The 922,746-nt window shown below is 38.4% G+C and carries 811 protein-coding genes, 50 tRNA genes, 7 rRNA genes, 1 other RNA gene, 20 pseudogenes, 11 riboswitches and 1 other annotated feature (2 of these 901 only partly in view); of the genes and pseudogenes, 193 read left to right on the forward strand and 696 right to left on the reverse strand.

Annotation, left to right across the window (positions count from 1 at the left end; all coding sequences use genetic code 11):
* From AC1MGI_RS00545 to AC1MGI_RS00555, 3 genes and pseudogenes are all read left to right on the forward strand, one after another.
* Nucleotides 1–701 (forward strand): annotated as a pseudogene (locus AC1MGI_RS00545) (hypothetical protein) (it extends 474 nt beyond the left edge of the window).
* A 651-nt stretch (nt 702–1,352) separates the two neighbouring features.
* A complete protein-coding gene (locus AC1MGI_RS00550; RefSeq protein WP_480347740.1) occupies nt 1,353–1,673 on the forward strand; it encodes a PepSY domain-containing protein in 321 nt (106 codons plus the stop codon).
* A 107-nt stretch (nt 1,674–1,780) separates the two neighbouring features.
* Nucleotides 1,781–2,449, forward strand: a complete 669-nt coding sequence (locus AC1MGI_RS00555; protein WP_480347742.1) for a DUF5342 family protein — start codon at nt 1,781–1,783, stop codon at nt 2,447–2,449.
* 433 nt (nt 2,450–2,882) lie between these two features.
* Here AC1MGI_RS00555 and mprF read toward each other — a convergent pair whose 3' ends face one another.
* The 11 genes from mprF to AC1MGI_RS00610 form a co-directional block, all read right to left on the reverse strand.
* Nucleotides 2,883–5,456 carry a bifunctional lysylphosphatidylglycerol flippase/synthetase MprF gene (gene mprF / locus AC1MGI_RS00560; protein ID WP_480347743.1) on the reverse strand — a complete coding sequence of 858 codons (2,574 nt, stop codon included), beginning with the start codon at nt 5,454–5,456 and terminating at the stop codon, nt 2,883–2,885.
* A 268-nt stretch (nt 5,457–5,724) separates the two neighbouring features.
* Nucleotides 5,725–5,931: a hypothetical protein gene (locus AC1MGI_RS00565; RefSeq protein WP_480347745.1), complete on the reverse strand. Its 207-nt coding sequence runs from the start codon at nt 5,929–5,931 to the stop codon at nt 5,725–5,727.
* Nucleotides 5,932–7,051: 1,120 nt separating this feature from the next.
* On the reverse strand, nt 7,052–7,807 hold the full coding sequence (locus AC1MGI_RS00570; RefSeq protein WP_480349663.1) for a COG4705 family protein: 756 nt from the start codon (nt 7,805–7,807) through the stop codon (nt 7,052–7,054).
* Between the two features lie 902 nt (nt 7,808–8,709).
* Nucleotides 8,710–9,324 (reverse strand): DedA family protein, encoded by a 615-nt coding sequence (locus AC1MGI_RS00575; RefSeq protein WP_480347747.1) that lies wholly within the window; start codon nt 9,322–9,324, stop codon nt 8,710–8,712.
* A 74-nt stretch (nt 9,325–9,398) separates the two neighbouring features.
* Nucleotides 9,399–10,067, reverse strand: coding sequence for a phosphatase PAP2 family protein (locus AC1MGI_RS00580; RefSeq protein ID WP_480347749.1), 669 nt, complete (start codon nt 10,065–10,067; stop codon nt 9,399–9,401).
* A 58-nt stretch (nt 10,068–10,125) separates the two neighbouring features.
* A complete protein-coding gene (locus tag AC1MGI_RS00585) occupies nt 10,126–11,523 on the reverse strand; it encodes a HAMP domain-containing sensor histidine kinase (protein WP_480347751.1) in 1,398 nt (465 codons plus the stop codon).
* A gap of 15 nt (nt 11,524–11,538) precedes the next feature.
* The gene (locus AC1MGI_RS00590) at nt 11,539–12,213 is read right to left on the reverse strand and encodes a response regulator transcription factor (RefSeq protein WP_480347753.1); all 675 of its coding nucleotides are present in this window, start codon (nt 12,211–12,213) and stop codon (nt 11,539–11,541) included.
* Nucleotides 12,214–12,315: 102 nt separating this feature from the next.
* The gene (locus AC1MGI_RS00595) at nt 12,316–12,441 is read right to left on the reverse strand and encodes a PepSY domain-containing protein (protein ID WP_480347755.1); all 126 of its coding nucleotides are present in this window, start codon (nt 12,439–12,441) and stop codon (nt 12,316–12,318) included.
* 394 nt (nt 12,442–12,835) lie between these two features.
* Nucleotides 12,836–13,417, reverse strand: coding sequence for an undecaprenyl-diphosphatase (locus AC1MGI_RS00600; protein WP_480347757.1), 582 nt, complete (start codon nt 13,415–13,417; stop codon nt 12,836–12,838).
* Between the two features lie 151 nt (nt 13,418–13,568).
* Nucleotides 13,569–14,009 carry a PepSY domain-containing protein gene (locus tag AC1MGI_RS00605; RefSeq protein WP_480347759.1) on the reverse strand — a complete coding sequence of 147 codons (441 nt, stop codon included), beginning with the start codon at nt 14,007–14,009 and terminating at the stop codon, nt 13,569–13,571.
* Between the two features lie 701 nt (nt 14,010–14,710).
* A complete protein-coding gene (locus AC1MGI_RS00610) occupies nt 14,711–15,166 on the reverse strand; it encodes a KGG domain-containing protein (RefSeq protein WP_480347761.1) in 456 nt (151 codons plus the stop codon).
* Nucleotides 15,167–15,818: 652 nt separating this feature from the next.
* Between AC1MGI_RS00610 and AC1MGI_RS00615 the strand changes: the two genes are divergently transcribed.
* The 4 genes and pseudogenes from AC1MGI_RS00615 to AC1MGI_RS00630 all read left to right on the forward strand — a co-directional run bounded on the left by AC1MGI_RS00615 (nt 15,819) and on the right by AC1MGI_RS00630 (nt 19,077).
* Entirely contained in the window at nt 15,819–16,256 is a 438-nt protein-coding gene (locus AC1MGI_RS00615) for a GNAT family N-acetyltransferase (RefSeq protein WP_480347763.1), read from the forward strand.
* Nucleotides 16,257–16,557: 301 nt separating this feature from the next.
* Nucleotides 16,558–16,944, forward strand: coding sequence for a hypothetical protein (locus AC1MGI_RS00620; protein ID WP_253722323.1), 387 nt, complete (start codon nt 16,558–16,560; stop codon nt 16,942–16,944).
* Nucleotides 16,922–17,389, forward strand: a complete 468-nt coding sequence (locus AC1MGI_RS00625; protein WP_480347765.1) for a hypothetical protein — start codon at nt 16,922–16,924, stop codon at nt 17,387–17,389. Before AC1MGI_RS00620 ends, AC1MGI_RS00625 begins: the two co-directional genes overlap by 23 nt.
* 144 nt (nt 17,390–17,533) lie before the next feature.
* A pseudogene (locus tag AC1MGI_RS00630) lies at nt 17,534–19,077 on the forward strand (IS3 family transposase).
* A gap of 66 nt (nt 19,078–19,143) precedes the next feature.
* On the opposite strand, the gene AC1MGI_RS00635 reads toward AC1MGI_RS00630, so the two are convergent.
* The 5 genes and pseudogenes from AC1MGI_RS00635 to AC1MGI_RS00655 form a co-directional block, all read right to left on the reverse strand.
* Complete coding sequence (locus AC1MGI_RS00635) at nt 19,144–19,995, reverse strand: MBL fold metallo-hydrolase (RefSeq protein WP_480347767.1); 852 nt, start codon at nt 19,993–19,995, stop codon at nt 19,144–19,146.
* 88 nt (nt 19,996–20,083) lie between these two features.
* Complete coding sequence (locus tag AC1MGI_RS00640; RefSeq protein ID WP_480347769.1) at nt 20,084–21,217, reverse strand: zinc-dependent alcohol dehydrogenase; 1,134 nt, start codon at nt 21,215–21,217, stop codon at nt 20,084–20,086.
* Nucleotides 21,218–21,415: 198 nt separating this feature from the next.
* Nucleotides 21,416–21,955, reverse strand: a complete 540-nt coding sequence (locus tag AC1MGI_RS00645) for a DUF2812 domain-containing protein (protein WP_480347771.1) — start codon at nt 21,953–21,955, stop codon at nt 21,416–21,418.
* Nucleotides 21,955–22,296, reverse strand: a complete 342-nt coding sequence (locus AC1MGI_RS00650; protein ID WP_480347773.1) for a PadR family transcriptional regulator — start codon at nt 22,294–22,296, stop codon at nt 21,955–21,957. Before AC1MGI_RS00650 ends, AC1MGI_RS00645 begins: the two co-directional genes overlap by 1 nt.
* A 378-nt stretch (nt 22,297–22,674) precedes the next feature.
* A pseudogene (locus AC1MGI_RS00655) lies at nt 22,675–22,953 on the reverse strand (LysR family transcriptional regulator); the annotation flags it as partial.
* Nucleotides 22,954–23,278: 325 nt separating this feature from the next.
* Between AC1MGI_RS00655 and AC1MGI_RS00660 the strand changes: the two are divergent.
* A complete protein-coding gene (locus AC1MGI_RS00660; protein WP_480347775.1) occupies nt 23,279–23,911 on the forward strand; it encodes a LysE family translocator in 633 nt (210 codons plus the stop codon).
* Between the two features lie 478 nt (nt 23,912–24,389).
* Here the strand turns inward: AC1MGI_RS00660 and AC1MGI_RS00665 are convergent, their stop codons facing one another.
* The 5 genes from AC1MGI_RS00665 to AC1MGI_RS00685 all read right to left on the reverse strand — a co-directional run bounded on the left by AC1MGI_RS00665 (nt 24,390) and on the right by AC1MGI_RS00685 (nt 28,115).
* Nucleotides 24,390–25,646 (reverse strand): MFS transporter, encoded by a 1,257-nt coding sequence (locus tag AC1MGI_RS00665; RefSeq protein ID WP_480347777.1) that lies wholly within the window; start codon nt 25,644–25,646, stop codon nt 24,390–24,392.
* 209 nt (nt 25,647–25,855) lie between these two features.
* On the reverse strand, nt 25,856–26,077 hold the full coding sequence (locus AC1MGI_RS00670; RefSeq protein ID WP_480347778.1) for a helix-turn-helix domain-containing protein: 222 nt from the start codon (nt 26,075–26,077) through the stop codon (nt 25,856–25,858).
* Between the two features lie 10 nt (nt 26,078–26,087).
* Nucleotides 26,088–26,582 (reverse strand): DUF2975 domain-containing protein, encoded by a 495-nt coding sequence (locus AC1MGI_RS00675; protein ID WP_480347780.1) that lies wholly within the window; start codon nt 26,580–26,582, stop codon nt 26,088–26,090.
* Nucleotides 26,583–26,735: 153 nt separating this feature from the next.
* Nucleotides 26,736–27,443 carry a DNA alkylation repair protein gene (locus AC1MGI_RS00680; protein WP_480347781.1) on the reverse strand — a complete coding sequence of 236 codons (708 nt, stop codon included), beginning with the start codon at nt 27,441–27,443 and terminating at the stop codon, nt 26,736–26,738.
* Nucleotides 27,444–27,704: 261 nt separating this feature from the next.
* Entirely contained in the window at nt 27,705–28,115 is a 411-nt protein-coding gene (locus AC1MGI_RS00685) for an Lrp/AsnC family transcriptional regulator (RefSeq protein ID WP_480347783.1), read from the reverse strand.
* Nucleotides 28,116–28,231: 116 nt separating this feature from the next.
* On the opposite strand from AC1MGI_RS00685, the gene AC1MGI_RS00690 reads away from it, so the two are divergent.
* The gene (locus tag AC1MGI_RS00690; protein WP_480347785.1) at nt 28,232–28,993 is read left to right on the forward strand and encodes an MBL fold metallo-hydrolase; all 762 of its coding nucleotides are present in this window, start codon (nt 28,232–28,234) and stop codon (nt 28,991–28,993) included.
* 238 nt (nt 28,994–29,231) lie between these two features.
* On the opposite strand, the gene AC1MGI_RS00695 is transcribed toward AC1MGI_RS00690, so the two are convergent.
* The 7 genes from AC1MGI_RS00695 to AC1MGI_RS00725 form a co-directional block, all read right to left on the reverse strand.
* Nucleotides 29,232–30,008 carry a helix-turn-helix domain-containing protein gene (locus AC1MGI_RS00695; RefSeq protein ID WP_480347786.1) on the reverse strand — a complete coding sequence of 259 codons (777 nt, stop codon included), beginning with the start codon at nt 30,006–30,008 and terminating at the stop codon, nt 29,232–29,234.
* Nucleotides 30,009–30,033: 25 nt separating this feature from the next.
* Nucleotides 30,034–30,609 carry a LysE family translocator gene (locus AC1MGI_RS00700; protein ID WP_480347788.1) on the reverse strand — a complete coding sequence of 192 codons (576 nt, stop codon included), beginning with the start codon at nt 30,607–30,609 and terminating at the stop codon, nt 30,034–30,036.
* Nucleotides 30,610–31,100: 491 nt separating this feature from the next.
* On the reverse strand, nt 31,101–32,075 hold the full coding sequence (locus AC1MGI_RS00705; RefSeq protein WP_480347790.1) for a Gfo/Idh/MocA family protein: 975 nt from the start codon (nt 32,073–32,075) through the stop codon (nt 31,101–31,103).
* A gap of 48 nt (nt 32,076–32,123) precedes the next feature.
* The gene (locus AC1MGI_RS00710; protein WP_480347791.1) at nt 32,124–32,411 is read right to left on the reverse strand and encodes a putative quinol monooxygenase; all 288 of its coding nucleotides are present in this window, start codon (nt 32,409–32,411) and stop codon (nt 32,124–32,126) included.
* A gap of 51 nt (nt 32,412–32,462) precedes the next feature.
* Complete coding sequence (locus AC1MGI_RS00715; protein ID WP_480347793.1) at nt 32,463–32,855, reverse strand: VOC family protein; 393 nt, start codon at nt 32,853–32,855, stop codon at nt 32,463–32,465.
* Between the two features lie 226 nt (nt 32,856–33,081).
* Complete coding sequence (locus tag AC1MGI_RS00720; RefSeq protein ID WP_480347794.1) at nt 33,082–34,278, reverse strand: MFS transporter; 1,197 nt, start codon at nt 34,276–34,278, stop codon at nt 33,082–33,084.
* 117 nt (nt 34,279–34,395) lie between these two features.
* The gene (locus AC1MGI_RS00725) at nt 34,396–35,559 is read right to left on the reverse strand and encodes a Gfo/Idh/MocA family protein (RefSeq protein ID WP_480347796.1); all 1,164 of its coding nucleotides are present in this window, start codon (nt 35,557–35,559) and stop codon (nt 34,396–34,398) included.
* Between the two features lie 460 nt (nt 35,560–36,019).
* On the opposite strand from AC1MGI_RS00725, the gene AC1MGI_RS00730 reads away from it, so the two are divergent.
* On the forward strand, nt 36,020–36,796 hold the full coding sequence (locus AC1MGI_RS00730; protein ID WP_480347797.1) for an IclR family transcriptional regulator: 777 nt from the start codon (nt 36,020–36,022) through the stop codon (nt 36,794–36,796).
* A 76-nt stretch (nt 36,797–36,872) separates the two neighbouring features.
* Here the strand turns inward: AC1MGI_RS00730 and AC1MGI_RS00735 are convergent, their stop codons facing one another.
* The 7 genes from AC1MGI_RS00735 to AC1MGI_RS00765 all read right to left on the reverse strand — a co-directional run bounded on the left by AC1MGI_RS00735 (nt 36,873) and on the right by AC1MGI_RS00765 (nt 46,347).
* Nucleotides 36,873–38,690, reverse strand: coding sequence for an ABC transporter ATP-binding protein (locus AC1MGI_RS00735; protein WP_480347799.1), 1,818 nt, complete (start codon nt 38,688–38,690; stop codon nt 36,873–36,875).
* The gene (locus tag AC1MGI_RS00740; protein WP_480347801.1) at nt 38,683–40,425 is read right to left on the reverse strand and encodes an ABC transporter ATP-binding protein; all 1,743 of its coding nucleotides are present in this window, start codon (nt 40,423–40,425) and stop codon (nt 38,683–38,685) included. Before AC1MGI_RS00740 ends, AC1MGI_RS00735 begins: the two co-directional genes overlap by 8 nt.
* 15 nt (nt 40,426–40,440) lie before the next feature.
* Nucleotides 40,441–40,905: a PadR family transcriptional regulator gene (locus AC1MGI_RS00745; RefSeq protein ID WP_480347802.1), complete on the reverse strand. Its 465-nt coding sequence runs from the start codon at nt 40,903–40,905 to the stop codon at nt 40,441–40,443.
* A gap of 787 nt (nt 40,906–41,692) precedes the next feature.
* Entirely contained in the window at nt 41,693–43,036 is a 1,344-nt protein-coding gene (locus AC1MGI_RS00750) for an MFS transporter (RefSeq protein WP_480347803.1), read from the reverse strand.
* A 227-nt stretch (nt 43,037–43,263) separates the two neighbouring features.
* Nucleotides 43,264–44,406 (reverse strand): 5-methyltetrahydropteroyltriglutamate--homocysteine S-methyltransferase, encoded by a 1,143-nt coding sequence (locus AC1MGI_RS00755; protein ID WP_480347804.1) that lies wholly within the window; start codon nt 44,404–44,406, stop codon nt 43,264–43,266.
* 245 nt (nt 44,407–44,651) lie between these two features.
* Nucleotides 44,652–45,569: a LysR family transcriptional regulator gene (locus AC1MGI_RS00760; protein ID WP_480347806.1), complete on the reverse strand. Its 918-nt coding sequence runs from the start codon at nt 45,567–45,569 to the stop codon at nt 44,652–44,654.
* A 346-nt stretch (nt 45,570–45,915) separates the two neighbouring features.
* The gene (locus AC1MGI_RS00765) at nt 45,916–46,347 is read right to left on the reverse strand and encodes an SRPBCC family protein (protein WP_480347808.1); all 432 of its coding nucleotides are present in this window, start codon (nt 46,345–46,347) and stop codon (nt 45,916–45,918) included.
* A gap of 360 nt (nt 46,348–46,707) precedes the next feature.
* Here AC1MGI_RS00765 and AC1MGI_RS00770 point away from each other — a divergent pair, with 360 nt between their 5' ends.
* Entirely contained in the window at nt 46,708–46,902 is a 195-nt protein-coding gene (locus AC1MGI_RS00770; protein ID WP_480347810.1) for a hypothetical protein, read from the forward strand.
* Nucleotides 46,903–47,191: 289 nt separating this feature from the next.
* Here the strand turns inward: AC1MGI_RS00770 and pdxA are convergent, their stop codons facing one another.
* The 12 genes from pdxA to AC1MGI_RS00830 form a co-directional block, all read right to left on the reverse strand.
* On the reverse strand, nt 47,192–48,187 hold the full coding sequence (gene pdxA, locus AC1MGI_RS00775; RefSeq protein ID WP_480347812.1) for a 4-hydroxythreonine-4-phosphate dehydrogenase PdxA: 996 nt from the start codon (nt 48,185–48,187) through the stop codon (nt 47,192–47,194).
* Nucleotides 48,188–48,190: 3 nt separating this feature from the next.
* Nucleotides 48,191–49,480: a four-carbon acid sugar kinase family protein gene (locus tag AC1MGI_RS00780; protein ID WP_480347814.1), complete on the reverse strand. Its 1,290-nt coding sequence runs from the start codon at nt 49,478–49,480 to the stop codon at nt 48,191–48,193.
* A gap of 202 nt (nt 49,481–49,682) precedes the next feature.
* Nucleotides 49,683–50,654, reverse strand: coding sequence for a 2-keto-3-deoxygluconate permease (locus tag AC1MGI_RS00785; RefSeq protein WP_480347816.1), 972 nt, complete (start codon nt 50,652–50,654; stop codon nt 49,683–49,685).
* Nucleotides 50,655–50,804: 150 nt separating this feature from the next.
* On the reverse strand, nt 50,805–50,876 hold the full coding sequence (locus AC1MGI_RS00790; RefSeq protein WP_480349664.1) for a helix-turn-helix domain-containing protein: 72 nt from the start codon (nt 50,874–50,876) through the stop codon (nt 50,805–50,807).
* 205 nt (nt 50,877–51,081) lie between these two features.
* Nucleotides 51,082–53,067: a methyl-accepting chemotaxis protein gene (locus tag AC1MGI_RS00795; protein ID WP_480347818.1), complete on the reverse strand. Its 1,986-nt coding sequence runs from the start codon at nt 53,065–53,067 to the stop codon at nt 51,082–51,084.
* Nucleotides 53,068–53,575: 508 nt separating this feature from the next.
* Nucleotides 53,576–54,076: a thiol peroxidase gene (tpx, locus tag AC1MGI_RS00800; RefSeq protein ID WP_480347819.1), complete on the reverse strand. Its 501-nt coding sequence runs from the start codon at nt 54,074–54,076 to the stop codon at nt 53,576–53,578.
* Between the two features lie 271 nt (nt 54,077–54,347).
* Nucleotides 54,348–54,893, reverse strand: a complete 546-nt coding sequence (locus AC1MGI_RS00805; RefSeq protein ID WP_480347821.1) for a hypothetical protein — start codon at nt 54,891–54,893, stop codon at nt 54,348–54,350.
* Nucleotides 54,894–55,170: 277 nt separating this feature from the next.
* Nucleotides 55,171–55,731 (reverse strand): YdhK family protein, encoded by a 561-nt coding sequence (locus AC1MGI_RS00810; RefSeq protein WP_480349665.1) that lies wholly within the window; start codon nt 55,729–55,731, stop codon nt 55,171–55,173.
* 339 nt (nt 55,732–56,070) lie between these two features.
* The gene (gene abc-f, locus AC1MGI_RS00815) at nt 56,071–57,702 is read right to left on the reverse strand and encodes a ribosomal protection-like ABC-F family protein (RefSeq protein ID WP_480347823.1); all 1,632 of its coding nucleotides are present in this window, start codon (nt 57,700–57,702) and stop codon (nt 56,071–56,073) included.
* 472 nt (nt 57,703–58,174) lie between these two features.
* Nucleotides 58,175–58,453, reverse strand: coding sequence for a hypothetical protein (locus AC1MGI_RS00820; RefSeq protein ID WP_480347825.1), 279 nt, complete (start codon nt 58,451–58,453; stop codon nt 58,175–58,177).
* Between the two features lie 169 nt (nt 58,454–58,622).
* Complete coding sequence (locus tag AC1MGI_RS00825; protein ID WP_480347827.1) at nt 58,623–59,831, reverse strand: CynX/NimT family MFS transporter; 1,209 nt, start codon at nt 59,829–59,831, stop codon at nt 58,623–58,625.
* 2 nt (nt 59,832–59,833) lie between these two features.
* On the reverse strand, nt 59,834–60,523 hold the full coding sequence (locus AC1MGI_RS00830) for a FadR/GntR family transcriptional regulator (RefSeq protein WP_480347829.1): 690 nt from the start codon (nt 60,521–60,523) through the stop codon (nt 59,834–59,836).
* A 189-nt stretch (nt 60,524–60,712) separates the two neighbouring features.
* On the opposite strand from AC1MGI_RS00830, the gene AC1MGI_RS00835 reads away from it, so the two are divergent.
* The 5 genes and pseudogenes from AC1MGI_RS00835 (at nt 60,713) to AC1MGI_RS00855 (ending at nt 64,269) form a co-directional block, all read left to right on the forward strand.
* The gene (locus AC1MGI_RS00835) at nt 60,713–61,408 is read left to right on the forward strand and encodes an AraC family transcriptional regulator (protein WP_480347831.1); all 696 of its coding nucleotides are present in this window, start codon (nt 60,713–60,715) and stop codon (nt 61,406–61,408) included.
* A 104-nt stretch (nt 61,409–61,512) separates the two neighbouring features.
* Complete coding sequence (locus tag AC1MGI_RS00840; protein WP_480347833.1) at nt 61,513–62,400, forward strand: EamA family transporter; 888 nt, start codon at nt 61,513–61,515, stop codon at nt 62,398–62,400.
* Between the two features lie 326 nt (nt 62,401–62,726).
* Nucleotides 62,727–63,203, forward strand: a complete 477-nt coding sequence (locus tag AC1MGI_RS00845; protein ID WP_480347834.1) for a DUF2975 domain-containing protein — start codon at nt 62,727–62,729, stop codon at nt 63,201–63,203.
* A 10-nt stretch (nt 63,204–63,213) separates the two neighbouring features.
* Nucleotides 63,214–63,432 (forward strand): helix-turn-helix domain-containing protein, encoded by a 219-nt coding sequence (locus tag AC1MGI_RS00850; RefSeq protein WP_480347837.1) that lies wholly within the window; start codon nt 63,214–63,216, stop codon nt 63,430–63,432.
* Between the two features lie 45 nt (nt 63,433–63,477).
* A pseudogene (locus tag AC1MGI_RS00855) lies at nt 63,478–64,269 on the forward strand (DUF817 domain-containing protein).
* 100 nt (nt 64,270–64,369) lie between these two features.
* On the opposite strand, the gene AC1MGI_RS00860 reads toward AC1MGI_RS00855, so the two are convergent.
* Nucleotides 64,370–64,939 (reverse strand): hypothetical protein, encoded by a 570-nt coding sequence (locus AC1MGI_RS00860; protein WP_480347839.1) that lies wholly within the window; start codon nt 64,937–64,939, stop codon nt 64,370–64,372.
* 575 nt (nt 64,940–65,514) lie between these two features.
* On the opposite strand from AC1MGI_RS00860, the gene AC1MGI_RS00865 reads away from it, so the two are divergent.
* The 4 genes from AC1MGI_RS00865 (at nt 65,515) to AC1MGI_RS00880 (ending at nt 70,007) form a co-directional block, all read left to right on the forward strand.
* Nucleotides 65,515–66,210, forward strand: coding sequence for a response regulator (locus tag AC1MGI_RS00865; protein WP_480347841.1), 696 nt, complete (start codon nt 65,515–65,517; stop codon nt 66,208–66,210).
* Entirely contained in the window at nt 66,203–67,207 is a 1,005-nt protein-coding gene (locus AC1MGI_RS00870; protein ID WP_480347843.1) for a sensor histidine kinase, read from the forward strand. Before AC1MGI_RS00865 ends, AC1MGI_RS00870 begins: the two co-directional genes overlap by 8 nt.
* A 102-nt stretch (nt 67,208–67,309) precedes the next feature.
* Nucleotides 67,310–68,074, forward strand: coding sequence for an ABC transporter ATP-binding protein (locus tag AC1MGI_RS00875; protein WP_480347845.1), 765 nt, complete (start codon nt 67,310–67,312; stop codon nt 68,072–68,074).
* Nucleotides 68,061–70,007, forward strand: a complete 1,947-nt coding sequence (locus AC1MGI_RS00880) for an FtsX-like permease family protein (protein WP_480347846.1) — start codon at nt 68,061–68,063, stop codon at nt 70,005–70,007. The genes AC1MGI_RS00875 and AC1MGI_RS00880 overlap by 14 nt, the downstream gene beginning before the upstream one ends.
* Nucleotides 70,008–70,094: 87 nt before the next feature.
* On the opposite strand, the gene AC1MGI_RS00885 is transcribed toward AC1MGI_RS00880, so the two are convergent.
* From AC1MGI_RS00885 to AC1MGI_RS00935, 11 genes are all read right to left on the reverse strand, one after another.
* Nucleotides 70,095–70,253, reverse strand: a complete 159-nt coding sequence (locus AC1MGI_RS00885; protein ID WP_480347848.1) for a hypothetical protein — start codon at nt 70,251–70,253, stop codon at nt 70,095–70,097.
* Nucleotides 70,254–70,287: 34 nt separating this feature from the next.
* A complete protein-coding gene (locus AC1MGI_RS00890) occupies nt 70,288–70,740 on the reverse strand; it encodes an SRPBCC family protein (protein ID WP_480347850.1) in 453 nt (150 codons plus the stop codon).
* Between the two features lie 157 nt (nt 70,741–70,897).
* Entirely contained in the window at nt 70,898–71,395 is a 498-nt protein-coding gene (locus AC1MGI_RS00895; protein ID WP_480347852.1) for an SRPBCC family protein, read from the reverse strand.
* A 330-nt stretch (nt 71,396–71,725) separates the two neighbouring features.
* Nucleotides 71,726–72,262 (reverse strand): sugar O-acetyltransferase, encoded by a 537-nt coding sequence (locus AC1MGI_RS00900; protein ID WP_480347853.1) that lies wholly within the window; start codon nt 72,260–72,262, stop codon nt 71,726–71,728.
* Between the two features lie 89 nt (nt 72,263–72,351).
* Entirely contained in the window at nt 72,352–72,723 is a 372-nt protein-coding gene (locus tag AC1MGI_RS00905; RefSeq protein WP_480347855.1) for a VOC family protein, read from the reverse strand.
* A gap of 477 nt (nt 72,724–73,200) precedes the next feature.
* Nucleotides 73,201–73,584 (reverse strand): VOC family protein, encoded by a 384-nt coding sequence (locus AC1MGI_RS00910; RefSeq protein ID WP_480347856.1) that lies wholly within the window; start codon nt 73,582–73,584, stop codon nt 73,201–73,203.
* Between the two features lie 100 nt (nt 73,585–73,684).
* Nucleotides 73,685–73,963 carry an ArsR/SmtB family transcription factor gene (locus tag AC1MGI_RS00915; RefSeq protein WP_101221498.1) on the reverse strand — a complete coding sequence of 93 codons (279 nt, stop codon included), beginning with the start codon at nt 73,961–73,963 and terminating at the stop codon, nt 73,685–73,687.
* Between the two features lie 358 nt (nt 73,964–74,321).
* Nucleotides 74,322–74,900: a histidine phosphatase family protein gene (locus AC1MGI_RS00920; RefSeq protein ID WP_480347858.1), complete on the reverse strand. Its 579-nt coding sequence runs from the start codon at nt 74,898–74,900 to the stop codon at nt 74,322–74,324.
* A gap of 340 nt (nt 74,901–75,240) precedes the next feature.
* Entirely contained in the window at nt 75,241–75,630 is a 390-nt protein-coding gene (locus tag AC1MGI_RS00925) for a YybH family protein (protein ID WP_403068252.1), read from the reverse strand.
* 127 nt (nt 75,631–75,757) lie between these two features.
* The gene (locus AC1MGI_RS00930) at nt 75,758–76,147 is read right to left on the reverse strand and encodes a VOC family protein (RefSeq protein WP_480347860.1); all 390 of its coding nucleotides are present in this window, start codon (nt 76,145–76,147) and stop codon (nt 75,758–75,760) included.
* Between the two features lie 670 nt (nt 76,148–76,817).
* Nucleotides 76,818–78,005, reverse strand: a complete 1,188-nt coding sequence (locus AC1MGI_RS00935; protein ID WP_480347861.1) for an amidohydrolase — start codon at nt 78,003–78,005, stop codon at nt 76,818–76,820.
* A 282-nt stretch (nt 78,006–78,287) separates the two neighbouring features.
* Here AC1MGI_RS00935 and AC1MGI_RS00940 point away from each other — a divergent pair, with 282 nt between their 5' ends.
* Both AC1MGI_RS00940 and AC1MGI_RS00945 read left to right on the forward strand, forming a co-directional pair.
* On the forward strand, nt 78,288–78,488 hold the full coding sequence (locus AC1MGI_RS00940; RefSeq protein WP_480347863.1) for a DUF3311 domain-containing protein: 201 nt from the start codon (nt 78,288–78,290) through the stop codon (nt 78,486–78,488).
* Nucleotides 78,485–79,811, forward strand: a pseudogene (locus AC1MGI_RS00945) (sodium:solute symporter family protein). Before AC1MGI_RS00940 ends, AC1MGI_RS00945 begins: the two are co-directional and overlap by 4 nt.
* Before the next feature lie 183 nt (nt 79,812–79,994).
* Here AC1MGI_RS00945 and AC1MGI_RS00950 read toward each other — a convergent pair.
* The 4 genes and pseudogenes from AC1MGI_RS00950 to AC1MGI_RS00965 form a co-directional block, all read right to left on the reverse strand.
* The gene (locus tag AC1MGI_RS00950; RefSeq protein ID WP_480347865.1) at nt 79,995–80,975 is read right to left on the reverse strand and encodes an LLM class flavin-dependent oxidoreductase; all 981 of its coding nucleotides are present in this window, start codon (nt 80,973–80,975) and stop codon (nt 79,995–79,997) included.
* Nucleotides 80,976–80,995: 20 nt separating this feature from the next.
* Nucleotides 80,996–81,280: a DUF3219 family protein gene (locus tag AC1MGI_RS00955; protein WP_480347867.1), complete on the reverse strand. Its 285-nt coding sequence runs from the start codon at nt 81,278–81,280 to the stop codon at nt 80,996–80,998.
* Between the two features lie 98 nt (nt 81,281–81,378).
* Nucleotides 81,379–81,536 (reverse strand): annotated as a pseudogene (locus tag AC1MGI_RS00960) (tRNA 2-thiouridine(34) synthase MnmA); the annotation flags it as partial.
* A gap of 271 nt (nt 81,537–81,807) precedes the next feature.
* Nucleotides 81,808–82,323, reverse strand: coding sequence for a DUF2269 family protein (locus AC1MGI_RS00965; protein ID WP_480347868.1), 516 nt, complete (start codon nt 82,321–82,323; stop codon nt 81,808–81,810).
* 601 nt (nt 82,324–82,924) lie between these two features.
* Here AC1MGI_RS00965 and AC1MGI_RS00970 point away from each other — a divergent pair.
* The gene (locus AC1MGI_RS00970; protein WP_480347870.1) at nt 82,925–83,410 is read left to right on the forward strand and encodes a DUF2975 domain-containing protein; all 486 of its coding nucleotides are present in this window, start codon (nt 82,925–82,927) and stop codon (nt 83,408–83,410) included.
* 240 nt (nt 83,411–83,650) lie between these two features.
* On the opposite strand, the pseudogene AC1MGI_RS00975 reads toward AC1MGI_RS00970, so the two are convergent.
* The 4 genes and pseudogenes from AC1MGI_RS00975 to AC1MGI_RS00990 form a co-directional block, all read right to left on the reverse strand.
* A pseudogene (locus AC1MGI_RS00975) lies at nt 83,651–83,875 on the reverse strand (insertion element protein); the annotation flags it as partial.
* Nucleotides 83,876–84,181: 306 nt separating this feature from the next.
* Nucleotides 84,182–84,922: a metal-binding protein ZinT gene (locus AC1MGI_RS00980; RefSeq protein WP_480347871.1), complete on the reverse strand. Its 741-nt coding sequence runs from the start codon at nt 84,920–84,922 to the stop codon at nt 84,182–84,184.
* Nucleotides 84,923–85,158: 236 nt separating this feature from the next.
* Nucleotides 85,159–85,575 carry a DUF1284 domain-containing protein gene (locus AC1MGI_RS00985; RefSeq protein WP_480347873.1) on the reverse strand — a complete coding sequence of 139 codons (417 nt, stop codon included), beginning with the start codon at nt 85,573–85,575 and terminating at the stop codon, nt 85,159–85,161.
* Nucleotides 85,576–86,303: 728 nt separating this feature from the next.
* Nucleotides 86,304–87,347 carry a YheC/YheD family endospore coat-associated protein gene (locus tag AC1MGI_RS00990; protein WP_480347875.1) on the reverse strand — a complete coding sequence of 348 codons (1,044 nt, stop codon included), beginning with the start codon at nt 87,345–87,347 and terminating at the stop codon, nt 86,304–86,306.
* Nucleotides 87,348–87,510: 163 nt separating this feature from the next.
* On the opposite strand from AC1MGI_RS00990, the gene AC1MGI_RS00995 reads away from it, so the two are divergent.
* Nucleotides 87,511–88,731 (forward strand): ATP-grasp domain-containing protein, encoded by a 1,221-nt coding sequence (locus AC1MGI_RS00995; RefSeq protein ID WP_480347877.1) that lies wholly within the window; start codon nt 87,511–87,513, stop codon nt 88,729–88,731.
* Between the two features lie 543 nt (nt 88,732–89,274).
* On the opposite strand, the gene thiE is transcribed toward AC1MGI_RS00995, so the two are convergent.
* From thiE to AC1MGI_RS01020, 5 genes and pseudogenes are all read right to left on the reverse strand, one after another.
* On the reverse strand, nt 89,275–89,913 hold the full coding sequence (gene thiE / locus AC1MGI_RS01000; protein ID WP_480347879.1) for a thiamine phosphate synthase: 639 nt from the start codon (nt 89,911–89,913) through the stop codon (nt 89,275–89,277).
* The gene (gene thiM / locus AC1MGI_RS01005) at nt 89,894–90,709 is read right to left on the reverse strand and encodes a hydroxyethylthiazole kinase (RefSeq protein WP_480347880.1); all 816 of its coding nucleotides are present in this window, start codon (nt 90,707–90,709) and stop codon (nt 89,894–89,896) included. Before thiM ends, thiE begins: the two co-directional genes overlap by 20 nt.
* A 404-nt stretch (nt 90,710–91,113) precedes the next feature.
* Nucleotides 91,114–91,911: a bifunctional hydroxymethylpyrimidine kinase/phosphomethylpyrimidine kinase gene (thiD, locus tag AC1MGI_RS01010; protein ID WP_480347881.1), complete on the reverse strand. Its 798-nt coding sequence runs from the start codon at nt 91,909–91,911 to the stop codon at nt 91,114–91,116.
* Entirely contained in the window at nt 91,880–92,401 is a 522-nt protein-coding gene (gene thiW / locus AC1MGI_RS01015) for an energy coupling factor transporter S component ThiW (protein ID WP_480347883.1), read from the reverse strand. Before thiW ends, thiD begins: the two co-directional genes overlap by 32 nt.
* A gap of 154 nt (nt 92,402–92,555) precedes the next feature.
* Nucleotides 92,556–92,660: riboswitch (TPP riboswitch) on the reverse strand.
* Between the two features lie 171 nt (nt 92,661–92,831).
* Nucleotides 92,832–93,152 (reverse strand): annotated as a pseudogene (locus tag AC1MGI_RS01020) (AAA family ATPase); the annotation flags it as partial.
* Between AC1MGI_RS01020 and AC1MGI_RS01025 the strand changes: the two are divergent.
* Nucleotides 93,141–93,284: pseudogene (locus AC1MGI_RS01025) on the forward strand (hypothetical protein); the annotation flags it as partial. The pseudogenes AC1MGI_RS01020 and AC1MGI_RS01025 overlap by 12 nt on opposite strands.
* Before the next feature lie 132 nt (nt 93,285–93,416).
* Nucleotides 93,417–94,088, forward strand: coding sequence for a phosphatase PAP2 family protein (locus tag AC1MGI_RS01030; RefSeq protein WP_480347885.1), 672 nt, complete (start codon nt 93,417–93,419; stop codon nt 94,086–94,088).
* A gap of 268 nt (nt 94,089–94,356) precedes the next feature.
* Here the strand turns inward: AC1MGI_RS01030 and AC1MGI_RS01035 are convergent, their stop codons facing one another.
* The 3 genes from AC1MGI_RS01035 to AC1MGI_RS01045 form a co-directional block, all read right to left on the reverse strand.
* Entirely contained in the window at nt 94,357–95,553 is a 1,197-nt protein-coding gene (locus AC1MGI_RS01035) for an ABC transporter permease (protein ID WP_480347887.1), read from the reverse strand.
* 368 nt (nt 95,554–95,921) lie between these two features.
* Complete coding sequence (locus AC1MGI_RS01040) at nt 95,922–96,533, reverse strand: FMN-binding negative transcriptional regulator (RefSeq protein ID WP_480347889.1); 612 nt, start codon at nt 96,531–96,533, stop codon at nt 95,922–95,924.
* 198 nt (nt 96,534–96,731) lie between these two features.
* Nucleotides 96,732–97,634, reverse strand: coding sequence for a DMT family transporter (locus AC1MGI_RS01045; protein ID WP_480347891.1), 903 nt, complete (start codon nt 97,632–97,634; stop codon nt 96,732–96,734).
* A 160-nt stretch (nt 97,635–97,794) separates the two neighbouring features.
* On the opposite strand from AC1MGI_RS01045, the gene AC1MGI_RS01050 reads away from it, so the two are divergent.
* The gene (locus AC1MGI_RS01050; RefSeq protein WP_480347893.1) at nt 97,795–99,171 is read left to right on the forward strand and encodes an aminotransferase-like domain-containing protein; all 1,377 of its coding nucleotides are present in this window, start codon (nt 97,795–97,797) and stop codon (nt 99,169–99,171) included.
* A gap of 745 nt (nt 99,172–99,916) precedes the next feature.
* On the opposite strand, the gene AC1MGI_RS01055 is transcribed toward AC1MGI_RS01050, so the two are convergent.
* From AC1MGI_RS01055 to AC1MGI_RS01070, 4 genes are all read right to left on the reverse strand, one after another.
* Entirely contained in the window at nt 99,917–100,321 is a 405-nt protein-coding gene (locus tag AC1MGI_RS01055; protein ID WP_480347894.1) for a YbaN family protein, read from the reverse strand.
* Nucleotides 100,322–100,494: 173 nt separating this feature from the next.
* The gene (locus AC1MGI_RS01060) at nt 100,495–100,701 is read right to left on the reverse strand and encodes a hypothetical protein (RefSeq protein ID WP_480347895.1); all 207 of its coding nucleotides are present in this window, start codon (nt 100,699–100,701) and stop codon (nt 100,495–100,497) included.
* Nucleotides 100,702–100,869: 168 nt separating this feature from the next.
* Entirely contained in the window at nt 100,870–101,082 is a 213-nt protein-coding gene (locus AC1MGI_RS01065; protein ID WP_480347896.1) for a hypothetical protein, read from the reverse strand.
* Nucleotides 101,083–101,508: 426 nt separating this feature from the next.
* Complete coding sequence (locus AC1MGI_RS01070) at nt 101,509–102,078, reverse strand: TetR/AcrR family transcriptional regulator (RefSeq protein WP_480347898.1); 570 nt, start codon at nt 102,076–102,078, stop codon at nt 101,509–101,511.
* Nucleotides 102,079–102,268: 190 nt separating this feature from the next.
* Here AC1MGI_RS01070 and AC1MGI_RS01075 point away from each other — a divergent pair, with 190 nt between their 5' ends.
* A complete protein-coding gene (locus AC1MGI_RS01075; RefSeq protein ID WP_480347899.1) occupies nt 102,269–102,829 on the forward strand; it encodes an NADPH-dependent FMN reductase in 561 nt (186 codons plus the stop codon).
* A 168-nt stretch (nt 102,830–102,997) separates the two neighbouring features.
* The gene (locus tag AC1MGI_RS01080) at nt 102,998–103,909 is read left to right on the forward strand and encodes a DsbA family protein (RefSeq protein ID WP_480349666.1); all 912 of its coding nucleotides are present in this window, start codon (nt 102,998–103,000) and stop codon (nt 103,907–103,909) included.
* A 541-nt stretch (nt 103,910–104,450) separates the two neighbouring features.
* On the opposite strand, the gene AC1MGI_RS01085 is transcribed toward AC1MGI_RS01080, so the two are convergent.
* Nucleotides 104,451–104,609, reverse strand: coding sequence for a hypothetical protein (locus AC1MGI_RS01085; RefSeq protein WP_480347900.1), 159 nt, complete (start codon nt 104,607–104,609; stop codon nt 104,451–104,453).
* Nucleotides 104,610–105,060: 451 nt separating this feature from the next.
* Nucleotides 105,061–108,282, reverse strand: coding sequence for a DEAD/DEAH box helicase (locus AC1MGI_RS01090; protein ID WP_480347901.1), 3,222 nt, complete (start codon nt 108,280–108,282; stop codon nt 105,061–105,063).
* Between the two features lie 424 nt (nt 108,283–108,706).
* Between AC1MGI_RS01090 and AC1MGI_RS01095 the strand changes: the two genes are divergently transcribed.
* A complete protein-coding gene (locus AC1MGI_RS01095; protein WP_480347902.1) occupies nt 108,707–109,033 on the forward strand; it encodes a thioredoxin family protein in 327 nt (108 codons plus the stop codon).
* Nucleotides 109,034–109,458: 425 nt separating this feature from the next.
* Here AC1MGI_RS01095 and AC1MGI_RS01100 read toward each other — a convergent pair whose 3' ends face one another.
* The 15 genes from AC1MGI_RS01100 to AC1MGI_RS01170 all read right to left on the reverse strand — a co-directional run bounded on the left by AC1MGI_RS01100 (nt 109,459) and on the right by AC1MGI_RS01170 (nt 124,377).
* Entirely contained in the window at nt 109,459–110,127 is a 669-nt protein-coding gene (locus AC1MGI_RS01100) for a C40 family peptidase (RefSeq protein ID WP_480347903.1), read from the reverse strand.
* 418 nt (nt 110,128–110,545) lie between these two features.
* On the reverse strand, nt 110,546–113,161 hold the full coding sequence (ppsA, locus tag AC1MGI_RS01105; protein ID WP_480347904.1) for a phosphoenolpyruvate synthase: 2,616 nt from the start codon (nt 113,159–113,161) through the stop codon (nt 110,546–110,548).
* 390 nt (nt 113,162–113,551) lie between these two features.
* Nucleotides 113,552–114,028 carry an SRPBCC family protein gene (locus AC1MGI_RS01110; protein WP_480347905.1) on the reverse strand — a complete coding sequence of 159 codons (477 nt, stop codon included), beginning with the start codon at nt 114,026–114,028 and terminating at the stop codon, nt 113,552–113,554.
* A gap of 121 nt (nt 114,029–114,149) precedes the next feature.
* Nucleotides 114,150–114,956, reverse strand: coding sequence for an endonuclease I family protein (locus AC1MGI_RS01115; protein WP_480347907.1), 807 nt, complete (start codon nt 114,954–114,956; stop codon nt 114,150–114,152).
* Nucleotides 114,956–115,918, reverse strand: coding sequence for a S8 family peptidase (locus tag AC1MGI_RS01120; RefSeq protein WP_480347908.1), 963 nt, complete (start codon nt 115,916–115,918; stop codon nt 114,956–114,958). The genes AC1MGI_RS01115 and AC1MGI_RS01120 overlap by 1 nt, the downstream gene beginning before the upstream one ends.
* A gap of 301 nt (nt 115,919–116,219) precedes the next feature.
* On the reverse strand, nt 116,220–116,939 hold the full coding sequence (locus AC1MGI_RS01125) for a YebC/PmpR family DNA-binding transcriptional regulator (protein WP_403068120.1): 720 nt from the start codon (nt 116,937–116,939) through the stop codon (nt 116,220–116,222).
* A gap of 300 nt (nt 116,940–117,239) precedes the next feature.
* Nucleotides 117,240–118,091 (reverse strand): helix-turn-helix domain-containing protein, encoded by an 852-nt coding sequence (locus AC1MGI_RS01130; protein WP_480347909.1) that lies wholly within the window; start codon nt 118,089–118,091, stop codon nt 117,240–117,242.
* Between the two features lie 333 nt (nt 118,092–118,424).
* The gene (locus AC1MGI_RS01135; RefSeq protein ID WP_480347910.1) at nt 118,425–119,048 is read right to left on the reverse strand and encodes a PadR family transcriptional regulator; all 624 of its coding nucleotides are present in this window, start codon (nt 119,046–119,048) and stop codon (nt 118,425–118,427) included.
* A 297-nt stretch (nt 119,049–119,345) separates the two neighbouring features.
* Nucleotides 119,346–120,170 carry an urease accessory protein UreD gene (locus AC1MGI_RS01140; protein WP_480347911.1) on the reverse strand — a complete coding sequence of 275 codons (825 nt, stop codon included), beginning with the start codon at nt 120,168–120,170 and terminating at the stop codon, nt 119,346–119,348.
* On the reverse strand, nt 120,171–120,782 hold the full coding sequence (gene ureG / locus AC1MGI_RS01145; RefSeq protein ID WP_403068104.1) for an urease accessory protein UreG: 612 nt from the start codon (nt 120,780–120,782) through the stop codon (nt 120,171–120,173).
* A gap of 26 nt (nt 120,783–120,808) precedes the next feature.
* Nucleotides 120,809–121,495 (reverse strand): urease accessory protein UreF, encoded by a 687-nt coding sequence (locus AC1MGI_RS01150; protein WP_480347913.1) that lies wholly within the window; start codon nt 121,493–121,495, stop codon nt 120,809–120,811.
* The gene (gene ureE, locus AC1MGI_RS01155; RefSeq protein WP_480347915.1) at nt 121,485–121,943 is read right to left on the reverse strand and encodes an urease accessory protein UreE; all 459 of its coding nucleotides are present in this window, start codon (nt 121,941–121,943) and stop codon (nt 121,485–121,487) included. Before ureE ends, AC1MGI_RS01150 begins: the two co-directional genes overlap by 11 nt.
* A 10-nt stretch (nt 121,944–121,953) precedes the next feature.
* Nucleotides 121,954–123,669 carry an urease subunit alpha gene (ureC, locus tag AC1MGI_RS01160; protein ID WP_480347917.1) on the reverse strand — a complete coding sequence of 572 codons (1,716 nt, stop codon included), beginning with the start codon at nt 123,667–123,669 and terminating at the stop codon, nt 121,954–121,956.
* Nucleotides 123,669–123,989 carry an urease subunit beta gene (ureB, locus tag AC1MGI_RS01165; RefSeq protein WP_480347919.1) on the reverse strand — a complete coding sequence of 107 codons (321 nt, stop codon included), beginning with the start codon at nt 123,987–123,989 and terminating at the stop codon, nt 123,669–123,671. Before ureB ends, ureC begins: the two co-directional genes overlap by 1 nt.
* Nucleotides 123,990–124,074: 85 nt before the next feature.
* Nucleotides 124,075–124,377: an urease subunit gamma gene (locus tag AC1MGI_RS01170; RefSeq protein ID WP_028392544.1), complete on the reverse strand. Its 303-nt coding sequence runs from the start codon at nt 124,375–124,377 to the stop codon at nt 124,075–124,077.
* 801 nt (nt 124,378–125,178) lie between these two features.
* Here AC1MGI_RS01170 and AC1MGI_RS01175 point away from each other — a divergent pair.
* The gene (locus AC1MGI_RS01175; protein ID WP_480347924.1) at nt 125,179–126,123 is read left to right on the forward strand and encodes an urea transporter; all 945 of its coding nucleotides are present in this window, start codon (nt 125,179–125,181) and stop codon (nt 126,121–126,123) included.
* 280 nt (nt 126,124–126,403) lie between these two features.
* Here AC1MGI_RS01175 and AC1MGI_RS01180 read toward each other — a convergent pair whose 3' ends face one another.
* The 4 genes from AC1MGI_RS01180 to AC1MGI_RS01195 all read right to left on the reverse strand — a co-directional run bounded on the left by AC1MGI_RS01180 (nt 126,404) and on the right by AC1MGI_RS01195 (nt 130,119).
* Nucleotides 126,404–127,177, reverse strand: a complete 774-nt coding sequence (locus tag AC1MGI_RS01180) for a PepSY domain-containing protein (protein WP_480347926.1) — start codon at nt 127,175–127,177, stop codon at nt 126,404–126,406.
* 180 nt (nt 127,178–127,357) lie between these two features.
* Nucleotides 127,358–128,002 carry a PepSY domain-containing protein gene (locus AC1MGI_RS01185; protein ID WP_480347928.1) on the reverse strand — a complete coding sequence of 215 codons (645 nt, stop codon included), beginning with the start codon at nt 128,000–128,002 and terminating at the stop codon, nt 127,358–127,360.
* A 77-nt stretch (nt 128,003–128,079) separates the two neighbouring features.
* Nucleotides 128,080–129,429 (reverse strand): sensor histidine kinase, encoded by a 1,350-nt coding sequence (locus AC1MGI_RS01190; protein ID WP_480347930.1) that lies wholly within the window; start codon nt 129,427–129,429, stop codon nt 128,080–128,082.
* A gap of 3 nt (nt 129,430–129,432) precedes the next feature.
* Nucleotides 129,433–130,119, reverse strand: a complete 687-nt coding sequence (locus AC1MGI_RS01195) for a response regulator transcription factor (protein WP_480347932.1) — start codon at nt 130,117–130,119, stop codon at nt 129,433–129,435.
* A 256-nt stretch (nt 130,120–130,375) separates the two neighbouring features.
* Here AC1MGI_RS01195 and AC1MGI_RS01200 point away from each other — a divergent pair, with 256 nt between their 5' ends.
* Nucleotides 130,376–130,792 (forward strand): GyrI-like domain-containing protein, encoded by a 417-nt coding sequence (locus AC1MGI_RS01200; RefSeq protein ID WP_480347934.1) that lies wholly within the window; start codon nt 130,376–130,378, stop codon nt 130,790–130,792.
* A gap of 238 nt (nt 130,793–131,030) precedes the next feature.
* Here AC1MGI_RS01200 and leuS read toward each other — a convergent pair whose 3' ends face one another.
* Together leuS and AC1MGI_RS01210 are read right to left on the reverse strand one after the other, a co-directional pair.
* Nucleotides 131,031–133,445 carry a leucine--tRNA ligase gene (gene leuS / locus AC1MGI_RS01205; RefSeq protein WP_480347936.1) on the reverse strand — a complete coding sequence of 805 codons (2,415 nt, stop codon included), beginning with the start codon at nt 133,443–133,445 and terminating at the stop codon, nt 131,031–131,033.
* 87 nt (nt 133,446–133,532) lie between these two features.
* Nucleotides 133,533–133,765, reverse strand: a binding site (T-box leader).
* 113 nt (nt 133,766–133,878) lie between these two features.
* A complete protein-coding gene (locus AC1MGI_RS01210; protein WP_480349667.1) occupies nt 133,879–135,078 on the reverse strand; it encodes an MDR family MFS transporter in 1,200 nt (399 codons plus the stop codon).
* A 300-nt stretch (nt 135,079–135,378) separates the two neighbouring features.
* On the opposite strand from AC1MGI_RS01210, the gene AC1MGI_RS01215 reads away from it, so the two are divergent.
* Nucleotides 135,379–135,933 carry a shikimate kinase gene (locus AC1MGI_RS01215; protein ID WP_480347938.1) on the forward strand — a complete coding sequence of 185 codons (555 nt, stop codon included), beginning with the start codon at nt 135,379–135,381 and terminating at the stop codon, nt 135,931–135,933.
* Between the two features lie 90 nt (nt 135,934–136,023).
* Here AC1MGI_RS01215 and AC1MGI_RS01220 read toward each other — a convergent pair whose 3' ends face one another.
* The 3 genes from AC1MGI_RS01220 to AC1MGI_RS01230 all read right to left on the reverse strand — a co-directional run bounded on the left by AC1MGI_RS01220 (nt 136,024) and on the right by AC1MGI_RS01230 (nt 139,075).
* Entirely contained in the window at nt 136,024–136,287 is a 264-nt protein-coding gene (locus AC1MGI_RS01220; RefSeq protein WP_062175834.1) for a DUF2524 family protein, read from the reverse strand.
* Between the two features lie 262 nt (nt 136,288–136,549).
* Nucleotides 136,550–137,287, reverse strand: coding sequence for a MerR family transcriptional regulator (locus tag AC1MGI_RS01225; RefSeq protein ID WP_480349668.1), 738 nt, complete (start codon nt 137,285–137,287; stop codon nt 136,550–136,552).
* Nucleotides 137,288–137,389: 102 nt separating this feature from the next.
* On the reverse strand, nt 137,390–139,075 hold the full coding sequence (locus AC1MGI_RS01230; RefSeq protein WP_480347939.1) for a methyl-accepting chemotaxis protein: 1,686 nt from the start codon (nt 139,073–139,075) through the stop codon (nt 137,390–137,392).
* A gap of 372 nt (nt 139,076–139,447) precedes the next feature.
* On the opposite strand from AC1MGI_RS01230, the gene AC1MGI_RS01235 reads away from it, so the two are divergent.
* Complete coding sequence (locus AC1MGI_RS01235; protein WP_480347941.1) at nt 139,448–140,608, forward strand: GNAT family N-acetyltransferase; 1,161 nt, start codon at nt 139,448–139,450, stop codon at nt 140,606–140,608.
* A gap of 223 nt (nt 140,609–140,831) precedes the next feature.
* On the opposite strand, the gene AC1MGI_RS01240 is transcribed toward AC1MGI_RS01235, so the two are convergent.
* Nucleotides 140,832–142,799, reverse strand: coding sequence for a methyl-accepting chemotaxis protein (locus AC1MGI_RS01240; RefSeq protein ID WP_480347942.1), 1,968 nt, complete (start codon nt 142,797–142,799; stop codon nt 140,832–140,834).
* A 443-nt stretch (nt 142,800–143,242) separates the two neighbouring features.
* Entirely contained in the window at nt 143,243–144,112 is an 870-nt protein-coding gene (locus AC1MGI_RS01245) for a cation diffusion facilitator family transporter (RefSeq protein ID WP_480347944.1), read from the reverse strand.
* 700 nt (nt 144,113–144,812) lie between these two features.
* Between AC1MGI_RS01245 and AC1MGI_RS01250 the strand changes: the two genes are divergently transcribed.
* Nucleotides 144,813–145,013, forward strand: coding sequence for a hypothetical protein (locus tag AC1MGI_RS01250; protein WP_480347946.1), 201 nt, complete (start codon nt 144,813–144,815; stop codon nt 145,011–145,013).
* 575 nt (nt 145,014–145,588) lie between these two features.
* Here AC1MGI_RS01250 and AC1MGI_RS01255 read toward each other — a convergent pair.
* The 16 genes from AC1MGI_RS01255 to AC1MGI_RS01330 all read right to left on the reverse strand — a co-directional run bounded on the left by AC1MGI_RS01255 (nt 145,589) and on the right by AC1MGI_RS01330 (nt 161,845).
* Complete coding sequence (locus AC1MGI_RS01255) at nt 145,589–146,203, reverse strand: nitroreductase family protein (protein WP_062175818.1); 615 nt, start codon at nt 146,201–146,203, stop codon at nt 145,589–145,591.
* Between the two features lie 111 nt (nt 146,204–146,314).
* The gene (locus tag AC1MGI_RS01260) at nt 146,315–148,327 is read right to left on the reverse strand and encodes a dipeptide ABC transporter ATP-binding protein (protein WP_480347948.1); all 2,013 of its coding nucleotides are present in this window, start codon (nt 148,325–148,327) and stop codon (nt 146,315–146,317) included.
* A gap of 85 nt (nt 148,328–148,412) precedes the next feature.
* The gene (locus AC1MGI_RS01265; RefSeq protein ID WP_480347950.1) at nt 148,413–149,294 is read right to left on the reverse strand and encodes an ABC transporter permease; all 882 of its coding nucleotides are present in this window, start codon (nt 149,292–149,294) and stop codon (nt 148,413–148,415) included.
* Nucleotides 149,295–149,380: 86 nt separating this feature from the next.
* Nucleotides 149,381–150,313 carry an ABC transporter permease gene (locus tag AC1MGI_RS01270; RefSeq protein WP_480347951.1) on the reverse strand — a complete coding sequence of 311 codons (933 nt, stop codon included), beginning with the start codon at nt 150,311–150,313 and terminating at the stop codon, nt 149,381–149,383.
* Between the two features lie 24 nt (nt 150,314–150,337).
* A complete protein-coding gene (locus AC1MGI_RS01275) occupies nt 150,338–151,981 on the reverse strand; it encodes an ABC transporter substrate-binding protein (RefSeq protein WP_480347953.1) in 1,644 nt (547 codons plus the stop codon).
* A gap of 15 nt (nt 151,982–151,996) precedes the next feature.
* Nucleotides 151,997–153,331 carry an LLM class flavin-dependent oxidoreductase gene (locus AC1MGI_RS01280; protein ID WP_480347955.1) on the reverse strand — a complete coding sequence of 445 codons (1,335 nt, stop codon included), beginning with the start codon at nt 153,329–153,331 and terminating at the stop codon, nt 151,997–151,999.
* 66 nt (nt 153,332–153,397) lie between these two features.
* Nucleotides 153,398–153,667, reverse strand: coding sequence for a glutaredoxin family protein (locus AC1MGI_RS01285; RefSeq protein ID WP_480347957.1), 270 nt, complete (start codon nt 153,665–153,667; stop codon nt 153,398–153,400).
* 69 nt (nt 153,668–153,736) lie between these two features.
* On the reverse strand, nt 153,737–154,756 hold the full coding sequence (locus AC1MGI_RS01290; protein WP_480347959.1) for an LLM class flavin-dependent oxidoreductase: 1,020 nt from the start codon (nt 154,754–154,756) through the stop codon (nt 153,737–153,739).
* A gap of 144 nt (nt 154,757–154,900) precedes the next feature.
* Nucleotides 154,901–155,806 (reverse strand): LysR family transcriptional regulator, encoded by a 906-nt coding sequence (locus AC1MGI_RS01295; protein WP_480347961.1) that lies wholly within the window; start codon nt 155,804–155,806, stop codon nt 154,901–154,903.
* 491 nt (nt 155,807–156,297) lie between these two features.
* Nucleotides 156,298–157,503 (reverse strand): M20 family metallopeptidase, encoded by a 1,206-nt coding sequence (locus AC1MGI_RS01300; RefSeq protein WP_480347962.1) that lies wholly within the window; start codon nt 157,501–157,503, stop codon nt 156,298–156,300.
* Nucleotides 157,504–157,594: 91 nt separating this feature from the next.
* Complete coding sequence (locus AC1MGI_RS01305) at nt 157,595–158,458, reverse strand: MetQ/NlpA family ABC transporter substrate-binding protein (protein WP_480347963.1); 864 nt, start codon at nt 158,456–158,458, stop codon at nt 157,595–157,597.
* 15 nt (nt 158,459–158,473) lie between these two features.
* Nucleotides 158,474–159,124: a methionine ABC transporter permease gene (locus AC1MGI_RS01310; protein WP_480349669.1), complete on the reverse strand. Its 651-nt coding sequence runs from the start codon at nt 159,122–159,124 to the stop codon at nt 158,474–158,476.
* 13 nt (nt 159,125–159,137) lie between these two features.
* On the reverse strand, nt 159,138–160,157 hold the full coding sequence (locus AC1MGI_RS01315) for a methionine ABC transporter ATP-binding protein (protein ID WP_480347965.1): 1,020 nt from the start codon (nt 160,155–160,157) through the stop codon (nt 159,138–159,140).
* Between the two features lie 127 nt (nt 160,158–160,284).
* Nucleotides 160,285–160,396: riboswitch (SAM riboswitch) on the reverse strand.
* Nucleotides 160,397–160,632: 236 nt separating this feature from the next.
* Nucleotides 160,633–161,202: a manganese catalase family protein gene (locus AC1MGI_RS01320; RefSeq protein WP_480347967.1), complete on the reverse strand. Its 570-nt coding sequence runs from the start codon at nt 161,200–161,202 to the stop codon at nt 160,633–160,635.
* Nucleotides 161,203–161,343: 141 nt separating this feature from the next.
* On the reverse strand, nt 161,344–161,604 hold the full coding sequence (locus AC1MGI_RS01325; RefSeq protein ID WP_480347969.1) for a spore coat protein CotJB: 261 nt from the start codon (nt 161,602–161,604) through the stop codon (nt 161,344–161,346).
* Nucleotides 161,597–161,845 (reverse strand): spore coat associated protein CotJA, encoded by a 249-nt coding sequence (locus tag AC1MGI_RS01330; RefSeq protein ID WP_403067982.1) that lies wholly within the window; start codon nt 161,843–161,845, stop codon nt 161,597–161,599. Before AC1MGI_RS01330 ends, AC1MGI_RS01325 begins: the two co-directional genes overlap by 8 nt.
* Nucleotides 161,846–162,080: 235 nt before the next feature.
* Between AC1MGI_RS01330 and mnmL the strand changes: the two genes are divergently transcribed.
* The 3 genes from mnmL to AC1MGI_RS01345 all read left to right on the forward strand — a co-directional run bounded on the left by mnmL (nt 162,081) and on the right by AC1MGI_RS01345 (nt 164,290).
* Nucleotides 162,081–163,040, forward strand: coding sequence for a tRNA modification radical SAM protein MnmL/YtqA (mnmL, locus tag AC1MGI_RS01335; protein ID WP_480347970.1), 960 nt, complete (start codon nt 162,081–162,083; stop codon nt 163,038–163,040).
* Nucleotides 163,041–163,200: 160 nt separating this feature from the next.
* Nucleotides 163,201–163,776: a tRNA 5-(aminomethyl)-2-thiouridylate-methyltransferase MnmM gene (gene mnmM, locus AC1MGI_RS01340; protein ID WP_480347972.1), complete on the forward strand. Its 576-nt coding sequence runs from the start codon at nt 163,201–163,203 to the stop codon at nt 163,774–163,776.
* A 154-nt stretch (nt 163,777–163,930) separates the two neighbouring features.
* Entirely contained in the window at nt 163,931–164,290 is a 360-nt protein-coding gene (locus tag AC1MGI_RS01345; RefSeq protein WP_480347974.1) for a DUF2500 domain-containing protein, read from the forward strand.
* A 75-nt stretch (nt 164,291–164,365) separates the two neighbouring features.
* Here AC1MGI_RS01345 and AC1MGI_RS01350 read toward each other — a convergent pair whose 3' ends face one another.
* Nucleotides 164,366–164,866: a cupin domain-containing protein gene (locus AC1MGI_RS01350; RefSeq protein WP_480347975.1), complete on the reverse strand. Its 501-nt coding sequence runs from the start codon at nt 164,864–164,866 to the stop codon at nt 164,366–164,368.
* A gap of 155 nt (nt 164,867–165,021) precedes the next feature.
* Nucleotides 165,022–165,825 (reverse strand): alpha/beta hydrolase, encoded by an 804-nt coding sequence (locus AC1MGI_RS01355; protein ID WP_480347977.1) that lies wholly within the window; start codon nt 165,823–165,825, stop codon nt 165,022–165,024.
* Between the two features lie 238 nt (nt 165,826–166,063).
* Here AC1MGI_RS01355 and AC1MGI_RS01360 point away from each other — a divergent pair, with 238 nt between their 5' ends.
* Complete coding sequence (locus tag AC1MGI_RS01360; RefSeq protein ID WP_480349670.1) at nt 166,064–166,585, forward strand: gamma carbonic anhydrase; 522 nt, start codon at nt 166,064–166,066, stop codon at nt 166,583–166,585.
* Between the two features lie 223 nt (nt 166,586–166,808).
* On the opposite strand, the gene metK is transcribed toward AC1MGI_RS01360, so the two are convergent.
* Nucleotides 166,809–168,005 (reverse strand): methionine adenosyltransferase, encoded by a 1,197-nt coding sequence (metK, locus tag AC1MGI_RS01365; RefSeq protein ID WP_062175776.1) that lies wholly within the window; start codon nt 168,003–168,005, stop codon nt 166,809–166,811.
* 220 nt (nt 168,006–168,225) lie between these two features.
* Nucleotides 168,226–168,389: riboswitch (SAM riboswitch) on the reverse strand.
* A gap of 228 nt (nt 168,390–168,617) precedes the next feature.
* Here metK and pckA point away from each other — a divergent pair.
* Both pckA and AC1MGI_RS01375 read left to right on the forward strand, forming a co-directional pair.
* Complete coding sequence (gene pckA, locus AC1MGI_RS01370; RefSeq protein ID WP_480347979.1) at nt 168,618–170,204, forward strand: phosphoenolpyruvate carboxykinase (ATP); 1,587 nt, start codon at nt 168,618–168,620, stop codon at nt 170,202–170,204.
* 388 nt (nt 170,205–170,592) lie between these two features.
* On the forward strand, nt 170,593–170,928 hold the full coding sequence (locus tag AC1MGI_RS01375; RefSeq protein WP_480347981.1) for an SPW repeat protein: 336 nt from the start codon (nt 170,593–170,595) through the stop codon (nt 170,926–170,928).
* 166 nt (nt 170,929–171,094) lie between these two features.
* Here AC1MGI_RS01375 and AC1MGI_RS01380 read toward each other — a convergent pair whose 3' ends face one another.
* Nucleotides 171,095–171,517 carry a MarR family winged helix-turn-helix transcriptional regulator gene (locus tag AC1MGI_RS01380; protein ID WP_480347983.1) on the reverse strand — a complete coding sequence of 141 codons (423 nt, stop codon included), beginning with the start codon at nt 171,515–171,517 and terminating at the stop codon, nt 171,095–171,097.
* 243 nt (nt 171,518–171,760) lie between these two features.
* Between AC1MGI_RS01380 and AC1MGI_RS01385 the strand changes: the two genes are divergently transcribed.
* Nucleotides 171,761–172,216: a CBS domain-containing protein gene (locus AC1MGI_RS01385; RefSeq protein WP_480347985.1), complete on the forward strand. Its 456-nt coding sequence runs from the start codon at nt 171,761–171,763 to the stop codon at nt 172,214–172,216.
* Nucleotides 172,217–172,324: 108 nt separating this feature from the next.
* Entirely contained in the window at nt 172,325–173,569 is a 1,245-nt protein-coding gene (locus tag AC1MGI_RS01390) for an MFS transporter (protein WP_480347987.1), read from the forward strand.
* 537 nt (nt 173,570–174,106) lie between these two features.
* On the opposite strand, the gene AC1MGI_RS01395 is transcribed toward AC1MGI_RS01390, so the two are convergent.
* The 11 genes from AC1MGI_RS01395 to AC1MGI_RS01445 all read right to left on the reverse strand — a co-directional run bounded on the left by AC1MGI_RS01395 (nt 174,107) and on the right by AC1MGI_RS01445 (nt 187,258).
* Entirely contained in the window at nt 174,107–174,478 is a 372-nt protein-coding gene (locus AC1MGI_RS01395; RefSeq protein WP_480347989.1) for a VOC family protein, read from the reverse strand.
* 94 nt (nt 174,479–174,572) lie between these two features.
* Nucleotides 174,573–176,750 carry an extracellular solute-binding protein gene (locus tag AC1MGI_RS01400; RefSeq protein WP_480347991.1) on the reverse strand — a complete coding sequence of 726 codons (2,178 nt, stop codon included), beginning with the start codon at nt 176,748–176,750 and terminating at the stop codon, nt 174,573–174,575.
* A 56-nt stretch (nt 176,751–176,806) separates the two neighbouring features.
* Nucleotides 176,807–177,586 (reverse strand): inositol monophosphatase family protein, encoded by a 780-nt coding sequence (locus tag AC1MGI_RS01405; RefSeq protein WP_480347993.1) that lies wholly within the window; start codon nt 177,584–177,586, stop codon nt 176,807–176,809.
* Nucleotides 177,587–177,613: 27 nt separating this feature from the next.
* Nucleotides 177,614–178,480 (reverse strand): glycerophosphodiester phosphodiesterase family protein, encoded by an 867-nt coding sequence (locus tag AC1MGI_RS01410; RefSeq protein ID WP_480347994.1) that lies wholly within the window; start codon nt 178,478–178,480, stop codon nt 177,614–177,616.
* A gap of 59 nt (nt 178,481–178,539) precedes the next feature.
* Nucleotides 178,540–180,246, reverse strand: coding sequence for an ABC transporter permease (locus AC1MGI_RS01415; RefSeq protein ID WP_480349671.1), 1,707 nt, complete (start codon nt 180,244–180,246; stop codon nt 178,540–178,542).
* Between the two features lie 11 nt (nt 180,247–180,257).
* Entirely contained in the window at nt 180,258–181,271 is a 1,014-nt protein-coding gene (locus AC1MGI_RS01420; protein ID WP_480347995.1) for an ABC transporter ATP-binding protein, read from the reverse strand.
* 77 nt (nt 181,272–181,348) lie between these two features.
* Nucleotides 181,349–182,404: an extracellular solute-binding protein gene (locus AC1MGI_RS01425; protein ID WP_480347996.1), complete on the reverse strand. Its 1,056-nt coding sequence runs from the start codon at nt 182,402–182,404 to the stop codon at nt 181,349–181,351.
* 943 nt (nt 182,405–183,347) lie between these two features.
* Complete coding sequence (locus AC1MGI_RS01430; RefSeq protein WP_480347997.1) at nt 183,348–184,316, reverse strand: sugar phosphate isomerase/epimerase family protein; 969 nt, start codon at nt 184,314–184,316, stop codon at nt 183,348–183,350.
* 5 nt (nt 184,317–184,321) lie between these two features.
* Nucleotides 184,322–185,356, reverse strand: a complete 1,035-nt coding sequence (locus tag AC1MGI_RS01435; RefSeq protein ID WP_480347998.1) for a Gfo/Idh/MocA family protein — start codon at nt 185,354–185,356, stop codon at nt 184,322–184,324.
* A 45-nt stretch (nt 185,357–185,401) separates the two neighbouring features.
* The gene (locus tag AC1MGI_RS01440; RefSeq protein WP_480347999.1) at nt 185,402–186,472 is read right to left on the reverse strand and encodes a Gfo/Idh/MocA family protein; all 1,071 of its coding nucleotides are present in this window, start codon (nt 186,470–186,472) and stop codon (nt 185,402–185,404) included.
* 15 nt (nt 186,473–186,487) lie between these two features.
* Entirely contained in the window at nt 186,488–187,258 is a 771-nt protein-coding gene (locus AC1MGI_RS01445; RefSeq protein WP_480348000.1) for a sugar phosphate isomerase/epimerase family protein, read from the reverse strand.
* 393 nt (nt 187,259–187,651) lie between these two features.
* Here AC1MGI_RS01445 and AC1MGI_RS01450 point away from each other — a divergent pair, with 393 nt between their 5' ends.
* Nucleotides 187,652–188,614, forward strand: coding sequence for a LacI family DNA-binding transcriptional regulator (locus AC1MGI_RS01450; protein ID WP_480348001.1), 963 nt, complete (start codon nt 187,652–187,654; stop codon nt 188,612–188,614).
* Nucleotides 188,615–188,705: 91 nt separating this feature from the next.
* Here AC1MGI_RS01450 and AC1MGI_RS01455 read toward each other — a convergent pair whose 3' ends face one another.
* Nucleotides 188,706–188,867, reverse strand: a complete 162-nt coding sequence (locus AC1MGI_RS01455) for a hypothetical protein (protein WP_172796805.1) — start codon at nt 188,865–188,867, stop codon at nt 188,706–188,708.
* Nucleotides 188,868–189,347: 480 nt separating this feature from the next.
* Here AC1MGI_RS01455 and AC1MGI_RS01460 point away from each other — a divergent pair, with 480 nt between their 5' ends.
* Nucleotides 189,348–189,974, forward strand: a complete 627-nt coding sequence (locus AC1MGI_RS01460; protein ID WP_480348002.1) for a LysE family translocator — start codon at nt 189,348–189,350, stop codon at nt 189,972–189,974.
* 493 nt (nt 189,975–190,467) lie between these two features.
* Nucleotides 190,468–191,259: pseudogene (locus AC1MGI_RS01465) on the forward strand (ABC transporter ATP-binding protein).
* A 401-nt stretch (nt 191,260–191,660) separates the two neighbouring features.
* Here the strand turns inward: AC1MGI_RS01465 and AC1MGI_RS01470 are convergent.
* Complete coding sequence (locus tag AC1MGI_RS01470; protein ID WP_480348003.1) at nt 191,661–193,085, reverse strand: MFS transporter; 1,425 nt, start codon at nt 193,083–193,085, stop codon at nt 191,661–191,663.
* 231 nt (nt 193,086–193,316) lie between these two features.
* Between AC1MGI_RS01470 and AC1MGI_RS01475 the strand changes: the two genes are divergently transcribed.
* The gene (locus tag AC1MGI_RS01475; RefSeq protein ID WP_480348004.1) at nt 193,317–194,540 is read left to right on the forward strand and encodes a helix-turn-helix transcriptional regulator; all 1,224 of its coding nucleotides are present in this window, start codon (nt 193,317–193,319) and stop codon (nt 194,538–194,540) included.
* Nucleotides 194,541–195,099: 559 nt separating this feature from the next.
* On the opposite strand, the gene AC1MGI_RS01480 is transcribed toward AC1MGI_RS01475, so the two are convergent.
* The 5 genes from AC1MGI_RS01480 to AC1MGI_RS01500 all read right to left on the reverse strand — a co-directional run bounded on the left by AC1MGI_RS01480 (nt 195,100) and on the right by AC1MGI_RS01500 (nt 199,772).
* A complete protein-coding gene (locus tag AC1MGI_RS01480) occupies nt 195,100–195,540 on the reverse strand; it encodes an SRPBCC family protein (protein WP_480348005.1) in 441 nt (146 codons plus the stop codon).
* 331 nt (nt 195,541–195,871) lie between these two features.
* Nucleotides 195,872–197,101 carry an RNA-guided endonuclease TnpB family protein gene (locus AC1MGI_RS01485; protein ID WP_480348006.1) on the reverse strand — a complete coding sequence of 410 codons (1,230 nt, stop codon included), beginning with the start codon at nt 197,099–197,101 and terminating at the stop codon, nt 195,872–195,874.
* Between the two features lie 288 nt (nt 197,102–197,389).
* A complete protein-coding gene (locus tag AC1MGI_RS01490; protein ID WP_480348007.1) occupies nt 197,390–197,950 on the reverse strand; it encodes a TetR/AcrR family transcriptional regulator in 561 nt (186 codons plus the stop codon).
* 195 nt (nt 197,951–198,145) lie between these two features.
* The gene (locus AC1MGI_RS01495) at nt 198,146–199,351 is read right to left on the reverse strand and encodes an MFS transporter (protein WP_480348008.1); all 1,206 of its coding nucleotides are present in this window, start codon (nt 199,349–199,351) and stop codon (nt 198,146–198,148) included.
* A 202-nt stretch (nt 199,352–199,553) separates the two neighbouring features.
* On the reverse strand, nt 199,554–199,772 hold the full coding sequence (locus tag AC1MGI_RS01500) for a hypothetical protein (RefSeq protein WP_480348009.1): 219 nt from the start codon (nt 199,770–199,772) through the stop codon (nt 199,554–199,556).
* A gap of 299 nt (nt 199,773–200,071) precedes the next feature.
* On the opposite strand from AC1MGI_RS01500, the gene AC1MGI_RS01505 reads away from it, so the two are divergent.
* The 3 genes from AC1MGI_RS01505 to AC1MGI_RS01515 all read left to right on the forward strand — a co-directional run bounded on the left by AC1MGI_RS01505 (nt 200,072) and on the right by AC1MGI_RS01515 (nt 203,205).
* Nucleotides 200,072–201,454: an aminotransferase-like domain-containing protein gene (locus AC1MGI_RS01505; protein WP_480348010.1), complete on the forward strand. Its 1,383-nt coding sequence runs from the start codon at nt 200,072–200,074 to the stop codon at nt 201,452–201,454.
* 127 nt (nt 201,455–201,581) lie between these two features.
* Nucleotides 201,582–202,784 (forward strand): aminotransferase-like domain-containing protein, encoded by a 1,203-nt coding sequence (locus tag AC1MGI_RS01510; RefSeq protein ID WP_480348011.1) that lies wholly within the window; start codon nt 201,582–201,584, stop codon nt 202,782–202,784.
* Between the two features lie 289 nt (nt 202,785–203,073).
* Nucleotides 203,074–203,205, forward strand: coding sequence for a hypothetical protein (locus tag AC1MGI_RS01515; protein ID WP_480349672.1), 132 nt, complete (start codon nt 203,074–203,076; stop codon nt 203,203–203,205).
* 111 nt (nt 203,206–203,316) lie between these two features.
* On the opposite strand, the gene AC1MGI_RS01520 is transcribed toward AC1MGI_RS01515, so the two are convergent.
* A complete protein-coding gene (locus tag AC1MGI_RS01520) occupies nt 203,317–204,186 on the reverse strand; it encodes a LysR family transcriptional regulator (protein ID WP_480348012.1) in 870 nt (289 codons plus the stop codon).
* A 128-nt stretch (nt 204,187–204,314) separates the two neighbouring features.
* Between AC1MGI_RS01520 and AC1MGI_RS01525 the strand changes: the two genes are divergently transcribed.
* Nucleotides 204,315–204,542 (forward strand): hypothetical protein, encoded by a 228-nt coding sequence (locus tag AC1MGI_RS01525; protein WP_480348014.1) that lies wholly within the window; start codon nt 204,315–204,317, stop codon nt 204,540–204,542.
* A gap of 294 nt (nt 204,543–204,836) precedes the next feature.
* Entirely contained in the window at nt 204,837–205,730 is an 894-nt protein-coding gene (locus AC1MGI_RS01530; RefSeq protein ID WP_480348016.1) for a DMT family transporter, read from the forward strand.
* A gap of 443 nt (nt 205,731–206,173) precedes the next feature.
* Here the strand turns inward: AC1MGI_RS01530 and rbsB are convergent, their stop codons facing one another.
* From rbsB to AC1MGI_RS01575, 9 genes are all read right to left on the reverse strand, one after another.
* Entirely contained in the window at nt 206,174–207,091 is a 918-nt protein-coding gene (rbsB, locus tag AC1MGI_RS01535; protein ID WP_480348017.1) for a ribose ABC transporter substrate-binding protein RbsB, read from the reverse strand.
* A gap of 12 nt (nt 207,092–207,103) precedes the next feature.
* Nucleotides 207,104–208,075, reverse strand: coding sequence for an ABC transporter permease subunit (locus AC1MGI_RS01540; protein ID WP_062175741.1), 972 nt, complete (start codon nt 208,073–208,075; stop codon nt 207,104–207,106).
* A complete protein-coding gene (locus AC1MGI_RS01545; protein ID WP_480348018.1) occupies nt 208,059–209,558 on the reverse strand; it encodes a sugar ABC transporter ATP-binding protein in 1,500 nt (499 codons plus the stop codon). The genes AC1MGI_RS01540 and AC1MGI_RS01545 overlap by 17 nt, the downstream gene beginning before the upstream one ends.
* Before the next feature lie 15 nt (nt 209,559–209,573).
* Complete coding sequence (gene rbsD, locus AC1MGI_RS01550) at nt 209,574–209,969, reverse strand: D-ribose pyranase (protein ID WP_062175737.1); 396 nt, start codon at nt 209,967–209,969, stop codon at nt 209,574–209,576.
* 1 nt (nt 209,970) lies between these two features.
* On the reverse strand, nt 209,971–210,849 hold the full coding sequence (gene rbsK / locus AC1MGI_RS01555; RefSeq protein WP_480348019.1) for a ribokinase: 879 nt from the start codon (nt 210,847–210,849) through the stop codon (nt 209,971–209,973).
* Nucleotides 210,842–211,831 (reverse strand): LacI family DNA-binding transcriptional regulator, encoded by a 990-nt coding sequence (locus AC1MGI_RS01560; protein ID WP_062175733.1) that lies wholly within the window; start codon nt 211,829–211,831, stop codon nt 210,842–210,844. Before AC1MGI_RS01560 ends, rbsK begins: the two co-directional genes overlap by 8 nt.
* Nucleotides 211,832–212,226: 395 nt before the next feature.
* The gene (locus tag AC1MGI_RS01565) at nt 212,227–212,877 is read right to left on the reverse strand and encodes a cupin domain-containing protein (RefSeq protein ID WP_480348020.1); all 651 of its coding nucleotides are present in this window, start codon (nt 212,875–212,877) and stop codon (nt 212,227–212,229) included.
* Nucleotides 212,878–213,719: 842 nt separating this feature from the next.
* A complete protein-coding gene (locus tag AC1MGI_RS01570) occupies nt 213,720–214,091 on the reverse strand; it encodes an SET domain-containing protein (RefSeq protein WP_253722299.1) in 372 nt (123 codons plus the stop codon).
* Between the two features lie 13 nt (nt 214,092–214,104).
* Nucleotides 214,105–215,187, reverse strand: coding sequence for a CotH kinase family protein (locus AC1MGI_RS01575; RefSeq protein WP_480348023.1), 1,083 nt, complete (start codon nt 215,185–215,187; stop codon nt 214,105–214,107).
* Nucleotides 215,188–215,353: 166 nt separating this feature from the next.
* Here AC1MGI_RS01575 and AC1MGI_RS01580 point away from each other — a divergent pair, with 166 nt between their 5' ends.
* Nucleotides 215,354–215,575: a hypothetical protein gene (locus AC1MGI_RS01580; protein WP_480348025.1), complete on the forward strand. Its 222-nt coding sequence runs from the start codon at nt 215,354–215,356 to the stop codon at nt 215,573–215,575.
* Between the two features lie 325 nt (nt 215,576–215,900).
* On the opposite strand, the gene AC1MGI_RS01585 is transcribed toward AC1MGI_RS01580, so the two are convergent.
* From AC1MGI_RS01585 to AC1MGI_RS01595, 3 genes and pseudogenes are all read right to left on the reverse strand, one after another.
* Nucleotides 215,901–217,403, reverse strand: a complete 1,503-nt coding sequence (locus tag AC1MGI_RS01585; RefSeq protein WP_403067891.1) for a malate:quinone oxidoreductase — start codon at nt 217,401–217,403, stop codon at nt 215,901–215,903.
* 241 nt (nt 217,404–217,644) lie between these two features.
* Nucleotides 217,645–218,147 (reverse strand): annotated as a pseudogene (locus AC1MGI_RS01590) (GNAT family N-acetyltransferase).
* Nucleotides 218,148–218,468: 321 nt separating this feature from the next.
* Complete coding sequence (locus AC1MGI_RS01595) at nt 218,469–218,669, reverse strand: hypothetical protein (RefSeq protein ID WP_480348027.1); 201 nt, start codon at nt 218,667–218,669, stop codon at nt 218,469–218,471.
* Nucleotides 218,670–218,819: 150 nt separating this feature from the next.
* Between AC1MGI_RS01595 and AC1MGI_RS01600 the strand changes: the two genes are divergently transcribed.
* Nucleotides 218,820–219,023: a DUF3889 domain-containing protein gene (locus AC1MGI_RS01600; RefSeq protein ID WP_480348029.1), complete on the forward strand. Its 204-nt coding sequence runs from the start codon at nt 218,820–218,822 to the stop codon at nt 219,021–219,023.
* A gap of 138 nt (nt 219,024–219,161) precedes the next feature.
* On the opposite strand, the gene AC1MGI_RS01605 is transcribed toward AC1MGI_RS01600, so the two are convergent.
* From AC1MGI_RS01605 to AC1MGI_RS01630, 6 genes are all read right to left on the reverse strand, one after another.
* A complete protein-coding gene (locus tag AC1MGI_RS01605; RefSeq protein WP_480348031.1) occupies nt 219,162–219,842 on the reverse strand; it encodes an HAD family hydrolase in 681 nt (226 codons plus the stop codon).
* A gap of 184 nt (nt 219,843–220,026) precedes the next feature.
* Complete coding sequence (locus tag AC1MGI_RS01610) at nt 220,027–221,235, reverse strand: homoserine dehydrogenase (RefSeq protein WP_480348032.1); 1,209 nt, start codon at nt 221,233–221,235, stop codon at nt 220,027–220,029.
* Between the two features lie 113 nt (nt 221,236–221,348).
* Nucleotides 221,349–221,454: riboswitch (SAM riboswitch) on the reverse strand.
* 191 nt (nt 221,455–221,645) lie between these two features.
* A complete protein-coding gene (locus AC1MGI_RS01615) occupies nt 221,646–221,888 on the reverse strand; it encodes a DUF2584 domain-containing protein (RefSeq protein WP_403067873.1) in 243 nt (80 codons plus the stop codon).
* Nucleotides 221,889–221,911: 23 nt separating this feature from the next.
* Complete coding sequence (locus tag AC1MGI_RS01620; RefSeq protein WP_480349673.1) at nt 221,912–222,718, reverse strand: alpha/beta hydrolase family protein; 807 nt, start codon at nt 222,716–222,718, stop codon at nt 221,912–221,914.
* A gap of 468 nt (nt 222,719–223,186) precedes the next feature.
* Nucleotides 223,187–224,140, reverse strand: a complete 954-nt coding sequence (locus AC1MGI_RS01625) for an alpha/beta hydrolase (protein ID WP_480348034.1) — start codon at nt 224,138–224,140, stop codon at nt 223,187–223,189.
* 238 nt (nt 224,141–224,378) lie between these two features.
* Nucleotides 224,379–224,639, reverse strand: a complete 261-nt coding sequence (locus AC1MGI_RS01630; protein ID WP_480348036.1) for a hypothetical protein — start codon at nt 224,637–224,639, stop codon at nt 224,379–224,381.
* 503 nt (nt 224,640–225,142) lie between these two features.
* Here AC1MGI_RS01630 and AC1MGI_RS01635 point away from each other — a divergent pair.
* Genes AC1MGI_RS01635 through AC1MGI_RS01645 form a run of 3 tightly spaced genes read left to right on the forward strand, consistent with a single transcriptional unit; the run spans nt 225,143 to nt 227,698 of the window.
* Nucleotides 225,143–226,138 (forward strand): ABC transporter substrate-binding protein, encoded by a 996-nt coding sequence (locus tag AC1MGI_RS01635; RefSeq protein ID WP_480348037.1) that lies wholly within the window; start codon nt 225,143–225,145, stop codon nt 226,136–226,138.
* Between the two features lie 2 nt (nt 226,139–226,140).
* Complete coding sequence (locus AC1MGI_RS01640) at nt 226,141–226,911, forward strand: ABC transporter ATP-binding protein (RefSeq protein ID WP_062175706.1); 771 nt, start codon at nt 226,141–226,143, stop codon at nt 226,909–226,911.
* Nucleotides 226,901–227,698 carry an ABC transporter permease gene (locus AC1MGI_RS01645; protein WP_480348039.1) on the forward strand — a complete coding sequence of 266 codons (798 nt, stop codon included), beginning with the start codon at nt 226,901–226,903 and terminating at the stop codon, nt 227,696–227,698. The genes AC1MGI_RS01640 and AC1MGI_RS01645 overlap by 11 nt, the downstream gene beginning before the upstream one ends.
* 67 nt (nt 227,699–227,765) lie before the next feature.
* Here AC1MGI_RS01645 and ytkD read toward each other — a convergent pair whose 3' ends face one another.
* Entirely contained in the window at nt 227,766–228,248 is a 483-nt protein-coding gene (gene ytkD, locus AC1MGI_RS01650; RefSeq protein WP_480348041.1) for an RNA deprotection pyrophosphohydrolase, read from the reverse strand.
* A gap of 132 nt (nt 228,249–228,380) precedes the next feature.
* On the opposite strand from ytkD, the gene AC1MGI_RS01655 reads away from it, so the two are divergent.
* On the forward strand, nt 228,381–229,250 hold the full coding sequence (locus AC1MGI_RS01655) for a DUF6612 family protein (protein WP_480348043.1): 870 nt from the start codon (nt 228,381–228,383) through the stop codon (nt 229,248–229,250).
* 241 nt (nt 229,251–229,491) lie between these two features.
* On the opposite strand, the gene AC1MGI_RS01660 is transcribed toward AC1MGI_RS01655, so the two are convergent.
* Complete coding sequence (locus AC1MGI_RS01660) at nt 229,492–229,887, reverse strand: hydrolase (protein ID WP_480348045.1); 396 nt, start codon at nt 229,885–229,887, stop codon at nt 229,492–229,494.
* 115 nt (nt 229,888–230,002) lie between these two features.
* Between AC1MGI_RS01660 and AC1MGI_RS01665 the strand changes: the two genes are divergently transcribed.
* Nucleotides 230,003–230,260 (forward strand): DUF6154 family protein, encoded by a 258-nt coding sequence (locus tag AC1MGI_RS01665; RefSeq protein WP_182503931.1) that lies wholly within the window; start codon nt 230,003–230,005, stop codon nt 230,258–230,260.
* Between the two features lie 216 nt (nt 230,261–230,476).
* Here AC1MGI_RS01665 and AC1MGI_RS01670 read toward each other — a convergent pair whose 3' ends face one another.
* Nucleotides 230,477–230,962, reverse strand: coding sequence for a Dps family protein (locus AC1MGI_RS01670; RefSeq protein WP_062175696.1), 486 nt, complete (start codon nt 230,960–230,962; stop codon nt 230,477–230,479).
* Between the two features lie 133 nt (nt 230,963–231,095).
* Between AC1MGI_RS01670 and ytzI the strand changes: the two genes are divergently transcribed.
* Complete coding sequence (gene ytzI, locus AC1MGI_RS01675; protein WP_480348048.1) at nt 231,096–231,254, forward strand: YtzI protein; 159 nt, start codon at nt 231,096–231,098, stop codon at nt 231,252–231,254.
* Nucleotides 231,255–231,490: 236 nt separating this feature from the next.
* Here ytzI and AC1MGI_RS01680 read toward each other — a convergent pair whose 3' ends face one another.
* Nucleotides 231,491–231,964: an S-ribosylhomocysteine lyase gene (locus AC1MGI_RS01680; protein ID WP_480348050.1), complete on the reverse strand. Its 474-nt coding sequence runs from the start codon at nt 231,962–231,964 to the stop codon at nt 231,491–231,493.
* 163 nt (nt 231,965–232,127) lie between these two features.
* On the opposite strand from AC1MGI_RS01680, the gene yidD reads away from it, so the two are divergent.
* A complete protein-coding gene (gene yidD, locus AC1MGI_RS01685; RefSeq protein WP_082191187.1) occupies nt 232,128–232,364 on the forward strand; it encodes a membrane protein insertion efficiency factor YidD in 237 nt (78 codons plus the stop codon).
* A 135-nt stretch (nt 232,365–232,499) separates the two neighbouring features.
* Nucleotides 232,500–233,477 (forward strand): metal ABC transporter solute-binding protein, Zn/Mn family, encoded by a 978-nt coding sequence (locus AC1MGI_RS01690; RefSeq protein WP_480348052.1) that lies wholly within the window; start codon nt 232,500–232,502, stop codon nt 233,475–233,477.
* Between the two features lie 397 nt (nt 233,478–233,874).
* Here AC1MGI_RS01690 and AC1MGI_RS01695 read toward each other — a convergent pair whose 3' ends face one another.
* From AC1MGI_RS01695 to AC1MGI_RS01725, 7 genes are all read right to left on the reverse strand, one after another.
* The gene (locus AC1MGI_RS01695) at nt 233,875–234,015 is read right to left on the reverse strand and encodes a hypothetical protein (protein ID WP_480348054.1); all 141 of its coding nucleotides are present in this window, start codon (nt 234,013–234,015) and stop codon (nt 233,875–233,877) included.
* A 149-nt stretch (nt 234,016–234,164) separates the two neighbouring features.
* The gene (gene menC / locus AC1MGI_RS01700; RefSeq protein ID WP_480348056.1) at nt 234,165–235,274 is read right to left on the reverse strand and encodes an o-succinylbenzoate synthase; all 1,110 of its coding nucleotides are present in this window, start codon (nt 235,272–235,274) and stop codon (nt 234,165–234,167) included.
* A 3-nt stretch (nt 235,275–235,277) separates the two neighbouring features.
* Nucleotides 235,278–236,765: an o-succinylbenzoate--CoA ligase gene (locus AC1MGI_RS01705; protein WP_480348057.1), complete on the reverse strand. Its 1,488-nt coding sequence runs from the start codon at nt 236,763–236,765 to the stop codon at nt 235,278–235,280.
* Nucleotides 236,766–237,061: 296 nt separating this feature from the next.
* Nucleotides 237,062–237,880 (reverse strand): 1,4-dihydroxy-2-naphthoyl-CoA synthase, encoded by an 819-nt coding sequence (gene menB / locus AC1MGI_RS01710; protein ID WP_480348059.1) that lies wholly within the window; start codon nt 237,878–237,880, stop codon nt 237,062–237,064.
* A gap of 16 nt (nt 237,881–237,896) precedes the next feature.
* On the reverse strand, nt 237,897–238,700 hold the full coding sequence (gene menH, locus AC1MGI_RS01715; protein ID WP_480348060.1) for a 2-succinyl-6-hydroxy-2,4-cyclohexadiene-1-carboxylate synthase: 804 nt from the start codon (nt 238,698–238,700) through the stop codon (nt 237,897–237,899).
* Entirely contained in the window at nt 238,697–240,442 is a 1,746-nt protein-coding gene (gene menD / locus AC1MGI_RS01720) for a 2-succinyl-5-enolpyruvyl-6-hydroxy-3-cyclohexene-1-carboxylic-acid synthase (protein WP_480348062.1), read from the reverse strand. Before menD ends, menH begins: the two co-directional genes overlap by 4 nt.
* Nucleotides 240,435–241,844: an isochorismate synthase gene (locus AC1MGI_RS01725; protein WP_480348064.1), complete on the reverse strand. Its 1,410-nt coding sequence runs from the start codon at nt 241,842–241,844 to the stop codon at nt 240,435–240,437. The genes menD and AC1MGI_RS01725 overlap by 8 nt, the downstream gene beginning before the upstream one ends.
* Nucleotides 241,845–242,118: 274 nt before the next feature.
* Here AC1MGI_RS01725 and AC1MGI_RS01730 point away from each other — a divergent pair, with 274 nt between their 5' ends.
* Together AC1MGI_RS01730 and AC1MGI_RS01735 are read left to right on the forward strand one after the other, a co-directional pair.
* Nucleotides 242,119–243,048: a 1,4-dihydroxy-2-naphthoate polyprenyltransferase gene (locus tag AC1MGI_RS01730; protein WP_480348066.1), complete on the forward strand. Its 930-nt coding sequence runs from the start codon at nt 242,119–242,121 to the stop codon at nt 243,046–243,048.
* Between the two features lie 264 nt (nt 243,049–243,312).
* A complete protein-coding gene (locus AC1MGI_RS01735; RefSeq protein WP_480348068.1) occupies nt 243,313–243,969 on the forward strand; it encodes a TraR/DksA C4-type zinc finger protein in 657 nt (218 codons plus the stop codon).
* A gap of 113 nt (nt 243,970–244,082) precedes the next feature.
* Here AC1MGI_RS01735 and AC1MGI_RS01740 read toward each other — a convergent pair.
* The 28 genes from AC1MGI_RS01740 to AC1MGI_RS01875 all read right to left on the reverse strand — a co-directional run bounded on the left by AC1MGI_RS01740 (nt 244,083) and on the right by AC1MGI_RS01875 (nt 252,757).
* Nucleotides 244,083–244,164: transfer RNA gene (locus tag AC1MGI_RS01740), tRNA-Ser, on the reverse strand.
* A gap of 15 nt (nt 244,165–244,179) precedes the next feature.
* A tRNA-Asn gene (locus AC1MGI_RS01745) sits at nt 244,180–244,254 on the reverse strand.
* A gap of 18 nt (nt 244,255–244,272) precedes the next feature.
* Nucleotides 244,273–244,349 (reverse strand) — tRNA-Ile (locus AC1MGI_RS01750).
* 6 nt (nt 244,350–244,355) lie between these two features.
* Nucleotides 244,356–244,429, reverse strand: a tRNA-Gly gene (locus AC1MGI_RS01755).
* A 19-nt stretch (nt 244,430–244,448) separates the two neighbouring features.
* Nucleotides 244,449–244,530, reverse strand: a tRNA-Leu gene (locus AC1MGI_RS01760).
* 7 nt (nt 244,531–244,537) lie between these two features.
* Nucleotides 244,538–244,608, reverse strand: a tRNA-Cys gene (locus AC1MGI_RS01765).
* Between the two features lie 4 nt (nt 244,609–244,612).
* Nucleotides 244,613–244,684 (reverse strand) — tRNA-Gln (locus tag AC1MGI_RS01770).
* A gap of 75 nt (nt 244,685–244,759) precedes the next feature.
* Nucleotides 244,760–244,843, reverse strand: a tRNA-Tyr gene (locus AC1MGI_RS01775).
* A 15-nt stretch (nt 244,844–244,858) separates the two neighbouring features.
* Nucleotides 244,859–244,931, reverse strand: a tRNA-Phe gene (locus tag AC1MGI_RS01780).
* Nucleotides 244,932–244,974: 43 nt separating this feature from the next.
* A tRNA-Asp gene (locus AC1MGI_RS01785) sits at nt 244,975–245,051 on the reverse strand.
* 3 nt (nt 245,052–245,054) lie between these two features.
* Nucleotides 245,055–245,128, reverse strand: a tRNA-Met gene (locus tag AC1MGI_RS01790).
* 33 nt (nt 245,129–245,161) lie between these two features.
* A tRNA-Ser gene (locus AC1MGI_RS01795) sits at nt 245,162–245,254 on the reverse strand.
* Between the two features lie 10 nt (nt 245,255–245,264).
* Nucleotides 245,265–245,341 (reverse strand) — tRNA-Ile (locus AC1MGI_RS01800).
* Nucleotides 245,342–245,350: 9 nt separating this feature from the next.
* A tRNA-Met gene (locus AC1MGI_RS01805) sits at nt 245,351–245,427 on the reverse strand.
* Nucleotides 245,428–245,459: 32 nt separating this feature from the next.
* A tRNA-Ala gene (locus tag AC1MGI_RS01810) sits at nt 245,460–245,535 on the reverse strand.
* A 16-nt stretch (nt 245,536–245,551) separates the two neighbouring features.
* Nucleotides 245,552–245,628, reverse strand: a tRNA-Pro gene (locus tag AC1MGI_RS01815).
* Nucleotides 245,629–245,639: 11 nt separating this feature from the next.
* Nucleotides 245,640–245,713 (reverse strand) — tRNA-Arg (locus tag AC1MGI_RS01820).
* 12 nt (nt 245,714–245,725) lie between these two features.
* Nucleotides 245,726–245,814, reverse strand: a tRNA-Leu gene (locus AC1MGI_RS01825).
* 15 nt (nt 245,815–245,829) lie between these two features.
* Nucleotides 245,830–245,901, reverse strand: a tRNA-Gly gene (locus AC1MGI_RS01830).
* 11 nt (nt 245,902–245,912) lie between these two features.
* Nucleotides 245,913–245,994, reverse strand: a tRNA-Leu gene (locus AC1MGI_RS01835).
* Between the two features lie 6 nt (nt 245,995–246,000).
* A tRNA-Lys gene (locus tag AC1MGI_RS01840) sits at nt 246,001–246,076 on the reverse strand.
* 17 nt (nt 246,077–246,093) lie between these two features.
* A tRNA-Thr gene (locus AC1MGI_RS01845) sits at nt 246,094–246,169 on the reverse strand.
* A gap of 11 nt (nt 246,170–246,180) precedes the next feature.
* Nucleotides 246,181–246,256 (reverse strand) — tRNA-Val (locus AC1MGI_RS01850).
* A 4-nt stretch (nt 246,257–246,260) separates the two neighbouring features.
* Nucleotides 246,261–246,335 (reverse strand) — tRNA-Glu (locus tag AC1MGI_RS01855).
* Nucleotides 246,336–246,384: 49 nt separating this feature from the next.
* Nucleotides 246,385–246,500, reverse strand: a 5S ribosomal RNA gene (gene rrf / locus AC1MGI_RS01860).
* Between the two features lie 71 nt (nt 246,501–246,571).
* A 23S ribosomal RNA gene (locus AC1MGI_RS01865) occupies nt 246,572–249,507 on the reverse strand.
* A 157-nt stretch (nt 249,508–249,664) separates the two neighbouring features.
* Nucleotides 249,665–251,214, reverse strand: a 16S ribosomal RNA gene (locus AC1MGI_RS01870).
* Nucleotides 251,215–251,866: 652 nt separating this feature from the next.
* Nucleotides 251,867–252,757, reverse strand: a complete 891-nt coding sequence (locus AC1MGI_RS01875) for a DMT family transporter (protein WP_480348070.1) — start codon at nt 252,755–252,757, stop codon at nt 251,867–251,869.
* A gap of 160 nt (nt 252,758–252,917) precedes the next feature.
* Between AC1MGI_RS01875 and AC1MGI_RS01880 the strand changes: the two genes are divergently transcribed.
* Entirely contained in the window at nt 252,918–253,625 is a 708-nt protein-coding gene (locus AC1MGI_RS01880) for an MgtC/SapB family protein (RefSeq protein WP_062186061.1), read from the forward strand.
* A gap of 70 nt (nt 253,626–253,695) precedes the next feature.
* Here AC1MGI_RS01880 and AC1MGI_RS01885 read toward each other — a convergent pair whose 3' ends face one another.
* The gene (locus tag AC1MGI_RS01885; RefSeq protein WP_480348073.1) at nt 253,696–253,998 is read right to left on the reverse strand and encodes a type II toxin-antitoxin system HicB family antitoxin; all 303 of its coding nucleotides are present in this window, start codon (nt 253,996–253,998) and stop codon (nt 253,696–253,698) included.
* Between the two features lie 145 nt (nt 253,999–254,143).
* Here AC1MGI_RS01885 and AC1MGI_RS01890 point away from each other — a divergent pair, with 145 nt between their 5' ends.
* Nucleotides 254,144–254,518: a nucleotide excision repair endonuclease gene (locus tag AC1MGI_RS01890; protein WP_480348074.1), complete on the forward strand. Its 375-nt coding sequence runs from the start codon at nt 254,144–254,146 to the stop codon at nt 254,516–254,518.
* Nucleotides 254,519–254,652: 134 nt separating this feature from the next.
* Here the strand turns inward: AC1MGI_RS01890 and AC1MGI_RS01895 are convergent, their stop codons facing one another.
* Nucleotides 254,653–255,237: a DUF421 domain-containing protein gene (locus AC1MGI_RS01895; protein ID WP_480348076.1), complete on the reverse strand. Its 585-nt coding sequence runs from the start codon at nt 255,235–255,237 to the stop codon at nt 254,653–254,655.
* A 581-nt stretch (nt 255,238–255,818) separates the two neighbouring features.
* Between AC1MGI_RS01895 and AC1MGI_RS01900 the strand changes: the two genes are divergently transcribed.
* From AC1MGI_RS01900 to AC1MGI_RS01910, 3 genes are all read left to right on the forward strand, one after another.
* Nucleotides 255,819–255,891: transfer RNA gene (locus tag AC1MGI_RS01900), tRNA-Ala, on the forward strand.
* A gap of 160 nt (nt 255,892–256,051) precedes the next feature.
* Nucleotides 256,052–257,113, forward strand: a complete 1,062-nt coding sequence (locus AC1MGI_RS01905; protein ID WP_480348078.1) for a DUF2157 domain-containing protein — start codon at nt 256,052–256,054, stop codon at nt 257,111–257,113.
* Nucleotides 257,103–257,642 (forward strand): GDYXXLXY domain-containing protein, encoded by a 540-nt coding sequence (locus AC1MGI_RS01910; protein WP_480348080.1) that lies wholly within the window; start codon nt 257,103–257,105, stop codon nt 257,640–257,642. Before AC1MGI_RS01905 ends, AC1MGI_RS01910 begins: the two co-directional genes overlap by 11 nt.
* Nucleotides 257,643–257,893: 251 nt before the next feature.
* Here AC1MGI_RS01910 and AC1MGI_RS01915 read toward each other — a convergent pair whose 3' ends face one another.
* Both AC1MGI_RS01915 and AC1MGI_RS01920 read right to left on the reverse strand, forming a co-directional pair.
* Nucleotides 257,894–258,373 (reverse strand): C40 family peptidase, encoded by a 480-nt coding sequence (locus AC1MGI_RS01915; RefSeq protein ID WP_480348082.1) that lies wholly within the window; start codon nt 258,371–258,373, stop codon nt 257,894–257,896.
* Between the two features lie 86 nt (nt 258,374–258,459).
* Nucleotides 258,460–259,176, reverse strand: a complete 717-nt coding sequence (locus AC1MGI_RS01920) for a metallophosphoesterase family protein (protein WP_480348084.1) — start codon at nt 259,174–259,176, stop codon at nt 258,460–258,462.
* Between the two features lie 214 nt (nt 259,177–259,390).
* On the opposite strand from AC1MGI_RS01920, the gene AC1MGI_RS01925 reads away from it, so the two are divergent.
* Together AC1MGI_RS01925 and AC1MGI_RS01930 are read left to right on the forward strand one after the other, a co-directional pair.
* A complete protein-coding gene (locus tag AC1MGI_RS01925; protein WP_480348085.1) occupies nt 259,391–259,693 on the forward strand; it encodes a hypothetical protein in 303 nt (100 codons plus the stop codon).
* Nucleotides 259,650–261,098, forward strand: a complete 1,449-nt coding sequence (locus AC1MGI_RS01930; RefSeq protein ID WP_480348087.1) for a hypothetical protein — start codon at nt 259,650–259,652, stop codon at nt 261,096–261,098. Before AC1MGI_RS01925 ends, AC1MGI_RS01930 begins: the two co-directional genes overlap by 44 nt.
* A gap of 296 nt (nt 261,099–261,394) precedes the next feature.
* On the opposite strand, the gene AC1MGI_RS01935 is transcribed toward AC1MGI_RS01930, so the two are convergent.
* The 40 genes from AC1MGI_RS01935 to AC1MGI_RS02130 all read right to left on the reverse strand — a co-directional run bounded on the left by AC1MGI_RS01935 (nt 261,395) and on the right by AC1MGI_RS02130 (nt 304,448).
* Nucleotides 261,395–261,736 (reverse strand): helix-turn-helix domain-containing protein, encoded by a 342-nt coding sequence (locus tag AC1MGI_RS01935; protein ID WP_480348088.1) that lies wholly within the window; start codon nt 261,734–261,736, stop codon nt 261,395–261,397.
* 131 nt (nt 261,737–261,867) lie between these two features.
* Entirely contained in the window at nt 261,868–263,022 is a 1,155-nt protein-coding gene (locus tag AC1MGI_RS01940; protein ID WP_480348089.1) for a DegT/DnrJ/EryC1/StrS family aminotransferase, read from the reverse strand.
* Nucleotides 263,012–263,668 carry an acetyltransferase gene (locus AC1MGI_RS01945; protein ID WP_480348090.1) on the reverse strand — a complete coding sequence of 219 codons (657 nt, stop codon included), beginning with the start codon at nt 263,666–263,668 and terminating at the stop codon, nt 263,012–263,014. The genes AC1MGI_RS01940 and AC1MGI_RS01945 overlap by 11 nt, the downstream gene beginning before the upstream one ends.
* On the reverse strand, nt 263,665–264,279 hold the full coding sequence (locus AC1MGI_RS01950; protein WP_480348091.1) for a sugar transferase: 615 nt from the start codon (nt 264,277–264,279) through the stop codon (nt 263,665–263,667). Before AC1MGI_RS01950 ends, AC1MGI_RS01945 begins: the two co-directional genes overlap by 4 nt.
* A gap of 111 nt (nt 264,280–264,390) precedes the next feature.
* Entirely contained in the window at nt 264,391–264,567 is a 177-nt protein-coding gene (locus tag AC1MGI_RS01955) for a YwzD family small protein (protein WP_480348093.1), read from the reverse strand.
* A 118-nt stretch (nt 264,568–264,685) separates the two neighbouring features.
* Nucleotides 264,686–265,741, reverse strand: a complete 1,056-nt coding sequence (gene galE, locus AC1MGI_RS01960) for a UDP-glucose 4-epimerase GalE (protein WP_480348094.1) — start codon at nt 265,739–265,741, stop codon at nt 264,686–264,688.
* Nucleotides 265,742–266,042: 301 nt separating this feature from the next.
* Nucleotides 266,043–266,204 carry a hypothetical protein gene (locus AC1MGI_RS01965; RefSeq protein WP_480348096.1) on the reverse strand — a complete coding sequence of 54 codons (162 nt, stop codon included), beginning with the start codon at nt 266,202–266,204 and terminating at the stop codon, nt 266,043–266,045.
* Between the two features lie 54 nt (nt 266,205–266,258).
* Nucleotides 266,259–267,350 (reverse strand): acyltransferase family protein, encoded by a 1,092-nt coding sequence (locus AC1MGI_RS01970; protein ID WP_480348097.1) that lies wholly within the window; start codon nt 267,348–267,350, stop codon nt 266,259–266,261.
* 242 nt (nt 267,351–267,592) lie between these two features.
* Entirely contained in the window at nt 267,593–270,013 is a 2,421-nt protein-coding gene (locus AC1MGI_RS01975; protein WP_480348099.1) for a right-handed parallel beta-helix repeat-containing protein, read from the reverse strand.
* A 139-nt stretch (nt 270,014–270,152) separates the two neighbouring features.
* Complete coding sequence (locus AC1MGI_RS01980; protein ID WP_480348101.1) at nt 270,153–271,706, reverse strand: lipopolysaccharide biosynthesis protein; 1,554 nt, start codon at nt 271,704–271,706, stop codon at nt 270,153–270,155.
* Nucleotides 271,707–271,895: 189 nt separating this feature from the next.
* Entirely contained in the window at nt 271,896–272,456 is a 561-nt protein-coding gene (locus tag AC1MGI_RS01985; RefSeq protein WP_480348103.1) for an acyltransferase, read from the reverse strand.
* Nucleotides 272,457–272,462: 6 nt separating this feature from the next.
* Nucleotides 272,463–273,650: a glycoside hydrolase family 88 protein gene (locus AC1MGI_RS01990; protein ID WP_480348104.1), complete on the reverse strand. Its 1,188-nt coding sequence runs from the start codon at nt 273,648–273,650 to the stop codon at nt 272,463–272,465.
* A gap of 13 nt (nt 273,651–273,663) precedes the next feature.
* Nucleotides 273,664–274,851: a glycosyltransferase gene (locus AC1MGI_RS01995; RefSeq protein ID WP_480348106.1), complete on the reverse strand. Its 1,188-nt coding sequence runs from the start codon at nt 274,849–274,851 to the stop codon at nt 273,664–273,666.
* 13 nt (nt 274,852–274,864) lie between these two features.
* On the reverse strand, nt 274,865–276,055 hold the full coding sequence (locus AC1MGI_RS02000) for a glycosyltransferase (RefSeq protein WP_480348108.1): 1,191 nt from the start codon (nt 276,053–276,055) through the stop codon (nt 274,865–274,867).
* 13 nt (nt 276,056–276,068) lie between these two features.
* Nucleotides 276,069–277,229, reverse strand: coding sequence for a polysaccharide pyruvyl transferase family protein (locus tag AC1MGI_RS02005; RefSeq protein ID WP_480348110.1), 1,161 nt, complete (start codon nt 277,227–277,229; stop codon nt 276,069–276,071).
* 17 nt (nt 277,230–277,246) lie between these two features.
* Entirely contained in the window at nt 277,247–278,281 is a 1,035-nt protein-coding gene (locus tag AC1MGI_RS02010; protein WP_480348111.1) for a glycosyltransferase, read from the reverse strand.
* A gap of 105 nt (nt 278,282–278,386) precedes the next feature.
* Nucleotides 278,387–279,574 (reverse strand): glycosyltransferase, encoded by a 1,188-nt coding sequence (locus AC1MGI_RS02015; protein ID WP_480348113.1) that lies wholly within the window; start codon nt 279,572–279,574, stop codon nt 278,387–278,389.
* Between the two features lie 44 nt (nt 279,575–279,618).
* On the reverse strand, nt 279,619–280,374 hold the full coding sequence (locus tag AC1MGI_RS02020) for a glycosyltransferase family 32 protein (RefSeq protein ID WP_480348115.1): 756 nt from the start codon (nt 280,372–280,374) through the stop codon (nt 279,619–279,621).
* A gap of 160 nt (nt 280,375–280,534) precedes the next feature.
* On the reverse strand, nt 280,535–281,620 hold the full coding sequence (locus AC1MGI_RS02025; protein ID WP_480348116.1) for an EpsG family protein: 1,086 nt from the start codon (nt 281,618–281,620) through the stop codon (nt 280,535–280,537).
* 75 nt (nt 281,621–281,695) lie between these two features.
* Entirely contained in the window at nt 281,696–282,580 is an 885-nt protein-coding gene (locus AC1MGI_RS02030; protein ID WP_480348118.1) for a glycosyltransferase family 2 protein, read from the reverse strand.
* A 5-nt stretch (nt 282,581–282,585) separates the two neighbouring features.
* Complete coding sequence (locus AC1MGI_RS02035) at nt 282,586–283,656, reverse strand: glycosyltransferase family 1 protein (protein WP_480349674.1); 1,071 nt, start codon at nt 283,654–283,656, stop codon at nt 282,586–282,588.
* Between the two features lie 23 nt (nt 283,657–283,679).
* Entirely contained in the window at nt 283,680–284,831 is a 1,152-nt protein-coding gene (locus AC1MGI_RS02040) for a glycosyltransferase family 4 protein (RefSeq protein ID WP_480348119.1), read from the reverse strand.
* Between the two features lie 31 nt (nt 284,832–284,862).
* Nucleotides 284,863–285,741: a UTP--glucose-1-phosphate uridylyltransferase GalU gene (gene galU, locus AC1MGI_RS02045; protein ID WP_480348121.1), complete on the reverse strand. Its 879-nt coding sequence runs from the start codon at nt 285,739–285,741 to the stop codon at nt 284,863–284,865.
* A 13-nt stretch (nt 285,742–285,754) separates the two neighbouring features.
* A complete protein-coding gene (locus tag AC1MGI_RS02050; protein WP_480348123.1) occupies nt 285,755–287,575 on the reverse strand; it encodes an SDR family NAD(P)-dependent oxidoreductase in 1,821 nt (606 codons plus the stop codon).
* Nucleotides 287,576–287,591: 16 nt separating this feature from the next.
* Entirely contained in the window at nt 287,592–287,765 is a 174-nt protein-coding gene (locus tag AC1MGI_RS02055; RefSeq protein ID WP_480348124.1) for a hypothetical protein, read from the reverse strand.
* A 256-nt stretch (nt 287,766–288,021) separates the two neighbouring features.
* Nucleotides 288,022–288,720: a CpsD/CapB family tyrosine-protein kinase gene (locus AC1MGI_RS02060; protein ID WP_480348126.1), complete on the reverse strand. Its 699-nt coding sequence runs from the start codon at nt 288,718–288,720 to the stop codon at nt 288,022–288,024.
* Nucleotides 288,707–289,438 carry a YveK family protein gene (locus AC1MGI_RS02065; protein WP_480348128.1) on the reverse strand — a complete coding sequence of 244 codons (732 nt, stop codon included), beginning with the start codon at nt 289,436–289,438 and terminating at the stop codon, nt 288,707–288,709. Before AC1MGI_RS02065 ends, AC1MGI_RS02060 begins: the two co-directional genes overlap by 14 nt.
* Nucleotides 289,439–289,846: 408 nt before the next feature.
* Nucleotides 289,847–290,443, reverse strand: coding sequence for a YdcF family protein (locus AC1MGI_RS02070; RefSeq protein WP_480348130.1), 597 nt, complete (start codon nt 290,441–290,443; stop codon nt 289,847–289,849).
* 15 nt (nt 290,444–290,458) lie between these two features.
* The gene (locus tag AC1MGI_RS02075; RefSeq protein WP_480348132.1) at nt 290,459–292,264 is read right to left on the reverse strand and encodes an ABC transporter ATP-binding protein; all 1,806 of its coding nucleotides are present in this window, start codon (nt 292,262–292,264) and stop codon (nt 290,459–290,461) included.
* A 12-nt stretch (nt 292,265–292,276) separates the two neighbouring features.
* The gene (locus AC1MGI_RS02080; RefSeq protein WP_480348135.1) at nt 292,277–293,461 is read right to left on the reverse strand and encodes a nucleotidyltransferase domain-containing protein; all 1,185 of its coding nucleotides are present in this window, start codon (nt 293,459–293,461) and stop codon (nt 292,277–292,279) included.
* 19 nt (nt 293,462–293,480) lie between these two features.
* A complete protein-coding gene (locus AC1MGI_RS02085) occupies nt 293,481–293,915 on the reverse strand; it encodes a lasso peptide biosynthesis B2 protein (RefSeq protein ID WP_480349675.1) in 435 nt (144 codons plus the stop codon).
* Nucleotides 293,916–293,970: 55 nt separating this feature from the next.
* Nucleotides 293,971–294,270 carry a lasso peptide biosynthesis PqqD family chaperone gene (locus AC1MGI_RS02090; RefSeq protein WP_480348137.1) on the reverse strand — a complete coding sequence of 100 codons (300 nt, stop codon included), beginning with the start codon at nt 294,268–294,270 and terminating at the stop codon, nt 293,971–293,973.
* Nucleotides 294,271–295,206 (reverse strand): aldolase, encoded by a 936-nt coding sequence (locus AC1MGI_RS02095; protein WP_480348139.1) that lies wholly within the window; start codon nt 295,204–295,206, stop codon nt 294,271–294,273.
* A 186-nt stretch (nt 295,207–295,392) separates the two neighbouring features.
* A complete protein-coding gene (locus AC1MGI_RS02100; RefSeq protein ID WP_480348141.1) occupies nt 295,393–295,545 on the reverse strand; it encodes a paeninodin family lasso peptide in 153 nt (50 codons plus the stop codon).
* Nucleotides 295,546–295,559: 14 nt separating this feature from the next.
* The gene (locus tag AC1MGI_RS02105) at nt 295,560–297,500 is read right to left on the reverse strand and encodes a lasso peptide isopeptide bond-forming cyclase (RefSeq protein ID WP_480348143.1); all 1,941 of its coding nucleotides are present in this window, start codon (nt 297,498–297,500) and stop codon (nt 295,560–295,562) included.
* A 1,758-nt stretch (nt 297,501–299,258) separates the two neighbouring features.
* Nucleotides 299,259–299,732: a C40 family peptidase gene (locus AC1MGI_RS02110; protein WP_480348145.1), complete on the reverse strand. Its 474-nt coding sequence runs from the start codon at nt 299,730–299,732 to the stop codon at nt 299,259–299,261.
* A 386-nt stretch (nt 299,733–300,118) separates the two neighbouring features.
* The gene (locus tag AC1MGI_RS02115; protein WP_480348147.1) at nt 300,119–300,715 is read right to left on the reverse strand and encodes a hypothetical protein; all 597 of its coding nucleotides are present in this window, start codon (nt 300,713–300,715) and stop codon (nt 300,119–300,121) included.
* A gap of 255 nt (nt 300,716–300,970) precedes the next feature.
* Nucleotides 300,971–301,171 (reverse strand): cold-shock protein, encoded by a 201-nt coding sequence (locus AC1MGI_RS02120; protein WP_028393766.1) that lies wholly within the window; start codon nt 301,169–301,171, stop codon nt 300,971–300,973.
* 912 nt (nt 301,172–302,083) lie between these two features.
* A complete protein-coding gene (locus AC1MGI_RS02125) occupies nt 302,084–303,223 on the reverse strand; it encodes a histidine kinase N-terminal domain-containing protein (RefSeq protein ID WP_480348149.1) in 1,140 nt (379 codons plus the stop codon).
* A gap of 259 nt (nt 303,224–303,482) precedes the next feature.
* Entirely contained in the window at nt 303,483–304,448 is a 966-nt protein-coding gene (locus tag AC1MGI_RS02130) for a bile acid:sodium symporter family protein (RefSeq protein WP_480348151.1), read from the reverse strand.
* Nucleotides 304,449–304,682: 234 nt separating this feature from the next.
* Here AC1MGI_RS02130 and AC1MGI_RS02135 point away from each other — a divergent pair, with 234 nt between their 5' ends.
* On the forward strand, nt 304,683–304,850 hold the full coding sequence (locus AC1MGI_RS02135; protein WP_480348153.1) for a hypothetical protein: 168 nt from the start codon (nt 304,683–304,685) through the stop codon (nt 304,848–304,850).
* 224 nt (nt 304,851–305,074) lie between these two features.
* Here the strand turns inward: AC1MGI_RS02135 and AC1MGI_RS02140 are convergent, their stop codons facing one another.
* The 6 genes and pseudogenes from AC1MGI_RS02140 to AC1MGI_RS02165 all read right to left on the reverse strand — a co-directional run.
* Nucleotides 305,075–305,206 carry a DUF6254 family protein gene (locus AC1MGI_RS02140; protein ID WP_480348154.1) on the reverse strand — a complete coding sequence of 44 codons (132 nt, stop codon included), beginning with the start codon at nt 305,204–305,206 and terminating at the stop codon, nt 305,075–305,077.
* 68 nt (nt 305,207–305,274) lie between these two features.
* Nucleotides 305,275–305,457, reverse strand: coding sequence for a hypothetical protein (locus tag AC1MGI_RS02145; RefSeq protein WP_056524041.1), 183 nt, complete (start codon nt 305,455–305,457; stop codon nt 305,275–305,277).
* Between the two features lie 194 nt (nt 305,458–305,651).
* Nucleotides 305,652–307,469: a glucose PTS transporter subunit IIA gene (locus AC1MGI_RS02150; protein ID WP_480348156.1), complete on the reverse strand. Its 1,818-nt coding sequence runs from the start codon at nt 307,467–307,469 to the stop codon at nt 305,652–305,654.
* Between the two features lie 482 nt (nt 307,470–307,951).
* Complete coding sequence (locus tag AC1MGI_RS02155) at nt 307,952–308,266, reverse strand: thioredoxin family protein (RefSeq protein WP_062185992.1); 315 nt, start codon at nt 308,264–308,266, stop codon at nt 307,952–307,954.
* Nucleotides 308,267–309,105: 839 nt separating this feature from the next.
* Nucleotides 309,106–309,504 (reverse strand): hypothetical protein, encoded by a 399-nt coding sequence (locus AC1MGI_RS02160; RefSeq protein WP_480348158.1) that lies wholly within the window; start codon nt 309,502–309,504, stop codon nt 309,106–309,108.
* A 142-nt stretch (nt 309,505–309,646) separates the two neighbouring features.
* Nucleotides 309,647–309,835, reverse strand: a pseudogene (locus AC1MGI_RS02165) (TerD family protein); the annotation flags it as partial.
* A gap of 114 nt (nt 309,836–309,949) precedes the next feature.
* Here AC1MGI_RS02165 and AC1MGI_RS02170 point away from each other — a divergent pair.
* The gene (locus AC1MGI_RS02170; RefSeq protein ID WP_480348160.1) at nt 309,950–310,225 is read left to right on the forward strand and encodes a hypothetical protein; all 276 of its coding nucleotides are present in this window, start codon (nt 309,950–309,952) and stop codon (nt 310,223–310,225) included.
* 191 nt (nt 310,226–310,416) lie between these two features.
* On the opposite strand, the gene AC1MGI_RS02175 is transcribed toward AC1MGI_RS02170, so the two are convergent.
* From AC1MGI_RS02175 to AC1MGI_RS02200, 6 genes are all read right to left on the reverse strand, one after another.
* Nucleotides 310,417–311,553, reverse strand: coding sequence for an MGDG synthase family glycosyltransferase (locus AC1MGI_RS02175; RefSeq protein WP_480348162.1), 1,137 nt, complete (start codon nt 311,551–311,553; stop codon nt 310,417–310,419).
* Nucleotides 311,554–311,718: 165 nt separating this feature from the next.
* Nucleotides 311,719–312,318: a DedA family protein gene (locus tag AC1MGI_RS02180; protein WP_480348164.1), complete on the reverse strand. Its 600-nt coding sequence runs from the start codon at nt 312,316–312,318 to the stop codon at nt 311,719–311,721.
* A gap of 15 nt (nt 312,319–312,333) precedes the next feature.
* Nucleotides 312,334–313,035, reverse strand: a complete 702-nt coding sequence (locus tag AC1MGI_RS02185; RefSeq protein WP_480348166.1) for a polysaccharide deacetylase family protein — start codon at nt 313,033–313,035, stop codon at nt 312,334–312,336.
* A gap of 496 nt (nt 313,036–313,531) precedes the next feature.
* Complete coding sequence (locus tag AC1MGI_RS02190) at nt 313,532–314,368, reverse strand: peptidoglycan-binding protein (RefSeq protein WP_480348167.1); 837 nt, start codon at nt 314,366–314,368, stop codon at nt 313,532–313,534.
* Nucleotides 314,369–314,685: 317 nt separating this feature from the next.
* The gene (locus AC1MGI_RS02195; protein WP_480348169.1) at nt 314,686–315,876 is read right to left on the reverse strand and encodes a M14 family zinc carboxypeptidase; all 1,191 of its coding nucleotides are present in this window, start codon (nt 315,874–315,876) and stop codon (nt 314,686–314,688) included.
* A gap of 472 nt (nt 315,877–316,348) precedes the next feature.
* The gene (locus tag AC1MGI_RS02200; RefSeq protein WP_480348170.1) at nt 316,349–316,981 is read right to left on the reverse strand and encodes an FMN-dependent NADH-azoreductase; all 633 of its coding nucleotides are present in this window, start codon (nt 316,979–316,981) and stop codon (nt 316,349–316,351) included.
* A gap of 298 nt (nt 316,982–317,279) precedes the next feature.
* On the opposite strand from AC1MGI_RS02200, the gene AC1MGI_RS02205 reads away from it, so the two are divergent.
* The 3 genes from AC1MGI_RS02205 to AC1MGI_RS02215 all read left to right on the forward strand — a co-directional run bounded on the left by AC1MGI_RS02205 (nt 317,280) and on the right by AC1MGI_RS02215 (nt 319,716).
* Nucleotides 317,280–317,903, forward strand: coding sequence for a TetR/AcrR family transcriptional regulator (locus AC1MGI_RS02205; protein ID WP_480348172.1), 624 nt, complete (start codon nt 317,280–317,282; stop codon nt 317,901–317,903).
* On the forward strand, nt 317,887–319,089 hold the full coding sequence (locus tag AC1MGI_RS02210; protein ID WP_480348174.1) for an MFS transporter: 1,203 nt from the start codon (nt 317,887–317,889) through the stop codon (nt 319,087–319,089). The genes AC1MGI_RS02205 and AC1MGI_RS02210 overlap by 17 nt, the downstream gene beginning before the upstream one ends.
* Before the next feature lie 201 nt (nt 319,090–319,290).
* Nucleotides 319,291–319,716 (forward strand): hypothetical protein, encoded by a 426-nt coding sequence (locus AC1MGI_RS02215; protein WP_480348176.1) that lies wholly within the window; start codon nt 319,291–319,293, stop codon nt 319,714–319,716.
* 248 nt (nt 319,717–319,964) lie between these two features.
* Here the strand turns inward: AC1MGI_RS02215 and pdxR (AC1MGI_RS02220) are convergent, their stop codons facing one another.
* Entirely contained in the window at nt 319,965–321,359 is a 1,395-nt protein-coding gene (gene pdxR / locus AC1MGI_RS02220) for a MocR-like pyridoxine biosynthesis transcription factor PdxR (protein ID WP_480348177.1), read from the reverse strand.
* Nucleotides 321,360–321,467: 108 nt separating this feature from the next.
* Here pdxR (AC1MGI_RS02220) and AC1MGI_RS02225 point away from each other — a divergent pair, with 108 nt between their 5' ends.
* The 3 genes from AC1MGI_RS02225 (at nt 321,468) to AC1MGI_RS02235 (ending at nt 325,698) form a co-directional block, all read left to right on the forward strand.
* Nucleotides 321,468–322,055 carry a GNAT family N-acetyltransferase gene (locus AC1MGI_RS02225; RefSeq protein WP_480348178.1) on the forward strand — a complete coding sequence of 196 codons (588 nt, stop codon included), beginning with the start codon at nt 321,468–321,470 and terminating at the stop codon, nt 322,053–322,055.
* A 1,056-nt stretch (nt 322,056–323,111) separates the two neighbouring features.
* A complete protein-coding gene (locus AC1MGI_RS02230; RefSeq protein WP_480348179.1) occupies nt 323,112–324,470 on the forward strand; it encodes an arsenic transporter in 1,359 nt (452 codons plus the stop codon).
* Between the two features lie 559 nt (nt 324,471–325,029).
* Complete coding sequence (locus AC1MGI_RS02235; protein WP_480349676.1) at nt 325,030–325,698, forward strand: DUF2642 domain-containing protein; 669 nt, start codon at nt 325,030–325,032, stop codon at nt 325,696–325,698.
* A 233-nt stretch (nt 325,699–325,931) separates the two neighbouring features.
* Here the strand turns inward: AC1MGI_RS02235 and gntK are convergent, their stop codons facing one another.
* Both gntK and AC1MGI_RS02245 read right to left on the reverse strand, forming a co-directional pair.
* Complete coding sequence (gntK, locus tag AC1MGI_RS02240) at nt 325,932–327,476, reverse strand: gluconokinase (protein ID WP_403075342.1); 1,545 nt, start codon at nt 327,474–327,476, stop codon at nt 325,932–325,934.
* A gap of 281 nt (nt 327,477–327,757) precedes the next feature.
* Nucleotides 327,758–328,597 (reverse strand): YitT family protein, encoded by an 840-nt coding sequence (locus AC1MGI_RS02245; RefSeq protein ID WP_480348181.1) that lies wholly within the window; start codon nt 328,595–328,597, stop codon nt 327,758–327,760.
* A gap of 241 nt (nt 328,598–328,838) precedes the next feature.
* Here AC1MGI_RS02245 and AC1MGI_RS02250 point away from each other — a divergent pair, with 241 nt between their 5' ends.
* Nucleotides 328,839–329,741 (forward strand): TetR/AcrR family transcriptional regulator, encoded by a 903-nt coding sequence (locus AC1MGI_RS02250; protein WP_480348183.1) that lies wholly within the window; start codon nt 328,839–328,841, stop codon nt 329,739–329,741.
* Between the two features lie 260 nt (nt 329,742–330,001).
* Nucleotides 330,002–330,334: a phage holin family protein gene (locus AC1MGI_RS02255; protein ID WP_480348185.1), complete on the forward strand. Its 333-nt coding sequence runs from the start codon at nt 330,002–330,004 to the stop codon at nt 330,332–330,334.
* A gap of 93 nt (nt 330,335–330,427) precedes the next feature.
* On the opposite strand, the gene AC1MGI_RS02260 is transcribed toward AC1MGI_RS02255, so the two are convergent.
* The 4 genes from AC1MGI_RS02260 to AC1MGI_RS02275 all read right to left on the reverse strand — a co-directional run bounded on the left by AC1MGI_RS02260 (nt 330,428) and on the right by AC1MGI_RS02275 (nt 335,611).
* Nucleotides 330,428–331,243, reverse strand: coding sequence for a GNAT family N-acetyltransferase (locus tag AC1MGI_RS02260; RefSeq protein WP_480348186.1), 816 nt, complete (start codon nt 331,241–331,243; stop codon nt 330,428–330,430).
* A gap of 391 nt (nt 331,244–331,634) precedes the next feature.
* Nucleotides 331,635–332,888 carry a methyl-accepting chemotaxis protein gene (locus AC1MGI_RS02265; protein ID WP_480348188.1) on the reverse strand — a complete coding sequence of 418 codons (1,254 nt, stop codon included), beginning with the start codon at nt 332,886–332,888 and terminating at the stop codon, nt 331,635–331,637.
* 172 nt (nt 332,889–333,060) lie between these two features.
* Nucleotides 333,061–333,393: a hypothetical protein gene (locus tag AC1MGI_RS02270; protein ID WP_480348189.1), complete on the reverse strand. Its 333-nt coding sequence runs from the start codon at nt 333,391–333,393 to the stop codon at nt 333,061–333,063.
* Nucleotides 333,394–334,156: 763 nt separating this feature from the next.
* Nucleotides 334,157–335,611 (reverse strand): catalase, encoded by a 1,455-nt coding sequence (locus tag AC1MGI_RS02275; RefSeq protein ID WP_480348191.1) that lies wholly within the window; start codon nt 335,609–335,611, stop codon nt 334,157–334,159.
* Between the two features lie 594 nt (nt 335,612–336,205).
* Between AC1MGI_RS02275 and AC1MGI_RS02280 the strand changes: the two genes are divergently transcribed.
* On the forward strand, nt 336,206–337,690 hold the full coding sequence (locus AC1MGI_RS02280; protein ID WP_480348193.1) for a nuclease/transposase family protein: 1,485 nt from the start codon (nt 336,206–336,208) through the stop codon (nt 337,688–337,690).
* Nucleotides 337,691–338,057: 367 nt separating this feature from the next.
* Here the strand turns inward: AC1MGI_RS02280 and AC1MGI_RS02285 are convergent, their stop codons facing one another.
* Nucleotides 338,058–338,885, reverse strand: coding sequence for an undecaprenyl-diphosphate phosphatase (locus tag AC1MGI_RS02285; RefSeq protein WP_480349677.1), 828 nt, complete (start codon nt 338,883–338,885; stop codon nt 338,058–338,060).
* 294 nt (nt 338,886–339,179) lie between these two features.
* The gene (locus AC1MGI_RS02290) at nt 339,180–339,383 is read right to left on the reverse strand and encodes an alpha/beta-type small acid-soluble spore protein (RefSeq protein WP_062185941.1); all 204 of its coding nucleotides are present in this window, start codon (nt 339,381–339,383) and stop codon (nt 339,180–339,182) included.
* A gap of 157 nt (nt 339,384–339,540) precedes the next feature.
* On the opposite strand from AC1MGI_RS02290, the gene AC1MGI_RS02295 reads away from it, so the two are divergent.
* Both AC1MGI_RS02295 and AC1MGI_RS02300 read left to right on the forward strand, forming a co-directional pair.
* Nucleotides 339,541–340,827 (forward strand): glycoside hydrolase family 18 protein, encoded by a 1,287-nt coding sequence (locus AC1MGI_RS02295; RefSeq protein WP_480348196.1) that lies wholly within the window; start codon nt 339,541–339,543, stop codon nt 340,825–340,827.
* Between the two features lie 318 nt (nt 340,828–341,145).
* Nucleotides 341,146–342,129 (forward strand): potassium channel family protein, encoded by a 984-nt coding sequence (locus AC1MGI_RS02300; RefSeq protein ID WP_480348197.1) that lies wholly within the window; start codon nt 341,146–341,148, stop codon nt 342,127–342,129.
* A 111-nt stretch (nt 342,130–342,240) separates the two neighbouring features.
* Here the strand turns inward: AC1MGI_RS02300 and AC1MGI_RS02305 are convergent, their stop codons facing one another.
* The 3 genes from AC1MGI_RS02305 to yugI all read right to left on the reverse strand — a co-directional run bounded on the left by AC1MGI_RS02305 (nt 342,241) and on the right by yugI (nt 345,536).
* A complete protein-coding gene (locus AC1MGI_RS02305) occupies nt 342,241–343,590 on the reverse strand; it encodes a glucose-6-phosphate isomerase (RefSeq protein ID WP_403075376.1) in 1,350 nt (449 codons plus the stop codon).
* Nucleotides 343,591–343,776: 186 nt separating this feature from the next.
* Nucleotides 343,777–344,940 carry an iron-containing alcohol dehydrogenase gene (locus AC1MGI_RS02310; RefSeq protein WP_480348199.1) on the reverse strand — a complete coding sequence of 388 codons (1,164 nt, stop codon included), beginning with the start codon at nt 344,938–344,940 and terminating at the stop codon, nt 343,777–343,779.
* Nucleotides 344,941–345,128: 188 nt separating this feature from the next.
* Nucleotides 345,129–345,536: a S1 domain-containing post-transcriptional regulator GSP13 gene (gene yugI, locus AC1MGI_RS02315; protein WP_028393739.1), complete on the reverse strand. Its 408-nt coding sequence runs from the start codon at nt 345,534–345,536 to the stop codon at nt 345,129–345,131.
* A gap of 336 nt (nt 345,537–345,872) precedes the next feature.
* Here yugI and AC1MGI_RS02320 point away from each other — a divergent pair, with 336 nt between their 5' ends.
* A complete protein-coding gene (locus AC1MGI_RS02320; RefSeq protein WP_480348202.1) occupies nt 345,873–347,216 on the forward strand; it encodes a sodium-dependent transporter in 1,344 nt (447 codons plus the stop codon).
* A gap of 322 nt (nt 347,217–347,538) precedes the next feature.
* Here the strand turns inward: AC1MGI_RS02320 and AC1MGI_RS02325 are convergent, their stop codons facing one another.
* Both AC1MGI_RS02325 and AC1MGI_RS02330 read right to left on the reverse strand, forming a co-directional pair.
* Nucleotides 347,539–348,705 (reverse strand): aminotransferase, encoded by a 1,167-nt coding sequence (locus AC1MGI_RS02325; protein WP_480348203.1) that lies wholly within the window; start codon nt 348,703–348,705, stop codon nt 347,539–347,541.
* On the reverse strand, nt 348,702–349,205 hold the full coding sequence (locus tag AC1MGI_RS02330; protein WP_480348205.1) for an Lrp/AsnC family transcriptional regulator: 504 nt from the start codon (nt 349,203–349,205) through the stop codon (nt 348,702–348,704). Before AC1MGI_RS02330 ends, AC1MGI_RS02325 begins: the two co-directional genes overlap by 4 nt.
* Before the next feature lie 777 nt (nt 349,206–349,982).
* Between AC1MGI_RS02330 and AC1MGI_RS02335 the strand changes: the two genes are divergently transcribed.
* On the forward strand, nt 349,983–350,801 hold the full coding sequence (locus tag AC1MGI_RS02335) for an alpha/beta fold hydrolase (protein ID WP_480348207.1): 819 nt from the start codon (nt 349,983–349,985) through the stop codon (nt 350,799–350,801).
* A gap of 115 nt (nt 350,802–350,916) precedes the next feature.
* Here the strand turns inward: AC1MGI_RS02335 and AC1MGI_RS02340 are convergent, their stop codons facing one another.
* On the reverse strand, nt 350,917–351,177 hold the full coding sequence (locus tag AC1MGI_RS02340; protein ID WP_480348209.1) for a DUF1871 family protein: 261 nt from the start codon (nt 351,175–351,177) through the stop codon (nt 350,917–350,919).
* Nucleotides 351,178–351,572: 395 nt separating this feature from the next.
* Here AC1MGI_RS02340 and AC1MGI_RS02345 point away from each other — a divergent pair, with 395 nt between their 5' ends.
* Entirely contained in the window at nt 351,573–352,742 is a 1,170-nt protein-coding gene (locus AC1MGI_RS02345) for a MalY/PatB family protein (RefSeq protein WP_480348211.1), read from the forward strand.
* 405 nt (nt 352,743–353,147) lie between these two features.
* On the opposite strand, the gene AC1MGI_RS02350 is transcribed toward AC1MGI_RS02345, so the two are convergent.
* Both AC1MGI_RS02350 and AC1MGI_RS02355 read right to left on the reverse strand, forming a co-directional pair.
* Nucleotides 353,148–353,663, reverse strand: coding sequence for a superoxide dismutase family protein (locus tag AC1MGI_RS02350; protein WP_480348213.1), 516 nt, complete (start codon nt 353,661–353,663; stop codon nt 353,148–353,150).
* 407 nt (nt 353,664–354,070) lie between these two features.
* Nucleotides 354,071–354,823, reverse strand: a complete 753-nt coding sequence (locus AC1MGI_RS02355) for a TraR/DksA C4-type zinc finger protein (RefSeq protein ID WP_480348215.1) — start codon at nt 354,821–354,823, stop codon at nt 354,071–354,073.
* A gap of 275 nt (nt 354,824–355,098) precedes the next feature.
* Here AC1MGI_RS02355 and AC1MGI_RS02360 point away from each other — a divergent pair, with 275 nt between their 5' ends.
* Both AC1MGI_RS02360 and AC1MGI_RS02365 read left to right on the forward strand, forming a co-directional pair.
* Nucleotides 355,099–355,509, forward strand: a complete 411-nt coding sequence (locus tag AC1MGI_RS02360; protein WP_480348216.1) for an Rrf2 family transcriptional regulator — start codon at nt 355,099–355,101, stop codon at nt 355,507–355,509.
* An 80-nt stretch (nt 355,510–355,589) separates the two neighbouring features.
* The gene (locus AC1MGI_RS02365; RefSeq protein WP_480348219.1) at nt 355,590–356,228 is read left to right on the forward strand and encodes an NAD(P)-dependent oxidoreductase; all 639 of its coding nucleotides are present in this window, start codon (nt 355,590–355,592) and stop codon (nt 356,226–356,228) included.
* A gap of 91 nt (nt 356,229–356,319) precedes the next feature.
* Here AC1MGI_RS02365 and AC1MGI_RS02370 read toward each other — a convergent pair whose 3' ends face one another.
* The 3 genes from AC1MGI_RS02370 to AC1MGI_RS02380 all read right to left on the reverse strand — a co-directional run bounded on the left by AC1MGI_RS02370 (nt 356,320) and on the right by AC1MGI_RS02380 (nt 358,153).
* Nucleotides 356,320–356,544 (reverse strand): hypothetical protein, encoded by a 225-nt coding sequence (locus AC1MGI_RS02370; protein ID WP_480348220.1) that lies wholly within the window; start codon nt 356,542–356,544, stop codon nt 356,320–356,322.
* A 159-nt stretch (nt 356,545–356,703) separates the two neighbouring features.
* Nucleotides 356,704–357,450: an AAA family ATPase gene (locus AC1MGI_RS02375; RefSeq protein WP_480348221.1), complete on the reverse strand. Its 747-nt coding sequence runs from the start codon at nt 357,448–357,450 to the stop codon at nt 356,704–356,706.
* Nucleotides 357,451–357,562: 112 nt separating this feature from the next.
* Nucleotides 357,563–358,153 (reverse strand): peptidylprolyl isomerase, encoded by a 591-nt coding sequence (locus tag AC1MGI_RS02380; protein WP_480348223.1) that lies wholly within the window; start codon nt 358,151–358,153, stop codon nt 357,563–357,565.
* A 310-nt stretch (nt 358,154–358,463) separates the two neighbouring features.
* On the opposite strand from AC1MGI_RS02380, the gene kapB reads away from it, so the two are divergent.
* Nucleotides 358,464–358,850, forward strand: a complete 387-nt coding sequence (gene kapB, locus AC1MGI_RS02385) for a kinase-associated lipoprotein KapB (protein ID WP_480348225.1) — start codon at nt 358,464–358,466, stop codon at nt 358,848–358,850.
* A gap of 37 nt (nt 358,851–358,887) precedes the next feature.
* Here kapB and kapD read toward each other — a convergent pair whose 3' ends face one another.
* The 5 genes from kapD to AC1MGI_RS02410 form a co-directional block, all read right to left on the reverse strand.
* The gene (kapD, locus tag AC1MGI_RS02390; protein WP_480348227.1) at nt 358,888–359,514 is read right to left on the reverse strand and encodes a 3'-5' exonuclease KapD; all 627 of its coding nucleotides are present in this window, start codon (nt 359,512–359,514) and stop codon (nt 358,888–358,890) included.
* Between the two features lie 895 nt (nt 359,515–360,409).
* The gene (locus tag AC1MGI_RS02395) at nt 360,410–360,808 is read right to left on the reverse strand and encodes a hotdog fold thioesterase (RefSeq protein ID WP_062185908.1); all 399 of its coding nucleotides are present in this window, start codon (nt 360,806–360,808) and stop codon (nt 360,410–360,412) included.
* A gap of 315 nt (nt 360,809–361,123) precedes the next feature.
* On the reverse strand, nt 361,124–361,687 hold the full coding sequence (locus AC1MGI_RS02400) for a 5' nucleotidase, NT5C type (protein ID WP_480348230.1): 564 nt from the start codon (nt 361,685–361,687) through the stop codon (nt 361,124–361,126).
* An 87-nt stretch (nt 361,688–361,774) separates the two neighbouring features.
* Nucleotides 361,775–362,875 (reverse strand): bifunctional diaminohydroxyphosphoribosylaminopyrimidine deaminase/5-amino-6-(5-phosphoribosylamino)uracil reductase RibD, encoded by a 1,101-nt coding sequence (ribD, locus tag AC1MGI_RS02405; RefSeq protein WP_480348232.1) that lies wholly within the window; start codon nt 362,873–362,875, stop codon nt 361,775–361,777.
* A gap of 13 nt (nt 362,876–362,888) precedes the next feature.
* Nucleotides 362,889–363,635, reverse strand: coding sequence for a GTP cyclohydrolase II (locus AC1MGI_RS02410; RefSeq protein ID WP_480348234.1), 747 nt, complete (start codon nt 363,633–363,635; stop codon nt 362,889–362,891).
* Nucleotides 363,636–363,863: 228 nt separating this feature from the next.
* Here AC1MGI_RS02410 and AC1MGI_RS02415 point away from each other — a divergent pair, with 228 nt between their 5' ends.
* Both AC1MGI_RS02415 and AC1MGI_RS02420 read left to right on the forward strand, forming a co-directional pair.
* Nucleotides 363,864–364,097 (forward strand): YuzC family spore coat inner layer protein, encoded by a 234-nt coding sequence (locus AC1MGI_RS02415; RefSeq protein ID WP_480348236.1) that lies wholly within the window; start codon nt 363,864–363,866, stop codon nt 364,095–364,097.
* Nucleotides 364,094–364,228 (forward strand): YuzC family spore coat inner layer protein, encoded by a 135-nt coding sequence (locus tag AC1MGI_RS02420; RefSeq protein WP_480348238.1) that lies wholly within the window; start codon nt 364,094–364,096, stop codon nt 364,226–364,228. The genes AC1MGI_RS02415 and AC1MGI_RS02420 overlap by 4 nt, the downstream gene beginning before the upstream one ends.
* 271 nt (nt 364,229–364,499) lie before the next feature.
* Here the strand turns inward: AC1MGI_RS02420 and AC1MGI_RS02425 are convergent, their stop codons facing one another.
* Nucleotides 364,500–366,002: a leucyl aminopeptidase gene (locus tag AC1MGI_RS02425; protein ID WP_480348241.1), complete on the reverse strand. Its 1,503-nt coding sequence runs from the start codon at nt 366,000–366,002 to the stop codon at nt 364,500–364,502.
* A 321-nt stretch (nt 366,003–366,323) separates the two neighbouring features.
* Between AC1MGI_RS02425 and AC1MGI_RS02430 the strand changes: the two genes are divergently transcribed.
* A complete protein-coding gene (locus AC1MGI_RS02430) occupies nt 366,324–366,803 on the forward strand; it encodes a divergent PAP2 family protein (RefSeq protein ID WP_480348243.1) in 480 nt (159 codons plus the stop codon).
* Nucleotides 366,804–367,043: 240 nt separating this feature from the next.
* Here the strand turns inward: AC1MGI_RS02430 and AC1MGI_RS02435 are convergent, their stop codons facing one another.
* Both AC1MGI_RS02435 and AC1MGI_RS02440 read right to left on the reverse strand, forming a co-directional pair.
* A complete protein-coding gene (locus AC1MGI_RS02435) occupies nt 367,044–367,658 on the reverse strand; it encodes a 3D domain-containing protein (RefSeq protein ID WP_480348245.1) in 615 nt (204 codons plus the stop codon).
* A gap of 337 nt (nt 367,659–367,995) precedes the next feature.
* Nucleotides 367,996–368,313: a YuiB family protein gene (locus AC1MGI_RS02440; protein ID WP_403075431.1), complete on the reverse strand. Its 318-nt coding sequence runs from the start codon at nt 368,311–368,313 to the stop codon at nt 367,996–367,998.
* Between the two features lie 545 nt (nt 368,314–368,858).
* Here AC1MGI_RS02440 and AC1MGI_RS02445 point away from each other — a divergent pair.
* A complete protein-coding gene (locus AC1MGI_RS02445; RefSeq protein WP_480348247.1) occupies nt 368,859–369,854 on the forward strand; it encodes an NAD(P)/FAD-dependent oxidoreductase in 996 nt (331 codons plus the stop codon).
* A gap of 102 nt (nt 369,855–369,956) precedes the next feature.
* On the opposite strand, the gene AC1MGI_RS02450 is transcribed toward AC1MGI_RS02445, so the two are convergent.
* The gene (locus tag AC1MGI_RS02450) at nt 369,957–370,319 is read right to left on the reverse strand and encodes a HesB/IscA family protein (protein ID WP_480348249.1); all 363 of its coding nucleotides are present in this window, start codon (nt 370,317–370,319) and stop codon (nt 369,957–369,959) included.
* Between the two features lie 190 nt (nt 370,320–370,509).
* Between AC1MGI_RS02450 and AC1MGI_RS02455 the strand changes: the two genes are divergently transcribed.
* Entirely contained in the window at nt 370,510–371,223 is a 714-nt protein-coding gene (locus AC1MGI_RS02455; RefSeq protein ID WP_480348251.1) for a DUF2225 domain-containing protein, read from the forward strand.
* A 155-nt stretch (nt 371,224–371,378) separates the two neighbouring features.
* On the opposite strand, the gene AC1MGI_RS02460 is transcribed toward AC1MGI_RS02455, so the two are convergent.
* Entirely contained in the window at nt 371,379–371,615 is a 237-nt protein-coding gene (locus AC1MGI_RS02460) for a YuzB family protein (protein ID WP_062185883.1), read from the reverse strand.
* Nucleotides 371,616–371,916: 301 nt separating this feature from the next.
* On the opposite strand from AC1MGI_RS02460, the gene AC1MGI_RS02465 reads away from it, so the two are divergent.
* On the forward strand, nt 371,917–372,984 hold the full coding sequence (locus tag AC1MGI_RS02465; RefSeq protein ID WP_480348254.1) for an NAD(P)/FAD-dependent oxidoreductase: 1,068 nt from the start codon (nt 371,917–371,919) through the stop codon (nt 372,982–372,984).
* A gap of 137 nt (nt 372,985–373,121) precedes the next feature.
* Here AC1MGI_RS02465 and AC1MGI_RS02470 read toward each other — a convergent pair whose 3' ends face one another.
* Nucleotides 373,122–373,454, reverse strand: coding sequence for a YuzD family protein (locus AC1MGI_RS02470; protein WP_454213176.1), 333 nt, complete (start codon nt 373,452–373,454; stop codon nt 373,122–373,124).
* Nucleotides 373,455–373,766: 312 nt separating this feature from the next.
* Between AC1MGI_RS02470 and AC1MGI_RS02475 the strand changes: the two genes are divergently transcribed.
* Nucleotides 373,767–374,003 (forward strand): NifU family protein, encoded by a 237-nt coding sequence (locus AC1MGI_RS02475; protein ID WP_049683041.1) that lies wholly within the window; start codon nt 373,767–373,769, stop codon nt 374,001–374,003.
* A 79-nt stretch (nt 374,004–374,082) separates the two neighbouring features.
* On the opposite strand, the gene thrB is transcribed toward AC1MGI_RS02475, so the two are convergent.
* The 5 genes from thrB to yutH all read right to left on the reverse strand — a co-directional run bounded on the left by thrB (nt 374,083) and on the right by yutH (nt 379,731).
* Entirely contained in the window at nt 374,083–375,021 is a 939-nt protein-coding gene (gene thrB, locus AC1MGI_RS02480; RefSeq protein ID WP_480348256.1) for a homoserine kinase, read from the reverse strand.
* Nucleotides 375,018–376,082, reverse strand: a complete 1,065-nt coding sequence (thrC, locus tag AC1MGI_RS02485; RefSeq protein ID WP_480348258.1) for a threonine synthase — start codon at nt 376,080–376,082, stop codon at nt 375,018–375,020. The genes thrB and thrC overlap by 4 nt, the downstream gene beginning before the upstream one ends.
* Nucleotides 376,079–377,377, reverse strand: coding sequence for a homoserine dehydrogenase (locus AC1MGI_RS02490; protein WP_062185874.1), 1,299 nt, complete (start codon nt 377,375–377,377; stop codon nt 376,079–376,081). Before AC1MGI_RS02490 ends, thrC begins: the two co-directional genes overlap by 4 nt.
* 302 nt (nt 377,378–377,679) lie before the next feature.
* Nucleotides 377,680–378,648: a 2-hydroxyacid dehydrogenase gene (locus tag AC1MGI_RS02495; protein ID WP_480348260.1), complete on the reverse strand. Its 969-nt coding sequence runs from the start codon at nt 378,646–378,648 to the stop codon at nt 377,680–377,682.
* Between the two features lie 81 nt (nt 378,649–378,729).
* Nucleotides 378,730–379,731, reverse strand: a complete 1,002-nt coding sequence (gene yutH, locus AC1MGI_RS02500) for a spore coat putative kinase YutH (RefSeq protein ID WP_480348262.1) — start codon at nt 379,729–379,731, stop codon at nt 378,730–378,732.
* Between the two features lie 505 nt (nt 379,732–380,236).
* Here yutH and AC1MGI_RS02505 point away from each other — a divergent pair.
* Nucleotides 380,237–380,731, forward strand: coding sequence for a phosphatidylglycerophosphatase A family protein (locus tag AC1MGI_RS02505; protein ID WP_480348264.1), 495 nt, complete (start codon nt 380,237–380,239; stop codon nt 380,729–380,731).
* 84 nt (nt 380,732–380,815) lie between these two features.
* On the opposite strand, the gene AC1MGI_RS02510 is transcribed toward AC1MGI_RS02505, so the two are convergent.
* Nucleotides 380,816–381,583, reverse strand: a complete 768-nt coding sequence (locus AC1MGI_RS02510) for a TIGR01457 family HAD-type hydrolase (RefSeq protein WP_480348266.1) — start codon at nt 381,581–381,583, stop codon at nt 380,816–380,818.
* 26 nt (nt 381,584–381,609) lie between these two features.
* The gene (locus AC1MGI_RS02515) at nt 381,610–382,047 is read right to left on the reverse strand and encodes a DUF86 domain-containing protein (RefSeq protein WP_480348267.1); all 438 of its coding nucleotides are present in this window, start codon (nt 382,045–382,047) and stop codon (nt 381,610–381,612) included.
* A gap of 352 nt (nt 382,048–382,399) precedes the next feature.
* On the opposite strand from AC1MGI_RS02515, the gene AC1MGI_RS02520 reads away from it, so the two are divergent.
* Nucleotides 382,400–382,687 (forward strand): cytosolic protein, encoded by a 288-nt coding sequence (locus tag AC1MGI_RS02520; protein ID WP_480348269.1) that lies wholly within the window; start codon nt 382,400–382,402, stop codon nt 382,685–382,687.
* A gap of 156 nt (nt 382,688–382,843) precedes the next feature.
* On the opposite strand, the gene AC1MGI_RS02525 is transcribed toward AC1MGI_RS02520, so the two are convergent.
* Nucleotides 382,844–383,116, reverse strand: coding sequence for a YutD family protein (locus AC1MGI_RS02525; protein ID WP_028393699.1), 273 nt, complete (start codon nt 383,114–383,116; stop codon nt 382,844–382,846).
* A gap of 113 nt (nt 383,117–383,229) precedes the next feature.
* On the opposite strand from AC1MGI_RS02525, the gene AC1MGI_RS02530 reads away from it, so the two are divergent.
* Nucleotides 383,230–383,877, forward strand: a complete 648-nt coding sequence (locus tag AC1MGI_RS02530) for a YhcN/YlaJ family sporulation lipoprotein (RefSeq protein WP_480348271.1) — start codon at nt 383,230–383,232, stop codon at nt 383,875–383,877.
* Nucleotides 383,878–383,995: 118 nt separating this feature from the next.
* Here the strand turns inward: AC1MGI_RS02530 and lipA are convergent, their stop codons facing one another.
* The gene (lipA, locus tag AC1MGI_RS02535) at nt 383,996–384,913 is read right to left on the reverse strand and encodes a lipoyl synthase (protein ID WP_480348273.1); all 918 of its coding nucleotides are present in this window, start codon (nt 384,911–384,913) and stop codon (nt 383,996–383,998) included.
* Nucleotides 384,914–385,135: 222 nt separating this feature from the next.
* Between lipA and AC1MGI_RS02540 the strand changes: the two genes are divergently transcribed.
* Complete coding sequence (locus AC1MGI_RS02540) at nt 385,136–386,089, forward strand: M23 family metallopeptidase (RefSeq protein ID WP_480349678.1); 954 nt, start codon at nt 385,136–385,138, stop codon at nt 386,087–386,089.
* Nucleotides 386,090–386,425: 336 nt separating this feature from the next.
* Here AC1MGI_RS02540 and AC1MGI_RS02545 read toward each other — a convergent pair whose 3' ends face one another.
* The 21 genes from AC1MGI_RS02545 to AC1MGI_RS02645 all read right to left on the reverse strand — a co-directional run bounded on the left by AC1MGI_RS02545 (nt 386,426) and on the right by AC1MGI_RS02645 (nt 410,226).
* Nucleotides 386,426–387,514: an HD-GYP domain-containing protein gene (locus tag AC1MGI_RS02545; RefSeq protein WP_480348274.1), complete on the reverse strand. Its 1,089-nt coding sequence runs from the start codon at nt 387,512–387,514 to the stop codon at nt 386,426–386,428.
* A 683-nt stretch (nt 387,515–388,197) separates the two neighbouring features.
* Entirely contained in the window at nt 388,198–388,500 is a 303-nt protein-coding gene (locus AC1MGI_RS02550) for a YunC family protein (RefSeq protein WP_480349679.1), read from the reverse strand.
* 60 nt (nt 388,501–388,560) lie between these two features.
* The gene (locus tag AC1MGI_RS02555) at nt 388,561–389,943 is read right to left on the reverse strand and encodes a bifunctional metallophosphatase/5'-nucleotidase (protein ID WP_480348275.1); all 1,383 of its coding nucleotides are present in this window, start codon (nt 389,941–389,943) and stop codon (nt 388,561–388,563) included.
* 179 nt (nt 389,944–390,122) lie between these two features.
* Complete coding sequence (locus AC1MGI_RS02560) at nt 390,123–390,971, reverse strand: DUF72 domain-containing protein (RefSeq protein ID WP_480348276.1); 849 nt, start codon at nt 390,969–390,971, stop codon at nt 390,123–390,125.
* A gap of 200 nt (nt 390,972–391,171) precedes the next feature.
* The gene (gene sufB / locus AC1MGI_RS02565; protein WP_480348278.1) at nt 391,172–392,569 is read right to left on the reverse strand and encodes a Fe-S cluster assembly protein SufB; all 1,398 of its coding nucleotides are present in this window, start codon (nt 392,567–392,569) and stop codon (nt 391,172–391,174) included.
* 183 nt (nt 392,570–392,752) lie between these two features.
* Nucleotides 392,753–393,181, reverse strand: a complete 429-nt coding sequence (gene sufU / locus AC1MGI_RS02570) for a Fe-S cluster assembly sulfur transfer protein SufU (protein WP_480348280.1) — start codon at nt 393,179–393,181, stop codon at nt 392,753–392,755.
* Entirely contained in the window at nt 393,171–394,400 is a 1,230-nt protein-coding gene (locus AC1MGI_RS02575; RefSeq protein ID WP_480348282.1) for a cysteine desulfurase, read from the reverse strand. The genes sufU and AC1MGI_RS02575 overlap by 11 nt, the downstream gene beginning before the upstream one ends.
* Nucleotides 394,400–395,707 carry a Fe-S cluster assembly protein SufD gene (gene sufD / locus AC1MGI_RS02580; protein ID WP_480348284.1) on the reverse strand — a complete coding sequence of 436 codons (1,308 nt, stop codon included), beginning with the start codon at nt 395,705–395,707 and terminating at the stop codon, nt 394,400–394,402. Before sufD ends, AC1MGI_RS02575 begins: the two co-directional genes overlap by 1 nt.
* 15 nt (nt 395,708–395,722) lie before the next feature.
* Nucleotides 395,723–396,508, reverse strand: a complete 786-nt coding sequence (gene sufC / locus AC1MGI_RS02585; RefSeq protein WP_480348286.1) for a Fe-S cluster assembly ATPase SufC — start codon at nt 396,506–396,508, stop codon at nt 395,723–395,725.
* A 443-nt stretch (nt 396,509–396,951) separates the two neighbouring features.
* Nucleotides 396,952–397,104: a YuzK family famiily protein gene (locus AC1MGI_RS02590; RefSeq protein WP_480348288.1), complete on the reverse strand. Its 153-nt coding sequence runs from the start codon at nt 397,102–397,104 to the stop codon at nt 396,952–396,954.
* Between the two features lie 358 nt (nt 397,105–397,462).
* Nucleotides 397,463–398,323 carry a MetQ/NlpA family ABC transporter substrate-binding protein gene (locus tag AC1MGI_RS02595; protein WP_480348290.1) on the reverse strand — a complete coding sequence of 287 codons (861 nt, stop codon included), beginning with the start codon at nt 398,321–398,323 and terminating at the stop codon, nt 397,463–397,465.
* Nucleotides 398,324–398,339: 16 nt separating this feature from the next.
* On the reverse strand, nt 398,340–399,008 hold the full coding sequence (locus tag AC1MGI_RS02600) for a methionine ABC transporter permease (RefSeq protein WP_480348292.1): 669 nt from the start codon (nt 399,006–399,008) through the stop codon (nt 398,340–398,342).
* Nucleotides 399,001–400,035 carry a methionine ABC transporter ATP-binding protein gene (locus tag AC1MGI_RS02605; protein WP_480348294.1) on the reverse strand — a complete coding sequence of 345 codons (1,035 nt, stop codon included), beginning with the start codon at nt 400,033–400,035 and terminating at the stop codon, nt 399,001–399,003. Before AC1MGI_RS02605 ends, AC1MGI_RS02600 begins: the two co-directional genes overlap by 8 nt.
* A 172-nt stretch (nt 400,036–400,207) precedes the next feature.
* Nucleotides 400,208–400,319: riboswitch (SAM riboswitch) on the reverse strand.
* Between the two features lie 446 nt (nt 400,320–400,765).
* Complete coding sequence (locus tag AC1MGI_RS02610) at nt 400,766–402,079, reverse strand: O-acetylhomoserine aminocarboxypropyltransferase/cysteine synthase family protein (RefSeq protein WP_480348296.1); 1,314 nt, start codon at nt 402,077–402,079, stop codon at nt 400,766–400,768.
* Between the two features lie 108 nt (nt 402,080–402,187).
* Nucleotides 402,188–402,294, reverse strand: a riboswitch (SAM riboswitch).
* 319 nt (nt 402,295–402,613) lie between these two features.
* Nucleotides 402,614–402,925: a thioredoxin family protein gene (locus tag AC1MGI_RS02615; RefSeq protein WP_480348298.1), complete on the reverse strand. Its 312-nt coding sequence runs from the start codon at nt 402,923–402,925 to the stop codon at nt 402,614–402,616.
* A gap of 15 nt (nt 402,926–402,940) precedes the next feature.
* Nucleotides 402,941–403,288, reverse strand: coding sequence for a toprim domain-containing protein (locus tag AC1MGI_RS02620; protein WP_480348299.1), 348 nt, complete (start codon nt 403,286–403,288; stop codon nt 402,941–402,943).
* 107 nt (nt 403,289–403,395) lie between these two features.
* On the reverse strand, nt 403,396–403,779 hold the full coding sequence (gene gcvH, locus AC1MGI_RS02625) for a glycine cleavage system protein GcvH (protein ID WP_480348302.1): 384 nt from the start codon (nt 403,777–403,779) through the stop codon (nt 403,396–403,398).
* Nucleotides 403,780–403,856: 77 nt separating this feature from the next.
* Complete coding sequence (locus AC1MGI_RS02630; RefSeq protein WP_480348303.1) at nt 403,857–404,213, reverse strand: arsenate reductase family protein; 357 nt, start codon at nt 404,211–404,213, stop codon at nt 403,857–403,859.
* A 462-nt stretch (nt 404,214–404,675) separates the two neighbouring features.
* Nucleotides 404,676–406,460, reverse strand: coding sequence for an acyl-CoA dehydrogenase family protein (locus AC1MGI_RS02635; protein WP_480348305.1), 1,785 nt, complete (start codon nt 406,458–406,460; stop codon nt 404,676–404,678).
* 132 nt (nt 406,461–406,592) lie between these two features.
* A complete protein-coding gene (locus AC1MGI_RS02640) occupies nt 406,593–407,771 on the reverse strand; it encodes an acetyl-CoA C-acetyltransferase (protein WP_480348307.1) in 1,179 nt (392 codons plus the stop codon).
* A gap of 112 nt (nt 407,772–407,883) precedes the next feature.
* Nucleotides 407,884–410,226 (reverse strand): 3-hydroxyacyl-CoA dehydrogenase/enoyl-CoA hydratase family protein, encoded by a 2,343-nt coding sequence (locus tag AC1MGI_RS02645; RefSeq protein ID WP_480349680.1) that lies wholly within the window; start codon nt 410,224–410,226, stop codon nt 407,884–407,886.
* Between the two features lie 251 nt (nt 410,227–410,477).
* On the opposite strand from AC1MGI_RS02645, the gene AC1MGI_RS02650 reads away from it, so the two are divergent.
* The 3 genes from AC1MGI_RS02650 (at nt 410,478) to AC1MGI_RS02660 (ending at nt 411,460) form a co-directional block, all read left to right on the forward strand.
* A complete protein-coding gene (locus AC1MGI_RS02650) occupies nt 410,478–410,609 on the forward strand; it encodes a YuzL family protein (RefSeq protein WP_082191192.1) in 132 nt (43 codons plus the stop codon).
* A gap of 212 nt (nt 410,610–410,821) precedes the next feature.
* Entirely contained in the window at nt 410,822–411,100 is a 279-nt protein-coding gene (locus AC1MGI_RS02655) for a hypothetical protein (protein WP_480349681.1), read from the forward strand.
* Nucleotides 411,101–411,181: 81 nt separating this feature from the next.
* Nucleotides 411,182–411,460, forward strand: a complete 279-nt coding sequence (locus tag AC1MGI_RS02660; RefSeq protein WP_480349682.1) for a spore coat protein — start codon at nt 411,182–411,184, stop codon at nt 411,458–411,460.
* A 75-nt stretch (nt 411,461–411,535) separates the two neighbouring features.
* Here the strand turns inward: AC1MGI_RS02660 and AC1MGI_RS02665 are convergent, their stop codons facing one another.
* Both AC1MGI_RS02665 and AC1MGI_RS02670 read right to left on the reverse strand, forming a co-directional pair.
* The gene (locus AC1MGI_RS02665; protein WP_062185821.1) at nt 411,536–411,790 is read right to left on the reverse strand and encodes a YusU family protein; all 255 of its coding nucleotides are present in this window, start codon (nt 411,788–411,790) and stop codon (nt 411,536–411,538) included.
* A 118-nt stretch (nt 411,791–411,908) separates the two neighbouring features.
* Nucleotides 411,909–413,093, reverse strand: a complete 1,185-nt coding sequence (locus AC1MGI_RS02670; protein WP_480348310.1) for an FtsW/RodA/SpoVE family cell cycle protein — start codon at nt 413,091–413,093, stop codon at nt 411,909–411,911.
* 599 nt (nt 413,094–413,692) lie between these two features.
* Nucleotides 413,693–413,871: riboswitch (Lysine riboswitch) on the forward strand.
* Between the two features lie 212 nt (nt 413,872–414,083).
* Here AC1MGI_RS02670 and AC1MGI_RS02675 point away from each other — a divergent pair.
* Nucleotides 414,084–415,541, forward strand: coding sequence for an amino acid permease (locus AC1MGI_RS02675; protein ID WP_480349683.1), 1,458 nt, complete (start codon nt 414,084–414,086; stop codon nt 415,539–415,541).
* A 152-nt stretch (nt 415,542–415,693) separates the two neighbouring features.
* On the opposite strand, the gene AC1MGI_RS02680 is transcribed toward AC1MGI_RS02675, so the two are convergent.
* The 7 genes from AC1MGI_RS02680 to AC1MGI_RS02710 all read right to left on the reverse strand — a co-directional run bounded on the left by AC1MGI_RS02680 (nt 415,694) and on the right by AC1MGI_RS02710 (nt 424,044).
* A complete protein-coding gene (locus tag AC1MGI_RS02680) occupies nt 415,694–416,248 on the reverse strand; it encodes a YhcN/YlaJ family sporulation lipoprotein (RefSeq protein WP_480348313.1) in 555 nt (184 codons plus the stop codon).
* A 520-nt stretch (nt 416,249–416,768) separates the two neighbouring features.
* The gene (gene ltaS / locus AC1MGI_RS02685; protein WP_480348315.1) at nt 416,769–418,760 is read right to left on the reverse strand and encodes a lipoteichoic acid synthase; all 1,992 of its coding nucleotides are present in this window, start codon (nt 418,758–418,760) and stop codon (nt 416,769–416,771) included.
* Nucleotides 418,761–419,765: 1,005 nt separating this feature from the next.
* Nucleotides 419,766–420,098 (reverse strand): antibiotic biosynthesis monooxygenase family protein, encoded by a 333-nt coding sequence (locus tag AC1MGI_RS02690; RefSeq protein WP_480348317.1) that lies wholly within the window; start codon nt 420,096–420,098, stop codon nt 419,766–419,768.
* 82 nt (nt 420,099–420,180) lie between these two features.
* Nucleotides 420,181–421,215 carry a siderophore ABC transporter substrate-binding protein gene (locus AC1MGI_RS02695; RefSeq protein WP_480349684.1) on the reverse strand — a complete coding sequence of 345 codons (1,035 nt, stop codon included), beginning with the start codon at nt 421,213–421,215 and terminating at the stop codon, nt 420,181–420,183.
* Between the two features lie 168 nt (nt 421,216–421,383).
* A complete protein-coding gene (locus AC1MGI_RS02700; protein ID WP_480348319.1) occupies nt 421,384–422,148 on the reverse strand; it encodes an iron ABC transporter ATP-binding protein in 765 nt (254 codons plus the stop codon).
* Entirely contained in the window at nt 422,145–423,101 is a 957-nt protein-coding gene (locus tag AC1MGI_RS02705) for an iron chelate uptake ABC transporter family permease subunit (RefSeq protein WP_480348321.1), read from the reverse strand. The genes AC1MGI_RS02700 and AC1MGI_RS02705 overlap by 4 nt, the downstream gene beginning before the upstream one ends.
* On the reverse strand, nt 423,088–424,044 hold the full coding sequence (locus AC1MGI_RS02710; RefSeq protein ID WP_480348323.1) for an ABC transporter permease: 957 nt from the start codon (nt 424,042–424,044) through the stop codon (nt 423,088–423,090). The genes AC1MGI_RS02705 and AC1MGI_RS02710 overlap by 14 nt, the downstream gene beginning before the upstream one ends.
* 135 nt (nt 424,045–424,179) lie before the next feature.
* Here AC1MGI_RS02710 and AC1MGI_RS02715 point away from each other — a divergent pair.
* A pseudogene (locus AC1MGI_RS02715) lies at nt 424,180–424,275 on the forward strand (hypothetical protein); the annotation flags it as partial.
* On the opposite strand, the pseudogene AC1MGI_RS02720 reads toward AC1MGI_RS02715, so the two are convergent.
* Nucleotides 424,272–424,524 (reverse strand): annotated as a pseudogene (locus AC1MGI_RS02720) (IS4 family transposase); the annotation flags it as partial. The pseudogenes AC1MGI_RS02715 and AC1MGI_RS02720 overlap by 4 nt on opposite strands.
* A gap of 171 nt (nt 424,525–424,695) precedes the next feature.
* Nucleotides 424,696–425,229: an NADPH-dependent FMN reductase gene (locus tag AC1MGI_RS02725; RefSeq protein WP_480348325.1), complete on the reverse strand. Its 534-nt coding sequence runs from the start codon at nt 425,227–425,229 to the stop codon at nt 424,696–424,698.
* Nucleotides 425,230–425,440: 211 nt separating this feature from the next.
* Between AC1MGI_RS02725 and AC1MGI_RS02730 the strand changes: the two genes are divergently transcribed.
* Both AC1MGI_RS02730 and shc read left to right on the forward strand, forming a co-directional pair.
* The gene (locus tag AC1MGI_RS02730) at nt 425,441–425,719 is read left to right on the forward strand and encodes a DUF1450 domain-containing protein (protein WP_480348326.1); all 279 of its coding nucleotides are present in this window, start codon (nt 425,441–425,443) and stop codon (nt 425,717–425,719) included.
* Between the two features lie 330 nt (nt 425,720–426,049).
* Entirely contained in the window at nt 426,050–427,933 is a 1,884-nt protein-coding gene (shc, locus tag AC1MGI_RS02735; protein ID WP_480348328.1) for a squalene--hopene cyclase, read from the forward strand.
* A gap of 200 nt (nt 427,934–428,133) precedes the next feature.
* Here the strand turns inward: shc and AC1MGI_RS02740 are convergent, their stop codons facing one another.
* The 16 genes from AC1MGI_RS02740 to AC1MGI_RS02815 form a co-directional block, all read right to left on the reverse strand.
* On the reverse strand, nt 428,134–429,087 hold the full coding sequence (locus AC1MGI_RS02740; RefSeq protein ID WP_480348330.1) for an LCP family protein: 954 nt from the start codon (nt 429,085–429,087) through the stop codon (nt 428,134–428,136).
* 311 nt (nt 429,088–429,398) lie between these two features.
* Nucleotides 429,399–429,920 (reverse strand): peptide-methionine (S)-S-oxide reductase MsrA, encoded by a 522-nt coding sequence (gene msrA / locus AC1MGI_RS02745; RefSeq protein ID WP_062185795.1) that lies wholly within the window; start codon nt 429,918–429,920, stop codon nt 429,399–429,401.
* A 97-nt stretch (nt 429,921–430,017) separates the two neighbouring features.
* Nucleotides 430,018–430,311, reverse strand: a complete 294-nt coding sequence (locus tag AC1MGI_RS02750; protein WP_480348333.1) for an antibiotic biosynthesis monooxygenase family protein — start codon at nt 430,309–430,311, stop codon at nt 430,018–430,020.
* A gap of 169 nt (nt 430,312–430,480) precedes the next feature.
* Nucleotides 430,481–431,080 (reverse strand): response regulator, encoded by a 600-nt coding sequence (locus tag AC1MGI_RS02755; protein ID WP_480348335.1) that lies wholly within the window; start codon nt 431,078–431,080, stop codon nt 430,481–430,483.
* Nucleotides 431,077–432,210 (reverse strand): sensor histidine kinase, encoded by a 1,134-nt coding sequence (locus AC1MGI_RS02760; RefSeq protein WP_480348337.1) that lies wholly within the window; start codon nt 432,208–432,210, stop codon nt 431,077–431,079. Before AC1MGI_RS02760 ends, AC1MGI_RS02755 begins: the two co-directional genes overlap by 4 nt.
* A 255-nt stretch (nt 432,211–432,465) precedes the next feature.
* Nucleotides 432,466–433,506 carry a Delta(5) desaturase DesA gene (desA, locus tag AC1MGI_RS02765; protein WP_480348338.1) on the reverse strand — a complete coding sequence of 347 codons (1,041 nt, stop codon included), beginning with the start codon at nt 433,504–433,506 and terminating at the stop codon, nt 432,466–432,468.
* Between the two features lie 492 nt (nt 433,507–433,998).
* On the reverse strand, nt 433,999–434,613 hold the full coding sequence (locus tag AC1MGI_RS02770; protein WP_403075557.1) for a PH domain-containing protein: 615 nt from the start codon (nt 434,611–434,613) through the stop codon (nt 433,999–434,001).
* 287 nt (nt 434,614–434,900) lie between these two features.
* Nucleotides 434,901–435,560, reverse strand: coding sequence for a YcnI family copper-binding membrane protein (locus tag AC1MGI_RS02775; protein WP_480348340.1), 660 nt, complete (start codon nt 435,558–435,560; stop codon nt 434,901–434,903).
* A 27-nt stretch (nt 435,561–435,587) separates the two neighbouring features.
* Complete coding sequence (locus tag AC1MGI_RS02780; RefSeq protein WP_480348342.1) at nt 435,588–437,171, reverse strand: copper resistance CopC/CopD family protein; 1,584 nt, start codon at nt 437,169–437,171, stop codon at nt 435,588–435,590.
* 1 nt (nt 437,172) lies between these two features.
* Nucleotides 437,173–437,766 (reverse strand): DeoR family transcriptional regulator, encoded by a 594-nt coding sequence (locus AC1MGI_RS02785; protein ID WP_480348344.1) that lies wholly within the window; start codon nt 437,764–437,766, stop codon nt 437,173–437,175.
* A 336-nt stretch (nt 437,767–438,102) separates the two neighbouring features.
* On the reverse strand, nt 438,103–439,122 hold the full coding sequence (locus tag AC1MGI_RS02790) for a HoxN/HupN/NixA family nickel/cobalt transporter (protein WP_480348346.1): 1,020 nt from the start codon (nt 439,120–439,122) through the stop codon (nt 438,103–438,105).
* 131 nt (nt 439,123–439,253) lie between these two features.
* A complete protein-coding gene (nikR, locus tag AC1MGI_RS02795) occupies nt 439,254–439,673 on the reverse strand; it encodes a nickel-responsive transcriptional regulator NikR (protein WP_480349685.1) in 420 nt (139 codons plus the stop codon).
* 12 nt (nt 439,674–439,685) lie between these two features.
* The gene (locus tag AC1MGI_RS02800; RefSeq protein ID WP_480348347.1) at nt 439,686–441,278 is read right to left on the reverse strand and encodes an ABC transporter substrate-binding protein; all 1,593 of its coding nucleotides are present in this window, start codon (nt 441,276–441,278) and stop codon (nt 439,686–439,688) included.
* The gene (nikE, locus tag AC1MGI_RS02805) at nt 441,259–442,881 is read right to left on the reverse strand and encodes a nickel ABC transporter ATP-binding protein NikE (RefSeq protein WP_480348349.1); all 1,623 of its coding nucleotides are present in this window, start codon (nt 442,879–442,881) and stop codon (nt 441,259–441,261) included. The genes AC1MGI_RS02800 and nikE overlap by 20 nt, the downstream gene beginning before the upstream one ends.
* Nucleotides 442,878–443,711: an ABC transporter permease gene (locus AC1MGI_RS02810; protein WP_480348350.1), complete on the reverse strand. Its 834-nt coding sequence runs from the start codon at nt 443,709–443,711 to the stop codon at nt 442,878–442,880. The genes nikE and AC1MGI_RS02810 overlap by 4 nt, the downstream gene beginning before the upstream one ends.
* Entirely contained in the window at nt 443,708–444,676 is a 969-nt protein-coding gene (locus AC1MGI_RS02815) for an ABC transporter permease (RefSeq protein WP_480348352.1), read from the reverse strand. Before AC1MGI_RS02815 ends, AC1MGI_RS02810 begins: the two co-directional genes overlap by 4 nt.
* 949 nt (nt 444,677–445,625) lie before the next feature.
* On the opposite strand from AC1MGI_RS02815, the gene AC1MGI_RS02820 reads away from it, so the two are divergent.
* Entirely contained in the window at nt 445,626–446,615 is a 990-nt protein-coding gene (locus AC1MGI_RS02820; protein ID WP_480348354.1) for a YpdA family putative bacillithiol disulfide reductase, read from the forward strand.
* Nucleotides 446,616–446,743: 128 nt separating this feature from the next.
* On the opposite strand, the gene AC1MGI_RS02825 is transcribed toward AC1MGI_RS02820, so the two are convergent.
* The 8 genes from AC1MGI_RS02825 to pdxR (AC1MGI_RS02860) all read right to left on the reverse strand — a co-directional run bounded on the left by AC1MGI_RS02825 (nt 446,744) and on the right by pdxR (AC1MGI_RS02860) (nt 456,508).
* On the reverse strand, nt 446,744–448,492 hold the full coding sequence (locus tag AC1MGI_RS02825) for an FTR1 family iron permease (RefSeq protein WP_480348356.1): 1,749 nt from the start codon (nt 448,490–448,492) through the stop codon (nt 446,744–446,746).
* Between the two features lie 30 nt (nt 448,493–448,522).
* Nucleotides 448,523–449,824 (reverse strand): iron uptake transporter deferrochelatase/peroxidase subunit, encoded by a 1,302-nt coding sequence (efeB, locus tag AC1MGI_RS02830; RefSeq protein WP_480348358.1) that lies wholly within the window; start codon nt 449,822–449,824, stop codon nt 448,523–448,525.
* Nucleotides 449,825–449,826: 2 nt separating this feature from the next.
* A complete protein-coding gene (efeO, locus tag AC1MGI_RS02835; protein WP_480348360.1) occupies nt 449,827–450,672 on the reverse strand; it encodes an iron uptake system protein EfeO in 846 nt (281 codons plus the stop codon).
* Nucleotides 450,673–451,079: 407 nt separating this feature from the next.
* Nucleotides 451,080–452,006 carry a metal ABC transporter solute-binding protein, Zn/Mn family gene (locus AC1MGI_RS02840; protein WP_480348362.1) on the reverse strand — a complete coding sequence of 309 codons (927 nt, stop codon included), beginning with the start codon at nt 452,004–452,006 and terminating at the stop codon, nt 451,080–451,082.
* Between the two features lie 305 nt (nt 452,007–452,311).
* A complete protein-coding gene (locus tag AC1MGI_RS02845) occupies nt 452,312–453,184 on the reverse strand; it encodes a metal ABC transporter permease (protein ID WP_480348363.1) in 873 nt (290 codons plus the stop codon).
* Nucleotides 453,184–453,927 carry a metal ABC transporter ATP-binding protein gene (locus tag AC1MGI_RS02850; RefSeq protein WP_480348367.1) on the reverse strand — a complete coding sequence of 248 codons (744 nt, stop codon included), beginning with the start codon at nt 453,925–453,927 and terminating at the stop codon, nt 453,184–453,186. The genes AC1MGI_RS02845 and AC1MGI_RS02850 overlap by 1 nt, the downstream gene beginning before the upstream one ends.
* Nucleotides 453,928–454,693: 766 nt before the next feature.
* Nucleotides 454,694–454,849: a DUF1540 domain-containing protein gene (locus AC1MGI_RS02855; RefSeq protein ID WP_480348368.1), complete on the reverse strand. Its 156-nt coding sequence runs from the start codon at nt 454,847–454,849 to the stop codon at nt 454,694–454,696.
* 234 nt (nt 454,850–455,083) lie between these two features.
* Nucleotides 455,084–456,508 carry a MocR-like pyridoxine biosynthesis transcription factor PdxR gene (gene pdxR, locus AC1MGI_RS02860; protein ID WP_480348369.1) on the reverse strand — a complete coding sequence of 475 codons (1,425 nt, stop codon included), beginning with the start codon at nt 456,506–456,508 and terminating at the stop codon, nt 455,084–455,086.
* A 744-nt stretch (nt 456,509–457,252) separates the two neighbouring features.
* Here pdxR (AC1MGI_RS02860) and AC1MGI_RS02865 point away from each other — a divergent pair.
* Nucleotides 457,253–457,696: a YfmQ family protein gene (locus AC1MGI_RS02865; protein ID WP_480348370.1), complete on the forward strand. Its 444-nt coding sequence runs from the start codon at nt 457,253–457,255 to the stop codon at nt 457,694–457,696.
* Nucleotides 457,697–458,358: 662 nt separating this feature from the next.
* Here AC1MGI_RS02865 and AC1MGI_RS02870 read toward each other — a convergent pair.
* From AC1MGI_RS02870 to secG, 6 genes are all read right to left on the reverse strand, one after another.
* A complete protein-coding gene (locus AC1MGI_RS02870; protein ID WP_480348371.1) occupies nt 458,359–458,514 on the reverse strand; it encodes a DUF1540 domain-containing protein in 156 nt (51 codons plus the stop codon).
* A gap of 243 nt (nt 458,515–458,757) precedes the next feature.
* Nucleotides 458,758–459,119: a transfer-messenger RNA gene (gene ssrA, locus AC1MGI_RS02875) on the reverse strand.
* Between the two features lie 126 nt (nt 459,120–459,245).
* Nucleotides 459,246–459,713, reverse strand: a complete 468-nt coding sequence (gene smpB, locus AC1MGI_RS02880; protein ID WP_062185752.1) for an SsrA-binding protein SmpB — start codon at nt 459,711–459,713, stop codon at nt 459,246–459,248.
* Nucleotides 459,714–459,899: 186 nt separating this feature from the next.
* Nucleotides 459,900–462,287, reverse strand: coding sequence for a ribonuclease R (rnr, locus tag AC1MGI_RS02885; protein WP_480349686.1), 2,388 nt, complete (start codon nt 462,285–462,287; stop codon nt 459,900–459,902).
* A 42-nt stretch (nt 462,288–462,329) separates the two neighbouring features.
* The gene (locus AC1MGI_RS02890; protein ID WP_480348373.1) at nt 462,330–463,076 is read right to left on the reverse strand and encodes an alpha/beta hydrolase; all 747 of its coding nucleotides are present in this window, start codon (nt 463,074–463,076) and stop codon (nt 462,330–462,332) included.
* Nucleotides 463,077–463,402: 326 nt separating this feature from the next.
* The gene (secG, locus tag AC1MGI_RS02895; RefSeq protein ID WP_062186041.1) at nt 463,403–463,636 is read right to left on the reverse strand and encodes a preprotein translocase subunit SecG; all 234 of its coding nucleotides are present in this window, start codon (nt 463,634–463,636) and stop codon (nt 463,403–463,405) included.
* A gap of 123 nt (nt 463,637–463,759) precedes the next feature.
* Here secG and AC1MGI_RS02900 point away from each other — a divergent pair, with 123 nt between their 5' ends.
* The gene (locus AC1MGI_RS02900; protein WP_480348375.1) at nt 463,760–464,308 is read left to right on the forward strand and encodes a hypothetical protein; all 549 of its coding nucleotides are present in this window, start codon (nt 463,760–463,762) and stop codon (nt 464,306–464,308) included.
* A gap of 79 nt (nt 464,309–464,387) precedes the next feature.
* Nucleotides 464,388–465,170 (forward strand): M15 family metallopeptidase, encoded by a 783-nt coding sequence (locus AC1MGI_RS02905; protein WP_480348377.1) that lies wholly within the window; start codon nt 464,388–464,390, stop codon nt 465,168–465,170.
* Nucleotides 465,171–465,351: 181 nt separating this feature from the next.
* Here the strand turns inward: AC1MGI_RS02905 and AC1MGI_RS02910 are convergent, their stop codons facing one another.
* From AC1MGI_RS02910 to AC1MGI_RS02955, 10 genes are all read right to left on the reverse strand, one after another.
* Nucleotides 465,352–465,774: a hypothetical protein gene (locus AC1MGI_RS02910; RefSeq protein ID WP_480348378.1), complete on the reverse strand. Its 423-nt coding sequence runs from the start codon at nt 465,772–465,774 to the stop codon at nt 465,352–465,354.
* Between the two features lie 675 nt (nt 465,775–466,449).
* The gene (gene eno / locus AC1MGI_RS02915; RefSeq protein WP_062185742.1) at nt 466,450–467,745 is read right to left on the reverse strand and encodes a phosphopyruvate hydratase; all 1,296 of its coding nucleotides are present in this window, start codon (nt 467,743–467,745) and stop codon (nt 466,450–466,452) included.
* 30 nt (nt 467,746–467,775) lie between these two features.
* Entirely contained in the window at nt 467,776–469,311 is a 1,536-nt protein-coding gene (gene gpmI, locus AC1MGI_RS02920) for a 2,3-bisphosphoglycerate-independent phosphoglycerate mutase (RefSeq protein WP_480348380.1), read from the reverse strand.
* On the reverse strand, nt 469,304–470,065 hold the full coding sequence (tpiA, locus tag AC1MGI_RS02925) for a triose-phosphate isomerase (RefSeq protein ID WP_480348382.1): 762 nt from the start codon (nt 470,063–470,065) through the stop codon (nt 469,304–469,306). Before tpiA ends, gpmI begins: the two co-directional genes overlap by 8 nt.
* A 26-nt stretch (nt 470,066–470,091) precedes the next feature.
* Nucleotides 470,092–471,273, reverse strand: coding sequence for a phosphoglycerate kinase (locus tag AC1MGI_RS02930; protein WP_480348384.1), 1,182 nt, complete (start codon nt 471,271–471,273; stop codon nt 470,092–470,094).
* A gap of 277 nt (nt 471,274–471,550) precedes the next feature.
* Nucleotides 471,551–472,558 (reverse strand): type I glyceraldehyde-3-phosphate dehydrogenase, encoded by a 1,008-nt coding sequence (gap, locus tag AC1MGI_RS02935; RefSeq protein ID WP_480348386.1) that lies wholly within the window; start codon nt 472,556–472,558, stop codon nt 471,551–471,553.
* A 61-nt stretch (nt 472,559–472,619) separates the two neighbouring features.
* On the reverse strand, nt 472,620–473,642 hold the full coding sequence (locus AC1MGI_RS02940; RefSeq protein ID WP_480348388.1) for a sugar-binding transcriptional regulator: 1,023 nt from the start codon (nt 473,640–473,642) through the stop codon (nt 472,620–472,622).
* A 290-nt stretch (nt 473,643–473,932) separates the two neighbouring features.
* A complete protein-coding gene (locus tag AC1MGI_RS02945; RefSeq protein ID WP_480348389.1) occupies nt 473,933–474,190 on the reverse strand; it encodes a glutaredoxin family protein in 258 nt (85 codons plus the stop codon).
* Between the two features lie 16 nt (nt 474,191–474,206).
* Nucleotides 474,207–475,532: an RNA polymerase factor sigma-54 gene (gene rpoN, locus AC1MGI_RS02950; RefSeq protein WP_480348391.1), complete on the reverse strand. Its 1,326-nt coding sequence runs from the start codon at nt 475,530–475,532 to the stop codon at nt 474,207–474,209.
* 285 nt (nt 475,533–475,817) lie between these two features.
* Nucleotides 475,818–475,889 (reverse strand) — tRNA-Arg (locus tag AC1MGI_RS02955).
* Between the two features lie 292 nt (nt 475,890–476,181).
* Here AC1MGI_RS02955 and clpP point away from each other — a divergent pair.
* Nucleotides 476,182–476,790 (forward strand): ATP-dependent Clp endopeptidase proteolytic subunit ClpP, encoded by a 609-nt coding sequence (gene clpP / locus AC1MGI_RS02960; RefSeq protein WP_480348392.1) that lies wholly within the window; start codon nt 476,182–476,184, stop codon nt 476,788–476,790.
* Between the two features lie 161 nt (nt 476,791–476,951).
* Here the strand turns inward: clpP and AC1MGI_RS02965 are convergent, their stop codons facing one another.
* The 26 genes from AC1MGI_RS02965 to AC1MGI_RS03090 form a co-directional block, all read right to left on the reverse strand.
* A complete protein-coding gene (locus AC1MGI_RS02965; RefSeq protein ID WP_480348393.1) occupies nt 476,952–477,089 on the reverse strand; it encodes a hypothetical protein in 138 nt (45 codons plus the stop codon).
* Between the two features lie 3 nt (nt 477,090–477,092).
* Nucleotides 477,093–477,350, reverse strand: coding sequence for an HPr family phosphocarrier protein (locus AC1MGI_RS02970; protein WP_049683129.1), 258 nt, complete (start codon nt 477,348–477,350; stop codon nt 477,093–477,095).
* Between the two features lie 16 nt (nt 477,351–477,366).
* A complete protein-coding gene (gene whiA, locus AC1MGI_RS02975) occupies nt 477,367–478,323 on the reverse strand; it encodes a DNA-binding protein WhiA (protein WP_480348394.1) in 957 nt (318 codons plus the stop codon).
* Nucleotides 478,324–478,451: 128 nt separating this feature from the next.
* Nucleotides 478,452–479,438 (reverse strand): gluconeogenesis factor YvcK family protein, encoded by a 987-nt coding sequence (locus tag AC1MGI_RS02980; protein ID WP_480348396.1) that lies wholly within the window; start codon nt 479,436–479,438, stop codon nt 478,452–478,454.
* Complete coding sequence (gene rapZ / locus AC1MGI_RS02985) at nt 479,428–480,282, reverse strand: RNase adapter RapZ (protein ID WP_480349687.1); 855 nt, start codon at nt 480,280–480,282, stop codon at nt 479,428–479,430. Before rapZ ends, AC1MGI_RS02980 begins: the two co-directional genes overlap by 11 nt.
* A 76-nt stretch (nt 480,283–480,358) precedes the next feature.
* Nucleotides 480,359–480,817, reverse strand: a complete 459-nt coding sequence (locus tag AC1MGI_RS02990) for an NUDIX hydrolase (RefSeq protein WP_480348399.1) — start codon at nt 480,815–480,817, stop codon at nt 480,359–480,361.
* Nucleotides 480,818–481,362: 545 nt separating this feature from the next.
* Nucleotides 481,363–482,313 (reverse strand): thioredoxin-disulfide reductase, encoded by a 951-nt coding sequence (trxB, locus tag AC1MGI_RS02995; RefSeq protein WP_480348402.1) that lies wholly within the window; start codon nt 482,311–482,313, stop codon nt 481,363–481,365.
* Between the two features lie 87 nt (nt 482,314–482,400).
* Complete coding sequence (locus AC1MGI_RS03000; protein ID WP_480348404.1) at nt 482,401–483,903, reverse strand: tetratricopeptide repeat protein; 1,503 nt, start codon at nt 483,901–483,903, stop codon at nt 482,401–482,403.
* Between the two features lie 214 nt (nt 483,904–484,117).
* Nucleotides 484,118–484,753 (reverse strand): bifunctional phosphoribosyl-AMP cyclohydrolase/phosphoribosyl-ATP diphosphatase HisIE, encoded by a 636-nt coding sequence (gene hisIE, locus AC1MGI_RS03005; protein WP_480348407.1) that lies wholly within the window; start codon nt 484,751–484,753, stop codon nt 484,118–484,120.
* Nucleotides 484,750–485,508 carry an imidazole glycerol phosphate synthase subunit HisF gene (gene hisF, locus AC1MGI_RS03010; RefSeq protein WP_480348409.1) on the reverse strand — a complete coding sequence of 253 codons (759 nt, stop codon included), beginning with the start codon at nt 485,506–485,508 and terminating at the stop codon, nt 484,750–484,752. The genes hisIE and hisF overlap by 4 nt, the downstream gene beginning before the upstream one ends.
* Nucleotides 485,509–486,243, reverse strand: coding sequence for a 1-(5-phosphoribosyl)-5-[(5-phosphoribosylamino)methylideneamino]imidazole-4-carboxamide isomerase (gene hisA, locus AC1MGI_RS03015; protein WP_480348410.1), 735 nt, complete (start codon nt 486,241–486,243; stop codon nt 485,509–485,511).
* Nucleotide 486,244: 1 nt separating this feature from the next.
* Nucleotides 486,245–486,874 carry an imidazole glycerol phosphate synthase subunit HisH gene (gene hisH / locus AC1MGI_RS03020; protein WP_480348412.1) on the reverse strand — a complete coding sequence of 210 codons (630 nt, stop codon included), beginning with the start codon at nt 486,872–486,874 and terminating at the stop codon, nt 486,245–486,247.
* Complete coding sequence (gene hisB / locus AC1MGI_RS03025) at nt 486,875–487,462, reverse strand: imidazoleglycerol-phosphate dehydratase HisB (protein ID WP_403075659.1); 588 nt, start codon at nt 487,460–487,462, stop codon at nt 486,875–486,877. It lies immediately after the preceding gene.
* A 103-nt stretch (nt 487,463–487,565) separates the two neighbouring features.
* Entirely contained in the window at nt 487,566–488,831 is a 1,266-nt protein-coding gene (gene hisD, locus AC1MGI_RS03030; RefSeq protein WP_480348416.1) for a histidinol dehydrogenase, read from the reverse strand.
* Between the two features lie 12 nt (nt 488,832–488,843).
* On the reverse strand, nt 488,844–489,473 hold the full coding sequence (gene hisG / locus AC1MGI_RS03035) for an ATP phosphoribosyltransferase (RefSeq protein WP_480348418.1): 630 nt from the start codon (nt 489,471–489,473) through the stop codon (nt 488,844–488,846).
* Nucleotides 489,466–490,647 (reverse strand): ATP phosphoribosyltransferase regulatory subunit, encoded by a 1,182-nt coding sequence (locus tag AC1MGI_RS03040; protein WP_480348420.1) that lies wholly within the window; start codon nt 490,645–490,647, stop codon nt 489,466–489,468. Before AC1MGI_RS03040 ends, hisG begins: the two co-directional genes overlap by 8 nt.
* A gap of 396 nt (nt 490,648–491,043) precedes the next feature.
* Nucleotides 491,044–491,553 (reverse strand): acyltransferase, encoded by a 510-nt coding sequence (locus AC1MGI_RS03045; protein ID WP_480348422.1) that lies wholly within the window; start codon nt 491,551–491,553, stop codon nt 491,044–491,046.
* 5 nt (nt 491,554–491,558) lie between these two features.
* A complete protein-coding gene (ppaX, locus tag AC1MGI_RS03050) occupies nt 491,559–492,203 on the reverse strand; it encodes a pyrophosphatase PpaX (RefSeq protein ID WP_480348424.1) in 645 nt (214 codons plus the stop codon).
* Complete coding sequence (locus AC1MGI_RS03055; RefSeq protein ID WP_480348425.1) at nt 492,193–493,137, reverse strand: nucleoside recognition domain-containing protein; 945 nt, start codon at nt 493,135–493,137, stop codon at nt 492,193–492,195. The genes ppaX and AC1MGI_RS03055 overlap by 11 nt, the downstream gene beginning before the upstream one ends.
* A gap of 23 nt (nt 493,138–493,160) precedes the next feature.
* On the reverse strand, nt 493,161–493,973 hold the full coding sequence (gene lgt, locus AC1MGI_RS03060; RefSeq protein ID WP_480348427.1) for a prolipoprotein diacylglyceryl transferase: 813 nt from the start codon (nt 493,971–493,973) through the stop codon (nt 493,161–493,163).
* A gap of 90 nt (nt 493,974–494,063) precedes the next feature.
* Entirely contained in the window at nt 494,064–494,999 is a 936-nt protein-coding gene (gene hprK / locus AC1MGI_RS03065) for an HPr(Ser) kinase/phosphatase (RefSeq protein ID WP_480348429.1), read from the reverse strand.
* A 282-nt stretch (nt 495,000–495,281) separates the two neighbouring features.
* Nucleotides 495,282–496,382 (reverse strand): DUF4097 family beta strand repeat-containing protein, encoded by a 1,101-nt coding sequence (locus AC1MGI_RS03070; RefSeq protein ID WP_480348431.1) that lies wholly within the window; start codon nt 496,380–496,382, stop codon nt 495,282–495,284.
* A gap of 678 nt (nt 496,383–497,060) precedes the next feature.
* Nucleotides 497,061–499,934 (reverse strand): excinuclease ABC subunit UvrA, encoded by a 2,874-nt coding sequence (uvrA, locus tag AC1MGI_RS03075; RefSeq protein WP_480348432.1) that lies wholly within the window; start codon nt 499,932–499,934, stop codon nt 497,061–497,063.
* 7 nt (nt 499,935–499,941) lie between these two features.
* The gene (gene uvrB / locus AC1MGI_RS03080) at nt 499,942–501,921 is read right to left on the reverse strand and encodes an excinuclease ABC subunit UvrB (protein WP_480348434.1); all 1,980 of its coding nucleotides are present in this window, start codon (nt 501,919–501,921) and stop codon (nt 499,942–499,944) included.
* Nucleotides 501,922–502,514: 593 nt separating this feature from the next.
* Entirely contained in the window at nt 502,515–502,736 is a 222-nt protein-coding gene (locus AC1MGI_RS03085) for a CsbA family protein (protein WP_062185685.1), read from the reverse strand.
* A gap of 267 nt (nt 502,737–503,003) precedes the next feature.
* Complete coding sequence (locus AC1MGI_RS03090) at nt 503,004–504,593, reverse strand: catalase (RefSeq protein ID WP_480348436.1); 1,590 nt, start codon at nt 504,591–504,593, stop codon at nt 503,004–503,006.
* Nucleotides 504,594–504,816: 223 nt separating this feature from the next.
* Between AC1MGI_RS03090 and AC1MGI_RS03095 the strand changes: the two genes are divergently transcribed.
* On the forward strand, nt 504,817–505,350 hold the full coding sequence (locus AC1MGI_RS03095) for a YceI family protein (RefSeq protein ID WP_480348438.1): 534 nt from the start codon (nt 504,817–504,819) through the stop codon (nt 505,348–505,350).
* 227 nt (nt 505,351–505,577) lie between these two features.
* Here the strand turns inward: AC1MGI_RS03095 and pepF are convergent, their stop codons facing one another.
* Nucleotides 505,578–507,392, reverse strand: a complete 1,815-nt coding sequence (pepF, locus tag AC1MGI_RS03100) for an oligoendopeptidase F (RefSeq protein WP_480348440.1) — start codon at nt 507,390–507,392, stop codon at nt 505,578–505,580.
* Between the two features lie 425 nt (nt 507,393–507,817).
* Complete coding sequence (locus AC1MGI_RS03105) at nt 507,818–507,967, reverse strand: hypothetical protein (RefSeq protein WP_480348442.1); 150 nt, start codon at nt 507,965–507,967, stop codon at nt 507,818–507,820.
* Between the two features lie 539 nt (nt 507,968–508,506).
* Between AC1MGI_RS03105 and AC1MGI_RS03110 the strand changes: the two genes are divergently transcribed.
* Nucleotides 508,507–509,175: an FHA domain-containing protein gene (locus AC1MGI_RS03110; protein WP_480348444.1), complete on the forward strand. Its 669-nt coding sequence runs from the start codon at nt 508,507–508,509 to the stop codon at nt 509,173–509,175.
* A 546-nt stretch (nt 509,176–509,721) separates the two neighbouring features.
* Here AC1MGI_RS03110 and AC1MGI_RS03115 read toward each other — a convergent pair.
* Complete coding sequence (locus tag AC1MGI_RS03115) at nt 509,722–510,258, reverse strand: methylated-DNA--[protein]-cysteine S-methyltransferase (RefSeq protein WP_480348446.1); 537 nt, start codon at nt 510,256–510,258, stop codon at nt 509,722–509,724.
* A gap of 70 nt (nt 510,259–510,328) precedes the next feature.
* On the opposite strand from AC1MGI_RS03115, the pseudogene AC1MGI_RS03120 reads away from it, so the two are divergent.
* Nucleotides 510,329–510,508: pseudogene (locus AC1MGI_RS03120) on the forward strand (DNA-3-methyladenine glycosylase); the annotation flags it as partial.
* Nucleotides 510,509–510,653: 145 nt separating this feature from the next.
* On the opposite strand, the gene AC1MGI_RS03125 reads toward AC1MGI_RS03120, so the two are convergent.
* On the reverse strand, nt 510,654–511,400 hold the full coding sequence (locus tag AC1MGI_RS03125) for a GTP pyrophosphokinase (RefSeq protein WP_480348447.1): 747 nt from the start codon (nt 511,398–511,400) through the stop codon (nt 510,654–510,656).
* Nucleotides 511,401–511,769: 369 nt separating this feature from the next.
* On the opposite strand from AC1MGI_RS03125, the gene AC1MGI_RS03130 reads away from it, so the two are divergent.
* Nucleotides 511,770–512,252, forward strand: a complete 483-nt coding sequence (locus AC1MGI_RS03130; protein ID WP_480349688.1) for an NmrA family NAD(P)-binding protein — start codon at nt 511,770–511,772, stop codon at nt 512,250–512,252.
* Here the strand turns inward: AC1MGI_RS03130 and AC1MGI_RS03135 are convergent.
* The 15 genes from AC1MGI_RS03135 to secA all read right to left on the reverse strand — a co-directional run bounded on the left by AC1MGI_RS03135 (nt 512,224) and on the right by secA (nt 530,164).
* Nucleotides 512,224–513,459: a sensor histidine kinase gene (locus AC1MGI_RS03135; RefSeq protein WP_480348450.1), complete on the reverse strand. Its 1,236-nt coding sequence runs from the start codon at nt 513,457–513,459 to the stop codon at nt 512,224–512,226. The genes AC1MGI_RS03130 and AC1MGI_RS03135 overlap by 29 nt on opposite strands.
* Before the next feature lie 9 nt (nt 513,460–513,468).
* Nucleotides 513,469–514,140, reverse strand: a complete 672-nt coding sequence (locus tag AC1MGI_RS03140; RefSeq protein WP_480348452.1) for a response regulator transcription factor — start codon at nt 514,138–514,140, stop codon at nt 513,469–513,471.
* A gap of 68 nt (nt 514,141–514,208) precedes the next feature.
* Nucleotides 514,209–515,372, reverse strand: coding sequence for an ABC transporter permease (locus tag AC1MGI_RS03145; protein WP_480348454.1), 1,164 nt, complete (start codon nt 515,370–515,372; stop codon nt 514,209–514,211).
* Nucleotides 515,329–516,051 carry an ABC transporter ATP-binding protein gene (locus AC1MGI_RS03150; protein ID WP_480349689.1) on the reverse strand — a complete coding sequence of 241 codons (723 nt, stop codon included), beginning with the start codon at nt 516,049–516,051 and terminating at the stop codon, nt 515,329–515,331. The genes AC1MGI_RS03145 and AC1MGI_RS03150 overlap by 44 nt, the downstream gene beginning before the upstream one ends.
* Before the next feature lie 5 nt (nt 516,052–516,056).
* Nucleotides 516,057–517,268 carry an efflux RND transporter periplasmic adaptor subunit gene (locus AC1MGI_RS03155; RefSeq protein WP_480348456.1) on the reverse strand — a complete coding sequence of 404 codons (1,212 nt, stop codon included), beginning with the start codon at nt 517,266–517,268 and terminating at the stop codon, nt 516,057–516,059.
* A 19-nt stretch (nt 517,269–517,287) separates the two neighbouring features.
* Nucleotides 517,288–517,494 carry a hypothetical protein gene (locus AC1MGI_RS03160; RefSeq protein ID WP_480348458.1) on the reverse strand — a complete coding sequence of 69 codons (207 nt, stop codon included), beginning with the start codon at nt 517,492–517,494 and terminating at the stop codon, nt 517,288–517,290.
* Between the two features lie 351 nt (nt 517,495–517,845).
* On the reverse strand, nt 517,846–519,033 hold the full coding sequence (locus tag AC1MGI_RS03165; protein ID WP_480349690.1) for a PDZ domain-containing protein: 1,188 nt from the start codon (nt 519,031–519,033) through the stop codon (nt 517,846–517,848).
* Nucleotides 519,034–519,297: 264 nt separating this feature from the next.
* The gene (locus tag AC1MGI_RS03170; RefSeq protein WP_480348460.1) at nt 519,298–520,767 is read right to left on the reverse strand and encodes a S41 family peptidase; all 1,470 of its coding nucleotides are present in this window, start codon (nt 520,765–520,767) and stop codon (nt 519,298–519,300) included.
* Between the two features lie 196 nt (nt 520,768–520,963).
* A complete protein-coding gene (locus AC1MGI_RS03175; RefSeq protein ID WP_480348462.1) occupies nt 520,964–522,319 on the reverse strand; it encodes a murein hydrolase activator EnvC family protein in 1,356 nt (451 codons plus the stop codon).
* A gap of 182 nt (nt 522,320–522,501) precedes the next feature.
* On the reverse strand, nt 522,502–523,395 hold the full coding sequence (gene ftsX, locus AC1MGI_RS03180; protein WP_480348464.1) for a permease-like cell division protein FtsX: 894 nt from the start codon (nt 523,393–523,395) through the stop codon (nt 522,502–522,504).
* A complete protein-coding gene (ftsE, locus tag AC1MGI_RS03185; protein WP_480348466.1) occupies nt 523,385–524,071 on the reverse strand; it encodes a cell division ATP-binding protein FtsE in 687 nt (228 codons plus the stop codon). Before ftsE ends, ftsX begins: the two co-directional genes overlap by 11 nt.
* Before the next feature lie 298 nt (nt 524,072–524,369).
* Nucleotides 524,370–524,708 (reverse strand): cytochrome c551, encoded by a 339-nt coding sequence (gene cccB / locus AC1MGI_RS03190; RefSeq protein ID WP_480348468.1) that lies wholly within the window; start codon nt 524,706–524,708, stop codon nt 524,370–524,372.
* Between the two features lie 49 nt (nt 524,709–524,757).
* A complete protein-coding gene (locus AC1MGI_RS03195) occupies nt 524,758–525,621 on the reverse strand; it encodes a YitT family protein (RefSeq protein WP_480348470.1) in 864 nt (287 codons plus the stop codon).
* A 765-nt stretch (nt 525,622–526,386) separates the two neighbouring features.
* A protein-coding gene (gene prfB / locus AC1MGI_RS03200) for a peptide chain release factor 2 (RefSeq protein WP_157279646.1) occupies nt 526,387–527,485 on the reverse strand; the annotation gives its coding sequence in 2 pieces (ribosomal slippage) (nt 526,387–527,412 and nt 527,414–527,485; 1,098 coding nt in all).
* A gap of 168 nt (nt 527,486–527,653) precedes the next feature.
* Nucleotides 527,654–530,164 carry a preprotein translocase subunit SecA gene (secA, locus tag AC1MGI_RS03205; protein WP_480348472.1) on the reverse strand — a complete coding sequence of 837 codons (2,511 nt, stop codon included), beginning with the start codon at nt 530,162–530,164 and terminating at the stop codon, nt 527,654–527,656.
* Between the two features lie 590 nt (nt 530,165–530,754).
* Between secA and AC1MGI_RS03210 the strand changes: the two genes are divergently transcribed.
* On the forward strand, nt 530,755–531,078 hold the full coding sequence (locus tag AC1MGI_RS03210; RefSeq protein WP_480348474.1) for a helix-turn-helix domain-containing protein: 324 nt from the start codon (nt 530,755–530,757) through the stop codon (nt 531,076–531,078).
* A gap of 91 nt (nt 531,079–531,169) precedes the next feature.
* Here the strand turns inward: AC1MGI_RS03210 and AC1MGI_RS03215 are convergent, their stop codons facing one another.
* Complete coding sequence (locus tag AC1MGI_RS03215) at nt 531,170–531,316, reverse strand: anti-repressor SinI family protein (protein WP_480348476.1); 147 nt, start codon at nt 531,314–531,316, stop codon at nt 531,170–531,172.
* A gap of 28 nt (nt 531,317–531,344) precedes the next feature.
* Nucleotides 531,345–531,428: riboswitch (cyclic di-GMP riboswitch) on the reverse strand.
* Between the two features lie 448 nt (nt 531,429–531,876).
* On the opposite strand from AC1MGI_RS03215, the gene AC1MGI_RS03220 reads away from it, so the two are divergent.
* A protein-coding gene (locus tag AC1MGI_RS03220) for an IS3 family transposase (RefSeq protein WP_480348478.1) occupies nt 531,877–533,225 on the forward strand; the annotation gives its coding sequence in 2 pieces (ribosomal slippage) (nt 531,877–532,321 and nt 532,321–533,225; 1,350 coding nt in all).
* 37 nt (nt 533,226–533,262) lie between these two features.
* On the opposite strand, the gene AC1MGI_RS03225 is transcribed toward AC1MGI_RS03220, so the two are convergent.
* From AC1MGI_RS03225 to AC1MGI_RS03270, 10 genes are all read right to left on the reverse strand, one after another.
* Nucleotides 533,263–533,793: a chromate transporter gene (locus AC1MGI_RS03225; RefSeq protein WP_480348479.1), complete on the reverse strand. Its 531-nt coding sequence runs from the start codon at nt 533,791–533,793 to the stop codon at nt 533,263–533,265.
* Entirely contained in the window at nt 533,790–534,359 is a 570-nt protein-coding gene (locus AC1MGI_RS03230) for a chromate transporter (RefSeq protein WP_480348481.1), read from the reverse strand. The genes AC1MGI_RS03225 and AC1MGI_RS03230 overlap by 4 nt, the downstream gene beginning before the upstream one ends.
* A 583-nt stretch (nt 534,360–534,942) precedes the next feature.
* Nucleotides 534,943–535,497 (reverse strand): ribosome hibernation-promoting factor, HPF/YfiA family, encoded by a 555-nt coding sequence (hpf, locus tag AC1MGI_RS03235; RefSeq protein ID WP_480348483.1) that lies wholly within the window; start codon nt 535,495–535,497, stop codon nt 534,943–534,945.
* Between the two features lie 876 nt (nt 535,498–536,373).
* Nucleotides 536,374–536,718, reverse strand: coding sequence for a flagellar protein FliT (gene fliT, locus AC1MGI_RS03240; RefSeq protein ID WP_480348485.1), 345 nt, complete (start codon nt 536,716–536,718; stop codon nt 536,374–536,376).
* Nucleotides 536,718–537,119, reverse strand: a complete 402-nt coding sequence (gene fliS, locus AC1MGI_RS03245) for a flagellar export chaperone FliS (RefSeq protein WP_480348487.1) — start codon at nt 537,117–537,119, stop codon at nt 536,718–536,720. The genes fliT and fliS overlap by 1 nt, the downstream gene beginning before the upstream one ends.
* 27 nt (nt 537,120–537,146) lie before the next feature.
* Nucleotides 537,147–538,658: a flagellar hook-associated protein 2 gene (locus tag AC1MGI_RS03250; protein WP_480348489.1), complete on the reverse strand. Its 1,512-nt coding sequence runs from the start codon at nt 538,656–538,658 to the stop codon at nt 537,147–537,149.
* Between the two features lie 14 nt (nt 538,659–538,672).
* A complete protein-coding gene (locus AC1MGI_RS03255; protein ID WP_480349691.1) occupies nt 538,673–538,810 on the reverse strand; it encodes a flagellar protein FlaG in 138 nt (45 codons plus the stop codon).
* Between the two features lie 401 nt (nt 538,811–539,211).
* Nucleotides 539,212–539,649 carry a YaaR family protein gene (locus AC1MGI_RS03260; protein WP_480348491.1) on the reverse strand — a complete coding sequence of 146 codons (438 nt, stop codon included), beginning with the start codon at nt 539,647–539,649 and terminating at the stop codon, nt 539,212–539,214.
* A gap of 31 nt (nt 539,650–539,680) precedes the next feature.
* Nucleotides 539,681–539,980 (reverse strand): EscU/YscU/HrcU family type III secretion system export apparatus switch protein, encoded by a 300-nt coding sequence (locus tag AC1MGI_RS03265; RefSeq protein ID WP_480348492.1) that lies wholly within the window; start codon nt 539,978–539,980, stop codon nt 539,681–539,683.
* A complete protein-coding gene (locus tag AC1MGI_RS03270; RefSeq protein ID WP_480348494.1) occupies nt 539,977–541,950 on the reverse strand; it encodes a hypothetical protein in 1,974 nt (657 codons plus the stop codon). The genes AC1MGI_RS03265 and AC1MGI_RS03270 overlap by 4 nt, the downstream gene beginning before the upstream one ends.
* A gap of 265 nt (nt 541,951–542,215) precedes the next feature.
* Here AC1MGI_RS03270 and mscL point away from each other — a divergent pair, with 265 nt between their 5' ends.
* On the forward strand, nt 542,216–542,593 hold the full coding sequence (gene mscL, locus AC1MGI_RS03275) for a large-conductance mechanosensitive channel protein MscL (protein WP_480348496.1): 378 nt from the start codon (nt 542,216–542,218) through the stop codon (nt 542,591–542,593).
* 130 nt (nt 542,594–542,723) lie between these two features.
* Here the strand turns inward: mscL and AC1MGI_RS03280 are convergent, their stop codons facing one another.
* The gene (locus AC1MGI_RS03280) at nt 542,724–543,104 is read right to left on the reverse strand and encodes a cytochrome-c oxidase (RefSeq protein ID WP_480349692.1); all 381 of its coding nucleotides are present in this window, start codon (nt 543,102–543,104) and stop codon (nt 542,724–542,726) included.
* Between the two features lie 337 nt (nt 543,105–543,441).
* Between AC1MGI_RS03280 and AC1MGI_RS03285 the strand changes: the two genes are divergently transcribed.
* Nucleotides 543,442–543,762, forward strand: a complete 321-nt coding sequence (locus AC1MGI_RS03285) for a YbjQ family protein (protein WP_480348498.1) — start codon at nt 543,442–543,444, stop codon at nt 543,760–543,762.
* 5 nt (nt 543,763–543,767) lie between these two features.
* Entirely contained in the window at nt 543,768–543,992 is a 225-nt protein-coding gene (locus AC1MGI_RS03290; RefSeq protein ID WP_480348500.1) for a hypothetical protein, read from the forward strand.
* 115 nt (nt 543,993–544,107) lie between these two features.
* Here the strand turns inward: AC1MGI_RS03290 and AC1MGI_RS03295 are convergent, their stop codons facing one another.
* The 11 genes and pseudogenes from AC1MGI_RS03295 to flgM form a co-directional block, all read right to left on the reverse strand.
* Nucleotides 544,108–544,347 (reverse strand): hypothetical protein, encoded by a 240-nt coding sequence (locus AC1MGI_RS03295; protein ID WP_480348501.1) that lies wholly within the window; start codon nt 544,345–544,347, stop codon nt 544,108–544,110.
* Nucleotides 544,348–544,827: 480 nt separating this feature from the next.
* The gene (locus tag AC1MGI_RS03300; protein ID WP_480348503.1) at nt 544,828–545,493 is read right to left on the reverse strand and encodes a hypothetical protein; all 666 of its coding nucleotides are present in this window, start codon (nt 545,491–545,493) and stop codon (nt 544,828–544,830) included.
* A 509-nt stretch (nt 545,494–546,002) separates the two neighbouring features.
* A pseudogene (locus AC1MGI_RS03305) lies at nt 546,003–546,116 on the reverse strand (flagellin); the annotation flags it as partial.
* A 346-nt stretch (nt 546,117–546,462) separates the two neighbouring features.
* Nucleotides 546,463–548,424 carry a flagellin N-terminal helical domain-containing protein gene (locus tag AC1MGI_RS03310; protein WP_480348505.1) on the reverse strand — a complete coding sequence of 654 codons (1,962 nt, stop codon included), beginning with the start codon at nt 548,422–548,424 and terminating at the stop codon, nt 546,463–546,465.
* Between the two features lie 152 nt (nt 548,425–548,576).
* Nucleotides 548,577–548,807: a carbon storage regulator CsrA gene (csrA, locus tag AC1MGI_RS03315; protein ID WP_480348507.1), complete on the reverse strand. Its 231-nt coding sequence runs from the start codon at nt 548,805–548,807 to the stop codon at nt 548,577–548,579.
* Nucleotides 548,807–549,247, reverse strand: coding sequence for a flagellar assembly protein FliW (gene fliW / locus AC1MGI_RS03320; RefSeq protein WP_480348509.1), 441 nt, complete (start codon nt 549,245–549,247; stop codon nt 548,807–548,809). Before fliW ends, csrA begins: the two co-directional genes overlap by 1 nt.
* Nucleotides 549,248–549,253: 6 nt before the next feature.
* Nucleotides 549,254–549,829 (reverse strand): DUF6470 family protein, encoded by a 576-nt coding sequence (locus AC1MGI_RS03325; RefSeq protein ID WP_480348510.1) that lies wholly within the window; start codon nt 549,827–549,829, stop codon nt 549,254–549,256.
* A gap of 121 nt (nt 549,830–549,950) precedes the next feature.
* Nucleotides 549,951–550,832 (reverse strand): flagellar hook-associated protein FlgL, encoded by an 882-nt coding sequence (flgL, locus tag AC1MGI_RS03330; RefSeq protein WP_480348512.1) that lies wholly within the window; start codon nt 550,830–550,832, stop codon nt 549,951–549,953.
* Between the two features lie 14 nt (nt 550,833–550,846).
* On the reverse strand, nt 550,847–552,448 hold the full coding sequence (flgK, locus tag AC1MGI_RS03335; RefSeq protein ID WP_480348514.1) for a flagellar hook-associated protein FlgK: 1,602 nt from the start codon (nt 552,446–552,448) through the stop codon (nt 550,847–550,849).
* A gap of 38 nt (nt 552,449–552,486) precedes the next feature.
* Nucleotides 552,487–552,975, reverse strand: a complete 489-nt coding sequence (locus AC1MGI_RS03340) for a flagellar protein FlgN (protein WP_480348516.1) — start codon at nt 552,973–552,975, stop codon at nt 552,487–552,489.
* 38 nt (nt 552,976–553,013) lie between these two features.
* Complete coding sequence (gene flgM / locus AC1MGI_RS03345) at nt 553,014–553,280, reverse strand: flagellar biosynthesis anti-sigma factor FlgM (RefSeq protein ID WP_480348518.1); 267 nt, start codon at nt 553,278–553,280, stop codon at nt 553,014–553,016.
* Between the two features lie 309 nt (nt 553,281–553,589).
* On the opposite strand from flgM, the gene tnpB reads away from it, so the two are divergent.
* Nucleotides 553,590–554,765: an IS200/IS605 family element RNA-guided endonuclease TnpB gene (gene tnpB / locus AC1MGI_RS03350; RefSeq protein WP_480348520.1), complete on the forward strand. Its 1,176-nt coding sequence runs from the start codon at nt 553,590–553,592 to the stop codon at nt 554,763–554,765.
* Between the two features lie 112 nt (nt 554,766–554,877).
* On the opposite strand, the gene AC1MGI_RS03355 is transcribed toward tnpB, so the two are convergent.
* The 8 genes from AC1MGI_RS03355 to AC1MGI_RS03390 form a co-directional block, all read right to left on the reverse strand.
* Entirely contained in the window at nt 554,878–555,291 is a 414-nt protein-coding gene (locus AC1MGI_RS03355) for a TIGR03826 family flagellar region protein (protein WP_480348521.1), read from the reverse strand.
* A gap of 200 nt (nt 555,292–555,491) precedes the next feature.
* Nucleotides 555,492–556,121 (reverse strand): ComF family protein, encoded by a 630-nt coding sequence (locus AC1MGI_RS03360; RefSeq protein WP_480348523.1) that lies wholly within the window; start codon nt 556,119–556,121, stop codon nt 555,492–555,494.
* A gap of 79 nt (nt 556,122–556,200) precedes the next feature.
* Entirely contained in the window at nt 556,201–557,601 is a 1,401-nt protein-coding gene (locus tag AC1MGI_RS03365) for an ATP-dependent helicase ComFA (RefSeq protein ID WP_480348524.1), read from the reverse strand.
* Between the two features lie 155 nt (nt 557,602–557,756).
* Nucleotides 557,757–560,204, reverse strand: a complete 2,448-nt coding sequence (locus AC1MGI_RS03370; RefSeq protein WP_480348526.1) for an EAL domain-containing protein — start codon at nt 560,202–560,204, stop codon at nt 557,757–557,759.
* Between the two features lie 409 nt (nt 560,205–560,613).
* Nucleotides 560,614–562,323, reverse strand: coding sequence for a methyl-accepting chemotaxis protein (locus AC1MGI_RS03375; RefSeq protein ID WP_480348528.1), 1,710 nt, complete (start codon nt 562,321–562,323; stop codon nt 560,614–560,616).
* A 166-nt stretch (nt 562,324–562,489) separates the two neighbouring features.
* A riboswitch (cyclic di-GMP riboswitch) is annotated at nt 562,490–562,578 on the reverse strand.
* 555 nt (nt 562,579–563,133) lie between these two features.
* A complete protein-coding gene (locus tag AC1MGI_RS03380) occupies nt 563,134–563,976 on the reverse strand; it encodes a DegV family protein (RefSeq protein ID WP_480348530.1) in 843 nt (280 codons plus the stop codon).
* Nucleotides 563,977–564,582: 606 nt separating this feature from the next.
* A complete protein-coding gene (locus AC1MGI_RS03385; protein WP_403075818.1) occupies nt 564,583–565,269 on the reverse strand; it encodes a response regulator in 687 nt (228 codons plus the stop codon).
* Between the two features lie 37 nt (nt 565,270–565,306).
* Nucleotides 565,307–566,461, reverse strand: a complete 1,155-nt coding sequence (locus AC1MGI_RS03390) for a sensor histidine kinase (RefSeq protein ID WP_480348532.1) — start codon at nt 566,459–566,461, stop codon at nt 565,307–565,309.
* A 706-nt stretch (nt 566,462–567,167) separates the two neighbouring features.
* Between AC1MGI_RS03390 and AC1MGI_RS03395 the strand changes: the two genes are divergently transcribed.
* A complete protein-coding gene (locus AC1MGI_RS03395; RefSeq protein ID WP_480348533.1) occupies nt 567,168–567,800 on the forward strand; it encodes a YigZ family protein in 633 nt (210 codons plus the stop codon).
* A gap of 136 nt (nt 567,801–567,936) precedes the next feature.
* A complete protein-coding gene (locus tag AC1MGI_RS03400; protein WP_480348535.1) occupies nt 567,937–568,959 on the forward strand; it encodes an LCP family protein in 1,023 nt (340 codons plus the stop codon).
* A 143-nt stretch (nt 568,960–569,102) separates the two neighbouring features.
* Here the strand turns inward: AC1MGI_RS03400 and AC1MGI_RS03405 are convergent, their stop codons facing one another.
* The 9 genes from AC1MGI_RS03405 to AC1MGI_RS03445 form a co-directional block, all read right to left on the reverse strand.
* Nucleotides 569,103–570,167 carry a glycosyltransferase family 4 protein gene (locus tag AC1MGI_RS03405; protein ID WP_480348537.1) on the reverse strand — a complete coding sequence of 355 codons (1,065 nt, stop codon included), beginning with the start codon at nt 570,165–570,167 and terminating at the stop codon, nt 569,103–569,105.
* A 420-nt stretch (nt 570,168–570,587) separates the two neighbouring features.
* Nucleotides 570,588–572,105: a murein biosynthesis integral membrane protein MurJ gene (gene murJ, locus AC1MGI_RS03410; RefSeq protein WP_480348538.1), complete on the reverse strand. Its 1,518-nt coding sequence runs from the start codon at nt 572,103–572,105 to the stop codon at nt 570,588–570,590.
* Between the two features lie 26 nt (nt 572,106–572,131).
* A complete protein-coding gene (gene pssE / locus AC1MGI_RS03415) occupies nt 572,132–572,611 on the reverse strand; it encodes a PssE/Cps14G family polysaccharide biosynthesis glycosyltransferase (protein ID WP_480348540.1) in 480 nt (159 codons plus the stop codon).
* Nucleotides 572,608–573,093: a PssD/Cps14F family polysaccharide biosynthesis glycosyltransferase gene (gene pssD, locus AC1MGI_RS03420; protein ID WP_454213354.1), complete on the reverse strand. Its 486-nt coding sequence runs from the start codon at nt 573,091–573,093 to the stop codon at nt 572,608–572,610. The genes pssE and pssD overlap by 4 nt, the downstream gene beginning before the upstream one ends.
* A 3-nt stretch (nt 573,094–573,096) precedes the next feature.
* Complete coding sequence (locus AC1MGI_RS03425; protein ID WP_480348542.1) at nt 573,097–574,206, reverse strand: glycosyltransferase; 1,110 nt, start codon at nt 574,204–574,206, stop codon at nt 573,097–573,099.
* Between the two features lie 13 nt (nt 574,207–574,219).
* On the reverse strand, nt 574,220–575,359 hold the full coding sequence (locus AC1MGI_RS03430) for a polysaccharide pyruvyl transferase family protein (protein WP_480348544.1): 1,140 nt from the start codon (nt 575,357–575,359) through the stop codon (nt 574,220–574,222).
* Nucleotides 575,360–575,767: 408 nt separating this feature from the next.
* On the reverse strand, nt 575,768–577,192 hold the full coding sequence (locus AC1MGI_RS03435; protein ID WP_480348546.1) for an N-acetylmuramoyl-L-alanine amidase: 1,425 nt from the start codon (nt 577,190–577,192) through the stop codon (nt 575,768–575,770).
* 267 nt (nt 577,193–577,459) lie between these two features.
* Complete coding sequence (locus AC1MGI_RS03440; RefSeq protein ID WP_480348547.1) at nt 577,460–577,672, reverse strand: hypothetical protein; 213 nt, start codon at nt 577,670–577,672, stop codon at nt 577,460–577,462.
* A gap of 257 nt (nt 577,673–577,929) precedes the next feature.
* The gene (locus AC1MGI_RS03445) at nt 577,930–579,948 is read right to left on the reverse strand and encodes a phosphodiester glycosidase family protein (RefSeq protein ID WP_480348549.1); all 2,019 of its coding nucleotides are present in this window, start codon (nt 579,946–579,948) and stop codon (nt 577,930–577,932) included.
* Nucleotides 579,949–580,245: 297 nt separating this feature from the next.
* On the opposite strand from AC1MGI_RS03445, the gene AC1MGI_RS03450 reads away from it, so the two are divergent.
* The 3 genes from AC1MGI_RS03450 (at nt 580,246) to AC1MGI_RS03460 (ending at nt 586,764) form a co-directional block, all read left to right on the forward strand.
* Entirely contained in the window at nt 580,246–583,218 is a 2,973-nt protein-coding gene (locus AC1MGI_RS03450; RefSeq protein WP_480348550.1) for an SH3 domain-containing protein, read from the forward strand.
* Between the two features lie 124 nt (nt 583,219–583,342).
* Nucleotides 583,343–585,622 carry a S8 family peptidase gene (locus AC1MGI_RS03455; RefSeq protein ID WP_480348552.1) on the forward strand — a complete coding sequence of 760 codons (2,280 nt, stop codon included), beginning with the start codon at nt 583,343–583,345 and terminating at the stop codon, nt 585,620–585,622.
* Between the two features lie 227 nt (nt 585,623–585,849).
* A complete protein-coding gene (locus tag AC1MGI_RS03460) occupies nt 585,850–586,764 on the forward strand; it encodes an S-layer homology domain-containing protein (protein ID WP_480348553.1) in 915 nt (304 codons plus the stop codon).
* Nucleotides 586,765–586,817: 53 nt separating this feature from the next.
* Here AC1MGI_RS03460 and AC1MGI_RS03465 read toward each other — a convergent pair whose 3' ends face one another.
* The 15 genes from AC1MGI_RS03465 to AC1MGI_RS03535 form a co-directional block, all read right to left on the reverse strand.
* Complete coding sequence (locus tag AC1MGI_RS03465; RefSeq protein WP_480348555.1) at nt 586,818–588,893, reverse strand: 5'-nucleotidase C-terminal domain-containing protein; 2,076 nt, start codon at nt 588,891–588,893, stop codon at nt 586,818–586,820.
* Between the two features lie 114 nt (nt 588,894–589,007).
* Complete coding sequence (locus tag AC1MGI_RS03470) at nt 589,008–590,297, reverse strand: ArnT family glycosyltransferase (RefSeq protein ID WP_480348558.1); 1,290 nt, start codon at nt 590,295–590,297, stop codon at nt 589,008–589,010.
* Nucleotides 590,298–590,312: 15 nt separating this feature from the next.
* Nucleotides 590,313–590,654, reverse strand: a complete 342-nt coding sequence (locus tag AC1MGI_RS03475) for an EamA family transporter (RefSeq protein WP_480348560.1) — start codon at nt 590,652–590,654, stop codon at nt 590,313–590,315.
* Nucleotides 590,654–590,986 (reverse strand): DUF2304 domain-containing protein, encoded by a 333-nt coding sequence (locus tag AC1MGI_RS03480; protein ID WP_427693045.1) that lies wholly within the window; start codon nt 590,984–590,986, stop codon nt 590,654–590,656. Before AC1MGI_RS03480 ends, AC1MGI_RS03475 begins: the two co-directional genes overlap by 1 nt.
* Nucleotides 590,983–591,714 carry a glycosyltransferase family 2 protein gene (locus tag AC1MGI_RS03485; RefSeq protein ID WP_480349693.1) on the reverse strand — a complete coding sequence of 244 codons (732 nt, stop codon included), beginning with the start codon at nt 591,712–591,714 and terminating at the stop codon, nt 590,983–590,985. The genes AC1MGI_RS03480 and AC1MGI_RS03485 overlap by 4 nt, the downstream gene beginning before the upstream one ends.
* 373 nt (nt 591,715–592,087) lie before the next feature.
* Complete coding sequence (locus tag AC1MGI_RS03490; RefSeq protein WP_480348563.1) at nt 592,088–593,344, reverse strand: C40 family peptidase; 1,257 nt, start codon at nt 593,342–593,344, stop codon at nt 592,088–592,090.
* 484 nt (nt 593,345–593,828) lie between these two features.
* Nucleotides 593,829–594,101, reverse strand: coding sequence for a hypothetical protein (locus tag AC1MGI_RS03495; protein ID WP_480348565.1), 273 nt, complete (start codon nt 594,099–594,101; stop codon nt 593,829–593,831).
* Nucleotides 594,102–594,385: 284 nt separating this feature from the next.
* Nucleotides 594,386–595,843 carry a CoA-acylating methylmalonate-semialdehyde dehydrogenase gene (locus AC1MGI_RS03500; RefSeq protein ID WP_480348567.1) on the reverse strand — a complete coding sequence of 486 codons (1,458 nt, stop codon included), beginning with the start codon at nt 595,841–595,843 and terminating at the stop codon, nt 594,386–594,388.
* A gap of 196 nt (nt 595,844–596,039) precedes the next feature.
* Nucleotides 596,040–596,141 carry a helix-turn-helix domain-containing protein gene (locus AC1MGI_RS03505; RefSeq protein ID WP_480349694.1) on the reverse strand — a complete coding sequence of 34 codons (102 nt, stop codon included), beginning with the start codon at nt 596,139–596,141 and terminating at the stop codon, nt 596,040–596,042.
* Nucleotides 596,142–596,420 carry an AAA-type ATPase lid domain-containing protein gene (locus AC1MGI_RS03510; protein ID WP_480349695.1) on the reverse strand — a complete coding sequence of 93 codons (279 nt, stop codon included), beginning with the start codon at nt 596,418–596,420 and terminating at the stop codon, nt 596,142–596,144. It abuts the gene before it with no gap.
* Nucleotides 596,421–596,531: 111 nt separating this feature from the next.
* Nucleotides 596,532–596,798, reverse strand: coding sequence for a CBS domain-containing protein (locus tag AC1MGI_RS03515; RefSeq protein ID WP_480348569.1), 267 nt, complete (start codon nt 596,796–596,798; stop codon nt 596,532–596,534).
* Nucleotides 596,799–597,104: 306 nt separating this feature from the next.
* On the reverse strand, nt 597,105–598,382 hold the full coding sequence (locus AC1MGI_RS03520) for an S-layer homology domain-containing protein (RefSeq protein ID WP_480348571.1): 1,278 nt from the start codon (nt 598,380–598,382) through the stop codon (nt 597,105–597,107).
* 337 nt (nt 598,383–598,719) lie between these two features.
* Nucleotides 598,720–601,521, reverse strand: a complete 2,802-nt coding sequence (locus tag AC1MGI_RS03525) for a carboxypeptidase regulatory-like domain-containing protein (protein WP_480348573.1) — start codon at nt 601,519–601,521, stop codon at nt 598,720–598,722.
* A gap of 716 nt (nt 601,522–602,237) precedes the next feature.
* Nucleotides 602,238–605,981 (reverse strand): endonuclease, encoded by a 3,744-nt coding sequence (locus AC1MGI_RS03530; protein WP_480348574.1) that lies wholly within the window; start codon nt 605,979–605,981, stop codon nt 602,238–602,240.
* Nucleotides 605,982–606,467: 486 nt separating this feature from the next.
* Nucleotides 606,468–608,138 (reverse strand): S-layer homology domain-containing protein, encoded by a 1,671-nt coding sequence (locus AC1MGI_RS03535; RefSeq protein ID WP_480348575.1) that lies wholly within the window; start codon nt 608,136–608,138, stop codon nt 606,468–606,470.
* Between the two features lie 316 nt (nt 608,139–608,454).
* On the opposite strand from AC1MGI_RS03535, the gene AC1MGI_RS03540 reads away from it, so the two are divergent.
* Nucleotides 608,455–610,644, forward strand: a complete 2,190-nt coding sequence (locus AC1MGI_RS03540) for a choice-of-anchor I family protein (protein WP_480348577.1) — start codon at nt 608,455–608,457, stop codon at nt 610,642–610,644.
* A 353-nt stretch (nt 610,645–610,997) separates the two neighbouring features.
* Here the strand turns inward: AC1MGI_RS03540 and AC1MGI_RS03545 are convergent, their stop codons facing one another.
* On the reverse strand, nt 610,998–612,614 hold the full coding sequence (locus tag AC1MGI_RS03545; RefSeq protein ID WP_480348579.1) for a polysaccharide deacetylase family protein: 1,617 nt from the start codon (nt 612,612–612,614) through the stop codon (nt 610,998–611,000).
* A gap of 468 nt (nt 612,615–613,082) precedes the next feature.
* Here AC1MGI_RS03545 and AC1MGI_RS03550 point away from each other — a divergent pair, with 468 nt between their 5' ends.
* Entirely contained in the window at nt 613,083–614,171 is a 1,089-nt protein-coding gene (locus tag AC1MGI_RS03550; RefSeq protein WP_480348580.1) for an acyltransferase family protein, read from the forward strand.
* A gap of 44 nt (nt 614,172–614,215) precedes the next feature.
* On the opposite strand, the gene AC1MGI_RS03555 is transcribed toward AC1MGI_RS03550, so the two are convergent.
* From AC1MGI_RS03555 to AC1MGI_RS03570, 4 genes are all read right to left on the reverse strand, one after another.
* Nucleotides 614,216–615,415: a DHHW family protein gene (locus tag AC1MGI_RS03555; protein ID WP_480348582.1), complete on the reverse strand. Its 1,200-nt coding sequence runs from the start codon at nt 615,413–615,415 to the stop codon at nt 614,216–614,218.
* 15 nt (nt 615,416–615,430) lie between these two features.
* Nucleotides 615,431–616,849, reverse strand: a complete 1,419-nt coding sequence (locus AC1MGI_RS03560; RefSeq protein WP_480348584.1) for an MBOAT family O-acyltransferase — start codon at nt 616,847–616,849, stop codon at nt 615,431–615,433.
* 1,029 nt (nt 616,850–617,878) lie between these two features.
* On the reverse strand, nt 617,879–620,392 hold the full coding sequence (locus AC1MGI_RS03565) for a bifunctional 2',3'-cyclic-nucleotide 2'-phosphodiesterase/3'-nucleotidase (protein WP_480348586.1): 2,514 nt from the start codon (nt 620,390–620,392) through the stop codon (nt 617,879–617,881).
* A gap of 243 nt (nt 620,393–620,635) precedes the next feature.
* A complete protein-coding gene (locus AC1MGI_RS03570) occupies nt 620,636–621,490 on the reverse strand; it encodes a hypothetical protein (RefSeq protein ID WP_480348588.1) in 855 nt (284 codons plus the stop codon).
* A 165-nt stretch (nt 621,491–621,655) separates the two neighbouring features.
* Between AC1MGI_RS03570 and dacB the strand changes: the two genes are divergently transcribed.
* The gene (dacB, locus tag AC1MGI_RS03575) at nt 621,656–623,098 is read left to right on the forward strand and encodes a D-alanyl-D-alanine carboxypeptidase/D-alanyl-D-alanine endopeptidase (RefSeq protein WP_480348590.1); all 1,443 of its coding nucleotides are present in this window, start codon (nt 621,656–621,658) and stop codon (nt 623,096–623,098) included.
* Between the two features lie 74 nt (nt 623,099–623,172).
* Here the strand turns inward: dacB and AC1MGI_RS03580 are convergent, their stop codons facing one another.
* From AC1MGI_RS03580 to AC1MGI_RS03590, 3 genes are all read right to left on the reverse strand, one after another.
* Complete coding sequence (locus tag AC1MGI_RS03580; protein WP_480348592.1) at nt 623,173–623,763, reverse strand: transposase; 591 nt, start codon at nt 623,761–623,763, stop codon at nt 623,173–623,175.
* Between the two features lie 14 nt (nt 623,764–623,777).
* Nucleotides 623,778–625,295, reverse strand: a complete 1,518-nt coding sequence (locus AC1MGI_RS03585) for a YifB family Mg chelatase-like AAA ATPase (protein WP_480348594.1) — start codon at nt 625,293–625,295, stop codon at nt 623,778–623,780.
* 251 nt (nt 625,296–625,546) lie between these two features.
* The gene (locus AC1MGI_RS03590) at nt 625,547–626,617 is read right to left on the reverse strand and encodes an S-layer homology domain-containing protein (protein WP_480348595.1); all 1,071 of its coding nucleotides are present in this window, start codon (nt 626,615–626,617) and stop codon (nt 625,547–625,549) included.
* Between the two features lie 506 nt (nt 626,618–627,123).
* Here AC1MGI_RS03590 and AC1MGI_RS03595 point away from each other — a divergent pair.
* From AC1MGI_RS03595 to AC1MGI_RS03605, 3 genes and pseudogenes are all read left to right on the forward strand, one after another.
* Entirely contained in the window at nt 627,124–627,966 is an 843-nt protein-coding gene (locus tag AC1MGI_RS03595) for a nuclease-related domain-containing protein (RefSeq protein ID WP_480348597.1), read from the forward strand.
* Between the two features lie 628 nt (nt 627,967–628,594).
* On the forward strand, nt 628,595–629,053 hold the full coding sequence (locus AC1MGI_RS03600) for an integrase core domain-containing protein (RefSeq protein ID WP_480348599.1): 459 nt from the start codon (nt 628,595–628,597) through the stop codon (nt 629,051–629,053).
* A 209-nt stretch (nt 629,054–629,262) separates the two neighbouring features.
* Nucleotides 629,263–629,565, forward strand: a pseudogene (locus tag AC1MGI_RS03605) (transposase); the annotation flags it as partial.
* 239 nt (nt 629,566–629,804) lie between these two features.
* Here the strand turns inward: AC1MGI_RS03605 and AC1MGI_RS03610 are convergent.
* Nucleotides 629,805–632,468, reverse strand: coding sequence for an S-layer homology domain-containing protein (locus AC1MGI_RS03610; protein WP_480348601.1), 2,664 nt, complete (start codon nt 632,466–632,468; stop codon nt 629,805–629,807).
* 489 nt (nt 632,469–632,957) lie between these two features.
* Between AC1MGI_RS03610 and AC1MGI_RS03615 the strand changes: the two genes are divergently transcribed.
* Nucleotides 632,958–633,947, forward strand: coding sequence for a C40 family peptidase (locus AC1MGI_RS03615; RefSeq protein WP_480348603.1), 990 nt, complete (start codon nt 632,958–632,960; stop codon nt 633,945–633,947).
* 48 nt (nt 633,948–633,995) lie between these two features.
* On the opposite strand, the gene AC1MGI_RS03620 is transcribed toward AC1MGI_RS03615, so the two are convergent.
* Nucleotides 633,996–636,461: an S-layer homology domain-containing protein gene (locus tag AC1MGI_RS03620; protein WP_480348605.1), complete on the reverse strand. Its 2,466-nt coding sequence runs from the start codon at nt 636,459–636,461 to the stop codon at nt 633,996–633,998.
* 313 nt (nt 636,462–636,774) lie between these two features.
* Nucleotides 636,775–640,278 carry a S8 family peptidase gene (locus tag AC1MGI_RS03625; protein ID WP_480348607.1) on the reverse strand — a complete coding sequence of 1,168 codons (3,504 nt, stop codon included), beginning with the start codon at nt 640,276–640,278 and terminating at the stop codon, nt 636,775–636,777.
* A gap of 264 nt (nt 640,279–640,542) precedes the next feature.
* Here AC1MGI_RS03625 and secA2 point away from each other — a divergent pair, with 264 nt between their 5' ends.
* Together secA2 and AC1MGI_RS03635 are read left to right on the forward strand one after the other, a co-directional pair.
* Entirely contained in the window at nt 640,543–642,897 is a 2,355-nt protein-coding gene (gene secA2, locus AC1MGI_RS03630) for an accessory Sec system translocase SecA2 (RefSeq protein WP_480348609.1), read from the forward strand.
* Between the two features lie 57 nt (nt 642,898–642,954).
* Nucleotides 642,955–643,845 (forward strand): accessory Sec system S-layer assembly protein, encoded by an 891-nt coding sequence (locus AC1MGI_RS03635; RefSeq protein WP_480348611.1) that lies wholly within the window; start codon nt 642,955–642,957, stop codon nt 643,843–643,845.
* 419 nt (nt 643,846–644,264) lie between these two features.
* Here the strand turns inward: AC1MGI_RS03635 and AC1MGI_RS03640 are convergent, their stop codons facing one another.
* From AC1MGI_RS03640 to AC1MGI_RS03680, 9 genes are all read right to left on the reverse strand, one after another.
* Nucleotides 644,265–645,539 carry an oligosaccharide repeat unit polymerase gene (locus AC1MGI_RS03640; protein ID WP_480348613.1) on the reverse strand — a complete coding sequence of 425 codons (1,275 nt, stop codon included), beginning with the start codon at nt 645,537–645,539 and terminating at the stop codon, nt 644,265–644,267.
* A 10-nt stretch (nt 645,540–645,549) separates the two neighbouring features.
* A complete protein-coding gene (murJ, locus tag AC1MGI_RS03645) occupies nt 645,550–647,076 on the reverse strand; it encodes a murein biosynthesis integral membrane protein MurJ (protein ID WP_480348615.1) in 1,527 nt (508 codons plus the stop codon).
* Nucleotides 647,077–647,082: 6 nt separating this feature from the next.
* Entirely contained in the window at nt 647,083–647,793 is a 711-nt protein-coding gene (locus AC1MGI_RS03650; RefSeq protein WP_480349696.1) for a WecB/TagA/CpsF family glycosyltransferase, read from the reverse strand.
* A 45-nt stretch (nt 647,794–647,838) separates the two neighbouring features.
* Nucleotides 647,839–649,125, reverse strand: coding sequence for a nucleotide sugar dehydrogenase (locus tag AC1MGI_RS03655; RefSeq protein ID WP_480348617.1), 1,287 nt, complete (start codon nt 649,123–649,125; stop codon nt 647,839–647,841).
* Between the two features lie 238 nt (nt 649,126–649,363).
* Nucleotides 649,364–650,698, reverse strand: coding sequence for a UDP-glucose dehydrogenase family protein (locus tag AC1MGI_RS03660; protein ID WP_480348618.1), 1,335 nt, complete (start codon nt 650,696–650,698; stop codon nt 649,364–649,366).
* Between the two features lie 70 nt (nt 650,699–650,768).
* Nucleotides 650,769–651,635, reverse strand: a complete 867-nt coding sequence (galU, locus tag AC1MGI_RS03665) for a UTP--glucose-1-phosphate uridylyltransferase GalU (protein WP_454213447.1) — start codon at nt 651,633–651,635, stop codon at nt 650,769–650,771.
* Nucleotides 651,636–652,005: 370 nt separating this feature from the next.
* Entirely contained in the window at nt 652,006–654,015 is a 2,010-nt protein-coding gene (locus AC1MGI_RS03670) for a penicillin-binding transpeptidase domain-containing protein (protein WP_480348619.1), read from the reverse strand.
* A gap of 133 nt (nt 654,016–654,148) precedes the next feature.
* Nucleotides 654,149–655,588 (reverse strand): hypothetical protein, encoded by a 1,440-nt coding sequence (locus tag AC1MGI_RS03675; protein ID WP_480348620.1) that lies wholly within the window; start codon nt 655,586–655,588, stop codon nt 654,149–654,151.
* A gap of 771 nt (nt 655,589–656,359) precedes the next feature.
* Nucleotides 656,360–656,485 (reverse strand): hypothetical protein, encoded by a 126-nt coding sequence (locus tag AC1MGI_RS03680; RefSeq protein WP_480348621.1) that lies wholly within the window; start codon nt 656,483–656,485, stop codon nt 656,360–656,362.
* A 197-nt stretch (nt 656,486–656,682) separates the two neighbouring features.
* Between AC1MGI_RS03680 and AC1MGI_RS03685 the strand changes: the two genes are divergently transcribed.
* The gene (locus AC1MGI_RS03685) at nt 656,683–657,564 is read left to right on the forward strand and encodes a helix-turn-helix domain-containing protein (RefSeq protein WP_480348622.1); all 882 of its coding nucleotides are present in this window, start codon (nt 656,683–656,685) and stop codon (nt 657,562–657,564) included.
* 188 nt (nt 657,565–657,752) lie between these two features.
* Here the strand turns inward: AC1MGI_RS03685 and AC1MGI_RS03690 are convergent, their stop codons facing one another.
* A complete protein-coding gene (locus AC1MGI_RS03690) occupies nt 657,753–658,199 on the reverse strand; it encodes a transposase (RefSeq protein ID WP_480348623.1) in 447 nt (148 codons plus the stop codon).
* A gap of 276 nt (nt 658,200–658,475) precedes the next feature.
* Between AC1MGI_RS03690 and AC1MGI_RS03695 the strand changes: the two genes are divergently transcribed.
* Nucleotides 658,476–660,086: an SWIM zinc finger family protein gene (locus AC1MGI_RS03695; protein WP_480348624.1), complete on the forward strand. Its 1,611-nt coding sequence runs from the start codon at nt 658,476–658,478 to the stop codon at nt 660,084–660,086.
* Nucleotides 660,079–663,063 (forward strand): DEAD/DEAH box helicase, encoded by a 2,985-nt coding sequence (locus AC1MGI_RS03700; protein WP_480348625.1) that lies wholly within the window; start codon nt 660,079–660,081, stop codon nt 663,061–663,063. Before AC1MGI_RS03695 ends, AC1MGI_RS03700 begins: the two co-directional genes overlap by 8 nt.
* A 646-nt stretch (nt 663,064–663,709) precedes the next feature.
* Here AC1MGI_RS03700 and AC1MGI_RS03705 read toward each other — a convergent pair.
* Together AC1MGI_RS03705 and ssb (AC1MGI_RS03710) are read right to left on the reverse strand one after the other, a co-directional pair.
* Nucleotides 663,710–664,000: a hypothetical protein gene (locus tag AC1MGI_RS03705; protein WP_480348626.1), complete on the reverse strand. Its 291-nt coding sequence runs from the start codon at nt 663,998–664,000 to the stop codon at nt 663,710–663,712.
* Nucleotides 664,001–664,018: 18 nt separating this feature from the next.
* The gene (gene ssb, locus AC1MGI_RS03710; protein WP_480348627.1) at nt 664,019–664,381 is read right to left on the reverse strand and encodes a single-stranded DNA-binding protein; all 363 of its coding nucleotides are present in this window, start codon (nt 664,379–664,381) and stop codon (nt 664,019–664,021) included.
* Nucleotides 664,382–664,669: 288 nt separating this feature from the next.
* Here ssb (AC1MGI_RS03710) and AC1MGI_RS03715 point away from each other — a divergent pair, with 288 nt between their 5' ends.
* Nucleotides 664,670–665,110 carry a YwpF family protein gene (locus tag AC1MGI_RS03715; RefSeq protein ID WP_480348628.1) on the forward strand — a complete coding sequence of 147 codons (441 nt, stop codon included), beginning with the start codon at nt 664,670–664,672 and terminating at the stop codon, nt 665,108–665,110.
* Nucleotides 665,111–665,374: 264 nt separating this feature from the next.
* Here the strand turns inward: AC1MGI_RS03715 and AC1MGI_RS03720 are convergent, their stop codons facing one another.
* From AC1MGI_RS03720 to spoIIQ, 9 genes are all read right to left on the reverse strand, one after another.
* On the reverse strand, nt 665,375–665,818 hold the full coding sequence (locus AC1MGI_RS03720; protein ID WP_480348629.1) for a hypothetical protein: 444 nt from the start codon (nt 665,816–665,818) through the stop codon (nt 665,375–665,377).
* A 109-nt stretch (nt 665,819–665,927) separates the two neighbouring features.
* Entirely contained in the window at nt 665,928–666,173 is a 246-nt protein-coding gene (locus AC1MGI_RS03725) for a hypothetical protein (protein ID WP_480348630.1), read from the reverse strand.
* Nucleotides 666,174–666,337: 164 nt separating this feature from the next.
* Nucleotides 666,338–666,769: a 3-hydroxyacyl-ACP dehydratase FabZ gene (gene fabZ, locus AC1MGI_RS03730; RefSeq protein WP_480348631.1), complete on the reverse strand. Its 432-nt coding sequence runs from the start codon at nt 666,767–666,769 to the stop codon at nt 666,338–666,340.
* Between the two features lie 53 nt (nt 666,770–666,822).
* Nucleotides 666,823–667,074 (reverse strand): DNA-directed RNA polymerase subunit beta, encoded by a 252-nt coding sequence (locus AC1MGI_RS03735; RefSeq protein WP_062185445.1) that lies wholly within the window; start codon nt 667,072–667,074, stop codon nt 666,823–666,825.
* A 93-nt stretch (nt 667,075–667,167) separates the two neighbouring features.
* Nucleotides 667,168–668,016, reverse strand: coding sequence for a flagellar hook-basal body protein (locus tag AC1MGI_RS03740; RefSeq protein ID WP_480348632.1), 849 nt, complete (start codon nt 668,014–668,016; stop codon nt 667,168–667,170).
* Between the two features lie 19 nt (nt 668,017–668,035).
* Nucleotides 668,036–668,869: a flagellar hook-basal body protein gene (locus AC1MGI_RS03745; protein ID WP_480349697.1), complete on the reverse strand. Its 834-nt coding sequence runs from the start codon at nt 668,867–668,869 to the stop codon at nt 668,036–668,038.
* A 487-nt stretch (nt 668,870–669,356) separates the two neighbouring features.
* Nucleotides 669,357–670,358: a rod shape-determining protein MreB gene (gene mreB, locus AC1MGI_RS03750; protein WP_480348633.1), complete on the reverse strand. Its 1,002-nt coding sequence runs from the start codon at nt 670,356–670,358 to the stop codon at nt 669,357–669,359.
* Between the two features lie 316 nt (nt 670,359–670,674).
* Nucleotides 670,675–670,950, reverse strand: coding sequence for a sporulation transcriptional regulator SpoIIID (gene spoIIID, locus AC1MGI_RS03755; protein ID WP_028393454.1), 276 nt, complete (start codon nt 670,948–670,950; stop codon nt 670,675–670,677).
* A gap of 518 nt (nt 670,951–671,468) precedes the next feature.
* Nucleotides 671,469–672,326 carry a stage II sporulation protein SpoIIQ gene (gene spoIIQ / locus AC1MGI_RS03760; protein ID WP_480348634.1) on the reverse strand — a complete coding sequence of 286 codons (858 nt, stop codon included), beginning with the start codon at nt 672,324–672,326 and terminating at the stop codon, nt 671,469–671,471.
* 519 nt (nt 672,327–672,845) lie between these two features.
* Between spoIIQ and AC1MGI_RS03765 the strand changes: the two genes are divergently transcribed.
* Entirely contained in the window at nt 672,846–673,277 is a 432-nt protein-coding gene (locus AC1MGI_RS03765; protein WP_480348635.1) for a VanZ family protein, read from the forward strand.
* A 246-nt stretch (nt 673,278–673,523) separates the two neighbouring features.
* On the opposite strand, the gene spoIID is transcribed toward AC1MGI_RS03765, so the two are convergent.
* The 34 genes from spoIID to AC1MGI_RS03935 all read right to left on the reverse strand — a co-directional run bounded on the left by spoIID (nt 673,524) and on the right by AC1MGI_RS03935 (nt 707,595).
* Nucleotides 673,524–674,546 (reverse strand): stage II sporulation protein D, encoded by a 1,023-nt coding sequence (gene spoIID, locus AC1MGI_RS03770; protein WP_480348636.1) that lies wholly within the window; start codon nt 674,544–674,546, stop codon nt 673,524–673,526.
* 549 nt (nt 674,547–675,095) lie between these two features.
* Nucleotides 675,096–676,400 carry a UDP-N-acetylglucosamine 1-carboxyvinyltransferase gene (murA, locus tag AC1MGI_RS03775; protein WP_480348637.1) on the reverse strand — a complete coding sequence of 435 codons (1,305 nt, stop codon included), beginning with the start codon at nt 676,398–676,400 and terminating at the stop codon, nt 675,096–675,098.
* Nucleotides 676,401–676,432: 32 nt separating this feature from the next.
* Complete coding sequence (locus AC1MGI_RS03780) at nt 676,433–677,170, reverse strand: YwmB family TATA-box binding protein (protein WP_480348638.1); 738 nt, start codon at nt 677,168–677,170, stop codon at nt 676,433–676,435.
* A 97-nt stretch (nt 677,171–677,267) separates the two neighbouring features.
* Nucleotides 677,268–677,507 carry a DUF1146 family protein gene (locus AC1MGI_RS03785; RefSeq protein ID WP_062185426.1) on the reverse strand — a complete coding sequence of 80 codons (240 nt, stop codon included), beginning with the start codon at nt 677,505–677,507 and terminating at the stop codon, nt 677,268–677,270.
* 404 nt (nt 677,508–677,911) lie between these two features.
* Nucleotides 677,912–678,313: a F0F1 ATP synthase subunit epsilon gene (locus tag AC1MGI_RS03790; protein ID WP_480348639.1), complete on the reverse strand. Its 402-nt coding sequence runs from the start codon at nt 678,311–678,313 to the stop codon at nt 677,912–677,914.
* A 24-nt stretch (nt 678,314–678,337) separates the two neighbouring features.
* Nucleotides 678,338–679,735 carry a F0F1 ATP synthase subunit beta gene (gene atpD / locus AC1MGI_RS03795; RefSeq protein WP_480348640.1) on the reverse strand — a complete coding sequence of 466 codons (1,398 nt, stop codon included), beginning with the start codon at nt 679,733–679,735 and terminating at the stop codon, nt 678,338–678,340.
* A gap of 102 nt (nt 679,736–679,837) precedes the next feature.
* Complete coding sequence (locus AC1MGI_RS03800) at nt 679,838–680,695, reverse strand: F0F1 ATP synthase subunit gamma (RefSeq protein ID WP_480348641.1); 858 nt, start codon at nt 680,693–680,695, stop codon at nt 679,838–679,840.
* Nucleotides 680,696–680,732: 37 nt separating this feature from the next.
* A complete protein-coding gene (gene atpA / locus AC1MGI_RS03805; protein ID WP_480348642.1) occupies nt 680,733–682,241 on the reverse strand; it encodes a F0F1 ATP synthase subunit alpha in 1,509 nt (502 codons plus the stop codon).
* Nucleotides 682,242–682,265: 24 nt separating this feature from the next.
* Entirely contained in the window at nt 682,266–682,802 is a 537-nt protein-coding gene (locus AC1MGI_RS03810; RefSeq protein ID WP_480348643.1) for a F0F1 ATP synthase subunit delta, read from the reverse strand.
* Complete coding sequence (gene atpF, locus AC1MGI_RS03815) at nt 682,799–683,320, reverse strand: F0F1 ATP synthase subunit B (protein WP_062185414.1); 522 nt, start codon at nt 683,318–683,320, stop codon at nt 682,799–682,801. The genes AC1MGI_RS03810 and atpF overlap by 4 nt, the downstream gene beginning before the upstream one ends.
* 198 nt (nt 683,321–683,518) lie before the next feature.
* The gene (atpE, locus tag AC1MGI_RS03820) at nt 683,519–683,743 is read right to left on the reverse strand and encodes a F0F1 ATP synthase subunit C (protein WP_028393442.1); all 225 of its coding nucleotides are present in this window, start codon (nt 683,741–683,743) and stop codon (nt 683,519–683,521) included.
* A gap of 57 nt (nt 683,744–683,800) precedes the next feature.
* Entirely contained in the window at nt 683,801–684,496 is a 696-nt protein-coding gene (gene atpB / locus AC1MGI_RS03825) for a F0F1 ATP synthase subunit A (protein WP_062185412.1), read from the reverse strand.
* Between the two features lie 21 nt (nt 684,497–684,517).
* Complete coding sequence (locus tag AC1MGI_RS03830) at nt 684,518–684,886, reverse strand: ATP synthase subunit I (protein ID WP_062185410.1); 369 nt, start codon at nt 684,884–684,886, stop codon at nt 684,518–684,520.
* A gap of 467 nt (nt 684,887–685,353) precedes the next feature.
* Nucleotides 685,354–687,573 carry a S8 family serine peptidase gene (locus tag AC1MGI_RS03835; RefSeq protein ID WP_480348644.1) on the reverse strand — a complete coding sequence of 740 codons (2,220 nt, stop codon included), beginning with the start codon at nt 687,571–687,573 and terminating at the stop codon, nt 685,354–685,356.
* A gap of 182 nt (nt 687,574–687,755) precedes the next feature.
* Entirely contained in the window at nt 687,756–688,910 is a 1,155-nt protein-coding gene (gene wecB / locus AC1MGI_RS03840; RefSeq protein ID WP_480348645.1) for a non-hydrolyzing UDP-N-acetylglucosamine 2-epimerase, read from the reverse strand.
* A gap of 20 nt (nt 688,911–688,930) precedes the next feature.
* The gene (upp, locus tag AC1MGI_RS03845) at nt 688,931–689,560 is read right to left on the reverse strand and encodes a uracil phosphoribosyltransferase (protein WP_480348646.1); all 630 of its coding nucleotides are present in this window, start codon (nt 689,558–689,560) and stop codon (nt 688,931–688,933) included.
* A 457-nt stretch (nt 689,561–690,017) separates the two neighbouring features.
* Nucleotides 690,018–691,259, reverse strand: coding sequence for a serine hydroxymethyltransferase (gene glyA, locus AC1MGI_RS03850; RefSeq protein WP_480348647.1), 1,242 nt, complete (start codon nt 691,257–691,259; stop codon nt 690,018–690,020).
* 243 nt (nt 691,260–691,502) lie between these two features.
* The gene (locus AC1MGI_RS03855) at nt 691,503–692,081 is read right to left on the reverse strand and encodes a TIGR01440 family protein (protein ID WP_480348648.1); all 579 of its coding nucleotides are present in this window, start codon (nt 692,079–692,081) and stop codon (nt 691,503–691,505) included.
* 15 nt (nt 692,082–692,096) lie between these two features.
* Nucleotides 692,097–692,549: a ribose 5-phosphate isomerase B gene (gene rpiB, locus AC1MGI_RS03860; protein ID WP_062185401.1), complete on the reverse strand. Its 453-nt coding sequence runs from the start codon at nt 692,547–692,549 to the stop codon at nt 692,097–692,099.
* A 237-nt stretch (nt 692,550–692,786) separates the two neighbouring features.
* Nucleotides 692,787–693,230, reverse strand: a complete 444-nt coding sequence (locus AC1MGI_RS03865; RefSeq protein ID WP_480348649.1) for a low molecular weight protein arginine phosphatase — start codon at nt 693,228–693,230, stop codon at nt 692,787–692,789.
* A 276-nt stretch (nt 693,231–693,506) separates the two neighbouring features.
* Nucleotides 693,507–694,061, reverse strand: a complete 555-nt coding sequence (locus tag AC1MGI_RS03870) for a manganese efflux pump MntP (RefSeq protein ID WP_480348650.1) — start codon at nt 694,059–694,061, stop codon at nt 693,507–693,509.
* A gap of 86 nt (nt 694,062–694,147) precedes the next feature.
* Nucleotides 694,148–695,194 (reverse strand): L-threonylcarbamoyladenylate synthase, encoded by a 1,047-nt coding sequence (locus AC1MGI_RS03875; protein WP_480348651.1) that lies wholly within the window; start codon nt 695,192–695,194, stop codon nt 694,148–694,150.
* Between the two features lie 186 nt (nt 695,195–695,380).
* A complete protein-coding gene (locus tag AC1MGI_RS03880; RefSeq protein ID WP_480348652.1) occupies nt 695,381–695,815 on the reverse strand; it encodes a GNAT family N-acetyltransferase in 435 nt (144 codons plus the stop codon).
* A gap of 194 nt (nt 695,816–696,009) precedes the next feature.
* On the reverse strand, nt 696,010–696,927 hold the full coding sequence (gene spoIIR, locus AC1MGI_RS03885) for a stage II sporulation protein R (RefSeq protein ID WP_480348653.1): 918 nt from the start codon (nt 696,925–696,927) through the stop codon (nt 696,010–696,012).
* A gap of 207 nt (nt 696,928–697,134) precedes the next feature.
* Nucleotides 697,135–698,001, reverse strand: a complete 867-nt coding sequence (gene prmC, locus AC1MGI_RS03890; RefSeq protein WP_480348654.1) for a peptide chain release factor N(5)-glutamine methyltransferase — start codon at nt 697,999–698,001, stop codon at nt 697,135–697,137.
* The gene (gene prfA, locus AC1MGI_RS03895; protein WP_480348655.1) at nt 697,994–699,073 is read right to left on the reverse strand and encodes a peptide chain release factor 1; all 1,080 of its coding nucleotides are present in this window, start codon (nt 699,071–699,073) and stop codon (nt 697,994–697,996) included. The genes prmC and prfA overlap by 8 nt, the downstream gene beginning before the upstream one ends.
* Before the next feature lie 178 nt (nt 699,074–699,251).
* Nucleotides 699,252–699,674, reverse strand: coding sequence for a hypothetical protein (locus AC1MGI_RS03900; protein ID WP_480348656.1), 423 nt, complete (start codon nt 699,672–699,674; stop codon nt 699,252–699,254).
* Between the two features lie 179 nt (nt 699,675–699,853).
* Nucleotides 699,854–700,471, reverse strand: coding sequence for a thymidine kinase (locus AC1MGI_RS03905; RefSeq protein WP_480348657.1), 618 nt, complete (start codon nt 700,469–700,471; stop codon nt 699,854–699,856).
* Between the two features lie 248 nt (nt 700,472–700,719).
* Entirely contained in the window at nt 700,720–700,932 is a 213-nt protein-coding gene (gene rpmE, locus AC1MGI_RS03910; protein WP_062185380.1) for a 50S ribosomal protein L31, read from the reverse strand.
* Between the two features lie 271 nt (nt 700,933–701,203).
* Nucleotides 701,204–702,484 (reverse strand): transcription termination factor Rho, encoded by a 1,281-nt coding sequence (gene rho / locus AC1MGI_RS03915; protein ID WP_480348658.1) that lies wholly within the window; start codon nt 702,482–702,484, stop codon nt 701,204–701,206.
* A 326-nt stretch (nt 702,485–702,810) separates the two neighbouring features.
* Nucleotides 702,811–703,773 (reverse strand): class II fructose-bisphosphatase, encoded by a 963-nt coding sequence (gene glpX, locus AC1MGI_RS03920; protein WP_062185373.1) that lies wholly within the window; start codon nt 703,771–703,773, stop codon nt 702,811–702,813.
* Between the two features lie 99 nt (nt 703,774–703,872).
* Nucleotides 703,873–705,156 (reverse strand): UDP-N-acetylglucosamine 1-carboxyvinyltransferase, encoded by a 1,284-nt coding sequence (locus AC1MGI_RS03925; RefSeq protein WP_480348659.1) that lies wholly within the window; start codon nt 705,154–705,156, stop codon nt 703,873–703,875.
* A 770-nt stretch (nt 705,157–705,926) separates the two neighbouring features.
* Nucleotides 705,927–706,784 (reverse strand): class II fructose-bisphosphate aldolase, encoded by an 858-nt coding sequence (locus AC1MGI_RS03930; RefSeq protein WP_062185367.1) that lies wholly within the window; start codon nt 706,782–706,784, stop codon nt 705,927–705,929.
* A 439-nt stretch (nt 706,785–707,223) separates the two neighbouring features.
* Nucleotides 707,224–707,595 carry a response regulator gene (locus AC1MGI_RS03935; RefSeq protein WP_480348660.1) on the reverse strand — a complete coding sequence of 124 codons (372 nt, stop codon included), beginning with the start codon at nt 707,593–707,595 and terminating at the stop codon, nt 707,224–707,226.
* Nucleotides 707,596–708,035: 440 nt separating this feature from the next.
* Here AC1MGI_RS03935 and AC1MGI_RS03940 point away from each other — a divergent pair, with 440 nt between their 5' ends.
* Nucleotides 708,036–708,563 (forward strand): DUF2529 domain-containing protein, encoded by a 528-nt coding sequence (locus AC1MGI_RS03940; protein ID WP_480348661.1) that lies wholly within the window; start codon nt 708,036–708,038, stop codon nt 708,561–708,563.
* Nucleotides 708,564–708,704: 141 nt separating this feature from the next.
* Here AC1MGI_RS03940 and AC1MGI_RS03945 read toward each other — a convergent pair whose 3' ends face one another.
* From AC1MGI_RS03945 to AC1MGI_RS03980, 8 genes are all read right to left on the reverse strand, one after another.
* Entirely contained in the window at nt 708,705–710,300 is a 1,596-nt protein-coding gene (locus AC1MGI_RS03945) for a CTP synthase (protein WP_480348662.1), read from the reverse strand.
* 401 nt (nt 710,301–710,701) lie between these two features.
* Nucleotides 710,702–711,259 (reverse strand): DNA-directed RNA polymerase subunit delta, encoded by a 558-nt coding sequence (gene rpoE / locus AC1MGI_RS03950; RefSeq protein WP_454213504.1) that lies wholly within the window; start codon nt 711,257–711,259, stop codon nt 710,702–710,704.
* 660 nt (nt 711,260–711,919) lie between these two features.
* On the reverse strand, nt 711,920–715,186 hold the full coding sequence (gene icmF / locus AC1MGI_RS03955) for a fused isobutyryl-CoA mutase/GTPase IcmF (protein WP_480348663.1): 3,267 nt from the start codon (nt 715,184–715,186) through the stop codon (nt 711,920–711,922).
* A 67-nt stretch (nt 715,187–715,253) separates the two neighbouring features.
* Nucleotides 715,254–716,393 carry an acyl-CoA dehydrogenase gene (locus AC1MGI_RS03960; RefSeq protein ID WP_480348664.1) on the reverse strand — a complete coding sequence of 380 codons (1,140 nt, stop codon included), beginning with the start codon at nt 716,391–716,393 and terminating at the stop codon, nt 715,254–715,256.
* A 12-nt stretch (nt 716,394–716,405) separates the two neighbouring features.
* Complete coding sequence (locus tag AC1MGI_RS03965) at nt 716,406–717,536, reverse strand: acyl-CoA dehydrogenase (RefSeq protein WP_480348665.1); 1,131 nt, start codon at nt 717,534–717,536, stop codon at nt 716,406–716,408.
* A gap of 32 nt (nt 717,537–717,568) precedes the next feature.
* Nucleotides 717,569–718,420, reverse strand: coding sequence for a 3-hydroxybutyryl-CoA dehydrogenase (locus AC1MGI_RS03970; RefSeq protein WP_480348666.1), 852 nt, complete (start codon nt 718,418–718,420; stop codon nt 717,569–717,571).
* Between the two features lie 33 nt (nt 718,421–718,453).
* Complete coding sequence (locus AC1MGI_RS03975) at nt 718,454–719,644, reverse strand: acetyl-CoA C-acetyltransferase (protein ID WP_480348667.1); 1,191 nt, start codon at nt 719,642–719,644, stop codon at nt 718,454–718,456.
* Between the two features lie 338 nt (nt 719,645–719,982).
* A complete protein-coding gene (locus AC1MGI_RS03980) occupies nt 719,983–722,112 on the reverse strand; it encodes a heterodisulfide reductase-related iron-sulfur binding cluster (RefSeq protein WP_480349698.1) in 2,130 nt (709 codons plus the stop codon).
* Nucleotides 722,113–722,386: 274 nt separating this feature from the next.
* Between AC1MGI_RS03980 and cls the strand changes: the two genes are divergently transcribed.
* On the forward strand, nt 722,387–723,589 hold the full coding sequence (gene cls / locus AC1MGI_RS03985; protein ID WP_480348668.1) for a cardiolipin synthase: 1,203 nt from the start codon (nt 722,387–722,389) through the stop codon (nt 723,587–723,589).
* 69 nt (nt 723,590–723,658) lie between these two features.
* On the opposite strand, the gene argS is transcribed toward cls, so the two are convergent.
* The 4 genes from argS to speE form a co-directional block, all read right to left on the reverse strand.
* Nucleotides 723,659–725,329 carry an arginine--tRNA ligase gene (gene argS, locus AC1MGI_RS03990; protein WP_480348669.1) on the reverse strand — a complete coding sequence of 557 codons (1,671 nt, stop codon included), beginning with the start codon at nt 725,327–725,329 and terminating at the stop codon, nt 723,659–723,661.
* Between the two features lie 3 nt (nt 725,330–725,332).
* On the reverse strand, nt 725,333–725,773 hold the full coding sequence (locus AC1MGI_RS03995; RefSeq protein ID WP_480348670.1) for a YwiB family protein: 441 nt from the start codon (nt 725,771–725,773) through the stop codon (nt 725,333–725,335).
* A gap of 390 nt (nt 725,774–726,163) precedes the next feature.
* On the reverse strand, nt 726,164–727,036 hold the full coding sequence (speB, locus tag AC1MGI_RS04000; RefSeq protein ID WP_480348671.1) for an agmatinase: 873 nt from the start codon (nt 727,034–727,036) through the stop codon (nt 726,164–726,166).
* Nucleotides 727,037–727,286: 250 nt separating this feature from the next.
* The gene (gene speE / locus AC1MGI_RS04005) at nt 727,287–728,114 is read right to left on the reverse strand and encodes a spermidine synthase (RefSeq protein ID WP_062185318.1); all 828 of its coding nucleotides are present in this window, start codon (nt 728,112–728,114) and stop codon (nt 727,287–727,289) included.
* A 509-nt stretch (nt 728,115–728,623) separates the two neighbouring features.
* On the opposite strand from speE, the gene AC1MGI_RS04010 reads away from it, so the two are divergent.
* Nucleotides 728,624–730,690, forward strand: coding sequence for a transglycosylase domain-containing protein (locus tag AC1MGI_RS04010; RefSeq protein ID WP_480348672.1), 2,067 nt, complete (start codon nt 728,624–728,626; stop codon nt 730,688–730,690).
* A 346-nt stretch (nt 730,691–731,036) separates the two neighbouring features.
* On the opposite strand, the gene AC1MGI_RS04015 is transcribed toward AC1MGI_RS04010, so the two are convergent.
* Both AC1MGI_RS04015 and AC1MGI_RS04020 read right to left on the reverse strand, forming a co-directional pair.
* Nucleotides 731,037–731,549 carry a YwhD family protein gene (locus AC1MGI_RS04015; protein WP_480348673.1) on the reverse strand — a complete coding sequence of 171 codons (513 nt, stop codon included), beginning with the start codon at nt 731,547–731,549 and terminating at the stop codon, nt 731,037–731,039.
* Nucleotides 731,550–731,583: 34 nt separating this feature from the next.
* Nucleotides 731,584–732,240, reverse strand: coding sequence for a site-2 protease family protein (locus AC1MGI_RS04020; RefSeq protein ID WP_480348674.1), 657 nt, complete (start codon nt 732,238–732,240; stop codon nt 731,584–731,586).
* A 506-nt stretch (nt 732,241–732,746) separates the two neighbouring features.
* On the opposite strand from AC1MGI_RS04020, the gene AC1MGI_RS04025 reads away from it, so the two are divergent.
* Nucleotides 732,747–732,932, forward strand: a complete 186-nt coding sequence (locus tag AC1MGI_RS04025; protein WP_062185307.1) for a 2-hydroxymuconate tautomerase — start codon at nt 732,747–732,749, stop codon at nt 732,930–732,932.
* 107 nt (nt 732,933–733,039) lie between these two features.
* Here the strand turns inward: AC1MGI_RS04025 and AC1MGI_RS04030 are convergent, their stop codons facing one another.
* Both AC1MGI_RS04030 and AC1MGI_RS04035 read right to left on the reverse strand, forming a co-directional pair.
* On the reverse strand, nt 733,040–733,546 hold the full coding sequence (locus tag AC1MGI_RS04030) for a YwgA family protein (RefSeq protein ID WP_062185305.1): 507 nt from the start codon (nt 733,544–733,546) through the stop codon (nt 733,040–733,042).
* Between the two features lie 110 nt (nt 733,547–733,656).
* Nucleotides 733,657–734,961 (reverse strand): HD domain-containing protein, encoded by a 1,305-nt coding sequence (locus tag AC1MGI_RS04035; RefSeq protein WP_480348675.1) that lies wholly within the window; start codon nt 734,959–734,961, stop codon nt 733,657–733,659.
* 658 nt (nt 734,962–735,619) lie between these two features.
* On the opposite strand from AC1MGI_RS04035, the gene AC1MGI_RS04040 reads away from it, so the two are divergent.
* Nucleotides 735,620–736,336 carry an RsfA family transcriptional regulator gene (locus AC1MGI_RS04040; protein WP_480348676.1) on the forward strand — a complete coding sequence of 239 codons (717 nt, stop codon included), beginning with the start codon at nt 735,620–735,622 and terminating at the stop codon, nt 736,334–736,336.
* Nucleotides 736,337–736,549: 213 nt separating this feature from the next.
* Here the strand turns inward: AC1MGI_RS04040 and lipL are convergent, their stop codons facing one another.
* Nucleotides 736,550–737,389 (reverse strand): octanoyl-[GcvH]:protein N-octanoyltransferase, encoded by an 840-nt coding sequence (lipL, locus tag AC1MGI_RS04045; protein ID WP_480348677.1) that lies wholly within the window; start codon nt 737,387–737,389, stop codon nt 736,550–736,552.
* Between the two features lie 211 nt (nt 737,390–737,600).
* On the reverse strand, nt 737,601–738,578 hold the full coding sequence (gene pta / locus AC1MGI_RS04050) for a phosphate acetyltransferase (protein ID WP_480348678.1): 978 nt from the start codon (nt 738,576–738,578) through the stop codon (nt 737,601–737,603).
* A gap of 478 nt (nt 738,579–739,056) precedes the next feature.
* Between pta and hemQ the strand changes: the two genes are divergently transcribed.
* From hemQ to gerQ, 3 genes are all read left to right on the forward strand, one after another.
* A complete protein-coding gene (hemQ, locus tag AC1MGI_RS04055; RefSeq protein WP_480348679.1) occupies nt 739,057–739,806 on the forward strand; it encodes a hydrogen peroxide-dependent heme synthase in 750 nt (249 codons plus the stop codon).
* Between the two features lie 419 nt (nt 739,807–740,225).
* A complete protein-coding gene (locus tag AC1MGI_RS04060; RefSeq protein WP_480348680.1) occupies nt 740,226–740,657 on the forward strand; it encodes a cell wall hydrolase in 432 nt (143 codons plus the stop codon).
* A gap of 240 nt (nt 740,658–740,897) precedes the next feature.
* Entirely contained in the window at nt 740,898–741,380 is a 483-nt protein-coding gene (gene gerQ, locus AC1MGI_RS04065; protein ID WP_480349699.1) for a spore coat protein GerQ, read from the forward strand.
* A 208-nt stretch (nt 741,381–741,588) separates the two neighbouring features.
* Here the strand turns inward: gerQ and AC1MGI_RS04070 are convergent, their stop codons facing one another.
* From AC1MGI_RS04070 to AC1MGI_RS04080, 3 genes are all read right to left on the reverse strand, one after another.
* The gene (locus tag AC1MGI_RS04070) at nt 741,589–741,957 is read right to left on the reverse strand and encodes a DUF423 domain-containing protein (protein WP_403076098.1); all 369 of its coding nucleotides are present in this window, start codon (nt 741,955–741,957) and stop codon (nt 741,589–741,591) included.
* A gap of 18 nt (nt 741,958–741,975) precedes the next feature.
* Entirely contained in the window at nt 741,976–742,275 is a 300-nt protein-coding gene (locus AC1MGI_RS04075; protein WP_480348681.1) for a YwdI family protein, read from the reverse strand.
* Nucleotides 742,276–742,834: 559 nt separating this feature from the next.
* A complete protein-coding gene (locus tag AC1MGI_RS04080) occupies nt 742,835–743,515 on the reverse strand; it encodes a uracil-DNA glycosylase (RefSeq protein WP_480348682.1) in 681 nt (226 codons plus the stop codon).
* 160 nt (nt 743,516–743,675) lie between these two features.
* On the opposite strand from AC1MGI_RS04080, the gene AC1MGI_RS04085 reads away from it, so the two are divergent.
* From AC1MGI_RS04085 to bshB2, 5 genes are all read left to right on the forward strand, one after another.
* A complete protein-coding gene (locus AC1MGI_RS04085) occupies nt 743,676–745,112 on the forward strand; it encodes a phospholipase D family protein (protein WP_480348683.1) in 1,437 nt (478 codons plus the stop codon).
* Nucleotides 745,113–745,232: 120 nt separating this feature from the next.
* Entirely contained in the window at nt 745,233–745,562 is a 330-nt protein-coding gene (locus AC1MGI_RS04090) for a YflT domain-containing protein (protein WP_480348684.1), read from the forward strand.
* 287 nt (nt 745,563–745,849) lie between these two features.
* A complete protein-coding gene (gene pdxK, locus AC1MGI_RS04095) occupies nt 745,850–746,671 on the forward strand; it encodes a pyridoxine/pyridoxal/pyridoxamine kinase (RefSeq protein ID WP_480348685.1) in 822 nt (273 codons plus the stop codon).
* A gap of 215 nt (nt 746,672–746,886) precedes the next feature.
* Nucleotides 746,887–747,234 (forward strand): YojF family protein, encoded by a 348-nt coding sequence (locus AC1MGI_RS04100; protein WP_049683368.1) that lies wholly within the window; start codon nt 746,887–746,889, stop codon nt 747,232–747,234.
* An 18-nt stretch (nt 747,235–747,252) separates the two neighbouring features.
* On the forward strand, nt 747,253–747,927 hold the full coding sequence (bshB2, locus tag AC1MGI_RS04105; RefSeq protein ID WP_062185258.1) for a bacillithiol biosynthesis deacetylase BshB2: 675 nt from the start codon (nt 747,253–747,255) through the stop codon (nt 747,925–747,927).
* Between the two features lie 384 nt (nt 747,928–748,311).
* Here the strand turns inward: bshB2 and AC1MGI_RS04110 are convergent, their stop codons facing one another.
* The 16 genes from AC1MGI_RS04110 to AC1MGI_RS04185 form a co-directional block, all read right to left on the reverse strand.
* The gene (locus tag AC1MGI_RS04110; RefSeq protein ID WP_480348686.1) at nt 748,312–749,511 is read right to left on the reverse strand and encodes an MFS transporter; all 1,200 of its coding nucleotides are present in this window, start codon (nt 749,509–749,511) and stop codon (nt 748,312–748,314) included.
* Between the two features lie 12 nt (nt 749,512–749,523).
* Nucleotides 749,524–749,943 (reverse strand): MarR family winged helix-turn-helix transcriptional regulator, encoded by a 420-nt coding sequence (locus AC1MGI_RS04115; RefSeq protein ID WP_480348687.1) that lies wholly within the window; start codon nt 749,941–749,943, stop codon nt 749,524–749,526.
* Nucleotides 749,944–750,100: 157 nt separating this feature from the next.
* Nucleotides 750,101–750,982, reverse strand: coding sequence for a Cof-type HAD-IIB family hydrolase (locus AC1MGI_RS04120; protein WP_480348688.1), 882 nt, complete (start codon nt 750,980–750,982; stop codon nt 750,101–750,103).
* A gap of 45 nt (nt 750,983–751,027) precedes the next feature.
* Nucleotides 751,028–751,927, reverse strand: a complete 900-nt coding sequence (locus tag AC1MGI_RS04125; protein WP_403076142.1) for an aldo/keto reductase — start codon at nt 751,925–751,927, stop codon at nt 751,028–751,030.
* 112 nt (nt 751,928–752,039) lie between these two features.
* Entirely contained in the window at nt 752,040–753,140 is a 1,101-nt protein-coding gene (locus tag AC1MGI_RS04130) for a PRK06851 family protein (protein ID WP_480348689.1), read from the reverse strand.
* A 205-nt stretch (nt 753,141–753,345) separates the two neighbouring features.
* Complete coding sequence (ybaK, locus tag AC1MGI_RS04135) at nt 753,346–753,819, reverse strand: Cys-tRNA(Pro) deacylase (RefSeq protein ID WP_480348690.1); 474 nt, start codon at nt 753,817–753,819, stop codon at nt 753,346–753,348.
* Nucleotides 753,820–753,839: 20 nt separating this feature from the next.
* Complete coding sequence (locus AC1MGI_RS04140) at nt 753,840–754,520, reverse strand: ATP-binding protein (protein WP_480348691.1); 681 nt, start codon at nt 754,518–754,520, stop codon at nt 753,840–753,842.
* Entirely contained in the window at nt 754,517–755,008 is a 492-nt protein-coding gene (locus tag AC1MGI_RS04145; protein WP_480348692.1) for an ECF transporter S component, read from the reverse strand. The genes AC1MGI_RS04140 and AC1MGI_RS04145 overlap by 4 nt, the downstream gene beginning before the upstream one ends.
* Before the next feature lies 1 nt (nt 755,009).
* The gene (locus AC1MGI_RS04150; protein WP_480348693.1) at nt 755,010–755,597 is read right to left on the reverse strand and encodes a cob(I)yrinic acid a,c-diamide adenosyltransferase; all 588 of its coding nucleotides are present in this window, start codon (nt 755,595–755,597) and stop codon (nt 755,010–755,012) included.
* 12 nt (nt 755,598–755,609) lie between these two features.
* Nucleotides 755,610–756,035 carry a bifunctional adenosylcobinamide kinase/adenosylcobinamide-phosphate guanylyltransferase gene (locus AC1MGI_RS04155; protein ID WP_480348694.1) on the reverse strand — a complete coding sequence of 142 codons (426 nt, stop codon included), beginning with the start codon at nt 756,033–756,035 and terminating at the stop codon, nt 755,610–755,612.
* The gene (locus tag AC1MGI_RS04160; protein WP_480348695.1) at nt 755,987–756,616 is read right to left on the reverse strand and encodes a histidine phosphatase family protein; all 630 of its coding nucleotides are present in this window, start codon (nt 756,614–756,616) and stop codon (nt 755,987–755,989) included. Before AC1MGI_RS04160 ends, AC1MGI_RS04155 begins: the two co-directional genes overlap by 49 nt.
* Nucleotides 756,574–757,365 carry an adenosylcobinamide-GDP ribazoletransferase gene (gene cobS, locus AC1MGI_RS04165; protein WP_480348696.1) on the reverse strand — a complete coding sequence of 264 codons (792 nt, stop codon included), beginning with the start codon at nt 757,363–757,365 and terminating at the stop codon, nt 756,574–756,576. Before cobS ends, AC1MGI_RS04160 begins: the two co-directional genes overlap by 43 nt.
* Before the next feature lie 3 nt (nt 757,366–757,368).
* Nucleotides 757,369–757,941, reverse strand: coding sequence for a bifunctional adenosylcobinamide kinase/adenosylcobinamide-phosphate guanylyltransferase (locus AC1MGI_RS04170; protein ID WP_062185207.1), 573 nt, complete (start codon nt 757,939–757,941; stop codon nt 757,369–757,371).
* Nucleotide 757,942: 1 nt separating this feature from the next.
* Complete coding sequence (locus tag AC1MGI_RS04175; RefSeq protein ID WP_480348697.1) at nt 757,943–759,406, reverse strand: ATP-binding cassette domain-containing protein; 1,464 nt, start codon at nt 759,404–759,406, stop codon at nt 757,943–757,945.
* A complete protein-coding gene (locus AC1MGI_RS04180) occupies nt 759,406–760,383 on the reverse strand; it encodes a FecCD family ABC transporter permease (protein ID WP_480349700.1) in 978 nt (325 codons plus the stop codon). The genes AC1MGI_RS04175 and AC1MGI_RS04180 overlap by 1 nt, the downstream gene beginning before the upstream one ends.
* 418 nt (nt 760,384–760,801) lie before the next feature.
* Complete coding sequence (locus AC1MGI_RS04185; RefSeq protein ID WP_480348698.1) at nt 760,802–761,530, reverse strand: hypothetical protein; 729 nt, start codon at nt 761,528–761,530, stop codon at nt 760,802–760,804.
* A gap of 264 nt (nt 761,531–761,794) precedes the next feature.
* Here AC1MGI_RS04185 and AC1MGI_RS04190 point away from each other — a divergent pair.
* Nucleotides 761,795–761,868, forward strand: a tRNA-Arg gene (locus AC1MGI_RS04190).
* 675 nt (nt 761,869–762,543) lie between these two features.
* On the opposite strand, the gene AC1MGI_RS04195 is transcribed toward AC1MGI_RS04190, so the two are convergent.
* Entirely contained in the window at nt 762,544–763,326 is a 783-nt protein-coding gene (locus AC1MGI_RS04195; protein WP_480348699.1) for a phytanoyl-CoA dioxygenase family protein, read from the reverse strand.
* A 119-nt stretch (nt 763,327–763,445) separates the two neighbouring features.
* Between AC1MGI_RS04195 and AC1MGI_RS04200 the strand changes: the two genes are divergently transcribed.
* Nucleotides 763,446–764,357: a helix-turn-helix domain-containing protein gene (locus AC1MGI_RS04200; protein WP_480348700.1), complete on the forward strand. Its 912-nt coding sequence runs from the start codon at nt 763,446–763,448 to the stop codon at nt 764,355–764,357.
* Between the two features lie 936 nt (nt 764,358–765,293).
* Here AC1MGI_RS04200 and AC1MGI_RS04205 read toward each other — a convergent pair.
* The 22 genes from AC1MGI_RS04205 to AC1MGI_RS04310 form a co-directional block, all read right to left on the reverse strand.
* A tRNA-Asn gene (locus AC1MGI_RS04205) sits at nt 765,294–765,368 on the reverse strand.
* An 18-nt stretch (nt 765,369–765,386) separates the two neighbouring features.
* Nucleotides 765,387–765,463 (reverse strand) — tRNA-Ile (locus AC1MGI_RS04210).
* Nucleotides 765,464–765,467: 4 nt separating this feature from the next.
* A tRNA-Gly gene (locus AC1MGI_RS04215) sits at nt 765,468–765,541 on the reverse strand.
* A gap of 10 nt (nt 765,542–765,551) precedes the next feature.
* Nucleotides 765,552–765,626: transfer RNA gene (locus AC1MGI_RS04220), tRNA-Gln, on the reverse strand.
* A gap of 15 nt (nt 765,627–765,641) precedes the next feature.
* A tRNA-His gene (locus AC1MGI_RS04225) sits at nt 765,642–765,717 on the reverse strand.
* 24 nt (nt 765,718–765,741) lie between these two features.
* A tRNA-Trp gene (locus tag AC1MGI_RS04230) sits at nt 765,742–765,815 on the reverse strand.
* A gap of 8 nt (nt 765,816–765,823) precedes the next feature.
* Nucleotides 765,824–765,907 (reverse strand) — tRNA-Tyr (locus tag AC1MGI_RS04235).
* Nucleotides 765,908–765,922: 15 nt separating this feature from the next.
* Nucleotides 765,923–765,995, reverse strand: a tRNA-Phe gene (locus AC1MGI_RS04240).
* A gap of 42 nt (nt 765,996–766,037) precedes the next feature.
* Nucleotides 766,038–766,114, reverse strand: a tRNA-Asp gene (locus AC1MGI_RS04245).
* A 3-nt stretch (nt 766,115–766,117) separates the two neighbouring features.
* Nucleotides 766,118–766,191: transfer RNA gene (locus AC1MGI_RS04250), tRNA-Met, on the reverse strand.
* A 31-nt stretch (nt 766,192–766,222) separates the two neighbouring features.
* Nucleotides 766,223–766,315: transfer RNA gene (locus tag AC1MGI_RS04255), tRNA-Ser, on the reverse strand.
* A 41-nt stretch (nt 766,316–766,356) separates the two neighbouring features.
* Nucleotides 766,357–766,430, reverse strand: a tRNA-Met gene (locus tag AC1MGI_RS04260).
* A gap of 32 nt (nt 766,431–766,462) precedes the next feature.
* Nucleotides 766,463–766,538, reverse strand: a tRNA-Ala gene (locus AC1MGI_RS04265).
* Nucleotides 766,539–766,562: 24 nt separating this feature from the next.
* A tRNA-Pro gene (locus tag AC1MGI_RS04270) sits at nt 766,563–766,639 on the reverse strand.
* Nucleotides 766,640–766,769: 130 nt separating this feature from the next.
* Nucleotides 766,770–766,842 (reverse strand) — tRNA-Lys (locus tag AC1MGI_RS04275).
* 15 nt (nt 766,843–766,857) lie between these two features.
* A tRNA-Thr gene (locus AC1MGI_RS04280) sits at nt 766,858–766,933 on the reverse strand.
* A gap of 11 nt (nt 766,934–766,944) precedes the next feature.
* Nucleotides 766,945–767,020 (reverse strand) — tRNA-Val (locus AC1MGI_RS04285).
* 4 nt (nt 767,021–767,024) lie between these two features.
* Nucleotides 767,025–767,099, reverse strand: a tRNA-Glu gene (locus tag AC1MGI_RS04290).
* A 49-nt stretch (nt 767,100–767,148) separates the two neighbouring features.
* Nucleotides 767,149–767,264: ribosomal RNA gene (rrf, locus tag AC1MGI_RS04295) — 5S ribosomal RNA — on the reverse strand.
* Nucleotides 767,265–767,335: 71 nt separating this feature from the next.
* Nucleotides 767,336–770,271 (reverse strand): 23S ribosomal RNA (locus AC1MGI_RS04300).
* Between the two features lie 157 nt (nt 770,272–770,428).
* Nucleotides 770,429–771,978: ribosomal RNA gene (locus AC1MGI_RS04305) — 16S ribosomal RNA — on the reverse strand.
* Between the two features lie 381 nt (nt 771,979–772,359).
* Nucleotides 772,360–774,555 carry a DNA topoisomerase III gene (locus AC1MGI_RS04310; protein WP_480348701.1) on the reverse strand — a complete coding sequence of 732 codons (2,196 nt, stop codon included), beginning with the start codon at nt 774,553–774,555 and terminating at the stop codon, nt 772,360–772,362.
* A gap of 271 nt (nt 774,556–774,826) precedes the next feature.
* Between AC1MGI_RS04310 and AC1MGI_RS04315 the strand changes: the two genes are divergently transcribed.
* The gene (locus tag AC1MGI_RS04315; protein ID WP_480348702.1) at nt 774,827–776,389 is read left to right on the forward strand and encodes an ABC-F family ATP-binding cassette domain-containing protein; all 1,563 of its coding nucleotides are present in this window, start codon (nt 774,827–774,829) and stop codon (nt 776,387–776,389) included.
* 101 nt (nt 776,390–776,490) lie between these two features.
* On the opposite strand, the gene AC1MGI_RS04320 is transcribed toward AC1MGI_RS04315, so the two are convergent.
* From AC1MGI_RS04320 to AC1MGI_RS04370, 11 genes are all read right to left on the reverse strand, one after another.
* Nucleotides 776,491–777,438: an ATP-grasp domain-containing protein gene (locus tag AC1MGI_RS04320; protein WP_480348703.1), complete on the reverse strand. Its 948-nt coding sequence runs from the start codon at nt 777,436–777,438 to the stop codon at nt 776,491–776,493.
* 29 nt (nt 777,439–777,467) lie between these two features.
* Nucleotides 777,468–778,517 (reverse strand): LLM class flavin-dependent oxidoreductase, encoded by a 1,050-nt coding sequence (locus tag AC1MGI_RS04325; protein WP_480348704.1) that lies wholly within the window; start codon nt 778,515–778,517, stop codon nt 777,468–777,470.
* 91 nt (nt 778,518–778,608) lie between these two features.
* Nucleotides 778,609–778,715, reverse strand: a riboswitch (SAM riboswitch).
* A gap of 324 nt (nt 778,716–779,039) precedes the next feature.
* Complete coding sequence (locus AC1MGI_RS04330; protein ID WP_480348705.1) at nt 779,040–780,227, reverse strand: class I SAM-dependent methyltransferase; 1,188 nt, start codon at nt 780,225–780,227, stop codon at nt 779,040–779,042.
* Nucleotides 780,228–780,411: 184 nt separating this feature from the next.
* Nucleotides 780,412–781,044 (reverse strand): response regulator, encoded by a 633-nt coding sequence (locus AC1MGI_RS04335; RefSeq protein WP_480348706.1) that lies wholly within the window; start codon nt 781,042–781,044, stop codon nt 780,412–780,414.
* Complete coding sequence (locus AC1MGI_RS04340; RefSeq protein ID WP_480348707.1) at nt 781,037–782,083, reverse strand: sensor histidine kinase; 1,047 nt, start codon at nt 782,081–782,083, stop codon at nt 781,037–781,039. Before AC1MGI_RS04340 ends, AC1MGI_RS04335 begins: the two co-directional genes overlap by 8 nt.
* Nucleotides 782,080–782,823, reverse strand: a complete 744-nt coding sequence (liaF, locus tag AC1MGI_RS04345; protein ID WP_062186421.1) for a cell wall-active antibiotics response protein LiaF — start codon at nt 782,821–782,823, stop codon at nt 782,080–782,082. The genes AC1MGI_RS04340 and liaF overlap by 4 nt, the downstream gene beginning before the upstream one ends.
* A 259-nt stretch (nt 782,824–783,082) precedes the next feature.
* Nucleotides 783,083–783,730: a PspA/IM30 family protein gene (locus AC1MGI_RS04350; RefSeq protein WP_480348708.1), complete on the reverse strand. Its 648-nt coding sequence runs from the start codon at nt 783,728–783,730 to the stop codon at nt 783,083–783,085.
* Between the two features lie 117 nt (nt 783,731–783,847).
* Nucleotides 783,848–784,192, reverse strand: coding sequence for a lmo0954 family membrane protein (locus AC1MGI_RS04355; protein ID WP_480348709.1), 345 nt, complete (start codon nt 784,190–784,192; stop codon nt 783,848–783,850).
* Between the two features lie 238 nt (nt 784,193–784,430).
* On the reverse strand, nt 784,431–785,759 hold the full coding sequence (locus AC1MGI_RS04360) for a DEAD/DEAH box helicase (RefSeq protein WP_480348710.1): 1,329 nt from the start codon (nt 785,757–785,759) through the stop codon (nt 784,431–784,433).
* 564 nt (nt 785,760–786,323) lie between these two features.
* Nucleotides 786,324–786,890 carry a hypothetical protein gene (locus tag AC1MGI_RS04365; protein WP_480348711.1) on the reverse strand — a complete coding sequence of 189 codons (567 nt, stop codon included), beginning with the start codon at nt 786,888–786,890 and terminating at the stop codon, nt 786,324–786,326.
* 9 nt (nt 786,891–786,899) lie between these two features.
* Nucleotides 786,900–788,084 carry an Alp7A family actin-like protein gene (locus AC1MGI_RS04370; protein ID WP_480348712.1) on the reverse strand — a complete coding sequence of 395 codons (1,185 nt, stop codon included), beginning with the start codon at nt 788,082–788,084 and terminating at the stop codon, nt 786,900–786,902.
* Between the two features lie 528 nt (nt 788,085–788,612).
* Between AC1MGI_RS04370 and AC1MGI_RS04375 the strand changes: the two genes are divergently transcribed.
* The gene (locus tag AC1MGI_RS04375) at nt 788,613–790,151 is read left to right on the forward strand and encodes an FAD-dependent oxidoreductase (protein ID WP_480348713.1); all 1,539 of its coding nucleotides are present in this window, start codon (nt 788,613–788,615) and stop codon (nt 790,149–790,151) included.
* A 137-nt stretch (nt 790,152–790,288) separates the two neighbouring features.
* Nucleotides 790,289–790,963, forward strand: a complete 675-nt coding sequence (locus AC1MGI_RS04380; protein ID WP_480348714.1) for an SIMPL domain-containing protein — start codon at nt 790,289–790,291, stop codon at nt 790,961–790,963.
* Nucleotides 790,964–790,966: 3 nt separating this feature from the next.
* On the opposite strand, the gene purU is transcribed toward AC1MGI_RS04380, so the two are convergent.
* Entirely contained in the window at nt 790,967–791,866 is a 900-nt protein-coding gene (purU, locus tag AC1MGI_RS04385) for a formyltetrahydrofolate deformylase (protein ID WP_480348715.1), read from the reverse strand.
* 361 nt (nt 791,867–792,227) lie between these two features.
* Here purU and AC1MGI_RS04390 point away from each other — a divergent pair, with 361 nt between their 5' ends.
* The gene (locus AC1MGI_RS04390) at nt 792,228–793,883 is read left to right on the forward strand and encodes a glutamine--tRNA ligase/YqeY domain fusion protein (RefSeq protein WP_480348716.1); all 1,656 of its coding nucleotides are present in this window, start codon (nt 792,228–792,230) and stop codon (nt 793,881–793,883) included.
* A gap of 158 nt (nt 793,884–794,041) precedes the next feature.
* On the opposite strand, the gene AC1MGI_RS04395 is transcribed toward AC1MGI_RS04390, so the two are convergent.
* The 18 genes from AC1MGI_RS04395 to AC1MGI_RS04480 form a co-directional block, all read right to left on the reverse strand.
* Entirely contained in the window at nt 794,042–794,803 is a 762-nt protein-coding gene (locus AC1MGI_RS04395) for a LamB/YcsF family protein (protein ID WP_480348717.1), read from the reverse strand.
* An 11-nt stretch (nt 794,804–794,814) separates the two neighbouring features.
* On the reverse strand, nt 794,815–795,816 hold the full coding sequence (locus AC1MGI_RS04400) for a 5-oxoprolinase subunit C family protein (protein WP_480348718.1): 1,002 nt from the start codon (nt 795,814–795,816) through the stop codon (nt 794,815–794,817).
* Complete coding sequence (gene pxpB / locus AC1MGI_RS04405; RefSeq protein ID WP_480348719.1) at nt 795,800–796,519, reverse strand: 5-oxoprolinase subunit PxpB; 720 nt, start codon at nt 796,517–796,519, stop codon at nt 795,800–795,802. Before pxpB ends, AC1MGI_RS04400 begins: the two co-directional genes overlap by 17 nt.
* Nucleotides 796,520–796,607: 88 nt before the next feature.
* Entirely contained in the window at nt 796,608–797,579 is a 972-nt protein-coding gene (gene msrB, locus AC1MGI_RS04410; protein ID WP_480348720.1) for a peptide-methionine (R)-S-oxide reductase MsrB, read from the reverse strand.
* Between the two features lie 220 nt (nt 797,580–797,799).
* Nucleotides 797,800–798,978 (reverse strand): NupC/NupG family nucleoside CNT transporter, encoded by a 1,179-nt coding sequence (locus tag AC1MGI_RS04415; RefSeq protein WP_480348721.1) that lies wholly within the window; start codon nt 798,976–798,978, stop codon nt 797,800–797,802.
* A 501-nt stretch (nt 798,979–799,479) separates the two neighbouring features.
* Nucleotides 799,480–800,208: an amino acid ABC transporter ATP-binding protein gene (locus AC1MGI_RS04420; protein WP_480348722.1), complete on the reverse strand. Its 729-nt coding sequence runs from the start codon at nt 800,206–800,208 to the stop codon at nt 799,480–799,482.
* Nucleotides 800,205–800,849 carry an amino acid ABC transporter permease gene (locus tag AC1MGI_RS04425; protein ID WP_480348723.1) on the reverse strand — a complete coding sequence of 215 codons (645 nt, stop codon included), beginning with the start codon at nt 800,847–800,849 and terminating at the stop codon, nt 800,205–800,207. The genes AC1MGI_RS04420 and AC1MGI_RS04425 overlap by 4 nt, the downstream gene beginning before the upstream one ends.
* 66 nt (nt 800,850–800,915) lie before the next feature.
* Nucleotides 800,916–801,698: a transporter substrate-binding domain-containing protein gene (locus AC1MGI_RS04430; RefSeq protein ID WP_480348724.1), complete on the reverse strand. Its 783-nt coding sequence runs from the start codon at nt 801,696–801,698 to the stop codon at nt 800,916–800,918.
* A gap of 490 nt (nt 801,699–802,188) precedes the next feature.
* Nucleotides 802,189–802,743: a YkoP family protein gene (locus tag AC1MGI_RS04435; RefSeq protein WP_480348725.1), complete on the reverse strand. Its 555-nt coding sequence runs from the start codon at nt 802,741–802,743 to the stop codon at nt 802,189–802,191.
* A 383-nt stretch (nt 802,744–803,126) separates the two neighbouring features.
* A complete protein-coding gene (locus AC1MGI_RS04440; RefSeq protein ID WP_480348726.1) occupies nt 803,127–804,125 on the reverse strand; it encodes a DUF4097 family beta strand repeat-containing protein in 999 nt (332 codons plus the stop codon).
* Entirely contained in the window at nt 804,122–804,583 is a 462-nt protein-coding gene (locus tag AC1MGI_RS04445; RefSeq protein ID WP_480348727.1) for a hypothetical protein, read from the reverse strand. The genes AC1MGI_RS04440 and AC1MGI_RS04445 overlap by 4 nt, the downstream gene beginning before the upstream one ends.
* Nucleotides 804,580–805,038, reverse strand: coding sequence for an anti-sigma factor family protein (locus tag AC1MGI_RS04450; protein ID WP_480348728.1), 459 nt, complete (start codon nt 805,036–805,038; stop codon nt 804,580–804,582). The genes AC1MGI_RS04445 and AC1MGI_RS04450 overlap by 4 nt, the downstream gene beginning before the upstream one ends.
* Entirely contained in the window at nt 805,038–805,580 is a 543-nt protein-coding gene (locus AC1MGI_RS04455) for an RNA polymerase sigma factor (RefSeq protein WP_480348729.1), read from the reverse strand. The genes AC1MGI_RS04450 and AC1MGI_RS04455 overlap by 1 nt, the downstream gene beginning before the upstream one ends.
* A 151-nt stretch (nt 805,581–805,731) precedes the next feature.
* Complete coding sequence (locus AC1MGI_RS04460) at nt 805,732–806,190, reverse strand: threonine/serine exporter family protein (RefSeq protein ID WP_480348730.1); 459 nt, start codon at nt 806,188–806,190, stop codon at nt 805,732–805,734.
* Between the two features lie 148 nt (nt 806,191–806,338).
* Nucleotides 806,339–807,094 (reverse strand): threonine/serine exporter family protein, encoded by a 756-nt coding sequence (locus AC1MGI_RS04465; protein WP_480348731.1) that lies wholly within the window; start codon nt 807,092–807,094, stop codon nt 806,339–806,341.
* Between the two features lie 163 nt (nt 807,095–807,257).
* Complete coding sequence (locus AC1MGI_RS04470; protein ID WP_062186461.1) at nt 807,258–807,422, reverse strand: hypothetical protein; 165 nt, start codon at nt 807,420–807,422, stop codon at nt 807,258–807,260.
* Between the two features lie 24 nt (nt 807,423–807,446).
* The gene (locus tag AC1MGI_RS04475) at nt 807,447–807,623 is read right to left on the reverse strand and encodes a hypothetical protein (RefSeq protein ID WP_480348732.1); all 177 of its coding nucleotides are present in this window, start codon (nt 807,621–807,623) and stop codon (nt 807,447–807,449) included.
* Nucleotides 807,624–807,727: 104 nt separating this feature from the next.
* Nucleotides 807,728–808,531, reverse strand: a complete 804-nt coding sequence (locus AC1MGI_RS04480; protein WP_480348733.1) for an alpha/beta fold hydrolase — start codon at nt 808,529–808,531, stop codon at nt 807,728–807,730.
* Nucleotides 808,532–808,795: 264 nt separating this feature from the next.
* Between AC1MGI_RS04480 and AC1MGI_RS04485 the strand changes: the two genes are divergently transcribed.
* The gene (locus AC1MGI_RS04485) at nt 808,796–810,064 is read left to right on the forward strand and encodes a dicarboxylate/amino acid:cation symporter (RefSeq protein WP_480348734.1); all 1,269 of its coding nucleotides are present in this window, start codon (nt 808,796–808,798) and stop codon (nt 810,062–810,064) included.
* 223 nt (nt 810,065–810,287) lie between these two features.
* On the opposite strand, the gene AC1MGI_RS04490 is transcribed toward AC1MGI_RS04485, so the two are convergent.
* The 3 genes from AC1MGI_RS04490 to AC1MGI_RS04500 form a co-directional block, all read right to left on the reverse strand.
* Nucleotides 810,288–811,481 (reverse strand): class I SAM-dependent rRNA methyltransferase, encoded by a 1,194-nt coding sequence (locus AC1MGI_RS04490; RefSeq protein WP_480348735.1) that lies wholly within the window; start codon nt 811,479–811,481, stop codon nt 810,288–810,290.
* 207 nt (nt 811,482–811,688) lie between these two features.
* Complete coding sequence (locus tag AC1MGI_RS04495) at nt 811,689–812,705, reverse strand: PTS sugar transporter subunit IIC (protein WP_480348736.1); 1,017 nt, start codon at nt 812,703–812,705, stop codon at nt 811,689–811,691.
* A gap of 29 nt (nt 812,706–812,734) precedes the next feature.
* A complete protein-coding gene (locus AC1MGI_RS04500) occupies nt 812,735–812,920 on the reverse strand; it encodes a hypothetical protein (protein WP_480348737.1) in 186 nt (61 codons plus the stop codon).
* 201 nt (nt 812,921–813,121) lie between these two features.
* On the opposite strand from AC1MGI_RS04500, the gene AC1MGI_RS04505 reads away from it, so the two are divergent.
* A protein-coding gene (locus AC1MGI_RS04505) for an IS3 family transposase (protein ID WP_480348478.1) occupies nt 813,122–814,470 on the forward strand; the annotation gives its coding sequence in 2 pieces (ribosomal slippage) (nt 813,122–813,566 and nt 813,566–814,470; 1,350 coding nt in all).
* A 28-nt stretch (nt 814,471–814,498) separates the two neighbouring features.
* Here the strand turns inward: AC1MGI_RS04505 and AC1MGI_RS04510 are convergent.
* Nucleotides 814,499–814,753, reverse strand: coding sequence for a LysR substrate-binding domain-containing protein (locus AC1MGI_RS04510; RefSeq protein ID WP_480348738.1), 255 nt, complete (start codon nt 814,751–814,753; stop codon nt 814,499–814,501).
* Between the two features lie 462 nt (nt 814,754–815,215).
* Between AC1MGI_RS04510 and gdhA the strand changes: the two genes are divergently transcribed.
* Nucleotides 815,216–816,595 (forward strand): NADP-specific glutamate dehydrogenase, encoded by a 1,380-nt coding sequence (gdhA, locus tag AC1MGI_RS04515; RefSeq protein WP_062186472.1) that lies wholly within the window; start codon nt 815,216–815,218, stop codon nt 816,593–816,595.
* Between the two features lie 288 nt (nt 816,596–816,883).
* On the opposite strand, the gene AC1MGI_RS04520 is transcribed toward gdhA, so the two are convergent.
* Both AC1MGI_RS04520 and AC1MGI_RS04525 read right to left on the reverse strand, forming a co-directional pair.
* Nucleotides 816,884–819,079 (reverse strand): HAMP domain-containing sensor histidine kinase, encoded by a 2,196-nt coding sequence (locus AC1MGI_RS04520; protein WP_480348739.1) that lies wholly within the window; start codon nt 819,077–819,079, stop codon nt 816,884–816,886.
* Nucleotides 819,080–819,110: 31 nt separating this feature from the next.
* Nucleotides 819,111–819,806: a response regulator transcription factor gene (locus tag AC1MGI_RS04525; RefSeq protein ID WP_480348740.1), complete on the reverse strand. Its 696-nt coding sequence runs from the start codon at nt 819,804–819,806 to the stop codon at nt 819,111–819,113.
* Between the two features lie 379 nt (nt 819,807–820,185).
* Here AC1MGI_RS04525 and AC1MGI_RS04530 point away from each other — a divergent pair, with 379 nt between their 5' ends.
* On the forward strand, nt 820,186–821,652 hold the full coding sequence (locus AC1MGI_RS04530) for an alpha-amylase (RefSeq protein WP_480348741.1): 1,467 nt from the start codon (nt 820,186–820,188) through the stop codon (nt 821,650–821,652).
* A 250-nt stretch (nt 821,653–821,902) separates the two neighbouring features.
* Here the strand turns inward: AC1MGI_RS04530 and AC1MGI_RS04535 are convergent, their stop codons facing one another.
* Entirely contained in the window at nt 821,903–822,649 is a 747-nt protein-coding gene (locus AC1MGI_RS04535; RefSeq protein ID WP_480348742.1) for a hypothetical protein, read from the reverse strand.
* 17 nt (nt 822,650–822,666) lie between these two features.
* Complete coding sequence (locus AC1MGI_RS04540) at nt 822,667–822,936, reverse strand: hypothetical protein (protein ID WP_480348743.1); 270 nt, start codon at nt 822,934–822,936, stop codon at nt 822,667–822,669.
* 265 nt (nt 822,937–823,201) lie between these two features.
* Here AC1MGI_RS04540 and pepT point away from each other — a divergent pair, with 265 nt between their 5' ends.
* Complete coding sequence (pepT, locus tag AC1MGI_RS04545) at nt 823,202–824,437, forward strand: peptidase T (RefSeq protein WP_480348744.1); 1,236 nt, start codon at nt 823,202–823,204, stop codon at nt 824,435–824,437.
* A gap of 179 nt (nt 824,438–824,616) precedes the next feature.
* On the opposite strand, the gene AC1MGI_RS04550 is transcribed toward pepT, so the two are convergent.
* Nucleotides 824,617–824,946 carry an MGMT family protein gene (locus tag AC1MGI_RS04550; protein ID WP_480349701.1) on the reverse strand — a complete coding sequence of 110 codons (330 nt, stop codon included), beginning with the start codon at nt 824,944–824,946 and terminating at the stop codon, nt 824,617–824,619.
* A gap of 221 nt (nt 824,947–825,167) precedes the next feature.
* Here AC1MGI_RS04550 and AC1MGI_RS04555 point away from each other — a divergent pair, with 221 nt between their 5' ends.
* From AC1MGI_RS04555 to AC1MGI_RS04565, 3 genes are all read left to right on the forward strand, one after another.
* Entirely contained in the window at nt 825,168–826,949 is a 1,782-nt protein-coding gene (locus tag AC1MGI_RS04555) for a LytS/YhcK type 5TM receptor domain-containing protein (protein WP_480348745.1), read from the forward strand.
* Entirely contained in the window at nt 826,927–827,664 is a 738-nt protein-coding gene (locus tag AC1MGI_RS04560; RefSeq protein ID WP_480348746.1) for a LytR/AlgR family response regulator transcription factor, read from the forward strand. The genes AC1MGI_RS04555 and AC1MGI_RS04560 overlap by 23 nt, the downstream gene beginning before the upstream one ends.
* 133 nt (nt 827,665–827,797) lie before the next feature.
* Complete coding sequence (locus tag AC1MGI_RS04565) at nt 827,798–829,603, forward strand: carbon starvation CstA family protein (RefSeq protein ID WP_480348747.1); 1,806 nt, start codon at nt 827,798–827,800, stop codon at nt 829,601–829,603.
* A gap of 58 nt (nt 829,604–829,661) precedes the next feature.
* Here AC1MGI_RS04565 and pulA read toward each other — a convergent pair whose 3' ends face one another.
* Complete coding sequence (gene pulA, locus AC1MGI_RS04570) at nt 829,662–832,547, reverse strand: type I pullulanase (RefSeq protein WP_480348748.1); 2,886 nt, start codon at nt 832,545–832,547, stop codon at nt 829,662–829,664.
* Between the two features lie 231 nt (nt 832,548–832,778).
* Between pulA and AC1MGI_RS04575 the strand changes: the two genes are divergently transcribed.
* Nucleotides 832,779–833,399, forward strand: coding sequence for a GyrI-like domain-containing protein (locus AC1MGI_RS04575; RefSeq protein WP_480349702.1), 621 nt, complete (start codon nt 832,779–832,781; stop codon nt 833,397–833,399).
* Between the two features lie 141 nt (nt 833,400–833,540).
* On the opposite strand, the gene AC1MGI_RS04580 is transcribed toward AC1MGI_RS04575, so the two are convergent.
* The gene (locus AC1MGI_RS04580) at nt 833,541–834,905 is read right to left on the reverse strand and encodes an MATE family efflux transporter (protein ID WP_480349703.1); all 1,365 of its coding nucleotides are present in this window, start codon (nt 834,903–834,905) and stop codon (nt 833,541–833,543) included.
* A gap of 257 nt (nt 834,906–835,162) precedes the next feature.
* On the opposite strand from AC1MGI_RS04580, the gene rluF reads away from it, so the two are divergent.
* Nucleotides 835,163–835,870, forward strand: coding sequence for a 23S rRNA pseudouridine(2604) synthase RluF (gene rluF / locus AC1MGI_RS04585; protein WP_480348749.1), 708 nt, complete (start codon nt 835,163–835,165; stop codon nt 835,868–835,870).
* Nucleotides 835,871–836,113: 243 nt separating this feature from the next.
* Here the strand turns inward: rluF and AC1MGI_RS04590 are convergent, their stop codons facing one another.
* From AC1MGI_RS04590 to AC1MGI_RS04600, 3 genes are all read right to left on the reverse strand, one after another.
* A complete protein-coding gene (locus tag AC1MGI_RS04590; protein ID WP_480348750.1) occupies nt 836,114–837,418 on the reverse strand; it encodes an ATP-binding protein in 1,305 nt (434 codons plus the stop codon).
* Nucleotides 837,419–837,731: 313 nt separating this feature from the next.
* Complete coding sequence (gene rsiV, locus AC1MGI_RS04595) at nt 837,732–838,601, reverse strand: anti-sigma-V factor RsiV (RefSeq protein WP_480348751.1); 870 nt, start codon at nt 838,599–838,601, stop codon at nt 837,732–837,734.
* Between the two features lie 24 nt (nt 838,602–838,625).
* The gene (locus AC1MGI_RS04600; protein WP_480348752.1) at nt 838,626–839,105 is read right to left on the reverse strand and encodes a sigma-70 family RNA polymerase sigma factor; all 480 of its coding nucleotides are present in this window, start codon (nt 839,103–839,105) and stop codon (nt 838,626–838,628) included.
* A 213-nt stretch (nt 839,106–839,318) separates the two neighbouring features.
* On the opposite strand from AC1MGI_RS04600, the gene AC1MGI_RS04605 reads away from it, so the two are divergent.
* Entirely contained in the window at nt 839,319–840,761 is a 1,443-nt protein-coding gene (locus AC1MGI_RS04605; protein WP_480348753.1) for a polysaccharide deacetylase family protein, read from the forward strand.
* Between the two features lie 320 nt (nt 840,762–841,081).
* Nucleotides 841,082–842,764: a hypothetical protein gene (locus AC1MGI_RS04610; protein ID WP_480348754.1), complete on the forward strand. Its 1,683-nt coding sequence runs from the start codon at nt 841,082–841,084 to the stop codon at nt 842,762–842,764.
* Nucleotides 842,765–842,842: 78 nt separating this feature from the next.
* Here AC1MGI_RS04610 and AC1MGI_RS04615 read toward each other — a convergent pair whose 3' ends face one another.
* Nucleotides 842,843–844,255 (reverse strand): MFS transporter, encoded by a 1,413-nt coding sequence (locus AC1MGI_RS04615; RefSeq protein WP_480348755.1) that lies wholly within the window; start codon nt 844,253–844,255, stop codon nt 842,843–842,845.
* Between the two features lie 622 nt (nt 844,256–844,877).
* Nucleotides 844,878–845,927 (reverse strand): NAD(P)/FAD-dependent oxidoreductase, encoded by a 1,050-nt coding sequence (locus AC1MGI_RS04620; RefSeq protein ID WP_480348756.1) that lies wholly within the window; start codon nt 845,925–845,927, stop codon nt 844,878–844,880.
* A 188-nt stretch (nt 845,928–846,115) separates the two neighbouring features.
* Here AC1MGI_RS04620 and AC1MGI_RS04625 point away from each other — a divergent pair, with 188 nt between their 5' ends.
* The 4 genes from AC1MGI_RS04625 (at nt 846,116) to AC1MGI_RS04640 (ending at nt 849,990) form a co-directional block, all read left to right on the forward strand.
* The gene (locus tag AC1MGI_RS04625) at nt 846,116–846,961 is read left to right on the forward strand and encodes an ABC transporter ATP-binding protein (protein ID WP_480348757.1); all 846 of its coding nucleotides are present in this window, start codon (nt 846,116–846,118) and stop codon (nt 846,959–846,961) included.
* Entirely contained in the window at nt 846,912–847,838 is a 927-nt protein-coding gene (locus AC1MGI_RS04630; protein WP_480348758.1) for an iron-hydroxamate ABC transporter substrate-binding protein, read from the forward strand. The genes AC1MGI_RS04625 and AC1MGI_RS04630 overlap by 50 nt, the downstream gene beginning before the upstream one ends.
* A 137-nt stretch (nt 847,839–847,975) precedes the next feature.
* The gene (locus tag AC1MGI_RS04635) at nt 847,976–848,986 is read left to right on the forward strand and encodes a FecCD family ABC transporter permease (RefSeq protein ID WP_480348759.1); all 1,011 of its coding nucleotides are present in this window, start codon (nt 847,976–847,978) and stop codon (nt 848,984–848,986) included.
* Nucleotides 848,983–849,990, forward strand: a complete 1,008-nt coding sequence (locus tag AC1MGI_RS04640; protein WP_480348760.1) for a FecCD family ABC transporter permease — start codon at nt 848,983–848,985, stop codon at nt 849,988–849,990. The genes AC1MGI_RS04635 and AC1MGI_RS04640 overlap by 4 nt, the downstream gene beginning before the upstream one ends.
* 123 nt (nt 849,991–850,113) lie before the next feature.
* Here AC1MGI_RS04640 and queF read toward each other — a convergent pair whose 3' ends face one another.
* Entirely contained in the window at nt 850,114–850,614 is a 501-nt protein-coding gene (gene queF / locus AC1MGI_RS04645) for a preQ(1) synthase (protein WP_062186518.1), read from the reverse strand.
* A 127-nt stretch (nt 850,615–850,741) separates the two neighbouring features.
* Nucleotides 850,742–850,788: riboswitch (PreQ1 riboswitch) on the reverse strand.
* Between the two features lie 531 nt (nt 850,789–851,319).
* Between queF and AC1MGI_RS04650 the strand changes: the two genes are divergently transcribed.
* Nucleotides 851,320–852,720 (forward strand): purine-cytosine permease family protein, encoded by a 1,401-nt coding sequence (locus tag AC1MGI_RS04650; protein WP_480348761.1) that lies wholly within the window; start codon nt 851,320–851,322, stop codon nt 852,718–852,720.
* Between the two features lie 572 nt (nt 852,721–853,292).
* Here AC1MGI_RS04650 and AC1MGI_RS04655 read toward each other — a convergent pair.
* Nucleotides 853,293–854,177 carry a LysR family transcriptional regulator gene (locus AC1MGI_RS04655; protein ID WP_480348762.1) on the reverse strand — a complete coding sequence of 295 codons (885 nt, stop codon included), beginning with the start codon at nt 854,175–854,177 and terminating at the stop codon, nt 853,293–853,295.
* A 119-nt stretch (nt 854,178–854,296) separates the two neighbouring features.
* Here AC1MGI_RS04655 and AC1MGI_RS04660 point away from each other — a divergent pair, with 119 nt between their 5' ends.
* On the forward strand, nt 854,297–855,487 hold the full coding sequence (locus AC1MGI_RS04660; RefSeq protein ID WP_480348763.1) for a coenzyme F420-0:L-glutamate ligase: 1,191 nt from the start codon (nt 854,297–854,299) through the stop codon (nt 855,485–855,487).
* Nucleotides 855,488–855,636: 149 nt separating this feature from the next.
* Here AC1MGI_RS04660 and AC1MGI_RS04665 read toward each other — a convergent pair whose 3' ends face one another.
* From AC1MGI_RS04665 to AC1MGI_RS04680, 4 genes and pseudogenes are all read right to left on the reverse strand, one after another.
* Entirely contained in the window at nt 855,637–857,169 is a 1,533-nt protein-coding gene (locus AC1MGI_RS04665) for an ATP-binding protein (RefSeq protein WP_480348764.1), read from the reverse strand.
* 797 nt (nt 857,170–857,966) lie between these two features.
* Nucleotides 857,967–859,220 carry a nickel pincer cofactor-dependent isomerase, group 22 gene (locus tag AC1MGI_RS04670; RefSeq protein ID WP_480348765.1) on the reverse strand — a complete coding sequence of 418 codons (1,254 nt, stop codon included), beginning with the start codon at nt 859,218–859,220 and terminating at the stop codon, nt 857,967–857,969.
* 39 nt (nt 859,221–859,259) lie between these two features.
* A pseudogene (locus AC1MGI_RS04675) lies at nt 859,260–859,406 on the reverse strand (4-hydroxythreonine-4-phosphate dehydrogenase PdxA); the annotation flags it as partial.
* Nucleotides 859,407–859,700: 294 nt separating this feature from the next.
* On the reverse strand, nt 859,701–861,470 hold the full coding sequence (locus tag AC1MGI_RS04680) for a PrpR N-terminal domain-containing protein (RefSeq protein ID WP_480348766.1): 1,770 nt from the start codon (nt 861,468–861,470) through the stop codon (nt 859,701–859,703).
* A 252-nt stretch (nt 861,471–861,722) separates the two neighbouring features.
* Between AC1MGI_RS04680 and AC1MGI_RS04685 the strand changes: the two genes are divergently transcribed.
* Nucleotides 861,723–861,944, forward strand: a complete 222-nt coding sequence (locus AC1MGI_RS04685; RefSeq protein ID WP_480348767.1) for a hypothetical protein — start codon at nt 861,723–861,725, stop codon at nt 861,942–861,944.
* On the opposite strand, the gene larE is transcribed toward AC1MGI_RS04685, so the two are convergent.
* The 8 genes and pseudogenes from larE to AC1MGI_RS04725 form a co-directional block, all read right to left on the reverse strand.
* On the reverse strand, nt 861,924–862,733 hold the full coding sequence (larE, locus tag AC1MGI_RS04690) for an ATP-dependent sacrificial sulfur transferase LarE (RefSeq protein WP_480348768.1): 810 nt from the start codon (nt 862,731–862,733) through the stop codon (nt 861,924–861,926). The genes AC1MGI_RS04685 and larE overlap by 21 nt on opposite strands.
* A 354-nt stretch (nt 862,734–863,087) precedes the next feature.
* The gene (locus AC1MGI_RS04695) at nt 863,088–864,434 is read right to left on the reverse strand and encodes a gluconate:H+ symporter (protein WP_480348769.1); all 1,347 of its coding nucleotides are present in this window, start codon (nt 864,432–864,434) and stop codon (nt 863,088–863,090) included.
* A gap of 254 nt (nt 864,435–864,688) precedes the next feature.
* Nucleotides 864,689–864,796 (reverse strand): annotated as a pseudogene (locus tag AC1MGI_RS04700) (4-hydroxythreonine-4-phosphate dehydrogenase PdxA); the annotation flags it as partial.
* Between the two features lie 378 nt (nt 864,797–865,174).
* The gene (locus tag AC1MGI_RS04705; protein WP_480348770.1) at nt 865,175–865,849 is read right to left on the reverse strand and encodes a peptidylprolyl isomerase; all 675 of its coding nucleotides are present in this window, start codon (nt 865,847–865,849) and stop codon (nt 865,175–865,177) included.
* 264 nt (nt 865,850–866,113) lie between these two features.
* The gene (locus tag AC1MGI_RS04710) at nt 866,114–866,965 is read right to left on the reverse strand and encodes a creatininase family protein (protein ID WP_480348771.1); all 852 of its coding nucleotides are present in this window, start codon (nt 866,963–866,965) and stop codon (nt 866,114–866,116) included.
* A 56-nt stretch (nt 866,966–867,021) separates the two neighbouring features.
* Entirely contained in the window at nt 867,022–868,386 is a 1,365-nt protein-coding gene (locus AC1MGI_RS04715) for an MFS transporter (protein WP_480348772.1), read from the reverse strand.
* 336 nt (nt 868,387–868,722) lie between these two features.
* The gene (locus tag AC1MGI_RS04720; RefSeq protein WP_480348773.1) at nt 868,723–869,475 is read right to left on the reverse strand and encodes a helix-turn-helix transcriptional regulator; all 753 of its coding nucleotides are present in this window, start codon (nt 869,473–869,475) and stop codon (nt 868,723–868,725) included.
* 468 nt (nt 869,476–869,943) lie between these two features.
* Nucleotides 869,944–870,906 (reverse strand): helix-turn-helix transcriptional regulator, encoded by a 963-nt coding sequence (locus AC1MGI_RS04725; RefSeq protein WP_480348774.1) that lies wholly within the window; start codon nt 870,904–870,906, stop codon nt 869,944–869,946.
* Between the two features lie 110 nt (nt 870,907–871,016).
* Here AC1MGI_RS04725 and AC1MGI_RS04730 point away from each other — a divergent pair, with 110 nt between their 5' ends.
* Both AC1MGI_RS04730 and AC1MGI_RS04735 read left to right on the forward strand, forming a co-directional pair.
* A complete protein-coding gene (locus AC1MGI_RS04730) occupies nt 871,017–871,496 on the forward strand; it encodes a GyrI-like domain-containing protein (RefSeq protein WP_480348775.1) in 480 nt (159 codons plus the stop codon).
* Nucleotides 871,497–871,518: 22 nt separating this feature from the next.
* Nucleotides 871,519–871,983 (forward strand): phage tail protein, encoded by a 465-nt coding sequence (locus AC1MGI_RS04735; RefSeq protein WP_480348776.1) that lies wholly within the window; start codon nt 871,519–871,521, stop codon nt 871,981–871,983.
* A 447-nt stretch (nt 871,984–872,430) separates the two neighbouring features.
* On the opposite strand, the gene AC1MGI_RS04740 is transcribed toward AC1MGI_RS04735, so the two are convergent.
* The 28 genes and pseudogenes from AC1MGI_RS04740 to AC1MGI_RS04875 all read right to left on the reverse strand — a co-directional run bounded on the left by AC1MGI_RS04740 (nt 872,431) and on the right by AC1MGI_RS04875 (nt 897,146).
* Nucleotides 872,431–873,699 carry a cytosine deaminase gene (locus tag AC1MGI_RS04740; protein WP_480348777.1) on the reverse strand — a complete coding sequence of 423 codons (1,269 nt, stop codon included), beginning with the start codon at nt 873,697–873,699 and terminating at the stop codon, nt 872,431–872,433.
* On the reverse strand, nt 873,689–874,963 hold the full coding sequence (gene codB, locus AC1MGI_RS04745; protein WP_480348778.1) for a cytosine permease: 1,275 nt from the start codon (nt 874,961–874,963) through the stop codon (nt 873,689–873,691). The genes AC1MGI_RS04740 and codB overlap by 11 nt, the downstream gene beginning before the upstream one ends.
* Before the next feature lie 465 nt (nt 874,964–875,428).
* Entirely contained in the window at nt 875,429–876,064 is a 636-nt protein-coding gene (locus AC1MGI_RS04750) for a YczE/YyaS/YitT family protein (protein WP_480348779.1), read from the reverse strand.
* 355 nt (nt 876,065–876,419) lie between these two features.
* Nucleotides 876,420–876,899 (reverse strand): 23S rRNA (pseudouridine(1915)-N(3))-methyltransferase RlmH, encoded by a 480-nt coding sequence (rlmH, locus tag AC1MGI_RS04755; RefSeq protein WP_480348780.1) that lies wholly within the window; start codon nt 876,897–876,899, stop codon nt 876,420–876,422.
* A gap of 92 nt (nt 876,900–876,991) precedes the next feature.
* Complete coding sequence (locus tag AC1MGI_RS04760) at nt 876,992–877,150, reverse strand: CxxH/CxxC protein (RefSeq protein WP_480348781.1); 159 nt, start codon at nt 877,148–877,150, stop codon at nt 876,992–876,994.
* 214 nt (nt 877,151–877,364) lie between these two features.
* Complete coding sequence (locus AC1MGI_RS04765; protein ID WP_480348782.1) at nt 877,365–878,570, reverse strand: S1C family serine protease; 1,206 nt, start codon at nt 878,568–878,570, stop codon at nt 877,365–877,367.
* Nucleotides 878,571–878,774: 204 nt separating this feature from the next.
* Nucleotides 878,775–879,569 (reverse strand): MBL fold metallo-hydrolase, encoded by a 795-nt coding sequence (locus tag AC1MGI_RS04770; RefSeq protein ID WP_403076903.1) that lies wholly within the window; start codon nt 879,567–879,569, stop codon nt 878,775–878,777.
* Between the two features lie 5 nt (nt 879,570–879,574).
* Nucleotides 879,575–880,384: a two-component system regulatory protein YycI gene (locus AC1MGI_RS04775; RefSeq protein WP_480348783.1), complete on the reverse strand. Its 810-nt coding sequence runs from the start codon at nt 880,382–880,384 to the stop codon at nt 879,575–879,577.
* Nucleotides 880,384–881,679 (reverse strand): YycH family regulatory protein, encoded by a 1,296-nt coding sequence (locus AC1MGI_RS04780; RefSeq protein WP_480348784.1) that lies wholly within the window; start codon nt 881,677–881,679, stop codon nt 880,384–880,386. The genes AC1MGI_RS04775 and AC1MGI_RS04780 overlap by 1 nt, the downstream gene beginning before the upstream one ends.
* A complete protein-coding gene (gene walK / locus AC1MGI_RS04785) occupies nt 881,676–883,508 on the reverse strand; it encodes a cell wall metabolism sensor histidine kinase WalK (RefSeq protein WP_480348785.1) in 1,833 nt (610 codons plus the stop codon). The genes AC1MGI_RS04780 and walK overlap by 4 nt, the downstream gene beginning before the upstream one ends.
* A 5-nt stretch (nt 883,509–883,513) precedes the next feature.
* The gene (yycF, locus tag AC1MGI_RS04790) at nt 883,514–884,221 is read right to left on the reverse strand and encodes a response regulator YycF (RefSeq protein WP_480348786.1); all 708 of its coding nucleotides are present in this window, start codon (nt 884,219–884,221) and stop codon (nt 883,514–883,516) included.
* Between the two features lie 313 nt (nt 884,222–884,534).
* Nucleotides 884,535–885,293, reverse strand: coding sequence for a M23 family metallopeptidase (locus tag AC1MGI_RS04795; RefSeq protein ID WP_480348787.1), 759 nt, complete (start codon nt 885,291–885,293; stop codon nt 884,535–884,537).
* 303 nt (nt 885,294–885,596) lie between these two features.
* Nucleotides 885,597–885,669, reverse strand: a tRNA-Phe gene (locus tag AC1MGI_RS04800).
* 62 nt (nt 885,670–885,731) lie between these two features.
* A tRNA-Asp gene (locus AC1MGI_RS04805) sits at nt 885,732–885,807 on the reverse strand.
* Nucleotides 885,808–885,893: 86 nt separating this feature from the next.
* Nucleotides 885,894–885,965, reverse strand: a tRNA-Glu gene (locus AC1MGI_RS04810).
* A 6-nt stretch (nt 885,966–885,971) separates the two neighbouring features.
* Nucleotides 885,972–886,047 (reverse strand) — tRNA-Lys (locus tag AC1MGI_RS04815).
* 190 nt (nt 886,048–886,237) lie between these two features.
* Nucleotides 886,238–887,530 carry an adenylosuccinate synthase gene (locus AC1MGI_RS04820; protein ID WP_480348788.1) on the reverse strand — a complete coding sequence of 431 codons (1,293 nt, stop codon included), beginning with the start codon at nt 887,528–887,530 and terminating at the stop codon, nt 886,238–886,240.
* Between the two features lie 482 nt (nt 887,531–888,012).
* Nucleotides 888,013–889,377 (reverse strand): replicative DNA helicase, encoded by a 1,365-nt coding sequence (gene dnaB, locus AC1MGI_RS04825; RefSeq protein ID WP_062186595.1) that lies wholly within the window; start codon nt 889,375–889,377, stop codon nt 888,013–888,015.
* 292 nt (nt 889,378–889,669) lie between these two features.
* Complete coding sequence (gene rplI / locus AC1MGI_RS04830) at nt 889,670–890,119, reverse strand: 50S ribosomal protein L9 (RefSeq protein WP_480348789.1); 450 nt, start codon at nt 890,117–890,119, stop codon at nt 889,670–889,672.
* On the reverse strand, nt 890,116–892,089 hold the full coding sequence (locus AC1MGI_RS04835) for a DHH family phosphoesterase (protein WP_480348790.1): 1,974 nt from the start codon (nt 892,087–892,089) through the stop codon (nt 890,116–890,118). Before AC1MGI_RS04835 ends, rplI begins: the two co-directional genes overlap by 4 nt.
* A gap of 56 nt (nt 892,090–892,145) precedes the next feature.
* Nucleotides 892,146–892,891 (reverse strand): annotated as a pseudogene (locus AC1MGI_RS04840) (YybS family protein).
* Nucleotides 892,892–892,893: 2 nt separating this feature from the next.
* On the reverse strand, nt 892,894–893,064 hold the full coding sequence (locus AC1MGI_RS04845) for a hypothetical protein (RefSeq protein ID WP_480348791.1): 171 nt from the start codon (nt 893,062–893,064) through the stop codon (nt 892,894–892,896).
* Between the two features lie 316 nt (nt 893,065–893,380).
* A complete protein-coding gene (rpsR, locus tag AC1MGI_RS04850) occupies nt 893,381–893,620 on the reverse strand; it encodes a 30S ribosomal protein S18 (RefSeq protein ID WP_049683486.1) in 240 nt (79 codons plus the stop codon).
* Nucleotides 893,621–893,664: 44 nt separating this feature from the next.
* A complete protein-coding gene (gene ssb, locus AC1MGI_RS04855; RefSeq protein WP_480348792.1) occupies nt 893,665–894,192 on the reverse strand; it encodes a single-stranded DNA-binding protein in 528 nt (175 codons plus the stop codon).
* Between the two features lie 43 nt (nt 894,193–894,235).
* The gene (gene rpsF / locus AC1MGI_RS04860; RefSeq protein WP_480348793.1) at nt 894,236–894,523 is read right to left on the reverse strand and encodes a 30S ribosomal protein S6; all 288 of its coding nucleotides are present in this window, start codon (nt 894,521–894,523) and stop codon (nt 894,236–894,238) included.
* A 257-nt stretch (nt 894,524–894,780) separates the two neighbouring features.
* Nucleotides 894,781–895,881, reverse strand: coding sequence for a redox-regulated ATPase YchF (gene ychF / locus AC1MGI_RS04865; RefSeq protein ID WP_480348794.1), 1,101 nt, complete (start codon nt 895,879–895,881; stop codon nt 894,781–894,783).
* Between the two features lie 272 nt (nt 895,882–896,153).
* Nucleotides 896,154–896,354, reverse strand: a complete 201-nt coding sequence (locus AC1MGI_RS04870; protein WP_480348795.1) for a DUF951 domain-containing protein — start codon at nt 896,352–896,354, stop codon at nt 896,154–896,156.
* A 33-nt stretch (nt 896,355–896,387) separates the two neighbouring features.
* Nucleotides 896,388–897,146: a mechanosensitive ion channel family protein gene (locus AC1MGI_RS04875; RefSeq protein WP_480348796.1), complete on the reverse strand. Its 759-nt coding sequence runs from the start codon at nt 897,144–897,146 to the stop codon at nt 896,388–896,390.
* Between the two features lie 389 nt (nt 897,147–897,535).
* Between AC1MGI_RS04875 and yyaC the strand changes: the two genes are divergently transcribed.
* On the forward strand, nt 897,536–898,162 hold the full coding sequence (yyaC, locus tag AC1MGI_RS04880) for a spore protease YyaC (protein ID WP_480348797.1): 627 nt from the start codon (nt 897,536–897,538) through the stop codon (nt 898,160–898,162).
* Nucleotides 898,163–898,255: 93 nt separating this feature from the next.
* Here yyaC and AC1MGI_RS04885 read toward each other — a convergent pair whose 3' ends face one another.
* The 11 genes from AC1MGI_RS04885 to rpmH form a co-directional block, all read right to left on the reverse strand.
* Nucleotides 898,256–898,972 carry a DUF554 domain-containing protein gene (locus AC1MGI_RS04885; protein ID WP_480348798.1) on the reverse strand — a complete coding sequence of 239 codons (717 nt, stop codon included), beginning with the start codon at nt 898,970–898,972 and terminating at the stop codon, nt 898,256–898,258.
* Between the two features lie 94 nt (nt 898,973–899,066).
* The gene (locus AC1MGI_RS04890; protein ID WP_480348799.1) at nt 899,067–899,930 is read right to left on the reverse strand and encodes a ParB/RepB/Spo0J family partition protein; all 864 of its coding nucleotides are present in this window, start codon (nt 899,928–899,930) and stop codon (nt 899,067–899,069) included.
* The gene (locus AC1MGI_RS04895) at nt 899,923–900,684 is read right to left on the reverse strand and encodes a ParA family protein (protein WP_403076861.1); all 762 of its coding nucleotides are present in this window, start codon (nt 900,682–900,684) and stop codon (nt 899,923–899,925) included. The genes AC1MGI_RS04890 and AC1MGI_RS04895 overlap by 8 nt, the downstream gene beginning before the upstream one ends.
* Nucleotides 900,685–900,954: 270 nt before the next feature.
* Nucleotides 900,955–901,818: a nucleoid occlusion protein gene (gene noc, locus AC1MGI_RS04900; RefSeq protein ID WP_454213690.1), complete on the reverse strand. Its 864-nt coding sequence runs from the start codon at nt 901,816–901,818 to the stop codon at nt 900,955–900,957.
* Between the two features lie 258 nt (nt 901,819–902,076).
* On the reverse strand, nt 902,077–902,793 hold the full coding sequence (gene rsmG, locus AC1MGI_RS04905) for a 16S rRNA (guanine(527)-N(7))-methyltransferase RsmG (protein ID WP_062186623.1): 717 nt from the start codon (nt 902,791–902,793) through the stop codon (nt 902,077–902,079).
* Nucleotides 902,794–902,817: 24 nt separating this feature from the next.
* The gene (gene mnmG / locus AC1MGI_RS04910) at nt 902,818–904,707 is read right to left on the reverse strand and encodes a tRNA uridine-5-carboxymethylaminomethyl(34) synthesis enzyme MnmG (protein WP_480348800.1); all 1,890 of its coding nucleotides are present in this window, start codon (nt 904,705–904,707) and stop codon (nt 902,818–902,820) included.
* Nucleotides 904,708–904,728: 21 nt separating this feature from the next.
* Nucleotides 904,729–906,114 carry a tRNA uridine-5-carboxymethylaminomethyl(34) synthesis GTPase MnmE gene (gene mnmE / locus AC1MGI_RS04915; RefSeq protein ID WP_480348801.1) on the reverse strand — a complete coding sequence of 462 codons (1,386 nt, stop codon included), beginning with the start codon at nt 906,112–906,114 and terminating at the stop codon, nt 904,729–904,731.
* Nucleotides 906,115–906,697: 583 nt separating this feature from the next.
* Nucleotides 906,698–907,324, reverse strand: a complete 627-nt coding sequence (gene jag / locus AC1MGI_RS04920) for an RNA-binding cell elongation regulator Jag/EloR (protein ID WP_480348802.1) — start codon at nt 907,322–907,324, stop codon at nt 906,698–906,700.
* Nucleotides 907,321–908,109: a YidC family membrane integrase SpoIIIJ gene (spoIIIJ, locus tag AC1MGI_RS04925; RefSeq protein WP_480348803.1), complete on the reverse strand. Its 789-nt coding sequence runs from the start codon at nt 908,107–908,109 to the stop codon at nt 907,321–907,323. Before spoIIIJ ends, jag begins: the two co-directional genes overlap by 4 nt.
* Nucleotides 908,110–908,284: 175 nt before the next feature.
* Nucleotides 908,285–908,662 carry a ribonuclease P protein component gene (gene rnpA, locus AC1MGI_RS04930; RefSeq protein ID WP_480348804.1) on the reverse strand — a complete coding sequence of 126 codons (378 nt, stop codon included), beginning with the start codon at nt 908,660–908,662 and terminating at the stop codon, nt 908,285–908,287.
* Nucleotides 908,663–908,743: 81 nt separating this feature from the next.
* Nucleotides 908,744–908,878, reverse strand: coding sequence for a 50S ribosomal protein L34 (gene rpmH / locus AC1MGI_RS04935; RefSeq protein WP_034302547.1), 135 nt, complete (start codon nt 908,876–908,878; stop codon nt 908,744–908,746).
* A gap of 885 nt (nt 908,879–909,763) precedes the next feature.
* Here rpmH and dnaA point away from each other — a divergent pair.
* From dnaA to AC1MGI_RS04985, 10 genes are all read left to right on the forward strand, one after another.
* Nucleotides 909,764–911,113, forward strand: a complete 1,350-nt coding sequence (dnaA, locus tag AC1MGI_RS04940) for a chromosomal replication initiator protein DnaA (protein ID WP_480348805.1) — start codon at nt 909,764–909,766, stop codon at nt 911,111–911,113.
* 202 nt (nt 911,114–911,315) lie between these two features.
* Nucleotides 911,316–912,452, forward strand: a complete 1,137-nt coding sequence (dnaN, locus tag AC1MGI_RS04945) for a DNA polymerase III subunit beta (protein WP_480348806.1) — start codon at nt 911,316–911,318, stop codon at nt 912,450–912,452.
* A gap of 307 nt (nt 912,453–912,759) precedes the next feature.
* Nucleotides 912,760–912,972, forward strand: a complete 213-nt coding sequence (gene yaaA / locus AC1MGI_RS04950; RefSeq protein ID WP_062186639.1) for a S4 domain-containing protein YaaA — start codon at nt 912,760–912,762, stop codon at nt 912,970–912,972.
* 20 nt (nt 912,973–912,992) lie between these two features.
* Nucleotides 912,993–914,111 (forward strand): DNA replication/repair protein RecF, encoded by a 1,119-nt coding sequence (recF, locus tag AC1MGI_RS04955; RefSeq protein ID WP_480348807.1) that lies wholly within the window; start codon nt 912,993–912,995, stop codon nt 914,109–914,111.
* A 12-nt stretch (nt 914,112–914,123) separates the two neighbouring features.
* Nucleotides 914,124–914,375, forward strand: a complete 252-nt coding sequence (remB, locus tag AC1MGI_RS04960; RefSeq protein WP_480348808.1) for an extracellular matrix regulator RemB — start codon at nt 914,124–914,126, stop codon at nt 914,373–914,375.
* 428 nt (nt 914,376–914,803) lie between these two features.
* Nucleotides 914,804–916,726, forward strand: coding sequence for a DNA topoisomerase (ATP-hydrolyzing) subunit B (gene gyrB / locus AC1MGI_RS04965; RefSeq protein ID WP_480349704.1), 1,923 nt, complete (start codon nt 914,804–914,806; stop codon nt 916,724–916,726).
* Between the two features lie 161 nt (nt 916,727–916,887).
* Entirely contained in the window at nt 916,888–919,410 is a 2,523-nt protein-coding gene (gyrA, locus tag AC1MGI_RS04970) for a DNA gyrase subunit A (RefSeq protein ID WP_480348809.1), read from the forward strand.
* Between the two features lie 203 nt (nt 919,411–919,613).
* Nucleotides 919,614–920,723 (forward strand): HD-GYP domain-containing protein, encoded by a 1,110-nt coding sequence (locus AC1MGI_RS04975; protein WP_480348810.1) that lies wholly within the window; start codon nt 919,614–919,616, stop codon nt 920,721–920,723.
* A 325-nt stretch (nt 920,724–921,048) separates the two neighbouring features.
* Nucleotides 921,049–922,598 (forward strand): 16S ribosomal RNA (locus tag AC1MGI_RS04980).
* An 80-nt stretch (nt 922,599–922,678) separates the two neighbouring features.
* A tRNA-Ile gene (locus tag AC1MGI_RS04985) sits at nt 922,679–922,746 on the forward strand (it continues 9 nt past the right edge of the window).

Raw genomic sequence — 922,746 nt, forward strand, 5'->3', positions numbered from 1 at the left:
TTTGGCACAGGAAACCCTTTAGATAATGTAGATGCTGTTAGAGCTTCAGTAATAACAGTAAAGTCAGCTGGCTTAGGTACAAAACGAGTATTATTAGTTAATACAAATGCACATCGATTTAATTGTAGGACAATAATTTTTTAATAACGAGTGCAGGCGGAAGCGGTTCATATATCGGTGTTGAAGTGAATCAATCCGGATCACAGCTAGTTGTACGTGCATCAACGATCCAAGGAATTACAGCCGATATTTCTCAAACAGCCGGGACAATAAGCATCGGTACTTCAAATTTATACAATTCAAATGCTAATAATTTGGGATTCTCTACTGTTTTACAGCCTTCTACGATTATTTGGAGCGATCCTGGTACCATACCCAAAGGAACTACTCGTTTTTATCGACCGGGATCGGCTTCTGTTACAACCACTGAAATCTTTATCCGGCTCAGTCAAAAATGTCTTTTAAAAGCATTAAATATACGGTCCTTAACAGGACCAGGGGTTTCTAATACAGATACATGGACCATTCGAAAAAATGGGATTGATACACCACTTTTCGTTTCATTATCTGGTACGCAAACTTCTAACATCAACAATACTACTTCTACATCTTTTCAGGCAGGAGACAGTCTGTCATTAAAAGTAGCGACAAGTGCTGGTACAAATGTGACAGATACAGTTATTCAGGTTGATATCTTTTAATCCGGCTGTTTTTCAATATTAAAAACGGGACATCCATTTTAAGGTTGTCCTGTTTTCGAACTAATTATTATCGTGATAAAAAAACAGAGCGAAACTACCGCTACTTTTTAGTTTGCAAATATCGATCAAATACACCTACAAATACTCTAATGAAAGCAAAAGTAATGATGGAAGTTTCAACATGAAGTCCAAATTTCTTAACGAATCGGACATCGTGATATCGAAAAAAATAATATTCACAATTACTACCTACTACCATCCACATAATCACTTTGACGTATAAATTGTTTTTTTAATATTTTTCCACGAGCATATTGAATAAGAAAAAGGGAATGCGGGAAAACCACTGAAAATAATAACGAAATTTCCCACACCTACATATTCCAAGGTTATTATCATACGATCTTCCAAAATTCTTTGAATGCTATACCAAATAATGTATTAATGTAGTATTCAATATAATCCCCTTACGTTTAAATTTTCTTTCCTGATAGCACCCAATCGTTACCTAATAAATATCCCATCTAAATAATCTCTTTATATTCTTTTACTTTTCTAAGGAAATTTTAAGGTTCCTCTTCTTTTTCTTTAAACTCTTTTGGGTATGATACAAATATCAACAATACGAGGCGGTTATCAAGAATGAACCTAATGAAAATAATTATATATAGTGCATTGATCACAGTTGGTCTAGGAGCTCATTCAATGCTTGATAACCAACCAGTAGCGAAACCAACAAATGCACAAGTACAAACGATCAATGAATTAACAGCAAAAGTAATTGCCTTAGACACATCAAAAGGTGGTCTAGTAACGAACACTCAAACCTTTAAAGATCATGGAATTATTAAATACGAGGTTTCTATTGTAAAGCAAGATACAGAATTTGATATGGATATTGATGCATCAACCGGAAAAATTTTAAAAATTGACCAGTGCAGGAAAGATTGTAATAACCACGATGTCGATTAGGGAAAACTTTTATTCCTTCCTCATAATTGCTGCAAAACAAGATCGTGTTTAATTTAAATCTATTTAGGAAAAAGTATTATAAGGAATTACTTTAGGAGGTTTTGAATATGGTACAAGATTTTAATGTAAAATCATTATTTTACGATCAAATTCACGAACGCCCACATTTCACCCTAACTTATGATGAGAATACGTTTCAAGGAATTTTCCACGAAGGAGAAATTCAGTGGCTTAACCCTAAACCTAATACTAAGTTGGATGAATCCAACATTAAAGATTTAGAAGACAAAGTGTACAAATTATTAACAAGTCACGTGGATCAGGATTTTAATGTGAAACCTTCATTTAAAGATCAATCCGCTGAACGCCATAAGTTTGCGCTAAACTTTTATGGAACTAATTATCAAGGCATTTTCCATAATGAGGACATTCAATGGCTGCATCCTCAGCCTAAACAACAGCTAGAAAAAGAGGAACTTGTCGATCTAGAATCCAAAGTACATGACTTAATGACACACCATATCTATCAAGATTTTAAAGTAAAACCTTTGTTTGAAGATCAAGTTCATGAGCGTCATCAATTTGAGCTAAACTATGAAGGCGATAATTACCAAGGAATTTTTCATAATGAAGAAATTCAGTGGTTCCATCCTCAACCACATAGCAATCTTGAAGAAGATGATGTTGATGAATTGGAAGCTAAAGTGTATGACTTAATGACGAGCCACGTTGAACAAGAATTTCAAGTAAAACCTTTGTTTGAAGATCAGCATTAAAAGGGGCTAGGTGGACATTTTCAGTCACTAAAAAGATGGATATCTAATTAATCCATCTTTTTTTGTTCTCATGACTTAGGAGTTGATTCGAATGATTTCAAATGATTCCCTAAGGTCATCCCATTTTACATTTACTTGTATAACTTCATCTTTATTTACTTTGCCGACCCTCTCGATCTTATCATATTCTTAAATATAACTTCCTTAGGCGGTTCATCGAATTCCCTTGTACCCCCACTCTGTAACGTGAGGGGCAACTGCTCTAGCAAGAGTGGTTGGTCACAAACTTTATTCATTTTCAGAATTAAGAACCATTTCCATCTTGTCCGGTGGCAAAGTAGTTCTTGTCCATTTAAATGATTGTAACAATATATCCTAAAAACTAGGACAGCTATTACATCCTTTCCAATGTAAGGGCAGACTACAATATCCATCAACCTTTTTTCTCAGAAGTAAAAGAATGACTAGTGTCGCATTTTGTTCTTTTCTTGCCAATCAATAAGGTGATTTGTGTCATAGTAAAAGGCAAAGAAGTTTTTTTTCGATAAGCTAAATATTTAGGTTGCCATGTATCGGCATATTTTTCTTTAAATTTTCTTAAGCCATGAAAAGAATAGAGAAATTGACCATGCAAAAATATTTGGGAAGCCATTTTTTCACTTAAAAATGAATACTTTGAAAGCCCAACATTAGATAAAGGTGCCATTCCTATATTAAAGTATTGATACCCTTCTTCTTTTGCCCATTCAAATAATGATAGAAAAACAAAATCCATCGTTCCAGAAGGTGCATCCTTTCTAAATCGCATCAAGTCCAAAGAGATCGTTTGTTTTTGATCATAAACCGGCATAATGTTTACAAATCCAAGGATCCTCTTTCCTTCAGCTTTAACAATGGCAATCTCGGCTTTATTGAGGTAATCCTCATCAAAAAAACCGAGGGAAAAACCTTTTTCCGTTCTTCCTTGAAGCCATTCATTTGATATTCCCCTAAGCTCATTCATGAAATCTTTATGAAAAGGGGGAGTTACAATCTCAAATTGATAATTCTCTCGTTCGAACTTGTTTTTTACTGCCCTGGCTCCTTTCATTTTTTTCCCACTAAATGAAAAACTGTCTAAATCTACGTAGGCCTCCTCACCGAGCTTGAAAAAGTCATAACCATTTTCGTGCAGATAAGGGAGCATGGCATTGCTGACCTCATAAAAAACAGGAGTAAATCCATGAAGATCGGATGTTTCTCGAAATTCTTCTATTGCAAGAGGCAATTCATCGCGCTCTCCAATAGGATCTCCAAGAACCACTAGCTTGTCCGCAAATATTTGATAAGAAAACATTACATTGTGTTTTTTATTCCAATAAATATATTTATCATGTAAAAAAACTAAATGTGTTAGAACCGTTCCGTTGAATCTATCTAAGTGGTCAATAATTTCCTCTTCCTGAGTACGTGATGTTTCCATACCCCATTTTTTATCCCGTCTTAATAAATAACCTACGGTAAAAAGAGACAAAGTGATAAGCAAGCCAATTAAAGCACTATTAAATAAATCATGATAGTCTTTAATCACAAATGGCGATAGCTTTGGATTCACTTTCAATTTAGAGGAAGGCAAATTTAGATAACCGATTAAAATATACATGAAGGTAATCATGACTATCACAGCTATATCAAAAATAGTTTTGCCCCAGCTCAATACAAAATTTTCTCTGTAAAAATGTTTTTTTGAAATTCTCAAGAGTACGATCACAATCAGAAGATACAATGCCTCCTCATAATCGAATCCTTTAAAGAAAGAAAATAAGGCAGCAAAAAATAATACAATCATAGTTAGAGGGTATGACCGTTTCTCCTTGTACTGAATACCTCGGGATAAACCGAGCAGAGTGAAACCTGTTGCAACAGAGAGCTGATGAGATATATTCATGATCGGTAAGGATAAAAATTCTTGAGCTATTTGTAACCTTCCTATAATTCCCGGTACTGCTGCTGAAAGAAGCAAAATAAGTCCTGAAAGAAATACCAAAAAGGTTAAAAGTACATGGCTTGCCCTCACTATGACTATATTGGGTACATTGTTCCATGATTTATTCCATTTGTCCCAGAACCCTTTGATGAAAAGAACTACTCCTACTAAAAATGGCAGGATAAAATAGCCTATACGATAAAATAGCAGTAGGGCTAGCACTTTCTCATCCGGAACACCCAGTGACTGTGTTCCCCAAATGAAAACCAAGTCAAAAGATCCAAAGCCCCCAGGAATCATACTAATAATACCAGCACATGAAGCAACGATAAAAACAGGGATGAGATCGTCAAAATCAATAGGTATGCTCATAATCATACATAATAACCAAATAACAAAGAAAGCGCATATCCATTCCAGTAAAGAAACAAGGAGTAGTCTTATTGCAATTCCAAAATCGATAACTGAACCAGTAGCTTTTTTGCGTTGAATTATATGGACAATGATAAAAATTGGTAGATACATACCTACCGCCACAACTGCCAAAAAAAGCCATCTTGTATCTTGAAAAAGAGGGTAATTCCTACAACCAACAAGTACAATCCAGGAAAGCAAAGAGATACCAGTAAGGTAAAAAAGAGAAACAGAAGCAATTTTCTTCATTAGTTTTTTTCTGTCAACCTCATATTCATTATAGAAATAGGTTCTCAGCGTAGCGCCAATGAGACCTCCAAAACCAATTAAGTTTGAAAAGGTATTAGCAATAAAAGACTTTATCACCAACTCTTTTATAGGAACTTTAATTCCTATTATTTTCACTAAAAATACATCATAAAATATCATAGGAAAAATGGCACTAAAAGTAATGAAAAGAATCAAGAGCATCCTAGCATATTGCAACTGACCTACTTCTTGGCTAAGCAATTGAATATTTATATTTCCAGTAAATTTTTTTATTTCAAAGTTTGCTAGGCCTAATAAAATCAACGGAAAAATGATTTTTAAAAATTGAAATATCTTTGCTTTATTTAATCTTTTCATACATATTCACCTCGTATATTTCTCCTTACTTACCATCCATGGATATCTACAATCAACTTATGATAAATAAAAGAAATGCTTCTAGTTGCAGATGTAAATAATAATCTAAGCTACAATTTGTATCGAAAGAACACAAATATTAGGATGGAACTATATCTGCTGCTTTATTGATGATCGTTCTATCAAGTGATTGAGATTTTGCACCTGCTTCAATTGTGTTAATAGGATCTTCAACATTTCATAAAGACTATTTGAGTGATTCTTTTAGTTAAACCTCTCCTTTTCCCCGCTTCCTATTCGGTTGATCATCCATGCTTCTCAGTAAACGTAATATCTCAAACAGAAGAATATTTAGACCTAACAAGACTCCGCCGAATACATAACCGGCAGCAATATCACTTGGGAGTTGAACCTCCAAAAACAAACGACTGGTTGCAGTGAGAAATAAAATAACTAGCCCAGCTATGGAAGACATCTTCAAGAATGTTCCATATCGGTTTCCAGTAGACTCCGGTGCTTTCCATTACGACATCGGTCACTTGGTGAAAAGATAACCAATCGTTTAATGACAAAAGTCAATGGGTCGTAGTCGAAAAGGTTTGAATTTCTTTTTTTGATCTTTTGTTCAAAGGGCCAAATAAAACACAAGCTACTACAGCTTCTTGGTGTACATCTAGGCCTGCACACCGTTCAATCATGGCTTCCATAAGAGAATCACCTCAAAATAAGATTAACAATACATGTGACAGGAGAAATGTTACAAAAATTTTTGTATACGTACTACAGGTACAATAGATGGTTCTTCAAGACTGCCACAATCGGTTTACTATACAGGGTATTTTAAGTTCAAAACCCACCAAAAGTTATCCGACCTGTTTGTATTGTTATAATTCACTATTGTCATTGAAATAAGAGGGTAAACTTTTTATGGTTTAGTGACTGTTTTCATAGTAGATGTTGGCGGCGAGAATCGTCGCCATACAGGTTTACTATGAAGGATTAATCATGAAGCACTACACTCACCTAATCCCAATGGTGCGGTGCGGTGCCTGATTTTGAAGTACTTTCTTAAATATTGGAAGTATATCTGCAAAGTAGATTGGCTATACTTGTAAGTCGCGAAGCCCCGTCCCCATGTCCTTCATACAAAAAGCGTTTACCTTCATCCAGCTATTCATAGAATTCAGCCGAAGTCCAATCTTCTGGAATTCCCCTTTTAAACCTCGACAGCAAATACGTACAATTCCAATGAAAGATTTGTTACTTTATGTTTTGGACCATTATATCTGTTTACTTTGTGTAAACTTGTGCTCCTCGCACAATCATTAGTAGGTAGCCCTCCCTCCCAAACTAATCGACTATTGTAAATGCGAATTGAATATTTAAATCCCCTTTACTTACCGTAAAAGGGATTTCTATGAAGAATTATGAATGACAAATATTTATAAATAAAATCTTTGGCTAGCTATTTGCTGCTTGGTTCTCGTCATTGACTTCTTTATCATTATCGTCTTTTGTAATTCCCCTAGTTTTCGCATCTGCTAGATCATAATCTTTTCCATTTATTCTCTGTTACCCAAATATCATCTCTACTTTTAGTCTTCTGAGCTCAAGTGCGGGTTCTCATCTATTCTCGTCTTAGTCAAGTAGACGACCAAGATTAAGATGATTACAAGGAAGATCGCGCTAGTTCCCATCGTACCCAGACCAAGACCACCCGCATGGCGAGGTTGTGACAAGTAGTCGCCAAGAGAGGCGCCAAAAGGACGGGTCAAGATGTAAGCAATCCAAAAGGCCAGCACTGCATTCATCTTAAAAAGGTAGTAGGCAATGGTCACCACCCCGATTACTACAGCGAACATAAGCGCTGAAACCCAGTAACCTAAATTGAGCCCCTCTGCTATGAGGTCACCTGCTGCAGTCCCCAAGGCAAAGGTGAACAGGATCGCCAACCAGTAGAACGCTTCCCTCTTTGTCGTATAGATAGAGTGAATAGACAAAGTCTTCTCACTCGCAAACCAGACCGCAAAAGTTGCTAGCATCGCGAGGCCGAAGATGATGGTGGTCGTTATCAGCGCGACCCCATAATTGTCCACGAGATTGTCCGTGACTAGTGTGCCAACAACGCTTATAAGCACGACTGCGAGCCAGTAGATCCCTGGCACATACTTCTTCGCCTTGAACTGAAAGAATAGCGTGATAAGAAAGAGAAAAGCCATGAGAAAGGTTGTGTTAGTCAATCCCCAGTGCAGGTTAAAGTTTAGGAAGTCTGCAGCCGTCTCACCTACTGTAGTTGCCATAATCTTGATAATCCAAAAGAAAATCGTGACTTCCGGTACTTTGCTCAACATTTGCTGGCCTCTTGAAGGGGAGGCCACAACTTCATCAGAAATAGATGGGGTTTTTGCCAAAGAATTCATCTCCTTCTTACTTAAAAGCGGTAATCATTTAGCGAAACGTCTTGCTTTAATATTCTATAATGAAAATCATCATACAGTATTTAAATGAAAATTTAATGAAAATTCGATTAAATACTTAAGAACTCTACCAAAATTGGAGTTGAAACAAAATCTTCAAGAAGGAAGCTCATCTGCACGCAAACAATCGTTCCGATTCTCCAATTATATTGCCCATTTCAGTGAAGAATATAACAAGCTAGTTTATATAAACCACCTTACTGGTAGCAACAAGGAGTAATCCCCCTTATTGGACCCAACAAAACCTAATACACTGAGATGTATGTGTGAACTCAATAATCATTTCACCCGTTTTTTCCCTCTTATTTTTTCTAAAAATATCATAAGCACAAAGAATGATTATTTTTGTCATCTATGTTATGAAAAATTGTACATGTTTTAAATCAGCTATTGCTAAAGGTGCTTTATACACAGTTCCCTAAACCACATCTAATGTATCTTCACGATTACCTACTTATAAGAATGCTGCTGTTCGACATAATTAATCTCTATGTTATGACAAGCAACTTTCGGAACGCCTCCCGTTACCCATGATTGCTTTTTTTCGTGCTTACTTTCTTTCATATAAATGCACCCCTCTTTGATTATTAAAGGATAAAAAAGTACTAAAATTTTCCCTAACTAAAAAATGTTCATCTTGTATTTTTCAAAAAAGTCTAAAAGACCAATATTAATATTATCCTTGATAAACAAACGTTCGTAAATAATTTTTCGAGCATAACGAACGGGGGAAAATTCTTATCAACACTATGATTTTTTTGCCTAACTTACCGTACCTATTTATTTTTTTTCTTTCTATTTTTAATAAATAGTAAAATAAATACTACAAAAAGCACAACCAAAAGGAGTAAGACCACATTAGAATACGTATCCATATACCCGACAATCGTACTCCATGAATCCCCCACTGCCGCTCCAACACATACTAAAATACTATTCCAAATTAAGGAACCGACTGTAGTAAACAGTAAAAATACCCCAAAGTTCATATGAGCCATACCAGCTGGGATAGAAATTAAACTTCTAACTAACGGAACAAGTCTACCAAGGAATACTGCCCAAACTCCGAATTTATGAAACCAGGCATTCGCTTTATTAATGTCTTTTGAGGTTAAGCGCAAAATATGTCCCCACTTATCAACGACTTTTTCCAATCGATTTACGTCAATAAGTAAACCAATACCGTAAAGAACAATCGCACCGACTACTGAGCCAATCGTTGAAACGGCAATCACACCGAAAATACTCATAGTTGATGTGGTGGTCATAAAGCCTCCAAATGTTAAAATCACCTCAGATGGAATAGGTGGGAAAATATTTTCTAAAGCAATCAAGAGAAGGATTCCTAAATATCCATACGTATTCATGACTTCGGTTATCCAATTTTCCATTTTAACGCTCCTCGTTCTGTAAAGATATTCTAAAAAAAACACCTTTCCATATTGTTTAAAATCTCGTCAACAAATTAACCTTTGTTCTTAGAGAAATGTATTCTTTCAAATTGCTTCTCTTTGTATCTCTGAAAAAACCAAATAGAGGTGGCAAGCCAAAAGCCGCTGGCGAAATACCCTCCCATAATATCGCTCGGATAGTGTACACCTAGATAGATCCGACTAGTACCAATCATAAAAATAAATATACTGCTAATCATAATCAGAGCGCTCCGTCCCAAACGGGTAGGTATATAGCGCCATAATAGGAACGAAAGAATTCCATATACAGCAAACGCATTCATCGCATGACCGCTTGGAAAGCTATAACCTCCTATTTCAATCAATCGATGTAAATCTGGCCGTGCTCGATGAAAGAATCGTTTTAAAATATGATTTATGATGGGTGTCCCGATAATGACAGTACCAAACAAAAGGAGTTCTGCACGATGCTTCAATACAAAATAAAGGAAAAGAGACACTAAAAGACAAATACCAAACATAGAAGGAAACGTCCCGATGTACGTGAAAAGCTTCATAATAGTTGTCAGCTTTGGTGATTCAAAACCCTGAATCAAAGAAATAACGGTTTGATCAAATCGAATGATCCTTGGACCGCTAATTAGAAGCGCCATTAAACTAAAACCGATAAGAGAAACCAATCCTACTAGAAAAGCACTCAACAGATACCTTTTGTATTTCATGCTGAAAACTCCTCGAATTTTCTTTTGTTTTTGGGACATATCTTTAACTTTCCTTTATTTAAGATCGGTAGTACGGGATGATCAAACTGATCGTCGTACCTTCTCCAAGCACACTTTCAGCCCGTATACTCCCCTTATATTCTTCAATTAATTCTTTGGCAATTGCAAGACCTAGCCCGCTGCCTCCGCTTTCACGATTGCGAGCCCTATCTACTCGATAAAAACGATCAAAGATAAAAGGCAAATCTTCATTGCTGATACCATACCCTTTGTCTTGAATATCAATTTTAAATTTCTCGTTCATATCATGGATTTTTATCGTAATCACTTTCTTTTCTCCACTATATTTCATTGCATTATCCATTATAATGATTAGTAGTTGTTTTAATTGTTCTTCAGGCATCTGTAATCTGATATCATTGTTTGCATAATTTTCCGTGATTATTTTTAAATCTGAATGAATAAGCCTGTAATTGCTAATAACTTCATTTATAGATTCTAAAACATTGTACGATCTTAAAATATCATGTTTTTCTCTACGGTTCTCGATTTGCGTAAGCCATAGAAGTTCGTTAGTCAATTCGATCATCCGGTTCGTTTCATTTATACTTGTGTTTAATGAGCTCTCTAATACTTCTTTGTTATCTTTCCCCCATCTTTTCAACAGAGAAAGGTGACCATGAATGATCGCTAAAGGAGTTCGAAGCTCATGCGATGCATCTTCAACAAACTTTTTTTGTTGTAACATAGATGCTTCAATTTTATCCATCATGCTATTAAAAATGATACTAAGCTGTGAAAATTCATCCTTTGTTTCGATTACTGGCACACGTTCTTCAATTTGGCGATCTTCAATTTTTCTCATCGTCCCAGTAAGCACTCGAAGCGGCGATAATAATTTCCCAGCGAGTATTCGACCACTTACAAAACTTAATGCTAAAGAAAGCAGCGTACCTAACATTAATGTCCAGATAACCTTCTCCAAGAAATCTTCAAACATCTCCACATCAGATCCTATTTCCATAGCCCCATTAAACGATCCAACGTTTAATGACTTCTTGTACACAAGCACACTCTCTCCATTTACTTTTACACGAGAAAAGCCTGGATTTATTGATTGCACTTCGTTTTGAATATCAGGAAAATTATCAGAAATATTAAATACCTCATGTCCTTTATGATCAAGGATTCGAATCATTTCATTATTCTCTACAATATTTTTAAGAAATTTTTCCGACATCACCATCTGTTTTCCTTCGCCATCCACGTGCTCGGCTTGTTCGGATAAAAAAGCTTGAATCTCATCCGAACGTTTCATTAATGTCTCTTCTTCTTGTTTTGAGGTAAAGGTTTGGATTAGAATCAGTTGAAGAAGATTACAGATCATAAATATCAAAAAAATTACAATGGCTGATAAAATGGTCATTTTCCATTTTATAGATAACTTGTTCAACATCTACTATCGTCCACCTTAATTTCTTATTACGTAGCCAGTCCCTCTTACGGTTTGGATGTACGAGGCTTGATCAGCCCGATCCACTTTAGCTCTCAGATAGCTGATGTATACATCAACGATATTAGTTTCAATCAATGCATCATATCCCCACACTTCTTCTAAAAGGACTTCCCTTGTCAACACTCGGTTTACGTTTTTCATTAACAGTTTAAGTAAATTAAATTCTTTTTTTGTCAACTCAATGATTTCATGGTCTCGTTTCAAAATCCTTGCTTCTAAATCCATCTCAAGATCCTTATAGGTTAACTTGTGGGTACTTTGGTTTCCGTTCTCAACTCTTCTGAATATCGCTCGCATTCTTGCCAAAAGCTCCTCAATTTGAAAAGGTTTTGATATATAATCGTCAGCACCACTATCCAACCCGGAAATACGATCTAATACACTGTCTCTTGCGGTAATCATAATTATCGGGGTATTTTTAGAACCTCGAATTCTTCTGCATACTTCAATCCCGTTTAAACCCGGCAGCATTAAGTCTAATAATATAAGGTCGATGTCTTCATTCAAAGCTTTTGCCAAACCATCTCTTCCATCAAATGCAACGTAGACTTCATGTTTTTCATACTCTAGCTCTAACCGAATAAAATTCGATAAATTCACTTCATCTTCAATAATAAGGATTTTTTTCATAATTGGTCTCCTGTGGGATTTTTCAATTTGAAAGGTGTCGCGATTTACGTATATCAATTTCGGATACCTATTGTTCATATTACTCTTTGTCGTCTACTCCTTTCATTTTTCTTCCTTTTCTACTTTTATAATCTTGCTTGTTTTTGCATACACTTGCGCAGTTTGTTCACTTCCGTCTTTTGCTTCGATTTCGATTCCGTAAACAACTGTACGATCTTCCTTTTCCAATTCAACCTTTTGAACAGTTACGGGTACTTAGCTGTTTTACTCACTTCTTTTTCGCTAATCATTACTTGTTTCTGGAAAGTGCAATTTGTTCTTAAGTGTCGTTTACTTCTGTTTCAACAGCAAGCGTTTTGTTTGGGCAGTGGCAACAATACTATAACTTCCCCCGATTACAACATGAGCTACTAATGTTGGAAAGAATAAAGAATACATTCTTCATTTTATTATTCATTATTTACTACAGTATGAATCTTACCCTAGAGAATTAAAAGCAGGATGAAGGGCTCGTAAGATGATAATTAGAATAACATTAGAATTTTTTAATACATCTTACACAAAAGATTCCGTGTCACCCCTGACACCCTAATTTGCAGATAGCACACACCCAAGAGAAGCTTTAAATTCGCGAAGATTTATTAGATTTGCTTCTTTTGTCAAAAATCGAATCATAGGTAGTAATAATCCAGTTCACAAATGGATCAAACCATCTTGATAATTTTACAATCACATAAGAGACGATAATTGCCACACAGAAACTGCCTACTACGTCAAACGGATAATGAAGTCCCGCCCAAATGCGGGAAAAACCTGTTAATAAGGCTAAAATAAACATGGGTATACCGATTTTTTTATATCGAAACCACATAGCTATTGCAATCGTAAAAGCACCTGTTGAATGATCACTTGGAAATGAAGAATCATTTGCATGGTGAATCAAGGTATGAATGTGATGTGTGACAAATGGTCGTGGCTCATAGTAAAATTGAGCAATCAGAAAATTGGTGACTAACGCAACAACTCCTGTTCCACCAGCATATAATACTGCACGTTTCATAGGCTTTCCACCAAATATCCATAGAACCAATAGTGCCAACGCAAAAATGTAAATAGCTTTATCCGTTATAAAGACCATAAAATTATCCAATGCATGACTATGGCCAGATAGATTATGGATGCTTTTAAATAATTCGAAATTCATATAATCATCTCTTTCTTCCCTTAAGTAATTGGAGACTGTTTCAACTAAATGAAATTATTAACTCCCTTTTACTGATGGTAAAAGGGAGTTCTATGAGCAATTATGAAAGACAAATATTTATAATAAACTCTTTGAAAACTAACCTTAGACTTTAGTTATTTTCGGCTTCGTTATCATCGTTGATTTCTTTATCAGTATCAACGGCTTCGTTTTCATTGTCATAATCGGCTTTTGTAATTTCACCAGTTTTCGCATCCACTTTTATATCATGATTTTTCCCATCTTTTGAAACGATATCAAAACCATATACAACCGAACCATCTTCATCTTCTAATTCGACTTCATTTATTGTGCCACCTTGATATTGCCCCAAAACTGTGTTTGTTGCTTCAGCTTGAGTGATAGTAGCTTCTTTTTGTAATCTTGCCAGTTCACTTGGATCTTGCTTCTCTACTGTTGATGTTTCCTCTTGATTTACAGATGAATTGGGTTGATTTAATGGTGCCGCGGATTGAATTGCATGTGTTCCAATAGCTCCTCCACCGACAACTCCTAAAGCTAATACTGATGCTAATAATTTTGTTCCAATCATTTAATTTCCCTCCTCATTTTATAGCATGTCTTGCTTCCTTCGTGACATGAATGGCGTTAAAACGCGACTATTTAACATGACGGATTAATTCTGTAGCACGTAACGCTCACCTAGTCACAACGGTGGCGTGCGGAGCAGGATTTGGGAGTACTTTCTATAATAAAAAAGTATACCTGCAATTAGATTGTCTATTTTAGTAAGTCGCAAAGCACACCCCATGTCCTTCTTACAAATCCAATAATACTCCATATTTCTTAATTTACCCTTCCAAAATAGTTAAGTTAGAATAATAAAGAAATTAAAAATTTCTAATATAAATAGGAATGATATGTATAGGAACTTGAACTGTCACCTATGTCTATTCTTTCTATTCTTGAAATCCGCATGATGCACTAGAGACTGCAAGTAATTATATATGTCAAATTAATAGGAAAAGTAGTTAACTCACAATAAATAGTAGGGACGCTAGCAGTTGTTCTTTCGGGATGGCGATGCGATGCGCTTATTTGAAAATATTTTCAAGTGATATTCTAAAAAAACACCTTGGTGTATTATCGTTTTCACTTTTAGTATATATGCCATTATATACGGTCTAAACAACATCGGTTTAACCCGACTGGTTGGTCGAGAACGAGAAAAATGACAAAGTAAAAAAGACTGAGGAGTCATCTCAGTAGACAACTCCTCAGTCTATAAACAAATTATTTGTTATTTCTATTGGCTTCTCCGCCTTTGCGACCTGCTTCTTCTTGACTCATTTTGCGATCATCATTGTCATCATCACGTTGTTTAGCTCTTGCTTCTCCACCCTTTTGTCCAATCTCTTGGTAAAAATCTTTGTCGTGATTTTTCGAAGTGGTTTCTCCACCTTTTTGGCCGATTTCTTGATAGAATTCTTTATCATGATTTTTTGCAGTCGCTTCTCCGCCTTTTTCTCCGATTTCTTGATAGAATTCTTTATCATGATTTTCAGCGGTCGTTTCTCCGCCCTTTTGTCCGATCTCTTGGTAGAATTCTTTATCATGAATTTTTGCAGTGGCTTCTCCACCCTTTTGTCCGATCTCTTGGTAAAAATCTTTGTCGTGATTTTTTGAAGTTGCTTCTCCACCTTTACGACCAGCTTCTTCTAGACTCATTTTGTTATCGTTGTTAGCCATATTAATCACTCCTATAATAGATTTTTATCTTGCTTACATTACTTAAATATCCTGTATTGGTAGTCCTTAAACTAAAAATGTAAGTTTGGTAATCATTACCTTTATATAATCAAACTTAAAATCGGAGCTATTTACTCGATATACAAGTAATGTTATTTGTTTATGCATTTATGAAGGCCAGTGTTTTGTGGCATAAAAAAAGATTCTCAATTTTATTATTGAGAATCGGTTAATCATATGAAGTAGTTTGATAATTTGGGCCAGATAAATTCACTGTATCCATCCTTACTTTATTAGTCTTTTTATGAATGTGATTTTTTCTAATTACGTTTTATTTCTTTTTCTTTTCTTCGTCCATTTTCACGCCGTAATTCCAAACTTTAGTATATTTTTCCCCATAAACCTTCATTGCATCTGTTACTGATTTTACATATTTTTTCATTTAAATGATCCCCTTTCTTATATGGTATGCTTTTATTATCGTGTATGGAAGCCCTTTTGACAAAGCCGTTAAAAACGGAAACATCGTCTATGTAAACGGAAACAACTAGAATGATAGCGTGCATCATTGACATTTTTCTTACTATTCCATTGTTTTTGAATCATTTGTAAATTAAGATTACTCTTATAACGATATTAGGGGGAACCATACATGTGCATTAAAAAAGCAACATTAAATGAGCTTGATCCGCTAACAGAACTGTTTGATTTATACAGAGAGTTCTATGATCAAAAGTCTAATATTGAAGGGGCAAAGGAGTTTTTAAAAGCAAGATTAATGAACGAAGAATCCGTCGTTTTTATAGCATTTGATGAGAATCATCCGATTGGTTTTGTTCAGTTATATCCATCATTTTCTTCATTAAGTATGAAAAAGTCATGGGTGTTAAACGATTTATATGTGAAAAAAACTGCGAGAAAAAAAGGGTTTGGTGAAAGATTATTAAAAGAAGCAATTAACTTCGCTAAGGAAACAGGTTCAAAAGGAGTTTTACTTGAGACGAATGTAGAAAATATTCCCGCACAAAGCCTGTACGAAAAAATTGGTTTTAAAAGAGAAGAAAATTATTTTTATTTTTATTCGGTTTGAATGTGGGTGCAAAGCTTTAATACATTTGTTTTTAGACGACATCATTGCTACTTAAAGGTTACTTTGTAGAACCGATTTAATTGAAAAAAATAGTAAGGGCGTTCCCTGCTTCCCATGTTCCAGCATCCCTTTATTTCTATTAAACAACCAATTTTAGAATTTTATAGAATGGACTAGCGTCAACTAACCACTTTTTTCATGACTATTACTTTATTTTCTACTATAAATTCGAATTGTTATTTATAGCGATGTATAATAAGACAATGCAGAAAAATAGATTCTAGTTAAGGAGTGTCACATAATGATGGTATGGACGTTAGCCCTTTTATTTGGGGCAGCAGTTGTTCTACTTATCTTGTCGTTTATTAAATCAAAGCAAGCGGAACAAGAGGCAGAACAAAAAATGGAACAATTTACAATTTCACTTTTGAAAGAATTAAATCAGTTACAACAGAAAGTTCAAAACGTCGAGATAGATACTGAAATAATTGCTCAAAAAACAGGAGCTTCAAAACAGCGACTTGTATTGCGTGAGGTTATCGACTTACATAGGCGCGGATATTCATTGGAAAGCATTGCCGAAAAAAGCCAACTGAATGAGAATGAGATTAAAAGATTACTAGCTCCCTACATAAAATCAAAGGATGAGAGGAGCGATGTTGTCGATGAAAGCACAATTAATGCGTAGCTTTGCCGGTGGGCTTATACTTTCAACCAGTATATGCGGGATTGTGTACTTCCTTGGTTCGAACAATGTACAATCTGCTAAAATACCATCAGAAGACGAAATGATCAACTCATTAACCGCTGATGGCTATATCGTTCAAACAGAAGAAGAGTGGAAAAAGCAAATTACTGCCAACGAAACACCTAAAGAGCAGACAAAAGAAGAACCAACTGAGGCAGAAACAACCAAGGAAAAGGTCGTGTATCGTACAATTTTGTCAGTATCTAAAGGGATGACTAGCATTGATATTGAAAAGATCCTTAAATCAACAAAAAGCATTGGTCCTGAGATTGATTTCTCGAAAGAAGTGGAAAAGCGTGGCTTATCTAACAAGTTACGTCCAGGTACTTATGAAGTAGATAGTGGCATGACGATAGACGAAATGATGGCTGTTATCTTTAAATAAACATGAACTTTTTTTATAGATTTATAGAGCTATAGTTTAGTTATATGTCTTGACCTTTGAAAAGCTCTGTTGTGAGATTGATATGCTCCCCTTTAGGTAGACAGATTAAAAAATAAAATCTGTCTACCTGAAGGGGAGTTTTTTGTGTCTAATAAAAGATATTCCAAAGAAGAAAAATATAAAATCTTACTGGCTTATGAAAAGGGGGAATTTTCATTAAATGAGATTTCTTCAAAGTATCATGTCAATTGGAGTTCCATTAAAGATTGGAAGAGAAAATTTGAACAATATGGGATTCAGGGATTGGGAAAATCGGAAGGTTGGAAGGGATATTCGAAGGATCTTAAATTACTGGCAATAAAAGACCATCTCTCTGGTCATTATTCACTACGAGAGGTCGTTCAAAAATATGATATTTCTTCTACATCTGTGTTGAGAAGATGGATAAAACATTATACTGGTCATAAAGAATTAACTGGAACTTCGAAAGGATGGGCAAACTTTATGACTAAAGGAAGAAAAACCACGTGGGAAGAACGGAAACAAATTGTGTTCTAGTGTTTGGAGAATGAGAAAAATTATCAAAAGACTGCGGAAATCTATGAAGTTTCGTACCAACAAGTCTATCAGTGGGTAAAGAAATATATAGATGGCGGAGAAGAAGCGCTTAGAGACAACCGTGGCAAGATTAAAGTAGAAACAGAACTTTCGCCAGAGGAAAAAATCAAACTTGAGATGAAAAGGATAGAAAAAGAGAATGAGCGTCTACGAGCAGAGAATGCATTCTTAAAAAAGTTAGAGGAACTCGAAAGGAGGAGGTATTAAACCAAGTTCGTTTTAAAGATAAATATGTGCCATACAAGAGCTCCACAAAAAAGAAAAACTAGCCATAGCCCTACTTAATTGCCCGATCTGCTTACTATAAATGGTTGAATCATATGCCTTCTGCCCGAGAAATACAGAATGAAGAAATAATAACTGAGATGAAGTCTCTTTATGAGAAGGTTGAGGGAATCTACGGTTACCGTCGTATGATGTTAAACATGAATCGAAAGTTGGGTCAGAACTTCAATCACAAGCGAATTTATCGATTGATGAAGATCTCTGGATTACAATCTGTGATTCGCAAAAAGAAAAAGCGTTATGTCCACCCCAGCCCACAACATGTTGCAGAAAATGTATTAAACAGAGAATTTACAGCCGATAAACCGAATGAAAAATGGGTAACGGATGTCATGGAATTTAAGTATGGCACATCAAAAAAAGCTTATTTGAGTGCCATTCTTGACCTTTATGACGGTTCGATTGTCAGTTACGTTTTGCGGCACTCCAACAATAATCAGCTTGTGTTCGATACACTTGATCAAGCACTAGCTGTTTCACCAGGGGATCACCCTCTTATTCATAGTGATCGAGGCTTCCAGTATACATCTCATGGATTTAAACGCAGGATAGATAAAGCAAGAATGACGCAAAGCATGTCGCGTGTCGGAAGGTGCATTGATAATGGGCCGATGGAATCTTTTTGGGGTACCCTCAAATGTGAAAAGTATGATTTACATAAGTATGATACGTTTGAAGAACTTTGTCTTGCGGTGAATGAGTACATACAATTTTATAATCATGATCGATTACAAAAACGACTAAACGGCCTCAGCCCTATGGAATATAGAGCTAAAGCCGCTTAAATCATTTTTATTATTTCCACTGTCTACTTGATAGGGGGCAGTTCATAATCTGAGTTCTCTGTGTTTTTAATTAATATAACGTCCATAATCTGGGATGGCAATTTGGTCAAATTCCTTCACCAATTTTTTTAGCCCTTTTGAAAGTTCCTCACCGGAAACGGGTTGTCCATGCCCTGTAATTGCAATTTTAGGTTTTAATGTTTCTAACCTTATAACGGATTCTTTTGCTGCATTCCAATCTGTGGTTAAATATCTCGGCGGGCCACTGATTTCTAGTTCTTGGGTAAACACATTGAACAGCGACTCTTGTTTCACCGTAACAAAAGCATCCCCTACAATAAGGGAGCGGTCCTTTTCTCGGAACAGCGATATATGGCCAGGTGAATGCCCTGGCGTATGTATCCATCGCCAACCAGGCATATTGGGAATGCTCCCATCAGAAGGAAGAGCCTCTACGTGGTTTCCTAAATCAACAGGTTCATTCGGAAACAGTGGCGATATTTTCGCAATCAGTCCTCCTTCAACTGACCCATCAGGTTCTGGATAACGTGATTTCCCAGTTAAATAGGGCAATTCTATCTCATGAGCATATACTGGTACTTCCCATTTCTGAACTAAGTCCACCACTGCACCAACATGATCAAAATGTCCATGTGTTAGTACAATCGCTTTCGGATTATTATTCTCACCAAATCGTTCTTTTGCTGCATCTATAATATGGTTAGCGGATTCAGGCATTCCTGTATCAATTAAAACCCATTCATTAGTTTTTTCAGGACTCCCTACAAAACATACATTTACAATCTGATTCGTATAACAATACAGATCATTCATCAGCTCCTGCCCCACACCATTTCTAAGGGATGTCATAGGCATGAACTTGTTTTCCATCGTGTCTCTCATATCGTTCTTTTCCATAAATATTCCCTACTTCCTATAGTAGTATTACTCCGCTATAATCTTAATTTTTCAATTCAATAATAGGTGTGTAGCTGAAAATTAATGTTTATGGTTTCAAAACGACTTTTATACAATCGTCCTCGCGCTTATTAAAAATTTGATAACCATGACTTGCTTCTTTAAGGGGCATTTTGTGTGTGATAATATCCCTCGGATCGAACTCATTATTCGATATTTTTTCAAACAGTTCTGGCATAAAGTGAATGACTGGGGCCTGCCCCATCTTAAGAGTAATATTTCTAACCCAAAACGCGCCTAATGGAAACGCATTATAATTACCACCGTAAGCACCAGTCATTTGTACTGTTCCGTATTTTCGCACAGCTTTTGTAGATATTTGAATAGGGCCAAGTGTTCCGCCTTGCAGCTTTAATTTTTGTTCGAGAAACTCTAGAGGTGATTTCTTTCCGTCCATGCCTACACAATCGATGACTATGTCTGCCCCTCCATGAGTAATCTCTTTTAAATGTTCACCCATATCGGGGAATTTTGTGAATTCAAATACCTCAACTTTATTCATCTTTTTAGCATGATTGATCCGATAATCCAAATAATCAATTGCAATCACACGTTTGGCGCCTTTCATCCAAGCAAATTTTTGCGCCATTAAGCCAACAGGTCCACAGCCTAGCACAATAACAGTGTCGCCTGATTTTACGCCTGCATTTACTACACTCCAATAAGCAGTAGGGAGAACATCGGATAAAAAGAGAAGGGATTCATCCTCTAGTTCACATGATTCTGGGATTACAAAAGGGGTAAAGTTTCCAAACGGAACTTTTAGGTACTCAGCCTGTCCACCTGGATGGTTCCCAAACTTCTCGGAATAACCAAAATACCCTCCTGAATCATAATGAGGATTAGCATGATCACACTGACTTTCCATCTCATGCTGGCAATAAAAGCAGTGACCACATGCCACAGTAAAAGGGATAACGACCCGATCCCCTTTTTTTACCTTCGTCACTTCTGGCCCTACTTCTTCTACAATACCCATGGGTTCATGACCGATAACATATCCTGGAGGCAACGGAAAATTCCCTTGGTATAGATGCAAATCAGATCCGCAAATTGCCGTTGAAGTAATCCTTACAATAACATCATCTTTTTTCTCTAGTTTGGCATCCTCCACTTGTTTAACCTCGACACGATTTGGTCCTTGATAGGTTACAGCTTTCATAATCGTCTCCCTCCAAAGCATTAAATATAAACACTCACAACTATGGTTAGCCACTTATATAAAAAATATAATAAATGTACCTTCTTTCTATCAGGTTGATTTATGAAAGCTAAAAAATGAGGGTAAAAACACTAAAAGGGCGCCTTTCTTAGTTAAGAATGGCGTCCGACTGTGGCTGCATGAAAATGTGAAAGCAATTTATTCCTTCCGTAATTTATTCAATTTAAAATGATAAGAAATGTACGGTAGTCCCGGAAAGATAAGAATAATAGAAGATACCGTTCCTAATAGCCAAAAAAAATTCCCCGTAGGTTCAGATAACCAACCATATTTGCTTAAGACACTAAAAAACATGAACAAAACAGTAGTACTTAAAAACGGCAAAGCAGCTTTCCCCTTTTGCTTCTTTTCTCGTTCATATTTTTCTATCGTGGTTGGTTTGTCTGAGTAGATTGGCTTTGTTCCAGTAGGTGCACTAAATAAATGAATTTCATTTCCAACAGAACATACATGTAACCATCCAGATTCTTCAAAAAATGTAAAATACTCATCATCTACTTCTTTTTGATAATCCAATGAATACTCAATGTTCCTAGGCTCCCCTTTTCTTAATTTATAACTGATCCCAGCAAAACTTTCCAAAATCCATCCTTCTTTTGCATATTTGGAAAGCATTTTCATATCTTTCTCTTCAAAAAACGCTAAGCCACCACTAGGAACATATTTTATTTTTTTCATTACAAGCGCTCCCCTCTTTGTTTGAATACCTCTTCTGCATGCAAGACCATTTCTTGTCTTCGCTTCACTTCCTTTTTTAAAAGTTGAATGCCCCTTTCTGTTGCAATATACGTTTTTCTTTTAACATCACCATCATCAAAAAATTGAATTAAATTAGCAGATAAAAGCTTTTTGATCGTAGTATACATAGAGGCCGGTCCAATTGAAAATTGGTTATCTGTCATTGCTTCAATTGTTTTCATTATCAGATACCCATGATTTGCATCCACTAAAGACAATAAAATATAGTAAGCAGTGTCAGTAAGCTCCCCCATTTCTAAAGAATCATTTCTTGCCATCATAATCCTCCTTATACATATCACTAAATGATATATCATTAAACATAATATATCATTTAGTGATATATAAATCAATAAAAATAACATTTAATGGTTATATCTATTATTTTCTACGCTAAGCAGATTTTTAACCTAAAAAAGCTGATTCCCTAAACCGATAAAGAAGCAACTTTTTTAAATTTGTCTTGTTTTACAATTGCACTCTTTTCTTGAATTACCAATATGCTTTGATTAGCTGGTTTTGGGAAAGGTCAAAGACTGTTAAAACCGGACACACTTAAATAATACTGCTTTTATTTTTAAAGTTTAGTTATTTCAAATATCCTCTCTATATTAAATAAAACATGTCAAATCGAATTAAAGTGTGTAGGATCACTTGCCCAAGATTTCAGGCAACCATTGGGTCGAAACACTTGAAATTGGGCCAATACGTACTACACCAATTTCTAGACCATTAATATTAGCTATTTCTTGAACCATTTCTTCATTCCATTTTGGAATTTCACGTATGTACCTCAAGACATGCTCTCCGTTACTAGTCAAATTAACACCTGCACGCCCTCTAGTAAGGAGAGAAAATCCCCATTCTGATTCAAGGCTAGCAATGGCATGACTAACAGCGGATTGAGTTAGAGGGCTTATCTTTTTATTAGAACCCATTTTTGCCGCATTCCTTGCTTTTATTTTCGTAGAAGAAGTACTCCAAGCCCGGGGTTATTTAGGAGCAGCTCTTGTTTTATTCGGTGTCTTAACTGCAAAGGTCGATTTTAAAAAGTCGTTTATGAGTAAAGGAATTAGGAAAACAATGAACAAATCTGAAGCCTAGCTTCATTTCCCATCTAAAAATAGATTAGGGTCATGCATTGTATATGTACATTAAATTGAATAAATATGCTTATTTTAGCATATTTATTTACATTTTCATGCTAATATAATGTATATAAACGGACGTATGAAGGAATCAAATCTGAAAGAAGTGTTCTTTTTGAGTTTATTTTTTACGTATCTTCTAGCTGGTCTGGCAATTGCTATGCCTGTAGGAGCAATGACTGTTGAAATGACGAAGCAAGGTCTAAAAAAGGGTTTTTTACATGGTTGGGCTGTAGGATTAGGTGGAATGACGGTCGATCTCTTATTAATTATTTCCTTATATTTAGGATTGGCATCTATACTTTCTACCCCTTACATTCAAATACCTATGTGGCTAATTGGGGCCTGTTTCTTAGCATTTTTAGGTTATGATTCTATCAAAAACTCGGATCAGGATATTACATTAATTGGTGATAAACCGAATCAATCATTTTTTAGCTCATATCGTAATGGATTACTAGTAGCCATTTCACCAGGAAATCTTGTGTTTTGGATTTCCGTTTTTGGAGCTGTACTTGCCGATTCCTATGATATAACTCAGCCGACAAATTTTTTAATCGTTGGGGCGGGTTTATTAGCTGGTATCCTAGTCCATGATATTGGTCTCCTATTAATCGTTACGATAACAAGAAAAATTATGAATCGAACGATGATAAAATGGGTATCCATCATCGCTGGATTTATTTTAATAGGTTTTGCGGGATACTTCTTATATGAGTTTATAATCGCAATTAAAGGAGTTTTATAAGGTTCAACTAACCATCAGTGTGGGGGGAGTTCATCCTCCACTGATGGTTAGTTGAACCAATCGGGGATTTACAGGCTGTTTATCCCCCACCCATTTATTTCTTGATTCTCTCACAAAAATTGAGGTGGGGGGGGGGGGTTACATCCTGTTAAACCGAGATAAAAGACCAGTAATGTTATTCCATTAAAATGTTCATTTTTGATGGAGTAATATGTCTGGTCTTCTTATTTTTTATAGTTTAGTCATACTATTTCTTTCTACGTTCTTTAGAATGGAACAAGTTCTTTTTTCTCTACAATACTGTCCCACGCTTGAATCTGTACATGTAGCTTTGAAATAAAGTTTAATTAAATGAACTCTATAAACCTTGATACGAGAGCAAATAAAAAGCGTGTTTTATGTACCTATATTCCTCACTTTTTCCAGTACTAGAATATCCATTTCCACTTTTCTTTTTTTATAATGGATCGATCTCCCTTTATTTTGTTTTAACCGCAAGAACAGTAAACCCGGCGATAACCATCACTACTGACAAACTGATAAACACGATTGAGAAAGATCCGCCAAATAGAGAAATTAAAGCTCCAAATGTCACTGGAGCAACAAAGCCACCAAGTGTCGAACCCGTATTGATAATCCCAACCGATGAACCAATTACTTTTTCAGGCAGGATTTTGTGTGGCCAAGAGAATACCCCAACAAAGATAATGGTTAATAAAAATGTAAGCACATATAACAAGCCAATAGATACTGCCAATGAATCAGAAAGCACCAAACCTGCAAACGCTGCAGCTGAAAGGATCGAACTACTTAAAAATAATACTTTTTCTTTATCAGCAAAAAATTTTGTCAATAAAATGCCTGCTAATAAGGAAGCGATTGTTCCCCCAACTGCGTTGATAGCCAGGATCGTTCCAACTGTACTTATCGATAATGCGAATTTTGCTTTTAAGAAAGATGGCAGCCAAGACATATTTCCGTAAAAAGCCATATTGACTAAAACCATAACCATAAATAGAGTGATTACATTTCGATTCAAAATGACTGATTTAAAACTAGTTTGTTTTGGTTCAACCTTCTTTTTCTCTATTGCAGTACCGTTAGGCACAAAGAAAATAACCAATATTAACGATATGAAAAATAATGTACCTAATACATAATAAGCATAGTGCCAGTCCAAATCTATTAGTCTTGCTCCAAATAGGAAAGCTAGGATTCCTCCAATTCCACTTGTAGATAATATTAGAGATTGGATAAAAGTCCGCCTATCTTTCGAGAAATTCACTGCAATACTTTTTGACGTACTTGATGGATAGCCCGCATGTCCAACACCTGCTGCGAAACGAATCAAAATAAATAAAAGAAGACTTCCTACAAAACCAAATGCAAATGTAAATACAGTAATCAGTGAAAGAGATATAATTAATACCTTTTTGTAGCCAATTTTATCTGCTAACCATCCACCTGGAATTTGCATTAAGGAGTAGCCTAAGAAAAACAAACTCATTATTAATCCTGTCTGACTTGTTGTGAAATTGTACTGCTCTGCAATAGGGATAATCGCTGTCGAAATCATATTTTTGTCCATGTAAAGCAAGGAATAACCAAACATTAAAACCGTAATTAGCAAAATTTCACTTGGTTTTTTTGCTTTTTGAGCAGAATTCTTTCCTACCATTTGTTGATGTGTTCCGTTTGTGTGTGGATCCTGTAATGCACTTTTGGAAATAGACATAAAGAGTCTCCTCTCACCAAATTGTAATCGCTATCATTTATTCAGGACTATTATAGTATAATATAACTTTCTGAATAATTGTAATATTATTTACAGAGAATTTGTATCTTCGTTAAAAAATAGGCGTTCACAAAGATGAATTGTGAACACCTATTTTTTATTTCACTTTAACATGGAACTCTGCATTTTTTGAAGAAATTTGTTGTCTATTATTCTTGATTGTCTTCATTACTCTTGTATTCTAAATTATCTCCGGGCTGATATTCTAAAGACTTACAAATCGCCTCTAAAGTTGATAATCGAATCGCTTTTGCCTTTCCATTTTTCAATATAGAAAGATTGGCCATCGTTATTCCAACCCTCTCCGAAAGTTCTGTAACGCTCATTTTCCCTTTAGCCAGCATTACATCAATATTGATTATAATTGCCATGTTTTTCACCTCAGACTGTTAAATCATTTTCTGACTTTATATCAATAGCATCTTGTAAAAGCCTTTGAAGAACAGCCGCAAAGGTTGCAATTACACTTGAAGCAAAAATGGTTATTAGCGCCGACATTATAATACCTGTTATATCTTCACTGCCATAAAATATAGCTATGGATATTATAATTCCTACTACAATTAAGAAACTAATTGTGATTGCACAGTACTTTATATCCATCAAAGCTCTAACAGATAATTCCGAGAAATCCTTGTTCTTATCGATGTAGATTAAAAGTTTAAATGCTTGATATAACGCAACATAAAATGGAATACACAGTACGTATGCATATACTAAAAAGGGATATTGCAAGTAATCAGTCTCGGGATGCGCTGCTGCATCTCTACTTGCTACCCCAGGCAACCCAAATACACACACAGCAAGTACCGCAATGCCAATAAGAAGAAGAATAACTACTTTTAAGAAAATTGTTGAGCCTTGTTTCCGTTTCATAAAGAAATGCTTTATACCTTTAAACTATTCCATTAATAACTTGTTACACGAACCTGCTCCTATCGTTAAATAACTACAACAAAAAAGGGCATCCATCCATCTTGGATCAACGCCCTCGATATTTAAATATTGTTCTTGACGCGAGGCTACTGTTTAACATCTTACATATTTGCGTTTGAAACCAAGCTTCCCTTTATCTACTTCCTTTTGAATACTTTCGTAAGCATGTGGGAAACTACTTTTTTTCTTGTCCCGTTTGACTTCTACTGGACCTACTACCTTTGCAGTCTCGACCGCCTTTTCATGAAGCGGCACATATGAAATCCCAACAGTGTATAGAAAATTATTCATAGCAGATTTCGTTCGTTCTGGCGAATCGTGAATCGTATTTTTCACAATTTCAATCATGTTGGCAATCTTGCTCTCGGAAAATTCAACGTCTGAGCGATTCCCTAAAAGCCAACAGTAGCAACTCCAGCCCGCTGACATTCTCAACTCTTTACCGCTTGCGATCCATTTATCAGCAACTTCTTGTGCAATATCTGCTTCGGCTAAAGTTACTGCTACCACATAATCGGACAGCATATAAAAATATGCCGCATCCATCCAACGATCAAAATCCGACTCAGTCATGGCTTTTGGATCTGCAATAATGCCTGCAAAGTACATTGCGTCGTAGTTCCCTGTGGCATAAAGCTCTTCAGCTAAAGTTTGATTTATTTTTATTTTCTTAGCTATTGGCTTCATTGCACCTGTTGCCACGCCAAAAAGCGGTTCATGCGCACCATTGGATATGTACATTTTTTTAGTTCGTTCCTTGCTAAGGGCTTCAAGCTCCTGCATAACCATTTCTAAATTCATCGTTTAGCACTTCCTTCTTTTTGGAGTTTTTCCCCTAATATTTTGCCCATCAAATACATCACCATTATCTTATAACAAACTACCATTTGTCAGTAAAGCTACCGTCTAAGCGCATGAGTGTTAGGCAGGAATCCACTTCATGCATGTTGACACTATGTTCTCTCCACTTTGAATGCTGTCGAAACATGGATGAATGGGTTGCTGAGGAAAATCCCGGATTATCAAACTCCAGATCAAGCATTCGTCAGTTTTGTTACTGCACTATTTATTAATAACAATCGATAATTTATAGTTTGCATGCTCGTTTAAGTCCTCTAAAAATTGGTCTAATAATTCATTAGATGGAAACTTGCATTCGAGAAGGTAACAACCATCCCCACTGATTTTATAGTTATTTATTATATATTGTTCTTGTGTTTTTATAAATGAGAGATAAGGTTGATGATACGTACTATGTGTAATGATCGTAATAAAAGTATGTATAAAACATCCTAATTTGGCTTGATTCACTTTAATTGTATAACCCTCAATAATGCCATTATCCTCTAATTTCGCAACTCTTGCTGAAGCAGCTTGTCCAGTCAAATGGACTCTCTCACCCAATTCTTTCATGGTAATTCGACTGTTCTTGGATAGTTCATCTAAGATACGCATATCTGTGCTATCTAACATTTATTCAATTCCTTTCATTTATCAAGTCAAACTGCAAAAAGACTTGATTTTATCTATGTATCTGCTAGTTGGTCCTAGTATAAACTATACGTAAATCAAAAAAAGGAGTTATAAATATGAATATAGAACAAATTCGAAATGCTACACTCGTTGTTGAATATGCAGGGAAAAAGTTTTTAATTGACCCATTTTTAGCAGATAAGGGTACTTACCCGCCTTTCCCCAATTCTTTAAGACAAGATAAATTTAATCCTTTAGTTAGCTTACCAACATCAATTGATAATATCATTAATAATGTAGATGCTGTCATTGTAACGCATCTACATGTAGACCATTGGGATGATGTTGCCAAAGATGTATTGCCAAAAGATATAAGAATGTTTGTACAAAATGAAGAAGATGCTATTCAAATTCGAAACGCTGGTTTTCAAAATGTAGAAGTTTTACATGAAGATACAGTTTTTGAGGGTATCCAATTGACTAAAACAAAAGGCGAGCATGGAAGAGGAGAAATACTGAAAGTTGCTGGTCTAGTGTGTGGCGTTGTCTTCAAACACCCAAATGAAAAAACTTTATATGTAGCTGGAGATACGGTTTGGTATGAAGCTATTCAACAAGTAATCGAAACACACAAACCAGAAATCATTGTTGTAAATGCTGGAGATAATCAATTCCTAGAAGGCGGTTCACTAGTAATGGGGAAAGATGATGTCTATGAAGTGTATAAGGCTGCCCCAAACGCAAAAATTATTGCTAGCCATATGGAAGCTGTCAATCATTGGACATTATCCAGAGTAGAATTAAAAAGCTTTATTAATGATAAAGGAATCTCCTCTAATGTTTTAGTGCCAGATGACGGCGAATCATACTCATTTTAAGATTGACCAATCCCACAGCTAAAGGAGGGCACTGAAAAAGTCCATTTAAAGAGGTTAATAAGCTAACGACCTACTACATATTGGTCGTTAACTTATTTTATTATCTGTATATTGATGAAGATCTTCAAAATTTTTAAAAAGAATTACTCTTTCAGTGGCCTCCAGCTAAAGCAGTGGGATTCTTTGTCGCAAACATCTAATAATATTGCCTACTCTTAAAGACAATTTTATTCCCCTCTTAATTTAAATGTGACATATATTCAAATGCTGTTGTTCCATATATGCTTTTAAAGTGTTTATTTAAATGGGTTAAATCAACAAAGCCACATTCAGCTACAGCAGAATAAATATCTCTATTTCTTTCTATTAAATGCTTGGCATGTTCTATCTTGCAGTTAAGAAAGTATTGGTATGGTGTAATTCCAGTGTGAGCCTTGAATAATCTGATAAACTGAAATTTTGATAAATTAAGCTCTTTACATATCTCGTCAAGCTTCAGTACATTTTCTAAGTTGGCATGAAGCATATCCTTTGCTTTTCTAATTAGAACGTTATCTATCTTAAAGTCTGTAGAAAAATTCGTTTGAATAAGACTATCTGTGAGGGATAAGAATAATTCACTGCACAAAGCCTCATCTTTTTCACTTAAAACTGCATTAGAAAGACTTAATATTCTTTGTTTAAGCCTATACTCATACACAATAGGGGTGGAAAAACGTACGATATCCTTTTTCCGAGTAGCCTCTAAAAACAATTGTGGCTCAATATATAGCATCACATAATCAAGGCCTGTCTCATCATGTGCCATTCCGTCATGTGCCTGTTCTGGATTAAAAAGCATAACACCATTTTGATAGGATAATTGTAAACTACCATCCAAGTTATAATGTTGAATACCACGCAATGTTACACCTATTGCATACTCCTTGTGAGAGTGCTTTTTATATGAAAAATCAGTAATACTTGCGGACAACGCAGTAATACCTGCCGACTTTTTATAGATAAATTTATCCACTTAATTCACCTCTTAAAACGCTACCCTACATCCAGATCATGATTGTAGCATAAACTAAACATAATGCCATTATTACATTAACAATCTTTTTATGCTTCTGTAAAAACTGCTTGAAGATTGCACCAAAAAGAACCCATGTAATAAATGCTAAAAATCCAATAATCGTTATAACTATAACACTTATTGTCACAGTTGGCATGTCGGTATAATAAGGCAAAACAAAGCTAGGAATGACAGTCAGCGTAAATAGTACTACCTTTGGATTTAAAAACTGCATAAGGAAGCCAGAGATAAAAGTGCCAGTTTTGTTGTCAGTTGGTTCTGATGTATCCATTTTATAAATTTGATAGGCAAGATATAACATATAAATAGTTCCGATAATCTGCATACCAATTAAAATTTTTGGTATGACCGTTATAAGCACCGTATTCAACATAGCAGAAATAACAAGTAATAAACCAAAAGCAAGCGTTGCTCCATACGTATATTCCATTGCCTTTTTTGGCCCAAAATTATGCACTGTCGATAATATGACGATGTTAGTAGGTCCTGGTGTAAATGTAACAATAAAACTGTAAAATAATAATGATGTAAGATCCATGAGGATAACTCCTTTTGAGGTATTTTCATAGAATTATACATCTTAAAATTAAATGGCCTATAGTACATTATTGCAGGATTATCTGAACCTCTCACGACTAAAGTCACGGGTGTTCTCGGCTACTTCATAAAATAGAAAGTAAATGACAATGTTATATTTCATACTGATAAACAGCAGAGCATACCTTTAAAAGAAATGTTTCTAAAGAGAGTGACCGCTATGGTGGTGAAATATAAAAATAATTGGATTCCTACAAAGTCACTTGAAGAAATGTCAAAGACAAATTACGACGTCCTTATTGTGGGAAGCGGTCCTGGTGGGGGAGCAACTTTACAGAAGCTCTGTGAACTTTGGAAAAATCAAGGGGCTAAAAAGATTGGGTGCTTAAATGGCACCCAATCTTTTTAGGAACATCATTAACTTTAATGTGAACTTCCTTTTTTTTCAGATCTTCCCTTCCTTTTCCCATCTCTAATCAAAAAGTTCTCTACCTAGCTTATTTCACCCATGACCCAGTTTGTTCTCGCACCGGTCACTCCAGTACTTGGGCACTGACCGCTATCTCTTGTTAAGTCAGCTACAATCGTTTCTACAAGGGGTTGATGAACGTGCTGCAGCGCTTCAAAATCCCATTGCTCTATTCCGCTAGCAGTCGTCAAAACGATAGGTTCATTTCCGAAAGTGGAAAAGGTAATTTTTCCTTTACTGCCGACGATTTCATTCACATCCACATCTTCAAAAGCAGAAAAACACCAATTTCCTACACCATGAATTCCAGATTCAAATCGATAGGCACTTGTAACGATATCTTCCGCACTATAATAGCCTGCTTGATTTGAAGTAAAACCTTGAACATCTTTAATAGGTCCCAGTAAAAAATCTAATAAATCGAGCGTATGACTGGCTAAATCAAAAAATAGTCCTCCTCCGGACAATTCAGCTTGAACCCTCCACGGGAGATTTTGTGAGTCCAACACATCTTCTGAAGCTTTTTGATACTGTGTTGTTGAGACGAAACGAACGTCTCCAATCGCTTTATTTTCTAGCAACTCTTTTATTTTTACAAATCGAGGCAACGCCCTACGGTAGTAAGCAACATATAAAGGAACGCGAGCCTCCTTGCAAGCAGCTATCATTTCATTGCATTCAGCAAAATTGAGTGCCATTGGCTTTTCTACATAAACAGGTTTTCCAGCCTTTGCAACTTTAATTGTATATTCTTTATGCGAACTAGGTGGTGTTGCAATATAGACAGCATCGACATCTGGATCGTTAATAAGTGCGTCGGCATCATCGTACCATTTCGGAACATTATGTCTTTGCGCATAGTCTTTTGCTAGTTCACCGGTTCTCCGCATAACGGCAACCAACTCTGAATTTTTATTTTTTTGGAATGCTGGTCCACTTTTCACTTCCGTCACATCACCGCATCCAATAATGCCCCAACGAACTTTTTCAAATTTCACGATAATAGCCCCCCTTCTTTTGTAAATAGAAACAACTGATTATAAAAATTATTTTACTGCTTTATAAAGGTTGATTTCTGTACTTTCTCGAAGTTTTCTAAGCTCTGGAACCATTCTCAAAACATGTTCACTTTTATTGTGTTGATTAATAGACTCTTCATCTTCCCATTCTTCGAGCGTAGTTAGGATGGACGGGTCATTAATATCTTCATGAAGAGTGTACATTATACAGCCTTTTTCTTTTCTAGTTTCTGAAACAACCTCTCTAGCAATTTCTAAATATTCCTCCATGTTTACACCTGGTTTTAATTTAGCCCTACAAACAACTCTAATCACTTTATTAACTCCCTCTCTCTTTATAGTATATTAAGTTCCTTTTCTTCTTCATCAACTTCTCATATGTAATGAATCTGGATGCATCTCCATAAACTCGATCCAATTCCCATCAGGATCTACTACCCAGAATTGGTAGTTTAAACTCATCCCTTGGGCAATTTCTACTGCTAGTGTTACTCCTTTTTTCTTTAAATTTTCCGCTGTTCCGTGAATATCCTCTACTTCGAAGCAAATATGATTTTCTCTTTCTTTAACGCTTTCATTACCATGGTAAAATAATTCAATAAAGCACCCTTCAGCAACTTTCACGTATTCAATCCACGGTTCACCATTTGGCTGATTCAATTTAAACGCTTTCTTAAAACCAAGTTTATTACAATAAAAATCCAATGAACGTTCCATATCTACTACTTTTAATCCTACGTGATTAATCCCTTTAATCATATTCAATCCCACCCCATATCGTATGTATCTTCATTCTATATTTTCTATAAATCCCCATGTCTCTACTTGTAAAAGCCAGTTAAGGGTCATCCAAACAATAAATGTCCACTCTATAAGGCAATCCTTTTAATAGTTATATTGTTATATATATTATGACACCCTTCTTATTTAAGAAAGAGGCCAGATTGTTTTTTAATAAGTAACTGTCCTCAAATCCCCGTAAATACTAGCTCGCTTGTAGGATCTTGTTTTCCGTAAGTTTCCTTTTTCCATGGAGTACATAATACAAAAAAATACTCGCAAATACGACCACTGCCAAGGTTAAATACACGCCACGAAAACCAACGACTGGAATGATAAGCCCTAATAGAAAAGGGCCAATTCCTACTCCTGAATCTATAAACACGTAAAAGGTCGAGGTTGCAAGCCCCACTCGGTGCCGCGGTGATTCCTTTATGGCAATAGCTTGACAACAAGAAGTCATCGTTCCAAATCCAAGACCAATTAGCGCTCCTGCTAAAAGGAGAATGAATCCTTGGTTGGCTTGACTAAGAGTAACTAATCCGATCACAAATAATAGTAACGCTGGATACATCACAATGTTATCCCCTTTTTTATCTAATAGCCGTCCAGTAAATGGTCTTGAAATCAAGATGAAAACAGCATATACAAGAAAGAAGAAACTTGCAGCCTCCATTAAATTAATTTCTTTTGCATAAGAAGTCATAAATGACAGGATACCTGAGTAAGCAAAACCCATAATTGCCATAATGATAGCGATAGGAACAGCCTTTATTTCGAAAAAATCTTTCAACTTAAAACCTTTCATCGCATCAAGCTGTTCTTTTGTGATGTTTCCTTCAGGGATATGCACAAATAATAAGATAATAGTACTTATGAGAGAGAAAAGTGTACAAGCTACAAATATTATCGTAAAACTTCCTTGTTCGCTGATATAAAGACCTAGAAAGGGGCCAACTGCCATTGCAAGGGTTATACTTAATGAAAAATAGCTTATTCCTTCTCCTCGACGTTCATTCGGAATAATATCCATGATAACTGTTGCTATAACTGTGGTAAACACCCCAAACGCTGCTCCATGAATAAAACGAATAAATAATAATACGTTTATGTTTTCTACAATAAAATATAACAACATCATAATCAAAAATAAAAATAATCCGCCATAAAGCATCTTTTTACGTCCAACAATCTCAATATATTTTCCAACAAAAATACGTGAAACTAGTGCACCCACTACAAATATACTAGATGCAAGACCCGCCATGCTTTGTGAAGCGTTAAATTCTTCAATCGCATAAACGGTTAAAGTCGTTATTAATAAATAAAAGGTCAAACTCCCAAAAAAAGTGGATACGGACATGATGATAAAATCTTTTGTCCATAATTTCGATGTATTCACCTCTATTCCTCCTATTTCCAAAACAATAAAGTATATTGTCCAATATTTTTCTAAACTGATTATTTTGTATTTGCAAAAGCCTCGTTTCCAATTCTAACAAACCACTAGTTAAAAATATTAATGAGTCCCCTTTACATCTAATGTTGCGTTTGTTACATTCTTTTTCTCGAATGTAGAAGTACTAATTTTTTCTTGTAATTTTTCAAAATAATAGTTTGGGTCGACAGGTAATTCTACTGTTTCATTTAACCAAGAAGATAAGTACATGGCATTGGCAATTTCTAATGCCTTTACCCCGTCTTCACCTGGTGCAAGTAAAGGTAAACCTTTACGAATCGAATCAATCCAGTTTTGAATAATCCTTACATGATTTGCATTTTCACTTTTTACAGAAACATCAATTTCCTTCCATTCTGGCTGACCGAAACCACCTTTGTAGGTCTTATTAAATTCACGTTCTGATTGTGTTAATTGGTAGAAGGTAAGTTCTTCATTTTCAACAACGGCTTTCCCGCGATCTCCAATGATCTCAAAGCGATTCGTTCCCGGAACTTCTCCTGTTGAAGTAATAAATACACCCGTCGCCCCATTATCATATTCGACATATGCTGTTACATCATCTTCAACCTCAATATCATGGTACTTTCCTACACTAGACACTGCCCGAATCCGTTTGGGCATATCCCCTGTCGTCCACTGCCAAATATCTAATTGGTGAAGTGCCTGATTTAATAGAACACCTCCACCTTCACCTTTCCATGTGGCTCTCCATTTACTTGAATCATAATAACTTTGTGAACGGTAAATATCCGTCACAATCAAATTGGTTCGTTTAATCTCACCAAGTTCTCCTGAACGAATAAGATCCCGTAACTTTTGATAAAGGGGATTCGCTCTTTGGTTATACATGATACCAAATACTTTACCACTAGCTTTAGCTGCTTCATTCATTTCCAGCACATTTTTTGTATAAACCCCTGCTGGTTTCTCGATGAGGACATGTATCCCATTCGCAAAGGCTGTTTTTGCTAGGTCTGGATGACTGTAATGGGGCGTCGCAATTAGAACGGCATCAATTCCTGATTTACTAAAAAAGGTCTCTTCATCCCGGAAAATTTGCACATCTCCTTGTGTATTATTTTTCACCCATTCAATTCGACTTTCATTACGACTACAAATGGCTGTTAATGTTGCCCCTTCGATTTGTCCTTTATCCAGTAATTGAACATGTGAGCTGCCTATATTCCCTACTCCAATTACGCCGACTTTTACCAAACCCATATCCATCCACCTCTAATTTTAAATGTTTAAAAAGTCTCGATAACAAATTAATAGTATGCAATAATCTAAATGAATTTTAACCACAATGTGGTTCATCTGTATCGTAATTTGGTTAATTTGAGTATAATGAATGTATAACACCTTTGTCAATCATATTGTTTTTCTTCATGCAATCATCAGTTATAATACAAAACGCCACCATTTACCACATGTAGCGTGCTACATGTGGTAAATGGTGGCGGTGTGGAGCCGGAACTGTGGATGCTTTCTAAAGTAAAATCAGTATACCCGCTAAGTAGCTGGCTTATGAGTAAGTTGCGAAGCCTTGTCCCCATGTCCTTCATACAAAAAAATTAAAAGGTAACTTCTACATATTTGATCAATGACAGAAATTCTATATGAAAGATCAAAATTTCAGATATAATTGAATGGGTAGATAAGATGGAAGGAGTACATATTTTTGAGTAACGATAAACAAGATCAAAATAAGACATCTAACGTTCAAGTTATCTCTCGGGCGGCTAAAATACTGAGGACTCTTAGGGATCATCCAAAAGGATTAAGCCTATCTCAGATTGCAAAAGAAGTGGGATTAGCACGATCAACAGTGCAAAGAATTGTTCAAACTCTAGAACATGAAAATTTTGTCGCACAAGCCTCTGCTTACGGCGGTATCCGTCTTGGGCCTGAGATTGCAATGCTTGCTGCTGCTGTCCATAGTGACCTTAGAGAAGAAATTAGGCCATTTTTAATTCAACTATCGAATGAAGTAAATGAAACCGTCGACCTCTCAGTTTTAGATAACGGAAAGGTACTTTTTGTAGATCAAATTATCGCTTCACATCCACTACAAGCGACTTCACAACCCGGAGCATCTTTTCCATTACATTGCACGGCAAATGGAAAGGCTATACTCGCCTCACTACCCAAACCTGAGGTTGAAAAGCTCCTACCCAATCAATTAACAAAGTACACAGATAAAACGATGACGAATCGGGATGAACTGTTAAAAGAGTTAGAAGTAGTTCGTAAAGAAGGTGTTGCTTTTACCAAAGAAGAGCACATTCATGGAATTTGTGCGGTAGGCGCAGTTGTTTTTGATAGTATGAAAAATCTAAGTGCTGTCTCTATACCACTCCCAGCAACTCGTTTTTATGGTAATGAGGAAAAGCTAGCAACTGCCCTTCTCGAAACTTGTCAAAAGATTAATGAACACTTTAATACAACAATAAAGTGAAACTTCAATCAGTGGGGGTGTTCTTCCCCCCACTTCAAACTTTTGTTAGAAAGTTAAGTGGCGGGAGTATTCATCCTCAAATATTAAACTGACTATCATACATGTCGAAATAAAAGCCTTTCTCCTGCAACAGTTCCTGATGGGTACCCGATTCAATGATCTCTCCATGATGGATAACCAAAATCCGGTCGGCATTCTCAATTGTTTTTAAGCGGTGGGCAATTACAAAGCTTGTCCGTCCCTCAGTTAAGCGATTCAATCCTTCTTGGATTTCAATTTCGGTTCTAGTATCAATGCTAGATGTTGCTTCATCAAGAATCAATATATCTGAATCTGCTAAAATGGCCCTGGCAATCGCAAGCAATTGGCGTTGTCCCTGACTTATGTTGGAGCCACCAGATGTGATTGACGTTTGATATTTTCCGGGTAAATGCTTGATGTATCCATGAGCAGAAGCCATTTTTGCCGCAGCAATGACTTCATCATCGGTTGCTTCTAAACGTCCATAACGGATATTTTCCATGATGGTCCCGGAAAATAGAAAGGTATCCTGAAGCACAATACCAATTTTTTTGCGCAACTTACTGATTTTATAATCTCTAATGTCCTGACCATCGATTTTTATTTCACCAGAATTAATGTCATAGAACCTCATTAACAGATTGATGATGGTCGTTTTACCCGAACCAGTTGGACCTACCAAGGCAATTTTCTCGCCTGCTCTTACTTTAAAATTAATATTTTTCAAGATTGGCTTTTCATCCTCATAGCAAAAGTGAACATTAGAAAATTCGACATCGCCATGAAAGGAATCGATTGCAATCGGATTCTCTTTATCCTTCAAATCTGGAGCTTCATCCATGATTTCAAACACCCTCTCAGCGCCAGCTATCGCGGACTGGAACGTATTCAATAGACTGGATAGTTGGTTAATAGGCCGAAAGAATTGGCGGGAATACGTGACGAAGGCGGCAATGATCCCGACAGATGTCATCCCTTGGACCGTCATAATCGCGCCAAACCCAATCACTAATCCTAGTCCTACATTGTTAATGAAGTTATTAATCGGTCCAAGAAAGCCTGATACCGTATCTGCCGCCATTGCCGAATGGCGCAGTCTTTCATTAACCACCGAGAATTTCGCAATAGTCTTTTCCTCTTCCCCAAAGAGTGTAATCACTTCGTTTCCTGAAATGGACTCCTCGATAAATCCATTCAACTCTCCCAAGTCTCGCTGTCTTTTGATGAAATTACTGCCGCTGTATGTGATGATTTTTTTAGTCGTAAAGATCATCACTGGAATGATCAACAGCGTCACAATGGCGAGCACCCAATTCAGTGAAAACATCGCAATCGTAACACCTGATACCATTAAGATGGAGGAAAAAATTTGAATAACGCTTTGACTGAGCGCATTATTTAAGCTCTCAATATCATTTGTCACTCGGCTCATCAAATCTCCATGTGTACGTTTATCGAAAAACCTTAAGGATAATATCTGAAATTTATCAAATAAATCCTGACGTAATATCCGAATCGTCTGTAATGATACGCGGACCATCAAAAACGTTTGCAACCAGGTGAATATCGAGATAGCCGTATAAACAGAAGCTAATAATACCAAAAGCCGAAGTGTCCCACCAATATCCTTTGGAATGATGTAGTCATCAATGATGACCCCAATCAAATAGGGACCTAATAAGCCTAATAGTGTAGAAAAGATAACAAAAATAATCGCTGTAATCAGCGCTACTTTTTGCATCTCCATATATCGCCAAATCCGTTTGACCGTTCCTTTTTTATCCTTCGCTTTAACAACCGGTCCGGAAAACCCTCTTGGTCCACGGGCGCGCCCCATTACATTCGGGACAAGCTGTGAGGAAGTTTTACTCATAGGAATGGACCTCCTTCCCGCTTTGCGTAATATAGATATCGCGATAGACGCGGCTCTTCGCAAGTAATTCTTCATGTGTTCCACTTGCTTCAATCCTTCCATCATCCACGACGAGAATCTGGTCGGCATCCATAATCGATGAAATTTTTGCAGAGATGATGAACACAGTTGTATCTGAATAATCTTGTTTTAAGGCCTGTTGCACCGCTGTTTCCGATAAAGCGTCAATAGCCGAAGTTGAGTCATCTAGGATTAAAAATTTCGGTTTCCGGATGAATGCACGCGCCATCGATAGACGTTGTTTTTGGCCACCGGACAAATTCGTCGCTCCTTGCATGAGCTCATGGGCAAATTTTCGGTCAAATCTGTTTATAAACTCACTTGCAACTGCAGACTGAGCCACGCTTTCCATCTCAAGCGTTGTTGCTTCCTCTTTGCCGAAGCGTAAATTCTCCTCAATCGTACCGGAAAATAGCGTGGCTTTTTGCGGAACAAAACCAATCGCTGTTCGCAGTTTTTCCAGAGGATATTCTTTTATGTTGACCCCATCGATCAGGATAGCCCCCGAATCTGGATCATATAGGCGTGGAATCAATTTTACGAGCGTCGATTTCCCACTACCAGTCGAACCGATAATTCCAATCGTCTCACCTGCTTTAGCCTGAAAAGAAATATTTTTTAACACATATTCCCCATTTTTACTATAACTAAAATTCACCTGTTTAAATTCCATTTCACCGCGTATTGCTGGAAGAAAAGCTAGACTTTCAGGTTCAGTAATATCAATTTCCGTATCAAGTACCTGGTGAATCCGATCTGCTGAAGTAAAGGAACGAGTAATCTGCATCAACACATGGCTGCTCGTCATTAATCCATTCATAATAATGTTCAAGTAATTAATGAAAGCTAAGATGACGCCGACTTGAAGTGTGCCTTCATTCACTTTTATCGCCCCCATCCATAGACCCGCAACAACACCAATATTCACTACGAACAACATAATAGGCATAAGCGTAAGAATGACTTGCTCGGCAGACATATTCCGCTTCATTAACGAATCATTTACCGTTTTGAAATTTTCCTTTTCATACTCTTGACGATCGAACGCTTTGATAACGCGGATACCTGCCAAAGTTTCCTGAAGTTTTGTATTAACTTGATCCATCGCTTTTTGCACTCTTGCAAACAATTTGCCTGATTTAGCAGAAAAGTAATAGATAAAAACAATTAAAATCGGGATGGCAACGAATAACACAGGGAACAATTCACGTGCTGTAAACCAGACGATAACCACTGATCCAATAAACAGCAACGGTCCACGTACAAAAACGCGCAATGTCATCATGAGTGCCTGCTGAACTGCCGCAATATCATTCGTCACAATGGTTATTAATTTTCCAGTACCAAATGAATCGGTATTTTGATTGGAAAATTGCTCCGTCTTCCTGAACACATCACGACGAATATCTGTTGCAAAATGGACAGCCGCTTTCGTACTGTAAATGGAACTGCCAGCTCCTCCTATTAAACCTACAAATGCGGTCAATAACATGAGTAGCCCGAGCTTTACGACATAAGCATTGTCTTGATTAGCAATTCCCACATCAATGATATGCTGCATAATAGTCGGCTGCAGCAAATCCATCGCTACTTCAATGCACATCAAGAACGGCCCCAAAATGGCGAAAAGTGTATAGGGTTTTACATATTGAAGTAATTTCCTCAAGGACTTCATTTAAGTTCCCCCTCCCTACCTGTTTTCTTTCTTTAAACGCTCGGTTATTTCTTTTAAAAAGGCAATTAATTCTACAGATTTTTCTGCATTCATTCTTGTCCCCTTCATTGCTTTTCGCATCTCGACTTCCCACAAATCAATAGCCTCCTTTAGCTGAACGGATTCTGTTGAATTCCGCCACACCGACCACTCTTTCCACTCCATCCAGAAATCTCCTTTTCCACTCTTCGCAAATTCCTCCAAACGATCTTTCCCTTTTTTATCGATAAAATAGACCTTTTTATCTGATTCAGACTCCAGATCGATCATTTCCTGATTCTGTAATTCTTGAAGTGCGGGATAAACTGTACCCGCACTAGCCAAATAATGGCCATCCGAACGCTCCTCCAATTCCTTCATGATTTGATACCCATGCATCGAATCATCTCTGAGTAAATGTAAGATAGCTAATTGTACAAACCCTCTCCGCTTTTTCATCATATCCCTCCATTTTTAATTATATCGATAATTTTAATCGATATATCGATAAAAAACAATCGATTGTTCCATAACACTTTAAAAAGCCTACATAAAGTGAAACTTCAATCAGTGGGGGTTTTCTTCATCCCCCACTGATTGTTAGTCCCGTTCTACTGTCGCTAAGATCTTCGCTTTTGCTTCGATCAATCGACAGTACGAACCCGACAAACATAAGATGGAATACGGTGTGGCGTACTTTGCCACAGTGTATTACAGCTTATGACCTCGAGGGGCCTAGGAGCCGCAACTAGATTATGGGCAGTAAGGTCCCCACCTCTAAGCCTTGAGGTGGGGACCTTACTGCCCGTTAATGCGGGATAAATAGAAAAATGGGGATCTAGGAAAGATCAAAATAAATAAAAAGCTATTTAGAGGTAGAGTCAGGATAATGCGGATTTAAAATGTTAAGGAAATCCAAATAAAAAAGCCTGATTTCTCGGTGTTGCAAGTGAGAAATTAGACTTTAGCTACTTCATTAAAGCGCCCTTCGATTGAATAACAGACGAGTCTCTATTAGTTGGTTAGGTCAAAAAGCGTCTCCACTTATTGTATAAGTAACAAAATCTCATATATTGAGCTTAGTGACTAGATATGATTTTAACAGGAATTTTGGTAAATTCTTTAAGTCTGTTATTTGGCGCATACATATAAAGTGAAACTTCAATCAGTGGGGGTCTTGACTTTCCGTTAATTCGGGATAAAATCGAATGCAAAAAGGAGGTCCGAATTTTTCCGACCTCCTTTCGCTTTATAATGACTGAACTATTTTAGTATTATTTACCTCTGATTCATGGACAGTTTGATAATCGGCGTGTTTGTCATTAACAAATAACAATGCGATCATACCGAATATAGCAGCAATTCCAATGGCGATAAAGTTAAATTGTGGCTGTAGGTTCATGGTCAGTAACACCGCCACATAAGTCGGAGCCACAATGGAGCCGATGCGACCAAAGGCCATTGTACTTCCAAGTGCTGCCGATCGAATATTGACAGGATAATACGCAGCAACAAATGCATTTGACATATTTTGCAGACCAACTGTTGCAGCACCGATGAGAAAAATTAAAAAGTACGCTACATACAGATTCGTAGAAAAGCCAATTAGTGTTAAAGAAATGGCACCAACCAAATAAAGTGGAATTAACACATTTTTAAATCCTATTTTTTGAATTACATTACCAAGTATTAATGTGCCAACAATCGAACCGATTTGTAATACAGCAACAAACATTAAGCTTGAAGATAAGTTATAACCAGCCTGCAGCATTAATGTAGGTAACCAAGTATTAAGTGAATACATTAAAATGAATGTACAGAAGCAGGCTAACCAAAACATCATCGTTGTAACAGCGAACTTTTTTGTGAAAAGAGCACTAACGGGTGATTTTTGTGTTTGTACTACCTTTTTATACGTAAAATCAAGTGTTGTAGCAGCGCTTGGTTGAATTTTATCGACAACCATCGCAATGCGGTCATGTTGTTTGTTATTAAGCAAGTAGTCAAGTGATTCTGGAATCGCTTTTAACATGAATGGAATAAAAATTAAAGGAATAGCGCCAATCCAGTAAACTGGTTGCCATCCGAAATCAGCCAGTAACGCTTGACCGATGAAGGACGCACCCATCGCACCAACTGAATAGCCACAAAAAATAAAAGAAATGATAGCAGCACGATATTTTAATGGTGCATATTCAGAAATAAGTGAAGCGATATTCGGCATAACCCCACCAAACCCAAAGCCGGCAATCACGCGACAAATCGTAAAGATGATGGCATTCGGTGCAAAGCCTGAAAGCATGGTAAAAATACTAAACAGCAGTGTCGTTAAAATAATAATACGCCTACGACCAAATCGATCCGAATAGAGACCGAACAGTACCGCACCAGCAGCTGTGCCTATCGTTGTATAGCTACCGATGGAACCGGCTACCATATTTGAAATCCCCCATGATTCTTTTAAGAAGGGAATGGTAGCGCCGTAGATTACAACATCATATCCTTCAAACATCAGAATGATAAATAACCAAAAAACTAACAGAATGTGGAACGGTTTTAATTTACTTTGCTCAAAGAAAGAAATAGGATTCATAATATACCCCCAATAAAATGACTATATGATGGTGCCGGCATGATCGTTTGTTTATGCAAGTAAGCGTAGCACGGAGCAAATCATATAGTTTAAAACTATATATTGCTATAGTCTTAAACTATAGCAATATATATATAATCCAACATTAAATTTGGCATGATAAGTTTTTTAAGTATACCTCTCTCCCCTATGTACTATAGGAGGGAGAGGTGCTACAAATCTATTATTTAGTTCGAAACACTTTCAGTTGTTACCCATACACTCTCAGCAATTTTAATCATGTGACTTATTTTATTCCATTGTTCTTCTTCTGTTAATATGTTTCCTTCTTCCGTGCTAGAGAATCCGCATTGCGGGCTTAATGCTAGGTTTTCTAAAGGAATATATTGACTTGCTTCTTTTATTCTATCTTTGATACTTTCTGGATCTTCTAGTTCTGGGAATTTAGATGTAATCAATCCTAGTACGACTGTTTGATCATCACGTTTAAAGTTTTTTAATGGTTCAAAATCGCCTGAACGGTTATCATCATATTCTAGGAAGAGTCCATCTACATTTAAGTTAGCAAATATCGCATCAGATATATTATCGTATCCACCACTTGTAATATAGGTAGACTTGAAGTTTCCACGACAAATATGCATGGTGATGACCATATCATCAGGTTTCTTAGCAATAGCATCATTTAAACAACTTACTCTCGTATCGATGATGTCACTAACTTCCATGTCAAGTCTTTCAACGACTGCTTTTATGCGCTCTTCCGAAACAAAGTCAATCCAAGAAGTATCATCTAATTGTAAATAGCGGCAGCCTGCATCATAGAAAGCTTGAATGGCTTTTTGGTACGCTGTTACGGTATCATTATAGAACTGCTCTCTATTCCCGTTATAATACTCATCACCCTGAATTCTAGTGAATAACATATTGGGACTTGGAATGGCAAACTTAGCAACTTGACTTCCATCACCATATTTGTCCACTGCCTCTTTTAAGAACTTAAAGTGTTCTACCATATAATGATTATCAAAGTCTACTTTATTAACCACTTTAATCGCATTATTTCTTGTTCTAGCACCTTTGAAGTTACTTACATATTCCGTTTCAAATAGTTCTACCCCTTCTAAACCTGATAGGAAATCTAAATGCCACCAAGAACGTCTAAACTCACCATCTGTTATTGATTTAAGCCCTACTTTAATTTGGTTTTGTACAAGTTTCTCGATCTCTTGATCCTCTATGGCCTTTAAAGCATCTTTATCAATTTCCCCATTCACATAAGCCTTCCTTGCTTCTTTAATCGGTTCTGTTCTTAGAAAACTACCTACATGATCGGCCCTAAATGGCGCTTTAACTGTTGTTTTTAGCATACATGATGTCCTTCTTTCTTTAGAGGTTGTTCAAAAATTCCGGTAAAAATAGCTGTCGAATTTCTCGGCTCTTTTTATCCTCCTTTTTGAACACGCACTTTAATATTAAAAAACCTTCTTCTCATAAATAGGAAGAGGGATAATTACCGTAATTAGTTGTCTTCTTATTTGATATGAGGTAAGTATAGCACGGGGAAATCAGTATAGCGTAACACGTAAAATCTATCTCTTGCCATAGCTTTTAACTATAGCTGTGATTGTTCTTTTGCGATTGCTTCTTGTAAATATTGAATATAGATATTGGCCAGTGTACTGTTCGTTACATTTTTGTGGGTAATATATCCAACGGTAATCCGTTCATCCACCTTCAAAGGAACCGCAATAATGTCTTCATCGTTTAATTCATGACTAATGACACCTGTCGAAATCGTATAGCCATTTAATCCAATCAGTAAGTTAAATAAAGTGGCCCGGTCACTAACCCGAATATTTTTTGGTCTAGAAAGAGTGCTTAAAATCTCCTCAGAAAAATAAAAGGAATTATAATCTCCTTGTTCAAAAGAGAGATATGGAAACGGACGTAAATCAGATAATGTCACATATTCCTGCTTCACAAGTGGGTTCTTTGAGCTAATAAAGACATGTGGTTTCGCTTCAAATAGCTCATGAAATATTAAATTTCCTTCTCTAAGAAACTTATAAATCACCTTTTTGTTGAACTCATTTACATATAAAACGCCAATTTCACTACGTAGGTTTTTCACATCATCAATGATTTCATATGTCTTCGTTTCTCGTAAAGTGAAATCATATTCCTTTCGATCATAATCTTTTAGTAGTTGTACAAAGGCACTCACCGCAAATGCATAGTGCTGAGCTGATACAGAAAAATTCTGCTGAGGCGCTTGCGTATTGGAATAGCGATTTTCAAGAAGCTCTGCCTGTTCAACCACCTGCCTTGCGTAACCTAAAAACTCCGATCCTTCAGGAGTAATCATAATTCCCTTATTGGTTCTCGAAAAAATCGTAATCCCCATTTCTTTCTCCAGCTCTTTTAGTGCGTTTGATAAGCTTGGTTGACTAATAAACAAATTCTGTGCTGCTTTGCTAATCGAACGACTTCTTGCCACTTCAATCACATATTTTAATTGTTGTAACGTCATCTTTGATTCCTTCCTTTACATCATTTACTATTCTAAATTATGTACTTCTTACTGGCTGTCTTCTATTGTATCTTTTCTCATCGGGAATATTTTGCTGTACACGAATTTGACTTTCCTTCTTCAATTAAACTACATACATTAACTTAAGTACAACCCTTCATAATTTTCTCTAACTAAAACATTTTTCAACTTTCCTATAAAAGTGATATTCAAGAATATAGCCCGTTTGCTTAATAAGCAAACAGCTACATATAAACGTTTTAACTTCTTTCAAAATGGAAAACTTTATTACAAACGGTCAAACTTTATTAAATCCACAGTAAAATACACTGTTAGTGAACGTGGGTTAAGGCATATTCTCGGCAATCTCCTTCAGTGCCTTTGCACGAGAGATAATAAATGACCTCATATATTTTCCCAAAAACAACGTATCAGCTAAAACAACAATTGGGCCGAGTGGAGACTTATATTGAAATGTATCGATCATGATCGTTCCACCTGATTCTTCGATAAACTGATGGGTATGAACAAAGGAATGGAAGGCTCCCTTCACCATACTATCTACAAACTTATTTGGGTTTTCCATTACTATCACTTTCGCTGTCAATCTTTGTTTAATCCCAAAATGAATGGCTTCCCATGTAACAATATCTCCCTCCTCTAATAACCCTTCTGTCACGCCACCAACTGCTCTCTCCTTTGTTTTCGATGTTGTTTGAGTATGAATATCCACGTTCCTCGCTAAGTCAAAACATACTTCAATTGGTGCTTTAATCAATTGTTAATTCCGAATAACAGGCATGCCTATTCCCCTTTTATACATTCTCTGACACCATCATTATAACCGTTTGTTTAATAACAAATAGTTTTTTTCTATTGTATGAATTGGTATGAATCGTTCCATTCATTTTTCCTAATTACTGAACATACTGGGGAATCATGCTATACTTAGGTTAAATAAAGTTCGTTCAATCCGTTGATTTCACTAGTTGAAAACACGGATACTGTCATGACAGGTAGCATCGTAAAAAAGAAACAACGATAGCCGTACAGGAGTAACGTTAACATACATCGAAATAACGGATGAAGAAATAAAAGACGACTTAAATTACTTTGCACTTTAAGGAGGACTTATAAAATGACGCTTGCTGAATACAACGAAAAGTACGAATCGATCCTTCGCAACAGTTATATTTCGGACAGACAAAAAGCACTAAAATTAGCTGATTTACTGACCGATATGGAAGGGCAAATCAATGAGGCTGGGGAACCGTACAATAAAGAGGTTTTAACGTTATATAAAAAAGTATCTCTTCTATCCACCTTGTTATAATCTCTGAGTTACCATTCGACCTTACTTACTAGTGAGGTTCTTTTTTGGGGATTTGTGTGATTCGATCACGGCAGTTCTGTTCCCCCTTTCCTCATATCACCCAACTACCATATCACCCTAACTCATCTTTAATAGGTAAACCGCTTTTGCTAGATAACAACAGACGAATGAAGTAATCTGCCAAAAACAAAAAAACTCTAAAACGAGTAGAATACCTACACGTTTTAGAGTTTACAATACATTTAACCACAATCAATGGAAGACGAGGCTCCACTGTTTGAAGTTTATCTTATCTTTTTGGTGCTAATTCAATCGCTGAATTTATAGCCGCTAACATACTTTTATCATCAGCGATATTTTTACCAGCGATATCAAATGCTGTACCGTGATCGACAGACGTTCTAATAATGCCACCTTTTAAGCCAACTGTTATATTAACGCCTTCTTCAATCCCCATTACTTTTACAGGCGCATGTCCTTGGTCATGATAACACGCAACGACAACATCAAAATCGCCTCTGCCAGCTCTGAAGAATAATGTATCAGCTGGTAGTGGACCTGTTACATCGATGCCTTCGGATTTCGCTTTCTCAATACCAGGCATTAATTTTTCTTCTTCTTCTCCATTACCAAACAAACCATTTTCTCCAGCATGTGGATTAATTCCACAAACAGCGATTTTAGGGTTGGCAAAGCCTGCTTTTGCAAGGGTATCATGTGCTAATTTGACAACTGTATACGTTCTTTCTGGGTTAATACTCGCAATCGCTTCTATTAATCCCATGTGAGTCGTTAAATGGATCACTCTTAAGTTAGGAGTCGTTAACATCATTGAAAAGTCTTCTGTATCTGTTAAATCAGCAAGAATTTCAGTGTGCCCTGGATAGATATGACCACCTTTATGCAATGCTTCTTTATTCAAAGGAGCTGTACAGATCGAGTCAATTTTCTTTTCTTTAGCTAATTCAATCGATTTAGCTAAATATTGGAACGCTGCGTCTCCTGCAGCAGCTGAAACTTCTCCGAAAGGTAAGTCAGCAGGTAAAAGATCTAAATCGATTACATCAATTGTTCCATATTCATATTTAGCTTCAGAAGGGTCTTTAATCATATTGATTGTTGCTGTTGATTGGACAATCGGACTTACCTTTTCTAAAATTTTTGCATCCCCAATAACCAATGGGTTACAATTTTCATATACTTCTTTGTGATTAAGAGATTTAACGATGATTTCAGGTCCAATACCTGCAGCATCTCCCATAGTAATTCCGATAATTGGTTTCATAATTCATTTTTCCCCCTTTAATTTTTTTATTGCATGTATAAAAACATCTTCTGCACCAAATCCACCAGCTTTAGTGACCACATGAATGTTATCATTTCCTAAAAACTTAGAAATAGGTACACCGATTTCTAGTTCGTCTAGTAATTCAAAACCTTTAACATCCCATAAAGTACAAATTTGTTTAGCCGTATCTCCACCAGTCATTGAAACACCTGTGAAAATTCCTGACTCTAAGAGTACAGAGCAAACCGCACCAATTGCTTTTACAATTTCATTACTAATTTCAGTATGGCTAAGCCCTTTTGCTTCACCTGTACTCCATGCTTTTTCAATATCTTCTTTTTCACCTGTGGAATAGATCAAAACATCTAAGCCCTCTTCTGCTTTTTTCATAGCTTCATGATAGACTCTTCTGATTTCACTTGTTCTTTCCATATTATCGGCGACGGCTTTGTAAGATTCAAATGGGATTGCGTGGACATTTGTTTTTTCTAACAGCACCTTCATCTGTGCCCTAGAATTTTTATTCACACTACCAATAACCGTAAGTGTTGGATTTGTGTTTTTAGGAATAGCCAATACGCTATTTCCTTTTGGAATGGCATAGTAGTCAGGAAGATAATTGGCAATCCCAGCAGACCCAACCCAAGTAAATTGATAGGTTAATTTTTGAGTGTAGTCCAAAATTTGTTTAAGGTGATATTCTTCCGTTGAATCAATGATAAGATATGTTATCTCTTTTTGGAAATAATCCTTAATTTTTTCTTGAACAAATTGTTCCCCGTGTTCTAAGTCATCAACTGTAATCGTACCAATTGTATGTTTCGTTTGTTCTTTTAAAAGTTCGGGTAAATATGATTGTGTTATAGGTGTTTTAGGGTCTTTTGCAATCTCTGTTTCTCCTAACGGAACACCCTTTAAATAGTGTGTAGATTGGAGAATCGTTCGATTGTTTTTAGGATAGCCAGGTGCGATCATAACAAAATCCGGTTTTACAACATCATATACCGCATCGATTTCTGCTCCAATATTTCCCCTCATTGTTGAATCGAGTTTTTTGAAAATATTTTTAAATCCTGCATTTTTGAGAAATTCTGCTATTTGTTTTACTTTTTCATAAGCTTCTTTTCGATCGATCGAACGGCTATCCGTATCAAAAACAACAGCTTCATATTTTTTAACGCTTGTTTCATCCATATCAAATAAAACAGTCGTTTTTAAACCGTGACGAGCTAATTGAACTCCACTATCATTGGCACCAGTCAAATCATCTGCGATGATAGCTAATTTCATAATCAATCTCCTCCGAAAATACATTATATAAAAACATCCATGAACGTCTGCGCCCAATCCAATGTTGAAAAAGGTTCAGGTTCTAAAATTACATAACCTTATGAAGGTGGCGGCGCGGAGCTGACTTTTGAGAAGCCCCGTCCCTTTTCCACTGAAAAAAAGAGAGAACTTCCACTCTCTTCTAAAATGATACTCGTTCTAATTAACCCGCTTTAGTCAATGCGGCTTTTTTATCTAATCGTTTTGCTAAGAACCCGATGAACATCGGAAGTAGTATAGCCGTTGTTACAACACTTGCTGCAATTTGAACAGTTGCTAGTTCAGCGATTGGCGCAAATGATGCATTTGCAGCAACAATGGCAACTGGCGTTCCAACTGCGTTTCCAGCTGTTGAACCTTCAGAAGCACCTACAATTGGGTTCCAGCCAATCCATTTGAAGAGGAGGTATCCGATTCCACCAGTTAACGCAACCGTTATGATTCCAAGTAAAATCCCACTTATTCCACCTTTAATGATGGCACTAAAATCAATTCCCATACCAAGTGCAAAGGCAAAGAAAGGAACAAGCTTGTCGCTACCTTTATTTAAGAAATCGCCCATTTCTGGATCTAGGTTCCCAATAACGATACCAATAATTAGCGGAAGTAATACCGCTACGAAAGACATTGGCGAGAACATCCCATTTGCGTAGCCCATTGTTCCAAAAATAGATAAGGCAACCATTGTTAAGAACGGGCCATCACTTAATGCTAAAAACGGATATGCAGCTTTGTCATCTTCTTTCCCATATTGACCTGCAAGTGCTATATAAAGACCACCGTTTGAATTTGTCATAGCAGCTATAATTGCTAATGGTGCTAATCCTAAAAACAAGCCATTATCATCAGCCAGTAAAATTGCAATCAGACCGATTAAAGCACCTAACACCCATTTAAAAACTAAAAGTGTTACACCTTTACCAACAGATGAACCAGCTGTTTTAAATGTGATTTGAGTTCCTGCGATTAATAGGAATAAAGCAATTAATGCAGTAGCACTATTTACAAATAAGGCTTCTGTAAAGCCACCAATTCTTAATAAACCTGGAAAAAGTGTGTTGATAGTTGCAGCAAGTAATAACGGAACAACCATCATTCCTCCTGGAATACGATCTAATGTAGCTTTAATTCTCATGACTAAAACCCCTTTTTGAAACATAATTTATATGATATTTACATTCGCATTCATTATATTAAGTTAAACCGTTTTCAATTGCAACAGTTTTTAAGTATTTTATCATAAAAATATTCAGTTGTTTAATTTTGCGACAAAACTAATAAAAAATCATGTTGCCCTGTTTAACCCCAATCTTTCAGCTGCCTTTGTTTGATTATTATTTTCTTCCTTTAATACCATTTGAATTCATTTTCTAACTTTTCAAAGTGCTCATTGAACGGCATGATGTTCTTAGTCTATACATAAAGAGGCAGCCCTATAATAAAAAGGTCCAAACCTCACATTTACTATAGATCGTTTATTGGAAAACGGTGTATAGAATGTGAGGTCAGGCTTTTTTTATAGAGCTACCTCTTCCAAGTCTTTCTAATATGCTATGCCTTTGTTACAGTTTAAATTGCTGAACGATATCCTGCAATTCCTCGGCGATTTGTGATAACGAAGTTGCCGAACTTCTGATTTCTTCCATAGAAGCTAATTGTTCCTGTGTAGAAGCAGAAACATTTTGAGCGCCACCTGCTGTAGAGTCTGCTACTTTAGCAACTTCTTCAAAAGTGTTAGCAAACTGTTCCGTTCCAGTGGAAATATCTTGGACTTTGGATGTTACTTGTTCAATTTGTTCGGTTATTGTCGTAAAGTAACCTGTAATAGCCGCAAAGGATGCACCTGCATCACCGACTACTTCAATTCCTTTGTCTACTTCTGTTGTTCCTGATTCCATAGATTTCACTGCATTTGATGTTTCACTCTGAATCGATCCAATCATTTGTCTAATTTGATCCGTTGATTGTGCCGATTGTTCTGCAAGCTTACGTACTTCATCTGCAACAACAGCAAAGCCTTTGCCATGCTCACCTGCTCTAGCCGCTTCAATCGCTGCATTCAGTGCAAGTAAATTTGTTTGGTCGGCTATATTTGTAATCACGTCTACAATCTTACTAATTTCTTGTGAGTGACTATTTAAAACTTGGATGCTGCTTGATATTTCATTCACCGTTTTCTTAATGTATTCCATTTGTCCAACCGTTGTTTCGATCGCTTTATTTCCTACTTCTACAGCCGATGATGCATTGGTTGCCGTTTGCGAAACTTCTTGTGAACTTTTTGCAATATATTGAATCGATGCTGACATTTCCCCAGCCATTCTTGAGCTTTGTCCAATCTGAGTAGACTGACTCTCCATGCCTGCAGCCACTTCCTGAATCGATGAAGAAATTTGTTCTGTTGCAGATGTGTTCTGCTCTGTACTTGCATTTAATTGCTCAGAAGATGCTGCTAAGCTACTTGATTTTTCCCGAACTTCGAGAATAATCTCACTAAGGCTTTTTCGCATTTGATCAAATGCTTGAGCCAACTGACCAAGCTCATCATTACTTGTTAAATTAACACGAACACTTAGATCACCTTGACTCAATTTATTTGTGGCGCCTACTAGCTCCGTGATTGGTCTAGTAATGGAGCGAATAATAAACAGAATTAAAAGTCCCACGAGTATGATTGATACAATGATGACGATTAATGTTGTTTTCAATATCGGTTGAACGGCATCATCTACTTCATTTTGATACATGCTTCCCGCAATTTTCCATCCTGTCAACTCACTCGTTGTAAACGCAATTTTTTTTCGTTCACCATTCTCATCATAATTAAACTTTCCAGAATTGGTTGCTTTCATTTTTTCAGCAAAATCACCTGTAGCTTCTTTGCCAGCCTCATCAGTAGGATGGCTAATATAATGCAGATTCTTATCTACTAAAAATAAGTAACCCTCTTTTCCGATCGTAACTTGACTGATCATGTCCGTAAGACTTCCTAGCTTAAGGTTTACAGCTACAACACCCTTACCGTCTGCCGTCGCTTTAGCCAAAGTTACTACAACTTGTTTAGAAGATTGCGATACGTATGGATCAGTAATGATGATCTTTCCCCGATTACTCATTGCTTGTTGATACCAAGGTCGTTGCCGCGGATCATAATCTGGTGGGTTTTTAAACGATGTCGGTTCATTCATAAATTGTCCGGTCTCAGTTCCTACATAGGTTTGTTCAACGTCTGCTTTAGACTTCTGAATCGTATCTAATAGTTTTCTTGTTTGAATGTCATTATTTTCAACGATATTAGTCGTTGTAATCGAATTCGATAGAAAATCGATATTTTCCATTTGTGCCGAAACAAATTGATCCACTGTCTGTCTAACGATCTCTACATTTTTTTGTGCCGAATCGAACATTTGATCATCGATATTATTTTGCGAACTCTGATACGAAGAAATAGCTATCGTAATACTTGGCAGTAACAAAACGACTAAAAAAGCCAAAATCAATTTCTTCCTCAAGCTAAACCGAAACTTGGTAGCTCTAGTTTTTTTCATATATACGTCCCCCTATTTGATTGTTGCATTTTGAAATATTCAAAAACCAACTTAGCAATTCCTATATTATTATCGTCTACATTTGCAATACTTTTAGAGGGAGTTTGAAAATAACTAGTCGGCTAGTTCCAATTCCGATTCATCGGTTCTTGTGAACTCATGTTCGTCTACAATTTTTATTATTTATAGCTTGTGATCCAATTTATCAACATACTTGTTCTCACAAAAAAAGATTGCCAGCCACCAAGTTCATGCTTGTTAGATGGCTAGCAATCTACTTTTTCTGGCAGAGCCAGTGAAACAATAGTTGTTTTTCAAGCTCTTATATGACCGACTCTAGCTTACTTTTGTCACTCATTAGTCGTTTTTCCTATGTCGCAATTTGTGAAATATTCTGCAAAACCATTTTCAAGACGATAACTAAAAAAGACACAATTTCTTATACAAGAATTGTGCCTACCTGCGAAATATTGAAAAATGTATGAGCTACCAAAATAATTCTACTTGTTTATAATACTGCTCTAGCTGCTTCTAATGCTGCTTCGTAATTTGGGTGGTCTGTTGATTCATTAACATACTCAACATATGTTATTTTGTCATTTGTATCAACAACAAAAATAGCACGTGCTAATAAGCGAAGTTCCTGGATAGCAACACCGTATGCCCCTCCGAATGACAGATCACGATGATCTGATAATGTTTGTACATTCTCAATACCATTTGCTGCACACCAACTTCTCTGTGCAAACGGTAAATCAGCGCTAATAGTAAGAACCTGTACATTCCCTAATTTAGAAGCTTCTTCGTTAAAACGACGTGTTTGTGTATCACAAACAGGAGTATCAATAGAAGGTATAACAGAAATTAAACGAACTTTCCCTGTTGACTCAGCGAGTGTAACAGGTGATAAGTCATTCGCCAGTACTGTAAATTCAGGAGCTTTATCTCCAACCTTTACGTCGTTTCCTAATTGTGTTACTGGAGTTCCCTTCCACGTAAAATTAACCATTTTCATTTCCCCCTTAAAAATATGTACAGTGCAAATATAGCTCAATTATTTATAGTTATCAATTTATTCTGTGTATTATTTTAATTTTTTATCATTGTTATCAGAATGACTGCATCAATAATGAAGAAATGCCAGGTTGAATAGCTTATTACTTCAAGATGAGTATTGTTCGTATTCGAAGTAATCAACCATTAGTCTAATTGATTGAATGACAAATTCAAGTCCTGAAAGCCATAAAGACAGCTTCTATGTTCCAGTAACAGTACTCACATTATTTCCACACAGACAGATACTTCTTGCGATACTTGCTATCTTCTTCTGTTTCAATTAATTCCATGGCTGTTTGCTTAATTTGCTCATCGTTTACTCGATCATATAAATTCTTCAAGCCTTGAATCATATCGTAGCGAATCAATGTGTAATGTTTCTCATTTGCTCCGTTTTGAAAACGATCAACAATATGCTGCATCAACATCTCTTTTTGTTCCGGTCCAGCTAAGCCGACTTTCCAAATCGATTGCAAGCTGTGACGGGCTGTCACAAATTTCGGATCTTTGGTTACTACCCATAAAGCTGGAAAATCACTTAGCATCCGCTTCTCAGGATCACTAATTGCTAAACCAGAGAGGAACTGGGCAGCCCGGGATCTTCTGTGATTATCAGGGCTTGTTAACCAGTCCTGTAATTGATCCCAAACTTCATAAGCCCAGTCCACTTTTTCAGTTGTAGCTGCTAAAATTGCATTAAAGGCTCCGAATTGAACCTCTTTGTCCTTTGCTTCTAAGTTCTCAAAATATGCTTGAATGTCACGGTCCATTTACATCACCTTTTATATTGGCATTATATCTATTTGTTAGTGTACTAAATGATGGACTTTTGTACAAAACGAATATGGCATTAAAACGTCACCTTTTACTATGAAGGATAAATTCTATTACACGCTACACTCACCTAATCACAATGGTGGCGGTGCGTAGCCGGATTTTGAATTACTTTCTTTATAAAAGAAGTATACCTGCAAAGTAGATTGACTTTATTAATAAGTCGCGAAGACCCGTCCCCATGTCCTTCATACAAAAAAAGGAGATGATTCTTTATTTAGTTGATAGTTCGCTTTCTGTTACCCATTTATGATTTGTTACTTTTTCTCCACCAGTAGTTGGCGTGTAATCAACCATATAGACAGTCGTTTTTTCGGCTGAGTCAATTTCAGCCATAGCTCCATCCATGCCTTCCATATGGTCTGCCTCTATGGTGACTTCCGTTCTTGGTGCGAACGTTTCCTCACCGGCATCTTTAATTTCTTCTTGAACAACCCATTTATGATTTTCAACTCTTTCCCCACCTGTTGTCGGGGTATATGAAATAGCATAAGCCGTCGTATCATAGGCACCTACAATTGTTGCCTTAGCACCATTCATCCCTTTCATATGATCTGTTTTCAAATATGCTTGACTGCCAACTTTATACGTTGGATTCTTTGCTTCCCTCAAATCTTTAGGAACTTCACCTGAACTAGAATGGGAACTATGATCCATCACTTCATGTTTAGCATGCTCATTGTTGTTGGAATGTTTCTCGCCGCTTGTCTCATTTCCACATCCACTTAAACCAATAATCGTAGCGATACTAAGAAAAATCAGTTGCTTATTCATCATAATAAAACACCTCGATTTCTTAAATTTATTGTTATAAATATAATATACCCACCAGGGGTATAAATCAAACAAAAACATGAGGTATCTGACAAAATTTATCTGATTTCTCTTAATTAAACCGGGCCAGTTGTCCCAGTACACTTTTTAGATTTTGTTTCAAGGGTATGCTCCCACCATCGAATAATGAGCAGTTGTTTGGAGCATATGGCATGAAGCCAAAATAAATAAGACGAATGCTAATTAAAGCAAATCGTCTTATTTAGTAATGTGTAATACTTTCAACATGACAGATCTCGATCAATCTGATTGAGACGTTTTTGAGAAGTAATTTTTTCGTTAGTAAAGCTCTTTTATTTGTTTCGTAAGCTCGTTAAATCTCAGATCAAGTTCTGAATACTCTTTATTATTTGAGGTCATAAAACTAAGCTTCCCTAAAACTTCTTGCCTTTCTGTTTCAAGCTGTAAACGTCTTTCTTCCATATTATCTTTTTTGGGCGTCTCTTCATTCAATTGCTTGTGTATACGACTGTTCGAAATAACAAGTTTTGTAGTTGTTGTTTTTTCTAGGAAATAGCGATCATGCGATACGACCAACAGCGTACCATTATATTGTGCTAACGTGTCCTCTAGTTGTTCACGCGAAGCTAAGTCTAGATGATTCGTTGGTTCATCTAAGATAAGCACATCTTTGTCTTCTAGAATATACTTCATAAGCTTACACTTCACACGTTCACCCATGCTCATGTTCATAATTGGTTCTGACCATTGCGAAGCCATAAATCCTAAATGCTTCATTAAGTTTTGAACTTTTCCTCTCGCCTCGAAGGTTTCTTGATAAAATAGCTGCTCTGGTGTTTGTTCAAGTGGTAAATCAAACACTTCTTGTGTTAAATAACCAATTTTTGCAGATGGTGAAATCCACACATCCCCTTTTGCGGTTTCCTGTCCGAGAATTACTTTCAATAACGTCGTTTTCCCACTACCATTTGGGCCAGAAATTGAGATCTTATCACCATGTTGAATCGTAAAATTGGCATCTTTAAAAAGTGTTCGTCCGTCAAACGATTTCGTTAAATTTTGAACTTCTAAGAAACTTTTTCCTACTCTATTATTTGTTTTCATTGAGAAGGTCACTTTATATTCTGAATTAAGAGGCTCCACTTTTATTTTTTCAAGCTCTTTTTCAAGGCGCTTTTGTTTTGATTTTACTTGTGCATCCATGCGCTTTGCTTTCACCCGATAATATTCTTTAGGGAATTCTTTTTTCGTCGATTGTGCATGAGCTTTTTTAGACCAAGAAGTCAGCTCAGTCATTTGTCCCTCAATGCGTTCAACCATTTTTTGCTGTTTTTCATATTCTCGTTGTTGCGTGAGCCTTTTCTGTTCACGAAATTTCATATAACTAGAATAGTTACCTTTGTGACTAATAAGCGTTTTATTTTCAATGGACCAAATTTTTGTTGCAACTGTATCTAAAAAATAACGATCATGCGATACAAGAATAACCGTACCTTTATAACCTTTTATCTGGTTAGTGAGGAATTTTAAGCTTTGCTCATCAAGATGGTTTGTCGGTTCATCTAATAATAATAAGTCTGTATCTTGCGCAAATCCTTTGGCAAGTCGCGCTTTTAATTTTTCTCCACCGCTTAATTTTGAGAAGTCATGAGTTGGAACATGCCATGTTTCTAATAATGTAACTTCTTTTGGAGTAACCGCTTCAAAAGAATGTGATTCGGTTTCTTGTTCAACCATAGTGGTTTTAAGATCGTTCTGCATATATTTAATTTGTCCTTCTGTCAGCAAAAAATCCTCGTTCAATAACCGCAATAAAGTAGATTTTCCAGCACCATTCTTGCCAATAATCCCAATAACATCCCTTTGTTGCACATTTGCATTCACGTTTTCAAAAATCGTATGATCTTTTATTTCAATACATATATGTTGTAATTGCAGTAATTCTTTCATTCTAATCACCCTTCGATTTTAGGGAGAATTAAAAAATCCTCCCAATTTATTTGGAAGGATTAGCCGCATTTTACCGAACTGAAATAAGCTATCGCGTTTAATAGCTCTAATGATGGTAGAAAAATGGGTAGACTAATCCTATATGATTATCATTCGAAATATAAAATTCCAAATTCTAAAAAATAAGATTAGTTATCCATCGTCCACCCATCATCCCTTTCGAGTTATATTAGTGTGATTGTAGCAATAAATAATAGTGAAAGCAATACATTTATGAATAACTTTTGAGTCTATAACCGTAGTCAACGAATCTTCTTCAATTACGAAAAAGCGCATAGCATCCTTATTTCAGGTTCTCAAATTGGATAACCTTATGAAGGTGGCGGTGCGGAGCTGATTTTGCGAAGCCCCGCCCCTTTTCCGCAAACCTATTTCATCGTTGGTCTTAAGAGCAGACGCTCATGAATATATTTTATTCTAAAGTCTTAGAAATTGGCGAAGGCTGCTTTTCCCACTCAATAGGTCCTCCATCGCTTTCAATGAACTTTCTCCAATAACCCCCGCTTTGTTTATCAAAAATGATCAGGTTATTTTCATTGGGTGAGAGGAGTTCATACCTGTATGGCTCTTCTTTTGATATCTTTTCTTGTTTATCTTGATTTGATTTTAATGATTGTGAAATAAACCAAGATCCTAAAAGTACACATACTCCAAAGAAAATCATAGAAAACGACTGAAGATATTTATTCATACTTATCCCCCTATTACATTCTTATTCTACCAATAACAAAATGTTGGACAGAATTCTTGTTCAACTATTCTTGCGGTTTATTAAACGAATCATGTAGTAAAGACACACAAATCACCTGTAGAACTCGCAAGTGTTCTCTACCTTTTATCCTTCACAGCCTACAAAATCTTTATGCCTTATCTTCTATAGAACCTTTACCTGCACCAAGCCCGGCGATTAAGATAATGATCGGCATGACTAGTAATAAGATAAGTGGTGCATTCCATCCGCTCGTTACATCATGTAGCCAGCCAAATAATATTGGCCCTAGAGCTGCTAAAAGATAGCCAATGGACTGAGCCATCCCTGAAAGTTCAGAGGCTTGCTGACTATCATTTGTTCGTAATGTAAAAAACATCATCGACAAGCCAAATGCACTTCCACTAGCTATTCCAATAACTACGACTGACAATGGCAAGAAAACGCCTAGTAATAATCCCAAGATACCAATAAAATATAAGACTGCTGTAACTATTGCCAGACCCCGTTGATTTTCTAACTTCCCTGCAATAATTGGAATAATAAACGTTATCGGTATAATTGCAAATTGTAACAAGGAAAGTATCCAACCAGCTGCACTTGTACTGTACCCATTATTCTGAATAATTTCAGGCATCCAAGTCATCAATGTGTAAAATATTAAAGATTGAACACCCATAAAAATGGTAACTTTCCATGCGATTGAAGATTTCCAGATGCTTGTCGTTTTAGTTGGTTGCTTCCGTACGTTTGAATGAACGTCTTGTTTTTTGTTTAATTGAAAGGCCCATATGATGATTGCCAGACATGATAAAAGGCCCCAAACACCTAAAGACCCTTGCCAACCGATGTTTCCTATAGAAGAGATCGGAACACTTAGACCAGAACCCAACGCTCCAAATACATTCATGAACACAGCATAAATGCCCGTCATTAATCCCATTTGTAAAGGGAAATTATTTTTAATAAGTCCTGGAAGCAATACATTACAGATCGCTATAGCAAGTCCTACTAAAACCGTACCAATAAACAAGAAACTTGCCCCTGGAAGGAAACGAGTTCCGATCCCGATTGTTAGAACAAGTAATGCTAGGAAAATGGTCATTTCCGTTCCAAGTTTTTTGGCGATTTTCGATGCAAATGGTGAAAGTAGCGCAAATGCTAGTAACGGAACGGTTGTAAGGCTTCCCGCCACCGAATTAGATAACCCTAAATCTTCCTTTATTGATAATAATACAGGGCCTACAGAAGTAATAGGAGCTCGCAAATTGGAGCCAATTAAGATAATCCCCAATAGTAAGATCCAATATCGCCCCTTTGTTAAAGGCTGAGTGTATATTTGCGAAGCTTGTTTATTCAATTTTATCCCTCCATCATTGTAAAAAGTGAGTCGTTTGCTTTCTTCACATAAGCATTTACGCTTTTAATAGCTAATTGAGTATCTTGTAATCGAATCGCTTCATAAAGATCTGAATGAACTTCATATTCATCATTCAATGAACCTCTTACACTCATGATGTCGCGAATCGAACTCTGTAAAGAATCTGTAATATGATCATATAGTTCAATAAACATTTGATTATGAGTAGCCTTTACGACTGATTTATGAAAGGCAATATCCATGTCAATAAAATGCTGAGGTTCTTTATCTTTCGCAGCTTCGATGCATTTTTCAAGGCATTCCTCTATCAGCTTTAAATCTTCATTAGATCTTCTCTCTGCTGCTAACTGTGCAGCTTCTTTTTCTAAAGCTAACCGAACTTCTAACGTCTCAATTAGATCGCTTTTTTGAATTTTCCTCTCTAAAGCTATCCCGAGATTACTCGATGATTTCACCGTTGTCCCAATACCTTGTCTTGTTTCAAGAAGACCAGCATGAACTAGAGCTCGAATTGCCTCTCTTAACGTATTTCTACTAACATCAAACTTCGCCATTAGTTCTGGTTCTGCCGGCAATTTACTTCCTACTTCCCATTGACCAGCTTCGATCAAATCTTCAATTTGGATGGCTACTTGTTCCACTAACGTTAGACGCTTAGTCTTTTTTATCATTCCGTAATCGGACCTCCTTTTAAACGTAGGATGTTTGGTTTATCGGTTAATGTATCATAAGAGTAACGGAAAGTAAATTTTTAACTTCTAAAAAAATAAACTACTTGTCTGCAATTCCGTCAGTCTTATTTATCCATATCGATCATGGTATAATCTAAATTAATATATAGGAGTAAGGTGGGGATGAAGATGGAGAGTGGTAAACGAGTAATTTGTGAGAAAAGGACATATTCAAGAGATTTTGATTCTCACCAACATGACTTCGGTCAATTCCTCTTTCCAATGCAAGGCTCCTTAGACTTACAAACGAAATGGCAAAACATAAACCTTAATTCAGATTACTGCTTTTATCTGCCTCCTGAGTGCAATCATATGTATCGTTCTACTGACAGGAATGAATTTTTAATCTTAGATATCCCAAACCATTATTTACCTAGTAAAACAGAGAGTATGTATATGAAGTTGGACAAACAATGGTCGTCCATTCGGTTTTTATTATTGGAAGAGGCAAGGGAACAGGGGAATTCAACAGTCGCATTAAATGATCTAACTAGATATGTGGCCCAAAAACTACGAGTGTCAACACCTCCTTCTATTGACTTTATTCACAAACATTATAAGGAGTCCATTAGAGTTGAAACATTAGCGGAGATTGAACATTACCATCCCGTATACTATTCAGCATGGTTTAAACAAAAAACAGGTAAAAGTCCAAAAGCTTATATCACTGAACTACGTACGATTGAGGCTAAACGATTATTAGAAACTACATCATGGTCTTTATCGAGCATTAGTGAAGAATTAGGTTTTGAAAATTCGTCCTCATTTACAAGGTGGTTCGTGAAATCTGAAGGGATACCTCCACAACAGTATCGCAAACATTAAGATTGGATAAAAAGAACCTTAAACTTAGTAAAGAAAAATGATGATTAGTTTTCTATTATTAGTTTAAACGTTCTGTTTATCTTTTTTTATTGGAGTGAAATATATTGAAAGAAAAATTTTCTTCATTGTGGGTTTTGCTTGCAGCAATTCTTTGGGGAACAACTGGTACAGTACAAACTTTTACGCCTGAGAGCGCACACCCAATTGCTATAGGGGCGACTCGACTAGCAGTAGGTGGGGTTTCATTATTATTATTTGTTCTCATACGAGGACAACTGAATGTAAAGCACTTGCCCATTAAAACAATAATACTAGCTTCATTAAGCATGGCGTTTTACCAACCATTATTTTTCTCTGCGGTTACTATTACTGGCGTGGCGATTGGAACTGTAATAGCAATTGGTAGTGCACCGATTTTTTCTGGTGTACTAGAATGGGGGGTTTTGAAAAAAAGTCCGTCTAAAGGATGGTGGTATTCTACCTTCTTATCTATTCTTGGTTGTTTCATGCTCTTCATAAATAAAAAGTCAGTAAATGTAGACCCATATGGTATCTTGATGGCTCTTTTGGCTGGGGTATCATTTGCATATTATACTTTTGTAAGTAAAAAATTAGTTAAGAACTATTCATCACTATCAATCGTTGCAGTTGTTTTCACTCTGAGTGCGATTTTTTTATCTCCTTTTTTATTTATGTATGATATGTCTTGGGTCGTTGGGTTCCAAGGTGTCGCTATAAGTCTCCATCTTGGGATTATTACAACTGGGATTGCCTATTTTCTTTTTGCCAAAGGGCTTACCCATGTCCCTTCATCAACGGCAGTTACACTTTCCTTAGCCGAACCATTAACAGCAGCATTATTAGGGGTTTTCTTAGTAGGAGAACATCTAGACATTACTTCTTGGCTTGGTCTATCTCTCCTAATAGTGGGAATCGGTTTATTGATATGTTATTCCCCAAGAACCCGATCAACAAAAAAGGTCTATATGTAAACTAAAACAATGAAGTAAAAGCGTGTATCTTAACAAGCATTCCTTTGTACAGTGGAATGCTTGTTTATCCTTTTTTAGGCTATTTCCGCATACTTTGGGGTTGACTTCCGTTGTAGTGGCGGTCTCAGAAGCCTCCTCAGTGCTTTGCACTTGCGGCCTCAACACGCTTCTCTGAGAAGGAGTCTCGCATATCAACTACAATCAATATCGGCTCGAATTTGTTTTTGCTAACAACAATAATATAATAAAAAACAATAATGTTTTATTGTAAAACGATAAAACATGTGTTAAAGTCAAATTGAAAATAAATATGTGAGGTGCTTTTTATGAAACGAGGGTCAACACTATTTTTAAGGATTGCTGTTTTTCTCATTGGAACTCCAGTTCTTGCTTTGGGTATATTTGGGTTAACTTGGTTACCTAAGAATCCAATAAATCCAGATTATGCCCATATACTGTATCCCATTTTAATAGGTATGTATGTATCAGCGATACCGTTTTTCATTGCATTATTTCAAGCTTTTAAACTTTTAAGCTATATTGACAAGAATCAAGCTTTCTCTGAATTGTCTATTAAAGCTCTAAAGAATATCAAATTCTGTGCAATAACAATCAGTGGTTTGTATGTGGTAATTTTGCCATTTATTTATCTCGTAGCAGATCTAGACGATGCACCAGGTCTCATCATAATCGGAACGGTTCCTGCTTTTGCTTCAATGGTGATCGCAGTCTTTGCTGCTGTTCTTCAAAGGCTTTTACAAGAAGCCATCGATATAAAATCAGAAAATGACTTAATAGTCTGAGGTGAAAACAATGGCAATTATAATCAATATTGATGTCATGTTGGCTAAAAGAAAAATGAGCGTTACAGAACTTTCGGAGAGGGTTGGAATAACGATGGCTAACCTTTCTATATTGAAAAACGGAAAGGCAAAAGCGATTCGATTAACAACTTTAGAGGCGATTTGTAAGGCTTTAGAATGTCAGCCTGGAGATCTTTTAGAATACCGAAATGATGAAGACGCCCAATAAGCAGGACTTAAATATATTCAGAAAAAACCTTTGGAGGCACAAATCATGAGAGCACTAAAACAACTCGTTCGTTTTGGTTGGGAGCAGGCACTATCATGTTTGTTTCCCGTCGTTATTTTTGCCTCTTTGGCTATTACATAAATCATGCCGCTTCCCTTCCTATCACGGTATGACTGGTTGCTCATCGTCTGCCTTCTGATGCAGTGGTTGATGGTGCGTTCTGGGCTTGAAACACGGGATGAACTAAAGGTTATCACATTGTTCCACCTTATTGGACTTACTCTTGAACTTTTCAAGGTACATATGGGCTCCTGGTCTTATCCAGAGGAAGGATATTTCAAAATCTTTGGAGTGCCTTTGTATAGCGGATTCATGTACGCAAGTGTAGCGAGTTATCTTTGCCAGGCGTGGCGAAGGCTTGCGGTTGAACTGGTTAAATGGCCACCGTTTTTGGTAGTTGTCCCTCTTGCATCTGCGATTTATTTGAATTTTTTCACCCATCATTATTGGATTGACGTTCGATGGTGGTTATCTGGACTTGTAATTATCGTCTTTTGGCAATCATGGGTCACATACGAGGTTGATGGTACTCGTTACCGTATGCCACTCGCACTGTCTTTTGTGCTCATCGGATTTTTTATATGGATAGCCGAAAATATCGCAACATTCTTTGGAGCTTGGGAATATCCAAACCAAACCGATGCATGGAGTCTCGTTCATCTAGGAAAGGTGAGTTCATGGCTCTTATTAGTGATTGTTAGCTTTCTTATAGTAGCGACGTTAAAGCAGGTTAAGGAGAAAAGTTCCACTAGGATAGATACTAGTCAATTTTTATAACTGTTAAGAACCCACATTTTAAAAAGCCGGATCCTTAGTATAGTAAGGATCCAGCTTTTTTTAGGTTGAAGTTCTCCTAGCATACAAAACTAATATGACCTTAAAACACCCATCGCAACACAGGGCTTTTGAGATCCATGGTGAATAGTTCGTAATCAATGACAACCATTTCATTATCCTCGGAAAAGGCGACATTAGCTAACCGCAAATCGATTGGAATAATGCCGTAACTCAGGAATATGAATTGCAACTCGATTAATTTCGGATATTCCATGATTGCTTGCGGTATATTAGTGGCCATCTTCTTCATAATAATCCAGCCGGTCCCATACTCATTAACCGGACAAAGATACTTTTGGACCTCCTCCGTGCAGTTATTATAGAGATAGGCTTCATTTGCGTTGCCTATTAATTCTACTTCAGACAGTGCTACTTTTAATATATAACCATCATTGAGATCATAAACGATTCGGTTAAACCCATGTCCAATTATTTTATACTTGAATTTCAGCGTATTTTTAGCAGTAACTATTTGTTGTTGTGTCGTTGTAAAAATATGATGGTCCCCCATTTGAGATATCCAGAATTCAATGGCTTTTATCTCTTCACGGGACAACATAGAACTTTTATTCGACTGTATCCTTTCATTCCCATTGTTAATTGGGCACATTCGCTAAACATCCTTTTTAAAAAAGTTGATACTTCCACTTCACATCCCGTGACAAATGTAGGAGGGATATGGCGCTTTTATTCCCAGATCATTTTAAGTATAGGTTACTTTCACGAAGTCCCTGACGAAGGAGGTCGGTTACCGATAACCGGATTGATTTCTTCGAACAGTATATTCTCAATTTTTGGATGCTGAGAAAGCAAACATAATGTCCAGGAAAGAGCATTTACAGTGAAAGATCGTCATAAGGCTTCCATCAAGGTCTTGTCGGCCAACATGTCCTTAGGATCTTCTCTTCGTAACATGATATGACTTTTATATGAAATGGCTTGTACTATAGTTAGGAATTTTTGCAAAATGTACAAAACTTGCTCAGATGATGATAATTATTCCGGGTTGAATTCCATTACTTTTGATTTTAGAAATCTAAAACTGCCTGACCTTTATCTAAATGGTGTAACCACATTTCATTTGAGTCAGGAACATTTCGCACTCGATTACATAACACAATAGCAAACACAAAGGATTTACTATACAATTATTGTAAAGTTAAGCTAAAGGCATGGTGAATTCAGTTGTTTAAACTTTTGTTAATCGAGGATGATACGACTCTATTTAATGAGATAAAAGATCGATTAGCCCAATGGTCTTATGAGGTTTATGGGATTACTGATTTTAGTAGAGTGATTCAAGAATTTACAGAAATAAAGCCTGATTTAGTGATTATTGATATTCAATTGCCAAAATTTGATGGGTTTCATTGGTGTAGAATGATTCGATCCCACTCCAACATTCCAATTATCTTCTTATCTTCTCGCGATCATCCGACTGATATCGTAATGTCTATGCAGTTTGGAGCGGACGATTATATTCAAAAGCCTTTTCATTTTGATGTGCTCATTGCAAAGGTGCAGGCGATTCTTCGTCGTGTCTATAATTACAATACTGAAAAAATCGAGCTCAAAACATGGTGTGGTGCAACGGTGGATTATGAAAAAAATACGGTTACCACTGCTGCTGCTTCAGTAGAACTGACGAAGAATGAGATTTATATCTTAAAACTGCTGATTGAGCAGAAAAATAAGATCGTAAGCCGAGAACAATTAATCAATAGCCTATGGGATGATAAGCGCTTTATCAGCGATAACACCCTTACAGTCAATGTAAATCGTTTACGAAAAAGACTCGATGAAATTGGTTTAGGAAGCTTTATCGAAACGAAAGTTGGACAAGGGTACATGGCTAGTGAAGAGGCAACTATCTATGATTAAAAAATTTTTCATAGAAAGAAGCAGCTGGATCATTTTATTTATTTTCTTACACTTATTGATCATCTTTGTCGCTTACATCGATTCGGCGATTCCGCTTTTGCCCATCCTCTATCTTGTCTTTTTATCGATACTCTTTTTTACCATATTTTTGATCTTTCGCTATCACAAAGAAACGAAATTTTATAAAAGTTTAGTAGAACGAGAAAACAATCTTGATTTAACAAGCATCGCCTATCCAGAAAGTCCGTTTGAACAAATAATAGAAAATAGTATGGCAAATCAAGCCGAATTACTAAAACAGGTAGCTTCACAAAATCTACTAACTTTAGAGCAGGAGAAAGATGAATTATTAGCTTGGATTCATGAAGTAAAAACACCACTGACAGCGATGCATTTAATGATTGATCGCTTAGACGACGAAATGCTGAAAACTCATTTAACTTATGAATGGCTGCGAATTCATCTTCTACTTGACCAGCAGCTCCATCAAAAGCGGATTCCATCCATCGAAAATGATTTACACATAGAAAATACCAACTTAGAAACGCTCATTTTTACTGAAATTAAAACATTACAATCATGGTGTATTCAAAAAGGGATCGGCTTTGAAATCCAATTAGAGGTTGAAGAAGTACTTAGTGATGCCAAATGGCTAGCCTTTATCATCAGACAGCTCTTAACAAATGCAGTAAAATATAGTACGGCAAGCGATATCATGATTACAAGTTATGAGCAAGCTGAGCAAACCATCCTTGAGGTAAAAAATTTCGGACGAGGCATTGATCCTAGAGATATACCGCGTATATTCGATAGGGGCTTTACATCAACGACCACCCATCAAGATCATGCTGCAACAGGGATGGGACTATATTTAGCAAAAAAAGCAGCACAGCCATTACTCATTCATATACATGTCAAATCAGAACTTTACGCTGAAACGACTTTTACGTTAACCTTTCCAAAAAGAAATGAATTCTTAAACATAACAAGCATGTGACAAAAATGTCATATGCTTTTATTCTTTGTTCGCTCAATCGAAGGCAAAGTAAGCTTAAGCACATTATACTAAGTTTATTAAAAGAAAAGGGAGTGGATACATATGCATATTCTTGAAGCTGTTAAAATCCATAAAAGCTATGGCACTAAATTTAATAAACAAGAAGTATTAAAAGGCGTGGATATTCGCATTCATCAAGGCGAATTCGTAAGTATTATGGGAGCATCCGGTTCAGGGAAAACGACATTGCTTAATGTTCTTTCCTCCATTGATAAGATTAGCAACGGGACGATTAAAATTGAAGGTAAAGAAATTAGTAGTATGAAAGAAAAGCAGTTAGCTGAGTTTCGCAAGCACCATTTAGGGTTTATCTTTCAAGAATACAATTTATTAGATACACTGACGGTCAAAGAAAATATCCTATTACCGTTATCGATTACAAAGACACCGAAGAAAGAAGCGGAGCAAAAATTTACTACACTTGCAAAAGAACTCGGTATTTATGAACTGAAAGATAAATATCCCAATGAAATTTCCGGTGGTCAAAAACAGCGTACCTCCGCTGCACGAGCCTTTATCCATGAACCGAGCATTATTTTTGCTGATGAACCGACTGGTGCACTCGATTCAAAATCCGCTTCCGACTTATTAAACAAATTGAGCGAATTAAATCAAACACGCAAAGCAACGATTATTATGGTTACACACGATCCTGTTGCCGCTAGTTATTGCAGTCGAGTCATCTTTATCAAAGATGGACAAATTTATACACAACTAAATAAAGGCGAAGAAACAAGACAGACCTTCTTTCATGACATCATGAAGACACAAGGTGTATTAAGCGGGGTGCAACATGAGCATCAATGAACTCATCTTTCGTAATCTGAAGAAGAATCTTAAGAATTATTACCTGTATGTTTTTGCCTTAATCTTTAGTGCCGCACTTTATTTCGCCTTTGTCACATTGCAATATGATCCATCGATGGATCAAACAAAAGGATCGATTAAAGGAGCAGCTGCTATTCAAGTAGCTTCCATCTTACTTGTCGCGATTGTTTCTATTTTTCTCTTGTACGCCAATAGCATCTTTATTAAACGGCGCAGTAAAGAAATTGGCTTATTTCAATTAATCGGCATGACGAAAAGCAAGATTTTCCGCATCCTTAGTATGGAAAACTTTATCCTCTATTTCGGTTCATTACTAGTAGGAATTTTTCTTGGCTTTTCCGTATCTAAATTAATCATCATGATTTTATTTAAAATTACCGGTGTTGAAGCAATCGCAACACTTCAGTTTTCTGTTCAGGCACTCATCCAAACACTTGTTGTGTTTGGTGTCATCTACTGCTTTATTATGTTGATGAATTATGCATTTATTAAAAGACAAACCATTTTATCTTTATTTAGGACCATTTCCATGACAGAAGGCAAAGTAAAAAAAGTGTCTTTTCTTGAAATGTTCATCGGGATCATAGGCATGGTTTTGATCATAATCGGCTATTATCTTTCATCTAAATTATTTGAGGGCGACTTCACAACGATGAATGAACTATTTCTTGTTATGACCATCATTCTAGCATCCGTCATTATCGGAACCTATCTTTTATATAAAGGTTCTGTCCGTTTTATTCTCAATATCATTCGCAAACAGAAAAACGGTTACTTAAATATTAATGAAGTATTGTCCCTATCATCGATTATGTTTCGCATGAAATCAAACGCTTTATTATTGACTATTATTACGGTCGTATCTGCCCTTGCGATTGGTTTATTATCGTTAAGTTACATTTCCTACTACTCTGCAGAAAAAATGGCCGAGAACTATGTCCCTAACAACTTTTCATTTGCGAATCAACAAGATGCAGGACAATTTAAAGAAGCATTACAGGCGAATAATATGAAGTTTAGCGAAAAAATCGTGGATGTTATTCAAGTGGATGTAAATATTAAGCAAATTTTGGAGATAGGTCTCGAGGGAATGAACTTTGATCCGAATGTCATGACCCTACCTGTTATTAGTGACCAGGACGTGAAAGATATCGATTTGTCAGCTACAGAAGTCCTTTTTAGCGGGTTTAGTGATCTGCTACAGAAATTTATGTCTTTAAAAGACTCTGGGCCCATTGAATTGAAGGGACAACATGAAATCATACCGCAAAATTATATCGGATTAAATAAAGATACGATCGTTTCAACATATTTCACCAATGGCGGGCTACCTACTGCCATTGTCGACAAAACGGTATACGAGCGCTTAAAACATGATATAAATCCAGACATTCAAAAAGAATCTACGATTTATATCGGAATTGATATGAAAGATTCAGCAGCGATTGAGGTAGCAAATGAAATTTTTCAAAAAATGAACTTTAGTGATAATCGTGAAAATGACTCTCGCCTTGAAACGAGTAACAATCAGAAACAAAATATGGGGCTCATAATGTTTATCGTTGGCTTCTTAGGATTAACGTTTCTGATTACATCGGGATGTATCTTGTATTTTAAACAAATGGACGAAAGTGAAGATGAAAAACCAAATTACACGATTTTACGAAAACTTGGTTTTACAGAGGGAGACTTGTTAAAAGGAATCCAAGCCAAACAAATCTTTAATTTCGGCATTCCTTTATTCATTGGGTTATTCCATAGCTATTTTGCCGTTCAATCGGGTTGGTTTTTATTTGGCTCTGAAGTTTGGACACCGATGATTATCGTTATGGTCCTTTATACCGCCTTGTATTCGATTTTTGGCATTCTATCCGTTTTTTATTACAAAAGGGTCATTAAAGACGCACTCTAATAGGTCAAAAAAAGGGCTGATCTCCACCTCTACTATATGGACACAATAGACAATGTGTAGAGTGTGTAGTCAGCCCTTCTTTCATTATCAAGAAGATCCAACTATTTTTATCCCTCGCGGCTGTGTACCGTTTGGATCTGGTTCTTTCGTAATGCCGATTTGATTGAATCGATCATTTGCTGGAAGCTTGTAAGTCAATGACCCTGTACCAGCTTCATCAGGCTTAAACGTGCCGCCATTTCTCATCTATCGAAACAAAGATTAAACAGAAAATCATTGTTTACAAGTTTTTCGCTTCAGCTACATTTTTAACACGTTCTAAAAATTCCACTACCACTTTTTCGGTAGCAAACAATAAAAATATTTTCACAAACCACTTTAACGGGCGATTAGTTACTGTATATTTAAAAGAAGTCTGATTATCATTCATTTTATTTAATTCATAATAAGCGGTAATTTCAAACATATTAGCCAGTGTAAAACCTACTTTTATCTTTTTCTTATTAGGTGCATTCGAATATTCTAATGTTTCTACATCATACTCTTCTATTCGTTTTCCTTCTCGATAACTTTGGCGATATACACTGCCAACCACTTCTTCAGTTATTTTAATAGGTTTGTGCTCAACTACTTGAGGCATGATTTCTTGCATATTCTCTAAAGAACCATCAAGAAACTTCCAAACCTGTTCAATTGGAGCGTTTATTTCGATGTCTTTTGTCCATTGTTTCATTGAAAATCACCTCTACCAACATTCTATACACTTCAATCAATTTACATCGAAATTTCTATAATAGATTAACTCTACCATAAAAAAGCGTCTCCACATCTTGTAGAAACGCCACCCATTTGTCCATAATCTAGTTCACTGACACACCTTTCAGTGATTTTTAGCCTGTATAGCTAACTTTGCCTGTCTCAACTAATTCCTTAAGTCCCATGAACATTAGATTCCAGCCATGTTCAGTTTGATCGTGATACTCTCCAAGCGCTTTTTCGATATCAGATTTCGTCCAATTTTCTTCATGTGGAACGACAATATGTTGTGAAAATGTCATTTCACAGCCTTGTTGAAGTTCTTTTAACTCAACTGTAATCGTGTCTACTGTATCGCTAAACTGTGGCATTTTAAAAGTAAACACTAATTTTATTGGAGCGTCAATTTCAAGATACTCCCCGATCGCTCGATAGTCTTTTCCACTTCGATGATCAACAATTTCCCAAGTACCACCTACTTTGGGATCATTTTGTGCTACCTTATTTGTCCCTTCCAATGTAAAGAACCATTTTCTCATCATTTCAGAATTTAACCATGCATCAAAAACTCTTTCAGATGCTACATCAAAATTTCTTACCATTGTTAAAGTGGTTGTTGAATAATTGTTCATGTTCATACTCCTCTATGTAATATAGTGTTCTTTCTTTTTTGCTTCCAATTCTTTAATTCTTACAATTCGTTCCAAACCTTTTAGCGGCTCTGGTACGAGCTCTTTCAGCTTTTTATGTTTATAGGATGATTATAACAGAACAAACGTTCCTATTGCAATAAATATGCATAAAAAGATTGGCTATATAATTAAGAAGTTATTGATTTTTGCTTAACACAACATAAAATAAAAAAGGTCGAACCATTTACGTATCTTAAGAAACGCCTGGTTCGACCTCACTATCATCCTCCCTCTGAAGAAGCGGGATTTCTCATACGGGAGGTCTGTAAATTAAATATTTTTTATGGTTTTTGCTGGATTTCCAGCTACTATCGTATTAGCAGGAACATCTTTTGTAACAACAGAACCAGCAGCAACAATTGAGTTATCACCAATATTGACACCAGGCAGGATCACACAACTACCGCCAATCCATACATCATTCCCAATCTTAATTGGTATCGCATAACCACTCTTGTTCCTATCCTTAGGTTCAATTGAATGACCAGCAGTATAAATACCTACATTAGGACCTATCATACAATTGTGACCAATCCTAACTTCTGCCATATCTAAAATCGTGCAGTTATATCCAGCATAGAAATGATCGCCAACATGAATATTGTAGCCCAAGTCACAATGAAAATTATGTTCAATACTAAGATTAACTCCTACACTCCCAAACAAATCCTTAATAATTTCCGCTCTCTTTGTAAAATCTTCAATAGCACTATGGTTAAAATCTTGAACAAGTTTATGGGCACGAATATTTTTCATTCGTAGTTCCTCAGTACCTCGTGCATAATAGATTTTCTCTTTATCATTCATACCTAATTTCATCCCTCAAATATAAAGTGAAACTTCAATCAGTGGGGGGTTTCTTCATCCCCCACTATGTTCCCATTTCAGCCTTTATTTCATCTGTGTTGATCTACAAGAATGGGATTACCATCAGGATCTTCAATTGTAAAACTGGCAGGGCCGTCGCTTGTTTCATCCGCTTCAGACAGTATTTTAATTCCTTTTGCTTTAAGCTGTTTCTGAATATCTCGAATGTCCGTAAACGAATTGAGATTTTTTCCACTTTCATTCCAACCTGGATTAAAAGTCAGAATATTCTTTTCGAACATTCCTTGAAATAGACCCATTATGCAACTTTCATTCTTCATAATGAGCCAATTTTGGGTGATATCCCCTCCTAAGACTTGAAATCCTAGATTCTCGTAAAATGATTTTGATTTGTTAATATCTTTTACACTTAAACTTACAGAGAATGCGCCTAGTTTCATATTTCCTCCAATAAAAAAATTAATAATTAAGAAAATTCATTGCGTAAATTAAGTATACATCATTACTTTGAAGAACACATTTCAGTTTGTCCAATTTTTATAAAGTAAAAACCAAAGCCCAGTTAGCTCAATAAGCCATATTCCATTAAATGGTCCTTTTAAAAAAGAAAGAGCGCAATTTTTATTCTGGAAAAGCGCCCTTTGAATAACAGAGGAGCCTCTATTAGCTGGTTAGTTAAAAAGCAGCTAAACTTATTGTAGAAACGTACCTGTTCGTTTAAGTGAACTTATTCACAATGTTACATTTCTTGTAGAATGAAAACAATCTCATTTATTTTTAAACCTTAAAAAGGCATAACCCCGTCCTAAAAATAGGACAGGGTTAACATAAAGTTGTTTAATTGTTGATAAAAAACACTTCACTGAACTTAAAACTTACTAATAAAGTCGGTAGAACTGGGATACTTCGTCATGAAGTTACTTCTGCGCTATCTGAATAAGGTTGCCGCATGTATCGTCGAAGACAGCTATTGTGACTTCGCCCATTTTTGTCGGCTCCATAGTAAACTTCACACCGTTTTCCAATAATCGTTTGTACTCTTTATGAATATCTACAACGCCAAACATTGTTGCTGGTATGCCTTCGGCAAATATCTTCTTTTGATACTCTTTGGCAGCAGGATGCTCATTCGGTTCGAGTAAAAGCTCGGTACCGTCATGATCATCGGGAGAAACAAGCGTAATCCACCTAAATTTCCCCATGGGAACGTCATGCTTTTTTACAAATCCCAGCTTTTCTGAATAAAATTCCAGTGCCTTATCTTGGTCTTGTACGAATAGACTGGTAACAATGATTTTCATACTTCTTTTGCCTCCTTTGATATTTACCACGTTAGTGCTCTGCAAACAATCTAGCTCCAGGCAGAAAAACCCCTACATTCGTCAGAAGTTTTTAAATAAATTACTCTATCCATCCTTTTAGCAAATTTTTAAGTGGTTCGTTGTTGAACATTAGTACTCGATATTTTCCCTTTCGTTTTGATTTTACGAGTCCTGCATCTTCCAATGCAGAAAGATGTTTAGCAATCGCTTGTCGGGAAATGGAAAGGTCGTGCTTCATAATAAGACGTACCGTAAGTTCATACAATGTCAACTCGTTACGTTCAGATAGTTCGTCTAATATCAATCGCCGAGTCGAATCGCCGAGTGCTTTGAATATAGCGTCTTTGTCCCAATTCATATATTGAGTATAAGCAACTTTACGGTTGCTTGTCAAACATAAGCAACTGCATGGTTGCGTGATAAAGGAACCGTATCATACAATCTTAACAAGTTAAAGTCACATATTTGTAGTTGTACCATTAAAAGTAATATAAACTGAATTTCAATAAAAAAGTGCATTAATCCTCGTTGGATCAACACACTAGTTAAATTAATAAGCACCTTGTATGTTTTTTAATTTTTTACACGTTTCTTCTTCAACTAACCTGCCCGCCACTTAAATAAGAAAAGTCTGCCATAGCACCCCTATATCATACTATAGTACCCTTTAGTTGAACTACAAACTCTTAACGTATAGACAAATACTAAGTTAAGAATTAGCTTTCAATTAAATGATTTGTACAATTATACAAATCACAATCCCATCCATTCTCATACTTTACCAGAGAAGTGAAAGACGTGTTACTTAGAGATTCTTCAATATTAAAATGAGGTACTAGCACTTTTAAAATCTGTTTAATGAATGAACCGTGACTAACGATTAATATCTTTTGATTAATATGTTTGTTGCTAACCTCTTCAATTATTGAAAGGCCTCTAGCAATAACACTATCCTCACTTTCAATTCCTAAATCTAATTCCCACCATTTCCCCCCCCACTTTAAAACCCTTTCCTCTTCAGTGGTTCCCTCAATTAATCCTCCACCTACTTCGCGGAGCCTAGAATCCAAATGGATTTGTATCCCAATTTTATCTGCTATAATTTCAGCAGTTTGTTGAGCTCTTAATAGATTACTAGAATAAACTATATCCCACTCTTCTGTTCTTAATCGTTCCGCAAGCTGATGTGCACCTGATAACCCCTCTTCATTCAATGGTATATCAGAATTCCCCTGTGCTCTGCCTCCCTTATTCCAAGGTGTACTCCCGTGACGAATAACCCCTACTTTAGTCATATATAGACTTCCACTCCCTATATTTAAATTCATCCTTGAATATTCCTATTAAATGTTTATATTTTCCTTCTTTAACTAAACTGCCCCGTTAGTCGAATAAAAAAAAAGCTAACGTAGCAGACTTTCTTAACTGAACTAATGCCCCACGCACCCGTACGTCCTACCCTGGCCACTGATATAATAGATTCTATTAAAAAAAGGTCAACCAGTAAAAACTGGCTAACCTTATAATACGAATCACCCGTTAGTTAAACGAGATAAACTATCTTTGTTACATATAAAAGGAACTTTTCGACATAACATAAATGCAGATTATACTCATAAATAATAGCATAAAAGTCTACATATTAATTAAGTCTGTACCATATGAGTTGTCGATTGCACAAAGCCATTCGCCTTGTGAATTTTTCTTAAACACATAGGTTGACCTTCTATCCATAGAATATTCCGTTTCATTTTTATCAGCCTCAAGTAGCGTTTGGGAAATAACTAATGCAGTATCTCCAGCTTCTAAAATAATCATTTCTCCCTGTGCTGGGACAAGACTGTTATTAAAATATTTCGCAATTTTAATAAATGCTTGTTTGATTTCCTCTTTTCCTCGTGCAATCATATCTGGTTTTACTACCAGAATCGCATCATCAGTATAGTAATTCTTCAGAGTATCAAAATCTTCCTGCTTTATTGCTTTATCACACTTCTTGATAAACTCCTTTAATTCGTGTTCCAAATTACACCATTCCTTATCTTTATAATTTTAAATTCTCCAATTAAGTTCTAATATCCTTGTTCCACTAAACTGCCCCGTTACTTCAATAAGAAAAGAGCCAGTAATAGCATCCTTTCTCTTTGCCTACTTATAGATCTTTTTGATTAACATTTAGTTCAATCAGATTACCATCTGGATCGGCACAGAAAATTTGTGCGTATCCACTTTTTCCGTTTGGTTTTTCAAGGATTTCAACTTCATTCTGTTTTAACCATTTAAGAGTGTCATAGTAGTTCTCAACTCCAAGAGCAAAGTGACCTTCTCTGCTGGATAAGCTTTTATCCTTACGAATCGTCTGTGAAGAGGGATCGACTATCAAGTGAAGTTGATGTCCCTCTATTTCATACCAAGCACCTGGAAACTCAAAATCAGGTCGCTGTATTTCTTTTAAACATAATGTTTTACCATAGAATTCTTTTGCTCTTTCCAAATCTGTCACAGTAAGACTCACATGATGGAGGCATTTATATTTAATCAAAATCTTCACTTCTTTCATTTCACCAATTTTTTTTACCTTAGTCGTTTTGTGGCTAAGTAAACATCAATCAACTGAACCCATTGATTGATGCTGATGGAAATTATCTTGTATATTCCGTTTTCCCTTTTCATCCAGAAAAACAGTTTGAACTTTTCACTGTAGACCTTAAACCTGGTTTTAGTCATATATCCGAAAAGCATATAGGTGAAGAATATGTACTTATACAACGTGGTATACTTACGCTCGATGTTTAAGGTGAGAAGTTTATATTAAACACTGATGAGACTACTAAATTTAATGCAAATACTGAACACACCTATATAAACGCTTCTGATGGACTGGTTAGATTCTATATAATTATCTCTTATCCCGACTAATATCTATGTCTAGTTTCTAGGTTAGTTTGATAGTCTGGTCGCAAGTATCCATTATTCAAGAACAAATATAATAATAGTGAAGATAAAAAAAGAGCTTGCTCTATACAATAGTAGTTACTCCATTAAATGGTCCTTTAACGAAGTAACATAACTGGCGTTGTTATCAGTCTCATATCCATGAAAAGATTGCGAAAGTAAGATCATATTACCTACAAACATTCCTCTAAGAAAAAGACGTTCATGAAGTCTAGTCTGTGACTTTGTGAACGTCTAGATTTTTAAATGACTTTATATTAATCTAATTCAAAATAACTACAAACTACTTCCCCAACAGATTTTGCTGCAACGAGAAGGGCATCTTCATCGATATCGAATTTCGGATGATGGTTGAAATACACCTTCTCTACTCCTTGAGGTTTACAGCCAATGTAAAAGAAAGTACCTGGAATCTTTTCTACATAATAAGAAAAGTCTTCTGAGCCAGAGAACATTGGGTATTCGCTTATTTCCCTAATTTCTGGTTCTTGACTGTTTTGAAGACTTGTCACAACAGCTTTGGTGATTTCTGGATCATTGATTAAAGGTGGATAATCAGCTGTATAAGTAAGTTCGCATTGAACAGCAAATTCAGTTTCGATACCGCGGACAAGACGGTGGATTTCTTGCTCAATCAACTTTTGTGTTTTTTCTGTCATGTAGCGGACATCACCTTCTAATTCGATCCGATCCTTTATGACATTAAAAGAACCTTTGCCATCAAATGAACCAATCGTCACGACTCCCATATCGAAAGGATTTAATCGACGGCTAATGACGGTTTGTACAGCAGTAACAAAATGAGCACCAGCAACGATCGCATCATTTGCTAAATGAGGTGAAGAGCCATGACCGCCAACACCTTGGATAGCTAATTTGAAATACGTTCTCCCAGCCATCGCATACCCACTTCGATATCCAATATGCCCCACTGGATTATCCGGGAATAAATGGACTCCATAAACTGCGTCTAAGTCATCGAGTAATCCCGATTCCATGATACTTTTTGCTCCACCTGGTGGTACTTCTTCAGCATGTTGGTGGATAATTTTGATCGTACCTGAAAGCAATGACTTTAATTGAATGAGACAATCAGCAAGTACTAGCATATAAGCTGTGTGTCCATCATGGCCGCATGCATGCATGACACCATCATTTTTCGATTTAAACGGAAGTTCCGTTTCTTCCATAATCGGTAGTGCATCAAAATCTGCTCGCAATCCAATCGTTTTTCCTGGTTTTTCACCCTTAATCGTCACGATGATGCCATACCCATTCCCCACATTCGTTTGAATGTCGACGTCTTTCCCTTGATAAAAATCAATAATATATTGAGCCGTATTTTGTTCTTTAAAGCTCAACTCTGGGTTTTCATGTAAATAACGACGAATTTGGATCATTTCTTCTTTACGAGCTTCTAACATTTTCATTAAATCGTTTTTCATATTCGCCTTCTCCTTCTTATGTATGATTGTATGATCTTTCTAGTAAACTTTTCATTGTTTGAATGACAATCAAAAGGAAGCAAGTAAAACCCTTTTACACAGTGATTTAGCCTACTACATCCAATTGGAAGATCATGACTCTATGTAAAGTATATTTTAAAATAATATTTACCGCAAATATATTTGAATAATTCAGAATTTTATCGATATAATATTTTTATAGTATTGATAATATAGTAGAGTAGATGAATTACTTATCAAAAAATCAGGGAGGAAAGGAGCATGAAATTTATTCATCTACTATCTCTCATACCGTTTATCGGGATGTTAGGTATGTTACCGTTTGTTAACAAAATCAAACCTTATGTGCTTGGAATGCCATTCATTTTATTTTGGATTGTCATGGGGGTCGTCCTTACATCTGTCATTATGGCCATCATCTTTAAACTTGACCCAAATAATAAGGAAGGTGATACACCGTGAATGCAGCTATTTTCATCATTTTCGGCTTTCTACTATTTTCAATTGTTTTAGGTATTCAAGCGAGAAAAGGAAAAAACATGGATTTGGAGCAATGGTCTGTTGGGGGACGTGATTTTGGGGCGATCTTTGTCTTTCTGTTAATGGCAGGCGAAACGTATACGACTTTCACATTTCTAGGTGCAAGTTCATGGGCATATGGGAAAGGCGGCCCAGCCTTCTATATAATTGCTTATTTGAGTCTCAGTTATGTATTATCTTATTGGATGTTCCCTGCCATATGGAAATATGAAAAGGAACGTAATTTGATGTCTCTCCCAATCAGACTTCTTTGTTAGTAAGTATAAGAGCCCATTCCTTGGGGTAATTGTTGCTCTGATTGGTATTGTTTCAATGGCTCCTTACATCGTTCTTCAATTAAAAGGACTTGGCATTATCGTTTCAGAAGCTTCTAATGGTCTAATTTCTCCAAATTCCACAGTTTGGATAGCGGCTATTTCCGTTACCGTCTATGTCATGATTTCTGGTATTCACGGATCAGCATGGACTGCTGCCATTAAAGATATTATGATCTTCGGTATTGTTCTTTTTATAAGTATATACATTCCTTTTCATTATTATGGTGGCATAGAGCCAATGTTTAGAGAGATTCAAGCAGCAAAGCCGGATTTTTTAACCATTCCAACTAGTGGATTAAGTATATCATGGTTTATTTCTACCGTTATCATAACTGTTTTAGGTGCTGTCATGTGGCCGCATATATTTAATGCCACCTATGCGGAAAAGAATGCAAAAGCGCTGCGCAAAAATTCGATTGTAACACCGCTATATACGCTTATATTGCTTTTCATCTTCTGCGTTGGGTTTGCTGCCATCGAGCAAGTTCCAAACCTAGAAGGTGCAGATTCTGATCTTGCTTTATTAAGGCTTTCTATCCAAACGTTTGATCCTTGGTTTGTTGGTTTAATCGGAGCTGCCGGTTTGTTAACCGCAATAGTACCAGGACCTATGCTGTTAATGGCTGACTCAACTTCATTTGCAAAAAATGTATATAAAGTATTTATTCCAACAGTAACTGAAAGACAAGTATCCATGCTTGCTAAATATTTTGTTCCTGTTTTATCACTCATTTGTGTGTATTTTACTTTAAATGGTGGACAAGGGACGATCGTGACGATGTTTCCATCATTCCCACAAGTGATTCAAGATTTAAACGTTGGGATAATTGCTTTAACAATAAATATTGTCATAACAGCCACTGTCAGTCTTTTTACAAACAAAAAAGTAACAGCAGATACCAGAAAAGAAAATTCACAATCCGCTTGATGAATAGATTGGATATTCAATGATTTAAGTGGAACTGTTCAATTTATTAATAAAATGGTGATAACAGTCCAATTAAGAAAATTATTTATTCGATAATTAATCAAGAAATGAGAAGTTAACCATTGATTAAGGGGGGGGCAGATATATAAATGGGCACCCTCTTTTCTATATTGTCCAACTATTTCATTTGATGCATTGTTCTGCGATTAATTGATAGGATTGATGCTTATCCTTTGGTGAATAAGTGATGGTTACAATCATGATTTCATCTGCTAATACATGGGATTGAATCTTTATTAGCTTACTTTTCACCTCATTCGGATTGCCTATAATCATTTTCTTTTTTATTCTTTCAATTGACTCTTGATCACGTGGATTTAATTGAAATTCTTTAGCTTCATCGACAGAAGGAACACCCTGGCTCCCTTCCCTATTCTCGTTTTGTAGTTGCCAAGTAATCGAACTTAAGGCAATTTCTTCTGCCTTTTGAGTAGTTTCTGCGCAAATTACTGATAAAGCCATAATGACGTAAGGTTTTTGGCCTTTTTTTCTTGGTTGAAATGAATGACGATATTGTTGGATGATTTCTTCCCCGTCTTCATCACTCATAAATTGTCCGAAACAATAAGCTAAACCATTTTCCGCTGCAAAATTTGCACTTTTTTTACTCGTTCCTAGCATCCAAAGTTCAGGACTAATTTGCGGTAACGGAGAAGCAGGTAATATGGACTCCTCATTATCTATGTATTTAATTAATTCTTTTACCAATTCGGGCATTTTATAAACATTTTCCAAAAAGTTGTCTGATAATGCATTTGATGCTTCCGCAGGACCACCCGGTGCCCTCCCGATTCCCACATCAATTCGATTTGGAAATAGAGTGGATAACAAGTGATAGGTTTCTGCCACTTTATATGGCTTATAATATGGCAATAAAACCGCCCCAGAGCCAATTCGTATATTTTTTGTGTTAGCTCCAATATAACCTAACATCACCTCGGGTGCGGAGCATGCAAGCCCTGGCAATGCATGATGTTCAGCAATCCAATAACGTGAATATCCTAATGTCTCCCCTATTCGTGCAAGTTTCATTGATTCCTGTAATGCATCGTGTGCCGTTTGATTAGTTGAAATGGGAGATTGATCTAAAATGCTTAATTTCATAAAATGAAATTCCCCCTCTTCTATTTTGTTCCTTCTTTTAAAGTCAGTTTAAATTCGCCAATTTGTCCTTTTTCGTATAGATTTGTAATAGATGTTGAATATTCTTGGATCTTTCCGTGGAACTCAAGATGCTTCTCGGGCACTATTACATCAAATGTTCCTTTATAAAGAAGTGTTGTTATGTCATGGTAGTCGTCACTTGTAACATAAAAAGTTACCGAAATTTCAATTCCATTTTTTTCCTTTTTCTCTTCATATTGTGTGATTTTGATTTTCGTATCATTTAGTTGAATTTCCTTAACCATTTCATCATCATCCCTTTCCCAAAAAAGAATAACACATCCTTAACCAGTTAATGAACTCTATAGCTTAGAAATGAAGCGTGTGATATGCATTTGTCGTTTTCTACACGCTCATATTGACCAGTTGCTATATAACCTGCTCCAAGACTTAGCCCATAATCGAGGAAAGCTTTAATTTTTATTTCTTTATTGCACATAACATCTGGATTGGGTGTTCTCCCACATCATATTCTTCAAGAAAATAAGTAAAGACTTTTTCTCATGTCCTTAGCTTCTTCAAATCATTACCTATCTGTATGAGGAAGAATCCCAAGAGTAATTGAAAAAAATAACTATTTTAAGGTGAGATCGATATAAAAATTATCAAATAAAAAAACGCCATTTTAATCTAACGGGTACCGTTATGACGTGCAAAATAGGAAATAGCACATCAAAAAAAGACTATATAACATTATCATTAGCGAATAAAACACTAAAAGCGTGGTTGTATTTAACCACGCTTTTAGCATTGTAATTAGCAACAATAAATTTTACAATTTTTGTTTCGGTTGAAGTTTTTTCTTTCTCCAAGGTTTTAAAAATGAAATAATAAATATGAAGATTGTGACGGCGACTTGAAAATAGACCGCATATTGTCTAATTTCGTCATTTTGAATAAAAACAGGATTACTTAAAGCCATTTCATTTTGTGTTTCCAATAGTTCCATATTCGCTACCATCAACTTGTCTACAACAAAGATGCCAACAATCGTTTGGATAATATAAAGAACAAATTTTACGCCAACCCATCTATGTTTAAAAAATCCCCAATTGGTACAAAAACCGTATATGAAACCTACAAGTAAAGTTCCAATTGCTCCCCATCTAATAATATTATCACTAATAATGATAAGGTTTTTATAGAAGAGATAGGACTCATCATATTTTGTCAAATCAATATGAAGATTTAATGCTATTGAACTCAAAATCCCCCCAAAAAATAATACGATCAGAAAAACGTGGATAATCTTTAGATACTTCATACCATTAGGTCCTATTTTTTTCATTTCCGATTCCCCCAAGATGCTCTATTGTTTTTTTATTTTGGAAAATGCTTGCATACCTTTTTAAAGGCTCCTTTAGTAAAGATTGTTGTTTTAATTCGAGAAGAGGTTGGTTGTAGTGGAAGGTGCGAGACTCCTGCTTAGAGAAGCGTGTTTAAGGGAGATCGCCCGCGAAAAAACGAGTACCTGTTAACGAAAATCAACCCAGGATAGTAGTGTACATATTATTTAAAAGCAACAAAGGATACTAAAATAGCCTTTTTAAAAGATGTCATCGATGTACTGGCACTATTCATTATAATTGGGAGAAAATAATTTCATAATGTGCTACGGTCGTATTTGTCTATACACCTGTAGTCTTATTTTTTTAAAAATGTTAGTTGAATTCGTAACAAATTCTTTAAATATAGGCTATGTTAAACTTTGTTGTTGATATTTGATACATGCGAACTAACGATAATGAGAAATGCTTTTTATTTTTGTTAAAATTAAAAGGAAATCTCAAATAACAATAATAATATAATAAAAAACAATGCATAATTATTGTATAACGATAAATTATATGCTAAAATCATGTTGTTATTAAATAAACGAGGTGTTTTAAATGAATGTTAAACGAGGTTCAACCACTTTCTTAAAGGTAATTATTTTTCTGGTTGGAATCGCAGTGCTTGCTTTGTGTGTCTGGTTGCCTGAGATAGCCGTTAGAGATGCAAGGGTACATCCAGATACGGCTTACTTCCTAATCCCCTTTTTAGTATGTGCATACGGATTCTGTATTGCGTTTTCTGTTGCGTTGTATCAAGCATATAAACTATTAACCTACATCGAAAAGAACAATGCTTTCTCTGATTTATCCCTTAAATCATTGCAGATTATAAAGAAATGTGCTTTTACAGTCATTTTCCTCATTTTGTTAGGAATAGTAAGCTTAAGGGTGCTTGCTCAAGTTACAGATAGTGATGATGCAGCGGGTCCTACATCATTATGTCTAATGGGTATTTTAGCAACAAGTATCATCGCAGCCATTGTGGACGCACTTCAAAAGCCATTAAAAAATGCCGCAGATATAAAGTCAAAAAATGAATGAATAACGGAGCTTTAAAACTTTGGATTGACACCCAGATGATATTTTGGAGTACAAAAGCGACGAAGACACTCAATAAAAAGTTATTACCTACTTCTAGCAGTAGTCTATTTAATTCACCAAGGCGGTTTTCTTATGGTCAAATATCAACATTAGAATTTAACATAGCCTAAATATAAAAAGCAACAGCTATAAAAACTGTTACCATTATCGCATATAGATTAGATCTTTTAATTTGAAAACTTACTCTGTTAAACCTAATCGTTGTGCTAGAGTCTCGACTTCTGATTTAAAACCTGTTGTTTAGAAAGGGATGCAAAAATTGTAATAAGTTCTCAAGATGGTATGAGCCATTTGTTCATACCTCGGATTGTAATTGAAATAAATACTTTTTCCATCACCTCTTGCCGTTACTAATGGGCGTTCTAACACGGATACTCTCCTTCTGATATGCTGTATAAAAGTGTTTACCCAATCTACCGTTCTTGCAGGCAAATTCGTTTAAATGGTCCTCTTATAATTGTCAAAATAGCATAAACATTGATAAAGCAACAAAAATAAAAGAGCGAAATCTTTGCGATTTCACTCTCCAAATGTACTGCTAATTATTATGTTGTACCTTAGAACGAAACCCGTTAATTTTAATCAAACTTTTTTTAAATGACGTTTCTTCATTTGCTGTTAAATATGTATTTGAGAGAAACTGTTAATATTGCCTTTTTCTAAAGCTCTATTTTATTCTATCGAACTAGCAGAGGAAAATAACGAAAAAAATTAATGTGCATTCATTTCTTCTGCAATTTCTTCTCCACTTAGATTAGAAAAATAATAGGTTGGCCAATTGTCTAATTCCTTTAAAAGAGTGCTATGATTTACATCTCCAAAATAAATATGGTAATGTTCTGCTTTTGTTGGATAAATACTATGATCACTGAATTGAACATGTTTTGGTACATCATCTACTTCTCCAACTAAATCAAATAAATAACGAACGCCTCTATTTCCGGATTCATAAGTCAAAATTTCGTAACCATGATACTTATATTCTCCTACCTTTCCTTCTCCATTTTTATAAAATGTCATCGTATCATTTTTTATAACGATTCGTTCAATATCTGTTTCATACCCAAATCTATAATATTCTTTGTACTCTTCAAAGGATTTATCTTTGTTTGTTTCTACTTTTTTCTGAAAGACCTCATCTAAAGTTCCATCTAATAAGTATGGATAGACTGATTGCCAATCTCCTTCCCAATCTGATAATTCCCTATCTTCAACTTCGTCATCTTCAAATATTCCTGAATATATTTCTTTCTGCTTTTCATCATCGTGATTATGGTTATGATTATGGCTATGATCGGTACCTTCTGTAGATTCAGAAGAAGAATCAGAAGAAGTAGGTTCAGAATCTGAGGAAGCATTTTCGACAGGTGTATCTACTTTTTCTTGACAGCCTGTAAGGACTATACCTAATAAGAAAAACACAAGTATTGATTTGATAAGTTCCTTTTTCATAAATAAAAGATCTCCTTTTCCATTTTAATAATCATCATAAATCGTAATAATTACTATTTATACCTTGTGAATATACTATGTTTAAAATCTTCTGTCAACATAAAACTTAATGATTGCGATTTGTGTGTTTTTATTGTTCATTTAAATTGCTAAATCGTTTGTGAATAAGCTGTCATATCAAGCCATCTTTTTAAAAAGAGCACCAACATGGAACTATTTAATAAAAGAGGGAGGTCTTATTTAACTTCCCTTAAGCCCTTCCTCTCAAGAATCTCTTGAATACCTTCTTCACAAACCCCATATAAACGCCAGGAACAAGTTTCACACACATTTTTAATATCGGCGGGTACGACATACTGTCGGATGTGCGACTCAACGTCCTCCCAACTCAGAACTTGTCCGACTTTGAGCCCCAATTTATCTAAAATTTTGGAATCTCTTTCATAAATATTGTTGTCCTGGCAGTGATATTCACCTGAGTTGGGGTACTTTTCACACAACTGATCAGGTCCCCTTACAAGCTGAATCCACGTCTTAGGGTTTTCTCTCAATGTTTGATGCAATTTAGTCATATTTTCAACGTATTCTTTTGAATAGCCCATTCCCCGATAGCCCAGAAGACAAAAAATATGATGACCTCGCAGCTTATACATAGATTCCCCCCAGTTCGACACGTTCATTAAACCCAATTGTTAACCGAAATAATTAATTAGTTAACTTAATTGTCATTATAACATACCTGATCAATTGGGAACTTTATACTCACTACAGAGTGTGAATCTTCAATAACAATTCAGCACAACGCAATTGGTACGTGTCGATGACGGAGAATATCCATTATTTCCCTCGTAGTGATGGCAAAAAAAGTTGCTAATAATATTGTTCCAGTTTGTTCAATGATCTTGCCATTTTTGTCATGAAGCATAATGTTTCCATTTTATACACGATAGCAAGCTGATCGACAGTCACTTTTCCTGATTTAAGTAACAAGGTGGCCAGTGCTATCCCTTGTATCCCCCACCAACGATAATGCAAGCCAACATAAGGACACCCTTTCATGTAAATCGAAATTATTTTGATTTATTTTTTAATTAACATTTTCACCATTATAATTGCAAGCATACTTTTTTATGTAAGGCTATATTAATGCTCGTTGTTGATTTTGGCACTACCATTGATTGGAGTGGAAGGAGTGAGACTTCTACGGGAAGCGAGTACCTGTAACGGAAATCATCCCAGGATAGTAGTATAAATAGAATTTAAAAGCAACGAAGTTTACGTAAACTGCCATGTAAAAAACATCTATCCAGAAGATAAATGCTTTAACAAAAGTATATAAGAACATCAAGCAATCTCGATTCTTCTTAAGAAGTTATAATGGTCACTCATTTACATTACGTTGGCTATTTTCAGCTAAATATTTAGCATATTGAATCGTATTTCTCGCTACATCTAATTCGCAATTAAATATTATTGGCGCACCTGGTCTCCAATTTACTTCAAATAACCACAATTTTTGATTTTCATCAATTCCAACATCAATCCCTAATTCATCCAATGACACATCATCATACAAAGAATCAAAGTGGTTCGAAAAACTTATTGCGAAATATTCAAGTGTTTTTTTTATATTATACCAAGAATCATCGAATTCTTTTTGTAAAAAGATATCCAGATAACCAGTATACCCCCCACTTCCGATATTTGGTGCAATGCTTCCTATAGTTCCTATGCGTGGATATATTGAAGTAATGACCCACTTTCCTTCGCCATTTTTTTGTACATGCAATCGGAAGTCATATACTTGGCCCGTTTTAATTTGACAGGAAATGAACTGTTGAGCTAAATACTGTTGTTCTTGAATCTTTCGAATTGTGAATTCGACCAATTCTTGCTTAGTATAAATAGATATGTCCCCAGTTTCATTCACTCTGTATTTATCAGTTCCTTCCTTTTCAATAAAAACGATCCCTTTTCCCTGATTCCCGGATACTGGTTTCATAATTACTTTTGGATAAAGACGGACCATTTGCATAAATCGTTTAGCGTCTATTAAATCCATAGAAGGTATCAGATATTGCGCAAACATTTCCCCTTTTTTTATCAGCTTATTAACATATGATTTATCACCAACTGAATGACTGGTAAAAGGAATGATTTCTGCTAAAAGATCCACGATTTCTTCTGCTTTATCCGTTAAAGGATAGCTGGCATTATAGATAACGTCAGGAAAAGGGAACTGCTTTTCCTGCCAAATTCCGTTCTCATATATTTTCCCATTAATCGTTTGGTTTTCCATATTTACTTTCCCAGGCGTGAAGTAAAAGAAGGGGATCCCTTCCGCTTTAGCTACTGCTGAGTACGCATAAGCTCTTCTCACTTTTTGCGGATCCTCCCGATGGTGAAGCATGCCAATTAATGTCATAACCGTTTTATCCCACCTTTATAAAATGCTGTTCTTTTAAAATATAAAACAAGGCTAATCTTTATTCCTATTTTTCGAATTATTGAGAACAATATTGGACCAACTTATATATTCTATGAGTATAGATCTAAAACAACAGAGACAGGTGGGGTAACATGACTTTATGAATACGATTATCTTTATTAGCTCTAATAAATCAGGATCCAGCAGAGAAGCTATAAAAGCTGCAGAGCGTCTTGGCTATTTAACCGTTCTATTTACAAATAAACAACATTTTATTGATCAAAGATTAGAATTTCCCGATGTTCATCAAATGATCTTCACAGAGCTATCTGATTTTGAGGCGTTAACAACAGGGATTCAAAAATTAAAAAATCGTGGACTAGTGATACAGGCAATCTTAAGTTTCGTAGATCCCTATGTAAATATCGCAGCAGCTTTAGAAGAAAAATTCTGTACAAGCGTTGTTTCTAAAAATCCAATTCTGAATATGGAGGATAAAGTTTTAACAAGAAATCTTCTTAAAAGCCTTCGATCTTCACCTTACTTTACCGTTTATACACCAGAAGATTCCTCAAAAAATTTCCTTAAGGAACAAAAAAATCATCTACCTTTAATAGTGAAATCTCCTATTTCAGCTGGATCGAAAGATGTCCTACTGGCAAATGACCTCTTTCAACTAAACTCAGCAATAAATAAACTATTAAATAAGTATAATGATACACCTATTTTAATCGAAGAATTTTTAACAGGCCCTCAATATTTAGTTGAAACATTAGTACACGATGGAACTATTACTATTGTAGCTGTTATTGAACAAGAAATTACGTTCCAAGAACGTTTTATCGTAACAGGATATAGCTTGTTAGCTTATATGGACAAACAGTTTTTTGATCATCTCTATGAAACAGTTTGTACAATTGTAGAAGCTTTTGACATGAAAAATGGTGCGTGTCACCTCGAATTGCGTCTCGTTCGAGGGAGATGGAAATTAATTGAGATTAACCCTAGAATTTCTGGCGGTGCCATGAATCGCTTGATTGAGGTGGGATATGGCATTAATTTAGTAGAAGAAACAATTCAGTTATTTTTAGGAAATCAACCGAATCTTACAAGCAAACATCGTAAGTACGTGTATGTACAATATCTAACTGTAGATATTGAGGGTAAATTGGTTAGTGTTACCGGGAAAAATCGTGCTAGTAAATATCCAGGGGTGCAAGAAGTGTTTATAAAACCACGCAAAGGAAAGATATTACGGCCCCCTTTATCGATGGGAGATCGTTATGGATACGTGTTAGCCTCCTCATATAATAAAGAAGAAGCCAAACAAATGGCAATAGTAGCAGCTAAAGAGATTCGTTTTAATCTTGAAAAACTATAATTATTGCGAGCAAAACTTGAAAGAAACAAGAAGCGCCTTTAGTTCTATTTCCCTTTTACAAATTGGACAGCCTATATAGGCCACTAAAACATCTAACTGAAGTTATTCAAAATACAGTGCTTCAATTTTCACATGAATCCCTATGAATCAAATGAAAATTAAATTGCCTCATAATGATTAAAGCGTATAGGATTTACTACGTAAAGTTAGAGGTTATTATCGGTTTATTCTAGTACTAAAAAAATAGTAAGTAGATGTAAATTATAGAAAGACATGAGCATCATACCTATGTTTGTAAAAGCTTATCCTTTTGCGAAAGTCATTTTCATAGACTTTCGCATTTTTTATTTTTAGTGATTTCTTCAGTAATAGTAATAGCACTGGCGTTACAGCGAAAGGAATCGTATACATGTGATTCTTGTCAGCTTGTTTTAACTGGGCGAAAGGCAAGAGAGACAAAGGTTATTTTATAGGTTATGACCTCACACTCTATACATCGTTTACCATGTCATATAAACGATATATAATCGAACTGCCAAATTATTAGAGAACTAGTGCTGTCATCATTTGTTTTTTTAAAAATTCCGCTGCTTTTCTCGGATCATCTGCTTTCATAATCGCCGATACAATCGCTGCACCACAAATACCGCTATCGAGAATTTGTGGAAGATTAGCAGAGGTTATGCCTCCAATCGCAACAGCTGGAATGGCAACAGCTTGGCAAATCATTTTCAGTGCTCCATGCTGTAGCATCGAAGCATCCTTTTTTGTTACAGTTGGGAAGACTGAACCTACCCCAATATAATCAGCTCCCTCTGCCTCAGCAATCAAGGCTTGTTGGACATTTTTAACGGAGACACCAATCTTCATGGACACTGGAACTAGTTTCTTTACGACAGATAAAGGGATATCACTTTGCCCAATATGAATGCCTTCTGCTTCTACTGCAAGCGCAATATCAACGCGGTCATTTATGAAAAGTGGAATAGAATAAGTCGCAAGTAATTGTTTAATTTTTAACGCTTTTTCATAAAAGACTTTTCCATCGGCTGTTTTTTCTCTTAATTGAACAGCTGTAACTCCTCCAAGAATGGCCTCTTCAATAATTTGCTCAAGCTTTCCAAGCGGGATCGATTCCTCTGTGACAAGATAGAGGCTAAGATTATCTCGTAGCATACTCATGTAATTGTACCTCCTTCATCCAAGTCGCTCCGTTCATCAGCGAGATCGTATCAATTAATTTCATTCGGAAAGTCCCAGTTCCTTCTCCTTCTGATAGCTTCTTTGCAGTTAATTCACCAGCAATACTCATGACGGAAATTCCCGCTACTGCTGCATCAAGCATCTGATCTGTAACCCCTGCAAAGCAACCAATTAAGGAAGTAGCCATACAGCCTGTTCCTGTCACTTTCGTCAAAAGGGGATCGCCATTGTTCACTAAAACAGTCGTTTCACCGTTACTAATTGCATCTGTTCTACCACTTACAACGATTGTACTGTTTAGTTCTACCGCTGCCCGCGCAGCAAGGTCCGCTCCTGCTAGAGATACCGTACCTGAATCAACACCTCGCGTCTGACTTTTCCCTCCTATTAAACTATAAATTTCACTGGCATTCCCTCTAATAATGCTCATCTTCACTTCATGAAGAATCTTCTCAGCCATCTCGATTCGATAAGGTGTTGCCCCAGCGCCAACAGGATCAAGAATGACCGGGATATGAGCAGAATTAGCAGCTTTTCCAGCTAAAATCATTGCTTCACAGGAATCGGCGTTAAGCGTCCCTAAATTTAAGACAAGTGCATTTGCAATTTTCGCCATATCTGCGGCCTCATTGACACTGGATGCCATAACAGGAGAGCCGCCAATGGCAAGGGTACTATTCGCACAATCATTGATCGTGACCGAATTGGTTATATGATGAACAAGCGGATTGGCACTTCTTACTTCCTTGAATAATAATTCGATTCTATTTTGCATGTCATTGCCTCCATATTTTTATCGTTTTAGGAGAGAAGACTCCCACTTCAATTTTGTGCAGGGCGTAGCCCAAAAATAAGTGGGAGTCTTCTCGCCTTTCCGCGCAAAGGAACACACGTTCCTATATCGTGATATTCCTGTACAAGTTGTTCTTTGAAAACTGAACATATGAGGTTGGTACAAGAAAGGCTTCGTACCGTAAAATGTTCAAGCAACATTCGCCCCACACGTATCGAAGTAGCGAAAACCAAGCAGAGTAGAACGTGTGGCAGTTCAACGTACAAGATATTAAGCACTAACCGTAGGGACTACGGGGTTAGCCTGCTAAATAACTGGTGGATACACTGGTGGTCGCAGGAATCCCCCACTTCAAATTTTTGTTAGAAAATTAAGTTGTGGGTAGTTCAAGATTGGTGTACTTTCTGAAATTGATAGAAATGGTTGACTGGACCATGGCCATTCCCAATGGCAAAGCTGTTACGGATAGCTTGCGTAATATATTCTTTTGATTGACGGATGGCATCCTCGATTTCAAGTCCGTTTGCCAAGTTAGCCGCAATGGCTGATGAAAGGGTACAGCCCGTCCCATGTGTATTTTTCGTATGAATTCTTTCACCATTCAACCATGAATAATTTGTCCCATCATAAAAAAGATCATTTGGATCTCCGGCAGAGTGTCCACCTTTTAACAAGATGGCCTTCGCTCCTAATTGCTCGAGACCCTCGCATGCTTCATATAAATCTTGTTTCGATTGAATCGTTATTCCCGATAGCGTTTCCGCCTCTGGTATATTAGGAGTAACGAGCGTAGCCATTGGGAGCAAGTGCTTTTTCAATGCTTCTACAGCATCCTCCTCCAGAAGATGATCCCCACTTTTAGCAATCATGACTGGATCAAGGACAATGTACTGAGGTTTATATGTATAAAGCATTTCAGCAACCGCTTCAATCGTTTCCGCCGAACCGAGCATGCCAATTTTCACCGTATGCACTTCAATATCGTCAAAAACGGCAGATATTTGGTCGCGAATGATTTCTTGGCTCATCGTTTGAATCGAACGAACCTCTACCGTATTTTGGGCGGTAACAGCTGTGATAACTGACATGCCAAACACATGATGTGCAGAGAATGTTTTTAAGTCGGCTTGAATTCCCGCTCCTCCACCTGAATCAGAGCCTGCGATTGTAAGTGCTGTTTTCATAAAGTAACCCCTCCAAATATTTATTTTTCAAGAAAACCTTTAATAAAATAAACGCAATACTTGCACCTGCTAAAGAACTAATTGAAAACGCTGGTAAAAAGCCAAATAAAGCCACTTTTTTCCCTAAAAACAACAGGGCAAGTGGATAACAGGCAAGCGCACCAATAATCCCGGTACCTATGACCTCACCTACACAAGCGAAACCAATCTTATTTGTATACCTGAATAATAGTCCTGCAAGCAAAGCCCCAATCATGCTCCCTGGAAAAGCAAAGATAGAACCCGTTCCAGCCATGTTTCGAATAATAGAGACGAGTAATGCCTGGGCAATGGCATAGCCAGGCCCTAACATAACGGCCGTTAATACGTTCGCTAAGTGTTGGATCGGAAAGATTTTGGCAAAGCCCATTGGAATAAAAACAAAGGAACTAGTCAGTGCTGTTAATGCTGTAATCATGGCAGTAAGTGTGAGCTTTCTAATGGAATTCATCGTTTCATCTCCCTTTTGTGTGCCCCATACATTGACCAAAATAGTTTGGAGCATTTTAAGTGGTTTGTTTAAAAAAGCCACGCACTCTGAAATAAAACCAAAAACCCCCTTCCTGAAAGTAGGAAAGGGGTAGATATCCACATATAAACTAACTGAGCTAATATCTCCACTTCCCTCCGCCGGCATGATCCGGTTCAGGTTCAAAGGGTCTAGAACAACGTTCCATCTCAGCCTCTTAAAGACTCCCCTAGTGCAATGTATATTTAATTACTGTCATCATACCATGCTGGAACAAAAATGCAATGCCTGAAAATTTGAAATTGATATTTTTTTAGGACGAGATAGGAAAATTGGATTCATGTAGCGCCTATTAACAAGCAGTAATACCTCCGCCCTTTTTTCAACAGAAAAAGCCCTACAAAGAATATTGCTAAATGTAAAAGATATAATCCTCCGGCAAAACCCTTTTTAAGAACTTCTTTGTTCGTTCTTCTTTTGGATTCACAAAAATATCTTTAGGTGTTCCTTCTTCTACTACAACGCCGGCATCCATAAAGATCACTCTATTGGCTACATCTTTCGCAAACGACATTTCATGCGTGGCGACTAACATCGTTGTTCCTTCATTGGAAATATTTTCCATGACGGTCAACACTTCACCGACTAGTTCTGGATCTAGTGCAGAGGTTGGTTCGTCAAATAGAATGATATCTGGGTTTAAAGCGACCGCTCTTGCTATACCAACCCTCTCCAAAGATACTATCGAGACGTAAGAGCTGGACTGCACAATCCACCAATGGATGACGCAACAATAAAGAAATTAGCTATATCCGCCATTGAACAAAATCAAGCTGATTTTAGTCATCATGTACCAGCAAAATAACTAGTAGGAAGAGTCTGGTATCAGTTACATAATTGCTTTTGCAATTGGACCCCAGGCTCTTTTTTTGGGATTGCCAGCCTCCATTTTGATGTATAATAAACATCAAAACGTATATGGATTGTGAGGAATTTTATGAACATGAGACAAAAGTCTACACTTGCTCTATTTCTTAGTCTGCTTTCGCTCGCAGGCTTTGGTTTGGTTGCTTTCTTCGTCAGTAACCAACAAATTGCAGCGTTTGATCAGACTGGAATCAGTATTAGCCAAGGTATAATTTCACCGACGTTAACACCACTGATGCTATTTTTCACTTTTATCGGCAAAACAGTTTCTTTCTTGTCCCTTTCTTTGATTATTTCGTTTATCCTTTACTTCGTGTTGAAACGCCGTTCTGAACTTATTTTATTTCTAGCAGTGATTGTTGGCTCGAATGTTCTTTCACAAGTCATTAAATATGCCTTTCAAAGAGAACGACCTGGAATTAATCCGTTAATCGAAGTGACTAGATACAGCTTCCCAAGCGGACATGCCACCAATGCCATTGCTTTATATGGGTTTCTGGCGTTCTTGATTTGGCAGTACATATCCAAAAGATCTAGTCGGACTCTTATTATTCTTATAAACGCGGTCCTTATCCTGACAATCGGCTTCAGTCGAATTTATCTAGGTGCACACTACCCTAGTGACATCCTTGGTGGATATTTCACGGGCGGATTCTGGCTTGCTAGTACAATCTGGTTTTTTCAGCGTTATCAGAATAAGCATGCAATGGATACTTCACAAAAAACCGTTACATACGCTTAATCACTATTTTCACATAAAGTGAAACTTCAATCAGTGGGGTTCTTACTGCCCGTTAAGCGTGGGACAAAAAGTTATCCCCCTGATTCACATCACTTCAGGGGGATATTTCTATTATTTTTTTAATGGCAGGATCGATACCGGATTAAAGGACAGTATGACTAGCTGTTAAAAGATTTACTTTTATAGGGGCCTACCGCATGTCCGTCAAGCTAAAGCAAGCCATTACTACCAACTTGGGAAACCTTGAATGATAAACAATGACTTTTCATCAACTTATTTGCCCTTGTCTTCTATTCGTATTTCTAATGAATGCAATGACGATAGCCAAAGTAATAATAAAGTAAATGGATATTGCCCATAACGCTGTTTCGAGCCCTGCTTGCATTCTGCCGTTATAATAAAGCAACGCCCTCATTCCATCTACCATATATCTAGTAGGTAAAATGGAACTAAATATTCGATGAACAACTGGTAAGGTTGCCAGAGGGATTGCTCCACCGCTTGAGAAAATCCCCATAATATTTACCGGGAACATCACCAACATTCCCCAACCACCGAATAACAGGGCAAGCGATTTAAATAAAAAGAACATGGTTATACAACAGAAAAAGGTGAACAAGAAAATAATCCATATGCTAGTAGCATGGGAGCTTCCAAAAAATCCGAATACCGATAATTGCAAAATAACTGAGACACAAAAGGATAAAATTGCCCCAAATATCAATTCAGATGTCAGCAATTTCGATTCACTTAATGAAGATTCATTCTTTTTTAGAATACCGTTTCCCCTCATCAGATATCCATGAATCATATTTGCTCCCATGAGTCCTGAAATAGAAGTAATAAGGATCATCATGAATGGAGTCATTCCTTTATTTAGATTAACCGGAAGCCCCAGTACATTTTTCATAGTAAACTTAACAGGATTATCTAATAGTAAGGCATTGTCAGGGGATAGAGTAATCCCTTTTTCATTTAATTCATTCTTAAAGTTGTTACTGAACGCTTCAGAAGTGGCAGAAGCAACTGCTTCAAGTGTATTACTAGCAATCATAGATGCTGATTGACCAACCCCCTCATTTAATAAAATTTCTAACGTTGCTGCTTTTCCATGGCCATTGCCTGAAAGTAGTAATTCTCGTACTTGAGAAAGACCCTTTGAATAATTTGCAGGAATAATTAATGCACCATAAGCTTTGTCATTTTTTAAATCATTCAATGCTTCTTGCTTATTAGTAGCGATTTTCCATTTGAAAGAATTCCCATTTTGCTTTTCGATAAGTTTTAATAAAATAGCGTCTCCCATATGGCCTCTATCTTCGTTCACAACGATTAAAGGAACATCTGTTAAATTTTGATTTCCCCCACTAAAAACAGGTAAGTAAACACTTACCATAATGAGCATGAGTAATGAAATTAACCAAATTGGAAACCAAGTAGAACTTAATTTATATAATTGCTTCACAATTTCATCCCCCATATTTCGTATACACTTATTCACAATTAGTTATGTGCAATATTGAATACGATTATTAAGGGTTCTACCGACAAAACACGGATATTATACGCTAAGCAGATTTCAATCTAAAAAAAGGCGAATTCCTTACGCATAAAGGAACCGACTTTTTAGTTTGGCTTGTTAAAACTAGTTTGATTTTCTCTGCACTTTTAGTAAAAAGGTTCTATAAGTGTCCCTTTAATGTAAACACATCTCCGTCATAAACTTTTATTACCTCATATATTCCGTCAACGAATTGATCTAAAAGAAGTTCAACAAAAAGGGCGTTAATCCTTATTGGATCAACACTCCCGTTCGTGTAGTAACATTCAACCTTATTTTTTTAGGTTTGCTTTCATTAATAATGAAATCTGTTGCTCATCTGTATTTGAAATCTGTTCCAGTTGATTAACAATTAACTCTTGTCTCTTCAATGGATGGTTTTGACTTAACTTTGCTTTTCCTTCTATTTTGTTGATTTTTATTTTGAATCCTTGAACTCCCTTGTTCATATCAGCGAGAAACTCAGCATCTACATCTTGTAAACTGTATGAACTGTCAGGAGCTTCATACTTCCATACCATATCATGTAAGGAACTCATTAACTCATGTTCATCCTCTAATAGTTCGACTTCTCCGTAAACATGAACGGTCACATAATTCCATGTTGGTACTGCTTTATTCGTCTCATACCAAGATGGGGAGATATAACAATGCGGACCATGAAAAATAGCTAAAACGGTTTGATTTTTGATATCTTTCGACTGAGGATTAGGACGAGCAAAATGTCCATATAAGTGTGAACGATCCTTGTTCAAAATTAACGGTAAATGAGTCGCAAAAGGCATTCCATCATGTTGAGAAAAAAGAGTCGCAAAACTATGTTCCTTCATAATGTCAAAAGCAAGTGTTTCGTCTTTAATTTTAAAATGTGCAGGAATATACATGTTTTTTTCTCCTCTCAGAATCTTTTCTTATCATTAAATTTATAATTTCTCTATAAGATAACCGTTTTTTTTACCACACTCCTCTTTATCAATCACAACTTCTTCATCTAATACAATTCGGTCATTCCATAATCTATATGCCATACGATTCATACCTTTTCATATTTAATTATTTAGCTATCTCTATTGAACAGGCAGTTAGTTTTTCTCTGATACAGCTCCTTTTTTTGATACGGGAGCATTTTTGCCTAATATAACAGAAAAGACAACAATCACTGCTATTACAAGAGTGAAAAATGTGATGGTTTCATCTAGAAATACTGTGGCAAATAGAATCATCAAAAATGGTTGTAAGTATTGAAGCTGACTAATTCTTGCTATTCCGCCCATAGCCATTCCGCTATACCAGGCAACATATGCTAGAAATTGACTCACCACTGCGAGATAAATAAAACTAACCCAAGCATGTATTGGAGCATGGACCATTTCGGTTGTAAGGTTTAACCCAACTGGAATAATGAAAAATGGCGCACCGATCATAATTGCCCAAGCAATCACTTGCCAGCTACCTAATTCTTTCGCTAATCTCCCACCTTCTGCGTAACTAAGTCCAAGTATAATCACCGCTGCGAGTATTGCTAAATCAGCAAATTGCAATTGACCGAATCCAAGATGAAGGGCATACATAATAACAGCTAAAGAGCCGATTATACTTGAAATCCAGAATTTGCGAGAAGGGAGTTCATCTGCCCTAAACATAGCAAATCCGACTGTTGCTAATGGTAACAGGGCTAATTCCACAGCTCCATGAGAAACAGGCAAGGTTTCCATTGCCCAAGAAGTGAGAAGAGGAAACCCTAAGACTGCACCCACAGCAACAATAAGAAGACTTTTGAATTGGCGAGGAGAAGGGAGCTTTTCTTTTCGAATAATTAATACCACAGCTACTAAAATAGCAGCAACAACTGTTCTTCCTAAACCGACAACCGTAGTCCCAAAATACTCTACTGCAATACTTGTAGATGGGAGCGTTAGACTAAAACAAATGACACCGACTAACCCTAACAATAATCCAAATTTCTCTCTGGTTTCTCTTGGCATCTGTCCTACCCCTATCTCTTTATGTTGTATTACAGCTGTTCCATTTTTTACTTTTCTTGAAAAATGGTTCTAATATAATTAAAATACTAATAGGTACACATCATAAAATAAACCATTCTTTTACCCATCTGTCCTGGTTCAGTTAAAGGAGAATCCATATATGAGCCCCAAATATATAAAAATAATGGAAGAAATTAAGCTTCGACTAGCAGATGGCTCGCTCATCGCAGGTAGTAAACTCCCTTCTGTTCGTCAGTTATCTGAGTATTTTTCATGTAGCAAAAATACGGTCATTCAAGCGTACAGTGAACTAGAAAAAGAGCATTTAATTTATTCTGTTCCTAAAAGCGGCTACTATGTTGTAAATGAATTTCAAAATGCGAAGAATGAAAATGAGGTAATTGATTTCTTATCTGCTGGTCCAGATAAAAGCATTATGCCTTATGTTGAATTTCAACATTGTATGAATCAAGCAATTGAACAATATAAAGAAGAGCTTTTTACATACTCCGATCAACAAGGGCTGTACTCATTACGCGTACAGGTCGTGAACTATTTGCAGAATTTACAGGTGTTCACTCAACCTGAAAGAGTAGTCGTTGTATCTGGATCGCAGCAAGCCCTTAATTTATTAGTTTCCATGCCATTTCCTAATGGAAAAAACAATATTCTAATTGAACAGCCTACCTATTTCGGCTTCATTGAGTCCATCAATCTGCACCAAGCCAATACTTTTGGAATTGAGTTATCGATGGAAGGCATTGATCTTGATCGTCTGGAATACATTTTTCGAAATAATGATATAAAATTTTTCTATATTATTCCGAGATTTCACAATCCACTTGGACATTGTTACTCGAATAGCGAAAAGAAAAAAATCGTTGAGTTAGCTGAAAAATACGATGTATATATAGTGGAAGATGATTTTTTAGGAGACCTTGATCCAAATGCAAAATCAGATCCTTTATTTTCTTTTGATCCTTCTGGGAGAGTCATTTATATTAAAAGCTTTTCTAAAATATTCCTACCGGGATTAAGGATTGCTACTGTCGTTCTTCCTACATTAATGATTAACAATTTTTTACGATATAAATTTAGTTCGGATTTTAATAGTTCAGCACTTTCTCAAGGTGCGCTAGAAATCTATTTAAAAAGTGGGATGTTTACTAGCCATCTCAAAAAAGTAAAAGAGGTATACCGTACTAAAATGCAGAGCCTAAAAGAAGCATGTGACTTATTGCTACCAGCTAATACTCATTTTTCTAAACCGACTTCAGGGTTCTATCTATCCATCAGTTTGCCCGAGCATGTGACAGCAAAACAGATAGTTCATATGCTAAACGAGCAGCATATATATGTTGATGATGCCTCTAGAATGTTTTTACCAGAATATAAAAAGGAAAATCTCCTTCGATTAAGCATCTCTCAAGTGGACGAGAGTCAAATTAAACGAGGGGTAGAGCAATTGGCTTACTGTATTGCTTTAATTGACAGTAGAAAAAATCATATTGCTCCAAATAACTTTTTACTCTTTTAGTATAAGTAAGGGCAACATCAGGACTCTGCATTTCCAACGCTAAGAAAGTATTCTCAAAACAGTTGTTTATGTGGCTAAGAATTTGAGTAATTATTTGAGGCATATTTACTCTCCAAGTCTCCAAACTTTTAAATAAAATCCCCCCACGGGATAGGAACACGTTCACTTCCTAGGTAAATTTTCATGTAAACCGGCGATTTCAAACTCTATCCATCGCCTTCGCTCACTTAGAATATAGATAAATGTGCTTTGAAATAAGGTTTGATCAAAAATACCTCGCAAACCCATATTTTACAATAAATAAAAAGACTCCATTTTGAAAAAAGATTGATCAAAATGGAGTCTTAGCCAACAGATTTAAGTTTCGGTTTTATAAAAAGGTTTGATCATTTGCTACCTGTGTTGAGGATCGTTTTAAAGACTTTATTGGGTCAGATCAAAAACATCGCTTCAATCTTATTAAAGAAAAGCACCCTGTTCGCTTAACAAGTAGTCTCCGCATATGACCATTCTCTTGCATGTTTCAAAGTAATATCAATAAACATTGATAAAGCTAGGGGAATCCACTTGTTTTTATGATAAGCGACTTCGGAGAAAATCTGTTTAAAGCCGCCAACGCAGGGTATAATCTTTAACCTTCCTCTCCTCATTTCATCATTTACTGTCATTAAGGTAAACATGCAACACCAAGCCCACTAATTACACAACGTTAATTCTTTTTACTGTCCCTGTAGGAAAGCCAGTTTCACGCTCCTTGTTTCGTCCTGTTTCGGTCAATTGTCTTAATTTTTTTAATGAAATAATAATGTTTGTAGAGAGCACTCACTACCAACAGGATTTTCACTAACAGGATGTCCACATAAAATACAGAAATTACGATGAAGAAATCGGCAACTACATTGATTCTGATTTTCTCTTTTCGAGTCATCCCCTTTTTTTGTAGGAATGCTTCAACGTATTTCTCATATAATGAGGTGCTTTTGAACCAGTTTTCAATCGACTTGGAACTTTTTGCAAAGCAAAAAGCAGCGAATAAGTAAAACGGACCACCCGGTAGAACGGGTAACACAGTCCCTGCAACACCAATCACAAGGGATATAAATCCAAGAAACAAAAACAGGATACTTTTTACTTTTTTAATTGTAATCACCTTTTTTTTTTATATTTTACTCCCTTATAACGTACAGAGAAAGTCCAATTGATTCAACATCACTGATTAGTATCTTACCATTTCCTTATTGAACTAATCTGCACCGATAGTACAAGAAGCTACTGTTCTTATTGAACAATCGCACCTGTTTGTTGAACAAAATTTAATATTATTTAATCCTTTTTATCTTGATTAAGAACTTTAATTATTTCAGTAAGTTTCTCGTTTTTTTCTCGGTCTAATTTTGTCTTTTCATTCATGAACTTAATTACTTTAATTACGAAATAAATAGCAAAAATAGTAAGAACTAAATAAAAAATAATAGGTAAGAAAGTTAAAAGAACAAACATACTATCTGACGCAAACAATGTATGACCCATATTAATCCTCCTAAATAATTAGATATTAAATATCATACAGTATATACTTCAACAAAACTGTCCATTACTTTAAGTACATTTATTCACAATCTCAATAGTTAGTATTGGGCCCTCACTTTTAAAGAACTTTTTTGTTTTTTAAACGATTATATTATTTTTCAGACAACTTTATTGGTCGTAAACATCACAAGTAGCTGAGGTGAGTGACCAGAAATGTTTCTGCCCTATCACCACAGTACCTCCATTATCTATGCACGTCTCTAATATAGATTTGTTCGCTTGGTAATTCCTTTCAATTTGTTTAATCCGTACACCACCTATTATTAGAATAACAGTGCTTACAGATATTGCGATAAGCATATTTCGTTTATTTTTATTCAATTCTGAACACTCCTTTCATATTATAAGGATTATCATTTATTGTAGAAAGTCATAAAGTGAAACTTCCATCAGTGGGGGTTTTACAGCCTGTTAAACCGGAATAAAAAATAAAGGGCGATACATATTAGTCATGTATAATATGTATCGCCCTTTTATTCTCTCTCAGTAATCGCGCCCTATAATGGAATAACTTAAATATGATTTCAATCTAACAATCAATCAAGTTTCCTTTCATTAAAGCACTTCTGGTTTAATTGCCTTCTTTCACAATGTTATATGTAATGTCACTATGATGAAGATAAAATAATATCCGATCCAATTTGTAAACATGCCACCATTCAAACTCCGATTCCAGCTACACCAAATCTTCATACATGAGGAAGAAATTTTTAATGCTTTCATTTGCAACATATTTTACTGTGCTTGTTAGTTTTTAGAACCAGAATCAATCCCAGACATTATATAAGGAATGGCTAATTTGATAAATTCTTCCGGTGGTATCTGCTTACTATCTCTTCTCCATTCTACAGAGGCCCCGTAAATTCCCCAGCTTAATAGGACAGCGGTAATTTTTAGAGCTTCATCCTCTTCAGTTTTATTTTGTTTTAACAACATTTTGTAAAGAATGATTTCGAGCTGTTCCCTAATAATACGGGCAATGGTTTCTTCGTAGCCTCTATGGCAACGATTGGATAATGACTTTTGAAAATTTGTTATAGCTTTAAAGATACTACCGAAAGCTTCCTCATTTAGTTCACCATTCTGGTAAAAATCATAATTCAAATTAACTAATAATACTTCTGATAATACCTTCTCTAATAAGTCATATATATCTTCAAAATGATAATAAAAAGTTGCACGATTAATCATCGCTTCAGAAGTTATATCCTTTATGGTAATATTCTTAAATTCCTTTTTCCCTGAAAGTTCAATGAAAGAATCCATAATTAATTTGCGAGTACGTAGAACTCGGGGGTCCGTCTTTGATTGAGTCATTTTGTTATCACTCCTACTTTTTAAACAATTTCTTAAATATGTTGTATAAACGACAAATCCATAGAACTACTGGTGTTGATGATTTTCATTATGAGTTAAAATTCAATTGTAAAGCAAATAATATATTGCTTCTTTGAAAAGTAAAGCGAACATAAGACGTTCTGCTAAAGTAATTTTAGGAGGAATCAATATGGTTAAAATCGGTATCATTACTGGGAGTACAAGAGATTCAAGAGTAAATACACAAGTTGCAGAATGGGTGAAATCAATCGCAGACAAAAGAACGGATGCTGAATTTGAGTTGGTAGATATTAAAGATTACAACCTACCAAGATACAATGAATCTGTTCCTGCTATTATGACACAGGACTATAAAACTCCAGAAGCTTATCCTTGGTCAAAGAAGATTAGTGAACTTGATGGGTTTGTTTTCATAACTCCTGAATACAACAAAGCCATTACGTCTGGGTTAAAAGATGCGATCGATTACTTATATGTCGAGTGGAACAATAAGGCCGCCGGAATTGTAAGTTACGGTTCTTCTCTTGGAGTTACAGCAGCTAATAACTTACGTTTAATTTTAACAGTACCAGCAGTTGCAACAGTACGAACACAACCGGCACTAAGTCTCTTTACGGATTTTGAAAATATGTCAACCTTTAAACCGGCACCGTTTCATGAAGAAACCATTCAAACAATGTTGAATGAGGTCGTAGCTTGGTCTACTGCATTGAAAACAATTAGGAGATAATCCCAATAAATAATGTTAAGCGAGGTATAAGCATTTTTCTTCTTTTTCCTCGCTGATTCTATATACGTAAGTAATCTATTTCTAACTAAAACTAGTATAAAAGTAATACTTCTCTAAGATTGATATTAAATAGAAATGGGGAAAAATGAATTGAAGAACAATAATAATATGATTTGTGATTTAGAAACAGGTGTATGTGGAGTAGCTGGAGAGGAAGAAATTGAGATGATTGATTTTAATCAACAAAAAAAATCAATTAATCTCTATTATGTGACCGATCCTATTTGTTCTCATTGCTGGGCAATTGAACCTGTTCTTCGTCGTTTTGTAGAGCAGTATGGAGATTATTTTAACTTTCATACGGTTATGGGTGGTTTGCTTGAAAAATGGCATGACGGACCAATCGATCCTGCAAACGGAATTTATAAACCAGCCGACGTTGCTGGTCACTGGAGAGAAGTTGGAGAATATTCAAGAATGCCAATTGATGGGACTTTAATGATTGATAATCCAGTTCAATCATCCTACCCACCCTCTCGTGTATTTAAGGTGATTCAAAAAAATCATACTGATGCAATAGCCTATGAATATTTGCGCCGTGCAAGAGAAGCACTTTTCGCATTTAATCAAAATATTTCAGATAAATCCGTTATGATTGAAATCGTAAATAAACTTGGTCTTGATGGAGAAGTCATTGTAAATGAAGCTGAACAACCAATCGGACAACAATTATTGAATGAAGATTTTGGTCTAACTAGAAGCTTAGGTGTCAGAGGCTTTCCTACCATTGTCATGACCAATGAGGAAAATAAAGGCGTAAAAATTGTTGGTGGCCGTCCTTTTGAATACTATGTTGACGGATTAAAACAAGTTCTAAATCTGGAAGAACTGCAACCAAAACCACACCCCTCCCTTTCTAGCTTGCTTGAAAAAGAAAAACTTTTATTTTCCAAAGAAATTGAAGTAATGTACGATGTTGAACAATCAGATGTTAACTCTTTTATTGAAAAAGAGCTTTCACCAGATCGTTATCAAGTGAAGGAAATTCTAGGGGAATTCTATTTTACAACTACTAAATAAACAAAGAAGAATGACCATAGCATACGTATTACAAGTGGATTTTAAAATGAATATTGTTGATAATGGGCATCAACAGTACTGTTTAACGAGGTCAAATAAGAAAAACTGAGGGAGGAAAACCGCCTCACTCAGTCCTTTTTTGTCTAGTGAATATCCGATAACTTGTACTCCATACCATGTACACTTTTATAATGCTCTGGATACATTTGTCCCCCATATTTTTTCATATGCAAACATCAGCGGAGTTTTGGTTCTTCTCCATCCATTCAATCAAATTCTATTATCACACTAAAAAAAGGTTATCTTTCTTTATGAAATGATGTTTAAGAAGAAGATGCTTAAATGATTCATAATATAAAAAAAGAATAAAGCAAGATGGTTATAGATTGATACTCGATCTATAACCATCTTGCCATGTTTGATATAATCCCACCTTTAAAATATTGTGTCCCTTATAAAGATTTGATTTTTAAGAGTTTCTGTCTAAAAGAACCTCTTGTGTGATTTCAATAGCTAATTTTTATCTTTCAAACTTTTTTACTTAGTTCGCTTTCTTTTCCAGACCAATGGTTACAAGCGTAAGAAGAACTCCTATACTGATGAATTCTGTAATCCCTACCCCAAAGAACGTTGCGGCCAAGGCAAAGAGGGCAAATGTATTTCCCTTTGACTTCGGCAATGAATTTGCATGTGTATTCATATGACTCCCTCTTCGTAAAATAAGCAATTCGTAAAAACAAGTTACATCCTAATTCTGGTTTACCTATAGTACAAATTATAAAGTTGATTTGTTTATTACAAGCGTTGTTCTACTACTAGAAAATATATAAAACAAATTACGTTTTTTATACTAACGATAAAAATATTTATAGGTAATATTGCAATTCGTAACGAAAAACATCATAAAAAATAAGGATTATTTCACTAAATGGCCCTTCGTAACATACTGAAGTTTTACAACATGGCAAGAACATAAAAAGAAAAATCCTGCTTAAATTAAAACAAGATTTTAATCAAACTTTGTTTCAAGGCCACAATAAAACCCTGATTTTTCTCCTTAGCGTAGAAAAACCAGGGTTTTATCTTCCAAATAATGTATCACTGTATAATATCCGCGTTTTGTCGACAGGACCCCTTATAGATCCGCCTCTCTATATCGCCAATATCTCCCGAATGTCCTCTTCAGTAAGAGTAGACGTTATTTTCTTCTCAGAATCGATGATCTCTGCAATCAGATGTTTCTTTTTCTCTTGCAGTTCATTCATTTTTTCTTCGATTGTGCCGCGAGCAACAAGTTTGATAACCTGTACACTATTTGTTTGACCAATACGATGGGCGCGATCTGCCGCTTGTTCTTCGACTGCTGGATTCCACCAAATGTCATATAGGATAACGGTATCAGCTCCTGTTAGATTGAGTCCTGTACCACCTGCCTTTAAGGAAATGAGGAAAAAGTTTCGTTCGCCTGCATTAAATCGATTGCAGATTCCCACTCTCTCTTCTGAAGGAGTTTGCCCATCAAGATAGAAAAACGGTAGGTCTTGGATCGTTAATTGTCTACCTATAAGCTCAAGCATTTTCGTAAACTGTGAGAAAATCAACACCCTTCTGCCAGAAAGCTTTGATTCCTCAATAATCTGCATCAGCTGTTCGAACTTCGCGGATCTCCCTTTATATCCGTCCACAAATAAGGCTGGGTGACAACAAATCTGTCGCAACCGAGTCAAACCAGCTAGGATTTTCATTCGATTTTTCCGAAGTGTGTCCTTGTCCAGATGCTTCAATGTATCATGTCTGAGCTTCGCCAAATAGGCTGCATACAATTGCTTCTGATCTGGAAGTAATTCCACGGATTCCATCGACTCGACCTTTTCAGGAAGCTCTGGAAGTACATCCTCTTTCAACCTACGAAGCATAAATGGTCGAATCCGTCGGGCAATCGTTTTTCTTGAGAGGCTACTGTATTCCTTTAAACCTAAGAATAGTTCAGGAAAAACAACGTGAAAAATAGACCACAGCTCCTCTAGTGAATTTTCAACAGGTGTGCCAGTGAGGGCGAAGCGATAATCTGCTTGTATCTTCTTCACCGCCCGTGCAGTTTGTGTTACAGGATTTTTAAAAACTTGAGCCTCATCAAAAAACACGGTGTGAAAAGATTGTTTCTCGTACCACATAATGTCCTTACGCAACAACGGATACGAGGTGATGATCACATCCATAGCCATTATATCTTGTTGTATATTGAAACGTTCTTTTTTATTCCCATCAACGACAAGAGCTTGGACATCCGGAGCAAATTTCATGATTTCACTTAGCCAGTTATATGTCAAAGATGATGGGCAAACAATAAGCGCTGGGCTCTGCTTTTTACGAATGTTAGGAAGCTCCGATAAAATAAATGTGATGCTTTGCAGCGTTTTACCTAGTCCCATATCATCTGCGAGAATCCCACCGAATCCATAGCTGGCAAGTGTTTTCATCCATTTGTAGCCGTGTTTTTGATAGTCTCGCAAGATTGGCTCTAAACGTTTTGGCACCTCAAACTCCAGGCGGCCAGGATCGCGGATGTTTTCCAAGAACTGTCGGAACGACTCTTCAAATGTGAACGCATGGCTATCATCAACTGAATCAAGAAGCCTAAGTCCCCGAACGATTGGTACATTCAAGCCACTTTCCAGATCTTCATTCTGAACCGGAAGTGCATGCAAAAAGCGGTTTATTTCTGTAAATTCCCTTGATTCCAATGAGAGTAACGATCCGTTCCGCAAACGATAATACTTCCTTTTTTCCTCTAAAGCTAATAGAATCTCACGTATCTGTTTCTCGGGAATACCATCCATTTCAAATTTGAATTCCAGCCAATCGGTCCGTTCCTTTTTAACCTTCACCCTAATCTGTGGCCGAGTATTCTCTTTAGAAATCCGATTTCTCACTGCCGTAGTTGCATAGATTTGAACCAATTTTTGAAGTTTAGGTACGACGTGATATAAGAACTCATACTCCAACTCTTCATTTTGCAAAAAATATCCACCGTCCGTCTTGGCAAACGAACTATCCTCCATCAGCTTTAGTATCGCTTCCTCCTTCGCAACATCCCTTATAAGCATGGAAACTGCCCGGAGTTCCCGACTGTCCAATGGATTAAATACAATATGTTCATAGTGAAACTCCAGCCCAGCAAGCAGGCGATTTTTCAGACGATCCAAGTATAACTTGGCAATCAGTGGTTTCTTCACAAACCGTTCAGAAATCGCTCCAGCTATTTGAACATCACCTAGTTTTTTTAAACCTGGAACCACTTTGTCCAGAAAAAAGTCTAATTGCTCTCTATGGATCGGAATTCGATTCGTCCCTTGCTCTTCTAGCATTTGTTTTAGATCCGAAAGACGTTTGCAATCTTCACTTTCCAATTGAATTACCTTTCCATCAGATAATACAGACCGATACGAGTTCAACACAAACATCTGATTCAAGCCTTTGATTTTCAGTTGATAGCCTTTGCCCTCCGTTTCTGCAAAGTTAAACTGTAAAGAAAGAGGTTCGCTCACTAAGCGAAGATCGTCAAACGTATTCCCGTCATACGCTAGCTTCACCAATGGTGCTCTTTCTAGAATTGGCACAATCCTGTCCCAAGAAGATGGAGGAATCAGTAATAGATGATGATTGCTTACAGAATCTGCTTTGTCAGGCACTGCATCCAAGTACACCTTTTCATCATCGATTACTTGAATGAGCTGCCAAATGACAGCATCTGTCTCTTTTTGAAAGCAATGTAGGTTTGGATCATATGTGAATGAATCGGAAAGCAAGCATGGATTACACGCTTCCACTTGCTTCAAAAAGTCTCGAATATTTTGTACATGGGTCGGACCAATCTTGGCTTCTATTCCAAACATGTATCCACCCTTTCCTATCATAACGGGTTGACAGGTAAATTCGACATCAAGCATTTTTCTTTTTTCAAAGTGAAGCTGATGGCCACTTAATGGTTTAGATCGATCATTGAAAAGCGTCATTAAATCTTCTGCCAGCGCTTGATTTGTTGACCTGTCAGATGGATGCTCGCTCGGAACAATAGGCATTGTCCCTTGACGCTGATGTTCATTAATCGACAGTAAAACAGCTGCAATATGTTGACAATCCTTTTGAAAGGAAGCTAATGTAGGACAGCTGCATTTCGTGCGCAGCCCACCATTCCCATCCTTTTCAATCGTGACATGGAAATCCTCCATGCCTGTAACCGTTGCTTCACAAACTTCGGGACTATATTGTTCAAATATTACTTTTTTAGCTCGATAAAAAGAGTCTCCTCTTTTGAAGGAGACCATACCACACATTTCTTTAATCACTTTTTGACTTACTTTTATATTCAAATGCTCTGCCCCTTCCTAAGGATATGCCGCTTCTGTTATCTTAACTATGTGAAATTGGTATTTTGGTATAAGTAATTATTGTACATGTTTGAAGTTTTGCATGCGTTCATGATTATGAAAAAAATCTAATTATCACGATTGTATCATAAGGTAAAATTTTTTAACTACAGTTTATTAAGATACCACCAAAATCCACATCTAACTTTATATCTAAGGAGTGATTAACAGTACTCACCCATTCATATCGTAAAAAATAAGGAAGCGGTAACATCTAAAGCCTGCTACTCTTTCAAAGAAAAATTGAGAACTTTGCTTTGTGAAAATCCATTAGAGGCAAACATGTGGATGGCTAAGTTTTGTATTTCTTGTAGTTAGTAGATATAATCGGTGCTATTCAAATTGTTTAGGGGCGTTAGGTGATTGTATGGAAAAAATGATGAATTTAAATCAAATTAAGGAAGCTATTCAAGAAAAACCATTTGTGATTCTGTTATCTAAGACAGACAATTGCGGTGTATGTGAGTCTGTTCAATGTAAGGTGATTGACCTATTGAAATCACATCCCCGAGTCAAAGGGGTATATGTATTTAATGAAGATGTGCCAGAAATTACATCCGAATATATGATTTTCTCTGCTGCTACTCTACTTCTGTTTGTGGAAGGTAAGGAAATGTACAGAGTTTCTCGATTTGTTCGATTCGATGAAATAGAGCGTATACTTCAGTTATATGAAAAGGAATTGAAACTGTAATTTCACAATTACCTTTTTAGTGAACCTTGCCCTGGCTTTCCTTTTGCCATTGGCATTTGAAACTATAAACTCTTTTTCTTGGTTTAAAAGTTATGTTAGTACGTTTACCTTAGTTTATACATAGATATTAAGGGTACTTGAATACTAATGTTTTAGAAAACCTACTGTAGAATAATCGGCAGGGTTAATCGTGCTTTTCCCATTAAGAATAGGGGAATTGAGCCCTGCAAAGGAATAAGGCCCTCATCATGTGTCCAATTGAAGAAGATTGACTTAATGAAACGAACCCTGTATCCTAAACGCTCGAAGTATTCTCCCGCCTGTAATAGGCAATCTTTCTGAATACGAGGACAAATTAGAAACAAACAATAAATTAAACAAAGCTAGTCTTTATTATAAAAAGACTAGCATCAATATCTACTTCATTATATTCTTTTTGCTCCTATATATCTTTTAGACCAATAACTATTATTCATAGAGCTAATACTCACTCCATTTGATGAGGAGCTATGAATGAATTGGTTATTCCCGACATAGATCCCCGCATGTGAAGCACCAGACTTATAGGTTTCAAAAAAGACTAAATCACCAACTTGTGGTTTGGATACTTTTACTCCCTTATTATAAATACCTGAGACAGTTCTTGGTAACTTAACATCCGCACTTTCTTCAAAGACATAAGTTAGGAATCCGCTGCAATCAAAACCTTTAGGTGTAGTTCCTCCCCATACATACCGGACACTCAACTGTTTTTTCGCTACTTTAACCAATTCGCTGGATTTCACTTGAGCTGCTTTTACAGGCTGTTTTGCTACTCCCAATACTTTATATGTATTTGCACCGACAATGCCATCCGCTTTCATTCCCTTGCTTTTTTGAAACTTTTTGACTGCACTTTCAGTAGTTGTTCCAAAATATGTTGTCGTTTTCTGATTCGTGAAGTATCCTTTATTTTTCAAAATCTCTTGTAATTGTTTAACTTCTGTATGAGTCATTCCGCTTTTTAATGTTTGATCACCCAATGCAGCATGACTAACTATTGGATTTGAAAGCAATATGCCGGTCACTACAAATGATGCAATAATTTTTTTCATTTACTATTTTTCCTCCGATAAAATCTCTTTTTCTTTGATTTTATCATCCTAAAGTGTCAGACATATTTAAATGAGATTACATTTTCATTGCAAATATGACAAAATTCGCGCCATCTTTAATAGATCGTTTTTTTTCTAATTCCTCTTGTAAGCTTGCTACAATTTCAGCTAAACTGTGGCAAGCTTACAAAAGTCCTCTGTTAGTCCAATAAAGTTTTTTAAAGATGTTTGTAAATATCATTACATATATTAATACACTCATGATGAGTAACTTTTTAGAAAATAAAAAAACATTCTACCTTACTAAACTACTGGTATCTCAATTACATAATTGTATGGTTTCATGTAATGCGTACCTTCTATAACAAAAGATAAGAATTCCAATATAACATCTTTCATACTGTAAGGTATTCAGCAATTACAATATTTCGATATACCCTTCTGTTCCATGCACGCGAATTCGTTGCCCGTCTCTTACCAATTTAGTAGCACTTTCCACTCCGACAACTGCTGGTAAGCCATATTCACGTGCGATAACTGCTCCATGGGTCATCAGTCCACCAACTTCGGTGACTAGGCCTTTTATGGATACAAACAATGGTGTCCAGCTGGGGTCAGTAAAGGAGGTGACTAATATATCTCCATCTTCTAGATCAGCATCTTCCATGTTTAAGATGACACGTGCTCGTCCCTCTATAACTCCGGAAGAAACAGGTAGACCTACAATAGCTTCGGCTGGGAGATTTTCTCGTTTGTACTCACCTACAATGATTTCACCATCAGACGTGATAACACGTGGGGGAGTTAGTTTTTCATATAATTTGTACTCGTCTTTTCGTTTGCTGATGATCCTGAAATCTAGTTTATTTGTGCGTACGACTTCGTGAAGTTCTTCAAAAGTGAGATAGTATATATCTTCTTTTTCATAGATAACGCCCTCTTGTACGAGTTGTTCGGCTTCTTTCAGTAGAGCCTGCTTATAAACGAAGTAGCGATTAACCATGCCGTATTTTGGATATTCCCTAAACCCGCTGAAATTTCGGATTAGGTCGATCATTCGTTTTGTTTCTTTGGATTTTTGGTCACCATCCGGTAATTGCTTCAATCGATCTAATAACTCTTGTTCTTTTTTCAAAGCAACTTGTCGCCCTTGCTCAAATTTCCGATTGCTAGCATTGGGCTCAAAGTTTTTGATATTACTAAGAATCACGGGGACAAGTGTAGTTGGTTTTTCGCTCCAACGAGTTTTAGTAATATCGATTTCTCCGGTACATCGCATTCCGTATTTGCTGAGATAAGCAATTATTGCGTCTTGGGTTTCCTGTCCGCCATCAAACTTAACCAATTCATCCAAAAAGTTATCATCTTTTACATGTTGTAAATAATCAATTACTTCTGGATAAGGACGAATCACATCTGCGACCTCCAATAGCGCCAGACCCATTTCCGAAGTAATATTGTTTGGTACAGATTGAGAAAGGGTGTCGGCTGCGTTTTTTTCACCTAACCACTCGTTCATTTTTTCATTGACCCATGATGAAGCATCCTGTGCCGCCATAATCACAGCCGAACTTTTGGGGTCAAATAAGATCTTCTTTAATTGTTGAATATCTTCCAGAATAAAATCAAACAAATCCGATCCAGATTTCGTTCGGATGTTATGTTTTAGCTCTTTTAACGATGTTTGACTGCTCTTAATCAAATCAGAAACAATTGTCGGATCGTTTTCGATTTGTGCCCTAGAATCCGCAGACGACACACTTTTATTGCTTTTACCGGAACTCTGTTCTTGCTTATCATTTGGTAAAGATTTTATGACATCTCCCCGCTCTATTATGGTCATAAGTGCGTCTTTCATGAGCGGATCGTGTTGTCCCATGGCATCTACTAGCATTTTTCTGCTGCCAGGTGAAGCCAGCATATGTGTGACATCAACAAACAATCTTCCACCAGCTTTACGCATGGGTGCAGGAGTCGTTAACAAGTAAAAAGACAATCCCAGTGGTTTTAGGGATGCGGTCATCATTTGTTGATGACCAACAGATACATAGACGTGATTTTCTTGATCATTCACTTCAGGGATCGGGTATAAAGTCGTGATTGGCCGACTCTGGACAATATAAAATTTATCATCAAACAAACACCATTCGATATCTTGTGGGCAACCAAAATAAACTTCGACCTGTCTTCCAATGCGTGCCAGTTGTAAAATTTGTTGTTCAGTAAGTGTTTGAGTCTTTTGCTGATCGCGATCGATCTGCTGGGTCTCTGTTCCGCCTTCTTTTCGTCCATAGATAGCCAATTTTTTGGTTGCTATCATCTTATCGACGATTTCCTCTTCCTGTACTTTATAACAATCGGCAGAGACTAAGCCAGAGACCAGTGCTTCTCCAAGTCCAAAACTGGCATCGATTGATAGCAGCTTTCGGTTAGATGTAATCGGATCAGCGGTAAATAAAATCCCTGAAGCCTGTGGGAAAACCATCCTTTGAACGATAACGGATAAATAAATTTGACTGTGGTCAAATCCATTTTTCATACGGTAGATCACCGCGCGATCCGTAAATAGGGAAGCCCAACATTTGCTGATATGCTGCATAATGGCATCGACGCCGATGATATTTAAATAGGTGTCTTGTTGACCAGCAAAAGAGGCATGTGGCAAATCTTCAGCAGTCGCACTAGAACGTACTGCATAAGCATGTTCATCGCCAAACTGGGAGAGATAGTGAATAACTGCGCCCGCAACATCGGAAGGAATTTCTACTTCCATAATGATTTGTCGAATCTTCCTGCTGATTTCACCAATTTGATCTCGGTCTTCTACATTTAGCATTGTTAATCGTTCCAACAAAGAATGATACGTTTCGTTTTGTTCGATGGCTTTTCGATATCCCACTGTTGTAATACAAAATCCTTCTGGTACTTGTATTCCTTCCATTTTTGATAATTCCCCTAAATTTAACCCTTTTCCGCCAACGAGCAAAAGCTGCGTTTTTTCTATCTCCTGAAAACCGAGAACCAAAGAACTCATTCTACATCTCCCCTAACCATTCATGTTCTATTGATTTTAGCAGTAGTAAATGAGAATAAAAAGTCTATATTAACCATTTTTTAAATGCTATAATTAGATTAGGAAGAGTTCAAAAAAATAGCTAGACCTTACCACAAAGTAAGCGGATGCCCCGGCTCATCCCCTTGAAAGCAGCTCATATATCTTTAATAGCGAACATCTTCTTCTACGCCAATCTCCCTACTAAAAACATAAGTGTTCGGTACTAGCTAGCGAAGATTATCCACCAGAATCGAGATTTGCGAGCCAGAATGAATACATATCGTGCCAACTTTCATTCTGACGCACAAAAAGCACCAACCGAAGACTCGGCCAGTGCTAGGTGTATGATCTACTATTCATTATGACCACTTATACTGATACTTCTTTTATAGCTACCGCATATTTCTCGTACCACTGTTTCCATTCTTCTTCTCGTTCTATTTTTCTACCATCCAGTAATGCCTGAATAACATCCAGACAAACATGCCAGCCCGCAAGATCTCTTGGCGTGTGATCCGTGATGGTTTCAATTTTTTCAATCAATACTAATTTACAAGCATCCTGTTCCGGATACAATTCAAACCGAACAAGATCTTTGTCCCACGTAAATTCTAATACTGAATTCAGCTTGAAATCTGTTATCGTAAGCTCTTCAAAAGTGCCATCTTGCATATCGAACTTAATGATACCACCTTTACGAAGCTCATCAATTCGAAGCTCGGAAAACCAAGTTGCTAACTTCTCGTTTTCCGTCAACATTGACCAAACCTTTTCAACAGAGTGTTTTTCATGCCGCTCAAATCGAGCAATATACCCATGTTCACCTTTTTGTAAGTTAGCTAACATTTTTCTTCCTCCCTTTTGCTCGATTTACAATTTAGAAACCTATACAGCCTATCATACACTAAAATGAATGCTCCATAACAAAAAGCAGTGGGGAATGAAGAAAACCCCACTGCTTGAAGTTTCACTTTAGGATCTGCTCCGCCAATTCAGGATAATCAATAAACGGATTACGATTCCCCTGTAGTTCTTGGATAGCTTGATTGCGGTGCATTTCGTATCGTGATACAGGAAATTGATGATGCCATTCCATTAAAAGTGTAAGATTCGTCAGCTCTTGATGAATCGTATTAGGATAACGAGTTAGAAAATAAAACGTAGCCCTAGCGACAATGCCTTTTCCGTATTCAGGCTCGAATTTTCCTGAATCTGATTTTCCGCATCCATCCTTCACACCTGAAACTCTTGCCTCAGGTACATAATCTTGAAAATCATCAAACGGATAGTTGCTGCGACTGCTATTACAGCTTGGTTCACACGCAAATAGATGATGTAAATCTCCGCGCATTGGTTCTTTTTTTTGAAACCAAGATTGCGGAATAACATGCTCACAATTTAAGAGGTTTCTTCCGGAAAATCCACTAATTCGGCCTTTCTCTCGATTTTCATGAAGGAGAAGATCCTCTTCTATAACAGTGAGCGGATCCATTCCTTTGCCTGAATAGAGGCTTTTCAGCTCACCATTTTCCTGAAGATCGACCCAAGGATATAAAAAACGATGTGGGGAATACCCGAGTTTATTTATATGCGTTTCTTGAAGCAATATGGTTAGATTTTTTTTCAAATGATCATTGAAGATCATTCGAGAATAATAGTCTTGCTTCATTTCATTATCTGTCCCATCATCATAGTACGGTCGATTTTTGAGATTCCTAAGGTAATTCGCTTGAATCGTTTTCCACTCATGGGCTAGTAAGTTTAATTCCCCCATCAGCTACTCAACACTTGTGAAGTTAATTTTTCACTAAAGACTTCCTCTAAATGATCCACAGCTGTTAGATACAATAACCCATTTCCTTCAAGCTTTGGTGAATGGCCTAACGGAACGGTCCGCTTGATGAGTTGTGCATAGAGTTCCGGCTCAGTCAAATTTCGTTCAAAGCTTTTATTCGAAAGTTCCTTGATTAACGCCAGTGCACCTGATATATGAGGCGTAGCCATTGATGTTCCACTCAACTTTGCATATTTCCCATCCAAATAGGTGGATAGAATCTCTTCGCCAGGTGCCACTAAGTCTACTTCTTTATTCGAGTTCGTGAAATCAGAAGAACGACGATTCAAATCTACAGAACCTACGCTGATTACTTCATTATAGCAGCCAGGATAGCCTAATTCATCCGTTGTATCTAGACCGTCTCCCTCATTTCCTGCTGCACAAACAACGAGGATTTGCTTTGCGATAGCATTTTGAATCGCTTGCTGCAATTCAGGTACATCATCTGGACCACCGAGGCTCATTGAAATGATATCCACTTTCTGCTCCACTGCATAATTGATCCCTTTAATAATCCACTCATACTGACCAGAACCTTGATGATCTAGCACTTTTAAAATTAATAAATTCGCTTCTGGCGCAACACCAACGACACCCACTCCATTTTCAACAGCCGCAATTGTACCTGCTACATGCGTCCCATGACCATTATAATCGGTGAAAATATCAGGGTTGCTATGATCATCGCCCGTAAAATTCCGTCCGCCAATAATCCGCCCTTGCAAATCTGGGTGGTCCACATCACAACCTGTGTCCAGAATTGCAACCGTAATGCCCTTTCCTTTCGACTTCTCCCACAGCTTTGGAGCCTGAATAAGCTCAATTCCCTTTGGCACCTCTGCAACCTTCTCAACCACTGCATCTACCTGATACGGAATCAATCGTACTTTTCGCTCCATTATTACCCCTCCTGATAGGATGAATTCGTAGCAGCATCTTTGTTGTTACCATTATTTTAACAAATATGAAAATTAAAAAACAGAGTCTTTTAGCTCATAAAGGAACAAACGTTCTTTTGTATGGTAAATGTTTTGTATTCCGGCTAGATTTAGAAACCAGTTCTTAGTTGGGAAATTATTAGCAATATTATGCGTTTTTATTAGACTTGCTTAGAGGTATGTCCTAAAATCGGGGGAAGGCAAAGGGGTAGCGCTATTTAAATAAGCAGACCTTCGTATCACAAAGGTCTGCTTTCATGTATCATTCACCTAAATCTACATTATGGTAGACTTGCTGAACGTCTTCTAAATCTTCTAAGGCATCAATCATTTTTTCAAATTGCTCTTGTGCATCAGCTTCAAGCGTTAGGTCATTTTGCGCAAGCATCGTTAGTTCGGCAACTGTGAATTCAGTGATGCCAACATTTTTGAATGCTTCTTGCACAGCATGAAACTGATCAGGTTCAGCATAAATGATAACCGCTTCATCTTCTTCTACAATGTCACGTACATCTACATCTGCTTCCATTAATAGTTCAAGCACTTCATCTGCTGTTTTCCCTTCAAGGCCAAAGACAGCTGTTGCATCAAACATATAAGCTACAGATCCACTGACCCCCATATTACCGCCGTTTTTACCAAATGCAGCACGAACATCTGATGCAGTACGGTTCACATTATTTGTCAGTGCGTCGACGATAACCATAGAACCATTAGGTCCGAAGCCTTCATAACGAAGTTCGTCATAATTTTCATCAGAACCACCTTTGGCTTTTTCAATGGCACGATCAATAATCGCTTTTGGCACATTGTACGTTTTGGCACGCTCAAGTACTACTTTTAAAGCCTGATTCGATTCTGGATCTGGCTCACCTTGCTTAGCTACTACATAAATTTCACGCCCAAACTTTGCATAAATACGACTCGTATTTGCATCCTTTGACGCTTTTTTCTCTTTAATATTGTTCCATTTACGGCCCATGATGACCACTCTCTTTCTACTTTGAATCTATACTAAATTATACATATGAACTATGCGACTGCTTAAAACATTTTTACAAAATAACGATAAGATGTTCGTTACGCTTTCCTATTGCTGACGAACCATCCTACTAGATGTTTATGCCTTATTACTAGCTTATATTATACAACAATTATATAAGTTGTTTCGAGTTTTAATGAAAAAAACATGAGGCTTTCCACAGAAAAGAATCCCTTCGTTCATGATGTTGGAATCTTATTAAACATATTCAGATTGTATAGAGAATTGATTCCTATTCCCTCATTCTTCTCCTATAAAATCAAGCAGCAGACATCTGTTTTCACGTCTTTTTTCTACGATCAATTTGGCATAGAGAACCCCATAGAAATACCCCTCAAACGAGGTGCGAATTTTCCCAATTTGTTTCGCAAAAATCGTTTGTTTAAAGGCGCTGACGACTTCTTCTATCACATTTTCTAATGGGCAATCGAGATTGATTTTTTTATAGGCAATAAGCACGCGGTTCCAAAGTTTATAGATGGCTGATGCACTGAAAAAGGGCTTAGCTGCTTGGATAAATTCCTTGTGAACCGATTCTGGTAAAAAGCTTTCGTCTAACTCTTGTTGGATGCTTGGATCTATTTTCTCCTGAGAGATAGACTCCTCAGCCTTTTGTGATTGATTCCCTTGTTCGGTTACGTTATTAGGTTTGGTTTTAATCTCACAGAGTGAGCTTTGCTTATTCTCTGTTTTATTAGGAGTGTCAGGTACGGTGACAGCTTGGGGTGACATATTATTTTTCAAAGCATCTAGTTGTTGAAAAGCTTGGATGACAATGATGTTCACGCCTTGTTTGCCATTCATTTTCACTGTCGGAATTTTTTTAATGATTCCTAATTGCTCTAACTTGTTAACGGCGCGAATGACTGTTCTTCGACTTAACTCAACTTTTGTTGCGATATAATCGTATTTAGCAAAACTTACACCAATTACTTTTACCGAATGTCTCCAAATGAAAGTTAACACTTTGTTAGTGCCTTCTGATAACTCAGCTTTGTACTTATACAAAAACCCCCGAACGGATTGATCCATTTCTTCAATCGTCTCGAAAGATTGATGATGTTTAATTGTTTCAAAATTTAATTTTTCCATTATTTCCGCCCCTTTTTTTGTTGTCACACTCTTTATAAGCGGAAAAACAAAAAAAGTAGCATCGTCTAAAATTTTTTTTACTTTTGATTGCATAGTTCGTTATTTGAGCTAGTCTGCGTTTCTGTTCCCAAACATTTCTACATTACAAATAGCCAAGGCTTTTATTAAGCGCTTGGCTAAGATCCAAATACACAATCAATTGCATTGCTATTGATTATTGAGTCGGCATTATGGTATATGGCTTTGTCAATGTGTGAAGCCTGTCCTAAGTTTAGTAGTTTGTTTTCATCATTTGATCGCATAAACTACTTGAACACGCACTACATTAGGAATTCAGATTCCACTTATTACAACCATTTTTTTGATGATTAGATTAAGTTTTCCAGCACTGATCGTCCATAACATAAGTTTGCTTATGTTAAAATTTGTTTTCTCAATTAAATTTAGAGCCCATTGACACCAAGAAATCTCCTCTTTGTCCATCATGTTCCGTCGATTAAGGAGTAGGTAGCGACCAAAATGCTTAGACATCGTAGCTCCCCGATGCTTTTGTTCCAACTCAGTTATTGTATCAGCTCGATAAGCAACTTTTTGTTCAAGATTCGAAATTCGATCCTGAATTAATTTTTTCGCATTTTCCTCATCTGATAACCAAATGGAATTTACCTTAATAAGAAATTCATCTCGCATGATCGGATCAGCTGGAGATTCCGTGACCCACTTTTCTAACGTTTCTCTTCCTTTTTCTGTGATCGAAAATATTTTTTTATCAGGTTTGCCTGTTTGAACAACTTCTTCAAAGACAAGAAGCCCGTTTTGTTCCAGTTTTGTTAAACGAGGATAAATTTGACTATGTTTTGCTGGCCATACCGCATCTAAATACTGCGCTAATTCATATCCCGAGCATGGTTTTCTACCGAGTGCACTGAGTATTGCATATCCAAGAGTATTCATCATATCCCCCATTCATAAATAGGAGCAACCTTAAAGTTGCACAACTAAAACTATTTTTGTTTGATCCAGAGATTTAAAACCCCTTCATTATTCTCTAAATTACACATATAGTATATACCAAATAATTTACTTATGACACCGGCAGTTCATTTGAGCGTTCGATACATTCTTTCGTTCATACACGAATCGTGACTACAAAACTTACCAACGACTAATCACATGGCGTTATACGCTACCATTTAACATCCTTTAATCTACCTAAAAAACTCGGCAACCTTTTTGATTGCCGAGTTCTAGTAATCAATATTTCCTTAGAAAAGATGGTTTGGTGTTAAACCAATCTTCACTAATGATTCGATGGCATTCGGTAAATATTCTTTCTATCGTTTGCGTTTTGTTCGCTAGCACACGAATGGTAAATCCCTTTACTGATAACATGGAGAGTCCAAGTTTGTATTCTTGTTCGTTATGGTCCATAGAATGATACAATCGGTCTAGTAATTCGGCGTTTGTTTGTTCACCAATTACAATCATCGAACCTAAATGTGTGTATCCTTCCATGAAGCCAATCTCCTTCATATCTTGAACAGCTGGATTCAATTTAATATGATCATACATCACTAACTCATTATCCATATAGACTTCATTCATTAATTGAAGCTGATCATAGCTAAATTGTTCGCCATCTGGTGACCATCCTGGTGTAATAATATCTGAATAAATGAGCGTAGCACCTTGCTCCATCCGAATCACATTTTTTTGTTTATATCGAGCATTACGATACATGATAAGTGGATCAGGAATATATTCTAGATAACTGCCTTTTTTCAGAATAAATTCTGTTTCCTGATAGGCATGTTGATTCGGTGTTTTATAAACTTTTGTAGCTGATTGTGTGGTTAACGTTAGTTTGGCTTGCTCTTTCAATGTAAATTGCAAGTTATAGCGATCACCGTCTAAATAGCCGCCGCCTGGATTTAAAATATAGTAACAGGCTTGTCCAGACTCATCATGGTACACTGGGCGCATGACTTTCAACGCGCCCTGGAAATACACATTTTTAGCAACGGTCTTACCTTGACGTTCTTCCACATCTAAACGCAAAGTCCCTGTCCAGTTTTCCATTTATTCCAATCCTTTTAAAAGTGCATTCTTCTTAATCCAATCGATCACTTGGTCAAGGCCCGAATTATCTTTTAAATTGGTGAAAACAAACGGTTTATCCCCACGGTTAACCTTCGTGTCTGATGCCATAACATCAAGGCTTGCACCAACGTACGGCGCTAAATCAGTTTTATTAATGATGAATAAATCAGATTTAATCATACCTTGTCCGCCTTTACGCGGAATTTTTTCCCCTTGAGCCACATCAATAATATAAATAGAGAAATCAACCAGTTCAGGGCTGAACGTCGCTGCAAGATTATCGCCGCCACTTTCAACAAAAATAAGTTCAACATCTGGATGCTTCTCTTTTAATTCATCAATCGCTGCAAAGTTCATCGATGCATCTTCACGAATCGCTGTATGCGGGCATCCGCCTGTTTCAACCCCAATGATACGATCTTGTGGCAGGACTCCATTATTCATTAAGAATTTAGCATCTTCTTTGGTATAGATATCATTTGTCACAACCGCCATGCTAATTTCACCATCTAAATGTCGAGTCAGTTTTTCCACTAACATCGTTTTCCCTGCTCCAACAGGTCCGCCTACACCAATTTTAATAGGTTCCATTCTAATGCACTCCCTTTAATCAATAATTAAGACATAAAAATACGAATATTAACACGTTCATGTTTCATTTGAGCTAATTCTAAACCTGGTGAAGTAATGCCAAAATCCGCTTCATCCAGATTCTGAATTTTTGTAGCTGCCTCAACTAATTCCTTCTGAAACTCTTGAATTGTTTTCTGACCTGCAGTCTGTCCTAACGGAATGGCCCGAACAGCATTTTGAATCAGGCTTGTAATGGCTGAATATAAATAATAAAGAGTAGTCGTTGATTTGGGAACACCAAGATGATGGCCGATTATCGTAAAGACAATGCTAGAATGCCCAAAGGATTTCTTCTCCTTGATACGATTTCTATATTCAGATAGTACAGGCACATCATATAAAGCTTCCACAAGATTTAACATACGTTCACCCATTCTTTGGGTACCTTCCCTGGTTTCACGCGATAAATTTTGAACGGTCAGCATTCGGTCTAACTTCCATATTTTTTGGAAGTCATTATTTTCTAGAGCCTCATATACGAGATGAGAAGCAAGCCCATCTGAATAGATGAGCTGCTCATTCAAGTAGACACGAAGCCAATTTGCAAACGTTGCTTGATCATGTACTCGACCTTCTTGAACATAAGTCTCCAAACCATACGAATGACTAAAGCCACCGGTTGGAAGGTTTGAGTCGCATAGTTGAAATAATGAAAGAATATTAGGATTCATGGCTATGTCCAATATGACGAAATGCCTGTTTCACTTTCCGTTCTTCGCGTTCGAAAGGAATTTGAAGTTCTTGTAACAATTCTTCTACAAGATAATCGTATTGAACGAGCATCTCATTCTCTTCAAATTGGGCAGGTAAATGGCGATTCCCTAGTTGATGAGCAATTGTTCCCATTTCTTGCAATGAACGTGGGCTAATAATGATTAAGTCATCCGATAAGACATCGATGACAATCATATTTTTATCATCCATAAATAAAACATCACCCGCAACAAGATCACGAGGTTCTTTTAAACGAATCCCAATTTCCGTGCCATGATCCGTTGTCACTCTTTGAATTCGTTTCATTAAATGAGCACTTTCAAGATAGACCTTTTCTTTATGGCGCTTGTCTAATTCTTCTTTTGTCATTAGTTCAATATTGGTCACAATTTTTTCTATAATCAATGCTTTCACCTCAGAATAGGAAATATCGTTGCCCCATTGGTACAGTGTCAACTGGTTCACAAGTAATAAGTTCACCGTTTACGGTTACCTCATATGTTTGTGGGTCAACAGTGATCGTAGGCGTTTCAGAATTATGTTTCATATCTTTTTTCGTAAGATTTCGAATGCCATGAACAGGTAGAACCATTTTTTCCAATCCAAGTTTCTCATGCACTTTATCATCAAATGCAGCTTGAGAAATGAATGTGATACAGCTTTTCGCTAATGCTTTTCCAACTTGTGCATACATCGGACGATAAATCACAGGCTCTGGAGTTGGAATGGATGCATTCGCATCTCCCATTAAGCTCTCTACAGCAAAGCCATTTTTCAGGACCATTTCAGGCTTCACTCCGAAAAATGCTGGTGACCAAAGAACTAGATCGGCAATCTTTCCGACTTCAATTGAACCAACATATTCAGAGATTCCGTGTGTAATGGCAGGATTGATCGTATATTTAGCCACATAACGTTTGGCACGGTTGTTATCAGAAAACTCACTATCGCCTTCTAGTATACCGCGTTGTTTTTTCATTTTGTCTGCTACTTGCCAAGTACGTAGAACCACTTCACCAATTCGTCCCATCGCTTGTGCATCTGAGCTGACCATACTAATGATTCCCATGTCATGAAGAATATCTTCTGCTGCAATCGTTTCTTTTCTAATCCGTGAATCAGCAAACGCAATATCTTCAGGAATCGACGGATTTAAATGATGGCAAACCATTAACATATCTAAATGCTCGTCGACCGTATTAATCGTATAAGGTAAAGTCGGATTCGTAGAAGATGGCAGAACATTCGCATAGCCTGCAGATTTGAGTAAATCTGGCGCATGTCCACCACCTGCACCTTCCGTATGGTACATGTGAATCACTCGATCTTTAATCGCAGCCATTGTTGTTTCCATGAATCCACCTTCATTTAGTGTATCTGCATGGACGGCTACTTGAATGTCATATTTATCAGCTACGCTTAATGCATGATCAAGGGCTGATGCTGTTGCACCCCAGTCTTCGTGCACTTTTAAGCCGATTGCTCCAGCTTTTACTTGCTCAATAAGTGGCTCTTCAGATGCAGCCTGTCCTTTACCGCTAAATCCAACATTGATTGGCATACCTTCTGCTGCAAGGAGCATGCGGTGTATATTCCATTCTCCTGGTGTAACGGTTGTCGCTTTTGAACCAGCAGCAGGGCCTGTTCCCCCACCAATTAACGTTGTAAGTCCAGAAGCTAAGGCTGTCTCGATTTGAGTAGGATTAATAAAGTGGACATGGGTATCAATTCCACCAGCAGTGACAATTAAACCTTCTCCAGCAATGATTTCTGTGGAAGCACCAATAACGATATCCACATTATCCTGCACTAAAGGATTTCCCGCTTTCCCGATTCCGGCAATTTTCCCGTCACGGATGGCAATATCTGCTTTAACAATCCCTGTATAGTCCAGGATCACAGCGTTTGTAATTACTACATCTGGAACGTTATCATCTTTGCGAGTTGCAAGAGGATGTTGTCCCATTCCATCACGAATCACTTTTCCGCCGCCAAACACGACTTCTTCGCCATATGTTGTATAATCTTTCTCAATTTGGATCAATATATCTGTATCTGCTAAACGAATAGAGTCCCCTGTAGTTGGACCGTACATTTGTGAATATTGCTTTCTAGACATTTTGTAACTCATTACTTGCGCCCTCCTTGAACAGATCCATCCACTTTATTGTTAAATCCATAAACGCGTTGTTCTCCAGTAAAACTAAGCAATTCTACTTCTTTTTCATCGCCTGGTTCAAAACGAACCGCTGCACCTGCTGGAATGTTCAAACGTTTGCCAAATGCCTCTTCTCGATTGAATTGAAGGGCCGTGTTTACTTCATAAAAATGAAAGTGAGATCCAATTTGGACTGGACGATCGCCTGTGTTGATGACTGAAAGTGTATTTAACGATTTACCTTCATTGATAATAATGTCTTCTTCTTTTAAAATGTATTGTCCTGGTATCATTTTAAGATTCCTCCTGTCGCATTCTATCCTAGTTAAACTGATCATCAGTCGGCGATGAAAAAACCTCACGGATGGAGGCTTCACTTTATCTAATAGGATTATGAACCGTTACTAATTTTGTTCCATCTGGAAAAGTCGCTTCTACTTGAATATCGTGAATCATCTCTGGGATGCCTTCCATCACATCTTCGCGTGACAAAATCGTTGCTCCATATTCCATCAATTCAGCAACCGTTTTTCCATCTCTTGCTCCTTCTAACACTTCGTACGTGATAAGAGCTACTGATTCCGGATGATTTAATTTTAATCCTCTATCTTTTCGTTTCTTAGCAAGATCACCAGCCACCACAATCATGAGCTTGTCTATCTCACGTGGTAATAATTTCATAGTAAAACCTCCTTGATATTATGTAGTGACTCCTCCTAGGGCAAAACTCCCCTTAATAAAGACCCACTTTTGTTCTGATGCAAAAAAAGGGAATCGAACATCCTTAATGATGTTGTCCGATAATTCTGTGTTCTCATTGTTGAAACCCTTAGATTTTCCATCTTTTTTACTATATTTTCAAATGTAATAAAAAAAACCCAAATACCATACATTTTCGTTAAAAAAAGTAAAACATTCGGAAATTATCTGATTATTTTGTCGGTTATTGTCGATTAATGTTTGATTCCCTTGTAGAACTAATATATCATAATTTATATATATATCAAGTTTCATATATTTTTTTATTTATTTTTAATATTTCGCACAAGTAGACGCTCATTAAACAGAGAGAGAAGAACGGGCAAATACTATATTAACTTAGCCATCGTTCTCTGTAGACGCTTGTGCTTTTATTGATCATTCATATGAAAAAATTATGGACCTTGGTTAGGAGGTATTAAAGAAAAAGAAGGAATCGAAGAAAAATGGAAGTTTTTTTAAATTGAAAAATTCCCCAATTTGAAGACTGCTAGATTATTTTTCTGGTATCATGATAAAGGCTTAGAGAATCCATTTAAAAAAATGAGATTTATCTATCGTTTTTATGTACGTTGGTACTATTTTTCATTATTCCTCTCTTGAATTAATATTTTTTCAACATAATAGAAACATATTATGTTATCAGAGGATAATGGTTTTTCATTTATGAAAAGTATCAAGTGGATTTAAAACATTCAAAAATTCTAGCTAGAGGTGAGTATAATGCAAAAGAACAGCAATGCTACATTAACAAATGGAAAGTTCCTTTCGTTATTGTCGGCATCATTGAAAGGAATTTCTCAAGTTATCTTGATTGAGAATGTCATAACTGGATTAATTATTCTACTATCCCTTACAATTTATTCGTATTATTTGGGGTTGATTGCTCTAGTATCCTCCATTATTGGTACCCTGATTGGCAAATTGGGAGGGGCTGATGAGGATAGTGTGAATCAAGGTTTATTTGGCTATAATTCAGTACTAACAGGGCTTGCACTAACATTGTTTTTAACAGGAGCCAATCAATGGATTATCGTTTTAATTGGCGCTGCTGTTGCAGCGATTTTTACAGCTGCCATGATGCACTTTATGAGAAACACAGGTGTCCCAATTCTTACGTTCCCTTTTATTATAGTGACTTGGTTTACACTCCTTGTTTCTTATCGGTTTGAGGCGATCCAATTAAGTACCGCATTAGTGCCTCAAGATTTAGCACACTGGGAACTAAATACAGCAGGAAAGGTAAATTGGTTGGAAGGGACTTTTACTGGAATTGGACAAGTTTTTTTCCTGGATAATCCCTATTGTGGTGCCCTATTATTTCTTGCCGTATTTTGGGCTGGTTGGAAATTTGGTCTCTTTGCCATTTTAGGCAATGCCGTTGCATTGCTCACATCCTATTGGCTAGGTGGAGAACATTCCTTGATTTTCATGGGTCTTTATGGCTATAATGCCATTTTAACTAGTTTAGCCGTAGCGATAGTATTTAAACAAGACGGTAAACATGTTGCATCCATATCAGGTATATGCGCAGCTTGTTTAACAGTACCAGTTACAGCAAGTGTAACGACTTGGCTATTACCTTATGGACTTCCAGCACTGACAATGCCTTTCGTTCTCACTACTTGGTTGTTCTTAGGGGCAAAGAAAGTTCTCCCTAAATTGTAATAAAGAAGAATTCTGTTACTAAAATAACTAATTCATTTCCTCTAAAAAAGAGGGTGTCTCAAAAGGGTCTGCCTTTCCACTTTGAGACACCCTTTTTTGGATAAATTCTTATCTATTCTATTGATACCCTCCTCTTATTTCTTTTAGAAAGGTGATGTCTCCAACAAATATCTCCTAGTATAGTTCGAGAAAACCAATGGCATTCATTCATTTTGTTCGGAGCATATGAAGCCCCTTAATATTTCCCTATATGATTTTGTTTAGGATACACATTGATCACTTAATCATCAAATTCAACTTTTAAAATTTGTCCACTAGTTGCATCTACTTTTACTTCTGCTTTACGGCTGTTGTCTGTAATTATTTCAAATTCGTAAACTATACGATGGTCATCGCCATCCAATTCTGTTTTAGTTACAGTCCCTTTCACGCTTTGTAAAGCTGTTTTTTTTGCATCTTCTACTGAAATTGTTGGCGATACGTTTTGAAGTGCGCTTATATCCTCATCAATTTCAACTTTTATTACTTTTCCAGTAGTTGCATCTACTTTAACCTCTGCTTCATTGCCGCTGTCTGTCATAAGTTCAAATTCGTAGACTAAGCGATTGTGATCGTTATCCAATTCTGTTTTAGTTACAGTCCCTTTCACGCTTTGTAACGCTGTTTTCCTTGCACTTTCTTCTGAAATTGTTGCCGATACATTTTGAAGTGTTCTTATATCTTCGTCATCAATATCAGCTTTATCCCGAACATCTTGTTCGACTTTTAATACTTTTCCTGTCAATGCATCAATATCCACGTCATATTCTGTATCCTGATTGACAATTTCTACTTCGTATTCTTTTTTTCCGTGTTCTGAATCTAAATGAATCTGCGTTACTTGACCACCTTTAGAAACGCCTAATGCTATCTCTTTTGCACTATCTATACTAATTGTTTTCGATACTTTATTAATATTTTCAGTTGACGGTTGGTTTGCTGCCATTGCATAAGCTCCTACTCCTAATCCACCTACAACTAAAACTCCAGTTAATATCGTTGTTGCTAATTTCATCGTTTAAAGCCTCCTGTTTGTTTGTTATTTATATCTTAACGTCTCAAGTTTAAAGATTATGAAAAAGAATCTTAGAATTCCCTTAGAAAAGAAAAAGTTTTATAAAAAACAACCATGAGTTTAACTAAAAAGAGTATTTTTCTCTCTCGCAAAAAAAACGTGTAGCAGAACGCTACACGTTTAATCATCATCACTGTTATCCTTATTCGTATCAATTGAAATGGACTCAATTTTCCCAGAGTAAGCATTAATTATTACTTGAGCTTTCTTTTTTTTCGATTGCTTGATTTCAACTTCGTAAACAAGCTGGCCATCCTCTTCATCTAGTTCGACCTCATCAATCGTTCCTTGAAATTTGCCTAAGGCGATCCCTATCGCTTGATCCGTTGAAATAATTGATTGAATCGTTTTACTTGAAAAAGCATTTGTTTGATTGTTTTTATTGGATTTAGCGATTGATGCCTGCTGATTCATTTTTGGTGTTGCAGGTTTTTGTGAGGCAGGATTTTGCTCTACAGTTTGTTGCTCCGCAGACTTTTGTGCAGTCGATTGTTTTACCATTGCAAGTACTTCACCTGTCTGTCCATTGACAATTACCTGATATGGAATCTGATCTTTTATCAATTTAACGGAATAATTGAGCTTATCCTTTTCTTGAAAAACACTAATATTATCAATTGTTCCTCCATATTTCTGTTGAATCATCTGACTGACATTCTCTTCTGGAAGGATAGAACTCGGAGTAGTAAATGCTTCTTTAACACCGTACCAGCTACCTAAACCAATGATTAGAATGAAGGATATTATCAACGCGATCTTCTTCATTCTTTCACCTCCAAATGTTATTGAAACATAGTGTAGCATAGCATTCTTAGAGAAGTCTGAGAATCCCCTTAAAAAATTTAAAGTGGTAATTCAATTGTGACTGTTGTACCTTTTCCTTCTTCACTATCCATATGAATCTTCCCGTTATGTGCAGCGACAATTCTTGTTGCGATAGGCAATCCCAATCCTGTTCCGCCTGTTTCTCTCGTCCTCGCTTTATCTACTCGGAAAAATCGTTCATATACATGTGCTAGATCTTCTTTCGGGATTCCAATACCATAATCCTTTATGGCGATAAATAAGGAAGTAGTACTGCGAGAAATCGTAATGTTAATGGATCTTTCGCTATATTTAATGGCATTATCTACTAAAATATAGAGTAACTGTTTGACCTTTTTTTCATCTGCATGAATGATCGGATCATTTGTTTGTATATCAATCGAAATCGTTCTCTGGAAGGCAATCTGTAGATGCTTCGCCGTATCACTACAGATTAAACTTATATCAACCTCCTCTATATGCATCTCCCAATGTTCATCTCCTTTAGCAAGGAGTAACATTTGTTCCGTTAGCTGCTTCATGCGAATGGCCTCAGAATGAATGGCTTCAATCGCTTCTTCCAAAATATCAGGGCGCTTCATTCCCCAACGTTTTAACATATTGGCGTAACTTTCTACAACGGTAAGAGGTGTTTTTAATTCATGAGAAGCATCTGATACGAATTGCTCCTGTTTTTTATAATTTTCCTCCAATAAATCCATCATATTGTTAAATGTATTCGCCATTTTATCCAGTTCGTCATTTGATTTTGTATCACGTCTAATTTTTTTGAATGTTCGTGATTCCTGAATCTCTTCCATTGTCTGAATAAGTGATTTAATCGGAAGTAAGATCACTTGACTTAATACGCGTCCTCCCAAGATCGTTGGGATTAAAATAACAAGGGAGGAAACAAGTAAAATGACTTTTAAAATACGTAAAGATTCCTCAACATCTCTTAATGGTTCCGTCACTTCAAGCGACACGACGTCGCCATTTGTCCAAATAATCGGTGAGTGTGAAATGGCGTATATATGATCTTCTATGTTCTCAACAGTTGTCTGTTCGGATGACTTGTATGAATAGGGCAACTCCTGTAAATTTGTTTGATCTTTAATGACAATAAGCAGTGGCTTACCTTTTGTAGGAAGAACGCGTATCATTCCATTAGGAGGTAAATATGCTCTTGATAAAGTAGTTGGATCAACTGATGGATTACTTGCAAGCTTCAGTCCTTCTGCAATATTTTTACTTTCTTCTTGAAGCCGTATAACGGCATTATCAGTCATCGTTTTTTTAAATATAAAATAAATCGAGCTATTCGCGATGACCAAAAGAATAAAAATTAACAGGGTTGATGTGAATACGATTTTTGTTTGTAGCTTCATATATTATTCCTTTAACATATATCCAACACCACGAACTGTGTGAATATAAGGAGTTTCAAATGGTGTGTCAATCTTTTTTCGTAAATACCGAATGTATACATAGACAACATTTGAATCACCGAAGTAATCATATCCCCATACATTCGTTAATAATTGGTCAAACGTTAAGACTTGATTCTGATTTTCCATTAAATACATAAGTAAATCATATTCTTTAGGCGTTAACTCAATCGATTGATTCTCTCGGCGTACTTCACGTGTTTTTGGGTCGATCGTTAAATCGCCAATTTTAAGAGAAGATTGGAGTATTTCTTCTGGAACTGTTGGATGACGCAGCCAGACGCGAATACGTGCAAGTAATTCTTCAATTTCAAACGGCTTTGTAATGTAATCGTTGGCACCTAAATCTAATCCGCTTACTTTATCAGGCAGTGCATCACGTGCCGTTAAGATAATAATGGGAGTTTTATCATCGGATGCTCGAATGCGCCTTAATACTTCAAGTCCATTTAATTCAGGTAACATTACATCTAATAAAAGAAGATCCCATTGTCCTTGTTGAAACATGTTGAACCCATCTAACCCTGTATACGCAGTTCCTGTTTCATATCCTTCATACTCGAGTTCTAATTGAATGAGACGGGCAATTTTGCTCTCATCTTCAACAATCAATACTTTTCCTTTACTCATTGATATCCTCCTTTTCGATCAAAGGTTTATGTGGATGAAAAGAAGACCTTAACGTTCTATATGCCCTTTGATCACTAGTATTTCTTAATGAATCGTGTATTATGACCTAAAATATTGACAAAGAAAGGATCACAAAAGATTTGCTTTAAGAATCTTTGACAATGCTTTAATCATTGAATTAGACTTTTTATATATTAAAATGTGAAGTATATCACAGTGATTGGAAAGTTTCATAAGGAATAAGGAGGGGTTTGATATGAAAACAAGAATTGAAACGATTGAAGAGTTTTCTGTAACAGGCTATAAGTATGTCGGTTCTACGGCTGAAATCCCACAAATATGGGACAAGTTGAATGCGACATTAGCGACCGAGAACATTTCTGTTGAAACGTTTTATGGTGTCTGCGTAGATTTTGATAGTCAAGGGAAACTCCACTATCTTGCAGGCATTCAAGATTTAGCAGAAGGTTCTGAGAGGGAAAAAGTGAAAATAGAGGCGGGACGCTATATTGTTGCTACAGTGGAGGGTGGCATTCCACAAATCAAACCCACATTCCAAGCCTTGCATGAGAGATCAGATGTCCAATTTAGATTTTTGCCAAACTTTGAGAAGTATATTTATCCACCCGGAGCCACAGAGGATGTGATTGAAGTTTGGATGCCGATTGAATAGTCTTGTCAATTTTAAGAAACGAGAAAACAACTATCATCTTATATCCTAAACGAAAGCTATCAGACGATAGCCTTCATACTGTTTAAGATATTTCACTCTTTTAAGAAATTAAGGACATTATTAAAAAGTATTTCGTACATATATGACGGAATGCTTTTCTCTTTTCAAGCGTTCACGAAACAAAAAAACTGACTCACTAAGACTAAATACAGTCTTTAAAGTGAGTCAGTTTTTTTACTTAATTTGCAACGATATTAACTAGTTTACCTGGTACTGCAATGACTTTACGAACGGTTTTGCCGTCGATTTGTTCTTTAATTGCGTCGTCGCCCATAGCGATTTCTTCCAGTTTTTCTTTCGTTGTATCTGTTGGCACCATTAGTTTTGCTTTTACTTTGCCGTTAATTTGGATCACGATTTCGACTTCATTGTCGATCATTTTTGCTTCGTCATAAGCAGGCCACGTTTCGTATGTGACTGTTTCTACAGCCCCGAGTCTTGCCCAAAGTTCTTCTGCGATATGTGGTGCTACCGGTGATAACATTTTCACGAAGCCTTCAATATACGGTCTCGGAAGTGTGTCCGCTTTGTATGCATCATTGATGAAGACCATTAATTGTGAAATAGCTGTGTTGAATTTCAAAGTCTCGTAGTTTTCTGTAACTTTCTTCACCGTTTGATGATACACTTTCTCAAGCTTGCCGCTGTCATCTGTATCGACAATTTTGTTGGTGATTGTGTCGTCATCATTAACAAGCAAACGCCAAACACGGTCAAGGAAACGGCGGGCGCCATCAAGTCCATTTTCAGACCAAGCAATCGATGATTCCAAAGGTCCCATAAACATTTCATATAGACGTAGAGTATCGGCACCATGGCTATCCACGATATCATCTGGGTTTACTACGTTTCCTTTTGATTTACTCATTTTTTCATTATTCTCGCCAAGAATCATTCCTTGGTTGAAAAGGTTTTGGAATGGTTCAGATGTTGGAACAACGCCAATGTCATACAAGAATTTATGCCAGAATCGAGCATACAATAAGTGAAGGACCGCATGCTCAGCTCCACCGATATACATATCGACTGGCATCCATTCTTTTAACTTTTCCGGATCAGCAATCGCTTCTGTATTGTTCGGATCGATATAACGTAGGAAGTACCAGCTGCTACCTGCCCATTGTGGCATTGTGTTTGTCTCACGACGCCCTTTTCTGCCATTTTCATCTATTACATTCACCCAATCATGGATGTTAGCAAGTGGCGATTCACCTGTACCGGATGGCTTAATGTCTGTCGTTTTCGGTAAAAGAACAGGAAGCTCAGATTCTTTAACTGCTTCTGTTGTACCATCTTCCCAATGGATGATCGGAATCGGTTCTCCCCAGTAACGTTGACGGCTGAATAACCAGTCGCGAAGACGGAATGTTACTTTCTTCGTACCGATTTCTTTTTCCTCCAACCACTTAATCATTGTAGAAATACCGTCTTCTTTATTCAAGCCGTCTAGGAATTCAGAATTCACATGCAGACCATCGCCAGTGTACGCTTCTTCCGTCACGTCTCCGCCCGCTACCACTGCTTTAATTGGCAAGTCGAATTTAACTGCGAATTCATAGTCACGCTCATCATGAGCCGGCACTGCCATAATAGCACCTGTTCCATAGCTCATTAATACATAATCTGCAATCCAGATTGGCATTTCTTCACCATTAACTGGGTTAATGGCATAAGCACCTGTAAAGGCACCTGTTTTGTCTTTTGCTAACTCAGTACGTTCAAGATCGGTTTTATTTTTCACTTCTGAGATATATTGTTCAACTGCAGCTTTTTGCTCAGGCGTTGTAATTTTTTCAACAAACGGATGCTCCGGTGATAACACCGCATAGGTCGCACCGAAAAGTGTATCCGGACGAGTCGTGAAGACTGTAAACGTATCATCATGACCTTCAATATTGAATGTCACTTCAGCACCTTCAGAACGGCCGATCCAGTTACGTTGCATATCTTTAATATTTTCTGGCCAATCGACTGTTTCAAGATCATCAAGTAAACGGTCAGCATAGGCAGTGATTTTTAACACCCATTGCCTCATCGGACGGCGCTCAACTGGATGTCCTCCACGTTCACTTAATCCGTCAATGACTTCTTCATTCGCCAATACCGTGCCAAGCGCTGGACACCAGTTCACCGCTACTTCATCAATGTACGCCAAGCCTTTTTCAAAAAGCTTCGTGAAAATCCATTGTGTCCATTTATAATAGTCTGGATCTGTTGTATCAATTTCACGATCCCAATCATAAGAAAAACCTAATGCTTTAATTTGGCGACGGAATGTATTGATGTTATGCTGCGTGAATTCTGCTGGGTCATTTCCTGTATCAAGTGCATACTGCTCTGCTGGAAGTCCAAAAGCATCCCAACCGATTGGATGAAGCACATTATAACCTTGCATCCGTTTCATCCGCGCCAAAATATCGCTCGCTGTATAGCCTTCTGGGTGACCAACGTGAAGTCCTGCCCCAGATGGATACGGGAACATATCAAGCGAGTAAAATTTCCGTTTACCGGATTCTTCACCCGTTTTAAACGTTTTATTTTCTTCCCAAAACTGTTGCCATTTCTTCTCAATCGACCTATGTTTATAACTCATCTTAGTTTCCTCCTCAATTTTAAGAAAAACCGTCATCGGTCTTTAATTTCATAATAAAAATCCATAAAAAAACCCCTCATCCCTATAAAAAGGGACGAGAGGATTATGTATATAATCAACCCGCGGTACCACCCAAATTGACGACTTTAATAACCATCGCCCCGCTCAAAGATCCGTAACGTGGATGAACGTCAGGAATTACTAATCCTTCATGCCTGAAACTCAAAAGGCGAGTTCGCGATCACTCCTGGTTGACTTGCACCATCCGTCAACTCTCTACACAGGTTCTAATCGGTACTACTCCTTATCACTGTCTATATTAGAATATTTAGTTATATAGTCATTCTAGTGAATTTTCACAGGAAAAGCAAGGGCTCTTTCCTATTCTGATCATGTTTTTCTTTATATATGCACGACAATTGGAAAGAGTTCCTTATTTTACCGGATAGGCAATACTTTTACCTATGTTTACTCTCTTTTGCATTTTATCGAAAATGAAGACAGTTCCGATGCCTAATACAACAAAAATTGTTAATACAGCGAACATCATATTCATTCCTCTTGTATCAACTAGAAATCCTCCTAGTAGCGGTCCAATCATTCGCCCACCTGTAGCCGTACTATTGACGATTCCTTGATAAAGACCCACTTTCCCTTTTGTCGCAATCTCTCCTGCCACAGCTGGGACCGCGGGCCAAACGAACATTTCACCAATCGTTAAGATCACCATAGCCGTCATAAATCCAGCAAAGCTACTTGACGTCGCGGCCACTGCAAACGAGAGAATGAAAATGACCATACCGACGATTAGCTGGATTTTCAAAGTTTTCGCAAACCATTTAATAACAAGTGCCAATAGTGGTTGAGCCAGAACGATAAACGCACCATTGACTGTCCATAGCAAGCTATACTGCTTAAGTGAAATCCCTATTTCCTGTGTATATGCAGCGATTGTTGACATCCATTGAACATAGCCAATCCAACACAAGAAATAACCAATACATAAAACAAGTAATGGAATGAGCATTTTATTAGAACGTGTAGTCGATTGTTTTTCCTGAAGGATGGACGCTTGTGCCGCTGCATCCCCTTGAATCCCTCTAAATCCAACCAAAGCAACAAAGAAAAATAAGACGTACATCACTGTATTGGCAAGAAACACATATTCAAACGAATAAGAAGCAATCACACCGCCAAGAGCTGAGCCTACTGCAACACCTAAGTTTTGGGCAACGTAGACCGCATTATACGATTTTCTGCCGCCTTCCTTCCAAACAGTACCAGCCATTGCGAAAATAGCCGGAAACACGATACCTGTCCCAAATCCTGAAATCGTTAAAAAGATCACGTATGGCAGAAATTCATGATTCCACGCCATCCCAACTGAAGACAATAGCGTAATAATCACGCCAAGACTAGCAGTCCGGTATCCGCCAAGTTTATCAAACAAGCCACCACCACATAGATTGCCGACAACACTTGCAAGGGCATTCGCAAGCAACACAAGCCCTGCCATCGATAGCGTTTTTCCTAAATGGTCATGAAGATAGATTGTATTTAAAGGCCATAAAAACGAAGAAGCAGTCACATTCAGAGTCATGCCGATAATTAAAACCCATAAAGCACGCGGCATCATTATGCACCTGATTTCTATATATATTTCAACAACTATCCTAGTTTAGAGGTTTTCTTCGGGAGGCGCAATACTTTTTTAGGTGGGAGGATATTTACAAAATTGGCCGTTAATTCAGCTAAGTTTGCTCCTTCGTTCTTCAATATATAGGAAATCACTTACCTCCTAACAACACATTAAAATTATTCAACATTCCAAAAATACAGTGTTATCCATTAAACAAATCCTTTACAATAGTGACATGTAGTTTTTGTCGAACAATGAACTAAAAAAAGGAATAGTTGAAATGAGGCCAGCGGAATGAATTATAACGATAGTAGACTTAGAGAAAAAAGCATTGTGTTGATTGGATTTATGGGTGTCGGTAAAACAACGATTGGTGAAATGGTCGCCAAGAAATTGTATCGAGATTTTGTTGATATCGATCAAGAAATTGAAAAAGAATACAATATGGCAACTTCTGAAATTTTCAAAAATATTGGCGAAAAGGCATTTCGTGAAAAGGAGAAAAGTGTAATCAGCGCATTCAGTAAACAAAGGCTGAAAATCATCTCTGTAGGTGGAGGGGCTTTTTTACAAGAAGAGATACGAAAAGTTTGTTTAGAACATTGCATTGTCATTTATCTAGACCTCTCTTGGGAGTCGTGGAAGGAAAGAATCAGCCTGATCATCGATAGCCGTCCGGTATTACAAGGGCGTTCGATTGAAGAAATTGAAGAGCTTTTCAATTCTAGAAAACCGATTTATTCGCTTCATAATTCGAAGGTAGAAACGGATAATCTTGAAGCTTCCGAGGTTGCCGATTATATTGTCGACTCATTAAAATTAGCTTGGGATCTTCATGAACCACGCTAAAAGCTGACTAAAGAGGGAGTGTCTCATAGGGTCTGACCCCTTTCTTTTGAGCCACCCCTCTTTAGTTTAGAGTCAACCTTGTCTCATATTTTAGTGATTCAACACAATCATATTGTGCTGCATTTGTTGAATTTGATTTCTCATGAGCTTCAATTGCTCTCTTTGCTGAAGGTTTCCACTAGCAACAAGAGTTTCAATCTCATTAGCCGCAGTCTGTAGTAAACCTTGAGCTTCTATATACGACTCATTATTATAATGCTCTTGCTTTGCACCTTGTGTGTACTCGTCAGAAGCAATGCGAAGAACCTCCTCACATTGCTGCAGGCAATTTTCTACCGATTGTCTCGTCGCCATTTTTTTCCCCCTACACAACCAATTTGATGACTTTCACCATCCTTTATATTTTGGACCTTCTCACCAATGATTATCATCGGTAAGAAAAGGAATTTACACAATGAATAAATGGATAAGGAATATCAAATAATTTCTTTTAGGAGCAGATTAAAAGTGGATGTCGCATAGTGGGGGTGTTCCATAACGAAGGGTCTGACCTCGCACTATATACTGTGTAATAGAGTGCGAGGTCAGACCCTTTTAGGACATCCCATTCAGTTTATTATTGATTCGTATCTGCATAAACAGCCATGGCATCACGCATGAATGCGGCTAAGCCTGCGCCAAATTGGTCGATATTTTTTGTGAACCGCTCATCATCAACATACATCTGGCCAAGTCCTTTGAAAGCTTCAAGCGAGTAGTTGCCCATTTTGTTTAGAAAATCATACCATCTTTTAATGGTTGCTTGTGACTCTGGTGATGCTGGTGATTCATGTCTAAGTGCAGCCAGATTGCGATAGATTTCGTTCATTTTTTCCCCCATCGCTGCTTGTTCATCTTTTGACATTTCCCCTACTTTCGCCTTGGATTGATCAATGGCTTCATCGCCCCAACGTTCACGCGCTTCTTGTTCATACGGATTTTGACTAAAATCAAAGCCTTCGAACTTTTCTTGATTAGACATTTGAATTTCTCCTTTTGTATAAGAAATCGTTTTATCAATCGTCCTGATCATCACATCCAGCCGATTTCGCTTCTCGAGCAACAGTTTCCGATGCATGAAAAGTGCCTCTTCTTGATTAAACGTGGGACTTTTGATAATTTCTTTAATTTTCTTTAAAGGGAGGTCGAGCTCTTTGAAAAACAAAATTTGCTGCAGTGTTTCTAGATTATCATTGGAATACAATCGATACCCCGATTCTGTTATCGCATTTGGGGATAATAATCCGATTTCATCATAATGATGGAGTGTGCGCACACTAATTCCAACTAAATCAGCTACCTCTTTTACTTTCATCATTTGTTTTCCCTCCCTCTGATTTTGACTATAAGGTATTACGTAGCGTTAGAGTCAACAGATTTTAAACAGAATGATTAACAAACTAGATGAAACGTGAGATTATACTTTAAATCTCGAGGTCAGCTCCTGGAGTTCTTCGGATAAAGAGGATAAAGATAATGCAGCAACTAAGATTTCCTCCATCGCCGCTAACTGCTCTTCTGTCGCTTGTGCAATTTCATCTGTATGGCCTGCGGATTCCTTTGTTGCATTAGAAATTTCTTCGATCGAACGTGAAACAATCCCAAAGCCAGAACTTAACTGTTGTGAAGCCGATGCAATTTCTTGAATTTGCGAAGACACTTGATCAATGAAGTCAATGATCTCTTTAAATTGGCTTTTAGCTTCAGTGGATAATTCCAAGCCCGATAAAACATTTTCTTTGACGATCTTTATATTAGTAACCGTTTCGCTAGTTTCCTGCTGAATACTTTGAACAACCTCATTAATTTGATTCGCTGAGTCATTGGATTGTTCAGCTAGCTTTCGTACCTCCTGTGCAACCACTGCAAATCCTTTACCAGACTCACCTGCCCTTGCAGCTTCAATAGCAGCATTTAACGCAAGCAAGTTCGTTTGATTGGCAATGTCATTAATGATCGAGGTGAAATTGTTAATTTCCAGAGCACGATTTGCAAGTGAGTGAACGCCTTCATCTGCTAAATCAACAGATACATGAATATTTTCCATTTGTTCACCTACCTGCTGTATCGACTGAGAACCATTTTCTGCTTGTTTTTTCATGACTAATGATGCTTCTGCTACCGCATTCGTATTCGAACTAATCGTTTCAATTCCTAAAAGGGCTGATTTAACGGAGCCCAAACCTTTTTCAGTCATACTCGATTGATGATTGCCACTATCTGAGATTTCCTGCATCGCAGTCGAAACGATTTCTGATGTAGCTTTGGATTCTTCTGCATTGGCAGTGAACTCATGAGATGAAGCGGCCACTTGCTCAGAAGACCTGCCAATTTGTTGAATGATTTCGCGAAGTGATGCAATAAATTGATTAAATGTTGCGGCAAACTCACCGAACTCATCTTTATTTTTGATCCTGATCACCTTTGTTAAATCTGCTTCACCTTGAGCAATGTCTCGCATCTGTTCATTTAAGATCGTTAATGGTTTTATAATCGAAACTAATAGGATAATTCCCAGTGTAGACCCAGCAACGGATGAAAGAATTGTAATCACTAAAATAACCCTTTTGCCGATTTGTGAAGTGCTATCATATTCTTCGGTTAGATAAGCAACTTCTGTTTCTAATTGATCGACATATTGATTAATCGATGGGTCTAATATGTTTTTCCTTAGCGTTCTTTCTTCACCAAAATGGGTTTCTTTTGCTGCTTGTGCATGATGCGCATAAGACTGGATGACTTTCTGATTCAGTGTCCAGTATTGAGTGAAACTTTTTGCTAAATTCTCGATTGATTGCTGATACTTTTGATCAGTATCCAAACCCGTTAACTTTTTTATTTTCTTCTCGATATCTTCTGCCTTCACCTTCATACCTTCGTAATAATCATTCTCTCCCGATAACAGAAATGCCCGTTCATCATTTGACATACCTGTTATCCGATATTGGATATGTATGATCGTCTTTTGCATCTCCATTTTATTTCTAATTTCTTCATTTTTCTCTATTGTTCGATTCGTAATCGAACTAGAGATTCCCCCGACTGTTATAATAGATGATACAAGTATTAATAGAATAAGAATTAATTTACTTTTGATTTTCATATTTTTTCTCCTTTTTGAGTATCTCATCAGCTGTAAAAAAAACTGAATGACGTTAAAACGCCACCAGTTACTATGAAGAATATATCATTTAGCATGCTACACTCGCCTAATCATAATGGTGGCGGTGCGGAACCAGAATTTTGGATGCTTTCCGATAAACTACGTATACCTGATAAGTAGATTGACTATTTTAGTAAGTCGTGAAGCCCCGTCCCCATGTCCTTCATACAAAAAGGACTGGAAGAACCAGCTCCTTTACTTATATCGTTTATTTAATCCATTATTTTAGTAAGTTAAAGGATTTTATTTTTAGACTTAAACTGTTCATGTTATTCTGAAGGTATAGAAAATACTATGATGGGGGTTTTAAAAGTGACAGTTTTCAAAGTCAACGAAAACCAATTTAAAGAAGCACTGAAACTTTCAGAGTATGCTTTTCAATTTCAAATAGCGGAGGGTCAAATAGAAGACCGAATCGAAACGATGAAACAGCATCATCAAATTTATGGAATTAACGAGAATGATCAGCTTGCTGCAAAATTGCATCTTCTGCCCTTTTCCATTTATCTAGGGAAGAATCAGCTGAAAATGGGTGGGATCGCCGGCGTGGCTACATATCCAGAATATCGTCGCAAAGGTTTCGTAAAGGAACTGTTAAAAGAGGCTTTATTTCAAATCAAGAACCAAGGCATGAGTGTTTCCTTCCTTCACCCTTTTTCTGTTCCCTTTTATCGAAAATTCGGCTGGGAGCTATTCACTAACCGGATGAAATACATATTGAATAAATCTGACCTTATTATGAAACATCACCCTAGTGGTACGATAAAGCGACTAAAGAAAGAGGATGAGGATCATTCTGCTGTAATAGAAAGTGTTTACGAACAATACGCCAAACAATTTAACGGCATGCTTGTTAGGGAAACATCATGGTGGCAAAAGAATGTATATGGAGATCAGTTCATTGCAGTTTATTATGATGATAACAATAATGCTAGCGGGTATTTCATATATAGTGTCCATAGTAGGAAAATGACTGTAACGGAATTTATCGCACTTACTAGCAATGCCAGAATAAGTCTTTGGAACTTTATTTGCCAGCATGATTCTATGGTCGAGCAAGTTGAAATGACAATTTTTGAACGAGATCCGCTGCATTTTATGCTAAAAGAACCGCGAATCAAAGCCGAGCTGACCCCTTACTTCATGGCTCGAATTGTTGATGTAGATTCCTTTTTAGCCCAATATGATTTCCAGTGGAATCGTCTTAGGCAAGGCGTTGTTTTGCATATCGAGGACGATTTGTTGTTAGATAATCAAAAGTCGGTTCAGCTACATGCAGGGAAAATCCTGAACGCCCATGATACGGATGCTGGGATTCGTTTATCCATTAATACGTTAACAGCTGTATTATTCGGCTATCAACGCCCTCGTGAACTCGTTTTAGCGGGGTTAATTGCAGGCAGTGAAACGTGTATTGAGCAGCTTGAAGCGCTTATTCCGAATCGGCCTCCATTTTTCTCTGACTTCTTCTAACGGATCTTGTGGCGATCTGACAGGTTTAGTGTAGACACTGGTTAGTTGTCTACACAGTAGAAAGAGATAGGCGTGGATTATTGGGTCGTAAAGTCAACAATAAACGATAACAGAGACTAATAGAAAGAAAAAAACGATTCCTACACGATGTAGAAATCGTTTTTCTTTTTCAATGGACTCATTAACACGTTAGAAAAATCGTCATTGGTCCTACTAATTCCATTTAATACTTAAACACCGCTATTAACTCTTTTAACTCCTCAGCCATATAAGATAGTGACTTCGCAGAAGCTGAGATCTCTTCCATGGAAGCTAGCTGTTCCTCTGTTGAGGCAGCTACTTCTTCTGATGTTGCCGCATTTCCTTTTGCTATGAAGGCAAGTTCATTGGCTGTTGAGGTAACCTCTTGAATTCCAGCTGACATCTGCTCTGCCGTAGCAGAAACTTCCTCCATTTGGGGAGTTATTTCTTTCATACTATTTAAAATGACTTCGAATTTCTCAAAAGCTTCGTCTGATATCGTTAATCCATTTCCTACATCATTTGTAACCTGAGCCATCTTGTGAACCGAATCCAATGTATCCATTTGAATATCTTGGATTAAGTCAGATATTTGTTTCGCAGAGCTTTGAGATTGATTAGCAAGCTTCTTCACTTCATCAGCTACTACTGCAAATCCTTTGCCATGTTCCCCGGCTCTCGCTGATTCAATAGCTGCATTTAAAGAAAGAAGATTTGTCTGATCCGCAATTTCTGTAATTACATCCAAAATGGACGAAATTTCTTGAGAGCGTTCATACAAGGATTCTATCATTGCGTTTGATTCCGTAACCGATTGATGAATCGAATTCATTTGTTCCTTCGTATTTTGAACAGCCTTTCCGCCTTCCTCCGCTTGCATGGTTGTTTGTAAGGACAGTTCGGCAACATTGGATGAGCTTTCGGCAATATTTGCTATTCCTTGCGTAAGCTCATTCAAGGATTCGGCATTTCGATCCACGCCACTTGTTTGTTTCTCTGCACTGCTTGAGACTTCTTGAATCGAAATGGCGACTTGTTCGGTAGCAGCCCCGGTTTGTTCCGCATTTGCTGTTAATTCTTCTGCCGATGCAGCAAGCTGTTCTGAACTAAGCTCGACTTTTTGAATGAGGGTTCGAAGGCTTTCCTGCATATCATTAAAGGCATTTCCTAATTGCCCTATTTCATCATTGGACTTTACTTCAATCTGCTCCGTCAAATCCCCTTTACTTACAGTTATCGCTCTTTCCTTTAATTTTTTAATGGGTTTGATAATCGATTGCACGACAAAATAAACAACTACTGCTCCTATAATAATCGCAATCATTAAAACGGTTAAGGTAGATTTAAAAATTGGCGAAGCTGAATCATCCACCTCTGATACAAACATCGCACCGCCCAGTTTCCAACCTGTCGCTTTATTAGTGGTATAGGCCATTTGTTTGTCATGACCGTCGAATTGATATTCAAAAGTACCTGTTTCATTTTTATACATGGTATCAAAGAAACTTTCTTTTACTTCTGATCCACTTTCTTCAGTAGGGTGAGCGATATAATGTCTATTCCCATCTAGCAGAAACACATATCCTTCTTTCCCGATTTTGACTTCATTCGTTAACTTTTGTAAATAGGTGATTTTAATGTCGATTGCCGCAACTCCGGAACCATCTTTTAGCTCCTTAGCAACGGTTACTATCGGATCATTTGTGCCAGCATCCATATATGGCTCGGTAATAAGAACTTCCCCTTTACGTTCTATGGCATCTTTATACCAATCTCTTTCTCGAGGATCATAATCCGAGGCCGTCGTTAGTTGTGGTTCCTGAATAAACAATCCATCTTTTTTCCCAATATAAATACTTAAAACTTCCGGATGTAAGTTAGTATATTGAGTAAATTGTTCTCTTAATTTCGGGCTGCTTTTCCCCTCAAATAAACTGGACGTAACGGATTCTGAAAAAGAAGTTACATCATGTATTTTTGGATTGATGGTACTATCGATGATTGAATCCAATAGATTAATATTCTCAGCAGCACTCTTCATAATATTTTCTTGAAGTGCCTTGTTAGCCGATAAATAAGCTAATGATCCCACAATTAAAGCCGGTATGATTAAAATAACAGCAAAGAAAAAGAATAACCTAGTCTTAAAATTCCTAAAAAAATTACGCATTGCATGGCCTCTTTCTACTCATTTTTTGTAATGATGTCTGGAAATAGTATCTATTTACAAGATTCTGAAGTCGATACTTTTACAAAATATTTGAATGAACGAGTGTTCACCTAATTTATCACTAGTCTATTTATCGGTTCATTTCAATCAAATTGAAGAATTGTCACTCTATTTCTTTAAGGCAAAAACAAAAGAGCCTGCATTGCAGACTCCTAAGAACTCACATTTCACACCCTTTGAGGTGAAATGTGAGATATACGAATAAAGTGAAACTTCAATCAGTTGGGGTTTTCTTCATCCCCCACTGATTGTTAGTCCCGTTCTACGAAGGGCAGGTTACTGAATAAGAAAAAGCGACCTTCTTTATTGAAGAATCGCGCTCGATAGTTGAACAAGGAAAAGACTATAATTAGAAGTAAAATAAGCTAACATTAAATTGTTAGCTAATTTGGCTCTACATGGACATGCACATCGTATACTCCATAATCTTTTATCATGACTTTTTCAACGTGGGTAGCTATATCATGAGCCTCTTTAATATCTAACGTAGAATTAACAAGGATCACAACATCTATTACTTCATTATTCCCGTAATTTCTCCCTTTAATTTCTTTTATTCCTTTAACTCCATCCACTTTTGTGATTACATCCTGATAAAGTTGAATTTTATTTTCATCAAATCCATCTGAAAGTTCATGAGAAGCTTGTTTAAAGATATCCCAAGCTGTTTTACATATTATTAGTCCTACAATAATGGCAGTTATCGTATCAAGCCAAGGCATATTTAATTGAGAACCGAATATACCTACTGCTGTTCCTATACTCACCCAAGCATCTGAAATGTTATCTTTTGCCGATGCCATAACGGCTTTGCTATTAATTTTAATAGCTAATTTTTTGTTGTAACGATATACAAAATACATGGCTAGCGCAGAAAAAACACCTACATAAGCTGCCATAATATCAGGTGACTCCTGTACTCCTTGAAACATAGAGGTGATAGCATCAATCAATACTTGTAGACCCACTGCTACCATAATAAAAGAAGCGACCATTGATGCAATGGTTTCACTTTTCCAATGTCCATACCCGTGATCTTTATCAGGCGGTCTTTGTGAAAGTCTGAGTCCGATGAGTACAGCAATAGATGCAATGATATCGGTTGTATTGTTTAAACCATCTGCTTTCAAAGCAGCAGAGTCACTCATATATCCAATAACTAATTTTATGATTGAAAGACATATGTAAGCAATAATACTAATGACTGCTCCACGTTCGCCTAATTTAAGATCATTATACTTTTGTTCTTCCATTCTAATTGCCCCCCCATTAAGCATTTGACTATGATAACAACTAAAATACGGGTGGGTCTAGAGCAATCTTTTTGTATAGTTATATACAAGTAAGCGATATACAAGTAAGTTGCCTAAGGAAAAAACTTTCTACTAATTTACCTTATTAGAACGATTTCATACTTACTAGTCTGTACTGTCAATTTATCTAATCCCACACTATCCTGCCACTTTAATTTAAGGACAATCCCTCAAACTCCATTATTAACATTAATATAAATTTCTAATTTTGTTCGAGAGTCCAATTCCATTAAACGGTAGTTTCATTCAAAAAAGGACGCTAATCCTTATACAGGAAATGCGCCCGATTATTGAAGATCCAATCTACTTTTTTATATTATTAAACACATACATAACCCTATCTTCTATAAGAAAAAAACAATTCAAATCGAAATTGCCCTTTTTCACGATTAAACCTTTTTACAAGAACCATACACACAATAATTACGGGGAAAGTTATTATAGCTAAAAATGGGATAGTTATAAAATCAATGGGATATCTGACATTAAGCTGACTCAATCAAATGCCCGTAGCGTTGAGGGGGCCGTTATTCAGTTCCCCCGTCAGTGCCACTGGCAAAATAACCGACATCGAAGGTGAATGCGAACAAGGAGGGATGTGATACAATATTGGAAATGATTTAATAAAGGTGGTGGCATTATGAAACGATTCAACATCGTTATACTGGTTATGATTGGTGTTACGATCTTAGCGACTTGGAAACTTGGAAAAGATTATTCAGCGATACAGCTTCAAACGCGTATACTGATTACCGCAGGAGGGGCTCTCTTATCAGGCGTCCTGACCTATTTTCTTTCGAAACGTGATGTTGATCATGTCGATCCAAAACCAGATAATTGAAAAATATTGAACTGCTAAAAATCCACTTCAGACCATTGCCGAGGTGGGTTTTGCAGCACTATTAATTGGCAGAGGGCAAACACGGGGACATTACGACTCTCCTTTCACTTGTACTTGTTCTTCCCAGCACAAGGGAAGGAGCCAGAACACGATTGGAATGTCTAGCACGGCTACCGACAAACTATCCTTTAAAATGAACACACTAACCATAGATTCTAAATATTTATCATAATAAAAATTTCTGTTTAGGTGATAATCCGAAATAACACATTTATAAATGAAATAGTCATTTCATTTCACTTCCTTTATCCGTTCATGCGAGATAACTCTTTTCCATGTGGTAATTCTTCTAGATTTGGAACAATAATTTCATCCACATATTAAACCAAACCATTTTGAAAAAGTATCCAATGACATTCGATATGAATGAAAATGAGGAGGGTGACTCATTGGGTTCTGACCCTTTCGAGACACTCTCCTCCACCTCTTACGTGTACATAACTTTAATAAATCTATACATCAAGTAGCTTATTTTATCCGACAATGATAGCCTTTATTTTGAAATCATCTTCCGGTTATGCATTTTTAGTTCCTTCAAAAATAACCTCTTGTAATGGTTTTCTACTACTAGGGTTTTCACGTTCTTGTAATTTCTCATCAAGCGCTTCTTTTTCGCCACGATAGCCTACTGAAATGACGGCTTGAATATCTAATTCTTCTGGAACATTTAACAATTGCCGAGCTTTTTCTTTATCAAACCCTGTCATTGCATGTGTGCTCAATCCAAGCATCGTTGCTTGGATTGCTAAATTTCCCCAAGCTGCACCTGTATCGAATGCATGAGATCCATTTGGATCGCCGTTGTCTCTATTTTTCATTGATGCAATCAATATAAGTACCGGAGCCTTTTCTGCCCAGATGCGATTGAATGGTGATAAAAATTCATGAAAGACTTTCAATTGTGATTCCGTTTTCGCTACAAAAAAACGCCAAGGCTGATCGTTAAAGGCGGATGGTGCCCAACGTGCTGCCTCAAGAATACTTGTCAAATCCTCATCTGAAACTTTACGTTCAGAATATGATCTTGGTGACCAACGATTTAAGAATAAGGGACTAACAGAATGTTCTGCTTTACGGTGTTCTTCAACCTCAGTTGTGAGATTCTCAACAGGATTAACAGTTAAACTCATTACATGACCTCATTTCCCTAAATAATTTACTAACTATTCCATCATAATCTATTTCTAGTAACTCTTTAAGTAGAATAACTCTTCTATTTTCCAAACGTCTCTGTATTTCGATTAAGCAGGGTGATGACAGGCAGCCCAATGCCCACTATCTATTTCACGGAGTAAGGGCTGTTCTTCCCGACAACGAGCCGTTGCTGCTGGACAACGCGTATGAAAACGGCAGCCTGATGGAGGGTTTGCAGGGGATGGAATTTCCCCCTGTATCGAAATTAGCTCTCTTTGATGCGTTGGATCAGCAATCGGGATTGAACCGATAAGCCCCTTCGTATAATGATGAGCAGGATGTTTAAATAACTCTTCGCTCGGAGCAATTTCAACCAACTGACCTAAATACATCACCCCAATACGATCTGAAATATGACGGACAATATTTAAGCCATGCGCAATAAATAAATAAGTTAAATCAAGGTCATTTTGTAACTTCTGCATCAAGTTTACAATTTGTGCCTGAACAGATACATCTAGTGCAGAAACAGCTTCATCCGCTAAAATAAATTGAGGATTGAGCGCAATTGCTCTTGCAATCGCAACCCGCTGCCGCTGACCGCCTGAAAACTCATGTGGATAGCGCTCCGAGCTGTTGTTATTTAATCCAACAGCCTCTAGGAGCTCTTGCACTCTAATCCGTTTTTCCTTTTTAGTTAGCGATTGATGGACTTGCAGTGGTTCACCAATAATGTCGCCAACTTTCCAGCGTGGATTGACAGAACCATATGGATCCTGATAAATCATTTGCATATGCTTTCGCGTCTCTCGCAATTCTTTATTACTTAACTTCGAAAGATCTTGATCCTGAAATAAGACTTTCCCACCAGACGCTTTCTCTAATTGTAAAAGAACACGTCCTAATGTCGATTTCCCACTTCCAGATTCACCTACAAGGCCAAATGTTTCCCCTTTTTCAATTGTAAAAGACACGTTGTCCACCGCTCTAACGAAGGATGAAGTTCCGGAGAATGTACGATTACCTAGCGGATAAAATTTACTAAGTTCTTGAATCGTAAACAACTTTTTACGAGGCTGCTCTTTTTTCCGAGGACTCTGTAGGTCAGATGTAGTCTGCAAAGTAGGCTTCTTCCAGCTATCAGTCTTTACTAATTCCTCTGAATACCAGCAAGCCGACTTCCGATTATTTACATCCAATAAGGGAGGTGCTTCATTTAAGCAGCGCTCTGTCGCATACGGGCAGCGAGGATGGAACCGGCATCCGGATGGCAAATCCGATAAACCTGGAATCGAGCCTTCAATTGAAAAAAGCTTTTTACTCCGATCACTGTCGATTGTTGTAACAGACTGAAGCAGTCCATGTGTATATGGATGATGTGGCAATTCAAATAGTTGTAATGTCGTTGCCTGTTCAACAATGCCACCTGCATACATCACGATAATTCGGTCTGCCACCTCAGCCGCAATTCCCATATCATGGGTAATTAATAAGATCGACATACCAAACTCTGTTTTTAATTCTTGAAGTAATTGCAATATTTGGGATTGAATCGTAACATCTAGTGCGGTTGTTGGCTCATCCGCAATAAGTAAATCAGGTCCCAAAGCAAGTGCCATCGCAATCATTGCACGTTGTAGCATGCCTCCAGATAACTCATTCGGATATTGCTTTAACCGTAATTCTGCGTCCGATATGCCGACACGCTGTAGTAAATAAATGGCACGTTCTCTGGCTTTTTCCTTACTCGATTGTTTGTGCGCTAGGATCGTTTCAATAATTTGGTTACCTATCGTAAACACGGGATCGAAAGCCGCCATCGGTTCTTGAAAAATCATCGCCATCTTTTTACCACGTATGGCACGTAGCTCTCTTTGAGAAAGTTGCGTCAAGTCAACATCATTCAGTTTAATATTCCCATCTGCTATTTTCCCATTTTCGTAATCAATCAATCGCATAATTGATTTGGATGCGACCGTTTTGCCACTTCCAGATTCTCCGACAATGCAGACCGTTTCCCCAGCTTTAATTTGAAAAGAAACATCCCGTATAGCTGTTAAATAGCCGTCTTTTGTTGTAAAGTCGACTTTCAGCTGCTGTATGTCTAGCAATTGTGACATCTGCATCCCTCCTTTTATCCCAGTGTAACGAACCATCAGCGAGGGATGAAGAGCCCCTTACTGATGGTAGATTCACTTCATCAATCTACTTCGTTTTCGGGTCATACATATCCCGAAGTTTGTCACCAATTATATTTACGGAAAGGACAAAAAGTGTAATAGCGAGACCAGGAAATGTCGAAATCCACCATCCTGTTGTTAAATAGCCTCTTCCTTGAGCGAGCAATGCTCCCCAGTCCGGAATTTCCTTAATCACACCTAATCCAAGAAAGCTTAAACCTGAACCAACCAATATGGAAGTACCTAGGCCAATCGTTGCCATGACAAGTAATGGGGACCAAGAATTCGGCAGGATATGCCAGATTAGAATGCGCCAATTGGGAGTACCGATGGAACGGGATGCCGCCACAAATTGCCGTTTTTTTATACTCATCATTTGTCCCCGCATTACCCGCGTATATCCCGGAATGGAAGAGACAGCAACCGCTAAGACAACGTTCATTAAACTCGGGCCAAGAGCAGCCGCAATGGCTAAGGCGAGCAGAATACCCGGAATCGTCATCAATATGTCAGTAAAGCGCATGAAGATCATATCCACCACGCCTCCAACATAACCGGCTAACGCGCCCAGTCCTCCGCCAATCCCCCCTCCAATCAAAACGGACACAACGCCAATAATTAATGAATCTCGGCTTCCATACACAACAAGACTAAGCACATCTCTGCCAAAATAATCCGTCCCTAGTAAGTGTAATGCACTAGGAGGACTTAAAATAAATTCTGTATGCATATGCGTAGGCGAATATGGTGCGATCCACTGCGGAAATAGCGCGCACGCCACGATAATCAGCACAATCATTCCTGCTACATAAACGAATAAATTCGAAGTCGACAAGTTTATTTTAAGCTTGATTAAATTCCATTTCGGGGCGTTCCATATCGTTTTGGAATTAACTGCCTCTTTCATCCAATGCCACTCCTTTATAAAGTAAAACTTCCATCAGTAGGGTTTTACTGCCCGTTACTGCGGGATAAACACGCACTTTCAAGGATTTAATGAGATCTTCGTACCCTTGGATCGATGACTGAGTACGATAAATCAACTAAAAGATTAATAATGACGTAGACAATCGCACTGAAAAATATCACCCCTTGAATAACAGGTAAATCTTTTGCCATAATCGCATCCGCAATAATTCGCCCAATTCCCTGTCTCGAAAAGACCGTTTCAATTACGACTGTGCCAGCCATCATCTCGCCAATATTCATGCCAATAATCGTAATGGCTGGAATGAGCGCATTTCGGAGTGCATGACGATACATGACCACCCGTTCCGACAGCCCTTTGGCACGAAGAGTAACGATAAACTGCTCATTCACCACTTCTAGCATACTGGTTCGTACCATCCGGATTATTAAACCCGCACCAACAAAACCAAGTGCAAGAGAAGGCAAGATAAGGGTTTTCCAGCCATCAGATCCCATCGCGGGAAGCCAGTTCAAATTCACAGAAAAAATCAGTATAAGTAAAATTCCAGACCAAAATGTTGGCATAGAAATACCAAACAACCCAACTAAACGAGCCAAAATATCAATCCATTTATTACGATAAATGGCGGATAGAACACCTAATGTTACCCCAATCACTATCGAAAAAATGGTACTTGTCAGTGTCAAAATAAGTGTAGCCGGAAAATGCATTAAAATTTTAGGTAAGACTGGATCACTATTGATTAAGGATTGACCAAAGTCTCCATGTAAAATGGCAGTGAAGTATTCAACAAATTGCACATAAAACGGTTGATCTAGCCCTAATTCCCTACGCAAATTTTCGATCATTTCAGGTGTTGCAACAGAGGGATCTATCATTGAAAGTACAGGATCCCCCGGAAGCAAATAGATGATACAAAATACAAGGATTAAGGAGCCTAAAACTGATACGAATGAATTTGCAATTCTCACCAGCGCTTTGCTGATTAATGTCATACATACCAGCTCCTTTCCATTCTCTTATTGTCCAATACGTACATCATTGAATAGCGGATAGCCTAATGAATCGAATGTTATGCCATTTACCTTTTTAGATGCTGCTACCGTATATGGAAATACGTAAATTGGGATGATTACTGCTTTCTCAATGATGATTTGTTGCGCTTTTTTATAAATTTCTTCACGTTTTGCCGGATCATGTTCAATTGTGCCTTGCTCTAGCAATTTATCTAATTCTGGATCAGAGCCTCCGCCCAACATTTTCAGCGTCGCTTCTGGATCCTCTGTATGGTATATATCACGTAGCGAATTTGGATCACTATTTACTTGACTGTTTCCATACAAATCGTAATCTGCATTCTGATAGATAACCGTAGCTGTATCTTTCGTAATATTAATGTCCACTGCGATTCCGATCTCTTTTAACTGTTGCTGAATGATAACGGCTATATCATTCCTTTTTTCACGGTTAGGAGAACCATCGACATAATTCAAAGTAAGCTTTTTTCCATCTTTTTCGCGAATGCCATCCGAGCCTTTTTTATAGCCGAGTTCATCTAGCAGTTTATTTGCTTCATCTAGGTCCGGCTTTACACTATTTTCAAGTGATTTATCGTATCCTAACATGCCCGGTGAAAGAGGCGACCACGCTCGTTCGTAAGTGCCCATATACAATGTTTTAACAATCGCATCAACATCGATCGCAAGCTGGACTGCTTTTCGAACGTTTACATCATTCCATGGTTTATTTCTTTGATTAAAAAAGAGTGTATACGGTAAACCGAGTGTATTTACTTGAAGCAATTGAGTTTTGGGATCATCTTTTAAAGAAACAATATTTTGTGGTGGGACTGTTTCCGCTGCAAGGACCTGGCCGCTTTGCACACTGCCGATTCGCGTTGCTTCTTCTGGAATGATTTTAAATGTAATTTTATCTAGATATGGCGCTCCATCGTTTTCAACAATGGAGGGTGCCCATTTGTAGTCATTATTTTTTTCGACTTGAATATCTGCATTTTCTATCCAGCTGACAAACTTATATGGTCCCGTACCTACTGGACTTTTGCCGAACTGATCTCCAGCCTTCTTTGCTGCTGTTGGTGATACGATTCCAAGCAATGCCTGGCTCAAATTGCTCAGAAAAGCAGCAGAAGGTGTTTCAAGGTTAATTTTGATTGTGTATTCATCAATGACTTCTGACGATTTATACGGACGAATAAGTGCCAAGGCGTTTGCTGCTTTCGTTTCCGGATTTATTATTCGGTCATAGTTATACTTCACTGCCTCCGCATTAAATGGTGTCCCATCGTGGAAGGTTACATCTTCACGTAATTTGAAGGTATAACTTTTTCCATCTTCTGAAACCGTCCATTCTGTCGCAAGCCAAGGCTGAATCGTATTGTCAGCTGTTTGCACAACGAGACTATCAAAAATCGTTCTAAATGCGCGGACAGACACTGCGAGTCCGCTTCGATGCGGATCCAATGTATCCGGTGATGTAGCCAACGCATATGTTAGCTCACCACCTATTGATTCTTTAGTTCCAGCTTTCCCGCTTGTATCTTCACTGTTACTCGTGCTTGCTCCATTGGAACATCCCGCTAAAAGAAGCAAAAAAGCTGTGGCAACCGTTAATGTTTTTGTCCAATTAGGCCATTTCTTCACTTAAATCCACCCCCATCATTTTTTTATTGATTCTTGTACATACCTATTGATCGGGAATGGCAAACCGAGATTACCTCGTAATGTTTCGGCCTCATATTCCGTCCGGAACAGTCCCCGTTTTTGCAGAATAGGCACAACATGATCAGTAAAATCTGTCAGATTGCTTGGAATGCTAGAAGAGATAATAAATCCATCCGCCCCGCAGGCTTCAAACCACTCTTGAATAAGATCCGCTACCTTGGACGGTGTTCCAATAAACGGAGTACGCGGCGTCGCTTCACTTAGTGCAACTTGACGAAGTGTCAGATTCTGCTCTTTCGCCTCTCGTTTAATTCGATCTGTACCACTTTTAAAGCTATTTTGTCCTAAAGCACCCAATTCCGGGAACGGTTCATCTAATGGATATTGAGAGAAATCGTGATGTTCAAAATACCTTCCCAAATAGGCGAGTGCCTTATCGATTGTCATCAAGTTCGCAATTTCTTGGTATTTTTGTTCCGCTTCTTCCTCCGTTTTACCGACGATCGGTCCGATCCCTGGCAAAATGAGAATCTCATCTGGATTCCGTCCGAAAGCAGCAGCCCTGCTTTTAACATCTTGATAAAATTCTTTAGCCTCTTCTAATGAAGGATGGTGTGTAAATATAGCATCCGCTTCTTTTGCTGCAAGATTTTTACCATCTTCTGAAGAACCTGCTTGAAAAATGATTGGGCGCCCTTGTTGTGAACGAGCAATATTAAGCGGGCCTTCCACAGAGAAGAATTCTCCTTTATGATCCAGTTGATGGAGCTTTTCCGGATCAAAAAATACACCGGTTTCTTTATCTCTGACAAATGCATCATCTTCCCATGAATCCCACAAGCCTTTCGTGACTTCAATATATTCAGAAGCGATTTTGTACCGTTTTGCGTGATCTGGATGTTCTTCAATCGATTTACTGAAGTTTAATGCCGTTTTCTCAAGAGGAGATGTTACGACATTCCATCCCGCACGTCCCTTACTAATATGATCAAGTGAAGAAAACTGACGTGCAACATTGAACGGTTCGCTATATGATGTAGACAGGGTTCCGGCAAGACCAATTCGTGAAGTAACAGAAGCAAGAGCCGATAGAATAGAAATGGGTTCAAAACGATTTAAGAAATGGGGAATTGATTGCTCATTAATATGCAATCCATCTGCTATAAAAACAAAATCAAATTTCGCTTCTTCTGACTTTTGTGCTTGATACTTATAAAATTCGAAATTTACACTCGCATCTCCTTGAACTTCTGGATGTCTCCATCCTGAAATATTGCCACCAACGCCATGTATGATCGTTCCCAATTTCAATTTTCTTTGTTCAGACATTTTCATTTCCCCTCTCACTAATCATAATTATTCATATGAAATTAGTATGCTTTATTCATAAAAAAATTAGTTAGTTTGTAAATATGGAGCAAGCACCTTTTCAAGATGAGTGATTCCAATTTCTGTAACCCCTTCATACATACCGTTCTGACCAATTTCAACTACAGGCACATGACGAATACCATATTTAGCTTCTAAAATATCGCGTCGTTCATCGTGATTTGTCACATCAATGGTTTGATAATCCACCTGTTTTTCTTCTAAAAATTGTTTGACCTCTGCGCAATAGTGACATCCTTCTTTTGACCATACAACTACAGTTAATGATTTTGACATAATAAATTCCTCCTCTAACTTTAAATTCTTGATTTCTTAAATGAGCTTTCGGGCTATCAAACAGCTTTGTTACAAAATATACTCTTCTTCATTCTTTTTCTCTTCAGAATATGTCGGACTTAATAATTGAAACGTCCGGAATCGTTCTTCTTTTGTTTGAACCGGTGAATGCAAAATAAACTCATCCACTTGATATGTGTTATGAAGATGTGCTAACTCTTCTTTAATAAATACCGCTGTTCCGGCAATGATATTAGCCTCTTGTTCAGACACTTCATATGGTTCACCTGCTTGACTACCAAACGTCTCTGCTTGTTCCGCTGACTGAACGGTTACCGTGCGGCCGCTTTTGAGATGAACTTTAAATAGTTTGTGATCCAAAGCAAGCTGTTCGGCTTCCGGCTTGGAAGGGGCAGCTATAACGGCAACCGATACTAGAAGACGCCCTCGTTTGTTTCTGGCATGAAACGCATTGGCTGCTTCTTCAAGAACGGAAATGTCGCTGTTAATGAAGCGAGCAAACACAAAATTCCAGCCATATTTAGCGGCTAATTTAGCGCTCTCTACACTTGCACCAAGCAAATAATTTTCCGTTTTTTCCGGCGGAACCGGTAAAGCTTGAATGCCAGCAAGTGAATGGTTTTCGTCGACCGAATTTTCAAGCAATTGATTCAAAAAAGAGAGCCGTTCTTCAAAATCTTTGCCATCATTCACGGTTCCAAACTGAAGTGCTTTTGACGATAACGGCAGGCCGCCTGGTCCTTTTCCGATTCCGAGATCTACCCGTCCTGGAGCTAGTGTAGAAAGGACATGAAAGTTTTCAGCTACTTTATACGAGCTGTAATGCTGAAGCATAACTCCTCCTGACCCAATACGGATCGCATTTGTTCGAGCAAGAAGATAGGAGATTAATACTTCCGGTGAGGAACCTGCCAACTGTTCCGTGTGATGATGCTCCGATACCCAAAAACGCGAGTAGCCCCATTCTTCCGCTTTTTGAGCGAGCTGTACGGTTTGCTGGAGTGCTTCAAACGGTGATACTCCTCTTTGGATTGGACTTTGATCTAGCAAACCAAGCTGATACCCCATATGCACTTTCCTCCTATTTTTAATTCATATTTTTCCGGTATGAATAATTAATTCAGATTCTAAACTATATCCTACCACCCCAAACAGCCAAAAGGCAATACTTCCAGTGATAGAAAGATTTATTCGATTCATTCAAAAAATCTATCAATCTGGTTGAAGTACTCGTTTAGATTCGTTCTCTTTGAATTTTTTGATAGATAAAAGAATATCTTCCCATAAAAAAGGAATGTCCGCCCCATAGTATGTTCCGTGAATATGTTGTTTTAGCATCAGCAAGTGATCAACATTAATTTCTACAAGTTGACCGGACTCCAACTCCCTTTTAATACATAAGTAAGGTAAAAAACCAATCCCGCTGCCAGATTGAATCAGTGATTTTGCTACTTCAAGATGACCGACCTGAAATTCGATGCGCGGTTCAATATTCGCTACTTCAAACATTTTATGAACAAGGTTCCAGTTAAACGCACCACATTCAAAAAATACCATTGGTTCACCTGCTAATTGCTGTACGGACAATTTCGAAGCCGATTGAAGCGGATGGCCCGGTTTTACAACGAGTCTTACGGAATTATCAAGAAGGGGTTCTTGCTGTAGCGCATTGTGTGCGATTTCTTTCATAAACGCCACATCAATTTGTTTCCGGAGCAGCTGATCCATCAAGGCATCATTAGACGCTGAAATGAATTTAAAGCGAATATCGGGATGAGCCTTTTTCCAGAGTGGCAGTGCAAATGGAATAAAATATTGGGACGTAATAAGATTAGCGCCAATAACGACCTCATCCTGATCCGTTTCTTTTTTCAATTTCTTCTTCCCTTGTTGCAGTGTATGGATAATCTGCTCGGCAAACGGAACGAATTCTTTCCCTTTTTCCGTCAACACAATCCCTCGCCCTTGTCGTTCAAATAATTCGATGTCTAATTCCCGTTCCAATGTTTTAATCCGTGCGGTAACCGTTGGCTGTGACAAAAACAACGCCTCTGCTGCTTTATGAATACTACTGAAATGGACAACGTACATGAAAGATTCAATGTGGTCAATGTTCATTTTCTAAGCTCCTTTCCCCGAAGTACAGACAAAAAAGATGCCATACTCTTATAGCGTTTAGAAAGCCAATGCGGATTCATCATTTTCGGCGAAGTGATTTTGGATAAAATATCCATATTACGTATTACGCCTTCCCTTTTTGCATTACTATCTAAATCGTCTGTTCTTTTCTAGACATATAATTTCCTAAAATTCTCATATTCTAGCTTTTTAGGACATATACCCGTTTATCTATGCAAACAGCGATTGAATATCCAGCTATCCACCACTTAATTTCATACAAAATTTGAAGTGGGAGTCTTCTCGCCTGAAATGATAAAAGACTTTGACTCCTTGCATATATACAGCTAAGGAGCAAAGTCTCTAGTGGTCTAGTAGTAAACACAAATAAAAGGTCTACTTGTATTTATATTATTCCGATTAAACCAATTAATCAAGTGTGAATTTTAAAACAACTATTTATAAAATGGAACTTCCTTTCCGTTTCAGATTTATGCTTGCTCTTGTTGCTTTGCTTCAAGAAAAGCAACTTTTACTTTGTTCAGTAATTCTTGATTGGTAAGGAGCTTGTACCCGGCAAATGCCAAAGCTTTAGCACCGGTAAGGATGGCACGATTCCCCTGATCTGACTTCGCACATTCACGGAATTCATTGGTGTGAGCAATTAGATCATCCGGGCCAATTTTAATAAACGGATGAGCAGTCGGCACAACATGGCTGACATTTCCAGCGTCTGTTGAGCCATACCCAGTTGTTTTTCGAGGAATTACCGTCTCTCCCAATTGGGTTAACTCTTCTGCCAATAAGTCATCTAAAACCGGGTTGATGATAAAATTAAAAATTTCATTTTGAAATCGTTCAATTTTGACGGTGCTGCCAGTCGAAAGGGCTGCACCTTTAGCGATATTTTGAATTTTTTCAGATACGTTCTCGCACTTTTTCCACGTTTCAGCCCGAATAAAGAAGCGGGCTGATGCATATTCAGGGATAATATTGGGGGCATCGCCACCGTTTGTAATAATGCCATGAATTTTTACATCGGAGGGCAATTGCTGCCTGAGAGCACCAATGCCATTAAACAATTGAATGACGCTATCGAGCGCATTGATTCCTTGATCCGGTGAAGCCGCTGCATGGGCTGATTTTCCGTAAAAATGAAATTCAAGCGGATCGACAGCAAGAAAAGGGCTTGTCACGCCAGTTTGTCCTGACGGATGGATAATGATAGCTGCATCGACACCATCAAACAATCCTTGTTTGACATAGCTTCCTTTTGCACTTCCATTTGGCCCACCTTCCTCTGCAGGGGTGCCAAATACAATCACTTCCCCACCTGTTTCTTCGAGAACCTTTGCAAGTGAAATTCCAGCCGCCACACTTGTTGTGCCAATGATATTATGACCGCAAGCATGACCGAGCCCTGGCAATGCATCATACTCAGCTAGAAAAGCAATTACTGGACCTTCTTTGCCTGATTTTTTTCTCGCAATAAAACCTGTCTCATGACCAGCAATATCGCGCTCCACATCAAAGCCCGCTTTAATAAGTAAAGCCGTAAGCGTATTAGAAGCAAAATATTCTTGGTTGCCGATTTCTGGATTTGCATGAATCCTTTGACTTGTTTCAACGTACGTATTTGCATGTAGTACAAGATCTTCTTCAATGATCTGTAAGTGAACTTCTTTAACAATAGTCACAGTTTCGTGCTCCCTTCTCTCTTCAAATATAAAAAAGAAGCCTGATAAGTTTTTGTTATCTCTATCAGACTTCTCCCCTGTTTTGATCCGTTTATTTAGCAGCAGGGTTAGACCATGCCTCTTTATAATTGACTAATTCGTCCACCGAAACATATGCCGGAATGGAGCTTCCTTTAAACGTTTCGTTAATGAATTGCTCAACTTTTTCTGATTGATAGAGTTCAACTAACTTCTGTAGTTCTGGACGGTCTGCATTCCCTTTTTTCACAGCAATAATATTAATGTATGGTTTAGCTGTTGCACTTTCATGGAATAAGGATTCATCTAGTTTTAGACCTGCCTCCATAGCAAAGTTATTATTAATAATCGACGCGTCCACATCATCTAAGAAACGCGGTGTATTTCCAGCAGCTACTGCTTCAAACTTCAAATTCTTCGGATTGGTTGCAATTTTATTTAACGAACCATTGCCATCAAAATCTTCAACTAACGTGATCATACCCGCTTCTTGTAAAAGTAATAAGGCACGTCCAAAGTTTGTTCCTTCATTAGGTAAGGCAATCGTCGCTCCGTCTGGCAGATCTTCAAGCTTCTTATATTCTTTTGAATAAATCGCCATCGGGGCAATAACCGTAGAACCAATTGCTTCTAAATCGACCTTTTGCTTTTTAACAAATTCGTCAAAATAAGAAACCGTTTGAAAAGAATTGGCATCAATTTCTCCTTCAGCTAATGCAAGATTCGGCTGGATATAATCATTAAATTTAACGAGCTCGATATTTAACCCTTCTTCTTTAGCGATGCCAACAATATAATCCCATATTCTTGTATCCCCACTGCTTACGCCAACTTTCACTGTTTTTTCGCTGTCTGCACTGCCTTTTTCATCACTATTTCCGCATGCCGTCAAAACAGCAAGTGTTAGTATTAAGATTGCAATTAATAATTTTTTCATCTTTTATTCCCCCAATTATCTTCTTCTGATTTTTTTGGACACGATATTTCCAGTTGATTGCAGTAATTGAACGATAACTACAAGCGCTGCTACAGTGACAATCATCGTCATCGTATCGAACCGTTGATACCCATAACTTAAAGCCAGGTCACCAACTCCACCCGCTCCAACCGCACCAGCCATCGCTGAAGCACCGACAAGACCGATTGTTGCTGTTGTAAACGTAAGTACCAATGAGCTAAGTCCTTCTGGAATTAAAAAGCGAAAAATAATTTGCCATGTCGTCGCTCCCATTGCTTCTGCCGCTTCAATAATTCCTTTATCTACTTCTAAAAGGGAATTTTCTATTAGTCGCGCAATATAAGGCGCCGCATAAAAAATCAAGGGAACGATCGCTGCATTTGTTCCAATTGCCGTACCGACTACTAATCTAGTAAATGGAATCAGTGCAACTAGTAAAATAATGAATGGAATAGATCTTAAAATATTAATAACTGGGTTCAAAACATTGAACACCCACTTATTCTCCAAAATATGACCATTCCTAGTTATGACGAGTAAGATTCCCAGTGGAAGTCCTATCACAACTGAAAATAAGAGAGAGAAGGCAACCATATAAAGCGTATCACCAAAGCCAGTTAACAGTTGCTCCGTAGTAATTTCCATGCCCCATAATGTGTTATTCATGTATACTCACCTCCTGCACGAGAATATTTTCTGCTTGAATAAAGTCGAATGCTTTCTTGATTTCAATCTCGTTTCCAGTCACTTCCATAATTAAATTACCAAACGGCGTTTCCTGAATTTCGGAAATGTTCGCCGATAACACATTTAAATCGACATCAAATTTTTTTGCGATTGTAGATAATAATGGTTTGCTTGAATTCACCCCAATAAAATTAATTTTCCAGATAATCGGATTCCCTTCCACCTGGCTTTTATAGCTTTGCGGAATTTCATCATGAATTACTGTTCGGACAAAGTTTTGGGCAATCTCTGTTTGCGGCTTAGCAAATACGTCAAACACAGAACCTTGCTCAACAATCCTACCGCCTTCCATAACTGCCACTTTATTACAAATTTCACGAATAACCGACATTTCATGGGTAATCAACAAGATCGTGATGTTGTATTCCCGGTTTACTTTCTTTAACAGTTGCAAAACGGCACTTGTCGTTTGAGGATCGAGCGCTGATGTTGCTTCATCGCATAACAGAATCGAAGGATTAGTTGCTAGGGCCCGCGCAATGCCGATTCGCTGTTTTTGACCACCAGATAATTGCTCTGGATAATTTTTCGCCTTCCCCAAAAGGCCGACAAATTCCAATAATTCATTTACCCGGGTATGAATTTCTTTTGCAGGGGTACCCGATAAGATAAGCGGCATTGCAACATTATCAAAAACCGTCTTTGAGTTAAGTAAATTGAAATGTTGAAAAATCATGCCGATTTTCTTCTTCTCCGCCCGTACATCTTTCGGCTTTAACGAGGTCAATTCTTTGCCATTTACCAAAATTCGCCCTTCTGACGGACGCTCTAGTAAATTAACTAATCGGATCAGCGTACTTTTACCAGCACCACTGTAGCCAACAACGCCGAAAATATCGCCTTTCTCAACGACTAAATCGATCCCTTTCAAAGCTTCAACGGTTTGTTTCTTCGATTCATACATCTTTTTCACATTCTGAAATTCAATCATCTGCTCTCCCCCATGTTGTTCCTATTATAAGTTGTAACACGAAAAAGCCTCCTCCATCATTAGACAGAAGAGGCTTACTTAGACAAATAAAAGATTACACTTCTATGAATTATCTAGCAAAGGCTTCTTCTTATCTATCAAACTTTCGTCTGTTGGAATTAGCACAGTATTTTTACAAAAGTAAAAACCTGTTGCCGAGGTATCACAGGGCCAAGTCCCTCCACATCTCTTGATAAGAAATTATCGATATATAATTTTATGTCCTTCACTATATAACTAAATATTTAAAATGTCAATTAAATTCTTAAAAGTCTGTTTGTTCTACCTAGAGGTTAGTCGATAATAAAAGGGCCAGAGCCATTTAAAACGTTTCTGAACCTTATCATATGAACACCATAGCAATACTCTTCACTGATATATAGGTACTATAAAATAAAAAAGACGACCCTTCATATAGAAGAATCGTCTTTTTTTCTTAAAAAATCTTCTGGCGATCTCTTTCATCTTTTAATATTTCTACCGCTTCTCTAAACCGCTGGGAATGAACGATTTCTCTTTCTCGCAAATAACGTAAGGAGTCATTTAAATCTGTATCATCAGACATATCAATGATCCATTGATAGGTGGCTCTTGCCTTCTCTTCGGCTGCTATATCCTCATAGAGATCCGCAATCGGGTCTCCTTTTGCTTGGAAATATGTAGCAGAGAATGGGACTCCTGCTGCGTTATTATAGAATAGCGCGCTATCATGAGCTACATAATGCTCCCCAAGACCCGCTTCCTTTAATGCTTGAGGTTTCGCGTCCTTCGTTAGTTTATAAATCATCGTTGCAATCATTTCCAGATGGGCAAATTCCTCTGTACCAATGTCTGTTAATAGTCCAATCACTTTATCAGGAATCGTATACCGCTGATTTAAGTAACGGAGAGCAGCAGCAAGCTCACCATCTGCCCCGCCATATTGTTCCATTAAATATTTGGCAAGCGTTGGGTTACACGTACTTACTTTCACTGGATATTGTAGTTTTTTTTCATAAATCCACATGATATTCCCACCTCTCTGTGGAAAAGGAGCGGGGCTTCATACGATCAGCGCAGCCCCCACCTTCATTAGGTAATGCAATTCTAATACTTGAACTTTTTCCATCGTAGGACTTTGAAACAGATGCTTATATATGTTTTCTGCTTAAACTTGCCATGGCCAGGGTCCGCTCCATGCCCAGTAATCCTGCTGAGTATTCACACTTCCTTTCTGTAAAGGACCAAAGGACTCTTCAAATTTCTGTTTGATTTGTTTGCTGTACAAGGCAAAGTGATTATATTGTTGAATCGCATTCTGATCTGTAGGATGTGTATCTAGGTATAGTACCAATTCATCAATGACAAAATCGATGGCTTGGATCTCCTCTAATTGCTGATAATACTCAATCGGCATCGTATTAGCCATGACCGCTATCTCCTCCTCGCTTATAAGGATTGTCATAATAATCGTAGAAGACCTTCCAAAGCGTCCCCTTTCTCAAAGCCTCTTGCGGTGTGAACTGTTCAAGATTTGGTGGTTGAAAACCTAAATACAAATTAGGTGGCGTACTGTAATACTTTTCTCCGATTGGCGGACAAGGATCGAATAAACCGCGAAAAGGAACATACGATTTTATCGGCGTAAACCTCTCTCGTTGTTGATCCATTTCTACACCTCACATTATTTTCTCTATTGAATATATGCGCTGTAGGAAAAAGATATCCCGCTAAAAACAAATGGAGAGATGAATGGCAGGAAATGGCGCACTATTGAGAGGAGCCAAGAACCTCACTATTTTCTAAGTAATTTGGCTACAAAACTACATCACTACTCCGTTTCCTCTTTTCGAAGCGCTCGTCTGTAGTATAATAAGCAAAGCTTAGCTTTAGGAGGTTTTTGATTTGAATCAAACAAAGCCATTTATGTATGCTATGGACAATAAACGATATCATACTTGGAATTATCATTTGCGAAAGCATTTTGGTCATAAAGTTTTTAAAGTAGCACTGGATGGCGGTTTTGACTGCCCAAACCGTGATGGCACAGTTGCATATGGCGGTTGCACATTTTGTAGTGCAGCGGGTTCAGGTGATTTCGCCGGAGATCGGGTTGAGCCGCTCGATGTTCAATTTAAGAAAATCAGTGAAAAAATGCATCAAAAGTGGAAAGATGGCAAATATATGGCCTACTTCCAAGCGTATACGAACACCCACGCCCCTGTTAGTGAATTACGGGCAAAATACGAAAGCGTGCTGGATCAGGAGGATGTCGTCGGATTATCCATCGCGACCAGACCAGATTGCCTTCCTGACGATGTTGTCGACTATTTAGCCGAGCTGAATGAACGAACCTATTTATGGGTTGAGCTTGGGCTGCAAACTGTCCATGAACGAACAGCGTTACTTATTAACCGAGCCCATGATTACAAAATGTATCAAGAAGGCGTCGCTAAGCTTAGAAAACGTGGGATTCGCGTTTGTTCGCACATCATTAACGGACTACCACTTGAAAGCTATGACATGATGATGGAAACAACTCGCGAAGTAGCAAAATTGGACGTTCAAGGCATCAAGATACACTTACTTCATCTACTTAAAGGAACGCCAATGGTCAAACAATATGAAAAAGGGATGCTCGAATTTTTAACACAAGAAGATTATGTGAACCTTGTTGTCGACCAGTTGGAGATACTCCCTCCGGAAATGATCGTTCACAGAATTACTGGTGACGGTCCGATCGATTTGATGATTGGGCCAATGTGGAGCGTGAATAAATGGGATGTACTAAACTCGATTGATGCAGAGCTAAAACGCCGGGATAGCTGGCAGGGGAAACTTTATCAGAACGGATTTGACGCATAAATTTAGGATTTGACGTATATTTTTCATATTTGGCGCATAAAACCGGAAGTTGACACATATTTTCGAAGTTTGACGCATAAATCCTAAATTTGACGCAGATTTGGTGTATAGCTCAGAAATGCCTAAATAAATTTTACTATGACAACGGAAGTGAAAAACGGTGAAACTTATGAAGATTCTTCCCTTCGCTCGGTTTCTGCTTCAGACGGCACTTGAACCAGGAGATATTGCAATCGATGGGACTTGTGGCAACGGACATGATACAGCACATCTTGCGAATATCGTTGGTAAAACTGGACATGTGTACGGATTCGATATTCAAAAGGAAGCGATTGTGAATACGACGGAGAAATTACGAGAAGAAGATCTACTGCAACAGTGTACGCTTATCCAAACAGGGCATGAGCATGTAAAAGCATATGTGTCAGAGCAACAGTATGGACAAATTAAAGCTGCTATCTTTAATTTGGGGTATCTTCCAGGTGGCGACAAATCAATTGTCACCGCTGCCGAGTCGACCATTGCTGCGATTGAACAACTACTTGAAATCATGGCACCTAAAGGAGTCATCGTCCTAGTTATCTATCACAGACACATAGGCGGAGCGATTGAACGAGACGCCGTACTAGATTATGCCACGTCGCTCCCCCAGGACAAAGCTCATGTTCTACAATACGGATTCATCAATCAGGTGAATCAGCCGCCGTTTATTGTTGCGATTGAAAAAATAAAGTAAAATCTTAAAGGATGAGAGTCCCCCTAAAGTGCCAGACCCCACACTCTAATATTGTGTAAGGTCTGGCACTTTATTTATGGGAGATTTCCATATTTCCGAAACTCCCATCGCCCGCCATCGTATATAAAAAGTAATACAAAAAGGAGAGATCAACATGTATGAAGCACCAGGTGACATTGTGTTTCGAGTCGGACCAATTTTATTTATAGTTGCTTTTGTTATTATTTTCGGAATTATAGTTTTTGCAGTGATTAAGGGGGTTTCGACTTGGAGTAGCAATAACGATGCCCCTAAATTAACGGTCCGAGCTAAGGTTGTTGCAAAAAGAACAAGCATACATGGTGGAGGAGAAACGCGCGCATATAATCATTACTACATCACATTTGAAGTTGAGAGCGGGGATCGAATTGAATTCCATGTGAAGAACCTTGAATATGGTCAGCTGATAGAGAGCGACATTGGTGATTTGCAATTTCAAGGCACAAGGTATCTTGGGTTTACACGAATCAGGTAAAACTAGATGGATGGGACCAGTACAAACGGGATAAAAAACGAGGTTGGCACGATTAAAACCAACCTCGTTCACATCTTATTCTGGTAACTCTTCATAAGCCAGTTTCTTTATGATTTGTTCATGGCTAGGGTAGTCTTCTAGTAACTCACGCTGCGTAAATAACTCGAAATCTTGATAATCAAACCCAGGGGAGACCATGCAACTTACTAGTGAATAATCTGCAGTCTCAGCTACGTCTGACCCAAATATAGCTCCCTTTGGAACAACGGCTTGCAAAACTTCCCCCTGTCCCACATTAAGACCAAGTCTCACTATTTCGTACTCTCCATTCGGATGGATGATATGTATATTCAAGGGATCCCCAGTATGAAAATACCATACTTCATCAGATTTCAAGCGATGAAAATGAGATGGGTTTCCACTACGGAGTAAGAAATAAATGCTTGTATAATACGGTCTTTTTTTAGTAGTTTCCGTGACTATTTCTCCCTCTGACCGGAGCATTTCTTTAAAATATCCTCCTTCTTTATGGGGGGTCATCGCTAAGTTTCCGATCCAATATTCGGCGTTTTCCATAGTTACTCAAACTCCTAATTCTTTGTATTCTTCCAAAACAAACAAGACAAGGAGGTTATCCCAAACAGTCTGACCTCACATTCGAAACATCGTTTAATCGGTCATGTCTTCATGAGATAAACGATGTTTAGGAAACCCCTTTCTTTTCCCATAGATTAAAGGACATACCCGAGCGTCTTTAATCTCGTTTCCACAAAACCTAGCGCATATTGAAATACATCATCGCGCTCCGGTTCATTAAATATTTCATGATATAAATGCGGCCATTCTTTGTATTGTTTTTCACTGCAAAGATTATAATTAAACCATTCACGAACTGGGCGTTTATCGACGACTCGGTCATCGCCACCCTGCATGAGCAAAAGCGGAATATCCTGAAATTCAGGAATATCTTCAAAGGCTTCTTTCATGTTTTTCGTAAGTTCGCGGTACCATCTGACCGAAACTTTCGTCACGTATAGCGAATCGTTTAAGTCTGACTCCCTTACTTCCTCATTTCTAGTGGCAAGCTCAGGTGATAAGCCAGATTCCACTCGGAAGGTCGGATACGTAACATTCAACCCTAACGAAATTGCAGTCATTAGCTTGGATGGGTGTTTCACTAAACCTAAACAAGGGGACGAGAGAATGACCCCGGCCAAATCCACTTCTTCCTGCTGAAGTAATCGGATCGCAATTAATCCGCCCATACTATGTCCGAGTAAAAAAACGGGCAGTGAATATTGATACGCTTCCTCAATCCAGCTTTTTACTTCTATTAAATATTGATCAAAAGATTCAATATGTCCTCTAAATGCACGGGTTGTCATACCCTGTCCTGGAAGATCTCCCATAATCACATGGTAACCGGCGGACCGCCACATTTGCGATAGCCATTTATAACGCCCGTGATGCTCCATGGCACCATGAACGATGACGATGACTCCTTTTGGGGTAACGTCTGCCTCCCATTTCCACATATGAAAATCTCCTCCTACTATATCTCTAGTTGCTAAATCTTCATTTACACTTTGCTATTCTTTATTTTATCCCGGATCAACAGACTATCATACCCTCATCTTAAATTAAATGTACAAACAATTATCAAGTCTTCTGGCATGATGTGTGAACCTTATTATAACGAAATATCGCAGATTATTGTATAGTAAAAATAATACCTAAAAAACATCTAAACGGAAAGGATATGGTTCAAAGATGATTCTTTACGCTTATAAAGGAAAAAAACCGGAAATATCAGCCAGTGCCTACCTCGCCGATAACGCTGTTGTAACGGGCGATGTAAAAATTGGCGAAGAGTCAACCATCTGGTTCAATTCTGTGATTCGTGGGGACGTAGCTCCAACAATCATTGGAAACAAAGTAAATATTCAAGACAACAGTGTTCTTCATCAAAGCCCGAACAACCCGCTCATCATTGAAGATGAAGTCACAGTCGGTCATCAGGTCACCCTACATAGCTGCAAAATCCGCAAAGGAGCACTTATCGGAATGGGGTCAATCATTCTTGATGAAGCAGAAATTGGCGAAGGAGCTTTCATTGGTGCTGGTAGTCTCGTGCCGCAAGGGAAAGTGATTCCACCAAATACACTCGCTTTCGGACGTCCCGCCAAAGTCGTGCGTGAGCTGAACGATGCAGACCGGAAAGACATGGAACGCATCGTCCGCGAATACGCTGAAAAAGGACAGTACTACAAGAATGAGAAACAGATTGAAGAATAAAAAATCTTATTTCAACGACTCTAAGCACTGGAGTCGTTTTTATTTTATATTTATGTCCAAGCAAAGTTGCCTCTCTAGAATTAGTCTATGATCCAACAGCTCTCGAGGTTCTCCTTCCCATTTACTCACCACTTCTCCTAATTTACCCACCAATCTCAGGAATTGTGTTTCAGATTCCCCATACAAAAAAAGAAACCCACAATGTGGATTCCTCTTTTTACTATTATTGAGCTTGTTCTTTCAATGTTGCTGCTTTGTCTGTACGTTCCCAAGGAAGATCAACGTCTGTACGGCCGAAATGTCCGTATGCTGCTGTTTGCTTGTAAATTGGGCGGCGCAGGTCAAGCATTTTGATAATACCAGCAGGACGAAGGTCGAAGTTAGCACGAACTAAGTCTACTAATACATCTTCAGATACTGTTCCTGTTCCGAATGTATCGATCGCAATTGACACTGGTTTCGCTACACCGATTGCATAAGCCAATTGAACTTCCGCTTTATCAGCAAGACCAGCTGCTACGATGTTTTTCGCAACATAACGAGCCGCATAGGCTGCAGAGCGGTCCACCTTCGTTGCATCCTTACCTGAGAATGCGCCACCGCCGTGACGAGCGTACCCGCCGTATGTGTCAACGATAATCTTACGTCCTGTAAGACCCGCATCTCCTTGAGGTCCACCAATAACGAAGCGGCCTGTTGGATTAATGAAGTACTTTGTTTCAGCATCGATCAATTCAGCTGGAACAACTGCTTTAATCACGTGTTCTTTCAGGTCAGCTTGAATTTGCTCTAGCGTAGTGTCTTCGTCATGCTGTGTAGAGATAACAATTGTATCAACACGAGCCGGTTGATTGTTCTCATCGTATTCGATCGTTACTTGCGTTTTTCCATCTGGGCGCAAGTAAGCTAATGTGCCGTCTTTACGAACAGCAGTCAAACGGTGGGAAAGTTTGTGAGCCAATGAAATCGGAAGTGGCATAAGCTCTTCTGTTTCATTACAAGCAAATCCAAACATTAAACCTTGGTCCCCTGCACCGATTGCTTCGATTTCAGCATCGCTCATTGTACCTTCACGTGATTCAAGTGCTTGATCAACACCTAAAGCGATATCTGCTGATTGCTCATCAATTGAACTTAAAACAGCGCATGTCTCAGCATCAAAGCCGAATTTCGCACGGGTATAACCAATCCCAGCAATAGTATCGCGAACAATACGCGGAATGTCTACATATGCGGAAGTTGTGATTTCACCAGCTACTAGTACAAGACCAGTAGTTACCGAAGTTTCACACGCAACACGCGCGTTTGCATCCTTTTCCAGGATAGCATCTAAAATTGAATCTGAAATCTGATCACAAATCTTATCCGGATGGCCTTCTGTAACAGACTCAGAAGTAAAAAGACGACGTTTTGTTGACATCTTAATTCCTCCTAATTATTGAAATTATGTGTTAGGTACGCAAACGGAGGCTTTTACCCCATCCATCTCATTCACCTTTTTTGTTTTGACGGAGCTCGTTCCCTTATCGGTTTCTATAATAGATGCAGATCTTCTCAGCGTTGTTCATCAGTGTTCCCGAAAAACATAAAAACCTTCCCCGTCATTGAGGAAAGGTTTATTGACTGAATCTATCCTTTCACTCTTATCGTTCAAGGGTTTTTTACCTTGCTCAGGTTAGCACCAACGCCAAAATTATTAAAAGACAATTACTTTTATCTGCAATCAATCTTTCGCAAACTTTCTACACTTCGGCAGGTTGCTGGGTTTCTTAGGGCCTGTCCCTCCACCAACTCGGGATAAGAGAATCCGTACAATTTAAAATAATAACGTACTACAAGGAATAGTGTCAAGATTTTTTTCCTTAAGAATAGTTTCATTTATAGGTTGATTGATTCTATGTATATCGTCTATCTCTTGAATAAAATACCTATTCCAGAAAAAAATGTGTTAAATGCTATAATTAGTATAGACTAATAAAGTCAATGTGTTATACTATTTCTATAAATAAGGGTGAAGGAAGGTATCTCATATATGAATACTGTGGGCATTTCAAATGAGTTACATCAATTATTAGCTGGATCAAATGTAAACGTACAGCTTTCTGTTCCTCAATTAGTTGAGAAAGTTCTTAAACGAAATGAAGGAGTTCTTACATCAACGGGCGCAGTTCGTGCAGAAACAGGCAAATACACAGGACGCTCTCCTAAAGATAAATATATAGTGGAAGAATTAGCGTTCAAAGACAAAATCGACTGGGGTCCGGTGAATCAACCTATTTCTGAAGATACTTTTGCAAGCCTTTACAATAAAGTAATAAACTATTTAAAACAAAAAGAAGAGATTTTTGTATTCAAAGGATTTGCTGGTGCAGATGTACAGCACCGACTTCCAATTCAGGTTATCAACGAGTATGCTTGGCACAACTTGTTTGCCCATCAATTGTTTGTGCGTCCGAATGATGAAGATTTACTCGGTCATCAAGCAGAATTTACGGTTATTTCCGCTCCTAACTTCAAAGCGGACCCTGCAGTAGATGGAACGCAATCAGAAACGTTCATCATCATTTCATTTGAACGACGTACCGTATTAATCGGTGGAACTGAATATGCTGGAGAAATGAAGAAATCGATTTTCTCCGTCATGAATTACTTGCTCCCCGAAGCAGGAATTCTTCCGATGCACTGTTCAGCAAACGTTGGCAGAGAGGGTGATGTTGCTTTGTTCTTCGGTTTGTCCGGGACAGGTAAGACCACTTTATCCGCTGACCCAAGCCGGAAATTAATTGGTGACGACGAGCATGGCTGGTCTTCTAGCGGCGTTTTCAACATCGAAGGCGGTTGTTATGCCAAAACCATCAATCTTTCACGCGAAAAAGAACCGCAAATTTTCGACGCCATTCGCTTTGGTGCTGTTTTGGAAAATGTAGTTGTGAATCCAGACACACGTGTAGCTGATTATGATGATGCTACATTAACGGAAAATACACGTGCCGCTTACCAGCTACAAGGAATCGGTAATATCGTTAATCCGAGTGTAGCTGGTCACCCGAATACTATCATTTTCTTAACGGCAGATGCCTCTGGCGTGTTGCCTCCAATCTCGAAGCTTTCGAAAGAACAAGCCATGTACCATTTCTTAAGTGGCTACACAAGTAAATTGGCTGGAACAGAACGGGGTGTTACAACACCAGAAGCAACATTCTCAACATGCTTCGGATCGCCATTCCTACCATTACCAGCGACACGGTATGCAGAAATGCTCGGCAAAAAAATCGATGAGAACAACTCTAGAGTCTTCCTAGTAAACACAGGATGGACAGGCGGGGAATATGGAACAGGAAGCCGAATGAAGCTTGCTTACACGCGCGCGATGATTCAAGCTGCCCTTGAAGGCGAATTGAATCAGATCGAAACCGTTCACGACGATATCTTCGGTCTTGAAATCCCCCTTCATGTATCAGGGGTTCCAGACGAAGTCCTTCAACCGATTAAAACTTGGTCAAACCAAGCAGCCTACACAGAAAAAGCAACCGAACTTGCCGAGAAATTCAAAGTCAATTTCAAAAAATTCGCCAACGTTTCTGATACGATCAAGAATCTTGGCGGGCCGACTATTTGACTTTGATATAAAATTGAAAGACTAAACACGCTTGGATTTATAAATCCAAGCGTGTTTAGTCTTTCAATTCCACCACCATAATTTCAACAAGGATATAACAAAATCCCATTCCGATTAGTTGAATGCATACAACAAGCAAGCTCTTAATTTTGTTCTAGGTTAGTTAGTAGGTTTAAGTAACTTCCAAATAATTAGAAGAAGCAAAAGAAGAACGATCATCATTCCTAGGTCTACCCCTACAAACAAAATATCGAGATAAACTGCCCTCTTTTTCCGTTTATTAATAATTGAATATATAATCTCATTTTAGTTAATTTTTCTTATTTCTAAACATATAATTCAACAAGGAAATCTTTAGAGATTTCCTAAACTTTAAGGAGGGGTAATTATGAAAACAAGGAGTACCTTAAATGCATTAATCGGTGTCTGGTTTATTATCGCACCTTGGGTTTTTGATTTTTCAGATCAAACAGGAGCTTTGTGGTTAAGTGTAATTTTTGGAATCATTCAGATTATCGCAGCATGGTGGGGACATGACAAACCTGGTTGGAATTCGTGGCAAAACTGGGTTTCAGTAATTACCGGTGTCTGGTTTGTCATTTTCCCATACATCTATTCATTAGCAAATGGAGCGGTTTTGTTAAGCGTGATTCTTGGTTTATTCACGATTCTATTTAGCTTATGGAACTTGGGATCCAATTCAAACTCCAAAGCTGTAGACTAAATAGTATCCAATAACCATCAACACTTTCATATCTTTTCTATAAGCAGAAAAAACACGCTTGGGTTACATTTTAAGCGTGTTTTTATTTTTCTTTATGCATTCAAAAATATCATTATATTAACCAAGTAAATCCAATAATTATTCCAAAGAAAATCTAATCCGAGCATTATTTATCCATTAGCGTTTGATTAAACTTTTTTAACAGTTGCCCAAAGTTTTGACCTTCCTCGTCAGACCAATCGTTTAGCAATTCTTCCAACTTGTCCAATCGTGCTTGTTTGTATTGGATCAATTCCTTTAATCCCAAATCCGTAATCTGATAGAAGTATGATCTACCATCATTGGGATCAGGAGCCTTGCACACATACCCTTTTTGCTCCATAGATGCAGTTTGTCTGCTTACTGTGGAAATATCCAAATGCAATTTATTCGCCAAGATTTTCACTCCAGAGGATCCTTCTGAAGATAATTGATGCAACAGAAGATAGGCAGATTTGTCTAAATTCCTTAAATCAGATGTCATCGATTTGACAAGACGAGCCAGAACCGCCATTTCAAGCTCAATGGTTTCCAGTGCATGAATATTCATTTCTTTACCACCTTATTATTATCCTTCTATATAAACCATGATACCCTACGGTAAACATCTGTAAAAGAAGGATTGACTTCCCGAAATTTAATTGTAAGATACAAGTATATAATTGTACAATACAATCATATATTTATATCAACTTTTTATTAAAGTGACTAATACAAGCTCTGGAAGGAGTCATTAAGTTGAGGCTTTAAAGATGCGCTCCGCTTTCCATGACTGATATTTAGGAGGACTCATATGAAAGCGTATGAAATTATGAATCGTCATGTTTACAAGGTTTTCGAAAGCGATACCATTCGTTCCGTTATCAAACAATTTATTGAGCACCACATAAGCGGTCTTCCAGTCATCAATGACAAAAATGAAATCATCGCGTATATAAGTGATGGTGATATTATGAGACATATCGGCAAGCATAAGGATATCTTTGTAGACTCCTTCTATTATGTGAACGTGTTAAAAGGGGATGACGATGAATTTGAGGAAAGAGCAAAGAAAATACTTGATTTAAACGTATTAAATATCGCAAAGAAAAAGGTGATCACAGTTGACTATCATGAAGATGTTGAAGATATTGCAGCTCTTTTAGGAAAAAAACGGATAAAAAAATTACCAGTCGTCCGTAACAGGGTATTGGTTGGAATCATTAGCCGCGGCGATGTCATCCGTCACTCTTTTCATACAATCCTTTAAGCTTTTCACTATTGCAACATCCACTCGATCATTGTTCAAGTGTTAAATGAGTGAAACAAATGCTAGAAACGATGATCTATTTTACATGTAGAATAGGAGCAGACATATATGACATCAACTACTAAAAAAGTAACTGCTGCTAACAGGAAAAATCGTTCCTCTAGTCAAGATAAAGCAAGTCTTCTTAAACAACCGAAGGCAGTGTGGGCAGTTTTTTTCGCTTGTATTATTGCTTTCATGGGATTAGGTCTTGTTGACCCAATCTTACCTGCAATTGCTAGTAAATTAAATGCCACACAAAGTCAGGTAACCTTACTTTTCACCAGCTATAATGCAGTTATGGCGGTGGCGATGCTTATTACCGGTACGATATCGTCAAGACTTGGCATCAAATGGACGTTGCTTGTTGGAATTATTATTATTGCTCTATTTTCAGCACTCGGAGGGCTCTCCAACGATATCTGGACACTTGTTGGACTTAGAGGTGGGTGGGGGCTAGGTAATGCTTTGTTTGTCGCTACGTCCCTAGCCGCTATCGTATCTCTTTCAATTAGTGGTACCGCAAAAGCAATCATTTTGTATGAAGCAGCAATCGGACTTGGCATTTCAGTTGGACCACTGCTTGGTGGCTGGTTGGGAGCCATGTCATGGAGAGGCCCGTTCCTAGGGGTTGCCGCATTGATGATAATTGCTTTTATTGGTCTTTTTACATTCATGCCAAAGTCCAATAGCCACGATGATATAAAATCGAAAACATCCTTAATGGATCCGTTCCGTGCCTTAAAGCACCGTTCTCTCTTAGTATTCGGTATAACAGCCGCCCTGTATAACTTTGGTTTTTTCACATTGTTGGCTTATGCACCATTCGTAATGGGGTTGGATGCGCATGGATTAGGCTTTGTCTTCCTCGGTTGGGGCATCATGCTTGCTATCACATCTGTTTTCATGGCCCCAAAACTTCAACAGTGGTTCGGGACAATTAAATCTATGTGTCTCATGTTGACTTTATTTGCTTTACTACTGGGAGTAATAGGAATCTGGACGACAACGCAGTGGGTGGTTATAGTTGCAGTTATTATCGCAGGTGCATTACTAGGAAATAACAATACGTTAATTACGACAGCTGTCATGAATGCCGCTCCAGTCGAACGATCTACGGCATCCGCCGCATACAGCTTTCTTCGATTCATAGGAGCAGCTGTAGCACCGTTTATGGCAGGTAAACTAGCAGAAATATACAACCCACATGTTCCATTCGTCGTCGGGGGAATGTTTGTACTTATTTCAGTCCTATTTATTTGGATCAATTACAAACATGTAAGGCATGTGGATGATGCTAAATCTATTCATTGATTTGACCGCCAAGAATAAAGTGAAACTTCAATCAGTGGGGGTTTTCTTCATCCCCACTGATTGTTAGTCCCGTTCTACTGTCGCTAAGATCCTCGCTTTCGCTTCGATCAATCGACAGTACGAACCCGATTGGTTCAACTAAACCTCTGCTCACGCATCGGTAAGTTTCACTGTATCTCACCAATCGGGCTTTTACGGGCAGTTGTCCCCCACCTACGCTTCTTCGATTCCTCTAAGCCTTAAGGTAGGGGGCTTACTGCCCGTTAATGTGGGATAAAAAGGTCAGTTATACTTCGTATATTTTACGGGTAAATGACATAATAAACGATGTATAGTGTATAAGGTTAAATCCTTTTGTACCAACCTCTATGCTGGTATCATTACCTATAAATTTCGCACTACTCTTCTTTCATAATATGTATTCCGTCCGCTCTATTAGAGGTTGTTCAAAAAGTCCGATAAAAAGATTGGCAATTTCTTTGTCGGTCTTTTTACCCTCCTTTTTGAACACCTACTATTAAGAGGGCCCTACCATTGTTAGATACATTTTTCTAAAATTTCCACGCGATTCCCCCAAGGGTCCTCAATATAAATTCTGTTCACTCCTGGATAATCTGTATCGACTATAAAAGGAATATTATTTTCAGCCAGATGGATTTTTAAAGCTTCTATATTTTTTACTTCAAATGCTGGATGTGCTTTTTTGGCAGGAGAGAATGGTTCTTCAATGCCAATATGAAGGTGATAGTTGCCAAATCCAAACCACACTCCACCTCGTATTTTCATTGGTTCAGGTTGTTCGATTTCTTCAAAACCTAACATTCCCACAAAAAACTTTCTTGCTACTTCCTCCGAACCTGGTGGTGCTGCTAATTGAACATGATGAATGCCTGTAAAGCTAAAAGACATCGCTTTCTCCTCCTTCCGCTTTTAGTTACACTCCAATTATATTAAAATCAACTGGGCACTATCACGCATAAGAACCGGCCCCTTACTTCCCATCTTATACCTGAACGGTCAATATTTCTTGTTTTTCCTTCAATTCTTTATTTATGTTTTCTACACATTTTTCAAACTGCGGTTGTTCTTCTGTTAATAGTTTTAGTATATGCTTTCCAATGATTTCTTCTGTATGCTTTAAATCGATGCACTGGCCATTTTCAAAAACAGTCTCTCGCTTTCCATTCATGATTGTTTTTTTTGCCTTTGCTAGCCATGGATACATCGTTCTGACAACAGAACTATTCGAGAGAAAATAGCTTGCCGTATTGCCACCTAGTAAATTGATTTGTTCTGAAATTTCTGAACTGTTGAGCCAAGTAAGAAATTCAATGGATGCTTCCACCTTTTTCGTTGATCTCGTTATCCCTAAAATTCCACCGCCAAGCAGAGGCGTGTTCCCTGGAACATCGGCAATTCCAATTGAATCTTTAATATTACTTTGTGAGACAACAGATAAATGGTTCATAAACCCAATCACCATTGCCGATTTCCCATCAATAAAGGCTTGTACTTCCTCTCCCCACCAATTTGCATCAGTGACCAGAGAATTCCTATAATTATCGTAAAGTAACTTCATGGCATAGATCGCTACTTCTGGATCTAATCGAATATCTGAGGCAGTGAGAATATCACCTTTTAAGGAATAATACCTGAGCAAATATTCAGCTACAATGGTCTCAATGTTTCCTGAAATCATCGACGCACCAGTTAATTTTTTTACTTGATCAAAGTCACTCTCATTGAAAAACATGATTATTTCGTTATACTTTTCAAATGTCATTGGAATTTTAAGTTCTGATTTAGTTTTTTCAAAATATTTTCGCTTTACGATGTCATTATCAAAAACATCTGCCCTATAAAATAACATCTGAATACTAATATCAAATGGAATAGCATATGCAGTATCATTTATATTGACGTAAGCATTTTTGAGAAAGTATGGCAACGCTTCAATAAATTCATCTAATTCTACTTCTAATCCTTGCAGTGGGCGGTAAATTTTCTGACCATACCAGGAATAACCAGCAATATCCAGCCTAATAATATCATAGTTTTTCCACTTTTCGTCGTCTTCAATGATTTGGAAAACCTCATTATAGGATTTTATATCAAGATGTACGATGCAGTTTGTAGTCTTTTCAAAATGCGGAATGACTTTTTTTAGCGCATGCGTTGCTGGTGAATCAATGGTGAGAATCGTAATCTCTGAATGAAAACTTTTATATCGGTCTGGCTCCATTATAAATCCATAATTCGGATAAATATTAGAATGACTTTTATCCTTTAAATGAATCGTTTGAATGATATTCTTCACGACTCGTTCACCCAAATATCCGAAGTCCTGAAAATAGTACATCACTTCTTTGCTGTACATGTTTTTTAATGGTCCGAGCGTTATAATTTTTGGTAAGTTTTGATTTGAACCATAATAAAATGCTTTAACCAATAATTGTGCTTTCGAGACATTTGTTGCAATGATACAGTCGAAGGAAGATTCTAAGACAAGCTTAAACGCATTTTCGTATTCATGGGATAAAGTAGATTGATATACAGTAACATCCTGATTATCTAAATGTTCTAACAACGAAGTTGTTAAATCATGTTCATTTGAAAAGTTTTCTTCCCCAGTAAACAAGGCAATTTTCCCGGTGATATGTTGATCGATAAATGTTGCAATATCAATCCCGACCTGATTAAAATCAAACGTGATTAATTCCTGTGCGTTGGCTATATTTCTATTAATAAAAATGATGTCACTTTTACTAATCGGAATATGATCATAATACTCGTTAGCATCATCTAATGCAGAGACAGTGATAATGCCAGCTGGACGCTCTTTAATAATTTCTTTAATAATTTGTTTTTCCTTTATTGGATTGTCATAAGTACAGTACAGCCTAATCTGATAATCTCTGGAGCTTGCCTCTTTCAAAGCATTTTCGTAAAAAATAGAGTATTCCTCTAATCCAAGACTAGGTAAAATCATAATGATGGTTTGGCTTTTACCGGAACGAAGCAGCTTTGCATTATTATTAAGATTGTATCCTAATTTTTCAGCCGCTTTTAACACAAGCTCCATTTTTTTTGAACTGACATTTCCTTTACCGTTTAAAACATTGGATACCGTACCATGCGATACCCCTGCTTCTTTTGCTATATCCAATATGGTCGCCATCATTTCCACCACCTTTTAAATTCTAGCAATCTTTTATATCTATCTCACGTTTTCAAGTTTTAAAATCTTTTAACAATAGCTAAAAGATCCTCGTATGCTGCCTTATTGGAAATGACCCAATCCCCACCTTTTAAATAATTCACATCACTTCCATCAAATTTGGAGACGCGAAGCCCTAATTCTTTTGCAAAAATCAGCTGAGCTGCTTTATCCCAAGGACCTGCTTTCGAGGATGCAAATGCTGCAAACTTGCCAGTTATTACATGAATACTGTCAATGCCGCCACAGCCAAAATAGCGGATATCAAAAGCTTCCTTAGCCAGTCTTTCCAAACATGATTTGCCGCACCAGTTTTGTACATCAACAGAGACAAGCCCTTCATGTAAAGAAATAGCTGATGGGGCAGGCAGTTTCTTATCGTTTAGAAAAACTCCTTCATTTTCTATAGCGTAATAAACATCATTATTCATCACATCATACATATAGCCTAATTTTCCAATATCATTTTCGTAATAAGAAATAAGGATACAAAAATGATCCTGTTGTTTTACGAAATTTGCCGTCCCGTCAATTGGATCGATTATCCATAAATACTCCGGATTCTTATCTGTGAATTGTTCAGCAGATTCCTCACCTAATATTTGATGAGTCGTATGGTATTCCGTGATTTTCTGAGTAAAGAAATCTTGAACGTTTTTATCAATATTTGTGACTAAATCCTTACGATTCAATTTTGTCTCAATCATTAAATGTTCGGCAAACGAATCACGTATCATATTTGCCGCTTCCTCAAGCCACATTAAAACACGGACATGGATATCTTGGATAGATTTATTCATACTCATCCTCTTTCAGTTTTTTTAAAATCAGTCATTCTTCTTACTAATTTCTTTTCTATAATTATCTAATAGACTTGGCCAATCGGTTTGAATGATATCACACCCTTTTTCAACAAGTTCCCCCCAACCGTAAGCAGGTCCTTTAATGATTGATTGGTCATCATCATACTTTGCATACAATACGTCCTTATGATTCAGTACAATGGCATTTAGCCAAATAAATAATTTCCTCTCTTTAATATCACGGATGATATTATCTTGAAAAAATACACTATCCTTATCTTTTGCAATTAACTCCATACCTGTCAAATTAATATTCTGATAGCTTAGAACTTCATCTATTTCATCTAATTTTTTAATAATTGGCATGTAAGGATACTTTACAGGGTGCTGCTCCAAAATAGATAGGCAACTTTGATTGACTGGGGACTTTAAAATAATTTGATCTGCCATGTCAAACTGATCTAGTAAAGGAAGCAATGCATTCCAATCATCCCAAGAACGGTCTAAATTGAGGATTATGCCAGTGCCTTTTAAGGCGGTTAGGGCATTATCCATTTTTTCCACTTTATAATTGACAACATGTCCGATATTATTACGATAGTTTAAAGACTCAATGAATGCAGAATCCATTTCCCTGATATTTTTTTCCTGCCCCAGAAGTCTACGCTCATTTCCATCATGGAATAAATAAAATTTTCCATCACTTGAGCGAACCACATCAATTTCTAAAATATCTGCGCCGGATTGCATCGCTGCATAAAAAGCAGGGAGTGTATTTTCAATGATATTCCCCATGCTGCTTCCACGATGGACAGCAATTAAAAAGGGCTCCGATCCTAATTTCTCATTTAATAATTTTGTCGTATCATTGTCGTTTTTGTTCCCAATCATGATGTACCTCCATTTTTTAGTTTCCACAATTGCAATTTCATTTCATCGAACTTATCTTGTTATTTGCCTGCCTTTGTTCCTCGGCCATAAACAAGGTAAAGAACAATACTTGAAATAGCCATTAATAGTACCGTGTAGACAAAGGTTAATGCTCTTGTATCCTGTAACGCTTCTGGTGATGTACTGTTTTGTATGGTAATTCCTAATGTCTGATAAAATGGATGACTTAAAAACATCGATAAATTATATTCATCCAACGTTGAATTGAATGTTAAGGCAACTAACGCCAAAGCAGAAGGTAAAATAATTGGCAATAACACCTTAAAGAAGGTCCTTATATTGCTTGCTCCTAAATTCTTTGCCGCTTCTTCCAATGAAGTGTCAATGGAATAAAAGGACGCTTTTAACATTCTTAATACAAAAGGAATTTGAACAATAATATAACCGATTAATAATATGCCTACTGTTCCAGTTAATACTTTGTTAAACATTACCGAATTTGGAATGCTATACGTAATAATCAGACCCATCGCAATTAACACGGAAGGTAACATCCAAGGAATATGAAGAATATATTCGAGAATCGCCGTCCATCTATTGTTATACTTCTGAATTAACCGTGCAATATATAGGATCAACCCTACAACAATAATGGCAGTGAGTGCTGAATAAATGATACTCACAAGGAACGGTTGATAAGCACTCGCATTAGTAAAAACAGTAATATAGTTTTCTAATGTAAAACTGTCCCATGTTAATTTACCTGTGGCAATCGCCTTGGAATCAGTAAACGAAAATAAAAAGATCAGAACAACTGGCAGTGTATAGAGCACAAATAATACATATGCCATCATGTGAATTATGACATTGGCAAATTTATTGTTGATCTTTTGTTTCACCAAACTTGTTTTTACTTTTGAAACGGACATGTAGTTCCCTTTGGATTCTACTTTTGTCATGACTGCAAGCAGAATCATCGAAGCTAACCCTAGAAAAATAGCTAATAAGGCGGCTAAATCTCTGGAACTGACGATACCGGAAAATGTTAATATCATCGGTGTAATCGTTTGGAATTCTCCTCCGACCACTTTTGGTGCTGCAAATGCCCCTAATCCTCCGATAAACTGCAAAATAGTCAAGGCAAAAATGGTTGGTTTTAAAACGGGAAGAATCACCTTTCTTATAATTTGAAAATCAGTTGCCCCCATATTTCTTGCAGCTTCAATCGTTTGATAGTCTACCTTTTGCAATGCATTTAATAAGAAGATGACATAGTTTGATGTACTAGAGAATGTCATAACAAACAAGACGGCCCAAAATCCCTTAAACCAATTTGGGTTCATATCCGGAAAAATGGATAGAAAAAGATTGGTCACGATTCCTACATCACCATAAATAAATTGATAGCCTGCTACTAATACAATTCCTCCATATATTAAGGTTGAATAATAGCCAAGCCGCAGAAACTTCATTCCCTTGATTTCAAAATAACCCATGATAAATACTAGAAACAGACCAACCATATTCACCGTAATAACCAAGGTAATTGCTAAAATAAAACTGTTCCATAAACTTTTCATTGCACGTTCGGAGCTGATCAACTTTTCAAATGGCTCAAACGTAAAACCGCCATCCTGGAAAAACGTCGTGATTAATAGATTAATATTCGGGTAAATCAGTAAGGCGATACAAGCCCAAGATAATACAACTCCGATAGCAAGGATATACAGTTTGTTTTTTAATTTATACTTATTTTGTATTTGCATCATGTCACCTTCTAATAAGTTAAAATATCAGATGTTTGAAATGCGATTTTTTTTCTGCATCCAACTTCATAATCGTTTAAATTATCTTCCATCTCCATATTTGCGATTCGTTGATTGCCTAACTCATAAGTAACCTTAGAAGAAATTCCGTGATACTCATTTTCAACAATTTCTCCTTCTACTATCACATCATATTGTTCGGTATCGACATTTTTAGTTGTCACTTTTCCTGGTCTGATATAAGCTTTTTTCGCCGGATCGATAGCTACATTACATTCATTTTTTATTCGCTGTAAAAATGATGGCTGTAAGAAGTTGTTATCGCCAATAAAATTACAGACAAATTCTGTTTTCGATTGATCAAATATTTCCTTTGGTGTTCCAACCTGTTCAATGTTGCCTTTGTTAAATACTGCGATTCGGTCAGACATTGTTAATGCTTCTTCCTGATCATGTGTAACATAAATGGTCGTAATTCCAAATTGCGACTGTAATTTTTTTAATTCTCTTCTAAGTTGTTTTCTTAGCTTGGCGTCCAAGTTCGATAATGGTTCGTCAAGCACAAGAATTTTTGGTTTTAATACGAGTGCCCTTGCAATGGCAACCCGTTGCTGCTGGCCACCTGATAAGTCAGATACTTTTTTAAAAAGCTGTTCTTCATTTAAATCTACTTTTCTAGCAATCTCCCTAACTTGTTTATCTACTTCATCTTTTTTGTACTTTTTTACTTGAAGTCCAAATGCTATATTTTCATATACATTCATAGTTGGAAACAGTGCATAGCTCTGAAATACCATACCTATTTCACGGCGTTCTATAGGGATATCGTTTATTCTTTCTCCATTAACCAGGATGTCGCCATTTGTTGGTTTAATAAATCCAACTAAGCTCCTAAGCGTCGTTGTTTTCCCACATCCTGAAGGCCCCAGAAGTGTAAAAAACTCTCCTTCCTTAATTTCAAGATTTAGATTGTGAATGGCTGTGAAATCATCAAATTTGATTTGAATATTTTTGAATTCAATCATCTTATTTCCTCCGCTAGTATTAGAAATATGAAACCTTGGTTTTTGATTAAAAACCAAGGTCTATTAACCTGATATACTTATTGAATTTCTAAAGTGATTTTTTCAATCCAAGCGTCAATATTTTCAGTAATGAATTTCCAATCCATATCTTGCTTCTTCACGGATTCATGTAATGCTTTTACCTCTGGATTAGCTGATTTAGCTGCCTCTAAATTCGTTGGCATAGAGTTAAATTCTTTTGCCCATTCTGCTTGTACTTCAGCACTTCCAAACCAGTTAATAAATTCTTCTGCAACCTCTCTTTTCTCCGTTCCTTTCACAATCGCAACTTGTTCTGTAACGTATGGTACACCGATTTCTGGTGATACAATACCTGCTTTCACACCATATTCTTCTTCTCTTTGTTGAATTCCGCTTGAGAACATTTGACCGAATGGAGTGGTTCCATTTGCTAATTTTGCATAGAAAGGAGTACCTTCTGTTGCAGGAGTCCCATTTTCAAAGTATTTCTTAATTTCTTCCCAGCCTTCCTCTGAAATACCAAGTTCACCATTTGAGTCCTGGTGACGTACTAAAATACCTGCAATGACGGTTCTAGTTGTGTCCCCACCTAAATCAGTTGGTACTTCATATAAATCGTGAAATGCTTTGTTTTCCCATAATTCTGGCCAGTCAGATGCAGCTGTTTCTTCCGTGTATAAGTCAGAATTATAGATTAATAGAATGGCTTGTTTCACTAATGAATGATAGTAACCTTCAGGATCGCTTGTCCCCTCTTCTACTTCATTTGCCCAAACAGGGGTGAATGCTTCAAGAACATCTTCATTTTTTAATGCGATATAGTTCATTTCATTTAATCCGTAAACAACATCTGCAATTGGATTTGCTTTTTCTGCAATTAATTTATTTCGAATGTCTCCTCCACCTGCTTCAACGATTTCAATTTCAAATCCTTGTTCAGCAGCTTTTTCCTTCAACCAATCTCCACGACCATCCGATCCAGAATTTGTATAGACTACTAGAGATTTATTTTTTCCTTTCGCAGCTCCCTCGGAGGATTCTTGATTCCCTCCACAAGCTGTTAAAATCATGCTAAAAACAAGTGCAACGATTAATAACCACGTTTTCTTCATGAAAAATGATCACTCCTTTTATTTTTTTGAACGTGTCAATTTCGCCTTGCATGGTTATTATATAAGCAGGTTTTTTTTTAAACAATAGAATTTACAGATTCTTATAAATATTTATACAGGCTTTACAAATAGAAAAAAATGTTGAAAATTAGGGTGAAAAATATAGGTATATTCACTAATTGGAACGTGTCAAATTAAGGTTTTTCTGTTTTGTAAAGATTGTAAAGGTCTTTATTTTACTACCTCTATCCCCCAACGACATTCTCCAGAATTCGACTCTGAAAAAAGCCATTATATCAAGGTGTGAAGCACTTTTTTTATAATGTCACCATGATTTTAACTTCTCACTAAAAGAATCTATCTAAGCCCAATTTTTTTGCCTTCTTTTCATAGACTATTCTAGATTTCTATATAAAAAACCATTTAAAGACACCTGTGTTAATTGACATACATAGTAGTATTTGAGTATATACGTAAGCGACAAATAGTCCCCACCTGTTTAAAGGTCGGGACTTGAAGGATTATTTAGATAACTAATTAAAAGCAAAACGAGAAACTGGTAAAGTTGTTGACCAAGATAGTAATTGATCTAAGACATTTTCATTTGTCATATCCAAATTGGAAGCTGTTCAAACACCATTTGGATTAATCGATCCGTTAAATAGAATCTTCGTTCCTCTTCTCCTTTTTTACCACATTAAGAGATCTTTATTGAAAGGATCGTTTTTATTTTACATTATTAGGAGTACTCCCTGGGCTATTAACTAGCTGTTCTTTTATCCTGCAAGCATACAAATTCATTAAAACAAAATTTTAATCAATCTTTACAAATTATCAAACATTGTTTCAAAGACACACTAAAACAAACAATAAGAACAGCTAAATCTATTTATTTTCTTCGCCAAAAAAGAGGCAATATGCCTCTTCTCATTTGCATATATTTTCACGCCCACCACATATCGCCTGAAGAATCACGAATCAAAACGTCATTTAAGTTTTTTACTGCACGCGAGAAGCCTTCTTCAATGGACATGATCGCATCTTCATGTTCAATGCTAACAACGTAATCATAGTTATATGTACGAAGTGCACTCATCATATCTGACCATTCTTGCATGCTGTGGCCACAGCCGACACTTCGAAACGTCCATGCTCGTGATTGTACGTTTCCGTATGGCTGCATATCTGTCAATCCGTACATATTGACATTGTCTTGATCGATGTACGTATCTTTTGCATGAAAATGGTGAATGGCACCAGCTTTACCAAGGATTTTTATCGCAGCAACTGGATCAATTCCTTGCCACCACATATGACTAGGGTCTAAGTTCGCACCGATTGCATCACATGTTGCTTCACGTAGTTTTAGCATCGTGTATGGCGTGTGAACAAGGAAGCCACCGTGCAATTCAAGACCAATTTTCACATGATGTTGTGTAGCCAGTTCACCGATTTCTTTCCAATATGGAATCAATTTGTTTTCCCATTGCCATGTTAACACATCCCCATATTCCGCAGGCCAAGGAACGACGGGCCAGTTCGGCTGTTTTGCTTCATCGCTGTCACCAGCAGTTCCAGAAAAGGCGTTAACGACTGGAACCTGAAGAAGAGACGCTAGTTTAATCGTTTTACGTAAAACAGTATCCGACTCTTTTGCAAAGGCTTTGTCTGGTGTGAGTGGATTGCCATGACAGCTAAATGCACTGATCGTTAAACCACGTGATGTGACAGCTTCTAAATAGTCATTTCGTTTCTGCTCATTTTCTAAAAGCTCATCAAGTGGGCAATGGGCATTTCCTGGATAGCAGCCTGTACCAATTTCAACTGCATCAAGCCCTGAAGCTTTCACGTAATCAAGCATTTCCTCAAATGATTTATTTGCAAATAATACGGTAAATACGCCTAATTTCATTTCAATTACACTTCCTGTTCCAATGAAATAATTTTTTTTGTTTCCTGTGACTCAAGTGCCGCTAGAATAATCTTTAGTGATTTCAAACCTTCTTCACCAGTGATGAGTGATTCTTTATTTTCCAAAATGCACTCAACAAAATGGTCGATGACATGCGAATTTATCTGACCATCCTCTTCATTCGTTTGAATTTTATCAAGCTTATGATGGATCACTTTGCCATCCCGATATTCTTCAATTAACGAATAGTCTGGATCAGCTTCTAAACGTAAGGTTCCATTTTCTCCGTAGATAACTGTAGAATTGTCATCGCCCGACACATATGCCCAGCTTGCTGTAAGCGTACCGATAATCCCACTTTCTGTTCGTAAAATACAGACGGCATTGTCATCCACTTCTGTATTCTTCTTCGCATTCGTTTCAATAAGTGCGCCTACTTCTGTAAACTCTCCAAGTAAATATCGCATTAAATCTGATTTGTGGACGCCAAGGTCACCCATTGCCCCGATAAAAGCCTGTTCTTTATTAAAGAACCAGCTATCTGCACCATCCACACTCCATGCCTCTGGACCTGGATGACCAAATGTTGTTTTAAAACTGTAAATCTTCCCGAGCTTGCCGCTGTCAATAATTTGTTTGGCCGTTTGATGGGATGCTACAAAACGTTGGTTATGTGCGATCATCAGCGTTTTTTCATTTATATTCGCAGCATTAATCATCGCAACTGCTTCGTCCTTTGACGTTGCCATCGGCTTTTCACAAAGCACGTGTTTTCCCGCATTCAACGCATCAATGGAAACAGGTGCATGTAAATAGTTAGGTAGACAGACGCTGATTGCATCGATTTCTTCCAACTTCAATACCTCTTTATAGTCGATAAATGCTTTAGCGCTGTATTGCGTGGCCATTTTTTCACAACGATCTGCGACAATGTCACAAACCGCGACGATTTCTACCTTTTTATTAGCATAATACTCTGGTAAATGACGAAATTTCGCTATACTTCCACAGCCGATAACACCTACTTTTAATGTACTCATCAACAAGTCCTCCCTAGTGCTTCTTGTTATTCTAAAAACAGCTGCTTACGATAACAAAGGCGGCTGTTCACATGTACTTTCCAGCAAATAATGGCGCCCGTCTTCAGATGAGCGGTGAATTCCATGCATAATTTCAAGCACATGTAAGGCCATCGTGCCATTTGCACGTGGTTGTTTCCCTACCTCAATTGATTTAGCCATATCAGCAAGTCCGATGCCACGTAAATTATCATATGCGTCTCCACCAGGCTTCATTTCCTGCCACTCTTCTTCGCCATGTCTTTTCACTAGAAGTGGCTGATTAAAATGATTCGGATCAGGCAGGCTGATTGTACCGCCTTCTCCATAAATTTCAATGAACGGTGTCCGTGCCGCTGTTACATCAAAGCTTGTTGTAATCGTCGCGGTCGCTCCGTTTACGAAATCGAGAATGCCAGACACATATGTTGGGACCTGAACCGTTATTTTTTCTCCATTTTTCTTCGGGCTTGTAATCGTTCGTTCTGGAAACGTAATACGCGTAGATCCAGTGATTCTGTTGACCGGCCCTAATAAGCTAACTAGTGCGGTTATGTAATATGGACCCATGTCGAACATCGGACCACCTCCGACATGATAAAAAATTTCAGGATTCGGGTGCCACGATTCTGGCCCACGTGACATCATAAAGGCCGATGCGCCTATCGGTTTTCCAATCACACCTTCTTCGATTAACTTACCGGCCAATTGAATACTTCCGCCTAGAAAAGTATCTGGTGCAGATCCTATAGTGACTTGTTTGAGACGGGCTTCATTCATGATTTTCTTTCCATCATCAAATGTAATCGCGAGCGGCTTCTCTGTATACACATGCTTTTCATTTTCGATTGCTTTTAGCGCTACCGCTGCATGAGCGTGTGGAACCGTCAAATTTAATACGATATCAATATCCGGTGAAGCCATCATTTCATCCACACTACCCATATGTTGGATGCCATATTTTACAGCAGCTGCTTTTGCTTTTTCAATATCCAAATCCGTACATGCCACAATAGTAAATTCAGGAAAACGACGGCTGTTTTCTAAGTAAATACTACTAATATTCCCACAACCAATGATGCCTACGTTTAACGCCATACTTTCGTCCCCTTTTTATTTATTCAGAAGATAAGGAAGTTTCTTTTTCAGATACCTAATACTGATTTCCATGCTTTCAAATGGTGTGGTTCGGCTTAGATCCTGTTCGATCACCCACCACTGAACACCAACTTCTTCTCCTATAGTGAGCACCGCTTCAATATCAACCCCGCCAGTTCCCAGCTCTGCAAAAAATTGTTCTCCATCTGTCGTCATATCTTTCAAATGAACGAGTGGAGTTCGATTTTTATAGCGGTTAAGCCACTCTACCGGCTTTTCCCCAGCCTTTGTCAGCCAGTATATGTCGGGTTCTGCTTTCACATGGTCTGCGTTTGTATCATCAAAAATCGCCTCCAGTGCCATTCTTCCATCCGACATACGTTCTAGTTCAAAATCATGATTATGATAGCAAAGGGTAATGCCTTCACGCAGACACGTTTCACCCGCCTCATCTAGCCATGGAATCAGCGTATTATAATCTTCTTCACTTCGTTGATCCGGCATTAAATACGGGCAAACTATATAGGTACTTCCTAATATCTTCTGATCTTCAATCACTTGTGCCAAGTTATGTTTCAACTCGACAAGCGGAACATGGCTAGATGCAGCTTTCAGCCCTAGATCATCCAATAACACACGGACTTCTGTCGCAGTCAATCCTCCTAGTCCAGCAAATTCAACGCCAGCAAAGCCTAGTTCTGCAACTTTTTTCAATGTACCAGCAAAATCTTTTTCACTTTCCTCACGCAATGAATACATTTGAACTGCTATTGGAATCACTGTCATCTTTATCCCCATTTCTACTATTTTATTAGGTGGGTAGACTTTCATGAAAAGAGTTTAGAGTTTAGATTTTATTTCTTCATTGAAAACGGATTCATTTTTTCGTAGTTTTCAGTTATACTACTTTTAGTGAAACGTTTCGATAAACGATAAAAAAAATATAAAAATACTTATATCTCATTACTAAAGCTATCGTTACGATTCTATGAGTTATTATAAATCTTCAGGTAACCGTTTTCAATGGTTTATTAGAAAATTGCCATTATTTATTTCAATACAGGAATAGTAGTCGTTCAATCCATCACGAATGCCTTTTTCCTATGAGATATACATTGAAACTTTTCAGCTAATCAAATACGATATAATACCGTTAAGAAAAAGATAGGGGACGTTATCGTGGTAAGTATTAAAGATATCGCGAAACAAGCCGGTGTCTCGATTTCAACCGTATCCTATGCATTAAATGGGAGCTCTAAAATAACAGAAGCTACTTCAGCACGAATTCGGGAAATTGCAAAGGAATTGAACTATGTTCCAAATGCCGCCGCGCGCTCATTAAAAAAACGCGAAACAAAAATCATCGGTGCTTTTTTAATGTCCGATTACAGTGGTAATTTTTTTGGACCGCTTCTGCAAGGTATCAATGCTACACTTAACAGCACTGATTATGAACTAATCGTCTGCAACGGGATGAAATCTCATCGTTTCCTACCAGAACAAGTGATAGATGGCGCCATTGTTCTTGATTGGAGTTTTTCAGATGAAGAATTAATTAAATATGCTGACATAGGGTGTAAACTAGTCGTCTTAGATCGAGAACTTGAACACCAAAACATTAATCAAGTGATTCTGGATAATACAACCGGATCCGCTTTAGCCGTTCACTATTTGCTTGAAAAAGGCCACCGAAAGCTTTATATCGTTACAGGTCCTGATATTTCTTATGATGCCCATAAACGTCTGCAAGCTGTTAGAACAGCGGTAAAACACTGTGATGATATTCACTATCAGGAAATTAAAGGGGGTTTTTCTAAACTTTCGGGCGCACGCGCAGCAGAACAAATCGTCAAAGAGTACAAGGAACCTGTTGCCGTTTTCTGTTTAAATGATGAAATGGCCATTGGTATGTATGATTATCTGTCAACAACAACGTATCAAGTTGGAAAACACATACATATTATTGGCTTTGATAATATCGAAATGTCCCAATACATCATGCCAAATTTAGCTACAATTGATTATTCCAAACATAAATGGGGAGCGCTTTGTGCTGGCAATCTAGTAAAACTTATTGCCAATGAGCCGGTTACAAACGAGACAATTGATGTGTCGTTAATTAAGCGAGGATCTGTTCAATAAGAATAAGTGTTTTCTCTTATAATATGTACGTTAATGATTCCAATTGCGATTTGGGATCATTATTTTTTTAAACTAAATAGTCTTATATCGTTTAATCTGGTTTCTTTTCTGAAAACAATAAAATCAATGTTGCAATTGGTCCAAGCAGCAAAGATAATAAAAACCAATTTAAACCAGTCCGGTTTTTACCTTGCGCTAATCCTGCATTAATAAGGGCAAGTGTTCCCCAACCAACAAAATATTGATTGTCCATTCTATTTCACCTCAGTAATCCTTGAATTCTCTTTTTCTACTCACCTTTAGATGGCTATTTGTCATTTCTTTGGGCTTATGACGCACATTCTAATTATAGGGGATGTTCAAAAAGTCCGGTAAAAAAGCTTGCGAATTGCTTCAAATCTCTGTCTCTACGGTCCTCTCGAGATGCACGCCTCGAACTTCTCGGCTCTTTTTATCCTCCTTTTTGAACACGCACTTATATACACATCTTCCTAATTTTCATATTATTCAGACAGCAATTGGACAGTCTGACAATCAAAATGTAGACATCACTTATCTGAAGCGATTGATTCCCTACTTTTCCTTATATTTATATTACCATATTATTCTAAACATTCCTGATGATCATGGATACCATTCCAAACGAATTGCTTTTAAACTTTTGAATGGCTGTTGATTTACGATTCATCCTCTACTATACTTGACGGTATTGAAGGAATAGGAGGAAACCCCAATGTTTGATTTTTCTACTTTAGGAGCGTTTATTGCAGTCGTAATTGGGCTCTTTTTAATTCCAGGTCCGGCTGTTCTTCTTACCGCCACTCGCACTGTTCAAGGTGGGCGTAGAGCAGGCGTAATTGCAGGTATTGGACTTGCGACTGGCGATTTGATTCATACTATATTTGCCGCGGTTGGACTTTCCGCCATTTTGATGACATCTGCACTTGCTTTTAATATTGTGAAGTTTGCAGGTGCTGCTTACTTAATTTATCTCGGCATTCGTGCGATATTAGAAAAGCCATCTGATCCTAAACTGCCAAAGGTTTCCCCGATATCGTCTTTAAGTACGTATGGTCAGGCCATTTTAACAGAAGTTCTTAACCCGAAAACAGCTCTCTTCTTTCTAGCATTTTTGCCACAGTTCGTTCACCCTGAACAAGGGACATCTGTTCTCCAATTCTTGTTTCTCGGCCTAATCTTTGTATTCTTAGGTGTGATCTATACGACACTTATCGCCTTTTGCATCCGTCCACTCGGGCGGCTTGTTAAACGGATATCTTGGCTCGCCCGCTTTAGCGGTAAAATTGTCGGAGCCATCTATCTCGGACTTGGTTTAAAGGTGGCGTTTCAAAGTCGCTAATTCGAATTGAAACTCATCAAAAAAACAAACAGTGAGTTAAATATAGATAATGACAATTAACTCTTGAGTTAAAAAGCCCATATCATGATTACCAAGTAATCATTGATACAGGCTTTTTATATTTCTATGCCCTCTTGTTTGGTATTACAGCTTTTCTTACCAACATAGCATCATTTTATTAAGCACCATTCTTCATTAATTTTCTACTTTTGTCCTTTTGGAAATCATATGTATAGATTTTTATATCCTTCATAGGCTCCGTCTGTGTTAAATAAATTGATGCTAAAGTATTTTCCTCTATTTAAAATTTCCCAACTCCCTTACATTCCTTTAGTTCTTCAGTGCGAGATACTTCAACAGTTTCAAGCAACCTAATACAATAGCTTTAGGGGCAATATGCCAAGCAGGAATTATTACAGCAGTCATTGGGGCACCATATTTTTTATATTTATTACGTTCTGAACGAAAAAAGGCATAAGAAAGGCGATCAATTATGACAACATTATCAGCAGAACAACTTTCTCTCTCTTACGGATCAACTCAAATCCTTGATACTATCAGTTTAGAAGTTCCTAAAGATAAGATTAGCGTTATTATTGGGTCCAATGGTTGTGGTAAATCAACCATTTTACGGTCCTTAGCTAGGTGATTAACTCCCCAGGAAGGTATAGTCTATTTAGCTGGAAAAGCGATTCATCAGCAATCTTCCAAAGAGATTGCGAAGAAATTGGCCATTTTACCTCAAGGTCCAGAAGCCCCAGAAGATATAACCGTCAAAGATCTATGTTACTACGGTAGACATCCACATAAAGGTTTATTTTCTAAACAAACTCCGGAAGATCATTCAATTGTAGAACGTGCATTATCGGCAACAAAAATGACTGATTTTGCAGATCGCACATTGGATCAATGATCTGGGGGACAAAGGCAAAGAGCGTGGATTTCAATGGCCTTAGCTCAAGATACAGATCTCTTATTAGTAGATGAACCAACAACCTATTTAGATCTAGCGCACCAAATTGAAATATTAGAATTACTGCGTGACTTAAACATCACTCACGGTCGAACGATAGTTATGGTTTTACATGATTTAAATCAAGCAGCGCAATACGCTGATCATCTCATTAGCATTGTTAAGGGGTAAATTTATCAAGAGGGGCCGCCCAAAAAAGGATTTACCACAAACATGATTAAAGAAGTCTTCGGACTAGAATGCTGTCTTATTGACAATCCTGTTGATCAAACACCGCTTTGCATTCCTATTGGCCGATCATTAAGATCATGATACGTACAAAAACCGTTGCCTTTAAGATGCAACGGTCCCTTTTTATTAGCTTTGTTAAATAATATGATTGATTTTTGACTCACCTAGCTTATCAACAAAGTTTACTAACAGAGCCTTTTTATTAGAAGCATTCATATGTACAATTGAATTTTTCTGTCTAACTATTGATGATCAGATTGTACAAAGTTTGCTTCATCCCGATAGAGTTTTGCTTATCATTTACTGCTTTTTCATTCATTTACATGTTGCTAAAATGATATTACAAATCGATATCAACACCCATTAATTGTTCATACATCCCACTTTGCTCTTCTAAAAAGATATTCGTTTCCCTTCTATCCTTATAAAAGTCACTCCAGATATACGTTTTTGTAAAAGCACTCTCGATTATTACATGGCTACTATGCTCCCATTTCCATCTTTGCTTTTCTTTCCTGATTCTCTTTTGTCATTTTTTCATAAAATTCCTTGTTAATTGGGTACTTCTTCATCGCGATCAATGCAATGATATGAGCAATTAGCGGTGCACCAAAGTACAGTCCTAATATAGACCAGTATAGTGTTGGAGTGACTTCCATCCCTGCTGTATAATGTGCAGCTCCAAGTACAGCTCCTAATAATAAACCACTTAGAGAACTAACCATTTTATCCACAAACGAGAACGCAGTGGCAATCATGCTAGGAATGAAACGTCCGTTTTTCCAAAGCTCATAATCGGCTACATCAGCAATCATTGGAATCTGATTCGTATCAGCCATTCTCTCGGCTAGACGGAAGAAAGAGATTAAAACAACCGCTAGAATAACAGAGCCCGCATCAAATGGTCGAATGACTAAAAGGATGGCCGCAGCAACAATGCTGAGAATTTGGCCAATCACAAATGATTTTTTTAATCCTAAATAGACAGCTAAGCCAACACCGATAAAGGCACCTGCTAAACTAACAAAGGTTGCAGGTCCGTTGACGATTGCCTGAAATTCCGCACCACCCATGACAATCATAAAGAAGTAAGCCGTTGCTGAACTTTGAATGGAAGTCGCAATTTTCGTTGAAGACCCCGCAACTATCAGCATTTGAAGCGCCTTATTACCTTTAATAATAGAAATGAAATCTTTTATTTTAATCTGATTTTCCTTTTTAGTCATATCCTTTACTTCGTAGTAATTTTCATTATCCTTTTTCCAGATACCAGCCATTGCAATGATCGTGAATAAAGTGGTAAACCCTGCAATCATAAAAGCAAAGTTTCTAAATGAAGCAGGATCCTCTACCCCGCCAAAATAATTTAAAATAATCATACCAAAGGAGAAAATAAGAATATCGAGTCCAGTCATGATAACCTGGTCAATCCCACTTACTAGTGGGCGTTGTTTTGGATTATTCGTTAAAACATTTTGAGCACTCTTTGTACAAATCGTAGAACAAGTATAGCCAATGTTCCAAATCACGTAACAAACTGCAATCCATGTATACATGGCAATGTTACTATCTAATTGAAGCCCCCAATAGAGCCCAACCGTAGAGATATTCATAATAATCATGCCCGCAAACATATAAGGTCTGAATTTACCAAAACGAGTATTCGTTTTATCGATCATTAATCCAATCATTGGATCGATAAATGCATCAAAAATACGGGAAAATGTCATCATTCCACCGACAATAACAGCTGATAGCCCTAAGCTATCTGTACAATAATAGATAAAAAACATGAGGTACATAAAGTATTGAGCATTTGTTGCTGAATTGTTAAAAGCAAAAGTGACAAGCTGCCATGGTTTGGCGTTATTATATTGAATTTCACTAGCCATTGAACGATTTGCCATAGGATTTCCTCCTAAAAAAATGAGATTAAAATATTTAATATGGGTACATCATAATACGATAAAAGCGTTTTCACATCTACTATTGTTGGTTATTATGAAAAATCGAATCTATAATGTTCCCGCTTACAAAATAAAAAACCACACTTGTCATACTTATCGATATATACAATAAATAATTTGAACGTTAAGATGGTGTGATAATGAAATGAGAGTTTAGATAAAGGGGAAACGATGGAGAACTTACTAAATGAATTAACGGAAAAGTGTTGGATGATCAAAAGTGCTTTTAAAATGGATGTTGAAGTCATAGATGAACAATTCAGAACCATTCTACACATCTCAGATGACACAGAACCCCTCATCATGACAGAAACAAGGAAGGGGATGTATGCTCATTTTCAAAAAGCACTGATGAAGGCAAAGAAACATAGTTTTTGTTTTCAAACAGATTCCTTTTCCCTTTCCTATTTCGCCATAGCTCTTATCACCCATGAAACGGATAAAGGGATGGTCATAGTAGGTCCTTTTTTAAAAGAACGGGTAACAGATTCTTTCATTTGGCGTGTAATCAAGGAAAACCATTTGGAAAGTAGTTCGTTCAAATCTTTAGAAAGCTATTATAAATCCATTGCCTATATAGGAGAATCATACTTAGCTTTAGGAGATGTTTTAGTGAATATCTATGGACATCCTCCTATAAAATCTCAAATCATCACAATGGTAAGCAATGAAGGAGACAATCCTAAAGAGCTTCAACCACAAGAATTTGATGAAGATGATTTTGATATTAAACTAAGATATGAGATTGAGAAAAAACTTTTACACTTTATTGAGGTAGGGAATACAGAAAAGGCACTGGAAACATTCGTAGAATTTTCGGGAGATTTCTTATACAGGGTGCCTGGAAATCCTTTACGAGCAAGAAAAAACATTGCTTTCAGCTACAGTAGCATGCTTCGGTTGGCAGCCAATAAGGGTGGCGTAGCTCCACAATATTTGCATGGAATTTCAGAACTGTTTGCCATAAAGATTGAGGAAACCATCACCATATCTGAAATAGATCTGTTGGAAGTGGCTATGACAGAAGAATATTGTAATGCTGTGAGAAGCTTTGCGATGAAAGGACATAGTTCGGTGGTCAAACAGGTGCTCATGTATCTCAATCTTCATTTTAGTGAACCGATCAATCTACAATCAGTAGCAAATGAGCTTGGGTTTAATCGGACCTATATAGCAAAGAAATTTAAAGATGAGATGAATATGACGGTCATTGATTATATTCAGAAGAAAAGAATCGATGAAGCAGTCTTTCTCATTGAACAGGGACAATCATCAATCACGGATATTAGCTATATGGTAGGATTTAGCAGCTATAATTATTTCTGTAAAGTATTTAAGGAAGTAAAAGGAATGACCGCAACGGCGTTTAAGAGCGGCAAAAGAGTAGACGTATGAAAGACTCATATGTCTACTCTTTTAAAAGTGGGAGATGCATTTTTGGGTTAGAGACTTTCGCCAAGTCATACCATTGTTGGTTTATAAAAAAGTTTGATCATTGTCTACCTGTGTGCTCAACAATCGCGCCCTTTAATGGAATAACTAAAATATGATGAGATCTTTTAAAACAACTTAAATCTACTTTCACTAAATCTCCCATTAATTTAAGTAAAATGTGTACCAAACGTATTTTAGTAATAAGTCCAATATTTAACGTAGAAGTCGAAAACCTTTATATGATTTCATTTTATTTCTTCGCTGAATGATTAAAGGGAGCAAGTAAAACCATTGGTAAAAACCAATAAAGACTCTGCCAATTGTAAAATCACCATCATCAATTATTTGAATTAGCATGAGTATATGGGTGACACAACGAAAAAAGAGGCCGTCCATTTTTGGACAGCCCCCTTTCCGCTAATTATAAAATTTCTAGTGAAACTCTTTATCATTACATTGGTTACCATCTTTGCTTCAGAGGATGTATCTCCAAAATGAAGCGACTTTCAATCCTTAAAAACTATGAGAATACTGCAATTTTACGTGCGATAGATTCTGTTAAACGAGATGCTACTTTTGGAACAGCCCATTTAATAATTGGGGTTAACACCGCACCCGATAATCCGCCTGCATGGACTTCCACGGTACAAGTCATTGTTGTTTTACCATTAACATCTTCTGCAGTAAAGTGACCGCTTCCTGTAAAATTATCTGATAAACCTTTTAGTTCAAACTTAATATTTGAAGGTTCATGCCATTCGGTAATATCTACCTGTGCTTGTATTGTTTTTTTAATACCTTTCACACTACCTTCAAATGTCCAAATAGATTGATTGTCATTTATGATTTCATGTTCTTTATAGGCTGGTACTGTTGTTGCCCATTTTTCAAGATCACTGACATATTCCCAAACTGCTTGTACATCTATTGGAATTTCTACTGTATGTGTTCCCGTTGCCATTATGATCCCCACTTCCACTATGTATGAATTGTAAATTTACATCTCTACAATATAATTATTACATAAAAAGCATAAACTTACATCTTATAATATTAATACTATGAACCTCTCACGACTAAAGTTGCGAGTTTCTAGAAGTCATTCAGACCGGAAGATACTCGCATTTAACCTAAAAATAATCGTAAAATTCCTGCTTCATCGAGAACAGCATTCCATTACAGAACATCTTACACTCTCTCCGTTGCTTAATGAAACTAAGCAAACAGCAAACATAATGCTGACAGGCACACCCCGCAGTTCCTGCGGTAAAAAATACATACATATGTTAAATTTAAGCCGATTTTGAAAGGCTTAGTAACATGCGAATGCCTTCTTCTTTTATATTTTTTGCTGCATTTTTATCACGGTCATGTTCTGTACCGCAATTTGGGCATACCCAAATGCGGTCAGAAAGGGATAAAAGTATGTTTTTCTCTTTGCAACCATTGCATTGCTTTGAAGAAGCAAAGAAACGGTCAATTAGAATGACTTTTTTATGATCCCAAGCAGCTTTGTAAGAAACAAAAGTTACGAACGTTGACCAACTCACATCAGCAATACTACGAGCTAGCTTTTTGTTTTTAATCAGACCCTTTACATTTAAATCTTCTAAAATGATAACTTGGTTTTCGTTAACGAGTTTACGAGATTGTTTATGCAAAAAATCCTTTCGGGTATTACTGATTTTTAAGTGTAGTTTGGCAATTTTCTTTTGTAATTTTTTATAATTCGAAGAGCCTTTTTTCTTATTTTTTAATTGACGTTGAAATTTTGCTAACTTATATAAATATTTCTTCAAATAACGCGGATTATCGATTTTATTACCATTTGAGTCAATTAAAAAATGGGTTAATCCCAAATCACCACCGATGATTTGTTCATCAGGAATAGAAGACCAATCGACTTCTTTTTTCAATGGAATAATCTCTTCGATTTTTAGTGAAATATGGACTTGTCCACTACTATGAATGGAAACAGTCGCCCCTTTAATTTGTCCGTTAAATTCATTTTCTTGAAACAACTTACGTTGTTTCTTTGAAAATTTAACCTTAACCCAACCAATTTTAGGGAGCTTTATTTTCTGCGCTTCCACATCTAATTTTATATTTCCATTCGTTTCTTTGGTAGAAAAACTTTGTTTAGCATTATGCTTTGATTTGAATGTAGAATATCTATTTTGACCTTTAAAGAAACGGTCGAATGCATCGTCCACTTGTTCCATTGCACACTCTAAAACAAACTTATCAGGTTGTTTTAACCAAAGAAACTCCGGGTGGTCTTTCAGACAATTAAATGATTTTTTGAATTCGCCATAATTGAGGGTTTTTCCAGTATCGCGATAAATTTCTTGTTTTTCGTTTAAATAAAAATTGTATGTAAATCGAGCACAACCCGCGAATTGAACCATTTTTTCTAATTGTTTAGGTGTTGCCATAGAACGGAGCTTTAAACCATAATGATGTAATCGAAGTCCTTCTTCCGCTAGTTCCTTATTACCTTGTTCTACTGTTTTACGCACCATAACAACACTTCCTGTAAGATTAATATAGTTAAATTATAGCAAAAGGAACATTTGTTTGTCTTCAATTTTTCATTTTATTTTAAATAAACTCAAAAAAACGCCCTAACCCATCACTGAAGTAACGGGTGTGCCGTCGTTGGTCATCAATACAGGAATTTTAATCAAACTTTTTTACAAATTATCGAACTTTATTTTAAAGCCACAACCATTTCTATCAATGAATGGATCTGTCCAACTTTTTATCCCACTCTTAACAGGCAGTAAGCCCCCACTCAAGGAAGTCTCCCTTTACCCTTGAACACCAGCCCAGAAAATATTCCAAGTAATCTGTTGTACTTTTTCATATGCCTGACTGTTTTCATATAATAACTGGACATCGAGACCGTCTAATAGCGTGGCATACGCCATCGCACATTCTTCAGGACTTAGACGACAGGTATGCTTAGAAAAGCAAACTGCAACCTCTTCTTTCAGAATGGCCAAATATAAACGGAATTGGGAGATGACATAGTCATAAACCTCCAATGGCGTAAAAGATGACAAAACAAGCATAAATGAAGCATTGGGATTCGTTAAAAAACGATTTTTATGTTCCGTTAAAAAGTTATACAACTGATGTTCGAGAGGTTCTTCTGCATGATCTTTAAAATAGCTCTGAACAAACAATCGTTCTTCTTGTACAACATCTTGATAAACTTCCAAAAAGAGTTCCTTTTTGGTTGAATAGTGATAGGAAAGAGATTGCTTCCGAATCCCGGTTTCTTCCGCAATTTGGGCCATCTTCGTTCCCTCATATCCATATTGGTTAAAATGTTTAATCGCTATCTTTTTTATCTGTTCTTTGCTCATCTTTTTACCTCCATAAGTCAAAATAAAGTGAAACTTCCATCAGTGGGGGCATCCCCCACTGATGGTTAGTTGAACCAATCGGGGATTTACAGGCTGTTTATCCCCCACCTATTTATTTCTTGATTCTCTCACAAAAATTGAGGTGGGGGTTTTACAGCCTGTTAAACCGGGATAAAATGGGAGAGAGTCATAATTCTAGGCTAATGCTCTCTTCTTTTTCATTTGTAAAACGAAAGCAGCATGAATAAGATATAGGAGTAAATATAAGACATAAGTAATGATCGCTACATAGAATACAGCCTCATAGGAAAAGGTTTTTGCCACCGTACCAAGTAAAATAGAGCCTCCGCCGATTCCTAAATCATAAAAATTAAAAAAGGATCCGATCGCATTTTCATGGTCATGTTCTTCCACTAGGTTCAAGCATACAGTTTGAAGAGCAGGAAAAATGGCTCCGAATCCCATCCCATATAGAAAACCAGCCAAGAGAAACCCAATCTCATTTTGGGCCGCGATAAGGACAACAAAACCAGCAATGCTAATCACTCCAGCAGGGATTAATACATAAGCAGGTCCTAGGTTGTCAAACATTTTACCAGAAACCAACCTTACAAGAAGACCTGCAATTGCTACAATGAAGAAAAACCATGCGACATTTTCAAATCCTTTATCGATTGCGTATAAAGTAGTGAATGACATGATTCCACCAGAGCTTATTCCTGTCATAAAAATGAGAATCGATGGAAATAGCACACGTTTTTCGATCAACTTGACTGTAGTGGTTGGAACTTCTACCGTTCTTAATTCATTTGCCATGTTAGGTTTTCGAGAAATGAAAATCGTTGTTAATAGGGCCAGTAAAATGAATGCCGTACAACTCATAAATAAACTCCCGAAATGATCGTTACCTAGGATACTAACCCCCATTAACGGTCCAATCGACATAGCCATCGTCTCTCCCACACCGAAATACCCCATACCTTCTCCTCGACGATCCTCAGGAATATTTTCAGCTGCGATGGTCGTAAAATAGGTAGTAGCTAAGCCAAAACCAAAACCATGAATCACTCGGACAAAAATCATCATCCCAACACCTGACGAAAGGTAGTATACCCCAGAAGATAGAGCACATATTGCGATGCCGATAATTAATAAATATTTTTTATCCATTTTGGTAGCTAGAACACCTGCAAAAGGCCGAATGAGAATCGCTGAAAACACAAATATTCCTGTCACTAATCCAATTTGTGTAGCATCTCCACCAATACGTGAAACAAATAGAGGCAAGGTCGGAAGTAACATCTCGAACGCCCCAAATAATAAAGCATTGGCCAACATGACAAAAATAAAAGAACGGCTCCATAGCTTTACCTTGGAAGTTTGTTTTGTAATAACAGGCATATGAATCCCCCACATTATAAATTATATCTCGAAGATACAGAATTCATTATACCTGACTTTAGTCAGACTACAAAATAAATAATTAGAAGATTCATACGGATTTATTTTGAGGCAAATAAATTTCACTAGGCCCTCCAGCAAAAATAGTAAGTAAACTTTTTAATGTTTTAATGGTATATTAATCTCTAATAATACTCACACGCTATCGAAAGGCTTTTTCCAATTTCTTTAGATGTCCCCCATGTCCAGCTCTTGAAGGGGTGATTACTGAGAAACCATTCTCTACTAATGCCTCAATACCCAAATTCTTTATTACAATTTGACTGCACCCGTGCATGACAAATATGGGTTCCCATTTATCAATAACCGAATATTTAATCGAAATTCCTTCTGTGAAAAATATGTCGATTCTTCGTTCCATAAATCATCCTTCCTTTCTTAAACACAATTATAGATCTTTTAATATTTGCTTTATTTTTCATATTATATTGTATTTGGCAATCAAGAAATGCTGTTTATGGCAGTATGTTTTATGAATGGAAAAAGAGCCTAAATATACAAGAAGTGCATAAAACCTTGCATATTTAGGCTCTTTAATTTTACTTCTTATTGTGTTAAAGCCCCGTTAGTGAAAATACTAGTGAAAAATGTTAAAGGAATTTATGGATTTGAATTTGTTGCCATACAATTCTATAATTGTGTGAAAAAAGGATGAGGATTGTGCCTATTAATTCATTTGAAGATTATCCAATGACATGGAAGCCGACATTAAATCGAGAAGATAGACCGATTTATCAGGCATTAGCTAAGCAGTTAGAATGTGACATTAAAGAGGGACGCTTAGTTCCAGGCACAAAACTTCCACCGCAAAGAGAGTTAGCAGACTATTTGGATGTGAATCTAAGTACAATCTCAAAATCATTTAAATTATCTGAGTTAAAAGGACTGATTAGCTCGACCATTGGTAGTGGCACTTATGTTTCGTATGATGCGATTTCGAACGCTTATTTGCTTGCAGAAGAAAAGCCAAAGCATTTAATTGAAATGGGAGCAATATTACCGGATCGTGTGTCGTATGGACCGTTACATGACTTATTGCAAGCAATGTTACAAGAAGAAGATTGTACGAAATGGTTTGGGTACAGCCGGCCGGGTGATTCGATTTGGCAAAAAGATGCAGCCGTCAAGTTAATGAAATTTGCTGGTTTTGAAACGACTAGAGAACATATCTTATTTGCTAATGGCGGACAAAATGCCATCGCAGCAACACTTGCGAGCCTTTGTCAGCATGGAGATCGAATTGGTGTAGATCACCATACATACCCAGGCTTAAAGACAGTAGCCGCGATGCTTGGGATTAAGCTTGTACCGATTCGGTCAGAAGCAGATGAAATGAGTCCGGAAGCGCTTCTTTATGCATGTAAAAATGAAAATATTAACGGATTATATATTATTCCGGATTACCAAAATCCGATGACTTATACGATGAGCGTTGAAATTCGTAAGGCTATTGCTGAGATTGCCATAAAGTATAATTTATTTATTATTGAAGATGGAACGTATCATTTAATCCAAGAAAAAGTGTTGCCCGCTCTAGCGACATATGCACCTGAGCATACGATTTATATAGCGAGTTTATCGAAATCGATGGCACCTGGACTCCGTCTTGCTTATGTGGCAGTTCCTTTCAAATTCCTGGATTCTACTCGAAAAGCTCTTTATAACTTAAATATTTCCGTATCGCCACTACTTGCGGAGTTAACAGCACGAATAATTGTATCGAATCAATTTGAACACATTGTTGCACTTCATAAAGAGGAAACAAAAGCTCGCAATCAATTGGTCGATCATTATTTAAAGGAGAACTGTTTAGGTGAAACAACAGGAATTTTTCGTTGGTTACGTCTGCCGATTCATTATACAGGTGACCAATTTGAACAAATAGCCGCAGCACAAGGCGTACAAGTTTATAGTGGAGGGCGATTCGCGGTAGGTAATGTCGCACCAGCAAATGCCGTGCGTTTGGGGATTTGTGCTCCAGAAACGAGAGAGGAACTTGAAAAAGCGCTGATTATACTAAAAAAACTAATTGAAATATTTTGAAATGTGAAATAAATATTGTTTGCCATACAATTATAATATTGTATGGCCTTTTTGTGCGTGTTATGATGATTCAAATTAGCGGTAGGATGTCGTACGTGGATACATTAAATTAAAAGGAGCATCTAACATGCACAATAAATTTGCAAAGAGAGCTAGTTTGGTTAAATCTTCTGAAACGCGTGAAATCTTAAAGGTCACAGAACGGCCCGAAGTAATTTCTTTTGCAGGAGGTCTTCCGGCTCCAGAACTGTTTCCAGTCGAGGAGCTGAGCGTAGCATGTGAGGCAGTTTTGAAAGAAGACGGTCCCTCTTCCCTTCAATATAGCATAACAGAAGGATATATTCCCCTTAGGCATGCGATCATCATGCGTATGAATGCAATCGGTATTCAAGCGGACCTGCAGCAAGTAATGGTTACATCCGGCTCCCAGCAGGCGATTGACCTGACGGGAAAGCTCTTTCTTGACGAAGGGGATACTATCATTTGCGAAAGCCCCACATACCTGGCTGCGATCAATGCCTTTAAAGTATACAATGCCAACTTTGTAGAAGTAGAGATGGATGAAGACGGCATGATGATGGAAGCACTGGAGAAACAGCTTCAGGAGAATCCCCAGGCTAAATTTATTTATACCATTCCCGATTTTCAAAACCCGACAGGCCGAACGCTCAAACTTGAAAGAAGAAAAAGAATGATTGAGCTCGCCAGCCAATATGACATTTTGATTGTGGAAGATAATCCATACGGAGCGGTCCGATTTTCTGGAACTCCCCTTCCGCCAGTAAAACATTTTGATACAGAAGGCCGAGTCATTTATCTGAGCACCTTTTCGAAAATCTTCACACCGGGACTTCGGCTTGGCTGGATTTGTGCGGATGAAGTATTTATTGAAAAATACGTGGCATTTAAGCAGACAGCAGACTTACACTCTGACAGCTTTGCACAGCGGATCACGGCTAAATATATGGAACTTTATGATATAGAGGATCATATTGAAAAAATTAAAGCTGTATACAAAGAAAGATGCACAACGATGCTTGCCTGCATCGATCAATTTTTCCCTAAAGATATCTCCTACAGCAAGCCAGAAGGCGGGTTATTTATTTGGGTAGAGCTTCCTGCTTCTGTTGATTCAAGTAAACTCTTTGTGGAGTGCTTGAAAAATAATGTGGCTATTGTTCCTGGCATTCCATTTTTTCCAAATGGTACACAAAAGAACGCTTTACGACTAAATTACTCGAATACACCTGAAGAACAAATCATTGAAGGGATAAAACGTATTGGGGAAGTCCTACACCATGAATTAAATAAAGAGACGATATCTTCTTAATGATTAAGTAAGCACTTTATTTACTCAGTGCTTACTTTTTATATGGCTATGTTAAAGCTCTTTGTTGATTGGAGCTGAAGGCGTGAGACTCCTCCGGGAAAAGCGAGTCATAGGGAGGACAACTATAATTACACTTCTTATTTATAAAGGAAGAGGGGCACATAGTTATAAGTAATAGTTCAAAGACATTAAATAATTAGCCCCATCTTCACTTCAAGACAAAGATGAATTGTTAGAATACTTAATTGTTAAATCCACAAAAGACTTAATTAATTTTTGCTATACCTATGTGAAAGACTGGGGAATTGTAGAAGATCTTGCACAGGATTTTTTTATAAAGGCTTATAAAAACATGAATAACCTTGGAGAGTTCGGACATCAAAAAAAGGTTTATAAGTATAAGCGCGAACCACTGATTTGAGATATTTCAAACAGACTACCATGTGTGTTTAAGTAAGTGGAAAGAGAAATCAGAATTAAAATGATGTGGTGTTTTAACAATGTGATTAAATGATTTCTCCATCACACTTTTTCATTCCCTGTTTCTATATGATAAATATTCTAAAAATCTCTTGGACGCAAGAGAAAGTGATTTTTGGTCTCTCATAGCAATACCAATATTTCTAAAAGCAGGAACTTCTAGCTCTTTCACTATAATTTTGTGAGGAATACGCTGTAAAATCAATTCTGGTAATATACTGATTCCCAGCCCGTTTTCCACCATAGACATAATTGCATAGTCATCCCATGTTGTAAATTGAACTTGGGGTGAAATATGGTGCATCTCAAAAATTTCAGATATTTCTGCTTTCCCCCCCTTTTCCAATAGCATAAACGGACTGTTCAATAAGTCATTGATTGGAAACTTTTCGCAATTAGCAAGCGGATGATTTTGCGGAATCACTACCAGCAAACGGTCTTGCTCCAAAAAGATAGTTTCAAGTTCTACTTTTGACGGTAGCCGCACAAATCCGAAATCAACACGTCCATCTAAAATCCATCTTTCAATTTCTGTATAATCACCAAGCAAAAGTTCAAAATCTATCTTTGGGTAGTCCTTCTTAAAAACTCTAATCATGTTAGGGAGCCAATGAGTTGCTACGCTGGAAAATGTCCCAATACGAATCATCCCAGACTGCATATCGTGTAAGTCTTCGATCTGCGTCATTAAGATTTCATACTCATTACAGATTCGCTTTGATTGTGGCAGTAACTTTAAGCCATCAGAGGTTAAACTGATACCGGCTCGGCCTCTTTCAAAAAGGAAAACCCCCCATTCCGTTTCTAAATCGTTAATCATACGACTAATTCCTGACTGTGTATAGTCCAGTGCTTCGGCAGCTTTTGTGAAGCTACCAAATTCTACTGCTTTGACAAATGCCATATATTTCTGGATATTCATCTCTCTTTTCCTTTCCCATCTGGTTTCTTCATACATATCATGAGAAACATTCGTTTTTGTAATATATGTCAACATGATATGTTATTACTATCAAAAATTCAAGGTAGGAAAGGAGAAGGTATATCACAATGTTTTTTGTGAGTGATATTATGGAAAAGGCACCAGACAGCTATAAGTCTCCGCTACAAGAAATGGTCTATGAATCATTGACAAAGTTACAGATTTCATTTGAACGAGTGAATACAGATGAAGCAATTTCAATGGAGGACTGCATCGAGATCAATCAAAAATTGGATGTGAAAATTGAACAGCAACAAAATCATTTTTTGCGGACTTTGATAGGAGCTTTTTTCTGATATGAATACTTGCACTTTCTAAGCACAAAGTACAGTTTCGGAAAAACAAATCACATGTTTTGTATTTAGTGATTTCCGGCGTACGATGGGTGCAAGCTGGATTCTTTTTTTATCCCGCTTTTAAACGGGCAGCCCCCCCCACCGATTGAAGTTTCATTTTATTTGAAGCATCCGCATAAATCGGTGTAAGTATTGCCACCTTTGCATATTATTGAGGTCTGTGATCGCTTATATTAAAAATAGATTAAGAATCTGCGAAATATAAGCTGTTTCGTAGATTCTAAGGAGTAAACAATGAAATCGAAAATTCAGTTTATATTATCAATGGTCATTTTCGGTACAATAGGTTTAGTTGTTCGATATATTGATCTTTCTTCGAGCGAAAGAGCTTTACTAAGCAGTTTCATAGGATGCTTATTTTTAACATTAATATTCTTTAGCATGAAGAAAAAAATATCATGGAATTTAGTGAAATCGAATGCTTTAATTTTGTTTCTTTCTGGTATTGCATTGGGTGGAAATTGGTTTTTTCTTTACCAATCCTACGACCATACGACAATTGCCAATGCAACGCTAGGCTACTACTTTGCACCTGTGTTTGTGATGATTCTTTCTCCATTTGTCCTTAAGGAACAATTATCTATAAAAAAAATTGTCTGCATTGGTATAGCGATCATTGGTATGATTTTAATTGTTGGTGAAGGCGTAAGTGCATCTAATACAGATGATATTCTTGGACTTTCCTATGGATTAATCGCAGCTGCGTTTTACGCTGCATTATTGCTATTAAATAAATTTATTAAAGATATGGGAAAGTTAGAGCTGACAATCATTCAGCTAGGAATAACTGCTTTACTGCTCATGCCATACGTTTTCTTGACTTCCGGCTTTGGTATTTTTGATGTATCCAGTTCTTCCATTCCATTTATTTTAATTTTAGGGATCGTCAATACAGGGTTTGGATTTTGGTTATTCTTCTCTGGCATGGAAAGATTAAAAGGACAAAGTATTGCGATGCTAAGTTATGTAGATCCCTTTGTAGCGATACTGATTTCCGCAATGATACTGCATGAACAGATGACATTGGTTCAAATGCTTGGTGGTACATTGCTTTTAAGCTCAACATTTGTTAGTGAAATTAAATCAGTCAAATTTTCAAAACGACTAATGAAAACATTAGCTAAATAACGAGAAAGCAACGAGAAACATTCGTTCCTCGTTGTTTTTATTTTTATGCGATTATTAAACTAAACTGCCCCCTTAGTGCAATAAGTACAACTTTACAAATATGTGAAAATATTTATGTGTATACAATTCCTCTCAGAGTAATGATTAATAAACATACTACCGAAACATACATCAATTAATTTCCAGATACAATTATATTAAAACACTATTGAGTCAGGATCTATAATAGTATGAAAAAAAATAGTGGATAGTCTATGTAAGGTTAAACATAGTATCCACTATTCATTATAGTATGGTTAACTCCTGGGTCTGTTTTTTCGTTGGAGTCAAGGACATTTTCAGTATAGTAGTTGAGCCGCTCTACACTTTCGATTGTTTTGCGAACTACAATCGAATAAAGCGTTTACTATCTATCGTTACTCATTAGAACCCTTTTAACCATATTATTCTTTTATTACAAGCTTAAGCGGAGCAGGAATAATTTTCTCAACTTTTTTTCCACTTAACACATCACGTCCAGCATCAACTGCAAGTTTGCCAATTAATTCTGGTTGTTGAGCCACTGTTGCCTCAAGCTTTCCTGCTTTAATTGCATTTAGGGCATCTTCATTTCCATCAAAGCCAATCACCATAATATCTCTACCTGAACTATTGATTGCTTCAATGGCACCTAATGCCATTTCATCATTATGTGCAAACACAGCTTTTATCGTTGGATTTGCTTGAATGATGTTTTCCATAACTGTTAACCCTTTTGTCCGGTCGAAATCTGCTGATTGTTTAGCGATTACCTGAAGATTCGTATCCGCAATCGTATGGAATCCCTTCCCTCTTTCTCGAGTTGCCGAAGCACCAGGTACTCCTTCAAGTTCCGCTACTACAGCATCTTTTCCAAGCTTTTCAACCATATATTCAGCTGCCATTTCGCCACCCTTACTATTATCTGAAGCAACCAAGGTTACGACATCGCCTTTATCTGAAGAGCGATCGAGCGTGATAACAGGAATGCCAATTGCATTTGCAGATTGAACAGCTGATGATATAGCAGCTGAATCAGTCGGGTTAATCAACAGTACATCAACACCTTGCTGAATTAAATCCTCAACATCATTGCTTTGCTTGGCAGTATCATTTTGTGCATCCACCACTTTCACGTCCATACCTAGAGCCTTCGCTTCTTTCACGACACCATCCTTTAAAGATACGAAAAACGGATTGTTTAAAGTCGATATCGAAAGTCCTATTTTAATATCAGTTGTTTTTTCTTTTTTTGCAGGCTTTGCCCAGTTAGGCGGTTCCATTGAACACGCACTTAAAAGCAAGAGTGTTAGTGATAGAAATACGACCAATAATTTTTTCAAAATAACCACTCCTTATGCTGTTTTCTTACGATCCAGTAATACTGCGATTATAATGACGACCCCTTTAACAACCATTTGATAGAAGGATGAAACCCCAAGCATATTCAAGCCATTATTTAATGTCCCAATAATCAAAGCACCAATCAATGTGCCAAATATTCTTCCTTTACCACCCGTTAAGCTCGTCCCACCAAGAACGACTGCTGCAATTGCATCCAGTTCATAGGAAGTACCCGCAGTTGGCTGGGCAGAATTCAAACGTGATGTCAAAATCGCACCGGCTAGTGCTGCTAATAATCCGGAAAGTCCGTAAATCATGACTTTTACTCGTGGCACCTTAATGCCTGAAATTAAAGAAGCTTTTTCATTGCCTCCAATCGCATATGCTTTTCGGCCAAATGGCGTTTTATGCAAAATTATATACAGCACGGCAAAGGTGACCATCATCGTAATTGCAGGTACAGGGATGCCTAAGAAATAGCCTTTACCGAATAATTGAAATAAGACATTCTCTCCAAGTCCTGTAATTGGATTTCCACCTGTGTAGACAAGCGTCAATCCCCTAAAGATAGTCATCGTTGCAAGCGTAGCAATAAATGGCGCCATTTTACCTTTTGTGATTAATAACCCATTGACCATACCCATCATTCCACCAAGTAGACAGCCAATGATGATTGCAATCATTGGATCCATACCAGAAACAATCATGCCAGCCGTTAAGGCACTTGAAAGAGCAAGGATCGCGCCGACTGATAAATCAATGCCACCTGTTAAAATAACGAAGGTCATACCAAACGCAATTAAGGCATTGATCGACACTTGACGAAGAAGGTTTAATAAGTTTAAAGGTTCAAGAAAGTTTGGATTTAGTATCGAAACAATGACAAACAACAATAGCAATCCAAGTAGTGGACCTAATTTTTGCGTCATTGTACTAAGATAATTCGTTTTCAGGGGTTGAGTCCCTTCATTCACTGATTTCATGTTCCAGTCCTCCTGTTGCTAATGTCATAATTTTTTCTTGAGTAGCTTCTGTGCTAGCTAATTCACCACTTATTTTACCTTCATGAACAACGAGGATTCGATCGCTCATTCCAAGTACTTCTGGCAATTCAGAGGAAACCATAATAATCGCAACGCCTCTGCTTGTCAGTTCATTCATCAATTGATAAATTTCCCGCTTCGCACCAACGTCGACCCCTCTCGTCGGTTCATCTAAAATTAACACTTTCGGACCAATTCCTACCCATTTAGCAATGACGACTTTTTGCTGATTACCTCCAGACAAGTTGCCCACTCTCGTTTCTGCAGACTGTGTCTTAACTGTTAACCGCTTGATCAACATATTAACAAAATCCAATTCACTTTTTTCATTAATAATGCCTTTGGGCGCAAAGCTGTACAGAGTTGGCAATACCATGTTTTCTTTTATCGAAAAATCAAGGATTAATCCCTCGTCTTTCCGATCTTCTGTAATAAAACCAATCCCTAATCGTACGGCCTGTTCAGGTTTCTTAATGACCGCTCTTTTACCATTCAACCAGATCTCACCGATATCCAGCTTGTCGAGACCAAAGATCGCACGCATAATTTCTGTACGACCTGCTCCCATTAACCCTGAGAAGCCAACGATTTCTCCCGATCGAACGGAAAAGCTAACATCCTGAAACACCCCTGCCTTAGAGATTTCTTTCACCTCTAACACGGTTTCGCCAATCTTTGAATCTCGTTTGGGAAAACGATCAGTCAGCTCCCTACCAACCATTTTCTTTACAACCTCATCAAAGCTTGTCTCAGGAATCGCTTTCGTATCGACTGTTTTACCGTCTCGCATGACGGTAATTCGATCGCAAATAGCGAAAATTTCTTCCATCCTGTGGGAAATATAAACGATTGATACGCCATCTTTCTTTAATGATGCAATCACTTGGAACAGTTTTTCGATTTCTCTTTCTGTTAAAGCGGCTGTCGGTTCATCCATAATAATGATTTTGGCATCTGTCATTAACGCTTTTGCAATTTCAATCATTTGCTGCTCGCCAACGGAACATGCCCCTGCTTCTTTATCTAATGGAATCGAAACGGCCAGTTTATCAAATTGTTCTTTTGCTAACGTTTTCATTTCTTTCGTTTTCAGTAATCCGAAAGCTGATTTTAATTCCTTGCCAATAAATAAATTATCAAGGACAGTCATTTCGGGCCAAATGTTCAACTCTTGATGAATGAAGGTTATTCCAGCTCGCTCGGCTTCTTTCGGGCTAGCAAAATACGTTTCTTTTCCATCAATTATTATGCTACCTTTATCGAGTGAATGAAGTCCTGTCAACACATTCATTAACGTTGATTTTCCAGCGCCATTTTCCCCCATGAGAGCATGAACTTCTCCAGCAACAAGTTCAAAGTCAACACCAGTAAGAACTTGATTCGTTCCAAATGCTTTATAGATGTTTTCCATTGAAATTTTCATTTACCACACCTCTTTTTAGAAAAATACACCGGATTGTAAAATACAATTCGCAAATGGCGTCACTTCTCCTGTGCGAATGATTACTTTAGCCTGTTTTGTTAATACCTTAAATTCCATATGTGTAACCCGTTCCACATTCGTTTCATGAAAGGTTTTATTCAAATAATCAAAGGTTTCTGGATTTCCATCCACCATTTCAGAGGCCATGATCACTTTTTCAATGACCATGTCCTCTCTTATCACATCAACAACTTCCTTAAAAGATGGGGTCCCCTGTTTTAACGCTAGGTCGACCTTCACTACCCCATCTGGAACCGGCAAGCCGGCGTCTGCTATTACAATCATATCCGTATGACCGAGGTCACTTAAAATCTTTGAAATGTGGCTGTTTAAAATTCCTGACTTTTTCAAATTACAGACTCCCTTCGACAGCAGCTCTTGTTGGCATGCCACCTTGAGCGCCAAACTTCGTAACCGAAAGAGAGGCTGCTCTGTTTGCAAACCGAACACTATCACTAAACCCTTTGCCTTCTGCTAATGCAACAGCAAAGGCAGCATTAAACGTATCTCCCGCACCAGTCGTATCCACAACTTCCACTTGATAAGATGGAATGAGAACTTCCTTTTCCCCATCATGATACCGCACACCATTTTTTCCTTCTGTGATGAAAACCTTATTTGGATATTGCTTTAAGGCTGCATGAATATCGTCACTCCCGAATAGTACGGCTGCTTCAAGTTCATTCGGTGTAATATAAGTGGCTCTTTCTATGACATTTTGGCTTAATGGTCTCGCAGGCGCAGGATTTAATAGAAGTGGAATCCCCAGGCTGTGACATGTTTCGCTCACATACTCGACTGTTTCTTCTGGAATCTCTTGTTGAATAAGAACGATATCAGATGCTCGAATAACCTCTAGCTTCTGTTCGATATACTCCGCTGTTACCATGTCGTTTGCACCTTTGACAACGATAATACTGTTGTCTCCCTCAGCAAGCGTGATGTGAGCGGTTCCGCTTTCCATACCTGTAACCCGTTCCACACACTGCGTTAGCACATTGTTTTTTGAGAAATTCTTAATAATCTCTTTCCCAAAATCATCATCGCCAACCCGGCCAATCATTGTCACTTCTGCTCCAAGGCGACTAGCCGCTACTGCTTGGTTGGCCCCTTTTCCACCTGGTACTGTTTTGAAAGACTCCCCAAGAATCGTTTCTCCTTTATCAGGTCGTTTCTGCGCTGTTACGACCAAGTCCATCGATGAACTGCCGATTACTGTTATTTTAACCATTTTTCTCAACCTTTCTTGTCGTCTGCCTTTCGATAAACATTACAGGCATTTGGATGTTTTTCTCAAAATGTGTTTCCTTATTGATCAATCTTATAAGCAGTTTTGCCGCTTCCTTTCCCATATCATACGCAGGCTGCCTAATCGTAGAGAGTGGTGGAAATAGCAGTCTGCTTAGTGGGATGTCATCAAATCCGATCAGTTGCAAGTCCTCTGGGATTGCTTTTCCCAATCGTAATGCTTCATGCATAACCGCAGCTGCAACCACATCGTTACTCGCAAGTATACCGTCTGTATCAGGGTACTTACCAAATAATTCCTTTGCCCACATCTCTGCGTCTGAAAAAGAAAATGAACTAGTCTCTATCACAGAAAAATCTACGTTTTCTGCACGAAGCTCTGCTATTGCTCCGTTGAATCGATCTTGTGCAGTTTGTAATTGTGCAGGTCCTTTAAGAATAGTAATCCGTTTGCTCCCTCGTTTCACTAACTCCGAGGCAGCTATTCGTCCACCTTCGATTCCATCTGCAAAGACAGATGGATGGTCATTAAAAGTCCTGTCAAGGAAAACCACCGGTGATGAAAGATTATCATAATGGCTACGACCTGTAAGATTCGTTGCCGTAATGATACCTGTTACATTATTTTGTTTAAATGTTTGTATATAATCTATTTCTTTCGGATATTTCTCGTCTATATTGCCGATGATTAATTGATAGCCTTGCTCTTGTATCTCATCCTCGATCCCTCGTGCAAGCTCAGGAAAGAATGGATTTCGAATATCCGGGAGCAATAAACCAATCAATCTAGATTTCTTTTTAAAAAGTGATCGAGCGACTTCATTCGGTTTATAGCTCAGCTGCCCAATGGCTTCGATTACCAGTTTTCTAGTATTTTCATGAACATACCCATTATTATTTAGCACTCTTGAAACAGTCGCTACCGAGACTCCTGCTTGTTTAGCGACATCCTTTATTGTTGCCATTTAGCTTCACCTCATATGTAACCGATTACACATTTAATTTATCATAGTTATTTTGAAAATACAACTATCGGCTCTCTTTTTAGAAAGATAATTTATTGAATTTTACTTCCAAAAATATTATAGATGGAGTCGAGATCAAAGGGTCAAATCACGCACTCTGATAGTCCTCTGATTTCGTCAAACACCGCCTTCAATAGAAAGCTTTCAAACTCTCTATTCCTAAATATTAAGATTCATATATCAATGACAGTTTGTGGAGAATGCAGTGCAGAGTGGGAAGCTGCCAAAATATTAGTTGAAAATGATGAAGAGTAATTTGCAGTACGCTTCAGACACAAACTGTGCAGTAAAAAGGACATGGATTTTCCATGCCAATAGTTGTGTTTTTTTATCTGCTAGCCCCAATATCGCTGATACTGAGGTACGTAAGGAGTTTGTTGGTATTGCGGAATATTATATTGCGGCTGTTGATATTGTTGATCTACATATTGATGAGGTGTATGTTCCTTTACTTTGTTGCAATTCGTGTATGGACCTATATACGTTGTCGGTTTAACTGGTGCAACTGCTTTTTTCCATTGATTTTCATCGATGCAATAAGTATCCGACATGACGTTTGCAGGAGTAAATTTTAAGAGGTCAGAACCTAAAATCACTTCTGGGGTTGGTGCATCAAAAATTGCCAAAAGATGAGTGTCATCAAGTGTAGCTACTTCATAATGCCACCAACCTTGTGGAACGTTTGCCACTTGTCCTGGTGTAATAGTGTAATTGAGAAGTTGTTTTGTGAATGGGTTCAGTATCGATACAGTAGCAGCGCCAGAAATACAATAGACTAACTCAGCTGCATTTTGGTGATAGTGCGGTTCTACGACATTATTAGTACTTAGGAAAATGTCTAGCAGAGACACATTTTCCAATGTATTCAACTGTTGCACACCTAATACGTTAATATAGTTGTTGTTATCTTTTTTGAACAAGGGACTTTTATTTACGTCAAAAGTGTATTGAGTTGATGGAGATGTGTAATCCATATATGAAACCATAAATTTTTTCCACCTTTACATTAGATATAAACAAACCTTCTAGGCATGTTATGTACGTACAATTAGTTTGGTGTGCGTAGTTATTAAAAACTTATTAGTACGCAGTTCGAATATACTATGCAGTAAATCAGAGTGAAATGTTAGGGATTCTTGCATTAACCTGTCTCGCTTGCACAATAAGAACGGATATCATAAAGACAAGACAGTCGTGCTTTTTCAATAAAGCACCCGGTTAACCAGCCATGCAGCGGAAATACCACTGCTGCACTACAGAGAATGAAAATATTGTGAACGGTCCATACTGGTTCTTATCCAGTCAATCCATAGCTCAATAAATTCTGACTCTCTCCATTTTTTTAACGAATGAGAAGGGTCTTCTTTGGTATTGTCTTTTTTCGAAGTTACAGAATTTTATTTTCATGGTAGTTGAATAAAAAAACGCTTTACTCTTAAGTAGTAAAGCAATCGTTTTAAGGAGAATTTCGGATTAAATACATAAATTCTATAGTTATATTATGAACATCAATTTTTGCCTTTTAGAGTCTACTATCACTTTCGATACGGTTCACCGTAATGGCTAAAACTGAAAAAAAGCCAACTAATATAGGATTTGATTAGATACAAGAATCAAATTTGTAATAAAAAGCTCCCCTTCCATAATCATTTCCTAATAAGAAATCAAAAGGGATTTAAAAGGGTTATCATACATGGACAATTTCTTATAATCAATCGTTTTTTAATTCCGAAGACAATAATAATCTCATTTACCAAAACCTTACGTTAGTTTTCATCATTTCAAAAAAAAGGACCTGAGAACTCCCCCACATGCAAGGCAACGAATTTCACTCTCTAACTTTAAACCATAACGGAGACTGATCCTTTGGGTCTCCATTATAATTGATCATTATTTCCTCTCCCTTATGAATATCTTTCCTTGCATAGAAGTCTATCGATTGGTTTTTAATGTTAGTTATATACCCAGCATTAGGAGTGTAAGAGTGATTGTATAATGAACCATATCCTAAAGCGAGAGCTTTACCCTCTTCCCACCAGAAAACATAGTTCAGGAGAATACTATCCCTCATTACCTTCCATTCTTTTTTAGGAATAACAATCACTGGCGCTTCCTCAATTAATTCGTCATTCTTAATATTACGGTTCGCAAATATCCCTCGACCATACTTCCCCGTATTTCTCATAACGATTGGTCCCACAGTATTTCCTCCTTTATGTCAAATCCTTCAGATGCTCGCGAAGATATCTATTCCGATTTGAAATATATCGTAGGATAAGTTCTGGCTCATTATCAAACATATCGATCGACTTCTTTTTATATGGATCTAAAGTTATATAAGGGCGTACTTGCCTATGCAGATTTGTAATGATTGGTTCTAACGCCTCAATTGTAAACGCAGTTTCCAAAATTTCTTCAAGGATAAGACGGTATTGATCACGGAATACCTTTACATCAAGAAGACGTGCAGTGAGTGTATTATAGCCTTCTATAGGAACATAATCGTATTCCATCATTTCCCCATCCCAATCCCTGCCCCATGTTGCATCATAATCCCAGGGAATCATCTCGAACAATCCATTTTCACCATTTCGATATAGTGCATAATTGTGAATGAAACCATCAAAGTTTTGTGTACAAACCACACCACATAGCCACAACAAATATTTTTTTACATCCATGTTTTTTGCAATTTCTTCACCAAAATCGTTCCTTGAAATTGTATTAATTTTATATATGAGCATTTCTAAATCAAGGTCATCCTCAGCTTTCCCTAATTTCCGGTCATACCCGGATAGCAAAGATGATTTTGGTTTACGTTTCGGAGTTAATAAGGAAAAATTAGCATGATAATTCGTTGCGTAAAAGATTGGACCATACGAAAGCTGTCTTTTTTGCAAAAACCATTCATCTACCGATTCAAGCTGTAAATAAATGCCCATAGGCTTTCCATTAAGTTCGATGACAACATGCTTACAATCAGGAGAAACACTCCCAATATTTCGAAAAAAATCAAAGGATAACTTGTTTCGAATTAATGAGGGATCGCGATATTCAGCATTAAGGTGAACTTCGCGCCCTTTAAATTCTTCATTATATGTTCCAAAGTCGATTCTATACGATTTCTTTGGGAAATTACGTATGTGATCTCCTCGATAAGTAATACCAATATCGTATGGAGTGTTGTCTACTACTAGTCTGGCAGGATGAGACTCCTCATCCCAAACGTTATCTTCCAGTTCTTCAAGGTGCCTAGATTCAATAAAAATACTGATTGTAGGAATATTATGTTGCATAACATCATACCTTCTTTTTTACATTCCATCTTATGAGGAAGGGAGTACATTTGATAATAAAATAAAATACATAAAATAGAACAAAGACATAGGACAAATAAAATAAGATTTCATAATATACACTACCTTATATTTTAAGGAGTTTTAGCGAAAGGTGGTTTTATAAATGGGAAGAGCCGAAATTTTAGAATTAATTGAACAAGCAGAAAAAACAGGACTGGATGAATTCTTAACTCGAAATCCAGTAGCAAAAGGTACCGGCACTGGTAGTACTGGCACTGGTGGCACTGGCAAAGGTGGCACTGGCAAAGGTGGCACTGGCACTGGTGGTACTGGCACTGGTGGTACTGGCAAAGGAAAGGGTAAAGGTAAAGGTAAGGGCAAGTAAGGGTAAAGATAACCTTACCCCCGGCTGTCGGGAAATTTACGGCAGCTGTTTTTTTATTTGTTTAAAATCTATACTTTTATAGCCTTAGTATTACGAATATCATAGAAAATTCGCCCTTACTTTTGGTACGGGTCACTGTAGCCTCTAACTGCGAATCTAAAAAAAGAACCTTAAATCCATAGATTTCAAAGGTTCTGTGTTTTATTTCCGATGATATTCTATTATTTTATCTCTGTTTTTCAATCTTTGCCTTTTCAATCTCTTCATCGATGAAAATGTTGCTTAAACTTGTTCATGTAACACCTTTATTTCTACATCCAAAGAATTAACTATAGACTAGCTCTTTTTCGCGTAGACCAAGCGCTTCTGCTGTTGAAGTATGAATTTCGTGCAAAAGCTCTGGATTCTCCATTAGTGACACACCATAAGAAGGAATCATTTCTTTGATTTTTTGTTCCCACTCATGCATATGTTGCGGGAAGCATTTATTCATTACCTCAAGCATAACGTGAACAGCAGTAGAAGCACCTGGAGAAGCTCCTAGTAATGCTGCAATCGAGCCATCGGCTGCAGTAATAACTTCGGTACCGAATTGAAGCGTTCCTTTGCCGCCTTCAACAGTATCTTTGATCACTTGTACACGTTGGCCCGCTACTACTAAATCCCAATCCTCAGATCTTGCGGTCGGGATAAACTCTCGTAACTCTTCCATGCGCTGTTCTTTCGATAACATCACTTGCTGGATCAAGTATTTTGTCAATGCCATCTCTTTTGCGCCTGCTGCCAACATAGTTAAGAGATTATTCGGTTTTATGGAAGTTACTAAATCGAACATTGAACCTGTTTTTAAAAACTTTGGTGAGAAGCCGGCAAATGGTCCAAATAGCAACGATTTTTTATTGTCGATAAAACGTGTATCAAGATGCGGAACAGACATTGGTGGAGCGCCAACTTTAGCTTTTCCGTATACTTTTGCATGGTGTTTGGCAACAACTTCTGGATTATTACACGCCATGAAAATTCCGCTTACTGGGAATCCGCCAATATGTTTCCCTTCAGGAATACCAGACTTTTGCAGTAAATGCAAACTTCCTCCCCCGCCTCCGATAAAGACGAATTTTGCAGTATGGCGTTCGACGCTACCACTATCAACATTACGTACTTTTACTTCCCATAGGCCATCACTAGTACGTTTCATATTATCAACACTATGTTTAAATTTGATATCGACGTTTTTAGTCTTTAAGTGGTCAAACAACATGTGCGTTAAAGCACCAAAGTTGACATCCGTTCCAGAGTTGATTTTTGTTGCCGCTATCGCTTCATTCGATGGACGGTCTTGCATAATTAGCGGAATCCATTCCATCAGTTTTGCTGGGTCATCAGAAAACTCCATCCCTTGGAAAAGAGGATTGTTTGACAGCGCTTCAAAACGATTCTTTAAGAAAGTTACATTTTTATCTCCTTGTACCATACTCATATGGGGCAATGGCATGATAAAGTCCTGCGGATTTTTTATCAGCTTGCTGTTTACAAGATAAGACCAAAACTGCATGGAAACCTGAAATTGTTCATTAATTTTTATGGCTTTACTAATATCTACAGATCCGTCCGGTTTTTCGACCGTGTAGTTAAGCTCGCACAATGCCGCATGCCCCGTTCCCGCATTATTCCATTCGTTAGAGCTTTCCTCTCCTGCATTTTCTAGCTTCTCAAACACTTTAATTTCCCATTCCGGTACTAATTCTTTCAAGAATGTCCCTAAAGTCGCACTCATGATTCCGGCGCCAATTAAAATGACGTCTGTTTTAGTTTCACTACTGCTCATTTTTATCAACCTTTTCCCCTAAAATTAGCCTAGAAGATGTAAGCGCCACACCAAGCTAAGACGCGAACTAGCCACACATCTTTTCTGCCTCAATTATTACCATATATAGTGTATCATAATTATTTTTATTATATGATAATTTAAAATTATTTAAAAGATCGTAAAAAGTGGGAAGTCCGTTTACAGGATCTAGGGAACGTATATAAACCACAGCCTTAACCCAGTCACATTCTAACAGTATTTAAAAGTCTTGCTTTAACAATGAATACATATATAAATCATAAAATTTACCGCAAGCAAACTCATAATTTCTCAATAATCCTTCTCTAATAAAGCCTTGCTTTTCTGCTAACTTTTGTGAGGGTGTATTAGGCGGTTCAATTAACGCTTCTATCCTTTGCAATTTCAAATGTTCGAATCCGTACCTTATTACAGCTTCCAACGCCTCACTTGCTATTCCTTTCCCCCAATAACTTTTACTTAACTCATAGCCAATTTCAGTTCGGTAATGTTGGGAGATCATGTTAAGAAAGCCGCAACTACCAATCACCTCATCTTCCCCTTTTAAAGTAATTCCCCATCTTATTCCAGTCTTTTCATTTAATATCGATTGATACCATAATATTTCATTACTTCTTTATCAGACATATATTTCAAGATACTGTTGGCGTCGCCTTTTTCAACTTTTCTTAATACTAATCTATTAGTTTCAAGTACCGGAAAGGTTTCAATATCTTTGGTCATAATAAGTCACCCCCTATATAATTCTTCAGTTTATTTTTTATCGTTTTCGAGTAAATAAGCTTTTATACTTTTTTTAAGTAAACTGCCGCGTTGGCATAATAAGAATAGGCTATCAAAAAGACAGTGATTGGTTTTCATTAAAGCACCTCTTCGATTAATAGTGAATCTATTACATTCCTGATAAAAGCATTACAAATACAAACAAAGGAAATAAAAGAAATAAAGATCGGAGCGCTACAACAGATGTGTAATTTAAATGAAACAAACCGGTCATATTCAGACCGGTTTGTTTCACTTCTTATTTTTTGTTCCCAGTAATTTTTATCGCAGCAGTGTTATTGTTGATATAGCTTCATCCTGATGATCTCCACCATAGAAGGCTTCTTGAATTTCAATATTAGCCTCGGTTGTAGAACTTGCTCCTTTTTTTTCATGTGAAATTTGACTGTCATCATTCATTTTTTCATTCAACTCTATGTTGGCTTCAGCCGCTTCTATATTATCTAATCCTTCTTTTTTCATTCATTTTTTCCTCCTATTGCCTCTTTTTAGTATGTTACAAAAAGAAAAAAACATTCAATATGCATCTCACATTTCGCAACCTTACTAACGAAAAAATAGAAGTTTTTTATCATTATGTCGAATCCTTTATGTTGCATAAAAGGGGGCAACATGATGAATATACATTCAGGCTACTACCATTCTGTGCATGTAGGAGTATCAGATAACTCGTTAAGTGGATCCCAGTTCTCAACTGAGAGGTTCAAATTATGGTTAAAAGATAACAGAAGAGAATTCCGTGTATTTATAAATATAGAATATAATAATGAAAAAGACCGAATCATTAAAATGACCTTTAAGGAGACATCTCATTAATAATCCAATTACTTAAACCTTGCTTTTGAAAAGTAAATGCTTCCATTTTCCCTGTTAGCACAAGAAGGAAATGTTTGCTCCCCTTATCACGCTATATCACCTGTTAGTTGAAGGAAAAAGTCGTCATTCGTAGCTGGATTATCTCGTTTTAGTTAAATACGCATTTTTCAATTTAGGTAATATTGTTTTTAATTCAATTAAGTCATCTATTACCAAATCAGCCTGAGAAAGTTCATCTTCTTGTGCAAAATCAAAATTACATCCAATTGCAATTAAACCATTATCTTTAGCTGCATTTATATCAGATAGACGGTCTCCGACTACTGCTGCCTTTTTAATATCATATTTTTTTATAATTTTTTTAACTAAATCTCCTTTATTAAGCGTTTGTATTTGTTGGATACTAAATGTTTCAGTAACCCAATTATCTAAATTATAATAACTCACAATTGTTTTTAAATATTCCGTTAAACCATTACTCGCTATGTAAATTGAACAATTATTCTCTTTTAAATAACTGAAAACTTCCTTTACATTAGGATATAAAGCCCCTTTTCCGTTTCTTATGTTTTCAACTAATCTTTCCAGAAAATAAGCATCAGTTTGTTCTCTTACTTCATTGGAGTGATTAGGCAACAAAGCTTCCCATACTTTTGGTAAAGGTACACCCATAATCTCGCGGTATTTATCAATAGGGGTTACTGTATCCCATTTATTTAATGACCGTAAATGATTAAATGTATCATCAAGTGATAATTCCAAGATTTTATCTGTTTGAAATAGCGTTCCATCCATATCAAAGATTAGTGATTCAGACATTATTTCCCTCTCCCTTTTTAAACTTTTTATTAAAAATTTACCAAAATAAAAGAATAAGCAATTATTGTTCTCCAAACAGGTAGTTAATGATTGGGATTATCGTCCCTTTTCCCCATTCACTTCGTTTGTGCAACTCTCACCAAGTACGGTGGACTTGAGATCTTATTTTATAAATCAGATTAATTTATGACCTAACAAGTGCTTGTTCAGGTAATACTTTCCCAAGAACTTGATAAAAATAAGTATTTGGCCATTGAATATCACAAATTTCCTCCCAAGATGCTTCGACAATGAGAACATTTGGATTAGGTCTGTCAATGATTTGAATATGAGAAGGAATATTTTCTACAGCCACATCTCCTGCCAGTGCCCAATAAATCTTGGATACCTTCACACTTAATCCATTTTGTTCATCTAAGAAAATAGGCGAAAAACTATGTTTATTTATATACACTAAATCTTCGATAATGGCACTTGCGGTTGGAAGCATTCCCGCTCCAGGCCCTTGGAGGCTAATGTTTCCTACAATATCTCCATCAATGGAGACTGCATTTTGCACGCCTTCGATTTGATAAAATGGATGTGTTTCATTGACCAGTACAGGTTTGACTGAGCATACGATCCCTTTTTCTGTCTTTTCCATAGAAGCTACATGTTTAAATCGATACCCCAATGCTGAAAAAAGCTCAATTTGCTCAGGTGTGATTGATTGAATCCCTTGTCGAACGGATTCCTCCCAATTAGGGATCTCTCCAAAAGCTAGTTCACTTAAAATCACCGCTTTGTAAAAGGCATCGTATCCTTCAACATCATTTGTCGGATCAGCTTCTGCATAACCTTTTTCTTGTGCTAGTTTTAACGCTGTTTCAAATGGACAGCCGTCTTCTCGCATCTTTGTCAAAATAAAATTCGAAGTCCCATTAAGAATACCTTGCACTTTTTGGATATTATTTACGTTTAACAATTGTCGTAGAGTTTGGATAATCGGAATTCCACCTGCGACTGTTGCCTCAAATCCTAAAGTAACCCCTTTTTCCTTGGCTATCTGTTTTAATTGAGTTCCATGATAAGCAAACATTTCTTTGTTTGCTGTTATAACATGACATCCTCTGTTCATCGCTTGCTGCAAGTACGTAAAGCTAGGCTCTTGACCAACGATCGCATCAATGACAACATCTAGCTGCTCAAGTGTAATAATCTTGTTAAAATCATCGGTTAACAGAACATCAGAATCTAGTGTATGATGTTTTTCTATATTTTTAACAAGTATGGCAACCACTTTTACCTCTTTCCTAAAAATACGCTTAAGCTTTTCCTGATGTGTTTGAATCGTTTTATAAACCCCCTTCCCCACTGTACCGTAACCTAATAATGCAATATGTAAAGCTGTCATGTATATCTCCCCCTTGTCCTATTTATCGATGACTTTAATTGAACATCAAAAAACTCCCCACTGCATATGGACAGAAGGGGAGTTTGAATGTTTATATTCAAGATTTATCCACCCTCTTATCTACGGAATGGTTACCATTCCTCTGAATTTGGCACCGGGCATGATATGCTGGTTGCCGAGGCTTCGCAGGGTCAGTCCCTCCGCCTCTCTTGATAAGAAAAGTTAAAATTATTAAACTATTTATAATAATATAGTACTTTAAACATTTATCGTCAATAGCGTAAAATGAAACTTCAGAAAAAACAATGAATATGAAAAGGGTGAAATCAACGCAATTTCACCCTCTATATGTACTGTTCATGACATTAATTGTATTCTAAACGGAATTCGTTACTCTAAAGCCTACTTGTTTAATTGGTTGAATTCAATGACACCAACTGATAGGTGATTTCAGTTTGGTTGTTTGTCCAAGAAACTTTTTGAATGATGGCTATCCCATTCGTTTCACTTTCGATCGTTTTGCGAACTTCAATTGGAATATCAATTGGGTATAGGCGATAGCCGTCTTTCGTTAAACGGAAAAGATTTTCTTCCTCTCTGCTTTCACGGCCTTTTGTCACGATCATCGTGTTTAACTCCATTGGCATTCCCAAAGCATAAACCTCCCTTCCTTTACTTACTTTTTAGCACATTGCTTTCTCGTTTGGTTTTTCATCCACTGTGTTAGATCACAAACGACTTTTCGGTTGATATTCGGCGGGAAATAGTGGGTAAATTCGTCAAAATACCAACTCCAAACAGGCTTGTCTTTTTCCTTCAATATTTTCTCCAGCCTGTAGGCGTGTTCAATGGACACGTTATTGTCTTTTTCACCGTGAATAATCAGAACTGGTGCAACAAGTTCATCTACTGCAAACAGTGGTGTGCGGTATTTATATTCGTTTGGAACTTTACTCGGCGTACCACCAATAACACGCTTCATCATGCGACGTAGGTCTACACGTTCCACATAAGTTAGAAACATATCAGACACTCCGCCCCATGTGACAACGGAGGCAGCTGATTTACAATAAATTGCCGTCCAAAGGGCCATAATTCCTCCTCGTGAAAACCCGAAAATATGGATATTCTCGGGTTTCACACGTTTGTGCTGTTCGAGTAATGTAAAGCCACTAATCCCATCAGCACGGTCTTCGCCTGCAAAATCTTCATCCCCTTCTCCGCCTTGATTCCCCCGATAATACGGTGCAAACACAATGAAGCCTTCTGCTGCAAATTGCACAATACGACTCGGGCGTACTTTGCCGACATTTTTAATGCCTCCTCGTAAATATAAGAAACCATCATACATTTGATCATCATCTGGCTCAGCAAGAAGCCCCTTCACCTTCAAGCCTTGTGAAAGATACGTTACGATAAACAGACGAATATTCGGATGCGGTGATGGAAACCGCTGCTTCGTTATAATTGTGCCATCCTCCATCATACATCCCCCTTTCATAAAACTCATTTCTCCTTATTGTAAATCAACTCCCCCATTTTATCCTGCATTAACAGGTAGTATATAGACTTTTTTAAGAGATAGTAAGGTAACCTACCTTTTTACATAAATAGGAAAAATGTTAGTTAAGATTAACTGTCGGTAAAAGCCCGATTGGTGTGATACAGTGAAACTTACCGATGCGTAAGTAAAGGTTTAGTTCCACAACATGGGGAGCAAACAGACGAAGACATGAGGACGCAGTGTACTTAGTATGTAATTCATTGATTCGGGTTCGTACTGTCGCTTTATCGAAGCGGAGTGAAGCTTCCTTCCAAAAGTGTTCTTCATTCCATCTTTCAGGTTTTTGAAAGCATAATCTCCTTTTTGATTAAATAAATCAAAAAGGAGATTATGACAAAAGAGGTTCGTTCCTTTAAAAGTTAATCTTCTTTTTTGGGGATGCTCCCTCTATTCACGCAGCCATGCGTTTGCAAGCATTATAGCCCCTTTTGCTGCTTCTGTGTCTGCGAATTCGTTAAGCATCACAAAGTCATGAATGATACCCTGGAAGCGTACTGCAGTTACCTTTACACCAGCTTCGCGAAGTTTATTGGCGTATGCCTCTCCTTCATCGCGCAAAACGTCGGCTTCTGCCGTGATAACTAAAGCTTCAGGAAGTCCCTTTAATTGTTCTGTTGTTGCCCGAAGTGGAGATGCCGTTATTTCTGCTCTCTGTTGTGGATCGGAAGTATACTGGTCCCAGAACCATTGCATTCCATCCCTACGCAGAAAATATCCGGTAGCAAATTGTTTGTATGAATCTGTATCAAATGAAGCATCCGTTACAGGATAGAAAAGTAATTGCTTGCCAATAGCTGGGCCTTTTCGTTCTTTGGCCATTAGTGTAATAGCTGCCGACATATTTCCTCCAACACTGTCACCTGCTACTGTAATATTACTTGAATCCATCCCGTAATTATCGCCTTCTTTAGCAATCCATTCCAAAGCCGTATAGACCTCTTCTATAGCAATCGGATATTTAGCTTCTGGCGAGAGACTGTAATTAGTGAACACGACCGCTGATTGTGATCCAACAACAAGTTCCCGAACTAAACGATCATGTGTATGTGCGTTTCCGAAAACCCAGCCTGCACCATGCGTATATAAAATGACAGGGAGATTTTCTGGGGCATCTTCAGGGCGCAATATTTTAATGGATACAGGTCCAGTTGTTTCTCCCTCAATGACAAGCTCTTCTACTTCAACCGGCTGCTTTTTAACCTCTCCGGACTGTACTTCATCTACTGTTTCCCTGCCCTTCTCTGGACCAAGATCAAACAGGTACGGCGGGTTAGCCGTGTCCTCTACGAATTTTTGTGCAGCAGGCTCCAATACAACTTTTCTATTTTGATTTTGTGTCATCTTTAACTCCTCCTAAAGTTTTATTCGTTTTCATTTTATGTTTCGCTAAATTTCACTGCATATAACATGCCCAGAACGACCTTCATGTAAGGTCGGCCAAAACTCGGCGAATTCGTTACAAGCGACAACAAAATACTCATATGCAACGTCTTACCACCATTTAGTCTAACAGTCACAACACCTCGATCCGTACTAAAACCATAAAACTTCGAACCGATCAGACTCTCAATTCCGAAGGTTAGCAAACCTGTGCTAAAGAAAGTATCACTATCCCTGATACAGTTAGCAAAGAAGGAGAGAGATAGGTATAAACAATCGAATATCCACCAAGCAAGAAAAAGGTGATTGATAATCCAAGTGCCACTTCGCGCTTCTTAAAAAGAGCCAGCTGTTGAACAGGAGGTACAGGTTTCTCCTCATCTCTACCCAAAATAGAAGGATATATAACCACCATCGTAATGAATCTAGGCAGAGCGATTCCTCCAAATGCATCTGCCATCTTCCAAAAGATACCGATAATTAATCAAGATTTTTAAGGTGTGAAAGTTGAGTGTATAATAATGAAAATCGTACTAGATCGTTGTTAATGATGACAGTTATTCGTTTTCCTAAAGCACCCATGAATTTCAACCAAATGTGAAGAACCATAAATTCCACTTCATTTATGTCCGAAAGCTGACCATAAATCAAAAGGTTTGATGTGAAAAAGAGACTGATTGTACGTATCTATCGGCGAAAAGCAACACTTACAACCTGCCTCTCTACTACTTTCTAATGAAAGTACGCGCACAGTTATTATTCCAAAAAAACGTAAATAAGAACAATACGATTCGTTTTCAGTCGAACCGTTACTCCTTTCCGATGGGAACTTATGGATCGCAATTATGCTGGTTTTATGAAGTGGCGCGATCCTTTTTTCTCTCTCTTATAGGCATTCACACATTTTTCACTTCTGCATACGTTATTCTAGGTGAATGACCTACGAATTAGGAGGAATGGAAGATGAAACATTGGGTAAAAGCAGGATTCATGATTACATTGGCCTGTTTATTAATCCTCGCTCTTAGTGCATGTGGCAAGGAAGATCTGACAAAGGTGCGTGTCGCAGAGGTGACTCGATCGATTTTCTATGCACCGCAATATGTAGCGATTGAAAAGGGCTTTTTTGAAGAAGAAGGACTAAGCATCGACTTAAAAACGACAGCTGGCGGCGATAAAACGATGACTGCTTTATTATCGGATGGCGCGGATGTTGCCCTTGTCGGGTCTGAAACATCAATTTACGTGAACGCTCAAGGTGCAAATGATCCAATTGTTAATTTTGCCCAACTTACCCAGACCGATGGAACGTTCCTCGTTTCCCGTGAGAAAATCGATGACTTTTCTTGGGATATGCTAAAAGGGTCTACCTTCCTTGGTCAGCGTAAAGGTGGCATGCCGCAAATGGCTGGTGAGTTTGTACTCAAGAAGCATGGCATCGACCCTCACAATGATCTGACACTTATCCAGAACATTGATTTTGCCAATGTTGCTACAGCCTTCGCTTCAGGTACAGGTGATTATGTACAACTATTTGAACCGACTGCCAGCCTGTTTGAAAAAGAAGGAAAAGGCCATATTGTCGCTTCATTCGGAACAGAATCAGGGCATATTCCTTACACAACATTCATGACCAAAGCGAGTTATATAGAAGAGAAGGGCGAAACGGTCGAGAAGTTCACCCGTGCTGTAAAAAAAGCACAAGATTGGGTGCAGGAACATAGCAGCCAAGAAGTAGCCGAAGTAATTCAACCGTATTTTGAAGACACAGATCTTACATTAATTGAAACCGTTGTGGATCGTTATAAAGCACAAGGCTCCTATGCAACAGACCCGATTTTAGATGAAGTAGAATGGGATAACTTGCAGAACATTATGGATGCAGCGGGTGAGCTTCCAAGTAGATTAGCTTATGAAGACTTAGTGAACACATCATTTGCCGAAAAGGTATCGAAGTAATCATGGACTTTCTAACGATTAATCGTGTTGATCATACGTACTTTTCGAAACAAACGGCAACACAGGCACTACAAAATATTCATTTATCGATCGAGAAAGGGGAGTTTATCTCCTTTCTTGGCCCAAGTGGCTGTGGGAAAACAACCCTGTTATCTATTATTGCTGGTCTATTTCCACCAACAGCTGGCACCGTTTTGCTGGAAGGGCAGCCCGTGCTTTCACGGGATGAGCTTCAAATAGGCTATATGCTACAGCAAGATTACTTATTTCCGTGGAAAACGATTGGGCAAAACGTAACACTGGGGTTAAAGTTATTGAAACATGATAAAGAAACTTCTCTGTCAACAGCGATGAAGTTGCTTCAAGATGTCGGCTTACCTAATGTAGAACATCAATATCCAAGGGAGTTGTCAGGTGGAATGAGACAGCGGGCAGCGCTAGCAAGAACACTCGCCGTTGATCCAAAGATCCTATTGCTAGACGAACCATTCTCTGCGCTCGATTATCAAACGAAACTGAAGCTTGAAGACCTCGTTTCTGAAACATTGAAGGCATATGGTAAAACAGCTGTGTTGGTTACACATGATATCGGCGAATCGATTGCTATGAGCGACCGTATTTACTTGTTTGCGGCCCGCCCTGGCAGAATTCACAAAGTATTTGAAGTCCCTAATGAACTTAGATCGTTAACTCCTTTTCAAGCCCGTAACCATCCAAGCTACTCCTCCCTATTTCAAACTATTTGGAAGGAGCTTGAGAGCCTTGAACATTAATGCACTCCACACCCAATACAAAGCAGCACTCGTCAAAGAGAGGCGGTGGGTTCGTTTTTATCAACTCCTCATCTTCATTGCTTTTTTTTCAGGATGGGAGATTGCTTCACGATTCAAGTGGATAGATCAACTCATTTTCAGCTCACCGTCAAAGATTTGGAGCCTGTTTCTTACAAAAATAAGTGATGGCACTTTGTTTAACCATTTAAGCATAACCCTATTCGAAACAGTACTTGGATTTATCATCGGTACTTTGCTTGGAACATTACTTGCCGCGATTCTTTGGTGGTCACCATTTCTGTCAAGAGTTCTTGATCCTTATCTCGTCATCTTAAATGCGATGCCGAAGGTCGCTCTTGGACCAATCTTAATCGTAGCACTCGGACCAGGCTTCACTTCTATTATCACAATGGGAGCGATTATATCAGTCATTATCACGACCATCGTCGTCTACACCGCATTTAAAGGTGTTGATCCGAACTACCTATTAGTGCTCCAAACATTTGGAGCCAACCGCTTTCAAACGTTTAAAGAAGCTGTACTACCTGCATCCTTTCCAACCATCATCTCGACATTGAAAGTAAATGTGGGTCTTTCCTGGGTTGGCGTCATCGTCGGCGAATTCCTTGTTTCTTCAAAAGGACTTGGCTATTTGATAATTTATGGATTCCAAGTATTTAATTTCAATCTTGTCCTCTTGTCGCTCATGATTATCGCTGTCTGTGCTACAGTGATGTACCAGCTTGTTGAACTGCTTGAAAAAGCGTTAATTAAGCATGACCGCTGAAATGATAAGGCGATTTAAAAGGGCCTAGCCTCGCAGTAATAGTAGTTGCGGGATCTGACCCTTAGCCTTATTTATCAGATTTACAATCCGGTAGAATGTGTCGCAGTCGCTCGATACTTAACGGAATAACCTCATCCCGCATGATAAAACTAAAGCGAGAGTCCGTTTCTAGATGATCTGGAAGTTTATCCAATAATACGGGTCCCTCCGTTTCCAAATAATCGTCTTTTTCAACTAACTCAGTAAGTTCAGCAAAGTAAATCGACTTAATAAACGGTCCACTTACTGCATGTACACGATATTGTCCAAGAAAAAGCAAACTGGCCACCTTCCCGCCTGTTTCCTCGTACACCTCACGTACCGCTGCCTCCTCAATCGTTTCTCCTTTTTCCCGCTTCCCACCCGGAAATTCAAGTCCCCTAACTTTATGCCGTGTTACAACCCATTGCTCGTTCCAGCGTGTTAAAACAAGCACATGCCAAGCATCACCAAATTCATCTTTACAGGAAAAATCAACTTGATGTCCATGATTATCAAAAAATATTTTCATACTTTCTCCCTGTTTCCCCACCTAAAAAAATTAGGTAGAAAGGTTTATTTAAATAGAAAAGAAGCGTTACATCACAATTTTTTCCTCTTTTATTATATTATGTATGTAAATGATCAAAAAGGAGTCGATGTAATGAAGCTAAAATCATTAGCTATCCCTTTCTTCGCACTAGTAGTACTTTTAAGTGGCTGTGGCCAAAAAGCTACACCCGTTTCCGAAACTGGAAAATCAGAAACCAAACCAAACACTGAACAACCTGCACCAAAAGAAGAATCCCTTACTCTTGAGGAAGTATTTGAAAAAACCATTGCAGCAAGTAAAGAGTTGAAGAGTTTAACTGTGAAAATGGAAAATGACCAAACCATTACTTCAAGTAGTGATTCAGAACCAATGGATATTACTTCAACCATTGACATGGATGTCATTCAAAACCCAATCTCCCTCTATCAAGTCATGTCCATCAATATGCCAGGTGAAGAACCAGTGAAAACAGAAAGTTATTTCACTAAAGAAGGTTTCTTTACGTATGAACCAACACAAGGAATATGGATGAAGCTACCTGACGAAATGTCAACAGAACTTCTTAAAGCATCGGAACAGCAAGGCGATCCTGCTGCCGAACTGAAGAAAATGCAAGAATATATTGAAGACTTCACATTTGAACAAGACGATTCTTCTTATATTTTATCACTAAATGCTTCAGCTGAAAAATTCAATGCGTTCATGCAAGAACAACTTTCACAAAGCTTTGGTCAAGAATTAGGACTTGATTTACAAAATGTAAATGTTACTGGATTAAAGTATTCCTATACGATTGACAAAAAAACCTTCAATCCTACAACAATGAGTATGGATATGACATTCAAGACTACTGAACGCAGTGAAGAAGTAACACTCGAACAAAAAACAAACGCAACCTTTAGTAATTATAACGGCGTGAAGGATATTACGATCCCTGAAGAAGTGCTTAAATCCGCACAAGAAATTGACCTTCCACAATAAGTTGATAAAAGAAAAAAGGGTCTAACCTCGCACCCGTCATACAGTTTCATTTAACTGTATGACGAGTGTGAGGACTGACCCTTTTCTAATATGATACGCGTTCTTTTTCAATTGAATGGATTATTGTTTTCAATTTTTACTCTTGGATGATGAAGGCTACATTTTAGCTATCGATCTCTTAACGTGCCTCGGATGCAACTTTTCTTATTTCCTTGACTCGAATTTTCCAATAAAATATCCATTACAGATCCTCCCCTGTCTCTCTAGGAAAAGAGGATAATATCTCCATACTCGCAATATGATTTCTCGCATTCGTATCTCCAAGCTTATAAATCAACTCGTACACTTCATGAAGCGTCTTATCATAAGCATCATTTCCTGGATCATGATGATACTCTAAAAACGGGATGTGCGCACGGTAAAAGTTCCCGATTTCTGTAGAATAATTTTGATCAAAATATTCACGAAGCTGCTTGATTTCATCATCAGTTGCTTCAATTTTATAATTCCAAGGCGAACTTTCACTATCCTGAAGGATTTGTCCATTCGGCAGCCAAATATAATACGTCTTTCGATCCTCACCCACTGTAATCCCCCCTATAATAGTATTATTTTCCCTTTCATCACTCTGCTTCATACATCACTTATTCTTCCATTAAATACAATTAACGTGTAAAATAATTGATTAAGTATCTTTAATTAGGAAAGTCATATACTAAACATGATTTAAAACTTGAAAAAGAGGTGAAAAAATGAAACTCATTGAGGATTTGTACAACCTATACCGTGATAAATTGTCTGGGGATGAAGAAGATATCGATATGCTAACCTTTGCCGTCCTTGAACAGCTTGATCGGAAGGAGATATTCAACTTACTTGAAGAAATGGACGATCAGGAAATTAATAACCTCCTTGGTATTTACATTATTGAATCACTTAAAGGCAAATTTGCACATGATAGCATGAATAATACAAAAGTTACCCATTATCACCCTCGTAATATTCATTGAAAGCATTTTATACATAGAATACAGCCTTCATTCGATTGTGAGGGCTTTTTCGTGTGCCCTCCTCTAAAAAAAGATTGCCCCATAACGAAAGGGTCAGACCCCGCAACGACTATATACAGATTATAGGTAGTATTTTACTACTATATACTGTGTATAGAGTACAAGGTCCGACCCTTCCTGAGACATCTTCTTTAGGCGAGACTTCAAAGAACTATATTATTTCTTCAAATAAGCACGAAGCATCCATGTATGTTTATCGAAGCTTTTTTGAATCCCTACAAACATATCGCCTGTCACTTGGTCCGCGTTTTCTTCTGCCAATTTAATGGCTTTTGAATATTCTTGTGACAATTGCTCAAAATCATTAATAATTGTTTGTATCATCGCTTCTGTTTTTTCTTTTCCAGTCGCTTCTTTAATTGTTGCTAGATCAAGTTGTTCCTTAAGCGTCGCTACAGGCTTTGCACCTAGTGCTAGCAATCTTTCCGCAAGCTCATCCATATGAGCTGTAACTTCGTTATATAGTTCTTCCAATTTTACATGCAAAGAAAAGAAATGTGGACCGTCTACATACCAGTGATAATTATGCAATTTTGTATATAACACACTTAAGTTTGCGATTTCTTGATTCACCAGTTCAACCAATTGATCCACTTTACGGTTTTCACCTTGTTTATATTCAACAATATTATTTTTTGCCATCGTTATCACCCTCCTATTAACTATAATTCCCTTTCTACTTAAGTTAAAACATGTATTTTTTCCTAATGAGCCAAGGTTTAATGTAGTATTTTCCTGTATAATAAAAGTAAAATACTTGTAAAGGAGTATACAGGTGAAAACGATTATAATTATTAGCATTATTATTGTCCTTGTAATCTTAGCGCTATCTGTTTTTACCATTAATAAAGGATACGATTATAAACATACAATTGATCCATCACCAGACCCCGATGAGAATAAAGCAAACAAAACTTCAGATGACAAGCAATAAGAAAAGAGTGTCTCAAAAGCACAGGGTCAGAACCCGCAACAACTAAATGCAGTGTAAACACATACTGTATAGTGCGAGATCTGACCCTTATGAGATACCCTTTTCTTCTTTTTCAGTGGAATATGGACGGTGATTCGTATAATCAGCTTCGCACCGCCCCCTTCATATGATGCAATTTTTAGAACCTGAACCTTTTTCATCGTTTTAGTTTTAGATCAGATGCTCATGGATGTCTTTTAACCGAAAACTTTATGAAGATCCTCTTTACTTTGTGATAACCAGAAATTCATTAATTTCTTCGCGCCTTCTAGGTCATGAAGTTTCGCTTGACCGCATTGTTTTTCATTTGCAGCAGGAATTTCTGTAATTTGTACAGCATCCTTCATTGTGTCTTCAAGTACATCAATGACCTCAGAAACAGTCGGGTCTCCGCTTACGACTAGGTAGTACCCAGTCTGGCAACCCATTGGCGAAATATCGATAATATCGAAGTGATCATATTTCTCTGAATGCTCACGAAGATTAAAGGCAAGCAAATGCTCTAACGTATGAATTACATCCGGCTTCATTGCCTGTTTATTAGGCTGGCAAAAACGAATGTCAAATTTATTGACCACTCCATCGGTCCCTACTTTATGTACCCCACAGTGACGTACATAAGGTGCTCTCACTGCATTATGATCTAATTCAAAGCTCTCTACTGAAGGCATTGTATCACTCCTCTTCCCATTTATATGTATATACTACATCTAATTCCGATTTATTTCATCCATTTATACCGAATTATTCGGAAAATGATTTCCAGCATCTTTTTGAATAAAAATATGATATATTGATACCAATATATATTCTATAGAATGAAGGCTGATTCTTATGTTAAAAAAAATATTAATTTTCGGAATCCAATTTTACCAAAAGATTATTTCTCCTTTAAAACCACCTACCTGCCGCTTCTATCCCACATGCTCACATTACGGATTAGAAGCAATTAAACGGTTCGGCCCCATTAAAGGTAGCTGGCTTACCATAAGAAGAATCTCTAAATGCCATCCATTTCACCCAGGCGGCATTGACCCAGTTCCTGATAAACCTTGCAAACATCGACCTTAAAATTTTTTTCTTGCACTTTTAGCTTAATTAAGGTACGATACATAAGTCAAATCGTAATGATTTCGTTTATATCCATTTTTATTAAACCGTAATGGTTTCGTTTAATACACAAAAATTGATAGTGGGGAGAAAAAAATGAACAAAAAGCTAGGTATCGCAATCTTATTTATATTTGCCACCTTTTTGGCTGGCTGTAGTTCAGCGACTACTAAGCAAGAGGCGCAAACAGAGGATGGCAAAGAAAAGTTAATGGTTTACACAACTGTCTATGCCCTAGAGGATTTCACTAAAAAAATTGGTGGCGATTTTGTAGACGTAAAAACGGTCTATCCACCAGGAACAGACGAACATAGCTTTGAACCATCTCAAAAGGATATCATTGGAATGGCACAATCTGATCTCTTTTTCTACATTGGACATAACTTAGAAGGCTTTGTCAATAAGTCGAAATCGATTCTTGAAGATGAAGGCACAAAGGTTGTCGCAGTAGGTGAAAAAGTCGAAATAGCCCATGATGATGAAGCTACTACTGAAGAACATAGTCATGAACATGACGGTGAAGCTGCTAATGAGGAACATGAGCATGATCATGGTGGCGTAGATCCACATCTTTGGATTGATCCTGTCTATGCTGCACAAATGGCTGAAATTATTAAAGATGAGCTTTCTGAAAAAATGCCTGCCGAAGCAGATTACTTTCAAAAACAATATGAGGCATTATCAGCAAAACTAACAAATTTAGATAGTCAATTTTCTGAAACGATCTCTACAGCAAAAACAAAGAAACTGATCGTATCACATGCAGCCTACAGCTATTGGGAAAAACGTTACGGTCTTGAACAAATCAGCGTATCTGGCATTTCAGCAAGTGAACCTTCACAAAAACAACTGGAAAACATCGTGAAAACTGCAAAGGACAATGGAATTCAATACATCATTTATGAACAAAACATCTCATCCAAGCTAACAAAAATTATCCAAGATGAACTTGGAGCAAAATCATTGCAGCTCCATAATTTATCTGTACTCACTGACAATGATATCAGCAACAAGGAAGATTATTTCAGCATAATGGATAAAAACCTTGAAACGTTAAAAAAGGCTTTAAACTAAATGGAAAAAGGATGTCCGTTCTTTCCTCAAAACTACTAGAAGTGTAAGTGACAAGATACACTGTATGATGAGTGCGAGGTTAGATCATTGGGGCATCCTTTTTATTTTTATAAACCCTTACCTTGATTCCTCCCTTTGAACCAATGTTAAAAAGGCAACCCCATATGCAGAGCTTGCCTTTGTTTTGTCTGAAGGTCATGGGAACGGGTCTTCGCGACTTACTCATATAGTCAATCTACTTAACAGGTATACTTATTTTATCGAGAATGAATCTGAAATTTAGGCTCCGCACCGCCATCATTGTGATGAGGTGAGTATAGCGTGCTTCATGATCTATCCTTCATAGTATCGGTGGCGTTTTAACGTTAGATTAGTTTTGTATGGTTGTTAGCACCAGTTAGCGTTCCACTTCATCCAAACTGCATTTTTGCTTTAACCAAACAATTTCATTTTCCGCAAGTCTTGTGATCTCTTTAACAACATTCTCTGGCAGGCCGCGTCTTAGTAGAATTTCCGCAATTAGATAAGGCTTTGTCATCAGATCATCTCCCATACAGATTCTGGATGCTTATTACCTCCATTATAACTGAGAAATTCTATGAAAAAAACAGTCAGCCGCCTATTTTATGGAACCTTCAAAAAGGAATACAAGAAGTGAACATATATCTCACTTCTTGCCCAACATTTCTATTGCGATTTAAATAATTGCTGATGAACCGTCATGGCTCTCAAGTTCTGTTCATTCACTTCAAAACCAATTCCCACACCATCTGGGACCGTTATAAATCCATTCTCCACAACGATTTCTGGATCAACAATATCATGCTCCCAGTAACGTGTAGAAGACGATACATCACCTGGAATTGTAAATCCGTTAAGCGAGGCAAGCGCAATATTATGAGCTTTCGAAATGCCAAATTCAATCATTCCACCGCACCAAACCGGAATGTCTTTTTCTACACACAGATTATGAATGTTGACAGCCGCAACCCATCCACCAACGCGCGACATCTTAATACTAATCACTTTACCGCTCCCAAGCACTAAGGCTTGTTTAGCGTCATGAAACGAGCAGATGCTTTCATCAAGGCAAATTGACGTTTGGATTTCTTTTTGTAAAATTGCATGTTCTATTAAATCATCATGTCCGAGTGGTTGTTCGATCATTTGCAAATTGAATTCATCTAGCTTTTTTAAATGCTCAATATCCCTGAGGGTATACGAAGAATTCGCATCTGCCATAAGCGGGATATCTGGATAATGACGCCGAATTTCCGATAAAACTTCAACATCCGTAGATCGTTGAATCTTTATTTTATAGCGTTGATAACCGATTGCAGCAAATTCTTCAATCTGCCCAAGAGCCTTCTTCACATCATCGGCTGCAATGACAACTCCTGCCGCAATCGTTTTCCTCATCCCGCCAAATAATTGGCCAAGGTACATTTCCTGTTGCTTTGCATATAAGTCCCAAATGGCTTGTCCAAGACCGGATTTCGCCATTGAATTTCTTCGAATACCAGCCCATAATGTTTCAAGTTCTTTAGGGTGATTCATTGGGTTGCGCAGCACAAGTGGAATTAAAAAATCCTCTAATATATGCAAACATGTCTTAATCGTTTCTTCTGTATACCACGGGCTTGAAAACGGAACGGCTTCACCATAGCCAATTCTGCCATCGCTATCTTGGACTTCAATCACGATTGCTTCCCGGTTTGTCACCGTCTCTAAATGAGTCATGAATGGTCGCTTTAAAGGAGCAGAAATAAGAGAGATAGAAATCGAGGAGATTTTCATAAACTAGTCCTCCAATCGCTTTCTTAATTCTCTTCTCAACAATTTATTCGAAGCGTTCCGCGGCAGTCCTTCGCAAAAAATGATTCGTTTTGGTACCTTATAGGATGCTAAGCGTGTTAAACAATATTCAATAATCTTCTGCTCAGTCAGCTCACTACCCGGTTTACTAACAACAAAGGCAACAGCAATTTGACCCCATGCTTCATCAGAAACTCCCGTGACACCTGCTTCAAACACGTCTGGATGACTGCCTACTACTGCTTCAATTTCAGCAGGATACACATTTTCACCGCCGGAAATGATTAAATCTGACCGACGATCCATGACAAACAGAAAGCCCTCTTCATCCACATAACCGATATCACCTGTATACAGCCAGCCATTCTTAATGGCTTCGTCTGTCGCTTCTTTTCGGTTCAAATAACCATTAGTTACATTCGGTCCTTTTACAACAATTTCACCAGGTTGATTCGGCTCTGCTTCAAGTCCATCCTTTTCAATCCGCAATTGCGATGGAAACAATGTTTTCCCAGCTGAACCAATTTTCTGTAGACTATCCTCAGGTGAAAGAGTGACAATTTGCGAACTCGTTTCCGTCATGCCATATGTCTGATAGACAGGGATCCCTTTATCCTTACATTCTTCAAGCATGTATCGAGGTGCCGGACCACCGCCAAGCAACATACAGCGGAAAGTAGCTGGATACTTATCTCCTCCAAGGTCAGTAAGCATCCTGTTTAACATAGCCGTTACAACCGAAATAATCGTCACACCATTTCCGATGATCATTTGATTGGCCTCTACTTCATTAAATTTCTCAACGAGCACAACCTTCATGCCATAAATGACGTTTCGCATGAAGATGGAAAGCCCGCTAATGTGAAAAATGGGGACCGCGCAATACCAGCTATCTCGTTCTGTCAATCCAAGGTTCAAAACAGAGCCTATTGCACTCCACCAATGGTTTCCAAAGGTTTGAATGACACCCTTCGGATTCCCAGTCGTCCCCGATGTATACATAATGGTCGCAATATCACTCAAATCAAATTCTTCTAAAATAGGTACGCCTTCTACTCCACTAATCGAAGCTAACGCCTCTTTTTCAATAATGGGCAACTCCTGCATGGAAGATTGAATCACATTTAGTTTTTCAAAAAAAGTTTGTTCAGAGACAAGCAGTTTTGCTTCACTATCACGAAGCTGCCAAATGAGTTCAGCCGTAGTTAAACGGGTATTGAGCATAACAATCTTCACACCAAGATAAAAAAGAGCATGAATGATTACGACACTATCCTTGTGATTCCGGATTAATACAGCACAAGAATCTCCCCGTTTTAGATTTTGCGTAGTAAGCTTTGCCGCCATCTCTTCCGCTTGCAAATCAAGCTCGCGAAAAGTAAGAACCTTTCCTTCAAATTCAACAGCTGGTCGATGTGGCGACAGCATAGCTCGTTTCTTCAGCCAATTGGGTAGTCTTTCCGTTGTATTCATGGTGATCTCTTCCTTCTGTAATCAAAATTTAGCCCCCCTTGTTTGTATAAAGGACATGGAGACTTAGGCTTCGCGACTTACTACTATAACCAATCTACTTAGCAGGATACTCATCTTATCGAGAAAGCATCAAAAATTCCGGCTCCACACCGCTACCATTGTGAGTAGGCGAGTGTAGCGTTCGTTCTTAATGATAGATCCTTCAAAAGTAACTGGTTGCATTTTAACATCATTTAGGTTTTGTATACAAAAACAGCTCGACGAGAAAATCCGCCAAGCTGCCATGTCCATTTGTATTAAGGAAAACGTGGGAATTGACCGAAGTCAGGTTTACGTTTTTCTTTGAAAGCATCGCGGCCTTCTTTTGCTTCGTCTGTTGTATAATACAGAAGTGTAGCGTCGCCAGCAAATTGCTGAAGGCCTGCAAGACCATCTGTGTCCGCGTTAAATGCAGCTTTTAAGAAACGAAGAGCAGTCGGACTCTTTTCAAGCATTTCCTCACACCATTGTACCGTTTCAGCTTCCAATTGCTCTAATGGTACAACTGTATTGACTAAGCCCATGTCCAATGCTTCCTGTGCACCATATTGACGGCATAGGTACCAGATTTCACGCGCTTTCTTATGTCCTACAATCCGTGCTAAGTAGCCAGACCCATAACCCGCGTCAAAGCTTCCTACCGTTGGTCCTGTTTGTCCGAATACCGCATTGTCAGCAGCAATCGTTAAGTCACAGACGATGTGTAGCACATGTCCTCCACCAATTGCGTAACCTGCCACCATAGCAACAACTGGTTTAGGAATCGTACGAATTAAGCGTTGTAGATCTAATACATTTAAACGTGGAATATCATCGTCACCAACATACCCACCATGTCCACGTACTTTTTGGTCACCGCCTGAACAGAAAGCTTTGCCGCCTTCACCTGTTAATATAATAACGCCAATGCTAGAGTCATCACGCGCTCTTGCAAATGCATCGATCATTTCAGACACTGTTCTCGGTGTAAAAGCGTTATGTACATGTGGTCGGTTAATCGATACTTTAGCAATCCCATTATATTTTTGGAATAAAATTTCTTGATATTCACGAATTGTTTCCCATTGAATTGTCATGTTATATCCTCCTTTATTATTTTGCTAAAAACTCACTTACTATCTTACCAAACTTCTCTTCATCTTCCACATGAATTGCATGACCAGCATCATTTATTATCTGCCATTCACACTCTTTCATGAGTGATTGCATCGATCTCGCTATGTCACAAAATTTATTATCCAACTCACCTGTGAGAAGAAGAATCGGCATAGATAAGTTTTCAAGCTGATTCCACCAGGAAGGCTGAGCCCCTGTCCCCATTCCAAGTAAACTGTTACAAAGACCCAGTCCCGTATTCGCAAGCCGCTCTTTTCTCACAGCCTCTTGCTTCTCCTGAGGCATTTTCTTCTGTGAATCGAAAAGGGGGATATTCTCCCAGTCATCGACAAAAGACGAAATGCCCTTTTTGACAATTTTATCAGCGAGCTTTGCATCTTGGATTCTACGCTCTTGTCGTGCAGTCTCTGTCTTCAGTCCCGGAGAAGCACTTTCAAGTATCAGTGACTGTACAAATTCAGGAAAGAAGCAAGCAAAACTTAGCGCCAGCCTTCCACCCATTGAATACCCAAGCACATGAGTTTTTTGAATCGATAGTCTATCTAAGATTTCTCGAATATCCTTCGCTGCTTCCAGCATAGTATATCGCTCGGCATTATGAGGAGATTCTGTAGAACCATGACCAATGATATCCACCATAATCAGCTGATACTTCTTTTGCATCGGCCAAAGAAATTTCCATGTTTCAAGGCTACCTGTAAACCCATGTAAAAGGAGAAGAGGTTCACCCTGTCCTATGATGTCTATATGATACTCGACACTTCGACAGACAAGTTTCACTGTATTTCTCCGTTTAAAGCAGCTGCTATTTCCCGGGAAACAAAACTCCACAAATTACGATGGTTTAAAACATTCGTATCACGATTTGTCGGAATCTCGATAATCTTTAATCCAGGTATTGAAAATGATGCAGAAAAGACCTCGTTAAATTCATCCCAATCCTTTATCTTTCGATATGTTGCGTTATAAAGATGAGCCGTGTGTGAAAAATCCAGACCATGTGGAGTACCGAATAATACTTCGAAATATTCTTTTTCCGAAGCTTGCGACAAGAAAGAGAAAATCCCGCCCCCATCATTGTTAATCACTAAAATGGTCAAATTTTGGCCTTGAAGCTTTCCGGCAAGCAAACCATTCATATCGTGGAAAAAGCTTAAATCACCGATCGCAAGTACGGTCTTTTCCTTAACCGTACTCACACCAAGAGCGGTCGAAACAATTCCATCAATTCCATTTGCACCCCGGTTTGCATAGATTTCTACGTTTTTCTTATTTGCAAAGAAAAACGTATCTATATCTCGAATAGGCATACTGTTTCCGACAAATAAATGAGAGTGCTCCGGCATAAGCTCATTCAATTGGTAAAATAGCTTCCCTTCATCCAACTCTTCTTCATTAGCGATGCTTCGGAGCGCATGTTTTGTCGCTTCATTAACCTTCACCCAGCGTTGCAACCAGTCTTGGTCACCGTCTTCAGGCAGCCGTTCGACAATATCTCGGCAAAAGCGTTCTTCTTCACTGTACACCATACGCGTTGCAAGACCGCTTGGGTCCCGATAGCCTGCTCCACCATCAATGACAAAGGACTCGGCTTTCTGTTTTTTTAACCATAACAGCAAAGGCTTCGACACAGGCATTGCTCCAAATCGGAGGATGACATCTGGATGAAAAGCATCCATCACATGCTCATCACGCAAAAAGGTATCATAACAGTCTATCACATTTGAAAACGAATGTTGACCGCTTCGCAACTGTGAAAGTGGATCGGCAAGAATGGGAAATCCTAGTCTTCCCCCAAGCTTTGTCACGGCCTCTTTTATGCCATCATTCTTCATCTCTCCACATATAATCAGCCCTCGTTTAGCTTGCCCAATTTCTTGTGCTATCGCATCCAATTGGTTCATTGATAATGTCAGGGTACCAGGTTCAATCGCTACAGCAGCTTGTTTCTCCTGACGATAATTTCTCGCTTCTGCCAAATTCGGAATAAGCGGTTCTCGCAGAGGGAAATTCAAATGAACCGGACCAGCTGGCTCATTAGTAGCAGTCGCTACAGCTCTTGCACAAACCGTTCGCGCATAACGCACCATGCTCATACTGCTTTCTGGAAGTGCCATCTCGACAAACCACTTCACGTGATTACCATACATTCCGATCTGATCGATTGTCTGCGGTGCACCGACATCCCTCAGTTCATGCGGTCTATCAGCCGTTAAGACAATCAGTGGAATCCGAGAGTAGAACGCTTCTACTATCGCAGGATAATAATTAGCGGTTGCCGTTCCTGATGTACAAAGCATCGCTATCGGCTTTTTCATTGCTTTTGCAAGCCCTAACGCAAAAAAGGCAGCAGAGCGCTCATCCACATTAATATGAATCTTTATCTCTGGATGCTCCGCCAAAAGTAAGGCCAATGGCGTGGAACGTGAACCTGGACTAATTACTACGTCCTTTATTTGATTTTGAGCTAATTCATCGACAAAAGCCGTCGCATACGCAGTTAACGCATCACGATTATTCATGAAGGTTCCCTCCTAAAGCACTTAACATCGGATTAAATTTTATTCCTGTTTCTTCGTATTCACCTTCAGGCGTAGAGTCTTCCAGTACTCCACAACCAGCAAACAAGGAGGCTTCATTACCTTGAATGAGCGCTGAACGTATGCCCACCGCAAACTCGCCATTTCCATAAGAATCAGACCAGCCAATTGGCGATGCATAAAAGCCACGCTCCAGTTCTTCGTTCTCACGGATCCATGCAACGGCCTGTTCTGTCGGAAGTCCCCCCATTGCAGGTGTTGGGTGAAGCTTGCTTATTACGTCGAAAATAGACACATCCGCATCGCATTCTCCGCTAACTGGTGTATACAAATGCTGAATATGCCTATTTTTCATAACTGTCGGATCTTTAGGTACTTCAAGCTTTTTACAAACCAAACTTAGTGCATCCTTAATCATGGAAACGACATATTGATGTTCAAGGAGGTTTTTTTGATCATGTAGTAGCTCATGTTCCAACTTCCTATCCTTTTTTGCATCTTTCCCACGAGCAATTGAGCCAGCAAGACAGGCAGAGAATAATTCATTTCCGTGTTTTTTTACGAGACGCTCAGGGGTTGCACCAATAAAACAATCCCCTGCCGATTCTAAACAAAAAATAAAGCTTCCTGCTTGTTCCTTTTGAAGCCGCCGAAGAACAGCAACTGTTTCAATTCGTTTCTTAAACACAATCCGTAATTCTCTTGCTAGAACAACTTTGTCCAATTCCGAATGCTTCATATGTGAAACGGCTTTTGCAACAATTCTCTTCCAACCCTCAGGATTATCCTCGATTTGTTCCAAATACTCATTTACGCCTACAGCCACATTCGTCAAACGATTTCTAATCTCATTTTCCCGTTCATTTATCAGATCTATGAAGAGATTTGCTTGATCTTCCGATGTGCAAACAATATTGGTCGTTAAATATGCTTGTCCCTTCACAATGGATAGCATGAAGGCAGGAATATAAAACAAACTATCACCAAATTGATCCCAAAGCAGGGAATCCGTTTTATTATAATCAAAAGAATATCCACCAAACACTAACGGACCTGTACCCACTACTCCAGTAACACCTGCTTTAACGGCATTTTTCTGAAGATCAGTCCAGTTCGCTTCAATCCTTCTCACTCTTAAAGCATCCGCCTTCACTTGGATTTTTTCCACTATACCTAAACCAGCAATGGTCAGTTCTTTTTCAGGATCCTGCCAGTAAAAGCGTTCTCCTGCATACCGTTCTCTTCCAGCTTGATAAAATGAAAGGGGGTCTAAATCATCGATTTTCCTTACTACACTGAACAAGACTTTTTGCTTTTGCTGTTTCGCTTTTTGCACAGCTTGCCCAAGTCCATAAAACCATTCAGTTTCATGTGAGATAGCCAAAAAAAATCCCCCTTAATGTCAACATTTTAAAAGCATACAAACCTATTTAAAGATACACCTCATTTCGGCTCAATGTCAATTATTGCGGTCTTTATTCATCGTTTTATGACAACTTTTTTCCTATTAATATATTCTCTTTTAAAAACAAACAAACGTTATTGTTAAGAAAATCACAAATAGACATTGACACACTTAATTTGTTTTCCTACACTTATTCTGTACCAATATTTGATTCGTAATTACAAATGCAAGCTAACTTAAGAGGAGAAGAGAAATGTCTATACAATCTAATTCCGTTTCACCCCAACAAGAAAAACGCAGCTGGAAGATTTGGTGGGAACTGATTCGCCCACATACGTTGACAGCGGCGTTTGTCCCTGTACTCATTGGTACCTTGCTCGCTTTAATAGCAGAGGAAGTAAACTGGATCCTCTTTGCAGCAATGCTAATTGCCAGCCTATTAATTCAAGCAGCTACTAATTTATTTAATGAATACTATGACTTTAAACGCGGTCTAGATACCGCTGAATCAGTTGGCATTGGTGGTGGAATCGTTCGCCATGGAATGACGCCGAAGTTGATCATGAATTTGGCACTCAGCTTTTATGCAATCGCTCTTTTACTTGGCGTGTATATCTGTGCTGTGTCCTCATGGTGGCTTGCTGCAGTTGGTTTAATCTGCATGCTTATCGGTTACTTGTATACAGGCGGGCCCATTCCTATTTCATCTACACCATTTGGTGAACTTTTTTCAGGATTTTTCATGGGCTACGTCATTATACTCATTGCTTATTTCATCCAAACTGGTCATGTTTCAAGCACAGTTGCAATCGTATCAGTACCTAGCCTTATTCTAGTCGGCTTAATTAATATGTCTAATAACCTACGTGACCATGATGGTGACAAAGCAAACGGTCGACGCACGCTGCCAATTTTACTAGGACGTGAAAAAGGAATACGCTTCATGGTTGCCATGTTTGCTATTGCCTACCTATGGATTATTGTAATTGTTGCATTAGGAGTTGTAACACCATGGATTCTGCTAACTCTATTAAGCATCCCTAAGGCTGCAAAAGCAACAAAAGGCTTTGTTGGCAAAACCATTCCGATTGAAATGATGCCCGCCATGAAAGCAACTGCCCAAACAAACACCATTTTCGGATTACTTCTATCTATAGGATTATTGATTAGTTATTTTGTTTAATGAAAAAGTGGATGTCACAAAAGGGTCTGACCTCGCACTCTAAATCAGTATGTAGTGTTTCTTACACTTATTCTATACTGCATTTAGTTTTTGCGGGGTCTGACCCTTTGCTTTTGGGACATCCTTTTTTTCGTTGTTACTATCAAAAGGTTAAAGAAGTCTTTATCAACCTCCTCTTTTTTCATACTCCCTCAACGTTTCTACCAACACCTATTCGGGTAATGTACATATACGATAAAAAAATCTCCTAAGGAGTGAAATAAAATGGCTACTACTAAACAAATTCAAATTTTAAAAGAAAAATTACTTTTAGAAAAAGAACAACTCCAAGAACAAATTCAAAGTGATGAAGAAACCTTAGTGAAAGTGAGTCAAAAAGAATCCGTAGATGAATTATCTTCTTATGATAACCACCCAGCCGATATGGGTACTGAGCTTTTTGATAAAGAGAGAATTATGGCGTTGAATGATCACGCTAAATCCGAAATTGAGAAAATTAACGCAGCCCTTGAAGCTATAAATGAAGGTAAATATGGTCATTGTAAAGTTTGTGGTAATACCATTTCTATGGAGCGACTCGAAGCAGTTCCAGCCACACTACATTGTTTTGAACACGCTCAAACACAAAACACTATTCCAGCACGACCTGTAGAAGAAGATGTACTTATCCCATCTTTAGGAAACCATTTCGAAAATCGACGCCTTGGAAGTGAAATTACTGACAAAGAAGATAGCTTTGCTGAGGTTGCTCGTTTTGGAACTTCGGAGACACCTTCCGACTACAGTGGCGACCATGAGAGTTATGATACTCTTTATAATAATGAAGACGAAACAGAAGGCTTTACAGAAGAATATGAAGCATATATCGGAAATGATGTACAAGGAAAGAATAGAAATGTTTATCCTAATAAAAAGCAATAAACGCTAGATGGATAAAGGACTCCCCATTTATTATGTAAATGAGTAATGAGGTAGTAGACCATTCTAAAAAAGTCAAATAAAAAAGATGCATACGTAGATGTATGCACCTTTTCTAAAGGAGGGATTTGAACCCTCGCGCCGGTTACCCGACCTACACCCTTAGCAGGGGCGCCTCTTCAGCCTCTTGAGTACTTCCCCATATAAAAAAAATGGCTCCGCAGGTAGGACTCGAACCTACGACCGTTCGGTTAACAGCCGAATGCTCTACCACTGAGCTACTGCGGAACAAAAAATATAGGATTATGGTGGGCCTAAATGGACTCGAACCATCGACCTCACGCTTATCAGGCGTGCGCTCTAACCAGCTGAGCTATAGGCCCATTCTTTGGAGCGGGTGAAGAGAATCGAACTCTCATCATCAGCTTGGAAGGCTGAGGTTTTACCACTAAACTACACCCGCAAAATATGTCTCGCTTCGATACCGGTGGCCGGGGTCGAACCGGCACTCCTTACGGAACACGATTTTGAGTCGTGCGCGTCTGCCAATTCCGCCACACCGGCATGATTAAGGCAGCACCCGGATTTGAACCGGGGGTGAAGGTTTTGCAGACCTCTGCCTTACCACTTGGCTATGCTGCCATGACTGGGCTAGAAGGGTTCGAACCTTCGCATGACGGAATCAAAATCCGTTGCCTTACCGCTTGGCTATAGCCCAATAATATAAAATAAATGGGTTCACAACCTTCTTCGGAAGTTCCGAAGACCTCTATTCTATCTTTAAACTACACAATGGTGGAGGGGGGCAGATTCGAACTGCCGAACCCGAAGGAGCGGATTTACAGTCCGCCGCGTTTAGCCACTTCGCTACCCCTCCGTATTAAGCTAATGATGGCTCAGGACGGAATCGAACCGCCGACACAAGGATTTTCAGTCCTTTGCTCTACCGACTGAGCTACTGAGCCACACAATGTATATCAACAGTAGGTGACCCTACTAGAATAAAAATGGCGGTCCGGACGGGACTCGAACCCGCGACCTCCTGCGTGACAGGCAGGCATTCTAACCAACTGAACTACCGGACCAGATTGCGGGGACAGGATTTGAACCTGCGACCTTCGGGTTATGAGCCCGACGAGCTACCGAACTGCTCCACCCCGCGACGATATGAATTGTGTGATCTTTTTTTAAAAAATGGAGGAGGTAGAGGGATTCGAACCCCCGCGGGATTTGACTCCCCTGTCGGTTTTCAAGACCGATCCCTTCAGCCGGGCTTGGGTATACCTCCGAATAAATAGTGGTGGATCTTGTAGGACTCGAACCTACGACCAGACGGTTATGAGCCGTCTGCTCTAACCAGCTGAGCTAAAGATCCTTCATGATTTGGTAGCGGCAGAGGGGATCGAACCCCCGACCTCACGGGTATGAACCGTACGCTCTAGCCAGCTGAGCTACGCCGCCAAATAAATAAGCGTATACAATAATCATAATAATGGTGGAGCCTAGCGGGATCGAACCGCTGACCTCCTGCGTGCAAGGCAGGCGCTCTCCCAGCTGAGCTAAGGCCCCATAATTAAAATTGAAATGGTCGGGAAGACAGGATTCGAACCTGCGACCCCTTGGTCCCAAACCAAGTGCTCTACCAAGCTGAGCTACTTCCCGTATAGAAACAATGCGCCCGGCGGGAGTCGAACCTACAACCTTCTGATTCGTAGTCAGATGCTCTATCCAATTGAGCTACGGGCGCGTATAAATATTATGGTGCCGAGGACCGGAATCGAACCGGTACGGTAGTCACCTACCGCAGGATTTTAAGTCCTGTGCGTCTGCCAGTTCCGCCACCCCGGCACTTACGAAAAGTAGAGCGGAAGACGGGATTCGAACCCGCGACCCCAACCTTGGCAAGGTTGTATTCTACCACTGAACTACTTCCGCGTAATAATTAATGCGGGTGAAGGGACTTGAACCCCCACGCCTCGCGGCGCCAGATCCTAAGTCTGGTGCGTCTGCCAATTCCGCCACACCCGCGATAAATGGTGAGCCATGCAGGATTCGAACCTGCGACCCTCTGATTAAAAGTCAGATGCTCTACCAACTGAGCTAATGGCTCGAAAACAAAAAAAAACCTGGTGCCGGCAAGAGGACTTGAACCCCCAACCTACTGATTACAAGTCAGTTGCTCTACCAGTTGAGCTACACCGGCACTATAGGTAATGGTGGAGGATGACGGGATCGAACCGCCGACCCTCTGCTTGTAAGGCAGATGCTCTCCCAGCTGAGCTAATCCTCCAATATGGTGACCCCTACGGGATTCGAACCCGTGTTACCGCCGTGAAAGGGCGGTGTCTTAACCGCTTGACCAAGGGGCCGCATATAGTTATAGAAAGAATAATAGCCCCTAATTTAATTAGGGGCTTAGCCTGGCAACGTCCTACTCTCACAGGGGGAGACCCCCAACTACCATCGGCGCTGAAGAGCTTAACTTCCGTGTTCGGAATGGGAACGGGTGTGACCTCTTCGCCATCATTACCAGACTAAATTCAGTTAGAAGGTTTATTCCTTCAAAACTAGATAACAAACTTTAGAATCATCATTAAAATATATATTGGTTAAGTCCTCGATCGATTAGTATCAGTCAGCTCCACATGTCGCCACGCTTCCACCTCTGACCTATCAACCTGATCATCTTTCAGGGATCTTACTAGCTTACGCTATGGGAAATCTCATCTTGAGGGGGGCTTCATGCTTAGATGCTTTCAGCATTTATCCCGTCCGCACGTAGCTACCCAGCGATGCTCTTGGCAGAACAACTGGTACACCAGCGGTGCGTCCATCCCGGTCCTCTCGTACTAAGGACAGCTCCTCTCAAATTTCCTGCGCCCACGACGGATAGGGACCGAACTGTCTCACGACGTTCTGAACCCAGCTCGCGTACCGCTTTAATGGGCGAACAGCCCAACCCTTGGGACCGACTACAGCCCCAGGATGCGATGAGCCGACATCGAGGTGCCAAACCTCCCCGTCGATGTGGACTCTTGGGGGAGATAAGCCTGTTATCCCCGGGGTAGCTTTTATCCGTTGAGCGATGGCCCTTCCATGCGGAACCACCGGATCACTAAGCCCGACTTTCGTCCCTGCTCGACTTGTAGGTCTCGCAGTCAAGCTCCCTTGTGCCTTTACACTCTACGAATGATTTCCAACCATTCTGAGGGAACCTTTGGGCGCCTCCGTTACATTTTAGGAGGCGACCGCCCCAGTCAAACTGCCCGCCTGACACTGTCTCCCGCCCCGATAAGGGGCGCGGGTTAGAATTTCAATACAGCCAGGGTAGTATCCCACCGACGCCTCGACCGAAGCTAGCGCTCCGGCTTCACAGGCTCCTACCTATCCTGTACAAGCTGTACCAAAATTCAATATCAGGCTGCAGTAAAGCTCCACGGGGTCTTTCCGTCCTGTCGCGGGTAACCTGCATCTTCACAGGTACTATAATTTCACCGAGTCTCTCGTTGAGACAGTGCCCAGATCGTTACGCCTTTCGTGCGGGTCGGAACTTACCCGACAAGGAATTTCGCTACCTTAGGACCGTTATAGTTACGGCCGCCGTTTACTGGGGCTTCAATTCAAAGCTTCGCCTTGCGGCTAACCTCTCCTCTTAACCTTCCAGCACCGGGCAGGCGTCAGCCCCTATACTTCGCCTTGCGGCTTCGCAGAGACCTGTGTTTTTGCTAAACAGTCGCCTGGGCCTATTCACTGCGGCTTTTCCGGGCTATTCACCCTAAAAAGCACCCCTTCTCCCGAAGTTACGGGGTCATTTTGCCGAGTTCCTTAACGAGAGTTCTCTCGCACACCTTAGGATTCTCTCCTCGCCTACCTGTGTCGGTTTGCGGTACGGGCACCCTACATCTCACTAGAGGCTTTTCTTGGCAGCGTGGAATCAGGAACTTCGGTACTATATTTCCCTCGCCATCACAGCTCCGCCTTAATGGAAACGGGATTTTCCTCGTTTCCGGCCTAACTGCTTGGACGCGCATATCCAACAGCGCGCTTACCCTATCCTTCTGCGTCCCCCCATCGCTCAAACGATGTATAGGTGGTACAGGAATATCAACCTGTTGTCCATCGCCTACGCTTTTCAGCCTCGGCTTAGGTCCCGACTAACCCTGAGCGGACGAGCCTTCCTCAGGAAACCTTAGGCATTCGGTGGAAGGGATTCTCACCCTTCTTTCGCTACTCATACCGGCATTCTCACTTCTAAGCGCTCCACCAGTCCTTCCGGTCTAGCTTCAACGCCCTTAGAACGCTCTCCTACCACGGATACCATACGGTATCCATCCACAGCTTCGGTGTTACGTTTAGCCCCGGTACATTTTCGGCGCAGAGTCACTCGACCAGTGAGCTATTACGCACTCTTTAAATGATGGCTGCTTCTGAGCCAACATCCTGGTTGTCTAAGCAACTCCACATCCTTTTCCACTTAACGTAAACTTGGGGACCTTAGCTGGTGGTCTGGGCTGTTTCCCTCTTGACTACGGATCTTATCACTCGCAGTCTGACTCCCGAGAATAAGTATTTGGCATTCGGAGTTTGACTGAATTCGGTAACCCGTTGGGGGCCCCTAGTCCAATCAGTGCTCTACCTCCAATACTCTCATCTCGAGGCTAGCCCTAAAGCTATTTCGGAGAGAACCAGCTATCTCCAGGTTCGATTGGAATTTCTCCGCTACCCACACCTCATCCCCGCACTTTTCAACGTACGTGGGTTCGGGCCTCCATTCAGTGTTACCTGAACTTCACCCTGGACATGGGTAGATCACCTGGTTTCGGGTCTACGACCTCATACTCATGCGCCCTATTCAGACTCGCTTTCGCTGCGGCTCCGTCTTATCAACTTAACCTTGCATGAAATCGTAACTCGCCGGTTCATTCTACAAAAGGCACGCTATCACCCATTAACGGGCTCTAACTACTTGTAGGCACACGGTTTCAGGATCTATTTCACTCCCCTTCCGGGGTGCTTTTCACCTTTCCCTCACGGTACTGGTTCACTATCGGTCACTAGGTAGTATTTAGCCTTGGGAGATGGTCCTCCCTGCTTCCGACGGGATTTCTCGTGTCCCGCCGTACTCAGGATCCACTCAGGAGGGAACGAAGTTTCAGCTACAGGGTTTTTACCTTCTTTGACGGATCTTTCCAGATCACTTCACTTACCCCGTTCCTTTGTAACTCCATGTTGAGTGTCCTACAACCCCAAGAGGCAAGCCTCTTGGTTTGGGCTATCTTCCGTTTCGCTCGCCGCTACTCAGGAAATCGCGTTTGCTTTCTCTTCCTCCGGGTACTTAGATGTTTCAGTTCCCCGGGTCTGCCTTCAGTACCCTATGTATTCAGGTAAAGATACTGTTCCATTACGAACAGTGGGTTTCCCCATTCGGAAATCTCCGGATCAAAGCTTACTTACAGCTCCCCGAAGCATATCGGTGTTAGTCCCGTCCTTCATCGGCTCCTAGTGCCAAGGCATCCACCGTGCGCCCTTTCTAACTTAACCGAAGTTAATAAAAAAAAGAACTTACTATTTCAATGATGTCTTGTTATTCGTTATCTAGTTTTCAAGGAACAAAGTGTAGAGAGATAATTCTCTCAAAACTAAACAAAGGCAGAAACGTCCATTTATTGAAGTATCTAGTACTTCATTTCATCCTTAGAAAGGAGGTGATCCAGCCGCACCTTCCGATACGGCTACCTTGTTACGACTTCACCCCAATCATCTGTCCCACCTTAGGCGGCTGGCTCCTTGCGGTTACCTCACCGACTTCGGGTGTTACAAACTCTCGTGGTGTGACGGGCGGTGTGTACAAGGCCCGGGAACGTATTCACCGTGGCATGCTGATCCACGATTACTAGCGATTCCGGCTTCATGTAGGCGAGTTGCAGCCTACAATCCGAACTGAGAATGGCTTTATGAGATTCGCTTACCCTCGCGGGTTTGCAGCTCTTTGTACCATCCATTGTAGCACGTGTGTAGCCCAGGTCATAAGGGGCATGATGATTTGACGTCATCCCCACCTTCCTCCGGTTTGTCACCGGCAGTCACCTTAGAGTGCCCAACTGAATGCTGGCAACTAAGATCAAGGGTTGCGCTCGTTGCGGGACTTAACCCAACATCTCACGACACGAGCTGACGACAACCATGCACCACCTGTCACTTTTGTCCCCGAAGGGAAGTTCCTATCTCTAGGAAGGGCAAAAGGATGTCAAGACCTGGTAAGGTTCTTCGCGTTGCTTCGAATTAAACCACATGCTCCACCGCTTGTGCGGGCCCCCGTCAATTCCTTTGAGTTTCAGCCTTGCGGCCGTACTCCCCAGGCGGAGTGCTTAATGCGTTAGCTGCAGCACTAAAGGGCGGAAACCCTCTAACACTTAGCACTCATCGTTTACGGCGTGGACTACCAGGGTATCTAATCCTGTTCGCTCCCCACGCTTTCGCGCCTCAGTGTCAGTTACAGACCAGAAAGTCGCCTTCGCCACTGGTGTTCCTCCAAATCTCTACGCATTTCACCGCTACACTTGGAATTCCACTTTCCTCTTCTGCACTCAAGTTCCCCAGTTTCCAATGACCCTCCACGGTTGAGCCGTGGGCTTTCACATCAGACTTAAGGAACCACCTGCGCGCGCTTTACGCCCAATAATTCCGGACAACGCTTGCCACCTACGTATTACCGCGGCTGCTGGCACGTAGTTAGCCGTGGCTTTCTGGTTAGGTACCGTCAAGGTACCAGCAGTTACTCTGGTACTTGTTCTTCCCTAACAACAGAACTTTACGACCCGAAAGCCTTCTTCGTTCACGCGGCGTTGCTCCGTCAGACTTTCGTCCATTGCGGAAGATTCCCTACTGCTGCCTCCCGTAGGAGTCTGGGCCGTGTCTCAGTCCCAGTGTGGCCGATCACCCTCTCAGGTCGGCTACGCATCGTGGCCTTGGTGAGCCATTACCTCACCAACTAGCTAATGCGCCGCGGGCCCATCTATAAGTGACAGCCGAAACCGTCTTTCCATCTCTTCTCATGCGAGAAAAGAAATTATCCGGTATTAGCTCCGGTTTCCCGAAGTTATCCCAGTCTTACAGGTAGGTTGCCCACGTGTTACTCACCCGTCCGCCGCTAAATCAAGGGAGCAAGCTCCCTATCATTCGCTCGACTTGCATGTATTAGGCACGCCGCCAGCGTTCGTCCTGAGCCAGGATCAAACTCTCCAAAAAGTGTTTGACTTGCTCATTGTTTTTATAGTGTGTACTCACTTCAATTTAAACGTTGGCGCTTTGTTTTGTTCAGTTTTCAAAGAGCAATGCTTGTCGTTCCTCTCGGAAGCGACTTCTATAAGTTATCACAAGCTCGTATACCGTGTCAACAATTATTTTGAAAAGTTTTTCATATTAACTGTTGTTGGCGTTCGTTACTAGCTTAGCGACAAGAAATAATATATCACGGTAAAAACATGATTGCAATACTTTTTTAATCTTTTTCTAAAAAAAGATTACATCACTTATTAATCACTTTTTATATTTAACCATCTCTCTTATTTATTTTCAATTCATTTCTTCATAAATAGTAAAGAATTCACTACGAGTTCGATTCATCTGTTCTTTTATAAGCCTAGTGCTGACGGAATAATCCGTTTGTTTCCACATATAACTTATTATTCCTTTTGTTTGAGATGGAACAGTTGAAAGAGAGACTTCGACTACGAACTCTACCTTCACTCTTATTTTTTCGTGGATGGCCCTTGTTTTCAAATAGTAAAAAAAGCAGTGACACTACACTGCTTTTCTCGTGAAGATAAATAGGTTGGAGTACGTTAGCTTTACTAAATACCCCGCATAAAAGATGATGACGTTTAAACACTGTCGTTTTCTAAGTGGAACGCTCTTTGTTTTTTTTACTGTCATTCAGAAAGTAAATTAATCCTGCAAAGATGATAACCCCGCCAATTATTTGTGTGAGTACAACCGTTTCATCAAAAATAAAGTAAGCAAGAATAGTTGCGCCAACCGGTTCTAATAAAATAGCCATTGAAATAGTTGTTGTGCTGAGCCATTTTAGTGACCAATTTAGCAGAGAATGCCCTAGTAGATTTGGAAAAATAGCTAATAGGATAAATAGAATCCAGTCTGTTGCCGGATATGGACCGAGTGGTTCTCCCTTTGCTAGTACATAAATAAATAAAGTAACCATGCTTATACCGTATACAACAAAGGTGTATGTAATAGAGGTGATTCTTTTTCTTACGGTTTGGCCTACTAATAAATAGGCCGTTATTAAAGCACAGGCTATAAGTGCGAGCATATCACCAAACAAGGCCATTCCACTAATCTTGAAATCTCCCCAGCTGATAACAAGGCTTCCACCAATTGCGATTACACTACTTAAGATCGCTCGCACTGAAAACCGTTCCTTAAAAAAGAAATAGGCGCCAACGAAAGCAAATAGCGGTTGAAGTGTTACAAGAACCGTCGAACTAGCTACGGATGTGTAATTTAACGATTCGAACCACAAGATAAAATGAAACGCTAGAAATATTCCAGCGATACTAGAAAGTAGCCAGTCTTTCTTATTTATACGTTTCAGTTCGTGACGATATTTCGTCAGAAAGAATGGTAGCATGATTACTACCGTGAAAAATAATCGATAAAACGCAATAACGCCTGATGGTGCTGAGGCTAATTTGACAAATATAGCTGATAATGAAATAGATGTTACTGCAAGTAATAATACAAAATAAGGGTTTATTTTAGGTTGAAGCATAGTAATTCCTCTTTTCAGACTTATAATAGAAAGTAATACTGTTAGGTTGTACACTTTTTTAACAATTAGAGGACCTATACGTTTAAGAAACCTTGTATAGGGTATAGCACACCAAATACATAGTAACAGAAAATTTCATATGAATGGTGATGATATGGCCATGGATTGGTTTTTAAACTTAAGTTCAGAAGCACAAATTTTAGTAAAGCTCGGAGTATCGGCTTTACTGGGCTTAGTAATCGGCTTAGAACGGGAAATTAAACGAAAGCCTGTTGGCTTGAAGACGAGCCTAGTTATCTCCATTATCAGCTGCTTGCTTACGGTTGTCTCGATTGAGTCGGCTTATACGTTTACAGGCAGCGATCACGTGAATATTACGATGGATCCACTTAGACTTGCAGCACAAATTGTTTCAGGCATTGGTTTTATCGGGGCAGGAGTCATTCTCAGACGCGATAATAATAGTATTTCCGGGTTAACCACCGCTGCAATTATTTGGGGGGCAGCAGGGATTGGGATAGCAGTTGGAGCAGGTTTCTTTATCGAAGCAACTGCAGGTGTCATTTTATTAATCATTAGTGTCGAACTTATCCCTTGGCTAGTTTCCTTAATAGGACCAAAACAGTTTCGGCAAAAGGAAATTATGTTGAAATTGATGATTCCAAACAAATATGATATCTCCACCGTCATGAAAAAAATTAAAGAGGATAATATTTTCGTTAAAAATATTCGTATTAACGATCTTGAAGACGATCTTCATTATGTCCAACTTCTAGTCCTAGTAGATACAAAACGAAAAACGACTGACGTCTATTATTTTGTGTCGACATTTGAAGAAATCTCAAAAGTAGAAATTGAAAACCTATGATTGAATAAGGAAAAGCGGCTGTCCTAAACAAATGGGCAGAACCCGCACCTTTAAGAACATCCGCTTTTCCTTATACTGAAATATATTCTACTTCTATCCGAAATGGTTTTCCTACTTCTTCTTCTACGTAAAATTGTGCAATATCAACTCTCTCAATTGGAGTTGCTTCTGGCAAGGTTTTTCCTTCATCTACCGCCATTTCTATTGCAATGGCCAATAAATCCTGGGCTGCCTCTCTTGCATCCTCTAGATCATTTCCAGCTGTAGAAGCCGATAATCCCGTTGCTTTCAGATCCGGAAAAACCACATGAATTGTATAATCTTCTTTCATCACTCTTGCTTCATAATAATAAATCACTGGATATTGTGTCATAATTATCTCCCTTCAACGCTCTAGTTCATTATTGTAGCAAAATAAACTTACCACAACATACTTGATATTGATTTTTTTCTCAAATAGCTTTTCTTCTTTACTTATGATACCATTTATCTTTATTAAATAGAGGAAGTGACTGTTCATGATTAATATTACAATCCCTACAGCAGATCTAACCATTAAACAGCGTAAACAAATCGTAGAAGGGGACGAGCCAATCATTCCTGATATTTACGGTTTTATTGACTTTCACCTGATTCCAAGAGATAAAGGTGGAATCTTCACGTTCTTTAACAACGAGGGACAATTACTTTTCGTTGGGAAAGCTAGAAAGCTACGCCAAAGAATCAAGAAGCACTTCGAAGATTCCGTTTCACCGATCAAACTGCATAGAAACGAAGTATCCAGAATTGAGATTTGCTATGTGGAAGATCCGACGGAAAGAGAAATCTACGAAACCTTCATTATCAATGAACTTAAAGCAAAATATAATATTGATAAGGTGTTCTTTAGATAATATAGGGAAAAAGCTGACTGCAAGAGCAATCAGCTTTTTTTATTATTGACTATCGAAATCACATAGCAGTTGTTAGTAAGTCACTCGCTTTTTTCTTCCATCCACCTTTTCATTCACTTTAAGAACGGAAATATTTATTTGTGTGGTCTCTTTATTTCTTGAAAAACACTTGAATCATCCTGTGTTTTCTTTTCATTTTCTATAGCGGGAACCGAGAGATTCTGAGGAGAAAAACTGGCCATCATTTGTTTAAATTGTCCAACTGTAAGCGGTTTGGCATCATCATTCAACTCGTATCCTAAATGTCCATTCGGTTCAATCGTTCCTATTTTAACATCATGAATATTATTAAGACCTTGATTGCGCATCTGCATTTCTAACTGGTCCACCGTAAGACGTAGTTTCCTTAAGGTATCCATCTGCACCATTCCATTATTGATAACTATCTTTGACTTCCCCGTTAAAAACTTCTCAAAACCATTACATTTAACTTGTAAGTATTCTAAAACAACGAGCAACACAACAAACACTCCAGCTGAGATGATTGCTTTACCTACGCTATACCCAACAATCGGGTGCGCAATAATTGTTCCCATCGAAACGATTACCACCGTTTGAGATAACGTCATATGCGCAATGGATTTTCGACCAGCTAACCTTAGTAGAAGAAGGCCAGATATCATCAATACAACCGACTGCCAAATAAAAACAAGATTCATGTATTTCCCCTACCTGTCAGATTCACGGATAGTGATATGATAACCATGTTAGGAATTACTATACTGTTCATTACTGGAACAGCCTGTCCTAACCCAATGTGTCAGACGCCTTTTAGGATATACTCATCCACTAATATTGTTATAAATCAAATGGTTGGATATACTTCATCTGGATTTGGACCTCTATGGCGTCCTTTATTTAATCCATCAATTTTCTTCATATCGCTTTCTGAAAGGGAAAGTCTTAAAGTGCGTGTTCAAAAAGGATGATAAAAAGAGCCAAGAAGTTCTGCGACCGATAGTCTTGAGGACCAGAGAGACAGAGCTTTGATTCAATTTGCAAGCTTTTTCACCGGACTTTTTGAACATCCTCTTAAAGCGAAGCATCTAGCAATGGAAATATAAAAGCCTATGAAATCGGGATGATTTTTCACTAAATTTTTCAGATTTCTTCCTCAAAGCCCTTTACACGGATGATACAATTCAACTTAGTTCCAGAAAGATAAACACAAAGAAAGTTTTCTAGTAAAAACCCATTGACTTTTTCAGAAAAATAGATAAAATTATAAATGTACCTTAACGGGGGCTTAGCTCAGCTGGGAGAGCGTTTGGCTGGCAGCCAAAAGGTCAGCGGTTCGATCCCGCTAGTCTCCATAATAAAAAAGAACAAATGCTCAATCTCATGGTAATCAAGAGATTGAGCATTTGTTTTTTCACCGTTAATATAAATCACAAAAAATTTATTCTTGACCAATTACATTCATTAACCTCTTTTCAAGATATATAATAGAAGAAGATGGAAGGAGGAGTCACTTTGAGCAAAAAGGAAATAACGAAAAAACAGTTTGTTTTTCTTGAACACGAACTAAAGTACCTTGAAACTGGAGGTATTATCTCCAAGCAAGATCATGAAAAAATTTTAAATTCCTACGATGTAAGGGCTGGATTAAGTTTCATTACGATTTTATTAGCCATCGGGGCACTTCTTTTAGGTCTAGGGGTGTTAACCTTCATAGCGAGCAACTGGATGTATTTAAATAAAGGGGTTAAATTACTAATTATTATCGTGTGTCTAATTGGAGTGAATTACGCAGGGGTAAAATGGCAGACACGCTTTCCGAAAACAGCAAGAAGTTTGCATTATGTCGGTATTTTGATATTTGGAGCAGGTGTTTTTCTAATTGAACAGATGTTTAACATCAGTATTAATTTTAACAGCTCCTTTTTATTATGGGCCATCGGAGCGATATTCATTGGCCACTATTTAAAAGATATCGCCATACTTCTTTTCACTTCCGTCCTGCTTTTCATTTATCTGAACGGAAGTATATTCCTTGATGAAACGTCCTATCCGCTTGCCATTCTTGTGTTTTTACCAGCTTTATACGTCCTATTAAAAAAATTCGATTATCCTAAGCTCCTGACCTTTTTGATTAATGCCTTAGCCATCAATACCATCGCCTTATTTCTAATAGAATTTATACCGAAGTTCATTTTTCACAAACCGGATACAGTCATCCTTGCCACCCTATTTATACTGGGCATAGTACTGGTATATATTCCAGTTCCATCTAAATTACAAAGAACCACACATATACAGGGGCATCTTTTGCACGGGATTACAGCTATATTTCTTACCTTTGAATTTTCTTTATGGTTCCCTTTAGCTTATTTTATTTTTCTTCTTTACCTCATCCATAAAGGAAGTTTGACTAGCATTGTCATAATATGTGCGTTGATTTTTAGATATTATCTTGACTCCTTTGACTTCCTACCGAAATCACTTACCTTCATCATCGGCGGTATGATTCTGATCAGTTTTGGCTTCTTTTTTGAAAAACAACGAAAAAAAGGAGGAGATCGTATTGAAGAATAAGCAACTTTTTCAACCACTCATCATATTTTCCATTCCGGTCTTGATTTTATTAGTTTTGGCGACTCCTCCCATCTGGACGACTTTGACCGGAGAAGAAATCAAACTACAAACCACTCCAGTCGATCCGACAGATTTATTCAGAGGTAACTATGTCGATTTACATTACGAGATAGAATCCGTTAAACTGTCACAGCTAGATGACTCGATTATATCCGATTTCAAAAGGAAGAATATTGGTGATTACAAAAAAGTGCATGTACAGCTAAAACAAGATAGTGATGGCCTATACAAGGTCGACCTTGTAACAAAAGAAAAACCTAGCAATGGCATGTATCTAAACGGAAAATTAGAAATTCCATACGAACTAAAAAAAGCTGCAACTATTCAAGTGAGATACGGTCTAGACAATTATTACGCCCCTGAAGAAAAGGCAAAAGAAATGGAAACTGCCGCCACTGCTAAACCTGCAGTAGCCTTGGTAAAAGTGAAAAATGGGCATGCAGTACTGACAAAGATTACTGTTGAGTGATTGAACAAATTTTCAAATTGGATAATACTCGTTATCACTCCCTAATTTAACACCTAATATAAGGTAACTGGTTGATGATATATGATCATTCACTTCGAAAACCTTGAAAGTCAACTACTCCATTCATTACAACTAGCAAAAAGAGCATCGGATTCGATGCTCTTTTTGTCCTTAATACTAGATGAACCTTGGTTACACCTACCTAGACTTGTTGCCCCACTATATATGAATATATATCCATATATCGAACTTTACTTAATAATCCGTTTAGCCCCCATATATCGACCCTTCCAGTATTCATCGCTCATTTTAACAATCTTTACACCTTTTGTAGCGCTCCCGATAAATGCACCATCACCATTATAGATGCCAACAAAAGAGACTTTTCCTTTTTTTCCTGTAGCATAGAATACCAAATCACCTGTTTTTAAGTGTTCTTGCTTAATAGATTCCCCAGTTTTATATTGTTCAGCACTTGTTCTCGGAATCTTCATTTCAGTCGCTGCATCTTTATAAACAAATTGAGTAAACCCGCTTGCATCAAATCCTTCGGGAGTTGTCCCACCATATTTAAAAGGACTTCCCACATAATTTTCTGCTACAGCCGCAACTTCATCGCCATAGTTGATAGATGCTGATGCATTAGCTGGTCCAAAAATAAACGCTACGATCAATGCCACAAGTGGTAATGCTGCAATAAGCCATTTTGGAACTAGTAAACGAAAACTCATCCTTTTTCCTCCCCTAGCTGAAACCGAAACACAATATTAAATGACCACCCGCTAAAGCAGGTGGATTTAGACCACGTATCTATAAATTAAACCTTAGCATTTTTTAAAATAGTAACCAGCATTTCCCTGTTCGGATAATCAGACCCCTTGAATTGATTCATCACAATCTCAATATCATACCCAACTCTAACAATAGAAGTCTGAAAACCACCCTCGTTAATATCAAGAATCATATAAGACGCTTTATCCAAACCATCAAACGGCAAGCCAACACTGCCGATGTTAATGATACATTTCCCATTAATATAGCGGATATATGGTTTATGGATATGTGCATAAACATAAATATCCGCTTCCGCTCCCATCATTTTTTCGACAAGAGTTTCTTCACTTTCATGCGGTAGTACCACTTCAAATAAATTATTTGGTGTAGCATGGAAGGCATGAATATTTATCCCCTCATATTGCAGCTTCAACTCAGTTGGTAGGCTGTTAAGATACTCGATGCTTTCATCATCCAAGTTGGACACAATCCACTCTCGCTCTTTATTCATCATTTCTAAAGCAGGATCTGGAACTTCTCCTTCCCTAACACCACGAACAACCCATTCATCCGCATTTCCTTTGATCACATCTGTATGTAATGTTCGAACAAGGTCCAAAGAACGTTGCGGTTCCGGCCCTCGGTAACAAATATCACCAAGAACAATAACCTTATCAACGTTTCTATCCTTTACGTCATCTAAAACCGCGTCTAAAGCAGTTGCATTCCCATGAATATCTGAAATGAATGCCAGTTTCATCTTGAAATCCCTCCTCTTATTTGTTCAAAATAGGTTCACTTTATTGTACCTATTCGTCTATTCATCATCAATTAATACATCAACCAAGCCTTTAATTCTAAAGGGATTATTTATTTTCAAATTCCATTTTCACTGTCTTTCCACTATTGAAATAATTTGAAAGGATATATATATTGTATTAAACATCACCTTCCAAAGTGGAAATGAAGGCTATGTGACTGTAGATGAAAATGGAATGTTAACAGGGGTTGCATATGGAGAAATAAATATTTCGATAACAGCTACTTACAAAGAACAAATTTTTACAGAATACGTGAATGTAAAGGTTGGGGGACAGGTAGTAACTCCACCCATTTCTACTAGAGTCATTGACGGTATGTCGATCAACAGAAAAACCGATACGATTAAAGTGGGGGCAAATTTTGTTGTAATGGCTACAGCTTTATCAAACTCCCTACCATACGATATCTACAATGATAATATTGTCCTTTGGGAAAGCTACCCTTACAGCGTATGATGCAACAAGAACATTCTCTAAAAGTTTCGATATTACGGTTGTAAACCCACTAGAAGATCCGATAACGGCTGAGAAGATATACTACGTCCCCTTAAATGAGTATGCCATTAAATCCAATAATACAGATTCACCAAACACAACAAATGGTATCCAAAGAGCCTTAGATTATGCTTCAACTAATAGATATAAGAAAATTGTCTTTCCATATAGCACGTATTTAATTAGCCCATCCGTCAGAACCATCTATCCACCAACCGAAATGACGATAGATTTTAGTGACTCTGTTCTTAATATTGAGCCTAGTAAATTGACAGCCACAGGTTATAAGATGTTCTATTTTAATAATGTAACCAATACTAAATTGGGTGAAGCCCATGTATACGGTGAAAGGGATTCAACAACTGTTCAAGCCTCCATTGAAGGCTGTTTAACTGTTCTCATTGAGGTTTGTGTTCATACAGTTGTTGAATTCTGTACGTTTAGTAAATCACCGGGATTCAATTTCATCACTGGCACCAGAAGAAATATGAATATGGGTACTCCGACTAAAAGTAGTTCGATTAGTAAATTTAATTTTGAACTAGGAAATATCGATAAAAACGGAAATATTGACAATAGTGTTACCACCAATTATTACAGATATAATCAATATATGGACGTCTCAGGATTAGGTGAATATTACCTAGTTGGTTATACACAGGGATACCATGGTTATCCGTATTTAAGGTCTAGATTATACTCCATGTACTTTTATGATGAAAACTATCACTTCATAGAAGCACAAATGTATAATTTACAGTTTTATAATTATGACAAACCTGCTAATGCTAAATATGCAAAAATGGTTATCTACCAAGAAGCACCACCGACATCAGGAGATACAGATTTTGGCGGTGCAGTTGCTTTTATGAGAACATTCCATATGCCTAGAAGTGGATTTATAAAAAACTGTACATTTGAAGATAACTTTAGTACAGGTCTTGCGATGTGCAGTGGTCAAGGTTGGCTTATAGAAAATAATACGTTTTCAAATAACAGAGGTAGAATGCCAGGATGCGATATCGACTGGGAAGATGGATGGGAACGCATGGTTGGCGATGTCTTAAAACATAACACATTTTATTCTCCAATTGGCGTGATTTTTAGTGCAGGCGGTAGTTTAGCTGCATGTAATAATACGTTTAATCGCTCAGCTTTAGCCGTATGGGGCAGGACACAAAACTGGAGAATCTTTAATAATATGTTTAACCAAAAAGCAGGACTAGCAAGCCCAAGCTTATCGACACAAGGAGACTCTGTTTTTGCAAGAAATATACTGAAAGGTTTACCCAAATATCCCCCAGGAAAACAGCATGCTGATGCAGATTATAAGGTTCATGATATTGATAATACGTTTATCAATTAACGCTTCATATTGAAATTATGTCAATTACAAAAAGGCTACATTCATAAAGGGCTTGGATATAGGATACGTTATTTCACCTAACCTCCCTCACTGATTCTTCAATAGAAAACGAATTGTTCTGTGCGATTGTTCGGACTACTTCCTACCGACCTGTTACAAGTGTGCAAATTAAGGCAAGACTCTCAATAAAGTGGCAGCAAAAAAACTCCCCCAATAAAAAATAGTTTTTTGCTGCCGTATCTACTATCCACTTGCCAAAAGTACTTCTAAGTAACTTTTTTCTTCATCTAATAATTTCATGTATTCTTCTGTTGCCATTTAATAAATTCAACAAGAATTTTATAATCTTGTACATTCCTTTTATCAATTCCTGCATCTTTTAAATCACAGATAAAATCAAACCATTCCTTTTCTACAGCAGATGCTGTTTCATTAAGATCTTCCTCCCGATTAAGCAATTGTTGGAGACTAACCTGCAAGACACCTGAAATTTTTTCCAGCACTTGAATAGATGGATTTTTATTTAGACTTCTCTCAATATTGCTTAAATACGATTTAGAGATAAAGGCCTTCTCTGCGAGCTCAGATAATGTAAGACCTCTTTGCTTTCGAATTCTTAGAATGTTGTCACCAATCATTTATTTATACCCCATTTATCACTAAATGTTTTAAAACCACACTACTTTTATCTTCGTTCAGTTTGAACCTATATGTAACTTGAAGATTAGCAATCCAATTGATAGAATTATTAATCTTCAAAGTAACTAATTTAAACCTGAACTCTTAAGAAACTTTTCATGCTACTTATGACTCTCGATATATCTTCATCTGGCATATTTGACCCTGATGGAAGACAAATACCCGTTTTAAATAATTGCTCCGATATATTTTCGCTTTTACTATGGGCATAGTAAGAATCCCGCTCAAAAAGCGGTTGCATATGAAGCGGTTTCCAGACATGACGGGCTTCAATATTTTCTTCAGCCAGAGATTGTAACAATGAATCTACCGAAATCCCAGCTTCCTCTTCTTCTATCCTTAACGTCGTCAACCAACGATTCGAGCGGGTATTTTCCAATTGTGGCATAAAGCTAATCCCAGGAATATAGGCTAATTCTTGTTGATATCTTTCGAATATAGCCCTTCTTGCTTCTACCCTTTCATTCAATACTTCAAGTTGCGCCCTTCCAACACCAGCTAAAATATTACTCATGCGATAGTTATACCCGCTTTCGCTATGTTGGTAGTGAGGTGCAAAATCGCGAGCTTGTGTTGCCAGAAAGCGTGCCTTCTTTATAGCTTCAACATCATTAGAAACAAGCATTCCTCCGCCAGAAGTAGTAATAATTTTATTACCATTAAACGAATAAACACCAAACATGCCGAATGTCCCGCTCGCTTTGCTTTTGTAAGTTGAACCAAGCGATTCCGCTGCATCTTCAATAATAGGGACATGATATTCATTACATAAAGATAGGATTTCATCCATTTTTGCACTTTGACCATATAAATTAACGACAATCACTGCTTTTGGCAGTTTTCCATCTCTTAACGCATCAGATAATGCACGTTCCAATGCTTGTGGAGACATATTCCAAGTTTCTGGCTCCGAATCAATAAAGACCGGTTCCGCTCCTTGATAAATAATTGGATTGGCACTTGCAACAAAGGTAAGGCTCGAACAAAAGACTTTGTCTCCTGCTCTTACATCCAGTAGCCTTAATGCCAAATGAATAGCGGCGGTCCCTGAATTGACCGCCGCCGCATCATTAATCCCAACATATGATGCTAGCTCTTTTTCAAATGCATCGACATTTGGTCCAAGTGGTGCAATCCAATTTGTATCAAAAGCATCCTTTATATAATTTTGTTCATTTCCACTCATATGAGGTGAGGATAAAAAGATTCTTTTTTTATGCTTCATTTAATACACCCCCAATAGCATTTTTTTGTACAATTCTAGCTGGAACACCCACTGCCGTACAATTCGCTGGAATATCATGAATAACGGTTGCCCCAGCTCCAATAACAGACCATTCTCCAAGTTGAACATTGGGAATCACAACAGCACCTGCTCCTATGTGTGTCCCTTCTTCTACCGTCACAGTACCTGTCAGTGTGACACTCGGAGAAATATGTACAAAATCATGAATTGTATTTTCATGTTCTACAACTGCATTCGTGTTGATAATCGCATGATTACCTATTTTGGCATCAGCATTAATAACAGCAGATGCCATTACTACCGTACCTCTCCCAATTATGGCACTTGAGCTAACCACAGCTTGACTGTGTATCAATGTGGCAAAACAATGATCTGCAAGGCTCAACTGGTCAGCGATTGATTTTCTAACTTGGTTATTTCCAATTGCAATAACGAACAGTAAATCATCAAAAAAACCAATCATCTTTTGGGCTGCGATGATTGGTCCATAATATATGCCATTGATTACTTTGACATCTTCATATTGATCATCTAAATAGGCGACAATTTCATATTCAATGTTTGAAAAAATAATATCTTCAATGACCTTGCTATGCCCGCCTTTACCAATAATCGCAATGTTCATCCGTTGCCTCTTTTCACAAATGATTTTGTTCCTTTAAATTTATCCATCGTTACATGTCCATCTTGGTTGATTCCTTCCGATTTAAAAACTTTGATGGCTGTTAATAACAGTATTTTCATATCAAGCAAGATGGATTGATTCTCTACATACCATACATCTAGCTTAAATTTTTCTTCCCATGTAATCGCGTTTCTTCCATTCACTTGAGCCCATCCTGTAATGCCAGGTCTTACATCATGCCGTTTCGCTTGTTCTTCTGTATATAGCGGCAAGTACTCCATTAATAAAGGCCTTGGCCCTACTAAACTGATATGACCTTTCATCACATTCACAAGTTGCGGCAATTCATCCAAACTATATTTTCTAAGAAATTTCCCAAATGAAATCAAGCGAATATGATCAGGCAATAACTGACCATTGCTATCCCTCGCATCTGTCATCGTACGGAACTTATATACATAAAAAGGTTTGCCGTACAATCCAGGTCTTTGCTGTTTGAAAATAATAGGAGAACCTAATTTCAACCGGACCAAAATAGCTACGGAAATGATTATTGAAAACAAAATGATGAATAATGATAAAGAAATCAACAAATCAAAAAGTCGTTTCATTTGTACCCATACTCCTCATCGAGATTAAGAGAATTCTTCCTTGATCTCCGATATATCTCTAACATAATTGCCCCTAAATAACGAAGTAACCATTTTGTTTAAGGTTAACTACTATATCTTTTTCTCTATGCTCGTTTGCTTTGATCTATTCATAACAAATATCATTTGTTGTTTAATATCGTTTATTAATTCAGTAGCTTCTAGCCTCTCTGATTCTTGACCTTTTTTGTAAATATTTATTAAGATGTCTTGAAATTGCTGTTGAGTCAGTTTTTCGGAAATATTCATCAGACCTGCCCCCTCCCATAGTCTAAAGATTAAGAAAATTAATCAGAAGATAAAAATCACTTCGTCTATTCCTATTATTTTTTCATCGTAACAGTAATTTAGTTTAATTTAAAAAAATTCAAGATCTTGCTTTACTAGCAATTCCAGTTAGTATACGATCCTCTTCCACGTACCCATTTGGATTATTGAATTGCCATCTCCATGAATCTTCACACATCTCTTCGATTTCTCTTTCAGCAGTCCATCCTAGTTCTAAACTGGCCTTAGTTGGATCTGCGTAGCATATCCCTATATCACCGGGACGGCGAGCCGTAATCTTATATGGAATATTCCTGCCTGATGCTTTTTTAAATGCATGGACAATCTGCAATACACTATATCCATTTCCCGTACCAAGGTTGTATGCTCCTACACCTGTAGATGCAAGTATCTTTTCAAGCGCTTTCAAGTGACCGATGGCAAGGTCAACGACATGTATATAGTCTCTGACCCCAGTACCATCCAAAGTTGAATAGTCATCCCCAAATACGTTAAGCCCATCCAACTTTCCAACAGCAACTTGCGAAATATAAGGCAGCAAATTGTTTGGAATACCATTCGGATCTTCACCAATACGTCCGCTCTTATGTGCCCCAATCGGATTAAAATAACGTAAAAGAGCAACGCTCCAATCATGGTCAGACACATGCAGATCGCTTAAGATTTCTTCTATCATCTGCTTTGTGCGTCCATATGGATTCGTTGCTCCTAGTGCAAACTCTTCATTTATAGGTACTCGTTTCGGCATTCCGTATACAGTCGCCGAAGAACTGAATACAAGCTTTTTAACCCCATGTTCTTTCATAACTTCACACAATCGAATCGTTCCGGTCATATTATTGTCATAATACCGGAGTGGCAGATTAACAGACTCGCCAACCGCCTTCAGTCCTGCAAAATGGATCACGGCTCCAATCTTGTTTTCGGAAAAGATCGTGTTCAATGCCTCCTTATCAAGCAAGTCGGCTTCGTAAAAAGTGAAATCTTTTCCCGTAATCTCCCGAACACGATTTAACGCTTCTGGTTTGCTGTTTGAAAAGTTATCCACCACTACGATTTCGTATCCGGCATTTAATAACTCTACACATGTATGTGTTCCGATATATCCTGCTCCGCCTGTGACTAGAATTTTCATAGTCATTCCCTCCTAGTTTTTAATCGTTCATTCCTTTAAACCGAGATCATTACTTTTTTGGCAATAAAAAAACACCTCAATCCGGTCATTGAGATGCGTGGTTAAGTACCATTTATAACCATTTTTATAAAAAAATAAAAATGTAACGAACATTTATTACTCACCTTCTATGGCAGCTTTTCTTTTATCATAATCTGTCTTTAAAAGCTCATTTTTCGTTACTTCTAAATTAAGCTGTATAACGGTTAGGTTTTTACTGTTCTCTGTTCCCCTTCTGATCACATCCTCTAGAGTGAGCTATTTAACTTACATTTACTGTTGCTTCACCTTCTGTTTGATCAATCTCTATCTCCATTGTTTGATTTGCCTCAACCGCTTGGTTTACTTCATCTGTTTGTACATAAACCGTAAACGGAGAACTTACAATCGTTGTAGCACAAAGTAATAGGAAAACCTTTTTCATGAATACCTCCTCCCTGAAAGAATTGTGATAGATTTTCAAAACACTCAATAGAACCTAAATTGTCTTTTGATCAACCACACTACGATAATCTTTACGAATATTGGAAACCCTTTTGTCAACCAACCGTATGATGGGTTTATATATAGAATTGATAACATATGATGAAATAAGACAAAGTATGAGCAACCAGGCAAAGATTAAAATCGGATATTTAGGAGTAAATGTCAGTTCCGGAAAAATTGACATATAAAAAAACATATGGGTCAGCCATATGTTTGTCGAATGATCACCCAAAAAGGTGAATACCTTTTTTATGAACCTACTCTTATCCATAAGATTAAAAAAACATATAAATGCAATAGCCGTAAAAGGAGCAATAATCATGGATTCGTAAAGAGAATGTATGATTACCAGCATGACTATACCGATAACACAAAGTGTATTCTTATAGGACAAACTGTAAACCTTATTGTGTAGTTTCGAATAAATCTTTTCTTTTGCAAAAATGGATCCAACAATGAATGGCAGTAAGGACGTACCAACTAATACAACAGCGTTTACAAACATATTTAGAGCCGTATCATCACCAAAGTCAAAAACATGTTTTATATGCTGAATATAACTCACCAAATAGATCACACCGGAAAGGAACAGCAATATCATAGAATTATACTTTCTTACTAATTTGACAAGAAAAGGTAATGAAAGCACGAGAATGATATACGTCTGTACGAACCACCATGCACCATTATATGAGTTTGATAATACAAAAAAGTTGAGAAAAAACTCACCTAAACCACCTGGAAAAGCTTCAGTTTTACCTGCAAGGAATCCAATAGCAATAAATATAATTAGTACTATCCAAAAGTTAACAAGTAGTTTAAAAATTCGTACAAAGTTCTTCATTGCGTTAGATTTCTGTTCCCTATTATGAACCATAAACAATCCATATCCACTTAAGAAACAATATATTGGAACACATGCATCCCCGAACAATCCTATGTAGTAAATCAAAGGTACTCCGTTAATTGTTGGAAAGATTTCATACAATCCATCAACCTCTTTCCGACAAAACAAATGAAGAAGCAACATGAATAAAATCGCTACTCCTTTTAGCATTTTCGTATCGCTTTTTGAAATCTCCATGACTCTTGTACCCCTTTCACACCTATTTTCTTCTTGTCTAAAGCAGACTCACATATTCAAGAGGTAATTTCAGACAAACAACAGCCGCTGTACAATCCGCTCATAAAATACGAAGAAACTAAGTTGAAATAAGAAAAACCACTACGCTTGTTTAAAACATATTGGCTTTCCTTTTCTATATCTCACATATTATTTTCTTCAGTGTACATATAACTCTACCCTCATAACATCAGCAATATCCATTAGCTAATGTCAACATTATCTATCATTCTAGTACTTACATTTATATCAGTAGATACATTATTGAATACACATTTAGCTATTGTCATGGCTTTTCCCTTAGTTAGCCAGTGCAAACTAATTTGAGTGTTCTCTAAATAACTATGATTAATAACAGAAACCATTGAATTATCCGTCTTTCTGATAATTGAATTCAAAAATGTACTGCAGTTGTTTACAACATTTCCATCAAAGTTTAAACCAACATTTTGAAAAATACAGTTATCTACATTTACTTTTCTCGTATATTGGGTATTGTTGGAGCCTAGATTTATCTCTCCGCCAAGTCTACTGGTTTTGGCTCTTAAAAAGTTACCATTACTTAAATTACAAGCCTCAAACCCTGCTGTACCTTCTATTACAGTTACCCCTTCCACAATAATAGGTCGTCCAGCATAGTTAGCAGGTGTCCGAATGCTAAGATCATAGTTCTTAACTGTAATATTTCTAACAACCCCACCTGTTAGAAGCACTTGAAAGTTTGGTGATAATGCATTATCACTTCTCCAATCCCTTTCAACCGTAATGTTAGAAATATAACATCTGCCGTAATCATACCTGCTGATATTAAACCCTGCTATTCCAGCATCAGTTATAGATACCGGCAGACCATTCAAGGTTTCAGATACTTGAAAGCTCGTTGTGGTAACATTCACCGTATAATATAGCTTATCTACACTAATCCCAGTCGGAACTCTTCCAACCCATTGTTCAAAACATACCTTGGCACCATTCCCCACTCCATGAGCAGAAGCAAAGGTAAAAGTTCCAGTTGCAACATTTACGGTAGGGGTACCAAAATATCCATAAACGCTGGAACCATAAAATAGCCCATCTTTTATCTGGACGTTTTGAATAATTGCCCCTCTAACATCCAATAGTTTTAAATTACCTTTATTAAATACTGCTCCATTAACAAAATTATCTCCTTCAACCCATAGTTCACATCCAATAAAGGTATTATTGAGATATTTTATATACCATTGATTAGGATAGGAACTTATTCCGCCGACATTACCACCTTCAAATGTATTACCTTCTACTATTACATTTGTACCATCAGCGTTTACAAAATGACCTTTCCAATTCTTATAAACATAATTGTTCTTAATATAGATTCTAGTGTTGAGTTCAAGTCCATCTGTTTTACCTAATGCAAAATTTTGATGAGGAATATTACTTTCGGCCACCATGGACTCAATATCTATACCAAATGATGGAGCAGTCCCGTCTACTGTAACGCCATCATCATCATAGCCGATATGGTGGATTTTATTATTTAAAATATAGATGTCATTAGAACCGCAAAGAGAAATTCCTTGTCTTCTACATCTATGAATATTACAACCATGGATGTAGATGTTTTGTCCCATTTCTTCCTGAGTATATAGAGTTGGGTCTTCATGATATTGTAACCATGCTGTAGAAATGGCATCACCAGTGCAACCGGTAATTTCTACACCTTCTATTTCAATATAATTTGCACCAAACATATCAATCCCATGCCCAAACTCATGTGTATAATTTGCACTATCCACTTTTGCATTAATTTGTGAGATTTGCGCATCGGTTAATGGTGAGGATGAAATATCAATAACAAATATCATTTTATTGGCTAGCGCTGGATCTACTTGAAACCATCCTCTTCCCGTTGGAGCTGATGGAGCAAATCCTCCATTATCTCTAAAACCCACTAACGTACTCGCAGTAACAGTATCTTTATATTGATAAAAACTATATTTTGTGACAGCAATACCAGGGATAGTCCATAATCTAAACTGTTTTAACAATCCGGGATGTTTATATCTATCTACTAGTTCACTGCGAATAAAATTAGCGTTATTATTTAAGGAACCATCGGTATTCACTCCTCCTCTCACGAACTTTACCCCTAATTCGTATATGTGAGTATTTCTATCTCCAACTACCTTTCCTCCAGAAATTTTTGCGTTTTTAGTGCCCTTTAATTGAAATATACTATAGTAAGGTGATGAATTAGTTTCCAACGTTAGGACACAGCCATCAGCCATTTCAAAATGCATCCCACTTTTCATAACAATACATGCATATGTGGATGAGTCTAGCTTTAATTTGTACATGCCACTTTGTAATACTAAATGATTAAATCCTTGAGACTTTGCCCAAACCATTGCATCATTTATTCCCTTTGTAGTAATAAAAGCATCTGTTCCATCATTTTTAATATTCCATCTATCCAACTCAATGACATATGAATTTGAAGCACTTTCTCCATTTGAGATTAAAGGGGCTTTCGGAATCCACTTCGATAAATCACTATCGTAAGCCAGCACATCATTATTAGAAGGAAGATTAGTTGTTAAATCTAAGTCATCCATATCTCCAAGATTAGCATTGATAGCCATCGTCAATTTCCACCTTTCTATTACATTTGTATATATTATGTAACAGAAAATGAAATAGATTGGATTTATCAATTAGATTAAAAATACATTCCCTAACAATGAATACTTATACTTTCAATCAACAGATACTACTTGTCGCCTAACCTGCATCACTAATTTTCTTATTTACCTTAAATCTTCCCATCAGCATTCCTATAATATTTTTTGCAATTCCAAATAAATACTTGAATTCATCTGTTCTATAAAAAATACATACGTAAACTACATTTGGAACAATCAAACAAATCAGAGTTCTGAATATTAGACTCATAAAATCATCTGCTAAAATAAAATGGCATATATAATTTGTTAGAAGGTATGTTCCGATACCAATAATCATATAAAAAGTATATTTTAGAAAGTAATGACTAACAGACTTATGAAACACTTTTTTGTACACTAAATAAGGAGTGGTCCAAAATGGAAAAGCCAGTGCGCTTATAAGAGTTCCAATGAAAACGCCTGCGATACCTATATATTGAACTAAAATAATAGAAATAATAAGATTAATAGCAGCCTGACATAAAGGAATATATCTATCTTCATGAAAGATCCCTGCCGTAGTTTTCACAGTAGAAATTGAATTTCTCATTCCTCTTTCATAAAAAATGAGCATCAATATAATTAATACTCCTTGACTCATTAAAAAGTCTGAACCTAACCATAAAGCGATAAAAGACTCTATTAGAATATATAACGCTATCGTAAAAAATGAATATAGCCAAAAGTTCAGAAGCATATATACCTTATATACACTATAAACTTTATCTATACTTTCGTTTGCTACTAAATTTCCTACGCTATGATAAATATTATTAAAAATTTGATTAATAAAAGTCCTGCTAATTTCAATTAACATATTATAATTAGAATACAGCCCAACTGCGGCGACACTAACAAAAGAAGAGATAATAATATTATCCGTACCAAACACTAAGTAATTACCAATATTTTGTAATGCAATAGCTTTTACATTTTTAATAATACTGGTTTTCGTTTCACTATCTAATTTACCTGACACTTTATTTTTCAAAAACGGGTACATTTTATTTACTATATTGGATAAAATAACAGTTGTCGTAATAGTGATTACACCCTCGATTACTAAAAATAAAATATAATTTTGGGTATAATATAAAACTCCTATCTTAATACAAGTAGATAAAATAGATGATACAGAATATACGCCTGTTACAATATACCCCTTTTGGCAAACATTCAGAAAAGAATTTTTGTGAACAAAAAAATATGTAGAAACTGTGTTGAACAAAAATATACTGTAAATTAAATAAATATTTTCTACATTTGAATCTTTAATAAAATACTCAAGAAAAGGCATGATTGATAATCCAAGCAGCAAGATGATTAACGCTATTACCGTGTAAGCATTTCGGTAAAATTTCATTAGGACATTAATTTTCACCTGATCATTTTCTGCCACTGGCTTATAAAGACTGTATATGATACTAGATCCTATTCCTGCTTCAGCTAATGCTAACATCGCTAATATATTAGTAAGTAATGCGTTTATCCCTAAGTACTCGATACCTAAACTGTTTATAAACACTGTTCTTGAAATAAAGCTTAGTACTGTTATAATAATTTGATTCGCTAACCCTGCAGATATATTGATAATGGAATTTTTTACTCTCATGGAATTCCCTCTACATAAATCCCTTTATACTAAGGGTAGAAATTACATATGGATGAAACAACGTTAGGATATTCAAATTTAGGACACTCCCTCTAGCATAACAATCATTTTTTAAAAAAATTTAAAATTATTCAGATATTCCCCTCATTATCCTAGCTGGATTCCCAGTAACTAAACTTTTATGAAGTCTTATTCAACGAATCCTATTTCACCTATTAATTCCTCATACATTTTATTCTTATCACGATACGAAATATTTCCCCCTAATGTATAACGCCAATCATATATTTTAGCAACATTTTTTAATTGTTTGTTCTTTTTCACGTAATCCTCTACATTAGATATCACTTTAACAGGATTACCAGCTACTACGCTTCCTGCAGGAATTGATTTGGTTACGATACTCCCAGCTGCAACAATTGAGTTCTTCCCAATCCTGACTCCTGGCATTATCAAAGCTCTTGCGCCTATAAATACATGGTCTTCTATGATAATACTGCCAATCTTGGTGTAGTTTATAAGGTCCTTTGTACTAGTATCATGAGCCAATAAATATGCTTGGGGTGCTATTGTGACATGATTACCTATCTTAATCAACCAACAATGAGAGTAATCAAACGTTACACCAGGTTGAATGGAGCAGTTATCACCTATTTTCATTCCCATTTTTATATAATCTTCTAACCATATCTCTTCTAAAACAAATTTCCTAAATCTAACTCTGAGAAAGTTTATTGTTTTTTTTATCATAAAGAATTACGCCACCTTAGAATTGTTATATGAATTTAGCATCCTAATACAAAATCCTTGGGTAAAAGGCAATATATTAAACAACATAGAATATACACCTATATCTTTCGTATCCCCTTGCGAAAAATCAACCGCTCCGTTTCTTCTTGTAACTTTCATTAAATAGCTTATTGCTTTGTTTGCACTGTCTAAGCACTCCTTTGAAAGATCTTCTATTTTCGCTGCATTTAATATAAACCAACCTAATGTAGCGGTAGCTGAAGAATCAGGTCCACACTCACTTCTTGTTACAGTCCAATTCCAATTTCCCTTATCCTGCTGAAGACTTATAACAGCTTTCGCGAACTTTTTTACACGTTCCTCTAGCACAGGTTTATATTGATGATTCTGAGGTAATTCATTCCAAGCATCAATAAGACCTATAGCATACCATCCAAGGCCTCTTCCCCAGCCATATAATCCAAGAGGTGCTTTATTTTCCAACTTATATGCATGGCTAGGTATATAATGTTGTTCTAACATTCCGTATTGTTCATAATCCTTAATTTGTTTTATTGCTAAGTCTATACATTCATCTTTGTTGTATTTAGTTCCGTAAGACACTAAAAAAGGACATATGAAACCTATCGTATCTACATATCTGTAGCTTTTCATAGATTTCCTATATCCAACCGTCCCATCTTCCCCTATATGCTCTTTGATCATTTTCCATGTATAATCTAATGCTGCTTTATATTGATCTGAATCTATAAAATCCAACTTCATAACAGCATAGGCTAGTATAGCCCCATCAACATGTTCAGGTTTGTTAATCCATTGGCCACTGCGATCAAACTTGGAATTCAAGAACTTCATGATTTCATTTTTAACTGCCTGATCATCACTACATTTTAAATATTCTGATAAACCTAGCAATAAAGCAGCTTCTTGCCAATGCTGTATAGAACTTTTCGTATAATTTCCTTTTAACATATCTATTACAACTAACCTTGTATTATCTGTTACCTTAATCTTAGGTGTTTTATTTAACCATTTAACCCCCACATCAGTAATAGACTGATTCCAACTATTTCTATCACCGTATCTTCCTATATGGATTCTACTTACCCAGTCTTTAAACATAGGACAAATATCAATAAGTACAATGATGGCTATTACAATGAGCAACGCAGAAATTATAATCTGTATAAACATTTGCTTACCTCCTCTACACTGCTCTAATGAACTCATATAATTTCTGTATTTCCGACTCAGTACCTAGATTTTCTTTTGATAAATGGTCTATCAATTTATTTCTTAATTCTTTATTATCAATTAATCGTTTAATCCCCTCATATATGGACTGAGGATTCATCTCTATAATTAAGCCATTTTCTTCATGTTGTATTTGGTCTTTAGCTGTACTAAAGTTTGTAACTACTATAGGCTTATGAAGGATCTTTGCTTCATCTATAGCGATAGACTTCCCTTCAACTCTAGACGGTTGCACATAAATATCTGCTTCTCTTATATATGGATATGGATTTTCTTTCATTCCTAACAGCATAAATATTTCTTGGAGATTATTTTCTTCGATCACTTTTTCTAATTTAGCTCGTTCTTCCCCTTCTCCAATAATATACCATTTCAGATCATATCCACTTTTAACTAAGATCTTACATGCTTCTATAGCTAGTTCAAATCCCTTTTGATAATTTAATCTTCCTACAGAAACAAGCTTTATTCCTTTGTACTGTATACCTGCTTTTTCTAACGACATATTATTTATCATATTAGGGGATACAATATTATACATAACATCAATCTTGTGCTTATACATAGGGAATCTTTGTTTTAAAACCTCAGCACATTCCCCCGATACAGTTACTATGTTATCCAATTTGGCAAAATACTTCTTATCGAGAGCAGAATCCATCCCTAATTTATCATAATCAGTATGAATAAATCCTATTTTTTTGTCTGCATTTACCTTTTCTATGCAAAAATAAATTGGATTCTTTTCGAGATATCCAATTGCTACATCGTACTTCTTATTTACGCTATTTACAGATCTTGATATATATTTCCAAACCCTTTGTTCACATCTGGCTCCATTTTTTTCTGTGTTAAATACATATCCTGCACATACTCTCGATAAAGCAATCTTAACCTTACCTTTTTTTATACAGTCCGTGATAGCTGTTTTTATAGACATATCAAAATACTTGTATTCAAAAGGCTCTTCTAATAAATTTACTTGTTTAGGAATCTTACTAAAAAATAATCCTTCATGTTTAAATAAGAACAAATCTACATTATATTGAGAATAATCTATCGTTTCTAATAAAGAAATTAACGCCTTTTCAGCTCCGCCACAGTGTAAATTGTTTATTATAAACAAGATATTTTTCTTCATAAAGTATCACCCTCTAAAGAATCTCGTACAGCTTTTTTACTTCTTCTTCTGTTCCTAATTTTTCTTTATATAAATTTTGCACTAAATCGTTCTTCAAATTTAGATCATTTATAAGGGTTTCGACCCCCTTTGCTATATCCTCTTCATTCATATCAACGATTATTCCATTTGTTCTATCGTTTATTTGATCTTTGGCAGTATCAAAATTGGTTACTACTATTGGTTTGTGAAGTATTTTTGCTTCATCAATTGCTATGGACTTCCCTTCATATCTTGAAGGCTGAACATATATATCGGCATTCTTTATATACGGATATGGATTCTCTTTAACGCCCAATAGTTTAAAGTGATTATGTAGATTGTTGCTTTCTATTAAACTTTTCAATGCTTCCTTCTCGTTCCCATCACCTAACACATACCATCTTACTCGATACCCCTTATTCACCAATAATCTACAAGCCTTTATTGCAAGATCAACCCCTTTTTCATGACTTAATCTAGCAACAGTAATAATATTTGTGTAACTTATATCATATAAGAAATGATCTATTATTTCCTTTGCAGCTAAGTTCTCTATAGTTATAGGCGATACCACATTATATATTATTGTAATTTTATTTCTCAGATGTGGAAAATTTTCTTTTAGAGATTTTGCACATTCTTCAGATACAGTAACAATTTGATTTAATTGTTTGAAATATGGATTATCAAAAGAGTAATCCATGTTTGAGTTTGAATAGTTTGTATGTATCCAGCCAAATTTTTTTCTTGCCTTAACCTTGTCAACCACAAAATATATAGACGATTTTTCAAGATATCCTATAGCCGCATCATACTCTTTTTCTAGAACATCCAATGATTTACTTTGATACTCCCATGTGTATTGTTCTGAAACGGCTGGATTCTTCATTATTCTATTCTTAATAGAGAACATTAACCTCGAGTACGCTAAGCCAATTCTTCCCCTTTTTAAGAAGTCTACAATTGAACTTTTTAGTTCATTTATAAAAATTTTATATTCTCTCGGGAGCGGTAGTACATTTACTTCAGTAGGTAAGGAATTCATAAACACTCCCGTTTTATTAAATAAAAATAAATCGACATTATATAAATTGTAATCTATCTGAGATAATAAATTGATTAGACTTTTTTCTCCACCACCAGCAGATAAACTCGGCATAACAAATAGGAGATTTTTCTTCATAATATACCTCATATTATTTTACTAACTCATGTAAGTATTCAACTGCTTTGTATGACATGTTCTTAGTACGTGGAATAGCATATTGAAGTTTTTGTTTGATTTCATTTTCTTCCCTTATCATTTCATCAAATGCAGATTTTAGCTTTTTACTATCAGAAATTTCTTCTATACCTAACACTAATTTTTCTTCTCCAAATAAATCTTTTGATATTCCTTTTGACTTAACACTGTATCCTAATACCATAGTGGGAATACAGTTTGAGTAAGCAGCTATTGTGGCATGCGTTCTAGCTCCAATAAAAAATCTCATTCTTGCAATATAGCCCTTGTATTGAATCGCACTTAAATGATCTGGTAATATAATAACTCTACCTGTATGCTTAAATTCTTCATAGTAGTTATAAAGAATATCGTAATCATTATTACCAGTTTCTATAACATGTGGTGTAAGAGAAATCGTCATATCAGTAGAATTCAAAATATGATTAATAAGGTCCCTAATTGCAATTTGAGACTTCTTGTTGCGATTCCATACAAGTGGACTAAAATTAAGTCCTACTGTATTTCCATCTTTCCATTCTTTAGGTAATTCCAATTCTTCCTTTTCCATCGTAAATGCAGGATCTGCACATAATTTAACATTAGTCAGTCCTTTACTTTTCAGCATGTCATACGTTAGGGTTTCCCTCGCCAAAATTAAATCAAACAATTTTAAATCTTCCAACTTCCGTTCAGACATATCCTCTTCACCAATGGAACATCCCCATAAGACTAACTTCTTTCCTTTTTCTTTCACTCTTCTATCGATTTCGTACCATCCAGGCTGTTCCCCGTAGCAATAATTGTCTCCTCCTATAGATAAGCAAATGTCCATATCTTTTATATGTTTGATTACATTACTTTCAATCTTTCCCAAGGCATAAGACTCATCATTAAAAAATTTTACTTTAAGTGAGGATAGTAACCAATCATACGAATACCTTTTTATAGTACATTTAGAACTATCATAAATCCCGTCTAATTTATCTATGATCTTATCTGTTTCTGGTTTTCCTGATGCTAAATATATTTTAGCTCCATTTATCTTTTCTTTTATAATAGTAGTTGAGGAACGTACGATAGCCTCACATCCTCTATTTAAACTGCCACCATGAGCAAACATCATAATCTTCATATTTAACTCCTCCAACATCATTTATTTCTGAACCTACTATAAGTAGTAGCACAGTATAAGCCTATAGTGGATTTTCTTTTTATCATATCTATTATAAATTTCTCATATCTCCCTAAAGCATCGTAAACCTCGCTATAGTATATCGGTAATGCTTCCCTAACATACTTATGGCATATCATATTCTTTACATATTTATATCTTTTGAAAAAGCTCATATTTTGAGATGGTGTAAAATAAATATAAACATACGACATTACACTATGTAGCAATTTTACCGACTTAAATTCCTGTATCTGAACCTGATTCATTTTTTCGTCATATACTTCCGGCAATTCCGAAGTATATACCTCTAACGCTCGGTTAAAATAATCTTTTTTTAATATATTTCTCGTAGCACTTCCTTCTACCTCTCTATAATGATAACCAGTATAATCTATATATTTCACAATATTCGCATGACCAAAAAAATAGATATTAAATATTCCATCCTCTCCCAATGCAATCTGATCGGGAAAATGTATATCATAATTTTCTTTTATTAACTTATTTTTATAAATTTTATTCCATACGGTATTCAGATTATCCGCCTTAAGAAAATAAGGTAATAATTCTTGTTCTATATAGTTTTTTTCGAGCACAACATCTATAGGAAATGAATATTTTGTGATCACTTTATGCCCCTTCGTTTCACTTTCAAAATTTGAGATGACTACATCACAGTGATCTTGTTTAGCAGAATTATATAGTATGTCGTACATTTCTTTTTCTATATAATCATCCGCATCAACAAATCCAATATATTCGCCTATCGCTGTACGTAAACCCAAATTTCTTGCAGTACTTACACCTTGGTTTTCTTGATTTATAAGCTTTATCCTACTATCTAGCTTCTGATAGTTCTCAATAATCTCCCTGCTATTATCCTTTGAACCATCATTTATAAATATAAACTCACAATCTTGAAGTGTTTGGCTTAAAAGTGATTCTATACATTGAGTAATATACTTCTCTGCATTATAGACAGGAATTATGACGCTCACTTTTTTACTCATGTTTATATCCCCTCTATACAAATGAAATTAGAAGAAATCTATACGAACAATAGAAAAATAGACATCCTACTACGTATGGCATTCATTCTTATTACGAATAGTAAATTACTTCTCTATTAAGTTATAAAATTTATCTATTTCTGCATGATTTTTATTTACGCTAAGTAAAAGGTTATCCGATAATGCTTTCCGGGATGCTGATGAATCAATAAGTCCACTAATTACATCAGCAATCCCTTGAGCATTAAGTGGTGCAAGCATCCCTGTCTTACCAGCTTTGATTTGTTTCCTAAATGAAGGTATATCTGTTAAGACTATTGGTAAGCACAATGCCTTAGCTTCTTCTACTGCAACACAATGTGCTTCTGTTTTCGAAGGCTGAACATAAATATCACAGCCCTTCATATAAGGGTATGGATTTGACTTTTCACCTACTAATATGAAATGTTCTTCCAAGTGAAGTTCTTTTATTAGTTCTTCTAGTTTCCCTCGCAACACACCATTACCAATCATATACCATTTTATATTGTTCCCTTGCTGAACAAGAAAAGAGCATGCCTCAACTGCCAGCAAAACTCCTTTTTCCTCACCAAGACGAGCTACAGTAGCAATACGTATACCATTGAATTCATCATCATAACCTTTTTCCGCAGCCATATTCTGTAATGTTTCAACCGACACAATATTTTGTATTATACGCATTTTATGGGCATATTCTGGATAGAAAGATTCTAATGATTTACGTGCTGGTTCAGCAACCGTAATGATATAATCAACTTTAGAAAAACATTGATGCTCCAACTTTGGACATGTCCATCCCTGTGATTTACTGTATGAATAATCCATGTGATTATACACGATTTTTTTATCAGCATTGACCTTTTCTGCAACATAATAATTACATAAAAAATCCAAGTAGCTAATTGCCACATCGTAATGTGTTTTAACGTTACTAAGAGAATATTTATATATTGACCACCTTATCCCCGTTCCCATGCCTTTAGACATTTTAGCTAATGTTGATGCTAATGTCTTTCCTGCCAATAAGCGCAGTTTCCTCTGTTTTAAAAGTTTTGGTATAGCTTCTTGGATTGGAACTGAAAAGCAATCGAATAATGGAGGTAAGATGTTCACCTGCTTTGGTACCATATCAAATAATACACCGCTATGGTCAAAAAGTAATAAATCAACATCATACTTGTCATAATCTAATTCTGACAAAAGTGTGAGCAAGCTCTTCTCTGCACCACCTGTTTGAAGATATTGAGTTATAAACAATAATTTCTTTTTCACGGTATCTCCCCTATTAGTTTGCTTCTATTTGTGAAGAGGTTTATTTAAGCTCTATTATTCTTCTTACTACGTACTATTTCTCTCATTCTTGAGACATTATCAGGACCAACCATTCTGCTTACAAATCTCTTTGCCTCACCCCGTAGCTGTACATGCAAAGGAAGCCATGATTTAGCAAAATGATGAATAGTATAACTTTCATCCGTAATATAATTTGCACCATTTATATAATCATACGGGCAAAAAAAAGTACGAGGATAAAATGTGACTCCATTATTCAATACCTGATATTGTCCATTAGGAATTAACCCCTGAGCTAGGCAGCTATTTGTTATAATACTTGTATTAGTTGTCATATCAAATGATCCATCTGGGCGAACAAAAGCTTTATCCTGATAATAGTTTAATAGTTCGCTGATCCATGAATGCCCTTTAACCGCAGCCATTAAACCCGTTGGAACATGATTTTCGTCCTCAAATCCTGAAAATGCTTCATGAGTAAGAAAACGATCAAGAGGTTTTAATACTTCGACATCTGTATCCATATAAATTCCACCATAATGGTAGATGGCATACAGTCGTACATAATCACTGACAAAAGCATATTTACGAGCCTCATACGCCTGCCTAACATATTCATTCGAATGTATATCAAAATTATCTTCATTCCATTCAATAAATTCATAATCACTAAGATGCTTTTCCCAGCTTTTCATACACTTTACAATTTTTTTTGACTTTTCTCCCCTGCCAAACCAGCAATAATGAATAATTTTTGGGATTTTTGTAGATTTATTCAATGTAAATCTCCTCTTCAAAATGAATAATCTCTTTCTTATATCGCCTTATTCGCATCATTTATTTCATTATTATTTAATTTCTTATTAAGTTGTCTTCTATTTTTTTCTCATTGGCTCTTCATAAAAATGATATAATAACGAACTCATTTTTATATAATTATTAAAATAAATTGCCCAATACATCACTTTTATATAATATATTTAGGCTTATTACATTCTCATAAAAGTAAAAAATAAAATAAAGAACTAAAAGAGTATAATAGATAAATCGTTGATCTTTTTTAAAAAAGAGATCAATTAGCCAAGAGATTAATATAAGTTGGTACAAATTAAAGTAAATAGAAAACCGGGCAAATATCCATTGCTGGGTTGAAATAATCATAAAGACTAAACCTAACAATGACATATTCACGATATAATCACTTTTGGGGAATATTTCCCTTAACCTATCCCTACCCAGGTAAGCAATCAAAAGAGGTGATGCACTTACCGCAACTCTGATAACACTTGCTCCTCCTTCATTGAATTTTGAGTAATCACTGTATTGGGAATCCTCAATTGTTGAAAATAACAAAGACATAAATTGGTCAAATCCTAATACAATTAGTACCGAAGTTGCTAAAACAATTAAGGTAGCTTTTGTCCAGGCTTTTATCCTAACCAAGAAATAAATTGGAAGAAGGATCAAAGCACTTTGATGGAAGGTTGATGCAAAAAGGATAATTACTGCGTATCTTTTAAAGTTGCCATTTAATAAATATTTGGTTGCCGTAAAAAAAATAGCAGCTGCGAGTACCTGTCGTATTCCATTCATCGAAACTAATTGCAAACCACCCGTTATGTACACAAATGTGCTCAACTCGAACAGTCTTGAATATTTATACAGTACCAGGACAATCAAAACGTTTGTTATCAGTGCTGTAACGAAAATCAATGTCTGTGGATCTTCAGAGTATTTTTTCAAAATCATCTGAAGAATTCCGAAACCCATATCCTTTTTCGATACAATATAGTCCCAGGTGAAATCATTCTCTACATAGATATCTATATAGTTAAAGGTATCTCCAATATTTGTTCGTAAGCCTGAAACTATAACTAAGCAAAACATAACACCAAAGACTAATATTTTGTTCGGTTTAGGGTAAGAGAACAAACCTGCAGTCGTTACAGAAGAAGGACTAGCAAAGTATCTTCCGAAATACGATAAAATAAATACAATGGCAAGGTTGATCCATAGTATGGTCATGTAAGATATCCTTTCAACAGTAACTTTAGTCTTTTTTTAAAAGAACAAGAACTGTCAAAAGCAATAAATACCTTACTATGCAGTCCTTGTTCTTTTTAAAATAAATAAATATAATAAAAAGCCGAAGGGAAATGCTAAAATGGTTAGTGGCTTTTGTGGTGTTTCTATAAATAGTCTTGAGTTTTTCAAGAGCAAATTACTGGATACGTAATGAACCGCTTGCCTGAATTTAAAAAGCCATCCTCCAAAAGGCAATTTCATCAGTTCTTTCCGATAGAAAGAAAATCCCATTGGATTTGTCCGATATTGCTTTAACATATTCATTGATGATCCATCTGGAAGATATTCCACATGGCACACAATCTCATTCATTAAAAGCATTTCATATTGCTTATCCAGCATATAATATTTATATGCCAAGCCAACATATTTTTCTTGATTGAATATAGGATAGGGAAATTGTTTAGTTAACTCTGTACGATAGACGAGCTTCTTATCTCCCGTTACCCCATATTTGTCATATAAATGAAATAAGGTGGAAGTCTGAACATCCTCTGGTAACTTCGAACCGATTATTTGGTTATCCCTAGTAGCATCAAGGGCAATGAGTCCGCTCACCTTTTCATTCCCAAATTCATTCCAAAAGGAAACGATTTTCCGAACGGCGTCATCTTCCAAATAATCGTCAGAGTCGATACAAACATTAAGTTCAGTTTCAATTCGTTCATATGCCGCATTATGGGCACCGTGCATTCCTTTGTTTTCTTGCCAATAGTATTGGATTTCAATTTCCCCTTCATTCATCCAGCTATTTACTAATTCTTTCGTGTTATCGGTCGAACCATCGTCGATAATAAGCCAAACAAAATCCTTACTCGATTGACGGATAAGACTTTGATAACAAGTATCAAGACAATAGGCTCTATTATAGGTTGGGGTAAATACAGTTAAAGTTTTCATAACTTTCACCCTGAAATTCCTAAATAAAAGTCTTTCATCTCTTGTGCTGTCTCTTTTATTGAATAGCCTTGTTTCAATAAAGAATTCGGTTCGATTTTTCTTTTGTTTGGACGATTTGCAGTTTTGTTCAATTGAGATGCCCAATTCCCCGTAAAATTAATGGGGAGATATTGAATGAGTTGAATGCCCAAATCAACTTCCTTTGAAATTTGATCCGATATCAGACAAGGCAAACCCGCTGCCTGTGCTTCAATAAGTGAAACAGGCAAACCTTCATGAAACGATGGAAAAACAAAAACATCAAAGGCTTGTAGAATTCGATTTATATCACTTCGTATTCCTATGAATTTCACTTTTCCATCTAGTTGCAACTTTGTTACTTTTTCTTGAATTTCTTTCTTTAATGGACCATCTCCAACCAAAATCAAGATGGAGTTTTTGTTATTCTTATAAAAATCCGCAAAGATATCTATCAAAAAAGAGTGGTTTTTTTGATGGGCAAACCTTCCGACATGTCCCAGGACGAATGTTTGAGCTTCAATGGCTAATTCTTCTCTAACCGCATTCCTTATATCTGCCGAGAATGCAAATGGCTCATATTCAATCCCATTTTTTAGAAGTCTGGCGTTTCTTTCTTCACCTGCAAATAACCATTGAGCAGCTTTATGGGAACAGGCAAAGAAATTTGTGGCATTTTGGATGATGAATTTCCCGGCATACCATTTGTACATTTTCGCAGCAAAGCCGCCTTCACTTTGTGTATTATGACTATGTGAAATTCTTATGGGGATCCCGGCCTTTTTTGCTGAACGCAAGACAATTCCGCTCATTTTATCCATGTGAGCGTGAACCACTTTATAATAAGAATGTTTTGAGAAAAATTCATCTAGTCCACTTTGATATTTGAAATGGCCAACATCAGTCAAATAATGAATTCTATGTATGATTCCCCCAAGTTTTTCAATTTCATCATCAAATACACCTTCCCTGGATGTCAGAAAATCAAATTGAACTTTTGACCGATCGATATTCCGATATAAATTCATGATAAGTGTTTCTGCACCACCTCGGTTCATGTTCACAACAACATGTAGAATTCTTAATGGGCCGTCCACGCTAATTCCTCCTTTCCATCCATGTAATACTTATAAATTCCACTTTTAGCTTCCAAAACTTTTTTTGCACTATATTTCTCTTCAATCATTTTTCTGCTCAGGTTACCATATATAAGAAGCTTTTCGTTTTGTGTAGCCAGACTTTGAATTTTTTCGGCAAAAGTATTTGCGTCATTATAAACAAGCCATCCATTATGAGCATTAATAATTAATTCTCTGTGACCTCGGTTATCATTAGCTATTATCGGCAATCCACAGGCCATTGCTTCCATAATATTGACCGGTAATCCTTCTCTTAAACTAGAAGCTACGGCAAGATCACTTATCTTCAATAAACTATCGATGTCTTTACGGAAACCCAGGAAATCTATCATTTCCGAAACACCTAATGTTGCCGCAAGTTCCTTGCACTCTTCCAATAAAGGTCCATCTCCTGCTAGAAGTAATTTGGCATTTGGCACTTCTTTTTTTAGTAAAGCAAGAGCCTGGATCAGTAATTGCTGGTTTTTGTTTCTATTAAACTCTGCTGCATAAAACATGAGAAAAGCTTCCTCATTATAGCCATGTTTAGACCTTAACCCCTTTTTGTTTAACGATGTAATCGGATGGAAGCGTTCTGTATCAACACCGACACCATGAATATGTTTGATTATTTCGGCTTTAAAGTTTCTGTTGACAGCAAGTTGGTAATCCTCGTTATTAATCGTGATAAGACAATCCGTCCACTTTGCAAGTGTCTTTTCAATTGGATAATAGAGCATCCAATTGATCAATGGCGCCCCCTTACAAAAATGGAAGCCATGTGCTGTATACATTACTTTCGTTCCCTTTTTCCTGGTGTTTCGTGCTGCTAATCGGGACAGCGCACCGCCCATCGGGGTATGAGAATGAATGATTTGATACTGGTTCCTATCTATGATGGTTTTTAATTCTTTATATGCTGTAAAGTTTTCCTTATTTATAGGTGACCGATGTATCGGAAGATTAAACTTTTTATCGACAAACGGGAGATCCCTATCACCCGCTGCGGCAATATGTACTTCCCAACCTTGTTCTTTAAACCACTTCAGAATCGGAAGATGAAAAGCTTCGAAGTGGTAATCGACGGTTGCACAAAATAAGATTTTTTTTGGCATTTTTTATCATCACCTATTATTTTGATTGAAGCTATTTAATCAATTCTTTTTCTAGAATGGAAGATAAATAAGTTAATAATTTTGGTCTTAAATCCTCACGTTGCAAGGCAAATTCAATCGTGGTTTGAATAAACCCCATTTTTTCGCCTACATCATACCTGACACCTTCAAAATCATAGGCATAAACGGCTTCGTATTGATTTAATTTGGCAATCGCGTCCGTTAGTTGAATTTCACCACCGGCTCCAGCATCTTGCTTGCTTAATATTTCAAAGATTCTTGGACTCAAGATATAGCGGCCCATTATAGCCAAATTAGATGGTGCATCAGCTTGTGCTGGCTTTTCAACAAGCTGTTCTACACTATAAAAATGTTCTCCAATTTTGTTTGCTGCTACAATTCCATACCTTGAAACTTCATCATCAGGAACGGTTTGTACTCCTAAAATAGAAGCATTATATCGTTCGTATTGTTCGATCATCTGTTGAAGGCAAGGTTTCTCCGCTTGGACAATATCGTCTCCTAATAGCACGGCGAATGGTTCATTTCCTATAAACTTTCGTGCGCACCAAATCGCATGGCCCAATCCTTTAGGTTCTTTTTGACGGATATAATGGATATCCACTAGCTTTGAAGTCTTTTGTACTTCATTTAACAAATCAAATTTCCCTTTATCAAACAGGTTTTGTTCCAATTCAAACGAATGGTCAAAATGGTCTTCAATCGACCTTTTTCCTTTTCCGGTAACAATAATGATATCCTCAATACCTGATTCTATTGCCTCCTCCACAATGTATTGAATCGTCGGCTTATCAACAATTGGAAGCATTTCCTTTGGCATTGCTTTGGTTGCTGGTAGAAATCTTGTACCTAATCCAGCAGCTGGTATGATTGCTTTTCTTACCTTCATTATTAACTCTCCTTTAAATTGTCAGAAGTGATTGTGTGACGTGTTTGTTATTCGCTAAATGAATTAGCTTTTCCCGTAGAGTATCTTTATCTAAATCTGAAAAAGTCGAGATAATTTCTTCAATCTCCTGTAGAAAAAGTTCTGCTGTTTTTCCGATGTAGATTTTTGGGTAAACTTGCATTTCATGTACTTCATCTTCTTTTAATAATTCTTCGAAAAGTTTTTCACCTGGTCGAATACCAGTGAATTCAATACCAATTTCTTCAATAGAGTTACCAGACAGTTTGATTAAGTTTTTAGCTAAGTCCACTATTTTAATTGGATCTCCCATATCTAAAACAAATATTTCCCCTCCTTCTGCTAAGGCCCCCCCTTGAATTACTAATCTGGATGCTTCGGGAATGGTCATAAAATAGCGGACCATGTCAGGGTGAGTAACTGTTACCGGTCCACCTTTTTCAATTTGTTTTTTAAACATTGGTATGACACTGCCACGGCTTCCTAATACATTTCCAAATCTTACTGCAACAAACTTTGTGTGACTATTTTTGTCGAGGTTTTGGATAACCATTTCAGCTAGTCTTTTGGTTGCACCCATCACACTAGTAGGATTGACGGCTTTATCTGAAGAAATCATGACAAAAGTGCCTACTCCATGCCAGCTTGCTGCGTTAGCCACATTCATCGTACCTACTAAATTATTTTTCACCGCTTCTTCTGGATTACGTTCCATTAATGGTACGTGCTTATGGGCTGCAGCATGATACACGACATTGGGTTGATATGTACCCATTACAGACATCATCTTCTTGGCATCCTGAAGATCAGCAATTTCTGTAATAAATTGAATAGTAGAATCACTGAATTTTTCCTTTAACTCCATTTCAATAGAGTATATGCTGTTTTCTCCATGTCCTAATAAAATTAGTTTTTCCGGATTAAAGTTTGAAATTTGTCGGCAAATCTCAGAACCAATTGATCCGCCAGCTCCCGTTACTAAGATTGTTTTTTGTGTAATATATTCTGAAATACTATTTATATCTAGTTCTACTTGTTCCCTGCCTAATAAATCTTCCACTTGAACATCTCGAAAATGATTGACAGATACCTTGCCAGTCATTAAATCTTCTAGCATAGGCAAAATTTGTGTTTTGGCCTTTGTTTTAGCACATTCGTTAAAAATCGTATTTAACTCTTTTTTGCTGAGTGACGGAATGGCAAGGACGATATTTTCAATATCCAATTTTCGTACAGTGTCTTCAATATTTCCAACACCACCAATAACAGGAATCCCTAATATATCAAGATTTTGTTTATTTGGATTATCATCAATAAAAGCTACAGGTAATAAATCAGCATCCTTATTTTTTAATAGTTGCCTGGCCACCATAGTTCCAGCTGATCCGGCTCCAACAATCATTGTTCTTGTTTTATGATTCGTGCTGTTAGAAAAGAAGTCACGCAACATTCTCCAGCAAAATCGTGATCCGCCAATTAGTAACATGTGCATGAGCCATGTTACGGCTAGCAGCCGGAAATAAATCTCCCCAAGAATGATTTTCTGGACAATCGCCGTCAATAGGACAGAATATGTTACTGTTTTTAAAATAATCAATAATTCTCCAATGCTTGCATACTCCCAAGCCTTTTTATATAAATCGAACATTAATGCAAAAACATGGTGACTCATTAATATCGTGACGGCACTTATGACAATCGAGAAAGTAATCACATGGAATGTAGCACTGACTAAAAAACGGCTAATAAAAATAGCCGTTAACACGATACAAGAATCAATTAAGAAAAATAAAGATAATCTCTGCTGATAGGTCATTCTCTCCACCCCTTTTTTAATTAATAACTTTTTTCGAGAGGTGTGAGTCATGGGTTAACATAAATCTTCTTCTCATAATCGCTTGGTTAATTAAATGACTAATCTCTTCTAATTGCTCCTTCGTCGTATCTTGTTTAATATACCGGACAGCTTTTTTTATTGATTTTGGAAGTTTATCTAGATCCTTCATCCTTTTAGCTCCTTTAAAAATAAAGTTTTCAATTATAATTTCTCGTTTTAGAAACGTTATAATTGAAAACTTTATAATAATCGGGGCATTCAACCCCCCCTCACATCACACTTCCGACGACCGGCGTCTAAGGTTTTTTACACCCACAGCATGACCGAGTATCCCCTTTTATAACGGCAAGGAGACATCACCAAACTATACAATTCTATAAAACATCCATTTTGTTCTTAATAAAGAATATTTCATGCAAAAAAAATTATTTATTTACTACTTTTATTTTTTTGAAAAGATCGAAGCTTTTTTCATTTAAAATAGCTCCAATGAATTTCGCCTTAGCGAACCCTAATATTTTTTTTGCTTCAAGTGCTTCCTCATAGCTTGTTTTACCCCGAGCAATTACTAATATTACACCATCACATATATAAGCTAATAGCTTCGTATCCGTTACTTCTAAAACAGAAGTAGAATCAATCAAAACTATATCATAGGATTTTGCTGCCCTTTTTATTAATTGATCCATCATTTGTGAACCGAGTAATTCAACTGGATTAGGAGAAATCGTCCCACTAGTTAATAAGTCTAGCCCGCCTATTCCCGTATTTACGATAGCATCCTCGATGGTTATTTTACCGTTTACAATATCTGTAACACCATTCGTATTTGAAACTTTAAAGATTGAATGGATGCCTGGGTTTCTCAAATTAGCATCAATTAATAAGACGCTTTTCTTCTGCAGAGCGATTGAGACAGCAAGGTTTGCTGCAGATGTTGACTTCCCTTCTCCCATACTTGGAGAAGTAATTAAAAAAGTGCGGCTATTCTGGTCAGAAGTTGAAAATTTCATATTTGTAATGATTGTCCTATATCGCTCAGCAATGATTGAATCAGGATTCGTATAAGCAATTAAATTTCTTTTTTTCGTTGTACTTCCATTTAATCGTTTATTTTGGTCCAATGGTTTCACCTCTCAAATCTAATACACCTTCCTTATTTTCCCGTTTGATATTTTTCTTATTCATTTTAGGAACTGAACCTAAAGCAAATAGTCCCAAAAGTTCTTCAACTTCCTGTTCTGACTGAATTGTATCGTCTAGGGAGTCCAATAAAAATACCAGCCCGATTCCTACTACTAGACCAAAAACAAAGAACATGACAATTGTACGGTTTTGATTTTCATTAATTGGATAGGGATTTACTTTTGCTTCCGAAAGAAGACGAACACCATTAAAGTCTCTAATCTTTGGAATTTCTGCTTTAAATACTGCTGCTGTAGTATTAGCAATTTGAGCAGCCAAGCTAGGATCAGTATCGACTACACTAATACTAGTTACTTGGGAGTTGGCAATGCTTTCAACAGTTATTTGCCCAGCAAGTGCCTCGGGTGACTTTGCAAGATCCAGTTCTTCAATGACTTTCCCCAAGATGGCTGAATCCTTCATAATAACCTGAAGAGTATTCCGATTATCAGCATCTGCTTCCATAATTATCTTTGTAGAGGATCCATATAGCAAAGTCGTTGTGTAATGATGATAAAGCCCTCCAGCGAGGGTGGAGAGTACTGTTATAGCTACAATGATCCAAATGCGTTTCTTTAGTATTTTATATAATTCCTTTAAATCAATTTCCTTTGCTATTCTTTGTTCTGTCCTTTGTGGGATTTTGTTTAAATTCATAGGACCACCTTTTAGTACGTATTTTGGAACCGAACGAAAGCCTTTAGGTATTGCTGTTCTTTATATAGAACGACATGATTAAAAAATAAAATTAATAGTCTATCTATCATTAATTTTTACAAAAATTTGTAAAATAATCGTATAAACTTACAAACGAATAGGATTATATACTTATAATAATTCTTTATAAAGAACGTGTCAACCATATTTTCAAAACTTTCTTTTAAGGGCATATATCAGTAATCCATTTACCTTTTGCTAATGATTTTTTATATCCCAAAAGTTTTATTATCCACCGATAAAGCAACTTTATGTAGATATACTCATATCTTCACATTTATGTTCCTCTATTTTTTACTCGTCCTAGTACTCCTAGTTTACAGAAACTGAATCATGGATAAGGAGGTTTTAGAACAGTTGATGGAGTGCCTCCTTAGCATTGTTACCATGAAATCCAAAGAAATTACCTGCGAGTTTAGCATACTCTATATAAGTTGTTTGTCGACCTGCTCTTGTTGACCACCATCTACTCGAGTCATATCCATTATCGGAAACTGAAGAATATATAAGCTTGATTTCGCTATTTGAAATGGCTTTTGTATAATTGCTTTTCACTCTTCGCATATGAAAGTTTGATGAAACTACAATAGCCGATTGAAATTTCTGCTTAACCATTAAATCTTTCGTAAATAACGCATTTTCCGTCGTACTGCTTGCATTGTTTTCTAAGATAATCGATTCAATAGGAACCCCCATTTTTTGGGCGGCTTCGTATAAGCCATCTTCTTGACCGTTTGAAATCATTAAAAAAGGCGCAAAGCCCTTCTTAAAAAGTTCAACCCCTTTTTCTAACCGCTCTATACCACCGCCGCTCAAAACGATAATGACATCAGATTTCATGGGTTGTTCATTAATAACAAGAAAATCCCCTGCCTCTCTCAGCATAATCATAACTGCAAAGACTATTCCTATCATTATTATGATCAAACGTTTTCTTTTAACCATTATATTTTCCCCTCATTACTCTCTAATGGCTACCTTCTGCTGATTACCTAATAGATTACTAAACATACCTTTTTTATCTCTCGCTAGCTGACTAAATCCACCTTTTTGAATAATTTCCCCTTGATCCAAAACAATCACTTGGTCAGCATTGCGAATGGTTGATAAACGATGGGCGATGACAATAATCGTCATTTTCCCTTTTAGCTGCTCTAAAGCAACTTGTATTTTCGCCTCATTCTCGGTATCTAATGCACTTGTTGCTTCGTCCAAAACAAGAATCGATGGTTGTCGTAATATGGCCCGCGCAAGAACGATACGCTGCCTTTCTCCACCAGAAAGTCTAATACCACGATCACCAATGAGTGTATTAAGTCCTTGAGGGAGTTTTTTGACAAACTCAGCTGCAGAAGAAAAACCTAGCGCTTCCCATAATTGATCATCACTTGCATTTGGTTCAATCATCAACAAGTTATCTCTTATCGTTGCATTAAAAAGAAAAGGATCTTGTGGAACATAACTTATCGAACGTCTTAGTGACAATAAATTATCAGTCGTTAATGTATTTCCATCAACTAGAACTTGACCCTTTTCCGGTTTATTTAGTCCCATTAACAAATCAATTAATGTACTTTTCCCTGCACCGGAAGGCCCAACGATGGCAGTCATTTGGTCAGAAGGAATAGAGATATTAATATCTTTAAGAGTATATGTGGATTGTTTTATGTTATAACGAAAGAATACATCCTGACACTCGATCCCCTTTTCAATATGGATAGGTTTTATGTTCAGATAATCTCCTTCATTTAACTCTTTAGCCTCCCTACATTCATTTTGTAAGTCAATTAGGTTCTTAAAGGAAGGAACAAGCGTCCCTATTTGCTCTAAATTGGATTGGATGCCACTAAATCTTGGCCATAGCCTTGTAAAAATAACGATAATCAACATTAGTTGCGCTGGCTGAGCCTGAAACATCTTTACAGAAAAAAATACAAAACCTACCATTAAAAATGCGGATACAACTTTAAAGATAAATTGAGAAGTAGTTTTTAATTCAATCATTTTAATCACATTTTTCTCCAGTTTCAAACCTAAAGAGCGGACCCATGCCAAATGGGATTCCTCTAATGTATTACTTTTAATGTCTTTAATGCCATTAAAGTGATCGGTAATACCTGCTAGATAAATTTTTCCTAATTGAACTGTTTCTTCGCCAATCAAACTAGATTTTTTTATAAATTTTCGAGAAAGAAAGATAATTGCAAATCCAAAAAATAAAATAGCAAAAGTCATCTTTGCGGACAACCAAAATGCAATTCCAACTTGTATGAAAGTAAAAACAAGCGAGGCAATAAACTGTAGAACTATTTGTGTACCACCACTCACACGAGAAATCTCTGTTATCATTAAATTGATGATATCAGATTTTCTTTTTTTTAAGAAAAATCCCCAATTTGCATGTACTAAAGCCTTATATGTTTCTTCTCTTAGATGCCGTAAATAGCCATGCTGAATTCTAGTATTTAATATTGTTTGATTACGCTGGAAAAAGCCCTGTCCTATAATCAGTAATACATAGATTCCTAAAATAATAGACAAACTCAAATCTTCAGGGATTCCTTGAAAAATATTTTGTATCCAAGAAATTGCTGAATCTTTTTCTGAATGTAGGTTTAGTACTCCAGTTAGGTTTATTAAAGGAATGAGTAGGAATATCCCTACACCTTCAAATAGACCAATTAACATCATTCCTATGAGGTTTAGATAAAGGATTTTTCCTGTAAACGAATGAATTCTCACTACAAAATACCAAACATGTCTCATTTCTACTTCCTCCTATGGTAAGGCATGTTTCCTTGTTTTCCTCCATGCCCATAAAAAAGGACGTAATGGAAAATATAATAAGTGAAGATGTTTAGGTAGGGGGAACGTTTCCGCATCCTCGGGATAGGGATACAAGAAACTCATGACAAACAAAAACTTTTGTCTCTTTGACATTAATAAAAACAAATGTCTCTTATGGTATGCAGCCACATCTTCAGGTACAGGATTAGTATGTAAATTCACCATCTTTTCCAAATAAAAAATGGCAGATTGAGCTAACCTCTTTGGAATTCTTCCCTGAATTAATTTCTTCATTTCTTTATTAATAGAGGTACTTAAGAATTCTGCAGCTAAAACAACCGCCTGTCCTCCTACATGGAGGTACTGGTATTTTTTCAGTAGTTTTATAAGATATATCCATTCAATCTTTTGTTTAACCATTTGATGTACATCTACTAACCAACGTAAACGAGCCCACCCATGTCGTGCACCGTGAGAAACAAGAAATAAAAATAAGTCCTCTCTCCCTAAATAAAAAATAGGATAATTTGTTAACGAACTTATTCTCTTTCGCTCCCACAATTCATCAAAACTTGGTTCCTTCCCAGGAAAAGGATTCAATCTCCAATGAATTTCTAGTTTTACCCTCTTTTGAGGATGGTAGTATGTGACGTGATGATGCCTCCATCTCCAGTCATTCAATACCGTTTGAATATAATCATCTTTCTCATATCCTATCTTCTGAAGAAGTTTATCCACTTTCTCCAACTCATAAATCGGAACAAGAACATCTAAATCCCCACATGTACGAAGAGATAAATCTCCATAAAGGTCTGCCGCGAGTACCGGACCTTTTAAAGCAAGAAGTCGTATCTCATTTCCGTTAAATGTTTTACATATTTGTTCCAATTCACCGCTTAAATGGAGCATTTGGAAGGTATTCCTTTTAAATGCGTGACCCAAGTTTTGAATTACATATGTGGGAATCAAACCTTCATCTATCATTTTTAATTTACCGTATAATAATGGATAAAGACGATGATGCATGACTAGGTCCAGAAATAGCTCCCAATCAATATCATGAAACATTTCCCTTAATTCAGGTAAGCTATTGACATTCTCTATCTTAGTGATTTCAAGAATTAATTTTAATTCTTTAGGAATTTGGTCCAAATTGAGACGGAAATTGTTATCCATGGTTGTCTCCTTTAATACTTTAATTACTAATTTCTTTTGCAAATTTACTAACAACGGTGAACTTATCCATACCTTCAAATCCTGTAATATAGAAGGGACCACTTCGAAGCCATGCATGGGCTATCATTTTTCCATTCTCATCTTTAGCCGTTCCAAAATAAATAGTACTTTCAATTTGGCGTCTTTCCAACATCTTCATTGCCGCAATTGCCTTAACAAGACACATGCTTTCCCAAAACGTATAACGGCTCATAACATTTATCGCGTTTGATACATGCTTTATTATTTTTCTATTATTTTCATTTAAACTTAAGGATGTTTCATTCATTTGCATACCTAAAGAAGGGGCAATCTTTGAAAAGGGCATACTTTTAAGTACACGCGCCCAGCCCAATAGAACAAAAGCTTCAAAGAATAAAAATTTGGTTTGCCTATCGTATGAAAAAAAAGTCATTAGCTTATCCACTATACATAAATCCTTCCCTACTGGTAGTAAATGGCTTTTATTCTTAAACCTCTACTTCGACTTCAATCAAACCTTCGTGATATAAAAGTTCCAGAAAAGGAATTACTTGGTCTCGGCATTCATTATACTCAACAGCGTATTCTGACACTAAAGAATTAATAAGCTCTTTCACTGAGATAGGAGACTTAATCCCATCCCAAATTACACCACCTACAACCCCTAAATTGTAGTATTTTCCTTTTTGTATGCTCATCATCACTTTTTCTCCATCCATATTACTTACAACGTTCCCTTGATTTTGTACGATTAAGCTATCCAAAGAAACCCCTTCTGTATTTAACATTTATCTTTCCTCCTTAAATATAGTGTTTAAAATGAGAGAAACCAATTGATTCGCTGTAAAACAAGTAGTTGGTCTTCTTATTTGATACATATCAATTTGGCTAATGATCCTTGTAGAGTTCGTAAAATGCCAATCAAGTAACCCCAACTTTGAAATTAAAGAATTTCTGTATGTATGGAAGAATAGAGTTTGTAAACGAGCAAGGTTCTCAATCCGCAATATTTCCATATGTTCATTTTCAACTTTTACTAATTCAAATACACCCGCAAGAGGTAACGGTTCTGACAAGAATTGAGTAGAGACTGGAATAGCAAACTTTGTTTCACGTTGATAAATAGGATGATAACCACCCGTGTCCATTCCAAATTCTTGGAGACTTTCCTGCCATAGCTTTTGTTGCGGATATGATGGCGTGACAAATGGAATATTATCTTGGGATAAAGATACAGCGATTACATCATCGGTTAGAAGGTGAAATCCTCTGTTTAAGAAGGCTGAGGCCAGCGTCGACTTCCCCGCACCAGAATCTCCTATAAAGGCATAAGCTTTTCCATTAATAGCAACTGCACTGCCATGCAACGGAAATATTTTCCTTTGCATCAATATAGCACCCATGCAACTTCCAAGAATATACAGTCGAACCACATCTTCTTCATACTCATTCATAGGTGAAATAGTTATTCTTCTTCCTTCTGTAATAGCGAACGTTGCAATATTAGGGACTTGAAACATGATTAGATTTCCGTTAATTACAAATGTATTTTGATTAGTTGATAATTCAGACCATAGCTTTGATAGGTCTCCTATTTTTATTTCTATTTTTATTTCTATTGAATCCACCACGTTACCCATCAGAGATAATTCAGGCAGAGGAATTTCACTAGTTATTGATAAGCCAAAGGCCTTATATACCACTTTATCCTCAACATTTAACATACTTTTCACTCCAAATTTCCTTGTTAAGTAAAAAGCCCTTATATCATATTTCATGTATAAGGGCTTTTAGATGTAAGCCTAAATACTACAGTCTACATAGCTTCCATATTTACGAAATCCAAGCAGTTCGAATGATCGACAAATCAAATTACTAGATAACTATGATCTTTCTCTGTTAATTCTCAATTAACTTTTATGAATTAATTCATTTCCGTCGCCGTCTGTGGGAATATCCCTTCCATCCTCATAATTTCCGTCGAATTTTTTCCCATTAATACCAGCCATTGTCATATTCACATTAAGTACTTCTAATACAGGTTTTTGCCACGCTTTTCTCATGTTATCACCTCCTTTCAAGCAAATTTTTTAATAAAACGGTATACAATTAAACTACGCATTAAGATCCTATAGTCTGGATCAAAGATATCTTCTGGCCTAGCTCCTTCCTCAGCCTTAACTATAGCTGACCTTATTACTTGACCATCTATAAACTCTAAAAGTCTTTTATCTGTACTAAGTTGCTTAACCTCATCTATAAATGTATCCCAATATGGAATCATTCGATGAACCCAATCAGCACCTTGAATTCCCCGACTACGTTGGTTTAACCTAACTTTGTCAGGGATGAATTTTTCTGTAGATTTTCGAATAAGGGCCCGATCTAATCCATTATGCACATAATGCTCTTCCGGTACAGATAAACAAAACCGGACCACACGTAAGTCATTTGTTGGATCACGTTTCCACAATGAGTAACGTAAGGATAGCTTAGAGTCGCATGTATTACCTGAATTCCAAGGAAAAATATCCTCAAAGAGTATTCTTCTTTGCTCATATAAATTAGATGCGGAAATCGATCCTGTTTGATCTATACCATACTCTTTAAGTTTTTCAGAAACATTCGTTCTCTTTGCAAGTTCTGGATTAATTAATATAAGCGGCTTATCTGGTGTCCCTAGTGGAAACATTCGATTAATAAGTGGAAATCCTATCCTTGAAATAATTGGCAAATTACGTAATCTAGCTCCGCCTACATTCTTACTATATTGATTTAACTCTTGAAAGAGTCGCAACCACTTTAGCTTCTTTAAAAGGGTTGCGTAATAATCTAGGGCAGATCCCCAGGATATAGTGAAATTCCCTTTATCACCGTTTAGTAATACCCCAATTCCTTCCTCATGAGCTTTCTCAAACATTCCCTTTAACCAGAAAGAGTTCTCTAAAAATTTATATGGCATTTCCATCACTTCAAGAAAATCGTCGATTTCCGAATAGGAGCTCCTCCCCTCAAAATCGCAGTAATGGTCCGAGATTCCCCCAACATACTCTACCGTTGATTTTATGAATGGTCTCTCATCAGGGATTAATTGTTTAGGTGTAAAATCTACAAAATCACTTGGAGGAATATAACTAAATGTATGTAATATTTTATTTTCCTCACGCATTGCTTTTGCAGCAAAACCCACAACTGCACCTGAATCCAAACCTCCGCTTAACTGCGAACCCACATTACGGTACGTACGTAACCTAGAGGTCACGGATTTTTGAAAGACATCCTGAAATGCTTCTACATACTCTTCATTTGACTTTAGTTTTAATCGCTCACCTGAAGTAAAAGTGCCATATCTTGTAAGCTTTATTTTATCCCTAAATATCATGATGGTATGAAACGGAGGAACTTGCTCTATATTTCTATAAGGCGTCATCGAAGCATCTACCGTATCCATCATTCCAGAGATAGCCAGAAATTCAGCAAGCCAATCTTCATTTAGTTGTTTTTCAACATAAGGTAAGGTTAATAATGGTTCTATAGTCGTACAAAAAGTAAATCGTTGATGATCTCGATAGTAATAAAGTGTGCGGTAGCCCGAAGGATCCCTCGCCCCAAATAATTTCTGTTCTCTTTCATCCCAAATCATAAAGGCATAGTCTCCCACCAAAAACTTCGGTGACTCTTCCCCCCATTTATGGTAAGCGAGTAAAATCAACTGGCTATCCGTGATCTTTTTTCGGTCTTCTCTCTCGACTTGTAATCTCTCAAATAATTCTTCACGATTATCAATAATGGCATCAGCTGTAATGGCCAACTGTCTTTCATAATCGTAGAATGGTAGTTGCTCACCAACTGACTCCGGTGTAATCCATTGTGCGTGGCAGCCGAGGAAGATATTCTCTTTGTACCATGTTTGAACATCGTCAGCCGGATATTTTTGTAAAGCCTTCATTAATCCCCTGCCGTGCTCAATCGATATAGGCTCGTCATTAATATGAAAAATTCCGGTTATTGCACTCATTTTTTCCTCCCGTTATGTAAGCTGCAAGTTAATGGAGACAATGTGGATGGATCACTGTTGAAATGGGTCTCATCAATCCTAAATAATGGCACATCAGATTCTGCCCAATTGACGTGCCCCTTCTTTATTTCCTCGACAATCGCTGATTAGACCTCATTTTAGCTCTTATTAAAGAACATCATGACATCGTTCATCTTATTATTAACTTTAGATAGTTCCTTTGACATACATCTTGTTATTTAACTTTCTATAATTCCAATCCATACTACACATTTTAAGTTCTATATAAAGAACATACAAACAATAAAAAAAGCAAATTATCCATATTAAATCTGCCAAAAATTAATTTATTCTTATATTAATTCATCCATTTAAATGTTCATTATAAAGAAATATCCCTTTTTTTAAAAATTATCATTTTCTCTATAATCTGTCAACTTTTTTCACAATGTTCCGAATAATTATTTTTCAAAGTTTCACTATAAAGAATGAACATTATTTCATAAGAAATTACCAAATAAACAAAAACACCGGTAAGCAGAAATCTTTCATCCACTACTTATGTCGTTGCATAAGTAATATATCGAGCTTTGTTTCAATCCTGTTTAAAGTTTGTAGCAGGGTTTCCTGAATTTCAGACTCTTTTAGATTACTCTTTTGGGCTGATTCGTATATCCATTGCTGCTGATATCTCAATGCCTGGGTAGACGGACTGATATTCTTTCCATTCCTTTCTTCCAACTTCTATCACTTCCCTCTATGTAAAAAAAGTACTATTATATTGATTCCAGCTTTTCTTCTTGAGAATTATGTTATAGTTTTTTTGTAATGAATTTACGGACTTCCTGAATAGATAAGCCTATTTTTTTGCATCTAGCATTAATAAAAGCCATTCTTGATCTATATCTTTCTCCAAGTTATTTAACTTTCCCATCCCCTAGTGCTGTATCCAGATAATCAAAGCATAGTTTTTATTCATTAACCCTACTTATAATCCCATTATTATTTTCTCCGATTGACCATTGTTCTTATTTAAGAAAATAAATTCTTTATTAAGAATACTATATGTCAAATCTCCTATATTTTCAATCTATTAAAAATAATTCCGTCTAAATTTTTCGATAGTTATTCTCGGTGTAGGATTTCATTTCACAGTCTCTTCCGTCCATACGACCTACTCTACCTAATACGAAACTTTACACCTTTCAGTTGGGATTTTCCAAACCCAACCATTTGTGGTTATTAGGTTATCATAATTGTATCAACAGTTTTCATTATACCGGCTATAAATACGGTGATAAACAAATAAATTACCTTATAATTCTACATTTTTCTGCCCTTCCTGTACGATTTATCCTCTGATTTTTTCTCATATCTTTTTCACTTTCTTTTACTGGCGTGAAGGTTTAATTGGCTCAGAGAAAAATCTTTCTGTATAAAGTGTATCTTCAAAAAGGAGGATAAAAAGAGCTGAGAAGTTTGCAGGGCTCATACCCTAACCTTTCGCGTATGCAGGAATTCGAGAGAGCAGAGAGATAGAGCATTGATGTAATTTGACAACTATTTTTACCGGACTTTTTGAACAACCTCTAGAAGAATACTCGTTATCACTCCCTAATTTAACACCTAATATAAGGTAAATGGTTGTTGATATATGATCATTCATTATGAAAAGTCTGAAAGTCAACTACTCCATTCATTACAACTAACTTGACTTGTTGCCCCACTATATATGAATATATATCCATATATCGAACTTTACTTAATAATCCGTTTAGCCCCCATATATCGACCCTTCCAGTATTCATCGCTCATTTTAACAATCTTTACACCTTTTGTAGCGCTCCCGATAAATGCACCATCACCATTATAGATGCCAACAAAAGAGATTTTTCCTTTTTCTCCTGTAGCATAGAATACCAAATCACCTGTTTTTAAGTGTTCTTGCTTAATAGATTCCCCAGTCTTATATTGTTCAGCACTTGTTCTCGGAATCTTCATCTCTGTCGCTGCATCTTTATAAACATACTGAGTAAACCCGCTTGCATCAAATCCTTTGGGAGTTGTCCCACCATATTTATATGGACTTCCCACATAATTCTCTGCTACAGCCGCAACTTCATCGCCATAATTGATAGATGCTGATGCATTAGCTGGTCCAAAAATAAACGCTACGATCAATGCCACAAATAATAATACTGCTATAAGCCACTTTAAAACTGGTATACTCATTCTTCATCCTCCCAATTTGAAACTGAAACTCCTTTTTAAATATATGATGGATTTCCCCTTTGATACTTAGATTTTCTTTTTCTCTCTTCAACTTTTTATGTACAAAACTTCTAAGGTCCGATGGATTATTTCTACTTAGTTCGTTCTTTCTACTACCCTATATAAAAATTCTTGTTCTTCATTTAATTGAACTTGGGTAACTGACTCTTTATTTAGTTGTTTCTTTACCTTTATTTGTTTTTAATTAATTAGCATTGGCTAGTTGTTTTTTTAATTTGCATCAGTTTCAGTGAATAAATTACAATGGAAAATTCCGTTTTATCACATTAGAATCGTCCTTATACACGAACGTCGCTTCTATACCAGAAGCGACTGTTTTTTGTATACTATTTTTTCTCTGATTTATTATCCTTACTTTTTTTCGACTTTTCATCCGATTTATTATCCTTATTCTTTCCTGACTTTTCATCCGATTTATTATCTTTATTATTCCCTGACTTTTCATCTGATTTATTATCTTTATTATTCCCTGACTTTTCTTCCTCTTTCTTTTGTTTTTCTACTTTTACCCCATAACTAATACTACGGATATGAAACATTGCCAAGCGAATAACTTCTTCGTTAAAAATTAGCGTAACGAATTCATCATTAATATCAAAAAGTACACCTTCAAGCCTCTCAGGTCCGCCACGGTTAATGTTCACCCATTGAGACTTCAGATCGCCTAGTAAACTTTTAAATGTAGGAGCAGTTTTATATGACAAACCTTCGGGGACCTCTAGATTAAATTCTAATCCTTTTTTCACATTTTCTGTAATACTCTTGATATGATCTGTTTTATAGTATACAACTCCTTCTTGCTCTGTTAATATCGCTAAATGGTCATCTGTAATGCCTAATAATATTCCTATCCGAGATTCCGGCCCACCTCTATCTACCCTGAGCACTTTACCAATCATATGAGTAAACAATTCCTTATTCATAATGTTACCCCTTCCATATAATCATTTTCACTGTATTTATATGTATCATGCAAGGACATTGTGCCATATTAAATATCTCTATTCTTAGAATATGAATAGGAAATATGTATAGACCCTATCCAAATCCGTTGTAAATTTAAGAATTCCTGTAGGTAGATGAATGCAATAATGACCGAACACAACTACGGCCCAAATTCGGGATAAAATAAAAAAACCAGACTCTAATTAAAGAGTCTGGTTTATATATTGTCAATATTAAGCTTTTTGAACGTTTGTAGCTTGGGGTCCACGTTGACCTTGTTCTACTTCAAAAGTTACTTTTTGACCTTCGTCTAATGATTTGAAGCCTTCACTTTGAATAGCAGAGAAGTGTACGAATACGTCGTCTCCATTTTCACGCTCGATAAATCCAAAACCTTTTTCTGCATTAAACCATTTAACTGTACCTTGTTCCATTTTTGTTGCCTCCTAGTGTGAAAAACACACAATGTATTACTATCCCTGCCCAAAGTGATCATTAAGACGAAAAGTTGAACTTATACAATCCTTTTCACCGAACAAAAATAATTCTTCTTTATCATAACAGGTAATGTAAACAAAAGCAAATCATTTCACATGATTACTCATTCTACTCATAGTTTTTTAACATTTATTCGGAGTATTATTTTCTATTTATTTCTGAAGGAAACCATACCTTGGCAAAGTTATGGATAGAAACATAAAGTGAAACTTCAATCAGTGGGGGTTTTCTTCATCCCCTACTGATTGTTAGTCCCGTTCTACTGTCGCTAAGATCGCAGCATGCGCTTCGATCAATCTACAGTACGAACCCGATTGGTTCAACTAAACCTTTGAAGATCACAAAGGTAAGTTTCACTGTATCTCACTAATCGGGCCTTTACGGGCAGGTATCCCCCACCTAGGTTTTCTCGTTTCGACTCATAACCTTGAAGTGGGGGTTTTACTGCCCGTTAATCTGCGATAAAGAACATCGGCAATCCCTTCCTTATCCATATTCCTCTGTGAGCCATGTAAGCAAAGAGATTCATTTTTCAAACGGAATTCGGCAAAATCATTTAAACTTTACATATAAGTTTAATCGGAAATAATACAAACTAGTAAGTGATTATGCCTATAAACATCATGACAAATCCCTATTCTTTGCTTATTTTTCTTTTACAATCATTTTTCAAATAATTAGTTCCACCTACTTGTAGAAGCTACAACCATTTGAATATGTACGATTATTTTGTTTCAGGCCCTAATCTCCCCTGAACCATTTTGGACGGACACTATTGTTCTATATGTGCATAGCAGGAGCATCTTATTACGAAACCTCCTTTTCCACTGTTATATTCCTTTGAACACTTAGTCATCCATCATTTTACTATCGGGAAAATGTATGCTGAATGTTGTTAAATTACCATTAGACATACATTTCATATAACCATCATTACTTTCTATAATTTTCTTACAAACGTAAAGTCCGATTCCTGTTCCTAATTCTTTCGTTGTGAAAAAAGGCTCGAAAATTGATTCTGTGATTTCACTAGCAATGGCAGGTCCGTTATTTGATATGCTTATCACCAATTCATTCCGCTCAGTGAAGGCGTGTACAATCAGTTTTCTCGGCTGTTCTTTATTCTTTAATGCATCAATAGAATTCATAAAAAGGTTTAGAAAAACTTGTTTTAACCCATTCCTGCTCGCCGTTACATACAAGTCCGGAAAAAATACGATCTCTACATTTATGTTAACATCGATTATACTCGCATAAGTTAGTTGTTGGATTTCTTCGATTAATTCCATAACGGAGATCTGCTCTCTTTGTTCCTCGTTAAAATCAGCTCTAGAGGTGTGGAGGAATTGCGTAATTCTAAAATTCAACTGATTTAGTTCATAATCTATAATATCTAAATATTTAAGATTGGGGTTCTCCTTTTTCAGGAGTTTATTAAACCCCATCACAGCCGTTAAGGGATTTCTGAATTCATGAACAAAACTAGATGATATTTGTCCCAAGACCGCTAATTTATCTTTGTGATTTTCGCTTATAAAAGTATCTTTTTCGTCTATCACATCATTTTTTAAATTTGTATATCTTGTCACGGCATGATAGCTGAATGTATCAAAGTGTTTGTTGATGGCCCCAATGAAAAATTGAGTATCATGGATAGGAAGATTTGCTCCAAAAATACTTCTGACCATGATATTTCTCCCTAAATTAATATTGTACAGAAAGTCTCCAATATTAATATTTGCTTCAAGGCGTTCAGTTGCAATCTTGTAAGCCAATTTCCTAAGCACTTCTTCGGACAATGACCCTTTAATTGTATTCATGACCAAGGAAAACATCTCGTACCCATTTTCTTTAATCTTTTCTTCGTATGGGTCAATTTCATTAACGATCATGGTCTCGTTCCATTCATTTAAAAACAATGATTGATGTTCTTCTAAATATTGGAGTAATACTTTTTTAGTCTTCAATTGTTCCGATGACGATTCCATATTATTGACTACCACATCCTATTGTTAAATTTTAAGTTTCCTGATACTAAAATCATTCGACATAATGCATCAAATTCCTGCACTTTTTACGACATAATAATGTATATTCCTTTGATGTGCCATTTTATTCCTTCTATTTGAATGAAGGGATCTGTGTACATAACTTTTTTTAACCGCTAACTCTTAGATTGGCTGATTACCTTTTACAAAACAAAGACCTTCAACATATTGCTGAAGGTTCCATACGTTCATTCCATTTCTATTTACTAATAATCGTTTCTTCTACTTCTCCTACTTTAGTCTCTTTCATACGGCTGAAAATCGTAGCCAGAATCGGTCCGGAGATGTTATGCCAGACGCTAAAGATGGCACTTGGTACAGCTGCTATTGGTGAAAAGTGCGCAGTTGCGATCGCAGCACCTAAGCCAGAATTTTGCATACCCACTTCGATTGCAATGGCTTTTTTCTTAGATAAATTCATTTTAAAGAGTTTACCGAACAAGTACCCTAGCAAGTAACCAAGTAAGTTATGAAGAATAACAACAGCGAAAATGGCTAATCCAGTTTTGGCAATTTGTTGCTGGCTAACAGATACAACGGCTGTCACAATAGCGACGATTGCAATAACAGATATGAGAGGTAGTGCTTTAGCACTCGCTTGTGCTTGTTTATTAAATAATTTTTTCACAATTAAACCTAGCACGATTGGAAGTATGACAATTTTAACAATTGAAAGAAATAGTCCGCTTGGATCTACTGGTACCCATTGGCTGGCAAGTAATAAAATAAGAGCTGGTGTTACGATTGGTGCAAGAACAGTTGTAACCGATGTAACTGCAACTGATAATGCGACATCTCCTTTTCCGAGATATGTCATAACGTTTGAAGAAGTGCCCCCTGGGCAGCAACCGACCAATATTACACCCACCGCAATTTCCGGTGGTAGCTGCAAACCTTTTGCTAAAGCAAAAGCAAGACCCGGCATGATGATAAATTGGCCCATTACGCCGATAAAAACATCTTTCGGCCTTTTAAAAACTTCTTTAAAGTCGTTACCAGAAAGAGTTAACCCCATGCCAAACATGATAATTCCTAATAAGATCGTAATGTAAGGTGCAATCCATGTAAATCCAGATGGTGCTAAAAAGGCAATTGCGGCAAATATAAGCACCCAAATAGCAAAGGTTTTCCCCACAAATTGACTGATTCGTTCTAAAGTTTTCATAATAACCAGAACCCTTCCGTGTATTTAATATCTTGCTATAGTATAAATCAAACAATAAAAAAATACAATATTCTAAATAATTAAATTTGCGCGAATATTTGTTAGCGGTTTCATTCATTAGACAGGCATCTTCCTTTGAAACACTATTTATTCAAGTTGCGATAAGTTATTCTGGCATACTTTTTTTGAGATGATGCAAACTAAAGAAGTCAGTATTGAAAGGAGTGAATAAGTATGAGTCGCGGTAAACATTTTAACCACAAAGAAAAAGGACATCCTGGAAACTTCCCTGCAAATAGCTTGAGTGAGGAGAAGGAGCACAGTCCACAGTTTGAGCAAGTTGAAGATATTGTTACACATGAAGCCTTTAAAAATCGGGTAAAAGAGGACGAAATGCCTTAGATTACTGCGTATATGCAAATGCTAAAAAGGTCATAATCGTCACCCTCGATGATTGTGGCCTTTTATATTTAAGATTGTAACGATAAAAAGAGGATGTCCCAACAAGGTCTGCCTCACACACTATACACCGTTTAATGAATCATGTTCGCATCTTAAACGATATATAGTAGATGTGAGGTCTAACCCTTTCGCCATGGGACAGCCTCTTCTTTGCTTAAGTAAATTTACTTGTTTTCAGATTCACTTTTTCTCGTACCTTCAGCTAATTGCTCAAAAGAATTGACTTTGCCATGTGGATTTTGCGATTGTTTTCGCTCTCTCCATTGTCGTTCTTCTTGTCGTTTAGATTGAGTCATTTTGATCAGTCTCCTTTACATAAAGTGAAGGCATTTTTATATCATGTATCGGGTCTGGCAAATATAAATCAATGCATGCCTTTCCACTCACCTTGGTTTTTGGATGCCTTTTCTTTTTTCGCTTTATTTTTATGTGCTTGATTAGCGTTTGCACTGCCAAATTCTTGAGAGAACTCTGAATCGGTTTTGCTTGAATCAAATCCTTGTTTGTTCTTTTGATCTGCATCATTTTTCTTTGTTCGTTTTGCCATGGATACCCCTCCTTCTTGTCTTTAGTATGAGAATAGAAGGAAGAAATATACCTTGATTTCAAACAGATAGCCTTACTATATACTCCATATATGAAGGTCATATCGCGAAAAAGAATAACATATTTTAAATAGGTGAACCCCTAAATAGTTTCTTAAATGGGTTGATCTCTAATTTATTGGCTTCCCCATATAAATTACACAATTACAGTTAGTAAGTCTTCATTAGCCCGAACAGTCGCGCTGTTTGTATGGGTCACATCAAGATATTGACTCGTATTAGTTATGACAACAGGAGTCGTTAGTTGATATCCTTCAGCTTTTATTTTTTCTATGTCAAACTCAATCAACAGATCACCATGCTTCACTTTATCTCCGAGTCTGACATGTGATGTAAAATATTGACCTTTCAAATTGACTGTGTCAATGCCGATGAAAATTAAAATTTCTGCTCCATCTTCTGACGTGATTCCAACCGCATGCTCTGTTGGAAACAATGTAGAAACAAACCCATCTGCCGGCGAAACTACCTCTCCTATTTCCGGCTCAATCGCAATTCCTTTCCCTACTGTTTCAGTTGAAAAAAGTGGATCATTAAACATGCTTAAAGGAACAATTGCCCCACTTAACGGGCTGATAATCGTTTCTTTTTTTACACTAATTAAATCTGTTTCGAATATGGACTTAGTAGAAACTTTTTTGTGTTTATCTTCAAATCCAAAAATATACGTAAAAATGAATCCTAAAACTAAAGCAGCCATAATACCGATTACATAAATTCCGATCGGTGTAAATGCCGGAATGGACAATAAACTTGGAAGGGCAAAAACAGACATTTTTGCGCCAAGAGCACCATTAATAGCTCCTCCAACAGCTCCTGCCACTGCTACATAAACCATCGTTCGTTTATAACGTAAGAGGATTCCATAATTGATTATTTCTGTAGTACCTGCCAATGCACCAGGCAAGATTGCTGAACCAGCGAGCGTTTTCAATTTCTTATCTTTTGCTTTTACTAACACCCCAATTGCCATCCCAATTTGGGCAAAAGGTGCGGCAGCAGCCATTCCAATAATCGGATCAGGACCATTCACAAGATTTGCGATAGCAATAGGAATAACCGCCCAATGAAGACCCAAAAGAGTAAGGAAGGTCCAAACGGCCCCTAATACTGCTCCTGTTAAAAGTCCACTTTTCGAACTTAGAAACTCGATAACTGCCCCAATACCCTCTCCGACAAACATACCAAAAGGGCCGAAAACAAGCACCGTTAATGGAACAATAATAACTAATGAGATCAACGGATTGATAAACATTTGAATGTCTTTGTAAATAACCTTTTTTAAGAATTTTTCTAATACTGCATAAATAGAAACAGCAATGAAGATTGGAAAAACAGTAGAGGAATAGTTCATTAACACTACAGGGATTCCAATAAAATCTACATGTTCTGCTTTACCTATTAAATCAGTAAAATGCGGCTCCAAAAGTGCCGCCCCAATAGTACCACCGACATAGGCATTGGCGCCAAGTTTAATTGCTAGCGTAATTCCAAGAAAAATAGGAAGGAAATAAAAAACCGCATGTCCAGCTGAAGAGAGAATGGCATAGGTACCGCTTTCAGTAGACACCCACCCTAGCATAGTGAGCACAGCTAATAATGCTGATAACAACCCTGCACCAGCAAGCACGCCCAATATGGGTCCGAAGCTTCCCCCGATTATTTCTAAAATCTTATTCATCACAGACTCCTTTTCGTCATCTGAATTAAAATCACCCAATTTGTTGATCTCCTTATATAGATTTTCAACAGTGCCCTCTACTTTTACTAAAAAATGTCCGTTTCTTTCTTCTACACTAATAACTCCATCCGTATTTTCCAAGGCAAGTTGATTTGCTTTTGTCTTATCTTTCACCTCAATTATGAGCTCTGTTGCACTGGTGACAAGACTTGACACATTTTTTTCTCCCCCAATTTGTTGAAGGATTTTCATAACAAACTGTTGATCATTCATATGATGCACCCCTTTACTTACTCTATTCAAAAAAGAAAACCTTAAATCAATCAGTCAAACTCTACAATAAGCCACTGTTCAATAAGTTTGCTTTACTAGTAAAAATTCCGTCTTAAATTTTCCTTTTATTTAACTTACCTAACCTAGTCTTTTAAACAAAAATCATAATTCATTGGATATAACAAGTAATCTTTACCACGCAATTTTCTTACTAACCAAGCGAAAACGTTTTCTATTATTTGACTGACTATTGAAATATTACACTTTATTATATCTTTAATTTGTTTATTAAACAAACAAATAGAAAGCGATTTCCCACTTTTATTTTTTCCTCCACCCTATAGACTGCACACATGCTGGCACACAAAAAACGAAGTGGAAAATATCCCACTTCGCTTTTCACTATTATTACTTCATAGAAAGATTCCCAAGAAATGAGGTTCTTCGGAAAGAAAGGACCCCATGTCCCAAAAGAAAGCTTCTTATAAATTGTTTAAAAATTCTCTAACTGCGTCTGGCGTTTTGGCGTTAGCACTGTGCAAATGAGACAGCTTTTCGCCATTTTTAAAGACTAACAGTGAAGGGATTCCCATTACACTTTGTTCCTCTGAAATTTCTGGGAACTCGTCGCGGTCAATTGTAAACCATTGTTTGTCTTGATGCTCATCTGTAATTTCATCAATGAACATATCTAAACGTTTGCAGTCTGGGCACCAAGTTGTCGTAAACACGCCAACCGTTACTTCATCTTGTTTGATTTGTTCACGATATTCTTGCTCAGTTTTGATTTGTTTCATGTTTTCTCCTCCTATGAGTTCATCTATCTTATTATACAATTTTTTCTTTCTTTACTTACAGAGTTTGCTCAAAAAGTCCGGTAAAAAAACTTGCGAATTGCATCAAAACCCTGTCTCTCCGGTTCTCACGTATTATTATATATGCGAAAGGTCTCAAGGCGATCGCTCGCAGAACCTCTCTGCTCTTTTTATCTTCCATTTTGAACACACACTTACGGTCCTTTAGAAAAATTAATAAGGCTTATTGACTGATGATATATTCGTGTACCTACCATTCGGTACATTTAGTAGTTTATCATGCTAATTAAAGGTTTAGCAAGGCAACGAGTATGTGTTTGTAAATACTTTGAATCTCGCTTATTGTGATCATCGAAAAGAACTGTTGCTAGATTCATCTATACTAAGATTCCGTCTGGATTCTCTCTGTTAGATGATAAAGATCTGACTAATAATCTGTTCCTATAGTAGTTCGATGGGATCTGGCTGATAAAGTGAAACTTCCATCAGTGGGGGTTTTTTTCATCCCCCACTGATGGTTAGTTGAACCAATCGGGGATTTACAGGCTGTTTATCCCCCACCTATTTACTTCTTGATTCTCTCACAAAAATTGAGGTGGGGGTTTTACAGCCTGTTAAACCGGGATAAACAGAAAAAAGAAGCATCATTTTCGATACCTACGTTACATTTAGCCCCTTTTTATTCGACTGTGATTTCTGATTTTTCAAAAGTGAATAGTGTAACTTAATATCTCGTAAACAGACGTAGTCCAAAAGGGGCTATCCGTAACTCTACACACTTTATCATTAAAAATAGTTCACTAGTGTCCCCAAAGCCATTCTTATTTTGAATCTACCTGTTTCACATAAATAGCCTGCGAAAAACTTTTGCTTATGCAGCCTGCTAAATCCTCTTCACTCAATAAACGTAGATGCATGGCAGATTTTATCTTCCCCTCATCCGGTTTTTTCTGAATAAGATCTGTTAAATTCAACTCTTCTAATCTATGAACTGTAACTTCTTGATCAAACTTTTCTGTTGTTCTTATTTGTCTTTGCACTTTGTAATCACTTATCATCAGATCACCTTTAACAAGTTTTCCAACCGATTGATCAAAGTGTTGATTAAAGTCATCTTTTAAATCATCTAATTGAGTTTCAATTTCCTTTTTCTTGCGACTTAGCTCAATGAATTGAGCCAGCTTGTCTCTTGTAATCAAGTTATTCTCGCTATTTTTCAATTTTTTCCCCTCATTCCATCTATTGATAGTTCATCATATTGTGTTAAGAGGGGAGATATACCTTAACTTGATCATATTGTTTAATAAAATTTCGTGTGAATGATTTATGTCCTTTTGTTCATAATTCTTCTATTGGATCAACTCATGGCATTTGTCCAAAATAGATATCATAAGCCACCTCATCTTTAAACTCAATGGGTCCTACATCCATACGGAACTTTCCATTTTCATATAATACTGGCGAGGCTTCTGAATGATCTTTTGAATAGCTTTCAACATGAGAAATTTTCATTTCCTTCGGATTCGTGAAATCGATATGAGCGATGCACAGTTGTCATCTTCATCAAAGCCGACGATGTTCCCAGCACAATTGCCAGTTAGACATACTCCATTTCCACATCCGCACATATCATGTATGGAATTCTAAGAAAGAGAAGGTGGAGAGATGGTATACCCTCAAATTCAATATGTACAATTTCCCGGACATCATTATGGAAATCAATGGAACCCTTATCAACCTTGGCAACATCATCAACAGTGGAATCCTTATCAACAAATGCATCACCAACCACATTGGTACCCTCAGCATAATTGGAATCAAGGACATCATTACAATCACGACGGCCATCATCACGGAAACAGCGAATGGGATCATCACGGCTATCCACATATGCAAAACCCCATGTATGGACATAATCCAGGAGAGTATCATACTCATTAATTCATAGTAATAAATAGGCTGCTAAAGGCAGCCTATTTATCTTGTTTGTATAGGAAAGAAATCCTGTACTCAAACAGATTTTACCTGGGAGCGAAATCCCCAATTCTTCTAGCACGAGTAACAACAACGGTAGCCTACCCACGATTGCGTCCTCTTTCTTTCCAGATGTTCATTCATGATTTTTAAACCTATTAAGCATGTGTACCTACTTCCAATTTAAGGTCAAGGAACCCTTGCATAACTTCCACCATATACTCCGCACTTGTCAGCTCTAGTCCCAAATGATACGAATCAACAGCCAAATTCCAACGTTCCATTTTTTCATGATCATTGAAACTACTAAACAGTTGCGTTTCAAATGATTGTTTATGATCAAGTTCGAATACAAGCGACGAGTCTTTTAAATAGCGTAGATTGATTTCCTCTTGACCTGGAAGCATCGAATGGACAAAAATTGGCAGTCTTTTTCTTAATGCTTCACTAATGGTGACACCACCAGGTTTCGTAACGATTGCATCTACCTCTTCATACAACTTGTTCATTTCTGATCTTGATGATAAATAAGGTAATGGTTTAATATGATCTAAATTCCAGGTAATGATTTCGTCATACAGCTTTCGATTATTGCCGCAAAGCACACAGAAGTCGAGTCCTTTCGATTTCTTTAACTCTTCAGATAGCTTTAATATCCCTCCAAGGCCGCTATTGCCCCCAGATATTAGGATCTTTGGTCGACTTACGCTTTTCGGGATACAAGCGGTCGTCATAATTTCTTCATGTACCGGAATACCCGTAACAATCATTTTTTGACTCGGAATTTGATGCTTCCTTATCATGGATTCTTTCACTTCTTGACTAGGAAGAAAATGAACATCAATGCCCTCCTTCCCCCATATATTATTGATAAAAAAGTCAGTGTACACGTTAATAGTTGGGATGTTACATTTCCCTTTTCTTTTTAACTGACTTAGTAAATAAGAAGGGAAACCATGTGTACACACAATTAAATCAGGCTTTTCCTCTGATAACAATCGCTTCATTTTGTTTAAGAATATATGTTGATACCATTTAAAGGTATGTATTTTTGTAGGGGATACATAGAAAAAATTCTTATAAGCAAGATTATACGTTTCAGGCGCATACCGAATCCAATTTAGATAGCCATTGGAAATCATTCTCTCTAACGATTCGTTTGTATAACTCAACAAATCTATTTTTTTAAGAACAACCCCAGTTGTCCGCATTTTTAACATATCCATTAACGCGTCGGCCACTTGGTGGTGTCCAGACTGCATTCGTAAGAGAGGTAAAAACAAGATTTTTTTCATATATGTCATCTCCTAATTTCATAAACAATCCATCCTATTATACATTTACCATAAAAAGACGATCTACATTTTTTAGGACATTCTCCTCTTACAATGTATCATTTTTTAGGGCATGCTAAAATGAATTTTTAATGATACTAGTAGGGTATTTATTCGTTGGATCGACTACCTATTTCTGGATTTTAGCTTCTTTTTAACAAAGTTAAATGAAACATATAATAGAAAAAGAGCTAAGAACAAAACGCCTAAATAGGGCACATAGGCAGGATTAATCGGAAAAGTACCACCAATATAATACCCAGCAACGATGAATGGAACGGTCCAGAGAATCGAGCCGATCAGCGAAAATAAAAGATATCCGCCAAAACGTATATGGGAAATACCCGCAAAATACGGATTTATTTGACGTAAACCCGGAAGATAAAATCCAAACAAGATTGTTTTGTATCCATTTTTCGTAAATTTACTACTCGCTCTCCCTAGTCGTTCGTTGGTTATCCCCACGTACTTGCCGTATTTATTGATAAATGGGAGACCAATGTATTTGCCACATACATACGCTGTAAGCATGCCAATAAACGCACCAGAAATGGAACTTACTACAGCCCAACCAAAACTAAGCTTATGGTGAACAATCAGAACGCCAATTAAAAATAGCAATGATTCTTCGGGAGCAGGAATCCCTACAATTCCCAAAAATAAAAACAGAAAAATAATCAAATATCCGTATAAATCTATATAATGTAACATCGTATCAATATTCATATAACCCTCATCTACTTATAATTCGCTTAGTGTGATAAAACGCCTTCCCTTTTCTGTCATTTCCTTAAGATAAATTTCTAAGTTTTCGAGCATATAGTGCGGTGCTTCTTGATCCGCACCAAATGTTTCGCCACAGTCATGAAGCAGGAGAATAGAGCCTCCTGCCGTCGTGTTTCGTAATTGATCGAGTAATTCTTGTTTACACGTCTCTACCTTCCAATCACCAAAAATATTCGACCACATGATGACCTTATACTTCTTACTTACCCATAATGTAAACAGATTAAAATGCCCCCAAGGTGGCCGATAAAAAGTAACCTTCTCATGTGTGCATTCATTTATTGCTTTTTCCGTTCTCATGAGCTGGTCCTTTAATTTAAATGGGGACATCAACCAGCTTGAAATATGATCGTAATGATGGATCCCAATTGCATGACCTTCTTCATGCATTCGTTTGATGATTTCAGGGTTTCTTTTCACCTTGCTGCCCACTACAAAAAAGGTTGCCTTTACACCATAGCTTTTTAATACATCTAATAAAAGAGGCGTATATTGAGGATTAGGCCCGTCATCAAACGTTAGAGCTATCCTATTTTCCCTTTGGACTGTCTTTATTATTCCCAAGTTGCAGATCCGAATAAGTAGCGTCGGTAGCACTGAATAAACAAGAACAAGTAACACAATAACAATAAAACTAATGATCAAGATCTTTATCACAAAAAAATACCGTTCCTTCCCATTACTATTTATTCATTCTAGATAGCCTTTTTACGTTTTTTTCCTATTATAATATTTTATTATATGTTTTTCTATAGTCACCTGAATCCTGGCTTTTTGGGCTTAATCTATGGTGACAGACATGCTTGATTATATGAAGGACTTGATACCGAGTGATCTGGCGAAGGATGATACGAAGGAATTTCTGTGTGTAAAGTAGTCAAGGTATAGTTCAATATTACTTTTTTTCATATATCGAATACCGCCGTATGATTGAATTTGTGTTCCTTTAGCCTAAACTGGAAAGGAATTCAAGCGTTTTTTTAATGAATGATTTCGGTTTGATGCGTATTCTCCAATATGATCACAATATCAGGGGGAGGCCCACTTCAGTTAGAACTGCTTTCCGAGATATCCATTCTTTAAACTAGAAAAGAGGCTTTAACGTAACGAAAGGGTTAGATCCTTTTTTAGATAACCTCTTTGCTAGCAAATATTATGCAAATAACTTGGTCCATGTGTTACGCCCTGGCATTCCATCTTGTGTAAGGTTTTTCGATCTTTGGTAGCTCTTTACGGACATTTCCGTGTTTGTTCCAAAAATACCGTCTATGCCTCGCGGATCAAAACCTCTGAAGTAGAGTGTGGCTTGAAGAATATACGTGATATTGCCTCTTGTCCCTTTCTTAACAACTCGAACGCCGGCTGTTGTTTTTGGTCCCCAAATTCCGTCAACAACAAGCCCAGCCTTATATTGTTTGTTTAATTCTGTTTGGAAGCCTTTTATTAGGGCCTTTTTTGTGGCAGGCCCAAATTTCCCATCCACTTTCAGTCCAGTTCCGTACCGACTATTTACTGTTACTTGTATGTTCATAATTGTTTTGCTTCCTACATTTATTGGACTTGGTACAGTGGCTGCTTCTTGCCCACTGCCAAAAGGATCTGTGCCGTATCCTCTATATTCATATTGCAGATGGACCTTATCGACAAGTGTCGTCCAATCTCCACCCCACGTAAACCCTAGTTGCTTCGCCTTTGCGATGGCCTTTTTAATTTTTGGCGAGCCAAATCCATTCCAGATGGTCTTACGGTCTTTAACTGGTACGAAGTCCAGCGCTTGCCCTACCAGATGATAGGATCGCATTGTTTGTGAAGCGCCTGATCGATAGTTCCTTGCTTGATCTTCCAATGTTCTTGTCGTTTCATAAATTAACAGGTCAATTTCCTGTTCACTACAGTACTGGTACCATTGTAAGCCGGCTTTTTTTGTGTTGTTTGCTAGTTTGTTAATATTAGCTAAATTCCTTTGATCATATGTCATTTTAAATACCATCCTTTTCCCCCTTTTTCACTATCCTCTTTAAAAATTGAACAACCGGTTCGGACTATTATCTATGAATTACAGCAAATAGCGAGTGAAACTAGTTATTCAACTACTTTATAAGCTGAATAGTCAAAGTCGGATAGACTAGACCAAGAAAAACTTTCATCTTTTTATTAGCTTCTTTCTGAAAACGCAAAACAGGAGCGTTTCCCCAAAGCAAAGGGTCCGACCCCGCAACAACTAAATACAGTATAAGATAAGTGTATAAAACACTTCATACTGTTTTAGAGTGCGAGGTCAGACCCTTATAAGCCCCCCTCCTACTTCTACATATACAAACCAGCGAGCAAAATCCCAAGTGTATCTTCATAAATTTCATCGAACTGTGATAGTGGTAGCGGGTTGATCCCCATGCCAAGCTCTACGGTAAATCCCGGTCTACGCCAATCTTGAATAAACCAATCCTTGAAGCCTGCATAACTATCAATGGTTTGAACTGGTTCGTAGCCGCTTACTCTGCTAAATTCTTTCACGATGGTTTCCGATTCAGGCGGTTCTAAATTCTCAAATCCCCAATAAATGACTTTACCTTGTGTATGAAAAGCAAGGACTCTTTGAAAGTCCCGCTTCTTTGTCAAAGCAGCCATCGCGATTGCTTCTTGCTCTGATAGTGGACTTTCGCCCGGATAGTCTCGTGGTCCAGGACGATCCCTGCGCCGTGCTTTTTCTTTTTCCCACTCTGCCGGAAATTGATCATTCAAGTCGACTCCGTTTATATTCGCTTTCCAACTTTTAAAATCAGTATTGCCGTTATTATATTCAACTACTTTCGTTTGATATGGTTCAATGGATGGTGGTCCTTTCAAAACAAGATTCACTCCATCGGGATTCACCATTGGCACGATCGACAACATCGTTTCCTGATAAAGCGGGAATGTATGAAGCCCACGAATCGCTGCGTTGTTTGTCAAAGACAGTAAATAGTCATTAAGAAACGTCATAATAACAGGTGTCGTAATCCACTCATTTGCGTGAAATGCTCCATTGTAGTGAACCCGCTTATTCCCACTCCCAACTAACACTTCAGGAATTTCATTTCCCAGCACCGAATTTCCAATCGAAGGCATCTGTATGAAAGGATACACATTCTGCAGCCTTGTCAGATCTCTTTTCATTGTTTCATAGTCATAATTTTGTTTCCCCTGCACAAGCCGCCAAGTAATTCGTAATGGAACAAGTATCATCTGGCCGATTTGCAAGGCATTCGGATTTATATTTGCATTCACAAGCTTAATGGATTCAACCGAGATATGCCGCCGATTTGCAATCGACCACAATGAATCACCAGCAACAACACGATAATCAACCGTAACATATCCTGGTATCTTAATCCTCTGCCCAATCGTAAGTTGGCTCGGATTCACATCTGGATTTGAATCAACAATTAATTGGACGTTCACACCGAATAACTGACTATAGCCCCAAAGGGAATCTCCCTTTCTCACAATAACTTCCATAGCTCTCCCCCTCGTTTGACCAAGGCTGCTATATACACTATATGCAATAAAGTAAGAATCAGAATTAGTTTTGCCAAAGAGATCGTATCCTTTGTTGTCCCCCACCAAATGACGAGGAAAGAAGTACGTTATGAATCTATTAGAACTCCATTATGTACACGTCACAAAGTAGATAGGTACTGTACTTCCCGTAGCATTAAAAGAATGTTTAATAAAAGACCTTAAATGGTAAGTTCGGATAACATTTTTAGGAAATTAAGTGTATTGCAAGAGGGCTATTAAAGCTAAGTGGCATAGAATAGAAGATGCGGTATCATAAGAAAAGGGTCAGACCCCGATACAACTAAATACAGTATAAGAGACGTGTATGAAACACTACTTACTGATTTAGAGTACGAGGTCAGACCCTTCTTTGTTTTGAAAATCTTCAAAAACGATGATACTTTTCAAAGATTTCATCTATACAGATTTATTAAGCCGTCACTGCTGAAAGACTTTTTGCTACAGCTGCAACTTTTGTTAAACCTTCAGCGATAATTGTTTCAGCTTGACCTGGCATTGCATTATGACCTTCAATAATAACTTCTTGTTCGATCGCCATACCGAATACGCCACCAACAACATTTTTAATATAATTAGCAGCCATTTCCATAGGTGCTGCTTCTGGTGTTGAGTAAACACCACCACGTGCACTTAGAATAACGGCCTTTTTGTCAGTCATTAAGCTTACTAATTGGCCATTTTCGTCGTATTTGAATGTGAAACCAGCTTGGTATACATAATCGATAAAAGTTTGTAATTTAGCTGGGATTGTTAAGTTCCATAATGGGAATGCGAATACAACTACGTCTGCTGCAGTTAATGCATCCATTGATTTTTGTTTGGCAGCTAAAATACGTTGTTCTACGTCTGTCATTTCTTCGCCTGATTCTAGTTTACCGAAGGCGTTGAATAAATCTTGACCAAAGTAAGGCATATCTTCTGCAAATACATCGTAAGTTGTTACGTTAACACCTTCTACGTTCTCCATGAAAGTTTCATACATTTTACTTGATACAGCATCTGTTGCTGGACGGTTATTTGCTTTTACTACTAATACGTTCATTATATTGTAACTCTCCTTTTTTATCGTTAATTTATTTATCTCGAATTAATAATATATTAAAGTAGTGTAAATGTCAACGAAACACAACTCAACTACAAACTACACCCCAAAGACACGGAATCGGCATCTCATAAGCATTGTTCATTCTTTTTGGTCGTTAACACTTTTATGCCGCTTAATATAGTGAAATACCTTTAAAGTATATCTCCCTCTAAATATAATTTTCCACTTGTTTATACTTCCTTTATTTGCTAAACTAATTAATTGACGAACGTTCGTTAGATTTGAGGTGATAGTATTGAAAAACAATGCAATTAAGGAGGCCGCTCTAAAATATTTCACAATTCACGGGTATGAAGGTGCATCCCTTTCTCTTATAGCTGAAGAAGTCGGCATGAAAAAGCAATCCATTTACGCCCACTTTAAAGGAAAGGATGATCTTTTTCTTCAAGTTTTACGTGATGCGAAACAGACAGAGCTATCTTCAAAACGCCAATATTTCAGTAAAGTTGGTTCAAATAATCCTGAAAAAGATTTATACGGATTTCTACAATTGGTCATCGAACTTTTTCAACAAAGTGAGCAGTTAAAGTTTTGGCTACGCATGTCTTTTTTTCCGCCTGCACATCTTGCACAAGCAATCGAAGCGGAAGTAATCGATATCGAGGAAAAGGTACAGGCGATGTTGGAAAGTAAATTTCAGGATTGGATCAACGCTAAATTAATCGTCTGTGATGCAGCAATAACGCCGACCTTTGCTTTCTTAGGTGTAGTCGATTCCATTATGCTAGAACTTGTATACGGCAATGATGACAAACGGTTGAAGGCTAAATTAGCGGCCTCTTGGACAGTATTTTGGAGAGGGATCTCACATCAATCATTCATACAGAAAGAGGTGTTCATACATGAAGAAACCAATTAAAGAACAAAAGATGGTCTTAATGATTCTTCTAAGCAATTTATTCATTGCCTTTCTAGGAATTGGACTCATCATCCCCGTTATGCCGTCTTTTATGAATATCATGCATTTATCAGGAAGTACGATGGGCTATCTTGTTGCCGTTTTTGCGATAGCACAGCTACTTATGTCACCATTCGCAGGACGCTGGGTTGATCGTTACGGCAGAAAGAAGATCATCATTATCGGCTTATTCCTTTTTGGTGTTTCAGAACTTATCTTTGGTGCCGGCACGAACGTATCGGTGCTTTATCTATCAAGGATTCTAGGGGGATTTAGTGCTGCCTTCATTATGCCAGGTGTTACGGCATATGTTGCAGATATTACTTCCATTCAGGAACGGCCAAAAGCGATGGGCTATATTTCTGCCGCCATTAGCACGGGCTTTATTATAGGACCTGGTATCGGTGGCTTTATTGCAGAATATGGTATACGCGTGCCCTTCTTTGTTGCGGCAGTCATTGCTTTTTTAGCATGCATTTCATCAATATTTATTTTAAAAGAACCGTTAACAAAGGAACAGCTTGCAGAAATTTCTGCTGATACTAAGCAAACAAACTTTATAGGCGATTTAAAAAAATCACTGAATCCGCGTTACTTTATTGCCTTTATCATTGTATTTGTACTTGCTTTCGGTTTATCAGCATATGAAACGGTCTTCAGCCTATTTTCTGATCATAAATTCGGCTTCACGCCAAAGGACATTGCAGCTATTATTACGATAAGCTCAATCTTCGGAGTTGTTGTGCAAGTATTTATGTTTGGAAAAATGGTAGATATACTCGGTGAAAAGAAACTGATCCAATTATGTTTAATTATAGGTGCCATATTGGCGATGGCGTCCACCATGGTCTCTAGCTTTGTAGCAGTACTGGCGGTAACTTGCTTCATCTTCCTCGCATTTGACTTGCTTCGTCCGGCATTGACGACATTTTTGTCAAAAGCTGGCGGGAAAGAGCAAGGATTTGTCGCTGGAATGAACTCAACCTATACGAGCTTAGGTACTATCGTCGGGCCATCCATAGGCGGAATACTATTTGACGTAAACATCCACTATCCTTACCTTTTCGCTGCTGTTATTTTGGTCGTTGGTCTCGGTATTACAGTTATGTGGAAAGAAAAACAAATGGTAGAGGTCTTAGCGGAATAACATTGTAAGAGTTTTAAATAACTTTATTGTAATGACCATTCAACAAATTCAGGATAATCAAAAACCAATGGTCCTGATCAAAGAAGTCGATTACGTAAGGGGCATATGTAACGGCACTATTTTGTAAAAACTGGGACTAATGATATCCTTCTCTATCTCCATTATTTATAGTATAGTAATCTCTAAGTTAGGAGTGAGACAATGAAGAAGTTCTTACTATTCATTGTAGTGCTAGTAGTCTTTGTAGGTGTTGCTGGGTATGCCATTTATTATTACGGCACAAACATGGCCTCTCAAAAATTGATGGATGCTGTTTCAACTGAGCTAGAGAAAAATGGACAAACAGAAGAAGTAAAGCAATTTATCGAAAATGACCCAGAGCTGAAACAATTCGTAGAAGAAGCGGAATCTGTTGACGAAAGTTCATTGCCTTTCACGACAAAAGAAGCAGCGACGCGTGTTCTTGTCAAAAAGGTCGGCATAACTAAACTTCTGGACATAAAAGCGCAAGCTCAAGATGGAACACTATCTAAAGAAGAAGTGCTTACAGACCTTCAAGGAAAGTTATCTGAAGAAGAACTACTTGCTTTAAAAGTTATCGCTTATAAGGAACTTTATCATAAATGAGCGTGGAGATCTGATTAAGGTCTCTTTTTTTGTATGAGGGACATGGGGCCGGGGCTTTGCGACTTACGAATATAGCCAATTTATTTATCAGGTATACTGAGTTGAGAAAGCATCCCAAATTCCGACTCCACACCGCCACCATTGTGATTAGGTGAGTGTAGTATGCTTTATGGTAAATGGTGGCGTTTTAACGCCATATGTGTTTTGGATGGTAATGATGACTTTCATCCGATCACCTGCTTACTTTTTTAAAACCACGCCTTTTTCAACAACAAAATCCCCTCTTGCAACTCTTCATGTGATAGTCCCCCATAGCCTAATAAGACAGTTGGTTCATGACTGTATTTGCCTTTTTCATAATACAGCGAAGTAGGGTAAATCTTCACGCCTACTTGCGATGCTTTTTCCACAAGCTCCGTTTCAGACAATCCATTATTAATTTGCAGAAGAATATGCAACCCCGACTTCTCGCCAATTACAGTTACGCGATCCCCGAAATGCTGCTGAATTACTTCGGTCAAAATATGGTTCTTTTTTCGATAAATGGTTCTCATTTTGTTTAGGTGTCGTTCCCAATGGCCATTCTCGATAAATTGATTAAGGGCTTCTTGGATGATGCGCGGGACGGTATGCTTGTACCCTCTAAATTTTTGATGATATATCTTCAGCAACTCAGGTGGTAAAATCAGATAACTGACTCGAATGGATGGTATGAACGCCTTTGAAAACGTCCCCAAATAGATGACCCTGTTATCCGAATCAAGCCCTTGCAAGGAAGGGATTGGTTTACCGACATAACGAAATTCCCCATCATAATCATCTTCAATAATATAAGCTTGCTTTTCTCTCGCCCATTTCAATAATTCCATTCTCCTTGAAATCGGCATGATCGTGCCGGTTGGAAATTGGTGTGAAGGGGTTACATAAACAATATCAGTATGACTGCGCCGTAAATGCTCGACAGTTACCCCATCATCGTCCAATGGGATTCCTTCAATTTTCCTTTCAAAATCTTGAAATACTTGGCGAACTCTGTGAAAGCCTGGGTTTTCCATCGCGAAGGTTCTATTCTTACCAAGGAGCAAACAAAGTAGCTGCATCAAATATTGTGTACCCGCTCCAATAATGATCTGATCAGGCGAACAGCGTACTCCCCTTGATTGAAAAATAGAATCAGTAATAGCCGCACGAAGATTTCGTTCACCTTGAGGATTTCCATTCATGAATAACTCATGCTGACAGGACGTATTCACAAGTAATTTCCGCCAGACAGTGAAAGGAAAGTGTACCATATCCACTATTCCATGATTAAAGTTAATCTTATATTCTGGCTTTACTTCTGGAATATTGGATTGCTGTGGGGGGATTGGGTCCTTTTTCGTTATAACATCCCCTTCAAACTCGACCACAAAATATCCCTTTCGTAACTCACTTTCTACATAACCTTCTGCGATTAGCTGCTGATAAGCCGCATCCACCGTATTCAAACCGAGGTTCAGATGAACAGCCAGCTTTCGTTTTGAAGGCAATTTCATTCCAGCTTGAATCCTTCCCTCTTGTATTTCTTGTTTAATATACTCATAAAGTTGAAGATACAAAGGGTGTTTTTTTACTTTTTGAAAATGCGGGGTCATTTCAAACATCTCGTTCTCCTAACTGGTTCTATTAAATAGACCCAATCTGATTCTTATACCAGAACCAGTTTTTTATTACAATGCTAACATACTTGCTAAAAAAAGGAGAAGATTCGTATGGAATACATCGAATTAACAGGGAAAAACGTTACACTCTTGCCTTTATCTGAAGAACATTTCGAAGGATTTTATGAAGCGTCCAAACCCATTGAGATATGGGACTGGTTGGTGACGAAGATTTATTCTCGTGAAGATGCTGTCGCTTATATGAATCAAGGATTGCGCGCGATGGAAGAGGAGAAGCAATATCCATTCATTGTGATTGAAAACGGAACAGGCAAGGTTATTGGAAGCACTTCTTATCGAAACATCCAGTTTGATAATGGAAGCTTAGAAATTGGATCAACCTGGTATCATCCGTCTAAATGGAGGACAGCTGTCAATACTGAATGCAAATATTTACTTTTGCAACACGCCTTTGAGACATGGAAATTAGGCCGAATAGAGTTCCGTACAGACGAACGAAATGCACGATCACGTGCGGCCATTCTTCGCTTGGGCGCTGTGGAGGAAGGTAGATTACGTAGAGAAAAAAGATTAACAGACAAAACGATGAGAAACACCATGGTCTATAGCATTCTAAATGATGAATGGCCAAGTGTGAGACAACGATTGCGTGACTTTTTGTCAGAGCATGAAAAGTGATAGTCCTTTTAAAGATCTTGTAAGAGGGGTTCCTTTTGCAGATGTTTAGTTAATTATAGAAAAAGTTGCAAGCAAAATTAAGCAGCTAACGTAGAATGAACAAAAATCAGTCAAAAACAGAGTAATTTAGTCTATATTTAGATTACTCTTTTTTCCCCATTTTCCTTGGTTCAAAGTAAAATCTTAAATAAAGTATGAAGAAATGACAACATAACTTATTTTCTATATGTCTGTCACTTGTAATGATGGAGAGTAGGTAGCTATATTCTTGATTTTACTTCTAAGATTAACTCTTGCAAATTCCGATAAGGAGTATCTGCACAAAAAAAGCTATAAATTTTTATTCAAAATGTTAAATAATATTTTGTTCTTGTTTAGCTATCCATCTCCGAAAAATCAAAGGGGTAGCCCCTTATGAGATACCCGCTTGTTTCCTATCCATTCGATGAAATTTGTATATCCACCAGTCTAATTTTAAAAATTTCAATTGTCTATCTAACTTGGGCGGTGGGCACATTTTTCATTTAGACAACTAGTCACTCACCTTTACAAGATATTTTTACTAGAAGGACAAACACACATTTTAATAAACCTAGTCGCATATCCAGCTATTAATCAGTAGGGATGAATATACATATGAGTAATCGGACATGTAGTATCTAATGTCCAATCATTGAAGGTCAAGTAGATTGTTCATCCATAGCTGCTTTGGTGTTCCTATTGTCAATGTTAATTAGATTTTGGAATCCAAGAAGGGTAAATGTTTGTCCAGCATCGTTTGAATCAGGGATTATTCTAGTAGGAGTACAGACAACATGTCGAAAAAAATGAACGTTAAGGCTACAATCTTTGATTTGGAAGGAAAGAACCAAGGTTATATCTTCTCTAAAAATCGAACCAAAACTCACTCAAAAAACAAGTTTCATCCATCTAGTTTGAAACTCTTTTAGGAAGGACCTTACGTACAAACTTTCTATAATGTTGGCAAGATCCCAAATTAGTTGTCGCTCAATTAGATACTAAGAGATTTTAGAAAGGAAGGTATAATACATTACAATGGATATTCACATCATGATTTCAGTTTTTGTGTTCCTTATCACAACGGCAGTAATCTTATGGAGACCGAAAGGCATCAACGAAGCGTGGCCAGCATCAATTGGCGCAGCGATGATTTTATTAACAGGCGTTGTATCAAGTGCTGATGTTCTAGACATTATCCATAAGATTGGCGGCGCTTCAATCACTATTATTTCAACAATAGTTATGGCTGTTATTCTAGAAAGCTTCGGTTTTTTTCACTGGTCAGCAGCACGACTTGCCATTTTAGCTAAAGGTTCAGGCTATCGGCTATACTGGTACATTCAGTTGTTATGTTTTTTGATGACACTATTATTTAATAACGATGGCAGTATCCTAATCACTACCCCAATTTTAATTCTACTCCTCAAAAATCTGCAGTTAAAACCCCATCAGCAAATTCCCTACCTTTTAACTGGAGCACTTATTGCCACAGCTTCAAGCGCACCTATCGGGGTAAGTAATATTGTGAACCTAATTGCATTGAAAATTGTTAACATGACGCTTTACATGCATACTGCGATGATGTTTATCCCGTCATCGTTAGGATTATTGTTTATGTCATGGTTAATGTATGTAGTGGTAAAACGGAAACTGCCAAAACAATTACCAAATTCAGCATTTGACATTGAACACATATTTTTCACGAAAAACTTTCATCCTTTAAAAGGACAAATTTCAGTCGATTCCAAACGTCAACGCACAAAATTCATGTTAAAGATCTTGCTGTTTGTCTTTGTCATGCGCTGTTCGCTCTTTGTCGCATCTTTCCTTGCGATACCAATTGAGTTTGTTGCGGTATTGGGTTCACTCGTGTTGCTTATATGGAGATGGTACCACTTACGTACAAATCCTATTGATATATTGAAGAAAACGCCTTGGCACATCCTGATTTTCGCTTTTTCCATGTATGTGCTCATTTATGGCCTTCACAACTCAGGATTAACAGCCCTACTTTTATATGTATGTGAACCGATTGTAAAGGAGGGATTATTCCATGCAAGTTTCATCATGGGGGGATTAGTTTCCATATTATCTAACCTTTTTAATAATCATCCCGCCTTGTTGATTGGAACCATTACGTTAACAGAAATGAACCTGGATCCCATCACGCTGAAGACCATATATCTTGCAAGTATTATCGGAAGCGATATAGGATCATTATTACTGCCTATTGGGACACTTGCCTCCTTAATCTGGATGCATATCTTAAAGAAAAATAAGATCAAAGTAAAATGGAAAGATTATCTAAGTGTATCATTAATTGTCATTCCACCAACAGTAATTGTAACCTTATTTTTGTTATATAACTGGATACAACTCGTCTTCGCTTCATAGAGGTACAGACAACATATTGGAAAAATGTATAAGGCTACAATCGTTGATACAGGCTCTTTTCGTAAAGTTTGTTGTGATTAGCAAAACAACAGTCGAGAAAATGTTGATTGTAGTTGATATGCGAGACTCCTGCTTAGAGAAGCGTGTTGAGGGAGACCCCGCATGAGGAGAATTTGGAGACCGCCCACGGAAAGCGAGTACCTGCAACGGAAATCACCCCAGGTTGTTAGGGTAAATATAATTGAAAAGCAACAAAGTGTGCGAAAACAGCCTGGATATAGGAGGAAAGATCAATAAAAATAGGTATTTTCTAAAACCTAATACTCATTTCCAAAAACATGTTTCATCAATCTGGTTTGAAACCCTTTTTAACTATTGTTACACTTGCACCCCTTATTTGGATGCATATACTAAAACAAAATGAAATGTTTATTTAAGTGTCCCCATAGTTGTCATTCCCTTGCCCACAATTGTAACACTATGTCTATTATTCAATCCTAATTATAATGACCTAATAAATTCAATCAATTAAAAATAGGAGGAGATTTTGTTGAGCAGTATGAAGGAATTAATTGGAGATAATGTTTATATAGAATTGACAAAGAAAAGCTATTTTAAAGGAATTCTTACAGATGTAGGTTCAGATATACTAATCTTATATGATGGTCAAAAGTTTTTTTATATCCCTTGGCTTCATGTCCGTAGCCTCCAACTTAATAGTAGTACGGATGACCAGGTTGATAAACCGACAGAGTCGTCATTAGCTGAAGAAACGGAATCCATTTCCTATCGTAAAATATTAACGAATGCTAAAGGAATGTTTGCGGAAATTTCTGTGATTGGCAATCTGACTTTCCACGGCTATATTCTCAGCGTCTTAAGTGATTACTTTGTTTTTTATTCACCAGTTTTTAAAACGATGTATATTTCCCTATCACACTTGAAATGGATTACCCCATACAATAAAAACATTACTCCTTATACTCTCAGTAACACAAGCCTGCCTGTTAATCCTTCTAACACCCCTTTGTTGCGCTCCTTCGAAGACCAACTAAAAAAGGGAGAGGGAAAACTGGTGGTGATTGATGGTGGAGGAGATCCAATGAAAATCGGATTGTTAAAAGGTGTAAAAGATAACCTGTTGGAAATAGCCATTGCAAGTGGAGAAACCGTGTATTTAAAACTTACTCATGTTAAATCCCTGCATTTTCCTAATACAGATCTTTAAATAGAGATTTTTCATAATTCTAAAGGTAGTCGTATTCCATTTCAAAATATCTAAAAAGCCATTCGGAAAATTCGAATGGTTTTTTAGATATTTAAGGAATCAGCATACCCTTATAAGTGTTGTTCCACAGGCAAAGGGGCAGACCCCGCAACATTTAAATACAGTATGAGATACGTGAATGAAACACTACATACTGATTTAAAGGGCGAGGTCAGACTCTTCCTTCTCAACATTTATTCTAAATGACGGCGCTGGAAATCCGCAATGCGGCCATAATCGCTTTCTAATTGACGGCTGACTGATAAATAAATCGACATCAGCTCTTCATACACTTCAACGTTTTGTGCAATTGGTACGAGCTCGTTTGTCTCGCCAATCATTTCTGAAACCACATTTAAGCTATCAATTTCACCTAATGCATACAAACCAAGTACAGCAGCACCTAAGCTTGGGCTTTCAAAGCTTTCGGGTATCGTAACGTTTTGGTTAAACACATCAGCCATAATTTGACGCCATAGCTTTGAGCGGACAAATCCGCCACTTGCATGAATTTTTTTCGGTAGTCCAGCTAACTCTTGCACCGCAAGCAGCACGCTGTATAGGTTATACATCACACCTTCTAGAACCGCTCTTACCATATGATCCCTTGTATGATGAAGGGCAAGACCGAAGAACGAACCTCTGGCATTAGCATTCCATAACGGTGCTCTCTCTCCTGCCATATAAGGATGGAAGATGAGACCGTCCGCTCCAGGTGCAATTTTTGCAGCCATGTCGGTTAGGATTTCATACGGATCTTGGCCAGTCTCTTTAGCTGCTTCAATTTCAGCGCGGCCAAATTGATCTCGAGCCCATCTAAACGTAATCCCGCCATTATTAACAGGACCACCAATCACCCAAAGATTATCCACTAAAGCGTAACAAAATGTTCGACCTTTCGGATCCGTCAACGGTCGGTCACTAACTGTTCGGATCGCACCGCTTGTCCCAATTGATACAGCAAGTACGCCTGGTTCAATCGCATTTTGTCCTAAATTAGCCAAGACTCCGTCACTTGCACCAATGACAAATACAGTATCTTCTGCAATATTCATCTGTTCGGCAAGGTCCTTATGTAAACCTGATGTAGTATACGTTGTCGGTACAAGCTTAGGAAGTTTCTCCTCATCGATTCCAGCTATGCTTAATGCTTCTGCATCCCATGTCAAATCATTGATATTAAACATGCCTGTTGCAGACGCCAGCGAATAATCCATCACATACTCATTGAAAAATTTATAGAAAATATATTCTTTAATCCCTAAATACTTACTCGTTTTAGCAAATATTTCCTGATGTTCATGACGAAGCCACATCAACTTCGTAATCGGAGACATTGGATGAATAGGCGTTCCTGTACGGCGATATAATGCATGTCCTTGTTCCGTTGCTCTTAGCTGTTCTGCATATTTGACACTTCGATTATCTGCCCAGGTAATAATGTTCGTTAGCGGCAGTCCATTAGAATCAACAGCAATAACACTGTGCATCGCAGAACTGAACGATATAAACCCTAACTCTTCTTTCTTAATCCCGCCTGCCTTCATTACTTCACCAATGGCTAATACAACTGCTTGATAAATTTCCTCAGGATCTTGTTCTGCCACCGAGGGAGTCGGACTATGTAGAGGATACCCCTTTGTAAAAGAAGTAATCACTTCTCCTGCTCTGGAAAAAAGAACAGCTTTTGTGCTCGTCGTTCCCATATCAATTCCTATCATATACTTGGTCTTCAACATTTTTCCACCCCAAACCTCTAGAAGTCATTTACTTATCTATCTTACTACACTTATATAAAAAGAAAAAACAAGCCAGCTTTATTTACTGAATTGTTTTTCTTTAAGACGCGCAAGATATGAAAATGTTAGCTCACTTTTTATCCCGCATTAACGGGCAGTAAAAGCCCGATTGGTTCAACTAACAATCAGTGGGGATGAAGAAAACCCCACTGATTGAAGTTTCACTTTATGCGCGATAACAATGCAGGAGTTGATATACTTTCGGTGACACCTCTGACAGATTAAGTTTTTGAAATATCGATAAATCCTTCTCCAAAAACATCACGGACATCGTGAATGGCTATAAATGCACTCGTATCAGTTGACTTAACAATCTTTTTAAGCTTAACGACTTCTTGTTTGCTAATGACGATATAAAGAATATCCTTGGGTGTTTTTGTATAGTAGCCATGTCCAGAATAAACCGTAACTCCTCTGTCCATCCGTTCATTAACTTGTTTGGCAATCTCATCTGGTGCGCTCGAAATAATCGTAACGGCCTTCTTTGGATTGACCCCTTCTATGACAAATTCCATCACTTTGGTTCCTACGTACAACATGATGATAGTCATCATCAATTTCTCTGCCCCAATGATAAAATAGGAAGATAATGCAACAATTAAATCAAAAAACAAAAGACCATAACTGATGCTCCAACCTAGATATTTGTTCGTAATTCTTGCCAATATCGTAGTCCCAGCGGTTGTGCCGCCAACCCGAATAATCAAACCGATCCCAACCCCCGCAAAAACTCCTCCGAAGATTGCATTTACCATCATTTCATCCGAATCAATACTCCAGTCCTTCGTTAAATGGAGGAAAAGCGAATGGAGGATCACCGCAATAATCGTATAGATAATTGTCATTTTACTTAAGAACTTATATCCGACAATCAGTAAGCAACTGTTAAATAGTAGACTCACAAGACCAGGGGACCATTGAAAAAGATAGTATAAAATGATTGTAATCCCAACAACTCCGCCTTCACCCATTTCATTCGGAATCACGAATAAGTTTACTGCTAAAGCAAAAAGAAAAGCACCTAATAAAATGATAAAAATGTCTACAACTTTTTTTTTCATACCCTACCTCACTACTGTTAGAGAATCGCTGTTAATCCACGTTCATAACAAGCCTTCCCCATTATACTCTGATGGAATAAGGGAGACAACAACAGCTTTCCTCACAGAATTCACAGTTTGTTTTATTGCATATTACCGACCAACACCATTATCATAAACAGTACAGACTATTAGTCCAACAAAGTTTAGGGTAATATACGTTAAAAGACCAATTGTCCAACGTGGAACGGAGGGGACCAATATGAACAGTCGAAAACAGCATACGATCAATATAGCCCATCGGCTTTTTATCGAAAAAGGGTATCAAGCTACATCCATACAAGACATCCTTGAAAATAGCGCCATTTCGAAAGGTACATTTTATAATTATTTTTCCTCTAAAAGTGAATTAATGATTGCAATCTTCAATAGCATGCATGAAAAATTGGAAAAAGAACGTAATGAGCTAATGATTGGACAAAGCACTAAAGACACGGATATCTTCATAAAACAAATTGAAGTTCAGTTAATTTCCAACAAAAAAAACAACATATTCACATTGATTGAAGAAGTACTCGTATCAAATGAACTTGAATTAAGACAATCCATTCAACGGATGAAACTGTTAGGTATGTGTTGGCTATATCATCGCTTCATCGATATTTTTGGTGAAGAAAAGAAACCTTATTTGTTAGATTGCGCAATCTTGTTTGAAGGGATGCTCCATCATATGATGCATGTTAATTTTGTTATTAATCGAGGGCATGATGGGTACCAGGTTTCAAATTTGATCCGCTATAGCTTTAACAGAATTTCTAATATTGTCCAAGATGTTTCCACACAAGGTGAACAGATATTCTATCCAGAATTATTAAAGCAATGGCTACCAGATCATAAAGAGGGGCCGCTATCTCTTCAAGAAGAGCTACTTTTGACAATCCATACCTTAAAAAGCACAGCTCAGAAGTATATCCAATCTGAAAATGACAACTCGAAACTTTTCGAGTTGCTAAGCTTCCTTGAACAAGAACTCATGCAGGAACAGGCTCCACGTGAATTTATCATTGAAAGCGTACTTACTTCTTTACATTCATACTCTCATCCAAAGCTTTTACACTCTATTAAGAAATTAAGCAGTCTTATTGAGACTCATTTGGGAAAATGAAAACAATGTTAACGACAGGGGGATCATGATGTTTTCGAGTAGACATTCGTCTTGCCCTCTAGTTAGTTTCAACGCAGGAAGAGGTGAGTAAAGGCGCCGAACTCACCCCTTGACATTTTCTTCACGGAGAAGTCTATAAGGAATAATGCGCAGAGTTAGACAATTAGAATAATGACGTGTATTCTTCTAAAAAGGGATTTTGCTAATAGAATAGTAATAATGATCGAAAGAAAGAATTCCAACGTTAAGGAGCTTATAACATGACTTTCTTTATACGCTTTTTAATAAGTGGCCTAGTTTTACTCGTAATTGACTGGCTATTTGACTCTATATCCATTGACTCCTACGGCAGTGCTTTATTAGCGGTCTTTATGCTCTGGATTGTTAATTTTCTTGTCAAACCTATTTTGCACCTCCTAACATTCCCCATTACCATTTTGACATTTGGGCTGTTTTCTTTTGTGATTAATGCGTTAACGTTTACCCTCGCCTCCCTGCTTGTAAGCGGATTTGAGGTAACATCTTTTTGGGGGGCGCTTGTCGGTTCGGTGTTGTTAGGATTTGCACAAAGTTGGTTAGAAAAAAAAGAGTAAACCTGCGATTATGAAAGGTTTACTCTTTTTTCATCTTGGGAAATGGGATCTGACCTCTATTGTCGTAGGCGCCATCGGCTCGAGGTTTTCTTATTATCCATTATACAAATAATAATCCTGCTGGTGATAGCTTCTGAAACCACAAGATTCATAAAGTTTTAACGCTGCTGGATTCGTTGCCTCTACTTCAAGATAGATAGGATTTCCCTTCTTCTGCTGTTTTAGAATCACTTGCTTAAGTACCTTTCTGCCAATACCTTTTCCTTGAAAGGCAGGAGCAATGGCAAACCCATAAATCCAAGATTCCCCATCACTTTCCTCAACACGAATTTTCCCAACAACTTGATCTTCATACACAATCACAAACGTGTTCAAGCGTTCTTTCTTTATCCGCTTGTAATAGGCAACTGCTTCATGCTGTAAAAACCCAAAGCAATCGACGTCTAATTGAATTTCCATAGCTTTATCTACTTCTGTAGATAAACGGAGTGTAACGCCTTCATGATCTGTAAGCTCTTTTTCCTGCCATTTCATTTGATATTCAGCTACGTCAAATCGGCATGGAAGAGCAGCTAAGAAATCCTTTGCTGATTGGGAATCGGCTGGAGCATTTAACAAGATTGCCCTTGGATCCCGTTTCTTCGCTGTCACAAGTGCCTTCTCTACTAGTTTTGTAAAAATTCCTTGTCTTCGGTAGTCTGGATGAACCATTCCGCATAATTCAATTTTTCCTCCAAAATCATAGATCCCAAGATATCCGATCAACCTGTCACCCTCATAATGGAAGAAATCTTCACCCACTTTTCCCACCCGGCTTCGCAATGTATCCCAGTTTAGTTTTAAAGAAAATTTGCCTTGTTCACACACCTTTTGTAATTCCTCTATTTCTACTAATTGCTTTTCTTTCAAATGAATAATCCCCCTTAGTAAAGTATCCCCTGGTATAACACCCTATTTTTACTACTCTCTTTCATTTCTTTTTAAACGTTCAATCAAGTACTCTATCTCTTTTTTATCCATCCATTCCCTTTCAAACTTCACAAGCAAATAGAGAAAATACCGCAAAAGATCCATAAATACCCAATAAAACCAAACATATGGAAACCACTTCAATATTTATCTTTATCCCTCCATTTGTAAGCCTATACCTAAAGTGAAAGGAATGTGAAAAAGTAAATATAGCTCTATAGAATTATGGAAAAATGAACATGTGTTCGTTTCCGTTTGATAAGAGAAGAATCATTCCATATAGTTTCCCAAGCTATGAAAAAGAGCGCCTATTTTACACAGGCACTCATTCTCATAGCTTAAATGTATAGATCATTTCCTGTAATTCCCCTGCTTGTTTCTTTAGGTAACCAGCAAAGGAGCTAATTTCCTTGATTGATTCTGCTTGTTCTGCCGTCGCCGCTAATACACTTTGAGTTGATTTTGCGGATTCCGCTGCAACATTCGAGATCGTGTCCATTGACGATACAGCCATCCCCGTTCCTGCAGTCATTTGCTGGATAGCAGCTGAAACCTGCTCCACTTGTTCTGAGACAAAATTAACGGATTCTTGAATCTGCAAGAACGAATCTCCAGCACCACTCATCGCTTCAATTCCTTCGCCAACTTCATGGTTCACAGCTTCCATCGTTCCAACAACTTCATTCGTTTCTTTTTGAATATGAGAAATGATTTCACTAATTTGTTTTGTCGCCTGTCCAGATTGTTCAGCTAGGTTTCTCACTTCATCCGCAACAACCGCAAAGCCTTTTCCATGTTCCCCTGCTCTAGCTGCTTCAATAGCCGCATTCAAAGCAAGTAAATTCGTCTGTGCAGCAATTCCTGTAATGACTTCTGAAATCTTACCAATTTCATTCGAACGCTCGCCTAAACCTTGTACCACTCGAGCTAATTCAGTTACATTTGAATGAATGGACTCCATTTGTTTGCTGGCTACTTCAATCGTTACGGAACCAGTATCTGCTTTTTTCAAAGTCTCATCCATGCTTTCTGTCACTGTGACGGCATTGGTAGACACTTGAGATAAACTAGCAGACATTTGATAAATCGTTGCAGAAGCTTGATGCATTCCTTCTACTTGACTTCCTGCCCCTTTGGCAATATTTTCAATTATATCTGTAATTTGTTCAGTTGCTTGATTCGTTTGCTCTGCTCCTTGAGCCAAATCCTCTGTATAAGCAGCCATATTTTTTGATGCCTCTTGGAGTTTAGCAAGCACATTCCCCCAAGAATCCGTAGCTTTGTTGATGCTATCTGCCACCGAATGAAAAAGACCGACTTCTTTCGGATTAAGCCGATTTTGCATCTCACCATCGGCCAATTGCTCTAAAAATTGATTAATTGAGCCAATCGGTATAACAAATCGTTGATAATTGATTATGGAAGACACAACTGCTAATACTCCGCCAACGATCGTCAGACCGACAAGAGTCATCCAAAAGTTAACTCCAGTTAAACTATTCAATTGAGTTACTACTAATCCTATCAAAAACGAGGCCGGGATAACTAAAAGACTAGTTCTAAATACACAATTCAAACGACTCATTAACAACTCCCCTTACATAAGATAATGAATTTATATAAGGGAATCATACTATCATTATGAAAAATTTACTAGAATTAAGCTACTAAATTCCTAATAAATTCGTTTTTTCCGAAAAGTCTATCATGCTATTTAGTATTTTGAATGATACGATTTCATTCCAATAATCTCCCCCTTATTTCTTTCTACGAATTTCTGTAATCTGATTCCCATCACTTGTAACAAACACTTTTTCGTCAATTTTATAATCTACGTTTACACTGCAGTCTAACTCCAATATTTTCCCATTATCGAATTCCATCGCGCAATTATAGCCTTTTCCGTTTTTGGATACTTCGATTACTTTATCCGTTTTATAACCAACAGCTTTCCCATCAGATGATTCTGGATAATACTTGTCCACAATTGTTACATGCTCTACCCGATTTATTTTGTTACCAAATGAAACGTATACTAATATAGCCAAGAAAATAAGTAAACTACTTAGAAGCACTATCTTTTTTATCATTGAATGAAATCCTCACTTTAAAAAATCTTTTACTCTATATGTATCTCAGTTTAACAGGATGTATGACACTTTACCCTAAATTTCCGCGAAAAAAACTAGAAACTATTGGTTAGAAGGTATCAGCGAAATCTAGCTACACCTTGTCGCCTTTCTTTTTGAAATCATTCCCCGATCAACGAAATATCAGTGAAACTTACCGGTATGTTAACAGCGTTTAGTTGGGGTAACCATTCACACAGATGAAGATATAAAGCCATTTTCAATAGCTTACGAAATTTTCTATAAGAGATGCAAAAAAAATGATTTAGCAAATAGTAGAAGGCATATTGCTAGAAGTGCTGGTTTAAGAAAGAGGATAAAAACATCCATGAGTGTCTGCTCTAAAACTAAAGCGATGAAAAAGGTTCAGGTTCTCAAATTGTATCACCTTATGATGGTGGCGGTGCGTAGCTGATTTTGCGAAGCCCCGACCCTTTTTTCCACAAATGAGCCAAGAAGTTTGAGGAGCAATCCTGCTATATAATTATGTGAAGTCCAGAGACAGAGCTTGGTGTAATTCGAGAAGCATCTGAATAGGACTTTTGAACAACCTCTAAAAAGAAAAAAACGAGGCTATCCCCATAACGAAAAGATCAGGCCCCACGTCTACTATATATCGTTTGTATGATGTGTACATGACACAATAAACGGTGTATAGAGCGTGAGATCAAGACCCTTTTTTGGGGATACCCTCGTCCATATAAGAGAATAAAGCGAGTGATTCTTACACTTCTTGTGGCACTGCTAAGCCAAGGCCTTCAGCAATACGAGTACCGTATTCTGGATCAGCTTTATAGAAATGGCCGATTTGACGCAATTTAATTTCTTCTAATTCCACTGGTTCCATTGCTCCAACAATGTTAGCAACTAGACGAGCGCGTTCTTCTTGGCTAAGTAAACGGTATAGGTCACCAGCTTGCGTATAATGATCATCACTGTTATAAGCTACTTGTGCCGCTTGTCCTGATACTTCAAATGGAGTTAATTTTGCCTCTGGTACTTCATTTGGTCCACCAAAGCTGTTTGGCTCGTAGTAGACAGAACGTCCACCGTTTCCGTCTGCAGCCATGAAACCATCACGTTGATGATTACTCACTTCTACTTTTGGACGGTTAATTGGAAGTTGGTTATGGTTGGCACCAACGCGGTAACGATGTGCATCACCATAAGAGAATATACGTCCTTGTAACATTTTGTCTGGAGAAGCTTCAACACCTGGTACAAATGTTCCCGGAGAGAATGTAGCTTGCTCTACTTCAGCGAAATAGTTCTCAGGATTACGATTCAATTCCATACGGCCAAGTTCGATTAGTGGGTAATCTTTTTGTGACCATACTTTCGTTATATCGAATGGGTCGAAGCGGTATGTATCCGCATCTTCTAAAGGCATGATTTGCACATATAGTCTCCATGCAGGGAAATCGCCTTTTTCAATTGCATTGAAAAGATCTTCTGTATAATAGTCTGGGTTTTCACCAGCAATTTTTGCAGCAAGATCGACATCAAGGTTTTTGACACCTTGTTCTGTTCTAAAGTGATATTTCACCCAAACAGCTTGTCCTTCATCATTTACCCATTTGAAGGTATGGCTTCCGTATCCATGCATATGTCTCCAAGTTGCTGGAATCCCACGATCAGACATCAAAGTGGTTACTTGGTGAAGAGATTCTGGTGAATGAGACCAGAAATCCCAAATAGCTGTAGGGTTTTTTAAATGTGTTCTTGGATCCCTTTTTTGTGTATGAATGAAGTCAGGGAATTTAATGGCATCGCGGATAAAAAATACAGGCGTATTGTTCCCAACGATATCATAGTTTCCTTCTTCTGTATAAAATTTAACAGAGAATCCGCGTGGATCACGTGCTGTATCAGCAGAACCAAGCTCACCTGCTACTGATGAGAAGCGGATAAACATGTCAGTTTCTTTCCCAACGCCGTTAAATAGTTTTGCTTTTGTGTATTTAGAAAGGTCATTTGTTACTGTGAATGTACCATGCGCGCCGCCGCCTTTTGCGTGAACTACACGTTCAGGTACACGTTCACGGTTAAAATGAGCAAGTTTCTCAAGTAAATGTACATCTTGAATTAATACTGGACCCCGCTGACCAGCAGTGATCGAGTTCTGGTTATCCCCAACTGGAGCTCCCCAGCTAGTTGTAAGGTTTTTCTGGTTTGTCATTTTGAATCACCTCTAAATTTATTTTGTATACTTATAATAATAATACTTATTATAAAAAAATCAATCCTTTTTTATAATAATTGTAATGTAATATTATTTATTTTAATGTAAATATTCAGAATAAAAAATTTACAAAACACGTATAAGAACGTAATCGAAATTTACAAAAGAAAGCGATTACATACAGATTCATTAAAAACCGAATAAAATTACTCAAGTAAGCGTGATATCACTCCACTATATTATACGTGTTCGTACGATATCACGCCAATAAAAAGACTTAAAAATGTGATAATTCAAAACAATAAATATCCATTTATAATACATGACTTTCGTTACTGACAAAGTTTATTTTTACAGATTTTCCGAGCGCGAAAGCCCATGCAGGGTGTTAGCCCGCCTTTAGACATGGGATGATAGCGAGGCCAAATGCGAAGTACCACATAAATTCTAAGATTTGTGTTGCTTCAAGCATTTGAAAGTACCACTATCTTTCCTGTTGAAAAATACGAACATTTGTACTATGATGAATTTATAAATTGTTCTTCAATAACTTCAACCTTTAACAAGCCTAGTAGAAAGGAGCTAAAACCGATGGCAAAAAAAAGTACACCCACTTATACCATAGAACTTCCGCTTTCTATTCCTGTTTGGCAACAAAATCGTTTGGAAAAGAAACTCAAGATGGCTCGGAATGTCTACAATTCTTGTCTAGGTGAAGCTCTTAAACGACATAAACGTGTGAAAGCGGACCAAAAATATCGTGCTTTGCTTAAGAAAGCTAAATCCAAAGAACGGGATGTGCAGCTATCCGATATACGTTTAGCCTATGGTTTTTCTGAATATCATTTGCACGATTGCGTGAAAGGGGTTCAACATCAATTCAAAGAAAATATCGGCAGCCTTGAAGCGCAAAAACTGGCTACAAGAGCGTTTAAAGCCGTAGAGAAACTCCATTTTGGAAAGGCAAAAAAAGTGCATTTCAAAGCGTTTGGTAATGATATTTCCGTTGAAAATAAGTCTAATACGACGGGCTTGCGTTATGCAAATGGCTACATACTATGGGGCGATAAGCCAACAAAGAAACATCCTCATCCTAAGACTTGGCTTTGTATGCCTATTGCACCAAAAGCGAATGATGAATATGCTCATCTAGCCTTGATGGATAAGACCAAATATGTACGTATTTTGAAGCGTGAAGTACGTGGCAAGGTTCGCTACTTCGTGCAGCTCATTCAAGAAGGCTATCCGCCAACAAAACGAAATCGTAAGACTGCTGCTGATGAAACCAAACGTGTAGGCATCGACATTGGTTCCTCTACGATCGCCATGAACAGTGAAGAAACCGTACAATTGAGAGAACTAGCACCAGAGTGCGAGGCTGATGAGAAGAAACTTCGTCATATTCAGCGGGCTATGGACCGATCCAAACGTGCCACCAACCCTCAAAACTATGATAAGAACGGGATGATTAAAAAAGGGAAAAAGATGTGGACGTATTCCAACCGCTACATCAAACTTCGTGATGAGCGTAAAGAAAGGTATCGTAAAATCGCTGTTCAACGGAAAATGTCGCATGAGAAGTTAGCGAACGACATCTTAACGCTTGGTTCTGATGTACGAGTGGAAATGATGCGATTTCAATCGCTGCAAAAACGAGCGAAGAAAACGACTCGAAATAAGAAAAACGGCAAGATTAACCGTAAGAAACGGTTTGGTAAATCCATCGCTCACCATGCCCCTGCTATGCTGCTAACGATTATTGACCGAAAGCTTGGTTATCAAGGACGGTCCATGAAGAAAATAGATACCTATGCTACAAAGGCTAGTCAGTTCAATCATCTGACTGGTGAATATACGAAGAAGCAACTTTCAGAACGGTGGAATGATGTTGGAGAGTGTCTTATCCAACGTGATTTATATAGTGCTTTCTTAATCGGAAACACAGTTGAAGCGCTCAATTCCGTTGACGTAGACTTATGCAACGCCGGGTGGGAAAACTTTGTTGAACTGCATAATCGTGAGATTGCCCGTTTAAAACAATTATCTAGTCCAACATTGCGTTGGTTTGTCGCATAAATACAAATCTGATTGGTCGTGACAACGCCCAAGAGAAGTCGGAACGAGAAGCATACAAGGGGTTCCGCACTCTGGTGAGCCTGCTTGGCGAAGTGCCTTGCTATACGCAATACGTCCGTTAATGTTCTAGGAGAACATACACCAGTGCTTCGATAGAAACTCTTTCTGTAAGGAAAGATAAGGGTATCGTTGAAAAGTGTATGGGTACCCTAGAACCCCACTGCTTTAGCGGTGGGAGTTGTCAGAACTACCTTTAATAATCAAAAACCCCCACCTCTTGTTAAAAGAGGTGAAGGTTCGTTTTTCCATGTACTAATTCTAAATTTTCCATGGGGAATCCAAGATAATAAAGAATTACACAAATGTATTACAAATAAATAAATAAAATGATCGCAGCTAAAACAATTCGGTAAATCGCAAATGGTGTTAGCTTAATTTTTTCAATTAATTTTAAGAAGAAACGGATACAGATTAGAGCAAAGATAAAGGCGCTGATGAAACCTGCGATGAAAAATGGCAACACATCTAGTGAAAAGAAGCTCCAGTACTTGACAACTTTCAATAAACTGGCACCGGCCATAATCGGAATAGCCATAATGAAAGTAAAATCAGCTGCTGCTCGATAGCTTAGCCCAAGCAGAACGCCTCCGGATATAGTTGATCCTGAACGTGAAAAACCAGGCCAAAGTGACAAGCATTGAATTAAACCTACCCCTAATGCTTGCTTATAAGTAATTTCATCTACCGTTGCTGTTTGAATTCTCGGCTTGATTTTATCGGCTGCAATCATTAAGAACGCACCGATTAGTAAACCAATTGCCACTGTTTTAACTGAGAATAAGTGCTCGTCTATGTAATCTTCAAATAAAACGCCTAGTACACCTGCCGGGATTAAACCGACAATAATTTTCAGAAGACTAAGCCTTTCCCCGCTCGGTCTATCTACATTTTTCATTTTACGAAGACCTAATAAATCCAAAATCCTATCCCAGAAAACAACAGCTACTGCTAAAATACTACCTAATTGAATGACAACCTTAAACGCGTTCGCTATTTCATTTCCAAATAACTCGTTTGATTTAAACAACAAATCATCGACGATAATCATATGCCCTGTAGAAGAAACTGGAGCAAACTCCGTTAACCCTTCAACAAGTCCAAGAACAATCGCCACAAAAATTTCCCACATATTAATTTCTTCCACCTCATTTATTACGGCTTCTATTCACAAAATAAATTGTACCTCCCACTAAAGATAATGTCTAATTAATTTGTTGTTTTTAATCTAATTATAATAAACTGAAACTTCCATCAGTGGGGGGGTTCTTCATCCCTCACCTATCTTCTTTGTTCCTCAAAAGCTTTTTAGGTAGGGTCTTACTGCCCGTTAATCGTGGGATAAGGTGAAACGTCTATCCGTTCATTCATACCTACCTATTACAAAAAAGAAGGGAACTAAAGTCCCCTTCTTTCATCCATTTATATTTAATTATTTGCTGTAACCGCCTAAGTGCTGCTCAGCCATTTGCACTAAACGTTTTGTAATTTCTCCACCTACAGATCCGTTTGCACGCGCTGTAGTTTCGGCTCCTAAATTCACGCCAAATTCACTAGCAATTTCATACTTCATTTGTTCTAGTGCTTGCTCAGCTCCAGGTACGACTAAGTTATTGCTGTTATTGTTATTTGCCATGTTTATCACCTCCTGTTATTAATTATTTGTAAATTTTATTTTTATATGAATGGGAATTTGCGGAAACAATTTTCATCATGAAATGGTTTCTCTATCATAAACTTTTTACAACGGGTATATTTCATAATCCGCTCATTTTTTTCAGGAGGTTATGCACTTGCAAATTCATGTAGTCCAGCGAAATCAAACACTGACGAGCATCGCCGAAGCATATAGTGTGCCTGCTAACCGTTTAAGTGAAGCCAATCAATTGGAAAATCCAGATCGCCTTGTCGTAGGGCAGGCTCTTGTTATACCCATCGTAGGCAGTTATTACTTCGTTCAACCGGGAGATAGTTTATCATCTATATCACAAAAGGTAGGTATTCCTGTTCAAGAGCTTGTACGAATTAACCAGCTATCAGTCAATCAAATACTTTCTGTCGGTTTTCGATTATATATTCCTGCAAAACCAAAAAGAACAGCGGAATTTAACGGTTATGTGGAACCGCGCGGAACGACAGTTAGCCCTAATTTGATAAGTAGCGCCAGAGAAACAGCACCCTACTTAACCTACTTAGCTCCCTTTAGCTTTCAGGCCCTTCGCAATGGTTCATTGAAAGAGCCACTTCTTGATGACTTCCCAACCATTGCCCGAAACAATCGAAATGTCTTAATGATGGTGATTACGAATCAGGAGAATGACCAATTCAACGATGAACTAGCGAGGATACTTTTAAATGATATGACCATTCAAAATACCTTTCTAAATAATATTGTAAATACAGCAAAAAAATATGGCTTTAAAGATATTCATTTTGATTTTGAGTTCCTTAGACCAGCAGACCGAGAAGCTTATAATCGTTTTTTAAGAAAAGCAAAAGCACGCTTTCAACAAGAAGGCTGGTTACTTTCGACGGCGCTTGCACCTAAGACGAGCGCGGATCAAAAAGGACTTTGGTACGAAGGGCATGATTATAAAGCTCATGGAGAAATTGTTGATTTTGTTGTGATTATGACCTATGAGTGGGGCTATAGTGGTGGACCTGCGCGTGCCGTTTCACCCATTGGTCCCGTGCGAGACGTTCTTGAGTATGCCATTACAGAGATGCCTGCATCAAAAATTCTCATGGGTCAAAACTTATATGGCTACGACTGGACACTTCCTTTCGTTCAGGGAACAATCGCAAAAGCCGTCAGTCCGCAGCAAGCCATACAGTTAGCTTTAGAGCACTCAGCCGAAATTCAATATAATTATGAAGAGCAGGCACCTTTTTTCACATACAAAGATAGCGAAAACAAAAACCATGAAGTCTGGTTTGAAGACGCCCGTTCCATTCAGGCTAAGTTTGACTTACTAAAAGAACTGAAGATCCGCGGAATGAGTTATTGGAAGCTTGGGCTCGCTTTCCCGCAAAATTGGCTGTTAATCAGCGATAACTTTCATGTACGAAAAAGAGGCTAATGGTTTGGAAGGTTAGCCTAAACAGGTCTGATCTCCTATACCATACACAGTTTTCATGCCTTACCTATATTTCATATAAAATATTTATAGTAGTTGGTGGGTAACCCTTTTCTTAAGGGATATCCCTTTTTTATGTTTGACTACCGAATATAGACAAGTGAGATTTATGACAACTAATTATTCATTGTTTGGAAATACCTGAGGGCTTTTTGTGGTTTTTATTTTTGCACATGCCTAAAACTTAACGACTTTGTTATGAAAGTCATATCCTATTGTCCATACTGATAAGAGATACAGTATGGACAGGTGGTGTCTTCAATGATTCGATTGAGGAAATTTGATAGAAGTTTTTCAAGTTGGCCAAGTCTTTTCAGGTTACTTGGTGTAATTGCTATTTTTCTCTTTTCATTCGGAATGCTGATTCATTTCTCTGAACCTAAAACATTCCCTACTCTTTATGAAGGAATTTGGTGGGCAATCGTGACAATGGCTACTGTTGGCTATGGGGATTATGCGCCAAATAGCGACTTTGGACGGGCCATTGGGATCTTGCTCATCTTATCTGGAGCAGGTCTTGTCTCTTCTTATTTCGCTTCTGTTTCCGCCATTGCTGCCACTTCAGAGCAAACCTCTCGCCAAGGGAAGAAGAAATTTAATGGTACAGGTCATGTGATCATTGTCGGGTGGAACGAACGCTCTCGTGGAATTATTGAAGAACTTCATGAAAGAAATCAACGCTTACAAATCGTCTTAATCGATGAGTCATTAACAGAACATCCTCTGCCATTGACAAATATCCATTTCATACACGGTAAGGCCACAACTGATACCGTTTTGCTTCGAGCGAATATCGGTCATGCTGATCGTGCTTTAATTACTGCAGATTTAAGGCAAAATGAATTTCAAACAGACATGTTTTCTATTTTGACATTATTGGCCATCAAAGGTTTGAAAAAAGATCTATTTTGTTTAGTGGAAATCTTAACAGTCGATCAACGTGAAAATGCTTGGCGAGCTGGGGCCGATGGGTTAATCGAGACGAATCGCTTTGCCAGCGATTATATGCTCAAAAAATTAGTGGGGGAAATGGATGTTGCTGAGTTATTAGATGATTCGAATGTATCACTAGGCTCAATTGCTTTGAAAAATGAATGGGAACAGCTAACATACAAAGAATTAACGATCCTACTGCTTGAACAACATACAGTCCTGGTTGGAATCATTCGAAAAGAAAAGAAGCTACTCCCTCCCCCTCTTGAAACCAAAGTATCTTCTGAAGATATTCTGCTAGTCATGCGCTGAATGGACGATCAATACGAATCCGGGAAATACTCTGGGAAATGGGGTCTGCCCCCTAAATATTTTGCAAAAAGGCACAGTCGGTCGACTGTGCCTTTTTTGCATTTCTTATTGTTAAAGTCTTTTTTCAAGTTCCGCTTTCTTTTCTTCGAAGCCTGGTTTGCCAAGTAGTGCGAACATGTTCACTTTGTATGCTTCTACACCTGGTTGGTCAAATGGATTGACACCTAATAGGTAGCCGCTTACCGCACATGCTTTTTCAAAGAAATAGGCCAAGTATCCGAATGTGTATGCATCCATTTTAGGGATGTTCACAACTAAGTTCGGAACATTTCCGTCTGTATGAGCAAGCAATGTGCCTTCAAATGCTTTATTATTTACGAAATCAACAGTTTCTCCTGCAAGATAGTTTAAGCCGTCAAGATCATTATCTTCTGCTTCAATCGTCAATTCATGGCGTGCCTCTTCAACTTTGATGACCGTTTCAAATAAGTCACGACGTCCTTCTTGTACGTATTGCCCCATTGAATGTAGATCTGTTGAGAAGTTTGCAGAAGCTGGGAAAATTCCTTTTTGGTCTTTTCCTTCACTTTCACCAAACAATTGTTTCCACCACTCAGAGAAATATTGCAGACCCGGCTCATAATTGATTAGCATTTCAATCGTTTTGCCTTTGTTATACAGAACATTACGAACTGCCGCATATTGATATGCAGCATTATCCGTTAATTCAGGAGAGCTGAAATCCGTGCGTGCAGCAGCTGCACCTTTCATCATTTCTTCAATGTCAGCACCGCTAACCGCGATCGGCAATAAGCCAACAGCCGTCAATACAGAATAACGTCCACCAACATCATCAGGAATGACAAATGTTTCATATCCTTTTTCATTTGAAAGGGTTTTAAGTGCACCTTTCGCTTTATCAGTTGTTGCAAAGATCCGTGAAGTTCCTTCTTCGACACCATATTTTTCAAGCAATAGCTTACGGAAAATACGGAATGCAAGAGCAGGCTCTGTCGTCGTACCAGATTTTGAAATCACATTGATTGAGAAATCTTTATCCTCAAGCAATTCCATAACATCCTTCATGTAAGTAGAAGAGATATTATTGCCGACAAAGATAATTTGCGGCGTTTTACGTTGTTCTTTAGATAACGCGTTATAGAAACTATGTTGCAACATTTCAATTGCCGCACGTGCGCCCAGATAAGAACCACCAATTCCGATAACAAGCAACACATCAGAATCAGATTTAATTTTACTTGCTGCTTTTTGAATACGGGCAAATTCCTCTTTGTCATAGTCAACAGGAAGGTCAATCCAACCTAAAAAGTCATTTCCCGCTCCTGTTTTTTCGTGCAAGGAATTGTGTGCCGCTTTTACTGCATCTTGTAAATATGTAATTTCATGTTCTCCAAAAAAAGACAATGCTTTGGAATAATCAAAACGTACATGTGTCATCATCGTTCCTCCATCTATTTAGATTACTCTTTCACTTTAACGAAAGCTTCCCTGATAATCAAGACTTCAACCTTAATGAAAGCGTAATCAAACCAAAAATTTATCTGAATGTTTTTACAAATGAACAAATCCTAAAAAATCAACCATGCTTGAACGGGTCTTCAGAATGTTTGTTCAAGTAAGAAGCACTTACAGAGATGCCGTCAAAATCGCTAATACATCATCACGATTTAATGATTTGAACTTACCAAACTCTCCATATACCATCGCTTTGTCTACCATAGTTTCAATTTCAGAATCATCTATGTCATAATCCGCAAGTCTCGTTGGTGCACCAAGGCTTGACCAGAATTCACGAAGCTTATCAATGCCCAAAAGAGCGGTTTCTTCGTCTGTCTTGCCTTCTGGATCCACGTTGAACACTCGGACAGCAAGTTGTTTAAAACGGCTGACATCAACATGTAGAACATGCTTCATCCAGTTTGGAAACAGAATTGCTAGTCCGCCTGCATGTGGAATGTCGTAAACAGCTGAGACACTGTGCTCAATATTATGAGATGCCCAGTCCCCTCTGTATCCAACTCCTAAAGATCCATTTAAGGCAATTGTGCCACTGTATAAAATCGTTGCCCGATGCTCGTAATTCTCTAAATCCTCCAATAGCTTCGGCGCTGTTTCCATTACGGTGATTAGCAGTGATTCACAAAAGCGATCCTGCAACGGTGCATGAGCGGCTGGATGAAAATATTGTTCAAACACATGTGACATCATGTCAACGATTCCATAGACAGTCTGATCTTTCGGTACTGTGAAAGTATTCTCTGGATCAAGAATTGAGAATTGCGGATACGTCATAGGGCTTCCCCAGCCATATTTCTCTTTCGTTTCCCAATTGGTGATAACTGATCCAGCATTCATTTCAGAACCAGTCGCAGCAAGAGTTAGAACGGTTCCAAAAGGAAGCGCTGCTTGTACTGGTGATTTTTTCGTCACTAAATCCCATGCATCCCCATCATACTTCGCACCAGCTGCGATTGCCTTCGTACAATCAATCACACTGCCACCGCCAACAGCAAGGATAAAGTCAATCTTATGTTCCCTACAAATCTCTACGCCTTTACGAACTGTCGAAATACGTGGATTCGGTTCCACACCAGCTAGCTCAAACGTTTTGACGTCGATTTCATTTAAAGTCTCCATCACCTGTTCATATAATCCATTCTTTTTAATGCTGCCCCCACCATAAACAACGAGTACCCTTTTACCAAATGACGGAATTTCCTGTTGTAACTGACCAAGTTGATCTTTTCCGAAGATAAGCTTAGTTGGATTTTTATATACAAAGTTCTCCACTCAATCCCCTCCTTTTTATACTCTTATTATCTACAAGAACTCCGACAATTACAAAAAATACGATTAGAACTTTATAAAGTTAAGGAGGCTACAATAATTCGCACTTGTAATCACTACAAAAGCTAAATCTGCTCCCTAAAAAAAGTAAAAGCCGGTTGATCCAATTGGACCACCAGCTTACTAAGTCATTATTTCTTGATTAAATCTTCGCGTTTAGATTGTTCAATCCACTCTTGAAGTTTATCTTTCAATGTGTTGAAGCCTTCAGAAGAATCAGTGTTAGTTGAAGTTTTAACAGCTGCTTGACGCTTTTTAGGGGCTTTATTAGCAGGAGCTTCTGTACGTTCAGGAGCCTCTTCAGTAGCACGGATGGAAAGACCGATTTTCCCTTTAGCTTCGTCAATTGAAAGAACTTTCACTTGAACCTCATCGCCAACCTTTAAATGGTCATTGATATCTTTAACATATCCATGAGTAATTTCAGAGATATGAACTAAACCTTGTGTAGATTCATCTAAAGCAACAAAAGCACCATAAGGTTGAATACCAGTAACTTTACCAGCAACAACTGCTCCAATTTCGTAATTTGTAGACATTGTAACACTCCTATTTTTAAGTAAATTTTTTCTCTTTACATGCAATAAGAAATTCTATCATAGATTTCGAAAATAATCAAAGGGAACAACCTTCCATTTTCAAAAAACGAACCCTTTTTATCCCGCATTAACGGAGAGTCAAGATTCCCATCACTTTATTTAAAAGTTGCCTCTTTCGTACTACCTTTAAACACATTATCGAAGGGGAATTGTTGGAAATAGACTATCTTTTAAAAAAAGTCTACACATTTCGACAATAAAATAGTACGATAATAAAATTAATCGTTAGTTTTACGTATTTTGACGATAATAAAAGCAAAAAGGAGTTACACATCTATGGCAAAACCAGAACAATGGACATCTAAGATTGGTTTTATCCTTGCAGCTGCTGGTTCTGCAATTGGATTGGGAGCTATTTGGAAGTTCCCTTATATGACTGGAACAAATGGAGGCGGCATGTTCTTCTTGCTCTTCATTCTATTCACTTTATTAATTGGAGCACCTATCTTAATCGCCGAATTTATTATCGGCCGACATGCCCAAAAAGATGCAGTATCTGCTTATAAATCTATCGCTCCGGGTAAACCATGGGTTCTCGTTGGATATGGTGGAGTGGTCGCTTCTTTTATCCTGCTTTCATTTTATAGTGTTGTTGGCGGCTGGATACTTTCTTATATTATTCGAAGCATAACGGGTTCCCTTTCAGGATTATCTCAAGATGAATACGGACAGTTGTTCGAAACGATCATTAGCAACCCTTATGAAACAGTACTAGCCCAACTTGTCTTCATGATATTAACGATTGTTGTAGTAAAAGGCGGCATACAAAATGGCATTGAAAAGGCAAATAAAATTATGATGCCTGCACTTTTTATTCTTTTTCTTGTGCTGCTGATTCGTTCATTGACACTTAAAGGAGCCTACGCTGGTGTTGAATTTCTCTTAAAGCCTGATTTCTCTATTTTAACAGGACAAACGGTTTTAATGGCGTTAGGTCAAGCCTTCTTCCTACTTAGTGTCGGGATTTCTGTCATGGTAACGTATGCCTCTTATTTAGGGAAGCAGGAAGATATAACAAAATCAGCATTATCCGTTGTTGGTTTGAATATTTTCATCTGTCTTCTCGCTGGACTGGTCATTTTCCCAGCTGTCTTTGCACTCGGATTTGATCCTGCGAGCGGACCTGGACTCGTCTTTGTAGTCCTACCTGCTGTATTTAATGAAATGGCCTTTAGTAGCTTTTTCATGCTCATATTCTTCATCCTGCTTGCGTTCGCGACCTTTACTTCAGCTTTCTCAATCCTTGAAATCATTGTCGCAGCGTTGTCAAAAAATGACCCAACGAAACGGAAAAAGTCTTCTTGGCTAGCTGGTATTTTTGTATTTATCTTAGGTATCCCAAGCGCGCTTTCCTTCGGTGTGCTCTCTGATATTACGATATTTGGCAAATCAATATTCGATACGGCAGATTACCTTGTAAGTAATATCGCCCTTCCAGTAGGGGCACTGTTCATTTCACTATTTATCGGCTATCAAATGAAACGAATACATGTCCAAAATGAACTAGAGCTTGGTTCTACCCTTTCATCTAAAGTATTTAAGATTTGGTATTTTATCATTCGGTACATCGCACCAATCGGAATTATCCTTGTTCTACTAAGTTCGCTTGGTATTATTTAAAAAGGCTGTTTTCGCATACTTTGTTGCTATTTACCAAACAGGGCGGATTGGTTGATTTTCGCTCCAGTTGCTCGCTTTTTGCGGGGCGGGTGGTAAGCCTCCTCAGCGTAAACGCCTGTGGGGTCTCACCTTGTCCTGCTTCCCCCGCAGGAGTCTCGCACTTCCGCTCCAATCAACCAAAAGAGTCTTTTAAAAAAAGAAAAAGGTCTCCAAAAAAGGGCAAACTTGCATTCCATCAACGTTTTTCAGGTTACTTACACCTCATAAAACAGTTGATAGACTTTGCAAGTCTGCCCTTTTACTTATGGGAGATCCTATCTTTTTACTTATATTTTTCAACAAACCGACTCATCCGCTTGATTGCTTCTTGAAGTTGCTCTAAAGAAGAGGCATAGGAACATCGGATATGTCCTTCTCCACTCTCACCAAACACATTCCCTGGAACTACAGCAACTTTTTCTTCAAATAAAAGCTTCTCAGCAAATTCTTGTGAAGACAATCCAGTTCTCTCAATGGATGGAAATGCGTAAAATGCACCGCCTGGAATATGACAATCTAGTCCCATTTCATTGAACGATTTCACAATATAATTTCGACGCTGACGATAACTTTTCCTCATCTTCTCTACATCATTCATTCCGCTACGCAGTGCTTCCAAAGCTGCATATTGAGCCACTGTCGATGCGCACATCATTGTGTATTGATGGATCTTTAGCATCGCCTCGGTAATGTCCTTTGGCGCACAAACAAATCCAAGACGCCAACCTGTCATAGCAAACCCTTTGGAAAAACCATTAATTAAAATCGTTCGCTCCATCATGCCATCTATAGCTGCTACTGACGTGAAGTCATCATCATAAGCAAGCTCAGCATAAATTTCATCTGAAATGACCACTAAGTTATGCTTTTGAACGATTTTTGCAATTTCGATTAATTCTTCTTTCCTAAGTTGGGTTCCTGTCGGATTATTAGGCGAACACATGATAATCGCTTTCGTATTTGGTGTAATGGCTTCTTCAAGCTCAGCAGCTGTAAGCTTAAACTCATTTCCCTTCACTGTTTGGATCGTTTTAGCAACACCACCCGCCAACGTCACAAGTGGGCTGTAGGCAACAAAGCATGGCTCAACAACCAATACTTCTTCGCCAGGATTTAAAATTGCTCTAAGCGCAATATCAATGGCCTGACTCCCCCCGACCGTCACAATAATTTGTGAATCTGGTTGATACGAGACAGCAAATCTGTTTTTCATATATGAAGCGATTTCTTGTCGTAGTTCTATTAATCCAGCATTTGCTGTATAAGATGTACGACCTTCTTCCAACGATAAGATTGCAGCTTCCCTTACATTCCATGACGTCACAAAATCTGGTTCGCCAACACCAAGCGAAACAACACCTTCCATATTCACAGCCAAGTCAAAAAAACGACGAATTCCCGACGGTTTAAGATCAGCGATTGTTTTCGATACAAAGCTTGTCTGGATCATGGTGACACCACGATTCTTTTGTCTTCCTCATTAATTGGCTCAAAAATCGTTCCATCGTGTTTATATTTTTTCAAAATGAAATGAGTGGTCGTGGAAATAACTGAATCCAAAGTAGATAGTTTTTCCGATACAAACTGAGCCACTTCATTCATCGATTGTCCTGTCACAACAACGGACAAATCATATGCGCCAGACATTAGATAAACCGATTCTACTTCATTAAAACGGTAAATTCTTTGGGCGACTTCATTAAAGCCAACACCTCGTTTTGGTGTTACCTTTACATCAATCATGGCCGTTACTCCATGATAAGCGTCTACCTTCGCCCAATTGATGATTGACGCATAACAAACGATGACATTCATATCTTCAAGCTTTTGTACAGTATTTGCAATTTCTGATTCATCCGCGTCAACCATTTTCGCTAAGTCATTAAAGTCAATACGGCTGTTTTGTTCAATGATTTGCAGTATTTCCAGTTCTTTTTCCGTTAAATGCATAAGTACAGCCTCCTTTAGTCTCATTCGAGAACTATGTATAAAGATAAAGTGAAACTTTCATCAATGGGTGTAGTTCCCCACTGATGGTTAGTCCCGTTCTACTGTCGCTAAGATCGCAGCAAACGCTTCGATCAATCGACAGTACGAACCCGATACAATGAATTACAAACTAAGTAAGCCGCGTCCTCATGTCTTCGTCTATGTGGCCCACTTCCTGTGGGCCTCAACTATACCTTTGAAAACCACAAAGGTACGTTTCACTGTATCTCACCAATCGGAACTTTACGAACAGTTGTCCCCCACCTATCTACTTTGTTCCTCAAAAGCTTGAGGTGGAAGTATTGACTTTCCGTTAAGTGTGGGATAAAGATTCTGTTATAGCAGAATTCTTTAATTATTATAGCAAATTAGGGTAGAATTTGTTATATAAAGTGAATTTGCCTTTCCGTTAATGCGGGATACAGTGAAATTTTCATCAGTGGGTGCAGTTCCCCACTGATGATTAGTCCCGTTCTACTATCGCTAATATCTCCGCTACTGCGTAGATAAAGCGATACTACGAACCCGATTGGTTCAACTAAACCTTTGAAGATCACAAAGGTAAGTTTCACTGTATCTCACCAATCAGGCTTTTACGGGCAGTTCCTCCACCTATACTTCTTCGATTCCTCTAAGTCTTAAGGTGGGAGTACTGCCCGTTAATGCGGGATAAACAACACACACTTAAGCATAATTATAGACAAATTTCCACAAATTTAACAAAGAGAGATGAGCTCCTTGAGAGAAATAACTGAAAAGAAAAAGTATGGGATTGATCTGTATTGTGAATCTATAAATAGAGATGCGGATGCAGTAACACTTGTGCTACTGCATGGTTTCTTATCCTCATCTTTCAGCTTCCGAAAACTCACTCCTTTTTTCCAAGAAGACTACAATGTACTAGCTATTGATTATCCTCCCTTTGGAAAAAGTGAAAAGTCTTCTTCCTATACGTATTCTTATCAAAATGTCGCCTGTTCGATTATCAATTTTTTGGAGATGAGAAAACTGAAAAGGGTGATCTTGATTGGTCATTCTATGGGCGGCCAACTTTGCTTGCAAATTTGTAAGCGTAGACCTGATCTTGTCGAAAAAGTTGTGTTACTGTCAGGTTCTAGCTACTTAGCACCGATGAGACCCTCAATAAGGAAAGCGACTTATCTTCCTTTTTTTCCACTTCTTATACGCTGGTATCTTGGAAAGTCGGGGATTGAGAAAAATCTACACAATGTCGTATATGATAAAAAGATGATTGATGATGAAATGAGAAACGGCTATTTAGAGCCTTTTTTACAAAAAGGAATGTTCCAAGCGCTCGGGCGAATGGCGCGGCATTTTGAGGGAGATTTATCTAAAGATGACCTACAAGCGATTAACACGGATTGTTTGCTAATTTGGGGTGAACATGACCAGGTTGTTCCTCTCTCAATCGGAAAAAGGTTACAGACTGATCTGCCTCATGCAAAGCTTATCGTTCTTAAAGAAGCAGGTCACCTAATACCGGAAGAAAAACCAGAAGAAGTGTATAACTACATTCACGAATTTTTAAGCACATAATACTACAAGAGGATGTCCCATGGATCGGCCTCGCACTCTATACACAGTTCATAGTGGTACCGGAACTGTATAATGGTTGCAGGGTCTATACCTTGTAATGGGACACCCTCTTGCATTATAGCGTACAGCTTTCATTCCCTTTAATGCTACGTAGCTGTTCAGCTATTTTCAAGCAATCGTTAAAAGTAAGCTGTTGTTCAAATGAAAATTCATAAATCTCTTGTATTTTACCAGCAAGCTCAGAGCTACTCTCGATATCGCGCATTGCCAGAAGCACATCCGCAATTTCAGGTTCGTAAAAATCTTCGCCTTGCTGAAATGGGTCCCAATTTCGTAACACTTCTGCCATTGCCATATTCACTTGTTGTGTGTTCATCCAATTATCACCTACTTCAAAATAGTCTGTACATGTTATTATAGTATCATAAAGTGAAACTTCCATCAGTGGGTGCAGTTCCCCACTGATGGTCAGTCCCTTTCTACTATCGCTAATATCTCCGCTACCGTGTAGATAAAGCGATACTACGAACCCGATTCAATGAATCACAGACTAAGTACGCCGCTTCCTGCGGCAACGTCTGTGTGACCCACATCCTGTGGGCCTCAACTAAACCTTTGAAGATCACAAAGGTAAGTTTCACTGTATCTCACCAATCGGGGTTTTACAGACTGTTTTCCACTTCCAATCACTCTTTTTCTTGTCTCAAATCATTTATGTGGAATAGTACAGCCTGTTAAACCGGGATAATTTAAAATTTAGAGGTGGATTTGATGAAGCATTCAATTTTCGATGAAGTGATTGATAGACGAAATACAAGTTCAGAAAAATGGGATGCATTAGCATCCGTTTACGGGACGAGCGACGCGCTACCAATGTGGGTAGCCGATATGGATTTTCCTAGTCCTAAAGAAATTCAAGAGGCATTATATTCTCGAATTAACCATCCTGTGTTCGGGTACACATTTCCTTCACACGCGATAGACAGCGCAATCCAGAATTGGTTGAAAAATCGCCATGATTGGCAAATTGAGTGTGAATGGATTGGATATAGCGCCGGTGTTGTTTCTGGAATTGGAACCGCCATTAGTGCTTTCACAAATCCTGGTGATCAAATATTAATTCAAAGCCCTGTTTACAAACCTTTTTTTGATATGATAGAACATCTTGATCGTAAGGTTGTCAATAGTCCTTTATTATTCGAAAACGCAAGATTTGAAATTGATTTTAACGACTTCGAAGAAAAATTAAAATCCGGAGTCAAGCTATTCCTGCTTTGTAGCCCACATAATCCAGGCGGTCGAGTTTGGTCAAAAGACGAACTAATAAAAATCGGCGAACTTTGCGATCAATATGACGTCCTAATCGTCAGTGATGAAATTCATGCTGACTTAGCACTGTCACATAGCAAGCACATTCCCATCGCTTCTCTAAGTGAGAGTGTAGCAAATCGCACCATTACCTTAATGGCTCCAAGTAAAACATTTAATATTGCCGGGCTGCAGGCTTCGCTTCTCCTTGCCAGCAATCCCGAGCACAAGAAACAAATTGAAAAAATTCAAATTAAAAATGCCTTTCATGGGGTAAATCTGCTTGGATTAACCGCAATGGAAGCAGCCTATCAATATGGCGGACCATGGTTAAATGAATTACTTCCTTATATTGAGGAAAACATTCAAGTTGCCGAGTCTTTCATCGCAAAAGAACTACCTATCCTTACCGTTATGCATCCTGATGCTTCTTTCTTAATTTGGATTGATTGTCGCGGCCTTGGCTGGACAGATGAAAAACTGCAAGATACTTTACTAAAAAAAGGAAAACTTGCTCTTGAACCTGGTCCGAAATATGGTCAAGGTGGAGAAGGTTTTGTGAGAATGAACATTGGATGTCCACGTTCAGTCCTTCTTGAAGGACTAGAAAGATTGAAACGAGCATTAACTTAAATAGATAAGGCTTTTGTTTCAAGTTGTTATCTTTGAAAATAATCTACGCAAATGAAAAGGGCTTGAAAATCAAGCTCCAAATCTTAGATATTCATGATTATATTAGTGGTTACTTTGATTCGGCATACTCTGGCCAAGCGCTATCATGAACCGTATTAGAAAAAGAGCAGTTGCCAACTAGTACAGTTGTAGCTGCTCTTTGACGCATAAATAGATTATTTTACCTTTTCTTCTACTATCATAAGCGTATTTTTACTCATTTAAAGCGATTCATCCAAGTGAATCAGCCATGAACCACATTGCAAAAGAAAAAGCCAGGGTTCTCTACGGCACTGACTGTCTCAAAAATGACAGTCAGTGCCCTATAGAGTAGCTGGCTTTTTCTATATATTCATGCTACAGATATCATTTTTTTATTACACCACAAGCAATTCGATCTCCAGCATTCCCCGCCGGCTGACTCATGCCGTCGTCCGCTGATGCATGAATGACGATGGATGTTTTGTCTTTAGTCAGAAGTGAATTTTTTCCATCTTTAAGCGTTGCATTTGGAGCATCCAATTTCACTTTCGTCTTTCCATCATCTTTGACAATTAAATTTGGTAAATCTCCCGCATGTGCTCCTTTCGGATGAAGCAAACCATGTTCTTTTTTATCTGGGTTAAAATGATCACCAGCTGAAATAAAATCAGGTGCCTTACATGAACCTTTGTTATGGATATGAATGGCATGCACACCAGGCTCCAGTCCCTTTAAATCAATATCTAGCGTAACACCTTTAGACTTCTCCTGAACAGTAATTTTCCCAAGTGAGTCTCCATCTACATTTCGCATCGTTACATCAATTTTCTTGGGACTTTCCGTTGCACAACCGGCTAGCAAAAGCATCATGATCATCACACTCATTCTCGTTTTCAACATACTACCTACCTCCCGCCCATTCCGTTTATCCCATCTATTTTTTCCTAAAGTGAAGAAGGTATACTAAAAAACTTGCATCTGAATACTTTGGATGATTACATCCCCTTTTTTACGAATCGTTTTAGACTAGTTACCTCTATTTACAACAGATATATGTAAATCGCGGGAACCCGAAAAATTTTCTGACTATAAAGTGACCATAAATTAAGACTCTGCTGCGAATGGAACACTTTACGTGCCAATATTAAGATTTGCGTGCCGGATGGACCTCTTTGCGAGCCAGAATCAAAATTTGCGCGCCAGATTGAAACCTTATCGTGCTAGAATCGAGATTTACGCGCAGTAATGTTCTATCACTTTAAAGGAATTAAGCGCAAAAGCATAATGGCTTTTACGCTTATCAAAAATCAGTCTTCTTCTACATAAGGGTCATGTTCATACTGCGGCAAGTCACCGAATGTAGTCATAATCCCTTCCTCATCTAAAGCAGCCTCATATTTTTCGTGTTGCGAGTTCGGGTACACCGTAATATTCTTGCCGTCCATATCAACGCCGACAAAGTTCTCATAATCTTCCACATAGCCGATATTTTCTTCTGACTCAACATACATATCCTCATAATCATCGGGAGGATAGGCGAAGTCAGATGGCGATTCTGAAGTCCCAAAACTGGCTACGTCCTGCCAAGTATCTTCCGCATCATAAATCACCGATTCATTCTGGTCATCATTATCGAATTTCCCAAATGGAGGGGTTAATACTTCTTCCTCAACAGGGCGATTATGGGAAGTATTCTGGGAAGGTGAATGCTCCTTACAAAATGTTGTTGTCGGAATCGCTTGCAATCGATCAAGTGGAATCTCAGCTTGACACACTTCACATTTCCCATACGTTCCTGCTTCCATCGCATGGATCGCGTGATTAATTTCATCTACATGCTGACGTTCGTGTTCATAGAGCGCGATGTCTTTTTCTCGCTCATATAATTCTGTGCCTTCATCACCTGGATGGTTATCAATACTCGATAATTCTCCTGTTGAATCATGAGCAAAGCTTCTAAGCAACCCGAAATTTCCATTATCACTTAATCTTTCTTCTAGCTCCTGTTTTGTCTGCTGTAATTGCTGTTTCAATTGGTTTAATTGTTCTTTTGAAGGCATATACTCCATCCTTTCTTGGTTAGACCAAATGGATTTCCTTCTTGTAGTATTTCCTAAGTATTGCGCTTCACTAACGGAAGTTTCTTCCCTTTAAAAATAGTAAGCAAAATATATGCAGCATAGTGATTAGTCAGAAATATTTGTAAAATTTTTTAAGTATTCAAATAAGTATTTAGGCCAAAAAAATGGGTAAGTTATGTGTAGAGCAATACCAGCTACTTCATTTGACAATCAAACTACATGTAACTATAATGGTTACATAGGTGGTGAATACGATGATTAACAGTCGCTTTGCTGTTGCCATTCATATTCTTTCCCTTATTGCATCTGGTCCGCGTGAAAAAGTTACTTCGGAATATATCGCCGGCAGTGTGAACACCAATCCAGTTGTCATTCGCAGAATTACAGGAATGCTAAAAAAAGCAGGGCTTCTTCAATCACAAGTTGGAACGCCAGGGGCTGTCTTGACCCGAGATCCAGTAGAGATTTCGCTTTTAGACATTTATCTCGCCGTTCAACAAAAAGAAGATTTATTTTCGATGCATGAAAATCCAAATCCACAATGCCCTGTCGGTAAAAACATCCAATCTGCTTTGGAAGATACGTTTCATACAGCGCAGACTGCAATGGAAAAGGAACTGGCAAGCAAATCGTTACAAGATATCAGAACGAGGATGGCCCTTTGATTTAGAGTCAACCTCTTTTTCACCACCAAGTTGTAACAAAATCAGTTACAAATAGACAATTACTAGGAGGAATCATAATTATGAAAATAGGAATAATTGGAGCAACTGGAAAAGCAGGAAGCCGTATTGCAAAGGAAGCTTTAGAGCGAAATCATGAAGTAACAGCCATCGTTCGCGACGCTGCAAAGCTTCAAGTAGAGGGAGTAGCTATTTTAGAAAAAAATGCTTTCGATTTAACGACTGATGATGTTAAAGGTTTTGACGTTGTAGTTAATGCTTTTGGTGCACCATTTGGAGAAGAGCATTTACATGTTGATGCTGGAAACGTTCTAATTGAAGTTTTAAAAGGAGCACCAAATACAAAATTATTCGTAGTCGGCGGAGCAGGTAGCCTGTTTGTTGATCCAGATAAAAAAGTCCGTGTCATTGATACGCCTGACTTCCCAGATATGTTTAAGCCTACTGCTTCGAATCAAGGGAAGAATCTTGAAATCCTGCAAGGTACGGATTCGATTACTTGGACATTCCTCAGTCCTTCCGCATTATTTGCAGTTGGCAAAAGAACAGGAACATATCAAGCCGGCAAAGATCACCTTCTCGTAAACTCAAAAGGAAATAGCTATGTAAGCTACGAAGACTATGCTGTAGCTGTACTTGATGAACTTGAAAATCCTAAACATGTAAACGAACGCTTCACTGTCGTTTCTGAAGAAGCATAAGTAAAAAAGGATGTCCTATAAAAAAGAGTCAGATCTCTTAACTACTGAGGTCAGGCCCTTTTTAGGAGATCCTTTGATTATTTATCCCGCTTTAATGCATCGAGTTTTTCTTTAAATGTTGATTCCTACGCGTTACTTCTTCTTCTAATTCCTTCGTTTTTAGCGCTTCTTTTTGTGACTTTTTGATAATCCACCTCATCGTAAAAGCACAAGCAATCATGAATATGGTGAACGAAATGACAGCAGGAAAATATTCTGACTTATCTTCTGGAAAATAAAGAAACAAGCCAAGTACAGTAGGTAAAAGAACGCTCATTGATTACATCCTTTCTAAAATACCAATTCTTGTATCTTAATTATAACAACTACCTTTCCATTTCGCGACTTAAATTGAATCGATTTGTAAGAAGGCTTCAGTTAGAACTTTAAATCGCATAATATGCGTCAAACCAATATGTAGCATAAATCTACTAAGTTATTTTAACAAATGATAAAGTAAACGTTCTCTATCTTCAAAAAACTGCTTCATGATCACATAATGATCGGTGTCTTCAAGCTTTGTTTCTCTCAGTCCTTCTTCTGTCATTTTGATAATCTTTGCTTGGGGGTAGGCCATGATAATGGGTGAATGGGTGGCAATAATAAACTGTGAATCCAATTGAACGAGCTCCTGCATTCTTGATAGTAGAGATAGCTGTCGGAGCGGAGATAAGGCAGCTTCAGGCTCATCTAGTATATAGATTCCTTGTCCGCTAAATCGATTCGTAAATGCAGCGAAAAATGATTCCCCATGGGATTGTTCATGAAGTGACTTCCCGCCAAAAGAGTCGATAATTCTCGGTCCGAAGCCACCTATATCCAATTCTTCAATCGTGGATGCGACATTATAGAACGTTTCAGAACGGAGAAAAAATCCGTCTTTCGGCTTTCTCGTTCCTTTCACCAGTCTTACATATTCGTACAAATTAGAATGAGACTCTTTCGTAGAAAAATTAAAATTAATCGTGCCACCTTCTGCATTAAAACCGAAAGCAACAGCAATCGCCTCCAATAAAGTTGACTTCCCCATGCCATTTTCCCCGACGAAAAATGTGACATTAGGATGAAGCTCGACATCAGTCAACGGACGAACGGCCGGTAAACAGAACGGATAAATATCAAATGAAGGAACGGCATCTCTTTTTAACTCAACTCTTCGAATATAACTTTCTAGAGGAAACATGGCTATGCTCCTTTTCTATTTTTAAAAGTTTACTTGGTTTTTTTTCATGAGGCTATAAAAAGTGGTTATCAAAAAAAGAAACGAGAGACAAATGCCTCCCGCTCCATAAGATTTACACTAATTTAATCGATTGAATCACGATGTCTTCAGCTGGTTTGTCACCGTATGTCGTTTTTGCATTAGCAATGGCATCAACTACATCCATGCCTTCGACAACTTGTCCAAAAACAGAATGCTTTTGGTCAAGCCATGGAGTACCACCAGTCGCCATATATGCTTCGATGATTTCTTCTGGGTAGCCTGCTTGTTTCATTTGTTCGCCCATTCTGCTGTCAACATGTTGTGCTTGAACGATAAAGAATTGACTTCCGTTCGTGCCTGGTCCAGCATTCGCCATCGATAATGCACCGCGAAGGTTGAAAAGTTGCATAGAGAACTCATCTTCAAATGGAGCACCCCAAATACTTTCTCCACCCATACCAGTTCCTTGTGGGTCTCCACCTTGGATCATGAAATCTTTAATGACACGGTGGAAAGCAATTCCGTCATAATAACCATTCTTTGCATGTGTTAAGAAATTCTCAACTGTTTTTGGTGCTAATTCAGGGAAAAATTTAATTTTGATATTTCCTTGGTTTGTTTCCATAATGGCCGCTTTTTCATTTTCTAATACTTCAGATGTTAATTGTGGATAGTTCGTCATCTAAAATCCCTTCTTTCCTATAAAAAATCCGCCCATAATCATGAATCTATTATTATGTGCCCTCAATTGTACACTTTACACGAATTCATTAGTAAAGTGCAAGCGACTTGCCGGCAATGATGGATTCCGACTAAATCCGACATTTTTATACTCCTTGAAAGGATTCAATCTACAACCTGTCCATTTATTCAATTATGATCTGTTGTTACACACCAAGATTCTTACTTAAGATCTTCCTTCCCCATTATTTGAAAGCCTTCTCTGAATTTTGTATGATAAAGAGAGAATGAGTAAGAAAAGGGGAATTGAAATGAGCGAAGAGCAATTTGCAGTTGGGGACAAAGTGTCTGCGATTTATCGCACAGGGAAATATATTGGAGAAATTACTGAAGAGAGGCCAAATGCATATCTTGTCCGTGTTCTTGCTTGCGCCAAGCATCCTATGCAAGGTGATTTACACAACCCAAAACAAGTGGATGTCGCCCTGTTTCATCAGCGCCGAGCACTTGCTTTCCGTGAACAGATGAATGTACCTAAGAATATGGTTAGAGCGTACACGAATGAAATTCCCGATTATAAAGAATCACTGCACCAATCCGTTGATTCGATGAAACAGAAGCTGTCTGAGACCCAAGACGAATGGAATCAAAGAAGTCTGCAACATATCGAAGAACTGGAGAAAGACTATTTTAAATAAATGCCTAAAAGCCAAATCAATTCTCATGATTTGGCTTTTATAATACAAGTTTATTTAAAACTTTAGACAAATCAATCCGATCTCCAATCGTTGTAGGCTGGTGATTCTTCATATAGCTTTTATCTTTTTCTACTAATTTAAAAATATTATACGTTGTCATCGCATCATCAAGTGCACGGTGGTGCCTTCCTGTTCCTTCTTTTCCATAAGCCTGTACCGCTTTCCACAAACCCGTTTGATTTTGATCACCAAAAAAGCGTTTGTACTCCATTGATAAGTCAATTTGCTCCCCGGTAAAAGGAAACTCGACTCCCGCTCTTTGACAATTATTACGCAATACCTTCATATCCATATTTCCCCATGTGACAATCTTTGTTGGACATTTTTGATCATAACTTTCTAATAATGCAACAAGCTCAACAAAGTTAATGCCTTGATTCACCTGACCTTGCGAAATATGAAGAAATCTTTTACAGCGTTCTGTTAACTGCGAAAACTTATCCGGAACAACAAACGAAGAAAATTGATCACCCAATCCATCATTTATTACGGAAACAAAGCCAACCTCAATAATTTCCGGATAAAAACCAGCAGGCTTCCCCTTCCCCTCTGGCATAGTAAACTCAAAATCAATGAATAAGTATTGTTGCATGTTCTGTTCCATGTCTTCCATCCCCCTTTTCTAAAATCTTATTGTAATATTATAACAGAATATTTAAACAAATTACGTTTTTTTCTTTCAATAACAATGTTCTACATCTCTCTGAACAATTCCTCTTCCTATTTTGTTAGATCATACCTCACTGCTTGTTCATCCATCCCCTACCTATTTTTTCTCGTTTCTGTCACAAAAATTGAAGCCGAGGTATTACAGCCTGTTAAACCGGGATAAAGTGAAACTTCCATCAGAAAGGGCTTTTTCATCCCCCACTGATGGTTAGTCCCGTTCTACTGTCGCTAAGACCTTCGCTTTCGCTTCGATCAATCGACAGTACGAATCCGATTGGTTCAACTAAACCTTTGAAAACCACAAAGGTAAGTTTCACTGTATCTCACCAATCGGGGGTTTACAGACTGTCTATCCCCTACCTATTTTTCTTGTTTCTGCCACAAAAATTGAAGCGGGGGTATTACATCCTGTTAAACCGGGATAAAATAGCAATTATATTCTATACGAAAATATATTAGCTAGAGAGCTTTTCTATGCGCATGTTTCTACGCAAAGCCCTAAACCTTTTATCGCTTCCCAACCTCTCTTTGTTCGCGTTTCTTCTTATTCGCTCGAAAGGCAAGATTTCAAAATAAGTTGAGAATTCTGGAGTAGATAGTGCTACAGTCGTTATACAGCATCATACGCATCAGCTTGTCTCGTTGATTGGGGGAAAGAAAGAATTATAAAAAAATTCTTTCCTTCATGCGTATCAAAGTCAGCGTCAGCCACGATTGACCATAAAGCCAATACTCGTCTATTTGCCTGAACTTGCGGAAACAGATGATGCGTTGGAAAGCTAAAAGGAACGCAGTTTGCGCTCCTTCTTTTTGCTAAGGTCATATAAGTCTTAGCTTTTCTGATTAAGAGAAATAACTGCCAGTGTGCAGCGGGAAACGGAAATAAGCTGTTCTTCTTCATCACGAATTTTAATGTCCCAAACCATGGTCGTTTTTCCTCTATGTAGAATATTTGCTTCAGCTGTTACTATCCCTGAGCGTTTTCCTTTTATATGATTGGCGTTGATTTCAAGCCCAACAACAGCTTCTTTTGATTTGTCCACAAGCTCATAGCCGCCAATACTCGCAGCGGTTTCAGCAAGTGCCACGGAAGCGCCTCCATGAAGCAATCCAACTGGCTGCCACGTCCTTTCATCAACCGGCATCGTCGCAATGACTTTCCCTTTACTCAACTCTGTTATTTCAATCCCCAATGACTTCAACAACGACTTCTCAATATTAAATTCCATATAGACTTTAGCCTCCTTTTAAAATTGATAGGTAATTATTCTATTTCTCCTTATTTTACACGCTTTAACAGTTTTAGGGCATTTGAAATGATCTTTTACTCACATTCATTACTTGTCTGTAATGAGAATTCCGATTCCAAACTTCCTTTGTGCGGATCGGAAAATAGAGCGAGCGCTCCTTTTCTTCCACAAACACAATTCGACTTTTGCACATATTGTGTTAATTCCGAATCACCAGCATCTCGAGCCTCCCTAATCAGAAATCGTCAAAAAAACCTGGCCTAAACAGTTCAAAATCTGTTCAGGTCAGGTTCCTTATTTAGCAATAATCTCTTTTAGTTCAAACCAGCTTGTTAGCCTTGGGATCTTCAATTCCCGATTATAGCTGTTGTCAATCGCATATACTTTTGTCGGGACATCCAATAACGTTTCTAGCACAGCTGGTTTATCATCAAAATAATAATCCAATTGTAGATCCTCTATAATTCGGATCTTTTCTCCGTCCTTCATTCCGCAAAAGAAATGACCTTCTTGAACTGGGAATTGATTTTGGATAAGCCAGTCTTTGGTCCGTTCGCAATGTTCAGCATTCCGTGCCGTAATATAGAAGACCTCATGACCGTCCTTGGTAAGCTGTTGCAACGTTTCAACCGCTCCATCAAAAGCTGGACAGGTTGTATAGTAGATTTCTTCTGCTAAGCTATTCCACATCGCTGTGCCTTCTTCTGCGGTTAGTCCAAACGGTTCATGAATTTCCAATGTGTTCAAAGCTTTAAAAGCCGCTAATTCCACATCTTTGTTCAACTTTTTGTTATATAAATGAAAGGCATGCTCTCGTAAATTGATTAAAGTATCATCGATATCGAAGCCAAATCTCAACTCTTTCCCTCCTCATATAATCATCTGTCTGAGAATCGGCAAAAAACGGTCAGTAAACTCGTTTTTGCGGCTACATCCCCTTTTCTTTTATTGCTTGAATGTAGGATAAGCCGTGATGCATAAATCATCACCGATTTTATCAATGTGGTGGAAGGATAGGTCTATCGCTTCATCCATCGTTTCAGCATCGACGCCCGAAAAAGGAGTGAGTGAATGTTTGCCAGCAAGAACCTTCGGCGCTACATACACGATATATTTATCAATCAAACCTGCTCGTAAAAAAGAGGCATTGACCTCTCCGCCACCTTCAACTAAGACATCGGTAACACCTCGACGATAAAGTTCGTTTAATAAATACTCCAGGTTCAATCCCATGTCAGTTAACGGCACATCGATGAGCTCAACACCCTTCTTGATTAAGGCCGCTCTTTTCTCAGCATCTGTTCCCTCTGACGTGACAATCCACGTCTTTGCCTCTTTGCAATCTGTCACTTTTGCTTCTAATGGCGTACGCAATTGGCTATCCACAATGATGCGGATTGGACTCTTGCCTCCTTCAGGCAAGCGAGTTGTAAGCGAAGGATTATCTGCTAATACGGTACCTATCCCAACCAAAATCGAATCGACTTCATTTCGTAATTGATGAACGGAACGGCGTGCTTCTTCTCCAGTAATCCATTGCGAATGGCCGGTGTGAGTGGCGAGCTTGCCATCTAGCGTCATAGCCGTTTTAGAGATGACGAAAGGTCGTTGTGTTTTCATATTGTGAATAAACCGTTCATTTAGCAGCAAGGCCTCTTTCTCGAGAACGCCTACTTCAACTTCTATTCCTGCATCTCTCAGTAATCCAATCCCTCTTCCTGCCACAGATGGATTCGGATCTTGAGTAGCTACGACCACGCGGCTTACTCTAGACTCTTTAACCAAATTGGCACAAGGTGGTGTTTTTCCGAAATGTGAACAAGGCTCAAGTGTTACATAAAGAGTTGCTCCGCATGCATAGTCCCCAGCCATCTTAAAAGCATGGACTTCAGCATGGGGTTCTCCTGCTTTTCGATGAATTCCAGTGCCGACGACCACGCCATCTTTCACAATAACCGCCCCGACAACTGGGTTCGGATTCGTCTTTCCTTTGGCCGTGGCTGCTAAATCAAGCGCCAACTGCATATATTCTTGATCTGTTTTCACTTTATCAGCGCTCCTATATAGCAAACGTATTCTCTTGTGGAATATGTCCTGATTTTTTTATTTTTGTATCTAAATAAAAGCTGTTTGTTTCTGTCAAGCCGCCCCATAATGGGATATGTTCAGCCGCAGCCAAACCATGCTCTCGCAATGCTTGTAGCTTTTTCGGATTATTTGTGATGAGGACGACTGGTTTATCTCTCAGTTCTTCTAGCACTTGTATGGCCCCTTCATAAGAACGCGTATCATCTTCAAATCCTAACGCATGGTTCGCTTCTACTGTATCTAAACCTTCTTGCTGCAAGATGTAAGCAAGTGATTTCGAGAACAGACCGATGCCTCGCCCTTCATGATCAGCTAAATAAAAGAGAGCGCCACTACCATGTTCTGTTATCATTTTCATCGATTGATGAAGCTGATATCCACAATCACATCTTTGACTTCCGAAAATATCGCCGGTATGGCAGATGCTATGCATTCTAACTAACGCATGTTCAGACTCTTTGAAATCCCCATAAACCAACACAGAAGATTGTTGAGAGGAAGCTAAATTAGCCGTTGCTAACGATTCAAGTACATCTTCTTTCGTTTGAAACTTATCATCAAGCTCAATCCATGTGTACCACTGGAATACAGCTGAAAAGTCACCTTGCTCTACAGGAAGATTAACCGGTCCTACAAGACATATTTCTCTTTTACCTGGATTTTTGATCATTTGCATTTTATCTATTAATATTTCTTTAATTTGTGGCGTAATAATCATATCGATCACCTGACCTATTAGGATTTTTAAATTCCTTACTTTTTGTAACTAGGTATTAATAATATCATAAACCTATCACATTTAAAATACAAATAATGATGCTCTTATTTTTAAATTTTTCCTTTTTTTGTTCAAATCATTTATTTTTTAAAATTTTACTTGTAGCAGTATACCATTTGTATTTACTTCATATGTTAGGAAAAGAAGATCTTGAAAGGAGAGGGTTTTTTGACAGAAAATCATGATGAGTTTTCTGATGCCTATCGACATTCCCATCATCATGATATATTTCGCCAGTTTCCTTCTGTTAATCCGGACTTGCTCATTCAATCTGCAAAAAATTCACAGTCCTTACTACTTGATGCACAGAAGGTTGTAAACTCTTTCGCCATGTCTCGTCCATTTTCAGAGCGGCTTATGGCAGAGCGCAGCAATCAAAAACGGCTACTGTCACAGATATGATCCGAAAAACCGGCGTAAAAACAATGCCAGAAACGACCTATAGCCCTGATGGAATCCGTTTCGATTTCCACCCAAAAGCCAATGATAACTGCTGTCATATTATCGTTAGCTTGAAATGGTTGAATTTTTAATAGCAAGGCGTGTGAAACCACAGTTTCACATGAATGAGCCAAAAATCTTTTTAACAACAATATTGTTTAACATAACGAATAGAACATGAGGAGGTTTCTAAAAAAAGACGGATTCATATAAAGTACAATTGAATCCGTCTTTTTTCATTTTGAACACTAAGATTTATACATATATGAGCCTATTTTTTATTATATCAGCGGAGTATACAAGCATTTAAGCCGTTTTGCTAGCATGGAGTAAAAAACCGGAAGCAAAGGCTTCCGGTTTTCTTCAGTCTTCTTCACCAAATCGTTCTACAAGTGTAGCCAACGTTCTTGCCATAACACCTGTTGCTCCAGCAGTGCCTAGGTCATACGCTGAATTGGTTACAGATGTTCCAGCAATATCAAGATGTACCCAAGGCTTATTTTCAGCAAACTCGCCGATGAATGCTCCACCCATTATCGCATGTCCTGCAGCACCCGGTGAATTGTTCAAATCAGCAATCTTACTGTTTCGTACGCGTTCTTTGTCTTTTTCCGTAATGGGAAGGCGCCACATTGGTTCTCCTGTTTCATAAGAGGCTAATAGTACTTCCTCAAAGAATGCTTCATTATTCGTCATAGCTCCAGTCATATCCATACCAAGTGCTGTGATCACCCCACCTGTTAATGTAGCGATATCAACAAGGTAATCAGCGCCTTGCTGTAAGGCATATGTTAGTGCATCTGCTAATACAAGCCTTCCTTCTGCGTCTGTATTCAGAACTTCGATTGTTTTACCGCTCATGGACGTAATCACATCGTCCGGTTTAAAGGCGTTTCCACTCACCATATTATCGGTGGATGGAATGACTGCCACAACATTTTGCTCCGGCTTCAATTCACCGATGATTTCCATCGCTCCAAGAACAGCCGCTGCACCGCCCATATCCGTTTTCATGCCGACGATACCGGCTTTCGTTTTCAGGGAATAACCACCTGTATCAAAGGTAATTCCTTTCCCTACTAGACCGATTACATCTTTCCACTCATCTTTGCCTTGATATTTTAGAACAATCATCTTTGGCGGTTCAACAGATCCCTGGTTTACAGCAAGGAGAGCCCCCATTCCAAGCTTTAGCATCTCTTCTTTTTCAAGAATCTCCACTTCAAAATCATACTGTTCCCCAAGCTCACGCGCATAATCAGCAAGATCTGTTGATGTTAATAGATTTCCTGGCGTATTCACAAGCGTACGTGCTGAATTCGTTGCACTTCCATATACTTTCCCGACTTTTAATGAAGATAAGACCTCATCTCCATCCTCTTCACTATAAACGGTAAAGGACTCAATTTGTTTTTCAACGGAGTTTGATTTTTGTTTATACCCTGCAAATTGATAAGTCGCAAGTTCGAATGCCTCACTTAATGCATGAGCTACATCTAGGACATCGACTTTCTCTGTGACAAACGTATCTAGCGCAGCTGCTGCTGTTGTCATTTTCGCATCCTTCAACGTTTTAAATGCTTTTCCAAAAGCCTCACGCAATGCTTCAAAGGTCAATTCCTTTTCTTTCCCTAGTCCGACGAAAATTAAGCGTTTAACGCCAACCTTGCCTAATGTATGTATTTTAGAGACGGATTTCTTCTTTGCCGAAATCTCTCCATCCTTTACCAATTCCGTTAACTGACCATCTAACAGTTGATCTGCTGTAAGTCCTATTCCTTCTAATTTAACCGGCTTCTCGAACACACCGATTAATAAACACTCTTCGTGCTGATCGAAATTCAATTCATTTTTCACTGTAAACATGATGACCACTCCTTCTGTTATTCTATATTATAACGAATTTTTCAATCGGGTTCGAACGAATCCTTTCTGTCCTTAACACATGCTTGAAATTTATGTGATTAACTTTTAGTATATAAACACAAAGACAGGAAAATTATAGAATCATATCACTACGTATAGTACATCATCTAATTTTTCAAGTAAAACTAGAATTACACTGCAGGGTTAGAACCGTTTTAGGGAAATATAGAAAATACAGAGTTACCTGAACTATCATTTCATTAAAATTGCATGCGCATTATGTTAAAAAGTACTCTTTGAAAAGAAAGTAGGCGGACATACATGGAATTATTCTTTAATTTCCCTCTCGTTGCATCTCTTATCGCGATCTTCTTTGCTCAATTTATTAAAGTACCTATTCACTATATTGCACTGCGCAAGCTTGACTGGTCTTTGCTTACTTCTACAGGTGGAATGCCCAGTTCTCACTCTGCTGCTGTGACAGCACTTGCGACAGGTGTCGGCATTCAGTCAGGCGTCACATCTCCAATTTTCGCTGTCGCATCTGTATTTGCGATCATCACGATGTTTGATGCAACAGGCGTTAGAAGACAGGCCGGTGAACAAGCTGCTGTTCTCAATAAACTTGTTGCCGATTTCAATGTTTTTATTAACGAAGCCAAAAACTGGCAAAATAAAGAAGAACAGCATAAACAGCATAAATTAAAGGAATTACTTGGTCATAAGCCCATTGAAGTTTTCTTCGGTGGACTGACTGGCATCTTCATCGCCGTTATTTTATACTTTTTCGTATTTAAATAAGAAACACATCCTCATGATCTAGTTTGATGGGAAACATATGTAAAATAGGGAAATCAAATGAGCCTATCCAAACTAAACTAGCGTAGGTCAATCAGTGTCCATGGAAAGGAAGTGTCTCATCAAATTGATTGGCTTATGACTAGAGGAGCGGGCTTCTTGGAGCTAACTTCTGTGCCCCCCCCCTAAAAAACAAAAAAACCCAGCTAATCTTTTTAAGAACTGGGACTTTACATATATGATTTAATTCGCTCTATCTTTCTTAAATTGCTGACGAAACACTTGGATGGTCTTATCTTCATTAAGTGAAGTCAGAGTATCCTCAGTAAGTACACCTTCTCCTTCTTTCACAATGTATACATCCAAAGTCCTTTTACCCCAATTTTCATAAACTTCCGAAACGGTATCATAATACAAATCTAGCTTGTTTCCTTGTATCGCACTTCCCGTATCTGCAACAACCCCATAGCCGTATCCTGGGATCCATAAAATCGTTCCAATCGGGAACACATTCGGGTCTGCAGCAATCGTTGAATATACATCACGCTTTACTTTCACACCTGAATACGTGATGCCATATAGAGGGTGTCCCGGTTTTTTTCCTGTCGATTCATAGCCCGCTGTATAGCCTGTAGCAATCATGGTTTTGACAGGGTATTGACTAAAGTTCATTGTATCATCTAAAGTTTGCGGTGCTCCTGTTTCCTCCGTAGCTTGAATCATCTCATTTGCAGAAACCAGCGCTTTATTTACGATTTTTGCTTCTACACCTGTAACATGATAAAACGTAGCATGAAGTGCAGCTACAAACAAGAAGATAACTACTACTCTTCTCACTAACCCTTTTATACTATTCATATAATACTCTCTCCTTCCACACCATATATTTCTTTCCCGAACGGAATTGAAATATTCATGTAAGAGGAAAAATCTTGATTAGCTGCCACCTTAACTAGGCATCAGACATAGAAAACTAATATAGCGTTAAACACCACCAGTTACTATGAAGGATATATCATGAAGCACGCTACACTCACCCAATCTCAATGGTGGCGGTACGGATCCAGAATTTTGGATGCTTTCTCGTTAAAATCAATATACCTGATAAATAAATGGGCTATTTAGTAAGTCGCGAAGCCTAAGTCCCCATGTCCTTCATGTAAAAGCAGGCTGCCCAAAAGGACAGCCTGCTTGTTTAAAACATTTGATAGCCTTTCTTTCTCAAGACCTTAATGATAACCCCAGCCAAGATTGCTCCTACTAGTCCACTTAATAATATCGTTATATCAGCTGCATAAAGAGCAGTCAACTTCTCGCCTAAGCCGCCAAAAGCAACACCCGGGTGTCTGAAATACTCAATCAGCTTTAATTCATTAACAATATAAATGGCTATAATCGGAAATATGACGACCATAATCCAAGAAGAGCGGAATAACATATTTAATAAAAAACCGATTCCAAAAAACAATAAAAAGAAAAGAACAACAGAAATAATTAATGTAGGAAGTGCCATATTCTTTCAAATCCTCCTCAAAAAGCCTCACTATAAGTGTACTTAATGAGACAAGACACGTCAATGAAATACACCACGAAATATATGAATTGCGCAAACACTCTGATTAAACCGTTAGACAGGATTACACAAGTTTCATATTCTATTCACTTTTTTGAAACTAAGGATCGTTTGACAAAAACCACACCCTATCTAAAAAGTCATTTCGCTTGTATTTTTCACCCAAAATTAATATGGCGTTAAAACGATACCATTTACTATGAAGGATGTATCATGAAGCACGCTATACTTACCTAATCTCAATGGTGGCGGTGCGGAGCTGGAATTTTGAATGCTTTCTCGATAAAATTAGTATACCTGATAAATAAATTGGCTACATTAGTAAGTCGCGAAGCCTAAGTCCCCATGTCCTTCATACAAATACACGTTTTACTGGATAATTTCCCGAACATTCCATCTAAGCTAAGCAAATATCATGCTGTCATTTAATCATTTTATGTTAAAATATTATCATGAAGTTGATACTCTAATCGGAGGGATTCATTTTGGAAGAAAATCAAAAGGTTTATGATATTACAATAATCGGGGGCGGCCCTGTCGGTTTATTCACGGCATTCTACGGCGGAATGCGACAAGCCTCTGTGAAAATAATTGAAAGTTTACCACAACTAGGCGGACAGTTATCAGCCCTATATCCGGAAAAATACATCTATGATATAGCTGGTTTTCCAAAGGTACGCGCTCAAGAGTTAGTTGATAACTTAAAAGAGCAAATGGCGAAATTCGAACAAACGATTGTGCTCGAACAAGCTGTGCAAACCGTGGAAAAGCAAGAGGATGGTGTCTTCAAGTTAACAACTGAAAATGACGTCCATTATACGAAATCAATCATTATTACAGCTGGAAACGGGGCGTTCCAACCGCGTCGAATCGAAATCGAAGATGCCACTCAATACGAAAAAAGCAATCTTCACTACTATATCAATGATTTAAACCATTTTGCAGGCAAGAAAGTTGTCATTTTCGGTGGTGGCGATTCAGCAGTTGACTGGGCACTCATGCTTGAACCAATTGCTGAAAAAGTAATACTTGTTCACCGTCGCGATAAATTCCGCGCACATGAACACAGTGTAGAAAACTTAAGGAATTCGAAAGTCGTAATCAAAACACCATACGTACCAGCTGAGTTAATTGGTAACGGCAGTGAAATTACTCAAGTTGTTCTACAGGATGCGAAGGGGGAAGAACGTGAAGTTTATGATGTGGACGCAGTCATTGTCAATTATGGCTTTGTATCCTCCCTTGGACCTATTAAAGATTGGGGCCTTGACATCCAGAAAAATAACATCGTCGTCAATTCCAAAATGGAAACAAACATTCCTGGAATTTATGCTGCTGGTGACATTTGCACATATGATGGTAAAGTCAAGCTAATTGCAAGCGGATTTGGCGAAGCCCCAACTGCTGTTAACAACGCGAAGCAATATATGGATCCTAAAGCAAAAGTTCAACCGATGCACAGTACTTCTATGTTTGAATAAGAGAGAATTACCAATGAGACAGGTTACTTACCTGTCTCATTTTTTATAAAAAAAAGCTCCTAACCATTTAATCAGTTAGGAGCCTTATCTATATCAATATTGTTAACAGTTTTCAGGTGTCCCAGCATTTTTCGCCGTTTTAAATGAAGACCCACAGCCACATGATGCGATTGCATTAGGATTTTCAATTGTAAAACCACCACCCATTAGGGATTGTTTATAATCAATGACTGTACCGTTTAGGATTGGGCTGTCTTGTTTGTCGACAAGAATCTTTATTCCGAACTGTTCAAGCTCGTCGTCTGCTTCACCAGCATCTGGCTCAAAGCCCATTCCATAAGTAAGTCCCGTACAGCCGCCGCCTTTTACAGCAACTCGTAAAAACGAACCTTCTTCACCGTTATGTTTCATCATTTCTTTTATTTGAAAAGAAGCTGCTTCTGTAATGATCACAACTTGACTCATGTTTTCCCCTCCTTTTCCATTTCACATGAGAATTACTCTATAACTAGTATATACTATCAAAACCATTATTCTCAACTTCTCAACATTGTCATAGGAAATTAGTACAGCTTAATTTCTGTTTATCCTCTATAATAGGAATATAAGACCACACATATAGAACTACTTTTTTCTAATTAAAGAGGTGAGCATTGTGGAGACGATACAACCATTATACGATAAACAATTGAAATGCCTAGTGTGTGAACATTCATTTACATCTAAGAAAATCCGCTCACGGTTCGTGAAAGTAAACGCATACGATACTGACTTTTGCCCTTCATACAGTGACGAAGAAAGCAATGCTCTTTATTATAATATTCACGTCTGTCCATGTTGCGGCTTTTCCAGCTCAGATGATTTCTCAAAGTATTTCCCTCCGCTTACTAAGGAAGAAATCCAAACAAAGATATCCGCTCACTGGGTTCCTCATCACTTCGGCGACAAACGAACGATTCAAGATGCAATCAGTACATATAAATTAGCTGGCTATTCTGCTATTTTAAAAAAGGAAAAGCACATCACAACAGCTGGAATTTTCTTGCGCCTTGCTTGGCTATTCCGAGGTAATAAAAATCATGAGCAAGAGATCCGATTCTTAAAAATCGCGCGACAAGAATATATGGAATCCTACTCAACAGATGACTTTAAAGGTACACAAGTTTCCGAAATTCGGATTCTATATTTAATCGGGGAGCTGTCCAGACGTATATCTGATGTCCAAACAGCAGTTAAATATTTTTCCATCGTCATCGAGCAGCAAAGCAGGGCTGTCGAAACAACCATTATAGACATGGCCAGAGAACGCTGGCAGGAAATTCGGGAACAGCGAGATAATAACCAAGACCATGAACTAGTCAACTCTTAATAAAGTGAAACATCAAGCAATGGCTCCCAGCTACGCTTCTTCGATTCCTCTAAGCCCTTTAGCTGAGGGACTTAACTTTCGTTCATGCGGGATAAAATCAAGAAGTAGAGCCCGTCCACAACAAGACGGGCTCTACTTCTTGATTGATCTATATGTTAAAAGAATGGATTCTCTTCAATATGTTGATAAATATTTTTGACCAGCTCTTCATTCGTTTCTCCTGTGACAACTTCTCCATCTACCAGGGCAAACATGGAACGCGCGCATTTTCCACAGAAATTAAGGCAACCGTACTCAATGACATCTAAATCCGGGTCCCTCTCTAATTCCTCCATTGCTTGCTGCGAACCGCTTGCCAAGTTGCTGACGCAAAATTCAATTAGCGGCTTCATTCCCTCACCTCACTGTTACTAACAGATTATCCTACTCCTTATTTTAAAATTAGTCAAACAAAATACAATGGTAAATCCCCTTTAATTAGGACGATGCTGTTGTAGTTTTATACCAACTTCGATATAATTTTTATTGGTATGTAAACTTTTTCGACAGCATATATACGAAAAAATAATTAGGGATATGTACGCAACGGTGGCAAAGTGGAGGAGAAGGTGTTCAAAAAGGGTCGTACCCTTTTTGGGCATCCCAGACAGCTACATAAATTATTATGTAAAACAAACAAAGGGGATATTCACAATGAAGAACTTAGTTATACTTGGCGGTGGGTATGGGGGACTTAGAATGCTACATAGGTTGCTGCCAAATCAACTGCCAGACAATATGTCCATTACACTTATCGATCGCAATCCATATCATTGCTTGAAAACCGAATACTATGGACTTGCTGCAGGAACAATTCCTGATCACCATATTCGGGTAGCTTTTCCTGAACACCCTCGTCTACATTCCGTCTACGGTGAAATTCTTTCAGTAGATTTAGAGAATAAACAAGTCATGCTAAAAGATCAAGAACCTGTTTCTTATGATGACTTAGTTATCGGCCTAGGTTGCGAAGATAAGTTCCATAATATTCCTGGAGCAGATATACACACTTACAGTATTCAGACAATAGATAAAACACGCCAGACGTATCAAGCCTTAAATAACTTGGGGAACGGAGCAACCGTTTCCATCGTTGGCGGTGGGCTTAGTGGAGTGGAATTAGCAAGTGAGCTAATTGAAAGCCGTTCTGATTTACATGTTCGGTTATTTGACCGCGGCCCGCATATTTTGTCAGCCTTCCCTGAACGATTAAGCACGTACGTGGAAAGCTGGTTTAAGAAACATACAATCGATGTCGTTCATCATTCAAATATCACAAGAGTTGAACCGAATACTCTTTATAATGGGGATGAGCCTGTTCATAGTGATGTAATCGTCTGGACAGCCGGTATTCAGCCGAGCAAAATTGTCCGCGACCTTGATGTTAAAAAGGACAAACAAGGGCGGGTTATCCTTACACCACAGCATTTCCTTCCAAATGACGACAGCGTTTTTGTAGTGGGTGACTGCGCGAGCTTACCGCAAGCCCCAAGTGCTCAATTAGCCGAAGGCCAAGCGGAACAAATCGTTACGGTTTTAGTGAAAAAATGGGCAAACGAGCCGCTACCTGAAAGCTTCCCTGTCATTAAATTAAAAGGAACACTTGGCTCACTCGGTAGTAAACATGGCTTTGGTCTTGTCGGTGAACGCCCAATCACAGGAAGAATGGCGCGATTATTAAAATCAGGGATTCTATGGTTATACAAATATCATAATGGTTAATCAGTTGATGTAGAGAATGTCCTAAAACGAAAGGGTCAGACCCCGCAACCAAATACAGTTCATATTAAGCGTAAGTGCTACTATGAACTATGTATAGACTGCGTAGTCAGACCCTTTTAGGATATCCTCTATTTTTCTCATGCTTCTAGCGCTTGATATCCATACCTCTCCATTTCCTTTACAATTGCTTTAAGGCGTGGATTTCCTTCACCGACAATTTCATCACCAATGAGAACAAGCGGATAAAATAAGTCTTCTTCTACAATCCTTTCGGCCATTTCCTGACGTTTAGGATTCTCTTGCTGTTGGAAGATGTCAATGTAAGTAATGGCGAATGGCTGTCCTGGAAATTTCCGGGATAGCGCTGCTTCCAGCCATTCATAGGTGTCCTTTGATGACGGCAGATTTACACAGCTTGCACAGATTCTTTCCGCTCCATACACTTGTATTTCAATTAGCTTGTTTTCCATATCGATCTCCCTTTCCATGTATTCTTACTTTCATTTTACCTGAATTTTTAAAAAAGGGAACGGAAAGGTTACAGCTTTATAAAGGCGTGTTCAAAAAGAAGGATAAAAAGAAAGTCTCTCCCTTCCGTAATTAGGTATACGTGAGAACTTGGCTTGCTCAGAACGTGCTTCATTGTAGCAGAAGGTCATTAATGCGCTTCGATACAGTCCGCAAGCTTTTTTCCGGACTTTTTGACCATTCTCTATAATCTTTCCGATGGATTTTTTCATATCATACTATTATAATAAGGAGTATGAAAGGAGTCGATTGTAATGTCTGAACAAACGATGGAAGTTCAAGTACAAGAAGTACTTGATAAACTTCGTCCGTTTCTTCTTCGTGACGGCGGTGACTGTGAACTTGTCGATATAGAGGATGGAATTGTTAAATTACGTCTGCTTGGTGCATGCGGAAGCTGTCCGAGTTCTACAATTACCCTTAAAGCCGGTATAGAGCGTGCTCTTCTTGAGGAAGTTCCAGGAGTAGTTGAAGTAGAACAAGTATTCTAATAGTAGGATTAAAATAAAAGCTGACACCTCTGCATTGCGCATGAACGGTAGTCAGCTTTTTTAGTGAATCAATATTTACTTATCCAACCCAAGCAGGTTTTGTATGTTCATCCTCTAAAACCAATGTTTTACTTCCTTCGTTATCAATATCCAAAACTTCAACATCGAAATCAGGAAATTCACTTTGAAGCGATTTCTGCACGTTACAAGCAGCATTTTCTGGAACTAGACATAGCACCGTTGGTCCAGCACCGCTTAATGCCGTACCATAAGCACCGATTGCTTTTACCATCGCTTCAATTCGTGGTAGATGCGGCACTAAGTGAGCTCGATAGGATTGATGAAAACGATCCCGATTCATCATTTCTCCAGCTAATGACCAATTCCCCGACAATACAGCTCCTAGAAAGACATTGGCTGCTGCGCTCCCATGGATGGCATCTTTAAACGCTAATTTGTCTGGGAGAGCATTTCTAGAGTCTTCTGTCTTCAACTCATAATTGGGAATAACAGCGATCACCTTGATACCTTCAATTGGAAACGATAATACATCTGTGGCGTCATCGGAATGCCAGCCGACGACCAGTCCTCCCATTACCGAAGCAGCCGCATTGTCTGGATGCCCTTCGATCATGGAAGCATGTCTCGATTTCTCTTTAGTTGACAGGCCCAATTCTGCTGCAAGATTGGCCAGTTCGATTCCTGCAACGATTGCAGAAGCACTGCTTCCCAAACCTCTTGCCAGTGGGATTTCACTAGTGATTTCCAATCTACACGGTCTGAGCTGTTTGCCATAATATCCAGCCACTTCTTTTGCAATGGTAACGATATAATTTGTCTCATCACTTGGAAAAATGCTTAGTTCTTCTGACAATGGAATAACTTCCCACTTATCAGAATATCGGCCTTGAATATCTAAATATAAACCGAGCGCCATGCCAATTGAATCAAATCCAGGTCCCAGATTTGCTGTACTTGCTGGGACCCGGATGTAAAACATTTCACTTTCTACGCTCATGATTGAACCAAGCCTTGTTGCAAATGCTCTAAGATCACTTTCTCATCCATTGGCAACAATTGTGGTTTAATCTCACTATGATCAACTGCAACATTTGGATCTTTCAATCCATTTCCTGTTAAGACGGCAACAATTTTGCTGCCTTTTTTTATTTCACCGTTCTTTAATTGTTTGATGATCCCTGCGATTGAAGCACATGAGGCCGGTTCAGCAAATACACCTTCAGAACGTGCAAGTAAGCGATACGCCTCAAGAATTTCTTCATCTGACACTTCATCAACTTTTCCATTTGACTCATTTGCAGCCTCAACTGCGAATTTCCAGCTGGCAGGATTGCCGATACGAATCGCTGTCGCAATCGTTTCCGGCTCTTTAAAGATACGGTCATGAACAATAGCAGCTGATCCTTCTGCTTCAAATCCACGCATTTGTGGTAGACCTGTCTGCTTTAGTTCGTTATATTCTTTAAAACCTTTCCAATAAGCCGTAATATTGCCGGCATTTCCAACAGGAAGAGCTAAGATGTCTGGGGCAGAGCCAAGCACATCACAGATTTCAAATGCTGCTGTTTTTTGTCCTTCAATTCTGTATGGATTTACAGAGTTAACAAGGGTAATCGGCGCTTTTTCACTAATGCTTCGAACAATTTGCAAGGCGTCATCGAAGTTCCCTTCAATAGAGACGATTTCCGCACCATACATGACAGCTTGTGCAAGTTTGCCCATCGCGATTTTTCCTTCTGGAATAACAACAATACATCTCAAATTCGCACGTGCTGCATAGGCAGCTGCGGCAGCGGAAGTATTTCCTGTTGATGCACAGATAATAGCGTTACTGCCTGCTTCGACCGCTTTAGCAACCGCCATTACCATTCCGCGGTCCTTAAACGACCCAGTCGGATTCAAGCCTTCGTATTTCACATACAGTTCAATCCCCAATTCCTTCGAAAGGTTGTCACATTTAATGAGAGGCGTATTCCCTTCATGAAGGGATAAATCAGGGGTGTCCTCAGTCATAGGTAATAATTCTCGATATTCGCTTAATAGCCCTCTCCAGCTCATTTGCCATTCTCTCCTTCAACACGATATGTGCTTTTTATTTCTTTAACCATTTCATAATCATTTAGTTTCTGTTGGATTTTTTCAAATTCAGTTAATGTTGCGTGATGCGTTACGAGTACAATTTCAGATGATCCTTTTTCATTTAACGGTAGCTGAAGGATTTTATCAAAACTTACTCCGTGCTCTGCGAACAGCATTGTGATCTTGGCTAGTACGCCCACTTCATCCTTCACATGTAATCTAATGAAGAATTTCGCATGAATTTCAGATGGCTGTTTCATTGTCTTCGGATATTGTGGTGCAACTGCACTTCGACCATTCACACCAAGTCGCATATTCTTTAACACAGCCACCAAATCAGACACAACGGAAGTAGCTGTTGGAAGGCTTCCAGCACCTGGACCATAGAACATCGTTTCACCGACAGCTTCGCCATACACATAGACTGCATTATACTCATTATGCACAGATGCTAACGGATGATGCTCAGGCAATAGTGCTGGTTGTACGCTTACTTCAACCTTTTCACCATCTCTTGAAGACAAGCCGATTAGCTTCATCGTATAACCAAGCTTCTTACTGTATTCTAAATCTTCTTCAGAAATTTCAGTAATCCCTTGCACGGTTACATCCTCAAGATCAATCGTCATCGAAAATCCGAGCGTAGCAAGAATCGCCATTTTTCTGGCAGCATCCAATCCGCTCACATCTGCTGTAGGGTCCGCTTCAGCAAATCCCAATTCTTGAGCTTCCTTTAATACATCTTCATAAGCGCTTCCGTCTTGACTCATTTTCGTTAAGATGAAATTCGTTGTACCGTTCACAATTCCCATCATTTTCGTAATTCTGTCAGAAGCAAGTCCATCTGCAAGCCCACGAAGAATCGGAATTCCCCCGGCAACACTTGCTTCATAAAATAAATCACATTCATTCGCAGTTGCTTCTTTTAATAACTGTGAACCGTATAAAGCCATTAAATCTTTATTGGCTGTAATAATATGCTTTTTATTTCTTATTGCCCGAAGGAGATAATCTTTCGTTTCTTCAATGCCTCCCATAACCTCAATGATGACATCAATTTCAGGATCGTCTAAAATATCATTTACATTAGACGTTAATACGCTCTTATCTATAATAACCTGACGTTCTTTCGCAGGATCATTCACAAGGATCTTCTTAATAGTGACTGGGCATCCAATTTGATGCATCAGCTTATCTTGATGTTGTTCAATAATCTTTACAACCCCAGATCCGACCGTACCGAGGCCTAATAATCCAATTGACATTGCTTTCATACGGCTCCACCTCTTATGTTTTTATCAAAAATACATTTGTGTTTGTATAGTAGACATTATACGTGTTAATTTTTATATTTACAATAGTTAGACAACGCTTTTTTTTATTATTCTGCAAATTGTTCTTTTAGTCAAAAAAAATACACGAAATAATGGTATCTTAAAGGATCTGGCCCTTTAGGACACCATCTCTCGTGATGACTAATAATGTTTTATCCCGCATTAGTTAACCGGCACCTTTCTCCACCTCAAGGCTTAGAGAAAATGAAGAAGGGCAGGGGGCCCACTGATTGAGTTTCACTTTATGGATTCACAATCGTTTTAGGCTGCTCGCCGCAAAGGACACGTGCAATATTTTCTATACAAAGCATAATCATTTCTTGACGAGTTTCTACACTTGCGCTACCGATATGCGGCAGTGCAACGACATTTGATAATGTAAGTAGCGGATGGTCTGGACCAATCGGTTCCTGCTTAAACACATCTAAACCTGCACCTGCTATTTCACCCTTCACAAGTGCCTCGTAAAGAGCTTCTTCATCCGCGACCGCACCTCTGGCGACATTAATAAAGATGGCTGACGGCTTCATTTTCTTAAATGCTTCCTTATTAAACATTCCTGCTGTTTCATTTGTTAATGGGGTTAGGCAAACAATGAAATCTGCCGTTGTAATTAACTCATCAAAGCCTGTGTAACGAGCCCCTAGTCTTTCCTCGGCTTCTGCATTTCTGCTACGATTATGATAGAGAATATCCATGTCAAAGCCTGTAGCACGTTTGGCAACAGTCTCGCCAATTTTCCCCATGCCTACAACCCCAATCGTTTTATGGTGGATGTCATGTCCTGCAAGCAGTAGCGGACTCCAGCCGGTCCATTTCCCTTCTTTCACGATTTCAGCCGCTTCAACAATTCTTCTTGCCGTCGCCATTAATAGGACAAACGCTAAGTCTGCCGTCGTGTCTGTTAAGACATCAGGTGTATTACACACAGTGATTCCTTTTTCAGTTGCAGCTGGGACATCAATATTGTCATAACCGACAGCAAGATTTGCGATGACTTTCAAATTTTTCGCAACATCTAGTAATTCTCGGTCCATTTTATCAGAAAGCATGGTCAGTAATGCATCTGCTTTCGCTGCTTCTCCCAGTAAAATGTCTCGTGGGACGGGTTGTTCCTCATACTCCCACATTTTCACTTCGAAGGTTTCCTTTAATCCTTTTAGTGCTTCCGATTCAATCTTTCTTGTGATAAAAATATAAGGTTTCGTCATTGAATTCATATCCTTCTCTTTTATATTTTCCTCAATCATATCATAAGAGAATCATAGAATGGAGAAAATTGTAAGCGCTTCTCACAGCCAATTTACATCTGGGAGCCGAAGCTGCTTGGAAGGAATATGGGCGATCTCATAAAAGCGGCGAAGGAATTCTTCGTAGTAAGTAGACGTATTAGCCATGGTCTGAATCTGTTCCTCCAATTCATTTGCTCTTGCCTCTTTTGGACTTGAAAAATACTCTTCTACCACTTCATAATAATGGATGGGAAACATCAAACGTGAATAAAGCAAACGCGCAGAAAAGCTTGAAAGCGGTCCAATCGTTTGATAATCGCTCATAAAAGTGGAAATACCCGGCTGATACGTATGTTGATTCTGTAAATAGTGATGCCGAATCCATTCCGCGACATCTCTGCTTCCATGGTCAAATATCCAATCAAACGGATTTTTTATACAATATTTGCCATCCCATGTCTCAGATGTAAATCTGTCATAACAAACCGTACCGCTATCACTGGCAGTGGGGGTATCATCCATTTCGGTATCAACCAAATATTGAATCGCCGTTTCACCTAATGCCATGTAGTAAGGGAATGTGGCAATAAACGCCTCCTCAAACGGATTATTTGGATGAGCCTTCAATTTCTCATTCCAAATTTGCTCCAGCTGATCAATCCGTTGTTCCCACAGCTCCTTCCACTGACCGATTCTCGAACAAACTTTAATAGGCGCAGGGATACCGCGCGCTCGATAATGGAATTTTGCTACCTTCCTGCCGATCTGATGACTTCTCGGTTCATGTAAGGTTCTGGCCGCTACGAGCACAAATGGCTGTTCTTCTGCCTCTGATACATAGCTCCCATGATTCGCCATCACAAACTCTGCTATATACCGATCTCCCTGATTGACTAATTGATCAGCCATCATTTTTCTTTCCTTCAACTCTTCTTGATTCACCTCGCCAAGCGGAATAATACTGTAAATGGTTGGGCCCGATATAAAGGAAGGATATTTCCCTAAAGCTTCTTCACGTTCAGGATGAATACCATACGATTCAAAAATAATCTCCTCAATCATACGATCCGCACCTTTCATTTATCTGATTCTCATTTCGTCTATGGTTTAAAGAAAAGCATAGTAACCGAGAATTCGGGCAATTTAAATGTACGATAAAGTGAAACTTCAATCAGTGGGGTTTTCTTCATCTCCGCTGATTGTTAGTCCCGTTCTAGTGTCGCTAATATCTCCGCTTTCGCTTCGATCAATCGACAGTACGAACTAAGATTCAACGAACTCAGACTAAGTACGCCGCGTCCTCATGTCTTCGTCTAAGTGAACCACGTGGGCGCAAACTTTACCTGACCAATCAGGCTTTTACGGGCAGTTATCCCCCACCTTCGCCTCCTCGGTTCCTCTAAGCCTTGAGGTGGGATTTGACTTTCCGTTAAAGAGGGATGACAAGTAAATATGCCACTTAACTTATATATATGAAGAACAATCGGTTTTCTGAATGTTTATTAAATTCCGGAATAAACATATGTATACATAGCTACTGAAATCCAGACGAAATGGGGGATCTGTAATGGATGAAGTTATTAACGTATCAGAACAGACAGCAAGAAGATGGTTAAAAGAAAGAGGAGTGAAGATTGAAGATATTGCGGAGCTTGTAATGTATTTACAAGCAAGCTATCATGAAAACCTCGAGATGAAGGACTGTATTGAAAACGTGGAACGCGTCATATCAAAACGCGAAGTTCAAAACGCAATTCTGACTGGCATTCAACTGGATGTCCTTGCTGAAAAAAAGATGCTTGAAGAACCGCTACAGAAAATTGTGGAAATAGATGAAAGCTTATATGGCGTAGATGAAATCCTTGCCTTGTCTATCGTAAACGTATACGGTTCAATCGGCTTCACGAACTACGGGTACATCGATAAGCAAAAACCAGGTATTCTAAAAACTTTGAATGATAAAAGCACAGGAAAAGTTCATACGTTTCTCGATGATATCGTCGGTGCCATCGCCGCTGCTGCTTCAAGTAGATTAGCACACCGAGCCAAAAATGGAAAATAGTTGGTGTTCTTCAAGGTATGTTCTAAGAACAAATAAAATAAAAGAAGCTTGGACGTAGAATTACATACCCAAGCTTCTTCTTTTTTAAAATTTCCAGTCATCCAATGTATCAATAACATGTGTCGGTTGTTCTTGATAATCTTTCAATAATTCTTTTGTCGTAACGCCAGTATGTACTAACAATGTATCAATCCCTGCATGAATGCCAGCAAGAATATCGGTATCATAATTATCGCCAACCATGATTGTATCTTCCTTATCAACACCGAGAACCTTTAATGCTTGTTCAACAATAATGGATTCCGGCTTGCCAATAACAATAGGCTGTACCCCTGTTGATACTGATATAACTGAAGCTATCGAGCCATTTCCCGGCAGAAGACCTCGTTCAGTTACAAGTGCTGCATCACCATTTGTTGCAACAAAGGTGGCGCCATTCCGTACCGCTAGACTTGCTTTTACGAGTTTTTCATAATTGATATTTCGATCAATACCCATCACGACAAAATCAGGGTTTTCATCAGCATGAGTGAAGCCTTTTTCTTGAATTGCCCGCAAAAGCCCCTCTTCGCCAATAACATAGACAGAGGCCTCTGTTTGACGTTCTGCAATAAAGGTCGCAGTCGCCATCGCACTTGTGAATACTTGATCCGCTTTTGTTTCAATCCCGAAATCACAAAGCACTTGAGCCACCTGCGCTGGCGTTCTAGATGAGTTATTTGTCACGAACAAATAAGGTATATTTCGGTTTTTTAAGCCTTCAATAAAACCGGCTGCTTCTTTAATCTCTTCAGTACCTCGATAGATGGTGCCATCTAAATCAATCAGATAGCCTTTATATTCTTTTTTCATATAATCCCTCTCGTTCTTCATTTCTGTTAATTCTTGAATGCTGAAACCGGGCCTAATTCATTTATTACATAGTTTCTTACGACTTTAGGGTATTCGATAAATGCTTGAATATTTTCGTTAAAAACGGTGGCCACCGTTTTCGTGTCTGCTACTAAATAATCCTGAACGAGCATTTTTCTAAGCGGAAGAATTTGTTTAAATTGATAAGCCGTTTTTTCATCTATTACTTTTTCATCTAATAAAATATCGACGATGTCTTCATAACTTCCTGGATCACGCATAATGAAGCCATCAATAATTGCATTTCCTGTATCTAATATAGCATCAATAGAAGTCTGAACAATTCGGCAAAGAGCAAGGCCTGCAAGTTCATTATCCCAATTTGATTGTTCTCTGAAAATGCGAAGCCGTTGTTCCAAATAAACTAAATGTTTTTCAATTTGCTCTCTGTCTACAAAATACAAAGATATTCAATCCTTTCTAACTGAAAAGGCCACCATGTCCTCTTCGCTATTCTTGGCGTAAACATAATTTTCTATGTATGATGTGCTTTTTATCGACTTATGCGAGATTATAAACACCTTTTGAAAAACTCCACACTAATATCTGTAAGTATCTTAACCAAACAACTTTATTCTAGTTAGATTTCAACATGATGCAAGATGATACTACTATAATTTTATCATAGTTCACACAATTGTTGTATGATGATCTATGTTTGAAAAAAGTACCTATTAAATAGTTATTACACTACATCATGTTTTCAAATGAAAAGGACATCCTAAGGTTCACAGTGAAGTAGAAAGGATGTTGGATATGAACGATAAAAAGCGTTTCCATGAGATCGCAAATGTGGAAAAACAAAAGAATGATTTACTTCCTGAAGAATTACCTGAAGGGCCTTATGGTGCACCCCGTGGCGAGATGACACCTGTTGAAAACAAAAACTCACCATGGGAAGAAGGACAGCGCTATACAAGTGCCTTCAATTACGAAAACAAATCGCTTCATGAAGGCCTGCCCCGTCAAATAGACGGTGCCCACCCGCCTCATGACGATCCTAACAAACACGAACAACCTCCGTATTCTACAACCCCTGATTAGAGAAAAAAAGGCTGCTCCCTAACGAAAGGGTCAGACCTCACATCTCCTATATATCGTTTATATGACGTGTAAATGACAATAAACGGTGTAAAGAGTGTGAGGTCAGACCCTTTTGGAACAACCTCTTTCCATTTTGACCTTACTCTAGTTCTTATTTCACTTTATTTTCTTCAAAACAAAATATGGACAGCCAAAATTACAGTATTCATACAGGTATTCGGTTAGTGTACTAATCTTTGTATCAAAGGTGGCTTTTTGATTATCGTCTTCAAAGAAACCGCGCAGACGTAATTGTCCATATCCCCAATCGCCTACAATATAATCATATTTAGTCAGTATCTCACTATATCGCGCTTTAAACGCTTCTTCATTGTAGCCATCTCTTCGTTCTTCTACAATATCATAGGCTAAATTATTGATGCTTATCATCCATATCACCTCTTTTTAGTTCAGTTCCTTCTTAAATTATACCTGATTAGCCATCAATTACTAAGCGAAATTTAGAGGAATTTGCCCATCCTATTTCTTAGGGGGTGTTTTTATTGAAAAAAGCAGTTCTAGCGTTAAGCTTATGTTCTGTTACGTTATTTGCAGGATGTCAAGCTTCCAAACAACAAGGGAGCGAAGTAACCGATAACATCTCAAATCCGGTAAAAATCAACGCACCAACCAAATTCTATGATGAAGATTATAACAACAGCACCTATCAAGGATCTGATTTTGGCTTTACTCGAATGGACAGTACAACGATTAACGGAAAAAATATTGCAAACGTTGCGAATGAAAAGATGGCCATTGATCGGGAACAATTGGCTAGTGTCATTACTTCGCTTGCAGCATCACTTCCAAATGTGAAGCGTGCAGCTACGCTTGTTACAGATGAGGATGTTCTTGTCGTATATGAAACCCATTCATCAGACCGATCAGAAACCGCTGATCAAGTGAAGCGAACGGCTATGTCAGTTGTTCCTCGCTATTATCACGCATATGTAAGTGATGATTGGAAACTTGCTCAAGATATTGAAAACTTCGCTACTTTAGGTTCCAATGATAAACATATCGACTATACCATTGATAAAACGATACAAGATATGCGGAAATCACCACAAGGAAAAGACTATAGTAAAGGAGAAAATGAAAATGGGGAAATGATCCATCAAAAAGATGAACGTATGAATACAAATCGATAACATCTTCATCTAAATTCAAAAAAGGCCGTCCCAAAAGGGTCTGACCTTACCTCTTTACACCGTTTAGTACGGTATATAGTATCTGTAGAGTCTGACCCTTTCGTTATGGGACGGCGAATTATTTCGCTTCAAGAATTTTCTCGCCTTTTGCTTGCACATGTTTTGCAGCAGCATTTACTTGCTCATCTGCATGATAGGAAGAACGAACTAATGGTCCCGCTTCACAATGACTGAAACCTTTCGTAAGAGCAATTTGTTTCAATTCGTTAAATTCTTCAGGGCTATAATACTTTTCTACCTTTAAATGTTTTTTCGATGGCTGTAGATATTGACCGATTGTCATAATATTAACATCATGTGCACGTAAATCATCCATCGTTTCAATGATCTCTTCTTTTGTTTCGCCTAGACCAATCATAAGGCTCGATTTCGTTGGAATTTCCGGATACATTTCCTTCGCTCTCTGTAATAATTCCAATGAACGGTTATATTTAGCACGAGCACGAACTCGATCCGATAAGCGACGAACTGTCTCAATATTATGATTTAGAATATCCGGCTTCGCATCCATAAGGGTTTTTAAGTTCTCATACAATCCCCCCATATCTGAAGGCAATACTTCAATCGTAGTAAATGGGTTTTTTCTACGAATGGCACGCACTGTTTCAGCAAATACAACGGAGCCCCCATCCTTCAAATCGTCGCGAGCAACAGCCGTAATAACAACATGCTTTAGGTTCATCGTTACCACTGAATCTGCAACACGTTCCGGTTCTGCCAAATCCAATTCAGTTGGAAGACCTGTTTTAACAGCACAGAAGCGGCATGCTCTTGTACAGATCGCGCCAAGAATCATGAAAGTCGCAGTCCGACGAACAGCCCAACATTCATGGATATTGGGACATTTTGCTTCTTCACACACTGTATTTAGGTTCTGCTCTCTCATCATTTTTTTTAAGCCAGTGTAATTTTCATTCGTGTTCAGTTTGATTTTCAACCAATCTGGTTTACGAAGATATTCTTCTTTTGTAGTCATGAAGAGGTTCACTCCATTTCTTTATTAGATAAATTGGGATACATTCCCTACAATTGTCACGATATCACAATAAAGCAAACGGATACAACTAAATCACTCAACTGGGAAAAATTAATTAAATTAATTCTCTAATATTTCAGCAAACTAACGATATTCATTATCATCAGAAGGGAGAATTAGAAAGTGAAGCATAAAATCTTGCTATCATTTCTGTTGCTTTCCATGCTCAGTTTTCCTGGAGGCCACTCTGCTGCTTCATCGACAGCAGCTTCAGAAAAGGAAGTGTTGGAAAAGCGGTTAGAGTTATTTAAAAATATGGAGACTGCTGTCCAACTCCCATGGTATTATCTTGCTGCTGCCGATCAATATGAACGTAGCATCCGGCTGGCAAGAAACGATGCAAAATCTGTAAAGGGGAACATCTCCATTCAAATAAATCCGGCCCAATGGAGTGGTGCCTTAAATCCAAATCAAGCTGACACGAACCCATTTTCCATCTCAGTATTCAATGGGATAGGAAAAGACGGAAATGGGGATAATGTTGCCGATCTCACGAATGATGAAGACCTATTATTTACATTCGCTAATCATCTATTGGCGTACGGAACAGATGAAGATAACATTCGAATTGGATTGTGGAACTTTTATAAAAGAGATAAATCTGTCGGGATCATAATGGGCAATGCAAAGTTATTTAAGAAATTTAATCGAATTGATTTACAAGAAAAAGCATTTCCTGTCCCAGTAAAGACAAATTACACCTATCGCAGTACATGGGGAGTTGCGCGCGGGTGGGGTGGGCGAAGAACCCATGAAGGGACAGATATCTTTGCCAACTATAGTTTACCGGTACGCGCTACGTGCTTCGGGATTGTTGAAATGAAAGGCTGGAATAAATACGGAGGATGGCGAATTGGTATTCGTGATATTAATAATACGTATCATTACTTCGCTCATCTAAATGGCTTTAAAGATGGAATCAAGGTTGGAGATATCGTTGAACCCGGGCAAGTGATTGGTGGGGTAGGTAGCACAGGCTACGGTCCTCCAGGAACTTCCGGAAAGTTCCCTCCCCATCTTCATTTCGGGATGTACAAAGATAACGGAAAAATCGAATGGAGCTTTGACCCAACACCACATCTACGTGTATGGGAACGCAAAGAACTTTCAAAGTAAAAACACAGAATTGCAAGCACAAATCAAGGAACTTCCACAAGCAAAAGATGAGCAATCTAAATAGAAAAATAGGTTACTCCCCATCAGATTGTTCATCTTATGAATAAAAGGGGGCTGCTTGCGCTGGATGTTGACAGACAAATTCAAGTATCAAACACTAGGCTAAACAAGAACAAAAGCGGAAAACGTCTGATAAAGTGAAACTTCAATCAGTGGACCCGACCTACACTTCTTTGATTCCTCTAATCCTTAAGGTCAGGGACTTACTGCTCATTAATGCGGGATAAAGCCGCCCACCACTCTATTTCTTACTAAGTACTTGTCCCACACTTCCCATCATTCATCTACTAAACAGCTCGTGATCAACAAATGATTATGGTCTTTTAGATTACAGGTGTATGTATGTTCAAGTTCTATTCCATTTTCTTCAATGATTAGGAGAATGGGTCGATCACTTAATCCGACATTTTGCGATGAGACGACTCCCTTTCGCCCATCGTTCAATTGTACGGTTAAGCCATCTGGATAAATCGTAACGGAACGCCGAAATGCTTCGATAATCTTTGTTTCAAATTGAGTGCCAGAGCCTGCATACAAAACTTCTAGGGCTTCATGCGGGAGCATCGCTTGTCGATATATTCGATTGGATGTGATTGCATCAAATACATCTGCAACAGCAATAATCTTAGCAAAATAATGGATATTGTCTGCACATAATCCACGAGGGTATCCTGAACCATCCAACCGCTCATGATGCTGATATGCGCAATGAGCAACTAAAAGTGGGACTGAATGACTTTTTCTAAGCAATTGAAACCCAAATTCCGAATGTTGTTTGATTATGGAGTATTCTTCTTTCGATAATGCAGCTGGTTTTTTTAATATGTCTGGCGATACCAGCATTTTTCCAACATCATGAAGAATTGCCCCCAGACCGAGCATTGCCATTTGCTTAGGCTTCATTTTCATCTCCTTAGCAATCGCTAAAGTATACAATGTCACATTCATGGAGTGGGTAAAGATATAATCATCGTGAATATATACATCAGCAAGCAATGTCAAAAGTCGCTTGCTACTTTTGATTTCGGTAATAATGTCTTCGAGTAATTGACTAAATCGTTGTGTTGCTCCTTCAATGACAAACGAACGTTCATGTATATTCATCGACCTAACATCAAGAAAAGTATTCTCAATGGTCTTAACAGTACTTCTCCTCAATTCGTTGGAGATGGTAGATTCCGCTTTAATATCCTTGGTCCGCTCATCTTGAACATAAACGAAAGAAACATCCAACGAGAGTAATCTTTGTTTGATTTTGTCGGATATTTCACAGCCTTCGCCAAGCAGAATCGTTCCCCGGTCATTAAAAATACTTTTACCTAGCCGCATACCTGGCTTTAATGCTTGCGTTTTTAGTAACCTCATAACATATTCTATATCCTCTCTATAACTGAAACATTGAAATTTTCATCCAAAACTAATATGGCGTTCAAACACCACCATTTACTATGAAGGATATATCATGAAGCACACTACACTCACCTAATCTCAATAGTGGCGGTGCGGAGCCGGAATTGTGGATGCTTTCTAAGGTAAAATTAGTATACCTGATAAAGTGAAACTTCAGTCAGTGGGGGGTTCTTCATCCCCCACTGATTGTTAGTCCCGTTCTACTGTCGCTAAAATCTTTGCTTTTGCTTCGATCAATCGACAGTACGAACCCGATACAATGACTCACAGACTAAGTACGCCGCGTCCTGCGGCAACGTCTGTGTGGCCCACTTCCTGCGGTATACCTTTGAAAACCACAAAGGTAAGTTTCTCTGTATCTCACCAATCGGGCTTTTACGGGGCAGTAAAACCCCATTGATTGAAGTTTCACTTTATAATCCATATTGTTTTTTATCGGTCATACATCCAGTTTTTTAAAGTAACCTTCTAAATTTTTGTTTATCTTTTACAAATAGAAAAGGTCGACTAAAAACAAGGGTTAGACTCCGTACTGCAAGATCTAGTATTAGAAAAATATGTATCCATCCTAATACAGATCATTTTGTAGGAGTTAGGCCCTTTTTAGTCGCCCTCTTTCACACTACTATATATATATATCACCCATGCATGAGCAGTAAAGCATCGCTACCCTTCATGCCAATGGAAATTCCTAATCTTTCTGCCTCTAGCGTTACCGATTCTAATGGTGCCGTAAGCAGCTGTTCAATTGTACGTACACCTGTCGCTCGGCCAGCAATAATTTTACGGGCACTCAGTTTTTCATTAAGCAGGGCTACATCTAGCGCACCACACATGATATATCCTGTTTCTGAAGCAACAGCCAGTAAGTCTGTTTTCGGCAAGGCTACAGAAATGCCGATAAATGTCTTACCCGCTATGGTAATAGGAGTTACATTCATCAATGTAATCGCCCCCTTTCATTCATCATACTGTATGAATAAAAGAGCCATTATGTGTTATTATCCAAGATTATTCTTTACTAATTTCCAACCTAGAAGATCTCTCAGAAATTCTGGCATGAAATATTCTTTTGCTTCTGTCCGCTGTATTTGCGGAAAAAAGTGACCAAACGTAAACATATCAGGAATCGCGAGTTTATACGTTTGATCAGTTTGTAATTCATTTCCATTGATCATGACCTTTTTTATAAGCCCTTCATCATTCCTCACAAAATCAATTCCTTCATACACCATCATGCCCATTATTGTCCCTCTAAAGCCTAATCCTTTTAGCTGAATATGTGGCCATTCTTCATCTTTGGATTGTAAAAGTATTTCTTTCAATTCTGCGCCATTTAATTGAATCACACAAGGATTAATAGGATGTGGGCAAACCCGATGAATATCCCCTTTTGTCACAGGCCCTTTCGGCAATGCTTCCAGAAGAAGTCCAGCATTGAGAAAAGCGCAGTCTGCTCTTGTCCAGTCTTTTAATGATTCACAAAGTAGCTTTGGTAGAGGCGATGGTTTGAACCAGTCATTTTCAATGGGTTCTAATAGTGTTGTTACCACTTCTTCAAGCTTCAACCCGCCGGCATCATGTAAGTTCAAAACCCATTGCTCCTCGTTCGGTGCTTCTTCCAACTCATTTGTATCATATAATCGCGCTGCTTTATTCATTATTTTTTTATTTGCATCCAACTTGATCTCAACATGACCGACAAATTGCCCGTACTTCCCAGCCCCGCATAGAAGCGAGTTCCCTAATATTCTTCCGTGGTGAAGAACATGATGGGTATGGGCACCAAGAATCACATCCACTTCAGGAAATTCTGCTGCCATTCTTTCATCGTCATGAATGCCTAAATGGGAAAGGACGACAACCAAATCCGCTTGATTCTGAATTGCTTGAAGCTGTTTTTTTAATTCATCAAAGGGCTCATTAAGATACCAGCCTAAAGTTTCGTAAAATTTTTGAAAATAGGCAGTGATTCCAATTAAAGCGATTTTTGTCCCATGATTGGTAGTATGGATGAAATATGGATGCGCCCAATCTGGACGAATTCCCTTTTCATTATATAAATTGGCTACTAGAACTTTAAATGATGCTTGATCATAAAGAGTGGATAACGCTTCATGTGGAAGCGTAATGCCTTCGTTATTCCCAATCGTCACATAGTGATAGCCTGAGTCATTCAGCAAACGTACATTGCCTTTACCAAGTGTCCCTTCTGTATAGGGATGCCATCGATCAACATGGTCGCCAATGTCCAGTAGGAGCGTGTCTTCGCCAGTCTCTTTGTGAATATTTTTTCTTTTTTGTAAAAAGTGAGCGATACGAGGCCAATTTTCAAAATGGCTATGGACATCATTTGTATGATATAAATGGATGATCTCTGACAATTTTTTTCCCCCTATGTATCTAAATATCCCTTCGAACAATTTAAAACCCACCGTTGTCTATTGCTTGCTTTCTCTAAAGATATGCTCTATTTTCTTAGGAAAGTAAGAAAGAACTTGAATATGTTCACACCGTGCATGACTTTAAAATTCATTATATGTGGGCAATTTAAACTTTTCATTCAAAATAAATCCAGCTGTTTAGGGGCTAATCCACCATACTCAATTCCGAGCAAGTCAATCATTTGTTTCGCGTTATCTGCCGCGTCTCCACCTGAATTATTATTAAATAAAACATACACATCTTTAGCCGTTTCTTCAAGTTTTCTGAGCCTACTTACCCATTGTTGCAATTCTTCTTGATTATAGCGATATAAATAGCGGACTTCACGCCAATTTTGTCCGCCGCTTGCCTTTTGCCAGCCATGGACATTTCGACCGTGAAAACGAACAAGTGCTTTTGTTTGATTAGTCGTTGCGAGAACAAGTGGTACCGAACCAGTTCCTGCCTGAGGCTCATCACAGACTGTATGAATCCATCCTTCTTCTTCCAAAAACGTGAGTGTCTTATCAGACATCCCCGGCGTAAACCAACTTTGATTGCGAAATTCTAGAGCAACGGGAACCTCACCCATTTCCGCTTTGCACCAGCGTAAGTAATTCACATTTTCACGTTTACATTCAAACCAAGGCGGAAACTGAAATAGGACCATTCCGAGTTTATTCGCTTTTTGATAAGACTCAAGAGAAGCGTGAAACGCATCAAACATTTGCTTTTTAGTCTCATAGCTATTTTCCCCGCGCAAATGCCCTGTCATCCCTTGATAAGCTTTTACAACAAACTGAAAGGAATTAGGCGTCTCAGTGACCCATTTATCACTATTCCGCTTAGGCTGCACCGCATAAAACGACGAATCGACCTCAACCGTCGGAAAATGCGCCCCATATTCCCGGAGCCGATCACGCTTTGAAACTCCATCGCCATACAAACGATCATGATCCCCCCAACCAGTCACACCAATATAAATCATCGAACCCCTCCTTTTAGGGGCCAGACCCCATTTCCCAGTTTATCCCGCATTAACGGGCAGTAAGCCTCCACCTCAAAGATTAGAGGAATTGAAAAAGCATAGGTGGGGGATAACCCCCCCCACTAATTGAAGTTTCACTTTATTTCCCGAAAGAAAAACCTGCCGAATGACTCGGCAGGTTTAGTGGTGTTTAGGGTGTGTTATCCGATTGAACCTTCCATTTCAAACTTAATCAAGCGGTTCATTTCTACGGCGTATTCCATTGGCAGTTCTTTTGTGAACGGTTCAATGAAGCCCATAACGATCATTTCTGTAGCTTCTTGCTCAGAGATTCCACGGCTCATCAGATAGAATAATTGCTCTTCTGATACTTTAGAAACCTTCGCTTCATGCTCTAAAGAAATATTGTCATTTAAAATTTCATTGTATGGAATCGTATCAGAAGTTGAACTATTATCCATAATTAACGTATCACACTCGATGTTTGAACGAGCACCTTCCGCTTTACGTCCAAAGTGAACAATACCGCGGTACGTTACTTTTCCGCCTTGCTTCGAAATTGATTTGGATACAATAGTAGAAGATGTATTCGGTGCCAAGTGTAACATTTTCGCTCCTGCATCTTGGTGCTGTCCTTTACCTGCGATTGCAATCGATAATGTCATACCTCGTGCGCCTTCTCCTTTAAGAATAACAGCAGGGTATTTCATCGTTAATTTAGAACCAATGTTGCCATCAATCCATTCCATCGTCGCATTCGCATCACATACTGCTCGCTTCGTAACTAGGTTGAATACGTTGTTCGCCCAGTTTTGAATTGTTGTATAACGACAGTAAGCATCTTTCTTGATGATGATTTCAACAACCGCACTATGAAGAGAGTTTGTTGTGTAAACTGGTGCTGTACAACCTTCAACATAGTGAACGCTTGCGCCTTCGTCAACGATGATTAGCGTACGTTCGAATTGTCCCATGTTTTCTGAATTGATTCGGAAATAAGCTTGTAGTGGTGTATCTACTTTGATGCCTTTAGGTACATAAATGAATGATCCACCAGACCAAACTGCTGAGTTTAGAGCAGAAAATTTATTATCAGATGGCGGAATTGTTTTTCCAAAATACTCGCGGAAAATATCTTCATTTTCTTTAAGTGCTGAATCTGTATCTTTAAAAACAATGCCCATGTCTTCAAGATCTTTCTTCATGTTATGGTAAACAACCTCTGATTCATATTGAGCCGAAACCCCAGCTAAATACTTTTGCTCTGCTTCAGGAATTCCTAACTTATCAAACGTTTGTTTAATTTCCTCAGGAACTTCATCCCAAGATTTCTCAGATTTCTCAGACGGTTTTACGTAATACGTAATTTCATCGAAATTCAAGCTGTTTAAGTCGCCGCCCCATTGAGGCATCGGCATACTGTAAAAAATCTCCAATGACTTTAATCGGAAATCAAGCATCCATTGCGGTTCTTCTTTCATACGAGAGATTTCTTCGACGATTTCTTTTGTCAAACCACGTTTTGACCGAAAAATCGATACGTCTCTATCCGCAAAGCCATATTTATAATCACCGATATCAGGCATTTTCTTAGCCATAGCTCGTTTTCCTCCATTTCAAAATGGCAGAGGCTGTCTCATTAGAGTCTGACCCTACGTTTGAGACAGCTTCTTACTCACTGTGTTTATTTTAACAGACTGCAATTTCCTTCTTCAAACAAATAATGATCTAGAAAAGGCTAGTGCAAATACAAAATCTGTAAGGTCTCGATTCATTTCACTTTATTCCTCCAAGCCCTTTTCCATCGCTTTCCAAGCTAATGTTGCACACTTGATTCTAGCAGGAAACTTCGAAACTCCTTGAAGAGCTTCAATATCACCAAGGTCTAGAGTCTCATCATATTCTTTCCCTTGAATCATTTCGGAAAATGTTTTTGAAAGGTTGAGTGCTGTTTCAATATCTTTCCCTTTTATCGCCTGAGTCATCATCGAAGCTGAACTCATTGAAATCGAACATCCTTCACCTTCAAACTTCGTATCGGCAACTTTCCCATCTTCCACTTTCAAAGTCAAACGGATTTGGTCGCCGCATGTCGGGTTATTCATATCAATGGTTAAGTTTCCATCTTCCAAAACGCCTTTATTACGTGGCTTTTTATAATGGTCCATAATGACTTGACGATAAAGTGTATCTAAGTTATTAAAGGACATTACTGAAATACTCCTTTGTTTTGACAAGCCCTTTTACAAGCTTATCAATATCTTCTTCGGTGTTATACAGGTAGAAACTGGCACGAGCCGTTGCTGATACATCGAGCCATTTCATCAGTGGCTGTGCACAGTGATGACCTGCACGAATGGCAATTCCGTCCATATCGAGAACAGTTGCTAAATCATGTGGATGAACATCAGCAACATTAAAGGTTATTACTCCAGCACGCTTCATTGGATCAAGCGGACCATAGATAGTTATACCTTCAATCTCTGCCATCTTTTCTAGTGCATAGGCAGCCAAGTGATGCTCATGTGCTTCAATATTTTCTAAGCCAATTTCAGTAAGAAAGTCAATAGCCGCTCCTAGACCAATGGCACCAGCGATAATCGGGGTACCCCCTTCAAATTTCCAAGGAAGCTCTTTCCATGTAGATTCATATAGACCTACAAAATCAATCATCTCACCGCCGAATTCGACCGGTTCCATCTTTTCGAGAAGCTCTTTCTTACCATATAATATGCCGATACCAGTCGGTCCGACCATTTTATGACCAGAAAAAGCAAAAAAGTCACAATCTAAATCTTGAACATCTACTTTTACATGTGGTGTACTTTGGGCACCGTCCACCACCATAATCGCTCCATGCTGATGAGCAATCTGAGCAATTTCTTTAATCGGGTTAATCACGCCCAATACATTCGAAACATGCACAATCGAAACAATCTTCGTTGCATCTGTTATCGTTGCTTTTACGTCAGCTAAAGAGATTGTTCCATCAGGTTGAAGCGGTACATATTTCAGGACAGCTCCAGTCTGTTTGGCAATCTGCTGCCATGGAATGATGTTACTATGGTGTTCCATATAAGAGATGACAATCTCGTCACCTTCGGATAGATTGGCACCACCATAGCTTTTCGCTACTATGTTTAAAGAAGTCGTTGTGCCTCTTGTGAAAATAATTTCTTCCATCTGTGAGGCATTAATGAATTTGCGAACCTTTTCACGGGCTCCTTCATACGCATCCGTAGCTTTTGTTCCAAGTGTATGAACTCCGCGGTGTACATTGGAGTTGTAGCCGCGGTAGTAATCTTCAATGGATTGAATCACTGCGCTTGGCTTTTGGGAAGTTGCAGCACTATCGAGATAAACTAGAGGCTGATCATTAACTTCTTGATCTAAAATTGGGAAAAGCTTACGAATTTCGTATGGATTCATTATCTAACTTTCCTTTCAATTACCTCAACTAGTTGCTTCTTAACGCCTTCAATTGGAAGAACATTTACTACGGGTGCAAGGAAACCATGGATGACCAAGCGTTCTGCTTCAGTCTTTGGAATTCCTCTGCTCATTAAGTAGTATAATTGTAGCGGATCTACACGACCAACTGATGCAGCATGTCCTGCCGTTACATCATCTTCTTCAATAAGCAAAATTGGGTTCGCATCTCCACGAGCTTTTTCACTGAGCATCAACACACGTGATTCCTGCTCTGCATTCGCTTTTGTCGCTCCGTGTTCGATTTTCCCAATACCATTGAAAATGGTCTGTGCAGCATCTTTCATTACGCCGTGCTTCAGAATATATCCTTCAGAACGTTTTCCATAATGAATAATTTGCGTTGTAAAGTTCTGCTTTTGTTCTCCACGACCAACGACAACTGATTTCGTATCTCCGAATGAACCATCACCCATTAAATAAGTTGTGTTATCAGAAATAGTATTGCCATCATTCATTAATCCAAGCGCCCACTCAATTCGAGCATCACGACCTGCTACACCGCGTCGGTTCACATACGTAGTAAACCCTGAAGAAAGAGTATCAACAGCTCCATACGTAACTTTCGCATTCGCATTAGCAATGACTTCTGTCACAATGTTTGCAATTCCAGATGCTGATTCTACCGTAGAAATGTAGTTTTCAACATACGTTACTAAGCTATTGTCATCCGCTACAATTAATACATGGTTGAATAACGTAGCATCTGCATGATCTACTAAGAAAATAGATTGAATCGGCTCTTTTATCTCAACATTTTTCGGAACATATAAAAACGCTCCACCGTTCATTAACGCAGCATGGAATGACACAAGGCGATGCTCATCAGTATTTACGCCGTCTTTCATGAAGTACTTTTGTACAAGTTCTCCATGTTCGCGTACTGCTGTGAAGATATCTGTAAAAATAACGCCTTCTGCCTTCAACTCTTCAGACAATCTAAAAAATGCAGGCGTATTATTGCGTTGGATATATAAGTTTTTGCTTTCTTCTAAATCAACAAGCGATTTCACAGCTTCTGGAAGGTCATTCAATGAAGTGAATGCTTCACTTTCAACAGTATGAGATTTGAAAGATGTGAAATTCCATTTATCTATTTTTGTTTTATCAGGTCTTGGCATCGGCAGATTTTCCAGTCCTGCAAATGCATGAACTCGAAGTTCTGTCAGCCAAGCTGGTTCGTTGTTTTGTTGCGAATAAGAGCTGATATACTCTTGTTCAACTGGTAATTTTGTTTCGGTAGTCATGGCAAATCCTCCTACTTACGCTTCTTGGCCAACAGTTTCGTCTTCAATGCCTAATTCGTCTTTAATCCACTCGTATCCTTCTGCTTCAAGGCGTTGTGCAAGCTCAGGACCGCCTGATTTAACAACACGTCCTTGCATCATAACGTGAACGAAATCAGGAGTGATATAATTCAATAGACGTTGATAGTGAGTGATGATCAAGCAACCGAAATCTTCGCCACGCATATCATTGATCCCTTTTGATACGACTTTAAGAGCGTCAATATCTAACCCTGAGTCAATTTCGTCAAGGATTGCAATTTTTGGTTCAATCATCATTAATTGTAGAATTTCATTACGTTTTTTCTCTCCGCCTGAGAATCCTTCATTTAAGTAACGTTGCGCCATATCTTGATCCATTTCAAGGAAATCCATTTTCTCATCCATTTTGCGAATGAATTTCATTAATGAAATTTCATCGCCTTCTTCGCGGCGTGCGTTAATTGCTGAACGAAGGAAGTCTGCGTTTGTTACACCGCTGATTTCACTTGGATATTGCATAGCAAGGAAAAGACCAGCTTGGGCACGTTCGTCAACTTCCATTTCAAGAACATCTTTGCCGTCAAATGTAATACTTCCACTAGTTACTTCATATTTAGGGTGGCCCATGATTGCTGAAGAAAGTGTAGACTTACCTGTTCCATTAGGTCCCATGATCGCATGGATTTCTCCACCTTTAACTTCAAGGTTAACACCCTTTAAAATTTCTTTTCCTTCAATTGAAACATGAAGATCTTTAACCGTTAATGTTGAACCTGACATAGTAATACCTCCGTGATCTAAATCCTATTTTATAGCTAGAAAGTAAGATACCTTCTTTTCTATGACCGTTAAAATGATTCTCACTTTATTCTCATTATAATCTTATATCAAATTTAAACTGTAAGCAACTAATTAAGAAGCTTTTCTACTATAAGGATAGTATTTTCCAATGCACAATGCAAGTAAAGCCCATTCCTAGAAATTTCCTACAGGCACCCCATTATTTTTCCCATAAAAAAACAATAATTCGATTCTTATAAAGTTATTATAATGAAGACTATGTAAAGGTGGTTGATAAGGCTACCCCCAAGAGTCTGCCCTTCCGTTATGGGACATCCTCATCATTTTCTTGGCAATAATGTTTTCTACAGCAATCAAAAAAGACCGGCCGAAGTCCATTAAATGAACTTCGGCCGGTCTTTTTCCTGTCTATTCAAATGGAATTATGAATGAATCTGGCGCTGCAGATTATTCACGATTCGGTTGCCTTCTTCATAATCCCTCTCTCTTCGTTCCTCGACCTGGAGTCGCACATCCAATCGCCTGCTATACTCACTGTAGCCTACCCCATGTGATTGTTGCATCGCCTTTTCCATTTCGCTCGTTACGTTTAACTCTAGAGAGTTGATAATGAATCATCCTTCCATTTTTTATTGGATTTTAGTGTAACATCTTAGCAATTTACTTTTCAAAATCCATATACTCGGCACAGAGTCGATTACACTTGATCAGCTTAGGAATACAACTAATATCCTTACTATTACGGACCATTGCTATGTGATATGTATATCATCCGAAGTTTCATTTGCAAAATTCACAAAAGAGAAGAAGGGTGTCCCAATGATCTCACCCCTACCCTAACAACAGTTTATAAGTGATTTAGCCACTTACTTTAAACTGTATATAGTAGTCGAGGCTTGACCCTTTTGTTTGGGACACCCTTCTTCACACTATTTATTCAGCAGGTAAAACTGCACCTTTATACGTTTCAGTAATGAAATCTTGAATTTCTTTTGAGTGTAGAACTTCTACTAATGCTTTAATGTCTTCACGTTTCTCATCACCAGTACGAACGGTAAGGATATTAACGTAAGGATTATCTTTCGATGATTCAACAACAATTGGATCTTTTACTGGATCAAGTCCTGCATCTAATGCATAGTTTGCATTTATGACTACAGCATCCCCTTCACCATTATTAAAGACCTGTGGAAGTAATGCAGCTTCAATATTAGGTTGGAATACAAGTTTCTTCGGGTTTTCAACAATATCATCAATGGTTGCTTTTGTCTTGCTTATACCTTCTTTTAACTTAATCAAACCATGTTCTTGGAATATAGATAGAATTCTTCCTTCATCTGAAACAGCATCTCGCATGATGATTAAGCCGCCTTCAGGAATTTCGTCTAAGCTTTTGTACTTTTTGGAGTAAATTCCGATTGGCTCAATATGAACGCCGGCAGCATTAACGAAATCATAGCCTTTATCTGCAATCTCTTCTTCTAGGTACGGGATATGTTGAAAGTAATTGGCATCAATTTCTTTTCCAGCCAAGGCTTTATTTGGCAAAATAAAATCTGAGAAAACTTTAATTTCAAGATCGATTCCTTTTTCTTTTAGAATTGGTTTTGCTTGTTCAAGAATCTCTGCGTGTGGAATATTTGAAGCACCGACTACAAGTGAAGTTGATTTGTCAGCTGAATCTGTGGAACCATTTCCGCTTTCTTTATCATTATTGGCAGAGCCACATGCAGTAAGACCTAATAGTAACGCGGAAGTAATTGCTAATGTTGAAAACCATTTTTTCTTTTTCATTCTCTTACCCTCCATCTTATCTTTTGTCTAATTTTGAAGTTATATAATCTCCAATAAATTGGATGACGAACACAATAAGTAAAATAAGAATCGTCGCTAACATCGTTACATCATTTTTGCTTCTTTGGAATCCTTCTTTATAAGCAAGATCTCCTAGTCCACCTGCACCAATTGCCCCCGCCATCGCTGTATAACCGATCAATGCAATCGCAGTAACCGTAATACCTGACACAAGTGCAGGCATGGATTCTGGTAGTAGTACTTTAAAAATAATAGTACTCGTTTTAGCCCCCATGGATCTTGCGGCTTCAATTACACCCTTATCCACTTCTCTAAGGCCAATCTCGACCATCCTCGCATAAAAAGGCGCAGCTCCGATAATTAATGCTGGGAGAGCCGCCTTTGCACCTAGCATAGAACCTACCACAATAATCGTAAACGGAATTAATAAGATTATCAGAATAATAAATGGGATTGAGCGGAAGATATTGACCACCGCAGAAATAATCACGTTAATAAATTTGTTTTCCCATATCTGTCCTTTAGACGTCAAAAATAACAATAATCCTAGTAAGATACCTAATATAAAAGTCGCAAGTAGAGCTATACCTGTCATATATAGTGTTTCTTTCGTAGCTAGCCAGATATTTTCCCAGATAACATTCGGTAACCATTCATTAAGCATTCGAAATCACCTCCACGCCAACCTGCTGTTCTTTGATGAATTCAATCGCGTGGGTGATTTCTTCATCACTACCATCCATATGAATAAACAATGTGCCATACGATCCATGTTGAGTTTGCGAAATTTTCCCTTGTACGATATTAACATCCAATTGAAAATTACGAATAAGCTTTGTAATTAGTGGACTTTCCGTATTTTCGCCGACAAAAGTTAATTGTACAACCTTGCCTTGTGGATAGTGCTCTAGTAAATGTTCCACAGTGTCCTTCGTTTCCTCAGGCTCCGTTACTTGTTGAACAAACCGCTTTGTTATTTGTTCAGCAGGGTTCCTAAATACGTCAAGAACCGGTCCTTGCTCAACAATTCTGCCACCTTCCATGACGGCTACCCGATGACAGATTTTTTGGATGACATGCATTTCATGAGTAATAAGTACAATCGTCAACCCTAATCGTTTATTAATATCGACCAAAAGTTCTAGAATCGAGTCAGTTGTTTGCGGATCAAGTGCAGATGTCGCCTCATCACAAAGGAGTACTTTCGGGTTATTCGCTAAAGCACGTGCTATCCCAACCCTTTGCTTCTGCCCGCCGCTCAATTGTGAAGGGTAAGCATGTTCTCTGCCCTCTAAGCCGACTAGCTTAATTAATTCATTGACTCGTTTTTGGCGTTCATTTTTCTTTACACCTGAAATTTCAAGTGGAAACGCGATATTATCGTGTACAGTACGAGACCACAATAAGTTGAAATGTTGAAAAATCATGCTGATCTCTTGACGTGCCTTTCGCAAGTTACGACCTTTAATGCTAGAAATCGCATTTCCTGCTACTACGACCGAACCCGTGGATGGGGTTTCCAGACCATTCAGCATTCGAATGAGGGTGCTTTTTCCAGCACCACTATACCCAATAATTCCAAATATTTCACCTTTATTAATCGTTAAATTCACTTCATCAACAGCTTTGATTGGCTTTGATTGCATGGATTTAGTACTGAATACCTTACTAACTTTCGACAATGTTATCATTGAACTCACCTCTTTTTGCAATAAACCCTATGAACCTACTCATGTTGTTTGTAAAAACCTTCTACTAAATAAGATTTCACGAACTGCTCCATTCATGCATTGTTTATTTACATAATTGGAAATTAAAAATGCCTTTCCGCATGAGCAGAAAGGCATTGTGAAAAAGACCTTTCTCTCATCTCCCAAAGCAATCAGCTTTGCGTGAATTGGCACCTTTTCAAAGCATTAGCTTTGCCGGTTGCCGGGCTTCATCGGGCACATCCCTCCGCCTCTCTTGATAAGAGCAAACAAGTATAAGAAATTGACAAATCATCAATTAAAGTTCATTTCGTTTTCGTTGGAATAATACCATGCAAAAAGATAGAGTGTCAATGTATTATATTTCTATTTATTGAAAAATCGTTAAAAAACTTGGCAACAATCGATTTAGATAAAGTGAAACTTCAATCAGTGGCGGTTTTCTTCATCCCCTACTGATTGTTAGTCCCGTTCTACTGTCGTTAAGATCGCAAGCAAGCTTCAATCAATCGACAGTACGAACTAAGGCTCAACGAACTCAGACTAAATACGCCGCATCCTGTGGGCCCAAACTTTACCTCTGCTCATGCATCGGTAAGTTTCACTCTATCTCACCAATCGGACCTTTACGGGCAGTTGATCCCCCACCTATCCTCTTTTAGCATGCTCAGAATCTCGAGATGGGGGTCTTACTGCTTAAGTGTGGGAAAAATTATTTTACCGCAAGTGAATGAATGCCTGTAGCTTTTTCAATCGCTTGTTCAAGATCATCGATTAAGTCTTGGGCATTCTCAATTCCGACCGATAAACGTACCAAATCCTCGGCTACACCTGATTTTTCAAGTTCTTTGACTGAAAGTTGCTGATGCGTCGTGCTCGCAGGATGGATGATTAAACTCTTCGCATCTCCAACATTGGCTACATGGGACCATAAGCGAATCGAGTTAATGAGATTCGCACCTGCTTCTCTGCCACCTTTAATGCCAAACGTAACAATGGAACCTGCTCCTTTTGGCAAATATTTGTCAGCCAAGCTCTTATCAGGATGATCTTCATTACCAGGATAGTAGACCCATGAGACAGCTGGATGATTTTGCAGATAGTCGATGATAATCTTTGTATTCAAAATATGTTCCTTCATCCTCACATGCAATGTTTCCAGCCCAATTGCGAATTGGAAAGCACTCTGCGGACTTAATGCTGGTCCAAGATCTCGGAGTAGCTGCACACGTGCTTTGGTAATAAAGGCGGCTGGGCCAACTGCTTCTGCATAAACGATTCCGTCATAGCTTGGATCTGGTTCAGTAAAGCCTGGGAAGTTAGGTGAGTTATAATCGAATTTCCCTGCGTCTACAATGATCCCGCCCAACGTTGTTCCATTTCCAAGCAGCCATTTTGTTGCGGAATGAACGACAATATCAGCGCCAAAATCAATCGGTCTGCAAAGATATGGCGTAGCAAACGTGTTATCGATAATGAGCGGAACGCCTGCTTCATGTGCAATGTCAGCCACCGCTTCAATATCAAACACACGCAAACTTGGATTGCCGATTATTTCTGCAAAGACTGCTCTTGTTCGTGAAGTAATCGCATCTCTGAAATTTTCAGGATCATCAGATGAAACAAATCGGACCTTTATCCCATATTTCGGAAGTGTATTGGCAAATAAATTATATGTACCCCCATATAAAGTTGAAGCTGCTACAATTTCATCCCCCGCACCAGCAATATTTAAAATGGCTAAAGTGATTGCAGCCATTCCGCTCGATACCGCTAAAGCGCCAATTCCACCTTCCAATAAGGCCACTCTTTCCTCAAATGTTGTAACTGTCGGGTTATGAATTCTTGAATAAATGTACCCAGGTTCTTTTAACCCGAACAAATTAGCAGCATGCTCCGTACTTTTGAACGCAAAAGCATTACTTTGGTAAATCGGCAATGATCTTGCTCCAGTTACCGGATCTGCCTCTAAGCCTCCATGAACACTCAATGTCTCAAAGCGATAATTGTTTTTTTCTTCTCCCATGTAAATCCACTCCCTATACTTCATTTTTACGATCCTATTCGCTCCGCAATGATAGGTATATGAGAATCAAAAAAACCACTTCTTTAAGAAGAGGTTTATTATAAACTCTCCTTATCTTCCAGAGCTAATACTCTGCTGGAATTAGCACCGTGTATGAATTACATACCGGTTGCCGGGCTTCATAGGACCAGTTCCTCCACCACTCTTGATAAGAAATTAATTTAATTTTCGGTAAATTGTTCTTGTGATAAATATATCATGAGCAATAATGCCAGTCAACCTCATCTTTCTTTTATTTCACAGCTTTTTTCACCCCACGATCAGACGTTACTCTCTTTCCTTCGACAAACCTTTCATCAAAAAACATTTCTTGTCACTATTTCCCGAGAAATAGAAGCTTAAAGAGTATTCCCTTAATAGGATCCGCAATGAATATGTAAACGGTTCTCATCAAATGAATAGCAAATACCCGAATAATGGATAGCAAGCTTCTCCATCATTCGGGCATTAATCCATAGTATAGAAAATCATTCTTCATGATTCTAGCTCCTTTAAGAGAGCATAAAGATACGGTACTGATTGAAAGGCATAAACTTTTTCAATCAATTGTCCTTCTTTAAAAAGCAGCAAGCAAGGAACACTTTCTACTTTATATTGCGTCGAAATAGCTGGGCTATAGTTCATATTCATCTTACCGCTTTTTAATTCAGGATAAAGCTCTAACGCAACAGTAAGCATTTTTGAAGCGACCTGACAAGTTCCACACATCGGGGTATACAAATATAAACAAACCGTCTTATCCCGTGGAATCGCGTCATTTAATTCTGTTTCATTCCATTCTTGCACAGTAACACTCATCCTCTATTCTAAATATTTCACTTTCACGTCTATTTTGGCTGCAAGTAGCATAGTTGAAAGATGTTTTAGCGGAGCATCCGCTACTTGACGATACATTTTGTCTATATAAATATGGGAAGCGTTTGGCATTTCACGCATCAGCTGTTTCCGAAGCTTTTCTCCAGATTTATCTGCATCAACGAGAATATATACATCCTTGTCTTCCAATTCTTCCACAAGTTCATCCAATCTTACTAAAGAGATTGTTCCGTTTGTACAGATAATCTCTACATCTTCGTTCAAAATCTTTTTTACTTGACGCTTATCAGAAGTTCCTTCGACAATAAGAATTTTTTCAACCTCAGACTGCATGAACAACATCATCACCCATCTTGAGTTCTCTCAAAATACTAGAGCCTACCTGTTGCCCGAATAATAAACAAGGAAGACCGTTGCTACAGCCTTCCTCATTTAACATCTTATCCTTCGTTAGTCATTTCTTCGTATGCCTCTGCTGTCATTAGTTTCTCAATTTCAGTGCGGTCAGACGGCTCGACTACAACCATCCAAGCCTTCTCATAAGGAGACTCGTTTACAAACTCAGGGCTATCATTTAGATCCTCGTTCACTGCAACGACTTTACCACTGATCGGTGCATATAATTCAGAAACTGTTTTTACAGATTCAACGCTACCGAATGGCTCGTCCGCTTTAATTTCGTCGCCTACTTCTGGAAGCTCAACAAACACAATATCACCAAGCTCCGATTGCGCAAAGTGTGTAATTCCGATACGAACCGTTTCGCCCTCTGTTTTTACCCATTCATGTTCTTCTGAATAACGTAATTCTTTTGGTGTTGTCATTAATAAATCCCTCCAAGTATGTAGTAGTAACTCTCTTATAGTATATAAGTAGATTTTTCAATTTGGAAGTACAAACTTCAGATCCAGTTCTTCTCAAATTCTTCTTCTTTAAAACCTACTGTTACTTTCCTGCCATCTGTAACAATCGGACGTTTTATTAACATCCCATCAGAAGCCAGAATTTTCAGCATTTCTTGTTCAGATGCCTCTTTCAAACGATCCTTTAAACCCAATTCACGATACTTTTGACCACTTGTGTTGAAGAATTTCTTTAAATCGAGACCACTGTTATGGAACAACTCTTTCACTTCAGAACTTGAAGGCGGATTTTCCGCGATGTGGATGTCTTTGTATGTAAGTTCATGTGCATCAAGCCACTTCTTAGCATTGCGGCAAGTTCCGCATTTTGGATACCAATAAAATGTTAAGGACATTTTCTCACCACCTATTGATAGAATACCCTTTTTTCAATAGCAACACAAAAGATTCAGCAACGAAAATAGAAAAAGACTCCCAGAAATACTGAACACTGGAGGTGCTTAAACTCTAGGTCCGAATCGGGAGTCCTTTCTCATTTCTAAATTTATCCTGCATTAACGGGCAGTAAAACCCCCACCTTAAGGCTCAGAGGAAGCCTAGGTGGGGGATAGCTGCCCGCAAAAGCCCGATTGGTGAGATACAGCGAAACTTACCTTTGTGGTTTTCAAAGGTTTAGTTGAGGCCCACAGGATGTGGGTCACACAGACGTTGCCGCAGGACGCGGCGTACTTTGTCTGTGATTCATTAAATCGGGTTCGTAGAGTCGCTTTATCTACGCTGCGCGGAGATATTAGCGACTCTAGAATGGGACTAACAATGAGTGGGGGATGAGCCCCCCCACTCATTGAAGTTTCACTTTATAACACAAATTTTCCTGCTGCAATTACTTTAACAGAGGCTTCACGTTTTTTGGCAATAACATTGATTGGCGTGTGTCTAGTTAATTTGCGAAGGGAAGAAAGCATGATACGCAATGGGTCACCGACTTCTACAGCAATTAATGTTTCTTTTGCATGCTGCTCGATTTCATTGAACGCTTCTTGAACGAAGATTTCTGTGTAAAGAACTTTTTGCTGGTTCTTTTCTATTCCAGTTGTAGAGATTGCTTTTTCTGTACGTAAAAGCACTGATTCAGCGGCATAAGTAAGAGATGCAATATCAGCAATGTTCACTAGAATTTCTTGCTCTTCTTCAAGCTTAGGTCCGAATTTTTGTGCAGCGAGCCCTGCAGCAAGCAACGCGATTTTCTTCGCATTTCTTACTAGCATTTTTTCTTGTGCCAATGGTTCATCACCTGGTTCCTCAGGCATCATCATCAATAACTCTTCTTTTAGAGTTTGAGCTTTTTGAAGGATAGGCAGCTCGCCTTTTAACGCTTTTTTCAAGAATGTTCCCGGTACCAATAAACGATTGATTTCATTCGTTCCTTCAAAGATACGATTAATCCTGGAATCACGGTATGCACGTTCAATTTCGTATTCTTGCATGAAACCATAGCCGCCATGTAGCTGAACGCCTTCGTCCACAACATAATCCAAAACTTCAGTCGCAAAGAATTTATTTAATGAACATTCAATCGCGTATTCGGCAATGGATGCTGCAACGGCCTTGCCGTCTTTTACCTCTTCATCAGACAGCTGACTCATTCTTTGTTCAAAAAGACCAACTGTACGGTAAACAGAACTTTCTGCTGCATAAATTCTCGAAGCCATTGTCGCCAATTTCTCCTTTGTTAAGTTAAAAGAAGATATGACTGTTTTAAATTGTTGCCGTTGGTTCGTATAGCTAGCGGCCAATTCGAAGGCACGCTTAGCTCCACCGACTACACCTACACCTAATTTATAACGTCCGACATTTAAAATATTGAAAGCAATAACGTGTCCACGACCAGCTTCACCAAGAAGATTCTCAACTGGCACTTCGGCGTCTTCTAGGATCAACGTACGTGTAGACGAACTCTTGATACCCATTTTCTTCTCTTCAGCACCGACAGATACACCAGTGAATTCACGCTCAATGATAAATGCTGAGAATTTTTCCCCATCGATTTTTGCATATACAATAAATACATCCGCAAAAGCTGAATTGGTGATCCATTGTTTTTCACCGTTTAATACGTAGTGAGTTCCTTTTTCATTCAGTTTTGCTACAGTTTTTGCTCCTAAAGCATCTGAGCCTGAACTCGGCTCAGTCAAAGCGTAAGCGGCAATTTTTTCACCCGTTGCAAGCAATGGCAGATATTTTTGTTTTTGATCTTCGTTCCCGAAAAGAACGATTGGCAGAGATCCAATTCCGACATGCGCACCGTGTGTAATTCCGAAACCACCTGCACGAGACATTTTTTCAGCAATTAATGCTGAGCTGACTTTATCAAGACCAAGTCCACCGTATTCTTCTGGAACATCCGCTCCTAGTAGTCCAAGGTCACCGGCTTGTTTCAACAATTTTACTGAACGATCGAATTCGTGCTTCTCTAAATATTCAACTTCTGGTACTACCTTATGAATGACGAAATCCTCCGTTGTTTTTGCAATCATTTTTTGCTCGTCTGTGTAATCCTCTGGGGTGAACATCTGATCATACGTAATGTCTTCTACTAAAAAACCGCCGCCTTTGATTAACTTTTCAGTTTCGTTAGCCATCTTCTCGTGCCTCCTAATTTGATCATTGGGTCAGACCCCTCAATTAATCAATCTGGAAATTCCACTTAAATTGCCTTATCTCCGGAAGGTGACTTCGGGGTCAGACCCCTTTTTTCTACTGCACACAAGTTATTATCCGATCAATTCAAATACTCCAGCGGCTCCCATTCCGCCACCGATACACATTGTTACTACTCCAAATTGCTGATTCTTTCGTTTCATTTCATGAAGCAGGCTTAGTGTTAATTTTGCACCGGTACAACCAAGTGGATGGCCCAGGGCAATTGCACCGCCATTTACGTTCACAATTTCTTCATTTAGACCAAGCTCACGGATGATTTGGATCGATTGAGAAGCAAACGCTTCATTCAATTCAAATAAACCAATATCTGAGAGCGCAAGCCCCGCTAGTTTTAATGCTTTAGGTATCGCCGCTACCGGACCAATCCCCATGATTTCAGGAGGAACGCCAGCTACTGCAAATGAACGGAATTTCCCTAATGGAACCAAGCCATATGAAGTTGCTTTCTCTCGATCCATGACCATAACAGCCGCCGCTCCATCACTTGTTTGTGATGCATTACCCGCTGTTACGGATCCCGTTACTGAAAAGGCTGGTCGTAATTTGCTTAGAATATCTATCGTGGTCCCTTCACGTACACCTTCGTCTGTCATAAATTGATAGCTTCTTGACTCTGGCTTTAAATCTGCACCAACAGAATGAATCGTCACGTCAACAGGAACAATCTCATCAGCAAATTTTCCGTCCGCAATTGCTTTTGCAGCTTTTTGATGGCTACGAACTGCAAAAGCATCTTGGTCTTCACGAGAGATGCCGAATTTCTTCGCTACTTCTTCAGCTGTATGCCCCATTCCCATATAATACTCAGGAGCCGTTTCGGCGAGCTTCGCATTCGGACGAGTTACATGTCCCATCATCGGCACCATACTCATTGATTCTGCTCCACCGGCAATGACTGTATCGCTAAACCCGAGCATGATTCTTTCTGCACCATAAGCAATACTGTTCAAACCACTTGAACAATAGCGATTGATCGTAATGGCCGGTACAGAATGGGGCAAGCCGGCCAGTGCACCGATGTTTCTCGCCATGTTTAAGCCTTGTTCAGCTTCTGGCATGGCACAACCAATGATTAAATCATCAATGTTCCCTTCGTAATTGCCAGCACGTTTCAATGTCTCTTTTACAACAAGAGCACCTAAGTCATCCGGGCGTGCTTTTGCAAGAGAGCCTTTTTTCGCTTTCCCAACTGGCGTTCTTGCTCCAGCTACTATTACCGCTTCTCTCATGAGGACCCTCCTTACGTAAAATGAAACTTCAATCAGTGGGGTTTTGACTTTCCGTGAATACGGGATACATGTAAGCCATTATTCCGCAACGCTAAATGAACGATTATCAAGATTAGTTGCGTAGCGGCTTTCCTTTAAGAAGCATATGTTGCATTCTCTGTTGAGATTTCGGTATAGAAATTAAGCTTAGGAATGCTTCTTTTTCTAAGTTTAATAAGTATTGTTCATCCACTTCTGTACCAAATGGCACCATCCCACCTGCAAGAACAAAGGCAAGCTTTTTCGCAATGACCATGTCATGCTCAGAGATATATCCTGTTAGACGCATCGACTCAGCTCCTAGCAGAAGGGTTGCATATCCCGATTCGCCGACCACTGGAATTTTTTCCTTTATTGGTGCCATATAGCCTTGTTCATGTAATGCAAGAACAACTTGCTTCGCATCATAAATTAAGTGATCTGGATTCACACTAATTCCATCTGTGACATTCAAGAAATTATTTTCATGTGCTTCTTCTCCTGAAGAGGAAACCTTTGCCGTCGCCACCATTTCAAATACTTTATTTACGACTTTCTGTAAATCAACTTCCACACCTTTTGGTAAACTCTTTACCGTCTTATAATACAGTTCCTTCGCTCCACCGCCGCCTGGAATTAAACCAACTCCCACTTCAACAAGACCCATGTATGTTTCCGAAGATGCCTGAATACGAGCCGCCGGAAGACACACTTCAGCCCCTCCACCTAATGTCATATTAAACGGTGCAGCAACAACTGGTTTCGGGCTATATTTAATCTTCAACATGGCTTTTTGGAACTGAGTGATGACCATATCTAGTTCAAAAATATTGTCATCTTGGGCTTCCATTAGCATTAATGCGATATTTGCTCCGACACAGAAGTTCTTCCCCTGGTTTCCAATGACAAGACCTTTGTAATTTGTGGCTACTTCCTCAATTGCAAAGTTAATCATTTGAATGATATCAAGTCCTATTGCATTGTTTTGTGAGGTGAATTCTAGCAATGCCACACCATCACCGATATCGATTAAGCTGGCGCCAGCGTTCTTTTTGATAACCCCTTTTTGCTTTTTCACTTTTTTCAAATTGATTGCTTTAGGATTTTCGATGAGTTGCTTGTATTCGCCATGATGGAAGTACAGCGTTTCACCTTGTTCATTTTCTTTGTAAAAGTGAGTGAATCCGTTTCTGAGCATTTCTTTTACCCATTCTGGTACAGGAACGTCTTCTTGCTCTAATTTCGTAACGGACTTCTCTAGTCCAATCGCATCCCATGTTTCAAACGGACCTTTTGACCAGCCGAATCCCCACTTCATCGCTTGATCGATTGCTTTGATATCGTCTGCAATTTCACCAAGTTGTGTAGCAGAGTAAGTAAGTACTGGGGTTAATATTTTCCACAAGAGCTGTCCGGCACGATCATCCGAATAAATGAGCGCCTTCATTTGATTTGAATAACCTTTTGCCTGTTTGCTCATTTCAGTAGAGGCTGTTTTTAGTTTCTTTCTCGGTCCGTATTCCAGGGTTTGCGGATTAAGTTCAAGAATTTCTTTTCCTTTTTTCATGAAAAATCCCTGGCCACTTTTGCTTCCCAGCCACCCTCTATCAACCATTTTTGTTACAAAATCAGGTATCCGAAAGACTTCCTTCTCTTTACCATCCACCTGGTCATAAACATTTTTTGCTACATGAGCAAATGTGTCTAACCCCACAACATCAAGTGTGCGAAACGTTGCACTTTTTGGTCTGCCAATCATTGGTCCTGTGATGGAGTCTACTTCACCGATACTGTAACCGCCTTTTAACATTTCTTGTACAGTTACGAGTAAACCATATGTTCCAATTCTATTAGCAATGAAATTGGGTGTATCTTTCGCTTCAACAACCCCTTTTCCAAGGACATCTTCACCAAACTGTTTCATAAATAAGAGTACCTTTGGATCAGTCAATTTTGTTGGAATAATTTCAAGTAGCTTTAAATAACGTGGTGGGTTAAAGAAGTGAGTGCCTAGAAAGTGCTTTTGAAAGTCTGACGAACGCCCATCCGCCATAGCTTCGATCGAAATGCCTGATGTATTGGAGCTAATGATACTACCTTGCTTTCTATATTGATCCACTTTTACGAAAATGTCTTTTTTCACTTGCAGGTTTTCAACAACAACTTCAATCACCCAATCCACTTCAGCAAGCTTTTCTAAGTCATCTTCAAAGTTACCTGCTTCGATCAATGCAAGTTTGCTTTTTGAAGTAAGCGGTGCGGGCTTTTGTTTTAATAGCTTTTGAATAGACGTTTGGCTGATTCGATTTCTCACCGCTTTATCTTTAAGTGACATTCCTTGTTTCTTTTCATCCTCTGTAAGCTCCCTGGGAACGATATCTAAAAGATAAGTTGGAATTCCTACGTTAGCAAGGTGTGCGGCAATCCCTGAGCCCATAACCCCTGACCCTAGAACAGCAGCCCTTCTGATTTGTCGCACCAAATTCAATCCCCCTTATTCAAATGTCTTGAATGAATACTCATTCATTTTTTCGTTAAAATAAGCGACCTCTCTCCTACTTTAAATATAGAATATTTCAGAAAATTGCGCAATCTTTAATGGCTAAAAACGTCATTTTTTCATTCAACAAATGGTGACATATTATTTCTCTAACCACAAAGAATAACGAGGTAGGAGGTGATTCGCAAATGGTCAAGCGTAAAGATAATCCATCAAAGGCAGCAGTAAGTGCGGCGAGCGTGAAAGGAAACGCAGGTCCTGGCGTTGAAGGACATGGACAAAACAAAGTGAACAGTACAAACAATCAATTTAAAAAATAAAGTGAAACGTCCATCCGTTTCATCCTCCACCGAGGGCAGTTACGTTTTACAGGCTGTTTATTTCCTTCCTATTTTTTCTTGATTCTTTTGCAAAATGGAGTTTTGGGATTAAAGCCTGTGAAACCGGGGTAAATTCGTTATTCTCCATGGTATGTAACGCTCGTAACAACGGTATTCTTTAGAAAAAACATCATTTTAAGGAGGTGGATATGATGCAACAAAATATCCAAGGAAACCAACCACAAAGTAATGTACCTGTTGGAACTATGAAACAGCCACCCAAAATGGTTTCAACGAAAGATAGCCTTTATTTAAAAGATATGCTGTCCTGGAATTTACTTGCTATGAAGAAAGCTCATTTCTTCGCCGCTCAATGCCAAGATCAACAAGTCGTGCAAGCCTTGAATAAATATGGCCTAATGCATCAGCGCCATTATAATACCATCCTTACACATCTTGATCCAGCCAAACAAAGTCAACAGCTCCAATAATCATGATGAAAGGAGATATGCAAATTGGCCAATCAAAATAAAGTACAAAACCCTGAAGCTCCCATTCCAAAGACACCGCAAATGAATGAACGTGATTTCGTTAATGATATGCTAAGTACAGAAAAGTATTTAAAAAGTTCTTATGGAGTGGCATTGAATGAATTGAGCAATCAGACTCTGTATCAGGATATTCAATCCATCTATACTGAAGTCGAGACAGCGCAAAGAGAGCTCTATTACTTAATGTTCGAAAAAGGCTGGTATACTCTTGAAACAGAAGACCCTCAAAAAGTCGGTCAAGCCTACCAACAATTCAGTGGCTATAAGAACCAATTCCCTTATGATGCTGGAATACAATAAAGTGAAACTTCAATTAATAGGGGTCTTACTTCCTGTTAATGCAGGATAACATTTATACAGAACAAAAGGAGAAGGCTAAGCCTTCTCCTTTTGTTCTCGATAGTCGTCGTTCAGTTTTTTTATTTCCTGAATCAGCTTAACCATTTCTTGCTTTGCCTCTGGATAAGTTGAATTCCAATGCTTAGCAAGGGCAGGCATCGATTTAGCAATATACGAATAAAGTGCCCAGTACCGGACTTTTTCCTGAAGTTCAAGATCACTTTCTCCAGTAAGAAGTTCCGTATATTTCTCAATCAAACCATCAAATTGCTCAGTAAATTGATCGTTCATATCAATACTCCTTTGCAAGTGACTTTATCCTGGTTTAACAGGCTGTAATCCCCCACTGATGGAAGTTTCACTTTATGTTTTTTCGAGTCCTCGTTGGTGCCTAACGCTTGCGTTCCTCTTATTTATCGGTAGAAAACATGTATTTCTTATAATGATATCGAATACTAAAAATTAAACCCATCGCCAACATATTCCCCATTAACGAGCTTCCACCATAGCTAATGAAAGGAAGCGGAATACCTGTAATCGGCAAAACGCCAATCGTCATGCCAATATTTTGAAATACATGGAATGTAATCATACTAATTACCCCCACACAAATATACGTATAGAAGTTATTCTTCGTATCCATTCCGGATTTCGTAATGTGATAGATCAGCAAGAAAAACAAACTAACGACAATACTGGACCCAAGAAAACCAAATTCTTCGCCAATCACACTAAAGATGAAATCAGAATGACTTTCCGGTAAATACACTTCTCTAGCACCGATTCCACCTTCTAATGCTTTCCCTGTCGTTTGGCCTGATCCGATCGCAAGCAGCGACTTCGTTAATTGATACCCTGTTGAACTGGCGTAATTATAAGGATCTAACCAAGAATAAATCCGTCCAAATTGATATTGCTTAACTCCTAGGTATTTTACTAAAACATCAGGTTGCCAAAGAACGAAATAAAATATCGTTCCTGCAACGGCTGCCCCGCCTGCAAAAATGGGGGTTAGTATCTTCCATGAAACACCTGAAACAAAAATGACGCCAACTAAAATCGCAATTAAAACAAGAGATGTTCCTAAGTCAGGTTGTAGCATAACTAACATAATCGGCGGCATCGTTACAAGACCTAATTTCAACAACAGCCAGAAATCCGTTTTAAGCGTCTTTATTAGATTTTTTTCATGATGAGTGGTCGCCACATTGGCAAGTGCTACAATCAAAAACGTCTTCATGAATTCAGAAGGCTGAATCGAACCTAATTTCGGAATGATAAACCAACTCTTGGCTCCATTTCTCTCTGGAACTAACGAATCTGGAGCGATCACTAGCAAGACAAGTAAAAGAAGCCCAAAACCATAAGCATACCAAGTTATTTTCTTTAATTGATCTGAATCAAAGGTAATGATGGTTGCAACAATGCCTACACCAACCGCGTACCAAAACACTTGTTGTATTAAAAAGTTATTTACATACTGCCCAGATGTCTGCGCGCTGTATATCGCAATACAGCTCGTAATAAACAGAAGAAATAGTATAAAAGCTAAGGTATAATCAATTCTGGATGAAACTTTATTTTTTGATTCCATATAACTCTCCCCTAAGAAGGATTAAGGGAACTATGATCCATAGCATCTTTTTGAGAAAATAATCCCTTTCGTACATCTATCCATTATACTGTAAACAGACAAAATCACAACTATATCGTATATTGGATATTCCCCCACGAAGTCCCAACTTATCATCTTTCTGCGCTAAGTCGCCTTCTCCTCATGTAGATGGTTACAAGTCCCTGACTTGGCGAAAATAGAAAAGCCAATCCAAAGATCACACCCACAACACTGACCATTCATCCTGCTATCGAAGCATCTAGCATCACTGCTGTGTAATGGCCCATTAATAAATAGTAAAAGAAAACGACCGGGATTCCTATCGCGCAAGCCAATCCAGAATCAAATGCCTTGTTCTTTACAAAAAAAATCGTCGTTACAAGTGCGAATTCGAAATGGAAGTTAAACTAAAAAACCTGTAAACATAATGGTCCAAGTTTTCTCTTTGTTTGCTCCAATATATTGGGTCTTTTCATCTATTCTTGTCTAATTATTACTTCCCTTTCAAAATTAAGCATTGCTTGTCCATCTGAAATATACTATACTACAATCATATTTAATTAAATATTCCCATTCACCGATGGGATAGAGGCTGCAACTTATAATAGTAAAGCGGACGAGATTCAATGAAATTGATGACTCCGTTTGAAAGGATAAATTGCCGAAGTTTGGATAAATCATTGACTATCCAGGCTGGCGATGTTTCCGAACAGGAACATCACTGTCACGTTTAGTAACGTGGAGGGCTATCTTCGGAAGGATTTAACGGACTTATCAAACAGCCGTCGATCTTTTTCGACTGCTGTTTTTTTATTTGTCTAAAATACGATGTAACCTTCCATTTGAGCATCTGATCCCAACTAAAACGATGAAAAAGGTTCAGGTACTCAAATTGTATCACCTTATGAAGGTGGCGGTGCGGAGCTGATTTTTGCGAAGCCCCGCCCCTTTTCCACAGAAAAGGAGTGTATAATATCATTGGCGAATTCATCCAAAGCATCTAACCCTACTCAATTAAAGAGAACTCTTAAAGCACGCCATCTTATGATGATTTCTCTTGGAGGATCAATCGGAACTGGGATATTTTTAGCAAGTGGCGGCGCTATTTCTACTGCTGGTCCAGGTGGAGCGCTGCTCGCCTATGCGGCTGTTGGAATCATGGTTTATTTCTTAATGACAAGTCTTGCCGAGATGGCAGCCTACATGCCAGTAGCTGGTTCATTCAGAGTGTACGCCACGAATTTTGTTGATCCAGCATTTGGTTTTGCTATTGGCTGGAACTATTGGTATAACTGGGCAATTACGATTGCCGCGGAGCTTGCTGCAGTTGTACTTATTATGAAATTTTGGTTTCCAGAAAGTCCTTCAGTTATGTGGAGCGCACTGGCACTTGTGATTATGTTCGGCTTCAACTATTTGTCTGTTAAAGGCTTTGGAGAAGCGGAGTTTTGGTTTGCACTGATTAAAGTTGTAACAGTCATCATCTTTATTATTACTGGATTTTTAATGATTTTTGGCATAATGGGCGGAGAATCAATCGGCTTTACAAACTTCACAATCGAGGATGCACCTTTTAATGGCGGATTCTTTGCCATTCTAGGAATCTTCATGGCAGCGGGTTTCTCCTTTCAAGGGACGGAATTACTCGGCGTAGCTGCTGGAGAAAGCGAAGAGCCGGAAAAAAATATTCCAAAAGCAATTAGCACTGTATTTTGGCGAATCCTTCTTTTTTACATTTTATCTATTTTTGTCATTGGGATGATTCTTCCATACACAGATGAACGATTATTAAGTGATGCGATTTCTGTAAGTCCATTCACACTCGTTTTTGAACGCGCAGGATTTGCCTTCGCTGCATCCGTCATGAACGCCATCATTTTAACATCCGTCTTGTCTGCAGGTAACTCAGGCATGTATGCTTCTACTCGTATGCTTTGGGATTTAGCACGCGATGGTAAAGCACCCAAATTCTTAGGGAAATTGGATAAAAGAGGTGTGCCGGTCAATGCTTTAATCGCCACCACTTTAGTTGGATCACTAGCTTTCTTAACGACTTTCTTCGGCGATGGTGCCGTTTATATTTGGTTGTTAAACGCGTCAGGGATGGCTGGTTTTGTTACTTGGCTCGGGATTGCCATCAGCCATTACCGCTTCCGCAGGGCCTATATCGCACAAGGACACGACATAAAGGATCTTCCATATCGAGCAAAGTGGTTCCCACTCGGTCCATTATTAGCACTGTTTCTGTGTATTTTCATTATACTAGGTCAAAACTACCAAGCCTTTACGGGAGGCGGGGTCGATTGGAACGGAGTACTTGTTTCTTATATCGGTTTACCTCTTTTCTTAATCGTTTGGCTCGTCTATAAAGTTAAAAACAAAACAAAATTAATCCCTTTAAAAGACTGTGATTTTGAAAAAAAGTAAGAAAAGAAATCCAAAAGGGTCGGACTTCACACTATTGATGTGAGGTCTGACCCTTTTTTGTATGGGACAACTTCTTGTCCTATAAGTCAAGGTATTTAATATGCTTACATCACTTCATAAGCAGGTGAATGATGCCAGCTGCCTTATAAACATCAGTGTGCAGACGGGAAAACACGTTTCATCGTTTCAGTGAACTCATCGGCAAATCCTGCAATTGGATGACCATTCCTCACATCAGTCGAATACCCTTGCATACGATTAATGAAGTCAGGGTTTGAAGACACGTACACGTTTTCAATCGTTCCATCAGCTGCCCTTACTTTGTCGGCAATTTTCTCCTCTACATTCTTCGCTAGCTCATTGCTTCCTTTGTCCGATAAATCAGCTGCAACATAGGCACTGTTTCCCATCACCATTACTGTAGAATGTTTCACTTCTTTTAGCTTATCGACTTCAGCAGAAAGGTTGTTTCCCTCTCTAATATCGTTATTATTTGTGACATTCCTTGTGTTATAGTTGACATTATTTCTTACATTTTGGACTTCATTCGGAAACCTGGCTCTGTCATAATTTACGTCTGTCGGATTATTTACGTCTGTCGGCCGATTCACACCTATTTTCTCACTACCCTGATTAGTATTGTTGGCTGTACATCCTCCAACAAATAATGTTGCTATTATTCCACCCGCGATGATTGCGTTCTTCATATCCATCACTCCTTTTTCGTTATTACAAATTTAGTGTTCGTCAGAGAAGATGAAATATGTAAGAACCCGAACAAATCACCTGCAACAATTTTTTCCATGTGAAATACTGGTCCTGTTACCTGCATCGGCTTACTTTTTAACCAATTACGATCCGGAAAACAAATTTTCGTGCTAGATTTACCTAATTATGTGCCAGAATGGAGGGTTTACGCGCCAGAACTAACGCTTTTCGAGCGGGATTTATGATTTACGTGCCAGTGCCAAATTTTCATTTATTTGCATACAAAACCTAAAATGACGTTAAATGGCCACCAGTTACTTTGGAAGGATCCCTCATTAAAAACGCTACATTCACCTAATCACATTGGTGGCGGTGCGGAGCCGTAATTTTGGCGGTTTCTCGATAAAATGAGTATACCTACTAAAAGAGTGGCTATATTAGTAAGTCGTGAAGCCTTGTACCCATGTCCTTCACACAAAAAAACAGGCAAGAAGAGTATTATTCTTCCTGCCTGTTCCTTTATTCTCCAGATGTTTCTTGAGTAGATGTTTCCACTGTATTTTCCACCGGAGTTTCTTTATCTTCTTCATTATTATAATTATAGTCAGAAGGTTTAATTGGTGTGAATCCCTTAGGTGTATAGAAGCGTAATAAATCTCCATTCACAACCTTATCGGAGTACTGAAGTAGTTTTTGCGCAAGTTGTTTATCCGCAGCAATCTCTTCCGTTTCTTCGATTAATTCCCCTGTATTCGTATCATAGTATTTTCCTTTGAGAGAAGTTACAGATGGTGTAATAAAATCTCCATTTCGGAATGGAATCAATTCGTGATGATCTTTAGACAATAAATCTGTACCAAATTGAACATTCTCTTTCGTTTCTACACCTAGTAAATGCATAAGTGTCGGCATTAAGTCAATTTGTCCGCCATACGTATGATTGACTCCACCCTTGACACCTGGTGCATGAATCAGTAAAGGCACACGTTGTAGTTGTGCGTTTTCGAATTCCCCAACTTCAGTTCCAAGTACTTGAGACATAGCTCTCATATGGTTTTCTGAGATTCCATAATGGTCACCGTACATCACGATTACGGAATTATCATATAAGCCGGATTCCTTTAAATAGGTAAAGAACTCTTTAAGTGCTTCATCCGCATATCTGGCCGTTTGGAAGTAATTATCAACTGACTTATCACCCGTTGTATGAGGTGCGATTGTTGTTAAGTCTTGGTTTATCGAATACGGGAAATGGTGTGACACCGTTATAAACTTCGAATAAAATGGCTGTGGCAATTTATCAAGCATCGGGATTGACTCTTGAAAGAAAGGCTTATCCATCAAGCCATAGCTCATTGTATCTTCTACATTCATATCGTAATAGCTTGCATCGTAAAAGCGATTAAACCCAAGCGCTTTATAAATTTTATCGCGGTTCCAGAAAGTCTTATAGTTACCATGAAAAACAGCAGACGTATACCCTTCTTGACCTAAAATAGCTGGTGCAGCTTGGTACGTATTTTGATCATGTGTCGTGAATGCTGAACCTTGTGGTAAACCGTACAATGAATTTTCAAGCATAAACTCGGCATCAGATGTTTTACCTTGACCAACCTGATGGAAGAAATTATCAAAATACATAAAGTCTGTGCTATGCGCTAATGAATTTAAGAATGGTGTAACTTCCTCTCCATTAAGCTTGTAATCAATAAGGAAATTCTGCATCGATTCCAAATGAAGATAAATCACATTCTTACCCTTTGAAGCACCGAAATATTCTGGGTTTGGCTCAGCATACATCGCTTTTGTAAAATTGACAATCTCAGCAATGTCTGTGCTGTTTGCCGTTGCACGCTGTGCATATGTTCTCGTATTTTGTACTGCGTCATATACCATGTAATTGTACATGCCTAAATATTTAACAATATAGTTACGGTCAAATGTTCTAGTAAGTAGTTGCGGACGGTCTTTTTCCGCTAACGCAAGGTTTACTGAGAAAATAGCAAGTCCAGCAAGGAAGACCATTGCAACCGTACGACGTTTCATTTTAATTTCACTTGGTTTGATTGCTTTAGAATAATACAATACGATCAGGATGATTGTATCCAAGAAATACAAAATATCATACGGGTTGAATAATGCCATTACACTCGGACCTAAGTCACCAAAATTTGATGCTTGAGTAAGTGTTGGTAAAGTAATGAAGTCCGTAAAAGAACGGTAATAAACGATATTAGAGAATAAGACGGCTGATAAAATGAAATTTAACCGAATCACCCATTTATATGTCTTTTTCCCCTTGGCCAACAATGCTATTCCAAAGAATAGGATCGCTGAACTAATCGGGTTAATGAGTAGTAGAAACGATTGAAGTTTGTTATCAATCCCTAAATTAAATTCCACCTGATAGCCAATATATGTTTTAATCCAAAATAATGTAACTGCTATTATGAAGAAACTAAGAAGTTTAGTTTGTAAAATGCTTTGACCCTTTTTAAGAAAATTTTTCATGTTTCACCTCTATTAATCTAGTAATCTGAGCCTTAACCGATGATGCAGATTCTGATTATTTATCTTGATAAGTAAATGACATTTTGAGCATAGAATACATAGTATCACTTTCATTCAATAAGTCAAGATTAGTTGAGTGATTATCCTTTTATTCCCATTCACATTCTATTGTAAAGAAATTGTAACAATTCAGTATAGACAATGAAAGGTGCTAAATACTCATTATCATATGAACACGATCCGAAAAAAATAACAAATTAATGCTGATTGCCAACGCCACAAATACTACTATAACGGACTTTCACTTGAACTTCCATTAAATATCACTTTTTTTCATTTCCATATTTCCCAAGTACAAATGCAGTCTCATTCCATCCCTATTTCACTGCGGTTCCAGATGCTTTTACACTGCCTTTACAAAGTTCCGAATGAAAAGTAAATAAACTCAGCATCTAACAGAATGAAAAATGTAACAGTATTCCTGATTTGAATCCTTTTATTATATCACAACCCCATTATTTTTTCCACTAAATTACAAACGTTAAACAAGACTCAAGTACTTATTTAGGAACTTTGATTAAAATCGGCTGTTTCCTATAGCAAACGTCGAAATCTGCACAATCTATGCTAAACCGACAAGTATATGATGAGGGTAATCTCGATTAGAAGTTGGTTTCTTGTGGGGGGTGGTGCTGTTTACGCTTGATATGGACAGGCAAATTGAGGATTCCGCTTAAAAACTTCGTCCTGTTCCCTTTGTATCAAAAAAAGTCCTGTTCACAACAAAAAAATAAACTAAGTTTGTCTTACGTGCAAAGGACCAGACCCCGCAGCTACTATAAAGGATTAGGTGCGTTAAACTAACGCTTTATCCTTTATAGGCTACGGGGCCGGTCCCTTTAAGACATTCTTAGTTTTTGTTTTTTAGAATTATTTAAGACCTTCAACAATTTCATTCACCATTTCCTGAATGGATTCAAGTCCACCGCCTGATAGGTCTGGTACTTATTCTACTACAGTGTAGTTACCGTGCTCCATATTAATAATATAGTCTGGTTTTGGTGGTTTACCACCATGTTGTTTAATCTTCTCTTTGTGACCAGCAATATGCTCCGGACTCTTTTCCCAAGCTTTCCAAGCCTCTTCAGACTCCCAGCGGATAATCATAATTACTTCTTCTTCCCCACGACGTATATTTTTTACAAGTAGCTCACGGCTAATAAAACCTTCTCTTTGTTCCACTAATGATGGGCCTTGGCCGGGTTTCTTTTTAAAACGTTCTAATATCTTTTCTGAATTTCCTTCAGTAATTGTCCACTTACGAATTTGAACAAACATCTGTCTTCCCCCTTAATTATAGTAAAGGCTGTCCCATTTAATGGACAGCCTGCTCTTTTGAAGTCAAATATTTATGTTAATCTTATTTTAACTCGTCTAAGATTTCTTGAATTTTTTCCATTTCAGTTGGTACGCCACCACTTGCGAAGTACCAGTTACCACCATAAAGGTAAACAATTTTGCCTTCTTTGTAAGCACGAGTTTGTTTAATAATGTCGTTTTCAACATCTGCTTTAAGCGCGTCATTGTCTTCAGCGTTGCGGTCAATAACTAATAATACTTCTGGGTCAACTGATAAAATTGACTCATAACTGAAATCAGAACCATGTGAACTAGACTTAATATCTTCAGTTGCTGGTTTGAATCCAAAATCATTATATACATAAGCGAAACGAGAATCTGGACCATTATCGAAACCAGACATTTTCTTCTCATTGTACATAGCTACTAATGCATTTTCATAACCAGCAGCTTTTTCTTGAAGTTCTGCAACTTTTGCATCTAGATCTGCATTTAAAGTTTTAGCTTCTTCTTCTTTACCGAAAATTTGTCCTGCGAGTTCTGCACCTTCTTTAATACCGTTAATATAATTTTCGTTATCAGATCCAATGAATATTACGTTTGGAGTAACTTCTTTTAATTGATCATACATAGGAGCTTGACGACCAGAAATGAAAATTACATCTGGATCAAGTGATGCTACTAATTCGAAATCGATTTCTTTTAAAGTACCTAAGTCTGCATATTCGTCAGAAGAATATTTTTCTTTTAAGTCTGCTGGTAGATTTGATTTAGGAAGACCGACAACGCCCTCCACTCCTAAAGCGTCAAGATTATCTAAGAAACCAAAGTCTAAAGTAACAATACGTTCTGGCATTTCTTCTAAAGTAACATCTTCAAACACCGTTTTTGTTCCTGCTTCTTTATCTTCTCTTTCACCAGTTAAAGATGCAACTGTCATTGGGAATGCAGAAGTTTCAGTAGCTTTTTCTGTTCCTTCAGTTGTCTTTTCTGTATTAGTTTCAGGTGTATCTGTTTTTGCTTCTTCATTTGATCCACATGCTGCTAAAACTAAAGATAGTAAAGTTGTTACAGCTAAAATTTGCCATTTTCTCATTTTTTTCATTCTCTCCCGTTCCTTTTATTATTGATACTGATAATCATTATCATTATAACATGTAAAAATTATAGGTCAACGCATTTTTAATTTATTTTATCCAACTTTATTCAAAAAAAATGATTTAGAAAAGCATGCCAAATCACCCTTTTCTAAATCATAAGTTTACTAATGCGAATTAAAGAATACACAAATACGACACCCGTCCTGTTCTTGGACTGGTATATCCATATCATATATTTCCCGCAATGCAGCAGTATTTATAATTTCATTTGTTAGACCATCTTTCACAACACGTCCATCTTTAAGAGCAACGATACGATCTGAATATACTGATGCAAAGTTAATATCATGTAATACAATCACAACGGTCTTATCTAATTCATCAACCAACTTACGTAAAATTTTCATAATTTGAACAGAATGTTTCATATCCAAGTTATTTAACGGTTCATCTAATAAAATATATTCTGTATCTTGTGCAATAACCATTGAAATAAACGCACGCTGTTTTTGTCCACCAGATAACTCATCTAAATATTTATCTTGGATATTAGATAAGTTCATATATTCTAATGCTTGATCAACAAATTTTTCGTCTTCACTAGTAAGTCGTCCCTTCGAATACGGGTAACGACCAAACGACACTAGCTCTCGAACTGTTAAACGAACATTTAGATGATTAGATTGTCTTAAAATGGCCACTCGTTTTGCAAAATCATTAGATTTCATCTTTTTAACATTACCTTTATCTAAAAGCACTTCACCTGTATCAGAATCTAATAAACGACTTACCATAGATAATAACGTCGATTTACCTGCACCATTTGGCCCAATAAAAGAAGTAATTGCTTTCGGTTGAATCGTTACAGTTACATTTTCTACTACGGGCTTTTTGCCAAAATGCTTTGTTAAACCTTTGATTTCAATCATCCTGCTGCCCTACTTTCTTTTAGCAATAAGTAAATAAAGTAAATACCACCAATAAAGTTAATAATGACACTAATTGTCGTATTTAAATGGAATACGTGTAATACTAAAAACTGTCCGCCTACTAATGCAATAATACTTATTAAACTGGATGCTACAATTAAAACTGAATGCCGATATGTATTAATAAATTGATAGGCTACGTTCGATACGATTAATCCTAAAAAGGTAATCGGACCAATAAGTGCAGTTGAAGTTGCAATCAAAATCGATGATAAAATTAATACTTTTAGCACCATTTTATCGTAGTTTACACCTAGATTAATTGCCGCATCACGACCTAAAGACATCACATCTAAATCTTGCAACATTCTTTTACCATAGATGAAAGCTGCCCCTAATATCACCATCGAAAGATACAATAACTCTGACTTAACGTTATTAAAGCTTGCGAATAATCGGCTTTGTAAACTTAAGTATTCAATGGGATCTATTACTACTTGGAGGAAATTCACTAAACTTCCTAGTAATGTCCCAATAATCAACCCTGCTAGTAAAAGTAGATAAATTGGATATTTATCTGCTCGGAATAAGAAGCGATATAAAATTAAAGCAAAAAGAATCATTGCGATAATTGCGATACCGAAATTTAAATACCGATCTACGACAAAAATAGAAGCTGAACCTAGAGCGAAAAAAATAACGGTTTGTACGACTTCATACATGGAGTCAATCCCCATGACAGAAGGTGTTAGAATTCGGTTATGCGTAATTGTTTGGAACATGATTGTTGCGTATGAAATCGCTATCCCGGTGATGACCATTGCTCCAATTCGTACTAAACGACGTGGAAAGGCATAGTCAAAACCGCCTCGAATATTATAAAATGCAAAAAGTAAAATGAAAATTATCGCAATTACCGTTAATATAATTATTTTCGTACTATTTTTTCGCATATGCTTTCCTCCTAAATAACATTACTAAGAAGATCGCACTACCAAATACTGCGACTGTTAGGTTTACTGGAATTTCATAAGGGTATACAATTAAGCGGCTAAGAATATCACATGCCAGCAAGAAAACCATTCCTAGCATGATTGTATGTGGAATCGATTTACGTAAATTGTCCCCCATATAAATCGATACGATATTTGGCACAATTAACCCTAAAAAAGGAATAATCCCAACAGTTAGTACGACAGTAGTAGAAATGATAGCTACTAAAACTAAACCTAAATTTAAAACCATTTTATAACTTAGTCCTAAATTTTTTGCAAAATCTTCACCCATTCCAGCTACCGTAAACTTATTAGCATATATGTAAGCTAATATGATGGCTGGGACAGCTACATACAATAATTCATAACGTCCAGATACGATTAAAGTAAAACTACCCATGAAGAATGCTTGAACGTTTTGTAAAATTTCCGCTTCATAACCTAAAAACGTCGAAATCGCCGATAAAATATTCCCGTACATAATCCCGATTAGCGGTACGAAAATTACATCTTTAAATTTAATGCGATCAAGTAATTGCATGAAAATTAGCGTTCCAACTAAAGCGAATGCAAAACTGAATATAATTTGCTGAAAATACGTTACATTTGTAAAGAACAGCATTGAAATAATAATACCAAGCTTAGCTGCATCTAGCGTACCCGCCGTTGTTGGCGATACAAATTTATTACGGCTTAAACTTTGCATTATTAATCCTGCAATACTCATCCCCGCCCCCGCTAGAATAATTGCCATTAAACGAGGCACACGACTAATTAAGAAAATTTGTGTTTTATCAGAATCCCAATCTAGAAGGTCGCTCGGCTTAATATCAATTGCACCAACAAATAGCGAGATAAACGAGAGAAGGATTGCAGCGATCATTAACATCCACAGTCTCATTTTTATCCCCATATTCTATTTATTCTCAAGTATGTAAAACAATGAAAATGATTCTCAATCTCGAGTACATATAAATTATAAGCACAAAATTGCCAAAAATCAATAATTATATAAGTTCATTTAGGAATAATGCCGTTTAGAAAAGAAGGAGGCCGAAATATCTACTTCCTTCTATTAATAATAGGAATGATTTTCGGGACGCTTCTCTCAAGCTTGTCTTCTTTCATACGACGCCAATTGAACGTTGGTTGACTTAAGAATCGATAAATAACGTCCTTGGCAGAAGTTTTCCGCTTTCTTTGAATCAAGAAGAGAGAACCAATTTTTATGTTGGAAAATCAAGCAAAAGACTAGCTGGAATAAAAATGCATAACTGAAACCAAAGGATTTTTTAATTCCTTCTTGTCGTAAAAGCTTATTGATTTCAAGATCAGAAAAAACAGAATTAAGTTCTTTTGGTAGTTGATTGTTTTGGTTATTTTAGTCTATCATATAGCGGGCACCTCTTCTATTTGGTAGTGTTTTCTAGTCAATTACACTATACCAAAGAACTAGGTGTTTTTCATTTTTACTTAGGTTGTCAAGTAATATATGAGATAGACCCTTAGCTCAATAATTCCAACGATTCATTAGCTATTTCCTATACTAAACTTAACCGTTAAGTTTAGTATGAAGCACTACTAATTCTTCGGCTAGTGCAGCCAGTCTCTGTTTCACATCACCGTTCACAATCACGTTTTCGTTATTAAAGCATTCATTGCTTACAAAGACATTTTTCGTTGTAACATGCGCTTTAAAGTATGAAAGAATCGGCCGCAAATTATTTTCTGCTACAAGCATATGCATATTGGAGCCTGCAGTAGAAACATAACCGACAACCTTTCCTTCAAAAACGGTAGTTGGCAAATGATCAAACAGATTTTTTAAAGCGCCTGTTAAGGAAGACTGATAGACAGGTGTCGCAATAACGAAAAAATCAGCTTGCATGATTTTGTTAATGACCGTTCGTGTGTCCTCATTGTATGCATCAAAAGGTCTCCCATCGACAAACTCCACTTTATAGTCTTTTAAATCAAGAAGCTCTGTCTCAATATGTGGATGTTGGCCTGCTTTCGTTAGCACCTCATTTACAGAAATAGCTGTTTTTGCCCCGATTAATGCCCCTGATATACCTAATAATTTCATGATGATCCTCCATCTTCTGTTTTTTAGTCTCATTTAGCTAAACTGGTATTCCCTTTATTATATTAACCCAAAACAGTATGAATTTTTAATTTTTAGCCTTTTTAGTAGTTAAAGGAAAATCATCAAAGTATCACGATAAGATTTAGGATGATATAATACAAGCTATAGTAAACGTTCCCTGAAAAAAGCTTAATATAAAGGAAGAGATTTTATGTTGGCATTTATCAGCAAATTATTTACGAAAAAACCAAAAGTCACACTTGAATTCTGCCAAACGAACCTGGATCGTTTTTTAGAGGAAGAATATACAGAAGAGTATGGAGAATTTCTAAAAAGTCCACAAGTTTCCTATAAAGAGTATGAATGTTTAAGCGAATGTAAGCTGTGTAAAAAGTCTGCTTACGCGAAGCTGAATGGTGCCATGATTACAGGGATTGATTCTGGTGATTTACTGGCTCAGCTGAAAGAAAAAGTGAATGCCCACAAGTAAAAAACTAGAATTTCAAGAGCTGTTTTTCAGACTAAAATAATCGATTCATTACCAAAAAGAGCAAATGCCTAGGTTCTTCTCGCATTTGCTCTTTGTTTTGTGATGAAAAGATGAAGTTAGCTTTGCAGGAATATCGATTTAGGTATTTTGCTAGTCGCTTTGAACCTCTCCCCCCGACTCAGCTCATTGAACCTTTTACTAACCAGTATTGCTTTTTTCCTAATCGCTTTTCCTTTTCACTCATTATAAATATAAGTTTTTTCATAACAAGTGCGTGCTAGTCATATCGTTAAATAGTGTATTCATGCAGTCTTTAAAGGAGTGAGTGTAATGAATCAGTATGTAAAAAATGAAATCGACCGTCTGATCATGCGGCTACGGACTGACCAGCAAGAAGATGGGTCTTGGCACTATCCATTTGAAATCGGCATTACACCTGATGCGTTTATGATTATTTTATTAAAAGCACTCGACATACGGGACGATGAACTCATTCAAGCTTTAGCAGCAAGAATTATAAGCCGTCAGGAGAAAAACGGCGCGTGGAAGTTATATCATGATGAACAGGGCGGGAATGTTTCACTGACAATAGAAGCCTATTATGCATTGCTTTTATCTGGTCTGCATCATGAGAATGATGAGCATATGGAAAAAGCGCGACAATTCATTGTTACTAACGGAGGGTTGAGCAAGGCCAGCTCGATTACAAAAATTATGTTGATACTTACCGGTCAATTGAAATGGCCGCTTATCTTTCCGATTCCAGTCGAAGCTGTATTGCTTCCCCCCACCTTTCCCATTAGCATGTATGATTTATCCGTATATGCGAGGTCAAACTTTCTCCCACTCCTTTTATGCTCTGATCATAAATTTCAGATCCATATTACTTCAGGGCCTAATTTGAAAGCATTGCTTCCCTCCCGTTCCGACGATCTTTGGGAAGAATTCAGATGTGAGGAGGGCCGTTCCTTGGTTCAAACGATTTACTATGGTGTCAAAAACCTAATCGGGCTTCCTTCCCTACTGCATAAAATGGCTGTCGATGGTATTAAAAAGTATATGCTTGAACGAATTGAGCAAGACGGGACTCTTTACAACTTTTTTAGTGCTACATTTTTTATGATTTTTGCTTTACTCTCACAAGGCTATTCAAAAAAGGATCCGATCATTCTAAAAGCCGTTGAGGGCTTAAGAGCCATGGCGACTTCTATTGATGGACAGCTGCATATTCAATTCACAAGGCCTGAAATTTGGAATACGGCACTCATTAATTACGCCCTTCAGGAAGCTGGATTAGAACCTGATAATCCAATTGTTCATAACGCAAATCACTATTTGACCGCCCGGCAGCAAGCTAAATACGGAGATTGGCGTCTGCATAATCCTCATGCTCTACCAGGTGGATGGGGCTTTTCGGACGGCAACACGATGAACCCGGACATCGATGACACAACGGCAGCACTAAGGGCGATATATCCATCCACCCCCACTCAACCATATATAAAAACTGCCTATAATCGTGGGTTGGCCTATGTGCTTTCGACACAGAATGATGATGGTGGATTTCCTGCCTTTGAAAAAAATGTTGATACAAAGTGGTTGCAATTTTTGCCAATCGAACAAGCAGAATTTTTCCTTACAGACCCTTCCACACCTGATCTAACTGGACGAACACTTGAATTTCTCGGTAATTTCACCAATGGCAAACAAACCGCAAGCGCCATCAGAAAAGCAGTAAAATGGCTGTTTCACTCTCAAGAAAAAAACGGATCTTGGTATGGTAGGTGGGGAATCTGTTATATTTACGGAACTTGGGCAGCATTAACAGGCCTTCGAGCTACAAGCATTGTGAGTAATCATCCAGCCATTCAAAAGGCAGCGAAATGGCTGATGAGCATTCAAAACGAAGATGGTGGGTGGGGAGAATCTTGCACAAGTGATATGGGGAAGAAGTATATTCCCCTAGGTGCAAGCACCCTTACCCAGACTGCGTGGGCCGTTGATGCGCTAGTATCCATTTCTCCTACAGCTACACCTGCCATTGAAAAAGGTATCGCTTATCTTATTGGCGAAGGACAAAGCCAGAACTGGACCAACGACTATCCAGCGGGCCAAGGTTTGCCAGGTTATGTGTATATGCATTATCACAGCTACCGGTTTATTTTTCCGCTACTTGCCCTCAGTCATTATCAAAATAAATATGACCATTCTTAAATAAAAAGGTAAAAGTCGAGAATATGCGTCAAAGTATAGATCTCCTAACGAAAGGGCCGGACCACGCACTCGTCATACTCAAACCTCTTTCTACACGAATCGAAGCTTGAATGACAAAGCAAAAAGGATGATAGATAAGAGTAACTCCCCAATTCCATAATGACTTGGTTCGTTATTCTTCTCCATCATCCTTTAACACATCACTCATTTAAAAATGCTTTTAATGCTTCTTTATTCTTTTCCATCTCAATTTCCAGGACCAAACCTACCGAATGCCTTGCATCTTTTGCCGTACCATCGATTGGTATCATAAGCTTTTGAATATCTTGATTACTATCTGTTAAAAACGAAGTGCCCATTCCCAATAGATTGGCGTAACTAAGATTCGTTTGGATGTACGGCTGAATTGTTCCAATCATTCTTGGTAGTTTGAATACCCCTTGAACGCTTGCCATTTTATCAGCCAGTATTTGCATAACCTTTTGTTGTCGTTTGACACGACCAAAGTCACTATCCGGACCACCGCGCCATCTGACATACCCGAGCAATTGATCGCCATTTAATTGTTGAACGCCTGGTTTTAGTGTCATATCTATTCCTTTTGACATTTTCTGCTCCACATCGATTTCAACTCCTTTAGGGAAAGCGATATCAATTGTTTTAGCAAATCCCTTAAAATCGATAATGGCGTAATATTGTAGATCGACATCAAAGTTTTCCTTGATCGTCTTTCTTAATAATTCGGTTTCTCCAAATGCATATGCTGCATTCAGTTTATTCTTTTTATGTCCAGGAATATCTACATAGATATCCCGCATGAGAGATACTAACTTTGATTTTTTTGTTTCTGGATTATATTGAGCAATCATAATTGTATCTGTTCGGGACTTTTCTTTCCCCCTTGTATCTACTCCAAGTAGAAGGATATTAACCCGCCCCAACTGATCTTCTACACCCTTGAACTCAATATCTGACTTTATGTTCCTGTCAATTTCAGCTTCAGACTTCTGTAATGCCATCTTATATTCAAAATATAAATATCCTGCTCCAGAAAGACCGATGAGAACGAGTAATATAAAAATCGATAAAAAGACTTTCTTCTTTTTCTTCCTTCGATACTTGCTTGATCTTGTCCCTTTGTTTGGTTTTGTCATGTTTGTACGCCCTTTTCGTTTGATCCACTTATTAACAACTCATTGCAGTAGTCAAACCAAGTTAGTAACCCTAGAGAAAACAGGTAAGTAATGTGACACTTTTTACTTTTCATCTATTAGGGGTATTATCACACGATCCCTCTATAAATATTACAATTATTTTCTTTAATCTATCCAGATTGAAACGGGAATTCCAAAAGAAAGGGTCAGACTCCGCAACAACTAAATACACGTAAGATAAGTGTCTTAAACACTACATACTGTTTTAGCGTGCGAGGTCAGACCCTTATGAGACACCCTTGATTCAGTTATTATTTGTCATTCCAGTGCTGATCAATAAACTCATCACGCCCAGATTGTTTGCGATCTTCTTTATAATGCTTTGGATTCTTCTTATGGAAATCTTGATGATAATCTTCCGCTTCATAAAACGTTTGAGCTGGTAGGATTTCCGTTACGATCGGCTTCTTGAATTTGCCGCTCATCGCCATTTCTTCTTTTGACTTTTGAGCCAATTCCAATTGTTTCTCGTCATGATAAAAGATAGCCGCTCGATATTGATTGCCGCGATCTTGGAACTGGCCGTCTGGATCTGTCGGATCAATTTGCTGCCAAAACAGTTCCAACAAACGCTCATAAGGGAAAAGCTCTGGATCGTATGTAATTTCAACCACTTCATAATGACCAGTCGTGCCTGTTTTTACTTGCTCATATGTCGGATTTGTAACATGTCCACCAGAGTATCCAGAAACAATTCCACCAATACCAGGTAATTCTTCAAACGGTGTCACCATACACCAAAAACAGCCGCCTGCAAATGTTGCTTTTTGCATAAATGATGTCCCCTTTCTATTTTGCGTAAATATAATCATAACTTATTTGCTCCATGAGAAAGAAATCTAATGCCCGGCCTATTTTTACTTCCTTCAATTAGAAGCTAACCTTTTCAAAATGCTCGACGATAGGAAAAGGATCATAATAATGATGCAAAAGCTTCTTCCATTCCTGATATTCTGCAGATTCCCTAAAGCCTACAGTATGATCCTCTAAACGTTCCCACGTCACTAACAACAAATATTTCCCCTCTACCTCCAGGCAACGCTGCAAACTGTGAGTAACATAGCCATCCATCGAGGAAATAATCTTGGAAGCTTCACGAAAAGTTTCTTCATATTCATCTTCCAGTCCTGGTTTAACTTGTAAAAAAGCTGCTTCTAAAATCAATACGATCGCTCCCTATTTAAGGTGCTATAACAATACTCCCATAAGCACATCCATATATGTAATTTCACTCAAAGAAGATAAAAAAATCAGATAATTCACCACTAATTATAGCCCATGCTTGGATCTTGGTCTATTATGTTTTGGAATAGCTCCAAGGGCTCATCATATCTTATTTAAACCAACCTTTTTCCTTAAATCGAGAAATCGCCTCAATCCGGTTACTCACATCTAATTTATCAAGAATGACAGAAACATAGTTACGTACTGTTCCTGTTGTAATAAATAGTTCCTTGGCAATTTCTTTCGTATTCTTCCCATCAGCAATCAGACCAAGCACTTGCTTTTCTCGTTCGGTTAATGGATTTTCCTCTTCGAAGACCATATCAACGAGCTCTGATGCATAGATGCGTCGTCCATCCATAATGATTCGAATCGAACTTGCTAAATCTTCACTCGGACTGTCTTTCAATAAATATCCACCAACTCCAGCCTTTCGCGCGCGTTCGAAATAACCAGGGCGGGCAAACGTTGTAAGAATGATGATTTTGCAAGTATGGTCCTTTAATTCTTCGGCTACATCCAGCCCGCTTTTCGCAGGCATCTCAATATCCATGATGCAAATATCAGGTTGAAGACGATGAACAAGTGCCAGTGCCTCTTCACCATTGCTAGCTTTTCCGACCACTTCCATGTCTTCTTCCAAATCAAGTAAAGAACCTAGTGCGCCAAGTAACATGCGCTGATCCTCTGCAATGACGATTCGTATCATACCATCTCCTCCTGTTCTGCCTTCTTAATTCCGTTCGGTACTCGAATATAAAGTGTCGTACCCTCAGAGGATTGGATTTCCAAGCTGCCATTTACAAATTCCAGCCGCTCCCTCATCCCTTTTAGGCCATTTCCTTGAACAAATTCAGTTTTTTCAATGCCAACCCCATCATCCTGTACTTTTATAAGTAGCTCTGTATGCAGTTTCTCAATAGACAATTTGCACCAAGACGCTTTGCTATGCTTCACAACATTATTTACAGCTTCTTTCAAACACATGCTTAACACATTTTCTACTAACAAAGGCGTATTAGGTAAATTCGTATCTCCTTCCATACTAAAATCCATTTGAGCTGCTTTTAAAATTTGCCTGATCCTCTGAACCTCATCTTCAAGCTTTGTACCCCGCATTTCGGAAACCATTTCCCTTACTTCATTTAATGCCGTTCGAGCGGTCTGACGAATATCATTGATTTCATTTTTGGCAGACACAGGATTAATCTCGATTAACCTGCCGGCAAGATCGCTTTTCAAACCAATAAGGGAAAGCTTCTGTCCCAACGTATCGTGCAGATCACGGGCAATCCGCTGACGTTCTTCAATTTTCACCAACTCAGAGATCCGCTTGTTTGCATCTTCTAATTTCACTTCCAGCTCTTCACGTTTGTTCCTGGTATATGTGCTAACTGGGAGCAGGATGACGCCAATTACACTAATCACAATAAAAGGAATCTGCGATACGAATATGTCCTTTTGAAAAATAAACCCTAAACTAACAGCGGCAATGGTTGAAACAATATGAATGATATATAGGGTGAGAAATCCAGCTTTACTTTGGACATTCCCAATGAAATAGGCCAAAAATAAGGAAAAATAGATATAGCCAAATAGAGCGGTCATCGCCACGCTAATCACGATTTGAATAGCGACAGTGACGTATACCGGCCACCCCCTTAATATAAACGCAAAACGATAGGAAGTAAAAAACAGGATAATCATCATGATTCCAAAGAAAATGACAAATAATGACGAGGACTTAAAAATAAAGTAAAAAGGAAGAATACAAAAGATAATCCCAACATATGGGCTAAGGCCAGTATTTTTAGGAAAAATATGATACCATTTCTGCATTAGATGCCTCCTACATGTATTGTTCATTCTAGTATATACTACAAAATTAACAAAAAACCATTCTTTGGCGTACGGAATGGTTTTTTGAGTGGATAAGGGGCGGGCTTCGCACCGCCACCTTTATACAGTGAAACAGTTTATCCCGCATTAACGGGCAGTAAAACCCCCACTGATTGAAGTTTCACTTTATAGTACCTGAACCTTTTTTATCGCCTGAGTTTTAGGGCAGGAGCTCATGGATGTATTGTGTGAATCTTATTTTTCTTGCAAGCTTTGCTGGTCTGGATTTACTTTAGCCGTATCAAGCAAATGCTTAATTTCTTTAAAGCTAACGAACGCTTTATTCTTTTGATCAAAAAGTCTAAAACGAAGAGACTTTAAACTTGTCCCCAGTGTAATCGTCGTTGCCTTTTGCAATGGCGGTGTCGATTCATGAGCTTTTTCTAAGTTATAGTTCGGAACTCTTGGAGATAGGTGATGAACATGATGGAATCCAATATTCCCTGTTACCCATTGCAAGATTTTCGGCAATTTATAATAAGAGCTTCCATCCACTGCCGCCTTCACATAATCCCACTCTGATTCATTTTCAAAATAGGAATCCTCAAATTGATGCTGTACATAGAACAACCAAATTCCGAGGGACCCTGACACAAAGAGAATCGGAGCTTGTACGAGAAGAAAAGCCTGCCAGCCGATTGCCCAGCATAGAAGTGCATAAATCGCTACAATTGAACCATTCGTTACATACATATTCAAACGCTCTTTGCGTCTTGCATCTTTTCGATTAAACCGATTAGACACGAGAAATAGATAAATCGGACCTAATCCAAACATGACAATTGGATTTCGATAGAGCCTGTACTGCAAGCGGCCCCATGGAGTGGCAGCGACATATTCTTCTACTGTCATGACCCAAACATCACCTGTTCCGCGCTTGTCCAGGTTACCGCTTGTTGCATGGTGAATGGAATGACTTCTTTTCCATTGTTCATATGGAAACATCGTGATAATCCCGCTAATCGTGCCGAGGATTGTATTGGCCTTTTTACTTTTGAAAAACGAGCCGTGGGTACAATCATGGAAAATGATAAAGATTCTTACTACAAACCCGGAAGCTAGTATGGCAAACACAAGTGTTAACCAATAAGATACCGCTAAGCTTTGATAAGCCGCAAACCAAAGTAAAAAAAACGGCGGGAATGTATTAAAAAGCTGTTTTACACTTCTCATCATATCTGACTTCTCAAATGGAGCAACATTTTTTCTTAGTTCTGCAGTCTTTTGTTTACTCATGACGTCCTCCTAATACCGATTAGGCTTAACATTCAGCCCTCTTATATACTTATAGTAGAATATAGCAGCAGATAATGATAGGCATAAACGTCAAGTGGTCTATATGACAAATGTCATGTACACCATGCGCAAGTGCCGAGTTCATAGGAAACGGAGCTAATTATGCTAGGTACTAAAACTTGAAACTTTGTTTTTTTAATTAACCTATTCTTCTAATATAGAGTAGGATTTCCCAGTTGTATTCTCAATTATTCTTTTTTTACATTAAAAATGGAAGAGTTCCGATGCTCTTCCATCCAATTTAGGGATTTTGTTAATAGATCTACTCATTTCATCTGATTGTCCATTACTCTTTCCAACTGTTGCTTTTTAGAAATTCCTTCATAATTATAAACTACTTTGACATTTTACATCCGCTATTCCTCTGTAAATGAGAACACAAATGACCCCAGAAGAGCAGCTTCTGAGGTCGATAATTTTACAGTCTCGTATTTAGTTATTAATATACTTTTCGTATACTTCACCAAAGTCTTTCGTATGGTACTGCTCACGAACAGAAGTTAACCACGTAAAGCCAAAGTCTGTTAAATCTCTGTATGTATCTGCTAATTTATTGTCATCCGTTCGTGAGTTTTGTAGAATACTTACTGCTTTATCTAAGCTTTGCGATGCCAGATCGATATAGATCTTATTTTCATGAGTGATTTCAGAAATACGTAAAAGTGATTTATATAAATCTTTTAATTGTTCAATTTGGTCTTTTTTTACATCAATATCAAATTGCTCTTTTCCTACTTTAAATTTGATTTCAACATCTAAATCAATTTTCCCCGCCGTTTCAAGGAATACATCAGATATGATGTATTGGGAATACGGATATCGCTTCAATGTTCTTTTAGAGGAAATCGCACTTTCTCCATCCACATGAACGATCGCCAAGTTCGTAAAGCAGTACTCATCCATTTTTGTCTTAATTAAAAAATAGATCTTTTCATCATCTTCATGCATGATATAATCGTCGGCATCTGTTTTGTCATAATCCGAAGGTGAAATAATTGTTCCGATATCTGATAAACCTAATGCGTCTGAAGCAATTTTTTTAAACATCGTACGAACTCCTCCCAGTAATCAGTATTCCGTTTAATTTTAACAGGAGATTGAAGTGATGTGTATTTTTTCAGTTGAATTTGAAAGAATTATACGAACCGCGGCTCTAGGCCATGAGCCACTTATAACCCAAAGAGCAGCTTTCAAAATTCATATTTGGAATCTGCTCTTCTTCATCTATTTTCCCTTAATTAAGTAGTCTTCCCTGAATTTGACGAGGTTCATCCAAATGAATATAGACAATTAAAAGGAGGCAAGAGAGTCTATTCTCTTGCCTCGCAGTGTATTTAACTTCTTTTTCTAAAAGACAACCCTAGTGATAACAATCCTACAATTAAGGCCGCAATAGAAAGGTATAATGGTGCATTGCTCGAGCTTGATGTAGTTGTTTCTTCAGACACCTGTTCTTTAGCTCCATTGTCTTTCGTTATAGAATCCGTTGATACGTCTCCATGTCCGTGATCATGACCAGATCCAGCACCTGGGTTTACTACTGTCACAGAAGCTGGTTTATCAGCATCCGGTGCCCCAACCCATTCGACTACACTACCATCTTTGTACGTTTGATATGCTTTCCAAACGATTTCTGTCGCATCATCGGCTACTTTTCCTTGCATATTAAACTGTCCAAAGTCAGTTGGTGTTAAGCCTTCTCCTTCTGCTGTCCACGTAACACTCGTAATTTTGTCCGACGCATCTTTTTGAACTTCATATTGCCAGCCTGCTTTTGGCTCAAAACGAGTGATATTTACCTCAGCTGAGAATTTCACCTCAATTTTAGTTGTTGGAACCTCTTCGTTTTCAGACGGAACTCGGACTGTAAACACTTCATATTGCCCTTGTGAAGTTTCCTTTGGCTGAACCGTAACATGGGCACTTGCCATACCGGCAAATAAAGAAAATACAGCAATCATCATTACCGTGAATATTAATAATTTTTTCATCATAAATTCCCCCCATTTTTATATTAGCTTTTAGTACACAATAAAATCTTGACTAAATACATGCTCATTATCCTCTGAATCTAATATTCGCGTCTCCACAATCCAGTTCCCAGCAAAAGGGAGATATTGGCCATCTACCATGTATTGAACATCCATTGATTGGTTTATCTCGGAAAAAGGTACTTGAATCGGAGCGACATCAGGATTATCCTGGTATTTTAAAAATAGCTCAATCCGTTTAATCGTTATACCCTCTTCATGAGAGTTTGCTTTAACCATGAAATGATTCGTACCGGGTACCTTTGGTGAAATTGTTGTTGTGAATTCGATATTCTTTTCTCGTTCATGCCACACTAGCGGTTCGTTTTGTGGCATAGGGCTTAAGTGAGTAAAAATCCCCACTATGATTAAAATGATGATCATCAAACTAAAATCGACTTTCAACAATTTCTCGACAGCATCTTCCTTCGCCTTTTTCATGATATATCGTAAAATAACGCCCGTTACGATTACCAATAAGACTAAGGCGATTTTGATTAATAGCATAATTCCCCATGGCGTATAGAGTAGATAACGAACTTCCGGTAAAAAGATCAAGGTTGAAGCAATTCCCGTTACGAATAGAACAAGGATACTTATTAACGCTACTTGAGAGAACATCGGTAAAAATCGGCGAACATGCTCTCGTTGCTTGTTCCAAAAGACAAGGATATAAAATAGCCCCCCTGCCCATATCGCAGCTGCGAGTAAATGGATGATATCTATTGAAATGGTACGAATCGGTGGATCAAAGGCCATGGCATGTCCGTTTATACTCTTTACCGCAAGAATCATAAATACCCACAATCTATCCAACCAATTAAAACGGAATAAAAGTACAAAACCCAAAAGAGATAATACCATGGATAGAAACCAAGATATCCCGATTGTCGTACCCGTTAATACGGACCAAATACCACTTAAAGTCCAACTATCTAACAGATCTATAAATTGCATAAACCCCATGCCAATGGTTGTGGTCAAAAGCATAATTTGCAAATAGATAGCCCACTGTCGATAACTTGTCCTCATTTCTGGACTGTCTGCTTTTTTCAAAGTGCCCCATATAATCCAACCAGTAGCAAGGAGCAATACAATATAATAAAGAACCCTTACTATAGAATTATAGATGCTATACAGGGAAGATTCGTTATCGGCTTTATCTACATCAAGTTGGTTCATATTGCTTTTTAGAACTGTTCCTTCACCTATTGAAATGACATAAGACCCTTTTACTGGATGACCATCTGCTGATAATACACTATATGATATGGCGTAGTTCCCGTTAGGAAGAGTCGGTAAAGCTTGCTTTATGTATTTTTGGTCTTTACCAATCTCTGTTTTACTTTTACTAACTAGTTCGCCATCTTCATTAAATACTTTTATCGAATAAAGTTCTTTTTCAAGTCTTTCATTAAACATCAGATCAATTTCTTTTGGAGAAGACTTTAAGTGACTATCTGGGGCTGGAGTCGCTTTTTCTAGCAATGCATGCGCAAAAACTCCTTGTGGAACCGCAAAAATAAAAAATATCACACATACTATTAAAATATTTCTTAGAACAGTCTTATTCATACTAACAGCAACCTTTACTCTTTTCCCTTTGTTTAGCTTCTTTTTCCATCGCTTCTGTAAATGTTACAACGTTTCCGCCAAATCCTCGTGCAAACCTTTTTGCATGTTCACTTTGATTAAAGGAAAGAAATTGAGGCTGGCAACAACCTAAATCAAGAGTTGTATCCAACACAAAATAAGCATTCCTAGCACTTATCGTTGTATTTGTAAAAAAATCATCACACAATATCTCAAGTACCTCATTATCGAGCATTTGGTTACGTATGAAGCTACAATGCATACAACACGTGGTTTCCACTCTATTTTCTGTTAGAATTATACGACAAGAGAGTCTATTATTAATAGTTTTATAACAAACCACACATTCATTTCGATTCGATACGTTTGTGTCTTGATTAGCCAAACTTATCCCACCGAAGGTTTTGACTATAAATCCAGATTCAACCATCGCTTTTATATCTCTATGAATGGTCATATCTGAAACCTGAAACTTTTCGCTTAACTCGGATATCTTAAGCGTTTTGCGACTTACGACGAGTTCTTTAATCTGTTTCTGCCTCTCACTCGCTAACAATTTATCACCAACCTCTCCCATTAACTTAATTACTCCTTTTATACAAACTCAACAAACTATAACAATTTCAAACAAAATCTAACATTTTTATTTATAGTATACATGCATGATAAGCACCCAACAATCATTTAAACCTTATTTTTATGACAATTGTATGACTTTCCCTTATTCAGGTGGGATCATCTTATATCATTTCCTACTAGACGGAGCCGCGCCAACTTCTCTACATAAAATACATTCCGTGGAATAGAAAGACGATTTTATCCTTAACTTGGGATAAAATCGTCTTTTTAATCTAACGCCAACCAATAGTGAAAGCGGGTCCTGGCCTAGCCGTTAAATACGTACATTAAAGTATTATTTTATTGTATAGCGCTCTTCGATTTTATAAAATTTCCAAATAAAAACTGCTACACCCCAAATAATTAAAAACGCAGCAACTAAAAAATAGCCTAAATTCCCAAAATCGATTGCTGCAAGATCATTCCATAATCCACCTGATAAATGTAGTTTTTCGGTCGTAATTTGTGCTAGTTCAACGATCCCAACCGCCAGTGCCGCAACAACAGAAATCGCTGTTACTGTTAAATTATAATAAACTTTTCGAACAGGTTTATTATGTGCCCAAGCATAACTCTTCGTCATCATAATGCCATCTAACGTATCAAATAAACTCATACCAGCGGCAAACAATAATGGAAGTGAGATGATACCAAGTACAGGTAAACTATTTTTCGCTGCACCAGCTGACATCGTCAATAACGAAATTTCTGTTGCTGTATCAAACCCTAAACCAAATAGGAACCCAATCGGATAAATATGCCAGCTTTTCGTCACCACTTTAAATAGTGGCTTTAAATAACGAGTAAAAAAGCCTTTCGCCTCAAACATTTTCTCTAGCTCTGCTTCGGACACTTTTTCCGCCTTCAATCGACGGAAAATTTTCCATAATTGAATAAATAACATTAAATTTAATATCGCTAAAAATACTAGAAAAACACCTGATACGGTTACTCCGATAATGCCACCTATATCTTGCATACTAGACATGTATTTTGCGACAAACTTTACAGATACAGCAGTTAGTACAGCTAATAAAAAGACAACAGTTGAATGCCCTAATGAGAAGTAGAACCCTACTCCTCTTGAATCTTTCTTTTGTGCAACTAATTTACGAATCGTGTTATCGACTGCAGCAATATGATCAATATCAAATGCATGACGAATACCAAAAACATACGCTGCGATTCCCAAACCGATAAAGGTTGGATGTGCAGGTACTACGGTAAATAACGCGATGATTCCTAAGACATGAATTACTAAAACACCTAACATATACCGATTCCAGATAAACCCTTTCCAGTCTTTTCTTTTCATGTCACAAACGACTTCCTTCCCTATAGCTAGATTAACAAGAAATACCCCACCTATTTTTTCTTGATTCGCTAAATAAGCATTTAGGTGCGGGTATTACTGTTAAACCGGGATAAAATAATTTCAATTAACCATTATACTTGCTCTACTGGTGCCACTGTAAATTTTCCATAACCGACACCTTTTAAACTTGTCAATTTATTGCTGAGCTGCTGAATGTCTTTGGCTTTTCCCTTTACTACGATGAGCTCAAGACAGCTGGCATGATCCAAATGGAAGTGTGTAGTAGCCAAGATAAAATCATGCATATCATGTTGGACTTTAGTGAGTTCTTCTAGCAGATTTCTTTGATGATGGTTGTAGAATAAAAGGATGGTTCCTGCTACAATTTGCTCTTCCTCTTCCCATGACTGTTGAATTAGGGCATCACGAACAAGGTCCCGAACGGCTTCAGAGCGGTTTTCATACCCTTTCTGTTGAACTAAGTGGTCAAACTTTCGAAGTAAATGACCTTCCATGGAAACGCCAAATCTTTTTAGTGTAGAATCTTCCACCATATACTCCCCCTATTGTTTATCCCATTCTTCAATATTCCATAACACTCCAGAACCATGATGTCCTAATGTACGGGTGGTAATGCCACTTACTTGTTTATTTACACCATATAACGCATCTAAATAAACAAGAAAGTTAAAGGCCGGATCTATTGCTAATTCCTTTTGGAACTGCTCATAAAATTGTATTCGTTTCTCTTTATCTGGATTGATCCGCGCGTCTGTTAATAGCTGATCAACTTTTGAATTTTTGTAAGCAGTCAAATTATTAAGACCATCACCAATTTGGCTGCTATGGAAAATACGGTATGTGTGATCATCAGGATCAAATGGACTGCCCCAACCAATTACAAAGGCATCTACTTCATTTAGTTTTATCGCTGACCAGTCCAATGGTTTTAAAATAACGGAAACCCCGAGCGGCTTCAATTGCTCTGCTACAACATTAGCAAGTGCAACTCGAACAGGATCACTTATCGGTGAAACAAGATCAAACTCCAATCTTTTTCCATCTTTAACACGGACACCGTCGCTCCCTTTTTTCCAGCCCGCTTCTTCTAGTAATTGATTTGCTTTTTCAGGTTGATAGGTGTACATGTCTTTTTGTGGTGCATTAGCCCAGGATTTCTGTAGTGGACCGTATGCTGGCTCTCCTTTATTAGCTAGCATACCACTTACAATTGCCTCACGGTCAATCCCTAAATTCATTGCTTGGCGAATCCTTGCATCCTTGAATAAAGGATTTCGGAAATTATACATGACGGCCCGGTAATCCGCTGTTGAAATCGTCTTTACAGTAAAATCATCATTTTCTTTTACACTTGCAAGTTGATTAGGTTCCATGAGAGCAAGATCTATTTCTCCAGTTTTTAATTGTAAGGCACGTGTATTAGCGTCCGGTATTGGTTTAAAGACGACCTCATCAAGTTTTGGTTTCACGCCATAATACGTTTCGCTACGCTCGACCGTAATCGTATGATCATTTGCCCACTCTTTCAGCTTAAAAGGGCCATTCCCAACTGGATTTTGGTTAAAATCCGTTGTGTTAATATCTTCATCTTCCAATATATGTTTTGGTACAATACCGACTTTCAGCTTGTCAAGCAAAGGCGGGAACGGATTGCTTAAGGTAATTTGCACTTGATTTTCTTTAAGAACATTAACGGCCTTTATTTCATTGAAATCACCAGAAATCGGCGAATTTGTTTTTGGATCCCTGATTTTATCTAAGGTAAATTTCACATCTTCAGCTGTGACAGGCTTTCCATCTTGCCATTTTGCATCATCACGAAGAGTAAATGTGTAAATCAACTGATCGGGTGAGATCTTCCAATCCGTTGCCAAGTCAGCAACAATTTCATTTTTCTCTGTCGGTTTAGTAAGGCCCCGGAATATCAAGCTATCAAGCTCACTATGTTCTTCTTCATTTAAAATTGGATTCACTTGTTCGATTTCCGCCTCTATTCCATAGACGAGCTGTTTGGTTGCTTGATGAGATTTATCTGTAGGTTTTTCTGCCGATTTGTCCCCAACACAACCTGCTAATAACAGCATACTTGATACAAATGTTGATATAAGGACTGCTTTAGTTTTTTTGAATGTCATATTCATTCTCCTCCATTGTACTTTTTTCTTCTAATCGATTACTAGGATGCAAAATGAGCATCGATGATAATAAACTTTTCGTATAGACATTTATTGAAGAGACCAGCTCAATTGCATGTGCCTCTTCAACAATTCTCCCCTTTTCCATCACAAGAATACGATGGCAAAGTGCCATTGCTGCGCGAATATCATGTGAGATAAATAGTATAGCTGTTTTTTCCCTTTGATTTATTTCTTGCAATAGCGAAAGCATTCTTGCCTGAGAACTCATATCCAGACTGGCAAACGGCTCGTCTAAAATGAGAAGTTCCGGCTGTAGGAGAAGTGCCCTTGCAATGGCAACACGCTGCTTCATTCCTCCTGAAAGCTCGTAAGGGTAAACTGAAAGGATATGTTCATGTAACCCGACCTTTTGTAACACTTCCTTGATTTTTTCTTTTTTATTCTCACCATTCTCTTTCCAATAATCCAGTCCTTCTCCAACAATCTTCTCGACATCCCAGCGAGGATCAAATGACGCCAGTGGATCCTGGTGTACCCATTGGACTCCTTTTCGAAAGGGAGAGGATCCATGCCAGATAATTTTACCCTTCTCGTATGATTCCAACTGTAGCAATAAACGAGAAAGCGTGCTTTTTCCACTCCCACTCTCACCAATTAATCCAACAATCTCTCCTTTGTGAATAGGAAAGCTAACATCGCTCACAGCTTGTACAGAATGTTTGTGGAACCATTTCTTTTTGAAATAAGCTTTCCCTACATGTTCTACTGTAAGGAGTGGCCTACTTTCGACTATTTGTAGCTGTTCCCGTATATTTGTAAGATTCCGGTGGTGGTGCAACAATTGCTTCGTATGTTCATGAACTGGATGATCAAATAAATTCATGACTGGTGCGGTCTCAATAACCGTTCCATTTTTCATCACAACAACATGGTCTGCCATTTCAGCAACCACGCCAAGATCATGTGTGATAAAAAGAACGCTGCCCCCTGTACGAGTGCTCCAATCCTTAATTAGACGTAGGACATCCGCCTGAATACGCAAGTCTAATGCTGTTGTTGGTTCATCCGCAATTAACAACACTGGATCAAGTGCTAAAGCAAGTGCGAGCTGAACACGCTGTCTCATTCCCCCGGAAAGTTCAAACGGATACGATTCATAAACATTCTCTGCATTTTGCAGCTGCATATCTTGCAATAATTGAATGGCTCGCTCTTTTACTTCTTGCTTCGAAAGATTCGTATGGGTGGAAAACAACTCTCTAAAGTGCTGCCCAATCGTTTGCATGGCATCAAAAGTAGCATATGTATCTTGAAACACAAATCCCACTTGGGCTCCGCGATAAACCTGCTGTTGCTTTTTACTCATAGTAAGCACATTTTCATGTAAAAATTCTATCTTACCGGAAGAGATGGCGATTCCTTTTGGCAATAAGTTAAGCATCGCTTTTGCTGTGATACTTTTTCCAGAACCACTTTCACCAATAATGGCGACAATCTCACCTGCTGGCACAACAAATGCAACATTATCCAAAAGCTGCTGTTCCTTGTTTGACTGAAGACATACAGAAAGGTTTTCAACTGTTAATACATGTTCCTTCATGATCTCCCTCCTTTCTTTAATTGTGGTAGAGCAAAGCGGTCTTGCAACACATCACCTAAATAGGTAACGGCCAGAACGGTACAAGTAATTAATAGGCCCGGAAACAAAGCAATCCACCATGCGCCTGATAATAAATAACTTTGCGCCCCCATTAACATATTTCCCCATGACGGTTCATGAGGTGGTATGCCAATCCCTAAAAAACTCAGAGTTGCCTCTGATAAAATGGCATGACTCACTCCACTAATGGACATCACAATAATCGTCGGTAAGCATTGTGGCAGTAAATGCCGAGTTAACAATTGAGAAGATGAAGCTCCAACCACAACCGAAGCTTGAATGAAAGTCTCTCCTTTCAAAGATAAGATCTCTGTCCGGATTAAACGGGCAATCGGCATCCAACTTGTCATGCCGATAATAACCACAACTGAAAGTAAACTGGCTGGGATCAATACTTGAATCCCAATCATAAGCAAGATGCTCGGAATACTTAGGAGTGCATCAAGTATCCTCATCATAATGCGATCAACCACTCCGCCCAAAAATCCACTAATAACCCCAAAGCCTGCGCCAATCACAATTGCCATCATCATAGCCGCCGCTCCGACAGTAAGTGATATACGCCCCCCGTACAACAATCGTGTCAATACATCACGGCCCAGTTCATCCGTTCCAAATAAATGAGCAGCACTTGGTGGTTGCAAAGTTTTCGCTAACCCAATTGAAAGAGGATCATATGGTGTTAAGACTGGTGCCAAAAAGGTCACCAAAAGCAAGATTAATAAATAACAAAGTAGAGCATTTACAAACCACTTTCTTTTCCCTCTCATCTGCCTTCCCCCTTCAACAGATGTTGCCGCATTCTCGGGTCAATCCATGCACAAATGAGATCAACCACAAAGCTACCAAGAATAACGATACCCATACTCAGCAAAATGACAGCCATCAAAACGGGATAGTCATGGGCAAGCGCTGATTTTAATGAAAGACTCCCAAGACCTGGCCATGAAAACAGTGTCTCTACCACAACAGATCCGGCGATTGTAAGCGAAAGGGACATCCCCATAAAAGACAGATAAGGAAGTGAAGCATTTGGAAATATATGCTTCCAAAGAATCGTTTTCTCAGAAATGCCACGTGCCCGGAGAGCCCAAACAAACTCTTTTTCCTGCGTGACAGCGACGTGGTTGCGCAATATACGAATATAATACCCAATATGAGATATACCCAGAACAAAAGCTGGCATGATAAGATGCTTCAACCAATCCCCTATTCCTTCTTGACCTAAACCAGCTGTTGGTAGCACACCTAAATAGACGGAGAAAAATAACATGAGCATTAAGGCAAACCAAAAAGATGGTAGTGACATGAAGATAAAAGAAGCAACGGTGGTCGCATGATCTAAAAATGAGTAGCGCCGGAGCCCAGTTATGACTCCAAAAAAAAGAGACAGGACTACTGTGAAAACCGCAGACGCCAATATGAGGATAATGGTCGGTTCAATCGCATGAGCAATCATGATTTTAACTTCTTCACCCGTCGTGTATGACCGCCCCCATTCTCCTTGTAGCACACCGATAAACCACTTGGCATACTGAGTATATAACGGTTCATTCAAACCAAGATTTTCAGCAATACGTATCTGATCAGCCTGGCTCATTTTTTGAATCTGATCCCCATACATGGCGGCGGCAGGACTTCCTGGCAGTATTCGAATAAATGCAAAACAGAGAATACTTCCAATAAGAAGCACCACCATCGCCTCAAATAATCTTGAAACAATATATCTAGTCATAAGCCCTCCCTTTTTTCCTTATGCAAATCAAAGAGCGGACTGCTTTGTCTTGCATTCATGAAATTGATTACCAATTTTTATAAAAGTGACACATTTTTAATATTACGTAACACGAATGTACCTGAGTGGCAAATTACTTTTTGAGAAGATCCCCCTATGTACTCTTTTATGATAAAATTCCTCTGTTTCTGATACTCGATAGCATTTTGATACGTCACAGACAGAATACGGAAGAGACTAAAGCAAAAAATGCTGGTACTTAAAAAATAAAGAAGGATTGGCGGTAGCCAGATATACTATCGAAAAAACTTCATTAAATAACCTCATCTTAAATTCTAGTAGCTAACTGCTGTCATTTTCTTAAACTGTATACTAATGCTGCTGTATTTTCACTTCTATCTTTTCTGTCTGTCATCCTCAATTCATATGACTACTATGCGCAAAACATATAGCTAATTTGGTCCTTTTAGGTATTCGCGTTTTCATCCAATTTTTTTCTGAATTAGTAAAGAGACTTCCCTGATGCCAAAGAGTTCATTCTGAGTAACACGATTATCCAAATTTGTAACACTGACATACATATGAAATGGCATTTTAAAAACACCAATACTTATATTATAATCTTTACCCTCACTATGCAAGTTTTATGACAGTCTTTTTTTAAAATATTCTACAATGTCATCTGGTCGGTGTGTCAATTACTTAACAATCTAATCATTGATAATTCAGGTGATACTAATTTCTCAATATGTAAAACCAAGCGACAGTATGGGAAAATTGTTTTTTAAAAGTATGACAGTCCAACCATATAATTTATTATCAAAATAATAGTAGTACTTTTCAGTTAACAAAAGGGTGAACCCAATTGATTATAGCGAAAAAAGAGCAAACGAAAGTATCTTTATACTCAACGTAGGTAAAGATGATAGAAGAAAAAGCGAAATCATAAATGGAGGATTATCAAATCATGTATGATGTTGTCATTATCGGTGGCGGTCCATGCGGCTTAGCTACCGGCCTTGCTCTACAAGAAAAAGGGATCAGTTATGTCATTATTGAAAAAGAAGCAATTGTGAATTCCATTGTTAATTGTCCATTGGATATGCGCTTCTATAGTACTTCAGATCGTTTGGAAATAGGAAATATCCCTTTCTTATCCCAAGAAGTTCGACCGACACGAACAGAGTTGTTAAAATATTATCGACTCGTTACAGAACGACAAGCTATTAATATTAAATGCTATCAAAAAGTTGATCGTGTAACGAAAGATACAGATTCTTTTACTGTACATACCGTTGATCGCAAAGGAACAAATAGTTCTTATCAAGCCCGTATGATTGTTATCGCTACCGGAATTTTTGATCACCCGAAAAGAATCGGCGTTGAAGGCGAAAATATGTCAAAGGTTATGCATTATTACAAAGAAGGGCATTCCTTCCATGGACAAGACGTAATCGTAGTTGGCGGGAAGAACTCTGCTGTCGAAGCAGCAATTGACCTGTATCGCAGCGGGGCGCGTGTTACACTTGTCCATCGTGGGGACACTGTTTACAAAGGGATTAAACCATCTTTACTTTTAGATATCCGAAATTTTGTCGAAAAGGAAAAAATAAAATTTTATCCTAATTCCAGTGTTGAAGAGATCAATGAAACAACAGTTTGCCTACAAACTCCAGAAGGTCCAATCACGATTCCAAATGACTATGTATTTTCACTGATTGGGTATCAACCAGATACAACGATGCTTCAAAACATGGGGATTACAATTGATTCTCAGACACTAGTTCCGACCTTTAATCCAGACACTTATGAAACAAACGTTAAAAATGCCTTTCTTGCAGGTGTTGTAACTGGAGGCACTACAAATCGTGTTTATATTGAAGATGGACGATTCCATGGATTGAAAATTGCGGCGGAAATTGAACGGCGTCTAAAATAGCATCGTTTACGAAGGCAATAAAACAAAAGAGCACCGCAACTTCTTCGATTCATGCGAAATAAATTTACAGTTTTTTTCTTTTCATTCTAAGTACATAAAAAAGCCAGATTACCCATAGGATAATCTGGTTACATCACTTTTACCCGATTATGTTTCTTCACCCATATCGCAGCAACAATAATAAATACTAGCAGAACCGCTTGTGGGATGATCGTTTCAAATGTAGGATAAATACCTATCGATTGAATAAATATAAATGACTTGATAGGATTTGTAGGTATGACATTCGAGATTTGTAATGCATGAATGCTAACACCAAGAATTTTAAAAGCAAAGAAATAAATGAGCAGTGTAGCAATGATAAAGAACAGACGAATAGGTATTTTGACACTATAACGAATGATGATATATCCAATTACAATCAATAAGAGTAAAGCAGAAACGATTCCTAGTAATAACTGGCTCATGCTCATTTCTGGTGCCATTCCGGCATAAAAAATGATGGTCTCTGCCCCTTCTCTGAAAATTGATAGAAAGCTAATGAGACTAAAAGAGAATAAGCTCCCCGTTGCAACTGCTTGTTTCATTTGTCGATCAAGATACTGATTCCAATTTCTGATGTTCGTCTTGTTGTGTAACCATGCTCCTACCGTTAACATCATTAGTACGGCGACGATCCCTGTAATTCCTTCAATATATTCACGACTTGAAGCAGCAGTTATTTTTGAAAAAATAAGATTAATGATGATCGCTATAATTCCACTTGCGAAAACCCCAGCTGCTACGCCTCCCCAGATCCACTTTTGTTTATTTGCTTGATTTGTGGTCTTAAGGAATGCCACCAATGTTGCAATGATCAAAAGTGCTTCTAGACCTTCTCTCAATAAAATAAGCGCTGCATCCCATGCTGAGTAACTAGTATTCTCCATAACCAAACCAATTCGATCAATAAGATCATTCATCATCGATTCAGCCTTCTTTGTATCAATCTCTTTGGAGCTGATTATACTGATAATCATTGGAACATTCATTTCAATGTCATTGTACAACTGGTTATTCTTTGTTCGTACTTCTCCTTCAATCATGGGCCATATCGTTAAAAATTTGTTGAGATCAGAAATAGCTTCGTTAAATTCCTGGCTTTGAATTTTCTTTTCGGCACTATTTAATAAATGTAAGCCATCATTCAACTTATACGTATCAGTAGACTTTTCTTGAATATTCCCACTTAAAAAGTTATTTATCGCTGTCTTTAAATCATTCAATGCCACCAACGCTTTTTGCTGATTCGGCGGATCTTGAGTGATCGCAATCCGCAAAAAGGCTGACTGCTTTTCGATCTCTCCGTAGGAAACGACACTTTCATTACGAACTATGAGCTCATTGGAATTCCATTTTGAAAGGAAAGCTTTATACTCCTCGTTCGCTTTGGTAAAGTTGCCTGTTTCAACGGTTTTTCTGATGTTTTCTACCATAGGAAATAGCTGTTTTACCTTCTCTTTTTCCTTCTCATTGTTTACTGGATTTTGCTCAGTATCATATTCTTGAACAGCTTTTGATAAATCAGAAAGTGCTTGATTCACCGCTAACTGATCTTGCTCTTTTAATAGGGAATTTACTGTGGTCAATTGGTGATCAACCTTTTTTGCAAATGCACTATCTGATTTTTTAATCGATTGCCACTTTTGTTCAAATTGTTTCATCGAGTCAGAAACGGACTCCCAATCAGCATCCTTTGTATCCATTAAAGCATCACCAATAAAGATAAATAACTCATCATGATTTTCCGTTGCTAAAGCTGAAGGTATTTTTACAAAACTAAGCAACACGACCATTAATAGTAAGATCCAGCATTTTTGAAAAATGACTGAGCGCATAGATATTCCTTCTTCCATGGAGATTGTAGACTAGAATAATGTTTCCCCTATGAAGCCACCTATTGACGTTCCTGGTAAACAAGCAAAAATGGCACTTCCTTTGTGAACCGTATATTCATTTAATTTATCCATTTTCGCAAGACGTTGCTGTACCGGAATAAATTGTTTACTAGGCTCGCGTTGAAAACTAATAAATAATAATCCTGCATCAAAGCTCCCTGTTTTAGCATCCATTCCATTTGTATAAGAATAGGGTCGACGAAGCATCACTTGCTTTCCATCACCTCTCGCTAGCCGTACATGAGCGTTTTGTGGAATCACAAGTTTTCCACTATGATCCTTCAATTCAAGATCAATGGGATCCATTTCTAATTTCTGACCTAATGGTGCACCACTATCTCGATAGCGTCCGAAAGTTTCCTCTTGGTCCTTTAAAGTCGAGCGATCCCACACTTCAATATACATCTGAATTCTTCTTATAATTAAATAGGATCCTCCGGCAAGCCAATTCGGTCCATCACCAGATTGGACCCAAATGTCCTTGTCCATTTGCTGTTGATTCTTGATATCAGGATTTACAATTCCATCTTTAAATCCAAATAAGTTACGCGGCGTTTCTTGTTTTGGATCAGATTGCTTTGAACGTTGAAATCCTTCTTGTGCCCAACGAATTGTTGCTTTTCCTCTTGCAATGCGGACTAAATTTCGTACAGCATGAAACGCAACCTGTGGATCATCCGCACATGCTTGAACACATAAATCCCCACCGGTCCAATCTTTTTCCAAAGAGTCAAACGGAAAATTTGGTAAATCAACTAATTCCTTTGGCTGTTTATGTTTCAGACCAAAGCGATCCTTTCCATCCAAAACAAACAGACTAGGACCTACTCCAAAAGTGACTGTTAAATTCGCAGGTGAAAGACCCATCACTTCACCCGTATCTTTCGGTGGCATGTAATGATTCGTAGATCGTTCTCCAACTGGATTTCCAACTGTCATCAGCGCAACCGCTTCTGTCCATTCCTTAAATAACTGTTTTACCTCTTCTTTCTTCGTAGTTATCACGTCCATGGAAACGAAATATACATGATTCTGCGCTTCTGTTATAATCCCAGCTTGATGTTTCCCGTAAAAAGGAATGGCTTCATTTTTATCGACTTTTCCAACCTTAGATGGTACTTGATTCGTCATAGCAAAGACACCACCAAGACTAGAAGCTCCAATTAGGACCCCAAGGCCACCTATGCCTGTATATTTTAAGACATTTCGACGTGTCACTTGCTTATCCAAAAATGTAGGTTCCATATCTTGTTTCTTGGATGAATCGGACAATTTTATCCCTCCATAACAATGCCAAGCTGTGATAATGGTTCAGCTAAAGCATCAATCGCTTGGCTTAACTCTTTAATCTCGGAATCCTGTAATTCTGTGTAAAGAATATATTTATCATTTTTTTTGTGTTTTTCAAGTAATTGATTGACTTGGTTAAAATGCTCACCAATTTTTTCCGAAAGAGCTTGATCTTTTTTCTCTAATTCAGATTGCAGTAATTCATAGATTTTCTCAGCTCCTTGGACATTGGCAGCAAAATCATATAAATCAGTATGTGAATAACGATCTTCTTCGCCAGTAACTTTTGAAGTGGACACTTCATTTAATAAGTCCACAGCACCTGTAACAAGTACATCTGGTGTTACTTCGACCGTTTCAACTTTTGCACGAAGTAGCTTTGTATCCTTCAACAATTGATCGGCATATTCTTCATAGCCTTTTGTTGTGTTTTCTTCCCACAAACCCTTTTCGATTCGATGATAACCGGTCCATTCTTCTTCCGGAACATCGCCTTCACGTGCGTCGATTTTCGGATCGAGGTCTCCAAATACTTCAGCAATCGGTTCTGACCGTTCATAATACATCCGCGCCGTTGGGTACAATTCTTTCGCTTTTTCAATATCTCCACTTTTTACTGCTTCTGTAAACTCTTCTGTCGCTTTAACAAATTGACTGATCTCTCCTATCGCAAAGTCTCGATAAGCCTTTGTTACATCTTCTAAATTAGTAGCTGAAGAAGCGGTTTCATTTGATTTAGTATCTTTTTTCGAAGATTGTTCATTCGCTGAACAACCAAATAAAAGACTCATAGATATTAATAAAACGGAAGATAATCCAAACATTCTCATAAACTATATTTCCCCTTTTTATCATGTATTGAAAATCATTCTCACTATATTATACAGCCGCGCTACTCATTTTCAACTTTTTTTTGATAATTACCAATACTTTTATAAAGATATATAACAATCACAATTTTTTTATTACTCACGAAGCAGTATGGCTTTCTTCATATCCTGCCTATATATTTTTTGATATATATATATCTACCTTTTGTACTTTGTTGCAATAACAATATAATAGTTACAATATCATGTTGTGTATACTAAAAATAAATTTGTCTTTTAACATAAAAATTCCTCCTAGTGTTCAAATAAATAATGGTTAACAAACCATATTTATTCAAACACCTAGGAGGAGCTTTTTATTATATCGCAATCAACGATCCTGAACTATAAAACTAATTCACGCTATATTATTCTAATCCACCATGAATCATATCTAAATTCCATTTCATCATTTTCAGGTAACTATCGCCATCTTCACCTGGTTTTCCTGTTGAATCGGTAAAAACCTTACCTTTAATCTTAACTCCGGTTTCGCCTGAAAGACTTTCCATGCTTCTTGGATCCACACTTGTTTCTACGAATAATGCAGGTATTTCCTTATCCTTTACAATATCAACGATTCGTTTCATTTGATCTGGTGTCCCTTGGTTTTCCGTATTGATTTCCCAAATATATTGACCTTCAAGTCCATAAGCAGCTGAGAAATATTTGAATGCACCTTCACTTGTCACTAAAACACGTCGATTTTTTGGAATATCAGAAAATCGACTAACTGCATCATCATGTAGCTTTTGTAGTTCGCTAATATAATTTTCAGCATTTTTTTCATAGGTCTCTTTATTATCAGGGTCTTTTTTTACTAAAACATCACGAGCGTTCTCAGCGTATTTAATCCCGTTTTCTATATTTAGCCAAGCATGAGGATCTTGTTCTGATTCCTTGCCTTTGGAAGTTAAATATTGTGGTTCAACTCCCTTACTTAATACATAGACGGGTGCATCTTTTCCGTTCTTATCTGTTGTTTCTAGCAGTCGATCAAACCAACCATTTCCCGTTTCTAAGTTAAGCCCATTAGAAAATACGATATCAGCATCGGCTGTTTTTTGAACATCTCTTGGCAATGGATCATACTCATGTGGGTCCGTTCCAACAGGAACAATGCTGTATATGTCGATTTTGTCACCGCCGACATTCTTAACAATATCGTAAAGAATGGAGTAAGTTGTGACTACTTTTATTTTATCATCTTTATCTTTCGTTGATGTGTTCGCTTTAGGTGAGCATCCACTAATTACGAATAGTGAAACTAATAATAATAACCCAATTTTTTTCATTACGTTCTCCTCCTTATTTTTAACTTTTTACTTATCCCGCATTAACGGGCAGTAAGAACCCCATCTCAAGGTTTAGAGAAATCGAAGACAGAGATGAGGATAACTGCCCGTAATCTAGTTGCGGCCCACAGGATGTGGGTCACACAGACGTTGCCGCAGGACGCGGCGCACTTAGTCTGTGATTCATTGAATCGGGTTCGTACTATCGATTGATCGAAGCGAAAGCGAAGATCCTAGCGACAGTAGAACGGGACTAACAATCAGTGGGGATGAAGCCCCCACCGATTGAAGGTTCACCTTATCTCTTAAGAGAGTGACTTATCTCGAAGTACAGATTTCGCCTTTTTTGCTCTAATGGTTCTAAACAGCACGCCTTGCTTAGGCGAGAATATAAATGCCAAAGCAAAGAGAAATGTACTTACCAAGACGATTGCCGCTCCAGAGGCTACGTTGTAAATAAGACTTAAAAACAAACCGAAAATTGCTGATATTGCTCCAAATGCTGCTGACATGAAAATCATGACTGATAAGCGATTTGTCAGTAGATAGGCTGTTGCAGCAGGTGTAATTAACATCGCAACGACGAGGATGACCCCTACAGTCTGTAATGAAGCGACTGTCACCATCGTTAATAATGTCATTAAGAAGTAGTGAATTAATCGATTGGGTAGCCCGTATGCTGCTGACATAGTTGGATCGAAAGAACTTACAAGCAACTCTTTATAGAAGGCGTAGACCGCTGCAAGAATGATAATCCCAATAACTAATGTGATCCACATGTCAGAAGAACGGACGGCCAGCACATTGCCAAATAATATATGATAAAGATCTGTCGAGCTTTTGACCAATGATATAAGAATAATCCCAATCGCAAAAAATGCTGTGAAAATAATGCCGATTGCAGCATCATTTTTTATTCGGCTATTTTGACTGACATATCCAATTCCAACGGCAGTTAGTACTCCGGTTAACACTGCCCCAAAGAAGAAGTTAATACCTAGCATGTAAGAAATAGCGACCCCTGGTAACACGGCATGTGATATAGCATCTCCCATCAATGCCATTCCCCTTAGAATAATAAAACAGCCAATCACACCGCATATAATCCCGACCATTACCGAAGTTAATAAAGCTTTTTGTAAAAATGTATATTCCAATAATGCATGGATAAACTCCATTAGACGGTCACCTCATTTTGTTTCATAAATGTAAGTTGTGATTCGTAAGCTTTCATCATAATTTCAGGACGAAATACCTCACTAACAGGGCCTACATCAATCAGCTCCTTATTTAATAATATAAGTTCATCAAAATACGTATTTGCTTTACTCAAATCATGATGGACTACAAACACGGACTTTCCCTCGTCACGTAATTCTTTTAAAATTCTCACGATCGTTTCCTCACTTGTTATATCAATCCCGACGAATGGCTCATCTAGGCAAAATAAATCCGCTTTCTGTGCTAACGCTCTCGCAAGGAAAACACGCTGTTGCTGTCCACCGGAAAGCTCGCCAATTTGCCGCTGGCTAAATTTCTCCATTCCCACCTTTTCTAAACAGTGGTAGGCCCATTCTCTATGTTTCTTGTTTGGACGGCGAAATACGCCTAAACCTGGGTAAGTTCCCAGAAGAACTGTATCAATCACTGATATCGGGAAGGTCCAATCCATATCACTTCGTTGTGGAACATAAGCAATTTTTTTACGCATCTCATTGATTGATTTACCAAACACTTCAACTGTACCTTGATCTTTTGGAATAAGTTCAAGCAAAGATTTAAGTAATGTAGACTTCCCTGCTCCATTTGGTCCGATAATTCCAACCAATATTCCTGTTTCAATGGTGAAGTTTATATCATGTAAAGCTTCCTCGCCATGATATGAAACATATAAATTTTGAACAGACATTGCATATGTCATTTTGTAGACAACTCCTTAATTCATAATGTCTATAGAAGGTTTTTCCCAGTGTCATAGATTATAGCTCGAGTTATTTTTTTAGACCAAGCATAAATATTTAACTCACCATCAAATTTGTTTCCCTTAGGAAACTTTTATACTTTATATCATATTATGCTCTTGTCATTTTGTAAACAATAATTTGATAATTTAAAATTAAATAACGTATTATTGTTTACAAATTTTTGTTTGAGCGGTATGAGATATCTATTTTGTTGACAATGGAAGCGATTAATTAATGACAAACTTTTAAGATTTCACATTATAAAAGCGGATGTTTCTAAAATGAAAAAGAAATTACTTCAGTTAATAAGAAAACATAGAAAAAGTAAATCAAAAAAAGGGTCAGACCCATCAACAACTAAATACAGTATAGGGATAAGCGTTCCTACCTACTGATTTAGAGTGCGAGTCAGACCCTCATGAGATACCCTTTACACCTCTTGTATTTAATTATCTTTCCTTAGGCCGCATTTTGGAAATAACAATACATACTAATTTTGTGAAATTCGTTTAGGATAAATTTAAAAGTTGATAAAGCCTTTTAAAAATAATTTCCATTAGTCTGAATGAAAATGATAGTTATTATCAATACTATAGAAAAGAAAAGGATGTCCAATATAGATCACCCCCACGCAACTACGATAAACAATTTTCACTATAGTGTAGGATAAACTGTTTATTGCTTGCTAGGCTAGACCCATTAGGACATCCTTCCAAACATTAATTAAACTTCAGGTACAAATGTTTTGCAATCCGTTTCTTCACTATTGGATGCGTGTTTGCCCTTATTACTTACTACGTAAATAGATTCTGCTTGACATTGGTTTCCAGAACTCCAAAACTGGCAGTTATTTACCTCACATAGAACATCTTGAGCCATGGTATCACACCCCCTCCTTTGTTATCATTCACAAAATCGAGAGAGTTAATACTACTGCGTAAACTCACTTTGGATGATCGCCCATCCAATTTACTCCTAGACCATAAAAAACATCCATGAGCGACTACACGCAACCCAACGATGAAAAGAATTCAGGTTCTCCAATTGCATCACCTTATGAAGGTGGGTATCTGCGCTGATTTTCCGAAGTCCCTTCTCTTTTTTCATCTGGCTTTAGTTTAGTGCATCCGCAAACCTTTTTATTCCTTCATTTATATTCTCTTCATTCTCCCTAGCAAAAGTGAATCGTGCATAACATTTTTTAGTTCCCATCATAGACCCGGGAACATAGATAACTCCTCGCTTTATAGAATTTTCCAATAATTTCATTTCATCCACATCTCTTTTTAATTGGCACCAAATATGGATTCCACCCTGAGGAATCATAAACTCCACTTGATCTTTTAGAAAATAATTAAAACTTGATACAATTTGGTTGCGCCGCTTTTCTAATTCCTTCACTAATTTTTTGAGATGAGAATGAAAATGCTCTGATTCTAAAAAATCATTAGCGATCCATTGGGTAAAGCTAGCATGTCCAAAATCAATTTGTTGTTTAGCATCAGATAATCTCTCTATTACCGATTGTGGTCCTATAATCCAGCCAATTCTTAAACCTGAAGCTACAAACTTCGATAAAGAGCTAATATATAGGACATTTCCGTGTTTATCCAGAGATTTTAATGTTGAAACTTCTTCTCCTTTAAAAGACGTTAAACTATACGGATCGTCTTCCACAACAGGAATTCCATGTTCTGATGATATTTCTAAAATCGCTTTCTGCTGACTCTCTTTTAGCAAAGTTCCAGTTGGATTTTGAAAAGCTGGGTTTAAAAATATCATTCTTATACGATGTTTTTTATGTAATTCCAGTAATTCATTGGGATCTATACCATCGTCATTTACTGGTAAATAGAAAATTTTTAAACCTGCTGATTTAAATATTGGGAGATTATAATGATAGGATGGATCTTCAATCACCACTGCATCACCAGGCTTTAATAAGCATTGAACGACTAGGTGTAAAGCTTGTTGTGCTCCAGAAGTGATAAGTATGGATGATGGATTTGTTTCAATATTTCGGAATTCCTTCACATGCTTTGTAATGGTAGTCCTTAATACTGCATTACCCTGTGGATGATCATAACCTAGCCTACCGATAAAAGACCGAGTTGAAGTAATTTCCCTTAGGGCGTTCACCGGAAAGAGGTCCTCCGATAATTCACCACTGGCTAAATTAATTAATTTTTGCTCTTCCATCTCTTTACGTATTCTTTGAGTAACCGGTAGATTAGGTAAAAATGAACCTGCTTCAATGTATCTGTTCCAACTAGGTATACGTTTTTTAGTTATCCCCCATATATCCTTACTGATAGTGGTACCACTTCCATGATTACGTTGAATGAGACCATTTGATTCAATCTCATCATATGCGGCTACAACAGTACTCCTATTTATATTTAGCTCTTTCGCTAAGTATCTCTCAGAGGGTAGGGGTTTATCTGGGGGAAAAGTTCCATCAGCAATGCCATTCTCAATATACTCAGCAATTTGTTTATAAATCGGCTTTTTAGCTTTTCGATCAATGTTCCAGTCCATTTATTTGCATCCCTTTTAAAAAACTCTTTTTTAAATATTGTACCCTAATTCCCCTTACTTTTATCTTAGATTCAATCATTATAAATAACCTATTGAGTCATCACGACTAATAGGTTATTTACGTTAATTTCTACTAAACGGAAAAACTAATATACGCACCAAGTGCAATGATAGACAATAGAATAACGATGACATATATGAATGTTAAGTTTGTAATATTTTTTTAGTAGAGCCACTATAATTTTTGTTACTCTTACTCACTGCCCATACTGATCCGACAAAAGCAATCAACATTTTCATAGTCCACTTCTTTATTGTATTTTTATAAAGTGAAACTTCAATCAGTGGGGGTTTTACTGCCCGTTAAAGCGGGATAAAAAGTTCTATCAAAATGCCCATATATAATATTTCATCTAATTCATCACTATAAAATAATTTGTAACACTTGTACCCATCCACTTTTCAATTAATTTTACCATCCACTTGATTGTTTACACCCTTTCCCTTCATCTTTAGCTATTAATAAAAGCCCATATATCAAGTTATTTAAAGATTTTAGAACCCGATTAAACAGCTAAATATCCGGTTAAAAAAGTTTTTCTTATTTGAACAATTAGTGACACATCTCATATTTAATTGCATTTTAAAATTGGTGTCTTTATTATAAAAATCAATAATAGTGAATCAGTTAAACGATCAAAACGATTTCATTTTCACTGGAGCTAAAAAAGGAGTTAATATAATATGACATGGACTGTTGTTATTAGTTTAGTAATTGGATTTATTCTCAAATTTTTACTTAGTCCTCCAAGTGCAATGGTGGGATGGGTCATAGGTAAATTTGAACTTCATCCAAACCTTGATTCAAAAGAGGTTACTGTAACATTTAACGGAAAGAATTTAAAGGAGGAAGAAAAAGTTAGATTTACTAACTATTTTAATGAAGCTAACTTTTTAAAAAAATATTATATATTTCCAGGCAATGAAAAATTATTTTTACATCCAGAGACTAATGTTACTCCATTTGTCATCAACGTAAAAAAAGGCAAAAAAGATGTTAATTTCTTTGTTTATAATTACGATAATCACGTTGATGTAGTCAAGCAGTACAAAGAGAAAGTTGTTTCTTATAGTCTTAGTTCTGATAATCTACAAACATTTACTATGTCAACTAAGGGATTAGCATAAATGTAATAAAGTGAAACTTCAATCAGTGGGGGTTTCTTCATCCCCCACTGATTGTTAATCCCGTTATACTGTCGCTAAGATCGCAGCGACAGCTTTGATCAATCGACAGTACGAAAACCCGATTCAATGTCTGTGTGACCCACATCCTGTGGGCGCAAACTTTACCTCTGCGCAACTCTCGGTAAGTTTCACTGTATCTCACCAATCCTTTTACATTAAAAAGCGAGACGACTGGTACAAAGAACGTCTCCTAAGATCGCTCACGTCCTGTGAAAAACAGAGACATGCCATCATCCTGTGGCAGTCCGACAAAGCAGCTGTAATACGGCGTGGCGTAGTTTGCCACAGAGTACTACAGCTTATGATCTCAGACGGGCTAGGAGCCGCAACTAGATTACAGGCAATTGTCCTACGCTTCTTCGATTCCTCTAAGCCTTGAAGTGGAAGTCTTGACTTTCCGTTAATGCGGGATAAAGCCTTTTAAAAATAATTTCTATTAGCCTGAATGAAAATGATAGTTATTATCAATACTATAAAAAGAAAAGGATGTCCAATATAGATCACCCCCACGCAACTACGATAAACAATTTTCACTATAGTGTAGAATAAACTGTTTATTATGTGCTAGGCTAGACCCATTAGGACATCCTTCCAATCATTAATTAAACTTCAGGTACAAATGTTTTGCAATCCGTTTCTTCACTATTGGATGCTTCTTTGCCCTTATGACTTACTACATAAATAGAATCTGCTTTACATTGGTTTCCAGAACTCCAATACTGACAGTTATTTACCTCACATAGAACATCTTGAGCCATGGTATCACACCCCCTCCTTTGTTATCTTTAACAAAATCGAGAAAGTTAATACTACATATAACGCTTTAAGTAACTTTACATTTATTCAAATCATTGTTAAATAAGTCCAAAAGTTGCATCTATAACCTTTTTAGAAAGTAGCCACTTTAAGAAAAATTACCTCAGGCTTCACAATAAAAACGGACTTGCCATAATCGGCAAGTCCGTGTATCAATTCGTATTTAGCCACCAACAATATGTATTTGGTGGAGACGGTGGGAATCGAACCCACGTCCAGACATAACGGCACTTAAGCTTCTACGAGTGTAGTCGACATATTATTGATTCGCTTACTCATTTGCCTATCGACAGGCGGCAGAGCAGCTAGTCTGATTGGTCTCTTCCTTCATCCTCAGACGGTGGAATCCGGCGTAGCCCACTTAGAGTGAGTCCCTTACCCTACCACATGGGCCATGGAGGGAGGAACCGCTATCGACTGTTATTAAGCAGCGAAAGCGAAGTTGTTGTTTTGTTTGCCAGTTATAGGCGTTGACGTTTTAACGAGGCCGATCCCCTCGACTCGCAACCTAAGCTCGAACTATCCCTGTCGAATCCGTAGCGTCCCCAATATAAGAATGGAGCGTACGAGAGATGAATCAAAAGCTTTTTGCTGATATTCAGTTGTCATCTTCGGTACAAGATTTATTATAGCAGATTCCACGAGAAAATCAATTGTAAGGTTTTGCAAATACCTACATCTTTTGCCGATCTCTAAATGCACGTTCAATGTCTCGTTTCGCTTCTTTCCTTTTCAAATCTTCACGCTTATCATATTGCTTCTTCCCTTTACCGAGTCCGATTAAAACTTTGGCAAAACCATTCTTCAAATATACTTTCAAAGGAACGATTGTGTACCCTGTTTCCTTCGTTTCTCCGATCAGCTTATTAATTTCTTTACGATGAAGTAGTAGCTTTCTCGTACGGAGCGGATCATGGTTATAACGGTTTCCCTGCTCATAAGGGCTGACATGCATATTGTGTAAATAGAGCTCTCCTCTTTCAATCTTCGCAAAGGAATCTTTAAGATTCGCCTTGCCAGCACGGATGGCTTTAATTTCTGTTCCTTGCAGCACAATTCCTGCTTCAAACGTTTCTTCTATAAAATAGTCATGATAGGCTTTTTTATTTTGTGCTAATTGCTTTCCTGTGCCTTTTGGCATCTTGATCTCCCCTTTAAGAAAACTAGTCCGTGTCCCAAAAGGGGCTGAACCTGCATTCCATACATAGTTTTAGTGTTATTCAGCTGACAATGTATAGTTGCAGGCTCTGACCGTTTTTGGGACAGCTTCCCTACATTTTATCCCGCATTAACGGACAGTAAAACTCCCTCTGATTGGAGTTTCATTTTATCTCTTTTTCGGTTTCTTCTTCCGTTTAGCAGCCGGAGCATTTTCGAAGAATTTTTTCTTCTTTTTCGGTTTACGTGCAGATCCAGATCCTTCACTGCTCGTTGCACTTCGTTTTCTGCCGCCTTGACTACTACCTCTACGGTTTCCACCTTTACTATCGTCTTGATGATCGCCGTTACGACGCCTGCTGGTACCTGCATTCGCTTTAAAGATTTTCTTTTCTCCAGATATACGCGGACGGCTATTAATCATACCAAGGATTTCAAAGTCCACTGCACGTTCATCTTTATTTACATTCGCCACACGAATGGAGATTTCATCACCGATTCGATAAACTTTCGCTTTGCGTTCCCCAATCATCGCTAGCTGTCTTTCATCGAAGCGATAATAATCGTCAGACATCGCACTGACATGGACAAGTCCTTCGATTGTATTTGGCAGCTCAACAAACATCCCAAAATTCGTTACAGAACTGATAATTCCTTCAAACTCTTCGCCAATTTTATCAAGCATGAATTCTGCCTTTTTCAAATCATCTGTTTCACGTTCCGCATCTACTGCACGGCGCTCACGTTTCGACGTATGGTCAGCAATTTCACCAAGCTGTGCATCCCATTTCGCTTGTGTTGCGTCATCCATTTTCCCTTCAAGTAAATAAGTCCGTATGAGTCTATGGACAATTAAATCCGGGTAACGACGAATTGGCGATGTAAAATGTGTATAGAACTCTGTAGAAAGTCCAAAATGTCCTAGGCTATCTGGGTCATATTTTGCTTGTTGCATCGACCTTAGCATGACGGTTGAAATAACCATCTCTTCAGGCTTGCCTTGTACTTCTTCAATAATCGATTGTAATGCTCTTGGATGGACCGAATTCGCACTGCCCCGAACAATATAGCCGAAGTTTGTAATAAATTCAAAGAATCGTTGTAGCTTTTCTTCCTTAGGATCTTCATGGATCCGATAAATGAACGGAACCTTCAGCCAATGGAAATGCTCTGCAACTGTTTCGTTTGCTGCTAGCATAAATTCTTCAATAAGGCGCTCTGCAACAGACCGCTCGCGAACGACAACATCATTCGGATGTCCATCTTCATCAACAAGAACTCTCGCTTCTTTAAAATCAAAATCAATTGCACCACGTTCCATCCGTTTTTTACGCAGAATCGCAGCTAATTTTTCCATATTTTGAAACATCGGAACGAGCGGTTCATAGCGTTCCATTAATGCTTCATCTTGATCGACAAGAATTTTTCTTACATCATCATATGTCATTCGTTCGGTTGTTTTAATCACACTTTCAAAAATCTCGTGATTCACGACTTGACCCGCTTCATTGATTTCCATTTCGCATGATAATGTGAAACGGTCGACTTTCGGATTCAATGAGCAAATGCCGTTTGACAAACGATGTGGAATCATGGGAATCACTCGGTCTACTAAATAAACACTCGTCCCTCTTTCAAATGCTTCACGGTCAAGTGGCGAATTCTCGGTTACATAATGACTGACATCCGCAATATGTACACCAAGCTTATAATGGCCATTCTCAAGCTGCGTCACCGTAACAGCATCATCCAAGTCTTTGGCATCGGCTCCATCAATCGTTACTAGTGTCTCATTTCGCAAATCACGACGATTACCTATTTCGCTTTCGGAAATGGCATCAGGAACGGCATGGGCTTGTTCCAAGACATCCTTCGGAAATTCGAGTGGTAATCCGTGCTTGTGAATAATGGATAAAATATCAACACCTGGATCATTTTTATGTCCAAGTATTTGAATAACTTCTCCTTCAGCACTCGTTCTACCTTCAGGGTACGATGTTAAACGAACAACGACCTTATGACCTTCCACTGCACCGCCAGAAACATTTTTAGGAATAAAAATGTCATTCGCAATTTTCTTATCATCTGGAATCACAAAGCCAAAGTTCTTGCTTTCTGAATACGTCCCGACAACTTCTGTGATGCCCCGTTCGATAATTTTTTCAACCGTACCTTCTTTTCTAGAACCTGAACTTTCTGTTGCTACTCTTACTAAAACAATATCGCCATGCATCGCATTTTTCGTTTCGTTCGGCGGAATGAAAATATCATCGCTTCCAGGTTCGTCCGGTGTGACAAATGCAAAACCTTTCGCATGCCCAGATAACTTTCCGCGGATTAAATTCATTTTTTGCGGCAGGCCGTAACGATTGGCACGTGTGCGGATGATAAGCCCTTTTTCCTCCATTTTCACAAGTGCTTTAACAAAGTTTTTGAAGTCAGCTGAATCTTCAATACCTAATGCTTCTTCTAACTCCTGTACTGTTAACGGCTTGTATGCTTCTTCTTTCATATAAGAAAGAAGCTTATCCATATAATCACGGATTTGATCTTCCATCATAATCTCTCCTTAGCAGAGTAATTTATTATTAATTAAAGGTTATTTGGACCAGTCTAAGCTTTCTAGAAACTGATATACGTCTTCATGAAGCTGTTCCTTCTCTTTATCAAATGTAATGATATGACCAGATTCTTCATACCATTTCAGTTCCTTTTTATCTGATTCCACTTCATTATAAATAATATTGGCACTATCTGTATTAATCATCGTATCATGTCTACCTTGAACGACGAATGTCGAAGCATACACATGGTCGATATGGTTCCGAACATCTGCCATAAGTGCTCGTAATGCTTCTAGCGTGTTCATCGGCGTCTTCGCAAACTGTTCCATTTCCATTTCAATTTGTTCAGGTGTTTTTCCTTCATGTTTTTTAAATTCTCTTGCGTACGCCAAAACACCTTGATACATCTTTTCTTCACTCTTTAAATACATCGGTGCACACATCGTTACAATACCCTTCACAGGTACAGTGTAACCTAATTTCAGTGAAAATACCCCTCCCAAGGATAGGCCGGCAACCGCAATTTCATCATGACCTTGAGCTTTTAGAAAATCATATCCCATCATTACATCTTTCCACCAATCAGAAGGACCCGTTGAAACAAGTTCCTCCGGTGGAACGCCATGCCCTTTATAATGAGGAGCGTGGCTTGTATACCCCCGTTTTTCTAAATAGCGCCCTAGCATTCTCACATCTGAAGAATTCCCTGTAAAACCGTGTAATAAAAGAACAGCACGCTTTCCACCTTCAAAGTAAAAAGGCTGAGGTAACTTCATTTTCATTGTGTAAAAACTCCTTTATTCTTAATCAATACACGTCATTTTTCTTTTAATCAATCGATTGATTAACATGTAGATAGAACGGAAGAAACTCCATTTATCCTTATATGTACTACCTTTTATGTTTTTAACTAATCGTTTGATTAAATCGTCCTATTAAATATTAAAACAAAAAAAGCAAATTCCAGCTATTCGAAAGACTCTAATTGGGTAGTATAAGAGTATGAAACTAATTTATGCTTAGTTTCACCTACATAGAAAAAATTACCATTGTTTCTTTCCGTAAAAAAAGCCTGGCCATTAAGCCAGACGATTTCTGAGATCTTAAATTATAATCCAACGTACGTTACCGCTAGTGTCAAAATAAAGAATAACACAGATAGCACAATCGTTAATCGATGTAAGACTAAATCTAGACCACGAGCCTTTTGTTTCCCAAACAACTGTTCAGCACCACCGGCAATTGCACCAGATAATCCAGCACTTTTTCCTGATTGAAGAAGAACACTTGCAATCAAACCTATTGAAACAATAATTAAAAGTGTTACCAATACGGTATGCAACATGAATTATACCTCCCGAAACAATTAAGCATTACTTTAACTTTACCACATTGTCGGCTTCTCTACAATAAACGAATGGAGAAAAGGACAAGTAAACAATCATCTAACGAAATGAGGGATTCTATGTTTCATAAGCTCATCCGACTATTAGATATGATCGCTCTTTTCTTTTCTATTATCGCCGTATATGCCATCTTTCACTCTGGTAGTATGAATATCGTAAATATCCTATTTATCGTGATTTCGCCCATTTTGCTTCTTTTATCAAAATTCAAAGGAAGTCGAACCTTATTATTTTTTGCCTATGTTTGCAGTTCAATCTTTTTCCTGTCCGTTTTGTATAATGGCTTTTTCACTCAACAGGATTTTTTTCATTCCGGCCTTTTCGCTGTCGGTATTAGCTTATTAGCGATTGTCTTTAGTATCATCGCTGCTGTCATTGGTTTTGGGACAAGCACTTTAACGATTGTTTGGCTGACGCTGCACGGGCTTGTTGCTTATGAAACCTTTCAATTAGGTGGCTCAAGTGGCCTTTTAGACGCCTTCTGGTCACAAACAACGATTGAAACGGCCATTTCGGAGGATTATGCATTCCTTCTCATGTTTGTATGGATTGGGTTGTTTCTTGACAAATACGAGAAAGCGATTGTTCGCGAGTACATTTCCAGGTAATAACACGTACTTATTGTTTCATTTCAATTAATTTTATGTTATATAAGTATAATGACCAGTTAAATTGGAGGCTTTAAATATGTCAAAAATCAGCATGACTACCATGCTTTTATCAGCATTTTTACTCGTAACTAGTGGTTGTTCACATGATAACGATTCTATGGTTAAAGAACCTACAACAGAAAAGGATAAGCCAGTTCAAGCAGAAAAATCTGATACTTCTTCAACCAAAGGCACGGCTAGTGCCGAACAGAATCCAGCCGTACCTGTTACCGTTATGGACCCTGATGCAATTCCTGTTCTAGTGAATAAAGAGAATATACTTCCGGATGACTATAAGCCGTCAGACTTAGTTTATCCAGATGTTCGATTCACTTTTACCGAAAAAATTGAGAAGCGAATGATGCGAAAAGAAGCAGCTGATGCGCTTGAGTTACTATTCCAAGCTGCCGACGAACAAGGAGTACCACTTGCAGGTGTATCTGCGTATCGTTCTCTAAAAACACAGACAAGCCTATTCAATCATTATGTTGAGAAAGATGGACTAGAAGCCGCTTTACTTTATAGTGCTACCCCTGGAACGAGTGAGCATCAAACAGGACTAGCCATTGATGTCACATCCTCAGATGGATCTTGTGCAGCAGAAGATTGCTTTGGAGAAACAGACCAAGCACAGTGGCTGATTGACAGTGCAGCGACCTATGGATTTATCATCCGCTATGATGAAGGCAAAGAATCCATCACAGGATACAAGCATGAGCCATGGCATCTTCGTTATGTTGGCAAAAAATTGGCTCAAGAATTAGCCGATCGAGGCATTGCGTTAGAAGAATATTATCAATCTAGTTTGGCTGCTAAGTAATTAAGGACAACAACACTTTATTCAATCAACAAAATAAATACGTTTAATAAAAACTCACTTGATGTACAAGTGGGTTTTTACGTTTATTAGATTTAGAAAGCAGGATTGATACAATAAAAGGAACAGCTACAAATCCTAATTTATAGATGACATGCTTAAGTTATCGCATCTTTTAGTCACCTCACAATGTTCTCTGTTTGTTCCCTGATTTTATGATGATGTTTACTCCATTTGCTGTTCCACTATATATGTAGTTTTTCAATTTAGATACGTCTACTTCAGAGTTAATCGTAATTGTGTTTATATCTTTTGCTTTGACTTTTATTTTATGTGGCGTATTGTAATTCATTAATGCTACCGTTCCATCAGAATCTTCCGGGTCATACTTATCATAGAATTCAACAGAGAATTCTACATCTTCATTACTCCTATTTTCAAAAGTTAAATTACATGTTCCTTGTAAGATCGTATCTTCCTTCGTATCGTACTCACAACTTCCACTCTGGCTATTATAGGATATAGCATATATGTCATGAGCAAGTGTTTTTTGATAGGCTTCTATGATAACTGGCGGAAGTGTGTTTAATATTATAATTGCTAACAATATCATTCTCTTATGATATTTTTCTAAAGATTTCACTAAAAAGGTCATACTCGTTATAAGCAGTAGCAACGGAATTAATCCCATAATAAGTATTCCATTATTGAGTTTGATAGGAATTTTCAGGGATGATAGGATCGATTCACCAAATGGATATGCATTAGGGTATGGAAAATTAATAATTAAAAGCAACGTATATAGAATGATTGATATGTATAAAAACTTTTTATTCTTGATTATTTTGATCACTTCCCATTGTTTTACATAATTATAATACATCTCATATCGGAAATAAATGGATTTTTAACCATATACCTACTAATATGTATCATCCTCTTTAATCTTGTATACAGTACTTACATTAATAATCACTAAATCCCCATTACTTTTAAAAACCAATTTAATGTCCATTAAAACATTTACAGAAGTTCTATTTCCCTATCCCTTTTAACTTTGTAACGCCACTTATGCTTAACTTTTCATTTTTTGTTGATCTCACAATAAATATTTCTAGTATGGGCATATAAAAAACCTCCTATCAGTGTGTTTGACTACACATAAATAGGAGGTTAAGCAATAACGTTTGTACGACAAAGTTCATGTTACTGTATGGCTAAATTCAGGTCGTACAAATATACGGTGTACGACTCAATTCAGCCATAAATCTTTCAACAGCTATTATTTTTTCAAGTTATAGAAAGATTTAATCCCAGCGTATACAGCTAATTCGCCAAGTTCGTCTTCGATGCGAAGAAGTTGGTTGTATTTAGCGATACGGTCTGTACGTGACATAGAACCAGTTTTGATTTGGCCAGCGTTTGTTGCAACAGCGATGTCAGCGATTGTTGCATCTTCTGTTTCACCAGAACGGTGAGAAACAACAGCTGTGTATCCTGCGCGTTTTGCCATTTCGATTGCATCAAATGTTTCAGTTAATGTACCGATTTGGTTAACTTTGATTAGGATTGAGTTAGAGATTCCTTTTTCAATTCCTTCAGCTAGCTTCTTCGTGTTTGTAACGAACAAGTCATCCCCAACTAATTGAACTTTTCCGCCAATGCGATCAGTTAATAGTTTGTGACCTTCCCAGTCGTTTTCATCTAAGCCGTCTTCGATTGAAAGAATTGGGAATTCGTTAACTAGCTCTTCATAGAAATTAACCATTTCTTCAGAAGTTAAGCCAGTACGGCCTTCGCCAACAAGATCGTATTTGCCTGTTTCTTTGTTATAGAACTCAGAAGAAGCAACGTCCATTCCAAGGTAAATATCATCGCCAGCTTTATAGCCTGCTTTTTCGATTGCTTCAATAATCACTTCAAGAGCTTCACGGTTTGAACCAAGGTTTGGAGCAAATCCACCTTCATCACCAACTGCTGTATTCAAGCCTTTAGCAGAAAGAACTGATTTCAATGCATGGAATACTTCTGCACCCATACGGATTGCTTCTTTGAATGTTGGCGCTCCAACAGGAAGAATCATGAATTCTTGGAAGTCTACGTTATTATCTGCATGAGAACCACCGTTAATGATGTTCATCATTGGAGTTGGCAATTGTTTCGCATTGAAACCACCAAGGTAACGGTATAAAGAAAGACCTACAGATTCTGCTGCTGCATGAGCCGCTGCCATAGAAACACCAAGAATTGCATTCGCACCTAGTTTTCCTTTGTTTTCTGTTCCGTCTAATTCGATCATTGCACGGTCAATTCCAGCTTGGTCTGTTACGTCAAAACCAATAATTGCTTCAGCGATAATGTTGTTTACGTTATCTACTGCGTTTTGAACACCTTTTCCAAGGTAACGAGATTTGTCTCCGTCACGAAGTTCTACAGCTTCGTGCTCACCAGTTGATGCTCCAGATGGAACAATAGCTCGTCCGAAAAATCCAGATTCCGTCATGATTTCTACTTCTACTGTTGGGTTCCCACGTGAGTCAAGTACTTCGCGTCCGTATACGTGTTGAATGAATGGCATAATAATTCGCTCCTTTTTTTTACAATCGTTTTATTTTGAAATGATAGATGTTCCTGTCATTTCAACAGGCTTTTCAACGTTAAGTAAATCAAGCATGGTTGGTGCTAGATCTCCCAAAATACCGTCCGTTCTTAATGTTACATCATTTTTCGTAACAATGACAGGAACAGGGTTTGTTGTATGTGCGGTCATTGGATTTCCTTCCAGTGTAACCACTTCATCAGCGTTACCATGGTCAGCTGTAATGATTGCCGTACCGCCTTTTGCAAGGATGGCATCAACAACCTTTCCAAGACACTCATCAACCGCTTCAATCGCTTTAACAGTTGGCTCTAGCATACCTGAATGGCCAACCATATCAGGGTTTGCAAAGTTAAGTAAGATTGCGTCAAACTTATCTGCGGCAATTTCGCCAAGTAATGCATCCGTTACTTCATATGCGCTCATTTCAGGCTGCAAATCATACGTAGCAACTTTAGGTGAGTTGATTAAAATCCGCTCTTCCCCTGGGAACTCCGCTTCACGTCCACCACTCATAAAGAAGGTAACATGCGGATATTTTTCCGTTTCTGCAATGCGCAACTGGGTCAGATTATTTTGTGAAAGCACTTCACCTAACGTGTTATCAAGGTTCATCGGTTTGAATGCTACAAAGCCGTCTACTGATTCAGAAAATAGAGTTAAGCAGACGAAATGAAGATCCTTAGGATGTCCAGGTCCACGATCAAATGAGCGGAAATCTTTATTCGTAAACGTATTTGACGTTTGGATCGCACGGTCTGGACGGAAATTGTAGAAGATCACAGAATCTTCATCTTGAATCGTCGCAACCGGTTTTTCATCATCACTGATAATAACGGAAGGAAGAACGAATTCATCAAAAATTCCATTATTATAAGAATCCTCTACACATTCCTTAGCAGAACGGTAACTAGGTCCTTCTCCGTAAACCATGGATCGGTATGTTTTCTCAACACGTTCCCAGCGTTTATCACGATCCATACTGTAATAACGGCCGGAAATCGTTGCAAATTGACCGACACCAAGCTCTTTCATTTTTGCCTCTGCGGCTTCGATATAGCCTAATGCAGATTGTGGCGCTACATCGCGGCCGTCTAAAAATGCATGAACATAGACTTTCTTCAATCCTTCATCTGCAGCAATTTTAAGAAGAGCAAATAAATGTTCGATATGGCTATGTACCCCGCCGTCAGAAAGCAAGCCGAATAGGTGTAGACCTTTATTCTTCGTTTTCGCATCGTTAATCGCAGCAAGGAATGTTTCGTTTTTCTCAAATTCTCCGCTACGGATCGCCACGTTAACGCGAGTTAAGCTTTGATAAACAATTCGGCCTGCACCAATATTTAGATGACCTACTTCAGAATTCCCCATTTGGCCTTTAGGTAACCCTACTTCTTCCCCACTAGCCGTTAAATGGGCATGCGGATATTGACTCCAATAACGGTCAAAATTGGGTTTGTTAGCAGCAGACACAGCGTTTCCGGCTGTTTCTGTGCGGCACCCGAAACCATCTAAGATGATAATCGCAACAGGAGATTTACTCATTTTTTCCACCTTCTAATAATTGCAAGAACGAATTCGGTTCAAGACTTGCACCGCCGACTAATGCACCATCGATGTCAGATTGAGCCATATATTCTTTAATATTCTCAGGTTTCACACTGCCACCGTATTGAATACGAACAGCATCAGCTGTATTTTTCGAAAATTGACTTGCTACAACTGAACGGATATGCGCACATACTTCATTAGCATCTTGAGCCGTTGAAGATTTCCCTGTACCGATTGCCCAAATTGGTTCGTAAGCAATGACCGTGTTTTGCACTTGTTCTTCTGTCATACCTTCAAGTGCTTTTGCAATTTGATCGCCTACTAAATCGTTTGTCTTACCGCTTTCACGCTCTTCTAATGTTTCACCACAGCAAACGATTGGAACAAGATTATGTTTGAAAGCTGCTAATGCTTTTTTATTCACTGATTCGTCTGTTTCATTGAACATTTCACGACGCTCTGAGTGACCGATCACGACATAATTCACACCGATATCGCTAAGCGCAACAGGACTGACCTCACCTGTAAAAGCACCATTCTCTTCAAAGTGCATGTTTTGAGCTCCGATTTTCACTTCTGTTCCTTTTGCTGCTGTTACTAATTGATCAAGGAAAAGTGCTGGAGCACATACTACTGAATCCACTTTATCAGAAGAAGGTACAAGGGTTTTTACTTCCTCTATAAAGCTTTTCGCTTCAGATAATGTTTTATTCATTTTCCAGTTTCCTGCAATAATTGGTTTACGCATAGTAGTCCCGTCCTTTCTTACGAATCTTATTTATCGTTTAATGCTACGACTCCTGGTAGTTCTTTACCTTCCATAAACTCTAGGGAAGCACCGCCACCCGTTGAGATATGTGACATTTTATCAGCAAGCTTGAATTTTTCAGCTGCAGCAGCAGAGTCGCCACCACCAATGATGCTGTAAGCAGATGAATCTGCAAGAGCTTGTGCAACTTGTTTTGTTCCATTTGCAAAGATGTCAAGTTCAAATACACCCATCGGTCCATTCCAAATAACAAGTTTAGAGTTGCTAATTACATCAGCGTAGATTTCGCGTGTTTTTGGTCCGATATCAAGTGCTTCCCAATCAGCTGGAATTGAGTCAATCGCAACTACCTTATTGTTTACATCCGGACCGAAGTCGTCTGCTACAATTACATCGACAGGCATATATAAATTAACGCCTTTTTCTTTTGCTTTTTGGATGAAAGATTGAGCAAGCTCAATTTTATCTACTTCAAGTAGAGATTTGCCGATTTCATGACCTTCAGACTTAACGAATGTGTAAGCAAGACCGCCACCGATAATTAAGTTGTCTACTTTTTCTAGCAGATTTTCAATCACACCGATTTTATCTTTAACTTTCGCACCACCAATGATTGCTGTAAACGGACGTTCAGGATTAGAAAGAGCTTTACTAAGTACTTCTAATTCTTTTTCCATTAGCAAGCCAGCCACAGCAGGTATATAGTTTGCAATGCCTTCTGTTGAAGCATGGGCACGGTGAGCAGCGCCGAATGCATCATTTACGTATACGTCTGCAAGCTCAGCGAAGGATTTAGCCAATTCTGCCTCATTCTTCTCTTCACCAGGATAGAAACGGACATTTTCTAAAAGTAGAACGTCTCCGTCTTCCATTTTTGAGATCTCTCCAGAAACAGCCGGACCATATGCTTCGTCTGTTTTACGGACGTCTTTACCTAATAATTCGCTTAATCTCTTAGCAACAGGAGTTAAACGTAATTCTTCTACTACTTGACCTTTTGGACGTCCAAGGTGACTAGCTAGAATTACTTTCGCTCCTGCATCAATTAGATGCTGGATTGTTGGTAATGCCGCACGAATTCTTGTATCATCAGTAATTTGACCATCCTGCATCGGTACGTTGAAATCAACTCGGCAAAAAACTCGTTTACCTGCTACGTTAATATCCTTAATGGATTTCTTGTTCATGACCAAATAGCCTCCTTTAATTTTTGAAAAGCACAAACGCCTTAATCAGCTTCCGGAAAAATAGGGACTAAAACCATGAAGGCGTTCTTTGCCTTCTTTTAGGCAATGGTCTTTTTCACAGGATGCTAGGCGGTGGAGCTAGACAATTTCACTTGCTTTTATCAGTCAAAAAGGGAGAGGGCATAATCCCGTCTCCCCTTTTCACTGTTATTATAGATGTTTTTCGCTATTTTAGCCAAATATTCACAGGATTAATAATGTTTAATTTTTGTAAAGATTAAAGACCTTTTTTAGCGATGTAATCGATTAGGTCAACTACACGGTTTGAGTAACCAGTTTCGTTATCGTACCAAGAAAGTACTTTAACCATGTTACCTTCCATAACCATTGTAGATAATCCGTCGATTGTAGAAGAAACTGGAACACCATTGTAGTCAGTAGATACTAATGGAAGATCATTGTAAGCAAGAATACCTTTTAATTCGCCTTCAGCAGCTGTTTTCAATGCATTGTTTACATCTTCAGCTGTAACGTCTTTATCAAGCTCAGCAACAAGGTCAACAATTGATACGTTTGGTGTAGGAACACGCATAGCCATACCGTTAAGTTTTCCTTTAAGTTCTGGTAATACAAGAGCTACTGCTTTCGCTGCACCTGTAGATGTAGGAATCATGTTCTCAGCTGCTGCACGTGCACGACGGTAATCTTTGTGTGGAAGATCAAGAATTTGTTGATCATTTGTGTATGAGTGAATTGTTGTCATCATTCCACGTTTGATTCCGAATTGATCGTTTAATACTTTAGCAAATGGAGCTAAGCAGTTTGTTGTACATGATGCATTTGAAAGAACGTGGTGGTTAGCAGCATCATATTTATCTTCGTTAACACCCATAACGATTGTGATGTCTTCATCAGATGCAGGAGCAGAAATGATTACTTTTTTCGCACCAGCTTCAAGGTGTTTTGCTGCATCATTGCGCGCAGTGAAACGTCCAGTTGATTCAACAACTACTTCAACACCAAGATCTCCCCAACCTAATTGTGCAGGATCGCGTTCTGCTAAAACTTTGATTTTATGTCCATCAACTACAAGGTAGTCTCCGTCAACTGATACAGTTTCTGCAAGTGTTCCGTGTACTGTGTCATATTGAAGAAGGTGTGCAAGCATGTTTGCATCTGTTAAATCGTTGATTGCCACGATTTCCACATCCGAGTTTTTTAATGCTGCACGAAGTACGTTACGTCCAATACGACCAAATCCGTTAATACCAACTTTTACTGCCATAATAAAATTTCCTCCTTTATAGTTGAAAAAGAATTTATTAAAATTATATAGTAAAGGGAAATTATCCCTTTATTAACTGTTGTGCCGCTGCTTCATCCGTAATTAATACCGTCGTCTGCGGGGCTCTTTTCATATAGGCTCGGATTGCTCTCACTTTAGATTCCCCACCCGCCACGGCAATTACCCGTTTAGCTTGGTCAAGATCCTCTAGCTGAATACCAATCGTTTGTACTTTGTGTACTACTTCTCCATTTTCATTAAAGTAATATCCAAAGGCTTCACCTACTGCGTCCCGTTGTTTGAGGGACTTAATAATCTCAGCCGGGGACTTCCGTCTCTCCGCCATCGCCGTTGCGTCGCCAATTCCATGTAGAACAATGGTAGCTGATTTGATTAATGAAATAACATCTTTTATCATCGGTTCCTTCATAAATGATTGATAAGCTTCATCACTGACTTGATCGAGGAGATAGAGCACTTTATAGGCAGCATTTGTTTTTTCTGCCATTTTCGCAACGATCACATTAGCCTGGTTTTGAATTTCTTCGCCAAGGCCTCCTCGTGCCGGAACAAACAGAATATCTTTCCCGTTTGAATCTGGGGTTAACATCTTAGCCACTTCAGCCATTGTCGAGCCGCCAGTCACTGCAATGATATTTTTAGCCTTCCATTCCTTTTTCATACGGGCAGCTCCCGCTTTACCAAGTTCACTTTTGACCCATGATGATTGATCGCTGCTTCCAGCGACGATGATGACTTCATTAACATTTAATATTCGCTTAAGTTTTTGCTCCATTTTGTCTATGCCCGATATTTCCCGCATGACACCTTCTAATTGCTCGAGAATTTCTACACCTTCAGCAGAAAGCGTCATTCCAGAGCTGAAAACCTCAATTAGGTTTTGATTTTTCAAGAAATCTACTTCACTGCGAAGCGTTCTTTCTGTCAAATCCAGACTGTTCGCTAAGCTACGGCGCCCTACAGGCTGCATGAACTTGATATAACGCAGGATATCATATCGTTTCTGCATAACCGCTAACAAATCGGGCAATACTTTCTTTTGTATGTCGAGCAATGGATTCATCGTTCGAAAACCCCTTGAGAATAAGTTGTGGACTATTTTCGTCCCGGTTAGACGTTTTACGTCCCACTCGGTCCAAAAAAAATCTTTCCTGCTATATGCTTATTCTAGCAGGAAAAAAAACGTTCTTCAACTTATATGCTAATTTTTATTTTTCAAGCAATAACAGGCCATTAAAATGGCAAAATGAATCCAGTTTATTTTTTATATAAAGCGGAACCTCAATCAACAAGGGTCTTACTGCCCGGTATGCGGAATAAGGTCTAATTTACCTTTCAGTTGACTTGAAATTACTACTTAAGTTTCTTTTCCACTTTACAAAACTGACGTAATTTCCTTTCGTCAACTTGGCCATACTGTACAATTTCTCCTTGCCATTCAATAACTGGAATCATTAGTCCATACCGTTCAGTTAGCACATCATCCGTATAGATATCGATTTCCCTATAATTGAAGTTAGTATCTTGTTTTATTCGCTCTAGAATCGTCTTTGCCTTATCACATAACGGACAATTGTTTCTTGTGTATAAGATCCATTCATTTTGTATCATGTACTATACATCCTTTTCATTCATATCTTTTCCGTTTTACGGAAGAAGGGGTCCCCAGTTGTTCACGGTATTTCGCTACAGTCCTACGTGAAAGAACGAATCCATGCTCATCTCGAAGAATTTTTGCCAGCTCTTGATCAGAATGTGGTTTTTGTTTATTTTCGAGTTCTATAATTGACTGTAATGCATTTCTCACCTTTGTACCTGATATATCTTCTTGTTCCGTTGATTGCAGAGCTGAGCTAAAGAAAGACCGCATCTCAACCGTTCCAAATGAAGTTTGGACATACTTGCCACGTACCACACGACTAACTGTCGACTCATGGATTTCAAGGCTCTCTGCAATTTCCTTCATTGTCATCGGTTTAAGAAAGCCTAAACCATGAAAAAAATACTCAGGCTGCTTCTCCACGATCTTTTTCATGACTTGTAATATAGTTTCCTTCCGCTGAAGAATTCCTTTAGACAGCCATTGATACTCCTGCCACTTTTCTTGTAAAAAGCGATTTACATTCGGCTCATGATGGTTCTGCATTTTTTGCAAATAAGATTCATTCACATGAAGTTGCAGCGTATTCCCTTCGTACTGACCAACACAAAGCTTGCCATCTTTATATTCAACGACAACATCAGGTACAATATAGCTCGGCTTCTCAGAAGTGAATATGGCGCCAGGACGTGGGTTTAGCGTTTGTATATAATCAAATTCATCTTGAATCTCTTTTAAAGAAACTCCAAGTTCTTTCGTAAGCTCTTTCCACTTTTTATCAACAAACGGCAAAAAGTATGTACGAAGCAGCTTTTCCGCTAATGGTCTTTCGCAAGCTTGACGGACTTGAATCAGCAGGCATTCTTGAAGATTTCTGGCACCAATCCCGTGTGGTTCGAGCTGTTGCAGAATATCCAAGGCTTTAAATACAGCGCTTACAGATAGACCAACCGAAACAGCTTCATTTTCCAAGCTTATCCGCAAGTACCCATTTTCATCCATGTTACGAATAAGATGGATAAACGCTTTCAATTCTATTTTATTTAACACATCCACACCGATTTGGGCAAGCAAATATTTTTCAAGAGAAGGAGCTTCATCACCAATCTGTTCAATCCAATTAGAAGATATCCCTGTATTCTTTACCTGATTTCTCTTATATTGATCTCTTGGTAACTCGTGGGAAACTGCTGATGACTCAATCGTTAATAAAGGATTTTCCAGCCACTTTGTCTCTAAATAGACTAACAATTCTTGCGTCGAAAACTGAAGTAATGCAATTGCCTGGCTTAACTCTTGCGTCATTGTCAATTTCATAACCTGTTGTTGATAGAGTCCCGGCTTCATATCCATATCTCCCTCTCCCTTTACCATTTTACACCATAAATATGCAAGTGAATAGTGAAATGAAATGGAAACGCTTACGAAACAGATATCCTAATACCCCAAGACCATCTCGGCTTTAGAGCGAGGAAGTAACTTGCGGCTAAACCCTATAATTCACTTAAAATCTACTCATTCTATATCTATTCAAAAAAAGAAAAGGTCAGACCGCATACCTACAAAATACAGTATAATACGATATACTGTGTGTAGAATATAAAGTCAGACCCTTATGAGACAGTCTTTTACTAATGACGCCCTCGGCAGGAATCGAACCCACATCTCAAGAACCGGAATCTTACGTGCTATCCGTTGCACCACGAGGGCAGAAATAATTTTTCAACAAATTTTATTATATGCCAGTTTCACATTGTTTGCAAGTGGTAATACGGTTTAAAGTACAGAAATTTGGGTAGTATGGATAACGTGGAAACAGAACTTAACATCCGAGCTCTAGATATCATAATTTGAGCTATAGAAACAGCTTTTTGGTTTTTGTCGAACGAAACATCTTCCTTTCGATTTGTTTTGTTTGACCTTAATTGACCATGAAGTGTATCATACATATATTAAGGATTTACCTATGAGATATAACTTTTACTTAGAGGAGGAAATTAGCATGAATTTAATTCCTACAGTTATTGAACAAACAAGTCGCGGGGAACGTGCATATGATATTTATTCCCGTCTATTAAAAGACAGAATCATCATGCTTGGTAGTGCAATTGACGATAATGTATCAAATTCAATTGTAGCTCAATTATTGTTCTTAGAGGCAGAAAACCCTGATAAAGATATTACATTGTACATTAACAGCCCAGGAGGAAGCATTACCTCTGGAATGGCCATCTATGACACCATGCAATATATCAAACCTCAAGTTTCAACAGTTTGTATCGGAATGGCCGCTTCTATGGGCGCTTTCTTACTAGCAGCTGGTGAAAAAGGCAAACGATTCTCTCTTCCAAACAGTGAAGTGATGATTCACCAACCATTAGGTGGAGCACAAGGTCAGGCAACTGAAATTGAAATTGCCGCAAGACGCATTTTGTTCTTAAAGGACAAATTGAACGAAATTCTTTCCGAACGTACAGGCCAACCAATAGAGGTTGTTCAAAAAGATACGGATCGCGATAACTTCATGACAGCTGAACGAGCATTAGAATACGGATTAATCGACAAAGTCATCACTCGTATAGATGACGTTAAGAAAGCTCTAGATAAATAATTGTACTTAAAAAACGCCGAAGCATTTAGCTCGGCGTTTTTTTAGAAGCTACCTTTATATTGAGTTTTCTAAACCCCAATAAGAGGGTGTCTCATAAGGGTCGACCCTTTAAATTAAATATATACCACCATTTTCAAGAATACAGATACCAATATGTTTGATTACATATACAAAAAGATGCCTAGCACATGTGAATTTGCAGCATGAAAGGATATTCTCCTCTTTACCTGTAAATCGGCCATGTTTCTAAGCACCTTCATCATAACAACTTCAGTAATTTCCGTTGTTTGATTAATCATTCTTTACGCTTCTTGCTCAACAAATTGTTGAAGGGCACAAATGGCTTCTTCTTCATCTCTACCATCCACAATTAGTTGAATGATCGTTCCAGACCCAATTGCAAGACTCATTAACCCCATAATACTTTTGGCATTCACTTTTCTTCCATCTTTTTCAAGGAATACGTCTGATTTAAAACGGTTTGCTTCTTGTACAAATAAGGCAGCTGGCCTTGCTTGAAGACCTGTCTTCAGGCGGACCTCCACTTGCTTCTCAACCATATCTTTTCCTCCTTCTTTATAACTTCTGGGCTACGAGACCTGCTCCGCCTCTCATTTTATCAGCTATTTCATCAATTTTTCGTAAGCGGTGATTAATTCCCGATTTGCTAATATTCCCACCTGAAACCATTTCCCCAAGCTCTTTTAACGTAACATCTTGATAAGCCACTCTAAGTTCCGCAATTTCACGGAGTTTGTCCGGTAAAATACCCAGACCAACCGTTTCCTTAATATATCGTATGTTTTCTACCTGCCTTAAGGAGGCACCAATTGTCTTATTTAAGTTCGCCGTTTCACAGTTCACAAGCCGATTCACGGAATTACGCATATCGCGAACAATCCGGACATCTTCAAACCGCAATAACGCTGAGTGAGCACCAATAATATTCAGGAACTCTGCTATTTTCTCAGCTTCTTTTAAATAGGTGATATACCCTTTTTTTCGTTCAAGGGTCTTCGCCTTGAGACCAAATACATTCATCAACTCACAAAGTGCATCATTATGCTCTTTATAAATGGAGTAAACCTCTAAATGATACGATGATGTTTCCGGATTGTTGACAGAACCCCCCGCTAGAAAAGCACCTCTTAAGTAAGCACGTTTACAGCACTTCTTGGCAATAAGTTCTGGTGCAATACTATGATAAAATTCAAATCCTTTTCCAACGATTTTTAAGTTAGACAGTATTTCCTGCCCTCCAGAAGATAAACGAACAATGTAGACATTGTTTTTCTTCAGCTTCATTTTCTTTCGAACAAGCAATTCCATCTGCACATTATAGTTTTTCTTTAGGAGCGTATAGATTCTTCTGGCAATCGCTGCATTTTCGGTTTGAATATCTACAACAAGTTTTTTATTCGAAAACGAAAGCGATCCATTCATTCTAATTAAAGCGCATAATTCAGCTTTTCCGCAACAATCCTTTTCTTCTAGTGTTGTTAATTCTTTTTTAGTTTCCGAAGCAAAAGACACAGATTCTCACCTCCAATCAGAAAAACTGTCACCGGTCCTTGGCTACAAAATCTAGTTATTTGAACAGACTCTTATTAACCATGAAGAAACAAGACAGGCATAAGGGAAGCAGTCAAGACAATCCTTTTTTAAGAATGTTCGCTTTCTTTAATTTCGTTTAATAACATTTGATAAAGCATACGCGCTACTTTTTTTGTATCGTGCCGAATGGAGTTTCCTTCAAAATTAAAAATCTGCCCTTGAACAATCTTAACTCCAAGTTTTTCTAGACTCTCAACATCAAAAACAACCGGCTTTGCAAATTCCTCTTTATAGCGATCTTGAACATTTTGTGGAATTTCTTGATTATTTACAAGAATACAATCGATAAATGAGCAATTCATATGAGAGTAAATAGCTTGTATATGGTCACTAGCTGTATAATCCTGCGTTTCTCCTGCTTGAGTCATCAGGTTACAGATATAGACCTTCTTCGCTTTTGATTTACAAACTGCTTCACCAATTCCTGGTACAAGTAAGTTTGGTAGAATGCTTGTATATAAACTCCCAGGTCCTATGACAATTAAATCAGCCTGCTTAATTGCCTGTATGGTTTCTCGGAGCGGTTTAATTTTGTTAGGACTAAGGAACACGCGTTTGATTTTTTTCCCAGAGAACGGGATCTTTGACTCACCGCTTACAACCATTCCATCGACCATCTCCGCGTGAAGAACTACACTTTGGTTAGCGGATGGCAACACCTTCCCTCTTACATTCAGTACTTTGCTCATTTCTTGGACTGCATGGACAAAGTCCCCAGTAATCGAGGTCATAGCGGCTAACAATAAGTTCCCCAGCGAATGCCCCGCTAGTTCATTCTTACTTGCAAAACGATGCTGGAACATTTGTTCAACAAGAGGCTCCACATCTGATAACGCAGCAAGAACATTTCGAATATCTCCTGGGGCCGGAATATCCATTTCATCGCGAATTCTGCCAGAACTACCACCATCATCCGCAACCGTAACAATCGCCGTGATATCAATTGGGTAGTTCTTCAGTCCGCGAAGTAACACAGGAAGACCTGTACCGCCCCCAATGACAACTACTCTTGGCTGCTCAATTTCATTTGGCATTACTTTTCTCCTTAATAATCTTCTTGATGTCACGATGCGTTACATGAGTGACATAATCTTTCCGGAATGTGCTAGCCAGATACTCAGCAAGCGCAACGGAACGGTGCTGACCACCCGTACATCCAATTGCAATGATAAGCTGAGATTTCCCTTCCCGCTTATATTGAGGAAGCATAAACGCAAGTAAATCTATCAATTTTTCTAAAAACCTCTGTGTTTCTCCCCATTTCAGCACATAACTTGACACTTCTTCTTCCAAACCAGTCTTTGGTCGCATATGTTCGATATAAAATGGATTAGGCAGAAAGCGGACATCGAAAACAAGATCCGCATCAATCGGGATACCGTGTTTAAATCCGAAAGACACCACATTGACAGTAAAAATCACTTTCTTGTTAACTGAGAACTCTGTTAAGATTTTTTCCCTTAATTCTCGTGGCTTCAGCGAAGATGTTTGATAAACGATCTGTGCCCGTCCCTTTAACACTTCTAACAAACCACGTTCAATTTGAATTCCTTCTAGCGGAAGACCCAATGGCGATAGTGGGTGCGTACGCCTCGTTTCTTTGTAGCGTCGTACAAGCACTTCATCATCTGCATCAAGGAAAAGGATTTTCGGAGTTACCCAAGATGTTTCAGCTAAGTCATCTAATGCTTTGAATAAATGATCGAAGAATTCTCTGCCGCGTAAATCCATAACCAACACAACTTTATTCATTTTATTTCCAGATTCTTTCATCAGTTCAAGAAACTTGGGTAGTAACGTGGGTGGTAAGTTATCAACACAAAAGAAGCCTAAGTCTTCAAAACTTTGAACAGCAACCGTTTTTCCAGCTCCAGACATGCCTGTAATTATGACTAATTGCGTTTCACCAATTTGTCCTATTCCCAATGTAATCCCCCCAAAGTTTTCTATTTATTCAACCCGGATCAAGCCGATATGAAAGCAGCTTGAATTCAGGTGTATACGTAAAGGTGGCGTAGATGATTCCGCTTCCACGAGTCATATATTCCAATATATGGTAGTCACCTTCAGCCATTGGAAGATTCTTCATTTCATCAATAGCAATCCAGCTTAGTTCTCCTTCGTCACATGAATCCACGTTAATTCCATCTGATTCGGTAGCGAAAAAGGTGAACATCATCCACTCTTCTAAAACTTTATCGCCTTCTTTAATGATAAACGTAAAAATCCCTTTAATTGCTGGGTTTTTTAAATATACGCCTGTTTCTTCACGATATTCCCGAATACAGGCATCACGAACAGATTCACCAGCCTCCATTTTGCCTCCTGGAGCAACCCACCAGCCTCTTCTCGGTTTTTTTAAAAGAAGTGTTTTATTGTCCCTGACTAACACACAATTTGTGACACGTTGCACGTTCTTCACCTCAATCGACTCTAATCCAGTATTTGTCTTGTACAAAAATTTATAAAGTGAAACTTCCATGCTATGTAAAACTACACATAGCAGAAGAAATGAATTAGACAGCTCTGCGATACATTTGTTTAACTTCTATTATACTATTTTTAGATACGAGCTACAATGAACAAGAATCAGGAAATTATTTTCCATACTTGTTACATACAAAACTCCTATACCGTTAAAACGTCACAATTTACTGTGAAGGACCCATCCTGTAGCACGCTATACTCGCCTAATCACAATGGTGACGGTGCAGAGCCGGAATTTGAAGTACTTTCTTAATAAAGTAAATATCTCTGTAAAGTAGATTGGCTATATGAGTAAGTCGCGAAGACCCGTCCCCCATGTCCTTCGACAAAAAAAAGACACAGATGTTAACATCTGTGCCATCCACGAGTTTATATTTATAAAAGGGGGTCAATTACTACCCTAACTATAACCAAAAGATATTGCATCTATGTTACAGCATGATTAAGACGGAATTACGAATTGTAAAAAGTTCAAGACTTTACTTTCAGCTTTTCATTCAGCATCTCCACATAATGTTGGGCGCTTTGTGCAGCAATGCTGCCGTCACCTGTAGCCGTAACAATTTGACGGAGTGTTTTTTCACGAATATCACCTGCTGCAAAGATGCCAGGTACTTTCGTTTCCATCGTTTCATCAGTCAAAATATACCCACCAGCATTTGTAATACCTAGGTTTTCGAAAGGTTTAGAAAGAGGGTTCATACCGATATAAACAAACACACCATCCGCATTTAATTCCTGTTCTTCTCCATTCGCAGTCGAAACAAGTGTTACACTGCCTACTTTCCCGTCTTTTTCATGAATCTCTTTCAAAGTGTGATTCCAAATAAAATCAACCTTTTCATTAGCAAACGCACGGTCTTGAAGAATTTTTTGAGCACGAAGCTCTTCACGTCTGTGTACAATCGTAACCTTGGAAGCAAAACGAGTTAAATACACACCTTCTTCGACCGCAGAATCGCCCCCACCAATAACGAACAATTCTTTTTGTTTAAAGAATGCACCATCGCAGACCGCACAATATGAAACCCCGCGTCCGCCTAATTCTTTCTCACCTGGCACGCCAATTTTCTTGTATTCAGCACCTGACGATAGAATGATTGCTTTTGCTTTATATTCCTTTGAGCCAGCAAGTACAGTTTTGTACTCTTCGCCATCGACGATTTCCTTCACATCACCATAAGCATATTCAGCGCCAAATTTCTTGGCATGATCGAACATTTTTGTAGAAAGTTCCGGTCCTAAGATCGTCTCGAACCCTGGATAGTTTTCCACTTCTTCCGTATTAGCCATTTGGCCACCTGGAATCCCACGTTCAATCATTAATGTTTGGAGATTCGCACGAGAAGTATAAACAGCTGCAGTCATACCAGCAGGCCCAGCACCGATAATAATTACATCGTATATTTTTTCTTCAGTCATAGTTTTCACTCCCGATAATCATTACATTTAGTATTTCCTATATACTTACATCCTATATAACAAATAAAAATACGTCCAAATTTATGCTCACTGAAGTAAGCTATTCACCAATTTAACATATTTTCCAAGAGTAGAAACTGAGATCAAGTGCTTAGCGGCAATTTCCTGCTGACTTTTCTTTTCATTACGTAACCTATACCAAGAATATTCAACAGCTGCAGCCCATCCTGTTGGATTCACAAGTTTAATTTCACTTTTCATCGCTTCTACAAACACCGAAAACCAGGTTAAATAAAGGCCTGCCTCCATGAGCTGGATTGGATGGAAGTGTGCATACAGAATTTCCGCTGTTCGATCGGCAAATTCAATGGCCGAGTTCTCTTGATTTGATTTCTGCCGTTCCACATACTCCATATATTCTTTTTCAACATCCGTAAGAAGTGGATTATTACAAAGAACTGGATGCTTCAGAATATGGTCCTTTTTAACCGAGTGCTTCGTTAAAAAAAGAGCAAATATCCGTTCCTCTAGATAATCACTTTCGAAGCGTTTCAAGATTGAAGGCAAATGATCCTCAAATCCATTAAGAGAAGCATTCATATCTCCCCACGGTTCAAACCCTTCCTTGTCAGGGTTTAATTCTAATACCTTTTTCCAGGCCTTTTTGGCGGTTTGCTCATGACCTATTTGATAGGCAGATACAGCTAACCAATAATAAAAGGTATCATCACCATCATGTCCTTGCCTTTGAAGTTGCTTCAACCATTTATACGCGAGGTTATATCGCCCGATTAGAGCAAATGTAGAACCAAGTTTGATGCGGTGCTCCGTTAAAATCGGTCGGACCTTTTCCAAAGCCATGACCAGTGCATCTATCTTATCTTCACTTTGCTGATAATGATGGAAAACCAATAGATTACATAGTGCATGTAAATTTCCAGGGCTTTTTTCCAACACTTCCTCTAACGTTTCAAAGGCTCTATCTATTTCTCCAAGATAAAAATAAGCAAGCGCCAAATTATTATACGCTGACCAATATTCTGCGTATTCTTTAATGGTTTCTTTCAGCACTCCAACGGCTTCTTCAAAGTTACCTGCTTCTAAACATTCACGAGCTTTTTCCTGTTGGTAAATCAAGCCGTCTTGATGAATCAAACTTTCCTCGGTTTCACCTGATTCTAATGTAATTAAATCCAAAAGATCTTCCGCGTCTTCGCTGAACTCTCCGTCTTCCTCTTTATCCAGATAAGCATTTGCATGGCGATAAGCTTCCTGAAACATGCCAAGATGCGCATAATTATTTGCCAAAAAATAATGGCATTCCGTCATAAAAGGGTCCATGTCCCCAAGAATGTTTTCAAGTAGAGTATTTGAATAACTATATTCGCCGATTTCTGTACATGTAACCGCAAGCTGACATGCAATCATCGTTTCTGTAGGTTCCAATTCAAATGCACGCATAAGAAACTTTTTAGCATTATATAAATCACGTCTGTGATAAGCTTTTAAACCTTTAGTAAAATAATATTCTCCTGTCGGATGAAAGGAGAAAACTTTAGCTTGTTTATTCATTTTAGAATCTTTGCCCATGGAATCCTCCATCTAGTAGTTGTTTAACCTTCATATTATAACATACTGGAAGAATCTTGGCATCTCGTTGCGATTGTAAGTAAGAATAACCAAAAAGGGGAGAATTTCAAAGAAATCCCCGAGCGTTTGGCCAAAATTAACACGAAGCCGTTCACTGTATTTTTTTAGACATGAAAATGAGAAAAGTATACATGATACCTTTCCCATTTTACATTTATTCTTTTTTTGCATGTCTTTGTTGTAAAACGGTTAACACATCTGCAAATGGCAGTTCTTGTTCTTGTAATAAAACGAACAAGTGATACAAAAGATCTGCGGATTCAAGCGAAAGTTCATCATGATCTCGATTTTTTGCTGCAATTATAACTTCAGCTGCTTCTTCCCCAACTTTTTTCAAAATTTTATCGACGCCTTTTTCGAACAAATAAGTTGTATAGGAACCTTCAGGCATCGTTTCTTTTCTCGTTCCAATCAGGTTTTCTAATTCCAATAAGAAGTTTGCATCAGGTTTTACTTGAGTGGCTATGTTTCCGTTCTCAAATAACGTTTCCGTAAAGCAACTGGTCGTACCGGTATGACAGGCTGGACCTGATGGATTCACCTTGACGATTAGTGCGTCTTGATCACAATCATACTTTATTTCAGTAATAGTTTGTGTATTTCCACTTGTTTCTCCTTTATGCCAAAGCTCATTACGCGAGCGGCTGAAGAACCAGGTTTCACCTTTTTCCATAGAAAGTAGCAAAGACTCTTCGTTCATATACGCTAGTGTTAACACTTCTCCTGTTACGGCATCCTGAACGATAGCGGGAATCAAGCCTTTTTCATCAAATTTTATTCGCTGATTCATCTTACAACAACACCCTTCTGTTTTAAAAAGCTTTTCACTTCTTTAACGGACGTTTCTTTATAGTGAAAAATCGAAGCAGCAAGCGCCGCATCTGCTTTGCCTGTTGTAAAAGCTTCTTCAAAATGAGCGGCAATCCCTGCTCCTCCAGAGGCAATAACCGGGACCGATACCGATTCGCTCACTGCCCTTGTCAAGGCAAGATTAAAGCCTTGTTTTTCACCATCATTATCCATACTAGTAAGAAGGATTTCCCCAGCGCCACGGTTTACCGCTTCTTTTACCCAAGCAATGACTTCCCAATCCGTTGCTCGTCTGCCTCCATGCGTATAGACACGCCATGAACCGAGCGACTCATCCCATCGTGCGTCAACAGCCACTACGATGCACTGTGAACCGAAGTAATTTGCACCTTCTGTAATTAATTCTGGACGTAGGACGGCAGATGTGTTTAATGAAACCTTATCAGCACCCGCTCTGAGAATTTGTTTCATATCTTCTAGGGAATTAATGCCGCCACCAACAGTAAATGGGATAGCAAGACTTCCGGCAACAGCCTTTACGACATCAACCATCGTTTCCCGCCCTTCATGCGAAGCGGAAATATCAAGAAATACTAGTTCGTCAGCCCCTTCTTGATCATAAAATGCAGCAAGTTCGACGGGATCGCCTGCATCTCGTAAAGATACGAATTGAACGCCTTTAACCACTCTGCCCTCTTTCACGTCCAAGCATGGAATAATTCGTTTAGTGAGCATTTAATCACGCACCTTTTCTAATGCTTCCTTGACTGTAAACCGATTCGTATAGAGCGCTTTACCGACAATGGCTCCAATAACCCCATGATTTTGATATTCCTTTAACGTGATAAGGTCTTGTAGGCTGCTTATTCCACCTGAGGCAATAACGCCTTTGCCAGTCGCTTCTGCCATCGCAACAATTCCTTCCACATTCGGGCCAGAAAGCATGCCATCTGTTGCAATATCCGTTACAATAAACACTTCTGCCCCGCAATCAGCTAATGCTTTGCCAAGTTCAATTGCTGTCGTTTCTGATGTTTGGAGCCAGCCGTGTGTTGCGACTTTACCGTCCTTTGCATCGATGCCGATTGCAATCTGCTTGCCGTATTTACTAAGCATTGTTTTGGTAAATTCCGGGTCTGAAACGGCTGCACTACCAAGGATGACACGTTGGATGCCGCGTTCAAGATAGTGGACAACGTCTGTTTCTGTCCGGATTCCACCACCAATTTGTATTTTAGCACCTAGCTCTTTCGCTGCTTGAATCACATACGAATCATTGATTCTGCTCCCTGCTTTTGCTCCGTCGAGATCGACCATATGTATCCACTCTGCCCCTTGACTGGCGAAACTTTTTGCCATGTCAAACGGTGAATCACCATAAACAGTTTCTTGATTGTAATCGCCTTGAATTAAACGAACACATTTCCCACCGCGCATATCAATGGCAGGGTAAATTGTGAAATTAGACATCTTATTGCCTCCCTTTCACTAGTGACAAGTAATTTTTTAATAAGGATATGCCCATTGAACTGCTTTTTTCCGGGTGAAACTGCATACCGAATACATTTCCTTTTGTGATAATCGCCGGCACGTCCACATCGTATTTTGCAGATGCAGCTACAACCTCCGTTTCATTTGTCACTGCGAAGTATGAATGAACGAAATATACATAATCCTCTTCAAGTCCTTTTAAAAGAGGAGAATGATTGTTGAAAGTTAGTTTGTTCCAGCCCATATGCGGAACTTTATAGGCATGATTTTTGGAATCTATCCCAGAAAACCGCGTGACTTTCCCTGGAATTAGTGACAAACCTTTCGCGGGTCCATTTTCTTCACTTTCCTCGAATAATAGCTGCATACCTAGACAAATTCCTAATAGATATCCACCGTTGTCTACGTGTTTCTTCAGAAAAACATCTAATTCCTTATGCTCAAGTAAAATCATGGCATCTCTAAACGAACCAACACCTGGTAGAATGATTCCTTCTGCCTTTGCCAGTTCGGCAGGGTCATCTGAAATAAAAAACTCTACGTCTAAACGTTCGAGGGCTTTACTAACACTAAACAAATTGCCCATGCCGTAATCGACAATGCCAATCATTTATAACAATCCTTTCGTAGAAGGAATTCCTTTTACACGTGGATCGATCGTTGTCGCTTCATCAAGGGCTCTTCCGAGAGCTTTAAAAATTGCCTCAATGATATGATGCGTATTTTGACCATAATGAACAATTACATGTAGATTCATACGGGCTTCAAGCGCTAATTTCCAGAGAAACTCATGAACAAGCTCGGTATCAAATGTCCCAACCTTCTGCGCGGGAAACTCTGCTCGGAATTCTAAGTGTGGACGGTTGCTAAGATCGACAACAACCTGTGCCAATGCTTCATCCATAGGCACAAATGCATTTCCGTAGCGCTTAATTCCACGCTTATCACCGAGGGCTTCGATTAATGCCTGCCCAAGACAAATCCCAATATCCTCTGTTGTATGATGAGCATCCACTTCAATATCACCTTGAGCATCAACCGTCAGATCAAAATGACCATGCTTCGTAAATAAATCCAACATATGTGTCATAAATGGCACACCCGTCTCAATTCGAGATACACCCTCACCATCCACCGTAAACGCAAGCTTCACATCCGTCTCACCAGTCTTCCTCACAACACTACCAACACGTTCCATACGAACCTCCTCCTAGGGGTCAGACCCCATTTCCCAAATCTATTTTCCTTGCGCAAATTTAAGTTTATCAACGCCTTGAAGTGGCCCGTTTAGGGGTCAGACGCTATTTCCCACGTGATTCTACAGCTCTGGCATGTGCTTCGAGGCCTTCGAGCCGGGCAAAGGTTGCAATTTTTTCTGCGTTTTTTCTAAAAGCTGTTTGACTGTACATGATGATGCTTGATTTTTTCTGAAAGTCGTCCACATTTAGTGGGCTTGAAAAACGGGCTGTACCATTTGTCGGGAGTACGTGGTTTGGTCCGGCGAAGTAGTCACCGACTGGCTCCGTACTGTATCTCCCTAAGAAAATGGCACCAGCATGGCGTACTTGAGCCATGACTTCCAGTGGATCTTTCGTGATAATTTCAAGATGCTCTGGTGCAAGTGTATTAACGGCTTTAATCGCCTGATTCATATCCTCGCACACGATAATCTTCCCATAATCCCGGATAGATACTTCGGCAATCTCTCGCCTCGGCAACGAGGACAACTGTTTTTCCACCTCTTTTGCCACCTCATCAGCTAAACTTCCTTCTGTGGTGATCAACACGCTACAAGCTCTGGCATCATGCTCGGCCTGTGACAGCAAATCTGCTGCTACTTCTTTAGCAATAGCTGTTTCATCGGCGAGGACCGCAATCTCACTCGGCCCTGCAATCATATCGATTGCTACGTCTCCGAACACTTCTCTTTTCGCTAACGCTACATAAATATTTCCAGGCCCGACAATTTTATCGACTTTTTCAATTGTTTCTGTTCCATATGCAAGTGCCGCAACCGCTTGTGCACCACCGATTTTATAAATTTCCGTAACACCTGCGATTTTCGCTGCTGCCATAACCGACTTAGACAGCTTCCCATCATTCCCTGGAGGGGAAACCATTACGATTCGTTCCACGCCTGCTACTTTCGCAGGGATCACGTTCATTAATACTGATGATGGGTACGCAGCCGTCCCCCCCGGTACATACACACCAACCGCATCAAGTGCAGTTAGTTTTTGTCCGAGCATTGTTCCTGTTTCATCTGTCGAAATCCACGAATTCTTTAGCTGTTTTTCATGAAAAGAGCGGATATTTACTGCTGCTTCTTCGATGATCGATCGCTCATACTCACTTAGTCCATCTGCCGCTTCATCAATTTCCTCCATCGAAACAGTAAATTGTTCAAGCTTTACACCATCGAATTTCTCTGTGTAACGAGCAACCGCTTCATCTCCAGACTTTCTAACTTCATAGATGATATCCTGTACGGTCTTGCGCTGTTCAGCCGTCCCTGAATCTACCGAACGCTTTAATGAGGCGCCTTCTGTAAATCGTTCTATCTTCATCACTCCACCCCCTCACTGATTTACTATTTCTGCAAGCCGATCGACAATTTCCGTAATTCTCTTTTCTTTTATTCGATAGCTCACCGGATTTGCAATTAATCTTGAGGTCACATCGGCAATTTTTGCATATTCCACAAGTCCATTTTCCTTTAATGTTTGCCCAGTCGACACAATGTCCACAATTCTTTCTGCGAGCCCAATTAGAGGTGCTAGTTCAATCGATCCGTTCAACTTAATAATTTCTACCTGTTCACCTTGTTCACGAAAATAACTGGAGGCCACATTCGGATATTTACTGGCGATTTTCGGCGTGATATCACTGATTTTTGTATTTGGAAGTCCGGCTACCGCTAAATAGCAAGCACTTATTTTCAAATCCAGTAATTCGTAGACATCCCGTTCTTCCTCCAACATAACATCTTTCCCTGCAATCCCAACATCCGCAACACCATGCTCCACATAGGTGACCACATCCATAGGTTTTGCCAAAATGAATCGTAAATTCTCGTCTTCTACTTCTAAAATGAGTTTTCGTGAATCATCAAATTCTGGAGGGAGACGGAAGTCCGCTTTTCGTAATAAATCTACCGCTTCTTCAAAAATCCTACCTTTTGGCATCGCAATCGTTAGAAAGCTATTCACTTCTTGCACCTCCATTTCCGATATACAAATGGACCTCATGAAATGCCTTAGTAAATGCATCAACATTCTCTAGCGCATTAATTTCTTGAATCGTTACGTTGATCCCTTGTTCTCGTTTTTCTTTGGCAAATATGAGTGCTTCTTTTCTCCGTTCAGGACTAAAGACGACACATTCAGATGTTTCCATTTCTTGTATTCCACCTAGCGCTTCGGTCAAACGATCCATTCGGATGGCAAATCCCGTTGCAGGAGTGTTCCAACCGAATTTTTCAAGAAGGCTGTCATATCGACCTCCGTTGCCAATCGGTGAACCGACCTGATTGGCATATACCTCGAAAAGAGTGCCCGTGTAATAACTCATATGACTGACTAGCGTTAAGTCAAACGAGATAAATTCTTCGATTCCAAATTCCTTTAGTTGCAGAGCCAACTCTTTTAAATCTTGAAGCGTTTCTCTTCCCGTTTCACGTTCAAGTAAGGTAGCAGCTTGACTCAACGTATTCTCTTCGCCTCTTAAGGAAACGAAATCAATTAATCGCTGCTTGTCAATCGACGATAATGGCAGTGACTTCACATGCTCACGATAGCCTACATAGTTTTTTTCATATAAATATTTCCGTAAAACTGCTGCTCGTTCTTCATTTCCTAAAATACTAATAAATAATTCCTGTAAAAAGCCAATATGCCCGATTGCTATTTTAAAATCTTTGAGACCTGTAGCTTTAAGCACATCTACAAGCAATGAGATGATTTCTGCGTCAGCACTAATGGATGGATTACCAATGAGCTCGATTCCGATCTGTTCAAACTCTGCAGGGCGTCCACCTTCTCTTTGCTGCGCCCGGTACACATTGGCTGAGTATGCAAGGCGTAATGGGATCTGTTGCTTTAATAGCTTAGATGCTGCAACTCTGGCAATTGGCGTTGTCATATCCGGTCTTAGAACAAGTGCGTGTCCTTGCTGATCCAATAATTTAAACAATTGCTGATCTAAGATTGCTGAAGCCTCTCCGATTGTTTCATAATATTCCAACGCAGGCGTTTCAATAAATTGATATCCCCACTTCTTAATCTCAACGCTCATGCGATTTCTTACCAATGCTTTCGTTTCATATAACAACGGAAGCGTATCTCGCATGCCTAGTGGTTTTTCAAACATAAACGGCTTGGTCACAACAACACATCCTTCAAGAATTATCTTCACTCTTATTCATTCTCGCAAAACCAACCAAAATTTGCTATGTAAGTATACAGATAAAACAGAATCCTTTAATTCACTACCATACTACCGAATTGAAGTTACCCATATTTTACCCTTCAAATAGCAACACGTCAAGCACAACATTTTGGGGTCATACCCTATTTCCCAACTTTTCTCACATCCTGAACCCCCTTGTAATTCATAGGTTTACGCAAGGTATCGCAGGGTTCAAACCCCATTTCCCATAATAAAAGGGCCAGACCTTGCAATGACTATATGCAGTTCAATTTAAGTGGTTGTACCACTCTGAACTGTGTATAGCTTGCAAGGTCTGGCCCTTTTCGGACATCTTTTATTCATTCATTTGATTCAAATTTCCAATTGATTCGTTCTTTCTTCTTTCGTGTAAATGACGCGCATGGGGTTCCCACCAACAAAAGCGCCTTCCGGTACATCTTTATGAACAAGCGTACCAGCCGACACAATGGCTCCATCACCAATGACAACTCCTGGTAAAATGGTTGAATTGGCACCGATTAAGACCTCATTGCCAATCACAACCTCACCTAGCCGATATTCCTTAATTAAATATTCATGAGCCAAAATCGTCGTGTTATAGCCAATGACTGTATTTCTGCCGACTATGATTTTTTCAGGAAACATACAATCCAACATGACCATGAGAGCAAATGACGTTTGATCGCCAACTTTCATTCTTAAAAAAACACGATACAGCCAGTTTTTCATTCCTAAAAAGGGCATGTATCTGGCGAGCTGAATCACACTAAAATTCTTCACAACTTTCCAAAAAGGAACCGTTTTGTAGACATGCCAAAGCGAGTTTGCACCTTCTACCGGGTACCTTGTTGTCCGCCTCATAAGCCTTAGTCCTCTAAAATCGTGATTAAATCTGACATCTTCTCAAGAACATAATCCGGATCGTATTGCTCAAGATGCTCCCGGCCCTTCGCCGACCAAGCCACTCCTGCTGTTTTCGTTCCGGCATTTTTTCCAGACAGAATATCGTGATAGTTATCACCAATCATGATCGACTCTTCAGGTGACGAACCCAATAAAGCCAATGCCTTCTGAACTGGTTCAGGATCCGGCTTCGCTTTTTCCACATGATCGAGCGCAATAATCACCTCAAAGAATTCAGCCAACTTCGTCAACTGCAAGCCTTTTTTCACAACGTCACTTATCTTCGTTGAAACAATCGCTAATTTATAGCCGCTCTCCTTCAATGTCTTGAGCGTATCATACACCTCATCAAACTCCGTTACTAATAAATCATGATGCTCCAAGTTGTGCTTCCGGTAATGCTTCACCATCTCTTCCACACGTTCCGGATCAATACTATGAAATGTTTCATATAGTGGCGGACCATTAAAAGCAATGACGTCCTCGCGTTTATACCGGTCAGGGTAATAATGATTTAATGTATCCAAAAATGAAGCAACAATTAATTCATTTGTGTTAATCAATGTTCCATCTAAATCGAATAATAAAGTTGTAATTTTACTGTTCATAAGCTTCCTTCCTTTGCGTAAATTCCGATCGATTCCAAATAAACCCGATAATCATCGTTAACAGAATAGCTGTTGTTAGCCTGATGACCAACAACGGCCATACCGGAATCCCAAGCGGAATAAATATTAATGTATCCTCAACCACAGCATGACACGACACTAGAAAAATAAAAGCAAGCGTCATATCCTTTTTACTTACATTATCTTCTTTTGCAGCTTGAATCATGACACCAGCTCCATACGCCAATCCGATTGTGAGACCTGCCACCATCGTCATCGATGTATTGGGCTTCATCCCTAGAATCTTTGTAAATGGAGCCAAAACCTTTGACATAGCATCTAGCCACTTCAAATCTTTCATGATCTGCATGATAACCATTAATGGAATAACAATGAAAGCTAATTGCAGTACCCCAGATGCAGCCCGTTCCAATCCATTTAATAGAATCGCCCATGCACCATTGATTTCCACTGTATCCGGACTAACAAACCCGTATTTAGCAAGCTCTGATCCACCTTGCCAAACTAGATTAATAATAACAGCAGCAAGTAAAGCTAAGCCAATTCTAACTGTTAAGATAACCCAAAGTTTTACACCAACCTTCGCTGCAACGCCCGATTCAATAAACAAATTGTGACTAAACGATAACATGATGGCAATAATAAAGACTTCTTTCACCGATAAATCAAGCGTTAAAATCCCGGCAATTCCTGCATACAAATTTAAAAAATTGCCTAATACAAGAGGAATCGCAGCTTCTCCCGGCAGTCCAATCATATTCATAAAAGGAGCAATGAAATCGATGATCCATTGTAAAACCGGTGTATATTGAAGCACGGATACAATCAATGTAACTGGGAAGATCACTTTACCTAAAGTCCAAGTAGTCTTTAACCCTACCAATAGACCCTTTTTTACCGAATTACCAATCAATTCCTTTCACCCCGATTCGTTCATTATGCCTCTAAGTATTTTTCATCGGCATATCCCCGAACTCTTCTATAAACCCAAAGGCCGATTGCCACTACAATTAATACGATTGAAATAACTTGGGCAATGCGTAGCGTTTCTGTCAGCATTAGACTGTCCGTCCGCAAGCTTTCAATGAAGAATCGACCCACTGAATACCAAATGACATAGGATAAAAAGATCTCCCCTCGATGCAAGTTCGATCTTCTTAAAAATAGCAATAACACGACACCTAATAAGTTCCAAAGCGACTCATATAAAAAGGTCGGATGATAATAAGCTCCTTCTATGTACATTTGATTAATAATAAAATTAGGTAAATGGAGATTTTCTAAAAAGGCACGCGTCACTTCCCCACCATGCGCCTCCTGATTCATAAAATTACCCCAACGGCCAATAGCCTGCCCTAAAAGAAGACTTGGAGCCGCTACATCTACAAGTTTCCAAAACGATAATTTCCTTACTTTTGAAAAAACAATAGCCGTTAATACAGCACCAATGATCGCTCCGTGTATCGCGATTCCACCGTTCCAGATTTGAATGATTTCACCCGGATTTTGTGAATAATAATCCCACTGAAAGATGACATAATAAATTCGCGCACTAATAATTGCAATAGGGACAGCAAACAGTATCATATCAATAAAGGTTTCCTTACCAATCCCTCTTCTGTCCGCTTCCTTAGTAGCAATATACAAACCTAGAAGAACACCAAATCCGATAATGACCCCATACCAATGCACTGCCAAAAAACCTAAATCAAATGCAATAGGATTTAATGGCTGTATATCTTGCTCCATTACATTCCCTCTTTTCTATTCCAAGAAATTTTCATCCAAGATTACTTACTCCATCAGTTGGAATGGCTCTTACGTGGATGAAGGTTTACATTAAAATTCTTCGTGCCCATTTCCAGAAATCGTGTTATTCAACCGACTTGAGAATATTTCAGCTGCATTGACGCCCATTCTTTTCAAACGGAAGTTCATCGCGGCCACTTCTATAATAACAGCTAAGTTTCTTCCCGGACGTACAGGAACCGTTAATTTCGTTACTTCTGTATCAATTATTTTTACTTTTTCCTCATCAAGGCCGACCCGATCATACTGCTTGTTCTTTTCCCAAAGCTCCAAATTGATAACGAGGGAAATTTTCTTATTGCTTCTTACAGCACCTGCACCAAACAATGTCATGACATTAATAATACCCAGTCCGCGAATTTCAAGTAAATGCTCAATCAGTTCCGGAGCATTGCCAACTAGTGTATCCTGATCTTCCTGACGAATCTCCACGCAGTCATCCGCAACTAAACGATGTCCTCGTTTTACTAACTCGAGTGCAGTCTCACTTTTACCCACTCCACTTTTCCCAGTAATCATCACGCCGACTCCATAAATATCAATCAGTACCCCATGGACAGCGGTTGTCGGCGCAAGTTTACTTTCAAGAAAATTAGTCAAGTGACTAAATAGCCGGGTTGTCTTCATACCCGATCTCATCACTGGGACCGATTGTTGTTCAGATGCAATGATTAGCTCTTCCGGAACTTCATGCCCACGGCTAATAATAATTCCAGGTGTAATATCCCTACACAAGTTTTCCATTCTGCTTGTTCTTTCCGACGCGCTCAGCTTTTCAAAGAAAGACATCTCTGTCATTCCAAGTAGTTGAATCCTCTCAGCAGGATAAAAATCGAAAAAACCTGCAATTTCCAAGCCAGGACGAGAAAGGTCACTTGTAATAATAGGACGGTTAATCCCTTCTTCACCACTGACTAATTCAAGATTGAATGTATCTACCAAATCTTTTACGCGTACTTTTGCCATGTATCATTATCCTCCTTGGAGTTAAATTATTTCACTTATTAAGGTAATCTTTATTTTAGCATTTTTCTACTAATATCCAAACAAAGGATTTTTAAAAAGCCACTCAATCAAAAAATATCCTTGCTAAACTATAAAGAGGATGCCCCTTATTGAAAGAGATTGACCTTGCAATGACAATATACAGGTCAAATGAAGCCTAAGTACTACTTTGAACTGTATATACAATGCGCAGTCATACCCTTTGGGACACCCTCTTGTTTTTAACCGTAATAAAGCTTCATTTTACGATACTGAAATGCCTCCCGTTTTCGTATCGGCAAACAAATGAAGGACAGGTACAATATGCTTAGTCGTTTTGAATTTCAACGCTTTTTGAATGACATCATTTTTCTCTTCGATAATTTGAATCCCATCCAAAGTTACATTGAAGTTACCAAGATTCGATTTCAGCTCACCTTCAACAGCAATTCCCGTAGGCAGGAATACATCCAGCTTCCCGGTTACTGTTTTGACGGAAATATATTCACAATTCGGTTCTTCAACACGACATATCACTTGACCGGCGAATGATTGAGCATCAAGGTTTTTATAAATTCCATCAACATGAATCGAGCCATTTAATGTTTCTGTCTCGATTTTTTCTATAGTAGCTTGACGAATAGAAATATTTCCATTTCCCGTTTCAGCATCTAGTGTTTTCCCTGTCACGCCCTCGATCGCAATTTTTCCGTTGGCGGTCTTTACTTTAAAATGATTTGCTTTTAAAGACTCGCCAGAAATAGAACCGTTAAACATGCGGATATACACTTCTTCGTACTCTTTATTCGGGATATACAGAGTGACGTCAGCCTTTATCGATTTCTGTAATAAATGGAAACGTAATTTCTCATCTTCTACTGAAAAATGCACGTCTTTTAACAGCGCTTCTCTTGCCTCATCCTGCATTGCGCCGCGATAAACCTTCGCTTGACATTCGATTCTAATTTCATCATTCGACCATGGGATAATTTTCGTTTTTCCATTTGCGATATCTATCTCAATTTCTTTGAGGGGTGTTTGATCATGGGTAAAAATATGTGAAATCTCGTGTGAAGCACCAAAATTGAAGTCAAAATCCGATTCTTTAATTTTTTTCACGGCACTCTCTACGAATTCAAAGATTTTCTCTTTTGAAGAGCTAATTTTTTTATTAAAATAATCTTGTTGTTTATTGGTACCTTCTTTATCAAGCACGACGGTCGATAATTCATTGACCAACACTTGTTCTTTCTTCTCCGATTCTTTACTCGCCAGATCTAATTCCTCTAAAATCTTTAAAGCTTCTTCCGTTGATAGCTTCCCATCTTGAACCATTTGCAGAATTCGCTTTTTTTCTTCATTCATTTCGTTTCCCTCCAATTTCAATCTATTATGTCACACGTTTTCTCGATTTTCTCACAAAATTAGGCCGGGATAAAGTAAACATTTCTCTTTTCCAGTGAATGATTATTGAAGCAATCAGGTAGTACTTTCAGTCAAAAAACTGAAAACACGCTTACTAATTAATACGCCTACCATTCATGAAAGTTTCATCACTTACAAAATTTAACTTTGATAATTTTAAACGACATAAAGTGAAACTTCAATTAGTGGGGGGACTGCTCGTTAATGCGGGATAAAAATTAACGATTTTAAAGAAGGGTGTCCATTGAATTGCATGTTTGCACCCCTTTTTATCAATCGTTTGATTAAGCTGATTATCGTAAATCCTGCAAAATTCACCCTTTCACACCGACAAAATATTCACCTATTTCTACGCATATATCCCTTGAAATGCGCTGTCCCCTTCATTTTAATCAATCAATTGATTAAGAATAAAAAAGAAGTCTTCAAATATTTCCTTCACTCACTAAATCTCCACACTACCATTCGACAATTACAAATGACATAATAATCAACGAATTCCACATAATATGTCGCTAGCAGCATATCTTTTTTCTCCTTTTAATCAATCAGTTGATTAAGCGCTTTTCTACAAAATTCTTCTTTTAAATACGAAACAAGCAAGCCAAATTGGCTTGCTTATACATGTTCATGCTCTTTTTCCTCGATTCTCTTCTCCATTCGGATACGGTCTCGTTCAAGTATAGGTTTTAGATATTTCCCTGTATAAGACCCCTCTACCTTAGCGATATCCTCTGGTGTACCAGTTGCGATAATCGTTCCGCCCTTATCTCCGCCCTCAGGACCAAGGTCGACCAAATAATCGGCTGATTTAATGACATCTAGATTATGTTCAATGACAAGAACGGTATCTCCGTTTTCAACGAGGCGCTGAAGAACGCAAAGAAGCCTAGCGATATCATCGACATGAAGTCCTGTCGTCGGTTCATCAAGAATATAGAAAGAGCGGCCGTTTGAACGACGATGGAGTTCAGAGGCTAACTTAACCCGCTGTGCTTCTCCACCCGAAAGTGTCGTTGCTGGCTGACCAAGTTTAATATAACCTAAGCCAACATCTTGAATCGTTTGTAGTTTTCGGCTGATTTTCGGGATATTTTCAAAAAATTCAACGGCTTCTTCTATCGTCAACTCGAGGATATCCGCGATATTTTTGCCTTTATATTTCACTTCCAACGTTTCACGATTATACCGTTTTCCATGGCATACTTCACAAGGGACATACACATCAGGTAAGAAATGCATTTCAATTTTAATGATTCCATCGCCACGACAAGCTTCACAGCGACCGCCTTTGACATTAAAACTAAAACGGCCTTTTTTATAGCCGCGGATTTTCGCTTCATTCGTTGTCGCAAACACATCTCGAATATCATCAAAAGCCCCTGTATATGTAGCAGGGTTTGAACGTGGCGTTCTACCGATCGGTGACTGATCAATATCAATGACTTTATCAAGATAATCGATACCTTTGATTTCTCGGAAAGAACCTGGACGAGCTTTTGCCCGGTTCAATTTTTGCGCTAACGATTTATGAAGAATCTCATTCACTAACGTACTTTTCCCAGACCCCGAAACACCAGTAACAGCTGTAAATGTACCAAGAGGGAATTTCACATTCACATTTTTAAGATTGTTTTCTTTCGCTCCTTTGATTTCAATATAACGACCATCACTTTTGCGACGTTCTAATGGCAATGGGATAAACTTTTTCCCTGACAAATACTGCCCAGTTAACGAATCGGGATCATCCATTACTTCCTGTGGCGTACCTGCTGAAACAATTTTCCCGCCGTGAGCACCTGCTCCCGGTCCTACATCGATCAAATAATCTGCAGCAAGCATCGTATCTTCATCATGTTCAACAACGATAAGCGTATTGCCAATTTCACGCATATTCTTCAGTGTTTCAATAAGGCGATCATTGTCTCTTTGATGAAGACCGATTGACGGCTCATCCAAAATATAAAGAACACCAGTTAAACGTGAACCAATCTGAGTTGCAAGCCTGATTCGCTGAGCTTCCCCACCTGATAGTGTACCAGCTGCTCTGCTTAACGTTAAATACTCCAAGCCGACATTGGCAAGAAAGCCCAAACGTTCTTTAATTTCACGCAAAATTAAATTGGCAATCGCTTGTTCCTTTTCCGTTAAATCTAGATTTTCAAAAAAATGAACGGCTTCTTCAATCGAATAAGCAGTTGTTTCACTAATCGTTTGCTTTTGGATGAGCACCGATAGGCTTTCCTTTTTCAATCTTTGTCCTTTACAAGTTGGACAAGCATGTTGCGCCATATACTTTTCCATCTGGTCGCGGACATAATCTGAGCTTGTTTCTTTAAAGCGTCGTTCCACGTTATTCAAAATACCTTCGAAGTTTATATAGCTTTCATGCAACCGGCCATAATCATTTTCATAACGAAAGAGAATTTTTTCTGTTCCAGATCCATATAAAACCTTATCCAGCAAATCAGCCGATAAATCTTTAACTGGCGTATCCATATCAATTCCGTAATGATCAGCAATGGTTTTCAGTAGTTGAGGATAATATTGCGAACTTGTCGATTCCCAAGGTGCAAATGCATTCTGATTTAACGTTAATTCTTCATTCGGAATGACGAGCTGCTTATCGACTTCAAGTTTCGTACCGAGACCGTCGCAATCTGGGCAGGCACCAAATGGGCTGTTAAAAGAAAACATGCGTGGCTCCAATTCTTCAACAGAGAACCCACAATAAGGGCAAGCATGGTGTTCGCTAAACAAAAGCTCTTCTTCCCCATTAATATCGATCAATACTTTTCCTTCACCAAGCTTTAAAGCACTTTCCATGGAGTCAGCAAGGCGCGCGGCTATTCCTTCTTTAATCACGATCCGGTCGATAATGACTTCTATCGAATGTTTTTTATTTTTCTCAAGTGTGATATCTTCCCCTACATCTAGGATCTCGCCATCTACCCGAACTCTTACATAGCCTTGCTTTTTAATGTCTTCAAAAATTTTAGCGTGAGTCCCTTTTCTTCCTGAAACAACTGGAGCAAGCACTTGCATTTTTGTCCGATCAGGGTATTCTAAAATCCGGTCCACCATCTGTTCGATCGTTTGGGACGAAATTTCAATGCCGTGATTAGGACATGTCGGCCTACCGATGCGTGCGTAAAGTAAACGTAAATAATCGTAAATTTCCGTCACCGTTCCAACTGTTGAACGCGGATTACGACTTGTAGTTTTTTGATCGATGGATATCGCCGGTGAAAGACCTTCAATTGAATCAACATCGGGTTTATCCATTTGTCCTAAAAATTGTCTAGCATAAGCAGAGAGAGATTCGACATAGCGCCGTTGCCCTTCTGCGTATATCGTATCAAATGCAAGCGATGACTTCCCTGACCCCGACAATCCGGTAAGGACGACAAGCTTGTCTCTCGGGATTGTGACGTCAATATTCTTTAGGTTATTGGCTCGTGCACCGATAACCGTTATTTTTTCCAATGCCATTGTCTTGTCACCCTTCCACTTTCAACTCGATTAAAAGATCACGAAGCTGTGCTGCCCGCTCAAAATCGAGGGCTTTAGCTGCTTCTTTCATTTCTTTTTCCGTATTTATAATTAGCTGTTCTCGCTCCTGTTTCGTCATTTTAGTGAAACTAGGTGCTGTATCGTATATTTCCGTATCTTTTGCTGCATGGGTCACACGAATGGAACCACGAACCTCTTTTTGAATGGTTTGTGGAGTAATATTGTGTTCGATATTGTACTGTTCTTGAATTTCACGGCGCCGCTTTGTCTCACTAATGGCCAATTCCATCGAATTCGTCATCCGATCAGCATACATAATCACATGGCCGTTTGAATTCCTGGCTGCACGGCCAATTGTTTGAATAAGTGAACGTTCCGAGCGCAAGAATCCTTCTTTATCGGCATCCAATATCGTCACCAAAGATACTTCTGGAATGTCGAGACCTTCCCTTAGCAAGTTAATCCCTACAAGTACATCATATTTCCCCATTCGTAGTTCACGGATAATTTCAATTCGATCTAAAGTCTTTACCTCAGAATGGAGATACTGAATCTTAATTCCAATTTCTTTTAAATAATCCGTTAAATCCTCAGACATTTTTTTCGTCAGCGTTGTGACAAGTACACGCTCGTTTCGTTTGATGCGTTCCTGAATTTCACCGATTAAATCATCAATTTGACCTTCAATCGGTCTCACCTCAATATTTGGATCTAATAAACCAGTTGGTCTAATAATTTGCTCGACCATCTCCGGTGTATGTTCCAACTCAAACGGCCCAGGCGTCGCGGATACAAAAATCGCTTGATGGACTTTCTCCTCAAACTCTTCAAATCGAAGCGGTCTGTTATCTTTAGCAGAAGGCATCCGGAATCCGTGATCCACCAACACTTGTTTTCTCGCCTGATCACCGTTATACATTCCACGAATTTGTGGCAAAGTTACATGCGATTCATCAATAACAAGCAGAAAATCTTCTGGAAAATAATCAATTAATGTATAAGGTGTTGCACCAGGGGGCTTCAATGTTAAATGTCTAGAATAGTTCTCAATTCCCGAACAAAAACCCATTTCACGCATCATTTCAAGATCATATCTTGTACGCTGTTCAAGGCGTTGGGCCTCGAGAAGTTTGTCTTCCTTGCGTAGCACGACTAACCATTCTTCTAGTTCTTTTTCGATATTCTCAATCGCTACCTTCATTTTCTCTTCACGGGTAACGAAATGGGAGGCTGGGAATATTGCGATATGATCGCGTTCAGCGGTAATTTCTCCCGTTAACGCGTTCACTTCACGTATTCGATCAATTTCATCACCAAAAAACTCCACACGAACACAGTGTTCGTCACGAGAAGCTGGGAAAATCTCAACTACATCACCACGTACACGGAAAGTCCCACGGTGGAAGTCTATATCATTTCGTTCATATTGAATGTCCACTAATTTATGAAGCAGTTTATTTCGGTCAATTTCCATACCTGTGCGGAGCGATACAACCATTTCCCGATATTCTTCGGGAGAACCGAGACCGAAAATGCATGAGACACTGGCGATAATAATGACGTCTTGACGTTCAAATAACGCAGATGTAGCAGAGTGACGCAGTTTGTCAATCTCATCATTAATGCTTGCATCCTTTTCAATATATGTATCCGTGGATGGAACATACGCTTCCGGTTGATAGTAATCATAATAACTAACAAAATATCCAACAGCATTATTCGGGAAAAACTCCTTGAATTCACTATACAGCTGCCCTGCAAGTGTCTTATTATGAGCAATGACTAATGTTGGTTTGTTAATTTCTTTGATTACATTTGAAACAGTAAATGTTTTTCCCGTTCCAGTTGCCCCAAGCAATGTCTGATACCGTTTCTCGCTTTCTACTCCTGCAATTAATTCCTTAATTGCAGCAGGCTGATCTCCTTGTGGTGAATAGTTGGAGACTAACTCAAATTGATCCTTCACTAAGCAATCCTCCATTCTATAGAAGTATTTCTCATATGCAAAACTTTTCCTTGTCTATAAGAGGATGTTCAAAAAGTCCGGTAAAAATAGCTGTCGAATTGCATCAAAGCTCTGTCTCTCCGGTCCTCACGTATTATTGCATACGCTCCGGTCCTCTCGAGATGCGCTCCTCGAACTTCTCGGCTCTTTTTATCCTCCTTTTTGAACACGTACTACAATGAATTTTACATGTTTTTACCGTTAGGCTTTCGTCTAAGTCATTCATATCTATTTATAGCCCTTTATTGAAGCTTTCTATACACATTCTACCACAATGGACTACTAAGAAACCAATAATAAGCGAACGTCCATTCGACACTTTTTTCGATAATAAAGTGAAACCTCCATCAGTAGAGTATTACAGCTTGTTAAACCGGGATAAAAGTGCAACAGCTTTATTCGACAGAGAGCTAGATTAAACCAATCAATCTCGATTGTTTTATAATTAGAGAGGTTAGCCATTACAAAAATCACATGGCGCAAATTTCACCATGTGTCTACGTGTCTAGATAATAGGGGAGTAAAAATGAAGATAGCGGTACCTCGTCCTTGCTTCATGATATTCGTTTTAACATTTTTGTTGAATACCAAAACCCGACTGTTAAAGAAAACGCGTCTATGATAATCAAAATCCATGTATGTGTATATCCTTTATATGCCGAGGCTGCAATCAAGGCAACCGTCAATGCAAGACCAACAAAACGATTAAACGTCACTCTTGAAAATAAGATAACAAGTAAGCCAGGAACGATTAGAGCAGATAAAAACTTAACCATTCTTCCATCTCCTTACAGTCCACTGTGATTTTACAGCAAAACCCATTTACTATTTAAGTAGTTTCAGTTTAATTCATTTATCGGATAAAATCCATTGGTTTACGATATTAGCTATCATGATACGCTTCATGAACAACTTGAGGTTTTCAGTCCACAAATAAAAGAGTCACCCCCCATCCAGTTTAAACTAAGTGTGTATAACACTATAAACTGTAAATAAAGTCGGGGCTGACCCTTTTTAAATATCCTGTTTTAAGTCTTCATTTTTTAATATGGTTCTGCGTCATGTCCTTTTTCGATTGCTTTTTCAGGTGCATTTTCTCCAACTTTATTTCCAAGGGGCTTTTGACTGGATCCTTCCCTTGGAGCATTCGCCAAGCCCTCCCGTAGACGGCGGCCGTATTCCTCATCCGCTTCTTGGGCAAGATCAATCATCTTGGCTTGTATTCGGCGATCTACTGGAGCGAGTCCTGAAACAAGGTTAGAGATCAGCTCATCCTTCTCCCAGTCGTCAAACATTCGATACGTTTCACCTGCTTGCTTCGTATTGCTTTGGCGATCAATTGATTCTCTCACAAGCTTTCCTTCGATATAAGGGGTGTATTCTTTCCCTTCTTGCTTTGCTTCTTGCAAGCCGCCAAGGAGTGAAGGCTCGTAATTGATATGTGGGTTCTGATTCTCCCCGAGGTCAACTCGATATTGCATTTGACCACCGCGTTGATTTGTTGCTACCCTTTTCTTAGGTGCATTAATTGGCAGCTGCAAATAGTTTGCACCGACACGATGACGCTGTGTATCAGAATAGGAAAATGTCCTGCCTTGAAGCATCTTATCATCCGAAAAATCAAGACCATCAACCAAAACACCCGTTCCAAATGCTACCTGCTCTACTTCAGTAAAATAATCTTCTGGATTTTTATTCAGAACCATTTTCCCGACCGCAAGCCATGGGAACTGATCTTCAGGCCATAATTTCGTATCATCTAAAGGATCGAAATCCAGTTCAGGATGATCATCATCGCTCATCACTTGGACAAGTAGCTCCCATTCAGGATATTCACCACGTTCAATTGCATCATACAAGTCCTGTGTAGCATGGTTGAAATTGGTCGCTTGAATCTCTTCTGCCTCTTTTTGCGTTAAATTTTTAATTCCTTGTTTAGGTTCCCAATGGTATTTCACAAGAACAGCTTTTCCTTCATTGTTCACCCATTTATATGTATTAACACCTGACCCTTGCATCATACGGTAATTAGCTGGAATGCCCCAAGGTGAGAAAACGAAAGTGACCATGTGAAATGATTCTGGTGAATTACAGCAAAAATCAAAAAACCGTTCATTATCCTGCAGATTGGTAATTGGGTCTGGCTTAAAAGCATGAATCATATCAGGAAATTTAATCGCATCACGAATAAAGAAAATTTTCAAATTATTACCGACCAAATCCCAATTTCCATCTTCGGTATAGAACTTTACCGCAAAGCCACGTGGGTCACGCAATGTCTCCGGCGAGTGAGTTCCATGAATAACGGTAGAAAAGCGAACAAACAAAGGCGTCTGTTTTCCCGCCTCTTGAAAAAGCTTAGCCCGCGTATACTTCGAAACAGGCTCGTCCCCCGCTTTTCCGTATGCTTCAAAATACCCATGTGCACCGGCACCGCGACCATGCACGACCCGTTCCGGTATTCTTTCCCTGTCAAAGTGACTTATTTTCTCAATGAAATCATAATTTTCTAAAGTTGTCGGTCCACGATTGCCAACCGTTCTCATATTTTGATTATTCGTCACAGGATGCCCTTGACGATTCGTTAAACCATCTTCTGTTTGATTTGGATCTTGTGATTGATTGTTTGCCACACTCTTTCCTCCTCTAAAATGAACTACTATCAACCTTCCCTATCCACAAGAAAATAATCCCAATTAATAATATTTTCATTTAAAGGATTTGTTAGTTTTTTGTAAATGCCGTTGACAATCCAATAAATTGAATTTATAATTTATCTTGTATTAAATTATCTCGAATTAAAAATATATAATTTCATTATAATTTCATTATAATTTATTGGGGAGGAATTTTAACATGACAAAAACAAAGTGGGCAATTGACGTAAGCCATAGTGAAGTGGCATTCTCTGTTAAGCATATGATGATTTCTAAAGTGAAAGGTTCTTTTAATCAATTCGATGCAGTAATCGAGGCAGATCCAGTTGATTTAACAACTGCAGATATCACATTCACAATCGATGTTGCTAGCATTGATACCCGAAGCGAAGACCGTGATAATCACCTTCGTTCAGCTGACTTTTTTGATGTTGAAACATACCCAACATTAACGATTAAGTCTAAAAGCATCACAAAAACTGGTGATGATGAATATGCACTTACCGGAGATGTGACACTTCACGGCGTTACCCGCGTGGAAACATTCCAAGTTACATTTGAAGGTGAAGCAAAAGATCCATGGGGCAATGATAAAGCAGGGTTCAGTGGTTCTGGTAAAGTGAAACGCAGTGATTACGGCTTAACTTGGAATACGGCCCTAGAAACTGGCGGCGTACTTGTTGGCGATCAAATCACATTAAACTTCGAAATTCAAGCTGTGAAGCAAGCTTAATTATTTTAAACTAGAAATTAACAGGTTTATCCCATAACGAAAAGGTCAGACCTCGCGCCCATAATACACAGTTCAAATGAAGCGCAAGTTTCATTATGAACTATGTATTGAGTGCGTGATCAGACCCTTTTTTATTATTCATTTCTATCCCGCTCTCCTTCTATCAATAGTCTTCTTAACAAGAAAACAGCTTGCAGACAATCCTCCGCAAGCTGTTTTTCAATTATTCAATCATAAGAACGTTCTAACTCATCTATCAGTGATCCTACATATGAAACGGCGTTACTAATTGCATCAGGCTTTGTCATATCAACACCTGCATGACTTAACAGCTCTTGCGGTTTCTTTGTTCCACCTGCACGTAAAACATCGAGCCATCGATCAACGACAGGCTTTCCTTCTGCTTGAATCATTTGGACGACGGCTGTTGAAGCTGTTAATCCTGCGGAGTATGTGTATGGATATAAGCCCATATAATAATGCGGCTGCCTCATCCACGTTAAGCTGGCCCCTTCATCCAACTCAACTGCATCACTCCAGAATTCTGTGAGCACTGCCTTTTTGACTTCAGAAAGCATGTTTGCAGTCAGTGCTTTTCCGTTTTCTGCAAGCTGGTATACACGGCGTTGAAATTCCGCTTCAAGTAAATGAGTAACGAAATTATGATAATAGGTTCCTAGCAATTGAAGTACAACCCAACGTCTCATTTGCTTATCATCCGTACTAGCAAGCAAATGCTGGCCAAGTAGCAATTCATTCATAGTAGATGGAGCTTCAATGAAGTATGTAGACGGCCTTGTATTGAACACTCTTTGGTTTTTATTTGCCAAATAGAAGTGCCCGGCATGACCCAATTCATGAGCGAGAATAAATGCACCACGCATCGTATCTTGCCATGTGACCAAAATAAATGGATGAGCACCGTATGGACTCGAACAAAACGCCCCCGTTGACTTTCCAACATTATCAGCAAGATCGACCCATCTTTCCTTTAAGCCCTTTTTCATAATTTCACTATACTCAAGTCCCATCACTTTAAGTGCACAAAGAATCACTTCACTTGCTTCTTCATACGTTGTTTTTGGATTGAACTCTGGATCAAGCGGTGCTTTTAAATCGCAGAAAAGCAGCTTATCCAGCCCCAATACCTTTTTCTTCAACCGGGCAAATCTGCGCATATGTGGAGCAAGTTCTTTTAAAATCGTGTCATGCTGATTATTATACATATCAAGTGTAACTTCTTGTGGTTCTAACAACATATGTGTCACTGATTCATAATTACGCAAACGAGCGAGCGTCACTTGTTTCGTAACTTCTGTAGAATACGTAGCTGCAAAAGTGTTTTTATACTGTTCTAACGTGTTGACAAAAGAATCATATGCTTTTCTACGAACCACTGTATCTGGTGAAAATTCATAACGATCTTCGAACAACGCAAATGATACAGGCCATTCATTTCCTTTCTCATCTTCAATCGCTGCAAACTGCATATCCGCTAACTTACTCATGCCATAAATTTTATATGGTGCCGCATGAACTTCACCTAGTGCCGCCAACACTTCTTCCGTTTCTGGCGAAAGTCTATGTTTCTTCGTTCCAAGCAAATCCGTCAATTCTTTGCGGAAAGGCTCCAGCTCTAAATTTTCTTGTATATATTGTTCCACTGTGCCTTCAGATAATGCGAGAATTTCAGATTCAATGAATGAAAGAGCCGCATATACCTTTGTAGCTAAAGAGGCAAATTTAGCAGAATTCGCTTGATTATCAGGATCTGTTCCATCTGTTGCAATACGTAATGCAGCATATGTTCCTGCTTTTACTAACTTAAGAGTCAGCTGTTCTTGCCAAAGCAAACAATCCAATAAAGCTTGTGATCCAATATGAATCGTCCCCTTATATGTCACCGCTTCTTCGATTTCACTCTCAATCGTAGTTAACGCTAATTCCCATGCCTGGTCAGACACAAATAGAGCATCTAAATTCCATGTTTGCGCAACAGGTATTTCAGAGCGCTTATATCGTTTTTCAACCGTCTTTTCCATGCATAATCTCCCCCTACTTGTATGTAAACCTAATTATTCTCATCTTATACAATTGGAAATTTTTATAAATAAAGTGAAACTTCCATCAGTGGGGAGCTTTTTCCATCCCCACCTATTCTTTCTTGATTCTCCCACAAAAATTGAGTTGGGGATATTACAGCCTGTTAAACAGAAAAAAAGGTCTATTTGGAATGGTATATACATTTTATTAGACCTACTTGAATGTAGAGCATGGATGCTTCACTTGATCATCTAGGTGAATATCATTTGCGAAAAGGCATTTTGAGTAAACATAAGATGGGGCTAGTAGTTCGAAATATTCGTACGTTTAACAAGAATGATTATTGCGAGTATTTATTTGTATCACGGGGGTTCGATTATTTTTAAAAAAAGGTATAATTCAATGGGCAGATGTTCCTCATATATCAGCCTGTTTCTGAAAATCCAGAAATATCATAACGTTCTTCGTCCATAATCAGTTGCATATAGGCTAATCTCGCTAATAAGAACGTCAATAGAAAACAAACAGTGATAAACATAATCTTTAATCCTTTTTTCGCTTCCATTTCCATCATCTAAAATATCTCCTATTATTTTTTAGAAAAAACGGTTGAAATTAAAAATAGAATACAAGTTACAGCGAATATAATTGTCGTTATTGGTTGTGGTACAAGAATGTAGAAAATTGTGCTACATATTAAAATTAAACCACTTACTTCACTAAGGAATTTTAACGCCATCTGAATCGATTCCTTTCAAATTTCTATCTTAACTATTTCTTTCATAGAAAGTTGTAATCTACTATAATATAATTTACTTCATTATACATAGGTATGCTTCTTTGCACCATGTAACAAATATCACATTTTTCTAACAATTTATAGAATTTTCTGTTTTCTTTTAAAAATAAGATTAAATATAGTCTTTCAATGAGTTTTGATATCTAGATTCAGGTGCCTTTTTATTTTTCTCTGTGGAAAAGGGACAGGGCTTCGCAAAATTAGCGCAGCTACCCACTTTCATAAGGTGATACAGTTTTTAGATCCTGACACTTTTTCATCGCTTTAGTTGGGAGCGGATGCTCATGTATGTTTCTTATTAGGAGGGATCTTTGATGATCAGTCAATCATACAAAATTTTATTAAAATCGATCGGAATGGAAACAATCGCAAATTATAAATACTTGCAAGAAAATAGTGAAATGATAGTGGGTCGCTCAAATCATCAAGAAAAAATCGATTTTCCTATTTTTAATAAACTGGTCTCTCGAAGACATTGTAAAATATATTTGCAAAATGGCTTTATTTTTATCGAGGATTTGCAAAGCAAGCACGGAACCGAATTAAATGGTCAAAAATTAACTCCATTTAAATCTTATCGAGTAACGGAAGAAGATTCACTCACGATCATTAGTGGACTGATTGAATTCCAGATCGAAAAAAATAACGACGAAACGATTGAGTTTTATGTAGGAGAACGATTTAAGACAGTCAAAACAGTGCTCAATGATTCTATGCAAACCATTCAAATTAATAATGAGTTGATTAAAATGGCTCATAAAGAATTTACCTGCTTTAAGCTTTTATTCAATCGTATTGGGGACATTGCAACAAAGGAAGAAATTATGAAAACCGTTTGGCCTGAGCGTAACAAGACACTAGATTCTCCCGTAACGGATGAAGAAATTTCTTCATTAATTTATCGAGTACGGAAAAAAACCAGCCATCACTATACAATTAAATCCATTACGAATAGAGGCTATTATTTAGAAGGAATGGAGTGAAAGTTTCTCATAAGGGGCGGACCTTTCGCATTAAATCAGTAGGTAGTGCTTCATACACGATTCTTCTACTGTATTTAATTTTGTAGGGGTCTGACCCTTTGCTTTTGCGACGCTCCTTACATGGGGTTCCACGTGAAACTATGCCTTCACTATCTTCTACCATTACTTCAAGGAAAGATCTCGTTATCTGCTTTTTATGTTCGATGGGCTGATAGGGCTCCGTGCTTGATGACATGAAAATTGTGATCTTACCTTTTTTTCACACTTTGAAGTTATTTGCTTAATGAGCTAGCGGCTCCATTCTTCACATCCGACATCCACCCAGCTTCCCCCATTCCCCTTCCCGAAAAACGATACTGGCATCTGGTATATATAGTACTAAGAACAAACAAATGAACAGCCTTTCTAAGGGTTGAGGGAATGCGTATACCCAGAAAGAAAACTTGTTCCTTTATCCTGCATTAACGGGCAGTAAAACCCCCACTGATTGAAGTTTGACTTTATTAAGGATGATTTTGGGATTTTTATAGACTATTTCGCTATTCATCATCGTTCCTTGGTGGTTAAGCCTTGGCGCTCCATATCTAGAAGCTGGGTTTTCATTTCCAAACCACCTCGATAGCCGGTAAGGGATCCGTTCTTGCCTACTACACGATGACAGGGGACCGTGATTAACACGGGATTAGCTCCGATAGCCGTTCCCACCGCGCGTACGGCTGCTGGTCTTTGAATATAGTTTGCGATATCTGAATAAGACTTCGTCTGTCCGTATGGAATTTCACAAAGTGCATTCCACACAGCCAGCTGAAACTCTGTGCCGTTGTAATCAAATGGAACGGTAAAACTTGTACGTTTCCCTTCGAAATACTCGATTAGCTCAACTGCATATGGTTGAAGTTTTTCTCCGTCTTCAACAAGAGGACTACCCGGAAAATGGCGCTCGGCCCACACGGAGAATTCTTCAAATGGCTTATTCTGTGAACCAACGAAACAAAGGCCTTTCGAAGTTGCAGCCAAATAAATATTCCAATCCTTATTTTTCAGCAATGTCCAATAAATCGTCGTTTTATTTTTTGTTGTCATTTTACGATCCCTCCAATTTGTGTACGATATTAGGTAACTTGCGATATTTTGTTGGTGTATGTCCGGTTTTCTTTTTAATTGTGGAGAATTAACGAAGGTAAAATTAATGAAAATGACTACCTTTAAAGAAGTGGAGAAAAGCTTGATTAAGATACGTGGAATTGGTCCATGGACGGCCTATTATGTTCTTATGCGCTGTCTACGATTTCCTAACGCTTTCCCTATCAATGATGTTGAGCTAATCCATTCTACGCTACCTTTTATGTATGGCGTGTCCTTATTAGAGGATGTTCCAAAATCCTATAACTTGGGACTAGTCACTTTAATGTAGGAAAAACAAGACTAATTTAAAGGATTTCTCTATTAACCTTAAATTAGTCTTGCTTGCTATTTTTCTAGATCATTTTCTCTGACAAAAACCTTAATAAATCTGCTGGCAGCGGGAATGCATTATCATTAAGATGAAGTTCAGTAAGCTCTTCCTCAGAATTTTCTAAAGCCTTGATTCCGCTGATTTCATTATGAAGGTTTTCCATTTTCTTATCTAATTCTGTAGCAGAATTAGCCGCATCCTTTAACTCTCGAATGAGCTTGTCCGGTATTTCTTTATCATATTTATAATAGATTTTATGCTCTAAACTGGCCCAGAAGTCCATTGCAATCGATCTTATTTGAATTTCGACAAACACTTTCTCCACTCGATCAGACATAAACACAGGAATTTTAATAATAAGATGTAAGCTCCGGTAGCCATTCCCTTTAGGATTCTTAATATAATCCTTTGTTTCAATCACTTCGATGTCCGCTTGACCACTAATCATTGTGGCAATTTTATAAATATCCGAAACAAAGGAACAGGTGATCCGAATGCCCGCTATATCTTTAATATTATTCTGTATCGTCGGTAGTGAAAAAGGATAATTTTTTCTATGAATCTTATTTAAAATACTCTCTGGTGATTTGATTCGTGAATTTACATGTTCGATTAAATTGTAATCGTGAGTATGATGAAACTCCTGTTCTAATATATTAATTTTCGTCATCATTTCTTCTAATGCGAACTTATACACTAACATAAATTTCGTCAGTTCATTTTTCATTTGTTTCAGCTTGTCAATATCCATATAAGATGTATTTCCCATTTGTTTCTCCTTTTATATTGAAACGGATAGTAAAAAAAAGCGCTTGCTTCTTGTTTAACCTAAAGGCTAAACCATAGAGAGATTGGCTACTTGCGGACAGACAAATCAAGTGATTCACATAATAAATTACGTATAGTTACCTAAACAGCTAGATAAACGGACCAAAACTCCTCCGTCTCAATCCCTATGCATTCATTATATCCAAAATCAGCATATTGCGTCCAAGATTAGTATCTTTAGATAGTCACTGATAAGATAATAAAGTAAGGAAAACCGCCTATTCATTACGCTTAAATAGCTGATTTTCCTTTCTTCAGCTATGAGGGAATACCTATTTCTTTTCATGGATACTATCAAAATCATAATCAAATCGCTGTTAGTGTTCGAAATGTTGAAAAGGCTGCAACCCTTTTTGCTGACCAAGGAATTGAAGTTCGTTACAGGGATTATGATGACCCCACATCTCTTGAAAAATCATTTGTTGGAGCTTCTAAGTTGCTTCTAAAATCAACACCACAAGGCAACTCTGTAGCACGTATTCGCAAACACGTTGATGCCATTGAGGCAGCTAAAAAAGCAGGAGTAAAACACCTTCTTTATACAAGTTTTGCTGCTGTTGATAAAGGGGCATTTCCTCTACTTGGAAATGTTCATTCAGCAACTGAATATACTCTTCGTGCTTCAGGTCTTTTAACTACGATTTTACGAAATGCTTTTTATCAAGAAGTGTTTTACATAAAAATTAAACAACTTTATTGTCGCCGATCACTTGAAAATGACCAAAAAGCCTTAGATACAATCTCTCCAAGGTTTTTTACCATCTTCATGTCTTTCGGTTTTTTGGAAACATAATTTCAAAGGAGGTCCCCTTCCCTATTTCACTGTACACTTTCACTTTTCCGTGATGTTTGTCAATAATCCATTTTGCAATAGAAAGTCCTAGACCAGCTCCCGCTTCTGTTGTTCTCGATTTTGCCACTTGATAAAAACGATCAAAAATTTTCGAAATATGCTCTTCTTCTATACCAATTCCATTATCCTGTACTTTTAGCTGTATGGATGAAACTGACTGAGAACAAGTGACAACAATTTCTCCACTCTCATTTGTGTTCTTAAGCGCATTATCCAACAGGATAACCATCAATTGGTATAGACGCTCCCTATCTCCCACAAAAGAAATGGAAGACGGCACATCCAATCGAAGTGTTTTCTCTTGATAAATAGCTATCTCAGAGTAATGTTCCATTATTTCATGCAGCAATGTACTCAGGAGGAATTCTTCTTTTTCTATTTCCAACTGATCTGAATCAGACCGAGCTAACGTAAGTAAATTGACAACAAGCTTGGACAACCGGCGGCATTCTTTTGATATGATCGATATTTCTACTGCCTTATCTTGTATAGTAGAAGATGGGAAACGCCATAGTAAATCTGTCTTTGCTTGAATAACCGCTAAAGGTGTCCTTAATTCGTGAGAAGCATCTGACACGAACTCTTGCTGCTTTTGCCATGCTTCTTTAATAGGAACCAGCGCTTTTCCTGCTAAAAAGAATCCGACGCCGACAGCACAAACACTTCCAATACTGCAACCAATGACTAAAATTAAAAGTAAATTGCTGAGCATGTCTTTTTCTGATGTAATGTTTCGCACAAATTGTACCGTTATTTCTTTCGATTCTAAATACCCCTTTACCGCAATTGTCCTAAAGTAAAAACCTTCTGCTTGTACATCTTGAAGTTTATTTAATCCTTTGGGACTAAATTCAGCTTGATTATCGGTAAAAACAGTGGGATTTCTATCTAAATTAACCATTTCGTTGCTTTTGTTCCAAACTAATACGACGATTCGAGGATCTCTAGGTCCCGTTGGCAATCCACCCGGTCGCTCTATCGGTCCCGGTTGTTTTATTCGTTCTACTGCAGCAAATAATTCCGTATTGACATCTCGATATAAGTGAGACTCGACATATGAGTAAATAATAGTTGCCAGTACACCAATTAAAATGATAAAAACTAATGAATTTAATATAGTAAGTCTAATACGAGTCCGTTGAAACATGTTTATCCCCTACTGTTCTTTCAGCATATATCCGATGCCGCGTACCGTCTGAATATCCTTATGATAACCGAACGGCTCCATCTTTTTGCGAAGATGATGAACAAATACTTCTACAATTCCTATCGTTGTATCCGAATCAAATCCCCATACCCGATCATAGAGCTGCTCTTTTGTTAAAATGACGCCTTTATTTTGAATCATAAATTCTAGCATTTCATACTGTTTTAATGTTAGCTTCACGGGGAAGCTGTCAATGACAATATCTTTTTCTTTGCCAAACAATTCAATTCCGTGATATTGAATCGTTTGATTCGTAGTTAAGCTGCCACTGCGTCTCAACAGTGCTCGAATTCGTGCATGCAGCTCTGGCGCTTGAAACGGCTTGGTTAAATAATCGTCACCTCCAAAGTCCAATCCTCTTACTCGATCTTCTAATGAGTCTTTTGCTGTTAAAAATAAAACAGGCGTTTGAATTTGTTCGCTCCGTATTTTTTGTATGACTTCAAAACCATCCATTTGTGGAAGCATAACATCTAGTACGATAAGATCGTAAATATTTTGCATAGCCATAAATAATCCTTCTTCTCCATCTTCTGCACAATCTACTTCAAATTCTTCAGATAAGATTTGTTTAATAGACTGCAACAAAGATCGATTATCTTCCACAACCAATATACGCATGGCATCTCATTCCTTTCCCATATAATAACAAAACAAAGCGGTCGCTGTACACGATCGCTTCGTTTTGTCTATTCATAGCGAAGAGCTTGAATCGGATCTAGTTTAGACGCTTTATTCGCCGGAAACACACCGAATACAACTCCAACTACTAAAGAAAACACAAATGATAACAACATGACAGGCACGGAATATGCAATAGTTGTGCCCGTTGCTAAAGTGAATATTTGGGCACTTATTACGCCAATTCCTACTCCTATTACCCCACCTAATGAACTTAATACAATCGATTCAATGAGGAATTGAAGAAGAATATTTCCCCGTTTTGCTCCAATTGCTTTTCTAATTCCAATTTCCTTTGTACGTTCTGAAACGGATACAAGCATAATATTCATAATACCAATACCACCAACGATAAGGGAAATAGCAGCACTTCCGCCTAGCATGAATGTCATTGTTTCATTGACAGATGATGCTGTTTCCATTAAATCTTTTTGACTGGATACACTGTAACTATCAGCATCTCCAACAATTGAATACATGGTTTGTTCAATAAAGCGTGATGTGAAATCAATCATATCTTCATTTTCTACCTTCACATATACTGACCCGATATCAGTAGTAGTTGCTAAGCGTTGCCCTGTGCTAAGTGGGACAACAATTGTACTATCTCCGCTAGTTCCTAATGAACTGCCGACAGATTCCAGAACCCCAACAACTTTATAGGCTGTTCCGTTCACCTGTACAGATTCTCCAACCGGATCAGCTAATCCGAACAAGTTTTCAGCAGTGTCTGAACCAAGTACTGCTACTTTTAAATGATTCTCATGATCAAGGTCTGCAATGAAACGCCCTGATTGCAGCTGTAAATCACGGATATTTAAATAGGAAGAAATTGTTCCTATCATAGACACTTGTGCGTTTGTTTGTCCAGTTTTTACAGTCACTCTTCCTGAAACAGTTGGAGCTATCGCTTCTACACCATTAACATCCTGAATCTGATTAGCATCATCTTCTTTAAATGTAATATCTGAACCAGAAACACTTACAGTTAATACATTTGTACCTAAGCTGCCAATTTGATCTTGGACTTCTTTCGTAGATCCTTGTCCTATTGCAACCATAACAATAACAGAAGATACACCAATAATAATACCCAACATCGTCAGAATTGCTCTTACTTTGTTTCCCTTAATACTCTTTAGTGCCATTCTGATTGTCTGCAAACCACTCACCCCCACTCTCATATAACTGACCATCATGTATACGAACAACACGGCTAGCTTGTTTTGCTACTTCTAAATCATGCGTAATGAGAATAATGGTATGCCCCTGCTCATTTAATGAATTTATCATTTCTAAAATTCCCCTACTCGTTTCACTATCTAGTGCTCCAGTCGGTTCATCAGCTAGCAAAATAGGAGGGTGCCCAGCCAAAGCGCGAGCAATGGCGACACGTTGCTGTTGCCCCCCTGATAACTGGGTTGGTAAATGATTCGCTCTATCTACCAATCCTACTTTTTCTAAAGCTTCTAATGCGATTTTTCTTCGTTCCGCTGTTTTCATTCCACGATAAATGAGAGGAAGCTCTACATTCTCAACCGCGGTTAACTTTGATATCAAATTGAAATTTTGAAAGATAAATCCTATTTTTTCATTTCGAATGGCCGTAAGTTGTGAATTCTTCATTTCCCCTACTTCTTCACCATCTAACAAGTATTTACCTGAATCCGGTCGATCTAAGCATCCAATCATGTTCATAAATGTTGATTTTCCGGAACCCGATGGACCTATGATAGAAATAAAGTCACCCTTTTGAATATCTAGAGTTACGCCTTTTAGAGCCTTTACCGTTTCGCCGCCAAGTTCATACATTTTCTTCATACTATTTATTTGAATAATCGGCTCTATCATAGTCATCAGTTCTCTCCTTGTCTGCCGCCTGATGGAGCTCCTCCACCTGAAAATGCTGGTGGTGTTCCGCCTCCATTTCCTTCTCTAAAGTTGCCACCTGGCATCATCATTTCTCCTTGGGCAGCATTGCCACTAGATTGGACTCTTGGTATTTGAACAGAATCTCCTTCTGCTAACCCACTTGTAACTTCTACATACGTATCATTGGAAATTCCAGTTTCTACTGATACTTTTTTTGTTGATTGTGTTGAATCATTTGATGTTGTAGAAACAAGTACATATTTTTCACCTTTACTTGAATACACGGCTTCTACTGGTACATATAATGCGTCTTCTTTACTTTCTATTGAGATACTAGCCTCCGTTGACATACCAATTTTCAAACTTTTTGGATCTGTGATTTGGACGGTTATATCAAATGTAGATACTCCGTTTGATGATGTTCCTTCCGTTGCTACTTTTGTTACTTTTCCTTCAAATGTTTCATCTTTAAAGGCACTTGCTGTTATTTCTGCCGCTTGGCCGACTTGGACTTTTGTAATATCTAATTCATCTACACTAATTGTTGTTTGCAATGTTCTGTACTCTGTTATGTGTGCAACTGTCTCTGAACTTTGGACAGAATCTCCACTTGCAATTGAAAAGCTTGTGATTGTCCCGGGAACCGGCGATTTCAAGATACTTCCATCGACAAAGGTTACAAGTGTTGCACCAGCTGCTACAACATATCCCTCTTTCACACTAACAGTATCCACTACCAAGCTACTACTTGGGCTATCCGAACTTACACTGTTATCTCCTCTTGTTATAGGTGATATAATTTCATCTTCATCTTCCATACGAAGAAGGATTGTACCTTGTGAAGCCCCGCTGTCACTTTTCACACTAACTGTTGTGATGTCTCCATCAAATGGAGCCGTAACCACCTCACCATTTTTAAACGTTACAAGTGTGTCACCTTTATCTACTGTATCTCCAGATGCTACACTTACGCTATCTACAATAAGAATTGTATTTATTGCTGTAACATCTTGGTCTGTAATGGCTGTAACCGAACCTGCACCAGTAACTTCTACCTCTAATTTTCCCTTTTGTGCTGTTGTTGTTTGTACTGCAGCCGCAACATTTTGAGACTGATCTTTTTTACCTAATAAGAACCAGCCAGTCGCTCCTCCAATTACAACGATCACTAATGAAATAATAATCCACTTTTTCAAATTTCTATTCTCCTTTCTATTATTGAGTTTGTTCGGACTGATGTTGCTCCTGTTGGAGGTTGCCATCGCCCGGGAATATATCGCTGCCCTCTCTTGATCCCATTTCGGAAAAGTCAGGGCGTATACTTTGCTTATAAACGACATATCCCACCCCAATAGCACCGCATGTACTTATCACCAGATTCATAATAAGTAAAATCTTCATGAAATTTTGTTTGAATTCCAATTTTTATTCCTCCTCGTTTCCTCTTGATACACTCATTATGAATTTCTTTCCTTAACTTTTCCTTAAGTAATGAAGAAAACGTTACTAGCTTCTCTCGTTTACAATCAATTACATAGTTCCTTACAAACAGCAGTTTTTTCTGTTTTACGAGTTGAAGTACGGTGATGTTTTTGAGCTCTTAGCAAAACAAGCGAACAATAAAAAGAGGCTGCTCCAACGAACCAGACCCCACATCTTCTAAAGAGCATTTATCTAACGTGTACTTGACACGATAAACGTTCTTTAAACTGTGAGGTCAGGCCCTTTGGGACACCCTCTTAAAAAATATATCCAACTCTATTTGAAACATTACTAAATCGCTTGGCTACGCTCTTTTCGTCCCTCTTCAATAAAGAGGATCCCCAACTCGTAGTGCTCGCCTTCGAACAGTGCGCGTTGGATGAAACGAATTTGCCCGTTATGTCCGACAACCTCCATCTTACAATGCGCGCGGTTTATTTGTAATGCCCCGTAAAATTCATGTTCATTACTTACTTGTGATCCATTCATTTTCGTAATAATCTCTCCCATTTCCAAGCCCATTTTATCCGCTGGCGTATGTGGAATAACACCAAGAATTTTAACGCCGATCTTGCTTTGGGAAAAATAGAACGGAAGCTTACGATCATCCACCTTTGAAAAATAGTGAATCAATTCACGCCCAAGCATCGCAAGGACAACTGCTCCAATGGACAAGTATGGATACCAGTTTCCAAAAACGGCAATGGTTGTGACGATGATAGCAAGAAAAGTAACCTTTCGTCCTTGTGCTCGTATCACGATTTGTGGCAGACTACCTTGGATCGTTTTAGCAAATCCGATTAACACTGGAATCGCAATCGGAGTAAAATGGAGCTCTCCGATTGAAAACACAGGATACCAGTCAATCGGTGCTACTAACTCTCCTCCTGGAACAAGGATAAATAAAGGAAGGAGCCAAATTTTTCTCGCTTTATATGTACCAACCACTTGCCCTCGTTTCGATACCCTCAAATTGGGAGAGGGCTGTTTACTACCATTTTTACTAATCAATATACCTTCAGCCAATAACAACAAACCAAGCAAAACAGCCAAGCTTGGATACACAGGCTGATCAAGACTTTGAAATGCCTCTGAAAAAATAGGAAATTCAATTTCTCTTCCTGCTAGAAAAACAACTGACAAGAAGGAAAGACCGACGATATAGGCTGGGGAAAGCAAACGTACTTGGAACGTCAATGACAACAAAATAGTAAATGCGCCCATTAAAATAATGGCAGCAAACGGAATAACGACCCCAGATCCTAACGTTAAGATGGAAAGAAGCACTCCTATTAATAGCCCTATTGGCAAAAGCTGACGAAGTTCCTGAAATAGACTATTAATTCGAATGGTAAAGTCGCGTCTTTCCCTTTTCACCCGAAGGTAGCCAACGAACAGGCTAAGAATAATCGATACATAAAAAACAGGATGCAAAAAAAACATGCCAATCCCTTGCAAACTAGCAACTAACCAACCCACTATCAATATACCCGCACCCTCTCTATCTTCCCCGATAATATGTTAAAAACGGTTTCTAACCTGAAATGTCTATTTGAAAACAGATTTGTAAGTTTTTTTACACTTTCTCCTATTCTACCAAATATGTAGCCCTTCTGCCTATGAATACGAAGAAAAGTCATCATGGACCTTTCATTACTTCCGATTTTATATACGAAACCCGCGTGTAACGATTATTTTTCCGCTCACAAAAAAGAACCCGACCGAAGCCGGGCTATCCTTACATTATTGATGCCTTGCCATTAATTTTAAAGCGGTACGAAGCTGTAAATCATTTTTCTCATCTTTTTTCTTTTTCGCAACTGCCTTTTCTAAGGCTGCGGCTGTTTTACTATTAATATTGCCACTTACAGTTAAGTCATTGGTATTTTGAAAAGCCTTCACAGCTGTTTCAGTTTTTTCATCATAATACCCGTCCGCTCTGCCCGTCGGATACCCTAATGATGTTAGAATTTTTTGGGCGTTTTTTATCTGTTCATCATTCATATCTCGTTTAAATATCTTTTCAGCAGTCAATGGATGAACATTGAAATAGGATGGTTGATGCACTTCGATTGTCGGCGTGATTCCTTTTTGATGTATCCAATTTCCGTTTGGCGTCAGCCATTTATATAACGTAATTTTAATATTGCTTCCATCCCCCATCGGAATCGCCTTCTGCACCGTGCCTTTCCCGAAGGTCGTCTCGCCAATGAGCGGATATCCACCAGCTTCTTGCATAGCGCCAGCCAAAATCTCTGCGGCAGATGCACTGTCTTTGTCCGTCAATACAGCGATTGGATAGTCTTTTTTCTTTTCATTCCCACTAAATACTTCTTTTGTTTGTCCCGATCGATATTCAATTTGTAGATATGGCTTGTCTTTCGGAAGCAATTCACCAAGAATACTTTCCACACTTGTCAAAAAACCGCCTGGATTGCCACGAACATCTATAATCAAGCCACTGATTTTTTCTTTCTCAAGCTCCTTTAACTGCTCTTTAAAATCAGCGGCTGTATCTTGAGAAAAAGAAGTGATTTCAATGTAGCCAATATTTTTGCCATTCTCACTTTTCACACTTGAAAAAACCGTATCAAGAGGAATTTCGTCACGAGTGATGGCTAACTTGATCGGATTCATGACACCTTGGCGCTTAATTTCAAGATTTACGACGGTCCCTTTTTTACCGCGAATTTTCAACCGTGTTTCATTTAAATCCAGCCCTTCAATCGAGTCACCATCAATGCTAATAATCTGATCTCTCGGCTTCAACCCGGCCTTATCAGCAGGAGAATCTTTGTAAGGGGAAACGATGATTACTTTATGATTCTCCATTCCTATTTCAGTCCCAATCCCATCAAATGATGAATCAAGCGCTTCATCAAATTGCTTTGCCGTTTCCTTATCCATATAGACGGTATACGGATCTTTCAAGGTAGAAAGCATTCCCTGTATCGCGCCTTCCACCAATTGGGTTTCACCCACTTCCTCTACATATTGCTGATAAATTAAATCATAGGCCCTTTCTACCTTCGCCCACTCTGTGCTATCATAGGCTGCCGGCTCAGCCCCTAAATCTTCCACTTTATTCCCCCACAAATATTGGTGAACCTCACTGTTTGGATTTGCAACATATCCTCCCCCAACTGCCCCGATCGTTAATGATGCTACCATCGTTACAGGAAGGGTCCATTTCTTTGCTATCTTCATTTTCATATAAGCCAATCCCTCTCTATAAAAAAGGTTATAACATAATCTATGAAAAAAAGGACAAGATATGCGCACCAAAAAACGAGGTTGTCTTAAACAAAGTCTGACCTCACACTATATAAACAATATATAGTAGATGTGGGATCTGAACTTTCGTTATCAGACAGCCTCGTTTCAGCTTTTTTATTCAATTATTACTGTATTACATAGAAAGATAGTTTAATGGATTCACAGCATTCGATTTCGCAGCATTCCAAGCACCTTTATGTAGTTCGAAATGCAGATGTTGTCCATACGAGTGACCCGTGTTCCCCATATAGCCAACTTGCTGGCCTTTTGAGACAACTTGTCCAGCACTTACACTCATCGAGTTCAGATGTGCATATAGGCTTGTAAAAGTTTGTCCATTGATGGAATGTGAAACCATGACGACATTGCCATATGAGCTGGACGTATACGCACGTATTACGACCCCATCTGCTGTTGCAACAACTGGCACTGTACCACTTGCAGCAATATCAATCCCGTTATGTGATTTCCCCCAACGTCCGCCAAAGCCAGATGAAACATATCCCGCGCTCGGTCGATTAAACGTGCCAGACGAAACGGTTGGAGCACTTACTGCCGAGTTTGAACTTGAGTTTGAACTTGAGCTTGAACTTGAGTTTGAACTTGAGCCTGAACTTGAGCTTGATATTGAAGCCTGCTTTTTCTTAGCAGCCGCCGCAGCCGCTGCTGCTTCAGCTGCCGCTTTCTTTCTCGCCGCTTCCATATCAGCAAGGCGCTTTTGTTCAAGCTGAATCGCTTGTGCAACAGCTGTTTCCTGTGCTTTAAGATTAGCCGCCTCTTCTTCGAAACCAACTATATCATGCTCTGCATGCTCTTTTTGTTTATGAAGTTCAGCTAATAACACTTCTTGCTGATTCTTTTGTACTTGAAGTTGCTGCTTAATATTTTTCAATTCAGCAAGCATTTTTTCTAAATCGGATTTCTTCTTTTCAACAGCAGATTGTGCTTCTTCCAGACTTTTTTTATCCTGCTCATGCTGTTTAATAATATCCTGATCCGCTTCGACGATTGTTGCGACAGCACTTACTCTGTCAATAAATTCACTAAAGCTTGAAGCCCCGAGAAGAACTTCTAAATAGTTCAAATTGCCGCCGCCCTCTTGATAAGAAACCGCACGTTCCTTCAAAAGCTCATTTCGTTTCGCAATTCGATCTTTCAGCACGACGATCTCTGCTTTTAGTGACTCAATTTCGGCATTCGTTTTATTAATTTCAGCTGTCTTCTCGATAATTTTATTCGCATTAGCTGTCATATTCTTTTCAAGTTGATCTAGTTGTTCTTCAACCGTCAACTGCTGTGATTGTAATTGTTTAATTTCTGATTCTGTTTTTTGAATATTCGATTGAACATCCGTACGTTTTTCTTGAATCGTTATTTTCTTATCTTTCATATCTTGCAATGATTCCGCATACGCGCTTGGTACAGCCAAGAGGCTCCCAAGCCCTAGTATGATTGTTGCACTCATCGTGATGATTTTATTTCTATGCACTTTTTCTGTTCCCCTTTCTTCTCTCCCTTAGACTTTGATATCTTTTGCTCTATTTAGCTAGGATTCTCTGTTTTGGTGCGTATTAGATAAGGTCAAAACCGGATTTGCACAGGACTTGCGCGGTTTTAACAGAAAGTCATTCATAAACTGTGATGAAATTCGCGAGCTTTTTGAACACGCACTTATACTTTTAAAAACTTCCGAACAGACATCAAACTGCCCCATATTCCAATTAGTCCGCCTAATAGAATAAGAATCGCTGAAATCTGATAAATAAATGGACTTAATGGTAGCAATTCGAAAAATGGAATATTAATTTTCGGTGAAACGTATTTAAATAGATTAGAGTAGAATACGCCAATTAACCCAATTGGAATAATGGACCCCAACACACCAAGCCATAAACCTTCAAGGAAGAATGGCCAGCGGATAAAGTTATTCGTTGCCCCAACTAATCTCATAATCTCAATTTCTTTTCTTCTTGCTATAATCGTAATTTTAATTGTATTGGAGATAAGGAACATCGCCGTGAATAACAATCCGATAATCAATACGACACCAATATTCCGGGCAATATTTACTACATTAAATAAATTATCGACATATTCTTTTCCATATTTGACGCTCTGAACATATTCAAAGGTTTCAATTTCCTTAGAAACCTGGCCTACATCCTGAGGCGTTTTCGTTTTCACGACTAATACATCACGAAGCGGATTATCCTGTTCAAATAATTTAAACGCCTCGCCGTTCTCACCCATGCCTTCAATCATATTCGTCAATTCTTTTTCCTTTGGAGAATATACGATAGAATCGACTTTGGCGATTTTCTTAATTTTCTCTCCAAGTGTTTTTTGAATTTCTTCCGTTGCAGCCGGGTCGATATGTACCCGTATTTCAACATCATTCTCTACATTTGATGCGATGTGGTTCAAGTTCATCATGATGACAAAAAACACACCAACTAATAGCAATGTTACCGTTACTGCACTTACAGAAGCAAAAGTCATCCAGCCATTTCTGACCAAACTTTTACCGCTCTCTCGAAAGTGCCGTTGCAATGTATTAAGCTTCATAGCCGTATTCACCTCGCAAATCATCGCGGGCAATTTTGCCATTTTCAATGGCGATTACACGATGTTTAAGATTATTAACAATGTCTTTGTTGTGGGTCGCCATAATAATGGTTGTACCACTTTTATTTATTTCGTCAAAAATATTCATAATTTCCCATGAGGTTTCTGGGTCAAGGTTTCCTGTCGGCTCATCAGCAATAACGACCATTGGCGAGTTGACGATTGAACGGGCAATGGAGACACGCTGTTGCTCCCCACCTGACAGTTCAGTAGGTAGCATTCGAACTTTATGCTTCAACCCAACAAGATTCAATACTTCCATTACTCGCTTTTTAATTTCATCTGGGGTCTTCTCAATAACTTCCATCGCAAACGCAACATTTTCGTAAACCGTCAATGTCGGCAGTAGCTTGAAGTCTTGAAACACGACGCCGATATTACGACGGAAAAGCGGTACCTTTGTATTTCTAATCTTCGGCAAGCTCAATCCATTCACAACAATATTTCCAGTTGTCGGAGACTCCTCCCGATACATCATTTTAATAAAAGTAGATTTCCCCGCACCACTAGGACCTACTACATACACAAATTCACCAGCTTTTATTTTAACGTTGATTCCGTTTATAGCAACGACACCGTTCGAATACGTTTTATAGACGTCTGTCATTTCTATCATATAAATAACCACCTAACTAGCTTTTTATTTCCAGAAAACTTATGAATCTATGGACGAGTTTCTCTCGCTTCATTTCGACAATTTTTGTGAAAAAAACCGAAAAAATAACAGGAATCAATCCTGTTACTGTACAAAAGCCATTATACCATCAAAGTTTGTCAAATCCGAAAAAAAAATGTTACAGTTTCATTTCAATGTAAATTTCCAGTTCCATCTGCTGAATAGGTAAATTATGGATCTTACTAGAATAACAACGAAAAACGTCCTGCACATACGCAAGACGTTTTTGATCGCGCTCTTATTTTTTTTCAGAAAGCCATTGTGCAACCTTTGCAGCTTGGTCTCCTTCGATAATTTTAGCAGGCATACCTCCGCTTTTCCCTTCTATAATAATAGTTTCAATTTCTTCTTTAGAAAGTGTCTGGCCGATCGTTTTAAGTTCAGGACCAAATGCCCCTTCAAGATTCGCACCATGACAGCTTGAACATTTGTTTTTATAAATATTATCTACTTCACCAGCAGACGTTGTTGTGGTTTGGCCTTCATTTGCTGGTTTATTCGCGTTGTCATCAGATGAACCACATGCAGAAAGAGCAAGCGTCGTTCCTAGCAATAATGTAATCAATTTTTTATTCACTATAATGCCCCCTAGTTAAATTATCCACTTCACCAATATTATACCAGCATTACGCGTGTTTAAAACCCTCCCCCAACACCTCCGAAGCATCCATTACGATCACAAAGGCTTTGGGATCAACGTCTTTCACTAATTGTTTCAAATTCGTGAATTCTGATTGATCAATTACACACATGAGAATTGGACGTGAATCATCCGTATATCCTCCTTGACCCGATAACCTCGTGACACCGCGGTCAAGCACGTGAATAATTTCATGTCTCACTTCTTCTTCGTGATTCGTAATGATCATCGCCATTTTGGAACGTCCAAGACCAACTTGGACTAAATCAATCGTTTTACTCGTCACGTACAACCCAATTAATGCATACAACCCTTTTTCAATATCAAAAACAATCGCTGCACTCAACACAATTAATCCGTCAATTAACGCTACACAAGTACCTAAAGAAAAATTCGTATATTTATGGATAATCTGAGCCGCAAGATCTGTACCGCCCGTTGAAGCCTTACCTCTAAAAACAATGCCAAGACCTAAACCGACCCCAATCCCACCGCAAATCGAACCGAGTAGGGCGTCCTGTGTCCACGGATCCCAATCCTTTGTTAGGTAAACAATAAATGGTAAAATCAATGTTCCAACCAATGACTTCGCCCCAAACTGCATGCCTAACAACAACAAACCACTGATAAACAACGGAATATTAAAGGCCCACTGTACATACGCTGGCTCCCAGCCGAGCGTCCCAGTCAAGATCGTACTAATTCCACTGACCCCACCCGATGCAATTTGATTTGGCAAAAGAAAGACGTTAAATGTAATCGCTATGATGGCTGCCCCAACGATTACAAGACCATACTCACTCAACTTCTCAATCACCGGATGCTTCGGTTCTCGATATCTTTTTCTCATTTATCAGGTACTCCCTTCACCCTCTTTGTCCACGCTTATTCATCACGATACAAATCGTTCAAAGTAGTATAGCACCGGGATCTAACCCCTGTAAATGGTACTCCGATAAAGCAAGAAAGAGGGAGAATTCGCTGCAGATCTTTATTAGTTTTTGCAATGCCAAGTAAATTAATCATTAGATTTCACTATTCGTGCTGAGTTCTTATCCCTTTTTTCGAGAATTATATGAGCGCTTCGGAAATACTAGCTAAATTCTTGGTATTGAAGAACAGAACTACATTCCAAAATTAAAGAAACAATAAAGTGAAACTTCCCTCAGTGGGGATTCCCCCCCCACTGAGGGTTAATTGAACCAATCGGGGATTTACTTCAAAAAGCGAGGCGACTGGTACAAAGAACGTCTCCTAAGATCGCTCACGTCCTGTGAGCAACAGAGACGCCATCACATCCTGTGATAGTCCGACAAGCATAAGATGGAATACGGCGTGGCGTAGTTTGCCACAGAGTATTACAGCTTATGACCTCAGACGGGATAGGAGCCGTAGCTAGATTAGGCTGTTTATCCCCATCTATTTATTTCTTGATTCTCTCGCAAAAATTGAGGTGGGGGTATTACAGGCTGTTAAACCGTGATAAATTATTGTACGAAACCTACGGGAGAACCTAAGCGGAGAGGACTATGTCCAAGGTGGGTGGTTAATGCTTCAAAAAAAACAGGCCCACTAAACAGTTTTCACTGTTCAATGGACCATAACTTACTCAAACTTATAATTTTGAACGTAGATAGGCATCAATGAAGGCGTTGATATCGCCATCCATGACCGCTTGCACGTTTCCAGTTTCCGTACTTGTACGGTGATCTTTCACCATGGAGTATGGGTGAAATACGTAAGATCGGATTTGGCTTCCCCAGCCAATTTCTTTTTGTTCGCCGCGAATTTCATCCAATTCAGCTTGTTGCTGCTCGATTTCGCGTTGATATAGTTTTGCTTTTAGGAAGTTCATCGCTTGAGCACGGTTTTTGATTTGTGAACGCTCAGATTGACATGTGACTACAACACCTGTTGGGATATGTGTAATCCTAACAGCAGAGTCCGTCGTATTAATATGCTGACCACCAGCACCGGTTGCACGATACGTATCAACTTTCAAATCTTCTGTACGAATTTCTATTTCAATGGTGTCATCAAATTCCGGCATGACTTCACAAGAAACAAAGGAAGTGTGACGACGGCCAGATGAATCGAAAGGAGAAATACGGACAAGACGGTGAACCCCTTTTTCCGCTTTCAAATAGCCATAAGCATTATGCCCTTTGAAAAGAAGAGTCACACTTTTAATACCAGCTTCGTCTCCAGGTAGATAGTCGATTGTTTCTACCTTAAAGCCTCTTTTTTCACCCCAACGCGTATACATACGCAGAAGCATAGAACCCCAGTCCTGAGATTCGGTCCCACCAGCTCCTGGATGAAGTTCAAGAATGGCATTATTTTTATCATATTCTTCACTTAGTAACAGCTGAAGTTCATATTCATTCATTTGTTTAGAAAGCTCGACGATTTCCACTTCAAGGTCTGCTAGTAGCTCATCGTCGTGTTCTTCTTTCACAAGCTCATAGGTTAATTCAAGATTTTCATACGAATCATTGAGCTCTGCCAATTGATTGACCTGCTCCTTCAATCCATTCGCTTCATTAATGACGACTTGTGCCTTTTGTTGATTGTTCCAGAACTCTGGATCGCTCATAATATTATCTAATTCAGCAATACGGGCTTCCTTCTCTTCTAAGTCAAAGAGACCCCCTAAAGTCCGCTAATTTCTTAGCTGTATTCTCAAGCTCATGTCTAATATCTGCTAATTCCATGCAATTCACCTCTTAATTATTTTCAAAAAACGTAATCAGTCTCTACAACTATATGCAAAAAAGGACAGATTCGCAAATTGTATTTCAAGTTTCTCTCTTGTTACTTGTTCAAATGGAAAAAAAGAGGCGGTAAACCCTGGACTAAACCGACCTCTTTTTCTAGCCTATTTACTCTACATTCCCGTGACAGTTTTTATACTTTTTACCGCTTCCGCATGGACAAGGATTATTTCTTCCGATTTCAGGCGATTTACGAAGTGGCTTTTTCTTAACCTTTTCTGAGCCTTCTTTTGGATTGACAGCATGCCCTTTAATGACTTCCTGACGCTCCAGATTATTGCGAATTTCTGACTTCATAATGTATTTCGCAACGTCATCTTCAATGGCCATCACCATTTCCTCGAACATCGCAAAGCCTTCCTGCTGATATTCGCGTAATGGATCAATTTGACCATATGCACGAAGATGGATTCCTTGACGCAATTGTTCCATCGCATCAATATGATTCATCCATTTACTGTCAACGGCGCGCAAGACGATTACCTTTTCAAACTCACGCATTTGTTCAGATGACAATTGCTCTTCTTTAATATCATACTGTTCTTTCACTTTCGCAAGCATGTAATCCGCTACTTCAGCTTCATCTTTTCCATTTAGATCAGCTTCTGTTACTTCACCCTCATCGAACAGATTGCCCTGGGCATAATCGAGTAAGCCTTGATAATTCCAATTTTCACCGTCCGTACCTGGTGCAAAGAGGGCCACATTACGATGAATACTCGCTTCAAGCATGTTTTCAGCGATATCGCGTAAATTCTCACTATCCAGAACATCAAAACGTTGCTTATAAATGATTTCACGTTGTTGACGCAGCACATCATCATATTGAAGAAGCTGTTTACGTGCATCGAAGTTATTCCCTTCAACGCGTTTCTGAGCGGATTCCACAGCACGGGATACCATCTTACTTTGGATGGGCTGTGTATCGTCCATCCCAAGTCGTGCCATCATCGCTTTCATATTATCTGACCCAAAGCGGCGCATCAATTCATCTTCCATAGAAAGATAGAATTGCGTCATACCTGGATCCCCTTGACGACCAGAACGTCCGCGAAGCTGGTTATCGATCCGTCTACTCTCGTGTCGCTCCGTACCGAGCACGACAAGACCGCCCAGTTCTTTCACACCTTCACCAAGCTTGATATCCGTACCACGACCAGCCATATTCGTTGCAATTGTCACAGCACCTTGTTCACCGGCCCCAGCAATGATTTCCGCTTCTCGGCCATGGTTTTTCGCATTCAATACATTATGCGGAATCCCTTTTCTTGATAAATACTTTGAAATAATTTCAGACGTTTCAATCGCTACTGTACCAACTAGAACAGGTTGCCCCGCTGTATGGCACTTTGCAATCTCTTCGACTACGGCACGGAATTTCCCATCCATAGACGCATAAATTAAATCAGCACGGTCATCCCGAACAATTTCACGATTCGTTGGAATCACGATTACATTCATATTATAGATATTACGGAATTCTTCTTCCTCTGTTTTGGCTGTTCCCGTCATTCCGGAAAGCTTTTCATACATCCGGAAATAGTTTTGAAACGTAATCGTCGCAAGTGTCATGCTTTCGTTTTGAATCTCCAAGCCTTCTTTCGCTTCAATGGCCTGATGAAGTCCATCACTATAACGACGTCCTTTCATTAACCGCCCAGTGAATTGGTCAACGATAACGATTTCGCCTTCTTGCACGACATAGTCGACATCAAGATGCATACTAGCATGAGCTTTTAAAGCTTGATTAATATGATGGTTCAACACAACATGGTTAATGTCGAATAAATTTTCAATATTAAAAGCCGTCTCAGAGCGGTTAATCCCCTCTTCTGTCAGCTGAACCCCTTTTGTTTTTTCGTCATACGTATAATCCTTTTCCACAGTTAGCGTGCGTACGAATGCATTCGCTTGAATATATAACTGAGCTGATTTTTGTGCCGAACCCGAAATAATTAATGGGGTACGAGCTTCATCAATTAGGATTGAGTCCACTTCATCAATGACAGAAAAATGCAAAGGACGCTGCACCATTTGCTCTTTATAAAGAACCATATTATCACGTAAATAATCGAAGCCAAGCTCATTATTCGTGCTATACGTAATATCTGCATTGTACGCTTCTTGTTTTTCTTCTTTGGACATGCCATTTATATTCAAACCAACCGTCAAGCCCATGAACTCATAGAGCTTGCCCATTTCTTGTGCATCACGGCTTGCCAAGTATTCATTGACTGTAACAACATGAACACCTTTCCCAGTAATCGCGTTCAAATAAACAGGAAGAGTGGAAGTCAACGTTTTACCTTCCCCGGTCTTCATCTCAGAAATATTCCCGTCATGAAGGGAAATTCCCCCCATTAGCTGGACGCGGAATGGATACATCCCTAACGCTCGTCTCGCCCCTTCACGAATCGTCGCGAATGCCTCGATAAGCAAATCATCGACCGTTTCTCCTTTTTGGTACCGCTCTTTGAATTCTTCTGTTTTCCCACGCAGTTGGTCATCTGATAAAGAAGCTGTTTCATCCGCTAGCATCTCAATTTGATCAGCCAGCTTCTCAAGGCGCTTCAATTCTCGTTTATTCGGGTCAAACACTTTATTTAAAATATTAAGCATTCAAAAACGCTCCTCTTTATATAGAAGTCTTTATCAAAAAAGTAAAAAGTACTTAGGTTTCATAAGATTAAATTAACGGATATCCCGGTTTACAGGCTGTAATACCCCCAACACAATTTTTGTAAAAGAATCAAGAAAAAATAAGGTGGAGATAAACAGCCTAATCTAGCTGCGGCTCCTAGCCCCTCGAGGTCATAAGCTGTAATACTCTGTGGCAAACTACGCCACGCCGTATTCCAGCTTATGCTTGTCGGACTATCACAGGATGTGATGGCGTCTCTGTTGCTCACAGGACGTGAGCGATCTTAGGAGACGTTCTTTGTACCAGTCGCCTCGCTTTTTGAAGTAAATCCCCGATTGGTTCAACTAACCATCAGTGGAGAAAAACACTGATGGAAGTCTCACTTTATTTTACCCATTATATTTCATAGTAAATAGGTGCACCCTTAATATTACCATGTATAAAGTGTAGGTACAACTTCACGTTATTATGAAAAATTATAGATTAACTACTATGAAAACTGTTAGAATGGATACTAACAGCTTCAGAATTAAAAATATCTTCAGAAAAGTTTTTGGGGTGTGATAATATGATCGGTGATCGCGTAAAAAAACTGAGACAAGAAAATAGAATGTCCATGACAGAACTTGCAGAAAAAGCAGGAGTTGCCAAGTCCTATTTAAGCTCCCTTGAAAGAAATCTACAAACAAATCCATCCATCCAGTTTCTTGAAAAAATCGCCTTAGTGCTGCAAATTCCTGTTGACTCTCTCATATATGATGAGCCAGCCAAAGATGGCCTTGACGCGGAATGGATGAACATTGTTCAAGAAGCGATGAAATCTGGCGTATCCAAAGATCAATTCCGTGAATTCATCGAATTCAATAAATGGAAATTAAAGCAAGAGGATTGAAGCCCTGTTTCCATGTCCGGCCTAAAAAATAAACCCCTTAAACGAACTGGGCTTTCGTAAAAAACCAGTTTGTTTAAGGGGTTTATACATTTTAAATCATATGATAGGTTGGTTCATCTTTTTTATTTTCGATTGCTTTTTGCTCCAAGAAATGAAGGACTTCCTCTTTCCTCAGTCCTAGTTCCTTAGCTTGTATCATTAGCTCGATCCATTCTTCATAAACGGTTACATCCTCCAACCCAATCCCTCCTAAAATACCATGTATTTCAGGCAGCCCAGCCATCGTAGCACAATACCTTAGACCCGCGGCTTTGCGTCCCTACTTTTCAATAGGTTTGCCCTTTTCTGTGTAAGCACTTTCCTTTTTCTTGATTATACAGAATTTTTTGTATTTTTGATGTAACTTTATGAAATTAAATTGAAATATATTACCTTAATTTTTTTCATTTTTTGACAATATACAACATAGATCGACTAACTTCTACATAATCCAAATATAAATAAGTTGGAAGCTAGATCATTTAAAGTATTTTTATCGTCATCTAATTCGGCCTTTTATACTCATGACATATAGTCTAGATCTTTCGCCATTGTACCTTCAATTTCACCCGCGACTGGGACAAATCCACTAGCCTTTATCACTCTACTAAATGAAGCACTTCTTTCTAGCGATACGTTTTTCGCTTTTAAAAAACGTATCTACACAATATATTCATTAATGTGATCATAACGAAAAATCCCTTTGATGAACTGCCCCGTAAATGTTAGACACCAAACTAACATTTACGGGGTGTTTTTATGTCTAAATATACAGTAGAGGATAAGTTAAAAGCGGTAGAACGTTATTTAACTGGAAAGGAAGGCTATAAAACCATTGCAGAAAGCATTGGTACAGTGAAATCACTAGTCATTACTTGGGTTAAATTATTTGAAGCGCAAGGGGCAGAAGGTTTTCAGAAGGGCTATACAAGTTACTCCAGTCAGTTTAAACTAGACGTACTCAATTTTATGAACGAAACGGGCGCGTCTTTTCGAGAAACGGCAAGCACATTTAATATTTCTGCTCCCAGTACCATTTATCAATGGGATCAGTTGCTGAAAACAAAGGGATTGGACGCGCTAGAACCAAAGAAAAAGGGGCGTCCATCTATGAAGAAGAAAACAATTAAAACGACACCAGCTGAGGGCTCAGTAGAAGCGTTACAAGCGAAAATCGAGCGTTTAGAAGTGGAGAATGCTTACTTAAAAAAGTTGAATACTTTAGTTCAAATGCAGGAAAAATTACAAACCAAATCAAAGCGCAAGTAATTTTTGAACTAAAGGATCCGTATGGCGTTGTGGATCTAGTTGAAGTCGCAGACATTCCACGCAGCACTTATTATTATTGGGAGAAACGATTAGACCGAGTGGACAAATACGCCGATATAAAAGAGGCAATTAAGAAGATTTATCATGAACATAAAGGTCGCTATGGGTATCGTCGCATCACAAAAGAGCTAAAGAAATATGGTTTTATTCATGATCCGAAGACCATCAATCGTTTAATGAATGAGCTTGGCTTAAAATGCATGGTCCGTATGAAGAAGTATCGTTCTTACAAAGGGAACGTGGGTAAAATCGCGCCGAACGTATTACAACGTGATTTTAACGCAGATAAAATGAATCAAAAATGGGTAACAGATGTGACCGAATTCCATCTTTTCGGGGAAAAACGTTATCTGTCGCCTGTCCTCGATTTATGTAATGGCGAAATTATTGCGTACAAAGTCATGAGCCGCCCTGTCTATCAACTCGTGGGCAATATGTTAGATGAAGCAATAAAACGTCTTAAACCGGAAGACAAAGTCATTCTTCATTCCGATCAAGGCTGGCATTATCAAATGAAGAAGTATCAGAAAACATTACAAGAGCACCGAATTACACAAAGCATGTCTCGTAAGGGTAACTGCTTAGATAATGCCGTTATCGAGAATTTCTTCGGCTTATTAAAGTCTGAATTGCTGTACCTGCAAGAATTTGAAAGTATGGCTCATTTTGAAAGAGAATTAAAAGAGTACATTGAGTACTACAATCACAAAAGAATGAAGGCAAAATTAAAAGACCTGAGCCCGGTAGAATACCGAACTCGGATCTTAAAAGTTGCCTAAAATATTTGTCTAACTTTATTGGGTCAGATCAATTTTTTCATCCAAGAAAAATAGCACCATATACTAAAGCACCAGCGATTACATAGGCAGGATGCACATTCAATTTACCAAGTAACATATAACTAATCGCACCAATTACTAGTGTCTGAATCCAACCAATTCCTTCATATGCGGTGAAAAAGAAATCATACGCCATCAACCCTAGCAACACAGCGATGATAGGACGTACGACGACCGTCACTCTTTTCACCCTTGGGGATTCTTTGTGTCGCATCAAGATGCTAAGCAGTCCAAGCATTAAAATGAGTGAAGGGGCTACTGCAGCGAATACCCCGACAACGGCGCCGAGGATACCTGCCTGCTCAAATCCAATATAACCGGCCATCTTGGTCGCAATCGGGCCAGGCAGCGCATTCCCTATTGCAATCACTTCACTGAATTCGTGAACCGTAAACCAACCATATCGGTCGACGACTTCCTTTTCAATTAACGGAATCGACGCTGGACCACCACCATATCCGAGGATGCCTGAAATGAAAAATGCCCAGAAAATCTGTAAATAAATCATGACTTTTCTGCCTCCTTATCAGGTCTAGAAGCAGGATCTTTCTTAAGTAATGCCCCAATAATCAGAGAAATAATAATAATAGCAGGGTGCACATTCAGCAGTTGCATGAACAAAAGTCCAAGCAAAACGAAGACAATAGTCCACAGCCAACCCATACTAGATGAGCCTGATTTTTTTAAAAACTCTACAGTCATGGTTAGCAGCATCACAGCGACAACTGGAACGACCGCTGCTGTCATCCCTGTGACCCATGTTTGATCTTTATAAGCATTCAAACTTGTTAATAGCAAAATCATTAAGAGAATTGTAGGGACGCACGATGCAAGTATTCCGTTCAACAAGCCCCAAATGCCGCCAACACGGTAACCAATATAGCCTGCAAGCTTAGGCGCAATCGGACCAGGAAGTGCATTTCCGAGTGCCAAGATATCACCAAAGTCTTCATTATTCATCCATTTATATTTCTCTACTACCTCTTTTTGCACAAGCGGAATGGCTGCCGGACCACCGCCAAACCCAAGCATCCCTACTCTAAAAAAAGCCATAAAAATATGTAATTGCTTCATATCCTTCACCTATTTCTACTAATCTATCTTCCAAGCCGCAAAGGCATCGCATCAAGTCCATTTTTGCAATACATGTACTCCCTTGTGAAGCTTATGGATGATGCAAAAAAATCCATTATCACGACTGGCCCTCTCATATCGTATTTACCTTTTATCCCGCATTAACGGAAAGTCAAATCCCCGACCTCAAGGCTTAGAGGAATCGTGGAAGCGTAGGTGGGGGATGAAGAACCCCCCCACTGATTGAAGTTTCACTTTATATTATACAGAACATTTTCTAGGTTTGTGAAGTTACCTAAAAAACAAAAGTACCAACTTCTGATCTCGAACAGATGATGCCTTAAGCAAAGAATCATATTTAACCATTTAAACAGAAAAGACCTGATTCTCTCTTAAGAAAGAATCAGGCCTTGTATAATTTATTATTAGAGGTTGTTCAAAAAGTCCGGTAAAAATAGCTGTCGAATTTCTTCGTCGCTCTGTCTCTTCGGTCCTCACGTATTACTGTATACGCTCCGGTCCTCGAGACTGTCGCTTCTCGAACTTCTCGGCTCTTTTTATCCTCCGTTTTGAACACGCACTATTAGCTCGGTTCAATCAAACCATAGCGTCCATCCTTACGACGGTACACAACATTTGTCGAATTCGTATCTGAATTCGTATAAACGAAAAAGCTATGACCAAGCATATTCATTTGCAGGATTGCTTCTTCACTATCCATTGGTTTCAAGTCAAAACGCTTGTTACGGACAACCTCTAACTCTAGTTCGTCTTCTTCAATCAGCGTCGTTCCACTTTCTGGAAATACCGGAAAAATATCGGTTGCATTCGTACTTGTACCACGGAATTTTCGGTTTACTTTTGTTTTATGTTTACGGATTTGCCGCTCCAATTTGTCAGTAATCAGGTCAATCGCTGCATACATATCAGCATTATCCTCTTCTGCACGAAGCACTAAATTAGTCATTGGGATCGTTACTTCCACTTTAGAGGTATTATGATTCACTCGTAAATTCACCATTGCCGTTGCATCTGGTGTATGGTTAAAATACCGTTCCAATTTTCCAATCTTTTTCTCTACATATTCCCGTATTGCTGGAGTTACCTCAATGTTTTCACCACGAATATTATATTCCATAAAGTGAGTCCTCCTTCTAAAAACTATACTATATAGTTCTACGATACCCTATGCATTCCCTTCACAAACAAATCGTTTTGCTAAATTCGTGAAGAGACTTTAGAAAATTGGATGAGTAGTGGGGTTCGTATCCATCTTTATTATAACAATCTTTACGTTAAATTAACACTGAAGAGCATCGAAAAATTTTAGATAATTCTATATATTTATACCACTATTGAAATATATGATAAGAAGGTATATAGTAACTACTATCGCTCAAAAAGGTATATATTGTAATAGTTTTACACATTTTCCCTATTTAATATAAAAGTAGAATGTACTTTCTAATTTAATTTAAAAGAGGTGCTAATATGGATCTAGCTATATTTGAAGGTAAGATCAAGAATGACTCGACCTATATAATTCAGCAAATTTCTCGCAAATCGAAAGGATCAAATATCGAGAGGAACAGACATAGAAGATGGAAGCGTCTAAGAAAATGATGAATCAATTATATGTGCCAACTGTAGAAATAGATGGTAAAATTCATCTAGTAAAATCGCAGAAGTATTGTGAGTGTCATATACAATATTGCTATTTTGAACAAAACAGAAAAGATCGAAGAAACATTAAATTTAAGCCACTCATAAAAATTGATTGCCAACAATGTAAAAACTCCTTATTAGCAGTAAAACCGAATCTAGTTTCTGTATGAGCCAAGTAGGATTTAGCAATCTTTCGTGATTGATTTCACAAATATATTCATAAAAAACATCCATGAGCGTCTACACGCAACCCAACGATGAAAAAGGTTCAGATTCTCCAATTGTATCGCCTTATGAAGGTGGCGGTGCGGAGCTGATTTTGCGAAGCCCCGCCCCTTTTTTGGACAGTTTAATTTTTTTTATCGTAAAAAACTCCATCAACTAAGAGATGATCGTAAGGATTTGAGTACCTAGCCGACGTCTGTTTCTTTTCATTCAGTTGTCTAATATCGCGCTGAATCGCTTTTTTTTGCAACAACAGGAGCTCATCGACCTGCTGATTTAAACGTACAACTTGGCGACCTAATTGCTGTTCTTCCTCGGTGAAAGGTGGTTGGATACCATGAATCCACCCTTCCCGCTCCTCAAGCAGTTCAACAATCCGGTTGATCATATCATCACGTTCTACGATCAATGAACCGTTTAAAATGGAAAGTAATTCAACCGTACTATCATTGAATTTCTGAAGCGACATTAAGCTTGCCCGCTTTGGGTAAACTGACTTTTTCGGTTCATTTGAATCGCTTCTTTCCACGTATCACGGAATTCCTTAACTAGTCCCTCAACCTCTTCTATTGCGACAAGGTCATTTTTCATATTTGCTTCGATCAGGCGCCGATTCATGAAATCGTAAAGAGTCATCATATCCTTGGATACAGCCACATCCATATTTAACGTGACCATTAACTCATGAATGATATTTTGTGCTTTAAGGAGGTTCTTATTTTTCTCTTCAATATTTCCTTCTTCAATGGCCTTCTTCCCAAGCATCATGAACTTCAAGCAGCCATTATACAGCATTAAAGTCAGCTCACCAGGAGACGCAGTGTTCACAGAATTTTGTTGGTAAGATTGATATGGATTATTGATCGCCATATGTATAAACTTCCTTTCTATCTTGGTTTAACTAAAGTATTGCATTAATGAAGCACTTTGACTGTTCGCTTTTTGAATCGCTTTTTCCATGGCCGTAAACTGACTATAATAACGAGATTCCAATTTCGTTAATTTCTCTTCAAATGTAGAAATTCTCGTATCTAAATTGTTAAGCAGCTTGCCGATTGTAAAAGTGTTATTAACAGAACTCGCTTTACCAGCTTTTTCGGTAATGGTTGTCATAGCTGTTTTAAGATCACTTCTTAGGCGACGGGCTAAACCTTGCTCACTTTGCTTATCTCCATTCGCCATAAATAATTGATAAATCGCATTCGGATCTTCCGAAATTGCTGCACGGAGCTTATCTTCATTAATCGTTAGCTTTCCACCATCCAAGTAATTACTCGTCGTCGAAATACCAATCATTGCAAGTGCATTAACTCCGGCTACTCCGCTTACTGAAGTATATAAAGAAGACCTCATCGTTGTTAACAGACTCTTAAGAGTAGAATCATTTTTTAACGTGCCGCTTTTCGCCTTTTCTTCCCAGAGCTTAACTTCATCTTCAGTCAGTTCCTTCTTTTGTTCCGCTGTCAAAGGAGCGAAGGAGCGATACTTTGTTTCATTTGTTTTATTTTTAATTTTTTCAATCATTTCATTGTATTTTTCGACAAATTTTGTGACGGTGTCTAGGATTGCGTCGACATCGGCGGTTGATGAGAAGGTTACTGGATCGGTTGTTTTCTTTTTTAAGGTTATTTCTGCACCGTTAATCGTGAAGGTGTTGGAGGATCTCTCTATCTTTAGACCATTGTAGGTTACAGAAGCATTTGTACCTGCTGCCCCCCTACCATTAATGGATGCTCGATAACTGTTTATATCCATTTTCATTGTGTTCGTAAATAAGGTACCCTCTAATTGGATTTCAGCTGCACCTTTTACATCACCGGTATTTTTAGCAGTCATGGAGAATTTTTTTGACTGTTGATCATAAAAAACAGTCACTCCTGATTCTGCATTTATCTTACTAATGATACTCTCTAACGTATCTGTTGAATTGATCGTAAGTTTATACGGTTTAAGCGTTTCATCTGAATTTTTATCAAAACCACCATCTTTATTTATAGCTAGAATTGAAATTTCCTGAGATTCTGTTATACCAAAATCGGATAGTTTCTTTTTTGGATCATCTACTACAGTAGTACCATTACTTCTCATAGTAGCTGCTGTTGCCAGATCATTCACTTCAATTGTTCCCGAAAAGTCCGTGGTAGAATTAATATTTCTAACTGACAAAGCATCAGGATTTGAAACCGTCACTGTTTTCTTAATAAACGATTTTTGCATCCCAACTCCATCACTAATCAGCTTATCGAGCTCTAATAATGCTGTATTCATCGACCGATAATCATCCCGCTGCCATTCTGTATACTGCTTCTTCTGGGTTAATTTATCCATTGGTATCCGCTCAGCTTGCATCATACTTTTAACGAGTTCATCAATATCCATTCCACTTGCTAATCCACTAACACGTACCATGATTCATCACCTACTTATATTTTTTCATCAACCATCATACCGACAAACCCCGTAATAGCTGTATAGACATTCAATAATTTTTCTGGCGGAAGTTCGCGAAGCGTTTCATCATCGATAACCCTAACGCAATACTCATTTAACTTTTCGTAAATCTAAAAACCGAACAGTAGTATGAGTAAGCTACAAAAATACTTTCAGGCCCCCAACAACGTCCTGAATCTACTTTTTAGAAGGATCCTTCACTTCTTTTACTCTATTTTTCACGATAAGTAATCGTATCAATTTCTCTTTGATAATAAAAACTGACTCCGTCTGAGATGGCTGTTCAAAGCTGTGAGGAAAGGGCATTCGTAGAAAGACCCTTCAACATCACATTTGCCTCCAATATTCATATAGTTATCTTATATATCGGAATGAAGTAGAGAAATTTTAGGTTTATATGAACAATAAGAAGAGTCTGACCTCGCACTCTTACAGTTCAGAGTTGTAGTTACGATTAATTTGAACTGTATATTGGAGTTGCGTGGTCTGACCCTTTCGTTTTTGGACACCCTCATGTATAAATATTGATCAACATGCCTTTAATTTCACCAACAAGGTTCAGGATGTTCGAACCGTTTTTCTCTTTTTCAAGCACTTCATTCGTAAGCTCGATCACTTTCTTATCCACTTCTTTAACAAGCTTATAAATTTTCGTAGAACCTCTTTGATTGAAGCCGCGCTGTTCTTGAAGCTCGAGCCCATTTTTTACGGCATCGTCCATGAAGTCTTTAATCATTCGTTTATATTTTCGGAGATTATCGACGGTACTATTTTCTGCGAGCTTGTTTCCCTGTATTTCAAGGTCCGCGACTTTCTTCGTTAATCGTTCATAATTCATTTCGTGACGTCTCTTATCTATCACAGATTGAAACTGAATTGAACCTTTCGCGACTTCCTCAGTTGATGTCAGCTTTGAAGGCGTGGCTCTTGTCACTCGTTGGATTTCCATATCGATCACCTTTTCTTCTATATAAACACATCTAGTATTTTTTCTCTATTTCTTCTAATAAAAGCAAAATCTCAGCAATAGCTGCATAAAGCTGTGGTGGAACAGATTCGCCAAGGTCAATATTTAGCAATGTGCCGATTAACGATTCATCTTCTTGCATGTGAATATGATTCTGTTGCGCTAACTCTATAATCCTTTTGGCAACCTGTCCCGATCCTTGGGCAATAATTGTTGGCGCCGCTTCTTGATTATTCTCATATTTTATCACCGCAGCAGTTGGTCCATTCATTGTCCGGATCTTTTTCGGATGAAAATATTGTGCATTTCTCATATTGAAAAATCAAAACCTTTCTCTGGCTGTAAGGCTTCACGGCTGTTCAGTTTATCAATTGGCTTTTCAACCTTACTTTCTTCTGTTGTTTTCACCCCGATTGCATTCAACTGATACCCAATGTCGCCAAAACGTTCTTTCGTAATTTCAGTCATACCGCTAACAATATGTTGAAGTTCCTCTTTATCACTCTTAAAAGTAAGACTGACCTTTCGATTTGTCGCCGTCAGAACAACGCCGATTTCACCTAGCTTCTTCGTTTCAAGTGAAAAAACTAAATTGCAATTCTCCCAGTCTACCTTATCACCATTTTTGCGTGAATTAATATAAATCTTCACATTTTCGACTTGCTTATCCATTACATACGGCAACTGAAAGAATAAATTTTGCAGCCCGGAAGAATCCGGTTTATTCAGTAACTGTTGGCCAGTGATTTGATGGACAGCCTGCTCAGCCTGTTGCTGTACTTGCGGTTTAACATCCTCTCCCCGCATGACACGTAACAAGGCTGCTTTTACATTCTCATTATTTTGATTCGGATCTTGATGACCAGATTTAGTCATCAACGTAACGGCCGATTCCGTTTCATGCGTTAACCCAAGCTTACGGACCATTTCGTATACGGTTCTTGATGATGAACCTGTTTCAGGAAACGGTTGAACTGTTTGTTGAATCAAAGTGGCTACTTGTTTTGTCGAAGAAGGTGTTTCAATTTGAGACCTTTCCGTCATAAAATGCTGCATTTTTACATCTGATGGCTTGAAAATAATCGATTCTACATGGGCTTTCACTTCTTTAACGATTTGCTGTGCCCGAGCATATTCACCTTGTTCTAGGAACTTCTTCGCTTCTGCTAATTGGGAACTTGCGGATAGTAATTTCTTTTCCGTCCCCATATCCGCATATAAAAGGAAATCACTCTGTAATATTGCTTTATCTAGTTTATGAATCGTCGACTCCACAACTTGCTGAATACTCGATGACTGTACATGTCGGGGTTCAACCATTTTTGTGATCATATCTAAGTTTCTATTAACCTCTTGACGTACTTTTTTAAAGTCGATGGCCATTTGCGCCAATTTTTCCGTTACTTCCGTCACAATAACGTTTTTAGAATCTACTTTTAGACTTTGAATAGCTTCATTTATGAAGTACATTTCTGTTTCAGAGAATTCTTGCGTGTTCATTTCTAGTTCTGGCATAACAGGAGAAATTGCTTCTGTCGAACTCACCTGAGCCACCTTTTTAGGATTAGAAGTCACTAGCTGTTCACTACTTGGGGGCTGAATATTTGTTAAAAAATCCTCGTTAGACTTTTGATTGATTTGAGTAGCCGTCAATCCTGTTGATTGATTCTTCATGATAAGTGGCTCGGTTTTCTTATCTACCTCATTAACAATCTCTTGCATTGGAGCGTCCACCTTATCCAAAATCGATAATAATGTATCAGAAATGGCTGGACCGTGTAATGCTTCATGGACAGATTTCAGAGTTAGATGTGTTAGCAGAATTTGTTTCTCCGCTATGATCCTCAACGTCGCCATTTTTTGGTCGATTGTTCCGCTGTCACTAGTCAAATAGTTTTTAATAGTAGCCATATTTTCTTTCGTCACAACAATTCCTTTGTCTGTAAACATTTTTACCGCTTCACTCAACTGCTGTTTAGGTTGTTCTTGAACATTTCCAAGCTTTCCTTGCTGGTTACTTATTTCAGAAGTCTCCCGTTCGGAAACTCGTACAAGAAATTTCCCTTCATCAGTCTTACCTGTAATTTCAATCGAAATACGGTTTTCACTCGGGATTTCTCCTTCAAATTTCACAGTAAATAGTTTTCCATTCACAGAAACAACAGCTTCTTGGTCACTCAACCGTTCTTTCACAGTCACTTGTACTATATCCCCGATATGTTGCTTTGCCGATTTCCCACTGATATTTTGTAATAGAAGATTGGCATTTTGAAGGATTTGCATATCTTTCACACTCCGCTCGCATTCACTTACTTATTGTATCGGCAGAGTTGAAAAAATTTTTACCACCTCATAATTTTCCGGAAACAACAGTAAATATGACCCATATTCACATATTTTCGTTTATTAATTTATTCAAAATACCCTATTAGTTCTTAAAAATGACATGATAAAAATAAGTCTTATCACCTAATTTCACCATTATCCTATTTTCGTCGCACGAAACATGTTATATTTTTTCTATTCTTTTAATAAGGAGTTGTCTGGAATGATTAAGGAATTTAAAGAATTTGCGATGCGCGGGAATGTGATTGACCTAGCAGTCGGGGTTATTCTCGGTACAGCTTTCGGTAAAATTGTTAGCTCACTCGTTAATGATATCATCATGCCATTAATTGGGCTTTTGCTCGGTGTAATAGATTTCACTGATTTATCATTTAAAGCAGTAAAATACGGAATGTTTATTCAAACAATCGTTGACTTTATCATTGTAGCTTTTTCGATTTTCTTATTTATCAAGCTGTTCAACAAACTGTATACACGTAAGAAAAAAGTCGAAGAAGCTTCACCATCATTAACTAAAGAAGAAGAACTATTGACAGAAATCCGTGATCTGCTCAAAGCAAATCAACGAGAAACGATGTAATACAATGCTTATGATTAGGTAACACAGGCAAACAATATGGCCTATGAAGGAACGAGCCTTCATGGGCCATTTGATGTTTTCAAAGTTATCCCCATAGACGTTCAGATTAGTGTTAGTGAATAGATGTCGCTTAGTTACTCTCCACCTTTAAATGTTTCAAAACATTATATCCAAAGAAACACACCCCAATAACGGTAAGTACTCCGCCAATCGTAGCAATCGGGAAGAATACTTCGCCACCTACGCCATAAATCGCCAAAGCAATACAAATCATCATGATCGGCAAACCAATATTGTGCAACCAGAAATGAACTTTTGCCGATGTTGTTTTAGCAAGCTGAGGAAAAAGATGATAAAAGATACCAGCCAATGAAAGTGACATCCAACCCAATAAATTAATGTGAACATGGACCGTTTTTAATGTAAATTCGTGTGTTGCAGACATGTACAATCCGAATAAAATACCAATCAAAAAATAAACGACACCAATCTTTATCAATTTTATTCCCATCATAACCACCCCCTATTACATCATATACAGGCACCTAATAAATATTCTGAATAGTTCTTTGTATCCAAAACTTTTTTCACATTCCTTATTGATCCTGTTTCGAATATTCGTGATGCTGGGACCATGCAACACCGTTCTTCAACAATGTGATTGGTTGATGAGTTTTATTACGTAAATAGATTTATCTGCCGCAAAACTTTTATTAGCTGAATGTTCTAGCTTTCTTTTTAGATAGTGGTTTAGAACCCTATACTATATAAAAATGGCAGGTATATAAATAAAACTGTAGAATAAAGGTATTACGTATAAACTTTTCTTAAAATGGGGTGCATGTAACATGATTATTGTCACTACAGAAAATATCGCTAACTATAAAGTAACCGAAATTAAAGGACCTGTTTTCGGATTAACGGTACGAGCACGAGGCCTCGGGAAGGATATTGTCGCTTCCTTAAAAGGGCTGATAGGTGGGGAAATTAGCCAGTATACCGAAATGCTTGAAGATGCCCGCAAGCAGGCGATGGATCGAATGGTGGAAAATGCAAAAGTGATGGGGGCAAACGCAATCATCATGATGCGGTTTGATTCTGGTGAAATCGGCCAAAACATGAGTGAGATCGTCGCGTATGGAACAGCCGTCATCGCAGAACAGGAATAAAGCAAATGGAATGGATTCTTGGCTTTTATGGTATCCAATTAATCATTGTCGTCATCATCATTATTGGCTCCTGGTTCATCTGGGACCGCCGATTCAAAACCAAACATGGAACAAAAATCCCCGACGGCTTCATCCGAACAAAGGAAGTATCCATTGATCCAACAACGAAAAAGAAGTTGGTCGTGTACTTTCATCCAGAAACGGGTGAGCGGTTTTATAAGGAAGAATAATGCATTAAACATCCCTTTTTCTATACGAGAACGGGATGTTTTTTTATGCGGCATTATGAAAAACCTTGACTAAATTCGGTAACTCTATTCTATCTTCATAAACAATTTTTTACTCCTAATGCAGAACAGGATATAGCTGTTCTTCTAAAGAATGGAACTCATTCTTTAATTCATTCAGCTGACCATTCAGCTTCTCAATTTCAATTGGAGAAAGCGTATGTTCTAAAGCATATTCAGCGATCCTTTTCATTTCATGAAGCTTCACATTCATCTCATCTAAGAGACGAACTTGTTCCTCACTCCATTTAAGCTGCTGTTCAAGGAATTTCTTCTGTTCTAGTTGGTCTTGATTCATCTCGAATCCTCCTAGTTATCAGCTTTTTTATACATATAATAGTTACAAAATACTGGATGGTACTAGTTCACTGTCCCTGTGTCCTTTCGGTTGGCTTGCTTTGCCGCTATGCCTTTCGGTCACTGAATAGACTATATCCTCATCCATGTTTTCATGGAACTGGGCACTTCGACCAAAACATTTGCTGTCCTATAAGATTCACGGTCATTGCATTTACCTTAGACCGTTTTCTCTAGTCGTTGAACCCTCCTCAGAGTTTCCTCACAGGAGCTTGGCTACCGATTATCCATTGTTACATTTTCATCATTTTCATATCTTCACGCTTACCGTTTCCAGTTACATTGTGGTTGATGAAGCTTTAGAAAGTTCCAGCAATTCACCCAGTTGTAATCTAACTCGTTACCAAGCTAGACGCCCTTCGAATCAATTATCTTAAGAGTTGTATCACTGAAGCAAAAGAACCGTCCCTATACTTCCTTGCTATTCAATAAGTTCTGCCATTAGTTTTGGTGCAATAATTTCCTTTTCCAGTTCTGTTATATGAATTTCCCCTTCGGAAATAATACCATAAACTGTTACATTATCACCCACGACATGATTAACGGGACCCGGAAATTCAACAAGGAGAATATCTTCTAAACTAGTAACATCTGAATCCTTAGTAACATAAAGTTCCATATGAGTGTATGATTCAGTTGGTGAGATTTGACTAATTTCTCCTGTAAATGTTGCATATTCTCCCACGTATATATTTAGATTATCTTGTACGCTCTTGTAATCAAGAGGTTGTGCAATTATTTTAATTTGATCAGGTGTTCTTAGTGATACTTCTAAACGTCCCTCTTCTTCCTTTTTTAAACGTTCTTGTTCAATTGCTTGTTGATTCCTCTGAATATTTTCGATTATTTCTTGATTTTCTCTTTCATCCTCTTTGGACATCTCTTGGCGTTCCCAGTAATCCTTTTCTGTGAAAATTGCCAAAACCAATCCAATAATAAATATAAGAACAGTTATTCCTGATAAGCTTATTAGTTTAATAAACTTTCCAGAATTCCCTTTAAAAAATGCAACAATAGACAAGATTAGAAATGAAGGAAAACCTATTATAGCGAATAGTAACATTAAATTCCCAAAGATATGTACCATTTTATCCCCTTTTGATCCTTTCTCTAATAGCTCCCACTGCCAAGCCTGTAGTGGACTTCCACCATCTAGCTGTTAAACAATGCCGGGCGCACTAAGAAAAAGAGACCCTAGCAATACTAGAGTCCCTTTCAAGTTAAAATTAACGAAGAAGTTGTAGAACTCCTTGTGGTTGTTGGTTCGCTTGCTTTGCGACTGTATCTTTCGATTACAGAATAGACTATATCTTCATCCATGTTTTTTATGGAGCTGGGCACTTCGAACAGTTTTCACTGCCCTACGGATTTCATTGTCATAGCTAACGCCTTAGACAGTCTATCCTAGTCGTTGAACCTTCTCCAGAGTTTCCTCACAGGAGCTTGGCTGCTGATTATCCATTGTTCATCCTCATCATTTTCATACCCTCACGTTTACCGTTTCCAGTTACGTTGTGGTTGATGAAGCTTTAGGAAGTTCCAGCAATTCACCCAGTGATGATCTCATCCGTTACCAAATGAGACGCCCTTCGTTCATTACCTTAGAAGTTGTAAAACTCCTTGAGGCATTGAATTTGATTGAGCCAACATTGCTTGTGCTGCTTGAGAAAGAATTGAATTCTTGGTTTGTTCCATCATTTCTTTCGCCATCGTGCGAACATTTACTTTCATAAATGACTAGACTATATCTTCACCCTCAACATGATTTGTTAGGGGTCGGGCACTTCGGATTCACAATGCTGATGGACATTGTTTCACCTATGGATTTCATCATCATAGCTTTCGCCTTAGATGGTCTATCCTAGTCGTTGAACCTTCTCCACTCTTTCGAGTCAGGAGCTTGGCTGCTGATTGCCCAATCTTTTCTTTTTTCAGGACCTTCACGCTTGTCGTTTCCAACTACGTTGTGGCAAGAAAAGCTCTAAGGGGTTTCCAGCAATTCACCCGATCATACTCACTAGCCGTTACCAGCTAGGACGACTGTACTTGTTACTGCCTAAGCAACTAAAGTATAATCTACGTCACGGATACGAGATTCCGCAGCAGTTAGGTTTTCAGAAGATGTGTTTAAGTTGTTGATTGTGTGTTCTAAACGGTTTTGGTATGATCCAAGTTTAGAACGCTCAGCAGATACACTTGCAATTGATTGATCTAACACCGCTATTGCAGCAGTTGCATTTTCAGATGTTGAAACATCAAGAGCATATTCAGTTTTTTCATCGTTAGTTCCGTCTGTAATTTCTGCAGTTGCTTTGTAATGTGCTGTTAATTCATTTCCTTGGCCGTCTACTACAGTTTTTGTATCCGCAGTTGTTGAAGATGAGACTCCAAGAGCATCTGCTCTCATATCAGTAATATCTACACTCATAGATTGACCAGCATTGGCACCGATTTGGAATTTCAATGAAGAATTTTCAGCATCTGCACCAGCAGTTTTAGTTGATCCTGTTGATAAACCTGTAGCTTTTGCAAAGGCATTATCAGTAATTTCAACAGAACCTTCGCTTCCAGTTTCACCACTTGTAATTGATAGTTTTCCATTTTCAAACGTTACAGAAACGTCTTTTGCTGTTGTAGAAGCATTGTTAATTTGCGTTTGTAATTCATTAGCTAGGTTCATAGTATTCCAATTTGCATTCGCTAAAGTAAACGTAATATCTTCACCATCTACTTTAAGAGCCACTGTGTTATTAATATCAAGTCCATCAGTTTTTGTTTGCTCCGATACACCTAATTTAGAGAGAATGTTTCCTGCACCACCCTCGATTGAAGCATTGCTTGTGGAACCAGTTGATTGACTAGTTAAAACAAGTTTATCATTTGAGAAGCTTGCAACTACTTTTCCTGCACCAAATTCATTAGCCAAGTCTAAATTAAGTTGAGTAATGAAGTCACCCTGATCAGTAGCATCACTTAAATCATAGTTACCAGCAATCGTTTGGTTAGTACCTTTACCAGATAGTACATTAGTTAAAGAAACATCCTTTTGGACACCATCCACTGTTACTGTCAATGAGTTATTTCTATCTTGTGCAGCATTATCTGTTATAGCCCCTGGTAAACCAGTAGACGTAATATGAGTTAACGCATTACCACCATCAATTGTCATTTTATCAGTTTTATTTGCTGTTGAAATGAAAAGATTACCATCATTGTCAAAACCAGTAGTTATTGCAGTGCCCGTACCAAAAGCAGTATTTAATTTTGAAGCGATATCAGCAGCAAAATCATCTGCAGAGCCAGCCCCACCTGAACTATAGTCGACTTCTGCAAGTGTAACTGTCTTTGTTGTTCCATTAATTGTTACAGTTAATTCATTATCTGCAGCAGTAACGTCTGGACCAGAGTTAAGAGCAGAAGTAGTTGTATAAGGTACATCACCAGTAGCACTTGGGTTTTTCCCTGCTTGAAACTCTACAACACCATTAAACGCAGCAGTATCCCCTGTTACAATACCATTAGTAGCGCCAGTAACAATATTTACTGTAGAACCAACGTTTGTACCTTTTACGTTTGAAGTCACAGCTTCTGTAACATTTACTTTACCATTCAATAATTTTTTCGTATTAAATTCAGTAGTATTACCGATACGGTTAATTTCAGAAGTTAACTGGTTCATTTCCTTTTGGATTTCACCACGATCATCTGTTGTATTTGTATCGTTCGCTGATTGAGTAGCTAATTCACGCATACGTTGCAGAATATCATGTGTCTCATTTAATGCACCTTCAGCTGTTTGAATCAAAGAAATACCATCTTGAGAGTTCTTAGACGCTTGGTCTAATCCGCGGATTTGTCCACGCATTTTTTCTGAGATTGCTAGTCCAGCTGCATCGTCACCAGCACGGTTGATACGAAGACCTGAAGCTAATTTCTCCATTGATTTAGATTGTGCACTTGAAGCACTTGATAACTGACGATGTGTGTTAAGTGCTGTGATATTATGATTGATAATCATGTTTTGTTTCCTCCTTGAGTTTTAAGTTCCACGTCCTTGTGGGATTTGACGTTAGAAGGTAAACAAGTCGGCCGCCTGTGTCACATTCTAACGCTCTACTAGTAATATCGTCACTTGAATTTAATAGTTAATAGGATTTGACACTTTTTTTGCTACTTTTTCTTAAAATAGTCACTTAAGCTAGTAAGGAGATTTGATTCAGCTTTTGTCGCTTCATTATTTTCTTGTTGAATAGCGAGATATATTTCCTTGCGATGAATGTCTACTTGCTTTGGAGCATTGATGCCGAGTTTGATTTGGTCCCCTTCGACCGCTAATATGGTAATTTCAATGTCGTTGCCGATCATGATCGATTCATTCGGTTTTCTAGTTAGGACTAGCATTATTTTACCTCCTGTTTGGAAGATGCTATAAGCATTTCACGGATGGAGTAGTTGCTTGTGTTCATAATGAATTGTTTTCCTGATTGGTTTTTCATATTTAAGATGACCGGGGCCTGTAGATTTGCTGTTGTTTCATTGAATGGATCTCTTACGGTTAATATGACGAATAATGCGACATCTTGTTCTGACTCAATTTGTAGTTCCTTTAATATATCTTGTGAGAGATTTGCTTCATACTCTTGATAAAATTCAAATGGATTACTCATGATAAAGGCGACCTGGCTTGTTTGTGTCGATTGCAGGACGATGAGTGGTGTTCCTTCTAATGGCAGTAAGGTAAACTTCTTCTCATCGATAAATCCGGGAATGCCACTTGCAAATGTAAAGATATTTTTTTCTTCGATTTCTACTTCATCATGAAATTTTGTCTGTATTTTCATTTATCGTTACCTCGTTACATCTGGAAATAGATTAATGAAATCAATATCCAGTGAATTTTTTTCCTCTACCTCTACATGTACTTCTCCAGGTGTATATTCATGAATTGGTTTTTGGGCCTCTGCACTTATTATCGGTTTTTGAGGAGTTGCTTCAATTTGAACGTCTGCTGGCCGATAGTCGATTTGCACGCTGAAATGGGAAGGAATCCAGCCAATATTAAATTGTTTTTGGGGCTTTGAACCGTTTTCTTTTGCAAGAGAAGCGAGTACATTGCCACCTTTTTCGATATGTCTTAGTTCTTGGCCTTGGCTTGCTCTTCTCGCCATTCCATCGAGCCAGTCTTGATAACCGAGCTGGGCGAATTCTTCTACACGCTTAGACACGCTCTTTAAATCCATATCTTCTCTTGCTTTTGTTTGATCAATGGAAAGCTTGCCTGGTGTTGTTTGGATTTCTAGAATCGCTTTTGGTTGTTCGATCGACTGAATTGCTTTGGGCTGTTCCATTTTTTGTACAGAATCCTTTATAGTTAACCCTGTTTTTATAAAATTGGACTGTAATTGTATCTGTGGTAGCTGCATAACTTTCACGTCCTTGCTATGAGAAAAGGGTCAGACCCCGCAACTTTATTTACAGTTTAGATGAAGTGTATGTAACACTATAGACTGTCTATAGAGTGCGAGGTCAGACCCTTTTGAATTTTTATCTTAGAAAATCAATTAATGATGGTTGAATGACCCGGGAGCCAACGCTTAGGGCGGCGCTGTGAATGCTTTCTTGTGTCGTTAAGTCCATAATGGCTTTTTCAATGTCAATATCTTCGTTTTTGGACATGATTTTTTTTGCAAAGATTTCTTGCTGACCTAGGCGATCTGTCATTAATTCAATGCGATTTTGTTTAGCGCCTACTTGGGATCGGGTTGTTAAGAATGAGTCGATCGTAGCGTCGATATCATCCAATAGATCACTAATATTCGGATCATTTCCATCTAGTGCATCAATGATTTTCTGAATGCTGCCATCTTGTTTAAGTGCATCCCCAAATGTCTTTGAGGCATCGGTATTCATTGGAATGTGAATGCCAGAGAAAACCTCGATATTAATCATGCCCGCGCCATATTGAATATTTCCAGCAGCATCTTTTATCGTTGATGGCTTAATATTAGTATCCTGGCCGTTAAAAATATATTTTCCACCAATTTGCGTATCACCAATCGTAATCAAATGTTCTTTTAATTGCTCAATTTCTTCCTTAATACTTTGGCGTTGGCTTCCTTCATACGTCCCATTGCTCGCTTGAACGGTTAGCTCGCGAATTCGCTGAAGGGCGCTAGTTGCTTGATCTAAAGCATCATCTGTACTATCAATCCAGTTTTCCGCTTCATTGATGTTGCGGGAAAATTGCTCAATTTTGCTTACGTCCGTACGATAGGTCATCCCCATCATCGCCGCCATCGGATCATCGGACGGTTTTGTGAATTTTTTTTGCGAAGATATTTGATCCTGTAGCTTAGCCATTCGGTCATAGCTATTGCTAAGGTTGTGAAGCATATTATTGGATAGCATCGATTGTGTTACACGCATAATCTTTTCACTCCTTATCTACCGCCAGTGCCTAAGCCATTGACAATTTTATCAAGCATTTCATCCATCATATTAATCACTCGTGAAGACGCGTTATAGGCCTGTTGAAAGCGAATCATATCCGTCATTTCTTCATCAAGAGATACCGCACTAACGGATTGACGATTATAGTCGACAGAGTTGGCCAAAATCGTCGAATTCGAGAAGTTTTTGGCGACTCCTTGAGAATCAACGCCCATTGCGCCGATGATACCTGCATAAAATGATGTGAGACTCCCTGGTAAACCAAATGTGTCTGTTTCAGGGGAATATTTACTGAAATCCATCTGGATTAAATCTGCTAACTTTTTCGCATTTTCATTGTCTGCGGACGCTCCGCTCGCCGCTCCTGCTGCGATTTTAGAAGAATCTTTTAAAATTGCAGCATTGACTGTAATTCCTTGTGCGAAACTCATTCCTGCCTTAAATTCAAAAAATTCATAAGCAAGGTCTGGATCTTTAACCGGTTTTCCATCCACAATTATTACGTTCTCATTCAAAGCGAATCCTTCACGATGAATTTTATTAAACTCATCCACAAACGCTTTTGTCATCTTATTTAAGTTTTCAAGCATGTCTGGATAATGCCCTTTAGTGACAGTTGTATTTGTCGTTGGATCAGTATGTAAATAGCCATAGCTTTCAATCAATCCTGCAAGCGCCCCTGAAAAATTCGTATCTTTAACAAATCGATCGCCAAACTTTACGCCATCGACCATTTTTGTCGTATTGTCGAAAGAAACTTCTACTTTGTTAATCCCAAGAATCCCTGATTTATTCACACTAACAAGATTCACAGGTGGTGTATACGATTTTCCATCTGTTGTGATCAATTCAATATTATATAGGCCTTCAGCAATCGGTTTCGCATTGCCATAGTCCGCCGGAATCACACTTGTAACTTTAATATTAACGAGCTGGGAAAGGCTGTCCACTAATGAATCGCGCTTATCATACAAGTCATTCGGCATAAGGCCATTCGGCTCTACTTCACTGATTTGTCGGTTAATCTCACCAATATTATCAAGAATCGAGTTGATTTCCGCTTGCTTGACACCGATTTGGCTGCCCATATCGGCTTGCACGCTTGTTAATGAGTTATAGTAATAATTCAATGTGTCAGCTACCATTTCACCGTTTGCCGCAACTACCGCACGAGCACCTGAGTTTTCTGTGTTGGCCGTTAAGTCCTGTAATGATTTCCAAAACGTATCAAGTGTCGCTTGCAAGCCAGCATCTGTCGGTTCATTCATGATTCCTTCCATCTTGACAAAAGAGTCGCTGAGCGTACCGTAATAGCCTACTTTATTCGCTTGATTCCGGAATTGCACATCTAGGAAACTCTCGCGCACTCGTTGCACGGACTCCGCCTGAACACCCGTACCAAGTTGCCCCGCTACCATTGGGCTATTCATCCCAGGTGCAGGGAAAGCTTGTGTTTGCGCAAAATTAACTCGCTGCCGCGTGTATCCAGGTGTATTGGCATTGGCAACATTTTGCGACATGGTATATAAAGCGCTTTGTGAGGCATATAAGCCACGCTTTGCTGTTTCAAGACCCATAAAAGTTGAGACCATATTATAGAAACCTCCTTTTCTATTAAACTACTGAATAATTATGCCTGCGAATCAAACATGCTTTTCGCTTGGCTGCTTTTATTTTGCATCGGTTTTTCATAATTATATTCTTGCGGCCTCGGCCGTAACATATCGAGTGAGACATTGACATATTGTAATGATTGGTAGATGAGCTGCTGGTTTAGAGCGTTTTGTTCTTTAAGCGTGCCTGCTTCATCCATAAGCTCAGTTCGCAAACGTTCAAGTTCCTGCTTCTCAAAGTCATCAACCATTTCGATCATTTCCACTAATGTCGCTTTTTCCATTCCAGAACTTCTAACCTCTAAAAACTCCTGAACAGCAACATCTCTTTCTTGATCAATCATCGCAATCGCCTTCACATATTTCTGTTCTTCATTCAGCAAGGCAGCGAGGGCATCCATATCACTTCGCTTGATGATGTCGGTTTTTCTTGATGCCAGTTCATTTAAGCCTTTGTGGAGCTTAATCAATTTTTCTAACGCCGTGATAATGTGTCCAGTAGACATTATATGATTCCCTCCTCTGCCTCACGTATTGCCGTTCATTATTTCTTAAAATAGTAATCCAAGATACTTTTTGCTGTATCTTCTGCGTTCAATTTATATTGACCCGCTTCGTATTGTGCTTTTAATTGCTCAACCTTTTTTTGTCTTTCCAAATGAATCTGGGATGTTTGCTGAAGTTCTTTGGCTGTGGAGGATATTTCAATCTTGTCCGTTGCTTTAGCGGAAGATGTCTTTGCACTGTCTACTTTAGGTTGTTGACGATTATATGGGTTTACTCCCGATGGTCCAAACTGATTAATCTTCATCTCGCACTCCTCGCTTTCGGCTTATTGATGACTCCCTTTTTTCTATTATCGGTTAAGTTTTTGGTTTTTTTATTTTTTTCGATTGACAATCTTTTCATGTATTTGTCGAATTTAGGCTTTTATCATTTTCCGAAAGAAGACTCCCTCCACAATCGTATGAAGGGTGTAACCCAACGATAAGGGGGAAATGAATTTCGGTTAGGCATTAGCCTAAAGGCTCTTCTATTTGCTGTTTTTCCGACTCAAGACAGAACAAATGTTTGTGTTAATGTGTAATTAATGGTAAAATGTAAATAGGAGGTGAATCGTATGTTGATGAATAAGGCCTATAAATTTCGCATCTATCCAAACAAAGATCAAGCCATACTAATCAATAAAACGATAGGTTGTTCACGTTTCGTGTTTAACTTCTTTCTTGGTAAACAAAAAGAAACAGATCTCTATTGGTACGTCACGGAAGAAATGAAACAAAATGGCCAACTTCCTTCTAATGATTGGAAAGGTACATACTTGAATAAATACGAAACGGTTAAATACCTTCCTCAATTAAAGCAACACTATCCTTTTTTAAAAGAAATAGACAGTATTGCCTTGCAAAAATCTGTTGAAAATCTAAGTGATGCCTATGATCGTTATTACAAAAAGCAGAATAAACAACCTCGCTTTAAGTCGAAAAAGAATCAGGTTCAATCTTATACAACAAAGTATACGAACGGAAATATTGCTGTTATTGAAAACAAAATTAAGTTACCTAAACTAGGGCTTGTTCTTTTTGCTAAAAGTCGAGAGGTAAAAGGACGCATTCTTAGTGTTACCATTAGACGAAACCCTTCTGGTAAATACTTTGTGTCTATAGCAACCGAATCAGAAGTATCAGAGTTACCTAAAACAGAGTCAGCAGTAGGGATCGATTTGGGAATCAAAGATTTTGCGATTCTTTCAGATGGGACGATCTATTCGAATCCAAAGTTTTTCCGTACCTTAGAAGAAAAGCTAGCCAAAGCACAAAGAATCATGAGTAGACGGACAATAGGTGGTTCAAATTGGTACAAAGCTAAAATCAACGTAGCACGCATCCACGAAAAAATGGCAAATGCACGAAAAGATTACTTAGATAAAGTTTCCACTAAGATTGTCAAAAACCACGACATGATTGGGATGGAAGATTTGTCCGTATCTAATCTGCTTAAAAACCACAATCTTGCCAAAGCCATTAGTGAAGTAGCATGGTCACAATTCAAAAGGATGATTGAATACAAGGCGAAATGGTACGGGAAACAAGTCGTAACGGTTGCAAAAAACTTCCCTTCTAGTCAACTTTGTTCATGTTGTGGCTATAAAAATGAAGACGTTAAACATCTTGGATTACGTGAATGGGACTGTCCAGAGTGCCATACCTATCATGATCGAGATATAAACGCAGGGAAAAATCTTAAAAACGAAGCTGTAAGACTTCTAACCGTAGGGACTACGGGGATCGCCTAACCCATAACTGATCGATAGATTGGTGTTCTTAGGAATCCCCCACTTCAAATTTCCGTTAGAAAATTAAGTGGTGGGTAGTTCAATAACTTACCTTATACATGTAGATGGATTTCTATTCATCCATTCTACTGTAATAGGCACTTTGGCGCTCACGTTCCGTGATTTCTTGTTTGCGTTTTTCTTCTTTATCAACCTCTGCCAAATCGGCACGAATCAAGTTTGTACAATTGCCACAAATTCTTCCCTCTTTAATCATTGTCCCACATTTTTCACACGGATATCCGAGATTCGGAAATTGTGACAAACGCAATCTACCCTTTTTGACAAATTTAATAAGCAACTCTTCTTCAACACCTGTTCCGTCCACTACTTGCTGCATTGTTGCAGTACGATTGGCGGCTTTGCGAATATATTTATAGACGATATCAAATTTAGCTTCTTCTTCTTTATAACACGTATCACATACATCACGAAACTTTGATTTCACGAACAATGTATTGCAATTTGCACAATTCGTTAATTCCATCTTGCTAATCCCCTTTCAGGAAACCTGCACTCTTTGCCTCTTATATCGACTGAAATAGGACAAATATTAAGGGGTTCGTAAAAAATATCAATGTGTAGCTGATCCCAACTAAAACGATAAAAAAGATTCAGGTTCTAAATATTGTATCATCTTATGAAGGTGGCGGTGTGGAGCTGATGTTGCGAAGCCCGCCCCTATTCCTATCTAGCAAGTGTGAGTGACCTTATTTCAGTTGCACCCGCAAGCCTGAGCGCTTTAGCCGCATGTCTTAGTGTTGATCCGGTTGTGTAAATATCATCGATTAGGAGGATTTTCTGTCCTGCTACCATATCGGGATCGATGATTTGAAAGACTTGTGGCAAATTAATCCGATCGCGACGAGATTTCTTTGATTGTTTTTCTGAATGAATTCTCGTAAGTGGCTGGATACATGTTTGCCCTGCAATTATCGCTAAGGCTTCTGCTTGATTGAAGCCTCGCTCTAGCAGCCGTTCTCTGCTTAGAGGAATGACAGCAATAGAATCAAACGCTAATTTCGGAAGCGCAGCCTTTACAAAAGAAGAAAATGCCTCAGCAATGGCATAGTCGCCACGATATTTGAATTTAGCGATGCTTTCTTTCATAAAATCATTATAATGAAAAAGCGACCGATTTTCCGTTAAAAATCCTTGCCATTTTGGATCCTGTTCCCAACGGTGGCAATCTAAACAAAGCGTATCTCTGCGGAACTCAGCTGACAAGACTCGGGAGCAGATTCTGCACAATTCACCGCTGATCGGATCAAGCTTTCCGAAACATTCCACACAGATCAACATCTCCGGTTCCTGCATCAGCAAATTCTTCCACGATACCTTATGTGTTATTTCTTGATCACATAACAGACAGAGTCGTGGTTTCAGGATGGCCAAATCAAACATCAAGCAACCCTCGCTTACTTGCTTCACGGTTCATATTTTCAATATGCAAAACAGCTTTCACCATTTCCTCGCTTTTTCCATAATGAAAAAGAGTAATATTTCCGCTTGGATGGTCCGCACTTCTTCCTACACGACCGGCAATCTGAACAAGCGCACTTTCTGCAAATACTTGATGCTCTGCGCCAATGACCGCGACATCCAATTTATGAATCGTCACACCTCGTTCTAAAATCGTCGTTGTTAGCAATCCAGGAACCTCTCCATTACGAAGCTTCGTGACCTTTTCCTTTCGCTCAGGGTCTTCTGAATAAACAGCAAGTAGACGGGGTTCGATTTCTTGAAACAGCGGCAGGCTTTCTTTCATTACTTTAATGCTCGGGAAAAATAAGAGAATGGGGATATTGCGTTCAATTCGATCACGAACCCAGGATTGGATGTGTGGCGGAATTTGCTCTTTCTGAAACTGCTTTTGCCAATTGCCGCTCCATTTCATTGTAGGAACGGGAATCGGCTTTCGGTGGTAGCGTGCTGGAATCGTCACCGCTTGAAGTGTCCCTTTTCGATATTCTTGTTGCATCCTTCTCGAGAGTGTTGCGGTTAAATAGATCGTAGCAGAGGTTTGTTTTTTTGCCTTCTGTACCGCTTGCTGCAGGGAAGTGTCCATGGAATACGGAAAGGCGTCAACTTCATCGATAATGATCGTATCGAAAGCATTGGCAAAGCGATAAAGCTGGTGTGTTGTCGAAACAGTGAGGGGGGCGGCTACATGCCTATCTTCACTGCCGCCATACAGAGCAGCAACTTTCACATTTAGAAAAGCTCGTTTAAGTCGTGGCGCAAGTTCGAGCACCACGTCTGTTCGTGGAGTGCAAATACAGACCCGTTTACCGCTTGCGATTGCTGATTCAATTCCTTTAAACAACACTTCCGTTTTTCCAGCTCCGCAAACTGCCCAAATCAGAACTTCTTCATTTTGTTCAACTGCGGCAACTACTCGATCTGACGCTGTTTTTTGCCCATCAGAAAGTGTACCGTCCCAAGCCATTACTTTAGGAGGCATTGGAAAATGGAGTTCAGGTCCTGTCCATGAATAAAGCTCGGAACATTCACTTACACGCCCCATCATGATACAGGAACGACAATAGGTGCAGTTTTTTTGACAAATACTGCAGGGAAATGTGTAAAATAGCTGTTGATTTCGATTACTACAGCGCGAACAGCAATATTTACCGTTTTCACACAAGACGCCGGCTTTTGTGGCAATATAACCTGCTTTGATATGTTCTGTAAGCAATTTAAGAGGAAAGGGAATTTCAGCAGCAAGTAATAATCGACCCGATAAGTGTTGCTGCAGTTTCGGGGAATACGGGGTGGTAGTATGAGGGGAAAGCATTAGGGAATGACCTCCTATTTATTTTTATCATCTTTTATATTCGCTACTCGTGATATGGATTCCTGCAAAAAATGGGGGTTCCCCAAAATCAGAAGAGCCAGACCCCGCAACAATTTTATACAGTATAAAATTATTGCGGGGTCTGGCTCTTTCCATTAATTCGGTTGGAGGATTCTTTGTTGCAAAAGTGTTTTAAATTCTTCATTTGGAACCGGACGACTAAATAAATACCCTTGAATTTGATGGCATTCTTCTTTTTTAAGGATGTTTAATTGCTGGAGCGTTTCGACTCCTTCTGCGACTACCTTTATTTGCAATCCTTTTGCTAAATAAATAATTGACTTTGCGATAAACATATCTTGATCACTATGGATCATATTTTGAATGAACGATTTATCAATTTTTATCACATCAAACGGAAATTGAGTTAAATAAGCAAGAGAAGAATAACCTGTACCAAAGTCATCTAGCGAGATAGTGATTCCCATTTTCTTTAATGCATTCATCGTGTTTTTCGCCGCTTCTTTATTGTTCAAACAAGAGCTTTCGGTCAATTCAAATTCGATATCTTGTGGATGAATACCAGCTTCTTGAATCGTTTTCTCTATTGTGTGCAGCCAATCTTCTTTCATAAAATGGACAGCGGAAATATTAATCGAAATCGGCACCGTTGATAGTTGTTCTTCTTTCCATTCCCTTACCTGGTTACATACTTCTCTCAAGACCCAATCATCGATATGGACAATTAAGCCGTTTTCTTCGGCAATTGGCAGGAATTCCATCGGTGATATGCGTCCCCACTCTGGATGGTTCCAACGAATCAGCGCTTCAGCACTCAGCATTTCACCGGTGCTACTATCGACCCGAGGCTGATAATGCAGCGTCATCTCGTTATTTTCCAATGCCTTTCTTAAATCTCGTCCTAAGCTATACGATTTATAAGACTCGATGCTGCTTGATCGAGAGATAATATAATACTTACTTTCCCCTTGTTTCTCCGCTTTGTTTAACGCAATATCAGCATTGCTTAATAAGTCTGAGCTATCTATACCATTATCCGGGAAAATACTAATTCCGATCTTTACAGTGACATATAATTCATAGCCATTTATCAAAAATGGTTCAAGTAAACCGTCGATGATTTGATTAGGAATTCTTTCAAGTGATTCAACCGATTCCAAGTCAGCGACTAAAACACCAAATTCATCGCCTCCGAGACGTGCAAGCATATCATTTGCTGGTACGAGTGAAGCAAGACGAGTAGAAATTTGACATAATAATTCATCACCACTTGGGTAGCCGATTGTATCATTGATATATTTAAAATGATCAATATCAATAATCATGACAGCAAATCTTTTGTCGCTATTCGCGTACTCACTAGCAAGTCGTTGTATTTTATCATTAAATTGTCTTCGATTTGGCAGTTGTGTTAAATGATCATGATAAGAAATATGCTTCACTTTTTCATGTAACAGATGTTGCTCTGTCATATCAGTAATGAGACCGTCTAATTGAATAAACACTCCGCTATCATCTAAAGTAGGAATCATATAATCTTGAATCCATTTAATATCACCGTTCTTATGAATGATACGGTATTGATGACGAACGGTGTTTCCTTTTGCTAACTCATCGTGTAAATCCATATATTGTTGCCAATCCTCAGGATGAATGATCGTTGACCATGAAGTATTATACTTCATATCATCTGCCAAATAGCCGCAGATTTGTTCAATCCCTTGCGAATAAAGGATAAATTGTCCAGTCTGCATATTAACAGACCAAACCCCTACATCAAGATTATTATAAACTTTGGAAAACTGCTGTTCTTTTTCCGTAAGCTTGGACTCAGTATGCTTACTGTTCGTAATATCTTGAATGAACCCGATTACACGAACCGGAAGACCCTTTTCTCCAAAAAGGACTTCTATTTGCACATATACATGACGAATGGCGTGATCTCTTCTCACAACTCTACATTCAAAATGAGCACTGCCATTGTTTAATAAACTTTGCCCGAAGGCCCGTTCAAGTTTCGGATGATCATCTGGATGGACAAACTCTAGAATTTGCCGATATGTTGGCGAAAAGTTTTCCTCTTCGCTAATGCCTAGAATCAAACGTTTTTGTTTCGAGCAATACGTCTTATTGCTCATCATATCGTAATGGAAACTGCCCATATTGCCGATTTCTTCAATGGTATTAAAGCTTTCTTTTGACAGATAAAACTCTTTTTCCTGTTCCTTTAGATCCGAAATATTTTTTATAATCCCATACACTTCCACGCCATCAGGTGTAGCGATCGGAACAAGGGTAACATTCGTATAGCGAGTGTTACCATTCTTGCAAAGGACTAAGCAATTGAACCTATTTGTTTGACCTAAGAGAGCTTCTTCGAAATATTGTTTTTGTTCATATGTATAATCTTGTATAAAACTATCTAAAAATGGTCCATCGAAGTCTTGTTCCGTATAGCCAAACTGCTGGGCAAATGCTTCGTTATAGATTAGTAGATTCCCACTGACGTCCAATTTGATAACCGCATTCAGGTGATCGATAATGAGAGAATGAAAGTCTTCCTCCCTGGTCATTGAATTCATGCTAGTTCCCCTGGTTTTCCTTTGAAAAGACTCTTCCATTTCAATAATCCCTCTCATTCTGCATCTCATTAATGATCACCACAAAAAAGGTCCCCCAAAAAGGTGGACATACGATTTTCAATAAAGATATATGTCGATTTCCATGAAAAAACAGTTTAATCTTGGCTTTACGTTCCTACAACGTTATTATCATACGTATCACAACAAATAGAATCTACCTTTTATGTTTTTATTTGTTAATAATACCACACTTTTGAACTGAATAATTCTGTAAGATAAGCAAAATCGAGGCTGCCCTATAACAAAAGGGTCTGACCCACATCTACAATATACTGTTTATATAACACAATAAACGCTGTATAGAGTGTGAAGTCAGACCCTTTAAGGCAGCCTTGATAAAGAATTTTTATTACACTTTAAATCTCCCAATTTGCGCTTGTAATTCTTCAGCCATGAGAGAGAGCGTGGCTGCGGATGATGTGATTTCTTCCATCGATGCCAATTGTTCCTCCGTCGCGGCTGCTACATTTTGTGTGCCTGATGCCGCTTCCTCGGCAATTTCAGCTAATATTTTTTCTGATTGGAGGACTTGTTCAGACCCTGCTGAAAGCTGTTGGGAAGCAGCAGATACTTCCTGTAATTGCGCCGATATCTCATCAATAGAATAGCGAATTTGCGCAAAAGATTCCCCCGCTTTATTCACTACGCCAATGCCATCAGTCACTTTGCTAGTTGTTTGTTCCATTGATTGAACAGCAAGGTTTGTCTCATCTTGGATTAATGTAATAAGGCCAGAAATGCTCTGAGCCGATTCAGCAGATTGTTCGGCTAGTTTGCGTACTTCATCCGCTACTACAGCAAACCCTCTGCCATGTTCACCTGCTCTTGCCGATTCGATCGCAGCATTTAATGCGAGTAGATTCGTCTGCGAGGCAATATTTGTGATCACTTCTATGATATTGCCAATCTCTTTTGAACGTTCACCTAATCCTTTTACAATTTGTGCTAATTGCGTAACTGTCAGATTAATTGAATTCATTTGTTCGATCGTCGTTTGAATCGCTTCATTCCCTTCCACGGCTTTTTGTGAAGTATCGACCGAATTGGCAGATATACCTTGGCCATGAGAAGCAATCTGTTGAATACTTAACGCCATTTCTTGTACGACCTTCGAACTCTCTTCTGTGCTTCTCACCTGCTGTTCTGCTCCTTGTGCCACTTCCTGAATGGTGTTTGCAATTTGCTCACTCGCTTTACTTGACTCTTCTGAACTTGCTGTCAATTCTTCAGAGGCAGCAGCTACTTGTTCAGAAGTGATATTCACCTGCGTCATCAACTCTCGTAACTTCAATATCATCTTATTAAAAGAAAGCGTTAATTGGCCGATCTCATCTTTGGAGCGATAGCTTCCTTCAACGGTTAAATCGCCATTTTCCGCACTTTCCATAAGTGTCTGCATTTCTTTAACCGGATTGACGATCATCCGAGTAATAATAAATCCAACCACACCTTTTATCAAAATAGTAAGAATAACGATAATGATAATAAAATTCTTACTATCTTGAGCGCTTGCTGTATTGCTTTTAACTAGGTCATCCGCATATTTCTCCAAATACACGCCTATTTCATTCATTAATGAATTGGACTTTTCACGTGCAGGCTGTACGTCTTGCTTGTATTCTGTATACGCTACACCCTTATCACCTGCAAGTGCCAATTTAAATACATTCTCTACCTCATTCAAATATCTCTGATACTCGGTCTTAAATTGAGAAAGTTGTTCCACCTCAATTTCAGATAAAAGACTTTTATCTAACGCCTGTATCAACGTTTCATTATCCTTCTTTAACGCGTCAATTTGATCTTTTAATACCTGTATCTCTTTTGTATTGGATGTAAGCAACAACTCGAGTGTACTATTATCAATCGCCCTTGTATTTATGCGAATTTGACTTTGCCATTTCACAGGAAGCAGAGCATCCCAATACATTTGATCTGATTTTTTATCCATTTGATTCAAATTATAGAATCCAGTACCACCAATCACACCAAAGATGATGAAAGAAATAAGTATTAGTACGAACAGTTTCCTACCGATTGCAGCATTACGTAATCCCATGATTCCTACTCCTTTTCTGTACCTTTTAAAGTTAGTTTCAAATTCATTTGAGCAAAAAAAAAACAGAGTCCAGCTATACCTGTACTTATTTCAGATAGTCTCTCACTCTATTAATAAACTATTATGACAATTTAGTGTGTCCTATTTATTTAGATATCCTTTTCCTTTTGGCAACCTGGCGATCCTTGTCCACAAGTGACTTTAGACCCACGGCTTTGCGTCCTCCCCTTTCGATGAAGTTTGCTATTTTCTAGAATGGTAAATCTTACATATCTATTGATATATCGAAATTATACCATGGCCACTACCAATAAGACAGAATACCCACTCAATTTTACGAGTAATCCTTTCGTACTAGCTAAGATGTAATAACGTAGTTCGATATAACTCTACGAATATCAAGAATTAAACCACTAAAATGAACTAGATGACATTTTTTTCAAAAGATATTCATTCGATTACTCATAATTATGACTGATTTATGCAAAGTTATAGCAATATGAAAAAAAGAGTCCGGTCCCAAGCCTATTTCACGCGGAAAACCTGAGCTCCCTGTACCGTAGATCAAGATTACAAACTGAAAAATGAGATGTACGGGCCAGAGTGAGCTCTTTTCGTGCCAGATTTGATATTTACGGGCCAGAGTGAGCTCTTTTCATGCCGCATTCAAGATTTACGTGCCGGAGTGAGCTCTTTTCGTGCCAGATTCAAGATTTACGTGCCGGAATGAGCTCTTTTCATGCCGGAGCTAGATTTTCAAGCCAAATTGAACCAACAAAAAACGCCCACCCCAACAGAGGTAAGACGTTCTTATACCTTATACCAACCCATCGCCATCGATCCTTCACCAAGATGTGTGCCAATAACTGGTCCAAAATAGCTTATATCGAATTCAACATTTGGATATAACGCTTCGAGTTCCTTTTTCCATTCTTTCGCTTCTTCTTCACGTTTTGCATGGATAATCACTGCTTTAAACGTACCACCTTGAGCCAAATCTTGACCAAGTAAATCTGAGATTCGCTTCATAGCTTTTTTCCGAGTGCGGATTTTTTCAAAAGGAACGATTACTTTGTCTGAGAAATGAAGGATTGGTTTGACTTGAAGAAGACTGCCAATCAATGCCTGTGCACTGCTTAAACGTCCGCCACGCTGTAATTGTGCCAAATCATCCACCATAAAATAGGAGCGTACTGATTCCTTGATAACTTTCAATCGGGCAAGAATCTCGTCTGGACTTTTTCCATCTAAGGCCATCTTAGCTGCTTCGAGCACATAGAAACCTTGTACATAGCAGCTGATTTCAGAGTCAAAAGCGTACACATCCAGACCCTCAACCATATCTCCTGCACTAATCGCGCCTTGATACGTTCCGCTAATTCCGCTCGATAAATGGATACTCACGACTGCATCATACTCTTTCGCTAATTGCTCATATTTCTCGATAAATAAACCTGTTGGTGGCTGAGAGGTTGTCGGGAGCTTGTCCTCCGTTTTGACTACATTGTAAAAATCATCCGCCGTTATATCAATTTCTTCACGATACGCCTCGTTACCAATCACTACGTGAAGCGGAACCATATGTATATGAAATTGTTTACGTATTAGTTCTGGGATATATGCGGTACTGTCCGTAACAACTGCCGTTTTCATAAAACATTACCATCCTTATTTCATTATTCTCGTTTATACTTAATTACCGTTTTATCCCGCATTAACGCGCAGTAAAGCTCCTACCTCAAGGCTTAGAGGAATCGAGGTAGCGGAAAAGTCCGATTGGTGAGATACAGTGAAACTTACCGCTGTGATCTTCAGCGGTTTAGTTGAACCAATCGGGTTCGTACTGTCGATTGATCGAAGTGGTAGCGAAGATCTTAGCGACAGTAGAACGGGACTAACAATCAGTGGGCGATGAAGAAAAACCCACTAATTGAAGTTTCACTTTATACGATACCGTCTCTGCTCGCATTATAATGTTGTGTTACCTTTAACAGAAAGTCGTCAAAACAAATGTGGCCCTGCAATTTTAAGTCTAGATCGTGAGCCCTTGGATTTGGATTGCGAGACATAATTCCCCGCGCGTGAAAGTCAGATTTCGAATCGCGGGACCTCAATTAGACGTAATAGGTTCTTTCTTTTGTCCTGTCTGAACCCCCCCAAGCAAAAATCGCCCAGTCTTAATCGTTGTAACATCGATTAAGCTAGACGATTTCCTTTGGTTTCCTCCAACATTTCAGCTGTGGACATCCAATCATTACTTTACTTCACTTCAACCCAACCGTTTTTAATCGCTGAAATGACAGCTTGTGTACGGTCATTGACATTCATTTTTTGCAAAATATTGCTGACGTGGTTTTTCACAGTTTTTTCACTGATAAATAGTGTTTCACCTATTCCACGGTTACTTTGGCCATCTGCTAGAAGCTGAAGCACTTCACATTCCCGACGCGTTAATAAATGAAGTGGTTTTCTAATTTCAGGAATATATAGGGAAGATTCTCTCTCTGTCATCTGCTCAATAGCAATTCGACGATATTCTTTCACTAGATTGTGAGTAACTTTCGGATGTAGGTACGATCCGCCATCTGCCACTACTTTCACCGCTTCTACTAAAGCATCTGCGTCCATTTCTTTTAACAAATACCCTTGTGCCCCAGTCTGAAGTGCATGGGTGACATAATTTTCATCATCATGAATTGATAGAATGATAATCTTCACATCTGGATAGCGCTCAATGAGTAATTTAGTTGCCTCCACGCCGCTTACTTGTGGCATATTAATATCCATGATCACCACATCTGGGCGGTGCGTTTCTACTAAATTCATCGCTTCACAACCGTCATCCCCTTCTGCAACTACATCAAATGCAGATTCAAATTCCAGGATTTTTTTTACGCCTTCACGAAAAAGCTGATGGTCGTCTATAATGACAATACTTGTTTTCAATCGTGGTTCCCCCTTTGTTCTCTTACCATATCTAAGTTTAGTATTCTATACGATCATTCAATGGCACCTTTACTGATACGAGTGTCCCTATTCCTTGATGCGAATCAATCGTCATTTCACCTTCCAACAGCTCGACACGTTCCTTCATCCCCATTAATCCAAATGAGCCTGCTTTTTGAACATTAGAATCGAAGCCAATTCCATCATCCCTCACCATAACGATGACCATTTCTTTCGTCATCGATAGCTTGACTTGAATGCTTTTCGGTTTCGCATGCTTCAACGCATTTTGAATGGATTCTTGCACGAGACGAAATAGCGCGACTTCCATATCAGATTGCAGTCTTTTTTCTTCGCCTAAGTTTATAAACGTCATTTGTATACCGTGGTTGTAGTCTTCAGTCGTTTGTAGGTATTTTCTTAGGGTAGGTATTAACCCTAAATCATCAAGTGCCATTGGACGTAAATCATAAATAATTCGGCGCACCTCATACAGTGCATTTCTAACCATCACCTTCAAGTTTCGAATTTCGATGATGGCCTCGTCGCCGCCTCTTTCCCGATAAATACGGTCAATTAAATCGGATCGCATCATGACGTTTGCCAGCATCTGTGCCGGTCCATCATGAATTTCACGGGAAAGCTTCTTACGCTCTTCTTCCTGAGCCTCAATGATTTTTAAGCCAAAGTCCTGTTTACGTTGCGCATCTTCAAGCGCTGGAGCCACTTGTTTCAAATCACTCGTTAAGTAATTTAAGACAACTGAAATTTGTGAAACAAGATGCTCGGCCCGATCAATCGTCTGTTCAAGCCCCCGCAACCTTCTTTCTAAATCATCCCTACGCAGCCGCAATTGTTTCTCAATTTGACTGTTCACCTGTAAATCCGCTTGAAGCTTATGTGCAACCTCATAAGCATCACGAACTTGTTGTTCAGAAAAATCATTGAAATACTCGCTCACTTCTGAAAGACGCTTTCTTGATAATCGGGCTTTTTTTTCGAGAATATCGCATTCTTCTATCACGATCGCAACCTGGATCTTCACTTCTTCAAGCTCCTTCGTTATCTCTTCAAAATCACGAAGGCATTGCTCTTGTATTTCAAATATCTCAACTTTGCTGTCTCCAACAGTCGTGATCATCGTTTCAACTATCATGTCCAAAGCTTTTACATCCATTTTTTTCAAGGACATTTAGATTCCTCCGATTACATCCAGCCTTTTGGTTGGTTTATCCTATACTATAACGCCAATTGACAGACTTTCACTTCATTGAATAATGGGTATCTAATACTTAGTAGTAATTACCAAGGTCGATTGTCATGCAAAACCTAAATGGCGTTAAAACACCACCAGTTACTATGAAGGATCGATCATTAAGCACGCAATATTATTCTGATCCTATATGCGTTCTTGTAGCTCGAAGCCATTTTGACTTCCCCATTGTAACAAAGAAATACACCGATTTACTATATCTATTATCCTAATCCATCCTATACAATAGAAGCAAACCATGAATGACTCCATTATACCTAAAAATAGGATAGCCGGATAAGGCATTGTAACAGAAACCCTTGCAGCTCTAAGCTTTAAACACCAAAATCTTGCCTTAAAAAAATCCAAGCTTGCTTTTTCATACATAATATTCTTTTAAGCATATCCTTATTATCTAGATATAGAAAAAGCTATAGAACATTAGACCTTATTATACCATGAAGAAAACGGCCTAATATTAAAGTTTCTTTACATACCTTACTATCCCATGACTTTTAAGAAAAAGGAACGACTTCCTTCATATTATTATGCAATCATCTGCCCACCGAAAATTGCAGCCTCATGGCGAAAGCCTTATAATGAAGGAAAAACAAGCGACTATTTTTTAGCAAAGAAAGGAGCTATTATGCTACAATCCTACCTTACTGTAAAAGGAAACGGGGAACATGAAATCATCATTGAAAAATCCCGCTTCATTTCTCATATTGCGCGTACCGAATCAGAAGAAGAAGCTCAAGCCTTCATTCAACATATTAAGAAATTGCACAAAGATGCTACACATAACTGTTCTGCCTATTTAATCGGTGAGCATGATCAAATCCAGAAGGCACTTGACGATGGTGAACCAAGTGGTACAGCTGGAGTTCCTATTCTTGAAGTATTGAAGAAAAAGGGCCTAAAAGACACCACAGTCGTTGTTACTCGTTATTTTGGCGGAATCAAGCTTGGCGCAGGCGGTTTGATTCGTGCCTATAGTAAATCAACATCTGAAGGAATTGATGCAACTGGAGTTGTCGAAAGAAAGCTTATGCGGGTCATTGGCACATATATTGACTATACATGGCTTGGTAAACTGGAAAATGAGCTCCGTTCGTCTATTTATGAAGTAAAGGAAATTCATTATCTTGAGAATGTAATGATTGAAACATATGTAGAAGAGACTGGCAAAGAGTCATTTATGTCTTGGATGACAGAATTGACCAATGGCCAGAGCCGGATGGAAGAAGGGGAACAGCTGTACCTTGAGCGAGAAAAATAACACTTTATTTTTTAATCCCTTCCTATTTCCTGCTATAATTCAATTTACGAAACAGTAAAAAAATTGTAGAATGTTGTAGAGTATAGTTTCCTAGATATACTTCAGTCTGGATACTACCCACGAAGGAGAAAGTAATATGTCAAACCAACGCTTATACAGGGTTACCAAAAGAAGGCGCAAGCGGAAGCGTAAAAAGCTTGTTGCATGGTTCTTGGTTCCAATTTTATTACTAACTATCACTGGCACTGCCTATGGCGCATATTTGTACAATAAAGCCGCTTCTACTCTTGATAAGTCTTTTGAGTCAATTGGCCTCTCCTCTAAACGTGAAGCGAAGGTCAATCCAAAGGTAGACAATACATCCATTCTATTTATTGGTGTGGATGATAGCGAATCGAGGAATTACAAGGATTCAGCAAGATCTGATGCCTTAATCCTTGCTACATTTAACAAGAAAGATAAATCTATTAAACTAGTAAGCATTCCACGTGATTCATATGTTTATGTTCCAAAAAAAGACCAGTATACAAAAATTACCCACGCACATGCATATGGTGGTCCTCAAGTCACCGTCGAAACGGTTGAGCATCTTCTTGATATTCCAGTCGATTACTATGTTCGTATGAACTTCTACGCATTCATTGACGTTGTAAATGCGCTAAATGGAATAGAAGTTGATGTCCCATACGAATTACATGAGAAAAACTCAGCAGACAAACATGATGCTATTCAACTTCAACCAGGATTGCAGATGCTAGATGGAGAAGAAGCTTTAGCACTAGCACGTACACGTAAGCAGGATAGTGATCTTTATCGAGGTCAACGTCAACAAGAGATTATTCAAGCCATAATAAAAAAAGCAACAACAGTTAACGCCGTTACGAAATATCCTGATATTATTGATGCAGTCGGCGGTAACATGAAAACAAATTTAACTTTTTCAGAAATGAAGGCATTTGTTGAGTATGCAACTGCTGGTAATAACCTAGCCATTGAAAACCTTCAGCTTGAAGGAGAGGATAGCAGAGAAAATGGCGCATATGTCTTCAAACTCGATGAAGATAAAATAGTAGAGTTGCAAGATGTACTTAAGATGCATTTAGGTCTAACAAGCAACTCGAGCGTCAATGCCTATGCTGAAGAAACGAAAGAAGAATAATTAAATGGCCATCTCCTAATGGATTTGGCCATTTTTTTGTGCGAAAGAAAGAGTCTGTCCTAAACTATAGGGGCAGACTCCTTAACAATTATAAACAGTTTATAGAATGTGAGGTCAAATCCTTTTAGGTAACCTCTTTTCTATTAACGATCTTTCATTTCATTATTTTTTGAGTTAATTAAGCGTAATAACGGCTGATATTCTTTTCCGATCAAACCTGTCTTTTCAACAATAATTTCAACAGCTAGCAATAGGATTGCAACCATAAAGATCGCGCCCCACGACGTAGCCATCGAGAAAATAAAAGCAGATAATCCACAGCATGCAGCCATTGCATAGATGAGTAAAACCGTTTGTCTATGCGAAAATCCTACTTCAAGTAAGCAGTGATGCAAGTGGGATTTATCCGGTGCCGTCAATGATTTTTTGTGTTTAATTCGACGAATAATCGCAAAAAATGTATCGGAAATTGGAACTCCGAGGATAATAACCGGTACAATCAAGGAAATCATTGTGATATTCTTGAAACCCATAAGGGAAAGTACCGCAATCATATATCCTAGAAATAATGCCCCTGTATCACCCATAAAGATTTTTGCCGGGTGGAAATTATAAAACAAGAAACCAAGTGTACTTCCTAAAAGGATTAATGCAATACTCGTTACAAAAAGATCTCCTTTTAGAATTGCCATACCTGAGATGGTAATTAAAGCAATCGATGAAACACCTGCAGCTAATCCGTCGAGACCGTCAATTAAATTGATAGCATTCGTAATGCCGACCACCCAAAGGATCGTTAACGGTATGGCCAGTATGCCGAAATGAAGCTCGCCTCCGAACGGTAAGTTAATATAATCGACTTGGACACCGCCAATGACAACAACACCCGCCGCAACAATTTGGGCAATAAATTTGATTTTAGCTGAAAGTTCGAATAAGTCATCGAAAAATCCAGTAATTATTATAATAAAACCGCCAATTAGAAGCGGGATCGTTATGTTTGTTAAGTCATCATTTGGTCTTAAGAAAACCCAGCCGATGAGAAAACTAATATAAATTGCCAATCCGCCTAGACGTGGCATCACTTTCTGATGAACTTTACGATAGTTAGGCTTGTCTGTAGCACCAATTTTAATTGCAAATTTTTTAACTAAAGGTGTAATAAGTAACGACGCCACAAAACACAGTACCAAGGTAAGGTAAGCCATGAAGTACCTCCTTAAGAAATATCATATCCTTTTTAAGATAAAGAATTAGTAAATAAGAACAATTCATTTATTTGGTAATCCAAAATATTCTGTCTTGACGTATTTCTCTTTTTTCCTAGTTTATACAACAAAAACTGATATCATCTATCACATTCTACTTCAATTCTAATAAACTTACAATCTATTTTACTTTTATATTACTACTGATACTTAGTTCCCATCTTTAAACTACTCTATTCAAATAAAATTCATGTCATTTATTTTTAGAAATTGGGGAAACATATATTCAACGGATTCTTTTAGGATTATTCACAAGGTTACTCCGTTCACCAACTAGCCTACCGAAAGGTGTCTATTTGGTAACTCTCGAGGGGGGAACTACAATTATCACCAAAATAAAACTCCCGAGAATCGGAAGTTCTATTTTTTTCTTACTCGAATTTTATTGACTATATTCTGCCACTCTTGAATCCTCAAGGCAATCGATAATCCGATGAAAGAAAGAACTAATAGGAAGAGTCCAAGTGTCGCATTAAATATGGAAGTGAATGAATTGGAATAATGCGAAAGAATGAGAAAAATCATAACTTGAAATAACGCTAACACCCCCATTCTAACTAAGCTTCCATCCAATCTTATATTCAGTTTCAGTTTAGATGGGCCCGCTAGAATTAAGAGAAAAAATTGAAAATAAGCGCTAATTGTAGTGCCCCACGCAATGGCCGTTGCGCCGAATTCTTCAATAAAAAGAACTATAATTAGGATATTAACACCAAACACAGCTATTACACCGCTCAGTACTGGTAGAAACGCTTTTTCCATTGCATAGTAAAACCTAGTCACATAAACGTTTGCTGCATGAGCAAACATTCCAAGTACAAATATTTTAAGAAGACCACTTGTCATCACGGAAGATTCCTTGTCAAAAGATCCGTATTCAAAAATAAGTGTAACGACATCCTCCGTATAAAAGAAAATAAATAAAGTGACTGGTATCATCAAATACAGAAGATAACGTAAGCCATCATTGTAGATGTTCTCAAGTGATTTTGTTTCATTGTTTGCTACTTTAACAGCAATTAATGGATAAATGACCGTCGTTACTGCTGTCATTAAAACGGCTTGAGGCAGCTGGGTCAACTTTGATGCATAGTTTAGAGCAGATAAGTATCCTCCCTCTAGTGAAGCTGCAAAAATTCGATGCACTAAGAAATAGAATTGTAACGTGGCACCACCTAAAAGGATCGGGACACTAATCTTCAAAAAACGCCAAGCATACTCAGGATGATTTATTTTAAATGAAAATCCGATACGGAAATCGTCCTTCTTTAACTCTGCCCATAAAAGCACTGCCATTACCACTGAACCGATTACAGCTCCCCATGCATACCCCATCTCTGCAAATATCGGAAAAGCAATAAGCGCAATTACAACAAAGAGTACGTTATTTATAAGCGGTGCCATGGCTGTAGCGCGAAATCTGCCTTTTGTATTCAGAATTCCCGAAAAGTACATAGAAAGTACCAAAAATACAGTGGATACACTCATAATCTGAAAAATTGCAGAAGTCGTCTTTAATTGAGAATCGCTTAATCCTGAAAAAAATAAATTCATCCAGAACAATGGGAATAGAGAAAAAACAAAACTTATCGAAGCCGCTATTAGGAACGTATAGGTAAAAATCACATTAGATAACTCAGCTTTTATCCCATTATCATCCGTTTTGCTATAAACGCTAATAAAGGCGGTCGTGATTGCCCCGCCTACTACAACATATAAGAAGTTTGGAATCGTATAAGCAACAATGACACTATCAGCTATTTCTGAGGTGCCGAAGTGGTAACCTATAACTATTTCTCTCACAAATCCAACTAATCTTGAAAGTAAATTAATAACAGCCACTGCTCCGATAATTGCAAACAAACTTTTTTTCTTCACAGTTTCACCTGGCTCCCAATTCTGAATTATATCCCATCGACAAAGTCTTTAATTATGGAAAGGATCTGTCCTCTTCCACTTTTAAACGGAACTGGCTGAAAAGTTTTAATTTGCTTTAACACATCTCCAAGATCCACTCCCTCTGTCCAAGAGAGAATATGTCCTGCTTGATAAAACTGCTTCACAATTTCAAGCTGATGATCGTCATTGTGTTCACCATACTTTATCAGCCTAGGTGCTGCAATAATTTTCTTCCCCATTTTCACGCCCATGGTAATGGATCCAGTTCCCCCATGCGCAATAATACACGAAGCATCCTGATACAATTTCTCCATTTCTTTATAGGACATAAATTTAATCAACTTCAAGTGCTTTGTTTCAAATTCAGTATGTCCTAATTGAACGATAACTTCCTCTTGAATATTGTGTTTGATAATTTCAGCTTCAATCGCTTCTAATAGCCTGTTAAAAGGGAGCTCATGAGTTCCCAGCACAACAAATATCAATAGATCGAACCTCCATAGACCGCCTTTGGATAGTGTTTCTTCATCCCTTCCCATTGCACGATGAACAGATCGGAAATAGGATAAATTAATCTTCCTGATATAGTCGGGGTCGTCGTTTTAGCAAAGCTCTCAATAAAGATTACCTTTTTGCCAAACAATTTCGCAATATAACACATCGGCACGGCAGTATGGGCACCGGTTGTAATAACGACATCTGGCTTTAGCTTCCAAAAATAATAAAAAGATTTCACCGTATTAAAGGAAAGTTTAAACATGTATTTAAATAAGTAATTTCGCGCACCATATACTAGAAACGAGATAGGGTACTTTTTTGCCAAATCTTCAGTGATCACTGACTTTTCCGTAATAATATGGTATTCATAGTGCTCAAATAACGGCTCCAGCTGTAATAGTTGGGTTAAATGCCCACCTAAAGAAGAGATAAACAAAACCTTTTTTCTTTTTTTATGTTTTTTACCCATATCCTACCCTCCAGTAGGAAAATAAACTTCTTGAATAACACGTCTCGTTAATTTTTCCTGGTCATTTTCCGCAGCTTTTTTTAATCCATTTGAAGCAAGAGTATTCGCATATTCTTTGTCATTCAATACTTTCATAATTCCAAGGGATAATGCTTCCGCATTTTTAGGAACTATTAATTCCCCATTATGGTCTTCCAAGAGATATTTTAACCCTCCCACGTTCGAGGCAACTACAGGCGTCCCACAAGCCATAGCTTCAAGGGCGACTAATCCAAATCCTTCGATATGTGAAGGTAAGATAAATACATCCGCGGCAGACATCATTTGCGCGATATCCTTCTGTGGCATCGCATCTAAATGCTCAACATGCTGAGTTAATCCTGAACCCTCTATTTCCTGATCCAGAAGCGCTTTAAAGCGCTCGTCTTTGGCTGCGCCTATTAAATAAAGCTTTAACGAAGGGTATGCCTGTATCATCCCCTTCACTGCCTCAATCAGTTCTAAAAGTCCTTTTTGCTTAATAATATTCCCTACAAATAAAAGCGTAGGACTATCTGTCACCGAAAGATTACAAGTTTTCTGCGCTAACGACTTTTCAACTGGTTTAAATACGGTTCTATTCACTCCCATATTAATTAAAGAGAGGGATTGTTTCTCTACACCAAACTCCCTATGTATCGTTTCATGCAACTCTTCGCCCACAGCAATCACATGATCGGCATTGGTAAGAGTCTGCTTCGTAATTTTAAAAAGAGTGGCATTCTTTCTTGCCATCTTATCGATGTCTCCGCCGTGAGAAGTGATGATTAATCTTTTTTTCCAGATTTTCTTGTAAAACATGCCTAAAAAACCACTTGGAAAAACATAATGAGCATGAATAATATCATACCTAAATCCTTTAAATATTAAATTGATCATAACCTGAAAAAACCAAAAACCATATTTCTTTGCGACATTAATCTTTCCGCTGTTTGGATTATCGATTGCAATTACATCTACATGCAGCCCCTCAGCCTTTAGTGCCTGCACTTGATTTTTCACAAAAATCCCAAAGCTTTTATGCTTTTCAGTCGGATACATATTGCTGATAACCAATACCCGTTTCTGCGACATGAATACCTTACTCCTAACGAATAATTTGATCTAGCTGGGAAAAACCCTTCTCTGCTTTCTTGAGCTGCAAAGAAGATAGTTGTATAAATTCCTTTTGGGACTTGTCCCAATCCTGTTGCAAAGCATGAAGCTTCGTGCTAATTACATCAGGCTGAATAAGTGTCTCGATATCAATGTAAAGGTCTTCCCTGTCTATCTGTTTCATAAAATTTTCCACCTTTTTATGGTAGCCAATTCCGATAACCGGTGTGGATGAGGCAACAGATAGAATTAAAGAATGCAATCTGGTACCGATGATTACGTCTTGTTTCTCACAAAGTTCAATAATCTTTTCTGGATATATATTTTCACGCATCACATTCACATGATCTTTCTCTGTCATTTCATTAAAAATATCCTCTGTTACTTTAACATCTTGAGGGTATTTTGTAGAGAAAAATGTTACTTCAACACGATTATTCGAAATCAGCTCATCTAAGTTAGCCGCCATTCCTTTCACATAAGCTTGATACTTCGCTTCATCCGGATTCGGCCAATACTCTTTACTAAAGTAAGGAACAGCAGTTACACCGATTCTCTTAATTTCATTGGTCCCCATTCTTACACTTTTAGGTTTCAGGTAAAATGCGGGATCACCTATAATAGGAATGTCTTTCTGAGCGTTCATTTTTTTTAATAACTCGCAAGATTCATGATCCCTCACCGAGATAGACGAACTGCTCCGAATCATCAATTTGATTAGCGCGGCCCCAATCTTTGTACGTATCGGACCTGCTCCTACGCCGAATATAGCTATTTTACAGCCATGGATTTTCCCCGTCACGGCAAGGCTTGAATAGAGCGGCATGTCCCGTTTATACATATCCATGAGAATTCCGCCGCCTCCAAATATAAGAACGTCAAGTTCCTTGACAATCTGTCGACGTGATTGCAAAGTTGCTGCAATGGTTGAAAGGATATTGTTCTTCTTATGAATAAGGTATTCAGAACGAATTCCATACCGTTCATACGTATTCTCAGGCTGGTTGCTGAAAATAACTAAATCTTCCCTTTCAACTCCATAACGTTCGTTTAATATGGTTAAAATTCCTTTTAAAATGGCTTCATCGCCGTTATTGTCATGACCGTAATTCCCTATTATTCCAATTTTCATGTAAACACCTATGTCTTTTCATTTTCTATCGAAAGATAACTATAAATCAAAAAATAATGCATGCTTGCAATTCAATCTATCGCAAAAACAGCATATGTGTATTATAGCAATATTTTAGAAAGAATAAAAATAACAACTATTAATTCGTCTTATTTTTCCAATAGCTTATTTTTAGAAGGAGGTGCTATGCTAGTCATCAAAATCCAACTGAAATGAACATCGTGTTTATACGGAAACATCTAGTATGAAGATTGCCTTAGTTCCAATAAGATGGCATGAGTACAACACGATTATAGTCTTTCACAAAAAAAATCCATTTTTTCCACGTAAGTAAAACAGCTAATTAAGTTAGCGTAGCCAAAAAAAGACGGCTTATAAGACCGTCTCATTTCAGTAAAATTGATAGTATCAATTACTGTAATATTCTTTTATTCCTTTATAGACTGCCTCTGCATAAATATCCTGATATTGAGCAGATGTTAGTTTCGATAAGTCGCTGGAATTGCTAATGAAACCTAATTCAACTAAGACACTTGGAATTGTATGGTTTTTAATAACGTAGAAGCTACCATCTTTTACTTTCCGGTCATTCATTTTAGCCATAGCTACGATTTGTTTTTGAATATCGGTTGCCAACTCCTTACTTTCCGCTGCGTTTTCCCCGCCGGAATAGTAGAAGGTTTCTGTACCTTTTGCACTAGCGGTTGCAGCATTTACATGAATGCTCACAAATAGCTCAGCATAGTTATCTTTTGCAATTTCAACTCGATCAGGCAAGGTTGGATACGTATCGCTTTGTCGCGTCATGATGACCTTAGCTCCATCCTTTTCGAGATGCGCCTGAACCTTTTTTGCCACATTAAGCACTATAGATTTCTCATTATATTTTCCATTTACGGCACCTGGATCTTTTCCGCCATGACCAGCGTCAATTACAATAATTCGATTACTTAGTGGACCATTTACGCTTTTCATTTTCAGATAAGATTTATGTACATAGCCCGTCTTCTTATTGTACGTTACTTTTGCCCAATATCCGTTAATACTGTGGACATTTACAACGTTACCTTTAGAAAGCTTTGAAACAATAGCCGAAGATGATGAAGTACTGTTTCTCATGTTTAACGAGCTAACCGTAACTTTTCCACTTGCAATAACTCCTTGTACCGGAGCTTGTTTTTCCACCACTTCAACTTTAAATTTGTCATTCAATCCTCTACTAAGAAAGGCTGAAAACTGCCCACGGTTAACATCGGAATTAGGATCGAATCTGTCATTATTCCCATTTGAAATGCCATTATAATACAAGGCCTGAATAAATTCATAAGCCCATTGAGATTTGGCTACGTCATTGAATGCCTGCACCTTACCAGCGGCGGTCTTTGTATCAAGATCAAACGCAATGGCAATGATTTTACCCATTTGCGCTCTTGTAAGGGGATCATTCGGATTGTATTTACCGTTCGATCCGGATATTAATCCTAATGAACGTGCACTCTCAATCCATCCGTACGCCCAATGATCTTTAGGAACATCGGAGAATGAAGCTTTAGCAGGCTTAACTTCAGATTTTCCACGAGCAATGACTAACATTTTTGCGGCTTGTGCTCGGGTTACTGTGTTCCCTGGTCGGAATGCTTTACCGTCGCTCTCTGAATAGCCAGTAATAATTTCCAACCCCGTCAGGTAATTGATTTCTTCAAAAGCAAAATGATCAGACGGGACATCTTTAAACGTTGCTCCTTCTGCATAGGCAGTAGTTTGACTTCCAAATAAGAAAAATCCAATGACTAGATAGCAACAGATTGTAATAACTTTTCGGCAATTCGGCACTTAAAGTTGCCCCTCTCTTTTTTTATAAAATTTTCTAACTTAATAGATTGATAATTAAAATTGGTCACTTACAATATGAGAATTAATATGCTCCCTTAATAACCTAATCGGCCAGCATCAATGGGACAGCATGGTTTTGTGACGATATTTTCATAAAGCTAGTCACAGGTACTGGTTGATTGCCGACATAAGGGGAGACTTCTGGTGAAAACGAAGGGTTTTTCATATATTTTATGTATAAAAGATTCTTATTACTGAATTAAAGAGTTAGCCAGCTGAATTCTGAGCTCCATTAGACCTGAACACGTACCCGACTTTTATTTCTGCTTTCTCTACCAATTTTCCAGTACTGTTATCGTAAACCTTTGTGTCCTTTGTTACTTCAAAATAGGTTTCCACAGCGGCTACCTGTCCCCCGCCTATTTCCCATATAAGCATGACGATAGGCAAAAGAAATACGACCATCCATTTTTTCTGCATTATTAAATCACCCCCTACTATTTGTACCATATATTGGAGATGATTTTATCGCTTTTTATAGAAATCTCAAAAAAAATGGCGAATTTACAAAGTTTTAATAATTTCCCGCAGAAAATAGGGGAAATTCGTCACTCTATGTCTTTCTATCTATTAAATAGTAAACTAAAAAACAATAAAGAGAAACTGACGCTCCAATCTACCTAATAGTATCGGTCAGTTTCTCTATATCTGAACCCTTTTACCTAAGAACGAATTGATTATTTCGTGAAAATACGATATAGGAAGGCGCTAAATTGCGCACGCGTCACAAAATTATTGGGATTAAAAGTTTTTTCCTCATTGATCACAGCGATTTGATTGGCAGATAAAGCATGGATTTCTTCAAATGCCCAGAAACCCAGTGGCACGTCGCTGAAAGTTTGTTCTGGTATTCCCTTAAGCTTATACGCTCTAGCCAGAATAGCAGCCATCTGAGCCCTTGTTAAAGTTCCATTCGGGTCGAAATTGATCATATCACTTTTCCCAGTCATCACATCTGCATTGGCAACAGCAGAAATTTCCTTGAAATACATATGTGAAGCTGGTACATCGCCAAACTTCATCGAATTAGATGATTCAAGTGGAAGATTTAACGCACCTGCCATAATCTTAGCAGCATGTGCACGTGTTAACGTCGCTTCAGGCTTAAATTGTCCATTGCTATACCCTGTTATTAGTTTCTTATCGCTTAAATAATTGATTTCTTTAAATGCCCAATGTTCAGCAGATACATCTGTATACTTAGGCTTTACAACAACATCCTTGACGGTAACCGGCAGTTTCTTCACAGCCGATCCGTATGTCCCTACGATATACCCTTCACCTTTTTTGGTCGCAATAAATGTATTGCCTTCCATTCTCCCTACGTCACCTTCAACCGAATAGTGAACAAGACTCGCATTAAACGGTAGCAAGGTTAGATTTTCATCTAATGCATAATCATGCTGAAGTGTAATCGAAGAACCTACCATTACCGCATCATTAGATGATTTTTTAAACTCAAATACTTTTGCTTCTCCATAAGGTGCTGTATTCACGGCTTGCAAAACAGTAGAAACAGATCGTTCTGCTTTGTCAGATGGCTTGTTCACCAAGGTAGCATATATATTACTCGGTTTTCTCACTACCATTGTCGTTGAACCACCACCATCTAGGTTGATCGCCCGGTCTGCGCCGATGGAAACTAGATACTGAGCGAATTCCGTTAGATTCATTCCCCGACTGTATCCTGTTTGCCGTCCATCAACAGTCACGAAGAACACCTTTTTCCCTGTTTTATCTAAAGCTACTGCCGTCCGGGGAGCTCTTTCTTTTGCCCGCGCACTACTTTGGCTGATTGTCATGTCAACCTTGCCGTCTTTCACAATCATCGGCCCGCTAGCAATCATACTTTTGGCATTCTTCCATTTATCTTCAACATTTATTACGAGATTGATAGATTGTCCTGGTTTAACTGAGGCATATTTAGCAGCCTCTTCCCCACCATGAATGGACAGAACATATCCATTTTGAGGAATATAGGAACCGCCTCTTCCATAAGGCATCACTTCCTTCACAATTCCTGTGATAGTTTCGCCAAAATTAAAGCCTGTATCCAATGTCTTTGATACATTTTCAACGACAATTTCCATTCCAGATGTATTCGTTCTCGTAGAATCGTAGCTCCAAGCTGGCGTGTATAAAATCGTTTCTTTTGCACCACGCTCTTTATTGATTGAAGAAATAGGCTTGCGCCCTCCTTCAATCTCGACATACGAATCATATCGGAACACATCAATTTGTGGAGATCCAGCCTCAGTGATTCCAAATGCAGAAGGCACACTCATATATTCTCCCGATCCCGTAGATATTACCCCAAGAGTAGATACTAGGTTATTTTGAGCAAACAAGTAGGCAGGCATTCTGCTGGAAGTGTGGAAGAATGAACCGTTAATCGCCCCAACAACATTGTGGCCTGCGTACGTATTAGCCTTCGCTCTCGCTGATGTCGTCCCAAGCTTATTGACCGGACTCAGAATACTCGGTTCAATGGTAAGATTCGGCCGGTTTAAATCGATACTCATTACTCTCGCAGCCTGCTCTAGTGAATTGATCTTAAATCGATAATCGGCATAATCAACTCCAGGAGTTACCGTATATGATTCATTCGCTGTAGCTGCATTTGCATGAATGATAGGAAGACCATGTATTAACAACATCGAGATTCCCAAAACTATGAATAATTTTCGTTTCTGCACTTCTTCGTTTCTCCACCTTTCAACCTTTCAATCTTTTTCCATTCTAAGAAACTATTAAATGTTTATCAATGATTTTCATAGATTACATTCTTGTTACAGTAAATAAAAATCTACCAATCCATGAAAAATATAGTAGAATCAATACAACAAATCTAATAACCTCCCTGCATTTACCTCTATTGGAATTTATATTTCGGGTTAAATCCGCCCTCTTAACAGGTAATATTTCCCACTACATATTTGCAATTTTTGGTCGATATTCAGGGTAGGTACAAAATAACATAAGGAGATTATTAAATGATTAAAAAAGCAAGTTTACTACTTACTTTATGTACACTCTTAATCTTTTCAATTTTGAGCCCCTTACAAATTGAAGCAGCAACAACAGAAAACTCTGCAACTACTTCTCTATTTACAGTTGTCACAGATTCCGCAGTGGTGATGTCGGAAGATGGAAATGAAGCCGGGCTTCTTTTTAAAGGAGCTCAATTCTCAGGTATGGATGACAATGATGATTTTGTGTCATTTTTCATCGGAGAACATTCCTTCACTATTAAAAAAAGCGCATTAGAGAGAGCAGAGGGCGATATATCTCTCAATGCACCAGAGGTGACTGACGAGAGTAAGATCAGATATGTAAAAGCAGATAACGGGATTGATTTATTTTCTGTGGATACAGAAGAAAGAACCGCTTCTTTTCCAAAGGATTCTATATTTCCACTAGTTTCTGAGGAAGAAGATTATTATTTAGTGGTACTTGGATCTGTGACATATAAAATCACGAAGGACTCAAGTGTTACATTTTCAGAAGAAGATCTACAATTAGATAGAACAGAAGAAACTGTAACAGAACCAGCTATAGACGAGGAACAAGAAACCATAACGGAACCAGATATAGAATATGAACAAGAAACCGTAACAACGCCGACTGTAGAATCGGTTCCTAAAGAATCAGTAACTCGTGTAGAACAAATAGAAGAAAAGGTAACAATGCAAACTGACAAACACTCCGATGTGACGGTGAGCAAATTCCAAGCAGCAAACGAAACACCAAGCTTTACTGCTGCGACCAAGTACTTTAAGCCCAGTATTGACCAATTGGTTGTATACGACAATAGCACAGGTAGCTTAGTACCTATGGGGTATCTTGTGAAGAATCAGACATATGAAAGAGACTCTTCCCTCGGTGCCAATTGGCATAAAATCAAATTTGGCAGTAAATTCGGATATGTACACCTTCCTTCGACTGTACCAGGAAATAAAACAGAGCTTCCGAATCCTGTTAAAGAGTCAGAAACAGAGCGAATGATTACAATGAAAACAAATGCGGTTGTTCAGGACAACTCAAGCGGTGCACTTGTCCCAATGGGAGTAATCAACAGTGGGGTTTCATACCCTATTACAGGAAAAATGGGCAATTGGTATAAAGTGAACTTTTCTGGAAGAGCAGGCTTTATCCATAGTAATCAAGCAACTGAAGCTTTTAGTTCAAGTGATAAATTTTTCCTTACAACCAAGGATACTCCTGTCTATGACAATAGCACCGGAAGTCTTGTACAAATTGCAGAACTTCCGAAGAATCAAGTGTTTAGCAGATTAGGTGATTTAGGCGAAAATTGGCATAAAATTCAATTGGGTAATAAACCATATTATGTAGCAAAAATAAATACCACTCCTGATACGGGTGCATCAATTAAAAACAAAAATACCGCTGTCACTACATCAACAGCCTTCGAAACGATAAAAGCTGTCGACGTGTTCGATAATTCATCAGGCAGTTTAGTAAAATTCGGAACACTTTCAAAAGGTATAAAAGTTAATATTTTAGGGACGATGGGTAATTGGTATAAAATTGATTTTGGCGGACGAATCGGGTATGTTCATCAAAGCAATACGAAGATACCTTTTCAAACGACCGATCAATATTTCGAAGTGTATGAAGATGATGTGATAATGTTCGATAACTCATCAGGCGCACTAAAGCCTGTAGCTGAATTACAAAAAGGGCAGACTTATCAGCGTATCAAAGAATCTGGAAACTGGCATGAGGTCAAGTATGGTAACGGAGTAGCTTATGTTTTGGCTCAACCTACCAAACCATCAGCAAGCACCGCAGCCAAGAATTTCAATACAGCAAACCTAAAAAATAGTGACAAGGATTTCATTACTAGAGAGGACACTGCTGTATTTGATAACACAAGCGGCAAGATGGTACAATTTGCGACCATTTTGAAAGACGAAAGATATCCGATTATTGACGAAAGCGGGTCTTATTGGAGGATTTCACTCGGTAATCGAATCGGCTATGTGGAAAAGACCTCCGTTATCGTCGGACCAATCTTTAAAACAACCCAATATACAAAAACATTGCAAGAAGTATTAAATATTCAAATGACAAAAAGCCCTCAAACGGATTTGTACCGTAATGACAAAGCGTATGTTCATAAAGACTACGTAACAGTTACCAGCCCGATTACAATATATCCGGCTACAGGAGTTGTAAACACGTCATCTCTTAATATTCGTGATGGAGCTGGAACAGACTATCGTATTGTCGGCAGTTTGAAACAAAACACAACAGTTAAGATTAACGCTTTACAGGGCAATTGGTATGAAATTACATACGGACCGTGGAAAAATGCGAAGGATGCAGATGTCATACAATATTTAGATCCTAATAAATTTTCACAAATCAGCTCCGAATATTTCCAATTCCTGGTCCTTTCCCAAAATGCAGGAATCAGCGCGACGGAGATTAACCAAAAGATTCTTTCTACTAAAGGAATCCTAAAAGACAAAGGAGCATCCTTTGTTCAGGCAAGTCAGCTCTATAATATTAATGAGCTGTATCTTATCTCTCACGCCTTATTAGAAACAGGAAATGGAACTTCAAATCTTTCTACTGGCGTTTTAGTAAGCAGTGTAGATGGAATCCCTGTGACACCAAAAATGGTTTATAATATGTTTGGAATCGGCGCTTTGGATGCATGTCCGCTACAATGCGGTTCAGAAACGGCTTATAAAAACAGCTGGTTCACGCCTGAAGCAGCCATTACTGGTGGGGCGAAATTCATCTCGGAAATGTACGTCAACCACCCTACTTACAAGCAGGATACCTTGTACAAAATGAGATGGAACCCGCAAAATCCAGGAACACATCAATACGCAACCGATATCGGTTGGTCTGTTAAACAAGTAAACAATATCAAGAAATTATATGATTCAATAGATGCGTATACACTCTACTTTGATTTTCCAGTTTATAAGTAAACGGTAATACATTGTTCCACAAGGATCCCCTTCTACTTTGAGGACGCGATTCTTGTGGAATTTTTTTGCCGAAATTATAGTTTCCAGAGTTGTTAAATTCAATGAAACAAAGGAGTTGAACAGTTTGCCAGCAAGAATAAGCGCAATGCTCATTTTATTTTCCCTATTATTCGTTGGGTCAGCGCTAGCAGGTGAAAGGGATGAGTGGATTTTATATTTTCAATCTGAAGAAGAAGCCGACACATTTGCCGCAAACGAGCAAGAACATATTTTAAATCAAGCCGGTAAGATTATTAAAGCACAATACTCAGAGAACGAACTTCTACAGATAAGAGAACAAGCATTAAAAATTGAACCAAATTATTCAAAGAGTGTCGCAGTGGATCCAATCGTAAATGATCCCTCATACTCTCTTCAATGGGGATTAAACAACATTCATTTCGATAAGGTATTTCCTACTTTCAATACGGTTCATAATCATGTTATTGGCAAAATGATTACAAACGGTAATGAACAATTTACTTACCAAGAAGCACCCTTTTCTTCAAATGTTTTTTCCATTCAACTCGGTCAGGAAAAGCTCTCTCGTCTAAGCGTTGAATTAGATATTGTTGAAGGACCATGGACGCTATCTGTTTATGACTCAACCGGAAAATTAGTATCGGCAAATGAAGGAGAACTACAAAAACTGGATGTCTTTTTACCGAAGGATACAGCACTACATACCATACAAGTGAAAATTGAACCAAACCAAACATGGAGTAAAAACCCTACTATCCTGAAAGTAACTGGTGTTAATCATTTATTGATTGCTGTCATTGATTCTGGAGTGAGTATTCATGAAGACTTTTGCAGTAATATTCTCTATTCACTTGGTAAGGACTATGTTGAAAATCTGAAATGGCCTGAAGATTTATTTGGTCACGGTACCCATGTAACCGGAATTCTAGCAGCCTGTAGTGATAACAACAAAGGCGGCACCGGAGTTCTCGGGAGAGCAAATGTCGATATTCTCCCCCTTAAAGTATTAAATAAAAACGGAATTGGCGACGACTTTGAAATTTCATTAGCAGTTAAAGATGCGATAAATGCTGGTGCCGACATAATTAATCTCAGCCTTGCAGGTAGGGGCCAAACATCTATATTAAAAGATACAATCACAGAGGCGGCACAAAAGAACATACTAATCATTACAGCTGCGGGCAACTGGAATACATCTACCGACAATGTGTATCCTGCCTCTTATGATGGAGTGATTACTGTTGCTGGGGCATCCCCGTCCATGACGAAAGTGCCCTCTTCAAACTTTGGTTGGGAGGTTGATATTAGCGCACCTGGCCAGGATATTTATAGTACACATCTAAAGAATGGATATTCATATATGACCGGCACCTCAATGGCTGCCCCATTCGTAGCTGGCGCAGCAGCCCTCATTAAGCTAAAAAATCCAAACTATGATGCTGTACAAGTACGGAATGCGTTAATCCACTCCGCCACTGACCTGAGCATCAAAGGATATGATATCGAAACAGGCTATGGATTACTAAATCTCGAGAATGCCATCCAGACAAAGGATACTAGTTCACTTAGCTGGTTATCCTTAAATAACGGACAGCCTCTTAATAAACTAAATGAGCAAATTCTTGGAGTCAGTGCAAATCTTGAAGGAAAACAGCTGATATTATTTGCTAACGAAGAAGAGTTATATGCAGCACCTGCACTACCTTTACGTAATTCTATTAGTTTTGCAGATTACGAGCCAAATAAAAAACACACAAGGATTTTCTCTGTGATTATGGGCGAAAATAAGAACATACTAGATTCAAATTATATCAATGTTTCACACCCGGAAATCACAGATAAAGTAGAATTCTCAGATGTTAATTCTCTCCACTGGGCATATAATGATATTATTAAAGGTGCCGAGATCGGGCTTATAAACGGATATGAAAGTGGAAAGTTTCAACCGAACAGCCCTATTACAAGAAAGCATACAACAATGATGCTGAATCGTCTTTTTCATTGGGAAATTTCAGGTTCCTTGCAGAGTCCTTTTAACGATGTATCCAAAAGTCTTAAAGCGGATTACTTGTCTTTGCTGGCCGCACATAACCAAGGGGTGATTAACGGCTACAAAGATGGTACATTCAAACCAAATAATTCATTGACCCGAGGACAAATAGCATTGATTCTAGCTCGCTCCCTCGAACCAGATGGGTTTACATTTAAAGGGCGGATCTATCCTTTTAAGGACATTAAGAGCAATGAAGAAATTTATCAAGCTGTGCAGCTTTTGGTTGAACGAGGTATTATTACCAAACAAGAGTACTTTAACCCCGGGCAATCCATTACACGTGCCCAATTTACCGCTATGCTCATGAGGACCTATAAATCTATCAATTGATGGATAAAAATTTTAATTGTTTGAGTGATGGTGATTCCAGGTTGGTGGGAATCCCCTTTTAAATTAGTTTACCCGCCAACTCATCTGAATAAAATGGGATTTTTTCACTACCTCTATCACTCATACTTTGTTCTTGCACGAGAAACACAAGCCCAACTACCTATATTAACCAAAATATACAAATGGTAAAATTTAAAATATATCGAATCTTTAAGGAGGGTTATCGTTTGAAAAGAATTCTTCCCGCATTTCTTGTCTTACTTCTATCCACCTTTTTTACTTTCCCGAATCTAGCAAGTGCTGCTAGATTCTCCGATGTTCCGACTAACTTCTGGGCACATGATGAGATTCATTTCCTTACAAATGAAAAAATCATCACCGGCTATCCTGATGGAAGCTTCAAACCTGTACAAAGCATTACAAGGATTCAAGCAGCAAATATTATCATTAGAACATTACATTTGGACACAAATAATCGTCCAAATCCAAATTTTAAAGATATGCCTTTAAGTCACCCTTATTACAAGGCAGCTGCCACTATTGCTGACGAGGGAATCATGACTGGCTCTAATGGCAACTTTAACCCTAACGGAAAGCTTACAAGAGCACAAATGGCAAAAGTGCTTACGATAGCATTCTCATTAGATTATGTTTATGAATCAAACTTCACCGATGTTAAAAAATCAGACTGGTCGTATCCTTTTATAACCGCACTGGCCTCAAACTCAATTACGACAGGAGTAGGAAACGGAAGGTTTGAACCAAATACACCGATTAATCGTGCTCAATTCGCTGTATTTATGGCAAGGGTCATTGAACCTGACTTCAGACCAGGAATTCAATTCTCTGCTGATGAAGTGTCATATACGTATAATAAAGATGGAAGCCTGTCCATTAAGTTAAATATTACGAATAAATACAGCTATACCGTCACAAATATTAGAAGCCAAATCGCCATTACAACGGAAGATATAACTGTTGCTGAAAAGGTATTCAATTTCGGATCTGGAATGACCCTTAAAGCGGGAGAAAGTCGAAATATCACGCTTACGTTTGAGCCGAATAAAATAAAAAATGCAATAGATCTCCATTATTTCTATATTTATTCTTTAACGGACTATAGCTATAATACAGCAAAATAATGACAAAGAGAGGATGTCCCAAACCTCGGGACATCCTCTTTTGTTTAGTTTCTTTACTCAACTTGAGCCAAGAATTTAGAAACCACTTTGGCAGCTTGTTCACGAGTTGCATGATTATATGGTTTATACTCCGTACCATACCCTTGAATAATTTCTAATTCATAAGCCATGCTGATAGCTAATTGTGTTTCTTCATCTAAGTTACTAATATCTTTAAAAACAGCTTGTTGACTTGATTTTGTTTCCGTTTCTTCATTTTTCATTTTCCAATCATATGCGCGTTTAATCATCAACGCCACTTGCGAGCGGCTAATAGGTTTATTTGGCTCAAATGATGCCGAACTCACACCTTTAATAAATCCATTTTCGTATGCTGCTGCGATTTCTATCTGTGTTGCCTCAGCAACAGTTGATAGATCGGTAAATGGAGCTTGCTTTGTTGCTTTAAGATCAAATGCTCTTACAAGAATGGAAGAAAATTGGGCACGAGTCAGGTTTTTCAATGGAGAAAACGTAGAAACCGTTGTTCCTTTTACTAAATCTTTCGTATATAAGTCTGCAATATATGGATGTGACCATGCATCTTTGCTTACATCCGTGAATGGTAGATAAGTGACGATACGGTTTTCAATCCCTGTTTTAATTGGACTATGTTCTTTAATATATTCAATCACAACTTCATCAAGTGCACCATACTCATTTACAAGGGGACCGCCTTTAAGCATTGTGTAATCATCTCCGCCTGAAGCTAAGAAATCATTTGTAGCAACTGTGTACTCTTTCGATAAATCTACAGTGGCTCCTGCAATCTTTAGATTTTTCACCCGATTCCCTTTTTCTGCTTTTACATCAATTTCAAATGTTATGCCTGAAACATGTGGGAAAGCTCCCTTTACATTTGGATAGTCGCTTGTACCATGCTCCAACGCTGCTTTCATTTCAGCACCGGTGAATTTCTTTGTTACAAGGAAGTTACCAAACGGCAATACATCTACTACATTCCCCTTTGTGATCGTTCCCTGTTTAATCGAAGCTCGAATTCCCCCACCATTTGTAATCGCCGCATCGGCGCCAGTTGCATGAACCATTGCATCAGATAAGAGATTTCCTAAGTTTGTTTCACGTGCTCGGACTTGAGTACGTTCTCCCTCTAGGATTGTATCCGCCTCACCAATCTTTTCGGACAAAATAGCTTCTTGTTTTTTCTTAATATTGTTAATTAACATTGAAATATCAACATCATCTGGAAGGTTAGCAGCTTCCTCTTTTGTAATTAAATGAGCTTTTTTTCCTGTAATTGTTTTACCTTCTAGCGTTAATTCAACAACACCTAGATTCTTTGTATACTCACCCGCACTGACAATTAATGTATCTTTTCCAGCTTCTTGCCCAGCTACTAATGTAGAATGACTATGTCCATCAACAATCAAGTCAATTCCAGGAGCTCCTTCAGCTACTTTTATTGATGTTTCCGTACTTGAAGCATCAATTCCAAGGTGTGTTAAGGCAATGATAATATCTGCCCCTTCAGCCTTAAGTTCTTTTACCATTGCATTCGCTTCTTCCACTGGATCAGCAAATGTTAGTCCCTCAACATTCTTCGGGTGTGTCTTATACGTCGTTTCAGGTGTTGTTAGTCCGAAAACCCCAACTTTTATATCCCCAACAGTCTTAATCATCCACGGTTCCAATAGTCTTGAATGATCTTGTGTATGATACACATTTGCACTTAAAATGGGAAAATTAACGATCTTTTCAAGTGTAAGTAATCTCTCAAATCCATAGTTAAAATCATGGTTCCCAGCAGCTAATCCATCATAACCAATTTGATTAAAGATTTCCGCAATGCTTTCGCCGCTTTCCAATGTTGCAAATGGTGTTCCGTGGAATGTATCTCCCGCATCAAGTAATAACGTATTCTTTGGATTCTTTTCCTTAAGCTGTTTAATGAGACTAGATAGCTTTGCAAAGCCCATGCCCCCGTCTTCTGGCGTTACTTTCGCATGGGTATCATTCGTATGTAAAATGGTAATCGTTGTTTTTGCATCTGCCGCATAAGCAGGTTGAATGGTTCCAAACGTTGACAAAAGTAATACAAATGCAAGTAAAAGTGCTATATTTCTTCTCATATTCATCCCCCTATTGTTTGGTTTGCATGCTCGTCCATTATAATACATATTGTTACAAAAATAACAATGATATTTATATTTACATATTATTTACTCACAAAATAAAAAAACCGCTCATTGAACGGTTTTTTTGGTTTGTTTATTCAGTTTCATCTTTAGTCTAGCAGAAAAATGAACAATCCCATATCCAAAAATAATCGCTAGAATCGGATAGATGATAAATCCATATCGCGGTAGGGTTAAGAACATATTAGAGAATACAATATAGATCAAAACTGCGAGACAAAGCATATTGATAACGCGTTGCTTTCTTAATAAAAAGGCAAATAGGAGCGCCCCAAAAGCAGTTACGATATTCTGCCATTTATAAATGGACAGTAAATATTCAGGAAGATATCCATGTAAAGGTCCTACCCCATCTGGATTCCCATCCGGGCTCATGAATAACCACAATGTTTTTCCTACTGTGAACCAAGAGAAATACAAAGGAATATCCTTACTAAATCCTTCTTCAAACAATAGCTTTGCATATTCTTCTTGAGTGATGCCAAGTTCTTTTGTTTTATTAAGCAGAATATTGAAATCCTGCAGCTGAAATGCATTCATTCCCGCAAGAAGCGGACCGCCTGCATGAGATGAAAATAGAATGAATTCATGTAATACTATAAGATTTCTAATTACCCAAGGAGCAATAATGACGAGCGGTCCAATGCACCAAATAAAGCCGATTTTAACCGCCTTTTTAAAACCAAATGTATAAATAACAATTCCCCATGCTAATAACAGCAACGGGGCGGGCGTTGCTCTGAACATTAGCGTACAGCATGCTATAATTCCGAATAAAGCATATAAATAAACCTTGTCCTTCTTCAATGCAATGATAAATAAATAAATGGTTAACATAAACAAGAAAAGAGTAGGAATCTCTGTTAAGGCTGCCCGAAACATGTGTAGAGGTGAAATATGTGTTGCATAGATTAAAGAGGCGATAATACTGATGCTTCTCTTTTTGAACAAGCTCCAGCTAATCAAATAAATCAGTGAAAGAACACCGATATTTAACATCATATTAGACAATCTGTATAACATGACGTGATTTGTATCGAATAACTGAGCAATTTTAATAATTGCTACTAAATAGAAAGGCTGGCCTGGTGTTACATATGCATTGGATACGGTTGTATTATATCCGTATATCCCCTCATTTATAATTTGCCATGCCATCTTTGTATAAAGATACGCATCTCTTGAGCCGTATGTCGATATCCCTTCACCAAACCGCTCTGGTTCATTAAAAACACTACCAGGATGTTTGATAAAGAATAGGATATTTACTAGTAAATAAGCAATGAATAGAATTACAAACCATTTATGACTTTTTAAACATCCAATCAGTTTATTCAAAATAACTCCTCACCATCATTTTGCTATAAAATAGACACCAAATATAATAATTAATATGCCAATCCATTGGTTCGTCGAAATATTTTCCTTAAAAATAAAATAAGACACTACCGCTGCTAGTACATAACACAACGCTTGAATCGGGTAGGCGACATGTAACGGGAGTTTAGAAATAATCACTAGCCATAATCCCGTTGCAATCACATACAACACAGCTCCACCAATAAAAAACGGGCTGAAAATCACTTGAATAAAAACAGAAGCACTCCAATTTGTTACACCCGAAACAGCAAGTTTCCAAAGAAATTGACCGCTAACCAAAAAGATAATATTAATTGCTACTAATAAATAAACCATTATTTATCCTTCATTTCTGATTTTAAGATCGCATAATCCTGAATCAATGCTGATAACTTTTTATTTAAATCTGAAACTCTTCTTGTCAAATCGAAAATCAATATGATCATGAACAGGATTCCAAATAAAAATAAAATGGAAGGAGCGTAATCTACTCCCAGTATGTTCGCTAGAAACTCTAATAATTCTTTTGAAAGGGATAGGATGGCCATGATCACACAAACAATAAACCAAAGGATAGAGTATTTCGTTTCAATAATACCTTTGCGTAAAGAAGCAATCAAAACGATAAATAAAACACAGACGATTCCGAATGATACATAACTGATCATCTTACTGCTCCTTTTTCTATTTTTCTAACCAAAATAGACAGACTGACTTTCAACATATAGTAGACGGATTTCCAAGGTGTGATTGAACTTTCCCCCATCTCTCTTGCTACCATTTCGACTGCAACCTCTTTGATTTTCAACCCTTTTTTATAGAGCATAATAATCACTTCGGGCTCTGGATAATCTCTTGGATAGTCCTTTGCGAAAATAGAAATGACCTTTTGATTCACACATCTAAACCCAGAAGTGGAATCGGTCACTCTTACTCTTGTCAGTAATTTGATCATTTTCTCAAAGTAGAAGATTCCTATCCGTCTTTGGAAGCTTCCCCTATAGCTCGTTTTCTCGACAAATCTCCCGCCAATACATAGATCGCATTCGCCTTCTAAAACTGGCTGAATAATTTTCTGTAACTCCGTGCTCTTATGCTGTCCATCGGCATCATACTGAATGGCCAAATCGTAATGGTTCGAGTTGGCATATTTATATCCAGTCTGTACGGCACCGCCAATCCCTAAGTTCAAAGGTAAATCAATCAAGATCACCTCTTCCATTTCACGAACTATCTCTCCCGTTTTATCAACGGATCCATCATTTATCACACATATATCAACTTTGGCCGAAAGTTCATGATGTCTTTTAAAATCAACTAGTTCTCTTAATGTCTTTGCAATCGAGGCTTGTTCATTGTACGCTGGTACGATAATTAAAATCTTCTGAGCGCTTATTTTTAATCACTCCTTCAATATTTATAAACAATATGGCAAGTAGAATCGAACATGCTAAATTAGTATTCCTAAAAAAAAGATAAATGAAAACACCAATAGGGTGGATTATCCTTAAGCATAGTCCACCTTAAACATTATAATATACTTCCTTCGTTATTTTAACAAACTTCAACAATTAAACAGCGCTAACTTATTCCAATTTCTAGATGACTAAGTCGCGTCTTTTCCCCTTTCTTTTCCTATAAGTAAGTTAGTTTTGAAAGGACCATCAGTATTTTCTGCTAAAACAAAAAGAAACAAGTACATTTCGAAGATTTGCTTCCCCCCTCAAATGCACTCATTCCCCCTTTTGGAGCATCATAAACTAGTAATATTATAAACTCTTATAACCCATAATTCGATTTTTAAAGTATGAATTATTAATAGAAGTGATCGTTACACCTTGACTTGAACTTGCATGGATAAATTCATTATTCCCTAGGTATATTCCCATATGTGAAATAACGGATTTACTATTTGTTGTTGTATCAAAAAATATTAAATCTCCTGGTTGTGGTGTTTTTACATTCTTACCCATATCAAAATAAGTAGAGGATGAAACTCTAGAAGTCTGATACCCAGCTTTTTTAAATACATAATAGATGAAACCGCTACAATCGAAGCCACTTGGCGATGATCCTGCCCATGAATAAGGTGTACCAATTTGTTTCTTCGCTATGTCAATTAATGCCGATAATTGCTGATTTGTTACATCACTACTAGGGTCCGCTACTTGTTGAGATTCAGAAGCTGATGTACTATTTTTCGTAACTAAAGATTGACCAATATAAATAGTATCTGAATTTAGTTGATTAGCGCTTACTAATTGATTAACAGTCATTCCGAATTGAGAAGCAATCTTAGATAGAGTGTCCCCGGCTTTTACGGTGTATGTTGTACTTCCAGCCTGGGGCTGTGCTGGTTTAACAGTATTTACATCAGAAACACCATTACTTGGCTTAGTAACATTGCTCGTTTCAGAAGACTTTGTAAGTTGGAGTACTTGTCCAGGGTAAATTGTGTCGGAGCTCAAATTATTGATTGTCTTTATGTTGGATATGGTAGTACCATTGTTATTAGCGATCTTCCAAAGACTATCTCCGTTCTTCACTGCATAAGATTGTATATTTTGAGTATTGTTCGTCTCTGTACTTGGCAATTCTACAACTGTGCTATTCTTTGTCTCTGAGATGATAATCTTATCTCCTGGATATATTACTGTAGAAGGCAAGGCATTTAAGTTTTTCAATTCACCAAGTGTAATTCCATACTTGTTCGCAATTTTTATTAGACTATCTCCAGAAACAACAGTATGTATAGTAGGATTCGTTTTATTAAAGGTTATGAGCGATGTAGATTGAGTATCTTTTGGTTTCGATTTGTGATCAATTAACAAAACTTGGTCCACATAAATAGCATCAGATTCTAGCTTGTTGATTTCTTTCAAATTAGCTACAGTCGTTTTCTTAACCTGGGCAATTTTATATAAACTATCTCCCTTTTTGACTGTATATGAATCCGCAAATGCAGACGGTGCGACCATTGAGGCTATCACGGCAGCTGTCGAGATAGTAAATATGGTTTTCTTCATTTTTCCCCATCCTTTTAACAAATGATTTACCCCAATTTTAGCAATCTTTCGCCAAAAACATCATTACAATTATATTACAAATGATGAAATGTAGTTATTCTTGTAGAAAAGGTAAACAAGTGCTTGGTCAAGGCCCGAATTATGTCGCCTGCTTGAATTCGTGCTCGTTCAGCTGATCCTTCTAGAATGACAGATAAACACCCCAACTCAGCTACCGTCTTCATTAAGGACAGATAACAATGATGCCTACCAAGAAATTCATAAACCTTTGAAAGCCTCCTAATGACATATATGCCGAATACAAATCAAGGTATTAGACCATTTCTTTACTTATTGGTTTCGTTAACACTTCATTATTCTTTCAAATTTAGGGCTTGATCCAGTGACACTTATAAAAACAGAGCGCCAGTGAAGCGCTCTCTACCTATATAATCGTTTTCTATATTTCTGGACGGTCCCTGGCACCGAGGAATTAGAGGTGATTTTATGAGAAGTATACATGTATAGATAGCTGGAGTTGACTTTCAATTCTAGCGAGCTCTCTTTCATTACACACGGTCTTTCCCCAAACATAGTCTTGAGCCTTTTGCATAGTTTTCAACAGATCAAGTATTTCATTATGGTGTTTCTCATTTCCATTACGTAATTCTTTTTTAGAAGCATCCATTGAATCTTGAATTTTCTTATCCATATTACCAGTGATTGTTATTAAATTAGCTAACATTTCTTCCATTCTTTCGAGTCTTCTCTTATCCATCTGTTTCCCCCCCTTTTGACCTGATAATATGTATAGAGTAGGTGCCTGTCATTCCTTCAAAGTTTCAGAACTTATCGAAGGAATAGAAGGAAATGCCGGGCACCATCCAGAAATATGGACAACAAAAAGTCAGAAAGCTATAAAATTAGCTTTCTGACTTTTTCCAATAGATGTTGATAGATTTGCACCAGATGTCATATTTCATCCTGACTGTCTACATTTCGAAATTGTGACACTCTAATTACACTAATTGATTTCTAGATAACACCTGACACCTTTTCAAATTACCAACGTGATGTTAGCATTTTCCGTCTTGTATAAAATTCGACTCCATCAGATCCATTTGCATGCAGATCACCATAGAAGGAGTTTTTCCAACCTGAGAATGGGAAGAAGGCCATTGGTGCTGGAACACCGACATTGACACCGAGCATCCCCACTTCGATATTTTCTCTGAAATAGCGGACATCGCTTCCGTTTTGGGTAAATAGGCATGCACCATTGCCAAAATCAGATTGGTTCGTTAATTCAATCGCTTCTTCTAAACTTTTAACTCTTACAATCGAAAGAACAGGAGCGAAGATCTCATCCTTCCAAATTTTCATCGATGTTGTTACTTGATCAAAAATAGTAGGTCCAATGAAGTAGCCACTTTCATGATACGATTCATCTTTACGGCCATCTCTAATGAGGACGGCCCCTTCTTCGACCCCACTCTCGATATAACCGGCAGTTCGTTCTTTATGTTCCTTGCGAATGACAGGTCCTAAGAAGACATCTTCTTCTAGTCCATTACCAATCTTAATTTCGTCTGCTGCTTCTGTTAGCCTTTTGATTAGAGGTTCTACGACTTCATCTACCGCAACGACAACAGAACAAGCCATACATCTTTCCCCAGCTGAACCGTAAGCCGCTCCGATAATCTCTTTCACAGCCACGTCTAAGTCAGCACCAGGCATAACGATGGAATGGTTTTTGGCACCTGCTAATGCCTGAACACGTTTACCATGCGCAGAAGCCGTTTTATAGACATACTCTGCTACAGGTTGAGAGCCAACGAATGAAATCGCTGGTACGTCCTTATGTTCAAGCAGACCATTTACTACATCATGTGCACCATGAACGATATTTAGGACACCATCTGGTAGACCTGCTTCTTTAAACAGCTCTGCCAAACGATTGGCCAATAATGGCGTTCTTTCTGAAGGCTTAAGAACAAATGTATTGCCAACTGCAATCGCAAGTGGGAACATCCAGCATGGAACCATCATTGGGAAATTAAATGGGGTAATCCCGCCAATTACGCCAACTGGATAACGATACATGCCTGACTCAATGTTTGATGCAATGTCTGGAAGCTGTTTACCCATCATTAATGAAGGAGCACCAGCAGCAAACTCGACGCATTCAATTCCACGCAGTACTTCACCGTATGCTTCTTTGTAGCTTTTTCCGTTTTCTTGCGTAATCAATTTCGCTAGATCTTCCCAGTTATCTACTAATAATTGCTGATATTTAAATAAAATTCGGGCGCGCTTTGGCACTGGTGTTTTACTCCACATTTTAAATGCTTCTTTAGCAGCTTTTACTGCCGCTTCTACATCTTCTTTGGACGAAATCGGTACTTGCGTTAATTCTTCTCCTGTTGCTGGATTCGGTACCGTTTGATATTGATTTGTTTTCGCTTCTACCCATTCACCGTTTATATAGTTTTTTAATACATTCGTTATTGTTGTTGTCATGTTAGATCTCCTCTCAAATTTAGATTTCTTTTAACACCACAGATGGCTCGTACTCCTTTTCCTTTTATACTATTGATACGATGCAAGAAGTATGCCAAGTTATGAAATACGGTATATCAGCAAAGAACAATCTGTTTGTGTAGGCATAACACGACAAGTGTAGATTATATGTAGTGATACCGCTACATATCATCGATTATTGGATCTGATACTTTTTTAATTTCTGATAAAGAGTCGTCCGATGAATGCCTAAGAGCTTGGCTACCTTTGCCTTGTTCCCACCAATTTCTTTTAAAATCTAAAGGATTAGCTCTTTTTCTTTTTCATCCCCTATTTTCTTAGCTTCTTGAATGAAGGACGGTTTATTAGAGCTTGTCAGTACCCTTTTAGATGTAGAGCCATAGTCTTTTTTCATAGATTCAGGCAGATAATAGGTTTCAATGGTTGAGCCGTCTATAAAGATAACTAATCGTTCAATTGTATTAACCAGTTCGCGGATATTTCCCTTCCATTCGTATTGAATAAAGCAAGAAACAGCTTCTGCCGTAGAGGTTTTGATAGGCGTATGATAGGATATGTTTCACACACTTTTTTTAAATAGTAGGAGAGCAGAATCGGAATGTCTTTTTTTCGCTCGCGGAGTGGTGGAATATGGAGTTGGATAATATCGAGTCGGTAATAGAGATCTTCACGAAATTCTCCTCGCTTTACCATGATTTCCTTGAGTAAAATGAGAAAGCAATTTTCTTACTGTCAACATGCCAACCAGCTTTTCCTTTTCATCGAAAACTGGCACAACATCCACCCGAAGCCTAATGATCACATCACTCTCTTCTTTCAGTATCTGCCCCAATCGAATACAAGAAGGATTCGGCTTCATCCAATTTTTCACTTGGAGAAACTCTTCTGTCCGAAACTCGTTATCGTTTCTGTTAATCAACTCTTCTATACACACTGGAACCCTCCCCAACCTAATTTCAATACTTTTAATAATCAGATATATATAAAAGCATACCCTCTATGGTAAATAGAGTAAAGAGTATCAGGCTCCTATTGCCCATATTTCCGGATGATGATTGATACCCTGCACAGGTAGACAAAAGAAAAAAGCTCTGTAAATTTACACTACAGAACTTTCTTACTTTATATATGCTTAATGTTTCATTTAAGTAAGATGCTTTATTTAAATGAAAAAACAGATAGCCAAAATAGGATATTTATTTAAAATCATCCGAGCATTGACCATGGGCACCAATCAAAGTTATTTATTAGCAATCATTGCTTGAACTCTTGCCAATACAACGGCAAACTGAGCTCGGTTGGTTGGATTATTTACACCGAATGTACCATTAGTATGACCCGTCATAAGTCTGTTATCAGTAACGGCATTAATATAAGGTGTTGCCCAGAAGGATGCAGTGATATCCTTATAAGAAGGAAGCGAATCATCACCTTTTAATTGAAATCTAATAGTAAGAACTTTAGCCATTTGTGCACGAGTTAACGGTGAATTCGGGTTAAAATATTCAGCTTTTGTAAATACACCTGCTTCTACAAGTTTTGCAATGGCCATATAAGCAGGATGGGTTTCAGGTACATCTTTGAATCCAGGGTTAGCAGGGATTGATTTAGTCATTGGAATGCTGTTATATAGGAGGCCCGCCACCTCTGCTCTTGTAATCGCCTTTTCAGGATAGATATTTCCTTTTTCATCTACATTGAATAACTTGTTTTCCAAGAGCAGGTTCAATTCCTTTTCAGCCCAATGCCCTTTAGGTAGGTCTTTTGCCGTTATCTTAGCCTTTGTCATTGTTTCTATTAAAGCATCACTCATTAATTTATAACCTTCTCGGTTCGGGTGAATATTCGACGGGTTTGGAAGAAATCTCTTTGTATCGTCACCAAATTTATCATAGATGGACACAAATGTAGCACCTTGAGAGGTTGCTAATTGGATTGTTTGATTAAGCGTTTTTGTCAATTCAATAAGTTGAGGCTTTTGCTCATCAGAAAGGTATGGGAAAGGAAAATAATAACCCATGACATAAACAGATGCATTTGGATTAAGTTGTTTGATCGTTTGTAGAATCATTGTGTAGTTCTTAGCAAGGGTTTCAAGAGTAGACTTTACAGCAGTTGGATCCATGATGAGGATATTTTTCTCTGGGTCTATCTTTGCAATTTTCAATAAGTCATTAGCACCAGCAGAAATCGTAATAATATTGGATTGTTTAATAGCTTCTCTTAAATCAGATTTGGTTGCTAAATCATCCAATACATCCTGCGTTCTGTCACCAGGAACAGCAAACCCTTTTGAATACGAACCTAACATATTTTTCATCTTAAAGTATTCAGCAGCTATATCGGAATATCCAATACTGATCCCATTCTCAGGCGTCACACCTGCCGCTAACGAATCCCCTAATGATAAATAACGGATTGGTTCAACACCAATTGCTGATACAGATGGGGTGACCAATCCCAATAGTAAAACAAAAACCAATACCAAACTCCATGTACACTTTTTTAAACTTTTCATCAATTTACTCCCACTCTCCTTTTCATCTTGTATTCTCGTATATGTAAACCTAGGTCTTCATTTTATATGTAAATCAACCACTTGTAAATTAAGAATTTTCATAATATTAAATATATTTATTTCAACTATAATTCCACTTAAACCCTATCTTGAATCTACTATTAGGATGGACATCACCAAAGAGGATGACCCTGATTCTAGATAAATATTAAATTACCTTTGTTTTTTATAAGGATGTGATTCCCCATAAACTATATGAAAAAAGAGAGGTAGATAACCATATGAATGGCCCTCTACCTCTCCTTCATTTTCTAGATGTCACAATGTGCACATCACATTATTGAAGTGGAGACAATTGAATGACAGGAACTGTAAGATCTTTTCCTGCAACTGTTAGTTCACGTGCAGCAACTACATTGCCATTGTGATAAACAGCTAGTGTATATTTACCATCCACTAATGCTAATTCTGCAGTTCCATTAGTTGTTGTGAATACATCTTTCATTGAACCGTCTTCGTTGAATACAACTACATAAGCACCATCAACGTTTGCATTTGATTTATCCACTACACGGAAATTAACTTTACTTTGTGCAGCTACTTCATCTACTACGATGACAAGCTTACCAGCTTCACCTGTTGCTAGAGTTGCAGTCGTTTTTACATCAACAAACTTATCAGAAGCAACGTCTACTGCAAGATTATATGTTCCGGCAGATAGGTTTTTGATTGTTACCGAATCTGTTGTACTTGAAGCTTCTTCCCAAACACCGTATTCTGGAGATGTCGGATCCACATAAGCGTCAGTTAAATCAAATCCTTTACTTGCAACATTCACGGGTTGTCCTTTACCATCTACTACACTAATTTTTAGAGTAGCATTTCCACCTGAAGTTAGGTTATAGTTGGCTTTCGTTAAGTTTTTCCCTGCTTCAATCGTTTGAGTCGTTTTCAATGTTTCAATTCCAGATCCACGTACAACTACATCGTACGTTCCAGCTTTTAGACCTGATAAGCTATAAGATCCTGTAGCAGTAACTGTAGCGTTCGCAACTTCTTCACCGTCTTGGTCGTAATAAGTAACTGTTGCATTTTTTGCCGCAGAAAGAGACCCACTTAAACGAGCAAATCCTGAAACGTTACCAGTTGTTACAACCTTTTCCAATGATAGAGTAGTATCTGTGTTTTGATTTTTAGAAATCGCTACTTTAGAAGCTAAAGAATTCTCAATGAAAGTATCTGCTGAAGCACTTACAGTATAATCACCTGCTGGGATTCCAGTAAATGAGTACTCTCCATCTGCATCAGTTGTTACAGTAGCAACAATGTTGCCAGAAGCGTTCACTAATTTTACCTCAGAACCTTTAATTCCTGTTGTACCATCGTTCACTACCCCGTTTAATGCTCCTGCAGGCATAGCTCTTCCTTCAAACGTTTCATTACCATCAACGGTAATAGCAAACTCCTTCGCCACTACATAATCTCCAGAAAGTTTTACCGTATAAGAGCCAGGTGCAATTCGATCAAATGAGAAAGCTAATGCTGCATCATTGTTTCCTTCTACTCCAGCAACTGTTTTTGTTGCAATTACTGTTTTTCCACTTAATAATTCTAATGTGTATTCTGCTGTATCAGCATCAGTTGTATTTGCTCCAAATACATCACTTAATGATTCAGTACCGATAGTTGCTGCAATTGTGTTTCCTTTTTCAAGTTTTACATTATGAGTAGCATTTGTTCCTTCTACTACATTAAACTCTGTATAAGAAACAGCAGAAGAAGCATGGTCAACTACTATATTATACGTACCACCTACTAATTTAACACCAGCTACACTGTAAAGCCCATTTGCATCTGTTTTATCTGAACCAACTTTAACTCCATTCACATCATAAATGGAAACATTTGCATTCTTCATTTTAGCTCCAGATGCATCCGTAACAGTCCCAGCAATATCCATCGCTGCAATTGCATCAAGTTTGATTCCTTTTAATGAATTGACTACTTTTTGATCATCTAAAGTAATAGTTTGAACAAAATCTTTAAATCCAACTTTACTTACAGTTTGGCGGTATTCTGTACCTAGGATTAAGTCTGGGTCAGCATCACTTTGTCCAATACTGTAAGCTCCCAACTTCGTTGAAGCTGCTGCTACTGCTTCCCAAGTACCTGTTTTATCATTATATTTTTCAAGAGTTACTGAAGCTTTATCAACTGCAGCTCCTGTTTCACTATCAATGACCATACCAGAAACTTCAATTTTAGAAGTATCAATTTTTGCATCTACGATATCTTTGTTAAGAGTAGATACTTGTTCTTCTAAAACTTTAACGTCTGATACTGTAACTGTTTCAAATCCTTTTGCTTGGATCGTAACTTTTTGTGTACCAGGTTGAACGTTTAGTAGTTTATAGTAACCCTTCGCGTTCGTGATAGCTGTTTTTCCTCCCACAGTTACTTTCGCACCCACTACAGGAACACCTGCGTCAAAAACGAATCCAGCAACACCTGAAGAAATAGTCTCAGCATTTTCAATTGCACGGATCATGAATGAAGCAAATTGAGCACGATTAATATTGTTTAATGGGTTAAATTGAGCTACGTTTGTAATTCCATTTTCAGAAAGAATGTTAATGTTTTCACGGTGAACTTCCCAAGCTGTAGCGTTATCTGTCACAGCTGAAGTTTTGTCAGCAAGATCTTCTAATCCGAATAAACGAACTAGCACAGACGCCATTTCTTGACGAGTAATGCTTTTGTATGGATTGAAAGCGCCGTTTGAACCATTGAATACACCAGCAGCACGAACAACTAGAGCCGATTCAGCAAGCTCAGCATTTTCTTTAGCAGATACGTCTGTGAATTGTTTAGTTCCAGTCGTATCAACATCTCCAAGGTAACGAGCAATGATGATTGCTACTTGACCACGAGTGATATCATTGTAAGGCATAAACATGCCGTCTTTTCCTTTGATTAATCCAAGTTTTACTGCCTTTTCAATATTAGATGCATGAGTGTCGTTTGCATCTACATCCGGGAATGTACTTGATGCACTTGCCACTGGTGCAACAGCAGATGCTACCAATGCAACAGTTGCTGCACTTGTTAAAAATTTACGCATATTTGAATTCTTACTCATTATGTAGTTCCCCCTATATATAAATACCAAGATAGTAATATGGTAGTAAAAGTATGGATATAGTGAACCTTATTTACCTTTACTGACAAAATTTATACTAACACGTATGTTATTTTTATTAATAGAGGATAAACATGGTATGGAATGAGAATTTATCCACAAAAGAAGGATTATTATGCAATTTCGCTCCTATTTATTGGTTATTATTGTAATAAAAAAACTATAAATCCACAACTTACTAGACGATTCCCAGAAAGAAGGCACTTTTCAAGACATTGTGACTAGCAGATGCCCCTCTTCACATTATATCTATAGGACTCTAAGGGTCACTTTTTTCAAATAGAAATAGCCCTAATTCCTTAATAAGATATAGAGCATCAATAATGAAAAGGAAGAGATTCGTCCAACTACAACTATTATCTCTATAAAACTTTCAACAAACTTTGTGAAGTGGCTTCTCAATTGCTCTTTTTTGTTCATAGATGTTTTGAGGTCGTGAAAGTAATATAGAGGCATTCTTCGTGAATTCCTTAGTCTCCCATCCACATCCATCGCTTCCAAACTACTCGGTTCTATGAATCTCTCTCATTACGGAACAACTAAAGGGCGGGTATATGACCTATCGTTTGAAGAGGAATAGTTCGGTACAGGGGGGTGGATTAATTATCGACTACTTCAGATCAAACATTAAAAACCTCTGCAGGAAATCTGCAGAGTCAGCTTGCTTTTTCTAGATTAGATTGAGCACTACCCCAAATTTCTTCCGCCCATTCTGGGTGGTCGACGAATGGATTACGGTTGTGTTGCCATTTTTCATAAATTACGTCGTTTCGATGCTTCTCGAAGTCATCGACTGGATCAAGTTCATTCCATTCCAGTAGTGTAGAAAGCTTGCCGTGCAAAGGCTTTGGATAAGTATTGACTGTATCTGATAGCTCTAAATCAAGCTCTCCATTCCCTTCATAACGAACAGCCATGTAAAATAGCATACGTGCAATGTCACCTTTTACGTTGGTTGGTGGTTCCCATGAGTCTGAGTCGTAATAGCAAGCGCATCCTGAATATTTAGCTCCACCATTGTCGAAATCAAGATGGCCTCTCGCGCTATTTACTTGCACATCTGTCGGACGAAGGTGATGCACGTCTGTCCCTGGTCCTTTACTTGTTCCAAAGTTACCATGTGATTTGGCCCAAACATGCTCCCGATTCCATTGTCCCACATTGCCACCATTTGCATTTTTTGAAATCGACTTTCCTGAATATAGCAGTATTACGTTGTTTGGATTATTCGGATCCTGGTCTGTGTCTTTTAAAGCATCCCATACTTGAGTATAAGATAATTGCGTATGACCCTTAATAATATGGTGTAAAGTCGTTTTTAATTCTGAACCGGTTTTGCCTGCTGCATTTTGATAATATGGTTCAATTGTCTGTACACTAGATACTGTCAGAGAAAACCTAGTCGTCATTTCCGCTTGATGATCCGTTGCTTTAACTGCAACAAGATACGTTCCAGCTTCATTTGTCGGAAGCGTTAAGATGGACCCATCAACCGTACCAATGCTAGTTGAAAAAGTTAGAGGATCTCCATCAGGATCCATAAAATGCTCACTTAAATCAATGGTAACCTTTGAACCTACTTGAACTTCAACATTTTCGAAGTTTTTTGAGACAATTGGCGCCTGATTTACTTTAGGAGCGAAAGGAGAAGGAATTTCCTCCCCTTTTGAATTGTAAAACTTAATGCTATTTGCATCAACGCCCTCTTTTAATGTCCATTTCTGAACGTTTTGAGCACCTATTATTTCTTTTACTTTGCTATTTTCAATGATTACTTCTTTTACTTCCGCTCCACTAAAATCAACAAAGATATCGTTTACCTTTGAGCTAATCGTTACAGTAGCATTCTTTAATCCCGCCCCTTGTAAAGTAGCTGAATTCTTAAGCTGAATTCCATCTTTAACAATTGCATCAGCTTCTACATGAACTAGGGAGTCTTCTGCGTCGACTACTAGTTTCTTCGTTTTAGAACCAACAATATTGTAAATCTTTTGTACAGGCTCTTTCCCTTTTAAGTCTGTTTGGATTAATACTGGGTCGTGGTCACTTGCTCGTCCATGCTGTTCCATAAAGGATGAGTTAATGTGAACAATATCGACTTCTGTATAAGCTGCCATATTATTGGAGACAAGGATATGATCAAGTACTTGTGAGTTGCCTTGATATGTGTAAGAATAACGATTCTTGAACGGTACCTTTTCAATCATATTTGTTAACTCGTCACCTTTTAACGTGTTAAGTGGTGCCGAGAATTCAAAATCATTGAAGTCGCCAAGTAAAACAACATTTGCTTTTGAATCTTGGGCTTTGATGTCTTTTACAAAATTATTGACGATCGCTGCAATTTTCATTCTTTGTACTTCACTTGATAGGACTGGTGGTTGGTTTTTACCAAATAAAGGTTGGTCGCCACCTTTAGAGTTAAAATGGTTTGCGACAACGATAACTTCTCGCCCTTGGAATTTAAATTGGGCTGCTAATGGTTTTCTGCTTGATTGGAAAGCTTCATTAGTAGAATCAATTCTGCCTGGATTTAATGTAAGTTTGCCTTTTTTATACGATACAGATTCAGTTGCACTGCCTGACTTTTCTGACGTTAGTTTTACGCGATCTGGATTATATAAGAAGCCGACACGGATGTTTCCACCTGGTGCGCCACCATCTTTTTTATCAACAGGCGCCACATCAATATATTGATACTTTGGCCCGCCAAGTGCTTTAATTTTGTCGGTTAAAACCTTTGCACTTTCAGTCGCATTCGTAATCCCGCTATCTATATCACCATCATTATCTTGCATTTCAGTTAATCCGATAACATCAGGCTCTTTCAGATTCGTAATAATCGATTCTGCTATTTTTTGCACTTTTGAATCAGGCGTTTTTGTTGAAAAATTCTCGACATTATATGAAGCAATGGATAGTTTCTTATGGTCCTTTTTCAATGAAGTCACTTCACGTGCCGTTTTTCCGTCCACTAGAGCTGGTAACTGATCTTTGTTCGTTAAAATTTTATAGTTGCTAAAGCTATAGCTAACTACACCGGTAACCGATCCATTGAAAGAATCACCTGTTTTGACAACATAGTCTTTATCATTGATTAAAAGATGCATTCTTTCAGGGTTCGCGTCCGTTTCTGTATACTTTAATCCACCAGCTGTCGTGTTTGTTGGCAGATTGCCTGGGATAACGACAAGTTCACCATATTGTTGAGGTGCTGCAATTTTTGGGTTTTCAATTTCTACGAGCATTCCTTCTAAACTTTCGTAAAAATCGATTCCATCCACTTCTGGATTAAAAACGGACAGTCCGTCGCTATCAATTTTTTCTATCGGCAAGATTCGATCTTTTCCAATCACGACTGGCTTCGGTAAAGCTTGTCCACTTGCCATAGTCGTAATGGAAGCTGCGTTAATTTCTGTAACGGATAAATCTGTTGTTGCTTTATCCGCATATCCTGCAAGAACAAATTCCTTTACTTGACCACTAACTTTAACCATATCACCTACTTTTAGCTGATGTGCCTTTTTATAGATTAATATCCCTTCAGATGTTCGGTCATTGTTATCAGGCTGTTGGTCTTGCATGTAGAAATTATTAGCATCTACAACATAAGTAATAATCCCTTCAATATCTGTTACATTTTGATCTTTATAAGGTGAATCGTGTTCTGCACCTTGAATGTCATGAATTCGCGTTTGACCTTTTTGAATCGTATAAGTAAAAGTAGATACAGGACTCTGTACCTCATTTTTACTAGCAAAGGCTTTAATGGTTACATCTTTCGTTACAACAATGGGTTCATTGTACAGTTTGCTGTTTGTAGTTGGTTCTTGGCCATCGGTTGTGTAAAAAATACTTGCGCCTATTGTTGCTGTGGATAAGCTAACCTTCGTCCCAGCCGCTACATCCCCAGAAGATATACTAGCTTCTACAGCAGTAACTTGAGATGGATTTTCTTCATTTCCCTCAACAAATTCCATAGCAGTTGGAGACTTTAACCCTGGCAAACTGTTGTATGTAGCCAAAGTTCCTGTAATTTTCACCTTTTCCCCCAGTTTACTAGGGTTTGAGTGCAAGCCGAATGCAGCACGATACGCTGCTGGAAGCTGAACTGAAATGACTTTATCGATGCTTGTTTCATCAATACTGTCTGCTATAACAAAATTGTAATCATCTCTAAATTTACTAGGATCACTCGTAATTGATTTACTTCCCATCGTATATCCAACAATATAACCTTGAACCGTTTCCGTTCCTGTATTATTGGCAATCGCTTCTGCCACTGTAATCGATTCAGCAGCTTCTGCCTTAAACCCAGTTGTTGGAATAAACATACTTATGATTAAAGCGAAAACTAATGTAAGATTAAATAGTCTTTTTAAGCCCATCCGTTGTTTCATTTTATCCGCTCCAGCTTATTATTTTTTCCATACCGAAAGAATACATCTTCTGCATCAATTATGCTTTTGGATTTTACATACTCCCTCCTTCCCAACTATGACTCTTTCGACCACAACATCTAAATCTGTAAGTATGACATCGGTATACTCGTAATGGCTTTCTATTCGCGTTGAATGTGGCCTCCCCATCAGTAGGGTCACTTTATATTTATTTCCCCAGGAAAAATATATCATCACTATGTAAACAGAGTATTAATTTTTGTTAAATTGAGGAAATATGACCATATTACATCATAAATATTAATTCAATACAGGAGGGAAGTCTGAGGTTGGTGAGACTTTTCAGAGTTTGGTGCAATTCTTTATTTATCTCCATTAATTTAAAGAATTTCTCTTAATCTAGTAGTCTTCATTGTACTAATCATGCAACTAAAAAAAGTCATGGATGCGTAACCAGCAAGCCATGACTCTTTTCATAGTATTTAATTACTTCCTAAACTCCTCACTTAAGATCCGTGTGAAAAATGCAGAAAACTGTGCTCTTGTTACAGAATTATTTGGTTTGAATGTGTTATCGCTATAAATATTAGTAATATTATTTGCTGCCAAAGCTTGAACATACTTCAATGTAGTCGGATTGCTTACATCAGTAATTTTTCCATTGTAAGTACCCGTTAAGTTATAAGCACGCACTAAAGCCATTGCCATATCGCCTCGGTTTAAGGCGCTATTTGGATTGAAATTCGTTGATTTAGGGAAAATACCCGCATTCGTTACAGCTGCAATTTCCTTGTAAGCATGAAATGAAGTAGGGACATCTTTATAACCAGGATTAGAAATATTATTCACATTCAAGTTCAATGCTCTGCTAATCATGATTGCTGCTTGCGCTCTTGTTACATTATTATTAGGTTTAAATGTGTTATTGTTATATCCACTAATTATACTTTTATTGTAAAGGAAAGTAATCTCGTTATAACCCCAGAAATCAACATTTACATCTTGGAACTTTCTGGAGGATAGTACGAAACTATATGGCTTCTTCCTTGCTGATGTATAGTCTGAGATTTTCAGGTAGTAAGTGCCAGCTTTGAATCCCATCGTCTCAGTAGTATTTCCTGTTGCGAATGAACCGTAATCCGTGCGGAAGCTATATAGTCTATCTCCTTTATCGGTATAAACTTCAGCATACCAAGAAGCATCTTTCGAATTCGGCATGCTTAAAGAATAGTTTCCAAGTTTACTTACTTTGAATTGATAATAATCAGAATCACTATAAGAACCTATAACACCTTGATACTTATAGTTGTATTGAATTAGATCTGCTTCTAGAAAGGAGTTATTTTTTTCTTGTTCAAAAAAACTACTTTGATCGTATCGAATATCCAGTGAATAAGGCACCTTCCTTGCTGAACTATAACTATTTATCTTGATATAATATGTTCCAGCAGGTAAGCCAATTTGATCGATTGTATTACCTGTAGCAAACGATCCGTAATTTGTTGAAAAGCTATTTAATTCCTTCCCTGCGCTATCATAAATTGTATTTTCCCAAGATGAAGTAACAGAGTTCGGCATGCTCATAAAAAGATTTCCTGGTTTACTTAGTATGACTTTATAGTAATCTGAATCATTATAAAACTGCAGCGACCCTTTATATGTATTATTTACATTTGCTAAAGTAGCTGTCGTTACATCGTTATTGGGTTCCTGCTCATACAAGTTACTAGCAACAAAGCCAGCAATAAATGAATAGGATACATTAGTTGCGCTTGTATAATTGTTTATCTTGATATAGTATGTTCCAGCTGATAAACCTACCTGGTCATTTGTTTTACCTGTAGCAAATGAACCATATGTTGTATTAAAGTTATTTAACTCGTTTCCTTTGCTATCGTATACACTAATTTCCCAAGATGAATTAGTCGTGTTTGGCATACTAATTGTTAAATTACCTGGCTTATTAACAGTAAAGCTGTAATAATCATTATCATTATACTCGGATAGAGTACCAAAGTATTCCTGATTTACCGTAATGGGTGTCGCTTGCTGAATTGTATTATTTGGTTCAACTTCATAATTGGACGCAGCAAGGATATGTCCTCCTCCAATCACTGCATTCATTAAAACGAAGAAAAATACTACTTTCTTAAACATCTTCTTCCTCCTAGTCACTATTATTTTCATCATGACTATTATACTACCAAAAAGGGTATATATGTTATTTAATTTGACTTTTTTGGTACCATTGGATCTATTTAATATTTTTGGATACTTAAACCAATCACTAAAATTATATTGTCCCGTTAGAAACTCTTCTATTTAGATAGCATTCGATAAATTCCTTATCATTTCTTTAACTGCACATCCCCAAATAAACCTTCTAATAAAAATTTAAAAATTCTTAACACTGCATTAACAAATTATAGTTAAAATTTACTAGAATCAAAAAAAAACCTTCGGAGGTATTGCAGTGAATGTAAAGAAAGCGTTGGTCACGGGTATTGCGGCAGCTGGAATTCTATTTTCAGCTGGACAACCATATAACGTGTTAGCTGAACAGCCACCTTTTTTCCAATATAAAGGAGATAATCTACCAGTTACGCAAATTGCACAATACGATAGCCTTTCTGGTGAGGGCGGTACGGAAATTTTAGCTTATGATGAGAAGTTGAATCGGGCCTTTGTAACAAATGGAGTAGAGTCTGGAATGGATATTCTATCATTTGAAGCGTTAAAATCCGGAAAATTCACGAATGTAAAATCAATAAATCGGATCTTATTAAAGGATTTTGGAATTAAAAATGTAAAAGATATTACGAGTGTAGCTGTTCACCCAACAGATAATTTAGTAGCCTTATCTGTTGTAAGTGATCCTAAAACGGATCCAGGCTATATCGTGCTGTTAACAAAGGATGGTACATATATTACAAAAGTCTTGGTAGGCTCTTTACCAGATATGGTAGCTTTCACCCCAGATGGAACGAAGCTTTTATCTGCAAATGAAGGTGAACCAAGTGATGATTATTCTGTGGATCCTGAAGGAACGATTTCGATTATTGATCTAACAGCTGGCCTTGAAAAGTTGACTGCAAACACATTGTCTTTTAATGATGTCGAAATCGATGATCAAGTGCGATTAAGTTCAAAAGGTACAGTCACACAGCAGCTTGAACCAGAATATATAACGATTACACCAGACAGTAAGCGGGCTTACGTTTCTCTTCAAGAAAACAATGCAATCGCTACTCTAAATCTTGAAACCAACACGATTATGCATGTAAAAGGGCTTGGAATCAAAGATCATTCAGTTCCAGGTAACCAATTAGACGGAAAAAGAAATAATAAAACAGAATTAGAAAACCTTCCGCTTCTTGGATTTTATATGCCCGATGCAATTGATACTTTTTCTATAGGTGGAAAAGCCTATATTGTAACACCAAATGAGGGAGATGCTCGTGATTATGAAGCCTATTCTGAAGAAGCGAGCATTGGAGACATAAAGGATAAAATTAAATTAAATGCAGACCTTTATGGGGGCTATACCCAAGAGGAGCTTGATCAATTAGTTGCTGACGGTCTTCTCAATGAACTAGCCAAAACAAAAATTACATTAGAAAACGGTTTAAAAGATGGAAAATATGAAGCCCTATATTCCTACGGAGGTCGCAGCTTCTCCATTTTTGACGCTGAAACCCTGGAACTCGTTTATGACAGCGGGCATGATCTTGAGCAAATAACATCTGAAGCAATGCCAGAGTTTTTTAATACCGATAACGGGGAAATCGCCTATGATAAACGAAGTTCAGCAAAAGGGCCAGAACCAGAAACGGTTGTAACGGGTGTAATTGATAACGTCACGTATGCATTTATTGCTCTTGAACGCGTTAGCGGAATCATGGTGTACGACTTAACCAATCCCAAAAAGCCTGAATTCACTACACTCATTTCAAGTCGCGATTTCAGTGAGGATGTCAAAGGTGATGTATCTCCTGAAGGATTGAGATTCATTCCAGCCGAAACAAGCCCAACTGGAAATCCATTACTTGCAGCCACACACGAAGTATCAGGCACAGTAGCCGTTTATGAGTTTGGCGGAAAAGATGTCATGAAGCCTTATAAATTTTTAGATGCAGACAAAACTCATTGGGCTTATGAATACATTAACGACCTCTATCAACAAGATATTATTAATGGAGTATCAGAAACAAGCTTTGCTCCTCAAAAAAATACAACAAGGGCTCAATTTGCTGTTATGCTTTCTCGCACTCTAGCATTACAAACTACTTCTAAAGATAAAGAATTCAAAGATGCTCCAGATTGGGCTGAAAAAGAAATCCAAGCACTATTTGAAGCAAAAATCATCACAGGAAAAGAAAATGGAGATTTCGCTCCTAACGAAATAGTTACAAGAGAACACATGGCTGCCATGCTCATACGTGCTTATGAATATAAAATGAGCACCAGTATTGAAGTAGCAAAGGAAAAGGTATACCAAGATTCCGAATTCATTAGTGAGTTTGCTAAAGAAAATGTACAAAAAGTGAATCAGCTTGGAATTATGCAAGGAAAAGCGAATAATACGTTTGCCCCAAAAGACGCATCTACCCGTGCCCAAGCAGCAAAGGTACTTTCTTTATTATCAAAAAAGATTAATGAATAATGAATAGAGTATATTAAATGACAAAACCCCGAATATTGGACAAAGTCCAATATTCGGGGTTCGTTTTATTCTACCGCTATAGCCGCTGTTAATAAACCAGAGTCCTCGACCCCTTTGTAGCGAATATCTATTTCGAGGGTGATTTTGTTCAATGACGCCGGTAAAGAATCGTGACGAGATGCGCCCTTGTGCTCTACGCGGTGAAATTCCCCTTGCTCGTCTGAAATGTGAAAGTGCTGCAACTAAACAGGCCTTTGACCTCAAGGGCTTAGGCTACTTGGGCTGGATGCGGACAAACAAATGAATTTATCCACATAATAAATTTCGTATAGTACGCTAAACTCCCTAGTATCTTATGATTCTACTATTTCTATAAACTCCGACAAGCTGGTACTTTGATATATTCCATATCGTTTTAATTGAAGTACGTCATCTCCAACATTGACCGGCCCTCTAATCGTTGTAACAGCACTATTGAAACCTAATTTCTTCAATAACATAATCGTGCTATCGTTATAATGACCAAACGGATATGCAAATGAATTTGCATGTAAAATGGATTTGTTTAAACGAATATCAGCTTCCACAACAGCCAAAGGCTTTGTTATCACATCAGATTTATTATGGATATCTAGATTATGAAGATTATGTGTGTGGGCTTGATAGACAAATACATCCCCCATATTTTTTATATCTTCATTTGAAAAAAATTGTAACTTTTTAGGGTTAAACAGTTCGGTAGGGTGGTTATTCCGGCTTGTGATCACATATTCTGTTGCCTTCATCCCATATTGTCTTAATATAGGATATGCATTTTCCCGAACAGAAACTAGACCATCATCAAAGGTAATTACTGTTGCTTTAGCAGGAAGGTTGATTTTCCCTTTTACATATTTCTCTAAGTCATCCATTGATACCGTTTCAAAACTTTGTTTGTGAAGGTATTCCATTTCTTTTGAAAATTGCTCGCTTGTAATTGTTGTGCTGACCCCTTTGTATACACCAAGATCCTTTTCGTCAAGAATGTGATGATACATGAGAATAGAAATGCCCTTATCTACTTTTACACTCGAACTGTGAACATATCCATAACGCCCGCCAATATCAAGCATGAACCAATTGCCACTTTTCATGATATAAGGATACCGGTGGTTTTCTTTCAACGTAGCAAATGGAACTAAGGATCCACTCGTATTATCATACACCGGAATATTGTCATATAATGGTACAAAATTCTTATTGGTCGATTTATAAGCTGAACTACTATTTTTATAATTGATAGTCTTGACTTGCTCAACACTAGCTTTCGATAAATAAGCATAAGAATTCGCCCATTTTACCTTCCACCAATTAGCTCCTTCCTGCTTTACTATCTCCAGTTGCTGTCCTTTAACCAATTTCCCAATTTCATCTAAATATCCTCTTCGATTATCATATAAAGGGGTATCTTTATTCGCTTTAATATAGATTTTTGTTGTTGCCGCGGGGCTGTTGGGTACAGGATTCTTTGTATCAGATTTCACTAGATTCGCCTGAGCATTGTGAATATAACCCAAACGGCCATCTATATCTACTAAATACCAATTTCCGCTTATTGAAATAACTGGGTAATTCTGTCCCTCTTTAATCACTGCAAATTGTACTAGCTTTCCAGTTGTATTGTCATATACAGGAACGTCTACCCTCATAGTAATTTTTGTCGACGAATTTGTATATTTCTTATTCCCATTTATATAGTTAGCAGAAGCAATGGGGAATACGTTTCCCTTTACTATATAAGCATCGTACCCGCCAAAATCAATTTGCCACCAATTTGCCCCATAGTCCTTTTTCACCTTGAATTGTTGGCCCTTCGTTAAATAACCTACAATCTCAAGGTTTCCTTTTCTTGAATCGTATACAGGAGTTTGATCTTTTTGCACTTCTACAAATTCAGTAGCCGCATATGTGTAGTGCGGATTAATAAACATAAAACACCACACAAAGATTATTCCCTGTACCACTAAGATAATTTTCCTATTCATTTTTATTCCTTTCAATCAATGTTAGTATCTAATTCACTATATTTTTTCCTCTTATATCTACATTTTACTACAAATTACCAGCTTTAAAAGTGTTCTTTCAAAACTTATACTAAAAATGACACTACACATTACTTTATACCTATTTATTCTTCTAATATAATCTCATTTTCTAAGTAAAAACCAAAAAAACGAATAGACATACTAACATCGGATAAAAGAGGAATATACTGCTATAGATCGCCGAAAGCTCTATTAAAATACCTACTTTTTAAAGGAATTATTAACAAATAGAAGAATAGCATATTAGAATTTCCAGTTTATTGGATGGTGCCTGACACCTTATTTCTTTAAATCGAAGTATATTTAAGGGTATTCTAATAAGAGAGTGAATGACCAAGGAGGGATTTCAAAAAAGTGAGTAAACCTGTTGTGGAAGAAATATATTATATTCGTGTAATTGCTTGTCTCAGTGTGGTTATGATTCACGCCATTACGATGGTTACGGGAAACTTCGAACTTCCTGAAAAGACAATTACTTTCTATAGAACTATTCAAATGTTGCTTCTTTTCGCAACACCTATCTTTATTTTAATTTCTGAATTTTTATTAGCTTATTCATACTCTAACCAGATTCCTAAGGGGTTCTTTAAAAAACGCTTTATGTTCATATTGATTCCCTATCTTTCATTGTCAATTATATATGCACTAGTTGATAAAGTAATCTCAGGACCGTCAATACTTGGTATCTTAAAACTTACCTATAAACACATTTTTCTTGCAAGCTGGCATGGATATTTCATTCTGATCATTTTCCAGTTTTATATACTTCATTATATTTTCGTGAAATTTTTACAAAGAACCCCTGCATCCATTGTTTTATCTGTTACTTTCATTATCAATGCAGGGTACCTTTACTTCTTTACATTTGTGCCACCACTAGAGGGCATTAATCACTTTTGGTACGACAACTCAAGATTACCCTTTTTAGGATGGCTGTTTTATTTTTCTTTAGCCTATTACTGTGGGAGATATATACAGGGATTTAGAATTCTATTAAATAAATATAAATATTGGGTAGGAGCATTCTTGTTCGGCTCCGCAAGTTATGTTCTATATTTATATTTTTCTGGCACATTAACATGGGTATCATCTAAGCGTTTTGATATGTTATTCTATACAGTCGCTGTATTTTTATCCCTTTTTTACACTTGTCAGAAAATAAAACATTTACCTAAACCCGTTCTATTTCTCAGTAAGTATTCATTTGCTATATATCTTCTTCACCCAATGGTGCAATATCTCTTGAATTTATTTCTGCCCGATACTATTCATATTGGACTGTACACAATCTTAGTTTTCTCTACAGGAGTGGCAGGTTCAATCTTTTTGGCCTATGTGATTCATAAATTGCCACTCGGACATTTTTTCGTTGGAAAAATAAATACAGTACGATCTTCTGCCTCAGATAAATTGAAAAAAAGTGAGCGAACACTATCCGTATAATCTTTGTAACCGCTAGTTTCAATAACTAGCGGCTACATCTATATCTATTCAATTTCAACACCTAGACCACTTTCATAAATTTCTCCAAATAAATTGGAGTTATTGTAGAACATAAGCAGCATATCGACCTTTTCCCTTTCAGTAAAGGCCAACACGCTTTCTTCTTTGAAATAACGCAGATCTATAATTGTTGTTTTACGAAAATGTTGAGCTAAAAAAGGTTGGATAGGGTTCGCATAAGAATCCTTTAATACAAGAAGATGTAAATTATTGTTCACTTTCTTATTTTCAAATTCAATGATTGGATAGTCCGATGTAAACAAATTCGTATAACGAATAACCTTCTGATTTAATCCTGTACCGTAAATGTGTGATAATTCTTTGCTCGCATTTCCTAATCTATCTTTTGCAGCAACCGTAATCTGCTCCATCGGTGGCACGTAATAACAGAGGTTCTCTCCTTTTGCCGAAACAAGTTGATACAGTTGCTGATTTAAGCTACCTAAGTAATCTTTTCCACGTAAACAGGATTTTGTTAAAGAGGCTTCTTCCAACGGCCGCTCATCAAACACTGGTGATTCCTCAGCCATCGATTGGATGGTTCGTTTGTAAGCTTCAAATGCCCCTTCGATATTCCAGTGATGATCTGTTTTAAAATAAAACTCACTTAATTGATCGTTCGAAAAACTTTCAAGAAATTGTTTTTGCATATCAATGACGTGAATGGATTTTGGTCGATTTTGAATAAAATATTTTGTATTATCATACCCATAAATATGATCAAAGTAAGGCGGAATTAAGTGCAGTAATATATTTGATTTATGAGGAACAAGTGACATAAACACCTCTGTTTGAGGAGGGATCTGTTCCATGAATTTTTCTAAATATTTAACAGTACGATCAATTTTACTCATACGGAATTCTTCTGCGGGCGGTGTAAATAACCATCCATTTTCCCCTACCACAACATTATTCACTTTTATTTTTTGTTGCTTCAATTCAGTATTCGTATATGCATGAACAAACTGATCCCGGCCGTAGAACTGATCAGTAAAATACGTCTCAAATTCCTTAAAAAACTCACCTGACAAGATCGTATGTCTACTTATCTCAGGGAATTTAGCCAGCGTACGATTTTCTATCACTGAAATTGTACGATCAGGGGTAAGGATGCTCATGATTAAAAATCCAAAAATAATGACAAAAAAGCCGCCAATCATTATCACCTTATTTATTTTATTCACCTGGTTCCCTCCCTTCTAAAATCTAAAATAAATAAATGGATTATATGTAGAATTAACAAGCATCATGACAGAAATAAGAAAAATTGTAATGTAGGTGATTGGAGACAGTACATGTGCAACAACTGAATACCATTTAGTTGAATTAGCTGGAAGGAGCATACTGATCCATTTTACGACCGGCATTGAAAATACAAGTCCTGTAACCAATACGAGCCAGTAATCATGTAGCATTCGTTTACCTTCTAAACTCCACCATGGTGATTCTCCTAGGCCAAACATCGTTTGTACATATTCAAAGGAGTACGAAAAGGAGTCCGCTCGAAAAAATACCCACCCAATCAGAAAAATTAAAATGACATATAGATGACGAATGGGTCTCCACCAACTAGACAGCCATTTCATTAAAAAAGCTTTCTCCAGCATAATGATGACACCGTAATAAACTCCCCACACGATAAATGTCCAACTTGCACCGTGCCACAAGCCTGTTAGCATCCAAACTATAAACAAATTCACATACACACGCCAAGAGGAAACACGGTTACCACCTAAAGGAATATACACGTAATCTCTAAACCAACTTCCTAATGTTATATGCCACCTTCTCCAAAACTCAGAAATTGAGGTGGATATGTAAGGATAATTAAAGTTTGGCGGGAAATGAAAGCCAAACATTCTCCCTAGCCCAATAGCCATTTGTGAATATCCCGAAAAATCAAAGTAGATTTGTAGCGAATAAGCGATAATGCCAATCCACAAAAGAGTAACACTTGATCCAGCAATATCCTTAGTAAAGACATCATCCGCAACAGTTGCTAATTGATTAGCAATCAATACTTTTTTCGCTAAGCCAATAATGAATATTTTAATTCCTTCTACTAATGCATTGGAATCAACTGTTCGTCGTTTAAGCTCTATCGCGATTAAATTATACCGTACAATCGGACCCGCAACGAGTTGTGGGAACAAAGCTATGTATAAAGCTAAATCTAAAAGACTCCTTTGCGCCTTTACTTCTTTTCGATAGACATCAATTAAATAAGATATTGCTTGAAACGTATAAAAAGAAATTCCTATTGGTAACTTCACATCTCCAACCGATAGGGACAAGTCGAACCACTGATTTATACTCTCAATTAAAAAATGAATATATTTATAATAAAAAAGAATGGTCAAATTCACCAAAATCCCTGTTGTTAACCAAAAGCGACGGATTGAAAGTCTAGATCCTCTTTGTTCAATCAACAAACCAAATGCATAGTTCATAACAATTGAAACCATCATTAATAGAACAAGTTTTGGCTCGCCCCATGCATAAAAAAACAAACTAAATAACAGTAGGCATACATTTTTAAATCTTGGATTTATAATATAGTAGAAAAAAAGTACAAGTGGCAAAAAAACGAATATAAAAACTAAATTACTAAAGACCAAGGGATCCTTCTCCTTTTTAATAAAGTACAATCAAACGTTGACTATAACATAAGAATCAATCAAAAAAGTATCATTCAACATTATATCACGACACAAATATACCAGCTGTTAGGTCTAGTTCTCTCTCTTTTACTATTTTTTATACCCATATACGTATTCTCCGTATCACACAAAGTCCATCCATTATTCGGGATTCCGTCGTATTCTCCCAATATAGCTGCTATTAATAATTCCTTGACAAATATCCAACCATGAAGATCAACAGCCCTAGCCCTTAGAACAAACATACAAGCGATTATTAAGGAACTTCATTAAGATCCGACACGTTCTATGTAAATCCGAGGGGAAGGCATTTTGCGCTAGACATCAAAACTCTTTACAAAAAAGGCTGCCCTATAATGAAAGGGTCACTATATTTCGTTTATATGAAGTGTATATGACACAATAAACGGTGTATAGAGTGTGAAGGCAGACCCCTTGGGACAACCTGTCATGATTCTACTATTTTTATAAACTCCGACAAGCTGGTACTTTGATAAATTCCCATTCGTTTTAATTGTAGTACATCATCTCCAACATTGACCGGGCCTTTAATCGTTATGACAGCACTTTTGAAACCTAATTTTTTTAATAATTGAATCGTAGCTCTTATCGCAATAGGACCGCGTAATGAAGCATGTCTAACCGTATTCCTACGAAAATGCTTATTGTCAAATAGTGCCCCAAGATCTTCTTCAAGTTAGTAAATATATCCACCGAAACCCCATCAACACAAAGAGGCCAATGGTCAATAAAATGGAAGACTACGAGTACAGCAGTTACCATCATTACAAAAATGATACTTCCTCTCCTTATCCATTCGTTAACCTGCAAGATCTACCAGCAAGCTTCCGCCTTTTTAAAGAGAAACAGCCTGGATGATAATGCCCCTCAGGCGATGTATCAACAGCGCTCAAAAAAAAATCAGAAAGCTAATTTAGTAGCTTTCTGATTTTTTTATTTCCAAATTTCTGGATGGTGCCTGGCACCTTATTTCTTATTCAATAGATAAATTACTTTTGCAGCTTGAGCACGTGTTGCTGTATTAGCAGGCTTGAACTCTTTTCCATATCCTTGGATTAATTCGAGTTCAAATGCTTTTTGAATAGCAGCTTTCGTTTCATTGCTTAAAGCTGTAACATCTGTGAATTGTGTTTGTTTTGAATTTGTTCCTTTTCCATTTTCCACTTCATAGGCTCGGATTAGCATAGTTGCCATTTGTGCACGTGAAATTGGTTTATTCGGCTCAAAGGTTGTTGGCGTGGTACCTGTTGTGATTCCAGCTTCAAATGCAGCTGCTACTTCTTTCGCTAGCTCACCAGAAACATCTTTGAACGGTGCCCCCGCTTTAGCTGTTAAGCCTAAAGAACGAACGAGAAGGCTTGCGAATTGTCCACGGGTAATGTTACCAGCTGGGTCAAATGTTGTTGCTGTTTTTCCTTTGATGATTCCATTTGCAGTGAGACTATGGATATATTCGCCAGCCCAATGGTCTGCTGGAACATCATTGAATGATACTTTTTCTGCTGCTTTACTTAGATCCAGTTTGAAAATACCAAAGCCTTTTTCATCTGTTTCGCCTGTATAGGTAATATTGCCAGTTGATTTTGCCAGTTCAGCCGCTTTTGAATTTGATAAGAATGTAACACTTGCATTGACTGGAGTAAACGTCCAGTTATTATTTACTGACGCATCAATTGTTTTATTTTCCACTACATAATTCATCATGGCTTGACGGTTTGAATCAGGAGCTTTTAGTACCGTATTAACGCCGTCCGGATTCATGAGCTTACTTCCTGCAGCACGATAGTCATTTGTTGCAACGATGAATTCCATGTCATTTGTTACCGGCTTACCATCGTATTTAAGGTTTTTAATCCGATTGGCATTCGCATTAATTAGGTTTTGCCCTTTGTCATATTTCGGTAAAGATGTTACATCCACTTCATACGTTACACCATCAATGACATCAAAGTTATACGTAGGGAAATCGTTATTAATGATCATTTGCTCTTCTGTTTTTGATGGATCAATGGTGTTATATTGACCCGCTGACCACTCTAACCATTCTTTAAGAGTAGTACCCGTTACTTTAACAGCATTCACTACGTTATTATCAAATTGGTATAGGTCGGCAATATTCTTCAGCACAAGGGTTCCTGATTTCACATTCGTGAAATTATCGACCCCGCCATAACCCGCTTTAAATGGAGCTGCTGCAGAAAGGACCGGTAATGTTTCATACTCGGTACCTTTTAAAGCATTTTCAACATACCAAGCTTGTGCTCGATTTAATATTTCCATCGCGGCGTTGTCTTGAACCAAACCGAAGTATGTATTCAAATCACCTACCAATTCTCCAACTGGGCTTTCCATATACTTAATTGTTGCATCGTGTTCGGTTTTAACTGAATCCACAATAGCCTTGTCAGGTTCAGCTGTTTGCTCGCCAGCAGTAATCGGTTTTAACTCCGCTTTTCCATCTGTAACGTCCCATTTTCCGCCGGCTTTTTCAATTTTCAAATCAATTAACCCGATGTTATTTCCCCATGACCCTGGCATTACTGTAGGAACTCCGTTAATGGTTCCTTTCGTGTTATCAATTCCATTCTCATCTTTGAAAGAAGGTTTCGCTGCATTTGGGAAAGATAAATGCTGGTGCCCTGTTAAGATAGCATCAATTCCTTCTATTTCGCTCAAATAATAAGCAGCGTTTTCTATTCCTTCATAGTATTCTTTCATTTCACCACTTTTTGGATCATATTCAGCAATACCAGAGTGGGCAAGAACAACTACAACATCAGCGCCCGCTTCTTTCATTTGCGGGATTACTTTTTCAGCAGATTTGACAATGTCTTCTACTACAAGCTTACCATCTAGATGTTTGGCATCCCATTTCATTATTCCTTGTGGAACAAATCCAGTCACACCCACTTTAATCTTATGTGTTTCTCCATCTGTATCTTTTACATCACGCTCTAGAATTTCGAAAGGGGTAAAATAGTTCTTGCCTTTTTTATCATAAACATTTGCGTTCACATAAGGAAATTCAGCGCCTTTAATTGCAGTATTTATAAAATCCAATCCATAGTTAAATTCATGGTTACCTAATGTTGCAGCATCGTATCCTAATAGATTCATAGCTTTAAAGACAGGATGAACGTACCCATCCTTCATTAATTGATTACTAGCTACATAATCTCCCATTGGGCTTCCTTGAATTAAATCGCCATTATCAAACAACAAGCTATTATCTGCTTCCCCGCGCACCTGTTTGATTAATGTTGCGGCTTTTGCTAAGCCATAAGCATTTGTAGCAGCCCCTTGATAGTAATCATAGTTCATAATATTGTTGTGTATATCTGATGTTTCAACAACTCGCAAATTCACAATATCTTCGTTCATAACTTCCGCATATGTAAGTGTTGGTACAACTTGTGGAATAATTAGTCCTAATGCTACCACTGCACTCGCTATTGTCTTTTTACCGATCATCTTCTTCATGATTACTCCCCCTGGAAATACATTTTCAAACAATTGAATATTATCATTATATTTCCATAAAGTCTATAAAATTTACTATTTTTTACAATCAATTAACAATACAGTAAGAATACCCTGAAAATAAAACAAGATAGCAAACTATTCGTTTAGCTTTCTATCTTGTTTTATTGTTGGTTGTGAATGAGACGAGTAACTCTGTGGGTTGAAAAAATCCACTTTCAATAAGTGAAAGTGGATTTTTTTCTATTGTCTATTTCGTATGCCTGGGAAGAATCTAATGAAGTAGCTTCCTGCAAAGCTTGCGACATAGGATAGGATAAAGCTACCGATGAAGACTCTAAATATACTTACAGCAAGAGAAATGTCAATGGATTTTGTGCCTTCTCCAACAGCACTAAGCATTCCATCCACATGAACGCCAGAAGCAGCTGCTAATGATGTAGAAAAAAAGCTATATACAAGACTAAGTATAGCTAAAGACTGGAAAGATGCCTGGTTCGATTTTGCTAGCGAGTAGCCAGCAAATATGAGTAGCAATATCGGAATCAGAATAGCAAGCTTCAGATAAAGATCCATGTCATAAAGGATCATAAAGTAATCATAACTAGCCGTATCTTCATTTAAGAGCTCACCTGAAAATGAAAAGCCTGAGAAAATTGAGTACATGATCCCACCGCTTCCTCCTTCAGCGCTCATTTTGAAAGAAAGAGGCGAAAAATGAAGCATGCTGTAAATGATCGACGAGAGCTGTACACCCATATAAGTAGCAAACCAAGTCGTCTTCTCCAACATTTGACTAAGTCCAGGAATGTCAATCCACTCAAGAACTAAATTACCTTTTAATTCATTGAGTTTACTCGTAAGGACAATAACCAAGATGATGGAAAGAGTAACAAATCCGCGAACAAATGCAGCAAATCCTTGATGAATTGCACCGCCATATGGGACGAGGTTTTCCAGATGTTTGGTCGTCTGACGGAAATTAATGCTAAACAGCATACCTAAGAAGCTGAATATCATTCCAAATAGAAGCCCTTTAAAGAAAGTAGCAATAATGGAGTAAGATGCATCAACTGTTAATTGTATGCTTTCCGCCATTTGAAGATCATAATTGAATCCGCTGAATAACGAAAAAATGCTAAGTAATACGCTATAAATAAGTCCGATACCAATAGCTCCTGAAAGAAATTACGAGAAATTGAATATTGTAGAATAACAGTACTCTATGATAATGTTAAATTGGAAAAAGGAGGTGAAAAAGAATTGAGGAATCAGCTAAAGATATACATATTATTCTTTGTAATGGTTATTGCTTCTACTTTATTCAGTACCAATGCAGAAGCTAATAGTGAATTAACCAGAACCGTTAATCAACAAATATACGGTACCAATTTCTCCATGGCAATCCGTGATTTGAATACTGGAGAACTTGTCTATGAGTACTATGGGAACAATGGCATTAAACCAGCTTCAACTCAGAAACTATTAACGGCCGGGGCAGCTTTAAAAGTTCTAGGGGGAGACTATTACTTCTCAACACAAATGTTAATGGATGGAACGGTTCAGAACGGAATTTTAAGCGGGAACATTTACCTTCGAGGTGAGGGTGATCCCACTTTACAGGTAAAAGACTTTGTTACCTTTAGTAATACGCTTAAGAAAAAAGGGATTAAACAAATCAACGGGAATATCTATGGGGATGATACCTGGTTTACAGGGGAACGACTATCTCCAGGCGTTCTACCTGAAGATGAAACCCATAACTACGGTGCCCCAATATCCGCATTAACTACGTCACCAGACAATGATTATGACGTGAGTACTGTGATTGTTACGGCTAAAGCTTCAAGTATTGGTTCTGTTCCAAGCATTTCGGTAGAGCCCAATCTAAGTGGCCTTAGACTTGTTAATTCTGCGAAAACTGTTAAAAAGGGAAGTAAAAATACGTTAAAGATTGAAAGAAAATATCGTACCAATCAAATTATCGTTTCTGGTAACCTTCCACAAGGCAGCTCCAAAAAGGAATGGGTATCGATGTTCAACCCTACATTAAGTACATTGTATTCTTTCAAAAATACGCTTGCCGTACAGGGGATTAAATTCGGAAATGGCTCCAAAGTTGATTACGCAACTGTACCAAGCAACACTGTATCCCTAGGGACAGAACGCTCACAACCACTAAAGCAAATCATGCCAACTTTTATGAAGCTAAGTAATAATGGGATTGCTGATATCTTAGTGAAAACAATGGGCAAAAAAGTTCATCATGTAGGAGATTGGGAACATGGACTAAAAGTAATCACAGACTATGGCCAGTCCAGCGGATTAGACATGAAACAATGGAAATTCCAAGATGGTTCAGGTATTTCTCATTTCAATAGGGCGACTGCTATTCAAGAAACCCTTTTACTTGTTAAACAGCCGAAAGAGTCATATTACTATAGTGCCTTTTTAAATAGTTTGCCAAAAGGAGGCCAAAGTGACCGTTTAGTTGGCGGAACTTTGCGAAATCGTTTCACAGAAACAGCCTATAAAAATCGTGTAATCGCAAAAACAGGAAGCCTAGACGGTGTTTCGACTCTTGCTGGCTATGTACAGGCTAATAGTGGGAAATGGTATACCTTTAGTATATTAGTAGAGCATAATCGTTCAAGTTATACCGGTCCGATTGATACTGTTGTGAAAAAAATGATTGCGACTTATTAAGGTGCCAGGCACCATCCAGATATCTGGAAAATCAAAAGTCAGAGAGCTATTTTTAGCTTTCTGACTTTTTTTCATTAGTTGTTGATTATTGTTGCCTTAGCTTCATCATCATCCTGGGTTTCTACGAATAGGCAGTAGTTTGTAAGGTTTCTATCCTTAAAAGTTTGAAAGGAATCGGGGAGGTCTTGCAGGTTGACGAATGAAAATGGCGAGGGAGTAGCATATTTGTAATAGTGGTAGCTACTGTACTCGTAGTCTTCCATTTTATTGACCATTGGTTTCTTTGTGTTAATTGGATTACGGTGGACATATTTACTGACTTGGAGAAGGTCTTGGGGTGTTAATATAGGAGAACTTTTAAAACGCTGTTGAAAGACATGCCCGACGTGATGATATCTTCGATTATAGTAATCCGTGTATCGTTTATTGAAAATAGCCATGACTTTTGAAATGGAGTGAATTTCGGATTTCAATAAGAGGTGGTAGTGATTGGTCATCATGCAATAGGCACAGATTGAAATCGGAATGTCCACATGAATCATCGCTAATATTCGAAAAGCTTCCATCATATCAATAGGATCATGAAAAATATTTTGCCGATTGTTCCCCCTAGAATAAATATGATGATAGGCATGGGGAATCCACTCTCTTCTTTTTCTTCCCATACTCTTTTCCTTCCTTATTGTATAGAATGTAGTTTCCAATCTATTGCTTCTTTTAGAGATTCGTATGAAATACCATTTTCCTCTGCTAAATCACTAATCGTTCTTGCTACTCGAACGAGTTTAATTTGTGTGCGATTACTCCATTTTTGATCCCAGCAGATTTGTTGCAGGTATTCCATGTGTCTAGGAGCGATGGGACTATACTTCTGAATTCCATGGAAAGACACCCGATTATTCAGCACTCTTTCTCCATATCGTTCATACTGCCGTTCTCGCGCCTTGACTACTCGGCTTTTAATTATTTGAGAGCTTTCACTAGATTCTTGTTCCCTTTTCAAAGAAACACTTTGTAAATGCAAATAAAAATCCATTCTATCAATGATCGGTCCAGATATTCTTTGTCGGTAAGCCGCAGTTTGTTTCGGTGTACAAACACAATATCTTTGTTGAGATCCCGCATATCCACACGGACAAGGATTAGTGGCTGCGATTAGAGTAAAATCAGCTGGATAAGTGACGGTTTGTCTTGCGCGGCTAATCGTAATTCGACCGCTTTCAATCGGTTGACGGAGCATATCGAGTGTTTTTTTCGAAAACTCTCCCATTTCATCTAGAAATAGTATGCCGGAATGAGCAAAAGAGATTTCACCTGGCTTAGGGTAAGTGCCGCCGCCAAGTAAAGAAACAGCAGATGCAGAATGATGAGGATTGCGTATGGGGCATTGCTTTATTGACGGAAGCTCTTCTCTTCCTAATTGGTAAAGTCCGTACAAATCTAAAGCTTCTTCAGGAGATAGATCTGGAAATATGGAGGGGAAAGCTTCAGCTAGCATACTTTTCCCACACCCCGGCGGTCCACTTAGTAATATATGATGCCCACCTGCAGCTGAAATTTCTAATGCCCGCTTTGCACGTGAATGTCCAATAATGGATTGAAAATCTAATTGCTTCTCTTCTACTGCTTTAATAGATTGATCATGCTCGTTATCAATTGTAGGGAATAAAATTTCTTCAGCGGTCATTTGGCCTTTTAAGCGAGAGATTAATACAGGAATGGAAGAGACTCTAATCAATTCTGTTCCAAATTTGCGAGGGAAAAGGTGGGTATTAATAGGCGGAATATAAATCTTTTTAAACCCTAACTTCATTGCATTCGTAATAACTGGTACGATGCCATCAAATGTCTCAATATCCCCTTTAAGAGAAATGGCACCAATGATACAAATATCTTCTGATATTTCTTCCCCTAATTCACCGATCGCTTTCAATATCGCAATAACCATAGCGGCATCATAACCAGGTCCTGTTTTTTTAAACTCTGGAGGAGATAGATTCACCGTAATTTTCTTGGTATGAATATCCGCATTCTGTTCATATAAGGCACTCCATACACGTTCTTTTGATTCTTTTACAGAAACATCAGGTAAACCGACAATCACAAATGACTCCCTGTCCAGCCTAGCGCTCACTTCAACTTTCACACGATAACCATCCATTCCCTGTAAACCAACAGTCATTATCGTAGATGTCAATTTCTCAACTCCCTTCCCAATCATACAGATTTTTCAGATAAAACTACCAACATAACTATTATACAACACCATTTGAACTGAAGGAACGACAAAAAAGAACAAACAGCAAAAATTCAACTTAATAGCTTGCTGGTGCAGCCTTATTTATTTCCGGATTTCTGGAAGGTGCCTGGCACCTGCTTTCGCAACGCACAGGCACTTTCCTGCTTTCCTGAACAAAACAAATCCCAATCCTTCGAGCAAACATCACCTTATAAAGAAATATCCTTCATCATAATATAACCGGTTCTCCCAGCATAATTTACTTGAGCCCAATCATCATCAGGGGTTGTGTAAATAAACCTCACTAATGCTCCATAAGGTATAGTTGTTATCTTACTAGAGTTTGAACTTGGTGCTGTTCTTAAATTCAAACCATTGCTACTATTAACAATCCCATAATCTACAGCATTAATGTTAGGGCTTATATATTTTGATTGAATATAGCCCTTTATTATTTTACCAGTAGTATTCTTATGAACTATACTTATCCAATTATTAGGAACAAATTCTTTTACTATAACAGTATTGTATTCTCCGTCAGGTCCATCTACCGGTTCTTTAGCCCAAACTTTTATTCTATTAATTTTTTTACCATTGGGTTTATCATAAACATCAACAGCATTATCTAAATAAACCTCATAACTGAATGAAGAGGAATTAGACTTAAATCTATCCTCTAAATATCGAGCCATAAACAGTGCGAAATGCTGGCGACTTAATTGAGTATTAGGCCTAAAAGTACCATCACTATAACCAGTAGTAATTCCATGCCCTGTTAATGCAGATACATACTGATAAATCTCATTGTCATAGCAATTGATAACATCTATATAACCAGCTGGATAACCATCATGTAAATCATAAGCAAGCGTCAAAATCTTCGCCATCTGGCCACGCGTCAAAGATCCAAAAGCATCAAAATATTTCTGTCCCTTAGTATTCGTCTTTCCACTAATAATCCCTAACTCAACAGCCTTCGCTATCTCACCATACCCATAACTTCCAGGCTTCACATCAATAAAACCCGGATTACTAACATTAGAAAAATCCGTAAAACCCTTCTCTCTCAAAATCATTTGAACGGCTTGCAAACGTTTAATACTATCATTTGGCTTAAAAATATTGTCATCAAAACCCTTTATAATTCCTTTAGAAGTTAAAAACTCAATCTCATCTTGATAATTTGTAACATCTTTAAAATTGCCGCTAGCACTAACCCACTGAACATTAGCAACAATCAAAAATGTCATCATTACTAAAGAAAATATTCTTCTAAACAAAAAATCCCCTCCCTATCATCTAGTTAACCATAACATCCCTTCAAGCCTAATTTCCATATTTTACGATAATGAGGACTGTATAAAGTTTCTTGATATAATCGGAAAATATAAAGAGAAATCAGAAATGGTAGTATATGCGTGATGCTTAATGAGTAATCATGTATATCTATCTTTAATAGAGGGCAATGAGGCGATTTCAATTACAACGAAACGTATAGGTGTAAGTTTTGTCTGATACTATAACTGGAAGTACAAAACAACAGAACATCTTTTCAGGATTGGTTCGGAGAGTGACAGTTGCACCTTCCTTACAAGCTTTTGACCTTCTTTTCTCCAGATTCCTGGATGGTGCCTGGCACCTTCTTTTCCCTCCATCCTTAGGAATCTCAAGTTCCGTCAATTCCCTCACTTTCTTTAATGAATTTCTCACCAAAGCATTATTTAATCCCTATTTATGACGATAGAAAATATATAGACTGAAAATCCAAATATGAATGAGGTAAATCATGTTTCTTAATAAGATATTTAGTAAGAAAACGAACAACACTGCTTCCAAAAATGAACGGAAACAAATTACAGTTCTGAAGGAAAAAGGTGACTCTCCGAAGAAAAATAATGAACGGACTGCCTTAAGAAAAGGTGAACTTGGAGAATACAAAATTGATATTCAATTATCTCAAATGCCTAAAGAATATATGTATTTAAATGACTTATTAATAAAAAATCCCAAATCTAAAACTGGTTATTCCCAAATTGATCATGTTGTTATAACTCCTTATGGAATATTCGTAATTGAGACAAAGAATTATCAAGGAACAATTTATGGAGGAAAAGATCGAAAAACTTGGTTAATTAATGGGAAGTTTAAAATGATGAATCCATTGATGCAAAATTTTGGTCATATTAAAGCCTTAAAAAATGTGATTGAGGAGAAATATGACCCTTATTTTATTTCAATCGTCTCTTTTACTAAACGATGTACATTCAAACTTGGGGAAGAATTGAGGAAGATAAGCTCAGATGAATTAGTGGTTTATGATATTGAATTGACTGAATTTATACAAAGAAAAGTAGCTGTCAGGAAATTATCAAAATTACCCATTTTAACGAATCAAGAAATTAAGAAAATCAATAAGTCTCTTTTGAATGCAAATATTTCGAACGTATCCATTAGAAAACAGCATGTGGATACTATCCAGGAATTGAAGAAAGACGATGATAAAGGAATGAACAAAGATAAGTGTATCGTTTGTAATAAACCAGTATCCGAAAAAGTGAAATCATTCTGTATATTAAATAAGGAATTCCAAGGGGAAATTTATTGTTATGAACACCAGAAGAGTATATAAAAGGAATTAGAACATTATATAAACAGAATTACTAAAAAAGTAGGTGACTTATGGAAAATATTTTTCAAGGTGTAGAATTTAATGAACTGGAATTTATAGGACCCTTGCTAGTCTTGATGGTTACAATGGTACTTTTCACATTAATCTTTAGCCTAATATTCAAAAAGTTACTCTCTAAAAAAGTTTTCAATTTCATGCTAACTGTCGTTTGTATATTTGCAGCATACGTCTGGGCTGTTCCAATGGAAATGGGGTTCTATAATAGATTCAATTAACTTTTCATAATAACCCCATCTATCTAATGCAAAGCTGCTTTTCTCGATGTGGATTCATCTTTAATAGAGGATAGATATAATTAATACATCACGCAAACATAATGATTACACTTAATTAAGGGAAGAAAACTAGGAATACTAAATTTATTGACAATAATATTCCTAGTTTCAAAATCAGCTCTGATTAACTACAATTGATTCTTCTCTCAATGAACCTCCCAAATACAACTTGTTTCCTCCTCAAATAGCAAAATAATATAAACTTTTTTTCTATTTGATTCGGTTATCTACTAAAAAAACTCCGCAGAGATCTCTCTCCACAGAACATTCCAGTTTGACGTATTTCCATTTTATTGGATGGTTCCTGGCACCCTGTTTTCACTACAGCTCAATGGACCATACAACAATTTAGGAATGCAACGCCATATGGTGAAGTACCTAAATATCTCATTCATGATAATGACACCATTTTTCGCTCCAAAGCATTTCAACGGTTTTTATCATCATCAGGAATCACCTCAAAGAAAACGGCCTATCGTTCACCGTGGCAAAACCCATATGCAGAAAGAGTAATCGGTACAATCAAGCGTGAACTATTAGATCAAATCATCCCACTTAACCAATTACACTTACATAAACTACTTCACGAATACATCCACGACTACTACAACACCGATCGAACGCATCAAGGAATCAATGGTAAAACACCCATTGCTTCACCGGTGTATCTTCCGACATCAGTAGAGAAAACAAAATTAGATGCGACACCTGTGTTAAACGGCCTTTATCATACTTACAAAAAAGTAGCTTAACACCTCACTATCTATTTTTTAAAAACCTTCATAGAAAGGCTTATTTGGCATGCCTCTCTTATTTGATTCTTTTATTCTCATCGTATATGCCCTTTACCTTTTGTCTAAAATGAATCTAACACCCTCGAAAATAAACGAATCATCCTATAAAAATAGGATGATTTAACCGTGGATTGAATTTTTGAAGTGGACAACTAGCTGTTTCACCAGGGGATCACCCTCTTATTCATAGTGATCGAGGCTTCCAGTATACATCTCATGGATTTAAACGCAGGATAGATAAAGCAAGAATGACACAAAGCATGTCGCGTGTCGGAAGGTGCATTGATAATGGGCCGATGGAATCTTTTTGGGGTACCCTCAAATGTGAAAAGTATGATTTACATAAGTATGATACGTTTGAAGAACTTTGTCTTGCGGTGAATGAGTACATACAATTTTATAATCATGATCGATTACAAAAACGACTAAACGGCCTCAGCCCTATGGAATATAGAGCTAAAGCCGCTTAAATCATTTTTATTATTTCCCCTGTCTACTTGACAGGGGGCAGTTCATTTCTCTCCACAGGGCTTTCCTTTCATCTAGCACTTTCGCGCTTTAAGGGAGCTGGGGTCTTGACCCCAATTCCCCTAAATCAATATCCCATAATAAAAAATGAAAAGTGTCCCATAGATTTATATTCTATGGGACATTACTTATATCAAGAAAAGATTTATGGCTACCAGTTTATCTTGACTAGCATTAATTATTATGGAAGTGTAATTACTGTAGTTGCTACAGTTTCTCCATCCTTAGATACGAACTTAACTGCGTATTCACCAGTTGCTAAAGTGAAGTTATCAGCATCAGCACCGTCAAATGTTAAAGTACCAGCAGCAGCAGCTGTTGTAGCACCGTTAGCTGCAGTACTTGTAAAGTACCAAGTACCTTCTTCATCTAGTGCTTTACCATATTGGTCTTTAGAAGTAAATACAGATGCAACAGTAGCATCTAAAGTTTCAGCAGCAACGATTGAATCTAACTTAGGAGCAACATTAGTTACAGTTACTACAGCTGAACCAAGTAGTGTACCATCAGCACTCCAAGCTTTGATTGTTGAAGTTGCATCAGCAGCATTAGCAGCAAGAGCACCTTCTACAGTTAAGCCATTGATAACAGCTACATTTTCATTGCTAGAAGTTAAGCTAGCAATTTTACCAGCAACTAATACAACTGATTTTCCATCAGTAGCTTTACCAATTAACTCAGGAGTTGCAGCATAAGAGGCATTGTTATAAATAGTACCAACTGGAGCTAATTCATATGAAGTGATGTCTTTAGAAGCAACAGCAGTTAAAGTGATGTTCTTCACAGCACTTGCTGAACCATCAACAGCTACTTTAAATACTTTTGTACCGGTAACAAGAGCTTCAACTTCATTTGTAGTTACGCTGAAGTTATCATTTGCAGCTTCAACTTCTGTTACTGTTACTGATGAAGGTTTAAATGCTCTACCATATTGGTCTTTTACAACTACGTCATCAAGAGTAAGTGTTTTTGAAGCACCAACTTCAAATAGAGTTTCAAAGTCAACAGAAGAAATAGTGTTTGCAACTGCTTCTTCTTCAACAGCGAATGTTACAGCAGCTAATTCTTTGTTATCTGCAGTTTTAGTAGCAGTAACTTTAAATGCAGCATTTTTAGTTACAGTACCTTCTAATTTACCAGTCTTAGGGTTAATTGCGAAACCGTTAGTAAATGTTAGTCCAGCAACATCCTTATTAGGAATTACTTGACCGAATTGGTCATGTACCACGATATCTAATGATGCTTTCTCACCATCTGCAACTAGAGCAGTTGGAGCTGAAATTGAAACAGTGTTTGCATATGCTTCAGCTTCTACAGTAACTGAGAATTGAGCAGTAGTTCCGTCAGCTAAGATAGCAGTAATAATTGCAGTACCAGCTTTAGTACCAGCATCAACTGTTAACTTTTTGTCAAGGATTTCTAAAGAAGCAACATCTACTATATCTGAATCAGATGATACCCAAGTGATGTTTTCAGTTAAATCTATCTCGTATGCAGCACCATATTGGTCTACAGCAGTATAAGGTACAACTAAGTTATCATCACCAATAATGATTCTAGCCTTATCCTTAAGTGGTGCAACTTGACCAAATGATAGAGTAGCTAAATCAATTGGATTTACAAAATTCACATCTGCACTAGCAGTTAATCCTTCGTAAACTGCAGTTACTTTGAAAGCATCTCCAGCTTTTAGCTTATTGCTAGTGTTTGTGATAGTGAAATCACCTTTTAGGTTTCCTCTTGCATCAGAAGACGCACCTTCAGTTACAGCAGAGAAACTTACATCAGCAATAGATTCAGTAGTATTAACAGTTAATTTTGAAGGGTCAACAGTAGTAAACTTAGTACCATATTGGTTAAGTACATTTAAGTATACAGTTGCAGTACCAGCAACATCAACTTTAGAAGTTGTTACTTCTACCTTGCTTGCTTTTTCAGCTTCAAATTTAACGTTAGCTGAAAGTGCTTCAGAAGTTAAACCTTCAACAACAACAGTATAATCAGCAGGGCTTAGCTTGCTTAATACAGAAGTAATAACAACTGTATCTTTAGCATCATTCCATGCAGTAGTTACATTATAATTAGCAAGACCTTTTGTTAATTTAACAACAGCTTTGCTAGTGTCTACAGCTTTGTTGAATTTAACTTCAACTTTATTAACGTCAATCGCACTTACACTTTTAACTTCAGGTGCTACAACTTTAGTAGTAGCATCAATTGCGCGGATCATGAAAGTAGCGAATTGAGCACGTTGAACATCACCAGTTGGTTTATAAGTAGTTACGTCAGTAACTTTATTTTGTGCAAGGATGTTGATGTATGGTCTCATTTCTTCAGTTGCTTGATCAAGGTCTGTAAACTTAACTTCATGATCATTTGCTTTCAAATCAAATGCATTAACTAAAACTTTAGCCATATGTTGACGTGAAATAGGTTGAGCAGCATTTAATGCACCGTTGCTACCAGTGAATACTTCTGCTTTTTTAACTACTAGAGACGCTTTGTACAATTCGCTATCAGCAATTGTAGCTGGAACATCAGTAAATGGTGTTACATCAGTTAAAGCTTCTTTAGTGTTGAAGTCTGGATCAATGTGACGAGCAAGTACTTTAGCTACTTGACCACGAGTAATGTCTGTATAAGGTGCGAATGTACCATCTGTTTTACCTTTAATTAAGCCAAGTTCTACTGCTTTTGCAATATTCTCCGCATGTGTGTCAGTTGCGGGTACATCTGGGAATGATTTTGTTTCTGCTGCTAATGCAGGAGATACAGCTGTTGCTACCATAGCTACTGAAAGAGATGCAGCCATGAATTTACGATAAGATTTTGGTTGGTAAGCCATTGAGAAAGTTCCTCCCTTTATTGGATAAAAATTTATTAAAGCTATTTTAAGAGATTATGTATTTTAACTTATCCCCTAAAAAAAGACTTCGTAACAATTATTACAAATTTTAGTATAGAATTTTATAGATTGATTGTCAATCCATTCTTCATAGTGTAAATTCTACCATTCTATTATTCACCATGTTTGGCAAACTCATCATATACTAAACCTTATTCTACAGGAAATCCCATATTATGCAAGGTGTTTCTTTGCTTTATTTAGTAATTATAAACAACTTTACATTCTATTTCAAACCTGAATAATTTATTCCTGTATATTAATAGTTTTTTGATGCACTATTCTTTTTCGATAGACTTTTTTCTCTTACTCTCCTAATATTCTCGTTTGTTACAAAACTGTAATGTTCGCTAAGATAGGAAGATGCTAAAATATTAGTATATTATGTCGATATTAACAATAATTACTCATTTATTATAAGGAGGACGTATGAAAATAAAGATTTTTGTCAGTGCATGTCTGCTTTTCTTGCTACTAGGCGCTACGAAAAGTGTACTAGCTGCCACAGTAAATTATGATCAACTACTTCCAATTGCAAAAAAATATATCGGAGTGCCTTATAAGACGGCAGGGAATAATGAATTCGGATTTGATTGCTCAGGATTTATACATAAGGTATTTAGCGAGATGAATATGAAGGTTTCACGAACGACTGCGCAGCAATTTAAAGAAGGTGTTGCTGTGGATAAAAAGGATTTACGAACAGGTGATCTTGTTTTCTTCAATACAAGTGGCAAGGGCGTCTCCCATTCGGGTATATACATAGGAAATAATGAATTTATTCATGCTTCCTCTTCTAAAGGCGTGATGATCTCAAGTCTGGACGATCCTTACTACTGGAAAGCAAAATATATAGGAGCAAGACGTGTTCTTGATTACTCACTTTCCGTTGGAGAATTTCATGACGTGAATCAACAGCATTGGGCCTATCAAGATGTGAATAAGCTTGCTACAAACGACATAACCATTGGCTATTCAATGAGCTACTTCAAACCACAGGATCAAATATCACGAGCTGATGTCGCGACAATGATTGCCGAAGCGTTTCATTTAAAGGCGAATGACCGCTCATCTACATTCCCAGACGTTCCTTCCACGCATTGGGCAATTGGCGTTGTCAACGCTGTCTATAAAGAAGGCATCTTTAAAGGGAATGATAATAGTGAGTTCCGTCCGAATGATTCGCTAACTCGTGGTCAGATGGCCGCAATCCTTACAAGAGCTTTTAACCTAAAGTCATCCGCTACGAAGAAGAACTTCACGGATGTCCCTGCCACTCATTGGGCATATGATGATATCGAGAAGCTTGCAGCATCTGGTATCACAACGGGCTATGAAGAAGATCATACATTCAGGCCGAATAATTACGTAACTCGTTCGCAATTTGCTGCGTTCTTATCCCGTGCTATGTATCATTAATAGATTCAAATAGAAAGGCCGCTAATCATATGATCAGCGGCCTTTCTATTATTCTTTTTCTACTAATTCATACGTTCTCTTTAGAAAATGCGCGAACTGTGCGCGTGTAACCTTTTCTTCTACACGGAATGGATTGACGACTGTAATCTTATTAAAGTACAGCGTATTAATATCTTCATAGTTATGGGCATTCCGTGGTACATCAGAAAAGCTCGTTTCAATAGTTGGCACTGCATAGTAATCTTTAAAGGTTCTGGCGAGCACTGATGCCATTTGACTTCTTGTTAACGGATCATTGCCCCTCATTTTACCACCTTGGCCCATTATATTATGCGCTTCTGCAATAGCCATATATTCATAGCCTAGGTCTCCTGGTTTAAGATCGGTTGCTTTTACTTGGTACCCTTTTGGAAGCTTAAGATCAAGAGCCTTTACGATCAGTTGGGCAGCTTGTCTTCTTGGCAGTTGATTACTTGGTTTGTACGTACCATCTTCATAGCCATTGATGATTCCTCTTACTTGTAGATAAGCTACGGAAGAAGCTAACTCCGCGTCTTTAATATCAGAGAACAGAGTAAGAGATCCTGTAGCTATGTTAGAAGAAGAGATATAGCCTTCGAATCCATTGCCTTTTACCTGATACATCACATATTGGTTATTTGGGTTGATTGTCGTTTCGTATGGTCCACCAGTGATTTGCAGTGGTGTGTACTCGATAAGCTTTTTCATCACTTTTCCATCGACACTGTCTCTCAAATTCGCTCCATCTTTAATAAAAGTGTAAACCGCTTGTCCATTTTTAAGATTTTGCGTGGTTTGTGTACTTTTGCCATTCCCCCATGTGTATCCTGAATCCTTAAACACCATAATATCCGTATTCGGATAGGAAATGTTGATGGATGCCGTTGGAGTCGTTGCTAGTGGTGTTAGGCTGTAATTCCGAATGACATCAAACACCTTTTCCTGATAAGGCTTTTTCGCCTGTGGAATCGTTGGGTCATTTCGTTTCGATGCCCCATTATACGCAAGAATAGCAAAATACCAGTCTTCAATTTTGTCCTTCTCATGTTTGTTCACTTTCGGTAGATAAGGAAGGTTCCATTTCTCAAGAAGAATATCCGCCCCTATTTCGATATTGTAGCCGATATCCCATTTCACTTTTTCTTTATTAATGTCTTTCGATGCATATTCCGCATCTGTCATAGTAATCTGCATCATTCCAATTCCGCCATCTTCGGTGATGATCGGCAGGCCGTTTGCATCAAATTGCTTCATTCCTGTTTCCGCAAATGCGATGGCTTTGAGAATTTCAGCAGGTATGCCTTTCTGAACGGCAACTTCCTGAAGTATTTTCTTTGTTTCAGGGATTGAAAGATTCGCTGCTGATTTTGCACGAACTGTATCAAGTGGGGTTACCTCTTTGTTTACGTCCGCGGTACGGATAGCAAGCGTCTTCGTTCCAATGTTAAAGCCCTCTTTCTTATATTGAACGGCGTTTGCTTTATACGTCTCTGTTGTTTGACTATTAAGCAGCATTCTTGAGTTCTGTGGAACAGAAGACTCTGTCAGCCAAACAGGATTATTATTTACTTCGATTGAACCAAGCGGATAGCTTTCATAAATGAAGCCGTCCTTCTCAGCACGCACATATTGCTTGCCGCTTTTCAGACCGTTTGAATACAGCTGCACGTTATAATTTCCGTTGTTGCCTTTTTTATAACCTGTCACATATAGCTGGGAAAGGGCCTCCACTTTATAATCGCCCTTCAGTTCTGTGCTCCAATACGTTTGAAGTCCTGTGTCATCAAATGGTGTACGGAGGCCCATATTACGTTGAATGCTCGTTTGCAACGCTAGCTCTGATCCGAACAATTGAACATAATCCTCGGCCATGATTTCCGGCAGACTCCATATATAGCTTGCTTCATCATTTTCTTTAACTTCTCCGCTGTGAATGAGTGGGTAGCCCGACACTTTCCTCGCTTTCGCATACTTCGAGGTCATCCATTCCTTCGGAAGCAGCCTTTCTCTCTCAAGCAGTTGATAAAACGTAAAGTGATGTCCATACTCATGTGACAATGTGTGGGCCATGGAAGAAACGGTTGTATAGGTGTTACCGCCAAATAAATAAATCGGCCGGTCCTTCTCCAACGTCACACCAGTAGAGGATGAACGATATGTAACATAATATTGACCAAGTACACCTTCACCCGCAGGATAATCCGGGAAGATTGCGACTGTTCCTAAATAAGCAAGTTCATTTCCGTGCTTATTTCTTAATAGTTCTGCTTCCAACTCCTGCAGTTGCTTCTTCGTATTCCACTTTATGCTGTAGCTATTAATGGTTACACCGCTTGCTCCTTTATAGCTTTGGATGAGCGGATAGGTATCCTCGTAATTAACCTGCGCTTCCTTCGTTTCTACTAAATCGACTACATGGGCTTGCGCTTCCCCAACCCACGAAAATATAAACGCTAAGACAAATAAGCTACAAATATTTTTCCATATTTTCAAAGTATTCCAACCTCCTATTTACCAATTATAGCATTTTACTATTCTTATAAGAAAGAATGGGTGACTAAACTCGACAATTCTATACAGAAAATCTGCATGGTGTTAAAACGCCATCATTTACTATGAAGGTTCAATCATCTATCACGCTACACCCACCTAATCACAATGGTGGCGGTGCGGAGCCGGTTTTCGGGATGTTTTCCAATAAAATAAAGTATATCTTCTTAGTAAATTGGCTAATTTAACAAGTCGCGCAGCCCCGCCCCATTTCCCCAAACAAAAGAGGCCCTAAAGTAGCGGCCTCACTTTATCATTATTTCATTTGAACAGATAGCTGGTAAGGAATATTACTTGTTCTTCCTAAAGCTTCACTCACCTCAAGATAGTATGTTCCTTTTGCTAAGTCCAGAGTATATTCTTCATCGAATCCTTTTCCATAGTAATCAATGGCAGCGACTTGATTTCCATTTGCATTAAATATTTTCAGAGCACCATCAAGAACTGTATCTGTTTTAAGGATTGCCGTAACTTGGCTTTTCTTGGCTACATCAAGTTTGTAGTAGTCTTTGTCACCAAACGCAACACCCGCATTGAAATAACCTGTTGCATTTAAGTCATTTTTTCCTTTTTTCAGCGCTAGTGGCTTAGAAGGTATATTGTTCTTCACAACTGAAGTCCCATCTTCATCAGCACCCTTTGCATCATTCACTGTAATTGTGTAAGGCAAGACAGATGTAACTCCATATTGCAAGCTTTCAACAACGATAAAGTAAGCAGTATTTTTCTTCGTCTTGAATGCAGCATTTAGATCTGTGTCCGTGCTGTAGAAATCAGGTCCGAAGGTAACAGCTTTTCCATACTCGTTTCCATCCAACTGCAAATTTCCATTTGTATCTTCAATAACCGTTGCTGCGACCCAAAGATCGTTTTGAAGGACTTCTGGTAATTGTTGCTTCTTCTCAGCTGTCAGCTTCTCAGGTGTAATACGCAAATTGGACAGTTTCTCCGCACCTGTATTCTTCACATAATAAATATCAAGGTCATTTCCATAAATTAAATGATTCTTGACAGTTTGTCCTGTTTTCAATACTTTAGCACGAATAAATTCGCTTTGATCAATATCATTATCAACCGGTACATCCATAAGCTTCTTGGATTTCATTGTATAAGGTGATCCTGAAATCATACCGGATTCGTCTCTTAGTTGTACGTAGTAGGTTTTTCCTTTTTCAACGGCAAGAGCTGTATTGAATGATGTACTATTGCTTTCACTATAAAAGTATCCAGTTTCCAGTACAGGATACATATCATCAGCCTTTTCGTCGTACTCCAAAATGGTGATAGCTGGATACTGAGCATCAGCCATGTCAAAGTTTAATTCAACAATCTCATTTGCGTCAGCTGCAAGTTTGAAGAAATCGGAATCATCTTGCACTTGCAAATAACCTTTGACCTCTTTACCAATTTGGTATGGTAGGGCGTTTTCTTTAATAATCTCCATATCTTCTTTCTCAAACCATCTGAATTGCTCGATGTCTTCAGCAATCGTTTCAGCTGTCTTGAATTGTGCTTTCTTAGCGGTTTGATATTCTTTTGCCGACATATCTTCAGAAGTATATTCCTCTTCCAAAGTAGGCTGAACTGGGTAGTTGTCTTCGTCTTTCGGAAGTGTTGCTCCTTCAAGTGTCAGAGTGTACGGAATTACGCTTGATGCTCCTCCTTCTGTTAAGGAAATAAGATCAAAAATGGAATCAAACGTGATGAAGCGGAAATCAGGTGCTCCTGATATTTCGACTACATATTCCATACCTGGCACAGCTTCAAACACTAAGCTTTCTCCTTTGCCTGAACGATTTTTATCGACTCCAGCAATTGGATAGGCACCATCTTCAGAAAACCCGTCTTTAGGAGGATCGGCTTCGAATTCCTCTTTGAAATAAACAGCTACTGATGAATTCACACCTGATACGCCAGATAGATCCAGCTTAACTAACTCTGGTTTTTCCACTGAAAAAGTAAAGTAATCCTTGTCTGTTTCATTAGTTTCAGCTAAGAACGTAAACGGAGCGTTTTCATCTTGCTCAGTTGAGTACGGAAGCGCTGGGATATTCAAAATGTTATCGATGCTTGAGTTGTCTTTAGGCAACTCTGTAACTTTTTCTATTTCAAGCTTGAATGTTGACTTTCCAGATGATGAATAGTTTCCGTTCACATCGTGGGCCGCAATATATAAATCCCCAGCTTCCTCAGCTTTAAACAAATAACCTTCTTTATCGCCTGCTTTTACATCATTCACTTCTATTTTTGCTGGCGCCTTTTTGTCCTTTGGCGGTACCGCAGGCGCGAAGTCAAATTCTAAGCCATAATCATAATCTGCAGATCCAGAAAGTACCGTTTGAACAGCTTCCCCTTTTTTCAAGGTGATTTTGTACCAGTTCTTCTGGTTAGGTTGGGTGAAGGATGCGGATTGAGACTCTTTACCTTCTCCTTTTAGTACTATCGCTGATTTCTTTGCCTCTTCATCGGGAAGTGTCACTGTTTTCGGAAGGTTCTTTAAATTGAATTTTAATGCATCAGTCAGATTTACAAGTCCGTTGCCGTATTTAAGGTCATAGCCCTTTGCTCCAAGATCCGTGGCTGTACTTTTTAAGATTGCTTCAATCTCAACTGGCTTTAAATCAGGATATTTCGATTTCAGTAAAGAAACAGCTCCTGCAACGATTGGAGTAGCCATAGATGTTCCACTCATATTCGTAAATGATGAGCCTTTTGTATAGTCATACACAGAGCTGAAGACATCTTCTCCCGGTGCAACCACGTCAACAGATGGACCGAAGTTCGAGAAATACGAAAGTGCATTCTTACTATCCGTTGCTCCAACGCCGATTACCCCTTTAAATGATGCTGGATAAGCATATTCATCGGTTGCTTCATTCCCTGCAGCAGCTACGATGGTAACGCCTGCATCAATCGCTTTTTGAACCGCATCCTTCAACAAGTCACTTGGATAATACGTGCGCAAGCTGAGGTTAATGACATCTGCTCCCTGATCCACCGCATAAAGAATTCCTTCTGCAACCGAATAGTCGGAGGCTCCCCAGAATCCGCCAAAGACATCAACGGGTAGGATCTTCGCTTTTGGGTTTATTCCGTGTGCGCCAATGCCATTTCCTTGAACACCGGCAATGATTCCAGAAACATGAGTAGCGTGTTCTTCAGCAAGCGGTTGATTACCTGGTTCGTTCACATTATATGGAGCCAGTAGTTGAGAACGAAGCTCTGGATGTTTCGCATCGATTCCCGTATCAATGACTGCTACTGTCACTTCATGGTTTCCTGCTAGTTTAAGTGCCTCATCTATTTTTAATAGGCTTAAATGATAGCTGTCCTTTTTCTTCGGGTCACCTGTTGAAGCAGCAGTTTGTAAGTAAACGCTCGGAGTAGCTGAAACGACTCCTTTGACAGAAGAATAATAGTGAATCACATCTGCCATCTTTTGTCCCTTGGATAGCTTGACCACATCATAGCCAAGTGAAGGAAGAGACTTCTGAACCTTTACCTTTGCTTTTTGGTGGATTGCTTTCCCCAAGGACTGCTTGTATTTAATGACAAGTGTATCACTGCTGACTTCCTGCCTTTTCTCTTGGAGTTTTTTATTAGCTAATACATTTTCTTCTGATAATTTACCAGAAACAGGCTTGAATTCTCCTGATTGAATTTGGTCAACTGGTGATACAACTGAAGCCGAGACCGCACTTGGTACGATTAGTGCTGATGCCAGTCCTAGACTTAGCCCAACTTTAAGCTTTTTCCCCATATTTAAATCCTCCTATTATTCTATTAATCGGAAAATAATACGTTATTATTCCGCTATTTTTTATGGTAAATACTATCTGAACATGTATTATTTCCCTATTTTAGTCTACTCTATTTTTCCTAAATATTCTATTTATAATTATCGAGATTTATTAAAATGGTAAAAAATAGCCAGTGGTTCTTTTCTTCCTAATAATGAAAGTATATGTAAAGAATGCTATACTAATTTCTAGTAGATAAGGTTCATAGATTAGGAGCAGATGATATGTTAGATTATCTTAAAACTATAGTTGGAGATACACAGTCCAAGAAACTTAAAGGCTATTATAAAATCGTCGAAAAAATAAATTCACTTGAATCCGAATATGAGAAACTGTCCGATATAGAACTTCAGAATAAAACCACATATTTTAAGGAACAGCTTGCGAATGGAAAAACAGTCTTCGATATTCAGGCTGAAGCTTTTGCAGTTGTTCGTGAAGCGGCCAAAAGGGTGCTTGGTCTTCGTCATTATGATGTACAGCTTATTGCCGGTATGGTTTTAACAGAAGGCAGTATTGCAGAAATGCCGACTGGTGAAGGAAAGACTCTGGTAGCATCGCTGCCTAGTTATTTACGAGCACTTGAAGGCAAGGGTGTTCATGTGATTACGGTTAATGATTATTTGGCTAAACGTGATATGGAGAATATTGGACCTATCCACACATTCCTAGGCTTGACGGTTGGGCTAAATCTTCCGTTGATGCAACCGGACGCAAAGGCAGCGTCCTATCAAGTGGATATTACGTATGGAGTGGGAACCGAATTCGGATTCGACTATTTACGTGACAATATGGTGTACCAGGCCGAAAGTCGAGTTCAACGTCCCTTTCATTTCGCAATTGTCGATGAAGTAGACAGCGTACTGATCGACGAAGCAAAAACCCCGCTCATCATTGCCGGAAAAAATGGAGTCAGCTCTCAATTAAGCTACCTGTGTGCCCGAATTATGAATACGTTCAAAAAGGATAAAGATTATACCTTCGATCCAGAAACAAAGGCAACCAATTTTACCGAAGAAGGAATATCTAAACTTGAGCAAGGCTTTGATATTGATAACCTCTATGATTTAGAGCATCAAACTCTATACCATTACGTCATCCAGGCGCTTCGTGCAAATGTGATGTTCAAACGTGATGTCGATTACATTATTAAAGAGGGCAAGATTTTACTTGTTGATATGTTTACAGGACGTCCAATGGAAGGAAGATCACTGAGCAATGGACTTCACCAAGCGATTGAAGCAAAAGAAGGCTTAGAGGTAACAGAAGAAAATAAGACACAGGCCTCTGTAACGATTCAAAATTATTTCCGCCTCTATCCTATGCTTTCAGGAATGACCGGGACGGCTAAGACTGAGGAAAAAGAATTTCAGCAGATCTACAATATGGAAGTTGTCCAGATTCCAACCAATAAGCCTGTGCTTCGAGAAGACCTGCAAGATCAGGTATATGTTACAACTAAACAAAAATACAAAGCTGTCGCAAAGAAGGTAAAAGAAATTCACCAAAAAGGACAGCCAGTACTGATTGGGACAACTTCAATCCTTCAATCGGAAAGTGTCGCTGAGTATTTGAAGGCAGAAGGATTGGTATTCAAGCTCCTAAATGCAAAAAGCGTTGAACAAGAAGTAAGTTTGATTGAGCAGGCTGGACAAAAAGGGATGATTACCGTTGCCACCAATATGGCAGGACGCGGTACCGACATCGCACTGGGAGATGGCGTAGCAGAACTAGGCGGCCTCTATGTAATTGGTACAGAACGACATGAATCACGCCGAGTGGACAATCAGCTGAAAGGGCGTTCCGGTCGTCAAGGAGATCCTGGCCGCTCTGAATTCTTCATTTCGATTGAGGATGATATGTTCCTTCGTTTCGCCATAGATGATGTGGCCAAATTGAAGAAAACCTTGAAAGCGGATGAAAACGGCTTGATTTTGAACAAGAATATACTCGAATTCATCAATCGCACGCAACGAATTTGTGAAGGCAGTAACTTCTCCATTCGTGAATATAATTTAAAACTTGATGATGTGATGAATATCCAGCGAACTACAGTGTATGATTTGCGAAATAAAATCATTGCCGGAACGGACCTTCTTGAGCTTTCCAAAAAAATGATTCAATCCTATGTGAATGAAGAATTGAATAGAAGCTGTCCTGATGACGAGCCTGTCGAGAAATGGCCAATCGCCGAGATGAAGGCGAATCTTATGCTTACTCTGCCAATTGAGACTTTTAAATGGCCGGAGGAATCTACTAACAAAGCCGCTCTCGAGGAACCAGTATTATCCGTCTTGCCAGAATACCTCAGCCAATTCGATTTCGTTGAAGAAGATGAGCCATTCATTCATACTTTAAAAGCCACCTTGCTTTCAGCAACAGATTTCCATTGGTTGAGCCATATTGAAGCAATGGAGCATCTTAAAGAAGGAGTAGGCTTAAGAAGCTATAGTCAGGAAGATCCAATGCGTGCGTATTCAAGAGAAGGATTCGAATTATTTTCCCTTATGTATTATCAACTGGAACGTGATGTCAGCATGCGCTTGTACTCTCTATACCAGGCATTACAAAAAGATTAAATTTTTGGAAAGGATGATTGAAGTCATCCTCTCCCTTTTCATAGGAGGAAATAGCAGATGGGTTTCTTTAACCGAGGTAAAAATCAACCAGAAAAAAAAGGAGGCGACTCTACGTTTTCTTCTGAAGAGCTATTAGGAAGCTCAACGGATGGATCAGTAGAGGAGCGTACTGTAAAAACGGCTCTCTTCATTCATCCAGCTATCGAAGTAAATGTTGAAGATAAATATTATCTGCAATTTTTAAATAATGAATTACCATTGCTTAAGGAAAATCAGGTTTCTTTATCAGGGATTGATTTAATTTCAGATGGTGCCACTATTCAAGTATCTGCTTTTATCCGCAATAGCTTGACTAAGGCAATCCAATTCGAGAAATTACCTCTTCTACTTCTAGGGGGAAATGAAGAAGTCCTTGCCCGAAATGAATTTGACTTATCTCAGCTAGGAGAAATCCCAGCAGAAAGCAGTGTTCCATGGAAATTCTCGTTTCCGACTTCTGAGTCAACCCCGGCCGATATCCCACAAAGTGGCTGGAAGCTTGCCTTTGAACTGAAAAAACCTCATACATTGGAACTTGAAGAAAGCTGGGAAAAGAGTCTCGGAGAAGCGGAGAAAAACAAACTTCGTGATATGATCAACAGCTTAACTCCTCCAAAATCAGGAGAAGTAAATTTCATGGGTCTGCAGGCACAGCAAACGCCAGAAGGAAACCTTCATATTACGATGCTGATCCGTAACGGCAGTGATAAATCGATTAAGCTAGAACAAATTCCGTTAATTGTCGAAGATGCAACAGGTGATGTTATCGCAAAAGGCGGTTTCACACTTGAGAGCTTTGAAGTAAGAAATAACACTAGTAAACCTTGGACGTTCATCTTCCCGAAAGAACTTGTCCAAAAAGAAGAACTTGATTTATCTTCGTTTAAAGCTTATCCTCCGCAAAATTAAATTTGTGAATGGAACCGGAAAGGTTCACCATATATTTGGTGAACCTTTCCGGTTATTTGTGGTGCGGGATACTAAAAGGGGAAATCGCCAGTCTTATTTAGTGCATAAACCCTACGCTTCAAGCATTACATACCGGAAATCAAATTTGCGAGCCGAAGGGAAAGTTTATCAACTCAAGACAGAAGCCCGAATTAATCTATGCGCTATTCCGAGAGCACATCAAATATATGGATTATGCTTAGCTTCATTTTTCTCGAAACTGAAAAACACCTATTTCTATAAATAGGTGTTTTTCAAGCATGGGCTACCAACCGATTGCTATTCATTATAGGAAAAGGAAAGAATTCTCTCATTGAATATATTTTACCACTTATAAAGTATTTACTCAACGGATATTTCGTATTATTAAGCGTAGACTACTAAATTTTTCTAACTGTCTTTTCTATGCTCGTCGAGAGAATTGCATAGCCAATCATCAGGATAAAGATCAAGTCCAGTAGGCCTGTATGAATGGATAATGTAAAGATTGCCGTGACAAATCCATAAGCTGCTGTTTGATACGACTTAATTCCTGATCTTCTCACTTGATTATAGAGCATGGATAAGACCAGACCGTAAATGGCAAATCCAATGATGATTCCGATATATCCAGCCTCCACATACAGCTGGCCTGGGAAAGTCGGAGTTGTTGTACGTCCAGGTCTTGTGATGTACTTTCCTTCATCTACCGTTAAAGAGTTAACCATTTCTGTCACAACTGTTCTAGGCGATTTCTGTTCTCCAGGAAGAACCGTTGAAAGGATTCCAGCATGCAGACTTCCTTTTGTGTAACCATGTATATCGGTATATTCCATAATTTTACTTAACACAATATGTCCAGTAACCATTTCACCATTCAAGGCACGGACCCATTTGGGTGTTTTGTTAATTTCCCTGACTAAAGCAAGATTATGATTCTCGCTTTCTTGAGTTATTTCAACATCAGGACCTTTTCGATTATTGAATTGCTTGGTTGTATCTTCTGAAACAACACGGAAGAAACCAAACAGGGAGAAAAGCAGTCCAAGGACAACTAAAACTGTTAAGAACCATGAAAGCTTTATTTTTTTGATAATGTAATGAAAAACGATGAATGATGTCAAGAACATCACAGCAATCGGTGTCCGATACCCCATCAAGACGAAGAGGATGAACACAACTAATAAAATAATGCCATAACTAAATTGCTTACGTCGAGTTAAGTCCTTTTCTTTCAGGATCTTATCACATAGTAAGAAGATCACCGCAAACCAAAGCAATGCACTCATGAAGTTTAGCTTAGGATCAAGGTTTCTGCGGATAGATTCATCCGAAATTCCAACTTGTCCAGTAAACAGCATGATTAAATAGCATACTAAGCCGATTAACCCAAGTGCCCAAAGGAAGTAAATCGTTTTTCCCTTTAGGAATCTTGAAAGTCCAAACGATGGGAAAACCCAGTCTTTCTTATCAGCAAGATAGACAGCACCAAGGTATACGACAAGCCCGATAAATAACGGGAAAAACACATTCCGATTCACATCAAAATATGCAAATCGGCTAAAATCAAACAAGCTTACGAAAAAATATAACACATAAATAAATGGAAAGAAGAAATATGGTGAAAAGGTATCAATCTTATTCAGTTTTTTGAAAAATGTAAGTTTATCCTTCATATACGTACTCCTATATAACTTTTTTTGCTTTTCTTCCTTTGGCAAGGAGTTCAATAAATGAGCTTGTCCGCAATGCATACAGAACAGCAAAGTACAACCCTGCCCCCAAGATGATCATAATGCCTAAGAAAGGAATATTATGCAGATTCTGTATCCAATCTATTTTTTCAATGTACCATAGACTTGCAGCCATAACCGCAGTTGCCCCTATGATTTTCACATATTCTTTTCCGATAAATGGTAGACTGAATCCACCGGAAATTTTATATAAAGTAGAAAAAGTGATGGCAGAATAGATAAAACCAACTAACGAAGCTGAAACCGCTAATCCTACAGGTCCATACATCTGAGATAGGAAGTAATTCGATATAATATTAATAACAATTGAAATCAGCCCTATTCTCATCATATAGTGCCCTTTTTCTAACGTATAAAACCCTTTAGCAATGACGGCTTGGATACTGTAAAATAGGACAGATCCCATATAGAACAATGCATACGTGCTTGTTGCCTTTGTTGCTGCAGCATCGAAAACACCACGCTGATACACCACCTGAACAATCGGTTCCATCAGGATAATCATTCCTACAACGGTTGGAGCTAGAAAGAGGAACATATAAGATAAACCTTTTTCAATCCCTGTTTTAAATAATGGTGAATTCTTGTCTGAGCTCGCTTTCGCAAGAATTGGGTATATAATTGTGGCAATCGTTACCCCAAAGATTGCTTGCGGAATATTCACTAGCCGGAACGCATAGTTCAAGCTTGATACAACTCCCGAGCCAAGCGTTGCCGCAAAGATAATATTAACCGTTAAATTCACTTGACCTACCGCAATGGTTAATCCCACTGGTACGAAAATTTGATAAAAGGATTTAATTTCAGTAAAATCCATCTTTTGTTTCCAAGCCAAGAATTTCCCTGGGGTCAGATACACAATCTTCATCAGGAAGGAAAATACCGTTCCAAGTAAGTACCCTAAAGGAACTGCATAAATTCCAAGTGATTCATGAAAAATCCAGGTCGACAGGATCGTGGTAAACACAACGATTGTTTGCGAAAAGGTAGAAAAAGAGAATTTTCGCTGTGAATCGAAATAGCCTTCATAAACAGCATTCACGCCAACCAATGCGATGGACAGGAAGTAGACCCCAGAGGTCCAAATTGCAATTTCCATTCCAAATTCGTAGGATGCAAAATCCGGATAAAACCATTTCATCAGCAATGGTGTAAGGAGAATACCTACGATAGAAACAGCAAGAGATATCCAGAAAGTACCTTTAACGATATTGGTTAAATGCGCAAAGCCACGCCCCAGTTTATCAAATTTGAAATAGCTTGGTAAAAATGCATCCTTCATCCCCGTCAGCATAAATAAAACAATGGTGTTCGGTATGGTCATAGTAGCAAAATACACATCGGCCATATACGAATTGCCGAAGAAACTTGCAATGACTAAATCTCGTATCATACTGGAAAATTTAAGTAAAATAGTAGAAAGCAGAAATACAATACTTGCAAGTTTAAATTTTGACATAAGGATCTAAGACCTTCTTAATGCCTTTAGCAAAAATTGGGGAAGAATAAGCTGCCTCTTCCAGCGCCAAGGTTCCTTTAACAGCCTATATAGCCACTCTAAACCGAACTTTTGAAATATTGCTGGGGCTCTCTGCACTCTGCCCGATATGACATCAAAAGATCCACCTACCCCCTGATAAACAGAAGGATAGAGAGTGTTCATATTATTAACAATCCAATATTCCTGCGTTGGGCTGCCAAGTGCTACAAATACGATGTCTGCTTTCGAATCATTAATTGTTTGCTCGATTACCTGTTGATCCTTTTCATAGCCATTGATTGTGCCGACGATTTGAATCGCTGGAAATTGTTTTTCGAGCGACATCTTTGCCTCGTCTGCAATCCCTGGCTTTGCACCGTACAAAAAGATTTTCTTATTATGCTCTGATGCTGTCTCACAAAGCTTTAGCATCATATCAATCCCTGTAACCCGTTGACGGATCTTACCGCCCTTCATTTTGGAAGCAACGATGATTCCGATGCCGTCGGGAATTTGATAGCTTGCCTGGTTCAACAAGTTACGTAGCTTCTCATCTTCTTGAGCCTTCATGATTTTTTCAGGGTTTATGGCCACAATAAAGGACTTCTTATCAGATTCTATATCATTTAACAAAGAGACAGTAAGCTGTTCATAATTATCCGAACAAACATCCACCCCTAAAAAGTTTTCTTTCATCATATCACCTATCCAAAGTGAAGTTACCTGCCTTCGCTAAATAGCTTAGGCAAGTGTTCGGTTTTTGGAGTCTCCTAGTACATATACTTCAAAACCTGCTTGCTCCCATTCCTTGCGGTTCAGGAAATTCTTAGCATCAATGACGACTTTTGTCCTGACAACATCTGCTATTTCCTGTGGGTTGATGTTCTGGAACTCTGAATGCTCTGTTAACACAAGAATAATATCTGAATGTTTCAGTGCTTCTGTCAGATCCTGCGTTTGATAATCAGCTATATTCACTTTCACATGCGGATCATATGCCACAACATCTATTCCGAGCGTTTTTAAATTTTCTATTACTTCCAATGATGGGCTTTCGCGAGTATCATCAATATTCGCTTTAAACGCTAGACCTAATGCCGATACTCTGCCATGCTGAATCTGCTTAGAGTCAAGAATGTCCTTTGTCTTTTCAGCCGTGTAATGCGGCATTGAATCATTGATTGTTCTTGACAAATGAACAAGTTTTGCAAATTCAGGCTGTAATTCGACTAAGAACCAAGGATCAACAGCAATACAATGACCACCTACACCTGGTCCTGGCGTATGGATGTTCACGCGTGGATGGAAATTGGCCAATTTAATAGCTTCCCAAGCGTTCACGCCAATTCGTTCACTGATTTTCGCTAATTCGTTCGCAAACGCAATATTTACATCACGGTACGTATTCTCTATAACTTTCACCATTTCTGCCGTTGTAGCATCTGTTAGGTGAATGGTACCTTTTACAAAGACACGGTAAAGCTCTTCCGTCATTTCCGCAGATTCTTTGTTAATTCCGCCTACAATTCGATCGTTATTAACCAGCTCTTCAAATACCTTCCCTGGAATCACTCGTTCAGGTGAATGAGATACGAATAGCTCTGTACCAATATTCAAACCTGTTTCTATTAGAACAGGCATCATTACGTCCTCTACTGTACGTGGAGGTACTGTAGATTCTAGAATGACTAGATTTCCTTTTTTAACAAAAGGCGCAATAGCCTTTGTAGCTGAACGCACATATTCAAGATTTGCCGTCTTATCTTCATTGATTGGAGATGGAACAGCAAGAATAAAAACGTCCGCTTCTTCAGGAGTAGTTGATACGGTAAAGTTCCCATTGTCTATAGCTGTATTAAGGCGTTCCTGTAAGCCGTTTTCTTCGATATGAAGCTGTTTATTCTTAATTAAAGAGACAGCTTTTTCATTCACATCAACCCCATGTACCTTTAATCCATGGTTCGCAAACATCACAGCTGTAGGTAAGCCGATATATCCGAGTCCAACGACACAAAGCTTCTTGTTCATAAATAGTATTCTTCCTTTCATGTCTTCCGTAATATAACGGAATATATATCGCCTGGAATTTTGATTACTTATATTCTCTAAACAGAAATTATACCTTATCTATTTTAATGTTGCGAAGGGAATGTTCTTCGTGATCATCCATTTACCACCAAATCCGGGTAGTTTTTCGCCATAAGGAGATGAACAAATCTATTTTAACATAATGCAGCACACACGTGGGCGACACATAAGGATTATTTTATGTCCCATGTTCAGATTCTGGTTTCTCCAAAAGATGTATAGCTCTTCCAATCGAGTGATATTCGATGTTGTAGGCTTGAATATCTGATTTAGAATAACAATTTCTTCCGTCAAAAATAAGCGGGGTTCGCATGTATTTCTGATAGTTATCTAATGGATAGTTCCTAATTTCATTCCATTCTGTTGTAATGAATACACAATCTGTATTAAGGATTGCCTCGTCGATGCTATCAAAGTAACTGATGGCTTCGCCGAACTTCGCATATACATGATTTAAGGCAATTGGATCATACACTTTGATTGTCGCATGTTCCTTAAGAAGATCTTCTATTAACTCAATAGCTGGTGCTTCTCTAATATCATCTGTATTTGGTTTAAAGGCCAGTCCGAGTACTGCAACAGTTGCCGAATTTAGAGGTATTTGTACTTCCTTCGCTTTTTGAATTAAACGCTTCTTTTGTATATTATTTACTTCAATGACGGAATCTAAAATACGGAAATGATAATCATATTCGTTCGCAACTGTTTGGAGTGCCTTCGTATCTTTCGGGAAGCATGAGCCACCAAATCCAATTCCAGCATTGAGAAATTTATTCCCAATCCTGCTGTCCATTCCCATTCCCTTTGCGACGTCTTCGATGTCAGCTCCCGTTTTTTCACAGAAATTCGCTACTTCATTGATAAAGCTGATTTTTGTTGCCAAAAATGCATTCGCAGCATATTTGATTGTTTCAGCACTTCGTAAATTTGTTTTTACAATCGGTACTTGGAATGGTGCAAATATCTCTTCAACACGGTCCGCTGCCAGATGGTTGTCAGAACCAATCACAATTCTTTCTGCGTGGAAGGAGTCATGAACGGCTGTTCCTTCACGTAAAAACTCAGGATTTGAGACAATGTCAATTTGATACTCAGGACTAACCCTCTCTTTAATGACGCGTTTAATCCACTCATTTGTACCGACTGGAACTGTACTTTTTGTTACGATCACTACAGAACGGCTGATATACTTTGTGATCGTTAATGCCGTTTGTTCCACATAACTTAGATTTGCAGATCCATCTTCACTTTCTGGAGTCCCTACTGCGATAAAGATAAATTCAGCCTTACTATATGCACTTACTGGATCAGTCGTGAAACGCAGGTTTCCACTTTGAAGATTTTTATTGATTAATTCTTCAATTCCGGGTTCATATATTGGAGATTTACCGTTTTTAAGCATTTCTATTTTACTTTCTTCTATATCATAGCAGATCACATTATGACCAACTTCTGCTAAACAAACTCCTGTCACTAAGCCCACATAGCCTGTTCCTGCAACTGTAATTTTCATTTTCATTTTTCCTTTCATTCCTTAGCATTGCTACGGGAAATCTGTGAAAAATACGATTTCACATGTGACTTTATAATTTCAGACTTCTTAAGTATTCAGTCAGTTCTCTCTTGAGGTCTTCTCTTTTTAAAGCAAAGTCAATCGTAGCCTTGATATAGCCCATTTTATCTCCTACATCAAAACGTTCGCCTTCAAAGTAAAATCCCATAACCTTCTGGATATCGACCAATTTCCGTATTGCATCTGTCAACTGAATTTCCCCACCAGCTCCTGGTGGAATATCTTTAAGGATTTCAAATATCTCTGGTTGCAGGATGTACCTTCCCATGATTGCATAATTTGAAGGAGCTTCTTCTTGTCTCGGTTTCTCGACAAGGCTTTTCACTTGCATTAACTGATCACGTATCTCAGCCTCTGGTTCAATAATGCCATATTTAGATACTTCTTCATTCGGCACTCGTTGAACACCGAGAATGGAGCACTGATGAATTTTATACATATCAATTAGCTGTTGCAGGCAAGGAACTTGAGCTCTGACGATATCATCCCCCAGCATCACGGCGAATGGCTCATTTCCAATAAAGCTCCGGGCACAAGAAATAGCATCTCCTAAGCCCCTTGGCTCTTTCTGTCTAATATAATGAACATTCGCTAGGTTCGTAATCTGCTCTACTTCCTTAAGCTTGACCCATTCGTCACGCTTAGCCAGCGTTTCTTCTAATTCATAAGATTTATCGAAATGATCTTCTATCGCTCTTTTGCCGCGTCCACTTATAATGATTATATCTTCAATTCCAGACTGAACGGCTTCTTCTACAATATATTGAATGGTTGGTTTATCTACGATGGGAAGCATTTCTTTGGGTTGTGCCTTCGTCGCTGGCAAAAATCTAGTTCCTAAACCAGCTGCCGGTATAATTGCTTTCTTAACTTTCACTTTCCCACCCCCACATTCTAACAATGTCTATTTTTCTCCATAACTACTCTATTATAACTTAATTAAAGAAACATTAAAAAGACAATTCAATTACAAAAAAAAAGAGTAAGTATAGCTTATTAAAGAAAATGGACCTTCGATTATTACGCCCCCAATTACCTTTATGAACGGTTTATTAACCAATTAAGAATTTACAAGTCTGGGATAAAACTCCGGAAAATTAATCATACGCCAATTTGCATTATACTTTAAGTGGGAAATAACAGCAAAAAAAGAGGGTCTGACCTCATAGATTAGCATGTTACATCCAGTTAATATGAACAGGATGTAGTTGCTGTGGGTCTGACCCTTTGATTTTGAATTTGTCTCCTTATTCTTCTGCTTGGTTCAGATAGTCCACCCAAACCGGTTTCATCTTATCCACCACAAGATGGCTGCCACCTCTGCCTTTGACATTTTCCATCATCCAAGTCATCAGCAGCCTCGGGTTATTTGTGTTATAGCCTACGAACCAGCCATTTTCAGTACCTGTTGATTCTTTGCTTTGCTTGATTTCGGCCGTTCCTGTTTTTCCAGCCAGTGGAATGCCTGTCTCACTAAGTGAATGGGCAGATCCGGCACGGCTTGAGATAACTTGAGTGAGCATTTTTGTCATTTGTGTAGCTTGATCTTTAGAGATAATATTTTCTTTCCAATAAACCGGCTTATCATTGCCATCGAGAAACAGCTTTGGCGCAACCATGTTTCCTTCGTTCACAAACGTCGTATGCGCTAACGCTACATGTAAAGGACTCATCAGTACCTGCCCTTGACCGTAGCCGCTGTCGGCAAGTCTGCCTTCTGAATCAATTTTTCCAATTTGCGACGCTTTAATGGCATATTCAAATGGGATGGTTTCTTCAAAGCCAAAATCCTTTAAGCCATTTGTAAACTTATTTGTACCAAGTTGCAGTGCTTTTTGAGCAAAGTATATGTTGTCAGAGTATACTAATGCGGCGGTCATATTGATGGGTATACCTGGTGTGGATACCCTCGTTATGCTATGATCTTTCCAATTCGCTTTCTTCCATGTCCTTCCTTTAATTTCAATTGCTTCATTTGGATCGACACCGTTTTTCATGGCAATCGAAGCAGTGAGCGCTTTAATGGTCGAACCTGGAGAAAAGGTTGCACTAAAGCGATTGATGAGCGGCTTATTCGGATCACTTTCCAACGCTTGCTGTTTCGCCGCCGTCATTCCGAGCACGTATTGGTTCGGATCAAACGATGGGCTGCTAACAAGTGCGAGCGTTTCCCCTGTTATCGGATTTAGTGCTGTTGCTGAGCCTACTTCTCCCTTGTATTGGGTAAAAATTTGCTGTTGTAGCTCGACATCGATCGTTAGGACGATCGTTTCGCCTTCTTCAGCTTTCTTTTCAGCGATGATCTTTTCCTGACCTCTATCTGTCTTGACGGATATTTTGGCGCCAGGTTTTCCTTTCAATCGTTCCTCCAGGATTTGCTCAAGTCCTCTTTTTCCAATTACATCGTTTGCTATATAGCCTTTCTTTTCCCATGTTTTCAGCTCCTCAGCAGTAATTTCACCGATATAGCCAATAAGATGAGCGGTTACTTCTTTGTATGGATACACACGGCCTGCCACTTCATTCAAATGAATTGATGGAATGTTTGCAAGGGCTTCCTTTAATGCGGTATCTTCAACGGACACCTTTTTAAGCGGTACAAAGTAGTTCGGTTTTATCCAGGATTGATTTAGCTTTTTTTCTACTTCTTCTTTCGACATATTTAGAAGTTGGGACGTTTGTGTGATGATTGCTGATTGATCCGTCATTTCTTCTGGAACGATGCCTACCTCCACAACAGAACCATTCATCGCCAAATATTGTTCATTGCGGTCGACAATTTCTCCCCGAATGGCAGGATAGGTTGCGATGGACACTTTCCCCCCTTCTTCAAGCTCAGGAAAGATATAAGTAGCATCCCAATTTATATACCAATTCTCTTTATCGTCTTTCCCTTCTTTGACAACTATTGCTTTATGATTGAAATCTACTGAACCAGCCATTGTATCCATGCTGACGGAAAAAGGTAGTTCAGTCTTTTTCAACTCTTTATCATCAGTGGATTCTTTCGGTTTTTTGTACGTAACAGTTAAATTGGCTACTTCAATATCCCCATAGATTTTTTCGTATCGTTCTGTAAAATCCTTTACATCTATGGCTTTCTTCGCTTCTGCGGACAAATACTTATACATTTCGTCATATTTTTGTTCATTCCAAAGCTTCACATATGCAGCGAACCGATCTTCCGGCGTGGGACCTTTGTTAGAACACCCTGCTAGAATTACAAATAAAATGGAAATAAAAAGAATTTTTTTCATTCTTTCCTCCTTGAATTTATCGTATAGCTGAATTATCTCTATTTTCATTATAAAATATTTTTTCTGGGACTGCTAGAAAGATGGTTGACTTAAAAAAGGCAGCTCCCTTATGTATAGAGAGCTGACCTATTTATTAGAAGATTTTATTATTCCGACTCTTATGTTCCCTAATCCATTCTTTCAGGAAAAAGACACCTAATATTAACGAGATAATCACGCCGCTCATTGTCACAAAAGAGACAAAAAGCTCAGATGGAGTATAGGACATAAACTTACTCAACGAAAAATTTTCTTTACCGTCTTCAATGACCAGATTCATTCCAAAAATCCCTGATATCACTGTATAAATGGTAAGGATTTGCAGCAAGGCATTTTGACGTTTTCCAGAAAGTTTATCCTGGCTTTGGTACAAATCATTCAGGGTTTCCTTTACATCTTGATAGAGCCGTTCAATTTGGAATATATCCTTCGACATCTGAGAGATTTCCCTTCCTGTTGTTGTACTGTTCACTTCCGGAAAATAGAATTTTGCAGAAAAGTTCGTAATCATGACAATTAGTTCTTCCGTTCTGGATTGGTCTTTCTCAATATCAATCAAGGAATGCTGATGAGAGAGCTTTAGCAAGACAATTTTATAGTAAAAAAAGAAAAGCAACGAATAATAAAGTTGACCGTACATTTGGCTAATCAGCTCTTCCTCCATATCACCAGCTGTCTTTGTTAAACAAACGAAATGATTCTCACTTGTAACATAATAGGTTTCTTCCCCCCAACGGTCATACACATGACTCGTGTAATACCGGTCGATATAGTCCGGATTCAAGACACCGAGATAAGGGTTTCCACTAGAATCGTAGCCGTTCAGTTCACCTGCTCTAAATAGATTGACTTTCGAAAGCTCACTATCTTCTGTTATCGAAAGATGCCCAAGAACATACATCCGCTCGTCGACAAAAAAAGGCAGGCTCCCAAAGTATGTATCTTTGATTTCATTTTCATCGATATAGCAACTCATATCTTGAAGCAATTTATTAAATATGAAATCCTTCACCTGTTGATAGTTTTCTTCCTCACACCCTATTTTCGCATTTTCTTCATTATTCGAGATTTGCTCAAGCACTCGAAATCTGTCACCGAAGAACAGTACATCTGAATAGGAAAGACCTTCTGGCAAGGTGACCCGGATATTGATTAGCCCAATATGGAATGGACAAATGAAAATATCTATAGAATCCATGATGAAATCTGTTTCAAGGTGCTTGGAAGAAAATTCACATGCAAGATTGGTTCGTTTCGAAAACCGGCGGAAGCTTTCTCTTCTTGTATCCGTTTGTGGAAATAAAATAGGTTCTATATTTGGCAGAAAAAACCTTTCAAGCGAACGATGTGATACATGGCTTTCTCCATAATAGGCATGCTGCTGTTCAGCATTATTTAAATCGAAGAAATCGAAGTCCTTTTCTATTAATCTATTTGCAAATTCTTCAATTCTATGTTCCTCCAGTATAAAAGGAAAAATAAATTGAAACTTTGCTTTTTTCACATTAGGAAAATCTGTTTCTTTGTTTAGCACCGTGATTTCCCCTCCAGTATTCATCTATAATCTACTGTACCCAGAGGCAGTATGATTGAAACCGGTTACTATATCTGCAATTCATAGGGAGTAATTTGGATGATTAGCAACAAAGAAATAGTTGGGTCCCTTCGGACGGATTGCCCCCACAAATAAAAAAATCCTGCAAACAGGCAACCGTTTGCAGGCAACTAAAGCATCCTTTTCCGAAAGACGCTTCATGCTTAGGTACTAGAAACTGAGGGTTTCCAGAAATTCAAGAATCGGACTATTACAATTTCCAAATTACATTCAAAATTTGAACAATTGTTCATTATTAATGCAAAACAAACTTGTTTTGCTAAATAGCGAATACTCACATTCATTTAAGCACTTTTCTCATTAGGGATAAAACTGCAATTTCCAGCGTATTTTGCCATTTAGGGCGTTTTTCATCGATTTAGGTAGTTTTATAACTGATTTTCGTATATAAATATAACCATAGGAATATTTTCTGTGAAAAATGGCTTAGGGTTGAGATAAGCATTCCAAAATAGGTAATTCGACCAGCTAAAAAAATTAGTATAAGAGTGGTGGTTTAGAAATAAAAGACACTCTCCACAGGGAAAGTGCCAGTAAAAATTTCAATCTATCTTTTAGGGGATGTTCAAAAAGTCCGGTAAAAATAGCTGTCGAATTTCTTCGTCACTCTGTCGCTCCGGTCCTCGAGACGATCGCTCCTCGAACTTCTCGGCTCTTTTTATCCTCCTTTTTGAACACTCACTTTTACTATTAATATTCTGACGGTAATTCGAAAGTTCCTACTGATCCACCTGAAGTTCCAGTTGAAACGCCGATAAAGCTTAAGCCCGCTACTACAAATAATGCAAATATCATCCCAACTATCTTCTTTTTCATAGGTACTTCCTCCCTTTTCCTTAATTATTATTGGATTTTAATAGAAATAAATTCTATATTTATATTTAACCACAGACATAAAAATCGGGATTTAGCCTTGTCGCCGCTTTAATTTAGAGAAACCATGTAAAACTAGCATGATTTCTTCCGTATTTGTATAGAAATATAACTCTAGGAATATTTACATAGGGGGTAGCATGGATTTTTTAGCAATCGGACATAAAATTAAAGAACTTAGAAAACAAATGAAACTTTCACAGGAAGAGCTTGCTGAAGGAATTTGTACACAGGCACAGATTAGTAAACTTGAAAAAGGGGACGTTTTCCCCTATGCTTCAACGCTATACTTAATTTCCCAAAAACTCGGTGTTGATGTAAATTATTTTTTCGATATGGGGATGACGCCTCGCCTCGATTATGTTAACGAGGTAATAAATCAATTAAGAAATGCAAGAAGGACGATGAATTACCAAGAGATTAGGGACATCGTTGTGGCAGAGGAGAACAATCCGTTATTCAAGCAACATAAACGCAATTATCAACTGCTGTTGTGGCATAAGGGAATCTATCATTACGAGTTATATCGCGATTCTGCCAAATCTATCAATATTTTAAAAGATGCGATTCTGTTGACCCAAACTTCGAATAAAGTGCATTCAGAGCGAGAAATTGAAATCTTGTTGAGCATCGGCGTTATTTTATTCGAAGAAAAGCAATTGAAGAAAGCACTCTCTACCTATAAGGATGCTTATCAATTCATTAACACCATTCCTTATCTAGTTGATAATACGGTGAAAATACGGATCTACTATAATACTGCTCGAACTTTGACACGGTTACAGGATTATGAAAGGTCCAATAATTTCTGCCTCGATGGTATTGAATGGTGCATTCAGAAAAGTAATCTTTATTTATTAGGAGAACTACACTATCATACAGGTTATAATTACGAGCTCTTAGGTGACCTTATTCTTGCTGAAAAGTATATGGAAAAGGCAAATTTAATCTTCAACCTCCAGAATGACACACGCTTCACCTCTTTTATCTCACAGAAATTAGATAACTGGAAAACTCTTTAATCTCCCCAACCAGGCCGAGAACATAGCGGTCTGGTTTTCACATCAATTCAATTACACCAAAACACAAACTCCCCCCTAAAAATTCACCCTAAAATGAAGTATAATGATAAGATGAACTCGGGAAATGGGGTCTGACCCCTCATGTATGATGAACAAACCCTTGCTACAACTAGGATTATTGATGTAGATTAATTCTGGGAAATAGGGTCTGACCCCCGCGCGTAGCTGATGTAGTTGGCCGGGGTTTGAAAGTAACGGAGGATTTCATTTGTGATGATGTGTCGGTTTGGAGTGCCTTTGGCGTATGCAGAATAGCTGCTCCACTTATATTGTTCTGGTTTTTGGACGATATTGGCTTTAACGGGGTTAAGATGAATATAGCGACTGGTGCTTGTGAAGTGTTCGGGGAAATCAATCATCATGGCATGATAACGTCCTTGAAATACGTGGCCGTCAAGATTGTGGCGTTTGTTAAAGAAAATGGCATAGCGTGAGTTTAACTTTCTCATAATATTTCCAGGAGGGTTATCTTTTGTTTCCAACAATAAATGGAGATGGTTCGTCATTAAACAATACGCATGCAAGTGAAAAAAACACTTCATTCTAGTCTCTTCCAGATAATGCAGATAGTTCAAATGATCAATATCATCATAAAAAGAGGAAGAACGGCTAAGTTCGCCACGTCCTTATGTCTTCGCCGTCCTGACCCGCATCCTGCGGGCCTCCGACACGTAATATGATCGCGCCAGGAAACCACACTCTGTTCTTTCTTGGCATATTCATAATCAATCTTTTCAAGTTTGGGAAATAGGGTCTGACCCCTAAAGTACCCTTGATTAAATACTATTATATCAATGTTTTTATTCAATTATTATTTTGGGAAATGGGGTCTGACCCCTTGGAGGTGCTGTATGGACGATTTGTTGTTTTTGGCGGAGGAGCTTAGCCGGTTGCTTCGTCCTTCGGTGGATGAGGATCAGTTGACGGTTCGTGAGGGACTTTCTCTTTACCGTCAGGGGTTAGTGAAGGTGACTTCTAAGGAAGAGAGCTCGGTTTATGCTGTTGTTCAGGACGGAACACCAAAAGAGGTTGAATTCGATATGCTATTTTGGGTTGCATCTGAATGCACATGTGATCATCAATCGATCTGTACGCACAAGATTGCGGTGTTTTTTCACTTGTACGCGAGCATTTCTAGTCCAGCGGATTGGGTCCTTAACTGGTCTCAAAGCGACAAGAATACAAAAACTCAAGCAACGCTTCCGGTTAAACCTGCTAGTACCCTACTGACAGAATTAGAACCGTTCGAACAAAGCTATGATAGCTGGAAGAATTTCACGAGAGAGTCTTTCACAGAACTAATTGAAGATCGATTCACAGAGAACTCTTTTGTCATGGAAAATCATATCCAAAACTACAAATCAAAGCTTATGTCTAAAGCTCCTAGGGAATCGAATTGGAAATTACTTTATCAATTCATCACGTCCACGTTCACTTTACTGAACACATTCAAGCTGATGGCTGAACATCGAAACCAACCCTATACCATACGGGCCTTTTACCAGCTAGTCGACGATTTATTCGATTCTTTGCATTCGATGATTTACCGCTTAGCAAACCGATCACGTCCATTCGCCTTTGATTCCTTTATAAGCAATCTATCCGAAGATACAATCGATTTATTACGGGGCAATGAAGGCTTGGAATATGAAAAAGTCGATTTATATCGTGAACTATGGACCCATTTATTCTCGAAGAAAGCACCTCGAAAAGTAGAGTCAGAACGAATCGAAAAGAAGCTTTCGACGTCAACTTTAAGTGATATAGAGCGCTCGACTCACTCCATTGCTGCTATTCACCTCTACGTACTGGATAACCAATATGACAAGGCGATACCATTGTTGCAAAATCTCACATTTAACGATTGTCCTTATCTATATTATTGGATGAAACAATTTGCGGACCAGGACACACATCAACGCAATTTGCCTTTTATCGAATTTATTATCCGAAATCTGAATGATTATTTAACAGATATAAATGATTATTATGCTTGTAATGACCATGTTCGTATCTTAGCGAAACCGATCTATGCTTCTTGCACGAAATTGAAACGCTTTGATTTACTTGAAAAATTTTACCGAGAAGCGCTTCCATATAGTTATTGGGAATATTCGATGTTTCTTTTTGAACAGCAAAATTATAAAAAGTGGACGGATTTAATCATTTATTCTGGCGTAACACTTGATGCAATCGGCCAAGACATGATTAAAACGGTTGTAGCGAGCGACCCTAAGATTATCCTGCCGCTTTACCACCATGCCGTACAGCAAACCGTTTCTTTAAAAAACCGGGCTGCCTACAAACAAGCCGTTCGGTATTTGAAAAAAATGCGAACGATCTATAAAAAGATGAAACAGGAGAATGTATTCGAGAATTACTTGGACTATATCTCTCTTTCCACAAAACGATTGCGGGCTTTTCAAGAAGAACTGCAAAGGAGTAAGCTAATCGATGGATAACCGAAAAACATTAAAAGTAAAAATTGCAGCAATCGGAAGCGGGAAATACTCCATTGCCATCGTCACCCCTGAAAATACCTATGTAAATCCCGAATCTGTTCGTAGGCTGTTATTCTCTTGGGATGAAGCAAGCTTCTACGGCACTAGACTGACTGTTGATACTATCGATACCATTCCAGTATTTATCGTCAATGCCTGGGTCCTCCTGAATTTATTTTCTAAAGAAGGATTTAACTCATTTATTGATTGGGAATGGTCAGAGCTCTCTTCTCTATGTCTCTCAGCAGCACCTGTCCTTCATGAATCGATTGAAAAAGGTGTGCCCGTACCTGACTTTACTAGCCTGCAACATGAACAGGTCGGTTGGACATTGCCAGAGGAAGTACTAGAGGAATTCGTACCTGCCTTTTGGGAGGAAAAAGTCTACACAGATATTCACGCTGAAAATGAAGAAACGAAAAAGGCGTTTATTGAAGCATGGTATAACGATGCAGCCAACGCTTATCTTTCCAGCTATTCAAGCCTAAAAAATAAATGGGATGAAGCACTTACTGCTTTAAAAGACACTCGACTTACAGCTGACGAATTGCAAACCTTTTTTGATGAAGAAAGCTGGAGTGCTTGGTTAGGAATTGAAGAAGATACTAAACCTTTCGTAATTGGGTTGAAATTAACGGAGCCGATTGACGGAGTAGGTCCGTGGAATTTGACTACCTTTTTACGTTCAAAAAAAGAAGAAGACGTTGTGATTGATTATCCAGCTAAACGATTACCACGCGGCTGGAATAAATATGTCAGTGAAATCAAACGAACCGTCGAGCGCTGGGTTTCCGTTATTCCATGGCTCAGGACTGCAACGAATGGCTTCAAAGAGGAACTAAGTGAGCCAGAAGCTTGGGATTTTCTAACGGATGCTAGTGAAAAGCTGTTATTTTTAGGAGCTGAAATCCTGCTTCCTTCTTGGTGGATGGCCTTAAAAGAGTCTTCCCTGAAAGTCAAAGCGAGAGTAAAAAGCTCTTCAAATCGCGGTCCTTCGTATGTTGGAATGCAAGCCTTAATGGACTTTGATTGGCGATTTTCCTTGAATGGAGAAGACCTTTCAGAAGCCGAATTCCAAAATCTCGTAAATGAAAAACGTCGCCTTGTCTATATCCGTGGACAATGGGTCAAACTGGATCCGCAATTCATCAAACAAATTCAAGAACTCATGGAAACAGCTAACGACAAAGGCTTACAGTTAACCGATTTACTGCAGCAGGAGTTCATGAATGAACAAGACGAAGTAGAAGATGATGATACGAATCAAATGTTGCAAATTCAATTCGAATTAAATCAAGAGCTTCGTAAAATGGTCAGCCGTTTACGTGAAACGAAGAACATTCCGATTCTACCTGCACCAAAGACCTTCCATGGTGAGCTCAGACCTTATCAATCACTTGGTATGAGCTGGCTTTTATTTTTGCGGGAGCATGGCTTTGGCGCTTGCCTAGCAGATGACATGGGTCTTGGAAAAACTGTGCAAATGATTACCTACTTACAGCACGTAAAAGAACTGCAACATAAGGAGAACACCTCTGTGACTGATGTGGAAGATCAAGAAGGAGCTGTTATTCCTCTGGCTATTGTGGAAACCCAAGAAAATGAAGAAGATGTTGAAGGAAGCACAACCGAAGACGTTTTGGATATTCAAAAAGAAGCGATTCCGGTTCAAGCCTCCCTTATTATATGTCCAACATCTGTCCTTGGTAATTGGCAGCGGGAACTAGAACGATTCTCACCAAATTTAAAGGTTCACCTGCACTATGGAACAAATCGTGTGAAAGGTGAAGCCTTTGTTCAGACAATCGCAAAATATGATATCGTATTGACTTCATACGGCATCACTCATCATGATTTTGATGCCCTCTCATCCGTTTATTGGAATACGATTATTCTTGATGAAGCGCAGAATATTAAAAATGCCCAAACAAAGCAATCTCGTTCTGTTCGGAAGTTTAAAGGCCACCATCATGTCGCTCTTACCGGTACACCGATGGAAAACCGATTAAGTGAATTATGGGCAATTTTTGATTTTATCAACAAAGGCTATCTTGGATCACTTAAGCAATTCTCGGATAAATATGTCGCTACGATTGAACGTGAAGATCAAAAGGACAAGATTAAAGAGTTGCAACGCCTGATTACACCATTTCTGTTAAGAAGAACGAAAAAGGATAAAGATGTTGCCCTTAATCTCCCGGATAAGCAGGAACAAAAGGAATATGTTCCTTTAACAACGGAACAGGCTTCACTCTATGAGCAGCTTATTAAAGATACCTTTGCAGACATTGAAAAGCTGTCAGCGTTTGAGAAAAAGGGAATTATTCTGAAGATGCTAAACAAATTGAAGCAATTGTGCAACCACCCTGCTTTATACTTAAAAGAAGATGCTACATCAGATATTATGGCAAAAAGCAAACGCTCAGGTAAACTCGAAAAGCTAACCGAGCTGGTTGATGCTGTCCAGGAGAGCCAGGAAAGCTGCCTCATCTTCACGCAATATATCGGGATGGGGAATATGATGAAGGAATTATTAGAGAAGCGGTATAACATCGAGGTACCCTTCCTAAATGGCAGCGCCAGTAAAGCGCAGCGAGATACGATGATTGCCAGATTCCAGGCAGGTGAATTTCCGATCTTCATCCTATCGCTTAAAGCGGGTGGAACTGGATTGAACTTAACCACAGCCAATCATGTTATTCACTATGATCGCTGGTGGAATCCTGCTGTTGAGAACCAGGCAACCGACCGAGCCTACCGGATTGGTCAAAAACGTTTTGTCCATGTCCATAAGCTCATTTGCACCGGAACCCTTGAAGAAAAAATTGACATGATGATTGATAAAAAACAAGCTTTGAACGACGAAATCATTAATAGTGACAATTGGATTACCGAATTATCAACAGATGAAATTCGAGATCTTGTGTCCTTGCATTAAAGAGTAGGTATGAACTCGCAATATTTTTCTCCTGCATGAAGAATTGCCGGATCTGACTATATTATTTAAAAAGCAGCCTCTTTTTACTTTTCGAGGCTGCTTTTACTCGTTGATTTACTGCCTTTTTTCACGCAATGTTCCTGATTACGACTAAAGTCAGAGAAAAGAGTCGAGCCTGAACCAATCTCACCAGCAAAAGTTAGAACGTTCGGTACTGCATTTTAAGATTCCAGGCCGGACCCTGAGCTTTACGAGCCGATATGTGCTCTTTGTGAGCTGGAGTCGAGATTTTCGTGCCAGATTGGATACTTTCCGTGCCGGATTCTTCATTTGCGTGCCAGATTGAGCACTTTCCGTGCCGGATTCTTCATTTGCATGCCAGATTGAGCACTTTCCGTGCCGAAATGAAAATTACACGAAAAACAAGTTTTGGTCCGAACTGAAAATAGAAACAGAGTTCCTCCATTCATCCTGTATAAAAACGCAAAAAAAGACTGCAAAATGCAGTCCATAATCGAGGCTCATTAGAGGAATCAATCTCATTTTTCGAGGTTAATCGGGGTTTGTCCTGCGAGGAATACTAGTATCAGCAGTCCTTTAGCATACTTGTAATAAAGGTTTTTCTATATAATTAAACATGTATAAATCATTTATTCTCGAGTATAGTAAGTCGTTGTTGAAGTACTGCATATTGTTCCGATAAATAGATATATTGCATGTTAAAACGCTTTAGGCGAGATTCCATTTCTGCGAGATGACTTTCATTCTTTGAAGTTTTGGCTTGAGTCTTGGCTATGTAGCGAATTAAATCGCCCATAATTTGCTCGATGCGTTCTATTTGCTGTTGATTGTAGTGCGAGGATGCAACTGTAAATGGATAAAGCGTCTGATTGCCTTCCTTTAAAAATTCACTAAATTGAAAGCTATTTCTTGTCATATTTCACCTCAATAACCGTTATGCTTTAATATGTTCAAATTCTGATTGCTGCTTATTTGCTGGTTTCGGGCCAAGAAATCTTACTGCTTCTGCGACTACCTCTGTTACATAGACTTTCTTTCCTTCTTGGTTATCATATTTTCTCGTTTGAATTCTTCCTGTAACCCCAATAACTGAGCCCTTTTGACAATAATTTGCTGTATTCTCAGCCGTCTTTTGCCAAAGCGTACATTGAACAAAATCTGCATCAAAATCTCCTGCTTGATTACGGTAATTTCGGTTTACCGCCAATACAATGGTAGAGACTGCCCTACCTTCGGCTGTATAGCGCAGATCAGGATCTCGCGTTAATCGACCGACTAAAGTTACTTGATTAATCACATTCTCATCTCCTTTCAATCTATTTGTACCCATCATACATAAATTTATTGTAAAAGAAAAACCGCGAAATTTGCATTTTGATACGCCTTTTTTGTTGATTATTATTGATATCTCGCTTAAAAATCCTATTTTCGACGCACTTCTACAGCAAAAACTGGATTTTCAACATTTCCCCACTTTTTTAAAGTCGAATCGTATTTAGATTATGATTCGTTCCTCATTTTCAGATATGTTATAATAAGCAAAAATAAGGAAAGTCTCTATGCATAAGAAGAATGGAGGAATGGCATGAAATCATTCAAATTAATTTCACTACAAATTGTAACTGAACGGAATGAACTATTTAATGTGGGGCTTACAGATGGATTGATTATTAACAAAGAAGATGATTTAAATACGTGGATTCTCGAAGCCTTTTTATCTAAACCATATTTCGATAAAATTCAGCATGTACTGCCTTTATTGAATGGCGAAGTGACTGTTCAGGCTGTCATTACAAAAAAAGAGAATGGCCCTGCTGCGTTTGACACTGTCCTCCGTTCAATAAAAGAAGTTGATGGCCATGTTAGCATCGTATTTGAAGGACATTTGCAAAGAGCCCGTAGTAAGTATGCAGAATTACTTCTTGAGGATTTAATCGACAAAGGCATTTCCGGCGAGGATTTACTTACGGAATTCAAAGAAAAAATCATTTCTCAGCCTCCATTTATCACTACTAAAAAATCATAAAGTGCGTGTTCAAAAAGGGGATAAAAAGAGCCGAGGAGTTCGAGGAAAGACAGAGCTTTGGTGCAATTCGCAAGCTTTTTTACCGGACTTTTTGAATACCCTCATAAAGAATGAAACTCCCCACGGGCAAAAGTCAATGAAAAAAGCAAAAGCAAAGAGTTCTTTGCTTTTGCTTTTTTCATTGACATATTGTTGACATGTCTCATTCGTTCAAATTTGCAGAGGGAATTTACGAAAGGATATAAGTGCTTCAATATGACTTTTTTATTTGGAATTTTTCAATTCCCTCGTGAGCTTCTCGATGACAAAACGAGCTTCCGCGCGACAAGTATAATCATATTCTGTTTTCGTAAGTTTTTGCAGTCGTTCTATCTCTTCAATTTGCTCTTTCCTCGGTTTTTCTGAAAGGATCTTATTAATCGTTTCATTAATTTTCACCGCTAATTCCTCATGAAACTCCGAATTCGCTTTTATATCATTGCTTACCTTATCATACCAAGTAGCTGATTTATTTAAGTATTCTTTCCATTCGCCCATGTATGCTTCATAATCAAACTGTTTTTCATTCCAGTTGATTTTGTTCATATATTGCTCAAAAGCAATTGAAATAGAGCGAGTTATACTTATTTTTACTCCTGGTGAAAGATCTTTTAACATTTTATAAAATGGACCTCCTACATTTAGCTCCTCTGCTCTTGCTAAAATCATATCAAATATCGCCAGTAAAAGGAATCATTTATAACAATTAAATTATTTTCGTTATAGAATCGAAACAAAACAGGCGGAGATTACCACCTGTTTTGTCTATGAATAAGAATTACTTGTTATCTTTATGTTTATTTGTTTCATTTAAATTTGTATCTGGTCCATTTACGTTATTATCATTATTCACATCATTGTCTGGGTTTACATTGTTGTCTGGATTCACAGGTTCATTTACATTATTATCTGTCGGGGTCTGTTCAGGAGCAGGATTGTTATTGTCGTTCGTCGCACATCCCGCTAACATCATTATTGATAATAATGAGTACCCAAGCAAAGCTAATATTCGTTTTTTCACCATGTTGTATTCCTCCTTATGTTGTGAGCCATATTCTAATGGTCCTTATTTAGAATACCCGAAAAAGGGAATTTCTCTCGTTTCTATAAAAGTAACATTTACCAGATTCTCTTGTGGAAAAAAAAGAGAGCACGGAATGTTTATCCGTACCCTTTGTTATTCTACTATTATGTTTTATCTCCAAAGGCAAACATAATATCTGTTTCACAAGCAATTTCGCCATCGACAGTGGCCACTGCTTTTCCTTTGCCAATGGAACCGCGCATTCTCGTGATTTCAACTTCAAGTTTTAATTGGTCTCCTGGAACGACTTGTCTCTTAAAACGACAGTTATCAATTCCAGCAAAAAAGGCTAGTCTCCCTCTATATTCCTCCTGCTTAAGCATCGCTACTGCCCCTACTTGAGCAAGTGCCTCAACAATAAGTACGCCAGGCATGACTGGATACTCAGGGAAATGACCATTAAAGAAAGATTCATTTGCTGAAACATTTTTCAAGCCTACTGCACGTTTTCCATCTTCCACTTCAATTATGCGATCCACTAATAAAAAAGGATAGCGATGCGCAATAATTTCTTTAATTTGATTAATATCAAGCATTCCTTTTTCCTCCTTATAAGAAAAGCCATCACCAGTTGACCTGGATTAGCCCTCTATTTCTCGCTGTATACTAAATCAAAAATGTGAGTCCAGGTTGACTTTTTAAATACATCAACCATTGCTCCGCCACCCATCATACTATAGCCGACAATTGATCCGGAGACTACTGATACAACAATCAATACTGTAACAAGTAACACCCTGAACCAAAGCGGTAACAGTCTGATTCGAATTTTTCGTTTCGTCTGTTCCTTATTTTCCTTTTTCTGTTTAAAATCGTCTCTGGTTAAAGTTTTTTCTTCCATGCTTGTGTACAATAGCTCCTTTTTATCCCGGTTTAACAGGCTGTTATGCCCCATAATAATCAGCGATTTGATCTTTATTGATGGATGTTTCACTTATCTGATACTGTTTACTAATCCTTGCATTTGATCAGCCATTGTAATCGCTCTTGATTGGAATTGATATTGTCGCTGAACCATAATAAGATTAGACATTTCCTTCGACAAGTCTACATTAGAGCTTTCCAATGCTCCTTGTGTCATAGAAATCTCGCCGCGCAAGCCGCCTGTTAATGATGTCAAAATATCTTCTGCATTCATATTCAATTGGTTAAAATTTGAGGGGAGTGCTAATACATTACCGCCTAGCTGCTCCATAAATTGCGGCTTCTTAACAGACACAATGCCTAACTCAAAGGTTTGTGTTCCTCGATCACTCGTCTCTATTTTAATCTGTCCATTTTCAGACATGCTAATATCTGTTACATTCCCGTTTATAACAATTGGGCGGTTGAATTCATCAAGAACAGAATTCCCATCACCAGTAACAAGCATAACCTGATGATCATTTCCATCTACAGGTGTCATAAAAAAGGCTCCATCACGTGTATAGCGTATGTTTTCTCCACTTTCATCTGAAACACGTACACTAAAAAACAAATCTGGCTTTGTAAAGGCGGCATCTAGGCTACGATTCGTCGTTTTTAATGAACCTTGTGTCAGGATAAGCTGTGATTGACCAAGCTTAGCCCCTGTTCCTTGGCGTATTCCATTTGGCGTCAAACGGCCGATTTCCTGAGACGCGGTTGTTTGATTATTGAATTGCTGTACAAGCAAATCCGTAAAATTTGCTTCTTTCCGTTTATAGCCTGTTGTATCCACGTTTGCTATATTACTGCTAATCGTATCCAATTTTAACTGAAGCTGAGAGAGTGTATTAGTTGATGTAATCATCATGCGATTCACTATATTTCCCCCTTATTCTTTAGAGCCTACCAATTTCATTGACAGCCTTGTCCATACTTTTATCGTATGCTTGTAATATTTTCTGATTCGCTTCAAACGTACGATAAGTAGTAAGCATGTCTGTCATTGTTTGCGCCTGATCGACGTTAGACCCTTCCAAATAGCCCTGCTTCAAATTAAACGATACACCTGCAGTGTTATAGGCGTTATCAAGCATTGCTCCTTCTGCACGGAATAATCCGTCTCCCTCTTTAATGAGTTGGTAAGGATCCCTTGCGAATGCGATTCCAATGCGGGCTACTGGTTGGTTGTTTTCTATAATCATGCCTTCTTCACTGACGGAGAAGTTCTCGCTATTCACGCGAATTCGGTTATTATTGACATCCTGCACATAATTTCCACTAGCTGTAGTCAAGTATCCAGCGCCATCCAATGTAAAGTTCCCATTTCTCGTGTAACGCGCTTGTCCCACACTATTTTCAACAACAAAGAGAAGCGTGCCTGGTTTGCCACTTTCCTGGTTCAACGGAAGGTTCCCATTAACAATCGCCAAATCGGTCGCTAATTGGGTTTCTCGGATGTCACCTTGCGTATACAAGGGCGTCGCCTCTTGCATATAGACACCTGTACTGAGAGAGCCCACCTGTGAATAAATTGGTAAACTGATTTTCCCGTTTGGTGTTGTCGCTTTTTGACCCATTTGTTGCATAAGCATTTCAGGGAACGACCTCACGCTTGCTTGGTCTGTTTTAAATCCAGGCGTATTCGCATTTGATAAATTATTCGTCAACATTTCCGCACGCCTTTGTTGAGTAAGCATTCCGGAAGCCGCTGTGTAAAATCCTCTGAACATCATTGATCACCTCTGATATATACAAAATCTAAAATGGCGTTCAAACGCCACTAGTTACTATGAAGGATAGACCATGAAACACGCTACACTCACCTTATCACAATGATAGCGGTGCGAAGCCTGAATTTCGGATGCTTGTTCGACACTATAAGTATACCTGCTAAGCAGGTTAGCTATATGTATAAGTCGCGAAGACTAAATCCCCATGTCCTTCATACAAAAAGCTGAAATATTCAGCTATCTGGATTTTTTTTCAAACAGTCTTATGGTTGTTGTTCCATATGTCTATTTACTATATCGGAAGGTTTCTAGGGTAACTTAATACTAATTATAGTAGGACTGCTTGAGGCATTAAAATCGTCAATTGTAAAGGAATTGGTTAAAAAAACTTCGTAGGTTTTATAACTCGATTTCGAATAAGAAACAGGAACCGAGAATCCTCAGTCCTGTCCAAATGAAGGTACAAAAAATGTGCGCTTCTATTGAATCAACCAAATTTATGGCGTGGTAATTTATCCATATTATCCAGCATAATTCCCGTTCCAATCGCTACACAGTCCATAGGATTCTCTGCGACTAGTACTGGGACTTTCAATTCTTCTGCTAGCAATAAGTCAATTCCGTGCAGAAGGGCTCCGCCACCTGTAAGAATAACGCCGCGGTCAATAATATCTGCTGATAATTCAGGTGGTGTGCGTTCTAGAACGCTCTTAGCACCTTGGACAATAATAGAAACTTGTTCACGCAGTGCCTCTTCAATTTCCTCAGAATGAACAGTAATTGTCCTAGGCAATCCAGAAACCATATCACGTCCACGAATATCAATTTCTTCCTTCCGCGATCCAGGAAAAACAGTTGCGATCTTTATCTTGATATCTTCTGACGTTCTTTCACCAATGAGCAGTTTATATTTACGTTTGATGTAATTCAAAATTTCATTATCAAATTTATCGCCCGCCATGTTTATGGACGATGAAGTTACAATGTCCCCCATAGATAGGACTGCGATGTCTGTTGTACCTCCGCCAATGTCAACGACCATATTTCCGCTTGGCTGGAAAATGTCCATACCCGCTCCTATTGCCGCCACTTTCGGCTCTTCTTCTAGGTAAATTTTCTTACCTCCGCTTTTTTCAGCTGCCTCTTTAATGGCCTTCTGCTCAACACTCGTGATATTAGTTGGACAGCAAATTAGAATTCTTGGTTTCGATAAAAATCCTTTAACATTTAACTTATTTATAAAATGCTTAAGCATCAATTCAGTTACATCAAAATCAGCAATGACTCCATCCTTTAACGGGCGGATCGCAACGATGTTTCCTGGTGTACGACCAACCATCTTTCTAGCTTCTTCACCGACCGCTAATACACGGTTCGTATTTTTATCGATGGCCAATACGGATGGCTCATTTAACACAATTCCTTTACCTTTGACATGGATCAGCACATTAGCTGTTCCGAGATCTATTCCAATATCCCTAGCAAACATGATTTAAATCCTCCTTGAATCCTCATAAAAGCCTACTTACTCCTAATTGTTTATTTTAACATATTGAAAAGGTGGAAGGTAGGTCTATATCCTTGAAATGGGAATTTTTTTTACGCATCACAAAAACCGGGATTTGTTGTCCTACCCCGCTTCCCGTGGTTCTTAAAAGGTAACACTTTTTACTAAGCATTTCCCTTTTAAACCACCGAAACTGAATTAGGGTAGCAAATACCGGTTTTATTTTACATAAAGTGAAACTTCAATCAGTGGGGGACTTTATCCCCACTGATTGTTAGTCCCGTTAATGCGGGAAAAGCTATCTTTTCAATATTTCCTCTTCGCGCTCTGATCGCTTATATTTCAACTTTGTTGCTTCTCCACCTCGAAGATGACGGATAGATTTATGATAATCCAAAATATCCTTCACCTCATTGGCCAATTCAGGATTAATTTCAGGTAATCGCTCGGTTAAATCTTTATGGACTGTACTTTTGGATACACCAAACTCCTTCGCAATGACACGAACAGTTTTTCTTGTTTCCACGATATACTTTCCTATCTTGATAGTTCTTTCTTTGATGTAATCGTGCACACCACTCGACCTCCCTAAATTGGATGTGAGAAGTGTGAAATGAGATTCGCTTTTGGCTTAAAAACGACCGTTGCCCCGGAAATTATCAATTTATATATCTTCAACTGGATTTATCATTAGATTTAAACGACTACTCACCTCAAACACTCTCTTTGTATGGTTTGTATCAGTTTATTAGTACGGATGAAGATATATGCACACTTTAGAACAGCTTCCGGAAATATTTATCGTAATTTTCCAAAAGTTAATGCGTGCTTTCAAATTATTTCCCGAGAAATTTGTCAGAAATAAAGGGATTTTGTAAAAGAAGAAAGGGCTAAGATAGCCCTATAAAAAATCCCCATCTTTATGATAGGGATCTCACCAAATTTTCAGTTGTTGTTTACGGGCGTACCATTTTGTTTTGATTCATTTAGTTTAACGAACTCATGTATGGAGTGAACAAACTCCACAGATAGAAATTTCAACCAACTATCAGTGGGAGATGCAAAACAACCCTACTGATAGAAGTTTCACTTTCAGCCTTCTTCAGTGTTACCCATTTCAGAATCAGAAGGATCTTCTTTTGTATGATCGTCACTAGATTTTGCGTCAGATGGGTCTTCAATTGCTTCAGAATCCGAATTCGCTGGATCTTCTTCTTCACTTATACCACTTGGGTTTTTATCAGCAGCTTCTTCCTTTTTTTCAAGGGATGCCAACTGACTTCCGAAAATAGCATTTGGATTTAAAGCAACATTATCTTGGCGGATTTCAAAGTGGACATGTGTTCCAGCCTCTTCATTCAAGAGACTCCTACCTGCTTTGGCAATTACAGCACCTTGTTTCACTTTGTCGCCAACCGCTACTTTAATGTCTGTAATAGATTGATAACGAGTAATCACACCATTTTCGTGTTCAATTTCTACTTCATTTCCAAGCAAAGAATCTTCTTTAACTTTATTTACTTTCCCGCTTAAAGAAGCTACAACATCGAATGCACCACCGTCTTTAGCTGCGATATCCAGTCCTTTGTTTTGCATAACACGATTATTATAAAAGACTAATGCAGCAGCACGTTTTTCTTTGTCAGCCTCTTTGTCATAGAACTCTTTCTTAATGATCGCGAGTTGGGAATCCGCTATCGGCATGTTAATTTTTTCAAGATGGCTGTTTACTTCAATCGCAGGCTCTTCCATGTTATTGCCTAATCCAGTTGCCTCTTCTTTATCTGTTGAGTTGTCAGCTGAATCGTTAAAACTGTTTTGTGCCCAAATGGCACCGGCCAAAATCAATGCGGCACTTGCGATATAAATTGCTGGTAATGCCCAACGTTTGTTCTGAATACGTCGGAGAATGGACTTTTTGGAAGTTGGTTTGTTTTCTTCCTCTCTCATAATTAATCACCTCAGCAATCATTCTGAACAGATTGCTGCAATTATATACATCTGCCATAAAACTTTTTTAGATTTATTTTTTGTTTAACTTGAATTTTTTATGCATGGGAATTATTTCATTCCTTTAAAGGTATGGGAGTGGGGCTTCGCTACTTGCTAAATATCGCTAGTCTAATTAGCAACTAACTGATTTTATTATAGAAAGTAATTCAAAATTCAGCTTCGCACCGCCACCATTGCGAATAGGCAAGTTTAGTCTGATACTTAATTGATTCTTCATGGTGAATGGTGCCGTTTTGTAAGTTAAGAAATATATTTTTTGTGGAATTTTGGACTGTCCAAACCAAAGTACCAAATCCCTAGATGCAACATTTTTTGTCTGGTAACTTTGGCGAAAGAGATAAGAACGCAGTAATCTTGCTGTTCTGCCTTTTTCAAGTCGCTTGTGCTTTGTTCTTTCCCAATAAGAAAATTCTTGATACAATGACAACAATCACTTACTAAAGGAAGTATTCATTCATGAGAAAATTCTTGAAGCTATTCTTGACGGTTCTGCCGTTTGTTTATATGGGAGCTATTTGGTATATGTCTAGTCAGCCTGATGATTTAATTCTCGATCTTCCATCCTCTTCTATCGATCGTTTCATCAAGGAAGCTCTTCATTTGGTTGAATTTGCGATTCTTTATATGTTGTTCGCTGCTGCTCTTGCTGCTCATAGTAAATTAACCAGCTCCTGGAGTATCCTAGCTGCCATTTTAGCGTGTTTGTATGGTGTTTGTGATGAAATACACCAATCCTTCATACCTGCCCGCTCAGCAAGCCTTATTGATGTTGTCAAAGATGTAATTGGCGTGTTAGCTGCTTATTTCCATGTACGCTATCACTATTTCAAGCATCATCGTGGTTTTCTTACAATCATTGAAAAAATGACGAAAAAGGCTGTCTCATAAGGATTTGATCCTTGGCTTTTGAGACAGCCTTTTTTTATTTCATTGCTATTTTATCTCACGATTATGAGGAACAAAGAAGATAGGTGGGGGACAACTGCACGTAAAGGTCCAATTGATTGGTTTAACTAACCGTCAGTGAGGGAAATTTTACTTTCTCTGATGATTTTGATCTTAGCCCCTTTAGCTCTGACTGAAAAGCTTGTGCGGCCAAAGATCTAATTACCAATAATATTGTTTAGCCTAGCCTTACTTTTTGGCTGTGATGGTATTCAATATTGCGTTCGAAGGCTGAATCGTAACACCTTGATAATAATATTTTACAATTTCATCAGATTTTTTCCCTTCTATAGCCATTCCATTCGCACCGTACTGGCTCATTCCAACTCCATGACCGAAACCCCTCGTCGTAATGATAATGTTCTTGCCTTTTCGCTTCCAAGTAAAGTCTGTTGATTTTAAGCCCAAGCTATCACGAACTTCCACTCCAGTTAGCTCTTTGCCTGCTATAACCACCTTACTTACTCGGTTTCCCTTTGTACGAGCCTTTACAGTACCGATTTCATTTCCTGCTGGCAGTTTAACACCTAATCTTTTTTGAAAATCAGCTACGGATATCGTTTCATTATTATAAAACTTCGGTGATGATTTATCCCAAGGACTTGCCACACTTTTTAGATACGGATAAGCACTTGTCCAAATATCTTCTGAATTCTCGGTATATCCATTGCTCGTTGAGAAGAAGGACGCTGTGATCGGTTTGCCATCATACGTTAAAATTTGCCCTTTTGTCGCATTTACCGCATCTTTAATCTTCTTGATTTTCCATGTATAATCGGAACCCCACGATTTCTTCAGCTCCGCATCATTTCGATACACCTGATGCAATTCCGTATCTGTCACATCGGCTCCCTTTGGTACTCCAACAACATTATCTGCCAGCAACAAATCCACAATATACGTCCTCGCTGCCAGAGACTGAGCTTTCAATGCTTCTAATTCAAAATCCGCATACATTTCTGTTGCCACCACACCGACAACGTATGATTCTAACGGAATCGTTTGAATCTCTTCTTCGGCAGATCGATACACAGCGACATCTACACCTGGCACCTCTGTTGTGTCGACATTTTCTATGGGTTGCTCCACAGCTTCGGATAATTTACCACCCTCTTTATCTTTTGAAAATGGAAGCACAAGTAATGCAGGGATCATAAGTGTAACAAACGCTACAGTTAAAAATAGTGTGATGATCGGCTTAAATGCTCTCAATATTCCCGGGCCTCCCTTTGTATGCATTGAAGGTGGAATTGTAGCAGAAACGAGTCCTCTATCATTTTATCCCGGTTCAACTAACTATCAGTGGGGACTTGCATCCCGCTGATAGAAGTTTCACTTTATCTTTCGAATGGGAGAGTCCTACGTTCCCACACCTCCCCTTCTCTCATGACAAATATATGGGTTGGGACAAGCAATTATGACCTTTATTTTGAAACTACCTTAGTATGTTCATAGCTTATTAGCACGTAACTATGCACTGTTTTCTAGAAGTTTACTTATACCGATACGAAAAAATATTTTCCCTTCATAGTGCTTTCGTTTTGTTCCATTCTAGTGGGTATTTTGATCAAATTGGGGGGTAAAGTAAAACCTAGGGAATCATCGCTTAGCTTAGCAGGGAAGTCATAAAGTTAGTGGAAGAGAAGCTTCCATCTGTGGGGTGTTACAGCCGGGGGTAGATTAAGCCAAACTCATTTGCAAGCATTGGACAACAAAAAAAGAAGCTGGACTTCACATTCAAAGTCCAGCCACCATTATCAGTTATGCATTCAAATCTGCTGCAATGTTTTTAATTTCAATTGTCTGTTCGTCGTTTACACGTTCTACATCTGCCCCTAGAGCTGCTAATTTACCGTGGAAGTCCACATAGCCGCGGTCAAGATGCTTTAATTCCGTTACACGTGTTACCCCTTCAGCTACCAAGCCTGTTAAAACAAGAGCCGCTGCAGCACGTAGATCGGTAGCTGCTACTTCTGCTCCTTGAAGATTCGATGGTCCATTTATGATGACCGATCTGCCTTCAATTTTAACATTTGCATTCATACGACGGAATTCTTCAACATGCATGAAGCGGTTTTCGAATACTGTTTCTGTAATCATGCTTGTTCCCTTAGCTTGCAATAACAATGCCGTCATTTGTGACTGCATGTCAGTTGGAAATCCTGGGTGAGGCATCGTTTTAATATCGATAGCCTTTAAAGAGTCTGGACCAATTACACGTAATCCTTCATATTCTTCGTGAATTTCGACACCCATTTCTTCCATTTTTGCAATCAAAGAAGTGAGATGTTCTGGAACTGCTCCTTTGACAAGGACATTACCACCCGTAATTGCAGCAGCTACCATGAATGTACCAGCTTCAACGCGGTCTGGAATGATTGAATGTTCAGCACCGTATAACTTTTCTACACCTTCAATTTTCAATGTACCTGTTCCTGCACCTTTAACCTTTGCTCCCATTTTATTCAGGAAGTTAGCAAGGTCCACAATTTCTGGTTCCTTGGCAACGTTTTCGAGCACAGTTATACCTTTTGCAAGTGTTGCAGCCATCATAATATTTTCTGTTGCCCCTACACTTGGGAAATCAAGATATACTCTTGCCCCCTTGAGTCGGCCATTCACTTCAGCTTCAATAAAGCCATTTCCAACTTTCACTTTCGCACCCATTGCTTCAAAGCCTTTTAAGTGCTGGTCAATAGGACGCGAACCGATTGCGCATCCACCAGGTAATGCTACACGAGCACGCCCATTCCTTGCTAGTAAAGAACCCATAACCAATACAGAAGCACGCATTTTTCGAACATATTCGAACGGCGCTTCATCTAATAGCCCTCTAGATGCATCTACAGTAACTTCATTATTATCAAAGGCAACCTCAGCATTCAAGTTGCGCAATACTTCATTAATTGTATATACATCGGAGAGCGTTGGAACGTCCTTAATAATACTTTTTCCATCACTAGCCAATAGTGTTGCGGCGATAACCGGCAAAACGGCATTTTTTGCTCCCTCTACTTTAACAATTCCGCTAAGCTTTCTACCGCCGCGGACGATGATTTTTTCCAAGAGTATTCCCCTCCGCGTCCAATTTCTCTATATTAATATTCAAACGTAATGATGGGTGTGCCAACTACAAAGGTTGTTTTTTCGCCCAATCCATCTGTTCTTAACGCAAGTTGCAAGTTCATAGCTTCATGTGTCAATGTTTCGGTAAACATATTAGATTTTGCAGACACCGAGATAAAATGAGGCTCCTTTATGCTTTCCATTTCCTCTGCCTGAAATAAACCTAATAGCTTTATAGATTCCGAGGTTAAAACCGTATCAATATTATCATTGAATGTCCCTTTAACACAAGTGAAATTTGCCGGTTTCCCTCGAAATATGACTTTTTTCCTGTCTTGGAAATCCCCTTCAATAAAGGAGGAATAATCTGCATTCCAGCTATGACCTTTAGCCTCATAAATCATATAGCTTACAATATCAGATTTTTCTTGAGTAGACATTAAATGAAGCGATTCTGTTAAATTTGTTTGTGGATCCACATATGTCGCAGTGGCTGTCCATTTCTCCTCTTCAGCTGTAATTGTCCAGGTGAAGTCAGGAAATGTTCTTTGAAGTTTCTTCACTTCTTTATTGAAGTCTTTCCTTGTTTCAATCATCAAAGTTTTTTCACGTGCATATACAGACCAATCGCCTATTTCTATATTTATGTTCGATTCTAGCTGTTCGATTATTTTTTCTATATCTGACTTATTCTTAGCTACACTTGTACTATTCCCAAGGAAAATCAGTATAAAACCAAGAAACACGATGTATGTTAACGTTTTTTTCACTTTGAATCCCTCCCTTTGGTACCATCTTTTCCGGTAGGGAGGTAAGACATACTTAAAATGTATCGTCAGTAATTGACAAAATTTTAAAACATCAGTGTTACTGATTAAACATATATGGAAGTTGCTGCGAATAAAAGAGGTAATCTAAGAAGAAATTGCTTACAGCTGATCCAATTGCAACTGTCAAAAGTGTGTAAAGAACTCTTGCCTTCAATACGGAGTTTGCTTTTAACAGCTTCTCGAAATTTAAAGCTTGGAGAGCCCACCACGTTACGGCAATAAAAAACAGGTGTGAAACAATTCCAATCAGCGCCTGTTGGCTAAATGCTGAAAACATACATAATCCTCCTTAAAAAAACACCCAGTCCCTATTATAGCACATAACTGTTTAGAACTTGGAATTTAAAAGGAAATATGACCAAAAATCTTAAAAAAGATTCATAGAAAAAGAGAAATTTTGCGTTCTTTTGTAACTAAAGTAAAACTTCAATTAGTGAGAGGTTTCTTTATCCTACGCTCCTTCGATTTCTCTAAGTCTTGAGGCAGGGGTCTTACTGCCCATTAAGAGTAGGATAAAGCACCAAACAAACATATGATGATGTTAAAAAAATAAGGGCTATCCCATAGCGAAAGAATCAGACCCCACATCTACTAAATATCGTTTATGAGACGTAAAATGAAACTATAAACGGAATTTAGAGTGTGAGGTCAAACCCTCTTGGGATAACCACTTATTAAGTATTATTTAGTTTCTGCAATATTAATCCGGTTGACTGCACGTTTTAACGCTATTTCAGCTCGTTTTATATCGATTGAATCAGGGTTTTCCTGCAATCTCTTCTCTGCACGCTCTTTAGCCGATTGTGCCCGGACAAGGTCGATAGTTTCAGCTCTTTCTGCAGATTGAGCAAGAATCGTAACCACATCTGGACGAACTTCCAAGAAGCCTCCATTAATGGCAATATAGTCTGTACGGCCTTCTTTTTTAAGACGGACAGCAGCTATATCAAGAGGAGCTACCATAGGAACATGGCCGGCCATGATTCCTAGTTCCCCGCTCTTTGCCTTTGCGCTTACCATTTCTACTTCTGCATCATATACTGGGCCATCGGGAGTAACAACACTGACTTTTATCGTCTTCATTTCATACCCTCCTCGGTCCCTTTATTACGCCATTTGCTTTGCTTTTTCAATAACTTCTTCAATTCTTCCTACTAAACGGAACGCATCTTCTGGAAGATCATCATACTTACCTTCAAGGATTTCCTTGAAGCCTTTGACCGTTTCTTTAACCGGTACGTAAGAACCTTTTTGTCCAGTAAATTGTTCTGCCACATGGAAGTTTTGTGACAAGAAGTTCTGAATTCTACGAGCACGGGCAACAACTAACTTCTCATCGTCGTTTAACTCATCCATACCCAAGATGGCAATGATATCTTGTAGTTCTTTATATTTTTGCAGTGTGGTTTGAACTTGACGTGCTATTGCATAATGCTCAGCACCTACGATTTCAGGGCTAAGTGCACGAGAAGAAGAAGCCAATGGATCAACTGCTGGATAAATCCCCATTTCAGACAATTTACGCTCAAGATTCGTTGTTGAATCTAAGTGAGCAAAAGTTGTTGCTGGAGCTGGATCCGTATAGTCATCAGCCGGTACATAGATTGCTTGAATCGATGTAACAGATCCTACGTTTGTTGAAGTAATTCGTTCTTGTAATTGCCCCATTTCAGTTGCAAGTGTTGGTTGATAACCAACCGCTGAAGGCAGACGGCCAAGAAGGGCAGAAACCTCAGAACCTGCTTGTGTGAAACGGAAAATGTTATCGATGAATAACAATACGTTTTGTCCTTGCTCATCACGGAAGTATTCAGCCATTGTCAAACCAGTTAAGGCAACACGCATACGTGCACCAGGTGGCTCATTCATTTGTCCGAATACCATAGCTGTTTTCTTAATAACACCAGAGTCACTCATTTCGAAGTAAAGGTCATTTCCTTCACGAGTACGCTCACCAACGCCTGCGAATACAGAAATACCACCATGTTCTTGGGCAATGTTGTTAATAAGTTCTTGAATTAATACCGTTTTACCTACACCGGCACCACCAAATAGACCAATTTTCCCACCCTTAACATAAGGTGCAAGAAGATCTACTACTTTAATACCTGTCTCCAAAATTTCTACCTCAGTAGAAAGTTGGTCAAATGTAGGTGCTTGTCTATGGATTGGATCTCTACGTGCTTCTACAGGAATAGGTGCATCAAGATCAATGTTTTCTCCTAATACGTTGAAAACACGTCCCAATGTCACATCTCCTACAGGTACGGAAATCGGAGCCCCTGTATCAACAGCTTCTGCTCCACGTGTCAATCCATCTGTGGAAGACATCGCAATTGTACGAACTGAATCATCACCTAAATGCAAGGCAACTTCAAGAGTTAAGCCAGTACCAGACGATGTATTTTCAATTCTTAACGCATTATAGATCTTAGGTAGCTGTCCGTTATCAAACTTCACGTCAACTACCGGACCCATAACTTGAGTAACGCGTCCAATATTCATCGTTTTCCCTCCTGTCATTATGTTTGACGACTATCTATGATTGTAGAACAGGAAGCAATCGTCTAGGCTTACCTGGTCCATCTATTTTTAAAACACTTTAGCTTATTCTAATGCTGCGGCACCGCCGACAATTTCAGTAATTTCTTGCGTGATTGCTGCTTGACGCGCACGGTTATATTGCAATGATAAGGAGTCGATAATCTCTTTCGCATTATCTGTCGCGCTTTTCATCGCAGTCATACGTGCCGAGTGCTCACTCGCTTTTCCATCTAGTAAGGCTCCGTAAATTAAGCTTTCTGCATACTGAGGTAGCAATACCTCAAGAATTGCTTCAGGATCCGGTTCATATTCATAAGAAGTTAACGACCCTGAAAGTTCGATATCTGTCAGTGGCAGAATTTTCTTTTCCGTTACCTCTTGAGAGATGGCACTGACATAGTGATTGTAGTACATATATAACTCGTCACACAATTCATTTTGAAATAAATTCACTGTCGATTTCGCTATATCACTAATGTCTGAAAACGATGGTTGGTCAGGCACTCCAATTACTTCAAGCTCCACGTGCATTTTCCGACTGACAAAGAAATCACGGCCAACTCTTCCGATGGCAATAATGACATATTCATCGGCTGATTTGTGGCGTTGTTGAATCGTTTTAAAGACGTGACGAAGCACACTGCTGTTGTAAGCACCGGCCAAACCTTTGTCCGCTGTAATGACAACATAACCAGTTTTCTTAACTGGTCGAGTCTTAAGCATCGGATGTGATGCATCTGTACTTCCGCTAGCAATACTTGTTACGACTTCCTGAATCTTCTCCATATAAGGAGCATACCTTTTCGCATTGGATTCAGCACGGTTCCATTTTGAAGCAGAAACCATTTGCATCGCTTTTGTAATTTGACTAGTCTTTTTAGTCGAGTTAATACGAGACTTTATATCGCGTAAAGAGGCCATTCATTCTCACCACCCTTGTAAAATTTAATTAGGCCGATTATTCAGATGCTACAAAGTTCTTTTTGAATTCGTTGATAGCAGCTACAATTGCATCCTCTTCAGGAAGGTTACCTGTCGTACGGATGTGGTCTAATAAATCAGAGTGAGAACGATCTAGGAATGAATAGTATCCCTCTTCAAAACGAAGAATGTCCTTTACAGGAATATCGTCTAAATGTCCACGAGTTAGAGCAAACAGAATCATAACTTGCTTTTCAACTTTGATTGGCTTGTTAAGATCTTGTTTAAGCACCTCAACTGTACGTGCACCACGATTTAGTTTCGCTTGCGTTGATTTATCAAGGTCAGAACCGAATTGAGAGAATGCTTCCAACTCACGGTAAGAGGCAAGGTCAAGACGTAGTGTTCCAGCAACCTTCTTCATCGCTTTAATTTGAGCCGATCCACCAACACGGGATACAGAAAGTCCTGCGTTAATCGCCGGGCGTACACCAGAGAAGAATAAATCAGACTGCAAGAAAATTTGTCCATCCGTAATAGAGATTACGTTTGTTGGAATATAAGCAGAAATATCGCCTGCTTGAGTTTCAACAAATGGAAGTGCAGTAATTGAACCAGCACCTAATGTATCGTTTAATTTAGCCGCACGCTCGAGTAAACGTGAGTGCAAGTAGAATACGTCTCCTGGGAATGCTTCACGACCTGGTGGACGACGAAGTAGCAAGGACAGTTCACGGTATGCAGATGCTTGTTTTGAAAGATCATCATAGACAATTAACACATGCTTGCCTTGGAACATGAAATGCTCACCCATTGATACACCCGCATAAGGAGCCAAGTATAGTAGTGGAGCCGGTTGAGAAGCAGACGCCGTTACAACGATTGTGTAATCCAACGCGCCATGCTTACGGAATGTTTCAACTGTATTACGTACAGTCGATTCTTTTTGTCCGATTGCTACGTAGATACAAATCATATCTTGGTCAGATTGGTTCAAAATCGTATCAATCGCAACAGATGTTTTACCTGTTTGGCGGTCCCCGATAATTAACTCACGTTGCCCACGACCAATCGGAACAAGAGCATCAATCGCTTTAATACCTGTTTGTAGTGGTTCATGAACAGATTTACGGTCCATAACACCTGTAGCTGGGCTTTCGATTGGACGGGTATGTGTCGTATTGATCGGACCTAGTCCATCAACTGGTTGTCCTAATGGATTCACGACACGGCCAATTAATTCTTCACCTACTGGTACTTCCATAATCCGTCCTGTACGACGAACTTCACTGCCTTCTTGAATATCTCTAAAAGTTCCAAGAATAACGATACCAACATTGTTCTCTTCAAGGTTTTGAGATAACCCCATTGAACCATTTGCGAATTCTACGAGCTCTCCTGCCATTACATTATCTAAACCGTGAACGCGTGCAATTCCGTCCCCAACAGAGATGACAGTACCAACGTCGCTTACTTTAATTTCAGACTGGTAGTTTTCAATTTGCGCCTTTATCAGCGCACTGATTTCTTCAGCTTTAATGCTCATGAATTTCACCCCTAACTGTGAATATTAGCTTAATAGTTGTCTGCTAAGGCGTTCAAGCTTCCCGTTAACACTTCCGTCAAAAATACGGTTGCCGATACGAAGTTTGATCCCGCCAAGAATGCTGCTGTCAGCAATATTAGTAATTTTCAATGTACGTTTTCCCACTTTGGCTGCGAATACGGAAGATACAGCCTCCCTCTCGCTATCAGTCAGTGGACGAACTGTATATACTGTCGCTTCTGCTACTGATTTTGCTTCATTAGCCAGTTCAATAAATTCACGCGCCATTTCTGCGATTGAATCCGTACGATGACGTTCAATCATAATGAGAAGCGTATTTTGAATACTGGGAGAGACGCTTGAAAAAGCTTGTGTAATTACATTTTTCTTTGCTTTAATTGAGATTTTAGGCTGCGTAAGGAAGGCTAAAAGTTCCTTATCAGAGCTAAAAACCTCTTTGACTGCTCGGAGCTCTTCTTCTAATTGATCAAGAAGGTTTTGCTCTTGTGCAATTTGGAAAAGAGCTCTCGAATAACGCTTTGCTACCGCAACATCGCTCATCTCTCTTCTCCCGCCTCTTGAATATAATGATTAATTAGTTTCTCTTGATCTGCTTCAGATAGTTCTTTTTCAATAACTTTAGAAGCAATTAAAACAGACAAGGATGCGACTTGTTCGCGCAATGCAACGACAGCCTTTTCCTTTTCTTGTACGATTTCGCGTTTTGCTGATTCTTTCAGGCGTTCAGCTTCTGTACGTGCTTGAATGATAATATCTTCACGCTGAGTCTCACCTTGTTGTTTCGCGTTTTCAATAAGCTGAGTAGCTTCTACGCGAGATTGTTTCAATAGTTCACGTTGCTCTTCTAAATACTTGCTTGCTTCTAGTCTGCTTGCTTCTGCAGCATTGATTTCAGATGCAACATGTTCTTCACGTTGAGTCATGATGCCCATTAGAGGACCAAATGCATATTTTTTAAGCAAGAATAACAAGATGATAAACATTGCCAGTTGGAACAAGGCATCTCCACCGTTAAACTTGCTTATAGATAATCCCAATACTAAACCGCTTGTTAACACGCTTGGTTCACTCCCTTCACGAGTTTCACTTATAATGAGGGTGTCTCAAAAGAGTCTGACTTTAACTTGAGACAGCCTCGTTTATTTTTTTATAGTATTTTCTTCAGCACTATTATGAATACTGAATATGGACATAAAGGAAAGGCGAAGGTTCACATGAAACGAACTTCGCCATTTTTGAACTTTTTAATGGTTCTATTATTGACCTAATACCATGAACGCGATAACTACAGCGATAATTGGCATTGCCTCTACTAGACCTACACCGATAAACATCGTAGTTTGTAGCATTCCACGAGCTTCTGGTTGACGAGCGATACCTTCTACTGTTCTTGAAACGATTAAACCATTACCAATACCTGCACCTAGTGCTGCTAAACCGATTGCGATTGCTGCTGCAAGAAGACCTACTGAACCTACCATTATTAATTTCCTCCTCGAGATATATAATTTTGCAAATTAGTTCTTATGAACTTATAATTAATGGTCTGAACTGACTTTATGAGACAGATAAACCATTGTTAACGTAACGAAAATAAACGATTGAATTGCACCTACGAAAATACTATATCCTTGCCATACCAATGTAGGAATGACGGCTCCAAGGGCGCCCCAAATACCACTCATAGCAAGTGTTCCTGCTAATAAGCCAAGCAATACTTCACCAGCAAAGATATTACCATACAAACGTAAACCGAGTGTCAGAGTATTTGAAAACTCTTCGATTAATGTCATTGGGTTTTTGTATGCTTTCAAGTATCCTTTGAAGCCTTTCATTTGTATTCCATAATAGTGCGCTAAACTTAGAACTAAGACTGCTAAAGTCAAAGTTACAACAGGATCTGCTGTCGGTGATTTCCACCAAAGTACGTGATCATACGTGATCGCAAATGGAAGACCAAGCATATTCGATACGAATAAATACATTATCAACGTCATTCCAAGTAGTTGGAAACGGCCACCCGTTTTCCAGTCCATTGAACTATTAATCATGTTCTTAATAAAGTCCATGACCCACTCCATAAAATTTTGCATACCAGTTGGTTTCATTGCAAGTTTACGAGAGCCAAGTGTAGCGATAATGAAAACAATAACGCTTGCTACAGTTATCATTAAAACATTACTTAAGTTAAAGGTTAAACCTAAAAAATCTTGCGTTGGTGCCCCATGATTCAACTATATTCACCTCTCTTCCCACTACCGACGTTTTAAGTGGATAAAAAAATCTATAATAATGACAAGATAAGCTGTCATCAATCCCAATACTACACTAATTAAATGAAAATGTTCTGGGTATTCAAGTGCAATAATAACAGCCAAACCAGCTGAAGCAAATCTGGTCATTGTTCCGAGAGATTTAACCTTTCTCCCTTCGGTTATTGCTTGATCAAATTTTTTCATCTTTTGATTGACTAGCCATAAATTGTACAAACTTAGGCTAGTTCCTAGCAAAAGTCCCCCAAACACAGTTTGGTAATTTGTAAATCCCCAGCCTAATACAAAAGCCGCCAAAAGATAGACCATGTATTTACTCTGCCTTTTAAAAACGATGTTTATTTCTGGCATTTTTTGTTAATCTCCCGAGAAAATTTTCCTTGCTGTTTTGGAGCATCGCAAAAGTATGTATTGCATGTCCAGTGAGAAGAACCGATTGTGATAAATTACGGCTTGGTGTCAGGCGTTCGGTTTGGCATCTTCTTATTAAAAATGCTCATATACAATGAACCGACAAATTGTGAAAGAATCGCTGACATTTATGCCATTGCCGTATACGGGCTGCGATATTTGACGCATATTGTGCATCCTTGCGGTCGAAATTTGTGGAGGATGTGAATAATATTCCGAAAGAAAAAGACAAAAAAACCGTCTTGAGACTCTGAAACCCCTACCATTTACACCCTTAGTTAGCATACAATAGCCTAACAGGTTATGTCAATGTGTGGTTCGTGAATTTTGTCACAGAACGGTAATAGTTAACGAATTGTTCACATTTGTATTTTGCCTTTTTGTTGACTTTTTCAAAAATACATTTTTCATTCAATTATGATGGTCGTTTCAATCTGATCTTCCTTCCCAAATTTCCTTGCAAAAATTATTGCTGTATACAATCCTGCCACCGGAAGCTTGTCTTTAGCTAATTCCTTCTTAAATAAACCTTGCGGTGCGTCTTTCGCCCAATCCAAATAGCCTACAAAACGAAAATTATCTGGATCATAAAGTGCAATCCCCACTTCATCAGCACCACGTGGTAAATACATTTCATAGCGATACATTCCTTCTTGATCACCGGCGCTGAATTCAAATCCCATTACTCTTGGATAATTCGGTTCCTCCTTCACATAAAGAAACGGTAAACTGATTTCCTTCACGCCTTCAACCAGTTTTAAGTAACCATCATAAATTCCCTTTTTCATAAGCGCTGGGTTTATTTGTAATCCTAACTGGACTTGTTTCTTTTCTCCTGATTGAATAGAAAAGGATGCTGGTAAGTCCCATGTAATTCCCTTTTCTTTCATCGGAATCTGAAATGAGTAATTTTTCTTCTCCTTGCTGGTGTTTTCAATGACGAGTTTCTCTTCATGTTGGTGAATCCCTTCTTTCCTTGTGAACATCCCAAACGAAAGAGAACTTGGGTAAAGAAGCGTATCTGCCTTTAAAGCTTGATCAATTTGCAATCGCCCTGCCCCTTGCTCGAATGTACGATACAACTTCCCCTTCTTATCCAACAGTGGTTTGGACGTACTCATTAGGGCAGACTTCACTTGATCCGGTGTCCATTCCGGATGTGCCTGTAGGATAAGCGCACTTGCTCCAGCTACATGTGGAGCAGCCATGCTTGTTCCCTGCATCTCTAAGTATCCTTGTGGAATTGTACTATTAATCGCCACTCCCGGTGCTAATAGATCCGGTTTAATATCCCAACTTACTGTAACCGGCCCTCTTGAACTGAAATCCGCTAACTGATCTTGTTCCTTCTTATATTCAAACTGCACATTCCACTGCTTAGACCGAATCTGCCTCTTTACCAACTCTCCCGACTTTTTTGAAATAGAAACTACTGGTATACCCAAACCTTTTGTCACACTGCCGATAAAATTCCCCTCTGTATTGTTAAAAATAATAACGGCAACCGCTCCTGATTTCTTAGCATTGATGACTTTTTCAGAAAATGATATGCTTCCCCTCTCTATCAGAGCTATTTTCCCTTTCATTTGTTTTAGATCATCTCCCCTTCCTTTCCCCCCATTCATTATTTCTTGTGTGAAACGTAGCTTCCAAGGTTCCGTCCCTTGCATAGGCATTAACTGAATCATTTTCTTCCTCGCTCCTAGCCCTACTTTCATATATGGGACAACCATTGGAGGTGTCGATGCCCCGACAGAAATTGCTTTCTCTGCAGTTCCTGGTGAACCAACAGTCCAGACTGCTGGACCTGAGTTTCCATTTGAAGTAACCGCGACGATCCCACTTTCCACCGCTTTATTTAGCGCAATTGAGATGGGCAAATCCGGACCATTCACATCATTCCCCAATGATAAATTAAGCACATCCACTTTATCTTCAATCGCCGCTTCAATCGCCCCTAATACTTGTTCAGTATTACCAGTCCCACCTGGACCGAGCGCTCGATATGCAATCACTTCGGCTTCCGGAGCTACACCTTTCATTTTCCCATTGGCTGCGATAATTCCCGCTACATGCGTTCCATGTATCGTCGATTGATCACCTTGTCCTCTCGTTTCCATAGGGTCTTGGTCTCCATCGACTAAATCACGGCCTCCCTTATACACTTTTCGTAGATCAGGATGTGTATAATCAATGCCGGTATCAATAATGCCAACCTTTACACCTTTTCCCGTGATTCTTTGTTTTTTTTCATCAAAAAAAGACCTAGCTTGATCGGCGCCAATAAAAGGAATGCTTGAATCAGCTTGAACACGATAAATCGAAACCTCTGTTATCGCAGAAATTGCATATTCTTTTTTAAGTTGCAGAATTTCTTCCTTTTTCCCTTTAACGGAAAATCCTACGATGGCGTGTTTGAATACTTTCCTAAGCTTGAGCGACGGATATTTTGTCAGTATTGCTTGAATGTCAGTAGTAGATATAGGCTTTTCTAACAGCACAATCGCTGTCATACTTTTGGATTCAATTTGTTTTGGCAATGGCGGTAACTGTGTTGCGTCTACTGACGTTACAGTTGTACAAATAAAAATGAGTATGATTAGTAAAGAAAAGCATTTTTTCAGCAAAAGCGACACCCCTTTCACTTATGGTTTCACTTAAACTCAAGTCTATGCATATGGGGGATGTCCTTTTTCAAAGTAGAGGGTTTTAGATGCAGAATCAAAAAAAAGATCTGTTCTCGCAACGACTATACACAGTGTACACTTCATACTGAATATAGAGTTCAAGATCAGACCTTTATAAAATACTAATTATTTCCCGGCACAAACGTTACTGGAGCTTTGTCAGTTTGTTTGAAGTAAAAACGAATGGCTTCTGCTATCCTTGCTGATGTATGTCCATCACCGTAAGGATTGTGAGCTTTCGCCATCTGTTGATAGGCTTCTTTATCTGTTAACAGTTCAGTTGCTAGATTATAGATGGTTTCTTCATCTGTTCCAGCAAGCTTAAGCGTACCTGCTTCAATTCCCTCAGGACGTTCCGTTGTATCCCGCAAAACTAGAACTGGAACACCAAGCGAAGGAGCTTCTTCTTGCACTCCACCTGAATCAGTCATGATCAGATATGACTTCGCGGCGAAGTTGTGGAAATCAAATACATCTAACGGTTCAATTAAATGAATGCGCGGGTCGTTTCCAAGAACCTCAGCTGCTAATTCTCTGACAACTGGATTCAAGTGTACGGGATAAATGACCTGTACATCATCATGCTCATCAATGAGCCGTTTAATCGCACGGAACATATTGCGCATTGGTTCACCTAGATTTTCACGACGGTGAGCCGTTAATAAAATGAGACGGTCATCGCCAATTTTATCTAAAACGGGGTGTGAATATGTCTCTTTCACTGTTGTTTTTAGTGCATCAATGGCTGTATTTCCTGTAATAAAGATGAATTCATCATTTTTTCCTTCATTTGTTAAGTTCTCAGCTGCTTTTACAGTTGGCGAAAAGTGCAAGTCAGCGATCACTCCTGTCAGCTGACGGTTTGCTTCTTCAGGAAATGGTGAATATTTATTCCATGTCCGCAGTCCTGCTTCCACGTGACCAACTGGTATTTGATTATAAAAAGCCGCTAAGCTTGCCACAAATGTCGTTGTCGTGTCACCGTGTACTAAAACGATATCTGGTTTTACTTCCTTCATCACTCCATCAAGACCCTCGAGGCCTCTTGTGGTGACATCGATGAGCGTTTGGCGATCCTTCATGATATTCAAATCGTAATCTGGTTGGATCGAGAAAATTTCTAATACTTGGTCAAGCATTTGGCGATGCTGCGCCGTTACCGTAACAATCGATTCAAAATGTTCCAATTGATTTTGTAATTCAAGAACTAATGGAGCCATCTTGATCGCTTCAGGCCTTGTACCAAAGATTGTCATAACCTTAATCTGTTTTGACATGACTGCCACCTCGTTTTATCTTATTTTGTTCCGAACAATCGATCTCCTGCATCGCCAAGTCCAGGAACGATATAACCATGGTCATTTAGCTTCTCATCAAGACCAGCAATGTAAATATCTACATCCGGATGTGCTTCTTTCAATAATTCAACGCCTTCAGGAGCTGCAATTAAACACATAAATTTAATGTTAATCGCTCCACGCTTCTTAATAGACGTAATCGCTTCAATTGCAGATCCTCCTGTTGCAAGCATTGGATCAACAACTATGCATTCTCTTTCTGCCAAGTCACTCGGAAGCTTCACATAATATTCTACTGGTTTCAATGTTTGGGGATCACGGTATAGACCAACATGCCCTACTTTAGCAGCTGGAATTAAGTTCAAGATTCCATCGACCATTCCGATACCTGCTCGTAAAATAGGAATAATTCCAAGTTTTTTTCCTGACAACACTTTTACTTTCGCTTTACTAACTGGTGTTTCAATTTCTACTTCTTTTAGTGGCATATCTCTCGTAATTTCGAATGCCATTAAAGTTGCAACCTCATCTACAAGCTCGCGAAATTCCTTCGTTCCTGTTTGAACATCTCGTATAAAAGCCAACTTGTGTTGAATGAGTGGATGATCGAATACATATACCTTTGCCATTAAAGGTTCTCCCCATTTCTATTTCCGGATTTTTTCTTTCCCCTTTTAAAAAGTAGGAAATGTAATTATTCACCAATTTCCTATTGCTCTCCATTAATTGATTTTTGCGCACAGGAATGGTGACGGTTTTCTTATTGCCGGAAAGCCATTTCGACAAAAAAAACACACTTCTAACCATTTTACAGAAAAATATATCTAACTTCAATTATGAATAGAGAAATCATGTGCTTACATTTTTAAAAATCAGCATATTTTTTAACATGTACCGTGAATGAGTTCTTTATCCTTTTTACGCACGAGCTGATTTTAGCACATGGATCAAATCCTAAAAAGGAGGCTGTCATAATGAAAGGGCCTAACCTCACATTGCTATATTTCGTTTAGTAGACGTGTAGAGAACACGATAAACGACGGATAGCATGTGAGGGCAGACCCTTTTCGACAACCTCTTTATGAATTATAAAGAGGGATATAAAGTATATTTTCCAGAAAGAGCTTCCACTCGTTGTTTCGCTTCTTCCAGTTTTGCTTCGTCTTCTACATTTTTCAGAACCAATCCAATAATTGAAGCAATTTCATCCATGTCTTCTAAACTAAATCCACGGGACGTTACTGCCGCAGTCCCAATTCTGACTCCACTTGTTACAAATGGACTTTCAGGATCGAATGGAATCGTGTTTTTATTTACTGTGATTCCAATATCATCTAATGCCTTTTCAGCCACTTTACCCGTCAATCCAACTGAACGTACATCGATCAATAGTAAATGGTTATCCGTTCCACCTGATACAAGCTGGATTCCTTCTTTTATCAAAGCGTCACCGAGGCGTTGTGCATTATCAATGATTTGCTTTGCATATGCCTTAAAATCATCTTGTAGTGCTTCGTCAAAAGCAACTGCTTTCGCCGCAATCACATGCATTAATGGACCGCCTTGAATTCCAGGGAAGATGGACTTATCAATCTTTTTCGCAAATTCTTCTTTACAAAGAATCATCCCACCGCGAGGTCCGCGTAATGTTTTATGGGTAGTTGTTGTAACAAAATCAGCGTATGGAACTGGATTTTCATGTAATCCAGCTGCAACTAACCCTGCAATATGTGCCATGTCGACCATTAAATATGCTCCGACTTCATCAGCAATTTCTCTGAAGCGTTTGAAATCAATGGCACGCGGGTAGGCGCTTGCTCCAGCAACGATTAACTTCGGCTTATGCTGGCGTGCTTTTTCAAGTACATCTTCATAATTAATCAGATGATTTTCTTGATCTACTCCATACTCAACAAAGTTATATTGAACACCACTAAAGTTCACAGGGCTTCCGTGCGTTAAATGTCCACCATGAGAAAGATTCATACCAAGAACCGTATCTCCAGGCTCAAGAATCGTGAAATAAACAGCCATATTCGCTTGCGCTCCAGAATGAGGCTGAACGTTTGCATGTTCGGCACCAAAGATTTCTTTCGCACGGTCACGAGCTAAATCTTCGACAACATCCACATATTCACATCCACCATAGTAGCGTTTACCTGGGTACCCTTCTGCATACTTATTCGTTAATACAGATCCCTGGGCTTCCATGACAGCTTCACTTACAAAGTTCTCTGAAGCAATTAATTCAATCTTGCTTCTCTGTCGACCTAATTCTTCTTGAATAGCTTTAAAAACCTGCTCATCTTGATTCGCTAAACGGTTCATTGTAATCCTCCTCTTAATCCGTGATTGTCAGTATGTATCATAGATTGATGAAAAACCTAATCTACTGAACTACTAGTTTGAAAAATTTCTCTTTCATTTTACCATGTTCAATAAGTGAGTGGTAGTGTATCTATTTAATTTTATCGAACATTATAGACTTTTTTTCATTAATCGTTCGTGTAATATACACTCTCCATAATAAAAACACTCCTCTATATTGACAAGAGAAGCGCTTTACTAAAATTACGAGCAACTTTGGTTTTCTGAAGTATTATTATAAACAGCGCGTTCACCGCCAATGAGTTTTGGACGAGTTTTTGCCATTGTAACATGTGCGTTTCCAATTTCTTTTACAGAAGAACGAATTGGAACTGCGACATGTTTAAGATGCATCCCAATAAATGTATCTCCAATATCAATACCAGCATCTGCCTGAACATGCTCAACAACTATAGGATTCGCTAGCTGCTGATACGCAGCCGTTGCCATTGCTCCTCCGGCTTTTCTAACAGGAACTACTGATACTTCCTCATACCTTCTTGATTCTGCAGTCTCTCTATCTAAAACAAGCGCTCTATTTAGATGCTCACAGCATTGAAAGGCAAGTTGAACTCCTATTTGTTTCTGAAATACCCGCAATTCAGTGAAGAGCATATTCGCTACATCTAGCGTACCTTCTGTCCCAATCCGTTTGCCGATCACCTCGCTTGTGCTACAACCTATGACAAGCAACTGCTTTTCTGTCAAGCCTGCCTCTTGTTGAAATTCTGCAAGCAAAGTTCTGAATTGGCTTCTGATCAACTCTAATTCTTCATATACCATGAAATACGCTTCCTTTCAGAATGATCCGTTTTTATCCTCGTACTCAGAAATTTTCCCAATTCGATTCGCATGACGACCACCTTCGAACTCTTCTACCAACCACGCTTTGGCAATTTCCCGGGCAAGTCCTGGACCAACGACACGTTCTCCCATCGCAAGCATATTGCTATCATTGTGCTGACGTGTCAGCTTTGCACTATAAACGTCATGCACAAGTGCACAACGAATCCCCTTCACCTTGTTCGCAGCGATGCTCATACCAATTCCAGTTCCACAAATCAAAATGCCTTTATCATATTCTCCATTCGCTACCTTTTCCGCAACAGGGAGTGCGTAATCCGGGTAATCGACAGATGTTTGACACTCACACCCAAAATCATCATAAGGAATGTCAAGCTCGTCCATTAACTTTTTTATTTCTTCACGGATTACCATTCCGCCGTGGTCTGATGTGATTGCTACTTTCATTGGAATCCTCCCCAGGATTTTTTACTTTTATTGTGTCATAAATGAAAGAAAAGATAAAGGTATCTTTAACGTAAAACAAAGAGGCAGATCCTGTAATTATTATTTATCGTTTACATGAAGCGTAAATTAAACTATAAACAGTTGTTAGAGTGCGAGGGTAGACCCTTGCTCCGGAAAAAGGAGGACCCATTAGCGAAGGGGCGATTTCCACAACCATTATTCACCATCCGTTTTTTGTTATCCACCAACTTTTTTAATTAACCCTTCGATTAACACCTGAAGCTCACTGAAGGTTTCCTCATACATTTCTCGTGAACCACCGTACGGATCGAAAACATCGCTATTATTAGGGTCATCGAGCACAAATTCTTTCAATGTAAAGGTCTTATCTGAAGATTTTGGGTATGAAGTCGTTATTATAGATTTATGCCCTTCTGTCATCGTGAAAATATGTGTAGCCCAGTCAATTTCAATTTTTGTTAAAAGAGTAGAAGAATGAGCCTGATGTATATTTTGATCTGATAAAATATTTTTTGCATGATCTGAAGCCGGATGGCCTAATGAAGCATATATACCAGCCGACTTCACTTCTATTCCAAACAGCTTCTTCGCTCTTAGTATCGCTTCTGCCATAGGGCTTCGGCATGTATTTCCCGTACAAACAAATAATACTCGAATCATTAAGTCAGCCTCCTTCAATTCCATTATAGTGGACCATTCTCTAATCCTAAAACCTTGTTTCTATATTCCCTAAGATAAAAGTAGCATTTTATCCTAATGGACGTCCATGACAATCCGAACAATATTTTGACATTTTATACGCGAAACATAAGGATATGTTTTAATATCTAGCAAAGGCTGACTTATACAGATAATCGCCTTGTTGTAAGCGACGGAAAGGATAACAAAAAAAGCCAGATTTCAAAAACTCTCTGACTTCGGCTCGTTTATTCATGATTAAAAGGACAGCAAGAGCTTTAAACCGAAAGCACATAAAATGCTACCGCCCAGCACTTCACTGTAAACTCCGAGCAATCCTTGAATTTTCCTTCCTGTTAGTAGACCCAGCCAGGTAAGCAGGGTAGCTGCAATTCCAAAGCAGAGAATGGTTAACAAGGTCTTCGCTCCATAAATCCCCAGAGTCAGACCAACAGAAAGACTGTCCAAGCTCACACTAATGGCAAAAATGAATAACCCTTTCCCTACCGGAGCAAGGAGAGGAGCGTCTCCTCCTCGTATTCCTGATATACACATCTGAATCCCGAGAATGAGAAGTAAAATTCCGCCAGCATAAACAGCAAACACACCAAAATGCCCCGAAATAAACCGGCCAGCTGTCATACCTACTAGAGGCATACATATATGAAAAAGGCCTACTGTCAAGCCAATGAACAATATTTGTCTGAGCCTTAGCTTGAACATCCCCATCCCAAGCCCGACAGAAAAGGCATCCATTCCTAATGCAAATGCCATAAGCATTAAAGTTACCAGCTCTCCCGTAACTACACTCACTTTCCCTACCCCCTCGGACGTGCCTACTTCATGTTATGCATGTCCAAGGGAAAATAGAATGAGAAAAGCGAAAGTGCTGCAAGTCTTTACTTTTCCTTGATTAACTGATGTCCTGCTGCTTTATGCAACCGGTTCATAATAGCTTGACCAATACCTGTTTCTGGATATACTTCTGCCAAAATCAGATCTACATCGAGATCGTTGAATGTCCGTAATGTATCATATAATTTCGCTGCAATTGAATGTAAATTAGCCAGAGAACCTGAACAAACGAGATAATCCGCTTGATAATGATCCGAGTGCTCTTTGGGCACCATCACCGCAACCTTCTTGCCTTCTGCTTGATACTGATCGACTAGCTGCTGAAAAAATTCCCGTTTACCCTCAATTAAAATAAGCGGTGCATTTGGCGCATAATGGGTATATTTCATTCCAGGCGACTTCGGTGTAACTGCTTGATTTTTAAGTGCTACATCTTCGGTAACCGGACCAATAACAGCTTCAATTTCTTCTTTTGTCACACCACCAGGTCTAAGAATGACAGGTACCGGTACTGTACAATCAAGAACGGTCGATTCCACCCCTATACCGGTAGGACCGCCATCGACTATACCTGCAATCTTTCCGTCTAAGTCGGCCGAAACATGTTTTGCCGTTGTTGGGCTTGGTTTTCCTGATGTATTAGCACTTGGAGCTGCAATCGGCACACCACTCGCACGGATTAATTCAAGTGCAACGGGGTGATCTGGCATTCTGACCCCCACAGTTCGCAAACCTGCTGTCACACTATTTGGCAAAACACCTTCTTTTTTTTCAAGAATGAGCGTGAGAGGACCTGGCCAGAATTCCTTAATTAAGATTTTCGCTAATTTAGGAATCTCTGCTGTAATTTCATTTAACTGTTCCATTGACGCAATATGAACAATTAATGGGTTATCATTAGGACGACCTTTTGCTCCAAATATTTTCCTTACCGCTTCATCACTTTTAGCATTCCCTCCTAATCCATAAACGGTCTCAGTCGGGAAAGCAACAACCTCATTTTCAGCAAGTAAATGAGCTGCCTCTATTAGTTGTGGATAACCTTTTTTCTTATCCACAGTTTTATCCACTATCCACAAAATAGTTTCCATTATTAACACCTTCACCTTTTTTACATTATGTTCTATTTCTCATTAAAAGAATCTTATTATTTCACCTTTTATTAAAAAAGTTACTTTGAAAGTATAAAAGATGACTGTAAATAAAACAAGTGTTATCCACAAAATGTGGATAACACTTGTTTGTTTGTGAATAACTTTGTGGGTATGTTGATTAATTCAAAGAATTTTCTGCATAAACCACCGATTTCCCTGTTGGATTAGCTTTTCCACATGTGGAGAACTTTTTATCTCTTGTGCTATATTTTCTTTTCTTTCAAAACCAAACGCTTCAAAAAACGCGAGCGAGCTTTGTTTCTCTGTCACAAGATAGATTGACGCTAATTCGCGACTCTTAGCTGCAAGTAACATACATTGAATAAGCTCTGAAATTTTCTCTGTAGGAAATGCAGGTGAAATCACAAAGGATCGTAGCAATCCGGAATCTCCGATGGGTATTAATCCAATGGTTCCCAAGATTTCACCTTCATCATCTTTAGCGACTACAAAGTAATGATATTGTTTCTGTAAATCTACCTCTCCTGCATTAGCTTCCGATAAAAACCGCGCCAATTCTGGAATGTCCATTTCACTTACTTGATAGAATATTGTCATACGTATCGCTCCTCTAGCTTTTTACTAGGTATATGATAGAAACCCTAAACTAGAACTCCGAGTAAGACACAAACTGAAAAGCGACTTGATCAACCTAAAGAGGCTAGCATAGACCAAAAATGGCTCCAATAACAGAAGAACGCAGTTGCAATTTAATTGGCAACGTCGTCAGCCCTCCCCCTTCATACAAACGGTCAAAATAATTGAGAAAATAGCTCTGCAAAAAATGATTTTACGATAATCGGTTCTTCTTCTTGACCATTGTAGATCGAGTCCTGTTTTACAGCTACTTGAACTTGTTGTGAGTCAGGCTGCTTCTGTAATTCTTCATTATCGTTAAGAAGACTCTCTGTTTCTTCTTTATTCTCAATAAGACCCCGTGATTCCTCTTTATCCTCAATGAGATTCTGCGCTTCTTCTTTCTCTTCAACAGGACTCTGCGTTTCTTCTTCCTCTTCAACAAGACCCTGCGCTTCTTCTTTCTCTTCAACAGGACTCTGTGTTTCTTCTTTCTCTTTTTCAATCAACTCAATAGAACTTTGCGTTTCTTCTTGTTCTTCAATAGGTTTCTGTGATTCTACTTCCTCCTCTTCAAAAGGTGTCTGACTTACTGCTGTTCCATTTGAAAAATCAAGAAAGCATAAGGGCGGGAATAACACACACCACCAATTAGCTCCTTCCCCTGCTCCCAATGTAATGACAATGGCCTCATATTCGCCTGCTGGATATAAATATTGGCCGTACAGCTTCGTTGGAAATTCAGCTTTACCGAATTTAACCGAGACTGTTTGATTCAAACCTTTTTCCGCTATGATTCTTTCTGCTATTTTCTGGATCTGTGGAATATTAGATGAAATGGTTGTTCTTGCTTCGTCTAAGGATGTTAAATCTTCAACCCAGGTAGTGATCTCCTTATTCACTTCATCGCGGATGAGTCGTTTGACTACTTGATCTGCCTCTAAATCACTATTAGCAAGAATCCTTAACCTAATCGCTTCGTCAGGTATCATCTCGGTTTCTTCAACTGTCGCCTCCACTTTAGGCATATATAAACTTACGATCGTTCCAATCGTTAAAATTAATAGATAGATAAGTGCTAAATTTTTTCTCATCTTTATCCTCTCCCCTCACAAAAATAGTGTCGCCAGAAAGGGGGGGGTTTAAACTATATATCTAGAAAAAAATAAAGTATCGATTATCCTAACTTTTTAAAAGTTTAATAGAATCCATTTACACTATAGAAAAAGACCCGTTTATCCACCGCAACGGGGGAAACTGGTCTTTAACAGAAAAAGTAGAATTTATAGGCACCTTTTGTTTTAGAGTTCAGCAAAAACCATTCGATCCTTGCCATTAATATCATATTCAACACTGACTAATGCTTTGGGAAATGCCTTTTGTAACATTCCAGCAACTGAATTACCTTGTCCTGCACCGAATTCAAAGCCGATGAGTCCTGGTTTTTTCATAACACGGGGGAGCTCCTCCATAAACCGACGATAAAAGTCCAAACCATCCTCACCCGCGAACAAAGCACGGTGTGGTTCATGTTCGGTTACAACGACTGACATCGTTTCTTTGTCGGCTACGGGAATATAGGGCGGGTTGGAAAGAAGGATATCGAACGTTTGTCCCTTTTCAATAAATGGCGCTAATAAATCTCCTTGTACCCACTCAACCTCTGCCGATAAAGTATTTCCATTTGTTCTAGCAACATCCAAAGATGGTTTCGCAATATCTGTCGCAGTCACAAGCAATTTAGGACATTCTAGCTTCATCGTAATGGCAATTGCACCGCTTCCTGTTCCAATATCTACAAGCGTGAGCGGCTGTTCTACTGGAAACATTTTTTTAATTTTACGAAGTGCATGTTCAATTAATTCTTCCGTTTCCGGTCTTGGAATCAGAACTTCTTCATTCACCTTAAAGGTTCTGCCGTAAAATTCCTCGGAACCGATTATATATTGAACAGGCGTACCCGTCACATGCTTTTGTACAGCTTGAAGGAACGAGTTTTTGATATGATCGGGGAGTTCATCATGTAAACTCGCAAGCAACTGTGACCGATTTACTCCAAGATAATATTGTAGTAAAATCTCCCCGGCATTCCGATCTCGATTATTCTCCACTAGAAAAGAAGAAGCCCAATTCAGGGCTTCGTATACTTTTTTACATGACTTAATCATCCGCATTTTGCAGCCTAGAGGATTGGTCCTCTACAATTAATGCATCAATTACATCATCAAGCTTACCTTCCATGATTTGATCGAGCTTCTGAATCGTCAAACCAATTCTATGGTCTGTCACACGATTCTGCGGGAAGTTGTACGTGCGAATTCGCTCTGAGCGATCACCTGTTCCAACTGCCAACTTACGGTTTTGATCGTACTCAGCTTGAATTTCCCGGTTAATTTTATCATACACACGAGCACGCAAAACCTTCATAGCTTTTTCTTTATTTTTGATCTGCGACTTTTCATCCTGACACGAAACAACCGTATTGGTCGGAAGATGTGTTAATCGAACAGCGGACATCGTTGTATTTACACTCTGTCCCCCAGGACCACTAGAAGCAAATGTGTCGACGCGAATATCTTTTTCATGGATTTCAATTTCTACTTCTTCTGTTTCAGGTAATACAGCAACCGTAGCTGTTGATGTATGAATTCGGCCACCTGACTCTGTTTCAGGAACACGTTGAACGCGGTGTGCTCCATTCTCAAATTTCAATTTAGAATAAGCGCCATTTCCGTTAATCATGAAGATAATTTCCTTGTAACCGCCTAGTCCTGTTGCATTGGCATCAATGATTTCAGTTTTCCAGCCCTGCATCTCAGCATATCGGCTATACATGCGATATAGACTTCCGGCAAATAACGCTGCTTCATCTCCACCAGCCGCGCCGCGGATTTCCATAATTACGTTTTTATTGTCATTTGGGTCTTTGGGAATTAAGAGAACTTTTAACCGAGCTTCCAACTCTTCAATATTCGATTCAAGTTCATTCAACTCTTCTTTAACCATCTCTTTCATATCCGCATCAAGCTTTTCATCAAGCATTGCTTTCGCTTCTTGATATTGTTCCCGAATTACTTTATATTCCTTATACGTAATAGCGGTATCTTGAATATCCGATTGTTCCTTCGAGTATTCTCTAAGCTTATTTGAATCATTGATCACTTCAGGATCACTTAATAATTCATTTAATCGTTCGTATCTATCTTCAACTGCCTGTAGTCGATCAAACACTCTTTTCACCTCATAATTTCCAAGGAGGATGTCCCAAAAAGATCTGATCCATATGTTTTGGACACACCATCCATTGATTCGCCTCTTTAGCTTTTTAGTTTATCCATTTCATGTTAATTATAGTATAGGATAATAATCAACGTCAAAGACAATCGGGTAAAGGATGCTCGAATCCGGTAATTTTAAATTAATGATCTCGTTTTATATCAACATGATAACGCGGTAATGCTTTAATCAGAAGACGATGAATTCGTTTCTTTTCCTTCTTCCATTCTGATTCTGTTTTAATTTCCCCATGATCTTCAATGGTCACAACCATCGAAAGCCCATTTACCCAGACACCCGTTGCCTCATAATCCGTTTGGGCCTCAACTATTTTACGAGCCTGCTCGATATCATCTCCATTAGAAGGAGCTATGTTCGATACACGATACGGAGTATTTAACAGTTGATCAGCAGGCTGATTACTATAATGCCCATTATCACTCGTTACCTTTTTTAGATTACTCGTGCCTACTTCATTCGTATTATTCTTATCTCCCGCATTATTCGACAAGCCATTACAGCCTGTTAATAATGCGATGATTACAAAAGACCATATTATTTTCATACGGAAACCCCCTTTGATCCTGCCCTTTATAAGGCTTGGTAATAGGCTTCCCATATTTAGCGCAAAACATAGGTGAAAAAGGGTCAGACCCCACATCTCCTATATATCGTTTATGGCATAAAGATGACACATAAAAGATGTATAAAGTGTGAGGTCTGACCCCTCGGACGACTTCTTTATTATTTTGTATGATTCTTTACAATTCTTTTCATCTTTTCGGACTTATCAGGTACCATATGATGATGTCTACATCTAGGCTCATACGCTTCAGAAGCTCCCACAAGTATGATAGGTTGATCATAGGCAGCTGGAAGTCCATTCACAAGTCGCTGAGTTCTACTTGCTGCTGAACCACAAACCGCACAAACAGCTTGAAGCTTTGTGACAGATTCCGCCAATGCCATCAAAATCGGTACAGACCCAAATGGTTCGCCCCGAAAGTCCTGATCCAATCCAGCCAGAATAACACGATAACCGCTGTCCGCAAGCTGCTGGGCAACATCTACAATTTCTTCGTCAAAAAATTGTACCTCATCAATCGCAATGATATCTATTTTTTTATCGAGATAATTAAAAATCTCAGTAGAATGCGAAATTGGTTTCGCCATAACAGATGATCCATCGTGGGACACTACAGCTTCTTTCGCATAGCGATTATCAATAACAGGTTTGAAAACAGCAATACTCTGTTTCGCAAACTGAGCTCGGCTGACCCTTTTAATTAATTCCTCCGATTTCCCTGAAAACATACTTCCACAAATCAATTCAATCCAGCCAGATTGTTTCATTTCATACATTGAAACAGTCACTCCCCTTTCCAGCTATTACCCTTCCTTCCGACCAATTTCTCACGATCACTTCGTCCTGATTCTTGGTCCAAAAACCTAATCTATAAAAACAGAGTTAACAACCCTGTCACCTTTCAAATTCCATCAAACGGATTATATTAAAGCCCTTTTTCAGGCAATCTTAGTAAAAAGACCATTAATTCGCAATAAAAAAACAGGCAAGGACGTACACTTGCCTGTTTCGGAAGTTTTCATTATTACTGTTGTTCTGATTTGATACCGTATTTTTTGTTGAAACGGTCAACACGTCCGCCAGCTTCAGCGAATTTTTGACGACCAGTGTAGAATGGATGACATTCTGAACAAGTCTCAACTTTAATTTCTTCTTTGATTGAACCAGTTTCAAATGTATTCCCGCAAGAGCAAATTACTTTTGCAAGTTTATAATTTGGATGGATTCCAGTTTTCATTCTTTTCATCTCCTTCTGCCCTGAATCATTCTGAAACAGAGTTATAACTTCAATGTGAAGATAAGTAACCCTCACATAATTTGTAAAAACACATGCACTTATTATAACAACTATAGTCGAGATATGCAACTACTTGTTACATTTTACTAAGAGTAATGTATAACGGGAACGTCAACGCTAGCACATCCACACAGGACCGAAAGCCATTATGGAGAAAAGCTAGACCACTTGATCTGAACACCGTTATTCAATATAAAACTCTTCTTATCGTTTAAGAACGCTTGGATGCAGCCAAGCCTTTTTTCATCTCTTCTTCCAACTTACCGAAAAATTCTTCATTGTTCTTTGTTTGTTTTAAACGGCGCAAGAATTTCTCGACGAAATCAGGTGAGTCAGACATTGTTTTGCGGATTGCCCATAGCTTATCAAGGCGGTCTTTCGGAATTAACAACTCTTCCTTCCGTGTTCCAGAACGTCTGATATCAATTGCTGGGAAGATTCTTCTCTCAGCTAGCGTTCGATCCAGATGAAGCTCCATGTTTCCCGTACCTTTAAATTCTTCATAAATGACGTCATCCATACGTGAACCAGTATCAACAAGCGCTGTTGCAAGAATGGTTAAACTTCCACCTTCTTCAATATTACGCGCTGCACCAAAGAATCGTTTTGGTCGATGGAAAGCTGCTGGGTCAATCCCACCTGAAAGGGTACGACCACTTGGCGGAATCACAAGATTGTACGCTCTAGCAAGACGAGTAATACTATCCATCAGGATAATAACATCACGTTTATGTTCCACAAGTCGCATTGCGCGTTCAAGAACTAATTCTGCCACTTTAATATGGTTTTCAGGTACTTCATCAAACGTTGAGCTGACTACATCCCCAGCAACCGACCGTTCAATATCCGTTACCTCTTCAGGACGCTCATCAATTAAAAGCACGATTAATTCTGCTTCTGGGTGATTCGTTGTGATTGAATTAGCAATTTCTTTAATCAGCATCGTTTTACCCGCTTTTGGTGGCGCAACAACCAAACCACGTTGTCCAAACCCAACTGGAGCAAGCACATCCATAATTCGAGTGGACAAATATTTCGGAACCGTTTCCAGCTTAATTTGACGATCAGGGTATAGCGGGGTCAAACCAGGGAAATGCACACGTTCCTTTGCTGATTCTGGGTTATCACCATTGACAGCTTCAACATGAAGCAAGCCATAATAACGTTCGTTCTCTTTAGGAGGTCGTACTTTACCAGATACCTTATCACCATTTCTCAGGTCAAATCGGCGAATCTGTGAAGCGGAAATATAAATATCCTCTGAGCTTGGAGAATAGTTAATCGGACGAAGGAAGCCGAATCCCTCAGATGGGATGATTTCAAGTACACCTTCCATGAATAATAATCCATCTTGCTCAGCTTGTGCTTTTAATATCGCAAAGATTAGTTCTTTTTTTGAAAGCTTGCTGTAATACGATACTTTGTATTCGCGAGCATGTTCGTACAAATCTTTTAATTTCATGTTTTCTAAATTCGAAATAGTTAAATTCATTTTGGCACCACACTTTATATAATTAACGGTTACATCCATATCATACATAGATTATACGGATGGGAAATAAATGGCAATAGGAAGAGTATCCTTTTTGCTAGAAGATAATGATTGACATCTTTACTTGTAAAGAAGAATAAAATAGAAGGCTCATAAATTTGGAGTAATAAATAGATAGTTGATTGAATGTAAAATGTTTATAAAAACAACCTTTATTGTACTTTCTTTATTTTAATTAATCAACTTAATTTTTTTGCAGAGAAAGCGAGCAGTGAAAACCGCCCGCTTTTATTGAAGGGTTTCTGAAATCCACGAGGTAGAATTGGTTAACGCATGACCAGGTTCGGTTTCTTTTTCAAGCTATGACGCCCTTCGACAAAGCGGACTGTGCCAGATTTTGCTCGCATGACAACAGAATGGGTTTCGCCATAATTCCCTTTAAATTGGACACCTTTTAATAATTCTCCATCAGTGACGCCTGTTGCAGCAAATATTGCATCGTCCCCACGAACAAGGTCTTCCATTCTTAACACAGCATTGACATCAATACCCATCTTCATACAGCGTTCAGCTTCTTCGTCATTTTGCGGAAGCAGTTTCCCTTGGATTTCTCCCCCAAGGCATTTTAAGGCAACAGCTGAAATGACGCCTTCAGGTGCTCCACCGCTACCAAATAAAATATCAACACCAGTATGATCAAATGCTGTATTAATTGCTCCAGCCACATCACCATCATTAATTAACTTAATTCGCGCTCCAGCATTACGTAATTCTTGAATAATCCTTCCGTGTCGCTCGCGATTTAACACCGTTGCTACAACATCTTGGATATCTTTATTCTTTGCTTTTGCGACAGCTTTTAAGTTGTCAAGAATCGAGGCATCGATATCAATTAACCCTACCGCTTCAGGACCAACAGCAATCTTTTCCATATACATATCAGGGGCATGTAGTAAATTACCATGATCTGCAACAGCTAATACCGCAAGAGCGTTCCACCCGCCAGATGCGACAATGTTCGTCCCCTCTAAAGGATCTACCGCCACATCTACACGAGGTCCATAGCCTGTCCCAAGCTTTTCACCTATGTATAGCATTGGAGCCTCATCCATCTCTCCTTCACCGATGACGACCGTCCCTTTCATGGGAACTGTATCAAATACATCTCGCATAGCGGTTGTGGCTGCATCATCCGCTTCCATTTTCAACCCTCTACCCATCCAGCGTGCTGATTCTAATGCCGCTCCTTCTGTCACACGAACAAGTTCCATTGATAAGCTTCTTTCCATCGCGATTCCCCCCTTAATGTTACAAAACATATTCTTTTATTTAAATTAGTATAACACATTCGAATAAGCATTGTAACACATTGAACAATAGGGATATTGTTAATTTTTAAACTGTTCAATTTCTTCCACAGTCATTTCTTCGCGCCAAATCGTTGCCCCAAGCCCTGATAACTTTTCAACAAGATGGCTATAGCCTCTGTCGATATGTTCAAGGCCTGTTACTTCCGTAATTCCTTCAGCCATAAGCCCCGCAATAACCAGCGCCGCTCCAGCACGCAAATCACTTGCCTTTACTTTCGCCCCTTGGAGTTGGGCAGGCCCATTAATAATGGCAGCACGTCCCTCAACTTTAATGGTTGCATTCATCCTACGGAGTTCATCGATATGCTTGAATCGTGCTCCATAAATCGTGTCTGTAACCATACTTGAGCCAGTTGTTTTCGTTAACAATGATGTGAAAGGTTGTTGAAGGTCTGTAGGAAAACCTGGGTAGACAAGCGTTTTGATATCGACGGACTTTAATTGAGATCCAGGAGAGACGAAGATTTGATCATCTCCTGTTTCTATATTCACGCCCATTTCCCTTAGTTTGGCAATCAAAGATTCTACATGTTGGGCAATGACATTATCAATAATGATGCCTTTTCCAACCGCTGCAGCCATAATCATAAATGTACCAGCTTCGATTCTATCAGGAATAATTGTGTGTCTGCATCCGTTTAATTTTTCAACACCATCAATTCGGATAACATCTGTGCCAGCTCCTTTAATTCTCGCGCCCATATTTGTCAATAATGTCGCTACATCAATGATTTCCGGTTCTTTAGCTGCGTTTTCAATGACTGTTCGGCCTTTCGCAAGTACCGCCGCAAGCATAATATTAATAGTTGCTCCCACACTTACAACATCTAGGTAAATTTTTGCGCCTCTAAGTTCATCTGCTCTTAAATAAATTGCGCCTTGCTCATTCGTAACCTGAGCACCGAGCGCTTCAAATCCTTTAATATGTTGGTCTATCGGACGAGGACCTAGATGACACCCACCAGGCAAACCAATAACAGCTTTCTTAAACTTCCCAAGCATGGCTCCCATCAAATAATAAGAGGCACGTAATTTCTTCACTCTCCCATTTGGCAATGGCATTGAAATCATTTTTGATGGATCTACAGTCATCTCTCCATCCCGAAAATCAATCTCGCCACCTATCTCCTCAAGAAGCGCTTTCAACATTTGAACATCCGATATATCTGGTAATCCCTCAATTGTAACAGTAGAATCTGCTAATATTGTTGCAGGAATGAGGGCAACGGCACTATTTTTAGCCCCACTTACTCGAATACTCCCTTGTAACGGGTACCCACCTGCAATCTTAAGTTTTTCCATAATAAACTCCCTTCTACGCTAGCACTGGAGAAAATTTCACCCAAAATTAATAATGGGATATTTTACCATTTCATACATATGCTTTTCTTAGTTTCACTTTACTAGTTTGCACAAAAATTCAAAAGTCATGTATACAAATTTAAAAAAACTTTTTAGTTAAAAAGCATGGAAGATTTAGTCTGGATCGGAATGCATAGCATCATAGAAAACGTTTACACACTTATCTTACATTCCAATATTTGAAATAGCTCCATTCCTTTTTCTATTAAAGAACGGTTCTTAACCTATCTTCTATATTGGGCGTTTTTGAAATAACCCTCCTATACGTGTAATTTCATTGTTTCCTCTAGTTTATATGATTGTGAAAAAAATTCCAACTGTTTAGTGGAAAAGGGGCAGGGCTTCGCAAAAACAGCTCTGCACCACCACCTTCATAAGGTGACTTAGTTTTTAGAACCTGAACCTTTTTCATCGCTGGATTAGGAGCAGAAGCTTATGGATGTTTTGCACACACATACGAGAAGATAGCTATTAAAAATGCGTCTTAAAGAAGAATCTACGTTTGGGATCAAAAGAAATCCCTTTTGTCTTTTTAAAAATAGACATTGTTAAACAATATTGTTATTAATACAATTTTGGTTCATTCACGTGAAATTGCGATTTCATAGAGCTAGAGCTATAATAAGCCTAAAAATAAAACAAGGGTTTCTCTTCCATTTCACATAGTATGCAAAATAGAAGAGAAACCCTTGTTCACTTTAAATTAAAGCTTACGCTTGTCCAGCAGAACCGAATTCGCGGATTTTGCCAATAACTACTTCTTTAATCGCTTCACGACCAGGTACGATGTATTTACGTGGATCATATGCTTTTGCATCGTTGTTCAATACTTCACGAACAGCTTTTGTGAAAGCAAGTTGGTTTTCCGTATTTACATTGATTTTAGAAGTTCCTAAAGAAATCGCTTGTTGGATATCTTTTGTTGGGATTCCAGTTCCACCATGAAGAACTAACGGAACTTGTGTTAAGTCACGAACTTCTCCCATTTCTTTGAATCCTAGGTTTGGTTCACCTGAGTATTCTCCATGTACAGAACCTAAAGCTGGAGCAAAGCAGTCAACACCTGTTTGTTTAACTAGATCTTCACATTCTTTAGGGTCAGCATAAATAACACCATCTGCAATCACGTCATCCTCTTGTCCGCCAACTGTTCCAACTTCAGCTTCAACAGAAACGTCTTTTGAATGAGCATATTCAACAACTTTCTTCGTTGTTTCAATATTTTCTTCGATTGGGTGATGTGAAGCGTCAATCATTACAGATGTAAAGCCAGCATCAATGGCTTCTTTACATTTATCAAAACTTGAACCATGGTCTAAATGGATTGCAACTGGAACTGTAATCTTCATATCTTCTAATAGGCCTTGAACCATCATAACAACTGTTTTAAATCCGCCCATATGACGCGCCGCACCTTCTGATACTCCAAGAATTACAGGTGATTTTTCTTGTTGGGCAGCACTTAAAATAGCTTGAGTCCATTCCAAGTTATTAATGTTAAACTGACCAACTGCATATTTACCTTCAAGAGCTTTGTTAAGCATTTCTTTCATTGATACTAAAGGCATAATCATTTCCTCCTACAGTAAATGTTCTTCTACTTACAAATACACTTTAGAAATTTCCACAAACCTTATAACTTATTCAAGAATGTGAATGTCTCCTTATCTCCCTAAGCATATCAAGTCAAACAAAAAACAGCAACAATTTCCGCATACGTAAGAATATTCAGTTTTATTGCAGGGGATAAAACGATTTCACAAGAAGCGCAATCATCTTGAAAAGAGTAATAATTACGAAAAGTAATTTACTCACCATACAAAAATACTATATATTAAATCGTCGCTATTCTATAGTTTTCACACAAAATCTCATTGAATTTGCCATTTAAATAGTTTCAGCATTAAGATGACGCGTCCTTTTTTCCTTCAAAAAGGGCAGGCGTGCATCTGTGAGAAAATAGAAAAGTTTCATTTAGCTTTTATCCATTTATCAATTCAAAGTCAATTAGTTGGATTGAATGAGTATATGTTCACGCACTGCTTTACGAATATCGTCTATATCAAATGGCTTTGCAAAATGAGTAATTGCTCCTAAGTCCTTCGCTTCTTGAATCATATCAAGTTCCCCATAAGCAGTCATAATGATGACACGGATGTCAGCATCTATTCGCTTCATACGCTTTAGTATTTCAATTCCATCCATACCAGGAATTTTCATATCCAAAAGAACCAAGTCTGGTGAATGATTCGTAACGATATCAAGTGCTTGCACACCATTTGCGGCCTGAAATGTATCATACCCTTCCTTATGTAACACCTCATTTAATAATATTCTGATACCGAATTGATCATCGACAATAAGAACTTTCCCTGCCATACTCTCACTTCTTTCTGAATAAAATTATTGTATCTATTTGACTAACCATCAGTAAGGTATTACAAAAGCACAAAATTTAAAATCGCCTTTGTTTGAAGAACCCCATTAGTAAACATTTCCTTTTATTTGTTATTGCCGTTTCGAATACTTATCTGTTTTAGTATTTACAAGCTCTACCTTTTTACTATTCAAAGTATTGTATTATAGTCAGTTGATGTTAGATATGGTTCCTTCTTTACAATTGTAAACTATTCACTCAAATTAAAATACTATATTTTTTTAAAAAATGGTAAATTCAAAGAGACCTTAAAGTATTTGATACTGCTTTAGTCAATGAAAAAACGTAATTAACTTATTGGCTTCCTTTCAAATCAAAATACTTTCCCTTATAATTAAATGCATTCAGTTTGTGAATATAGCGATTGAAAGGAGGTTTATCCATGTTAAAAATGTTCTCCACCCAATTAACTGGATTATATAAAAAGATGCTTGATGAAGAAAGCTTCAATTTTGAAGATGGTGCAAGACTTCTTGCTCAAGCGGCTATTAGTGATGGCACGATTTATCTCAAAGGTTTCCAAGAGATGGGAGGCATTCTTTCAGAAGCTTTTTACGGTGCAGAACCTTTCCCAAGTGCTAAACCTTTTGATGAAAGTGTTTCGTTAACTGTGGCCGATCGCGTTATCTTGTTTACGAGATATTCCACCGATGAATCAGCCATACAGCTTGCCAAAAAACTGCGAGACCAACAGATTCCTTTTGTAACAATCGCCACTTCCTTAGATGCTGATGGAGAATCCATCGAGCACTATTCTGATGTACACATTAATTTACGGTTGCAAAGAGGGTTAATTCCAGATGACTCAGGAAACCGCGTCGGTTTTCCGCATTTAACGATCGCTTTGTTTGCCTACTATGGAATTAAATCTACACTTGAAGAGATTCTTTTGGAGTATAACGAAGAATAAAGTGAAACTTCCATATTAAATTAAGTAAAACGAGGGTATCCCAAAAGGTCTATCCACGCACACATAGTTCAGAGATTCTTCTGGATATGGCGGTTGCTGACTCTTTCATTATGGGAAACCCTCGTTTTTTTACATTATTTATTATGCTTTCAAAGACATTTCCACAAAATCACGGAATAGTGGTTGTGGACGATTTGGACGAGAAATGAATTCTGGATGGAATTGAGAAGCTACAAACCATGGATGATCTTTCAATTCAATAATTTCAACAAGGCGACCATCTGGGCTCGTTCCTGAGAAGACAAATCCTGCTTCTTCCATAGCTTGACGATAATGGTTATTGAATTCATAACGATGACGGTGACGTTCATAAACCACTTGTTGTCCGTAAGCATCGTAGGCTTTTGTACCTTCTATTAGTTTACATGGATACAGTCCTAGACGTAATGTTCCACCTAAATCTTCCACGTCTTTTTGTTCTGGAAGAAGATCGATGATAGGATGCTGTGTATCCTGATTAATTTCCGCTGAGTGTGCTCCTTTTAGACCAAGCACATTACGAGCAAATTCAACGGAAGCTAGCTGCATACCTAAGCAAATACCAAGGAAAGGTTTTTTCTGTTTACGAGCAAATTCAGTAGCTGCAATTTTCCCTTCAATACCACGATCACCGAATCCACCAGGTACAAGAATCCCATCAGCTTTCCCCAATAGTTCTTCGACATTTTCTCTCGTAACATGTTCAGCATTAACCCAATCAATTTCAACATCTGCATCATGCGCATAGCCTGCATGCTTCAATGCTTCAACAACCGAAAGATATGCATCTTGAAGTTCAACGTATTTCCCAACAAGAGCAATCTTTGTAGTTTTTGAAAGGGACGTAACTTTTTTAACAAGCTCTTTCCATTCTGTCATATCAGCTTCTTTGCAATCCAACTTCAAGTGGTCACAAACGATTTGGTCCATGTTCTGCGCTTGAAGTGCTAAAGGAATGGAGTAAAGGGTATCCGCATCTTGACATTCAATAACTGCTTTTTTATCAATATCACAGAATAAAGCAATCTTATCTTTCATGTCCTGAGAAATTGGCATTTCCGTACGACATACGATGAGGTTTGGCTGAATACCAAGGCTTCGCAACTCTTTTACGCTATGTTGAGTCGGTTTTGTCTTTAATTCTCCCGCTGCTTTAATAAATGGAACAAGGGTACAATGAATATACATCACATTATCACGACCGATGTCACTTTTGATTTGGCGAATAGCTTCAAGGAATGGAAGCGATTCGATATCGCCCACAGTTCCGCCGATTTCTGTTATAACAACATCTGCATTTGATTCATTTCCTGCTAAAAATGCACGTTCTTTGATTTCATTCGTAATATGAGGAATAACTTGTACCGTTCCACCCTGATAATCGCCTCGACGCTCTTTTCTAATAACAGTCGAATAGACTTTACCTGTTGTCACATTACTATGTTTTCCAACATTTATATCAATAAAACGCTCATAATGACCTAAGTCAAGATCGGCCTCAGCACCATCATCGGTTACATACACTTCACCGTGTTGATACGGGCTCATTGTTCCTGGATCCACATTGATATACGGATCGAATTTTTGAATGGTTACACTTAGTCCTCTGTTTTTCAATAATCGTCCCAATGATGCTGCCGTAATCCCTTTACCTAGCGAAGAAACGACACCGCCTGTTACGAAAATATACTTTGTCATGTTGTATCCTCCTTCAACTTCTCTTACATAATTGTCGCCTATGTTAATTTTTCTTACATCCTAAAGTCCATTCTTTTAGATTTCCCTTTAATTGCAGGACCATTTATACGAATCCATAAAAAATAAAAAAATGATGTTTATTTGAATGATTCATTCAGCAATCCATCATTTTACGTAGCTTTGTTTTCAACAGATAGAAAGTTTATGTTTTTTAAAACCTACCATTCTGTCTAACGCAAGCAGCCTCCGAGATTGAAACAGTGCTTCCCTTCCGCTTTCTAATAAAAAAACAAAACGCTCCGCTTACAGATGTAAGGGAGCGATATATTTATTATCCTGTCCTTTTTTAAGGAGCCCAAAAATGATTCTACAAATTCCGCTAGAAAAAGTCAAGGAAATCCCTATTCTTTTTCTACTTCTTCATCAAGGTCTTCTTCCTCATCTAATTCAAGTTCATCTTCGTCTATTAATTCTTCATCAAGGTCTTCTTCCTCGTCTTCGACTAAATCATCGTCAACATCCTCATCAAGCGGATCATCAAGAAGATCATCTTCGTCCTCATCAAGATCTTCTACATCTTCTTCAAAACCTAAATCATCCTCATCCAGCTCTTCAAAATCATCCTCGATGACTGAAGCTTTCTTAGCCTTTTTCTTTTTCGGCTTAACAACATGGACAACCTCATCTTCGATTTGATCAACCGGATACCATGTTTTCAATCCCCAGCGATTTTCACCTAAACAAGTAAAGCGTCCATTAACATTTAAATCCGTATAAAATTGTGGGATTATACTTTTAATTTGTTCTTTCGTTAATCCTTTCAAAGCAGCCAATTCTTTTACTAAATCATCAAATAATAGAGGGGCATTTTTTTCTACAAGCAATTCATAAGCCACTTCAAGCAATGACATTTCTAATAATTCTTCTTTTGAGTATGATTTTAAACTCAAGTTCGGCACTTCCTTTCTCTATATCAAACACTCTGTAAGTGTCCTTTCATATAAAACAAATATGGCGTTAAAACGCCACCATTTACTATGAAGGATAAATCCTATTACACGTTACACTCATCTAATCACAATGGTGGCGGTGCGGAGCCGGACTTCGGGGGACTTTCTTAATAAAATAAGTATATCCGCAAAGCAGATTGGCTATATAGTAAGTCACGAAGCCCCGCTCCCATGTCCTTTAAACAAAACTAACAAAAGATATTCATACATCATTCTGTATCGTCTATTGCTCTTCCTGCTAAACATACTATCCATTATAAACAATACCAGGAGGTTTATGCTAGTTAATCTTAGATTCTATGCTTATGACAGATCTTTTGGAAAAGCAAGAGAACCTTATAAGAGGATGTTCAAAAAGTCCGGTAAAAAGTAGCTGTCGAATTGCATCAAAGATCTGTCTCTCTATACCTGCACGTATTACTGCATACGTGCAGGTATAGAAAGATGCGCTCCTCGAACTTCTCGGCTCTGTTTATCCTCCTTTTTGAACACACATTATAATTGGGAACCTTACCTTTTTAGCGATCAATCATTACCACTTTAGCATATTTCCCTAAAAAAATTCCATCATGAATACAGACATAGATGGGATTTCCCTTGCATTTTTATTTACATATTTCTTCTATATTGGCCACCCACCTCATACAAGGCACGGGTGATTTGTCCGAGGCTTGCATATTTCACACATTCCATCAGCTCGGCAAAAATGTTTTCTCCATTCATGGCTGATTTTTTTAAACGTTGTAACGATTCTTCAGATTGATCGATGTTACGTTTTTGGAAGACACGAAGGTTCTCGATTTGACCTTCTTTCTCTTCACTGGTAGCTCGTGCTAGCTCCATCTTATTAAGTTCTTCTGCGCTTTGTGGATTAGGGTTCAAGTACGTATTAACTCCAATGATCGGCAGTTCTCCTGAATGTTTCTTCATTTCATAATACATCGATTCATCCTGAATCTTTCCGCGTTGGTATTGAGTTTCCATGGCACCGAGAACCCCACCGCGATCATCTATTCGGTCGAATTCCAAAAGAACGGCCTCTTCAACTAAATCAGTAAGCTCTTCAATTATATAGGAACCTTGAAGAGGGTTTTCATTTTTGGAAAGCCCAAGTTCCTTCGTAATAATCATTTGAATCGCCATAGCCCGGCGAACTGATTCCTCAGTAGGTGTCGTAATCGCTTCATCATAAGCATTTGTGTGTAAAGAATTACAATTATCCTGGAGCGCCATCAGTGCTTGTAAGCTCGTGCGAATATCGTTAAAATCAATTTCCTGTGCATGTAGCGAGCGACCAGATGTTTGGACATGATATTTCAATTTCTGACTTCGTTCATTTGCCCCATACTTATCACGCATAACCGTTGCCCAAATTCTTCTCGCTACCCTGCCGATTACCGTATATTCCGGATCCAACCCATTCGAGAAGAAAAATGATAAGTTCGGAGCGAAATCATCGATCCTCATGCCTCTGCTTAAATAATATTCTACATACGTAAAGCCATTCGCCAGTGTAAAGGCTAATTGCGAAATGGGATTAGCGCCAGCTTCTGCGATATGGTAACCGGAAATTGAGACAGAATAATAATTCCTCACTTTCTGATGAATAAAGTATTCCTGGATATCTCCCATCATTCTTAGGGCAAACTCCGTCGAGAAGATACATGTGTTTTGACCTTGATCTTCTTTGAGAATATCAGCTTGAACCGTTCCACGTACTGTTTGGAGTGTATACGATTTAATTTGTTCCATTTCCTCTTGCGTTACTGTTCTTTTTAGTTCGATTTCTTTCATGACAACTTGTTGTTCAATGGCTGTGTTTAAATACATCGCTAAAATAATCGGCGCTGGACCATTGATGGTCATTGATACTGATGTGGAGGGATGGCATAAATCAAAGCCTTGATAGAGCTTTTTCATATCATCTAACGTACAAATGCTAACTCCACTTTCCCCTACTTTTCCGTAAATATCTGGTCGATGATCAGGGTCTTCACCATATAGAGTAACGGAATCAAAGGCTGTGCTAAGTCTCTTAGCATCATCATCTTTAGATAAATAGTGAAAGCGTCGGTTCGTGCGATCAGGTGAGCCTTCGCCCGCAAATTGACGTTTCGGATCCTCTCCCTGCCGTTTGAATGGGAAAACTCCTGCAGTATAAGGAAACCTCCCAGGAATATTTTCCAAATAAACCCAACGAAGAATTTCTCCATAGTCAACAAACTTAGGCAGAGATACTTTCGGAATCGATAAGCCTGATAAACTTCTTTGGCGTAGTTCAGTAACAATTTCTTTATCACGTATTTTTGTAGTCAGCTTATCTCCTGAATACTTTTCTTTTAAACCATCCCATTCAGTAAGGATTTTTTTGGATTCTGCCGTTAATTTTTCTTCTGTTTCGATACGCAATTCTTCAAGAGCTTTCCAAACAGTTTGGCCTGTTTCTTGCTGGTTGACTGCATCAATGGCTCCTTCGAGCTGAAATAAACGACGAGCTACTTTCGCCTGTTCTTCCGTGCGATGGTAATAATTCCGGACTGTATCTGTAATTTCACGTAAATAGTAACGGCGATTATTGGGAATAATCATGTTTAGTTTCTTCACGTCAGCTTGCTTTGAAAAGCTAGTCGTCCATAAAGTTCCTGTCTTTTCATTTACCTTCTCTATTAATGCAGCAAATAGGGCATTTGTTCCCACATCATTAAATTGAGAAGCAATGGTCCCAAAAACGGGCATCTCTTCTGTGTCACGGTCAAAAAGCATCCTGCTTCGTTGATATTGCTTTTGCACCTGATTTTTGGCATCCTCTGAACCCTTCCGTTCAAATTTATTGATAACAACCAAATCTGCATAATCAATCATATCAATTTTTTCCAATTGAGAAGGTGCTCCAAATTCACTTGTCATTACATATAAAGAAACGTCACAAACTTCAGCGACTTGGGCATCACCTTGCCCAATTCCGCTCGTTTCCACGATGATTAGGTCAAAACCAGCCGCCTTGACTACCGAAATCGCATCACGGATAGCTAATGAAAGCTCTGTCTTGGAATGGCGTGTTGCAAGGCTTCGCATATACACGCGATTAGAGAATATGGCATTCATTCGTATACGATCACCAAGTAAGGCACCACCTGTTTTCTGTTTGGTTGGGTCAATGGACAGTACAGCCACTCTCTTTTCCGGAATTTCGTTAAGGAAACGACGAATTAATTCATCGGTTAAAGAGCTTTTTCCCGCTCCTCCTGTTCCTGTCATTCCAATAACCGGTGTCAATTTATTAGATGTTTTAATTTGTTCAAGGAGGCGCTCCGCTGTTGCCACTGTTTCATCATTCATCGCCATCTTGTTCTCAGCAAGAGTAATGTACTTTGCAACAGCAACCGGATTCCCCGTTCGTAATTCATCAAATTGATCTGGCTGAGACGCTTGAATGGTTGAGAAATCACATTCTTTAAGTAGTTTATTAATCATTCCTTGAAGCCCTTGGTTTCTTCCGTCTTCAGGGGAAAAAATATGACAAATCCCATAATCATGAAGTTCTTTGATTTCTCGGGGAATAATGACTCCGCCACCACCACCATAAATCCGAATATGCGGTGCTCCCTTTTCCTTCAACAAATCATACATATATTTAAAGTACTCTAAATGGCCACCCTGATAGGATGTAACAGCAATCCCCTGAACATCCTCCTGTATCGCCGCATTTACTACTTCCTCAACTGAACGATTATGGCCGAGATGAATCACCTCAGTACCGCTTGATTGCATGATTCTTCTCATAATATTAATCGTTGCATCATGTCCATCAAACAAACTCGAAGCTGTCACAAAACGAATCGGATGTTTCGCTCTATAAATCTCAATTGTACCCATTTGCTTCCCCCCTCATCGCAATAGGTTATCATGTTTTTACATTCACTACCGATGGAAGCTTTCTAGTTTATTTGGTTAACATTCTTGATATCACGAGTTTTTGAATTTCTTGAGTGCCTTCATAAATTTGGGTAATTTTCGCATCTCGCATATAGCGTTCAACTGGATAGTCTTTCGTGTAGCCATAACCACCAAATACTTGTACTGCTTCCGTTGTCACTTTCATTGCAGTATCACCCGCAAATAATTTCGACATAGCTGATTCTTTTCCATACGAAAACCCTTCCGATTCAAGCCAAGCAGCTTGATATGTAAGGAGACGGGCAGCCTCCACACTGGTGGCCATTTCCGCAAGCTTAAAGCTAACTCCTTGTTGGGCTGCAATTGGTTTTCCGAACTGGACGCGCCCTTTTGCATATTCAACAGCTGCATCGAGTGCACCTTGAGCGATGCCGACAGCTTGTGCCGCTATGCCATTTCGACCACCATCTAGCGTCATCATGGCAATTTTGAACCCTTCCCCTGCTTTTCCTAGCAAGTTTTCTTTTGGAACCTGGCAATCTTCAAAAATAATTTCAGTAGTTGGCGATGAACGAATCCCCAATTTCCTCTCTTTTTTCCCTATGCTAAAACCTGGAAATTCTTTTTCAATAATGAACGCACTCGTACCTTTTTGTTTGGACGTAGGATCGGTTAAAGCAAAGACAATATACGTATCCGCAATCCCGCCATTTGTGATGAAGATTTTAGAGCCATTTAACACATAATAATCACCATCTAATTTAGCCTGTGTCTTCATGCCTCCAGCGTCCGAACCAGCACCAGGTTCTGTCAGGCCATAGGCACCAATTTTCTTTCCTTCTGCCATCGGACGAAGATATTTCTGTTTCTGTTCTTCAGTACCAAACGAATAGATCGGCCATCCTGCAAGAGATGTATGAGCAGATAGCGTAACACCTGTTGAAGCACATACTCTTGAAAGTTCTTCAACCGCGATACAATAGGCCAAATAGTCGCTACCGATTCCACCGTATTCTTCAGGCCATGGAATGCCAGTCAAACCCAGTTCAGCCATTTTATCAAACAGCGTCCGATCAAATCTTTCTTCTTCATCACGTTCTGCAGCAGTTGGTTCTACTTCTTTTTTTGCAAAATCACGAACCATTTTTCTGATCATGTCGTGTTCATCCGTTAATTTAAACTGCATGCCGTTATCCCCCTACAAATGTTTGTAAATCACGATTTTTTGAATTTCACTCGTACCTTCGTAAATTTCTGTCACTTTTGCATCGCGAAAATAGCGCTCAACGGGGTATTCCTTCGTATAGCCGTATCCACCAAACACTTGAATGGCTTCTGTCGTCACATCCACTGCTGTTTTTGAAGCAAATAGCTTAGCCATCGATGCTTCTTTGCCACAAGATAAACAATGTGAACGAAGATAAGCTGCTTGGTAGACTAATAGTTTGGCTGCTTCAATTGCTGTCCCCATTTCGGCAAGCTTGAAACCGACTCCTTGTTGTGCTGCAATTGATTTCCCAAATTGAACACGTTCCTTCGCATACGCTACAGCATGACTAAAAGCACCTTCTGCAATGCCCAGTGCTTGTGCGGCAATACCAATTCGACCTACCTCTAAATTGGCCAAGGCAATTTTGAATCCGTCTCCTTCTTTGCCTAATAGGTTTTTTGCAGGTACCTTCGTATCCTCAAATGTAAGCTGTACGGTTCGTGAACCCATCAGACCCATTTTATGTTCATCTTTGCCAATGATTAGACCTGGTGTGTCTTTATCGACGATGAAAGCAGATACCCCTTTACTCCTTTCCTGAGGGTTAGTGGAAGCAAACACAATATACACATCCGCTTCTCCGCCATTTGTGATAAATGCTTTTGAACCGTTCAATCTATAAAAATCTCCATCTCTTATTGCCCTTGATTTCAAGTTAGCAGCATCGGAGCCAGCACTTGGTTCTGACAAACAAAAAGCGCCTAAATATTTTCCAGTTGCAAGCATGGGAACGTATTTTTGCTTTTGCTCCTCGTTCCCGAAATAGACGATTGGATTTGTTCCGACTGATGTATGAACGGATAAAATGACGCCCAAGGCTGGGCTTACTTTGGAAATTTCATGAATGGCAATAATATAAGAAATAAAATCCATTTCAGCTCCACCATATTGTTCAGGTATCGGAATTCCCATTAATCCAAGTTCCCCCATTTTTTGAAGCACTTGTCTGGGAAATTCACCGTTTTCCATCCGCTCTACAAAGGGAGCAACCTCTGCCGCCGTAAAATCTCGAACCATTTTCCGCATCATTTCTTGCTCTTCATTAAAGTGGAAAATCATCTGTACTCCCCCTAGCTGTCACTAAATACTTGTTAGCTATATTCATAAAAGCCACGTCCTGACTTTTTACCAAGCCATCCTGCTTTTACATACTTACGAAGTAGCGGGCATGGGCGGTATTTGTCGTCACCAAAGCCATCGTGGAGCGTTTCCATGATAGATAGGCATGTATCTAAACCGATAAAGTCAGCGAGCGTCAATGGCCCCATTGGATGGTTCATGCCTAACTTCATGACATCATCAATCGCTTCCTTCGAGGCCACACCTTCATATAATGTATAAATAGCTTCATTGATCATTGGCATCAAAATTCGATTGGATACGAATCCAGGAAAATCATTCACCTCAACCGGCACCTTTTTTAGCGATACAGCCATTTCTTCAATCGTTCTATATACTTCATCATCTGTCGCCAGACCGCGGATGATTTCAACAAGTTTCATGACGGGAACTGGGTTCATAAAATGCATGCCAATTACCTTTTCAGGACGTTTAGTCGCAGCTGCAAGTTCAGTAATGGGGAGTGAGGACGTGTTGCTAGCAAGAATCACATGAAGAGGTGTAATCTGATCAAGCTCAGTAAATAATGATGCTTTAATTGCCATATTCTCCACTGCCGCTTCAATGACTAAATCAACCGAAGCCGCACTTTGTATATCAATAGAGGAGGTTAGCCTTTTAAGCGTATCTGTTTTTTCCTGCTCGGTAAGCTTTCCTTTATTCACTTGTTTAGTCAAATTCTGCGTGATAATCGTGATTCCACGATCTACGAAGTCTTGCTTTAGATCATGTAGGATGACTTCATATCCGCTCATCGCACATACTTGGGCAATTCCTGAACCCATTTGTCCGGCTCCAATGATCATTACCTTGTTAATATCCACAGCTACTCCTCCTCATCTCGATTGAAGACTCTATTATGCTTGACTTGGCACTTCTATTAAAATGGCATCTCCTTGACCGCCACCGCTGCAGATTGCGGCAATTCCTAGACCACCGCCGCGTCGTTTCAGTTCATGCATAAGTGTAATGATGATGCGTGCACCGCTCGCCCCTATAGGATGACCAAGCGCTACCGCTCCACCATTCACATTCACCTTTTCTTGATCGACATTGGCAATTTCCTTACTAGCAAGCGCCACAGCTGCAAATGCTTCATTAATTTCAAATAAAGCAATTTCATCAAGTGATTTCCCTGTTTTTTCCAATAATTCATTAATTACGAAACCTGGGGTTTTTGGGAAATCCTTCGCTTCTACCGCTACTTCTGCATGACCAAGAATATAAGCAAATGGAGCAATGCCTTCTTTCTCTGCCCGCTCTTCACTCATTAATACAAGTGCTCCTGCTCCATCATTTACTCTGGGAGCGTTTCCTGCTGTAATCGTTCCTTCATTGTTAAAAGCAGGTCTGAGCGTTGCTAGTTTCTCCATGGTTGTATCTTTTCTTGGTGCTTCATCGTTTGCAACCGTTAACGGCTCACCTTTTCTGTTAAGTACTTGAACCGGTATAATTTCTTCTGCAAGTGTTCCATTGGCAATCGCCGCTATTGCTTTTTGGTGACTTTGAAATGCCCAATGATCCTGATCTTCCCGTGATAATCCCAGCTCTTTGGCTGTGCTGTTTCCGTATGTGCCCATATGTACACCTGTAAAGCTCAAGCTTAAACCATCATGAATCAATACATCTTTCAATTCTGAATCACCCATTCGCAATCCCCATCTTGCATTTGGCAAAATGTATGGCGCGTTACTCATAGACTCCATCCCACCCGCTACAATGACTTCTTCATCTCCAAGCCTTATAATTTGATCAGCAAGTGTCACGCTGCGTAGTCCAGACGCACAAACTTTATTAATCGTTTCTGTTTTCACTTCCCAAGGTAATCCTGCATGGCGTGCTGCCTGCCGAGAAGGAATTTGTCCCTGCCCTGCTTGAAGTACATTTCCCATAATCACTTCATCAACTTGGCTACCATTAATCCCAGCTCGGTTAAGCGCCTCTTTAATCGCGACTCCACCAAGCTCTGAGGCTGTTAAACTACTAAGACCTCCGCCAAATTTACCAAAAGGTGTACGAGCACCACTCACAATCACTGTTTTTGCCATTTTAAATTCCTCCCAATCCCTTTAATTAAATTTTTTCATAACTAATTGAATCCTCGCTCATAAGAAAAGTGCAAGCGCCTTGTTCGCCTTTCGGTTGTAAGCGCTTTATAATCTGGTTTATTTGAACTCGATAAAAATATTGAATAAAACTTCTTTACATATATCAGTTTCGATAAAGTGAGACTTCAATTGGGGGCACTTCCCCCCATCCTTTTATCTCTTGATTATCTAAACAAAATTGATGTAGGGGGTTACCTTAAACTAGGATAAAAGATTACGCGCTCTCAATAAGTTTGAAGCTCTACGCATTAGATAACACTGCTTTATAAAGGTTTATATTATGATACTACTCCTTGCTGATTCCCTATGACTGATCGTTCCAGCAATTCCGCTACATCATAGGTTTTTACATCTTCTTCTACTTCTTTCGCCTTCGTTCCATCTGAAAGCATCGTTAAGCAGTATGGACAGCCTGAGCTGATCACGGATGGTTTCACAGCGAGTGCTTGCTCTGTTCGGGCGATATTGATCCGGTGTCCGGTTTCTTCTTCCATCCACATCAAGCCGCCACCTGCTCCACAACACATCCCGTTTTCTCGATTCCTTTCAATTTCAACAAGGGTAACGCCAGGGATTGATTTTAAAATCTCCCGCGGTGGGTCATACACTTCATTGTAGCGACCTAAATAACAAGAATCGTGAAAAGTTATCTTCTCATGAACCGGGTGCTTCGGCACAAGTTTCCCTTCTTTTACAAGCTTGGCAAGCAGTTCTGTATGATGATACACTTCTGCGTCCAATCCGAAATCAGGATATTCATTTTTGAAAATATTATAGGCGTGTGGGTCAATTGTGACAATTTTCCTCACATTATGTTTCTCAAACTCTTCAATGTTTTTCGTTGCAAGCTCCTGAAAAACGAATTCATTTCCTAAACGACGTGGCGTGTCCCCTGAATTCTTCTCTTTGTTGCCAAGAATTGCAAATTTCACACCAGCTTCATTCAGTAACTTGGCAAATGATAAGGCGATTTTTTGGCTGCGGTTATCATAAGACCCCATGGAACCTACCCAGAATAAGTATTCGAATTCTTCGTCTGCTTTCTTCAATTCCTTTACAGTTGGAATATGGACATCAGCGCGTTGCTCTCTCCAGTCTTCTCTTTCTTTCCTGTTTAAGCCCCAAGGATTTCCTTGACGTTCAATGTTTGTCATAGCACGCTTTGCGTCTGGATCCACTTTTCCTTCTGTTAAGACAAGATAACGTCTCATATCGATAATTTTATCCACATGCTCATTTAATACTGGACATTGGTCCTCACAGTTCCGACAAGTCGTACAAGCCCAAAGCTCTTCTTCCGTAATTACTTCGCCAATCAAGCTCTTACTGTATGTTTCAGCAGTTGCTGCTGTTTCTTGTGCTCCCGCTGTTCTTGATGCAATCGCAATCTGATTTCCTTCTGTTTGCCCAAAAACAAATGTCGGCACCCATGGCTGCTTGCCTGTAATCGCCGCTCCAGTATTGGTTAAGTGATCACGCATTTTCACAATAAGATCCATTGGCGAAAGCATTTTTCCTGTTCCAGATGCTGGACACATATTCGTACAACGGCCACATTCCACACAAGCATATAAATCAGTAAGTTGGTACTGCGTAAAGTCTTCAATCTTCTGAGCTCCGTAATAGACCTCTGCTTCACCTTCCTCTGGTTCTTCTTCAAAATTAATGGATGCAAGCTTCCCCGGATTCGTTAAGCGCATAAAGAAAACATTCACAGGTCCTGCAATTAAATGCGCATGTTTAGATTGTGGGATATAAACAAGGAAGGTCAATATAATTAGCAAATGCAGCCACCATGCCATGTAAAAACCTACCGTTGCAGCTTGTGGTCCTATCCAACTGAATAGGAATGCAACTGCTGAAGCGACTGGCTCTGACCAAGTAGCTTCATGCTCGTTCCAGACCATCGCCATTCCATTACCTATTAACACAGTAGCCATAATGCCGCCAATAAAAAGGATGACGAGCATTGCCTTGAAGTCACGTTTTAGGCGTACAAGTTTCTCGATATAACGGCGGTAAAATGCCCAAATGATCGCGATAAGTACGGTTAATGTGACCATTTCCTGAAGGAATGTAAAGGCAGGATAGACTGGGCCAAAAGGTAAATGCCAACCCGGTTTCAAACCTTTGATAATAAAGTCGACTGCGCCAAATTGCACTAAAATAAACCCATAAAAAAGCATGACATGAATCGTACCGCTTTTTTTATCCTTCAATAATTTCTTCTGTTTAAATACATATACCCAAATATTCAATAGCCGCTCTTTAACACGGTTATCAAATTCTACTTTTCCCCCAAGCTTCACATAAGCTGTTCTCGTTCTAAGTAAATAAGCAAAAAGGCTCACCGAGTAAACGATTACAATCACTGTCGCGACTAAGTTTAACCAGAGTAAACCATTCATTTCCACAGATATAACCCCCTTCTGGTGAATTGCCAATTTTAATATGTAGAATACATCTGCCCATATTCTGTAATAGATTACCTCCATTATATAATGAATGACCATTCAGTCAATGATTTTAATTTATAAATTATGAATTTTCCAATTATTATAATCACCTTCCCTATTTATGAAAAATTCTATTCACTTTATTAGGCTTATTCAATGAGTATAAATGGAAATTATGCGTAAACTAATGAGACGAGACTTGCCACATTTGAGGAGAGAATATGCTTTGAAAATTGTTATCGTTCTTTTACTGTTACTGTTATTTGTCCTCTGTTGGTTAAGAATTGATTTTAGACGAGGACAAAAGCATCATATGCAAAACAACTACAATCGAGTATATCCAAAACGCCGAGGAGAATTAAGGCTTTATACAGATGGAACTGATTTATTTGCAGAATTATTCAGAGATATTCATCAAGCTACCAAACATGTTCATGTTCTTTTTTACATTATAAAAAATGATCAGTTTAGCCAACAATTCTTGGACGTATTGATGCATAAAGCAAAAAGCGGAGTTGAGGTAAGACTTTTGATAGACTGGATGGGGAGTAGAGCTATTTCAAAGCGAATGGTAAAAGAACTAAAAAAGAACGGCGTTCGCTTTTCTTTTAGTTTTACACCAAAGTTGCCATACCTTTTCTATACCTCTCAAAAAAGAAATCATCGGAAGATCACTGTCATTGATGGTGAGATTGGCTATTTAGGTGGTTTAAATATTGGCAAAGAATATATCAATCAAGACCCTAAATTGTGTCCTTGGAGAGACTATCATCTTAAATTGACTGGTGAATCCATTCAAGATTTACAATATGAGTTTCTAACAGACTGGTACACAGCTACAAAGGAAGACTATCGGAAAAGTGATCATTATTTCCCACAGCAGCAACCTGGCACTATGCAACATACGATCGTTCCAACTGAAGGGTTCGGATTGGAAGAAACATTTACACGCTTTATTCACAAAGCGAAACATGAAATTATTATTGGTACGCCTTATTTCATCCCGAGCATTACATTGCTTGAAGAACTGAGGAAAGTGCTGCAAAAAGGCATCAAACTAACCATCATTGTTCCCTTTGTTTCCGACCATCTATTCGTGAAAGAAGCTGCCTATCGTTATTTTCGAATTCTGATAAAAGAAGGGGCTCACGTCTTACAGTTCCAAAATGGGTTTTACCATTCAAAAGTCTTATTTATTGATGATCATCTTTGTGATATTGGCACAGCAAATTTCGATAAACGCAGTTTGTTTTTAAACCATGAAGTCAATTGTCTGATCTATGATCCGTCATTTTTAGCTGAAGTGGCAAAGAAAATACAGGATGACATATCGAATTCAACAACGCTAGCAGAATGTACGCTAACTCGTCCGACTTTGGTGCAATTAATCAAAGAACGGATTGCCTATACGATTTCACCCTTTTTATAAGTTTTTGAATGAAGAAAAGATTTCTCATGAAAAGAGGATGGCTCGGGGCCATCCTCTTTCATTTTTTCTTTACATTTTCTCTGGTGCAGATACGCCAATCAAAGCAAGTGCGTTTTTCAGTGTAATTTGCACAGATTTAGCGAGTGCTAAACGTGCTTTACTACGGTCAGTATGCTCCACATCTAAAACTTTGTCGGCATTGTAGAAGCTGTGAAATACAGAAGCTAGATCAAAGATGTAATTCGTCATTCGATGCGGCATCCGTTTTTCAGCTGCTTCAGCAATGGCTTGAGGGAATTCACCAAGCTTTTTCAAAAGTTCAATCTCTTTTTCTGTAGATAGTAGCGAGAAATCTGCTGATTGGTCTAAGCTGATTCCTTGCTCCTCTCCTTGACGCAAAATGCTAGAAATACGTGCATGTGCGTATTGTGCATAATAAACAGGATTGTCATTGGATTGTGAAACGGCTAAATCCAAGTCAAAGTCCATATGTGTATCCGCACTTCTCATCGCAAAGAAATAACGTGTTGCATCAAGACCTACTTCATCAATCAGGTCGCGCATTGTTACCGCTTTTCCAGTCCGCTTACTCATTTTCATTTTCTCGCCATCTTTATATAAATGGACAAGCTGAATAATTTCTACTTCTAATTGGTCACGACGGTAGCCTAAAGCTTCAATCGCTGCTTTCATACGCGGAATATATCCGTGATGATCAGCTCCCCAAATATTAATCAGTTGCTCAAAGCCACGTTCTAACTTATCGCGGTGATACGCAATATCTGGTGTTAAGTATGTGTAAGAACCATCCTGTTTAATAAGAACACGATTTTTATCGTCACCTAATTCTGTTGAACGGAACCATGTAGCTCCATCCTCTTCGTAGATATGGCCTCTTTCTTTCAACGCAGCAAGACCTTCATCAATTTTTCCATTCTTATACAATGACGTTTCGGAATACCATACATCAAAGCGCACACGGAAGTTTTCTAAGTCCGTTTTTAATTTTCCCATTTCATATTTCAAGCCGTAGTCACGGAAAAAGTCAAAACGTACGCTTTCATCCACTGTTACGTACTGATCACCGAACTCCTCAGCAAGTTTTTTGCCGATTCCAATAATATCTGCTCCATGATAGCCATCTTGTGGCATTTCTTTTTCAAGACCTAGAGCTTGGAAATAGCGTGCCTCTACAGATAATGAAAGGTTATTAATTTGATTACCGGCATCATTGATATAGTATTCACGTGAAACATCATAGCCTGCTTTTGCTAGGACATTACATAAGGTATCTCCTACTGCCGCTCCACGTGCATGTCCCAAATGAAGGTCCCCCGTCGGATTAGCAGAAACGAACTCAACCTGGACCTTTTGTTTTTTTCCGAAGTCACTCTCACCATATGAATCTCCGGCTTCTAAAATGACCGGGATTAATTCGGTCAAATATTGATTGTCCATATAAAAATTGATAAAACCGGGTCCAGCAATTTCAATTTTTTCAATCGAAGCTTTATTACGGTCGAAGTTTTCAATTAAACTTTCCGCGATTGCACGAGGCGCCTTTTTTGCTACACGGGCAAGTTGCATCGCCATATTTGTTGAATAATCGCCATGTGTTTTATCTTTCGGAAGCTCTAATACGACATTGGGAATTTCCTCTTTTGTAGCTAGCCCTGCTTTTATTACTGCATCTTTTATTTCTTGCTTTAGTTTTTCTTGAACTTGCTGCACGATATTCATTGATTATGCTTCCTCCTTATATGTTAATGTCATTTCATATTGACCTGGCTCTGCCCCTTGCATCTGCATTTGGTAGGAAATATCAAAACGGCCTTCCTTCGCCATGTCATTCCATTGATGATGGGCGTATTTTGTTTTTGTAACCAGTGCCAGCATGCCATACATGCTTTCGTAATGGCCGTTTGTCATTTCTCCCACGCGGAAAAGCTGACGCATCTTAATCGCTCCATTCCGTAGAAGCAGTATTTCATTATCTTTATTTTTAATGGTTGTCTGAACTTTCCCCGCTTCATTTTCCTCAGCATACTGTAAATAGAACGAGGAGTTTTTTTGAAATTTTGTCCCAAAGGTTATCAACTCATACGCCTCGGTTTCAGAACCAACAGTAATTTTCGTTTTAAGTGTCACCTTCACTGATTGCTTTTCCAGATCATGAAGTGCCAATTTTCTACACATCCTTCAGTACCTAATAGAGGTTGTAAAAAAAGGCCGGTAAAAAAGCTTGCGAATTTCTTAGCTCTTTTTATCCTCCTTTTTGAACACGCACTAATAACCTTTTAAGTATAAATACTCTTTCAAAAAGATTCAACCTGCAGAAGAAACAATATCGCTTTAAAACGGCAAGAACTAGTTTAGAGGGTGGCTTTACTTAGCTCTAAATTACTTACATTTTATTTGGTAGATCTCAAGAATAAGTTAACCACTCCTTGTCTATTCCTTTATAACAGACAATTGATCTATTTTAAAATTCATATGACGGATATATCTACAGATCTCATATTTTTTCAATTTTACACTAAAAAAAGAGGATGACAAAATTGTCATCCTCTACGATTATTTTATCCAACCGAGAATCATTTCGCGAATAAGCTTGCTAGCTGTGTTCACTGTTTGCTCAGAAGGATCATAAATAGGTGCTACTTCCACTAAATCACAACCTACCACTTGGAGCTCTGAATGGGCAATTTCATGAATCGATGCCAACAATTCTTTAGCTGTTATCCCGCCACAATCTACTGTCCCCGTTCCTGGTGCGTGCGCTGGATCAAGAACATCAATGTCAATTGTGACATAAACTGGACGACCAACAAGCTCAGGCAACACCTTCTTTAATGGCTCTAATACCTCGAATGGAGCAATTTTCATACCATTTTCTTTTGCCCATTGAAATTCTTCTTTTAAACCGGAGCGAATGCCGAATGAGTACACATTACTTGGACCAATCAATTCAGCCGATTTACGAATAATTGTTGCATGAGAAAGTGGCTCACCCTCATAGTCCTCACGTAGATCGGTATGAGCATCCATATGAATGATCGCCATGTCTGGATATTTCTTGTGCATTGCCTTAATAATTGGCCATGTTACAAGATGCTCTCCGCCCATTCCGATAGGTACCTTACCATCTGCGAGCACTTTATCAACAAACTCTTCAATCAGCGCAACACTGCGTTCTGGATTACCAAAAGGCAATGGAATATCACCGGCATCAAAAAACTTCACGTCTTCTAATTCACGATCTAAATATAAGCTGTATTCTTCAAGTCCAATAGATACTTCACGTATACGCGTCGGGCCAAATCGTGAACCCGGGCGAAAGCTTACGGTCCAATCCATCGGCATGCCGTAAAGCACAGCTTTGGACTCTTCATAATTTGGGTGACTCTTTATAAAAACATTTCCTGAATAAGCTTCATCAAAACGCATAGCTGTGCCTCCATTTTTGTTATGATCTAACGCAAGCGAACAAGGCGCTTCCGCTTTTCTTATTGTCTAGCTACAGCGCCTAGCCCTTCTATGGTCTAGCCAAGCAATCTGATGGGGAGAAACCCACTCCCCACAGCTTGCTTGGCTTATGCTTGTCAGAGGCCCGCAGGATGCGGGTCAGAACGGCATTGCCACAGGACGTGGCGCTCTTAGCCGTTCTTCCCCTTTCAAGGCGCTTCCGCTTTTCTTATTACTTTATTAAGTCTTGAACAAATTTAGGCAGTACGAACGCTGCTTTGTGAAGTTCTTTAGTGTAGTATTTTGTTTCGATTTCATGGAAACGGTCTTCTGACACTTCAAGTGGGTTGTATTTTTTAGAGCCGATTGTGAATGCCCAAAGGCCACTCGGATAAGTTGGAATATTTGCCACATACAAGTTCGTAATTGGGAATATTTCTTTCACATCACGTTGAACGTCGCGAATTAAATCTGCTTTAAACCATGGGTTGTCCGATTGAGCAACAAAGATTCCATCTTCTTTTAAAGCTTTCGAAATGCCTGCGTAAAATCCTTTTGTGAATAAATTTACAGCCGGGCCAACAGGTTCTGTAGAGTCCACCATAATTACATCGTATTCATTTTCACTTTGGGCGATATGCATGAAGCCATCTCCAACTTGAACATCCACACGCGGATCCTCAAGCATCCCAGCAATACTTGGTAAGAACTTCTTAGAATACTCAATGACTTTTCCATCGATATCAACAAGTGTCGCTTTCTTCACGCTTGGATGCTTTAATATTTCACGGATAACGCCGCCGTCTCCCCCGCCTACTACTAATACATTCTCTGGGTTAGGATGCGTAAATAATGGAATATGAGCCACCATTTCATGATAAACAAACTCGTCACGTTCAGATGTCATGACCATATCATCAAGTAAAAGCATATTGCCCCATTCTTCCGTTTCAATCATATCAAGCTTTTGAAATTCTGTTTGTTCTGTATGTAGTGTACGATTTACTTTCATCGTAATGCCGAAATTCTCCGTTTGTTTCTCAGTAAACCAAATGCTCATGTATTTTGCTTCCCTTCTATGCTTTTTCATTCATCATTCCCGTGACCTTCTGAAGCTACTCATTAAAAATAAGCAATCCTGTGAATATCACTAGTAGAGGTTGTTCAAAAAAACCGGTAAAAATAGCTGTCGAATTGCATCAAAGCTCTGTCTCGCCGGTTCTCTCGAGATGCGCTTCTCGAACTTTCCAGCTCTTTTTATCCTCCTTTTTGAACACGCACTAGTATTACGGGATATGCTTTTTCTTAAAATATTGTTTTAACAGTTCTATGTGTCTAACCTTATTCCTGTTACGCTCAGGTCATAAGTTTATGTTAGAGTCACTAGTTTTTGTAGCCATGGACTGGTGACTTTTTTTCTTATTTGCTAGAAAAAAGTATAGACCAATCTAGCAGAAATGCAAGCAGAATTTCTGTTTTAGTCATTGAGCATGTTTAAAATATGCTTTTTTTTTTCATACTGTTACATAAAGGAAATTTCAGCAAGTAAAAATTAAGGAGGTGTAACTCTTGGAACTTATTACAGGGCAACGCTTTAAACAAACACGTAAGTATATCCGGGCGATTATTGTGATTTCTGCAATGGCTTTTCTTTTGCTATTTTTATTTCTTTTTTCCATATTAATTTATGCCAAAATTCTTGGGCCACCGCCGATTGCAGTTCCCCAATCTACCATTTATTACAGTGATAATAATCGGGTCATCGGCGAAAGTAGCCATGGACAGAAACGATATTGGGAGGGGCTTTCAGGCATCTCTCCTGATTTAATCGACGCGACAATTGCTGTCGAGGACCAACATTTCTATTCCCATCACGGCTTCGACCTTAAACGGATTGCTGGTGCAGTAGTTGCTGATATTCGCGCCATGTCCAAAGTTCAGGGAGCAAGCACCATCACACAGCAATATGCACGAAGTTTGTTCCTAGAAAATGACAAAACATGGAGCCGGAAATTAAACGAAGCATTTTATACAATCCGCCTTGAATTGAATTATTCAAAAAAGGAAATTCTTGAAGGCTATTTGAACACAATCTACTATGGCCATGGTGCATATGGTGTCCAAGCTGCTAGCCAATATTATTTTGGTAAAAATGCAAAGGATTTATCGCTCGCGGAAGCAAGTATGCTTGCAGGCATTCCAAAAGGACCGACACGCTATTCACCTTTAAAAAACTTGGATCGAGCTAAAAAAAGACAACAGATTATTCTTGCATCAATGATTAAACAGAAGTTTATTACGAATAATCAGGCGACTCGAGCCCGTAGTAGCTCACTCCTATTCAAAGGAGAACATCTAATTGTTCAAACACAAACGGCTCCCTATTTTCAGGACGCTGTAAAACAAGCTTTAAAATCACAGCTCCAGCTTGATGAACGGACCATTGAGCTCGGGGGCCTGCGCGTGTATACAACCTTAAATGAGCGTCAACAGCAAATCGCAGAAACATCATTTGCTACCATAATGAGTACAGAATCAACCATTCAAGGTGCACTTGTCGCAATGAATCCAAAAACGGGTGCAGTACAGGCACTTGTCGGGGGCAGAGATTATCAGACTTCTCCCTTTAATAGAGCGACTCAAGCGGTCAGACAACCAGGCTCCACGATTAAACCTTTACTATATTATGCAGCCTTAGAAAATGGCTATACGCCGTCAACCATGTTGAAAAGTGAAAAGACAACGTTTAAATATGATCATGATCAAACAACCTACTCGCCTAGTAACTATAATCATCAATATGCCAATGATGAAATTACACTTGCCCAAGCGATTGCTCTTTCCGATAATATCTATGCCGTGAAGTCTCTCTTTTATCTCGGCTTGGATTCCTTCATTCATACAATCCATCGCTTCGGCATCACGTCCGATATGAAAAGTGTTCCTTCGCTTGCTCTTGGTACGTCTGGGATAAAAGCGATTGAAATGGTGAACGCCTACAGCATTTTGGCAAATGGCGGTAAAAGGGTAACACCTATTTTTATTAAAAAAGTGGAAAATGCCAAAGGAGAGGTTATTTTTGAGCAGAAGGATGTTGCTGAACAAGTACTTGATCCTGATCAGACCTTTGTCATGACCCAAATGTTAACAGGTGTATTCGATGAAAAATTGAATGGTTATGCGAAAGTGACAGGCAATTCAATTCGTTCCAAGCTGACACGCCCTTACGCAGGGAAGTCAGGCAGTACGAGTACAGATAGCTGGATGATCGGCTATACGCCACAGCTCGTTTCAGGGGTATGGATCGGCTATGATAAAGAAAATAAGCTTGAGAAGCCTGTCGAGAAAGGCTATGCCAAACGAATCTGGGCTGATTTCATGGAGAATAGCTTAAGCAATCAGCCTGTGCACGAATTCAAAGAAACCAATCAAGTCACCGGCGTCTACATTGACCCGAAAAGCGGCAAGCTTGCCACTTCTGATTGTCCTGTCGCTCGGTTAACATACTTCGCTTCAGGCACAGAACCGAAAGAATTCTGTCCGGGTCACGGCAAGGACAGTGAACCGTTAGAAGAATCCACACCATCGGAAAAGAAAAAACCTTGGTATAAACGGATCTTAAGATTTGGGGAATAAGCAAACAAAGCCTTGAATGGCGTTAAGCCGCCACCAGTTACTATGAGATCTATCATTCAAAAAACCTCGAAGCCAAAATGGCATCGAGGTTTTTCGTGTCCTAGCTATAGTGGTTTTACCCAGTTTTAGTTTACCTATTTTTTTCAATTTCGACAAGAGCCAGATTCGTTTTAAAAAGAAATTGACTACATTTATCCCGGTTTAACAGGCTGTAATACCCCCACCTCAATTTTTGCGAGAGAATCAAGAATTAAATAGGTGGGGGATAAACAGCCTGTAAATCCCCGATTGGTTCAACTAACCCTCAGTGGGGGATGAAAAAAACCCCACTGAGGGAAGTTTCACTTTATTCCGCGTGAAGCCCTTGTTTTAATTCAACAGATGAATGTTTCCACATCTGGGTATTATGGTTTTTCAAAAATTCCGCTAAAATGCCTTTTGATTTTTCATCCATATGCTCGACAATAATATGCCGTTTCATCGATTTATCCATATAGTTCACATGCTGTGGAAGTGATTTATATCCTCGGCGAATGGCGCGGTCCACCGTCATTTCGCATGCCGTAACGCCAGCATACAGAGGACCTTCTTGAGTCGCTTCAATGGTTACCCAGACGAGCCAGTACGGTTTGCCGTTTGGAACCTCTTCTTTTGTTTTCAAGAATTTAATTCCTCGCTCTACCGTACTTCTCGCATGCATAGCCCCAATATCCACTTCTGCTGTTCCTTCTTCTATGTCAATGATGACTGGCGCGATATTATCAAGTGTCATAACACCAGCGCCAAATCCGCCATGTCCTTCTGTCGGGTCATTTTTAATAATATTAAATCCTAACTTCTTCTTTGGTTGTTCTGTCATCTGGTTCATACCTCCTCATTTATACAGTATCTCTTTAAAAGAATAATAATGAAAAGAATTCGCTCATGCTCTGCAAAACAAACGGAATGAGGGTCGTAAGAACGGGGCTGATCGTATAATCGCCTAATGGGGTTATCACCAAGATTAAAAAGATCAATGCCCCATAGTTTTCATATTGCGCCATTTTTGCCCTCATGTCTGATGAAACAAGATCCTGAATAATCCGGTATCCGTCAAGCGGTGGCAATGGGAGTAAGTTGAATACAAACAGGACAATATTTAAATTGATCAGCATTTCCAAAAAGTCCACAATGAAAAATGGTGTATTCGGTTCAAGTCCTAAGGCATACAGCCCAAATAAAATAAAATAGCCAACCGTCGCAATCAGGAAATTGCTGAATGGCCCTGCAAAGGACACGAGGACCCCTGCTAGACGTGGCTTTTTAAAGTAAAATCGATTCACCGGAACCGGACGCGCCCAACCGAAGCCGACAATGAGGATAAGTAATGTTCCCAATGGGTCGATATGGGCAACAGGGTTTAATGTCAGCCTTCCTTCTTTCTGGGCGGTCGAATCTCCAAATTTATAGGCTACAAAGGCGTGAGCAAATTCATGCACCGTAAACGCTATCAGCAGAGAGGCAATGACATAGGGAATCTCTTCAAGTGGATATGCTAAAAATCGTTCCAAACTATTTTCCTCCATTGTTTAATACCCATTAGTATACAGCAAATTATCAAATATGAAAAAGAGTTAGATAAAGTGAAACTTCCATCAGCGGTTTTTTTCATCCCCACTGATGGTTAGTCCCGTTCTACTGTCGCTAAGACCTTCGCTTTCGCTTTGATCAATCGACAGTACGAACCCGATTCAACGAACTCAGACTAGGTACGCCGCATCCTACGGCAACGTCTGAGTGACCCACAATCCTGTGGGCCTCAACTAAACCGCTGAAGATCACAGCTGTAGTTTCACTGTATCTCGCTAATCGGGGATTTACAGGCTGTTATCCCCCACCTCTACATTTCTTAATTCTCACGCAAAAATTGAGGTGGGGGTATTACAGCCTGTCAAACCGGGATAACGGAAATCATAATAAACTCATTTCAGCTTAACGAGCCTTTTATTTCTAAATTTTCTTGCAATTATCACACCAATATGGAACACTAAAAGCATAAAGATTGGAGGGCTATACTATGCCATATGTAACTGTAAAAATGCTTGAAGGACGTACTGAGGAACAAAAGAAAGCACTCGTGGAAAAAGTGACGATTGCTGTTTCAGAAACAACTGGTGCGCCAACTGAAAGTGTAACAATTTTCATCGAAGAAATGTCGAAAAATCATTACGCACAAAATGGTGTCCGCTTTAGTGATAAATAAAAACATGGATGGCATTTAGTAGGTAGGCTACTAATGCTACATATTAACAACTTTTTGAACATCCTATTTTAGAAAAACCTTCTTATCACTATAAAGGCTAAGCTTAATTAAAGCTTAGCCTTTTCCTTTAATCTCCTAATATATTCATATGCTTCGTCAATTTCTTCATGCGTGTACTTTTGCTTACTTTTCAAAGTAAATACTTTCTCCGTTACTTCATCCTTTTCAAGTGTATCAAAATAAAGCACAGTCGAAACAAGTTCCAAAAAGCGTGCATTTTGCTCATTCATGTCACAGAGGCATGGCTCTAATGTAGGCATGTCCATTTCATGCATCGAAAGGAAACTTCTGCCTGAATCTGTTATCGAGTAGCAATATTGATAGTAGCCTGCTTTCTTTTCCCTTACTTCATTCAAATACCCCATTTCACATAATTCCTCAACTCGTAATGTTAGCTCTTCTGAATAAGGGCCGTAAAAGTGAAATTGATACTTTTCCTGAAACGGAAAGGAAAGCTTCTTGGCAATATAAAGCATTTTTTGTAGTTTTTTTCTTCCATTTATTTCACCTGCAGAAGAAATGGCATGAATAATCTTGGCATGATCCTTAAACAAGGCTCATCACTCCTCATTCTAAATGTTCCTTTGCTATAATAGGTTGTTCAAAAAGTCCGGTAAAAAAGCTTGCGAACTTCTCGGCTCCTTTTTGAACACGCACTATAAAGTTATGACAATTCAAGCAGCTCACGGATTTGCCGCTTCACGTTCTTCTTCGTTGATTCATCGCGCAATAAATCGGCAGGGAAATATAATTTATGGTCCGTTCTTCTTTTACCAGAAATCGCATCAACAATTTCTGATTCACGGGACAACTCCCTGATCTCGCCATTATTTTTCAACAAATGAATTGGCAAACGTTCTTCCTCTTCACCCGGACGGTAAAAGTCATAAGGCAAATCAGAAGAGGAATCGACGACAAGATAATACTCCGGATCAATGCCTGCCTTTTTAAATAAACGGTTCAACTCCATCAGTTTGTTCATTTCGTCATTGGATGGATGAAATTCGACATATTTAAATAGTTTACGATTCATAAAGCGAAGGCACAAGTCCCGCAATATGCCATCTTCTTCCACTTCCCAAACTTGGAAATAATAAAGAATGACCGCTTCATCTAATTTCAGATAATCCTCTACTGTTACATTCCCATCGAACAGGGAACGAAAATGGACTGGTTCCTGTTTAAACGTATAACCCGCAACATATAAATGCTTCGCTCTATGTAGAATTTTCGTCAAAATGACTTCAGCACTTCGCGATACGGGGTGAAAGTAAACCTGCCAGTACATTTGATAACGACTCATAATATAATCTTCCACCGCATGCATTCCACTTTGTTTAATCACTACTTGATCTTCACGTGGACGCATCACACGCATAATCCGTTCCATATCAAAATGACCGTAGCTAACTCCGGTAAAATAAGCATCCCGTTGCAAATAATCCATCCGGTCTGCATCTATTTGGCTCGAAATCAGACTCACGACCAGCTTATCTTCATATGTCTTCGCAATAACATCCGAAACTTTCTTTGGGAAATCAGCGTCAATTCTGCGAAGAACGGCATTCACTTCTGTATGCCCGAGAATAATCTCTCTCGTAAATTCCTCATGATCCAAATCGAATACCTTTTCAAATGCATGAGAAAATGGACCATGTCCTAAATCATGAAGCAAAGCAGCACATAAGGAAAGAAGCCTCTCCTCTTGGTTCCATTCAGGTCTTCCTTCAAACACATCATCGACAATTCGGCGCACGATTTCATACACACCAAGCGAGTGATTGAGGCGGCTATGCTCTGCACCATGAAAAGTTAAATAGGTTGTGCCGAGCTGTTTCACTCTGCGCAATCTTTGGAACTCCTTTGTACTGATTAAATCCCAAATCGCCCTGTCCCGCACGTGTATATAGCGGTGAACGGGATCTTTAAATACTTTCTCTTCACTAAGCTTTTCACGGGAATATTTCATGGACTGCCCTCTTTTTCACATGAATTTTTGTGTCTAGCGCAAGCGCTTTTGCTTTCTGATTCTATTATTATAGCTTGTCTTTTAAAAAAAATCCTATATGTCCTATTTTCCACGATTGAAAAACTCGAAGTCCTATATACCCCGCTCTTTTCCTTTAAAACCTTTTGAGTAAAAAAAAGAGGTCCATGCTTCATTCCGTTACCAATTCTCTAGAATTATGCACTAGACTTTGAGTAATCTTCTATTTAATTGCAGCGGAGGATAGGGATGGCATGAATAGATATTTTTTGTCTATTCCTCAATTTTTATGAAAAATTTTATTTCCATTCAAATTCCTCGCAAATAATAGCCTGAAACCTTTCCCTAAAAAAGAGAGGCGTTCATCCTTTTTGAACACGCACTAGTAGGTATTTTAACATGTCCATCTGCAGTTCTAAAAGCGTACATTCAGTGACAATTTATTCAGAAATTGAGTTTTACATAAAAGCAGACTCCAATCATCTTTATACACCGGAAAAAAACTAGTATCCTTTTAAGTTCTGTGAATAAGTTCCCTAATCCTTGGTAATAATGATGTTAATAAGAGGTAATCAAATTTCTATAAACTGTATTAATATGTTACCAATTTTACATGTTACCAGAAAGGAAGTAGATTAGGATGAAGGTTCGTCAAGATGCTTGGACAGAAGAAGATGATTTATTACTCGCTGAGACTGTGCTGCGGCATGTGCGTGAAGGCAGCACCCAATTGAATGCTTTTGAAGAAGTCGGTGATAAGTTAAATCGTACGTCAGCTGCCTGTGGATTTCGTTGGAATGCAGTCGTTCGTCATACATATGACAAAGCGCTGCAATTAGCAAAAAAACAACGCAAACAGCGAAATCGAATGTTAGGAAAAGAACAGGGTGGAAAAAAACGCCTGCTTTATACACCACCCGCTCCTACAGCAGACGCAATTGGGTTATCTGCTAAACCCATGAAGACGATAGCTCCAGAAATATCTGTAGAACTATCAGAAGAAATAGCAGCCCCAATGCAGACTAGGGAAATAGCAAAATCAAGTTCATCTCTAACACTAGACATGGTTATCTCATTTTTACAATCTATGGATGACTCAACACTGCATGTAGAACTACTTCGGGCTGAAAATGAAAGACTAAAGCTTGAAATGAAAGAATTGAGACAACGAAATAACGCCTTAGAAAATCAAATGAATTCACTTGAGCAAAATAGCGGGCTCATGCAAGAAGACTACGAAACTTTAATGAATATCATGAACCGCGCTAGAAAACTCGTGCTTTTAGAAGAAGACGAGCGCCCTGCTACTAAATTCAAAATGGATCGTAACGGAAATCTGGAAAAAGTAGCTGAATAATTAGCCATTTAAATAGATACGTATTTGTGGAGACGGTAGGCAACACACGTTTATATTTTACGTGTAATGTAGCTTAGTAATTTTTTAAAAAAGAGGATGCCAGGAAAAGGGGACAGACCATACAACTACTTCATTCATTTCAGTTGAAAACTTTATCACGATTCACTGTATATAAAGTGTGAGGTCATACCCCTTTGCATCCTATTTGTTGTATCAATCTTCATCTAGCTTGTCGTTTCGTTCTTTCACTCTCACTAAATATCCTTCATATATAGCTAGCTCTTCTGGCTGAAGATGTGAGGAGTAAATGCTTCCACTTGTTTGCTTTAAGGTTTGCAATAGACTCATCATTACATCCTGGATGGTTAATGGTACATGTAATAGTTCCGATAATGATGCCATCACTTCTGGTTGAATATCAGGATAGGCAAACTTTGTAGCCACGTCTCTTTTTGCTTGTGCATAAAAGCCACGAATAAGCTCTGCACGCTCAGCTCCACTTCCATTTACACATAAATAGATTTGAACAGCGACTCCATTACGAATTCTCCGTTGGGAAATACCTGCAAATTTTTTATCATTTATACTAAGATCATAACTTCCAGGGCAATACGATCCAATAATTTCTTTTGCTTCAATGCTCACACCATATTGGGAGAACATCGTGCGAATCAAGTCAAGCATGGCATCATATCCACGGTTGATTTCGATTCTTCGCTCCGTTTCTGGAAACACAAGCGAGACATTTAGCACACCCTCATCAAGAACAACAGCAAGTCCTCCTGAATTCCTTACAATGACCCGATAGCCTAAGGCATTTAAATATGATATTCCACTGTGAAGGAATGGAAGCCTTGTATCTTGAATTCCGAGTACGATCGTTTGGTGATGCAGCCACGCTCTAGCCACAGCTTGGGAACGGCCACTGCCGACAGAGGCGCATAATGTATCGTCCATTGCAAATGACTGTAATGCATGAAAATTGGGGCCAAGTGAAGATTGATCGATGATTCTCCACTCCGGCTGAATGATTAAAGATTCTTTTTCACTCATTTAAACGCTTCCTTTTTATCATCATTTAAATCAAATCAATTATACCATTAGCTTTATGTTTTAAAAAAAGGGCATGTGAAAACAGAGGGGTCCCAAAGCAAAGGGTCTGACCCCGCAACAACTAAATACAGTATATGATAAGTGTATGAGACACTACATACTGATTGAGAGTGCGAGGTCAGACCCTTATGTGACATCCCAGGAATAACTATTATCGTTCTATTGCTTGACCAGCAGTAATCAAGGCCAATTTATATACATCTTCTTCATTACATCCACGAGAAAGATCATTCACAGGACGATTCAAGCCTTGTAGAACCGGACCAACCGCTTCGAAATTACCAAGACGCTGTGCAATTTTGTATCCAATATTACCTGCTTCAAGGCTTGGGAATACAAATACGTTCGCATCACCTTGTATTAAAGAATCAGGCGCTTTACTTTTCGCAACAGAAGGGACAAATGCGGCATCGAATTGGAATTCTCCGTCAAGAATTAAAGCCGGATTCAACTCTTGGGCGATTTTTACTGCTTCCGCAACTCTTTCCGTTTCTGGTGAAACCGCTGATCCTTTTGTTGAGAAGCTAAGCATCGCAACACGTGGCTCAATATTAAACATTTGAGCTGTTTTTGCACTTTCAATCGCAATTTCAGCTAAATCACTGCTATCTGGTGCAATGTTGATGGCACAATCTGCAAACACATATTTTTCTTCATCGCGAACCATGATGAATACCCCAGAAGTCTTTTTAACTCCTTGTTTCGTCTTAATGACTTGTAAGGCTGGACGCACTGTATCTGCAGTGGAATGTATTGCACCGCTAACAAGGCCATCTGCTTTATTCGTATGCACAAGCATTGTACCGAAATAATTTTCATTCAATAAAATTTGACGTGCTTGTTCTTCAGTTGCTTTTCCTTTACGTGCTTCCACGAAAGATGCAACAAGTTCGTCCATCATTAAGTATTGAGCAGGATCATAGATTTCTACCTCTTCAAGGGAAACACCTAGATTTTTGGCTGATTGCTGTATTTTTTCAATATCTCCAATTAGGATAGGAGTCAATAACTTATCTGCTGCCAAACGAGCAGCGGCTGTCAAGATTCGTTCATCCAAACCTTCTGGAAAAACGATTTTTAGGTTTTGTCCTGAGACTTTTTCTTTTAATGTATCAAATAAATTACTCATGCTTTTTCCTCCTGTACGAAATGACTTGTATGAACCGACATGATTTCTAATGAACTACGGCTGCAAACATTCATTTTTATTGTTATATAATTAGCATACCCTGTTAGCCTGAAAAATTCTAGAAACAGGCAGTCTGACATCGCTTACATTTATAAAAAAATATTATTTTGGGATAGTATGCGTTATCATTTTACAAAGATGGTATAAAAGAGGGGTAAGATGGCAGATCATGACTAGGATAAATATGAACGAATTTTGAACGTGTTGAGCTAAATTTGGACCATATCCGATTCACAAAATTTCCTTTAAATTAAATTATGATATAGTTAATATATAGAAAAAAACAAGGCGACAATTCGCCAAAATTTAGTATGAAGCGGGTTCTCGTATTGTGAGCGTATACAACACTAGTTGTATTTTTCCAGTTAATCGTTCTCCCTCTGTTCTTCATACACAAAAATATATAGGAGTGATACTCATGAGTGAAGCTGCACAAACCCTTGATGGCTGGTATTGCCTGCACGATTTCCGTACAATTGATTGGGCATCTTGGAAAATGATCTCTAATGAAGAACGCCAAGAAGCAATTTCAGAATTTAACCGTTTAGTTGACAAATGGAATACAACACAAAGTAATAATGAAGGCAGTCATGCACTTTATACAATCGTTGGTCAAAAGGCAGATTTCATGATGATGTTTGCACGTCCAACAATGGAAGAACTTAACGCAATTGAATTGGAGTTCAATAAATCGAAGCTTGCTGAATACACAACCCCTAGTTATTCTTACGTATCTGTTGTTGAACTCAGCAACTATCTTGCCGGTGAGTCGGACGAGGATCCTTACCAAAATCCTCACATTCGTTCTCGTTTGTACCCTATTTTGCCTAAATCGAAGTATGCTTGCTTCTATCCAATGGACAAGCGTCGCGATGGTAATGACAATTGGTACATGCTTTCTATGGAAGAGCGCAAAGGCTTAATGCGTTCCCACGGTTTGATTGGCCGCAGTTATGCAGGAAAGGTGAAACAAATCATTTCCGGTTCAGTCGGTTTTGATGATTTTGAATGGGGCGTTACTTTATTCTCAGACGACGTCCTGCAATTCAAAAAAATTGTTTATGAAATGCGTTTTGACGAAGTAAGTGCCCGCTATGGCGAATTCGGTTCTTTCTTTGTTGGAAACATCCTTTCCGAAGAAGAAATTTCTACATTTTTATCTGTATAATCAATTAGAACATATAGAAGGGCTGACTTCCCATACATATCTGTAGTAGATAAAGTTTGAAAGTTGTCCCAAAAAGGTCTGATCTCACACACTATACACCGTTTATTGTGTTAATTACACGTTATCTAAAGTGAAACTTCAATCAGTGGGGGTTTTGACTTTCCGTTAATGCGTGATAAACGATATATAGTAGCTATGAGGTCAGACCTTTTCGTGATAAGGCGGATGTTTTTAATTGTTCCTTTTCCTTTGAATTCCCACAATGATTTGCTCCCCACAATGACTCAAACTTTTTTGTCATAAACTTGCCCACGTTACCGTACACATGAATTAGTGATGATGCAATTGTTACGTTAAATTCCCCTATAACCAATAACATCAAGATTAAATAGTAAAACAACCATAGAGAGGTGATTAGGTTGGCAGTCATCAAGCATAATGAGGCAGATGTAAAACTTTTAGCCCGTCTGTTACGGGCTGAAGCTGAGGCTGATGGGACTCAAGGAATGCTGTTAGTTGGAAATGTAGGTGTAAACCGGGTAAGAGCCGAATGTCTTGATTTTAAAAATATTTCAAACATGAATAAAATGGTCTTTCAAAATCCTGGGGGCTTTGAGGCCACTCAGAAAGGGTATTTCTATCAACGGGCTCGTCAATCAGAAATTGACCTTGCTAGAAAAGTAATTAAAGGCAACCGCTACCATCCAGCCCGAAATTCGTTATGGTTTTTTAAGCCTCCTGGGGCTTGCCCTGCACAATGGTATAACCAAGACAATACTGGACGATTTAAGTCACACTGCTTCTTCCAGCCAACACAAGCGAATTGTCCAAGCGTGTATAGTACGTATTAAAAGAATGGCTACAGAGGTTGTTTGTTTACACCGATCCCTTATGTCTTCACCGGCATAACTCACTTCCTCTGGTCAAAGAAAATAAGGAGTATACCACGAATTTTCGCATCGATCTTTTTCACAATAAGCAAGAAGACAGCACGAAAAGAGCTGTAAGGATCTTAATTGACGAGTCACTCCGTATTTCAAAAAGCATGTACTTAGTTTCATGTCTAATTTCAGATATTTGGAGGGAAAATGATGAATCAGCCTACAAACCAAAATCAATTTGGAAATTACCCATTTCCACAAGGCTATCCCCAACAATATGGCAATGTTAATCCAACTCAAAGTCCGACTGGCTATCAACAGGGACCGTATCAACCTATTCAAGCACCATTACAAGTACCGGTTCCACCAAGCATGCCAGCCGGCGGTCCACAGGTTCCAGGAATGCTATCAGTCGAAGAATCTTATATTGAGAACATCCTAAGACTTAATAAGGGAAAGTTAGTAACCATTTATACAACCTTTGAAAATAACCGGGAGTGGAATGCGAAAATTTTTAAAGGAATTATAGAAGCTGCCGGGCGTGACCATATCATAATCAGTGATCCCCAAACAGGACTTCGATACTTAATACCAATGGTTTATTTAGATTACATCAGCTTTGAAGAAGAAATTGAATATGAATATCCCTTTGGATCAGGTCAAGCGAATATGGCGTCCTATCCACCTAGATAAAGCGAAACTTCAATCAGTGGGGGTTTTACTGCCCGTTAAAGCGGGATTAAAAAGGCACAAGGGGCTTTGGCTAACCTCAGAAGCAACTTCAGGGACAGGCACTTTAGCCACTCACTAAAATTCATGGAAAAGGAGTATACTTTTCGCCTTTCCGCAAAAAAAAGAGGCTGTTACAAGATTCAATCCTTGTGGCGGCCTCTTTTTTTGTTTATACATACTTCACTGTTGCAACGACTAGCAACACCCAGGCTACAAGGAAAGCGACTCCTCCTAGAGGGGTAATCGCACCAAGAACTTTAATTCCCGATACACTCAGTACATACAAACTGCCTGAGAATAAAATGATACCAGCAAACATGAGCCATCCTGACCAGTTCATAATAGGACTAGAAATTTTTCCAAAAAGAATTCCGATAATTAGCAAGCCTATGGCATGAAACATTTGATACTGAACACCAGTCTGCCATGTCGCTAAGTATTTATCGGAGATTTTCCCCTCTAACCCATGAGCACCGAAAGCACCAAGGGCCACAGCTACAAAGGCATTAATCGCACCTAAAATAATAAATAATTTCATCCCAAACACCCCTTTTATTTAAAAATCAAACAAAGAATCTCCATTTGCATCCGCTATTTTAACAGGTTTCATTTGTGTTATGGATGAAACAATCGGGACTTGTGGCTGAATCGGCTGGGTGAATAAAGCTTGCGGCTGCACTGGAATATGGCCCGCACTTAAATGTGTTGCCGTTTCTTCCTTTCCTTCATGCAAGACATCGCATAATGCTTGAATCGCAAGCACATAGCCACTTAATTCCGCTTTAGATTCCGCCTGCTTTGCTTTTACAACCAGCTCACCCATTTTATCTAATATTTTCCCAGATGAAACTTCCATCTTCTCACCTCTTTATTTATCTCGGTTTAACAGGCTGTAGTCCCCCCACCTCAATTTTTGAGAGAATCAAAAAAATAGATGGGGGATAAATAGCCTGTAAATCCCCGATTGGTTCAACTAACCATCAGTAGGGGGATGAAGAACCCCACTGATGGTTAGTTTCACTTTACGGCTGTCCCCTAACGAAAGGTTCAGACACTTTTGAGACAGCCTCTGCTGTTGCTTAGCATATCAAAAAATGAACATCTGTTCAAAGTTTACTTCTTACTGGTTTGCAAGCAGACTTCGGTGAAAACTTCATACAAGCTTCACCCGATAAGCGGAATACTTCTAATGATGGAAGATTGGCACTTTTAAAGGAAAATGATCTGCACCCTCTTGGAAAATGCGGATCCCACGTTACATAATAATGCTTGCAAGCCAAACAATTTATTCCTTTTCGCTGCATAATCTACAATCCTTTCACAAAACTCCCTGTTTCATGTGGAATATTGTCAGTATTTATCCTGATTTAACTAACCCACTTTTACAGGTTTTAAAATTGAACTAAATAACCTTATTATCTATTTGAAATTTGCCAATCAATTTCTTGTTCCCCTAGCTGTTTTAGAAGCTGATTGGTTTTTGAAAATGGTCGGCTACCAAAGAAGCCCCTATTTGCAGATAATGGACTCGGGTGAACCGAAGTGATGATAGGATGCTTCTTTGTATCAATTAACGGGATTTTACTTTGTGCAGGTTTTCCCCATAAAATGAAGACCACTGGTGTCTCGCGTTCATTTAATAGTGAAATAACTTTATTCGTAAATAGTTCCCAGCCTTTTCCACGATGGGAATGTGCTTCCCCTTCTCTAACTGTCAATACAGTATTCAAAAGCAGTACCCCCTGCTCTGCCCATTGAACAAGGTTTCCGTGATTTGGGATTGTACAGCCAATATCCGCATGCAATTCTTTATAAATATTTTTTAAAGAAGGCGGAATCCTCACTTCTGGTTGAACAGAGAAACTAAGACCATGTGCTTGATGTGGTCCGTGATATGGATCCTGACCTAGAATAACCACCTTTACCTTCTGAAATGGCGTAAGTGTAAGCGCGTTGTATATATCCTTGGCTTCTGGATGGATTCTTTCATTCCTATATTCTTCTATCAAAAACTCTCGTAGCTCTTGATAATACGGCTTTCTGAATTCCTCTGCCAAGAGCGGCTCCCAATCATTGTGTAGAATCTGACTCTTCATTGTCTAAAAGCTCCTTTCTACAATCTACTTTTCTCTATTATACGCTATGCTAACATTTCCTTCCTCGTTTTATCAGGCGTTTAAAATTTGTCAGGTTTCTACTCTACCCATTTATGGATATAAGGGTTAAATGAACTTATTAATGTTAGGGGAATAGAGAATGAAAAGAAGTTGGTTTTTAAACAAATGGATGTATGGTGTGTATATGATTCTCCTAGTTATTACAATCGTGATTGTGTACAACAGCTATAAACCACTGCCAGAGGGGGTTTCCTTTGAGGGAAAGGTACATCGTGTTGATGACGTAAATTTCATATACGATTTGTCATACAAAGACAAAAGCGGCCATGCCCAGCATGAACAGCGGATATTCAATGATATCTACCAAGCCATTGAAGACGCTGATGAATTTATTGTAATCGATATGTTTTTGTTCAACGGATTTTATGATGGAGATATTCATTTTCCTAAATTAAGTAAGACTTTAACGGATAAGCTTGTTGCTAAGAAGCAAGCCAATCCTCATATTCAGATAATCTTTATTACAGATGAAGTGAATACAACCTATCAATCGTATCAATTAGAAGAAGTAAAGAAAATGAGAGAAAACGGGATTGATGTGATAGTGACCAATCTAGATCGTTTACGAGATCCGAACCCAATATACTCTGGCTTTTACCGCACGTTTCTACAATGGTTTGGTGAGTCGGGATATGGCTGGATTCGTAATCCACTGGCGAAGTCCGCACCTAAAGTTACCGCTCGTTCCTATTTACGGCTACTTAATATTAAGGCCAATCACCGAAAGTTGATTGCCACAGAGAAAACAGCGCTGATCACATCTGCTAATCCCCATGACGCAAGTGGCTATCATTCGAATATCGCATTTCAAATGGATGGCAACATTATTTCGGATTTTGTAGAGGTTGAGAAGGCTGTCGCACGCTTTTCTGGAGGACCAAAACAGTTTCCAATCTATGAAAAAACTTCGATGGAAACGGGAGAAATCGGTGTTCAGCTCCTGACAGAGGGAAAGATCTACAAGCATGTTCTCCAAGAAATTGATGCAGCAAAAGATGGAGATCATATCTGGATGGCCATGTTCTACATCGCCGACCGTCCCGTAGTAAAGGCCCTTACAAAAGCTGCTCAGCGTGGCGTTAGCATTCATTTAATTCTCGATCCGAATAAAAATGCCTTTGGCAGCGAAAAAATGGGACTGCCCAATCTACCAGTTGCCGCAGAATTAGAGAAGCTAGATGAAAATAACATTCATATTCGCTGGTATGACACGGAAAAAGAACAATTTCATACCAAATTAATGCTCATCCAAAAGCCTAAAAAAAGCATCATTATCGGCGGTTCTACTAATTACACCGAACGGAATCTAGATGATTACAACCTTGAAGCTAACGTCAAAATCATCACTCCTGCTACTGCAGAGGTTTCCAAAGACGTAATTGCTTACTTCTGGCGCCTTTGGAAGAATAAAGATGGGATATATACGGTTGATTATGAAGAATATCAGGATAAACTTCCTGTGTTTAAGTATATTACTTACCGTATACAGAAGATTTTCAAATTCACAACTTACTAATTTTCAATTTCCTTTAATTAGTAGGTTTCAACTCTAGCAAAAGCGGCTATATATAGAACATAACCATACAGAAACTTTTACAGACACTCATTTTAAAAAAACTAAAGGAGGAACTATACTATGAATCAAGTATATGTTGTAGAAAATGGCGTACAAGCACAGGAAAGAATTAATCAGTTGGTAACGACAGGGTTTTCTAAGGAAAACATTTACTTATTTGCTCATAATATAGACCGCTCAGAGCATTTAACTGAAGCTACAAACACAGAAGAAGTCGGTATGAAGGAGCAAGGCCTCTTAGATACCATTGGAAATCTATTTAAATCCCGAGGAGATGAGCTTCGTAACCGCTTCGAGAATCTTGGCTTAACTGAGTCTGAAGCGTCTCGGTATGAAGAAGAACTGGATAAAGGCAAGGTAGTTGTCATAGCAAGCTCAGACGTGAAATAAAGTGAAACTTCCAAACACTAATTAAATTCAAAAGGCCTGTTATTTTCCAAAGAAAGAGCGGAAAATGACAGGCCTTTTTCGCACTTTTCTCTAACTAATGTAAAGGAAACCTTTTCTATATACTTGGCTAGAGTTCCTTTTCCCTTAAATCTAAATTTCCTTAAACAACAGGCACAAATCTCTTCGTGTTCAAGCATTTCCTCGTTTTACTTTTCAGCGTTTATGCTATACTAATTAACAGAAATTAAAAAAATATTTTATCTACTTCCCTGGGGGGTCACTCAATCATGACGATGAAAAAGGCACTTTCTATCGCAGGCTCGGATGCTAGTGGTGGAGCTGGTATACAAGCAGATTTAAAAACACTTCAAGAGCTGGGCGTATATGGTATGACTGCTTTAACAGTTATTGCTACGATGGATCCAAAGAATAACTGGAATCATAATGTATTTCCACAGGATATTAAAGCTTTAGAAGCTCAACTGGAAACGATCCTTTCCGTTGGCGTTGATGCAATGAAAACAGGTATGCTTGGAAGTGTAGAAATCATTGAATTGGTCGGACGTACAATCGATGAAAATGGATTGAAAAATGTCGTGATTGATCCAGTTATGGTTTGTAAAGGAACAGACGAAGTGTTACACCCTGAAACAGCCGTTGCACTTCGCGAAATCTTAACACCAAGAGCAACTGTTATAACACCTAACTTATTTGAAGCATGGCAATTAGCACAAACAGGCCCCATTCAAAAGATTGACGATATGAAAGAAGCAGCTGTTAAGATCCATGAAATTGGTGCTAAGTATGTATTAATTAAAGGCGGCAGCAAGCTTAATTATGAAAAAGCAATCGACTTACTGTATGATGGAAAAGAATTTGAAATTCTTGAATCAGAGAAAATCGAAACAGCCTATACACACGGAGCTGGCTGCACATATTCTGCTGCCATTACAGCAGAGCTTGCAAAAGGAAAATCTCCGAAAGAAGCGATTTTCACAGCGAAGGAATTCATCACTGAAGCGATTCGTCATTCATGGAGACTTAATCAATATGTAGGTCCTGTTATGCATGGGGCTTACAAAGAATTCAGCAAAGCGAGCAAAGAATAAGAAGATGATCGATCTACCCGGCTCATTTTGCTGGACCTATAGAAGGCTTCCTCATTTCGAGGACAAGCCTTTTTTTCATCTAAATGGTCCTTACCACAAGCTATAGTCTTATCATTTCACTTTTTGCCGCTATTTTTGTAAGATGGTGTGTAAGATACTAACATGTAGACGGACGAGATCATACGATAATTCGCTCCGACATAGGAGGAAATTAGATGAAACCAATTGAACGTGATGAAGTGCAACGCGCGATTGACACTTTCGCCAAAAGAGATGTTTTTCTTCATCTTGAAACGACAAATGGGGCGTATGCCTCTCACCATGATGAATCGTTTTTTTCCGCAGGTGCTTATATTCGCAATGCCAAAGTTCAGTACGAACATGGAAAGATTGTTGGCGATGACCCGTACCGCGTCGGACTTAAACTTGAAATTGGCTGGGTGTATGCCGAAGGACTCAATCATTTTGAAATAGATGAACAAGGAAGGCTGCTGTTAGCTGGACTTGATTCGACAGGAAAACTTGCTGTTGCTTTACAAATCAGCCTGCAGCCATTTGAATGAGAATAGGAGATGATCGCTTTGGAAAAAGAGAAACAAGTACTAGTCGTATTTCCACATCCAGATGATGAAGCATTTGGCGTTTCAGGAACGATTGCTTCATATATAGAAAGCGGTACGCCTGTTACATATGCCTGCTTGACTCTTGGTGAAATGGGACGTAATCTTGGAAATCCCCCTTTTGCTACTAGAGAATCACTTCCTAAAATTCGCAAAAAGGAATTACAAGATGCTGCGGATTCACTAGGAATTACAGATTTAAGAATGCTTGGATTACGTGATAAAACCGTTGAATTTGAGGATGATGGCGAACTTACTGACAGAATCTCTTCCCTTATACAGGAACTAACACCGTCACTAATCATCACGTTTTATCCCGGCTACAGCGTTCACCCTGATCACGAAGCTACTGCTCGGGCAGTCGTTCGCGCTGTAGAAGCATTACCGGTCAACCAGCAGCCAAAGCTTCAATGTGTGGCCTTTTCAAACAACTGTGTGGCTGAACTGGGCGAACCTGATATCATCCATGATATTACCCCAGTACAAGACAAGAAGATAGCCGCCATGAAAGCACACCGTTCACAAACCGAAGCCATGCTTGCCACATGGGCTGAAAAACTTGAGGTTGAAGATCCTGAGCTGCTTGGCTGGATTCAAAAAGAAAGACTCTGGACTTATCAATGGCCAGAGAAATGAGAAAGAGCCAATAAAAAAGAGGGTATCCCAAAGCAAAGGGTCAGACCCCGCAACAACTAAATACAGTTTAAGATAAGTGTATGAAACGCTACTTACTGATTTAGAGTGCGAGGTCAGACCCTATGAGACGCCCTTTTTTTTGCTTTAAAATGGACACGTTATGATCCTCCGTGCAATTCTTTCTTTATTTCCTTACTCCCGTTAATATGATAAAGATTCACCACACACAAATAAGTGTTTGAATTAATTTGCTGAATTTGCAAAAAAATCGCTTGCCCATGGGCAAGCGATTCAAAAAGGGGGAATTTCTTTGAAAAAATCATCGTACTTCTATTATTTCACTAATTCCTTTTTTTATTCACCTAACTTCAAAAAAATTATTGTTTATTTGTATGCGTGTACCTCTTGTTTCCTCTTAGTTGTTTTTTTCCCATGTAAAAGATAATAAACAAACATACATGCAAACCCTACTAATGCCATACTCACGTATAGACCATTATAACCGATAACTGGGATTAAGAAGCCTAGAGTAAAAGGTCCGATTCCTATGCCTAAATCGACGAACACAAAGAAGGTAGATGTGGCAAGTCCCATCTTATGACGAGGGGCATTCTTTATCGCAATAGCCTGAGCACTCGATTGGAAGGTTCCATATCCTACACCAATTAGCGCACCTGCTGCTAACAGCATAAATCCATGGTTCGCTTGACTCAGAACCAGCATCCCGATGCCAAATAAGATCAAAGAGGGATAAATGACGAAATTCTCTCCTTTTAAATCAAACCAACGTCCTGTGAATGGCCGAGAAGCTAATAAGAAAATGGCAAACACAACAAAAAAGAAACTTGCAACATTCACTAAGCCAATTTCTTTGGAATACGCGGTCATGAAAGTTAAAACACTTGAATAGGAAAACCCTACAATACACATAACAAGAGCAATCGGTATTGCCTTTGCTTCGAAGAAATCGCCAATTTTGACTCCTTTCAATGTATCCCTTTCCATCTGTGTAAGTTCAACTTTTCTAAACTTCATGAACAAGGTCGGAATAAAAGCAATGACAGCAAATACCACACATGATGCAAAAATCATGTTGTACGTTCCATGTTGGCTAAGAAACAACCCTAAAAACGGTCCAACGGCCATGGCAAGGTTCATACTCATTGCAAAGTAACCGGTACCTTCTCCTCTTCGTTCATTCGGAATAATGTCCGCTGCAATCGTTCCTGTTGCAGTTGATGCAAATCCAAACGCAATCCCATGTAACAAGCGGTTTGTTAATAAAAGGGCTAAGCTATCCGTTTTGAAATATACTAATGTTGTAACAAGAAAAAGGGCCAATGCTCCATATAACATGTTCTTTTTCCCAATCAATTCAATGTATTTTCCGGCAAACGGTCGTACAGCCAGGGCTCCTATAACGAAAATACTAGATGCAAGTCCTGATTGGCTCGTAGTCGCTCCGAATTTATCAATCGTGTAAACAGATAATGTGACCATTAATAAATAGAAGATCATAAAGATAAAAAAATTCGTTGAAGAAATAATTAAGAAATCCTTCGTCCATAATTTTGGTTTATTCATATTTTTATCACCTTACTTCTCTAAATTGACACAAATCTTTGTAAGTGTCTGAAATACTTCTTCCTTTTCCTGCTCGGAAATACCATCCAAGACTTTATATTCAAATTCAGTTACTGTTTCCCTACACGATGTATACACTTCTTCTCCTACTTCTGTTAGCTGAACTCGTTTTACACGGCGATCCTTCCCAGGAACCTGTTGAATGAACCCTCCTTCATTTAAACGTTGGACTGTCCGTGTAATCGTTGGTTTTTCCACATTTAAGTATTCACCGATTTCAACAAGTGTGGAAGGACCTTTGGTTTTTAAAAAATAAACAATGCTCCATTGTGAATGAAAAAGACCATATTGAAGAAGCTGCTCATTTAGTTTCTTCGTAAACAGCCTAGAAATCTGCAGATATTGGTGAAAGAATTGATGATTTGGGGTCAATTTTTATTTCCTCCTACAATAAGTTACCTAGGTAACTATACTCCTGTTTTATAAAAATGTCTAGTCTTATAGGCATATTATCCAGTGTCTTTTAAGAAAATGAGAATAAAAAAATGCCTATAGCGAAGGCATCTTTTTATTCTCTCGCGGTTTCCTTTCAGGCTTTGTTAACCATTTGTACTTCCTTTAACACGTCTTGAATTGCTTTGGCAACACCATGTTCATCATTTTTTGCTGTAACAAACTGACATAACCTTTGGATTTCAAGTGGAGCATTTCCCATTGCTACTGAGCGACCAACTCGCTCAAACATGGACACATCATTGAAGTTATCGCCAATCGCCATCGCGAACTTAATGGATTCTCCCTTTTCATCCAAGTAGTTCTTAAGAGCAATTCCCTTTTGTGCGGATTCACTGGAAATTTCAAGATTTTCACGTCCTGACGATGAAACGGCAAGACCTTTGAATTGCTTAATTTCCCCAGCCGCTTTACCTAAAGCAGTAAGGTCACTTGAAAAAACGAGCATTTTATGAATGGCAACGTCTGGCATTGTAAATAATTTACGATAATCCGTGATTGTTTTTACAAGTCCCATCTTTAATCTGTTATTGGCACGTTCCCTAACTTTCATAGGATCAGCATCAGGATTTGCCGTTAAGATAATATCAACTAAAACCGCAACAGAAACTTCATAGTCTTTCGAATAAACACCATTGCTTGTGTACACTTCAAAATAAAGATTTTCCTTTTCGAGCCATTCAATCGTTTCAAGTACCTTTTCTGTGCTCATCGGATTAGACGTCACAATCTGCCCATCTTTTGTGTAAACAGCTGCACCATTCGCAGCAATAATTGGCAAATCAAGCTTGGCTTCATCCAATGCAATACGAGCTTCCTCGTAGGATCTTCCAGTTGCCACGATCACTTCAATGCCTTGGCGCAGTGCCGCTTCAATCGCATCCTTATTCTCCTTGCTCACTTCTTGAACTTTATTCAATAATGTTCCATCCATATCTGTAGCTATCGTTTTAATCAATTTATCCACCTCATACCAATCATTTTTTTGCTTCCTTAGATCTCGTTAATCGACATTCTTACCTCGTGATGCTACCCAAATTTCATACCATTGTTCTCTGCTAAATTCCAACGATAAAGCATGAACTGCCGCTTGGATTCGTTCCATTTTTCCTGAACCGACAATCGGCATGATTTTAGCAGGGTGGTACATAAGCCAGGCATACGCGACTTCATCAATCGTTTGTGCATTCATGTCAGCCGCAGCTCGTTCAAGGGCTTTGCGTACTCTAATCGCCTGTGTGTCTTCACCTGTGAACAGCTTCCCCCTTGCAAGTGGTGACCAAGCCATTGGAGGCATATTTTCCTTCATACATTGATCAAGAACCCCATTTTCAAAATGCTCTCGATATAGGGCGGACAGCTCTATTTGATTGGTGATGAGCGGTACATCTAAATATGCGTTTAGCATGTCCACTTGTGAAGGCAAGTAATTCGATACACCAAAATGCTTCACCTTTCCTGCTTGCTTTAACTTCCTGAATGCTTCTGCTACCTCTTTTGGATTCAGCAAAACATCTGGTCGGTGAAGCAACAAGACGTCTATATAATCTGTCTGAAGATTTTTGAGCGATTGCTCTACTGATTCAATAATATGTACTGTACTGCTATCATAATGATTCAAATGAACGCCATTATCTTCATTAGCTAGCTTGATTCCACATTTCGTAACGATTTCCAATTTCTCACGAAGTTCAGGCTTTAGAGCCAATGCTTCTCCCAAAAGAGCTTCACATGTATAATTCCCGTAGATATCGGCTGTATCAATAGTTGTAATACCAAGCTCTAAGCATTGTTCGATTAGTTCTATTCTTCTCTTTACAGAATAGTTCCAATCAGCTAACCGCCAATGACCATGAATAATTCTCGAAAAAGATAAATCGCTATGCAGCTCAATACGCTCCACTTCGTCCTCACTCCCAAGGTATGATTTCTTCCAGTTTAGCAAAGAACAGGAAGAAATCACACAAGGATGACTCATAAGGCAAAAAAACCCTTTAAGTCATCCTCTTCTAGCATTATATAAACGGCTGGGCAATCTGATCGACCTTGTCACGGATACTATTATGAATACGATCTATTTCTGAAAAATCCATGGCACGTATATAGATATCTTCTAGTTCATCATGTAAAGATTTCGCTTTTGCTAAAGATTGAGTCGCTTCATTCATTTTCGTGCGGTATCTAGTTGAAATATCCTGGATTTGATCGCTATAAATTTCATCAGTCCCAGGAAGAATCGCTTCTTGATAAATATCAACAATCACATCACCTTGGCGGCTCGGAAAATATTCATGGGGAGCGGTGCTGTCGAAAATAGCCACGCCAATTTCACGCATAATGACCATATCGAGGCTATTGGGATCAAAACCACAATGATAGATTTCAACGTCAAAACCACGCTGCTCTGCTTCAAGCGCCAATTTCTTGAGCATCGTTGATTTTCCTGACCCTGGCCGCCCTTTTAGAAAATAACGCTTTGCTATATCTTCAGTTAAGTTCGGCACATAATCGACCGCACCTATTGGCGTAGCTGCACCTAAAAACCGGTGTCGGATTTCTGATGTTTTGTTAATAAACATTTCTCCAAAAAAGGTATCCTTCAATTTTCCTGTTAGCTGATTCACTTTCTGAAAGTTTAGGTTGGCGATGTAGATCTCTTCCCACTCATCATGGACCGCCAATGCGGAAGCAAATAAAGAATAAGCATCTTCAAAAGCAGCGCTAATTTCACTTGATAACCTTATAATTTCTTGCTTATTCTGGCTAAGAATTTGGGAATCCCAGGCTGTTCCAAGATTTACATATTCTTCAATCGCGCCTGGTGCTTTAGGTTCTATCACATGTGGTGCTGTACCATCTACAATTCCAACCTTTAAATCTGTTACGATAACACCATCAATCGATTCTGGATCTGATGAGCAATGCAAAAGCTGGATATTAAACCCCTTTTCCACCCATTCCTTGCCCACTTTCTTCATCAACGTAGACTTCCCAGTCCCTGGGCCACCTTTTAAAATATATAATCGTTCTAAACCATGCAAATTAGATTCATATAAACTGTGAAATCCTCTAGCTGTATTTCCTCCAGCAAAATAATGTGTGGTTTTTCCAGTCACCTAATCAACACTCTCCTTTATCCGTGATACTTGAGAGATATCTATGCTTTCTACGTCAGCATATGCACGAGATGTGGTTTGGGTGAACGCCTATCAAAAAGGGTATCAGAGCACGTAGCCCTTTATACATTACTAGTTTAAACGTATGTGACACGATAATCTGTATATAGAGTTCAAGTACAGACCCTTTTAGAGGACATTTTCTTTAGCTAATTAACTCGACAAATGTCGCTTCAACCGTTTCAGCAAGCTTTAGTGGTTCCACTTCCATCTGCACGCCAATCTTTCCAGCGCTGACAATCATCCTATCTAAATTCACCGCGCTTTTATCAATAAAGGTCGGGTACAACCTTTTCATCCCGACCGGTGAACAGCCACCGCGGATGTACCCTGTCCACTTTTGTAGCTCTTTGACAGGAAGCATTTCCATTTTCTTCACTCCTGCTGCCTTGGCTGCTTTTTTCAGATCAAGTTCGCCACCGACTGGAATGACAAAAACAAATGAATTCGATCCGCTCTGCGAAACGAGCGTCTTAAAAACGGTATTAGCTTGTTTGCCAATTTTATCAGCTACTGCTGTTCCATGGATTTTTCCATCTTCGTTATCATATGTAAGAATTTCGTACGCTACTTTATTACCATCAAGGATTCTCATGGCATTTGTTTTACTCACACGCATTATGGACATCCTTTCATAATTTACCCTACAAAATAAACCCCTGCTAATTTTCTTAATTCCGCTTCAAGATGATCTGGGTAGGAAATAAGGAAGCAAGTCGAAGGTCCTGCAGATGTTTCAACGTTGATTTGATTTTTAAGTTCATCAGGAATATCCGTATCACTCAACTTTCGCCATTCATGGGCAATACCCTTTGATCCGACCGGAAACACGACTACATCTTCGTATTCACAAATTGCTTTAAACAAAGAAAGTGGGGCAATACGGTCTGCCTTCTCGATCACCTCATGACCAACAAGGGGTTGTCCGATAATAGCCACCTTCCTCATCCGATTAATTTCGACTGAACCTTTCCATTGACCGATTACAATCAATCCAAGAGCAGATTGCACTAATAGAAAATTACTTTCTGTACTTCCTGTAATCGGAATATCCAAACCTAGCTCTTTTTGTCCAGCGAGCACTCCTGTACAGATGTCGTCCCAAGCCGCTTCACCGCAAAAGTTCTGAACGGTTACCGCAATTGGTTTGGCACCTGCTGCCATGCATTCCATTACCGCTACCCGAAATGAGTAATAGGCTGTCACTTCATAAGGAACTTTTACAATATCTTGTTCCTTCATGCCAATACCACCGCTATTATCACATGAAATAATTAATGTTTCAGAATGAGATATCGGCAATTTTAAAACGTCCCTCATTCCTTTGCACCTTCATTCATCATTTTTTGCAAAATAGGTGTTAATCGCGGCAGCAAAATAAGGGACACACCTAAATTAATCGCTGTTGCAATGGTCAGCGATGGAATTAAAGCCACAAAAAATGACCAGCTGATGATCATAATGAATGGCAAGGGAGAAATAAATGCATTGCCAATAAAAAATAACAGACTTGCCCCAACCTTATTGCCCTTTCGATACAAAATGCCGAAGGTCCAAGCAAGTAAGGCCATTTCTAACATAATAATGAAATGAAGGGGACCGAGCAACATTCCACCTATAATAGCTGAAATGAAATGCCCGAGCCCGCCAACAACCGCACCCGCAACTGGACCGAGTAAACAAGCTGCTAGTAACGAAGGAAAACTGTCTAGTGCCACGCTGCCAATAACACCTGGAATTTTTATAAAAGCACCTGCTACCGATAAAGCAATAAAGATGGCAAGGACGCTCATTTGTTTAACATTCATTTCAATCCGTTTGCTCCTTTTTCTTGGTGTTGTGGAACACTTTCGCACTTCTAACGTACTCTACATCTTTAACCGCAAGGCGAACATTAATCGCCCGTGCAAGTGCAAAGAAATAGTCAGACAGTCTATTTAAATATTGTAGTGACAAAGGAGAAACAGCGGCCCCTGATTTCACAAGCGTTACAGTCAGCCGTTCAGCCCGACGCACAACGGTACGAGCAATATGAATCGTTGCGGCTGGCTTCGTTCCCCCTGGTAAAATAAACTTCTCAAGTGGCGGTGCTTCTGAAATATAGGCATCAATACGCTGTTCTAAATACGTAATCGCTTCTGCTGTTAGCTTTTCTGGTGCTTTATCAGAAATCGTTGCTAAATCACCGCCACAATCAAATAATTCATGCTGGATCTTCTCCAGGTCTTCTAAAACATCCGCGAACTTTGTACGATCTAATTCCGCCATAGCTAGCCCAACGTAGCTGTTCACTTCATCAACCGTTCCATACGCTTCCACTCGAAGGTCATCCTTATCCACTCGGCCGCCAATTACGCTGGTTTTCCCTTTATCTCCTGTACGTGTGTAAATATTCATGCTTTCATCCCCCTATTTTAATTGTTGATTTAAGCCATACCAAATGATATCGACGCGGTTTGATAGGACCGTCAAGTCTTGATAGACCCAACCTGTAACATCACGCCAAGTTCGGTCTAGTTTGTTCATTGGGACAATTCCCTTTGAAATGTCGGTTCCAATTATAATGATTCTTCGATCTCCTTGCTCCCGCTCCCAGTCGTGCCATGTTTGAATGTATGTCTTCCAATTCGCACGAATGTTTGAACCATCGCTACTCTCTACATCATTCTTTATCCACATCTCAATTCCTTCTAATACAATCTTTTTTTCTAAAAAATCATTTGAACGAACCGGGAGTGGGTGATTATAATAAGCAGAAAGCCATTGGGTTTGTTCATGTAACGACCTTACCCATTTTCTTTTTCCATTATAGGTACCGCCTGTAACGAAGTGCATCTCTCACCCCTCCTCAATTGCTCGTAGCTTTCCCAGTAAAGCTTATAGCCACAGCCATATGGAATACTCCAATCCCAAAATACCTTTTGCTCGGGAGCATAATGGACGAGCAGATTGCGAATCACTCCACCATGTGTAACAACCGCAACATTTCTTGCTTCCTTCTGCATCATATCCTCTACCACCTCGACCCAACCTTGATGTACTCTTTGACTGAAATCTTGATAGCCTTCCCCATGTGGTGCTTCTATTTCAAACGGGCGCTCAAGCCAGCGCTTATATTGAGGCGAGCTTAATAATTGCTCATAGGTTCTTCCTTCCCACTCACCAAAATTCATTTCACGAAATTCCCTCTTTAAAATTGGCTCACAATTTGGAAATAAGATGTTTGCAGTTTGGATGCATCGATTTAAATCGCTACAGTACAAACAATCATAATTTGAATAGCTTGATTGTAATCGCTCTAGTTCCTGCAACCCTTCTGTTGTCAACCGTGAATCTGTCCATCCTACATATCGCCTCTTAACATTCGCCTCCGTCATACCATGGCGAAGTAAGGCAAGGCCCACACCGTCAGCCATAAAAACAGCTCCACTCCTTCTACCGATGCTCCCAGAACATCGCCTGTGATTCCGCCGAACCAAATTGCGGTTTTCCTGCGGATCAATAAAAAGAGAATACAAGCTACCGCTATCATGATTAAACTCATATAAAGTAAAGACAAGCTTATGTAAAATGCCATAATTAATAAGACAATTAGATACAAGCCATATATATGTATACTACTTTTTTTCGTTGCTCTTTGAAAAAACGCCGCCAATCCATCTTGTTTAGCAAGCGGCGCTGTATAGAGCAACATTCCCATCACCATTTTACTTATGGTAGGAATTAAGGCAATTAAGAAAAAAGAACTGAGATTCATTCTTGAAATGATTTCATAAATAAATAGAAACCTTGCACTTAATAAGACGATCACGGATAAAACACCAAACGCTCCCGTTCGCGGATCGCTCATAATTTCAAGCCGCTTTTCTTTGTCCTGATAGGAAAAAAACGCATCACTCGCATCCATCCATCCGTCAAGATGAAGGCCTCCTGTTAGAATAATCGTCAGCAGCCAAACAACGAAACTAATCGCAAGTAAAGAGAAGGGCGTCCACTCCATGAGTGCAAAGAGACTGCCGCTGACTAGCAAACCGAGTGTCAGTCCCGCAAGTGGAAAGGTCTGAACAGCTCGATGAATGGATGGTTCATCCATGGGAAGCTGCTTTTTGATCGGAAGCGCCGTGAAGAACTGAAGATTAATCAAATAACCGATTAGTACGCTCATTCTTTACTTGCTCCCTTTCATCATGAGTGGAATACCTGATTCAACCAAATAAGCTTGATGTGAACGAGCAACAAGTTCCTGATGCAGCCTGCCGATTGTTTTTTGATAAGCACGCACGATTTCACTGCTTGATAGAGGCTCTAGGAGTACTTCATTACTAACCACAATCAAACTGAAGCAATGCTTTCGTATTGTTTCAATACTTCCCATCATTTTGTCAAAAACATTTTGGAGACGGCGCTTACTTAGTTCCGAATCGATTGAAAACAACTCATTATCGAGCCAAGTAGTCAAACAATCCAACAAGACGATTGTCTGTTTATTGTAAAAAGGGATGGAGTTGTCGATATCTCTAGGGAACTCACCAGATTGCCATGGAACAACACTGTTTTGACGAGATTGCTGATGCAACTCAATCCGTTGCTGCATTTCTTCATCTTGTCCTCTGCCACAAGCCAAATAATATAACAAGGTTCCAGTATGAGCTCGCGCCAGCTCATGGGCTGTTTTTTCCGCAAACGTGCTTTTCCCACTACGCACGCCTCCAGTGATAAAAAAGACGGGTGCCTTTTCCATTTCAACCATCCCTCCAGTCACTATTTTTCATTGCAAGCAGCGTACATTCATACACACCCCTGCTAATTAATATACCTAATGATTCCATAGATTCACCATGCCGGATGTTTGTACCCCGTTGCGTGGCAGCAAGTAAGATGCTGTCTTTTGAAGTTTCTATTCCAAGCGTGTTAGTTTCCGCTCCATAATCATGCAACACCTTCAGCTTTGCTTCCGTTGCGGTAACAAGGCTCTGAATAAATGCTTCTTCCGGTAAATACCCGTTCACAAACACCCATGTATGGATGCTAGGTTCTCTAGTTCTTTCAGATTGAACGATATGAGGTGTATGAACCGGATTTCCTTTACCTACCGTTACCACGATGAAAGTTGAGATATCATTGCCTTCATAGAAACGTACTGCTGCTGTCTTCACATCAACATTCGTCATCATGCCCATCGTCTCACTTGGATTAAATCCCTTTGCAGACAAGTACTCTATCATTTCCTCGAGAGAATCATGACAATCATAAGTACACTTGACACAACGGTTCACAAATGTTTTATACCAGCCGTTAATAGCCCCCGTTACTCCAGAAGACAGCGTCTTAAGTGGAAACGGCGCTTCCAATGCAATCCACTCATCTTTTGTTTCTAAATATCGCTCATTAACCACCAATGCCTCCTGTTCCTCGGCAAGATGAGACGGAACAATGAATAATTGCGGTTTAGGAAGACTTGGATGTGGGCGATTTTCAATTTCCGTTTGGTATACTGCTTGAATTCGTTCTCGTTTCAGCACTTCATTCGGTTTATCATTGATCTGAATCCTTCCTTTTTCCAACAGTAGCAATCTATCACAGTAAAGACTAGCAAGATTTAAATCGTGGAAAATAGAAATAACAGTCAGATCTTTTTCCTTCGTCCACTTTTTCATCAAGTCGAGTAGCTCCTTCTGATAGGAAAGATCTAAATGATTCGTTGGCTCATCTAGAAAAAGAATTTCCGGTTCTTGTGCTAATGACTGTGCAAGCAAGACGCGCTGTTTCTCACCACCAGAAAGCTGTTCAAAAGGGATTTGTTGAAATTGAGTAACACCCGTCTGTTTCATAACCTTTTGAACCACTTCTTCATCTTCCGTTGACCAACTCTGCAGTAAGCCTTTCTGATGCGCATATCTGCCAAGCGAGACCGTTTCTTTTACTGTATAGGAAAAAGCCTGTGTAGAATGCTGGGGCAAGACTGCAATTACTCTAGCCAGTTCCTTTGTACGGTAATCCTGCAGCCTTTTTCCATTAAGCATGACTTCTCCACTATGATAAGGTAATATGCCACTCATCATTTGGAGTAGCGTAGTTTTTCCACTTCCATTAGGTCCAAGTATTCCAAACAGTTCTCCTCTGGCAACCTCGAATGTAAGATTTTTCAAAACGGGCATTTCCCTCGTATACCCACCTATCAATTCAGTAACAGTTAGCATATTCATCACCTTCCTTCTGTCCTGCGCCGTTTTAATAAGATCATGGCAAAAACAGGGGCACCAATTAACGCGGTAATAACACCAATCGGTAATTCAGCTGGGGAGATAATAATCCTTGATACAAGATCTGCCAGGATTAAGAATCCACCTCCAATGATCATCGACAATGGCAACAAATGCTTATGATCTGGACCAACAAGCCGTCTCGTGAAATGTGGAATCACCAAGCCAACAAAGCCTATTGTTCCTGAAACAGCCACGGCAGCCCCTGTTAATAGCGAACCTGCGATCAAAATCAGTAACTTTCTTTGTTTCACGTTCACGCCTAAATGCTGTGCACGATCTTCTCCAAAGGATAAGGCATTCAATTCACGTGCATTTAGCATAAGGATCACAGCACCTACGATAAAAAACGGCAGAATAATCCCCACATAGCTCCAACCTCGCATGGAGACACTCCCTAATAACCAGCCAATAATTTGACGTAATTCTTCTCCAGTCATAGCAATCATCAGAGAAATAAACGCACCTAAAAACGAACTAAAAATAACCCCTGTTAAAATAATTGTTTCTACCTTCATTGAGCGGTCCACTTTCTGTGCAAACAACAGTACAGAGAAAATCGTCAAGAACGAAAACAAAACACTTAATAATGGCAAAGTAAATAAATCGATAACAGGTAGTGAGAACCCGAAAAATAGGGTTATAACCGCTCCTACAGAGGCCCCAGAGGAGACACCAAGTGTATAGGGATCGGCCAACGGGTTACGCAAAAGTCCTTGAAACGCTGCACCAGAAATAGCAAGAGACGCTCCTACCAATCCAGCCAAGACAACACGAGGTAAGCGTATTTTCATCACAATATTCGAAAACATTATATTTGCTTCAGTTGACAGTGGTAAATGGAAAACCTCCTTGCCAATAATTCGAAAAAGCTCAGACACAGGCACTGAAACCGAACCTACTGAAATCCCAACAATCATCGAAACAGCAAGAAACGCAAATGCGAGTATATAAGCTAGCTGTCTGTTATTTTGTAAAATTTTTCCCCTTTTTGAATTTCCCAAATTCCACTACTCCCTTACCATACATTTTTAGAGGGAATAAATAAAAGATCAGCCTCCTAATTTCTTTTTAGGAAGTCTGACCCTTATGAGTCAATCGTCTATATTATGAACAGATGTCCCCGTACGTCTGCCACACACCTTCCCATATCTTTATACAGCGGCGGGACCGCTTTGGCACTTTTCTTTTAAGTCCTAGATCAGACACCTATTCTGTTTATGTATTTTGTTTCTATCCATCTATTATACACAAATGAACGAGAAAATTAGTCAGAAAATTATTACATTGTGAGTCAACAGACAATCATGTTTAATCATCCTCTGACACGACTACTCTTTATTCTTTTCTCTGCTCCGATTCTAAGTATTTTATTAGCTCTTCGTCATCATCAGTTCGAAACACTTCTTGAGTATAGTCAAAAATAATATAGGTGGGGGTGCTTTCTATTTTCAATTCAGGATATTCGGATGGCAAATTCCCATCTGCCTCTATCCTGAGAATAGGGTTCAAATCATACTTATTTTCATTAAAATTAACAGGACTAACACCCGATTTTCCAAGGATAATCAAAGCACTGTTTTCATATTCCCTTGGCAATAATCCCTGATAAGAAACGAGTTGCTTAACATCCAGTTTAATGGAATATGTCGCCTCTTTCCCATTTTTCCACTTTGCATGGATGACATAGGATTTATAACCGACCCAGTTGTCCAAGGCATACTCTCTGAAACTGACTGTGTCCCAATCCTCCGTCCTTAAATAATCCTCTTCATTCCCAAAGCTATCCATCTCTGAAACAATGAAACTTTCAGGCTCTTCAGCGAAATCAATTAAAAGTTTTGTTCGAGGGTTAACCTTAGTAATTGGCTCTTCTTTTTCGCCTTTCACAATTATGATCCCGTCCCTTTCAAAACTGCGAACCTGATAAGCGACCTTGTCTCCATCAACTGTCGCGAGTAACTCTGGAGGTGTATGAAGTTTCTTTGTTTTGGCTTTATCCAGGGTGTATAATAAAAGAGCGCCTCCGAAAACAAGGACTACTATTAACAATAGATTTTTCTTCATTAGATTTCCCCCAAAGTTTGTTTGATGAACTCTATTCGAATTCCTTGAGGTTATTACTATTGGCGCAATTTTTTTAAAATGAGGGAAATATAAAAGTATTCTTTCCCATTTTATCACAGCGTAAATACTAAATAGTATGATGATTCAAATAATACCTAAACAATCCCCCTATTTATTTCAAAGTGAGTACAATTTTCTTTAGCGCATAATCCTTGAAAATTTTTCTTATAACGACTATAATATATCAGTCACAACTATTTATATGTCCCAGTAGCTCAGCAGGATAGAGCGACAGCCTCCTAAGCTGTAGGTCGTAGGTTCGACTCCTATCTGGGACGCTAACTGTGTATAAACCCTGTTATAATGCGGTTCTCCCGTGTTGTAGCAGGGTTTTTTCTGTTAATATAACCGGTAAAAACGGTAAATTGTATGTAAGATAAAAGCACTTCTGTACGTAGGAAACAGTGAAGTTCTGATTCACTATTATTTTTCTATGTCTGGAGGTGCTTTTTTTCATGAAAAAACACGTTATTAAACAGCGGGGTACACCGTTAAAGGAACGGAAAGTGAACTAAACAATAAAAGCACCTATCCAAGCTGTGATCTGGTAATAAGTGCTTTACGTTTTATTTTAGAGGTTTTTTCAAATAGCGATAAATCGTCGTGCGAGACACGCCCTCTTTTTCTGCAACATGGTGTCCTACCAACAAAATGCGGAAAACATACGCTAAGCAAATTTCGACATGAAGAAAATTAATATGTTGATAAGGCGACAGGCATCGTCAACTATGGTGAATGCCCCCCTTAGATGGAGGTAGTCGTTTTTTTGCAATTTCATTTTGGGAATAGTCTTCTAAGAAAGTAAAAGCTACTGATGGTGTCAGCAGCTTTCATTTATCAGGTTGTTTATTTGATTTAGTTAAACATTCTTCAGATTAACTTAATTGCTCTGTTCAGACGAGTTGGAACTCAAGTATGTGTGTATTTCAGATCAAAATAGTTGCATTCAACTTTCATTTTACTATTTTTGAGGCAAAATCAGCCTGATAATCACGGAACGTTGGATTTTCTCCACAGACCATCAAGCCTTGCCCCCAGTTCACGTGTACATCGGCAATCGGTTTATCCGACGGATCACGATATTGGAACAATACGTTTCTACGCGGCCGGTCACTGCGATTACTATCCGAGCCATGTATCGTTAAATAATTAAAAAACAGAACGTCGCCTGCTTCGGCAGGGCACGGAGTCCCTATGGAAATCGGGTATTCCTTATGATTTAAGTAGTGACGCCCTACATGTGGGATTGATCCTTCTTTATGAGATTTTGGTATAACCCTTAGACATCCGTTTTCCAAGTCTGCATCATCAAGATGAACACTAGCTGCCAACATGGTATGACTTTCATGTGGAAAATACGGATGATCCTGATGCATTGGAAAGGCTGCTCCCTTTTCAGGTGGTTTAACCAGCATTTTGGAGTGATGTAATTGGACATTCGGTCCGATAAGCTTTTGCAAAATAGACACCATACTTGGATGGATAATGGCTCTAGAGAACGATGCATCATGATAATGAACGTCATGAAACCCTTTTAAAACAAGTTTTTTTAGTTCGTTTGGTGGGATGTGCTCCCCTTGCCATGCATGATTTCGATCATGTTTTGCATTTGCTGCACGTTGAATAATGTCTTCAACCGCATTTTTCATTTGCTCTACTTCATCTTTAGTAAAAACCCCTTTAACAAGTAAGTATCCATTTTCTTTGTAAAAATCAGCATCTTTTAAAGTAATCATAATATTTTCCTCCCTTAACATTGATAGTATACTTGTTATAATTTTAAAAAATTTATAGAATCCAGTCTTTATCAGAATAGGCTACTTTTTTGTCTTATGAAGACATCGGAGGGATATTTTTGGTAATTCAATCATGTAAACTCATTGAAGGGATTTTGACTCAATATGCAATGGACCCACTTGGAGAAGAAATTGCCTTTAAGGTGCATTATTGGGGAGTTACCCCGAAGCATTTTAACACCCCGTTACATAGGCATTCATTTTTTGAAGTTTGTTATGTACTAAATGGAGAAGGAATTTATAAAGACATGGATGGACAATATCCGTTAAAGAAAGGGACAGTATTTTTATCCCGTCCGAACGTTCAGCACCAAATTTTAAGTGAAACAGGACTTTTTCTTGTATTTGTTGCTTTCGAGATTTCACATGAAAAACCAAAGGATGATGCCATTAGCATGTTTAATCGGCTGGCGAAAACAAATAAGATTTGTGTCAATGTTGCTGATGATTCCCCAACTGCCTTAATATGGAGGGCATTAGTAGATTATACGTCAAACGGCGGTGTCAACGATTTTAATTTAATTACTAATATGGCACACACACTCATACTGTCCTTTAACTCTATGTTTTCCGAAACTATTCAAAGAAGTCGAAGTCAAGAAAAAATGTTTAGTTCTCCAACACATTTATATCAAGCAAAGCTGTTCATTCGTGATAATTTATCAGAACCATTGAAGCTAGAACATGTCGCCAACTATCTTCACATTTCTAAACGTCATTTATCAAGGCTCTTTTCTAATGAACTTCGTGAAAGTTTCTCCAATTATATTCGCAAGGAAAGGGTAAAGGAGGCAGTACGCCTGCTTGAAACAACAAGCATTCCTATTAAAGAGATAGCTGATGTTACCGGCTTTGGATCAGTGCATTACTTTACGCGCGTATTTACTGCGGTGATGAACGTTTCACCTGCTAAGTATCGCTATGATTACGAAAAAAGCGTTCAAAAGAGGGAAATTTTGAATAATAACTAAAACATGATTCATTCAGTAAATATATACGATCGAAAACTTCGTATTTAATTTTTGAACCTTTTGATAAATATTCAGTAAGGATTTCAGGCGGGGCTCGAGCGGCAGAAAATCGTAAGTATGTTGAAAACAAACTAGTAAAGCTTGTATAATAAAAATCGGAAACATTGCTTCGGAGGCGTCAGACACTTTTATTTAGTATTTACGCTTGGTATACGGTAAAAGCATGGAAATTTCCGTTATAGTAGGATTTATAAACAGTTCAATCCTATTGTAAAAGAAACTGAAATTTAACAGTGCCTCCTAATCTGTAGGTCGTAAGTTCGACTCCGATCTGGGACGCTAAAAATAAAAAAAAACGTCAGCCCCATACATATCAAGGGATTGGCGGTTTTTTCATTGAATAAGAATTCACTCATTATAAGCCCACTTTTAGAAAATGGGGTCGGTTTGAAGTAGATATAGGATCTGACTCTTTTATTATGGGCAGCCCCTTTTTTATTGGAAAAGGATTCAATTATTCTACCTCTATTTTAACTGAATGGGGACGAAATAAAAAATATTGCTCTGTTTTTATATACTCCTAACATGTTATACGTGATACAGTAGTTTCAGCAAAAATCTGCAAAAAAACTATTTAAGAAATACTTCAGTAATCTCAATGGATATAGTTATAAAGTGAATTAGGAAGCTGGAGTGTGGGGCTACATAGATCGTACCTGATGCCAAATACGGGAGGCTTATGTTAAAAAGAGGCTTTCTAAGTTCTGTAAAATTTTTTGACGTAAATTGTAGCACTTGCTGAATGAATAAAACAAAAAAACTAACCCAAGTAAGATTAGTTTTTACGCATCTTAGAGGATTTGAATCCTCACGCCGATTATCCGGACCTACATCCATAGTAGGGGCGTCTCTTGAGTACTTCCTCATATAAAAAGATGGCTCCGCAGGTAGGACTCGAACCTACGACCGTTCGGTTAACAGCCGAATGCTCTACCACTGAGCTACTGCGGAACAAAAAATATAGGATTATGGTGGGCCTAAATGGACTCGAACCATCGACCTCACGCTTATCAGGCGTGCGCTCTAACCAGCTGAGCTATAGGCCCATTTTGGAGCGGGTGAAGAGAATCGAACTCTCATCATCAGCTTGGAAGGCTGAGGTTTTACCACTAAACTACACCCGCATATATAAAATGGCTGGGCTAGAAGGATTCGAACCTTCGCATGACGGAATCAAAATCCGTTGCCTTACCGCTTGGCTATAGCCCAATAAGATAAAATAAATGGGGCGACTGATGGGAATCGAACCCACGAATGCCTGAACCACAATCAGGTGCGTTAACCACTTCGCCACAACCGCCATAATGTAAGATGAATTTTGAGTTGGCAGGGGTAGTAGGAATTGAACCCACACCGAAGGTTTTGGAGACCTTTGTTCTACCTTTAAACTATACCCCTATAATGAATGGTGGAGGGGGGCAGATTCGAACTGCCGAACCCGAAGGAGCGGATTTACAGTCCGCCGCGTTTAGCCACTTCGCTACCCCTCCGTATTAAGCTAATGATGGCTCAGGACGGAATCGAACCGCCGACACAAGGATTTTCAGTCCTTTGCTCTACCGACTGAGCTACTGAGCCAAACAAATTATATCAACAGTAAGTTTATCTACTGAATAAAAATGGCGGTCCGGACGGGACTCGAACCCGCGACCTCCTGCGTGACAGGCAGGCATTCTAACCAACTGAACTACCGGACCAGATTGCGGGGACAGGATTTGAACCTGCGACCTTCGGGTTATGAGCCCGACGAGCTACCGGACTGCTCCACCCCGCGACGATATAAATTGTGTGACCTTTTAAAAAAATGGAGGAGGTAGAGGGATTCGAACCCCCGCGGGGTTTGACCCCCCTGTCGGTTTTCAAGACCGATCCCTTCAGCCGAACTTGGGTATACCTCCGTAATAATTAAGAATTTATCTGGAAAATGCTCATAATTTTATAGCGGCAGAGGGGATCGAACCCCCGACCTCACGGGTATGAACCGTACGCTCTAGCCAGCTGAGCTACGCCGCCAAATAATGAAACGTACACGATAATTATAATAATGGTGGAGCCTAGCGGGATCGAACCGCTGACCTCCTGCGTGCAAGGCAGGCGCTCTCCCAGCTGAGCTAAGGCCCCATAATAAATATTTAGACACATAGATGGTCGGGAAGACAGGATTCGAACCTGCGACCCCTTGGTCCCAAACCAAGTGCTCTACCAAGCTGAGCTACTTCCCGTATCAAGGCGTACCTAAAAGGAGTCGAACCATAACCTTCTGAATCTGTTAGTCAGAAGCTCTATCCAATTGAGCTACGGGGAATTACAAAATGGAATCTGCCAATTCCGTCGCGCCTGCTAAACTAATAGTGAGCCATGCAGGATTCGAACCTGCGACCCTCTGATTAAAAGTCAGATGCTCTACCAACTGAGCTAATGGCTCATACAAATTTGAAAGTGGTGCCGGCAAGAGGACTTGAACCCCCAACCTACTGATTACAAGTCAGTTGCTCTACCAGTTGAGCTACACCGGCACTATAGGTAATGGTGGAGGATGACGGGATCGAACCGCCGACCCTCTGCTTGTAAGGCAGATGCTCTCCCAGCTGAGCTAATCCTCCAATATGGTGACCCCTACGGGATTCGAACCCGTGTTACCGCCGTGAAAGGGCGGTGTCTTAACCGCTTGACCAAGGGGCCGCATATAGTTATGTACAAAATAATAGCCCCTAATTTAATTAGGGGCTTAGCCTGGCAACGTCCTACTCTCACAGGGGGAGACCCCCAACTACCATCGGCGCTGAAGAGCTTAACTTCCGTGTTCGGAATGGGAACGGGTGTGACCTCTTCGCCATCATTACCAGACTAAATTCAGTTAGAAGGTTTATTCCTTCAAAACTAGATAACAAACTTTAGAATCATCATTAAAATATATATTGGTTAAGTCCTCGATCGATTAGTATCAGTCAGCTCCACATGTCGCCACGCTTCCACCTCTGACCTATCAACCTGATCATCTTTCAGGGATCTTACTAGCTTACGCTATGGGAAATCTCATCTTGAGGGGGGCTTCATGCTTAGATGCTTTCAGCATTTATCCCGTCCGCACGTAGCTACCCAGCGATGCTCTTGGCAGAACAACTGGTACACCAGCGGTGCGTCCATCCCGGTCCTCTCGTACTAAGGACAGCTCCTCTCAAATTTCCTGCGCCCACGACGGATAGGGACCGAACTGTCTCACGACGTTCTGAACCCAGCTCGCGTACCGCTTTAATGGGCGAACAGCCCAACCCTTGGGACCGACTACAGCCCCAGGATGCGATGAGCCGACATCGAGGTGCCAAACCTCCCCGTCGATGTGGACTCTTGGGGGAGATAAGCCTGTTATCCCCGGGGTAGCTTTTATCCGTTGAGCGATGGCCCTTCCATGCGGAACCACCGGATCACTAAGCCCGACTTTCGTCCCTGCTCGACTTGTAGGTCTCGCAGTCAAGCTCCCTTGTGCCTTTACACTCTACGAATGATTTCCAACCATTCTGAGGGAACCTTTGGGCGCCTCCGTTACATTTTAGGAGGCGACCGCCCCAGTCAAACTGCCCGCCTGACACTGTCTCCCGCCCCGATAAGGGGCGCGGGTTAGAATTTCAATACAGCCAGGGTAGTATCCCACCGACGCCTCGACCGAAGCTAGCGCTCCGGCTTCACAGGCTCCTACCTATCCTGTACAAGCTGTACCAAAATTCAATATCAGGCTGCAGTAAAGCTCCACGGGGTCTTTCCGTCCTGTCGCGGGTAACCTGCATCTTCACAGGTACTATAATTTCACCGAGTCTCTCGTTGAGACAGTGCCCAGATCGTTACGCCTTTCGTGCGGGTCGGAACTTACCCGACAAGGAATTTCGCTACCTTAGGACCGTTATAGTTACGGCCGCCGTTTACTGGGGCTTCAATTCAAAGCTTCGCCTTGCGGCTAACCTCTCCTCTTAACCTTCCAGCACCGGGCAGGCGTCAGCCCCTATACTTCGCCTTGCGGCTTCGCAGAGACCTGTGTTTTTGCTAAACAGTCGCCTGGGCCTATTCACTGCGGCTTTTCCGGGCTATTCACCCTAAAAAGCACCCCTTCTCCCGAAGTTACGGGGTCATTTTGCCGAGTTCCTTAACGAGAGTTCTCTCGCACACCTTAGGATTCTCTCCTCGCCTACCTGTGTCGGTTTGCGGTACGGGCACCCTACATCTCACTAGAGGCTTTTCTTGGCAGCGTGGAATCAGGAACTTCGGTACTATATTTCCCTCGCCATCACAGCTCCGCCTTAATGGAAACGGGATTTTCCTCGTTTCCGGCCTAACTGCTTGGACGCGCATATCCAACAGCGCGCTTACCCTATCCTTCTGCGTCCCCCCATCGCTCAAACGATGTATAGGTGGTACAGGAATATCAACCTGTTGTCCATCGCCTACGCTTTTCAGCCTCGGCTTAGGTCCCGACTAACCCTGAGCGGACGAGCCTTCCTCAGGAAACCTTAGGCATTCGGTGGAAGGGATTCTCACCCTTCTTTCGCTACTCATACCGGCATTCTCACTTCTAAGCGCTCCACCAGTCCTTCCGGTCTAGCTTCAACGCCCTTAGAACGCTCTCCTACCACGGATACCATACGGTATCCATCCACAGCTTCGGTGTTACGTTTAGCCCCGGTACATTTTCGGCGCAGAGTCACTCGACCAGTGAGCTATTACGCACTCTTTAAATGATGGCTGCTTCTGAGCCAACATCCTGGTTGTCTAAGCAACTCCACATCCTTTTCCACTTAACGTAAACTTGGGGACCTTAGCTGGTGGTCTGGGCTGTTTCCCTCTTGACTACGGATCTTATCACTCGCAGTCTGACTCCCGAGAATAAGTATTTGGCATTCGGAGTTTGACTGAATTCGGTAACCCGTTGGGGGCCCCTAGTCCAATCAGTGCTCTACCTCCAATACTCTCATCTCGAGGCTAGCCCTAAAGCTATTTCGGAGAGAACCAGCTATCTCCAGGTTCGATTGGAATTTCTCCGCTACCCACACCTCATCCCCGCACTTTTCAACGTACGTGGGTTCGGGCCTCCATTCAGTGTTACCTGAACTTCACCCTGGACATGGGTAGATCACCTGGTTTCGGGTCTACGACCTCATACTCATGCGCCCTATTCAGACTCGCTTTCGCTGCGGCTCCGTCTTATCAACTTAACCTTGCATGAAATCGTAACTCGCCGGTTCATTCTACAAAAGGCACGCTATCACCCATTAACGGGCTCTAACTACTTGTAGGCACACGGTTTCAGGATCTATTTCACTCCCCTTCCGGGGTGCTTTTCACCTTTCCCTCACGGTACTGGTTCACTATCGGTCACTAGGTAGTATTTAGCCTTGGGAGATGGTCCTCCCTGCTTCCGACGGGATTTCTCGTGTCCCGCCGTACTCAGGATCCACTCAGGAGGGAACGAAGTTTCAGCTACAGGGTTTTTACCTTCTTTGACGGATCTTTCCAGATCACTTCACTTACCCCGTTCCTTTGTAACTCCATGTTGAGTGTCCTACAACCCCAAGAGGCAAGCCTCTTGGTTTGGGCTATCTTCCGTTTCGCTCGCCGCTACTCAGGAAATCGCGTTTGCTTTCTCTTCCTCCGGGTACTTAGATGTTTCAGTTCCCCGGGTCTGCCTTCAGTACCCTATGTATTCAGGTAAAGATACTGTTCCATTACGAACAGTGGGTTTCCCCATTCGGAAATCTCCGGATCAAAGCTTACTTACAGCTCCCCGAAGCATATCGGTGTTAGTCCCGTCCTTCATCGGCTCCTAGTGCCAAGGCATCCACCGTGCGCCCTTTCTAACTTAACCGAAGTTAATAAAAAAAAGAACTTACTATTTCAATGATGTCTTGTTATTTGTTATCTAGTTTTCAAGGAACAAAGTGTAGAGAGATAATTCTCTCAAAACTAAACAAAGGCAGAAACGTCCATTTATTGAAGTATCTAGTACTTCATTTCATCCTTAGAAAGGAGGTGATCCAGCCGCACCTTCCGATACGGCTACCTTGTTACGACTTCACCCCAATCATCTGTCCCACCTTAGGCGGCTGGCTCCTTGCGGTTACCTCACCGACTTCGGGTGTTACAAACTCTCGTGGTGTGACGGGCGGTGTGTACAAGGCCCGGGAACGTATTCACCGTGGCATGCTGATCCACGATTACTAGCGATTCCGGCTTCATGTAGGCGAGTTGCAGCCTACAATCCGAACTGAGAATGGCTTTATGAGATTCGCTTACCCTCGCGGGTTTGCAGCTCTTTGTACCATCCATTGTAGCACGTGTGTAGCCCAGGTCATAAGGGGCATGATGATTTGACGTCATCCCCACCTTCCTCCGGTTTGTCACCGGCAGTCACCTTAGAGTGCCCAACTGAATGCTGGCAACTAAGATCAAGGGTTGCGCTCGTTGCGGGACTTAACCCAACATCTCACGACACGAGCTGACGACAACCATGCACCACCTGTCACTTTTGTCCCCGAAGGGAAGTTCCTATCTCTAGGAAGGGCAAAAGGATGTCAAGACCTGGTAAGGTTCTTCGCGTTGCTTCGAATTAAACCACATGCTCCACCGCTTGTGCGGGCCCCCGTCAATTCCTTTGAGTTTCAGCCTTGCGGCCGTACTCCCCAGGCGGAGTGCTTAATGCGTTAGCTGCAGCACTAAAGGGCGGAAACCCTCTAACACTTAGCACTCATCGTTTACGGCGTGGACTACCAGGGTATCTAATCCTGTTCGCTCCCCACGCTTTCGCGCCTCAGTGTCAGTTACAGACCAGAAAGTCGCCTTCGCCACTGGTGTTCCTCCAAATCTCTACGCATTTCACCGCTACACTTGGAATTCCACTTTCCTCTTCTGCACTCAAGTTCCCCAGTTTCCAATGACCCTCCACGGTTGAGCCGTGGGCTTTCACATCAGACTTAAAGAACCACCTGCGCGCGCTTTACGCCCAATAATTCCGGACAACGCTTGCCACCTACGTATTACCGCGGCTGCTGGCACGTAGTTAGCCGTGGCTTTCTGGTTAGGTACCGTCAAGGTACCAGCAGTTACTCTGGTACTTGTTCTTCCCTAACAACAGAACTTTACGACCCGAAGGCCTTCTTCGTTCACGCGGCGTTGCTCCGTCAGACTTTCGTCCATTGCGGAAGATTCCCTACTGCTGCCTCCCGTAGGAGTCTGGGCCGTGTCTCAGTCCCAGTGTGGCCGATCACCCTCTCAGGTCGGCTACGCATCGTGGCCTTGGTGAGCCATTACCTCACCAACTAGCTAATGCGCCGCGGGCCCATCTGTAAGTGACAGCCGAAACCGTCTTTCCATCTTCTCTCATGCGAGAAAAGAAATTATCCGGTATTAGCTCCGGTTTCCCGAAGTTATCCCAGTCTTACAGGTAGGTTGCCCACGTGTTACTCACCCGTCCGCCGCTAAATCAAGGGAGCAAGCTCCCTATCATTCGCTCGACTTGCATGTATTAGGCACGCCGCCAGCGTTCGTCCTGAGCCAGGATCAAACTCTCCAAAAAGTGTTTGACTTGCTCAATAGTTTTTATAGTGTGTACTCACTTAAATTAAAACGTTGACGTTTCTGCTTTGTTTAGTTTTCAAAGAACTATTTGTTTAAGACAGGATATCAATATATCATCTCATCTTCCATTTTGTCAATTACTTTTATAAAATATTTTTATATCGATAACCAAAAACAAAATAATTTAAAATCCATACTCGTTTCGTTATCTTCTGTAAGATTTCACAAAATGAAAGTGTCTAATTTGCTAGAACTCTTTAGCAACAAATTAAATATTACTATTTCACAATACAGAAGTCAACAACTATTTCACAAAAATTATAATTGAATGAAAAAAAATCTGCGGTGCTTTAATTACTCCGCAGATTTTTCCATTCATTCATTTATCAAACTTCAACTTAGCTAATGCATCAGCAAGTGCAGTATTAATAGGTTCCTCTTTTTTATTCTGGTGTTTAAGATACTTCGAAACGTCTTGTTTGTTAGCTTTTTGGTTGTTATTTTTCCCTTTTCTCTTAGTAAAAGAAGATAGTTTTTCATGATATCCGCATTTGCAGACGAAGGTTTGTGCTTCTCCTTGACCACGCATTTCCATTTTCTTATGACATTGTGGACATCTAGCGTTTGTGGCACGAGATACACCTTTTCGATAGCCGCATTCACGGTCCTGACAAACAAGCATTTTGCCTTTTTTCCCATTCACTTCTAATAAAAGCTTGCCGCAGTCTGGACATTTACTTCCTGTGATATTATCATGCTTAAATCTCTTATCGCTGTTTTTGATTTCTCGGACAATATTTTTTGCATATTCTCTCATCTCACCAATAAAGGCTTGCTTCGGCAATTTCCCTTTGGCAATGGCTGTCAGCTTTTGCTCCCATTGCGCGGTTAATGCAGGGGAACGTAGCTCTTGCGGGGCCAAATCTAGCAGTTGCTTGCCTTTTGATGTAACATGAAGTCCTTTTCCTTTTTTCTCTATTAAAAAAGAATTAAACAGTTTCTCTATAATATCAGCTCTTGTAGCAACGGTCCCGATTCCACCTGTTTCCCCTATTGTCTTAATCAATTCTTTGCTTTCCCCTGACATAAAACGTGCTGGATTTTCCATTGCTGAAAGCAAAGTAGCTTCATTAAATGGTTCAGGCGGTTTTGTTTCTCCTTGCGTTTCTTTAATAGATGAAATAGAAAGGATATCTCCCTTATTTATGGCTGGCAGTAATTGTTCAGCAAGACCATCGCCCGCTTCCTCATCTTCAAAATGAGAATCATATACATCTTTCCACCCCGACTTCAAGACCACTTTTCCTTTGGCCGCAAAGTTTTCCCCGCCAATATTAACTTTGATCGTTGTTTGCTCATATTCAAATGGTGGCATTAGAACCGCTAGAAACCTTTTGACAACTAAATCATAAATTTTTGATTCCTTATCACTTAGCTTCCCCGGAAGCGGTGTTTGCTCGGTCGGAATGATGGCGTGGTGATCGGAAACTTTACTATCATCCACAAAGGATTTATTTGCTTTAATCGGACTACGCAGAATTTTAGCCGCAAATGGAGCGTAAGGTTTAATACTCACTGCTTGAAGCCGTTCCTTTAATGTATCTACTAAATCTGATGATAAAAAGCGTGAATCCGTTCTTGGATAGGTTAAGACCTTATGACTTTCGTACAATCTTTGCATGATCGATAATGTCTCTTTTGCTGAGTAACCAAACTTTTTATTCGCATCTCTTTGCAGCTCTGTCAAATCATATAACTGTGGAGCAAATGATTTTTTATGTGTTTTTTGTACATCCACCACTTCTGCTTTTTTATTTTTCACAGCAGTAAGTACATCCTCCACCTTTGCTTTATCAAAGGTCCGGATATCATTTGTCTTGCTGTCCTGCCAGACAAGACGGAGCTTAGGTTCAGTTGTTACAGTTACACCATAAAATGGTTTTGGCTGAAATCTTTTAATTTCTTCTTCTCGTGTACCGATCATCGCCACTGTCGGCGTCTGCACCCGCCCACATGATAATTGGGCATTATGCTTTGTCGTTAATGCACGTGTCGCATTCATGCCGACAATCCAATCCGCCTCAGCACGTGCAACGGCTGAAGCATATAGATTTTCATATTCCTTCCCATCACGCAGCTTGTTAAAGCCATCTTTAATCGCTTTATCTGTTACAGATGAGATCCAAAGACGCTTCACAGGCTTTTTTACATTTGCCTTTTCTAGAATCCAACGAGCAACGAGCTCCCCCTCACGACCGGCATCGGTTGCAATCACAACATTCTTAACATCAGGACGGTTCAGCTGGGTTTTGACAGCTTGAAATTGTTTGCCTGACTGCTTAATCACGACCAACTTTAATGCAGGCGGCAACATTGGCAAATCTTCAAGCTTCCATGCCTTATATTTTTCATCATAGGCTTCAGGGTCTGCATGGGTCACTAAATGTCCGAGTGCCCATGTTACAATATATTGATCACCCTCAAAAAAGCCATTCCCTTTTTTGTGCGCATTCAAGACCTTTGCTATATCTCTTCCGACTGATGGCTTCTCAGCCAGCACGACAGTTTTACTCATAAAAAAAACACCCTTTCAAAATTCCATAATAAGAAAACGTAAAACCTGTTGGAAACCTATACACTTTCTTATTTTTCCTTAAAAAGCTTTACGTTTATTATCTCACAAAATGGCTTGAAGGGCGAAACATCGATTTCCTGGGAAATTTGTCGATAAATCCTTCACTACGAATTCCCATTCAATTCTTCTTGGTGAAGCATAGCAATCTATCAAGGATTTTAGTATGATAAAAAATAGAGTTTTTTACTTTTCATTGGAGGTTCCAAAAGAAATGAGTTTACTTTCTATAGATAAATTAGGCCATTCATTCGGTGATCGTACACTATTCAAAGACGTATCATTCCGCTTGATGGCTGGTGAACATGTTGGGTTAGTCGGTGCAAACGGCGTTGGAAAATCGACCATGATGAACGTCATCACAGGACAGTTGATTCACGATACTGGACGCGTGGAATGGACACCTGGTACCGAATACGGATATTTAGATCAGCATACCGTCCTTACAAAAGGAAGAACAATGCGTGATGTGTTGCGTGATGCTTACCTTCCTTTATTCGAACAGGAAAAGTTATTGAATGAAGTAACGGAAAAAATGGGGACTGCCACTTCAGAGGAATTGGAAGATCTACTCGAGCAAATGGGGACGATTCAAGATAAGCTAGAAGCTGGCGGTTTTTATAATTTAGATATTAAGATTGAAGACGCTGCCCGCGGCCTTGGTTTGGATGCCATCGGTCTCGATCGTGACGTCGCTTCCTTGAGTGGTGGCCAGCGAACAAAAGTATTATTAGCTAAGCTCTTGCTTGAACAACCCGAGGTCCTTTTACTCGATGAACCTACCAACTACCTAGATGTAGAGCACATTCGCTGGTTAAGCAGTTACTTGAAAGAATATCCACATGCCTTTCTTTTAATTTCCCATGATACAGAATTTATGAACGGGGTAGTGGATATAATTTTCCATCTTGAATTTTCTAAGCTAACTCGATATACAGCTACTTATGAAAAATTCCTTGAACTTGCTGAGATTAATAAAAATCAGCATATCAACGCCTATGAAAAGCAAAAGGATTTCATTAAAAAGCAAGAAGACTTCATTGCCAAAAATAAAGCTCGTTACTCGACATCCGGCCGTGCGAAAAGCCGTCAAAAGCAACTTGAACGAATCGAACGAATTGACCGTCCTGAAACAGCTATGAAACCAACATTTGACTTCAAGGAATCACGCGGTAGCGGTCGCTATGTCTTCGAAGGCGAGAATCTTGAAATCGGCTATGATCACCCACTACTTCCGAAACTAACCATGACGATTGAACGCGGCGAAAAAATTGCAGTTGTCGGCATGAATGGGGTTGGAAAATCAACATTATTAAAAACCATTCTCGGAAAAATTGAACCACTTAGTGGAAAACGGATCCTCGGAGACTTCCTGTTCCCTTCTTATTTTGAACAAGAAGTGAAGGCTGGGGACACAACGCCGATTGATGAAATTTGGAATGCTTTCCCTGGCTTAGAACAAGCACAAGTTCGTGGCATTCTTGCACGCGTTGGTTTGAAAAATGAGCACATCACACGCCCAATGAATCAGCTAAGTGGTGGAGAGCAATCAAAGGTACGTATTTGTAAATTGATGATGAACGAAAGCAATTGGCTTATTTTTGACGAGCCGACAAATCACCTAGATGTTGTAGCTAAAGAAGAATTAAAACGTGCGATGCAAGCATATAAAGGGACTATTGTCCTTGTCTGCCATGAACCTGATTTTTATGAAGATTGGGTGACAAAAGTTTGGAATGTAGAAGACTGGGTAGATAAAAACGAAGCACAGGCTTAATGTTTATAAAAAAGTAAAGGGTCAGACCCTTAAGACACCCTCGTTTTTTCAACTTAACAAAAGGGGCTCCTCCTAATTTTAAGGAGGAGCCTGCATTACTACTATCTAACAGACTCTGTTGTTTTCAATTGTGCCCCTAAAAACTTCGCCAACTCAAGCATGCCATACTTTCCAGCTGCCTTCTCAGCGTCTGAATTATAATTAGTATTCGTATTCACATCGTATGTAAATACCTCACCTTTTTCATTGCGAATAAATTCGATGCCAGCAACGGTAATTTGATTTGCCTTTAAAAATTGTTCGTATTTTTCAATGATTGGCTCTTCAATACCTTCTACAATCTGGAATTTCGGCTTTTCTTCGACTTCCTCACCCACTGGGCAGAATAGATCACCGATTTGACAAGCATCAGCTGGACAAAGTTCAAATCCTTCTGAAGTATCCACTTGAACCGCATAGACAAATTTTCCACCAACAAACTCACAACGCGTGATAAATGGTTCTGGAGCTTTAATATATTCTTGAATCAAGGTAATACCATCTACGGGTTCTTCGAATGCTGCCCCATCCAAATATTGTTTTAATCCGTCTATAGAATGGAATAATTGAACACCAAGCCCTTTTCCTGCCCGGTTATGCTTAGTAATAAACGAAGCTGTACCGATCTTTTCAGCTGCAGCAAGAATGTTATCTCTACCAATTGCCGCAATCGTTTTCGGCACCCTGATCCCTTGTTTTCTTAAAGCGGTATACTGATTAATCTTGCTTAACTCTAAACGTAATGCACGCGTGCCGTTAAATACAGTACGATCATGTTCTTCTAACCATGATAAGACACCTTCCGTTAATTCTGGAGCATAACGATGACCTCTCGTATGAGAAGAAGCACTCATTCGACTATAAAATATTCCTTCCGGCGGAGCTTCCGTCAAATCGACGATTCCTTCGTCAAGATGCCACTCCTCATATGGCAATTGAAGTTCCTCTAACCGTTTCGTTAGATGGGCGGTCCACTCGCCATTTTCATGAATAACGTAAATTTTACTCATTTTACTGCCTCCTAAGTTCATCTTTGTCTTTATACTTGAATTTTTGTACGTTTTTCTTCAACCAGCGGCATTACTTGTTTAGCAAATCGCTCCATCTCTTCAAGCTGAGGAGAAAATTGCAGCAATAACAAATCAACGCCCGCTTCTTCAAATGCAAGAATTTGGTCAGCAATTTGGGCAGGGGTTCCAATTAGATTCGGACGCAGCCCACGATTTGAAACAGAGTAGTCGAATAACTTGACCTGTTGCTCAAGCTGTGACTTGCTTATAAAGTCATTATATCCAGCATAGGCACTTGATTCTTTCACATCCGTAATTCGCGCTAGTTCTTCCTGGGCTTGTTCTTCTGTATCTCGGCATACGACGTAAGCAGCCATTCCGAAGCTTGAAAATGGTGATTTCCCTGCTGCTTCTCTTTGCTGCTTCATTCCTTGAATTTTCACAGCAACTTCCTCAACTGTGCCACCATGCATGACATATGCATCACACTGATTGACAATTGTCTCTTTGCCACGTGGACTTTCTCCACCCGCATAAAGAATTGGATTCGGGCGCTGTACAGGCTTCGGATGCAAATGAGTATTGGCAATCGAATAATACTTCCCATCATATGAAAATGTATCTTCTGTCCATAAACCTTTAAGCACCTCAAGGAATTCCTCTGTGCGCTCATAGCGTTCATCATGGGCTGTAAAAGCTCCGCCATACTGACGAGCCTCTTCCTCCCACCACGCAGAGACAACATTCAATGTAAATCGGCCGTTTGAGATTTGATCAATATTCGCCGCCATTTTTGCCGTTACCGCCGGATTATGAAAACCAGGTCTGACAGCTGTCATAATTTCAATCTTATCCGTCACAGCTGCAAGGGCAGCTGCCGTTGACCAAGCTTCAAGTGAATCACTCTCAGGACCTTTAATATCATTTAAATTGAGTTCAGCGACAAGGGTTGTATCATAGCCCCACTTTTCCGCAGCTTGTGTTACCTTTTTCGCATACTCAAAAGTTGGGGGCATCTTCTCATCTTCTACATTCCGTAACCATCCGCCGAATATCGGCAGCCAATAACCATATCTCATTTCCCTATCTCCTCTATGATTAAATTATGGGCTCCTTCTTTGATAAGACAAAAAAACTTCTCCGATAAGAAGAAGTTTGCGATTGCATTCCACCTTATCTGCCAGAGCCATTACTCCGCTGGAATTAGCACCGTACTGACAATTGTCAACGGTTGCCGGGCTTCAAAGGGCCAGTCCCTCCACCTCTCTCGATAAGAACATATTAAATTATATTAATAATTAGAATAATCTTATATTATACCTTTGGTATTCGTCAAGACATATGTTTGCACAAATCAGAAAAATGCAATACCATTTATAAAAAAGAGGATATCCAAAAAGGGTCAGACCCTTTTTGGATATCCTCTCGCCGCTCTTTCTAGTATCCTTTAAAGGGCATATCGACTACGATCCGCCACTTACTGCGTAGGAAGTCAAAGACACTATGCAAGTTAAACAAAAATGCAAACAATAGACCCTTCCTATCGGCTTACTTGACCATACGTCATACAAAGGATAGATTACTCAAGGTCTTACTATTGTTTATCCCTTTTCCGCTACAAGCGTATACGTTTTTGGTAATCCAATATCATGCATCTTATGATTCGGCTCTTCTTCAAGCACTTTGATAACGAGCCCTGATTTACCAACTGCAGTGACAAGCTCCCCTATTGTCCACTTCCGCTGTACTACTTGTAATAGTTTTTCTTGTTCGCCATCCGGCATATGCTTGGAAAATGCTACATTATTTGATTCAATCGTGGGATCAAAATAATTACCCATTACTTTATGCTTTTTTCCAGATGAAGTAATTAGTTTAGTAGAAATCGGGTGAAACTCATGTAAAATAAAGCGCCCGCCCGGCTTTAGGATTGCTTGAACGATCTCCATTAACGGTGCTAAATCAATTAGATAATGCAAAACGCCAAGCTCCATCAAAACTAGATCATGATCATTGTTAGCATGGTCCCCAGTTATCGACAGGACATCCGATATAATATAATCCACTGAAACTTGTGCTGCTTCGGCCAATTCCTTAGCAAATGCAGCATTTTCCCGCGAAAAGTCTACAACCTTAACCTCAGCCCCAAGTGCAGCCATTGCTACAGCCTTCACTCCATTAGAACCCATCAGATGCATCACTTTCTTCTTTCGTAAGTCCCCCATATACTGGTAAAAAGGTTGCAGACGCCATTTTGGATTATAGAGGATTTTCGACGCAAGCTGCCCAGGCTCTCCGTAGCGATTCACTAAGGCAACATAATTATTCTGATTCCACGCAGCTTCATTTCCTTCGGTAAAACCTTGCTGAATCCCCGCTAAATGGGCATGAATAGGTCCACTGAACACCGCCATCTCTTCATCATAAAAATAACTATAGAGAGATTGGCACCAAAGTTCTACTCCTTCAGTGACTATTGAAATCCGATACGGGTCGGTTTTTATCGTCGTATTATAATTGCAAACCACAGTAACTAACTGCTCTCCCATACTAAATTGAAATGACGCGCTCTCAGTCGTCTTTGTAGGATGAGATGGCGAAAAGCCCTTAAATAACTGATGGGCCTCATTGAATAAATCCCACTGTACATCAACTGTTATTTCAAATGGTTCTTGTACTGAGACACCTTGAATTAGCAGGGCCGCAGCATAAGTAAATTGATACGGAATACTCTCCCCTTCTAATAAACGACCTACCTCTATTGCAGTTTGTATGTTTGATGATTTCATAAATCCTCCACATTTGCATTTTCTTGTTTTACATCTAGGATAAAGACCTAGCTGCACTTACTTAAAAAGGTGTACAAAAATCCCGCTATATAGCACTGGCCGTACTATCTAATTGGAGTTGAGTTTACTTTTTTAACGAAGAGTTCTTCATACTGGTAGCAAGCCAATGAACGCCCTTCACTTCTTACTCCACCAAAGAATGTTTAAAGGCGTAAATAACCGCCTGTGTACGATCTTGAACATCAAGCTTACTTAAAATGCTGCTCACATGCACTTTGGCTGTTTTTAAAGCAATAAACAGCTCATCTGCAATCTCCTGATTTGTTTTCCCCTGAGCCATTAGTAGTAATATTTCCATTTCCCGATTGGTCAATGATTCATGAGCAGCTGTTTCTGGTTTCTTCCTCATCTTCGCCATCATTTTACCGGTAACTTCTGGTTCAAGAACGATTTTACCATGAAATGTAGAACGTACAGCGTTGGCAATTTCACTCGCTTTTGAGGTTTTTAGCATATAGCTTGTCGCTCCTGCTTCTAAAGCAGGATATACTTTTTCATCATCCAAAAAGCTCGTCACGATAATAATTTTCGCCTCTGGCCATTGTTCAATAATTAATCTCGTTGCTTCAATTCCGTCCATTTCCTTCATAACCAAGTCCATCAAGATAATATCAGGTCGCAATTCAAGCGCCATTTTCACACCTGTTGCTCCATCATCCGCTTCGCCAATCACTTGAATATCTGTCTGTGCCGATAAATAAGCCGAAACGCCAATTCGAACCATTTCATGATCATCGACAAAAATAACATTAATCATCTTGCTCACCTCCCGCATTTAGCATCGGTATTTTCACTTCAAGTCTTGTTCCTTTATCCAAGAGGCTAATCACCTTTAAGGTTCCTCCCACTTCAACTGCCCGTTCATACATATTATTCATGCCATATGAGCCAGCTTTACTCGCTTCTATGTCAAAACCAACTCCATCATCGACGATTCTTAAAATCAACAAACCATCCCGCTCAATCAATAAAACCTCTAAAGAATTCGCCTTTGCATGACGTAATGTATTAGAAACAGATTCTTGGAGAATCCGAAAAAGATGATCTTCAATCCCTTTTTTCAACGGAATGGGCTCAAGCTTCCACTTTACCTTCATTGGCACTTTTTGCGATAATTCTACAAGCAATTCTTCGATCCCTTCTTGAAGTGATTTATCATGAAGCGGTACAGGACGTAAATGTAATAGCAACGCCCTCATCTCGAGCTGCGACTGATGAATCATACCCTCAACCATTCTCAGCTGTTTAGCACTGCCAGTATCTTCATCGCCGTTTGACTCAGTAATAGCCGACATAAGCATTGATGCGGCGAATAGTTGTTGGCTAACAGAATCATGTAATTCGCGCGCTAATCGGTTTCTTTCTCTTACAACCATCTCTTGAATTCTTTTCTCCTGGTCTTCCGCTTTATCATTTGCTAGCTTCTGTGATAATTTCGTTTGTTCGGAAACTTGGTGATGCACTCGGACAATTTGTTTAGATATCGCCGTTAATTCCTGAACAGAGTAATTTTCATTACCGGCTGGCGGTCGTCCTTGTTCTACGAAATAGAGCTCGTCACTAATCTCTTTTAACTGCCGCTTCCAAGACAAACCTGTTATAAAACCACATCCAATCCCAATTAGGACAATCAAGCTAATATAAAACAAGATAAATGGTAGATCCATCACTTTTGTTTCCCACAACATCCCCCAATTGTTCAAAGGGAAAGAAAAAAATAGGCCTGCCGTTAACACAAGACCAATCAAGAATGCTAAACCCATAGAAGCTGCAATTTGCCGCGTTACAATATTCATACTCGCTTCACCTCGATATCACCTACGACAACCGAAGTGATGAGATGGATTCTTTGGTCTGCCGTTTCAAATTCTGTCGTTTGGTAAGAAAGAATTTGGTTGTATACCTTTGTTTCTTGTTTTTGAAAAATGGATGCTCTTCCAGCAATGACAGAATGATGGAGCCTGACCTCTGTATCGTATGGGATAAGGACTTGCAAATTACCAACAAAGCTTTGAATAGAGATGACCACTTCACCTTTTGGAAGGATTGTGTGACTTAAATCAATAACCGTATCGCCAATTCCACGTTGAATATTAATATTATTCCATTCATATACATCATCCGAGGTTTTCTGGTGACCCATCAGTTTATTTTCAAACAAGTACTCTTTTTTCAATAAAGGTTCTGACTCAATCTGTTCCTTTTTTCGTTCCGGTTCAATCAAATACGGTTTTACCCACTCTGGGTTTTTCTTCGATTGGAAATACACGAGCAAGATATAACCAAATACAGCAAAAACAAAAAATTTAAAAATCATCATATTTAACACAATAACAACTGAACTGACAATCCCAATTAAATATAAAATTTTCCCCATAGAGCGCGGGGATAGTTTTCTACCGATATACAGACAACCCGTCGCTAAAGCAAGCGAGTAGATAAGTCCTCCATCAAAGAAGACGAGTTCAGATATAAGAAGGATGATACCGATGAGAAATATCCAGCCTAAGTATTCTGTTTTCAGTTGTTTAAACAAGGGATCTCCTCCTTTAGCTGTCTCGTTCGATTCTATTAATTTGCTGTCATCCGCCACCTATTTAGGAGATGAAGGTTTTTCAACAATTTAAGATAGAATGAAAGGCGCAGAAATCTACGCCTCTCTAGAATACCATGAGTTTTATATGAAGGAAAAGGGGACGAATTGTCATTAACTTAAAGGGCGTAACTAATTAAAGTGGATTTCCCCATTCCTCCTCTATATTTAGATGGTATTTTTCTATTCTCACAAACGTGATTTATGATATTGATTGTGTATCTTTATTTTTCATATCCTTTTCCAACTGAATAATCTTTGCATCAATTGTGTTGCGGTGATAAGAAGAGTTAATCCCGTGTTCAAGCCGGTCCAAGTAGCTCTCCATTTCTTCAAATTTTGCAATCGGCTTATTAGAATAAACAGTTGTATCTAAAACGGTATTAATACGGTGATGAGCACGTGCGATGTTTTCACGCCCCATTAACTCCATACGCTTTATACTCATGTCTTTTAGTTTATGCTTCATTTCACGATACTTTTGCTCAAGCTCACTTAATTGCTTTTCATTTTCATGAAGAGCCTCTTTAAGACGTACAGCCCGTTCTGCGTATTGTTGACTTTCTATATCCGCAAAGTTTTGCAACTCACTTTCTCCTGCCTGTTCTGCAATCCCCGCTTGGTGCTTTCGCTTTTCTGCAAGATCTGTCGCTTCTTGAAGTTCTCTTTGAAATTCATTTTTTAATAGATATTGACGTTCTACCATTTTACGTACTTTTTCAGTTTCAGCCTCACATTGACGCAAGTACTGATTCAATAAAGCAATTGGATTTTTTTCTTCCTTTTTATCTAATATTTCATGAAAGTCTGCTGAAATAGTTTGCTTAATTCTTGAGAATAAGTTGGTCATTTGAATTCCTCCTAATAATTGGGGCGTGTTCTCCGCCACCTTGTTATCCCTAGCTAAACTAGCAACTTTAACGTATTTCATTGTTTACTTTTGCGAATGATGTCGTAACTATTTTTCTTATTTGTTTAAATCTGCCCACTGCTTTTCAAAGTTTGTAAAAGGATCATTACTTTCTTCGATGATCGTTTCTTTAGATTTATTCCATTTGCGGTACACTACAAAGAGAATGTACGCCGCAACTAGCCCTAATACTGAAGGGAAACTTGAGATAGCAAAGCTTAGAGCAATTAATAGGACGATCACCCAAGCAATTTTTGCAAATACTGATTCTACACTTAGTAACTGTTTACAACTGTAATACAGAATTCCTAAAGAGATAGCTAAACCGATGAGTGGCCCTACATTCGCCAACAAAATGAGCGCTGCAATCGCCCCCACTATCAATAATCCGATTTTTTTCATTTCGTTTTCCTCCTTTCGTCATTTCGTATTACTAGCATATCTAGTTTTCAAATTTCCCATAACCAGCTAGAGGTATATTTTCAAGTACGTCTTAAGGCGTATATTTTCTAGACAAGCCAAAGGGGTGTACAAAAAAAGGGCCGATCCCATACCTACTAAATACAGTATTAGATGCGTATGTTCCGCACTATCTACTATATAAAGAGGACAAGATCAGACCCTTATGACATCTTTTTTACTATCTAGACCGCCGATTGCTATTTCCTTTTGATGAAGAAAAACGAGTAGAAGCTGTTGAATCTTGAGAACCCCTGCCTTCGCCCCCACGTTTTCTTCCGCTTTCTTTCTTCGTTCCTTTACTCTCTATTCCATGACGTTTGTTGTAATCCTGACGCGCATTATTTCCTTGAGAGTGTTTTGGCTTACGTGGAGCTTCTGTTGCTTCATTCACTTTAATTCCTTCTATTCTTCTTCGCTCCAATTTCAAATGTATCCCTTTTTCAATTTCCATCAGTTCTTCCTCATCCTTTGCAGCGACAAAGGTAACTGCCAGACCATGTTCGCCAGCCCGTCCCGTACGCCCAATCCGATGAATATAGCTTTCTGTATCTTCCGGAATATCATAATTAAACACATGGGTAACCCCTTCAACATCCAGCCCCCGTGCAGCGACGTCTGTAGCTACCAACACTTGTATCGCAGCATCACGGAAACTCTTCATTACCCGTTCTCTTTTCGCCTGGGACAGGTCACCATGCAATTCATCCACGTTGTATCCCGCACTTTTCAATGCATCGTGCAGTTTAGATACTCTGCGCTTTGTTCTGCAAAAAACAATCGCCAAGAATGGACGCTCTTCATCAATCATTTTAAACAACGTTGCCTGCTTGGCACGGTCTGTTGTTTCGATGACAACCTGGCGAATCTCTTTAACGGTCACACCTTCACCTTTAACCGATATCGTGACTGGACTTTGCATAAAACGCTTCGAAAGCTGCTTCACCTGATCAGGCATGGTCGCTGAAAACAATAAGGTTTGTCTTTCAGTCGGAAGATGCTCGATAATTTCTTCTACCTCTGGCAAAAAACCAATATGAAGCATTTGATCCGCTTCATCCAACACAAGCTTGTCAACCTGTGAAAGATCGATCGTTCCACGTCTCATATGATCAAGAAGTCTCCCCGGGGTCGCAACGACAACAGAAATACCTCGTTCAAGCTTTTTCATCTGACGCTCTACGTCTTGACCCCCGTAAACAGCCAAAACACGTAAGTCTTCAATATTGTCTGCAAACTTCTGAAGTTCCGCAGTAATCTGCAGCGCAAGTTCTCTTGTCGGCGTTACAATTAACGATTGAATATGTCGAGCCTCGAGATCTACTGTTTCAATAATAGGAAGTAAAAACGCTAATGTTTTTCCTGTTCCCGTTTGCGCCTTTGCTATGATATCTTTTTTTGCTATAATTTCTGGAATTGCTCGTTCTTGAATCGATGTTGGTTCATGAATCCCATTTTGGTTCAACATCTTTTCAAGCGCTAAACGAATCCCAAGTTCCGTAAATTTCATTTTACACCTGCCTACTCTCCGTACATTTTTAGTAAAATACTTATGCCAGTATACCATTTATTTAGAACGATATTGTCTTATGAACAGCATACATAAGCATTATTTTCAGGAAACAAAAAATGCGTTACCATGCATCATTGTAGTTTAGAAAAAATAGACCTTTTTGAAATCTTGACTATGATTACCTCAAATATCGTTCCCCTTTTTAGCCCACCTTAAAACAGACAAGATAGTTTCATTTTACGAGGGAGCATGATCATTAAATGAAATATTACAAGAAAAGCAGAACCGTTGGCTTGATTACTTAACTTGCTAACTCTAACTTAGGCTAGCATAAGTATCCATTTGCTGTTATCATTTCTGTCGTGTTCATAACCTCGTTTTTTTCTTATTTATTAGACTAGTCATCTTCACTGACAAAGCCGATTACTGCCATCGTTATTTTCCAGACAACAAGGAAGGTGCCCCATAACATAAGGCCTGCCCCCACCCACTATCCACAGTTCAAATTAAGTGCATAACTGTGGATAGTGTATGAGGTCAGACCCTTTTGGGGCACCTTCATTATTTATTCATTTGCGCAAGAAAGTCACCTAATAAATTATCTAGATCTTCTTCTTGTCCACTTTCTTCATGGGATTCTGTTTCTTGATTCATCTGGCCCCAATCGAAGTCATCCAAATCAAGTTCAGTGTCCTTTTGCTGATCCTGTACATCTTCCTCGATCATCTCAGGCTCTATTGAAGCAGCTGGTTCTTCTTGTAAATACAAGGCATCTTCAATATCGAGTGCGCCGCTATTCAAAGAAGCAAGCAGGGAAGTTGCACGAAGCGGATCCGTTAAAAGTTGGTATACAATACTCCCGAGCAAAGCTTCAGAGTGCGCATGCTTCAACCAATCCCGTTGTGCTTTACTTAATTTATGAGGCAGAGGAATCGCAACCATTTCTTGATCCTGAAATGCTGTACGGCCCACGCTTTCCATTACATATTCTGCAATAGTGCTGGAAAAGTTGCGTTTTTCTGTCTCCTTTAATTTTTGCAATTGCCTTAATGTGTGATCTGGAGCATCAGAAGGGATTCGGAAGGTAAGGGCTTGTCCCCTTTGAATACTTGAAGTTGGTTTTTTCATTCATTACACCTATTTATTTGATCCTGCTTTTTGCTCTTGCTTCTTACCTTCTATTTTTGGGTTTTTCCTTACAAAGTCGGTTATCAATTTATAATACGCATTAGACATCATCCAGATGCTTTCTTTCTCATCTTCAAAGAAATCAATGTTATAGCCATCTAAATGGTTATTCAATGTTTTCAAATAATCCTTCAATACGATGGATCCGCCGCCGATAAAATAACAAATTTCTGTTTGCGAATTTTTTTGCCAAACATTACGTAAATGACGGTATTGTTTTTTTGCAAGTTCACCAAGAATTCGATCAGTAATATCATGAACACTCGTTCTTGATCCACGAACCATAATGTGATTACGATCGTTTTTCTTTGTAATAATTTCAACTACATCACGTCTACTATCAAGCTCAACTCCGTGTTTTTTGCGAATTTCCTCACGAATGGCTTCCAACGCCTCTGCTACACCAAGATTAAAGCCTTGCGCTTTATCGTCATCAACTTTGCGATTTTTAATCACAGCGATATCTGTAGATAATCCACCAATATCCTGAATTAATATTTGTTTGTCAATTAAGTCTCTATTAATGACGTTTGAATTGTTATCCATCACAAGGTTAATATACGCCGCAAACCCTTCTGGATACACCTTCACTTCATCAAATTTAATATTTACTTTCACGCCTTGATATTTAGGCGTTATTAAAAACTCTACTTGATGGACAGAGCCCAGAAGTTTAGAACGGTACCCTACATCTTTCCCTTCTTTCACTTCACGAAGAGGTAATCCTGTTCCAAGGGTATAGTTTGCATCGATTACATTATTTGTTTTTCTGAACACAGCTGCTTGTTTTTCATTGACTGCATCGAGCGCTAAAGCAGCAAACAACATAACAAGTGTTTGATCTTCCTCTGATTTGCTACTTCCTGGATCTAATTCAAAAGGATTATCACTTTTTGTTGCCAAATTTCCAACTCGATAAATCGCATTGTTTTCCAGAAGGGCAGGGGAGTGAATCCTAATGTGGATTCCTTCAACTGGATCTTGTTGATTAAGATCCTCTATTCCAATAACAGGTCGGTCCTCAATATCACGAGCAATAACGTTCGGGATATATAATTCTGAATCCATCTTTCCAAATATAGCTTTAATTGCATCATTTCCTACATCGACTGCAGCGATTCTTGACGTACTCATCTAATCAATCCCTTCTACTCACTCGGAGTATGTAATGTGGATATTCTATCTATATAAGAATATGAAAGTTTAAGAGATTGGTCAATAACCCAATAGATGCAATTATATTTTTTTGTATACATTTTTGTACACAATTCCCTTGAATGCGCACACATACCTATACACCAACATGTATACACCTTTGTATACATGTAAACATATTTCGTATACATGTGTACGTTTTTGTTTACATGTATACGAAATTGTAAACAATAGCCCTTTTCTTATAAACACGGTTAATATTACCAGAGCCAGGTGAATCGGAGAGTCTCTTCCACTCCTCCTTGCAGTTTCACTTTGCCCGTTACGACCTCTCCCTTTTTGATCATAAATATTGTCTTAAAAAGTAATGTGTATAATCCAATACATCCGGGCATGGTAATAATTGGGCAGTATTATTCTTTCCCTTAGACGAATTTCCGCTTGTGTATAGGAAAGTTTCACGCAATTTTACACACTTTAATTTAATGAACTAGGAGGCAATATTCCATGCCAAACCAAAATAAACATTATCAAGATTTACCTCAATACCCTGAACCTTATTGGCGAGACCATCTCTCCTTTCCGAATTTCCCAAAGCTTACACAAAATATAGAAACTGATGTCGCCATAGTTGGCGGCGGGATCTCTGGTATCACAGCCGCATACCTACTTGCGGAAAAAGGGATACGGACGGTTCTAATCGAAGCAGGCTCTATTTTGACAGGAACGACCGGACATACTACCGCGAAGATTACTGCACAACATGGTTTAATCTATGATCAACTCATTACAGATCACGGTGAAGAAAAGGCGAAATTATATTATCAAGCGAATAAAGAAGCCATGGATTTCATTAAGAAAACAGCTGAAACACATGATATTGACTGTGATTTAACTATGGAAGATGCATATGTTTATGCTGAAACAGATGAATATGCTAGTAAAATTGAAAGCGAAATGAAAGCATATGAAAGGCTCGGAATTCCTGGTGAATATACGAATACCATTCCTTTTTCCGTTCCATGTCAAGCAGCAATCATCATGAAAAACCAATATCAATTCCACCCATTAAAATATTTAACTGGTTTGATCCCTCTTATCACAAACGCTAACGGGGCAATTTTTGAACATACGACAGCTATGAAAGTCGAAGATGGGGAAAAACCAGTGATTATTACAGACAATGGAGCAAAAATAGTATGTAATTACGTGATCACAGCTTCACATTTTCCTTTTAATGACGAAATGGGGCTTTATTTTGCGAGAATGCACGCAGAACGTTCTTATGTATTAGCTGTTAAAACGAAGAAAGATTTCCCTGGTGGGATGTATATTAGCGCAGACACACCATCGAGAACATTCCGTTATACCACTTTAAATGGGGAAAAGCTTGTTCTTATAGGAGGAGAAACCCATAAAACGGGGCAAGGAATTTCAATGATGGAGCATTACGAGGCTGTCCATGACTTTGCAGAAAAGTATTTTGGAATTAACGACATCCCATACCGTTGGTCAGCCCAAGACTATGTAACTCCTGATCATTTACCATTTATCGGGCGTATAACGTCCAATCATCCAAACGTACTGGTTGCAACAGGTTTTGCCAAATGGGGAATAACGAAAGGAACAATAGCTGCAAAAATCATGACAGATGCGATCACGAACGAGGATAATCGCTACGCAGAGCTCTTTAGCCCTTCACGTTCACACTTGAAAGGTGCAGCAAATATCGTAAAAGATAATCTTGATGTTGCAAAACACTTAATCCAAGGGAAATTCGCTATGGTGTCTAAATTGCCTGAGGAGTTAACAAATGACGAAGGAGCCATTGTAAGGGTTAATGGGGATAAGGCAGGCTGCTACCGCGACACAGAAGGAACTTTGCATATTGTAGACTCCACCTGTACCCATATGGGCTGTGAAGTGGAATGGAACAGCGGAGAGCGAACATGGGACTGCCCCTGCCACGCTTCTCGATTCTCGATCACAGGCGAGGTTTTAGAAGGACCAGCAGTTGAACCGTTAAAACAAATTACATTGGAATAACCCCACGGCTTAAGAATATGAAGTCTGACATGTATCACGCTAAGTCAGGCTTTTTTATTCTTTTAAAAAAGGCATGTTCCCCTGGCGATAATCGTATCTTAATAGATAGAATTATCTCAGTAAGGATGTGTTCTCACATGAATTACGGCTCTTTTCCTCCTTTTCAAGGCGAAGCCGATCAGCATTTACGTGAATGCTCAAACAAATTAACCGTCATCGGAGAAGCAACTATTCAAGCTTCTCCAGATCAGGCAATTATTACGTTAGGTGTGATTACAGAAAATAAGGACCCTATCTTGGCGCAACAGCAAAATGCTACAGTGATGGCCAAAGTTTTAACAGGATTAACTGACCTCGGCATTCCAGATGACCAAATTAAAACAAAGGAATACCGTATGGATCCTCAATATGACTATCTGGACGGTAAAGAGATTTTCAAAAATTATAAAGTGCATCATATGATCGAAATACGAACAAAAAATATTGACCGGGTTGGCAACATCGTCGACACATCCATCAAAAATGGCTCCAATTCTGTTTCAAATATTCGTTTTTCATTATCTCAGCATGATATGTATTATAATCAAGCACTTGCACTTGCCTTACAAAATGCCAAACAAAAAGCATTAGCATTAGCGAAGGCTGCTGACGTTACTTTGCAACAAATTCCCGAAACCATTGAAGAAATCCCAGCTGGATCGACGCCAGTTCTTTATCAAACCAGCTTTGTAGCAAAGGCTGCCTCCACACAGATTCAACCTGGTGAATTAGAGATCAAGGCAATTGTAAAAGCCATTTATACGTTTCACTAACCTTTAAAATACAACCGTTTTGTTGTGATGAACGATGATCCGATCCTCAAGATGCCATTTGACTGCACGCGCCAATACTCTTCGCTCGATGGAACGGCCGATTTTTTTCAGGTCATTCGCATGATCACGATGATCAACTCGATCGGTGTCTTGCTCAATAATCGGTCCTTCATCGAGGTCGTTGGTCACATAATGTGAGGTCGCTCCAATTAGTTTGACTCCACGATCATAGGCCCGTTCATACGGTCTTGCACCGATAAATGCGGGTAAAAAGGAATGGTGAATATTAATAATTCGATTTGGGTGAGCTGAGACAAATTCTGGAGTCAAAATTTGCATATATCTTGCCAAAACAATCAAATCCACCTCATATTCCTCGAGAAGCTTTAGTTGCTTTGCCTCTACCTCTTTACGAATGTCCTTATTAGCAGGTAAATAATAAAACGGAATATGAAGAGATTCAACGATTTCACGAGCATCTTCGTGATTACTAATAACAAGTGCAATATCTGCCAGTAAATCTCCACTTTGCCATTCCCAAAGCAATTCCAGCAAACAGTGAGGCTCTTTTGAAACAAAAATGGCGATTTTCTTAAGATCACTTACATTGGTATATGTCCATTCCATTGAAAACCTCTTTGCAATCGGTTCAAAGGCTTCTGCCATCCCCTTCGCCTTCTTCTCTAGATCCGGACATTCAAATTCGATTCTTGTAAAAAACGTACCACCATTAGGGTCCATCGAATATTGACTTAATTCGACGATATTCGCTTCAAATTCTTGTAAAAAAGCAGATACAGCTGCAACGATGCCTGGCCGATCGGGACATTTTATCATGAGTCGACCTGTATTTTTATTATTTTCCTTAAATGTAGGTAAGTGATCCTGAGCAAATGGTGTCATTGTTATTCCAACTTTCTTTACTAGATTTGCTCTATTATACTTCATTCCTGTAGTTGCACAAAGTGAATACTTGTAGAACAGGCAAGACAAATGGCAGGATGTGTGTACTAGTGCGCCTTTTTGGGGAAACTTAATCAAAAACAACGCTATCAAAATAAATGATCTGTTTTGCCTTTCCCCACTCTTCTAGTATCATTCTACATTCAGGGTATTCCCTGCTTATTTGGAAAAGATATGAATAGGGAGTATGTACAATCATAATTGGTGCAATCGATGGAAAAAAGTCTGTATTTATGGTATATATGAAGATAAAATTAAATGTAAAGTATACGAGTTTATATATGAAAGAGGTCGAACTTAATTGGAACATAATTCTTCAAATTTTATTAGGAATATTATTAAAGAAGATTTAGAGACAGGAAAGCATGAGCATATCATCACTCGCTTTCCACCTGAACCTAACGGATATTTACACATTGGACATGCTAAATCGATCATTTTGAACTTTGGTGTAGCCGATGAATTTGGCGGAAAAACCAATCTACGTTTCGATGATACGAATCCGCTGAAGGAAGATATAGAGTACGTGAATTCCATCAAAGAAGATGTAAAATGGCTCGGCTACGACTGGGATAACCTCTTCTTTGCTTCCAATTACTTCGATGAAATGTACGAACGTGCTGTGTTATTAATCAAGAAGGGCTTAGCCTATATTGATGATTTAAATGCTGATGAAATTCGCGAATATCGAGGTACGTTAACGGAACCTGGGAAGAATAGTCCGTATCGTGACCGTTCAATTGAGGAAAATCTGGACCTTTTTGAAAAAATGCGCAATGGTGAATTTGCAAACGGCGAAAAAGTTCTCCGTGCAAAAATTGATATGACTTCTCCGAATATTAACCTTCGTGACCCCGTCATTTATCGAATCGCACATGCCGAACACCATAACACAGGCGACAAATGGTGTATCTATCCAATGTACGCTTTCGCTCACCCGCTTGAGGATGCAATTGAAGGTGTGACACATTCCATTTGTACCCTTGAATTCGAAGACCAACGTCCACTTTATAACTGGGTTGTTGAGCAATGTGAAATGGCAAGCATCCCACAACAATATGAGTTTGGTCGTTTGAACCTGACCAATACCGTAATGAGTAAACGTAAACTGAAGCAACTTGTCGATGAAGGTGTTGTGGACGGATGGGACGACCCTCGGATGCCAACCATCTCTGGGTTAAGAAGACGTGGTTACACACCTGAAGCCATTCGTGCTTTCTGTTATGAAATCGGTGTATCAAAAGCATATGGAACAATTGACAGCCAAGTTCTCAATCATTTCGTTCGTGAAGATTTGAAGCTAAAAGCACCACGGACAATGGGAATCTTAAAACCGCTTAAAGTGGTCATTACCAATTACCCAGAAGGCCAAGTAGAGTGGCTTGAAGCAGAAATTAATCCAGAAAATCCAGAAATGGGCACAAGACAAATTCCATTTTCTCGTGAGATTTATGTGGAGCAAGATGATTTCATGGAAAATCCACCAAAGAAATACTTCCGCCTTTTTCCAGGCAATGAAGTTCGCTTAAAGCATGCTTATTTCATTAAATGTGAGGAAGTTATTAAAGACGCAGAAGGCAATGTAGTTGAGCTTCGTTGCACATATGATCCGGAAACAAAAAGCGGCTCTGGATTTACTGGTCGCAAAGTAAAAGGAACCTTGCACTGGGTGGATGCTGCTCATGCGATACCAGCGGAATTCCGCAATTATCAACCATTAATTCTTGATGAAGAGCCTAACGAAGAGGAAGAAGAAAAAACATTCCTTGAGCGTATTAACCCTGATTCTCTTGAGATTCTACAAGGGTTTGTAGAGCCCAATATGAAGGATATTCTCCCACAAGATAAGTTCCAATTCTTCCGTCACGGCTATTACAATGTAGATCCGAAGCACACAACAGACGGACATCTAGTCCTGAACCAAATCGTTGAATTAAAAAGCTCGTTTAAACTATAAAATAAAAAGAAGAGGATGTCCCAAAAGGGTCTTGACCTCACCCACTATATATCGTGTATACTCTGTCATTGACGCAGAATATAAACGATATATAGTGGATGTGGGGTCTCCCTGCTTGTGGGGCAGCCTCTTTCCTCTTCTATCTGAGCATGAAATGACTACAATCTTATTCTTCCAATTTTAACCCCTGACTGCTCTAAGGCAGCCGATATATACTGAGCCATCTCCACTGCATGCTTCCCGTCTCCATGGATACAAACCGTGTCTGCTCGGATTGAGAAATCTGTTCCTTGAATTGTTTTCACCTTATGCTCTCGAACCATCTTCAGCACTTGACTAACCGCAAGCTTAGGATCTGTAATTAATGCATCAGCTTCTTTTCTAGATGTTAACGAGCCATCCTGTTGATACGTTCGATCAGAGAAAACTTCCGATGCAGTACGTAGACCAATTTTCTCTCCTGACTTTATGAGCTCACTACCAGCCAACCCAAACAATATAAGCTCTGGATCTATCTGATAAACAGCCTCTGCGATAGCATCGGATAAGGCCGCGTTTTTCGCTGCCATATTATAAAGAGCTCCATGCGGTTTTACATGCTCAAGCTTTCCCCCCTCTGCTTTTACAAATGCAGATAGTGCACCAATTTGATACAAGACAAGGTCGTTTATCTCTTGAGGGGTCAAGCTAATTTCCCTTCTACCAAAACCGACTACGTCTTGGAAGCCTGGATGAGCACCAATTCCAACATTCTTCTCTAAAGCTAGCTTCACTGTTTTTCTCATCGTAGAAGGATCGCCAGCGTGAAAACCGCAAGCAATGTTGGCAGAGCTAACATAATTTAGTATTTCCTCATCTCTTCCCATCCGATATGCACCGAAGCTTTCACCCATATCACAGTTTAAATCTACCTTAAACATTTTGGCCCCTCCTATCCGTGTAAAAGCGAAATGCCTATTTTTAATTGTCTGATCTGCTCTTCTCTTTCCAAATAGATCAATTGAGACTCTTTGAGGGAAATTAGTTGAAATTGTAGCTTGTCTCCTGGCTTGGCTTGTGCAATAGCTGGTAAATCAACCGTTGCGATTTGAGAAATTTTCGGATAGCCGCCTGTCGTTTGCCGATCTGCCAATAAGACAATCGGGTTACCCTCAGCTGGTACTTGGATAGTTCCAAATCCCACCGCCTCGGAAACCATTTCTTCTTCAGTAGCCAAGGTGAGTGAGTTCCCTTTTAATCGGTAGCCCATCCGATCAGATTGTGAGGTCACCATAAACTCTTCTTGGAAAAAGGTCTGTTTGCTTTTTTCCGTAAACCAGTGATATTGGCGGCCTTCGATGACCCTGATTGGTTGTTTGCCCATATTACAAGACGAAATCATCGGATCAATCTTCCACGTAGCTTCGATATAATCCCGCTCATCAAGCTCAGTGGATAATCGTTGAATAATCCTTTTACTGCTTGAACTCATTCCTCCCATACTAAGAACATCCCCAGCTTTTAGCGCTCGCCCGAAAAAGCCACCTATCCCTGCTCTTAAATAGGTGGAGGCACTACCCATGACTGTTGTAACTTGAAAGCTACCTGCTACCGCTAGATACGCGCGACAGCCCGTTTTACACGGACCGAATGATAGTATACTCCCCTTGTTTACAAGAATCGGGCGCCACAGGTCAATTGAACATCCATTAATTTTTGGAGATAAATTCCCGCCCGTAAGCGAGATAAGGGTAGTTTCGGTAAATTCAATAACCGGACCTGTTAATGTAATTTCAAGAGTTGATTTACTTTCATCATTCCCAACTAGAAGATTGGCGATTCGATGTGACAACTGATCCATCGCACCACTTACAATGACCCCATACTTCTGCGATCCATACCTGCCTAAATCCTGAACGGTCGTAAGAAGGCCTGGTTTAATGATTTTTATCATCCCTATCCTCCCAATCGATGTATTCCTGATACGTAATTTCTTTAAATGAAACTAAATCCCCTGCCTGCAATAAACTAGGCGGATTATTGAAAGGACGGAACAATTGAATCGGTGACCGACCAATAATCTGCCAGCCTCCAGGAGTTTCAATAGAGTAAATACCCGTTTGTTTACCTGCAATCCCAACTGAACCTGCTGGAATGGTTAAGCGAGGTGTTTCCTTCCTTGGCGCAGCAATTTTTTCAGACATACCGCCCATATATGGAAAACCTGGCGCGAACCCAATCATATGTACGTTGTAAGTAGCTGTTTTATGAATCCTAACGACTTCTTCAACGCTAAGTCCATTATGTCTAGCTACAAAATCCAAATCAGGTCCTAATTCACCCCCGTAGCAGACTGGAATTTCTACCACCCTCGGAAGCCGAACTTCTTCCAACACTAACCCCGCAATTCCCTCTTTCAATTTCTCACATGCCTGTTCATATGGGTAACGACCATCCTTAATAAGTTCATGATGCCCAATATCATACAACACAGTCACAGACGTAAATGCCGGAATATACTCAATCATCCACTCAAATCGATTTTGATCAAGAAAAGAAACAACTGCACGGACTTTCTTCTGTATATCTAGAGAAATTGTATTCCCTAGTTCAATCATAATTCCATTGTCTCCAAATGGCTGTAATTGATTGTCCATGTTCCACCTCCAGCTAAAAAAGAATCGTTTTATTTTCTACCTATATTACTTTGAACTCCCTTTATACTTATCCTATCCATGTTACTCATTATTTCATATGAAATAACAGAAGCAAGTCACCGTAGCCTTCTTTTTTCATTTTCGCTTTCGGGATAAATCGTAAAGAAGCAGAGTTAATACAATAGCGGAGTCCCTTTGGACTAGGGCCATCTTCAAAAACATGGCCTAAATGCGAGTTAGCTTCTTTACTCCGCACTTCCGTTCTTGTCATGCGGTGGCTTACGTCTATGCTTTCCTTCACATATCCGGAAAGAATCGGCTTAGTAAAACTTGGCCATCCACAGCCGCTGTCATATTGATTGCTTGAACTAAATAAAGGCTCTCCCGAAACAATATCAACATAAATCCCTTCCTGCTCATTATCCCAATATTCGTTTTCAAAAGGTGGTTCCGTGCCATTTTCTTGAGTCACAAAAAACTGCATAGCAGACAATCGGTCCTTCAGCTCCGTTTTATCCTTTGGCCAGTGCTTCTTAAGAAAAGGTTCACGACCGCTTCCTTGTCGATATAAAGCATATCGAAATGCATTCTTTTTGTAAAAATCCTGATGATATTCTTCTGCTCTATAGAAAAGCTCAGCCTTCTGGATTGCAGTTACAATCGGTTCTTGAAACCGGCCACTTTCCGTTAATTGCACTTTAGACTTCTCAGCCTCTTGCTTTTGATGTTCATTATGATAAAAAATGACAGATCGATATGCTGGTCCTCTGTCAAAAAACTGCCCGACTGCATCTGTTGGATCGGTCTGCTGCCAATATAGCTCTAATAATTTTGTATAGGATATATTAGCAGGATCATACGTAATCTGGACTGCTTCTACATGTCCAGTGGTGCCTGACTTCACTTGTTTATACGTAGGATTTGGTTCATGTCCTCCTGTATAACCGGAAACGACCTGAAGGATTCCCTCTATCTCATCGAAAGGAGAAACCATACACCAAAAACAACCACCAGCGAACGTTGCTAATTCTAATTCCCTTGTATTACTAATATCATTCATCTGCATCACTCCTTGTTAATATCAGTGAAACTTCCATCAGTGGATATTACAATTTGTTAAACCGGGATAAAAATACTCTACTCTGGTTCTCAGGAGTTGTCTCAAAAGAAAAAGGATCCGACCAGGGAACAACTATATATAATATAAAGTGTATTTCACATTTTATACTATATAAAGAGTTCGAGATCAGACCCTTATAAGACCACTCTACCACATGAGATTATAGGATAAAGCTGACGATTACTGATGTTAATACACTGACTAATGTCGCACCGTATAAAAGCTTCAAGCCAAAGCGTGCAACAACGTTTCCTTGTTTTTCATGAAGGCCTTTAACAGCACCAGAAATGATGCCGATTGAAGAGAAGTTCGCAAAAGAAACAAGGAATACAGAAATGATGCCGATTGATTTTTCACTTAAGCTAGATGCTACATCACCTAAAGAAAGCATTGCTACAAATTCGTTTGTGACCAATTTAGTCGCCATAATGCCACCAGCTGTTACCGATTCTGAGGCAGGCACACCCATTAGAATTGCAATTGGCGAGAAGGCGTAGCCGATAATAGATTGGAATGAAATCCCAAAAACCATCTCAAACAAGCTATTCACGACGGCCATTAAGGCAACAAAACCAATTAACATTGCAGCGACAATAACCGCAACCTTGAAACCATCAAGAATGTATTCACCCAGCATTTCAAAAAAGCTTTGCTTTTCCTCTTGAACGACGAGGATATCTTCTTCTTCCGTCACTGTATACGGATTAATGATGGATGAAATAATGAAGCCACCAAATAGGTTAATAACGACCGCCGTCACGACGTATTTGGGATCAATCATTGTCATATATGCTCCTACAATTGACATTGAGACCGTGGACATCGCTGAGGCACATAATGTGTAAAGTCGATGAGCCGGCAATTGTCCGAGCTGTTTTTTCAACGTAATGAATACTTCAGATTGTCCAACAAGCGCTGATGCTACAGCATTGTATGATTCTAGTTTCCCCATGCCATTCACTTTACTAAGTGCCCATCCAATCCATTTCATTATGAAAGGAAGAACTTTAATATGCTGTAGAATTCCAATTAATGCAGAAATAAATACAATTGGCAGGAGAACATTTAGAAAGAATGGCGCTGCACCCTCATTTGCAATTCCACCAAATACGAAAGTAATCCCTTCATTCGCATAGCCGAGTAACGTCGTGAATCCTGTTGCGATTCCTTGTATGATATTGAGACCAATTTTAGTGTTCAATAATACATAGGTTAAAATTAATTGGATAATGATCATCAGGATTATTGGTTTAATTTTCACTTGTTTACGATTGTTACTTGCAATCCAAGCAAGACCAAGAACAACAATTAAGCCTAAGATTGAGATTAAATAATTCATTTTTGCCTCCACTAGGTAATATTTTAAGGTTGAACGTCTGACTACTTATTAAATATATAAGTCTACATTTACAACTTATATCATGCCCAAATACGCAACATATTTTTCATTAGTGGAAACGTATTCAAAAATAACATCGTTTCTATGTAAATAGCTACAATTTGTTCAATTGATAAGACCATTAAGCAAAATTCATTATACCAAAAATATATTAAGGGAACAAGGAATACAAAATAAATACTCCTTCCATGGACGGATATTAACTTACTATTCCTCGTCATATTATTTAAATATATAAATAATTACAAAAGCAATCGCACCGTTTTCCAACAGACAAATTAAGTTATCCTAAAAAGTCCTCATCCTACACTAAGTCAACAAAATAAAAAAAGGGTCAGATCCCGCAACAACTAAATACAGTACAAAATTCGTGTAAGAAACACTTCATACTGATTTAGAGTGCGAGGTCAGACCCTTATGAGATACCCTTTCCTCATGTATCTATAAAATTTTACTTAAAAATGCTTTTGTCCGTATATGCTGAGGATGACTAAATAGCTCTTCTGGAACGTTTTCTTCCACCACATAGCCACCATCCATGAACATGACTCTATCGCCTACTTCACGGGCAAACCCCATCTCATGAGTGACGACGACCATTGTCATTCCCTCTTTGGCAAGTTGTTTCATGACATCAAGTACATCGCCAACCATCTCTGGATCCAAAGCTGATGTTGGTTCATCAAATAACATAATTTTTGGATCCATTGCAAGCGCCCTTGCAATTGCGACTCGCTGCTTTTGTCCGCCAGAAAGCTGGGCTGGATAGCAGTCTGCCTTTTCCCTCAAGCCTACTTTATCCAATAGTTCATACGCCTTTTGTTTCGCTGCATCTTTGTTCTTTAACCGAACCTTCATTGGCGCCAGTGTGATATTTTCAAGCACCGTTTTATGCGGAAATAAGTTAAACTGTTGAAACACCATTCCGACTTCTTCACGAACTTTATTGATATTCACAGATTTATCTGAAATGATATGACCATTCACAATGACCTCTCCATCAGTAATATCTTCAAGTCGGTTTAGGCAACGTAAAAACGTGCTTTTTCCCGAACCAGACGGGCCGATTACACAAACCACTTCAGTTTCTTGAATATCCGTACTGATATCTTTCAAAACTTCAAGATTTCCAAATGATTTCTTTAAATTTTTCACTTGAATAATGCTCATCGTATTTCAAATCTCCTTTCCAGGAAATTGGCCAGTAGGGTTAACGCGTAAATAATAATGAAATAGATAACCCCTACCATTAGCCAAATTTTAAAGGATTCGTAGGTTGCTGCTTGCTGGATTTGTCCACGCTGTGTTAAATCGGCTATACCAATGATCGACAAAAGTGAAGTATCCTTTAAACTAATAATCGATTGGTTTGTAAATGTAGGTAACATCCGACGAAATGCTTGGGGGAGAACGATATATCTCATCGTTTGTGTACTTGTTAACCCGAGTGACCTCGCTGCCTCCGATTGACCACTATCAACGGACTGAATGCCTGCCCTGATGATTTCAGCAAAATAAGCCCCGGCATTTATAGCGATGGTTACGATCCCCGCAGTTGTTTTGTCCATCGAAATCCATGGGATCGTATTCAATCCAAAATAAATAAAGAATAATTGTACGATGACTGGCGTTCCACGAATGGCATTTATATAAGATTTAGCAATCCAGTTCAGCGGCTTTATCGGTGCCAAACGTAGCAATGCTACAATTAAACCAATAATGAAACCTAAAATAAGAGCAATTACAAAAATATATATCGTAACCTTCAGCCCGTCCATTAAATAGGGAAAGGCATTCCTAATTACATCCATAGCAGACTCTCCTTTCAAAAAAGGGCACGAGCAGTTTCGCGCCCCAACTAACTATAATTCCCTCCACTATTCATTCAGATATTTATTAATAATCTCATCGTATTTGCCACTAGCTTTCAAATTAGCTAAGCCTTTATTCATTTTCTTTAATAATTCGTCATTTTTTCCTTTCAAAACAGCAATCCCGTACTCATCCCCGTTTAAACGATCACCGACGACTTCTAGGTCAAGAGTACTTTGAGCAATTGCATAAGCGATAACAGGATAGTCTTCAATTAGCACATCTGAATTTCCATTCGCCACATCTTGGAACATTGCTGGGCTGTCATTGAATTGAACCAATTCAAAGCCTATTTCTTCTGCTTTTTCTGTTGCAAATTTAGCTCCCGTTGTTCCTTTTTTCGCAGCTACTTTTTTACCAGCAAGATCTTCAATTGATTTAATACTCGTCTCCCCTTGCTTAACGACCAATGTCAAACCGGCTTGGAAATATGGCTCTGTGAAATCAACGACTTTCTTCCGATCATCCGTTATACTCATTCCGGCAATTGCCACATCAAGCTGACCTGCCTGCATCGCAGGAATAATCCCACCGAAATCCATCGGTTTGAAGTCAATTTTGAAGTTTTGATCTTCAGCAATAGCATTAATGAGATCAATATCGATGCCTGTGTAGTCTCCATTTTCTTCATATTCAAACGGTGGATATGTAGTATCAATTCCTACTCTATAAACCTTATCCTTGTCTTGCGTATCTCCTTCTCCAGCATTACCAACATCTTTCGTGCCACATGCCGCCAATACTAGCACTATTACAAATAACAAACTAACTAACTTAAATTTTTTCATCGGACCTTCCTCCTAATACATAATTTTTCCTAACAATTATGTAGCTCTTCGTACAGTACCCTATGTCCTAATACCCCTCCCCTAATCATATAAAACTATGATTATTCTTATTCATAATTATTAGAATAATCAAATAATTAATCACAATTATAATCCAAACTTTATATAAAGTACATGCTTATAAATATTCACAAGGAGAGAGTATATAAATCAAGCATAGGATTTACATGGCAACAACGCACCTAAAGATGATAGGAGGAGTAAAGCTGGGGTAATATACAATGTTCCAAACCGAAAAGACGATTTGAAGCATTCGGGGATCTTAAAAATAATTTGACATTAGATAGTCGGGACTGTTCAATTAATCTTAAATTTTTCACCCGTCCATTCGCCAATTTCTCTTAGCAAAAAGACTAAGGTAGGGTCAGATACACTCTCCTATATATCTTTTATTGATAAACTTAAGAGAGATATCAGACCCTTTAGGGACCTATTGTACTTTATACCTACTATTTAAACATACTTTAGACATAAATAAATAACTTGGCCCTGATTGTTTTTTTATAGATACATCGGTGCCTGATAAGATACAAATTGGTAAAAAACTGGCCCATTTAAACCATTTATAAAGTGGGTTAGCAATAGGTACCACTTCAAAGCCAAGACGATTCACACCTTTGTCCAACGAAGTAATACCGATGATGCCTTTGATTTGATCCACTTGATGATGTTTTTGAATATAAGACACCAAGTCGGGTAAAGATTTTCTGACAGCCTGAACAATGAACCGGCCTCTGTAAAGATTACTTTTCGTTTGTCCTAATTCTTTTAAGAGAACGGCATTATGCAGATGAATTTTGACTAATGTATCGTTTTTGTTGATCTGTGTCCCGTCAGAAAGTACAACCATTCTACCTTTGTAACGAGTGAGCTTGACACGTAAAAAATTTTTCTCTGCTTTTCCGTTATGAATGCAAGTCAAATTTGATAGATGATAATATAATGGGTCGATCATATTCCATGCAATGATTAAATAACTTTTCATTCCCTTTCATAAACCTCTCTTCCCTAACGAATGACTACTATTTCTCCAAGTTAGCCTTCCAAAGAAAAAGGGATCTCATTCACATTTATATAAAGTCAAATTTACACCATCAAACTAGTAGTACTGCCTGCAAATCTAGGGTAAAGTAAACCTCAATCAGTGGGGGTTTTCTTCTTCCCCACTGTTTGTTAGTCCCGCTCTAGTGTCGCTAATACCTCCGCGTAGCAAAGGTAAGTTTCACTGTATCTCACCAATCGGCCATTTACAGGCAGTTATCTCCCAACTACGCTTCTTCGATTCCTCTTAGCCTTGAGGTGGGGGTCTTACTGCCCGTTATGTGGGATAAAAAAAGAAGAGGTTTCTCACCCCTTCACAGTCAACCTTTAATTTTTCGTGACAATGACATTCCCATTTTCTGCTGCCAGCATTATAGAATGAATTCCACTGCCAAGCTTCGCCGTTCCTTGTCTTTTTTCTTCCGATTCGTTTGCTAGAGTAGAAATTTCCCAGTCAATATTTCCTTTGATTTCCCCATAATTTGTGGAGGCATCCAGTGTAATTGGCTGCTCTTGTGAAATATCCCAAACAATATCTCCACCAGCTGATTCAATGATTGAACTTCCTGTAAGAACACTATCTGTCAGCATCACATCTCCCCCACGAGTCTGTGCAAACAACGCACCGGTATAAGCATTCGCAGTGATATCTCCATTAGACGTTTGCAGTTTTGCTGGTGCCTGGATATTATCAAGCCCGATAGAGCCCTTGCCTACATTTACTTTCACCACCGCCTGCTTTGGTACGGATATATGCAGCCTCCCTGTTATTCTTGTCAGATCATTTAGTTCAAACTCAGAATCTAACAAGTCAAGATACACTTTATCTCCAATTTGTTTCAGTGAAAACTGCTCGCTGACTTTATTCTTTAGCTGTTTATCACTTTTTACATTTGCATTCAATTTTCCTTCTATCGTCACTTTCTGTTCATCTGTTCCTGTTATAAATACATCTTCGTTCGGTAACGAAATGATCACTTCCTGAATCGTCGATGATGACGCAAGCTCTTCTTGCATTTTGTAGGATGAAGCTTGGAAGCTGAACCCTAGTTCATCCATGGCTGCTTTTCCAAAACTGAAGACTAAGGATGCCCCGCCAATTAGCATTAATAAAATAATACTAAGCCAATGGATACCTAGCTTTTGATCTTTTCTAAAAAAATGAAGAACGAGAATTTCCACACCAAGAAAAATACAAATGATCGGCCATGAGTAAACTAGTATTTTTGCAAACGGAATGGATAAGAAGGATTGCAGGAGCCATAGAAACCCAATGACGATTAAAAGAGCACCTGCTGTAATCGAACCAATCTTCCAATTCCTCATTGCGCTTCCTCTTTCCTACCACGAAGAAGTTTAAATCCGAATCCAACTAAAATGGAGGCTAAGATGACTTGTTGCAGGAAATTATAAGGAATATATTGACTGATTTCACTCGGTAGCCAGTTCATGAACATTTGCATAAAACTAATCAGACCAACTACTATTAGAATCCACCCAACTATATTCTTCTTGCCTTGGAGAACATCCCATTGCAGTAGCATTTCATCTTTTCTTTCTCCAGTTTCAATAATCATCCGATAATGATTTAAGGCATCATAGTATGCATAAAAAACAAGCACTGGCAGGAATATGGCAAGACTCCCGAATGATTGGGCGGTAATGAACACTCCCCCGAAAAATAACAACATTAATTGCAGGCCTCTATTCATCAAGCCTAGATAAAATTGCCCAAGTCCCGGTAAGAATGATAGGATATATATCCATTTCTTTGGCTGTTTCATTTATTTTCTCCTCCGCTTTTCGATTGTATTTCCAAATTGATTTTATTAAGAGAACTTATTCCCTTTTCTAAAGAATGATTGGCTTGCTCTACTGTTACTGACGAAATCCCTACTACATGATCAGAAGTATCAATGATATAATCGACAATCTTCAGTTGAGAAAATAGGATGGTCGCCGCTGCTGCAAGGATAAAGTGTAGATAGGTACTGCGTTTGTTTTTCCGTGCAGATTTTTGCTTTTCCGTTTTCTCAATCACACCCATAACCTCAAGCGTTACATCAACGGATAGCTGAAGAGATGGCTCATTCCATTCCTTAGTTAATTCTTCAAGTATGAAAAACTCTTCCTGACACTGACTACAATCGATTAAATGATTTTCTAGATTTTCTATTTCTTTGCCGGAGAGTTCGTTTTGTATATATGCGATCAGTTGTTCATCAGTGATGTGCTTCATCAAAGTTCCTCTCCCTTCCCCTGTTTCTTCATAATAAGCTTGGCTCGATATAGTCTAGATTCTACGGTTTTGACCGCAACATTTAATGTAGAGGCTATTTCACGATAAGACTGCTGTTGAAAATAATACAGATGGACAACTTCCTTATATGTATCTGGGAGTTTTTCCATATAAGCACGTGCAAGTTCTTTATCTTCTTTATCAAGAAGGAGATCTTCCGGTGTAGCCCCAAAAGGAATATCATAAAGATTTCCCTCCCCTTCACAGGCTACTTGTCTAATCTGCTTGCGCCGATAATCAAGAGTCTTACTCATCGCAATCTTGTAGATCCATGTAGAAAGACTAGAATCACCTTTGAACTGAGAAAGAGAGCGATACAGCTGAAGAAATACTTCCTGGGTGATATCCTCGGCATCTTTTGTATTCTTACTTACTTTATATGCAACCGCAAATACCCTAGTTTGAAAACGTGTTATTAGCTCACGAAATTGATCCTTTTCTCCAGCTATGATTTGCTTCACAAGCTGTTCATCCTTCTCCACCTGCATCACCTCTTTTCTCTCTATCTATTTAGACGTACAATTATGTAAATACCCTGCAAGATTTTAAAAAAATTGTTTTAAAACAAAAAAAAGACCGAAACAAATTCAGTCGTTTTCCATATAAAAGGTATTTATTTATAAATAAAGAATTTTAATCCTTCTCCAAAGTGCCTGTTACTTTCCTTCGCCTTATAACCTTTTGGTATAACTGATTGATTACTTCTGAAAACAGTAAGCCCATCGCAATGGCTCCCGAAAGCATGATTACCTTGGCTGCCAGTTGAATGGCCATATTATAATCATTTTCAACAAAATGGCGCATGGCGTCATAAGATAACCCGCCTGGAACAAGCGGAATAATCCCTGCCACACTAAATATTATAACCGGCATTTTGTACAATTTTGCAAAGAACTGACTAATAATAGCCACAACTAATGATGCCACGAGAGTAGCTACAATACTACTAACATCCCGGGAATAAAGAACATAATAGACAGACCATCCTGCCATTCCGATAAAGCCGCATTTCACTAAAGATTCTTTTGGGGCGTTAAAAATAACCCCAAACGCTGCTGACGCAATAAAACTAGTAATAAACTGTGTAATCATTTACGTCTCCCTCGCATTATTAGTGCGTGTTCAAAAAGGAGGATAAAAAGAGCCGAGAAGTTCGAGGAGCAACCGTCTCGAGGACCGGAGAGACAGAGCTTTGAAGCAATTGGCAAGCTTTTTTACCGGACTTTTTGAACAACCTCTATTACAAAAATATTAAGGCAACCGCAATCCCTGACCCTATGGCTGACGCGGTCAAAAATGCTTCGGCTCCTTTAGCAATTCCTGATACTAGATGACCAGTAATCAAATCCCTCACTGCATTTGTAATGAGGAGACCAGGTACAAGTGGCATAACTGCTCCAATAATGATTTTATCTACATATGTACCCCAGTTATACGAAACAGCGATAAACGCAAAGGTACCAATGATTAAGGATGCAATAAACTCAGCAAAAAATTTAATCTCCAACAGTTTGTGTAGATAAACAAGAGCTGAAAAGCCAAGACCTCCAGCAAAGCATGCTACCAAGAAGTCCGTCCACAGACCCTGATACATGATCATAAAACAGCCGCTTGCAATAAATGCAGCAAAAATCTGAAGCCATATCGGAAAAGCAAAATTTGAGCTCTCAATTTCCTTTAACTTTACCAGTGCTTCTTTCGCTGTTAATTCACCATTACTTATTTGCCGGGAAACACTATTCACAATCGTTACCTTATGAAGGTCCGTGGAGCGATCTGAAATTCGGATCAACTTCGTCGGATCATTTCCATCCATTGAAAATATAATGCCTGTAGGTGTCACAAACGAATGACTAGAGCTAATTCCATAAGAAGCAGCAATCCGAGTCATCGTATCCTCAACCCGATACGTTTCGGCACCACTGCGAAGCATAATTTTCCCTGCCAATAAACAGACCTCAATAATCTCATACGTGGTCGTTGTGCGTATTTCCATTGACATCTCTCCAAAACCTAGTTTCCTTAATAGTATCGCTATTTTCATGAAAATCAAATGGCTAGTTAATTAATAACAAAAGAAATAAACTAGAACCTGTACATTTTGGATTTGTATTTTTCATCTAGTGCTGATATTTCAACAAATCATCATGATCATGATACTACTTCTCCATACATTTTTCACAAATAAACTGACCCTCATTTTGTAAATAGGCTTTGATTTCAGTAAACCCTTTCCTTGCAGGGTATTTCATTTGAATATAGACTTCTTCATTACCTTTAATCCCTTTTCCACATTTCGAACATTTTGGTTCAATCTTAAACATGTCTATCCCTTCTCTATCTGATTTCTATTCGTTAGATCGTTCTCTCATGAAGGTAAAGTAGTACCGGATATTTCCTGAGTAAAAGGCGAAATCAGCTTCCCTCTCTCCACCTAATTCATTTAATACTGCATCATTTTCTAAATTAGCTTTAAAAGATCCTCTACATTCAAGTTTAATTGTTTTGTACTCATATTTAATCATTATTATCCCCTTCTATCTTTATTACGAAGATTCTGGTAAAAGGATTCACTAATAAATGGATTCGACATAAAAAAGCATGGCAAGATGACCATGCTTTTTAACAGCTATACAGTTTGTATAAACTGATCAACTACCTCGTTAAACCTGTCTGTTTCTTCAAGAAATGGACAATGGCAGCTATTTTCAAAGATTTCAAGTTGTGAACCTGATATATTGTCCTTCAGATGTTCACCAGCTGCAACAGGAATAACTTTTTCTTCTCGGCCGAAGCAAAGCAGAGTAGGTACCTTGATACTTGGTAGAAACTCACGATAATCCACAATCGACTGATCAAATAAAATGGCACTCGCAATAGATTCAGGCATCTTTGTTACTTCTTCAAGCATCCAGGCTGCTTCATCCGGTTTCAATTCAGCTTTAAACATGGAAGTTAGAAATCCTGCCAAAAACTGAGAACGATTCGTCTGGATTTCCGTCATGAAGGCACTTAATGTTGCAATATCGAAAGCTCCAATGTCAAAGCCGGGCCATTTAAAGTCTGAAGCCAGCTCATCGACTATGATCGTTGAATGAATATTTTCTGACCCAAACTGCTTCATATAATCCCATACGACGAAAGCACCCATCGACCAACCAACAAGCACAACATCCTTTAAATTCAATTTTTCAATAAATGTATGCAAATCCTTTGCATACGTTGCTACTGTATTTCCATGGTGAATATGTGAAGAGCGTCCATGACTTCGAAAATCCAGAAGGATCGAGCGGTAATTCTCTGCAAAAAATAACTGCTGCTTTTCAAAAAAGCGACTGCTCATCCATACACCATGCAGGAAAATCACCGGTCTTCCTGTCCCTTTTTCTTCATAATAGATGTCAATTCCTTGCTCAATCGTTAAATAAGCCATCAAAACCCTCCCATTCTGAGGAAAAGGGGCGTGGCCTTCTAAAAAGCCAGCTCCACGCCGCCACCTTCATTAGGTGATACAATTTGAGAATCTGAACCTTTTTCATCGCTAAGTTGGGAGCGGATTCTCATGGATGTTTTTATTAAAAAAAACTGGAAATAACTTACTACAACACTTCGAAAATAGATTGTAAAAATGGAATTTACATATGATAATAAACTCTATGTATCTTTATCACCTTTCATGAAAGAAGGATTGGATGTTTTGAAAAACTTTTTTTCTAATTATAAATCATCTCTGACGTTACTTATTGCCATCATAATTGGTGGTATCGCTGGAGTTGTATTTGGAACAAAGACATCTGTTGTACAACCATTAGGTGATTTGTTTCTTAATCTAATGTTTATGATGATTGTTCCTCTCGTATTCTTTAGCATAGCAGCGGCCATCGCGAATATGGGCGGTATGCAACGCCTTGGTAAGATTATGGGGAGTATTTTCATTGTCTTCCTTGGGACAGCAATCATTTCTGCTCTTCTGGCCTTTTTGGGAACAAGTATTATAAATCCATTAGAAGGCACAGATACTTCTGCTATTAAAAATTTAATGGCGCAAGCAGAAAAACCAGAAACTTCATTAGAAGATATATCTGCACTTAGCCAGCTTGTAAATACCTTTACTGTTTCTGACTTTTCTTTACTGTTATCACGAAGCAATATGCTTCAACTCATTGTTTTCTCTGTTCTTTTCGGTCTTGCTACAGCATTGGCAGGTGAAGTGGCCAAGCCAGTTGCTGCATTTCTAACAGGCGGAGCAGCAGTAATGATGAAAATGGTCAAGATCATCATGTATTATGCTCCCATTGGACTTGGCGCCTATTTTGCAGCAGTGATCGGTCAGCTTGGACCACAGATTCTTGAAGGGTATGCCAGAGGATTTGTTCTTTATCTCGTATTAACTCTTGTGTACTATTTCGGATTCTTCACGTTATATGCTTATTTTGCGGGGCGCAGTGAAGGTGTTAAGACTTTCTGGAGAAATGCATTTACACCATCCATCACAGCCATCGCTACCTGTTCAAGTGCTGCCAGCATTCCAGCAAATCTTGAATCTACCCGCAAGATGGGTGTACCAAAGGATATCGCCGAAACAGTGATCCCACTTGGCGCAAACATGCACAAGGACGGCTCTGTATTTGGCGGTGTATTGAAAATCGTCTTCTTATTTACTTTGTTTGGCAAAGACATGACAAGCCCTTCAAGCATTTTAAGTATTCTTGCTGTCTCTTTCTTAGTCGGAGCAGTAATGGGTGCAATCCCTGGAGGTGGCATGATTGGCGAAATGCTGATCCTTAGCATTTTTGGCTTTCCACCAAGTGTTCTGCCGATTATCGCCGTAATTAGTACGATTATTGATGCTCCTGCGACCCTCTTGAACTCTACAGGCAACACTGTATGTGCCATGATGGTCACACGACTTGTTGAAGGGAAGAATTGGTTGAAGAAGTCTTTTTCAAGAAGTGAAACCGTATAATGTATGAAAAGAGGATGTCTCGAAGGGTCAATATCCTTCGAGACATCCTCTTTGTTTCTTAATGAATTTCGAACGCTACATATTATGGTGAAAAGTGTTCCACGTGAAACAAAGTTGTCCTAAAGGAAGAGCCCGACCTCACACTCTATACACCGTTTAGTCTGTCATTTACTTGTATTATAAACCATATATTGTAGGAGTCTAACTCTTTCGTTACGAGTTATCACTTCAGTTTTCTAATGAAAACAACCTTCAAATAATTTCCTTCTTTGAATTCCTTAATCGTATTATAATCATCTGGTAACGAAAATTGCTCTTCTATTTTATATGTAAATCCACTTTCTTTAAATGCTGCGTCGATGAAACTTTTGAATTTTTTCATATCAAAGGAGCTACTGTTGGTAGAGGCGACTATTACTCCCTCATCCTCTGTGATTGCGATTGTATCCTTTAGTAGATTCTTGTAATCCTTTGCTGCACTAAAGGTAAATTTCTTTGATTTAGCAAAGCTTGGTGGGTCAAGGATCACCATATCATACATTAAGTTCTTCTTGATTGCATATTTAAAATAATTGAACACATCCATCACAACAATATTCTGTTCTTCAGGGTTAATACCATTAATGCTAAATTGCTCACTCGTTTTTGGCAGGCTACGATTAGCAAGGTCAACACTTGTTGTTTTAATCGCTCCACCCACTGCTGCAAAAACAGAAAAAGCTCCTGTATAAGAAAACATATTCAGCACTGTTTTCCCTTTTGCATATGTATCGCGAATGGTTTTTCTGACTTCCCTTTGATCAAGGAATACACCAACCATAGCTCCATCATTTAAATACACAGCGAAATTCACACCGTTCTCTTTAACAATCAGCGGAAATTCAGGCGCTTCTCCCATGACGAAATCATCTTCGTCCATATACTGCCCCTTCGTATCGAAGCGCTTCTTTTGATACACTGATTTAACCACAACACTATTAAGCAGGGCTTTTAGCACAAGCTCTTTAAATGAGTAAATTCCCGCACTATACCAACTCAACACAAAATGACCATCATAATAGTCAATGATTAAGCCGCCAATGCCGTCGCCTTCGCCATTAAAAATTCGAAAAGCGGTCGTATTAGGATCTTCAAAAAACGATTTTCTTAACGCAATCGCCTTTTGCAGCTTTTTATCAAAAAAGGACTGGTTCACATCTTCCGATTCACTATGCGTAAGAATCCAGCCAATTCCTTTGTTTTGAATGCCATAATATCCTTTACCTAGAAATTGCCCTTTCTCATCTGTTACTCTGATGATCTTTCCCTCTTCTTTGAGGTCTTGGCTGTTTATCACAGCATCTTTTTCAATTAACGGATATCCTTTAGCTATCTTATTGATGAAGTTGTTTTTAATTTTTATATTCATTTGTAACATCCTTTAAAATAATTTTCACGCTTCTTTCTATCATCTCATGCATAGCAGGAAAAATGCAAAGTGGTTTAAGCATTTTATTGGCATTACCAGATATCTTTTTTGAAAAAAAAGAGAGAATGTCTCATTAGGGAAAGCCCTTGAAACACTCTCTTTTCTTCATATCATTATATTTGTAAGTCACACATCTATTCACAATGGGATAGTCTTTTACTGAATTTCCATTTTCAAGTCGCCAACTTTTACCCAGCCAACTATTTTAACTGCTTTATATAAACCAAGAGTTATTGCAATGGGCAAGACAACACCTGTTGCCATGTAAATTAAAAAGGCACTTACTCCTTGTGTTGATACGATATTGATTGGTGCGATCAATGAATTCAATCCTAATCCAGCAATCTCATAGGAGACTTGAAAGTCAAACCCTAGTGTTGCAACGGGTGCACAAATGATCGCTGCCACAAACGGTGGAATAATAAGCAGTGGGTTTTTTACGATATTTGGGAACTGAACCTTTGGTGTGATTAATGATTGCGCCAAAAAGCCACCCAAATCATTTTGTTTCATCGACATAACCGTAAATCCTACAAACTGAATGGTACAGCCAATTAAAGCAGCCGCACTTGAAACAGGATCTAACTGCAATGCCATTGCAATGGCTGCAGATGATGCCGGTGACATTAAAAGCATACTAAACACTAAAGATATGACCATCGGAGCAATAAGCGGTGACCCTTGAACCGATGCTGTAATGGCTACGCTCAATTTTTGTATTAGTGGTGTCGTAACTGCCGCTAGACCGACACCTGAAACACCACCAACAAGAATGGCTGCAAATGGAATGGCTACCATATCGAGTTTCGTACGTCCAATAACCCATTTGCCTACAATTGTTGCAACAACCGCGGCTAATACGGCACTGATTGGCTGACCTGTGACAATGGTAAACGCCCCTTCAGCCGTTTGATGAATGGCCGCCCCGCCAATCGTGCTACAGGCCATTGCACTAAAGATGACCAGTGTATTACCGCCTAGCTGATAGGCAATTCCAGCACCAAGTGCAGGAGCAAGTAACATTTTCGTTGCTCCTCCTATCGTAACAAATGCTTCCCAGCCGAGTAGCCCACCAAATGATTCAAACAAGAGCCCGATCCCAAGTGTCACCAATACCGCATTAGCTATTCCCGCCGAAGCCTTACTTACATGTTCAACCCAATTCCATTTCATCTTGTTCACTCTCCCGTTTTGCTTATATTCTAGTTGGTATAAGATAAATAATTAGCTCGTTTATTTTGTGAGTGAGTAGTAAACGTATCATACCAGTGTACCTTGTTGAATAACATGAACAATAGAACGAAAACATTCATTTTATATACGGTCACTTCAATCCCATTTAACATAGTAAGAAAATATAATTCCTGTTGTTTATATCTATGTTTCAAACGACTAAAATCTCCCTAATATTGTATATCAATATAATATTATAATATTATAATATTCAGAAAATGTAAATAATTATTTTTCTTGACAACGCTACCAAATTTATAATCTAAATATATTAATATGAACTTTAATAGAAAAGACCCAAATATGAACTGCCCCGTAAATGTTAGACACCAAACTAACATTTACGGGGTGTTTTTATGTCTAAATATACAGTAGAGGATAAGTTAAAAGCGGTAGAACGTTATTTAACTGGAAAGGAAGGCTATAAAACCATTGCAGAAAGCATTGGTACAGTGAAATCACTAGTCATTACTTGGGTTAAATTATTTGAAGCGCAAGGGGCAGAAGGTTTTCAGAAGGGCTATACAAGTTACTCCAGTCAGTTTAAACTAGACGTACTCAATTTTATGAACGAAACGGGCGCGTCTTTTCGAGAAACGGCAAGCACATTTAATATTTCTGCTCCCAGTACCATTTATCAATGGGATCAGTTGCTGAAAACAAAGGGATTGGACGCGCTAGAACCAAAGAAAAAGGGGCGTCCATCTATGAAGAAGAAAACAATTAAAACGACACCAGCTGAGGGCTCAGTAGAAGCGTTACAAGCGAAAATCGAGCGTTTAGAAGTGGAGAATGCTTACTTAAAAAAGTTGAATACTTTAGTTCAAATGCAGGAAAAATTACAAACCAAATCAAAGCGCAAGTAATTTTTGAACTAAAGGATCCGTATGGCGTTGTGGATCTAGTTGAAGTCGCAGACATTCCACGCAGCACTTATTATTATTGGGAGAAACGATTAGACCGAGTGGACAAATACGCCGATATAAAAGAGGCAATTAAGAAGATTTATCATGAACATAAAGGTCGCTATGGGTATCGTCGCATCACAAAAGAGCTAAAGAAATATGGTTTTATTCATGATCCGAAGACCATCAATCGTTTAATGAATGAGCTTGGCTTAAAATGCATGGTCCGTATGAAGAAGTATCGTTCTTACAAAGGGAACGTGGGTAAAATCGCGCCGAACGTATTACAACGTGATTTTAACGCAGATAAAATGAATCAAAAATGGGTAACAGATGTGACCGAATTCCATCTTTTCGGGGAAAAACGTTATCTGTCGCCTGTCCTCGATTTATGTAATGGCGAAATTATTGCGTACAAAGTCATGAGCCGCCCTGTCTATCAACTCGTGGGCAATATGTTAGATGAAGCAATAAAACGTCTTAAACCGGAAGACAAAGTCATTCTTCATTCCGATCAAGGCTGGCATTATCAAATGAAGAAGTATCAGAAAACATTACAAGAGCACCGAATTACACAAAGCATGTCTCGTAAGGGTAACTGCTTAGATAATGCCGTTATCGAGAATTTCTTCGGCTTATTAAAGTCTGAATTGCTGTACCTGCAAGAATTTGAAAGTATGGCTCATTTTGAAAGAGAATTAAAAGAGTACATTGAGTACTACAATCACAAAAGAATGAAGGCAAAATTAAAAGACCTGAGCCCGGTAGAATACCGAACTCGGATCTTAAAAGTTGCCTAAAATATTTGTCTAACTTTATTGGGTCAGATCAATACGGGTCTTTTCTTACTAATTCATTTTCCATATCCATTAGGTTTGCAAAGAAATCTACTGTAAAATCATAAAATAACTGTTCAGTAGGTAAGAACCGACGTTCCTTTGAAATAATAATTCCAACATTTCTCCTTACTACAGGTTCAACGATTGGGACCTTGACTGCATCGTGCGGAAGGCTATCCATTAAGGTAACTTCAGGTATTAAAGTAATCCCAAATCCTGCAGCTAGCTCCCCATAAAGCGGCACAATATCTTACACTTCAAAAACAACCCGTGGTGTAAACCCAATTGACCCGCATGCCTTAATAAAGATCTCACGTAAGACACGCCCTCAGGAAACAAAATGTAGCCTTCTCCCTGTAACTCCCTCCATCAAATAGAAGATCGATTCGTAAGTGAATGTGTAATTGGCAGGAGAGCTATAATTCCATTGTCAAATAACACTTCGCCCTAACCCTTCTTCTCATCATGTGACAAAGGACCAAGAAAGACTATTTCGATTTCCGCCATTGCTATTTCAGCTATATAAGCCGCATTATGAATTGTGCTTGATTAAAATAAAATCTTGAATTTGCCCTAGTTTCATAATGTAAACCATCTTTCATCTCAAAAAGGCATGATTTTTATCTATTATTCAGATTGTTAAGGTTAACCGTAAGAGATAAACTATATTCAAAGCAAAAGTAAATTATTTAAGGAGTGATACATCATGGTGGTTCAAGAACCATTACACGGTCAATTACAAGCAGCTGAAGAATATGTAAACAGCGTATTTGAGCTAGTTAAAAAACGTAATCCATATGAATCTGAATTTCATCAAGCCGTTAAAGAAATCTTCCTCTCTCTTACTACAGTATTCGCAAAATATCCTCAATATATGGAACACAACATACTTGAAAGGCTTGCAGAGCCTGAGCGAATGATTACCTTTAGAGTACCGTGGGTTGATGATAAAGGAAAAGTTCAAGTAAATCGCGGCTTCCGCGTTCAATTTAATAGTGCAATCGGTCCATACAAAGGCGGACTTAGGTTTCACCCGACTGTGAACGCAAGCATTATTAAATTCCTTGGCTTTGAACAAATTCTTAAAAATTCATTAACAGGTCAGGCAATTGGTGGCGGCAAAGGCGGCTCTGACTTTGATCCAAAAGGAAAGTCAGATCTTGAAGTTATGCGTTTTACACAAAGCTTCATGACAGAGCTTTATCGTCACATCGGTCCTGATATTGATGTTCCAGCTGGGGACATCGGCGTTGGGGCAAGAGAAATTGGTTACTTATTCGGTCAATACAAACGCATTCGAGGCAATTATGAAGCTGGAGTACTTACCGGCAAAGGAATTGGCTATGGAGGAAGTCTTGCCAGAACAGAGGCAACTGGATATGGTGTCGTTTATTTCGTACAAGAAATGCTACAGAGCAAAGGATTGAGCTTTGAAGGCAGTACAGTTGTAGTCTCAGGATCAGGTAATGTATCAATTTACGCCATTGAAAAAGCCATTGCGCTTGGAGCGAAAGTTGTTGCATGCAGTGATTCAAATGGATATATTTACGATGAAAAAGGCATCGATTTAGCTACTGTAAAACAATTGAAAGAAGTCGAAAGAAAACGACTTAGCGACTACACAGATGTTCATCCGCATGCGATGTACTTTGAAGGTAGCAAAGGCATCTGGACTGTACCTTGTGACATCGCCCTACCATGTGCTACGCAAAACGAATTGGATGAATTTGACGCAGAAATTCTTATTTCAAATCAAGTAAAAGCAATTGGAGAAGGAGCAAATATGCCTTCTACATTAGAAGCAATCGACCTTTTCCACACTAAAGAAGTTCTCTTTGCTCCAGCAAAAGCTGCGAACGCTGGTGGAGTAGCTGTTTCCTCTTTAGAAATGGCACAGAATAGTTCACGAGTTTCTTGGACATTTGAAGAAGTCGATGCAAAACTGCAAACGATTATGAAAAACATTTATGAAAATAGCTTAAAAGCATCGGAAGAATTCGGTGAACCTGGAAACTTAGTCCTTGGATCAAACATCGCTGGCTTTATTAAAGTTGCGGACAATATGATTGCACAAGGTGTTATCTAATTCGAATCGATTTATGTTATACAGCCCAAAACAGATTATCCTGCTTTGGGCTGTATTTATTTAGCGTGCAATTTTATCAGCCGTTTCAAGTACTCTATCAGCCTATTCACAAATAAAGGATGTTCCCCCTATCTGAACACTTATGAAGTTGTTATTAATCGCTGCAAGGATATTTGAAGAAAAAATAAAAGAGGTTGTCTCATACCGTTTAAGACGTGAACATGACACAATAAACGGTGTATAGAGTGTGAGGTCAGACTCTTTTTTAGACAATCTCTTCTGTTTAGATTACATCGTATTTATTTTCACAGTAACCTTAAATAAATCTCCATCAATTTCAAGATCTAAATCACCGCCATGCATATCCATAATGGACTTGGCAATGGCGAGCCCTAGTCCTGATCCCTCTGTATGACGCGACATATCGCCTCTTTTAAATCGTTCAAACATTTCATCGACACTGTCGCCAAGCTCATACTTTGTCACATTTTTAAACGTAATCACGGCTTGATTATTCATTTTTCCAACGGAAATATAAACTCTTGTATGTTCCATTGAATACTTCAAAGTGTTACCAATCAGATTGTCAAACACCCGCCATATCTTCTGGCCATCAACAACGGCATATACAGGATGATCTGGGCAATTCACACGAAATTGTAGCTTTGAATTCTTTATGGCTTCATCATGTTCGGCAAGCGCTTGCTGAAGAAGCTGAACGATATCAGCCTGTTCCTTATTTAGATTAATACTGCCACTTGCCATTTTTGAAGCTTCGAAAAGATCTTCAATCAATCCTTGCAACCGCTTGGATTTCCGATTGACGATTTCAATATAAGCATTCCGATCTTCGTCCGTTAGATTCGGATTCCTCAACAACTCAGAATAAGTAATAATCGACGTAAGCGGTGTACGTAAATCATGACTAACATTCGTAATTAATTCTGTTTTTAGCCGTTCACTTTTGGCCTGTTCAGTCTTTGAAGATTTAACCCCTTGTTTCATCGTGTTAATATCTCGAGCTAAGCCAGCTAGTACAGATTTCCCTTTCACCTGTATCTCACCGTTCATATTTCCATTTACAAGCTCATTCGTATGCTTAATGATCCTATTAAAATAACCGATACGATTAAATATATACAATACGGTCGGCAGTCCTACAAGTAATAAACCTAGGATATAACCGACAATAAGCGAAGGTTCCCAAACAACGGCAGCAAATGCAAAACCACAGGTGAAAATAATGAATAGGATAATCATAATCCGGACCCCGACACTTTTATAGAGAAATGACTGCTGCAATGCTCTAAACAAACGAGATAGGAGGGATCGTTCCCATTCAGCTTTTAGATGATTGCTACCTTTTTTATAGGTATTGATTAGTTCAACTGCCTGGAGCATAACCAACACAATCATACATATTGTAATGGTATAAAGCCCAAGTACATCGATTACCCAATCGATGCTATTATCATACCCATACCCATAAGAGCCTAAATTGCCATAACTGCCAGGTTTCATATTGAAGGCCAAAGTTGGTAAAGCAAACGTCATAGTAATTCCGAAAATAACCACCCTGAGATCTACTGGAACCCGCTCATAATAATTTAGCCACATAGCTCCTGTCATCCGCTGAAACGGCCTTATTTTTTTATAAAAATAGAGGCATAAAAAGATAGATAGAACAGTAAGCCCAAGAACTATATAAAAATAAGCTTTATCAATCTGAAAGTCTTTGTAATCTTGAATCACTGGATTTGTTGCTGGAATAGATTTCGAAACAGCTATTTTCCCCTCAAACTGTTTATCGGCTCCTATTCTTGGAATATCAGATAATAATTCTAATTCTGAATCATAACTTCCTGGTGTTAAATAATCATATTTATTGGAAGGAAATGTCCGTACATACCGCATACTTTTATTCGTAAAAATCTCATTGATATTGTCGTTTCCATCCATATTCACATTTGTGAACACTTTACCAGTTGAAGTATCTTTAAGGTAGTACCGGAACACATCTTTATCCTTATTTAATACATTACGATAATTCAGTTCGCGCTCTTTGAAGTAACGATCTACCTGTTGCTCTTTTTCCTTGCGAATCTTAGCTTCTACATATTCATCACTATTAAAGTTTTTCGTTATGTCTGCTATTTTTCTATCACGTTCTTTTGTGTAGGCTTCAGCTGATTCCTTATTTCCTACAACATTCGCATCAGAAATCCGACTCTCGTATTGATTTTTAATTGTTTGAATCTGCTCAGACAGGCCCCCATACTGATAACGATGTTCTTCAATTTCCTCAGGTGCCACAACAAGATCCCTTTTTACATCATCTGCTGTTACGTCATTTAATTCTAGTAAGTTAAGAGTATCGACAAACTGACTGAAATGATCTTCAAAAAAACCCGTTTCATAATAATCCTTGTTTATATACTGTCTTCCTTGATCAGCAATAAAAAATACCCCTTTTAAACCAATCACAAATAGTACCACCCATATAATTAATGGATAACTATTTCTCCATCTTATACCCAATTCCCCATACCACCTTTAAATATCTTGGATTTTTCGGATCAATTTCAATTTTTTCACGGATTTTTCGAATATGTACGGCAACTGTATTTTCCGCATTATAGCCTGGTTCTTTCCAAACACGTTCATAAATGTCTTGAATCGAGAAAACCCGTCCGGGATGATTCATCAGTAGCTCAACAATTCTATATTCAATCGGCGTCAACTTTACTGCCTCTCCATTGACCTCTACAACCCTCGCTTCCGGATCCAGAGTCAGTCCGTTTAAATCGATGACCTTATTGCTGTCTTCATACGTCCCAAGTGTCACATACCTACGGAGCTGCGATTTAACGCGAGCTATTAACTCAAGCGGATTAAAAGGCTTTGTGACATAATCATCTGCACCAACTTGAAGCCCCAATACTTTATCGGTATCTTCGCTTTTGGCACTTAAAATAATAATCGGGATATTCTTTTGTTCACGAATTTTAAAAGTTGCCGCAATCCCATCCATTCTTGGCATCATCACATCTAGGATAATCAGATGAATCGGCTGCTCATCCAGCTTTTCTATAGCCTCAATACCATCACAAGCTTGAATGACTTTAATGCCTTCATATTTCAAATATATTTCGATCGCATCGCGAATTTCTTTTTCATCATCTACTACCAATACAGAAAATAGTTTTGTCATTTTTTTCACACTCCTTTCTTTACTATAGCAGAGTTAGTTTGAATTAATTTACATTCTAAAGGGTAAATCTTAACATTTACTTACTAGAATTCTTAAGAATTTCTTAAGGTTTTAAAGTGGCACTATCTAGGGTAAAATTTGAGGTAGCTTGGTTAATACAAAACCTATATGGCGTTAAAACGCCACCATCTACCATGAAGGATTAATCGTGTATAACGCAACACTCACCTAATCAAAATGGTGGCGGTGCGAAGCGAATTTAAAGGTATTTGCTCATTAAAAGAAGTCTACCTACTAAGTAGATTGGCTATATTAGTAAGTCGCGAAGCCCTGCCCCATGTCCTTAATACAAAAAGAAGTGTCGAGACGGGGGATAATCATGAATCGGAATCATACTATAATGCAGTTTTTTGAATGGCATATTGAGGCAGACGGCACACATTGGAGAAGGTTGGCTGAAACTGCGCCGAAATTGAAGAAAAGTGGCATAGACTGTATATGGATTCCTCCTATAACAAAAGGACAAACAGTTGAAGATAACGGTTATGGGGTATACGACGTATACGACCTTGGCGAGTTTAACCAAAGAGGAACGATACGTACAAAATATGGCACGAAAGATGAATTACATAAGGCAATCGCTGCCTGCCATGAACACGAGATCAGTGTCTATGTCGATCTAGTCATGAACCATAAAGCGGGAGCTGATGAAACGGAAGTATTCGAGGTCATTGAAGTCAACCCATTCAATCGAAAGGATGAGATTTCCGAGCCATTTGAAATTGAAGGCTTTACTAAATTCACTTTTCCAAATCGGGGTGGTCAATACTCCCCCTTCACTTGGAGCTCTGAACATTTTAATGGCACCGATTACGATGCCAAAACTGGTAAAAAAGGCATCTACCGCATTTTACATAAAAAATGGAATGACAAAGTAGCTGATGAATTTGGAAACTACGATTATTTAATGTTTGCGAATATTGATTATGAGCACCCTGATGTGATCGAAGAGATGATTTCATGGGGGAAATGGCTAATCGATACCGTTGAATGTGATGGGTTTAGATTAGATGCCATTAAACATATTAATTACGACTTTATTCGAGACTTTTCAGATGCCATGCTTGAACATACGGAGGGAAACTTCTATTTTGTCGGAGAGTTTTGGAACCCCGATTTAGAAGATTGCCGTGCCTATCTAGACCATACCGATTATAAAATTGATCTCTTTGATGTGGCTCTTCATTACAAACTATGCGACGCTTCCAAGGCTGGCAAGGAGTATAATCTTGCAACGATATTTGATGATACACTTGTCCACTCCCATCCAATGAATGTCGTAACTTTTGTTGATAATCACGATTCACAACCTAACGAATCCTTAGAATCATGGGTAGAAGATTGGTTCAAACAAACAGCCTATGCATTAATCTTGCTCAGAAAAGATGGCTACCCTTGCGTCTTTTATGGCGATTATTATGGCATTGGTGGGCCTGAACCCATCCCAGAAAAAAAAGCAGACATCGATCCCCTTCTCTTTGCTCGTTACCACAAAGCATACGGCGATCAAGAGGATTACTTCGATCATAAGAATATCATCGGCTGGGTTCGCCGTGGCGTCCGAGAAATTGAACATTCTGGCTGTGCTGTTATTGTTTCTAATGGTGACAGTGGCAAAAAAAGAATGTTCGTTGGCGAAGACCGTGCTGGTGAAGATTGGATAGATCTGACGAATAATCGGCAAGATAAGATTACGATTGCAGATGACGGCTTTGCAGAATTCCCTGTTACAGGCGGAAGTGTATCGGTTTGGGCGTTGGCTGAAGTGAGTTCAGACGATGAATAAAACTAAAACTCTACAGCGAATTGGATTTTTTCACATAAAACCTACATGGCATTAAAACACCACCATCAATCATATAGCACACTACACTCACATAATCACAATGGTGGCAGTGCGAAGCTGAATTTCAAGGTACTTTCTATAATAAAATAAAGTATACCTGCTAAGTAGATTGGCTTGATTAATAAGTAGCGAAGCCCCATATCCATACAAGACAAAAGGGGACAGATTTTGTCTGCCCCCTTTTGTCTCTCTAAAAAGAACTTCCCTTTGCATCTGCAATCTTCCGCCAGTTTTCCAGTTCAGGATGCTCATACCCCATGATCTTATAATAGCAGTATGCAAGCTCCTCTGATTCAATCATAAACGATTCAATGCCTTCTTCCATATATCTGTCAATGAACGGTTTTGCTTCATCCGTTAATTGATGGGCTAATGCTTCAATGAGAAATGCTGCATCTTCTTCATACTCTAATGCATCGAAGGCTTTCTTCAGTTCTTGTGCAGCCAAATCTGATTTAATCGTCCCAAGAATGGACGTTCCGTAAATAATGGCATCCGGATTTTTTACATAAGGAGAAACCTCATTCACCACTTGGTCGCTTTGAAAGCTGATCAATACATCTGCTGTAACTTCCAATAAAATATCATCTTCTCTTGTCAGAAGGCCCGCCAGTAGTGAAATATACTCTTTTTTTTCGAGCGCTCCAATTAAATAAACAGTGAAAATCCCTGCAAAATTGAAATAGTCTTCATTCAAATTTTCATTTAATGTATGAGCAAGCTCAGCATCCGTAATCCACCCTTTGTTTGCAAGAACATTGGCTGTATGCCTTGTCTGTTGAAAAAGAGCTTCATTATATTCCTGGGAATGATTTAGTGCATCAAGTAACCGGCTATACTCCGGCCATACTTGGCGCTCATCTCCATGCAGAAGAATATCATATAATCGAAAGACATCCTCAGGTAAAAGAGCAGATAACTCTCTTTTGTACTTCATCGCTAACTCCGGCTCCACTACTGTAAGTATCTGCTGATACATATGTAGCTGTTCTGGGGCTCAGCTTTTGCTCCTTCAATTAGAAACCTTACAGCTTCTTCATTCAATGTATGCTTTTTTAACTCCATAAGCAGAGATATAGAATGGGAGTCAACCATCCCATTAACCAATTTTGTCGTCCACTCTTCTGGAACACGTGGAAAATCACGCAATACTTGTAAAATGAATTCCTTGATATGAACATCTTCGCTCATTAGATGAGGTTCAATTTTTTCTAGAAAATGCAATGGTTCTGCTCCCTTCAATTGTAAATCGTACTACAGTTATATCATAAGAAGTGTAGAAAACCCACCACTGAACATTCGTCTTTTTTTCAGTAGGAAACGATGAGCAGGACACAAGTTATAGGATATTTTTCGGCAGGACACTTCCATTCATTCTCAATGTGAAACTTTGATTAGTTAAGTGAAGGTTGTTTCATGAACCCTCTATGTGAACGGGTGAGCTAATCGTGATAAGATAATCATATCTATTCAAAGGAGCTGAACTAAAATGAAAAATGAAATCATCAAACGCTTTACTACTTATGTTAAAGTGGATACCCAATCAAATGAAGAAAGTCTAACTTGCCCTTCAACACCTGGTCAGCTGACTCTCGCACAAATGCTTGTTGAAGAGCTAAAAGAAATTGGCATGACAGAAGTGACGATGGATGCAAACGGATATGTGATGGCAACATTGGCAGCAAATACAACGAAGAGCGTACCAACAATCGGCTTCTTAGCACATATTGATACAGCAACAGACTTCACAGGAAAAAATGTCTTGCCGAAGCTCGTTGAAAATTATGATGGAAATGATATTCACTTAAACGAAAATCTACATATCACCCTGTCACCAAAAGATTTCCCTTCTTTGTCAGACTATAAAGGTCACACGCTCATTACAACAGATGGCATGACGCTTCTTGGCGCTGATAATAAGGCCGGGATCGCTGAAATTATGACAGCCATGAGCTATTTGATTCAGCACCCTGAAATCAAACACGGGAAAATTCGTATTGCCTTTACACCTGATGAAGAAATTGGACGCGGTCCTCATAAATTCGACGTTGTTGCTTTTGATGCAAAATACGCATACACAGTAGACGGTGGTCCACTTGGTGAACTAGAATACGAAAGCTTTAACGCAGCTGGCGCTAAGATTACAGTGAATGGTACCAATATCCATCCTGGTACAGCAAAAGGTAAAATGGTCAACTCGATGAAAATTGCTATGGAACTACAAAGCAAGCTACCAGCTGAACAAGCTCCAGAGCTAACGGAAAACTACGAAGGTTTTTATCACCTGCTTTCATTTCAAGGAGATGTTGAACAAACGAAGCTCGTTTATATTATCCGTGACTTTGATAAAGAGGAATTCCAAGCGAAGAAAACGAAACTTGAAAACATCATAAACGAATTAAAAGAAAAATATGGTCATGACAGCATTCTGCTCGAAATGACGGATCAATATTACAATATGAGAGAAAAAATCGAACCGGTCAAAGAGATTGTTGATATCGCTTATGAAGCAATGAAAAAATTAGATATCGAACCAAGGATTTCACCAATTCGAGGTGGAACTGATGGATCTCAGCTATCTTATATGGGACTGCCGACACCGAATATTTTTACTGGCGGAGAGAACTTCCACGGAAAATACGAATTTGTTTCAGTAGACAATATGATGAAATCTGTAAACGTAATCGTTGGCATTGCTGAGTTATTTGAGGAAAAGGCGAAGTGAGATAAAAAGGGTGCCGCAAAGGGATCTGACCTCGCACTCTATATAAAATTCATAGGAATACTTACGCTTAATTTGAACAGTATATTGGGATTGCGGGATCTGACCCTTTCACGAGGTCAGCCCCTAAAGCATCCTCCTTTATTTTGCACAATATAAGATGCCGTCACCAGTCACTTTGTCTATTTTAAGTCTTCATGCACGATCGCTGGATGAAACTGAAATTCCTGAAGATTAATGGAGCCATCTAACAAGAATTCAACCCCCTCACTTTGCAAGGAAAGCTTTTGAATCTGAAAATGCTCATCATCTTTCATGGAAATCTTGCCTTTTGAATTTATGACCCGATGCCATGGAAGATGATGTTTTCCACTCATGGAGTGAAGGATTCTGACAACCTGTCGCGCCCCTCTTGGACTACCTGCTAATTTAGCAATTTGGCCATAGGTCATGACGTTTCCTTCTGGGATATTTTGAATAATAGTAATTACCTTTTCAGTAAATGGCTTCATGTTCATCCTTTCATTTTTACTCTGTTTAACCATATTTTAACCTTATCTATTAAGAAAGAGTACGAAAACTCTCTTAAACAAGTATAATTCGCTTTATATGAAATGGTCTGATTATTATTAACCTTTAGTGTATACATAAAAAACTTATAATGAGATGGAAAAGGCAAATTTCTATCGATTACCTATCTCGCGTTTGAATGAATAATAAAGGACGGGTGACTATGTTTAATCTAGCACCATTAATGCTTGAAAAGGTCGGAATTATTGTTATTGTTGCTTTTCTATTCTCTCAAGTGAAATCGTTTCGCCAAATTGTACAAAATAAGCACAAAACAAATGAAAAAGTCATGCTCATTTTGCTTTTTGGGGCATTCGGAGTCATCAGTAATTACACTGGAATTGAAATTCATCATAATACCATTGCGAAAGCTGAGTGGCTATCAGAAATAGACCCTGAAAGTGCGCTGGCAAATACAAGAGTGATGGGTGTTGTTATTGGTGGATTACTCGGTGGGCCAACGGTTGGTATAGGAGCAGGTCTAATTGCAGGTGTTCACCGGTATACACTTGGTGGGTTTACAGCTTTTTCTTGTGCACTCTCTACAATATTGGCTGGAATTGCTGCTGGGTATTTTGGCAGCAAACGAAAACAGAATGGGAAAAAAATAACGTCTACTTTTGCTGTCTTGATCGGAATGACATTAGAAACTGTACAAATGTTAATCCTTTTAATGACGGCTAAGCCGTTTGACCATACACTGAATCTTGTTCTAATCATCGGGCTTCCTATGATTTTCGTTAATGGATTCGGCACATTGTTGTTTATGTTCATCATTCAATCGATAATACGTGACGAAGAACGGGCACGTGCAAGCCAAACGAACCGAGCCTTTCATATCGCCGACCAAACCTTACCTTTCTTTCGACAGGGTTTAAACAATCGTTCTTGCATGGAAATATCAAAAATTATGCTGAGGCTAACAGATGCCGATGCGGTGGCGATAACAGATGAACAGCAAGTCCTTGCCCATGTTGGGGAAGGTTCAGACCATCATATACCTAAAGCACAACTTGCTACAGGTTTAACCAAACGAGTCCTTGGAAGCGGAAACATTTCTGTGGCAAGGTCAAGAGAAGAAATCTTCTGCTTTCATAACCATTGTTCATTACAGGCAGCCATCGTATTGCCTTTAAAGGTACAAAGTAAAACAGTAGGTACATTAAAGATGTACTTTACCCAACCAGATAAGTTAGATCGGGTACAGCAACAGTTAGCAGAAGGTTTAGCTAACTTATTCTCCACACAATTAGAGCTTGCAGAGGCAGAAAGACAAATGAAGCTGTTGAAAGATGCAGAAATTAAAGCTTTACAAGCACAAATTCACCCGCATTTTTTATTTAATAGCCTGAATACAATCTCCATACTATGTCGTACAGATGTACATAAGGCTCGAAAGTTACTTCTTGATCTAAGTTTATTTTTCCGGGGCAATTTACATGGTGCGAGACAGATGCTCATACCCTTAGAAAAGGAATTAGAAAATGTCAAAGCCTACTTGTCATTAGTACAAACTCGTTTTCCAGACAAGTACGACATTAACTTTCAAATAGAACCCGGTCTCGAGAAAGTACTTATTCCGCCATTTACCTTGCAACCGATCGTTGAGAACTCCATTCATTACGGCAATGGAAAAGGCAAGGGCAAAGGACACATCACCATCCAGATTTTCACCCAAAATAATACCATGCAAATTATTGTCACAGATAATGGGAAAGGAATTCCTGCTGAAAAAATTGAATTACTTGGTAAACAAATCATGCAGTCAAGAAAAGGGACGGGCACTGCCATTTTTAATATTAGTCAGCGCTTAAATGGCATTTATAATGGCCAAGCTAGTTTAACTATAAACAGTGAAGTAAATCTTGGGACAGCCATTACGATTGCCATCCCGCTTGATAGTAAAGGAGTTTTCGATCAAAATGTTGAAAGCCTATATAGTTGACGATGAACCATTAGCAAGAGATGAATTGAAATATCTACTCATTCGAAGCAAACAAGTCAAAATCTTAGGGGAAAGTGATTGCCTCGAAGATGCAGTTGTAGATATTCCTAAGTTAAAACCAGATCTAGTTTTCTTAGATATTGAGCTTGCCGAAGATAACGGCTTACAGCTGGCCAAGCATTTACTCACTCTAGATCCAATCCCAGCAATTGTCTTTGCGACAGCCTATGATGAATATGCCCTACAAGCCTTTGAATTAAACGCACTCGACTATCTATTAAAACCCTTTGATGAAATTCGCATTCAAAAAACGCTGGAGAAAATCCAGCAAATGCAAAGAATTGGTGCGAAGGAAAACACCATTTACCCTTCTTTGAAAAAAGACCACACTGGAAAAATTGCTGTCCTTTTAGAGGAAAAAATTATTTTATTAACATGTGCTGACATTCATTATTTAGAGTCATTTGAAGGGAAAACCATCATTAAAATGATGGAACACACATATAAAACCAGTGAAGCACTGGTTGTTCTAGAGAAAAAGCTAAACGGAGGACAATTTATCCGAGTTCATCGCAGTTTCATTGTGAACATGGACCATATTATAGAAATAGAACCTTGGTTTAATTCTACCTATCATTTAATCATGAACGACAGCTCCAAAGTTCCTGTTAGCCGCACCTATGTAAAAGAATTAAAGCAACTACTCGGTTTTTGAATATTTTGCATTTCACCTTTCCATTTTTGCAACTCAACTTTCTATTTTTGTATTTCAAATTGAAAATGCTCTAATTTATGTTTTCATTTAGTATGATAGCAGTAGAGGACAAAGGAATGGGGGAACAGGAAAAATGAATGCGATTACAATCGTTATTGGCTCTATCTGTATACTCTTAATTGTATACCGTTTATACGGTACATTCATGGCAGCAAAAGTCTTAAAACTTGATGATTCAAAGCCAACACCAGCCCATAAATTAGAAGATGGGCAAGATTATGTACCCACAAATAAATGGGTTACGTTTGGACATCATTTTGCGGCGATTGCTGCAGCGGGTCCTTTAGTTGGCCCAATATTGGCTGCTCAGTTTGGTTATTTACCTGGATTACTTTGGTTGCTGATTGGGGCAGTAGTCGGTGGAGCTGTCCATGATATGGTTGTTCTCTTTGCTTCCATGCGTAGAGATGGAAAATCCTTATCAGAAGTGGCAAAAGAAGAGCTTGGTCCTGTGGCGGGATTTTGTACAGGCTTAGCGATGTTATTCATTATCACCATTACAATGGCAGGTCTATCATTAGTTGTTTTGAGTGCATTAGAAAGAAACCCATGGGGAACATTCGCTGTTGGAATAACAATTCCGATTGCAATGGGGGTTGGTTTGTATCATAAAAAAACAGGCAACTTAAAAGGTGCGACAATTGTTGGCTTTGCTCTTATTATGGCTGCTATCATCTTTGGGCCAAACATCCAAGGCACAGCCTTTGGCGATTTATTAACATTTGAAAAAAGCACACTTGCTCTTATTCTCCCTATCTATGCCTTCTTTGCTGCGGCTTTACCAGTCTGGTTACTGCTGGCGCCTCGCGATTATTTAAGTACATTTATGAAGATTGGTGTATTCGCAGCATTAATTCTTGGCGTATTCTATGTAAACCCAGGTGTTCAATTCCCAGCATTTACGGAATTTATTAATGGCGGTGGACCCATTATCGCTGGACCGGTTTGGCCATTCATCTCCATTACGATTGCTTGTGGAGCAATCTCAGGCTTCCATGCATTCGTTGGTTCTGGTACAACACCGAAAATGATTAATCGTTGGAGTGACATTAAAGGTGTCGCTTTTGGAGCCATGCTTGTTGAATGTTTAGTAGCGATTATGGCTTTAATTGCCGCAGTTTCCCTGCAACCAGGAGATTATTTCGCAATCAACTCAACACCAGAGAAATATGCAACACTAGGAATGGAAACGGTACATCTTGATAAACTGAGTGAAGAAGTTGGGATGGATCTCGAAGGAAGAACGGGTGGAGCCGTTACACTTGCTGTTGGGATGACGTATATCTTCACGGAAATTCCAATTTTCGAGAAAATGGCGTCCTACTTCTACCAATTTGTTATTCTATTCGAAGCTGTTTTTATTTTAACTGCCATCGACTCAGGAACACGAGTTTCACGTTATCTTATCCAAGATTTCCTTGGAGACTTCATTAAACCGTTAAAACGGACAGATTCACTACCTGCTAATATTTTTGCAAGTGCGCTAGCCTGCTTTATCTGGGGATATCTCCTTTTCTCCGGTGATATTAGTTCCATCTGGGCGCTTTTCGGAGTATCGAACCAATTAATGGCTGCTATTGGTCTTATTATCGGTGCAACAGTGGTCCTCAAGATTGCAGACAAGCGTTGGTATATGTTGACATGCCTAATCCCACTTGCTTACCTGTATGTAACGGTTAACGTAGCAGGATACTGGATGGTTACGAATGTTTACTTAAATACAGAAAATGCTGGCTACAGTGTATTAAATGGCGCTCTTTCCATCATTATGTTAGTCCTTGGTCTTGTGATCATTATTTCCTCCATTACCAAGTGGATTCAACTATGGAAAATTCCGCAAACCGTACTTGTAGAACGTTCCAAAACGGAAGCTTCCTAATAATAAAGTAGCCCCCCATTTTAAACAACCTAAAATGGGGGGCTACTTTATTCTACATTTACTTTGTTTCCAACACGAAAGTGCTTAATGCAGGCACTGTGATCTCATTGGATTGGATTTTCGCTAATGCTTTTGTCCCGGCTTTTTGCCCGTTTACAAGCAGAGAATATTTCCCTTTGTTTGGAATACTAAAATGGATAGCCTGCTTGTTTGCATTATGAACAACAGTTAGTTCAGTTTTTGACTTTTTTTCCGGACTTGTTAAAGTATACGCAATAACATTTTTCGGCGCCTCTAAGAAGGTTAAATGTTGTTGGACTTCCTCCGCTGTTCCAAGGCGAAACGCCGGATACTTTTCCCTTAACTGAATAAGTCCTTTCATATACTCAACTTCCTGGTAATATTCCGCTTTCCGCTTCCAATCAAGTTGATTGACAGCATCTGATGATTTATAGCTGTTATGGTCTCCACCTTTTGTACGCATAAATTCCTGACCAGCATGAATAAATGGAATTCCTTGTGAGGTTAAAATAATTGATGAAGCAAGCTTGTGCATTTGTTTCCGCTCCACTTCTGAGGCTTCAGGATTCGTCAATGCAAGCTTATCCCAAAGGGTGTGGTTGTCATGGGCTTCTATATACGTAACAACTTGCTCTGGATCAAGATAGCTGTCCATGCTTTTTCCAGCGATACCTTTCTTAATCGTGTCCTCTAGTCCCGATTTACCGTTTACAAAACCTGCGTCACGCTCTTCAAATACGCTTCCCTTTAGGCCATCGCGAATACGATCATTGAAATGAGCGATTCGCGGCATCGCAGCTGCATTCTTTTGGTTTGCTTTCTTCTCAGCAGCAAGCGGAGTATTTAGGTCCCAGCCCTCACCAATAACAATGATACTTGGGTCAATTTTATCCAAGGCCTTGCGTATTTCGTTCATCGTTTCAACATCATGGATCCCCATTAAGTCAAAGCGGAAACCATCAAGATGATATTCCTTTGCCCAGTAAGTGACTGAATCAACGATGAACTTACGCATCATTTTTCGTTCAGATGCTGTATCATTGCCAACTCCGGTTCCATTCGCTAATGTTCCATCTTCATTATAACGGAAATAATAACCTGGAACTAGTTGGTGGAAATTCGATTCACTAACGGAATACATATGGTTATACACAACATCCATGACAACGCGAAGGTGCTGTTTATGAAGGGCTTGAACCATTTGTTTTACTTCCTTAATTCGTACCTTTGGTTCATATGGATTCGTTGAATAAGAGCCTTCTGGTGCATTGTAATTCTTCGGGTCATAGCCCCAATTATATTGCGGCACATCCAGCTTTGTTTCATCAACGGTGTGGTAATCATACATCGGAATAAATTGAACATGAGTCACACCCAGGTCTTTAATATGACTAAGTCCCGTTTTCACACCTTGCGGGCTCTTTGTACCAAGTTCAGCGACTCCTAAATATTTCCCTTTATGCTTAATTCCACTTTCTGCTTGGATCGATAAATCACGAATATGCAACTCATAAAAAATAGCATCCTCCGCTTTTTTCAGAGCTGGTTTCTTAGTCGACCAGTTCTTTGGATTTGTACTTGTTAAGTCCACGACCACACCTTTATCACCATTTACCGTAACAGCACGTGCATACGGATCGACTGCTTCGTTCCACTTATCGCCAATCTTCACTTTATACGTATAAATCAAGCCATCTTGGTTTCCTTGTATTTCAAGTTTCCATGTTCCTTTTTCCGCTTGCTTCATAGTTATTTCTTTACCAACTTGATCATCCCAGTTATCATACGTAACAAGCTTAGCCTCACTAGCTGTAGGGGCCCAAAGACGAAAAGCTGTCTTCTTTTTGGCGTACACATTCCCTAAGTCATTTCCATCGTAATAAAAGAGGGTATCAAACTCTTCTGATCGAATTGCAGCCCCCATCTCCACATCAGCGGTTCCGAATAACTGCTTCGATATTTTATATGTTTTTTTCAAATCAAGATCATCTTTCGTAATTATTTTTACCCTATTTGTCGTCGTTTCATTTTCTTTATAGGCTTGAATTTCTTTAATTTGTACTCCCCCCAATGTAAACCCAGCAAATTTTCCATCATTTAATGAAAAAGGAAAATTGGTTTCTATCGTAATTTCGTTCATTTTATCAATTTTTGCACTGACGATTTTTGGCGTACGATCTATTTGCGATACATCATAATACACCCGTTCAACCCCTTGTGTAATCCAAATTTCCCCTGTGCCATCTTCATTGAACTTCGTAATAAAACGATCATTAAATTCCCTATTTGCCCAAGCATCTTCACCCTTGCTTTGACGAAGAATGAAACCGAGTTTCTTAATTCCCTCTTCATCCGATATGGTCAACTTAGCAATCTTTCCAAATTCATCTTCATCTGTAAAAGCTATCTCATGTCCATCTTTTCCGTTTGGCCACACCCATAGATTCCAACCTTGATACTGCTGGTCATAGCGGAAGTAGTGAATGGTCACGTCTATATGTTCATAGGAAGGGAAATCACGATATTCTCCATCTGGTGGCTCCATATACGTTCTAGGATCACCTGATTTGACCCAAACCTCTACCTCGCCACTACTAACGTCTATCCAACGGTCTTCTTCTCCATCCTTTTCCCATGATTCTGTACGAACGATAAAGCCAACACGTTTTGCGTCACTAGGTACCTCGATTTCCGCAATCTTTCCAAACTTATCTTCGCTGGTAAACGAATAGGCCTTTCCTTCTCCACCTTCAGGCCAGATCCAAAGTTCCCACTCTTTCTTGTCGTTCGCTGCTTCTTGATAATGAATCGTTACTTTCGTTGTATCCGCGTCAGCAAACGCTTGCACAGAAAACCCTGAAAAAATCATGGTTAGAATAAGTAATATAACCGTTAATGATATTTGTACTTTTCTTACCTCCATTGTTATCCCCCTTTCCTAATTATTAGAATATTCTATATTATCATTATAGTCAAAATGGCATTGTTTGCATATGGCGATTTTAAAAAATACTTGAGAGTACATTCCATTTTTTCTTGAATCCGTTAAGTAACCTTGTTGTTATTTGAGAAAGCTGAACTAGTGTTATAAGCTATAACGACTAGTAGAAGCGCAAGACAGACTTCTTTATCGGGAGGGATGACAGTGACAACAATGAAATATGAATGGCGGAAAAGGGATAAAGAAATTTATCTACCTAAAAACAAACCAATATTAGTAGATATTCCACCGATGAAATACTTTGTGTTGAAGGGAAATGGCAATCCTAACAGTGAAGCTTTTAAAGAGGCTGTTCAAACATTATACGCATTGTCATATGCTATTCGAATGATGCCGAAGAAAGGATTTACAACGGAAGGCTATTTTGAGTACACGGTATTTCCATTAGAAGGAATTTGGGATTTGGATGAAATCGGAAGACAATTAGATCAATTGGATAAAGATCGATTAATATATAAATTAATGATACGGCAGCCTGAGTTCGTATCACACGAACTCTTTATAATGGCCAAAAATGTCGCAGAAAAAAAGGTATCGGAAAAATTGTTAAATCAAGTTACATTTGAGGAAATTAAAGAAGGATTATGTGTGCAATGTATGCATATAGGGAGTTATGATGACGAACCAAGGACGTTTGCCATGATGGATGAGTTTAGTATAGAAAAGGGTGTACATCGTATTGACAAAAGACACCGAGAAATATACATAAGCGATGCACGAAAAACATCTGTTGAAAAATTAAAAACAGTCTTAAGATTTAAGGTATCGAACTAATTACTTAGTAGTGCACTTTTCTAAAGCTCTCAGGGAATTTGGCGTCACGGTGAACATTAAACGATGTCATTGCATTAAGATAGAGGGAGGGTTCCAAAAGGGTTAGGCCTTTTTTGAAACCCCGCTCTGACTGTTTGATATTTATTGAGAAACAACTGGTTCTATTTTTAGATCATCGTGTTTAACAAGTGCATGCTTCTCCCATTTTCGGCTCTTCCACCTGAAAAACATGATAAATGCCCGTGTCCACTCATCAGCTGCAATCGCAAGCCAAATCCCCGGTAAACCAAGATCAAGATGGAAGACAAAGAAATATCCTAGAGGGAGACTCATTCCAACCATTGAAAGTGCACCTATCAAGACTGGATATCTGGCATCTCCTGATGCACGCAATGAATTGATTAGAACGATGTTTATCGTACGACCCGTTTCAAGAAGGATGCTTAATAAGAGGACACTTGCACCCATTCGAATAATCTCAGGGTCATCAGAGAACAGTCCCATCAATGGTTTTCGAAGTAGAATAACAATTACTACCATAGAAAACGTAACGGCCAATGCCCACTGGACGCTTTTCCACACCCGAAAGTACGCGTCATCTTGCCGATTTCCACCGACATAACGACCGACTATAATTGCTGTTCCCATCCCAATTGCCATAGCAAACAAGTAAATGAACATAGAGATGTTTGTAGCATATTGCCTTGCTGCTAGCGAGCTAGCACCGAGATAGGTTGCATAATATAAGAACACGATTTGACATGCTTGATACATAATTTGCTCAAAGGCAGATGGCAAACCAATTTGTAGTATTTTACGAATGTACTCCCATGATAAAGTGAAATAATACTCCAGCCTCACGCGAACTTCCATCACTCGATACAGAAGCCAAAAGAATACAAGCAGCGCAAGAAATCGGCTAATGACTGAAGAAATAGCCGCACCTTGAACACCTAACTCAGGAAAACCAAATTTCCCGAAGATGAGTGCATAATTTCCTAGTATATGAATCACGTTCATCCCAAGTGAAACAAACATCGCTTCCTTCGTGAAACCATGAACGCGAATAATGGCAGCCAATGAATTAATAATTGCTTGTAGGAAAATGGCTCCTCCAACAATCTTTAAATAACTTTGTGCATAAAAGAGAATATCACCTGATAAGTTCAAACCTTGCATCATTCTCTCACTATAAAAAACAAAAACAATGCTTATCATGATACCGACTATTAAATTAAGGACAACTGCGATTGCTGATATTTTAGCGGCTTCCATAATTTTTCTTGAACCGATATACTGAGCAATAACGATGGCAGCACCATTACCAACCACTTCTAAGATAAGGATGGCAATATGGAGATATTGATTGGCAGCACCTACACCAGAAACAGCATCATCAGAAATTGCACTCAACATAAACGTATCGACAATCCCCATTAACATAAATAGAAAAATCTCTAAAAAAATAGGCCATGTAAGAGAGAATAGATTAAAATCCTTCTGCATCTTCGTTGAATTTTTAACCAAAATTTCACCTTCTTACTCTATATACTGTTTAAAACAAATAGTATCGTATCACAGTTCAATTACAGATACACCTACTTTTTGAAATGTTTCCAAAAAATAATTATTTCTACATTAACTCACACCCTTTTTTGTAGGAATAGGGTAGAAGTTGAAGATTCTTACGTACTTCCTTGTGCAAAGACGTGTATTTGCGTTATCTTAGAATCACAAATCTAAATATAAAGGTGTGCGTACTTTTGCGAATTAACAAATATATTAGTGAGTCAGGGATTACATCAAGACGGGGTGCCGATAAGTGGATTGCTGAAGGAAAAGTGACAATTAATGGTGTAACAGCTGAGCTAGGCAGCCAGGCTGAGCCAGGTGATGATGTGCGAGTGGATGGGAAACCGGTTATCATCGAACAACAAAGTGTATACCTTGTTCTCAATAAACCAGTAGGCATTACGAGCACGACGGAAAAACATATTAAAGGAAATATTGTTGACTTCGTGAACCACCCATTGCGGATTTTTCATATAGGGAGACTTGATAAAGATTCAGAAGGGTTAATCTTGCTCACGAATGATGGAGATATCGTAAATGAAATTCTACGATCTGAAAACAAACATGAGAAAGAATATATTGTACAAGTAGACAAGCCAATCACCGACTCATTCTTAAAGAATATGGCTTCAGGCGTAGATATATTAGATACGACGACTCTTCCATGTAAAGTCATTCAACTTTCTAAAAACAGTTTCAAAATAATACTGACACAAGGCTTAAATCGGCAAATTCGCCGTATGTGCTCTGCTCTTGATTATCAAGTAGTAAGTTTGCAGCGAATTCGTATCATGAATATTAAGCTTGGTGGGCTTGCAGTAGGACAGTGGCGTGATCTCACTAAGGCTGAAAAGGAAGAATTATTTTCTGAGCTCAACTACACGCCTCGAAAACGATAATTCTATAAAGTGAAACTTCAATCAGGCTTTTACGGGCAGTTATCCCCCACCTCCTACGCTTCTTGAATGCTTCTAAGCCTTGAGCTGGTGGTTTTACTGCCCGTTAATGCGGGACAAAAAAAGGGTGTCCCAAAAGCAAAGAGTCAGACCCCGCAACAACTAAATACCGTATAAGATAAGTGTATGAAACACTACATACTGATTTAGAGTGCGAGGTCAGACCCTTATGAGACTCTTTCACGATTATGACTTAGGTATATTACATGTAACAACTATTTCACGATCTATCACATGAAACTTGATCTGTCCATCATATCTTTTGACAATTTCTTTTACAATAAATAACCCCTGTCCTCTTATCTTGCCTGCCTTTTCTTTCTTCGTTGAAAAGCCTCTTTCAAAGATATTCTCTATCACTTTTTCATTCATAGCAGGTCCAGTGTTTTTCACTTCAAATAGGTATTGGCCGTTACTTACATTACAGGCTACTTTAATTCTCCGATCGGGTTCTGGAAGTTCAATTGTGGCCTCAATCGCATTATCAATTAAATTAGACAGAATTTTTATCAAATCAGTCGACTTAATGTTTGAAAATGAATCATTGGATATATCAAACTCGATTTCTATTGTATGGTTTTCTGCGGTAAGCTTTTTTGTTTCCATTAATACAGATAAACCTGGGTTGTTTACATTCAAGTTAATATTTTCAATCGCATGTACTTCTTTAAAGAGATGTGCTAAATACTCTAGAGCTTTTTCATGTTTGCCTAGCTTCAACAAACCATGGATGACTTGGATATGGTTAGAAAAGTCATGTCGTAAAGACTGCACAGAAGCGATTAAGGAACGGAACTCCAATTGATATGTTACTTCTGTTTCGCCCACTTCTTTTTTTAACTCCCTTTGGTACCATTTTTCGATGATTAAAAAGGACAAAAGCAAGACTACTACGAACAATCCGTTAAAAATCAGCATATTTGCATTATTCTTTAATACATTGTCACCGATATGATTGAGCGCTTCTGTACTTATATCAATGGCTAGAAAGCCGATAATCTCGTTTTGGTTATCAATAATAGGCGCCCCAACGGTAAAATATTGTCCAAATACTGGATCATTAATAACGTTCGTATAAAATGTTTCCCCCTTATATGCTTGTGCAACCTGCTTTTCTGGAACGGTACACACCAATCCTATTTCTACATTCCCTGAATTTGGCATCCCTGCTACCATGACTCTCGATATTCTAGGATTATCGACCGCTAGTGAATAGAGATGCAAAACACCAATCTTTTCTCTCACGTCATCAAAGTACTCTTTAAGCGCATTATATTCTTTCCCTTTTACTGGATTTTCAAGAAACTTCTTGTACAACTCTATATCCATAGAAGCAGCGATGCTCTTTGCTCTCTCCACATTGTGGACAGCAATCGATTCTTCTATCGTCTTTTTAATAGTAAAATAAGATGCAAGTATATTCACACCTGTGAAGAATACGACTAAAAATAGTGCCAATCCAAAAATCAATTTTACTTTTGTTTTTTTCATATGAACGTTTTTTCCAACCTTTATTATGGATTTCTAGAGCAGATAAAGTGAAACTGTCTTATATTAACTTAATGATATCGCACGTTTATTCTACTATATTTTAAAAGGGTTACATAAAAAGAACGCTTTTCTAAATATCCAAGGGAAGGTAAAACGCAATAATGGAAGGAATAGTAACACCTATCCTTCCATTGAAATATTACATATTTCCCCAACGATAGAGTGAAACTTCAATCTGTGGGGGTTTTATTGCTCGTTAATGCGGGATAAATCCCCTAGTAGGGCGTTAGCTCGCCTTTAGCCATGGGGATGGTCAGTTAATATACTTTTCGCCGACAAGAATGTCCATAATTTCATCTGTCGGAATGATGAATTCTACTGAGCCCATATAGCCTGGTGCTACCTCAAACTGATCAAAGACAATAACTAACTTGTGCTGTTTATTAATGTAAAATTTTTGATTTCTATCAATTTTTTCAAATCTTACCGGATCGTCTTCACTAACCCAATAAATTTTATTCGGATCTGCTTTCATCTGCTCAGCTATCTGAGCCTTGATATTTTCACTTAGTACATCTACATAGCTGTCATTTTTAAATAAACTTTTTAAGGTGAGTAAGACTTGATTTTTTTTATCTATTGTATCGAACTGCATTTCCGTAGAAGAAGATGCCTGAGTAATGACGTTATAGCGGCGAATTGAGAATATAGTATCATTGTCAGTCAGCACTTCATACCCACTAGTGACAGCCATATTTACATTTTCTCCTTCTTTAAGTTCTGCCAACGTGTTTGTAAACTCTTGATACAATTGCTTACTTTCTTCAATATATTTTTCATTCAATGAAGCTTCCAGACCTGAATTGTCCAAACCGGAAATCGCGGGTACTTTAATATCCACACTTGCATGGTTATCCTTCTCTTCTTTCCATTCCTGGAACGTAATTACGTCAATGACCTTGCCGATAATCGGAATATCTGACATCGCGTTGGCAGCTGAAGGACTCAAATTGACCGTTGTCATTAACAAAATAGCGGCAGCGACTGTACCTATTGACCATTTATATGCTACTTTCTTCTTTTTAGCAGGAGTTTGAAGCGCACGATTGATAACATCATCCAACTCCTCTGGAATAGGTATGTCCATATAACGATCTTTTAATTTTTCTAATTTCTTATCCATTTTTCTATGGCCCCCTAGGATCGATTAATCCATTTTAATACGCAGTAATTCTAGCGCTTTATACAATCTCGTTTTGATAGTATTAATGTTTTCTTCTAAAATTTTTGCAATTTCTTCTAGCTTAAAATCCTCAAAATAACGAAGGATGATGATCGATTTATATTTAACTGGCAATTCGTCCATCGCCTTTTGTAAGTCAATATTTTGATAGTCATCCACATGGCCTTGAATAAAAAAATCTAACGTATCTACATCGGTAAGCGTCACTTTCTTTTGTTTGCGTAAAAAATCCAATGCCGTGTGAATGATAATCTTATAAAACCAGCTGTTAATCGACTGAGTATCATTAATCTTGTCGACAGAGATTAATGCCTTTTTAATCGATTCTTGAATAATATCAAGGGCGTCATCTTTATTTTTTACATAGCTAAAAGCTAGCCGATAGTAGTTTTCTTTTTTTTCAGTAATTGTTGTGATAAGTAATTGACGGATATCCTGAATCATTACATGAAAGAGCTCCTTTTCTTGAAGTTGGTACGTACCATTTGATGTTACATTGGATAGACGTGTGAAAATCTAAAAAAGTTTGTACCGTCAATAAAAAAACATTAGTAAAGTTTACATGTTAAAAAAAGCAAGAAATTTGTAGTTTCTTGAAACAAATCTTTTCCTCTAAACGTCTATCTGATAGACTGATAGTATAAGGGGACTCGTAATATGAAAATCAAAATGAACCAATTAAAAAGAATTAAATTTAAACGTATTTTTACGTTATTAGTATGTATATTCGTACTAGTATTATCCATAAGATATGTTATTTCTGAAAGAGCGCAGGCCACAGTAAAAAAAGAGACAGAAATTTTTACAGATGAAAAGTATCCGACAGTAGAAATGCAAACATTGATTAAAGACCAAACTCATGGGGGATATTCAGTTAATTATCCAACATTACAAATAAAAGAGATTGATCACACCTTAAAGGCTTATGTAAATGAAGAGATCGCCAACTATCAGCAAGCGATTGCACAGAAAAGAATCCCAAAGAAAACATCAACTGAGTTAACAATTACATACGATATCACTCATTATAGTGAACAAACGATAACCATTTTATTTAATGAATATCGATTTACTGGTGGTAAATTAGGAGAGCCGTCAATCCAAACATTTACCTTTGATCTTCCATCACAAAGACTGATTTCATTACAAGATATCTTCTATGAAAATAGTGATTATCTGAACAGTTTATCGATGATTGCTTTTACCGAATTGAAGAAGAGTAAAAAACTTGCAGAATCAGAGACTTTAAAAGCGAAAACTGAACCGAAGCTTGAAAATTTTAGCCAATTTTCTATACTTGGAGATACCATCGTCTTGTACTTCCAGCCATTTCTGGGATCAAATGGGTATTCTAAAACACAATCAATTGCTATTAAAAAGGCTGTATTTGATTCCATTCTTAAAGATTCTTACAAGAACACCAAAACGAACAAAAACAAGATTAAAGAAACTCCACCCATTCATATTGTGACGGAACTTCCAAAGCCAAGTGGAATTGACCCTACTAAAAAGGTTATCGCCCTTACCTTTGATGACGGTCCAAGTAAAGAACCAACAGCTTTAATCCTCGATGCATTGAAAGAATCTAATAGTCACGCCACATTCTTTGTACTTGGAAGTCGCGTTCAATACTATCCAGAAATCATTCAAAGAATACTTGAGGAAGGCAATGAGGTTGGCAATCACTCTTGGGATCATCCGCAGCTGACCCGCTTGACCGAAGAACAAATCAAACATCAAGTGTTGGACACCCAAGCAATTATTAAAAAAGTAAGTGGGTATGAACCCATTCATATTCGTCCGCCTTATGGAGCGATTAACGACAGCGTTCGTCAATACATAGGAGGAATGGGCGTTTCCCTCTGGAATATAGATCCGGAAGATTGGAAAACACGAAACAAAGATCATATTGTTCAGTCAGTATTAAGCAAGGTTGCGGACGGTAAGATTATCCTCATGCATGATATTTATGCCACAAGTGCCGAAGCTGCCGTCGAAATCATTAAACAGCTTAAAGCACAGGACTATCAATTAGTGACAATTTCCGAGCTCGAGGAAGTGAAAAAACAGCGAAAAGAGGCTATTCCAGGTAAGGGATGATCAAGGCACATGCTTCCAAGCCAGAGCCTGTACATATTCCTGCCAAACTATGTCGCACGATAAAGTAGTAAAGTCAAAAACCCCCGCCCAGGTTTTATTATAGGCGGGGGGTTTTTGGCTTGTTTAAAGAAGGTGAATGATCGTACAAATGCCCTACATGATATGGACTATATTTCGGGTAGGGCACACTCTATGAGCAATAAGAGTCAGAAATTTCAAACGTGAACCTTTCGTATTAAAATTTCATGAATCTTTTTCTCTAGGTTATCCGTATTAGCTAATGAAGCAATAGGACAACTAACTTTAAAAGGGGATGCTTTATGGGTAACATCTTTCTATTTACACTCATTATCGGGATCTTGTCTTCACTTATTCTTTTACCTATTTACAAACGTGAAAAATCAAGTAAAAAAGAGGATAGACAGCCAAAAGTTGTTTTTTTAATAGCTGTGGTGATCTTGTTAGTACTCATTATGTTTTCATTCTACTATCTAACTAATCTGGATAGAAACCTATCTTCTTTATGGCTGTTAGCAATTCTTATTACCGCTGTGGGAGCAGTACTCGCAACTGGTAAGGAAAGAATAATTAAAGCCGTTCTATTCGTTGGATGTCTCATCATCGCAGCCTACTTCCTAACGGCAGGTCTGTTTAATGCAGATGAAAAATATGACAAGGTAAAAATGGCAGAGGAAACAGAAATCAAAACGTTCGATGAGAAAGCAACACCTGCTAGTGTTCCACCACAATTTGCACGCAATAAAATGAGAAAGGCATTTGGCCAAGTCCCAAATACAAGCTATTACGAGCTTGGAAGCCTACAAATCCAAAAGGTAAACGAGGATTATGTCTATATTGCGCCTGTTGAATTTTCGGGAATTTTCAAATGGTGGAAAGGAGAACAAACTCCTGGCTATTTTACTTTAAGCGCTACTGATTCTACAGCTAACCCTAAATTCGTAAAGGAAGAAATGGTTTTCACTCCTTCCTCTTATTTTAATAAAAACATTGAGCGTCATATTCGGATGCAATATCCAAAACATATCTTTTATGGGGATGCACAATTAGAGATTGACGATGAGGGAAAACCTTATTATATCCGTTCGTTCGGCGAATTTATTTCTGCCCGTAATGGATTTTCCGTTAAAGGTCTTGTCGTAGTAAATCCTAAAGATGGTGAAACAAAAGCGTATAATTTAGCTGATGTTCCCGAGTTTATAGATGGTGCTGTTTCACCTGAAGTAGTCAGCTTACAAAACAGCTATTTTGGGAACTATGTCCATGGATTTTGGAATAGTAAATTTGGTAAACAAGACGTGAAACTCCCTTCAGACGAAGGAACGGAGTCCAATGTAACGCCAATCTTCAGTGAAGATGGCGAAATGTATTACTTCACTGACTTCACAAGTCCAAAAGAAGGTGTGGATTCCATGCTTGGTTACTCACTTACTAATTCAAGAACTGGAAAAGCGACGTACTATACGGGTAACCTTGAAGAATCGTACATGGATTCGCAGGGAGCATTGCAAATTATCGAAAAGAAATTCATTGAAAAGAAATGGCATGGGGAGATGTCTGTTCTTTATAACTTTTACGGTGAAGCAAGCTGGCTAACACCTGTACTTGATTCTAACGGTTTTCTGCAGAATTACTTTATCGTATCTGCAGCTAATCCGGAAATTTCCGTATATGGAGTCACTCCCAATGAAGCATTAAGACAATATAAGACAGCCTTGCAAAGAGGTGGAGGAACGGTCGACGGAAGCTCCAAAGCAGAGGAAAGGCAATTAAGTGGAACCGTGATACGAGTGTATAAAGAAAGGGCTGGAGACTTTACTGTTGTTTCCTTTTTATTAAACAACCACCAAAGCTATGTCATTTCCTCTGAAAAAAGCCCAAAATCCATCTACTTAAAAGAAGGAGACAAGGTAAACGTTACCTACTTAGAGACCGGTGAAGAATTCTTGCCTGCGAAAGATCTAATGATTGAGGGACTGGAATAACCTTATTCTATTAGAAATGCAAAACACGATGAAGTGATTAAAGCCTTCATCGTGTTTTGCATTTCTAATTTAGTTGACTTAATTTGAAGCTTTTCTTCTTTCAGCTAAATCAGTAGCAAGTTGGATCGTACGTTTCTTATTCAATGGATATAAGAATGTTAAAATTAAGAACACGATTAGAAGGATGATCGCCGGCACTAAAGTAGCTAGTGTATGAATACCATCTAATGCACCTTGCGTTTGTGCTTCACGAGTTGCATCATACCCAACAGCTGCAATCGCAAAACCACCAACACCACCAGCAATTGCTTGGCCCACTTTACGAGCAAATGAATAGATAGAATATACCGTTCCATCTTCACGTAAGCCTGTTAAGTATTCATGGTAATCAATCACGTCTGTTACGAATGCCCAAACTACTAAATTAAAGAATCCATATCCAAACATTGCAACAGTTAATAGAGAAATAAATTGAGTAGCAGATATGTTAGGTAAGAAGTATAGAAGAGCATATACAACGGCTGCCAATAACACACCTGCTGCTGCTACTTCTTTTTTACCAAACCTAGCAACTAATGGTTTCACCATTGGCATAGCAATAAATGTAGTGGCTGTTCCAAGAAATCCTACGATACTTAATGCTGCAGCCGTACCAAAATAATCTTTAAATAAATACACGTTAACTGCGCCCATAAGCATGAAACACACTAAAAATATTAGAGCTGAGGCAAGAAGCCAAATTAACGGTTTGTTCTTCATAAGACCTTTTACTGTTTGGCCTAAATTACCTTTTGGCTTTTCAGTTTCAGATGCGACAATACGTTCAGTCGATAATTTATAACATGCCATATAACAAGAGATAGAAAGAATACCAAAAATAATGGCTCCCATTAGAAAACGGTCTGAATCTGCCTTATTATCTACAAATAAGATCAATGGGCCAACTACATTAATAATTAGACCTGCCATCGCACCACCCAAAGCTCTGAAAGTGGATAAAGATGTACGTTCAACAGGATCACTCGTAATGACAGACGCCATTGAGCCGTAAGGAATATTAACAGTACTGTACAAAGTTCCCCAGATAATGTATGAGACAAAAGCATATGCCAGATAAAACCCGTCAGACATACCTGGAATGTGCACAAACATTAATACACCTGAAATAACGAGCGGAAATGACATTCTGAAAATCCACGGTTTAAATTTACCATTTTTCCCTGATTTTCTTGTATCAATGAAACGACCCCATGTAATATCCGCTACAGCATCCCATAATCGTGCTACTAAAAAGAGTGTCCCTACAGTGGCTGCATTAATATGAAAAACGTCTGTGTAGTAAACCATTAAGAATGAAGCAACAAGAATAAAGAAGAAATCATTCCCGAAATCACCGAACAAATAACCAAGTTTATCTCTCATACCAAATTTTCTGTTTACCCCATTTGTTGTTCCTGTTTCTTGAGCTAGTTTCCTGGCAGCTTGACCCATCTCTTACCCCTCCATTTAAAAGAAATATTAACCAACAACCCCTATAAAATTCCCAATTTTCAGTTAGTAAATTATAAATAATTACCAAATCAGGAACTAACCACACGCAGATTTACCTTCCCCAATGAGGAATGTTGTATGCTCCGTGTTTGAAAACCCTTTCAAGTCTGTATAAAAAAATTTAAATGCATCCCGAGATAGGTAGGTAATTAGTTTAATAAACTAATTAACTACTGTATAAGTAGAATAGCACCCTCCATTCCTTTCGTCAATAATATTTTTGTAAGCGTTATAAAAATTATTTTTCAACAAAATAATAGTAAATTTGTTTATCGTTTATAGTTTGTTTATGAACGCAATATGAAGCAAAAATACGCTCTCCGCTCTTTACAATGATAAACAGCTTCATATCCAAATGCTTCCGTAATAAGTAGCTAGAATAGAGCCTTACTGATAACACCCCCATTTGAAAAGACGATGTTAAATCAAATCATTGATAACATGGTTTTTGACTTATACGGAGGAAACGATATGCCACTCCTTTAAAAAGGACTGATTATTAATTATTTACAGCAACACGATGAGAATCAGCCCTTTTAACTGGACATCTTAATATGACCACCTACCTAATCATTTGTTGATTTAAATCCCTATTCCGCTTTTTAAAGATTTCATTATGTGAAGAGACCATTGCACTTTTACTAGCGTCAGGTTGTATAAATTGTTTAGCCCTGTTAACGGCGTTTGCTGCATCTTGGAAAGCACCAGCAATTAAATGGACTTTCCCCTCGTATTGTAGAATATCTCCACAAGCGTATAGTCCATCTATTGAAGATTCGCTAGTAGCATTGCCTGCAATATAATAATTTTCTGCTAGAGCAATATTTAATTCACTATTTTCAAGTAGTGCCGCATCACGTTCATAGCCATGATTAATAATGACTTCATCAATTGGCAAATATGAAACCTTTCCTGTTTCAGAATTAGTCAGTTCGACACGTTCAATGACTTCATGATTCTCACTAGCCATTAGTTTTGTTATTGACGTATTATAGAAACAAACTGCAGAACTTTGCATTAATTGTGTTACTTGTGCTTCGTGGCCTGCTAATGCATCCTTCCTATATGTTACATACACTTTTTGGGCAATCGGCTCTAACTCATTGGCCCAATCGATTGCAGAATTACCTCCACCTGAAATGATCACTGTTTTATCCCTGAATCGTTTTAAAGACTCTACTGTATAATTTAAATTGGTTACTTCAAATCTTTCCGCACCTTCTAATTTTAACTTTTGCGGATTCAATATTCCACCCCCAACAGCAACAATCACTGTTTTCGAGTAATGTGTTTGGCCAGAGGAAGCTTGTAAGACAAAAATGCCATCTTCATTACGGCTGATCGACTCTACCTTTTCATTCAACACAACTTTTGGGTTAAAGGTCAATCCTTGCTCAACAAGTTGTTCAATTAATTTTGCTCCTGGTATGGGTGTCAGGCCTCCAACATCCCAAATCATTTTCTCAGGATATACATGAATTTTCCCACCTAATTGGGGTTGATATTCAATAAGCTTCGTTTTCATTTCTCTAAGTCCACTATAAAAGGTTGAGTAAAGCCCCGCTGGCCCTCCTCCAATCACGGTCACATCAAATAATTCTTGCTGTTCCATCCCATTCACTCCTCAACACTTAATTATTAATGATTATCATTCTCAATAAAGAATACATCCTATTCTTTACTTTTGCAATAAAATAATGGTTGACAGTAGAAATAGATAGATTTATATTAGGTATGTATTTGAAATTGATAATCATTATCATTAGATTAAACTTAAATGTTCCAAAAGGAGGTTGCAATGTGGCACGCCTATATACAGATGACCTAAACATTGGTTATGGGGAACGGTTAATTGTAAAAGATCTCAATATAGAAATTCCAGATAAAAAAATTACTACCATCATTGGTTCCAATGGCTGTGGAAAATCAACACTATTAAAAGCTATCACTCGAATTATTCCACATCAATCTGGAGCAGTCGTGTTAGATGGAGGAAATATCTCAAAAGAGAGCACGAAAATACTTGCAAAAAAAATGGCGATTCTGCCGCAAACACCAGAGAGTGCAAGCGGATTAGCAGTTGGAGAACTAGTATCGTATGGCCGCTTTCCTTATCAAAAGGGCTTCGGTCGCTTGTCGAAAAAAGATTATGAAGTCATTGACTGGGCACTTGAAGTCACAGGAACGAAGGAGTTTAAATACCGTTCGGTAGATGCACTTTCAGGCGGTCAACGTCAACGTGTTTGGATTGCTATGGCTCTTGCTCAAGAAACCGAAATGATTTTTCTAGATGAACCTACAACTTATTTAGATATGGCGCATCAGTTAGAAGTTTTGGAACTTTTGCAAACACTAAATAAAGAACAGAAGCGTACAATTGTTATGGTCCTTCATGACTTAAACCAAGCTGCCAGATTTGCTGACTATATTATCGCATTGAAAGATGGTGAAATCGTTAAAGCAGGAAGTTGTGAAGAAATTATTACCCAAGATGTATTAAGAAAAGTATTTCAAATCGATGCTGAAATTGGCAGAGATCCAAGAACAAATAAACCAATGTGTTTAACTTATAATTTATTAAAAGGAGATTCATATCATGAAGAAACTATTCTTTCCGATTACCCTACTACTATTGCTAGTTATTAGTGCATGTAGTAATAACACAACACAAGATGAGAGTAAAAAGGATGCAAATCAAGAAAAAAATCCAGAAACCATTACATACGAATCTGAAGATGGGCCGATTGAGGTTCCTGCTGATCCACAGCGTGTAGTTGTGCTTTCCAGCTTCGCTGGGAATGTAATGTCATTAGGAGTTAACCTTGTAGGTGTCGATGACTGGTCTAAGATGAATCCAAATTTTGAAGAAAAACTTAAAGGCGTTGAAGCAGTAACAGATGAGAGCTTAGAAAAACTAATTGAATTAAAGCCCGATTTAATTATCGGTTTAGACAATGTTAAAAATATTGATAAGTTAAAAGATATTGCTCCAACTGTAGTATATACATACGGTAAAGTAGATTATTTAACACAGCATATTGAAATAGGCAAACTGTTAAATAAGGAAAAAGAGGCACAAGCTTGGGTTGATGATTTTAAACAACGTGCACAAGCTACCGGTGAAGAAATTAAAGCCAAAATTGGTGAAGACGCAACTGTTTCTGTCATTGAAAACTGGGATAAACAGCTATATGTTTACGGCGATAATTGGGGTCGTGGAACGGAAATTTTATATCAAGAGATGAAATTAAACATGCCAGAAAAAGTTAAGGAAGCAGCCTTAAAAGATGGTTGGTATGCATTATCGTTAGAAGTACTTCCTGAATTTGCTGGTGATTATGTAATCTTCAGTAAAGATTCAGATACAGACAATTCATTCCTAGAAACAGATACGTACAAGAACATTCCAGCTGTTAAAAACAATCATGTGTTTGAGGCAAATGCTAAAGAATTCTACTTTAATGACCCACTAACTTTAGAATTACAATTAGACTTCTTTAAAAAATCATTTCTAGGTAACTAAATTTTAGACAGAGGATATCCCATAAAAAAAGGGTTAAACCCTATTATTGGGGCATCCTCTTTCATTTTCCTGCATTAACGGGCAGTAAGCCCCCATTGATTGGAGTTTCACTTTATAAAAGGAAAGATGAGTGACTAATGAAGAAGGATAAACAGCGATCCATTCAACTATTATTTAAATTTTTAACTGCCTTATGTTTATTTGTTAGTATGTTTATCGTATCCATCGTATTTGGAGCTGCCGATACTACTATGAAAGATGTTTGGTTCACACTTACATCTAATACCACTAGCAGTGCTATTTCGATTATCCGAGAAATTCGTTTACCGCGGGAAGTTGGAGCCGTTTTTGTTGGAGCAGCATTAGCCGTCTCTGGCGCTATTATGCAAGGAATTACAAGAAATCCACTTGCTGATCCAGGTTTACTTGGTCTATCAGCAGGAGCGAATACAGCTTTAGCGATCACCATTGCCTTTATTCCTTCTGTCAATTACTTCGGTATAATGGTTGCTTGTTTTATGGGAGCAGCTGTAGGTTCCTTCTTGGTTTTTGGGATTTCCACCATGAAAAAAGGCGGCTTTTCTCCACTCCGAATTGTTTTAGCTGGGTCTGCCATTTCCGCCTTTCTATATGCAATTGGCGATGGGATTAGTATTTATTTTAAAGTGGCAAAAAACGTTTCCATGTGGACGTCTGGAGGACTGATCGGAACAACTTGGGGGCAACTTCAAGTTATTATTCCTGTCATTTTAATCGGTATTCTTATTTCCATTGTTCTCTCAAGACAGTTGACGATTCTTAGTTTAAATGAAGAAGTCGCTGTTGGGTTAGGTCAAAAAACAACACAAATAAAAGTTATTCTTTTTATTGTCATTATTCTTCTTGCTGGTGCTTCTGTTGCGCTAGTTGGAAATATGGCCTTTATCGGCTTAATGATCCCACATATTGCTCGGGCAATAATTGGCACAGATTATCGCTATATTATCCCCATGTCAGCCATTCTAGGAGCTTCTTTTATGCTTCTGGCTGATACACTTGGACGAACTTTGTATTCTCCTTATGAAACACCTGTATTTGCCATCGTTTCAATAATAGGTTTACCTTTCTTCCTATTTATCGTTCATAAAGGGGGCAAGGCTTTCTCATGATTCAGCCAGCGTTAGTCAAAAAACAAAGAATAATTTTATGCATTTTCCTATTATTGATTTTAATAACGACCATAATAGGAATGGGGTTAGGCTACGCCTCTCTTTCCTATGATCGCCTTATTCCAACCATAATAGGTCAAGGCACATTTAAAGAGGAATTTGTTCTATTTTCTATTCGGCTCCCTCGAATTTTTATTACATTATTAGCAGGTATGGCACTTGCTTTATCTGGTGCTATTTTACAAGGAGTCACTCGAAATGATTTAGCTGACCCCGGCATTATAGGAATTAACTCTGGAGCAGGTTTGGCAATCACGATTTATTTTTTATTTTTTTCAATAGATGTTGGTTCATTTGTGTATATGCTACCATTAGTCGGGTTTGCTGGTGCATTACTAACAGCCTTCTTCCTATACATCTTGTCATATAATCGCAAGGTAGGTTTGCAACCAACGAGGTTCGTATTAGTCGGAGTTGGTTTATCCATGGCTCTTTCCGGAGCAATGATTGTACTTATATCAGCTTCAGAACGAGAAAAAGTCGATTTTATTACGAAATGGTTAGCCGGAAATATTTGGGGAACGGATTGGCCTTTCATTTTGGCTATGCTTCCGTGGTTAGTCATTCTCATTCCATTTACTTTATACAAAGCAAATCGTTTGAATATCCTTGGATTAAGTGAGCCAGTGGCAATCGGTGTTGGTGTTTCTATCGAAAAAGAACGTATCGTATTGCTTTTAACAGCCGTTGCTTTAGCTGCTTCTGCCGTTTCTGTTACAGGTGGAATTGCTTTTATTGGCCTTATGGCTCCACATATTGCCAAAGCATTAGTCGGCCCACGAAATCAATTATTTATCCCAGTTTCTATTCTCATGGGCGGTTGGTTATTATTACTCGCTGATACTATCGGTCGTAATATAGTCGACCCTGATGGTATTCCTGCAGGTATCATGGTCTCGTTAATCGGCGCTCCTTATTTTATGTATTTACTATTAAAAAAATAAAAAAAACGGAAATTCTACTAGTAGAATTTCCGTTTTTCCATTATTATTTTAAAAACTATAGATTCACAAGAGGTCTATGATTTTGAAATGAAACTTCTGTATCCTCTTGTCTTGTTTCTTCACTTAACGATTGTCGACTTTTTCAGGATAAAGATCATGATTCATCAAACGGAAGTTCGCCATCTCTTCGTACTTGGTACCTGGTTTCCCATAATTGCACCATGGATCGATGGAAATTCCACCACGTGGTGTAAATTTCCCCCAAACTTCAATATACCTTGGGTCAAGTAATTTTATTAGATCGTTCATAATAATGTTAACGCAATCTTCATGGAAATCACCATGATTACGAAAACTAAAAAGATATAATTTTAGCGATTTACTCTCGACAATTTTTTGATCTGGAACGTAAGAAATATACATCGTTGCAAAATCAGGCTGGTGTGTCAGTGGGCATAAACTAGTAAACTCCGGACAATTAAATTTCACGAAGTAATCACGATTCGAATGAAGATTATCTACTGCCTCTAATACCTCCGGGGCATAATCAAATGAATATTGTGTATGTTGATTACCTAATAATGTCAAATCCTTTAAACCTTCTTCATTGCTTCGGCCAGACATAAAAAAATCCCCCTTGTAAATGGTTTCCCGACACTGTTTTAAAAGAGAGCTTCGCTAATCATTCTATTGCAACTAAAAGGATAAAACATAAAAAACCATGCCCAGTATGGACATGGTAAATTCCCATGTATCCATAGTTTTTTATAGAGGGTATCAGCTATGAACCTCTCCCGCTTACGTACGGGAATTCTCTTTCATATCATAAAGAACACTTGGCAAAACGTCAATTGAAACTTTATCGCAGATTAACGGGCAGTAAAACCCCCACCTCAAGATTATGAGTCGGAACGAGAAAACCTAGGTGAGGATAACTGCCCGTAAAGGCCCAATTAGTTGAACTTTATATCGTTTTATTATAGAAGGCGGGTGTACAACATAGTTAATATGCTCAAAGAAAGTTTCTGGAAATTCATAACACACGTTTCTACAAAAGTGCAAATGCTATTTTCAATTCTAATGAGTCTGAAGATAGCATCAATATTCCATCGATTATGTAGTATATGCTACAAATCCTATGATATAAGGAGGAATTGGTAGATGTAGCGGACTTTTAGTAGTCTAAACACCAAGCAACCGCAATAATGACGTTTGATAATTTCCTAGTTATATTGATATATTGAATATAGAATGTAGCGAGATGATGAATCTGTGCATAGCAGCCAGAAACTAATTTGTGAAATAATACACAAAAAGGAGTGGATACGTATGAGATCTGTCAATGTAACAGATCACAAAGTGAAAGAAGAAATGAAAGATGATTATTCATTAGATAGAGTGCCACGGCAACAAAGGAATATGGGTTGGTTAAGTATTACAAATATTACCTTTGGTATAGCAACAGCCATTTTTTATTTTCAAATGGGAAGCGTTATGGCGCTTAAATTCGGAGCCATTAATGCCATTATATCCTCCATATATGCGATAATCGTAGCCGGTATACTCGGAACATTCATTGCTTATCTTTCAGCAAAATCCGGTATGAACGTCAATTTATTATCCAGAGGGGGCGGATTTGGCTATATAGGCGCATCATTAACCTCGTTCATTTATGCAACAAACTTCATTATGTATTGTGCGTTTGAAGGCTTGATTTTAGTTTCAGCCATTCATACCTTCTTCCCGGTCATTCCACAATGGGTGCTAATCGTTCTCTTCGGAACAATCGTTATCCCTTTGAATTGGTTTGGTATAAAACAATTGGATAAATTACAAAAGTGGTCTTTACCTATTTTTGCTGTTTTTTTGGTAACCGCAATCATTGTATCCATTTACACACCGTCAGTATATGAAGGGAGTTTTTGGACATATATGCCGGATGGCGTTCAAGTCGGGGGTAAAGCTTTATTGCTTTGTATCGGCATGCACCACGGGATCATGGGTTTGACGGCCCTTCTTGCTTCGGACTATGCCCGTTTCCTTAAACCAAAAGATATCAAAGTAGGATCGGTTGCGATTGGATTTATTCCACAGATTTTCTGTTTTGGTGTCATGGGTGGTCTTGGCATATGGTTTGGTGTTCGTCTGGGCGAACCAAATCCAGGGGTTTACATCGTACTGCTTCTTGGTATTGGAGGAGCATTATTCACCATGCTAACCCAATTGAGAATTAATGTGACAAATATATATAGCAGTTCCTTATCATTGTCTAACTTCTTCGAAAACATCTTTAAATTTACACCTGGCAGACGATTCTGGGTTATTGTATCAGGTATATCCGCGATCATTTTAATGCTATTTGACATAGTGGATCATTTGGATACAGCTATGACATTCCAGGGAGTCTTTTTATTGGCTTGGGCTGCCATATTAGTCACTGACGCCATGGTTGTGAAAAAATTACTGAAAATTGGACCTGGTTATTATGAGGCACGGCAGAGGTATTTATATAAATGGAATCCCGTTGGAGTCGTATCTTTACTAATTGCAAGCGGCCTAGGGACAATAGCAGCATCAGGATATATGGGAGCGTTCTTACAAAGTACTGCAGCCTTCTTTGCGGCGATTCTAGCAGCTATACTTACAGTCATTATAGCAATTTTCACAAAAGGAAAATACTATTATAAAAGCGAACCTAATGACATTCACAAGGAAGATCGTATTGCATAAAAATTTTTATTTAATTAGTAAGTTGAGTTTTACAGTCTCCTAATTTTTTATTCTTGTTCTCCCCGGTATCCCCCCTTCCGGATAGCCTTTTTATTGGGCACTTGATTTGTCTCTCGCTATTTTCTCTCTACGTTTTATCCAAGTTGAGACTTGGAATCGATTCAGGGGGGATATACAAGTAAAAAGGTGCTTAAAGTATGCAGGTTAAAAGAGAGGAATTATGTTGTCAGATTCCTCATTATGCTCAGCTAGCAATCTTTTTCAGGTTTACTCGTAAAGTCCTATCCTTTAAACCACCATTCAATTCTTTTGCATAAGAGTCAAAGGGAGTAGCCAAACTGACTAAGTCTGGCTACCCCCTTTTGGTATCTAAAAGTCCTCGAGGCTCCAACAATTAAATGGTTGAAATACTAATTTAGAGAAATACTCTTTATAGAGGTAGTTCAAAAAGTCCGGTAAAAAAGCTTGCGAATTGCTTCAAAGTTCTGTCTCTAAGGTCCTCACGTATTACTCCATGCGCTCCTCGAACTTCTCGGCTCTTTTTATCCTCCTTTTTGAACATGTACTTATACTTATTTATTTTCTATGATCTCAACAAATTTCGTTGAAGCTGGCGATAAGGGTACACTTTTCAAAAAACAGACACCGATATTTCTCTTCGGTATTTCCTCCATTAATTGAACTTCATACACTAATCCATTATTTAAATACTCTTGGGAAAATTCTTTTGTCACACATGCAATTCCTAAATTTATCTTAGCAAACTCCAATAATAAATCATGGGAGCCTAATTCAAATTCTGGCGAAATCTTAATACCTTTAGATATCATAAAATCCTCAACATACTTTCTGGAAACCGATTTCGGTTCGAGTAATATTAAGGGCAGCTTTACTACTTCATTAAGGCTTATTGGCTTAGATAAGCTATTCTTATATTTCTCCCCACAAACAAAAATATCGTGGACATCAATACATGGAATAAGTTCTAATGTAGAATCATCAAGGGGGAAATTACAAATTGCTATATCAACCTCTCCTGATTTTAAAATAGAACAAATCTCTAATGTTGTGCCATTAACAATCTTTAATTTAATATTAGGATATTGATTATGAAAGGCTTCTAAGTAAGGAAGTAAATAATACCTAGATATCGTATCACCTACACCTATCTTTAATTCTCCTGTCGTTAAATTTTTAAACTCTAAAATCTTTTCTTCCCCAACATCAATTAAATTAAGTGCCAAATGAACATATTCAAATAGAAGACTGCCCTCGTTTGTTAATGATACTCCCTTTGGGGTTCTATTAAATAGACGAATATCTAATTCTCTTTCTAACTGCATGATCGCTTGACTGACAGCTGGTTGTGTCATATAAAGGTCTTTTGCTGCCTTAGAAAAACTCTCACTTTTCCCTACCTTATAAAATACTTTATATAAATCTAATTTACTTACCATATAAGCACTCCTTATACCCACCATTCGATATATCCATTTTACTTATATCACTAAAACGATGTATAGTACAAGTAGGGACATACTATAAATTAACTTTGTGAGTTTAAGGAGCGATCATTTTGGAAAGAGTTGTAGGAACAGTTGTAAGAGGTCTTCGTTGTCCAATCATCAATCAAGGGGATAACATTGAAGAAATCGTTGTTGATAGTGTGTTAAAAGCTGCAGAAGTGGAAGGTTTCAACATTAATGATAAAGATATTGTTACATTAACAGAATCAATCGTAGCTCGTGCTCAAGGGAATTACGCGACGATTGATCATATCGCTAAAGATGTTAAAGCAAAATTCGCAGAAGATACTATTGGTGTTATTTTTCCTATCTTAAGTCGTAATCGTTTTTCAAACTTGCTCCGCGGTATTGCAAAAGGAGCAAAAAAAATTGTTTTAATGCTTAGCTACCCATCTGATGAAGTTGGCAATCACTTAGTTGATATTGACGTTCTTGATGAAAAGGGAGTTAACCCTTGGACAGATGTATTAACAGAAAAACAATTCCGTGATCATTTTGGCTATAATAAACATCCTTTTACCGGCGTTGATTATATTGAATATTATAAATCATTAGTTGAAGAGTGCGGCGTTGAATGCGAAGTGATCTTCTCAAATAATGCGAAAACCATCTTAAATTACACAAAAAGTGTTCTTACTTGTGATATTCATACAAGATTCAGAACGAAGAAAATATTAAAAGCAAATGGTGGAGAAAAAGTTTATAGCCTTGATAACATATTAGCAGCGCCTATTGATGGCAGCGGATGTAATGAAGCTTATGGTCTGCTTGGCTCTAATAAAGCAACAGAAGATAGTGTGAAACTTTTCCCACGTAACTGCCAACCTGTCGTTGATAACATACAGCATATGCTTAAAGAAAAGACTGGAAAAGATGTTGAAGTCATGGTCTATGGAGATGGAGCATTCAAAGATCCTGTAGGAAAGATTTGGGAACTCGCTGACCCAGTCGTATCACCTGCTTACACATCAGGGCTTGATGGAACACCTAATGAAGTAAAGTTAAAATATCTTGCTGATAATAACTTTGCTGATTTAAGAGGCGAAGAACTTCAACAAGCGATCTCTCAATACATTAACAATAAAGGTTCTGATCTTGTAGGAACAATGGAAGCACAAGGTACGACGCCTAGAAAACTTACTGACCTAATAGGTTCTCTATCTGATTTAACTTCAGGAAGCGGCGATAAAGGTACACCTATCGTCTTTATACAAGGTTATTTTGATAACTATACAAAATAATACGAATGATTCATTGATTAGATAATTATATAAATGAAATAAGCAATACTAACCTTCACTAGTATTGCTTATTTAAATTCTATGCAGTCAAAAAATATAATTTTTTATACTCGTATAACTTAGTTACTGTATGCAAGAAAGATGTAGCTTTACTTTCCTTGTTTCTCAACAGTTATATAAGCTTGCCTCGGGTGATTTATTTGATTTGGATATTTCAACCTTACTGTCCCCTTATTTAATAGCTTTGCTAAATAGTTATTTCTTAATCCATCAGGCGTTCTCTCTAATAAATCTGCCAGTTCTTTTATCATTAATGGCTTATGGGCACAAAGTCTTACGATCATCTCTTCCATTACGCTCGGTGATAAGCGCTTTTTCCTTCTGGCAAGTTCTGATATTTCCCATAATATTTCTTCTATTTCTTTTGGAGAAGATACGTTTTTTTCTTCCTCTTCTGATTCATTTGTCGAATTACTTACCGCCATATTTGTTTTTTCCTCATTTTTCGCATGCACTTCACTATTATAGGAGTTCAAAACATCATCAAAAGAGAGCTTTTTATTATTATAGGAGTTATTACCACTATTACAGGAGTTATCCTCGTTATTATAGGAGTTATCTTCTCTATTGTAGGAGTTCTCGTTATTATTATAAGAGTTATCCTCGTTATTATAGGAGTCTATATCTCTATTATAGTAGTTAACATTCTTATTAACGGCTTCGATTTCACTATTATAGGAGTTACTCTTTTCATTTTCGGAGTTCTCAAAGACGTCAAAGTTCTCCATTACCAGCTCATCTTCTTCGGGAAATAAGGGAAGATCTTTTTCAATTGTTGCCTCAGATTGTTCTTCTTCCTCTAATAAATTTAGAGTTACATGTAACGTAAGAATCGTACGCTCTGACTCTGAGTCTTGGATCAGATCAAAAGCATCATTCCCATAATGCCTCCATGTCGTTTCAATGCCCTTTAATCCGGAACCGGTCCTTTTACAAAGCCCAATTAAAATAAACATTTTAAAGAGATTAGGGTTACGAAGGTTGCTTATATTTCCCTCTAATGCTTGTTCTACTGATATACGAAAAAGACCAGGATTTGAGAATCGAAATAAGGCCTGTTCCTTTTCAACTACAACCCCACCTTCTCCATAGTAATCAGAGTGGACTAAAGTATTTATCAATGATTCATATAAGCAAGATATAGCAACGATCTCGTCGGACTGAGTAAAATCATTACTTTTATATGAAGTATTAAAATCAGCAACTAAATTAGTACTTGCTTTAAAATAAAAGTCAAATACATTCCCCGACCAAGTTCCATCCTGTGAAGTAAAACGTTGGGACCACCCCTCATTTAGTGTTTCCTCTAAGCTTTCTCGATACTCAAGAAAATACTGGGGCAATACCTCCGTAATAATCCTTTCTTCACTGAACATCAGTAAACCGGCAAGAGTCAAGCCTTCCTTATTCGTGTTTCGCACCTTTCCCCATGCACCAATTTTATATAAAAACTCCTTCATCTCCAATCCATTCCAAGGATGATCTGGCTTAATAGCAGAGAATTTTTCTCGGTACTTTTTAATAGACTCAAAATTTAGTTCATTTATGCCATAATGTTCTAAAATTAAATTATCCTGTGGAACGGATGAATAATCAGGTGGATGATGTACATTTATATTCACATTCAATCTCCCTCTTATACTCAATTTATTTCTTTGTTACTCTTATTTTATCATCTTTTGTCTAGTCCTTCTCTCCTATATATAAACAAGTAGGATTTCCCATTATATAAAGTGAAACTTCAATCATTGGAGGTTTTCTTTATCCCCCACCTACGCTCCTTCGATTCTTTAAGCCTTGAGGTGGGGGTTTTACTGCCCGTTAATGCGGGATAAATTGCTAAAAGGGAGCATTCAAAATAAAAGAATAGATTACATTAACCTATTAGTATATTAATATACTTTAATTCATCCCAACCTGCTTCCCTTTTAGACCGCTCAGAAGAGTTGTTTGAATGATAGCCAAACGATTTTGCTACTATGCCTCTTGACAAGGCTTAATGAGAATGTAGGCTACATAGTCGTCTCAAAACTGCTAGACAATCCAACTCTCTCTGCACCCTTCATTTCCATCCTTCTCCAATTTAGTATCCCTTCGCCTATAACTGTTCCATGTGAAACATTATAGGGAAGATGCGCATACCGCACTCCATTATTGGCATTGATTCAAGCAATTTTTCAAATCGATTTATAACTACAACTTCTTCAATATATCTATACCCATCCTTTAAGTGAGCCTTTATGTCCTCTATCATTAGGAAACCGTTCTTTTACTTCTAGCCACAATTAGTCGCTGAACGTGAACTTTTCCGTCTTGATTTATCCAAGCAATTTTAAGATACAAAAAACGGCTTCCATTTGGAAAGCCGTTTTTGATGTTTGTTATCTATCAAAGCTTAACTCCTCACAAAAGATGCCTGTTACATCGGTAAGAAATAACCGTCTTCATCAAACTTCATTTCATGCAGATCCTCTAGCACTTCGATGTTTTCTTTATCTTTTAGTTCATTAAATATAACCTCAGATACGTATAGCTCACCAATATGAAGAGTATTGGGGATACGTACAATTCTTGCCTCAACAGACGCAACGCCCCAATTTGCACGTAGAGCTGCTTTTAATGCCTCTTGGTCATTATCAAGAACGATCGGAATTTTCGCTCGATCTAAAAATGTACTCGTTACAACATTTTCATTCATTGCTTGATAATCAATTTTTTCAAACAAACGTTTAGTCGTTAAATCAGACAAGCCAATACCAAGGGCATTCCCATGGCTAGCCTCACTTATATTTGAAGCGATGACATATTTAATACTTGGCTTTTTCGGCTCTTCTACTCCCAATACACGAATTCGTCCGATAATATTTGTATCCATACCCGTGCCACTATAATTTTTACCAATTTCATCTACAACTAAAATATCCATTTCTTCTAATGGTAAGCTTGGCATCATATCAAAGGCTTTTACCAACAATTCTCTTTCACGTTCTTCAATTCGTTCTGGCTCGATCGCTTCTATAATTGCCGTTTCCTCATGTGCGTTTTCAACAATAGCGATACCAAACAATGTGTTTGAGTTTTTAATTGCTACTTTTCCAACTTCAGGCATCATATCGCGAATTCCTTTAATGCCATATGTGTGTAATGCAAGTGCCTGCTTATGCTTCCCAATTCCAATAGATGCCATTTTTAAGACACCACTCTCGATGTCTTTCTTAAAATCTGTATGTGGCTTAACACGCCCCATGATGATAATTCCATCTGCATGATAAGCATGTTTATCAAGATATACAGGAATACCAGCTGATGTGACACCAATTTCAACAACTTCCATAGAAGAACGAATTTCACAGCCCGTTGACTCTTCGGTAACCCCTAATCCATCTAGCACCTCAACTTGTCCTTCAGCTGTCGCTCCACCATGGCTTCCCATTGCAGGGACAATAAACGGCGTTGCACCTAACTTTTTAATCTCATCAGCAACACTTTTGACGATTAATGGTATATTTGCAATCCCGCGGCTTCCAACTGTAATCGCCACTTCCATATCAGGCTTAATTTTACCCTCTGCTTTCACATGCTGAAACTGCTCTGTAATCGTTACAGGGATATTATTTAAACTGTCTACTTCGAATTTTTGTCTTATTTTTGCAATTTTTGGGAAAGACATCATTCTACACTCCTTTCAAACTAAACAACTCTTTATACATATGTGTGCAAATTTAATAACTGTATATTGACACTCAACGTTAATTTCATTGATTGCATCAATAAGCCCAATATGGGTGATCACATGAATAACTCTTAAGTCAGGAGCAGATAACATCATTGCGAAATCTTTCATATTTGTTAATTCTGCACGCAATAATAGTTTGTATTGGTTACGTCTTTTTAATTCGGCTCATATCGTCTATTCATCATTGCATTATAAGTTTTCTATTTGTCGCTCATTTAACTTCTGCAACATACCACTTTTTCTTAAACTGCTCCATATACAGTTTTATTTCCAAACACTAAAAACGCTTACAGCAGTAATGATAAATCAAAACGTTGCATTTAGCAATTTTTTTAAATAATTTTTTATAAATATTTATTACGTTGTTATTTGCATCATTTTATACTTCGCTTTGTACACAAAAAAAGACGCAAGCTGCTATTTTAGCTTGCGCCACAAGGTAGAACGGTTAATCCCTAAACGTTTTGCTGTTTTTGATTGATTTAATCCTTCCTCTTCAAGGACTTTAGTTATCACTTGTTTCTCTATTTCTTCTAATGTGCCACTTATATCGATATGTGTTAATGCGTCATTCCTTTCTTGCTGTTCTAATCGTTTAAAAACTGTTTCGACTTCTTCTTTCTCGATATAATAAGAATGCGATTGTAAAAATAATTGTTCGATTACTTGTTTAAGTTGTTCTACATTTCCTGGCCAATCATAGTCGGTAATCTCTTCCAAAGCATCTAGCCGAATCCCAATCACTTCATTTCCATACCTTGGACGCAACTCTGAAATAAATACATGGACTAAATCCTCAATATCTTTTCTGCGTTCTCGAAGTGGTGGTATGTGAATTTTTAATTGAGATAATGTATGATACAAATCACGATGAAATGTGCCACTTTTGACCTTTTCTTCAATATTATCCTCAGAAGACACTAGCCATTGCGTCTTTTTACCATTTTCATTCTTGAGTATATGATATAACTCCTTTTGCATATAAGAGTTCAATTTATCGATATTTTTTAAGTACGTAACTCCATTGGCGTATTTTCGAATAAAGTCTTCGTTCATTAGATTTTTCAGTTGTTCTGCACTTAATAAGTCACAATTCAATATGATAAATGGTTCATTCATTGTTTTCCTTTTTAAATAAATGGAGTGGGCAGCTAATTCCTTTCCGTTCCCCTTTTCCCCCGATATCCACACAGGTTCTTCACTTTTACTGTATTGATCTATTTGCTTTAACACCTTCTGAATCAGTTCACTTTTCCCAGAAATAGGGATATGAGAAGCGGATGTATGAAATTCTATTGCATTTAGGTTCGCGTCCCCACCCTGTACAATAGTTTGATTAGGAAGTCCTTTTTCAAAATATAATACAGTAGCATCTTCTTTAGGACATGCTGTTATTGTCCAAAATGACTGATTGATGTGAACTGTTTTTGTTTGCTTTTCACGTGTTAAGGCAGCTTCTTGTATCAACTTTTGTACATCTGTCGAATTCTCTAATTTCATCCAATGAAATTCTTTATTGAAACGGTCATTTCCATAAATAATTTTCTCTTCTCTATTAATAACCCCGATTGCCTGTTCGTTACAGTCGAGAATAGATTGCAATAATGAAACATCCTGTTGCAGCCGCGAGAATAAGCCATATGACCTTCTCGTTTCTTCTAATGCATCAATAATAGCTTCCTTTCCGGATGTGATTAAAACGCCTGTTAGACCTAATTGCTTAGCAGTTTGAACCGTAACCACATCTCCGATCACCACTTCATAGCCAAGTTTTTTTAAATTCGTTAATTTTTCTTTAACCTCGGTATCTTTTGTAATCGTTAATGTTTTAATGTCTAAATCAAGAAGCTTACATATCGTAGCAGCACCTTGTGTAATATTCGAGAATCCAACAAGAGCGGCTTTACCTGAAAATCCTTTTACAAGTGTTAAAATACGTAATACATCATAGCCAGACACTTGAATGTCAATCACTGGTATAGATACAGCCTCTTGAATCATTGAAGCTGTACCGCCACGGCTGATTATGACATGGTAGCCATTATTTTCAGCATCCTTAGCAATAGCCACTCCTTCATATAAATTACCTAATTCAATTTGTAATTGAATATCTTCAACTTCTTGACCGATCTCTTTCATCATTTCAAACAATCCCTCATAAGGGACAATTGCCAATGCTTTAATCATATTCCTCTTCACCTTCTGTTTCAAAAATAAATATAAATATTTCCTAGTAATGCGTGTTCAAAAAAGAGCCTAGAAGTTCGAGGAGCACATCTCGAGAGAACCTGCACATATACAATAATCCGTGAGAACCAAAATTTTTGAGCAACCTCTAGTAATAGCTTACCTTTTTTGAAGTAGTATAAAAAAGCCCTCTCAGGCTTAAGGCAGAGAACTTCCCAATATCTATTTACCTCTCAGGAGGGATTTTATTATTTGGCTCTCGTAAAAGAAATGTTGCCTTTTCCGTTTTGGTCGCAGGCAAGCGGGTGTTTGCCTTGTCATGCTTTTCAGAAAGATAGAGACGCTCCTGTGCAAATTCATTTAACCATCTGCAGCAATCTTTCTAAAGATGGCGGTATAAAGGCAACATTATTTGAGGAAACTATTTTTCTCTCCTGTTTTGATAAATTTCCTTTAGTTATGACTCGTTATTAACACTTTATTCATGCTGCCGCTTACATAGCCTTTAAGATCAAGGGTAACATATTTGTAGCCAAATCGTTGAAGATTTTCCATAATATCTTTATGATTTGTTAATACTACCTGCATATCTTGAGGCTCCACTTCAATCCTAGCAATCTCTTGATGAGTTCGAACGCGCACTTGTCTAATCCCTAATCCTTTTATATAAGCCTCAGATTTTTCAACCTTTGTTAGTTTTTCTTGTGTAATTCTTTCACCATATGCAATTCGTGAAGAAAGACATGCGAACGAAGGTTTTTCCCAAGTAGGCAAGCTTAATTGTTTTGAAAGTTCACGAATTTCTTCTTTATAAAGATTCGCCTCTTGAAGCGGTCCACGGACGCCATGTTCTTTGGCTGCACGTACTCCAGGACGATGTTCACTCATATCATCAGCAATTAAACCATATACAACATTTTTAAATCCCTTCTGATGCATGATCGGAACGATTTGTTCGAACAACCCATTTTTACAGAAATAACAACGGTTCCGGTCATTTTCTGCGTAGCCCGGTATATTCAGTTCAGAGGTTTCAATAACTTGATGTGTTGCACCAATCATTTTAGCTAGCTTCTTAGCTTCTTCTAATTCACTTGAAGGGTACGTTTCAGAATCAGCCGTAACAGCCAAGACTTTTTCAACTTCTAAAACATCAACCGCAACTTTTAATAACAACGTACTATCAACACCACCAGAAAAAGCAACAACAACATTGTCCATCTCTTTTAAGATTTCTTTCAGTCGTTCATACTTCTCATTCATCCTAATTCCACCTATCTCTATATTTTTCAAACGATTTTTAATGTATGATTCGATAAATTTATTACTGCAAAGTCAACCCGTTTTCATAAAAGTGAAACTTCAATCAGTGGGCGTTTTACTGCTCATTAAAGCGGGATAAAGATTTTTATCGACCCTAAAAGGGATTTGTGCATTTTGCAACACCATTTGATTATAAGCGAATTTCTACTAAAGTAAAAGTAGTTAGTAAAGCGATTTCAAAAATATTGCATGAATCATTTGACTTGTAATACTATTCACCGTAAAAATTCGTACTCAATACATAAAAGGGATTCGGAATAAAACTATTCCGAACCCCTTTTCACTTCTGTTATTTTAAAAAACTAAATCTAATAGTAAAGTACATGCTAATCCCGATACAGCAACAATGGTGGAAAGTACCGTATAAGTTCCAAATGCTTCTTTCAAAGTCATTCCCAATGATTCTTTAACCATCCAGAATCCAGCATCATTAACATGTGATGCAATTGCACTACCAGCTCCTGTTGCAAGTGCGACTAGTTCTAAGTTAACGTCAGGGATTGTAGCAAGCGATGGAAGAACCAACCCTGCAGTTGTTAAAGTTGCAACTGTTCCCGATCCTAAGCAAATACGTAATATTGCTGCAACAGTCCATGCAAAGAAAACAGGTGACATAGCAGATCCTTCAAATATTTTAGCGACATAATCACCAACGCCGCCATCAATAAGGACTTGTTTTAATGCACCACCGCCACCAATAATTAAAAGTAGCATACCCAAGGAATTAATCGCTGAAGAACAAGAATTCATCAAGTTCTTTATCGGAACATTTCTTCGGAGTCCCATTGTATAGATTGCCAGCAATAAAGAAAGCAACATAGCAAACGAAGAGTTACCAATAAAACGAATAATGCTTACAAACATATTATCAGCAAATCCCATAGCTGGTTGAATCATATCAACCGCTGCACCTAAAGCCATTAAAATAACCGGAAATAATGCTGTAAATACACTAATACCAAAACCAGGTGTTTCTTCTATTTTGAATGTTTTTTGAATACCAAAAGACTCACTGCCTTCTCTAGTAAACGCAGTCGGTACAATTTTTTTAGCAAGCTTAGGATACAAAATACCCGCCAATATAACAGTTGGTATCGCAACAATAACTCCGTAAATTAAAACTAAACCAATATTTGCACCATATTCTGCAGCTACTGCTGTTGGGCCTGGATGCGGAGGCAAGAAAGCATGTGTCGCTAATGCAGCAGTAACCATAGGAAGACCTAAGCGTACAATAGAAACTTTTAATTCTTTTGCGATTGAGAATATAATTGGAACTAATAATACAATTGTTACTTCAAGAAATAACGCAATTCCTACAATAAATGAAGCAAATAAAACTGCCCATTGAATTCTTTTTTCCCCAAATTTGTCAATTAATGTTGTGGCAATACGATTGGCTCCACCTGCATCTGCAATTAACCTACCAAGCATTGCGCCCATTCCAAAGATTAACGCAATATGACCAAGCGTCCCGCCTAAACCGCTTTCAATTGATTTCATAACATCCGCCATAGGCATTCCCAACGCTAAAGCTACGATGACTGAAACAATGATTAATGAAACAAATGTGTTTAATTTGAAGCCCATAATTAAAATAAGTAATAATAGTACCCCTATTGCAATAATTACTAACGGCATAATATCCTCCTGATGTAAATTTTATTAGTTTTTTATAAATAAAAATGCTGCAATTTGTTTCTTTTACACATGACGATATAGATATGTTCCTACATACAACATTTCTGTACTTTCACCAAATGACTAAAACTGTTCCTGAATTATATTAACTCCTTTACCACACTTGCAACGGCTTACAAAAAGAGGCAGAAAAATAGAAGGAATTAAGACCATTAATCCTTTTTTTCACTTATTCATTTAGTTTTCTACAAAAGTAATCGATTTATAACAGAAATCGTTCTATGGAAGTCTGTCATCTTATCGACAATATGTCCTTGGTCATGGTAAATAGATAATATTGCATCATATTTTACATTTAATGCTTAGAATAATACAGAATTTGTTGGAACTGTTGGTTATCGCATCATCTTGTGAACTTAAAATATCTTATACTCTTCGAATAATCTTGTCAAGTGGACAAATTGGATTAATTCGTTTATTTTTTCAACTATTATCATTTATTAATCACAAGTCATGTAATTTTATTTCGTTTCATTTTACGATAGGTAGGGCTTTCCTGTCCGTTAATATAGAATAAAAAAAGACACAACCTGATTAAAGTTGTGCCCAAATGTCTTTTATCTATATTAATACTTACAATATAATCAAATTGTATTTCCCTGCCAATCCCTTATAACAAGCTGTTGGATCAAAGCTCCCAGTATACAACAAAGTTACTGGATTTTGGACTGTCACATCCTCTATTTTTGTACTTCTGGAGCAGGGTAGTCAAAGCCCTTCGTATCCACTTCGATCTTTTTCATTTGCTGATCTTCTAACGGCTTATCTGCAGAATCTCGTTCAGCGGCAACGATCGCATCTACTGTTTCCATACCCTTTATTACTTTCCCAAAAGCAGCATATTCTCCGTCAAGATTTAACGCTTCTTCCACCATAATAAAAAATTGGGATCCCGCAGAATTTGGATCACTCGTCCGTGCCATTGAAATGACACCACGTTCATGTTTCAGATTATTTTCAAAACCATTTTTAGAAAATTCACCTTCAATAGAATATCCTGGTCCACCTGATCCATTTCCTGAAGGATCTCCTCCTTGGATCATAAAATCGGGGATAACCCGATGAAAAACAAGACCATCATAATAACCTTCTTCAACTAAAGAAATAAAATTAGCTACCGTATTAGGAGCTCTAGAAGGCTCTAGTTCAACAATAATTTTTTCATCATTGTTCATAGTAATCGTTACGATTGGATTTTCTTTCACAGCTGTTGAATAATCCGTTTTTTCATCTGATTCCTTTACCGTCTTCCCCTCTGATCGTCCACTTTCTGTTGATGTCCCACAACCCGTCAAAACAAAAGCTACCGCCATCAGGCTAAAGACAAAATAAAATACTTTATATCGCATGAACATATTCTTTTTCAACTCCTCTATATAATCAGTTTATTAATTATATAACTATAAGATCATTCACGACAACTCATTAAAATGGGCATTGCGTGAAAACCCTAACCTCCCAATTCAGAAAAACCTTACTTATGATACGGTTTACCGTAACGAATCAAAAGGAGGTTTCATTGATATCAATAACAGGATTTGTGACTTTAGACTTCTCCATTAAATGAAACAAGTCGTGCGATTCCCATATGATTATGAGTCGCACGACTTGTTATTCTTTTACGCTTTTCCGTCTGGCAAATGTGCACCGTATTTAGGAAGAATCGTATCCTTAGTATAAACATCAACTTGACGAAGTGTTTCAACGATAGTCGGCATATCCAATGCCTTTACAAGTTCATTAATCGCTTGTACACCCGCATCTGCATGAACTTCTCTTTCTTCGGGTGTTTTCAAAAGCGGTGTAGCCATATGATCAGATGGTTCATCAAAGTACGAACCCACTGCGCCGGATTGATAAGCATACTTTCCTAATGCATTACCTGGATTCCTACTCATTCCTACTAACATATGTTGAATATCATAAGTAACAGAATGAGATTCAAGTACATTCATTGGAACATCCTCTAATCTACCTAAAACCTTATAAGCACCGATCGTCATATCATGGAATGCATCCATCAGATTGAAATTGGCTGCCTCTGCTGCTTTTAATACATCCATATACAAAACAGGCACTTTTGTTTCATCAAAGAAATCACGAACCATACCACTTAATGTCAAATATGCTGGACCATGACTGGTAATATAAATTTGTCTTCTAAAGCCTTGGTTTAATAATGATTTGGCAATCTTATCTAAATAAGCCATTCCATCTTTTATGCTCATTTGAATCGTTCCCCGACCAACAATTGTTCCACCTGGGAAGAAATAAGGTAAGTTGTGCAAAACAAGCCCATCTGATGCTTCAGCCATCTTTACAGCAATGGCCTCCGCTAAAACTGTTTCAGAGTCCAGCGGTAAAGCTCCATGGGTTTCCGTTACTCCAACAGGAACATATATAAGATCATTTCGATCTAAATAATCTTCGACTTCCCCATTTGTCATTTTTGAAAGAAATCTAGTACGCATATAAACCACTCCTACAATTTCATTTTATATGGATTCACTATAAAGGGGACTCCTAATTAAGACGCTCTTCTTTCCTTTAATGTTGCATACATTTCATTTGTTCTCTTTGCATTTAGGTTATAGATTAAACCTACGCCGATCGACATGATAATGAATGCAATGATTGGCATACCAGTGTACATTTTTAATACGCCTTCTGCTACTGCTGGTGATTGAGATTTTGCTCCAGCAACAAAGCCACCCCAACCTAAAGCGTAACTTCCAATAGCAGAGCCTAATCCCATCCCCACTTTACGAGAAAAGGAATATAGGGAATAAAGTGTTCCTTCATAATGTTTTCCAGTTTGAAGTTCTGCATAGTCGATACAATCTGTTACAAGAGCCCATACAACCATAACAAAGACAGATGAACCGATTGTAGCAAGGTTATATAAAGCCATGAACACGTATACATTTTCAATCGTAACCAATGTCAATAATAGTGTTGCAGCTAAACTGAAGATTGATGTAGCAATAACTAAATTTCTTTTATTAAACTTTTCAACCAGTTTAGGAACAATAGCGAATAATACGAGTGTGATACCAATGCTAATGAAAGAGTTAATGGCAAAAGCCCCCGGCATATGATAACGTTCTGCAAAGACAATGGGAGCTAATTGGCTCGCACCATTTATCATAAGAAGTGAGCCAATTGATGCAACCATCATACCGATTAACGGTCTATTTTTAATCGCTACTTTAAATGCATCCTTAAAACTATAATCGGATTTTGTTCCGGCTGGTTTATCATCACGAATACGTTCTGTTGTTAATCTTACCAGGCCTGTATAGGCTAATACCGATAAAATACTAAACACAATGGCAATTTGGAAGAATGCTTCTGGAATTATAGATCCCGACTTATCATAGATAAACATTGGAACGAAAGATAAGAATCCAAGTCCAACAACCATACCACCAATCGCACGAGCACGAGATAATTTTGTGCGTTCAACGGGATCATTTGTAATAACAGACGCAAGAGAACCATAAGGAATGGAGTCAGCTGTATAAGCAACACAAAAGAATAAATAAACGAATACTACCCAAACATGAATTGCTGTAGATCCCCAACTTGATACATCAGTAAAAGATAATAAACAAGAAGCTGCTAATATCCATTTAGAAATACTAATATAAGGTAAGAATTTATTACCCGATTTCCCTAATTTCCAACGGTCTGGAAGAGTTCCCATAATCACATTACAAATTGCATCAAAGACTTTACCTAATAAAAACATAGTTCCCATAAAGTAAGGGCTTACACCTAATGCATAAGTACAAAAGATTAAGAAAAACCCGCTTATATATAGGTTAACGAAACTTCCTCCAATATCTCCTAGCGCATACCCTACTTGGTCTCTTACTCCAAACTTCTTCATGAAATATCCTCCTCTTTACTTTTTATAAAGCTAATACTATCCTTATATAGCTTTAAAACTTTTTGTTTAACTCCTTTGTAATCGCTTATATTATCAGTTAACAAAATGTATTCCTTTACTACATAAAGCAGTTTAAAATATGTCCCTAGTTGTATGCGCTTTCCTTAGTGCTTGAATACAACTATACAACGAATAGCAAAAACACTTTTGTACTACAATTGCGCGTTTTTATAGTATAATTGCATGATTTTCCTATCCAAAAAGAAAAAATAAATAGGCGCATGATTTCTCATGCACCACTGAAAAGTCCTACTATGTACATAGACCTTTTATTCATCATTTCTTCAGCTTCTTTTTAAATTCAATCGGAGTTACCCCTTCTACTTCTTTAAAGAATCTAGAAAAATATTGAGAGTTGCTAAACCCAACCATAATGGCAATTTCAGTCATGGAAAGATTAGAGAACAGGATAAGTTCCTTTGCTTCCTTTATTCTTCTCAGATTTCGGTAATTACTAATGGTGATTCCCTTTTCTTTCTTAAATGCACGCATTAAATGTGAAGGATGGACATGTAATTTCCTTGCCATTCCCTCCATTGAAAGATCCTCCGCAAAATTCATCTCTATATAGTTTTCTGCTTGCTTTACAATTGTTAAGTTGTCACCTTTAGATTTTCGAATTGTAGGGTCGGAATATTCTCTTACCATATTTGAATGAATCTGATCTAGTTCAGAAATAGTCTCGGAATGCTCGACCATAATTGCATATTTTTCTGATAAAAAGTGGCTTTGCAACGGGCTTAACCCTCCCCTTTCAGCAGCATAGCTATAAAGGGTATTGTGGGATAATAGAATATTTTTATAGGACCGTACTTTATTATTTGGGACTCTGTTAAGAATGTTTAATTGGTCATCTCCAAATTTATGAAGCGCATCCATTTCATATTCAGCTATCAAATCCCTGTCACCAAGTTGAATTCCATGAAGTAATTTTTCCCTTAGCTTATGAACAGCATCAATGTATTCAGGCGTAAGTCCATTTCGACCATTATTTGAATTTGGAGTATCTGTTTGATGGTGTTCCTTCATTTATCATCCCTGCCTTATGCATTTTGCCTTAGGATGATCGTATTATATCATTCTTTGTGACTTTTTGTATTTGCTTCTATTCTCTGTGATAGTACGTAAGAGGGGCTTTCTAACAAAAAAACCATTTTTCTTCACAAGCTTAAACAGTAGCTCTATTCTTTAATAGCTATTAATGCAGCGCAAAAGAAAATTAAAAAATAATTGGGAGATAAGTTCATGAAAAAGTGAAATGGATATGTAGCAGAAGTAATCAAAAAAATAGTCCGTGAAGGTAAAACTTATTCAGCTGATGACGTTTTAAAGTTGATTGAACAAGGTTAGCTAGACAAGATATTCTATACTAAAATATCTTGTCTAACCTATTTTTTTGCAATAAATTTTGTAGCGCCATAAAACGTGATAGATCGTAATTAGAAGAATACATCTATGATCTCTTAACTATAGAAAATAAAGGGTAACTGGCACTGCTTATGGGTAGAATACGCATAATCTCTCTTGTAAACCTTCTAAGACTTCTTCTGGCACTTCTCTGACCTCGATATCCCCACCTAGGAAAAGTAGCCAATTTGTTATTTCAGTCAATTCTTCGGGATTATTAACATTGATAAAAGTCTTTAGAATGGCTGTGGTTTGGTAGGGATTCGTATAGGAAATTGTAACTTTTAAAGGATGGTATTTTTTGAACTGGGCAATCGCTTTTGGACCAAGTTCAAAGACAAGGTTGATTACTTCTTCCTGCTTACTTAGTTTTTCTAAAATCTTTTTCTTACTTAATCCTTTTTTCGTCGGGTAGGGTTTGACATTGATGAGATCATCGACAGGAAAAATCCGCTTCTTTTCATCCTTTAAGTCAAAGCCTTCAATCAGCCAAAGTCCTTTTTCATGATAAAGGTGCAAGAGATAAATTGGATACGACTTTATTGCCTTCTCTTCTTTGATGGTAATCAATAAATAGCTATCCAAAAGAAGGTTTTGGATGAGTTTTTCTAACATAGGATGGGGTAGGTCTGACAGATCAAGTAGGTCGGGATTATTGGGGTTGGTCCCTTCAAAAAGCAAGATTTGATTTAAAAGAACAAGGTCATCTTGCTGGTTTTCTGAGAGGAGGCCTAGTAATTTTTCAGCTAAAGACTGACGACTCTTTAGATAAGGGAGTTGTTGATTTCTTGTGGCCATAAAGGCAATAAAAAGAGCTTTAATCTCATTATCGGTAAAGCGAACAGTGGGCAGGACAGAGTTGTTCATGACAAAATAACCCCCATCCCTTCCAACTTCAGCGACAAGTGGCATCCCCATGGCTTCAATTTCTCTGATATCTCTAATAGCTGTCGAACGAGAGATGTTAAATTCTCGCATGATTTCAGAAATTGTAAAGTGGGCACGGTTGTTGATATACCGCATGATGATATTAATCCGTTCAACTTTTTTCATCGGGACCTCCTAAACAGTATCACTTTTTGACATGATTTAAAGCTATTATAAACCCATCAAGTGAAAAGACAAATCATTTGATTAATTAAAAAAAGAGGAAGGTTTTGAATATGGCAGATTATACCCTAGAAGAAAAAGACAGCTTTATCGTTTTAGGTATTGGAACTGAACTTAAGAGCGATTACACAGACTTTGCTGGCATAAACAAGGAAAAGGCAGACTTTTGGTGGGCCGTCAAACAAGATGGAAGGTTTGACACTTTAAAAGCCATAGCCACAAATGACTACATTTTTGCTGTGAATGAAGCAGTGAATAACAAGATGATGCATTATGCTGGCGTCATGACCGAAGCGTCGGTACCAGAAGAATCCAGAGTTATCCAATTCCCCAAGGGAGAATACCTAGTTGTTAAAGGGGAAGAGAAGACGGCTGATGAGTTGAGTAATAAGCTTGCTGGCATTGCCTTTGGTCAAGTCTTGCCAGAAGCAAGGAATTTTGCCTATGTTGGTGGGCCAAATGCAACGGTTGAGATGGGGCAGCGAAACGGCTTGATATTTGGTGAAATGTGGATTCCCGTTGTTAGGAAATAAAGAGATAAAAGGTGGGATGGAGATGTCATATATCGTTGATTTTAAAAATGTGTCTACGGTTGGTTTAGAGTCTTCACCTGTAGCAGAAGCGCTTGCTGGTTTACGTGCTAATGAAGCCCGTTACTTTATGAACAAATACAAGTATGAATTTACGGTTGTACCAGCTAGCGAAAGCCAGGAGACCCTTGATTATGTGAATCGAATTTTGAAAGAAGAACGTGATATTGAGTTTGCGGCTAAACCTTTAGGAACTTCACGTTTTCAAGTGGAAAACATCAAATTTGCCTACGTCATTTATGAAGATGGTCTTGTGATCAACGTCATGTATACGGTTGATGACTCTAAGAAACGGGCTGTTGGTTTTAAGCTTTCTGAGGGGATGGAGGTACCAAAGGAGTTAGAAGAGAAGTTTAAGTTTGCTAGGCAGAAGTCTAAACTAGCTGGAACAATTCGGGGCTCGTTTTTTGTAATTAAAGGAGAATATTAAAGTAAGCAAAAGCGCTAGTGGAGGAATTCAGTCATTTTTTTGTATTTAGTCATTCCTTTTCTTCATTTGGATAAGAAAATCCTGATTGAACAAAAAAATTAAATTCATCGCAAGAACAAAAACAGCCATTCATGCAACAATTGCTTATCTACGCATTCAACTAACAAAACAGCACCTCTTCACCAAATTAGAGGGTGCTGTTCCTTTTTTCGCAAAAACCTCACTTACTTATGATGCGGTTCACCGTAATAAATCTAAATGAGATCTCCCTTATTTTTATACGAACCATAAAGCCCTCCCCTAATTCAATACTTATCGGCTCTTTAAGGGCAGCTATCCGCCACCTATTTTCTTTGGTTCTCTTTAATTCTTGAGGTAGGGTTTTTCTGCCCATTAATGCGGGATAAAAAAAGACACAACCCTATTAAAGTTGTGCCCAAATATCTTCTATCTATTAAAATTAATCTTCTCTTCAAATTGATTTAAAGTTATTGTTGCTTCACTTGGCTTGGTTTCGGCAATAATCTTGCCATTTCTGAAGGAATACCTAACCGTCGCTTGCTTACGAATCGCCTCATATTCGTTCTCTGCAGATAAGATGATGAAGTTAGCTGGTTTACCTTCTTCGATTCCGTAATTCTCTTCAATGTGCAACGTTTTGGCACTATTACTAGTGATCAAATCGATTGAATTTACAATTTGATCATAGCCCATGAGTTGTGAAGCATGAATCCCCATATGCAATACTTGAAGCATGTTCCCTGTTCCAAGTGGGTACCATGGGTCAAATATGTCATCGTGACCAAAGCAAATATTTAGTCCCGCTTCCTGTAATTCTTTTACCCTTGTTAGTCCTCTTCGTTTTGGATACGTATCAAATCTTCCTTGAAGGTGAATATTCACAAGCGGATTTGATACAAAATTAATGGAAGAAAGCTTTAATAAGCGGAATAATTTATACGTATAGGCATCATTATAAGAGCCCATTGCCGTCGTATGGCTCGCTGTTGTGCGAGTACCTAACCCACGTTTGTAGGCCTCAGCAGCTACAACTTCTACAAATCGAGACTGTTCATCATCAATTTCATCACAGTGGATGTCAACTAATCGATCATATTTTTCAGCAAGGTCAAAAGCGAATTTTAACGACTCCACTCCGTATTCTCTTGTAAATTCAAAATGAGGAATGCCGCCTACAACATCGGCGCCCATTTTCAATGCTTCCTCCATCAATTCTTCCCCATTAGGATATGAAAGGATGCCTTCTTGTGGAAATGCAACAAGTTGAAGATCTACATAGGGAGCCATTTCTTCCTTTACTTCCAACATTGCTTTTAAAGCCGTTAATTCTGGATCTGTTACATCTACATGTGTACGGACATGCTGAATTCCTTGAGCAATCTGCCATTTTAAAGCCGTTTTTGATCTTGTTTTTACATCATCAATCGTTAGCGTTTCTTTTCTTTGCGCCCATCTTTGTATACCTTCAAACAAGGTGCCACTTTTATTCCACTCTGGTTCTCCCGCTGTTAACGTTGTATCTAGATGGATATGCGGCTCAATAAAAGGTGGAAGGACAAGAGACCCATTAACATCGATGATTTCTTTTCCATCAACATCTCCTAGTATTTGAGTAATTTTATTAAACTTACCATCTTCTATAAATAAGTGCCAAAGTCCATCTTTTCCTCTAAGCTTTGCGTTTTTAATGATCACTGATTATCTCACCTTTATCACGTATTTTACTTATTGATACTTCTTGTTGAGGCATACATTTCATCACAACAACATAAATAATGGCAGACCCTAATAGTGCATTAATTGGAGGGATACCTGGCGCAAAATTTGCGACTGCAACTCCACCTACCCATGCAAATATAGCGATCCAATTTACGGCTTTAAATTTCATCGTTTCAAATGGTTGATATTTCCCGCGCTTTAGTAAAAAATAGTCTGCTAAAATAATGGCCCCTATCGACGGTAGCGTGGAACCCAAAATCGTCAAGAATCCAACAAAATTGTTATAAAGCCACATCGCTGCTATTGTTCCAACGATTCCATTGAAAACAACAACTTTATGTTTTGGTAGTTTTGTAATATTGGAAAACCCTAGTCCAGAAGCATATAACGCGCTATCGTTTGTCGTCCAAATATTCAAACCGAGGACAATGATGGCAGGAATCATTAACCCTTGTAAAAACATCACGTCCGAAATATCAGCTTTATTGTAAACCATAGCTCCGACTGCACCAAATAAAAACATGAGCGAATTCCCAAGAAAGAACGCGATAATATTAGCAGTCACAGCAGAACGTGATGTCTTAGCAAAACGAGCAAAATCGGGCGTAAGCGTACCAGCGCTAATAAAAGATCCTATACAAATGGTTAATGCTAATGCAGCGCCCATTGCCTGTGTAGGTTCATAAGCGAATAATTCTTGAATTCCCCCAACTGTATTAGTTGCGTCAAACATGGAATAACTACCGAAAATCGCAATTGCCGGAACAGCAATAAATCCCAAAATGGTTAAGGTCTTCATCCCAAAAATGGCCGATACCGTCATTAACAAACCAAAAATCACTATTAATAGATAAACATTGGCCCCAGTCGCTTTTGCAACAGGTACTGCAAACATCGCAAGTCCAACACCAAACCAGCCTACTTGAGTTGAGGCTAGTAAAAATGAAGATAAATAAGAACCTTTTTCACCAAAAGCATATCGAGTCAATAAATGAGTTGATAACCCCGTTTTTGCTGCAATATAAGCTAATGAACCTGTATAAAGCCCAAGTACAAGATTACCTGTTAACACAATCCATATAAACTGGATAAACGACAATCCTGTTCCTAATGTTCCTCCAGACCACATGCTCGCTGAGAAAAAGCTAAGTGAGAGCATCACCGCAAGTATTTTCCAAAATCCATTTCTATTCGCCTGAGGTACTGCCTGTAACGTGAATTCTTTATCTACTTTTGACATACCAATTCCTCCAATAAGTTAGTAACTGGTACCGAAGAAGACTTCGATAATTTTAGGAGATTAGGGAATAAAAAAAGCTTCTTGCCATTTCTGACAAGAAGCTTTTTTGCACACTGGACCATGGAGAACCTACATACATAGGCTACCAAAGCAATGTTCATTATTTCCGCTGTCCTTGTCAGCCTCACGGGACTGAATTAAAGGTACCAGTATTTAATTAAACATATTATTACAGGAAAACAATATGTTGTCAACTGATTTTTAGGTGCTATCCCCCATACGGTCCTCAATCTCTACTATTTTTAACAGATAACATCAAAACCTCATTTATTTATGATACGGTTCTCCATAGCATATCTAAATGAGGTTTCTCAAAAAAGCGGGGACTGGCAAATAATTTTGACATGAAAGAGGCTCCCCCCATGAAGGGATACTCATACATCGTGTTTATTCATTTTTGATTTTTTACATATGCGTTAACAGGCGATCCTTTTGGTCAAGGAAATATGCCATCAGTTTCTTACATTGAGGAATAGAAAATCCTAGAATTGGACCTAATCCAAACGCAATAAACACTGTTCCAATTCCAACGGGCCCCCCTAGCATCCAACCAAGAAGAAAAATGAGTACTTCAATTCCGCTTCTAACCAATGGGATACTCCAACCCGTTCTTTCAACAATTAATAACATAAAGCTGTCTCTAGGACCTGCTCCAAAATCAGCAGAAACATATAATCCAATACCATACCCAATTAAAACAACACCTATGATAAAAGCAATTGTTGCTCCTGCTAAACTATCAATGCTAGGTAAAATCCAATTAAAAAGATCAATAAATAATCCTAGAAACAACATATTCAGAAAAGCCCCTATTTTTGGCCATGCCTTATTGAAAATTGAACTGACCAACAAGAGTAAAAACCCACTTATTATCGACCAAGTTCCAATAGTAAATCCAAATTTAGTAAATAGACCATAATGAAAAACATCCCATGGTCCAATCCCTAAATGCTTTCCTTCAATTGTTAAAGATATGCCAAATGCTAACACCATTAATCCAAAAATAAAAAAAGACCAGCGTAGAATCCATTCCTTTTTCATAACCGCTCCTCTATCTTATATCTTATTTTTTTATTAATATAACATTAAATTTGGACAGAAGTTATAATCTATATTTTCTGAAATATAACCAAAAAATCGTATCTTTAATTTTCTTATTAAAGGAGAATTATGAGGTCTTATTCGTTTTAACAACGGAAAAGCTGACGAGGGCAATATCATATAGCCTCGTCAGCTTTTTCCTTTTGAAGATAAAAAGATTTCTCCATTTGTTATGGTTATCTAAAAAATCACCAATAAGAAGAATATATCTAAGTTTGACTCTTGAATAGATTTTACCTAAAATCCAAGGAGGAGAACATTAAATCAACTTATATAGTTTTAAGAAAAAACTCATTTACTTATGATACGGTTCACCCCGATTGATCCGATAAGCCCGATACACCTGCTCAACCAAAATCAATCTCATCAATTGATGCGGGAAGGTCATTTTTGAAAAGGAAAGTGCATCGTCAGCACGTTGCATCACTTCTTTGCTTAGACCCAATGACCCGCCGATAATAAAAGTAATTTTACTTTTTCCATAAGTCGCAAGCTTATCAAGTGTGTCTGCCAGTTCTTCAGAAGTTTTCATTTTCCCTTCGATTGCAAGCGCTATGACATGGGCATCGGGATTGACTTTAGCTAGAATTCTTTGTCCTTCCTTTTCCTTAATTTGCGACATTTCAATTTCACTTAAGGTTTCTGGCGCTTTTTCATCCGGCAGCTCAATAATTTCCATTTTTGCATAGGCAGACATTCGCTTCATATATTCGTCGATGCCCTGTTTTAGATATTTTTCTTTTAGCTTTCCTACAGTTATAATTGTTATATTCATGTTATCCTCACTTTACAAACAACTTACAAACACGTTATCCACAAAAGTTATCCACATATCCACATTTACTATCCACATCTTGTATAGGAATATTAGTTCCCTACTATATATACTGCCGTGTTTTGACAATATTCACAGGTTGTTGATAACCTCAATTCACTAGGTACACTATTAAGAGTCGGATACGTTTCTTCCTCTACTACCACAGTATCCAGTGCCATATCAACATGATCATCACAACAATAAATCATTCATTTCTCTCCCTTATATCGACATTATTCATGTTTAATTTCCTAATTCGCTTATATGAACTAGTTATCCACAAATCTGACGATTGCATTCACTTTATTGCTACTTTTCCGCTTATCCACATGTTATCTTAACAAAAAACTGAAAAAACACAATAAAAACGGGGTTGCCTCAAAGGCAAAGTGTCAGACCTTTGTGAGACTCCCCCATTTTTCATTACATTTGTTGTTCTACTGACAAATCCATCGTCGTTTTCAATTGTTTACCGTTGCGATAATAGGTTACGTCTAACTTATCTCCAATTTTCTTTTCGTTATATAAGTATTTACGTAAATCAACAACATCGGTAACTTCCTTGCCATCCAATGCAACAATCACATCAAACTCCTCTAGTCCGGCTTTAGTTGCCGGTGAATTGGATTGAACACCGGTAATAGCGACACCACTTGTTACATCTGTAGGTAGCTTCAATGTGTTTTGCTGATGATATTGTGAGATTTCTTCAACCGATGCAAGGCTTACTCCCATAAATGGTCGTTTTACCTCACCAAACTGTTCAAGGTCATGAATGATTGGGATTGCTGAATCAATAGGAATAGAAAGACCAATCCCCTCCACTGCACTTTCTGCAATTTTCATGGAGTTAATTCCGATGACTTGACCTTGCATATTAATAAGAGCTCCTCCGCTATTTCCAGGGTTAATGGCTGCATCTGTTTGGATAACCTCTGCGTTCCAATCAACCTGGCCATCCTCATTAATATCCACTTCAATCGTACGCTCTAAACCTGAAATGATTCCTTGTGTTACAGACCCTGAAAACTGCAGACCTAATGGATTCCCAATGGCCACGACTGGTTCGCCTGGTTTTAAAGTAGACGAGGTCCCAAAATCAGCAACCGTTGGAACATTCGTACCATCGACTTCTACGACAGCCAAATCCATCCACGGGTCACTTCCTTTCAACATGGCTGGAAGCTTTGTTCCGTCCACTAACGTTACTTCTAGTTCCGTTGCATTTTCAATAACGTGGTTATTTGTCACTATGTAGGCTTTTCCATTTTCCTTTTTATACACAACACCCGATCCTGTTCCTGCTTCACGATTTTCTTGATTTCCCCAAAATTTAGATTGCTGGATATTTGTAATCCCAACAACCGCTGCACCGACCTTCTCTACCACGCCCGTTACAGCTGACGTAACATTAACAGATACTTGCTGCTGGACTTTCTCTGTTTTCCCTAGTCCGTTCACTTTTTCATTTTGATTCTGCCCATTAGAATTTGGATAACCTTGTAACATGAAGAAAACGAGCAATGCCCCGACAACTACTCCTGCGAGCGTCGATAAAAAGTATCCTCCTGGACGTCCTTTTCTTTTTTTGTTTCTGTTTTCATGCATATGATCATCGTAGTATCCCAAATTTGTTCAATCCTCTCTTCCTTTAAAGATTAAATAAATGCATACACTAGTCTTTGTTTATCTCTTCCATTATACTCATTTAAGACTAAAGATAAAAAACTTTTCCTTCATTCTGCATTCCTACCGTTTTAAACCTTCCAGGAACACCTTACACAAATGTTTCATCAAAAAAAGGAATGAAAAGAGATCATCCCTTTTTCATTCCTAAACAAGTACTATTTCAGTTGGTTTTTTCGGGTCCGTATCATAGAGAGAGAATTGTTCTCCAACAATGATTCCTTTTGTTTGCAATGTTTGCTCAACAGACATACGTGCGAGATCTTTCATATTGTTATCAAGGCTTAGATGTGCCAGATAAATTCGTTTTGTCCGATCCCCTGCAACATCACTCATGGCAATTGCTGCATCTTCATTTGAAACATGCCCAAAATCGCTCAAAATTCGTCGTTTAATACTCCAAGGGTATTTACCCATTCTTAGCATTGACACATCATGATTGCTTTCAAACACGTACATATCAGCATTATCAATAATACCTTTCATTCTATCACTCACATAGCCTGTATCTGTAATTAAGACAAGCTTCTTATCACCTTGATGGAACACATAAAACATAGGCTCCGCTGCATCATGGGAAACACCAAATGATTCAATATTTAAGTTCCCAAATGTTTTAATTTGTTCCATTTCAAATGTGAACTTTTGCTCAACCGGTACTTCGCCAATTATTCTCTCCATTGCATTCCATGTACTCATATTCGCATAAATCGGTAATTTATATTTACGCGCTATGACCCCAAGGCCTTTAACATGATCGCTATGTTCATGTGTAACAAGAATGCCTGATAGCTTGGACATATCGCGGCCAATTTCACTGAATAATGCTTCCATCGCCTTGCCACTCAAGCCAGCATCGACAAGAAAAGAATGCTCTTCTGTCTCGACGAAAATAGCATTTCCCGTACTCCCGCTTGCGAGAACACTAAAATGCATACTCATACCTCTCACTCCAATAATATTTTTTCCTCCGTATTCAATTCAATTACTTCTCCATCAAATGCATTTACGAACAAGTCCTGTTTGTCATCTACAATAATTCGCCAAGTAGGCACTAACAGAAAAGATGAAGAAGAAGAGTTTGATTGTAAAGAATTATAATAACCAGACTGAAAATTGGTTATCTCACTATCTGGTGGAATATCTCCTTTTAAATAGAGAGCTTCGATGGCCTTTATCGGAAGGATCATTTCTTTCGGTTCATTAAATTTTTCAATATCTTCTAGATACGTTTGTTCGTATGAAATGATTTCCTTATCTTCATTTAAAAATAGCGTTACCTTGCCCTTACTATTATTATAAAAGATCTTACTATCAAAATCCTGATAATAAACAATTGAATGACTTGTTTTATCGTATGTCCAATAGCTATAATCTTCGCCATGATAGATGTTTTCCTTCATGAAAAGATCAATTTCACTCGTTTGTAATTTTTCACTAACTTTGGTTTTATTTTTAAACGTGCCTACTAGTTTCGTTCTTTCCACATCTGCGATCAAAAGATCTTGGTCTTTCAAAGACTTCAGATCATCCTTTTTAAAAACCTTCGTTTTCGCGACTAAATAATTTTCCTTTTGCTTTTGTTTAGGCATAGGAGTATACGTTATGTTTTCTTCCTTTAAAAGCTCTTCAATAGGAGTTTGAGACATGTAATCATATTTATTATCATTTTTCTTCCCCATAAATTGATCCAAAAGAAAAATATCAAGAATGAGAAACACCATAATGAATATGGTCTTCGTTCGATTCCAGTCCATTATCGATCCGCTCCTTTTTGCTCAAAAGGTAAGAGGATCCACGTTCCTCCATATCGGTAATACCAGGCAGGTTCCAAGATGACACTTTTCGAATTAAGTGTAGACTTGGTCATTCGATAGCCAATTTCAACGTCTCCATTGAAATTCCTGATATTTTTCAAAACTGTTATCGCTTCTTCACCAGAAGGAAGTAATTTATCAGGCGCTTCAGGATAACGGAAATCTAGATAAAAATACGGACGTTGATATTGATAGATTTCTCCATTCCCCCAAACCTGTTCAATTTCTGCCATTCCTGCTTCGTTAAATACTGGAAGTCCATTAACAAATAAACGAAAGACTACCCTTTGTTCCTGTTGCCATAGCTCAGAAAATCGAAACGAGCTTTTCCCCCAACCTGCATGGTCATTCACAAGGTCAATGCTTTGCTGCAATAATTCACTCGTACTACTAAATCCGTTTTTCTTTTGTGATGGGTTGATGAAATTAATCATCGCTAAATTACGGTCAACAGATAATAGCCGGGTCCCATCAGTAAATTCTTCAACCTCAGAGACATACTCTTGGCGAACGGATGTGGGATCAGTAAATAAGGCATACTTAAAGTTATTAATATTCATATATCCTAGTTGATAACTATACTGCTTCATAGGCGTGGGGTCTTTTAAAAGATAGATTTCCTTTGTCTTATTGACCTGGTACGTTATATATTCAGGATACTCATTCGCATCTTTATAGTACATTTCATAAAATATACGAATACTTTCTCCATTGACGATGGTTTGAATAACTGTCTTGTTTTCTGTTGAAATAAAGTAAATCTTTGCTTCCTCCATATTACTATTTGCGGAAGTAAATATAATTTTATCAAAAGAAAACTCAGGAACCTCACTCATTTCAACATTAAATACAGACTTATAGAGCTTGAATGGTATTTGATCAGTAAAGTTAATTTCTGTATTCGCCTTTGAATGGACAAATGTTAGAAATTCTGTTTCACTGACTTGATGAGAAATATCTTCAAAACTGTATAATGACCAATTCAAGAACGAGGACTGGATGTTATTCATTTTCTCTTCATCATTCATTTGGAAATGCTGCTCTCCCACATGTAATAAAACATTCTTTGGTTTCACAACATCCGCAATACTTTTTGTATCACTTAATACTTTAAAATACTCACTCTGATCTGTCTTTTTTAGAGTTGGCTGATAGGTCCAAATTTGCCAAGTTAAATAAGCGCTCATAAAAACCAATATCAATAGAATGATGCTTTTCATTCTTTCAAAAGTCATGACCAATCATCCTCTTGCTCCAGCTCGTAAGGAAGGGTGAAGTAGATTGTTGTCCCTTTTCCTTCCACACTTTTAGCCCAAATTTTCCCGCCATGGGCGACAATCATTTCCTTCGCAATCGCCAAGCCAAGGCCAGTTCCTCCAAGATTCCTTGATCTAGCTTTATCCACTCGATAAAATCGCTCAAAAATCTTTTCTAAATTACTTTTAGGAATCCCAACACCTTCATCACTAATGCTGATAATAATAGACTTTTCCTCGTCCTTAACCCTGAATGTAATCTGACCACCTTCAGGTGAGTACTTGGTAGCGTTTGAGATAATATTATAAAGAACTTGGGTAATTTTATCTTCATCAATATCAACGAAGAATGATTCTTTAGGAATGTATCGTTTAAATGTAATCGTCTCTTTTTTTGACATTTCAAGACGGTCAATTAGGTGGTTAAAGAAATCATTAAAATTCACCCAGCCGCTTTTTAATTTATAATCACGACTGTCCATTTTCGATAACTGCAATAAGTCGTTAACTAGTCTAATCATACGCTCTGTTTCATTTTGTGTTACGTTTAGAAAAGAAGGTGCAATCGCTTCATCTTTCCATGCCCCTTCCGCTAATGCTTCCAAATAACTGCGCATTGTTGTTAACGGAGTTCGTAATTCATGGGAAACGTTGGCCACAAATTCACGGCGTTCTTCTTCAATTTTTTCCTGCTCAGTAATGTCATGAAGCACCGTAATAAGCCCATTCACAAAACCTGTTTCTTTTTGAATTACAGAAAAATTTGCCCGGAGAATATACGGTTGTTTCGGCTTGCTATAGTCTAAAATGACAGAATCACGCTCTTCTAGTAAATCCTCAAACGTATAATCTTCTTCAAGATCCAATAATTCAATGATAGGTTGATTTAGTACTGTTTCACGTGAAACATCCAATAACTTTGCTGCAGGTTCATTAATTAAAATGACTCGTCCCCGACGATCTGTCGAAATGACACCATCAGTCATATAGGAAAGAATGGAAGATAACTTTCTCCGTTCACCTTCCGTACTAGATTGTGACTCCTGCAGTCTTTTCGTTAAATTATTGAAGGTAACGGCCAACTGGCCAATTTCATCATCCCCATACACTTTAACTTTTCTTGAGAAATTCCCTTTCGACATCGCAATGGCTTGTCTACGCATATCAGTCATCGGTCTCGTAATTGTTTTTGCCAACCAAACACCTAATAATGCAGTGATACTTAAAGCGATGGCTGTCCCAGTGATGAAAATGTGATTAATTTCATTTAATTGATCGAAAACATTTTCCATATCTGCACTTACATAAACTGCACCAATAACCTTTTCATCAAAGTCTACTGGTATGGTTAAAACCCAGACACGCCTATTTGTTTTCGGATCATAAAATACATCCTGATCCGGAGCTCCTAAAACAAGAGTCCGTTTAATAATGTCTTCCGTCGTCTTTTTACCAACAATCGACTGATTACCAGGGGCAGATGTCCCAAGTACACGTCGACTGCGAAGCTCTATGACTTGAACCTCGGTTATATTATTTGAAGATTTATCGCGATCTTTTAAAATTGTGTTAATTGCTTCTTCAAGGGTGGGGTCATCATCGTTTCTTTCCTTGACCATTTCTTCACTTATACTATACGTTAGAAGATTCACATGACCACGTATAGAACTCTGAAAGTTATTAACAAGATTGTCTTCTAATTTCCCAATAAAATAAACGCCAATAATTTGCATGGCAACAAAAATAAGTAGTAGATAAATGACTACAAATTTCACGTGAATGGAACGAAGTAAACCGACCTTTTTCATGTTACTTACTCCTGTTCAGGGTTACGAAGGTAATAGCCTACCCCTCTTCTTGTTACAATCCAGCCTGGGTGGCTTGGGTTATCTTCAATTTTTTCACGAAGACGTCTAACCGTAACATCGACGGTACGCACATCGCCAAAATAATCATATCCCCATACTGTTTGTAACAAATGCTCGCGCGTCATCACTTGACCAATATGTTTTGCCAAGTAATGTAGCAATTCAAATTCTCGATGAGTTAATTCAATCGTATCGCCGCGTTTTGAAACCACATAAGCATCTGGGTGAATAATGAGTGTTCCAACCGAGATCTCTTTCGATTGTTCTTCAGGATTTGCAACTGGAGCCGCTTGCTGGCGTCTTAAATTCGCCTTCACTCGGGCAATGATCTCTCGTGTACTAAAAGGCTTTGTCACATAATCATCTGCTCCTAGCTCAAGCCCCAATACTTTATCAATTTCGGAGTCTTTTGCTGTAAGCATGATAATAGGTGTTTCATATTTCTTGCGTACTTCTCGGCAGACCTCCATGCCATCTCGCTGGGGCAACATAATATCTAATAAGATTAAATCTGGCTGAAGTTCTTCTACCATTTTAAGAGCCTCATTGCCATCATAAGCACAATAAACATCAAAACCCTCTTTTTTTAGGTTAAATTGTAGAATATCAGCAATTGGTTTTTCATCATCAACAACAAGAATTTTCTTTTCCATAAACATTTCCCCTTTATCTACAAATTGTGTCTCAATATATATACATGTACCTTTTATTAATTAAACAAAAGATTTATCATTCATCTATTTATAGAAAATCTATTAAGTTTCTCTCTACCTTACTTTATCATTTTATCATAATGAAATCATCCTATTCCTACTATCACCCCTTATTTACCAGATTTTTTCCTGTTCTTTCTTTTCTACATAAAAAGTCTTCGAATCTATAATCCGAAGACTTGTAAAAAAAACGAAAGTATCCGTTTCATTGTTTCATAAAGTGAAACTTCAATCAGTGGGGTGTTACTACCCGTTAATGCACGATAAAATCTAGCGGGTCAACAAGACCGCCATTTTTTAAAATCTCAAAATGAAGGTGGGTGCCAGTTGAATGGCCTGTTGAACCCATGATACCAATTTTAGAACCACTTTTAACGGTATCCCCTATCTTCACATCCACCAATTCAAGATGGGCATAAATTGTTTCGTACCCGTTATTATGATTAATCCTAATTTTATTACCATAACCACCTGATACTCCAGCTTCAACCACAGTACCGTGATCAGCTGCATGAATGGTTTTCGTAGTTGGTTGCGCTATATCAATACCTTTATGTATTTTCCCAAAGCTGGGGCCCTGTTCACTAGAAATATACCCTCCATCTGCAGGCCAGATAAAAGAACCTGTTCCTCGTGATGGAGTTTGCTTTATTCCTTTAACAATTCTCGATACTTCCTCAGCCTCTTCTTTAGATGAAAGATGCGTAAACATCTCATCAGTAATAACATATGCATAGGCTTCTTCTTTGCCCTCGAATTGTTTTATTACTTCCCGTAGTACCTCATCACTCGCCCTATCAGTATTAAATACTTGCTCCTCTATTAACTGATTTTTATATAAAAAATTTGTCATACTACTTCCAACTTCATTATGCACATAATCTTGATCAATCAGGAGCGTCCCATCCGCGTCTATGGCAGCTTCAGAACCTTTTGGAATAATGGTCATCACAAAAAGAATGATATTAGCCATTATTAATAAAGCGGGACATGCACTCTTCCTACTTAACATATCCTTAATCCTCCCTATTGCCATGTAACTCAATTCATTAAACATTTAAGTTGTATAATGAAACTCCAATCAGTGGGGTTTTGCTGCCCGTTAATACCGGATAAATCTAGATAAATTGGACTAGTTTCATTTTCAACTACTCTACCATACTATTAAATGAAACATGGGATAGACTCCGTAATGTAATACAAATGTATAATTTTTGACATAGTGTTACAAAAAGATAACTTATAGCTAAAATGAGTTCAAATCAATTCATAAAAACAAGGCACAAAAAAACACCCCAAAAGGAGTGTTATGAAGTGGCTCAGGACGGAATCGAACCGCCGACACAAGGATTTTCAGTCCTTTGCTCTACCGACTGAGCTACTGAGCCATATTAATAATCCACTAAAGTCTATTGCAGATCCAAAGCTTTTCATTTTCTAAAAAATAAAATGGCGGTCCCGACGGGAATCGAACCCGCGATCTCCTGCGTGACAGGCAGGCATGTTAACCGCTACACCACGGGACCATATCAATATAATCATGTTAAGCATACTATTGAATTCTTACAAGCTAGCTGGACTTGCCAGCTACTTGATTTACTTCAATAGCCGATGACCCCTACGGGATTCGAACCCGTGTTACCGCCGTGAAAGGGCGGTGTCTTAACCGCTTGACCAAGGGGCCGTATTATGGTGAGCCATGCAGGATTCGAACCTGCGACCCTCTGATTAAAAGTCAGATGCTCTACCAACTGAGCTAATGGCTCGTACAAAAATCTCACTCATTTGTGACGACGCTTTTGATAATATCACAGTTTCACCTGTTAGCGCAATAGTATTTTATTTTTTTTTAAAAATGTGACCTTTAACGTTTCACATATTGTAAATAGGACATTCATTTGAGCTCTTTAAAACACTAAGGTGGAGACCTAAAAAGGCCTCCACCTTAGGATTAGACTATTCTAAACGCCAAGGACTTCTAACGATATTTGTTTGATTTCGGTCTGGACCTACTGAGAAGGTCGTTAGCGGAATACCCGTTAGCTGAGAAATCCGCTCTATATAATGACGTGCATTTTCCGGAAGTTCGTCCAGTGACTTGCAGCTCGTAACGTCTTCAGGCCAGCCTGGTAGTTCTTCATAAACAGGCTCACATTCCCCAATCATTTTCAGACTTGCCGGGAATTCATGTATGATTTGATCTTTATATTTATAGGCTACGCAGATTTTCACTGTTTCAATCCCTGACAACACATCAATTGAATTAAGTGAAAGATCCGTGATTCCGCTGACACGGCGAGCATGACGAACGACTACAGAGTCAAACCAACCTACCCGGCGAGGTCTGCCCGTTGTTGTTCCATATTCACGGCCCACTTCACGAATTTGATGACCAATTTCATTATCTAATTCAGTTGGGAAAGGACCATCACCCACCCGGCTTGTGTAAGCTTTACATACTCCAACCACATGGTTGATTTTTGTTGGTCCAACACCTGAGCCGATTGTTACTCCTCCTGCTACTGGGTTTGATGAAGTAACGAATGGATAGGTTCCTTGGTCAATATCTAGCATTACCCCTTGGGCACCCTCAAATAAAACACGTTTTCCTTCATCCAACGCATCATTCAAGACTACTGAAGTATCACAAACATATTGCTTAATTTGTTGACCATATTCGTAATATTCTTCAAAAATATCTTCTAGTTTGAAGCCTTCTGTTTCATAAAAACGTTCAAGCATGCGGTTTTTTTCCTCAAGGTTAGAACTGAGTTTTTCTTCAAATACTTCTCGGTCAAGTAAATCTGCCATGCGGATTCCGTTTCTTGCTGCTTTGTCCATATAAGCAGGGCCGATGCCTTTTTTCGTCGTGCCAATTTTATTTGCACCTTTGCGCTCTTCTTCCACTTCGTCCAATTTCAAATGGTAAGGAAGAATGACGTGAGCACGGTTAGAAATCCGCAGATTATCTGTTGTAACCCCATGATTATGCAGATAGGCTAATTCTGCAACAAGTGCTTTTGGATCCACAACCATCCCATTGCCAATCACACAAACTTTCTCACTGTAGAAAATCCCAGAAGGAATTAAATGCAGTTTATATGTTTGACCATTAAATTTAATCGTATGCCCCGCATTGTTCCCGCCTTGATAACGAGCGATGGCTTCTGCATTTTGAGATAAAAAGTCTGTGATTTTCCCTTTTCCTTCGTCGCCCCATTGCGTTCCCACTACTACTACTGATGACATATTAGAAAAGCACCTCCAAAGGTTCACGTAATCCCGGATTATGTACCGGTCTCTTATTCAACAAACCTATTTTAACATTAATTGTCATCACAGTCAACTTTAACACGAACATTAATTATAATTAAAATTAAATCATTCGTTAATAACAACGATCATTCTCTTATTTTCTCCATTAATTGTTTGAATATACGGTTTTAGATTAAAAGGATGTCACAAAAGGGGAAGACACCGAAAAAGTAATTCTTTTTAAAATTTTTGAAGATCTTCACCAATATACAGATAATAAAATAAGCTAACGACCAATATGTAGTAGGTCATTAGCTTATTTTCCTTTTTAAATGGACTTTTTCAGTGCCCTCCAAAAGGGAAGGGTCCATTTCACAATAATTACGTACAATAAAATACGGGAATGAACTCAAATGCACTGTGCATAAAGTGCAATATCCAAATCTTATCTACTATCACTATTATCACTATTATCACTATGCCCCTGGTGGCATGCCAGCATCATCCATACGCCTCTCAAGGTTAACGAACTTATTATATTCCTTTACGAAAGCAAGAGATACGGTTCCTACTGGACCATTACGTTGTTTAGCAATGATAATTTCGATAATATTCTTGTTTTCCGATTCTTTGTCATAATAATCATCTCGATATAGGAAAGCGACAATATCCGCATCCTGCTCGATACTTCCTGATTCCCGAATATCAGACATCATCGGTCGCTTGTCTTGTCTTTGCTCGACTCCACGAGAGAGCTGAGAAAGGGCAATGACTGGCACTTGAAGTTCACGAGCAAGCGACTTAAGGGAACGAGAGATTTCAGATACTTCTTGTTGACGGTTTTCACCAGAACGCCCATTTCCTTGAATTAATTGAAGGTAATCAATCATAATCATCCCAAGACCGTTCTCTTGCTTAAGACGGCGGCACTTGGAGCGGATTTCACCAATCCGGACACCTGGAGTATCATCGATATAGATTCCAGCATTCGATAAGCTTCCCATTGCCATTGTCAGCTTACGCCAGTCTTCATCTGTCAGGGCACCTGTTCGTAAGTTCTGGGCATTGATATTTCCTTCTGCACAAAGCATACGCATCACGAGCTGTTCAGCACCCATCTCAAGGCTGAAAATCGCAACATTTTCGTCCGTTTTCGTTGCGACATTTTGAGCGATATTTAGTGCAAATGCTGTTTTACCAACAGACGGACGAGCTGCAACGATAATTAAATCGTTCCGCTGAAACCCAGCAGTCATCCGATCAAGCTCAGCAAATCCCGTTGGAATACCTGTAACATCGCCTTTTCGATTGGTCAGCTCCTCTATATTATCGTAAGCTCTAACAAGAACATCTTTAATATTTTGGAAGGCTCCCGAATTTTTCCTTTGGGCAACCTCCATAATACTTTTCTCAGCCTCGCCCAACAGACTTTCCACTTCATCTTCCCGGCTGTATCCTTCTTGAGCAATATTGGTTGCCGTACGAATTAACCTTCTCAACAGTGATTTTTCTTCTACAATTTTCGCATAGTATTCGACATTGGCTGCAGTAGGGACTGAAGCAGCCAGTTCACTTAAATAAGAAACGCCCCCGACTTCTTCTAGAGTTTTTGCAGCTGCCAGCTCTTCGGTAACTGTCACTAAATCGACAGCCTTTCCCATATCATTAAGCTTAAGCATGGCATTAAATACCTTTTGATGTGAAGATCGATAAAAATCTTCAGGTATTAAAATCTCCGAAGAAACTGTTAATGACGAAGGCTCCAAAAAGATGGCTCCCAAAACAGCCTGTTCCGCTTCGACATTTTGTGGTGGTATCCGATCTTGAAATGCTTCATTCATATTTTGGCCTCCTTTTTTACAAAGTTCTTTTACAAATTTATTTAAATAGCATGGCTATCGTACAATCAGAATCATTCCATTAAAAAAAGAAGATTGAACGTAAAAGCCCGATCTCCTTTTTTGTGGAAAAAGGGCGGGGCTTCGCAAAATCAGCTCCGCACCGCCACCTTTATTAGGTGATGCAATTCGAGAATCTAATCTTTTTCACCGTTGGGTTTTAGATCAGATGCTCATGGATGTTTCTTATCTATCTCTATTTTATCAACTTTTTATCGATATGATAGTGCTAAAATTAGTTAATTTCTTTTACTGAAACTGTTAGCGTCGCCGCCACTTCATGGTGCAGTTTAACTGGTAGTTTCGTATGGCCTAAAGTACGGATACCATCATTAAGATCCATTTTTCGTTTATCAATCTTGATGCCATGCTTCTTCTGAAGTGCTTCAGCAATTTGTTTTGTTGTAATTGAGCCGAATAATCTGCCGCCTTCACCAGCTTTCGCTTCCAGCTCGACTGTTAGGTTTTCGATTTTTTCTTTCAATTCTTTTGCTTGTTGTAATTCTCCGGCTGCAAGCTGATCCTCTTTATTTTGTTGAGCTTCAAGTGTTTTTGTGTTTGCGTTATTCGCTTCAACAGCTAATCCTTGTTTTAAAAGAAAGTTATGTGCATAGCCATCTGCAACATTTTTAACTTCCCCTTTTTTTCCTTTTCCTTTTACGTCTTTTAAAAAGATTACTTTCATTGTCCTTTTCCTCCTTCTAAATATTCATCGATAGCTGTTTTTAATAATGATTCAGCTTCATCAATCGTACCCGTCACTTGAGCTGCTGCGTTAGTTAAATGCCCTCCGCCATGAATCATCTCCATAATGACTTGCACATTTATATCTCCGAGTGAACGAGCACTGATACCAACCACGTCATCTGAACGCTTCGCAATGACAAAAGAAGCAACGACTCCGTCCATCGTAAGCAATGTATCAGCGGTCTGGGCGATTAATACTTGATTATGACTTTCGTCAGGTTCACCAACTGTAATGGCAATGCCCTCCTTATAAAAGGAGACCGTTTCAATGAGCTTCGAACGCTCAATATACGTATGAACATCTTCTTTTAAAAACTTCTGAACGAGTACTGTGTCCGCTCCCTGGGTACGTAAATAAGATGCCGCATCAAAGGTTCTCGAGCCCGTGCGAAGAGTGAAGCTCTTAGTATCGACGATAATGCCTGCAAGCAGGGAAGTGGCCTCCAGCATATCCATCTTGCTTTTCTTCGGCTGATATTCAAGTAGCTCAGTCACAAGCTCTGCCGTTGATGAAGCATACGGCTCCATATAAACGAGCAAAGAATGAGAAATGAACTCATCACTACGTCTGTGATGGTCAATTACGACCACTTGATCCATTCTGTTCAACAATCGTTCATCAATGACCATTGAAGGTTTGTGGGTATCAACAATGACTAGGAGTGTTTCATCCGTAATTATTTCAGAGGCATCCTCTGGTGTAATAAACCGTCCATATAAATCAGGTTTCGTTGTTTTGATTTCCGCTATTAATCGTTGAACACTTTTATCGATATCTTGAAAGTCAATTACGATATAGCCTTCACGATCGTTCGTCTGTGCAACCTTTAATATACCTATAGCTGAACCAATCGCATCCATATCAGGGCTCTTATGCCCCATTACAATAACCTTATCGCTATCAAGAACGATATCCTTCAATGCATGGGAGATGACCCTCGCCCGCACCCTTGTGCGTTTCTCCATTGGGTTCGTTTTGCCTCCATAGAACTTAACTTTTCCATTCGGCAATTTAATAGCTACTTGATCACCACCGCGTCCTAACGCCAAATCAAGACTTGATTGAGCAATTGATCCTAACTCAGGCAACAAAGATACACTGGAACCTACGCCGATGCTTAAAGTAAGCGGTACATTATGTTTCGAAGTTGATTCGCGAATTTCATCCAGTATAGCAAATTTCCCTTTTTCCAGCTGTTGTAAAATACTTTCATTAAAAATTCCAATAAAGCGATCTGAAGAAGTCCGTTTTAGTAAAACCCCATTATCATTTGCCCATTTATTAAGTAAGGAGGTAACCATGCTATTTAAACTACTTTTGCGTTGATCGTCCATTCCCTGAGTCAAATCATCATAGTTATCGAGGAAAATCACCGCAATAGCTGTTCGTTCATCTTCGTACAACTTTTCAATTTCAATTTGTTCTGTGACATCAAAAAAGTACAACAACCGTTCCTCAGGCTTATGCACAATCCTGAATTTTCGATTATTAAGAGTGATTGTATCGCTCTCCAATTCCTGCTTAACCAACGGAACAATCGATTCCGCTACATCATACAGCGACCTGCCCGTTAAAGAGTCTTCATCAAAGCAAGAAGCTAAGTACGGGTTCGTCCATTCGATATAATACTCATCATTCATTAGCATAATCCCAATTGGCATTTCGAGTAGTGCCTCTTCACCGACCTTTTTTAAACGATACGATAAGGTTGAGATATATTCCTCAGTTTCACGTCGATTTCGCAATTCCACTTGCAGGACAAGGCCGAACAACCCAATGAAAAGCAAAAAGCCTATTGCCGCAGCCCACCAATTGTAATATGCGAGGACCCCCAATAAAAGAATGGCTACCGAAAGCAGTCCATATAAACGGGATAGGATCTGGTACTTTTTTAAATATGATGGCATATTTTCAGCTCCTAAAAGCATCATACATTTTGCTCGTTTCAATCATTTTATGCACGTTATTTCTTTTTAGCGCTATTTTGTCTCAAAGGAAAACCTAAATCGATAATACCCAAAAATCTAACGATAAATTGAAACACTGGGTTCATAAATAAAAGAATAGTGATGATTATCGGTATGACCTTTGACCATCCTTGTCTATGTGACCAAAAAAAGACAAACGATAAACCTTGCAACAAGACAAAAAACTGCAAGATAAATAAAAGATTGGAGATTACGGTAAATACGAAATCACCTTGATTAGGATTCGTAGTCATCGCTATAATCATTGTAATTAAATAATACCATAAAATACTTTCGGAAGTTGTAGATCTCTAAATGGTGGCCATGTCAATTTCTTATCACTAAATCGTTTTAAAAATGGATGAGCGACTAAAAGGATGAAAAAGGGCGAGATCATTGAAGTTATTACAAACATAGATGGTATTAGTGTATCCATTAAATTAATTGCAGCATAAATATTTTCTAAACTCTTATCTGTTGGAGACTTTCCAAATGCAGCGAACATTTCGATGGGTTGGTCCACTGATGTTTTCAGCATTGCCATACTCTCGGTAATAACATTCACATTTATGAACCAGATTGAAAACCCGAACATCACGATTATACAGGCTAACATGACAAGTACTGTACTAATGAATATCTTGATGGCTGAGTGACCTTTCCGCAAATGATAGCCAGTTGAAATTCCTGGAAATCCTGTCAATAAGGCTACCGGTAGTGCCAGAATAGTCCCAAAGATCATAGTTAATAAACAAGCAATGAATAATTTTGTTTGAGCGCTATTAAAATAAAAGGAATCGGTAAAATAAAAAATAAGATTGATCCAATGAAAGGAAGTTGAATCGCCAAAAACAATAATATACTATACAGAGCAAGCAATACTCCGCCTTCCGCTACCTTTCTTCCGTTGTTCAACTTTTCACATCCTTTCATAGTTGACGAGGCAAATCATTTTATGATTACAATCCAAATCCTAAAGAATGGAATAGAGAAAAAGCCTTCTATTATTGTAGCTGTTTGCAATGCCATATTTCAAACTTTCCCTCTGCTTCTTCTTTCACTTTTATTAAATTTATGTACAATTATGTTCAATAAGGGGTTACAGCGACTTTGAATGAAGTATCGGGTTCCTTGTAGTGCGTGTTCAAAAAGAGAGGACTTTAAAGCATTGTTCTATTTTCACTTACAAAAAACACATTAGAGAAAATCCCCAATGTGTTTTTAACTGTTATTATTCACCAGATACATATGGTAGTAATGCCATAGTACGTGAGCGTTTAATCGCAATTGTTAATTTGCGTTGGTATTTAGCACTTGTACCAGTTACACGACGTGGTAAAATTTTACCGCGTTCTGAGATGAATTTTTTAAGAAGATCCACATCTTTATAGTCGATGTGAGTAATTCCGTTTGATGTAAAGAAACAAACCTTTTTACGCTTTCCGCGTCCTTTACGTCCACCCATTGCCATTGTTTTTTCCTCCTTCTCGTTTAATTTCTTAAGCATGCGATCGCTTAAAATGGTAGATCATCATCTGAAATGTCGATTGTTTTACCGTCATTTGCAAATGGGTCATCATCTACGCGTGTATAGTTGTTATTGCTCCGTTGATTCTGATTTGGATTTTGTCCATACGAATTATTGTTATCAAAGCCGTTATTATTGTTATAACTTTTTTGATTGCCGTAAGAACCGCCTTCATTTCTTTCACCCGCTGAACCGCTTCGTGGTTCAAGAAATTGAACGCTCTCAGCTTGAATCTCTGTCACATATACACGTTTGCCGTCTTGTCCTTCATAATTACGTGTTTGGACACGTCCATCCACGCCAGCTAAGCTTCCTTTTTTCAAGAAGTTCGCCACATTTTCTGCCGGTTTTCGCCAAACTACACAGTTAATGAAGTCTGCTTCTCTTTCACCTTGCTGGTTCGAAAAATTTCGATTGACAGCTAATGTAAAAGTAGCAACAGGAACTCCATTTGGTGTGTAACGTAATTCAGGATCTTTCGTTAAGCGACCTACTAAAACTACGCGATTCATCATCAGAATCAACCCCTGTCAATTGGGAATTTATATTTATTTCAAATTATGCTTCGATTTTAGTCACCATATGGCGGATAATATCTTCGCTGATTTTAGCTAAACGATCAAATTCTTGAATCGCAGCTACTTCACCGTTGATTTTAAGAAGCATGTAGTAACCGTCACGGAAATCATTGATTTCGTAAGCTAGGCGGCGTTTACCCCACTCTTTTGCTTCAGTCATTTCCGCACCATTATCAGTAAGGATTGTGTTGAAACGTTCAACTAGTGCTTTCTTAGCGTCTTCCTCAATGTTTGGACGGATGATGTACATAATTTCGTACTTTCTCATCTCTGTCACCTCCTTTTGGTCTAAGCGGCCCTTATCGGGCAAGGAGCAATTATATAATTACTCACAAGATGAAATTATAGCATAGTTGTTCATTAATTGCAATGAGTCTATGCAGATTAAGTGAGCTAACAAAAAGAGGTGTCCCAAAGATCCAGACCCTGCAACGATTAAATCCAGCATAAGATACGTGTATGAAAACACTACATACTGATTTAAAGTGCAAGGTCAGCCCCTTCTGAGACACCCTCCTTACCTTCTTATACGTTAAAACGGAAATGAATAACATCGCCGTCATTCACAATATATTCTTTTCCTTCAAGTCGAACTTTTCCAGCTTCTTTTGCAGCTGAATGACTTCCCGCTGCCAAAAGATCCTCATATGATACCGTTTCAGCACGAATAAAGCCACGTTCAAAGTCTGTATGAATAACGCCCGCACATTGCGGCGCCTTCATGCCTTTACGGAATGTCCATGCACGAACTTCTTGTACACCTGCTGTAAAGTACGTAGCAAGTCCAAGTAAATTGTATGAAGCACGAATTAATTGATCAAGACCAGACTCTTCAATGCCAAGTTCGGATAAGAACATTTCCTTTTCTTCTCCATCAAGTTCAGAAATTTCTTCTTCTATTTTTGCACAAATGACAATGACCTCTGCATTTTCTTTCGCAGCGTAATCGCGTACCTGTTGAACGTACTCGTTATCATTAGCGTTTGCAACTTCATCCTCACTCACGTTTGCGACATATAACATCGGTTTTGCTGTCAGTAAGTGCATGCCTTTCACGACTTTTAACTGTTCATCTGAAAATTCAACAGTACGAGCTGATCTTTCTGCTTCTAAGGCTTCCTTCAAAGCAACTAGAATTTCATGCTCAAACATTGCGTTTTTGTCTTTTTGCTTCGCCATTTTGCCAACACGTTCAATGCGTTTATCAACAGATTCAAGGTCAGCAAGAATCAATTCAAGATTAATAACCTCAATATCGTCAATCGGATCTACTTTACCTGAAACATGTGTGATATTATCATCTGCGAAACAGCGTACAACCTGGCAGATTGCATCCACTTGACGGATATGTGATAAGAACTTATTTCCTAATCCTTCACCTTTACTAGCACCCTTTACAATTCCAGCAATATCTGTGAATTCAAATGCTGTCGGAACTGTTTTTTTCGGTTGTACCAATTCAGTTAATTTTTGAAGGCGATGATCCGGTACTTCTACGATGCCTACGTTCGGATCAATCGTACAGAATGGGTAGTTGGCGGATTCTGCACCAGCCTGTGTTATTGCATTAAATAATGTAGATTTACCAACATTCGGCAAACCGACAATACCTGCTGTTAAAGCCATATTTTCTTTCACTCCTCTTATGAATTACCTTTTATATCAAATAAATATTGAATTTATAGATGTATAGTTAAACCTTTCACAATTATAGATAGTGGGCATGAAAAAGACAAGGAAATAAAATGACACTTCAATCAGTGGGGGGTTCATCCCCGACCCACGCTTCTTCTATTCCTCAAGCCTTGAGGTGGAAGTTTTACTGCCCGTTAATGCGGGATAAAGCAATCTTCAAGCATCATAGTCACTTCGACGTCATTTTTACCGAAGGCCAGTTCTTACTCTTCCTCATGCTTCTTCAATACCTTTTTCATTTTACGGGTAAATTCACGTCTTGGCAAAATGACACTATGTCCGCATCCTTCACATTTAATGCGGATATCCATGCCTAAACGAATGATTTTCCAGCTGTTCACCCCACATGGATGGGGCTTTTTCATCTCAACTATATCATTAAGGCCAAATACTTTCTCTTCCACTTTTCCTCATCCTTTTCTCTAACAATTTGTAGATTACGACTCTTCTTGAACTGTGACTTTTAGATGGTTTTCATCAATACAATTTTTTATTTCCTTTCGTAACACCCTGCCTATAAAGTAGTGCTGCATTGGAATGGTTTCAGCTGTAATTCTCAAAACTACATCACTTGGGTTCAGTGACTGAATTCCTAACACTTGAGGTGTTTTCACAATTTCTTTGTATTTAGCAGGCAATAATTCAAGCATATGGGAAATCGTTCTTTCTGCACGCTCAATATCTCCGTCATATGGGAGCGTAAGATCAACAACAGCAACACTATTTAAAATGGAGAAATTAGTCACCTCGAGGATGCTTCCATTTGGAATCACAAATAGTTGTCCGATTGAGCTTTTAATTTTAGTTGTCCTCAATCCAATTTCCACTACTTCTCCTTCATAATCCTTAATCTTTATTTGGTCACCCACTGAAAATTGATCTTCAAATATAATAAAAAACCCCATAATTACATCTTTCACTAAGCTTTGTGCACCGAAACCAACGGCTAATCCGACAATTCCCGCTCCAGCCAACAATGCTTTCACTTCAATGTTTACTGCTTCTAAGATCATAATAATGGAAATAAAATTAACGGTATAAGTAAGCACGTTTTTTAATAATCTTAATAAAGTAGCATCTCGACGTTCTGACACACGTAATGGACTTTTCGCGCGCATTAAGAAAAACTTAGCAATAATACCTTTCCCAATCTTAATAACCATACGAGATAAAATGAAAATAATTAAAATTTGCAATAAGCTCTCACCAATTATAAGCCATGTCTCTTCTGAGGAAAATTTTCCCGCAAACCTTTCTAACATCTTACTTGAAAAAGTCAAACGAATCACCAACCAACCAGTATTTTTTTCTAATTAAAATGATTCTACTAATCATCTTAGTCTCTTAGATAAAATCTTTGGATATAAATAAAATGAAACTTCAATCAGTGGGGGGACTGCCCCGTTAATACAGGATAAAATGAATAATAAAGTATTTCTTTGAATATAACCAATGATGGTATTATACCATTTTCAATAAGTCTCCAAATTATAATCTCTTTTTAAAGATTTCTTTCCCCACCTTCACGTATACCATTTCCTTTTTTTCCGTATACTGTTAGTACTATTACAGAGGAGTGGAGCCGATGAACCTGAAATCTAGTTTATTTGATAATAAAAATGGGATGAGCCGGATTTTACATGATGAGATAGATGCATCACGAAGAGTTTCTCAGGAAATAATTTCATTACTTCCTGCTAACGGGCAGGCTATCGTCATCGTTTGCATTGGAACAGATCGATCCACGGGAGATTCTCTCGGTCCACTAGTCGGAACTTTATTATTAGAAAAAACAACAATTTCTCCATTCTTTGTTTATGGAACGCTTGAAGAACCCATACATGCGATGAACTTAACTGAACAGCTTGCAGTCATTAAGGCGAAACACGATAATCCATTCATCATAGGGATTGATGCTTGTCTTGGTCGTTTGAAAAGTGTGGGAATTGTGCAAGTAGGTGAAGGTCCCGTTAAACCGGGAGCTGGGGTTAATAAGGATCTTCCATCTGTGGGAGATGCCCATATTACTGGGATTGTGAATGTGAGCGGATTTATGGAATTCATGGTTTTACAAAACACTCGTCTAAGTCTTGTCTTAAAGATGGCAAAAACGATTGCCGATGGCATTTACTTTGCTAGCGACCAATTTGCGTCTAAACAAACAACAATCAGAAATTTTAACTTCGTGTTAGATCAGGAGAAAAGTATGTAAGCGAAGGGAAAAGTTCATTCCCTTCTTTTTTAGAATTAGCTCTGTTAAGCAATATTGTTATTTCACTCTTTAGACACGATAGCTTCGCCTTTCTTATAATGATATTTCAAAATAATAAAAGACGAATGTAAGTACAGCTACTACTAATATACCGGGTAAAAGGTTGGCGACGCGAATTTTCGTAACCCCCATTATATTTAAACCAATCGCAAAAATCATAACGCCTCCAGTCGCCGTCATTTCCGAAATGAAGGCATCCAAATAAGCAACAGGAACCCACTTATCAATTTGCGTTGCAAAGAGAGCGATAATCCCTTGATAGAGCATAACAGGAACGCTGGAGAAAATAACACCAATTCCAAGTGTGCTTGCTAGAATAATGGCAGTGAAACCATCAATGATTGCTTTTGTATATAACACATCATGATCATGTCTAATTCCACTATCTAGCGCACCAATAACGGCCATAGCTCCAATAAGGAAAATGAGAGTTGCTGTCACAAAGCCTTGTGCAATTGAATCTCCTTCCTTCGATCCCCCCAACTTTTTTTCTAGCCAATTTCCCAAGGCGTTTAACTTAGCATCCAAGTCAATCCATTCACCGATCACAGCGCCTAGGACTAAGCTCAATATAACAATAAGGAATTGCTGACTTTTAAAACCCATTTGTAACCCGAGTACTACAACAGCAAGACCTATCCCACTCATAACTGTCTGCTTCATACTTTCGGGAATATTTTTAAGAAACCTGCCAAGTAACGTGCCAAGAATAATACATAAACCGTTAACCAATGTTCCTACTAACACCAACGTGCTCACCTTTATCTATGATAGTATGTAAAGAAAAAAATTGATATTTGTCCTTAACATAAGGAAGGGTGAGTTACGTGAACTCTACCCTTCTTTATGAGGATAAATCTTCTTGTTGAATCAATTCCAAAATCCGTTCAAGGTCTTCACGGGAGTAAAACTCAATTTCAATTTTACCTTTTTTCTTACTTTGTTTTATCGTTACTGAAGTCCCAAATCGTTCGCGTAAAACTGACTCACGCTCTTTGATAAAAATGTCTTTTTTCTCTTGCCCCTTTTTACTTACTGTTTCACGTGGAACATCTTGATTATATTCCTGGATGTATTGTTCTAATTGACGAACATTCATTTCATCCTTCAGTACTTTATCAACTACAAATTGTAGAGCAGCCTTATTCTTCAATGAAAGCAACGCCCGGCCGTGCCCCATTGATATTTTCCCATCGGAAATGTAGGTTTGAATCTCTATAGGCAATGAGAGTAGCCTAATATGATTTGCAACATGAGGACGGCTTTTTCCTAAGCGTTTCGCTAATTCCTCCTGAGTAACCCCCTGCCTTTCTAGTAGTTTCTGATAGGCCGAAGCTTCTTCGATTGGGTTTAAATCTTCACGTTGAAGGTTTTCTAAAATAGCCAACTCCATCATTTGGTTTTCATCAAGCGTTCTAACAACGACAGGGACAGTCTTCAAACCAGCTTCCTTTGCTGCTCGAAAACGTCTTTCACCAACAACGATTTCGTAGCCCTTAATACTTTCTCTAGCGATGATCGGCTGAAGAATTCCATGCAGTTCAATGGATTGTGTTAATTCCGCAAGTTTCTCTTTCCGGAATACCTTTCGCGGCTGATAAGGATTTGGGCGTAATTCCTTTATATTTACCTCTATAACAGCGTCCTCTTTCCCTGCTTCAAGATTTGTAAATAATGCATTGATTCCTTTACCAAGTCCCTTAGCCATTTGCTATCACTTCCTTTGCCAGGTCTAAATAAACCTCTGCTCCTTTTGATTTAGGATCATAGATAATAATGGGTTCTCCGTGGCTCGGTGCCTCGCTTAATCTGACATTTCTAGGAATAATGGTTCGATACACCTTATCTTGGAAGTATTTTTTCACTTCCTCGATCACTTGTAAGCCTAAATTCGTCCGAGCATCAAGCATAGTCAGCAACACTCCTTCAATTTTCAAGGATTGATTCAAGTGCTTTTGAACGAGGCGAATGGTGTTCAACAGTTGACTAAGTCCTTCTAATGCATAATACTCACATTGAACAGGAATCAATACAGCATCTGCTGCAGTAAATGAATTCAACGTAAGCAATCCCAATGATGGTGGACAATCAATGATTACATAATCATATTGATCTTTAACTTCTTCAAGTGCTCTTTTTAAACGGACCTCTCTTGAAATGGTCGGCACCAATTCTATTTCTGCCCCTGCAAGTTGAATCGTGGCGGGAATCGTAAATAGATTCTCAACTTTTGTCTCTTTAATCACTACGTTTGCCTCTACATCATCGACCAGAATATCATATATACATTGTTCAACATCCGACTTGTCAATGCCCACTCCACTCGTTGCATTTCCTTGAGGGTCAATATCCACTAATAATACCTTTTTCCCAATGTATGCTAAACAAGCGCCTAGATTTACTGAGGTCGTTGTTTTGCCAACTCCGCCCTTTTGATTGGCAATCGCAAGAATCTTTCCCATGATGTCACCTACTTTCGACACAATTTCATCTTTCATCTATCTCTTATATAGCTATATATCCAAATTCAAAAATTTCTGACTCTAATTATCATACTACTAAAAAAGTCTATTAACCTATTCTATTTTATCATGAAAAGGGAGACTTTTATTTCTTTTCTCAAAATCAAAGTAAAAAAGAATACTTCAAGTAGCTCAGACTAGTAAACATGTTGGTCAGCTATAGCAAAAAGGCTTGGTAATCAAGGACTACCAAGCAGTAACTTTATAAGATTATGATTTCTTCTTTGGAATTTTTATCGTAAATTGATAATATTCCTCGAATTCCTCTTCCTCTGAATCAAGATTTATTCCATTATCGGTTACCATTGTAAGAGACTGTCTAATAGTGTTGAGAGCAATGCGCATATCTTTACTGAAAGCCTTTCGCTTCGGTTTCGGTTTTCTATCTAAGCTGCTGAGCAATTTCACAACCCGCTCTTCTGTTTGCTTCACATTCCAATTCTTCTCAATAATTTCTGCAAGAAGTTTGACTTGTTTTTCTGAATCTTTCAAAGGAATTAATGAGCGAGCATGTCTCTCGGTTATCTGTTTTTGCAAAATGGCCTCTTGCACTTCTTGAGGCAACTTCAATAACCTTAACTTATTTGCCACTGTAGATTGACCAATCCCCAGCCTTTGCGCAAGTGCTTCTTGTGTAAGTTGATGAAGTTCCAATAGTTTACCATAAGCGAGAGCCTCTTCAATTGGCGTAAGCTCTTCCCTTTGTAAATTCTCTATTAGTGCGACTGATGCCGTCTCTGTATCATTGAAATCCTTAACAATTGCTGGTGCCGTTTCCCAACCAAGTTTCTGCATAGCTCGGAATCTGCGTTCACCTGCAATGATTTCAAACTTGCCTTGTTCGTATTCCCTGACAACAATTGGTTGAATGATACCATGTGTATGAATAGTCTGGGCCAATTCTGCAATCTTGTTTTCATTAAAAACCGTTCTTGGTTGATAGCGGTTTGGTACTATATCAGAAATGGCAATTTTTTTTATTTCTTCATTCCTGCTAGGTGTCTCCATATCTACTTGCTCTTGCTCTTCTTCTTTTTCGCCTAACCCAAAGAACCGCGAAAAAGGATGCTTCATTTCCCTACACCACCTTTAAAAAGCTCCCATTTATCATATTCTCTATAAAAATGACAAGTCCTTCTAAATATCCACACATATTTACTCGAAATGTACAAGGATCTGTCCCTTAACGAAAGAGACAGACCCTTCCTGAGGCATCGTTTAATTTCGTGAAAAGATGACATGCACATCTTTAGCCTCGCAGCTAAAAACACACGAGTATCCTAATTACGTGCCGCATTTAATCCATTCCACTAAATTGAAGCATAATACACTCTACTCAATTGGCATTTTATTCGGTGTACCTGGCTTACGTGGATACTTTTTAGGCGTTGTTTTCACCTTACTAATTGTGATAATTGTTCTCTCACTAAGTTCTTCTGGTAGCAAAAAGCTATGAATCTCTCCTACTTTGCCACCTAATGTAGAGATCGCTTTCTTCCCTGTATCCAATTCATCATTTGTACTTGCAGCCTTCATAGCAATAAATGTACCGTTTTGTTTAACGAGCGGCAAGCAAAGCTCACTCAAAACGGACATTCGTGCAACGGCTCTTGCCATAACAATATCATAAGTTTCACGATGCTCTTGTTTTTGCGCAAACGTTTCAGCACGATCGTGATAAAAGTGAGTATGTGAAAGATTCAGGGTTTTAGCTAAGTGCTCAAGGAAGGAAATTCGTTTATTAAGAGAATCTACAATGGAAATATGTAACTCTGGAAAACAGATTTTTAATGGGATGCTAGGAAAACCTGCGCCCGCTCCTACATCACAGATTTTATATGGCTTAGTAAAATCAAAGTAAAATGAAGCACTAATGGAATCATAAAAATGCTTTAAATATACTTCTTCTTTATTTGTTATGGCTGTTAAATTCATTTTTTCGTTCCACTCAACTAATAGTTCGTAGTACGTTTCAAATTGCTGAAGCTGTAGAGGAGAAAGTACAATGCCTTTCTCTTTCAGCTCAGCTTGAAATTGTTCGATATTCATAGGCTTCAATCCTTTTCAATCCATCTAGTTTTGAGGAATACGAGCAATTTTTCCTTGTTCTAAATAAACAAGTAAAATCGATACATCTGCAGGGTTAACACCTGAAATTCGCGAAGCTTGTGCCACTGATAGTGGATGGACTTGTTTTAATTTTTGACGTGCCTCAGTAGCCAAGCCACTGATAGCATCATAATCAATATTTTCTGGGATTTTTTTATTCTCCATTTTTTTCAAACGATCTACTTGCTGAAGTGATTTTTCAATATATCCTTCATATTTAATTTGAATTTCTACCTGCTCTTTCACTTCGGTATCCAACGGTATTTCACTTGGAGCAAGCTGTTGAATTTGTTCATAACTCATTTCCGGTCGTTTCAATAAATCAGCAGCTCGAATCCCATCTTTTAATTCACTTCCACCATGTTCAACAATTACTTGCTGTACTTGTTGAGTAGGTTTGATAAATAAGGTTTGCAGACGTTCCTTTTCTTCTTCAACTGCTGCTTTTTTCAATAAGAAACGTTGATAGCGATCTTCTTTAATCATTCCAATCGTATGCCCAATTTCAGTTAAACGCAAATCAGCATTGTCATGGCGTAAAAGGAGTCGATATTCAGCACGAGACGTTAGCAGACGATAGGGCTCGCTCGTTCCTTTTGTCACAAGGTCATCAATCAATACTCCGATATAGGCATCAGAACGACTTAAAATTAACTCTTCTTTTTCCAGTGCATTTAGGCCGGCATTGATTCCTGCCATTAATCCTTGTCCAGCCGCTTCCTCATAGCCAGATGTTCCATTAATTTGCCCTGCTGTATATAGGTTTTTTACTTTTTTTGTTTCTAATGTAGGCCATAGCTGTGTCGGAACAATTGCATCATATTCGATTGCATATCCTGCACGCATCAATTCTGCTTTTTCTAATCCAGGAATACTTGCTAGAAGTCTTCTCTGTACGTCTTCTGGCAGACTTGTCGATAAGCCTTGTACATAGACTTCTTGTGTATTTCTTCCTTCAGGTTCCAAGAAAATTTGGTGGCGTGGTTTATCATTGAAACGAACCACTTTATCTTCAATAGAAGGACAATAACGTGGACCAGTACCTTTGATCATCCCTGAGTACATAGGAGAACGGTGTAAATTTTCATCAATAATCTGATGGGTCCCTTCATTCGTATACGTTAGCCAACATGGTAATTGATCTGTAATGAATTTTGTTGTTTCATAAGAAAATGCTCGCGGAACATCGTCACCAGGCTGAATTTCTGTTTTACTGTAATCAATCGAATGACTGTTAATTCGCGGAGGGGTGCCTGTTTTAAATCGAACTAAGTCGAATCCAATTTCCTCTAAATGTTCGGACAATCGAATAGATGGCTGTTGGTTATTCGGGCCGCTTGAATATTTCAATTCACCAAGAATGATTTCTCCACGAAGGAACGTTCCTGTTGTAATAACAACTGTTTTTGCATGATAAACAGCACCAGTTTGCGTGATAACCCCTTTACATACATCATCTTCAATGATGAGCCGCTCAACCATTCCTTGAATTAACGTTAGATTTGGTTCATTTTCAATTGTATTCTTCATTTCCTGTTGATATAAGGTCTTATCTGCTTGCGCGCGTAAAGCACGTACAGCTGGCCCTTTTCCTGTATTCAACATTCTCATCTGAATATGCGTTTTATCAATATTTTTTCCCATTTCGCCGCCTAAGGCGTCAATTTCCCTGACGACAATTCCCTTTGCCGGGCCCCCAACAGAAGGATTACATGGCATAAAGGCAACCATATCCAAATTTATCGTAATCATTAGCGTTTTTGCCCCGACACGAGCTGCTGCAAGGCCTGCTTCACTTCCTGCATGTCCAGCGCCAATGACAATCACATCATAGTTTCCTGCTTCATATTGCATCCAGTTTCACTCCTTACTTCATTATTTCCCTAAACAAAACTGAGAAAATAATTGATTAATTAATCCTTCATGCACACTGTCTCCAATGATTTCCCCTAGTAATTCCCATGCTTTCGTGAAATCAATTTGTACTAAATCGACTGGCGTGCCTGATTCTATCGCCCAAACTGCATCCTCTACAGATTTTAATGCTTGTCCAAGAAGTGCAATATGTCGTGAGTTAGAGACATATGTTAAATCGCCTGTCTCTAATGTCCCAGCAAAAAATAAAGAGGCAATCGCTTCTTCAAGTTCATCCACACCTTGATCTTCTAACAAAGAAGTGGTAACAAGTCGATGCTCGCCTGTAAGCTCTTTTACACGATTTAAATTTATCTTTTTAGGCAAATCTGTTTTATTGACGATTACAATAACATCCATGCCATTAACTGCTTCAAATAATTTCTCATCTTCCATCGTTAAATTATCTGCATAATTTAAAACGAGTAAAATTAAATCAGCATCTTTTAAGACCGCTCTGGACCGTTCTACACCAATTCTTTCAACGATATCTTCCGTCTCTCGAATCCCTGCTGTATCCAGAAGGCGTAATGGAACACCGCGAACATTTACGTATTCTTCAATTACATCACGAGTTGTTCCTGGTATATCCGTTACAATTGCCTTATTCTCTTGAACTAAGCTATTCAATAATGATGACTTCCCGACATTTGGACGTCCGATAATAACTGTCGATAGTCCATCACGTAAAATCTTCCCTTGTTGTGAAGTACGCAATAACTTCTCTAATTCTACTTTAACCAGACTTGCTTTTTCCAAAAACATACGATGTGTCATTTCCTCAACATCATCATATTCTGGATAATCTATGTTGACCTCAACTTGTGCGAGCGTTTCTAAAATCTCCTGACGTAACTTGCGAATCAGCTGTGACAATCTTCCTTCCATTTGTCCTAACGCCACATTCATTGCTTTGTCCGTTTTGGCACGAATCAAATCCATCACTGCTTCTGCCTGTGAAAGGTCAATTCTTCCGTTCAAAAAGGCACGTTTCGTAAATTCACCTGGCTCAGCAAGTCTCGCTCCCTGCGATAGAACAAGCTGAAGAACTCGGTTAACTGAAACGATGCCACCGTGGCAGTTAATTTCTACAACATCCTCGCGTGTGAATGTCTTTGGTCCACGCATCACGGATATCATGACTTCTTCCACAATATCCTCTGTTTTAGGTTGAACCAAATGTCCATAATGAATGGTGTGGGAAGTAGCATCTATAAGTCGTTTTCCTTGCGGACCTCTATAAATTCGGTCAGCAATTGTAAACGCCTCATCACCACTTAACCGGACGATTGCAATTGCACCTTCACCCATAGGTGTCGAAATCGCTGTAATCGTATCGAATTCCATTTCTTCACCTTCTTTAAGAATTTCAATATAAATATATAAGAAAAGAGTACACAACTAGTAACCTGAGCACATGCAAATTCTAGCAAAACCGCTGTGCAATCGTTACTCTTCTATCAAATCAATAAAGTGAAACTTCCATCAGGGGTTTCATCCCCCACCTATTTTTTCTTGGTTCTTCCATGGAAATTAAGATGGGGATACTACAGCTTGTTAAGCCGGGATACATATCGGATAAATCTTTACTTGTTACCCGAAACGTTCTATCATCCGAAGTACTACAATATCATAGTCCTAATGTGAAAAAAAGTGGATAGCTATTTCCAAAAAGGTTTATCCACAATCCAAAAACCTATATTTAATTTTAACTTATCCACATGTGAATAACAACATCTCAAGCATCCTCAAGTAAAAAAGTAGAACTTTCCATAGAATATCCCCCTAAAGCACGTTAAATAAGAAGGTACAAATGACTTGTTTAACCTAAAAGCCTAGCATATGATAATCAAATGGAAGTTTCACTTTATTCAATCTTAATTACTCGGTTAAAAATCGACAAAAAAAGAAGAAGATCTACTTAAATAGATCAACTTCTTTCAATTGGCGAAATAATTAAATGACGATACGGTTCGGCCCCACTTGATGTAGTCTTGATTTTAGGGTAATTCATTAAAGCTGTATGAATCACCTTTCGCTCATATGAAGGCATAGGTTCTAAGCTAATGCTTTTTCTTGTTTTTAAGGCTTTACTAGCCATTCTTTTTGCTAATTGGGTCAGTGTTTCATTCCTGCGAAAACGATAGTCCTCGGCATCAAGTAACACCGTTACATATTGCTTTGAATAACGATTGGCTACCAGTTGAACTAAGTATTGAAGAGAATTCAATGTTTGTCCTCTTTTTCCAATTAGCAGTGCAATCTTGTCACCCGATAATTGAAATAATGCTTGTTTTCCTTCACGTTTCACTGAAATATCCGATTCCACGCCCATTTTCCTGCACACACTTTTTAAAAAAATTAGTGCTTCTTCAACAGCGTCCGGTACAATCGTTACCTTAACGATCGCTTTTCGATTTCCAATTAGACCAAGAAAGCCCTTTTTCCCTTCATCTATAACTTCAATTTCTACATTTTCTCTAGTGGTGTTAAGTTGAGCTAAAGCTGATTCTACTGCTTGTTCGACATTTTGTCCTATAGCAGTTATTAGTTTCACTTTTTCTTTGCTCCTCCCGCACTTTCCGCAGCTACCTTTTTCATATCCGGTCCTTTAATAATCCAGGTTTGGATAATCATGAATATATTACCAACAACCCAGTATAAAGCAAGAGCAGCAGGGAAATTAAATGCAAAAATCATAATCATGATTGGCATAATATATAACATCATTGTCATTTGCGTAGCCATTTGAGGATTCGAAGTCATACCGACCATTGTAATTTTTTGTTGGATAAACGTTGTAATACCCGCAACGATCGGCAATATATAAATTGGATCTGGGTTTCCTAAGTCAAACCACAAAAAGTCGTGCTCCGCAATTACCCGTGTACGGCTAATCGCATGATAAAAACCGATAAGTATTGGCATCTGAACAATTAACGGAAAACAACCAGCCAATGGGTTTACGCTATATTTCGTAAACAGAGCCATCGTTTCTTGTTGCAGTTTTTGTTGAGTTGCTGCATCTTTTGACGGGTACTTTTCCTTAAGTTGTTGCATTTCCGGTTGTAAAGCTTGCATAGCTTTTGAATTTTTCGTTTGTTTAATCATCAATGGTAATAGAACAAACCGAACAAGTAACGTTACTACAACAATTCCGAGGCCGTAATTATTGCCCAGTAATTCAGATATTTCAATGATAAGCCATGATAATGGATAAACAATGTATGAATTCCAAATACCTGTGCTCTCTTTAGTAATTGGTTCGCCCACTTCCGTACAACCAGTTAGAAGCATCATTAACGAAGCAAGTCCAATCATGAGTACTATTTGTTTCTTCAACCGCCTTTTCCTCCTGTCAGCAAAAAAATTCTAGCTTTACCTTGAACACTTTGTTAGTCTTCTTCATTTTCTCCAAACATTATGATAGCTATAGCTGATTCATGTTTGTCTATACATATAAAATACCTGATTACACCAATATTTACTATGTATTATATTTTAATTTGAAAAATTCTTATCGTGATGGTTTATACGTGGAAGTTTTGCTTTTATTGAAATTAAGCGATTTGGCTCTTTTTAAGACATGGATTAGACTACTTTTCACTTCAAATAAATCCATTGTTGCCGCTGGTTTACGAGCAATAATCACATAATCCTTTCCCTCTTTGATGTCATCCTTCAATTCAAGAAAAGATTGTCGAATGTACCTCTTTATTTGATTTCGGACGACGGCATTTCCAATTTTCTTGCTTACGGAAAGGCCAATTCGAAAGAAATCTTGGCTGGGCTTATCAAGGAAATAGACAACAAATTGTCTATTTCCGAATGACTCTCCCTTTTGAAACACAAGTTGGAATTCATCACTCTTTTTTATCCTTAGCTTTTTTTTCATTCTTTACACCTTCAATAAACTGAATTGGGGTCTTAATACGTCATATATGGAAAAAAAAGACCACTGAGACTTATCAGTGGTCTATGCAGATAATACTTTTCTGCCCTTACGGCGACGTGCAGCTAACACTCTACGTCCAGTTTTAGAACTCATACGGCTACGGAAACCGTGAACTTTACTGTGTTTACGTTTTTTTGGTTGATATGTGCGTTTCATTATATGACACCTCCCTGAGGAATAACAGTTAAGACAGTCTAGACAATTATATAGATGAAATATGTAAAATGTCAACCTTTCTTTAAATTTTATTACAGCTTTGTTCATAATCATTGAGGAATGATTAGTAGTTAAAACTTAGGAACAACTTCTACTTGAGTAACCAGCTTTGTCTTTGGAAGGGTGATTACTAGATTTGACATCCAGAGTCATTAAAAAACACCGTTTAAAATTAAACTTCGATCAGCACATAAAGTCGGCATTTTCCTCTTAAGTGGAACAGTTCACTTTGGGCTACGTCCTCATGAAATGAATTACCACTTTTCTATTTCAACAAATGTTGCTTTTTATACCTAACGCCTTTTATTTTGTTAATCAGCTATCATTCCCTTTGTGGATATCTTTTCGACATTTATTTTACTATCCACAGTTAATTTTCTACCTTTTACACATAATAAATGCTTGTGGAAAAGTATGGTCCACAGTGGTACAATCTTGTGGATAAAGTTTTAATAGCCATTGCAACAAGCCTGAATTTCTGATATTATATTTGTGTTTTCACTCTGAATAACTTTATCAACAATTTTGAGTTATCCACAAAGTGTTGATAACATGTGGATAGTTTATACAACCTGTGGGTAGTTTTTTGTCCACAGCCCGTGGATATTGTCGAAATATCATTTATCTTCTTTATTATATATTTATCCCTTATTCCTGTTGATGAATATTTATACCAGTATCCCAAATAAACTTGTACAAGCCGTGTACAAAGGCTTTTGTTTCACTTGATAATAATGAAATAGATTTGATTTTTCCCCTGCTAAAACCATGGCAATCGGCCGTATTTATCGTTATTTCATATAAAACTGTAAAGGAGGGATCTTATTGGATAATATCGAAAGTTTATGGGACCAATCACTGAAAAGCATGCAGAATAAAATAAGTAAGCCTAGTTTTGAAACATGGCTAAAATCCACAAAAGCCCATATGCTGCAAGGAGATATACTGACGGTCATTGCACCAAATGAATTTGCTCGCGACTGGCTTGAAGAACGATATTCCCACCTTATTTCGGAAGTTTTGCTTGAACTCACAGGTGAAGGATTGGAAGTCAAATTTATCATCCCCTCTGATCAAGGGGATGATTCAATGAAGGTTTCAACCCGGGCAAAAAAACCAAAAAAGCTTGATGACGATTCAGCTGACTTTCCACAGTTTATGTTGAATACAAAAAACACATTTGATACGTTTGTCATCGGGTCGGGCAACCGCTTTGCCCATGCTGCCTCCTTAGCAGTTGCTGAAGCACCAGCTAAGGCATATAACCCTCTCTTTATTTATGGAGGTGTTGGGCTTGGAAAGACACATCTTATGCATGCGATTGGTCAATACGTACTTGAGCATAACCCTCATGCTAAGGTTGTGTACCTTTCATCGGAGAAGTTCATGAATGAATTTATCAACTCCATTCGAGATAATAAAGCTGGTGAGTTCCGAGACAAGTATCGTACTGTTGACGTGCTTCTCATTGATGATATTCAATTTTTAGCTGGAAAAGAATCTACCCAGGAAGAATTTTTCCATACATTTAACGCTCTTCACGAAGAAAGTAAGCAAATTGTTATTTCAAGTGACCGTCCACCTAAGGAAATTCCTACTTTAGAAGACCGCTTACGCTCACGCTTTGAATGGGGATTAATTACCGATATTACACCGCCCGATTTAGAAACAAGGATTGCTATTCTTAGGAAAAAGGCAAAAGCAGACGGATTGGATATTCCAAATGAGGTTATGCTTTACATTGCTAATCAAATTGACTCCAATATTCGTGAGCTTGAAGGGGCATTGATTCGAGTAGTTGCTTACTCATCATTGATTAATAAAGACATCAATGCTGATTTAGCCGCAGAAGCATTAAAAGATATTATTCCAAGTTCAAAGCCTAAAATCATTACAATCCTTGAAATCCAAAAGACAGTCGGCGAACATTACAATATAAGACTGGAAGATTTCAAAGCAAAAAAGCGGACAAAGACTTTAGCTTTTCCGCGACAAATCGCCATGTATTTATCAAGGGAACTAACGGATTTTTCCCTCCCGAAAATAGGTGATGAATTTGGAGGTCGTGATCACACGACAGTTATCCATGCTCATGAAAAAATTTCAAAGCTTCTTCAAACTGACCCATTGCTTCAAAGACAGGTAAAAGAAATACAAGAACAGCTAAAAGTATAAGTTACTCTGAATTATGTGCATAACACACTACCACTTACACACAGTCTGTCCACATGTGGATAGACTGTTTTTCCTTAGGTTTCTCTGGGTTATCCACATATTCACAGGCCCTACTACTATTACTACTATCTTTTAAATAAATAAATATATAAATAACATATGCCATCAGGCTATTCGTTAGAACTATATTGGAGGATGAAAAATGAGATTTATTATTCAAAGAGATCGTTTAGTGCATAGTGTTCAAGAAGTAATGAAAGCTGTCACATCAAGAACAACAATTCCGATTTTAACGGGAATAAAAATAACAGCAGTAGAAGACGGGGTAACCTTAACAGGAAGTGACTCCGATATTTCTATTCAATCGTTTATCCCAATTGAGGACGGAGAAAATGAAATTGTAGAAATTAAGCAGAGTGGCAGCATTGTTCTAAATGCCAGGTTTTTCGGAGATATTGTGAAAAAACTTCCAATGGACACAGTTGATATTGAGGTGTTAAATGGCTTTCAGACCATTATACGTTCAGGTAAAGCTGAATTTAATTTAAATGGACTTGATGCTGAAGAATATCCTCATTTGCCAATCATAGAAGAGGACCAAACATTTAAATTACCTGCAGATTTATTGAAGACATTAATCCGTCAAACAGTATTTGCAGTGTCCACCTCAGAAACACGCCCTATCTTAACAGGTGTAAACTTAAAGGTAGAGGATGATGAATTAATCTGTATTGCAACAGATAGTCATAGATTAGCCATGAGAAAAGCAAAAATTGATAATAAGGTAGTCGGTTCATATAGTGTTGTAATTCCTGGAAAAAGCCTAAGTGAATTAAGCAAACTTCTTGATGATACGAATGAATTGATTGAAATGGTCATTACGGAGAATCAAGTATTATTTAAGGCAAAGAATTTATTGTTCTTCTCACGTTTGCTTGAAGGAAATTATCCTGATACATCTCGCTTAATTCCAAATGAAAGTAAAACTTCAATTACCGTTCATTCGAAGGATTTTCTTCAAGCGATTGATCGTGCTTCTTTATTGGCTAAAGAAGGAAAAAATAATGTTGTGAAGCTGACTACTTTAGAACATGGGGTCATTGAGGTATCTTCGAATACGCCTGAAATCGGAAAAGTAAGCGAAGAGTTGCAAGCGGAATCCATTGAAGGAGAAGAATTAAAGATTTCCTTTAGCGCCAAATTTGTAATGGACGCTTTGAAGGCTCTAGAAGGAACAGACATTACAATTAATTTTACTGGAGCAATGCGTCCATTTATTATTCGTTCACTTCATGATGACACAATGCTGCAGTTGATCTTACCTGTAAGGACGTATTAATGAATGAGACAGTGAAGCTTAAATGCGGACAGACAAACTAATTCCTCCTTCAAGAAAAAAGGCCTTTAAAAAGGCTTTTTTTTGAAGGTCAAAAAGGTATAAACCTTTTTAGTACGATTTAATGTCTAAGCTCCGCTGGACTGTAGAGGGTCACTTTTTAATAAATCACCCCCTAATTAACAGAATATGGTAACTACAACTACTTTTTCTCACAGTGTTTTTGCTTTGCTAATGTTAACTTTGTCTTTATGCAATTTATTTAGTACAATAAAATATTAGAGACTACTTTGAAAGAAGTGATGGACGGATGACTAAAATTCAGATTGACACAGAATATATTACGCTAGGTCAATTTTTAAAATTAGCTGACATTATTCAGAGCGGCGGAATGGCTAAATGGTTTTTGAGTGAATATGAAATTTTTATCAACGGTGAATTTGATAATAGACGGGGAAAGAAACTTAGAGATGGAGACAAGATTGATATTCCTTCGTTCGGTAGTTTTACTATTACGCGTTAGAGTAAAGGGAAGAAGCGCTTATGTATATTGAACAACTAAAACTGAAAAACTATCGGAACTATCAGGATATGGACCTTCACTTCGAAAATAAAGTAAATGTCATTCTAGGAGAAAATGCTCAAGGGAAAACGAATGTGATGGAATCTATTTTCGTTTTAGCGATGGCAAAGTCCCATAGGACATCAAATGATAAAGAACTTATTCGTTGGGATGAAGAATATGCTAAAATAGAGGGTAGGGTGAAAAAGAGAAATACTTCGATTCCACTTGAACTGGTTATATCAAAAAAGGGTAAAAAGGCAAAAAGTAATCATATTGAGCAACAAAAGTTAAGCCAATATGTTGGTAATATGAATGTGGTTATGTTTGCACCAGAAGATCTTCACCTGGTTAAAGGGAATCCGCAAGGCAGGCGCCGTTTCATTGATATGGAAATTGGTCAGGTATCTCCAGTTTACCTTCATGATATGAGTCAATATCAAAAAATTCTACAACAAAGAAACCATTATTTGAAATTGCTCCAGACGCGTAAACAAACCGATAAAGCAATGCTCGATGTATTGACAGAACAATTCATACAATATGCAGTAAAAATTTTACAAAGAAGATTTCAATTTCTTGCTTTGCTTCAAAAATGGGCTGAACCGATACATTCTGGCATCTCTCGCGGCTTAGAAGAGCTGAAAATTGAATATAAACCATCCTTGGATGTATCAGAAAGTAGTAATTTGTCGAAAATGATAGAAGTATTCCAGGAAAAGTTTGTTAAAATTCAAGGGAGAGAAATTGAACGGGGAATTACGCTTATAGGTCCGCATCGTGATGACCTAGTTTTTTTTGTGAATGGACGAGATGTTCAAACGTACGGATCTCAAGGTCAACAACGGACAACAGCACTTTCTCTAAAGCTTGCTGAAATTGAATTAATTCATACAGAAATAGGGGAATATCCCATTTTATTATTAGATGACGTATTATCTGAACTAGATGATTATCGCCAATCGCACTTGTTAAATACCATTCAAGGGAAGGTTCAAACCTTTGTTACCACAACCTCTGTGGAGGGAATTGATCACCAAACCTTGCGTGAGGCTTCTACTTTCCATGTGAGTCAGGGAAATGTGACTAAAGTAAAATGATGGGGTGAATGCATGTATCTTCATATCGGTGAGGACATTCTTGTAAAAACGGATGAGGTTATTGCAATTCTGGATAAAAATTTACTCAATTCATCTCCAACCATGGAGGAGTTTTTGCGAAAAAAGGCAGAAGTCACACAAAATTTAGCAAAGGGTTCAATCAAATCAATCGTTATTACAAATACGGTTGTTTATTATTCACCTCTTGCATCGGCAACATTAAAACGCCGGTCATTACAACGAACGATATTAATCGATGAATAGATAAGAAAAGCCGTCATCAGTTCTTGACTATGTAAGACTAGCTATTCTGCCATAATTTATTAGTCGAGGAGACGCAATGAACAACATAGCGCCTCGAACATAGGAAGACCTATTAAGTTTGAGGCGTCCTGTAATGGTCCGAGTGGGGCGACACCAAACCATTTTGAAAAGACCTATATATCCTTATCACTTATAATAGGCGGAGGTGCCCAGGAAGAATTTCGACTTTTGACATACCCTTCGCTAGTCCAACAAGCAAATGTTTCTAGGCCTCTGAAGTCTCTACTTTTACTTCAGAAGCTTGGACGTTATTTGAACTCAAGTAGTTAGGTGCTGGACACTAAAACTACTTTTTTAAAATATATGATCTTATTTTTTGAACAAACAAAAGAATGCAAAAAGAAAAGTGTAGGTGAAATCGTATGACAATGGATCAAAAGGAAGTACAAGGTCAGGCATATGATGAAAATCAGATACAGGTTTTAGAAGGACTTGAAGCTGTACGTAAACGTCCGGGTATGTATATTGGTTCTACATCAGGAAAAGGACTCCATCATCTCGTTTGGGAAATTGTTGATAATAGTATTGACGAAGCACTTGCAGGGTTTTGTGACCAGATTCAAGTGATTATTGAAGAAGATAACAGTATAACTGTCATTGATAATGGACGGGGGATCCCGGTCGGAATTCAAGAGAAAATGGGTCGCCCTGCGGTTGAAGTTATTTTGACAGTCTTGCATGCTGGTGGGAAGTTTGGCGGCGGAGGTTATAAAGTATCAGGTGGTTTGCATGGTGTAGGTGCTTCGGTTGTTAATGCTCTTTCATCAGTTTTAGAAGTGTATGTTCATCGTGAAGGGAACATTCACTATCAAAAATTTATGCGTGGTGTCTCACAAGGTGACTTAGCAGTAATTGATGAAACGGACCATACCGGGACAACAATTCATTTTAAACCGGATAGCGAAATTTTCACAGAAACACTCGAGTATGACTTTGATACATTGGCAACGCGTATCCGCGAGCTTGCTTTTTTGAATAAAGGAATTTTAATAAGTCTTGAAGATAAACGCGGTGAAGGCAAGAAGAGTGAATATCATTACGAAGGCGGAATCAAGTCATATGTTGAACACTTGAACCGTTCTAAAGAAGTAATCCATGAAGAACCGATATTCATGGAAGGTGAAAAGGACGGTATTTCCGTAGAAATAGCGATGCAATACAATGAAAGTTATATTAGCAATTTATTCACATTTGCAAATAATATTCACACATATGAAGGTGGAACGCATGAGTCTGGTTTTAAGACAGGCTTGACACGCGTTATTAATGATTATGCTCGTAAAAATGGGTTAATTAAAGAGGCAGATGCGAATCTGTCAGGAGATGATGTACGTGAAGGCTTAACTGCAATTGTCTCCATTAAGCACCCAGACCCACAATTTGAAGGGCAAACGAAAACAAAGCTTGGAAACTCAGAAGTAAGAACTGTGACGGATTCGATTTTGTCAGAAAGGCTTGATTCCTTTCTATACGAGAACCCCTCTATAGCTAGAAAGATTGTTGATAAAGGGCTAATGGCGGCTAGAGCACGAATGGCGGCTAAAAAGGCACGTGAATTGACAAGAAGGAAGAGTGCACTAGAGGTTTCGAGTCTACCGGGTAAGTTAGCGGATTGCTCATCAAAGGATCCATCTATTAGTGAATTATATATTGTTGAGGGGAACTCAGCGGGTGGTTCAGCTAAGCAAGGCCGTGACCGGCATTTCCAAGCCATTCTGCCACTTAGAGGTAAAATCTTGAATGTTGAGAAGGCACGCTTAGATCGAATTTTAAATAATATTGAAATTGGTACGATTATTACAGCGCTTGGTACAGGAATTGGCGAGGAATTTGACATTGCAAAAGCTCGATATCATAAAATTGTCATTATGACAGATGCAGATGTAGATGGAGCCCATATCCGTACATTGATGTTGACGTTTTTTTATCGCTATATGAGAAAAATCCTTGAGCATGGATATATCTATATTGCCCAGCCGCCTCTTTTTAAGATTCAACAAGGTAAGAGAGTAGAATATGCTTATAATGATCGTCAGCTTACTGAAATTATGGCAAACTTGCCAAGTTCGCCTAAACCTAGCCTGCAGCGTTACAAAGGGCTTGGTGAGATGAATCCAGAGCAATTGTGGGAAACGACTATGAATCCTGAAGCAAGAACGCTATTACAGGTTAGTTTGAGTGATGCAATCGAAGCCGATGAAACTTTCGAAATGTTGATGGGTGATAAAGTAGAACCACGCCGTAACTTTATTGAGGAAAATGCCATTTACGTTCAAAACCTTGATATTTAACAAATAGAGGTTATTCCAAATCAAAGAAATCAGCCCTTGCAATCAACAATATACATTAAAAGTGCAGTGTGGGGGCTGACTCCTTTGGGACATACCCTATACATACCGTCCTACTGGTTAAACAAACTTAGGTCACAGTTTTAAATAAGGAGGTCTGCTCCATGTCAGAAAATCAAAGAGAAAATGTTAAAGAAATTAATATTAGTACCGAAATGAGAACTTCATTTTTAGATTATGCAATGAGTGTTATTGTTTCAAGGGCTTTACCTGATGTTAGGGACGGCCTAAAACCAGTGCATCGAAGAATTCTTTATGCAATGAATGACCTTGGCATGACATCTGATAAACCGTTTAAGAAATCAGCTCGTATTGTTGGAGAAGTTATCGGTAAGTACCATCCGCACGGTGACTCTGCTGTATATGAAACGATGGTACGAATGGCTCAGCCGTTCAACTATCGTCATATGCTTATAGATGGCCATGGGAACTTTGGTTCTGTCGATGGGGATCAGGCTGCAGCGATGCGTTATACAGAAGCAAGATTGTCGAAAATTTCGATGGAATTACTTCGTGATTTGAATAAAGATACAATTGATTACCAGGATAACTATGATGGTTCTGAAAAGGAACCCGTTGTTATGCCAGCTCGATTCCCAAACTTATTAGTAAATGGATCATCTGGTATTGCAGTTGGGATGGCAACCAATATTCCGCCGCACCAATTAGGGGAAGTGATTGACGGCGTTTTGGCTTTGAGTAAAAACCCTGACATGACAATCGCTGAATTGATGGAGTTCATTCCAGGCCCGGACTTCCCAACAGCCGGTTATATTTTGGGTCGCAGTGGTATACGAAAAGCTTATGAAACTGGAAGAGGCTCCATCATTCAACGAGCGAAAGTGGAAATTGAAACGAAGTCAAATGGCAAACAAGTCATTCTGGTTACTGAAATTCCTTATCAAGTAAATAAGGCTAGACTAATTGAAAAAATTGCCGAACTTGCCCGTGATAAGAAAATTGAAGGCATAACAGACTTACGAGATGAATCAGACCGGAACGGCATGCGGATTGTCATGGAAGTTCGGAAAGATGCTAATGCCAATGTGTTGTTGAACAATTTATATAAACACACTTCTATGCAGACGACATTCGGTGTTAACTTACTTGCACTTGTGGATGGACAACCAAAAGTATTGAACTTAAAACAATGCTTATATTATTACTTAGAGCACCAAAAAGTAGTCATTCGTCGAAGAACTGAATTTGAATTGCGAAAAGCAGAAGCTCGTGCGCACATTCTTGAAGGTTTACGAATTGCCCTTGATAATCTGGATGCCATTATTAAATTAATTCGTGGGTCACAAACGACGGATATTGCACGCGAAGGATTAATGACACAGTTTTCACTTTCTGAAAAACAAGCTCAAGCCATTTTAGATATGCGATTACAACGCTTGACTGGACTAGAGCGTGAGAAAATTGAAGAAGAATATCAAGCTTTAGTTGCACTCATTGCTGAATTAAAGGCTGTTCTTGCGGATGAAGAGAAGGTATTACACATTATCCGTGAAGAGTTGCTTGAAATTAAAGAACGCTTCAATGATGTACGTCGTACTGAAATCTTGATGAGTGGCTTTGAAAGTATCGAGGATGAAGATTTAATACCAGTAGAAACAACAATTGTAACTTTGACGCATAATGGATACATTAAACGATTACCAGTATCTACTTATCGCAGTCAAAAACGCGGTGGACGAGGAATACAAGGGATGGGAACGAATGAAGATGACTTTGTAAACCATCTTTTAACGACATCTACACATGATACGCTGTTATTCTTCACGAATAAAGGAAAAGTATACCGTGCAAAAGGGTATGAAATTCCTGAATATGGTCGAACTGCAAAAGGCTTACCTTTAATCAATTTACTTGAGGTTGAAAAAGGGGAATGGGTAAACGCCATTATTCCAGTTAAGGAATTTACCGATGGCGATTTTCTATTCTTTACGACAAAGTTTGGTGTTTCTAAAAGATCACCATTATCCTCTTTTGCTAACATTCGTAATAACGGTTTAATTGCCGTAGGGTTAAACGAAGGTGATGAATTAATTTCAGTCCGTCTTACAGATGGTGATAAACAAATCGTCATTGGTACAAAAGACGGCATGCTGATTAGGTTCCCTGAAACAGACGTCCGTTCTATGGGCCGGACTGCAGCTGGGGTTAAGGGGATTTCCTTGAGGAAAGACGATGAGGTTGTTGGCATGGAGATTCTTGAAGAAAATGAAGAAGTGCTGATCGTAACTAAATTTGGTTATGGAAAACGAACTCCTGCAGAAGATTATAGAATCCAAAGCCGTGGTGGAGTTGGAATTAAAACCTGCAATGTAACGGATAAAAATGGCGAGCTGGTTGCTGTCAAAACAGTAACTGGGGAAGAAGATATCATGATTATCACTGCAGAGGGCGTATTGATTCGCATGGCAGTTGGAGATATCTCAACAACTGGTCGAAATACTCAGGGCGTTAAACTCATCCGTCTGGAAAATACGGAAAATGAATTCGTAGCTACAGTTGCAATGGCTGAACGTGAAGAAGAAAAAGAGAATGAAGACGATCTTGCTGAAGAACAGCCAAACGAAGCTATTGATGAAATAGTTGAAGTAAATGACACGGAAGAATGATAAATAAACGGGACACGAGTTAATTAGCTCGTGTCCTTTTTTTGAAGAGTAAATGCTTTAAATGAGTTTTGTGGGCATCCATACCTAAATAAGGCAAGTTTCATTTTATGCTGATACTAACACTTGTATTAAATACTACATGGTTTTTCTTACTTAAATAAAGTAATATTATGGTAGTGCGATAAACAGATGTAAATTAAGAGGTGAGAAGCTTGCTAGTCAAAACAAAAGACTTGGTAGCAGGATGTATTCTTAATAAGGATATTAACGGATTTACAAGCTATCCAATAATGAATAGGAAAACGATTTTAACAGAAGAATTATTAGAAATACTTAAAGCTTTTTTAATCACTGAAGTTAGCGTGGAAAATACCCTTGTTAATGGACAAAAATTTACACCTCGTGAAATAATTACTGAAGAAGGGGAAGAAGCTAATGAACACTCTAGCTTTATTGCAAATTACTTAAAGGTTGTTCAAACATATAAGCATCAGTTCCAGAATTGGCAGGCGGGAAGTGATGTTGATGTAGCCAAAATAAGAGAAATTATGATTCCACTTTTTGAAAGGTCTCTAAAAATCCCTCTAGAAATCTTTTCGTTACATCATTATTCTAATAAAGAAGATTACCTTTATCATCACATGGTTTCCATAGGCCTTTTAAGTGGATATCTTGCTAAAAAAATGGATTATAATAAAGCGGATGTATATCAAATCACGCTCGCGGGGAGTCTAGCAGATTGTGGAATGGCCAAAATTTCTCCCACAATATTAGATAAAGGTACAAGTCTAACAGCTCTAGAATATGAAGAGATTCGGAAACATCCAATTTATAGTCTGAGAATGCTTCAAAGGAGTACCATATTAAAGGAGTCAGTTAAATATGCTATTTTCCAGCATCACGAGAGGTTGGACGGCAGTGGGTACCCGCGTGGAAAAGGCGAACAAAAACCGCATGCTTTTGCAAAGATTGTTGCAGTAGCAGACGTCTATCATGCCATGACATCTGAAAGGACCTATAGAAAGAAACAATCACCATTTAAAGTCATGGAGATGATCATGCAAGATGATTTTGGGAAGTTTGATATTACCGTGATTAATAAACTCTTGTCTTGTATTATGAACTACTCAATGGGGAGCAGAGTACGATTATCGAATGGATATATCGCTGAGATTATATTTATTGATAAACAATCTCCGACAAGGCCGTTAATTAAAGTTATTGATACAAGTGAGTTAATCCACTTAAATAACAATAGAGATTTATTCATTGAGGAAGTTTTACAAAATGGTAGTAATCGTTTCTTAGTCTAAAAATATAGATGGAAAAGTAAATTGCACTAATCAATGTTTGGTATAAATAGATCGGTATCTTTTTAAAATATTTAATTCAAATAAAGCTTGAAATTTAAAAAGATACCATATATAATAATAAAGTCGTCAACAAGTGATAGTAATTTTAAAAGAAATTTTATCCGAAAGAAAATAAATTGTTGACTGCAACAACATGATGTGTTATATTAATAAGGTTGTTTCTGATAAACAACAAACATTGCTCTTTGAAAACTGAACAAAACAAAGCGCCAACGTTTTAAATTAAGTGAGTACACACTATAACAACAATGAGCAAGTCAAACACTTTTTGGAGAGTTTGATCCTGGCTCAGGACGAACGCTGGCGGCGTGCCTAATACATGCAAGTCGAGCGAATGATAGGGAGCTTGCTCCCTTGATTTAGCGGCGGACGGGTGAGTAACACGTGGGCAACCTACCTGTAAGACTGGGATAACTTCGGGAAACCGGAGCTAATACCGGATAATTTCTTTTCTCGCATGAGAAGAGATGGAAAGACGGTTTCGGCTGTCACTTACAGATGGGCCCGCGGCGCATTAGCTAGTTGGTGAGGTAATGGCTCACCAAGGCCACGATGCGTAGCCGACCTGAGAGGGTGATCGGCCACACTGGGACTGAGACACGGCCCAGACTCCTACGGGAGGCAGCAGTAGGGAATCTTCCGCAATGGACGAAAGTCTGACGGAGCAACGCCGCGTGAACGAAGAAGGCCTTCGGGTCGTAAAGTTCTGTTGTTAGGGAAGAACAAGTACCAGAGTAACTGCTGGTACCTTGACGGTACCTAACCAGAAAGCCACGGCTAACTACGTGCCAGCAGCCGCGGTAATACGTAGGTGGCAAGCGTTGTCCGGAATTATTGGGCGTAAAGCGCGCGCAGGTGGTTCTTTAAGTCTGATGTGAAAGCCCACGGCTCAACCGTGGAGGGTCATTGGAAACTGGGGAACTTGAGTGCAGAAGAGGAAAGTGGAATTCCACGTGTAGCGGTGAAATGCGTAGAGATGTGGAGGAACACCAGTGGCGAAGGCGACTTTCTGGTCTGTAACTGACACTGAGGCGCGAAAGCGTGGGGAGCGAACAGGATTAGATACCCTGGTAGTCCACGCCGTAAACGATGAGTGCTAAGTGTTAGAGGGTTTCCGCCCTTTAGTGCTGCAGCTAACGCATTAAGCACTCCGCCTGGGGAGTACGGCCGCAAGGCTGAAACTCAAAGGAATTGACGGGGGCCCGCACAAGCGGTGGAGCATGTGGTTTAATTCGAAGCAACGCGAAGAACCTTACCAGGTCTTGACATCCTTTTGCCCTCTCTAGAGATAGAGACTTCCCTTCGGGGACAAAAGTGACAGGTGGTGCATGGTTGTCGTCAGCTCGTGTCGTGAGATGTTGGGTTAAGTCCCGCAACGAGCGCAACCCTTGATCTTAGTTGCCAGCATTTAGTTGGGCACTCTAAGGTGACTGCCGGTGACAAACCGGAGGAAGGTGGGGATGACGTCAAATCATCATGCCCCTTATGACCTGGGCTACACACGTGCTACAATGGATGGTACAAAGAGCTGCGAACCCGCGAGGGTAAGCGAATCTCATAAAGCCATTCTCAGTTCGGATTGTAGGCTGCAACTCGCCTACATGAAGCCGGAATCGCTAGTAATCGTGGATCAGCATGCCACGGTGAATACGTTCCCGGGCCTTGTACACACCGCCCGTCACACCACGAGAGTTTGTAACACCCGAAGTCGGTGAGGTAACCGCAAGGAGCCAGCCGCCTAAGGTGGGACAGATGATTGGGGTGAAGTCGTAACAAGGTAGCCGTATCGGAAGGTGCGGCTGGATCACCTCCTTTCTAAGGAATATAACGAGCGCTTTTGTTTTGTTCAGTTTTGAATGAGTAATTCATTCAATTTAATACCATTATAGTAGAATGGGCCTATAGCTCAGCTGGTTAGAGCGCACGCCTGATAAGCGTGAGGTCGATGGTTCGAGTCCATTTA

The organism is Peribacillus sp. BM1, from assembly GCF_056679975.1.

Bases quoted from the DNA above. Each gene is read 5' to 3' on its own strand.
- AC1MGI_RS00550 (WP_480347740.1), top strand. From the start codon at position 1,353: ATGAAAATAATTATATATAGTGCATTGATCACAGTTGGTCTAGGAGCT.
- AC1MGI_RS00555 (WP_480347742.1), top strand. From the start codon at position 1,781: ATGGTACAAGATTTTAATGTAAAATCATTATTTTACGATCAAATTCAC.
- mprF (WP_480347743.1), bottom strand. From the start codon at position 5,456: ATGAAAAGATTAAATAAAGCAAAGATATTTCAATTTTTAAAAATCATT.
- AC1MGI_RS00565 (WP_480347745.1), bottom strand. From the start codon at position 5,931: ATGTCTTCCATAGCTGGGCTAGTTATTTTATTTCTCACTGCAACCAGT.
- AC1MGI_RS00570 (WP_480349663.1), bottom strand. From the start codon at position 7,807: ATGTTGAGCAAAGTACCGGAAGTCACGATTTTCTTTTGGATTATCAAG.
- AC1MGI_RS00575 (WP_480347747.1), bottom strand. From the start codon at position 9,324: ATGGAAAATTGGATAACCGAAGTCATGAATACGTATGGATATTTAGGA.
- AC1MGI_RS00580 (WP_480347749.1), bottom strand. From the start codon at position 10,067: ATGAAATACAAAAGGTATCTGTTGAGTGCTTTTCTAGTAGGATTGGTT.
- AC1MGI_RS00585 (WP_480347751.1), bottom strand. From the start codon at position 11,523: ATGTTGAACAAGTTATCTATAAAATGGAAAATGACCATTTTATCAGCC.
- AC1MGI_RS00590 (WP_480347753.1), bottom strand. From the start codon at position 12,213: ATGAAAAAAATCCTTATTATTGAAGATGAAGTGAATTTATCGAATTTT.
- AC1MGI_RS00600 (WP_480347757.1), bottom strand. From the start codon at position 13,417: ATGAATTTCGAATTATTTAAAAGCATCCATAATCTATCTGGCCATAGT.
- AC1MGI_RS00605 (WP_480347759.1), bottom strand. From the start codon at position 14,009: ATGATTGGAACAAAATTATTAGCATCAGTATTAGCTTTAGGAGTTGTC.
- AC1MGI_RS00610 (WP_480347761.1), bottom strand. From the start codon at position 15,166: ATGGCTAACAACGATAACAAAATGAGTCTAGAAGAAGCTGGTCGTAAA.
- AC1MGI_RS00615 (WP_480347763.1), top strand. From the start codon at position 15,819: ATGTGCATTAAAAAAGCAACATTAAATGAGCTTGATCCGCTAACAGAA.
- AC1MGI_RS00620 (WP_253722323.1), top strand. From the start codon at position 16,558: ATGATGGTATGGACGTTAGCCCTTTTATTTGGGGCAGCAGTTGTTCTA.
- AC1MGI_RS00625 (WP_480347765.1), top strand. From the start codon at position 16,922: ATGAAAGCACAATTAATGCGTAGCTTTGCCGGTGGGCTTATACTTTCA.
- AC1MGI_RS00635 (WP_480347767.1), bottom strand. From the start codon at position 19,995: ATGGAAAAGAACGATATGAGAGACACGATGGAAAACAAGTTCATGCCT.
- AC1MGI_RS00640 (WP_480347769.1), bottom strand. From the start codon at position 21,217: ATGAAAGCTGTAACCTATCAAGGACCAAATCGTGTCGAGGTTAAACAA.
- AC1MGI_RS00645 (WP_480347771.1), bottom strand. From the start codon at position 21,955: ATGAAAAAAATAAAATATGTTCCTAGTGGTGGCTTAGCGTTTTTTGAA.
- AC1MGI_RS00650 (WP_480347773.1), bottom strand. From the start codon at position 22,296: ATGATGGCAAGAAATGATTCTTTAGAAATGGGGGAGCTTACTGACACT.
- AC1MGI_RS00665 (WP_480347777.1), bottom strand. From the start codon at position 25,646: ATGTCTATTTCCAAAAGTGCATTACAGGATCCACACACAAACGGAACA.
- AC1MGI_RS00670 (WP_480347778.1), bottom strand. From the start codon at position 26,077: ATGGCAATTATAATCAATATTGATGTAATGCTGGCTAAAGGGAAAATG.
- AC1MGI_RS00675 (WP_480347780.1), bottom strand. From the start codon at position 26,582: ATGAAACGGAAACAAGGCTCAACAATTTTCTTAAAAGTAGTTATTCTT.
- AC1MGI_RS00680 (WP_480347781.1), bottom strand. From the start codon at position 27,443: ATGAATTTAGAAATGGTTATGCAGGAGCTTGAAGCCCTTAGCAAGGAA.
- AC1MGI_RS00685 (WP_480347783.1), bottom strand. From the start codon at position 28,115: ATGTTAGATAGCACAGATATGCGTATCTTAGATGAACTATCCAAGAAC.
- AC1MGI_RS00690 (WP_480347785.1), top strand. From the start codon at position 28,232: ATGAATATAGAACAAATTCGAAATGCTACACTCGTTGTTGAATATGCA.
- AC1MGI_RS00700 (WP_480347788.1), bottom strand. From the start codon at position 30,609: ATGGATCTTACATCATTATTATTTTACAGTTTTATTGTTACATTTACA.
- AC1MGI_RS00715 (WP_480347793.1), bottom strand. From the start codon at position 32,855: ATGATTAAAGGGATTAATCACGTAGGATTAAAAGTAGTAGATATGGAA.
- AC1MGI_RS00725 (WP_480347796.1), bottom strand. From the start codon at position 35,559: ATGGGTTTGGTAAAAGTCGGCGTAATTGGAGTAGGGAATATAGGCAGC.
- AC1MGI_RS00735 (WP_480347799.1), bottom strand. From the start codon at position 38,690: ATGAGTAAAACTTCCTCACAGCTTGTCCCGAATGTAATGGGGCGCGCC.
- AC1MGI_RS00740 (WP_480347801.1), bottom strand. From the start codon at position 40,425: ATGAAGTCCTTGAGGAAATTACTTCAATATGTAAAACCCTATACACTT.
- AC1MGI_RS00745 (WP_480347802.1), bottom strand. From the start codon at position 40,905: ATGATGAAAAAGCGGAGAGGGTTTGTACAATTAGCTATCTTACATTTA.
- AC1MGI_RS00750 (WP_480347803.1), bottom strand. From the start codon at position 43,036: ATGAATCCTATTTCTTTCTTTGAGCAAAGTAAATTAAAACCGTTCCAC.
- AC1MGI_RS00755 (WP_480347804.1), bottom strand. From the start codon at position 44,406: ATGCTAAAAACAACAGTTAAAGCGCCATTTAGGGCCGATCATGTAGGT.
- AC1MGI_RS00760 (WP_480347806.1), bottom strand. From the start codon at position 45,569: ATGACGTTACAACAATTAAAATATGTGATTGAAGTGGCAAGAAGTCGT.
- AC1MGI_RS00770 (WP_480347810.1), top strand. From the start codon at position 46,708: ATGACGCTTGCTGAATACAACGAAAAGTACGAATCGATCCTTCGCAAC.
- pdxA (WP_480347812.1), bottom strand. From the start codon at position 48,187: ATGAAACCAATTATCGGAATTACTATGGGAGATGCTGCAGGTATTGGA.
- AC1MGI_RS00780 (WP_480347814.1), bottom strand. From the start codon at position 49,480: ATGAAATTAGCTATCATCGCAGATGATTTGACTGGTGCCAATGATAGT.
- AC1MGI_RS00785 (WP_480347816.1), bottom strand. From the start codon at position 50,654: ATGAGAATTAAAGCTACATTAGATCGTATTCCAGGAGGAATGATGGTT.
- AC1MGI_RS00795 (WP_480347818.1), bottom strand. From the start codon at position 53,067: ATGAAAAAAACTAGAGCTACCAAGTTTCGGTTTAGCTTGAGGAAGAAA.
- tpx (WP_480347819.1), bottom strand. From the start codon at position 54,076: ATGGTTAATTTTACGTGGAAGGGAACTCCAGTAACACAATTAGGAAAC.
- AC1MGI_RS00805 (WP_480347821.1), bottom strand. From the start codon at position 54,893: ATGGACCGTGACATTCAAGCATATTTTGAGAACTTAGAAGCAAAGGAC.
- AC1MGI_RS00810 (WP_480349665.1), bottom strand. From the start codon at position 55,731: ATGAATAAGCAACTGATTTTTCTTAGTATCGCTACGATTATTGGTTTA.
- abc-f (WP_480347823.1), bottom strand. From the start codon at position 57,702: ATGAAAGAATTACTGCAATTACAACATATATGTATTGAAATAAAAGAT.
- AC1MGI_RS00820 (WP_480347825.1), bottom strand. From the start codon at position 58,453: ATGAATAAATATCTTCAGTCGTTTTCTATGATTTTCTTTGGAGTATGT.
- AC1MGI_RS00830 (WP_480347829.1), bottom strand. From the start codon at position 60,523: ATGATAAAAAAGACTAAGCGTCTAACGTTAGTGGAACAAGTAGCCATC.
- AC1MGI_RS00835 (WP_480347831.1), top strand. From the start codon at position 60,713: ATGGAGAGTGGTAAACGAGTAATTTGTGAGAAAAGGACATATTCAAGA.
- AC1MGI_RS00845 (WP_480347834.1), top strand. From the start codon at position 62,727: ATGAAACGAGGGTCAACACTATTTTTAAGGATTGCTGTTTTTCTCATT.
- AC1MGI_RS00850 (WP_480347837.1), top strand. From the start codon at position 63,214: ATGGCAATTATAATCAATATTGATGTCATGTTGGCTAAAAGAAAAATG.
- AC1MGI_RS00860 (WP_480347839.1), bottom strand. From the start codon at position 64,939: ATGTGCCCAATTAACAATGGGAATGAAAGGATACAGTCGAATAAAAGT.
- AC1MGI_RS00870 (WP_480347843.1), top strand. From the start codon at position 66,203: ATGATTAAAAAATTTTTCATAGAAAGAAGCAGCTGGATCATTTTATTT.
- AC1MGI_RS00875 (WP_480347845.1), top strand. From the start codon at position 67,310: ATGCATATTCTTGAAGCTGTTAAAATCCATAAAAGCTATGGCACTAAA.
- AC1MGI_RS00880 (WP_480347846.1), top strand. From the start codon at position 68,061: ATGAGCATCAATGAACTCATCTTTCGTAATCTGAAGAAGAATCTTAAG.
- AC1MGI_RS00885 (WP_480347848.1), bottom strand. From the start codon at position 70,253: ATGAGAAATGGCGGCACGTTTAAGCCTGATGAAGCTGGTACAGGGTCA.
- AC1MGI_RS00890 (WP_480347850.1), bottom strand. From the start codon at position 70,740: ATGAAACAATGGACAAAAGACATCGAAATAAACGCTCCAATTGAACAG.
- AC1MGI_RS00895 (WP_480347852.1), bottom strand. From the start codon at position 71,395: ATGAACAATTATTCAACAACCACTTTAACAATGGTAAGAAATTTTGAT.
- AC1MGI_RS00900 (WP_480347853.1), bottom strand. From the start codon at position 72,262: ATGAATGATAAAGAGAAAATCTATTATGCACGAGGTACTGAGGAACTA.
- AC1MGI_RS00905 (WP_480347855.1), bottom strand. From the start codon at position 72,723: ATGAAACTAGGCGCATTCTCTGTAAGTTTAAGTGTAAAAGATATTAAC.
- AC1MGI_RS00910 (WP_480347856.1), bottom strand. From the start codon at position 73,584: ATGAAAATCATTGTTACCAGTCTATTCGTACAAGACCAAGATAAGGCA.
- AC1MGI_RS00915 (WP_101221498.1), bottom strand. From the start codon at position 73,963: ATGAATTGGGACAAAGACGCTATATTCAAAGCACTCGGCGATTCGACT.
- AC1MGI_RS00920 (WP_480347858.1), bottom strand. From the start codon at position 74,900: ATGACTAAAGTAGGGGTTATTCGTCACGGGAGTACACCTTGGAATAAG.
- AC1MGI_RS00935 (WP_480347861.1), bottom strand. From the start codon at position 78,005: ATGAAAAACGATTTAATGAAAATGTTAGAAGCTCGTAAAGAAGAAATG.
- AC1MGI_RS00940 (WP_480347863.1), top strand. From the start codon at position 78,288: ATGAAATTTATTCATCTACTATCTCTCATACCGTTTATCGGGATGTTA.
- AC1MGI_RS00950 (WP_480347865.1), bottom strand. From the start codon at position 80,975: ATGAAATTAAGCATTTTAGATCAATCTCCCATTTCAACTAATCAAACG.
- AC1MGI_RS00955 (WP_480347867.1), bottom strand. From the start codon at position 81,280: ATGGTTAAGGAAATTCAACTAAATGATACGAAAATCAAAATCACACAA.
- AC1MGI_RS00965 (WP_480347868.1), bottom strand. From the start codon at position 82,323: ATGAAAAAAATAGGACCTAATGGTATGAAGTATCTAAAGATTATCCAC.
- AC1MGI_RS00970 (WP_480347870.1), top strand. From the start codon at position 82,925: ATGAATGTTAAACGAGGTTCAACCACTTTCTTAAAGGTAATTATTTTT.
- AC1MGI_RS00980 (WP_480347871.1), bottom strand. From the start codon at position 84,922: ATGAAAAAGGAACTTATCAAATCAATACTTGTGTTTTTCTTATTAGGT.
- AC1MGI_RS00985 (WP_480347873.1), bottom strand. From the start codon at position 85,575: ATGTATAAGCTGCGAGGTCATCATATTTTTTGTCTTCTGGGCTATCGG.
- AC1MGI_RS00990 (WP_480347875.1), bottom strand. From the start codon at position 87,347: ATGACATTAATTGGCATGCTTCACCATCGGGAGGATCCGCAAAAAGTG.
- AC1MGI_RS00995 (WP_480347877.1), top strand. From the start codon at position 87,511: ATGAATACGATTATCTTTATTAGCTCTAATAAATCAGGATCCAGCAGA.
- thiE (WP_480347879.1), bottom strand. From the start codon at position 89,913: ATGAGTATGCTACGAGATAATCTTAGCCTCTATCTTGTCACAGAGGAA.
- thiM (WP_480347880.1), bottom strand. From the start codon at position 90,709: ATGCAAAATAGAATCGAATTATTATTCAAGGAAGTAAGAAGTGCCAAT.
- thiD (WP_480347881.1), bottom strand. From the start codon at position 91,911: ATGAAAACAGCACTTACAATCGCAGGCTCTGATTCAGGTGGAGGAGCG.
- thiW (WP_480347883.1), bottom strand. From the start codon at position 92,401: ATGAATTCCATTAGAAAGCTCACACTTACTGCCATGATTACAGCATTA.
- AC1MGI_RS01030 (WP_480347885.1), top strand. From the start codon at position 93,417: ATGAACATGAGACAAAAGTCTACACTTGCTCTATTTCTTAGTCTGCTT.
- AC1MGI_RS01040 (WP_480347889.1), bottom strand. From the start codon at position 96,533: ATGTATATTCCTGCACATTTTAAAATTAAAGACGAAACACTTGCTTTT.
- AC1MGI_RS01045 (WP_480347891.1), bottom strand. From the start codon at position 97,634: ATGCCAAGAGAAACCAGAGAGAAATTTGGATTATTGTTAGGGTTAGTC.
- AC1MGI_RS01050 (WP_480347893.1), top strand. From the start codon at position 97,795: ATGAGCCCCAAATATATAAAAATAATGGAAGAAATTAAGCTTCGACTA.
- AC1MGI_RS01060 (WP_480347895.1), bottom strand. From the start codon at position 100,701: ATGGGTCATACATTGTTTGCGTCAGATAGTATGTTTGTTCTTTTAACT.
- AC1MGI_RS01070 (WP_480347898.1), bottom strand. From the start codon at position 102,078: ATGACTCAATCAAAGACGGACCCCCGAGTTCTACGTACTCGCAAATTA.
- AC1MGI_RS01075 (WP_480347899.1), top strand. From the start codon at position 102,269: ATGGTTAAAATCGGTATCATTACTGGGAGTACAAGAGATTCAAGAGTA.
- AC1MGI_RS01080 (WP_480349666.1), top strand. From the start codon at position 102,998: ATGATTTGTGATTTAGAAACAGGTGTATGTGGAGTAGCTGGAGAGGAA.
- AC1MGI_RS01085 (WP_480347900.1), bottom strand. From the start codon at position 104,609: ATGAATACACATGCAAATTCATTGCCGAAGTCAAAGGGAAATACATTT.
- AC1MGI_RS01095 (WP_480347902.1), top strand. From the start codon at position 108,707: ATGGAAAAAATGATGAATTTAAATCAAATTAAGGAAGCTATTCAAGAA.
- AC1MGI_RS01100 (WP_480347903.1), bottom strand. From the start codon at position 110,127: ATGAAAAAAATTATTGCATCATTTGTAGTGACCGGCATATTGCTTTCA.
- ppsA (WP_480347904.1), bottom strand. From the start codon at position 113,161: ATGAGTTCTTTGGTTCTCGGTTTTCAGGAGATAGAAAAAACGCAGCTT.
- AC1MGI_RS01110 (WP_480347905.1), bottom strand. From the start codon at position 114,028: ATGTTAGCTAACTTACAAAAAGGTGAACATGGGTATATTGCTCGATTT.
- AC1MGI_RS01115 (WP_480347907.1), bottom strand. From the start codon at position 114,956: ATGGGGGAATTAAACTTACTAGCCCATGAGTGGAAAACGATTCAAGCG.
- AC1MGI_RS01120 (WP_480347908.1), bottom strand. From the start codon at position 115,918: ATGGAGCGAAAAGTACGATTGATTCCGTATCAGGTAGATGCAGTGGTT.
- AC1MGI_RS01125 (WP_403068120.1), bottom strand. From the start codon at position 116,939: ATGGGCCGTAAATGGAACAATATTAAAGAGAAAAAAGCGTCAAAGGAT.
- AC1MGI_RS01130 (WP_480347909.1), bottom strand. From the start codon at position 118,091: ATGGAAAAATTAAATTTTGAAACAATTAAACATCATCAATCTTTCGAG.
- AC1MGI_RS01135 (WP_480347910.1), bottom strand. From the start codon at position 119,048: ATGATGAATACTCTTGGATATGCAATACTCAGTGCACTCGGTAGAAAA.
- AC1MGI_RS01140 (WP_480347911.1), bottom strand. From the start codon at position 120,170: ATGGAAAACTGGACAGGGACTTTGCGTTTAGATGTGGAAGAACGTCAA.
- ureG (WP_403068104.1), bottom strand. From the start codon at position 120,782: ATGGAACCTATTAAAATTGGTGTAGGCGGACCTGTTGGAGCAGGGAAA.
- AC1MGI_RS01150 (WP_480347913.1), bottom strand. From the start codon at position 121,495: ATGAATCCTAATATTCTTTCATTATTTCAACTATGCGACTCAAACCTT.
- ureC (WP_480347917.1), bottom strand. From the start codon at position 123,669: ATGAGTTACAAAATGTCTAGAAAGCAATATTCACAAATGTACGGTCCA.
- ureB (WP_480347919.1), bottom strand. From the start codon at position 123,989: ATGATACCAGGACAATACATTTTAAAAGAAGAAGACATTATTATCAAT.
- AC1MGI_RS01170 (WP_028392544.1), bottom strand. From the start codon at position 124,377: ATGAAATTATTACCACGTGAGATAGACAAGCTCATGATTGTGGTGGCT.
- AC1MGI_RS01175 (WP_480347924.1), top strand. From the start codon at position 125,179: ATGCAAAAGAACAGCAATGCTACATTAACAAATGGAAAGTTCCTTTCG.
- AC1MGI_RS01180 (WP_480347926.1), bottom strand. From the start codon at position 127,177: ATGAAATTAGCAACAACGATATTAACTGGAGTTTTAGTTGTAGGTGGA.
- AC1MGI_RS01185 (WP_480347928.1), bottom strand. From the start codon at position 128,002: ATGAAGAAGATCGCGTTGATAATATCCTTCATTCTAATCATTGGTTTA.
- AC1MGI_RS01190 (WP_480347930.1), bottom strand. From the start codon at position 129,429: ATGAAGCTACAAACAAAAATCGTATTCACATCAACCCTGTTAATTTTT.
- AC1MGI_RS01195 (WP_480347932.1), bottom strand. From the start codon at position 130,119: ATGAGTAAAGGAAAAGTATTGATTGTTGAAGATGAGAGCAAAATTGCC.
- AC1MGI_RS01200 (WP_480347934.1), top strand. From the start codon at position 130,376: ATGAAAACAAGAATTGAAACGATTGAAGAGTTTTCTGTAACAGGCTAT.
- leuS (WP_480347936.1), bottom strand. From the start codon at position 133,445: ATGAGTTATAAACATAGGTCGATTGAGAAGAAATGGCAACAGTTTTGG.
- AC1MGI_RS01210 (WP_480349667.1), bottom strand. From the start codon at position 135,078: ATGCCGCGTGCTTTATGGGTTTTAATTATCGGCATGACTCTGAATGTG.
- AC1MGI_RS01215 (WP_480347938.1), top strand. From the start codon at position 135,379: ATGAATTATAACGATAGTAGACTTAGAGAAAAAAGCATTGTGTTGATT.
- AC1MGI_RS01220 (WP_062175834.1), bottom strand. From the start codon at position 136,287: ATGGCGACGAGACAATCGGTAGAAAATTGCCTGCAGCAATGTGAGGAG.
- AC1MGI_RS01225 (WP_480349668.1), bottom strand. From the start codon at position 137,287: ATGAAAGTAAAAGAGGTAGCTGATTTAGTTGGAATTAGTGTGCGCACA.
- AC1MGI_RS01230 (WP_480347939.1), bottom strand. From the start codon at position 139,075: ATGAAAATCAAAAGTAAATTAATTCTTATTCTATTAATACTTGTATCA.
- AC1MGI_RS01240 (WP_480347942.1), bottom strand. From the start codon at position 142,799: ATGCGTAATTTTTTTAGGAATTTTAAGACTAGGTTATTCTTTTTCTTT.
- AC1MGI_RS01245 (WP_480347944.1), bottom strand. From the start codon at position 144,112: ATGGAAGAACAAAAGTATAATGATCTTAAATTAGGCGAACGTGGAGCA.
- AC1MGI_RS01250 (WP_480347946.1), top strand. From the start codon at position 144,813: ATGAAACGATTCAACATCGTTATACTGGTTATGATTGGTGTTACGATC.
- AC1MGI_RS01255 (WP_062175818.1), bottom strand. From the start codon at position 146,203: ATGAGTTTAACTGTTAATCCTGTTGAGAATCTCACAACTGAGGTTGAA.
- AC1MGI_RS01260 (WP_480347948.1), bottom strand. From the start codon at position 148,327: ATGTCACAATTGCTAGACATACAGCAGCTGAAAGTCGACTTTACAACA.
- AC1MGI_RS01265 (WP_480347950.1), bottom strand. From the start codon at position 149,294: ATGAAAGAGGCAGTTAATTCCAAAACGATATGGAACGCCCCGAAATGG.
- AC1MGI_RS01270 (WP_480347951.1), bottom strand. From the start codon at position 150,313: ATGACATTAATCAGCAAAGCGCTGGTGAGAATTGCAAATTCATTCGTA.
- AC1MGI_RS01280 (WP_480347955.1), bottom strand. From the start codon at position 153,331: ATGTCTGAACAAAGAAAATTGAAATTGGGAACGATCATACATGGCGTT.
- AC1MGI_RS01285 (WP_480347957.1), bottom strand. From the start codon at position 153,667: ATGTCAAAATCATTAACTGTAGTTGTATGGTCAAAAGAAGGATGTCAC.
- AC1MGI_RS01290 (WP_480347959.1), bottom strand. From the start codon at position 154,756: ATGGGGTATCAGCTTGGTTTGCTAGATCAAAGTCCAATCCAAAGAGGA.
- AC1MGI_RS01295 (WP_480347961.1), bottom strand. From the start codon at position 155,806: ATGAACATTGACCACATTGAATCTTTCATGTACGTTGTCCATTTCAGT.
- AC1MGI_RS01305 (WP_480347963.1), bottom strand. From the start codon at position 158,458: ATGAAAAAATTATTAATTGCAATCTTAATACTAACACTTGCTGTTTTG.
- AC1MGI_RS01310 (WP_480349669.1), bottom strand. From the start codon at position 159,124: ATGGAAATTACTACGGAGCAACTGTTAACTGGCTTTGGTGATACGCTT.
- AC1MGI_RS01315 (WP_480347965.1), bottom strand. From the start codon at position 160,157: ATGATTGAATTTCAGAATGTGAAAAAGATGTATGAATCGAAGAAACAA.
- AC1MGI_RS01320 (WP_480347967.1), bottom strand. From the start codon at position 161,202: ATGTGGATTTATGAAAAAAAACTACAATATCCAGTGAAAGTAAGTACG.
- AC1MGI_RS01325 (WP_480347969.1), bottom strand. From the start codon at position 161,604: ATGGCTAATACGATGCCGATTGAGTATTATCAGCAATTAGAGGAGATC.
- AC1MGI_RS01330 (WP_403067982.1), bottom strand. From the start codon at position 161,845: ATGGATCAACAACGAGAGAGGTTTACGCCGATAAAATCGTATGTTCCT.
- AC1MGI_RS01345 (WP_480347974.1), top strand. From the start codon at position 163,931: ATGTATGAAGCACCAGGTGACATTGTGTTTCGAGTCGGACCAATTTTA.
- AC1MGI_RS01350 (WP_480347975.1), bottom strand. From the start codon at position 164,866: ATGGAAAACGCCGAATATTGGATCGGAAACTTAGCGATGACCCCCCAT.
- AC1MGI_RS01355 (WP_480347977.1), bottom strand. From the start codon at position 165,825: ATGTGGAAATGGGAGGCAGACGTTACCCCAAAAGGAGTCATCGTCATC.
- metK (WP_062175776.1), bottom strand. From the start codon at position 168,005: ATGTCAACAAAACGTCGTCTTTTTACTTCTGAGTCTGTTACAGAAGGC.
- pckA (WP_480347979.1), top strand. From the start codon at position 168,618: ATGAATACTGTGGGCATTTCAAATGAGTTACATCAATTATTAGCTGGA.
- AC1MGI_RS01375 (WP_480347981.1), top strand. From the start codon at position 170,593: ATGAAAACAAGGAGTACCTTAAATGCATTAATCGGTGTCTGGTTTATT.
- AC1MGI_RS01380 (WP_480347983.1), bottom strand. From the start codon at position 171,517: ATGAATATTCATGCACTGGAAACCATTGAGCTTGAAATGGCGGTTCTG.
- AC1MGI_RS01385 (WP_480347985.1), top strand. From the start codon at position 171,761: ATGAAAGCGTATGAAATTATGAATCGTCATGTTTACAAGGTTTTCGAA.
- AC1MGI_RS01390 (WP_480347987.1), top strand. From the start codon at position 172,325: ATGACATCAACTACTAAAAAAGTAACTGCTGCTAACAGGAAAAATCGT.
- AC1MGI_RS01395 (WP_480347989.1), bottom strand. From the start codon at position 174,478: ATGTCTTTTAGCTTTACAGGCATTCATCATGTTCAATTAGCAGCACCA.
- AC1MGI_RS01400 (WP_480347991.1), bottom strand. From the start codon at position 176,750: ATGATGGCGACCATATTGGATATAGCAAAAGAAGCAGGGGTATCGCAT.
- AC1MGI_RS01405 (WP_480347993.1), bottom strand. From the start codon at position 177,586: ATGAATAAATCTATCCAAGATATCCATGTCCGTGTTTTAATGTGGCTT.
- AC1MGI_RS01410 (WP_480347994.1), bottom strand. From the start codon at position 178,480: ATGATTGGGAACAAAAACGACAATGATACGACAAAATTATTAAATGAG.
- AC1MGI_RS01415 (WP_480349671.1), bottom strand. From the start codon at position 180,246: ATGCAAATACAAAATAAGTATAAATTAAAAAACAAACTGTATATCCTT.
- AC1MGI_RS01420 (WP_480347995.1), bottom strand. From the start codon at position 181,271: ATGATTGAATTCAAAAATATTCAAATCAAATTTGATGATTTCACAGCC.
- AC1MGI_RS01425 (WP_480347996.1), bottom strand. From the start codon at position 182,404: ATGAAGAAAACGTGGTTATTAATCGTTGCACTTGTTTTTAGCATGATT.
- AC1MGI_RS01430 (WP_480347997.1), bottom strand. From the start codon at position 184,316: ATGAAATTAGGCGTATTTACCGTATTATTTGCAAATAAATCATTTGAG.
- AC1MGI_RS01435 (WP_480347998.1), bottom strand. From the start codon at position 185,356: ATGAGTACATTAAAAGTAGGTGTTATCGGCTGTGGAAGTATAGCGAAA.
- AC1MGI_RS01440 (WP_480347999.1), bottom strand. From the start codon at position 186,472: ATGGCGTTAAACGTAGGCATCATTGGTTGTGGGAATATTAGTAGTATT.
- AC1MGI_RS01445 (WP_480348000.1), bottom strand. From the start codon at position 187,258: ATGACAGTGATTCCAATAGCAGTTCAAATGTATTCATTGCGTGAGGAA.
- AC1MGI_RS01455 (WP_172796805.1), bottom strand. From the start codon at position 188,867: ATGGACAATCAATATTTTGTTGGTTGGGGAACACTTGCCCTTATTAAT.
- AC1MGI_RS01460 (WP_480348002.1), top strand. From the start codon at position 189,348: ATGTTTGATTTTTCTACTTTAGGAGCGTTTATTGCAGTCGTAATTGGG.
- AC1MGI_RS01470 (WP_480348003.1), bottom strand. From the start codon at position 193,085: ATGGCAAATCGTTCAATGGCTAGTGAAATTCAATATAATAACGCCAAA.
- AC1MGI_RS01475 (WP_480348004.1), top strand. From the start codon at position 193,317: ATGGAGAACTTACTAAATGAATTAACGGAAAAGTGTTGGATGATCAAA.
- AC1MGI_RS01480 (WP_480348005.1), bottom strand. From the start codon at position 195,540: ATGGCAACGGGAACACATACAGTAGAAATTCCAATAGATGTACAAGCA.
- AC1MGI_RS01485 (WP_480348006.1), bottom strand. From the start codon at position 197,101: ATGGTGCGTAAAACAGTAGAACAAGGTAATAAGGAACTAGCGGAAGAA.
- AC1MGI_RS01490 (WP_480348007.1), bottom strand. From the start codon at position 197,950: ATGAGCAAAGAACAGATAAAAAAGATAGCGATTAAACATTTTAACCAA.
- AC1MGI_RS01495 (WP_480348008.1), bottom strand. From the start codon at position 199,351: ATGCCTGTTATTACAAAACAAACTTCCAAGGTAAAGCTATGGAGCCGT.
- AC1MGI_RS01500 (WP_480348009.1), bottom strand. From the start codon at position 199,772: ATGGAACGAAGAATCGACATATTTTTCACAGAAGGAATTTCGATTAAA.
- AC1MGI_RS01510 (WP_480348011.1), top strand. From the start codon at position 201,582: ATGCACAATAAATTTGCAAAGAGAGCTAGTTTGGTTAAATCTTCTGAA.
- AC1MGI_RS01520 (WP_480348012.1), bottom strand. From the start codon at position 204,186: ATGAATATCCAGAAATATATGGCATTTGTCAAAGCAGTAGAATTTGGT.
- AC1MGI_RS01525 (WP_480348014.1), top strand. From the start codon at position 204,315: ATGTTTTTTGTGAGTGATATTATGGAAAAGGCACCAGACAGCTATAAG.
- AC1MGI_RS01530 (WP_480348016.1), top strand. From the start codon at position 204,837: ATGAAATCGAAAATTCAGTTTATATTATCAATGGTCATTTTCGGTACA.
- AC1MGI_RS01540 (WP_062175741.1), bottom strand. From the start codon at position 208,075: ATGAAATCAGTGAATGAAGGGACTCAACCCCTGAAAACGAATTATCTT.
- AC1MGI_RS01545 (WP_480348018.1), bottom strand. From the start codon at position 209,558: ATGAAAATTTCAATGGAAAACATCTATAAAGCATTTGGAACGAATCAA.
- rbsK (WP_480348019.1), bottom strand. From the start codon at position 210,849: ATGGTTAAAATAACAGTAATCGGCAGTTCATCGATGGACTTGGTCGTA.
- AC1MGI_RS01560 (WP_062175733.1), bottom strand. From the start codon at position 211,831: ATGGCAACAATAAAGGATGTCGCTAAACAAGCAGGAGTCTCGGTAGCG.
- AC1MGI_RS01565 (WP_480348020.1), bottom strand. From the start codon at position 212,877: ATGGTTTCATATATGGATTACACATCTCCATCAACTCAATACACTTTT.
- AC1MGI_RS01575 (WP_480348023.1), bottom strand. From the start codon at position 215,187: ATGCAACATAATATTCCTACAATCAGTATTTTTATTGAATCTAGGCAC.
- AC1MGI_RS01580 (WP_480348025.1), top strand. From the start codon at position 215,354: ATGGGAAGAGCCGAAATTTTAGAATTAATTGAACAAGCAGAAAAAACA.
- AC1MGI_RS01585 (WP_403067891.1), bottom strand. From the start codon at position 217,403: ATGAGCAGTAGTGAAACTAAAACAGACGTCATTTTAATTGGCGCCGGA.
- AC1MGI_RS01595 (WP_480348027.1), bottom strand. From the start codon at position 218,669: ATGAAAAAAGAAGGATTAGATAATATAGAAGCGGCTGAAGCCAACATA.
- AC1MGI_RS01600 (WP_480348029.1), top strand. From the start codon at position 218,820: ATGATGAATATACATTCAGGCTACTACCATTCTGTGCATGTAGGAGTA.
- AC1MGI_RS01605 (WP_480348031.1), bottom strand. From the start codon at position 219,842: ATGTCTGAATCACTAATCTTTGATATGGATGGAACGCTATTTCAAACA.
- AC1MGI_RS01610 (WP_480348032.1), bottom strand. From the start codon at position 221,235: ATGACAGCTTTACATATTGCATTATTAGGTTACGGTACAGTGGGGAAG.
- AC1MGI_RS01620 (WP_480349673.1), bottom strand. From the start codon at position 222,718: ATGGAGGATGGCACAATTATAACGAAGCAGCGGTTTCCATCACCGCAT.
- AC1MGI_RS01625 (WP_480348034.1), bottom strand. From the start codon at position 224,140: ATGACACAAAATCAAAATAGAAAAGTTGTATTGGAGCCTGCTGCACAA.
- AC1MGI_RS01630 (WP_480348036.1), bottom strand. From the start codon at position 224,639: ATGGCAGATGCATTTGGAGGAATCGCTCTGCCTAGATTCATTACGATG.
- AC1MGI_RS01635 (WP_480348037.1), top strand. From the start codon at position 225,143: ATGAAACATTGGGTAAAAGCAGGATTCATGATTACATTGGCCTGTTTA.
- AC1MGI_RS01640 (WP_062175706.1), top strand. From the start codon at position 226,141: ATGGACTTTCTAACGATTAATCGTGTTGATCATACGTACTTTTCGAAA.
- ytkD (WP_480348041.1), bottom strand. From the start codon at position 228,248: ATGAAAATATTTTTTGATAATCATGGACATCAAGTTGATTTTTCCTGT.
- AC1MGI_RS01655 (WP_480348043.1), top strand. From the start codon at position 228,381: ATGAAGCTAAAATCATTAGCTATCCCTTTCTTCGCACTAGTAGTACTT.
- AC1MGI_RS01660 (WP_480348045.1), bottom strand. From the start codon at position 229,887: ATGAAGCAGAGTGATGAAAGGGAAAATAATACTATTATAGGGGGGATT.
- AC1MGI_RS01665 (WP_182503931.1), top strand. From the start codon at position 230,003: ATGAAACTCATTGAGGATTTGTACAACCTATACCGTGATAAATTGTCT.
- AC1MGI_RS01670 (WP_062175696.1), bottom strand. From the start codon at position 230,962: ATGGCAAAAAATAATATTGTTGAATATAAACAAGGTGAAAACCGTAAA.
- AC1MGI_RS01680 (WP_480348050.1), bottom strand. From the start codon at position 231,964: ATGCCTTCAGTAGAGAGCTTTGAATTAGATCATAATGCAGTGAGAGCA.
- yidD (WP_082191187.1), top strand. From the start codon at position 232,128: ATGTTAAAAAAAATATTAATTTTCGGAATCCAATTTTACCAAAAGATT.
- AC1MGI_RS01690 (WP_480348052.1), top strand. From the start codon at position 232,500: ATGAACAAAAAGCTAGGTATCGCAATCTTATTTATATTTGCCACCTTT.
- AC1MGI_RS01695 (WP_480348054.1), bottom strand. From the start codon at position 234,015: ATGACAAAGCCTTATCTAATTGCGGAAATTCTACTAAGACGCGGCCTG.
- menC (WP_480348056.1), bottom strand. From the start codon at position 235,274: ATGAAAATCTCCTCGATTTCTATCTCTCTTATTTCTGCTCCTTTAAAG.
- AC1MGI_RS01705 (WP_480348057.1), bottom strand. From the start codon at position 236,765: ATGAATACAACGGAAAGACTACCCAATTGGCTGAAGAAACGAGCTATG.
- menB (WP_480348059.1), bottom strand. From the start codon at position 237,880: ATGACAATTCAATGGGAAACAATTCGTGAATATCAAGAAATTTTATTC.
- menD (WP_480348062.1), bottom strand. From the start codon at position 240,442: ATGAATAATCGTGATGCGTTAACTGCGTATGCGACGGCTTTTGTCGAT.
- AC1MGI_RS01730 (WP_480348066.1), top strand. From the start codon at position 242,119: ATGTCTATACAATCTAATTCCGTTTCACCCCAACAAGAAAAACGCAGC.
- AC1MGI_RS01735 (WP_480348068.1), top strand. From the start codon at position 243,313: ATGGCTACTACTAAACAAATTCAAATTTTAAAAGAAAAATTACTTTTA.
- AC1MGI_RS01875 (WP_480348070.1), bottom strand. From the start codon at position 252,757: ATGCTTCAACCTAAAATAAACCCTTATTTTGTATTATTACTTGCAGTA.
- AC1MGI_RS01880 (WP_062186061.1), top strand. From the start codon at position 252,918: ATGGATTGGTTTTTAAACTTAAGTTCAGAAGCACAAATTTTAGTAAAG.
- AC1MGI_RS01885 (WP_480348073.1), bottom strand. From the start codon at position 253,998: ATGACACAATATCCAGTGATTTATTATTATGAAGCAAGAGTGATGAAA.
- AC1MGI_RS01890 (WP_480348074.1), top strand. From the start codon at position 254,144: ATGATTAATATTACAATCCCTACAGCAGATCTAACCATTAAACAGCGT.
- AC1MGI_RS01895 (WP_480348076.1), bottom strand. From the start codon at position 255,237: ATGAATCTTGTTTTTATTTGGCAGTCGGTTGTATTGATGATATCTGGC.
- AC1MGI_RS01915 (WP_480348082.1), bottom strand. From the start codon at position 258,373: ATGAGTTTTCGTTTACTAGTTCCAAAATGGCTTATTGCAGCATTACCA.
- AC1MGI_RS01920 (WP_480348084.1), bottom strand. From the start codon at position 259,176: ATGAAACTGGCATTCATTTCAGATATTCATGGGAATGCAACTGCTTTA.
- AC1MGI_RS01930 (WP_480348087.1), top strand. From the start codon at position 259,650: ATGATAATATTGTCCTTTGGGAAAGCTACCCTTACAGCGTATGATGCA.
- AC1MGI_RS01935 (WP_480348088.1), bottom strand. From the start codon at position 261,736: ATGATTGGTGACAACATTCTAAGAATTCGAAAGCAAAGAGGTCTTACA.
- AC1MGI_RS01940 (WP_480348089.1), bottom strand. From the start codon at position 263,022: ATGAAGCATAAAAAAAGAATCTTTTTATCCTCACCTCATATGAGTGGA.
- AC1MGI_RS01945 (WP_480348090.1), bottom strand. From the start codon at position 263,668: ATGAACATTGCGATTATTGGTAAAGGCGGGCATAGCAAGGTCATTGAA.
- AC1MGI_RS01950 (WP_480348091.1), bottom strand. From the start codon at position 264,279: ATGAAACGACTTTTTGATTTGTTGATTTCTTTATCATTATTCATCATT.
- AC1MGI_RS01955 (WP_480348093.1), bottom strand. From the start codon at position 264,567: ATGAATATTTCCGAAAAACTGACTCAACAGCAATTTCAAGACATCTTA.
- galE (WP_480348094.1), bottom strand. From the start codon at position 265,741: ATGAAAATTCTAGTCACAGGCGGAGCAGGATATATCGGAACACATACA.
- AC1MGI_RS01965 (WP_480348096.1), bottom strand. From the start codon at position 266,204: ATGAAAAAGGTTTTCCTATTACTTTGTGCTACAACGATTGTAAGTTCT.
- AC1MGI_RS01970 (WP_480348097.1), bottom strand. From the start codon at position 267,350: ATGGAGATTTCAAAAAGCGATACGAAAATGCTAAAAGGAGTAGCGATT.
- AC1MGI_RS01975 (WP_480348099.1), bottom strand. From the start codon at position 270,013: ATGGCTATCAATGCTAATCTTGGAGATATGGATGACTTAGATTTAACA.
- AC1MGI_RS01980 (WP_480348101.1), bottom strand. From the start codon at position 271,706: ATGAGAGTAAAAAATTCCATTATCAATATATCTGCAGGGTTAGCGAAT.
- AC1MGI_RS01985 (WP_480348103.1), bottom strand. From the start codon at position 272,456: ATGATAAAAAAAACAATAAACTTTCTCAGAGTTAGATTTAGGAAATTT.
- AC1MGI_RS01990 (WP_480348104.1), bottom strand. From the start codon at position 273,650: ATGTTTATACAGATTATAATTTCTGCGTTGCTCATTGTAATAGCCATC.
- AC1MGI_RS01995 (WP_480348106.1), bottom strand. From the start codon at position 274,851: ATGAAGAAAAATATCTTGTTTATAATAAACAATTTACACTGTGGCGGA.
- AC1MGI_RS02000 (WP_480348108.1), bottom strand. From the start codon at position 276,055: ATGAAGAAAAATCTCCTATTTGTTATGCCGAGTTTATCTGCTGGTGGT.
- AC1MGI_RS02005 (WP_480348110.1), bottom strand. From the start codon at position 277,229: ATGAAGATTATGATGTTTGCTCATGGTGGCAGTTTAAATAGAGGATGT.
- AC1MGI_RS02010 (WP_480348111.1), bottom strand. From the start codon at position 278,281: ATGAGTAAAAAAGTGAGCGTCATAATTCCTGTCTATAATGCAGAGAAG.
- AC1MGI_RS02025 (WP_480348116.1), bottom strand. From the start codon at position 281,620: ATGACCATACTATGGATCAACCTTGCCATTGTATTTATTTTATCGTAT.
- AC1MGI_RS02030 (WP_480348118.1), bottom strand. From the start codon at position 282,580: ATGAAAACTTTAACTGTATTTACCCCAACCTATAATAGAGCCTATTGT.
- AC1MGI_RS02035 (WP_480349674.1), bottom strand. From the start codon at position 283,656: ATGAACCGAGGTGGTGCAGAAACACTTATCATGAATTTATATCGGAAT.
- AC1MGI_RS02040 (WP_480348119.1), bottom strand. From the start codon at position 284,831: ATGCCAAAAAAAATCTTATTTTGTGCAACCGTCGATTACCACTTCGAA.
- galU (WP_480348121.1), bottom strand. From the start codon at position 285,741: ATGAAGGTAAGAAAAGCAATCATACCAGCTGCTGGATTAGGTACAAGA.
- AC1MGI_RS02050 (WP_480348123.1), bottom strand. From the start codon at position 287,575: ATGACCTATCAGCAGAGATTATCTTTATTTTTCTTAATTGATTCTTGT.
- AC1MGI_RS02055 (WP_480348124.1), bottom strand. From the start codon at position 287,765: ATGAAGGATCTAGATAAACTTCCAAAATCAATAAAAAAAGCTGTCCGG.
- AC1MGI_RS02065 (WP_480348128.1), bottom strand. From the start codon at position 289,438: ATGAATTTAAACAAAATCCCACAAAGGACAGAACAAAGAATAGCAAAG.
- AC1MGI_RS02070 (WP_480348130.1), bottom strand. From the start codon at position 290,443: ATGGTTAAAAGAAAACGTTTGATCATAATAATGATAGGAATAGTCTTT.
- AC1MGI_RS02075 (WP_480348132.1), bottom strand. From the start codon at position 292,264: ATGAGACATGTTTGGTATTTTGTAGTGAGAATTCATTCGTTTACAGGA.
- AC1MGI_RS02080 (WP_480348135.1), bottom strand. From the start codon at position 293,461: ATGGATAACAATTTCCGTCTCAATTTGGACCAAATTCCTAAAGAATTA.
- AC1MGI_RS02085 (WP_480349675.1), bottom strand. From the start codon at position 293,915: ATGACTTTTTTTTCATACGATAGGCAAACCAAATTTTTATTCTTTGAA.
- AC1MGI_RS02090 (WP_480348137.1), bottom strand. From the start codon at position 294,270: ATGTTAAATACAGAAGGGGTTTCTTTGGATAGCTTAATCGTACAAAAT.
- AC1MGI_RS02095 (WP_480348139.1), bottom strand. From the start codon at position 295,206: ATGTTAAATGTTGAGGATAAAGTGGTATATAAGGCCTTTGGCTTATCA.
- AC1MGI_RS02100 (WP_480348141.1), bottom strand. From the start codon at position 295,545: ATGAGAAAAGCGTGGCAAAAACCTGTATTAGAAGTACTTAATGTGAAT.
- AC1MGI_RS02105 (WP_480348143.1), bottom strand. From the start codon at position 297,500: ATGAGTGCAATAACCGGAATTTTTCATATTAATGACGAGCCTATATCG.
- AC1MGI_RS02110 (WP_480348145.1), bottom strand. From the start codon at position 299,732: ATGAGTATACCAGTTTTAAAGTGGCTTATAGCAGTATTATTATTTGTG.
- AC1MGI_RS02115 (WP_480348147.1), bottom strand. From the start codon at position 300,715: ATGAATAAGGAATTGTTTACTCATATGATTGGTAAAGTGCTCAGGGTA.
- AC1MGI_RS02120 (WP_028393766.1), bottom strand. From the start codon at position 301,171: ATGGAACAAGGTACAGTTAAATGGTTTAATGCAGAAAAAGGTTTTGGA.
- AC1MGI_RS02125 (WP_480348149.1), bottom strand. From the start codon at position 303,223: ATGGAATCGTCATCGGAACAATTGAAGACTAAAAAAGTATTACTCCAA.
- AC1MGI_RS02130 (WP_480348151.1), bottom strand. From the start codon at position 304,448: ATGAAAACTTTAGAACGAATCAGTCAATTTGTGGGGAAAACCTTTGCT.
- AC1MGI_RS02135 (WP_480348153.1), top strand. From the start codon at position 304,683: ATGAGTCGCGGTAAACATTTTAACCACAAAGAAAAAGGACATCCTGGA.
- AC1MGI_RS02140 (WP_480348154.1), bottom strand. From the start codon at position 305,206: ATGACTCAATCTAAACGACAAGAAGAACGACAATGGAGAGAGCGAAAA.
- AC1MGI_RS02145 (WP_056524041.1), bottom strand. From the start codon at position 305,457: ATGGCAAAACGAACAAAGAAAAATGATGCAGATCAAAAGAACAAACAA.
- AC1MGI_RS02150 (WP_480348156.1), bottom strand. From the start codon at position 307,469: ATGAATGATCAACAGTTTGTTATGAAAATCCTTCAACAAATTGGGGGA.
- AC1MGI_RS02155 (WP_062185992.1), bottom strand. From the start codon at position 308,266: ATGAAACAAATCAAAACTGAGCAAGAATATCGTGAACAAATCAAACAA.
- AC1MGI_RS02170 (WP_480348160.1), top strand. From the start codon at position 309,950: ATGGTATACCCTCAAATTCAATATGTACAATTTCCCGGACATCATTAT.
- AC1MGI_RS02175 (WP_480348162.1), bottom strand. From the start codon at position 311,553: ATGAAAAAAATCTTGTTTTTACCTCTCTTACGAATGCAGTCTGGACAC.
- AC1MGI_RS02180 (WP_480348164.1), bottom strand. From the start codon at position 312,318: ATGAATATTGATACGATGTTACATTATATAGATTTATACGGATATTTG.
- AC1MGI_RS02190 (WP_480348167.1), bottom strand. From the start codon at position 314,368: ATGGTATTTAAAATGACATATGATCAAAGGAATTTAGCTAATATTAAC.
- AC1MGI_RS02195 (WP_480348169.1), bottom strand. From the start codon at position 315,876: ATGGAAGTTATTGTGAGAAAGGGAGATTCCCTTTGGGGCTATAGTCAG.
- AC1MGI_RS02200 (WP_480348170.1), bottom strand. From the start codon at position 316,981: ATGAACGTATTAGTAGTAAAAGCAAATAACCGTCCAGCAACAGATGCT.
- AC1MGI_RS02210 (WP_480348174.1), top strand. From the start codon at position 317,887: ATGAAGAAACCAATTAAAGAACAAAAGATGGTCTTAATGATTCTTCTA.
- AC1MGI_RS02215 (WP_480348176.1), top strand. From the start codon at position 319,291: ATGAAGAAGTTCTTACTATTCATTGTAGTGCTAGTAGTCTTTGTAGGT.
- pdxR (WP_480348177.1), bottom strand. From the start codon at position 321,359: ATGTTTGAAATGACCCCGCATTTTCAAAAAGTAAAAAAACACCCTTTG.
- AC1MGI_RS02225 (WP_480348178.1), top strand. From the start codon at position 321,468: ATGGAATACATCGAATTAACAGGGAAAAACGTTACACTCTTGCCTTTA.
- AC1MGI_RS02230 (WP_480348179.1), top strand. From the start codon at position 323,112: ATGGATATTCACATCATGATTTCAGTTTTTGTGTTCCTTATCACAACG.
- AC1MGI_RS02235 (WP_480349676.1), top strand. From the start codon at position 325,030: ATGAAGGAATTAATTGGAGATAATGTTTATATAGAATTGACAAAGAAA.
- gntK (WP_403075342.1), bottom strand. From the start codon at position 327,476: ATGTTGAAGACCAAGTATATGATAGGAATTGATATGGGAACGACGAGC.
- AC1MGI_RS02245 (WP_480348181.1), bottom strand. From the start codon at position 328,597: ATGAAAAAAAAAGTTGTAGACATTTTTATCATTTTATTAGGTGCTTTT.
- AC1MGI_RS02250 (WP_480348183.1), top strand. From the start codon at position 328,839: ATGAACAGTCGAAAACAGCATACGATCAATATAGCCCATCGGCTTTTT.
- AC1MGI_RS02255 (WP_480348185.1), top strand. From the start codon at position 330,002: ATGACTTTCTTTATACGCTTTTTAATAAGTGGCCTAGTTTTACTCGTA.
- AC1MGI_RS02265 (WP_480348188.1), bottom strand. From the start codon at position 332,888: ATGAGTCGTTTGAATTGTGTATTTAGAACTAGTCTTTTAGTTATCCCG.
- AC1MGI_RS02270 (WP_480348189.1), bottom strand. From the start codon at position 333,393: ATGATAAAAAAGATAGTGCTTCTAAGTAGTTTACTTATTTTCTTGGCT.
- AC1MGI_RS02275 (WP_480348191.1), bottom strand. From the start codon at position 335,611: ATGACAAACCAGAAAAACCTTACAACTAGCTGGGGAGCTCCAGTTGGG.
- AC1MGI_RS02280 (WP_480348193.1), top strand. From the start codon at position 336,206: ATGGCAAAAAAAAGTACACCCACTTATACCATAGAACTTCCGCTTTCT.
- AC1MGI_RS02290 (WP_062185941.1), bottom strand. From the start codon at position 339,383: ATGGCAAATAACAATAACAGCAATAACTTAGTCGTACCTGGAGCTGAG.
- AC1MGI_RS02300 (WP_480348197.1), top strand. From the start codon at position 341,146: ATGATTCGATTGAGGAAATTTGATAGAAGTTTTTCAAGTTGGCCAAGT.
- AC1MGI_RS02305 (WP_403075376.1), bottom strand. From the start codon at position 343,590: ATGATGACACATGTACGTTTTGATTATTCCAAAGCATTGTCTTTTTTT.
- yugI (WP_028393739.1), bottom strand. From the start codon at position 345,536: ATGTCTACAAATTACGAAATTGGAGCAGTTGTTGCTGGTAAAGTTACT.
- AC1MGI_RS02320 (WP_480348202.1), top strand. From the start codon at position 345,873: ATGGCAAAACCAGAACAATGGACATCTAAGATTGGTTTTATCCTTGCA.
- AC1MGI_RS02325 (WP_480348203.1), bottom strand. From the start codon at position 348,705: ATGATCCAGACAAGCTTTGTATCGAAAACAATCGCTGATCTTAAACCG.
- AC1MGI_RS02330 (WP_480348205.1), bottom strand. From the start codon at position 349,205: ATGCATTTAACGGAAAAAGAACTGGAAATACTGCAAATCATTGAACAA.
- AC1MGI_RS02340 (WP_480348209.1), bottom strand. From the start codon at position 351,177: ATGAACACACAACAAGTGAATATGGCAATGGCAGAAGTGTTACGAAAT.
- AC1MGI_RS02345 (WP_480348211.1), top strand. From the start codon at position 351,573: ATGAAGCATTCAATTTTCGATGAAGTGATTGATAGACGAAATACAAGT.
- AC1MGI_RS02350 (WP_480348213.1), bottom strand. From the start codon at position 353,663: ATGTTGAAAACGAGAATGAGTGTGATGATCATGATGCTTTTGCTAGCC.
- AC1MGI_RS02355 (WP_480348215.1), bottom strand. From the start codon at position 354,823: ATGCCTTCAAAAGAACAATTAAACCAATTGAAACAGCAATTACAGCAG.
- AC1MGI_RS02360 (WP_480348216.1), top strand. From the start codon at position 355,099: ATGATTAACAGTCGCTTTGCTGTTGCCATTCATATTCTTTCCCTTATT.
- AC1MGI_RS02365 (WP_480348219.1), top strand. From the start codon at position 355,590: ATGAAAATAGGAATAATTGGAGCAACTGGAAAAGCAGGAAGCCGTATT.
- AC1MGI_RS02370 (WP_480348220.1), bottom strand. From the start codon at position 356,544: ATGAGCGTTCTTTTACCTACTGTACTTGGCTTGTTTCTTTATTTTCCA.
- AC1MGI_RS02375 (WP_480348221.1), bottom strand. From the start codon at position 357,450: ATGTTTCCTCTAGAAAGTTATATTCGAAGAGTTGAGTTAAAAAGAGAT.
- AC1MGI_RS02380 (WP_480348223.1), bottom strand. From the start codon at position 358,153: ATGACGAACTATCCACAATTAACATCTGAAGTATTAGAAAATGAAAAA.
- kapB (WP_480348225.1), top strand. From the start codon at position 358,464: ATGAGCGAAGAGCAATTTGCAGTTGGGGACAAAGTGTCTGCGATTTAT.
- kapD (WP_480348227.1), bottom strand. From the start codon at position 359,514: ATGGAACAGAACATGCAACAATACTTATTCATTGATTTTGAGTTTACT.
- AC1MGI_RS02395 (WP_062185908.1), bottom strand. From the start codon at position 360,808: ATGGAATTTAATATTGAGAAGTCGTTGTTGAAGTCATTGGGGATTGAA.
- AC1MGI_RS02410 (WP_480348234.1), bottom strand. From the start codon at position 363,635: ATGATTATTACGCCACAAATTAAAGAAATATTAATAGATAAAATGCAA.
- AC1MGI_RS02420 (WP_480348238.1), top strand. From the start codon at position 364,094: ATGATCCGAAAAACCGGCGTAAAAACAATGCCAGAAACGACCTATAGC.
- AC1MGI_RS02425 (WP_480348241.1), bottom strand. From the start codon at position 366,002: ATGTTTACAGTGAAAAATGAATTGAATTTCGATCAGCACGAAGAGTGT.
- AC1MGI_RS02430 (WP_480348243.1), top strand. From the start codon at position 366,324: ATGGAATTATTCTTTAATTTCCCTCTCGTTGCATCTCTTATCGCGATC.
- AC1MGI_RS02435 (WP_480348245.1), bottom strand. From the start codon at position 367,658: ATGAATAGTATAAAAGGGTTAGTGAGAAGAGTAGTAGTTATCTTCTTG.
- AC1MGI_RS02440 (WP_403075431.1), bottom strand. From the start codon at position 368,313: ATGGCACTTCCTACATTAATTATTTCTGTTGTTCTTTTCTTTTTATTG.
- AC1MGI_RS02450 (WP_480348249.1), bottom strand. From the start codon at position 370,319: ATGAGTCAAGTTGTGATCATTACAGAAGCAGCTTCTTTTCAAATAAAA.
- AC1MGI_RS02460 (WP_062185883.1), bottom strand. From the start codon at position 371,615: ATGAAGCCGCTAATTGAATTTTGCGTCAGCAACTTGGCAAGCGGTTCG.
- AC1MGI_RS02465 (WP_480348254.1), top strand. From the start codon at position 371,917: ATGAAGAACTTAGTTATACTTGGCGGTGGGTATGGGGGACTTAGAATG.
- AC1MGI_RS02470 (WP_454213176.1), bottom strand. From the start codon at position 373,454: ATGGAAAACAAGCTAATTGAAATACAAGTGTATGGAGCGGAAAGAATC.
- AC1MGI_RS02475 (WP_049683041.1), top strand. From the start codon at position 373,767: ATGTCTGAACAAACGATGGAAGTTCAAGTACAAGAAGTACTTGATAAA.
- thrB (WP_480348256.1), bottom strand. From the start codon at position 375,021: ATGAGCGTAGAAAGTGAAATGTTTTACATCCGGGTCCCAGCAAGTACA.
- thrC (WP_480348258.1), bottom strand. From the start codon at position 376,082: ATGAGCTGGAGAGGGCTATTAAGCGAATATCGAGAATTATTACCTATG.
- AC1MGI_RS02490 (WP_062185874.1), bottom strand. From the start codon at position 377,377: ATGAAAGCAATGTCAATTGGATTATTAGGCCTCGGTACGGTCGGATCT.
- AC1MGI_RS02495 (WP_480348260.1), bottom strand. From the start codon at position 378,648: ATGACGAAACCTTATATTTTTATCACAAGAAAGATTGAATCGGAAGCA.
- yutH (WP_480348262.1), bottom strand. From the start codon at position 379,731: ATGATTGAGGAGATTATTTTTGAATCGTATGGTATTCATCCTGAACGT.
- AC1MGI_RS02505 (WP_480348264.1), top strand. From the start codon at position 380,237: ATGGATGAAGTTATTAACGTATCAGAACAGACAGCAAGAAGATGGTTA.
- AC1MGI_RS02510 (WP_480348266.1), bottom strand. From the start codon at position 381,583: ATGAAAAAAGAATATAAAGGCTATCTGATTGATTTAGATGGCACCATC.
- AC1MGI_RS02520 (WP_480348269.1), top strand. From the start codon at position 382,400: ATGAACGATAAAAAGCGTTTCCATGAGATCGCAAATGTGGAAAAACAA.
- AC1MGI_RS02525 (WP_028393699.1), bottom strand. From the start codon at position 383,116: ATGATAAGCATCAATAATTTAGCCTATGATATTGTAGAAGAACGAAGA.
- lipA (WP_480348273.1), bottom strand. From the start codon at position 384,913: ATGACTACAAAAGAAGAATATCTTCGTAAACCAGATTGGTTGAAAATC.
- AC1MGI_RS02540 (WP_480349678.1), top strand. From the start codon at position 385,136: ATGCTCAGTTTTCCTGGAGGCCACTCTGCTGCTTCATCGACAGCAGCT.
- AC1MGI_RS02545 (WP_480348274.1), bottom strand. From the start codon at position 387,514: ATGAGGTTACTAAAAACGCAAGCATTAAAGCCAGGTATGCGGCTAGGT.
- AC1MGI_RS02550 (WP_480349679.1), bottom strand. From the start codon at position 388,500: ATGAATGTAACTCCTATTACCATAGCGGGTAAGACATTTATCGGCATT.
- AC1MGI_RS02560 (WP_480348276.1), bottom strand. From the start codon at position 390,971: ATGATTTATATTGGTGTGACTGGTTGGGGGGATCATGATCGTTTGTAT.
- sufB (WP_480348278.1), bottom strand. From the start codon at position 392,569: ATGGCTAAGAAAATGCCTGATATCGGTGATTATAAATATGGCTTTGCG.
- sufU (WP_480348280.1), bottom strand. From the start codon at position 393,181: ATGTCCTTTAATAACTTAGATACACTTTATCGTCAAGTCATTATGGAC.
- AC1MGI_RS02575 (WP_480348282.1), bottom strand. From the start codon at position 394,400: ATGAATCCATACGAAATTCGTAAGCTTTTCCCAATTTTAGATCAAGAA.
- sufD (WP_480348284.1), bottom strand. From the start codon at position 395,707: ATGACTACCGAAACAAAATTACCAGTTGAACAAGAGTATATCAGCTCT.
- sufC (WP_480348286.1), bottom strand. From the start codon at position 396,508: ATGTCAGGTTCAACATTAACGGTTAAAGATCTTCATGTTTCAATTGAA.
- AC1MGI_RS02590 (WP_480348288.1), bottom strand. From the start codon at position 397,104: ATGGAAAAGGCGATGCAACAATCACATGGGGTAGGCTACAGTGAGTAT.
- AC1MGI_RS02595 (WP_480348290.1), bottom strand. From the start codon at position 398,323: ATGAAAAAGAAAAAATGGTTTTCAACATTAGCAATTACTTCCGCGTTA.
- AC1MGI_RS02600 (WP_480348292.1), bottom strand. From the start codon at position 399,008: ATGCTTAATGAATGGTTACCGAATGTTATCTGGGAAAATATCTGGCTA.
- AC1MGI_RS02605 (WP_480348294.1), bottom strand. From the start codon at position 400,035: ATGATAACATTGTCGAAAGTTAGTAAGGTATTCAGTACTAAATCCATG.
- AC1MGI_RS02610 (WP_480348296.1), bottom strand. From the start codon at position 402,079: ATGGGAGAAGAAAAAAACAATTATCGCTTTGAGACATTGAGTGTTCAT.
- AC1MGI_RS02620 (WP_480348299.1), bottom strand. From the start codon at position 403,288: ATGCAGTCTGAGGTTGAAAAAATTCTTATTGTCGAAGGAACTTCTGAT.
- gcvH (WP_480348302.1), bottom strand. From the start codon at position 403,779: ATGACAACACCAAAAGAATTACGTTATTCAGAAGAACATGAATGGGTA.
- AC1MGI_RS02630 (WP_480348303.1), bottom strand. From the start codon at position 404,213: ATGTCCTTAACATTTTATTGGTATCCAAAATGCGGAACTTGCCGCAAT.
- AC1MGI_RS02635 (WP_480348305.1), bottom strand. From the start codon at position 406,460: ATGGCTAACGAAACTGAAAAGTTAATCAAAGGCGGCGGTTTTTTAGTA.
- AC1MGI_RS02640 (WP_480348307.1), bottom strand. From the start codon at position 407,771: ATGAGAGAAGCGGTAATAGTAGCTGGAGCAAGAACGCCAGTTGGGAAA.
- AC1MGI_RS02645 (WP_480349680.1), bottom strand. From the start codon at position 410,226: ATGGGCTCAGGGATTGCCGCACACCTTGCTAACGTAGGAATTCCAACT.
- AC1MGI_RS02650 (WP_082191192.1), top strand. From the start codon at position 410,478: ATGGTCAAGCGTAAAGATAATCCATCAAAGGCAGCAGTAAGTGCGGCG.
- AC1MGI_RS02655 (WP_480349681.1), top strand. From the start codon at position 410,822: ATGCAACAAAATATCCAAGGAAACCAACCACAAAGTAATGTACCTGTT.
- AC1MGI_RS02660 (WP_480349682.1), top strand. From the start codon at position 411,182: ATGAATGAACGTGATTTCGTTAATGATATGCTAAGTACAGAAAAGTAT.
- AC1MGI_RS02665 (WP_062185821.1), bottom strand. From the start codon at position 411,790: ATGAACGATCAATTTACTGAGCAATTTGATGGTTTGATTGAGAAATAT.
- AC1MGI_RS02670 (WP_480348310.1), bottom strand. From the start codon at position 413,093: ATGGAATCAAAAAATAAAGTTTCATCCAGAATTGATTATACCTTAGCT.
- AC1MGI_RS02680 (WP_480348313.1), bottom strand. From the start codon at position 416,248: ATGAAGAACGCAATCATCGCGGGTGGAATAATAGCAACATTATTTGTT.
- ltaS (WP_480348315.1), bottom strand. From the start codon at position 418,760: ATGAAAAATTTTCTTAAAAAGGGTCAAAGCATTTTACAAACTAAACTT.
- AC1MGI_RS02690 (WP_480348317.1), bottom strand. From the start codon at position 420,098: ATGTTTGTTCAAATTCGTAAGTGGACAATTACTGAAGGAAATTCAGAA.
- AC1MGI_RS02695 (WP_480349684.1), bottom strand. From the start codon at position 421,215: ATGAGAAAATGGCAAATTTTAGCTGTAACAACTTTACTATCTTTAGTT.
- AC1MGI_RS02700 (WP_480348319.1), bottom strand. From the start codon at position 422,148: ATGATTGAAATCAAAGGTTTAACAAAGCATTTTGGCAAAAAGCCCGTA.
- AC1MGI_RS02705 (WP_480348321.1), bottom strand. From the start codon at position 423,101: ATGCGAAAAAATAGTACGAAAATAATTATATTAACGGTAATTGCGATA.
- AC1MGI_RS02710 (WP_480348323.1), bottom strand. From the start codon at position 424,044: ATGAGACTGTGGATGTTAATGATCGCTGCAATCCTTCTCTCGTTTATC.
- AC1MGI_RS02725 (WP_480348325.1), bottom strand. From the start codon at position 425,229: ATGAAATTATTAGGTATATCAGGGGCATTAATCGGGGCAAAAACAGCT.
- AC1MGI_RS02730 (WP_480348326.1), top strand. From the start codon at position 425,441: ATGTTGGCATTTATCAGCAAATTATTTACGAAAAAACCAAAAGTCACA.
- shc (WP_480348328.1), top strand. From the start codon at position 426,050: ATGAATCAGTATGTAAAAAATGAAATCGACCGTCTGATCATGCGGCTA.
- AC1MGI_RS02740 (WP_480348330.1), bottom strand. From the start codon at position 429,087: ATGACAAAACCAAACAAAGGGACAAGATCAAGCAAGTATCGAAGGAAG.
- msrA (WP_062185795.1), bottom strand. From the start codon at position 429,920: ATGCAAAAAGCAACATTTGCAGGCGGCTGTTTTTGGTGTATGGTGACA.
- AC1MGI_RS02755 (WP_480348335.1), bottom strand. From the start codon at position 431,080: ATGATACGAATCGTCATTGCAGAGGATCAGCGCATGTTACTTGGCGCA.
- AC1MGI_RS02760 (WP_480348337.1), bottom strand. From the start codon at position 432,210: ATGCAGAAATGGTATCATATTTTTCCTAAAAATACTGGCCTTAGCCCA.
- desA (WP_480348338.1), bottom strand. From the start codon at position 433,506: ATGAGTAAACAAAAGACTGCAGAACTAAGAAAAAATGTTGCTCCATTT.
- AC1MGI_RS02770 (WP_403075557.1), bottom strand. From the start codon at position 434,613: ATGTTTAAAAAAATTGCTTCAGACGCATTAGGTTTATCAGATATCGGA.
- AC1MGI_RS02775 (WP_480348340.1), bottom strand. From the start codon at position 435,560: ATGATGAAAAAATTATTAATATTCACGGTAATGATGATTGCTGTATTT.
- AC1MGI_RS02780 (WP_480348342.1), bottom strand. From the start codon at position 437,171: ATGAATAAGACTGTTCTAAGAAATATTTTAATAGTATGTGTGATATTT.
- AC1MGI_RS02785 (WP_480348344.1), bottom strand. From the start codon at position 437,766: ATGGGAGAGGTTGGTGATAAATTGTTAGCGAGTGAGAGGCAGAAACAG.
- AC1MGI_RS02790 (WP_480348346.1), bottom strand. From the start codon at position 439,122: ATGAAAAGAAAAGACTGGAAAGGGTTTATCTGGAATCGGTATATGTTA.
- AC1MGI_RS02800 (WP_480348347.1), bottom strand. From the start codon at position 441,278: ATGACATTCAAAAAAACTAAAGCAGTCCTTATATCAACATTTGTATCA.
- nikE (WP_480348349.1), bottom strand. From the start codon at position 442,881: ATGAAGGAACATGTATTAACAGTTGAAAACCTTTCTGTATGTCTTCAG.
- AC1MGI_RS02810 (WP_480348350.1), bottom strand. From the start codon at position 443,711: ATGAGAGGGAAAAGAAAGTGGTTTGTAAATGCTCTACTTTGTTATTTA.
- AC1MGI_RS02815 (WP_480348352.1), bottom strand. From the start codon at position 444,676: ATGACTAGATATATTGTTTCAAGATTATTTGAGGCGATGGTGGTGCTT.
- AC1MGI_RS02820 (WP_480348354.1), top strand. From the start codon at position 445,626: ATGGAGGATTATCAAATCATGTATGATGTTGTCATTATCGGTGGCGGT.
- AC1MGI_RS02825 (WP_480348356.1), bottom strand. From the start codon at position 448,492: ATGCGCTCAGTCATTTTTCAAAAATGCTGGATCTTACTATTAATGGTC.
- efeO (WP_480348360.1), bottom strand. From the start codon at position 450,672: ATGAGAATGTTTGGATTATCTTCCGTTTTATTAATATCTATGAGTCTT.
- AC1MGI_RS02840 (WP_480348362.1), bottom strand. From the start codon at position 452,006: ATGAAAAAAATTGGGTTATTATTATTAGTTTCACTATTCGTAATTAGT.
- AC1MGI_RS02845 (WP_480348363.1), bottom strand. From the start codon at position 453,184: ATGGAGTTTATCCATGCATTATTGGAATATACATTTTTACAAAAAGCT.
- AC1MGI_RS02850 (WP_480348367.1), bottom strand. From the start codon at position 453,927: ATGACATATGCAATGTCTGTTCAAAATTTATATGTTTCATATCATGGC.
- AC1MGI_RS02855 (WP_480348368.1), bottom strand. From the start codon at position 454,849: ATGGCTCAAGATGTTCTATGTGAGGTAAATAACTGCCAGTTTTGGAGT.
- pdxR (WP_480348369.1), bottom strand. From the start codon at position 456,508: ATGGACTGGAACATTGATCGAAAAGCTAAAAAGCCGATTTATAAACAA.
- AC1MGI_RS02865 (WP_480348370.1), top strand. From the start codon at position 457,253: ATGACATGGACTGTTGTTATTAGTTTAGTAATTGGATTTATTCTCAAA.
- AC1MGI_RS02870 (WP_480348371.1), bottom strand. From the start codon at position 458,514: ATGGCTCAAGATGTTCTATGTGAGGTAAATAACTGTCAGTATTGGAGT.
- smpB (WP_062185752.1), bottom strand. From the start codon at position 459,713: ATGCCAAAAGGCACAGGAAAGCAATTAGCACAAAATAAAAAAGCCTAT.
- rnr (WP_480349686.1), bottom strand. From the start codon at position 462,287: ATGGAAGATCAAATCCGTGATTATATGGATAAGCTTCTTTCTTATATG.
- AC1MGI_RS02890 (WP_480348373.1), bottom strand. From the start codon at position 463,076: ATGAAAATGAAGTTACCTCAGCCTTTTTACTTTGAAGGTGGAAAGCGT.
- AC1MGI_RS02900 (WP_480348375.1), top strand. From the start codon at position 463,760: ATGTTTCATAAGCTCATCCGACTATTAGATATGATCGCTCTTTTCTTT.
- AC1MGI_RS02905 (WP_480348377.1), top strand. From the start codon at position 464,388: ATGTCAAAAATCAGCATGACTACCATGCTTTTATCAGCATTTTTACTC.
- eno (WP_062185742.1), bottom strand. From the start codon at position 467,745: ATGCCATTCATTCAACACGTATACGGACGCGAAGTACTTGACTCACGT.
- gpmI (WP_480348380.1), bottom strand. From the start codon at position 469,311: ATGAGTAAATCTCCTGTTGCGATTATCATCTTAGATGGTTTCGGGTGC.
- tpiA (WP_480348382.1), bottom strand. From the start codon at position 470,065: ATGCGTAAACCAATTATTGCAGGAAACTGGAAAATGAATAAAACATTA.
- AC1MGI_RS02930 (WP_480348384.1), bottom strand. From the start codon at position 471,273: ATGAACAAGAAATCCATTAAGGATATTAACGTAGCAGGTAAACGAGTT.
- gap (WP_480348386.1), bottom strand. From the start codon at position 472,558: ATGGCAGTAAAAGTTGGTATTAACGGATTTGGTCGTATTGGACGTAAC.
- AC1MGI_RS02940 (WP_480348388.1), bottom strand. From the start codon at position 473,642: ATGAATCCATTGCTCGACATACAAAAGAAAGTATTGCCCGATTTGTTA.
- AC1MGI_RS02945 (WP_480348389.1), bottom strand. From the start codon at position 474,190: ATGATACAAAATGAATGGATCTTATACACAAGAAACAATTGTCCGTTA.
- rpoN (WP_480348391.1), bottom strand. From the start codon at position 475,532: ATGGATATGAAGCCGGGACTCTATCAACAACAGGTTATGAAATTGACA.
- clpP (WP_480348392.1), top strand. From the start codon at position 476,182: ATGAATTTAATTCCTACAGTTATTGAACAAACAAGTCGCGGGGAACGT.
- AC1MGI_RS02965 (WP_480348393.1), bottom strand. From the start codon at position 477,089: ATGATTAATCAAACAACGGAAATTACTGAAGTTGTTATGATGAAGGTG.
- AC1MGI_RS02970 (WP_049683129.1), bottom strand. From the start codon at position 477,350: ATGGTTGAGAAGCAAGTGGAGGTCCGCCTGAAGACAGGTCTTCAAGCA.
- AC1MGI_RS02980 (WP_480348396.1), bottom strand. From the start codon at position 479,438: ATGCCAAATGAAATTGAGCAGCCAAGAGTAGTTGTCATTGGGGGCGGT.
- rapZ (WP_480349687.1), bottom strand. From the start codon at position 480,282: ATGTCTGGAGCTGGAAAAACGGTTGCTGTTCAAAGTTTTGAAGACTTA.
- trxB (WP_480348402.1), bottom strand. From the start codon at position 482,313: ATGACTGAAGAAAAAATATACGATGTAATTATTATCGGTGCTGGGCCT.
- AC1MGI_RS03000 (WP_480348404.1), bottom strand. From the start codon at position 483,903: ATGGGCAAAGATTCTAAAATGAATAAACAAGCTAAAGTTTTCTCCTTT.
- hisIE (WP_480348407.1), bottom strand. From the start codon at position 484,753: ATGAATCAGCGAATAAAATTTGATGAAAAAGGCTTGATTCCCGCTATC.
- hisF (WP_480348409.1), bottom strand. From the start codon at position 485,508: ATGCTCACTAAACGAATTATTCCATGCTTGGACGTGAAAGAGGGCAGA.
- hisA (WP_480348410.1), bottom strand. From the start codon at position 486,243: ATGTCTAATTTCACAATTTACCCTGCCATTGATATGCGCGGTGGGAAA.
- hisH (WP_480348412.1), bottom strand. From the start codon at position 486,874: ATGATTGGCATTGTCGATTACGGCATGGGCAATTTGTTTAGTGTTAGT.
- hisB (WP_403075659.1), bottom strand. From the start codon at position 487,462: ATGGAACGTGTTGGTAGTGTTGTGAGGAAGACTGGTGAGACGGATGTG.
- hisD (WP_480348416.1), bottom strand. From the start codon at position 488,831: ATGAAGATAGAACGATTTACAGAAGGCGCCTCATTAAAGCGTTCGGTA.
- AC1MGI_RS03045 (WP_480348422.1), bottom strand. From the start codon at position 491,553: ATGAGGCGGACAACAAGGTACCCGGTAGAAGGTGCAAACTCGCTTTGG.
- ppaX (WP_480348424.1), bottom strand. From the start codon at position 492,203: ATGAACAGTAAAATTACAACTTTATTATTCGATTTAGATGGAACATTG.
- lgt (WP_480348427.1), bottom strand. From the start codon at position 493,973: ATGGAGCAAGATATACAGCCATTAAATCCTATTGCATTTGATTTAGGT.
- hprK (WP_480348429.1), bottom strand. From the start codon at position 494,999: ATGGCAAAAGTACGCGTAAAAGATTTGGTAGATACATTCAATCTTGAA.
- AC1MGI_RS03070 (WP_480348431.1), bottom strand. From the start codon at position 496,382: ATGAATGAAGAAAAAAAGCGAATTCTGCAAATGGTTCAAGATGGGAAG.
- uvrA (WP_480348432.1), bottom strand. From the start codon at position 499,934: ATGGCATTGGAAAAAATAACGGTTATCGGTGCACGAGCCAATAACCTA.
- AC1MGI_RS03085 (WP_062185685.1), bottom strand. From the start codon at position 502,736: ATGGTTAAGTTTTTATCTGCTCTAATCGTTCCTGGCTTACTTGTTATC.
- AC1MGI_RS03095 (WP_480348438.1), top strand. From the start codon at position 504,817: ATGACAAAAACAAAGTGGGCAATTGACGTAAGCCATAGTGAAGTGGCA.
- pepF (WP_480348440.1), bottom strand. From the start codon at position 507,392: ATGGAAAAGACGGTTGAAAAACGATATAAGCGCTCTGAAATACCTGTT.
- AC1MGI_RS03105 (WP_480348442.1), bottom strand. From the start codon at position 507,967: ATGATGGAAATGGAAGCGAAAAAAGGATTAAAGATTATGTTTATCACT.
- AC1MGI_RS03110 (WP_480348444.1), top strand. From the start codon at position 508,507: ATGATCAGTCAATCATACAAAATTTTATTAAAATCGATCGGAATGGAA.
- AC1MGI_RS03115 (WP_480348446.1), bottom strand. From the start codon at position 510,258: ATGACAACAAAAAATAAAACGACGATTTATTGGACATTGCTGAAAAAT.
- AC1MGI_RS03125 (WP_480348447.1), bottom strand. From the start codon at position 511,400: ATGGGAAATACATCTTATATGGATATTGACAAGCTGAAACAAATGAAA.
- AC1MGI_RS03135 (WP_480348450.1), bottom strand. From the start codon at position 513,459: ATGTTTCAACGGACTCGTATTAGACTTACTATATTAAATTCATTAGTT.
- AC1MGI_RS03140 (WP_480348452.1), bottom strand. From the start codon at position 514,140: ATGCGTATATTGGTTGTGGAAGATAATCGATCTTTGTTGCAGTCTATT.
- AC1MGI_RS03150 (WP_480349689.1), bottom strand. From the start codon at position 516,051: ATGATAGAGCCGATTATTCAAATAAATAGTATGAAGAAAATGTATGAA.
- AC1MGI_RS03170 (WP_480348460.1), bottom strand. From the start codon at position 520,767: ATGAAAATGAAGATAGCAAAGAAATGGACCCTTCCTGTAACGATGGTA.
- ftsX (WP_480348464.1), bottom strand. From the start codon at position 523,395: ATGAAGCTTAATACATTGCAACGGCACTTTCGAGAGAGCGGTAAAAGT.
- ftsE (WP_480348466.1), bottom strand. From the start codon at position 524,071: ATGATAGAAATGACAGACGTCTATAAAACGTATTCGAACGGTGTCGTT.
- AC1MGI_RS03195 (WP_480348470.1), bottom strand. From the start codon at position 525,621: ATGAGAAAAAGATATCGAGAACCGAAGCATCCGGTGATTGAGAAGTTG.
- secA (WP_480348472.1), bottom strand. From the start codon at position 530,164: ATGCTTAATATTTTAAATAAAGTGTTTGACCCGAATAAACGAGAATTG.
- AC1MGI_RS03210 (WP_480348474.1), top strand. From the start codon at position 530,755: ATGATCGGTGATCGCGTAAAAAAACTGAGACAAGAAAATAGAATGTCC.
- AC1MGI_RS03225 (WP_480348479.1), bottom strand. From the start codon at position 533,793: ATGATTTATTTACAGATTTTCTGGGCATTTTTCATTTCAGGCATCCTC.
- AC1MGI_RS03230 (WP_480348481.1), bottom strand. From the start codon at position 534,359: ATGAAGCAATTACATATTTTTATGGCTTTTTTTAGAGTAGGGATGCTT.
- hpf (WP_480348483.1), bottom strand. From the start codon at position 535,497: ATGGAATATAATATTCGTGGTGAAAACATTGAGGTAACTCCAGCAATA.
- fliT (WP_480348485.1), bottom strand. From the start codon at position 536,718: ATGTCGCTTCAGAAATTCAATGATAGTACGGTTGAATTACTTTCCATT.
- fliS (WP_480348487.1), bottom strand. From the start codon at position 537,119: ATGGCGATCAATAATCCATATCAATCTTACCAACAAAATTCTGTGAAC.
- AC1MGI_RS03250 (WP_480348489.1), bottom strand. From the start codon at position 538,658: ATGGTACGTGTTAGTGGATTAGCAAGTGGAATGGATATTGATGAACTC.
- AC1MGI_RS03260 (WP_480348491.1), bottom strand. From the start codon at position 539,649: ATGGAAATCCAACGAGTGACAAGAGCCACGCCTTCAAAGCTGACATCA.
- AC1MGI_RS03265 (WP_480348492.1), bottom strand. From the start codon at position 539,980: ATGAGAAATGCACAATATTTTCATCCGAAAAAGATCCGGACAATGAAT.
- AC1MGI_RS03270 (WP_480348494.1), bottom strand. From the start codon at position 541,950: ATGCAAATCCTTCAAAATGCCAATCTTCTATTACAAAATATCAGTGGG.
- mscL (WP_480348496.1), top strand. From the start codon at position 542,216: ATGATTAAGGAATTTAAAGAATTTGCGATGCGCGGGAATGTGATTGAC.
- AC1MGI_RS03280 (WP_480349692.1), bottom strand. From the start codon at position 543,104: ATGGGAATAAAATTGATAAAGATTGGTGTCGTTTATTTTTTGATTGGT.
- AC1MGI_RS03285 (WP_480348498.1), top strand. From the start codon at position 543,442: ATGATTATTGTCACTACAGAAAATATCGCTAACTATAAAGTAACCGAA.
- AC1MGI_RS03290 (WP_480348500.1), top strand. From the start codon at position 543,768: ATGGAATGGATTCTTGGCTTTTATGGTATCCAATTAATCATTGTCGTC.
- AC1MGI_RS03295 (WP_480348501.1), bottom strand. From the start codon at position 544,347: ATGAATCAAGACCAACTAGAACAGAAGAAATTCCTTGAACAGCAGCTT.
- AC1MGI_RS03300 (WP_480348503.1), bottom strand. From the start codon at position 545,493: ATGGTACATATCTTTGGGAATTTAATGTTACTATTCGCTATAATAGGT.
- AC1MGI_RS03310 (WP_480348505.1), bottom strand. From the start codon at position 548,424: ATGATTATCAATCATAATATCACAGCACTTAACACACATCGTCAGTTA.
- csrA (WP_480348507.1), bottom strand. From the start codon at position 548,807: ATGCTAGTCCTAACTAGAAAACCGAATGAATCGATCATGATCGGCAAC.
- fliW (WP_480348509.1), bottom strand. From the start codon at position 549,247: ATGAAAATACAGACAAAATTTCATGATGAAGTAGAAATCGAAGAAAAA.
- AC1MGI_RS03325 (WP_480348510.1), bottom strand. From the start codon at position 549,829: ATGCAGCTACCACAGATACAATTACAGTCCAATTTTATAAAAACAGGG.
- flgL (WP_480348512.1), bottom strand. From the start codon at position 550,832: ATGCGTGTAACACAATCGATGCTATCCAATAATATGCTTCACAACCTT.
- flgK (WP_480348514.1), bottom strand. From the start codon at position 552,448: ATGGTCTCAACTTTTATGGGTCTTGAAACAGCAAAGCGTGGCTTATAT.
- AC1MGI_RS03340 (WP_480348516.1), bottom strand. From the start codon at position 552,975: ATGTCTACTGGACACATTATCACGGCGTTAGAAAAATTGATTAAGCTC.
- flgM (WP_480348518.1), bottom strand. From the start codon at position 553,280: ATGAAGATTAATCAGTTTGGACCATCGGGAGTAAACCCATATAATCGT.
- tnpB (WP_480348520.1), top strand. From the start codon at position 553,590: ATGTTGATGAATAAGGCCTATAAATTTCGCATCTATCCAAACAAAGAT.
- AC1MGI_RS03355 (WP_480348521.1), bottom strand. From the start codon at position 555,291: ATGGAATTAACGAATTGTGCAAATTGCAATACATTGTTCGTGAAATCA.
- AC1MGI_RS03360 (WP_480348523.1), bottom strand. From the start codon at position 556,121: ATGCAGGAACCGGAGATGTTGATCTGTGTGGAATGTTTCGGAAAGCTT.
- AC1MGI_RS03365 (WP_480348524.1), bottom strand. From the start codon at position 557,601: ATGCTTTCCCCTCATACTACCACCCCGTATTCCCCGAAACTGCAGCAA.
- AC1MGI_RS03370 (WP_480348526.1), bottom strand. From the start codon at position 560,204: ATGAATTCAATGACCAGGGAGGAAGACTTTCATTCTCTCATTATCGAT.
- AC1MGI_RS03375 (WP_480348528.1), bottom strand. From the start codon at position 562,323: ATGGGATTACGTAATGCTGCAATCGGTAGGAAACTGTTCGTACTAATA.
- AC1MGI_RS03380 (WP_480348530.1), bottom strand. From the start codon at position 563,976: ATGAAAACGGCAGTTGTTACGGACAGTACCGCATATATCCCAGAACTA.
- AC1MGI_RS03390 (WP_480348532.1), bottom strand. From the start codon at position 566,461: ATGTCCTTGAAAAAAATGGATGTAAAAGCTTTGGACATGATAGTTGAA.
- AC1MGI_RS03395 (WP_480348533.1), top strand. From the start codon at position 567,168: ATGCTACAATCCTACCTTACTGTAAAAGGAAACGGGGAACATGAAATC.
- AC1MGI_RS03400 (WP_480348535.1), top strand. From the start codon at position 567,937: ATGTCAAACCAACGCTTATACAGGGTTACCAAAAGAAGGCGCAAGCGG.
- AC1MGI_RS03405 (WP_480348537.1), bottom strand. From the start codon at position 570,167: ATGGCTTACCTTACCTTGGTACTGTGTTTTGTGGCGTCGTTACTTATT.
- pssD (WP_454213354.1), bottom strand. From the start codon at position 573,093: ATGGGTAAAAAACATAAAAAAAGAAAAAAGGTTTTGTTTATCTCTTCT.
- AC1MGI_RS03425 (WP_480348542.1), bottom strand. From the start codon at position 574,206: ATGTCGCAGAAACGGGTATTGGTTATCAGCAATATGTATCCGACTGAA.
- AC1MGI_RS03430 (WP_480348544.1), bottom strand. From the start codon at position 575,359: ATGAAAATTGGAATAATAGGGAATTACGGTCATGACAATAACGGCGAT.
- AC1MGI_RS03440 (WP_480348547.1), bottom strand. From the start codon at position 577,672: ATGCAGAAAAAATGGATGGTCGTATTTCTTTTGCCTATCGTCATGCTT.
- AC1MGI_RS03450 (WP_480348550.1), top strand. From the start codon at position 580,246: ATGATTAAAAAAGCAAGTTTACTACTTACTTTATGTACACTCTTAATC.
- AC1MGI_RS03465 (WP_480348555.1), bottom strand. From the start codon at position 588,893: ATGAGAAGAAATATAGCACTTTTACTTGCATTTGTATTACTTTTGTCA.
- AC1MGI_RS03475 (WP_480348560.1), bottom strand. From the start codon at position 590,654: ATGGTTTATTTATTAGTAGCAATTAATATTATCTTTTTGGTTAGCGGT.
- AC1MGI_RS03480 (WP_427693045.1), bottom strand. From the start codon at position 590,986: ATGATCAGTTATGTATCATTCGGAATCGTCTGTGTTTTATTTATCGTT.
- AC1MGI_RS03490 (WP_480348563.1), bottom strand. From the start codon at position 593,344: ATGAAGAAAACCATATTTACTATCTCGACAGCTGCCGTGATAGCCTCA.
- AC1MGI_RS03495 (WP_480348565.1), bottom strand. From the start codon at position 594,101: ATGGATAAGAGAAGACTCGAAAGAATGGAAGAAATGTTAGCTAATTTA.
- AC1MGI_RS03500 (WP_480348567.1), bottom strand. From the start codon at position 595,843: ATGACAACAACAATAACGAATGTATTAAAAAACTATATAAACGGTGAA.
- AC1MGI_RS03520 (WP_480348571.1), bottom strand. From the start codon at position 598,382: ATGAAAAGTTTAAAAAAGTGTACATGGAGTTTGGTATTGGTTTTTGTT.
- AC1MGI_RS03525 (WP_480348573.1), bottom strand. From the start codon at position 601,521: ATGAGTAAGAATTCAAATATGCGTAAATTTTTAACAAGTGCAGCAACT.
- AC1MGI_RS03530 (WP_480348574.1), bottom strand. From the start codon at position 605,981: ATGAAACAACGGATGGGCTTAAAAAGACTATTTAATCTTACATTAGTT.
- AC1MGI_RS03535 (WP_480348575.1), bottom strand. From the start codon at position 608,138: ATGTTTAAGAAAGTAGTATTTTTCTTCGTTTTAATGAATGCAGTGATT.
- AC1MGI_RS03545 (WP_480348579.1), bottom strand. From the start codon at position 612,614: ATGTTTATTAATCCGCACTACACATATGCGGCTACTGAATTTGTAGAA.
- AC1MGI_RS03565 (WP_480348586.1), bottom strand. From the start codon at position 620,392: ATGAAGAAGATGATCGGTAAAAAGACAATAGCGAGTGCAGTGGTAGCA.
- AC1MGI_RS03570 (WP_480348588.1), bottom strand. From the start codon at position 621,490: ATGGCGGAAAGCATACAATTAACAGTTGATGCATCTTACTCCATTATT.
- AC1MGI_RS03580 (WP_480348592.1), bottom strand. From the start codon at position 623,763: ATGGGAAGAAAAAGAAGAGAGTGGATTCCCCATGCCTATCATCATATT.
- AC1MGI_RS03595 (WP_480348597.1), top strand. From the start codon at position 627,124: ATGTTTCTTAATAAGATATTTAGTAAGAAAACGAACAACACTGCTTCC.
- AC1MGI_RS03610 (WP_480348601.1), bottom strand. From the start codon at position 632,468: ATGGCTTACCAACCAAAATCTTATCGTAAATTCATGGCTGCATCTCTT.
- AC1MGI_RS03615 (WP_480348603.1), top strand. From the start codon at position 632,958: ATGAAAATAAAGATTTTTGTCAGTGCATGTCTGCTTTTCTTGCTACTA.
- AC1MGI_RS03625 (WP_480348607.1), bottom strand. From the start codon at position 640,278: ATGGGGAAAAAGCTTAAAGTTGGGCTAAGTCTAGGACTGGCATCAGCA.
- secA2 (WP_480348609.1), top strand. From the start codon at position 640,543: ATGTTAGATTATCTTAAAACTATAGTTGGAGATACACAGTCCAAGAAA.
- AC1MGI_RS03635 (WP_480348611.1), top strand. From the start codon at position 642,955: ATGGGTTTCTTTAACCGAGGTAAAAATCAACCAGAAAAAAAAGGAGGC.
- AC1MGI_RS03640 (WP_480348613.1), bottom strand. From the start codon at position 645,539: ATGAAGGATAAACTTACATTTTTCAAAAAACTGAATAAGATTGATACC.
- murJ (WP_480348615.1), bottom strand. From the start codon at position 647,076: ATGTCAAAATTTAAACTTGCAAGTATTGTATTTCTGCTTTCTACTATT.
- AC1MGI_RS03650 (WP_480349696.1), bottom strand. From the start codon at position 647,793: ATGAAAGAAAACTTTTTAGGGGTGGATGTTTGTTCGGATAATTATGAA.
- AC1MGI_RS03655 (WP_480348617.1), bottom strand. From the start codon at position 649,125: ATGAACAAGAAGCTTTGTGTCGTTGGACTCGGATATATCGGCTTACCT.
- AC1MGI_RS03660 (WP_480348618.1), bottom strand. From the start codon at position 650,698: ATGAAAATTACAGTTGCAGGAACAGGCTATGTGGGCTTAGTGACAGGA.
- AC1MGI_RS03670 (WP_480348619.1), bottom strand. From the start codon at position 654,015: ATGAAAAAAATTCTTTTTATTTCCATTTTATTTGTAATTCTAGCAGGG.
- AC1MGI_RS03680 (WP_480348621.1), bottom strand. From the start codon at position 656,485: ATGAAAAAGAAGATAGTTGGGATGATATTTGCATTATTTGTAGTAGCG.
- AC1MGI_RS03685 (WP_480348622.1), top strand. From the start codon at position 656,683: ATGGATTTTTTAGCAATCGGACATAAAATTAAAGAACTTAGAAAACAA.
- AC1MGI_RS03695 (WP_480348624.1), top strand. From the start codon at position 658,476: ATGGACGATTTGTTGTTTTTGGCGGAGGAGCTTAGCCGGTTGCTTCGT.
- AC1MGI_RS03700 (WP_480348625.1), top strand. From the start codon at position 660,079: ATGGATAACCGAAAAACATTAAAAGTAAAAATTGCAGCAATCGGAAGC.
- AC1MGI_RS03705 (WP_480348626.1), bottom strand. From the start codon at position 664,000: ATGACAAGAAATAGCTTTCAATTTAGTGAATTTTTAAAGGAAGGCAAT.
- AC1MGI_RS03715 (WP_480348628.1), top strand. From the start codon at position 664,670: ATGAAATCATTCAAATTAATTTCACTACAAATTGTAACTGAACGGAAT.
- AC1MGI_RS03720 (WP_480348629.1), bottom strand. From the start codon at position 665,818: ATGATTTTAGCAAGAGCAGAGGAGCTAAATGTAGGAGGTCCATTTTAT.
- AC1MGI_RS03725 (WP_480348630.1), bottom strand. From the start codon at position 666,173: ATGGTGAAAAAACGAATATTAGCTTTGCTTGGGTACTCATTATTATCA.
- fabZ (WP_480348631.1), bottom strand. From the start codon at position 666,769: ATGCTTGATATTAATCAAATTAAAGAAATTATTGCGCATCGCTATCCT.
- AC1MGI_RS03735 (WP_062185445.1), bottom strand. From the start codon at position 667,074: ATGGAAGAAAAAACTTTAACCAGAGACGATTTTAAACAGAAAAAGGAA.
- AC1MGI_RS03745 (WP_480349697.1), bottom strand. From the start codon at position 668,869: ATGTTCAGAGGATTTTACACAGCGGCTTCCGGAATGCTTACTCAACAA.
- mreB (WP_480348633.1), bottom strand. From the start codon at position 670,358: ATGTTTGCTAGGGATATTGGAATAGATCTCGGAACAGCTAATGTGCTG.
- spoIIQ (WP_480348634.1), bottom strand. From the start codon at position 672,326: ATGAGAGAGGAAGAAAACAAACCAACTTCCAAAAAGTCCATTCTCCGA.
- AC1MGI_RS03765 (WP_480348635.1), top strand. From the start codon at position 672,846: ATGAGAAAATTCTTGAAGCTATTCTTGACGGTTCTGCCGTTTGTTTAT.
- AC1MGI_RS03785 (WP_062185426.1), bottom strand. From the start codon at position 677,507: ATGTTTTCAGCATTTAGCCAACAGGCGCTGATTGGAATTGTTTCACAC.
- AC1MGI_RS03790 (WP_480348639.1), bottom strand. From the start codon at position 678,313: ATGAAGACGATAAAAGTCAGTGTTGTTACTCCCGATGGCCCAGTATAT.
- atpD (WP_480348640.1), bottom strand. From the start codon at position 679,735: ATGAATATTGGACGCGTTACTCAAGTTATGGGTCCGGTAGTTGACGTG.
- AC1MGI_RS03800 (WP_480348641.1), bottom strand. From the start codon at position 680,695: ATGGCCTCTTTACGCGATATAAAGTCTCGTATTAACTCGACTAAAAAG.
- atpA (WP_480348642.1), bottom strand. From the start codon at position 682,241: ATGAGCATTAAAGCTGAAGAAATCAGTGCGCTGATAAAGGCGCAAATT.
- AC1MGI_RS03810 (WP_480348643.1), bottom strand. From the start codon at position 682,802: ATGAGCGATGTTGCGGTAGCAAAGCGTTATTCGAGAGCTCTTTTCCAA.
- atpE (WP_028393442.1), bottom strand. From the start codon at position 683,743: ATGGTAGGTTCAGTAGGTCTTCTTGCAGCAGCAATCGCAATCGGTTTA.
- AC1MGI_RS03830 (WP_062185410.1), bottom strand. From the start codon at position 684,886: ATGCCAGAAATAAACATCGTTTTTAAAAGGCAGAGTAAATACATGGTC.
- wecB (WP_480348645.1), bottom strand. From the start codon at position 688,910: ATGTCAAAACAGATTAAGGTTATGACAATCTTTGGTACAAGGCCTGAA.
- upp (WP_480348646.1), bottom strand. From the start codon at position 689,560: ATGGCAAAGGTATATGTATTCGATCATCCACTCATTCAACACAAGTTG.
- glyA (WP_480348647.1), bottom strand. From the start codon at position 691,259: ATGAACCGTTTAGCGAATCAAGATGAGCAGGTTTTTAAAGCTATTCAA.
- AC1MGI_RS03855 (WP_480348648.1), bottom strand. From the start codon at position 692,081: ATGGTATATGAAGAATTAGAGTTGATCAGAAGCCAATTCAGAACTTTG.
- rpiB (WP_062185401.1), bottom strand. From the start codon at position 692,549: ATGAAAGTAGCAATCACATCAGACCACGGCGGAATGGTAATCCGTGAA.
- AC1MGI_RS03865 (WP_480348649.1), bottom strand. From the start codon at position 693,230: ATGATTCGAGTATTATTTGTTTGTACGGGAAATACATGCCGAAGCCCT.
- AC1MGI_RS03875 (WP_480348651.1), bottom strand. From the start codon at position 695,194: ATGGAAACTATTTTGTGGATAGTGGATAAAACTGTGGATAAGAAAAAA.
- AC1MGI_RS03880 (WP_480348652.1), bottom strand. From the start codon at position 695,815: ATGACAATATTCTATCAAGTAAGTGAAATGGACATTCCAGAATTGGCG.
- spoIIR (WP_480348653.1), bottom strand. From the start codon at position 696,927: ATGAGAAAAAATTTAGCACTTATCTATCTATTAATTTTAACGATTGGA.
- prmC (WP_480348654.1), bottom strand. From the start codon at position 698,001: ATGATTAAGTCATGTAAAAAAGTATACGAAGCCCTGAATTGGGCTTCT.
- AC1MGI_RS03900 (WP_480348656.1), bottom strand. From the start codon at position 699,674: ATGAAAATAATATGGTCTTTTGTAATCATCGCATTATTAACAGGCTGT.
- AC1MGI_RS03905 (WP_480348657.1), bottom strand. From the start codon at position 700,471: ATGTATGAAATGAAACAATCTGGCTGGATTGAATTGATTTGTGGAAGT.
- rpmE (WP_062185380.1), bottom strand. From the start codon at position 700,932: ATGAAAACTGGAATCCATCCAAATTATAAACTTGCAAAAGTAATTTGC.
- rho (WP_480348658.1), bottom strand. From the start codon at position 702,484: ATGAATTTAACTATTTCGAATTTAGAAAACATGAAATTAAAAGATTTG.
- glpX (WP_062185373.1), bottom strand. From the start codon at position 703,773: ATGGAAAGAAGCTTATCAATGGAACTTGTTCGTGTGACAGAAGGAGCG.
- AC1MGI_RS03925 (WP_480348659.1), bottom strand. From the start codon at position 705,156: ATGGAAAAACTTAAGATTGCAGGTGGGTACCCGTTACAAGGGAGTATT.
- AC1MGI_RS03930 (WP_062185367.1), bottom strand. From the start codon at position 706,784: ATGCCTTTAGTATCAATGAAAGAAATGCTTAACAAAGCTCTTGAAGGT.
- AC1MGI_RS03935 (WP_480348660.1), bottom strand. From the start codon at position 707,595: ATGGCAGGGAAAGTTCTTATTGTCGATGATCAATTCGGTATCAGAATA.
- AC1MGI_RS03940 (WP_480348661.1), top strand. From the start codon at position 708,036: ATGTTAAAAATGTTCTCCACCCAATTAACTGGATTATATAAAAAGATG.
- AC1MGI_RS03945 (WP_480348662.1), bottom strand. From the start codon at position 710,300: ATGACAAAGTATATTTTCGTAACAGGCGGTGTCGTTTCTTCGCTAGGT.
- icmF (WP_480348663.1), bottom strand. From the start codon at position 715,186: ATGGGTACAATTGAGATTTATAGAGCGAAACATCCGATTCGTTTTGTG.
- AC1MGI_RS03960 (WP_480348664.1), bottom strand. From the start codon at position 716,393: ATGCAGTTTAAATTAACGGATGAACACGACATGATCAGAAAAATGGTT.
- AC1MGI_RS03965 (WP_480348665.1), bottom strand. From the start codon at position 717,536: ATGATTTTCCACTTTAATGAAGAGCAAGAAATGATGCGGAAAATGGTT.
- AC1MGI_RS03975 (WP_480348667.1), bottom strand. From the start codon at position 719,644: ATGGCAAAAACAGTGATTGTGAGTGGTGCTCGTACACCTTTTGGTAAA.
- AC1MGI_RS03980 (WP_480349698.1), bottom strand. From the start codon at position 722,112: ATGAATGGTTTACTCTGGTTAAACTTAGTCGCGACAGTGATTGTAATC.
- argS (WP_480348669.1), bottom strand. From the start codon at position 725,329: ATGAATATCGTGCAGCAAGTTCAAGAAAAACTAAAGCAAGAAATAAAA.
- speB (WP_480348671.1), bottom strand. From the start codon at position 727,036: ATGCGTTTTGATGAAGCTTATTCAGGAAATGTTTTTATAAAGAGTCAC.
- speE (WP_062185318.1), bottom strand. From the start codon at position 728,114: ATGAGCATTTGGTTTACTGAGAAACAAACGGAGAATTTCGGCATTACG.
- AC1MGI_RS04015 (WP_480348673.1), bottom strand. From the start codon at position 731,549: ATGACAGAACAACCAAAGAAGAAGTTAGGATTTAATATTATTAAAAAT.
- AC1MGI_RS04025 (WP_062185307.1), top strand. From the start codon at position 732,747: ATGCCATATGTAACTGTAAAAATGCTTGAAGGACGTACTGAGGAACAA.
- AC1MGI_RS04035 (WP_480348675.1), bottom strand. From the start codon at position 734,961: ATGAAATATTCCCGTGAAAAGCTTAGTGAAGAGAAAGTATTTAAAGAT.
- AC1MGI_RS04040 (WP_480348676.1), top strand. From the start codon at position 735,620: ATGAAGGTTCGTCAAGATGCTTGGACAGAAGAAGATGATTTATTACTC.
- lipL (WP_480348677.1), bottom strand. From the start codon at position 737,389: ATGAGTGAAAAAGAATCTTTAATCATTCAGCCGGAGTGGAGAATCATC.
- pta (WP_480348678.1), bottom strand. From the start codon at position 738,578: ATGAGTAATTTATTTGATACATTAAAAGAAAAAGTCTCAGGACAAAAC.
- hemQ (WP_480348679.1), top strand. From the start codon at position 739,057: ATGAGTGAAGCTGCACAAACCCTTGATGGCTGGTATTGCCTGCACGAT.
- gerQ (WP_480349699.1), top strand. From the start codon at position 740,898: ATGAATCAGCCTACAAACCAAAATCAATTTGGAAATTACCCATTTCCA.
- AC1MGI_RS04070 (WP_403076098.1), bottom strand. From the start codon at position 741,957: ATGAAATTATTTATTATTTTAGGTGCGATTAATGCCTTTGTAGCTGTG.
- AC1MGI_RS04075 (WP_480348681.1), bottom strand. From the start codon at position 742,275: ATGGAAGTTTCATCTGGGAAAATATTAGATAAAATGGGTGAGCTGGTT.
- AC1MGI_RS04080 (WP_480348682.1), bottom strand. From the start codon at position 743,515: ATGAAGAGTCAGATTCTACACAATGATTGGGAGCCGCTCTTGGCAGAG.
- AC1MGI_RS04085 (WP_480348683.1), top strand. From the start codon at position 743,676: ATGAAAAGAAGTTGGTTTTTAAACAAATGGATGTATGGTGTGTATATG.
- AC1MGI_RS04090 (WP_480348684.1), top strand. From the start codon at position 745,233: ATGAATCAAGTATATGTTGTAGAAAATGGCGTACAAGCACAGGAAAGA.
- pdxK (WP_480348685.1), top strand. From the start codon at position 745,850: ATGACGATGAAAAAGGCACTTTCTATCGCAGGCTCGGATGCTAGTGGT.
- AC1MGI_RS04100 (WP_049683368.1), top strand. From the start codon at position 746,887: ATGAAACCAATTGAACGTGATGAAGTGCAACGCGCGATTGACACTTTC.
- AC1MGI_RS04110 (WP_480348686.1), bottom strand. From the start codon at position 749,511: ATGAATAAACCAAAATTATGGACGAAGGATTTCTTAATTATTTCTTCA.
- ybaK (WP_480348690.1), bottom strand. From the start codon at position 753,819: ATGCGTGTGAGTAAAACAAATGCCATGAGAATCCTTGATGGTAATAAA.
- AC1MGI_RS04140 (WP_480348691.1), bottom strand. From the start codon at position 754,520: ATGAGGGACGTTTTAAAATTGCCGATATCTCATTCTGAAACATTAATT.
- AC1MGI_RS04145 (WP_480348692.1), bottom strand. From the start codon at position 755,008: ATGAATGTTAAACAAATGAGCGTCCTTGCCATCTTTATTGCTTTATCG.
- AC1MGI_RS04150 (WP_480348693.1), bottom strand. From the start codon at position 755,597: ATGAATATTTACACACGTACAGGAGATAAAGGGAAAACCAGCGTAATT.
- AC1MGI_RS04155 (WP_480348694.1), bottom strand. From the start codon at position 756,035: ATGCACTTCGTTACAGGCGGTACCTATAATGGAAAAAGAAAATGGGTA.
- AC1MGI_RS04160 (WP_480348695.1), bottom strand. From the start codon at position 756,616: ATGGCTGACGGTGTGGGCCTTGCCTTACTTCGCCATGGTATGACGGAG.
- cobS (WP_480348696.1), bottom strand. From the start codon at position 757,365: ATGAGCGTACTAATCGGTTATTTGATTAATCTTCAGTTCTTCACGGCG.
- AC1MGI_RS04170 (WP_062185207.1), bottom strand. From the start codon at position 757,941: ATGGAAAAGGCACCCGTCTTTTTTATCACTGGAGGCGTGCGTAGTGGG.
- AC1MGI_RS04175 (WP_480348697.1), bottom strand. From the start codon at position 759,406: ATGAATATGCTAACTGTTACTGAATTGATAGGTGGGTATACGAGGGAA.
- AC1MGI_RS04180 (WP_480349700.1), bottom strand. From the start codon at position 760,383: ATGATTGTTGGGATTTCAGTAGGTTCGGTTTCAGTGCCTGTGTCTGAG.
- AC1MGI_RS04185 (WP_480348698.1), bottom strand. From the start codon at position 761,530: ATGAAGAAAAATCTATTGTTAATAGTAGTCCTTGTTTTCGGAGGCGCT.
- AC1MGI_RS04195 (WP_480348699.1), bottom strand. From the start codon at position 763,326: ATGATTACTTTAAAAGATGCTGATTTTTACAAAGAAAATGGATACTTA.
- AC1MGI_RS04310 (WP_480348701.1), bottom strand. From the start codon at position 774,555: ATGAGTAAAACTGTCGTGCTGGCTGAGAAGCCATCAGTCGGAAGAGAT.
- AC1MGI_RS04315 (WP_480348702.1), top strand. From the start codon at position 774,827: ATGAGTTTACTTTCTATAGATAAATTAGGCCATTCATTCGGTGATCGT.
- AC1MGI_RS04320 (WP_480348703.1), bottom strand. From the start codon at position 777,438: ATGAGTAAAATTTACGTTATTCATGAAAATGGCGAGTGGACCGCCCAT.
- AC1MGI_RS04325 (WP_480348704.1), bottom strand. From the start codon at position 778,517: ATGAGATATGGTTATTGGCTGCCGATATTCGGCGGATGGTTACGGAAT.
- AC1MGI_RS04330 (WP_480348705.1), bottom strand. From the start codon at position 780,227: ATGAAATCATCAAACATACAAACTGCAATAGAGGTAGGTCGTTTATTA.
- AC1MGI_RS04335 (WP_480348706.1), bottom strand. From the start codon at position 781,044: ATGATTAATGTTATTTTTGTCGATGATCATGAAATGGTTCGAATTGGC.
- AC1MGI_RS04340 (WP_480348707.1), bottom strand. From the start codon at position 782,083: ATGAATATTGTAACGCGGCAAATTGCAGCTTCTATGGGTTTAGCATTC.
- AC1MGI_RS04350 (WP_480348708.1), bottom strand. From the start codon at position 783,730: ATGACCAACTTATTCTCAAGAATTAAGCAAACTATTTCAGCAGACTTT.
- AC1MGI_RS04355 (WP_480348709.1), bottom strand. From the start codon at position 784,192: ATGAAAAAAATCGGATTATTGATAGTGGGGGCGATTGCAGCGCTCATT.
- AC1MGI_RS04360 (WP_480348710.1), bottom strand. From the start codon at position 785,759: ATGAAATTTACGGAACTTGGGATTCGTTTAGCGCTTGAAAAGATGTTG.
- AC1MGI_RS04365 (WP_480348711.1), bottom strand. From the start codon at position 786,890: ATGAAAAAACCAACTTCAAGTATTCAAAGGGGACAAGCCCTTACCTTC.
- AC1MGI_RS04370 (WP_480348712.1), bottom strand. From the start codon at position 788,084: ATGAGTACGTCAAGAATCGCTGCAGTCGATGTAGGAAATGATGCAATT.
- AC1MGI_RS04375 (WP_480348713.1), top strand. From the start codon at position 788,613: ATGCCAAACCAAAATAAACATTATCAAGATTTACCTCAATACCCTGAA.
- AC1MGI_RS04380 (WP_480348714.1), top strand. From the start codon at position 790,289: ATGAATTACGGCTCTTTTCCTCCTTTTCAAGGCGAAGCCGATCAGCAT.
- purU (WP_480348715.1), bottom strand. From the start codon at position 791,866: ATGACACCATTTGCTCAGGATCACTTACCTACATTTAAGGAAAATAAT.
- AC1MGI_RS04395 (WP_480348717.1), bottom strand. From the start codon at position 794,803: ATGTTTAAGGTAGATTTAAACTGTGATATGGGTGAAAGCTTCGGTGCA.
- AC1MGI_RS04400 (WP_480348718.1), bottom strand. From the start codon at position 795,816: ATGATAAAAATCATTAAACCAGGCCTTCTTACGACCGTTCAGGATTTA.
- pxpB (WP_480348719.1), bottom strand. From the start codon at position 796,519: ATGGACAATCAATTACAGCCATTTGGAGACAATGGAATTATGATTGAA.
- msrB (WP_480348720.1), bottom strand. From the start codon at position 797,579: ATGAATGATATTAGTAATACAAGGGAATTAGAATTAGCAACGTTCGCT.
- AC1MGI_RS04415 (WP_480348721.1), bottom strand. From the start codon at position 798,978: ATGAATTATTTAATCTCAATCTTAGGCTTAATTGTTGTTCTTGGTCTT.
- AC1MGI_RS04420 (WP_480348722.1), bottom strand. From the start codon at position 800,208: ATGAGCATTATTCAAGTGAAAAATTTAAAGAAATCATTTGGAAATCTT.
- AC1MGI_RS04425 (WP_480348723.1), bottom strand. From the start codon at position 800,849: ATGGATGTAATTAGGAATGCCTTTCCCTATTTAATGGACGGGCTGAAG.
- AC1MGI_RS04430 (WP_480348724.1), bottom strand. From the start codon at position 801,698: ATGAAAAAATTTAAGTTAGTTAGTTTGTTATTTGTAATAGTGCTAGTA.
- AC1MGI_RS04435 (WP_480348725.1), bottom strand. From the start codon at position 802,743: ATGAAAAGTTATTTAATCATTGCATGGAATATGATCGACCCATTATAT.
- AC1MGI_RS04440 (WP_480348726.1), bottom strand. From the start codon at position 804,125: ATGAGGAATTGGAAGATTGGTTCGATTACAGCAGGTGCTCTTTTAATC.
- AC1MGI_RS04445 (WP_480348727.1), bottom strand. From the start codon at position 804,583: ATGAAACAGCCAAAGAAATGGATATATATCCTATCATTCTTACCGGGA.
- AC1MGI_RS04450 (WP_480348728.1), bottom strand. From the start codon at position 805,038: ATGAAGCACATCACTGATGAACAACTGATCGCATATATACAAAACGAA.
- AC1MGI_RS04460 (WP_480348730.1), bottom strand. From the start codon at position 806,190: ATGATTACACAGTTTATTACTAGTTTTATTGCGTCAGCAGCGTTTGGG.
- AC1MGI_RS04465 (WP_480348731.1), bottom strand. From the start codon at position 807,094: ATGGAAATACGCACAACGACCACGTATGAGATTATTGAGGTCTGTTTA.
- AC1MGI_RS04470 (WP_062186461.1), bottom strand. From the start codon at position 807,422: ATGTTTAAGATTGAACCAAAATGTTCGAAATGTGGAAAAGGGATTAAA.
- AC1MGI_RS04475 (WP_480348732.1), bottom strand. From the start codon at position 807,623: ATGATTAAATATGAGTACAAAACAATTAAACTTGAATGTAGAGGATCT.
- AC1MGI_RS04480 (WP_480348733.1), bottom strand. From the start codon at position 808,531: ATGGCTTATTTAACGATTGAGCAAGGAATTGACATCTATTATGAAGAA.
- AC1MGI_RS04490 (WP_480348735.1), bottom strand. From the start codon at position 811,481: ATGTTACAAATGAATATAAAAATTAAAAACAACTTCATCAATAAGATA.
- AC1MGI_RS04495 (WP_480348736.1), bottom strand. From the start codon at position 812,705: ATGAAATGGAATTGGGTTGAACATGTAAGTAAGGCTTCGGCGGGAATA.
- gdhA (WP_062186472.1), top strand. From the start codon at position 815,216: ATGGTGGTTCAAGAACCATTACACGGTCAATTACAAGCAGCTGAAGAA.
- AC1MGI_RS04525 (WP_480348740.1), bottom strand. From the start codon at position 819,806: ATGACAAAACTATTTTCTGTATTGGTAGTAGATGATGAAAAAGAAATT.
- AC1MGI_RS04530 (WP_480348741.1), top strand. From the start codon at position 820,186: ATGAATCGGAATCATACTATAATGCAGTTTTTTGAATGGCATATTGAG.
- AC1MGI_RS04535 (WP_480348742.1), bottom strand. From the start codon at position 822,649: ATGAAGTACAAAAGAGAGTTATCTGCTCTTTTACCTGAGGATGTCTTT.
- pepT (WP_480348744.1), top strand. From the start codon at position 823,202: ATGAAAAATGAAATCATCAAACGCTTTACTACTTATGTTAAAGTGGAT.
- AC1MGI_RS04550 (WP_480349701.1), bottom strand. From the start codon at position 824,946: ATGAAGCCATTTACTGAAAAGGTAATTACTATTATTCAAAATATCCCA.
- AC1MGI_RS04555 (WP_480348745.1), top strand. From the start codon at position 825,168: ATGTTTAATCTAGCACCATTAATGCTTGAAAAGGTCGGAATTATTGTT.
- AC1MGI_RS04560 (WP_480348746.1), top strand. From the start codon at position 826,927: ATGTTGAAAGCCTATATAGTTGACGATGAACCATTAGCAAGAGATGAA.
- AC1MGI_RS04565 (WP_480348747.1), top strand. From the start codon at position 827,798: ATGAATGCGATTACAATCGTTATTGGCTCTATCTGTATACTCTTAATT.
- pulA (WP_480348748.1), bottom strand. From the start codon at position 832,547: ATGGAGGTAAGAAAAGTACAAATATCATTAACGGTTATATTACTTATT.
- AC1MGI_RS04575 (WP_480349702.1), top strand. From the start codon at position 832,779: ATGAAATATGAATGGCGGAAAAGGGATAAAGAAATTTATCTACCTAAA.
- AC1MGI_RS04580 (WP_480349703.1), bottom strand. From the start codon at position 834,905: ATGCAGAAGGATTTTAATCTATTCTCTCTTACATGGCCTATTTTTTTA.
- AC1MGI_RS04590 (WP_480348750.1), bottom strand. From the start codon at position 837,418: ATGAAAAAAACAAAAGTAAAATTGATTTTTGGATTGGCACTATTTTTA.
- rsiV (WP_480348751.1), bottom strand. From the start codon at position 838,601: ATGGATAAGAAATTAGAAAAATTAAAAGATCGTTATATGGACATACCT.
- AC1MGI_RS04600 (WP_480348752.1), bottom strand. From the start codon at position 839,105: ATGATTCAGGATATCCGTCAATTACTTATCACAACAATTACTGAAAAA.
- AC1MGI_RS04605 (WP_480348753.1), top strand. From the start codon at position 839,319: ATGAAAATCAAAATGAACCAATTAAAAAGAATTAAATTTAAACGTATT.
- AC1MGI_RS04610 (WP_480348754.1), top strand. From the start codon at position 841,082: ATGGGTAACATCTTTCTATTTACACTCATTATCGGGATCTTGTCTTCA.
- AC1MGI_RS04615 (WP_480348755.1), bottom strand. From the start codon at position 844,255: ATGGGTCAAGCTGCCAGGAAACTAGCTCAAGAAACAGGAACAACAAAT.
- AC1MGI_RS04620 (WP_480348756.1), bottom strand. From the start codon at position 845,927: ATGGAACAGCAAGAATTATTTGATGTGACCGTGATTGGAGGAGGGCCA.
- AC1MGI_RS04630 (WP_480348758.1), top strand. From the start codon at position 846,912: ATGAAGAAACTATTCTTTCCGATTACCCTACTACTATTGCTAGTTATT.
- AC1MGI_RS04635 (WP_480348759.1), top strand. From the start codon at position 847,976: ATGAAGAAGGATAAACAGCGATCCATTCAACTATTATTTAAATTTTTA.
- AC1MGI_RS04640 (WP_480348760.1), top strand. From the start codon at position 848,983: ATGATTCAGCCAGCGTTAGTCAAAAAACAAAGAATAATTTTATGCATT.
- queF (WP_062186518.1), bottom strand. From the start codon at position 850,614: ATGTCTGGCCGAAGCAATGAAGAAGGTTTAAAGGATTTGACATTATTA.
- AC1MGI_RS04650 (WP_480348761.1), top strand. From the start codon at position 851,320: ATGAGATCTGTCAATGTAACAGATCACAAAGTGAAAGAAGAAATGAAA.
- AC1MGI_RS04655 (WP_480348762.1), bottom strand. From the start codon at position 854,177: ATGGTAAGTAAATTAGATTTATATAAAGTATTTTATAAGGTAGGGAAA.
- AC1MGI_RS04670 (WP_480348765.1), bottom strand. From the start codon at position 859,220: ATGATGTCTTTCCCAAAAATTGCAAAAATAAGACAAAAATTCGAAGTA.
- AC1MGI_RS04680 (WP_480348766.1), bottom strand. From the start codon at position 861,470: ATGATTAAAGCATTGGCAATTGTCCCTTATGAGGGATTGTTTGAAATG.
- larE (WP_480348768.1), bottom strand. From the start codon at position 862,733: ATGAATGAGAAGTATGAACGACTGAAAGAAATCTTAAAAGAGATGGAC.
- AC1MGI_RS04695 (WP_480348769.1), bottom strand. From the start codon at position 864,434: ATGCCGTTAGTAATTATTGCAATAGGGGTACTATTATTACTTATTTTA.
- AC1MGI_RS04705 (WP_480348770.1), bottom strand. From the start codon at position 865,849: ATGTTCATGCGATATAAAGTATTTTATTTTGTCTTTAGCCTGATGGCG.
- AC1MGI_RS04710 (WP_480348771.1), bottom strand. From the start codon at position 866,965: ATGCGTACTAGATTTCTTTCAAAAATGACAAATGGGGAAGTCGAAGAT.
- AC1MGI_RS04715 (WP_480348772.1), bottom strand. From the start codon at position 868,386: ATGAAGAAGTTTGGAGTAAGAGACCAAGTAGGGTATGCGCTAGGAGAT.
- AC1MGI_RS04720 (WP_480348773.1), bottom strand. From the start codon at position 869,475: ATGAAGGAACACCATCAAACAGATACTCCAAATTCAAATAATGGTCGA.
- AC1MGI_RS04725 (WP_480348774.1), bottom strand. From the start codon at position 870,906: ATGAAAAAAGTTGAACGGATTAATATCATCATGCGGTATATCAACAAC.
- AC1MGI_RS04730 (WP_480348775.1), top strand. From the start codon at position 871,017: ATGGCAGATTATACCCTAGAAGAAAAAGACAGCTTTATCGTTTTAGGT.
- AC1MGI_RS04735 (WP_480348776.1), top strand. From the start codon at position 871,519: ATGTCATATATCGTTGATTTTAAAAATGTGTCTACGGTTGGTTTAGAG.
- codB (WP_480348778.1), bottom strand. From the start codon at position 874,963: ATGTCAAAAGTAGATAAAGAATTCACGTTACAGGCAGTACCTCAGGCG.
- AC1MGI_RS04750 (WP_480348779.1), bottom strand. From the start codon at position 876,064: ATGAAAAAGGAATGGATTCTACGCTGGTCTTTTTTTATTTTTGGATTA.
- rlmH (WP_480348780.1), bottom strand. From the start codon at position 876,899: ATGAATATAACAATTATAACTGTAGGAAAGCTAAAAGAAAAATATCTA.
- AC1MGI_RS04760 (WP_480348781.1), bottom strand. From the start codon at position 877,150: ATGATTTATTGTTGTGATGATCATGTTGATATGGCACTGGATACTGTG.
- AC1MGI_RS04770 (WP_403076903.1), bottom strand. From the start codon at position 879,569: ATGAGTATGCATTTTAGTGTTCTCGCAAGCGGGAGTACGGGAAATGCT.
- AC1MGI_RS04775 (WP_480348783.1), bottom strand. From the start codon at position 880,384: ATGGACTGGAATCGAACGAAGACCATATTCATTATGGTGTTTCTCATT.
- AC1MGI_RS04780 (WP_480348784.1), bottom strand. From the start codon at position 881,679: ATGACTTTTGAAAGAATGAAAAGCATCATTCTATTGATATTGGTTTTT.
- walK (WP_480348785.1), bottom strand. From the start codon at position 883,508: ATGAAAAAGGTCGGTTTACTTCGTTCCATTCACGTGAAATTTGTAGTC.
- yycF (WP_480348786.1), bottom strand. From the start codon at position 884,221: ATGGAAAAGAAAATTCTTGTTGTTGATGATGAAAAACCAATTGCTGAT.
- AC1MGI_RS04795 (WP_480348787.1), bottom strand. From the start codon at position 885,293: ATGTTAAGTAGGAAGAGTGCATGTCCCGCTTTATTAATAATGGCTAAT.
- AC1MGI_RS04820 (WP_480348788.1), bottom strand. From the start codon at position 887,530: ATGTCATCAGTAGTAGTAGTGGGAACGCAATGGGGCGACGAAGGAAAA.
- dnaB (WP_062186595.1), bottom strand. From the start codon at position 889,377: ATGAATGAAGCATTTCAAGATCGGATACCACCACAAAATGTCGAAGCG.
- rplI (WP_480348789.1), bottom strand. From the start codon at position 890,119: ATGAAAGTAATCTTTTTAAAAGACGTAAAAGGAAAAGGAAAAAAAGGG.
- AC1MGI_RS04835 (WP_480348790.1), bottom strand. From the start codon at position 892,089: ATGCCATCATATTTAAAAAAGTACCAGATCCTATCCCGTTTATATGGA.
- rpsR (WP_049683486.1), bottom strand. From the start codon at position 893,620: ATGGCAATGGGTGGACGTAAAGGACGCGGAAAGCGTAAAAAGGTTTGT.
- ssb (WP_480348792.1), bottom strand. From the start codon at position 894,192: ATGATGAATCGCGTAGTTTTAGTAGGTCGCTTAACGAAAGATCCTGAA.
- rpsF (WP_480348793.1), bottom strand. From the start codon at position 894,523: ATGAGAAAGTACGAAATTATGTACATCATCCGTCCAAACATTGAGGAA.
- ychF (WP_480348794.1), bottom strand. From the start codon at position 895,881: ATGGCTTTAACAGCAGGTATTGTCGGTTTGCCGAATGTTGGTAAATCT.
- yyaC (WP_480348797.1), top strand. From the start codon at position 897,536: ATGAACCTGAAATCTAGTTTATTTGATAATAAAAATGGGATGAGCCGG.
- AC1MGI_RS04890 (WP_480348799.1), bottom strand. From the start codon at position 899,930: ATGGCTAAGGGACTTGGTAAAGGAATCAATGCATTATTTACAAATCTT.
- AC1MGI_RS04895 (WP_403076861.1), bottom strand. From the start codon at position 900,684: ATGGGAAAGATTCTTGCGATTGCCAATCAAAAGGGCGGAGTTGGCAAA.
- noc (WP_454213690.1), bottom strand. From the start codon at position 901,818: ATGAAGCATCCTTTTTCGCGGTTCTTTGGGTTAGGCGAAAAAGAAGAA.
- rsmG (WP_062186623.1), bottom strand. From the start codon at position 902,793: ATGAATATCGAACAATTTCAAGCTGAGCTGAAAGAGAAAGGCATTGTA.
- mnmG (WP_480348800.1), bottom strand. From the start codon at position 904,707: ATGCAATATGAAGCAGGAAACTATGATGTGATTGTCATTGGCGCTGGA.
- mnmE (WP_480348801.1), bottom strand. From the start codon at position 906,114: ATGGAATTCGATACGATTACAGCGATTTCGACACCTATGGGTGAAGGT.
- rnpA (WP_480348804.1), bottom strand. From the start codon at position 908,662: ATGAAAAAAAAGCTAAGGATAAAAAAGAGTGATGAATTCCAACTTGTG.
- rpmH (WP_034302547.1), bottom strand. From the start codon at position 908,878: ATGAAACGCACATATCAACCAAAAAAACGTAAACACAGTAAAGTTCAC.
- dnaN (WP_480348806.1), top strand. From the start codon at position 911,316: ATGAGATTTATTATTCAAAGAGATCGTTTAGTGCATAGTGTTCAAGAA.
- yaaA (WP_062186639.1), top strand. From the start codon at position 912,760: ATGACTAAAATTCAGATTGACACAGAATATATTACGCTAGGTCAATTT.
- recF (WP_480348807.1), top strand. From the start codon at position 912,993: ATGTATATTGAACAACTAAAACTGAAAAACTATCGGAACTATCAGGAT.
- remB (WP_480348808.1), top strand. From the start codon at position 914,124: ATGTATCTTCATATCGGTGAGGACATTCTTGTAAAAACGGATGAGGTT.
- gyrB (WP_480349704.1), top strand. From the start codon at position 914,804: ATGGATCAAAAGGAAGTACAAGGTCAGGCATATGATGAAAATCAGATA.
- gyrA (WP_480348809.1), top strand. From the start codon at position 916,888: ATGTCAGAAAATCAAAGAGAAAATGTTAAAGAAATTAATATTAGTACC.